This window comes from Nocardia sp. NBC_00403 (genome assembly GCF_036046055.1).
Classification (GTDB): domain Bacteria; phylum Actinomycetota; class Actinomycetes; order Mycobacteriales; family Mycobacteriaceae; genus Nocardia.
The window spans coordinates 6,311,094-7,227,279 of the sequence record NZ_CP107939.1; the positions used below are offsets into that span (position 1 = coordinate 6,311,094).

The 916,186-nt window shown below is 66.1% G+C and carries 862 protein-coding genes, 11 tRNA genes, 3 rRNA genes, 24 pseudogenes and 1 riboswitch (2 of these 901 only partly in view); of the genes and pseudogenes, 382 read left to right on the top strand and 518 right to left on the bottom strand.

What is annotated here, in order from left to right; translation table 11 throughout:
* Together OHQ90_RS28000 and OHQ90_RS28005 are read right to left on the bottom strand one after the other, a co-directional pair.
* Positions 1 to 284 carry the start of an aminotransferase class III-fold pyridoxal phosphate-dependent enzyme gene (locus tag OHQ90_RS28000; protein WP_328402466.1) on the bottom strand. The gene continues 5,659 nt to the left of window position 1, outside the view, so the window shows 284 of its 5,943 coding nt (coding positions 1–284); its start codon is at positions 282 to 284; its stop codon lies off the left edge, out of view.
* A gap of 60 nt (positions 285 to 344) precedes the next feature.
* Entirely contained in the window at positions 345 to 554 is a 210-nt protein-coding gene (locus tag OHQ90_RS28005; protein ID WP_328402468.1) for an acyl carrier protein, read from the bottom strand.
* An 887-nt stretch (positions 555 to 1,441) separates the two neighbouring features.
* On the opposite strand from OHQ90_RS28005, the gene OHQ90_RS28010 reads away from it, so the two are divergent.
* On the top strand, positions 1,442 to 2,662 hold the full coding sequence (locus OHQ90_RS28010; RefSeq protein ID WP_328402470.1) for a PucR family transcriptional regulator: 1,221 nt from the start codon (positions 1,442 to 1,444) through the stop codon (positions 2,660 to 2,662).
* On the opposite strand, the gene OHQ90_RS28015 is transcribed toward OHQ90_RS28010, so the two are convergent.
* From OHQ90_RS28015 to OHQ90_RS28030, 4 genes and pseudogenes are all read right to left on the bottom strand, one after another.
* A complete protein-coding gene (locus OHQ90_RS28015; protein WP_328402472.1) occupies positions 2,647 to 2,814 on the bottom strand; it encodes a hypothetical protein in 168 nt (55 codons plus the stop codon). The two genes, OHQ90_RS28010 and OHQ90_RS28015, sit on opposite strands and share 16 nt — an antisense overlap.
* A 162-nt stretch (positions 2,815 to 2,976) precedes the next feature.
* Positions 2,977 to 3,609 carry a class I SAM-dependent DNA methyltransferase gene (locus OHQ90_RS28020; RefSeq protein ID WP_328402474.1) on the bottom strand — a complete coding sequence of 211 codons (633 nt, stop codon included), beginning with the start codon at positions 3,607 to 3,609 and terminating at the stop codon, positions 2,977 to 2,979.
* The gene (locus tag OHQ90_RS28025; protein ID WP_328402476.1) at positions 3,606 to 4,358 is read right to left on the bottom strand and encodes a PIG-L deacetylase family protein; all 753 of its coding nucleotides are present in this window, start codon (positions 4,356 to 4,358) and stop codon (positions 3,606 to 3,608) included. Before OHQ90_RS28025 ends, OHQ90_RS28020 begins: the two co-directional genes overlap by 4 nt.
* A pseudogene (locus tag OHQ90_RS28030) lies at positions 4,340 to 4,507 on the bottom strand (acyl-CoA dehydrogenase); the annotation flags it as partial. The pseudogene OHQ90_RS28030 and the gene OHQ90_RS28025, both read right to left, overlap by 19 nt.
* Before the next feature lie 228 nt (positions 4,508 to 4,735).
* Between OHQ90_RS28030 and OHQ90_RS28035 the strand changes: the two are divergent.
* Positions 4,736 to 5,113, top strand: a complete 378-nt coding sequence (locus tag OHQ90_RS28035; RefSeq protein ID WP_328402478.1) for a flavin reductase — start codon at positions 4,736 to 4,738, stop codon at positions 5,111 to 5,113.
* Positions 5,114 to 5,229: 116 nt separating this feature from the next.
* A complete protein-coding gene (locus tag OHQ90_RS28040; protein WP_328413142.1) occupies positions 5,230 to 5,712 on the top strand; it encodes an adenosine-specific kinase in 483 nt (160 codons plus the stop codon).
* A 77-nt stretch (positions 5,713 to 5,789) separates the two neighbouring features.
* Here OHQ90_RS28040 and OHQ90_RS28045 read toward each other — a convergent pair whose 3' ends face one another.
* From OHQ90_RS28045 to OHQ90_RS28065, 5 genes are all read right to left on the bottom strand, one after another.
* Positions 5,790 to 6,407 carry a TetR/AcrR family transcriptional regulator gene (locus OHQ90_RS28045; RefSeq protein WP_328402480.1) on the bottom strand — a complete coding sequence of 206 codons (618 nt, stop codon included), beginning with the start codon at positions 6,405 to 6,407 and terminating at the stop codon, positions 5,790 to 5,792.
* 71 nt (positions 6,408 to 6,478) lie between these two features.
* Complete coding sequence (locus tag OHQ90_RS28050) at positions 6,479 to 7,993, bottom strand: flavin-containing monooxygenase (protein ID WP_328402482.1); 1,515 nt, start codon at positions 7,991 to 7,993, stop codon at positions 6,479 to 6,481.
* Positions 7,990 to 8,847, bottom strand: a complete 858-nt coding sequence (locus tag OHQ90_RS28055; protein ID WP_328402484.1) for an SDR family NAD(P)-dependent oxidoreductase — start codon at positions 8,845 to 8,847, stop codon at positions 7,990 to 7,992. Before OHQ90_RS28055 ends, OHQ90_RS28050 begins: the two co-directional genes overlap by 4 nt.
* Positions 8,831 to 9,736 carry an alpha/beta fold hydrolase gene (locus tag OHQ90_RS28060; protein WP_328402486.1) on the bottom strand — a complete coding sequence of 302 codons (906 nt, stop codon included), beginning with the start codon at positions 9,734 to 9,736 and terminating at the stop codon, positions 8,831 to 8,833. The genes OHQ90_RS28055 and OHQ90_RS28060 overlap by 17 nt, the downstream gene beginning before the upstream one ends.
* On the bottom strand, positions 9,733 to 11,079 hold the full coding sequence (locus OHQ90_RS28065; protein WP_328402488.1) for a cytochrome P450: 1,347 nt from the start codon (positions 11,077 to 11,079) through the stop codon (positions 9,733 to 9,735). Before OHQ90_RS28065 ends, OHQ90_RS28060 begins: the two co-directional genes overlap by 4 nt.
* Positions 11,080 to 11,314: 235 nt before the next feature.
* Here OHQ90_RS28065 and OHQ90_RS28070 point away from each other — a divergent pair, with 235 nt between their 5' ends.
* Complete coding sequence (locus OHQ90_RS28070) at positions 11,315 to 12,466, top strand: cytochrome P450 (RefSeq protein ID WP_328402490.1); 1,152 nt, start codon at positions 11,315 to 11,317, stop codon at positions 12,464 to 12,466.
* Positions 12,467 to 12,632: 166 nt separating this feature from the next.
* Here OHQ90_RS28070 and OHQ90_RS28075 read toward each other — a convergent pair whose 3' ends face one another.
* Positions 12,633 to 13,676 (bottom strand): fused (3R)-hydroxyacyl-ACP dehydratase subunits HadA/HadB, encoded by a 1,044-nt coding sequence (locus OHQ90_RS28075; RefSeq protein ID WP_328402492.1) that lies wholly within the window; start codon positions 13,674 to 13,676, stop codon positions 12,633 to 12,635.
* A 246-nt stretch (positions 13,677 to 13,922) separates the two neighbouring features.
* Here OHQ90_RS28075 and OHQ90_RS28080 point away from each other — a divergent pair, with 246 nt between their 5' ends.
* From OHQ90_RS28080 to OHQ90_RS28095, 4 genes are all read left to right on the top strand, one after another.
* Positions 13,923 to 14,906 (top strand): GlxA family transcriptional regulator, encoded by a 984-nt coding sequence (locus OHQ90_RS28080; RefSeq protein ID WP_328402494.1) that lies wholly within the window; start codon positions 13,923 to 13,925, stop codon positions 14,904 to 14,906.
* A gap of 75 nt (positions 14,907 to 14,981) precedes the next feature.
* Complete coding sequence (locus OHQ90_RS28085; protein ID WP_328413143.1) at positions 14,982 to 15,611, top strand: cysteine hydrolase family protein; 630 nt, start codon at positions 14,982 to 14,984, stop codon at positions 15,609 to 15,611.
* Between the two features lie 252 nt (positions 15,612 to 15,863).
* A complete protein-coding gene (locus OHQ90_RS28090) occupies positions 15,864 to 16,304 on the top strand; it encodes an FAS1-like dehydratase domain-containing protein (RefSeq protein ID WP_328402496.1) in 441 nt (146 codons plus the stop codon).
* 60 nt (positions 16,305 to 16,364) lie between these two features.
* Positions 16,365 to 16,694: a hypothetical protein gene (locus OHQ90_RS28095; protein WP_328402498.1), complete on the top strand. Its 330-nt coding sequence runs from the start codon at positions 16,365 to 16,367 to the stop codon at positions 16,692 to 16,694.
* A gap of 163 nt (positions 16,695 to 16,857) precedes the next feature.
* Here OHQ90_RS28095 and OHQ90_RS28100 read toward each other — a convergent pair whose 3' ends face one another.
* The 5 genes from OHQ90_RS28100 to OHQ90_RS28120 form a co-directional block, all read right to left on the bottom strand.
* Entirely contained in the window at positions 16,858 to 17,901 is a 1,044-nt protein-coding gene (locus tag OHQ90_RS28100; protein WP_328402500.1) for an LLM class flavin-dependent oxidoreductase, read from the bottom strand.
* A gap of 55 nt (positions 17,902 to 17,956) precedes the next feature.
* Positions 17,957 to 18,340 (bottom strand): antibiotic biosynthesis monooxygenase, encoded by a 384-nt coding sequence (locus OHQ90_RS28105; RefSeq protein WP_328402502.1) that lies wholly within the window; start codon positions 18,338 to 18,340, stop codon positions 17,957 to 17,959.
* 138 nt (positions 18,341 to 18,478) lie between these two features.
* Positions 18,479 to 19,495, bottom strand: a complete 1,017-nt coding sequence (locus tag OHQ90_RS28110) for an alpha/beta hydrolase (protein ID WP_328402504.1) — start codon at positions 19,493 to 19,495, stop codon at positions 18,479 to 18,481.
* An 8-nt stretch (positions 19,496 to 19,503) separates the two neighbouring features.
* Complete coding sequence (locus tag OHQ90_RS28115; protein ID WP_328402506.1) at positions 19,504 to 20,454, bottom strand: acyl-ACP desaturase; 951 nt, start codon at positions 20,452 to 20,454, stop codon at positions 19,504 to 19,506.
* Between the two features lie 58 nt (positions 20,455 to 20,512).
* Positions 20,513 to 21,481: a transcriptional regulator gene (locus OHQ90_RS28120; RefSeq protein WP_328402508.1), complete on the bottom strand. Its 969-nt coding sequence runs from the start codon at positions 21,479 to 21,481 to the stop codon at positions 20,513 to 20,515.
* A gap of 563 nt (positions 21,482 to 22,044) precedes the next feature.
* Here OHQ90_RS28120 and OHQ90_RS28125 point away from each other — a divergent pair.
* Complete coding sequence (locus OHQ90_RS28125; protein ID WP_328402510.1) at positions 22,045 to 23,595, top strand: acyl-CoA carboxylase subunit beta; 1,551 nt, start codon at positions 22,045 to 22,047, stop codon at positions 23,593 to 23,595.
* 227 nt (positions 23,596 to 23,822) lie between these two features.
* Here the strand turns inward: OHQ90_RS28125 and OHQ90_RS28130 are convergent, their stop codons facing one another.
* Positions 23,823 to 24,359: an Rv1733c family protein gene (locus OHQ90_RS28130; protein ID WP_328402512.1), complete on the bottom strand. Its 537-nt coding sequence runs from the start codon at positions 24,357 to 24,359 to the stop codon at positions 23,823 to 23,825.
* Positions 24,360 to 24,427: 68 nt separating this feature from the next.
* Positions 24,428 to 25,075 (bottom strand): TetR/AcrR family transcriptional regulator, encoded by a 648-nt coding sequence (locus OHQ90_RS28135; protein ID WP_328402514.1) that lies wholly within the window; start codon positions 25,073 to 25,075, stop codon positions 24,428 to 24,430.
* A 248-nt stretch (positions 25,076 to 25,323) separates the two neighbouring features.
* Here OHQ90_RS28135 and OHQ90_RS28140 point away from each other — a divergent pair, with 248 nt between their 5' ends.
* Positions 25,324 to 25,656, top strand: a complete 333-nt coding sequence (locus tag OHQ90_RS28140; RefSeq protein WP_328402516.1) for a hypothetical protein — start codon at positions 25,324 to 25,326, stop codon at positions 25,654 to 25,656.
* A 15-nt stretch (positions 25,657 to 25,671) separates the two neighbouring features.
* Positions 25,672 to 26,676, top strand: coding sequence for a hypothetical protein (locus tag OHQ90_RS28145; RefSeq protein ID WP_328402518.1), 1,005 nt, complete (start codon positions 25,672 to 25,674; stop codon positions 26,674 to 26,676).
* A gap of 117 nt (positions 26,677 to 26,793) precedes the next feature.
* On the opposite strand, the gene OHQ90_RS28150 is transcribed toward OHQ90_RS28145, so the two are convergent.
* The gene (locus OHQ90_RS28150) at positions 26,794 to 28,005 is read right to left on the bottom strand and encodes an Hsp70 family protein (RefSeq protein WP_328402520.1); all 1,212 of its coding nucleotides are present in this window, start codon (positions 28,003 to 28,005) and stop codon (positions 26,794 to 26,796) included.
* Positions 28,006 to 28,132: 127 nt separating this feature from the next.
* Here OHQ90_RS28150 and OHQ90_RS28155 point away from each other — a divergent pair, with 127 nt between their 5' ends.
* From OHQ90_RS28155 to OHQ90_RS28165, 4 genes are all read left to right on the top strand, one after another.
* Positions 28,133 to 28,822, top strand: a complete 690-nt coding sequence (locus tag OHQ90_RS28155; protein ID WP_328402522.1) for a hypothetical protein — start codon at positions 28,133 to 28,135, stop codon at positions 28,820 to 28,822.
* Positions 28,823 to 28,995: 173 nt separating this feature from the next.
* Positions 28,996 to 29,406, top strand: a complete 411-nt coding sequence (locus OHQ90_RS39590) for a carboxyl transferase domain-containing protein (protein WP_442941192.1) — start codon at positions 28,996 to 28,998, stop codon at positions 29,404 to 29,406.
* Positions 29,381 to 29,731, top strand: a complete 351-nt coding sequence (locus OHQ90_RS39595; RefSeq protein WP_442941193.1) for a carboxyl transferase domain-containing protein — start codon at positions 29,381 to 29,383, stop codon at positions 29,729 to 29,731. The genes OHQ90_RS39590 and OHQ90_RS39595 overlap by 26 nt, the downstream gene beginning before the upstream one ends.
* Positions 29,732 to 31,804, top strand: a complete 2,073-nt coding sequence (locus OHQ90_RS28165) for an AMP-binding protein (protein WP_328402524.1) — start codon at positions 29,732 to 29,734, stop codon at positions 31,802 to 31,804. It abuts the gene before it with no gap.
* An 11-nt stretch (positions 31,805 to 31,815) separates the two neighbouring features.
* On the opposite strand, the gene OHQ90_RS28170 is transcribed toward OHQ90_RS28165, so the two are convergent.
* From OHQ90_RS28170 to OHQ90_RS28185, 4 genes are all read right to left on the bottom strand, one after another.
* A complete protein-coding gene (locus OHQ90_RS28170; RefSeq protein WP_328402526.1) occupies positions 31,816 to 32,766 on the bottom strand; it encodes a helix-turn-helix domain-containing protein in 951 nt (316 codons plus the stop codon).
* Between the two features lie 376 nt (positions 32,767 to 33,142).
* Positions 33,143 to 34,225, bottom strand: coding sequence for a fused (3R)-hydroxyacyl-ACP dehydratase subunits HadA/HadB (locus tag OHQ90_RS28175; RefSeq protein WP_328402528.1), 1,083 nt, complete (start codon positions 34,223 to 34,225; stop codon positions 33,143 to 33,145).
* A 192-nt stretch (positions 34,226 to 34,417) separates the two neighbouring features.
* Positions 34,418 to 35,851: a lipase family protein gene (locus tag OHQ90_RS28180; protein WP_328402530.1), complete on the bottom strand. Its 1,434-nt coding sequence runs from the start codon at positions 35,849 to 35,851 to the stop codon at positions 34,418 to 34,420.
* A 234-nt stretch (positions 35,852 to 36,085) separates the two neighbouring features.
* A complete protein-coding gene (locus tag OHQ90_RS28185; protein WP_442941194.1) occupies positions 36,086 to 37,330 on the bottom strand; it encodes a lipase family protein in 1,245 nt (414 codons plus the stop codon).
* Positions 37,331 to 37,606: 276 nt separating this feature from the next.
* On the opposite strand from OHQ90_RS28185, the gene OHQ90_RS28190 reads away from it, so the two are divergent.
* The 5 genes from OHQ90_RS28190 (at position 37,607) to OHQ90_RS28210 (ending at position 40,164) form a co-directional block, all read left to right on the top strand.
* Entirely contained in the window at positions 37,607 to 37,849 is a 243-nt protein-coding gene (locus OHQ90_RS28190) for a hypothetical protein (protein ID WP_328402534.1), read from the top strand.
* 157 nt (positions 37,850 to 38,006) lie between these two features.
* Positions 38,007 to 38,552 carry a DUF2599 domain-containing protein gene (locus OHQ90_RS28195; protein ID WP_328402536.1) on the top strand — a complete coding sequence of 182 codons (546 nt, stop codon included), beginning with the start codon at positions 38,007 to 38,009 and terminating at the stop codon, positions 38,550 to 38,552.
* A 45-nt stretch (positions 38,553 to 38,597) separates the two neighbouring features.
* Entirely contained in the window at positions 38,598 to 39,293 is a 696-nt protein-coding gene (locus tag OHQ90_RS28200; protein WP_328402538.1) for an SDR family oxidoreductase, read from the top strand.
* Between the two features lie 32 nt (positions 39,294 to 39,325).
* Entirely contained in the window at positions 39,326 to 39,628 is a 303-nt protein-coding gene (locus OHQ90_RS28205) for a putative quinol monooxygenase (RefSeq protein ID WP_328402540.1), read from the top strand.
* Between the two features lie 230 nt (positions 39,629 to 39,858).
* Entirely contained in the window at positions 39,859 to 40,164 is a 306-nt protein-coding gene (locus tag OHQ90_RS28210) for a hypothetical protein (RefSeq protein ID WP_328402542.1), read from the top strand.
* 335 nt (positions 40,165 to 40,499) lie between these two features.
* Here the strand turns inward: OHQ90_RS28210 and OHQ90_RS28215 are convergent, their stop codons facing one another.
* Positions 40,500 to 41,387: a helix-turn-helix domain-containing protein gene (locus OHQ90_RS28215; protein WP_328402544.1), complete on the bottom strand. Its 888-nt coding sequence runs from the start codon at positions 41,385 to 41,387 to the stop codon at positions 40,500 to 40,502.
* A gap of 88 nt (positions 41,388 to 41,475) precedes the next feature.
* On the bottom strand, positions 41,476 to 41,697 hold the full coding sequence (locus OHQ90_RS28220; protein WP_328402546.1) for a DUF397 domain-containing protein: 222 nt from the start codon (positions 41,695 to 41,697) through the stop codon (positions 41,476 to 41,478).
* 325 nt (positions 41,698 to 42,022) lie between these two features.
* Between OHQ90_RS28220 and OHQ90_RS28225 the strand changes: the two genes are divergently transcribed.
* From OHQ90_RS28225 to OHQ90_RS28275, 11 genes are all read left to right on the top strand, one after another.
* Positions 42,023 to 42,820, top strand: a complete 798-nt coding sequence (locus OHQ90_RS28225) for an SAM-dependent methyltransferase (protein WP_328402548.1) — start codon at positions 42,023 to 42,025, stop codon at positions 42,818 to 42,820.
* 201 nt (positions 42,821 to 43,021) lie between these two features.
* On the top strand, positions 43,022 to 43,258 hold the full coding sequence (locus OHQ90_RS28230; protein ID WP_328402549.1) for a hypothetical protein: 237 nt from the start codon (positions 43,022 to 43,024) through the stop codon (positions 43,256 to 43,258).
* A 271-nt stretch (positions 43,259 to 43,529) separates the two neighbouring features.
* Positions 43,530 to 44,789: a PucR family transcriptional regulator gene (locus OHQ90_RS28235; protein ID WP_328402551.1), complete on the top strand. Its 1,260-nt coding sequence runs from the start codon at positions 43,530 to 43,532 to the stop codon at positions 44,787 to 44,789.
* A gap of 111 nt (positions 44,790 to 44,900) precedes the next feature.
* On the top strand, positions 44,901 to 45,335 hold the full coding sequence (locus tag OHQ90_RS28240) for a CBS domain-containing protein (RefSeq protein ID WP_328402553.1): 435 nt from the start codon (positions 44,901 to 44,903) through the stop codon (positions 45,333 to 45,335).
* Between the two features lie 115 nt (positions 45,336 to 45,450).
* Positions 45,451 to 46,761 (top strand): aminotransferase class V-fold PLP-dependent enzyme, encoded by a 1,311-nt coding sequence (locus OHQ90_RS28245; protein ID WP_328402555.1) that lies wholly within the window; start codon positions 45,451 to 45,453, stop codon positions 46,759 to 46,761.
* Entirely contained in the window at positions 46,758 to 48,044 is a 1,287-nt protein-coding gene (locus OHQ90_RS28250; RefSeq protein WP_328402557.1) for a heavy-metal-associated domain-containing protein, read from the top strand. The genes OHQ90_RS28245 and OHQ90_RS28250 overlap by 4 nt, the downstream gene beginning before the upstream one ends.
* Positions 48,041 to 49,636: a decarboxylase gene (locus tag OHQ90_RS28255; RefSeq protein WP_328402559.1), complete on the top strand. Its 1,596-nt coding sequence runs from the start codon at positions 48,041 to 48,043 to the stop codon at positions 49,634 to 49,636. The genes OHQ90_RS28250 and OHQ90_RS28255 overlap by 4 nt, the downstream gene beginning before the upstream one ends.
* Complete coding sequence (locus tag OHQ90_RS28260) at positions 49,636 to 50,958, top strand: pyridoxal-phosphate dependent enzyme (RefSeq protein WP_328402561.1); 1,323 nt, start codon at positions 49,636 to 49,638, stop codon at positions 50,956 to 50,958. The genes OHQ90_RS28255 and OHQ90_RS28260 overlap by 1 nt, the downstream gene beginning before the upstream one ends.
* 92 nt (positions 50,959 to 51,050) lie before the next feature.
* Complete coding sequence (locus OHQ90_RS28265; RefSeq protein WP_328402563.1) at positions 51,051 to 51,680, top strand: TetR/AcrR family transcriptional regulator; 630 nt, start codon at positions 51,051 to 51,053, stop codon at positions 51,678 to 51,680.
* Between the two features lie 161 nt (positions 51,681 to 51,841).
* Positions 51,842 to 52,013, top strand: a riboswitch (M-box (ykoK) riboswitch).
* 234 nt (positions 52,014 to 52,247) lie between these two features.
* Positions 52,248 to 52,967, top strand: a complete 720-nt coding sequence (locus OHQ90_RS28270) for an MgtC/SapB family protein (RefSeq protein ID WP_328402565.1) — start codon at positions 52,248 to 52,250, stop codon at positions 52,965 to 52,967.
* The gene (locus OHQ90_RS28275; protein WP_328402567.1) at positions 52,964 to 53,086 is read left to right on the top strand and encodes a hypothetical protein; all 123 of its coding nucleotides are present in this window, start codon (positions 52,964 to 52,966) and stop codon (positions 53,084 to 53,086) included. The genes OHQ90_RS28270 and OHQ90_RS28275 overlap by 4 nt, the downstream gene beginning before the upstream one ends.
* 62 nt (positions 53,087 to 53,148) lie before the next feature.
* On the opposite strand, the gene OHQ90_RS28280 is transcribed toward OHQ90_RS28275, so the two are convergent.
* Positions 53,149 to 56,058, bottom strand: coding sequence for a tetratricopeptide repeat protein (locus OHQ90_RS28280; protein ID WP_328402569.1), 2,910 nt, complete (start codon positions 56,056 to 56,058; stop codon positions 53,149 to 53,151).
* 294 nt (positions 56,059 to 56,352) lie between these two features.
* Here OHQ90_RS28280 and OHQ90_RS28285 point away from each other — a divergent pair, with 294 nt between their 5' ends.
* The 7 genes from OHQ90_RS28285 to OHQ90_RS28315 all read left to right on the top strand — a co-directional run bounded on the left by OHQ90_RS28285 (position 56,353) and on the right by OHQ90_RS28315 (position 62,573).
* Positions 56,353 to 57,288 (top strand): hypothetical protein, encoded by a 936-nt coding sequence (locus OHQ90_RS28285; RefSeq protein ID WP_328402571.1) that lies wholly within the window; start codon positions 56,353 to 56,355, stop codon positions 57,286 to 57,288.
* Between the two features lie 91 nt (positions 57,289 to 57,379).
* On the top strand, positions 57,380 to 57,613 hold the full coding sequence (locus OHQ90_RS28290) for a hypothetical protein (protein WP_328402573.1): 234 nt from the start codon (positions 57,380 to 57,382) through the stop codon (positions 57,611 to 57,613).
* Positions 57,614 to 57,630: 17 nt separating this feature from the next.
* Entirely contained in the window at positions 57,631 to 58,731 is a 1,101-nt protein-coding gene (locus OHQ90_RS28295; RefSeq protein ID WP_328402575.1) for an SPFH domain-containing protein, read from the top strand.
* 29 nt (positions 58,732 to 58,760) lie between these two features.
* Positions 58,761 to 59,168, top strand: a complete 408-nt coding sequence (locus OHQ90_RS28300; protein WP_328402577.1) for a cold-shock protein — start codon at positions 58,761 to 58,763, stop codon at positions 59,166 to 59,168.
* 232 nt (positions 59,169 to 59,400) lie between these two features.
* Positions 59,401 to 60,486 (top strand): ATP-dependent DNA ligase, encoded by a 1,086-nt coding sequence (locus OHQ90_RS28305; RefSeq protein ID WP_328413144.1) that lies wholly within the window; start codon positions 59,401 to 59,403, stop codon positions 60,484 to 60,486.
* Positions 60,486 to 61,487 (top strand): non-homologous end-joining DNA ligase, encoded by a 1,002-nt coding sequence (gene ligD, locus OHQ90_RS28310; RefSeq protein ID WP_328402579.1) that lies wholly within the window; start codon positions 60,486 to 60,488, stop codon positions 61,485 to 61,487. The genes OHQ90_RS28305 and ligD overlap by 1 nt, the downstream gene beginning before the upstream one ends.
* Before the next feature lie 456 nt (positions 61,488 to 61,943).
* The gene (locus OHQ90_RS28315; RefSeq protein WP_328402581.1) at positions 61,944 to 62,573 is read left to right on the top strand and encodes a hypothetical protein; all 630 of its coding nucleotides are present in this window, start codon (positions 61,944 to 61,946) and stop codon (positions 62,571 to 62,573) included.
* On the opposite strand, the pseudogene OHQ90_RS28320 reads toward OHQ90_RS28315, so the two are convergent.
* Positions 62,544 to 64,072: pseudogene (locus OHQ90_RS28320) on the bottom strand (ISL3 family transposase). The gene OHQ90_RS28315 and the pseudogene OHQ90_RS28320 sit on opposite strands and share 30 nt — an antisense overlap.
* Positions 64,073 to 64,155: 83 nt before the next feature.
* Positions 64,156 to 64,658 (bottom strand): annotated as a pseudogene (locus tag OHQ90_RS28325) (transposase); the annotation flags it as partial.
* A 358-nt stretch (positions 64,659 to 65,016) separates the two neighbouring features.
* Here OHQ90_RS28325 and OHQ90_RS28330 point away from each other — a divergent pair.
* From OHQ90_RS28330 to OHQ90_RS28340, 3 genes are all read left to right on the top strand, one after another.
* A complete protein-coding gene (locus OHQ90_RS28330; protein WP_328402583.1) occupies positions 65,017 to 69,081 on the top strand; it encodes an nSTAND1 domain-containing NTPase in 4,065 nt (1,354 codons plus the stop codon).
* A gap of 340 nt (positions 69,082 to 69,421) precedes the next feature.
* Positions 69,422 to 69,610 (top strand): DUF4231 domain-containing protein, encoded by a 189-nt coding sequence (locus tag OHQ90_RS28335; RefSeq protein WP_328413146.1) that lies wholly within the window; start codon positions 69,422 to 69,424, stop codon positions 69,608 to 69,610.
* Between the two features lie 321 nt (positions 69,611 to 69,931).
* A complete protein-coding gene (locus tag OHQ90_RS28340) occupies positions 69,932 to 70,783 on the top strand; it encodes an RNA-guided endonuclease InsQ/TnpB family protein (RefSeq protein WP_328413148.1) in 852 nt (283 codons plus the stop codon).
* On the opposite strand, the gene OHQ90_RS28345 is transcribed toward OHQ90_RS28340, so the two are convergent.
* The gene (locus OHQ90_RS28345) at positions 70,735 to 71,490 is read right to left on the bottom strand and encodes a DUF4190 domain-containing protein (protein WP_328402585.1); all 756 of its coding nucleotides are present in this window, start codon (positions 71,488 to 71,490) and stop codon (positions 70,735 to 70,737) included. The genes OHQ90_RS28340 and OHQ90_RS28345 overlap by 49 nt on opposite strands.
* Positions 71,491 to 71,796: 306 nt before the next feature.
* On the opposite strand from OHQ90_RS28345, the gene OHQ90_RS28350 reads away from it, so the two are divergent.
* Entirely contained in the window at positions 71,797 to 72,159 is a 363-nt protein-coding gene (locus OHQ90_RS28350) for a hypothetical protein (protein WP_328402587.1), read from the top strand.
* 25 nt (positions 72,160 to 72,184) lie between these two features.
* Here OHQ90_RS28350 and OHQ90_RS28355 read toward each other — a convergent pair whose 3' ends face one another.
* From OHQ90_RS28355 to OHQ90_RS28365, 3 genes are all read right to left on the bottom strand, one after another.
* Complete coding sequence (locus OHQ90_RS28355; protein ID WP_442941195.1) at positions 72,185 to 72,856, bottom strand: TetR/AcrR family transcriptional regulator; 672 nt, start codon at positions 72,854 to 72,856, stop codon at positions 72,185 to 72,187.
* Positions 72,840 to 73,985 carry an acyl-CoA dehydrogenase family protein gene (locus OHQ90_RS28360; protein ID WP_328402589.1) on the bottom strand — a complete coding sequence of 382 codons (1,146 nt, stop codon included), beginning with the start codon at positions 73,983 to 73,985 and terminating at the stop codon, positions 72,840 to 72,842. Before OHQ90_RS28360 ends, OHQ90_RS28355 begins: the two co-directional genes overlap by 17 nt.
* Before the next feature lie 134 nt (positions 73,986 to 74,119).
* A complete protein-coding gene (locus OHQ90_RS28365; protein WP_328402591.1) occupies positions 74,120 to 74,818 on the bottom strand; it encodes a TetR/AcrR family transcriptional regulator in 699 nt (232 codons plus the stop codon).
* Between the two features lie 206 nt (positions 74,819 to 75,024).
* On the opposite strand from OHQ90_RS28365, the gene OHQ90_RS28370 reads away from it, so the two are divergent.
* The 4 genes from OHQ90_RS28370 (at position 75,025) to OHQ90_RS28385 (ending at position 78,947) form a co-directional block, all read left to right on the top strand.
* Entirely contained in the window at positions 75,025 to 75,963 is a 939-nt protein-coding gene (locus OHQ90_RS28370; protein ID WP_328402593.1) for an alpha/beta fold hydrolase, read from the top strand.
* A gap of 200 nt (positions 75,964 to 76,163) precedes the next feature.
* On the top strand, positions 76,164 to 77,621 hold the full coding sequence (locus tag OHQ90_RS28375; protein ID WP_328402596.1) for an SDR family NAD(P)-dependent oxidoreductase: 1,458 nt from the start codon (positions 76,164 to 76,166) through the stop codon (positions 77,619 to 77,621).
* Between the two features lie 70 nt (positions 77,622 to 77,691).
* Positions 77,692 to 78,471 carry an O-methyltransferase gene (locus OHQ90_RS28380; RefSeq protein WP_328402598.1) on the top strand — a complete coding sequence of 260 codons (780 nt, stop codon included), beginning with the start codon at positions 77,692 to 77,694 and terminating at the stop codon, positions 78,469 to 78,471.
* Positions 78,472 to 78,563: 92 nt separating this feature from the next.
* On the top strand, positions 78,564 to 78,947 hold the full coding sequence (locus OHQ90_RS28385; protein WP_328402600.1) for a DUF2784 domain-containing protein: 384 nt from the start codon (positions 78,564 to 78,566) through the stop codon (positions 78,945 to 78,947).
* A 50-nt stretch (positions 78,948 to 78,997) separates the two neighbouring features.
* Here OHQ90_RS28385 and OHQ90_RS28390 read toward each other — a convergent pair whose 3' ends face one another.
* The gene (locus OHQ90_RS28390) at positions 78,998 to 79,771 is read right to left on the bottom strand and encodes a thioesterase II family protein (RefSeq protein ID WP_328402602.1); all 774 of its coding nucleotides are present in this window, start codon (positions 79,769 to 79,771) and stop codon (positions 78,998 to 79,000) included.
* 154 nt (positions 79,772 to 79,925) lie between these two features.
* Here OHQ90_RS28390 and OHQ90_RS28395 point away from each other — a divergent pair, with 154 nt between their 5' ends.
* Both OHQ90_RS28395 and OHQ90_RS28400 read left to right on the top strand, forming a co-directional pair.
* A complete protein-coding gene (locus OHQ90_RS28395; RefSeq protein WP_328402604.1) occupies positions 79,926 to 80,354 on the top strand; it encodes an ATP-binding protein in 429 nt (142 codons plus the stop codon).
* A complete protein-coding gene (locus OHQ90_RS28400; RefSeq protein WP_328402606.1) occupies positions 80,347 to 81,165 on the top strand; it encodes an RNA polymerase sigma factor SigF in 819 nt (272 codons plus the stop codon). Before OHQ90_RS28395 ends, OHQ90_RS28400 begins: the two co-directional genes overlap by 8 nt.
* 18 nt (positions 81,166 to 81,183) lie before the next feature.
* On the opposite strand, the gene OHQ90_RS28405 is transcribed toward OHQ90_RS28400, so the two are convergent.
* Complete coding sequence (locus tag OHQ90_RS28405; RefSeq protein ID WP_328413153.1) at positions 81,184 to 82,464, bottom strand: ATP-binding protein; 1,281 nt, start codon at positions 82,462 to 82,464, stop codon at positions 81,184 to 81,186.
* A gap of 390 nt (positions 82,465 to 82,854) precedes the next feature.
* On the opposite strand from OHQ90_RS28405, the gene OHQ90_RS28410 reads away from it, so the two are divergent.
* Positions 82,855 to 84,201 carry a CoA transferase gene (locus OHQ90_RS28410; protein WP_442941501.1) on the top strand — a complete coding sequence of 449 codons (1,347 nt, stop codon included), beginning with the start codon at positions 82,855 to 82,857 and terminating at the stop codon, positions 84,199 to 84,201.
* Positions 84,180 to 84,362, top strand: a complete 183-nt coding sequence (locus tag OHQ90_RS28415; RefSeq protein ID WP_328402608.1) for a hypothetical protein — start codon at positions 84,180 to 84,182, stop codon at positions 84,360 to 84,362. The genes OHQ90_RS28410 and OHQ90_RS28415 overlap by 22 nt, the downstream gene beginning before the upstream one ends.
* A 5-nt stretch (positions 84,363 to 84,367) precedes the next feature.
* On the opposite strand, the gene OHQ90_RS28420 is transcribed toward OHQ90_RS28415, so the two are convergent.
* Positions 84,368 to 84,946: a TetR/AcrR family transcriptional regulator gene (locus OHQ90_RS28420; RefSeq protein WP_328402610.1), complete on the bottom strand. Its 579-nt coding sequence runs from the start codon at positions 84,944 to 84,946 to the stop codon at positions 84,368 to 84,370.
* Positions 84,947 to 85,048: 102 nt separating this feature from the next.
* Here OHQ90_RS28420 and OHQ90_RS28425 point away from each other — a divergent pair, with 102 nt between their 5' ends.
* The 3 genes from OHQ90_RS28425 (at position 85,049) to OHQ90_RS28435 (ending at position 88,243) form a co-directional block, all read left to right on the top strand.
* Positions 85,049 to 86,257 carry an FAD-dependent monooxygenase gene (locus OHQ90_RS28425; protein WP_328402612.1) on the top strand — a complete coding sequence of 403 codons (1,209 nt, stop codon included), beginning with the start codon at positions 85,049 to 85,051 and terminating at the stop codon, positions 86,255 to 86,257.
* A gap of 61 nt (positions 86,258 to 86,318) precedes the next feature.
* On the top strand, positions 86,319 to 87,353 hold the full coding sequence (locus OHQ90_RS28430; RefSeq protein ID WP_442941502.1) for a nucleoside hydrolase: 1,035 nt from the start codon (positions 86,319 to 86,321) through the stop codon (positions 87,351 to 87,353).
* On the top strand, positions 87,353 to 88,243 hold the full coding sequence (locus OHQ90_RS28435) for an amidohydrolase family protein (protein WP_328402616.1): 891 nt from the start codon (positions 87,353 to 87,355) through the stop codon (positions 88,241 to 88,243). The genes OHQ90_RS28430 and OHQ90_RS28435 overlap by 1 nt, the downstream gene beginning before the upstream one ends.
* 12 nt (positions 88,244 to 88,255) lie before the next feature.
* Here the strand turns inward: OHQ90_RS28435 and OHQ90_RS28440 are convergent, their stop codons facing one another.
* Entirely contained in the window at positions 88,256 to 88,897 is a 642-nt protein-coding gene (locus tag OHQ90_RS28440; protein WP_328402618.1) for an NAD(P)-dependent oxidoreductase, read from the bottom strand.
* A 121-nt stretch (positions 88,898 to 89,018) separates the two neighbouring features.
* On the opposite strand from OHQ90_RS28440, the gene OHQ90_RS28445 reads away from it, so the two are divergent.
* The gene (locus tag OHQ90_RS28445) at positions 89,019 to 89,513 is read left to right on the top strand and encodes a MarR family winged helix-turn-helix transcriptional regulator (protein WP_328402620.1); all 495 of its coding nucleotides are present in this window, start codon (positions 89,019 to 89,021) and stop codon (positions 89,511 to 89,513) included.
* A gap of 41 nt (positions 89,514 to 89,554) precedes the next feature.
* Here the strand turns inward: OHQ90_RS28445 and OHQ90_RS28450 are convergent, their stop codons facing one another.
* Entirely contained in the window at positions 89,555 to 89,956 is a 402-nt protein-coding gene (locus OHQ90_RS28450) for a nitroreductase/quinone reductase family protein (RefSeq protein WP_328402622.1), read from the bottom strand.
* 49 nt (positions 89,957 to 90,005) lie between these two features.
* On the opposite strand from OHQ90_RS28450, the gene OHQ90_RS28455 reads away from it, so the two are divergent.
* From OHQ90_RS28455 to OHQ90_RS28465, 3 genes are all read left to right on the top strand, one after another.
* Positions 90,006 to 90,626 (top strand): TetR/AcrR family transcriptional regulator, encoded by a 621-nt coding sequence (locus OHQ90_RS28455; RefSeq protein WP_328402624.1) that lies wholly within the window; start codon positions 90,006 to 90,008, stop codon positions 90,624 to 90,626.
* Entirely contained in the window at positions 90,623 to 91,225 is a 603-nt protein-coding gene (locus tag OHQ90_RS28460) for a phosphoribosylanthranilate isomerase (protein ID WP_328402626.1), read from the top strand. The genes OHQ90_RS28455 and OHQ90_RS28460 overlap by 4 nt, the downstream gene beginning before the upstream one ends.
* 322 nt (positions 91,226 to 91,547) lie before the next feature.
* On the top strand, positions 91,548 to 92,207 hold the full coding sequence (locus tag OHQ90_RS28465; protein WP_328402628.1) for a respiratory nitrate reductase subunit gamma: 660 nt from the start codon (positions 91,548 to 91,550) through the stop codon (positions 92,205 to 92,207).
* Positions 92,208 to 92,257: 50 nt separating this feature from the next.
* Here OHQ90_RS28465 and OHQ90_RS28470 read toward each other — a convergent pair.
* Positions 92,258 to 93,285 (bottom strand): annotated as a pseudogene (locus OHQ90_RS28470) (NAD(P)/FAD-dependent oxidoreductase).
* A gap of 180 nt (positions 93,286 to 93,465) precedes the next feature.
* Here OHQ90_RS28470 and OHQ90_RS28475 point away from each other — a divergent pair.
* On the top strand, positions 93,466 to 93,699 hold the full coding sequence (locus OHQ90_RS28475; RefSeq protein WP_328402630.1) for a hypothetical protein: 234 nt from the start codon (positions 93,466 to 93,468) through the stop codon (positions 93,697 to 93,699).
* Here the strand turns inward: OHQ90_RS28475 and galE (OHQ90_RS28480) are convergent.
* The 5 genes from galE (OHQ90_RS28480) to OHQ90_RS28500 all read right to left on the bottom strand — a co-directional run bounded on the left by galE (OHQ90_RS28480) (position 93,687) and on the right by OHQ90_RS28500 (position 97,682).
* Positions 93,687 to 94,658: a UDP-glucose 4-epimerase GalE gene (gene galE / locus OHQ90_RS28480; protein ID WP_328402632.1), complete on the bottom strand. Its 972-nt coding sequence runs from the start codon at positions 94,656 to 94,658 to the stop codon at positions 93,687 to 93,689. The genes OHQ90_RS28475 and galE (OHQ90_RS28480) overlap by 13 nt on opposite strands.
* Positions 94,659 to 95,690 carry a hypothetical protein gene (locus OHQ90_RS28485; protein WP_328402634.1) on the bottom strand — a complete coding sequence of 344 codons (1,032 nt, stop codon included), beginning with the start codon at positions 95,688 to 95,690 and terminating at the stop codon, positions 94,659 to 94,661.
* A 1-nt stretch (position 95,691) separates the two neighbouring features.
* Positions 95,692 to 97,032: a phosphomethylpyrimidine synthase ThiC gene (locus tag OHQ90_RS28490; protein WP_328402636.1), complete on the bottom strand. Its 1,341-nt coding sequence runs from the start codon at positions 97,030 to 97,032 to the stop codon at positions 95,692 to 95,694.
* A gap of 22 nt (positions 97,033 to 97,054) precedes the next feature.
* Positions 97,055 to 97,381 carry a hypothetical protein gene (locus OHQ90_RS28495; RefSeq protein ID WP_328402638.1) on the bottom strand — a complete coding sequence of 109 codons (327 nt, stop codon included), beginning with the start codon at positions 97,379 to 97,381 and terminating at the stop codon, positions 97,055 to 97,057.
* Positions 97,382 to 97,532: 151 nt separating this feature from the next.
* Complete coding sequence (locus tag OHQ90_RS28500) at positions 97,533 to 97,682, bottom strand: hypothetical protein (RefSeq protein ID WP_328402640.1); 150 nt, start codon at positions 97,680 to 97,682, stop codon at positions 97,533 to 97,535.
* Between the two features lie 441 nt (positions 97,683 to 98,123).
* Here OHQ90_RS28500 and OHQ90_RS28505 point away from each other — a divergent pair, with 441 nt between their 5' ends.
* From OHQ90_RS28505 to OHQ90_RS28515, 3 genes are read left to right on the top strand one after another with little or no spacing between them, the layout of a single operon-like run.
* Positions 98,124 to 99,389: a hypothetical protein gene (locus OHQ90_RS28505; RefSeq protein ID WP_328402642.1), complete on the top strand. Its 1,266-nt coding sequence runs from the start codon at positions 98,124 to 98,126 to the stop codon at positions 99,387 to 99,389.
* Entirely contained in the window at positions 99,389 to 100,312 is a 924-nt protein-coding gene (locus OHQ90_RS28510) for an aminoglycoside phosphotransferase family protein (protein ID WP_328402644.1), read from the top strand. Before OHQ90_RS28505 ends, OHQ90_RS28510 begins: the two co-directional genes overlap by 1 nt.
* 26 nt (positions 100,313 to 100,338) lie before the next feature.
* Positions 100,339 to 101,283, top strand: a complete 945-nt coding sequence (locus OHQ90_RS28515) for an FAD-dependent oxidoreductase (RefSeq protein ID WP_328402646.1) — start codon at positions 100,339 to 100,341, stop codon at positions 101,281 to 101,283.
* 149 nt (positions 101,284 to 101,432) lie between these two features.
* On the opposite strand, the gene meaB is transcribed toward OHQ90_RS28515, so the two are convergent.
* The 3 genes from meaB to OHQ90_RS28530 are packed head-to-tail and all read right to left on the bottom strand — an operon-like array spanning position 101,433 to position 106,566.
* Positions 101,433 to 102,434, bottom strand: a complete 1,002-nt coding sequence (meaB, locus tag OHQ90_RS28520) for a methylmalonyl Co-A mutase-associated GTPase MeaB (RefSeq protein ID WP_328402648.1) — start codon at positions 102,432 to 102,434, stop codon at positions 101,433 to 101,435.
* Positions 102,431 to 104,710, bottom strand: coding sequence for a methylmalonyl-CoA mutase (gene scpA, locus OHQ90_RS28525; protein WP_328402650.1), 2,280 nt, complete (start codon positions 104,708 to 104,710; stop codon positions 102,431 to 102,433). Before scpA ends, meaB begins: the two co-directional genes overlap by 4 nt.
* Positions 104,710 to 106,566 carry a methylmalonyl-CoA mutase family protein gene (locus OHQ90_RS28530; protein WP_328402652.1) on the bottom strand — a complete coding sequence of 619 codons (1,857 nt, stop codon included), beginning with the start codon at positions 106,564 to 106,566 and terminating at the stop codon, positions 104,710 to 104,712. Before OHQ90_RS28530 ends, scpA begins: the two co-directional genes overlap by 1 nt.
* Before the next feature lie 182 nt (positions 106,567 to 106,748).
* Between OHQ90_RS28530 and OHQ90_RS28535 the strand changes: the two genes are divergently transcribed.
* Entirely contained in the window at positions 106,749 to 107,441 is a 693-nt protein-coding gene (locus OHQ90_RS28535; protein ID WP_328402654.1) for a TVP38/TMEM64 family protein, read from the top strand.
* 23 nt (positions 107,442 to 107,464) lie between these two features.
* On the opposite strand, the gene OHQ90_RS28540 is transcribed toward OHQ90_RS28535, so the two are convergent.
* From OHQ90_RS28540 to OHQ90_RS28555, 4 genes are all read right to left on the bottom strand, one after another.
* Positions 107,465 to 108,367 (bottom strand): S1C family serine protease, encoded by a 903-nt coding sequence (locus tag OHQ90_RS28540; protein ID WP_328413157.1) that lies wholly within the window; start codon positions 108,365 to 108,367, stop codon positions 107,465 to 107,467.
* Between the two features lie 335 nt (positions 108,368 to 108,702).
* Complete coding sequence (locus OHQ90_RS28545) at positions 108,703 to 109,071, bottom strand: nuclear transport factor 2 family protein (RefSeq protein WP_328402656.1); 369 nt, start codon at positions 109,069 to 109,071, stop codon at positions 108,703 to 108,705.
* Between the two features lie 207 nt (positions 109,072 to 109,278).
* Entirely contained in the window at positions 109,279 to 110,889 is a 1,611-nt protein-coding gene (locus tag OHQ90_RS28550) for an MDR family MFS transporter (RefSeq protein WP_328402658.1), read from the bottom strand.
* Positions 110,870 to 111,526, bottom strand: coding sequence for a TetR/AcrR family transcriptional regulator (locus OHQ90_RS28555; protein ID WP_328402660.1), 657 nt, complete (start codon positions 111,524 to 111,526; stop codon positions 110,870 to 110,872). Before OHQ90_RS28555 ends, OHQ90_RS28550 begins: the two co-directional genes overlap by 20 nt.
* A gap of 144 nt (positions 111,527 to 111,670) precedes the next feature.
* Between OHQ90_RS28555 and OHQ90_RS28560 the strand changes: the two genes are divergently transcribed.
* Positions 111,671 to 112,630: an NAD-dependent epimerase/dehydratase family protein gene (locus OHQ90_RS28560; RefSeq protein ID WP_328402662.1), complete on the top strand. Its 960-nt coding sequence runs from the start codon at positions 111,671 to 111,673 to the stop codon at positions 112,628 to 112,630.
* 9 nt (positions 112,631 to 112,639) lie between these two features.
* Here OHQ90_RS28560 and OHQ90_RS28565 read toward each other — a convergent pair whose 3' ends face one another.
* A complete protein-coding gene (locus tag OHQ90_RS28565) occupies positions 112,640 to 113,956 on the bottom strand; it encodes a YhgE/Pip domain-containing protein (RefSeq protein WP_328402664.1) in 1,317 nt (438 codons plus the stop codon).
* An 892-nt stretch (positions 113,957 to 114,848) separates the two neighbouring features.
* Here OHQ90_RS28565 and OHQ90_RS28570 point away from each other — a divergent pair.
* Positions 114,849 to 114,980: a hypothetical protein gene (locus OHQ90_RS28570; protein WP_328402666.1), complete on the top strand. Its 132-nt coding sequence runs from the start codon at positions 114,849 to 114,851 to the stop codon at positions 114,978 to 114,980.
* A 4-nt stretch (positions 114,981 to 114,984) separates the two neighbouring features.
* Here the strand turns inward: OHQ90_RS28570 and OHQ90_RS28575 are convergent, their stop codons facing one another.
* The 7 genes and pseudogenes from OHQ90_RS28575 to OHQ90_RS28605 form a co-directional block, all read right to left on the bottom strand.
* Positions 114,985 to 115,923: a magnesium transporter CorA family protein gene (locus tag OHQ90_RS28575; protein ID WP_328402668.1), complete on the bottom strand. Its 939-nt coding sequence runs from the start codon at positions 115,921 to 115,923 to the stop codon at positions 114,985 to 114,987.
* 3 nt (positions 115,924 to 115,926) lie between these two features.
* Positions 115,927 to 116,115 carry a hypothetical protein gene (locus tag OHQ90_RS28580; RefSeq protein ID WP_328402670.1) on the bottom strand — a complete coding sequence of 63 codons (189 nt, stop codon included), beginning with the start codon at positions 116,113 to 116,115 and terminating at the stop codon, positions 115,927 to 115,929.
* A 484-nt stretch (positions 116,116 to 116,599) separates the two neighbouring features.
* Positions 116,600 to 117,121, bottom strand: a complete 522-nt coding sequence (locus OHQ90_RS28585; protein WP_328402672.1) for a flavin reductase family protein — start codon at positions 117,119 to 117,121, stop codon at positions 116,600 to 116,602.
* Positions 117,114 to 117,623, bottom strand: coding sequence for an NADPH-dependent FMN reductase (locus OHQ90_RS28590; protein WP_328402674.1), 510 nt, complete (start codon positions 117,621 to 117,623; stop codon positions 117,114 to 117,116). Before OHQ90_RS28590 ends, OHQ90_RS28585 begins: the two co-directional genes overlap by 8 nt.
* Before the next feature lie 45 nt (positions 117,624 to 117,668).
* Positions 117,669 to 118,036 (bottom strand): annotated as a pseudogene (locus tag OHQ90_RS28595) (SfnB family sulfur acquisition oxidoreductase); the annotation flags it as partial.
* Positions 118,037 to 118,108: 72 nt separating this feature from the next.
* Positions 118,109 to 118,264, bottom strand: a pseudogene (locus OHQ90_RS28600) (dimethylsulfone monooxygenase SfnG); the annotation flags it as partial.
* A gap of 290 nt (positions 118,265 to 118,554) precedes the next feature.
* Positions 118,555 to 119,151 carry a hypothetical protein gene (locus tag OHQ90_RS28605; RefSeq protein ID WP_328402676.1) on the bottom strand — a complete coding sequence of 199 codons (597 nt, stop codon included), beginning with the start codon at positions 119,149 to 119,151 and terminating at the stop codon, positions 118,555 to 118,557.
* Positions 119,152 to 120,245: 1,094 nt separating this feature from the next.
* Between OHQ90_RS28605 and OHQ90_RS28610 the strand changes: the two genes are divergently transcribed.
* Both OHQ90_RS28610 and OHQ90_RS28615 read left to right on the top strand, forming a co-directional pair.
* A complete protein-coding gene (locus tag OHQ90_RS28610) occupies positions 120,246 to 120,728 on the top strand; it encodes a GAF domain-containing protein (protein ID WP_328402678.1) in 483 nt (160 codons plus the stop codon).
* Between the two features lie 106 nt (positions 120,729 to 120,834).
* On the top strand, positions 120,835 to 121,176 hold the full coding sequence (locus tag OHQ90_RS28615) for an ArsR/SmtB family transcription factor (protein ID WP_328402680.1): 342 nt from the start codon (positions 120,835 to 120,837) through the stop codon (positions 121,174 to 121,176).
* Positions 121,177 to 121,200: 24 nt separating this feature from the next.
* Here OHQ90_RS28615 and OHQ90_RS28620 read toward each other — a convergent pair whose 3' ends face one another.
* From OHQ90_RS28620 to OHQ90_RS28655, 8 genes are all read right to left on the bottom strand, one after another.
* Complete coding sequence (locus tag OHQ90_RS28620) at positions 121,201 to 123,315, bottom strand: glycosyltransferase family 39 protein (protein ID WP_442941198.1); 2,115 nt, start codon at positions 123,313 to 123,315, stop codon at positions 121,201 to 121,203.
* A gap of 168 nt (positions 123,316 to 123,483) precedes the next feature.
* The gene (locus OHQ90_RS28625; protein WP_328402682.1) at positions 123,484 to 124,173 is read right to left on the bottom strand and encodes a class I SAM-dependent methyltransferase; all 690 of its coding nucleotides are present in this window, start codon (positions 124,171 to 124,173) and stop codon (positions 123,484 to 123,486) included.
* A 9-nt stretch (positions 124,174 to 124,182) separates the two neighbouring features.
* Positions 124,183 to 124,959, bottom strand: coding sequence for an ATP/GTP-binding protein (locus OHQ90_RS28630; protein WP_328402684.1), 777 nt, complete (start codon positions 124,957 to 124,959; stop codon positions 124,183 to 124,185).
* Between the two features lie 33 nt (positions 124,960 to 124,992).
* Positions 124,993 to 125,955 carry an AvrD family protein gene (locus OHQ90_RS28635; RefSeq protein WP_328402686.1) on the bottom strand — a complete coding sequence of 321 codons (963 nt, stop codon included), beginning with the start codon at positions 125,953 to 125,955 and terminating at the stop codon, positions 124,993 to 124,995.
* A gap of 11 nt (positions 125,956 to 125,966) precedes the next feature.
* Positions 125,967 to 132,251: a type I polyketide synthase gene (locus OHQ90_RS28640; RefSeq protein ID WP_328402688.1), complete on the bottom strand. Its 6,285-nt coding sequence runs from the start codon at positions 132,249 to 132,251 to the stop codon at positions 125,967 to 125,969.
* A gap of 124 nt (positions 132,252 to 132,375) precedes the next feature.
* Positions 132,376 to 133,521 (bottom strand): LLM class flavin-dependent oxidoreductase, encoded by a 1,146-nt coding sequence (locus OHQ90_RS28645; RefSeq protein ID WP_328402690.1) that lies wholly within the window; start codon positions 133,519 to 133,521, stop codon positions 132,376 to 132,378.
* 16 nt (positions 133,522 to 133,537) lie between these two features.
* Positions 133,538 to 135,625 carry an MMPL family transporter gene (locus OHQ90_RS28650; protein ID WP_328402692.1) on the bottom strand — a complete coding sequence of 696 codons (2,088 nt, stop codon included), beginning with the start codon at positions 135,623 to 135,625 and terminating at the stop codon, positions 133,538 to 133,540.
* Positions 135,626 to 135,806: 181 nt separating this feature from the next.
* Positions 135,807 to 136,739: a ParB/RepB/Spo0J family partition protein gene (locus OHQ90_RS28655; RefSeq protein WP_328402694.1), complete on the bottom strand. Its 933-nt coding sequence runs from the start codon at positions 136,737 to 136,739 to the stop codon at positions 135,807 to 135,809.
* 153 nt (positions 136,740 to 136,892) lie between these two features.
* Between OHQ90_RS28655 and OHQ90_RS28660 the strand changes: the two genes are divergently transcribed.
* On the top strand, positions 136,893 to 137,450 hold the full coding sequence (locus OHQ90_RS28660) for a TetR/AcrR family transcriptional regulator (RefSeq protein WP_328402696.1): 558 nt from the start codon (positions 136,893 to 136,895) through the stop codon (positions 137,448 to 137,450).
* A 33-nt stretch (positions 137,451 to 137,483) separates the two neighbouring features.
* Here the strand turns inward: OHQ90_RS28660 and OHQ90_RS28665 are convergent, their stop codons facing one another.
* The gene (locus OHQ90_RS28665; RefSeq protein WP_328402698.1) at positions 137,484 to 137,945 is read right to left on the bottom strand and encodes a cupin domain-containing protein; all 462 of its coding nucleotides are present in this window, start codon (positions 137,943 to 137,945) and stop codon (positions 137,484 to 137,486) included.
* A gap of 76 nt (positions 137,946 to 138,021) precedes the next feature.
* On the opposite strand from OHQ90_RS28665, the gene OHQ90_RS28670 reads away from it, so the two are divergent.
* A complete protein-coding gene (locus OHQ90_RS28670; protein WP_328402700.1) occupies positions 138,022 to 138,588 on the top strand; it encodes a TetR/AcrR family transcriptional regulator in 567 nt (188 codons plus the stop codon).
* 68 nt (positions 138,589 to 138,656) lie between these two features.
* Here OHQ90_RS28670 and OHQ90_RS28675 read toward each other — a convergent pair whose 3' ends face one another.
* On the bottom strand, positions 138,657 to 139,925 hold the full coding sequence (locus OHQ90_RS28675; protein ID WP_328402702.1) for an SPFH domain-containing protein: 1,269 nt from the start codon (positions 139,923 to 139,925) through the stop codon (positions 138,657 to 138,659).
* The gene (locus tag OHQ90_RS28680; RefSeq protein ID WP_328402704.1) at positions 139,925 to 140,356 is read right to left on the bottom strand and encodes an NfeD family protein; all 432 of its coding nucleotides are present in this window, start codon (positions 140,354 to 140,356) and stop codon (positions 139,925 to 139,927) included. The genes OHQ90_RS28675 and OHQ90_RS28680 overlap by 1 nt, the downstream gene beginning before the upstream one ends.
* Positions 140,357 to 140,468: 112 nt before the next feature.
* Here OHQ90_RS28680 and OHQ90_RS28685 point away from each other — a divergent pair, with 112 nt between their 5' ends.
* The 4 genes from OHQ90_RS28685 to OHQ90_RS28700 all read left to right on the top strand — a co-directional run bounded on the left by OHQ90_RS28685 (position 140,469) and on the right by OHQ90_RS28700 (position 143,836).
* Entirely contained in the window at positions 140,469 to 141,284 is an 816-nt protein-coding gene (locus OHQ90_RS28685) for a DUF3097 domain-containing protein (RefSeq protein ID WP_442941503.1), read from the top strand.
* Between the two features lie 105 nt (positions 141,285 to 141,389).
* A complete protein-coding gene (locus OHQ90_RS28690) occupies positions 141,390 to 142,055 on the top strand; it encodes a class I SAM-dependent methyltransferase (protein WP_328402708.1) in 666 nt (221 codons plus the stop codon).
* A gap of 116 nt (positions 142,056 to 142,171) precedes the next feature.
* Positions 142,172 to 142,987 (top strand): hypothetical protein, encoded by an 816-nt coding sequence (locus tag OHQ90_RS28695; RefSeq protein ID WP_328402710.1) that lies wholly within the window; start codon positions 142,172 to 142,174, stop codon positions 142,985 to 142,987.
* A 99-nt stretch (positions 142,988 to 143,086) separates the two neighbouring features.
* Positions 143,087 to 143,836, top strand: coding sequence for a serine protease (locus OHQ90_RS28700; RefSeq protein WP_328402712.1), 750 nt, complete (start codon positions 143,087 to 143,089; stop codon positions 143,834 to 143,836).
* Positions 143,837 to 143,872: 36 nt separating this feature from the next.
* Here OHQ90_RS28700 and OHQ90_RS28705 read toward each other — a convergent pair whose 3' ends face one another.
* The 9 genes from OHQ90_RS28705 to OHQ90_RS28745 form a co-directional block, all read right to left on the bottom strand.
* Complete coding sequence (locus OHQ90_RS28705; protein ID WP_328402714.1) at positions 143,873 to 144,403, bottom strand: hypothetical protein; 531 nt, start codon at positions 144,401 to 144,403, stop codon at positions 143,873 to 143,875.
* Between the two features lie 140 nt (positions 144,404 to 144,543).
* A complete protein-coding gene (locus OHQ90_RS28710) occupies positions 144,544 to 145,602 on the bottom strand; it encodes a ferrochelatase (protein WP_328402716.1) in 1,059 nt (352 codons plus the stop codon).
* A 147-nt stretch (positions 145,603 to 145,749) separates the two neighbouring features.
* Positions 145,750 to 146,613 (bottom strand): NADH-dependent enoyl-ACP reductase InhA, encoded by an 864-nt coding sequence (gene inhA / locus OHQ90_RS28715; protein ID WP_328402718.1) that lies wholly within the window; start codon positions 146,611 to 146,613, stop codon positions 145,750 to 145,752.
* Between the two features lie 81 nt (positions 146,614 to 146,694).
* The gene (gene fabG1 / locus OHQ90_RS28720; RefSeq protein ID WP_328402720.1) at positions 146,695 to 147,411 is read right to left on the bottom strand and encodes a 3-oxoacyl-ACP reductase FabG1; all 717 of its coding nucleotides are present in this window, start codon (positions 147,409 to 147,411) and stop codon (positions 146,695 to 146,697) included.
* A gap of 96 nt (positions 147,412 to 147,507) precedes the next feature.
* Positions 147,508 to 148,512, bottom strand: coding sequence for a VWA domain-containing protein (locus OHQ90_RS28725; protein WP_328402722.1), 1,005 nt, complete (start codon positions 148,510 to 148,512; stop codon positions 147,508 to 147,510).
* Entirely contained in the window at positions 148,509 to 149,465 is a 957-nt protein-coding gene (locus OHQ90_RS28730) for a DUF58 domain-containing protein (RefSeq protein WP_328402724.1), read from the bottom strand. Before OHQ90_RS28730 ends, OHQ90_RS28725 begins: the two co-directional genes overlap by 4 nt.
* A 26-nt stretch (positions 149,466 to 149,491) precedes the next feature.
* Positions 149,492 to 150,709 carry an AAA family ATPase gene (locus tag OHQ90_RS28735; protein ID WP_328402726.1) on the bottom strand — a complete coding sequence of 406 codons (1,218 nt, stop codon included), beginning with the start codon at positions 150,707 to 150,709 and terminating at the stop codon, positions 149,492 to 149,494.
* A gap of 133 nt (positions 150,710 to 150,842) precedes the next feature.
* Complete coding sequence (locus OHQ90_RS28740) at positions 150,843 to 152,261, bottom strand: NlpC/P60 family protein (protein WP_328402728.1); 1,419 nt, start codon at positions 152,259 to 152,261, stop codon at positions 150,843 to 150,845.
* Positions 152,262 to 152,527: 266 nt separating this feature from the next.
* Positions 152,528 to 153,103, bottom strand: coding sequence for an Rv1476 family membrane protein (locus OHQ90_RS28745; protein ID WP_328402730.1), 576 nt, complete (start codon positions 153,101 to 153,103; stop codon positions 152,528 to 152,530).
* A 339-nt stretch (positions 153,104 to 153,442) separates the two neighbouring features.
* On the opposite strand from OHQ90_RS28745, the gene OHQ90_RS28750 reads away from it, so the two are divergent.
* From OHQ90_RS28750 to OHQ90_RS28765, 4 genes are all read left to right on the top strand, one after another.
* Entirely contained in the window at positions 153,443 to 156,262 is a 2,820-nt protein-coding gene (locus OHQ90_RS28750; RefSeq protein WP_328402732.1) for an aconitate hydratase, read from the top strand.
* A gap of 164 nt (positions 156,263 to 156,426) precedes the next feature.
* Positions 156,427 to 156,993, top strand: coding sequence for a TetR/AcrR family transcriptional regulator (locus OHQ90_RS28755; RefSeq protein WP_328402734.1), 567 nt, complete (start codon positions 156,427 to 156,429; stop codon positions 156,991 to 156,993).
* A 242-nt stretch (positions 156,994 to 157,235) separates the two neighbouring features.
* Entirely contained in the window at positions 157,236 to 160,658 is a 3,423-nt protein-coding gene (locus OHQ90_RS28760) for a protein kinase domain-containing protein (RefSeq protein ID WP_328402736.1), read from the top strand.
* A gap of 60 nt (positions 160,659 to 160,718) precedes the next feature.
* On the top strand, positions 160,719 to 161,108 hold the full coding sequence (locus OHQ90_RS28765; RefSeq protein ID WP_328402738.1) for an alpha/beta fold hydrolase: 390 nt from the start codon (positions 160,719 to 160,721) through the stop codon (positions 161,106 to 161,108).
* A gap of 71 nt (positions 161,109 to 161,179) precedes the next feature.
* On the opposite strand, the gene OHQ90_RS28770 is transcribed toward OHQ90_RS28765, so the two are convergent.
* Together OHQ90_RS28770 and OHQ90_RS28775 are read right to left on the bottom strand one after the other, a co-directional pair.
* A complete protein-coding gene (locus OHQ90_RS28770) occupies positions 161,180 to 161,974 on the bottom strand; it encodes a hypothetical protein (protein ID WP_328402740.1) in 795 nt (264 codons plus the stop codon).
* Positions 161,975 to 162,070: 96 nt separating this feature from the next.
* The gene (locus tag OHQ90_RS28775; protein WP_328402742.1) at positions 162,071 to 162,577 is read right to left on the bottom strand and encodes a MarR family winged helix-turn-helix transcriptional regulator; all 507 of its coding nucleotides are present in this window, start codon (positions 162,575 to 162,577) and stop codon (positions 162,071 to 162,073) included.
* 149 nt (positions 162,578 to 162,726) lie between these two features.
* Here OHQ90_RS28775 and OHQ90_RS28780 point away from each other — a divergent pair, with 149 nt between their 5' ends.
* From OHQ90_RS28780 to OHQ90_RS28795, 4 genes are all read left to right on the top strand, one after another.
* On the top strand, positions 162,727 to 163,149 hold the full coding sequence (locus OHQ90_RS28780) for a cupin domain-containing protein (protein ID WP_328413160.1): 423 nt from the start codon (positions 162,727 to 162,729) through the stop codon (positions 163,147 to 163,149).
* 118 nt (positions 163,150 to 163,267) lie between these two features.
* Positions 163,268 to 163,684 carry an acyl-CoA thioesterase gene (locus OHQ90_RS28785; RefSeq protein WP_328402744.1) on the top strand — a complete coding sequence of 139 codons (417 nt, stop codon included), beginning with the start codon at positions 163,268 to 163,270 and terminating at the stop codon, positions 163,682 to 163,684.
* A gap of 300 nt (positions 163,685 to 163,984) precedes the next feature.
* Complete coding sequence (locus OHQ90_RS28790; protein WP_328402746.1) at positions 163,985 to 164,437, top strand: hypothetical protein; 453 nt, start codon at positions 163,985 to 163,987, stop codon at positions 164,435 to 164,437.
* Positions 164,438 to 164,449: 12 nt separating this feature from the next.
* A complete protein-coding gene (locus tag OHQ90_RS28795) occupies positions 164,450 to 165,412 on the top strand; it encodes a hypothetical protein (RefSeq protein ID WP_328402748.1) in 963 nt (320 codons plus the stop codon).
* Between the two features lie 21 nt (positions 165,413 to 165,433).
* Here OHQ90_RS28795 and OHQ90_RS28800 read toward each other — a convergent pair whose 3' ends face one another.
* Complete coding sequence (locus OHQ90_RS28800) at positions 165,434 to 165,667, bottom strand: helix-turn-helix domain-containing protein (protein ID WP_328402750.1); 234 nt, start codon at positions 165,665 to 165,667, stop codon at positions 165,434 to 165,436.
* An 81-nt stretch (positions 165,668 to 165,748) separates the two neighbouring features.
* Entirely contained in the window at positions 165,749 to 167,380 is a 1,632-nt protein-coding gene (locus tag OHQ90_RS28805; protein WP_328402752.1) for an ABC-F family ATP-binding cassette domain-containing protein, read from the bottom strand.
* 290 nt (positions 167,381 to 167,670) lie between these two features.
* Here OHQ90_RS28805 and OHQ90_RS28810 point away from each other — a divergent pair, with 290 nt between their 5' ends.
* Positions 167,671 to 167,820: a M23 family metallopeptidase gene (locus OHQ90_RS28810; protein ID WP_328402754.1), complete on the top strand. Its 150-nt coding sequence runs from the start codon at positions 167,671 to 167,673 to the stop codon at positions 167,818 to 167,820.
* A gap of 332 nt (positions 167,821 to 168,152) precedes the next feature.
* On the opposite strand, the gene OHQ90_RS28815 is transcribed toward OHQ90_RS28810, so the two are convergent.
* From OHQ90_RS28815 to OHQ90_RS28855, 9 genes are all read right to left on the bottom strand, one after another.
* Positions 168,153 to 168,785: a glyoxalase gene (locus OHQ90_RS28815; RefSeq protein WP_328402756.1), complete on the bottom strand. Its 633-nt coding sequence runs from the start codon at positions 168,783 to 168,785 to the stop codon at positions 168,153 to 168,155.
* A 172-nt stretch (positions 168,786 to 168,957) separates the two neighbouring features.
* Positions 168,958 to 169,725: a class I SAM-dependent methyltransferase gene (locus OHQ90_RS28820; protein ID WP_328402758.1), complete on the bottom strand. Its 768-nt coding sequence runs from the start codon at positions 169,723 to 169,725 to the stop codon at positions 168,958 to 168,960.
* A gap of 305 nt (positions 169,726 to 170,030) precedes the next feature.
* The gene (locus OHQ90_RS28825) at positions 170,031 to 170,570 is read right to left on the bottom strand and encodes a Fur family transcriptional regulator (protein WP_328402760.1); all 540 of its coding nucleotides are present in this window, start codon (positions 170,568 to 170,570) and stop codon (positions 170,031 to 170,033) included.
* Positions 170,571 to 170,763: 193 nt separating this feature from the next.
* Entirely contained in the window at positions 170,764 to 171,108 is a 345-nt protein-coding gene (locus OHQ90_RS39600; protein WP_442941199.1) for a hypothetical protein, read from the bottom strand.
* Positions 171,109 to 171,138: 30 nt separating this feature from the next.
* Positions 171,139 to 171,963, bottom strand: a complete 825-nt coding sequence (locus OHQ90_RS28835) for an energy-coupling factor ABC transporter ATP-binding protein (RefSeq protein WP_328402764.1) — start codon at positions 171,961 to 171,963, stop codon at positions 171,139 to 171,141.
* Entirely contained in the window at positions 171,947 to 172,894 is a 948-nt protein-coding gene (gene cbiQ / locus OHQ90_RS28840; RefSeq protein WP_328402766.1) for a cobalt ECF transporter T component CbiQ, read from the bottom strand. Before cbiQ ends, OHQ90_RS28835 begins: the two co-directional genes overlap by 17 nt.
* Entirely contained in the window at positions 172,891 to 173,988 is a 1,098-nt protein-coding gene (gene cbiM, locus OHQ90_RS28845; protein ID WP_328402768.1) for a cobalt transporter CbiM, read from the bottom strand. Before cbiM ends, cbiQ begins: the two co-directional genes overlap by 4 nt.
* Positions 173,989 to 174,388: 400 nt before the next feature.
* A complete protein-coding gene (locus OHQ90_RS28850) occupies positions 174,389 to 176,119 on the bottom strand; it encodes an enoyl-CoA hydratase-related protein (protein ID WP_328402770.1) in 1,731 nt (576 codons plus the stop codon).
* Between the two features lie 412 nt (positions 176,120 to 176,531).
* Positions 176,532 to 176,801, bottom strand: a complete 270-nt coding sequence (locus tag OHQ90_RS28855) for a hypothetical protein (RefSeq protein ID WP_328402772.1) — start codon at positions 176,799 to 176,801, stop codon at positions 176,532 to 176,534.
* 108 nt (positions 176,802 to 176,909) lie between these two features.
* Between OHQ90_RS28855 and OHQ90_RS28860 the strand changes: the two genes are divergently transcribed.
* Positions 176,910 to 177,083 carry a CsbD family protein gene (locus tag OHQ90_RS28860; RefSeq protein ID WP_328402774.1) on the top strand — a complete coding sequence of 58 codons (174 nt, stop codon included), beginning with the start codon at positions 176,910 to 176,912 and terminating at the stop codon, positions 177,081 to 177,083.
* A 134-nt stretch (positions 177,084 to 177,217) separates the two neighbouring features.
* Here OHQ90_RS28860 and OHQ90_RS28865 read toward each other — a convergent pair whose 3' ends face one another.
* Positions 177,218 to 177,898 (bottom strand): PAS and ANTAR domain-containing protein, encoded by a 681-nt coding sequence (locus OHQ90_RS28865; protein ID WP_328402776.1) that lies wholly within the window; start codon positions 177,896 to 177,898, stop codon positions 177,218 to 177,220.
* A 301-nt stretch (positions 177,899 to 178,199) separates the two neighbouring features.
* Here OHQ90_RS28865 and OHQ90_RS28870 point away from each other — a divergent pair, with 301 nt between their 5' ends.
* The 5 genes from OHQ90_RS28870 (at position 178,200) to OHQ90_RS28890 (ending at position 181,982) form a co-directional block, all read left to right on the top strand.
* Positions 178,200 to 178,472 carry a hypothetical protein gene (locus tag OHQ90_RS28870; protein ID WP_328402778.1) on the top strand — a complete coding sequence of 91 codons (273 nt, stop codon included), beginning with the start codon at positions 178,200 to 178,202 and terminating at the stop codon, positions 178,470 to 178,472.
* 372 nt (positions 178,473 to 178,844) lie between these two features.
* A complete protein-coding gene (locus tag OHQ90_RS28875) occupies positions 178,845 to 179,267 on the top strand; it encodes a hypothetical protein (protein ID WP_328402780.1) in 423 nt (140 codons plus the stop codon).
* Positions 179,264 to 179,452, top strand: a complete 189-nt coding sequence (locus OHQ90_RS28880; RefSeq protein ID WP_328402782.1) for a hypothetical protein — start codon at positions 179,264 to 179,266, stop codon at positions 179,450 to 179,452. Before OHQ90_RS28875 ends, OHQ90_RS28880 begins: the two co-directional genes overlap by 4 nt.
* A gap of 12 nt (positions 179,453 to 179,464) precedes the next feature.
* Entirely contained in the window at positions 179,465 to 180,397 is a 933-nt protein-coding gene (locus OHQ90_RS28885; RefSeq protein WP_328402784.1) for a tyrosine-type recombinase/integrase, read from the top strand.
* Between the two features lie 1,387 nt (positions 180,398 to 181,784).
* Positions 181,785 to 181,982 carry a hypothetical protein gene (locus tag OHQ90_RS28890; RefSeq protein ID WP_328402786.1) on the top strand — a complete coding sequence of 66 codons (198 nt, stop codon included), beginning with the start codon at positions 181,785 to 181,787 and terminating at the stop codon, positions 181,980 to 181,982.
* Between the two features lie 302 nt (positions 181,983 to 182,284).
* Here the strand turns inward: OHQ90_RS28890 and OHQ90_RS28895 are convergent, their stop codons facing one another.
* The 3 genes from OHQ90_RS28895 to OHQ90_RS28905 form a co-directional block, all read right to left on the bottom strand.
* Positions 182,285 to 182,626 carry a TetR/AcrR family transcriptional regulator gene (locus OHQ90_RS28895; RefSeq protein WP_328402788.1) on the bottom strand — a complete coding sequence of 114 codons (342 nt, stop codon included), beginning with the start codon at positions 182,624 to 182,626 and terminating at the stop codon, positions 182,285 to 182,287.
* 15 nt (positions 182,627 to 182,641) lie between these two features.
* Positions 182,642 to 182,800 (bottom strand): TetR family transcriptional regulator, encoded by a 159-nt coding sequence (locus OHQ90_RS28900; protein WP_328402790.1) that lies wholly within the window; start codon positions 182,798 to 182,800, stop codon positions 182,642 to 182,644.
* Between the two features lie 175 nt (positions 182,801 to 182,975).
* Entirely contained in the window at positions 182,976 to 184,553 is a 1,578-nt protein-coding gene (locus tag OHQ90_RS28905; RefSeq protein ID WP_328402792.1) for a 5-guanidino-2-oxopentanoate decarboxylase, read from the bottom strand.
* A 140-nt stretch (positions 184,554 to 184,693) separates the two neighbouring features.
* Here OHQ90_RS28905 and OHQ90_RS28910 point away from each other — a divergent pair, with 140 nt between their 5' ends.
* The 4 genes from OHQ90_RS28910 to OHQ90_RS28925 are packed head-to-tail and all read left to right on the top strand — an operon-like array spanning position 184,694 to position 190,119.
* Positions 184,694 to 186,745 (top strand): acetate--CoA ligase family protein, encoded by a 2,052-nt coding sequence (locus OHQ90_RS28910; RefSeq protein WP_328402794.1) that lies wholly within the window; start codon positions 184,694 to 184,696, stop codon positions 186,743 to 186,745.
* Positions 186,738 to 187,520, top strand: coding sequence for an SDR family oxidoreductase (locus OHQ90_RS28915; RefSeq protein WP_328402796.1), 783 nt, complete (start codon positions 186,738 to 186,740; stop codon positions 187,518 to 187,520). The genes OHQ90_RS28910 and OHQ90_RS28915 overlap by 8 nt, the downstream gene beginning before the upstream one ends.
* Positions 187,517 to 188,938 carry an aldehyde dehydrogenase family protein gene (locus OHQ90_RS28920; RefSeq protein WP_328402797.1) on the top strand — a complete coding sequence of 474 codons (1,422 nt, stop codon included), beginning with the start codon at positions 187,517 to 187,519 and terminating at the stop codon, positions 188,936 to 188,938. Before OHQ90_RS28915 ends, OHQ90_RS28920 begins: the two co-directional genes overlap by 4 nt.
* Before the next feature lie 23 nt (positions 188,939 to 188,961).
* Positions 188,962 to 190,119 carry an acyl-CoA dehydrogenase family protein gene (locus OHQ90_RS28925; protein ID WP_328402799.1) on the top strand — a complete coding sequence of 386 codons (1,158 nt, stop codon included), beginning with the start codon at positions 188,962 to 188,964 and terminating at the stop codon, positions 190,117 to 190,119.
* Between the two features lie 174 nt (positions 190,120 to 190,293).
* Here OHQ90_RS28925 and OHQ90_RS28930 read toward each other — a convergent pair whose 3' ends face one another.
* Positions 190,294 to 191,865 carry an APC family permease gene (locus OHQ90_RS28930; protein ID WP_328402801.1) on the bottom strand — a complete coding sequence of 524 codons (1,572 nt, stop codon included), beginning with the start codon at positions 191,863 to 191,865 and terminating at the stop codon, positions 190,294 to 190,296.
* A 148-nt stretch (positions 191,866 to 192,013) separates the two neighbouring features.
* Here OHQ90_RS28930 and OHQ90_RS28935 point away from each other — a divergent pair, with 148 nt between their 5' ends.
* Positions 192,014 to 192,613 (top strand): TetR/AcrR family transcriptional regulator, encoded by a 600-nt coding sequence (locus tag OHQ90_RS28935; protein ID WP_328402803.1) that lies wholly within the window; start codon positions 192,014 to 192,016, stop codon positions 192,611 to 192,613.
* A gap of 60 nt (positions 192,614 to 192,673) precedes the next feature.
* The gene (locus OHQ90_RS28940; RefSeq protein ID WP_328402805.1) at positions 192,674 to 193,906 is read left to right on the top strand and encodes a Glu/Leu/Phe/Val dehydrogenase dimerization domain-containing protein; all 1,233 of its coding nucleotides are present in this window, start codon (positions 192,674 to 192,676) and stop codon (positions 193,904 to 193,906) included.
* Between the two features lie 775 nt (positions 193,907 to 194,681).
* Here the strand turns inward: OHQ90_RS28940 and OHQ90_RS28945 are convergent.
* The 3 genes from OHQ90_RS28945 to OHQ90_RS28955 form a co-directional block, all read right to left on the bottom strand.
* Complete coding sequence (locus OHQ90_RS28945) at positions 194,682 to 195,308, bottom strand: MspA family porin (protein WP_328402807.1); 627 nt, start codon at positions 195,306 to 195,308, stop codon at positions 194,682 to 194,684.
* Positions 195,305 to 195,433 (bottom strand): hypothetical protein, encoded by a 129-nt coding sequence (locus OHQ90_RS28950; RefSeq protein WP_328402809.1) that lies wholly within the window; start codon positions 195,431 to 195,433, stop codon positions 195,305 to 195,307. Before OHQ90_RS28950 ends, OHQ90_RS28945 begins: the two co-directional genes overlap by 4 nt.
* 255 nt (positions 195,434 to 195,688) lie before the next feature.
* Positions 195,689 to 196,834 (bottom strand): serine hydrolase domain-containing protein, encoded by a 1,146-nt coding sequence (locus OHQ90_RS28955; protein ID WP_328402811.1) that lies wholly within the window; start codon positions 196,832 to 196,834, stop codon positions 195,689 to 195,691.
* A 136-nt stretch (positions 196,835 to 196,970) separates the two neighbouring features.
* Here OHQ90_RS28955 and OHQ90_RS28960 point away from each other — a divergent pair, with 136 nt between their 5' ends.
* From OHQ90_RS28960 to OHQ90_RS28970, 3 genes and pseudogenes are all read left to right on the top strand, one after another.
* A complete protein-coding gene (locus OHQ90_RS28960; protein ID WP_328402813.1) occupies positions 196,971 to 200,111 on the top strand; it encodes a BTAD domain-containing putative transcriptional regulator in 3,141 nt (1,046 codons plus the stop codon).
* Positions 200,112 to 200,164: 53 nt separating this feature from the next.
* A pseudogene (locus OHQ90_RS28965) lies at positions 200,165 to 200,889 on the top strand (IS256 family transposase); the annotation flags it as partial.
* A 608-nt stretch (positions 200,890 to 201,497) separates the two neighbouring features.
* Positions 201,498 to 202,262: an SDR family oxidoreductase gene (locus OHQ90_RS28970; protein ID WP_328402815.1), complete on the top strand. Its 765-nt coding sequence runs from the start codon at positions 201,498 to 201,500 to the stop codon at positions 202,260 to 202,262.
* 63 nt (positions 202,263 to 202,325) lie between these two features.
* Here OHQ90_RS28970 and OHQ90_RS28975 read toward each other — a convergent pair whose 3' ends face one another.
* The gene (locus OHQ90_RS28975) at positions 202,326 to 204,530 is read right to left on the bottom strand and encodes an MMPL family transporter (protein WP_328402817.1); all 2,205 of its coding nucleotides are present in this window, start codon (positions 204,528 to 204,530) and stop codon (positions 202,326 to 202,328) included.
* A 503-nt stretch (positions 204,531 to 205,033) separates the two neighbouring features.
* On the opposite strand from OHQ90_RS28975, the gene OHQ90_RS28980 reads away from it, so the two are divergent.
* The gene (locus OHQ90_RS28980; RefSeq protein ID WP_328402819.1) at positions 205,034 to 206,137 is read left to right on the top strand and encodes a lycopene cyclase family protein; all 1,104 of its coding nucleotides are present in this window, start codon (positions 205,034 to 205,036) and stop codon (positions 206,135 to 206,137) included.
* Positions 206,134 to 207,054: a non-homologous end joining protein Ku gene (gene ku, locus OHQ90_RS28985; RefSeq protein WP_328402821.1), complete on the top strand. Its 921-nt coding sequence runs from the start codon at positions 206,134 to 206,136 to the stop codon at positions 207,052 to 207,054. Before OHQ90_RS28980 ends, ku begins: the two co-directional genes overlap by 4 nt.
* A 184-nt stretch (positions 207,055 to 207,238) precedes the next feature.
* Here the strand turns inward: ku and OHQ90_RS28990 are convergent, their stop codons facing one another.
* Positions 207,239 to 207,619, bottom strand: coding sequence for a nuclear transport factor 2 family protein (locus OHQ90_RS28990; RefSeq protein WP_328402823.1), 381 nt, complete (start codon positions 207,617 to 207,619; stop codon positions 207,239 to 207,241).
* 88 nt (positions 207,620 to 207,707) lie between these two features.
* Here OHQ90_RS28990 and OHQ90_RS28995 point away from each other — a divergent pair, with 88 nt between their 5' ends.
* A complete protein-coding gene (locus tag OHQ90_RS28995) occupies positions 207,708 to 208,538 on the top strand; it encodes a helix-turn-helix domain-containing protein (protein ID WP_328402825.1) in 831 nt (276 codons plus the stop codon).
* Here the strand turns inward: OHQ90_RS28995 and OHQ90_RS29000 are convergent, their stop codons facing one another.
* The 3 genes from OHQ90_RS29000 to OHQ90_RS29010 form a co-directional block, all read right to left on the bottom strand.
* Positions 208,539 to 209,162, bottom strand: coding sequence for a hypothetical protein (locus OHQ90_RS29000; protein ID WP_328402827.1), 624 nt, complete (start codon positions 209,160 to 209,162; stop codon positions 208,539 to 208,541).
* Positions 209,163 to 209,242: 80 nt separating this feature from the next.
* Positions 209,243 to 210,004 (bottom strand): ABC transporter permease, encoded by a 762-nt coding sequence (locus tag OHQ90_RS29005; protein ID WP_328402829.1) that lies wholly within the window; start codon positions 210,002 to 210,004, stop codon positions 209,243 to 209,245.
* Positions 210,001 to 211,278, bottom strand: coding sequence for a glycosyltransferase (locus tag OHQ90_RS29010; protein ID WP_328402831.1), 1,278 nt, complete (start codon positions 211,276 to 211,278; stop codon positions 210,001 to 210,003). The genes OHQ90_RS29005 and OHQ90_RS29010 overlap by 4 nt, the downstream gene beginning before the upstream one ends.
* Before the next feature lie 118 nt (positions 211,279 to 211,396).
* On the opposite strand from OHQ90_RS29010, the gene OHQ90_RS29015 reads away from it, so the two are divergent.
* Complete coding sequence (locus OHQ90_RS29015) at positions 211,397 to 213,967, top strand: cytochrome P450 (RefSeq protein WP_328402833.1); 2,571 nt, start codon at positions 211,397 to 211,399, stop codon at positions 213,965 to 213,967.
* A gap of 277 nt (positions 213,968 to 214,244) precedes the next feature.
* A complete protein-coding gene (locus OHQ90_RS29020) occupies positions 214,245 to 214,919 on the top strand; it encodes a hypothetical protein (protein WP_328402835.1) in 675 nt (224 codons plus the stop codon).
* A gap of 8 nt (positions 214,920 to 214,927) precedes the next feature.
* Here the strand turns inward: OHQ90_RS29020 and OHQ90_RS29025 are convergent, their stop codons facing one another.
* Complete coding sequence (locus tag OHQ90_RS29025) at positions 214,928 to 215,059, bottom strand: hypothetical protein (protein WP_328402837.1); 132 nt, start codon at positions 215,057 to 215,059, stop codon at positions 214,928 to 214,930.
* 453 nt (positions 215,060 to 215,512) lie between these two features.
* On the opposite strand from OHQ90_RS29025, the gene OHQ90_RS29030 reads away from it, so the two are divergent.
* A complete protein-coding gene (locus tag OHQ90_RS29030; RefSeq protein ID WP_328402839.1) occupies positions 215,513 to 216,268 on the top strand; it encodes an enoyl-CoA hydratase/isomerase family protein in 756 nt (251 codons plus the stop codon).
* Positions 216,269 to 216,349: 81 nt separating this feature from the next.
* Here OHQ90_RS29030 and OHQ90_RS29035 read toward each other — a convergent pair whose 3' ends face one another.
* Positions 216,350 to 217,228, bottom strand: a complete 879-nt coding sequence (locus OHQ90_RS29035; protein WP_328402841.1) for an LLM class F420-dependent oxidoreductase — start codon at positions 217,226 to 217,228, stop codon at positions 216,350 to 216,352.
* Positions 217,229 to 217,515: 287 nt separating this feature from the next.
* Between OHQ90_RS29035 and OHQ90_RS29040 the strand changes: the two genes are divergently transcribed.
* On the top strand, positions 217,516 to 218,556 hold the full coding sequence (locus OHQ90_RS29040) for an isopenicillin N synthase family dioxygenase (protein WP_328413162.1): 1,041 nt from the start codon (positions 217,516 to 217,518) through the stop codon (positions 218,554 to 218,556).
* A gap of 4 nt (positions 218,557 to 218,560) precedes the next feature.
* Here the strand turns inward: OHQ90_RS29040 and OHQ90_RS29045 are convergent, their stop codons facing one another.
* On the bottom strand, positions 218,561 to 219,427 hold the full coding sequence (locus OHQ90_RS29045; protein WP_328402843.1) for a MetQ/NlpA family ABC transporter substrate-binding protein: 867 nt from the start codon (positions 219,425 to 219,427) through the stop codon (positions 218,561 to 218,563).
* A gap of 167 nt (positions 219,428 to 219,594) precedes the next feature.
* Here OHQ90_RS29045 and OHQ90_RS29050 point away from each other — a divergent pair, with 167 nt between their 5' ends.
* Genes OHQ90_RS29050 through OHQ90_RS29060 form a run of 3 tightly spaced genes read left to right on the top strand, consistent with a single transcriptional unit; the run spans position 219,595 to position 222,157 of the window.
* Positions 219,595 to 220,470, top strand: a complete 876-nt coding sequence (locus OHQ90_RS29050; RefSeq protein WP_328402845.1) for a MetQ/NlpA family ABC transporter substrate-binding protein — start codon at positions 219,595 to 219,597, stop codon at positions 220,468 to 220,470.
* The gene (locus tag OHQ90_RS29055) at positions 220,467 to 221,483 is read left to right on the top strand and encodes a methionine ABC transporter ATP-binding protein (RefSeq protein WP_328402847.1); all 1,017 of its coding nucleotides are present in this window, start codon (positions 220,467 to 220,469) and stop codon (positions 221,481 to 221,483) included. Before OHQ90_RS29050 ends, OHQ90_RS29055 begins: the two co-directional genes overlap by 4 nt.
* Positions 221,484 to 221,494: 11 nt before the next feature.
* Positions 221,495 to 222,157 carry a methionine ABC transporter permease gene (locus OHQ90_RS29060; protein ID WP_328402849.1) on the top strand — a complete coding sequence of 221 codons (663 nt, stop codon included), beginning with the start codon at positions 221,495 to 221,497 and terminating at the stop codon, positions 222,155 to 222,157.
* Between the two features lie 45 nt (positions 222,158 to 222,202).
* On the opposite strand, the gene OHQ90_RS29065 is transcribed toward OHQ90_RS29060, so the two are convergent.
* The 11 genes from OHQ90_RS29065 to OHQ90_RS29115 form a co-directional block, all read right to left on the bottom strand.
* Positions 222,203 to 222,637, bottom strand: coding sequence for a DUF4189 domain-containing protein (locus OHQ90_RS29065; RefSeq protein WP_328402851.1), 435 nt, complete (start codon positions 222,635 to 222,637; stop codon positions 222,203 to 222,205).
* 74 nt (positions 222,638 to 222,711) lie between these two features.
* Positions 222,712 to 223,134: a DoxX family protein gene (locus OHQ90_RS29070; RefSeq protein WP_328402853.1), complete on the bottom strand. Its 423-nt coding sequence runs from the start codon at positions 223,132 to 223,134 to the stop codon at positions 222,712 to 222,714.
* Between the two features lie 108 nt (positions 223,135 to 223,242).
* A complete protein-coding gene (locus OHQ90_RS29075; protein ID WP_328402855.1) occupies positions 223,243 to 223,563 on the bottom strand; it encodes a hypothetical protein in 321 nt (106 codons plus the stop codon).
* A gap of 178 nt (positions 223,564 to 223,741) precedes the next feature.
* A complete protein-coding gene (locus OHQ90_RS29080) occupies positions 223,742 to 224,119 on the bottom strand; it encodes a metal-sulfur cluster assembly factor (RefSeq protein ID WP_328402857.1) in 378 nt (125 codons plus the stop codon).
* Entirely contained in the window at positions 224,116 to 224,610 is a 495-nt protein-coding gene (gene sufU / locus OHQ90_RS29085; protein ID WP_328402859.1) for a Fe-S cluster assembly sulfur transfer protein SufU, read from the bottom strand. Before sufU ends, OHQ90_RS29080 begins: the two co-directional genes overlap by 4 nt.
* 3 nt (positions 224,611 to 224,613) lie before the next feature.
* The gene (locus tag OHQ90_RS29090; RefSeq protein ID WP_328402861.1) at positions 224,614 to 225,867 is read right to left on the bottom strand and encodes a cysteine desulfurase; all 1,254 of its coding nucleotides are present in this window, start codon (positions 225,865 to 225,867) and stop codon (positions 224,614 to 224,616) included.
* A 1-nt stretch (position 225,868) separates the two neighbouring features.
* Positions 225,869 to 226,645, bottom strand: a complete 777-nt coding sequence (sufC, locus tag OHQ90_RS29095) for a Fe-S cluster assembly ATPase SufC (protein WP_328402862.1) — start codon at positions 226,643 to 226,645, stop codon at positions 225,869 to 225,871.
* A 38-nt stretch (positions 226,646 to 226,683) separates the two neighbouring features.
* Positions 226,684 to 227,895, bottom strand: coding sequence for a Fe-S cluster assembly protein SufD (gene sufD / locus OHQ90_RS29100; protein WP_328402864.1), 1,212 nt, complete (start codon positions 227,893 to 227,895; stop codon positions 226,684 to 226,686).
* Positions 227,895 to 229,331: a Fe-S cluster assembly protein SufB gene (gene sufB / locus OHQ90_RS29105; protein WP_328402866.1), complete on the bottom strand. Its 1,437-nt coding sequence runs from the start codon at positions 229,329 to 229,331 to the stop codon at positions 227,895 to 227,897. Before sufB ends, sufD begins: the two co-directional genes overlap by 1 nt.
* Complete coding sequence (locus OHQ90_RS29110; RefSeq protein ID WP_328402868.1) at positions 229,328 to 230,149, bottom strand: helix-turn-helix transcriptional regulator; 822 nt, start codon at positions 230,147 to 230,149, stop codon at positions 229,328 to 229,330. The genes sufB and OHQ90_RS29110 overlap by 4 nt, the downstream gene beginning before the upstream one ends.
* A 514-nt stretch (positions 230,150 to 230,663) precedes the next feature.
* Entirely contained in the window at positions 230,664 to 230,969 is a 306-nt protein-coding gene (locus OHQ90_RS29115) for a hypothetical protein (RefSeq protein WP_328402870.1), read from the bottom strand.
* Positions 230,970 to 230,993: 24 nt separating this feature from the next.
* On the opposite strand from OHQ90_RS29115, the gene mptB reads away from it, so the two are divergent.
* From mptB to OHQ90_RS29160, 9 genes are all read left to right on the top strand, one after another.
* Positions 230,994 to 232,673: a polyprenol phosphomannose-dependent alpha 1,6 mannosyltransferase MptB gene (gene mptB, locus OHQ90_RS29120; RefSeq protein WP_328402872.1), complete on the top strand. Its 1,680-nt coding sequence runs from the start codon at positions 230,994 to 230,996 to the stop codon at positions 232,671 to 232,673.
* Complete coding sequence (locus tag OHQ90_RS29125; RefSeq protein ID WP_328402874.1) at positions 232,670 to 233,602, top strand: ABC transporter ATP-binding protein; 933 nt, start codon at positions 232,670 to 232,672, stop codon at positions 233,600 to 233,602. Before mptB ends, OHQ90_RS29125 begins: the two co-directional genes overlap by 4 nt.
* Complete coding sequence (locus tag OHQ90_RS29130) at positions 233,599 to 234,390, top strand: ABC transporter permease (protein WP_328402876.1); 792 nt, start codon at positions 233,599 to 233,601, stop codon at positions 234,388 to 234,390. Before OHQ90_RS29125 ends, OHQ90_RS29130 begins: the two co-directional genes overlap by 4 nt.
* 68 nt (positions 234,391 to 234,458) lie before the next feature.
* Positions 234,459 to 235,433 (top strand): COX15/CtaA family protein, encoded by a 975-nt coding sequence (locus OHQ90_RS29135; RefSeq protein WP_328402878.1) that lies wholly within the window; start codon positions 234,459 to 234,461, stop codon positions 235,431 to 235,433.
* A gap of 151 nt (positions 235,434 to 235,584) precedes the next feature.
* The gene (locus OHQ90_RS29140; protein WP_328402879.1) at positions 235,585 to 235,812 is read left to right on the top strand and encodes a hypothetical protein; all 228 of its coding nucleotides are present in this window, start codon (positions 235,585 to 235,587) and stop codon (positions 235,810 to 235,812) included.
* A gap of 346 nt (positions 235,813 to 236,158) precedes the next feature.
* Positions 236,159 to 236,851, top strand: a complete 693-nt coding sequence (locus OHQ90_RS29145) for a type 1 glutamine amidotransferase domain-containing protein (RefSeq protein ID WP_328413164.1) — start codon at positions 236,159 to 236,161, stop codon at positions 236,849 to 236,851.
* 5 nt (positions 236,852 to 236,856) lie between these two features.
* The gene (locus OHQ90_RS29150; protein ID WP_328402881.1) at positions 236,857 to 237,441 is read left to right on the top strand and encodes a TetR/AcrR family transcriptional regulator; all 585 of its coding nucleotides are present in this window, start codon (positions 236,857 to 236,859) and stop codon (positions 237,439 to 237,441) included.
* 232 nt (positions 237,442 to 237,673) lie between these two features.
* On the top strand, positions 237,674 to 238,546 hold the full coding sequence (locus OHQ90_RS29155; RefSeq protein WP_328402883.1) for an aldo/keto reductase: 873 nt from the start codon (positions 237,674 to 237,676) through the stop codon (positions 238,544 to 238,546).
* 122 nt (positions 238,547 to 238,668) lie between these two features.
* Positions 238,669 to 239,541, top strand: a complete 873-nt coding sequence (locus OHQ90_RS29160) for an LLM class F420-dependent oxidoreductase (RefSeq protein WP_328402885.1) — start codon at positions 238,669 to 238,671, stop codon at positions 239,539 to 239,541.
* Here OHQ90_RS29160 and OHQ90_RS29165 read toward each other — a convergent pair.
* Positions 239,520 to 239,888 (bottom strand): hypothetical protein, encoded by a 369-nt coding sequence (locus tag OHQ90_RS29165; protein ID WP_328402887.1) that lies wholly within the window; start codon positions 239,886 to 239,888, stop codon positions 239,520 to 239,522. The two genes, OHQ90_RS29160 and OHQ90_RS29165, sit on opposite strands and share 22 nt — an antisense overlap.
* A 17-nt stretch (positions 239,889 to 239,905) precedes the next feature.
* On the opposite strand from OHQ90_RS29165, the gene OHQ90_RS29170 reads away from it, so the two are divergent.
* The 4 genes from OHQ90_RS29170 (at position 239,906) to OHQ90_RS29185 (ending at position 242,883) form a co-directional block, all read left to right on the top strand.
* Positions 239,906 to 240,523, top strand: a complete 618-nt coding sequence (locus OHQ90_RS29170; RefSeq protein ID WP_328402889.1) for an NAD(P)-dependent oxidoreductase — start codon at positions 239,906 to 239,908, stop codon at positions 240,521 to 240,523.
* A gap of 191 nt (positions 240,524 to 240,714) precedes the next feature.
* Complete coding sequence (locus OHQ90_RS29175; RefSeq protein ID WP_328402891.1) at positions 240,715 to 240,924, top strand: hypothetical protein; 210 nt, start codon at positions 240,715 to 240,717, stop codon at positions 240,922 to 240,924.
* Between the two features lie 9 nt (positions 240,925 to 240,933).
* Positions 240,934 to 242,394: an SPFH domain-containing protein gene (locus tag OHQ90_RS29180; protein ID WP_328402893.1), complete on the top strand. Its 1,461-nt coding sequence runs from the start codon at positions 240,934 to 240,936 to the stop codon at positions 242,392 to 242,394.
* Positions 242,395 to 242,676: 282 nt separating this feature from the next.
* Positions 242,677 to 242,883, top strand: a complete 207-nt coding sequence (locus OHQ90_RS29185) for a hypothetical protein (protein ID WP_328402895.1) — start codon at positions 242,677 to 242,679, stop codon at positions 242,881 to 242,883.
* 70 nt (positions 242,884 to 242,953) lie between these two features.
* Here OHQ90_RS29185 and OHQ90_RS29190 read toward each other — a convergent pair whose 3' ends face one another.
* The gene (locus OHQ90_RS29190; RefSeq protein ID WP_328402897.1) at positions 242,954 to 243,484 is read right to left on the bottom strand and encodes a CGNR zinc finger domain-containing protein; all 531 of its coding nucleotides are present in this window, start codon (positions 243,482 to 243,484) and stop codon (positions 242,954 to 242,956) included.
* Positions 243,485 to 243,522: 38 nt separating this feature from the next.
* On the opposite strand from OHQ90_RS29190, the gene OHQ90_RS29195 reads away from it, so the two are divergent.
* The 3 genes from OHQ90_RS29195 (at position 243,523) to OHQ90_RS29205 (ending at position 247,959) form a co-directional block, all read left to right on the top strand.
* Positions 243,523 to 244,470, top strand: coding sequence for an EamA family transporter (locus tag OHQ90_RS29195; RefSeq protein ID WP_328402899.1), 948 nt, complete (start codon positions 243,523 to 243,525; stop codon positions 244,468 to 244,470).
* Between the two features lie 420 nt (positions 244,471 to 244,890).
* Entirely contained in the window at positions 244,891 to 245,280 is a 390-nt protein-coding gene (locus OHQ90_RS29200; protein ID WP_328402901.1) for a hypothetical protein, read from the top strand.
* Positions 245,281 to 247,959 (top strand): DUF4132 domain-containing protein, encoded by a 2,679-nt coding sequence (locus tag OHQ90_RS29205; RefSeq protein ID WP_328402903.1) that lies wholly within the window; start codon positions 245,281 to 245,283, stop codon positions 247,957 to 247,959.
* Positions 247,960 to 248,253: 294 nt separating this feature from the next.
* Here the strand turns inward: OHQ90_RS29205 and OHQ90_RS29210 are convergent, their stop codons facing one another.
* Positions 248,254 to 248,400, bottom strand: coding sequence for a DUF1059 domain-containing protein (locus tag OHQ90_RS29210; RefSeq protein ID WP_328402905.1), 147 nt, complete (start codon positions 248,398 to 248,400; stop codon positions 248,254 to 248,256).
* Between the two features lie 550 nt (positions 248,401 to 248,950).
* Between OHQ90_RS29210 and OHQ90_RS29215 the strand changes: the two genes are divergently transcribed.
* Positions 248,951 to 249,106 carry a hypothetical protein gene (locus tag OHQ90_RS29215; protein WP_328402907.1) on the top strand — a complete coding sequence of 52 codons (156 nt, stop codon included), beginning with the start codon at positions 248,951 to 248,953 and terminating at the stop codon, positions 249,104 to 249,106.
* 164 nt (positions 249,107 to 249,270) lie between these two features.
* Here OHQ90_RS29215 and OHQ90_RS29220 read toward each other — a convergent pair whose 3' ends face one another.
* The gene (locus OHQ90_RS29220) at positions 249,271 to 250,011 is read right to left on the bottom strand and encodes an SDR family oxidoreductase (RefSeq protein WP_328402909.1); all 741 of its coding nucleotides are present in this window, start codon (positions 250,009 to 250,011) and stop codon (positions 249,271 to 249,273) included.
* 133 nt (positions 250,012 to 250,144) lie between these two features.
* Here OHQ90_RS29220 and OHQ90_RS39605 point away from each other — a divergent pair, with 133 nt between their 5' ends.
* Entirely contained in the window at positions 250,145 to 250,537 is a 393-nt protein-coding gene (locus OHQ90_RS39605; protein ID WP_442941202.1) for a hypothetical protein, read from the top strand.
* Here OHQ90_RS39605 and OHQ90_RS29230 read toward each other — a convergent pair.
* The 3 genes and pseudogenes from OHQ90_RS29230 to OHQ90_RS29240 all read right to left on the bottom strand — a co-directional run bounded on the left by OHQ90_RS29230 (position 250,489) and on the right by OHQ90_RS29240 (position 255,046).
* Positions 250,489 to 252,203: pseudogene (locus tag OHQ90_RS29230) on the bottom strand (ABC transporter ATP-binding protein). The gene OHQ90_RS39605 and the pseudogene OHQ90_RS29230 overlap by 49 nt on opposite strands.
* A complete protein-coding gene (locus OHQ90_RS29235) occupies positions 252,200 to 254,032 on the bottom strand; it encodes an ABC transporter ATP-binding protein (RefSeq protein ID WP_328402915.1) in 1,833 nt (610 codons plus the stop codon). The pseudogene OHQ90_RS29230 and the gene OHQ90_RS29235 overlap by 4 nt, the downstream one beginning before the upstream one ends.
* A gap of 33 nt (positions 254,033 to 254,065) precedes the next feature.
* A complete protein-coding gene (locus tag OHQ90_RS29240) occupies positions 254,066 to 255,046 on the bottom strand; it encodes an alpha/beta hydrolase (RefSeq protein ID WP_328402917.1) in 981 nt (326 codons plus the stop codon).
* Positions 255,047 to 255,118: 72 nt separating this feature from the next.
* On the opposite strand from OHQ90_RS29240, the gene OHQ90_RS29245 reads away from it, so the two are divergent.
* Both OHQ90_RS29245 and OHQ90_RS29250 read left to right on the top strand, forming a co-directional pair.
* Positions 255,119 to 255,901: a helix-turn-helix domain-containing protein gene (locus OHQ90_RS29245; RefSeq protein WP_328402919.1), complete on the top strand. Its 783-nt coding sequence runs from the start codon at positions 255,119 to 255,121 to the stop codon at positions 255,899 to 255,901.
* Between the two features lie 137 nt (positions 255,902 to 256,038).
* On the top strand, positions 256,039 to 256,416 hold the full coding sequence (locus OHQ90_RS29250; protein WP_328402921.1) for a dihydrofolate reductase family protein: 378 nt from the start codon (positions 256,039 to 256,041) through the stop codon (positions 256,414 to 256,416).
* Positions 256,417 to 256,625: 209 nt separating this feature from the next.
* Here the strand turns inward: OHQ90_RS29250 and OHQ90_RS29255 are convergent, their stop codons facing one another.
* Positions 256,626 to 257,465 carry a helix-turn-helix transcriptional regulator gene (locus tag OHQ90_RS29255; protein WP_328402923.1) on the bottom strand — a complete coding sequence of 280 codons (840 nt, stop codon included), beginning with the start codon at positions 257,463 to 257,465 and terminating at the stop codon, positions 256,626 to 256,628.
* A gap of 103 nt (positions 257,466 to 257,568) precedes the next feature.
* On the opposite strand from OHQ90_RS29255, the gene OHQ90_RS29260 reads away from it, so the two are divergent.
* The 4 genes from OHQ90_RS29260 (at position 257,569) to OHQ90_RS29275 (ending at position 260,871) form a co-directional block, all read left to right on the top strand.
* Positions 257,569 to 258,285, top strand: coding sequence for an SDR family NAD(P)-dependent oxidoreductase (locus OHQ90_RS29260; protein WP_328402925.1), 717 nt, complete (start codon positions 257,569 to 257,571; stop codon positions 258,283 to 258,285).
* A gap of 107 nt (positions 258,286 to 258,392) precedes the next feature.
* Entirely contained in the window at positions 258,393 to 260,132 is a 1,740-nt protein-coding gene (locus tag OHQ90_RS29265; RefSeq protein WP_328402927.1) for a DUF3556 domain-containing protein, read from the top strand.
* Between the two features lie 51 nt (positions 260,133 to 260,183).
* Positions 260,184 to 260,363, top strand: a complete 180-nt coding sequence (locus tag OHQ90_RS29270; protein ID WP_328402929.1) for a hypothetical protein — start codon at positions 260,184 to 260,186, stop codon at positions 260,361 to 260,363.
* Between the two features lie 34 nt (positions 260,364 to 260,397).
* Positions 260,398 to 260,871: an NUDIX hydrolase gene (locus tag OHQ90_RS29275; RefSeq protein ID WP_328402931.1), complete on the top strand. Its 474-nt coding sequence runs from the start codon at positions 260,398 to 260,400 to the stop codon at positions 260,869 to 260,871.
* A 14-nt stretch (positions 260,872 to 260,885) separates the two neighbouring features.
* Here OHQ90_RS29275 and OHQ90_RS29280 read toward each other — a convergent pair whose 3' ends face one another.
* The gene (locus OHQ90_RS29280; protein WP_328402933.1) at positions 260,886 to 261,464 is read right to left on the bottom strand and encodes a TetR/AcrR family transcriptional regulator; all 579 of its coding nucleotides are present in this window, start codon (positions 261,462 to 261,464) and stop codon (positions 260,886 to 260,888) included.
* A gap of 101 nt (positions 261,465 to 261,565) precedes the next feature.
* On the opposite strand from OHQ90_RS29280, the gene OHQ90_RS29285 reads away from it, so the two are divergent.
* Both OHQ90_RS29285 and OHQ90_RS29290 read left to right on the top strand, forming a co-directional pair.
* Entirely contained in the window at positions 261,566 to 262,282 is a 717-nt protein-coding gene (locus OHQ90_RS29285) for an alpha/beta fold hydrolase (protein WP_328402935.1), read from the top strand.
* Positions 262,283 to 262,423: 141 nt separating this feature from the next.
* Entirely contained in the window at positions 262,424 to 263,011 is a 588-nt protein-coding gene (locus OHQ90_RS29290; protein ID WP_328402937.1) for a CAP family protein, read from the top strand.
* A gap of 13 nt (positions 263,012 to 263,024) precedes the next feature.
* Here the strand turns inward: OHQ90_RS29290 and OHQ90_RS29295 are convergent, their stop codons facing one another.
* The 6 genes and pseudogenes from OHQ90_RS29295 to OHQ90_RS29320 all read right to left on the bottom strand — a co-directional run bounded on the left by OHQ90_RS29295 (position 263,025) and on the right by OHQ90_RS29320 (position 266,836).
* Positions 263,025 to 263,312: a hypothetical protein gene (locus OHQ90_RS29295; RefSeq protein ID WP_328402939.1), complete on the bottom strand. Its 288-nt coding sequence runs from the start codon at positions 263,310 to 263,312 to the stop codon at positions 263,025 to 263,027.
* 179 nt (positions 263,313 to 263,491) lie between these two features.
* On the bottom strand, positions 263,492 to 263,950 hold the full coding sequence (locus OHQ90_RS29300; protein ID WP_328402941.1) for a VOC family protein: 459 nt from the start codon (positions 263,948 to 263,950) through the stop codon (positions 263,492 to 263,494).
* A 60-nt stretch (positions 263,951 to 264,010) separates the two neighbouring features.
* Positions 264,011 to 264,361, bottom strand: a pseudogene (locus OHQ90_RS29305) (cytochrome P450); the annotation flags it as partial.
* Complete coding sequence (locus tag OHQ90_RS29310) at positions 264,276 to 265,193, bottom strand: cytochrome P450 (RefSeq protein WP_328402945.1); 918 nt, start codon at positions 265,191 to 265,193, stop codon at positions 264,276 to 264,278. The gene OHQ90_RS29310 and the pseudogene OHQ90_RS29305, both read right to left, overlap by 86 nt.
* A 1,091-nt stretch (positions 265,194 to 266,284) precedes the next feature.
* The gene (locus tag OHQ90_RS29315; RefSeq protein WP_328402947.1) at positions 266,285 to 266,449 is read right to left on the bottom strand and encodes a hypothetical protein; all 165 of its coding nucleotides are present in this window, start codon (positions 266,447 to 266,449) and stop codon (positions 266,285 to 266,287) included.
* Between the two features lie 36 nt (positions 266,450 to 266,485).
* Positions 266,486 to 266,836, bottom strand: a complete 351-nt coding sequence (locus tag OHQ90_RS29320) for a hypothetical protein (RefSeq protein WP_328402949.1) — start codon at positions 266,834 to 266,836, stop codon at positions 266,486 to 266,488.
* 61 nt (positions 266,837 to 266,897) lie between these two features.
* Between OHQ90_RS29320 and OHQ90_RS29325 the strand changes: the two genes are divergently transcribed.
* A complete protein-coding gene (locus OHQ90_RS29325; protein ID WP_328402951.1) occupies positions 266,898 to 267,863 on the top strand; it encodes a quinone oxidoreductase family protein in 966 nt (321 codons plus the stop codon).
* Between the two features lie 65 nt (positions 267,864 to 267,928).
* Here OHQ90_RS29325 and OHQ90_RS29330 read toward each other — a convergent pair whose 3' ends face one another.
* From OHQ90_RS29330 to OHQ90_RS29340, 3 genes are all read right to left on the bottom strand, one after another.
* Positions 267,929 to 269,089 carry a serine hydrolase domain-containing protein gene (locus tag OHQ90_RS29330; protein WP_328402953.1) on the bottom strand — a complete coding sequence of 387 codons (1,161 nt, stop codon included), beginning with the start codon at positions 269,087 to 269,089 and terminating at the stop codon, positions 267,929 to 267,931.
* Positions 269,090 to 269,208: 119 nt separating this feature from the next.
* Positions 269,209 to 269,364 carry a hypothetical protein gene (locus OHQ90_RS29335; protein ID WP_328402955.1) on the bottom strand — a complete coding sequence of 52 codons (156 nt, stop codon included), beginning with the start codon at positions 269,362 to 269,364 and terminating at the stop codon, positions 269,209 to 269,211.
* 51 nt (positions 269,365 to 269,415) lie between these two features.
* Complete coding sequence (locus OHQ90_RS29340) at positions 269,416 to 270,018, bottom strand: TetR/AcrR family transcriptional regulator (RefSeq protein ID WP_328402957.1); 603 nt, start codon at positions 270,016 to 270,018, stop codon at positions 269,416 to 269,418.
* 85 nt (positions 270,019 to 270,103) lie between these two features.
* Between OHQ90_RS29340 and OHQ90_RS29345 the strand changes: the two genes are divergently transcribed.
* Entirely contained in the window at positions 270,104 to 271,576 is a 1,473-nt protein-coding gene (locus tag OHQ90_RS29345) for an FAD-dependent monooxygenase (protein ID WP_328402959.1), read from the top strand.
* Between the two features lie 40 nt (positions 271,577 to 271,616).
* Here the strand turns inward: OHQ90_RS29345 and OHQ90_RS29350 are convergent, their stop codons facing one another.
* Positions 271,617 to 272,606 (bottom strand): heme o synthase, encoded by a 990-nt coding sequence (locus OHQ90_RS29350; protein ID WP_328402961.1) that lies wholly within the window; start codon positions 272,604 to 272,606, stop codon positions 271,617 to 271,619.
* A gap of 383 nt (positions 272,607 to 272,989) precedes the next feature.
* On the opposite strand from OHQ90_RS29350, the gene tkt reads away from it, so the two are divergent.
* The 8 genes from tkt to OHQ90_RS29390 all read left to right on the top strand — a co-directional run bounded on the left by tkt (position 272,990) and on the right by OHQ90_RS29390 (position 282,956).
* Positions 272,990 to 275,131 (top strand): transketolase, encoded by a 2,142-nt coding sequence (gene tkt, locus OHQ90_RS29355; protein WP_328402963.1) that lies wholly within the window; start codon positions 272,990 to 272,992, stop codon positions 275,129 to 275,131.
* A 6-nt stretch (positions 275,132 to 275,137) separates the two neighbouring features.
* Complete coding sequence (tal, locus tag OHQ90_RS29360; RefSeq protein ID WP_328402965.1) at positions 275,138 to 276,292, top strand: transaldolase; 1,155 nt, start codon at positions 275,138 to 275,140, stop codon at positions 276,290 to 276,292.
* Between the two features lie 5 nt (positions 276,293 to 276,297).
* Entirely contained in the window at positions 276,298 to 277,872 is a 1,575-nt protein-coding gene (gene zwf / locus OHQ90_RS29365; RefSeq protein WP_328402967.1) for a glucose-6-phosphate dehydrogenase, read from the top strand.
* On the top strand, positions 277,869 to 278,777 hold the full coding sequence (opcA, locus tag OHQ90_RS29370) for a glucose-6-phosphate dehydrogenase assembly protein OpcA (RefSeq protein ID WP_328402969.1): 909 nt from the start codon (positions 277,869 to 277,871) through the stop codon (positions 278,775 to 278,777). Before zwf ends, opcA begins: the two co-directional genes overlap by 4 nt.
* A complete protein-coding gene (gene pgl / locus OHQ90_RS29375; protein WP_328402971.1) occupies positions 278,770 to 279,525 on the top strand; it encodes a 6-phosphogluconolactonase in 756 nt (251 codons plus the stop codon). The genes opcA and pgl overlap by 8 nt, the downstream gene beginning before the upstream one ends.
* Before the next feature lie 122 nt (positions 279,526 to 279,647).
* Positions 279,648 to 281,885 (top strand): thiamine pyrophosphate-dependent enzyme, encoded by a 2,238-nt coding sequence (locus tag OHQ90_RS29380; protein WP_328402973.1) that lies wholly within the window; start codon positions 279,648 to 279,650, stop codon positions 281,883 to 281,885.
* A gap of 24 nt (positions 281,886 to 281,909) precedes the next feature.
* Complete coding sequence (locus tag OHQ90_RS29385) at positions 281,910 to 282,263, top strand: hypothetical protein (RefSeq protein WP_328402975.1); 354 nt, start codon at positions 281,910 to 281,912, stop codon at positions 282,261 to 282,263.
* A gap of 213 nt (positions 282,264 to 282,476) precedes the next feature.
* Positions 282,477 to 282,956: a hypothetical protein gene (locus tag OHQ90_RS29390; protein ID WP_328402976.1), complete on the top strand. Its 480-nt coding sequence runs from the start codon at positions 282,477 to 282,479 to the stop codon at positions 282,954 to 282,956.
* 200 nt (positions 282,957 to 283,156) lie between these two features.
* Here the strand turns inward: OHQ90_RS29390 and OHQ90_RS29395 are convergent, their stop codons facing one another.
* Positions 283,157 to 284,140, bottom strand: a complete 984-nt coding sequence (locus OHQ90_RS29395; RefSeq protein ID WP_328402978.1) for an alpha/beta fold hydrolase — start codon at positions 284,138 to 284,140, stop codon at positions 283,157 to 283,159.
* Between the two features lie 54 nt (positions 284,141 to 284,194).
* On the opposite strand from OHQ90_RS29395, the gene OHQ90_RS29400 reads away from it, so the two are divergent.
* Positions 284,195 to 285,043, top strand: a complete 849-nt coding sequence (locus tag OHQ90_RS29400) for an SDR family NAD(P)-dependent oxidoreductase (protein ID WP_328402980.1) — start codon at positions 284,195 to 284,197, stop codon at positions 285,041 to 285,043.
* 18 nt (positions 285,044 to 285,061) lie between these two features.
* Here the strand turns inward: OHQ90_RS29400 and OHQ90_RS29405 are convergent, their stop codons facing one another.
* Both OHQ90_RS29405 and OHQ90_RS29410 read right to left on the bottom strand, forming a co-directional pair.
* Positions 285,062 to 285,364 carry an SbtR family transcriptional regulator gene (locus OHQ90_RS29405; protein ID WP_328413166.1) on the bottom strand — a complete coding sequence of 101 codons (303 nt, stop codon included), beginning with the start codon at positions 285,362 to 285,364 and terminating at the stop codon, positions 285,062 to 285,064.
* 92 nt (positions 285,365 to 285,456) lie between these two features.
* On the bottom strand, positions 285,457 to 286,314 hold the full coding sequence (locus tag OHQ90_RS29410) for a LysR family transcriptional regulator (protein WP_328402982.1): 858 nt from the start codon (positions 286,312 to 286,314) through the stop codon (positions 285,457 to 285,459).
* 70 nt (positions 286,315 to 286,384) lie between these two features.
* Here OHQ90_RS29410 and OHQ90_RS29415 point away from each other — a divergent pair, with 70 nt between their 5' ends.
* Positions 286,385 to 287,539 carry a YbfB/YjiJ family MFS transporter gene (locus OHQ90_RS29415; RefSeq protein WP_328402984.1) on the top strand — a complete coding sequence of 385 codons (1,155 nt, stop codon included), beginning with the start codon at positions 286,385 to 286,387 and terminating at the stop codon, positions 287,537 to 287,539.
* Positions 287,540 to 287,627: 88 nt separating this feature from the next.
* Here the strand turns inward: OHQ90_RS29415 and secG are convergent, their stop codons facing one another.
* From secG to OHQ90_RS29435, 4 genes are all read right to left on the bottom strand, one after another.
* Positions 287,628 to 287,861, bottom strand: a complete 234-nt coding sequence (gene secG / locus OHQ90_RS29420; RefSeq protein ID WP_328402986.1) for a preprotein translocase subunit SecG — start codon at positions 287,859 to 287,861, stop codon at positions 287,628 to 287,630.
* 33 nt (positions 287,862 to 287,894) lie between these two features.
* Positions 287,895 to 289,493 carry an MFS transporter gene (locus tag OHQ90_RS29425; RefSeq protein WP_442941203.1) on the bottom strand — a complete coding sequence of 533 codons (1,599 nt, stop codon included), beginning with the start codon at positions 289,491 to 289,493 and terminating at the stop codon, positions 287,895 to 287,897.
* 151 nt (positions 289,494 to 289,644) lie between these two features.
* Complete coding sequence (locus tag OHQ90_RS29430; RefSeq protein WP_328402989.1) at positions 289,645 to 290,226, bottom strand: hypothetical protein; 582 nt, start codon at positions 290,224 to 290,226, stop codon at positions 289,645 to 289,647.
* 210 nt (positions 290,227 to 290,436) lie between these two features.
* Complete coding sequence (locus tag OHQ90_RS29435; protein WP_328402991.1) at positions 290,437 to 290,595, bottom strand: TetR family transcriptional regulator; 159 nt, start codon at positions 290,593 to 290,595, stop codon at positions 290,437 to 290,439.
* A gap of 306 nt (positions 290,596 to 290,901) precedes the next feature.
* Between OHQ90_RS29435 and OHQ90_RS29440 the strand changes: the two genes are divergently transcribed.
* On the top strand, positions 290,902 to 291,681 hold the full coding sequence (locus OHQ90_RS29440) for an META domain-containing protein (RefSeq protein ID WP_328402993.1): 780 nt from the start codon (positions 290,902 to 290,904) through the stop codon (positions 291,679 to 291,681).
* A 62-nt stretch (positions 291,682 to 291,743) separates the two neighbouring features.
* Here the strand turns inward: OHQ90_RS29440 and tpiA are convergent, their stop codons facing one another.
* The 10 genes from tpiA to OHQ90_RS29490 form a co-directional block, all read right to left on the bottom strand.
* Positions 291,744 to 292,529, bottom strand: a complete 786-nt coding sequence (tpiA, locus tag OHQ90_RS29445) for a triose-phosphate isomerase (protein WP_328402994.1) — start codon at positions 292,527 to 292,529, stop codon at positions 291,744 to 291,746.
* A gap of 2 nt (positions 292,530 to 292,531) precedes the next feature.
* A complete protein-coding gene (locus OHQ90_RS29450; protein ID WP_328402996.1) occupies positions 292,532 to 293,746 on the bottom strand; it encodes a phosphoglycerate kinase in 1,215 nt (404 codons plus the stop codon).
* 4 nt (positions 293,747 to 293,750) lie between these two features.
* Positions 293,751 to 294,770, bottom strand: coding sequence for a type I glyceraldehyde-3-phosphate dehydrogenase (gene gap, locus OHQ90_RS29455; RefSeq protein WP_328402998.1), 1,020 nt, complete (start codon positions 294,768 to 294,770; stop codon positions 293,751 to 293,753).
* A 321-nt stretch (positions 294,771 to 295,091) separates the two neighbouring features.
* Positions 295,092 to 296,075, bottom strand: a complete 984-nt coding sequence (whiA, locus tag OHQ90_RS29460) for a DNA-binding protein WhiA (protein ID WP_328403000.1) — start codon at positions 296,073 to 296,075, stop codon at positions 295,092 to 295,094.
* Positions 296,066 to 297,112, bottom strand: coding sequence for a gluconeogenesis factor YvcK family protein (locus OHQ90_RS29465; RefSeq protein ID WP_328403002.1), 1,047 nt, complete (start codon positions 297,110 to 297,112; stop codon positions 296,066 to 296,068). The genes whiA and OHQ90_RS29465 overlap by 10 nt, the downstream gene beginning before the upstream one ends.
* The gene (gene rapZ / locus OHQ90_RS29470; RefSeq protein WP_328403004.1) at positions 297,109 to 298,092 is read right to left on the bottom strand and encodes an RNase adapter RapZ; all 984 of its coding nucleotides are present in this window, start codon (positions 298,090 to 298,092) and stop codon (positions 297,109 to 297,111) included. The genes OHQ90_RS29465 and rapZ overlap by 4 nt, the downstream gene beginning before the upstream one ends.
* Positions 298,093 to 298,211: 119 nt before the next feature.
* Positions 298,212 to 300,305, bottom strand: a complete 2,094-nt coding sequence (uvrC, locus tag OHQ90_RS29475) for an excinuclease ABC subunit UvrC (protein ID WP_328403006.1) — start codon at positions 300,303 to 300,305, stop codon at positions 298,212 to 298,214.
* An 88-nt stretch (positions 300,306 to 300,393) separates the two neighbouring features.
* On the bottom strand, positions 300,394 to 300,819 hold the full coding sequence (locus OHQ90_RS29480) for a hypothetical protein (RefSeq protein ID WP_328403008.1): 426 nt from the start codon (positions 300,817 to 300,819) through the stop codon (positions 300,394 to 300,396).
* A 283-nt stretch (positions 300,820 to 301,102) separates the two neighbouring features.
* Positions 301,103 to 301,663 (bottom strand): hypothetical protein, encoded by a 561-nt coding sequence (locus OHQ90_RS29485; protein WP_328403010.1) that lies wholly within the window; start codon positions 301,661 to 301,663, stop codon positions 301,103 to 301,105.
* 56 nt (positions 301,664 to 301,719) lie between these two features.
* The gene (locus OHQ90_RS29490; protein WP_328403012.1) at positions 301,720 to 302,406 is read right to left on the bottom strand and encodes an HAD family hydrolase; all 687 of its coding nucleotides are present in this window, start codon (positions 302,404 to 302,406) and stop codon (positions 301,720 to 301,722) included.
* Between the two features lie 97 nt (positions 302,407 to 302,503).
* Here OHQ90_RS29490 and OHQ90_RS29495 point away from each other — a divergent pair, with 97 nt between their 5' ends.
* On the top strand, positions 302,504 to 304,450 hold the full coding sequence (locus OHQ90_RS29495; RefSeq protein WP_328403014.1) for a gamma-glutamyltransferase family protein: 1,947 nt from the start codon (positions 302,504 to 302,506) through the stop codon (positions 304,448 to 304,450).
* 212 nt (positions 304,451 to 304,662) lie between these two features.
* On the opposite strand, the gene OHQ90_RS29500 is transcribed toward OHQ90_RS29495, so the two are convergent.
* The 4 genes from OHQ90_RS29500 to OHQ90_RS29515 form a co-directional block, all read right to left on the bottom strand.
* Entirely contained in the window at positions 304,663 to 305,190 is a 528-nt protein-coding gene (locus OHQ90_RS29500; RefSeq protein ID WP_328403016.1) for a PH domain-containing protein, read from the bottom strand.
* Between the two features lie 4 nt (positions 305,191 to 305,194).
* Entirely contained in the window at positions 305,195 to 305,674 is a 480-nt protein-coding gene (ribH, locus tag OHQ90_RS29505; protein WP_328403018.1) for a 6,7-dimethyl-8-ribityllumazine synthase, read from the bottom strand.
* Positions 305,675 to 305,711: 37 nt separating this feature from the next.
* On the bottom strand, positions 305,712 to 306,956 hold the full coding sequence (locus OHQ90_RS29510) for a bifunctional 3,4-dihydroxy-2-butanone-4-phosphate synthase/GTP cyclohydrolase II (protein WP_328403020.1): 1,245 nt from the start codon (positions 306,954 to 306,956) through the stop codon (positions 305,712 to 305,714).
* A gap of 84 nt (positions 306,957 to 307,040) precedes the next feature.
* Positions 307,041 to 307,664, bottom strand: a complete 624-nt coding sequence (locus OHQ90_RS29515; protein ID WP_328403022.1) for a riboflavin synthase — start codon at positions 307,662 to 307,664, stop codon at positions 307,041 to 307,043.
* Between the two features lie 600 nt (positions 307,665 to 308,264).
* Here OHQ90_RS29515 and OHQ90_RS29520 point away from each other — a divergent pair.
* Positions 308,265 to 308,735 (top strand): hypothetical protein, encoded by a 471-nt coding sequence (locus tag OHQ90_RS29520; protein ID WP_328403025.1) that lies wholly within the window; start codon positions 308,265 to 308,267, stop codon positions 308,733 to 308,735.
* Positions 308,736 to 308,769: 34 nt separating this feature from the next.
* Here OHQ90_RS29520 and rpe read toward each other — a convergent pair whose 3' ends face one another.
* Positions 308,770 to 309,426, bottom strand: coding sequence for a ribulose-phosphate 3-epimerase (rpe, locus tag OHQ90_RS29525; protein ID WP_328413168.1), 657 nt, complete (start codon positions 309,424 to 309,426; stop codon positions 308,770 to 308,772).
* A gap of 96 nt (positions 309,427 to 309,522) precedes the next feature.
* Here rpe and OHQ90_RS29530 point away from each other — a divergent pair, with 96 nt between their 5' ends.
* Both OHQ90_RS29530 and OHQ90_RS29535 read left to right on the top strand, forming a co-directional pair.
* Positions 309,523 to 309,945, top strand: a complete 423-nt coding sequence (locus tag OHQ90_RS29530; protein ID WP_328403027.1) for an ATP-binding protein — start codon at positions 309,523 to 309,525, stop codon at positions 309,943 to 309,945.
* Entirely contained in the window at positions 309,945 to 310,886 is a 942-nt protein-coding gene (locus OHQ90_RS29535) for an RNA polymerase sigma factor SigF (RefSeq protein WP_328403029.1), read from the top strand. The genes OHQ90_RS29530 and OHQ90_RS29535 overlap by 1 nt, the downstream gene beginning before the upstream one ends.
* Before the next feature lie 422 nt (positions 310,887 to 311,308).
* On the opposite strand, the gene OHQ90_RS29540 is transcribed toward OHQ90_RS29535, so the two are convergent.
* The 4 genes from OHQ90_RS29540 to OHQ90_RS29555 form a co-directional block, all read right to left on the bottom strand.
* A complete protein-coding gene (locus tag OHQ90_RS29540) occupies positions 311,309 to 312,820 on the bottom strand; it encodes an RsmB/NOP family class I SAM-dependent RNA methyltransferase (RefSeq protein WP_442941205.1) in 1,512 nt (503 codons plus the stop codon).
* Positions 312,821 to 313,422: 602 nt separating this feature from the next.
* Positions 313,423 to 314,346 carry a methionyl-tRNA formyltransferase gene (fmt, locus tag OHQ90_RS29545; protein ID WP_328403033.1) on the bottom strand — a complete coding sequence of 308 codons (924 nt, stop codon included), beginning with the start codon at positions 314,344 to 314,346 and terminating at the stop codon, positions 313,423 to 313,425.
* Positions 314,346 to 314,909 carry a peptide deformylase gene (gene def / locus OHQ90_RS29550; RefSeq protein ID WP_328403035.1) on the bottom strand — a complete coding sequence of 188 codons (564 nt, stop codon included), beginning with the start codon at positions 314,907 to 314,909 and terminating at the stop codon, positions 314,346 to 314,348. The genes fmt and def overlap by 1 nt, the downstream gene beginning before the upstream one ends.
* A gap of 366 nt (positions 314,910 to 315,275) precedes the next feature.
* On the bottom strand, positions 315,276 to 317,102 hold the full coding sequence (locus OHQ90_RS29555) for a sugar-binding protein (protein WP_328403037.1): 1,827 nt from the start codon (positions 317,100 to 317,102) through the stop codon (positions 315,276 to 315,278).
* A 313-nt stretch (positions 317,103 to 317,415) separates the two neighbouring features.
* Here OHQ90_RS29555 and OHQ90_RS29560 point away from each other — a divergent pair, with 313 nt between their 5' ends.
* Positions 317,416 to 317,982, top strand: coding sequence for a nicotinamidase (locus tag OHQ90_RS29560; RefSeq protein ID WP_328403039.1), 567 nt, complete (start codon positions 317,416 to 317,418; stop codon positions 317,980 to 317,982).
* Between the two features lie 430 nt (positions 317,983 to 318,412).
* Here the strand turns inward: OHQ90_RS29560 and OHQ90_RS29565 are convergent, their stop codons facing one another.
* The 4 genes from OHQ90_RS29565 to OHQ90_RS29580 form a co-directional block, all read right to left on the bottom strand.
* Positions 318,413 to 319,324 carry a haloalkane dehalogenase gene (locus OHQ90_RS29565; RefSeq protein WP_328403041.1) on the bottom strand — a complete coding sequence of 304 codons (912 nt, stop codon included), beginning with the start codon at positions 319,322 to 319,324 and terminating at the stop codon, positions 318,413 to 318,415.
* A gap of 26 nt (positions 319,325 to 319,350) precedes the next feature.
* Positions 319,351 to 319,794: a TIGR03618 family F420-dependent PPOX class oxidoreductase gene (locus tag OHQ90_RS29570; RefSeq protein WP_328403043.1), complete on the bottom strand. Its 444-nt coding sequence runs from the start codon at positions 319,792 to 319,794 to the stop codon at positions 319,351 to 319,353.
* Entirely contained in the window at positions 319,794 to 320,024 is a 231-nt protein-coding gene (locus OHQ90_RS29575; RefSeq protein ID WP_328403045.1) for a hypothetical protein, read from the bottom strand. Before OHQ90_RS29575 ends, OHQ90_RS29570 begins: the two co-directional genes overlap by 1 nt.
* A gap of 66 nt (positions 320,025 to 320,090) precedes the next feature.
* Positions 320,091 to 322,007 (bottom strand): vWA domain-containing protein, encoded by a 1,917-nt coding sequence (locus OHQ90_RS29580; protein ID WP_328403046.1) that lies wholly within the window; start codon positions 322,005 to 322,007, stop codon positions 320,091 to 320,093.
* Between the two features lie 199 nt (positions 322,008 to 322,206).
* On the opposite strand from OHQ90_RS29580, the pseudogene OHQ90_RS29585 reads away from it, so the two are divergent.
* Together OHQ90_RS29585 and OHQ90_RS29590 are read left to right on the top strand one after the other, a co-directional pair.
* Positions 322,207 to 323,381, top strand: a pseudogene (locus OHQ90_RS29585) (IS256 family transposase); the annotation flags it as partial.
* Between the two features lie 373 nt (positions 323,382 to 323,754).
* Positions 323,755 to 325,572, top strand: coding sequence for an ABC transporter ATP-binding protein/permease (locus tag OHQ90_RS29590; protein ID WP_328403047.1), 1,818 nt, complete (start codon positions 323,755 to 323,757; stop codon positions 325,570 to 325,572).
* 360 nt (positions 325,573 to 325,932) lie between these two features.
* Here OHQ90_RS29590 and OHQ90_RS29595 read toward each other — a convergent pair whose 3' ends face one another.
* A complete protein-coding gene (locus tag OHQ90_RS29595; RefSeq protein WP_328403048.1) occupies positions 325,933 to 327,525 on the bottom strand; it encodes an HD domain-containing phosphohydrolase in 1,593 nt (530 codons plus the stop codon).
* Between the two features lie 977 nt (positions 327,526 to 328,502).
* Between OHQ90_RS29595 and OHQ90_RS29600 the strand changes: the two genes are divergently transcribed.
* Positions 328,503 to 329,270, top strand: a complete 768-nt coding sequence (locus OHQ90_RS29600) for a hypothetical protein (protein WP_328403049.1) — start codon at positions 328,503 to 328,505, stop codon at positions 329,268 to 329,270.
* Between the two features lie 314 nt (positions 329,271 to 329,584).
* Positions 329,585 to 330,355, top strand: a complete 771-nt coding sequence (locus OHQ90_RS29605; protein WP_328403051.1) for an MHYT domain-containing protein — start codon at positions 329,585 to 329,587, stop codon at positions 330,353 to 330,355.
* A 98-nt stretch (positions 330,356 to 330,453) separates the two neighbouring features.
* Here the strand turns inward: OHQ90_RS29605 and OHQ90_RS29610 are convergent, their stop codons facing one another.
* On the bottom strand, positions 330,454 to 331,476 hold the full coding sequence (locus tag OHQ90_RS29610) for an esterase/lipase family protein (RefSeq protein WP_328403053.1): 1,023 nt from the start codon (positions 331,474 to 331,476) through the stop codon (positions 330,454 to 330,456).
* Between the two features lie 77 nt (positions 331,477 to 331,553).
* A complete protein-coding gene (locus tag OHQ90_RS29615; protein WP_328403055.1) occupies positions 331,554 to 332,201 on the bottom strand; it encodes a PadR family transcriptional regulator in 648 nt (215 codons plus the stop codon).
* 267 nt (positions 332,202 to 332,468) lie between these two features.
* On the opposite strand from OHQ90_RS29615, the gene OHQ90_RS29620 reads away from it, so the two are divergent.
* Positions 332,469 to 333,158: a TetR/AcrR family transcriptional regulator gene (locus OHQ90_RS29620; protein WP_328403057.1), complete on the top strand. Its 690-nt coding sequence runs from the start codon at positions 332,469 to 332,471 to the stop codon at positions 333,156 to 333,158.
* Between the two features lie 48 nt (positions 333,159 to 333,206).
* Here the strand turns inward: OHQ90_RS29620 and OHQ90_RS29625 are convergent, their stop codons facing one another.
* Positions 333,207 to 333,761: a TetR/AcrR family transcriptional regulator gene (locus tag OHQ90_RS29625; RefSeq protein ID WP_328403059.1), complete on the bottom strand. Its 555-nt coding sequence runs from the start codon at positions 333,759 to 333,761 to the stop codon at positions 333,207 to 333,209.
* Positions 333,762 to 333,861: 100 nt separating this feature from the next.
* Here OHQ90_RS29625 and OHQ90_RS29630 point away from each other — a divergent pair, with 100 nt between their 5' ends.
* Positions 333,862 to 334,707, top strand: coding sequence for an NAD(P)H-binding protein (locus OHQ90_RS29630; RefSeq protein WP_328403061.1), 846 nt, complete (start codon positions 333,862 to 333,864; stop codon positions 334,705 to 334,707).
* 225 nt (positions 334,708 to 334,932) lie between these two features.
* On the opposite strand, the gene OHQ90_RS29635 is transcribed toward OHQ90_RS29630, so the two are convergent.
* The 6 genes from OHQ90_RS29635 to mihF form a co-directional block, all read right to left on the bottom strand.
* Positions 334,933 to 337,710, bottom strand: a complete 2,778-nt coding sequence (locus tag OHQ90_RS29635; RefSeq protein WP_328413170.1) for a primosomal protein N' — start codon at positions 337,708 to 337,710, stop codon at positions 334,933 to 334,935.
* 102 nt (positions 337,711 to 337,812) lie between these two features.
* The gene (gene metK, locus OHQ90_RS29640) at positions 337,813 to 339,024 is read right to left on the bottom strand and encodes a methionine adenosyltransferase (RefSeq protein WP_328403063.1); all 1,212 of its coding nucleotides are present in this window, start codon (positions 339,022 to 339,024) and stop codon (positions 337,813 to 337,815) included.
* 311 nt (positions 339,025 to 339,335) lie between these two features.
* On the bottom strand, positions 339,336 to 340,559 hold the full coding sequence (gene coaBC / locus OHQ90_RS29645) for a bifunctional phosphopantothenoylcysteine decarboxylase/phosphopantothenate--cysteine ligase CoaBC (RefSeq protein ID WP_328403065.1): 1,224 nt from the start codon (positions 340,557 to 340,559) through the stop codon (positions 339,336 to 339,338).
* Positions 340,560 to 340,599: 40 nt separating this feature from the next.
* Entirely contained in the window at positions 340,600 to 340,881 is a 282-nt protein-coding gene (gene rpoZ, locus OHQ90_RS29650; protein ID WP_328403067.1) for a DNA-directed RNA polymerase subunit omega, read from the bottom strand.
* Positions 340,882 to 340,907: 26 nt separating this feature from the next.
* Entirely contained in the window at positions 340,908 to 341,492 is a 585-nt protein-coding gene (gene gmk / locus OHQ90_RS29655; RefSeq protein ID WP_328403069.1) for a guanylate kinase, read from the bottom strand.
* 8 nt (positions 341,493 to 341,500) lie between these two features.
* A complete protein-coding gene (mihF, locus tag OHQ90_RS29660) occupies positions 341,501 to 341,818 on the bottom strand; it encodes an integration host factor, actinobacterial type (protein WP_040692163.1) in 318 nt (105 codons plus the stop codon).
* A 1,277-nt stretch (positions 341,819 to 343,095) separates the two neighbouring features.
* On the opposite strand from mihF, the gene OHQ90_RS39610 reads away from it, so the two are divergent.
* Positions 343,096 to 343,164, top strand: a complete 69-nt coding sequence (locus OHQ90_RS39610; RefSeq protein WP_442941504.1) for a hypothetical protein — start codon at positions 343,096 to 343,098, stop codon at positions 343,162 to 343,164.
* A 273-nt stretch (positions 343,165 to 343,437) separates the two neighbouring features.
* On the opposite strand, the gene pyrF is transcribed toward OHQ90_RS39610, so the two are convergent.
* From pyrF to pyrR, 7 genes are all read right to left on the bottom strand, one after another.
* Positions 343,438 to 344,262 carry an orotidine-5'-phosphate decarboxylase gene (pyrF, locus tag OHQ90_RS29665; RefSeq protein WP_328403071.1) on the bottom strand — a complete coding sequence of 275 codons (825 nt, stop codon included), beginning with the start codon at positions 344,260 to 344,262 and terminating at the stop codon, positions 343,438 to 343,440.
* Between the two features lie 31 nt (positions 344,263 to 344,293).
* Positions 344,294 to 347,647 (bottom strand): carbamoyl-phosphate synthase large subunit, encoded by a 3,354-nt coding sequence (carB, locus tag OHQ90_RS29670; RefSeq protein ID WP_328403073.1) that lies wholly within the window; start codon positions 347,645 to 347,647, stop codon positions 344,294 to 344,296.
* On the bottom strand, positions 347,647 to 348,816 hold the full coding sequence (gene carA / locus OHQ90_RS29675) for a glutamine-hydrolyzing carbamoyl-phosphate synthase small subunit (RefSeq protein WP_328403075.1): 1,170 nt from the start codon (positions 348,814 to 348,816) through the stop codon (positions 347,647 to 347,649). Before carA ends, carB begins: the two co-directional genes overlap by 1 nt.
* Complete coding sequence (locus OHQ90_RS29680; protein ID WP_328403077.1) at positions 348,813 to 349,319, bottom strand: PH-like domain-containing protein; 507 nt, start codon at positions 349,317 to 349,319, stop codon at positions 348,813 to 348,815. The genes carA and OHQ90_RS29680 overlap by 4 nt, the downstream gene beginning before the upstream one ends.
* Before the next feature lie 75 nt (positions 349,320 to 349,394).
* The gene (locus tag OHQ90_RS29685; RefSeq protein WP_328403079.1) at positions 349,395 to 350,705 is read right to left on the bottom strand and encodes a dihydroorotase; all 1,311 of its coding nucleotides are present in this window, start codon (positions 350,703 to 350,705) and stop codon (positions 349,395 to 349,397) included.
* The gene (locus OHQ90_RS29690) at positions 350,702 to 351,661 is read right to left on the bottom strand and encodes an aspartate carbamoyltransferase catalytic subunit (protein ID WP_328403081.1); all 960 of its coding nucleotides are present in this window, start codon (positions 351,659 to 351,661) and stop codon (positions 350,702 to 350,704) included. Before OHQ90_RS29690 ends, OHQ90_RS29685 begins: the two co-directional genes overlap by 4 nt.
* Before the next feature lie 43 nt (positions 351,662 to 351,704).
* On the bottom strand, positions 351,705 to 352,340 hold the full coding sequence (gene pyrR / locus OHQ90_RS29695; RefSeq protein ID WP_328403083.1) for a bifunctional pyr operon transcriptional regulator/uracil phosphoribosyltransferase PyrR: 636 nt from the start codon (positions 352,338 to 352,340) through the stop codon (positions 351,705 to 351,707).
* A gap of 226 nt (positions 352,341 to 352,566) precedes the next feature.
* Here pyrR and OHQ90_RS29700 point away from each other — a divergent pair, with 226 nt between their 5' ends.
* From OHQ90_RS29700 to OHQ90_RS29710, 3 genes and pseudogenes are all read left to right on the top strand, one after another.
* Positions 352,567 to 353,193, top strand: coding sequence for an alpha-ketoglutarate-dependent dioxygenase AlkB (locus OHQ90_RS29700; protein ID WP_442941207.1), 627 nt, complete (start codon positions 352,567 to 352,569; stop codon positions 353,191 to 353,193).
* A 263-nt stretch (positions 353,194 to 353,456) separates the two neighbouring features.
* Positions 353,457 to 353,906, top strand: coding sequence for an SgcJ/EcaC family oxidoreductase (locus OHQ90_RS29705; protein WP_328403085.1), 450 nt, complete (start codon positions 353,457 to 353,459; stop codon positions 353,904 to 353,906).
* Positions 353,907 to 354,007: 101 nt separating this feature from the next.
* Positions 354,008 to 354,154, top strand: a pseudogene (locus OHQ90_RS29710) (aldo/keto reductase); the annotation flags it as partial.
* A 262-nt stretch (positions 354,155 to 354,416) separates the two neighbouring features.
* Here OHQ90_RS29710 and OHQ90_RS29715 read toward each other — a convergent pair.
* Positions 354,417 to 355,304, bottom strand: a complete 888-nt coding sequence (locus OHQ90_RS29715) for an SDR family oxidoreductase (RefSeq protein WP_328403087.1) — start codon at positions 355,302 to 355,304, stop codon at positions 354,417 to 354,419.
* Between the two features lie 68 nt (positions 355,305 to 355,372).
* Here OHQ90_RS29715 and OHQ90_RS29720 point away from each other — a divergent pair, with 68 nt between their 5' ends.
* On the top strand, positions 355,373 to 355,957 hold the full coding sequence (locus tag OHQ90_RS29720) for a TetR/AcrR family transcriptional regulator (RefSeq protein WP_328403089.1): 585 nt from the start codon (positions 355,373 to 355,375) through the stop codon (positions 355,955 to 355,957).
* Positions 355,958 to 356,324: 367 nt separating this feature from the next.
* Here OHQ90_RS29720 and OHQ90_RS29725 read toward each other — a convergent pair whose 3' ends face one another.
* Positions 356,325 to 357,164, bottom strand: a complete 840-nt coding sequence (locus OHQ90_RS29725) for a hypothetical protein (RefSeq protein WP_442941505.1) — start codon at positions 357,162 to 357,164, stop codon at positions 356,325 to 356,327.
* A 151-nt stretch (positions 357,165 to 357,315) separates the two neighbouring features.
* Between OHQ90_RS29725 and OHQ90_RS29730 the strand changes: the two genes are divergently transcribed.
* Positions 357,316 to 358,077: an HD domain-containing protein gene (locus tag OHQ90_RS29730; protein WP_328403093.1), complete on the top strand. Its 762-nt coding sequence runs from the start codon at positions 357,316 to 357,318 to the stop codon at positions 358,075 to 358,077.
* A gap of 37 nt (positions 358,078 to 358,114) precedes the next feature.
* Here OHQ90_RS29730 and OHQ90_RS29735 read toward each other — a convergent pair whose 3' ends face one another.
* Positions 358,115 to 358,690: a TetR/AcrR family transcriptional regulator gene (locus OHQ90_RS29735; RefSeq protein WP_328403095.1), complete on the bottom strand. Its 576-nt coding sequence runs from the start codon at positions 358,688 to 358,690 to the stop codon at positions 358,115 to 358,117.
* A gap of 84 nt (positions 358,691 to 358,774) precedes the next feature.
* On the opposite strand from OHQ90_RS29735, the gene OHQ90_RS29740 reads away from it, so the two are divergent.
* Together OHQ90_RS29740 and OHQ90_RS29745 are read left to right on the top strand one after the other, a co-directional pair.
* Positions 358,775 to 359,758 carry a quinone oxidoreductase family protein gene (locus OHQ90_RS29740; protein ID WP_328403097.1) on the top strand — a complete coding sequence of 328 codons (984 nt, stop codon included), beginning with the start codon at positions 358,775 to 358,777 and terminating at the stop codon, positions 359,756 to 359,758.
* A 96-nt stretch (positions 359,759 to 359,854) separates the two neighbouring features.
* On the top strand, positions 359,855 to 361,012 hold the full coding sequence (locus OHQ90_RS29745; RefSeq protein ID WP_328403099.1) for a serpin family protein: 1,158 nt from the start codon (positions 359,855 to 359,857) through the stop codon (positions 361,010 to 361,012).
* 232 nt (positions 361,013 to 361,244) lie between these two features.
* On the opposite strand, the gene OHQ90_RS29750 is transcribed toward OHQ90_RS29745, so the two are convergent.
* The 3 genes from OHQ90_RS29750 to OHQ90_RS29760 are packed head-to-tail and all read right to left on the bottom strand — an operon-like array spanning position 361,245 to position 362,904.
* Positions 361,245 to 361,811 carry a DUF4334 domain-containing protein gene (locus tag OHQ90_RS29750; RefSeq protein WP_328403101.1) on the bottom strand — a complete coding sequence of 189 codons (567 nt, stop codon included), beginning with the start codon at positions 361,809 to 361,811 and terminating at the stop codon, positions 361,245 to 361,247.
* 59 nt (positions 361,812 to 361,870) lie between these two features.
* Positions 361,871 to 362,383: a DMT family transporter gene (locus OHQ90_RS29755; RefSeq protein WP_328403103.1), complete on the bottom strand. Its 513-nt coding sequence runs from the start codon at positions 362,381 to 362,383 to the stop codon at positions 361,871 to 361,873.
* Positions 362,380 to 362,904, bottom strand: a complete 525-nt coding sequence (locus OHQ90_RS29760; RefSeq protein WP_328403105.1) for a DMT family transporter — start codon at positions 362,902 to 362,904, stop codon at positions 362,380 to 362,382. The genes OHQ90_RS29755 and OHQ90_RS29760 overlap by 4 nt, the downstream gene beginning before the upstream one ends.
* 332 nt (positions 362,905 to 363,236) lie before the next feature.
* On the opposite strand from OHQ90_RS29760, the gene OHQ90_RS29765 reads away from it, so the two are divergent.
* A complete protein-coding gene (locus OHQ90_RS29765; RefSeq protein WP_328403107.1) occupies positions 363,237 to 364,496 on the top strand; it encodes an SLC13 family permease in 1,260 nt (419 codons plus the stop codon).
* A 128-nt stretch (positions 364,497 to 364,624) separates the two neighbouring features.
* On the opposite strand, the gene OHQ90_RS29770 is transcribed toward OHQ90_RS29765, so the two are convergent.
* The 5 genes from OHQ90_RS29770 to OHQ90_RS29790 form a co-directional block, all read right to left on the bottom strand.
* The gene (locus tag OHQ90_RS29770; RefSeq protein ID WP_328403109.1) at positions 364,625 to 365,077 is read right to left on the bottom strand and encodes a TetR family transcriptional regulator C-terminal domain-containing protein; all 453 of its coding nucleotides are present in this window, start codon (positions 365,075 to 365,077) and stop codon (positions 364,625 to 364,627) included.
* Positions 365,078 to 365,369: 292 nt separating this feature from the next.
* Complete coding sequence (locus OHQ90_RS29775; RefSeq protein ID WP_328403111.1) at positions 365,370 to 365,636, bottom strand: YciI family protein; 267 nt, start codon at positions 365,634 to 365,636, stop codon at positions 365,370 to 365,372.
* Position 365,637: 1 nt separating this feature from the next.
* Positions 365,638 to 366,135, bottom strand: coding sequence for a transcription antitermination factor NusB (gene nusB, locus OHQ90_RS29780; protein ID WP_328403113.1), 498 nt, complete (start codon positions 366,133 to 366,135; stop codon positions 365,638 to 365,640).
* 115 nt (positions 366,136 to 366,250) lie between these two features.
* The gene (gene efp, locus OHQ90_RS29785; protein ID WP_328403115.1) at positions 366,251 to 366,814 is read right to left on the bottom strand and encodes an elongation factor P; all 564 of its coding nucleotides are present in this window, start codon (positions 366,812 to 366,814) and stop codon (positions 366,251 to 366,253) included.
* A gap of 49 nt (positions 366,815 to 366,863) precedes the next feature.
* Entirely contained in the window at positions 366,864 to 367,991 is a 1,128-nt protein-coding gene (locus tag OHQ90_RS29790; RefSeq protein WP_328403117.1) for a M24 family metallopeptidase, read from the bottom strand.
* Positions 367,992 to 368,281: 290 nt separating this feature from the next.
* Here OHQ90_RS29790 and OHQ90_RS29795 point away from each other — a divergent pair, with 290 nt between their 5' ends.
* The 4 genes and pseudogenes from OHQ90_RS29795 (at position 368,282) to aroB (ending at position 372,116) form a co-directional block, all read left to right on the top strand.
* Positions 368,282 to 368,740, top strand: coding sequence for an A24 family peptidase (locus OHQ90_RS29795; RefSeq protein ID WP_328403119.1), 459 nt, complete (start codon positions 368,282 to 368,284; stop codon positions 368,738 to 368,740).
* A gap of 180 nt (positions 368,741 to 368,920) precedes the next feature.
* Positions 368,921 to 370,114, top strand: a complete 1,194-nt coding sequence (gene aroC / locus OHQ90_RS29800; protein WP_328413174.1) for a chorismate synthase — start codon at positions 368,921 to 368,923, stop codon at positions 370,112 to 370,114.
* A pseudogene (locus tag OHQ90_RS29805) lies at positions 370,111 to 370,629 on the top strand (shikimate kinase); the annotation flags it as partial. The gene aroC and the pseudogene OHQ90_RS29805, both read left to right, overlap by 4 nt.
* Before the next feature lie 365 nt (positions 370,630 to 370,994).
* Positions 370,995 to 372,116, top strand: coding sequence for a 3-dehydroquinate synthase (gene aroB / locus OHQ90_RS29810; RefSeq protein ID WP_328403121.1), 1,122 nt, complete (start codon positions 370,995 to 370,997; stop codon positions 372,114 to 372,116).
* Between the two features lie 76 nt (positions 372,117 to 372,192).
* On the opposite strand, the gene OHQ90_RS29815 is transcribed toward aroB, so the two are convergent.
* The 8 genes from OHQ90_RS29815 to OHQ90_RS29850 all read right to left on the bottom strand — a co-directional run bounded on the left by OHQ90_RS29815 (position 372,193) and on the right by OHQ90_RS29850 (position 381,260).
* A complete protein-coding gene (locus OHQ90_RS29815) occupies positions 372,193 to 372,660 on the bottom strand; it encodes a B-4DMT family transporter (RefSeq protein WP_328403123.1) in 468 nt (155 codons plus the stop codon).
* Positions 372,661 to 373,164: 504 nt separating this feature from the next.
* Positions 373,165 to 373,617, bottom strand: coding sequence for a B-4DMT family transporter (locus tag OHQ90_RS29820; RefSeq protein WP_328403125.1), 453 nt, complete (start codon positions 373,615 to 373,617; stop codon positions 373,165 to 373,167).
* Positions 373,618 to 373,660: 43 nt separating this feature from the next.
* Positions 373,661 to 374,488 (bottom strand): shikimate dehydrogenase, encoded by an 828-nt coding sequence (locus tag OHQ90_RS29825; RefSeq protein ID WP_328403127.1) that lies wholly within the window; start codon positions 374,486 to 374,488, stop codon positions 373,661 to 373,663.
* Complete coding sequence (locus OHQ90_RS29830; RefSeq protein WP_328403129.1) at positions 374,475 to 375,977, bottom strand: endolytic transglycosylase MltG; 1,503 nt, start codon at positions 375,975 to 375,977, stop codon at positions 374,475 to 374,477. The genes OHQ90_RS29825 and OHQ90_RS29830 overlap by 14 nt, the downstream gene beginning before the upstream one ends.
* Entirely contained in the window at positions 375,974 to 376,555 is a 582-nt protein-coding gene (ruvX, locus tag OHQ90_RS29835; RefSeq protein WP_328403131.1) for a Holliday junction resolvase RuvX, read from the bottom strand. Before ruvX ends, OHQ90_RS29830 begins: the two co-directional genes overlap by 4 nt.
* A complete protein-coding gene (gene alaS / locus OHQ90_RS29840; RefSeq protein ID WP_328403133.1) occupies positions 376,555 to 379,218 on the bottom strand; it encodes an alanine--tRNA ligase in 2,664 nt (887 codons plus the stop codon). Before alaS ends, ruvX begins: the two co-directional genes overlap by 1 nt.
* A gap of 191 nt (positions 379,219 to 379,409) precedes the next feature.
* The gene (locus tag OHQ90_RS29845; RefSeq protein ID WP_328403135.1) at positions 379,410 to 379,760 is read right to left on the bottom strand and encodes a helix-turn-helix transcriptional regulator; all 351 of its coding nucleotides are present in this window, start codon (positions 379,758 to 379,760) and stop codon (positions 379,410 to 379,412) included.
* 135 nt (positions 379,761 to 379,895) lie between these two features.
* Entirely contained in the window at positions 379,896 to 381,260 is a 1,365-nt protein-coding gene (locus tag OHQ90_RS29850; protein ID WP_442941208.1) for a replication-associated recombination protein A, read from the bottom strand.
* A 120-nt stretch (positions 381,261 to 381,380) separates the two neighbouring features.
* Here OHQ90_RS29850 and OHQ90_RS29855 point away from each other — a divergent pair, with 120 nt between their 5' ends.
* The 3 genes from OHQ90_RS29855 (at position 381,381) to OHQ90_RS29865 (ending at position 384,856) form a co-directional block, all read left to right on the top strand.
* Positions 381,381 to 383,054, top strand: a complete 1,674-nt coding sequence (locus OHQ90_RS29855) for an alkaline phosphatase D family protein (protein ID WP_328403137.1) — start codon at positions 381,381 to 381,383, stop codon at positions 383,052 to 383,054.
* A 156-nt stretch (positions 383,055 to 383,210) separates the two neighbouring features.
* Entirely contained in the window at positions 383,211 to 383,558 is a 348-nt protein-coding gene (locus OHQ90_RS29860; protein WP_328403139.1) for a YciI family protein, read from the top strand.
* A 29-nt stretch (positions 383,559 to 383,587) separates the two neighbouring features.
* On the top strand, positions 383,588 to 384,856 hold the full coding sequence (locus OHQ90_RS29865) for an RNA polymerase sigma factor (RefSeq protein ID WP_328403141.1): 1,269 nt from the start codon (positions 383,588 to 383,590) through the stop codon (positions 384,854 to 384,856).
* A gap of 89 nt (positions 384,857 to 384,945) precedes the next feature.
* On the opposite strand, the gene OHQ90_RS29870 is transcribed toward OHQ90_RS29865, so the two are convergent.
* The gene (locus OHQ90_RS29870) at positions 384,946 to 386,115 is read right to left on the bottom strand and encodes a phosphotransferase family protein (protein ID WP_328403143.1); all 1,170 of its coding nucleotides are present in this window, start codon (positions 386,113 to 386,115) and stop codon (positions 384,946 to 384,948) included.
* Positions 386,116 to 386,307: 192 nt separating this feature from the next.
* Here OHQ90_RS29870 and OHQ90_RS29875 point away from each other — a divergent pair, with 192 nt between their 5' ends.
* Positions 386,308 to 387,390, top strand: a complete 1,083-nt coding sequence (locus tag OHQ90_RS29875; protein ID WP_328403145.1) for a hypothetical protein — start codon at positions 386,308 to 386,310, stop codon at positions 387,388 to 387,390.
* A 19-nt stretch (positions 387,391 to 387,409) separates the two neighbouring features.
* Here OHQ90_RS29875 and OHQ90_RS29880 read toward each other — a convergent pair whose 3' ends face one another.
* Both OHQ90_RS29880 and aspS read right to left on the bottom strand, forming a co-directional pair.
* Positions 387,410 to 388,375, bottom strand: a complete 966-nt coding sequence (locus OHQ90_RS29880) for a DUF389 domain-containing protein (RefSeq protein ID WP_328403147.1) — start codon at positions 388,373 to 388,375, stop codon at positions 387,410 to 387,412.
* 245 nt (positions 388,376 to 388,620) lie between these two features.
* Positions 388,621 to 390,438: an aspartate--tRNA ligase gene (gene aspS, locus OHQ90_RS29885; protein WP_328413178.1), complete on the bottom strand. Its 1,818-nt coding sequence runs from the start codon at positions 390,436 to 390,438 to the stop codon at positions 388,621 to 388,623.
* 1,106 nt (positions 390,439 to 391,544) lie between these two features.
* On the opposite strand from aspS, the gene ypfJ reads away from it, so the two are divergent.
* Entirely contained in the window at positions 391,545 to 392,468 is a 924-nt protein-coding gene (gene ypfJ / locus OHQ90_RS29890) for a KPN_02809 family neutral zinc metallopeptidase (protein ID WP_328403149.1), read from the top strand.
* Positions 392,469 to 392,608: 140 nt separating this feature from the next.
* Positions 392,609 to 393,124 carry a hypothetical protein gene (locus OHQ90_RS29895; protein WP_328403151.1) on the top strand — a complete coding sequence of 172 codons (516 nt, stop codon included), beginning with the start codon at positions 392,609 to 392,611 and terminating at the stop codon, positions 393,122 to 393,124.
* A 206-nt stretch (positions 393,125 to 393,330) separates the two neighbouring features.
* Here the strand turns inward: OHQ90_RS29895 and OHQ90_RS29900 are convergent, their stop codons facing one another.
* Together OHQ90_RS29900 and OHQ90_RS29905 are read right to left on the bottom strand one after the other, a co-directional pair.
* Positions 393,331 to 394,992: a hypothetical protein gene (locus tag OHQ90_RS29900; RefSeq protein WP_328403153.1), complete on the bottom strand. Its 1,662-nt coding sequence runs from the start codon at positions 394,990 to 394,992 to the stop codon at positions 393,331 to 393,333.
* Positions 394,989 to 395,318 (bottom strand): type VII secretion target, encoded by a 330-nt coding sequence (locus OHQ90_RS29905; protein WP_328403155.1) that lies wholly within the window; start codon positions 395,316 to 395,318, stop codon positions 394,989 to 394,991. The genes OHQ90_RS29900 and OHQ90_RS29905 overlap by 4 nt, the downstream gene beginning before the upstream one ends.
* Before the next feature lie 219 nt (positions 395,319 to 395,537).
* Here OHQ90_RS29905 and OHQ90_RS29910 point away from each other — a divergent pair, with 219 nt between their 5' ends.
* The 4 genes from OHQ90_RS29910 to OHQ90_RS29925 all read left to right on the top strand — a co-directional run bounded on the left by OHQ90_RS29910 (position 395,538) and on the right by OHQ90_RS29925 (position 400,763).
* A complete protein-coding gene (locus tag OHQ90_RS29910) occupies positions 395,538 to 396,542 on the top strand; it encodes an NAD-dependent epimerase/dehydratase family protein (protein WP_328403157.1) in 1,005 nt (334 codons plus the stop codon).
* Positions 396,543 to 396,587: 45 nt separating this feature from the next.
* Positions 396,588 to 397,604, top strand: a complete 1,017-nt coding sequence (locus OHQ90_RS29915; protein ID WP_328403159.1) for an Rv2578c family radical SAM protein — start codon at positions 396,588 to 396,590, stop codon at positions 397,602 to 397,604.
* A gap of 142 nt (positions 397,605 to 397,746) precedes the next feature.
* A complete protein-coding gene (locus OHQ90_RS29920; protein WP_328403161.1) occupies positions 397,747 to 399,684 on the top strand; it encodes a 2-oxoacid:acceptor oxidoreductase subunit alpha in 1,938 nt (645 codons plus the stop codon).
* Positions 399,681 to 400,763, top strand: coding sequence for a 2-oxoacid:ferredoxin oxidoreductase subunit beta (locus tag OHQ90_RS29925; protein ID WP_328403163.1), 1,083 nt, complete (start codon positions 399,681 to 399,683; stop codon positions 400,761 to 400,763). Before OHQ90_RS29920 ends, OHQ90_RS29925 begins: the two co-directional genes overlap by 4 nt.
* Before the next feature lie 19 nt (positions 400,764 to 400,782).
* Here OHQ90_RS29925 and OHQ90_RS29930 read toward each other — a convergent pair whose 3' ends face one another.
* From OHQ90_RS29930 to hisS, 3 genes are all read right to left on the bottom strand, one after another.
* Positions 400,783 to 401,781 (bottom strand): malate dehydrogenase, encoded by a 999-nt coding sequence (locus OHQ90_RS29930; RefSeq protein ID WP_328403165.1) that lies wholly within the window; start codon positions 401,779 to 401,781, stop codon positions 400,783 to 400,785.
* A gap of 189 nt (positions 401,782 to 401,970) precedes the next feature.
* On the bottom strand, positions 401,971 to 402,627 hold the full coding sequence (locus OHQ90_RS29935) for a hypothetical protein (RefSeq protein ID WP_328403167.1): 657 nt from the start codon (positions 402,625 to 402,627) through the stop codon (positions 401,971 to 401,973).
* A gap of 42 nt (positions 402,628 to 402,669) precedes the next feature.
* Complete coding sequence (gene hisS, locus OHQ90_RS29940; protein ID WP_328403169.1) at positions 402,670 to 403,947, bottom strand: histidine--tRNA ligase; 1,278 nt, start codon at positions 403,945 to 403,947, stop codon at positions 402,670 to 402,672.
* 355 nt (positions 403,948 to 404,302) lie between these two features.
* On the opposite strand from hisS, the gene OHQ90_RS29945 reads away from it, so the two are divergent.
* Both OHQ90_RS29945 and OHQ90_RS29950 read left to right on the top strand, forming a co-directional pair.
* A complete protein-coding gene (locus OHQ90_RS29945) occupies positions 404,303 to 405,190 on the top strand; it encodes a peptidylprolyl isomerase (protein WP_328403171.1) in 888 nt (295 codons plus the stop codon).
* A 353-nt stretch (positions 405,191 to 405,543) separates the two neighbouring features.
* Positions 405,544 to 406,098: a hypothetical protein gene (locus tag OHQ90_RS29950; RefSeq protein WP_328403173.1), complete on the top strand. Its 555-nt coding sequence runs from the start codon at positions 405,544 to 405,546 to the stop codon at positions 406,096 to 406,098.
* Between the two features lie 80 nt (positions 406,099 to 406,178).
* Here the strand turns inward: OHQ90_RS29950 and OHQ90_RS29955 are convergent, their stop codons facing one another.
* The 18 genes from OHQ90_RS29955 to OHQ90_RS30040 all read right to left on the bottom strand — a co-directional run bounded on the left by OHQ90_RS29955 (position 406,179) and on the right by OHQ90_RS30040 (position 426,642).
* Positions 406,179 to 406,565 (bottom strand): DUF4913 domain-containing protein, encoded by a 387-nt coding sequence (locus OHQ90_RS29955; RefSeq protein WP_328403175.1) that lies wholly within the window; start codon positions 406,563 to 406,565, stop codon positions 406,179 to 406,181.
* On the bottom strand, positions 406,562 to 408,388 hold the full coding sequence (locus OHQ90_RS29960) for a type IV secretory system conjugative DNA transfer family protein (RefSeq protein ID WP_328403177.1): 1,827 nt from the start codon (positions 408,386 to 408,388) through the stop codon (positions 406,562 to 406,564). The genes OHQ90_RS29955 and OHQ90_RS29960 overlap by 4 nt, the downstream gene beginning before the upstream one ends.
* A 42-nt stretch (positions 408,389 to 408,430) precedes the next feature.
* Positions 408,431 to 408,997, bottom strand: a complete 567-nt coding sequence (locus tag OHQ90_RS29965; protein WP_328403179.1) for a hypothetical protein — start codon at positions 408,995 to 408,997, stop codon at positions 408,431 to 408,433.
* Positions 408,998 to 409,086: 89 nt separating this feature from the next.
* Positions 409,087 to 410,772 (bottom strand): peptidoglycan DD-metalloendopeptidase family protein, encoded by a 1,686-nt coding sequence (locus OHQ90_RS29970; protein WP_328403181.1) that lies wholly within the window; start codon positions 410,770 to 410,772, stop codon positions 409,087 to 409,089.
* 91 nt (positions 410,773 to 410,863) lie between these two features.
* Entirely contained in the window at positions 410,864 to 411,211 is a 348-nt protein-coding gene (locus OHQ90_RS29975; RefSeq protein ID WP_328403183.1) for a transposase, read from the bottom strand.
* Positions 411,212 to 411,233: 22 nt separating this feature from the next.
* On the bottom strand, positions 411,234 to 413,600 hold the full coding sequence (locus OHQ90_RS29980) for a hypothetical protein (protein WP_328403185.1): 2,367 nt from the start codon (positions 413,598 to 413,600) through the stop codon (positions 411,234 to 411,236).
* A gap of 7 nt (positions 413,601 to 413,607) precedes the next feature.
* Positions 413,608 to 415,098, bottom strand: coding sequence for an SCO6880 family protein (locus OHQ90_RS29985; RefSeq protein ID WP_379065983.1), 1,491 nt, complete (start codon positions 415,096 to 415,098; stop codon positions 413,608 to 413,610).
* 2 nt (positions 415,099 to 415,100) lie between these two features.
* Positions 415,101 to 416,567 carry a hypothetical protein gene (locus OHQ90_RS29990; protein ID WP_328403189.1) on the bottom strand — a complete coding sequence of 489 codons (1,467 nt, stop codon included), beginning with the start codon at positions 416,565 to 416,567 and terminating at the stop codon, positions 415,101 to 415,103.
* Complete coding sequence (locus tag OHQ90_RS29995) at positions 416,561 to 417,430, bottom strand: hypothetical protein (protein WP_328403191.1); 870 nt, start codon at positions 417,428 to 417,430, stop codon at positions 416,561 to 416,563. The genes OHQ90_RS29990 and OHQ90_RS29995 overlap by 7 nt, the downstream gene beginning before the upstream one ends.
* Positions 417,415 to 418,227, bottom strand: coding sequence for a hypothetical protein (locus OHQ90_RS30000; RefSeq protein WP_328403193.1), 813 nt, complete (start codon positions 418,225 to 418,227; stop codon positions 417,415 to 417,417). Before OHQ90_RS30000 ends, OHQ90_RS29995 begins: the two co-directional genes overlap by 16 nt.
* Before the next feature lie 73 nt (positions 418,228 to 418,300).
* Entirely contained in the window at positions 418,301 to 418,972 is a 672-nt protein-coding gene (locus OHQ90_RS30005) for a hypothetical protein (RefSeq protein ID WP_328403195.1), read from the bottom strand.
* A 32-nt stretch (positions 418,973 to 419,004) separates the two neighbouring features.
* Positions 419,005 to 419,280 carry a hypothetical protein gene (locus OHQ90_RS30010; protein WP_328403197.1) on the bottom strand — a complete coding sequence of 92 codons (276 nt, stop codon included), beginning with the start codon at positions 419,278 to 419,280 and terminating at the stop codon, positions 419,005 to 419,007.
* Positions 419,281 to 419,288: 8 nt separating this feature from the next.
* Positions 419,289 to 419,585 carry a hypothetical protein gene (locus OHQ90_RS30015; RefSeq protein ID WP_328403199.1) on the bottom strand — a complete coding sequence of 99 codons (297 nt, stop codon included), beginning with the start codon at positions 419,583 to 419,585 and terminating at the stop codon, positions 419,289 to 419,291.
* 60 nt (positions 419,586 to 419,645) lie between these two features.
* Positions 419,646 to 420,287 carry a DUF6668 family protein gene (locus tag OHQ90_RS30020; protein ID WP_328403201.1) on the bottom strand — a complete coding sequence of 214 codons (642 nt, stop codon included), beginning with the start codon at positions 420,285 to 420,287 and terminating at the stop codon, positions 419,646 to 419,648.
* Complete coding sequence (locus OHQ90_RS30025) at positions 420,284 to 421,168, bottom strand: MinD/ParA family ATP-binding protein (protein ID WP_328403203.1); 885 nt, start codon at positions 421,166 to 421,168, stop codon at positions 420,284 to 420,286. The genes OHQ90_RS30020 and OHQ90_RS30025 overlap by 4 nt, the downstream gene beginning before the upstream one ends.
* 16 nt (positions 421,169 to 421,184) lie before the next feature.
* Positions 421,185 to 422,180, bottom strand: coding sequence for a hypothetical protein (locus OHQ90_RS30030; RefSeq protein ID WP_328403205.1), 996 nt, complete (start codon positions 422,178 to 422,180; stop codon positions 421,185 to 421,187).
* Positions 422,181 to 422,234: 54 nt separating this feature from the next.
* Complete coding sequence (locus OHQ90_RS30035) at positions 422,235 to 423,869, bottom strand: cutinase family protein (RefSeq protein ID WP_328403207.1); 1,635 nt, start codon at positions 423,867 to 423,869, stop codon at positions 422,235 to 422,237.
* A 349-nt stretch (positions 423,870 to 424,218) separates the two neighbouring features.
* Positions 424,219 to 426,642 (bottom strand): RelA/SpoT family protein, encoded by a 2,424-nt coding sequence (locus OHQ90_RS30040; RefSeq protein WP_328403209.1) that lies wholly within the window; start codon positions 426,640 to 426,642, stop codon positions 424,219 to 424,221.
* A 552-nt stretch (positions 426,643 to 427,194) separates the two neighbouring features.
* Between OHQ90_RS30040 and OHQ90_RS30045 the strand changes: the two genes are divergently transcribed.
* Positions 427,195 to 428,184, top strand: coding sequence for an IS481 family transposase (locus OHQ90_RS30045; protein ID WP_328399578.1), 990 nt, complete (start codon positions 427,195 to 427,197; stop codon positions 428,182 to 428,184).
* Here the strand turns inward: OHQ90_RS30045 and OHQ90_RS30050 are convergent.
* Entirely contained in the window at positions 428,159 to 429,370 is a 1,212-nt protein-coding gene (locus tag OHQ90_RS30050) for an alkaline phosphatase family protein (RefSeq protein ID WP_328403211.1), read from the bottom strand. The two genes, OHQ90_RS30045 and OHQ90_RS30050, sit on opposite strands and share 26 nt — an antisense overlap.
* Before the next feature lie 215 nt (positions 429,371 to 429,585).
* On the opposite strand from OHQ90_RS30050, the gene OHQ90_RS30055 reads away from it, so the two are divergent.
* Positions 429,586 to 430,326, top strand: coding sequence for a metallophosphoesterase family protein (locus OHQ90_RS30055; RefSeq protein WP_328403213.1), 741 nt, complete (start codon positions 429,586 to 429,588; stop codon positions 430,324 to 430,326).
* A 106-nt stretch (positions 430,327 to 430,432) separates the two neighbouring features.
* Positions 430,433 to 430,765, top strand: coding sequence for a YnfA family protein (locus OHQ90_RS30060; protein WP_328403215.1), 333 nt, complete (start codon positions 430,433 to 430,435; stop codon positions 430,763 to 430,765).
* A 292-nt stretch (positions 430,766 to 431,057) separates the two neighbouring features.
* Here OHQ90_RS30060 and OHQ90_RS30065 read toward each other — a convergent pair whose 3' ends face one another.
* From OHQ90_RS30065 to OHQ90_RS30075, 3 genes are all read right to left on the bottom strand, one after another.
* Positions 431,058 to 431,684: an NUDIX hydrolase gene (locus tag OHQ90_RS30065; RefSeq protein ID WP_328403217.1), complete on the bottom strand. Its 627-nt coding sequence runs from the start codon at positions 431,682 to 431,684 to the stop codon at positions 431,058 to 431,060.
* A 239-nt stretch (positions 431,685 to 431,923) separates the two neighbouring features.
* Positions 431,924 to 433,201 carry an adenylosuccinate synthetase gene (locus tag OHQ90_RS30070; RefSeq protein WP_328403219.1) on the bottom strand — a complete coding sequence of 426 codons (1,278 nt, stop codon included), beginning with the start codon at positions 433,199 to 433,201 and terminating at the stop codon, positions 431,924 to 431,926.
* Between the two features lie 135 nt (positions 433,202 to 433,336).
* Complete coding sequence (locus OHQ90_RS30075) at positions 433,337 to 434,284, bottom strand: hypothetical protein (RefSeq protein WP_328413181.1); 948 nt, start codon at positions 434,282 to 434,284, stop codon at positions 433,337 to 433,339.
* 199 nt (positions 434,285 to 434,483) lie between these two features.
* Here OHQ90_RS30075 and OHQ90_RS30080 point away from each other — a divergent pair, with 199 nt between their 5' ends.
* Positions 434,484 to 434,861, top strand: a complete 378-nt coding sequence (locus OHQ90_RS30080; protein ID WP_328403221.1) for a hypothetical protein — start codon at positions 434,484 to 434,486, stop codon at positions 434,859 to 434,861.
* A gap of 24 nt (positions 434,862 to 434,885) precedes the next feature.
* On the opposite strand, the gene OHQ90_RS30085 is transcribed toward OHQ90_RS30080, so the two are convergent.
* From OHQ90_RS30085 to OHQ90_RS30105, 5 genes are all read right to left on the bottom strand, one after another.
* Complete coding sequence (locus OHQ90_RS30085; protein WP_328403223.1) at positions 434,886 to 435,248, bottom strand: DUF427 domain-containing protein; 363 nt, start codon at positions 435,246 to 435,248, stop codon at positions 434,886 to 434,888.
* A 138-nt stretch (positions 435,249 to 435,386) separates the two neighbouring features.
* The gene (locus OHQ90_RS30090) at positions 435,387 to 435,836 is read right to left on the bottom strand and encodes a PaaI family thioesterase (RefSeq protein ID WP_328403225.1); all 450 of its coding nucleotides are present in this window, start codon (positions 435,834 to 435,836) and stop codon (positions 435,387 to 435,389) included.
* A 4-nt stretch (positions 435,837 to 435,840) separates the two neighbouring features.
* Positions 435,841 to 436,047, bottom strand: a complete 207-nt coding sequence (locus OHQ90_RS30095; protein ID WP_328403227.1) for a hypothetical protein — start codon at positions 436,045 to 436,047, stop codon at positions 435,841 to 435,843.
* A gap of 79 nt (positions 436,048 to 436,126) precedes the next feature.
* Positions 436,127 to 437,398: a hypothetical protein gene (locus OHQ90_RS30100; RefSeq protein WP_328403228.1), complete on the bottom strand. Its 1,272-nt coding sequence runs from the start codon at positions 437,396 to 437,398 to the stop codon at positions 436,127 to 436,129.
* 108 nt (positions 437,399 to 437,506) lie between these two features.
* Positions 437,507 to 438,034, bottom strand: a complete 528-nt coding sequence (locus OHQ90_RS30105) for a winged helix-turn-helix transcriptional regulator (RefSeq protein ID WP_328403230.1) — start codon at positions 438,032 to 438,034, stop codon at positions 437,507 to 437,509.
* Positions 438,035 to 438,120: 86 nt separating this feature from the next.
* On the opposite strand from OHQ90_RS30105, the gene OHQ90_RS30110 reads away from it, so the two are divergent.
* On the top strand, positions 438,121 to 438,546 hold the full coding sequence (locus OHQ90_RS30110; RefSeq protein ID WP_328403232.1) for a nuclear transport factor 2 family protein: 426 nt from the start codon (positions 438,121 to 438,123) through the stop codon (positions 438,544 to 438,546).
* 81 nt (positions 438,547 to 438,627) lie between these two features.
* Here OHQ90_RS30110 and OHQ90_RS30115 read toward each other — a convergent pair whose 3' ends face one another.
* From OHQ90_RS30115 to yajC, 6 genes are all read right to left on the bottom strand, one after another.
* Positions 438,628 to 440,217 carry an ABC-F family ATP-binding cassette domain-containing protein gene (locus OHQ90_RS30115; protein ID WP_328403234.1) on the bottom strand — a complete coding sequence of 530 codons (1,590 nt, stop codon included), beginning with the start codon at positions 440,215 to 440,217 and terminating at the stop codon, positions 438,628 to 438,630.
* Between the two features lie 419 nt (positions 440,218 to 440,636).
* The gene (locus OHQ90_RS30120) at positions 440,637 to 441,209 is read right to left on the bottom strand and encodes an adenine phosphoribosyltransferase (RefSeq protein WP_328413183.1); all 573 of its coding nucleotides are present in this window, start codon (positions 441,207 to 441,209) and stop codon (positions 440,637 to 440,639) included.
* 37 nt (positions 441,210 to 441,246) lie between these two features.
* Positions 441,247 to 442,962, bottom strand: coding sequence for an ABC transporter substrate-binding protein (locus tag OHQ90_RS30125; RefSeq protein WP_328403236.1), 1,716 nt, complete (start codon positions 442,960 to 442,962; stop codon positions 441,247 to 441,249).
* A 23-nt stretch (positions 442,963 to 442,985) separates the two neighbouring features.
* On the bottom strand, positions 442,986 to 444,206 hold the full coding sequence (gene secF, locus OHQ90_RS30130; protein ID WP_328403238.1) for a protein translocase subunit SecF: 1,221 nt from the start codon (positions 444,204 to 444,206) through the stop codon (positions 442,986 to 442,988).
* On the bottom strand, positions 444,203 to 445,870 hold the full coding sequence (secD, locus tag OHQ90_RS30135) for a protein translocase subunit SecD (RefSeq protein ID WP_328403240.1): 1,668 nt from the start codon (positions 445,868 to 445,870) through the stop codon (positions 444,203 to 444,205). The genes secF and secD overlap by 4 nt, the downstream gene beginning before the upstream one ends.
* A gap of 126 nt (positions 445,871 to 445,996) precedes the next feature.
* Positions 445,997 to 446,356 carry a preprotein translocase subunit YajC gene (gene yajC, locus OHQ90_RS30140; RefSeq protein WP_328403242.1) on the bottom strand — a complete coding sequence of 120 codons (360 nt, stop codon included), beginning with the start codon at positions 446,354 to 446,356 and terminating at the stop codon, positions 445,997 to 445,999.
* Positions 446,357 to 446,447: 91 nt separating this feature from the next.
* Here yajC and OHQ90_RS30145 point away from each other — a divergent pair, with 91 nt between their 5' ends.
* Positions 446,448 to 447,095: a hypothetical protein gene (locus OHQ90_RS30145; RefSeq protein ID WP_328403244.1), complete on the top strand. Its 648-nt coding sequence runs from the start codon at positions 446,448 to 446,450 to the stop codon at positions 447,093 to 447,095.
* Between the two features lie 162 nt (positions 447,096 to 447,257).
* On the opposite strand, the gene OHQ90_RS30150 is transcribed toward OHQ90_RS30145, so the two are convergent.
* Positions 447,258 to 448,748 (bottom strand): flavin-containing monooxygenase, encoded by a 1,491-nt coding sequence (locus OHQ90_RS30150; protein WP_328403246.1) that lies wholly within the window; start codon positions 448,746 to 448,748, stop codon positions 447,258 to 447,260.
* 58 nt (positions 448,749 to 448,806) lie between these two features.
* Here OHQ90_RS30150 and OHQ90_RS30155 point away from each other — a divergent pair, with 58 nt between their 5' ends.
* Together OHQ90_RS30155 and OHQ90_RS30160 are read left to right on the top strand one after the other, a co-directional pair.
* Positions 448,807 to 449,472, top strand: a complete 666-nt coding sequence (locus OHQ90_RS30155) for a TetR/AcrR family transcriptional regulator (protein ID WP_328403248.1) — start codon at positions 448,807 to 448,809, stop codon at positions 449,470 to 449,472.
* Positions 449,473 to 449,693: 221 nt separating this feature from the next.
* Positions 449,694 to 450,269 (top strand): DivIVA domain-containing protein, encoded by a 576-nt coding sequence (locus tag OHQ90_RS30160; RefSeq protein WP_328403250.1) that lies wholly within the window; start codon positions 449,694 to 449,696, stop codon positions 450,267 to 450,269.
* A 51-nt stretch (positions 450,270 to 450,320) separates the two neighbouring features.
* On the opposite strand, the gene ruvB is transcribed toward OHQ90_RS30160, so the two are convergent.
* The 5 genes from ruvB to OHQ90_RS30185 all read right to left on the bottom strand — a co-directional run bounded on the left by ruvB (position 450,321) and on the right by OHQ90_RS30185 (position 453,729).
* Complete coding sequence (gene ruvB / locus OHQ90_RS30165; protein ID WP_328403252.1) at positions 450,321 to 451,415, bottom strand: Holliday junction branch migration DNA helicase RuvB; 1,095 nt, start codon at positions 451,413 to 451,415, stop codon at positions 450,321 to 450,323.
* Between the two features lie 6 nt (positions 451,416 to 451,421).
* Complete coding sequence (gene ruvA, locus OHQ90_RS30170) at positions 451,422 to 452,027, bottom strand: Holliday junction branch migration protein RuvA (protein ID WP_328403254.1); 606 nt, start codon at positions 452,025 to 452,027, stop codon at positions 451,422 to 451,424.
* A complete protein-coding gene (gene ruvC, locus OHQ90_RS30175; RefSeq protein ID WP_328403256.1) occupies positions 452,024 to 452,593 on the bottom strand; it encodes a crossover junction endodeoxyribonuclease RuvC in 570 nt (189 codons plus the stop codon). The genes ruvA and ruvC overlap by 4 nt, the downstream gene beginning before the upstream one ends.
* A gap of 102 nt (positions 452,594 to 452,695) precedes the next feature.
* The gene (locus OHQ90_RS30180; protein WP_328403258.1) at positions 452,696 to 453,142 is read right to left on the bottom strand and encodes an acyl-CoA thioesterase; all 447 of its coding nucleotides are present in this window, start codon (positions 453,140 to 453,142) and stop codon (positions 452,696 to 452,698) included.
* Between the two features lie 71 nt (positions 453,143 to 453,213).
* Complete coding sequence (locus OHQ90_RS30185; protein ID WP_328403259.1) at positions 453,214 to 453,729, bottom strand: O-acetyl-ADP-ribose deacetylase; 516 nt, start codon at positions 453,727 to 453,729, stop codon at positions 453,214 to 453,216.
* A 90-nt stretch (positions 453,730 to 453,819) separates the two neighbouring features.
* On the opposite strand from OHQ90_RS30185, the gene OHQ90_RS30190 reads away from it, so the two are divergent.
* Positions 453,820 to 454,026 carry a DUF5988 family protein gene (locus OHQ90_RS30190; RefSeq protein WP_328403260.1) on the top strand — a complete coding sequence of 69 codons (207 nt, stop codon included), beginning with the start codon at positions 453,820 to 453,822 and terminating at the stop codon, positions 454,024 to 454,026.
* A gap of 73 nt (positions 454,027 to 454,099) precedes the next feature.
* Entirely contained in the window at positions 454,100 to 455,554 is a 1,455-nt protein-coding gene (locus tag OHQ90_RS30195) for an alpha/beta hydrolase (RefSeq protein WP_328403262.1), read from the top strand.
* Between the two features lie 119 nt (positions 455,555 to 455,673).
* Here the strand turns inward: OHQ90_RS30195 and OHQ90_RS30200 are convergent, their stop codons facing one another.
* Positions 455,674 to 456,675: a GlxA family transcriptional regulator gene (locus OHQ90_RS30200; RefSeq protein ID WP_328403264.1), complete on the bottom strand. Its 1,002-nt coding sequence runs from the start codon at positions 456,673 to 456,675 to the stop codon at positions 455,674 to 455,676.
* A 70-nt stretch (positions 456,676 to 456,745) separates the two neighbouring features.
* Here OHQ90_RS30200 and OHQ90_RS30205 point away from each other — a divergent pair, with 70 nt between their 5' ends.
* Positions 456,746 to 457,699 (top strand): NADP-dependent oxidoreductase, encoded by a 954-nt coding sequence (locus OHQ90_RS30205; protein WP_328403266.1) that lies wholly within the window; start codon positions 456,746 to 456,748, stop codon positions 457,697 to 457,699.
* Positions 457,700 to 457,945: 246 nt separating this feature from the next.
* Here the strand turns inward: OHQ90_RS30205 and OHQ90_RS30210 are convergent, their stop codons facing one another.
* The 3 genes from OHQ90_RS30210 to OHQ90_RS30220 all read right to left on the bottom strand — a co-directional run bounded on the left by OHQ90_RS30210 (position 457,946) and on the right by OHQ90_RS30220 (position 460,669).
* Positions 457,946 to 458,701, bottom strand: coding sequence for a YebC/PmpR family DNA-binding transcriptional regulator (locus OHQ90_RS30210; RefSeq protein ID WP_328403268.1), 756 nt, complete (start codon positions 458,699 to 458,701; stop codon positions 457,946 to 457,948).
* A 161-nt stretch (positions 458,702 to 458,862) separates the two neighbouring features.
* Positions 458,863 to 459,513: a pyridoxal 5'-phosphate synthase glutaminase subunit PdxT gene (gene pdxT, locus OHQ90_RS30215; RefSeq protein ID WP_328403270.1), complete on the bottom strand. Its 651-nt coding sequence runs from the start codon at positions 459,511 to 459,513 to the stop codon at positions 458,863 to 458,865.
* 334 nt (positions 459,514 to 459,847) lie between these two features.
* Entirely contained in the window at positions 459,848 to 460,669 is an 822-nt protein-coding gene (locus tag OHQ90_RS30220) for an acyl-CoA thioesterase (protein ID WP_328403272.1), read from the bottom strand.
* 242 nt (positions 460,670 to 460,911) lie between these two features.
* Here OHQ90_RS30220 and OHQ90_RS30225 point away from each other — a divergent pair, with 242 nt between their 5' ends.
* Positions 460,912 to 461,532: a hypothetical protein gene (locus OHQ90_RS30225; protein WP_328403274.1), complete on the top strand. Its 621-nt coding sequence runs from the start codon at positions 460,912 to 460,914 to the stop codon at positions 461,530 to 461,532.
* Between the two features lie 765 nt (positions 461,533 to 462,297).
* Here OHQ90_RS30225 and OHQ90_RS30230 read toward each other — a convergent pair.
* The 15 genes from OHQ90_RS30230 to OHQ90_RS30300 all read right to left on the bottom strand — a co-directional run bounded on the left by OHQ90_RS30230 (position 462,298) and on the right by OHQ90_RS30300 (position 480,277).
* Entirely contained in the window at positions 462,298 to 463,032 is a 735-nt protein-coding gene (locus tag OHQ90_RS30230) for an SDR family oxidoreductase (protein ID WP_328403276.1), read from the bottom strand.
* 110 nt (positions 463,033 to 463,142) lie between these two features.
* The gene (locus OHQ90_RS30235; protein ID WP_328403278.1) at positions 463,143 to 463,634 is read right to left on the bottom strand and encodes a hypothetical protein; all 492 of its coding nucleotides are present in this window, start codon (positions 463,632 to 463,634) and stop codon (positions 463,143 to 463,145) included.
* A 160-nt stretch (positions 463,635 to 463,794) separates the two neighbouring features.
* The gene (locus OHQ90_RS30240) at positions 463,795 to 464,685 is read right to left on the bottom strand and encodes a LysR family transcriptional regulator (RefSeq protein WP_328403280.1); all 891 of its coding nucleotides are present in this window, start codon (positions 464,683 to 464,685) and stop codon (positions 463,795 to 463,797) included.
* Between the two features lie 329 nt (positions 464,686 to 465,014).
* On the bottom strand, positions 465,015 to 465,935 hold the full coding sequence (gene pdxS, locus OHQ90_RS30245) for a pyridoxal 5'-phosphate synthase lyase subunit PdxS (protein ID WP_328403282.1): 921 nt from the start codon (positions 465,933 to 465,935) through the stop codon (positions 465,015 to 465,017).
* A 491-nt stretch (positions 465,936 to 466,426) separates the two neighbouring features.
* Positions 466,427 to 467,470, bottom strand: a complete 1,044-nt coding sequence (locus OHQ90_RS30250; RefSeq protein WP_328413186.1) for an NUDIX hydrolase — start codon at positions 467,468 to 467,470, stop codon at positions 466,427 to 466,429.
* The gene (locus OHQ90_RS30255) at positions 467,470 to 468,594 is read right to left on the bottom strand and encodes a glycosyltransferase family 4 protein (RefSeq protein ID WP_328403284.1); all 1,125 of its coding nucleotides are present in this window, start codon (positions 468,592 to 468,594) and stop codon (positions 467,470 to 467,472) included. Before OHQ90_RS30255 ends, OHQ90_RS30250 begins: the two co-directional genes overlap by 1 nt.
* The gene (locus OHQ90_RS30260; RefSeq protein ID WP_328403286.1) at positions 468,591 to 469,544 is read right to left on the bottom strand and encodes a phosphatidylinositol mannoside acyltransferase; all 954 of its coding nucleotides are present in this window, start codon (positions 469,542 to 469,544) and stop codon (positions 468,591 to 468,593) included. The genes OHQ90_RS30255 and OHQ90_RS30260 overlap by 4 nt, the downstream gene beginning before the upstream one ends.
* 61 nt (positions 469,545 to 469,605) lie before the next feature.
* A complete protein-coding gene (gene pgsA / locus OHQ90_RS30265; protein WP_328403288.1) occupies positions 469,606 to 470,280 on the bottom strand; it encodes a phosphatidylinositol phosphate synthase in 675 nt (224 codons plus the stop codon).
* Positions 470,281 to 470,868, bottom strand: coding sequence for an HIT family protein (locus OHQ90_RS30270; RefSeq protein WP_328403290.1), 588 nt, complete (start codon positions 470,866 to 470,868; stop codon positions 470,281 to 470,283). It abuts the gene before it with no gap.
* Complete coding sequence (thrS, locus tag OHQ90_RS30275; protein ID WP_328403292.1) at positions 470,865 to 472,925, bottom strand: threonine--tRNA ligase; 2,061 nt, start codon at positions 472,923 to 472,925, stop codon at positions 470,865 to 470,867. Before thrS ends, OHQ90_RS30270 begins: the two co-directional genes overlap by 4 nt.
* Before the next feature lie 315 nt (positions 472,926 to 473,240).
* Positions 473,241 to 473,855 (bottom strand): (2Fe-2S)-binding protein, encoded by a 615-nt coding sequence (locus tag OHQ90_RS30280; protein WP_328403294.1) that lies wholly within the window; start codon positions 473,853 to 473,855, stop codon positions 473,241 to 473,243.
* On the bottom strand, positions 473,852 to 474,283 hold the full coding sequence (locus tag OHQ90_RS30285) for a TIGR02611 family protein (RefSeq protein ID WP_328403296.1): 432 nt from the start codon (positions 474,281 to 474,283) through the stop codon (positions 473,852 to 473,854). The genes OHQ90_RS30280 and OHQ90_RS30285 overlap by 4 nt, the downstream gene beginning before the upstream one ends.
* A gap of 69 nt (positions 474,284 to 474,352) precedes the next feature.
* Complete coding sequence (locus tag OHQ90_RS30290) at positions 474,353 to 476,599, bottom strand: solute carrier family 23 protein (RefSeq protein ID WP_328403298.1); 2,247 nt, start codon at positions 476,597 to 476,599, stop codon at positions 474,353 to 474,355.
* 271 nt (positions 476,600 to 476,870) lie between these two features.
* A complete protein-coding gene (locus tag OHQ90_RS30295; protein ID WP_328403300.1) occupies positions 476,871 to 479,102 on the bottom strand; it encodes a SulP family inorganic anion transporter in 2,232 nt (743 codons plus the stop codon).
* A gap of 497 nt (positions 479,103 to 479,599) precedes the next feature.
* A complete protein-coding gene (locus tag OHQ90_RS30300) occupies positions 479,600 to 480,277 on the bottom strand; it encodes a macro domain-containing protein (RefSeq protein ID WP_328403302.1) in 678 nt (225 codons plus the stop codon).
* A gap of 111 nt (positions 480,278 to 480,388) precedes the next feature.
* Between OHQ90_RS30300 and OHQ90_RS30305 the strand changes: the two genes are divergently transcribed.
* From OHQ90_RS30305 to OHQ90_RS30350, 10 genes and pseudogenes are all read left to right on the top strand, one after another.
* A complete protein-coding gene (locus tag OHQ90_RS30305; protein ID WP_328403304.1) occupies positions 480,389 to 481,972 on the top strand; it encodes an ADP-ribosyltransferase domain-containing protein in 1,584 nt (527 codons plus the stop codon).
* A gap of 240 nt (positions 481,973 to 482,212) precedes the next feature.
* A pseudogene (locus tag OHQ90_RS30310) lies at positions 482,213 to 482,987 on the top strand (IS5 family transposase); the annotation flags it as partial.
* A gap of 1,204 nt (positions 482,988 to 484,191) precedes the next feature.
* Positions 484,192 to 485,379 carry an NAD(P)/FAD-dependent oxidoreductase gene (locus OHQ90_RS30315; RefSeq protein WP_328413187.1) on the top strand — a complete coding sequence of 396 codons (1,188 nt, stop codon included), beginning with the start codon at positions 484,192 to 484,194 and terminating at the stop codon, positions 485,377 to 485,379.
* Positions 485,380 to 485,385: 6 nt separating this feature from the next.
* Positions 485,386 to 486,144, top strand: a complete 759-nt coding sequence (locus OHQ90_RS30320) for a DUF1365 domain-containing protein (protein WP_328403306.1) — start codon at positions 485,386 to 485,388, stop codon at positions 486,142 to 486,144.
* A complete protein-coding gene (locus tag OHQ90_RS30325; RefSeq protein ID WP_328403308.1) occupies positions 486,137 to 488,689 on the top strand; it encodes an AMP-binding protein in 2,553 nt (850 codons plus the stop codon). The genes OHQ90_RS30320 and OHQ90_RS30325 overlap by 8 nt, the downstream gene beginning before the upstream one ends.
* Positions 488,686 to 489,528, top strand: coding sequence for an acyl-ACP desaturase (locus OHQ90_RS30330; RefSeq protein ID WP_328403310.1), 843 nt, complete (start codon positions 488,686 to 488,688; stop codon positions 489,526 to 489,528). The genes OHQ90_RS30325 and OHQ90_RS30330 overlap by 4 nt, the downstream gene beginning before the upstream one ends.
* Positions 489,529 to 489,550: 22 nt before the next feature.
* Positions 489,551 to 489,811 (top strand): acyl carrier protein, encoded by a 261-nt coding sequence (locus OHQ90_RS30335; protein WP_328403312.1) that lies wholly within the window; start codon positions 489,551 to 489,553, stop codon positions 489,809 to 489,811.
* Positions 489,808 to 490,680, top strand: a complete 873-nt coding sequence (locus OHQ90_RS30340; RefSeq protein WP_328403314.1) for an SAM-dependent methyltransferase — start codon at positions 489,808 to 489,810, stop codon at positions 490,678 to 490,680. The genes OHQ90_RS30335 and OHQ90_RS30340 overlap by 4 nt, the downstream gene beginning before the upstream one ends.
* A complete protein-coding gene (locus OHQ90_RS30345) occupies positions 490,674 to 491,468 on the top strand; it encodes an acyltransferase domain-containing protein (protein WP_328403316.1) in 795 nt (264 codons plus the stop codon). The genes OHQ90_RS30340 and OHQ90_RS30345 overlap by 7 nt, the downstream gene beginning before the upstream one ends.
* A gap of 442 nt (positions 491,469 to 491,910) precedes the next feature.
* Positions 491,911 to 492,231: pseudogene (locus tag OHQ90_RS30350) on the top strand (transposase); the annotation flags it as partial.
* Positions 492,232 to 492,831: 600 nt separating this feature from the next.
* On the opposite strand, the gene OHQ90_RS30355 reads toward OHQ90_RS30350, so the two are convergent.
* Complete coding sequence (locus OHQ90_RS30355) at positions 492,832 to 493,152, bottom strand: hypothetical protein (RefSeq protein ID WP_328403318.1); 321 nt, start codon at positions 493,150 to 493,152, stop codon at positions 492,832 to 492,834.
* Between the two features lie 893 nt (positions 493,153 to 494,045).
* Here OHQ90_RS30355 and OHQ90_RS30360 point away from each other — a divergent pair.
* A complete protein-coding gene (locus tag OHQ90_RS30360) occupies positions 494,046 to 494,399 on the top strand; it encodes a hypothetical protein (protein WP_328403320.1) in 354 nt (117 codons plus the stop codon).
* A 56-nt stretch (positions 494,400 to 494,455) separates the two neighbouring features.
* Here OHQ90_RS30360 and OHQ90_RS39615 read toward each other — a convergent pair.
* From OHQ90_RS39615 to OHQ90_RS30370, 3 genes and pseudogenes are all read right to left on the bottom strand, one after another.
* Positions 494,456 to 494,539 (bottom strand): annotated as a pseudogene (locus OHQ90_RS39615) (IS21-like element helper ATPase IstB); the annotation flags it as partial.
* 223 nt (positions 494,540 to 494,762) lie between these two features.
* Complete coding sequence (locus tag OHQ90_RS30365; RefSeq protein ID WP_328403322.1) at positions 494,763 to 495,908, bottom strand: glycerate kinase; 1,146 nt, start codon at positions 495,906 to 495,908, stop codon at positions 494,763 to 494,765.
* A gap of 254 nt (positions 495,909 to 496,162) precedes the next feature.
* Positions 496,163 to 496,552 (bottom strand): MerR family transcriptional regulator, encoded by a 390-nt coding sequence (locus tag OHQ90_RS30370; RefSeq protein ID WP_328403324.1) that lies wholly within the window; start codon positions 496,550 to 496,552, stop codon positions 496,163 to 496,165.
* A gap of 51 nt (positions 496,553 to 496,603) precedes the next feature.
* On the opposite strand from OHQ90_RS30370, the gene OHQ90_RS30375 reads away from it, so the two are divergent.
* Positions 496,604 to 497,557, top strand: coding sequence for an alpha/beta hydrolase (locus OHQ90_RS30375; protein ID WP_328403326.1), 954 nt, complete (start codon positions 496,604 to 496,606; stop codon positions 497,555 to 497,557).
* A 164-nt stretch (positions 497,558 to 497,721) separates the two neighbouring features.
* Here OHQ90_RS30375 and OHQ90_RS30380 read toward each other — a convergent pair.
* The 3 genes and pseudogenes from OHQ90_RS30380 to OHQ90_RS30390 form a co-directional block, all read right to left on the bottom strand.
* Positions 497,722 to 498,077, bottom strand: a pseudogene (locus OHQ90_RS30380) (ATP-binding protein); the annotation flags it as partial.
* 200 nt (positions 498,078 to 498,277) lie between these two features.
* Complete coding sequence (locus OHQ90_RS30385) at positions 498,278 to 498,730, bottom strand: MaoC family dehydratase (protein WP_328403328.1); 453 nt, start codon at positions 498,728 to 498,730, stop codon at positions 498,278 to 498,280.
* Between the two features lie 196 nt (positions 498,731 to 498,926).
* The gene (locus OHQ90_RS30390) at positions 498,927 to 499,721 is read right to left on the bottom strand and encodes a class II aldolase/adducin family protein (RefSeq protein ID WP_328403330.1); all 795 of its coding nucleotides are present in this window, start codon (positions 499,719 to 499,721) and stop codon (positions 498,927 to 498,929) included.
* Positions 499,722 to 499,900: 179 nt separating this feature from the next.
* On the opposite strand from OHQ90_RS30390, the gene OHQ90_RS30395 reads away from it, so the two are divergent.
* The gene (locus tag OHQ90_RS30395) at positions 499,901 to 500,491 is read left to right on the top strand and encodes a helix-turn-helix domain-containing protein (protein WP_328403332.1); all 591 of its coding nucleotides are present in this window, start codon (positions 499,901 to 499,903) and stop codon (positions 500,489 to 500,491) included.
* A 52-nt stretch (positions 500,492 to 500,543) separates the two neighbouring features.
* Here the strand turns inward: OHQ90_RS30395 and OHQ90_RS30400 are convergent, their stop codons facing one another.
* From OHQ90_RS30400 to OHQ90_RS30420, 5 genes are all read right to left on the bottom strand, one after another.
* Complete coding sequence (locus OHQ90_RS30400) at positions 500,544 to 501,461, bottom strand: 2-hydroxyacid dehydrogenase (protein WP_328403334.1); 918 nt, start codon at positions 501,459 to 501,461, stop codon at positions 500,544 to 500,546.
* Positions 501,462 to 501,643: 182 nt separating this feature from the next.
* A complete protein-coding gene (locus tag OHQ90_RS30405) occupies positions 501,644 to 502,453 on the bottom strand; it encodes an alpha/beta fold hydrolase (protein ID WP_328403336.1) in 810 nt (269 codons plus the stop codon).
* Positions 502,454 to 502,478: 25 nt separating this feature from the next.
* Entirely contained in the window at positions 502,479 to 503,288 is an 810-nt protein-coding gene (locus OHQ90_RS30410) for an MBL fold metallo-hydrolase (RefSeq protein WP_328403338.1), read from the bottom strand.
* 1 nt (position 503,289) lies between these two features.
* Positions 503,290 to 503,871 carry a TetR/AcrR family transcriptional regulator gene (locus OHQ90_RS30415; RefSeq protein ID WP_328403340.1) on the bottom strand — a complete coding sequence of 194 codons (582 nt, stop codon included), beginning with the start codon at positions 503,869 to 503,871 and terminating at the stop codon, positions 503,290 to 503,292.
* A 447-nt stretch (positions 503,872 to 504,318) separates the two neighbouring features.
* On the bottom strand, positions 504,319 to 504,987 hold the full coding sequence (locus OHQ90_RS30420) for a TetR/AcrR family transcriptional regulator (RefSeq protein ID WP_328403342.1): 669 nt from the start codon (positions 504,985 to 504,987) through the stop codon (positions 504,319 to 504,321).
* Positions 504,988 to 505,109: 122 nt separating this feature from the next.
* Between OHQ90_RS30420 and OHQ90_RS30425 the strand changes: the two genes are divergently transcribed.
* The 6 genes and pseudogenes from OHQ90_RS30425 to OHQ90_RS30450 form a co-directional block, all read left to right on the top strand.
* Complete coding sequence (locus OHQ90_RS30425) at positions 505,110 to 506,261, top strand: acyl-CoA dehydrogenase family protein (protein WP_328403344.1); 1,152 nt, start codon at positions 505,110 to 505,112, stop codon at positions 506,259 to 506,261.
* Between the two features lie 13 nt (positions 506,262 to 506,274).
* A complete protein-coding gene (gene fabG / locus OHQ90_RS30430; protein WP_328403346.1) occupies positions 506,275 to 507,033 on the top strand; it encodes a 3-oxoacyl-ACP reductase FabG in 759 nt (252 codons plus the stop codon).
* Between the two features lie 22 nt (positions 507,034 to 507,055).
* Entirely contained in the window at positions 507,056 to 508,213 is a 1,158-nt protein-coding gene (locus OHQ90_RS30435; protein ID WP_328403348.1) for an acyl-CoA dehydrogenase family protein, read from the top strand.
* A gap of 6 nt (positions 508,214 to 508,219) precedes the next feature.
* Positions 508,220 to 509,416 carry a 3-oxoadipyl-CoA thiolase gene (gene pcaF / locus OHQ90_RS30440; RefSeq protein WP_328403350.1) on the top strand — a complete coding sequence of 399 codons (1,197 nt, stop codon included), beginning with the start codon at positions 508,220 to 508,222 and terminating at the stop codon, positions 509,414 to 509,416.
* Between the two features lie 8 nt (positions 509,417 to 509,424).
* Positions 509,425 to 510,909: a long-chain-fatty-acid--CoA ligase gene (locus OHQ90_RS30445; protein ID WP_328403352.1), complete on the top strand. Its 1,485-nt coding sequence runs from the start codon at positions 509,425 to 509,427 to the stop codon at positions 510,907 to 510,909.
* Positions 510,910 to 511,572: 663 nt separating this feature from the next.
* Positions 511,573 to 512,049: pseudogene (locus OHQ90_RS30450) on the top strand (IS30 family transposase); the annotation flags it as partial.
* 21 nt (positions 512,050 to 512,070) lie between these two features.
* Here OHQ90_RS30450 and OHQ90_RS30455 read toward each other — a convergent pair.
* Positions 512,071 to 513,150: an IS3 family transposase gene (locus tag OHQ90_RS30455; RefSeq protein WP_328413050.1), complete on the bottom strand. Its 1,080-nt coding sequence runs from the start codon at positions 513,148 to 513,150 to the stop codon at positions 512,071 to 512,073.
* Positions 513,111 to 513,407 (bottom strand): annotated as a pseudogene (locus OHQ90_RS30460) (helix-turn-helix domain-containing protein); the annotation flags it as partial. The pseudogene OHQ90_RS30460 and the gene OHQ90_RS30455, both read right to left, overlap by 40 nt.
* A gap of 52 nt (positions 513,408 to 513,459) precedes the next feature.
* Between OHQ90_RS30460 and OHQ90_RS30465 the strand changes: the two are divergent.
* Positions 513,460 to 513,621: pseudogene (locus OHQ90_RS30465) on the top strand (IS30 family transposase); the annotation flags it as partial.
* Between the two features lie 61 nt (positions 513,622 to 513,682).
* Here the strand turns inward: OHQ90_RS30465 and OHQ90_RS30470 are convergent.
* Positions 513,683 to 513,764, bottom strand: a tRNA-OTHER gene (locus OHQ90_RS30470).
* A 631-nt stretch (positions 513,765 to 514,395) separates the two neighbouring features.
* Between OHQ90_RS30470 and OHQ90_RS30475 the strand changes: the two genes are divergently transcribed.
* Both OHQ90_RS30475 and OHQ90_RS30480 read left to right on the top strand, forming a co-directional pair.
* Complete coding sequence (locus OHQ90_RS30475; RefSeq protein ID WP_328403354.1) at positions 514,396 to 515,229, top strand: hypothetical protein; 834 nt, start codon at positions 514,396 to 514,398, stop codon at positions 515,227 to 515,229.
* Between the two features lie 343 nt (positions 515,230 to 515,572).
* Positions 515,573 to 515,881: a hypothetical protein gene (locus OHQ90_RS30480; RefSeq protein WP_328403356.1), complete on the top strand. Its 309-nt coding sequence runs from the start codon at positions 515,573 to 515,575 to the stop codon at positions 515,879 to 515,881.
* A 509-nt stretch (positions 515,882 to 516,390) separates the two neighbouring features.
* On the opposite strand, the gene OHQ90_RS30485 is transcribed toward OHQ90_RS30480, so the two are convergent.
* The 5 genes and pseudogenes from OHQ90_RS30485 to OHQ90_RS30510 form a co-directional block, all read right to left on the bottom strand.
* Complete coding sequence (locus tag OHQ90_RS30485) at positions 516,391 to 517,977, bottom strand: serine/threonine-protein kinase (RefSeq protein WP_328403358.1); 1,587 nt, start codon at positions 517,975 to 517,977, stop codon at positions 516,391 to 516,393.
* A 507-nt stretch (positions 517,978 to 518,484) separates the two neighbouring features.
* Entirely contained in the window at positions 518,485 to 518,940 is a 456-nt protein-coding gene (locus tag OHQ90_RS30490) for an NAD(P)/FAD-dependent oxidoreductase (protein WP_328403360.1), read from the bottom strand.
* Between the two features lie 82 nt (positions 518,941 to 519,022).
* Positions 519,023 to 519,720: pseudogene (locus tag OHQ90_RS39620) on the bottom strand (NAD(P)/FAD-dependent oxidoreductase); the annotation flags it as partial.
* 16 nt (positions 519,721 to 519,736) lie between these two features.
* Positions 519,737 to 521,008, bottom strand: a complete 1,272-nt coding sequence (locus tag OHQ90_RS30505) for an aldehyde dehydrogenase family protein (RefSeq protein ID WP_328403364.1) — start codon at positions 521,006 to 521,008, stop codon at positions 519,737 to 519,739.
* A 79-nt stretch (positions 521,009 to 521,087) separates the two neighbouring features.
* Positions 521,088 to 521,999, bottom strand: coding sequence for a dihydrodipicolinate synthase family protein (locus tag OHQ90_RS30510; RefSeq protein WP_328403366.1), 912 nt, complete (start codon positions 521,997 to 521,999; stop codon positions 521,088 to 521,090).
* 260 nt (positions 522,000 to 522,259) lie between these two features.
* Between OHQ90_RS30510 and abaF the strand changes: the two genes are divergently transcribed.
* The 3 genes from abaF (at position 522,260) to OHQ90_RS30525 (ending at position 524,222) form a co-directional block, all read left to right on the top strand.
* Complete coding sequence (gene abaF, locus OHQ90_RS30515; protein WP_328403368.1) at positions 522,260 to 523,612, top strand: fosfomycin efflux MFS transporter AbaF; 1,353 nt, start codon at positions 522,260 to 522,262, stop codon at positions 523,610 to 523,612.
* 80 nt (positions 523,613 to 523,692) lie between these two features.
* Complete coding sequence (locus tag OHQ90_RS30520; RefSeq protein ID WP_328403370.1) at positions 523,693 to 524,118, top strand: GntR family transcriptional regulator; 426 nt, start codon at positions 523,693 to 523,695, stop codon at positions 524,116 to 524,118.
* Complete coding sequence (locus tag OHQ90_RS30525) at positions 524,079 to 524,222, top strand: FCD domain-containing protein (RefSeq protein WP_328413188.1); 144 nt, start codon at positions 524,079 to 524,081, stop codon at positions 524,220 to 524,222. The genes OHQ90_RS30520 and OHQ90_RS30525 overlap by 40 nt, the downstream gene beginning before the upstream one ends.
* Positions 524,223 to 524,397: 175 nt before the next feature.
* Here OHQ90_RS30525 and OHQ90_RS30530 read toward each other — a convergent pair whose 3' ends face one another.
* From OHQ90_RS30530 to OHQ90_RS39625, 3 genes and pseudogenes are all read right to left on the bottom strand, one after another.
* Positions 524,398 to 524,721, bottom strand: a complete 324-nt coding sequence (locus tag OHQ90_RS30530; protein ID WP_328403372.1) for a putative quinol monooxygenase — start codon at positions 524,719 to 524,721, stop codon at positions 524,398 to 524,400.
* Positions 524,722 to 524,958: 237 nt separating this feature from the next.
* Positions 524,959 to 525,615 carry a hypothetical protein gene (locus tag OHQ90_RS30535; protein ID WP_328403374.1) on the bottom strand — a complete coding sequence of 219 codons (657 nt, stop codon included), beginning with the start codon at positions 525,613 to 525,615 and terminating at the stop codon, positions 524,959 to 524,961.
* A 195-nt stretch (positions 525,616 to 525,810) separates the two neighbouring features.
* Positions 525,811 to 526,020 (bottom strand): annotated as a pseudogene (locus OHQ90_RS39625) (winged helix-turn-helix transcriptional regulator); the annotation flags it as partial.
* 337 nt (positions 526,021 to 526,357) lie between these two features.
* On the opposite strand from OHQ90_RS39625, the gene OHQ90_RS30540 reads away from it, so the two are divergent.
* A complete protein-coding gene (locus OHQ90_RS30540) occupies positions 526,358 to 527,707 on the top strand; it encodes a family 1 glycosylhydrolase (protein WP_328403376.1) in 1,350 nt (449 codons plus the stop codon).
* A 718-nt stretch (positions 527,708 to 528,425) separates the two neighbouring features.
* Here OHQ90_RS30540 and OHQ90_RS30545 read toward each other — a convergent pair.
* Positions 528,426 to 529,130, bottom strand: a complete 705-nt coding sequence (locus tag OHQ90_RS30545; protein WP_328403378.1) for a TetR/AcrR family transcriptional regulator — start codon at positions 529,128 to 529,130, stop codon at positions 528,426 to 528,428.
* Between the two features lie 136 nt (positions 529,131 to 529,266).
* Between OHQ90_RS30545 and OHQ90_RS30550 the strand changes: the two genes are divergently transcribed.
* From OHQ90_RS30550 to OHQ90_RS30570, 5 genes are all read left to right on the top strand, one after another.
* Positions 529,267 to 530,469, top strand: a complete 1,203-nt coding sequence (locus OHQ90_RS30550) for a DUF1214 domain-containing protein (protein ID WP_328403380.1) — start codon at positions 529,267 to 529,269, stop codon at positions 530,467 to 530,469.
* A 30-nt stretch (positions 530,470 to 530,499) separates the two neighbouring features.
* The gene (locus OHQ90_RS30555) at positions 530,500 to 531,975 is read left to right on the top strand and encodes an MFS transporter (protein ID WP_328403382.1); all 1,476 of its coding nucleotides are present in this window, start codon (positions 530,500 to 530,502) and stop codon (positions 531,973 to 531,975) included.
* A gap of 111 nt (positions 531,976 to 532,086) precedes the next feature.
* A complete protein-coding gene (locus OHQ90_RS30560; protein WP_328403384.1) occupies positions 532,087 to 532,788 on the top strand; it encodes a hypothetical protein in 702 nt (233 codons plus the stop codon).
* A 225-nt stretch (positions 532,789 to 533,013) separates the two neighbouring features.
* Positions 533,014 to 533,367, top strand: coding sequence for a YidH family protein (locus tag OHQ90_RS30565; protein WP_328403386.1), 354 nt, complete (start codon positions 533,014 to 533,016; stop codon positions 533,365 to 533,367).
* Positions 533,325 to 533,666 (top strand): DUF202 domain-containing protein, encoded by a 342-nt coding sequence (locus OHQ90_RS30570; protein ID WP_328403388.1) that lies wholly within the window; start codon positions 533,325 to 533,327, stop codon positions 533,664 to 533,666. Before OHQ90_RS30565 ends, OHQ90_RS30570 begins: the two co-directional genes overlap by 43 nt.
* 182 nt (positions 533,667 to 533,848) lie before the next feature.
* Here OHQ90_RS30570 and OHQ90_RS30575 read toward each other — a convergent pair whose 3' ends face one another.
* Positions 533,849 to 534,004 carry a hypothetical protein gene (locus tag OHQ90_RS30575; RefSeq protein WP_328403390.1) on the bottom strand — a complete coding sequence of 52 codons (156 nt, stop codon included), beginning with the start codon at positions 534,002 to 534,004 and terminating at the stop codon, positions 533,849 to 533,851.
* 375 nt (positions 534,005 to 534,379) lie between these two features.
* On the opposite strand from OHQ90_RS30575, the gene OHQ90_RS30580 reads away from it, so the two are divergent.
* Positions 534,380 to 535,813 (top strand): FAD-dependent monooxygenase, encoded by a 1,434-nt coding sequence (locus OHQ90_RS30580; RefSeq protein ID WP_442941506.1) that lies wholly within the window; start codon positions 534,380 to 534,382, stop codon positions 535,811 to 535,813.
* Between the two features lie 20 nt (positions 535,814 to 535,833).
* Positions 535,834 to 536,247 carry a hypothetical protein gene (locus OHQ90_RS30585; protein ID WP_328403394.1) on the top strand — a complete coding sequence of 138 codons (414 nt, stop codon included), beginning with the start codon at positions 535,834 to 535,836 and terminating at the stop codon, positions 536,245 to 536,247.
* A gap of 79 nt (positions 536,248 to 536,326) precedes the next feature.
* Here OHQ90_RS30585 and OHQ90_RS30590 read toward each other — a convergent pair whose 3' ends face one another.
* A complete protein-coding gene (locus OHQ90_RS30590) occupies positions 536,327 to 537,073 on the bottom strand; it encodes a hypothetical protein (RefSeq protein WP_328403396.1) in 747 nt (248 codons plus the stop codon).
* 360 nt (positions 537,074 to 537,433) lie between these two features.
* On the opposite strand from OHQ90_RS30590, the gene OHQ90_RS30595 reads away from it, so the two are divergent.
* Positions 537,434 to 537,922 (top strand): hypothetical protein, encoded by a 489-nt coding sequence (locus tag OHQ90_RS30595; RefSeq protein WP_328413464.1) that lies wholly within the window; start codon positions 537,434 to 537,436, stop codon positions 537,920 to 537,922.
* Positions 537,923 to 537,981: 59 nt separating this feature from the next.
* A pseudogene (locus tag OHQ90_RS30600) lies at positions 537,982 to 538,127 on the top strand (IS1380 family transposase); the annotation flags it as partial.
* Positions 538,128 to 538,959: 832 nt separating this feature from the next.
* Here the strand turns inward: OHQ90_RS30600 and OHQ90_RS30605 are convergent.
* A complete protein-coding gene (locus tag OHQ90_RS30605) occupies positions 538,960 to 539,277 on the bottom strand; it encodes a hypothetical protein (protein WP_328403398.1) in 318 nt (105 codons plus the stop codon).
* A 434-nt stretch (positions 539,278 to 539,711) separates the two neighbouring features.
* Here OHQ90_RS30605 and OHQ90_RS30610 point away from each other — a divergent pair, with 434 nt between their 5' ends.
* Both OHQ90_RS30610 and OHQ90_RS30615 read left to right on the top strand, forming a co-directional pair.
* Positions 539,712 to 540,734 (top strand): YncE family protein, encoded by a 1,023-nt coding sequence (locus tag OHQ90_RS30610; RefSeq protein ID WP_328403400.1) that lies wholly within the window; start codon positions 539,712 to 539,714, stop codon positions 540,732 to 540,734.
* Positions 540,735 to 540,784: 50 nt separating this feature from the next.
* Entirely contained in the window at positions 540,785 to 541,762 is a 978-nt protein-coding gene (locus OHQ90_RS30615; RefSeq protein WP_328403402.1) for a DUF1259 domain-containing protein, read from the top strand.
* A 413-nt stretch (positions 541,763 to 542,175) separates the two neighbouring features.
* Here the strand turns inward: OHQ90_RS30615 and OHQ90_RS30620 are convergent.
* Positions 542,176 to 542,250: transfer RNA gene (locus OHQ90_RS30620), tRNA-Val, on the bottom strand.
* A 479-nt stretch (positions 542,251 to 542,729) separates the two neighbouring features.
* Between OHQ90_RS30620 and OHQ90_RS30625 the strand changes: the two genes are divergently transcribed.
* The 7 genes from OHQ90_RS30625 to OHQ90_RS30655 all read left to right on the top strand — a co-directional run bounded on the left by OHQ90_RS30625 (position 542,730) and on the right by OHQ90_RS30655 (position 546,328).
* A tRNA-Gly gene (locus OHQ90_RS30625) sits at positions 542,730 to 542,802 on the top strand.
* A gap of 49 nt (positions 542,803 to 542,851) precedes the next feature.
* Positions 542,852 to 542,922: transfer RNA gene (locus tag OHQ90_RS30630), tRNA-Cys, on the top strand.
* Position 542,923: 1 nt separating this feature from the next.
* Positions 542,924 to 542,998: transfer RNA gene (locus OHQ90_RS30635), tRNA-Val, on the top strand.
* A 231-nt stretch (positions 542,999 to 543,229) separates the two neighbouring features.
* Positions 543,230 to 543,988 carry a Clp protease N-terminal domain-containing protein gene (locus tag OHQ90_RS30640; RefSeq protein WP_328403404.1) on the top strand — a complete coding sequence of 253 codons (759 nt, stop codon included), beginning with the start codon at positions 543,230 to 543,232 and terminating at the stop codon, positions 543,986 to 543,988.
* 330 nt (positions 543,989 to 544,318) lie between these two features.
* A complete protein-coding gene (locus tag OHQ90_RS30645) occupies positions 544,319 to 544,462 on the top strand; it encodes a hypothetical protein (protein ID WP_328403406.1) in 144 nt (47 codons plus the stop codon).
* 151 nt (positions 544,463 to 544,613) lie between these two features.
* On the top strand, positions 544,614 to 544,928 hold the full coding sequence (locus OHQ90_RS30650; protein ID WP_328403408.1) for a dihydrofolate reductase family protein: 315 nt from the start codon (positions 544,614 to 544,616) through the stop codon (positions 544,926 to 544,928).
* A 182-nt stretch (positions 544,929 to 545,110) separates the two neighbouring features.
* Positions 545,111 to 546,328: a sigma factor-like helix-turn-helix DNA-binding protein gene (locus tag OHQ90_RS30655; RefSeq protein WP_328413190.1), complete on the top strand. Its 1,218-nt coding sequence runs from the start codon at positions 545,111 to 545,113 to the stop codon at positions 546,326 to 546,328.
* A gap of 17 nt (positions 546,329 to 546,345) precedes the next feature.
* On the opposite strand, the gene OHQ90_RS30660 is transcribed toward OHQ90_RS30655, so the two are convergent.
* Entirely contained in the window at positions 546,346 to 547,326 is a 981-nt protein-coding gene (locus tag OHQ90_RS30660) for a hypothetical protein (RefSeq protein WP_328403410.1), read from the bottom strand.
* Between the two features lie 530 nt (positions 547,327 to 547,856).
* Between OHQ90_RS30660 and OHQ90_RS30665 the strand changes: the two genes are divergently transcribed.
* The gene (locus OHQ90_RS30665; protein WP_328403412.1) at positions 547,857 to 549,047 is read left to right on the top strand and encodes a hypothetical protein; all 1,191 of its coding nucleotides are present in this window, start codon (positions 547,857 to 547,859) and stop codon (positions 549,045 to 549,047) included.
* 403 nt (positions 549,048 to 549,450) lie between these two features.
* On the opposite strand, the gene OHQ90_RS30670 is transcribed toward OHQ90_RS30665, so the two are convergent.
* The gene (locus OHQ90_RS30670) at positions 549,451 to 550,380 is read right to left on the bottom strand and encodes a LysR family transcriptional regulator (protein WP_328413192.1); all 930 of its coding nucleotides are present in this window, start codon (positions 550,378 to 550,380) and stop codon (positions 549,451 to 549,453) included.
* 144 nt (positions 550,381 to 550,524) lie between these two features.
* On the opposite strand from OHQ90_RS30670, the gene OHQ90_RS30675 reads away from it, so the two are divergent.
* Positions 550,525 to 550,980, top strand: coding sequence for a YncE family protein (locus OHQ90_RS30675; RefSeq protein WP_328403414.1), 456 nt, complete (start codon positions 550,525 to 550,527; stop codon positions 550,978 to 550,980).
* 145 nt (positions 550,981 to 551,125) lie between these two features.
* On the top strand, positions 551,126 to 551,278 hold the full coding sequence (locus OHQ90_RS30680; protein ID WP_328403416.1) for a hypothetical protein: 153 nt from the start codon (positions 551,126 to 551,128) through the stop codon (positions 551,276 to 551,278).
* On the opposite strand, the gene OHQ90_RS30685 is transcribed toward OHQ90_RS30680, so the two are convergent.
* Both OHQ90_RS30685 and OHQ90_RS30690 read right to left on the bottom strand, forming a co-directional pair.
* Positions 551,275 to 552,804, bottom strand: coding sequence for a flavin-containing monooxygenase (locus OHQ90_RS30685; protein ID WP_328403418.1), 1,530 nt, complete (start codon positions 552,802 to 552,804; stop codon positions 551,275 to 551,277). The two genes, OHQ90_RS30680 and OHQ90_RS30685, sit on opposite strands and share 4 nt — an antisense overlap.
* Positions 552,805 to 552,855: 51 nt before the next feature.
* Positions 552,856 to 554,172, bottom strand: coding sequence for a cytochrome P450 (locus OHQ90_RS30690; protein ID WP_328403420.1), 1,317 nt, complete (start codon positions 554,170 to 554,172; stop codon positions 552,856 to 552,858).
* A gap of 312 nt (positions 554,173 to 554,484) precedes the next feature.
* Between OHQ90_RS30690 and OHQ90_RS30695 the strand changes: the two genes are divergently transcribed.
* Positions 554,485 to 555,726, top strand: a complete 1,242-nt coding sequence (locus OHQ90_RS30695; RefSeq protein ID WP_328403422.1) for an MFS transporter — start codon at positions 554,485 to 554,487, stop codon at positions 555,724 to 555,726.
* Complete coding sequence (locus OHQ90_RS30700) at positions 555,723 to 556,262, top strand: GNAT family N-acetyltransferase (RefSeq protein WP_412001994.1); 540 nt, start codon at positions 555,723 to 555,725, stop codon at positions 556,260 to 556,262. Before OHQ90_RS30695 ends, OHQ90_RS30700 begins: the two co-directional genes overlap by 4 nt.
* On the opposite strand, the gene OHQ90_RS30705 is transcribed toward OHQ90_RS30700, so the two are convergent.
* The gene (locus tag OHQ90_RS30705) at positions 556,259 to 557,014 is read right to left on the bottom strand and encodes an alpha/beta fold hydrolase (protein WP_328403424.1); all 756 of its coding nucleotides are present in this window, start codon (positions 557,012 to 557,014) and stop codon (positions 556,259 to 556,261) included. The genes OHQ90_RS30700 and OHQ90_RS30705 overlap by 4 nt on opposite strands.
* A 129-nt stretch (positions 557,015 to 557,143) precedes the next feature.
* Between OHQ90_RS30705 and OHQ90_RS30710 the strand changes: the two genes are divergently transcribed.
* From OHQ90_RS30710 to OHQ90_RS30720, 3 genes are all read left to right on the top strand, one after another.
* Entirely contained in the window at positions 557,144 to 558,031 is an 888-nt protein-coding gene (locus OHQ90_RS30710) for an ABC transporter ATP-binding protein (protein WP_328403426.1), read from the top strand.
* Positions 558,032 to 558,083: 52 nt separating this feature from the next.
* Complete coding sequence (locus OHQ90_RS30715) at positions 558,084 to 558,863, top strand: ABC transporter permease subunit (protein WP_328403428.1); 780 nt, start codon at positions 558,084 to 558,086, stop codon at positions 558,861 to 558,863.
* A gap of 152 nt (positions 558,864 to 559,015) precedes the next feature.
* Entirely contained in the window at positions 559,016 to 559,510 is a 495-nt protein-coding gene (locus tag OHQ90_RS30720; protein WP_328403430.1) for a GbsR/MarR family transcriptional regulator, read from the top strand.
* Positions 559,511 to 559,565: 55 nt separating this feature from the next.
* Here the strand turns inward: OHQ90_RS30720 and OHQ90_RS30725 are convergent, their stop codons facing one another.
* Together OHQ90_RS30725 and zapE are read right to left on the bottom strand one after the other, a co-directional pair.
* The gene (locus OHQ90_RS30725; RefSeq protein WP_328403432.1) at positions 559,566 to 560,360 is read right to left on the bottom strand and encodes a tyrosine-protein phosphatase; all 795 of its coding nucleotides are present in this window, start codon (positions 560,358 to 560,360) and stop codon (positions 559,566 to 559,568) included.
* A gap of 94 nt (positions 560,361 to 560,454) precedes the next feature.
* A complete protein-coding gene (zapE, locus tag OHQ90_RS30730; protein ID WP_328403434.1) occupies positions 560,455 to 561,474 on the bottom strand; it encodes a cell division protein ZapE in 1,020 nt (339 codons plus the stop codon).
* A gap of 35 nt (positions 561,475 to 561,509) precedes the next feature.
* Between zapE and OHQ90_RS30735 the strand changes: the two genes are divergently transcribed.
* The 4 genes from OHQ90_RS30735 to msrB all read left to right on the top strand — a co-directional run bounded on the left by OHQ90_RS30735 (position 561,510) and on the right by msrB (position 565,810).
* Positions 561,510 to 562,271 carry a pyrimidine reductase family protein gene (locus OHQ90_RS30735; RefSeq protein WP_328403436.1) on the top strand — a complete coding sequence of 254 codons (762 nt, stop codon included), beginning with the start codon at positions 561,510 to 561,512 and terminating at the stop codon, positions 562,269 to 562,271.
* A gap of 79 nt (positions 562,272 to 562,350) precedes the next feature.
* Entirely contained in the window at positions 562,351 to 563,907 is a 1,557-nt protein-coding gene (locus tag OHQ90_RS30740) for an alpha/beta hydrolase (protein ID WP_328403438.1), read from the top strand.
* A 68-nt stretch (positions 563,908 to 563,975) separates the two neighbouring features.
* Positions 563,976 to 565,319, top strand: coding sequence for a glycosyltransferase family 87 protein (locus tag OHQ90_RS30745; RefSeq protein WP_328403440.1), 1,344 nt, complete (start codon positions 563,976 to 563,978; stop codon positions 565,317 to 565,319).
* A gap of 47 nt (positions 565,320 to 565,366) precedes the next feature.
* Positions 565,367 to 565,810, top strand: coding sequence for a peptide-methionine (R)-S-oxide reductase MsrB (gene msrB / locus OHQ90_RS30750; protein WP_328403442.1), 444 nt, complete (start codon positions 565,367 to 565,369; stop codon positions 565,808 to 565,810).
* Positions 565,811 to 566,368: 558 nt separating this feature from the next.
* Here the strand turns inward: msrB and hemQ are convergent.
* The 4 genes from hemQ to hemE form a co-directional block, all read right to left on the bottom strand.
* Positions 566,369 to 567,064, bottom strand: a complete 696-nt coding sequence (gene hemQ, locus OHQ90_RS30755) for a hydrogen peroxide-dependent heme synthase (protein WP_328403444.1) — start codon at positions 567,062 to 567,064, stop codon at positions 566,369 to 566,371.
* A 218-nt stretch (positions 567,065 to 567,282) separates the two neighbouring features.
* Positions 567,283 to 568,629, bottom strand: a complete 1,347-nt coding sequence (locus tag OHQ90_RS30760) for a protoporphyrinogen oxidase (RefSeq protein ID WP_328403446.1) — start codon at positions 568,627 to 568,629, stop codon at positions 567,283 to 567,285.
* Positions 568,630 to 568,651: 22 nt separating this feature from the next.
* Positions 568,652 to 569,191, bottom strand: coding sequence for a uridine kinase family protein (locus OHQ90_RS30765; RefSeq protein ID WP_328403448.1), 540 nt, complete (start codon positions 569,189 to 569,191; stop codon positions 568,652 to 568,654).
* A 114-nt stretch (positions 569,192 to 569,305) separates the two neighbouring features.
* On the bottom strand, positions 569,306 to 570,370 hold the full coding sequence (gene hemE, locus OHQ90_RS30770; protein ID WP_328403450.1) for a uroporphyrinogen decarboxylase: 1,065 nt from the start codon (positions 570,368 to 570,370) through the stop codon (positions 569,306 to 569,308).
* Positions 570,371 to 570,694: 324 nt separating this feature from the next.
* Here hemE and OHQ90_RS30775 point away from each other — a divergent pair, with 324 nt between their 5' ends.
* Both OHQ90_RS30775 and OHQ90_RS30780 read left to right on the top strand, forming a co-directional pair.
* Positions 570,695 to 571,246, top strand: coding sequence for a DUF3000 domain-containing protein (locus tag OHQ90_RS30775; RefSeq protein WP_328413196.1), 552 nt, complete (start codon positions 570,695 to 570,697; stop codon positions 571,244 to 571,246).
* 22 nt (positions 571,247 to 571,268) lie between these two features.
* Entirely contained in the window at positions 571,269 to 572,552 is a 1,284-nt protein-coding gene (locus OHQ90_RS30780; RefSeq protein ID WP_328403452.1) for a ribonuclease D, read from the top strand.
* Between the two features lie 57 nt (positions 572,553 to 572,609).
* On the opposite strand, the gene OHQ90_RS30785 is transcribed toward OHQ90_RS30780, so the two are convergent.
* Entirely contained in the window at positions 572,610 to 573,026 is a 417-nt protein-coding gene (locus OHQ90_RS30785; protein WP_328403454.1) for an SRPBCC family protein, read from the bottom strand.
* Between the two features lie 102 nt (positions 573,027 to 573,128).
* Here OHQ90_RS30785 and OHQ90_RS30790 point away from each other — a divergent pair, with 102 nt between their 5' ends.
* Positions 573,129 to 573,719, top strand: coding sequence for a CGNR zinc finger domain-containing protein (locus OHQ90_RS30790; RefSeq protein WP_328403456.1), 591 nt, complete (start codon positions 573,129 to 573,131; stop codon positions 573,717 to 573,719).
* 618 nt (positions 573,720 to 574,337) lie between these two features.
* Here OHQ90_RS30790 and dxs read toward each other — a convergent pair.
* Positions 574,338 to 576,233, bottom strand: a complete 1,896-nt coding sequence (dxs, locus tag OHQ90_RS30795) for a 1-deoxy-D-xylulose-5-phosphate synthase (RefSeq protein WP_328403457.1) — start codon at positions 576,231 to 576,233, stop codon at positions 574,338 to 574,340.
* A 279-nt stretch (positions 576,234 to 576,512) separates the two neighbouring features.
* On the opposite strand from dxs, the gene glsA reads away from it, so the two are divergent.
* The 3 genes from glsA to OHQ90_RS30810 all read left to right on the top strand — a co-directional run bounded on the left by glsA (position 576,513) and on the right by OHQ90_RS30810 (position 580,144).
* Positions 576,513 to 578,378: a glutaminase A gene (glsA, locus tag OHQ90_RS30800; RefSeq protein ID WP_442941215.1), complete on the top strand. Its 1,866-nt coding sequence runs from the start codon at positions 576,513 to 576,515 to the stop codon at positions 578,376 to 578,378.
* Positions 578,379 to 578,458: 80 nt separating this feature from the next.
* Complete coding sequence (locus OHQ90_RS30805) at positions 578,459 to 579,145, top strand: SIMPL domain-containing protein (protein WP_328403459.1); 687 nt, start codon at positions 578,459 to 578,461, stop codon at positions 579,143 to 579,145.
* A gap of 195 nt (positions 579,146 to 579,340) precedes the next feature.
* Positions 579,341 to 580,144 (top strand): enoyl-CoA hydratase, encoded by an 804-nt coding sequence (locus OHQ90_RS30810; RefSeq protein ID WP_328403461.1) that lies wholly within the window; start codon positions 579,341 to 579,343, stop codon positions 580,142 to 580,144.
* Between the two features lie 4 nt (positions 580,145 to 580,148).
* On the opposite strand, the gene OHQ90_RS30815 is transcribed toward OHQ90_RS30810, so the two are convergent.
* From OHQ90_RS30815 to OHQ90_RS30830, 4 genes are read right to left on the bottom strand one after another with little or no spacing between them, the layout of a single operon-like run.
* A complete protein-coding gene (locus OHQ90_RS30815; RefSeq protein ID WP_328403463.1) occupies positions 580,149 to 580,280 on the bottom strand; it encodes a hypothetical protein in 132 nt (43 codons plus the stop codon).
* Positions 580,281 to 580,308: 28 nt separating this feature from the next.
* Positions 580,309 to 580,440 carry a hypothetical protein gene (locus OHQ90_RS30820; RefSeq protein WP_328403465.1) on the bottom strand — a complete coding sequence of 44 codons (132 nt, stop codon included), beginning with the start codon at positions 580,438 to 580,440 and terminating at the stop codon, positions 580,309 to 580,311.
* 30 nt (positions 580,441 to 580,470) lie between these two features.
* Complete coding sequence (locus OHQ90_RS30825) at positions 580,471 to 581,859, bottom strand: class I SAM-dependent RNA methyltransferase (protein ID WP_328403467.1); 1,389 nt, start codon at positions 581,857 to 581,859, stop codon at positions 580,471 to 580,473.
* The gene (locus OHQ90_RS30830; protein WP_328403469.1) at positions 581,856 to 583,847 is read right to left on the bottom strand and encodes an APC family permease; all 1,992 of its coding nucleotides are present in this window, start codon (positions 583,845 to 583,847) and stop codon (positions 581,856 to 581,858) included. The genes OHQ90_RS30825 and OHQ90_RS30830 overlap by 4 nt, the downstream gene beginning before the upstream one ends.
* A 237-nt stretch (positions 583,848 to 584,084) precedes the next feature.
* On the opposite strand from OHQ90_RS30830, the gene OHQ90_RS30835 reads away from it, so the two are divergent.
* Together OHQ90_RS30835 and OHQ90_RS30840 are read left to right on the top strand one after the other, a co-directional pair.
* A complete protein-coding gene (locus OHQ90_RS30835; protein ID WP_328403471.1) occupies positions 584,085 to 584,750 on the top strand; it encodes a potassium channel family protein in 666 nt (221 codons plus the stop codon).
* Positions 584,751 to 584,752: 2 nt separating this feature from the next.
* On the top strand, positions 584,753 to 585,424 hold the full coding sequence (locus OHQ90_RS30840; protein ID WP_328403473.1) for a potassium channel family protein: 672 nt from the start codon (positions 584,753 to 584,755) through the stop codon (positions 585,422 to 585,424).
* Positions 585,425 to 585,464: 40 nt separating this feature from the next.
* On the opposite strand, the gene OHQ90_RS30845 is transcribed toward OHQ90_RS30840, so the two are convergent.
* The 3 genes from OHQ90_RS30845 to OHQ90_RS30855 all read right to left on the bottom strand — a co-directional run bounded on the left by OHQ90_RS30845 (position 585,465) and on the right by OHQ90_RS30855 (position 587,505).
* On the bottom strand, positions 585,465 to 586,097 hold the full coding sequence (locus OHQ90_RS30845) for a sigma-70 family RNA polymerase sigma factor (RefSeq protein ID WP_328403475.1): 633 nt from the start codon (positions 586,095 to 586,097) through the stop codon (positions 585,465 to 585,467).
* A 244-nt stretch (positions 586,098 to 586,341) separates the two neighbouring features.
* Positions 586,342 to 587,124 (bottom strand): DUF3159 domain-containing protein, encoded by a 783-nt coding sequence (locus OHQ90_RS30850; RefSeq protein WP_328403477.1) that lies wholly within the window; start codon positions 587,122 to 587,124, stop codon positions 586,342 to 586,344.
* Positions 587,125 to 587,127: 3 nt separating this feature from the next.
* Positions 587,128 to 587,505: an OB-fold nucleic acid binding domain-containing protein gene (locus tag OHQ90_RS30855; RefSeq protein ID WP_328403479.1), complete on the bottom strand. Its 378-nt coding sequence runs from the start codon at positions 587,503 to 587,505 to the stop codon at positions 587,128 to 587,130.
* A gap of 129 nt (positions 587,506 to 587,634) precedes the next feature.
* Here OHQ90_RS30855 and OHQ90_RS30860 point away from each other — a divergent pair, with 129 nt between their 5' ends.
* Positions 587,635 to 588,330, top strand: a complete 696-nt coding sequence (locus tag OHQ90_RS30860) for an alpha/beta fold hydrolase (protein ID WP_328403481.1) — start codon at positions 587,635 to 587,637, stop codon at positions 588,328 to 588,330.
* 218 nt (positions 588,331 to 588,548) lie between these two features.
* Here OHQ90_RS30860 and OHQ90_RS30865 read toward each other — a convergent pair whose 3' ends face one another.
* Both OHQ90_RS30865 and dut read right to left on the bottom strand, forming a co-directional pair.
* Positions 588,549 to 589,502: a DUF3710 domain-containing protein gene (locus tag OHQ90_RS30865; RefSeq protein WP_328413200.1), complete on the bottom strand. Its 954-nt coding sequence runs from the start codon at positions 589,500 to 589,502 to the stop codon at positions 588,549 to 588,551.
* 5 nt (positions 589,503 to 589,507) lie between these two features.
* Positions 589,508 to 590,005, bottom strand: a complete 498-nt coding sequence (gene dut, locus OHQ90_RS30870; protein ID WP_328403483.1) for a dUTP diphosphatase — start codon at positions 590,003 to 590,005, stop codon at positions 589,508 to 589,510.
* A 52-nt stretch (positions 590,006 to 590,057) separates the two neighbouring features.
* On the opposite strand from dut, the gene OHQ90_RS30875 reads away from it, so the two are divergent.
* Entirely contained in the window at positions 590,058 to 590,591 is a 534-nt protein-coding gene (locus tag OHQ90_RS30875) for a DUF3093 domain-containing protein (RefSeq protein ID WP_328403485.1), read from the top strand.
* A gap of 19 nt (positions 590,592 to 590,610) precedes the next feature.
* Here OHQ90_RS30875 and OHQ90_RS30880 read toward each other — a convergent pair whose 3' ends face one another.
* Entirely contained in the window at positions 590,611 to 590,913 is a 303-nt protein-coding gene (locus OHQ90_RS30880; RefSeq protein WP_062988999.1) for a DUF4193 domain-containing protein, read from the bottom strand.
* Positions 590,914 to 591,039: 126 nt separating this feature from the next.
* Positions 591,040 to 591,306: a hypothetical protein gene (locus tag OHQ90_RS30885; RefSeq protein ID WP_328403489.1), complete on the bottom strand. Its 267-nt coding sequence runs from the start codon at positions 591,304 to 591,306 to the stop codon at positions 591,040 to 591,042.
* Between OHQ90_RS30885 and cei the strand changes: the two genes are divergently transcribed.
* Positions 591,290 to 591,970 (top strand): envelope integrity protein Cei, encoded by a 681-nt coding sequence (gene cei / locus OHQ90_RS30890; RefSeq protein WP_328403491.1) that lies wholly within the window; start codon positions 591,290 to 591,292, stop codon positions 591,968 to 591,970. The genes OHQ90_RS30885 and cei overlap by 17 nt on opposite strands.
* A 60-nt stretch (positions 591,971 to 592,030) precedes the next feature.
* On the opposite strand, the gene OHQ90_RS30895 is transcribed toward cei, so the two are convergent.
* Entirely contained in the window at positions 592,031 to 592,948 is a 918-nt protein-coding gene (locus OHQ90_RS30895) for an inositol monophosphatase family protein (RefSeq protein ID WP_328403493.1), read from the bottom strand.
* Between the two features lie 170 nt (positions 592,949 to 593,118).
* On the opposite strand from OHQ90_RS30895, the gene ppgK reads away from it, so the two are divergent.
* The 3 genes from ppgK to OHQ90_RS30910 all read left to right on the top strand — a co-directional run bounded on the left by ppgK (position 593,119) and on the right by OHQ90_RS30910 (position 596,530).
* A complete protein-coding gene (gene ppgK, locus OHQ90_RS30900; protein WP_328403495.1) occupies positions 593,119 to 593,877 on the top strand; it encodes a polyphosphate--glucose phosphotransferase in 759 nt (252 codons plus the stop codon).
* A 217-nt stretch (positions 593,878 to 594,094) separates the two neighbouring features.
* Entirely contained in the window at positions 594,095 to 595,444 is a 1,350-nt protein-coding gene (locus OHQ90_RS30905; protein ID WP_328403497.1) for an RNA polymerase sigma factor, read from the top strand.
* Positions 595,445 to 595,663: 219 nt separating this feature from the next.
* On the top strand, positions 595,664 to 596,530 hold the full coding sequence (locus OHQ90_RS30910; RefSeq protein ID WP_328403499.1) for an MHYT domain-containing protein: 867 nt from the start codon (positions 595,664 to 595,666) through the stop codon (positions 596,528 to 596,530).
* Here OHQ90_RS30910 and eutC read toward each other — a convergent pair.
* From eutC to eat, 3 genes are all read right to left on the bottom strand, one after another.
* Positions 596,505 to 597,308, bottom strand: coding sequence for an ethanolamine ammonia-lyase subunit EutC (gene eutC / locus OHQ90_RS30915; RefSeq protein WP_328413202.1), 804 nt, complete (start codon positions 597,306 to 597,308; stop codon positions 596,505 to 596,507). The genes OHQ90_RS30910 and eutC overlap by 26 nt on opposite strands.
* Before the next feature lie 158 nt (positions 597,309 to 597,466).
* Positions 597,467 to 598,879, bottom strand: a complete 1,413-nt coding sequence (locus OHQ90_RS30920; protein WP_328403501.1) for an ethanolamine ammonia-lyase subunit EutB — start codon at positions 598,877 to 598,879, stop codon at positions 597,467 to 597,469.
* Entirely contained in the window at positions 598,876 to 600,297 is a 1,422-nt protein-coding gene (gene eat / locus OHQ90_RS30925; protein WP_328403503.1) for an ethanolamine permease, read from the bottom strand. The genes OHQ90_RS30920 and eat overlap by 4 nt, the downstream gene beginning before the upstream one ends.
* 175 nt (positions 600,298 to 600,472) lie before the next feature.
* On the opposite strand from eat, the gene OHQ90_RS30930 reads away from it, so the two are divergent.
* Entirely contained in the window at positions 600,473 to 601,234 is a 762-nt protein-coding gene (locus OHQ90_RS30930) for a rhomboid-like protein (protein WP_328403505.1), read from the top strand.
* Here OHQ90_RS30930 and OHQ90_RS30935 read toward each other — a convergent pair whose 3' ends face one another.
* Genes OHQ90_RS30935 through OHQ90_RS30945 form a run of 3 tightly spaced genes read right to left on the bottom strand, consistent with a single transcriptional unit; the run spans position 601,235 to position 603,643 of the window.
* The gene (locus OHQ90_RS30935) at positions 601,235 to 602,416 is read right to left on the bottom strand and encodes a cation:proton antiporter (RefSeq protein WP_328403507.1); all 1,182 of its coding nucleotides are present in this window, start codon (positions 602,414 to 602,416) and stop codon (positions 601,235 to 601,237) included.
* Positions 602,417 to 602,420: 4 nt separating this feature from the next.
* A complete protein-coding gene (locus tag OHQ90_RS30940; protein WP_328403509.1) occupies positions 602,421 to 602,903 on the bottom strand; it encodes a cation:proton antiporter regulatory subunit in 483 nt (160 codons plus the stop codon).
* Between the two features lie 44 nt (positions 602,904 to 602,947).
* Complete coding sequence (locus OHQ90_RS30945) at positions 602,948 to 603,643, bottom strand: GAP family protein (protein ID WP_328403512.1); 696 nt, start codon at positions 603,641 to 603,643, stop codon at positions 602,948 to 602,950.
* A gap of 109 nt (positions 603,644 to 603,752) precedes the next feature.
* Here OHQ90_RS30945 and OHQ90_RS30950 point away from each other — a divergent pair, with 109 nt between their 5' ends.
* Entirely contained in the window at positions 603,753 to 604,958 is a 1,206-nt protein-coding gene (locus tag OHQ90_RS30950; protein WP_328403514.1) for a sensor histidine kinase, read from the top strand.
* The gene (locus OHQ90_RS30955) at positions 604,955 to 605,602 is read left to right on the top strand and encodes a response regulator transcription factor (RefSeq protein ID WP_328403516.1); all 648 of its coding nucleotides are present in this window, start codon (positions 604,955 to 604,957) and stop codon (positions 605,600 to 605,602) included. Before OHQ90_RS30950 ends, OHQ90_RS30955 begins: the two co-directional genes overlap by 4 nt.
* Here the strand turns inward: OHQ90_RS30955 and OHQ90_RS30960 are convergent, their stop codons facing one another.
* Complete coding sequence (locus OHQ90_RS30960; RefSeq protein WP_328403518.1) at positions 605,603 to 605,962, bottom strand: DUF952 domain-containing protein; 360 nt, start codon at positions 605,960 to 605,962, stop codon at positions 605,603 to 605,605.
* 273 nt (positions 605,963 to 606,235) lie between these two features.
* On the opposite strand from OHQ90_RS30960, the gene OHQ90_RS30965 reads away from it, so the two are divergent.
* Positions 606,236 to 606,430: a DUF7455 domain-containing protein gene (locus OHQ90_RS30965; RefSeq protein ID WP_029903635.1), complete on the top strand. Its 195-nt coding sequence runs from the start codon at positions 606,236 to 606,238 to the stop codon at positions 606,428 to 606,430.
* Positions 606,431 to 606,501: 71 nt separating this feature from the next.
* Here the strand turns inward: OHQ90_RS30965 and OHQ90_RS30970 are convergent, their stop codons facing one another.
* Positions 606,502 to 607,212, bottom strand: coding sequence for a TetR/AcrR family transcriptional regulator C-terminal domain-containing protein (locus tag OHQ90_RS30970; RefSeq protein WP_442941507.1), 711 nt, complete (start codon positions 607,210 to 607,212; stop codon positions 606,502 to 606,504).
* 181 nt (positions 607,213 to 607,393) lie between these two features.
* On the opposite strand from OHQ90_RS30970, the gene OHQ90_RS30975 reads away from it, so the two are divergent.
* Positions 607,394 to 609,217, top strand: a complete 1,824-nt coding sequence (locus tag OHQ90_RS30975) for a DEAD/DEAH box helicase (protein ID WP_328403520.1) — start codon at positions 607,394 to 607,396, stop codon at positions 609,215 to 609,217.
* Complete coding sequence (locus OHQ90_RS30980) at positions 609,217 to 609,771, top strand: SWIM zinc finger family protein (protein WP_328403522.1); 555 nt, start codon at positions 609,217 to 609,219, stop codon at positions 609,769 to 609,771. Before OHQ90_RS30975 ends, OHQ90_RS30980 begins: the two co-directional genes overlap by 1 nt.
* A gap of 81 nt (positions 609,772 to 609,852) precedes the next feature.
* Here OHQ90_RS30980 and OHQ90_RS30985 read toward each other — a convergent pair whose 3' ends face one another.
* A complete protein-coding gene (locus tag OHQ90_RS30985) occupies positions 609,853 to 610,428 on the bottom strand; it encodes a class I SAM-dependent methyltransferase (protein ID WP_328403524.1) in 576 nt (191 codons plus the stop codon).
* Positions 610,429 to 610,482: 54 nt separating this feature from the next.
* Between OHQ90_RS30985 and OHQ90_RS30990 the strand changes: the two genes are divergently transcribed.
* The gene (locus tag OHQ90_RS30990; protein WP_328403526.1) at positions 610,483 to 611,268 is read left to right on the top strand and encodes an AraC family transcriptional regulator; all 786 of its coding nucleotides are present in this window, start codon (positions 610,483 to 610,485) and stop codon (positions 611,266 to 611,268) included.
* Here the strand turns inward: OHQ90_RS30990 and OHQ90_RS30995 are convergent, their stop codons facing one another.
* Positions 611,269 to 612,009, bottom strand: a complete 741-nt coding sequence (locus tag OHQ90_RS30995; protein ID WP_328403528.1) for an SDR family NAD(P)-dependent oxidoreductase — start codon at positions 612,007 to 612,009, stop codon at positions 611,269 to 611,271.
* Positions 612,010 to 612,115: 106 nt separating this feature from the next.
* On the opposite strand from OHQ90_RS30995, the gene OHQ90_RS31000 reads away from it, so the two are divergent.
* Positions 612,116 to 612,733, top strand: coding sequence for a TetR/AcrR family transcriptional regulator (locus OHQ90_RS31000; RefSeq protein WP_328403530.1), 618 nt, complete (start codon positions 612,116 to 612,118; stop codon positions 612,731 to 612,733).
* Positions 612,734 to 612,746: 13 nt separating this feature from the next.
* On the opposite strand, the gene OHQ90_RS31005 is transcribed toward OHQ90_RS31000, so the two are convergent.
* Together OHQ90_RS31005 and OHQ90_RS31010 are read right to left on the bottom strand one after the other, a co-directional pair.
* Positions 612,747 to 612,992 carry a hypothetical protein gene (locus OHQ90_RS31005; RefSeq protein ID WP_328403533.1) on the bottom strand — a complete coding sequence of 82 codons (246 nt, stop codon included), beginning with the start codon at positions 612,990 to 612,992 and terminating at the stop codon, positions 612,747 to 612,749.
* 6 nt (positions 612,993 to 612,998) lie between these two features.
* Positions 612,999 to 614,750: a DEAD/DEAH box helicase gene (locus OHQ90_RS31010; RefSeq protein WP_442941508.1), complete on the bottom strand. Its 1,752-nt coding sequence runs from the start codon at positions 614,748 to 614,750 to the stop codon at positions 612,999 to 613,001.
* Between the two features lie 189 nt (positions 614,751 to 614,939).
* On the opposite strand from OHQ90_RS31010, the gene OHQ90_RS31015 reads away from it, so the two are divergent.
* The gene (locus OHQ90_RS31015) at positions 614,940 to 616,208 is read left to right on the top strand and encodes a YihY/virulence factor BrkB family protein (RefSeq protein ID WP_328403535.1); all 1,269 of its coding nucleotides are present in this window, start codon (positions 614,940 to 614,942) and stop codon (positions 616,206 to 616,208) included.
* Here OHQ90_RS31015 and OHQ90_RS31020 read toward each other — a convergent pair.
* The gene (locus OHQ90_RS31020; RefSeq protein ID WP_328403537.1) at positions 616,181 to 616,417 is read right to left on the bottom strand and encodes a DUF3039 domain-containing protein; all 237 of its coding nucleotides are present in this window, start codon (positions 616,415 to 616,417) and stop codon (positions 616,181 to 616,183) included. The genes OHQ90_RS31015 and OHQ90_RS31020 overlap by 28 nt on opposite strands.
* Positions 616,418 to 616,524: 107 nt before the next feature.
* Between OHQ90_RS31020 and OHQ90_RS31025 the strand changes: the two genes are divergently transcribed.
* Complete coding sequence (locus OHQ90_RS31025) at positions 616,525 to 616,941, top strand: DUF3099 domain-containing protein (protein ID WP_328403539.1); 417 nt, start codon at positions 616,525 to 616,527, stop codon at positions 616,939 to 616,941.
* A gap of 18 nt (positions 616,942 to 616,959) precedes the next feature.
* Here the strand turns inward: OHQ90_RS31025 and OHQ90_RS31030 are convergent, their stop codons facing one another.
* A complete protein-coding gene (locus tag OHQ90_RS31030; RefSeq protein ID WP_328413205.1) occupies positions 616,960 to 618,216 on the bottom strand; it encodes an MFS transporter in 1,257 nt (418 codons plus the stop codon).
* 294 nt (positions 618,217 to 618,510) lie between these two features.
* Here OHQ90_RS31030 and OHQ90_RS31035 point away from each other — a divergent pair, with 294 nt between their 5' ends.
* From OHQ90_RS31035 to OHQ90_RS31045, 3 genes are all read left to right on the top strand, one after another.
* Entirely contained in the window at positions 618,511 to 619,251 is a 741-nt protein-coding gene (locus OHQ90_RS31035) for a VOC family protein (RefSeq protein WP_328403541.1), read from the top strand.
* Positions 619,252 to 619,352: 101 nt separating this feature from the next.
* Positions 619,353 to 620,870, top strand: coding sequence for a DUF7782 domain-containing protein (locus tag OHQ90_RS31040; protein ID WP_328403543.1), 1,518 nt, complete (start codon positions 619,353 to 619,355; stop codon positions 620,868 to 620,870).
* Between the two features lie 191 nt (positions 620,871 to 621,061).
* Positions 621,062 to 622,030, top strand: a complete 969-nt coding sequence (locus OHQ90_RS31045; protein WP_328403545.1) for a sigma-70 family RNA polymerase sigma factor — start codon at positions 621,062 to 621,064, stop codon at positions 622,028 to 622,030.
* A gap of 200 nt (positions 622,031 to 622,230) precedes the next feature.
* Here OHQ90_RS31045 and OHQ90_RS31050 read toward each other — a convergent pair whose 3' ends face one another.
* Together OHQ90_RS31050 and OHQ90_RS31055 are read right to left on the bottom strand one after the other, a co-directional pair.
* Entirely contained in the window at positions 622,231 to 624,984 is a 2,754-nt protein-coding gene (locus OHQ90_RS31050) for a bifunctional acetate--CoA ligase family protein/GNAT family N-acetyltransferase (RefSeq protein ID WP_328403547.1), read from the bottom strand.
* Positions 624,977 to 626,203 (bottom strand): acetoin utilization protein AcuC, encoded by a 1,227-nt coding sequence (locus OHQ90_RS31055; protein WP_328403549.1) that lies wholly within the window; start codon positions 626,201 to 626,203, stop codon positions 624,977 to 624,979. The genes OHQ90_RS31050 and OHQ90_RS31055 overlap by 8 nt, the downstream gene beginning before the upstream one ends.
* Before the next feature lie 285 nt (positions 626,204 to 626,488).
* Between OHQ90_RS31055 and OHQ90_RS31060 the strand changes: the two genes are divergently transcribed.
* A complete protein-coding gene (locus OHQ90_RS31060; RefSeq protein ID WP_328413207.1) occupies positions 626,489 to 627,175 on the top strand; it encodes a metal-dependent transcriptional regulator in 687 nt (228 codons plus the stop codon).
* Positions 627,176 to 627,178: 3 nt separating this feature from the next.
* Complete coding sequence (gene galE / locus OHQ90_RS31065) at positions 627,179 to 628,159, top strand: UDP-glucose 4-epimerase GalE (RefSeq protein WP_328403551.1); 981 nt, start codon at positions 627,179 to 627,181, stop codon at positions 628,157 to 628,159.
* A gap of 181 nt (positions 628,160 to 628,340) precedes the next feature.
* Here galE (OHQ90_RS31065) and OHQ90_RS31070 read toward each other — a convergent pair whose 3' ends face one another.
* Positions 628,341 to 629,543 (bottom strand): DUF4192 domain-containing protein, encoded by a 1,203-nt coding sequence (locus tag OHQ90_RS31070; RefSeq protein WP_328403553.1) that lies wholly within the window; start codon positions 629,541 to 629,543, stop codon positions 628,341 to 628,343.
* Positions 629,544 to 629,712: 169 nt separating this feature from the next.
* Positions 629,713 to 630,435: a DUF5642 family protein gene (locus tag OHQ90_RS31075; protein WP_442941217.1), complete on the bottom strand. Its 723-nt coding sequence runs from the start codon at positions 630,433 to 630,435 to the stop codon at positions 629,713 to 629,715.
* A 253-nt stretch (positions 630,436 to 630,688) separates the two neighbouring features.
* On the opposite strand from OHQ90_RS31075, the gene OHQ90_RS31080 reads away from it, so the two are divergent.
* From OHQ90_RS31080 to speD, 4 genes are all read left to right on the top strand, one after another.
* Entirely contained in the window at positions 630,689 to 631,642 is a 954-nt protein-coding gene (locus OHQ90_RS31080; protein ID WP_328403555.1) for a PAC2 family protein, read from the top strand.
* Positions 631,643 to 631,703: 61 nt separating this feature from the next.
* The gene (locus OHQ90_RS31085; protein ID WP_328403557.1) at positions 631,704 to 634,202 is read left to right on the top strand and encodes a DEAD/DEAH box helicase; all 2,499 of its coding nucleotides are present in this window, start codon (positions 631,704 to 631,706) and stop codon (positions 634,200 to 634,202) included.
* Positions 634,203 to 634,328: 126 nt separating this feature from the next.
* Entirely contained in the window at positions 634,329 to 635,429 is a 1,101-nt protein-coding gene (locus tag OHQ90_RS31090; protein ID WP_328403559.1) for a type III PLP-dependent enzyme, read from the top strand.
* Positions 635,430 to 635,437: 8 nt separating this feature from the next.
* On the top strand, positions 635,438 to 636,646 hold the full coding sequence (gene speD / locus OHQ90_RS31095; RefSeq protein ID WP_328403561.1) for an adenosylmethionine decarboxylase: 1,209 nt from the start codon (positions 635,438 to 635,440) through the stop codon (positions 636,644 to 636,646).
* Between the two features lie 75 nt (positions 636,647 to 636,721).
* On the opposite strand, the gene OHQ90_RS31100 is transcribed toward speD, so the two are convergent.
* Both OHQ90_RS31100 and OHQ90_RS31105 read right to left on the bottom strand, forming a co-directional pair.
* Positions 636,722 to 638,143, bottom strand: a complete 1,422-nt coding sequence (locus OHQ90_RS31100; protein ID WP_328403563.1) for a cation:proton antiporter — start codon at positions 638,141 to 638,143, stop codon at positions 636,722 to 636,724.
* 193 nt (positions 638,144 to 638,336) lie between these two features.
* The gene (locus OHQ90_RS31105) at positions 638,337 to 639,740 is read right to left on the bottom strand and encodes an amidase (RefSeq protein WP_328403565.1); all 1,404 of its coding nucleotides are present in this window, start codon (positions 639,738 to 639,740) and stop codon (positions 638,337 to 638,339) included.
* Between the two features lie 42 nt (positions 639,741 to 639,782).
* Here OHQ90_RS31105 and OHQ90_RS31110 point away from each other — a divergent pair, with 42 nt between their 5' ends.
* Positions 639,783 to 640,436 carry a TetR/AcrR family transcriptional regulator gene (locus OHQ90_RS31110; RefSeq protein WP_328403567.1) on the top strand — a complete coding sequence of 218 codons (654 nt, stop codon included), beginning with the start codon at positions 639,783 to 639,785 and terminating at the stop codon, positions 640,434 to 640,436.
* Positions 640,437 to 640,439: 3 nt separating this feature from the next.
* On the opposite strand, the gene OHQ90_RS31115 is transcribed toward OHQ90_RS31110, so the two are convergent.
* The 4 genes from OHQ90_RS31115 to OHQ90_RS31130 all read right to left on the bottom strand — a co-directional run bounded on the left by OHQ90_RS31115 (position 640,440) and on the right by OHQ90_RS31130 (position 643,294).
* Positions 640,440 to 640,637: a tautomerase family protein gene (locus OHQ90_RS31115; RefSeq protein ID WP_328403569.1), complete on the bottom strand. Its 198-nt coding sequence runs from the start codon at positions 640,635 to 640,637 to the stop codon at positions 640,440 to 640,442.
* Positions 640,637 to 641,377 carry an SDR family NAD(P)-dependent oxidoreductase gene (locus tag OHQ90_RS31120; protein WP_328403571.1) on the bottom strand — a complete coding sequence of 247 codons (741 nt, stop codon included), beginning with the start codon at positions 641,375 to 641,377 and terminating at the stop codon, positions 640,637 to 640,639. Before OHQ90_RS31120 ends, OHQ90_RS31115 begins: the two co-directional genes overlap by 1 nt.
* 84 nt (positions 641,378 to 641,461) lie before the next feature.
* Positions 641,462 to 642,052, bottom strand: coding sequence for a TetR family transcriptional regulator C-terminal domain-containing protein (locus tag OHQ90_RS31125; protein ID WP_328403573.1), 591 nt, complete (start codon positions 642,050 to 642,052; stop codon positions 641,462 to 641,464).
* A gap of 303 nt (positions 642,053 to 642,355) precedes the next feature.
* Positions 642,356 to 643,294: a hydrogen peroxide-inducible genes activator gene (locus OHQ90_RS31130; protein ID WP_328403575.1), complete on the bottom strand. Its 939-nt coding sequence runs from the start codon at positions 643,292 to 643,294 to the stop codon at positions 642,356 to 642,358.
* A 111-nt stretch (positions 643,295 to 643,405) separates the two neighbouring features.
* Between OHQ90_RS31130 and OHQ90_RS31135 the strand changes: the two genes are divergently transcribed.
* From OHQ90_RS31135 to OHQ90_RS31150, 4 genes are all read left to right on the top strand, one after another.
* Positions 643,406 to 643,993 (top strand): peroxiredoxin, encoded by a 588-nt coding sequence (locus OHQ90_RS31135; protein ID WP_328403577.1) that lies wholly within the window; start codon positions 643,406 to 643,408, stop codon positions 643,991 to 643,993.
* 52 nt (positions 643,994 to 644,045) lie between these two features.
* The gene (locus tag OHQ90_RS31140) at positions 644,046 to 644,585 is read left to right on the top strand and encodes a carboxymuconolactone decarboxylase family protein (RefSeq protein WP_328403579.1); all 540 of its coding nucleotides are present in this window, start codon (positions 644,046 to 644,048) and stop codon (positions 644,583 to 644,585) included.
* 125 nt (positions 644,586 to 644,710) lie between these two features.
* On the top strand, positions 644,711 to 645,010 hold the full coding sequence (locus tag OHQ90_RS31145) for a hypothetical protein (RefSeq protein WP_328403581.1): 300 nt from the start codon (positions 644,711 to 644,713) through the stop codon (positions 645,008 to 645,010).
* 632 nt (positions 645,011 to 645,642) lie between these two features.
* On the top strand, positions 645,643 to 646,317 hold the full coding sequence (locus OHQ90_RS31150; RefSeq protein ID WP_328413212.1) for a PhzF family phenazine biosynthesis protein: 675 nt from the start codon (positions 645,643 to 645,645) through the stop codon (positions 646,315 to 646,317).
* Between the two features lies 1 nt (position 646,318).
* On the opposite strand, the gene OHQ90_RS31155 is transcribed toward OHQ90_RS31150, so the two are convergent.
* The gene (locus OHQ90_RS31155) at positions 646,319 to 646,999 is read right to left on the bottom strand and encodes a DUF5134 domain-containing protein (RefSeq protein WP_328403583.1); all 681 of its coding nucleotides are present in this window, start codon (positions 646,997 to 646,999) and stop codon (positions 646,319 to 646,321) included.
* Between the two features lie 108 nt (positions 647,000 to 647,107).
* Between OHQ90_RS31155 and OHQ90_RS31160 the strand changes: the two genes are divergently transcribed.
* On the top strand, positions 647,108 to 647,869 hold the full coding sequence (locus OHQ90_RS31160; RefSeq protein WP_328403585.1) for a hypothetical protein: 762 nt from the start codon (positions 647,108 to 647,110) through the stop codon (positions 647,867 to 647,869).
* Here the strand turns inward: OHQ90_RS31160 and OHQ90_RS31165 are convergent.
* Positions 647,786 to 648,847: an AraC family transcriptional regulator gene (locus tag OHQ90_RS31165; RefSeq protein WP_328403587.1), complete on the bottom strand. Its 1,062-nt coding sequence runs from the start codon at positions 648,845 to 648,847 to the stop codon at positions 647,786 to 647,788. The genes OHQ90_RS31160 and OHQ90_RS31165 overlap by 84 nt on opposite strands.
* A gap of 207 nt (positions 648,848 to 649,054) precedes the next feature.
* Here OHQ90_RS31165 and OHQ90_RS31170 point away from each other — a divergent pair, with 207 nt between their 5' ends.
* The gene (locus OHQ90_RS31170) at positions 649,055 to 649,783 is read left to right on the top strand and encodes an SDR family NAD(P)-dependent oxidoreductase (RefSeq protein WP_328403589.1); all 729 of its coding nucleotides are present in this window, start codon (positions 649,055 to 649,057) and stop codon (positions 649,781 to 649,783) included.
* 16 nt (positions 649,784 to 649,799) lie between these two features.
* Here the strand turns inward: OHQ90_RS31170 and OHQ90_RS31175 are convergent, their stop codons facing one another.
* Positions 649,800 to 651,440: an acyl-CoA synthetase gene (locus OHQ90_RS31175; RefSeq protein WP_328403591.1), complete on the bottom strand. Its 1,641-nt coding sequence runs from the start codon at positions 651,438 to 651,440 to the stop codon at positions 649,800 to 649,802.
* A gap of 225 nt (positions 651,441 to 651,665) precedes the next feature.
* Here OHQ90_RS31175 and OHQ90_RS31180 point away from each other — a divergent pair, with 225 nt between their 5' ends.
* Positions 651,666 to 652,190 (top strand): GNAT family N-acetyltransferase, encoded by a 525-nt coding sequence (locus tag OHQ90_RS31180; RefSeq protein WP_328403593.1) that lies wholly within the window; start codon positions 651,666 to 651,668, stop codon positions 652,188 to 652,190.
* Positions 652,191 to 652,208: 18 nt separating this feature from the next.
* On the top strand, positions 652,209 to 653,159 hold the full coding sequence (locus OHQ90_RS31185) for a DUF1152 domain-containing protein (RefSeq protein ID WP_328403595.1): 951 nt from the start codon (positions 652,209 to 652,211) through the stop codon (positions 653,157 to 653,159).
* 20 nt (positions 653,160 to 653,179) lie between these two features.
* Here OHQ90_RS31185 and OHQ90_RS31190 read toward each other — a convergent pair whose 3' ends face one another.
* The 3 genes from OHQ90_RS31190 to OHQ90_RS31200 form a co-directional block, all read right to left on the bottom strand.
* The gene (locus tag OHQ90_RS31190; protein ID WP_328403597.1) at positions 653,180 to 654,403 is read right to left on the bottom strand and encodes an aminotransferase family protein; all 1,224 of its coding nucleotides are present in this window, start codon (positions 654,401 to 654,403) and stop codon (positions 653,180 to 653,182) included.
* Between the two features lie 28 nt (positions 654,404 to 654,431).
* Positions 654,432 to 655,061 (bottom strand): Pr6Pr family membrane protein, encoded by a 630-nt coding sequence (locus OHQ90_RS31195; RefSeq protein ID WP_328403599.1) that lies wholly within the window; start codon positions 655,059 to 655,061, stop codon positions 654,432 to 654,434.
* A gap of 159 nt (positions 655,062 to 655,220) precedes the next feature.
* Complete coding sequence (locus OHQ90_RS31200; protein WP_328403601.1) at positions 655,221 to 655,853, bottom strand: Pr6Pr family membrane protein; 633 nt, start codon at positions 655,851 to 655,853, stop codon at positions 655,221 to 655,223.
* 160 nt (positions 655,854 to 656,013) lie between these two features.
* Between OHQ90_RS31200 and hrpA the strand changes: the two genes are divergently transcribed.
* Positions 656,014 to 660,285 (top strand): ATP-dependent RNA helicase HrpA, encoded by a 4,272-nt coding sequence (gene hrpA / locus OHQ90_RS31205; RefSeq protein ID WP_328403603.1) that lies wholly within the window; start codon positions 656,014 to 656,016, stop codon positions 660,283 to 660,285.
* Positions 660,286 to 660,311: 26 nt separating this feature from the next.
* Here the strand turns inward: hrpA and nrdR are convergent, their stop codons facing one another.
* From nrdR to OHQ90_RS31220, 3 genes are all read right to left on the bottom strand, one after another.
* Positions 660,312 to 660,788, bottom strand: coding sequence for a transcriptional regulator NrdR (nrdR, locus tag OHQ90_RS31210; protein ID WP_328403605.1), 477 nt, complete (start codon positions 660,786 to 660,788; stop codon positions 660,312 to 660,314).
* 150 nt (positions 660,789 to 660,938) lie between these two features.
* Positions 660,939 to 662,285, bottom strand: coding sequence for a hypothetical protein (locus OHQ90_RS31215; protein ID WP_328403607.1), 1,347 nt, complete (start codon positions 662,283 to 662,285; stop codon positions 660,939 to 660,941).
* A 125-nt stretch (positions 662,286 to 662,410) separates the two neighbouring features.
* On the bottom strand, positions 662,411 to 662,890 hold the full coding sequence (locus OHQ90_RS31220; protein ID WP_328403609.1) for a hypothetical protein: 480 nt from the start codon (positions 662,888 to 662,890) through the stop codon (positions 662,411 to 662,413).
* Between the two features lie 210 nt (positions 662,891 to 663,100).
* On the opposite strand from OHQ90_RS31220, the gene lexA reads away from it, so the two are divergent.
* Positions 663,101 to 663,811 carry a transcriptional repressor LexA gene (lexA, locus tag OHQ90_RS31225; protein ID WP_328403611.1) on the top strand — a complete coding sequence of 237 codons (711 nt, stop codon included), beginning with the start codon at positions 663,101 to 663,103 and terminating at the stop codon, positions 663,809 to 663,811.
* Positions 663,812 to 663,862: 51 nt separating this feature from the next.
* On the opposite strand, the gene OHQ90_RS31230 is transcribed toward lexA, so the two are convergent.
* From OHQ90_RS31230 to OHQ90_RS31250, 5 genes are all read right to left on the bottom strand, one after another.
* Positions 663,863 to 665,440 (bottom strand): carboxylesterase/lipase family protein, encoded by a 1,578-nt coding sequence (locus OHQ90_RS31230; protein WP_328413214.1) that lies wholly within the window; start codon positions 665,438 to 665,440, stop codon positions 663,863 to 663,865.
* A 186-nt stretch (positions 665,441 to 665,626) separates the two neighbouring features.
* Entirely contained in the window at positions 665,627 to 666,292 is a 666-nt protein-coding gene (locus OHQ90_RS31235) for a class I SAM-dependent methyltransferase (RefSeq protein WP_328403613.1), read from the bottom strand.
* 115 nt (positions 666,293 to 666,407) lie between these two features.
* Positions 666,408 to 666,524, bottom strand: a 5S ribosomal RNA gene (gene rrf / locus OHQ90_RS31240).
* A gap of 120 nt (positions 666,525 to 666,644) precedes the next feature.
* A 23S ribosomal RNA gene (locus OHQ90_RS31245) occupies positions 666,645 to 669,777 on the bottom strand.
* A 340-nt stretch (positions 669,778 to 670,117) separates the two neighbouring features.
* Positions 670,118 to 671,634: ribosomal RNA gene (locus OHQ90_RS31250) — 16S ribosomal RNA — on the bottom strand.
* Together the 16S, 23S and 5S rRNA genes form the textbook arrangement of a ribosomal RNA operon.
* Before the next feature lie 648 nt (positions 671,635 to 672,282).
* Here OHQ90_RS31250 and OHQ90_RS31255 point away from each other — a divergent pair.
* Positions 672,283 to 672,894 (top strand): hypothetical protein, encoded by a 612-nt coding sequence (locus tag OHQ90_RS31255; RefSeq protein ID WP_328403615.1) that lies wholly within the window; start codon positions 672,283 to 672,285, stop codon positions 672,892 to 672,894.
* Positions 672,895 to 672,965: 71 nt separating this feature from the next.
* Here the strand turns inward: OHQ90_RS31255 and OHQ90_RS31260 are convergent, their stop codons facing one another.
* Complete coding sequence (locus tag OHQ90_RS31260; protein WP_328403617.1) at positions 672,966 to 673,616, bottom strand: TetR/AcrR family transcriptional regulator; 651 nt, start codon at positions 673,614 to 673,616, stop codon at positions 672,966 to 672,968.
* Positions 673,617 to 673,620: 4 nt separating this feature from the next.
* A complete protein-coding gene (locus OHQ90_RS31265) occupies positions 673,621 to 674,229 on the bottom strand; it encodes a TetR/AcrR family transcriptional regulator (RefSeq protein ID WP_328403619.1) in 609 nt (202 codons plus the stop codon).
* A gap of 479 nt (positions 674,230 to 674,708) precedes the next feature.
* On the opposite strand from OHQ90_RS31265, the gene OHQ90_RS31270 reads away from it, so the two are divergent.
* From OHQ90_RS31270 to OHQ90_RS31330, 13 genes are all read left to right on the top strand, one after another.
* Entirely contained in the window at positions 674,709 to 675,536 is an 828-nt protein-coding gene (locus tag OHQ90_RS31270) for an MlaE family ABC transporter permease (RefSeq protein ID WP_442941509.1), read from the top strand.
* A complete protein-coding gene (locus OHQ90_RS31275) occupies positions 675,536 to 676,402 on the top strand; it encodes an ABC transporter permease (RefSeq protein WP_328403623.1) in 867 nt (288 codons plus the stop codon). Before OHQ90_RS31270 ends, OHQ90_RS31275 begins: the two co-directional genes overlap by 1 nt.
* 5 nt (positions 676,403 to 676,407) lie before the next feature.
* Entirely contained in the window at positions 676,408 to 677,460 is a 1,053-nt protein-coding gene (locus OHQ90_RS31280) for an MlaD family protein (protein ID WP_328403625.1), read from the top strand.
* A complete protein-coding gene (locus OHQ90_RS31285) occupies positions 677,457 to 678,476 on the top strand; it encodes an MlaD family protein (RefSeq protein WP_328403627.1) in 1,020 nt (339 codons plus the stop codon). Before OHQ90_RS31280 ends, OHQ90_RS31285 begins: the two co-directional genes overlap by 4 nt.
* Entirely contained in the window at positions 678,464 to 679,492 is a 1,029-nt protein-coding gene (locus OHQ90_RS31290; protein WP_328403629.1) for an MlaD family protein, read from the top strand. The genes OHQ90_RS31285 and OHQ90_RS31290 overlap by 13 nt, the downstream gene beginning before the upstream one ends.
* Positions 679,493 to 679,494: 2 nt before the next feature.
* The gene (locus OHQ90_RS31295) at positions 679,495 to 680,592 is read left to right on the top strand and encodes an MlaD family protein (RefSeq protein ID WP_328403631.1); all 1,098 of its coding nucleotides are present in this window, start codon (positions 679,495 to 679,497) and stop codon (positions 680,590 to 680,592) included.
* The gene (locus tag OHQ90_RS31300) at positions 680,589 to 681,662 is read left to right on the top strand and encodes an MlaD family protein (protein WP_328403633.1); all 1,074 of its coding nucleotides are present in this window, start codon (positions 680,589 to 680,591) and stop codon (positions 681,660 to 681,662) included. Before OHQ90_RS31295 ends, OHQ90_RS31300 begins: the two co-directional genes overlap by 4 nt.
* Positions 681,659 to 682,645, top strand: coding sequence for an MlaD family protein (locus OHQ90_RS31305; RefSeq protein ID WP_328403635.1), 987 nt, complete (start codon positions 681,659 to 681,661; stop codon positions 682,643 to 682,645). The genes OHQ90_RS31300 and OHQ90_RS31305 overlap by 4 nt, the downstream gene beginning before the upstream one ends.
* A gap of 38 nt (positions 682,646 to 682,683) precedes the next feature.
* The gene (locus OHQ90_RS31310; RefSeq protein ID WP_328403637.1) at positions 682,684 to 683,280 is read left to right on the top strand and encodes a hypothetical protein; all 597 of its coding nucleotides are present in this window, start codon (positions 682,684 to 682,686) and stop codon (positions 683,278 to 683,280) included.
* 184 nt (positions 683,281 to 683,464) lie between these two features.
* Complete coding sequence (locus tag OHQ90_RS31315) at positions 683,465 to 683,749, top strand: ArsR/SmtB family transcription factor (RefSeq protein ID WP_328413215.1); 285 nt, start codon at positions 683,465 to 683,467, stop codon at positions 683,747 to 683,749.
* Between the two features lie 2 nt (positions 683,750 to 683,751).
* Positions 683,752 to 684,141, top strand: a complete 390-nt coding sequence (locus OHQ90_RS31320; protein WP_328413216.1) for a VOC family protein — start codon at positions 683,752 to 683,754, stop codon at positions 684,139 to 684,141.
* 122 nt (positions 684,142 to 684,263) lie between these two features.
* Positions 684,264 to 684,914: a class I SAM-dependent methyltransferase gene (locus OHQ90_RS31325; RefSeq protein ID WP_328403639.1), complete on the top strand. Its 651-nt coding sequence runs from the start codon at positions 684,264 to 684,266 to the stop codon at positions 684,912 to 684,914.
* A gap of 375 nt (positions 684,915 to 685,289) precedes the next feature.
* Positions 685,290 to 685,952, top strand: a complete 663-nt coding sequence (locus tag OHQ90_RS31330) for a histone deacetylase (protein ID WP_328403641.1) — start codon at positions 685,290 to 685,292, stop codon at positions 685,950 to 685,952.
* 73 nt (positions 685,953 to 686,025) lie between these two features.
* On the opposite strand, the gene OHQ90_RS31335 is transcribed toward OHQ90_RS31330, so the two are convergent.
* The 9 genes from OHQ90_RS31335 to OHQ90_RS31375 form a co-directional block, all read right to left on the bottom strand.
* Positions 686,026 to 686,976, bottom strand: coding sequence for an alpha/beta hydrolase (locus OHQ90_RS31335; RefSeq protein WP_328403643.1), 951 nt, complete (start codon positions 686,974 to 686,976; stop codon positions 686,026 to 686,028).
* Positions 686,977 to 687,411: 435 nt separating this feature from the next.
* Complete coding sequence (locus OHQ90_RS31340; protein WP_328403645.1) at positions 687,412 to 688,557, bottom strand: acyl-CoA dehydrogenase family protein; 1,146 nt, start codon at positions 688,555 to 688,557, stop codon at positions 687,412 to 687,414.
* Positions 688,558 to 688,966: 409 nt separating this feature from the next.
* Positions 688,967 to 690,034: an alpha/beta hydrolase gene (locus OHQ90_RS31345; RefSeq protein WP_328403647.1), complete on the bottom strand. Its 1,068-nt coding sequence runs from the start codon at positions 690,032 to 690,034 to the stop codon at positions 688,967 to 688,969.
* A gap of 60 nt (positions 690,035 to 690,094) precedes the next feature.
* Positions 690,095 to 690,997, bottom strand: a complete 903-nt coding sequence (locus tag OHQ90_RS31350) for a lysophospholipid acyltransferase family protein (RefSeq protein ID WP_328403649.1) — start codon at positions 690,995 to 690,997, stop codon at positions 690,095 to 690,097.
* Positions 690,998 to 691,168: 171 nt separating this feature from the next.
* Positions 691,169 to 692,680: a GTPase HflX gene (gene hflX, locus OHQ90_RS31355; protein ID WP_328413218.1), complete on the bottom strand. Its 1,512-nt coding sequence runs from the start codon at positions 692,678 to 692,680 to the stop codon at positions 691,169 to 691,171.
* Between the two features lie 201 nt (positions 692,681 to 692,881).
* Positions 692,882 to 693,763, bottom strand: a complete 882-nt coding sequence (dapF, locus tag OHQ90_RS31360; RefSeq protein ID WP_328413220.1) for a diaminopimelate epimerase — start codon at positions 693,761 to 693,763, stop codon at positions 692,882 to 692,884.
* 56 nt (positions 693,764 to 693,819) lie between these two features.
* Positions 693,820 to 694,659, bottom strand: a complete 840-nt coding sequence (locus OHQ90_RS31365) for a TrmH family RNA methyltransferase (RefSeq protein WP_328403651.1) — start codon at positions 694,657 to 694,659, stop codon at positions 693,820 to 693,822.
* Positions 694,656 to 695,594 (bottom strand): tRNA (adenosine(37)-N6)-dimethylallyltransferase MiaA, encoded by a 939-nt coding sequence (miaA, locus tag OHQ90_RS31370; protein ID WP_328403653.1) that lies wholly within the window; start codon positions 695,592 to 695,594, stop codon positions 694,656 to 694,658. Before miaA ends, OHQ90_RS31365 begins: the two co-directional genes overlap by 4 nt.
* Complete coding sequence (locus tag OHQ90_RS31375) at positions 695,591 to 696,376, bottom strand: hypothetical protein (protein ID WP_328403655.1); 786 nt, start codon at positions 696,374 to 696,376, stop codon at positions 695,591 to 695,593. The genes miaA and OHQ90_RS31375 overlap by 4 nt, the downstream gene beginning before the upstream one ends.
* A 276-nt stretch (positions 696,377 to 696,652) precedes the next feature.
* Between OHQ90_RS31375 and OHQ90_RS31380 the strand changes: the two genes are divergently transcribed.
* A complete protein-coding gene (locus OHQ90_RS31380) occupies positions 696,653 to 698,035 on the top strand; it encodes a DUF349 domain-containing protein (RefSeq protein ID WP_328403657.1) in 1,383 nt (460 codons plus the stop codon).
* 60 nt (positions 698,036 to 698,095) lie between these two features.
* Here OHQ90_RS31380 and OHQ90_RS31385 read toward each other — a convergent pair whose 3' ends face one another.
* The 3 genes from OHQ90_RS31385 to OHQ90_RS31395 form a co-directional block, all read right to left on the bottom strand.
* Positions 698,096 to 698,689 carry an Rv2732c family membrane protein gene (locus tag OHQ90_RS31385; protein ID WP_328403659.1) on the bottom strand — a complete coding sequence of 198 codons (594 nt, stop codon included), beginning with the start codon at positions 698,687 to 698,689 and terminating at the stop codon, positions 698,096 to 698,098.
* Positions 698,690 to 699,068: 379 nt separating this feature from the next.
* Complete coding sequence (gene miaB / locus OHQ90_RS31390; RefSeq protein ID WP_328403661.1) at positions 699,069 to 700,604, bottom strand: tRNA (N6-isopentenyl adenosine(37)-C2)-methylthiotransferase MiaB; 1,536 nt, start codon at positions 700,602 to 700,604, stop codon at positions 699,069 to 699,071.
* A gap of 328 nt (positions 700,605 to 700,932) precedes the next feature.
* Positions 700,933 to 701,919, bottom strand: a complete 987-nt coding sequence (locus OHQ90_RS31395; protein ID WP_328403663.1) for a GlxA family transcriptional regulator — start codon at positions 701,917 to 701,919, stop codon at positions 700,933 to 700,935.
* Positions 701,920 to 702,665: 746 nt separating this feature from the next.
* Here OHQ90_RS31395 and OHQ90_RS31400 point away from each other — a divergent pair.
* From OHQ90_RS31400 to OHQ90_RS31425, 6 genes are all read left to right on the top strand, one after another.
* Complete coding sequence (locus OHQ90_RS31400; RefSeq protein ID WP_328403665.1) at positions 702,666 to 703,301, top strand: HD domain-containing protein; 636 nt, start codon at positions 702,666 to 702,668, stop codon at positions 703,299 to 703,301.
* Between the two features lie 179 nt (positions 703,302 to 703,480).
* A complete protein-coding gene (locus tag OHQ90_RS31405; RefSeq protein ID WP_328413222.1) occupies positions 703,481 to 704,209 on the top strand; it encodes an amino acid ABC transporter ATP-binding protein in 729 nt (242 codons plus the stop codon).
* Between the two features lie 48 nt (positions 704,210 to 704,257).
* Positions 704,258 to 705,094: a glutamate ABC transporter substrate-binding protein gene (locus tag OHQ90_RS31410; RefSeq protein WP_328403667.1), complete on the top strand. Its 837-nt coding sequence runs from the start codon at positions 704,258 to 704,260 to the stop codon at positions 705,092 to 705,094.
* A gap of 149 nt (positions 705,095 to 705,243) precedes the next feature.
* On the top strand, positions 705,244 to 705,918 hold the full coding sequence (locus OHQ90_RS31415; RefSeq protein ID WP_328403669.1) for an amino acid ABC transporter permease: 675 nt from the start codon (positions 705,244 to 705,246) through the stop codon (positions 705,916 to 705,918).
* Entirely contained in the window at positions 705,915 to 706,814 is a 900-nt protein-coding gene (locus OHQ90_RS31420) for an amino acid ABC transporter permease (RefSeq protein WP_328403671.1), read from the top strand. Before OHQ90_RS31415 ends, OHQ90_RS31420 begins: the two co-directional genes overlap by 4 nt.
* A 273-nt stretch (positions 706,815 to 707,087) precedes the next feature.
* Positions 707,088 to 707,510, top strand: coding sequence for an NUDIX domain-containing protein (locus tag OHQ90_RS31425; RefSeq protein WP_328403673.1), 423 nt, complete (start codon positions 707,088 to 707,090; stop codon positions 707,508 to 707,510).
* A 174-nt stretch (positions 707,511 to 707,684) separates the two neighbouring features.
* Here OHQ90_RS31425 and recX read toward each other — a convergent pair whose 3' ends face one another.
* From recX to OHQ90_RS31440, 3 genes are all read right to left on the bottom strand, one after another.
* On the bottom strand, positions 707,685 to 708,275 hold the full coding sequence (recX, locus tag OHQ90_RS31430) for a recombination regulator RecX (protein WP_328403675.1): 591 nt from the start codon (positions 708,273 to 708,275) through the stop codon (positions 707,685 to 707,687).
* A 346-nt stretch (positions 708,276 to 708,621) separates the two neighbouring features.
* Positions 708,622 to 709,668 carry a recombinase RecA gene (gene recA, locus OHQ90_RS31435; RefSeq protein WP_328403677.1) on the bottom strand — a complete coding sequence of 349 codons (1,047 nt, stop codon included), beginning with the start codon at positions 709,666 to 709,668 and terminating at the stop codon, positions 708,622 to 708,624.
* Positions 709,669 to 709,884: 216 nt separating this feature from the next.
* Positions 709,885 to 710,907 carry an Lrp/AsnC family transcriptional regulator gene (locus OHQ90_RS31440; RefSeq protein WP_328403679.1) on the bottom strand — a complete coding sequence of 341 codons (1,023 nt, stop codon included), beginning with the start codon at positions 710,905 to 710,907 and terminating at the stop codon, positions 709,885 to 709,887.
* Between the two features lie 96 nt (positions 710,908 to 711,003).
* Here OHQ90_RS31440 and OHQ90_RS31445 point away from each other — a divergent pair, with 96 nt between their 5' ends.
* Positions 711,004 to 712,416 carry an MFS transporter gene (locus OHQ90_RS31445; RefSeq protein WP_328403681.1) on the top strand — a complete coding sequence of 471 codons (1,413 nt, stop codon included), beginning with the start codon at positions 711,004 to 711,006 and terminating at the stop codon, positions 712,414 to 712,416.
* Positions 712,417 to 712,628: 212 nt separating this feature from the next.
* On the opposite strand, the gene OHQ90_RS31450 is transcribed toward OHQ90_RS31445, so the two are convergent.
* Positions 712,629 to 713,078, bottom strand: a complete 450-nt coding sequence (locus tag OHQ90_RS31450; RefSeq protein WP_328403683.1) for a nuclear transport factor 2 family protein — start codon at positions 713,076 to 713,078, stop codon at positions 712,629 to 712,631.
* Positions 713,079 to 713,270: 192 nt separating this feature from the next.
* Between OHQ90_RS31450 and OHQ90_RS31455 the strand changes: the two genes are divergently transcribed.
* Positions 713,271 to 713,786: a CGNR zinc finger domain-containing protein gene (locus OHQ90_RS31455; protein ID WP_328403685.1), complete on the top strand. Its 516-nt coding sequence runs from the start codon at positions 713,271 to 713,273 to the stop codon at positions 713,784 to 713,786.
* Between the two features lie 2 nt (positions 713,787 to 713,788).
* On the opposite strand, the gene OHQ90_RS31460 is transcribed toward OHQ90_RS31455, so the two are convergent.
* From OHQ90_RS31460 to OHQ90_RS31470, 3 genes are all read right to left on the bottom strand, one after another.
* The gene (locus OHQ90_RS31460) at positions 713,789 to 715,204 is read right to left on the bottom strand and encodes a phosphotransferase (protein WP_328403687.1); all 1,416 of its coding nucleotides are present in this window, start codon (positions 715,202 to 715,204) and stop codon (positions 713,789 to 713,791) included.
* Positions 715,198 to 715,392 carry a DUF3046 domain-containing protein gene (locus OHQ90_RS31465; protein ID WP_328403689.1) on the bottom strand — a complete coding sequence of 65 codons (195 nt, stop codon included), beginning with the start codon at positions 715,390 to 715,392 and terminating at the stop codon, positions 715,198 to 715,200. The genes OHQ90_RS31460 and OHQ90_RS31465 overlap by 7 nt, the downstream gene beginning before the upstream one ends.
* A gap of 64 nt (positions 715,393 to 715,456) precedes the next feature.
* A complete protein-coding gene (locus OHQ90_RS31470; protein ID WP_328403691.1) occupies positions 715,457 to 716,620 on the bottom strand; it encodes a glycosyltransferase in 1,164 nt (387 codons plus the stop codon).
* A 144-nt stretch (positions 716,621 to 716,764) separates the two neighbouring features.
* Here OHQ90_RS31470 and OHQ90_RS31475 point away from each other — a divergent pair, with 144 nt between their 5' ends.
* Complete coding sequence (locus OHQ90_RS31475; protein WP_442941220.1) at positions 716,765 to 717,310, top strand: HD domain-containing protein; 546 nt, start codon at positions 716,765 to 716,767, stop codon at positions 717,308 to 717,310.
* A gap of 99 nt (positions 717,311 to 717,409) precedes the next feature.
* Here OHQ90_RS31475 and OHQ90_RS31480 read toward each other — a convergent pair whose 3' ends face one another.
* The 7 genes from OHQ90_RS31480 to pgsA (OHQ90_RS31510) all read right to left on the bottom strand — a co-directional run bounded on the left by OHQ90_RS31480 (position 717,410) and on the right by pgsA (OHQ90_RS31510) (position 722,500).
* A complete protein-coding gene (locus OHQ90_RS31480; RefSeq protein WP_328413225.1) occupies positions 717,410 to 718,120 on the bottom strand; it encodes a PIG-L deacetylase family protein in 711 nt (236 codons plus the stop codon).
* 131 nt (positions 718,121 to 718,251) lie between these two features.
* Positions 718,252 to 718,422, bottom strand: coding sequence for a hypothetical protein (locus OHQ90_RS31485; protein WP_328403695.1), 171 nt, complete (start codon positions 718,420 to 718,422; stop codon positions 718,252 to 718,254).
* Positions 718,423 to 718,636: 214 nt separating this feature from the next.
* A complete protein-coding gene (pspM, locus tag OHQ90_RS31490) occupies positions 718,637 to 719,542 on the bottom strand; it encodes a phage shock envelope stress response protein PspM (protein WP_328403697.1) in 906 nt (301 codons plus the stop codon).
* Positions 719,543 to 719,706: 164 nt separating this feature from the next.
* Positions 719,707 to 720,537, bottom strand: a complete 831-nt coding sequence (locus OHQ90_RS31495) for a PspA/IM30 family protein (protein WP_328403699.1) — start codon at positions 720,535 to 720,537, stop codon at positions 719,707 to 719,709.
* 200 nt (positions 720,538 to 720,737) lie between these two features.
* On the bottom strand, positions 720,738 to 721,199 hold the full coding sequence (locus OHQ90_RS31500) for a helix-turn-helix domain-containing protein (RefSeq protein ID WP_328403701.1): 462 nt from the start codon (positions 721,197 to 721,199) through the stop codon (positions 720,738 to 720,740).
* A gap of 135 nt (positions 721,200 to 721,334) precedes the next feature.
* Positions 721,335 to 721,844 (bottom strand): CinA family protein, encoded by a 510-nt coding sequence (locus tag OHQ90_RS31505; protein WP_328403703.1) that lies wholly within the window; start codon positions 721,842 to 721,844, stop codon positions 721,335 to 721,337.
* Positions 721,841 to 722,500 carry a CDP-diacylglycerol--glycerol-3-phosphate 3-phosphatidyltransferase gene (pgsA, locus tag OHQ90_RS31510; RefSeq protein WP_328403705.1) on the bottom strand — a complete coding sequence of 220 codons (660 nt, stop codon included), beginning with the start codon at positions 722,498 to 722,500 and terminating at the stop codon, positions 721,841 to 721,843. The genes OHQ90_RS31505 and pgsA (OHQ90_RS31510) overlap by 4 nt, the downstream gene beginning before the upstream one ends.
* A 136-nt stretch (positions 722,501 to 722,636) precedes the next feature.
* On the opposite strand from pgsA (OHQ90_RS31510), the gene OHQ90_RS31515 reads away from it, so the two are divergent.
* Both OHQ90_RS31515 and OHQ90_RS31520 read left to right on the top strand, forming a co-directional pair.
* Positions 722,637 to 723,203, top strand: a complete 567-nt coding sequence (locus tag OHQ90_RS31515; protein ID WP_328403707.1) for an amino-acid N-acetyltransferase — start codon at positions 722,637 to 722,639, stop codon at positions 723,201 to 723,203.
* 15 nt (positions 723,204 to 723,218) lie between these two features.
* A complete protein-coding gene (locus OHQ90_RS31520) occupies positions 723,219 to 723,503 on the top strand; it encodes a YciI family protein (protein WP_328403709.1) in 285 nt (94 codons plus the stop codon).
* Positions 723,504 to 723,581: 78 nt separating this feature from the next.
* Here OHQ90_RS31520 and OHQ90_RS31525 read toward each other — a convergent pair whose 3' ends face one another.
* Positions 723,582 to 724,586 carry a TerC family protein gene (locus OHQ90_RS31525; RefSeq protein ID WP_328403711.1) on the bottom strand — a complete coding sequence of 335 codons (1,005 nt, stop codon included), beginning with the start codon at positions 724,584 to 724,586 and terminating at the stop codon, positions 723,582 to 723,584.
* 449 nt (positions 724,587 to 725,035) lie between these two features.
* Between OHQ90_RS31525 and OHQ90_RS31530 the strand changes: the two genes are divergently transcribed.
* Positions 725,036 to 725,575, top strand: coding sequence for a hypothetical protein (locus OHQ90_RS31530; protein ID WP_328403713.1), 540 nt, complete (start codon positions 725,036 to 725,038; stop codon positions 725,573 to 725,575).
* 13 nt (positions 725,576 to 725,588) lie between these two features.
* Here OHQ90_RS31530 and OHQ90_RS31535 read toward each other — a convergent pair whose 3' ends face one another.
* Positions 725,589 to 726,428 (bottom strand): serine protease, encoded by an 840-nt coding sequence (locus tag OHQ90_RS31535; protein WP_328403715.1) that lies wholly within the window; start codon positions 726,426 to 726,428, stop codon positions 725,589 to 725,591.
* Between the two features lie 463 nt (positions 726,429 to 726,891).
* On the opposite strand from OHQ90_RS31535, the gene OHQ90_RS31540 reads away from it, so the two are divergent.
* From OHQ90_RS31540 to OHQ90_RS31560, 5 genes are all read left to right on the top strand, one after another.
* Positions 726,892 to 726,975 (top strand) — tRNA-Tyr (locus OHQ90_RS31540).
* A 12-nt stretch (positions 726,976 to 726,987) separates the two neighbouring features.
* Positions 726,988 to 727,060: transfer RNA gene (locus OHQ90_RS31545), tRNA-Arg, on the top strand.
* Positions 727,061 to 727,383: 323 nt separating this feature from the next.
* Positions 727,384 to 727,457: transfer RNA gene (locus OHQ90_RS31550), tRNA-Leu, on the top strand.
* A gap of 26 nt (positions 727,458 to 727,483) precedes the next feature.
* Positions 727,484 to 727,557 (top strand) — tRNA-Arg (locus OHQ90_RS31555).
* A 4-nt stretch (positions 727,558 to 727,561) separates the two neighbouring features.
* Positions 727,562 to 727,632: transfer RNA gene (locus OHQ90_RS31560), tRNA-Gln, on the top strand.
* A gap of 94 nt (positions 727,633 to 727,726) precedes the next feature.
* Here the strand turns inward: OHQ90_RS31560 and OHQ90_RS31565 are convergent.
* Both OHQ90_RS31565 and OHQ90_RS31570 read right to left on the bottom strand, forming a co-directional pair.
* Entirely contained in the window at positions 727,727 to 730,312 is a 2,586-nt protein-coding gene (locus tag OHQ90_RS31565; RefSeq protein WP_328403717.1) for an FtsK/SpoIIIE family DNA translocase, read from the bottom strand.
* Between the two features lie 157 nt (positions 730,313 to 730,469).
* Positions 730,470 to 731,093, bottom strand: a complete 624-nt coding sequence (locus tag OHQ90_RS31570; protein ID WP_328403719.1) for a TIGR03085 family metal-binding protein — start codon at positions 731,091 to 731,093, stop codon at positions 730,470 to 730,472.
* Between the two features lie 259 nt (positions 731,094 to 731,352).
* Here OHQ90_RS31570 and OHQ90_RS31575 point away from each other — a divergent pair, with 259 nt between their 5' ends.
* Positions 731,353 to 731,721, top strand: a complete 369-nt coding sequence (locus OHQ90_RS31575) for a DUF4189 domain-containing protein (RefSeq protein ID WP_328403721.1) — start codon at positions 731,353 to 731,355, stop codon at positions 731,719 to 731,721.
* 63 nt (positions 731,722 to 731,784) lie between these two features.
* On the top strand, positions 731,785 to 732,336 hold the full coding sequence (locus OHQ90_RS31580; RefSeq protein ID WP_328403723.1) for a hypothetical protein: 552 nt from the start codon (positions 731,785 to 731,787) through the stop codon (positions 732,334 to 732,336).
* Positions 732,337 to 732,397: 61 nt separating this feature from the next.
* Here the strand turns inward: OHQ90_RS31580 and OHQ90_RS31585 are convergent, their stop codons facing one another.
* Both OHQ90_RS31585 and dapA read right to left on the bottom strand, forming a co-directional pair.
* Positions 732,398 to 734,473: a ribonuclease J gene (locus tag OHQ90_RS31585; RefSeq protein ID WP_328403725.1), complete on the bottom strand. Its 2,076-nt coding sequence runs from the start codon at positions 734,471 to 734,473 to the stop codon at positions 732,398 to 732,400.
* Positions 734,470 to 735,378 (bottom strand): 4-hydroxy-tetrahydrodipicolinate synthase, encoded by a 909-nt coding sequence (gene dapA / locus OHQ90_RS31590; protein ID WP_328403727.1) that lies wholly within the window; start codon positions 735,376 to 735,378, stop codon positions 734,470 to 734,472. Before dapA ends, OHQ90_RS31585 begins: the two co-directional genes overlap by 4 nt.
* A gap of 147 nt (positions 735,379 to 735,525) precedes the next feature.
* Between dapA and OHQ90_RS31595 the strand changes: the two genes are divergently transcribed.
* The gene (locus tag OHQ90_RS31595) at positions 735,526 to 735,978 is read left to right on the top strand and encodes a hypothetical protein (RefSeq protein WP_328403729.1); all 453 of its coding nucleotides are present in this window, start codon (positions 735,526 to 735,528) and stop codon (positions 735,976 to 735,978) included.
* Here the strand turns inward: OHQ90_RS31595 and OHQ90_RS31600 are convergent, their stop codons facing one another.
* From OHQ90_RS31600 to dapB, 8 genes are all read right to left on the bottom strand, one after another.
* A complete protein-coding gene (locus tag OHQ90_RS31600) occupies positions 735,979 to 737,178 on the bottom strand; it encodes a winged helix-turn-helix domain-containing protein (protein ID WP_328403731.1) in 1,200 nt (399 codons plus the stop codon).
* Between the two features lie 51 nt (positions 737,179 to 737,229).
* On the bottom strand, positions 737,230 to 738,249 hold the full coding sequence (locus OHQ90_RS31605) for a hypothetical protein (RefSeq protein ID WP_328403733.1): 1,020 nt from the start codon (positions 738,247 to 738,249) through the stop codon (positions 737,230 to 737,232).
* The gene (locus OHQ90_RS31610; protein WP_328403735.1) at positions 738,242 to 739,564 is read right to left on the bottom strand and encodes a sensor histidine kinase; all 1,323 of its coding nucleotides are present in this window, start codon (positions 739,562 to 739,564) and stop codon (positions 738,242 to 738,244) included. The genes OHQ90_RS31605 and OHQ90_RS31610 overlap by 8 nt, the downstream gene beginning before the upstream one ends.
* The gene (locus OHQ90_RS31615; protein WP_328403737.1) at positions 739,528 to 740,253 is read right to left on the bottom strand and encodes a DNA-binding response regulator; all 726 of its coding nucleotides are present in this window, start codon (positions 740,251 to 740,253) and stop codon (positions 739,528 to 739,530) included. The genes OHQ90_RS31610 and OHQ90_RS31615 overlap by 37 nt, the downstream gene beginning before the upstream one ends.
* 193 nt (positions 740,254 to 740,446) lie before the next feature.
* Positions 740,447 to 740,899 (bottom strand): flavodoxin family protein, encoded by a 453-nt coding sequence (locus OHQ90_RS31620; protein ID WP_328403739.1) that lies wholly within the window; start codon positions 740,897 to 740,899, stop codon positions 740,447 to 740,449.
* Between the two features lie 54 nt (positions 740,900 to 740,953).
* A complete protein-coding gene (locus OHQ90_RS31625; RefSeq protein ID WP_328403741.1) occupies positions 740,954 to 741,232 on the bottom strand; it encodes a hypothetical protein in 279 nt (92 codons plus the stop codon).
* Between the two features lie 166 nt (positions 741,233 to 741,398).
* Positions 741,399 to 741,914 carry a hypothetical protein gene (locus tag OHQ90_RS31630; RefSeq protein ID WP_328403743.1) on the bottom strand — a complete coding sequence of 172 codons (516 nt, stop codon included), beginning with the start codon at positions 741,912 to 741,914 and terminating at the stop codon, positions 741,399 to 741,401.
* Positions 741,911 to 742,657, bottom strand: a complete 747-nt coding sequence (dapB, locus tag OHQ90_RS31635) for a 4-hydroxy-tetrahydrodipicolinate reductase (RefSeq protein WP_328403745.1) — start codon at positions 742,655 to 742,657, stop codon at positions 741,911 to 741,913. The genes OHQ90_RS31630 and dapB overlap by 4 nt, the downstream gene beginning before the upstream one ends.
* A 130-nt stretch (positions 742,658 to 742,787) precedes the next feature.
* Here dapB and OHQ90_RS31640 point away from each other — a divergent pair, with 130 nt between their 5' ends.
* Positions 742,788 to 743,072 (top strand): alpha/beta fold hydrolase, encoded by a 285-nt coding sequence (locus OHQ90_RS31640; RefSeq protein ID WP_328403747.1) that lies wholly within the window; start codon positions 742,788 to 742,790, stop codon positions 743,070 to 743,072.
* 9 nt (positions 743,073 to 743,081) lie between these two features.
* On the opposite strand, the gene OHQ90_RS31645 is transcribed toward OHQ90_RS31640, so the two are convergent.
* Positions 743,082 to 743,498: a MarR family winged helix-turn-helix transcriptional regulator gene (locus tag OHQ90_RS31645; RefSeq protein ID WP_328403749.1), complete on the bottom strand. Its 417-nt coding sequence runs from the start codon at positions 743,496 to 743,498 to the stop codon at positions 743,082 to 743,084.
* 51 nt (positions 743,499 to 743,549) lie between these two features.
* Between OHQ90_RS31645 and OHQ90_RS31650 the strand changes: the two genes are divergently transcribed.
* Positions 743,550 to 744,008: a MarR family winged helix-turn-helix transcriptional regulator gene (locus OHQ90_RS31650; protein ID WP_328403751.1), complete on the top strand. Its 459-nt coding sequence runs from the start codon at positions 743,550 to 743,552 to the stop codon at positions 744,006 to 744,008.
* A gap of 13 nt (positions 744,009 to 744,021) precedes the next feature.
* On the opposite strand, the gene OHQ90_RS31655 is transcribed toward OHQ90_RS31650, so the two are convergent.
* Positions 744,022 to 744,912, bottom strand: a complete 891-nt coding sequence (locus OHQ90_RS31655) for an NAD(P)-dependent oxidoreductase (protein ID WP_328403753.1) — start codon at positions 744,910 to 744,912, stop codon at positions 744,022 to 744,024.
* 211 nt (positions 744,913 to 745,123) lie between these two features.
* Positions 745,124 to 746,230, bottom strand: coding sequence for an alcohol dehydrogenase catalytic domain-containing protein (locus tag OHQ90_RS31660; protein WP_328403755.1), 1,107 nt, complete (start codon positions 746,228 to 746,230; stop codon positions 745,124 to 745,126).
* A gap of 274 nt (positions 746,231 to 746,504) precedes the next feature.
* On the opposite strand from OHQ90_RS31660, the gene OHQ90_RS31665 reads away from it, so the two are divergent.
* Positions 746,505 to 746,900: a VOC family protein gene (locus OHQ90_RS31665; RefSeq protein WP_412003115.1), complete on the top strand. Its 396-nt coding sequence runs from the start codon at positions 746,505 to 746,507 to the stop codon at positions 746,898 to 746,900.
* 56 nt (positions 746,901 to 746,956) lie between these two features.
* On the opposite strand, the gene OHQ90_RS31670 is transcribed toward OHQ90_RS31665, so the two are convergent.
* Entirely contained in the window at positions 746,957 to 748,375 is a 1,419-nt protein-coding gene (locus OHQ90_RS31670) for a pentapeptide repeat-containing protein (RefSeq protein WP_328403759.1), read from the bottom strand.
* A gap of 157 nt (positions 748,376 to 748,532) precedes the next feature.
* Between OHQ90_RS31670 and OHQ90_RS31675 the strand changes: the two genes are divergently transcribed.
* Positions 748,533 to 748,931 (top strand): hypothetical protein, encoded by a 399-nt coding sequence (locus OHQ90_RS31675; RefSeq protein ID WP_328403761.1) that lies wholly within the window; start codon positions 748,533 to 748,535, stop codon positions 748,929 to 748,931.
* Here OHQ90_RS31675 and OHQ90_RS31680 read toward each other — a convergent pair.
* Complete coding sequence (locus tag OHQ90_RS31680) at positions 748,924 to 749,406, bottom strand: DUF1772 domain-containing protein (protein ID WP_328403763.1); 483 nt, start codon at positions 749,404 to 749,406, stop codon at positions 748,924 to 748,926. The genes OHQ90_RS31675 and OHQ90_RS31680 overlap by 8 nt on opposite strands.
* 89 nt (positions 749,407 to 749,495) lie before the next feature.
* On the opposite strand from OHQ90_RS31680, the gene OHQ90_RS31685 reads away from it, so the two are divergent.
* Positions 749,496 to 750,092: a TetR/AcrR family transcriptional regulator gene (locus OHQ90_RS31685; RefSeq protein WP_328403765.1), complete on the top strand. Its 597-nt coding sequence runs from the start codon at positions 749,496 to 749,498 to the stop codon at positions 750,090 to 750,092.
* A gap of 654 nt (positions 750,093 to 750,746) precedes the next feature.
* A complete protein-coding gene (locus OHQ90_RS31690) occupies positions 750,747 to 751,043 on the top strand; it encodes a hypothetical protein (RefSeq protein ID WP_328403767.1) in 297 nt (98 codons plus the stop codon).
* A 416-nt stretch (positions 751,044 to 751,459) separates the two neighbouring features.
* Here OHQ90_RS31690 and OHQ90_RS31695 read toward each other — a convergent pair whose 3' ends face one another.
* The 3 genes from OHQ90_RS31695 to OHQ90_RS31705 all read right to left on the bottom strand — a co-directional run bounded on the left by OHQ90_RS31695 (position 751,460) and on the right by OHQ90_RS31705 (position 753,011).
* Complete coding sequence (locus tag OHQ90_RS31695) at positions 751,460 to 751,930, bottom strand: hypothetical protein (RefSeq protein WP_328403769.1); 471 nt, start codon at positions 751,928 to 751,930, stop codon at positions 751,460 to 751,462.
* Between the two features lie 376 nt (positions 751,931 to 752,306).
* Positions 752,307 to 752,378: transfer RNA gene (locus tag OHQ90_RS31700), tRNA-Gly, on the bottom strand.
* 357 nt (positions 752,379 to 752,735) lie between these two features.
* Positions 752,736 to 753,011: a hypothetical protein gene (locus OHQ90_RS31705; RefSeq protein WP_328403771.1), complete on the bottom strand. Its 276-nt coding sequence runs from the start codon at positions 753,009 to 753,011 to the stop codon at positions 752,736 to 752,738.
* Between the two features lie 125 nt (positions 753,012 to 753,136).
* Here OHQ90_RS31705 and OHQ90_RS31710 point away from each other — a divergent pair, with 125 nt between their 5' ends.
* Positions 753,137 to 753,274, top strand: coding sequence for a hypothetical protein (locus OHQ90_RS31710; protein ID WP_328403772.1), 138 nt, complete (start codon positions 753,137 to 753,139; stop codon positions 753,272 to 753,274).
* A 248-nt stretch (positions 753,275 to 753,522) separates the two neighbouring features.
* Here the strand turns inward: OHQ90_RS31710 and OHQ90_RS31715 are convergent, their stop codons facing one another.
* Positions 753,523 to 754,725, bottom strand: coding sequence for an MFS transporter (locus OHQ90_RS31715; protein WP_442941510.1), 1,203 nt, complete (start codon positions 754,723 to 754,725; stop codon positions 753,523 to 753,525).
* Between the two features lie 103 nt (positions 754,726 to 754,828).
* Here OHQ90_RS31715 and OHQ90_RS31720 point away from each other — a divergent pair, with 103 nt between their 5' ends.
* Positions 754,829 to 755,164: an ArsR/SmtB family transcription factor gene (locus OHQ90_RS31720; protein WP_328403776.1), complete on the top strand. Its 336-nt coding sequence runs from the start codon at positions 754,829 to 754,831 to the stop codon at positions 755,162 to 755,164.
* Between the two features lie 41 nt (positions 755,165 to 755,205).
* Here OHQ90_RS31720 and OHQ90_RS31725 read toward each other — a convergent pair whose 3' ends face one another.
* The 4 genes from OHQ90_RS31725 to OHQ90_RS31740 form a co-directional block, all read right to left on the bottom strand.
* On the bottom strand, positions 755,206 to 756,501 hold the full coding sequence (locus OHQ90_RS31725; RefSeq protein WP_328403778.1) for a M16 family metallopeptidase: 1,296 nt from the start codon (positions 756,499 to 756,501) through the stop codon (positions 755,206 to 755,208).
* Between the two features lie 95 nt (positions 756,502 to 756,596).
* The gene (locus OHQ90_RS31730; RefSeq protein WP_328403780.1) at positions 756,597 to 758,876 is read right to left on the bottom strand and encodes a polyribonucleotide nucleotidyltransferase; all 2,280 of its coding nucleotides are present in this window, start codon (positions 758,874 to 758,876) and stop codon (positions 756,597 to 756,599) included.
* A gap of 399 nt (positions 758,877 to 759,275) precedes the next feature.
* Positions 759,276 to 759,545 (bottom strand): 30S ribosomal protein S15, encoded by a 270-nt coding sequence (gene rpsO, locus OHQ90_RS31735; protein WP_328403782.1) that lies wholly within the window; start codon positions 759,543 to 759,545, stop codon positions 759,276 to 759,278.
* 129 nt (positions 759,546 to 759,674) lie between these two features.
* On the bottom strand, positions 759,675 to 760,661 hold the full coding sequence (locus OHQ90_RS31740; protein WP_328403784.1) for a bifunctional riboflavin kinase/FAD synthetase: 987 nt from the start codon (positions 760,659 to 760,661) through the stop codon (positions 759,675 to 759,677).
* Positions 760,662 to 761,259: 598 nt separating this feature from the next.
* On the opposite strand from OHQ90_RS31740, the gene OHQ90_RS31745 reads away from it, so the two are divergent.
* Entirely contained in the window at positions 761,260 to 761,928 is a 669-nt protein-coding gene (locus OHQ90_RS31745; RefSeq protein ID WP_328413227.1) for a metal-dependent transcriptional regulator, read from the top strand.
* 310 nt (positions 761,929 to 762,238) lie between these two features.
* Here the strand turns inward: OHQ90_RS31745 and OHQ90_RS31750 are convergent, their stop codons facing one another.
* The 3 genes from OHQ90_RS31750 to OHQ90_RS31760 all read right to left on the bottom strand — a co-directional run bounded on the left by OHQ90_RS31750 (position 762,239) and on the right by OHQ90_RS31760 (position 764,495).
* A complete protein-coding gene (locus tag OHQ90_RS31750) occupies positions 762,239 to 762,928 on the bottom strand; it encodes a hypothetical protein (protein ID WP_328403786.1) in 690 nt (229 codons plus the stop codon).
* Between the two features lie 339 nt (positions 762,929 to 763,267).
* Entirely contained in the window at positions 763,268 to 763,690 is a 423-nt protein-coding gene (locus OHQ90_RS31755) for an EF-hand domain-containing protein (RefSeq protein WP_328403788.1), read from the bottom strand.
* A 391-nt stretch (positions 763,691 to 764,081) separates the two neighbouring features.
* Complete coding sequence (locus tag OHQ90_RS31760) at positions 764,082 to 764,495, bottom strand: DUF4345 domain-containing protein (RefSeq protein ID WP_328403790.1); 414 nt, start codon at positions 764,493 to 764,495, stop codon at positions 764,082 to 764,084.
* A gap of 136 nt (positions 764,496 to 764,631) precedes the next feature.
* Here OHQ90_RS31760 and OHQ90_RS31765 point away from each other — a divergent pair, with 136 nt between their 5' ends.
* Positions 764,632 to 765,222 (top strand): TetR/AcrR family transcriptional regulator, encoded by a 591-nt coding sequence (locus OHQ90_RS31765; protein WP_328403792.1) that lies wholly within the window; start codon positions 764,632 to 764,634, stop codon positions 765,220 to 765,222.
* A gap of 349 nt (positions 765,223 to 765,571) precedes the next feature.
* Here the strand turns inward: OHQ90_RS31765 and truB are convergent, their stop codons facing one another.
* The 5 genes from truB to OHQ90_RS31790 form a co-directional block, all read right to left on the bottom strand.
* The gene (gene truB / locus OHQ90_RS31770; protein WP_328403794.1) at positions 765,572 to 766,504 is read right to left on the bottom strand and encodes a tRNA pseudouridine(55) synthase TruB; all 933 of its coding nucleotides are present in this window, start codon (positions 766,502 to 766,504) and stop codon (positions 765,572 to 765,574) included.
* Positions 766,504 to 767,178, bottom strand: a complete 675-nt coding sequence (gene npt / locus OHQ90_RS31775; RefSeq protein WP_328403796.1) for a 4'-phosphopantetheinyl transferase Npt — start codon at positions 767,176 to 767,178, stop codon at positions 766,504 to 766,506. Before npt ends, truB begins: the two co-directional genes overlap by 1 nt.
* 44 nt (positions 767,179 to 767,222) lie before the next feature.
* Positions 767,223 to 768,179 carry a metallophosphoesterase family protein gene (locus tag OHQ90_RS31780; protein ID WP_328403798.1) on the bottom strand — a complete coding sequence of 319 codons (957 nt, stop codon included), beginning with the start codon at positions 768,177 to 768,179 and terminating at the stop codon, positions 767,223 to 767,225.
* Between the two features lie 322 nt (positions 768,180 to 768,501).
* A complete protein-coding gene (locus OHQ90_RS31785; RefSeq protein ID WP_328403800.1) occupies positions 768,502 to 771,096 on the bottom strand; it encodes an Ig-like domain repeat protein in 2,595 nt (864 codons plus the stop codon).
* Between the two features lie 8 nt (positions 771,097 to 771,104).
* Positions 771,105 to 772,787 (bottom strand): Hsp70 family protein, encoded by a 1,683-nt coding sequence (locus tag OHQ90_RS31790; protein ID WP_328403802.1) that lies wholly within the window; start codon positions 772,785 to 772,787, stop codon positions 771,105 to 771,107.
* A gap of 104 nt (positions 772,788 to 772,891) precedes the next feature.
* Between OHQ90_RS31790 and grpE the strand changes: the two genes are divergently transcribed.
* Positions 772,892 to 773,383, top strand: coding sequence for a nucleotide exchange factor GrpE (grpE, locus tag OHQ90_RS31795; RefSeq protein WP_328403804.1), 492 nt, complete (start codon positions 772,892 to 772,894; stop codon positions 773,381 to 773,383).
* Between the two features lie 204 nt (positions 773,384 to 773,587).
* On the opposite strand, the gene OHQ90_RS31800 is transcribed toward grpE, so the two are convergent.
* The 8 genes from OHQ90_RS31800 to rimP all read right to left on the bottom strand — a co-directional run bounded on the left by OHQ90_RS31800 (position 773,588) and on the right by rimP (position 782,224).
* The gene (locus tag OHQ90_RS31800) at positions 773,588 to 774,955 is read right to left on the bottom strand and encodes an MATE family efflux transporter (RefSeq protein WP_442941511.1); all 1,368 of its coding nucleotides are present in this window, start codon (positions 774,953 to 774,955) and stop codon (positions 773,588 to 773,590) included.
* 49 nt (positions 774,956 to 775,004) lie between these two features.
* Entirely contained in the window at positions 775,005 to 776,021 is a 1,017-nt protein-coding gene (locus OHQ90_RS31805; protein WP_328403806.1) for a DHH family phosphoesterase, read from the bottom strand.
* A 13-nt stretch (positions 776,022 to 776,034) separates the two neighbouring features.
* Positions 776,035 to 776,478 carry a 30S ribosome-binding factor RbfA gene (rbfA, locus tag OHQ90_RS31810; protein WP_328403808.1) on the bottom strand — a complete coding sequence of 148 codons (444 nt, stop codon included), beginning with the start codon at positions 776,476 to 776,478 and terminating at the stop codon, positions 776,035 to 776,037.
* A gap of 26 nt (positions 776,479 to 776,504) precedes the next feature.
* Complete coding sequence (locus OHQ90_RS31815; RefSeq protein WP_328413231.1) at positions 776,505 to 776,795, bottom strand: DUF503 domain-containing protein; 291 nt, start codon at positions 776,793 to 776,795, stop codon at positions 776,505 to 776,507.
* Between the two features lie 118 nt (positions 776,796 to 776,913).
* Entirely contained in the window at positions 776,914 to 779,958 is a 3,045-nt protein-coding gene (infB, locus tag OHQ90_RS31820) for a translation initiation factor IF-2 (RefSeq protein WP_328403810.1), read from the bottom strand.
* A gap of 108 nt (positions 779,959 to 780,066) precedes the next feature.
* Positions 780,067 to 780,402: a YlxR family protein gene (locus OHQ90_RS31825; protein WP_328413233.1), complete on the bottom strand. Its 336-nt coding sequence runs from the start codon at positions 780,400 to 780,402 to the stop codon at positions 780,067 to 780,069.
* A gap of 146 nt (positions 780,403 to 780,548) precedes the next feature.
* The gene (nusA, locus tag OHQ90_RS31830) at positions 780,549 to 781,577 is read right to left on the bottom strand and encodes a transcription termination factor NusA (protein WP_328403812.1); all 1,029 of its coding nucleotides are present in this window, start codon (positions 781,575 to 781,577) and stop codon (positions 780,549 to 780,551) included.
* Positions 781,574 to 782,224 carry a ribosome maturation factor RimP gene (gene rimP / locus OHQ90_RS31835; RefSeq protein WP_328403814.1) on the bottom strand — a complete coding sequence of 217 codons (651 nt, stop codon included), beginning with the start codon at positions 782,222 to 782,224 and terminating at the stop codon, positions 781,574 to 781,576. The genes nusA and rimP overlap by 4 nt, the downstream gene beginning before the upstream one ends.
* A gap of 294 nt (positions 782,225 to 782,518) precedes the next feature.
* On the opposite strand from rimP, the gene OHQ90_RS31840 reads away from it, so the two are divergent.
* Both OHQ90_RS31840 and OHQ90_RS31845 read left to right on the top strand, forming a co-directional pair.
* Entirely contained in the window at positions 782,519 to 783,043 is a 525-nt protein-coding gene (locus tag OHQ90_RS31840; RefSeq protein ID WP_442941512.1) for a hypothetical protein, read from the top strand.
* Positions 783,040 to 783,474, top strand: coding sequence for a ferritin-like domain-containing protein (locus tag OHQ90_RS31845; protein WP_328403818.1), 435 nt, complete (start codon positions 783,040 to 783,042; stop codon positions 783,472 to 783,474). Before OHQ90_RS31840 ends, OHQ90_RS31845 begins: the two co-directional genes overlap by 4 nt.
* Before the next feature lie 235 nt (positions 783,475 to 783,709).
* On the opposite strand, the gene OHQ90_RS31850 is transcribed toward OHQ90_RS31845, so the two are convergent.
* Positions 783,710 to 785,461, bottom strand: a complete 1,752-nt coding sequence (locus tag OHQ90_RS31850) for an acyl-CoA dehydrogenase family protein (RefSeq protein ID WP_328403820.1) — start codon at positions 785,459 to 785,461, stop codon at positions 783,710 to 783,712.
* A 426-nt stretch (positions 785,462 to 785,887) separates the two neighbouring features.
* Positions 785,888 to 787,645, bottom strand: coding sequence for a proline--tRNA ligase (locus tag OHQ90_RS31855; RefSeq protein WP_328403822.1), 1,758 nt, complete (start codon positions 787,643 to 787,645; stop codon positions 785,888 to 785,890).
* Positions 787,646 to 787,780: 135 nt separating this feature from the next.
* On the opposite strand from OHQ90_RS31855, the gene yaaA reads away from it, so the two are divergent.
* Together yaaA and OHQ90_RS31865 are read left to right on the top strand one after the other, a co-directional pair.
* The gene (gene yaaA / locus OHQ90_RS31860) at positions 787,781 to 788,524 is read left to right on the top strand and encodes a peroxide stress protein YaaA (RefSeq protein ID WP_328403824.1); all 744 of its coding nucleotides are present in this window, start codon (positions 787,781 to 787,783) and stop codon (positions 788,522 to 788,524) included.
* Positions 788,525 to 788,631: 107 nt separating this feature from the next.
* Positions 788,632 to 789,363 (top strand): hypothetical protein, encoded by a 732-nt coding sequence (locus OHQ90_RS31865; protein ID WP_328403826.1) that lies wholly within the window; start codon positions 788,632 to 788,634, stop codon positions 789,361 to 789,363.
* Between the two features lie 213 nt (positions 789,364 to 789,576).
* Here OHQ90_RS31865 and OHQ90_RS31870 read toward each other — a convergent pair whose 3' ends face one another.
* Both OHQ90_RS31870 and OHQ90_RS31875 read right to left on the bottom strand, forming a co-directional pair.
* Complete coding sequence (locus OHQ90_RS31870) at positions 789,577 to 789,756, bottom strand: hypothetical protein (protein WP_328403828.1); 180 nt, start codon at positions 789,754 to 789,756, stop codon at positions 789,577 to 789,579.
* A gap of 285 nt (positions 789,757 to 790,041) precedes the next feature.
* Positions 790,042 to 791,643: a PucR family transcriptional regulator gene (locus OHQ90_RS31875; RefSeq protein WP_328403830.1), complete on the bottom strand. Its 1,602-nt coding sequence runs from the start codon at positions 791,641 to 791,643 to the stop codon at positions 790,042 to 790,044.
* 260 nt (positions 791,644 to 791,903) lie between these two features.
* Here OHQ90_RS31875 and OHQ90_RS31880 point away from each other — a divergent pair, with 260 nt between their 5' ends.
* The 3 genes from OHQ90_RS31880 (at position 791,904) to OHQ90_RS31890 (ending at position 795,315) form a co-directional block, all read left to right on the top strand.
* Positions 791,904 to 793,394 carry a CoA-acylating methylmalonate-semialdehyde dehydrogenase gene (locus OHQ90_RS31880; protein WP_328403832.1) on the top strand — a complete coding sequence of 497 codons (1,491 nt, stop codon included), beginning with the start codon at positions 791,904 to 791,906 and terminating at the stop codon, positions 793,392 to 793,394.
* Between the two features lie 50 nt (positions 793,395 to 793,444).
* Positions 793,445 to 794,812, top strand: a complete 1,368-nt coding sequence (locus OHQ90_RS31885; protein ID WP_328403834.1) for an aspartate aminotransferase family protein — start codon at positions 793,445 to 793,447, stop codon at positions 794,810 to 794,812.
* A 104-nt stretch (positions 794,813 to 794,916) separates the two neighbouring features.
* Positions 794,917 to 795,315: a PPOX class F420-dependent oxidoreductase gene (locus OHQ90_RS31890; protein WP_328403836.1), complete on the top strand. Its 399-nt coding sequence runs from the start codon at positions 794,917 to 794,919 to the stop codon at positions 795,313 to 795,315.
* 21 nt (positions 795,316 to 795,336) lie between these two features.
* Here OHQ90_RS31890 and OHQ90_RS31895 read toward each other — a convergent pair whose 3' ends face one another.
* The 4 genes from OHQ90_RS31895 to OHQ90_RS31910 form a co-directional block, all read right to left on the bottom strand.
* The gene (locus OHQ90_RS31895; protein ID WP_328403838.1) at positions 795,337 to 796,821 is read right to left on the bottom strand and encodes an MFS transporter; all 1,485 of its coding nucleotides are present in this window, start codon (positions 796,819 to 796,821) and stop codon (positions 795,337 to 795,339) included.
* A gap of 4 nt (positions 796,822 to 796,825) precedes the next feature.
* Positions 796,826 to 798,352 (bottom strand): MFS transporter, encoded by a 1,527-nt coding sequence (locus OHQ90_RS31900; RefSeq protein ID WP_328413235.1) that lies wholly within the window; start codon positions 798,350 to 798,352, stop codon positions 796,826 to 796,828.
* A 161-nt stretch (positions 798,353 to 798,513) separates the two neighbouring features.
* Positions 798,514 to 799,734: a uroporphyrinogen-III C-methyltransferase gene (gene cobA / locus OHQ90_RS31905; RefSeq protein ID WP_328413237.1), complete on the bottom strand. Its 1,221-nt coding sequence runs from the start codon at positions 799,732 to 799,734 to the stop codon at positions 798,514 to 798,516.
* Positions 799,735 to 799,919: 185 nt separating this feature from the next.
* Positions 799,920 to 800,486, bottom strand: coding sequence for a carbonic anhydrase (locus OHQ90_RS31910; RefSeq protein WP_328403840.1), 567 nt, complete (start codon positions 800,484 to 800,486; stop codon positions 799,920 to 799,922).
* A 407-nt stretch (positions 800,487 to 800,893) separates the two neighbouring features.
* Here OHQ90_RS31910 and OHQ90_RS31915 point away from each other — a divergent pair, with 407 nt between their 5' ends.
* Together OHQ90_RS31915 and OHQ90_RS31920 are read left to right on the top strand one after the other, a co-directional pair.
* Positions 800,894 to 801,877: a poly(ethylene terephthalate) hydrolase family protein gene (locus tag OHQ90_RS31915; protein WP_328403842.1), complete on the top strand. Its 984-nt coding sequence runs from the start codon at positions 800,894 to 800,896 to the stop codon at positions 801,875 to 801,877.
* A gap of 239 nt (positions 801,878 to 802,116) precedes the next feature.
* On the top strand, positions 802,117 to 802,587 hold the full coding sequence (locus OHQ90_RS31920) for a nucleoside deaminase (RefSeq protein ID WP_328403844.1): 471 nt from the start codon (positions 802,117 to 802,119) through the stop codon (positions 802,585 to 802,587).
* A 309-nt stretch (positions 802,588 to 802,896) separates the two neighbouring features.
* Here OHQ90_RS31920 and OHQ90_RS31925 read toward each other — a convergent pair whose 3' ends face one another.
* Positions 802,897 to 802,998 carry a LysR family transcriptional regulator gene (locus tag OHQ90_RS31925; RefSeq protein WP_442941222.1) on the bottom strand — a complete coding sequence of 34 codons (102 nt, stop codon included), beginning with the start codon at positions 802,996 to 802,998 and terminating at the stop codon, positions 802,897 to 802,899.
* A gap of 300 nt (positions 802,999 to 803,298) precedes the next feature.
* Here OHQ90_RS31925 and OHQ90_RS31930 point away from each other — a divergent pair, with 300 nt between their 5' ends.
* The 4 genes and pseudogenes from OHQ90_RS31930 to OHQ90_RS31945 form a co-directional block, all read left to right on the top strand.
* The gene (locus tag OHQ90_RS31930) at positions 803,299 to 804,030 is read left to right on the top strand and encodes an alpha/beta fold hydrolase (RefSeq protein WP_328403846.1); all 732 of its coding nucleotides are present in this window, start codon (positions 803,299 to 803,301) and stop codon (positions 804,028 to 804,030) included.
* Between the two features lie 2 nt (positions 804,031 to 804,032).
* Positions 804,033 to 804,299, top strand: a complete 267-nt coding sequence (locus OHQ90_RS31935; protein WP_328403848.1) for an alpha/beta fold hydrolase — start codon at positions 804,033 to 804,035, stop codon at positions 804,297 to 804,299.
* Between the two features lie 511 nt (positions 804,300 to 804,810).
* Positions 804,811 to 805,587 carry an ADP-ribosyltransferase gene (locus tag OHQ90_RS31940; RefSeq protein WP_328403850.1) on the top strand — a complete coding sequence of 259 codons (777 nt, stop codon included), beginning with the start codon at positions 804,811 to 804,813 and terminating at the stop codon, positions 805,585 to 805,587.
* A gap of 357 nt (positions 805,588 to 805,944) precedes the next feature.
* Positions 805,945 to 806,112 (top strand): annotated as a pseudogene (locus OHQ90_RS31945) (isopenicillin N synthase family dioxygenase); the annotation flags it as partial.
* Between the two features lie 26 nt (positions 806,113 to 806,138).
* On the opposite strand, the gene OHQ90_RS31950 reads toward OHQ90_RS31945, so the two are convergent.
* On the bottom strand, positions 806,139 to 807,506 hold the full coding sequence (locus OHQ90_RS31950) for a DoxX family protein (RefSeq protein WP_328403852.1): 1,368 nt from the start codon (positions 807,504 to 807,506) through the stop codon (positions 806,139 to 806,141).
* Positions 807,507 to 807,637: 131 nt separating this feature from the next.
* A complete protein-coding gene (locus OHQ90_RS31955) occupies positions 807,638 to 809,002 on the bottom strand; it encodes a DoxX family protein (protein ID WP_328403854.1) in 1,365 nt (454 codons plus the stop codon).
* A 260-nt stretch (positions 809,003 to 809,262) separates the two neighbouring features.
* Here OHQ90_RS31955 and OHQ90_RS31960 point away from each other — a divergent pair, with 260 nt between their 5' ends.
* Together OHQ90_RS31960 and OHQ90_RS31965 are read left to right on the top strand one after the other, a co-directional pair.
* The gene (locus OHQ90_RS31960; RefSeq protein WP_328403856.1) at positions 809,263 to 810,393 is read left to right on the top strand and encodes a phosphotransferase family protein; all 1,131 of its coding nucleotides are present in this window, start codon (positions 809,263 to 809,265) and stop codon (positions 810,391 to 810,393) included.
* A gap of 8 nt (positions 810,394 to 810,401) precedes the next feature.
* The gene (locus OHQ90_RS31965) at positions 810,402 to 811,499 is read left to right on the top strand and encodes a hypothetical protein (protein WP_328403857.1); all 1,098 of its coding nucleotides are present in this window, start codon (positions 810,402 to 810,404) and stop codon (positions 811,497 to 811,499) included.
* Positions 811,500 to 811,598: 99 nt separating this feature from the next.
* Here OHQ90_RS31965 and OHQ90_RS31970 read toward each other — a convergent pair whose 3' ends face one another.
* The 7 genes from OHQ90_RS31970 to mqo form a co-directional block, all read right to left on the bottom strand.
* The gene (locus tag OHQ90_RS31970) at positions 811,599 to 812,030 is read right to left on the bottom strand and encodes a VOC family protein (protein WP_328403859.1); all 432 of its coding nucleotides are present in this window, start codon (positions 812,028 to 812,030) and stop codon (positions 811,599 to 811,601) included.
* Positions 812,031 to 812,271: 241 nt separating this feature from the next.
* Complete coding sequence (locus OHQ90_RS31975; RefSeq protein WP_328403861.1) at positions 812,272 to 812,682, bottom strand: cobalamin biosynthesis protein; 411 nt, start codon at positions 812,680 to 812,682, stop codon at positions 812,272 to 812,274.
* Positions 812,669 to 814,087: a cobyrinate a,c-diamide synthase gene (locus tag OHQ90_RS31980; RefSeq protein ID WP_328403863.1), complete on the bottom strand. Its 1,419-nt coding sequence runs from the start codon at positions 814,085 to 814,087 to the stop codon at positions 812,669 to 812,671. Before OHQ90_RS31980 ends, OHQ90_RS31975 begins: the two co-directional genes overlap by 14 nt.
* 127 nt (positions 814,088 to 814,214) lie before the next feature.
* The gene (gene cobO / locus OHQ90_RS31985) at positions 814,215 to 814,829 is read right to left on the bottom strand and encodes a cob(I)yrinic acid a,c-diamide adenosyltransferase (RefSeq protein WP_328403865.1); all 615 of its coding nucleotides are present in this window, start codon (positions 814,827 to 814,829) and stop codon (positions 814,215 to 814,217) included.
* 336 nt (positions 814,830 to 815,165) lie between these two features.
* On the bottom strand, positions 815,166 to 817,196 hold the full coding sequence (locus tag OHQ90_RS31990; RefSeq protein ID WP_328413239.1) for a magnesium chelatase subunit D family protein: 2,031 nt from the start codon (positions 817,194 to 817,196) through the stop codon (positions 815,166 to 815,168).
* Positions 817,197 to 818,084: 888 nt separating this feature from the next.
* Entirely contained in the window at positions 818,085 to 818,534 is a 450-nt protein-coding gene (locus OHQ90_RS31995) for a GNAT family N-acetyltransferase (RefSeq protein WP_328403867.1), read from the bottom strand.
* Between the two features lie 18 nt (positions 818,535 to 818,552).
* The gene (gene mqo / locus OHQ90_RS32000) at positions 818,553 to 820,067 is read right to left on the bottom strand and encodes a malate dehydrogenase (quinone) (protein WP_328403869.1); all 1,515 of its coding nucleotides are present in this window, start codon (positions 820,065 to 820,067) and stop codon (positions 818,553 to 818,555) included.
* 312 nt (positions 820,068 to 820,379) lie between these two features.
* Between mqo and OHQ90_RS32005 the strand changes: the two genes are divergently transcribed.
* Positions 820,380 to 821,399: an alpha/beta hydrolase gene (locus OHQ90_RS32005; RefSeq protein ID WP_328413241.1), complete on the top strand. Its 1,020-nt coding sequence runs from the start codon at positions 820,380 to 820,382 to the stop codon at positions 821,397 to 821,399.
* On the opposite strand, the gene OHQ90_RS32010 is transcribed toward OHQ90_RS32005, so the two are convergent.
* From OHQ90_RS32010 to map, 3 genes are all read right to left on the bottom strand, one after another.
* Positions 821,379 to 821,942: an alpha/beta hydrolase gene (locus OHQ90_RS32010; RefSeq protein ID WP_328403871.1), complete on the bottom strand. Its 564-nt coding sequence runs from the start codon at positions 821,940 to 821,942 to the stop codon at positions 821,379 to 821,381. The two genes, OHQ90_RS32005 and OHQ90_RS32010, sit on opposite strands and share 21 nt — an antisense overlap.
* Before the next feature lie 115 nt (positions 821,943 to 822,057).
* A complete protein-coding gene (locus OHQ90_RS32015; protein WP_328403873.1) occupies positions 822,058 to 823,602 on the bottom strand; it encodes a cobyric acid synthase in 1,545 nt (514 codons plus the stop codon).
* A 58-nt stretch (positions 823,603 to 823,660) separates the two neighbouring features.
* Positions 823,661 to 824,524 carry a type I methionyl aminopeptidase gene (gene map / locus OHQ90_RS32020; RefSeq protein WP_328403875.1) on the bottom strand — a complete coding sequence of 288 codons (864 nt, stop codon included), beginning with the start codon at positions 824,522 to 824,524 and terminating at the stop codon, positions 823,661 to 823,663.
* Between the two features lie 155 nt (positions 824,525 to 824,679).
* Here map and OHQ90_RS32025 point away from each other — a divergent pair, with 155 nt between their 5' ends.
* On the top strand, positions 824,680 to 825,690 hold the full coding sequence (locus OHQ90_RS32025) for an LLM class flavin-dependent oxidoreductase (RefSeq protein ID WP_328403877.1): 1,011 nt from the start codon (positions 824,680 to 824,682) through the stop codon (positions 825,688 to 825,690).
* A 74-nt stretch (positions 825,691 to 825,764) separates the two neighbouring features.
* Here the strand turns inward: OHQ90_RS32025 and OHQ90_RS32030 are convergent, their stop codons facing one another.
* Positions 825,765 to 826,403, bottom strand: coding sequence for a GntR family transcriptional regulator (locus OHQ90_RS32030; protein ID WP_328413242.1), 639 nt, complete (start codon positions 826,401 to 826,403; stop codon positions 825,765 to 825,767).
* A gap of 249 nt (positions 826,404 to 826,652) precedes the next feature.
* Between OHQ90_RS32030 and OHQ90_RS32035 the strand changes: the two genes are divergently transcribed.
* The 7 genes from OHQ90_RS32035 to OHQ90_RS32065 all read left to right on the top strand — a co-directional run bounded on the left by OHQ90_RS32035 (position 826,653) and on the right by OHQ90_RS32065 (position 833,581).
* On the top strand, positions 826,653 to 827,780 hold the full coding sequence (locus OHQ90_RS32035) for a TIGR03364 family FAD-dependent oxidoreductase (protein WP_328403879.1): 1,128 nt from the start codon (positions 826,653 to 826,655) through the stop codon (positions 827,778 to 827,780).
* 8 nt (positions 827,781 to 827,788) lie between these two features.
* Positions 827,789 to 828,478 (top strand): phosphonatase-like hydrolase, encoded by a 690-nt coding sequence (locus OHQ90_RS32040; RefSeq protein WP_328413244.1) that lies wholly within the window; start codon positions 827,789 to 827,791, stop codon positions 828,476 to 828,478.
* Between the two features lie 81 nt (positions 828,479 to 828,559).
* Positions 828,560 to 829,630: a 2-aminoethylphosphonate ABC transporter substrate-binding protein gene (locus OHQ90_RS32045; protein ID WP_328403881.1), complete on the top strand. Its 1,071-nt coding sequence runs from the start codon at positions 828,560 to 828,562 to the stop codon at positions 829,628 to 829,630.
* Positions 829,631 to 829,655: 25 nt separating this feature from the next.
* Entirely contained in the window at positions 829,656 to 830,900 is a 1,245-nt protein-coding gene (locus tag OHQ90_RS32050) for an ABC transporter ATP-binding protein (RefSeq protein ID WP_328403883.1), read from the top strand.
* A gap of 169 nt (positions 830,901 to 831,069) precedes the next feature.
* Positions 831,070 to 831,972, top strand: coding sequence for a 2-aminoethylphosphonate ABC transporter permease subunit (locus OHQ90_RS32055; RefSeq protein WP_328403885.1), 903 nt, complete (start codon positions 831,070 to 831,072; stop codon positions 831,970 to 831,972).
* A gap of 3 nt (positions 831,973 to 831,975) precedes the next feature.
* Entirely contained in the window at positions 831,976 to 832,773 is a 798-nt protein-coding gene (locus OHQ90_RS32060; protein ID WP_328403887.1) for an ABC transporter permease subunit, read from the top strand.
* A 211-nt stretch (positions 832,774 to 832,984) separates the two neighbouring features.
* Entirely contained in the window at positions 832,985 to 833,581 is a 597-nt protein-coding gene (locus OHQ90_RS32065; protein ID WP_328403889.1) for a DUF4126 domain-containing protein, read from the top strand.
* Between the two features lie 255 nt (positions 833,582 to 833,836).
* Here the strand turns inward: OHQ90_RS32065 and OHQ90_RS32070 are convergent, their stop codons facing one another.
* Positions 833,837 to 834,196, bottom strand: a complete 360-nt coding sequence (locus tag OHQ90_RS32070) for a DUF4254 domain-containing protein (protein WP_328413245.1) — start codon at positions 834,194 to 834,196, stop codon at positions 833,837 to 833,839.
* A 1,271-nt stretch (positions 834,197 to 835,467) separates the two neighbouring features.
* Between OHQ90_RS32070 and OHQ90_RS32075 the strand changes: the two genes are divergently transcribed.
* Complete coding sequence (locus OHQ90_RS32075; protein WP_328403891.1) at positions 835,468 to 835,854, top strand: VOC family protein; 387 nt, start codon at positions 835,468 to 835,470, stop codon at positions 835,852 to 835,854.
* Positions 835,855 to 836,181: 327 nt separating this feature from the next.
* On the opposite strand, the gene OHQ90_RS32080 is transcribed toward OHQ90_RS32075, so the two are convergent.
* The 3 genes from OHQ90_RS32080 to OHQ90_RS32090 form a co-directional block, all read right to left on the bottom strand.
* Positions 836,182 to 836,766 (bottom strand): hypothetical protein, encoded by a 585-nt coding sequence (locus OHQ90_RS32080; protein ID WP_328403893.1) that lies wholly within the window; start codon positions 836,764 to 836,766, stop codon positions 836,182 to 836,184.
* A 385-nt stretch (positions 836,767 to 837,151) separates the two neighbouring features.
* Positions 837,152 to 837,310, bottom strand: coding sequence for a WHG domain-containing protein (locus OHQ90_RS32085; protein ID WP_328413247.1), 159 nt, complete (start codon positions 837,308 to 837,310; stop codon positions 837,152 to 837,154).
* 166 nt (positions 837,311 to 837,476) lie between these two features.
* Positions 837,477 to 837,932, bottom strand: a complete 456-nt coding sequence (locus OHQ90_RS32090) for a hypothetical protein (RefSeq protein ID WP_328403894.1) — start codon at positions 837,930 to 837,932, stop codon at positions 837,477 to 837,479.
* Positions 837,933 to 838,600: 668 nt separating this feature from the next.
* Here OHQ90_RS32090 and OHQ90_RS32095 point away from each other — a divergent pair.
* Entirely contained in the window at positions 838,601 to 839,986 is a 1,386-nt protein-coding gene (locus OHQ90_RS32095; protein WP_328413249.1) for a flavin monoamine oxidase family protein, read from the top strand.
* Positions 839,987 to 840,136: 150 nt separating this feature from the next.
* Here OHQ90_RS32095 and OHQ90_RS32100 read toward each other — a convergent pair whose 3' ends face one another.
* Positions 840,137 to 840,571, bottom strand: coding sequence for a hypothetical protein (locus OHQ90_RS32100; RefSeq protein WP_328403896.1), 435 nt, complete (start codon positions 840,569 to 840,571; stop codon positions 840,137 to 840,139).
* Positions 840,572 to 840,699: 128 nt separating this feature from the next.
* Between OHQ90_RS32100 and OHQ90_RS32105 the strand changes: the two genes are divergently transcribed.
* The gene (locus OHQ90_RS32105) at positions 840,700 to 841,329 is read left to right on the top strand and encodes a TetR family transcriptional regulator (RefSeq protein ID WP_328403898.1); all 630 of its coding nucleotides are present in this window, start codon (positions 840,700 to 840,702) and stop codon (positions 841,327 to 841,329) included.
* Positions 841,330 to 841,463: 134 nt separating this feature from the next.
* Positions 841,464 to 842,324, top strand: coding sequence for a helix-turn-helix domain-containing protein (locus OHQ90_RS32110; RefSeq protein ID WP_328403900.1), 861 nt, complete (start codon positions 841,464 to 841,466; stop codon positions 842,322 to 842,324).
* A 429-nt stretch (positions 842,325 to 842,753) separates the two neighbouring features.
* On the opposite strand, the gene OHQ90_RS32115 is transcribed toward OHQ90_RS32110, so the two are convergent.
* Entirely contained in the window at positions 842,754 to 843,734 is a 981-nt protein-coding gene (locus OHQ90_RS32115; RefSeq protein WP_328403902.1) for a hypothetical protein, read from the bottom strand.
* A 467-nt stretch (positions 843,735 to 844,201) separates the two neighbouring features.
* On the opposite strand from OHQ90_RS32115, the gene OHQ90_RS32120 reads away from it, so the two are divergent.
* Entirely contained in the window at positions 844,202 to 845,074 is an 873-nt protein-coding gene (locus tag OHQ90_RS32120) for an SAM-dependent methyltransferase (protein ID WP_328403904.1), read from the top strand.
* Positions 845,075 to 845,117: 43 nt separating this feature from the next.
* Here OHQ90_RS32120 and OHQ90_RS32125 read toward each other — a convergent pair whose 3' ends face one another.
* The 3 genes from OHQ90_RS32125 to OHQ90_RS32135 form a co-directional block, all read right to left on the bottom strand.
* Positions 845,118 to 845,741, bottom strand: a complete 624-nt coding sequence (locus OHQ90_RS32125) for a TetR/AcrR family transcriptional regulator (protein ID WP_328403906.1) — start codon at positions 845,739 to 845,741, stop codon at positions 845,118 to 845,120.
* An 87-nt stretch (positions 845,742 to 845,828) separates the two neighbouring features.
* A complete protein-coding gene (locus OHQ90_RS32130) occupies positions 845,829 to 846,653 on the bottom strand; it encodes an ABC transporter permease (protein ID WP_328403908.1) in 825 nt (274 codons plus the stop codon).
* The gene (locus OHQ90_RS32135; protein ID WP_328403910.1) at positions 846,650 to 847,471 is read right to left on the bottom strand and encodes an ABC transporter permease; all 822 of its coding nucleotides are present in this window, start codon (positions 847,469 to 847,471) and stop codon (positions 846,650 to 846,652) included. Before OHQ90_RS32135 ends, OHQ90_RS32130 begins: the two co-directional genes overlap by 4 nt.
* A gap of 98 nt (positions 847,472 to 847,569) precedes the next feature.
* Between OHQ90_RS32135 and OHQ90_RS32140 the strand changes: the two genes are divergently transcribed.
* Both OHQ90_RS32140 and OHQ90_RS32145 read left to right on the top strand, forming a co-directional pair.
* Positions 847,570 to 848,976, top strand: a complete 1,407-nt coding sequence (locus tag OHQ90_RS32140) for an APC family permease (protein ID WP_328403912.1) — start codon at positions 847,570 to 847,572, stop codon at positions 848,974 to 848,976.
* Positions 848,977 to 849,053: 77 nt separating this feature from the next.
* The gene (locus OHQ90_RS32145) at positions 849,054 to 849,554 is read left to right on the top strand and encodes a hypothetical protein (RefSeq protein ID WP_328403914.1); all 501 of its coding nucleotides are present in this window, start codon (positions 849,054 to 849,056) and stop codon (positions 849,552 to 849,554) included.
* A 477-nt stretch (positions 849,555 to 850,031) separates the two neighbouring features.
* On the opposite strand, the gene OHQ90_RS32150 is transcribed toward OHQ90_RS32145, so the two are convergent.
* Positions 850,032 to 851,333, bottom strand: a complete 1,302-nt coding sequence (locus OHQ90_RS32150; protein ID WP_442941513.1) for a TIGR03118 family protein — start codon at positions 851,331 to 851,333, stop codon at positions 850,032 to 850,034.
* 181 nt (positions 851,334 to 851,514) lie between these two features.
* On the opposite strand from OHQ90_RS32150, the gene OHQ90_RS32155 reads away from it, so the two are divergent.
* A complete protein-coding gene (locus OHQ90_RS32155; RefSeq protein ID WP_328403916.1) occupies positions 851,515 to 852,012 on the top strand; it encodes a peroxynitrite isomerase in 498 nt (165 codons plus the stop codon).
* A gap of 224 nt (positions 852,013 to 852,236) precedes the next feature.
* Positions 852,237 to 853,355, top strand: coding sequence for a BTAD domain-containing putative transcriptional regulator (locus OHQ90_RS32160; RefSeq protein ID WP_328403918.1), 1,119 nt, complete (start codon positions 852,237 to 852,239; stop codon positions 853,353 to 853,355).
* A 72-nt stretch (positions 853,356 to 853,427) separates the two neighbouring features.
* Here OHQ90_RS32160 and OHQ90_RS32165 read toward each other — a convergent pair whose 3' ends face one another.
* The 5 genes from OHQ90_RS32165 to dxr all read right to left on the bottom strand — a co-directional run bounded on the left by OHQ90_RS32165 (position 853,428) and on the right by dxr (position 860,167).
* On the bottom strand, positions 853,428 to 855,215 hold the full coding sequence (locus OHQ90_RS32165; protein ID WP_328403920.1) for a penicillin-binding transpeptidase domain-containing protein: 1,788 nt from the start codon (positions 855,213 to 855,215) through the stop codon (positions 853,428 to 853,430).
* 64 nt (positions 855,216 to 855,279) lie between these two features.
* A complete protein-coding gene (locus OHQ90_RS32170; RefSeq protein WP_328403922.1) occupies positions 855,280 to 856,143 on the bottom strand; it encodes a GNAT family N-acetyltransferase in 864 nt (287 codons plus the stop codon).
* A gap of 58 nt (positions 856,144 to 856,201) precedes the next feature.
* Positions 856,202 to 857,359: a flavodoxin-dependent (E)-4-hydroxy-3-methylbut-2-enyl-diphosphate synthase gene (ispG, locus tag OHQ90_RS32175; protein ID WP_328403924.1), complete on the bottom strand. Its 1,158-nt coding sequence runs from the start codon at positions 857,357 to 857,359 to the stop codon at positions 856,202 to 856,204.
* A gap of 166 nt (positions 857,360 to 857,525) precedes the next feature.
* On the bottom strand, positions 857,526 to 858,728 hold the full coding sequence (locus OHQ90_RS32180; protein ID WP_328403926.1) for a M50 family metallopeptidase: 1,203 nt from the start codon (positions 858,726 to 858,728) through the stop codon (positions 857,526 to 857,528).
* A gap of 299 nt (positions 858,729 to 859,027) precedes the next feature.
* Positions 859,028 to 860,167, bottom strand: coding sequence for a 1-deoxy-D-xylulose-5-phosphate reductoisomerase (gene dxr / locus OHQ90_RS32185; RefSeq protein ID WP_328403928.1), 1,140 nt, complete (start codon positions 860,165 to 860,167; stop codon positions 859,028 to 859,030).
* Positions 860,168 to 860,253: 86 nt separating this feature from the next.
* Here dxr and OHQ90_RS32190 point away from each other — a divergent pair, with 86 nt between their 5' ends.
* Positions 860,254 to 860,523 (top strand): DUF2631 domain-containing protein, encoded by a 270-nt coding sequence (locus OHQ90_RS32190; RefSeq protein ID WP_328403930.1) that lies wholly within the window; start codon positions 860,254 to 860,256, stop codon positions 860,521 to 860,523.
* A 179-nt stretch (positions 860,524 to 860,702) separates the two neighbouring features.
* Here the strand turns inward: OHQ90_RS32190 and OHQ90_RS32195 are convergent, their stop codons facing one another.
* The 3 genes from OHQ90_RS32195 to OHQ90_RS32205 all read right to left on the bottom strand — a co-directional run bounded on the left by OHQ90_RS32195 (position 860,703) and on the right by OHQ90_RS32205 (position 862,824).
* Entirely contained in the window at positions 860,703 to 860,996 is a 294-nt protein-coding gene (locus tag OHQ90_RS32195) for a hypothetical protein (protein ID WP_328403932.1), read from the bottom strand.
* A gap of 8 nt (positions 860,997 to 861,004) precedes the next feature.
* Complete coding sequence (locus OHQ90_RS32200; protein ID WP_328403934.1) at positions 861,005 to 861,538, bottom strand: RNA polymerase sigma factor; 534 nt, start codon at positions 861,536 to 861,538, stop codon at positions 861,005 to 861,007.
* A gap of 356 nt (positions 861,539 to 861,894) precedes the next feature.
* Positions 861,895 to 862,824 (bottom strand): LysR family transcriptional regulator, encoded by a 930-nt coding sequence (locus tag OHQ90_RS32205; RefSeq protein WP_328403936.1) that lies wholly within the window; start codon positions 862,822 to 862,824, stop codon positions 861,895 to 861,897.
* A gap of 253 nt (positions 862,825 to 863,077) precedes the next feature.
* Between OHQ90_RS32205 and OHQ90_RS32210 the strand changes: the two genes are divergently transcribed.
* Positions 863,078 to 863,491, top strand: coding sequence for a DUF5997 family protein (locus tag OHQ90_RS32210; protein ID WP_328403938.1), 414 nt, complete (start codon positions 863,078 to 863,080; stop codon positions 863,489 to 863,491).
* Positions 863,492 to 863,814: 323 nt separating this feature from the next.
* Here OHQ90_RS32210 and OHQ90_RS32215 read toward each other — a convergent pair whose 3' ends face one another.
* The 3 genes and pseudogenes from OHQ90_RS32215 to OHQ90_RS39635 all read right to left on the bottom strand — a co-directional run.
* Positions 863,815 to 865,398 (bottom strand): serine hydrolase, encoded by a 1,584-nt coding sequence (locus tag OHQ90_RS32215; protein ID WP_328403940.1) that lies wholly within the window; start codon positions 865,396 to 865,398, stop codon positions 863,815 to 863,817.
* Between the two features lie 179 nt (positions 865,399 to 865,577).
* Complete coding sequence (locus OHQ90_RS39630; RefSeq protein ID WP_442941514.1) at positions 865,578 to 865,649, bottom strand: DUF397 domain-containing protein; 72 nt, start codon at positions 865,647 to 865,649, stop codon at positions 865,578 to 865,580.
* Positions 865,650 to 865,705: 56 nt separating this feature from the next.
* A pseudogene (locus tag OHQ90_RS39635) lies at positions 865,706 to 865,783 on the bottom strand (DUF397 domain-containing protein); the annotation flags it as partial.
* Positions 865,784 to 866,197: 414 nt separating this feature from the next.
* Here OHQ90_RS39635 and OHQ90_RS32225 point away from each other — a divergent pair.
* On the top strand, positions 866,198 to 866,446 hold the full coding sequence (locus OHQ90_RS32225) for a CopG family transcriptional regulator (RefSeq protein WP_328403942.1): 249 nt from the start codon (positions 866,198 to 866,200) through the stop codon (positions 866,444 to 866,446).
* On the top strand, positions 866,443 to 866,904 hold the full coding sequence (locus tag OHQ90_RS32230) for a type II toxin-antitoxin system VapC family toxin (RefSeq protein ID WP_328403944.1): 462 nt from the start codon (positions 866,443 to 866,445) through the stop codon (positions 866,902 to 866,904). Before OHQ90_RS32225 ends, OHQ90_RS32230 begins: the two co-directional genes overlap by 4 nt.
* A 52-nt stretch (positions 866,905 to 866,956) precedes the next feature.
* Here the strand turns inward: OHQ90_RS32230 and OHQ90_RS32235 are convergent, their stop codons facing one another.
* Both OHQ90_RS32235 and rlmN read right to left on the bottom strand, forming a co-directional pair.
* A complete protein-coding gene (locus OHQ90_RS32235) occupies positions 866,957 to 867,901 on the bottom strand; it encodes a flavodoxin family protein (protein ID WP_328403946.1) in 945 nt (314 codons plus the stop codon).
* A gap of 375 nt (positions 867,902 to 868,276) precedes the next feature.
* Positions 868,277 to 869,386 (bottom strand): 23S rRNA (adenine(2503)-C(2))-methyltransferase RlmN, encoded by a 1,110-nt coding sequence (gene rlmN / locus OHQ90_RS32240; protein ID WP_328403948.1) that lies wholly within the window; start codon positions 869,384 to 869,386, stop codon positions 868,277 to 868,279.
* A gap of 194 nt (positions 869,387 to 869,580) precedes the next feature.
* Between rlmN and OHQ90_RS32245 the strand changes: the two genes are divergently transcribed.
* Positions 869,581 to 869,919 (top strand): LapA family protein, encoded by a 339-nt coding sequence (locus OHQ90_RS32245; RefSeq protein ID WP_328403950.1) that lies wholly within the window; start codon positions 869,581 to 869,583, stop codon positions 869,917 to 869,919.
* A 4-nt stretch (positions 869,920 to 869,923) separates the two neighbouring features.
* Here the strand turns inward: OHQ90_RS32245 and OHQ90_RS32250 are convergent, their stop codons facing one another.
* The 6 genes from OHQ90_RS32250 to rpsB form a co-directional block, all read right to left on the bottom strand.
* Entirely contained in the window at positions 869,924 to 870,865 is a 942-nt protein-coding gene (locus OHQ90_RS32250; protein ID WP_328403952.1) for a hypothetical protein, read from the bottom strand.
* A 70-nt stretch (positions 870,866 to 870,935) separates the two neighbouring features.
* On the bottom strand, positions 870,936 to 871,814 hold the full coding sequence (locus OHQ90_RS32255; protein ID WP_328413253.1) for a phosphatidate cytidylyltransferase: 879 nt from the start codon (positions 871,812 to 871,814) through the stop codon (positions 870,936 to 870,938).
* Positions 871,815 to 872,110: 296 nt separating this feature from the next.
* On the bottom strand, positions 872,111 to 872,668 hold the full coding sequence (gene frr, locus OHQ90_RS32260) for a ribosome recycling factor (protein ID WP_328403954.1): 558 nt from the start codon (positions 872,666 to 872,668) through the stop codon (positions 872,111 to 872,113).
* A 50-nt stretch (positions 872,669 to 872,718) separates the two neighbouring features.
* Positions 872,719 to 873,447 carry a UMP kinase gene (pyrH, locus tag OHQ90_RS32265; protein WP_328403956.1) on the bottom strand — a complete coding sequence of 243 codons (729 nt, stop codon included), beginning with the start codon at positions 873,445 to 873,447 and terminating at the stop codon, positions 872,719 to 872,721.
* Between the two features lie 226 nt (positions 873,448 to 873,673).
* A complete protein-coding gene (gene tsf / locus OHQ90_RS32270; protein WP_328403958.1) occupies positions 873,674 to 874,498 on the bottom strand; it encodes a translation elongation factor Ts in 825 nt (274 codons plus the stop codon).
* 104 nt (positions 874,499 to 874,602) lie between these two features.
* Positions 874,603 to 875,475, bottom strand: a complete 873-nt coding sequence (gene rpsB, locus OHQ90_RS32275; protein ID WP_328403960.1) for a 30S ribosomal protein S2 — start codon at positions 875,473 to 875,475, stop codon at positions 874,603 to 874,605.
* A gap of 390 nt (positions 875,476 to 875,865) precedes the next feature.
* Between rpsB and OHQ90_RS32280 the strand changes: the two genes are divergently transcribed.
* The 3 genes from OHQ90_RS32280 to OHQ90_RS32290 are packed head-to-tail and all read left to right on the top strand — an operon-like array spanning position 875,866 to position 877,429.
* Positions 875,866 to 876,258, top strand: a complete 393-nt coding sequence (locus OHQ90_RS32280; RefSeq protein ID WP_328403962.1) for a hypothetical protein — start codon at positions 875,866 to 875,868, stop codon at positions 876,256 to 876,258.
* 7 nt (positions 876,259 to 876,265) lie between these two features.
* Positions 876,266 to 876,850 (top strand): M23 family metallopeptidase, encoded by a 585-nt coding sequence (locus tag OHQ90_RS32285; protein WP_442941225.1) that lies wholly within the window; start codon positions 876,266 to 876,268, stop codon positions 876,848 to 876,850.
* Positions 876,851 to 876,904: 54 nt separating this feature from the next.
* Complete coding sequence (locus OHQ90_RS32290; protein WP_328403964.1) at positions 876,905 to 877,429, top strand: DUF1990 domain-containing protein; 525 nt, start codon at positions 876,905 to 876,907, stop codon at positions 877,427 to 877,429.
* Positions 877,430 to 877,541: 112 nt separating this feature from the next.
* On the opposite strand, the gene OHQ90_RS32295 is transcribed toward OHQ90_RS32290, so the two are convergent.
* The 18 genes from OHQ90_RS32295 to OHQ90_RS32380 all read right to left on the bottom strand — a co-directional run bounded on the left by OHQ90_RS32295 (position 877,542) and on the right by OHQ90_RS32380 (position 893,253).
* The gene (locus OHQ90_RS32295) at positions 877,542 to 877,838 is read right to left on the bottom strand and encodes a hypothetical protein (RefSeq protein ID WP_328403966.1); all 297 of its coding nucleotides are present in this window, start codon (positions 877,836 to 877,838) and stop codon (positions 877,542 to 877,544) included.
* Between the two features lie 420 nt (positions 877,839 to 878,258).
* Entirely contained in the window at positions 878,259 to 880,160 is a 1,902-nt protein-coding gene (locus OHQ90_RS32300) for an alkyl/aryl-sulfatase (RefSeq protein ID WP_328403968.1), read from the bottom strand.
* Between the two features lie 45 nt (positions 880,161 to 880,205).
* On the bottom strand, positions 880,206 to 880,514 hold the full coding sequence (locus OHQ90_RS32305) for a DUF202 domain-containing protein (protein ID WP_328403970.1): 309 nt from the start codon (positions 880,512 to 880,514) through the stop codon (positions 880,206 to 880,208).
* Entirely contained in the window at positions 880,511 to 880,876 is a 366-nt protein-coding gene (locus tag OHQ90_RS32310) for a YidH family protein (protein WP_328403972.1), read from the bottom strand. The genes OHQ90_RS32305 and OHQ90_RS32310 overlap by 4 nt, the downstream gene beginning before the upstream one ends.
* Positions 880,873 to 881,553, bottom strand: coding sequence for a DUF3159 domain-containing protein (locus OHQ90_RS32315; RefSeq protein ID WP_328403974.1), 681 nt, complete (start codon positions 881,551 to 881,553; stop codon positions 880,873 to 880,875). The genes OHQ90_RS32310 and OHQ90_RS32315 overlap by 4 nt, the downstream gene beginning before the upstream one ends.
* Before the next feature lie 130 nt (positions 881,554 to 881,683).
* Complete coding sequence (locus tag OHQ90_RS32320; RefSeq protein ID WP_328403976.1) at positions 881,684 to 882,415, bottom strand: acetoacetate decarboxylase family protein; 732 nt, start codon at positions 882,413 to 882,415, stop codon at positions 881,684 to 881,686.
* 197 nt (positions 882,416 to 882,612) lie between these two features.
* Positions 882,613 to 883,533 (bottom strand): tyrosine recombinase XerC, encoded by a 921-nt coding sequence (locus OHQ90_RS32325; protein WP_328403978.1) that lies wholly within the window; start codon positions 883,531 to 883,533, stop codon positions 882,613 to 882,615.
* Positions 883,534 to 884,048: 515 nt separating this feature from the next.
* Positions 884,049 to 885,167 carry a DNA-processing protein DprA gene (dprA, locus tag OHQ90_RS32330; RefSeq protein WP_328413257.1) on the bottom strand — a complete coding sequence of 373 codons (1,119 nt, stop codon included), beginning with the start codon at positions 885,165 to 885,167 and terminating at the stop codon, positions 884,049 to 884,051.
* A 371-nt stretch (positions 885,168 to 885,538) separates the two neighbouring features.
* Positions 885,539 to 887,047, bottom strand: a complete 1,509-nt coding sequence (locus tag OHQ90_RS32335) for a YifB family Mg chelatase-like AAA ATPase (RefSeq protein WP_328403979.1) — start codon at positions 887,045 to 887,047, stop codon at positions 885,539 to 885,541.
* Positions 887,047 to 887,403 (bottom strand): YraN family protein, encoded by a 357-nt coding sequence (locus OHQ90_RS32340; RefSeq protein WP_328403981.1) that lies wholly within the window; start codon positions 887,401 to 887,403, stop codon positions 887,047 to 887,049. The genes OHQ90_RS32335 and OHQ90_RS32340 overlap by 1 nt, the downstream gene beginning before the upstream one ends.
* Before the next feature lie 136 nt (positions 887,404 to 887,539).
* Positions 887,540 to 887,845 (bottom strand): DUF2469 domain-containing protein, encoded by a 306-nt coding sequence (locus OHQ90_RS32345; protein ID WP_011210678.1) that lies wholly within the window; start codon positions 887,843 to 887,845, stop codon positions 887,540 to 887,542.
* Positions 887,846 to 887,888: 43 nt separating this feature from the next.
* Positions 887,889 to 888,677, bottom strand: a complete 789-nt coding sequence (locus OHQ90_RS32350) for a ribonuclease HII (protein WP_328403983.1) — start codon at positions 888,675 to 888,677, stop codon at positions 887,889 to 887,891.
* Between the two features lie 63 nt (positions 888,678 to 888,740).
* Positions 888,741 to 889,529 carry a signal peptidase I gene (gene lepB / locus OHQ90_RS32355; protein ID WP_442941515.1) on the bottom strand — a complete coding sequence of 263 codons (789 nt, stop codon included), beginning with the start codon at positions 889,527 to 889,529 and terminating at the stop codon, positions 888,741 to 888,743.
* 811 nt (positions 889,530 to 890,340) lie between these two features.
* Positions 890,341 to 891,081 carry a signal peptidase I gene (lepB, locus tag OHQ90_RS32360; RefSeq protein WP_328413261.1) on the bottom strand — a complete coding sequence of 247 codons (741 nt, stop codon included), beginning with the start codon at positions 891,079 to 891,081 and terminating at the stop codon, positions 890,341 to 890,343.
* Positions 891,082 to 891,223: 142 nt separating this feature from the next.
* On the bottom strand, positions 891,224 to 891,565 hold the full coding sequence (gene rplS / locus OHQ90_RS32365) for a 50S ribosomal protein L19 (RefSeq protein WP_029893064.1): 342 nt from the start codon (positions 891,563 to 891,565) through the stop codon (positions 891,224 to 891,226).
* Positions 891,566 to 891,793: 228 nt separating this feature from the next.
* The gene (locus OHQ90_RS32370) at positions 891,794 to 892,024 is read right to left on the bottom strand and encodes a hypothetical protein (RefSeq protein ID WP_328403987.1); all 231 of its coding nucleotides are present in this window, start codon (positions 892,022 to 892,024) and stop codon (positions 891,794 to 891,796) included.
* A complete protein-coding gene (locus tag OHQ90_RS32375; protein WP_328403989.1) occupies positions 891,973 to 892,812 on the bottom strand; it encodes a serine hydrolase domain-containing protein in 840 nt (279 codons plus the stop codon). The genes OHQ90_RS32370 and OHQ90_RS32375 overlap by 52 nt, the downstream gene beginning before the upstream one ends.
* 27 nt (positions 892,813 to 892,839) lie before the next feature.
* Positions 892,840 to 893,253 carry a DoxX family protein gene (locus tag OHQ90_RS32380; protein ID WP_328403991.1) on the bottom strand — a complete coding sequence of 138 codons (414 nt, stop codon included), beginning with the start codon at positions 893,251 to 893,253 and terminating at the stop codon, positions 892,840 to 892,842.
* Between the two features lie 174 nt (positions 893,254 to 893,427).
* Here OHQ90_RS32380 and OHQ90_RS32385 point away from each other — a divergent pair, with 174 nt between their 5' ends.
* Positions 893,428 to 894,321 carry a sigma-70 family RNA polymerase sigma factor gene (locus tag OHQ90_RS32385; protein WP_328403993.1) on the top strand — a complete coding sequence of 298 codons (894 nt, stop codon included), beginning with the start codon at positions 893,428 to 893,430 and terminating at the stop codon, positions 894,319 to 894,321.
* A gap of 69 nt (positions 894,322 to 894,390) precedes the next feature.
* On the opposite strand, the gene OHQ90_RS32390 is transcribed toward OHQ90_RS32385, so the two are convergent.
* The 4 genes from OHQ90_RS32390 to OHQ90_RS32405 all read right to left on the bottom strand — a co-directional run bounded on the left by OHQ90_RS32390 (position 894,391) and on the right by OHQ90_RS32405 (position 901,087).
* Positions 894,391 to 895,269, bottom strand: a complete 879-nt coding sequence (locus tag OHQ90_RS32390; RefSeq protein ID WP_328403995.1) for a hypothetical protein — start codon at positions 895,267 to 895,269, stop codon at positions 894,391 to 894,393.
* 28 nt (positions 895,270 to 895,297) lie between these two features.
* Positions 895,298 to 897,727: a Tex family protein gene (locus tag OHQ90_RS32395; RefSeq protein ID WP_328403997.1), complete on the bottom strand. Its 2,430-nt coding sequence runs from the start codon at positions 897,725 to 897,727 to the stop codon at positions 895,298 to 895,300.
* A gap of 97 nt (positions 897,728 to 897,824) precedes the next feature.
* Positions 897,825 to 899,456 (bottom strand): AMP-binding protein, encoded by a 1,632-nt coding sequence (locus OHQ90_RS32400; protein ID WP_328403999.1) that lies wholly within the window; start codon positions 899,454 to 899,456, stop codon positions 897,825 to 897,827.
* Positions 899,456 to 901,087 carry an AMP-binding protein gene (locus OHQ90_RS32405; RefSeq protein ID WP_328404001.1) on the bottom strand — a complete coding sequence of 544 codons (1,632 nt, stop codon included), beginning with the start codon at positions 901,085 to 901,087 and terminating at the stop codon, positions 899,456 to 899,458. The genes OHQ90_RS32400 and OHQ90_RS32405 overlap by 1 nt, the downstream gene beginning before the upstream one ends.
* 86 nt (positions 901,088 to 901,173) lie before the next feature.
* Between OHQ90_RS32405 and OHQ90_RS32410 the strand changes: the two genes are divergently transcribed.
* Complete coding sequence (locus tag OHQ90_RS32410) at positions 901,174 to 902,037, top strand: response regulator transcription factor (RefSeq protein WP_442941227.1); 864 nt, start codon at positions 901,174 to 901,176, stop codon at positions 902,035 to 902,037.
* A 112-nt stretch (positions 902,038 to 902,149) separates the two neighbouring features.
* On the opposite strand, the gene trmD is transcribed toward OHQ90_RS32410, so the two are convergent.
* The 13 genes from trmD to ftsY all read right to left on the bottom strand — a co-directional run.
* Positions 902,150 to 902,833 carry a tRNA (guanosine(37)-N1)-methyltransferase TrmD gene (trmD, locus tag OHQ90_RS32415; RefSeq protein ID WP_328404005.1) on the bottom strand — a complete coding sequence of 228 codons (684 nt, stop codon included), beginning with the start codon at positions 902,831 to 902,833 and terminating at the stop codon, positions 902,150 to 902,152.
* 72 nt (positions 902,834 to 902,905) lie between these two features.
* Complete coding sequence (gene rimM, locus OHQ90_RS32420; RefSeq protein WP_328404007.1) at positions 902,906 to 903,430, bottom strand: ribosome maturation factor RimM; 525 nt, start codon at positions 903,428 to 903,430, stop codon at positions 902,906 to 902,908.
* Positions 903,431 to 903,673 (bottom strand): RNA-binding protein, encoded by a 243-nt coding sequence (locus tag OHQ90_RS32425; protein WP_163822793.1) that lies wholly within the window; start codon positions 903,671 to 903,673, stop codon positions 903,431 to 903,433. It abuts the gene before it with no gap.
* On the bottom strand, positions 903,673 to 904,107 hold the full coding sequence (rpsP, locus tag OHQ90_RS32430; protein WP_328404011.1) for a 30S ribosomal protein S16: 435 nt from the start codon (positions 904,105 to 904,107) through the stop codon (positions 903,673 to 903,675). Before rpsP ends, OHQ90_RS32425 begins: the two co-directional genes overlap by 1 nt.
* Positions 904,108 to 904,528: 421 nt before the next feature.
* Positions 904,529 to 905,209, bottom strand: coding sequence for a class I SAM-dependent methyltransferase (locus tag OHQ90_RS32435; protein ID WP_442941516.1), 681 nt, complete (start codon positions 905,207 to 905,209; stop codon positions 904,529 to 904,531).
* 229 nt (positions 905,210 to 905,438) lie between these two features.
* Positions 905,439 to 906,422 (bottom strand): LLM class F420-dependent oxidoreductase, encoded by a 984-nt coding sequence (locus OHQ90_RS32440; protein WP_328404015.1) that lies wholly within the window; start codon positions 906,420 to 906,422, stop codon positions 905,439 to 905,441.
* 247 nt (positions 906,423 to 906,669) lie between these two features.
* Positions 906,670 to 907,764: an amidohydrolase family protein gene (locus OHQ90_RS32445; protein ID WP_328404017.1), complete on the bottom strand. Its 1,095-nt coding sequence runs from the start codon at positions 907,762 to 907,764 to the stop codon at positions 906,670 to 906,672.
* Between the two features lie 226 nt (positions 907,765 to 907,990).
* The gene (gene ffh / locus OHQ90_RS32450) at positions 907,991 to 909,565 is read right to left on the bottom strand and encodes a signal recognition particle protein (protein ID WP_328404020.1); all 1,575 of its coding nucleotides are present in this window, start codon (positions 909,563 to 909,565) and stop codon (positions 907,991 to 907,993) included.
* 120 nt (positions 909,566 to 909,685) lie between these two features.
* The gene (locus tag OHQ90_RS32455; RefSeq protein ID WP_328404022.1) at positions 909,686 to 910,000 is read right to left on the bottom strand and encodes a hypothetical protein; all 315 of its coding nucleotides are present in this window, start codon (positions 909,998 to 910,000) and stop codon (positions 909,686 to 909,688) included.
* A 118-nt stretch (positions 910,001 to 910,118) separates the two neighbouring features.
* The gene (locus OHQ90_RS32460) at positions 910,119 to 912,581 is read right to left on the bottom strand and encodes a [protein-PII] uridylyltransferase (protein WP_328404024.1); all 2,463 of its coding nucleotides are present in this window, start codon (positions 912,579 to 912,581) and stop codon (positions 910,119 to 910,121) included.
* A 73-nt stretch (positions 912,582 to 912,654) separates the two neighbouring features.
* Positions 912,655 to 912,993, bottom strand: a complete 339-nt coding sequence (locus OHQ90_RS32465; protein WP_040780799.1) for a P-II family nitrogen regulator — start codon at positions 912,991 to 912,993, stop codon at positions 912,655 to 912,657.
* Positions 912,994 to 912,998: 5 nt separating this feature from the next.
* Entirely contained in the window at positions 912,999 to 914,378 is a 1,380-nt protein-coding gene (locus OHQ90_RS32470) for an ammonium transporter (RefSeq protein WP_328404026.1), read from the bottom strand.
* Between the two features lie 257 nt (positions 914,379 to 914,635).
* Positions 914,636 to 916,186 carry the 3' portion of a signal recognition particle-docking protein FtsY gene (gene ftsY / locus OHQ90_RS32475; protein ID WP_328404028.1) on the bottom strand. The gene runs 9 nt beyond the window's last position, so the window shows 1,551 of its 1,560 coding nt (coding positions 10–1,560); its start codon lies off the right edge, out of view — the gene reads right to left on this strand; it ends in the stop codon at positions 914,636 to 914,638.

Below are 916,186 nucleotides of genomic sequence, written 5' to 3' on the forward strand. Positions count from 1 at the left end.
GACTCGGACAGTCGGCGGGCCAGCCGGGCCGCGCCGGGGCGGACGCTGCCCTGAGACACGAACGGCGACTGCTGATTCAGCCGCGCTGTCGCCACCCGCACCAGTGCCGGATGGTTGTGCCCGAACAGCGCTGCGCCGAACCCGCCGACCAGATCCAATATCCGGGAACCGTCAGCGCGAATCAACCAATCCCCCTCGGCGCCCGGGTAAATCATGTCGAGGTGACAGGCGCGCAGTAGCCGGGCCAGGCCGGGGCGGTTGTATCGCGCGAAATCATCGAACACTTCGGATACCAAGGGACTGCTCGACGCTGCATCCGACAAGTGCGTATTCGAAGTCACGGCCTAGGCTCCGACTTTCGCGCGGCGGACTGCTGCTTGCCCGGTCTTCGCTGACACACAGTCGATCACCGCGCGTGCGGTGTGCAGCGTCGAAGCCTCCTCGTCGGAGATCTCGATGCTGAAGGCTCGCTCGAGATCGATCACGAGTTCGGCCGAGCGGACCGAGTCCAAGCCATAATCCAGCAACGGTGTGTCTATCTCGATCTCGGCCACTTGAAGACCGTGTCGAAATAGTTCACACACGCGCTCGCCTACCATCTGTGTCGCCATCATTTCGCACCTCCCGTTGCGCTGGAATCTTCCGCTTCCCCCGTGAGCAGAATGCGGACCGATGGGTTTGCCATCGACTCGCGGTAAAAGTGTTTCCCCTGGGTAGCGCAGGATTCGGCGCCCGCCGAGACTGCGATCACTTGCCCTCCGATATCGGCAATCAAGACTGTTATGTCTCATATCTCGTCAACTTGCACAACCGTTATCGACAACATCGGCGCATGCACCCATCTGTACACCGTCGATTTGCGGCCTGCAATTCGAAAACGGCTGCAGCACAGCCCGTCTGACGGATGAGCAACTATTCAGCTAATCAGATCCTGCGCAGTGCGCGAAACGTGGTGTCACGCCCCGGAAACAAGAGCTGGACACGCCGCGTCTGAGACAACAAATTCTGAGATTCGTTGTCACAGATAAGATTTCAATTCCGCCACGATAGAGTGGAACATGTCCTATTTTTGTAAAGTTCGCTGTTCACGCGAGGTTCACAGGTCGGTCAGCGACACTTCCATACCAACCCATCGGTATTTTTCAATTGAATTGGGCTCTATCATAATTCGAGAAGAATGCGAAGTTGCTTAACAGTCTTTTTACCTCGCCGTCGAGGCCCCGCCGCCACGGCAGAACGTCCCGCAAACTTCCGGTCCGACAACCGGGTGTGACGGCTTTCATTACTCGCCAGTAGCCCCCATGACGCCTGTGGCCCTTCACATGGGCGCACCGACCGGTCCCCCTCGCTGTCACAGAAGATCGCGAATCGATCCACGCCCCGCTTCGGACAGTTACTGTGAATGCCCTGCACAGCTATCCCGGGGGCAAAGGAGTCGCCAATGTCCGTCGACAGTTCGACCTGGCCGAGTCTGACCTTGGCAGGTCAGCCGATGTCGTCCCCGCTGAAAGATGTCCGGACGCTATCGCGCCAGATGGTCGGTCACTTCGTGGAAAATGTCATCCCCTGCGGCACACTGCCGGTGGATGCCATCTCCGGTGACGTCACCACCATCACCAGGACCTGCCTCGAGCTCGCGGTCAGCATGCTCGACGGACAAGGCATCCCGCAGAAGCTGCAGCGGCTCCAGGACGCCGCCGCCGGATGGGCACGCGAGGGCGTGCCCATCGATACGATCCACCACTCCATCCACGAGGGCTTCCAGATGGGCCTCAACCTGGTGGTCTCCAACGCGTCCATCAAGGATTACGACAATTTGGTCGACGGCGCCCACATGGTGGTGCAAATGCTGGACATGATAACCTCGGCGGTCTCGGTCGCCTATGTCAGGGAACTGCGCGCGGTGGTCAGCGAACACCACACTGCCGTCCACACGCTCACCTCGGCACTGTTGGGCGGGCACAGCACCTCGACCATGGCGCGTGAATGCGGGATCGCCATCGCCGAGTCTTATGTCGTTGTCGCGGCGGCGATTCCGGCGCATCGCGACGAAGGCAACCCGGCCCTCGACCGTCAGGTCGTGGCCCGACGCAAACTCCGCCGAGTTCAGGCCGAGCTGGCGACCCGCTGCGGCAACAGCGCGCTGTCGCTGCTCAGCGTCGACGGCGGCACCATTCTCATTCCCTCGGCGACCTTCGACAACGAGGGCCTCGACACCCTGGTCAACCTGCTCTCACACGCCGCGCAGGTCGGCATCACCGCGACACTGGTGCAGGCCACCCCCGAACAGATCCCGAACGCCGCCGACCAAGCCCACGAATTGCTCGACATGGTGCAGCGCTTACAAGCGGTGCCCGGAATGTACCGATTCGACGAGCTGGCACTCGAATACCAGCTCACCCGCCCCGGTCCGGGACGCGAATACCTCGGCTCACTGCTCGATCCACTCGACGAGCACCCCGAACTACTGGAAACCCTGCAACGCCACATCGGCAACAACCTCAACCGCCAGCGCACCGCCCGAGTCCTGCACGTGCACACCAACACCGTGGACTATCGCCTCAAACGCATCGGCCAACTCACCGGCTTCGACCCCTCTCAACCCTCCGGCCTCTGGTACCTGCGTTCGGCCCTGGTCGCCCGCACCTACCGAACCACCTGACGCCACATCAGCGCGATCACCGGGATCGTCCTCCCGGCGCTCGACAGTGGACGGCTGGTCGGCATCATCGCCCAAGCCGACGTGGCCACCGCGCTGAGCCACCACGCGGCAGGCAGCACGGTCGAGGCGATATCCACCGACTTCGAGAGCATCCGAACATCGCGATGTGGACCAAGTTGCCTCCTCGAACGGATTCCGCGCGGCGGGCACCGCCGACTGCCGGGCAGTCGGTTCAGTCCGGCGGAATGCGGTCGTGGACGGTGCGCAGTATGTGGTCGAATGCGGTCTGCTCCTAGGGCTGAACGGGCGGTGTGTCACCCGATCCCTTCGGCCTGCGCGACGGATGTCGGCTCGTGATCGACCGCCGTGAAGACATCGATGGACATGTCCTCGTCCCGGTAGTGCGCCAGCGTCGACAAGCCGCGAGTAGTGCACGCGATCGCGTGGACCTGATCACCGGACATCGGGTACTCCGGCACTTTTCGTCGCCAGTGCACGCACAGCACAGTGCCGCCGGGTTCGAGGTGTTCGACGGCGCGGTCGAACACTGCACGGAGGCTCGCGGCGTCGAGGTAATAGCAGACCTCACTGAAGACGATCAGGTCGAATCGCTCGTCGACCCATTCCTCGCCGAGTGCCCAGCGGCGGAATTCGACGGTGCCTCGCGTGGAGTAGGGCAGGCGCTCGACCCGGGCCTTGGCCGAATCGAGCGCCTGCGCCACAACATCGGTGCACACCAGTCGATCGCAACGGGTGGTGAGTTCGGCGGAGAGGGTGCCTATCGAGCAGCCGGGTTCGAATGCATTGCGGTAGTGCGGCTTCGGTAGTGCCGCCATGGTCAGTGCCCGCTTGCGCTGTTCATACCAGCGCGTGGTGAACCCCCACGGATCGGATTCGCGGGCGTACATGTCGTCGAAATAGCCTGCTGTCAGGCGTGTCTCGCTCATACGAAGAACGTTTCTGTCGCGCCGGTGAAGCGGTCGAGCAGGTGCGGCGGCAGGATCGGTTGGTCGGCGGGATCGTCCGACAGGGCGCTGGTCTGGCTGCGGAAGTGCGCGATCGCGCGCGACTTGGCGTTGATGACGACCTCCGGCAGCGTCAACGTCCGCACGCGGGTCACGAGGACCAGGGGGTGTTCGGGTGTCGCCCAGTGCCACATCCACACCGGAAATTCGAGCAATCGGGTCGCGGTGCCGGCGCACGCCGCGGCTGCGGCCCGGCCGACGGCTTCGTGGTCGGGGTGACCATCACGCCGCCAGGTCGTCGCACACCAGGCGCCGGTGCGCCCACATGCGGTGAGGATCTCCGCGAGGGCATCGGTCACCGCCGCTTGCTGTGCCGCTACGGCGCCGTCTCCGATTCGCAGCCGAATGGGTGGTCCGAAACCCAGTTCGGCTGCCGCACGCCGAGATTCCTGGACACGTAGATCGGCGAGTTCGGTCGGCGAACAGGTGGGCGAACCGGGATGTGAAGCTTCTCCGTCGGTCACGGTGACCACCGTGACCGGCACATCGGTCGAGCGCGCCAATGTGATCAAACCACCGGCGCCGAGTATCTCGTCGTCGGGATGCGGAGCAACGACAACCAAGTGTCGCCACCCGACGAGGGACAGTTCACGGCGACGATGCCGCCACGGCGCCCAGACATCGTCCGGAGTACCGCGAACAGCAAGATCGATCATCGGCTCGGCAACCATGAGAACTCCTTTTCCGCGTAATCGCGGCCGAGATCGGCCAGGTCTCGCTCCGCATGACTCTGGCGGAGGTAGACGGTGAGGTCGGCGACACGCTGCGCGTGCTCGGCATCCGTACACAGTGGACCAGCGCCGAGTGCGCGCCCGACACGGTCGCTGGGTCCGAACCGGAACATCCACCCGCTCGGCAGCGCGTGCCGGCGTCGTCAGGCAGGCGGACAACAGCCGCTGTTCATCCCGAACCGGACCGACGACCAGAACTCGAGCGATCACACCGACATCCCCGTATCGGTCGGTATCCACGGAACGGGCATCGTCGCATCCCGAGTTGCTCATGGTTCCGGGCTACCCCGTGAACCGACGAGCAAACAGCCAGCGTCATGCATCGTGAGGCCACCGCGCGCCATGAGCGCGACACCACGGGCGAAGTAGCCCACGATCACCCGAAGCCGACGGCGATGCTCGGTCGCGACCAGCTCTCACTGGCGGCACTTTTCGGCACCGAAACCGGCAACGACATCGGCACGTTCGCCTACTGCGACTGGCATCCCGGCCCGGCCGGTCTGCCGATCCTGGATGCCGCAGCGGGCTGGTTCTGCGGACGGATCCTCGAACGCCACGACTTCGGCGACCACGTCGGGCTGCTGGTTGCCCCCCGAAGCCGGGTCCGCCTCGCCCCCGCTACAGCGAGGTATCCCAGCTACGACCTGGACACGAAGCGTAGACACCGACGTGCTGGCCGCCGGCGGGCTGGATGACCGGCTGCCGCGCGGCAGGGTATCTGCAGGACGCGAGTTTCTCGATAGTGCCTGCTCGCGAGCAGATCGGCGCCGAAGTGCTGTGCATCCACATCGGTGAGGCGCAGTATGTTCCTGTGGAGTTGACAACTGTGCGTATCGACAAACCGGACGATCTCAACGTCATCATCGGACAGGCCCACTTCATCAAGACCGTCGAGGACCTGCATGAGGCACTGGTCGGTATCGGCCCCCACCTGCGATTCGGCCTGGCATTCTGCGAGGCATCCGGGCCGCGTCTGGTCCGCCATTCCGGCAACGAGGACGACCTGGTCGAGCTCGCGACGAAGAACGCACTCGCCGTCGGAGCCGGACACTCGTTCATCGTCTTCCTCCGCGAGGGATACCCGGTCAATGTGCTCAATGCGGTCAAGCACGTCCCGGAAGTCTGCGGAATCTTCTGTGCGACAGCCAACCCCGTGGAAGTGCTGGTTGCCGAGACCGAGCTGGGGAGAGGAATCGTCGGCGTAGTCGACGGGCCCCCGCCGTTGGGCATAGAAAATGCCGACGACCAGGCAGACCGTAGACAGCTACTGCGCCAGATCGGCTACAAGATGTAGAAGCCAGGGTCGACGGCCTCTCGACGGATCCCGGGCTTCGGCGAGCAGGCGGAAGTCGGCTGATGTGCGGTCTCGTCTCATAAGCGGTGACCGATCAGCGCGATCGCGGATTCGACGGCGACGTCGATGATGTCGGCGATCTGGCCGCCGTCCTCGACGGTCGTCGCCATGAGTTCGCGGAAGCCGCCGAGCAGGATCGTTGCCACTTGGCGGGTGGGTGGATGCAGGCCGGCGACAGTGAATTCTGTTGTGCTGGTGAGCTTCTGGATCAGATCGACGAACGCGTCGCCGGTTTCTCGCTGCAGTTGCCTGGCATCCTCGCCGAGAGCGGGGACGACGCGGATCCAGCTGAGCGTGATCGTGGGATCCTCCTGCGAGAAGTGGATCCACGCCTCGATGGCCTGACGCACCTGGGTGCGCCACGCCGCATGCGGGTCCACAGCGGCATCGATCTGCTGGATCGTTTCGGTGTTCCGCTCGCTCAGCAGGGCAATGAAGCAGTCCTGTTTGCTGGCGAAATGTTCGTAGAAGGTGCGGCGAGAGGTACGGGCGTTGCGTACCACGTCGGCGACAGTCGAGTCCCGATAACCGCGTTCGCGCACTGCGACAGCCATGCCGTCGAGGAGGCGACGCCGATGCCCCGGCTCGGCCGGGGCATCCGTCGAAGTGCGCGGTACGGGCTCGGTACGTGTCACGGGAGTCAGCGTAGTGACTCCCCTCGTCGATCCGCGTGTCGACCGATCCGGGCACGCGGCCACCGCGCTTCTCATGCGGTGACCTGCTCGGGGCCTCGGCCGGGTTCGACGACCTCCGTGAGTGCGCTATCCGTCGGCGTGCGCCGACGGGCGAAGCGGATGGTTCCGTCGTCGATACGGCCGTGCCGCAGGGTGATCACGTCGTGGCCGTAGCTCATGCCCAGCCGCCACGGAGCCCGAGAACCTGCCTTGGGGAATCGGTCGATGGCGCGCAGGACGTAGCCGGCCTGGAAGTCGAGCAGCGGGGTCTCGGTGACGGTCGGGTCGGGCCATGGCGTGCTCTCGGCGTAGCCGTTGGTGTCCATGTGCCGCAGCAACCGGCAGACGAATTCGCTGACGAGATCGGCCTTCAGCGTCCAGGACGCGTTGGTGTAGCCGATGGTGAACGCGAAGTTGGGTACTCCGCTCAGCATCATCCCCTTGTACGCCATGGTTTTCGGCAACGGGATTTCTCGTCCGTCGACGGTGAGCCGGAGCCCGCCGAGGGCGAGCAACTGCAGGCCGGTTGCGCTCACCACCACATCGGCTTCGAGTTCGCGGCCGGACTCGAGACGCAACCCCGTCTCGGTGAATCTGTCGATCCGATCGGTGACGACCGAGGCGCGACGCTCGCGGATCGTTCGGAACAGGTCCCCGTCCGGAACCAGGCACAACCGCTGATCCCACGGCCCGTAGGTCGGCTTGAAATGCGTATCGACGTCGTAGCCGTCGGGCAGCCGGTCGATGGTCAGTTTGCGGATGAACTTCCGCATCTGCTGCGGCCGCCGTTGGCTGAACTGGTAGATGAACGTCCCCAGCAGCACATTCTTCCAGCGCACGACCGTGTAGGCGCGTTTTGGTCCGATCAGTCTGCGCAGCCGGTTGGCAACGGTGTCCTCCGAAGGCACCGGAAAGATGTAGCTCGGCGACCGCTGCAGCATCGTCACGTGTCCGGCTGCCTCGGCCATGGCAGGCACCAGCGTCACCGCGGTGGCGCCGCTGCCGATGACGACGACTCGCTTCCCGGTGTAGTCCAGGTCGGCGGGCCAGGACTGCGGATGCACGATCTGCCCTCCGAAGTCCTCGACCCCGGCGAAGTCGGGCGTGTAGCCCTCGTCGTAGCGGTAGTAGCCGCTGCAGACGTAGAAGAAGTCACAGGTGAATACAGCGGTCGTGCCCGCGTGCTCGGCTCGCACCGTCCAGCGGGATTCGGCGGAGGACCACGACGCGCCGACCACTCGATGCCCGAACCGGATACGCCGGTCGATACCGGCGTCGGTGGCCGTGGCGCGGATGTACTCGAGGATCGCCGGACCGTCGGCGATGGCTTTGGCCTGCGTCCACGGGCGGAAACGGTAACCGAGCGTGTGCATATCGGAGTCCGAGCGGACGCCGGGGTAGCGGAACAGATCCCAGGTGCCACCGATGGCATCGCGGGCTTCGAGGATCGCGTAGGTGCGGCTCGGAAACACCGCCTGCAAGTGATGTGCGGCGCCGATTCCCGACAGCCCGGCACCGACGATCAGGACATCCACATGTTCGGTCATGCCCGCGCTCCCGCCTGGCCACGAGCACGCAGCCGACGCTCCACCAGTGCGATCACGTCGTAATAGCGCGTCGGTGCCACCCGCGCCAGTGCATCGAACAGATAGGCGTCCGGGCCGACCAGAATCCGTGACTTCCCCGCCTCGACTCCGCGGCAGATGATTTCGGCCGCCTTCACCGGGCTGGTCAGGGCCACAGCCTCGAATTCGGCCGCCATCTGCTCCGGCGTTCGCCCGCGGCCCTCGGGGTCTTTGCGGACCCGGGCATTGCGCGCGATGTTGGTCGTGATGCCGCCGGGATGGACATTCACCGCGGCCACGCCGGTTCCCCGCAGCTCCTGGCGCAGCGCGTCCGTGAACCCGCGGACAGCGAATTTCGCCGCACAGTAAGCGCTTTGATTGGGCATCCCGAGCAGACCGAACACACTGGAGGTATTCACGACGACGCCCTCGTCCTGCTCGACAAGGATGGGCAGGAAGGCGCGCGTACCGTTGACCACTCCGTCGAAATTGATCTGCCGCAGCCACTCGTCGTCCTCGGGAACCGCGTCGAGCACCGACGAGGAGACCGCCACACCGGCATTGTTGAACACTGCCGCCAGCGGTGCGGTCAGCCAGTCGCGCACCTCGCCGGCGAACGCGAGCTGGTCGGCGGCGTCCCGCACGTCCAGGACGCGGGCCAGCACCGGGCCGGTCAACGACGTTGCCGTTTCCTTCAGTCCGATCTGGTCTATATCGGCGATCGCCACAGGCGAGCCCTTGCGTGACAACAGCTGGGCGACACTGCGGCCGATTCCGGAGGCAGCCCCGGTGATCATGACCGGGCGGCCGAACAGCGGCCTATGAGTGCGGGGCATCGGTGCTCCTGGCTTCGGACGTGCGGATATGGTCGTCGAGCAGGTCGACGAGGGTCGGCCATACTCCCGCGGGCAGGTCGTGGCCCATGCCGGGAAGGGTCCGGAGGCGAGCTCCGGCAATGGAATTCGCGGTCGCGGTCCCTCCCGTCGGGGCGACCATCAGGTCGCGGTCACCGTGCAGGACCAGCGTCGGCGCTGTCACAGCGCTCAGCTCTCGTGTCCGGTCGCCGGACTTCAGGATGCCGGCGAGCTGACGGCCGACACCGGGGGCCGGAGCGGGGTCGCGATCCCAGGTCGTGGCGGCTGCCGCACGCACAGCGGACTCGTCGAACGGATATCCGGTCGACGAGATGTGCCGGTATATGCGCACCGCCTGATCGATGTGCTCGGCACGATTGCGCGCCGGTCGGCTGAACATCAATCGCCAGGTCGACCACGCCGGGCGTCCCAGTCGGGCAGCACCGGTGGTGGACATGATCGATGTCAGCGAGTCGACCCGGGCCGGATAGCGGGCGGCGACAGTCTGCGCGATCATGCCGCCCAGCGACATTCCGATCAGATGCGCGGACGGCAGCTCGAGTGCGTCGAGCAGACCGACCGTATCCGCGGCCATATCGGCGAGATCGTACTGGTCGCGATGCCAATGGCGGCGTAGGAAATCCACCGGGCCCGGCGGTGGGAAACCGAGATGCGTCGAGTGGCCGACATCGCGGTTGTCGAAACGAATGACCTGATATCCGCGTGCAACCAGCAGCGCGCATAATCCGTCCGGCCAGTCGTGCAACTGTTGGCCCAAACCTGCGACGAGCACGACCGGAACACCGCCCGCACCAAGTCGCTCATAGGCCAAGCCAACGCCGCGGCCGACCTCGACGCGCTGTCCGCTCACGCCGTCACCTCGGTGGCGTGGCCCCGGTCCGCAATCGCCTGCTGCGGAGTGCGGCGGCGCACCACGGCGCGGCCCTTCCCGGCAGGCACGAGTGCCACCCCGCGGAAGTGCGTCCGCTCGTCCGGCGCGTCGGTCGGTTCGAGCGTGAAATCCCTTAGCAGCGTACGCAATACGATGTTCATCTCCATGGTTGCGAACGCCGCACCGATGCAGCGCCGTGCACCGCCGCCGAACGGGATCCAGCTGAACGTGCCCGGGCGCACGCCGACGAATCGATCGGGGTCGAAAGCGCGGGCGTTCGGAAAGAGCTCCTCGTTGTCGTGCATCAACCGGATGCTCACCACCACGGTCTGCCCCTTCGGCAGCGTCCACCGCCCCAACTGCATCGACTCTGCACGTACCGTGCGCGCTGTGGCATCGATGACCGGCCGGACCCGTTGCACCTCGAGCAGCGTGGCCTCCCGCAGTTCCGAGCCGCCTGAATCGGCTTCGGCAACGAGGCGGTTCAGCATATCGGGGTGGCGGCGCAGTCGCTCGATCGTCCACGCGAGCGTCGTCGCGGTGGTCTCGTGACCGGCGGTGAGCAGGGTCAGCAGCTCGTCCGCGATCTCGCTGCGACTCATGCTGGAGCCGTCGTCGTATCGAGCTTGCAACATCATCGCCAGCACGTCGTCGCGGTCTTGGATCTGTTCGTCGGCCGAAGCGCGGTCGATCAGCCGTCCGACGATGTCGTCGTACCGGTTGCGGTAGGCCGTGAACCGGGCCCACGGGCCGAAGCGGCCCAGCATTCTCTGTGGAATCGGTACCGCAGCAAGGGCCGACCCGACGAGAACCAATTTGGGAAGTAGCTCGCGCAGCTCGTCGAACTCCTTGCCTTCGGCACCGAAGACAGCACGCAGGATCGCATTCAAGGTGATCCGCATCATCGAATCCATCGTCGCGAACTCGTGTTCCGACGGCCATGACGCCATCTCGCGGACCGCTTCCTCCTCGATCAGCGACTCGTACACGGCCAGGCGGCGACCATGGAACGGAGGTGTGAGCAACTTGCGTTGCTTACGGTGTTCCTCGCCTTGCAGCGAGAACAACGAGCCCGGCCCCAGAAACTGCCCGAGGTTGACGGCGACATTGTCGGCGACATCGGTACTCGCGGTGAACAACGCTTTGACTTCGGCCGGATCGGAGACCACCACCACCCGGCCGAACCTGGGCATGTGGATGGTGAATGCCGAGCCGAAGCGGTCATGCATGCGGCGCCAGGCACGAGAGCGTCCGAAGAGTATCTCCAGGCTCTGCACGATCCGCGGCGTAGAAGGGCCATCCGGAAGTTTCACAGCGGGCACACACCCACCTCCTCGCGTGGTACACCTATGTACCAGAATGACGGTACGCCGACGTACCGTCATCGGCAAGAGGATGACGGCGGCGCTTTTCGCAAACAAGCCGCCGGAACCCGCATAACCGAAGAACTCGCGACCCGCACCAACCGAGGGATCGACCTGTCGAGCCGCCCGCCCCGCCGAGTGGTCGGCGCGCCCACCCAATACCCTATGAGGACACCGACAGTGAGGTGGCGCGATGGTGGAGACGACGGTGATCGGCACGTCGGCGAGAACTCGATGGGACGAGCACGCCGCCTGGCGCGGGCCGGTGCGACGCGCGGAACTTCCTGGCGGCCAACAGGTTTGGGTGGTCGCAGGATACGACGAGGTAGCCACACTACTGGCCGATCCCCGACTGAGCCTGGACAAGAAGCACGCGAGCGACGGCTATACCGGTTTCGCGCTACCACCGGCGCTCGATCGAAATCTGTTGAACATGGACGGCGACGAACACCACCGGATCAGAAAGCTCGCCGGACCCGCATTCTCCCGACGTTCCTCGGGAAGTCTGCGCGCCGCCGTCGCCCGAACCGCCGCGGCGGCGTTCGCCGCACTGCCCGAAAGCGGCAGCGAGACAATTGATCTGCTCACTGCCGTGTGTGTCCCGGTTCCGGCACTGGTGATCGGCGAACTGCTCGGGATACCCGCCCACCTCCATACGCGCCTGCGCGAGGCCGCCACCACCATGGTGACTGTCGATGCCGCATCGAAGGCGTCCGGGCAACGGCTCGTGGCGGCGATCGGCTGGCTGACCGCGACATTCGCAACACTGGCCGAGTCGAAGCGCACAGATCCCGGCGACGACCTACTGAGCGGGTGGATCCATGCCGGCGACATCGAGGAAACGCTGACCGAGGACGAACTGGTGTCCCTCGCCTTCCTGATGATGCTGGCGGGTTTGGAGAACGCCGTGCACATGTGCGGCAACATAATTGCCGCACTGCTCACCTCGGACGATGCCACCGCAACCCTCGCCGCGTGGCCGACATCCCGCGGCTCGCTGATGGAACGTGCCAATCCACTGCCGTTTGCCATCCGACGATTCGCGGTCACCGACCTCATTCTCGGCGAGCACACCGTCTCCGCTGGAGACACCGTGCTGCTGACGCTGTTGGGCGCCGATTCCGACCCGGCCCGCAATGGCAGGCCGAGCCTGATGTTCGGCCGCGGCCCCCACTACTGCCTCGGCGCGCACGCCACCGACCTTGTCGTCGACGCTGTGGTCCCGCAGCTGTTCGTGCGGTACCCCCGAATACAGCTCGCTGTTGCGGAATCGGCGCTCGAATACCGAACCTCGTGGCGCTCACACGGCCTGGTTACGCTGCCGGTGCTGCTCACGCCGCGCTAGCCGCCATCAGCGAGGGGCGTTCAGGGCGCGGGCCGTCTCGTAGCGCCGGGTCGAGCCACCGCGATGGCCGCCGATGTGCAGCCGACGACGATCCGTGCATGGGCTCACCCATGGCGAGCCGAGACCATGCACGGAAGCCCGGTCAGGGCACCACGACCACAGTCGGTCAACGGAGGGCGACCGTAGCGGTCGCACGACCGAAGACATTTCGTCCTCGATGCTTGGCGCCGATGGCCACGATCGCGCTGGACCGGTCGGGGTCGACCGCTTTGATCCGACCGGTGAACTCGATCTCCGCGCCGGTCTCTGTGACGTATACCGGACTGGTCAACCGCACATTGAGGGCACGAATCGCGCCCGGATCACCCAGCCAAGAGCTGACGTAGTCCGCGCCGAGCCCGATGGTGAGCATGCCTTGTGCCACCACGGTTTCCAGACGCATCAAATGTGCGAGCTTCTCACTCCAATGGATGGGATTGGGGTCACCGGAGACTCCGGCATAGTTCACCAAATCGCCTTTGCTGAGCCGGACCGTCCGCGGCGCAAGCCGATCGCCGACGACCAGCGAATCGAACGCCACCACGTGCTCCCCCGCGCCATGCCAGTAGTTTTCCGGGCCGGGGATGGTTGGGACATCGACGCGACGCGGTGGGTTCTTCTGGTGGGGGCCGCGCTCACGATCACCGAAAGCAGGCATCAGCGATTCAACTGCGGTATGCGCGAGAGCGGGGTCGTCGCTACTGCGGCCCACGATGGCCGTGCGCGAGGTCAGAACCGGCTCGGCGCGATGGTTGAAGACCACCTGACGCAGTCCTATGAGATCTCCGCCGAATGCCCGGCGAAAGGACTCCAGGCACATCTCGAAGGTCAGGCAGTCACCCTCGTGGATTGTTGTGTGGTATTCGATCATCTGATCGGTCTGGATCATCTGACTCAGATCGTAGCCGCGCAGAATCGTCGGAAAGATTTCGGAGTAGGCCAGGTGCCCGGAGACGGACGCGAACGTAGGCGGCGCGAGGAGACCCGGGTAGCCATAGGCAGCGGCAATGTCGTCGCGCCAGTGCACGAGGTGACGGTTTTGTACCGCTCGGGCGAACTCACGAATCTTCTCCCGGCCGACCTCATAGTAATCACTGGCACGGTAAGTCCGCCCGACCATCGAATACGCGTGGGCTACGGGATCGAAACCTTCGGTACGGTTACTGAACACTGGCGCGAATTTACCTAACTACCAGTACATATCCGTTGAACTCGGTTGGTTCGTCGTTTCGCGGCGACGCCGATGTACGCCCGGACCGCGCATTCAGTCGATGTCGACCCCACTCCGGATCGGTCCAGCACGCCGTTTTCTGGTACCGAACAGCCTCGTCGTCCGCGATTCGAGCGGGGCAGCAATGGCCGGATCTGACAGAAATACGTCGTTGCGGCCATCGGCGCAGGCATCGACGATATAGTCATGACCTTGATCCACCGCGTCGTCATCGCGGCCTTCCCCGATGTCGACTTGCTCGATGTCGCCGGGCCGGCCGAAGTATTCGCGCTGGCGAACCGCGAGGGTGGCGGGCGAGCGCGGTACGACGTGCGGCTGGCAAGCCCCGCACGAGGCGAAGTGCGCACGTCCGCCGGAGTGCGTGTCGTCACCGATCTCGGCTTCGACGAGGTCGAACACACGATCGACACGTTGATCGTCCCGGGTGCGGTGGATTCCCTGCCCCATGGTCCGGTGGCGCGGGTCGAGCCGGAGATCGTGATGTGGATCCGGACCGTCGCGCCGCGCACGAGGCGGATAGCCTCGGTGTGCGTGGGTGCGCATCTGCTCGCGGCCGCAGGCTTGCTGGACGGGAAGACTGCCACCACCCATTGGTCGACAGCCGACCAACTCGCCACCGAGCACCCGAGCGTCGTCGTGGACCCCGACCCCATCTTCATCCGCGCCGGCCGGATCTGGACCGGCGCCGGGATCAGCGCATGCCTGGACCTCGCCCTGGCACTGGTGGCCGAGGATCACGGCGAGGAACTGGCCTTGCAGGTCGCGCGGCAACTGGTGGTCTACCTCAAACGTCAAGGCGGCCAAAGCCAATTCAGCGTGCCACTGAGCCGGCCCGCGGCCACCCGCCGTGACATCGATGAATTGCGGCTCTTCGTCACCGAACATCTGGACGGCGATCTGTCCACCTCGGCGCTGGCGGCCAGGATGTGCCTCAGTGAGCGTCATTTCACGCGTGTCTTCCGGCAGGAAACCGGCACCAGCGCCGTGGTCTATGTGGAGGCATGCCGGGTCGAAGCCGCGCGTCGGCTGCTCGAAACCACCGACCAGCCGCTCGAACGAGTCGCCGCGACGGTGGGACTCGGGTCGGTCGAGACCCTCCACCGCGCCTTCCGCAGGCAACTCGCAACCACCCCGGGCGACTACCGAAACCGGTTCCGCATCACGACCTGAACGTCGAGTGCAGCCACCGCGCCGCATCCGACGCCCGAATTTCCATCCCCGCACAGAAAGTCGAAACCAATGTCGATGAATGCTGCCTCGAGCACCCTCCGAAGCGTGATCGGTCTGGACAATCAGCTACCGCGGCTGGCCGATGCCGCAGTGATCATGATCGATTTCCAGAACACCTACCGCCGCGGCGTCATGGCCGTGGACGGCGCCGAACAGGCGCTGGCCGCCGGCGCCCGATTGCTGACGGCCGCCCGAGAATCGCACCGGCCGGTAGTGCATATCATCAACGACGGCGGCCCGGGCACACCCTATGACATTCGCGCCGACATCGGCGCGATCAGCGGCCCAGTCGCACCGCGGTCCGGAGAGCCGGTCGTGGTCAAGCAGTTCCCTAATGCCTTCCACAACACCGATCTGGAGCAGACCCTGCAACGACTCGGTGTAGGCCAGGAACTGGTGCTGGCCGGATTCATGACCCACATGTGCGTGAGCTACACCGCCCAGGGTGCGTTCAACCTCGGATACCGCCCGACCGTCGTCGCCGAGGCCACCGCCACCCGATCCCTGCCCAGCCCACAGGGCCCCACTGTCCCCTCCGCCGTACTGCACACCGCAGCCCTGACCACGATCGCCGACCTGTTCGGCGTCGTCGCCGCAACTGTTGACGACCTCGTTCCGCAGCCTGTGACCCCTACAGATTCCTGACTCGGCCGATCCACACGCAACGAGTCCAACCAGACAACCGATGAATCACACAGAAACCGAGATTTCCGGACGAATCATTGATCTCACGTTTGTCGCCGTCGAACGCATCTCGGTGGCTGATCAATGGAGATTCCATGCTCGACACGGTGTTATCGATCGCCGGAACCGGCCTCGGCACACTATGTTCGGCGGTTCGGGCACTACTGGATGCGGTCACTGCGGCAACAACCCGCACGCACAACGGGAGCAGATATGGGTGACATCATCGTCGATCGCGTGAAGGCCACGGCTCCTGCGCAGGCACTGGCGCAACACCGGTATCGATCGGCAGCGCGCTACATCGTCGGAGGTGAAAAGATCCGGGAATTCGCACGCGCCGTGCAGGACTATCATCCTGCGCATTGGAGCGAGGATGCGGCCGCCGCGCTCGGCTTCGACGGTCTGATCGCGCCGGCGACATTCGCCGCGATAATCCTGCAGCGGGTTCATCGCGAAATACTCGACACCCTCATCACCGGATGCGCCCCGACCCGTATTTTGCACGCCGACCAGGTCTTCGACTTCGGCAGACCGTTGGTGGCAGGCGACCGGCTCAGCTGCGACATCTACTTCGAATCGTTCCGGAATTTCGCGGACTACGACGTGCTCGCGATCAAGAGCGTGCTCATCGACCAGTACGGCGCGGTCGCGTAGACCGGCAACACCGCGCTGCTGGCGCGCACGGGCGGCGCGGATCCCGGCCTCGTCGAGACGGTGCGCAAACTCGCCGTCCATGGATACCACCCCGCCGAACCCGAACGGCTGCCCAACGTCGACACAGCGGCGAACTCCGACCGGACCGCTCCCGCATCTGGCAGCCGAACACCGTGCACCACAGTCGATTTCGATGCGTTGACCGTGGGCGCCGAACTGCCGATCCTGGCGTTCGACCACACACTCGGGCTCGCCGCGAGCTTCCTGAGCGCATGGCTGGGTGACCCGGCTGACAGTCGGCAGATCCGCAGCGGTGGCGACCTGCTCGTTGAACAACACCGGATTGCCGTCGCCGGTGACCTCGGTGTAATTCACCAGGTCGCGAAGTGACATGCGGTCACCCGGTTTCGCGCACTACACGCACTACGTGGGCATCCCTGCGCTGGATACCCAGATCGATCGAGTTCCGCGGACGGGTGACCTCGCTGGACCCCCACAAGCGCAAGGCGACCATCGCCATCGACGCACGATCGAGCGGCCGCAAGCTGTTCGGCTACGCCGCCGCGGAAGTGCTATTCCCCGAACGGGATTGAACCGAGGAGCCCAATCCGGTCAGCCGGGCGAGGCGGCGGTGCGAATCCAGTCGCGCCGCCCGATCGTAAGTGCTCGTGTGCACCAGGATCTCATCGGCGCCGGTCCGGGTCACCAAGTGCTCCAACGCCTCCGCGACCTCGTCTTCGGTGCCGTGGATATGGTCGCGCAGCGCCTCGTCGAACATCCTGCGCTCCCGCTCGGTCATCGCCATGGTCTCGATGTCCTCGGGCGGGATGAGCACAGGGAACTCACCACGGGTGCGCGAGTAGACATTCGACCACGCCTCCGGCAGCAACAGCCGGTGCGCCTGTTCGGTGGTGTCGGCGATGACGACCGCGCCCGAGACGACGACATACGGCTGCGCACCCCACGGCATCGGGTGGAACTCGTTGCGGTAATGCTCGATCGCCTCGACCATCCGGTCCTCGCCCGCCACCGCCGCGATCACCAGCGGCAGCCCGAACCGTGCCGCCCGCGCCGCACCCGAGCCGGTCGCCAGCAGGAACGCAGGCACCCGCAGGCCATCCGCGGGCCAGGCGTGCACTCCGTGGCGGCCGTTGCCGACGTACTCCAGCACTTCGGTGAGCTGCGCGTCGAAATCGTCGGCGTCGCCCTTCCCGTGCCCGAGCGCGCGGCGCACACCATCGGTGAACCCGACCGACCGGCCGAGACCCATATCGATGCGGCCCGGATACAACGACTCCAGTACCCCGAACTGCTCGGCAACCACGAGCGGCTGATGGTTGGGCAGCATCACACCGCCGGTGCCGATCCGAATCCGCAATGTCGCCGCGGCAGCCGCCGCGGCGAGCACCGTCGGCGCCGACCCCGCCACGCCCGGCACGCTGTGGTGCTCGGATACCCAGAAGCGGTGGTAACCCCACTCCTCGGCCAGCTGTGCGAACTCGACGGTCTCACGCAGCGCCTCGGGGTGGGTCTGACCGCGCCGAACGCGGGACCGGTCCAAGATCGAGAACTGGACCGACTGGAGTGCCGAAGTCATACCAACGTCAACGCCGACGGCGTCGTCTGATTCCGCAGCACCGCTGACCAGGGCCTCAGGTGAGGCGGATGCGGGCTTCCTTCCAGGAGAGTGGGATGTCCACACGGGTCGCGGTGGAGTCGACGAAGCTGGGGTTGCCTACGCGACCTGCCATGTCGGCGAGCATCTGCGCGTGGGCGCCGCTACGCACGAAGTTGTTCATCGCCTCCTGGTCCGACCACGCGGACAAGGTCCAGAACGTCTTGCTGAAAAGGCGTGCGTCGAGCGTGTAGCCGACACAGCCGGGGGCATCGCGCAGCTGGGAGCGAATCTTCAGCGTCCAGCGCAGGAACCGAACGATATCGGAGTAGCGGTTCAGCGGCAGCCGCGAGGTCAGCACCTGCAACTGCTCCCCGTCGACGGGCTTATGAACTCCGGAGGTCCAGGGCAGGGTCGGCATCAGTGGGGTCCCGTCATGAGATGGATCGGATGCGGCACCGCCTCGGGCGAGCGCGGAGCGCCCATCAAGATGACATTCGGTAAATCCAACCGCAACTCGAGGCCGAATCGAGTCCTGCTGTGCACCTTGCCGCAGAGCCTATTTCGTCTCGGGCAGCCCGAGCGCGGGAGCAAGCACGCGCCAGGCGCGCGGCAGCTGTGCCTCGAAATCGGCCCAGGTGTGCATGCCCGTCTGCTGGTATTCCACGGTGACGGGGATCTTCAGCTCACCGAGCCTGGCGGCGAACCGCTCGGTACACGCGCGGGCTCCGGCCTCCAGCGCTGCGCCCCCACCTGCCAGTTTCAGCGCATCGAGGACGGTCGGCGAGTTGGCCACGGCGATGAGATCCGCGCCGGTTGGCAGGCCGGGCGCGGCCGAGAGATAGATCGTTGTCCCGCGCAGGCCTTCGGCGCCGAGCACGCTGTCGTGCACGACCCACTCCGGCGAACTCGGCGGGCCCCAGAGGTTCTCGACATTGCCGCCGCGCGAGGCGACGGTAATCGTGGTGACGGCGTGCCCCAATGGGTCCGCGGTCGAATAGCATCCGCTCATACCGGCGACGGCGCGAAAACGGCCGGGGTGGCGTTGGGCGAGCATCATCGCCGCCTGTGCACCCATCGACACACCGGCGATCGCACGCCGCCCATCGGACTTCAGCAGCGATTCCGCGATCGGCGGAAGCTCCTCGGTCAGGAAGGTCTCCCACCGGTTCAGCCCGAGCGCGGCGTCGTGGCGGTCCCAGTCGCTGTACATGCTTCCGGTGCCGCCGCTGGTCAATACGACGTCGACCGGTTTGTCCGCGAAGAACTCCGCCGCCTTGCCTTTGCTGAGCCAGCCCGAGGTTGCTTCGCCGTCCACGCCGTCGAGCAGATACAACGTGGGGCGCGGTCCGGTGCCCGTGCCGTGCAATACGTCGACGGTGATGACCCGCCGCATGGCCGCGGAGGCGATGTTCAGACGTTCGCGGTGTGGGCCGAGCCGCTCCTGGCTGAGCAGCCCGGTTCTGGTCATCGCAGGATCGATCGGTGGCGGCGGCGCCACTGTCACATCGTCGGCAAGCACGGGCGCAGCACTCACCGCGGCGATGGTGACCATCGCCGCGGCAGTGATCGGCACGCGGAGGTTCATCCTGCTGCGGCGACTCGCTCTGCCAGCCGGGCCGCGGCCCGGTCCCGCTGCTCCTCGAAACGCCTTGCCTTGACTTCCAATTCGTCCAGGTAGCCGGCCAGCACCTCGCGCGCGCGTTCCCCTTCGCCGGACAAGTCGGTGCGGTCGAAGACATTCCACGCCCGCAATATCGGACGGACCACGACATCGAGATGCTGCCGCAGGTCATAAATGCCGTTCTTGGCCAGCACGACCGCTTTACGGCGGAAGTTGGGCTGGGTGAGGCCGGGCATCTGGAACCGGGTCACGATATCCGTGATAGCACACAGCATCGCGTTGGGCGTCAGCTCCAGTGCGGCGGCACTCAGGTTGCGATAGAAGATCATATGTAGGTTCTCGTCGGCGGCGATCCGCTGCAGCATACGCTCGGCGACGGGTTCTCCGCACACGGTTCCGGTGTTGCGATGACTGATCCGAGTCGCCAACTCCTGCAACGTGACATAGGCGACCGAGCGCAGAAACTGCGAACCCTTCACCGGTTTCGCGACGCCGGTGGTCATGTGCGCCATCCTGGCCGCTTCCAAGGCCACGGGGTCGACCGCGCGGGTGACCACCAGGTAGTCGCGCAGCACAATCCCGTGCCGGTTCTCCTCGGCGGTCCAGCGCCCGACCCAGGTGCCCCACACGCCGTCGAGGGAGAACGAATCAGCGATCTCCCTGTGATAGGAGGGCAGATTGTCCTCGGTGAGCAGATTGGTCACCATCGCGATCTGCGCGACCTCGGAGAGCACCGATTGTCCCGGCTCCCAATCAATTCCGCCCATGGCCGCGAAATTACGGCCGTCGTCCCACGGCACATAGTCGTGCGGATTCCATGGCCTGGCTTTGCGGAGATGCTCATTGAGATTACGTTCGGCGACAGGTTCCAGTTCGCGCAGAATGTCGATATCGGTCAACGCGGTTGTCACTCGTAACTCCTTCGGTGGCCCCCTGAATCGAGGCGAATTCGACAATAGGGTCGGATATTCAGGCTGTACGACCGATTCGTTGATCGTTGGGTGAGGTGACTACCGAACTGCGCGCCTGCTGGGGTTTGTCATAACCTGCCGCGTCACGTCCGATCGCCTCGGGCAGGTCGGCCATCGGATAGAGGCCGGGCGGGCGGCCCGCCACCAGCAGCCGCTCGAGCAGCTCGTGCCCGCGCGCTGCCAGTTCGGGAATCCGCGCGGTGTCGCCGGCGCCGACGGTCGCAGTGACCGGCACCTCGGCAGCCGCACTGAGCAGCTCCAGCACCTCCGCGGTCATGGCGAGCGGGGTACCGGCCGAGGCGCCGTCGATCGGGACCAGCACCGTGCCACCATCGGTGGACAGCAGCGACAGGGCACGGGACCCCAGCGGTGTCGCCAACGCGGCCTGGACGCGACGCAGCTTGCGCCGCGCCGCGGACGGCCTGGCAATGCCGGGTCTTCGCTCGTCCTCGTGCGGTGGAATCGACAGCGCGACCACCTGGTAGGACGACGCGACGGTGATACCGGTCTGCCTGGCCAGCCGAGTCACGCCGTAGCCGCTGAGCAGGGCAGATACCAGGGCCTGCGCTGCGGTTTGATGCTCTCTGGCGACCTGACGGTGCTCGTCGACATAGGCCGCCGAAGCCGCCACCGTGACGGTTTCCAGCACCCGCACCAGCAGTCGCGAACCGGCCACGACCTCGTCGGCGTCGAGGCCCGCGGCCGCGTCGGCGAGGAACTCCAGACCGGTCCGGACGCCCTCGTGATATGCGCCGAGGACCGTTTCGAGAGCGACACCTTCGCGGGCCCAGCGGGCCGCGGATCCGGTGACCTCGGCCGGTGGCGATCCGCCTGCGGCCGCGGCGACGAGGTTTCTCGTCGTGGTCGCGACGTCGCCCTCGAGTGCGCCGCGCGCCTGACATCTCAGATGCTCGAGGAGTTTCGATTCCAAGCTCGTGACGCCCGAGCCCGCGTGTGTGCCCACCATGATCGAGGAAGGCTAATGACCCGCCGCGTCGAAATGGCCCGGCGAATCGAGAATCGGGGATGTCATGAGCCGATACTCCGACCGTTGGGCGAAATCACAAGTGATCTGCGGACTTTCGAGAAGATAGCGATTGCGGCGCCGACCTTCGAACTATCGGAATCGTTGCGACGCCCGCGATCTCCCGCACCACCGCGGCGGAACTCCAGACGCAGCGCCGACCGCGCAAACCGGCGCTGCGTGAACGTCACCCTACGGTCGGCCGCGCGCCGTGACGTCGACTTCTCGACTCTTCACCAGTGGACCGGCTGCCACCAGGGACAAACCACAACACACCGACGCCCCGGCAGTGGAGCGCTGTGGAGCGCGGCCCGCGCCGCCTCCGTGACAACGGGTGGGGCTACCGCCGGCCAGAGCCCGCCCGGTGACCTGTGAGCTGCCCCAAGAGGACCGTCTAGGATGTGTGCTTTGGGTCATATCCTCGATAACATCGAGCGCCGCGCCGCGTATGACGAGGTCGGCGGAGCAACGGCGACGGCGAGCGACTTCGAAGGGCATCACCACACATGAGCGGTACGCGGGACAAACTGGAGCAGCTGCAGGGCATCCTGGAGCTCGCCCAGGAGCCGGCCGGCGAAGCCGGCATCGCGAAACGCAAGGCCAAGGAGATACCCAGCGCCCGCGAGCGGGTCCGGATGCTGCTCGACGCCGGCAGCTTCATCGAGCTGGGCGCCCTGGTGCGCCAGCCGGGCACGCCGGGCGCGATGTACGGCGACGGCGTGGTGACCGGCCACGGCCGCATCGACGGCAGGCCGGTGGTGGTGATCGCGCACGATCAGACCGTCTTCGGCGGCTCGGTCGGCGAGATGTTCGGCCGCAAAGTGGCCAACGCACTCGACTTCGCGTTGAACAATGCCTGCCCGGTCGTGGCGATCAACGACTCGGGCGGCGCCAGAATCCAGGACGCGGTGGCCTCGCTGGCCTGGTATGCCCTGATGAGCAGGCGCCAGGGACCACTGTCGGGCTTCGTTCCACAGGTCTCGATCATGCTCGGCAAGTGCGCGGCGGGATCGGTCTACGCGCCGGTCAACACCGACATCCTGATCGCGACCGAGAACTCCTACATGTTCGTCACCGGGCCCGAGGTCATCAAGGACGTCACCGGCGAGGCCGTGACCATGGAGGAGCTGGGTGGCGCGCAGGTGCAGGCAGGCAACGGCACCGTCCATCATGTCGCCGAGACCGAGCAGGCCGCCTTCGACTGGGCCAGGAACTACCTCAGTTACCTCCCGTCCAGCGTCATGGAGGGGGGCCCGATCGTGAACCCGGGGCTGGAGCCGGAAATCACCGCCTCCGACCTCGAGCTGGACTCCATCATCCCGGATTCCGATCGCGCGGGCTACGACATGCACGACATCCTGCTGCGGCTGTTCGACGACGGCGATTTCCTCGAGATCGGCGCGGCCACCGCACAGAACCTGATCACCGGTTTCACCCGGGTGGACGGGCGCAGCGTCGGCGTCATCGCGAACCAGCCGATGGTGCTCGGCGGCGCCATCGACGCCAAATGCTCGGACAAGGCGACCCATTTCATTCGCCTGTGCAATGCCTTCCGGCTTCCGCTGGTGTTCGTCGTGGACACCCCCGGTGTGCTGCCGGGTGTCGAGGAGGAGCGCAACGGCGTCATCAAGCGCGGCGGGCGCTTTTTCCGTGCCGTCCTCGAGTCGACCGTGCCGATCGTGACCGTCGTGGTGCGCAAGGCCTACGGCGGCGGCTACGCGGTGATGGGCTGCAAGCAGCTCGGCGCGGACATCAGCCTGGCCTGGCCCACCGCACGGATCGCAGTGATGGGCGCGGAGAGCATGGTCACCATCGTCGGCAAACGCCAGCTGGCCCAGGTGCCCGCCGATCAGCAAGCGGCCGTGCGGGACTACATGATCAACCAGTACAACGAGACCGTCGCGACTCCGTGGATCGCCGCGGAACGCGGTTACATCGACGCTGTCATCGAACCGTCGCGCACCCGCCTGGAAATCCGCCAGGCGCTGCGGCTGCTGCGCGACAAGGAAGCCGCGATCGAACCCGAGCAACGCAAGCACAGCCTCTTCCCGGTCTAGACCGCCGCGAGAAACCGCCAGTTGTGCTGTGTCACAACGCATACCGGTGGCATTCGTAGCATGTGCCGATGTTTACTTTCCGCCGCGCGGCGATCTGTTCGAGTGCCTAACGTTATCGATATGCCAGGCCCGCGTTCGCCGCGCAGCGGCCCGGCACGCGGTGTGCCCGCCGACCTTGTCCCTACCCTTGGTCGGCGGGCACACCGCACTCCATATGAATTTCCGCGCTAGCTCTGGTCCGGTCGGGTGCCGTGGTTGCCCCAGGTGAGTCCCGCTGTGGCCCACTCGGTCTCCCACAGTCGCGAGCGCCTGCGGTCGAGTGCCCGCCGCAGCAGAGCAAAGCAGCCACCGCAGCAGGCGAGCACCGCCAACACCGCGCCGGTGGTGATGAGCACGGCCTTGCTCAGCGCCCGGGTTTCCGAGGGCGGATGGGTGACCTTTCCGGTGCTGTCGAGCCAAATCTTGACGGTGCCACCGGTTTTCACTATCCCGGTCACCTGATAGTCGCTGGTGTGGGTGGTGCCGTCGGGATCGCTCCAGGTCACCTTCGCCGGCGTCATCGGCGCATACAGCGGCGTCTTGCCGACCTCGACGACCGTCGCGTCGACCTGGTGCAGCTGCGCCGCTTCCGCTTGCGCCACACGGGTTTCGGTCTCGTAGACGCGGCCGCCGATAGTCATGACCGCCACCGGAACGACGATGATGAACAACAGCAGCAATAGCGCGCCCGCAACCGATTGGAGGCGATCCTCCCGTCTACGCATCGGATTACGATCCAACCCGACGCGCCGACAGGTCCGACGGACTGCATTCGCTTGCACCGGCCGTGCGGTCATGACGGTGCCTCCTCGTGATGGATATCGCTGGTCAGCCCGGCGAGAGTGGCGAAGAACCCTTCGATGAGCTCGGGCAGGCTGCTGGGATCCGCGCCGACGGCCCAAGCCTGCAGCGCCGCGATGAGCATCCCGGAGCCCACCGCAACGGCCGCAGCCGGGCGCAGATCCGCTACTGGATCTGTACCCATGCGCGCGGCGATGATGCGCACCGATTCCTGTTGCCCCGCGAGACGGATGCGCTGGTAGCCCGCGAACAGCGCGGGCTCGTCGTCGAATCGCTGGAACAGCTCCCAGCGGCGGACAAGCAGTTCCGTACGCGGGCCACTGTATTCGGCATCCAGCCAGTCATGAATGGCATTGCGATAAGCAGCCAGTGGCGGCTCATCGAGCGGCCTGGCGCACAACGCGTCGTTGAACAGGTGCACGTCTTGATCGAGATCGGCAAGCACAGCCTCCTCGATCGAGGAGAAGTGCCGACTGAAGGTCCGCCTGGTCACCCCGGCGCGCACAGCGATGTCCTCCACCGCCACCAAGCCGAGTCCCCGCTCGGTAAGCAGATCGAACGCAGCAGCCGACATGGCCGCCCGACTGCGCCTCGTGCGCAGCCGACGGCCGTCCAGGTCGACCCCATCGTCGCCACCCATACCGTCAGCATACCAGCTAATTGTCCCATAGGGACAATAGTTGACACTTCGTCGCGACCCCAGTCCCCAACTCCAGCCGACCGTCAATTCGCCGCCGAGCGGCACACCAGCGAGACCTCTTCTCACACTTCGCCAAAGCCATGCATCACTCGTCGCCAGCCAGATGCACAGTTCCCACCGATGGGAAGTGCGACGATGCTCGCGGTTTGCCAAACTGATCGGACGCAACGACCGGGATGGAAAGCTGGATGATCGACGACTCCCCGAACCTGGTAGCGATTTACGAACTGGTGTCGGACGGCTACGTGCGCGTAGCCGAGTTCCAGCTGACACAGGACGGGACGGTCACGCTCACTCTGAGTGATTCGGACGGATGTCCGCTGGCGCAAGGGTGGTATGCCGAAGGGGTCGAAAAGCTCAACGAAGTAGGCCATGTCACCGTAGACGACGGCGCGGCCTTCATGCGAGCCCTGCTACAGCCGTTCCGGATGAGTTACTGCCGTGTCGTCGACGAGAGCACCAACACTCCGCGAACACCGACCCCCCTGAGCACGCCTACCCCGTGGTCCGCTGCTGAGTAGCGATGGCCCCTGCCGATGAGCGATCATTTCGGAGGCCCGCGGCGGATCATCGACGACGTCACACTCCGCCTCACCGACCATCTCCAGGACGCCGCGCGCGCCCGCGCGGAGTTGATTCGAGGACATAGCCGCACGCTCGATCTCGGCACCAGACAACTGGTGGACAGGGACCAGCTCAACGCGAACCGATTGAATTGGTACGAAAGCATTTTCACGCCGCAGCATCCGCCGGGGCCCAATGGCAGGCGCTTCGCGCCATATACCCCCAGCGCGGCGGAACTGGAAATGCGATCACGTGTTCTGACAGACATGGACAGGCTGACAGATTCCCTACCCGAAAGCGCTAACGGCGTCTACATTATGCGGAGCGGCCATGACCTCCAGATCTACAAGCCAGCGGCCGAGGAGACTTTCGGTCTACGTAACTGGCTCCCGCACAAACATGGTTCGCTGGCAATACGAGAAGTAGCCGGATATCGAGTGTTCGAAATGATGGGATTCCCTCGCGTTCCGCCCACCGCGTTGGGTGGCGGTCCGAGAGGCCTGGGCTCGAAACAGCAGCACATGCCGCTCGGGCGGAGCAAACCCGCGTCCAAGTTCCGACGAGAGCATCAGCAACAGGCGGCAGCCGGACATTTCGTGATCGGCGCCAGCGACGCTAAACGAAGAAACTTTCAGCCACTAGAACATTCGGACTCCCGGCCATCGGAGGAGGATGACCTGGTTCTTTATGATCTCGGACACTCAATACCCGAACGATCGCACAGTTCTTCTGGTTACAGTCATTCCTTCGAAATACACTCTGATTTCGTGAATAAATGGGCTGGGGAGACACTCGATGACAATGTGATGGCCGGCGTCGATCGCGTCACTCCGGACATGCTGGGCAGCGCACTCGAAGATCTCAGATTGATCTACGAGGATGGCACTGAAATCAGATTCAGCGACGACGCTATCAATGGCGTGCTCGGAAGACATCACGATCTGAAGACCACCGGGGGCATACCCTCACGCATATAAGGACGTCGATGCGGCTCTGCCACACACAGAGCCGCATCGACTAGGGCGTTCGGCGAACGGAACTATCCCGGGGCTCCTGGCGGCCGGATGCCGCGCTGGAACCAGCGTCGCCGCAGCTTACCTGGCAGGTCGACAACACCCCAGCGGTGCGGGCGGCCAACGTGTCCAGATCGGTAGTCGGTGAACCGGAATCCGCACTCGGTGCGGATTGGGCGGCCGGCTCGCCGGGCGACGTCGGCCCAGTCGCGGTTGTCGCACCTTCGACCGCAGGCGAGTTCGGATCGCTCGACTCGGCTGGTGCCGTTGCCGCCGGATCGGTCGGATCACCCGGATGCGTTGCCACCGGATCAGTCGGCGTCGTCGGTACCGAACCGATGTCGGGCTCATCGACAGGAGAAGTCCAGTTTTCCGGCGTGGCAACGGCACTGCCACCGGACTCTTGTCCTGGTTACCCTTGCACGCCGCGAGCACCGCAGCGCCGAGTGCGATCGTCTGGGCGGGCTCGGGGCCACGCACGACCGGGCGGCCGAGTTCGTCGGCCAGGACTCTGGCAACCCGCGTGGGTTGTGCCGCACCGCCGATCAGCAGCACGCGGTCGATATCGCTCATCGCGAGGTTTGCGGCGCGAACGCAATCGAGGACAGAGGTCACCGATTCCTGGACGTGCCGGGCGTACAGGTCGGCGAGTTCCGTGCCGGGCACAACGCCTGCACGCGGGGGCGTGGCAGCCGGCGCGAGATCGTGGAGGTGGCGAGCGAGCGATGCATCGAACGGACGGCCACCGAAGTCGTAAGAGCGCAGCGGGCGTCCGAGGAGCCGGGCAGTGCCGGATTCGATGCGCACCACGGCCAGGTCGAGGCTGCTCGCGCCGAGGTCGTAAACCAGCACCAGCTCGGATTCAGCGGTGGTGTCCAGCCAGGCGACGGCCGCCAGTGGTTCCGGAACCAGCCGCATCGCGGACAGACCCACCCGATCCAGTGCCTGACGCAGCGCGGCCACCTGGTCGGCGAGATAGATTGCCGGATAGGCCAATACCGCATCCGCCGCCGCACCGTCGGCTTCCAGGGCCAGCCGATTCGCCACCACCGCAACCAAATCGGCGCCGGTAATGACGCGGCCATCGACAATCGCCACCGGGTCGGGCGAAGTGATGAGGTCGGCGAAATCCGCGATCACATCGGGAGAGCGCGGAATGCAGCCGACATCGGGCTCAGCGCCCGTACTTAGGTTCATCGTGGTGCGCAGCCCGGCCACCGCCGGTGTTCCGGATTCGTCGGCTGTCACGGCGGCCACCGAGTTCACCGAGCCGATGCTCAGTCCCAATCCCACGATCAATTCCCTCAATCCTCACGCTCGATCCACGCCTGCCCGCGCGAACGACCAACAATCTTTACCCAACCACAAAGATAGATTAGCCTCTCCTAACAATTGATTAACAGCGTTCTTGGAGGCACCGATGTCCGATGGCCGTACCACTGAATTACCTGGTCGGGCGACCATCAACTCGATTGTGGTACTCCCGAGAACGCGAACAGACACCGTCGTATGGGGCGCCACGCAACCCACGGCACCGCGCGCATGCACCGGCCGACGCTGGCCGGCGAACGAACCGGAACGCCCACTGGCACTGCACGACTCGTGGCTGGCCGTGACTGCTGCGGGATTGCTGGCCACCCTCACACTGGCCGCGGCACTGTGGATCGCAGCCCATCTCGACGTCGATCGGCAACTGCATACCGTCGGGCTCTTCGTCCACCTCGCCGCACTGGTGCTGGGTTTCGGCGGCGTCCTGGTCGCGGACTACCTGATGCTGCTGTGGCTGGCCGGACGCAGCACACTCGCCGAGGCGCTCACTGGCATGAGCCGCCTGCACATTCCCATCTGGGCGGGCCTGGCCGGGCTGATCGCCAGCGGGTGCGTGCTCGAACCGAACCTGGACTCACCACTGACCAGGATCAAGATGGCGCTGATTCTCGCGCTTACCCTCAACGGCCTGCAGGCAGTCATCCTGAGCAGGCGTCTTGCACAACACGTTGTGGCACCGCTGTCCGCTCGCCTGCTGCTGTGGGGTGCGACCTCAGGTGCGATTTCCCAGATCTGCTGGTGGGGCGCAATCGGGATAGGCTTCTGGAACGCCGAGCACTGAACGGAACCCGCAAGCGACGACTTCCGCGTCGGTGATATTGCTTGTCGTGACATCGTCCAACTCCCCCATGCCAACGCTGTGAGCTGCCCAAGAGGCCGCGGAATCGCTCGATCGTAGATTGCGCCATAGATATCGTCGCCCTGGAACGACGAGGCCGAAAGGCGGCATCTGGCATGGCGATCTTCCATGAGATCGGTTCGGGTACCGCGCGCAACCTCATCACCGGCGTCCCCCGGGTGGATGTGCGCAACGTCGGCGTCATCGTGAACCAGCCGACGGTGCTCGGCGGCACCCTTCACGCCCAATGCTCCGACAAGGCAACCCATTTCATTCGGCTGTGCAATGCCTTCGGGCTACCACTGATCTTCGTGGTGGATACGCCCGGTGCGCTGCCCGGTGTCGAAGAGGAGCGCAATGGCGTCATCAAACGCGGCGGCCGTTTCTTTCGCGCGGTGATCGAGGCGACCGTGCCGATCGGCACCGTGGTGGTCCGGAAGGCCTATGGCGGCGACTATGCGGTGATGGGCTGCAACGGCTCGGTGCGGACATCAACCTGGCGTGGTCCACCGCGCGGATCGTGGTGAGGGCGCGGCGAGCGCGGTCGGCATCGTCGGCAAGCGCGAATTGGCCGAAGTCCCCGCCGACCAGCGGTCCGCCGTGCGAGACTTCATGATCAATAGCTACAACGCAATCGTCGCCACACCGTGGATCGCCGCCGAGCGCGGCCATATGGACGCCGTCATCGAACCCGCCCGCACCCGACTGGAAATTCGGCACGCGCTGCGGCTGCTCAGGGAGAAGGAAGCCGGAGCCGAACCAAACCCCTCGCAAACACAACCTGTACCCGATGTGAGACCGCGGCGCCCGGACCCGCAAGTGTCCGGCACCGCCTGCCAGAATTGCACGTAGTTGATTACCGATGTCATCGATGTAGTCGCCGAATTCGCGATCGCCCGCAAAGCGGTGTGGGATCTGCTGCTGGATCCGCAAACCTATCCACGAATATTCGAAGGCGTCGGCGCCTGCGAACCGTTGGAGACCGTCGCAGGCCATCCGGTGCTGCTGGTGCGGGTCGGGTCGGCCGAGGCCGGCATCCGTTCCCACACCATGCAATTGATCGTGGGTCAGGAGCTGGAGAGCTTCGAACTCCGCTTCCCTATGCTCGGCAGCTTCGCCTCGGTGCGGTTGCGCGACGAGCACGGGCAGTCCAGGATCTGTGTCACCTATTTCGCGCCGGGCCGAGTGCATCCGCATCTGGCCGAGCTGACCAATGCCGCGATCGTCGATTGGACGAACGCCGGTCTGCGATTGCTTGCCGATCTCGTCCGCGCCGCGCCGACCTCAGTGATCGTCAACGGCGAGAACTCGCCCCTGCGGCTCAGAGCCGGTGTCGCGAAACAGATCATGGCCTCCGGGGTAGGGCGCACCTATCGACCGGACTCGGCGTTCCGGCAGCTGCGCCGTCTGGCCGAATGGGGATTCAACATGGCCGGTGGCTACGCCGCCGCGGCCGTGCAGTCCCCGCACCGTGCGGCCGTTATCGACTGCCGGGGGCAGCGCACCTTCACCGAGATGCACGACCGCACCCAGGCCTTGGCCGCCGCGATGGCGGCACTCGGGCTGAACGCGGGAGACGCGGTCGGACTGCTGGCGCGCAATCATGCAGGCATGGTCGAAACCATGGTCGCCGCAGGCAAGCTCGGTATCGATGCCGTGTTGCTGAACACCGGGCTGCCTGCCCGGCGGATCGAGGAGATCGTGCAGCGCGACAAGCTGTCTGCGCTGTTCGTGGACGCCGAATTCGATCCGCTCGTCCAGTATCTGCACGCCGACATCCCCCGCTACACCACCGACGACACCCCGCCGACGCCGGGCGGAACCACGATCGATGATCTGATAGCACAAGGGCACAAGGACTTTCGTAAGCCAACGCAACCGGGCAAACTGGTCGTACTCACCTCGGGCACCTCCGGCACGCCGAAGGGCGCGCGCCGCCCGCACCCGAAGGGTTTCGGCACCATCGCCGCCCTGCTGTCCCGGATTCCGTTCCGCATGAACGACACCATGCTCATCCCGGCCCCGCTGTTCCACACCTGGGGCCTGGCGGCACTGCAGATGAGCACGCCACTACGCGCAACGGTGGTGCTGCCGGAACATTTCGACGCTGAGGACTGCCTGCGCCTGATCGCCGAGCATCGCGTGACGACGCTGATCGCCGTGCCGGTCATGGTGCACCGCATCCTCGAGTTGCCCACACCCGTGCGCGCTCGCTACGACACCTCCAGCCTGCGGGTCGTCGCCAGTTGCGGAGCGCCGCTCGCGGCCGCGACGGTGCTGAATTTCATGGATACCTTCGGCGACATCCTCTACAACGTGTACGGCTCGACAGAGGTCTCCTGGGCGACCATCGCCGACCCCGACGATCTGCGGACTGCGCCGACCACCGCGGGCCGTCCGCCACTCGGCACCAAGATCGGCGTCCTCGGGCCCGACCTGAAACCGCTGCCGGTCGGCGCGACCGGGCACATCTTCGTCGGCAATCACATGCTGTTCGACGGCTACGTCAATGCCGCACCTCCCAGCGAGGCCGACGGCATGCTCGACACCGGCGATCTCGGCTACCTCGATGCCGCAGGGCGGCTGTTCATCGCGGGCCGCGACGACGAAATGATCATTTCCGGCGGCGAGAACGTCTTCCCACGGCCGGTCGAAGAGGCGCTTTCTCATCTCCCCCAGGTCAGTGAGGTGGCGGTGGTCGGCGTGCCGGACCACGAATACGGCCAGCGGCTGGCCGCCTTCGTAGTGAAAAGGGAAGGCGCGGGCCTGGATTCGGACATGGTGCGCAGCTATATCCGGCACCGGCTCAGCCGCTTCTCAGTGCCGCGCGACGTCACCTTTCTCAACGACCTACCGCGCGGTGAGACCGGGAAGATCCTCAAACGGCTACTACTCGGCGCACCGGACGCGAACGAGGCGACGTAGGCGCGCTGCGGCTACTGCTGATCGCCGGTGTCCGACGGCCGATCAACGGTGCGTGGCATCCGCTCCCGCAGCGCTTCGAGCAGTCCGATGGTGTATTCCGGCGGCGCGGCATGCACCGATAGCACGTTCACCACCCGGAGATAGGCATCGAGATCGGCTCGCTTGTCCAGGTACAGGGCGCTGGTCAACTGCTGGAGGTAGACGATATCGGGCAGGTCGGGCTCCGCGAACCGCAGCATGGTGAATGCACCGTCCGCGATCGCGGGTCCGCCGACATGATCGGCGAGCACTTGGACGCTGATATGCGGTTGCGCGGCGAGCCGAACCAAGTGGTCCAACTGCCCACGCCACACGGTCGAACCACCGATCGGACGCCGCAATGCCGCCTCGTCGACTGTCACCCAGAACTGCGGCGGGTCACGACGCACCAAAATCTCTTGTCGGCGCATGCGCAGCGCCACCCGGCGTTCGATCGCCTCGTCCGGCTCGTCGGGATGTGCGAGCGTCAGCAGGGCGCGGGCGTAGTCGGCGGTCTGCAACAGTTCGGGCACCGCCCGCGGCTCGTAGCAGCGAATCAGCCGCGCCGCCTGTTCCAGGCCGAGATAGGTGTCGAACCATTTGGGCAGCCAGTCGGTGTCGCGGTGCCACCAGCCCGATGCGCTGGCCTGCTGCGCCAGCTCGATGAACTCCGCCAATTCCTCAGGATCGGTGACCCCGTAGAAGGCGAGCAGATCGACGAGATCGCGTTGCCGGAAACCGACCCGGCCCAGCTCTAGTCGGCTGATCTTCGAATGTGATCCGCGAATGGCCTCGCCCGCGTCCTCCCGGCTGATCCCGCACGCTTCTCGCAGCCGTCGCATGCGGCCGCCGAGAATCATGCGCAGCACCGTGGGTCCGCCGTCGGCGGCCACACTTCCGGCAAACGGGGGGCCATCCCCTTCTCGTAGCTCCGATGCAGGCATGCTCCGAGTCTGCCATGTCACGACCGTGACTTTCTACGGCCAAAGTGCCTCAACCGCACAGATATTCGTGCACATGCACAGGCATCCGAGGCACCGCGGATGCACCGGCGACGCGCCGGTCACCACGCGATTCCATGGTGACAATCCCACGCGAATCGCCGGTAGTACCGGGCATTACACATTCCACGACGACCGCCTCTCGATCGGCGTGTCGGACGAATACGCTCATCTCACGGCTTCGACACGGCCTTCCTGCAGCGGCCTCCCCATGGACGGGGGGACTCGAAGCTGAGAGGCCGCCCAGGGTCTGTACCCACGCGCCCACGTCGCGAAGCACCCGCCGGGGGCTCCAGATGTCGTCGCCTACCGTCGCGGATCAGCGCAGTAGAACTTCTGCCGTCGCGCGCCCGAACAGCTTCCTGCCGTCGGAAGTCGCGGTGAGGGCGACGATCGCCGCACGGCGATCGGGATCGAGCGACTTGATCCGACCACGGAACTCGATCCGGCTGTGCTCGGTCTGCGCGACCGGCGCGAACCCGGCGAACCGTACGCCGTATGTAGTGACGGCGGCCGGATCACCCAGCCATTCGGTGAGATACCCCGCGCCGAGGCCCATGGTCAGCAGTCCGTGCGACACCACATCGGGCAGACCCGCGGCACAGGCGACCTGGTCGCTGAAATGGATCGGATTCGAATCACCCGACACCCCAGCGTAATTCACCAGGTCGCCGCGGGTGAGCGACACGATGCCGGCAGGCAGTTCCGCACCGACCCGCAGCTGATCGAAGGTAGGGACGCTGCATCGCTCCCGCACCTGCGCCTCGTCGACCGGTCCCGCGGGCAGGTCGTCGGAGCATTCGACGAGTCCCGGGTCCGCTGTCGGGGATGTGCGCCGCTGCGCCGCGCCGAGGCGATCGGCAAGCGCCTGGCCGGTCATGATGACGCCGTCGACCGCCGCCGCGAGGTCGGGAGCGACCTCGGTGCCGGTACGCGCCACCACCGTGGTGCACGCGGTCTGCAACAGCTCCTTGTGCTGGTTGGTGAGGACGTTCTTGGTCACCATGAAGTCGTTGTCGCCGAACTGCCGAAACGACTCGATAAACGAGTCGCAGCGCAACTGGTCACCCGCGACGATCGGCCGATGCATGTGGATGGTCTGCTCGGTCTGCAGGACTTGGCTGATGTCGTAACCGGTGATCACCGATTCGAACATCTTGCGCTGCATCAGCAGCCAGACGATCGACGGAAAGGTCAGCGGTGCGATCAGCCCGTCGTAGCCCAGCTCCCACGCTGCCGATTCCTGCCGGTGCGCCGGGTGATCGTCCTGCACAGCCCGGGCGAATTCGCGGATCTTCTCCCGCCCGACCTCGTAGTGATCGGTCATTCGATAATGGCGGCCGACCAGGGCCCGGGCCTGGTGCGACGCCTGCTCCGGCCCAACGGCCCCGGTGTTGTTCATCGGTCGCATCCGCCGATCCGGTCTGTCACCGCGTCCGGACCGGCCCACCGTACCGGCACAGCGGTCAACGCTCGCGGCGCTCGACGGAAAGTCTGGGCACCACGACAATGGACAACGCGTATCACTATCACGTGACATTAATCGCCGATTCCACGGCAAGCGCAACGAGGAGGTCCGGCAGACGAGCAAATCTCAGCATTCGTCGGGCGCAGGCACGCCGTGTAGCCGCTGATCCAGCCAGACCATCGCCTCCGGATAGCCGAGGCCCGCGGCAATGACATGCTCACCGAGCACACTGCGATAGACCGAGGGGACACCGAGACCGCACTGCTCGTGATAGAGGTTGCGAGCTCCCTCGGCCGGAATCCAGAATTCCTGCTCGCCGTTGTAGATGTAGAGCGGCGTTGCCGACTTCATGCCTTCCATCCTGGTCACCCGGTAGATCTGCGCAGCGAGCTCGGAGTGCAGCGGGTCGGCGAAGTTCGCAGCCACATCGATAGGCAGCATGAGCACACCGGCGATCCCGAAGCCGTTGCCGCACAGGTCTTTCACCGGCGAGGTCGCCACCCACTGCGCCAGGTTGTTCATCCGCGCGAGTATCTCCGGACGTTCCCTGCCGATGGCGAAGGTCGCGGCCATGAACACCCCCGAGGCGAGATTGCCGTTCATGCTCCGAGCGAGGATCTCGAAATCGGCGGGCACCCCACCCAGCGCGGCTCCGACAATCACCTCGGCCAACTCCGGCGCATAGCTGTCGATCAGTTTGACTGCGCCGTGGGTGGCGATCGCACCACCGGAATATCCGGCCATCGCGAACTTGCTGTCCCCGAATTCCTCCGGGCGCAGCTCGCGCACCGCGCGAATCGCATCGAGCACGGCATGCCCCGCCACATACGGCTCCGCGTAGGCCATCCAGGGTCCCTCGTGGTCGGGAATCAGCACGGCATACCCGCGCAGCACCGCCAATTGTGTTGTCGGTGGGATGAAATCGGTGAAGCTGGTCTTCGTCGAGAATCCGTGCGCGAAGCTGTAGCCGGGCGTGCAGTCGCGGCCGAGGGCGTCGATCGGCAGATTGTTGACCACTACGGGCCTGCTGCCAGGGCCCGCCCACGCGGTGGTCGGCACAATCAGCGTCGCCGTCGCATACGACGGCAGCCCGTGCGCGTCGGTGGTGCGGAACTTCAGCAACAGCGCCTGTCTGATGGGGACGACGATCAGCGGCCCGGCGGTGGGGGTGATGTCCCGGACCTCGAGCAACTGACCCTCGGCGAAATCCTCCAGATTCGCAGGCCACGCATCGAAGATCGGATCACCGACCGGTGCGGGCAGCACCGCCCGCCGCAGCGCGGCGAGCGCGGGCGTCGGACCAGTCGACAGCGGGTCAGGGTCCGGCGCCGGCGCGAACGGGATGGGCGGCGGGGGCAGCACCCGATCGATCCATTCCTGCAGGCTGGGTAGGAGTGCGCCGTTCTCCGGAGTCAACAGCCTGGGCAGTCCCGAAAGATCGGATAGCGCAGGCGATCCAGGCGGTGCGGTCGGGTCGGGCAGCGGCTCCGCGACCGCCTGCCCGAGCACCGGCGGGCACACCAGCAACAGAGCGAAGAACAAGGCACGCAAACATCTCATGACACACCCTCTGCGTGCGACGTCGGTTGCCTGGTGCTGGAGATGACGGGACTCCTCGACCCCGAAATGCCCCCTGTCGCACCGGGGCTCGAAACGTCAGGCTAACCCGCCGTGCATGGTCCGAGATTCCGCTGTGCCCGAGTTGTATGTGTCATGTCGCCATATCGCAACAACCGGGCCGAAGGCGATTCGGTGGAATCGCCTTCGGCCCGTTGGTATCTATGCGGTGGGTCCTCAGCAGTTGCTGGGTGCGGGCTCCCCCTGAAAACGGGCGTTCAGCCAGCTGAGCGCCGCCGGGATGCCGAGCACCGCCGCGGTCAGATGATCGGGCACCGGCGTCACTTGTGCCTCCACCCGCGCCCCTGCCGCACACCAGCGACGGTCGGTGTTGGTGATCGCGTCGACCGGGATGAGCCCATCGATCGGCGAGTGCCATTCGAAGACCGGCGCTTTCGGCACGCCGTCGTAGAGTTCGAGGCTATTCTCCTCCACCACCGCGCGGGCGTCGCCGTCGTTGATCATCGACGTCGTCTTCGCGAAGTCCATCGCGCCGTGTCCGGCACCCGCGGCCAGGATGTCATTGGTGCAGCTGTTGGCCATGGCCGCGCGGGCGGCGAGCCCGCGGTCGTTCAGCTGGTCACTGAGCGGGAACCGGTCGGGGTACTCGCGTTCCAGACCGAGCCCGGCGGCCAGCGCAAGCCCGAACGCCGGATGCGAACCGAGACCGAGCCCCTCGAGCATCTTCACCAAATTCATGGGCACCCCGCCCATGGCCGCGCCGACGATGTCGAGTTCCGGCGCATACTGTGGCGCCAGCGCCGCCGCCCATGCAGTGGCCATGCCACCGCCGGAGTAGCCGACCATGCCCACCTGGCTCTTCTCCACCTGCAGCTCGGATACCTGCTTGACGGCGCGGACACCGTCCAGGGTGATCTGACCACCCAATTTCGCCGCGCCATAGGCGAACTGGGGCCCGAGGTGATCGGGCAGCGCGACCGTCCAACCCTGCTGCAGCAAAACATTCCACGCAGGAGCCTCACGCACGATCAGATTCGGATCGTCGGTGTACAGCACCCGCGAGACCGAGCATTCTGCGCCGAGGCCGTTGATGATGTGCTGATAGGACAGCAGCGGGCCGTCCTTCTTGTGTCCGCGCGGCGTCAGCACCGTGGTGGTCGCCGCGATCGGCTTGCTCTGGGAGTTGATCGACCGGAACCGCACCACCGTCACGGTGGTGTCCGGGAAGATCGGCAGTGGCGGCATCGTGCGGGTGGCGATGACGTCGCCGGGCTTCATGTCCGCCAGATTCGCCGGGATCGAATAGAACGGGTCCGGATCCGCCGCCGGGTATATCGGTGCGCTGTGACCGGTCCCCGCGACCGCGACCACCATCAGTAGACCGGCGGCCATCGCACCGACTGTGCGCACCACCCCCCTACCGGATCTCCACTTGCGCCTAGAACGTAGGGCCTGCCTCATCGACGATGCCTCCAGAATGGGTCCAACGTTGTGACCATCGTTTACAACAACGGACCACAGTTACATATTTGGAGCGAAACATTTTGACAAGTCACAAGTTTCGCGTGACTGGTCGTGACGATAGTGCATCGGCCCTGGTGAGAACCCCCTATAGCCCGGCATCGGCCCTGTGAGATGCCCAACAGCCGAGGTTCACCATATTCCCCACAATGGTGGGGACCTACCGTCACAAGTACCGGCGTCGTTGCCGCGCCGGTGGCGGAAGGAGACAGTGGCATGGACGGCACTGCGCGAAAACTGACCGACCGGGAGTACGCCAGGGAGTCACCCACCCGTCGGATCACCGTCTACTTCGATGGACCGACACCCGACGAGGCTCTGATCCTCGAATACGCCGCCACCCGCGCCGAGGCGTGGGAGTTCACCTCCGCCGCGGTGCAAGCCGGGCTGGTGGTCACCGTGGACAACAAGGTGCGACCCGAGCTCCGACCGCTGCCGTGCCGTTCGCTGTGGCACTGAGGACCGGCGGAACCCCGACCTCGCTGTCACCGCGACTCGTCTGACTCTCCGCCGCAGTCGCACACCACGATCAGAGGTCCGCTGGTCATATGCCGCACCGGCGAACCTTGGCTACGCTCGGTTGCGATGACCATGCGGGAGGAACGACAGTGACCCAGTGAACCCGATTCCGCCCTATCCGGGCAGGCACCTACCTCGCCCGTCGATGCTGTCCGGCGCGGCACTTCTGCTCTGCGCCACCCTGCTGCTCGCGATCAGCGGTTGCGAAACCGATCAGCCGGCGTCGGTGGCAGCCTCGACGCTCGACCCGCCCGCCGTCACGACCTCCATTGCCACCACCGAGACGTCGATCTCGACGTCATCTGCCGCGACTCCCACCGTCGATCCTTATGCTGATCAAGCACTCATCGACCACATCGAGTGGACAGTAGCCATCGATGGCCCGCGGCTGCTCGTCTTCCCGACACCGGCCGGGCGGCATACTACTTTCCCCGGCTCCGAGGACCGCGCCTGGCAAGAAGTGCTCGCGCAGTCCGCAACGGCCGATACACCCGGCATGCGCGACCAGTTCGTGTGTCACTGGCATTGGGCCCGCATGGTGGCGCCGAACAAACCGAGTTGGAATCTCGAACCCTGGCGTCCAGCGCTCGACTATCAGGCCATCGTCCAAGCCGGTTGCAACCCGGGCGGACCCGAACGCTGATCACCGCACCGAATATCACGCGGCACCGACCGGAGAGGACCACCCATGCGCGTCGTCATCGCAGGCGGACACGGAAAGATCGCACTGCTGCTCGCCGAATTGCTGACCGAACGCGGTGACAAGGTCGACAGCATGATCCGCAAACCGGAGCAAGCAGCCGACATCGCCGCCACCGGCGCTCGCGCCGTGGTGCTCGACCTCGAACATGCTGCGCTCGGCGACGTCGCCGCGGCCATCCAGGGCTATGACGCCGTCGTTTTCGCCGCTGGCGCGGGCCCGGGCAGCAGCGCGGAGCGCAAGTACACGGTCGACAAGGGCGGTTCGGTGCTGCTCGCCACCGCCGCCGAGCAGGCCGGCGTGCGCCGTTTCGTGCAGATCTCCACGATGGGTGCGGGAGCGCCGCCCGCGGCCGGCAGCGATGAGGTCTGGGCGGCCTACATCGATGCCAAAACCCAAGCCGAAGACGACTTGCGTGCCCGCGATCTGGACTGGACGATCCTGCGCCCCGGCCGCCTCCTCGACACTCCCGCCACCGGCCTCGTGACGCTCGGTCCGCCGCCGCTGCCGCACGGCGCCATCCCGCGCACCGATGTCGCCATGGTCCTGGCGGGAATTCTGCACGCCCCGCAGACCGCGGGAGCGGCACTCGAACTGATCTCAGGTGCCATTCCGGTGACTTCCGCGATCGAAAATTTAGATAACCAGTCGGTCGCCCAAGGCGGTGCCGCCCCGACCGATTGACTTGTGCACGTCCCCGATTGGAGTCCGTCACTGTGTTCAGCCGTATCGTGTCCCTGAAGATCCGGCCCGGCTCTCGCTCCGAATTTCTGGCCGCCGTCGGCCGCAGCGCCGCCGCGTCGGTGCGTGAGGAGCCGGGTTGCCTCCGGTTCGATGTCTGTGCCGACCGCGTGGATCCGCACCGGTTCTTCCTGTACCAGGTATATGTCGACGACGAGGCAGCGGAAGCGCATCGATTCACCGACCATTTCATTGCGTGGCGCAGCGCGGCAGACCGATATGTCGAGCCGGGCACCCAGGTTCACTACAGCACCGATGTCCTCGTCAACGCCAACTGAGTTGCCCGGCGGAACGCGCTTTCGCCACGCGTTCGCGGGCGGTTAGCAGACACGAAATCGCCTCTGCGCACACGCAATCGATCGTGCAGATGTACTTGCATCTGAAAGGCGCACCGACCTAAACTCAGTCCCGCAACGCTATATAGGGGACAACCAGGGGAGGCCGCGTGGGCGAGCCAAGGGCCAATGTCGCCATGGGTTTGCTGCCGCCAGACGTCAGGGGCGTTCGAATGGACCAACCACTTCACGGCGGCCGGCTCGGAATAGCCGATGCCGCACTGGCCGACCAGCCAGCGAACGGTACGAATATGAGCACACCGTCGTCACGATCGGGCCAGCGGCCTGCCGCACTCACGCGGGAGACTGCCGTCGCGTTCGTGATCCACGCCGTCGAATCCACCGGCGCGGCCACCCGCCACGATTTCGACATCGACCGGATCGTCACCACCGCGCATGCGATGGCCGACGACTGGGATCTCGAGGTCCTGCAGCCGGATGCGTTCTGGCGCATCGCCTCCACTTTTATCAAGCAGTGAGGTAGTGCGCGCTCGCGCAGGCACCGAATACTGTTGTGCCGCTGCGTGATACAGAGCATCCCGCGGCACCTGCGGTGTCCTGCGCCCATCGGCGCCCGCCGCACCTCGCGCTGTGTGATAACCCGAACGCACGGGTTCATCCCATACTGAGCGACTCTGCGCCCCACTGATTCCGCAGGCATCTGCGGTCCACGTGCGCGCCGACGCCACATCTATTGCTATGTGAAGCCCGATCGCTCAACCAGCAACAGTCCGCCCGGGCACGAGCCGGCATGACGGCACACAAAACGGGCGCGATCGAATGAAAACCGGGGCCGACGGCGAACCGCCGGACCTCACTCCCCCTGGGCGTACTCCCGGAGAATCTCCACGGACTTCTCCGGACGCTCGGACTGCACACTCAGCCGGTCCATAACCGACAGGTACAGCGCCAGATCTTGCCGACGATCCAGGTACAGCGCACTGGTGAGGTGCTCGAGATAAACGATATCGGGCAGCTCGGGCTCGGCGAAGCGCAGAATGCTGAACGAGCTGCCTGCCGCCGCATGCTCCCCCGCCGCGTACGGCAACACCTGGATGGTGACGTTGGGTAATTCGGAGAGCTTGATGAGATGTTCCATCTGCTCACGCTGGACGCGCGCGCCGCCGACCGGCCGGTGCAGCGCGGCCTCATCGATCACCGCCCACACCACGGGCGGATCCTGCCGGAACAAGATCTCTTTCCTGCGCTGACGCACCGCGACCCGCCGATCCATGTCGGCGTCCTCGTAACCGAGGGAGACGACCGCCCTGGCGTATTCGGGAGTCTGCAACAGTCCAGGAATCAGATTCGCCTCGTAGGTGCGAATCTTGTTGGCCGCCTGCTCCAAACCCAGGTAGGTGCCGAACCAGGACGGCAGCAGATCGTTGTAGCGATGCCACCAGCCCGGTTCGTTCGCCTGTCTGGCCAGGTCCAGGAATCGTTCCCGCTCCACAGGGTCGTCGACGCCATAGAGGGTCAGCAGATCTCGAATGTCGCGTTCTTTGAAGCCGGTGCGGCCCAGCTCGAGCCGACTGATCTTGGCATGCGAACCACGGATGGCGTCGCCCGCGGCCTCCCGGGTGATATTCGCCTTCTCCCGGAGCTTGCGCAATTGGCCGCCCAGTGCGATCCGCAGCACGGTCGGACCACGTTCCGCGACAACCGATTGCACACGACCGTCGTCATCGGGTTTTGCGATCATGAAGTCATCTCCGATACTCGGGTTTGACCACAGTGTGTCACAAACACCCCAGTTCGAAACACACCGCACCGACCGCCAATGTTACCGCTCAGCTAGTCAGATCGTCGAACTCGCCGGCCTTCGCGCCGCGCACGAACGCATCGATCTCCGGACGGGTGTAGAAGAGCACTCCACCCTCCGGGTCCCGCGAGTTCCGAACGGCTATCAGGTTATTGGTCGCCGCTGCCACTTCGACGCAGTTCCCGCTCGGGTTACTGAACGAGCTCTTGCGCCAGCTGCCATCGATCTTGTTGCTAGATGTATCCGACATTTCCCCACTCCTCGGTTGCGCCAGTGGATCAACTCGAGTCAGTTCTTGCAGATGCACTCTCAAACGTTCTTGCATCTGCACTGACAATTGGGACGATAGCACGAAGTTCACCCTCACGCGCCTACTATTTCGGACCCCACGGTCCGCTCTGAACGGGCGACCGTTCCGACCCGCGAAATACCGTGCTCAGCTCACCGATCCCGACCGTCCCTGCGGCGCGAATCTTGTACTGTCACAGTGCACATCGGATGTACCAGTCATTAGCGACACCCGCCGCGCCAGCTCGCCCCGCGTGCCGCACCTGCTTGCTGAGGAGCCCCCACTCATGCCCGACGACCACAGCCCATTGATCCGCACCGACATTCCCCATTCGGCGCGAATCTGGAACTACTGGATGGGCGGTAAGGACTACTACGAAATCGATCAGATCGCCGGTGACGCCGGCGTCGAGGTCGACCCCGACATCACCACCATGGCCGTGCAGTCCAGGCAGTTTCTGATCCGTGCCGTGCGCTACCTCGCGGGCGAGCAGGGGATCCGCCAGTTCTTGGACATCGGCACCGGCCTGCCGACCATGCAGAACACCCATGAGGTCGCCCAGAGCGTCATCCCCGAAGCGAAAATCGTTTACGTCGATAATGATCCGCTGGTGCTGACGCACGCCAGGGCGCTGCTGACCAGTACCTCGGACGAGGGTGTGACCACCTACGTCGACTGCGACTTCCACAACCCGGAGCAGATTGTCTCCGACGCGAAGAATGTGCTGAACTTCAACGAGCCGATCGGCGTCATGTTCATGGGCGTGCTCGGCCACGCCAAGACCTATGACGAACTGCTGCGGATCGTGCACACGGTGCTCGACGCCGTGCCGTCGGGCAGTTACCTCGTCATGTGGGACGGCACCGACGACAGCCAGGCCTACGTCACGCTGTGTGAGAACTACACCGGCACCGGCGGCGATCCCTACACGCCGCGGCCGCAGGCCCAAATCCGGTCCGTCTTCGACGGTCTCGAGTTGGTCGATCCCGGTTTCGTCTCCATCACGGAGTGGAGGGCAGGCGACACCGAGGTGGGCGATATTCGGCCCATCTCCGCGTACGGCGCCGTCGCGCGCAAGCCGTAGTCGGCCTCACAACGACACTTCGACACCGGCGGTCCTGGGCTATGCGCCAAGGGCCGCTGGTGTTTTCGTTCGGGCCGTTCGTGCAAATGTACTTGCATCTGTAAGCGACAACAGCCTAAACTCGAGCGATAATCCGGGAGGTACGCAGGGAGTTCGCGCCGGCGCGATCAGCCTCCCCATCTCATATGCGAGGGGCGGTCGATGAGTCAGCCATTCCGAACTCCCCACCGAGTTGCGTTTGCCGGCGCCACCGGGATCGAAATGGTGCGGCCACGTGCGGTTCCAGACTTCACACCACCGGATTGCGGCACCGAGCCGCGGGCTCTCACCTACCGGCTGGCCCGCGAAATTCTGCACATTCACGACGTCCATGGACCACAGTGCAGGCAGTGGCTCGCCGCGGCCGCCTACCTCTCCGCCGGACTCGACGACGAATAGTCACCGCATCCGGTTGGCGCGCGATAAAAAAACAGACCGGCCGCTCCGATTTTGGTCGACGCTAATTCCGCGTGACCGATCAGTCGGACACCCCTCACGGCGCCCGAAACTTTATGACACCACAGCGCGACGGGATATCTACTCGGACAATCGCAGGGCCTGACAACAGATCTCACCGATCGCTACCCACATTCATCACAATTTCGTATAGTGATGCACACGATTCGGGCTCAGTTCTATTACGCCCGACGTGGTTACTGGAGCGACGTGTATGACCTTCTCGACGCTGGATCTGTCCATCAACACGCCTGACACGGCGTTGGAAATCGGCGGGCAACCGGCGTCGGTTCTGTTGCAGAACACCGATCGGGTGGCCTCGCGCATGGTGGGCTACTTCGCCACCTGCATGGCCCCCTGCCGCACGCTGCCGGGCGAGCAACTGCGCGGTGACGTCACCAAACTGACCCGCAGCTGTCTTGCGCTCGCCGCCGAAATGTTCGACAAGCGCGCGGTACCCGACGACGAACAGCTCGACGAGGTCCGCGAAGCCGCGGCGCAATGGGCACGGGAAGCCGTGCCGCTCGGCACCATCTTGCGCGCCTACCACGAAGGACTCCGGATCGCGTTCGGTCTCGTGACCGCGCGGGCCAAGGCCGATGATGTCGACGAGCTGCTCGTCGCCACCGATCTGATGCTCGAACTGCTCGAAGCGATCACCGCTGCTGTATCGGACGCCTACGTCGACGAACAGCACCTCGTCGCGCGCGAACACCACACTGCGGCACAGACATTGGCCTCGACACTGTTGAGCGGACGCAGCAGCTCCGCATTGGCGCGGCAGACTGGTATCCCCATCGCCGAGTCGTACCAGGTGGTGGCCCTGTCGATTCCGGAACATCCGGACGAGCGAGAGTCTCGGGTCGACGAGCAGGTCGCAGCGCGCCGCAAGTTGCGCCGGCTGCAGTCGGCGTTGGCCACCGTTTTCGACTCCCGCGTCCTGGCCCTGCTCAGCACCAAGGGCGGTACCCTGCTGATCCCGGTCGACGCGGGCGCGGTGATGCTCACCGGCGAGGTACTCGCGCTGCTCACCGAGGCCGCCGCGGTGCCGCTCACCGCGACGCCGGTCCTGGGTAACACCGAGCAGATCCCGGAGGCTGCCGAGCAGGCGCACGAGCTACTCAACCTGGTCCGGGTGGCCGGACGCGCACCCGGCCTGTACCAGATGGCCGACCTGGCTGTGGAGTACCAGCTCACGCGCGGCGGCCCCGCGACCCGGCGGATCGCCACCATTCTCGATCCATTGGACGCGCACCCCGAATTGTTCGACACGATGCGCGCCTATCTCGGCAACGACATGAACCGCCAGCTGACCGCGAAACAGCTGTATGTCCACCCGAACACCGTCGACTATCGTCTGCGCCGTATCTCCCAGCTCACTACCATCGACCTGGCCACCTCGGCGGGCATCTCCCAGGCGGCGATCGCGCTGTTGGCCCGCGATCTCGACCGCAGCATCGCGCGCCGTCTGTAGGTCCACAGCCCCAGCTCGCGACCTCGTCGCGACCTGATGCGGATTTGTGCTGGTCACACGGTCGCGAACGAGAGATCCTTAGAACTGCCGCGACATATGGATGGTGGAAATATGCGAATTGCGGAGATCTTGCGCAGAAAAGGCACCGAGGTGGCCACCGTGCCGCCCGACACGACGGTGCGCAACCTGCTGGCCGCGCTGGCCGAATACAACATCGGAGCGGTGGTGGTATCGCCGGACGGCAGCCGGATCGCCGGCATCGTCTCCGAACGCGATGTGGTCCGGAGCCTGCACGCGCGCGGCGCGGACCTGCTGGACACCCGAGTATCGGAGATCATGACCGTCGACGTGCGCACCTGCGCACCGGACGACCTGGTCGACGGACTGCGCAGCACCATGACCGAGCACCGGATCAGGCATCTGCCCGTGGTGCACGACGGGCAGTTGATCGGCATCGTCAGCATCGGTGACGTAGTCAAGAGCGCGATCTCCGAACTCGCCAACGAACGCGAACATCTCGTCGAGTACCTGCAGGGCAGATACTGAACGATCGCCACGCCCGTGACGCGTGAAAGACGTTGTGTGCGAGAAACCTTCGAACGCCCTTCGCAAAGTGCGTATCGTTGGTGGCGTCCAGCGGTTCTCGGAAGGGAGCGACACGTTGCGTTCACCTGCGTCCGGGTCGCACCTCACCCCGCCTGCGGCCACCCGGTCGCACGTACCGTCGGTGCCGGAACCGCCGATCTCCCCATCCGTCGCCGCGCGCCGACTTTTTCCCGCCCTCGCCGAATCCACCGCGGTCTACCTCGACAGCGCCGCAACCACACAGAAGCCGCTGCCGGTCATCGAGGCCATCCACCGGTATCACAGCTCACGCACCGCCAACGCCGGTCGCGGCACCTACCCGTGGGCAACCAGCCTGACCGGGCAGATCAGCGGGATACGGGCGCGTACCGCGGCATTCATCGCCGCCGAACACCCTGACGAGGTCGTTTTCACCGGTGGCGCGACCGCCGCGCTCAACGCCGTCGCACTGTCCTGGGGCCTCGGGGCGCTGGAGGACGGCGACGAAATTCTGTACAGCCCACGCGATCACGCCTCCAATGTCCACCCATGGCACCATCTGCGCCGAGTGCTGGCCCGCTTTGGTCGCCACGTCGAATTGGTCCCCTATCGGGTGACCGAACTCGGCGAGGCGGACACCGCCGACATCCTGGCCAAGCTCACCCCGCGCACCCGGTTGATCACCACCAGTCACCTGCATCACGTCTTCGGCGGACTGACCACCCTGGAGGAACTGCGCGGCAGGCTGGACCCCTCGGTGTTGCTGTGTTTCGACTGCAGCCAGAGCGGTGGGCACCTGCCGGTGGACGTGACCGAACTCGGCGCCGACTTCGCAGTGTTCGCCGCGCACAAGATGTTCGGCGCGCCGGGGACCGGAATCCTCTACTGTCACCGTCGAATTCACGATCAACTGCTGCCCTTCCTCCCCGGTGGCAATTCCGGAGTCGAGCTCACCGACGCCGGGCTCATCCCGACCGGTATGCCGGATCTCCTGGAGGGCGGCACCCAGAACATCCCGGGCATCCTCGCGCTCGGCAGCGCATTGGAAGTCCTGGAGTCCTTCGATATCGGGGCGATAGCCGAGCACAATCGCGAGCTCACGCTGCACCTGATCGCCAATCTGCGCCAGGTGCCCGGCCTGGAATTCCTGCCAGGGCCCGCGCACGCGCCGTGCGCGATCGGCTACGGGATCCTGTCGTTCACTCTCGCCGGAATCTCCGCCACCGACCTCGGATTCGTCCTCAGCGAGCTAGGTTTCCTCGTGCGCACCGGCGCCCACTGCACGCCGGCCGCGGCGGCCGACGATGCCGACGATTCGGTTCGGGTCAGCACGCACATCTACAACACGCTCGAGGAGATAGACCGCTTCACGGAATGTGTCATGACCATCGCCATGGAGGTTCGATGAGTATCGACGGCTCCCCGCGCTACGACCGGCGGGCCGCTTCCCGAGTGCTGGCCGGACTTGCCCAGCCCGGATTGTTCGCTACGCCCATCCCTGTCCCCGCGGCTCGCAGGATCGAATACACCTGCGCCGCACTGCGTCCCGAATCGAACAGCCATCTCACCTTTTCGCAGCGGCTGTACCTGGAGCGGTTCATGCGCCCCTGCCGTCCCTACCAGGTCACCAGCGCCACACATCGGATCGCCTGGACCGACAGCGACGGAATCCCCAACACCGGCCACTTCCGATCCGACGGGCTGGGGCCGCTCGTGCCGATCGCCATGCGCGAGACGGTGCTGACGCTCTGGCACGCGTTGGCCGCGAATTCCGCTCTCGCCGAACGCATCAGTACACTCGGCCTGCGCGAGCACGCAGTGCTGGCGGCTACCACCACCGATCACGAACCCATGGACATCCTGCGCGTCGGCGTCGAAGCGACCGGGCGGGCATTGGCCCAGCACGCGCTGCTCGCCCGGCAGACGCCGTATCGCAGCGCGGCCGAATTCGCCGAAGGAATGCGCGATTCCGGGCTCTTCTCTTCGGTCGCGACCCGCTGGTACTGGGAGCTGCAAGCCTCGACCTATCGGCGCGGAATGATTCCGGTGACCCTGGCCACCCAGCCCGACGGGACCGTCCGCTACACCGCGGACAGCGTGGCGACGCTGCGCGCGATGAAGGACTCGACCATCGAGGATGCGCACAACGTCATGCGGCGCGCCACGAGGGTGGAGGGGTTGAGCGTCGAAGACGCGATCGCCAAATACCACGACGATCTCGACCTCATCTCCCGCCAGTACGCGCTGCTGCCGTCCAACACCCGGCCCGCCTGCCTTGCCACGATGCCACACCACCTCGGCGGCGGGCACTACACCCTGTTGCCGCTGGTGGTGGACCAGTTCGTCACCGTCTTCGGCTGGCTCGCCGGGCGCTGCGAGATCACCGAGGTAAGCGCCGAACTCGATGAACTGACCGCCGATGGCCAGGCGACCGCCGAGGACCAGGTGTTCTACGTGCCGGACATGAACTGCAAACACTGTGTCCGCACGATCACCGGGGTGCTGGAGTCCATGGGGATCAAGGTCGTCGACATCGATCTGATCAGCAAACGGGTCGTCGCGGAATTCCGCAGCCCGCGTAATCGGGCCCGCGCATTCGAGGCCATACGCGACGGCGGCTACAACCCGGCCGCGGACAAGCCCGTGGCGATCGATACGTCGACAACCGCCCCGTCGGAAACCGCGGTATGACGGCGCCGCTACCGGCGCTACCAGCAAAGATCCATCCGCTGGTGCGCGCCTTCCTCGACTCACGCGACGCCGTCGAAGACACGGTGGTCCGCTTCGGCTCCCCGGTACATCTGGTGTTCCCACAGGTCTATGCCGAGAACCTCACACGATTCCGCGCCGTCCTCGACCTGCAAGTTTCGCACTACCGAATCTGCTACGCGCACAAGGTGAACCAGTCACGCGCGTTCGTCCGGACAGCCGAGCGTGCGGGCGTCGCCATCGATGTCGCCTCACCACAGGAGCTGGGCAGCGCGATCGCAGCGGGTTTCGATGCCACGCGCATCGAGGTGACCGGGCCGAAAGGCGAAGCATTCCTGCGGGAGCTGATCGACCGCGGCGTCACCATCAATGTCGACAACCTGTGGGAGCTACGCCGAATTGCCGAACTGGCGGCCGACCGCACGAAAGTGCCGGTACTGCTGCGTGTTTCCGGCTTCGACGCGGCATCGGCGAGCCGGTTCGGCGTACCGCTCGCGCACCTCGACCGCGCCTTCGATCTCCTGACGGCCAGTCGCAGCCGAATCGCCTTCCTCGGCTTCGCCTTTCATATCGACTCGGGTGAACCTGCCGAACGCATCAGAGCCATCGATGCCTGCCTGGCCTTGGTCGAACAGGCCTACGACCATGGTCTGACACCGTCGGTGCTGAATATCGGTGGCGGCTTTCGTCAGGTCTTCACCGCCGACGCGGACCGCTTCGACGGCTACGTGCTCGCGCTGCGCGAGGCACTGCTCGGCCGTGGCGCGCAGATGAGCTGGGGGAACAATACTTTCGGCTATCACGTCGACGGCGGTGCGGTGCACGGTATTCCGGTGTTCCACAAGTACGCCAATACCGTGCCCGCGACCACGATGCTCGCCGACCTGCTCGCCGCGCCACTGGAGCGCCACGGTGGGCGCACCGTGGCGCAAGTCGCCGGGGACAATATGCTCGAATTGTGGCTGGAGCCCGGCAAGGCACTTGTCGATCATGCCGGCGTGACGGTGGCGAAGGTCGAGTTCGTCAAGGAGCTGGCCGATGGCACCGTGGTTGTCAATCTCGACATCAGCCGTGATCTGGTGACGCCGGCGGATCAGGAGGTCATGGTCGACCCCATCGTGCTGTCCGGCAACGCCCACCGCCCGGACGCACACGTCGGCCACGCTACGGTGACACCACTGCGCCCTGTGGGCGACATCGCGACGACACCACATCCGATGCCCGAATCCGGTCCGGTGGCAGTGTATTTCGCCGGTCGGCTGTGCCTTGAACGCGATCTCATCACCAATCACAAGGTATGGCTGCCGCAGCGGCCCCAGCCGGGCGACCTCGTGGTCTTCCCCAATACCGGCGCATATCACACGGATCTGTCGGCGGCGACGGCCTCGATGCATCCGGTGCCGACCAAGCTTGCCGTCACCCACCGCGCGGGCAGTTTCCAGGCGTGCCGCGACGGCGATTATGAACCGCCTGTGCCGGTCGGACTGCCGCCGCACCCGTCTGCCGCACGCGGTCCGCACCGATCGCCAGTGCTGCGCCAAGTCTCCCACGCCGACAACGATGGAGCGCCGTAATGCGCTATGACCACATCACCGAACTCATCGGGAACACTCCACTGCTACGCCTCGATCCTGCCGTACACGGACTGGAGAACGTCGAGCTGTACGCGAAGCTGGAGTCGCACAATCCTTTCGGCTCGGTCAAGGACCGGGTGGCGTGGGGCATGATTCGCGACGATCTCGACGAGATCCGGGCGAACGGGCAGACCCTCATCGAGGCGTCCAGCGGCAATACCGCCAAGGCGCTGCGGATACTCGGCGCGGTGTACGGCGTCGGGCTGCGTGCGGTCACCAACCGGATCAAAGTCGCCGAGGTGCGGGATCTGTTGCAGCTGTTCGGCACCGACATCGTGGAGTTGCCCGGACTGTCCGAGTGCCCGGACCCGACTACACCGAACGACGTGTATTCGGTCATCGAGGCGACGATGGCCAAGGATCCCGACGCGTACTACCACGCCTCGCAGTACACCAACGAGAAGAACATCGAGGCCCATCACCACGGGACCGGCCGCGAAATCCACGAGGATCTCGCCGCTGACGGCATCACTCGTGTCGACTACGTCATCGGCGGTCTCGGCACCACAGGTTCCACCCGTGGCACCGCCACCTACCTGCGCAAACACAATCCCGAATTACGCACCATCGCCGTGGTTTCCGACCGCACCGACTTCATCCCCGGCATCCGCTCGGAGAGCGAAATGTGGGACGTCGGTCTGTTCCAACCCGACTTCTACGACCGCATCGTCACCGTCGACGCCCCGAGCGCCGTCGACGCGACGCTGCGCCTTGCCACCGGCTACGGCATTCTCGCGGGCCCGACCAGTGGCGCCAGCTATGCCGCGGCACTCGAAACCTTGCGCACCACAGCGATTTCCATCACCGATGGCCCCGTCGTCGCCGTTTTCATCGTCTGCGATCGCCTGGAACCGTACCTGTCCTATATCAAGAAGCGCAGGCCGGATCTCTTCGACCGCACCGACCGCAGACCGCAGCCCACCGCGACCGAATTGGCCGCGACACCGGTGCTGTCCCCCGACGAACTCGCAGATCTCGATCGCACCGGCCGACCGACCGTCGTCGACACCAGAGGGGCCATGGCCTACCGCATCGGCCACGTCCCCGGCGCCATCAACATTCGCGACGACCAACTCGACGACATGTTCACCCACGGTATCCCTTTCCCCCGCTCCCGCCCTGTCGTCTTCGTGTGCCCCGTCGGCGAGCTCTCGCTGCGCTTCGCGACCACCGCCCGCGCCGCCGGCTTCGACGCCTACAGTCTGGCCGGCGGCATCGTCGCCTGGCGCGACGCCGGTCTGCCCCTGGAGCGCGGCGCTTGAGTCCGTGGGCACCGGCGCATCACTCCGGCACTTTCCGGACACCGGGCAGCCGCGAAAGACGCGGTGGCCTCGACGCCTACTAATGTGAGACGGTGCAGACAGGGCAGGAATCAGACGACGACGCCGGTCCCCGGATCTGGGGCGGCACGACGCTCACCGAGCGCAGGCAGGCGCGGCGGGCCGCGCTGCTCGAAGCTGCGCTGGACCTGATCGGTGAATCCGGCGCTGCCGGGGTCACCATGCGCGCGGTGTGTCGGCGGGCCAATCTCACCGACCGGTACTTCTATGAGAGTTTCGCCAGCCGCGACGAACTGCTCGACCAGCTCTATCGCCAAGTGGCCGACGAGTTCCTCGAGCCGATGACCGCATTCGCCGCCACCGACAATCCGGCGCGCGACCATGCGCTTTGCGAAGTACTCGTCGACAAGGTGCTCGCGGATCCGCGCAAGTCGCGATTGTTTCTGGTCGAGCCGTATTCGAGCACCGGACTCGGCCAGACCACCATCGCGGTCATGCCGGTGTTCACCCGCCTGATGCAGGACCACTTGTTCGCCCACATCGAAGACCCGGTCCGCCGCCGCCTGGCCGCGGTCACCATGGCCAGCGGTAATGCGGGCATGTTCTCCGCGTGGCTCAATGGTTCGCTGCGCGCCACCAGGGAAGAGGTCATCGACCACTGCGCCGAAACGATCGCGGCCTACCGCTGCCTCTATCGGTCTTGACGCTGTGTTCAGGAACACATAGGGCCCACCACGGACAGCGATAGACCCACCTGGACGCAGGCAGCCAGCTGTAGGCGATGAATCCTGGAAAGCGCCGGACGGACGCATGCCCGGACGTCGCATTGCCAATACTTCCGTTTGGGTGTTTACTGGCCAGCGAAGGTGCCGATCGTTCGCTGAGGCTCCTTCACGGATACAGGCCAGCGACCCCGAACGTCGAGAGACGCCCCGGGTCAGGACAGGTCTCCCCGGATTAAGGGGTGATCCCGATTGGCTCCCGACACCTGTCGGGTTTACGCCGTGAAGTGCCAAAGGTCTTACGAGGAGGGCTTCCACCGGCAGGTTTGCCGGGATCCCCACGCATACTCCGCAGCGATTGCCGATACCGCGCCCGGCTTTGCCGTGCGCACAACAGCCGAAGGAGGTGAGCCGGATGCCCGGCGGAGATAATTCGAGAACCCTGTTAGCCAACTATTCACCCGGCGACACCTCCACGGCCGATTTCGGAACGGGACGAGCCCCGTAGCCTGCTGTTCGATGGTGCGCCGACCAGTCAGGGAGTGCGTGATGTCAACGGTAGAAATGATCATTCGGCTGCTCGCGGGCGTCGGCCTCGGCACGGTGATCGGCTTCGAGCGGCAGTACCGGGCCAGGGGTGCGGGCCTGCGCACCAATGCCCTCGTCTCCGCGGGCGCGACGCTGTTCGTCCTGCTGTCGGCCAATGGGTTCGAGGGCGCCACCGCCGACCCGACCCGCGTCGCGGCTCAGATCGTGTCCGGAATCGGCTTTCTGGGCGCGGGCGTCATCATCCGCGACGGATTGAACGTGCGTGGGTTGAATACCGCTGCGACACTCTGGTGTTCGGCGGCTGTCGGCGCACTGGCCGGCGCGGGGATGCTCGGCACCGCGCTGGCGGGCACCGTGGCGGTCGTCGTGGTCAATATCGCCCTGCGGGCGGCCGGGCGGGCCGTGGATCGCCGGCCCGACGCATCCGATGAGCAGCCCGCTTCCTACGCCTTCGTAGCCGTGACCAACGACGAGCACGAGGCACACGTCCGCGCGCTGCTGGTGCAGGCGTTGACGCGCACCGATTTCCGGCTGGTTTCGGTGGCCAGCGCGAACACCGACGTTCCAGGCCGGGTGGAGGTACGCGCAGAGCTGACCGGTGACCAGCGCGATGACCGGCAGATGGAGTCGGCGGTGAGCAGGCTGAGCCTGGAGCCGTCGGTGACCAGCGTCGGCTGGCACATCTCGGTGCCCGAGACGGCGGGCGGTGCGCGGGCATGACCCTGTTGCGTTCCGACCCCTCGCGCGACACTCTCGATCGGTTATACGACTACGACACCGATTCCGACCGCATCACTGCCGATCCCGTCGCTCACATCTTCGAGCCGAAACCCGCCTGACCGGGTGGGAGACATCGTCGCGCGCAGCCACAACCAGGTGCCACTCGCCCTCGGGCACAGGGCTATCGGCCTGATTGGGCGCGCCAGTAGTCGAGGTTGCTTCGGGTCAGTTGGGTGTGGGCGTTATCGGGGCCGAGGACGCGTTCCTGATCGGCGAGCAGTTGTTCGTATTCGGCGATCGCGCGGGTGATGTCACCTGCTTCGCCGTGGCAGGCGGCCAGACAGTTGCGGGTGTAGAGGGTATCGGGGTGGTCAGGGCCGAAGATACGGATCTGGTCGGTGAGCAACGACTCGTATTCTGCTATTGCCCTTGATATTTCGCCGCCCTCCCGCAACCATCGAGCGATGCTGTTGCGGGTGCGCACGGTTTGGGCGTGGTCGCGGCCGAGCAGGCGATTCAGGTCGGTGAGCAGCTGTTCGAACTCCGCTAGGGCGCGGTCGATTTCACCTGCCATCGCGCGGCTGCGGGCGAGATCATGTCGGGTACGCAGGGTTTCGGGGTCGGCGGTGCCGAGAATTTTCGACTGGTCCTCGATGATCTGCTCGAATTCGGTGATGGCGCGGCGCAGGCTACCGCGTTCGCTGCGCCAATACGCCAGACTGTTGCGCACGCGCAGGGTCCACGGATGGTCGGCGCCGCACACGCGGATGTAATCGATCACGAGCCGTTCGAGTTCGGCGACGGCGCGCTCCAAACGGCCGGTATGCCCCCGCCAGTCGGCGGTGTGGAGGCGAGTGGTGAGGGTGTCGATGTGCTGATCGCCGAGAACTCGCGCCTGATCACGGCCGAGGTTCTCGAGTTCTTCGATGGCGGTATTGATGTCGCCGCTGCGGCCGCGGCTGTTCGCAAGGCGGTTGCGCACGCGCAGGGTGTCGTGATGATCCGCGCCCATAACCGCGGTGAAGCTCGGCAGCCACGCCGACCACAGGTCGCGATTGTCGGCGGCGCGCGGCGTCTGCAGTTGCTCGAGGAAGTCGAAGGCGGCCGCGGAATTGCCGAAGGCCAGGTAGTGGCGCACCGCCGCGCCGCGGGCGTAAGTGGTGGCACTCTTCGCGCCGTTGTCCTCGATCGCCGCGATGATTGCCCGGTGGCCGGCGTCGAGTTCCACTCCGAGCCTGCGGCATTCGGCCCGCAGTCCGGCCAGCAACGCGGCATGGGTCACGCCGACCGCCTCGCGGGCGGTGCCCGGTCGGCTACGAGTGACCAACGAGCCGAGACCGACCGTGAGGTCACGCAGGCGGGCAATCTTGGTCTGGTGGCCCATCCACGCCATCGCCGCGTCGAGCAGTTCGATCGGCAGCGCAGGCCCGACGCCCGCGGCGGCTAGGACACCGAGCAGCGCGCCGATCGTCCCGGCCGTTGCCGCCCCCGCGACCTGCAGGGCGGACCCGATGCGCAAGGCCACCACATCGTCGAGGTCGACGTCGCGCACCATCGCCTGATCGGCCACCGCACCGGGGATCTCGGTCAGCAGCCGAGCCATCAGCCAGCCAGCTGTCACCGAGTCGGAATCATTACGGGTCGAAGGTGTTTCGGCCAAGAGCACATCCGTCCATGCTGTCCACTCGCGCTCGTCGAGCACCATACGACTGTCCCGCGCCGACTCCACCGTGGCGGCGATGTCCTCGGCGACCGGCTCGGAGACCACGATGCGGTGCATGTGGGCGAGCGCCGGAGCATCCTCGATCCCCATGCCCTGCCGAATACCGAGGATGACCCGCACCTGACGAAGATCATCGCTGCGCGTCAGATCGGCAAAGACATCGATCAGCAATTGTCGGGTGCCGACTTCCGGATGGTTGAGCCCGTCGACGATCACGGTGACCCGTCTACCGTCTTTTGCCAACCGCGCCAACGGATGTCGAACCTCGATGTCGAACACGTCATGAGCGGTGCCGTTGTGTTCATCGAGCTCGCGTGCGGTCCGCGCGGCCGCGGCGAACCCGGGCACCCTGGCAGTCAACTGCGCCGACAGCTCGGCGGCCACCGCGTCGACCGAACTGTTCACCGTCAAAAAGATAGCGGCAGTGATGTATTCGGGCGAGATGGGCAGAGTGTCGACGAGACTGGGCCGGATGAGCATGGCCAGCAGGGTCGACTTGCCGACACCCGGCGGGCCGATGACGCCGCGCAATCGGTTGCTGCCGGCTTCGATGATGTCGTCGAGGGTCTCCCTCACCGCGGCGGTGAGCAACAACCTACTGGTCAGCTGGTCGACGAAACCTGCGGCCGGCCGGCCGGTGACCGCATCCCGGCGGCGTGCGATGTTCGGCACCAGCCACAGGCCGGGGTCACCGCCCTCGCTGACGGTGACAGTGCCCGAGGTGAAGGACAGATGTTCGGGCTGCTGCCTGGTGCACACCGTCGCAATCGGGTCGACCAGATCCGACGGCAGCAGATTCTCGCCACGCAATGGCAGCCCGGAAGCGAAGGTGGACAACATCGTTCGAGTGAAGCAGCCCGCATACGCGGGGCCGTCACCCGCGGCGACCAACAGCTCCATCCGACCCGCCGCCCTGGCCAGCAATTCCGGCCATCGACGGGCCGCGCCGAAGAGGCCCTGCTCGGTCTCGCACGCATCCACCAGCACCACCAGCCCATCGAGCGCCGACCTGTTCAGTCGCTCCCGAATCTCCTGGGTGAGATGAAATGCCGTGTGGGAGTCCGGCATCGACGGCGAATCCTGACCGAGCAGAAAGAAGTCCTCGGCACTGGTCGCCGTCCCGTGCCCGATGAACCCGATCAAAAGTGTGGCCTGCTGCTGCGCTGCGGCTGCGAATGCCACTCCGACCGCCGAACTGAGCTGCGCTGCAGTCGGATTGAGCAGTGGCCCGTCGGCATCGGTCGCGGCTTGCCAACCGCCGGCCGCTTTCAAACTCTCGTACAGACCGGTCGCGAGTTCGCCGGTGAACCCCAGTTCCCCCAGCGCCCCGCATTCGGATCCGACGACCAGCGCGAGCCTTCCTCCCATTCGGGCAACCTACCTTCCGTCGCGAAACGGGAACCCCGCATTGGCTGTCTTCCAACGTCGCCGTATGGTCGCTGCCGTGCCCGCGGCGCTGGTGAACCCCAGCTCCCCCAGCGCAACACACTCGGATCCGACGACCAGCGCGAGCCTTCCTCCCATTCAGGAAACCTACCGCCCTCGGGAACCCGGCTACCGGACCTCATATTTTTGGGCGGACGACCACCGCGGTTTGCCCGCCGTGATAGGAACGTACTAGAACGTCACACCGTGGCGAGTGACAACCGGGGGCCGTGAAATATGGCAGCGATAGTGCTCGTGCATGGCATCGCGCAGGAACAATATGCGGCGGATGTGCTGGAGGCCCAGTGGATCCCCGCACTGGCGGGCGGAGTTCGCGCGGCCGGGCATCCCGAACTGGCCGATCGGTTGTGGCGCGGGCCGCTGCCGGGGGCCCCCGAGGTTCGGATGGCCTTCTACGGCAACGCTTTTCTGGATCCCGGCGCTCAGGGTGGCGCCGCTCCGATCAGCGATGACGATCAGGAACTCAGCGAACAGCTCGCCGCGGCTTGGCTCGCGACGGCGGCGGCGCAGGCCGGCAACTCGCGAGATCAGATGGAAGCACAGCGCTACCTCGACAACGCAGCGCTCGGCGACGTGGGCCAACAGGGAATCGGGGCGAAGGCCAGGTTCGCCACCAATGCGCTCACCAGGCTGAAGTGGTTCGCGCCCTTCGGATTCGGGCTCGCGGAAAAGTTCGTCAACCGGTCGCTGGCGCAGGTCACCCGGTACCTCTGCGACGAAGCGGTACGCAAGCATGCCCAGCAGCAGGTGCTCGACCTGATCGGACCAGAGACCAGACTGGTCATCGGACATTCGCTCGGTTCGGTGGTCGCCTACGAGGCCCTGTACCACGTCCCAGGGCCGGTCACGCTGATCACCCTCGGTTCGCCGCTCGCCTTGCAGTCGATCATCTACCCGCGCCTGCGGCCGCAGCCGCCGACCGTTCCACCCGCGCTCGCCCGCTGGGAGAATATCGCCGACCGTGACGATATCGTCGCCGCACACCTGGACCTGGCCCCTTTCTTCCCACCCGGCCCCGGCGGCACGGTCGTGCCGACAACACATCCCGCCATCGACAATGGCGCACAACCGCACGACGCCACGCACTATCTCACCAAGCGCTCGGTCGGCCATATCGTCGCCGAGGCGCTGAGCGAACAGCGACACCCGTAATCGACGGCCCGACGCCATTTACTCCAGGGCCGAATTCCGCTCCGACGCGTAGGCTGACAGCCCTGGTGTCTAGTCCGAGGAGTTCACCGCGATGACCGACCCCGTGCGGGGTTTGACGGGTACGCTGACGGCGGCGATTCGGGGTGCCGGAATGTTGGGGGAGGTTTTGGTGGCGATTCGCGGGGGGACGGAGCTCTATATCGCACGGGCGGAGGAGCCGATTCCGGCGGGAACCACCGTGTTGATCATCACCGTCAATCCGGGGCGCATCGTCGATGTGGTTCCGTGGATTCCGTTGCAGACGGATCTACCCGAGAAAATGTAAACAAGTAGGGAGTCGACGTGCTGGGGTATCACGTACCTGATCCGGACGAGGCGATGCTCGTCAGTGGCGCCAAGAGCAAGGACGATGTGCCGTTCGGGGTGGTGATCGGACGCGGCAAATGGGTGATGCCCTTCTTCCGCAAGGTGAGCTATCTGTCGCTGGCGATGTTCGAGGCGGAAATCAAGGAGCGCTGCGTCACCAAGCAGGCCATCCAACTCGAGGTGCGCGCGGTGATAGCGTTCAAGGTCGCCAATGACGAGAAGTCGATCGTCAATGCGGCACAACGCTTCCTGTCGGAACAGGAGCGGGAGATGTCGGTGCTCACCGGGCGCATCTTCTCCGGTCATCTGCGCTCGATCGTCGGTTCGATGACGGTCGAGGAAATCATTCGCGAACGGCAGCGCCTCGCCGACGAAGTACTTGTGGCGTCCAAAGTCGAGATGAGCAATATCGGGTTGTGGGTGGACTCCTTCCAGATCCAGTCCATCGATGACGGCAACCTCGGCTACATCACCGCACTCGCGGCCCCGCACAACGCCGCGGTGCAGCGTGACGCGCAGATCGCGCAATCACAAGCCGCGCAACTCGCCGCGGAGGCCGAGCAGGAGTCGCTGCGCCGACGGGCCGAGTACCAGCGCGAGACCGCGATCCTGAAGGCCCAGTATCAGCGCGATATCGACAAAGCCAATGCCGAGGCGGCGCAGGCAGGGCCGCTGGCCGAGGCCAAGGCCATGCAGGAGGTGCTGACCGCGCAGGCCGAACAGGCCCGTAAGGAAGCCGAACTACGCGAACAACAATTGCAGGCCGAGGTGGTGAAACCCGCACTCGCGGAGGCGGAACGGGTGCGCATCCTGGCCGAGGCCGAGGCCGACCGGACCAGGATCCAGGCCGATGCGGCCGCATCGAACAATCGAATCGCGTTGGACCAGTTGCTGATCGAGCAGTTGCCGGAGATCGTCAAGCAGGCGTCCAACGGACTGGCGAACGCGAACCTGACGGTCCTGAACGGGCCGGACGGCGTCGGGGAATTGGTCAACGGAATGGTCGGTCAAGGGCTCACCGTCTTCAATTCGTTACAAAAGGCGCTTTCATCCAACGACGGGGAAAATGCGAGCTAAAGTGGCCGAATAGCAACGGCGAGGAGCGGGTGTTGGTGTCCATCGGGAAATTGGTGTCGTTCGACAGCTCTCGGGGGTTCGGGTTCATTCGTCCCGATGACGGTGGACCGGATGTGTTCGTCCACGTGAACGACATCGGTCTCGACGAGGACGAGCTGCGCCAGGGTCGGGTGTTCGAATTCGAGGTGACCGAGGGCGACCGTGGACCCAAAGCGGTCAATCTGACCGTGGTCGGCGGCCAGCAGGCAGCATCGGCTCCTCCCCCTCGACACAAAAAGGACCGATCACCCTCCCCCGGCCAGCTGACGGCCGCCGAGCACAAGCGCCAGATCACCGAGCTGCTCCTGGACGCGAGCCCGGCATTGACTGCGGGCGAAATCCTGACGATCCGCGATCGCCTCACCGCCTATGCCGACCAGCACGGCTGGCTCGAATGAGCTCGGCCCGAACACGAAGGTAGCCGCGATGGAACTGCGGCCGATCACCGCAGCTCCAGACCTGCGCGCACCGGTTGCCCGGCCCGACATCACCGCGGCCCGGTTGCCCGAAGTTCACGATGTTGTCGGACCTGGGACCTACGATCGAGCCGGAGCCTCAGCCCGCGATAACCGATGAATCTTCGTCGGCTACGGCGTCGACATGGGTGAGGAACAAACCGAGGAGGAGCGCGTGGACCTACCGGTGATGCCACCAGTCCGGCCGATGCTGGCGAAAACAGCCCCGTCGGTACCGCGTGAGCCGGGCCTGAGCTATGAACCGAAATGGGACGGCTTTCGCTGCGTCGTTTTCCGCGACGGCGACGAGATCGAACTCGGGTCACGCAACGACCGCCCGCTGACCAGGTATTTCCCCGAGGTCGCCGAATTGCTGAAGCAGGCGCTGCCGGAGAAATGCGTGGTGGACGGCGAAATCGTCGTGGTCACCGATCAGGGCCTCGATTTCGATACGCTACAGAATCGTCTGCACCCGGCGGCCTCGCGTGTGAACAAGCTGGCCAAGGAAACACCGGCCAGTTTCGTCGCCTTCGATCTGCTTGCGCTCGGTGACAAGGATCTGACCGGCGAACCATTCGCCGAACGCAGGCGACTACTGGCGACCATTCTCGACACCGAATTCGCCACGGTGCACCTCACCCCGATCACCGAGGACCCAGAGATCGCCGAGGACTGGTTCACCCGGTTCGAGGGCGCGGGCTTCGACGGCGTCATGGTCAAGTCGAACGATCTGGCCTACCTGCAGGACAAAAGGGTGATGCTCAAGATCAAGCACGAGCGCACCGCTGACTGTGTGGTCGCCGGCTTCCGCTGGCACAAGGACGGCGAGGGTGTCGGCTCGTTGCTGCTCGGTCTTTTCGATGACGAAGGGCACCTGCATCATGTCGGGGTGGCGAGCAGTTTCACTGCGGCCAAGCGCAAGTCGCTGGTCGAGGAGCTGAAACCGTTGCGCGAGCACGCACTGGAGAACCATCCGTGGCGGGAGTGGGCTGATGCGGCCGCGCAGGCGAAGGCCGACGGCAAGATGCCGGGCGGGGTGAGCCGATGGACCGGCGGCAAGGACCTGTCCTGGGAGGCGCTGCGCCCGGAGCTGGTCGCCGAGGTCCGCTACGAACATGTGCAGTCGGGCCGCCTGCGCCACGGCGGCCGGCTGGTTCGCTTCCGCGCCGACCGGACCCCGGAATCATGCACCTACGCCCAACTCGACGAGGTCGCTCCCGCCGAATTGAGCACCCTCTTCACCGAAATCCAGGGAAAGTGATGAGCGCGTCCGTCGATATCGAGGTGGACGGCAGAACCGTCGCCATCAGCAATCCCGACAAGATCTATTTCACCAAGCGCGGCGAAACGAAACTTGATCTGGTGCACTACTACCGGGCGGTCGCCGAACCGTTCCTGAAGGTGGTCGGCAATCGACCGCTGCTGCTCGAGCGCTATCCCGACGGCGCGTCGGGGAAATCGTGGTTCCAGAAGCGGGTTCCGAAATCCGCGCCGGATTGGCTGCACACCGTCGAGGTCTCCACACCCAACGGGACCACCAGCGACGCCCTTGTCGCGCATGATCTCGCGCATATCCTGTGGGCGGTGAACCAGGGCTGCTTGGGCTTTCACGTCTGGCCCAATCAGGTGGACGATCTGAAGATCGCCGACGAACTGCGCATCGACCTGGACCCCTCCCCCGGTATCACCTTCGACGATCTCAAGCATGCCGCCGTGCTGACCCGCGAACTGTTCACCGAACTCGGCATCGAATCCTCGATCAAGACCTCCGGTTCTCGCGGTCTGCACATTTATGTTGCGCTGGAACCGAATTGGGATGGTTACCAGGTTCGCGCCGCCGCTGTGGCCTTGGCTCGCGAGCTCGAGCGCCGCCATCCCGACGAGATCACCGCGCAATGGTGGAAAGAGGAACGCGGCAGTCGCGTGTTCATCGACTTCAACCAGAACGCCCCACACAAAACGGTTTTCGGCGCCTGGTGCGTGCGTCCGAAGGTCGGTGCCCAGGTGTCGACGCCGATCGCCTGGTCCGAACTCGACACCATCGTCCCCGACGAACTCACCATCGCCACCGTGCCCGCGCGGTTGGCCACGCTCGGCGATCCGTGGGCCGACCGCGCCCCGCAATCGATCGAATCGCTGCTGACGATGTCCGAACGCGATATGGCCGCAGGCCTGATGGACGCGCCGTGGCCGCCGCAGTATCCGAAGATGCCCAACGAGCCGCCCCGCGTGCAGCCGAGCCGGGCCAAGAAGGCCGACTAACCGCTACCGCGGCGCTACCGGGTGTGCGTCAGTGCACCGCTCTTCAGGGCGGTGGTGAAGGCCCGCGCGGGAGGCCTGCCGGGGCCCGGCGTGCCCTGAACGAAACGGTCTCACCTGGCTTCGGGACCTCGGGTGTCGGGTTTGTGTCGTACCTCGCTGACGCTCTCACCCGAACCGAGAGCCCGTTCAAGCAGATCCAATGGATCAAGGACAGCCCGAACGCGAGTCTGCTGGCCCAGCTCGTGACCGACGACAGGTCGTTGAGCCACGACCTTCTCGACGAGCTCCCGCCAAGTCGCAACGTCCACTACATCCGGCAGATGCTGACACAGACCGGCATCCTGTCCGAACGCCACGAGGACCTGGATCGGCTGCCGGCATGGCTCGACCACCCCCCTCCCTCAGGCCGACCTCGACCGCTGGCTCGACGAGCCCGGAACCCCGCGGCGCAACCTCGTGCGCTACTTCCTCAACTGGACATCCAAACGGAAGATCACGGAAAAGCTTATCGTTCCGTCGATTCCGCGCCAACAGGCCGCCGAACCGCTCGACGACGAGGAACGCTGGCGGTTGCTGCGGCAGTGCCTCAACGATGACGAACTTCCGGTCGACGTCCGGGCAGCCGGTGCACTGACTCTGCTGTTCGGACTCCCTACCGAACGGCTCCGACACCTCACCGCCGACAAGCTCACGCACAACGACGGCCAGGACTTCCTGACCGCAGGTCACCGACCCATCCTTCTCCCGCCCAAGCTGGCGAAACTCTTGTGGAAGCTGGGCAGCGACCCGCAACGCCGACTGGCCATCCCCGAGGACAAGCAAGGCCCCCGCAAGCTGTTCCCGGGCCTCGTTCCCGGCCAGCCGATCGCCAATCACGCCCTCACCACCCGGCTCGCCCGCCACGGCATCAACGTCCACACTGCACGCAACAGCGCCCTCGCCGCCCTGGCTACCGACCTACCCGCCGCCGTCCTCGCCGACCTGCTCGGCATGCACATTCAACAGGGACTGTCCAGGGAAAACGGCTCTGGCTCACTTTCGGTGGTCACCGTGAGGCTATGCCAGCAGAATGCGGTGTCGAAGTAGCCGAAAACTGGCCCGACCATACATTTGTCGCTTGATCAGCTTGGTTTTCGTGTTGACCCCCCTCGATCGGCCCGTTGCTGTAGGGCAGCGTCAGACCGGCGACGGCGTCGTCGTGGTCCTGATCGAGTCCGCGCAGGAACGGGTCGAGTTCGGGCAGCCCGGCCTCGCGGACTTGCTTCATCCAGGTGTCGAGATCGTCACCGCGGCGTTCGACCATAATCGACGCGAATTCACCGACGAGCCGGGCCAGGTCGGTCATCTCGGGGCAGACGGCGACGAGCTCGTCCAGGTGGGCGCGGCGCCCGGCAGCCAGGTCTGCGGGCCGGCTCATAATCCACGAGGTGAGGCGTCTCGGCGACGGGCTGATTCGGTCGCTTTCGGCGCGGCCCTGGTTGAGGTATCTGTGCAGCAAGTTCAGGCTGCCGGTGTAGCCGAGGGTTTTGATCTTGTTGAACAGGTGCAGCACCGGAACGCCGGGTTGCTCGGTGCGGCGCCGACGTAGGTGGTCGCGGTAGGGGTCGACCAAACACGCACGGTTTTGCGGTGGGCGGCGCAGTTGGTCCGGCTCGGGGGCGCGGGCATAGCGTTTCACCGTGTTGAGCGACAGTCCGAGCCGACGGGTGCAGTCGAGCAGTCCGACACCCTGATCGAGCAGGTTATGCACCGCGTGCCAGCGTTCCAACGTGCTGGTTTCGCGGGTGAGCGTCTGTCTCCTCGGACCGGCGGCCGCCCAGCATCGGCCATGCGCGGCAACGACCTTTTCGACCGATCGGGCAAGCCCGTGCCACAGGTGCCAGCGGTCAGTGGCCTGCAGCGCGGCGGGCAGTGCCCGGGCGGATGGCTTCGGCGTAGGTAGCCGATCCGTCGCGGACGACGAGCTCGACACCGGGGTTGTCGCGCAGCCATGCTTCGAGGGTCTCGGACTTGCGGTCGGGCAGGACATCGATTCGTTCATGGCTGACCGCGTCGATCACCGCTGTGCCGTAGCGGTTTCGGCGCCGCAACGCGAAATCGTCCACGCTTACCACCCGAGGCACCGGCCGGTGCGGCAGCGGGATTCTCAGCAATACCCGTACTGCGATGTGGCGGGACAGCCGAACCGGCAGCGCAGCAAGCAGGCGAACTGCGGCCCGACCGGCCAGTTCTCTCACGACCGCCCGCACCTGGCCGGTCAGCCGGGTGGTGCGCCGCTGGTAACGTTCGAGCACGCCAGGAACCTGCTCGCGAAAGGTCCTGCAGCACTGCGGCGTCGAACAGATCAACCGTCGAATCCGTACCCGCACGACCACAGGCCCGCCGTCGACCGGCAGATCGGCAACGGTCCGATGGTGATAGCTGTGGACCTTCACCGACTCCGCGCCGCAGCGCGAGCATGCCGCCGGGCCCGGCGCTGTCCTGGCACGCACCACGATCTGCGGGCCATCATCAACGACAGCCTCGACCAGCAGAGCCGACAACCCTGAAAATGCAAGCCCGACAGTAATCTTCACCTCGCCCACCGGGGCATCGTGCCGTCAGACCATCACGCTGAGCCACCGAAAGTGAGCCAGAGCCCAGAAAAAACGGTGTAACTGGATTTGATTCAGTTGCTCCGTGCCGCTGAGAGTCGGCCTTCGAAAGTGATGTCGAAGGCATTCAAAGCGGCCTTCCATCGGGTGATCCAGCGTTGTCGCCCGGTGCCGGTGGGGTCCAGCGCCATGACCGCCAGATAGACGCATTCAGGGCGGCTTGCTCGTTGGGGAAGTGCCCGCGGGCGCGCACGGCGCGGCGGATGCGGGCGTTGACCGACTCGATGGCGTTGGTCGAGCACACGACCCGGCGGATCTCGGTGTCGAAGGCCAGGAACGGCACGAACTCCGCCCACGCGTTCTCCCACAGCTTGACGATCGCCGGATACTTGGCGCCCCAAACCTCGGCGAACTCGTAGAACCGTTCCAGCGCAGCCGATTCCGTCGGCGCGGTATACACCGGTTTCAACGCTTTGGCGATGGCGTCCCAGCGCTGGCGAGCCGGATAGCGGAACGAGGCACGCAGCAGATGCACGATGCAGGTCTGCACGACCGCTTGCGGCCAGACCTGCCCGATCCTTCCCGCCGGTAACGGTTGGTTGTCGAGTGACAGTGGATTTGCGGCCATGGGTTTGCTGGGATGCTGTCGAACTCCCTGAGCACCAACGGAATATGTGAGACCACGGCATCGCTCGCTCCGTAACTGGTTGGGTGGCAATGTCGTTGATGTGGCGCGTCCTTATGCTCCTGGCAGCGAGGCAACCAGGTCGACAACGATGCCTCGGACATGCCTGCGATAGCCGAAAGAGGTGGCGGTTCGCCGGGTGGTCGACCGAGCCAGGTCTCGGAATCGGCTCACCCCGAGTTCGGATTGACCGGTATGATCCCAGCGTCTGGGGTGCTGTCGGGCGAGGGGGCTGATCGTCGTGTCGCGGGTGTTCATCAGTCATTCCGGCCGTGATAACGCCTGGGCGATCGCGGTGAAGCAGTGGCTGGTCGAACAACAACCGGACCTGGCCCAGGAGATCTTCCTCGATATCGATCCCGAGACCGGGATCCACTCCGGGCAACGCTGGAAAGACGCTCTGCGCGCGGCCAAGGAACGCTGCGAAGCCGTGGTGTGTCTGGTGTCCCGGCACTGGCTGGGCTCGAAAGAATGCGAAGCCGAGTACCGGGCCGCCGAATACTTCGGTAAACGGATCTACTGCGCCCGGATCGAACCGCTGGAGGGCATCAACGACATCACCCGCGAGTGGCAGCGTTGCGATCTGTATGGCCAGGGCCCGCGCACCGAGGTCCATGTCGGAGCCGGTCATGAGCCGGTGGTGGTGCGTACCGCCGGGCTGCAACAGTTGCTTACCGGGTTACGCGCCGCCGGAATCGGCGCCGACCATTTCCCGTGGCCCCCGTCTGGTGAGCCCGACCGTGCGCCGTATCGCGGGTGGGATCCATTCGAACCGCAGGATGCGGCGGTCTTCTTCGGTCGCGATGGCCAGATCGTGCGGGCCGTGGACGCGATGCGGGCGATGCGGACAGACGGAAGCCGACCTTTGTTCGTCGTGGTCGGTGCCTCGGGCACCGGCAAATCGTCGTTCCTGCGGGCCGGGTTGATTCCCCGGTTGTGCCGCGACGACCGGCATTTCGTCGTGCTGGACACCATGCGCCCCGAACGCGACGCCCTTACCGGCCCCCACGGCTTGGCCGCGACCATCCACGCCACTCGCCGACGTCTGGGCCTGACCGCTCCGGGTCTCGGTGACATCAAAACAGCACTCACCGACCAGAACATCGCGGTAATGCGGCAGTGGCTGACCGACATCCAGCATGCGGCGCGCCACCGGCTCGTCGATGCCACAGCCGAGGCTGCGACGGTGGTGCTGCCCATCGATCAGGCTGAGGAACTGCTGTCGGCCGACGCCGGCCCCGAGGCCGCCGGGATGCTGGCATTGCTTGCCGGTTTCCTGTCAGTGCCGGTGGGTGAGCGGTTGTCGCTGATCGTCGCGTTGACCATCCGCACCGACCGCTACGAACACCTGCAATCGAACCCTGATCTGGTCGATATCGACACGGTCGTGTTCGATGATCTCAAACCGATGCCGCGTGACCGGTTCCGCGACATCATCACCGGCCCCGCGCGGCGCAGCCCCCGCCACCTCGAGATCGCGCCGGACCTGGTCGACCGGCTGCTGGCGGACTGCGGTGACGGCGCGGACACTCTGCCGTTGCTGTCGCTGACGTTGGCCACCCTCTACCGCGACTACGGTGGCGATAGCGAACTCACCCTGTCGCATTACACCAAACTCGGCGGGATCGACAACGTCGTGGCGACCGAGATCAGCAAACTTTTGTCCCGCGATCCCGATACTCGCCGCGATGAACTCGTCGCGCTGCGTTTGGCGTTCATCCCGTTCCTGGCCACCATCGCGCCCGAGGGCGAGCGGCCATTGCGTCGTATCGCCCATTGGAGGGATCTACCCGCTGAGGCCCGCCCGCTGATCGACCGGTTCATCGAGGCCCGCTTGCTCGTCAAAGACCACTGGAAGAACGGTGACCGTGAGGAGACCGTTGTCGAGGTTGCGTTGGAAAGCCTACTGCGGCAATGGGACGACCTCGCCGGATGGCTGCGCGAGGAGGCCGACGACCTGCGCACCGCCGAGAACCTCGAACGCGCCGCCGAGGACTGGAACCGCAACGTCCGCGCCACTGCCTGGCTGTTGACCGGCGCACGCCTGATCGCCGCCGAAACTCTCGCCCTGAGACCCGGCTACCGCGAACGCCTCGCTATCGCGCGTGACTACCTGGCCGCGTCCCGGGGACACGAAGACGCCCGTCACGCAGACGAACTCCTCGAAGCCACCGCCCACGCCGCCGCGTTACGCAAACGCGCCCGAATCCTGATCGCACTCACCACTGTCGCCGTCATGGTCGCCGTAACCGCGGGCTTCTACTACTTCCGGGCCGACACCGCCGAACACAACGCCACCAGCCTCGCCAACGCCGCCATCGCAGCGCGCCTTCTCCAAGACGCCCAACAACAATTCACCACCGGCCACGACACGCGCCGCGGCGTACTGGAAGCCATTGCGGCACAGAATTTCTCACCAGAAACAGCCATGACCGGAATGCTCGATGTGCAGTACCAGACCCAGAACATCACCAAGATCGCCGACGTCGGCCCTACCCCCAATGGCATGGCGATCAGTCCCGACGGACGGTGGATGGTCACAGGCGACCACGTGGGCGGGGTGCGCGTGTGGGACACGAACTCCACAGACGGGCCACGCACCCTGCCCGGCAGCGGCACCGAGGGAGTTCCCGCTGTGGCGGTCAGTTCGGATGGACGCTGGGTCGTCGCCGGCGATCTCGTGAGTGTGGTGCGCGTGTGGGACATGACCTCCACCGCCGGACCGCGTGCCTTTTCCCTCACCGGCTCCAGCACCGGCACAGGCGCCGGGGGAGTTTACGCCGTGGCGGTCAGTTCGGATGGACGCTGGGTTGTTGCCGGTGATCGCGCAGAAGTGGTGCGGATCTGGGACACGAACGCCTCCGCGCCCGTGCAGCGCGTCCTGCCTGGCACACGCGCCGAGCTGATCAGCTTGGTGGTCAGCCCGGATGGGCGTCGGGTCGTCGCCGGCGATCGCACAGGAGTGGTGCGGATGTGGGACACGGGCTCCACCGCCGAGCCGCGCACTCTTCCCAGCGACGGCTACAGCCCAGTGGTTGCAGTGGCGGTCAGCCCGGACGGGCGCTGGGTCGTCGCCGGCGATCTCGTGAGTGTGGTGCGAGTGTGGGACGTGACCTCCACCGCCGGACCGCGCGCTCTCCCTGGCAACGGTAATGACTCGGTGACAACGGTGGCGGTCACTTCGGATGGGCGCTGGGTCGTCGCTGGCGACGGCAAAGGTGGGGTGCGGGTGTGGGACATGACCTCCACCGCCGGACCGCGCGCTCTCCCCCGCACCGGTACCGCCCTGGTGGTTGCCGTGGGGGTCAGTCCGGACGGGCGACGGGTCGTCGGCGGTGATCGCGCGGGTGTAGTGCGGACGTGGGATTTGAACTCGTCCGGGAACGAGCCTCGTGCTGTCCCCGGCAGCGGTACCGGCTCCCTACTGATAGACAAGGCGCTCAGTCCGGACGGGCGCTGGGTTGCCACCAATGACACAGCGGGTGTGGTGCGGGTAGGGGACATGAACTCCACCGACGGACCGCGTACCCTCCCCAACGCCAGCACCGACACCGACTTGGTGTATGCCCTGGCGATCAGTCCGGACGGGCGCTGGCTCGTCACCAGCAATACCGAGAGTGCGGTGCGAGTGTGGGACATGACCTCCACCGCTGGGCCACGCGCGCTGCCCAGCACCGGCACAGGTACCGGCATCGGCGCCGGCGCCAAGGCGGTTTTGGCCGTGGCGATCAGTCCCGATGGGCACTGGGTCGTCGTCGGCGATCGTTCGGGTGAGGTGCGGGTGTCGGACATGAGCACCTCGGTGCCCGGGCTGCGCGCCCTCCCTGGCATCAGTATCGGGGGAGTTACCGCCGTGGCGGTCAGCCCGGATAGGCGTTGGGTCGTCGCCGGTGCCCCGAATGGCGGGGTTCTAGTGTGGGACACGAACTACACCGACGGACCGCGCGCCCTGCCCAGCGTGGGCATCGAACGGGTGGTTGCTGTGGCGGTGAGCGCCGACGGACACTGGGTCGTTACCGGCGATCGCGCAGGAGTGGTGCGGGTATGGAGTACCGACCCGAACCAGACCGGGGTCGCTCTGGCCGCCCGCGACGTGGGCATTATCGGTGCCTTGGCGTTGGATCCCGGAAGTCGGTCGATCAATGCCGTATCAACCCATGGCTCATCCCAAGACGAGTTGATCGCTCTCCCGTTCCTGGTTCCGGACCCGAAGCAATTGTGTTCCAAGCTGGCCACGACGATGAGCAGGACCGAATGGGACGAATGGGTGACACCGAACCTGCCGCCCACCCAGCTGTGCGACGGCCTCAAATAACCGACCGGCAGCAGAAGCTGAAACCTGTACGTGACGGTGAAAGCTCAGTGACCAGCTCCCTCGTCCCAACTATCAGAAAGGCGCAGCGTGGCACAGCCAACCGAAGCCACGGTAACCAACCTGGTGTGGGAGCGGCTGACTGATCAGATCGCCTGGTAGAGCACCCAGAGCCGGTCGGCGCAGAAGGCCTACAAGTTCGTCAAATTCGCGCAGCTCGTCATCGGCGCCACCGTCCCAGTCATCGCCGCCCTGCGGCACCGGCCGCTGTGACCGCATCGGTGGCCGCGGTCGTAGTGGTAGCGGAGGGAGCTCAACAGCGTTCCAGTGGCATGCGAACTGGCTGAACTACCGCGCCACCGCAGAAGCGTTGAAGCACGAAAAGTTCATGTACCTGGCCGAATCGGGTCCCTACGCGAGACCGAGCCGACGGAAGATCCTTGCGCAACGGATAGAAAGCATTACGGCACAAGAGAACACCCGCTGGAAATCGACGCACGCCGAAACCGACGAGAACCCCGACGCCTCGTAGCGACCGAGAATGGTCGAGCCAGCCGCCCGCCCGCGATCGGGCCTCCAACTACAGGCACCTGCTACACAGACGTCGGATCCCGCTAAAGCCGCCCACGACCGAAACGGTATGCACATAGCCCGAATCACCCAGCACTACAAAACGATTCGTTCGCCAGCGAATACCGCACGGTTCGAATATCTACACTCCACCAGTAAGAATCGGGCCGGCGAGGTTCCTGTCGCGCCGTGACAATCGTCAGTCGATCCGGTTCACCCGCAACGCCCGATTTACTGTCACCGAGGGGGCGAGCTGCGGTTGCCGAAGATCGGGGATGTGAGGGTGGCGTGGTCGCGGGAGTTGCCGTGCGAGCCGTCGAGCGTGTCGGTGATCTCCGACAGTGCGGGCAGGTACTTTGCGTCGTTCGTGGTCGAGGTCACCGGCGAGGCGCTGCCCGAAGGTGTTTGCGAGGTCGGCATCGACCTTGGGTTGAGGAGGTTCGCGGTGCTCAGCGACGGACAGGCCGTCGCCTCGCCGAGGTTCTTGCGTCGGGCTGAACGGAGGTTGCGGAAATCGCAACAAGCGTTGTCGCGCAAGGAGAAAGGCTCCAGTAATCGGGTGAGGGCCCGGCTCAGGGTTGCCAGGGCTCACGCCACGGTGGCCGATACGCGTCGCGATTTCGCGCACAAACTGTCTACGGCGATCATCCGCGAAAACCAAGCGGTTTATGTCGAGGATCTGTGTGTGAAAGGGCTTGCGCGGACTCGTCTGGCGAAATCTGTGCACGACGCCGGGTGGGGGATGTTCACCTCCATGTTGGAGGAGAAAGCTGCCCGGTACGGGCGGTATTTCGCGAAGGTCGACCGGTTCTTCCCGTCGTCGCAATTGTGTTCGGAGTGCGGGGTGATCGATGGGAAGAAACCGTTGTCGGTGCGGTCGTGGAGGTGCCGGTGTGGCGTGGTGCACGATCGGGATGTGAACGCGGCACGAAACATTCTCGCCGCCGGGCAGGCGGAGAGACGAAACGCTTGTGGAGCGCGGGTAAGACCGGTATCTGTTCCGGCTCTGCGTGTTGAGGCAGGAACCCGCCGAGAGCGCCGTTCGGCGCTGGTAGGGATCCCCAGCCTTTTAGGCCAGGGAGGATGTCAATCGGTCCACAGCACCCACACCTTGCTCTCGCACGCCAGCGCATGACCGTCCGCGGTGCGTGCGCTCTTGGTTGTGCCGGAAACTTCGCATTTCGTCCCGGCCTGCTGCACGGCCGTCGCGATGGTGTATGGCCCTGCCCACTGGTAGCCGCCACTCGCCGGAGTGGCCAGGCATAGCAGGGTGTTCCCGTCCGCGCCCGTACCGATGAGCGCGGGGTCCGAACATGCCGTGCCCTTCTTCGGAGTGACCAGGTTGGTCGCCGCAGAGGTCGTGGTCACCGGCGGCGGCGCGACCGTGGTCGGCGCCACCGTCGTCACGACGACGGGCGGCGCGGCAACGGTCGATACCTCGGTGACCTTGTTCGCGCGCGACACGGAATCGGTCCATGCCGCTCCGGACAACGCCACGAATCCCGCGAGCGCCGTCGCCTCGGCCACCCCGATCAGCAGCGCGGACACCGCCATCGCCTTGCCACGTGGATGACTGAAGGCGATGAAACCGAACACAATCGCCACCGGAAACAACCCCAGCAACGCGGCAACCAGCGCGACGATCGCATACGGGTTCACGATGGGCGGAATCTCCACCCGCAACCGACCCGTCCGGCGACGACCGGGCTGCGGCGCCTCCGACCAGCGTCCCTCGGCGTCCGCCTCGGGCCAACGCTCCTCGGATTCCGATTCCTGCTGCCAGTTCTCCTCGTGCTGCGCCTCTGGCCAGCGCTCGATCTCACGGCGTTCCATCCGTGCCATGCCAGGTCCGTCCCTCTCCACACCACAACCGCGCAGGAGCCTCGGACTGCCCGGACCCGCCCCGATATCGACACAGAATAGGGGCGAACAGCCGCAGGATCATCCGAAACGTCCAATCGGCCGTCATCAAAGCGTAATAACGAAGCCGGAGCAACATTTCGCAGCAGTGGGAACAGTGCGATTTCCGCTGCGCCCGCCCCGGAATAACGAACCAGCAAATACCCCTCGCGGATCGCGCGGCCGAGGTCCATGCTGATCACAGGGTGAAATCGCTGATCATGTGCTGACTCGAAACCAGGAGGAGACATGTTCGGTAGTACCGATTCGACCCAAGGGCGGCCGTGGCACGCTCATGCGGGCGATCTGCTCGGCGACGACTACAACGTGCCCGGCCTGATCCTGTGCGCCCTCGGCATCGTGGCGATGGCGTGCACCCTCACCGCAGCCGGATCCGGGTTCACCGGCTGGACGCAGATCGGCGCGATCGCGACCGCCATGCTGTGGATAGCGGGCATCGGCGCGCTGGTCGTCGAGCATCGGCGCGAGGAAGTGATCGAGCTGAAGTACGGCAGACAGGGGCACGCGCCAGGACATGTCCGGCACGTTCGCTACGGCGCCGCGCCGCGCGGCACCACGACATCGAGCGAGCCGGCCCGCGAGCTGACCTAGCAGCTCGAACGGGCCGCCTCCGCGCTCACCGGCGCGGGTCCACTTTCGGCATCGTTTCGGTCATCAACGTCATCAGCATGTCCGCGAGCAACACGTGCACCTGTTCGCGGGTGAGTGTGCCTCGGGTGATCCACTCCCGCCCGGCCACCTTCACCAGACCACCGAAGGCGCGGACCATCGCGCGCAATTCCGCACTGTGTGTCGAATCGGCGCGTCCGACCATCAGCAGCATGCGCTCGGCGGCCGCGTCGTCGGCTTGGTCGAGGATGTGCTGCACCTCGGGGTCGTTGCCGACGCCCTCGTGACTTGTCACCTTCACCCAGGTGCTGCCGTGTTCGGAGATCACGTCCAGCAGCCAATGCACGCTGGCGTCGACTCGCTCGCGATCGGTGCCGCTCGGCGTCACCATGTCGTCGAGCCGCGGCAAGGTGACCATCCGGCGCACCACGGCGAGGTAGAGGTCGCGCTTGTTGCCGAAGTAGTGATTGATCAGGCCGCGCGCCACACCTGCGCGCTGAGCCAGCTCGGCGGTCGAGACGGCCGCGTAGGGACGCTCACCGAACATGTCGATCGCGCAGGCGAGGATCTGCGCGCGCCGCTCATCGGGTTCCAGCCTGCGCCTGCGCGGCTGCGCCTCGTCGGAGGACGCGGCCGCCGACGAAGCCACCTCACCCCTGACTTCAGAGAGACCGGGCAATGAGATCCTTCATCACCTCGTTGCTGCCCGCGAGGATGCGCAGGACGCGGGCGCCGGTATAGAGCTGGGAAATCGGATACTCCGTCATGTAGCCGTAGCCGCCGAACAGTTGCAGGCAGCGGTCAACCACGATACCCAGCTGATCGGTGAGCCAGTACTTGGACATCGCAGCAGTGGGAATGTCCAACTCGCCGCGCAGGTGCTTGACGATGCAATCGTCGAGGAAGGTGCGACTCACCGTGGCGATGGTCGCGCACTCTGCCAGCTCGAACTTGGTGTTCTGCATCGCGAACAGCGGCTTGCCGAATGCCTCACGGCCTTTGGTGTAGTCGACGGTCAGCGCGACGGCCTTCTCCATCATGGCCACCGCGATGATCGCGGTCACCAGTCGCTCCTGGGCGAGCAGCTGCATCATTTGATAGAAGCCTTGGCCCTCGGACTCCCCGAGCAGGTTCGAGGCGGGCACCCGCAAGCCGTCGAAGAACAGCTCGGCGGTGTCCTGGGCCTTGCCGCCGATCTTGTTCAGGATGCGACCCCGCTTGAATCCCGGGGTGTCGTCGCCGACCTCGGCGAAAATCAGCGAAACGCCTGCGGCGCCCTTGGTCGGGTCGGTTTTCACGGCGATGATGATGCCGTCGCACAACCAGCCGTTGGTGATGAAGATCTTCGAGCCGGTGATGACGTACTCGTCGCCTTCACGGACCGCCCTGGTCTTGATGTTCTGCAGGTCCGAGCCGGTGCCGGGTTCGGTCATACCGATCGACAGCACCATCTCGCCACTCGCGGCCTTGGGCAGCACTCGCCGCTTGAGTTCCTCGGAGCCGAATTCGTTCAGGTAGGGCGCGATAATCGAGCTGTGCACAGGCATGCCGAGCGAGCCGTCACCGGCGAATGCCTGCTCCTCGATTATGGCCGCGTCGTGCGCGAAAGTGCCTCCACCGCCACCGTATTCGCTCGACAGCGCGGTGCACAGCAGACCGAGCTCGCCGGCGCGATTGTAGAGCGCGCGGTCGGGATGCCCCTGGGCGACGAACTTCTCCTCGTGCGGGACGACTTCCTTTTCGAAGAAGGTCTTGGCCAGGTCCCGTACCGCTTCGACCTCGTCATCACTCCACGCGGCGCGTGCCATCGCTCGATCCTTTGCTCGCCTCGGGCCGGCCTCGACGCCGACTCCTCGCCATCAGATTCCACCACTATTGGCATGATGTCAACAAGGCGAGCACGCGTCGGTATCGCCCGCCGCTTTCACACGGGCAGCGCAGGTCAGGTTGCGGACTGTTGCGACTGGTTGGCTGCCGCCAAAGACGTGAAGATCGGGGTGTCCGGGTCCGCCGAGATGCCTTGACGACGCAAGAAGCCATCGATCAGGCCCCAGACGAACTCGACGGCTTGATCGACGAACTCGACGGTCGTAGCAGGCCGCGACACCTCCGCATCCCCCAGCCACAGATCGGTGATCGCCACGACCACTCCGACGACCGCACAGGCCAGATAGTCGATGCCCGTTGCAGCGATCGGGATGGATTCGGCGATTTCCCGCGCCTGCTCGGCGAATCGGCCCGCCACCGCCCGCCCGAGGTCGAATTGCAGTACCGATCCATCGGCTTTCTGCGTGACGTGCGCCTGACCGAGGAAGCGAAAAACGTTGGGGTGCTCCAGAATACTGTCGGCGTAGCCGGTCAGGACGCGGCGCAGCGCGGTGCGTGGCGGCTGCAGCATAAGGGTGAGATCGTTGCCTGCCGCAGCCCCGGCCGCCTTGGCCATCCGATTGCCGATCTCGGTGTACAGATCCGCTTTGTCGGCGAACTGGCGATATAGCCGCGGCTTGGTGATGTGGGCCTCGCGCGCGATGTCGTCCATGCTCGGGCGCGGACCATCCCGGTCGATCACCCGAATCGCTGCGTCGACGATCTCCTCGCGGGTAATCGTCCTCGCGGCGGATCTGGCATCGGATCTGGGCACAATCGGAGCATAGCGTACCGACAGTACCACTACTGATTGCCTCGCAACCGGATCGGAATGGCTTGTGCAACTGCTCATCACGTGACAGACCTCATAATTCTCCTCCGCTGGCGCCCATTGATTTCCGATCCTTCGTACTGCCAGTATCGGATCACGTACCAGCGGTACACCAGGATCTGCGACAGCACATCGATCGAGGCGCGAACATGAACGAACAGCCCGACAGCACCGACCCGACCGACCTCCGACGACCGGACCGGCAGTCGACCGTGGCCGTCGAGGGCGCCGAGCTGGCGGTGTTCGAATGGGGCGATCCGGCCGCGGAACCCCTTGTCCTCGTGCACGGCGTCACCGATACCCATCGCGTCTGGACCAGGGTGGCGGCACTGCTGAGCGACGGCTTCCGCGTGGTCACCTATGACGTGCGCGGCCACGGCCGGTCCGCGAAACCCGCTGCGCTGCCGGACTATCGACTCGAGCGGCTCGCCGCGGACTTCTACGCCGTGATCGACACAGTCAGCCCGCGCAGCCCGGTGCATGTGTGCGGCCACGGCTGGGGCGCGGTGCAGGTGTGGGAGGCAGTGTGCGATCCGCAGGCGAACACCAGGATCGCCTCGTTTACCGCCATCTCCGGCCCCAACCTCGACCATGTGGGAATACTGTTGCGCGACATCTCATCTCCGTCACGACACCTCCGCAGACTGGCCACCGACCCGGCCTGGATGCTATGCGGCGCCGAGTCAGCGCCCGCCGCCGTGCAACGTATCGCCTACCCACCACGAGTGCGTTCCTGGCTGATCGAGCGGCTCGGCGGAGTCCCACGCGTATACGCGCCGATCGCGGCCACCTGGCACACCGATCTGCTCGCCGGAACCCGCATCGTGCGGGCCAATCTGCTGCGCCATCTGCTGCGCCCACGGGATCGGCACACGGCGGTGCCGGTCCAGCTGGTGGTCGACACCACCGACGTGTTCGTGCCGCCGTTCCTCTATGACAGCAGTGCCCCTTGGGTGGATCGCCTGTGGCGCTGCGCGATTCCCGCCGACCACTGGCTCCCGGTGACCGAGCCGCTGCTCGTCGCCGAGGCCATCGCCAACTTCGTCGAAGACCTGCACGCGGCCGACGCGACCATCCCGCGCCGCTAGCCGGTGCTCGCCACCGACGCAGCCCGACAACGGACGGAGACGATGTCCGATGCCGCCCACACGCTGACACGGGCCGCGGTGCTGCGCGGGTGACGAGCACCCTCGACGGTGCAGCCGGGGTGCGACCAGCGCGCCGAGCCCTCGATGCGACAATGAATGCGTCAACCGCCCCAGTTCACGAAGGATAAACCCGCATTCCGATGGCCGAGAACACCGCGTCGACCTCGCCCGATACCCAGGCCATCGACCCGGCCGAACTGGCCATTTGCCTGCGTGTGCTGGAACAGGCCGGGCAGCTGGACAAGGACGATCCCCATTCGATCGCCGTGCAGCGCGCCGTCGGGCACATGTTCAAGAAGCTCAAGCTCCGCCGTCGCAGCGAGGCAAGGGACGCGGTTGCGGCCGCGGATCGCTCGGTGGTCGCGGCGACGGCGACCGGGTCGCCCAATCGGATCGATGACGAGACCGCGGGCATCCCGCTGACCTCGAACGCCGCGGGCGCGAGCGCGGGCACCCTGCTCCGGCCGCGCCCCTGCTACATGTGCAAGCAGCGCTACACCCGCGTCGACGCCTTCTACCACCAGCTCTGCCCGGAGTGCGCGGCCAGCAGCCATGCCAAGCGAGACGCGAGGACCGATCTGACCGGCCGTCGCGCGCTGCTGACCGGCGGTCGCGCCAAGATCGGCATGTACATCGCACTGCGACTGCTGCGCGACGGCGCACACACCACCATCACCACACGTTTCCCCAACGATGCCATCCGCCGCTTCGCCGCCATGGACGACAGCGCGGACTGGCTGCATCGACTGCGGATCGTCGGCATCGACCTGCGTGACCCCGCTCAAGTAGTCGCTCTCGCCGACGATGTCGCCGCACAGGGCCCGCTCGATATTCTCATCAACAATGCCGCGCAGACCGTGCGCCGCTCCCCCGGCGCCTACAGCGCACTCGTCGATGCCGAATCCGGTCCGCTGCCCGCGGGCGCGCTGCCGGACATGGTGAGCTTCGGCAAAACGATGCAGGCGCATCCGACCGCGCTGACTGCCTCGCTCACGCCGAGTCTGACCGCCACGGACGTCGCCGAACTGGCGTTGGTCGCGGGATCGGCGACACCGGAACGCATTTCGCGCGGCGTTGCGATCGACGCGGGCGGTCTGGTGCCGGATCTGGCGCATACCAACAGCTGGGTGCAGACCGTCGCCGAGGTCGATCCGACCGAACTGCTCGAGGTGCAGCTGTGCAACTCGGTCGCGCCGTTCATTCTGGTGTCCCGGCTACGTCCCGCCATGGCCGCGTCGCCGGCGCGACGCAAGTACGTCGTCAACGTTTCCGCCATGGAAGGCCAGTTCTCCCGCGCCTACAAGGGCCCCGGCCATCCGCACACCAATATGGCCAAGGCCGCGCTGAATATGCTCACCCGCACCAGCGCCAAGGAAATGCTCGAGGAAGATTCGATCCTGATGACCGCCGTCGACACCGGCTGGATCACCGACGAGCGCCCGCACTACACGAAGGTCCGCCTGGCCGAGGAAGGCTTCCATGCCCCGCTCGACCTGGTCGACGGGGCAGCTCGGGTCTACGATCCGATCGTCCAGGGTGAAAGCGGCACAGACCTGTACGGCTGCTTCCTCAAGGACTACCAACCGTCGCCCTGGTGAATCGCCGCCGCGTGACCTCCGACGCGGGCAGAATCGCATCGAGACCGATCCGACAACCCCAAGGGGCACCATGGCCAATCACGGCGGGCTCGGCGCGCTGGTGCGCGACCTGTTGCCACTGCTGCGCTGGTCGAACATCCGCTTCGTGCTGGGCGGGTTGAGTCTGCTGCGCACGGGGCAGGTCGGCGACGGCCGTGAGGCCGCACTGCGCGACCACGTGCTCACCAACGCCACGGCGGGTGATCCGGAGAGCGTGCTCGCCACCATCGACGATTTCGCCCGCAATCGCAGCATGCTGATGAATATCGGAGACGAAAAAGGGCTGATTTTGGATGCGGCGGTCCGGCGGGCCACCCCGACACTGCTGCTCGAACTGGGCACCTACTGCGGCTACAGCGCGGTGCGCGTGGGGCGGCTGATACCCGCGGACGCACGGCTGGTGTCGGTGGAGGCCAGCCCCGCCAATGCCGAGATCGCCCGCGCTGTCATCGAACACGCCGGATTGACGGATCGGGTCAGCGTGGTGGTCGGCAAGATCGGCGACGGCGGCACGACGGTGCAGCGGCTGCTCGACGAGTACGGATTCGCCGTCAGCGCACTGGATTTCGTGTTCATCGATCATTGGAAGACCGCATATCTGCCGGACCTGAAAACGATCATCGCAGCGAATTGGCTGCATCCGGGGACGATCGTGGTGGCCGATAACGTCAAAGTGCCCGGCGCACCGCGTTATCGGCGCTACCTGCGCGAGCACGAGGGCACCTCCTGGCGCACCATCGAACACAAGACTCACGTCGAATACCAGTCGCTGCTAACCGACCTGGTGCTCGAGTCCGAATATCTGGACTGAACGCCGTCACCTGCATATGCCGTGCCGGCAGGCGAGCTGTGCGCTGCCGCTGCGCGACTGCACCACACCGCCGAAACGACTACGCTGAAAACGTGCTGTACCGGCTGCTGGCCGACGTTACCGCCGCCGTGCACTTCGCCTTCGTGGCCTACGTGGTGGTCGGCGGATTTCTCGCGTGGCGCTGGCCGCGCACCATCTGGCTGCACTTGATCGCATTCGGATGGGGCTTCGGCACCGTCCTGTTCGGAGTCGATTGTCCGCTGACCTATCTGGAGAATTGGGCGCGCCACCGGGCCGGTGTGGCCGGGCTCCCGTCGAGTGGGTTCATCGACCACTACCTGACCGGAGTGATCTACCCGGAGAGCGCGCTGGGGTTGGTGCGGGTGCTGGTTGCGGTGTGTGTCGCGGTGTCGTGGTCCGGATTCGCGTGGTTGTCGCGGCAGCGGGCGGGCAGCCGCGTACGAACTTCCGGATAGCCATGATCGCATCGGCCCGACACCCGGAATGGACTCGCCCCGAAGGGGTTTCACGCCACCGGGTGGTGGCGTGCCAAGCTCGCTGTGATCAGGTCGGCCACCTCGGCGACCTTCTCGTCCACATAGAAATGCCCACCCGCGAACACCGCACGCTCGAACCTTCCCGCGGTGTGATCGCGCCACTCGTCGGCCTGCGCCGGGACCACCGTGGGATCCTCGGTGCTCACCAGCGCGGCGATATCCCCGGCGAGTGGCCCATCCGCGCAGTAGACGTAGGTCTCCACCGCCTGATAGTCGCTGCGGACAGCAGGCAACACCAGCTCGGCGAGACCGGGGTCGTCGCGCAATATCCGCACCGATGCCGGGTCGGTCGCCAACCGCTCCAGATCACCGATCAGCTCGTCGTCCGACGCGAGGTGCAGACGCCCCGGTTCCAGGTAGGTCGGCGCGGGACGGCCGGAGACGAACAGCGTGGTCACCGGCTGGCCTGCGCGCTCGAGCAGGCGGGCCGTTTCGAATGCCACCGTCGCTCCCATACTGTGGCCGAACAGCGCCAATCGCTCGACCGGCCCTTGGCGCAAGATCTCCTCGGCGATCCGACTCGTCAGCGTCTCCATATCCGAGATCAGGGGTTCGCCGAGCCGATCCTGCCGACCCGGATACTGCACGGCGGCAACGGCAATACCGGGGCCGAGCTTCGCGGCCAACGTCCGGTACGCGGTAACGGACCCGCCGCCCGGCGGCATGCAGACCAGTTGGTGTCGCGCCGCGGCGTCGGCCCGCAGCACTCGCAACCAGTCCGTGGCCGCGATGGTTCGGCGCACGTCGATCTCCTTCTCGGTCGGAACAGCTCGTGAGCGGACATTCCTTTGTAGCAAGTTCGCGCCGCGGTGTGGGCCGATGTGGCCGCCCCTGGTCGGGTGTGGCGGGTTATTCTTGCCGCTCCGGTGAGCTGTTCGTATCGACGAGGCGGTAGGCATGACGGAGTGGACGACAGAGCAGGACAGCGGATCGACCACCATCGAGATTCGGGTGCCTGCACTGCTCGAGCAACTGGTGATGCTGCGGGCCCTCGCCGAAACCGTCGCTCTTATCGCGGATTTCGGGCTCGACGAGGTCACCGACATTCGGCTGGCACTCGACGAGATCGCCACGGAGCTGATTCTCGACGCCGTTGCGGACACGACCATCGATTGCCGGTTCACCTATCGCGAGTCCGCGATGCTCGTGCGGGTCTCCTCCGTCGCCGCGTCGAATACTGTACCGGGCCAGGGTAGTTTCGGATGGCATATCGTGCGTACACTCACCGACACCGTGCACGCCGTACAGGCCCCGCTCGACGCCGCCACCGGCGGCTATCCGACCATCGTCGATTTCCACTGGGTGCGGGGCGGCTCCGATGGTTGATGAGCAGGTCTCGTCACCGGCGCCGCGACCGCGGCGAGCTCGCCCAGGCACAGATCCCTATGACAACATCGAACCACTGCTGACCGAACTCGCCGCTGTTCGCACAGACGATCCACACCGAGAGGTGTTGCGCCAGCGGGTAATCGAGCGTTGCCTGCCGCTCGCCGAGAACATCGCGCGCAAATTCAGCGGCCGTGGCGAGAATTTCGACGACTTGCTGCAGATCGCCAGAGTCGGCCTGGTGCAAACCGTCGACAGGTTCGACCCCGCCTTCGGTGCGTCGTTCCTGTCCTTCGCCGTGCCGACCATCATGGGCGAAGTACGACGACACTTTCGCGATCACACCTGGGCCTTACGAGTTCCACGGCGGCTCAAGGAAATTCAACAGGCGATTGGCCCGGCCACCGAAGAGCTGGCGCAGCGACTCGGCCGCATACCGAGGGCAAGGGAGATCGCCGAGGAAATCGGCGCCGACCTGACCGAGGTCACCCAGGCGCTCATCGCACGCAACGCCTACCAAACCGCACCCCTCGACCCCTCGCCCAGCGGCGGCGATGACAGCCCTACGACCTCGGTACTGGACACCTACGGCGCCGACGAATCGAGCTATCGCACCGTCGAGGACTATTTGGCGGTCGAACCGCTCATTGCCGCGCTGCCCGAGCAGCAGCGTCAGGTGTTGATCATGCGTTTCTTCAAGTCCATGTCCCAGGCCCAGATCGCCGAACAGCTGGGCTGCTCCCAGATGAACGTCTCCCGCATCCTGTCCAAAACCCTCAACACGTTGCGCGAGCAGGCATTACGTGACTGACCGAGCACCGCGCTGCCCTCAGAGCCGGGTATAGTTCTCGTTGTCCTGCTCGAACGCGGTGAGGATGTCCGGCGTCAGTGTCGGACGAGTGTCGGCGATGGCCGCAAGGTAGTCCGCAGTGCTCGCGGGTTCACCACTACCACTGAGCATCTCACGTTCGAATGCAGTCTGGGCGCTCTTGCGTGCCGCGAACTCGATATCAGCGGGAGTGAAAAGTGCACTCGCGCTGACTAATCGGTCGAGATCGATGCGATCGCTGGCAGGCCCGAGATACCGAAGCCAAATTGCATTGCGGGCAGGCACATCCGGCGGACCGATCGGGATCACGTAGTCGAAACGACCCGGCCGCAGGAGGGCCGAGTCCAACGAACGCACGGAGTTCGTCGCGCACACCAGCAGGCGACTGTCCTTCTCCCGGAAGGCCGGAATCAACTTGAGCAGCTCATTGGTGACACCGTGCGCGGCGCTGGTTGCCGCACCCGAGCGGGCAACGGCGATCTCCTCGACTTCGTCGATGAAGAGCAAAAGTTCGTCGAGTTCCGCGATATCGTCGAACGTTTCTCGCAGTGAGGCCGCCAAGCCGCCCGACGCGGCCGCGGCCAACCTCGAGGGGAACAGCTCGACGAACGGCCAGCCCAGGCGCGAGGCCACTGCTTTCGCGAAACTCGTCTTGCCGGTGCCGGGTGGCCCGAACAAAATCACGCTCTTGGGCGTCTGCACACCATGACGTTCGGCGATGTCCCTATTCGCAAGCGGCAGCACGATCCGGCGTTCAATGACATCTTTCTCCCGGTCCATGCCTGCCATCGACTGCCACAGCCCCGGGGGCAGCAGTCGCCCACCCAACTCGGTGAGCAGGCTGCTCTGCTCAGGGCCGAGGCGCTCGCGCATCTCGTAGTAGACCAAACCGTCGCGGCGCAGGTAGCCGGAGTTTTCGAAGGCGACAGCGCCCGTCGCCCCCGCGGGTAGCAGGGCGCAGATCCGCCGGACACCGGCGGTCCGCAGTCGCCGCTCGAGTTCGGCGAGCAAAGCGCTGCCGATACCGCGTTCCCTCCAGCGCGACCCCAGCGCAACCAACAGCACCCAGGCGCGCTCGCCCTGTACCTCGGCAACCGCCATCCCGACCATCTCGGCACCGACCTCGGCAACCACCGCCGACAGCCCCTTCCGCGCCGCCGCCATCACCTCGGCAACGGCGAAGACGGGTTCGGCAGACCCAGGATTTCGACTCTGATCCCAGATCTGGATCGCCTGATCCAGGTCGTCATCGCGAAAGTCGCGCAATCGCCACACCGGCATGCACACCTCGACTCGGGTCCGGGTGCCCCACTTGTTTCCAGTGAACACCCATCGACGACACCCCGACAAGGACCCCCTCCGCCGCTGCGTTGCGGCCGGACGCCAGTGGCAGTTGGATGCCACCCCCAACAACAGGTGTCCTCGTTGCGGTGTAGAGGGCGGGCGTGTGGCACGCCATCGCCGATCCCGCCACAAGCTGCTGCGTTTTGCGCGCAGATTCCGGACAGTCGAGTACCGTATTCTGGATCCGCGAGGTGGTCACGGCAGCGCCCCTGAGATCATCATCCAGGCACGCGAAGTCGTTGGGGGCCAACGAGACCACTACCGTGTGCTGTGACAGTATGGGCACTCGTGAGTCGCAAAGCCGCTGCAGCTAGAGTGTTCGATCCGGTGAACGCGCACGAACGGCTGCTGCACGACTACGAATCCGGCATCGGTGTCCCCGGCTCCAGCATTGCGCCGCCCTTTGTTCCCGGCAGGTATCTCGCCGCCACCCTGCCGGTCTGGGCGCTGGCCGCCGGATCGGTCGCGGCGCTGAACACCGCGGCGAACCGCATCAGGGTCGCGCACGGCCTGCACCCGGTGGCGTATCGGCTGGACCCGGACCGCATCACCGCTGCATTCTCCAGCGAACGCTTGTTGCGCATCGATGGACAGCCGCCGACGATGTTCGCGGAGCTGTCCGGCTTCTTCCCCACTTTCGACGGCTGGGTCCGCACCCACGCCAACTACTCGCACCACCACGTCGGGCTGCTCGCCGCACTCGGTCTGCCCGCCGACGTCCCGATCGATCTGGCCGTCGCGCAGATGGCGATGAGCCGCGCCTCCGATATCGAGGAGCGGGCCGCCGAGGTGGGCGCGATCGCCGTGCGGGTCCGCACAGAACAGGAATGGGCCGGGAGCCCGCAAGGACAGGCCGCCGCGGCCGGACCATTGGTCGCGATCGACTTGCGCGACGACCGTGGCGAGTCCGGATTGCCCATCGGCGCAACGCCTTTGCAGCCACTGCGCGGCGTCCGTGTGCTCGATCTGACCCGCGTGATCGCCGGACCCGTGGCGACCCGCACACTGGCGCTGCTCGGCGCCGAGGTGCTGCGTGTCGATCCGCCGCAGCTGCCCGAGATCCCGTGGCAGTTCGCCGACACCTGCCAGGGCAAACACTCCACCCTGCTCGACGTGCGCGGCAAGCTCGCTGCGCTCGATGACCTGCTGGCCTCTGCCGACGTGCTGATCACCGGATACCGGCCCGGCGCACTCGAACAGGCGGGGCTCCGTGCGGCCGCGCGCCCCGGACTGGTGCACGGCCGGGTCAGTGCGTGGGGCGAATCCGGCCCTTGGGGCAACCGGCGCGGTTTCGACAGCATTGTGCAAGCCGCAGTGGGTATTTCGATCATCGAGGGCGCTGCGGCAGTCCCCGGCGCACTGCCTGCGCAGGCCCTCGACCACGCATCCGGCTACCTGCTCGCCGCCGGCGTCATCGACGCGCTCGTCGCACGAGCCTCCGACGGTATCGGCCGCGATGTCCGAGTAGCCCTCGCGCGCACCGGTTCCTGGCTGCTCGACGCACCGGACCGCATGCCGAGCCATCCACCAGCCGCCGCGCCCAACCCCGCCGCGACCGTGATGCACCGAAATGTGGTCACCGCCGCGCCCGCGCTGCCCGAGTATCCCGATTACGCCTGGCCTGCTCCCGCCTACGGTGCGGGGGCGGCCGCGTGGCCCGTGCGCACGCGCTGACCGAGCCCGGCGGCGCTTCGGTCCTGCTGGCGGCGCGCGAAGCGTTCCTGCACGGCGTACATGTCACAGCGGCCATCGCCGCTATTGCCGCACTGACGATTTCGGTGGTCGCGATGGTTCGGCTGCGTCACATTCCACCCGGTACACTCGAACAGGACTGACCCGGTCAGGTGCGCAGATCCTGGGCTAGCACCGCAATGGCTTCGGTGAGCCGAGCGCCGTCGGGCAGATTCTTGCCACGGGTGATCATCCACAGCACACCTAACCCCTGGGTGAGAACGAAATACAGCTCCGCGATCGCCCGGGCGACGTCCTGATCCAGTTCGGGATGTGCCTCCTGGAGCGCATGCGTGATGTCGGCGTAAGCACCGGTGAGGCTGTCGGTCATGAATTCCTGCGACTCTGGTGAGCGCGTGACGCGCAACAGGTTCTCCAGACTGGCCAGCATCCCCTCACGATTGTTCTCGAACACCTCCGCCATGCCGTCCCACATCTGAGCGAACGCCTCTAGCAGCGGTTTGCCGCTCGTGGCGCCGATCAGCGCCTCCATGCTGTCGCCGATGTCACTGCCGAGCGCCTCCGTCAGCGCCTCGGTGATCAGTCGCTCCTTGGAGCCGAAGTGGTAGCCGATCGCGGCCAGACTCACCCCCGCCGCCGAAGCGATATCCCGCGCGGTGGTCTTCGCAACACCGCGTTCCAAGATGGCCTTACGTGCTCCCGCCAGTAGATCTTCTCGATTTCCCATGCCTCTCACCATACAACGTCTAAGACACACGTACTAGACAGTCGTGCCAAAGATGTGTTAGACATTCGTCTGACACAAATGTCCTCAGAAGGGATCGGGATTATGAGCACCACCCGCACACTCCACGTCCTTGTCAGCGGTGGCGGAATCGCAGGCAACGCGGTGGCACTGCAATTGCTGCGCGCGGGCATCCGCACCACCATTGTGGAGCGGGCCCCCGAGCCGCGACCCGGCGGCCAGGCCGTCGACCTTCGCGGACCCAGCCGCGAGGTGGCCGAGCGAATGGGATTGATGCCGGGCATCCGCAAATACCAGCTCGATGAGCGCGGCATGGCCTATGTCGACAGGAACGGCCAGGAATACGCCAGGATGCCCGCCGAAATGTTCGACGGCAAAGGCCCGGTCGCCGAAATCGAGATCACTCGCGGCGATCTGAACCAGGTGCTGCTCACCGAACTCGCCACTGCGGGAGGCGAACTCGACTACCGCTACGCGGAGTGGATCGAGGGCCTGGAGCAGAACGACACGGGCGTCGAGGTCACCTTCGGGTCGGGCGCCACCGAAGGCTTCGATCTAGTCATCGGCGCGGACGGTGTGCACTCGGCAACACGTGGGCTGGCATTCGGTCCGGAAGAACAGTTCGCGACATACCTCGGCGGCTACATGTCCTTCTTCACCATGCCGACGCCCGCCGGTTCCGAGCCCGGCTGGTTCAAGATGCACACGATCCCCCGCGCCGCGGTCGCGATCCGTCCCGACGCCGAGCCCACCACCTCGAAGGCGATCATCACCCTGCGCACCGACGCCGATCCGGCACTGCGTCGCGATGTCGGCGCGCAGCAGCAGCTCATCCGGGGCATGCTCGCCGAGGCAGGCTGGGAGGCCCCGGCGGTGCTCGCCGCGATGGCAACAACGCCGGACTTCTATTTCGACGAGCTGGCTCGCGTCGATATGCCGACCCTGGCGGCAGGACGGGTCACGCTACTCGGTGACGCCGGCTTCTGCGGCTCCCCGATGACCGGCATGGGCACCGCGATGGCCATCGTCGGCGCCTACGTGCTCGCCGGCGAAATCGCCGCCACCCCAGACGATCTCACCGGCGCGCTGGCCCGCTACGAGAACATCGTCACGCCGTTTCTCGCCAAGGCCAAGGACCTGCCCGGCGGCGGCATCAAGATCATGCTGCCCAACTCGCGCCTTGGCACCCGGATGGTCCGCGCCAGCATGAAGCTGATGACCTCACGACTGTTCCGACCGGTGATGATGAAGATGATGACCGACACCGACGACTTCGAGCTGCCCACATACTGAGCCTCGACCCGGACGGTGCGACGCCGCTCGCTACGCTCGCAGTGTGCGGCAGCAGATCATCATGGACGTCGATACCGGGATCGATGATTCCCTCGCGCTGCTCTATTTGCTGGCTTCCCCGGACGCCGACATCGTCGGCATCGCCGCTACCGCAGGCAATGTGCCCGCACCGCGGGTGGCGGCGAACAATCTCGCGTGGCTGGATGTGTGCCGGGCGCCCGACATCGAAGTCGCGCTCGGCGCTGCCGAGCCCCTGGCCATCCCACTGCGCACCACCGAGGACACGCACGGGCCGCATGGGGTCGGCTACGCGGAACTGCCGGAATCCGCACGTTCGCTTTCGCGCCGGTCGGCCGCCCAGATGTGGGTCGAGCTGGTACGCGAGCGCCCCGGGCAGATCGTCGGCCTGTGCACCGGACCGCTGACCAATCTCGCGCTCGCCCTTCGCGTCGAGCCCGAGTTGCCCCGGCTGCTGCAACGACTGGTCATCATGGGCGGCGCATTCAACCATCCCGGCAATACGACGCCGACCAACGAATGGAACGTGCACGTCGACCCGGAGGCTGCCAAGGAGGTCTTCGATGCCTTCTCGGCCGCGCCGCCCGACCGCCGACCGATCGTGTGCGCGCTCGATGTCACCGAGACCATCGAGATGTATCCCGTCCACCTTGAGCTGCTGGCCGAACGCGCGGGCAGCCTGCCGGTCGAGCAAGTGTCGGACACCGATTCGCCCGAGGCTCGCTCCGGCACGAGCAACCCCATCGTCCGCCACCTGACCGACGCGGTGCGGTTCTACTTCGACTTCCACCGCACCTATGACCAGGGGTACCTGGCACATATGCACGACCCGTTCGCGGCGGCGATCGCCCTCGACCCCGCGCTCGCCGCCACCCGTCCGGCAACGGTCGATGTCGAACTGATCGGAACGCTCACCCGGGCAACCACGGTGGCCGATTGGGCCGGGATGTGGGGCCGGGAACCCAACGCCGACATCGTGATCGGCACCGATCCCGCGGCATTCTTCGAACGAATGATCACCAGGATCGGCGACTTCGCCCGAGCCGTTTACCCGCCAGCGACACCTGAGGATGCGTGATGATCGGCGACAGCAACGACGACAATTCCTATCTCGCCGATTTCCGCACCCGGCTGGACCTGCCCGGAATCATCGACGTGCACACACATTTCATGCCGGAGCAGGTGATGCGCAAGGTGTGGGCATACTTCGATTCCGCGGGTCCGTTGACCGGCAAACCATGGCCGATCGCCTACCGCGACGACGAGCAGGTCCGACTCAAAACGTTGCGCGGCTTCGGTGTTCGCGCCTTTACCTCGCTGGTGTACCCACACAAACCGGATATGGCGGCGTGGCTCAATGAATGGACCGCCGACTTCGCCGAACGGACCCCGGACTGCTTGCACACCGCGACCTTCTACCCCGAACACCACGCCGCGAGCTACGTCGAGGCGGCCATCGAGCGCGGCGTCCGGGTATTCAAGGTGCACATCCAGGTCGGCGACTTTCATCCCGCCGATCCCTTGCTCAATCCGGTTTGGGGGCTGATCGAGGACGCACAGATCCCGGTCCTGATCCATTGCGGTTCCGGGCCCGCGCCCGGGGGATACACCGGACCCGAACCCATAGCCACACTGCTGCAACGTTTCCCGCGGCTGCAGCTGATCATCGCCCACATGGGCACAACAGAGTATTCCGAATTCCTTGATCTGGCACAGGATTACGCCGGCATCCGCCTCGACACCACCATGGTGTGGACCGATTTCAGCGAGGCCGATTCACCCTTTCCCACCACCGAACGCGGCAGGCTGCACGACTTCGGTGACCGCATCCTCTTCGGCAGTGACTTCCCGAATATCCCCTACCCTTACGGTCATTCGATCTATGCGCTGGAGCGGCTCGAACTCGGCGACACCTGGCTGCAGCAGGTCTGCTATCGAAACGCCGGCCTGCTCTTCCGGATCGAATGACCGTCGAAGTCGTCAGACAGATGCGACGGTGAACCTGGTCCTGGAGTGCGCCGGACGCTCGGCCTCATCGAGTAGCGCGACCGCGAAATCCTCCATGGAGATCGTCGAGATCCCCTCCGCGCCTGCGAGCAGTTCGTCGGCGCCGAGCCGGTAGGCGCCGGTTCGCTGCCCCGGCACCAGTTCGGCGGGCGGGCTCACGTAGGTCCAGTCCGCGTCGGCGTCGGCGCGGCAGATCGCCAGCTGATCGGCGCACGCCAGCGCGATCGGCTGCAGCTCGGCCGGGAAATCGGGGATCTCGTGCAGCATCGCACCATCGGCGCCCGGCACGGTCAGGGTGGATGCGCCCCCGACGACCAGCAATCGAACGCCGGTCCGCGCCGAACCGGCCAACAGCACCGTGGTGAGCGCGGGCAGTTCGTGTTCACGACCCGACGCCGGTCGCGTCGCGGTGATAATCACATCCGCTGCGGCACCGAGCATCTCGACGTCGGCCGGATTCGAGGCATCGCCGGTGCGGAGCTCCGCTCCGGAAGGCACCGCTGCCGCGCGCGCAGGGTCACGAACCACCGCGACAACCTCATGACCTCGCGCGAGCGCCTCGGCCACCACCCGGCTACCCACGTCACCCGCCGCGCCGAACACTGTGATGCGCATGATGTCTGCCTCCTCCGGGCCATTGCCCGCCGGGATTACTTAGCCCTAAGAAACATAGCTTAGCGATAAGCAAAATCTCTATGAGATAATTCACCACTGAGATATTCGCTAGGCTGCAGAGGTGGCCGATCATGTCGAACAGGTGCTCATGCAGTGGCAAGCACAACGCCCTGACCTGGACGTCTCCCCGATGGCAGTCTTCGGACGGCTCAGCAGGCTTTCCCAATTGGCCGGCGCCGAACTGCGCAAAACCTTTGCCACACACGGACTCGACGCCGCATCGTTCGATGTGCTCGCCACGCTGCGCCGCAACGATCCCCCACACTGCCTGACCCCCACCGAGCTCATGCGCTCCGCCATGGTGACCTCCGGCGCCATCACCCAACGCCTGGACCGCCTGGAGGAGCGCGGCCTGGTGAGCCGCGCCCGCAATGAGCACGACGGCCGCGGCATCCTGGTGACACTCACCGAGGCCGGGCGCGAACTCATCGACGCCGCGCTCCCCGACCACCTGGCGACCGAAAAACGACTACTGACGCCGCTGTCCGACGCCCAACGCGATGCGCTCGCCGAAACGCTGCGCACACTGCTCGAAACCTTCGGCGATACCGCCTGATTCGGCACGCGCCACCGGGTTCACGGTGGTGGCCGGATTGCTCAGTCGGCCAAGTCGACCCGAATCGTCAGCAGATTGGTGCCGAAGGCGCGGACCATCGTGCTGTTCATGCGCGGCAGCGTGGCGAGTCGAGCAACGGCGTCATCCTCGGGCATCAGGTGTGCGATGCCGTCGTGCCAATGGTTCTTGATGCGCACGCGCACAGCGGGTTTCGCCTTGATGTTACGGACATAGTCGGATTGGTCGCCATGATTGGAGACCATCCAGAAGGTCGCGCCCACCTTCTTCCCGCCCACCGGCGTACGGCGTGGCGCACCAGACTTGCGTCCGGTTGTCTCCAGCAGGATCTGGTCCCGCATCCGGGTGGTGATCGGGTTGGCGAGGCGACGATGGAAGGCGTGATCGAGCCGAAGACGCCACGAATTCGAAGTCTGGGAAGTCATGATTCGAGCATTGTCGAGACTGACAGTCTCGTCAAGCTAGAATATCTGCATGCCCGAAACGACGAGCACCCGCACGCACACCGGATCACGCCGCAATGAAGCGGCACGCGAGGCAATCCTCACCGCGGCCGCCGAACTGTTGTCCGAGCACGGGAGTTCGGGCGTCACCATCAACCGCATCGCCGCGCACGCCGAGGTCGGCAGGCAGACCATCTATCGCTGGTGGCCCTCCAAGGACGCGGTGTTGCTCGACGCGCTGGTCCATTCGGCCCAGCAGGCGGTGCCGATCCCGGATACCGGCGCCCTCGGCAGCGATCTCGATCTCTTCCTGCGCGAGACCTTCGCCGCGGCCGGGATCGAGCGCAACCGCCAGGCGTTGATCGCGGCAGTCATTGCCGCCCAGGATGATTCAGATCTCGAACAGTCGCTGCACGAGTTCCTGGCCCGCCGCCGCGCCGTCCTCGCCGAGGTGATCGAACGCAGCAAGTCCCGCGGTGACATCCCCCCGCACGCCGCTGTCGAGCCGGTCGTAGAACAAGCTTTCGGTGTGCTCTGGTACCGAATCCTGTTCCAGCCGACCGCGCTACACGCCGCGGCGGCGAGCGAACTCGCCACCGCGCTGACCACCCAGCTGCGTGCAGAGCGGGGTTTGGTTCACTCAGAGGCATGAGCGATCTTTTCGTCAAGATCTGCGGCCTGCGCACCGAACAGGATGTGGACACCGCGGTGGCGGCCGGGGCCGACGCGATCGGCTTCGTTTTCGCGGCGAGTCCACGACAGGTCGACGCAGCGACCGCCCGCCGACTCGCGCAGCGCGTGCCCGCGCAGGTGCTGACCGTCGGGGTCTTCCGCGGCCAGTCCGTCGACGAGGTCGTGCAGGCGACCCGAGACAGCGGAATCCGCGCCGTCCAATTTCACGGCGACGAGGGCCCGGAGTACTACGTGGCGCTGCGCGCGCCCGGCCGCACCCTCATCCGCGCCACCGCCGCCACCCAGGTGCCCGTCCGATGCGGCGAGCTCGGCGAAGACCTCCTGCTCCTCGACGCGCCGGATCCGGGCTCGGGTCGGCCGTGGAACTGGGCCTCACCGGAGTTCACAGTGCCGACCGGCCGGTGGCTCCTGGCAGGCGGCCTGCACCCCGGCAACGTCCGTCATGCCGCCGAAGCGACCGGAGCGTGGGGCGTCGACGTGTCGAGCGGGGTGGAAAGTGAGCGGGGCGTGAAGTCCCCGGACCTGATCCGCGCCTTCCTCACAGCGGCGCGCGGATAGCCGGGCTCAGGCCTGCCCAGCAGTGGGCTGCACTGCCGGCGAGGGTGCACGTCTACTTCACCGATCTGCGTGGTCATGTCTTATCGGGCCATCGGCAGAGTCACCGCTCTGCACGGCGCGGACGCTTACGACTTCGATATCACGCACCCAACAGCCAACCGCCACATGGTATTCGGCTACGGTTAGGTGCGCGACTCGCCGATGCGGCTGCCGAAAGGGTCTCTGGCCTCTTGTTCGCCGTCCACCGGTCTGCGAAAGTGATTGCCCGTCAGCACGAAAGCGGAAGTGGGCGAACTCGACGGTGATGTCGCTGCTGTGGATCATGTTGCCTTACAGTGCCTTTCTCTCTTTCGCCGTAGGCCACCTATGGCGATACCGACGCGACCGATTCCGCTCCTACCTCGCGCACCAGGACATGGACCGCGCACAACGCCTCGGATCGATCGTGTTTCCCCTCGGTTTCGGCATCGTGGTTGCGGCACGCACTACCGACATGATCTCCGCCGGAGCACACAGCCGCCCCGAAGGCACCATCTATGTCGCCATCCTCGTCGTCGAAATGATTGCGGGCGTGCTGGCGGCGACGGGCGCGGTGTTGCTGTTCGTTCCCGATCTGATCGCCAGCCCGGCTCGGCCCGCGATCACCTGGGTGGACCGCATGACAGTGCCGGTCTTGGTCGCGGGCCTATTGTCCGGCGTGATGATCAGATTCGACCCGAACTCCTCCGACAACGGATACCGGACCGCCGAATCGCTGTTCGCCTGGTTCCGCTCGCTGTTCACGCTCCATCCGAACCCCGAGGCGATGCAGCACGCCCCGCTGATCTATCAGGCTCGCGGCCTTATCCTGTTGCTGCTCATCGCGATATGGCCTTACACCCGCCTCGCCGGGATCTTCGCGGGCCCGGTCATTCGGTTGTCCCTGCGCAGCAGGCACCAGTTCCAGCAACCTTTCGGGACACGAACAGCACCGGACCATTGAGCACCCGCATCGGCCGGCGCGGATGCCATTGCACCGCAGCAGAACCATGCTCAGCCGTGACGTCTGTCGCCCATCACCAGTTCACCGAGTTGTGCTTCGGATTCGGGCGAGAACGGGTCCTGCCGGGCCCGATATGCGGCAACGGCTTGCCTGGTGTCCTCGGCGACCAGGTCGGCGTTGATCTGGGCCGCGGTGGCCGCGCCTGCCGCCGCCGCGGCACCCACCTGGGCGGTCAAGGCGGTGACGTTGCCTGCTACCCACACTCCGGGCGTTTCGGTGCGGCCGGTGGGGTCGGCGGGCAGAAATTCACCCATTCCCGACGGATGCTGCGACGGATGCAGTCCGAGCGAGGCGAGCATGGCCACCCGCGCAACCATCCGAGATTGGACTGCCAGCGCGGTTCGACGGACCACGGTACCGTCGCTCAGTCGCACTCCCGCGAGACGGTCCTCGACCACTTCCAGGGCGGCGACCTCGCCCTGCACCACCCTGAGCCGCGGGCCGCAAGTTGCTCGGCCTCCGAGCCGGTCGGCGGCAGCATGGTGTGCGAGAAGAATGTGACGTCGGCGCTCCATTGACGAAACAGCAAGGCCTGATGCACCGCCATCGGACCGCAGGCAAGCACACCGATGGCCTGGTCGCGGACCTCCCAGCCGTGACAGTACGGGCAGTGCACCACATCCCGGCCCCACCGCTCACGCAGGCCGGGTAGGTCGGGAAGCTCGTCGACCAGCCCGGTGGTCACCAGCAGCCGCCGCGCCCGCACAGACCTGCCGTCGGTCAGCGCCACCAGGAACCCCTCGGCCGCACGGCCGACCGCGCCGGCTTCTCCGGCGACGACATGTCCGCCATAACCGCGGACCTCGGCCCGACCGCGCTCCAACAATTCGCCCGGCGCAATCCCCTCCCGCGCCAACAGCCCGTGCACGCCCGCGGCCGGTGCGTTGCGCGGGGTGCCCGCATCGACCACCACCACCGTCCGCCGTGCTCGGGCGAGCATGAGTGCTGCGCTCAACCCCGCAGCGCCACCGCCGACAATCACCACGTCATAGCCATCACTCAGCCGATCGGTCACCATGACCACCTCCTCGGTTCCACCATGGGAGGCAACACACGATTTCGGCAAGATTGTTTGCCAATATGGCAAAACGGGAGGAAATGGACGACCTCGATCACGCACTCGGCGTGGTCGGCTCGTGGTAACGCGCAATACGCCGGCAGCAGCATGGCATGGGATGCCGTTGATTGTGCTGCGGCGATGCGTCGCGCCGCACTGTTCAGCGGCCTGGCCGAAGTCATGCTCGGTCCGTGGATTCCGCGCGGTCCGGGCGGTGGAATCCACGGCCGCACGTTGACGGTCACCGTGCTGGTCGAAACCTGCGGATGCGATGGCACGATGCCGCCGGTGGATTCGATCGTTCCCCGCCTGCCCGGCGACCCCCAGGCACAAGACCTCGCACGTCGACGGGCCTACGTCGCCTATGGGATCTGATGGAACCGCCACGCATCGCGAACGATGTCGACGATGTCCAGTTTCTCCGGCGTCCAGCCGAGTTCCTGTTTCGCGAGCTCGGATGAGGCGTAGAGCGTTGCCGGGTCGCCCGGCCGCCGCGGTGCTGTCTCGAGATCAAACGGCACGCCGGTAACCTCTCGAATCGCTTCGATCACTTGCAGATTCGAGAACCCGATCCCGTTGCCCAGGTTGTAGATCTTGTGCTCGCCGGGGTGGATGGCATCGAGGGCGAGCAGGTGCGCGCGGGCGAGGTCGGTGATATGGATATAGTCACGCACGCATGTCCCGTCGGCGGTTGGATAGTCGTCACCGAACAGGCTGAATTTGTCGGCCCTGCCGATCGCGGCGTCGAGTGCCAGCGGGATCAGGTGGGTTTCGGGGTTGTGGCGTTCGCCGATCATAGTGCCGTCGCCGCAATCATGTGCCCCCGCAACGTTGAAGTAACGCAACGAGATTGCACCCAGCGGGAACGCACGGGTGAAGCTGGCGATCGCACGGTCGATCGCCAGCTTGGTGTCACCGTAGGTGTTCACCGGGGTGGTCGGTGAGGTCTCGACCAGTGGCAGCTCGGTCGGTTCGCCGTAGACGGCTGCAGTGGAGGAGAACACCAGCTTGCCGACTTCGGCTGCGCGCATCGCGTCCAGCAATGCGAGTGAAGCGCGGGTGTTGTTGTCCCAATGCCATTCGGGATGGTGCATGGACTCGCCTGCCGCGATGAGGCCGGCGAAGTGTAAGACAGCGTCGAACTGGCTACCGGGGGTGAGAACTTCCGCCACGTCATGAACGCGCAGTTGCATGAACTTCGCGCCGTCGGGAATCTGCCGGTCGTCGTTGCGGGAGAGGTCGTCGACCACGACAACCTGATGCCCGGCGTCGAGCAGCATCCTCGTCACTGTGGCGCCGACGAACCCCGCACCCCCGGTTACCAGCAGCTTCACTTATCTGACCTGCACTTTCATGGCGAGTAGGTGGTCGTGAATTTCTTGCTTATGTGCCCGGAAGTAGTCCTCGGGGCTCGGTTGTGGTGCAGTGCCGGTCCAGCCCGTTGTCCGTTGCCAGGCGCGACGCTTCACGGTAGCCAACGCCGCTGGGTCTGGCGTACCGATCCATGTATCCGCCATCGCACACGCCACCGCGTGCACGGCTTGGTGGTGGCGAGCCACAATTCGACCGCTGCTCGTTGTCGCGTAACAGCTGTAGTTGACCGCGTCCGGACGTGGTAGCCCGAATTCGGTGTCGAACCGTTGGAATGCGTCGTGCAGGTAGGTCCAGAACCGGCCTGGGTCCATCGGCGGTTGTGTCGGGTCGCGTCGCCAATTGAGTTCGGCGCGCATCTGTTCGGCGAGATGTGGTGCCATCCAGTCGAAATCGTGGTGTGCGTATGCGCCGTCGAGCATCGCGGTCGCGCGCAGGACCTTCATGCACAACCGGTTCACCATGAGGTGGAAGAGCGCCGAGTCTATTCCGGCGCACCACTGGTCATGGATGCCGAGCCAAAAGTACGCCTGCGTGTAGTACAGCAAGATCTCGTAGGCGTCCCGGGCGTCGAGCTTCACCGGTTCGTGCTCAGGTAGGCCGTGCTCGGTGACGCCCAGACCGAGATCTTTGAAGTCGAACCCGAGGGAGGTCTGGATGGCGCGGTAGTCACCGAGCGGCAGCGTCATCAGATCGATTGTGGGAAACGCTTTTCCGGCGAGCGCCCGCAGCTCGCGCACGGGCATCGACGGTTCGTCGCCGTAGTGGACATACAGGAAGTCGACGTCACTGATCAGCAGGCGCTCGCCCACCGAACGGCTGATGAAGGTTGGCTCGCCGCGGGCCAGTGATCCGCCGACGATGAGCCAGTCGTCGTCCGGGACACAGCGGCCGAGCAACAGCAGGTCATCGGCGATGCTTACGGCCGTCTGCTCGAGCTCGGCCGCGTTGGACAGTCGTGAAGTGATGCGCTCAGCTAACGCGATGGCGTCCATGTCACGCCTCAGTCTCAGCCGTCACGGCGAGCACTGGTGCTGGCATGGGAAGCAGCACCGGCCCCGAGTGCACCGCTGCTACAGGCATCTCCTCATGCTCCTTCTTCGCCGTGATGTGAGGACACAGTGCCCCGCAGATCGTGCACGGCGCACCCTTACGAAGCCCGTGCTCGATGAACACATTGCCCGCCAGACCCGGGTACAGAGCGTGGCCTTGCTGGATGTCCCAGTCGTTCGCGCGGCGTGCCACGCTGATCGCGCGCTGCTTGGCGACCTCGGGTTCCCAGCCGCGCACCAGCTCCAACGCGGAGATTGCGACGCGGACCATGCGGACCGAGGTAGCGGTGTCGGGTGCGGTTGGCATGGCGTAGTGCTCGTTGTGGGTGATCGAGGCGAACATGTCGCCGCCGCATTGACCAGCGGTCGCGACGCCGAGGACATTGACTGTGTCGTCGAGTGTCACACCGTTGTCGATCACCATGGGTCCGGCCAGCCACAACGGCGCACCGCCGAGTGCTTCCTTGTAGGCGGGAATGAGTTCCGGGATCCGGTGCAGCGGTATATGTCCGCCGCTTTCGCACAGGACCTGAACACCTCCGCAGAGCGCATCCTTGCGCAGCTCGGCGAGCAGCTGGATTTCGCGCCACTTCAGTTCGTCGCCTGCGTCTGCGGTGGCGCCGGGGCGGAAGATATCGCCGAGGTCCAGCACCACCTCCAGCCGGTTGCAGATGTCGATGATGCCGTCGAAGTACTCGATCAGCGGGTTGTCGCAGTCGTGCGTGCGCATGTAGCGCGCGATCAGGCCGCCGCCGCGTGAGGTGGTGGGCATGATCCGCGCGGACTTCTCGCTCATCTCGGCGAGCGCGGGGTTGATGCCTGCGTGGATGAGGACGAAGTCGACGCCGGGTGCCAGGCCGAGCTCGAACCTCTCCAGGAATTCATTGCGGCCCAGCTTCTTTCGGGGGTTAGCGAACAGGTCGTAGGTCAAGCACGCACCCAGAGGTACACCGACGACTTCCTTCAGGTCCGCTCGCAGTGCGACCCCTTCGGGGTTGGTGGTGAGGTCCATGACTGCGTCCGGGGTCGCCGCGAGGATCACGGCCATCCTGTCGACGATGGCCTGCCGGTCGGTGTCACGCGGGCCCAGTCCGATGAGAGCGGTGATCTTGCGGCGGGTGTCTTCGCCGACGAGCAGTGGCCGGAACTCCGTCATGTGTCGGCTTGCCTGCGACCGCAGGAACACCAAGGTTCCGCTCTGAACACGACGGGCAGCTACGGCGGAATCCAACCCTTCGGTCTGACATGTGGCAATGAATTGGGAATCCGTTGCGAGGTCGAACATTTCGGTGTTCCTCTCAGTTGGGTTAATTCGGCGGAATGTGTTCGATTGGCCACGGGATCGGTGGCTGGCCGTCGACGACGTCGGCAACCAAGTCCGCCCAGGCGACGGCGAGGGTGCTGGCCTCGCTCCAGGCGTCGTGCACGGCCGGCTCGGCAGCGTTCTTAGCGGTCTGCAGCACCAGCTCGGCGGCGACGTAGGCCGCAGCGAGATCATCGACTGCTCGACCGACGTGTTCGGTGCTGTTGGTGCTCGGCTGGATGTGGGTGCTGACCCAGTTGTTGATCAGTTCGACGAGTTCGCCTCGGCGGCGGTCGATTCGATCGGAAAGATCAGGATGCACGTGCCGCATGCGGTGAAGATGGGCAAGAGATCCTGCCCATCGAAGGATCAGGTTGTCGCCGGGTAAGACACCGCGCTCACCGCGAAAGCAGCGAGAAGCGCATGCCAGTCCGGCAACGTCACACAGGCGGTACTGCTTTCGATGAGCAGGAACCCGGGTCTCATTGCGACGCTCGTTGTTCGGCGGCGAGCCTGCGCTGGATTTCGGCGACACTCGTGCCACCGCGTTTCTCCGGCCAGAGAACAAGCACGACGGCAAAGCTCAGGCCCATCGCGGCGGCGAATACCAAGACCCACAGAAACGCGGCCATGATTCAGCCGATGACTGTGGACAGTCGGGCCTGTGCCGTGAGAAACGGCGCACAGCTTGGCCCGTGGCCGGCGTGGATGCTCAGAATGAATTGAGCCTGTTCGAAGTTGATGTCGCTGGTGGGCTGCGCGCTGCAGTTGCTGTACGTCGTAGCCCACAGGTCCCTGGTGTCCAATTGCGTCGGCATGATTTTCTCCCCTGATGGCGGTCAAAGCACCCGGCGCCGGCCACCATTTGTGGCCTTTCAATTCCGCTGACCGGTGTGCGCGTATCCCAGATGAGGGAACCGAACGCCCGCCGCCGGGTACAGTTCTCAGCCTGCGCGGGTACGGCGGAAGCCAGAAGGCATCGCCCAGGCAATCTCCCGGCATTTCCAGGTCATCACACGATGTGTCCGGCGTAACCTGACACCACGATCGGCCTACACGGTGCGGAGCAGCTGATGATCGGTCTCGATTGGACAGGGGTAGAGGTCGCATGCCTGCGCGTGGCAACGCTGCACGGCGTCGACGAGTTCGCGCACAAGATCGGGTGCGCCCCACGATCAGTTCGGCTGTGGGAATCGAAAGGTCTACGGGCACAACTCAACCCCGCTAGCAAGCGCCTACTCGAGGACGAATACCGCAAGCTCGACAGTGCCCAATGCCAACGCTTCGAGGCAGCGCTGTCGAGGGTCGGTCGCCTGCCAACCGCGGCATCGTCGCCCGAGGCGATCCAGGTCATCCCCATGCAGAATCACCGGGTAGACATGTTCTCCGCGCTCGACAGCGTTCGCGCTGTCGTCGACCAAACGCTGTCGAAATGCACTATCACCTCATCCCGCGTCGAATTACTCGATGAACGAGTCGCCGACCGAGTACTGAGCTATACGGCGATGCCGCCGGCCATGGCGTTGACATCGATCGCGCCAGATCTGCTCGAGGTGCAGGCCGTCGCGGCCGAACGCCAGCCTGCAGCCATCCAAGCGCGCCTGTCCGAGGCAACCGCGGTGCTCGGATTGCTGACCGCCGATGCTCTGATGAAGCTCGGGGAGATCGAACGCGCGAATTACTGGTTCGGCACTGCCCGAATGGCCGCCGACGACACCCCGAATCGTCGGCTGCGCGCCAGGGTCCGGGCTCAACACGCCATGCTGCCTTACTACTACGGCGACACCGAGAAGACCGTGGCCCTTGCCCAAGCGGCGCAAGCGATTCTGCCCGACACCGCATGCGACGAGACCGCCCTTGCCGCAGCAGCAGAAGCTAGAGCATTGGCCCGGCTAGGCGATGAATACGGCGCCGAACAGGCGTTGAACAAGGCGCAGCGACTCACCGACGCGCTCGAGAACAACACCAGCGACGAGGCATTCCGGTTCAACACCAAGCGTCTGCTGCTGTACACGTCTGGAACACTGACCTATATGGGGCGCACTGCTCGAGCTCGCCGTGTCCAGGATGAGGCACTGCAGCTTTATCGGCCGACATCGGTGATTATCGACCCGGCGTTGATCCATCTCGACGCCGCAGTCGGCCACGCAATGGATGGGTCGGCAGATGACGGCTGCCAACTCGCGGCCGGAGTCCTGGACGATCTACCGACCGAGCACCGCACCCGGATCGTGATTACGCGCGCATCCGACGTTCTCGACGCCCTCCCCGCTGGCTGTCGCCAGCTGCCGTCGGCTGGCACTTTGCGCGAGCTCGTATGCGCTGAGACGGCGACCTGATGACGCGCCATACGGAACCCGCCGGCCTCGCCGAATCAACCTTCAGTCCCGAACGAACACGAGCTGTGCTTGAAGCCGCCTGCCGTATCGCGGGTATCGACGCTAGCAACGCGAACTTGCTGCGTCATCACACCAACGCCGTCTATGCACTCACGCGCGAGCCGATTGTGGTGAAAATTGGCCGGCCAGACCGTAATGGCCACATCGACGTCGTCGGACTCGTGCAGTGGCTCGAGCTGGAGTCGGTGCCGACTGTCCCTCTCGTCGAAGTCGACCAGCCACTCCAGATCGCGGGATGCCCTGTGACTTTCTGGCGGTATATGGACCAGCAGAACGGTGTGGTCAGCGCAGTCGAGCTCGCCGACCCCCTCGCGTCGCTGCATTCGCGATCGACCGCACCGCCGATCCCTCTTCCGGATCAGCAAATTCGCAACACAATCACTGCGATCGCCGACGCCATCGATACCAGCGTGATCCTGTCCCCCGGGGATCGAACTCTGCTGCATGCTCGACGAAAAGACCTCGCGCAGCAGGCAACCGAGGTTCGGTACGGGCTGCAACGAGGTTTGATCCACGGCGATGCGCACCACCGAAACGCACTGTGGGACCGGCACAACGGGCGCGCGGTCCTGTGTGATTGGGAGAACGCGGCGATCGGCCCGCCCGAGTGGGACCTTGTCACCCTCGAGGTCCACTGCCGACGCTTCGGCCACCCGGCCGAAGAATACGACCAGTTTTGCCGCGCATACGGGCTCGATATCCGAGATTGGACCGGCTATCTGTGGCTGCGGAACCTGCGGGAACTGCGCATGATCACCACCAATGCCCGTAAATCTGCGCCGGAGTCGGACGCCGCCGTCGAGGTCCTGCGACGGATTGAGGCGCTATACGCCGATGCGCCGATCACCTGGAACATCCTGTAGCGCTCTCGAGCGGTAGGCTCGGCCAGATGCATGTCGTCGTCATCGGTTCGGGGATCTCGGGTCTCTCGACAGCGGCCGAGCTGCTCCGCGCCGAGCACGAGGTCACCGTCGTGAGCGCGGAACCGATCAGCGCCACGACGTCGTTTCTTGCTGCGGCCGTATGGTTTCCGACTGCGGCGAGTCCGGCCGATCGTGTCGGGGCGTGGAGCATGCAGACATTCGCTCATCTGGAAGCCCGCGCCGCCGCCGGTACGCCCGGGGTACGCATGTGCGAATCGCTGGCACTGTATCGGAGCGAACCCCCGACGCCCATCTGGTCGGGCACCGTGCGCGCCTTCCGCGCCGCCGACAACGACGAGCTCCCGCCCGGCTATGGGTTCGGGTTCGGATTCGCCGTTCCGCTCGTCGAGATGCCCGTGTTTCTGCCGCATCTTCACGACGAGGTCGGCGCGGCAGGGGCGCGGTGGATCCGGCGCTTGGTGCGCCGACTCGATGATGTCACCGACCTGGCACCCGACGTCGTGATCAACTGTGCCGGATTGCGTGCAGGAGAACTGGTCGACGATCCGACCATCTATCCGATTCGCGGGCAAATCGTTCGCGTGACCAACCCCGGGCTGACCGTATCGGTCCGCGACGAAGCGCATCCACTCGGTCGTGCGTACGTCCACCCGCGCGAAAACGACTGCATCCTCGGCGGCTCCCTCGATGCGGACGAGTGGGACCTGACTCCGAATCCCGCACTGACACAGTCGATCCTGGACAGGTGCCGCGATCTCGCCCCGCAACTGGCCGACAGTCGGGTGATCGAAACGCTTGTCGGCTTGCGGCCGGGCCGCGACGAGGTTCGACTCGAGCTGGACCGCTCTACCCCAACACCCGTGATCCACAATTACGGTCACGGCGGATCCGGCATCACCATCGGTTACGGCTGCGCACGCGAGGTCGCGGCGATCGTCGACGGCCTCTGACCACACATCCTCGGCGAGGAATACCGTGGGCACCCACGGCGACCCCACCCGGCCACGAGCGCCATCGAGAACCGCACCTCGTCGTACGGCTGTCCGATCGTCTGGCAGTATCCTAGGACGCGACCGAGCACGTGCCGCCCCGTCGCCCCTCAGCTGTCGAAGGCGTCGAGTATCTCTTCGGCGGCCAGCGCTGCGGTAAGAGTGCCGTCGCGGACCTGTTTCTCCACTTGGGCCCGAATGGCTTTCACGTTCGGGTTGGCCGCGAGGCGGCGCGACAACTGGTCATGAACCATGGTCCAGGTCCAGTCGATCTGCTGGCGGCGGCGCTTCTCGTCGAATTCCCCCGCGTCGGTGAGAACTCGGCGGTGTTCGAGGACAGCGTCCCAGAACTTGTCCAGGCCATGGCCTTCCAGACCGCTCATAGTGAGAACCGGTGGGCGCCACAGCGCGTCGTGCGGGTGGATGAGGCGCAGCGCGCCCACCAGTTCGCGGGCGGCGGCCTTGGCTTCGAGTTCGTGTTTGCCGTCGGCTTTGTTCACGGCGACCAGGTCAGCGAGTTCGAGGACACCTTTCTTGATGCCCTGCAACTGATCTCCGGTCCTGGCCAGGGTCAGGAAGCAGAAGACGTCGACCATATTGGCGACCGTCACCTCGGACTGGCCGACGCCAACGGTCTCGACCAGGATCACGTCGTATCCTGCGGCTTCGAGCAGGACGATGGTTTCGCGCGTTGCCTTGGCGACGCCGCCGAGGGTGCCCGCCGTCGGTGACGGGCGGATATAGGCATTGCGCTCCAACGACAGTCGTGCCATGCGGGTCTTGTCGCCGAGGATGGAGCCGCCGGTCCGGGTGGAGGACGGGTCGACCGCCAGTACCGCGACGCGGTGCCCCCTGCCGATCAGATCCATGCCGAGCGCGTCGATGAAGGTCGACTTGCCGACACCCGGAACACCGGTGATACCGACACGATTCGACACCGCGACGTTCTCGGAGCCGGCCTCGGGAGTCAGCCGCAGCAGCAGTTGCTGCGCCAGTGCCCGGTGATCGGCCCGTGTCGATTCGACCAACGTGATCGCCCGCGCCACGGCGGCCCGCTCGTTGTTGCGGACCGCCTCGGCGAGTGCGTCGACGTCGATGACGCGTCTGCTCATTCGGCGCTGGTGGAGTCCACGGCGCCGCTACCGATCTCGTGTCCGAGCTCGGTAGCGAGCTTCTTCAACAGACCGATCGCCGCGTCGGCGATGACGGTGCCCGGCGGGAAGATGGCCGCCGCGCCTGCCTCGTACAGCTCGTCGAAGTCGCCGGGCGGGATGACGCCGCCGACGATAACCATGATGTCGGGCCGCCCGACATCGGCCAGTGCCTGCCGCAGGGCGGGCACCAGCGTGAGGTGGCCTGCCGCGAGCGAGGACACACCGACCACATGCACGTCGTTGTCGGCCGCCTGCTGCGCCACCTCTTCCGGAGTCTGGAACAGCGGACCCACATCGACGTCGAAGCCGAGGTCGGCGAAGGCCGTCGCGATCACTTTCTGACCTCGGTCGTGCCCGTCCTGGCCCATTTTCGCGACCAGGATGCGGGGGCGACGGCCTTCCGCCTCGGCGAACTCCTCGACCATATCGATCGCCTTGCTGATGTTGGTCACCTTCCCGGCCTCGTCGCGGTACACACCGGAGAGCGTACGGATTTCGGCCTGGTGGCGGCCGTACACCTGCTCCAGTGCGTCGGAGATTTCGCCGACGGTGGCCTTGGCGCGCGCCGCATCGATGGCCAGCCCGAGCAGGTTGTTCTCCATGCCGCCCTCTGAGGAGGCCGCCGCACGGGTCAATTCGGCCAGCGCCCGCTGGACTTCCGCCGAATCGCGTTCGGCGCGCAGCCGTTGCAGCTTCTCGATCTGCTCGGCGCGCACCCGCGAGTTCTCGACCTTGAGCACCTCGACCTGCTGGTCCTCTTCGACCTGGTACTTGTTGACGCCGATCACCGGCTGCTGGCCGGTGTCGATACGCGCCTGGGTGCGGGCGGCGGCTTCCTCGATGCGCAGCTTCGGGATGCCCTCGCCGATGGCCTGCGCCATGCCGCCGTGTGCTTCCACCTCGGCGATATGGGCGCGGGCCCGGTTGGCCAGCTGATGGGTGAGCCACTCGACGTAGTACGAGCCGCCCCACGGGTCGATCGGCCGGGTCGTGTTGGACTCCTGCTGAATCAGCAGCTGGGTGTTGCGTGCGATGCGGGCGGAGAAGTCCGTCGGCAGCGCGAGCGCCTCGTCGAGGGCATTGGTGTGCAGCGACTGGGTGTGCCCCTGGGTCGCGGCCATCGCCTCGATGCAGGTACGCGCCACATTGTTGTAGGCGTCCTGCGCGGTGAGCGACCAGCCCGAGGTCTGCGAATGGGTGCGCAACGACAGCGATTTCGCGCTCTTCGGCTCGAACTTCGCGACCAGTTCGCTCCACAGCAGACGTCCGGCCCGCAGCTTGGCGACCTCCATGAAGAAGTTCATGCCGATGGCCCAGAAGAACGACAGCCGCGGCGCGAACTTGTCGACCTCCATGCCCGCCGCGATTCCGGCGCGGATGTACTCGACACCGTCGGCGAGGGTGTAGGCCAACTCCAGGTCGGCGGTCGCGCCCGCTTCCTGAATGTGGTAGCCGGAGATGGAGATCGAGTTGAACTTCGGCATCCTCGCGCTCGTATAGGCGAAGATGTCGGAGATGATCCGCATCGAGGGCTTGGGTGGATAGATGTAGGTATTGCGGACCATGAACTCCTTCAGAATGTCGTTCTGAATGGTTCCGGCCAGCTGTTCCGGTGTCACGCCCTGTTCTTCCGCCGCCACGACATACAGCGCGAGGATCGGCAGCACCGCACCGTTCATGGTCATCGAGACGCTGACCTGGTCGAGCGGAATGTGATCGAACAGCTGGCGCATGTCGAGGATGGAATCGATGGCGACGCCCGCCATTCCGACGTCACCCTGGACGCGCGGATGGTCGGAGTCGTAGCCACGGTGGGTCGCCAGGTCGAAGGCGACCGACAACCCCTTCTGCCCGGCCTGCAGGTTGCGGCGGTAGAAGGCATTCGAGTCGGCGGCGGTGGAGAAGCCAGCATACTGCCGAATGGTCCACGGCTGGTTGACGTACATCGTCGGGTACGGGCCGCGCAGGAACGGTGCGATACCGGGCACGCTGTCGAGCGGATACCCTTCCGCCGCAACGGCATCCCGATCGGCTTTGGTGAACACCGGTGGCACCTCGATGCCTTCCGGCGTCGACCACACCAGCTGCTCGGGGGCGTAGTTGTTCGCCTCGGCCGCCCCCTGAACGAAGGCATCGACCTGTGCGGCGTCCACCGCGGCGGCTTCCGCGGGATGCTCGGCCAGCGGCACATCGGCGAAACTGCCGATCGCGTGCTTGATTTCGCGAGTGGTCATCAGGCTCCTACTTTCTCCAGCAGGCCGGATAGGGCAGCGACCGCGTCGATACGGGCCGCGAGGTAACCGTCCGGGCGCTGCGCGCCGCTCAGTTCCGCGACTGCCTGCTGCGAGCCTGCCAGCAACACCGTCTCGATTCCGGCCACGCGCAATGCCTCGACCGCCGCGCCCGCATCGGTGCCGTAGCGCTTGTCCGAACCACACAGCACCGCAATCGTGGCACCGGATTCCGTTGCCGCCGAGCCGATTCCGTCTGCCGCAAGCGGACCGGGATTGATCGACTCGATGCCGCCGGAGGCCAGCAGGTTGGCGATGAAGGTGACCCGCACATTGTGCTCGGCCACCGAGCCGAGCGGCACGAGCAGCGCACGCGGTCGGGAGCCCTCGGCCGCCAGGTAAGCGTCCGAGCGATTGCGCAGCGCCTCGAACCTGGCTCCGTAGCGGGCGATCCGCGATTCCTGACGCGCGGCCTCCGACAGCGGCTGTTCGGCCAGGTTCGGGAACTCGTTCACCCCGGTGACAGCGGTCTTGCGGTGCGCGATATCGGAATACCGTGCCGCCCTTGTCGCGGCGATCCGCTCGGCGAGCAGACCGGAGTCCAGCGCGGCCCGGTAGCCGCCCGCGGCCTCGAGTTCCTGCATGAACTCCCACGCCTTCGCGGCGAGCGCGGCGGTGAGATCTTCGACGTACCAGGAACCGGCGCCCGGATCCTGCACATGACCGATGCGTGATTCCTCGAGCAACAGCAGCTGTGTGTTGCGAGCCATGCGATCGGCGAACGGCTTGGAGACGCCGAGCTCGCCCGCGGGCAGGGCCGAATCGAACGGCAGCACCGTCACGGTGTCCGCACCACCGACACCCGCGCCGAACGCGGCGAGCGTGGTGCGCAGCATATTCACCCACGGGTCGCGCTGGGTCATCATCGCCGCGGAGGTCACGGCATGCTGGGGCGCACCACCGAAGGCGGGCTCGCCGCAGACGTGCGCGACACGGGCCCAGAGCTGGCGGGCCGCGCGGAGTTTCGCAATGGTGGCGAACTGGTCGTCGGTCGCGGCGAAGCGGAACTCGAGCTGACCCAGCGCATCCGCGATGTCCTGCGTCTCGGTGAGGGCACGCAGATACTCCACACCGGCTGCCACCGCGGCGCCGAGTTCCTGAGCGTCCGAGGCGCCCGCATCGTGGAAGACGGTGCCGTCCACAGTGATTGCGCGGACGGTCTCGGCCCGAGCGATTGCCTGCCCGGCCAGGCCGAGCGCCTCGGCCAGGTCGACATCGGCGGTCGACGCGAAGCGGCTGGTGAGCGGGGCCGCCCCGAGTCCGATCTGGATGTCCGCGCGCGCGGACAGCTCGTAGCCATCGAGAACAGTGAAGATCTGCGTGGCAGCGGCGGTAGCCGCACCACCGGCGTCCAACGTCAGCGGAGCCAGCTCGAACAGCATCCCCGACAGGGCCGCGGGCAGTTCGGCCACCGGCACGCCACGCTCAGCGACGCCGAGCCACACCGCGCTGACGCCATTCGCCAGACCGAACATGATCTCGCGGTTCGCCGCCGCGGCATCGTGTGCGCCTACGTAGGCGCTCACGTACCAGCCACGGTTCACGTCACGGGTCGCATCCCGGCCACGCACGAACGGGAAGGCGCCGGGCAGCGGCTGTTCGGGCCGCTCGTCACGGCGGGTGTAGAGCGGGTTGATTGTCAGCCCGTCGTAGGTGGTTTCCGCGAGCAGCCGCTCGGGGTCGTCGGGAAGATCGGCGGGGTCGATCTTGCGGGCCTTCGCCAGCACCCCGGCCACGCCCTTGCGCCATGCGGCGTATTCGGGCACCGGATCCGCCGTCGGATCTGAAGCAATCGCCATAGCTGCTTTTCCTCTTCCACTCGATTACGGGCGCACTCATTGTGTGCGCCCGATACCGTCGTATTCGCCCAGCTCAGCGAGCACTTAGGTTAACGAGCATTCGTCCCGTTTCCTTTGATGCTAGCGGGAGGTATCCGGTCGGTTGAGCGTGGCTGCCACTACCAACCGGTAACCTCGCACGGGTGACCAGATTGATCCGTGACCCGCGTATCGTCGTGCTGCTCGCCGGCGGCGGCGTGCTATTCGTCGCGGCGATGCTGGTCCCGCTACCGAGCCCGCAGCAGATGCAGCAATGGGCGAGCACGGTCGGTCCGCTCTTTCCACTGCTGTTCTTCGTGGTGCACGCACTGGTCACCGTAGCGCCGGTGCCGCGCACGGTGTTGACGGTGAGCGCCGGGGTGCTCTTCGGTCCCGCGCTCGGCATCGTGCTCGCGGTCTCGGCCACCACCATCAGCGCCGCCCTGGCGATCCTGCTCGTGCGCGCGCTCGATCGGGACCGAGTGGCTGCGCACCTCACCCACCCGGCCGTGCGCGCCATCGACGATCGTCTGGAACGCCGCGGCTGGCTGGCCGTCGGTTCGCTGCGGCTGATCGCGTTCGCGCCGTTCTCGGTGATCAACTATTGCTGCGGGCTGTCCTCGATCCGGTTCTGGCCCTATATGGTCGCCACCGTCGCTGGCATCCTGCCCGGCACCGTGGGCACCGTCATCCTCGGCGACGCGCTCACCGGCGGCACCCATCCCGCCATGTTCATGGTGTCGGCCGTCTGTATTGCCGTCGGGATCGTCGGCCTCGTCATCGATGCGCGATGGCCGCAGACCCACGAATCCGCCCCCGCAGCGGCTGCCCCCGCGCAGGTCTCGGTGTCCGAGTAGGGCACCGACGACGGCACAGCGCGTCAGTCCACGGTCAGCTCGATCGGCACCGCGAACACGTCCACCATCGCTCCGTTGCGCAGCACCGTCACCGGTAACGAGACCCCGATCGCGTCGGCGAACAGTTGACGTTGAATGCCTTGCGCATCACGCACTTCCGAGCGCGCCACGCTGAGCACCAGATCACCGCGGCGCAATCCGGCATGGTCGGCGGGACCGCCGCGTACCACCTCCACGACGCGCACGCCCGCAGGCTGCCCGGTACGCGCGGCGACATTCGCCGGCAGCGGCGCGGGCACCCCGACCAGACCGAGGTAGGCCCGGCGCACCCGCCCCTCGCTGAGCAAGGTGCTGATGATGCGCCGGGTCGTCGTGTTGATCGGAATCGCAAGGCCGAGGCCGACGCCCGCCACCGCGGTATTCACCCCGACCACTCGACCCGACGAATCTGCCAGCGCACCACCGGAATTGCCAGGATTCAGTGCGGCGTCGGTCTGGATCACGTCCTCGATCACCCGCCCCGCCCGCCGCGACGCGACCGGCACGGCACGGCCGAGCGCACTGATCACGCCCGCGGTGACCGAGCCCGCCAACCCCAGGGGACTTCCTACCGCAACCACCAGCTGGCCGACGACCAGCTTGTCGGCGTCGCCGAGAACGACCGCGCCGGGCGCTCCGCCACGGGCCCGCAGCACCGCGAGATCCGACAGCGGATCGATGCCGACAACGTCGATCCGCGATTCCACTCCGTCGGTGAAGACCACCTCGCCATTACTGGCCGAGCCGACGACGTGCGCGTTGGTCAAGAGGAAGCCGTCGTCGGTGAACACCACCGCCGACCCGGACCCCCGCCGCGTCCGCACGCTCGCCACGTGCGGTGTCACCGATGCCGCGACCGCGATCACTGTGCGCGAATAGGCGTCCATCGCAGCATTTTCCGCCCGCTCTGCCGAGGACCGAATCGACTCGTCGTCCACGACGGCCCCCATCCTGCTGCCCGACTCATAACCTGCTCTCACCAGGATGCGCCTTTCGCAGCCAGTTGCGCACCCTGTTCGCCTCCGGCGCAATCAGCGAATGCCCGGCCGCCGGCGAGGTCAACGCGTGCAACACGCGGCGAAACCCTGCTCGGCACGCTCGAGCAGGGGTGCGGTCAGCGGCGGGCCCTGTGCGTTGCGCCCGCGCTTGCACCATATGGCGCAGCTCATCGTCGATGCCAGCGTGACTCCGCCGCGCCCTCGTGCCGCGGATCGGGATCCGATTACGCCGACGGCACACGGTCCAGGAAGCCGTATACACCGACAATGCGCCCGTCCGGTGCCAGCGTGATCACATCCGAGCCGGCGACCGGCGCGCTCCCGTCGGCCACCGAGACCAACTCCCACGAGAACCGAGCGGTGTCATGATGCCCGTCCACAGCGCCGACCACACGGAACTCGAAACCGGGGAACTGCTGCTGCACGCCCCCGATCGCCGCGGCCAGATCCCCATGCCCGCTGACGTCGGCAAGCGGATCGGTGTAAGACCCGTCCTCGGTCCATGCGGCGGCGACCGCCGCGGCGCGCGCCTCGGCGTCGGTGGCATTCCACGCCGTGAAATACCGGCCCACCGCATCCTCATACTGCGACATGCTGAATTCTCCTCTGTCGTAATGGTTTTGGTCCTCCAGTGCGATTGCTCGAACCGGATGCCTCAACCATGCCCGGTTCCGGTCGGCGAGTCGATTACGCCGGAGGTAATGATTCAGCGCGCGCTCGAGTAGGTGCGGCAGACACTGGCAGACACCGCCATCGAGCACGACATTGTCGTATCCGATGGCGGTGTCGCGCAGGTGATCTCAGCGTTCGGCTACCAGCTCCGGGTCCGGCTCACGATCGTCGGCCTCCGCCATCACCGCTTCGCCGCGGGCGACCATGCCCGCCTCATCGGAGAGTTTCAGGTGCGGGATGAACAACGCGAGCAGCAAGGCGAGCAACGCGCCGGGGATCAGGTACCAGAAGCCGGGTACGAGCGCGTCGACGTACGCACCGACGATCGCGTCGTGGAGGTTGTCCGGCAAGTGCTTGACCACCGACGGCACCAGCGCGCCCGGATCGAGTTTCGACGCCGCCGCCTCCGGCCCGTGCGCTACGAACACCTCGGTGAGGCCGGCGGTCAGCCGACTGGTGAAGATGGAGCCGAAGATCGCTACCCCGAGCGCCCCGCCCATTTCCCGGAAGTAGTTGTTGGCACTGGTCGCGGTGCCGATCTGATTGGGCGCCACGGCATTCTGTACGACGAGCACGATGATCTGCATGAGCAAGCCGAGCCCAGCGCCCATCACGAACAGCATCGCCGAAACAACCCACATCGCGGTATTCGCGTCCAAGCGGGTCAACCACAGCATGTCGAGGGCGATCAGCGCCGCACCCAGCGGCGGGTAGGCCCGGTATCGGCCGGTCCTGGTAATCGCGGCCATCGACGTCATCAGGGTGAGCATCAGCCCGACCATCATCGGTATCAACAGCAGGCCGGAGACCGACGCGGAGGCGCCGGTAGCCATCTGCAGGTAGGTCGGGATGAAGGCGAGCGCCGCGAACATCACGAGACCGACCAGGAATCCGATCACCGAGGTCAGCACGAAGGTCCGGTTGCGGAACAGCCATAGCGGCAGCATCGGCTCCTCGGCGCGCGCCTCCACCATCACGAACGCAGCGACCACGACCACGAGCGCGGCCATCATCGTCACGATGACCGTCGAACCCCAGGCGTACTGCTTGCCACCCCAATCGGTGATCAAGATCAGCAGCGTGGTCGCCGACGACATCAACACGACACCGAGATAGTCGGGCCGGCTTTCGGGCCGGTGGCTGGGGATGTTCAGATAGCGGAATGCGATGACCAGCGCCGCGATTCCGATCGGCACGTTGATCCAGAAGCACCAGCGCCAGTCGAGATGGTCGGCGAAGAAGCCGCCTAGCAGCGGGCCCGCGACCGAAGTGATACCGAACACAGCGCCCATCGGAGCCATGTACTTGCCACGATCCTTGGCAGGCACGACATCCGCGATGATGGCCTGCGCCAGGATCATCAGGCCGCCACCACCGACACCCTGCAGCCCGCGGAAAACGATGAACTCCCAGAAGCCCGTCGAGGCGGCCGCACCGATCGAGGCGGCGGTGAACACTGTGATCGCGAACAGAAAAAGCCAACGCCTGCCGAACATATCGCCGAATTTGCCGTATATCGGCATCACGATGGTGGTGGCGAGCAGATACGACGTGGCGGTCCAGGCCATGTGGGAGATGCCGCCCAGATCGCCGACGATGGTCGGCATCGCGGTGCCGACGATCATCTGATCGAGGCTGGCCAGGAACATCCCCGCGATCAGCGCGGAGAAGATCAGCCAGATCCGCTTCTGGGTCAGGACAATGGGGGTAGGCGGCGAATCAGCAGCCGTCGTGGTCATCGACATGTCTCCTTTTCGAGCCGGTCGGCTGGTCGAACAACCGAGCAGCCATTGCACAGTGATCGCGTATTGCAGTCGCCAGTGACCCGGTTGGGTCATCGGCCAAGGACATCACCGCCCTGGAGGTGATGGTCGTCACGAGTCCCGCTGTGAGCGCGGCGAATTCGGGTGTTGCCGTAGCACCCATCCGCGCCGTCAGAAGTTCGCCGATGGCGGCCTCCAGCCGGACACCGGAGGCGACGAAGGCCGCTAACACCCTCGGCTCGGTCTTGATGATCTCTGTCACCAGCGAGATGCCTTCGCGCACTTCGCTTTCCGGCTCGAATCCCCAGGCGAACAGCCAGGTGAGATCGTCGATGAGGACGCCGGTCGGACCGCCCGCGATGAACTGCTCCCGCAGTTCCGGTGTGCCGATCTCGCCGACCGGGCCGACCACCGCGTCCATCTTCGTCTCGTAGTAGTTGAAGAACGTGCGAGGCGAGACCCCGACCGCCTTCGCGATGTCATCGACGGTCGTCGCGTCGAGCCCATGCTCGACCGCCAAACGCCGTGCGGCGAGGCTGAGGTCGAGGAGGGTCCTGCGCTTCTTCTGCTCGCGCAGCCCCATCGGTGGCGCGTCGCGCTTCGCCTGTGACATGCCAGATAATTTAGCATGATCTGCAATATTTCATAAACTGCAATATTGGTCCGGCAGGCAATCGACGATGCTGCGAGCGGCCATCGACAGGTCGGAGCAGATACCGTGGCAGGAAAGGCAGTCCCGCGAGAATGTGGTGCGGTAGTGAAACTGTTGCTCACCGGAGCGTTCGGCAATATCGGCTCACATGTGCTCGCCGAGCTGCTGCGGCGCAAACATGAGGTCCGCTGCTTGGCCGCGCGCACGCCCGCGGACGAGCGACGTGCGGCGCGATTCGTGTCCGTCACCGATGTCCGCTGGGTAGACGTCCGTGACGCGGACTCGGTCGCCGACGCGGTGGCCGGTGTCGAGGTGGTGCTGCATTTCGCGGCGGTGATTCCACCGGCCAGCGACGACGATCCCGAATACGCCAGGCAGGTCAATGTCGAGGGCACCGCCAACGTGATCGCCGCCTGCCGCGCACAGTCGAAATCGCCCCGGCTGATCTTCGCGTCTACCTTCGACGTGCATGGTTGCACGCTGGACAAGCCGCCGCCGCGCCACGTCGAGGATCCACTACGGGCCACCGATGCCTACAGCCGACACAAGATCGAGGGCGAGGCGCTGGTGCGGCGCAGCGGACTGACCTGGTTCATCCCGCGTTTCGCCGACGTGCCGATCATCGGCGTGCGCAAGGCAGAGCCGATCATGTTCGAGATCGGCCTCGACAACCGGATCGAGGTGCTCCACCCCGCGGACGCCGCGTTGGCCATGGCCAACGCATTGGAGACCGAACTGGTCTGGGGCACAACGATGTTTATCGGCGGCGGCACCTCATGCCAGGTCACCTACCGACAGTTCGTCGCCGGTGTCCTCCGTGCGATGGGGCTGCGGATGCTGCCGGAGTCGGCGTTCAGCGACAAGACCTACGCCACCGACTGGCTCGACACCGAGGCGAGCCAGCGGATGCTCTGGTATCAGCGCTGCGGCTTCGACACCATCACCGCCGATATCGCCGCGACACTCGGCTGGAAGCGCCACTTGATGCCGCTGAGTCGCGCGTTCGCCGAGCGCGCGATGCTCCGACTATCGCCGTACTACGCCGAGGCCGCAGGCGGCTCGTGAGCGAGTCCGTCAACGACCGGACTGTGCGGCCACGGCAGGTTTGCGCTGCAACCCCTTTCGATCGTAGAAGCGCGTGACCACAGCGCCCCCCAACAGCCCGATGGCCAAGCCGAGCACCGCCATCCCGGTGCCTCGGTACAACCCGGCCGCACCGTTGGCGTTGAAGTACAGAATCGACCGGACGCCGAGGAAGACCTGGTGCATCGGCTCGAAAGTAGCCAGCCAGGCGAAGTATTCCGGTGTGGCTTCGATGGGGACGGTGCCACCGGAAGACGGCAGGCCCAGGACGATGAACAAGATGAGGTTGACCAGCAGGCCCGCGGTGCCGAAAGCGGCGAGCACCGACAGCGCGGTGACGCCGACGGCCATGATCGCGAGCACGCAGTAGAGGAACAGGGCCAACGGGTGGTCCAGCGGCACATCCAACAGCGTGGCGACGCCGAGGAAAAGTGCCGAGACGATGGGTGCGGTGACGGCCAGGATCGCCCACTTCAGCAGCAAGGTTCGGAACCGGGATATCGGGGCCGACGGATAGTGCACGTACCACGGCCCGTATTCGGTCGGCGCGAATCCCAATGCGGAATCGGTCATCGAGTGGATCGTCATTGCGCCGGTGAAGCCCGCGAGCAAGACCAGCAGCGTGTAGAAGAACGCGGACAGACCCTGTCCGGTGCCGTCGGGCAGCGGACGATACGGCGCGACCACCACCTGGATCGGATGGGCGAGCATCAGTTGGCTGGCGCCCGCAAGCTCGGTCCCGGGCGTGCCTGGACTCGGCTGCAACTTGGCATGCACGGTATCGATGAGCTGCTTGCCGACTGTTTCGTCGACCCGGCTCAATGCTTCGTCGGCAATGCGCTGCATGACCGCAGTGGCGAAGCTGCCGGCGCGCGGGTTCGTGTGCACGGTGATCACGGGCTGCTCGACGGCTCCCGGCACGACACCGGCGGCGCCGAGAATTGCCAGCCGTTTGGTGAAATCACTGGGTATGACGATGGCCCCGTAAGCATGCCCCTGCCGTAGCTGCCGCTGGGCTTCGGCGAATCCGACGACATGCAGGTCGATCTTGTCGGATGGCAGGTTCGCGACCAGCGCCTCGGTGATCTGGTTGCCCACGTTGGCCGGCTTGTCACCAAGGACGTCGCCGTCGTCCTGATTGACGAGCGCGACCGGGAAATCGTGCAGGTTCTTCGTGGGATTGACCACGTACGCGAGATACATCGTCGCCAACAGCGCCATGAGCAGCGTGACCACGGCGATCGGGGCGATCCAGCCCCGCAGCCGCAGGTGGCGGACAGGTCGATCGGCAGGCTCGTCAGTCGTCATGGGCGAACCGTAATCCGTGCCGGCCACCGGTGCCTGCCTACCCGGGTGAGTCCGCCTTTCCGATGGCTGTAGGACCGACAGTCTGTTGTCCTGGCGGTTACACAATCGTGAACGGAATATCAAAATTGTCTCGTCGGCGGCCGGTATCCGCGTACGCTGCGAGGATGCTGGCCGCTTCACGAGAGCGGTGGCGCAGACGCTGTCACAGCCTGGCAAACACAATCGGCTCTCTTGGGCGTACACACTGATCGGCCCTGCTGGAGTCTCGGTCGGTGCCGAGCAGGTGCCGGCAACACTGATACCGCTGCCGAGTGCGATGTACTCCCATCTCGGTGTCCTGCTACCCGGTCTGGTTTTTATCACCCGCAAGACAGGCGGTCGATTCGATGACCCCACTGCACATTTCCCTGGTCACTGTCGTGATTACGTTCGCAACCGTAGTCGCGTGGCCCACGTCCCAGCTCCATCGACCGCTCGTTTTATCGCCGTCTTCGCCGTCGCCTCGCCGAGACGAAAGTCCACGACGCGATAACAAATCGTCGATTCCCGCGGCGCGGGCGAATGCCCACACCGCCCCCGAAACCTCCCTCACAATCGACCAGGCGCACACGGTGATGCAGCAGCACATGAATTGTCGGATTCGTCGCTGTGCCCGCAAAGCGGCCGCATTCGCCCTCCTCGTCGACGCCGGCCACATCACGCCCGACCGCTCATACTTCCGATCCCGATCGTGACGTCGAGCCGACGCCCGTCACCAGGCGTGAGCGGATAACAATTCCTCGAATCTGCGACGACACCGTGCGCGAAATACGCGCCGCCGCGTGCGCGGAAAGTAGCGTGTTGTCAGCGGTCCAAGCGTCCGCATACATATCTGCCGTGGGAGTCCCTGGGAATGTCCACACCGAACGCTTCAACTTCTTCTGAAGGGGTCGCCGTGCGTCACGCCTACACCACTCACGCTGCCATCGGGATCGCGCTGATCCTCATCGCCGCCTCCGCATGGTTCGGCGTCATCACGAGCTGAACGTTCAGCGCAACCATCCCTTCCGTTTGATATAGACCAACGGAATCACCGCCGCCACCAGAGTCATCACTGTGGTGGCCAGGAGGCCGTGCTGCCATTCCAGTTCCGGCATCCAGGTGAAATTCATGCCGTAGAACGTCGCGATCAGCGTCGGCGGCAGAAAGACGGCGGTAATGATCGTGAACACCTTGACGATCTGATTCTGCTTCACATCCAGCCAGGTCATCACCAACTGTTGCAGATAGCGCACCTTGTCGTGCTCGAAACCCGCGTGTTGCTTTACGCCGTCCATATCGGCGATCAGGATGGCGATCAAGCCTTCGAGGTCGCTGACGCGCGTGTCGGCCATCAGGTGGCGGGCAGCGCGGGCGAGTTGCAGTTGGGTCTCCTGGACGCGCGAGACGATCTGCTCGGCCGCGTTCATCCGGGACATAGTGCCGCGCATGTCCGCAACGCCGATCTCGCGGCCGCGGCGGTCGTAGCCGTTGGTGGCCATTTCGATGTCGTCGTTCATCACTTCGAGTGCGTCGCTTGCGTAGTGGATCACCCGCTCCGATTCCTCGTTCAGCGCCCATAGCAGCGCGTACATCATGCCGTGCGGGGAGCCGGTAAGCGCCGGATTGCGGCGCATCTTGGCGACGGCCTTATCGAACAGGGTGAAGGGACCGTCCGGTTGCAACGTCACCAGGAAGTCGCTGCCGAGGGCGAACATGATCGTGTCGCGTTCAATGGTTTCGCCACGTTTGTGGTTGATGACGACCGGCAAGTAGATGAAATCGTCCGTCTCCCATACTCGGTTCCTCGCCGTCGCGAAATCGACACCCAGCCGCTCCCGCAGCACCGCCGCGGTGTCGGAGTCGGTGGCGGAGAGTGGAATCCAGTGCTGCTGTAGAACTTCGGTGTCGAATCGGTCGGTGAGCACGGCCGCGGCGGTCGTTGTCATCGGCTACTGACCATAGGAGGAGCGTGCGGGTGAGACCGACGACGAGCCGACCGGCTGTTGCACATGCACATAGTGCATCGTCAGCAGGGCCGCACTGATCAGCAGATAGAGGCCGATCGTGAACCAGATCGCCTGGCGCTCCAGATTCGGTGCGCGATGTGGTGATTCGACCTTGTCGAACAGGGTGGCCATGGTAGGGCTCCAATACTTGCCGTCGTCTTGATGTGGCTGCGCGCAGCATCGAGCCGCGCCCGGGTATCGGCCGACCACAGCGAGATTTGCCAGGCCGTACCGAACGCAACAGACCGGGCGCTCGGAAGGTCCGAGGCACCGGCCTGTCGGGTCGAGAGGTTTGCTGGATGTGTGTCGCTGCCGACGACTCGTCGGCCACGGACGACGCGCACAGGTCAACAACGAGCGGGCACAACCCGTTTCGCGAGAGCAGCCCGGCTGTAGACGTCGATACTGTCATCCGGCATCTGCCGCTCACCCCGCTTCGTGTGGTTGATCCCGGCGCACGAATTGCGCCACCATTCATTAGAAACCCGAACATGCGTGTCCGTCAATCAGTTGCGCAAGTGTTCACCAACGCGACAGAATCCCCGGCCGCACAATGCGAGTGTCGTACCTCTGGGTCTGCTTTCGGCGTTCTCGGAGTATCAGTGGATCCTGTCTGTCAGCCGGCTATCTCGCTGACTTCGTTGTGCGGATGCAGCGTGCGGAACTTGCTGCCGTGGAAGACAAGTGGGTCGACCTCGCCGGGGGCGGCGAGGCGGTTGATGCGGAGCAGAACTACGGCGTGGTCGCCCGCGGGCACCTGGACCTCGACGACGCCTTCGATCCAGGCGGAGGCGCCGTCGACGAAAATCGCGTCGGTAGCGCCACGGTAGAGGTCGACATTGTGGAAGCGATTGCCATTGCGGGTGCTCAGTGCTCGGGCCGCGTCTTCCTGATGGGTGCCGAGCAGGCTCAGGCCGAGGTGGGTCGCGCGGCTCAGCTTCGGCCAGGTCGCCGAACTGTTCTGCACGCAGAACGAAACCAGGGGCGGTTCGAGCGAGACGGGGACGAAGGTGCTCACTGCCAGGCCGTGCCGGACGCCATCTATCTCGGCGCATACCGCGACCACGCCGCTGGGGAAGCTGGCGAAGGCGCGGCGCAGGCCCGGGCCATCGGCGGGAAACTCGAAGAGGTCATGCATGATTCGCGGCCCTTGTGCCTAGTGCCTGCGCGACGGCACGCCACCGATCGGCGTAGCGCTCGATCACACCGTCTTCCTGGAATGTGCGGTCCGAGAGGTAGAGGCCCGGCAGGGCCGCTGTCGCGCCGAGTTCGACGAGTACCGGCTTCAGCAGCAGATCCGGCGCCAGCGCATGGACGGGACCTGCGCCGAGCATGACCGGGACAGCGACGACATCGGCTAGTCCGGTGCCGCCGTCGAATTGTTCGAGGAACAGCTTCAGCAGGCCGGTGTAGGTAGCCTTGAAGGTAGGGCTGGCGAACACGACCAGCTTCGAGGCCGCGACGGCGTGTACCGCCGCGGCGACCGCGGGGTCGCCCCACGACAGCAGGCCCGCACCGAAGGAGACGAGGTCGATCACCACGGGCTCGGTGTCCGGGCGCAGCGTCTTCGCGACGAGGGTGGCCGCGGTCAGGGTTCGAGAGGCGGGTTTGGGGTTTCCGACGACGACCGTCACTGTCACTTTCGTATCCTTCTCTCGCTCTGGCACTTTCGGCTGATGGTTGGGTCAGATCACCCCGTGCAGCGGTGGTGGCGTGTCGTGCAGCAATGCTCGGCCGATGTGCTGGTACTTCCACCGAATCGGGTCGTGCAGCGCGTGGGTGCGCGCATTGCGCCAGAAGTGGTGCAGATTCAGATCCGTTGCGACGCTGCGTGTTCCACCCACCTCGAACACCGCAGCCGAGGCGGCACGGTCGGACAGCACATCGGCCGGGGCGACCGCGAGCGACGCGTGCGCCACCACTTCGGGTGCATGGCCGCCCGACACGCCGTCGGTCGCGGCATCGACAGCGGTACCCGCCGCGACCGCTACCGACAACTCGCCGAATCGCTGGATCAGCAGTGGTCGTCCACCGCTCTGATGACACCCGCTTCGTGCCGCGAGTTGGGTGGCGACCGACCGTGCTTGCACCGCGGACTGGATGCGGTCGGCGCTGACCGCGGTCATCAGCTACCCACCGCGGCGAGCTTGCGCACCACGAGCTCGCGCACCAGCGGCAGCACCTTCGCGCCGAAGTACTCGATCTCATCCTGGAAGTGCAGGAAACCGCCGATGATCAGGTCGACGCCGAGTTCCTTGTAGGCGAGGATGCGTTCGGCCACTGTGCGGATCTGGTCGGCGATGTTCTCCGTGGTCATAGCTGCTGCTCCAATGTTGTCGGGGGAACCCGTCGATCGGAGGCCGGGCACGGCCGAGCACCCGGCGCTCCGTCTACTCCAGCACCGTTATCCGGTCGGCACGAGGGTTTGAATCTGCGCGATCGGATCGGTGTCCCGGCGGATCGGTCCGGCGGCGGCGAGGGTGTTCGAGAAGGTCGGCCTGCACAGACTTCGCAATATTGCGATCACCAAGAAGCAATGGGTGAACCGGAATTCCGAGTTCGATGCGATGGTTACGGTTCATCGGGGTCGACGGAGATGGCCTTTGCCATTTGCACCAACGCTCCATGCAGCGCTGTCGCCACCCCTCCTGCCCTTTCTCCGCGCAACACGACCTCGGTGAACCCTTCGACCAATGCCGTGCCAGGGTCGAGCAAGCCGTGACCGAAACTTCCTCCACCACGCAAACTCTCGGTGATCAGTGTTCGCTGCGCTTCTTGGTGCGCACGGAAATTGCCGGCGGTATCGAGTGCTCGACCGAATTCGCGAACGATCGTCACGTACACCGGCCGCTCGTCGTAGTCGTGCCGATCGGCGCGTGTCCAGGTTGCCGAGGCCACCGCCCCGGCCGCACGGATCGGGTTCGCGACCGCGGCCCTGTCGAGAACCATCCAGTTCGCTGGGGGCCCCGGTTGCTCCCCCTCAGAAACCTGCTCCCGCACCAGGCGTGACGGCGTGCCGTCATGCGTTTCGGTGATCTCGATGCCACGCAGTGGAATCGGATATTTCGCGAGCATGTCGTCGACAGCAACCGCGATTTCGCGAATGGTGGGTTCAGAGATGCCGGCCGTGTCGAACCCGATGATCTCCAGATCGTGTTTAACCGCCATCTCGCGGGCGATTCGCATTGCGTCATCGGTCCCGGCACTGGTCGGTCGTCGCGATATCACGGAATCGTGGTGACGAGATCTGGCCCGCCAACGACGCCGTGGCGCAGGCACGACAGTCGCGCCGGTGCTCGGCTTAGGGGGCGCAGACACGTCAGTGGCACCAGTATTCGGTAGGTCGAGCGCATGCCGGACTCCGACATCAGGGCTCGGCAGGCGCGGCGCAGACACGTCGGACCCACCACCAGTCGACACACCAAACGCAGACACAGCTCCAGCATCGACACTTGGTACGACAGGCCCAGCACCAGCACTCACCACACCCGACACAGGCACATCGGACCCACCACCAGTCGACACACCAAACGCAGACACAGCTCCAGCATCGACACTCGGTACGACAGGCCCAGCACCAGCACTCACCACACCCGACACAGGCACATCGGACCCACCACCAGTCGACACACCAAACGCAGACACAGCGACGCCCCTGGCGCTCGGCGTGCGTGGCGCGGACGGTCGAGAGGATGCAACGGACGCGGGTCGGCAGGATGAGCTCGCAGGTGCAACCGGTGGCCTGCGTGACCAGGGCGTGGGGCCCGGCTTGCGGACGACGGGGTTGCCCGCCGACGGCCCATTGACTTTCGAGACCACCGCACTCGTGTCGGTGACGGGCGGCAGTGCCACGTCATGGGCACCCGAGATCGGCGAGTCCGGGAAGTGATCGCGCCGGCCACTGTCCATGAGCGCTTCGGCGCTCGCAATGGCAGCCTTCAGTTCACCGACGGTTCGAGACGCCGCCGAGATGAGGTGCTCCAGCGTCGACACCATCGCGCGAAGTTCGCCCGAGTCGATCGGCAATGGCTGACTCACCGATATCTCCTGCTGGTCGTTCCGGCGGTCAGGTCGTGCCGAGTAGTCGGGGTGCACCAGCCTTCCGATCTCACGTTGGCGCGTCAGCCGATTGTCGCGCAACCGAAGCCCGGTGAACTCCGTCCGGTACCTCCGATGTTGGGAAGGCTCGACAATGTGAGGTCAGTGGCGAAACGGGTACAATCGAAGCACACCGCCTCGTGGGAACGCCCTAGGATTCACCCATGTCATTCACCGTTCCCGACCTCTCCGGCGACCGGTCCGAGCAGTACCGCCAGCTCGTCGAGCAGGCCGAAGCGCTGGTCACCGGTGAGCCCGACCGCATCGCCAACGCGGCCAACCTGTCGTCGCTGGTATTCCACGCGCTACCCGATCTGAATTGGGTCGGCTTCTATTTCTATGACGGGCGAGAACTCGTCGTCGGGCCGTTCCAAGGCAAACCGGCGTGCGTCCGAATTGCACTCGCCAAAGGCGTGTGCGGAACCGCCGCCGATACGCGAGAAACCCAACTCGTGCCCGACGTGCATGCCTTTCCCGGGCATATCGCGTGCGACGGTGACACCCGATCGGAAATCGTCGTGCCGCTCGTTCGGGATGACGAACTCATCGGAGTCTTCGATCTCGACAGCCCGGTTCCGGCCCGTTTCGATGCGATCGATCAATACGGACTGGAAGCCGTCGCGCACGTCTTTCTGGCCGCCATCTAGACCGAACGCACCGGCCTTGTACCGGGGCCATACGCGTCGGGAACGCGGTCGATCAGTTGTGCAAGTATTCGCATCGTGCGACGCTACCGACACGGTGGAGGCGGAAGTGACCGAGCACGGCGAATCGCCGGGTCCCATCCCGGCAGATCGATTACACGACGCGGCAGCAGTTTTCGGCATGCTCGCCGCTACCGCCCGCCTTCAGATCCTGTGGCTGCTCAGTCAGGACGAGCGCGACGTCGGAACCCTGGCCGCCGAAATCGGGCAAACCGTCCCAGCGGTGAGTCAACACCTGGCGAAGCTCAAGCTGGCAGGTCTGGTTCACGCTCGAAAGTCCGGCCGCCACAATGTGTACGCCATCGCCCACCCGGACATCGCCGACATCGTCCGTCTCGCCTTCCGCCATCACCTCCGCGGCACTGCGATGCCGGGGACGATCGATCCCTGAGCTGCGGCGGCGGTGGCAACCGGGCTACTTGGGCTGCAACAGGTTGTAGACGGTGGCGTTGCCTACCGAGGTCGGCGTGAAAGTAGCCCCGACCCATTCCGCGATGTCAGCGTGCCCGCTGCTCTGTGATCCGCCCCGGCCCGATCCCGGCTGCCGGCCCGAGGTCTGCCCCTCGCCCAACACTGCCTCTTGGTTCGATGCGGGGCCCTGGTCCGTCGTTTGCCCTGCACCGAGTGCAGACCCTTGGCCCTGCGCCGGATCTCGGCCGGCTGCCGGCCGCTGATCCGGTGCCGGTTGCTGCCCTGGCTCGGTTCGGAAGTTCCGAGGCGGCATCACGATGTAGTAGGTGACCTCGCCCTTCTTCACATAGTCCTGGAACTCGCCGAGCGTCGGTGTGGGGTCGTTCTTGAAGCCACCGATGGCCATTACCGCAGTGTCGCTGGATAATTCGAGCGCGGCCGCGGGCGAGGAGTGATCGATGGCCGCGGACCATCGCGTCGTGGTGGCTCGCAGCATCGCGTCCAATTGTGGGCTCGCCGCGTCTGCACCCGGGTAGCCGCCGGAACCCCTTCGTCCCGGCTCGGCAGGGCCGACGACGGGGCTGCCACCGGTGTGCGCCTGCCCCAACGTTGCCGCCGCGTATGCCGACGTGCCGCCGAGCCCTGCGAGGACACCAAAGGCGATCAGCACGGTCGAGAAGCGGCGCAGCCCAGACCACGAGGTGGCGACAACGCCGACGGCGGCAACAATCGTAGCGGCGAGAACCGCCCATCGCAGTAACGGCAACCAATCCGAATTGCGCTGTAGCAGTATGAAACCCCAGCCACCACTCGCGAGAATCAGTGCCGCGGAGCCGTACCGACCGAGGGTGCGATCGCGCAGCCGCCACATTTCGAGCACACCGAGCCCGAACAGTCCGGCGATCGCGGGCGCTATCGCGAGGGTGTAGTAGGCGTGCATGCCACCGTTCATGTAGCTGAAGACGACGCCGTCCACGACCAACCAAACGCCGAAGACGACCGCACCCGCTCGGACGAGATCGGTGCGCGGACGACGACCACGGGCCATCAACACCAATACGCAGGCGAGCAGCGCCGCGGGAATGAGCCAGCTGATCTCGAATCCGATTTCACCGGTGAACAGTCGGGCGCCGCCCGCGTGCGAGCCGACACCACCGAATCCGGAGCCCCCGCGCCCGGGATAGGCTTCCTGCGGCTCGACACCAGCAGGCATACCAGCTCGCCCGGCTCCGCCGTCGCGGCCCTGGATACGTTGCAACCCGTTGTAGCCGAACACCAGGTCCATGAAGGTGTCATCCGTGGAACCAGCCATGTAGGGGCGAGAATCCTTGGGCCACAACATCGTCAACGCGACATACCACCCGGACGACGCAACGAGCGTGGCGGCAGCACCGAGCAGGTGCAGTATTCGCTTGCCGAGAGTGGTCGGCGCGGCGAGCAGATAGGCAATCCCCAATGCGGGCAACACCATCAGGCCCTCGAGCATCTTCGCGAGAAAGGCGAAGCCGAGCGCAACCCCGGCAAGGGCAAGCCACCCGGCGCCTGCCCGCGACAGGGCCCGAATCGTGCAGTAGGCGCCCGCAGTCATCAGCAGCACCATGACGGCGTCCGGATTGTTGAACCGAAACATCATGGCGGCCACCGGCATCAACGCGAGCGACGCTCCCGCAAGCAGTCCGGCTCCGCGCCCGCTCACCCGAGCGACCGCGCCGTACAGCAGCGCCACCGCGGCCACCGCCATCAATGCCTGCGGCACCAACATGCTCGCGCTGGAGAATCCGAACAGCTGCCCGGACAACCCCATCACCCACTGCGACACCGGTGGTTTGTCAACGGTGATGAAGTTGCCACGGTCCAACGACCCGAACAGCAGCGCCTTCCAATTCTCGGCCCCGGCCTGCGCCGACGCCGCATAGAACCCATTCCCCATGCCGTTGACGGTGATGTTCCATAGGTACACGACGCCGGTCCCCACCAGCAGCGTCGCCAACCCGAGGCATTCCCATGCCCGATCGGACAACCCGGAGTACCTGCGGTCCCCCGGCGACGATCTCTGCTCCGCTGTCTCCACCAAACTCGCACCATCGGCATTGATCGACGTCTCAGCGGCATTGGTCACAGCGGAATTCTCGGTACCCCAGGATCACGTCCGCTGTGTACCGGCTGTCAGTTTCCTGTGAGTGTCACCGCCGCCACCTCGGTGACGCCTGCCGAATCAGCAACAGGCAACGCCCGGAGTTCCGTTCGGAACTCCGGGTCGTCTCCTGCGCTGTCTGTCGCTACGCGGCTAGACCGGCTGCACTACCTCGACTTTTCGTGCGGTGATCTGGATCCCCGGCTCGCCCGCGATGCGTTCGACCGTCGCACCTGCGACCGGCAGATCCTCGACGAGCTGCCGTCCGTCCTCCAGATCGAGACCGTAACCAGCGATGTAGGTACGGAAGAACGGCAGGCAGGCACGCGCCATCGGACGCGGCAGCCGCCACCGATCGACGAACCCTTGGGCATCCTCGAAGGTGCAGCCACGGTCGGCCTCGATGATCAGCAGCAGACCGCCCGGACGCAGCACCCGGATCATTTCCGACAGGCCCTTGCGCTGATCCGGCCAATGCTTGATCGACCCGGAACTGAGGACGGCGTCGAAGCTGTTGTCCGCGAAGGGCAGATCCATCGCCGAACCCTGCCGGAACTGGATGCGACCGCCGAGCGGCGCCCCGCGCTTCTGGGCGCGCCGGACCTGCTGCGGCGACAAATCGATGCCGCTGAGCTGCAAGTGCTTGCCGGCAGTAGCCAGGCCGACCGCGAGTTGTCCACCGCCGCAACCGACATCGAGGACCTGTGCCTTGTCCTTCAATTCGGCGGCGACGTCGTCGAACAGTGTCGGGGTCATATCACGGACCGCGTCGGAGATGAAGTTGTCGTAGAACCAGGAGTCGATCGGGTTGTAGCGCTTGGTCTTATCCAACAGAACGGTCATGGTTTTCTCCTAAACGCGGGTAGCGAACTTGATCTTCTTGGCAAGGGTGGGGAGTTCCTGCTGCGCGATGATCGCTTCCTGGACCCGCTCCCGGCTGGAGCGCACGATTTCCATCGCCTCCTTCACCGCGACATCGATATCCATCACAGTGGGAATGTCCAGTACCTTCATGATCGATTCCAGCCGCTGCTCCGGGGTGCCGCGCACGGTCACCACGGGCTGGCCGAGTTCACTGATCGCATGCAGCAGCTTCTGATCGGAAAGGGCGCGGTAGCGCTCGTCGACCGGGCGATGGCCGTCCGGATCCATCGGCACCTCCACCGGGAGGTGGAAGAAGATGTCGTAGTTCTGCCTGGCGCGCTGTCTTGCCATGTCCCCGTAGGCATTCAGATAGCGGCGATAAAACGGCCGACCGGGCAGGGTGATGGTGTTCTTCAGCACCTTGTGCCATCGCGCCGAACCGGGATTGGGGCCGGTGATCAGCCGGGTGGTGCCATAGATCCACTCGTTGAGCACGGAGCCGTCGGCGATGAATCCGCCCTCGGCATCCAGGATGGCCTCGGCCTGGATCCGCAGTTCCAGGCGCCGGAAGCCGAGCGCCATGAGTTCGGTGGTGCTCAGATCCTGGAACCGCATACCCGGATACAGTTCGGTGACCACCTCGCGTGCCGACGAGGCGTCGACCCGGGGAATGCCGGTCAGCAAGGATAGCGCGGTCGAAGTGGTGGTCTTCCCGGTGGAATAGGTTCCGGAGATCACGATGCGTCGATAATTGATTCCCGACATGGGATGCCTTTCTCGGAGAACAGGTTCCGCGAACTACGCGGGAAGTCGGTGGGCCAGGTCGTATCGGATCTCGCAACCCGCGAAATCCGCTTCCCAGGTGGATATTCGCCAATCGCCGCCGCCGAAGGTGAGAATCATCGACCGCACCATCTGTGTCGATGCCGAGCCGGGCTCGTAGGGCGGCGGCGCAGCCGCGGCCCGGGCAGTCATCCGTCGCATCCACAGCGTTTCGCTGTCCTTGCGGGCGATATTGTCCAGTTCGTAGAGCAGGACTTGGGACAGCTGCGCCAGGATCACCGTCGCGTCGACCAGCGTGACCGACGGCTGATAGGCATCGGCGACGCCGCGCCCGCCTCCTGGCGAATCCTGCTCCACCAGTTCGAATTCGGCGCCGGCCCGGCTTTCCGCATTGGCTATCACGACATTGCGCAGGTATTGACCGCGCTGATAGACCGCGCCGTGAAAATATCCGTGCCCTTCTTCGAGCACGGTGCGTGGCTCCATGGTTCGTAATCGCGGTGTGACCGGTAGCGTGACAGTCGCTTCCAACGCCATGGCGGCACCTAACTCGCTGGTGACGGTGATCGAGGAATCCCCGACCGCGGTGACGGTTGCGACGATCCGGAACTGGTCGAGCGATTCGGTCGCCGCAGTGCCGCTGCTGAATTGGATGTAGGACAGCCACGACGACCGGATTTCGCCCACGGTCAGTCCGCAGAACTCCCGCAGAATGACCTCGAGCAGGCGGTAGCCGAAGATCGAGCAATCGATGCTGCTCAGATGCGGGTCCAGCACCCGGGAGCTCTTCTGCGACCAGTCGAGCGGATAGGTCACGCCGGCCGAGGCCGTGAGTCGTGGCCGGCCTGCCGGGTCGTGATCCAACGCGATATCGAAGATGTGGTGGGCAATTCGCTTGTAGCCCTCGCCGAAGAAGCGGCCCTCCCGGTGGCCCAATACGGCGTCGATGGTGTCGAATGCGATCAGTTCGGTGGACATGCCGCGTCCTTTCAGGCCGCGACCGGCTCGTCGCCGGGCGTCTCGAATTGGCTGACAATTTTGGTCCCGAGACCGCGCAGCGACAGGCCCCTGCTGATCTCGAGCGCGGAAATCTTGAGGTCGAGCGCCTTTTCGGTGCGGGCGCCGAATTCCATCGCCATCAACGAGTCCATACCGAGGTCGGTGACCGGCTCGTCGATATTGATGGTGTCGGTCTCCACGCCGAGCACCACCGCGAGTTGGTCAGCGAGCCGCTGCGCGATGAAATCGACCCGCTGCTCGGTCGGCAAGGTGAGGATCTCGGTACGCAGCGTGCCGCCCGATGCGCCACCGACGCCGATCTCGGCGAGCAGTTGGCGGAACCGGTGGGTGTCGGTGGAAGGCCGAGCGCCGCGTGACCACACCTCCCAATCGATATCGGCCACCGCGGCCTGCGCGGTGTCGAGTGACAGACATTCACGCAGCAGCGTGGTTGCCCTGTCCATGTCGATGGGGAGGAAGCCGAGCATCTTGACGTACTCGACCAGGGCCTCGGTGGTGTCGGCCATCCCGCCGCCACTCATGAAGCCCCAGTTCACCGACAGCGCGGCCGCGCCTCGGCCGCGCCGGTTGGCCGCAAGCGCGTCGAGCGCGGCATTGGCTGCGGCGTAACCGATCTGCGGAGTGATGCAGCCGAGTGCGCTGATCGAGGAGTACAGCACGAATATGTCGAGCTCGACTCCGACCGCATCGGTGGCCCGGTCGAGATTCTCGGCGCCGCGCACCTTGGCGAACAGGTCATCGACGGACTCGCGCGTGATCTGCGGAATGGGCAGATTGTTGACCACCCCGGCGGCGTGGAAGATGCCGCGCAACGGCCCGGCCGCGCCGTCGATCCTGGCAATGAGACCGACTGTGGCGTCATAGTCGGAAATGTCGAGGCGCTCCTCGATCACTTCGACCCCTGCTTCGGTGAATTCGGCGATCTGGGCGCGGGCCTGTGGGCTGGCCGCACCACCGCGCCCCGCGAGCACCAGCCTGCGTGCCCCCTCCCGAACCAGCCAGCGGGCCGTGGCAAGACCGAAGCCGCCGAATCCTCCCGTCACGAGATAGCTTGCGGCAGGGTCGATCCGCGGATATTCCAGCTTCGGCCGCACCGCCGGTTGATCCTCGCGGAAGTCCACTACCACCCTGCCGACCTGATCCGCCCTCGCTACCGACTCGAACGCGGCGACGAGTTCCGCCAGCGGATAGGCGGTGTAGGGCAGGTATTGGTAAGTGCCGTCGCGCAGGGCCTGCTGGGTGATCCGCATCGGCCTGCGCAGAATCTCCGGATCGTGCGCGAGCGCCCGATCCATGTCGACAGCGGTAAAGGTGAGGTTGCGGTCGAACGGCCCGAGATCGATGACGCCGCCGGTGTATATATCAGCTTTGCCGATGTCGATGATCCGGCCGAATTCCGCTGCGACACGGAAGTTCTGCTGCAGGATCTCCCCCGGCGCCGAGCTGTAGACCACGTCCACGCCACGCCCGCCGGTCAGTTGCGCGATGTCGTCGACGAAATCGGCCGACCGCGAGTTCAGCACCTCGTGCGCACCCACCGACCGCACGTGCTCGCGTCGTTCCGGCGTGCCCGCCGTCGCGATCACCCGCGCGCCGATATTCAATGCGACCTGTACCGCGGCCATGCCCATGCCGCCCGCAGCGCCATGAATCAGCACGGTCTCACCCGGTTGCAGCTTGGCCAGCGTGCGCAGACCGAATTCGGCTGTCAGGAAAGGCAATCCAGAACCGCAGGTCAACGGGTCGTAGTATTCGCCGGGCGCAAGCGGATGCGGCAGCGTCGCGCCCGCGTCGGCGGGCATCGTGACGTACTTGCGCAGGATGTCGCCCGCACACACCATCATCCGGTCGCCGACGGCGATATCGGCGACGTCCGGCCCGATCCGTTCGACCAGACCGGAGCCCTCCATACCCACTGTCATTCCGAAATAGGTTTCGCCGAGCTCCTTTTCGGTGAGAACGCCGATGATCTTCATGGCGTCCTTGTAGTTCAGTCCGACGGCATCCATCCGGATCTCGATCTCGCCGGGTCCGGGCGCGACCCGGTCGGTTTCACGCAGCGCCAGATCCGACATCAGCCGGGACCTGGGGATCTCCACCTCGAAGGATTGCTCGGGCTTCGACAGCGGTCCGGTCTGCTCGCGCTGCTCGAGGTAGGACGCGAGGTTCTGCTCGAGCCGCACGGCCCAGTGCGCGTCACCGCGCACCGCGATCTCATCGACGATGTCCTCCGCCAGAATCAGATCCGCGGCAGGCTGCCCTGCGGTTCCGTCCAGATCGATCAGCCGCCACCGCGCTACTGGCTGCTCGTTGAGCAGTGCCCGGCGCGCGCCGATCAACGCGCCGTGGCGGATTCGGGCCGAGGAATCTGCGGGCGTGCACAGTGCCTGTTCGGTGACCAGGACACCGCGAATTTGTACCGCCTCGTCGTCGACGCGCAGATCCTCGACGGCGTTCGCGATTCGGGCCAGCCAGTAAACGTTCTGAGCGGCGGCAAATTCGGTGTCGAAGACAACGACCACCCGGATCCGTGGTCCGGCGATTGCCCCGTCGGTGCGCAGCGCAAGTCGCAGCTGTTCGTCGGTGCCGTCGCCGGCGGGGTCGGTGATCACAACGGTCCGATCGGACCGATCCCCCAGCAGCGCGACCGCGCGATCGGCGGCGTCGGGGCCGACACAGACGGTGACGACGACCTCATCGGATTCGGGCTGTTCGACGGGTAGCTCCGGCTCGATTATCTCCCAGATCGGTTGGTAGAAAACCTGTTCCAATTGATGTGAAATATCGACCGCCGCGCTGACCGGACGGAACTCGACTCCGGTCAGCCGCATCGCGACCTCGCCGTGCTCGCCGACGATCACGATATCGGCGCGCAGCGGATCGCTGCCATGCCTGGTCGCCACCACCCTGGCGCGCTCGGGCAGCTCGCCGAGCCACCGCACGCCCGCGATCGAGGCAGGCACGATGGCGACATCGGAATCCGCCGCCGGACCGGCGGCCAGTGCGGCAACGCACTGCAATGCCGCATCGACGATGGCCGGGTGGGCAAGATGCCGGTGGGCGACCTCGATGGGCGCCAGTGACGCGACGACAGCGTCTCTACCGACGACGGCTGACACGATGCGCTGGAAGGCGGGCCCGTAGTCGAGCCCGCGAGAAGCCAGAGCGCGGTAGAGATCCGGACCCGCGATGACCGTAGCGTCCGCCGGTGCGCCGATGTTCTCGAGCGCCGGCTCGAAATCGGCCTCGATCAGTCGGCCGTGGGCGTTCAATGTCCAGTTCACGGTATCAGCCGAACGCGAGCGGATCATGAAGCGGCGCGTCGATTCCTCGACGGTCACCCGCAGCACCGGCACATCGTGCTCGTCGATCACCAGCGGCGCGACGAATTCCACCGACTCCAGTCCTGCACTCGTGCGGCCGGTGCGCTCGATCGCGGCGCTGAGCGCGGCATCCAGATAGGCGGCACCCGGCAGCACCACGTAACCATCCACGACATGGTCGGCCAGCCAGGGCAGACGCGAAACCGAAAGCTGCACTTCCCATTCCGACGACACTGCCGAGGTTGGGTCACCGAGTAACGCACGACTGTCCGGTGTGCCGAGCCGATCGAGCAACGTGACCGGCTCGTCGTGCCAGATGCGCTTGCGCTGCCACGGGTAGGCGGGCAGATCGACGTGCCCGACCACCGAGGCGGGCCGGCCCGGGATCGACGAACCGTCCAGCGAGCCCGCGACATACAGATCGGCCACCGCGCGCAGCACATGCTGGCGGTCGCGCCGGTCACGCGCCAGCGTGGTCACCGCCGCGCCGACCACGCCGCGCTGGATCAGCATCTCCCGGATGTTGCCGCTGAGCACCGGGTGCGGCCCGACCTCGAGAAACACCCGATGCCCAGCGTCGACCAACGCACCGATGGCGTCGGCGAACCGGACGGGCTCACGAACATTGCGGCACCAGTAATCGCCTGTCCAGGTGTCGCCCGTGATCTCGTCCGCCGTCACGGTGGAATAGGTGGTAACCTTCGCATCCCGCGGTGCGAGCGAGGCCAATTCGGCACGCAGCTCGTCGAGGATCGGGTCCATGAGGTGGCTGTGATAGGGCACCTCGACCCGCAGGGTCCGCGCGAAGACGCCGGTGGAGGCCAGCATGTCGCGCAGCATCTCCAGGTCCTGGCTGTCGCCTGCGAGGGTGATCGAGCCGGGACTGTTGACCGCGGCGATCGAGATGCCCTCGGTGCGCGCGAGCAGCTCGCGCGCGTCGGCCTCGGACATGCCGACGGCGAGCATGCCGCCGGTGCCCGCCGTCACGGCCTGCAAACGGGATCGGTGATAGCTGACGGTCACCGCGTCGCGCAGCGACAGCGCACCGGAGACGTACGCGGCGGCGACCTCACCGACGCTGTGACCGACTACCACCGACGGATAGATGCCGTAGTCGGCGAGTTCGGCGGCCAGCGCCGCCTGCAACAGAAAGTTGGCGGGCTGGGCGTACGCGGTCTGCATAATGCGCGAATCGGCCTCGGCGGCGAGTATCTCGTCGAGGATCGACCAGCCCGCCACCGCGACGAACTCACGATCGATCTCGCGCGCCACCCTCGCGAAAGTGCATTCGGTGGTGAGCAATTCACGGCCCATCCCCCACCACTGCGGACCCATGCCGCTGAACACGAAGACCGGCTCGACCTCCCCGTCGCCGATGATCCGGCTCGGTGCGCGACCCTCGCCCGCGGCAAAAGCGGCCAGCTGGGCGCGCAGATCCTCGGCATTCTCGTAGGCGAATCCGACGCGCAGCGGGTGATGGGCGCGGCGGGTCCATGCCGCCGCCGTGACCGTCTCGATGGGCTGCTCCGCCAGCGCCGACGCCACCTCGCCCGCGAGCGTCCGCACGGCGGCCTCGCCACGTCCGGAGACCGGCAGCACGCGCAGTACCGGACGCTCGTCCTCGGGTGCGGCTACCGGCTGCGGCGCCTCACCGAGCACGACGTGTGCATTGGTGCCGCCATACCCGAATCCGTTGACCGCGACGATGCCCTTCCCGGGTGCCGCGGGCAACGGCTCGGCAGCCAGCGGCACGCGCAGCTGTAGCTCGCCGAAGGGGATATCCGGGTTCGGCGTATCGAGCGAGCATTGCGGCGCCACGGTGCGGTGGTGCAGCGTCAGCGCCGCCTTGATGAGGCTCGCAACGCCGGCTGCCGCCTCGGTGTGCCCGAAGTTGTTCTTCACCGAGCCGACCGGCACCGGTTCGCTGCGGCCGTCCACCGCGCCGTATACCGCCCCCAGCGCCGTCAATTCGATCGGGTCGCCCACTGCGGTGCCGGTGCCGTGCGCTTCCAGATAGCTCACCTCGTGCCCCGCGATGCCGGCGTCCTCGCGGACCTGCCGCGCAAGTTGTTCCTGGGCAATGGGATTCGGCACCGGGATGGCGATCGTGCGACCGTCCTGGTTGACCCCTGTCGCGCGGATGACCGCGTAGATGCGGTCGTTATCGCGTTGAGCCGCATCCAACGACTTCAGCAGCACCGCGCCCGCGCCCTCCGCACGGCCGTATCCGTCGGCGGCCGCGTCGAAGGTCTTGCAACGGCCGTCGACGGCGAGGAAGCGACCTTTGCACATGGAGATGAACGTCTCCGGTTGCAGCATGGTGTTGGCGCCGCCGGCCAGTGCCATCTCGCATTCACCGTTCGTGATCGCCTGGACCGCCAAGTGCGTGGCGACCAGTGACGATGAGCACGCCGTGTCTACCGTCAGGCTGGGTCCGTGCAGGTCGAGCAGATATGAGATGCGGTTCGACAGCAGGGTGTGTGAGGCGCTCATCGCGGTGTGATTCGTGATGGCCTCCCGCACCAGCGGACCACTGCGGCCGAGCACGTTGTCGAGAATGAATCCGCCGATGTAGACGCCGACGGAATGGCCGGACACCCGCCCGGCCATCCCCGCGTCGTCGAGCGCCTCCCAGGTCACCTCCAGCAGCAGCCGCTGCTGCGGGTCCAGGATGGCGGCCTCCCGATGGGCGATGCCGAAGAAATCGGCATCGAAATCCCATAGTGGTTGGGTGAGGAAACCGCCGCGCCTGGTGTACATCCGGCCTGGCGCGTCCGGGTCCGGGTCATAGTACTTCTCGATACTCCAGCGATCCACCGGAATATCGACGATGCCGTCACCCTTTGCAAGGAGAAAATTCCAGTAGCTCTCCGGGTCGAATACGCCGCCGGGAAATCGGCAGCCGATACCCACAATTGCAATGTCGACCATTATCACTCCTGGTCTACGGAAATTAGATATGCCGAACCCACCCGCAGCATAAATATCGATCGAGCCTCTTCGCTCGCGATACCCATCGTATTCACGGGGTGGATCAGCCGTCAATCTTGTCGCATTAGAAGCGTTTCAGCCTGCGCAAGATCGATACGAGCGGCGCATTCGACAACATCCCGCTTCGCATTTTCGGATGAATTGCACTCAGGTTCATGAGCACGGCATAACGCAGGCCGTTGTCGCGCCATTCGGCAAGCTGATCGATCACTTCGTCCGGTGTCCCGGTCAGGCAGAATTCATGCACCAGCGACCGCGGGACTTTTTCTATGTATTCGAGCACGGCCGGTTCGTCCAAGGTCTGCGGAATGAGGTCCTGCAGCCCGGCGAAATCCGCGCCCATCGGATGGGTGGCGCCGTGCCTTGTCCACATCTCGCCAGGGGCACACAAGGTGAGCGCCCGCGCCCCGACACTGTCGGTCAGCTCGTCGACATCGGACTGTCGCGCACCGGTGAGCACGCTGAACACCGCGGCGGCGTCGACCGCCATCGGATCGCGGCCTGCATCGGATGCCGCGCTGCGAACCTGCTCGAGCCGCTGCCGGTAATCCTGTGGCTGTTGCGCGAAGCCAGGGAACCACACGTCGGCGTATCGTCCTGCGGCGCGCAACATTCGGGGGCCGCCCGCCGCGACCCAGATCTCGGGCCGGGTGCCGCGATACGGTGGAATATCGAAGACGGCGTCCCGCAACGGGAAGTGCGCCGACTCCCGAGTGACCAAGCTGCCGTGCGAATCCCACAGCGCCCGGATGGTCGCCAGCGCTTCCTCGAAGCGCGCCACCGGCGCTTTCCAGTCCACACCGTAGGGCTCGTTGTTGTCGCGGATGCCGGTGCCGATGCCGAGAATCGCCCGGCCCCTACTCAATTGGTGCAGCGTCGCCGCGGCTTGTGCGGTCACCGCCGGATTGCGTCTGCCCGCATCGGTGACGCCGACCCCGAGTCGCATCCGCGCCAGCCGGTTCTGCGCGGCGAGATAGCCGAGCGCGGTCCATGGTTCATAGATCCCGTCGGCGTGCGGTGCAAGCCTGGTGATGCCGACGTGCCTCGGGTTCCAGATCGATGCGGGCAGGATGGAGGGCAGATGGTCGGTCACCCACAGCGAGTCCGCGCCGCCTGCCATCGCCAAGGAGCGGCTGCCGCGGAATTGCAGGTCGGGCGAAAACCGGGTGTAGACACCCGAATCCATGACGCCGGTGCGAAATTTCGCCATGTCGTGTCCTGTTCGATCATTTGGCTACTGGCTCGAGATCGACGCTGGTCTCGGAGATTTCGATGCGTTCGTGCAGAGTCGCGAGGTGTCGCGGCGCCCACCAGTTGGCGGCGCCCATCAGCCGCATCAGCGCGGGCGCGAGCACGCCACGGATCAAGGTGGCGTCCGACAGCACCGCCAGCGTCAATCCGAGGCCGAACAATTGGATGAACGACACGTGCGAGGTCACCATCCCGGCGAAGGCGATGGCCATCAGGCAGGCGGCGGCCGTGAAGATGCGCGCGGTCCGCGCCACGCCCATGGCCACGGCATGCGTGTTGTCGCCGAACGACAGCCAGTCCTCACGGATGCGCGAGAGCAGGAACACCTCGTAGTCCATCGACACACCGAAAGCGATGCAGAACATCAGAATCGGCATGGTCGGCACGAGATAGCCGGTCGGAGCGAAACCGAAGAGTCCGGCCAGATGCCCTTCCTGAAAGATCCATACCATCGCGCCGAAAGTCGCCGACAACGACAGTGTGTTGAGCACCAGCGCTTTGACCGGCAGCACGACGCTGCCGGTGAAGAGGAACAGCACCACGAACGTGGACAGTGCGATCAGCGCAATCGCCAGGGGAACCTTCGCACCGAGAGCATGCAGCGAATCGACGTTCTCCGCCGCGGCGCCGCCGAAGCGGGCCGGCCCCGGGGCGCCCACCACTCGAATCCGGTCCAACTGGTCGATGCCCGCAGGCGAATAGGGATCGAGCCGAGTGCCGATCCGGAGATAGGTGCCCGCGCCATCGGCCATATCGGGCAACGCGGAGGCCAGGCGCGCGCCGCCGATGTAGGTACCAGCGGCCGAGACCACCGAGGTGACACCGTCGACACGCGACAGCTGTGCGGCGTAGACACCGATCGATTCGGTGGGCCCGTGGTAGCCGGGCAGCGCAACGAGCACGCCTGCCATGGCATTTTCACGGAAGTCGGTGCGCAGCGCATCCCCGACCTCGTGGCTGGATGCCCCGGCAATCACCCGGTCGTCGGCAGATCCGAATCGGATCGACACGAACGGCGCGCCGAGCACCAGCAGCACGGCGATCACGGCCGCTGCGGCAACCACGGGATAACGCATCACCACGGTCACCGCGCGGTACCAACGACTCGCGGCCGGATCGACGGCGACCGGCGGCGGGCGACGCAACAGGCGACGCAACGGGATTCGCAGATCGAACAGGTTCACCCGCGGTCCGAGTACCGCCAGCGCTGCGGGCACGAGCAGCAACGTGGTGAACACAGCCGCCGCGAGCACAGCCAACCCGGCGTAGGCCAGCGAACGCAGGAAATACAGCGGGAACACCAGCAACGTGGACAGCGACAGCGCCACGACGAGGCCGGAAAACAATACGGTGCGGCCCGCCGTCTGTACGGTACGCAGCACGGCTGCCGTCGTGTCGCGGCCACCGGCGAGTTCCTCACGGAATCTGCTGACCATGAACAGGCTCGAATCGATCGCGACCGCGAAACCCAGTGCGCTCATCATGTTCAACGCGAAGATCGACACATCACCGATCTCGGAGAGCAGCCGCAGAATCGGCAGCGTCGCGAAGATGTTGAAGACACCGACAGCGAGCGGAATCATCGACGCGATCACGCTGCCGAATACCAGCATCAGCGCCAACCCGGTCAGCGGCACGGCAATTGCCTCGGTGACCAGGAGATCCTTGATGATCTGGTGGCTCATTTGGTCGAGTGCGACCGCCTGGCCGCCTGCTCGGACCGTGACGCCGTCGGTTTCGCCGGCGAGCTGTTCGGCGATCCTGCCCGCCCGCTTCGGCGCGTCGGTGTCGTTGCCGTTGACGTGGGCAAGTATCAGGCCGCTGCGGTCATCGGTGCTGCGCAACGCCTGCCTCAGGTCGACGGGTAGTTCCCAGTACGACTGCACGGCGTCGATGTCGCCGCGCCCGTGCAGGTCCTTCGATAGTCGTTCGCCGACCGACCGTGCCGCGGGGCCATCGATGCCCTCCGGTGCGCTGACCAAGAGCACGATATTCGGCGCTGCGCCCGGAAAACTGCGATTCAGTAGTGCCGCGACTTGCGTCGACTCGGTGTTCGGCGGCACGAAGCCACCCGATTTCAAGTGCGCAGGCGCATTCCAGCCGAGTGCAACACAGACAATTCCGATCAACAAGGCCCCATAGAGAATTGAACGCGGCCGACGTGACGCAAAGTGTGCGACACCAACAAGCATGACGATTACCTCGTTAGATCTCGGGGCGTTCCGGCGAATTGCGCTCGGGTGTTTATTCGGCGGTAGCAGATGCGGAATCGATGTAGCTGGCCAGTGCACGCCATTCTTTGGCGTTCTTGCTGGCCAGCTCGGTGATGACCGGCACGGTGTGTGGTGGCACGGCGGCGATCAGGGTGGTCCAGACGTCGCGCTGGATCGAGTGGGTGTGCAGCCAGCGCAGCAGATCCCGGCCCTGTTGGTTCAGCCGCATGGCGGGATCGCGGGTGAGCTGTTGCAACAGCAGTGAGGCGTCATCAGGTTGTTCGGAACTGCCGACGCCGACCGGACAATCCATCTCACGCAATCGCTTTCGGATGGCGTGGGCGGTGCTGATCGACACCTCCGCGGCCGCGGCCAAGGCGCGCAACGGCATATCGGGCGAGCCGGCGAGCAACTCGGCCACCCGCCGCCTGCGTTGCGTCCGATCAAGTGGTCTGCGGCGTCCGTCTGCGCCGACACGAACGTTCGACTGCGGAATTTCCGCACTCGAACGCTTTCGAATGGCGGCGACCGTCTTCCCCGACAAACCAGTGCTGGCCGCGATCGCCCGGTCCGACAGCTCCGGCATCGAATCAATGATGCGCTCGGCCGCCGCCTTTCGATCCGAGAGCGTCAGCGGCAGCCCATGCGTCGTGTTCAGCTCGACGCCGCGAAGAAAGGCCTCGGCCTGACTGCCGTCGAAGAATTCGACCTCGATCCTGTCCTGCTGGCGCAATCGCGCAGCCCGCAACCGGTGCATCCCGTCGATGACACGCATTGTGTTGCGGTGCACCAGGATTGGCGGCAGTTCGGCCTCGCTCTCAGCGAGCCTGGCGATATGCTTACGGTCCTCGCCATTGGAACGGGGCGAGTCCGCGGGCAACAACTGATCGATCGAAACCAGATAGCGCGCGCTGGTCGAGATTGGAACTACATCACCGGCGGTAAAACTTCGCTCAGCGGACATTCGAAACCCCCAGGGGTGTCACCCAGAAACGGCACGGTCATCGATGACCAGACGGTCTCGAAACCGTCTAGGCTCCGACCGATCGGTCACAGCGTATGTGCGCGGGGTGTTCGATACTAGGCTTTCCAAGAAGAGTGGGGAGAGTGCGAAACTATGACAGTCATTGCCGACCCCGGTCGTACGGCACTGCTGATCGCAGGCACTGTGGTGGCGGAACGCGAGGGGCTACAACGCCTTTCGATCAATGCGGTGGTCGCGGAGGCCGGGATGGCGAAAGGCACTTTCTACCGCCACTTCGTCAATCGCCGCAGTTATGTCATCGCACTACACCGCCGATTCTTCGACTCCCTCTCGCAGAAGGTGATGGCCGCCCTGGTCGGCATCCCGCCGGGGCTGGAGCGGGTCGGTCTGAGTCTCGACGCCTTTCTCGATGCCTGCCTCGATGCGCGTGGCACCGAGGCGTTCATGGTGCAGGCGCGCACCGATCCGGATCTGCGCGAGGAGATCCGCAGACGCCACGAAATCTTCGTCGCGGTGGGGCAACCGGATATGGTCGCGGTGGGCTGGCCGGACCCGAACGCCGCGTCTCAGCTCAAAGTGGCCATGGTCGCCGAGATCTGCATCGCCGAACTCGATGTCCGCCGTCCCCGCCGCGACCTGCGCCGCGCCGCGGTCCAGATGCTCACCGCGAACATGCAGTCCGTCGGATAGTTCTGTCCCGCAGGCGCGGCGGGGGGAATGCCCTCAGCGTTCTTCGTACCGAATGTCGTAGGCGGCGGCAATCGGATTGATCTTCGCCGGGTCGAGTTGGCCATCGGTCAGCACCGCGGGCCCGGCCTCGAAAAGGTCCTCGAGGTAGTGTTCCCAGCCGCCCGGCGAGGAGATCTGCAGAACGCGCGGCGGCGGCGTCGAGACGCAGCGCAGTGCATGCGGAATGCCGCGCGGCAACAGCGTGAAGGTGCCTTTGCCCGCGATGTAGGTGCGGTCGTCGTAGTCGATACCGAGTTCGCCTTCGAGGACGTAGATGCCCTCGTCGGCCGCGTGATGGATGTGGCGCGGAATGTCCCTGGCGACAATCACTTCGAGCAGGGAGAAACGGCCCTCGGTGTCGGCGGTCATCGCCTTCACGGCGAACGCCGGCGGCATCGGCACGCGCCCCGGTCGCACCTGGGTGGGTTCGAGAAAGATGAAACGGTCTTCTGACATGGAAAGCTGTCCTCCACTGTGAGATACTGGAACCGGAATCCGATTCCGTTTCAATTAACACTGAGGAGTGCAGACGTTGTCAACCCCATCGACGTCCGGCCGAAAAGATGCGCAGCGCAACCGGTTACGCCTACTCGAGACCGCCAGGGCGTTGTTCGCCGAGCGCGGCGACGACGTGCAGATGCCAGAGTTGGCGCGGGCAGCGGGGGTCGGGGTCGGCACCGTTTACCGGCACTTCCCCACTCGGCAGGCCCTCGTCGAAGCCGCCGCCGAGCACCGGTTCGGCGAGCTGGCCGAATACGCGCGCACCGAATGCCGCAGGCAGCCCGAGCTCGGCCGCGGGCTCGAGCTGTATCTGACCAGGGTCGGGGAGGTGCTTGCAGGCGACCGCGGACTCTCGGCCGCCATCGAAGCCGCCCGCGGAACATCGGGGACCGAACCGCGCGGCACCGCCCTGACCGAACTCGAGGCGGCCATACAGGTATTGATCGCCGACGGTCGGGCCGCGGGCACGCTGCGCGCCGACGCCACGGTCGCCGATGTCTACATGCTCGTCGGCGCGTTGTCCGCGACCATCCGCACCGGCAGTGGCGATTGGCCCCGATTCATCGAGCTCGCCATGAACGGCTTGCGTGCGTCGTGAATCATCCACGGTGACAACAAAAACCGCCCCGGAGTCCGGACGGACGCCAGGGCGGTCGACAGGCGGAGCTACTGCTGCGGGTTGTTATCCGGCTGCTGCCACGGACGACTATGGGGATCGTCGGGCCGGTATTGCTGCGAGGGTTGCGGTGGCTGTGGCTGATCCGGCGGGAACGCTTCGTGCACGGGAATCACCGGTTGATGCGGAGACGGTTCGTAGGAGCGCCGCGGTGCGGGCGTAGCGCCTTCGACCGGCGTGCGGGCATCTGCCTCCGCAGCGCGGACCGCGCGTTCGATAGCCGGATCGCGGGCCGTGTCGAACCACCCCGCGACGTCGGAATCGTCCTCCGGCTTGCTCGCCACATCATCGACCGGCGCGGGCTCGTAGCGAAAGACGCCGTCCTCGCCCTTCGTGGCGAAGTTCTGCGCGAATCCTTCGAGCGCCTTTCCGAAATCGCTCGGCACCAGCCACACCTTGTTCGCATCACCGCGCGCGACCAGCGGCAGCGTCTGCATGTATTGGTAGGCAAGCAGTTCCGGTGTCGGCTTACCGGATTTGATAGCGGCGAAGACCTTTTCGATGGCCTTCGCCTGACCCTGCGCCTGCAGGTAGGAGGCCGCGCGTTCACCCTGGGCACGCAGAATACGGCTCTGCCGTTCACCCTCGGCCGCGAGGATCGCCGACTGCTTGGCGCCCTCGGCGGAGAGAATCGCGGCCTGCTTGGTGCCCTCGGCCGTCTTGATCTGCGACTCCCGCGTGCCCTCTGCGGTGAGGATCATCGCGCGCTTCTCCCGGTCGGCCTTCATCTGCTTTTCCATCGACTCCTGGATCGACGGCGGCGGATCGATGCTCTTGAGCTCCACCCGCGCGACGCGCAGACCCCAGCGCCCGGTCGCCTCGTCCAGTACGCCGCGCAACTGCCCGTTGATCTGGTCACGCGAGGTCAACGTCTGTTCCAGCGTCATGCCACCGACCACATTGCGCAGCGTCGTCACGGTCAGCTGCTCGACCGCCGCGATGTAGTTGCTGATCTCGTATACCGCCGCCTGCGGGCTGGTCACCTGGAAGTACACGACGGTGTCGATATGCAGTGTCAGGTTGTCTTCGGTGATCACCGGCTGCGGCGGGAACGACACGACCCGCTCGCGCAGGTCCACCTTCGCCCTGATCCGATCGGCGAAAGGCACCAGGAACGTCAGCTGGCCGGACACCGTCCGCGAGTACCGTCCGAGCCGCTCGATGACGGCCGCCTCGGCCTGCGGCACCAGCGCGATCGACTTGAAGACGACCACCACGACCAGCAGCACAAGAACGGCGGCAACGATCAGTACAGCCATTACGGCCCCTTCCAGACGACGGCGGTCGCGCCGTCGATCTTCATGACGAACACCTTGGTCCCCTCCGGATATTCTTCGGTCGGATCCAGCGGCCGGGCGGTCCACACCTCACCACCCAGTTTCACCTGCCCGCTGTGCTCGGTCACCGCGTCGAGCACCAGTGCCGACTTGCCGGGCAGCGCGTCCACATTGGTCGGCGTCAGCGGCGGCTTTCCGTAGTGCCGCAACAGAACCGGCCGCACCCCCAGCATCAGGACGATCGAAACCACCGCGAAGACGATCGCGTCCACGAGCACCGATGTGTCTGCGGCAAAGCTGATTCCGGCGGTGAGGAGCGCGCCGCTACCCAACATCAGCAGAGTGAGGTCTCCGGTGAGCATCTCCGCCGCCGCGAGCAGAATCCCCGCGACCAGCCAAACAATTGCGGCCACAAAACCACTGTAGTGGTCCGGACCTCATCTGGGGGCGCGACAGACACAAGATCAGCCCTCCGTCACCGGGCGGGCCGGGCACGGTAGCTTCGGGCGGGTGAGTTCGCGTGACATGTATGGCAACGACATCTTCGGCGGGCACTCGCGCAAGCAGAAGCGGGCAGTGCCGCAGGTGACGGCGCAGCGAGACCTCGTCGTCGAAGACGCTGCCACCGGCTTCTGCGGCGCCGTGGTCGGATTCGATCGCAGCTACGACGGTGAATTCGTGAAGCTGGAAGACGGGCGCGGAGCGGTGCGGCTGTTCGCGCTGCGCGAGGCCGCGTTCCTCATCGACGGCCAACCGGTCACGCTGGTCCGGCCGGCCGCCGCCGCCGCGAAAAAGGACACTCGCTCGGCATCCGGCTCCACGCGGGTCGAAGGATTACGCGCCCGAGTCGCCCGGACCAGCCGGATCTGGGTGGAGGGCGTGCACGACGCGGCCCTCGTCGAACGAGTCTGGGGCCACGACCTGCGCGTCGAGGGCGTGGTCGTGGAACATCTGGAGGGCCTGGACAACCTGGCCGAGCGGCTCGTCGAATTCGACCCGGCCCCCGGCCGCAAAGTCGGCGTGCTGGTCGACCACCTGGTCACCGGCTCGAAGGAAACCCAACTGACCACCGGCCTCGGCCCGCATGTCCTCGTCACCGGCCACCCCTTCATCGATGTGTGGCAGGCGGTTCGCCCCGCCACCGTCGGAATCGAGGCGTGGCCGGAGGTGCCACGCGGCGAAGACTGGAAAACCGGCATCTGCCGCCGCCTCGGCTGGGGCACTCCGCAGGAGGGCTGGCGGCGCGTCTATAACGCCGTCGAATCCTTCCGTGACCTCGAAGCCCCGATCATCGGCGCGGTGGAGCGGCTCATCGATTTCGTCACCGAGCCCGAGCAGTAGCCTGCACGTCCGAATTATCCGGTTTCGCGGAACCTCTCGTGTTGGCAGCCGACACGGCCGGGACGCCGGACGAATCCCGCCGCCGCATTCTGCAAGACTCGACGAGTGACCGACCATCGTGATGTGGACGCAACCCGGCTCGCTACCGACTCGCTCGCGCAAGGCGATCCGACCGGATGGTTCGAGCAACTGTACGCCGCCGCGGAGGTGGGGTCGGCGATTGTGCCGTGGGATGCCGATGAACCGAATCCACTGCTGGTCGACTGGGCCGAGCGGCACGAGCCCGCCGGTGTCGGCGGGCGGGCGCTGGTGGTTGGCAGCGGGCTGGGCAGGGATGCGGAACATGTTGTGCGACTGGGCTTCCGCACCACCGCGTTCGATATTTCGGAAACCGCGATTCGGACGACCCGCGAGCGCTTCCCGAACTCGCCGGTGGATTATGTGGTCGCCGATCTGCTCGATCCGCCCGCCGAGTGGAGCGGCGCGTTCGACCTCGTGGTGGAGTCCATCACCGTGCAGTCGATGCCACTGTCGGTCCGGACCCAGGCGATCGCCCGAGTCGCGGAAATGGTGGCGCCGGGTGGTGAACTGCTGGTGATCTCCGGCATCCGGGTGGAGGGCGAGCATGTGGATGGTCCGCCATGGCCGCTGACCCGCGCGGAAATCGAATCGTTCGCGGTCGGCGGGCTGGAACCCATGCGTGTCGAGCAGGTATCCCTGCCGACCAGACCCGAGGCGTACCGGTGGCGCGCGGTGTTCCGGAGGGCCTGACACCGATGAGTTAACCATGCGCATTTCGAATCAGTCGGGCCATCGATGCACGCAGCTCACCGGGGTACCAGGGATGGATGCCCTCGGGTAGCGATCACCCTTTATGCTCGATGATTATGTGCTCTCCTAGTGCCACGCTGACGGTGTGGGCCGGCTCATGGCTGGCCGGATGCAGCGCGCCCGACGACATCCTGGAGGCCTTGTACGCCTGGGCTCCGCAGCACACCATTGCCGCAGGCGACCCGGCGACCGGCGGCCGCAACGACCTGCCGTGGACCTCGCGGGGCAACCTGCCCGGCACCGGAGTCATGGCCTTGCTCAAGGTGATTCGCGAGACCATGGCGCAGCCGGGCGCACAGCTACGGCTGGTGCTTCCGGTACCGGGCGACGTGCGCGGGCTGCCCGCGGGCACCGTGTTCGCCGCCGACGCGGTCGACACCGGTGAGGGATTGCTCATCGGCGTCCCAGGAACCGATGGCACCGGCTTGATCCCGCAGTGGGCCGACGACGACACCCTGCAGTGGACCGTCTACAGCACCCCCATCCCGCCCGCACCCGGCCCTGACATGTCGCTCGGCGAGGCCGAATACGCGATGCGCGAAGCCGTCCGCGACGCCGCCGACGCGCTGATGCAGCTGCACACCACCTCCGTCAACGCCGCCGAATCCGACCCACGCGAACTCATCGAGGCCGAGCTCGCCGACTACTCCAAACACGACTACCCCGAGTCGATTCCATTGCGTGCCAGGCGAATCCTGAACAGCGCCGACCACGTAGCCGCCATCCTCACCGTGGCACAACGGGAACCGGCATCCTCCCCCACGTCGGCAACGGCCATCGGCGCGCAAGAAGACCTGCTGCGCCCACTCTGGGACGCGATCCGCGCCGCCCGCCTCGTCGCCGTGCACGCAGCGGCACGTGGCACGTCCTGAGTCACGCGAAACCATCGATCCGATCGCTCACCAGGTGGTGGCCCCATCTGGTTGAATGGGGGCCGATCAACCCGGCTCTCCGACGCAGGGCGGTGCGCAATGCTCCTCACACAGCGCAGTTCCGCGGTCCTGGCCGCCGCGCTGATCTGCCTCGCTCTCCCGGCGGCGGTTCCCGCCTCGGCGATCGTGGGTGGCAGCGCCGCGGCGGCGACGGCGTACCCGTGGCTCGCCGCGATCGGCAGCCCACTCTTCCTCACCCGCGCGTCGGGACAGTTCTGCGCCGGCGCGCTCGTCGCACCGGATCGGGTGGTCACCGCGGCACATTGCGTTCAGCTCGCGCAGCTGCTCCCTCAGGCGCTCACCGTCACTTTCGGCCGCACCGACCTGCGCTCGAGTGACGGAGACACCGTGCGAGTCAGAGATATTCGCATCCACCCCGGCTTCCACGACACCGACTTCGACGGCGAAACCGTCCACCACAACAACGTCGCAATCCTCACCCTGGACCGGCCACGACCGGGACCGTTCGTAGAAATCGCTTCCCAGCGAGCCGATTTCGGCACGATCCTCGGGTGGGGCGCAACCGCCGAGGGCGACTACTCCAACACCATCCTGCGCGCCGCCGTCGTCCCGCTGGTCTCCGACAGCGCCTGCGCCGCCGCATACGGCTCGGCCTTCGATCCACGCGACATGCTCTGCGCAGGCTCTACCGAAGCGGACACCGGCTTACTCGATAGTGGCGGACCATTGCTCGTCGACGGCAGGCTTGCGGGGCTGACCTCATGGGGCAAAGGCAGCGCACGTCCCGGCTTCCCGGGTGTCTATGCACTCCCGCACCTGAATTGGTGATTGTCGGCAAATCCGATATGCCCCTGACCCCCGAGGTCAGTAGGTGGGCGGCTGCTGCGGCGGGTATTGCTGGGGCTGTTGAGGATACGGCTGCTGCCCGTACGGTTGCGGATAGCCCGGTGCGGGCGCTTGCTGCGGGTACGGCTGCCCCGGCGTCTGCGGCGAGTAGGGCTGGCCCGCCTGCTGTTGGGGATACGACTGGCCCGGCGTCTGCGGCGAGTACGGCTGCTGCGGATAGGGCTGGCCGGGGGCCTGCTGCGGGTAGGGCTGCGGCGCGTACTGCTGTTGCGGGTATTGCTGCGGCGGGTACGGCGGCGGATTCTGCGGCAGCTGGTTCTGGTTCCTGCTGTTCGACGACGAGCGGACGACAATGACGATCGCGACGACGATGATGATCAAGCAGATGATGCCGACGATATAGGCGGAAGCACTCACGCCGCCGCTACTACTGCTGCCACCACGACGCCGAGCGTCGTAGGAGTCCAACGCCGACGCCCACGTGGCGCTATCGGACCACACGTGCGTATCGAGCAGGCCTGCGCTGGTCAGCAGGTCGACATAGACCATCGGGTTCCCCCTTCGAGCGGCTTCGGTCCGCTACCGAAGCCGAAAGGGATGCTATCGCAACCGCGTTGATCCTCCCGAGGCTGGGCAGCCGAGGTACACCACTCGGCAGCCGACCCCGATCCGCTGTCCGAGAGCCCGATTCACCGACCGGCAGGGGCGCTGCTCCGAGCCGGCGCACAGCAGCCGACGGCACACGGATCCCCATTCCGGGTGCACCCGTAGCCCGGCACCGCACCGAGTCGCCGCGCCGCCGCATCCGTCAAATGTTCGCCTATCAATTCGACGACCAGCCGGGCGAATCGTGGATCGGTGCCCGGTGTCGCCGCCCTGGCGAATGCCATATCCAGCTCGGCAGCCTTCGCCTTCGCCTCGTTGTCCAGGTCCCAGATCACCTCGAGGTGGTCGGAGACGAAGCCGACCGGACAGACCACCACGGCGTCGACGGCCTTGCCGGACAGATCTTCGAGGTAATCGACGATGTCGGGATCGAGCCATGGGACCTGCGGCGGGCCCGAACGCGACTGCCACACCAGGTCGAAATCGGTGAATCCGGTCGCGGCCGCGCACAAACGTGCCGCTTCAGCGACCTGGCGACTGTAGAGCCTGCCACCGTCGGCGGGCGGACCCGCGGTGGCGTCGGCGGAGATCGGGATCGAGTGCGCGGTGAACACCAGGCGCGCCCGATCCCGACGGTTGAGTGGAAGTTGGGCCACCGCAGCACGAATCGCGTCCGCGAAGGACTCGATCAGCAGCGGATGGTCGAAATACTGGCGCAGCTTCACCAGTTCCGGCGCACCTGCGCCGAAAGCCGCACGCGCCCTGGTGATGTCCTCGTGGTACTGCAGGCAACCGGAGTAGCCGCCCCACGCCGAGGTCGGGAATACCAGCGCGGATCGCACGCCGTCGGCGGCCATCCGTGCGACGGTGTCCTCGACCATGGGGTGCCAGTTCCGGTTGCCGAAGTACACCGGCAGATCGATTCCGGCTGCAGCCAATTCGGCTTCGACCGCGGCGATGATGTCGAGATTGAGCGCGTTGATCGGCGAGATGCCGCCGAAATGCAGATAGTGCTTCGCGACCTCCTCGAGGCGGTCGCGTGGCACTCCCCTGCCCCGCGTGACGTTCTCCAGGAACGGCATCACATCGTCCGGCCGTTCGGGGCCACCGAAGGAAAGCAGCAGCAGCGCATCAAAACCCATGCTCAACCTATCCTCATGCTGCGGTTGCCAGTGCCTGCGCCCATGCGACAGTTCCGACGCCGGGCCGACCGAAACACCGGTATCCGGGCGACGGGGCCACCCCGCGCCCGGATACCGGGAGGTTCATCCGCCCGGTCACCGGGAGTTTCACACGTTCGCGGGCTCGGATTCGGCCACCGGCGCGTCTTCACCGAGCATGCTGGCCGGGATGGACCAGTTGTGGCTGGCGCCGCCATCGACGTAGACGATGGAGGCGGTGGTGCCGGGCAGCCAGTCCGAGAGCAGCGCGCACACCGACTTGGCGACGGGGGTCGGGTCGTTGACGTCCCAGCCGAGCGGGGCGTTCTCGTCCCACACGGTGTTGAGCGCCTCGAGCTTCTTGGCCTCACCCGTCGCGGCGCCCGCGATGGCCTTGGCAGCCAGGGTCTTGACCGGGCCCGCCGCAACCAGGTTGGAGCGGATGCCCCGGTGGCCGACCTCGCGGGCGACATAGCGGTTCACCGACTCCAGGGTCGCCTTGGCGACGCCCATCCAGTTGTAGAACGGCACCGCCTGGCGCGGGTCGAAGTCCATGCCGACGATGGAGGCGCCGTCGTTGAGCACAGGCAGCAGCGCCTTGGCGAGTCCCGCGTACGAGTAGGCCGAAACCTCCAGCGCCACGGCGACATCCGACCACGGCGCGTCCAGGAACTCGCCGCCGATGCCGAGGCAGGAGCGCGGCGCGAACCCGATGGAGTGCACGACGCCGTCGATACCCTCCGGCGCGACCTCACGCACCCGGTCCGCCAGCGTGGCCAGGTGCTCGACGTTCTGCACGTCCAGCTCGATGGCCGGCGGCACCGGCTGCGGCAGCCGCTGCGCGACCCGGTCGATCAGCCGCAGCCGGTCGAACCCGGTGATGAGCACCTTTGCGCCCGCCTCCTGCGCCACCTTGGCGACATGCCAGGCGATGGAAGCGTCGGTGATGATGCCGGTGACCAGGATGGTCTTGCCTTCGAGCAGTCCGCCCATGAGTTCTCGGTTCTCCTGAAAGTCGTGTGTAGGTTGCTTGCGGCCACCGACGGCGCCGGCGCCACCGGGATTTCCGTCAGCTCAGTGGCCCATGCCCATGCCGCCGTCGACCGGGATGACAGCGCCGGACACATAGCGCGAATCTTCGGAGGCCAGGAAGCTGATCACGGCCGCGACGTCTTCGGGCTGCCCGAGCCGCTGCAGCGGAATGAACTTCTTCGCGGTGTCGCGCAGATCGTCGGGCAGTTCCGCCGTCATGTCCGTCTCGATGAACCCGGGCGCGACGACGTTGGCGGTGATCGAGCGCGAACCGAGCTCACGGGTGATCGAGCGCGCGAGGCCGATGACGCCCGCCTTCGAGGATGCGTAGTTGATCTGGCCGGGGCCGCCGCCGAGGCCGACGACGGAACCGAGGAAGATCATCCGGCCCCAGCGCGCCCGCAGCATGGCCCGGTTGGCCCGCTTGGCACAACGGAACGCACCGGTCAGGTTGGCATCGATGACCCGAGTGAACTGTTCCTCGGTCATCCGCATCAGCAGCGTGTCGTCGGTGATGCCGGCGTTGGCCACCAGCACCTCGACCGGTCCCTGATGCTGCTCCACCTCGGTGAAGGCGGCGTCGACAGATTCGCTGTCCGTCACATCGCATTTCACACCGAACAGTCCGTCCGGCACCCCCGACCCACGATGCGTGACGGCGACCTTGTGGCCGTCGGCGACCAGACGCTGCGCGACCGCGAGCCCGATGCCACGGTTGCCGCCGGTCACCAGTACCGACCGGGATGTGATGTTCGACATAAAGACCAACCTATCTGTTCGAGTTCGTGCGCCGCGTCCGGGCACCACACATTGGTGCGATGCCACAGTCGCAGCGCCCGCAGGCGAGGGCAGTGCCTATGGCAGGCGTTGACGATAGAGCAATCCGGTCACAACACCCGCGCAGACAAGCAGCATGCCGAGCAAAAGCCACGGCCTACTCGCATCGCCACGGGTCATCTCGTAGCCGATCTGCTCCTCGAGGGTGTCGTAGACGGCGGTGAGCTCGGTCAGGCTCGACGCCGTATAGAAATCGCCGCCGGAGAGTTTGGCGATTTCGCGCAGCGAGTCGTCGTCGACGGGTACCTTGACCCGCTGCGCCCCCTTGCCGTCCGGATCCGGGATCTCCACCGCGCCCCATTGGGTGCCGAACGAAATCGTCGACACTGGAACGCCTTTGTTCTTCGCGAGGCGAGCCGCGGTGAAACCGTGCCGCGGATTGTCGACGTCCTTGTCGTCGGGCACGGTCTGCTTGCCGTCCGACATCAGCACGATCCGGGCGGGCGGCGGCGTGCTGGCGCCGCCGAGCACCTGCGCGAGGGTCTCGATCGACTGCAGCGCGGTGAGAATGCCCTCACCGGTGGCGGTGCGCTCGGCCAGCTTGATGTTGTCGATAGAGGCCTTGACAGCTTCCCGGTTCGTGGTCGGCGGCTGCATCACGGAGGCGGTGCCCGCGAAGGTGACGAAACCGAGGTTGATACCGGGGGTGAGCCCGTCGACGAATTCCTTGCCTGCCTTCTGCGCCACCTGCAGACGGCTCGGCTCGACGTCGGTGGCCTCCATGGACAGCGAAACGTCCATCACCAGCACGACTGTCGCGCGGTTGCGCGGCACCTTCTTCACCGCCGTCGGTCCCGCGGCGGCGATGGTGAGGAACACCAGCCCGACCAGCATCAGCGCGATGGGCACGTGCCGCATCGGACTCGGCCGCGTCGGTGCGACCTTTTCCAGCAGCTCCATGTTGCTGAAGCGCAGCATGTGCTTGTGCCTGCTGCGCTGAACAAGGATGTAGCCGAGCGCGATCAGTCCGATGACGGCGAGGAAGCTCAGCCAGATGAGCGCGGTGAAATGCGAAATGCTCACTGGCGCGCCACCTTTCCGGTCGGCGCGCCGAAGGCATGGCGCCGGGTGGACACGAACCGGACCACGTCGGCAATCCAGTCCCGATCGGTCTGCAGCGTCATGACCGGCGCGCCACAGCTGCGCAGCGCCTGCTCGACCTGTTCGCGGTGTCGCTGGGCGGCGCTCGCGAAATCGGCGCGCAGCGTCGGCGTCACGCTGAATTCGCGAGTACGCCCGGTCTCCGGGTCGTGCAGCACCACATCGCCTATGTCGGGCAGCGACAGATCGCGCGGATCGAGCACCTCCACCGCGAGCAAGTCGTGGCGCGCGGAGATCGCGCGCAGCGAACGCTGCCAGTCGATGTCGCCGAGGAAATCGCTGATGACGACCGCGAGGCCGCGTTTGCGTTGCGGACGGCGCAGGGATTCGATGCCCGCGCGCAGGTCACCGCGCACGCCGTCGGGGGCGTGCGGGGTGGTCGCGATGCTGCGCAGCAGCGACTGGGCGTGCACGCGACCGCTGCGCGCCGGAATACGGACCAACTGCTCACCGGTGGCGACAACAGCGCCGATCCGGTTGCCGCCACCACTGGTGAGGTGGGTGATCGCGGCGGCGGCGGCGATCGCGAGATCACGCTTCTGGCAGTACGCGGTGCCGAAATCCAGACTGGCCGACAGGTCGACGACCATCCAGGTTTCCAGTTCGCGATCGGCGATCATCTGCCGAACATGCGGATGGGTGGTGCGGGCGGTGACCGACCAATCCATTTGCCGCACATCGTCACCCGGCTGGTATGTGCGAGCCTCGCCCGGCTCCGAACCGGGGCCGGGGATCAGACCCTGGTAATCGCCGTGCAGCACGCCGTCGAGCCGTCGACGCACGGTCAGCTCGAGCGATTTCAGCGCCGCCGACAACTTCGGATCGGTGAGCTCTCCTGCTCGGAACGAAGGCGGTGCGTGTGATGACATCGTCATTCGTGGAACCGGGTCAGATGCTCGGGTCACTTGGGCTGGTTATTGCCGGCGACCTGCGGAATCTGCCCGACCGGCGGCTGGGGAGCCGCCTGCGGCTGCGGCACCGGGGGTTGCGGAATCGGCGGTCGCTGCGGCGCAGTGTGCGGACCCATGGTGGGCGGTGCGGCCGGAGCAGGCGCGTGCTGTGTGCTCGGTCCCATCGCCTGCGGCGCGACCTGCGGCAAGCCGATCGTCTGCAGCACACGCTTGATCACGTCGTCCGGGCTGATCTCGTCGGCGAGCGCGTCGTAGGACAGCACCAGGCGGTGGCGCAGCACATCCGGGATGACCTCGACCACGTCCTGCGGCACCACGTAGTCGCGGCCGCGGATCAGGGCGACGGCGCGGGCCGCGGCAATGATGCCGAGGCTGGCACGCGGCGAGGCGCCGTAAGAGATCCAGCTCGCCACATCCTGCATGCCGAAGTCGGCGGGCGTGCGGGTCGCCGCGATCACCCGGACCACATAATCGACCAACGCGTGGTGCACGAAGGTGTTGGCGGCCAGCTTCTGCAGCCGGATCACATCGTCCGGTTCGAGAATCTGCTTGGCCTCCGGCGGCGTGACACCCATCCGGTAGATGATCTCGCGCTCTTCCTCGACCGACGGGTAGTCGACGACAACCTTGAACAGGAAGCGGTCGCGCTGCGCCTCCGGCAGCGGGTACACGCCCTCGCTCTCGATCGGGTTCTGTGTCGCCATGACGAGGAACGGATCGGGCATCGGGTAGGTCTTGCCACCGATCGACACGTGCCGCTCGGCCATCACCTCGAGCAGTGCCGACTGCACCTTGGCAGGTGCACGGTTGATTTCGTCGGCGAGCAGGAAGTTCGCGACAACCGGGCCGAGCTCGGTGTCGAACTGCTCGCGGCCCTGCCGGTAGATCCGGGTGCCGATGAGGTCGGTGGGCACCAGGTCCGGAGTGAACTGCACCCGGGAGAACGAGCCGCCGACGACCTTGGCAAAGGTCTCCACCGCAAGGGTCTTCGCGATACCGGGCACACCCTCGAGCAGGACGTGGCCCCGCGCGAGCACACCGACCAGCAACCGCTCGACCAGTCGATCCTGGCCCACGATAACCCGCTTGACCTCGTAGATCGCTTTTTCCAGGGTCTGGACGTCACGCTCCAGGGTGCTAGGTACGGGAGCAGGCGCCTCTTTCGCCAAGCTTGCCCCGCTCACACCGTCCGTCGAAGTCACCAACATCCCCGCTTTCGCTTTGGTCCTGTGCGTGCTGCCACAACTATTCCAGGTAATGGCCGCAAGCGCCGCAACCGGCTCCGACAGTACGGGAATCCGTGGGATTCGCCAGCCTGGTTACGCCGCAACGCCACAACCCTCAGGAGACGATACGCACCGCGTACGGCATGATGCCGCCCTCGCGTACCGCGGACACCCGGACGACCTCACCGGATTGCGGCGCTTCCACCATTTTTCCGTTGCCCAGATACAGCGCGACGTGCTGGCTACCGTTGGGGCCCCAGAACAACATGTCGCCGCGGGCCCGCTCGCCGACCGGAACGCGGGTGCCGGCGTTGTATTGATAGCCGCTGTAGTGCGGCAGCGAAACACCGATTCCGGCGAAGGCGTAGATCATCAGTCCCGAGCAGTCGAATCCGACCTTGTTGTAGTCGCCGTGACTGTCCGCGACGCCGCCGTCGCGAATGCCGAGGGTCGGCCCGTCCTCGTCGCCGCCACCCCAGGCATAGATGACGCCCAGCTGGGACATGGCCCGGTCGACGACGGTTTCGACGGCATCGGAACCGCCGACAGCCGGCCTGCTCGGGCGCGGGGTGCTCGACCGCGGCGGCGGCGAGTCCTCCAGCTGATTGTGTGGGCGCTTACCCTGCCCCGCCTGAGCCGCACGCTCCCTGGCGGCAGCGTCCTGGGCGGCGCGGGCCGCAGCGGCGGCCGCGGCGGCGCGGATCGCCGCCTCCTCGGCCCTGCGCTGCTCGTCCCAGGCCAGGAATGCTTCACGTTGTCCTTGCAGCCCAGCCACATTCGTGCGCGCGGCGTCCAGCCGTCCCTGGGCCGCGGTGCGCTCGCGGACGATGTTGTCGCGCAGCACGGTCTGCTGATCCAGTTCGGACTTCGCGGCGGCGACGGCGTTCGCCGCGTCGACCTTCTTCTGTTCGGCAACCGCGGCGGCGGCATCCGCCTCGGACTTCGCCCGGCGCGCACTGGAATTCTTGTTGGCCTGATCGATCTGGGCACGTCGAAGGCCGTCGAGGACCTGCTGCTGGTTCTTGGACAGCAGGCTCAGCACCTGGGCGCGATCGAGGGCGAGGTCGGGGGTGGCGGAGGTGAGATAGGTGACCATCGAACCGGTGCCGGGGCGGGTGTAGGCCTGGGTGGCGAACTGGTCGAAGTTGCGCCGCGCCACGCCGACTTTGGTTCCGGCGTCGGCGAGTTCGCGCTGAGTCTCGACGACCACCGCGGCAGCGGCGTCGGCAGCCGCGCGCGCGTTCTGCAGGTCGACGAGGGCTTTATTGACCTCTTCGCGTTTGCGCGCAACGGCGTCGTCGAGCTGCTGTAGCTGCTGGTCTGCCGCGGCGACCTGGTTGATCAGTCCGCCGACTTCGGTCAGTCTGGCGTCGACTTGGGCGCCGGCGTCGGCGATCTGGCCGTCGCTCGGGTTCGGCGGGGCGGGCGGCACCGCAGTGACGGGTCCCGCCGTCACCACCACGACAACCGAGACCAGCAACCCCAGAGCGACCCACAGCGGACGCCGAGAGCCGGCTTCGCCGTTGTTGCGCATCGCACCTCCCAAAGGACCCGACGTCGGCTTCGCCTCACGAGCATCAGCCGCACCATCGGGCTCAGTAGTCGGCGAATAGCTCTCTCAACACATCTTCCCCATCAGTGGTCATTCGAACCGTACGACACATCCTTCACCAAGAAAACTCCAGCAACAGAATCACAGTCGCGTAATTTGCCCTTTGCCCGAAATTAGCCGGATGCACGCAAGGCTCCGCCCGGTTAAAACAAACCGACCGTTAGGAAAAGTGACTGAACGGGTACTCGCTAGTGCGCAGAGTCCCGATCGCCGCCTCGACCGGAAACCCCCACCGGCACCGCGTCCTCCGACGCGCGCCGAGACTTGATCCAGTACAGCCCGCCGACGACGATCGCGGTGCCCGCTAGTAACACACTGGTGATCGCGGTCCAGGAGATCATTTCCGGGCGCTCCAGCTGATCCACGAAAAGCTGGGCCGCCTGTGCCGAATGCGCTTGCTGACTCTTCGAGAAATCCTCGGCCCGCTCCAACTTGACCCGGCTGATGGATTCGCTGTACGTGCCGACCCAGTCGTCACTGAGCACCACGACAGTTCCGTGCTCGGTCTTGCCGACCACGGTGGCCAGGTCACGTAGATTGGAGTCGTGGCCTGGATTGCCGGGGATCACCACGATGCTGAGCTCGATTCCATGGGACCGAGCGTCGGCGACGACCGCCTCCAATGCCTTCTGATCCTTGCCCTTGGGCGTGGCCACATGGTTGTCGGCCACATCTTTCATGATGGCGTCCATGGCTTTGTCATCGATCCCGGGCGGCAGTTCGGCGGCCATGGGTGTGAAAACCGAGGTGTGCGAGACGGTCATCTTCCATCCGGTCTGTCGAGCCGCACGCGAGGCGACGGGCATCCAACACTGCGGGGTGGGCACTGCCCTGAGCCGGTACATGCCCACCGGCCACCCCTGCAACTCGAAAGCACAGTACGCGACGGAGTGTCGGGCCTCCCGCACATGGCAGGCCCAACGGCCCCCGCGCGTTTCACAGGACAAGCGTACTGTTAGGCTCGAAGGCGCGAGGAGCCAGTACCTTCCAGCGCTGGAGCCCTCCGAAGACGTACCGCCGGCGACTGTTTACAGGTCGCTCGAAACAACCAGCCACTGGCACAGCCCCGCCGGTGGCCACCCTCACAGACGAGTGGAGCTGACGTGACGACAAGTATCGATACTTTCGGCGCCAAGGGCACCCTCGAGGTCGGAAGCAACTCCTACGAGATCTTCCGCCTCTCCGCCGTGCCCGGCACCGAGAAACTCCCCTACGCACTCAAGGTCCTCGCGGAGAACCTGCTCCGCACCGAGGACGGCGCCAACATCACCGCCGATCACATTCGCGCCATCGCGAACTGGGATCCGTCGGCCGATCCGAGCATCGAGATCCAGTTCACCCCGGCCCGCGTGATCATGCAGGACTTCACCGGCGTGCCCTGCATCGTCGACCTCGCCACCATGCGCGAGGCCGTCGCCACCCTCGGCGGCGACCCGAACAAGGTCAACCCGCTCGCCCCCGCCGAGATGGTCATCGACCACTCCGTCATCATCGACGTCTTCGGCCGCGCCGACGCGCTCGAGCGCAACGTGGACATCGAGTACTCCCGCAACCGTGAGCGCTACCAGTTCCTGCGCTGGGGCCAGGGCGCGTTCGACGACTTCAAGGTCGTCCCCCCCGGCACCGGCATCGTGCACCAGGTCAACATCGAGCACCTGGCTCGCACCGTCATGGTCCGCAACGGCCAGGCCTACCCCGACACCTGTGTCGGCACCGACTCGCACACCACCATGGTCAACGGCCTGGGCGTGCTGGGCTGGGGCGTCGGCGGTATCGAAGCCGAGGCGGCCATGCTGGGCCAGCCCGTGTCCATGCTGATCCCGCGTGTGGTGGGCTTCAAGCTGACCGGTGAGATCAAGCCGGGCGTCACCGCCACCGATGTGGTGCTGACCGTCACCGACATGCTGCGCAAGCACGGCGTCGTCGGCAAGTTCGTCGAGTTCTACGGCAAGGGTGTCGCCGAGGTTCCGCTGGCCAACCGCGCCACCCTCGGCAACATGAGCCCCGAATTCGGTTCCACCGCAGCGATCTTTCCGATCGACAGCGTGACCATCGACTACCTGCGCCTGACCGGCCGCAACGATGAGCAGCTCGCGCTCGTCGAGGCGTACGCCAAGGAACAGGGCATGTGGCATGACGCCGAGCACGAGCCCGCGTACTCGGAGTACCTGGAGCTCGACCTGGGCGATGTGGTGCCCTCGATCGCGGGCCCGAAGCGTCCCCAGGACCGAATCCTGCTGTCGGAGTCCAAGACTGCGTTCCGCAAGGACATCCACAACTACACCAGCGACGCCGAGAGCGGCCCGGCTGCCGTCACCCCGCACACGCATCTGGACGAGGCCATCGAGGAGTCCTTCCCGGCCAGCGATCCGGCGGTGCTGTCCTTCGCCGATGACGACTCGGAGTTCGTGCCCTCGGCCGCCAATGGCGCCACCGGCCGCCCGAGCCGGCCGGTCAAGGTCTCCTCGGAGGAGTACGGCGACTTCGTGCTCGATCACGGTGCCGTGGTGGTCGCCTCGATCACCTCTTGCACCAACACCTCCAACCCGTCGGTCATGCTCGGCGCCGCGCTGCTCGCGCGCAACGCCGTCGAGAAGGGCCTCACCTCCAAGCCGTGGGTGAAGACCTCCATGGCCCCGGGTTCGCAGGTCGTCAACGACTACTACAACAAGGCCGGACTGTGGCCCTACCTGGAGAAGCTCGGCTTCTTCCTGGTCGGCTACGGCTGCGCCACCTGCATCGGCAACACCGGCCCGCTGCCGGACGCGGTGTCGAAGGCGATCAACGACAACGACCTGTCGGTCACCGCGGTGCTCTCCGGCAACCGCAACTTCGAAGGCCGCATCTCCCCCGACGTCAAGATGAACTACCTGGCCTCGCCGCCGCTGGTCATCGCGTACGCGCTCGCGGGCACCATGGACTTCGACTTCGAGACCGACGCCCTCGGCCAGGACACCGACGGCAACGACGTCTTCCTGAAGGACATCTGGCCCTCCTCCAAGGAGATCGAGGAGACCATCGGCACCGCGATCAGCCAGGACATGTTCATCAAGTCCTACGCCGACGTGTTCAAGGGCGACGAGCGCTGGCGCGGCCTGCCCACCCCGGAGGGCAAGACCTTCGAGTGGGATGCCGAGTCCACCTACGTGCGCAGGCCTCCGTACTTCGAGGGCATGCCGCACACCCCGAACCCGGTCACCGACATCAAGGGCGCGCGGGTGCTCGCCTACCTGGGTGATTCGGTCACCACCGACCACATCTCCCCCGCAGGCAACATCAAGCCGGGCACTCCGGCCGCGCAGTACCTGGAGGCCAACGGCGTCGAGCGCAAGGACTACAACTCCTACGGCTCGCGTCGCGGTAACCACGAGGTGATGATCCGCGGCACCTTCGCCAACATCCGGCTGCGCAACCAGCTCCTCGACGACGTCTCGGGCGGCTACACCCGCGACTTCACTCAGGACGGCGGCCCGCAGGCCTTCATCTACGACGCCTCGCAGAACTACCAGGCCGCGGGCATCCCGCTGGTCGTGCTCGGCGGCAAGGAGTACGGCTCGGGTTCCTCGCGTGACTGGGCCGCCAAGGGCACCAGCCTGCTGGGCGTGAAGGCCGTCATCACCGAGTCCTTCGAGCGCATCCACCGCTCCAACCTCATCGGCATGGGCGTCATCCCGCTGCAGTTCCCGGCAGGCGAGTCGGCCGCGTCGCTGAAGCTGAACGGCACCGAGACCTTCGACATCGAGGGCATCACCCAGCTGAACGAGGGTGCTACTCCGAAGACCCTGAAGGTCACGGCCGCCAAAGAAAACGGCGAAAAGGTGACCTTTGATGCCGTGGTCCGGATCGACACCCCTGGCGAAGCCGACTACTACCGCAACGGCGGCATCCTGCAGTACGTGCTGCGCAACATGATCAAGGGATAGCACCCGAACGATCACGGTGACTGTGCGTGAAAGCTCCTGCCCCGCTTGTGAAAGGCTAGGCTCGCGCTTTCACGCACAGTTCGTTGGCGGCATCGACGCTGAGCTTGCCGAGCGTCCGGAAGACTCCAGCGCCCGCAAGACTCTAGCCACGAAACGGAGACTGTGTGCCCAAGGTCAGTGACGATCACCTCGCCGCCCGACGCAACCAGATCCTCGACGGCGCACGCAGCTGCTTCGCCGAATACGGTTACGACGGTGCCACGGTGCGCCGCCTCGAAGAGGCCACCGGGCTCTCACGTGGCGCGATCTTCCATCACTTCCGTGACAAGGACGCCCTTTTCCTCGCGCTCGCGCAGGAAGACGCCGTGCGGATGGCCGATGTGGCCGCCCACCAGGGTCTGGTGCAGGTGATGCGGGATATGCTTGCCGACCCGAAGCAATTCAATTGGCTCGGAACACGTTTGGAGATCGCGCGCCGGTTGCGCACCGACGCCGAATTCCGAGCGAACTGGGAGCAGCGCTCGGAGGAGCTGACCGCCGCCACCCTGGCCCGCCTGGAGCGCCGCAAGGCGGAGGGCAGGCTGCGCGACGACGTCCCCACAGATGTCCTGCTCGGCTACCTGGACTTGGTCCTCGACGGCCTGATCGCCCGCATAGCCTCCGGCCACACCAATGAAAACCTTTCGGCGGTATTGGATCTCGTCGAAGCCTCGGTTCGCCGCAGGGAGTGACTTCCCGAACGGGCGTTCCCAGGCCATCGATCGGCTCGGACGGTGGCGGGTGGCCAGCTGCAATGGCAGCTTCGGGTGCCACCGGCCGGGATTATGATCGGTAGGTCGGGGCTGCATTTCGCCGTTAGAGGTGGTGGACGCCATGAGCGCTTGCGATACGACGCGGGGCCTCGCCGACTGCGAACATTCGGCGAACATCGGCGCATGCCGTGGACCTGCCCCCGCCGACGAGAGAGTGCGCGGTGTCCGATGACGGTATCGGGGGGACGCAACGCGACCTGAGGTTCGGCATCGTCGCAGAATTGGCCGAGGCCGGCTTCGACGCTGCCCGCGAAGTCGGCCGCGGCGGCTTCGGGGTCGTGTATCAGTGCATCGAGCAGGCTCTCGACCGCACGGTGGCGGTCAAGGTGCTATCGACGGAGGTCGACGACGACGGACGAGCTCGCTTCCTTCGCGAACAACGGGCTCTCGGCCGGTTCTCCGGACATCCGAACATCGTGCAGGTGCTGCGCGCCGACATCACCGCGACCGGCCGCCCGTTCATCGTGATGCCATTTCATCGCCGTGGATCCCTGGATACCCGTATTCGAGCCGACGGGCCGATCCCCTGGCAGGAGGTGCTGTCGATCGGTGTGAAGCTGGCGGGAGCGCTGGCCTCGGCCCATGCCTGTGGTGTGGTGCATCGTGACGTGAATCCGGCCAATGTCCTGGTAACCGACTACGGGGAGCCGCAGCTCGCGGACTTCGGAATCGCCCGCATCGGCGGTCTGTTCGAGACCGCGACCGGGCTGGTAGCCGGCACACCGGCCTACACCGCTCCCGAAGTACTGAAGGGCGCAGCACCATCGGTGGCCTCGGACGTCTACGGTCTCGGTGCGACACTGTTCTGCCTGCTCACCGGGCACGCTGCCTTCGCGAGACGAACCGGCGAGTCGATGGTTGCGCAGTTCGTGCGGATCACCTCCGATCCGGTACCGGACCTGCGGGCACAGGGCGTGCCGCCGCTGCTGCACGCCGCCATCGACAGCGCGATGGCACCCGAGCCGACCGACCGGCCTGCCTCCGCACAGGACTTCGGCGAGCAGCTGCGCAACATACAGTTCGCCTGCGGTCTTCCGGTCGACACGCCGGCCGTCCCGATCGACGTCGAAACCATGCCCAGCGTGACGGCGCAAGCGGTTGCGCGCACGCCGCCGGCGACGCCGACCGCCGTGGCGACGCCGATGACTCGGTATCGGCCACGTACGTCGCGACATCGACTTGTCGAACGCCCGGCGCTGCTGGAGCTGCTGCGGGCGGGCCAGTCGCGGCGGCTGGTGCTGATCCACGCGCCCGCCGGTTTCGGCAAGAGCACGCTGGCGACGCAATGGGCCGACGTCCTCGAGGCGGACGGATCCAGCGTCGCCTGGCTCACGGTGGACACCGACGACGACAATGTCGTGTGGTTCCTGTCCCACCTCGTGGAGGCTGTGCGGCGCGTGCGTCCCGCGCTGGCCGCCGAGCTGGCCCAAATTCTCGAAGAACGCGCCAGCAATGCGACCAGGCATGTGATGACGATGCTCATCAACCAGATCCACGCCGGCGGTGAAACGGTCGCCGTGGTGATCGAGGATTGGCATCTGGTAACCAGTCCCGCGTCGATCGCGGCGATGGAGTTTCTGCTGGACAACGGCTGCCATCACCTGCGCATGATCGTCACCAGCCGAAACAGGACCGGACTCCCGCTCGGGCGGATGCGAGTGCAGGACGAACTTGTCGAGATCGACGAAAGTCAGCTCCGATTCGATGCCGCCGACACCGCGCGGCTACTCGCCGGTGTCGAGGGCGTCGAACTGGACGCCGACGAGGTCGACAACCTGTGTCGATCGACCGAAGGATGGGCTGCCGCACTGCAGTTGGCCGCGTTGTCACTGCGCGGAAAAGACCGTCCTGGTAGTCATCTGGACGGAATTTCAGGTCAGCACTACGCCATCGGCGAATACCTGATGGAGAATGTGGTGGCGGATCTCGACCCCCCGGTCCTCGATTTCCTGATGCGGACCGCCGTCACCGCGACCATTTGCGGAGACCTCGCCGAGGCGCTCGCCGAGGTGTCTTCGGGGCAGCAAATGCTCGAAGATCTGTACAAACAGGATCTATTCCTGCGCAGCGTCGACGATGAGCTGCGCTGGTTCCGATATCACGGACTTTTCGCAGACTACTTGCGCCGCAGGCTGATTCGGCAACATCCCGGTCTGCTCGAACAATTGCACGCGACCGCGGCGATATGGTTCGCCGAGCACGACATGCTCACCGAAGCAGTCGATCACGCGCTCGCGGCGGACGCGCCGGAGCGCGCGATGAGCCTGATCGAGGAACATGCCGACGAGTTGATCGAGAACGCCATGATGGCCACGTTCCTCGGTCTCGTCGCGAAGTTGCCCACCGCACTCTGCCTCGGCAACCCCCGGCTGCAACTGTCGGTAGCCTGGGCGACGATCGCATTGCAACGCGCCGCCGCGACCCGCACCGCACTGGAACAGGTCGACGCCGCGATCGCGGCGCTGCCCGCCGACGATGCGCTGGGCGGCGATCTTCGCGCCGAGGCCGCCGTGGCGCGCGCGGCCGAGTTGATGGTGATCGACAGATGCACCGATCTGCCGGACTACGTGACCGCGAGTGTGCAGGCACCGGTCCGGCCATTCTTCGCCAACGCCCTGGCTACTACCGCGGCGGCAATTGCTCTGTGTCACTTCGACTTCGACGGCGCCGCCCGATGGCACGAGTGGGCCGAGCCCTCTCGGACCCGCTCCACCGGCCCGTTCAACGCCGTGTACGGCCACTGCATCGCCGGCCTGGCCGCCTTCGATCATCTCGACATCGCGGACGCCGAGACGAGCTTCCGTACGGCGGTGCGACTTGCGCTCGAGACCGGCACCCAATCCCACGCCACCCGCCAGTCCACCGCACTGCTGGGAGATCTGCTGTATGAGACCGGGCAGTTCGTGGAGGCTCAGGAACTTCTCACACCCTGGCCCGGGATGGAAGGCGGCACCGTCGAGGTGCTGCTGGCCATCTACGGCACCGGAGCGCGCCTGGCGGCATTGCGCGGCGATCTCGACACCGCTCGAGCCCGACTCGACGAAGGGCAGCACATCGCCGAGCTCCGGAGCCTGCCCCGGGTGGCAGCCCGGATCCTCAACGAGCGGGTGCGCCACGGGCTGCCGATTCCACAGACCGATCGTGAGAAGCTCGAGCACCTCCCGACCTATCGTCGACAACCGGACGCGATCCTGGCCCTGACAGCGGAGCTCGAGCAGGACGCGGCCGTCCACCTACTGCTCGCCGAGAATTCCACCGACTCGATTCGGGCCGCCACCGCACGAGCCGAGCGACTGGTGCAGGTAATCCAGCGCCAGACACGGCCACGGGCACTGCTGCACGCTCAACTCCGCTACGTCTGTTGTCTATCGGCGGCCGGACAGTCCGACCAGGCGGCGACACTGCTGGCTCCGCTGCTGCGCCGCTGCGCCGAACTCGGCTTGGTCCGTACCGTTGTCGACAGCGGACCCGCCATAGCACCGGTGCTGGAAACACTGGCCGAGGCCACCGATGAAAAGATGCGGCCGCCGCACTTGTTCCTGCGACAGGTATCGGCCGCCATCGATCAATCGCACCGGGTGTGAGCGCAGGCTCGCATTTCGGCACCATCGGCGCGCATCGGGCGCGCCACCATCAGGACGAGCATGAAAGTTGCTGCGTTGCTGAAGCATCCGGTGAACACCGCGGAGGAAGCCGGACAACAACTCGTCGATACGTACAAGATCATCGGCACACCGGCCGATAACTATCCACTCGACGACAAGTGGCTCGAAGAGATCAGCGCGTTGAGCTTCCAGCGAGCTCACGACCCCGCGGGCAAGCTCCGGCAGCAGGCAGCCGTGCTTGCGGCCCCAGATCGAAGAAAGGCGCTGGCCGCACTCCGTCTGCCGACACTGGTCATGCATGGCACTGTCGATCCGATGATTCGACCGGCCGGCGCACAAGCGACCGCCAAGGCCGTCCCCGGGGCGAAACTCGTCATAATGCCAGGCGTTGGGCACGGTGCGCTTCCCCGAGAGGTCGGCCGGTCATGATCGACAATATCTGCGCGATCGCCGAGTAGCCAGTCGCGACAGTGTGCGCCGCCGGGTCGGCGACCCCAGGTTCAGTAGGTGTCGTTGAGGTAGTCGGCCGCGTGGGTTGTCCAGAGGACGTCGGTGCCGGGCATGTTATGGCCCGAGTACAGGACGTGCTGGCCGTCCGGCCACGGGGTCAAATATCCGATGACCCCGTTCACGGCCGTGGCATACCGGCCGAGGTTGGCGATCGGGTCGTTCATCAGGAAGCTCAGCAGTTCGGCGAAGATCAGCGGCGCCACGTTGCCGATGCGGGCTCCTTCGACGAAGGAGAACGGCGATATCCCGACATCGATCACCCGCAGCGGCGAGTCCTGGGGCGACGAGGTGATGATGTCGCCGGGATTAGCATATTCACGCACGTCGAGGGCCGGCCAGGCGCCGCGCTGGCCGTGCAGTCCGTAGGTCGTTGCGGGGCAAAGATTTCCGACCGACTGACCGTGCTTACGCAGTGGGTTCGCGATATTCACCGCGAAGGCGATCTCGAGGGGTGAGCCGTCGGCGTTGGTGTACTTGCCCGAACGCACTCCTTCCAGAATCTTGCTCGCGCAGATGCCGCCGAGCGAATAACTCAGCAGCCCACAGACATTCGGCGAGTCCTGGATGGCCCGCACACCCGCCGCGACGCCGCGACGGATCGAGGTCTTCAGTGACGGGCCCCAGAGCTCCGGCGTCGGTCCGATCGATGCGGGCCAGTCCGGTTCGAAGCAGGTGAAGCGGTCGGCGTCGAGCAGCTTGGTGACATCGTGGAGCATCCCCGTCGGCGTCCCGTTGGCGTTCCGCGGCTCGCCCGTGCCGCGGAGGGTGACGATATCAATCATCATGCTCTCCTTGTGCACCGCACTTCGGTGCGATAACACCAATATTGACTCATCAACCTCCCGCGCACCCGAGTAGTGAACTACCTCATTTCCCGCAGGTCACGCACCGGGTTCGAGGCTGCCGAGCAGGGTGCGCGCGATGCGGTCGAGTTCACGGCGGTCCGTGGCCGACAGCACCGACAGGATTCGGGTTTCGTTCTCCGTGTGTGCGGTGACCACCGTGTCGATGAGCTCGCGGCCCGAATCGGTGAGTGCGACGCGGACGGCGCGCCGATCCTCGGCGTCGGCGATGCGCCGGACCAACCCGGCGGACTCGAGGCGATCGAGCCGTCCGGTCATACCGGCGCGCGACAGCATCAGCGTGTCGGCGAGCACCGACGGGTTCAGTTCGAAGGGCTCCCCCGAACGACGTAGTGCGGCAAGCACATCGAACTCACCCCGCCGCAGTCCATGCGCGGTGAAGACCGCTTCGATCGCTCGTTGCGCAACCACGAGCAGCCGCCCGAGGCGACCGATCACGGCCATCGCGTCGAGCTCGAGGTCTGGTCGTTCCCGGCGCCACTGCTCGACGATCGTGTCGACGGGATCTTGCTTCATATCGGCCATGGACAAGATTCTATTCGTTGCGATATAGTTCGATAGCGAATTATCAATGACCGAATCAGTTGGAGGGCATCATGAACGACACCACCACCCGCAGCTTCGCCATCCGCCAGCCGCAGGACGCCGAGGTTCTGCGGACGGATTCGGTCACGATGCGACTGCTCATCGACTCGAGCGAAGCGGGTGGCGCGGTAAGCCACCTGGAGGTCAGCATGAATCGGGGCGCCGACGGGGCGGCCCCGCACTACCACACCAAGTCCGACGAACTCTTCTATGTCGCCGACGGCGAGCTGCAAGTACTGGCGGGCGACGAGATCGTCACCGTCGGCGCCGGCGGATCGATCGTCGTGCCCAAGCTCATGCCGCACGCCTTCGGTGCCACCCCGGACAGTTCGGCACGAATTCTGATCGCCCTGATGCCCGCCGTCGAACGCTTCGGATACTTCCGACTGCTCGACCGGCTCGTCAAAGGCGAGGCGACCTTCGAGGAGCTCGCGGCGTCCCAGGAAGAATTCGACAACCATTTCATCGATGCACCGACCTGGTGGGCCGAGCGCAACGCGAACCGTCGTTGATTCCGGAACTCGCCGAGCGTGGACACCGACCAACAGGGCGATACCCGGATCACGCGATTGTGGCGAAGACATCAGCCCATACGGCAATTAGTTCGCACCAGGCATGTAGCTTCCCCGCATGACGTTTTCCACACCAGTCGTTGTGCGCAGCTATGAGCTCGACACACGAGGCCATCTGAATCAGGCCGTGTACGTGCAATACGCCGAGCATGCCCGGTGGGAACTGATGCGCGCCGCCGGAGTGGGCCACGACAAGCTTCTGGCTTCCGGCGTCGGGCCGGTCGTGCTGGAGACCACCATCAAGTACCGACACGAGCTGCGCAGCGGCGACGAGGTGAGGATCACCTGCGAATTCGATTGGCAGCAGGGCAAAACCTTCCGCATCCGCCAGGAGATCCGCAAGCTCGACGGAACTGTCGCCGCCGAGGTTTCGGCGATCGGCGGCGTCATCGACCTCGCCACGCGCAAGCTCGTCGAGGCTCCGAGTGAACGATTCCGCACTCTCGCCGAACGTCCGGGTCTGCTCGGCCTCTGAACGAGCTTGCCGACGGGCAGGCCCGATCGGCTCGGCCGGATAGTTGCACGTTCAGCTGTACAGCCGCCAACACTCGGCAATACCACTAGGCATACCTAGGTATTCCGATAGCCTGCCGATTGCTGAACAATGTTCTCCGGCGCACCGAAAATCTTTCGGCTCAAGCGCATCCCACGCCGTATCCGGTTTGCCAGCCGCTGTGAAATCTTTCGATCCGAACCGATCGACGGCCTCTGCACGTTATGCTTCAGATCACGCTCGGGGGCCCTGGCAAATCGCGAGCAGATCGGAGAACCCACTATGACCGACGCCATCCACCTTCCCGGTCCCGCGCCGACGGGAGATCGCGTTCCCGCGTTGCAGGGCCTACTGGTGGCCGAGTCGGAACGCGCTATCACCGTCCGGGTCAACGAGGGCACCTGGACGTTCCGCAGGGACGACGTACTGCGGGTGCTCCCCGATCAGCACGCCACGAGTTCCGACGGTCGCCCGGTACTGGTCGACATTCGTCCCGGCGCCACCGCCGACTTCACCCGCCGCCTGCGCGTCGACCTCGTCGAACGCCCGATGACCATCGCGGCCGAGCCGTCACTCGCACTGGGAGATGAACTGCTGCAACAACTCACGGCGTCGTGGGCCGACTCGCTCGAGCTCGTCGACTGCCCGGGCGCCGGCAGCGCGACCTTCACCTATTGCCAGACGAAATCGTTCGAAAGTAGCGACGACGGCATCAACTGCGACAGTCTCGACTGAACGGGACCCCGCATGGCGGCAAGCCGTACAGGTTCGGTCCTGATCGTCACCGAATCCGATGATCTGCACAGCACCGCCATGGCGGCGACGTTGCGAGAACACCACGGGCTCAGCCCGATTCAACTCGACCTCCGCGACTTTCCGCGCGAATCCGGAAGTTTCCGGCTCGACCGGTTCGGCACTGCGCGATCACTGTCGCATCTGATCGGGATCGACGACGTGCGTTCGGTGTGGTGGCGACGACCACACCCGACGCGGGTTCCGGTCGGCGTGCGCGCATCCGACGATGCCTACCGCCAAGCCGAGTGCGACGGGTTCATCCAAGGGCTGCTGTGGTCGATCCCGGCGAACTGGGTCAACGACCCCGGTGCCGACCGCACTGCCACCCGCAAGATCGTGCAGCTGCAGACCGCACAGCGAGCGGGATTCACCATCCCGGAGACCCTTATCACCAACGATCCGGACGAGGCGCGCAGTTTTGTCGAATCCCGTTCCGGCGCTGTCGTTTACAAACGCACCGGAACCGGGCGCGCAGAATTCGCCGAGACCAGGATCATCACACGGGGCGACTTCGGCAAGCTCGCAGGCATCCGCTCCGCGCCCACTACATTCCAGGATTACGTCCAAGCCGAGTGCGATCTGCGTGTCGTGTGGGTCGACGGTGTCGAATGGACGGTCCGGATCGACTCACAGGCCGGTGTCGGCCGAGTGGACTCGCGGTTGGACACCACCGTGGACTTCACCCGCGCCAATCTGCCCGCATCCGTCAGTAAGTCATTGGCCACCCTGATGGGCGCGCTCGGCCTGAGCTTCGGCGTCCTGGACCTGCGCCTCGGCGTCGACGGCGAGTACTACTTCCTCGAGGTCAACCCGCAGGGCCAGTTCGCCTACCTGGAGATCAAGACGGGGCTGCCGATCTTCCGTAGCCTCGGCAATCTCCTGGTGCATGGTGACGGCGCAGTGCCGGGGTACTGAGCACAGAGCGGTTCGAGACCGCTACGAGCTCTTCCGGCGGTTCGCGCCACCGCGGCTGCGGAGTTGCACATGCGACTCCACTAGCACGTTGTGGATGAAACCGTACGAACGTCCGGTAGACCGGGCCAGCGAACGAATGCTTGCGCCCGCCTCGTATTGCTTCTTCAACTGGGTTTGTAGCCGATCGCGTGACCTACCGGTGACGCGTGTGCCCCTACCCAATGGGGTCTTGACTTGCGTGGGCCTGTCGCTCATGGCTTCCTCCGAGTCGCCGAGCCGCGTGTATCCAGGCTAAGCACTCAGCGGGCCGTGATCAACAGATCCTTGTGATGAAAATCACGCGAGCTGAATCAGTTCCAGATAATCCTGGGACCAGTGGTCCTCGGTGCCGTCCGGAAGCAAGATCACACGCTCCGGATTCAGCGCCTCGGCCGCGCCGGGGTCGTGCGTGACGAGCACAACGGCACCAGCGTAGCTACGCAATGCGTCCAGCACCTGCTCACGCGAGACAGGATCGAGGTTGTTGGTCGGCTCGTCGAGCAGCAGTACATTCGCCGCGGAAGACACCAGCCCGGCCAGCGCGAGGCGGGTCTTCTCACCACCGGACAGCGTTCCCGCGGGCTGATCCAGCTGCGGGCCGGTGAACATGAATGCGCCCAACAGGCTGCGCAGCTCCTGCTCCCCCGCGTCCGGCGACGCGTGCCGGATGTTCTCCCACACCGATGCGTTGTCGTCGAGCGTGTCGTGTTCCTGGGCGAAGTAGCCGATCTTCAGACCACGGCCTTCTTCGAGTCCCCCCGAATCCGGGGTCTCCACGCCCGCGAGCAGCCGCAGCAGCGTGGTCTTGCCCGCACCGTTGAGTCCGAGCACCACGACCCGACTGCCCTTGTCGATCGCGAACTCCACACCGGTAAAGATCTCCAGCGAGCCGTACACCTTGGTCAGGTTCTTCACCATCAGCGGCGTCTTGCCACAGGGCGCCGGCTCGGGGAACTTGATCCGCGCCACCTTGTCGGCGACCCGGATGTCATCGAGCTCCGCCATCAGCCGATCGGCACGCTTGGCCATATTCTGCGCCGCAGTGGCCTTGGTGGCCTTTGCGCCGAGTTTGGCGGCCTGCACGCGCAGTGCGCTCGCCTTCTTCTCGGCATTCGCACGTTCTCTGCGTCTGCGCTGTTCGTCGGTGGCGCGGGCGTCGAGATACTTCTTCCAGCTCATGTTGTAGATGTCGGCCTCGCCGCGCACCGCGTCCAGGAACCACACCTTGTTGACCACGTCGCCGAGCAATTCGACATCGTGGCTGATCACGATCAGTCCGCCGTCGTGGTTCTGCAGGAAGCCACGCAACCAGGTGATGGAGTCGGCGTCGAGGTGGTTGGTCGGCTCGTCGAGCAGCAGGATCGTGTCGGAGCGACCGCCGCTGCCGTCGGAGGCGGCAAACAGGATGCGCGCCAACTCGATTCGGCGGCGCTGGCCACCCGACAGGGTGCGCAGCGGCTGGCCGAGCACGCGGTCGGGCAGGCCGAGGCTGTTGCAGATCCGCGCGGCCTCGCTCTCGGCGACATAACCGCCGAGCGACGAGAAACGCTCCTCCAGCCGTCCGTATTTGCGCACAGCTTTGTCGCGTTCGGCATCGTCGACCACCTCCGCCATCAGCGCCTGCTGTTTTTCCATGTCGCGCAGCAATGCGTCGAGTCCGCGCGCGGAAAGGACGCGATCGCGGGCGAGCACGTCCAGGTTGCCCTCGCGTGGGTCCTGCGGCAGGTAGCCGATATCGGTGGATCGCAGGATTTTCCCGGCGTAGGGTTCGCCCTCACCTGCCAGAATACGCAGTGTGGTGGTCTTGCCCGCGCCATTGCGCCCGACCAGTCCGATCCGGTCGCCGGCCTGCACCCGCAGTGCCGGCCCCGGGGCCGACAACAGGGTGCGGACTCCGGCCCGGACCTCCAGGTCCGTCGCGGTGATCACAGGCTTCTCCTCACGGATACGTGGTGCTGGTCGTTAGCTGCTCGATTGTGCGACGAGATCAGCGCAAGAACCACCGATTTTACCTGCCCCGGGAGACCACTCTTACACCCAGCGAGCCCGGTGTGACCGCAGTAACGTTCCGGGACCTTTTCCAACGCCGGCCTACCCCGTCGGCCCACCTCCTACTTCCATCCGGGGCGGATGTCGAAATATTCGACGGGCCGGGGGGATGTCGTGGAAGCGTGTAGGCCGTTTCGATGTGTGTCTGCGGACGGCACCGAGGGGTGCGAGTGGGCGATCAGATCCCCGCAGGAACAGTGATCGGCGCAGTCGGATCGACCGGCAATTCCACCGGAAACCACCTGCACTACGAGGTTCGCCAGAACGGCCAGGCGGTGGATCCTCGCGGTTACCTGGCCGCCAACGGGCTACAAGTATGAGTGCGGTGCTGCACCGACCCCGGAACGCAGCGACGGTGGCACCGAGCATCCACGATCGTCGTGCGCTGAGAACAGCGATTCTCGACCAGGCTCGGCGGCAGGACGGTCACGTTCGTCCGTGACGCCATGAGACGACTGTACGAATTTCACAATCAGCGACGAGTCAGCCCGCGGGTTGAACCGCATCGGAGATTCGGCCGCCTTCCCCCGGTGCACAATACCGACGTTGGGGAGTCGCCTCTGCGGATCGTGAGTTCAGGTTTTCGAGTCTCGGCATCGAGACACGACCCGCACTCATTTCGAGGGTCTGCTCGCGGCCGACCGCGACCGGCTCAGGCCGGGGCGGCCTCCCACGCGAACCCGTCCGGATCGGTGAAGGGCCCGGTATTGCCGCCGATGACGATCCGGTGCGACCCGGTGCCCTCCGGGGGGACGCCGGCATCCTTGGCGGCGGCACGGCGCCCGTAGAGCGCCAGCTTGACCGAAGCCTGCGGGGTGTCGAACTCGACGTACTTGCTGCCGAAGCTCTTTGCCACGGCCAAGCCGCGGTCGACGTAGAACTGCTTTGTCGCCTTGACGTCGTCGACCCCGAGGAGCACCACGAAATCGTCGACCTCCCGGGTAGCCGGGCCGGTGTTCTTCTTCGATGACGTCGCGACCTTCCAGATCGCCCCGTCCGGGGCCTGGACGACGCCGCCATAGCCCCAGAAGCCCTTCTTGGCCGGCTTCAGCGTCCTCGCGCCTGCGTCGAGCGCGGTGCCGATGAGGCTGTCGACGGTGCTCGGCTGAGACACCACGAGCGACAGGATGAAGCCACGAAAGCCGGTCGTCGGCGTCTCCGAGGCGCGGACGCGTACTTTGTCGCCGAGACCGAACGCGGCGGCGTAGAAGGCCGCGGCGGCCGCGGGGTCGGGCACCTCCAAGGTGACGGACTCGATAGAGGTCTGGTGAGCAGTGATGTCCATGGCAGTCACGCTAATTGCTGCTCGGTAGCCTGTGCTTCTCGATTCCTGATCGGTTTCGCCATGCACGGCAACATCCCCTCCGCCGGCCGCGTGGAGCCGGATAAGCGCCAGCCGGTACATCGACCGGTTCGCATAGCCGAAAACGCGGTCGTTCCCCGGGTGCCCTGGCCGGTTATCGGATCCCGACCACCACGCGGTCGTCACCGTACTGCCACACGATCCCGGCTTCGGCGAAGCCCGCCTCGTACGCGAAGGCGAGGTAGTCGTGGACGGTGGGCCGGTCGTGAACCATGTGGGCGAATCCCCCGTCGCGCAGGCGGACCAGGTCGGCGAGTTCGGGAGCGCGGTCGACCGCTGCCCACCACGCCTCCCAGTCCTCCAGACCCGCGGTTCCCGCTCGTTGGGCCCGGCGTGCGGTCATGGCTTTACCCAGTGCGTCCAGTCGCGGGCCGGTCGCCCCCTCGTAGAGATGGTCCCCGTCGATGAACAGACCACCGGGTGCGAGCGTCCCCGCGCAAGCCCGGATCAGCGCGCGGAGCGGTTCGCGGTTCATCCAATGCAGAGTGGTGGTGCTCACGAAAGCATCGGGCGCTCGATGCAATTGGAGTCTGTCGAGCCAATCGCACTCGCGCAGATCAGCGTTCACTGTACGGAATCGCGGTGACCCCAGGGTCATCTCGGCCAACGTCAACAGAAGTGGATCCGCGTCCACGCCGACGATGGTGGCGGCGGGCATTCGCGTGAGCAGCCGGTCCGACAGCGTTCCCGGCCCGACGCCGAGGTCGACGATCAACGGGTCCGTCCGGTCGACGAGTTCGGCCAGAACATCACCGATAGCCTCGAAACGCTGTTCGCGATCGGGCATGTAGTGCTCCTGCTGGCGATCCCACCGGCCGATCCAGTACCACGCTCGCGAAATATCAAGCTTGCTGGTCGTCACACGAATCCTCCTCGAATGTAAGGTATTTCGCGCATCCTGCGATAACCGCCGCCCAGCCCTCCCCGGTCGACGTGGTCCGAGGCCCCAGCATAAAGTGCGCCGAGCTCAATAACCGACCATTTAGTCCGGTTCGAAGCGAAAGGCTTCCCCGACCGCTTACAGACCCGGCACATCTGTCGATCGCGCCGCGAGCACGTACATTTCGCCGAGGATCGGCACGCCGCTGTCGCGCTACAAGCCAGCCATGTGTTGCAATCCCACGACCCCGCTTGGCCCCGACTAGCGATATCGGCCCGCCGGTTCGGCTATCGCGCGGCCTGTTTGCAGGCTGGACACAGTCCGTGCAGAGTCAGTCCGGCGTTAGCGGCGAGTTCGAACCGGCTGCCGCGACTGGCGTGATCCAGCGCGGTTGCCAGTCGTTCGGCGGGGACTTCGATCACCGCGGCGCACCGTGTGCAGACGGCATGGTGGTGGGGTCGCACGGTCAGCCCGTAGCTCGCGGCCCTTTCCCCGACAGTGAGCACGTGCAGGGCGCCGATCTCGACCATCCGCGCAAGCGTGCGATACACCGTGGTCAGGTCGACGAGTTCCCGTCGTTCGGTGAGTCGTGCGACGATCTCCTGCGCATTGAGGTGCCCTCCGGAGGGATCGCTGGTCAGCACCGACATCACCGCCAAACGCGGTGCGGTGCACCGTAACCCGTGACTGCGCAGGATCGATCGTGCGTGCTCGACCGCTGGGTCGCTGGACGTATCCGCGGTGGGCATCGCCCCGGTGTCATGGTCGATGCCGGTATCGCCCACCAGTGGCGAGGTAGTTGTCGCCGAATGGTCGACCTCGTTCATGGTGCACCTCGTTCGCCACGGAACTACATTCCTCTCATAACGCTACTGTCTGCGTATGAATGCAGATGATCGGGTAATGCGGTTGCCTGATGATCAAGCCTGTTGGTCGTCGAGGTGGTGCAGGATGCTCGCCGACTCGACGCACATTCAGATCCTGTGGGCTCTGGCGATGCCGAAATATCGGTGAACGATCTCACCGACCATGTCGGTGAGCCGGCACCGCTGGTGTATCGACGTACTGGACGCGGTAAGCAACGCCCAACATGCCGGACTGGGCATTCCCGGACATCAGCGCGGCGTGCTGGTATGCATGCATTGCCGTAGAACCCACTCGAAACAGAAAAGGAACCGGGATATGACCGACGAACACTCCCACGTCGAGCCCCATGCCCACGCACACAGTCACGGCACACTGACCCATACCCACGCCCACAGCGCACACGAGCATGGCCACCTCGAACACGAGCACGCCCATACCCATGACGGAGTCGAGCATTCGCATCGTCATGTGCATCAAAGCGATATGCCCAATGATCACTCACACACCCACAACTGAGCCGGAGGGCGGTCAACCGGGCTGCTGGACGACCGGCAATCGGGTGTGCGCGTGGATGAGATTGGCTTCGAGCAGTAGTTCCCGGTCGGCGAGGGCGTCGGCCGGTGTGGTCTCAGCAAGAATCGTGTGGTCCTCGCCGAAAACGATGCATCGATCGGCGAGTCGATCCAAGCTGTCGAGGTCATGGGTGGCGAGCACGATCGTTTTGCCCGCTTCGGCGAGGTCCTCGATCAGCTCGGTCAGCCACTCGCTGGTGCGTGGATCGAGCGCGGCGGTCGGCTCGTCGAACAGCAACACTTCCGGGTTCATGACCAGGACGGTGCCGATCGCGACACGTTTCTTCTGCCCTCCCGAGAGTTGGAACGGCGCCCGGTCGGCGGTGTCGGCGATGCCGAGCAGGGCAAGGACATCCTCGACCCGGGCCGCGGCCGCACCGCGGTCCAGACCGAGCTGCAGTGGACCGAAGGCGAGCTCGTCACGCACCGTCGGCGAGAAGACCTGCGCGTCGCTGTTCTGGAAAACGAAGCCCATCCGCGACCGAAAGCCCATGTTCATCTGCTCGTCTTCCAGGGCGTCCTCGGTGACGGGTGCGCCGAAGGCGGTATAGGTCCCGCTCTCGGGAAATACCAAGCCGTCCAATATCTTCAGCAGCGTGGACTTGCCGCAGCCGTTCGCTCCGATCAGCGCGACCTTCTCCCCCGCCGCGACCTTCAGTGATACGCCGGAAAGAGCCTCGAACTTTCCGAGATAGCGATATCGCAGGTCTGTGCACTCCAGGACGGGCTCGCCGCCCGAGGACAGCTGACAGGACTGGGACTCCTCATCGGGTGATGACATGCTCACCCACCAACAGCGCCGCGCCGGACACCGCGACAGCAAGGGCGTAGAGCAGGTCGATCCGCGAGGGCCGCGGTTGGGCAAGGACTTTGGCATCTCCGCGATAGCCACGCGCGACCATCGCCTGGTGCACCTCTTCCGACATCGCCATCGACTTACCGATCATCGCGCCAGCGGTGGCGAAGACGAATCGACGCGCATATTTGTCGTGCTTCTCGGCGCCGACCGTGCGCGCTTTGCGCGCCTGATACATATCGGTGATCGTGGCGAGCAGTAGGAACAAGTAGCGATAGGCCATCCCGATGATCAGGATGAACACGCGTGGGACACCGAGAGTTCGCAGTGACGCGAGCAATCGTGTCCATGGCGTGGTCAGCGTCAGCAGCACGACCGAACTGATCGAGGACGCCACGCGAGCCACGACCAACAGGGCCGACATCAGACCTTGCCGGGTGATCCCTTCTGCTCGGCCGTGCCAATGCCAGAGAGTCACGATCACCTCGCCGTCGGTGACCACACTCAGCGTCGCGGGGATCAGGACGATCCCGGTAAAGATCGGGACGAACAGCCACACTCGCTTGACGAAGAATCCGACCGGCACCGCACTACACGCGGCCAGAACCAGCGTCGCGGCGTACAACACCATCAGCGCTGCGATGGTGTGCAGGAACGCCCCGACCAGCAGCAACCCGAACAGTGTGACGATCTTGACCCGGGCATCTATGCGTTGCAGTAAACCGTGCTGGGCGGCGGTGTCGTCGCTGAACATCACCTGCCGCAATAGATCCGCACCGCCGGTGAGCGTCTTCTCGAGGTAGGACCCCTTGCGGCGCTTGCCGATACACCCGCAGGGGCACAACGTGACATCGCGAGTGAGCAACCAGTCCGGGGCGGATGCCGGACGCGGATCGGTGGATGCGGTCGTGGTCATGAGCCGGTGTCGGCCGAGCTACGCGCGGGTTCGGTCCGATTGTCGATCGAACCCCGTAAGCCGAGAGCGCGCAGACTGAAAGCGATGAGGTAGACCGCCGCTCCGACGACGACGATCCCGACCACGGCCGACACCAGGTAACCGATATTGGGGTGGGAACCGTTCGAGAATCCGTAGTCGCCGAGCAATGTGTGGTTCCAGAACCCGGCGTACTTCGCGAGCCCCGTCGGCACCGTGTCGAGCCCGAGATCGCCGAGATCCAGGTCCTCTGGCGAATCTTCGCCGAAGGCGCCTCCCGGCGCCAGCAGACCCAGTGGCGTCAGCAGCACCAGCACCGCCATCACCGACAGTGCTACCGCGACCGGACGCAGATTCGGTTTCGGCGCCACGGTGTCTGCCGCATCGACGGGCACTCCCGGATTGTTGACTTGCAGGAGCGGGATATTGGCCTGCTGCAGATACGCGACGACGCCACCGGCCAGCGCGGCCTCGGCGAACCCCGCGATCAGCAGATGGGCAAGCAGCATCGCAGGCAACGTTTGCGAGAGATGGTAGGGCGAATACAGCGGCGTGCCCGAGGCATCGTGGAACAGATCGGGCTGTATGCCGAGTTCGATGCCGACACAGATCGCGGCGGCGTTGAGGCCGACGTAGCCGCCGATCGCGGCAGCGACGACCCGACGCCACGAGGTCAGAACACTTCCCCTGGCGAGCAACCGATAGATCCCGTAGGCGACGAACGGCAACACGACGCCCATGTTGAACACGTTGACGCCGAAGGCAAGTACGCCGCCGTCGCCGAACAACAGCGCTTGAAAGGCCAGCGCGACGGTCACGGCTATCAGCGCGGCCCACGGCCCCAATAGCACCGCGATCAACACGCCGCCGACCGCGTGCGCGGTGGTGCCGTCCGGGATCGGAATGTTGAACATCATCACCAGAAACGACACCGCAGACAGCATCGCCAGCGTGGGGACCTGCCTGGTCTTGACGACGTTCTTGACCCGCTGTGCCGCCACCGCGGCGATCGGAACGGCCACCACATAACCCACCGCGCAGGTCGCCGGCGATAGATACCCGTCAGGAATGTGCATCGAAACTCCTCGAGGAGATCTATCTGCAAGTAACTGGCATCAACGGTAAACCTCGGACACAGCACAGACCAGCACATCGCACGAATCGTCGCCGAGCGGAGATACCCGACATAACCAGACCTACCACCGACATCTACGCCCTCGACGGCGAACCTCGGCTCCTGCTCCAGGACTATCGTTGTTGGACAGCAGAATTCGAGACGCCATCCGACCGCCGAGTTCCATCGCCGGTTGAATCGACGACCTGCCGGGCATGGTGCCAATCACCCGAGACGGCCGCCGGAGCAAGAATCCGCTACGCGCAGTGTGCGAATTCTCCTGACATAGCATCTTGTTCGGCCTGCGTCATCCACCGTTGATGGCGCATCACCGGGTTCCTCACCCGTGCCGCAGTGTTGCTCTAGTGCGGCGACGCCATCGCGGGGACAGGCGGGGGGTGGCGTGGCTCGGGATAACGCGGGTACGGGGTTTTGTACAGAAACGCCCGCCGCTTGGCTTCGAACCCGAGACTGTCGGCGAACAGGTTGCGCGCCATCTCGCCGAGTTCCTCGAATTCGTAGGCATCCAACGGCTTGTCGGCCAAATCGCGGGCCAGACGCCCGCGCGTGCGCTTCATCGTCGACAACCACCGCTCGGGCTGGACATACTCACTGGCCAGCGCAGTGAGCCAGTCGTCGAACCCGATATCGGGGCCGACATGATCGACGAACCCGATATCGAGAGCCTCGAGGGCGTCGATCGGTTCGGCGGCCTCGAGTAGCCGGTGCGCGGTGTCGGCGCCGACGCGACGCGGCAGGGTGTAGGAATGCAACTCGGAGCCACCCAAACCCATTGTGCGGTAGTGCGCGTCGATGACCGAGTGGCCGGTGGCGACCACAACATCAGCAGACAGCGGCAGCATTGCCCCACCCGCCCCTGCCGACGTCATCGCCACCACCGACAGCTGGCGGCAGAACAAGATTTCGCGGCACAGCGCGTTGATCGCGCGGATGGTCCGCCACGCCTGTTGCGCCGATTCAGGCGAGATCTCGATCTCGCCCAAATGGAGTCCGTTGCTGAACACCGCGTGCCCGCGCCCGCGCACCACCAGCACCTTGGTGTCTTGACACGCTGCGGCTCGGATCGCGAAAGTCAGCCGACGGCAGAGACTTTCGGTCATTCCGCCGTTGTACGAATCGAATTCCACCGCGCCGATTTCGCCGACCGGGCCCAAGCGCCGATAGGTGATGTCGGTGAACTGCCCGGCGGCGCCTGCCGCCGCAGCAGTTGTGGTCGGGATCGTGCCGAGGACTATCCCGGCCCGTGCGAGCGCGGCGGTGGACGGGGCTTTGCACGACCAGCGATCACCGAGATCGATGCTCAGATGGCCTACCCAAATGCTGGTGCCCCCACCGCAGGCCACTTCGACCGCATGATGGCGACGACCGAGCAAGGTCCCCGGCGCCGCGTCGAGCCCATTGCGGCCGGGGTGTGCGTCGTAGAGCCGCACGGGCCGCTGTGCCAGCGTCGAAACCACGCCCGGCGCACCGTCGGCGGCGTGGATGTGGCGCAGAATCTGCTCGGGATCGGATGCCCAATCGAAGGCCCGGTCGCTCTGGCGCATCAACCGCCGCGCCCTCGCATGCGAGATCGGGCGATGGGCATTTTCCTGATCGAGTGGACGGAAATGTGGGTCGGCTGCCTTGTCGGCAACCTCCAGAATGCACTCGATGGCCGCATTCGCCACCTGCCCGTTGTACACGAGCGATTTACGGAGACGCGGCAGTCTGAAAGTCCGTGTCGCCCAGATAGGTCCACTGTCGAACGTACCAACCGCGGAGAGTGCTGTTACACCCCACAACGGCTCGCCCTCGCTGATAGCCCAGTCGAGACTGCTGCCTCCGCGATCACCCACCGGGCCTGGGTGGATAACGACGGTAGGCCATCGCGTATACACCGATTCCGGAATGCGGACAGTTAAGAATGGACAGATCACCACGTCGGAGTCGCATGTTTCGACGGCTTTTTCGATATCGCCGCTGGTGGTCACCACCGCTGTACGCACCATACGTCCGGATCGGCGCAACGCCAGCCGGGCGCGCCTGGTCAGGCCGTTGTCGGCGCTGCTCACAAGGAGAATACGCTGCTGCACTCTCGACCCTCTCGCTACGCCCGCATCCGAACCAGCGGTGCCAGAATCCGAATCGAAAACCACTTGTACTATCGAGCTCACCACCCTCAGAGGTCGACGCACTTCCCCGATTCGTGTGCACACACATATTGTGCATACAGAATGTGGAAAACCAGGCTATTGACGACCTACCAGTCAGACCGGCCACCGTAAATACCGAAACGCCTTTCTTCTGAGAAAGGAGAAATCGACGGTGTCAACCCATCTCGCCGCAGCTGATGACGAGACTCGTCGAACCGGCGAGGGGTTGAGCGCGACCTCCGGACAGCCCCATCCGCCGGCGCGCGCCATGCGACACCCACCAGCGCCCGAGAACGAGAAGTCACACACGGTAACGGATGGCGCTATGAGCCCGCGGACAGAGCGAAATCGCTCAGATCATGTGACTGAGGTAGCCGTCGAACACGATGTCGATGACGTTGGGCAGCGCTGCTCGAGCAGCGGGCCGCCCGCGCAGGACACCTGCCACCGCGGTGAGAACGCGCCACGGGGCTCCGGCAGTGGCAGTGGCAGTGGCAGTGGCAGCGCGATACCACTGGGCGTCTCGGCAGTCGCCGACGTTCTGAGCGCCTCGGTCGTCGGTGATCACTCCCCCGCTACTCCAGCCGATACCCGCTTTCCTGAGTGCAGTTCGCAGAATCATCCGGTCGTCGCCCCCTGCACCGTTGTTTGGTGGCGCAAATGCGGGCTATCCGCAAGAGGACCGGCTGGAAAACGCAGGCCGGGCACCTTCGAGAAAGGGGCTCGCACCATGAGCGCTGTAGACAAGGCACAGAACAAGGCCGAGAAAATCGCCGGTAAGGCCAAGGAAAAGTTCGGCGAGGCCACCGACGACAAGGACAAGCAGCACGAGGGCAAGGCCGATCAGGCCAAGTCCGACCTGAAGGATGCGGGCGAGAAGGTCAAGGACGCCTTCCGCAACTGACTCGACGCTCGCCGGCGTCGATCGCGAGCGGGTGACCCTCTGCGGTCATCCGCTCTACGCGCGCCGATTCCCGTTGTCCACCAGCATATTTCACCCAGGGCGGTTCGATCATGGCCGCATCGACCGCAGCCGCGTCAGTGCGGGTCGGGTTCGCCCAGATGCACGGTCAGCAGGATGTGGTCGAGCCGAGTCCGTAGTTTGACGTCGTCAACGGCCACCTTCGGTAATTCGGCCACGACCCGTTCCGCGACCGTCCGCAGCTTGACATTGGTCTCCTGTGAACGCCACCGCAGCACCCCGAACGCCTGGTCTGCGTTGACACCGTATACGAGCATCAGCGCGCCCTTGGCCTGCTCGATCACGACACGGGCGTCCAGAAGTCCTGGAAGCGTGCTGTCCAGCGCTTCACGCCTGAAGTCGGCCGCGGTGCTCGACAGATCGATGTAATACCCCTGGGTCCCGATCACCGCACCGTCCTCGTCGGCCATGGGCTCGGAAACGACCAGTACCTCACGCACCCGCCCGCACGTGTCGATGATCCGATGATGACTGGAGAAGGCAGCCCCGTCCTCGACGGAACAGATCAGGGCTTCGAGCCGGTCACGATCGTCAGGATGCTTGTGCGACAACAACATTTCTGTCGTCGGCGTGGTACCAGGAGCGCGGCCGTGCATGCGGGCGACCTCGTCCGACCACTCCCACCGCCGCGTTCCGAACCAGTACCGGAACGGGCCCACCGTCAGCGGATCGCCCACACCCACCACACGCTCAACAAGAGTGCGCTCTGATTGCGACACCTCGTCCCGCTCGGTCATGACACAAATTATCCCCCGTTACCTTCTTCGTGGCTCTAGCACAGGGCCACGGTCATCCGGTCCGGTATGCCTTTTACCCCTGTCTCTCATGATCGACCGATTCTGGTTGCATCGTTTCGTGGCGGCATCGCGGCCTACTCACATCAGGTCATGTACTCGGCGTGCCCGCGGGATCCCGGTGGCAGAGCTTTCCTCGCCGCCGCGCCGGCACATGCACAGTTGGTCGTCTACCCGACAGCAGATCGCAGCCGCTCTGTGGGACTACCGCCCCGAAGCCCGGAGACAGGACTCGAGGACAACGATGTCGTATCGTGCCGCCGCCACGATCGGTAACGACCCAGAACTGGACGCGCTGATCTTGCGGCTGCACATCGAGACCGTGTGCCGACGCGGCGCCGTCCTGTCGTTGTCACTCGAGGACCTCGATCACGCCGAGTGCCTGGTCAGACTTCATGAGAAAGGGGAAATCATCCGGTGGCAACCCGTCTCGCTGCAGCTGATGACAAGGCTCGTCGAGCATGTCGAGCGCCGCGGTGGCGCGACCTTGACCTACCCTCCAGCATCGCCGAACTAGGCGAGGCGTTGAGCGCGATCACCGGACAACCCATCCCGTCGCACGCGCCGTGCGACACCACCAGCGCCCGAGAACGAGAAGTCACACACGGTAACGGATGGCGCTATGAGCCCGCGGACAGAGCGAAATCGCTCAGATCATGTGACTGAGGTAACCGTCGAACACAATGTCGATGCGGATCCGCAGGGTTCGCGTTGCCCTATCCCCGCGCTGCCACACATCACCGATACCCGCCCACGCCTCGCCGACTTGGTTCTCCAGGTGGTCGGCGTGGCTGACGCGGACATTCTCGCGCCCGTGATCCCAAGGGCCACACCCGTGTGCCCACCGAACTCGACGATGCCGCCTGCATCGAGGTCGGCACGCAGCCGCATGGGTCTGATAGTGCCTCCGATCCATCACGCGAACACCGTGCCCGCGCCGAGGGCCTACGACGGACTCCGCGCAGTCGATAGCAGCGGACGAGTCACAGCCAAGGAGGTCCTGGACACGCTGGGCTGGCGTGCCAACGATCGCCTCGAGTGGTGGTTCGTTCACGGCCTGGTCGTCGTCGGCGGCGCCGACAGCACCCTTCGGGACCGAGGCATCACACGTGGCGGCAGGCTCGGCATCGACACGCAGGGCAACGTACGGCTGTCCATGCGCCTGCGTCGCGTCGCCGCCATCTCTTCCGGCAGCCGCATACTGCTCGTCGCCCGACCCCGCGAGAAAACGCTGGTGATCTTCCCTTCGCCTGTGCTCGACGACGTCGCCATTCGATGCATGGCTGAGCGCGGTATCGGGGCGGAATCATGACCGCCGCGACAACGACCGACAAGATCGCCACTGCGGAAGCAGTGCTGCAGAGCCTCGGTGTGTCAGCGCGGGACCTGCTGCACGCTGCTCCACACCGACCACAGGTTCCGACCTTCAGAGAGTATGTGCCGGTTGTCTACAACGCTATGCCGGACACCGTGACCCGTGACAGCTATCTGGCCTAGTGGAGGAAGGTCTTGGCCGTATGGGGCGACCGCCGAATCGACGCGCCAACGGTCTCGGAATTCAAGCACCTCGCGGCGACTTTGGTCAGCACTAGGGTGGTGCGACGCAGCGACCGCGGCGGGCATAGCACCAAGGAACACTTCTTCCACGCAATCCGATGCCTGTATCGGTTCGCGGTCGACGACGGACACATCGCTGCCACAGAAGATCCGTCCGCCAAGCTGGACAAACCCCGACCTCGTCCGTCGAACCGGAGAGCACTTCCCGCCGATCTACTCGAAGAGATATGTCGGGTCGCCGTCGTCACCAGCGACGACCCTGAACTCGACAGCCTCATCCTCCGCCTGCACATCGAGACCGCCTGCCGTCTGGAGGGAGCCCTCAATCTGCGCCTGCAAGATCTCGACCCGACACAGTGCTTGATCCGGCTACGTGAAAAAGGAGACAAGGAGCGGTGGCAACCAGTCTCACCAACACTGATGGCAGGGTTGCTGCGCCACTACCACGAACGCATCAGCCTGCCAGGTGCCACGCGACCGAAATCCCGAAACGGTCGTCGCGTCAGCGCTGCGGCACATCAACGACTGCTGCGATACAGCTACGGACCCCCGATCAGCAAACGCCGCTACGACACCCTCTGGGCCCGGATCGGTACCGAGCTGGAGGTTGTTGCCATACAAGGGATCACCACACACTGGCTGCGTCACACCACGCTACGTTGGGTAGAACGCAACTTCGGCTATAGCGTCGCCAAAGCATTTGCCGGACACGCACATACACACGGCCTGGGCGCTACCACCGTCTATACCCGCGCAGGAATCGAAGAGATCGCCGAAGCCCTCGCCGGACTCACCGGCGAGCCCCACCCCCTTGCCGCTGGGCCAGGTCTGCAATGGCACCCCGCTGACCGAACCCCACCCCTCGCGAGCACAACGCTGACATAACAAACGGCGGCAAACCGCACGGTCATCGCGCACCACCCGGGCGAGCGCAGCAAAACACGACCGAGGTCCACGACCTGAGCCATGCGCACCTAATGCCTTGCCATGCCGAACAACTCGTCCAGGAACGACGCGTAAGCCGATTTTCGTTGCGCCCGTGTTGGTTCCAAGTCACAGAGACGAACTCCCGATGTCGCCCCCGGTGCGACCGCGGAGCCTGGTATCAAGCCGGCAAGATTTGAACCTGCGACCACTTGACCCCTTCCGTAGCGGCTCACCGGTCGTACCGAGCGGCCGCCAGTTTTGCCACGGAACCCGACCCGACCACCACGAAGCCATCGTCTACATCGCCATGATCGCCGTCATGTCACGCCGACTCGCCCGCACCTGACACAGTTCTCAGACGCTCACTTAAACAGGAAAGTTATCTTCTAATGTTCTCGTTCCGACTGAATCGTCTGGTAGCCAGCGGTAAGCTGTTGTTGACGCCTTCCGCGGTACCAAATGACGTCTTGTTCGGTCCGGTCGATGCTGCAGCTGTCGGCCAGCGTGAATGCGCGTTCCTATCGGGACGCATCATGTTCACCAAGTTAGCGAATCGCGTGTCGCAAAGTCGATTCGGCACCTAACGCACTCGCAGCCCCAGTCCGGTAGCACGGCAGCGCGGCCTACTACGCGGACGTCATAAAGCTCGCTGTAAGGAAGCAAAATGTCTAGCAAGATCGTCAAAACCCTAGCCGCGACTGTTATTGCCGCGCCCCTGCTCGTCCTCGCGGCGCCCGCAGCCACTGCCGATTCGACTCCCGCGGCGCCTCCGTCGTCCTCGACCGCTCCGGTCGACGGATCATTCGGATCAGCTACGTGGTGTTTCCCCCTCGGCAGTTTCGTCTGGTGCATCTGAGTGAGCGTCTGAGAACTCCGGTGTTGGGTGTGTGTGACGCTCGAGATTTGAGTGAACTCCTGGTAGAGCAGTGATTGCTGAGATCAATTGCTGTACCAGGGAGTTCATTTGTCATCATCGCGTATTCCCGCGTGTTCGTCGTGCCCGGCTGGTGGATCGCGTGGGCGATGCTGCCCTCGGAGTTCCCTCCGGTCAAGACCGTCTACGACATCTCCCGGCGCCCTCGCCTTGTCTGATATATCGCGCGTCGCGAAATCCCGCACAGCTGCAGTGTGTCCGACAAAGCCCTTCGCGGGGCGCTCTACGCCGCACGCGACGCCGATCCGCCCATGGTCGGGCTGCTCTACCTGTGCCGGGGACAGGACGTGTTCCGCGTCGTCGACGCCGCCCACCAACGACTCCCGCGCGAGCTGGCACCGGCCCCGATCCGCGATACGGGCATGGTGACACCATCCCCAGGAATTCGGCGAGGATGTCCAGCTGGAGCCCGTGCATCTCGATAACCAGCGCAGCGGCCGTGTTTACCCGCGATACCTGCATCCGGATGTGGTGACGTTGGCGGAAAGCGGCAGCTGGCTGTCCCGGTTCCTGACGACGCCGAACGGTGGGCCACAGATCCCCGAGCTTCTGGCGCTCTGGGGACCCGATGGCCTCGAATTGGCCCCAAATCTGCGGGTCGTCGAATAGACGAAATCCCCTTCCGACCCAGGTGTGCCTCAGAAGAACTCATCACACCGGGTCACAGACGATCTCTGCACTCCAGTACCCGCCCATCATGTCCCATCAGATCTGGGCAAATCCCATCAAAAGTGTGACATTTTGGTGGGACGGATCGAATGACGAGATTGGCCATCACCGATGACTCCGACCCTATGCGTGCAAGTCTCCAGTCTTTGTCTTAAGTGTTCCGCCTGCGCTCCAACCACATCGGCGTGTCAGAATCCAACACGACGAACAACTGGGTTCCGCTGGCGGCATGCTGGCTGTCGCTATTTCTCGCTGTCCGGGTCGAGGAGTGTTTGTATCAATGGTGTGATGAGTCGAAGAATGTCGTCAACGTCGGCGTCTTTCAAGTCGGACATCCGCAAGATGTAGCGCTGGCTGGCGATACCCATCAGCATCGCGCCGGCTAGTGCGGCGCGAAGTCTCGCGTCGGGGGCATGGATGCTCGCGGCGATCGAGTCGACCGACTGCGCGGTGATGTGGGTGCGTAGCAGTTCGGCGGCGGCCTCGCTGGTCATGCTCGTACGGACCAGGACGGCCATCGGGCTGTTCGGGTCGGCCGCCCACGCGGCGAGCATCGCCCGGACGCGATTCTCCGTGGTCTCCATCGCGTCGTCGAAGGTCTACTCGGCAATGGGGATGTCCCAGTGCACCGCTTCCCGGAACAGCGCCTGTTTGGACCCGAAGTATTGGATGACCGAGGACTTGTCCACGCCTGCGGCAGATCTGATTACGTTGGCGGAGTAGATGATTCGCTGGATGTCGTAGTCGAGGAACGTCATCGAACCCCGAGTGTGCCAACGCGTGGCTGTCGTAGCGGTCGAGCTTGGGCCGTACCATGGGTGCGCAAATGGAACGGATCCAGCAGGAAGCCATGGCCCCTTTCCAGCCCAAAACCGTTGGGACATAAGCGAATCTGAACGATGCAGGCCCGATCCCGCTGGACCGGGCCGTCATTCACCGCAGCTGAAGCGGAAGGTGCAGGACCGTCGGTCGGTCGGCTGCCCACGCCTGTTCGACAGCACCGGCGAGGGTATCGGCGGTGACTGGTACGCCGTAGCAGCCCATGGCACGGGCGGCGGCGGGGAAATCGACCCGATCCAGCGCCACGGCGACGGGTTCCTCACCGCGCTGGACCATTTCGTCGCGGATCTCGCCGTAGCCGCCATTGTCGACGACCAGCACCGGCAGCGCCAGGCCGAGCTGTGCGGCACCGGCCAATTCGGCAATGGTGAACATGACCCCGCCATCGCCCAGCACCGCGAGCACGTGAGCGTCGGGGTCCGCGAGTTTGGCACCGATGGCGGCGGGCAGGCCATAGCCGAGCGTGCCCATTCCGGTCGGGTAGAGGAATCCACCGGCCCGGCGCACCCGCAGACCGGACAGAATCCCGTAGTAGCAGGCCATGGTGCTATCGCCGACGACAATGGTCTTCTCGTCCACGACGGTGCGTAGCGCGGCAAGCATGTCCAGGTAGGGCTCACCTTCGGCGGCAGCGTCGGCAATCAGGCCGTCACGCGCCCGCGCGGCCCGTGTGGTGACGCGCGGGTCCACAGGCAGCAGGGCGAGCAGGGTGTCGATCGTCCGAGCCGCGTCGCCGATCAGACGAACGCGCGGGTCGATATTCGTAATGACGGCTGCGGGATCGATATCGACGCGAATTGTCGTCCCCGACAGGCGGAAGGGGCCGTTCCACAGATCCGACGGGGCGAGTTCGGTGCCGACCGCCAGGACCACGTCGGCATTCTCGACCAAGGCGCGCACGCTCGGGTGATGCAACCCGGCTCCTATCGCGAGCGGATGCTGTTCGTCGAGAACGCCTTTGCCGTTCGCACTGGTGATCACCGGAGCGCCCAGCTGTTCGGCGAGCCGGCGGACCGATTCACTTGCCCAGCGGGCACCACCACCCACGATGATCACCGGGCGCTGCGCCGCGGCGAGCAGCTCGGCGGCGGTAGCCAGTTCCCCGGCATCAGGCATCGGGGGCGCGGACTTGGTGGGCGCGACCGCGCGGGCGTCGGCGCGGGCGTCGATCAGGTCCAGGGGTATTTCGAGGTGCACCGGCCGGGGACGTCCAGCGGTCATGGCCGCGAAAGCCGCCGCCACCGCATGGGGGATCTCGCCAACCGACCGGACGCGGTGGCTGTAGGCGACGATCGCGTCCATCGCCGCGCGCTGATCCTTGACCTCATGCAGCAACCCGTTGCCGCGGGCCGGGTGCCCGGTCGGCATACCGGGTGAAATGAACAGCACCGGGACGGAGTCCGACCATGCCTGCGCGGCCGCGGCAGCGGCATTGAGGATGGCCGGACCGGTGGTTGTGAGGCAGACGCCCGGTCGGCCGCTGGTGCGGGCGTAGCCGTCGGCGGCGTAGCCGGCTCCCTGCTCGTGGCGCGTCAATATCGGGCGCACGCCGTTTTCGACGAGCGCGGAGAACACACCGAGGTTGTGGGTTCCCGGGATGCCGAAGACGGTGTCGACGCCGTGGTCGGCCAATGCGGCGGCAAGCGCCTCGCCGCCGGTGGGCTGCTGCACCGGACCTCCTGAGTTTGATGACTGATTGGTGAATCAGTTATATCAGTATTCGGGTCAATCGATGTCAGACACTTGACAACGATGTTCTATCACACCTTAACTGACTGACGAATCAGCTAAGTTAAGCAATCGAGGTAGCTATGAGCATTCCCGTCGACGAGCGTCTGCGGGTATTCCGTGACCCGCGGTCGGTGGCTGTCGTCGGCGCGTCCGCGGACGAGTCGAAGTGGGGGTATTGGCTCGCATCCGGCGCGCTGCGGGGTCGTCACCGCCGCCGGGTAGAGCTGGTGAACCGGCGCTTCGACACCCTGCTCGGCAGCGCGTGCGCGCCGAGCCTGTCCGCGCTGGACGCCGCGCCCGAGCTCGCCGTGCTGTCGGTGCCCGCGGCCCAGGTGGCCGGAGTCGTGACAGAAGCCCTGGAGATGGGGGTGCGCGGCTTTCTCGGCGTCACCGCCGGAATCGAGAAAGAGGCCGAACTGGCCGAGGCGATCCGGGCTGCGGGTGCGCGACTGGTGGGCGCCAACAGTCTCGGAATCTACGACGCCGCCGGCGACCTCGAGCTGTGCTGGGGACGATTCCAGCCGGGCGCACTGGCCATCGTGTCGCAGAGCGGCCAATTGGGTTCGGAGATCGCGACGCTCGGAGCGCGACGCGGCCTCGGAGTATCCCGCTTCGTGTCAGTCGGCAATCAGAGTGACGTCACGGCAGCCGAATTGCTGGCTGACCTCGCCGACCACGACCAGACCAAGGTCATCGCGCTGTACCTGGAGAGCTTCACAGGCGGCGAGCAATTGTTCGACACGCTCTCGGCACTGCGCGAGACGGGCAAACCGGCGCTGTTGCTGACCGTCGGCGCCGGAGCCGCCAGCAGCAGGATGGCGCAATCGCATACCGGATCACTGACCTCGCGGATGGATGTGGTCGATGCCGCCTGCCGCCGGGCCGGAGTGCATCGCGCCGGTAGCCCGACGGAACTGGTACAGATTGCCCAGGCGTGCCTGGCGACGACATCACCGGCCGGAAGACGAGTCGCTGTCGTCGGAGACAGCGGCGGACAGTGCGGTGTCGCCGCTGACCGGGCCGTTGCCGCAGGTTTGACCGTCCCCGCGGTGAAAGAAGAAGTCGCGACGCAACTTTCGGAACTATTGCCACCGGGCGCGGCGGTCAGCAACCCGGTCGATCTGGCCGGCGCCGGCGAACGCGAACTGGGGACGTACGCCGATGTCCTGGCCTCCGTTCTGTCCGATCCCGACGTCGACGCCGCGGTACTGACCGGGTATTTCGGCCGCTACCACGAGGATGTTCCGGCCCTGGCGGTACGCGAGCGCGAAGTAGCGGAGAATATCGCCGCGGTGTCGGCGTCGTACAGCAAACCAGTCTTCGTGCACACCATGGCCGACTCCTCCAGCACCGCCGACGCCTTGTGGGCAGGCGGGGTACCGGTCTTCGAGGACATCGATGCGACCGTCCGGACAGTGGCCGGGATGGTGGCGCTGCGCCCCATGACCGCACCCGCACCCGCCGAACTCGGTGCACCGGCCGGCGTTTCGCTGTCGGGGTATTGGGCGGCACGCAACGCGCTGGCCGACTGCGGTGTGCCGTTTCCCTCCGGCATGGTCGTCCGCCATCGGCTGGAGGCTGTCGCCGCCGCGGAGACACTGCGGGCGCCCTACGTCCTGAAGGCCGGCTGGCTGGCGCACAAGAGCGAGCACGGCGGCGTGGTGCTCGGCCTTGCCGACGCATACGAACTGGTCGAAGCCTTCGATCGGATGCGTGCCGCCCTGGGCGACGGCGAATACGTCGTCGAAGAACAGGACCGCTCCGAGCATGTCGTCGAGGTCTTGATCGGCGGACACCGAGATCCCGGGCTGGGCCCCGTGCTCACCCTCGGCGCAGGTGGCACCGAGGCGGAAGCCCTCCGCGACACCGCCGTCGAGCTGGCACCCATCACCGAGGAGACAGCGCGGTCGATGATCGCCCGATTGCGCTGCGCCCCACTGCTGGACGGCTGGCGTGGTCGGCCGGCGACCGATATCGCCGCACTGGCGGCACTCGCGGCCGCCGTCTCCAGATTCCTCGCGGCCAACCCCGGGGTGAGCGAGGTGGAGCTGAATCCCGTACGGGTCGGACCGGCCGGAGCGCTGGCCGTCGACGCACTAATCATCGAAGAAACGGAGAACCCGAATGACTGAGGACTTCACCGACAAGGTCGCACTTGTCACCGGCGGCGGCTCTGGCATCGGTCGCGCGACCGCGCTGCGGCTGGCTCGCGGTGGCGCGACCGTCACCGTGCTCGGTCGCCGCGCGGTCGGACTGGAGGAGACCGCCGCGCTGGGCGACGGCCGAATCCACACCGCTACAGCGGATGTCCGCGATTTCGCCGCCGTCCAGCAGGTCATCGATGGAGTCGTCGAGCGGTACGGCCGGCTCGATCTGCTCGTCAACAATGCCGCGGGCAATTTCGTCACCCCGGCCGAGGAGCTGTCGCCGAATGGGTGGAAGGCCGTCGTCGACATCGTCTTGAACGGCACGTTCCACTGCACCTCAGCGGCGGCCCGGCACATGCTCGATCACGGCGGCTCGATCCTCAATGTCATTGCCAGCTATGCCTGGCACGGCCATCCCGGCACCGTGCACAGCGCCGCGGCCAAGGCCGGAGTGCTGGCCATGACCCGCACCCTCGCTGTGGAGTGGGCCGCGCGCGGGGTTCGCATCAATTGCATCGCGCCCGGACCCACCGAAACCGAAGGCGCTTCGGCCGCACTGTGGCCAACCGATGTCGATCGGGCACGGGTGCTTTCCAGTGTTCCGGCCAACCGGTTCACTACGCCGGAAGAAGTCGCCGAGTCCGCCGCCTTCCTGCTCGGCGACCGCGCCGGGTACATCACCGGCGAGGTTTTGACCGTCGACGGCGGACAGTGGCTGGGCAAGGCGGTCTACACCGACTCCAGGGCGGGTGCTCGATGAGCACCATATGGGACCGCGACGCAGTGCTCATCGACGGCAACTGGCGGCGCGCGGCGGAAATCGTGGAAGTACAGAATCCCGCGACCGAAGAAGCGGTCGGAACCGCCGCCAGCGCACAGGTTTCCGATGTCGACGACGCCGTAGCCGCGGCAGTTCGAGCGCGGCGCGGCTGGGCGCAGATACCTCCCGCGGCGCGGATTTCGGCGCTGCGAACGGTCCTGGCGGAACTTCTGCAGCGCCGCGACGACCTGGTGGCCGCGACGGTCGCCGAGGTCGGCGCACCGGTGACCATCGCCGAACAAGCCCACATCGATTGCGGGCTGGACGTTTTCGCGGGGTTCCTGAACGCCGCGCCGGAAGCGCTCCAGCCGCAGCACATCGGAAACTCGGTCTTGCTGCGCAAACCAGCGGGCGTGGTCGCGGCGATCACGCCGTGGAACTACCCGTTCTATCAGCTGGTCGCCAAACTCGGCGCCGCGCTCGCAGCCGGGTGCCCCATTGTCATCAAACCCGCTGAGCTGACCCCACTCTCGGCCTATCTGGTCGCCGATGCGGTACAGGCGGCCGGTATTCCGGACGGAGTGGTGAACCTGGTACCGGGCACCGGCACCACCGTGGGCGCCGCACTGGTCGCGCATCCACAGGTCGACGTCGTGTCGTTCACCGGATCCACCGCGGTCGGGCGATCTGTCGCGCTGTCGGCGGCCGATCGCTTCGCCCGCGCCTGTCTCGAACTAGGCGGCAAATCGGCCAGCGTCGTCCTCGATGACGCCGATCTCGCTGCCGCGGTGCAGGGCACGGTCGCCTCCGCCATGCTCAACAGTGGGCAGACCTGCAGTGCATTGACCCGACTGCTGGTGCCGCGGGCGCTGTTGCCCGAGGCACTAGAACTGGCCGCCGTCGCGGCGGGCGCACTGGTGGTGGGCGACCCGACCGCGCGCGATACCGACATGGGCCCGCTCATTTCCGCGCGTCAGCGTGCTGCTGTCGCGCAGCACGTGAGTGGCGCGCTGGATCGCGGAGCCAGACTGGTCGCCGGCGGGCCCGGCCGACCGGCCGGGCTGGACCGCGGGCACTACCTGGCACCGACCGTGCTGGCCCACCTCGAGGCGGACGACCCTGCCGTCATCGAAGAAATCTTCGGCCCCGTGCTCGTCGTCTCCGCTCATGACGGCGACGACCACGCGATCGAACTCGCAAACAGCGGGCCCTACGGACTGTCGGGCGCCGTGTGGTCGGCCGACGCCGAACGGGCACTCGCGACCTCCGACCGGATGGACACCGGACAGGTCGATATCAATGGGGCGCCGTTCAATCCGCTCGCCCCGTTCGGCGGCTGGAAAGCGTCCGGATCGGGCCGTGAACTCGGCCGATCCGGCATCGAAGAATACACCGAATTAACCTCGGTCCAGCGATGAGCTGGGCAGCCAAGGAGTCTCATATGAACACCAGCATTTCCGCATGGCCGCTGACCGGCGAGCAGCGCCAAATCATCGAACTCTGCCACGATTTCGCCGTGCGGGAGATCCGCCCGCGTGCGCGCGAGGTGGATGAAGCCGACATCGTCACGCCGGTTGACATCTTCCAGAAGGCCTCCGAGGTCGGCATCACCGACTTCATGATCCCGTCCGAGTACGGCGGCGGCGGCTTCACCGATGTGTTCACCCAGTGCCTGGTGCAGGAGGAACTGTGCTGGGGTGACCCGGGCATCGGAAACCTGATGTGCTCCAACGGATTCTTCTCCGACCCGATTCTCGCTCTCGGCAACGAGGAGCAGAAGAAGCAGTGGCTTGGGCCGCTGACCGGACCGAACCCGCCGATGACCGCGCTGGCCACCACCGAACCGGAATCCGGCTCCGACGCGGCATCCATCGTCACCTACGCCGAGCGGGTTTCCGGCGGCTATGCGATCAGCGGACAGAAGGCGTGGATCTCCAACGCCGGCACCGCCGAATTCTATGTGGTGTTCGCCAAAACCGATCGGACGCAGCGTTCTTCGGGCGTCACCGCGTTCCTGCTCGACCGCAATGCCGAAGGGATCACCTTCGGTCAGCCGATGCGCAAGATGGGCCAGCGGGCCATCGTGTGCCGGGAGATTTTCTTCGACAAGGTGTTCGTGCCCGAGGCCAACCGGCTGGGCGACGAAGGCCAGGGCTTCCACGGACTGATGGCCACCTTCGATATTTCGCGAGTCGTGCTCGGCGCCGCCGCTGTCGGAGCCGCCCGCGCGGCGTACGAGTACGCGCTCGACTACGCGCGCACCCGCAAGCAGTTCGGCAAGCCGATCATCGAGCACCAGGCGGTCGCATTCCGTCTCGCCGATATGGCCACCCGCATCGAATCCTCGCGGCTGCTGGTTCATCACGCGGCGCGAGTACTCGACTCCGGTGCTCCCGCAGCAGGACTGGCGGCGATGGCCAAGCTGACCGCCTCCGAGACGGCCATGTTCGTCACCTGGGCCGCGGTGCAGACGCTCGGCGGCTGGGGCTACTCCCGTGAGCATCCGGTCGAGCAGTGGATGCGCGATGTCAAGCTCGAGGAGATCGAGGAGGGCACCTCCGACATCATGCGGCTGGTGATCTCCCGCAACCTGCGCTGAGGCCCACCACACCCGAAATACCCAGTCCAGCTATGGCCGGACTGGGTATTTCTCGTTCCGAATCCCTATCCGGGCGGCGATACCGACGGCCCGGCAGGGTGGTCCGGCACGGATGAGAAACGGCTGCGGCCGGTCGTCGATTGACGACCGGCCGCAGCCGTTTACATGATCGGTCTAAGGCACGCTGACCTCGGGATGCGGCGCCGAGGTAACGGTGTCCACAGCAGCGGCCCTGCCGCGCTGGTGGCGTCCGATCAATACGAAGCCAAGTCCGACGACGGCGAACACGACCAGGGGAACCAGCTGAGTCAGTGTGTATTCCAGACGTTCACCGGCGAAACTGGTCGGCAGCGAGTCGTCGGGGTGGCTCGTACTGCCGAACCAGCCCAATCCCGCTCCCGGCCACAGCAACTGGACCAGGGTGAACAAGACGATCGCAGTCGTGACAACGGAGGCAGCGACAGCGCCGAGCCGTCCGCCCGGCACGCTGAACGGCCTCCGCGCATCCGGATACTTACGGCGCAGCACCAGCAGGGCGGGGAACAGCCCGAGGTAGGCGAACATCGTCATGGAGATGGCGAGGTTCAGGCCGGCACTGAAGTACTTGCCCGTATCGCCCTCGGTGATATTCAGCGCCGCGACCATGATGACTGTCGCCAGCACCCCGGAGAGGATATTGACTCGGACCGGCGTACCGGCCTTCTCCGACAGCACACCGAAGAACCTGGGCCCGGCGCCGTCCGCGCACGCCGTGGCCTGCGCGCGGCTTTCACCGAGACCCCAGGCCACCCCGCTGGTGAACAGGGCGACGATGAGACCGATCGCCGCGATCCAACCGGCGAGGGCACCGAAGCCGGTCAATTCGATTGTCCCGTCAGGTAGTTCGTGGCTGCCGTAAACGCTCAGCACCGCCTTGCACGCGTCGATGAACCCACCCAGGCTGGTGACCTGATGATTGGGCAGTACCAACAGGATTCCCGCGACCGGCAGGGCGACCATGACGAACGACAGGATCCCGGAGCGCAATACCGCGAGCGGGATCGCGCGTCGCGGATTCTCCATTTCCTCTGCCGCGGAACTGGAGAGTTCGAAACCCACGAAGGTGAACACGATGACCGGAACCAGCACGATCAACCCGGCATAGGTGGGTGTGAAGCTGCCCGTATCCAGCGGTTGCACACCACGTTTGATGCCGTAGACCACGGTGGAGACGAAGAACGCGCCAAGCAGCACGATGCGTGCCCACGCGCCCGCCGCCGGTACCCAGCGGCCAACACGGAGCGACACCGAGGTCGACACCACCCCGGCCCAGATGAAGACGAGCCCGGCGATGTAGGTCCATAGCCCGGACAGCGGGTAGACGAACTTCGAGAACGTCTCCATGGCGACGACACACAGAGTGCCGCCAACCCAGACCGGGTTGGAGAGCCAATACACAAGCTGCGTGATGCCTGCGACGAATCGGCCGTAGGCCATTCGCGTCCAGATGTACTGACCGCCCTCCAGCGGGAAGGAAGCGCTGAGCTCGGCCACGATCAACCCGTAGGGCACGAAGAACAGCAGCGCGAGGATGAGTAACCAGCTGAATGCCTGATGACCCGACGAGGCGAGTGACCCGATCGTGTCGAGCCCGACGAGCGAGCAGAGCAGCAGGAAGAACACGTCGAACCGTCGAAGGCCGCGTTTGAGCTTTGCCTTGTTCGCGTGCAGAAAATCTGTGTCGCCGGTGGGGCTGGGTTCGGACACTAGGTCCTCCTTGCAAGGAAAGGATAGCTAAATATTCCCTGTCCAGCAGTCTTAACTGACTGATCAAACAGTATGAGGGTCAAGAGTGCGACGCCGGTCACATCTTGTCAACCCCTGAACGAGAAGAACCTGCGAGTAATTTGTGGTCATGCCCAGAGTGAAGAAGGAAGCCGACGCTCGTCGTGAGGAAATTTTGGCCGCGACTCTCGAACTGATCACTGAGCGCGGGATCAGTGGCGTGCGCGCGAGTGACGTCGCATCCCGCCTTCATGTAAGCCCCGGCCTGGTCTTCTACCACTTCGACACGCTCGAGAAGCTCATCGTCAGCGCCTTCCGCAGCGCCACCGAACGGGACCTGGCCCAGCTGGAAGCCCTGCTGACGACGAGCGACGGCACGATGACCGAACGGCTGCGCACGGCACTGCACCAGTACGGCCCGACCGGCGCTGCCCCGAGCTGGCGGCTGTGGATCGAGGGTTGGTCGGCATCACTGCGCAATCCGGAACTGCGCGCGGTGATCAGGATTCTGGACAGCAGATGGCGTGCGGTCATTACCGATCTGGTCGCACTGGGAGTCGCCTCGGGCGAGTTCAAAACGTCCGATCCACGGGGGGTCGCGTGGCGCCTGACCGCGATGCTCGACGGCCTCGCGGTGCAGCGTGTGGCCTTCGACGAGGCCATCTCCGGAACAGATGTGGCCAACTGGACCCGCGCGGCAATCGCAAGCGAACTCAGCGTCACCCCTTGACCTTCGCGGCCGCCTCCGGTACTAACTAATTGACCAATCAGTTAGCAACAGGAGGTCGTCATGTCTCTGACCCTGCCGAATGCCGTCACCGAGTCGGCTACGGCAACCGACTCGCCGTTTCTCGAAGTCACCTGGCATGACACCGAGTCCAGCGCCACCGGATACCTGGTGATCGATCGGCTCGTTCGCGGACTCTGCAGCGGCGGCCTGCGAATGCGGGCCGGTTGCTCGGCATCGGAAGTACGCGGCCTGGCTCGCGGGATGACGCTCAAGGAGGCGATCCACTTCGAGCCGGGTGCGCACTACGTCCCATTGGGCGGCGCTAAGGGTGGAATCGACTTCGACCCCTACGACCCGGCCGCAGGCGGTGTGCTGGAGCGCTACCTCGCCGCCATGGCGCCGCTGATCGAACAGCGCTGGACCATGGGTGAGGACTTCGGTGTGCGGCAGGACGCCGTTGACCGCGCGATCGAGCGCATCGGCCTGACCAGCTCCGTACAGGCCGCGCACCGGGCGGTCCCGGATATGGCGGCCGCCGACGCACGCATGGCGAAGGCCTTCAGCACCGATGTCGACGGCATCTCCCTCGACGAGTTGGTCGGCGGATTCGGAGTCGCCGAGGCAGCGCTGGCCGCACTGCGCCACCGCGGCATGAACCCGGCCGAGTCGACAGCGTTCATCCAGGGCTTCGGCTCGATGGGCGGCGCTGCGGCCCGCTATCTAGCGCGGGCCGGCGTGCGAGTGGTGGGCATTGCCGACGTGCACGGCGTCGTCTCCAATGAGGGGGGACTCGACGTCGAACGCCTGCTGCTGACCCGCGACCGCAGTGGTGCGATCGACCGCACCCAGTTGCGCGACGCCGACCGGATCGAGCCCGGCGACCGCTGGCTCCAGATCTCCGCCGACCTCCTGGTCCCCGCGGCAACCTCGTACTGCATCCATGCCGGAAACCACGCCGAGGTGCAGGCCACCGTCATTGCCGAAGCGGCCAATATGCCCATCACCCCCGAAGCCGAGCAGGCCCTCGACCTGCGCCAGGTCACGGTGTCCCCCGATTTCGTCGCCAACTCTGCGACCAATGCATGGTGGTGGTGGGTTCTCTTCGGCGACATCGACGGCAGTGCCGAGCAATCCTTCGAGAAGATCTCCACCCGCATCGGCGCCCTCAGCGACGAAATGTTCGCCCGCGCAACCGAAGACAGGACCAGCACCCGCACCGCCGCCTTCGCCATCGCCATCGAACGCCTCGCCGACATCAACACCCGCTTCGACGCCTTCGCGCTCACCCGCTGACGCCCGAGGCCGACACCAGGCATACACGACACCCACAGCGTAATCGAGACTGCCGGCCCGAGATCGCGGTGTCGGCCGACCGCCGCTGGTAGCGACCGCCGAACCAGGCGGGGTATGACCGTCGAGGGCGCGCAATCCCCGTGCACCCTCAACCCACCTCGCCCACTACCACAGGGCAGGCCGAGAAATCGGGTGGCTGGTTGAGCTCGCCGACTCTGGTCGCATCGTGCCAGTGCTCGGGAAAGACGACGATGCAGAGGATTCGGAGCCCTGTGATGGCCAGGCGATTTCGTAGTCAACTGCATCGTTCACGATCCGCGCTGGGACCACGCAGTCGAGGGAGCAATGATCAATTCCTGTGGATGACCTGGGAGGGCGTGCCTTCCCGGAAGATGATCTACGAAGGTCGCCTGAGAAGACCTCATCCACAGGATTTGACAATCGTCGGGCTTCGACGGCTACCTCACCCATGTCGGCTACTGAATGATGGGGTGGGGTGCGGGTGGGCCGGGCGAGGGCGGGGTCAGTGCGGAGGCTAGGCCCGCCGGCTTTGGGGAATTGGGATTTCGGGGCGGCGGATTCAGCATCAGCGGAGGTAGCGCAGATGAGTGAGTGTCGCCTCCGGTTGGCTTGGGCGGGCACTGCGGCGAGCGGGGTTGTGCACTGCTGCAGGTGTAAGTGGGCACTGTCGAGTCGGCTTGGGCAACCGATACCGAGCCTGCGGAGACGGCCAGCGTGATCGCGATCGCGTAGAAGTAGGTCGCACGCATCGGTATCACAGCCAGATCGGGTCGCCGTACACGGCGACGGAGTTGTCGGCGTCGGCGGTCGAGGTGGACGCGATCGCGTACGAGCGCAGGCTCACCGGCCCCATGCACGAGTCGACTTTGATCTGCACCTGATCAGCGGTGATCGAGGCATGCGCGCCGCTGAGCTCCTTCGTCCCGAACGTCACGGTGGTGATCGTGCCCGGCTTGGGTGAGAAGGAGACGCTCGGGATCGCTAGTGCGCTCGCGCCGGCGTTCGCACCGCCCACCGAGATGCCTATGTTCGGTCCGATCGCCGTGGACAGCCCGATGGTCATGCCGTTGGACACATCGACCTGGCAACCGATCTGGTAACCCAACGTCACGCTGCCCGAGTTAACCGGTACCCGACCGTGTCCAGTGATGTCGGCGACGGCCTTCAGCCTGACGAATCCTTCACGGGTGAACGGTGAGGCAGCCAGGTTGGGAACACGATCCAGATTCTCCGCGACCTTGGTGATTCGCACCTGCCATCCGTCGTCGGTGGTGACCTCGCGCGAGGTCTCCGCTACCGGATCCGCGGACGCGGTCGCGTACGTGCCAGCAATGAGTGTCGCTGCCACCAGGCACGGCAACGCGACGATAGAGCGTTTCATTCGAACATGTCCTTATCGCTAGACGTGTTTCTCGCACTCAGGCGGCCGCTGGTCTGGTTGAGCAGCCGCCTGATGGTGATCGTGCTGCCGTCGTGGCCGTTGCCGCGGACGACGCCGGCAGCCACTTCTCCACGGTGTCGTCCAGGCTCAACCGGCCGTCGGCCGCGAGTCGCGGACGTCAGCCAGGATGCCGGGCAGGCCGCCGTTGGTCACGGCCCGCTCCGGCACCCGCTGGACCCGGCGTGGTCGTCGGCTACCGCTGCCGACGTGCTGACGGTCACCGCCAGTGCGGCGGCGAGCAGGCAGGTGGCGCGCGGAGGATTTTTGCCTTGATGGGTGATCGCCTTTCAATTCTTTCAATGGGTGAGGTGGCTGCGTGCTTACGCACCGATGGCGACGCCGAACTCCGCTTCGATGACCCTGAACATGGGGTCCCAGGACTTCCACTCGGTGTTGGTGTGCACGGCGATCGTGTGCTGGCCGTCCGGGGTGCCGACCGCGAAGAAATAGGTGCCCCAGAAGCTGCCGCCGACGCCGCGCAGCGTCCGGCCGCCGGTCGCCTGCTTGTCGAACTCGAACAGGCCCAGGCCGTAGCGGGTGTGCGGCATCCAGTAGCTGCCCTCGGTGGAGACAGTGGTCCACATCTGCCGGTGCTGGGCGGGCGGCAGCAGGCTGCCGGTGGTGATCGCGGTGAGGAAGCGGATCATGTCGCCGGTGGTGGAGACGACGTTGCCGGCCGCGTAGCCCAGCGAGGAGTTGAGCTCGGTGACGTCCAGCGGCGGCAGGCCGGGCTCCTCCATCAGGGATTGCCAGTTCTCCGGGGTGACCGCGGCGGGGTCGGCACCGTCCTTGAGGAACTGGTGGGAGTAGCCGCGCGGGTGCGGAGTGGGGTAGCCGGTGTCGGTGGTGGGGCGCACGCGGGTGTGGGTCAGCCCGAGCGGCCGGGTGACTCTGCGCTCGACCTCGTCGGCGTAGCTGTTGCCAGTGACCTTCTCGATGATCGCGCCGGCGATGTAGAAGCCGCCGTTGGCGTACTCGAAGCGCTCGCCGGGCGCACCGACCGGCGGCTGGGACACCGCCACCCGCAGCAGCTCTTCGGTGCTGAAGGTGTCGAAGCGATGCCGGACGAGCCCGGAGCGGGTGGCGTAGCGGTAACTGACCTCCGGGGCCAGGCCGGTGGGGAACAGTCCGCTGGTGTTGCTGAGCAGGTGCCTGATGGTGATCGTGTCGCCGTCGTAGCCGTTGACGTCCAGCATGCCGGGCAGGTGAACGTTGACCGTGTCTTCCAGGCTGAGGCGGCCCTCGGCCTCCAGAGCCAGCAGCACGGCGGCGGTGAAACTCTTGCCGCAGCTGCCGGTATGGATGTTCTCCCCCGGCTGGCGCGGGGAGCCGGTCTCGAGGTCGGCCACACCGGCGGTGCCGAACCAGGTCCGGTCCCCATCCTTGACCTCGGCCACGATGCCGGGGATGCCGACCTCGGCCACGGCCCAGTCGAGCACCTGCTGCACGTTCTCGTTTGTTGCCATCGCACTTCCTTTCGGGATGTTTCTTCGTGACGTCCTCCACGATGTCCAGCAGCTCTGACAGGCCTCTTATATCCCTCTTCCATCCGGCACCGGCTCGCTGTAAGGCGCTTTCAGCCCACCGAATAGCCTGTCGTGCATGCGGATTGAGGTGCTGGGGCCGGTTCTTGCGTATGCCGACGACGGCGCACCGATCGACCTGGGCGGCACCAGGGTTCGCGCGCTGCTGGCCAGGCTGGCACTGGCCGGGAACGAAATGGTGTCGGTCGATTCGCTGCTCGACGGCCTGTGGGGGGAACACTCCTCCGGAGGCACCGTCAACGCGTTGCACGCGTTGGTGCATCGGCTGCGCAAGGCCTTGGCCGGGGCCGGGGTCGTGGAGACGGTGGCCGGCGGGTATCGCCTGCGCAGCAAGCAGGTCGACGCGGTCCGCTTCGAGGAGCTGGCCAAGCGAGGCAGCCGCGAATTGGCCGCGGGCGCTGTGCAGCGGGCGGCCTCGCTGCTGGACGAGGCGCTGGCGCTGTGGCGGGGAGACTCGCTGGCCGACGTGCGCGACATTCCTTTCGCCGGTACGGCTGGCGCGCGCCTGGACGAACTGCGCGTCGGCGCCACCGAAGACCGCTTCGAGGCGGAGCTGCGGCTCGGGCGCCATGGCGAGATCCTGGCCGACGTGGAGGCGGCGGCCGCTGAGCATCCGCTGCGGGAACGGCTGGCCGGGCTGCGGATGCGAGCCTTGCATGCGGCGGGCCGCCAGTCCGATGCGCTGGCCGTGTTCGAGGAGGTCCGTGGCACGCTCGCCGAGGAGCTGGGCGTCAACCCTTCCGAGGAGTTGTGCAAGACGCATCTCGCCGTGCTGCGGGGTGAGCTGGAGATCCCCGAGGCGGAACAGGTCCGGCCGGAGGCGGTGCGAGGCCGTCTGCCGGCCCAGCTGACCAGCTTCGTCGGCCGGGAGGACGAGTTGAGGTTGCTGGCCGGGTTGCTGGAGACCTCCCGGCTGGTCACCATCGTGGGGCCCGGAGGAGTGGGCAAGACCCGGCTGGCCGTGGATGCGGTGAGCCGGCGTCGGGCCCATCAGCGCGGCCGGGTCTGGCTCGTCTCCCTGGCCGCGGTGGACACGGCCGACGGGCTGCTGGAGGCGGTGCTGGGCTCGCTCAGCGTCGCCGAAGCCCAGCCGTCCGGCACGCCGCTGGAGCGGGTGGTCAACCTGCTCGCCGGTGGTGAGGGCGTGCTGGTGCTGGACAACTGCGAACAGATCTCCGAACCCGCCGCTCAGCTCGCCGGACAGCTGCTGGAGCGCCAGCCGTACCTGACCATCCTGGCCACGAGCCGAGAGCCGCTCGAGGTCATGGGGGAGACGCTGTGCCGCCTCGGCCCGCTCGACCTCCCCCCGGCGCACGCGGACCCCGATCGTGCCTCCGCATCGGCCGCGGTGCGGCTGTTCCTGGACCGGGCGGCAGCCGTACAGCCCAGCTTTGTCCTGGACGCGACCACCGCGGCCCCGATCGTGGACATCGTGCGCCGGCTGGACGGGTTGCCGCTGGCTCTGGAGCTGGCCGCGGCGCGACTGCGGACCGTAAGCGCCGAGCAGATCGCCCGGCGGCTGGATGACCGCTTCCGGCTGCTCAGCACCGGCAACCGGACCGCCCAACCCCGCCAGCAGACCCTCCATGCGGTCATCGAATGGAGCTGGGACCTCCTCACCTCACAAGAGCGCACACTGACCCGCCGGATGTCGATATTTCCGGCGCGTACCGGTATCGCCGTGATCGAGGCGGTCTGTGCGGATTCGGATGGGGCGCTTCCCGCGGACGAGGTCGCCTACCTCCTGGACTCCCTGGTCGACAAGTCCATCGTGGAGCGGGCCGGCGACGGCTACCGGATGCTGGAAACCATCCGGGCCCATGCGGCGGGAAAGCTCCGGCTCGCGGGGGAGACCGAAGCCGTCCTGCGCGGGCTCACGCGGCACTTCGCCGACCTGGCCGAGGAACACGAGCCGCTGCTGCGCTCGGACAAGCAGGCGGAGTCGCTGCGGCTGTTCCAGGCCGAGTACGACAACCTGATGTACGCCCTGCAAACGGCCATCGACAGCGGCGACGTCTCGGGCGCCGCCCGGATTCTCGGGCCGCTGTACTGGTACTGGGTCATGCACCGCTACGACGCCCGCGCCGAGGCCTACGTCGCCAAGGTCGCCGAGTTCGGCGACGCGCTGCCCGCGGACGCCCGGTCCGCGTTCACGGCAATTCACCTGGTGAGCATCGAGGGCGGGCCGCTCACCGACCCCGAACGGCTGCGCGCGCTCATCGACGACTGCGTGCGCACGGGCGCGCTGCGGCGTTACCCGATGCTGCTGACAATCGTGCTGGTGATGGCGCCGCTGCTCGGGCTGGATGAGCTGGCCGACCATGAGATCGCCCGGGTGCGCGGCGGCTCGGACCGCTGGGCGATCGCCTGCACCTTCATGATCGAAGCCATGCGGCATCGCGAACGGGGCGACCTGGAGAGCTCCGCGACCGCGATGACCACGGCGTTGCACGCGTTCGAGGAGGTGGGCGATCGCTGGTGGGCGGCGAAGGCGCTGTACGGCCTGGCTCAAATCCACGCCATCGCCGGTGACCACGACCAGGCGATCACCGCCTACGAGGACAGCATCGCGATCGCCACCGAGCTCGGCTCGCAGGACGAGGTCTCAACCCGGCTCGGGCTCGCCACCGAACGCATGCGCGCCGGCGACCTGACCGGCGCCCGACACGACATCGAAACCGCCGAACGAGCGGCCTGGCAGCGTGGCCAGCCGGTGGTGGAGATCGAGGTTCTCGGCGTCCTGGCCGAGCTGTACCGCCGCTCCGGAGAGGTCGAACGCGCCGATCAAGAACTCGACCGGATGGACACGCTCACCCGCAAGCTGCCCCTGGCGGCCGAGAGCGCCGACAATCGGCTGCTCCCCGCTCGGGTGGCCAACCTCCTCACCGCCGGGAACGCCGTACGCGCCCGCGAACTGCTGCCCCGCGCCGTCCACGCCGCGCAAGCGAACATGGACGCCCCCTCGGCCGCTCACCTCCTGGCCCGGCTGCTGTTCCTGGAGGGCGATCCGGCCGGCGCGGCCACCGCGCTCGGCCTGAGCCAGGCCATCCGCGGCACCTTCGACCACGGCGACACCGAACTGCGTTCCCTTGCTGAGGTGCTCGCGGAACGGCTCGGCCGCACCGACTACGACACCGCCTACCAACGGGGCGCCGACCTGACACCCCATGAGGCCACCGACCGGCTGACAGCACTGTGAACCGCCCTGGGTTTGATGGAGGCTGGGTCCTCGAGTGAAGGATGGAAAGATGGCTGGTGAGGATCGGGGTCTGTGCCGACGGCCGCAAAGAGTTGGTCGCGATCACCGACGGCTATCGGGAATCGACCGAGTCGTGGGCTGACCTGCTGCGCGATTGCCGCCGCCGCGGAATGACCGCCCCAGTGCTGACGGTCGGGGACGGAGCGCTCGGGTTCTGGAAGGCGCTACGAGAGGTGTTCCCTGCCACGAGGGAGCGGCGGTGCTGGTTCCATAATAAACAGGCCAATGTTCTTGCCGCGCTACCGAAATCGGCGCACCCGGGCGCATTAGCGGCGATGAAGGACACTACATGGCTGAGGATATCGACAAGGCGCAGCTGGCGGTGAAAGCGTTCGAAATCGACTACGGCGCGAAGTATCCGAAAGCGGTCGGGAAAATCACCGACGACCTCGACGTGTTACTCGAGTTCTTCAAATACCCGGCCGAGCACTGGGTGCATCTGCGCACCACCAACCCGATCGAATCAACTTTCGCCACCGTCCGGTTGCGCACCAAGGTTACCAAGGGGCCTGGTTCGCGCGCGGCGGGAATCGCCATGGCCTACAAGCTGATCGAGGCCGCCCAGGCCCACCGGCGCGTGGTGAACGCCCCACACCTGGTCGCGCTCGTCCGCGCCGGCACCCTGTTCCACAAGGGCAGACTCCTCGAACGCCCCGCCGAGATCACACCCGCCTCGTCAACCGACCCGACCGAAACCACCCGAACGGAGGTCGCCTGAAACTTGCTGATCCACAGGTCTTGACAATATCTCTCCGGGCGACGTCCGCCCGGACGGGCACGCTTCTCGCCTGCGTCGATGCCGACCGCAGCCCAGCCGCTCAGGCGAGCGGATTCGAGGCTACGCAGCCGGGTCGGCTCACGACTTCCGCGCATTATTGCCCCACCGTCGGTCTACGCCCTCTCATGCCTGGACCCGGCGCAGTGGGTGACCTGCTTCGAAACCAGTTGGCGCGGGGTTGCCGACGATCGCCTCATCGCCTTGGAACGGTCGACGCGGACTGTCTTCTCGTCTGTCACTGGCCAGTTGAAATTGGCTGCTGTCACTCGCCGTCTGAGGTGGCGTGATCCGAGTCGATCCGATTCCTCACTGCCCGACCTGCGGCCCACTCGCACCAGCGGCGCGACCTTGACCTACACCACCCCCAGCATCGTCGAACTGGCCGAGGCGTTGAGTGCGATCACCGGACAGCCCCATCCCCTCGCGCGCGCCGTGCGACACCCACTAGCGCCGAGAACGGGGAGTCACACGCGGTAACGTATGACGCTATGAACCCGCAGACAGAGCGCAATCGCTCAGATCATGTGACTGAGGTAACCTGACGTCACATGAGTACCGATCTGTTGGGCAAGAGCGCACTGGTCACCGGGGCCAGCCGGGGTATCGGCAAGGCGGTGGCGGCCGAACTGCTGAGTCGCGGCGCAAACGTGCTGATCACCGCGCGCAAACCGGAGCCATTGGACGAGGCGGCCGTCGACCTGCGAGCGCTCGGCCATCAGGGTGAGGTGGTTGCGCTCGCGGGCAACTCCGGCGATCCGGAGAGCCGGGCAGCGGCGGTCGGACGGGCGGTCTCCGAGTTCGGCTCGCTGGACATCCTGATCAACAACACCGGCATCAACCCGGTCTACGGCTCGCTGATGGAGGCCGACCTCGACGCCGTCCGCAAGATCTTCGACGTCAATGTCGTCGCCGCACTCGGCTACATCCAGGAGGCGTACAAGGCCTGGATGCGCGACAACGGCGGCGCGGTCGTCAACGTCGCCAGTGTCGCGGGCATCCGCTCCTCGGGCGTGATCGCCGCCTATGGCGCGTCCAAGGCCGCCCTGATTCGCCTCACCGACGAACTGGCCTGGCAGCTCGGCCCGAAGATCCGGGTGAACGCGGTCGCCCCCGGCGTTATCAAGACGAAGTTCGCCGACGCTCTCTACTCGGCGGACGAGGAAGCGGCCGCATCGGTGTATCCGCTCAAGCGTCTCGGCGCGCCGGAGGACGTGGCGAAGCTGATCGGTTTCCTGGTCTCCGACGAGGCCGCCTGGATCACCGGTGAGACAGTCCGTGTCGACGGCGGCTTGCTCTCCACCGGCGGCATCTGACTCGTCCCACTGAATTCGATGGCCGTTCGGTGCATACCGAGCGGCCATCGGCCATTCGGGTCGTCACACTCGTGCGGGCCTGCGGTGCTCGTCCTGGCTGCGCACAGGCGGCGCGGAACCGCCTTCGTCGAAACCGAAGCGGGCGTGCAGCTTCTCCAGCGGACCCGGCGCCCACCAGTTCCAGTCGCCGAGCACCTTCATCACCGCGGGCAACAGGAATCCGCGCACCAAGGTCGCATCGACGAGCACGGCCAATGGCAGACCGATACCGAAGGCCTTCATGAAGGTGATGTCGGAAGCGAGAAAGCCCAGGAATACCAGCGAGATCAGCACGGCCGCCGCCGTGACGATGCGGCCGATACGTTCCAGCCCGAACGCCACCGCCGACTCATTCTTGCCGGTGCGCTCGTACTCCTCGAGAATTCGGGACAGCAGGAACACTTGGTAGTCCATCGCCAGCCCGAAGGCGACGCCGAACAGCATCACCGGCACCGTCGGCGGTAGATCGCCGGTCACGGTGAAGCCGAGCAGCCCGGACAGGTGCCCGTCCTGGAAGATCCAGACCAGTGCGCCGAAGGTCGCGGTGAGGCTGAGCACGCTCAGCACGATGGCAACCAGTGGCAGTACCACGCTGCCGGTCAGCAGGAACAACACGATCAGCATCACGATCACCACGAAGCCGAGCGCGGTCGGCAGCGTCGAAATCACCGAATCGATGGCGTCGGCATTGGCCGCGGCGATGCCGCCGATCAGCACCCGCGATGGCGCCGGTACCGCGCGCACGTCGCCGGCCACCCGGTCCAGTGTGTCCGGATCGGTCGTATCAGGAAGCACCGCGAGGTATGCGGCGTCGGTGGCGCCGAAGCGCTTGTGCTGCTCGGTCGGCTGTGCGAGGAAGCCGCCGTGCGAGTAGCTACCGGTGGCGGTGTCCACGCGCGCCACGTTTTCGACTTCCGAGAGCTTCCTCGCGTACGCGTCGAGTCCTGCTGCGCTGTCGGGCAATACAGCGACCAAGCTGTTGGCGTCGGTCGCGGTGAAATCGCGCTGGATGATCTCGGTGACCTGTCGATTGTTCATCGACTCCGGCAGTGCCCGCTCATCCGGGAAACCGAGTTTCACCCCGAGGAACGGCGTGCCGAGCAGTAACAGTAGCGCGGCGACCACCAGGCCGATGGGCACCGGACGACGCATCACGAAAGTCGCGAGGCGATGCCAGAAACCCTCGCCGGGCGCGGGCCGGGGCGCCCGCAGGAACCAGCCGAGCCGGCCGCTATCGATGCGGGTGCCGATCAACAACAGGATCATCGGCAGCACGGTCAGCGACACCGTTGCCGCGATCACCGCGACCGCAAGGCCTGCGTACCCCATCGAACGCACCGCGAGCAGCGGGAAGAACAGCAGCCCGGACAGTGCGACACCGACCGTGACGGCGGAGAAGGCAACTGTCCGACCTGCCGAACGCATGGTCGCGCGCACCGCCGCGGCCGGCTGCGCACCGATGGCGAGTTCGTCACGGAAGCGGTTGATGATCAGCAGGCTGTAGTCGATCGCCAAGCCGAGTCCGAGCAACGTCGCGACATTGGTCGCGGTCGCGGCCAGATCCGTGCACAGGGTGATCAACCACAGCGCGCCCATGGTGATCATGACGGTGACCAGAGCGACGACCAGCGGCAGACTGGCCGCAACCAGGCCGCCGAACACGAACAACAGCGCGAGCAGGGTGACCGGGAAGGCGATGGATTCGCCGAGCACCGCGTCCTGCTCGCTCTGTTGCACGGTCTCGTGCAACAGCATTGCGTAGCCACCGACCCGAACATCGAGCACGCCATGCCTACCGCCGTACTTGTCGGCGAGACCGCCGACTTTTCTATCGACGTCCGCTTCGTCGCCGAGAATGCTGGCGACGATCAGCCCTTTGGCGCCATCGGTGCTGGCGAGCGTGGACGGCTTGCCGTCGGTCCAATAGGACGCGACACCCGAGACATCGGACTCGTTCTTCAGCCGCTGCGCCAACTCGGCCGCGGTGGTGGCCGATTCCGGGTCGTCGACCGACTTCCGGGTCTGCACCAGCAGCACGAAGTTCGGCGCTGCCTGGCCGAATTCTTCGCGCAAAATCTCGGCGGCGCGCGCGGATTCGGCGTCGGGGTCGGAGTATCCGCCGCCGTGCACCCGATCGAACAGCGTCGAGCTGAGCATGCCCATCGCCAGCGCAAACACCGCGAATACGGCCAGGACCTGCCGGCTGCGCCGCCTGGTCAGTTCGAACACTGCCTTACCCCTAACTCCTTATGCCGCAGCGCGTCCTGTGACGCGGCAACAGCTCGCCCGGCTTTCGCCACCAATCTGGCGTTCCCGCATCGGGCAACAGCCCAGGGTGAACCAGCGCGCCGATCACCGTTGACCACCGCGACACCGGGTATCGGGCGCTGGCGTCGGCGCTCGGAGATCGTACAACCGGACCGGCAAATCCGGTGAGCGAGAACACAATTCCCGCAACTGCCGAGCAATGCGTGCGAGCATCACTTCGATACTCGCGGAAAGTAGCTACCACCTGGGGATTTCACTCGACGGAGTGCGGATGGAGACCGACGTGCCCACCGCCGTCCGGGACCCGGATATGAAATGGATCACCGTCCGGTCGGCGAATGGTCACCAGAGATCTTCGGTGTCACACGCCCCACTAAGCTCGGCCCGACGAAAGGACGTGCGCGACCGATGCCCGGATTCGAATCCACCTCACACTGGCAACTACATCGCACGACAGGCGTGGCATGACCGCAGACATCATCGTGTGCGGCCTCGGCCCCGCAGGTCGCGCGTTGGCGCATCGCAGTCTCGCCCATGGCCTTTCGGTCACCGCCATCGATCCGTTCCCGGACCGGCTCTGGTCGGCGACCTACGCCGCCTGGGAAGACGAGCTGCCCGCGTGGCTGGACCCAGCAGCTGTCGGCGCGACGGTCGATGAGCCGACAGCGTGGGGCACGCTGGGCCACCGCATGGCGCGACGCTATGCCGTTCTCGACACACCTCGACTACAGGACTCCCTCGAGTTGGCCGGCGCGGATGTGATCGCCGACCGAGTCGTCGGCCTCGAGCGTCACTCGGTGTCGCTGGCGTCGGGGACGGTGCTGAACGGCGCCCGGGTCATCGACGCCCGCGGCATCGCCCGCTCCGCCGCCTTGGCCGAACAGACCGCATACGGGGTGGTCGTCGCGGACGGCCGCGTCGACCCGCTGTTCATGGATTGGCGCCCGGACAACGGCGCACATCCGGAGGCGCAGCCGTCCTTCCTGTACGCGGTGCCCCTCGGCGGCGGCGCGATGCTGCTCGAGGAGACCTGCCTCGCCGGACGGCCTGCACTCGACGGCGCGGTATTGCGCGATCGCCTCGAGCACCGATTACGTTCCCGCGGCATCGAACTCACCGGAAACGAACCGGTGGAGCGGGTGCGTTTCCCGATTGAGGGCGGTCGGCCGGGGGCGCGAAGGTTCGGCGCCGCAGGCGGTTTCACCCATCCTGCCACCGGATACAGCGTCGCGGCCGCGCTCACCGCCGCCGACGCGGTGGCAGCAGGAGACTCGCCGTGGTCCGCCGCGGAACGGGCGGTCCACCTGCTGCGGGCGGCCGGTCTGCGTGCTCTGCTCGCCTTGCCGCCCGCTGAGATTCCGGTCTTCTTCGATGTCTTCTTCTCGCTGCCACCCGACTTGCAGCGGGCGTATTTGTCCGGGCGAACCGATCTCGGCGGCACGCTCGGTGCCATGCGGACGCTGTTCGCCGGATTACCCACCGGAATGCGGCGCCGAATCGCCGCGGCGACACTGCGGATTCCGGTTCGCTCGCGTATTCGAATTCGTTCCGCCATCATGGGAGCATGAGGGCGATCTGGAAGGGCTCGATCGCATTCGGGCTGGTAAACGTCCCGGTCAAGGTCTACACCGCCACCGAGGACCACGACATACGGTTTCATCAGGTGCACGCCAAGGACGGCGGGCGAATCAAATATGACCGGGTGTGCACGGTCTGCGGAAAGTCCGTGCAATACGCCGATATCGACAAAGCCTACGAATCGCCCGAGGGCGACAAGATCATTCTCACCGACGAGGACTTCGCAAAACTCCCCGCGGCCGAAAAACACGAGATCCCGGTCCTGCAATTCGTGCCGTCGGAGCAGATCGACCCGATCTTGTTCGACAAGAGCTACTACCTCGAGCCCGACTCGAATACGCCGAAGGCTTATGTACTGCTCGCGACAACGCTGGAGCGCATCGACCGTATCGCGCTCGTGCACTTCACGCTGCGGCAGAAGACCAGACTTGCGGCGTTGCGGGTGCGCGAGGGGATGCTGGTGCTGCAGACGCTGCTGTGGCCCGACGAGGTCCGAGCGGCCGAATTCGAGTCGCTCGACGGCGTCGCCGAGCCCAAACCACAAGAGATCAAGATGGCCGAGACGCTCGTCGAGACCATGTCCGACGATTTCGATCCCGGCCAATACACCGACGAGTATCAGATCGAACTCCAGCGGGTGCTCGACGATGCCATCGCCAGCGGCACCGGCAAGGTGGCCGGCCGGCCCGAGTCGGTCCCCGCCGAGATGGATGCCGAGGTGGTCGACCTGGTCGCCGCATTGCAGCGCAGCCTGGAAGCCAGCGGCCGCCGCGCCACGTCCGGCCATGGCAGCAGCGAGAGCGCCGACAAGAAGGCCGCCCCTGCGAAGAAGGCGGCAGCAAAGAAGGCCGCCGACAAACCAGCGAAGAAGCCCGCGAAGAAGGCGGCTGCCCGCAAGGGGGCGTGAGTCGCTCGCACCGAGCGGACAGCCGCAACGGGTCACCCTGTTCGTCCGGCCCAATCCCGCCGAGCCCGAACCCGAGGATGTGCTGCCCGCGGCGGCACTCGGCACCAAGCGTGCCCTGATCCCTCGCAGCCGCCTCGCAGGTGAAGGTCGGGGCGCTCGCTGAACGCACCCCGACCCGGTCTGCTCAGAACATCCCGTGCGGGATCTCGGCGGCATCGGGCACCGGCTGCACGACGTCCCAGTGCTCGACGATGCGGCCGCCGACCAGCCGCCAGACATCGACCACGGCGAGGCCGCGCTCGTCGCCGGGCGGAATCATGTGGTAGTGCACGACCGCGAAGTCGGCATCGGTAATCACGCGTTTGATCTCCAACCGCCCGGCGGCGACCGGAGAGTTCGCGATGAATTCGATGAAGGCGTCGCGGCCGGAGGGATTGCCGGGACTGTGCTCGATGAAATTCTCGTGCAGCAGGTCGCGCAGGACCTCGATGTTGCCCCTCGCGAACTCGGCAAGGCCGTGCAGCACGAGTTGTTTGTTGTCGGCGGGCAGGGTGTTCTGTGTCATGGCGGTAACCGTCGCAGCGGTGCCGTGCGCGTGTCGATTACCAGGGATGTAATGGCGGCCGTCCGGTCGCGCGGTGATACTTTGCCGCATGGATGAGGATCGCCGGGTCGGTGCGCTGCTGCGAGAGTGGCGCACCCGACGCAAGCTGAGTCAGCTCGAGCTGTCGATCCGGTCCGGGATCTCCGCCCGGCACATCAGTTTCGTCGAAACCGGACGGACGATCCCCAGCCACGCAATGATCGAGCGATTCACCGAGCATTTGAATATTCCGCTGCGCGAACGCAATAGGCTGCTGATTGCGGCCGGGCACGCGCCCACCTATCGACAGCGTCCGCTGGATGATCCGGACCTCGCGGAGGCCGAGGCCGCGGTGCGGCGCGTCATGGCCGCGCAAGAGCCCTACCCGGCACTGGCTCTCGATCGCCACTGGAATCTCCTGTTCGCCAATACGGCCGCCGAGATCTTCTTTCACACTGTGCGTGGGGCGCTACTGGAGCCACCGATCAACATGATGCGACTCGGTTTGCACCCCGACGGATTCGCACCCCGGGTGCGCAATCTCGCCCAGGTTCGAGGCTTCCTGCTGCCGCGTCTCGCGCGCCAGGCCGCACATACCGGCGATCCCGAACTCGCGGCGTTGCACGAGAAGTTGAGCCATTACGCCACCGACACCGATCCGGTGCGCATCGACCCGGCCGACGTCGCGCTGACCATCCAGCTGAGCCACCGCGGCATGGATCTCTCGCTGTTCAGCACCATCACGACCTTCGGCGCGGCCTTCGACGTCACGCTCGACGAGATCACCGTCGAGTCCTTCTTTCCCGCCGATGCCGCAACCGCGGACTATCTGCACGCGCTCGCACGCGATACCTCGGATCGTACTGCCGCGTCAGCGGATCCGTCGGGCTCGAGCCGCTGATCAGATCGTCTCCGCCGCGCGCGCCCTGCCTTCCTCGAAGAACACGAGCAGGTCCGCCTCGGCGTTCACTTCCTCGCGCGGGAGCAGCGCACCGAACGGCGCGTTCCAGAATGCGCCGCTGCGCGGCGTCCACGGCCCGACGTAGGCGTAGGGACCGGGATGGGCGTCGTCGCCGGGCGACACACCGTAGTTGACCTCGTTCAGGGTGCTGGACAGATCGAAATGCTCCGGCCACAGCACCGCGGTGGCATCGGGCGCCAAGCAGCGCAGCGCGGAATTGCCGAGGGCGAACCAGTCGGCGATCACCGCGGCCGCCGCCGCGTCGACCATGATCGGGTCATCGGGGTCGACGCCGGTGGTGTCTTTGTACACGCCCTCGGGCGCCTCCGGCTGAAAGCCCGCTTTCGCGGCGACCTCGCGATATGTGCTGTCCAGCGGGATGCGACCCGCGGTGGTGACCAACTCGGTGCCCACCACCGAGACCGGCCATCGCACACCGCCGAAACCGCCGAGCACCGACCGCAAACGAATGGTTCCGAACATCCGATATTGCGGGCCCGCGATCAACAACTCCCCCGCGGCATGCAACGCCAGCCGGGTCTCCCGGTACTTTGCCTCGTCCACCCAACGAATCATTGCCGGTCAGCAGATCGCCCGCGGGTGTTTCGGCACCGAAATCGTCCGAGCGCCGAGTACGTAACTGTTCAGCGGTGTGCCAACCGGCCGAATACAGCGCTCGAACAGGCGAACCCGATCACGGCGAGACCGACACACCAGAACACGGCGACCGTGGCATCGTGCCCGGTGTCGGTGGAATCGAGCAGCCCGCGCACCGTGTCCACGACGGGCGTGGCCGGTTGATACTCGGCGAACCCGCGCAGCCACCCGGGCATGGTGGAGGTCTGCACGAAAGCGCTGCTGATGTAGGGGATGAACATGATCGCGTAGGTGAGCCCACCGGCGGCCTCGGGGTTCTTCGCGACCAGTCCCAGCGCGACCGCGATCCACGAGATCGCCAGGACGAACAGCGTGATCAGCGCGAACGCCGACAACCAGCCGACAACGCCGGTGTGGGGTCGGTACCCGAGAACGAGCGCAACGGCGACCGCGATCGCGATGGCAGCCAGATTGCGGACGACGCCTTCGGCGACGTGTCCGGCCAGCACGGCCTGCTTGAACATCGGCAGGGTACGGAACCGATCGATGCTGCCCCTCGTCATATCGGTCGACACACTGGTGGCGGTGATCGACGAGCCGAAACCCGTGCACAGCAACATGATTCCTGGCACCACATAGTCCAGGTAGGGCCCGCCGACGTCGATCGCCCCACCGAAAACGTAGGTGAACAGCATCATGACCAGGACCGGCATGAGCAGTGAGATGATCAAGGTGTCGCGGCTGCGCAGGGTATGCCGCGCGCAGCGCCGGAACATGACGGCCGTGTCGGTGACAACGTGCGCTATCACCGGGCGGCGGCCTCGACGGTGTCGGCAGTGCGGGCGCTGGCGTCGTCGGTACTCAGCGTCTTAGCGAATTCCATTGCGCGAGTTCTACATTCTTTGTCGAGTATGGATGTGACGCCATGCTCCAGGCGAGCCGTGGTGAGCTTCGTGAACTTCAGGTGCGCGCCGACACCGAGTCGCTCGACCTGCCCGCCCCACATGGGCTGCTCGAACGACACCGAGCACACCAGCGTCGGCAGTCCGGCGCGCAAGCTCTCGAACAGCGTCCCGATACCGCCGTGATGCACGGCGGCGGCGCAATGCGGAAAGACGATGTCGTACGCGAACGGCCCGACGACCTTCACATTCGGACCGGCTTGCGCGGCAGCGACATCCAGATCGCTCCAGCCCGCGCTCACCAGCGCGCGCACACCCAGCCGAGCCGACACCTCGGTAGCCACGGCCAACACGGCTGCAGTGTCCCGGATCGGCATGCTGCCGAAGCCGAAGAACACCGGCGGGTCCCCCTCCTCGATCCAGGACAGGATGCCGGCGTGGTCACCGTCGAGGTCGCCGACCGCCGCACGGGCGGCATGGTCGAGGGTCAGGAAACCGGTGAACGGCCTACGCGCGTCCCATTGTTCGGGCAGCCCGGGAACCAGCGCTCGATCGTAGATCTGCACTTCCGGAACGTGCCTGCGGGCCAGCACCGCGGCGGTGCTCGCCATCGACTTCGGCAGGCCCAGTGTCGCCCGCAGATCGTTGAGGTAGCGCATGAACACCACGCGGCGCAGATTCTCCGCAAACGCCCAGGTCGCGCGGTTGACCGGCGCCGGAGGACGCCACTGCGGCGGTAGCGCGCCGGGAAACGGATAGGCGCCATTGGCACGGCAGGGGAAATAGTGCAGGCTGACCAGCGGCACGCCCATTGCTTCGGCAACCGAACTCGCCCGGTCCTCGGTGACGGTGCTGGCGACGATCAGGTCGGCGCCCGCGCACACGTCGATGACCTCACGATTCATCTGCTCGGCGTAGCCCACCATCTGTCGCGCGACCAGTTGCATCAGGCGCAGGGTGTTGCCCGCTGCCAACGCCCGCTGCCCGGCGTCGGAGCTGTAGAGCTGCTGCACATCCGGCCCGCACGAGCGCGCGGCGAGTCCCGTGCCGGTGACGAAATCGACCAGGTTGGGTGGCGCGCCGAGCAGCACGTCGTGTCCGCGCCGCTGCAACTCGAGTCCCAGTGCCACGACCGGCTGAACGTCACCTCGGGTTCCGGTGAGCGGAATCGCTATTCTCACGGCGCTTCTTTCGATGCTGTTGTGATCCCGTCGGCACTGTGCTCCTATCGAGGTTCGCCGGGTAGTCGACAGAATTGTGGGCTCTCGGCGAACGTCGCGCGTCGGTACAGTGCCCATTGTGCACATCGCTATGTTCATGGATTACCACCCGGCCACGCTCGGTGGTGTTCAGACTGCGGTCGGCTCGCTGTGTCGCGGGCTCGAGCGTGCGGGCCACCACGTAACCCTCTTCGTCGCGCCGCTGTCGGGCAAAACCACTGATTCCCGGCCGAACGTGGTCGAGCTCGAGGCGGTCGCCGGGCTCGAGGCGAACGGCTTCCCGGTGGTGCTGCCGACCAAGCGCAATGCCGAGTTGATCGACGCCGCTTTCGCCGCACACGGCCCGATCGACGTCGTACACACGCACACCACCTACGGTGTCGCCATTTCCGGGATGAAAGCGGCACGGCGACACCGGCTTCCGCTGGTGCACACCGCCCAGAGCCGGGACGACGCCTTCATCGAACACACCTCGCCCGCGCCCTATGCGGCAGCATTGGCGATGCGCGCGTTGCACGGCCGGTTCGTGCCGCATCGCCATCACATGCCGCACCGGTCCGAGAGCCGCGCCGCGCGCCATGCCTGGTGGACGATCGTCGGCCAAGCTCAGGCCGCCGACCGAGTGATCGCGCCGACGCGGCATTTCGCCGACCTGATGGTCGCGCACGGGCTGACCCGCCCGATTCAGGTGGTGTCCAACGGCGTCGACGATGCCCTGCTGGAAAACCACAGCAGCGCGGTTTCCGGACAGTCGGCCGACGGGCCGCTGCGGCTGGTGTGGAGTGGCCGACTTTCCACCGAGAAGCGCCTGCTCGACGCTATCGACGCGGTACGGCGCGCCGACAACTGCACCCTCGATATCTATGGCGAAGGTGATTTGCGCGACGCCGCGACCGCGGCGATCGTCGAGCACCGTCTCGACGATCGAATCCGATTGCACGGCAGAGTCACTCAGGCCGAATCCCTCGACGCCATGTCCGGTGGCGATGCGCTGCTTTTCCCCTCCTACGGCTTCGACACACAGGGCATGGTCCTGCTCGAGGCCGTGGCGGTGGGGCTTCCGATCATCTACTGCGATCCCGATCTCGACGAGTCGGTGCCGACCGGTGGCGGTGTCCGCACGGCGGATGCTTCGGCGGCGGGGATCGCCGCGACCATTGCCGAGCTGGCCGCCGATCGCGATGCGCTCACCGAAATGTGCACCGTGCTCGGCAAATACAGCGACTCGGTGCTGCAGTCACAGCACACGGGCGCGGTGCTGGACATCTATCGACAGGCCGGCGAGACGTCCACGCTCAGCTCCGAACCGGTGATGCCGCACTCTCTTTCGGAAGTGCCCACCGCGCCGGGGCACCTGCCGCTGGTAGGTCATAGTCTGCGGGCGCTGCGCGACGCCCCCGCCTTTGTGACGTCGCTGTCCAACCTCGGGCCGGTCGTGCGGATATTTTTCGGCAAGCAGACCGGATACCTCCTCACCACCCCGGATCTGGTTCGCGAGGCAGGCATCGGCGACGCGGAGCTCAATCGTGAAGACCTGCGTGCGGCAATCGAGGACATCGCAGGTGGATCGGTCAACGTCCTGCGCGGCGACGAACACAAGCTGCGGCGCAGGATGATCGCGCCCGCATTGCGCCAGAGCCGCCTCGCCGAGTACACGAGTTCGGCGGCCGATATCGCCGAAAGCTGGTCGGCGGGACTGCCATCGGGTGCACGCGTGAATCTGATGGACGAGGCCCACGGCCTGATTCTCGACACGGTCTCCTCGACGCTGTTCACCGCGGAGTTCAGCGACGACGCGCGACGCGAGATTCGGGACAATGTGCCGTGGCTGCTCGGCCAGGTCATCCTGCGGACCGCATTGCCGCCGCAGGTGCGCTGGCTGCGCGTGATCGCGAACTGGCGGTGGCGCACGAAGGCGCGCCACCTACGGGGCGCCATCGGGGAGGTGGTGTCGGAATATCGCCGCCGCGACGAGGATTTCAACGACGTGGTCTCCGCGCTCATCCGGCACACCGACAGCGAGACCGGAGCAACGCTGTCCGACGAGCACATCATCGATGAAGCGATCCTGATGCTGGCAGGTGGCGTCGGGTCGATGGCCTCACTGACCGGCTGGCTGTGGCACGAGGTCATGCGCCGACCACACATCGCCGAACAACTCTATGCCGAACTCGATGCCGTCGTCGGAACCGGCCCCGTTCGACCGGAGCATCTCGCCGCGCTCCCCTATCTGAAACAGGTTGTGGCGGAGACACTTCGCTTCTGGGGCCCGTGGATCAGCGCGGGCACCGCCGATGGCGACGTCACCATCGGCGGGCTCACCATTCCGGACGGCGCGGCAATCATGTTCAGCCCCTATATGGTTCAGCACGACAAGCGCTATTACGCCAACCCGGAGGCTTTCGACCCGGCGCGCTGGTCACCGGAGCGCGCCGACGCCATCGACAAGAAGGCCAACCTGTCCTTCGGCGTCGGCCGCCGCCGCTGCCTCGGCGACCACTTCGCCCTGCTCGAGATCACCCTGGCCTCGGCAGCGCTGCTCGCACGCTGGCGGCCGACGCCCGATCCGAACTACCTCGTGCGGGCCTCCAACCGAGACTTCGTCTTGTCACCCTCGGCGCTGCCGGTCACGCTGACCCCGAGATCGTAGTTGCATCGCTCTCGACCTCCGCCATCGAACAAATCGTGGTGCCCATACTCGCGCACCGGCATCTTCGCAGTCAGCACAGCTGCGCGGAGATGACTTGCCCGATGCGCGATCCGCCATCCCCAAATGTGGACATGGGTCGGGTGCGCCGATGGGTACAGTGGCGAAAGGCCGGTCGGAACCCGACCAGTCAACCGGACACGCATCAGATGATTCCGAACGGCGGTGAGATCGCTTGATCCCCAACCTTTCCCCGTACATGTGCTCGATAAGAGATCATTTGGATATCTTGGTCAAAACAACGAGCGAAACGGTGACACGGGTCAAACTGGGAATCGCGGACGACTTGCGAGATAGTATCGGAACCGGCATTGTCGCAACGGATTCAGCGGAAGCGCTACGCTTTGCCCGAGCGTTGAATGTGACGGAGACGGTACCATCACCATATGAGTACGTCGCTCTCGAGCGGTCGCGTTACACCGACGCTCTGATGAACAGGGGCGAGTTACTCGTGAAAAAGGGCGACAAACTCGTTCCGGCTCGACCCGCCACCGAAGGGGAGATCGTCCAATGCGTCCTCCAGAGCGGCCACAAAGAAACGAGCTATGTCGCCAAGGCTACCGATATGGTAGTGACTCAACCGCGCGGTGAAATTACCGTCCACGATCCGAAGAGCTTCGCCGCAGGGTTCGAGGCGACCGACCAAGAAGGGATGTACCGGGCAACCGGCGTGTCTCGAATTATCAAGAACGACACCGGATATTCCATAGCGACCATGACTCCTTGGGGAAGCATCCAAACAGGCGGCCCAGATTGCAACATTGTGATGCGAATGCACAACGGGGATATCAAAACCCCAACCGTCGACACATACTTGCTCGGGAATGAGGAAAAAAAGGAGTACTACAAGCCCCTAACGCCAGAACTTCGGGCACGATTGGAACAGAACGAATGACCTCTTGATCAGATCGCGCCCTGTTCGCGGGCCCGGGGCGCGTCGGAGGTGCGGGAGCGGACGCCGAGTTCGGCATAGATGTGGAACCAGGTGGGATTCGACGGTGGTTTCGCTGAGAAAGAGTTGTCGGCCGCGATCACTACGCCGGACGCTGTAGAGCGAGACTCGATGCGGTGCAATGCATCCTACATTCCGAAGAGTAGGCGTCTAATGGAATGACCTGTCCACTACCGAAATTGGGACAGGGCGGCGGGTGTACCTTCTGTGCTCAGCTGCCGGGTACGGCCTTTCGTGCCATTGCGTTGCCACGCTTGCGTGAGCTGTCAGCATCCGAGGAAGAGCAGTGAGCGACCGTTCGCGCTGACGTCTGGGTCGCGCCGCATGCACCCGCGACGGTTGAGATCACAACACATTCCGGCCTTCATCCCAAAGCCGCGGAACGCTATGGCAGCTCATGTAGAGCAGTCGACCCGGGCTGCGCCACTCCCTCGCCGTTCCTCGTTCGGTCCGAGGGGATCCCCTGCCTCACACCGCAGTTGCCGGACTCGGTTAAGGTTCGCTCAGTCACTGTCCGCAACGTTCTGGAGTCCCGAGTGAGCGACGACCTTGCGATCGAGCTGCGCGACGATCATGTGGCAGTGGTGGAATTCTCGCGGCCACCCTACAACTACTTCGACACCGCGCTGATCCGGTCCCTGGCCGATGCGTACGCGGCGCTGGACGCAGACCCCGCCTGCCGAGCAATTGTCTTGTGCTCCACCGGAAAACACTTCTGTGCGGGAGCCGACTTCGCCGGGCCGGGGATCGGCGATCCACGCGAGCTGTACGCGGAGGCCGCGCGCCTGTTCGAGGTCGGCACCCCGACCGTGGCGACCGTGCACGGCGCGGCGATCGGAGGCGGGCTCGGACTGGCGCTGTCGGCCGACTTCCGGGTCGCCACCCGTGAGACGCGATTCATCGCCAACTTCGCCAGGCTCGGCATCCACCACGGGTTCGGACTTACCGTCACGCTGCCCGCGGTCATCGGCGCACAGAAGTCTCTCGACCTGCTGACCACCGGTCGGGCCGTCGACGGGGCCGAAGCCGAAACCATCGGCCTGTGCGATCGACTGACCACCGCGAGCACACTCCGCGACGAGGCCATCGCACTGGCCGCGCAACTCGCGGCCAACGCGCCACTCGCAGTGCGCTCGATCCGCACCACATTGCGCGGTGATCTGGCTGAAAAGGTCTGTGCCGCAACCGATCACGAGGCCGAACAGCAGGCGGAACTGATGCACAGCGCCGACTTCGCGGAAGGCGTCCGCGCGGTCGTCGAACGCCGCGCGCCGAAGTTCACCGCCTCCTGAGGACTGACCTTCGTCGCCAGGCGCATTCAGCGAATTCACGCCGGAGATGGCTGCCGAGGTGTTGTCGAGTTCAGGTGGAAGTCAGCTGTGCTGGTTCTGCAATTCCGCTACCAATCCGAAACGTTCGGCGAATTCCGACATCTTGTCCAGCTGTTGACCGGGATCGCCCGGCTGGAGTCCGACGACGATTCGGGTCACGCCGCGCGCGGCCGAAGCCTCGACCTGTTCGGCGGTCATGTCGATAGTCCCCCAACGGGTGTACTCGAGCGCCGCGGGATCGCGGCCTGCCTCCACAGCCGTCGCCTTGGCCAGATCCCACTGAATGTCACGTTCGGGCTCGGGCAGCATCCCACCGGCGAAATAGCCGTCACCCCGCCGACCGGTCCGACGCGCCGCCGCTCGGCTGCTGCCACCGATATGGATCGGAAGCTCGCTCGCCCCTTGCGGTTTCGGGAAGCTGCACAGATTGTCGAAGTCGAAGAACTCACCGTGATAGCCGACTCCCTCCGGTCCGCCCGACCACAGCAGGCGCATGACGTCGATCGCTTCGTCGGCGCGTCTGCCTCGGGTGGCGAAGTCCACGCCCGTCGCTTGCGCCTCGCCCGGCAGGAAACCGAGCCCGACGGTGAGCAGCCGCATACGCCCGCCGGACAGTACATCGATCGTCGCGAGCCGCTTGGCCAGAATCACCGGATGCCGGTACGGCAGCAGCAGTACACCGGTACCCAGCAGAATCCTCCGGGTAGAAGCGGCGACGAAGCTCAGACTGTCGAGCGGGTCGAAATACGGCAGCGTCGAAGGCAGCTCATTTCCCCCGTATATCGCACCGGGATACAGCGCGATGTGATCCGGCAGATACAGGCCCTCGAAACCGCTGTCCTCGGCATGCACAGCAAACGCGGTGAGCCGGTCGGGGTCGGTGCCGTTGAACGGCGTGCTGTAGCTGATCGCGAACTTCATGGGCATTCCTCGGATGATCGATGCGGACAAAGCGCGGCCCTTCCGTGCGGCCGGCGATCGCAACGCTAAACGTTGCCGCCGAGGTCAAGGCAACCTCGGACGAGCAGGCCAGACGTTTGTCGCCGGCATCGAACGGATCCGCTTTCGCCTCCGGGTGCGAGCCCGCGCACCCGGAGCGATATGGCGCCGTTCGGCTTTACGCGATCGTGACCCCAATGACCGAACGCGGCATGCATCCGGCGACAAGCTGGATGTATACCGCTCGGCCAGGAAAGGACACGCACATGATGGAGTTCGATGTTCCCGTCATCGACATCTCGTCCTACGTCGACCTGGCAAGCGATGCCGAGCGGGCCGCGGTCGCTCGCCAGGTGGATGCGGCCGCGGGCACGGTTGGGTTCATGCAGATTCGCGGGCACGGCATCGCGCGGTCGGTCCTCGACGACTTCGCCGCCACGCTCGACGACTTCTTCGCCCTCGATCCGGCGATCAAACAGCGGTACCGGACCGCCGTCGAATTCAACCGCGGTTACACGCCGCCGAAAAGCGAGAACCTGAGCTCGAGTCTCGGGGTGGCCTCGGCGACGCGGATGAACGATTACTTCGAAGCGTTCAACGTCGGCACCACCACGGCCGACTACCCGGACCTGGACCTGCCCGCGGCGGCGGGCTATGCCGACAACGTCTGGCCCGCCGAGCTGTCCACATTCCGACAGCGAGTCCAGGCGTACTTCGCCGAGGCCGCGCGCGTCGTGCGCACTCTCACCACCATCTTCGCCGACGCCCTCGACCTGCCCGCCGGATATTTCGACCACTTCACCGATCACTCGCTGGACGTGCTGCGGATGAACAACTACGCCCTGCCTCCGGGCACCGTCGATCTCGACGGCGAACTCAAGGGCATGGGCGAGCACACCGATTACGGCATCGTCACCGTGCTGTGGGCCGACCAAGTCCCCGGCCTGCAGGTACTCGGTGCCGACAGACGCTGGCACGACGTGCAGCCCGCCGACGACGCACTGCTGGTCAACCTCGGCGACTTGATGACGCGCTGGACCAACGAACGGTGGCTGTCCACTCTGCACCGGGTGATGCCGCCGATCGTCGACGGCACTATCGAACGCCGCCGCAGCGCCGCGTTCTTCCACGACGGCAATTTCGACGCGATGATCGAGACGCTGCCTTCGTGCATCGGTGCGGGCAGCAAGTACGCGCCGATCACGGTCTCCGAGCACGTGCAGGCGAAGCTGGCCGGTTCGCGTGCGCTGCAACCGAATACGAACGCACAGCGCGAGGCCGCCCGAGTGCTGTCCGCGATGGACAGATGAGACCCTACTTGCGGAATTTCGCCTCGAGTTCCCGCAACGTGGCCTGCAGATCCGCGGGATCGTTGGTCTTGAACACACCCTGGTAGCCGGTCTCGGCGCGCACGGCCGCCTCCACCTCGGGGTCGTGGTACAGCTTCGCGAGGGCCACCAATTTCGGGTTGTCCTTGTCCGCGGCGCGAGCGGCGAAGATATTGATGTACTGCTTCAGCTCCGGCCGCTCGGGGTCATCGGTGAAGATCACTTCTTTGGTGGTCAGACCGGCGGGGCGCGCGAAGGTGTCATCGACGAATGCCGCGTCCGCACTGTCGAGCGAAGGCGCGGTCAGTGTGGGATCGATGGTGGTCAGGCGCACCTTGGAGGCGGCGGTGTCGACGTCCTCGATCTTGGAGTCCCAGCTCGCGCCGCCATGGAGCACGATCAGGCCCGCCGCGGACAGCGCCAGCAGCGGCCGCACCTGGTTGGCCGGATTGTTGCTGAGGGTGATCTGACCGCCCTCCGGAATGTCGTTGACCGACTTGTGCTTCCGCGAGTAGAGGGTGAGCGGGAAGATCTCGGTGGCGCCGATCGGCACCAGGGTGTCGTTGTTGCGGACGTTGTAATTGGCCAGATAACGCACGTGCTGGAACTTGTTGAGGTCCACCCGCTGCTGCGACAGCGCGGGGTTCGGCTGATTGTAGTCGGTGAAGTTGACGTACTCGACCGTGATGCCCTGTTCGGCGGCCTTCTTCTTGTAGACCTCCCAGTGCGGCAGCGCGATGTCGTTCACACCTACACGGACCACGTCCGGATTGCGCTCGTCACCACATGCGACCGCACCGGCGGCAAGAGCGAACAGCATCGGGATCACCGCAACACGGCGCAGAACTCGCATTTCTCGCAAACTAGACGCCCGTCCAAGAGTTCGCGAGAGTTTTGCTCAGCACAATTCAAACCGTTGCGGCACCCCGCGAGACACCGCTTGGATTACCGGGTTCAGAAAGCGCTCGATCGGGCATGGGTCCGTCGGGCGGATGTTGCGACAAGCATTCGGGAGCACGAGTGAAATTCCATCGGGTACTGGCGATCCCGGTCCTGGTTGCCACCACGGCCCTCACCCTTACGGCGTGCGGCTCCGACGACAAGGCCGCCTCCGACACGGTAGTGCGCATCGGCACCACCGACAAGGACAAGGCCTGGGACGTCTTCGAGCAGAAGGCAAAGGAGCAGGGCATCACCTTGAAGATCACCAACTTCTCGGACTACAAGCAGCCGAACCTCGCGCTGTCGCAAAAGCAGATCGATGTGAATCTGTTCCAGCACCTGCAGTTCCTCGGCGCCTACAACGTCGCGAACAATGCGGATCTGACCCCGATCGGCTCCACCTATATCGTGCCGCTCGGCCTGTACTCCAAGAAGCACAAGACCATCGCCGATCTGCCGCAGGGCGCCGAGATCGCGATCCCGAACGACCCGACCAATCAGGCGCGAGCGCTGTTCGTGCTGCAGACCGCGGGTCTGCTGAAGTTGTCGTCGGACACCAAGGCGCCCTCGCCCGCCGATATCGACAAGGGCGCCTCCAAGGTCAAGGTGACCCCGGTCGACGCGGCGCAGACGGCGCTGTCGCTGGCCTCGGTCGACGGATCGATCATCAATAACACCTTCTTGGACCGCTCCGGTATCGACCCCAATTCGGCTCTGTACAAGGACGATCCGAAGAATCCGTCCGCGGAGCCGTACATCAATGCGCTGGTGACAAGGGCCGAGGACAAGAACAACCCGAGGTACCAGAAGCTCGTCGAGCTCTGGCACTCACCCGAGGTGCAGCAGGCCCATTCCGAGGTGACCAAGGGCACAGCGGTCGAGGTGCGGCGCAACGGTCCCGAGCTGGAGCAGATCCTGCAGCGCGTGCAGCAGACCATCCGCGACGGCAAGTGAGCGAGTATCAGGTCCCCGCGGTCGAATTCCGTTCGGTCACCAAGGCTTTCGGTAAAGGCACAGATCGGCATATCGCGCTCGACAGCATCGATCTGCGGATCGAAAAGGGTGAGATCTTCGGCGTGATCGGCTATTCCGGGGCGGGCAAGAGCACGCTGGTACGGCTGATCAACGCACTGGAGAAGCCGACGAGTGGCACCGTCGAGGTCTCCGGCGCTCCTATCACGGGGGTGCGGGAGGCCGAGGTGCGGCGGATCCGCCGGGACATCGGCATGGTGTTCCAGCAGTTCAACCTGTTCCGATCGCGCACGGCCGCAGGGAATATCGAGTACCCGCTGAAGGTGGCACGCCGGCCGCGGGCCGAGCGCAAGGCGCGCGTCGCCGAACTGCTCGAGTTCGTCGGCCTGTCCGAGAAGGCGCGCAGTTATCCCGATCAGCTCTCCGGTGGCCAGAAGCAGCGCGTCGGCATCGCGCGCGCTCTCGCCACCTCGCCGTCCTTGCTGCTCGCGGACGAATCGACCTCGGCGCTGGATCCGGAGACCACCCAGGAGGTGCTGCGGCTGCTGAAGCAGATCAATCGCGAGCTCGGCGTCACCATCGTGGTCATCACCCACGAGATGGACGTCATCCGCGCGGTGGCCGACCGTGTCGCGGTACTTGCCGAGGGTCGAATCGTGGAGCTGGCCCGCACTTTCGACGTCTTCGCCGACCCACAGGCGACGCCGACCCGGTCGTTCGTCGACACCGTGCTGCACAACCGGCCCAGCGACGAGGAGTTCCGCAGACTCAGCGAGCTGCACGGCGGCAGGCTGGTCACCGTCGACATCGACGACAAGCGCGGGATCGGCGCGGTGCTGGCCGCGGCGACCAACGCACAAGTCCGGTTCGAGGTGGTCTACGGCGGGGTGAGCACGTTGCAGGACAAGACGTTCGGCAGCGTCACGCTGGCTTTGCACGGGCCCGACGATGCGGTCGACAAGGTGGTCGACGAACTCGATCGCCGACGGGCCTGAAAGGAGCAAGCATGCATACCGATTGGGACAAACTGCGGCCGGTGCTGCAGGAAGCGATCGGCACCACCGTCTATCTGGTACTGCTCACCTTCGTGATCGGCGGACTGATCGGGCTGTTCCTCGGGACCGCCCTGTACACCACCCGCAAGGGCGGCCTGCTCGCGAACGCCCCGATCTACTTCCTGCTCAACGTGCTTGTGAATGTGGTACGGCCGATTCCGTTCATCATCCTGCTCGCGGCCCTCGGGCCGGTAACCCTGGAGGTAGTCGGCACCACCATCGGCACCGAGGCTGCCGCCTTCGTCATGATCGTGGCCGCATCGTTCGGCATCGCGCGCATCGTGGAGCAGAATCTGGTCACCGTCGATCCCGGGGTCATCGAGGCGGCACGGGCCGTCGGCGCCGGACCGCTGCGGATCATTCTGACGCTGCTCATCCCGGAGGCACTCGGCCCGCTGGTGCTCGGCTACACCTTCGTGATCGTTGCGATCGTCGATATGTCGGCCATGGCGGGCACCGTCGGCGGCGGTGGTCTCGGCGACTTCGCGCTGGTCTACGGCTATCAGCGGTTCGACTGGCAGGTCACGCTGGTTGCGACGCTGATCATTATCGCGGGTGTTCAGGGCATCCAGTTCTTCGGCAATTTCCTGGCCAGGAAAGTATTGCGCCGCTGAAACATTGATACGCGCGATGGTCGACCGCGCGTATCAATGGTCTCGTCAGCGCGCGTTCGCTGTGCACTCCGAGGTGACGATCGCAGCGCGGCTCGGCGCCGCGCTGCCGAGGGCGGCCAGTAGCGGTGACGGGTCGGGACCGAGCTGCCCGATCGCGGCCTGCTCCGCCTCCACCCGCGAATACCCGAATGCCCAGGTGTAGTGGCCGTCGCGGACCGCGACGGCGCCGCAGCCATTGGCGAAGTGCACGATGACTCTGCACTTCGCGGCGCCGCATTCCGACAGCGCCCGCCGATCCGCGTCCTCGTAACTCCCATAGTTGACACCGGATCCGACGACCGCGCCGCGCGATGTGTTCGATATCGCCAGCGACCCGTACAGGTCGCCGGCCGCGCCTGCGGTTGCGGCCCCGAGCCCGACGAACGCGGTCGCGGATGACACGACCAGGCCGAGAGCCGCCTTGCCCGACACTGACATCATGTTTTCTCCCGTTTATCGAAACAATGTGCAGCGCGATCGTTGTCCACCGCTCACGAATTATGCAAACCTGCTCCTCATCGCGACGTCATTCGATTCCCCAGCGGGACAACATCTCTCCAGTCGGCCGGCCAGTTCACCAGGGCGACGACCAGCATGATCACCAAGTGCAGCGGCGCGGAGACCTCCTCGTAGATCGCGCCGTCGTCGATGAGGTGCGTAGTCACGGCGCCGGTCAGCACCAGAACCAGCATCGCGGCGCCGAGGAATCGAGTCTCCTTGCGCGGCACCACCAACAGCACGGCGGCGATCAGTTCCAACCCACCGACGGCGAATCGCATGTTCGGGTCGAAACCCCACTCGGCGAACTTTTCCGAGTACGCCGGGCCGAAGAAGGTCGGCCCGAGCCAGAACTTCGTGGCGAACCCGATGACGAATTCGAACGCGAGAAACCAGTAGACGGCCTGGCCGAGCCGAGCCGATCGTGAACGTTGCGGCATGTTGTTCCTCCGGAGGAGTTGTCGCCACGCGGCGCGACGACGACGGGTAGATCCCGTCATCGCAATGACCGTGGGAAGCCCGAAGATGTGACAGCCGCAGATTCCGACTCAGAACCAGCGCGCCAGCAGCGTGCTCGGCGCGAGGAGGTCGGACGCATTCGATCGTACGTGCGCCGCGCCTGCGGAACACTCGAATAGCCAGCGAGCGGCGCTACCCGCCATTCGGCGCGGTGGGGTCCGGATACAGAACGGCTGGCACGGACCCGAAGTGGACGGCACGGTCGTCGTCGGCCCATCCTCGAAATCATCGGTGCTCACCAACACCAGCACCAGCACGGCGAAAGACAGCACGGCGGCAAGAATGATCACGACCCACCCCCAGCGCGGTTGACGGTCCCTCGAGAACTCGTGGATTTCCAACCAGAACATCGCCTGCTTCTTCCGACTCCCGCCCCATCATCGCAGGCCCACGGTGCGGCTTCATCACGAGTGGCACAGGTTTCGGCAAATACGAGAAGTACTCCCCTGTGTGGCCTCGCCGGACGATCGACTCCGGAATGCACAACGCCCCGACCACGGGGTCGGGGCGTTGCGAGCGGGTATCCGGTCAGACGGTGAATCCCAGGGCACGGAGCTGTTCGCGGCCGTCTTCGGTGATCTTGTCGGGGCCCCACGGGGGCATCCACACCCAGTTGATCTTGAGGTCCTCGACGAGGCCGCTGCGCACGAGTGCGTTGCGCGACTGGTCCTCGATGACGTCGGTCAGCGGGCAGGCCGCCGAGGTGAGGGTCATGTCCAGGATGGCGACTTCGTCCTGGACGGCCAGGCCATAGACCAGCCCGAGGTCGACCACGTTGATGCCGAGCTCAGGGTCGACGACGTCGCGCATCGCCTCCTCGAGATCCTCGAGGCGCTTGATGTCTTCCGCAGACAGCTCGACCTGTTCAGCCTGTTCGGCGGATTCGGTTACCGGTGTCTCGCTCATGCCGTTTCCCCATTCGTTGGCAATCCATTGCCCATCGGACGCTTGGCTTCCTCGGCGGAGGCTATCCGGACCACCGCGTCCTTGAACGCCATCCAACCGAGCAAAGCGCACTTCACCCGGGCCGGATACTTGGCGACGCCCGCGAAGGCGATACCGTCGCCGATCATGTCCTCGTCGCCCTCGACCGTGCCGCGGCTCGCGACCATCTCGTTGAACGAGTCGACCACCTTCAGCGCCTGCTGCAACGGCAGGCCGATGACCTGATCGGTCAGCACCGAGGTCGACGCCTGAGAGATCGAACAGCCCTGACCGTCGTAGGAGACGTCGGCGACGTCACCGTTGTCGTCGAGCTGCACGCGCAGGGTCACCTCGTCACCGCAGGTCGGGTTCACGTGGTGCACCTCGGCGCCGAACGGTTCCCGCAGCCCGCGGTGATGCGGGTGTTTGTAGTGGTCCAGGATCACTTCCTGGTACATCTGCTCCATGCGCATGTCTTATCCAACCCCGAAGAAGCTCTGAGCCTTCCGCACTGCGGCTACCAGCTTGTCTACCTCGTCGAGGGTGTTGTAAACCGCAAAGGAGGCGCGCGCTGTCGCAGGCACGCCGAGGCGGCGCATCAGCGGCCACGCGCAGTGGTGACCCACTCGGATGGCGACGCCTTCGTCGTCCAGGATCTGGCCCACATCGTGCGCGTGGATGCCGTCGACCACGAACGACACCGCGCCGCCACGGTCGACATTCTCGGTCGGTCCGACGATCCGCACGCCGTCGATGGCGCCGAGTCCGGCCAGCGCCGCGTCGACGAGTGTGTGCTCGTGTGCGGCAACAGCTTCCATACCGATCGCCTCGAGATACCGCACCGCGGCACCGAGTCCGACCACCTGTGAGGTCATCGGCACGCCCGCCTCGAACCGCTGCGGCGGCGGGGCGTAGGTGCTCGCCTCCATGGTGACGGTCTCGATCATCGAGCCACCGGTGATGAACGGCGGGGTCTCCTCCAGCAGCGCACGGCGGCCGAAGAGCACACCGACACCGGAAGGTCCGAGCATCTTGTGACCGGAGAACGCGGCGAAATCGATGCCGAGCTCGCGGAAGTTCACCGGCATGTGCGGCACCGACTGGCAGGCGTCCAGCACCGTGAGAGCGCCGACTTCTTTTGCCCGGCGCACCAATTCGGCCACCGGCGCGATCGAGCCGGTGACATTCGACTGATGCGTGAACGCGACAACCTTGGTGGCGGGCGACAATTCGAGCGAATCGAGATCGATCCGGCCGTCGTCTGTGATGCCGTACCACTTCAGCGTCGCACCCGTACGGCGCGCGAGCTCCTGCCACGGAACAAGATTCGCGTGGTGCTCGAGCTCGGTGATGACGATCTCGTCGCCGGGACCGACATGGTACGGGAACCGGCTGTCGGCGAAGGAGTACGTCACCAGGTTCAGTGATTCGGTCGCGTTCTTGGTGAAAACGATCTCACCGGCGTGCACGCCGACGAACCTGGCGATATCTGCCCTGGCATCCTCGTAGGCGTCGGTCGCCTCCTCGGCCAGCTGGTGCGCGCCGCGGTGCACCGCCGAATTGTGCTGGACCAGGAATTCGCGTTCCGCGTCCAGGACCGCGACGGGCCGCTGCGAGGTCGCGCCGGAGTCCAGGTACACCAACGGTTTCCCATCCCGAACCGTACGGCTCAGGATCGGGAAATCGGCCCGGATGCGGGCCACGTCGAGTGCGGGGACCGTCGCGGTCATATCAGGCTCCTGCGGTAGCAGACTGGGTGAAGCGGACGTAGCCGTTCGCGTCGAGCTCGTCGGCAAGTTCCGAACCACCCTCGGCGACGATGCGGCCACCGACGAAGACGTGCACGAACTCCGGCTTGATGTAGCGCAGGATGCGGGTGTAGTGCGTGATCAGCAGCACGCCGCCGTTCTCGCGCTCCTTGTAGCGGTTGACGCCCTCGGACACGATGCGGAGCGCGTCGACGTCCAGTCCGGAATCGGTCTCGTCGAGGATGGCGATCTTCGGCTTGAGCAGGCCGAGCTGCAGGATCTCGTGACGCTTCTTCTCGCCACCGGAGAAGCCCTCGTTCACATTGCGCTCCGCGAAGGCGGCGTCGATCTCGAGCTCGCTCATCGACTCCTTGACTTCCTTCACCCAATGCCGCAGCTTGGGGGCCTCACCGCGGACGGCAGTGACGGCGGTGCGCAGGAAGTTCGACGTGGACACACCTGGCACCTCGACCGGGTACTGCATGGCAAGGAACAGGCCCGCACGCGCACGCTCGTCGACGGACATCGCGAGGACGTCTTCGCCATCGAGAGTGATCGATCCGGAGGTCACCGTGTACTTGGGGTGGCCGGCGATCGCGTACGACAGCGTCGACTTGCCGGAACCGTTGGGGCCCATGATGGCGTGCGTCTCACCGGAATTGATGGTGAGGTTCACGCCCTTCAGGATCTTGATGGGCTCGCCGGACTCGTCCGGGTTGGCAACCTCGACGTGCAGGTCCTTGATTTCCAGGGTGGTCATCGAATTCGAGTTCCTTTGTGGGGGTAAGTGGTTCGGGATCACACGCCGACAGCGGCGAGCTCGGCCTCGATGGCCGACTCCAGCCGCTCCCGGATCTGGGGGACCGCGATCTTCTGGATGATTTCTTGGAAAAAGCCGCGCACCACCAGGCGTCGCGCCACATCCTCCGGAATACCGCGGGAGCGCAGGTAGAACAGCTGCTCGTCGTCGAAACGGCCGGTAGCACTTGCGTGACCCGCGCCGACGATCTCGCCGGTCTCGATCTCCAGGTTCGGCACCGAGTCTGCGCGCGCGCCGTCGGTGAGCACCAGGTTGCGGTTCACCTCGAAGGTGTCGGTGCCCTCGGCGGCCGCACGGATCAGCACATCGCCGATCCACACGGTGCGGGCGTCACCCTTGGGCGAATGCGGATCTCCCTGCAGCGCACCCTTGTACAGCACGTTCGACTTGCACTTCGGCTGCGAGTGGTCGACGAGCAAGCGCTGCTCGAAGTGTTGGCCTGCGTCGGCGAAGTAGAGGCCGAGCAGTTCGGCGTCGCCGCCGGGGCCTGCGTAGCGGACGGTTCCGCTGAGGCGAACCAGGTCACCGCCAAGCGTGACCGCGATGTGGCGCAGCGTGGCGTCGCGGCCGAGCAGCGCGTGGTGCGCGGTCGCATTCACGGCGTCGTCGGCCCAGTCCTGGACCGCGACGACGGTCAGCTTCGCGCTGTCACCGAGCACGAATTCCACGTTCTCGGCGTAGGTTCCGCTGCCGCGCTGGTCGATGACCACAGTGGCCGTGGCGAAGTTGGCCAGCCGGATCTGTAAGTGACCGTAGGCGGTCATACCCTCGCCGGGACCGGTGACCGTGACGATCACCGGTTCCGCGACCTCGGTCTCCGCACCGACCGACACGATGGTCGCCGACTCGAAGCCCGAGTACGCCTGGGCGGCAACGCGATCCGACGGCACGCCGGCCTCGCCGAGGCGAGAGTCGGTGCGCGCCACGGTCTCCACGTTCACATCGGCGACCGAGCTGACCTCGACTGTGGCCTGTCCGTCGCGCACCGCGGTGCCGTCGTGCAGGCCGCGCAGTCGACGCAACGGCGTGAACCGCCACGCCTCATCCTTGGACGAGGGCACCTCGAAGGCGTTCACGTCGTAGGAGGTGAACACCTCACCCTTGTTGGTCGCGGAGCCGGCGCCCGGGTTCTGAATCGGCTTGGCCGTAGGGTTCTCGCCCTCGACCGCTCCAACAACGCCAGTCGCCATCAGCCGACGGCCCCTTCCATCTGCAGCTCGATGAGCCGGTTCAATTCCAGTGCGTATTCCATTGGCAGTTCCTTGGCGATGGGCTCGACGAACCCGCGCACCACCATCGCCATGGCCTCGTCCTCGGTCATGCCGCGGCTCATCAGGTAGAACAGCTGGTCCTCGGACACCTTCGACACGGTGGCCTCGTGGCCCATCGTCACGTCGTCCTCACGGATGTCGACGTAGGGGTAGGTATCCGAGCGGCTGATCGTATCGACAAGCAGCGCATCACATTTCACGGTCGACTTGGAGCCGTGCGCGCCCTTGTTGACCTGAACGAGACCGCGGTAGGAGGCCCGGCCACCGCCGCGCGCCACCGACTTGCTGATGATCGTCGAGGAGGTGTGCGGCGCCAGGTGCAGCATCTTCGCGCCGGTGTCCTGGTGCTGACCCGGACCGGCGAACGCCACCGAGAGCACCTCGCCGCGGGCGTACTCGCCGGTCATCCACACGGCCGGGTACTTCATGGTGACCTTGGAGCCGATGTTCCCGTCGACCCACTCCATGGTCGCGCCCGCTTCGGCCTTGGCCCGCTTGGTGACCAGGTTGTAGACGTTGTTCGACCAGTTCTGGATCGTGGTGTAGCGGCAGCGGCCGCCCTTCTTCACGATGATCTCCACGACCGCGGAGTGCAGCGAGTCCGACTTGTAGATCGGCGCGGTGCAGCCCTCGACGTAGTGCACGTAGGCGTCTTCGTCGACGATGATCAGGGTGCGCTCGAACTGGCCCATGTTCTCGGTGTTGATCCGGAAGTAGGCCTGCAGCGGGATGTCTACGTGCACGCCCGGCGGCACGTAGATGAACGAGCCACCCGACCACACGGCGGAGTTCAGCGCGGAGAACTTGTTGTCGCCGGCCGGGATCACGGTGCCGAAGTACTTCTGGAACAGCTCCGGCTGCTCCTTCAGTGCGGTGTCGGTGTCGAGGAAGATGACGCCCTGCTTCTCCAGGTCCTCACGGATGGAGTGGTAGACGACCTCGGACTCGTACTGTGCCGCGACACCGGAGACCAGGCGCTGCTTCTCCGCCTCGGGGATGCCGAGCTTGTCGTAGGTGTTCTTGATGTCCTCGGGCAGGTCTTCCCAGGTCTCGGCCTGCTTCTCGCTGGAACGCACGAAGTACTTGATGTTGTCGAAGTCGATGCCATCGAGGTTGGAACCCCAGTTCGGCATGGGCTTGCGACCGAAGATGCGCAGTGACTTGAGGCGGTAGTCCAGCATCCAGTCCGGCTCGCTCTTCTTCGCCGAGATGTCGCGGACAACCTCCTCGGAGAGGCCTCGCTGCGCGCTGGCACCGGCCACATCCGAATCGGCCCAGCCGTAACCGTATTTGCCCAGTGAAGCGATGGTCTCTTCCTGAGTGAGCGGTTGCACCTGGTCGGTGGTTGTCGTCATTCGGCACTCCTTCCGGAGTCGTTCGTACGTCCCGCTGCGGGCTGTGCAGCGGTTGATGGAGAAGCTGACTTCATATCGGCAATAGGGGGAACGAACAGCGGCACGTGGGTGGTGCACGCACAATCGCCGTTGGCGATCGTCGCAAGTCGTTGCACGTGGGTTCCGAGCAGGTCCCGGAAAGCCTCCAGTTCGGCCTCGCACAGCTGCGGGAATTCCTCCGCAACATGGGAGACCGGGCAGTGGTGCTGGCAGATCTGCACGCCCGCGCCCACTTTGCGAGTGGTCGCGGCGAAACCGGCGTCGGTGAACGCCTCGGCGATCTCGTCTGCCTTCGCAGTGGTCGTCTCCGGCGTGTGCTCACCGACAGGCTCGATGCCTGCCACGATGGTGCGCGCCCGCTTGCGTGCGAACTCGGTGATGGCCTCATCGCCGCCGATCTCACCGAGCTGCCGAATAGCCGCGCCGGCCAGGTCGTCGTAGGCGTGCCCCAACCGGCCGCGGCCCACGGAGGTGAGCTGGTACTGCTTGGCGGGCCGACCGCGACCCTTCTGCTGCCAGGGCGCCGACCGGCTGGCCCTGGCCTGACCGGAGTCGATGAGCGCATCGAGATGGCGACGGACCCCGGCCGGGGTCAAGCCCAGCTTGGTTCCGATGGCGGTCGCGGTGATCGGTCCGTCTTCCAGCAGCAGCTGGACGATGGCTGCCCGCGTATGCCCCTCACCGCTCGGGACGAGGGTCGCAGGCGCGGCCGACGACGCAGCACCGGTACGGCGACCGGCCCTGGAGTCCTCGTCATGCGGCAAACCCACGGTTTTCACAACACCAGTGTGGCGGAATTCCTTCCCGGAATCTAATAAGGGTGCCCTGACCCAGAGGGCTCGTGACCTGCCGATGAATCCCGTCGAGCCCGACGATCACGCGATTCTTCGACAGCCAGATGTTCGCTACGAGATTTGGAGCTCGCAACTGTGATCGATCGCACTGCGTCTCGCTGCCGAACATCCGCGCAATCAACTGTGAAAACAGGGATTCGACCGAGTGGGAATCACCGGTATCCGAATATTCGCCGACGCCTGTGCGATCACTCGAATGACGATCGCCATGACACTGGCCACAGCATCCAGCGCGGGCTTCCCATCGGTGGCTGGTGCGACCGTGCCCTACGCGGCACCGACCGACCATTACGTCACCGGCGACATCGTCGAGTGCTGCGTGAACTTCGCGGCGGGTTGGGTGGAGCACAACGACGCACACTCGACCACGTCACCGCCTACGTGCACCACTCGCAGTGCCACCCGATCACCCCGACGATCCAGCGCCGGCTGCCGAGATCTAGCGCACCGCAACGAGTTCGAGCGGCGTTTGCAACAGCGCGTCGATGGCCTCGTCCCAGGTGTACGTCGCGGTGATGACCAGCGACGGGTCGAAACGGCCGGTGGCGACGAGATCGAGGACGGCAGCCCCGCCGCTTCGCTCAACGCCTTCAATCCGAACCCGTCTACCCGCACCGGGCGAGCAACTCCGCCGCCGCGGAATCGATCCACCGCCTCGATTCCGAAACCATGCCGCCAATTCTGCTCCACCGACGCCGGCCAACAGCTCGAGATAGTCGGCTGCCGTCCGCCACGGTGAGGGCACCCGTATTCCTCTAGGCTTCGTCTGGTGGCGGTACTCGACAGCGCGCGGCGCAGCACAAAGGCACTCGGACGCCGGGTACTCGGGCTCGACGCGCCTGCCGCCGATCACACTGTCGCGGTTCTGCATCGCGACGAATCAGAGGTCCCGGAGCTCGACCGCCGGGAGATGGCGCAGCTCGATCGGATCCGCCTGCTGGGCGCGACCGGGACGGTGCTGATGGTGATCAGCGCGCTCGGCGTCGGAGCCCAGCCGGTGCTGCAGAATCCCACCTCGGGCATCCGCATCATCGCAATCTTCGGGCGCGCGCACACCGGGTCGCTGGCGGTGTGCATGGTCGGCACCACGATGGTGGTGCTCGCGTGGCTGCTGCTCGGCCGTTTCGCGGTCGGCGGTCTGGGTGGCTCGCCCCTGCACCGGCTGACCCGCTCGCAGCTCGACCGCACGCTGCTGCTGTGGATCCTGCCGCTGTGTATCGCGCCGCCGCTGTTCAGCAACGACGTGTATTCCTATCTGGCACAGAGCGAGATCGCCGCGCGCGGCATCGACCCCTATGAGATGGGGCCGGCCCAGGCACTCGGAAACGACAATGTGCTGACCAGAAATGTCCCGAACATCTGGCGCGAGACGCCGGCACCGTACGGCCCGCTGTTCCTGTGGATGGGACGCGGCATCGCCGCGCTGACCGGCGACAACATCATCATGGGCGTCTGGATGCACCGAATCCTCGCGCTGGCCGGCGTCGCGCTGATCGTCTGGGCGCTGCCGCGGCTGTCGGCGCGCTGCGGGGTGGCGCCGGTGAGCGCGCTGTGGCTCGGCGCGGCCAACCCGCTGGTGCTGTTCCATCTCGTCGGCGGCGTGCACAACGATGCGCTGATGCTCGGGCTGATGCTCGCAGGCCTGGAGCTCTGCCTGCGCGCGATCGACATCGAACCGTTCGACGGACGGGCCTACGCGCTGTTGATCGGCGGGGCGGTGGTCATCACCTTGTCCTCGTCGATCAAGATCACCTCGATTGTCACCATGGGATTCGTCTGGGTCGCACTGGCCCGTAAATGGGGCGGCGGTATGCGCTCGCTCGTCATCTCCGCCGCGCTACTCGGCGCAATCGCGCTCAGCACCACAGCTTTGATCAGTTCACTGAGCGGCCTCGGGTTCGGCTGGATCTATACGCTCAATACCGCGAACGCGGTGCGCAGCTGGATGTCGCTGCCCACCGCGGTCGGCATCGTCACCGGATTCGGCGGCGTGCTGCTCGGCCTCGGCGACCACACCACAGCGATGCTGAGCATCACCCGGCCGATCGCGGCAGCGGTCGCGGCGTTTGTGACGGTGCGCATGCTGGTCGCCACCGGAACCGGGCGACTGCATCCGGTCGGAGCGCTCGGCGTCTCGCTCGGCGCCATCGTGCTGCTGTTCCCGGTGGTGCAGCCCTGGTATCTGCTGTGGGCGATCGTGCCGTTGGCAGCATGGGCGACCCGGCCGATATTCCGCGTGCCCGCCATCCTGTTCTCGGCGATCGTCAGCGTGCTGCAGATGCCACGCGGCGGGGAGTTCGAGGTCTTCCAGATCGTCGGCTCGGCGATCGTCACCGTGATCGTGTGCCTGCTGTTCATCGTGATCACCCGCAATGCGCTACCGTGGCGTGGCCAGTCGGGGGTGTCGGCTCCGTCACAGCAGCCGACGTCCTACGGTGTCTCATCGTGACCGCAGCCTCCGGACCCGCCGTGCGCATCGACGGCGTCGTCAAGCGTTACGGCGAGACCACCGCGGTCGACGGGATCAGCTTCGATGTCGAGCAGGCACAAGTGCTCGCGCTGCTCGGACCGAACGGCGCAGGCAAGACCACCACCGTCGAAATGTGCGAAGGCTTCGTGACGCCCGACGCCGGGTCGGTGCGAGTGCTCGGCCTGGATCCGATCGCCGACTCCGATCGTCTTCGGCCGCGCATCGGCGTGATGCTGCAGGGCGGCGGCGCCTACCCTGGCGCGCGGGCGGGCGAAATGCTCGACCTGGTCGCGGCCTATTCCGCCGACCCGATCGACCCCGATTGGCTACTGAAAACCCTCGGCCTGCAAGACAACCGGCGCACCCCGTACCGCCGTCTTTCCGGCGGGCAGCAACAACGGCTCGCGCTGGCGTGTGCGCTGGTCGGCAAGCCGGAGATCGTGTTCCTCGACGAACCGACCGCAGGCCTGGACGCCCAGGCCAGGCTGATCGTGTGGGAGCTGATCGACGCGCTGCGCCGCGACGGGGTCACCGTCCTGCTCACCACGCACCTGATGGACGAGGCCGAACAGCTCGCCGACCAACTGGTGATCATCGACCACGGCAGCATCGTCGCCGCCGGTACGCCCGCCGAGGTGACCGCGCACGGCGCCGCCGGACAGCTACGCTTCTCCGCCCCACCGAAACTCGATCTCGAACTGTTGAAAACGGCACTGCCGGAAGGTTTCTCGCCGCGCGAGACGACGCCGGGCTGCTACTTGGTCGAGGGCGAGATCAATCCACAGGTGCTGGCGACGGTGACCGCGTGGTGTGCCAGGGTCAACGTGCTCGCCACCGACATCCGGATCGACCAGCGCCGCCTCGAAGACGTCTTCCTGGAACTCACCGGACGGGACCTACGCGGATGAACCAGCCCGATCTCGTCGGAAACCGGTTCGCACCCGGCACCTTCACCCCCGACTCGCGCCCCAACGGCTGGGCCTCCATGATGCGTGCGCAGACCAGACTCGAGCTGATCCTGTTGTTGCGCAATGGCGAACAACTGCTGCTGACCATGTTCATCCCGATCACGCTGCTGGTCGGGCTGTCTCTGCTGCCCTTCGGCGATCTGGGCGAGGACCGGGTGAACAAGCTCGTGCCCGCGGTCATGATGGTGGCTGTGATGTCCACCGCGTTCACCGGGCAGGCCATCGCGGTCGGCTTCGATCGTCGCTATGGCGCGCTCAAACGTCTCGGCGCGACCGCGCTGCCCCGCTGGGGCATTGTCGGCGGCAAGTGCGCGGCGGTGCTGATCGTGGTGGTATTGCAGGCCATCCTGCTCGGCGTCATCGGCTTCGCGCTCGGTTGGCGGCCCGATCTCGCCGGACTCGCGCTCGGCGCGCTGGTGATCGCACTGGGCACCGCGACTTTCGCGGCGATGGGGCTGCTGCTCGGCGGCACCCTCAAGGCGGAAATCGTGCTCGCGCTCGCCAATATCCTGTGGTTCGTGATGCTCGGTGTCGCCAGCATCGTCTTCGCCTCCGACGACCTGCCGACCGCGGTGAACGTGCTGGCCAGGCTTGTCCCCTCGGGTGCGCTCGCGGTCACTCTCGAAGACGCTATGCGCAGCACTGTCGACTGGTTCGGCATCGCGGTCCTCGCCGCGTGGGGCGCGGTGTCCGCGCTCCTGGCAACCCGTTTCTTCCGCTTCGACTGAGTTGCACAACGACACCACGTAGTAGACCGGGTGAGTCGTCCCAACCGGCAGCCGCTACCATCGTTCGCGTGCTGTATCGCGCATTTTTGCGTCTCGTCGACAAGCTTCCGCTCCCCTCACTGAAGGTGCAGCGTTGGATCGCGGCCGCCGTCATCCTGTCGCAAGCAGGCATTGCGGTCACCGGCGCGATCGTGCGTGTCACCGCTTCCGGTCTCGGCTGCCCGACCTGGCCGCAATGCTTTCCCGGCAGCTTCACCCCGATCGGCGTCTCCGAGGTCCCGGTCCTGCATCAGACCGTCGAGTTCAGCAACCGCCTGCTGTCGTTCGCGGTGACCCTGTGCGCCGCACTCATCGTGCTGGCCGTCACGCGCGCCCGCCGCCGCCGCGAGGTGCTGGTCTACGCGTGGTTGATGCCGGGCGGCACCGTCCTGCAGGCGATCATCGGCGGCATGACCGTCCGCACCGGCCTGCTGTGGTGGACCGTCTCTGTGCACCTGCTCGCGTCGATGCTCATGGTCTGGGTTTCGGTGGTGATGTTCGCGAAGGTCAGTGCACCCGACGACGGCATCGAAGTGATCCAGGCCCCCACCCCACTGCGCTGGCTCACCGCACTCAGCGGCGTCGCCCTCTCCGCCGTGCTCATCGCGGGAACTCTGGTAACCGGCGCCGGTCCGCACGCGGGCGACAAGAGCATCGAGCGCCAGGTCGAGCGCCTGCAGGTCGAGATCGTCACCCTGGTGCACCTGCATTCGCAACTGCTTGTCGGTTACCTGGCTCTGCTGATCGGCTTGGCCTTCGGGCTGTTCGCTGTCGGCATCACTCCCGCCGTCCGCTCGCGGCTGTTCGTACTGCTCGGCCTGGTCGGCGCGCAGTCGCTGATCGGCATCGTCCAGTACTTCACCGACGTGCCCGCAGCCCTCGTCGCGATCCACGTCGGTGGCGCCGCCGCCTGCACCGCCGCCACCGCCGCCCTCTGGGCGTCGCTGCGCACCCGCGAACGCGTCTCGGCGTCGCTACCCGACGCTGCCGTTCGGTCTGCGTAAGCCGGGTGCCGCTGGTGGACACCTCGGTGTCGATTTTGAAACCGGTTGCCTGTCACCGCTTTTCGAGGGTCAGAAATGAGCTTCGCGACGCGCGGGTGGTCGCGGCGCGCATATCGACCGTGCAGCCGGACACGGAGCGCAGACCGACTACATGGACGCTGTCGACACCGCGCAACGCGCGGCAGCCCAGATATTGAACGTCGATTTCTTCGATACAGGCGCGGTGACCAGGGGGAACGGCACGTGCTCGGCGGATCCGTTGGTCAACGAATTCCTCAGCCCGCACGGGGAGTGTTTCGGATTGACTTGGCATCCAACCGAATACGGAGACACGGTCGTCTCGACCGCGCTGCAGCAGTGGATAGTCAACCAGCCGTAGGAAGTCCAGTGGTGCGGTGATGCACCCGCCCCGGCACCAGCCCAATCGATCGTGACGTCCACCGAATCCGTTGCGCTGGTGCCCCGGCGCAGCCTACGCGGCTCCACCAGCCGGCCCGCGCGACCTCGACTGATCCGGGCTTCATCATCTACCGGTCGTACCGACTCGGGCGCTTACTCCACGAGGTGTGGGCGTCGACCGCTGAGCCATCAGCATTTCGATGTCTCGTATCAATGATCCTATTGGTGCTCCGATGAATCGCTACCTACCGTTGTGCTGGCGACGAGCTGACGATCCGGACACGAAATGTCAGCACGTCGACAAATCCACGATCAGGAGGCAAATGATGTCGAAGATCCTTTTCGTCATGACCGGCGTCGACTACTGGACTCTTGCCGACGGCACCAGACATCCGACCGGCTATTGGGCCGAAGAGGTGGTCGCACCATACACAGCGTTCAAGGCCGCGGGTCACGAGATTGTGGTCGCCACCCCGGGCGGTGTGGCACCGACGGTCGACAAGGGCAGCCTGGCGCCCGAGGTGAACGGTGGTCAGGAGGGTGCAGCCGCGATTGCGGCAGTGCTCGACGCGGCGACCGAGCTGCGGCAGCCGATCCGGCTGGCGGACGTGGACCTCGCCGACTACGACGCCGTCTATTACCCCGGCGGACACGGCCCGATGGAAGACCTGGCCGTGAACGCCGAATCGGGCGCGCTGCTCAACGCGACGCTGGCCTCGGGCAAGCCGCTCGGCGTTGTCTGCCACGCTCCAGCCGCCCTGCTCGCCACCGCCGCCGACGGCAACACGCCGTTCGCGGGCTATCGGGTCACCGGTTTCACCAATGCCGAAGAGACCCAGGCCGGCTTCGCCGACAAGGCCAAGTGGCTGCTGCAGGATCAGCTCGTCGACCTGGGTGTCGACTTCCGCGAGGGCGAGCCGTGGGCTGCGCACATCGAGGTCGATCGCACCCTCTACACCGGCCAGAACCCCGCATCGTCGGCGCCGCTGGCGGCGGAGCTGGTCAAAGCACTGGGCTGAATACGATGGCCGCCGACCGGACCGACGAGGTGCTCGACGCCACGGCGCGCTGCCTTGCGCGCTACGGCGTGCGACGCACCACGATGGACGACATTGCCGGTGAGATGGGTGTGTCGCGGTCGGCGGTCTATCAATACGTGCACAACAAAGAGGACGCGGTCCGCCGCCTGAGTGCGCGCCTGCATGACCGAGCACTGCGGCGGGCACGGCAGGCCGCGGCCGGGCACGCTCCCGTCGCCGATAGGGTGCACGAAATCCTTACGGCCAAGCTCGATCTCGCCACCGGACCATTTGCCGACTCGCCACACGCCGCCGAATTGCTCGATGAGCACACACGATTGAGCGGCGACATCTGCCGTGGCTTCACCACCGAGCTGCTCACATTGCTCACAGCAGTGTTCGCAGAGTCGGCCGCGCCGAGACCCGACGACGCGGCGCAGATCTGCCTGGCCGTGCTCGTCGGACTGATCGCCGCGGACCGCACCGAACTGTTGCGCCCCGCCGTCGACGCCGCGGTTTCGGGGCTCGGTGTACCGGCCGGTGGCGAGCTCGCCGCGACCACTCCGGTCCGATCGCGGGTACGTGGCTAGCGAGCCGGTGCGCCTGTGTGCTGGAGCCGATTCACTATCCAGCCCTTTATTTTCCGTGGCGATGCCTTCCCCACAGTCGCGGACGAGGCGTGGCTGCCGCAGGCACCGCTCGGGCATATCCGGGGCGGTCGAAGTGTTGCTCGCAATGGTGAAATGCGCCATCCGCGCCTCCCCACCTCACCACGTGCGCGCGACATTCGATGAATCAACGACTTGATCAGGGAGTTACCCTATGACCGCACAGACAAAGTCTCGCCCGGCCGACGCCTCGGGCACCTTCGCGCTCGGCGGCGACCTGCCGATCAATCGCCTCGGATACGGCGCCATGCAGATCACCGGTCCCGGCGTCTGGGGCGACCCCGACGACCCGGCCGAAGCCGTTCGCGTCCTGCGCCGCGCGGTCGAGCTCGGTGTCAACTTCATCGACACCGCGGACTCCTATGGACCGTTCGTCAGCGAGAGCCTCATCCGGCTCGCCCTGCATCCCTACGCCGATGACCTGGTGATCGCCACCAAGGGCGGTCTGACGCGGTCGGGCCCTGGCGACTGGCGGCCGGTCGGCAGGCCCGAATACCTGCGCCAGCAACTGCATTTGAGCCTGCGCCACCTCGGGCTCGAACAGATCGATCTCTACCAGCTGCACCGTATCGATCCGGCCGTCCCGCTCGCCGATCAGCTCGGGGCGCTCGTCGAACTGCAGCAAGAAGGCAAGATCCGCCACATCGGGGTCTCGGAAGTGACCGTCGAACAGCTGAAGCAAGCTCGGGAGATCGCCGACATCGTCTCGGTGCAGAACCTCTACAACCTCGCCAATCGCAAGGCCGAAGACGTGCTGGACTACGCGACGGCCGAAAACATCGCCTTCATTCCCTGGTTCCCCATCGCAACCGGCGAGCTCGCCCGGCCCGGCGGTCCGCTCGACACCTTCGCCGACGACCACGGCGCGAGCCCGTCCCAGCTGGCGCTGGCCTGGTTGCTGCGCCGCTCCCCTGTCGTGCTGCCGATCCCCGGCACCTCCAGTGTCGGGCACGTCGAGGAGAACACCTCGGCCGCGACGATCACGCTCTCCGACGAAGAGTTCGTGGCTCTCACCGACGCAGTCTGACCGACGTTCGCCGGGGCGGCGGCGACCTGACGCCGCCCCGGCGAATGGCCGCCCGCCTACTGCGCGCAGTGCGACCTGCGGTCTACTACCTGGGATCAAATCCGCAGCCACCGGGAGCACGCATGGAAATCGGGTTCAGCACGTTCCTGACCGACGAGGGCATCAGCCCGGCCGAGTTCGGCACGAGCGTCGAAGGACGTGGTTTCGCGGCACTGTTCCTGGCCGAGCACACCCACATTCCGGTCGCGCGGCACACGCCCTACGGCTCCGGCGAACTGCCGCGCGCATACTTCCGTTCGCTGGACCCCTTCGTTGCACTGTCTGCCATCGCGGCAGTCACCGAACGAGTGCGAATCGGGACTGCGATTGCTCTTGTTGCCCAACGTGATCCGATCATCCTGGCCAAAGAGGCGGCCACCCTCGACCGGATCAGCGGCGGCCGATTCGAGCTCGGAGTCGGCGCCGGGTGGAATCTCGAGGAGATCCGCAACCACGGCACCCGTCCGGGTTCACGGACCCGGCTGCTGCGCGAGCGGGTCCTGGCCATCAAGGAACTCTGGACGCGGGAGCAGGCGGAATTCCATGGAGAATTCGTCGATTTCGATCCGGTGTTCCAGTGGCCCAAACCATTACAGCGCCCGCATCCGCCCGTCCTCATCGGCGGCATGGGCCCCACCGTGCTCCAGCGCGTGGTCGACTACGCCGACGGCTGGATGCCGTTCGTGTCCTCGATCGGTGCCATCGATAGGCTCGCGCACCGCATCGCCGAGCTCGATAACCTCACCGCGCACCTGGGTCGCGCACCGAGAATGGTTTCCGTGGTCGTGACCACCGATGTGTCCGCGGACGACGCCGCGCTCGTCGTGGACCGACTGGCCGAACTCGGTGTGCACCGCGTGATCTTCAACCTCGACGCGCTGCCCACCGCGCAAACCCACGCGCTGCTTGACACCTACGCTGCTTCCTGCGCGGATCATCTGCGTCCTGCCGAGTAGCCCTCCGCGAGGTGAGCGCGACTCACGCATCTGCCGGTCGCGCACCACAATCCGCAGTTAGTGTGGACAGCATGCCGGTCACTGTCCTCGTGCCAGATGAGTATGGAGTCGGGATGCTCTCGGAGGTAACCGGCATCCGCCCACTGCGCTTCGAGCCGGGCAGGCCGCTCCCCGCAGGCGCCGAGCTGGCCGAAGTCCTGGTCCCGGCATTCCTCACCCGGCCGGATTCGATCGATCTCGCCGGTCTGCCGAAACTGCGGCTGGTGCAGATGCTTACCGCAGGCGCCGACGGCTGGATCGGGCAACTGCCCGACGGTGTGCTGCTGTCGAATGCGCGCGGCGCGCATGGGGCCAGCGTTGCGGAATGGGTGCTCGGGGCGTTGCTGACGATCATCGCGAATTCGGCGGATTCGCCGACACCAAGCGTGCGTGCCGATGGAATCACCATCAGACGGATACGTTGGCAGGCAAACGAGTTCTCGGTATCGGGGCGGGTGATCTCGGCATCGAACTGCGACGCAAACTGGAAGCGTTCGACGCGACGCTCACTCTGGTCGGGGTCAAGGCCCGCGAAGGTGTGCACGGTGTCGATGAATTGCCGGAATTGCTGGGAGGTTCCGACGTCGTCGTGCTGATGGTTCCGGTGACCGGCAAGACCATCGGACTGATCGACGCGAAGTTTCTCACTCGAATGGCCGATGACGCGATTCTCGTCAATGTGGCGCGCGGACCGGTCGTAGACACCGAAGCACTACTGTCCGAGCTCATCTCGGGCCGGCTCCGAGCTGCCCTCGATGTCACCGATCCCGAACCACTGCCGTCCGACCATCCACTGTGGACCGCACTCGGCATCCTGCTGACACCCCACGTCGCAGGCAACAGCCGCGGCAGCACCGAACGCGCCTATGCCGTCGCCACCTGGGAGATCGCACGATTCGCGGCCGGGCAGCAGCCGAAAAATCTTGTCCACGGCGAGTATTGACCGAATAACCCGAAGTTTCGCCGGCATCGACGGCCAACCGCCGATGACGGCAAATCAGTCGGCGAAATCATCGGCGCAGACGACGCTCACTCGGCCGTATGGGAAACGTAAAGACCTGCTGTGGGAAGCGTTTTCGGTGTCAGCGAGGTCTAACGTGAAGAAGTCGAACCGCGGTGGGGTCGGAGGTGTTGGTGGCGACGGACGTGATCGGCAAGATCGCACGCGTGACAGCGGCGATCAGGCCGGACCATCTCGGCGAGGTAGTGATCGAGGTGCGGGCGGGGACCGAGCGATTCCTGGCGCGCTCTGCTGACGGGGAGACAACCATTCCGAAGCACACGCAGGTTCTTGTTGTCGGGAGCCTGGGCGGGCGAACGGTAGAAGTCACTCCCTGGAAATGAAGGTGCAGAATGGACATCCTCGTTGTGGTCGTCATCGGGATCGCTGTTGTGGTGCTGTTGTTGTCGGCCGGATTGTTCCGGCTCGCCTGGCGAGTCGCCGAACCCGATGAGGCGCTGATCATTTCCGGATTCCGGGCCGGTGAGGGGCAGGCCTTCGGCGAAAGCATGGGATTTCGAATCGTCACCGGACGCGGTTCGCTCGTCGCACCAGGATTGACCAAGGTACGCCGAATCTCGTTGGAGGCACATGAAAGCCAGATCACGGTGCCGTGCGTCAGTCAGCAGAAGATCAGCCTGGAGCTCGCCGGCGTGGTGGTGTACAAGGTCGGTGACGACTATCGATCCATCGCGAACGCGGCACGCCGGTTCCTGGATCGCCCTGCGGAGGAACTCGAGACCAAGGTGCAGAACGTCTTCGTCGGCCACCTGCGCGCGATCGCGGGCTCGATGACCGTCGAAGACATGATCAGTGATCAAGACAAGTTCTCCGAACAAGTACGCGACCGCTGCTCTCAGGAGATGGAATCCTTCGGTCTCGTCATCGACAGCTTCCAGATCCAGTCCATTGCCAGCGGCTCGAATTACATCGCCAATCTCGCGGTTCCGCATCAGGCGGCGGTAGAGCAACACGCGCGCATTGCCAGGGCCAACGCCGAACGCGAGGCGATCGAGCAGGAGCAGGCCGCCCAAGCGAAAATCGCGCTCGCGGTGCGCGACACCCAGATCAAGAAAGCCGGGTATCAGGCGGAAGTCGACAGCGCCAGCCAAGAGGCCGCCCAGCAGGGACCGCTCGCCCAGGCCACCGCACGGCAGGCCGTCGTGGAGGTCGCGACACGAGTCGCACAGCTCGAAGCGCAGCAGAAGGAACAGCAGCTCCAGGTCGAAATCCGAAAGCCCGCCGACGCCGAAGCCTATAAGCAGACAACGCTCTCCCAGGCCACCCGCGACGCGCGAATTCTGCAAGCGGAAGCCGATGCCCAGGAGACTCGGCTGCGCGCGGAAGCCGCTGCGGCGCAGACGAAGATGCAAGCTATGGCCGAAGCGGAATCGATCAAGGTGCGTGCGGCAGCACAAGCCGAGGCGACCCGGCTCACGGGCCAAGCCGAAGCCGACGCTATCAAAGCCCGTGGCCTGGCCGAGGCGGACGCGGTGCGCGCCCACATGGCCGCGGAAGCGGCAGGCATCCAGCAGCGGGCCGAGGCGATGAGTCAGAATCAGGAAGCCGTCATCGCCCAGCAGATCGCCGAAAAACTCCCCCAGATCGTCGCCGCCGCAGCGGCGCCCTTCGAGCACGTCGACAACTTCACGGTATTGAACGGTGCGCAAGGGGTGACCTCGGCATTAGCGGAGATCATCCAGCAAGCCGGAGCTCTCACGTCCATCGCACGCGAATCATTGCTTCCCGCAATGAATCTCAACGGGGTATCCGTCAAGGAAAACGGACAGGTGGATATAGACCTGCCGAAGTAAGCATCCATGAATCGGCCCCTGTGCGTCGCCAGGACGCGTGGGACATCGGTCCGCTATCGCGTGTCCCTGATTCCCTGGACTATTTGGCTTGATTCGCTGAATTGCTTCGCCGGTCTTGGACACGGCACTGAACAGCGCGTACATGGCGTCGACACTCATCAAGCAGCGCGTCGGGGGGTGCCCCCAGATTCAGTGACGCACCTTCCCTGGTCTGTCGGTGACGTCGTCCCCGCCGATAGCCTCGCTGGCGCGGCTACCCTCGCCGCGCGAAAGGAAGCATAGATGCGTAACCACGTTCGTGCCGGAATGCTCGCCGGCGCAATCCTGCTGGCCCCCTTGGCTGCCGCCGTACCTGCGTCGGCCATCCCGCTGCAGCCGGCCGAACCGGTCGAGCAGTCGGGTCCGATCGCCAGCCCTGGCTGCCCCGGCGGCGCCCCGCAATGGGACTGCCTGCTCGAATCGCTGTCAGCGAGCGGTTCCGGAAAGTAGGTTTCGAGGTCCGTCCTCCCGGACATGGAATCCGGGAGGGACGGATACGCCGGACGCACCGACCGTAGGGTTATTTCTTCCTGGCGCGGTAGGCCGCGACGGCGTTTCGGTTTCCGCACGCGGTGCTGCAGTAGCGGCGAGATCTGTTGCGGGACAGGTCGAGAACGAGGCCCGCGCACGCACTGTCGGCACAGAGGGACAGTCGGCTCAGCTCGTCGGAGCGAATCAGATCGATCATCGCCATCGCGGTCTCGACGGAGATCCGGACGGGCATCGGAGCTTCCGCGGGCACCGCGTGAATGTGGTAGTCGATGTCACCGTGCCGGACGAGTTGCGGTACCGCTCGATGCTTCGCCAAAGTCTCGTTCACCAGCTGGACTGCCGTATCGCGGTCGCTGGTGAGCATCCGGCGTAGCGGCGCTCGCAGTGCGCGCACCGCTCCCAGCTCCGCAGCGTCGCCGGTGTGCACGCCGGTATAGACATGTTTGACGAAAAACTCATCGAGCTGGGCGATCTCAGTCAATGTGTCCGGCTCCTCCGCCGAGTTCACCAACTCCACCGCGGCAAGCAGCGCCGCTTCGGTGTCATGAGCAAATGTCATGTTGACATATTACCAATGCGATTCTAGCGTCATTACTCATGGCTACGATGACTCATGACAGTGCCGTGCAGCGGCGACTGCGCTCCGGACTGATCTACGCGGTGCTGTCGGCATCGTCGTTCGGGCTTTCCGGGCCACTGGCACGCGGCTTGATGAACGCGGGCTGGAGTTCGGCGTCCGTGGTGGCCGTCCGGGTGCTCGTGGCCGCTGCCGTGCTCGTGCCGATCGCCGCGGTGCAGCTGCGCGGCGACTGGCAGCTGTTGCGCCGCAACGCCGCCCTGATCACCGCCTATGGAATGCTCGCCGTTGCCGGCACCCAACTGGCGTATTTCAACGCGGTCGCCCATATGGAAGTCGGGGTGGCACTGCTCATCGAATACACCGCTCCGATCGCCGTGGTGAGCTGGCTGTGGTTGCGCCATCGCCAACGCCCCGGCGCGGCGACGGTCGCGGGCGCCGCGCTCGGGACCGCCGGTCTCGTCCTGGTCATCGACCTGCGCTCCGGCCTCACCACCGACTGGGTCGGCATCGCGTGGGCCCTCGCCGCCATGATCGGGGCCGCGGCCTACTTCATTCTCTCCGCCCACGGCGACGGCACGCTTCCAGGCACCGTCCTCGCCGCGGGTGGACTCCTCATCGGCGGAGTCGGCCTGCTGGCTGCGGGCGCGATCGGCATCGTCCCCCTGCACGCAACCACGAATCCCGTTGTCTTCCAAGACTTCACCATCCCGTGGTGGCCCCCGGTCCTGGCCCTGGGCGTGGTGACCGCCGCCCTCGCCTACGTCTCCGGCATCGCCGCCACCCGCCTCCTCGGCTCCCGACTGGCGTCCTTCGTCGCTCTCTTCGAAGTCCTCGCCGCCCTCACCTTCGCCTGGGCCCTCCTCGGCGAGGCCCCCCGCCCGATCCAACTCCTCGGCGGCGCACTCATCCTCACCGGCGTCGTGGTCGTCCGCCGGGGCGAGCCCACCGGCCCCTCCGACTCCTGACAGCCGGCGGGCCTCGACGCCCGCCGCAGGTCAGCGTGGCGCGGCGACCTGGACCTGCCGGCGACGGCATCGCCGGAATCCTCGAGGACCAAAGATTAAGGCGGATAATGCGCTGTCATCGGTGGGCGTCGGGGCCGAGCAGGCTGGCGAGATTGCGCATGGCCTGGAGTGAGGGCTGTAGTAGCGACGCAGGTTCTCGGGTTCGAGGTGGCGGGACTCTGCCATTCGGTCAGGCTCGCGCCGGTCTCGCCGAGGTGTGTGAGGCCCGAGTGCCGGAGTTCGTGTAGATCCCATCCGGTGCCGGGACGGCGCGTTCGACCTCGACCAAGCCAGCACCGCGGCAGCGACGAATTCTTGGAGCAGGCCACTGGTGGGAAACTGTTCTCGAGTTCTGTCAGGGGTCGTGCCTACCCTGTCGTCATGGTGAGTGTGAAGGTCGTCGACGAAACGTCATCCGGGGGTCGCGACGACGGCTGGATGTTCGAGGTGACCGAGGAGCGGCTGCCACTGCGGGAGATCATCCGGCGGCGGATATTCCAGGAGGTCGCCGAGCACAACGCCGCCGCGGCAGGCGCTGTCTTTCGTGGTCTGGTACGGCCGGCAGATGCCGAGGTGGTGCGCGGCGGGTTCCGCACGACTGGTCGTGTCGATCCGGAACGTCAGTGCGAGGCGGCGTTGCAGGCTTTCGGGCGCAACGGTTTCGTGGTCCTGGTCGGCGATCGACAGATCGAGGAGTTGGACGAGGTGGTCGCGCTGCCACTGGGTGTGGAAATCACATTCCTGAAGCTCGTCGCATTGGTGGGTGGCTGAATGTCGAGGTCCGAGTACGAGACCGCGGCGCGGGCCGCCATCGCCGCGGACGATATGGACGCCTTCTTCGACGCATATCTGCAGGCGTATCAAACGGAGACCGACAAGTACGTGTGGGGTGCGGTATCGGATATGGCACGCGTCTTGCCGGACGAGACCTCCGAGCGGTTGGCTCGCGTCTGCGCCGCCGCGGCCCCGGCCGCTTCCGAGCACATCCGACACGGGATCAAGTATCTGCAGGGGAGCATCGTCCCTTCCAAATACAAGACAGCGGTCCTCGATGCCATCGCAGCGGACGACATGGACGGGTTGTGCACCGCGCTGGTGCGAGCACACCAGATCGTCGAGTCCTCCCATTTGGCGGCCGACAATGTCGTCTTATGGCATGCCCTGTTCGCCAAGGTGCGTGAACTGCCGACCGAGACGGTCGAACGGCTTGCTCGCGCTTGCGCGGTTGCGTTCCCTACCGCTTCGGAGCGCGAGCAGCACTCTCTGCTGCTCTTGGCGTCGACCATCGCCCCCACCTTGCCGATCCTGGTCGAAGAACGGCGAGCAGTGCTGGAAACCCTGTCGAACCACCACGGCAGGTTAAGCCTTTTCGCGATCGACTCGTCTCTGGCCCTGGCGGAACTGGCGTCAGGACGTATCTTGAGCCCTGAGGTCGTCGCGGTGTACCGCCGCGGAGCCTGCGAGAGGTACCTGGACTCTCGTGTTGCAGAGGTCGCCCGGCAATGTCCCGAACCAGTGGTCAATGTGGGTGAGCAATGGGCGGACCGGGCACTGGAGTTGGCGTGCTCGTCTCCGGGTTGGCACGACCTCCTGGCCTTCGCCATAACCGCCACGATGGGAAGACCGAACGCCAAGTGGGAAAAGACCGGTCGAGCGCTGCTGGCGAAGGTGGATTCCTTCGACGAGAAGGTGCTGTCGTTGTTGGAACTGGTGGGCCGACCCAGGACGTTACCGCTGCGGCATCGTCTCGCCGAAGATCCCGGCCTCAACGACGAGTACGACCCGTTCAACGCGAACGCGGTGCGCGGTCTGCTGTGGCTGCTGACGTATCGGCCCCCGCAGCCGACGACTGCCCGCATCCTGGGCGGCCTGGTGGAAACGTCGCTGCGCAAAATCAAGGGTCTGGGACCACGTAACCCGAAGATGGCCAACGCCGGTGTTTACGCTCTGAGCCAGGTGAGCGGCGAGGCGGCGCTGGGTGAGCTGGCCCGCCTGGCCGCCACGGTGACTTACAAGGGCACGTTGAAGCTGATCAACGCCGCGCTGGAGACCAAGGCACACGCGCTCGGGCTGACCCGCACTCAGATCGAGGAGATGGCCGTGCCCACCTACGGCCTGACGTCGGTAGGCACGGCCGAATTCGCCTTCGACGCCGCGTCGGCGACGGTGACCGTGGAGGGCACCAAGGCGGTGCTGTGCTGGTTCACGAGCAAACCGGTGAAAAGCGTCCCGGCCTCGGTGAAACGCGACCATGCCGAGGAATTGAAAGAACTCGAGGCGACGGCCAAGGACATCGGCAAGATGCTGACCGCCCAAGTCGAACGGCTGGATCGCCAGTTCCTGGAGCGCCGCACCTGGGATTACCCCTCGTGGCGGGAGTTTTATATCGACCACCCCTTGGTGGGCACGATCGCCCGCCGTTTGTTGTGGACAGTCGACGGGGTCACCTGCGGCTACGCAGCCGGCGCGCTGCGCGACGTGGCGGACAACCCGGTGGGTGGTGACGTCGTGGAGCTGTGGCACCCGCTCGGTCGCTCGACGGAGGAGATCCTCGCATGGCGAGAGTGGTTGGAATGCAAGAATATCCGGCAGCCGTTCAAACAAGCCCATCGCGAGGTCTACCTACTCACCGACGCAGAACGCGACAGCGGCACCTACTCGAACCGCTTCGCGGCGCACATTCTGCGCCAACACCAGTTCCACGCGTTGGCCGCTGTCCGGGGATGGCGCAACAAGCTCTTGCTGGATGCCGACACCTCCGTGCCGCCACCGACCCGTGAACTGCCGCAGTGGGGTGTGCGCGCGGAATACTGGGTGGAGGGCGACCGCGGCGACGTCGACACCACGGAGTCCGGCAGCTACCTGCGCCTGCGCACCGACCAGGTGCGGTTCTACCCGATCGACGCATCACAGAACTTTGCCAACAGCGCTTTCCATGGCGGCTTCCATGGGTCGGCCGAGCCACTGCCACTGTCGGACGTGCCCGGACTGGTCCTGAGCGAAGTACTGCGCGACGTGGACCTGTTCGTCGGTGTGGCCAGCATCGGCAACGATCCGACATGGTACGACGGTGGTCCGAACGGCAGGTTCGCCAACTACTGGACCAACTACAGTTTCGGCGACCTGAACCAGACTGCACAAACCAGACGTGACCTGCTGACCAGGCTGCTGCCCCGACTGGCCATCGGCCACCAATGCACCGTGGAAGACAGATTCCTGCACGTGCGAGGTACTAAGCATGCGTATCGGATCCACCTGGGCTCAGGAAACGTCCTGATCGACCCCCACAACCGCTACCTGTGCATCGTCCCCTCGGCACGAACAACCGAACCGGACTCGTTCCTGCCGTTCGACGGTGACCGGATGCTGTCGGTGATCCTCAGCAAAGCCCTGCTTCTGGCCAACGACACAAAAATCACCGACCCGACCATCCTGAGCCAACTCCCATGACAATGTTTCAGGCGTGACAGCTGGTAGAAGGCGATCTCGGTTCGTACGACGCCGACCTGACGCGCCAAGTACTCCACCAGTCCGGGACCTCGCTGCGACCACGAGGAAACCGGCCACGCTCGGTATAGAACCGAAGCATCAAGCAGCAGGCGGGACCGGAGCCGTACCGTGGTCGCCGCCGATTGCGCGCGGACGTCACTGAGCCGCCGAGGCCGCCCTCTTCCCGGATGGCGAGTACTGGGCTAGCTCCATACGGCCACTACTTTCCGACGCGGGCCGCAACACAGTCATCGATCAGTAAGCGATGAACAGGATCTCGTCGCGCGAGTACTCGTGGCCTGGATGGTTCGCGGCCAGGTGAGCCTTCGTCTTCTCGACGAGATCGTCCTCGTCGGTTCCGACGATGGCTTCTCCGCAGGGGCAGTTCAGGTTTCGCTTCATCAGCTGTCCTTCCTTCTCGATCGAGAGTCTAGGCGTGCGGTCCCACCGCGGCGTTGCGCCACCCCACCGACCCTGGCCCACCGACTCCACCGCCGACAAGCATTGGGCTTGCAGCCTGCCCGTAAGCGGTCGATCGAGGGTGGCCACTACATATGCGGCGGCCTCGGCGATGCGGGCCTGGTTGTATCGGCTCGGTAGGCAATGGTTGCACCGGTGCTGGTAGCGAGTGCGTACACCCCCAGGTGAGCGTCGAACTTCCGCTCCAATTCGACACGGTGATCGTGCTGGTCGTCGGTAGGAGCAACGGAGGTGGCAGCAGCAGGCGCCTGCTCCGTCACACAGCCGACCCAAGGGCAGGAATGCGGCCGCCCCGGGGAGCGTGCGACGGTTGATGGTCGGTTGCGACAAGGTCATAGCCTTCCCTCCACTAGCCGGCTGCGACGTGATCGCGGTCGAACACAGCGATCATCCAGCGATCCCACGAATACCGGAAACGCCCGTCGACCGCACCGCCGATCGAAGAGGAATACTTTCGGTCACACTGGGATCTGTGAAGCGCGTCCTCGCAGTCGCCGTCCTAGCGCTGACTGTTGGGCTGGCCATCGATTACGGGCGCACCGATGCTCACTCCGGAGTCGCGGTAGCGCTCGCGGTAGCCATGGTGGTACTGCTGCTCGATCATCTCGCCCGCATGGGCAGCCGCTGAAGGAACGCATTCGACACGGCCGGTGCGTGCGTACCGGCGAAGGCGAGTGCCGCCTGAATTCCGACACGGTTGATCGGCGAACGCTGGCGTCGGATGTACCCGTTCGAATGTCGATGGGAGGCGCACGCCTCGGCCTTGCCTGAAGCGGGACCGGGATCCCCTGATCAGTGGGCGTTCTGGATCCAGTCCCGGTAATGCGTGGGTGCCAGGCGTGCGTCCGGTCCGGCGGTGAGCACATCGCCGGTGATGGCTGCGAACATGCCGGCCGTGTCGTCGGTGATGACGGTCCGGTTGTCGTGCTGCGCCGCCAGGGTGATCCTGCCGAGTTCGTCGAGGGGGAATACGTCCGGGCCTGCGAAATTCCGGATCCCTCGCAGCGGGGTGCCAGTGGAGACCTCGACGACCGCGTCGACGACGTCAGCGGCGGCCATCGGCTGGAGGCGGGTGGCGGGCAGGCGGACGGCGTCGCTGTCGGAGGTCCAGGACAAGACCGCGTCCATGAACTCGAAGAACTGGGTGGCGCGGACGATGGAGTACGGCGTGGGCCCCTGCCGGAGCAGGTCCTCCTGCAGTGCCTTGGCCCGGTAGTAGTCCAGCTGGGGCACCTGATCCACTCCGACGATCGAGAGGACGACCTGGTGCCGGACACCGGCGCTCTCTCCTGCCGCGAGCAGGTTGTGCATGGAGGTGCGGAAGAAGTCCAGGGACGCCTCGTCGAAGGTCGGCGAGTTCGCCAAGTTGATCACGACGTCGGCGCCCTCCAATGCCTGGTCCAGACCATTTCCCGAGATCAGGTCGACACCGGTGGACGGTGCCGCGGGGACGGCCTCGTGTCTGGCTGCGGTCAGCTTCTGCACCACCTGGGAGCCGATCCGTCCGGTACCACCGATGACTATGAGCTTCATGGTTCTCACCTTTCACGGCATGCCACCCGGGCAAGCCGGGGGTTCATAGAGGTCGATCGCACTGATGTCCGAAGACGTGGTCACTGCGGCGGCCCGAAGTCGATCCGGCCCTTTCCCGCGAACGTGGGTACGAGTGGTCGACTACCTTGCCGCGGTTACAGCATCCCACCAGCAAACAGGTGGCGGACTGTGTCTGTCAGAAGTCGATGAATACTGGCAGGAAATACGCTCCGGGCTGGAGAAAGCCGACATCCCGCTGCATCACGTCGTTCTGGGTGGATCGGGTTCGAAGGGGCGGGCATGGGCTTTGATCCGTTCCTTCGGACGGCCGCCTCGCGCCGTGGTGACAGCCATGGTGTCGCGAGGTATCCAACTCGATGAGGTGCCATTGCTCTGTGATGAGCTTTCCTCGGGTGCGTTGTGCCTGGTGTGCCGGCCCGACGCTCCCGCGACCAATAGACTGATCAACATTCCGACTCATTCACTCGCGACGGATGCCATGGACATGTTCCAGAAATCGGCGTAGCGGCCGCCTCGGCGCAGTAGCTCCTCGTGGTTGCCTTCCTCCACGATCCGGCCGCCATCCAGGAAGGCGACGCGATCGGCGCGTTGGATGGTGCGCAGTCGGTGCGCGACCATGACCACTGTCCGGCCTGCCATCAGGCGCTCGATACCCGCGTGGACGGCCGCCTCGTTGACCGGGTCCAACGCGGAGGTCACTTCGTCCAGCAGCACGATCGGCGCATTCTTCAGCAGAGCTCGCGCGATCGAAACACGTTGGCGCTCACCGCCGGACAGCAGTGCGCCGCCCTCGCCGACATTCGTCGCCCAACCGCCGGGCAGTCGCTCGATCACTTCGTCCAGCCGGGCCGCGGTCGCTGCCGCCCGCACCTCGGCTTCGTTTGCGTCCAGGCGGCCGAGACGCACGTTCTCCTCGATCGTGCCGTCGAAGAGATAGACATTCTGGAAGACAATGGAGAACTGCGACATCAACACCTCGGTGCTGATCGCGCGCACGTCCACCCCCCCACGCGCACCGCGCCCGTGTCCACGTCGTAGAACCGCGCGAGCAGCTGCAGCAACGTGCTCTTACCCGCACCCGACGGTCCGACAACGGCAAGCCGCTGTCCCGCTGACACCGACAACGACAGGTCATCGATCACCATGCGGGCGTCGTGCCGGAAGGTAACGGACTCGAACTCGAGGCCATGGTGCATCGGCTGGATCAGTTCGCGGGCTACCGGGAGCGGCGCGGTGCGCAACACGGTGTCGAGCCTGGCCAGCTCAGAACGGGCGGCGCGCAGTTTGCCACCCATATCCGCCAGCGATAGCAGCGGGTCGGCGCAGCGCGCGGCCAGCACCAGAATCGCCAAAACCTCTGCCGTGCCGATGCCCCCGCCGAGCGCAAGGTAGGCACCCATGCCCAGCAGCGCGGTGAACAGTGCCTGCACCGTGAGCGTCAGACCCACCACACCGGGCAGCGCGGACAGGGTCGAACGGCGGGACGCACGGTGGAGTCCGGACAGCGCGTCGTCGAGCGACCGGAAGCGTTCGGCAGTCCGGCCGCCCGCGCGCAGCACCGGCTGCGACTGGATGTATTCGATGACTCGCCCGGCGGCCTGATCACCACGTTCGATGCGCTCGGTATCGGTAGCGGCCATCGCCCGGCCGGTCCAGATCTGGATCGCCGCGACCACCGGTGCAGCGACCAAGGCGGCCGATCCCATCTTCCCATCGAAGGCGAACATCACGACAACGATCGTCAGCGGCGTCACCGCGGCGGAAATGAACGGTGCCAGCAGATGCGCGATCACGCTCATCGCCTGCAGGATTCCCCGGCTCGCCAGTACCGACACCTCGCCGACACGACCAGTGGTAAACCAACCGATCGGCAATCGGGCCACGTGATCACCGAAACGGTGATACACACCCCGCAACATCGCCCCCGCGGCGCGGAAACCGGCCAGATCACTGCTGTAGCGCAACAGCGCGTAGACCGCGACCGCGACGCCGAATGCGATCAGCCAGGGCCAGGCATCCGCGGGTGTACTCCCGAACAGTGCCCGCAGCACCGGAACCAGCAAGGCGTAGGACAAACCCTCTGCCACGGCGGTAATCGTCATCAACGCCATGGTGCGACGGATCGGCTGGGCGTACTCGTGTCCCAGCACGTGCAGCAGCATTCGAATCATCGGAGCTCATCTCCTTGCAGTACAGGGGCTTCGATCTCATCGGTGATCGCGGATCGGTGCGATCGCCAGAACTCGGCGAACTGTCCGTTGCGCGCCAGCAGTTCGGCGGGCCTGCCATGCTCGACGATCGCCCCGTTCTCCAGCACCACGACGGTGTCGGCGTCCGCGACCGTCGCCAGGCGATGGGCAATGACGAGAATCGTCCGATCGCCCGCCAGCGTCGAAAGCGCCTGGCGCACAGCTCGTTCGGTATGCGGCTCGGCGAAGGCGGTCGCCTCGTCGAGCACCAGCACGGGCGCGTCGGCCAGCAGTGCGCGGGCGAGCGAGATCCGTTGTGCCTCACCACCCGACAGTTCGACGTCGGCACCGATCACCGACTCGTATCCGCGCGGCAGCTCGAGAATTCGATCATGGATGTGCGCCAGGCGGGCGGCGCGAACCACGTCATCGAGGTCGGCTTGGGGCACCGCCAGCGCGATATTGTCCGCAACCGATGCGCGCAGCAGGCGAACATCCTGGAAAACGAAGGAAACCGTCCGGTAGAGCTCACGGCTGCCGAGCTCGCGTAGATCGACTCCGCCCAGCGCGACCGAACCGCTGGACGGATCGAAGAACCGTGGCAACAGCTGAACCAGCGTGGATTTACCGCTTCCCGACGGACCGACGATCGCAGTGACCGTGCCCGGCTCGAGCACCAGGTCGATCCCGCGCAGCACCTCGCGATCGGCAACGTAGCCGAATCGAACGTCACGCAGTTCCACCCGGTGCCCCTGTGGTGCGACCGGGCGCGCAGGCTCCGGCAGCGACGCCACAGCAAGCACGTCCCGGATCCGGCCGACCGCACGCCGAGCGGCCTGCAGATCGTCGAAACCGTGGCCCAGAGCCGCAATCGGAGCCGTCAGTCCCAGCCCCAGCAGCAGGAACGGCAGCAGGTCCGCCGGGGCCAGCGAACCGTTCGTGATCACAACCGTGCCACCGATCAACACGACCAGCAACACGAACGGCGGCGACAGCACCAGCGCGAGTCCCGCCGCGATCCCGGCGAGACCTAGCACCCAGCGAAGAAAGGAGTCGGTGAAATCGTTTGTGGCCGTGCGAAATTCTCGGTGCGCGCGCTCACCGCCGCCGAATGCTTTGACCACCGCGATCCCCTGTACGAACTCGATGGCCGCATTCGAAATCTGCCCCATGGCCGCATCGAGATCCACCTGCTCGCGCTGACGCTTCGGGGTCATCATCAACGGGATCAGCGCCACCGACAGCGCTATCGGGATCATCGTGATCAGCGTGAGCCGCCAGTCGATGGTGAACAGGTAGATCAGCGATACCAACGGCACCACGAAGGCGGAGACGAACTCGCCGGGGACGTGGGCGATGAGCGGGTGCACGGCACTCACGTCCTCCCCCACTACCTTCGCCAACTCGCCGGTTCGGCGCCCGGCGAGCCAGCCGATGGGGACGCGACCCAGCCGGGCGGCGAGTTTCCGGCGAAACGACAGTTCCACCCGTCCGTCGAGAAGATGCCCGACTCCCGACGATCCGGCCGTGAACAGCAGTCGAACGAACAGGCCGACCGCACCCGCGATTACGACGATCCAGACGTGACCGTGATCGATCGGGTTGGGCGACAACAGAGTTCGACCCAATTCGACGACGGCCAGCAGCGGGGCCAAACCCGCGACAGCACCGATGACCTGGAGGATCACCACGGCGGCGAAACTCCCCAGGTAAGGGCGCAGCAACCCCGCAACGCTCTGTCCCGTCGCGGAATCGGCCCCCGATATTGGTGTGGACCGCTCTCTCGCCTCGGCGAGGTCAGTGGTGGTCATCGCTCTCCCTCTGCGTGAATGTCGGCGCGGTTTCTACTGCGTCGGTATGCCCGAGCGCTTCAGCAGATGGCTGCGCAAGTGGGCGAGGATTTCGGCGCGTGCGGGCCGGGCCGCGGGGACCACTCCCGGCATGCTCAGGAAAGCGTGCACTGCTTCCGGATAGCGGGTCAGCGTTACGTCGACTCCCGCCTGTCGCAGGCGGTCGGCATAGGCCGAAGACTGATCTTCCAGGGTGTCCAGACCCGCGGCTTGGATGAGGGCTGGGACGAGTCCCGCGAGGTTGTCACTCTCCAACGGCGAAATCGTTCGGGAGTCGAACGATTCGGGAAGCGCGATGCGCTGCACCGCGCGGCAATTGGCCGGCGTCGCGGTCGGGCTGTCCGCGTTCTCGGTGAACGAGGGGTACTCGAAGGCGCGCTCGGTCCAGTCGAGCTGCGGATTGATCAGTACCTGGGTCCGCACCGGCAGCCCGAGTTCATCCGCCCTTATCGCGGTGAGAGCAGCGAGCGTAGCTCCCGCGCTGGCACCCAGCAGGGCGATCCGAGTGGGATCGGCTTCCCACATCGGGGCCAGCTCGACGAGGCGGAGTGCAGCATCGTAGGCGTCCTCGACCTGTGCGGGCACGCGGTGCTCGGGCGCCAGCCGATAGTCGACCGAGGCGACCACGGCCGGAGTGTTGGCCGCCAGGTGACTGAGGAGCCAGTCGTCCTGGTCCGGTGCGCCGCCGATGAATCCGCCGCCGTGGAACGCGACGATCAGCGGCAGTGCCGAACCCCCCCGCTCGGGCTGGTACACGCGGACATTCAGCCGACGACCAGGGAGATCGAGGGCGTGTGTAGTGATTTGTGCGCCACGATCGGGCTTGCCGGTGACGAGCCCGACGACTGCGGACCGGCGCTTGCGGTACTGCGCTTCGCGCAATTCGATGACCTGATCCGGGATGATCGAATCCCAGTCCGGTTCGGTCATGAGTGCGGCCAGAATCCGAACTCGCAGTGGAACTTTGCCTCGCATGATGTGCCCTCCGGCTCTTCGTGGTGCTCGTCGGCCGCTGTCTTCGTGCGGTGTAGCGCTACCCTGGCAGCTGTGACCGTGGGTGCGCTTTCGGAAATATGCGGTCCGGCAAAATCGCCCGTGGTGTGGATGCGTACGGGGCATACCGGTTACATCGGGCCGGAGCTCGGTGTCGACCCGCATTCCCCCTCCGTCGCGGTGCTCAGCATCGGCCTGGACGGGCCGTTCGTTCTGGAGACCGCCGCACACGGGGACATACGCACCGGCAGCTCGTTCGCCCCTGCCCGGGCGGTACACCGCGTCGTCGCCCCCGAGGCGTGGATTCTGCTGCTGTTCGTCGACACCGCGGGTGCGCCCGCCACCGGCATCGCAGAGGAGATGACGGCGACCGTCGGGCCGTACGGACTCGGCCACCGACGGGAACGGGAGCTCATCGAGCTCTGCCGTGCAGATGCCGTGGATCCGGACCGAATCTTCGCTCAGGCCATAGCCGGTCACGCACCGGCGGCCGACCCGCGGATCGAACGGGTCGCCGCCGCGATCCGCCAGGACCCGAATCGCACCTTCCGGGCCGAGACGATCGCCGCGAATCTGGGCCTGTCCACCACTCATTTCCTCCGCTTGTTCACTCAGCAGTCCGGTACCACGTTCCGCGGGTATCAGCGGTGGACCCGCCTCATGCACGCGCTCCGGGACGTCGCGACCGGCCGCGATCTCACCTGCTCGGCCACCGACGCAGGTTTCGCCACCCCATCTCACTTCAGCGAAACCTTCCACCACATGTTCGGAATGTCCGCCAGCGGAGTGCTCCGCTCCGGTATCCGCTTCGATCTCGGAACCTCGCCTGCGCCTTGATATTTCGATCGTCGCTAATTCCGCGCGCCGCATTGGGCCGGGGCGTGGCGCAGGGCCGCGGCGAGTTCGGGGTTCTGCCGCTGGGACACCTCGGCGGACAGGATCGCCCGCGCTCCGCGGAATGTGCCGGGCCACTGGTGCGATTCGACCGACACGCCCGCTCCCAACAGGCGGTGCGCTGGCTCGTCGACACGGAAAAGGTGGTCCTCCCGACCACCTTGACCGAAGCGCCGCGGGAACGCACCCGCGTGGTGAACGCCCCCGCTGCCGACGTCATCGCCGAATTGAAGGCCACCGGAGCGGGCGACATCCTCGTCAACACCAGCCCGACGATCACCAAGGCACTCCTCGCCGCGGACCTGCTCGACCGGCTGTACCTCTTGGTCTGCCCCGAGATCGCCGGAGATGGGCAGCGACTGTTCGACGACGGCCTGCCGAGTTCGAAGTGGGCACTCACACACCAGGAGACCGGCGAGCTGGGCGAGATCGCCATGGTCTACGACCGCGCACGCTAACGGCCGCGGTGTGCGGCCGTCCAGCACAGCGACTACGTCCTCACAGCCGTCAGCGGCTCGGGTTGCGGACGCAGTAGACCGCTGGTACCGCGACGGTTGCGGGCACGCCGGCATGGGCGCGCATTGCGAACGCGGACGCGCTCGCCTGGCCGGATGTCCTGCCGCACAACCGATCAGCGGCTGAGGCGGATGTATCGAGCGGCCGGCCGCTATCCGACGAGTGTCCGGCTGCCGAGCACCGTAAGTATTGCGAGGCGTTCGGCGTCCTCGGTGCCGGGCTCGGCTGTGTAGATCATGATGCGCAGGTCGCTGCCCGCCACGGTGAGCACGTCGCAGTCCAACGTCAAGGAACCTACCTGCGGATGATCGATCGTCTTGCGGGCGGCCTCGCGGCGGCTGACAGCGCCGGAATCCCAGAGTGCGGCGAACCGGGCGCTCTCGGCGCGCAGGTCCGCGATGAGCTTTCGCAAGCGCTGGTCGGCGGGATATTGGGCGGCGGCGGTGCGCAAGTCGGTGACGAGGGCGGTTTCGTATGCGTGCATAGCCTCCGGGGTGCGACGGGCGGGGGTGCCCGAGCCGAGAAAATGTCGCCACACACCGTTGCGTTCATTGGTGTGGCGGGCCGGCGGATCGCCCATCAACGCTACGTGCGGTGGGTTGGTCAGCAGCAGCGTCCAGGATGCGTCGTAGACAGCGACGGGTGTCCCGGTCAGGCGGTCCAATACGCGCTGGACGCTCGAGGTGATGTAGGTGGGCACGGTTTCGGGGTCCGGCAGCGCCAGCCCGGCCAGCAGGAACAGGTGCGCACGCTCGGCCGCGGACAACCGCAGGGCCCTGGCCAGCGACTCGACGACCTGTGTCGAAGGGTTGGCCGCGCGGCCTTGTTCGAGGCGGGTGACGTAGTCGACGGAGATGCCGGCCAGTAGCGCGAGCTCCTCCCTGCGCAGTCCGGGAGCGCGGCGCTGCCCACCCACGGTCAACCCGGCGGTCTCGGGTGAGACCTGATCGCGCCAGCGGCGCACCGCCTTCCCGAATTCCGCTGTCGCCATGTCCTTCAGTGTGCCCGGCCGAGCGCCGAACTGCCTGGTATCAGCAGTCCCAGGAAGACCGGACGACTGGTCGACCCCGGCTGCCCGGCGCGACTATGAAGCCATGACAACGACACTGATCACCGGAGCGAACAAGGGCTTGGGCTTCGAGACCGCCCGTCGGCTCGTCGCGGCAGGCCACACCGTTTACCTCGGCAGCCGGGACGCCGAACGCGGGCGCCACGCCGCCGAACAGCTCGGTGCACGATTGGTGGTCATCGATGTCACCGATGACGCGTCCGTCGCGGCCGCGGCGAAAACGATCGAAGCCGATGGCGGTGTGGATGTGCTCGTCAACAACGCGGGCATCGCAGGCTTCGAAGGACAGACGCAGGACAAGGGCGTGGTCGGCGCCGCCGCGTTGACCGCCGACATGATGCGGCCAGTGCTGGAGACGAACGTCCTCGGTGTGGTACGCGTGACCCACGCCTTCCTGCCGTTGCTACAGCGATCCGCCGCGCCGGTCGTGGTCAACGTCAGCAGCGGCCTGGCCTCGCTGACCCGGGTCACCACCCCGGACACACCCGCACACGCATACCCGGGAGTCGCCTATCCGGTATCGAAGGCCGCAGTCAACATGATCACCGTGCAGTACGCCAAAGCGTTTCCGAACATGCGGATCAACGCGGTGGAGCCGGGCTACACCGCGACAGATCTGAACGGGCGCCTGGGCACGCAGACCGTTCAGCAGGGTGCCGAGATCATCGTCCGCATGGCCCAGGTGCCCCCCGATGGACCCACCGGCGGCTACTTCGACACCACCGGCGCCTTGCCGTGGTAACCACCGGGATCGGCGATTGACAGCAAATGCCGTACCTGCCAACGTATCGAAGGACATCGAGGTCCTGATTCGGCTGACCTCGGTATCGTCGAATCGGAGAGTGCTCGATGGGGTTTCTCGAACCCGACCTACCCGTGGTCGATATGACGGAGTGGAGCAAAGGCACTCGGAGTGCACGAATCCGTCCCATGGCCAGGCATTGGGCCGAGGTGGGTTTCGGGACGCCGGTCGCGCTGCATTTGTTCTATGTCGGCAAGGTCGGTCTCTATATTCTCGGTGGCTGGCTGATCATGCTGTCCACCAAGGGCATCGACGGATTCACCGATGTCGGCGACTGGTGGTCGGAGCCGATCGTCTTCCAGAAGGCTGTGCTTTACACGCTGCTGTTCGAGGTGGTCGGACTCGGTTGCGGGTTCGGTCCGCTGAACAACAGATTCTTTCCGCCGCTCGGCTCGATACTGTATTGGTTGCGGCCGAGGACAATTCGGTTGCCGCCGTGGCCCGGTCGTGTTCCGTTGACCAGTGGCACCACCCGCACCCCAGTGGATATCGCACTGTATGCGGCGTTGCTGATGACGACGTCGGTCGCATTGGTGTCCGCCGGCACCGGTCCGGTACCGGCGCTGGACACGACAGTGGGGTTGATCCCGGTGTGGCAAATCGCAGTGATCCTCGGCCTGCTTGCGGCAATCGGGTTGCGCGACAAAGTGATCTTCCTCGCGGCGCGCGGCGAGGTCTATGCCACCCTGGCAGTCACTTTTCTATTCGCCTCCACCGACACGATCGTCGCCGCGAAGGTCGTTTTCGTGGTGATCTGGATGGGCGCGGCGACCTCGAAGCTGAACAAGCACTTCCCGTTCGTGGTGTCCACGATGATGTCCAACAGCCCGGTGTTCCGGCGAAAGTCGCTCAAGCGCATGTTCTTCGAGAACTTCCCCGACGACCTGAGGCCGGGTCGGTTGTCGCGCATTTTCGCGCACGGCGGCACGGCCGTCGAGATGGGTATTCCGTTGGTGTTGTTCTTCTCGCACGGCGGCCCGCTGACGGCGGCGGCCGCGGTCGTGATGGTGGGATTCCACCTGGTGATTCTGACGGCCGTCCCCATGGGGGTGCCGTTGGAATGGAACGTCTTCATGATCTTCGGTGTGCTGGTGTTGTTTGTCGCGCACGCCGATCTCGGTCTCGGCAGCCTGAACAACCCCGCGCCGGTGGCGCTGCTGTTCATCGTGATCGCGGGCATTGTGATCGCCGGGAACCTGTTCCCGCGCACAATCTCGTTCCTGCCCGGCATGCGGTACTACGCAGGCAACTGGGATACGACGATGTGGTGCATCAAACCCTCGGCCGCGGAAAAGATCAGCCGCGGCATCGTGGCGATCGCCAGTATGCCGCAAGCCCAGTTGGAGCGGTTCTACGGGAAGGACCGGGCCCAGATTCCGATGTTCATGGGATATGCCTTCCGCGCCATGAACACCCACGGCCGCGCGCTGTTCACCCTGGTTCATCGAGCCATGCCCGCCGGCCGTGAGGGCGAGTACACACTCACCGACGGTGAGCGCATCTGCAGCACCGCGGTCGGCTGGAACTTCGGCGACGGACACATGCACAACGAGCAACTCATCGCCGCGATGCAGCAGCGTTGCCACTTCGACCCCGGCGAAGTACGCGTCGTTCTGCTCGACGCCCAGCCGATCCACAAGCAGACTCAGGAATACCGTCTTGTCGACGCCGCGACCGGCGAATTCGAGCGCGGCGTGGTGCATGTCGCGGACATGGTGACCCGCCAGCCGTGGGCCGACGATGTGCCCGTGCACGTACACCGTGGCAACCAGAACGACTTCGCCTGATGGCGGCCACGATGACAACAGCGTGATACTTCGGGACATGGAGTCCGTTTCATGATCGACGTGGATCTGGCACGAAATCCGCGCACCGCGCCGCGGGATGTGCTGGCCATGGCCACGCCCGGTTTCTGGCGGATGGAGGTCCACACCGCTCCAGCAGCGGGTAACCGCCCGACGGTCAACGACGGGATGCCGTCCGGCGCAATCAATCAGCCCGGTCCTGATCGCCGATAGCGGGCACCATCGAGCGCGGTTTACTGTCGAAACCATGGCGACCCCCGACTTCATTCACACCATCCGGGCCGACGCGGGCAAGCAGCTGTTGTGGTTGCCCGGTGTCAGCGCTGTTGTCTTCGATGACGAGGACAGGGTGCTGTTGGGGCAGCGGGCCGACACCGGCACGTGGGCGGTCCTTGCAGGGATGCCGGACCCGGGCGAGCAGCCAGCGGCGTGCGCGGTTCGAGAAGTGTACGAGGAGACCGCCATTCGTTGCGTCGCCGAGCGTATCGTGATCGTCCGCGCCATGCCGCCGCACACCTACCCGAATGGCGACATCTGTCAGTTCATGGACATCACGATCCGGTGCCGCGCCGTCGGCGGCACGGCGCGGGTCAACGACGACGAGTCGCTCGCGGTCGCCTGGTTCGACGTGTCCGCATTGCCGGAACTGCCCGAGCACGATCTGCTGCGCATCGAGCGGGCACTGTCCGATGGGCCGGTGTGGTTCGAACCGGCACCCTGAACGCGGGTCGTCGATCAGTGTGCGGCGGCAGCCCCGTGCAGTACGAGATCGACTGCGCCGCTGAGGTAATCCGACGACATGGGCTGATCACGGAGCAGAATTCGGAACCAGATCGCGCCGGCCAGCAGGTCCATGATCATCGCCGGATCCGCCGTCGCCGGCAGTTCGGCACGGGCGATCGCGCGCTGGAACATCGGCTGCTCGCGGGTGAGGCGTTCGGCAAAGAACGTGTGCGCCACCGCAGCCAGCTCCGGCCTGCGGGGTGCCGCGGCGAGAACGGTGGCGACGATCGGTGCGGTCCGTTCTCCGGTCAGCAGTTGGGTGATCTCCCGGGCCAGCGCGAGGAGGTCGCCGCGCAGGCTGCCGGTGTCCGGCATCGCGAAGGCGAGCAGGTCGGAGTGGACCAGCGCGGCGGCCAGCACCGCATCCTTGGACGGCCACCACCGGTAGATGGTGGTCTTGTTGACGCCGGAGCGGCTTGCGATGGATTCGATGGTCAGACCGTCATAGCCCTGTTCGGCCAGTAGCTCGAGGGTCGCGGCAAAAATCGCCGACGCTTGCCGTGGCCCTCCCCGGGCGCGTTCTTCGCTCACCCCGCCAGGATACAACGCAACGTTGCGTTGCATCTAGCATCGGTATATCTTCAAACGCAACGCAACGCAACGCAACGTTGCGTTGTCGATAGGAGCGTGGAATGAGCTTTCCCTTGGTATTCGTGCACGGCATTCGGCTGAGCGGTACCTCATGGTCGGTAGTACGCGAGCAGCTCGGCGCGCACCCCTCGGCGGCAGTCGACCTGCCTGGGCACGGTGCGCGGCGCGGCGAACGGTTCACGCTGGCCGCCGCCATCGACGCAGTCGCCGAAGCGGTGGACAACGTCGGCGGCCACGCCGTGGTGGTCGGGCATTCGCTGGGCGGATACGTGAGCATCGCCGCAGCGGCCCGGCATCCAGAGCGAGTGGCCGGGCTGGTGGTCGCCGGGGCAACCTGCGTGCCGAACCGCGGCTTCACGGCTCCGTTCACGCTGATGCATCGCGTGCTCTCGCGGCAATCCGACGGCGGCGAACGGGCCAGCGGCCGCCTCTTCGACTCGGTGCTCCCACCGCGGGTGGCCGAAGCGATCAAACACGGTGGGATTGCCACCGAAGTCATCCCTGACGTGGTCCGAGAAAGCCGGCATTTCGACCCGCTCACCAACCTCGCCGAGTACCCCGGCCCGCTCTGGCTGATCAACGGCAGTCGCGATCACTTCCGCACCCACGAACGGCGATTCCTTGCCGCGAGCACCGACGGCCGACTACTCATCACGCCGCGGGCAGGTCACTACTTCCCCCTGGCCCAGCCGACCGAGTTCGCGCAGTGCGTCCTCGACATCTCCTACGCGGTGGCCGGACACCACAGCAGTCGGTGAAGCCCGGCGGAAACTCCGAGGTGCGCGCCGATGCAAGGGAAGGGGTCCGCCGCTTCGTACGCTGGTTCCGGTTGATCACGTACCGCTTCGATGGAGAAGGGGCTACACATGATTCACGACACCACGGACCAAGGTTTCCGCGTGGACAGATCTCGGCGATCACCGGCCCGTCTCGCGGTCCCCGTACTCTGCGCCTCGCTGCTCGGCGCGCTCGGCGGAGTTCCTGCCTCCGCCGAGGCACGAGAGGTGAAGGAGTGCACCGACACCGGGTTCGTCCAAGAGATGCTGGACGGACTCAATAAAGTACGATCTCACCACGGAGTCCCCGCGCTGAAGATCAGCCAAGAGCTGGCGGACTACGCGAAGACGCGCGCGGTGTTCCACGCGGAGAACGGCTCCGTGTCCCACAGAGAACTGGATACGAGGTACGGCGAAAACGTATTCCTGGCCAGCAGCGATGATTCCAGGCCGACGCCCGCCGGTGATGCCGTCATGCATTGGAAGAATGAGCAAGAGCGCTACGAGTACGAAGCCGACCGCCCGGCGCCGGGGACCGAGAATTTCACGCAGATGGTGTGGAAGGCCAGTACCACAGTTGGTGTCGGCCGAGCCTGCGTGCTTGCACCGGAATCCGAGGATCCGGGCTGGACCTACATCGTGGCGATCTATCGGTCACGCGGCAATATCCCCGGTGAATATCGCGACAACGTATTGCGGGGAACCGACTAGCGAGGCCGAGTCGTCATGAACGAATCGCGCAAGTCAGGTCGACCGGATCGACTACCACAGCGAACCGATCGCCGACCTCCCAGGCCGGGTCCCGAGTACTGCGCTCGCAGTCGGCGTCGAAGGTGTCGAAGCCCGGCCCGCTGAACCGCACGGTCAGTTCTGCGACTTCGTCCGCTTCACCGCTGATGTGCATCCCGTCGACAGAGATGACCTCGGCCGTCCCGGCGACCCCAGCCGCATCGAATCGTTCCGCCAACCGCCGCTCGAACAGGACCTGGAGATCCGGTTCCTGTCCATGCAAAGCCCTTACCCCCGCCTTATCTCCGCATAGGCAATCACGAACCGTCATCTCGGGGCCGGACGGTTCGCCACATCGAGTGGGTCACGATTGCGACGGAAAGGTCGGGGCAACATCCGACCGGTATTGACAGCCGAGAGTGCGGGTCACACGTTCGGGTCCAGCGATCGGTGCCTGTCGATCTATCCGCCGTAGAACTTCTTGGCGCGCTCCTGGATTTCTTCTATCGACAGGTCCTCTTTGTGGGTGCATACAATCCAGACGTGGCCGAACGGGTCCACCAGCGTCCCGCTGCGGTCGCCGTAGAACAGATCGCTCACTGCGCTGAATTCTCGGGCACCCAGCTCCAGCGCCTGAGCGAAGTGCTTGTCGACGTCCTCCACATACAGCCGGAGACCAACCGAGGCCTGGGACTGCGCTGGGCTCGTCAGCGGATGCCCCTCAGAAGGCTCGGTGAGAACCAGCGAAGAATCGCCGATCCTCAGCTCCGCATGATCAATGCGACCGCTCGGTGATTCCCCCCGGTAAAGCTCGACGGCATCAAAAGCCCTCTTGTAGAACTCGATTGCCGACCGCGCATCCGCGACTGCCAAGTACACGGTCATGCTGTGCTGCCCGTGGGGAATCGGACTAACCGCCATGGGGACTCCTTACTTCGGTTCCGGTCGTTCGGGTGGGTACGTCTCGAAGGAGCTATACCTTCAGACGTACAACGGAGGAGAAGGTGGGAACACAACCGGCAACGCTGTCAATGCTCGGTGAAATGGGCCAGGGCGCCACACGAGCTCCTCTTCGGCAACCGCTAGTTTCAGTTCCGGGAGGATGTCCAGGAGTTGATCGATGACGTCCTGCGCGAGCAGCAGCCCGTACGGCCGGGCGTGAGCAGGACAGGCATGTGGGCCGGTGCTGAACGCCAGATTCCATCCGTTGTCCAGGAATTCGCCTGTGTTCATCTCCGGATCCGTATTACAGGCGGCCATACTGATGATTACCGGCTGATTCGCCGGCAGCCACACGCCCTCGATCAGAATTGGCTGGCGAGGATAGGTAACCATTCACCGCCGCAGGATCGGTGTTGCACGCTGCGAGGCTGATCACGACCGGTTCGTGCATCGATAACAGCAGATCGCCGAGTATTTGTGGCTGCCGCGGATAACTGAAGCAGGAGTTCGCCAATGGTGGATCGGTGAACAACACCTCATCGATCGCGTCCCGGGTGGACAGGGCTCCCGCGAGCAGCTCACTGCCGAATCTGTCATCGGTTGCCATCAACAGCAACGTGTTGACGATGAGGTTCGATGTGGGTTCGGTGCCCGTGGCATACAACATCGCCATCTGTTGCACCATCTCTGCTTCGTCCAAGGCGGAGGGATGCTCCAGCAGCCAGGACGTCACATCCGTGGCCGGGGCTTCCCGCTTGGCCGAAATCACCTCCAGCATCGCCGAGGTGAACATCCGATTACCCGCCTCGGCCGATGCAGCGTCGTCCGCATTGCGCAGCGTCACCAGCGCCGCGAACACTTCCTCCCCCGCCTCCGGCGAGAACCCCAGCAAATCGTTGAGCACCTGGGCGGTGAGCGGCACCGCATACTGGCTGAGCAGGTCGGCCGAACCGGACTCGCAGAAACTGTCGATCAGCGCCGCCGCGGTGCGTTCGACCGTACCGCGCAGCGCATAGAGATCGATTTTGTCGAGACTATCGGTGTCGGCACGCCGGTACCTTGCATGTTCTTCGCCTGTGGTCCGCGATGCGTTGGGCTGCCACTCCATCATCGACAACACCGGGCAATCCGCCGGAACCGTGGACTGCCAGACTCGCGGATCGGCTGGAAAATGTAGGGGGTCGCCCAGTATGTGTAGTGCCTCGCGATAGCCGATCACCAATGTCGCAGGCACACCGGGCGCTACCTCCACCGGCACGAGCGAGCCATGGTTGCGGCGCATGTCCCGGTAGGCGCCATGCGGATCAGCCGCGAACTCGCCCGAATAGAGCGTCACCTGCGTGGGCCGACGAGGTCAGCCGGCGCTGACAGGTGAACGATCCGACAGATCTGCTGTGTCGTTGAATGCGCCAGGGACGATGACATAGTCAAAAGACCGCTCCTCACAACGATTAGAAAACTGACGACGAGATCCGCTTATCGGCATGGTCTTTCACACGCGGATGCGGCCGCGTCGGACGCGGTCGCGGATTGCTGCCGGAACGCTGCCGGGTTGCCATGAATCCCAACGGTTTCCGTGTGGTTGTACGGTCTTGGTACCCCTTGAACTCCCGTGCTCATGCGGCTCGTTTCGGCGGGCGCGGTTATCGAACTCATGTCCGAAACCGGCCGGTGACTCAAAACTGTTCGACCGCAGCGTGTTTCGATATCAACGGCTTGATGATACCCATCTATCCTCGAAACCGCAGCCGAAGACCGGCTGAACGGTCGGTATCCGTTGCAATGCACGGCCTTTGCCGAGCTCGGCGGTCCCACGGGGTGGCAGCTGGAACGAAGCTCCCCGATACCCGAGGACACCTAGTAGTACCGGTTGCACCGGCCACAGGCATGGTTCGCGCATCTGCGATGTTCAGGTGCTACTACGGATTCCGCGTCCACCACGCGACGCCCCTCGGGCCACACGACATCGATGGGAACGCCCCACCCGCGATCTTGTGCACAGCCGGTCTGTGACCAGATGATCTTCTGCCGATGACAATGATGTGTCGGCACGTCCGGTTCACGCCGGCGGCGTTACCGCTTCCATGAAGCACACTGCTGTTCGGCGCGATGATGCGAGTCAGTACCTGGAGCGATACAGCTGACGCCGACGAGGTCTGCCGTGCTGTGCTCGGCGAGGATCTGCCGGATTGCTTCATACACCGACTGGACCGTGATCTCAGCAGGTTGGTCCTCGCGATTGCTGCGATGAGGGGCCGCGCACTTACGTTCGGACTGGCTTCGGTACGGATCCTCGCCGAATGGGTCCGCGCTTCAGTCCCACTTCCGGGCAGGGAAGGCGTCGTCGGCTCGATGGTCGCCGAGGTACCGGATCACCTCGCGCACTCCTGGCGTGAACTTCAGGACTCGGTCGAAGAAGGCTCGAGCGGGCTCGAGTACACCCACTGGCCTGCTCAGACCACCGAACTCACGTGGCACCCATTCGCCGAGCCCGAGTATCCGATGGGACGAACCTCAGGATTCGTTGCGCGCCTTGGGGAAACGGGTCTGGCGAGCCACCCAGCCTGCCATCTTCGCCCAGTGACCCTTGCGGGGCGTCGCGATGGAGGTGAGTTCGCGGTTCCATTCGTCGGCTTCGGTGAGGCCGTCGACGGTGGCGATCAGGTTCTTGGCGGTGTCGAGGTCGGGGACGACCTGGTCGCCGAGGATGCCGTCGGAGCCGACGAGGGTGACTCGGACGCCGAGGCGGCCGATCGGCTGGAGAACGGCCGTTGCAGAGCCGCCGTGCTCGGCGACGAATCCCTTGACGGAGTCCACTAGGGAGCCCGACAGCTGTACTGGGGCCGGGGCGGCAGGAGCACTCATGGACGTTAGTTTACTGACCGGTACGTTCGGGTCCAGAGGCTATGGGTGTAGAACGGATCTCATGCGCGCGATTCAGGTTTCCGAGCACGGCGGCCCCGAGGTCCTGGAGTTCGTCGAAGTTCCGGATCCGCAGATCGGTCCGGATCAGCTGCTGGTCGATACCGAGGCCATCGGGATCAACTTCATCGACACCTATGTCCGGACCGGGCGATACCCGCAGACGGTGCCTTACATCCCGGGGGCCGAAGGCACCGGGATCGTGGCCGAGGTCGGCGCTGATGTGACCGAATTCGCAGTCGGCGACCGGGTCGCCTGGGCGGCGGCGCCGGGTAGCTACGCCCAGCGGGTCGCGGTGAACGCCGCGGTCGCGGTCGCGGTACCCGACGGGGTGGCCCCGCCGGTCGCCGCGTCGGCCCTGCTGCAAGGGATGACCGCGCACTACCTGATCGAATCGATCTACAAGCCCGAACCTGGTGAGACGGTGCTGGTACACGCGGGTGCGGGTGGTGTCGGCCTGATGCTCACCCAGCTCGCCGCCAACCGTGGAGTGCGAGTCATCACCACGGTGTCGTCGGATGCGAAGGAAAAGCTGTCCAGGGAGGCCGGCGCGGTGGAGGTGCTGCGCTACAGCGACGATCTCGCCGAACAGGTACGGGCGCTCACCGGCGGTGCCGGTGTCGCCGCCGCGTACGACGGGGTGGGCGCTGCGACCTTCGAAGCCAGTCTGGCCTCGTTGCGCATTCGCGGCACGCTCGCGCTGTTCGGCGCTGCCAGCGGGCCGGTGCCGCCATTCGATCTGCAACGTCTCAATCCCGCGGGCTCATTGTTCGTCACCCGCCCGACCCTGCTCCACTACACCCGTGATCGCGCAGAACTGCTGTGGCGCGCAGACGATATCCTCTCCGCGATCGCCGACGGCTCGCTGCATGTCAGAATCGGTGCGACCTACCCGCTTGCCGACGCTGCGCAGGCGCATCGCGATCTCGAAGGCCGCAAGACCACCGGCTCTATCGTGCTGCTGCCATAGGCGAGTGCGCGTGAATTGGGCCGTCGCCTCAGCATCCTGCGGTCACGAGTCCCAACATACTGCGGTTATGCGGGTCGGAGCGGCGGGCTGGCGAGACCACACAGTGCCAGGCTCGCGAGCCGAATAATGGCTATCTGGAACGCTTCGCTTTTCGGCGCGAACCCGCCTTCGGTCACGGATATCACCACGCTGGCGCGACCTTCCGGGCTGCTGAGCATCTCGGACGAATAGCCTGGCATGCGGCCGTCGTGCCCGAGACCGACACAGTCCGAAGGGAAGTCCCACTGGAACAGTCCGAGTCCATACCCCAGGGCCGAACTCAGCCGGTGGATATCGCGCATCTCCTCCATCAGGGCACGCGACAACAGCCGTCCGCTCGCCAGGGCCGACACAAACGTCGTGAGATCCTCTGTCGTGGAGATGATCTCGCCGGATGCACCCGCCCAGGAGGGATTGAGTCGGGTGATGTCGAAGAGCTTGCTTTCACCGTCTTCGGTATAAGGCAGGTAGCCATGCGCGTGCGGCCCGAGAATCTCCATCGCCTGCCCCGGCAGCTCGGTGCGCCACAGTCCGAGGGGCAACACGATGCGGAGATTGACCTGCCAGGCGTAGGGCGTCCCGGTGAGCTTCTCGATCAGCAGACCCGCGAGCACGTAGTTCGTGTTGGAATACGACCAACCTGTCCCAGGATCGAATTTCAGCGGTTCGGCCGCAACGAATCGCACGATCTCGTCAGGGAGGTAAGTGCGGAATACGTCGTCGACCAGGACCGGGTCGGCGGCATCCGCCGGGTCCGAGGTGCGGGTGTGACTACCCAGACCGCTGGTGTGCTGCAAGATCATTCGCACAGTGATGCGGCGATCCAAGCCGAATTGCGGCAGGTACCGTGCGACCGGGTCGTCGAGGCCGAGCTTTCCCTCATCGACGAGCTGCAACAGCACCGTCGCGATGAACGTCTTGGTAATGCTGCCCACCCGGAATCGCCCATCCACCGGAACACCTTCCGGGCGGCCGATTTCCGCAACACCAGCGCTACCGGCCCACTCACCGGACCGATCGCGTACTCGGAGTTGGACCCCGGTTGCTCCGGCCGCGACGAAGTCGTTCATCGCCTGCTGCAGAGCGGCTCGATCTGCTCCGCCGGATTCGGCAACGGCATTCGTGCCCGCCGATCCGGTCAAGGCCACGATCGCCGCCACCGCGACGATCCCCGCGCGAATCCTCATGCACCCCCTCAACGACATCGGTAGCGCTGACCCTGCCATCCCGCTGCTGTTGCGGCAAGCGGCTTTTCGGCTGTGCGCGAGCGCCATCCCGCCGTCACCACCCGGCCGCGCCGCTGCTATCAGCTGAAGTCATAGAACAGACGCTGCACGAGAATCGTTCCAGCAATTATGCCGCGCGCAACCCAGGTTTCGAGTCGATCCAGAAATAGAACGCCGATCGCAGCGGCGACGAGAGCGGCGCTCAGGTGGAACGCAGCGTTGGCTACGAACAGCATTCACCGCACCGGCCGTCCAGCGGCCGATTGTGCTACGCACGCCAACCACAATCAGTAGTCGCGCCCGGTGAGGCCGCGGTAGATGAACTTGGTCAACCCCTCGATGGCCTGCTCGTCGGTCAGCGTGACGGTGCCGTCCTCGACCGCCTGCAGCAGTGCCTGCGTCACCAGGAACATCATCGCCAGACTGGCATCGGTCGTGCTCGGCAGCCGTAAACCCTTGTCGGCGAACCCATCCACGTGGTCGGCGACGTCCGCACGCTGCTCGATGCCGAACCGGCCGATCATCCGTGCGAAGTCCTCGCTGACGATTGCCGCCTGACTCATCGCGCGCAGCACGGGCTCATGCTCGCGAGCGAATTTCCAGTACCCGGCGACGTGGTAGCGCACGCCGTCCGGATCGCTGAAGTCCGGATTGTGGTCCGGTCCCTCTGCCCGCACGTCCCCGGCGTCGGCCATGTCCTTCAGCAGTGACTGGAGGAGTTCTTCCTTGCTCGCGAAGTGGTTGTAGAACGACCCGGCCGCGCGACCCGCCGCCGTGGTGATGTCGGAGATCTTCGTGTTCAGATAGCCGCGCTCAGCGAAAACCCGCAGCGCAGCGGCCTTCAGCGCCTGCTCGGTTTCCGCGGACTTCTCTCGGCGACTTGTCGACACCGACATCACCTCCTTGACAGCGAAAGGTACCAACTCCGATACTGAATCGACATTCAGTGAATCATAATTCAGTTCAGGAGACATCGTGCAGACCCAGGTACTCATCGCAGGCGCCGGACCGACCGGCCTGACGCTCGCCCTCGAACTGGCCCGCCGCAACGTCCCGGTGCGCATCGTGGAGCAGGCGCGCGAGTTCTTCGCCGGCTCCCGCGGGGACGGAATCCAGCCGCGCACCCTGGAGGTGTTCGACGATCTCGGCGTGCTGGACGCGGTGCTGGCCGCAGGCACCCCGACGCCGGTCATGCGCGCCTACTTCGGCGGCGAGTTCGTCGGCGAGCGGCGGATGAGTGAACCGACCGAGCCGACTCCCGCGATCCCCTACCCGAACCTCTGGGTGCTCGGACAATCCAGGACCGAGGGCATCCTGCGGGATCGGTTGGCGGAGTTCGGTGTTCACGTCGAGCTGAGCACCGCGCTGGTGTCGTTCGATCAGGACGACTCGGGAGTCACCGTCACGCTCGCACACGACGGCGCCGACGAAACCGTTCGCGCCGCCTATCTTGTCGGGGCCGATGGCGGCCGGAGCACCGTACGCAAGACGCTGAACATCCCCTTCGAAGGCACGACCGATGACTCGATTCGAATGCTGCTCGGCGACGTCCGCGCCGATGTGCTCGACCACGAGTACGGCTACTGGTTCGCCGACGCGGAGCGGCCGATGGAGGGAATCGCGATGTCCCCCTTGCCCGGCGGACCGCATTTCCAGTGCGCCGCACCACTCGGCGCCGATGTCGAACCGACCCTCGAGGTCCTGCAGGGGTTCGTCGACCGATACTCCGGACGCACCGACATCGTCCTGAGCGACCTCACCTGGGCCACCGTGTGGCGGCCGAATATCCGCCTGGCGCAGCGCTTCCGCGCGGGCCGGGTCTTGCTGGCCGGCGACGCCGCACACGTGCATCCGCCGACCGGCGGACAGGGCTTGAACACCGGCATCCAGGATGCTTACAACCTCGGATGGAAGCTCGCCGCGGCGGTGCACGGCGACGAATCACTACTGGACAGCTACGAATCCGAGCGCAGGACGGTGGCCGCACGGGTACTCGGCATCAGCAGCGAACTGCTCGACAAGCTGGTCGACGGCGACGAAGACGCCATGCACCGTGGCGAGGAAACGCGGCAGCTGGATATCAGCTACCGTGATCCGGCCGACCACGGTCCGCTCGTCGCGGGTGATCGCGCGCCCGACGCGCCCCTGAAGGACGCGACCGGGCTGCCGATCCGACTGTTCGACCTTTTCCGCGGACCGCACTCGACACTGCTGTGTTTCGGAAAGACCGCAGAGCATTCGAATGAGCCCGGTGTGCACACGTACACGGTGGTACGTCCGGGAGACGGGGTCCCGGGAGCGGCTGCCCTGGATACAGATCATGCTTCCGGTGCGACGTCACTGCGCTACGTCATGGACGTCGAAGGTCAGGCGTTCGAGGCATACCACGCCGGCGAGGGCACCGCGGTGCTGGTCCGACCGGATGGATATCTCGGTCGACGTAGCTGAACCCGTGGACTCGGTGTACAGGTGTCGCGGCGGATCGGCGCTAGCCGAAGAAGCTGCCCATGGTGTCCCAGCCGAGCACCGAGTCCACCGCAAGACCGCAGAACACCACGGCCAAATAGTTGTTCGACTGCAGGAACAGCCGCAGCGGCTTCACCGACTCGCCCCGGCGAACACCGGAGTACAGCTGGTGGGCCATGAGCAGGAACCACGCCCCGGCCACCAGCGCGACGGCGGTGTAGATCACGCCGGTCGCGGGTGCGAGGGCAAGGGTCGTGAGCACGGTGAGCCAGGTATAGATGACGATCTGCTTGGTCACCACCCGCTCGGTCGCGACCACCGGCAGCATCGGCACACCGGCCGCGCGGTAGTCCTCCTTGTAGCGCATGGCCAGCGCCCAGGTGTGCGGCGGTGTCCAGAAGAAGATGACGCCGAACAGGGCGATCGCGGGCCAGCCGATGCTGCCGGTGACCGCGGACCAGCCGACCAGGGCGGGCATGCAGCCCGCCGCACCGCCCCACACCACATTCTGCGAGGTCCGGCGCTTGAGGCCGAGAGTATAGACGAAAACGTAGAACAGGATGGTCACGACGACCAGTACGCCGCTGAGCAGATTCGCCTGCCACCACAACCAGGCGAACGATCCGAGGCCGAGCACCACACCGAACACGAAGGCGTGCGAGGTGGGCACCGCCTCCCTGGCAAGCGGTCGCTTGGCGGTCCGCTTCATTACCTTGTCGATGTCGGCGTCGGCCACACAGTTCAACGTGTTCGCGCTCGCCGCGCCCATCCAGCCGCCGAACAGCGTCGCGAGGATGAGGCGGATATCGATGACGCCCCGATCGGCGAGCAGCATCGTCGGAATGGTCGCGACGAGCAGCAATTCGATGACGCGCGGCTTGGTGAGCGCAATGTAGGCCAGCGGTTTCCGCACCGTTCGCGACAACAGACCATCACCCGTGAACCGGTCGGCCAGCGCCGTCGCGGAGGAGCCGTGCGCACCATTGCCACCCGGCTGTTGCCCAATCCGCACTGTCTCTCCTCGCACGCTGTGCATCGCATCCGGCAATGGAACTAGCAGCGCACGACCTGCACGGCGCGGCTACTACTACAGAGGATGGTAGACCCACGTCGGTGGTGTTCTCCCCATCGCCCCCTCGCGCGGCCGCGCACAAAGACGGGCGCGACCGGTCGGTACCCGGCCGCGAAACGACGCGTTCGACGGTGCCGAACGGCGGCCGCCGCGACCGGAACGCCCGACTCTGGACCCGGTAAGCCGGGTTCCCGCCCAGCCGGTCACCGGGCACATCTAGGGTGGTTGGGGTACACCGGTGCGTGCGCATTCGCCGCTGCCGCGCGTCAACGCCGCCAGTAACCACCACAGTCGACGAAACCAATGTCAGGAGAACCTCGGTCGTGTCAGTCACAGACGACATCCGCGCCCTCACTCAGCCGAACTACCCGGACGACTGGACGGATCTGGACACCAAGGCCGTCGACACAGTACGGGTGCTCGCCGCGGACGCGGTGCAAAACGCCGGAAACGGTCACCCGGGCACCGCGATGAGCCTGGCGCCGTTGGCGTACACCCTCTACCAGCGCACGATGCGCCTCGACCCGAGCGATCCGAGCTGGGTCGGCCGGGACCGTTTCGTGCTGTCCTGCGGGCACTCCAGCGTCACCCAGTACATCCAGCTCTACCTGGCCGGCTTCGGTCTGGAACTGGACGATCTGAAGCACCTGCGCAAGTGGGGCTCGCTCACCCCGGGCCACCCCGAATTCCGCCACACCGACGGTGTCGAGATCACCACCGGTCCGCTGGGCCAGGGTCTGGCCTCCGCTGTCGGCATGGCGATGGCCGCGCGCCGCGAGCGCGGCCTGTTCGATCCGGATGCCGCGCCGGGCGCGAGCCCGTTCGACCACTTCATCTACGTGATCGCCTCCGACGGCGACTTCGAGGAAGGCGTCACCTCCGAAGCGTCGTCACTCGCGGGTACCCAGCAGCTCGGCAACCTCGTGGTGATCTACGACGACAACAAGATCTCCATCGAGGACGACACCACGATCGCATTCACCGAGGACGTCGCCCTGCGCTACGAGGCGTACGGCTGGCACGTCCAGACCGTCGAGGGCGGCGAGGACGTCGTCGCGGTCGAGGCCGCGCTCGCGGCAGCCAAGGCGGAGACCGGCAAGCCGTCGATCATCGTGTTGCGCACCATCATCGGCTACCCGGCCCCCACCAAGATGAACACCGGCGCCGCGCACGGTGCCGCACTCGGCGCCGACGAGGTGGCCGCCACCAAGAAGATTCTCGGCTTCGACCCGGAGCAGAGCTTCGAGGTCGCCGCCGAGGTCATCGCGCACACCCGTGCGGTCGCCGCGCGCGGCAAGGAGGCCCACCAGGCCTGGCAGCAGCAGTTCGACGCGTGGGCGCAGGCCAACCCCGAGAACAAGGCGCTGTTCGACCGGCTCGCCGAGCGCAGGCTGCCGGCGGGCTGGACCGCGAATCTGCCGACCTACGAGGCCGATCCGAAGGGCATGGCCACCCGCAAGGCGTCCGGCAAGGTGCTCGCCGCGCTGGCCCCGGTGCTGCCCGAACTGTGGGGTGGCTCGGCCGACCTCGCCGAGTCCAACAACACCACCATGCCCGACACCCCGAGCTTCGGCCCCGAGTCGATCTCGACCGGGATGTGGAAGGCCAACCCGTACGGTCGCACGCTGCACTTCGGTGTTCGTGAGCACGCGATGGGCTCGATCCTCAACGGCATCGCGCTGCACGGCCCGACTCGTCCGTACGGCGGCACCTTCCTGGTGTTCAGCGACTACATGCGCCCCGCAGTACGGCTGGCCGCGCTGATGCGGATACCCGTCACCTACGTGTGGACCCACGACTCCATCGGTCTCGGTGAGGACGGCCCGACGCACCAGCCGATCGAGCACCTCGCCGCACTGCGCGCCATCCCCGGCCTGAACGTGGTCCGCCCCGGCGACGCCAACGAGACCACTTACGCCTGGCGCACCATCCTCGAGCGCGACAGCAGCGAGCACACCTCGCACTTCTCGGTGTCCGAGCTGCCGCACCAGGACGGCCCGTCCGCTCTGGCGTTGACCCGCCAGGACCTGCCGATCCAAGAGGGCACCAGCTACGAGGGCGTCCGCAAGGGCGGTTACATTCTCGCCGAGGCGTCCACCGGAACCCCGCAGGTGATCCTGATCGCCACCGGTTCGGAGCTGCAGCTCGCCGTGGAGGCCCGCACTACGCTGGAGGCGCAGGGCATCGGAACCCGCGTGGTCTCCATGCCGTGTGTGGAGTGGTTCGACGCGCAGGACAAGGCCTACCGGGATGAGGTGCTCCCGCCCGCGGTCACCGCTCGGGTTGCCGTCGAGGCCGGTATCGCGATGCCGTGGTACCGGTTCACCGGTGACGCGGGTGAGATCGTGTCGATCGAGCACTTCGGCGCCTCGGCCGATCACAAGACCCTGTTCCGCGAGTTCGGCTTCACCACCGACAATGTCGTTGCCGCCGCGCAGCGCACGCTCGAGAACGTGAAGGGATAAGCGCTCATGGCACAGAACGAAAACACTGCAGCTCTTTCTGCGGCCGGTGTCTCGGTGTGGCTCGACGATCTGTCCAGGGACCGGATCCAGTCCGGCAACCTTGCCGAACTGATCGCCACCCGCAATGTCGTCGGCGTCACCACCAACCCGACGATCTTCCAGGGTGCGCTCAGCCAGGGCCACTCCTACGACGGCCAGCTCAAAGAGCTTGCCGCCCAAGGCGCGGACGCCGACGCCGCGATCCGCACCATCACCACCGACGATGTTCGCGCCGCCTGCGACGTGTTCGCGGAGGTGTTTGCGGCATCCGGCGGTGTCGACGGACGGGTCTCCATCGAGGTCGATCCCCGGCTGGCGTTCGACGCGGAGAAAACGACGGCCCAGGCCGTCGAGCTGTGGAAGATCGTCGACCGGCCGAACCTGTTCATCAAGATCCCGGCTACCGAAGCGGGCCTGCCCGCCATCTCCGCGGTGATCGCCGAAGGCATCAGCGTGAACGTGACGCTGATCTTCTCCGTCCAGCGCTACCGCGCGGTGATGGGCGCCTATCTCGACGGCCTGGGCAAGGCCAAGTTCGCGGGCCACGACCCGGCCAAGATCCATTCGGTCGCGTCGTTCTTCGTGTCCCGGGTGGACACCGAGATCGACAAGCGCCTCGAAGCGATCGGCACTCCGGAGGCACTGGAGCTGCGCGGCAAAGCAGGCATCGCCAACGCCCGCCTCGCCTATGCCGAATACCAGGACGTGTTCGACGGCGGCGCGCACACCTCGACCTACACGCACCTGGCCGCGTCGGCAGGCGCGAATCGGCAACGGCCGCTGTGGGCCTCGACCGGTGTGAAGAACCCGGAGTACTCCGACACCATGTATGTCACCGAACTGGTGGGACCGAACACGGTGAACACGCTGCCGGAGAAGACCCTCGAAGCGGTCGCCGACCACGGCGAGATCCGCGGCATTACCCTCAGCGGGACCGCCGCGGCCGCCAAGGAGGTCTTCGACAAGCTCGTCGCGGTCGGCATCGACCTCGACGACGTGTTCGCGGTGTTGGAGCGCGAAGGCGTCGACAAGTTCGAGAAGTCTTGGGCGGAGCTGCTTTCCGCCACCACCGAGGAGTTGAACGCCGCTGTGCCCGATACGGCCGGCACCGGAAGCAACTGATCGGGATGGCCGGCACAGCGGCAGGAAAAACGGCAGCGGCCGTCTGGAAGAACCCGCTTCGCGACGAACGGGACAAGCGCGTCCCCCGCATCGCGGGACCGTGCAGCATGGTCATCTTCGGTGTCACCGGTGACCTGTCCCGTAAGAAACTGATGCCGGCCATCTACGACCTCGCGAACCGGGGGCTGCTGCCCCCGGGTTTCGCGCTGGTCGGCTTTGCGCGGCGGGACTATGCGGACGAGGATTTCGCCCAGGTCGTCCTCGACGCGGTGAAAGCACACGCGCGCACGCCCTTCCGCCAGGAGGTCTGGGACCACCTGGCCGAGGGAATCCGGTTCGTACGGGGCACCTTCGACGACGACACGGCCTTCGCGACGCTCGCCGATACCCTCGCGAAGCTGGACAAGGATCGTGGCACCGGCGGCAATCACGCCTTCTACCTCTCGATTCCGCCGAACATGTTCCCGGTCGTGCTGGATCAGCTCTCCGAACACGGGCTTGCCAAGCCGTCCACCACCGACGCCAACGGCCGCAAGCCATGGCGTCGCGTGGTGATCGAGAAGCCCTTCGGGCACGATCTGGAGAGCGCTCAGGAGCTCAACGCACTGGTGAACGGAGTCTTCCCGGAAGAGACGGTGTTCCGGATCGACCACTACCTAGGCAAGGAGACAGTGCAGAACATCCTGGCACTGCGCTTCGCCAACCAGCTCTACGATCCGATCTGGAATGCCAACTACGTCGACCATGTCCAGATCACCATGGCCGAGGACATCGGATTGGGTGGCCGCGCAGGCTATTACGACGGCATCGGCGCCGCGCGCGACGTGATCCAGAACCATCTGCTCCAACTGCTCGCGCTGACCGCGATGGAGGAGCCGATCAGCTTCCAGCCCGACCAGTTGCAGACCGAGAAGATCAAGGTGCTCTCGGCTACGAAGCTGGTCGAGCCGCTCGACGAGACCACGGCACGCGGGCAGTACGCCGCGGGCTGGCAGGGCGGCGAGCAGGTCGTCGGTCTGCTCGACGAGGAGGGATTCGACCCGCAATCGCGCACCGAGACCTACGCCGCGATCACCCTGGAGGTCGACACCCGGCGCTGGGCGGGCGTGCCGTTCTATCTGCGCACCGGAAAACGCTTGGGCCGCAGGGTCACCGAGATCGCGGTGGTATTCAAGCGGGCGCCGCACCTGCCGTTCGACCAGACGATGACCGAGGAGCTCGGCCAGAACGCCCTGGTCATCCGGGTACAGCCGGATGAGGGCATCACCACCCGATTCGGTTCGAAGGTGCCGGGGTCGGGGATGGAAGTGCGCGACGTCAATATGGATTTCAGCTACGGCGAGGCGTTCACCGAGTCCTCCCCCGAAGCCTACGAACGTCTGATCCTCGACGTGCTGCTCGGGGTGCCGTCCTTGTTCCCGGTGAACGCGGAGGTCGAATTGTCCTGGCGCATTCTGGATCCGGTGCTCGAGCACTGGGCCACCGACGGTAAACCGGAACCGTACGAGGCAGGCACCTGGGGTCCGTCGTCGGCCGACGAGATACTCGCCCGCACCGGGCGCGAATGGCGGCGGCCATGATCGTCGACATGCCGGAGACCACGACATCCGAAGTCACCAAACGCCTGGTGAGCCTGCGGGAAAGCAACGGCGTGATCACCATGGGCCGAGTACTGACCCTGGTCGTGTGCACGCTGGACAGCTCGGAAGCCGAAGACGCCATCGACGCCGCCAACGACGCCAGCCGCGAACACCCGTGCCGGGTGGTCGTTTTGGCCCGTGGCGATCGCGAAGCCGAGACCCGCCTCGACGCCCAGATCCGCGTGGGCGGTGACGCGGGCGCGGCCGAGGTGATCGTGCTGCGGCTGCAAGGCGAGCTGATCAATCATGAGAGCAGCGTCGTCATCCCGTTCCTGCTCCCGGATACCCCTGTGGTCGCCTGGTGGCCGCGCGGCGCACCGGAGTTCCCCTCCAAGGATTCGGTGGGGCGCTTGGCGACCCGTCGCATCACCGATGCGACCTTCGCGCCCGACCCGCAGGAGACGATCAAGAAGCGGCGCGATTCCTACGCCACCGGCGATACCGATCTGGCGTGGAGCCGGATCACCTACTGGCGGGCGCTGCTCGCGGCCACCATGGACGAACCGCCCTACGAACCGGTCGAATCGGTGACAGTGTCCGGGCTGCGCGAAGAGCCCGCGCTGGACATGCTCGCCGGCTGGCTGGCCGCACGTTTGGGCTGCCCGGTGCGTCGCCGCACGGGTGAGCTGCGGGTGGAGGTGCATCGGCCGTCGGAGTCGATCGCCATCGCACGGCCGCAGACCGGCCGCACCGCGACGCTCATCCGCACCGGCGACCCGGTGCAGCGAATCGCTTTGGCCCGCAGGGAAACTCGCGACTGTCTCGCGGAGGAACTGCGTCGGCTCGATGCCGACGAGATCTATGCCGAGGCGCTCGCCGGAATCGAGAAGGTGACCTATGAGTGAGCGTATCTCGGCCGAATCTCCTGCCGACACCGTCGAAGTCCATCCCGACACCGAGACGTTGGTGACCGCGGCGGCGACCACGTTCGTCGACGTCGTGACGGCCGCCCAGGCCGCGCGTGGTTCGGCGTCGGTGGTGCTGACCGGCGGCGGTACCGGCATCGCGCTGCTGGAACTGGTGCGCAAGTCGCCCGGTGCCATCGACTGGTCGAAACTCGATGTGTTCTGGGGCGACGAACGCTTCGTCCCCGCAGGCGACCAGGAACGCAACGACCTGCAGGCCCGCCGGGCCCTGCTCGACCACGTGCCGGTCGATCCGGCCCGGGTCCATCCGGTTGCGACCTCCGACGGCGAATACCCCGACCCCGTCGAGGCCGCCGCCGAGTACTCCGCCGCGGTGCACGCCCATCTGGCCGAACACGGCGCGTTCGATCTGCACCTGCTCGGTATGGGCGGCGAGGGCCACATCAACTCCCTCTTCCCCGACACCGACGCGGTCCGTGAACAGCACGAACTCGTTGTCGCCGTGACGAATTCGCCGAAATCGCCGTCGGTCCGGGTCACCCTCACGCTGCCCGCGGTCCGCCACACTCGGCACGTGGTGCTGGTCGTCGGCGGCGCGCCCAAGGCAGAAGCGGTCGCAGCCGCGTTAGCGGGCGCCGATCCGGTGGATATTCCCTCCGCCGGCGCCAAGGGCCTCGAATCGACCACCTGGCTGCTCGACGCGGATGCGGCAGCGGGGTTGCAATAGTCCGCATGCCCGAACCGCCGCATAAGAGTTGCCCACGAACTTCTCCATAGTTTTCGGTTCGTTCCCGGAAAAATACCGGCGAATGGTCGACTGAGCGGCTCCGAGTCCGGGATGATCGTTCGATGACCGAGCAGGGAGTCGACCTCGACGAGCGGTTTCGCACCGAGATCGAGGCGCTGACAGCTAGTCCGAGCCGCCCGGCCGGGGAGCTGATCGACCCGGGCGGCCGGGTTTCCGGTGCGCGGTGCCTGGAGCTGTTCGAATCGCAGGCGACGAGTAGGCAGCTCGATCTCGCGGCGCGAAGGCTCGGCGGCGTGCGACGCGGCTACTACAGCATCGGATCGTCCGGTCACGAGGGCAACGCGGCCGTCGCGGCAGCGCTGCGCGCGACCGATCCCGCGTTGTTGCACTATCGTTCCGGCGCGTTCTTCGTGCACCGCGCACGGCAGGTGGCGGGGCTCGACCCGATCCGTGACGTGCTGCTCGGCGTCGTTGCGGCGGCCGCCGATCCGATATCGGGTGGCAGGCACAAGGTGTTCGGCAGCAAGGCGGCGGGCGTGATTCCGCAGACCTCGACGATCGCGTCCCAGCTGCCGCGCGCGGTCGGACTCGGGTTCGCGATCGGTCGTGCGGCCCAGCTCGGGGTCACCAGCGAATGGCCGTCGGATGCTGTCGTGCTGTGCAGTTTCGGTGACGCGTCGGCCAACCACTCCACTGCGACGGGCGCGATCAATACCGCGATTCACACTGCTCACCAAGGGATTCCAATGCCCGTCCTGTTCGTCTGCGAGGACAATGGGATCGGCATCAGCGTGCCGACCCCGCCGGACTGGATCGAACACGCCTACGGCCTGCGTCCCGGCCTCGAGTACTTCTGCGCGGACGGCTGGGATGCGCTCGACGCGCTGACAACCGCGCAGTCCGCCGCCGACTGGGTACGTGAAAACCGCAAACCTGCCTTCCTGCGCCTGCGCACGGTGCGGCTGCTGGGCCACGCTGGATCCGATGTCGAATCCGCCTACCGCCGCCCCGCCGACATCGCCGCCGACCTGCTGCGCGATCCTGTCATCGAGACCGCCCGACTGCTCGTGACGGTCGGTGTGGCGACACCCGATGAAGTCATCGACCGCTACGACGACGTCCGTACCCGCGTCGAGGCGATGGCCGAATTGGTGGGGCACGAACCCAAACTGAGCTCGGCAGCCGCGGTCATGGCGCCGCTGGCACCATCGCACCCGGATGTGGTACGAACCGATGCGCTTCGCCAGGAAGCAATCGACACTGCAAACCGGGCTGCCCGGCCGGCCCAGGTGCCCGGCCAGGAATCGAATCGAGTTGCGGTGGTCAACGATGCGATGACGCTCGCGCAGGCCGTCAACCACACCCTCGGTGCGCTGCTGGCGCGAGATCACGATGTGCTGGTCTTCGGTGAGGATGTGGGCAGGAAGGGTGGCGTGTACGGCGTCACCAAGGGATTGCAGAAGGCCTTCGGCGCGCGGCGGGTTTTCGACACTCTGCTCGACGAACAGAGTGTGCTCGGTACCGCACTCGGCACCGCGCTGGCCGGCTTCCTCCCGATACCGGAGATCCAGTATCTGGCATACCTGCACAACGCGGCCGATCAGCTGCGCGGCGAGGCTGCCACGTTGCAATTCTTCTCCCATGGGCAGTACCGGAACCCGATGGTGATCCGGATAGCCGGCTACGCCTACCAGAAGGGTTTCGGCGGGCACTTCCACAATGACAACTCGATCGCCGCGCTGCGTGACATCCCCGGCCTCATCCTGGCGTCCCCGTCCCGCGCCGACGACGCCGCGGCGATGCTGCGTACCTGCGTCTCCGCCGGGCGGGTCGACGGCCGGGTATCGGTCTTCCTGGAACCCATCGCGCTGTACCACACCCGTGACCTGCACGAGCCCGGCGACGGTGCCTGGCTCGCGCCGCCCTCGGCCGATCATGTCGCGATCGGCCGTGCTCGCGTCTATGGCGACGGCACCGACCTCACCATCGTCAGCTTCGCCAACGGCGTGCCGATGAGTCTGCGCGTTGCTCGGCGACTCGCCGAAAGCGGTATATTCGCCCGGGTTCTCGACCTGCGGTGGCTGGCGCCGCTCCCGCTCGAAGACCTCCTCCACCATGCCCGCGCCACCGGCCGTGTTCTCGTCGCCGATGAAACCCGCCACTCGGGCGGCGTCTCCGAGGCGCTCTGCGCCGCGCTCGTCGATGCCGGTTTCGACGGTCGCATCGCGCGCGTCACCAGCGAGGACAGCTTCATCCCCCTCGGCCCTGCCGCCGAGACGGTGCTGCTGGACGAGGACCGCATCGAAGCCGCCGCCGGAAAACTCCTTGCCGAGCCATAACACCGTCTCGCTAGGCTGAATCGCGTGCCACTAGTCGAGGTCACCTACGCCCCGCACGTCCCCGAGTCCATTCTGCGCGACCTCGGAAAGCATCTGCCTCACATCGTGTCCGTGGCCGTGGAATGCCCGGAAGAGCCCTACGACCGCGACCTGCGGCCCGGCGATATCGAAATCCGCTTCCGCCAACTCGGCCCCTTCGACCAGAGCGGCCTCGACGCCGTCATCGAAGTCCGCTCCAAATGGTTCCAGAGCCGAGCCGACAACCGCCAGGACCGCTGCGACCTGCTGCACGATCTGGTCTCGCAAGCCACCGCTCTCGAAGACTTCGGCGTCTACCTCACCCTCCCCGTCGCCGCCTGGACCCAAACCGACGACTGACCGGGCCCGTCCGCACCGCTTGTCGGGACCTGTCCCTTTGGCCCGACCGGCGGTGCGGATCCCGACGGAGGTGCGCTCCCCGACGCAACCCGCGAAGCCCGGGAAAGCCGCGGTCTGCTCGCAACACGATTGCGATTGGGCGATTCGGATTCGCTTGGTGCGGACTGGAAATACAGTGGGCAGAACGGTAACCGGCAGTGGAAGGGCACGGCGATGACCACGATGTCCATGCTCGGCGAGGTACGGCCCGAGCACGATCGCGAGACCGACGGCGATTTGGTGTTGCTGCACTACCTGCGGTCTTTTCGTAGGCCGGTCTTGGAGGTGTGGTCGGCGTGCACGGAGTGGCGGCAGTTGGGGCGCTGGTTCGGGACGGTGTCGGGAGCGGGCGGGGAGCTGACGATCGAGCCGATCGACGGGCCCGGGATCGGGCCGATCACGGTGCGGGTGGACGAATGCCGGGCGCCGCACGAATTGGTCGCGCAGATCGACGGCTGCGTGCTGGAGCTGCGCATGACCCAGGTCGGCGTTGTCACGAATGTCGAACTCATCCGCAGGCATGTGTGCCCCGCCGACGCGAGCACGATCGGTCCACGCTGGCAGTACCTGCTGGACCGCCTGACCGCCTACCTGGACCGCCAGCCGCTCCCCCAGTGGCCCGAATATCCGGAACTGGCCTGCGAATACAAGTAGGCGAAAATCTCGCGACAGCCGAGTGCGTGGCTCGGTCGCGAGCCGCACGCACGCGCGCGTCCACCGGGCGATCAGAGCACCTCTGATGTCGACTACGCCTGGGCAGCTCCGCGGCAAATGACCTGTCCAGTCGGATTCATTCGCCAGGGCTGGTCACCGCGGTGCGCGCGGACTCGGACCGCCGATCGCTTTCCGGATCGTCAGTCGGGAACCGGTACCGGAGCAAGCTCGCGCAGATGAGCGGTAATCCAGTCGTTGACCTCCGTCGTCCGCTCCAACTGAACCAGGTGGCCCGCGCCGCCGATCTTGGTGACCCCGCGCAGGTTCGGGACGTTTTCCCGTAGCGTGGCCAAGGGGTCGCGGCCGCTGAAGCCCTCCATGTCGGGGTCGCGGTCGCCGTAGAGGAAGTAGGTCGGCGGGGTCACCGTGGCCTCCGCGTAGTCGGCGGTGAGTTCCCAGTTGCGGTCGAGTGCGCGGTACCAGTTCAGGCCGCCGGTGAAGCCGGTGCGCTCGAAATCCTGTGCCAAGACATCTAATTCGTCATCCGAAAGCCAGCGCCATGGCAGCGGCGGGGCCTCGGGCAGCACATCGAGGTAGCCGGTGCCTTCCGCCGGGAAACGCCAAGTGTCCAGGTAGTGGTAGTCGGCGCTGAGGGAGTAGTAGACGCGGGCCAGGAAATCCCGCGGGTCGGCACCGAGTTCGGCATCGGCGACGCCGGGCTTCTGGAAGTAGTCCAGATGCAGGAAGTGTCGCTGCGCGGCTTTGGCCCACAGTTGCGACGGCGGACGCGACGGACGCGGTGCGAACGGGTTGTTCAGCACGATGATGCCGCGCACCCGTTCCGGCGCGCGCAATGCCAGCTCCCAGACCAGTGCGGCACCGAAATCCAAGCCGACGAACACAGCTTGTTCGGCGTCGATATCGTCGAGCAGGCCGAGGAGATCGCCGATCACCTCACGATTCGTGTGCGCCGCCACATCGGCGGGCGCCTCGGTACGTCCGTAGCCACGCAGATCGGGTGCGATAGCCCGGTAACCTGCTGCAGCGACCGCCGCTAGCTGGCGATTCCAGATGAACCACGTGTGTGGGAAGCCGTGGCAGAAGATCACCGGATGCCCCTCGCCTTGTTCGGCGACGTGCATTCGAATGCCATTGGTCGCCACGAACCGATGGGTCAACTCCACTGCGGCCTCCAAAACATAGAACGCGTTCTTGTTTCAAGGTAATGTCCCGAGATCGTGAACGGAATACCTCACCTACTCGGCGGCCACGTAGCCGTCGTCACCGGCGCCAGCCGCGGAATCGGCAAAGGCGTCGCGCTGGAATTGGGCGCAGCAGGTGCGACGGTGTACGTCACCGGGCGCTCGGCCGCGGCCGGCAGGCTGCCGGGGACGGTGCACGAGACGGCCGCGGAGATCGATGCCCTCGGCGGCCACGGGATACCGTTCGTGTGCGACCACCGCGACGACGATGCGATCCAGCGCCTGTTCACCCGCGTGCGCGATGAGCGAGGCCGGCTGGATGTGCTGGTGAACAATGTCTACAACTCCCCCGCCGCTGCCCGCTGGCTCGGCAAGCCGTTCTGGGAGGTGCCCCCGGCCGCATGGGACGAGACGTTCGATGTCGGCGTCCGATCTCACTACACGGCAAGCGCATTCGCCGCGCCACTGCTGATCGAGTCGGCGGGTTTGATCGCCAATATCTCCTCGCCGGGTGCACAGCGCTACATGCACAATGCCGTGTACGGCGTGGCGAAGACCGCGCTGGACCGGCTCACCGCCGATATGGCCCACGACCTCACCGACACCGGCGTCACCGTAGTCTCCCTGTGGCCCGGAATCGTGAATACCGAACTCCTGCAACTAGTCCCGGCAAACGAGCAGGGCAGGCGCCTGGTCACCCTCCCGGGCGAGGGCACCTTCGACCTCGACGCCGCCGAATCCCCCCGCTTCCCCGGCCGGGCGGTCGTCGCCCTCGCCACCGACCCCGACCGCCGCGCCAGGACCGGCCGAGCCTGGCGGGTTGCCGATTTGGCCGAGCAATACGGCTTCACCGACGTCGACGGCCGCATCCCGCGCGCCGACTGACTCCGTGACGAACACACCTCACCTGGGCATCAATCCCTCGGAGCTCGCCGCAAGAGCGCGGTCACGCCGTGCACTGTCCCAGCCGTAATGCTCTGCGGCCGTACACCATCCGTACAGCAAAGCGAGCAGATCGGCTAGCTCGAGGTCCGCGCGCACTACGCCATCGGCACGAGCGGCGACCAACAGCTCCGACAGTGCTCGACGCATCTCCGCGGCGACTTCGGCGTGCCCATCCGCTGATTTGACGTCCACTCCGGCCGCGAGTAGCGCGTTCCCCAAGTCCTTCTTCGCGGCGGCATCGGCAACGACGCTGTCGATGATCTCGAACGTGCAGACGCCTGATCCACGGCCGAGTAGCCCAACCTGTTGCCCCGACTACCCGCGCGACTCGCATCCGCCCGACAGTGCGACAACTAGTCATCGATTGGTGTTGCGTCTCGGGCGATTCCGAGAAAGCGCTGCACCGAGCGCAATGGGGCGGGCTTGGCACGCCAGGTGAGGTAGACGTGCGAAGGCGGGGCGTCCGGGATGTCGCGGTAGACCACGCCGGGATGCGGTGCACGGGTCCGCGCCAGGATCGGGACGCCGCCGATGCCGCGATCCGCCGCAACGAGTTCGATCCATTCGTCGAAATTCGTGCAGGTGATGATGGCGCGATCCGGGTACGGCGGATCCCATGATCCGGCATGGATGGTGCCTGAGACCACGTTGACGACCAATGGGTAGCTCGCGAGGTCGGCCCATCGAAGGTCCTCGACATGGGCGAGTGGAGAGTTCACCGAGACTGCGAGCATCCGATCCTCGGTTCCGATCACCCGGGACGCGAGGTGACGTGGGAGCCGAATCTCGTTGCGGTGGATCGCGATATCGATCGACCGGTCCGCCAGCGCGGCCATCGGGTCTTCGACGCGGTGCAGCGAGATGCGGCCGCCGAGCGCCTCGTAGCGGGTGCGGGTCTGCGCGAACCAGGTATCGGGGAGCAGCCAGGAGAAACCGACGTCGAGGGTGGCGCGCGAGCGGAGTTCGTCACGGACGGTATCGATGTCGGCGATGATCCGCCTGCTGTGCGCCAGCAGTTCCGCGCCTTCTTCGGTCAGTTCGAAGCGGCGGGACGAGCGCTCGATCAAGCGGCATTCGACTCGGCGTTCCAACTGCTGGATGGTCCGGGTGAGCGCGGGCTGACTGAGGTGCAGGCGTGCTGCGGCACGGGTGTAGTTCGCCTCCTCGCACAGCGCGAGGTACGCCCGGAGGTGCCGCAACTCGATATCCATGCATCGAGCGTATACATCGTGCGTAGAAAGCATTTCACGGCCGGGTCGGCGGTCCGTACGGTCAGCAGGTGTGACCGATACCGCCGTAGCTCCCACCACGCGCAGCAGCATTGCACCGGCACTCGCCGCAGGCGCCGGCCTGGCCGCGGCGGTGGGAGTGGGCCGCTTCGCCTATACCCCGGTGATGCCCGCCATGGTCGATGCGCACCGGATCAGCGCACACGACGGAGCGTTGATCGCCGCCGCCAATTACGCGGGCTATCTCGTGGGTGCTGTGCTGTTGGCTCGACGGCCGGACCTGAACAGCCCCCTGTCTTTTCGCCTCGCCGCCGCGACGCTGGTGATGAGCGAAGTGCTGCTGGCGATACCGGGACCGGCGGTGCTCCCCGCTGTGTTGCGACTGATCGCCGGGGTGGCGAGCGCGGTGATCTTCGTCGGCTGCGCCGGGGCGATCGCCCGACTCGGCGGGCATGGACACGCGGCGGGCATCGCGTTCGGCGGCGTCGGCCTCGGCATTGCGCTGACCGGCCTGCTGGCCCTTGCCGCACGACCGGTACTGCCCTGGCAAGCACTCTGGTCCGGCGCGGCGGTATTGACAGCGCTGCTGTTGCTGCCGGCGCTCCGGCTCGACATCCATCCGGGCTATCGGTCCACCGCAGTAGCAGGCAGACGCCGCTCGACTCCGGCTTGGCGTGCGTTGCTCGTCGCCTACTCCCTCGAAGGTGTCGGCTACATCGTGATCGGCACTTTCCTGGTCGCCGCCGTCAGCGCGCACAGCGGCCCGACCGTCGGCTCGGTGATGTGGGTGATCGTCGGTGCGGCCGCGGCGCCCGCCGTGCTGTGGGGCATGGCCGCCCGACACTGGAGACCCGCGACAGTGTTGGTCGCAGCGCTATCGGCGCAATGCGTGTCGGCAGGGCTGCCCGCCCTGTCCACCGCGCTCTGGTCGGCCATCATCTCCGCGGTGCTGTTCGGCGGCACCTTCATGGGCATCACCATGCTCGCGATCCGAGTGGGCACCGAGCTGTCGGACCACCGAGCAGCGGCAACGCTCACCGCGGGCTACGGATCCGGACAGATGATCGGCCCGCTCGTCGTGGCGCCGGTAATCGGCGACGGCTACACCGCGGCATTCGTGATCGCCACGGCGGTGCTGATCGCGGCGACGGCGGCAGCCGTTATCGTTGCGCGGATACCCGAACCCTCACCACCACCGAACCCGTGACGATCGATCCACCTCGAGATCTTCGGCGCAGCACAAATCGCCGCAGCTCACTCGAATCGTGAGCTGCGGCGTTGGGCCCGAAGGACCGTCAGGCGAACTTGATCTCCAGGCCGATGCCGAGGATGGCGATGAGCCAGACCAGGCCGGTGAAGATAGTGACGCGGTCGAGGTTCTTCTCGACGACAGTGGATCCCGACAGGCTGGACTGGACGCCACCGCCGAACAGGCTGGACAGACCTCCACCCTTGGCGCGGTGCAGCAGCACCAGCAACACCAGCAGCACGCTGGTGACGATCAGGAGGATATCCAGGAACATCCGCATGTCGGACAGTCTATGGGGTAGCCCCTGCCGGACCTAATGCGGCTCCACCGCGACGAGGTGGGTGATGTTGTCGTCGCCGTTGGTGAACGCCGCTACCGCGCGTTCCCGCAGTTGATCTTGGGCGGTGAGCCGCACCTGATGCTGATGCATGTGTTCGGCCCAGGAGCGCACCACGAACGCCTCCACATAGCGGTCGAGCACACCGACGTCGCGATACAACCGCCACTCCATCGCGCCGGTGCGCTGCCGCGAGCGCCCGACGAAGGCCATCGCGGCCATGAACTCGTCTACGTTCTCGGCGGGCACGTCATAGGTCCGCAGTACCAGCACCGGGCCGTCGGCCGGATCCGGCTCGACCACGAGCTGCGGCTCGGGCCAAAAGGCCGACGGCGTCAGGTCCAGTTCTTCGGCGTTGTGCCGGATCGGCAGCCAGAGCGTGCTCACCGCGCAACAGGCGAGCAGCGCGGCGGAAACGAGCATGGTCGACATCGAGCCGACAGCACCGGCGACCAGGCCCCAGACCAGCGACCCGCTCGCCTGACCGCCCATGAACACCAGCATGTACACCGACAGCCCGCGCGCCCGCACCCACGCGGGCAACAGCAACTGCATGGTCGAGTTCAATGTGGCCATCGCCAGCAGCCAGGCCAGCCCCGCGCCGACCAGCAGGACAAGCACCACCGGCACCGAGTGCAGCAACACCGTGGCCACCGTCGCGGCACCGAACAACACCGCGGCCACGGCCAGCCGGTGCGTCGGGGTCAGCATCGACCGCAATCGCGACAACGCAAGCGCGCCGAGCACCGCGCCGATGCCGAGGGCGCCGAGCATCAGCCCGTAACCGGACGCGGACAGACCGAAATGGTCGCGCGCGATGACCGGAAGCAACGCCCACAACGCACTCGCCGGCGCGATGAAAAGGATCGCGCGCAACAGCACGCGGCGAATCGCGGGAGCCGCTCGAATAAAGCGGGTGCCCGCCTGCAACGCCGCCAGCGGGCGCTCGGTCGGCAGGCTCTGATCGGTCCGCGGGCGGCGCCACAGTGCGAGCGCCGCGACGATCCCGCCGAACGACACCGCGTTGAGCGTAAACACCACGGTCGGCCCGGACACCGTCACCAGCACACCGGCCACCGCGGGACCGACCGCCCGGCCGATGTTGATATTCATGCTGCTGAGTGCGGCGGCGGACGTAATCTGTTCGCGCGGAACCAGTTCCGGCTGGATCGCCTGCCACGCGGGCGCGGTGAGCGCCTGCCCGCAGCCGAGCAGGAACAGTAGCGTCAGCAGCACCGCAGGCGTGGTGTGTCCGGTCGCGGTCGACACCGCGAGCAACGCGGCGAGCAACGCCATCGCCGACTGCGCACCGAGCAGCAGTCGGCGCCGATCGACCAGATCGGCGAGCACCCCCGACGGGATGGACAGCAACATCACCGGCAGCGTGATCGCGGTCTGCACCAACGAAACCAGCGTCGCCGCATTCGGCTCGTCGACCAGAATCCACTGCGCACCCACGGTCTGCATCCAGGTGCCCAGGTTCGATACCAGCTGGGCGATCCACAGCGCCCGATAGACCGGCGATCGCAGTGGCGCCCAGGTGGATAGCGGGATCGTTGCGTCGGCGGTGGTCACGGTGCTGAGTTTAGCGGCGCTCGCCGAGCGCACCGGGGCAGAAACATTGCACCACTGATCCATCCTCAGCGTGCACCTCCACGGCGCTCCAGCTGCTGATCCGGGCGGCCGAGTGTTACTTTCAACTCCGCACGGACAGGATTGCGCCTATTCATCGGTCAGGCCGGACGCATGGCGGCTGGGCACGAAGCAGTGGATCGGCCGCGATTCGGGCTGCGGTCTCGGGGTCCGGCAGGTAGGGGCAGGCGGTCAATAGCCACTCGCAGCGCAGCTCGGGGATGACGACCTGGGGTCGGTCCCATTCGTTTTCCAGTTCAGGACCCCAATTCATGGGTGCGGCACCGGGTGCGAGGGCAGGACCGTCGAACAGACCCCTGGCACGCAGGAGGTCTATGGTGACGCCGAGGTAGTCGTTCCATCGGGAGTATGAGGTAGCCAGGGTCCGAGGATCGGGGACGTCGAGCTTCAGCAGCCAGATGCCGTGCGCCCACTGGTCATCGCCGAGCAGCGAATTCGCAGTCTGCCGGATTCGGTTGCGCCGCAGCGCCCGACCTGGCCAACACCAGATGGGCGGCGCGCTATCGCAGACGATGTCCCGACCCTGCATCTCCGCGACCATCGCCCGGAACGCGGGCCGCCAGTTGACGATCACTCGATCCCATTCGGCCAGGTAGCGCCCGTCGGATCGCACTGCGGCGACGACTTCCGGCGCTTGCAACGTCCACAACCGCATCAATGCCCTCCAGCAATGACCGCCCACTCCGGGCGGGCACGATGCCCGCTCCAGCGGATTCCACCGACATCCCGCTTGCCTGAGGCGCTGTTTGCCCAACCCAGCGATCCAACGACGGTAGCCCCTCCGCAATGTGTGGGCATGCCATTTTCGGCGTGCCCACAGGCAGCGCAGCGCGACATCGAGTGAATCATTCTGTGCACCAACGTGTTACATTACCGCCAGGCAGGCCGTCAGCTGCCGAGTGAAGACCTCCTCCGAGGTCCGCGCGATCAGATGCAGCCTGCTGTCGAACTGCCGGAACATCGCACCGGCCGAAAGCCCTGCACGCCCGCAGATCTCTTGCACCGTGGCGCGCTGATAACCCACTTCGCCGATCGCGACGATGGTAGCGCTTGGCTACCGTCGCGGCGCGGCGTTACTGCTGGGTGCGACGCGGACGCGGATTCGGCGCTACCAGTCACCGCTGCCCATCCTGCCGGTGGGTCCGGTCGGGGCGAACGCGGCATCGCCGCCGTGTCCGGCGCTCGACCGCAAAGTGGTTGAACGACAGGCCCAATGGCGCGCCTGCCGCTTCAGGACGCAGTGACCGCGAGCGGACGTCGGACCGCATCGGCGGGCCGGTCAGGGTCGAGAATGCCGGTCTCGGTACGGCAACGTCGGTAGGATCGCAACATGTCGGCAAACTTCGTGCGTTTCGGTCCGATTCTCTTGCTCACATTGTGGGCGGCTGCCTGCACAAGCGACTCGGAGAAATCTCCAGAGCATGCGCCGACCCCGATCGGCCACACCTACGTCTCCACCGAAGTCGAAGGTGTGCCCATCCCGGGCGACGGCCCGCTGACGCTCACCTTCGTAGCCGATCGGATCTCGGCCGCCGCGGGTTGCAACACCTACAGCGGCGCGGTCGTCCTCGACAACCACAAGCTGCAGGTATCCACGCTGGCCGGCACCCTCATGGCCTGCTCGGGTGACCGCGATGGTGCCGACGAATGGCTCACGAACCTCCTGAACTCGTCGCCTGGCTGGCAGTTGGACAACACCGAACTCACCCTGCACGGCACCAACTCGACCGTGCACCTGCTCGACAAGAAGGTCGCCCAACCCGACAAGCCGCTGACCGGCACCACCTGGATCGTTACCGAGATCATCACCCCCGACGCCAGGACCCGATCGCAGACCATCGACGAGGTGAAACCGACCCTCACCATCGCCCCCGACGGTGCCGTCTCCGGAAGCGGCGGCTGCAACCGGCTGACCGGCAACGCCACCATCACAGGCGCTGACGTCACCTTCCGGGTCGCCAGCACCAGGATGATGTGTTCACCCGAGGTGATGGAGGTCGAGACCGCCGTCCTCGAGGCCCTCGACGGCAAGACCACCGCCACCATCGACGCGGACACCCTCAGCCTGCGAAACGACAAGGGCGACGGCCTGACCTTGCGCGCCGTATAGGGCCATCGAATAACGACGAGCCGGGCATCATGTCGATGCCCGGCTCGTCGTCACGAAAACGCTTACGGCAGTGGGCCACCCGCGGCGATCGCCGACAGGGTTGCGAACTCGTCACCCTTGAGCGAAGCGCCGCCGACCAGTGCGCCGTCGATATCCGTCTGTGAGACGAGCTCACCGACGTTCTTGGCGTTCACCGAACCGCCGTAGAGCACCCGCACGCCCGCGGCGACCTCCGGGTTGGCCAGCTCGGCCAGCTCGGCACGGATCGCGCCGCACACTTCCTGCGCGTCGGCAGGCGTGGCGACCTTGCCGGTCCCGATGGCCCAGACCGGCTCGTAGGCGATGACGACCTTCGAAATCTGTTCGGCCGATAGACCTTTCAGCGATCCACGCAACTGCTCGAGGTTGTACTCGACGTGTGTGCCCGCCTCGCGGATGTTCAGGCCCTCACCGATGCAGACGATCGGCGTGATCCCGTACTTCAGCGCCTGCTTCGCCTTGGCGAGCACGGTGGCGTCGTCCTCCAGGTGGTACTGCCGACGCTCCGAGTGCCCGACGACCACATAGGTGCACCCCAGCTTGGCCAGCATGGATCCGCTGATTTCGCCGGTGTACGCGCCTTCGTCGCGCGTGGACACGTCCTGCGCACCGTAGGTGAGCAGCAGCTTGTCGCCCTCCACCAGGGTCTGCACGCTGCGCAGATCGGTGAACGGCGGGACCACGGTGACGTCGACCTTGGCGAAGTACTTCTCCGGCAACGCGAATGCGATCTTCTGCACCAGAGCGATGGCCTCGAGGTGATTGAGGTTCATCTTCCAGTTGCCCGCGATGAGCGGCTTGCGTGCCATGGTCAGTCCTCCAGAACCGCGATGCCCGGAAGTTCCTTACCCTCCAGGTATTCCAGCGACGCGCCGCCGCCGGTGGAGATATGCGAGAAACCGTCCTCGGGCAGCCCGAGCGCCCGCACAGCCGCGGCCGAATCACCGCCGCCGACAACAGTGAACGCACCCTTGCCGGTTGCGGTCACGATCGACTCGGCGACACCACGGGTGCCTGCCTCGAACTTCTCGAATTCGAACACGCCCATCGGGCCGTTCCAGAAGACGGTGCGCGCCTCGGTCAGCAGCGCCGCGAACCGGCTCACCGACTCGGGGCCGATGTCCAGACCCAGCCAACTCTCCGGAATCTCGTGGGCCGCAACGACCTTCGAGTCCGCGTCGGCAGCGAACTTGTTCGCGACGACGATGTCACGCGGCAGGTGGATCACATCGGCGTAGCGCTCGAGCAGACCCCTGCAGGTATCGATCATCTCCTCCTGCAGCAGCGAGGCCCCCACCGGGAGTCCTTGTGCGGCAAGGAAGGTGAAGCACATACCGCCACCGATGACCAGCGTGTCGACCTTCGGCGCGAGCGCCTCGATGACAGCGAGCTTGTCGGAGACCTTCGAGCCACCGAGCACAACCGCGTATGGACGCTCGGCGTTCTCGGTCAGCTTCGCGAGCACCTCGACCTCGGCGGCGACCAGCGTGCCCGCGTAGTGCGGAAGCAGCTTCGCGACGTCGTAGACCGAGGCCTGCTTGCGATGCACAACACCGAAACCGTCGGAGACGAACGCACCGTCGTCGCCGACCAGCTCGACCAGCGCCGCGGCGAGCTTGGCCCGCTCGGCGTCATCTTTGCTGGTCTCACGCGGATCGAAGCGCACGTTCTCGAGCAGCAGCACATCACCGTCGGTGAGGCCCTCCGAGCGCGACAGCGCGTCGTAGCCGACGACGTCACCGGCGAGCTGGACATTGCGGCCGAGCAGCTCCGCCAGCTGCACCGCGACCGGAGCCAGCGAGAACTTCGGATCCGGCTCGCCCTTGGGGCGGCCGAGGTGCGCCGTGACGACCACCTTGGCGCCGGCCTCGACCAGCGCTTTGATGGTGGGCACCGAGGCGATGATGCGGCCCGGATCGGTGATCTGGCCGTTGTCGTCGAGGGGAACGTTCAGGTCGGAGCGCACGAGCACGCCCCGACCCTCGACACCCTCGCTCAGGAGATCCTGGAGTGTCTTGACTGCCATCGCGTCAGAGCGACTTGCCGACGAGACCGATGAGGTCGGCGAGGCGGTTGGAGTAGCCCCACTCGTTGTCGTACCAGCCGACGACCTTCACCTGATCGTCGATGACCTTGGTCAGCGGCGCATCGTAGATGCAGGAGTGCGGGTCGGTGACGATGTCGCTGGACACGATCGGGTCCACGTTGTACTTCAGGAAGCCCTTCAGCGCACCTTCGGCGGCCGCCTGGTACGCGGCGTTGATCTCGTCGACGGAGGCCGACTTGGTCAGCTTCACGGTGAGGTCGGTGACCGAGCCCGTCGGGACCGGAACACGCAGCGCGTAACCGTCGAGCTTGCCGTTGAGCTCGGGGAGCACCAGGCCGATGGCCTTGGCCGCGCCGGTGCCGGTGGGCACGATGTTCAGCGCGGCGGCGCGGGCGCGACGCAGGTCGCTGTGCGGGCCGTCCTGCAGGTTCTGGTCCTGCGTGTAGGCGTGAATGGTGGTCATCAGACCGCGCTCGATGCCGAAGCTGTCGTTCAGCACCTTTGCCAGCGGGCCGAGGCAGTTGGTGGTGCACGAGGCGTTGGAGATGATGTTCTGGCTGCCGTCGTACTTGTCGTCGTTGACGCCCATGACGACGGTCAGGTCCTCACCCTTGGCAGGCGCGGAGATGATGACCTTCTTGGCGCCGGCGGCGATGTGGCCCTTGGCCTTGGTCGCGTCGGTGAAGATGCCGGTGGACTCGACGACGACGTCGACGCCCAGATCACCCCACGGCAAGGCGGCCGGGCCCTCCTTGATGGCCAGTGCCTTGATCCGCTGCTCGCCGACCACGATGGTGTCGTCGCCGTCCAGCGAGACGTCCTGCGGCAGACGGCCGAGGATCGAGTCGTACTTGAGCAGGGTCGCGAGGGTCGCGTTGTCGGTGAGGTCGTTGACCGCGACGATCTCGATGTCGGTGGTGCCGAGCGCCTTCTGCGCCTCCACCGCCCGGAAGAAGTTACGTCCGATACGACCGAAGCCGTTGATGCCTACCCGGACAGTCACGTTATCGCTCCTCAGCTTTCAAGCGGATTCATTCCGATGCCATAACCACACTAATGCCCGGGCTGTGTGGGATTTGCAGCGCCTACGGCACTGCGTGTTCGCGGCCCCCTTGGTCTCGCGTCCGAGCGGGCGAGACTCGCGCCTTCGGCGCATGCACTTCGGCCACTCGGACGCGAGACGGGCCGCGAACGGTCACTCGTAATACTCGCTCCGTGGCGGTCGGGTCGGGTCGGCACGAACCGGCAGTGATCGGATACTGCGAACCCGCCGCAGACCGGAGTCTGCGGCGGGTTCGCAGCCATATCGTCCAACCGAAACGGCTCAGGCGTCGTCCAGTAGCTCGGCGGTGACGGCCGATTCGGTGTCGGGCACACCCAAGTCCTTGGCGCGCCGATCGGCCATCGACAGCAGACGCCGAATCCGGCCCGCCACAGCATCTTTCGTCATCGGCGGGTCGGCCAGCTGGCCGAGCTCCTCCAGCGACGCCTGGCGATGCTGAACGCGCAGCTTGCCCGCGGCCGCGAGATGGTCGGGCACTTCGTCGCCGAGGATGTCCAACGCGCGCTCCACTCTGGCCGCGGCGGCGACCGCGGCGCGAGCCGAGCGGCGCAGGTTCGCGTCGTCGAAGTTGGCCAGCCGGTTCGCGGTGGCACGCACCTCGCGGCGCATCCTGCGCTCCTCCCAGGTGAGCCTGGTGTCATGCGCACCCATCCTGACCAGCAGCGCGCCGATCGCCTCGCCGTCGCGCACGACGACCCGATCGGTGCCGCGCACCTCGCGTGCCTTCGCCGTGATGCCGAGCCGCCGTGCGGCGCCGACCAATGCCAGTGCCGCCTCCGGACCGGGGCAGCTGACCTCCAGCGCCGACGAACGACCCGGCTCGGTGAGCGAGCCGTGCGCGAGAAACGCTCCGCGCCAAGCCGCTTCGGCATCGCCGATGCTGCCGCCGACCACCTGGGCCGGCAGGCCGCGCACCGGACGCCCGCGCACGTCGAGCAGCCCGGTCTGCCTGGCCAGCGCCTCGCCCTCCTTGGACACGCGCACCACATAGCGCGAGGTCTTGCGTAGACCACCCGCACCGAGCACGTGCACATCGGAGCCGTAGCCGTATAGCTCGAAGATCTCCCTGCGCAACCTGCGCGCAATGGAACCCATGTCCACCTCGGCCTCGACGATCACCCGCCCGCCGACGATGTGCAGGCCGCCCGCAAACCGCAGCAGCGCCGACAGTTCCGCCTTGCGAGAACTCACCTGTGAGACCGTGAGCCTGCTCAGCTCGTCCTTCACTTCGGCTGTCATCGCCACGAGACGCGCTCCTTTCCACCCAACCCGGAACGCACATCCTGACCCATGTGACGTCCCTCGACTCGAAGCCCTGCCATGTGTGGCCGAGGTTGCCGGATCAGCTGATCCAGTGCGGCGGCAAGCTTTCCGGGGTGATGCCGGTCCGTTCCCGCTTCGGCGACATCGGAGAAGGTTACTCGCGCCCGCAATTGTTCGGCAGCCCTGGCCACATGTTCTCTTTCGCGACCTTCCGGCACGGACCCGGAATCGACCAGTACCTCGTCGACCACGAATTCCGGTGCGTGCTGGGACAATACATGCAGATGCCGTTCGGCGGAGAACCCCGCCGTCTCGCCCGGCTCGGCGGCGAGATTGAGCACAAGCACCTTTCTGGCTCTGGTGTACACCAGCGCGTCGCGCAGTTCGGGCACGAGCACGTGCGGAATCACACTCGTGAACCACGATCCGGGGCCGAGCACAACGACATCCGCGTGCTCGATGGCCGAGGTCGCCTCCTGGCTCGCGGGCGGATCCGACGGTATCAGCCGCACCCGCCGCACCTTACCCGGTGTCGTCGCGATGGCAACCTGTCCGCGAATACAGCGGCTCACTCGCGGATCTGCTTCCAGCCCAGAGACATCCGCTTCGATATCGAGCGCGATGGGCGACATCGGCAGCACTCTGCCGGTGACCCGCAACATCTTCGCGACCTCGTCGAGCGCGGCCACCGGATCACCGAGCACCTCGGTGAGACCGGCCAATATCAGGTTTCCGACCGAATGTCCGGCCAGTGCGCCGGTGCCGCCGAACCGATGCTGGATGGTCCGCGTCAGGACGTCGTCGCTGTCGGCGGCAAGCGCGGCAAGCGCCATCCGCAGGTCACCCGGCGGCGGTACGCCTAGTTCCGCGCGCAGTCGGCCCGAGGAGCCACCGTCGTCGGCGACGGTCACCACCGCGCAGATCTTCGTGGTCAGCCGACGCACGGCCGTCAGCGTCGCATACAGGCCGTGCCCGCCACCCAGAGCAACGATGGCGGGATTCGATTCCCACCCGGTCATTCGCGCCCCAGATCCCGATGCACGATCCGCACGACATCGGCGGATTCGCCGGTCTCCGCGCTCATCAATTCGCCCAGCGCTTCCGCAATTGCCACGCTGCGGTGCTTACCCCCGGTGCAGCCCACTGCCACCGTCATGTATCGCTTCCCCTCTTGGCGGTAACCATTCGTCGTCAGGTCGACCAGGTGGTGGCAGGTGCGCAGATAATCGTCCGCGCCGGGGCGCGACAGCACGTACTCGCTGACCACGGTCTCCTGTCCCGAATGTTCCCGAAGTTCCGGTATCCAATGTGGATTAGGTAGAAAACGCACATCCAACACCATGTCCGCGTCCAGTGGAACCCCGTACTTGAACCCGAAGGATTGCACGGTCACCTGCAGCGCGGTGGGCGCGCCACCACCGTAGGCCTCCTCCAGCTTGCGATGCAGTTGGTGGACCGACAGCTCGGTGGTGTCGATGACGAGGTCGGCGGCGGTTTTCACAGTGGAGAGGCGGACCCGTTCCGCGGCGATGCCCGCCGAAAGGGTGCCATCGGTGCTTTCGCTCTGCAGCGGGTGACGTCTGCGGGCAAAACCGAAGCGCCGGATCAACACGTCGTCGGAGGCCTCGAGGAACAACACTCGCGTCCGCACGCCGCGGGCCCGCAACTGCTCGGTGACGACGGAGAGATCACCGGTGAAAAATCGGCTTCGCACGTCCATGACCAGGGCCAGCCTGCGGATCGGCGGATCGGCGGAGGCGCCGAGCTCGACCATGCGCCCGATCAGCTCGGGTGGCAGGTTGTCCGCGACGTACCAGCCGAGATCCTCGAGCACCCGGGCCGCGGTGCCACGTCCGGCACCGGACAGGCCCGTCACGATGACGGCCTCGACCTCCCGCAAACCCCCCTCGACCGGCGTGACGTCAGCATCCACCGGGCCGGCCCGCCCAGCGGTCGGCCGCGGACTGCCCGCACTGTTGTTCGATTCGACGCGTGTCATGTCCTACCGGATCTGTTTCAGGTGCCTGTCGATCATCCCGCACCGTTTCGGGTATCGGGCGCAGACACACAACGTAGGCGGCACGGAACTTCCGGCGGTTCCGAGGACGCTGTTCCTTACTACTCCTCTCGAAGCGCTGCGAGCACCGCTTTGGCAGTCGCCACGCCGATGCCGGGCACTTCCGTGATCTGCTCGACCGTCGCCTCCTTCAACTTGGCCACCGAACCGAAGTGGGTGACCAACGCGGTCCGCCGCGCCGCGCCGAGGCCACGCACCGAGTCGAGAGCGGAGGCGGTCATCCGCCGCGAACGCTTGCTGCGGTGGAAGGTGATCGCGAATCGGTGCGCCTCGTCGCGCACCCGCTGCAGCAGATACAGCGACTCACTGTTGCGCGGCATGATCACCGGGTCACTCTCCCCCGGCACCCACACCTCCTCGAGCCGCTTGGCAAGGCCGATCACCGCGACATCGGTGATCCCGAGCTCGTCGAGCACCTCGGCCGCGGCGGCGACCTGGGGTGCACCGCCGTCGACGACGTAGAGGTTCGGCGGGTAGGCGAACTTCTTCGGGCGTCCGGTGCGTGGATCGATGCCGGGTCGCGAGGTGAGTTCGGCGTCGTCGGATTCGAAGTCGATGACCGTCGTTTCCACATCGACGACCGCGTCCGACCCGGTGACCTCCAGTTCGGTGTGTTCCGCGACGGCGACGACGCCCGGCGGGCCGTCCAGTTCGCTGCGCTCGGCGGCGTCGCGGTCGCGGCGTAGCTTGAGGAACCTGCGACGGGTCACCTCGGCGATGCTGCCGACGTCGTCCGAGCGGCCTTCGCCTGCGGCCTCCTTGATCGCATAGTGGCGGTACTCGGACTTGCGTGGCAGACCGTCTTCGAAGACCACCAGCGAGGCCACCACATCGGTGCCCTGTACGTGGCTGATATCTACACATTCGATGCGCAGCGGCGCACTGTCGAGATCGAGGGCGTCCTGAATGTCTTGCAGAGCTTGCGATCTCGATGTCAGATCGCCTGCGCGCTTGAGCTTGTGCTGAGCCAGCGCCTCCATCGCGTTGCGCTGTACCGTCTCGGCGAGCGCCTTCTTGTCCCCCCGCTGCGGCACCCGCAGCTGCACCGCCGATCCGCGCAGCCTGCTCAGCCATTCCTGGATCTGCTCGGCGTCGGCGGGCAATTGCGGGACGAGCACCTCACGCGGCACCACGTTCGCGGGCTGCTCGTCTTCGCCCTGTTCGACCTGCGCAGCCTGCTCGCCGTAGAACTGGGTGAGGAACTGCTCCACCAGGGCCGCCATTTCGCCGCCGGCCTCCGGTACGTCGATGGCGTCGCCGGATTTGTCGACCACCCAGCCGCGCTGGCCGCGAACCCGGCCGTCGCGGACGTGGAAGATCTGCACCGCCGCCTCCAATTCGTCGGTGGCGAAGGCGATCACGTCGGCGTCGGTGCCGGTGCCGAGCACGACGGCCTGCTTCTCCAGTGCCCTCCGCAGTGCCTGGACATCGTCACGCAGCCGGGCGGCGGTCTCGAAATCGAGCTCTTCGGCGGCGTCGAGCATGCGGCGTTCCAGTTGGCGCACCATGCGGTCGGTGCGCCCGGCCAGGAAGTCGCAGAAGTCGTCGACGATGTCGCGGTGCTCCTCGGCGCTCACCCTGCCGATGCACGGCGCCGCGCATTTGTCGATGTAGCCGAGCAGGCAAGGGCGGCCGATCTGGTTGTGTCGCTTGAAGACTCCGTTGGAGCAGGTGCGTGCCGGGAACACGCGCAGCAGCAGGTCGAGGGTCTCGCGGATCGCCCAGGCGTGCGCGTATGGGCCGAAGTACCGCACGCCCTTGCGGCGCGCGCCGCGGTAGACGAACAGCCGTGGGTACTCCTCGTCGAGCGTGACCGCCAGCACCGGATACGACTTGTCGTCGCGGTAGCGGACGTTGAAGCGCGGATCGAATTCCTTGATCCAGTTGTATTCCAGCTGCAGCGCTTCGACCTCGGTGGAGACGACCGTCCACTCCACGCTCGCGGCGGTGGTGACCATCTGCCGCGTCCGTGGGTGCAGCGAAGCGACATCGGCGAAGTACGAGTTCAGCCTGCTGCGCAGGCTCTTGGCCTTGCCGACATAGATGACCCGCCCGTAGGAGTCCCGGAACTTGTACACACCGGGTTCGACGGGAATCGTGCCGGGCGCGGGCCGGTACGTCGCTGGATCTGCCACCCATCAAGCCTATCGAGCGGGTCCGACAGGCCGATCGGGGCCGACGCTCACCAGCAGCGCGATAACCTGCGGGACAGACACGGGCCGATCAGGCCGTCTTGCGGAAGAACCATCCTGTTGATGCGGAGTGGAACAGCAGCGCGACGATCACCGCAGCGCCTGCGATGACCGCGAGGACCGGCAGGACGCCCACCTGAGACGGCAGCCCGGAGATGATCGTGAAAAGTCCGATGAAGATCTGCACACTCGCCAGAATCACGGCGGTCACCCAGACCCAGAGTTCCCGGAGCCCGAAGATCAAGACGTTGGCGGCGAGCACCCAGCTGGCAAAGAACTCGGCCGAGCTAGCACTTGCAGATTCGACATTATCGAGCAGGCCCAGCACAAAATGCCCAAGGGTAAAAGCCACCAGGAACCCGGCCCCGAGGCGCACCCTGCGCACCGCATCGGGCATGTTCGATGTAACGACGGCGAATCGGAAGAAATGACGGACCGTGGTGCTGGCATCGACCATTCGGCGGACCTTGGACAAATCCCCGACTGCCGGAACGATTTTCGGCTCGTCCACGACAGCAACATTCGAAACCACGATCACTCCTCATCGAGCTTTGCGCCACGTCCTCACAGACGCGCAAATCGGACGCTATCGGAATGATCGGCCTGCTTACAATCGAGTAAGTATGCTTATGACGAGGGCCACAACCATATTCAGTCGGCAGATCGATGTGACCCACGCGACATATTCCCACGCCAGAGCCGGCGCCCTTCCGCGTCGAATAATCGCGAGAATTCTTCGCTCAGCGCGCAGGAAGCGAGACGCCCACGACGAACCAGGCTTGTGCCACGGGCCGCCGAAGCAACCAGGCAACAGCGGCGCAAACACCCGCAGAGTAGAGAACCGCCACAATCCAGAGCACGGGTGGAATGACATCGCTGCGCGCCCACACGCAGACCGCACACTGCAAAAATGCCAACACGATCGCGGTGACCCCCGTCCACTGCCACCGACCGGCGAATCCGCAGGCGACAAGCCCCAATATCCAACCGAAGACGAATTGAATCGAGGCCGCCCGCGCCGCATCGACACCGATGGTCGATCCCATGATTGCCGGATAGGCGATCCCGAATACCGCCATGCCCCATGCGGCTTCACGCGCCTCGCGGACCTGCGTGGGCATGCCGCCCAGCATTCGGGCGGCCACCGCGATGGCATGATTCTCCGCAGCAGGGTCCGCATACACGGCGCTCCCCCATTCCAACGAGGAAACCAGCGAACCCCCGACGGGCCCGCAGATCGCACGGTAATTCGGCACGGTGGCCCAGACGACGCGATCGCTCACCACTGTGACACGGGACACAATCGAACGGTACTGCTATTACGCGCTGCCTCGGCGCTCGCGATTCGATGGCGCAATCAGCCGAGTTCGTACCGCTCCAGGACTCGCAGCAGCGCGTCCGGACGTTCCACCGTCGGCAAGGGGTCGACCAGGGCGAAGCGACACCCGAGGGCAGTCGCACCGCCATCGGCCTCCGCGCTGTCACCGACCATCAACGCCGACTCAGCGGGCACCCCGAGTTCCTCGAACGCGGCCCGGAAGATACGTGGATCCGGTTTGACCGAACCGACCTCGAAGGACAGTACGAAGCTGTCGACCAACCGGTCCCAGCCCCTTGCCGCGAAGGTAGGACGCACATCGAACGCGATGTTGCTGACCAGGCCGACCGGAATACGCTGCGCCGCAAGCGTTTTCAGAACATCCTCGGTATCGGGATACGGCGTCCACGACATCGGGTCGACGAGCCTGCCGTACAACCGCTCCGCTTGCCGCACCGTCGGCACCCCGAAGTGCCGCAGCACCTCGAGGTAGGCCTTTCGGTGCTGCCGTGGATCCAGATCCCTTTGCTCCCAGGCGATCTGACCTTCGGCGTCGAACTGCACCGACTGACCGACAGGGGCTGTCATGCGCCGGATGATCTCGGCCGTTTCGTGCACATCGAACGGCTGCCCGTCCTCGCCGACCAGATCATCGGCCCAGGATTCGTCATCCTCCAGCCGAAACAGCGTCCCGGAAAAGTCGAAGAGCACCGCCGTTACCGTCACCGAGCCAGCTTACCGGCCCGTGATCGGCCTCTCATGACCTTCCCAGTGGCGGGGGAAAACTGCGCTGCGGGCGGCGGCAGAGCGATACAGTCCGTGAATGCGCGTGCGACACATCTGGACCGGGGCCGGCGCGGCCTTGGTCCTCACGGTGGGACTGGTGACAGGTTGTTCGTCCGACAGCGACAAGGCCGCGGCATGTGCCAGTGTGCCGAACGGGACGCCGGTGACGGCCGCCCCCGCCACGGCGGGTGCCACCACCTCACAGAACATCAGCACCAACCCTGAGAGCGCGTCCGGTTATCGCAGCAATATGACTGCGGTCCGGACCAGCTCGTATGCCGTGGCGACGGCGAATCCGCTCGCCACCGAGGCGGCCTGCGAAGTGCTGAACAATGGGGGCACTGCGGCCGACGCACTGATCACCGCACAAACGGTGCTCGGCTTGGTCGAGCCGCAGTCGTCCGGAATCGGCGGCGGCTCGTTCATGCTCTACTACGACGCGGCGGCGAAAACTGTCGACGCCTACGACGGGCGCGAGGTCGCCCCCGCCGCCGCCACCGAGAACTACCTGCGCTGGATCAGCGATACCGACCGGACCGAACCCAAACCGAACACCCGCGCAAGCGGCCGCTCCATCGGCGTCCCCGGTGTGCTGCGCATGCTGGAGCTCGCGCATCACGAACACGGTAAGAGCGGTTGGCGCGAGCTGTTCGATTCCGCGGTGTCGTTGGCCGATCAGGGCTTCCCTATCAGCCCGCGGCTCGCGGGTCAGATCGCTGATTCGGCCAAGGATCTCGCCAACGACGAGGCCTCGAAGGCGTACTTCCTCAACCCCGACGGCACCGCCAAACCCGCTGGCACCAACCTGGCCAACCCGGCGATGGCGAAGGCGTTGGGCGCCATCGCTTCCGAGGGTGCGCAAGCGTTCTACACCGGCGCCATTGCCCGCGACATCGTCGACGCGGCCGCTTCGACGACGGGCGGCCGCACTCCTGGCCTCATCACCGCGAGCGACCTGGCCGGGTACCAGCCCAAGAAGCGGACCGCATTGTGCACCGGCTACCGCAACCATGAGATCTGTGGAATGCCCGCCCCGTCCTCCGGTGGCATCGCCGTCGCCGCCACCCTCGGCATCCTGGAGAACTTCGACCTGGCTGCGCTGCGACCGGACAATATCGATCACAACGGTGGCAAACCGAAGGCCGAGGCGGTGCACCTCGTCTCCGAGGCGGAGCGGCTCGCCTACGCCGACCGCAACAAGTACGTGGCCGACACGGATTTCATTCCGCTGCCCGGCAATTCACCGCAGACACTGCTGAACAAGGACTATCTGAAGCAGCGTTCCTCGTTGATCAACCCCGGCCACAGCATGGGCACCGCGCAGCCGGGCGATTTCGGCCCTGTCCCGGTCGGCGTCGGCCCGCAGCCGCCCGAGCACGGCACCAGCCACATCTCGGTGGTCGACAAGTACGGCAATGCCGCCTCGATGACGACGACGGTGGAGTCCGCGTTCGGCTCCTTCCATCTGGTCGACGGATTCGTTCTCAATAACCAGCTCACCGATTTCTCCGCCGATCCGCTCGGCACCGACGGAGCGCCGGTGGCCAACCGTGTGCAGCCGAACAAGCGCCCACGCAGTTCGATGAGCCCCACCCTGGTCTTCGATCGCGGTGCCGACGGCACCCGCGGCGAGCTCACCCAGGTGGTCGGCTCCCCCGGTGGTTCGGTGATCATCCAGTTCGTGCTGAAGTCCCTCATCGGGGTGCTGGATTGGGGCCTCGACCCACAGCAGGCGGTCTCGGGCGTCGACTTCGGCACGGCCAACACCCCGTCGACCAATGTCGGCGGCGAACACCCTGCCATCAACGCCACCGACAACGGCGATCACGACCCGCTGGTGCTCCGGCTCCGTGAACTCGGCCACCAGGTCTCGATCGCTCCGCAGATCAGTGGCCTGAGCGCCCTGCAGCGCGACGGGACGAACGGCTGGATCGGCGGCGCGGACCCCCGCCGCGAAGGCGCTGTTCTCGGCGACACGCACTGACCGCCTGGTGTCCGAGCCGGGATGCCATCCCCGCTCGGACACCAGCCTTCGGTGGCATCACAGTCCACCCACGAATCGGCCACCCATCTTCCCCTGATTCCTGCCGACGAGTAGCACACCCTGGAGGAGCGCTCACTCGGTTTGCCGCAACGGTGTGTCACTCACCCAACACGGCCGAGCGGCACGATGGCGAGTTGAGGTGGTGGGCAGTGCTATTCGGCGGTGGTGGTGTACTTCACGCCGAGCTCGCGGAGCCGATCCAGGGCACGGGCCGCGTGTTCTTTGTCATTGGAGCGGATGGCGAGCAGCGGGACATAGTCGTCGTCGATCAGTTCGAGTCGGGCCCAGGACTTTCGGTCCTGGAAGGAGACACCACGGATGTGCTCCCAGGGGAACATCGTGTCGCCGAGGATGTTTCGGACCGCGACGCCGCGCGCACCGGCGCGCAGCCGGGGCCTGGTCAGCAACAGCACCGCGGCGGCCGCGAGCAGGCCGATGCCCATCATCGCCAACTGGTCGGCCGGGCGGAAGTTGACGCCGGTCGAGCCGGTGCGTAACCAGATGCCGCCCGCGATGAAGAACGCGGCGAGCAGCACCGCGACGATCCAGGCGGTGCGAACCGCCCGACGCGGGCGCACTTCGAGCTCCCACTCCGGGGTGTCACCCTGTCCCGCAGCCGAATCGGCGGGCGCGCCCGCCCCGGTGCCGGGCTTCCTTCGCCAGATCCGGACGACTGGCATCGGTCTACGCGGACCGGCGCAGGGTGCGCAGGGTCAGCGCGGCGTCGAGCGCTGCCGCGGCGGCCTGTTCACCCTTGTTCTCGGCAGATCCGGGAAGCCCGGCCCTGTCCAGGGCCTGTTCCTCGTTGTTGGTGGTCAGCACACCGTTGGCGACGGGCTTGCCCGCATCCAGCGAAACCCGGGTCAGACCGGCGGTCACCGCATCACAGACGTACTCGAAATGCGGTGTGCCACCACGGATCACCACACCGAGCGCGACGACCGCGTCATGCGTGCGGGCCAGCTCCTGTGCGACCACCGGCAGCTCCATCGCACCCGCGCACCGGACCACCGTCACCTGCGAGACGCCGGCTTCTTTCGCCACCCGTTCCGCGTTCGCGACCAGCGTGTCGCAGATCCGCGTGTGCCAACGCGACGCGACGATGCCGAGCTTGAGCTCCTTGGCATCCTCCAGCGCGAATGTCGGTACGCCGGTACCGCTCATCGAAGTCCGCCCTTCCGGATCTCGTCGACTGTGTGCATTACTGTGCTGTCTCACCGAGGTCGAGCTCGTCGAGGCCGATCAGGTCGTGGCCCATCCGGTCCCGCTTGGTCCGCAGATACCGCAGGTTTTCCGCGTTGGCGCGCAACGGCATCGGGACCCGGTCGGTGATCTTCAGCCCGTAGCCGTCCAAGCCGACGCGCTTGGCCGGATTGTTGGTGAGCAGCCGCATCGAGCGGATGCCGAGGTCGACCAGGATCTGCGCGCCGGTGCCGTAATCGCGCGCATCCGCGGGCAATCCGAGCTCCAGGTTCGCATCGACGGTGTCGTGACCTGAGTCCTGCAGCTGGTAGGCCTGCAGCTTGTGCATCAGACCGATGCCGCGGCCCTCGTGCCCGCGCATGTACAGCACCACCCCGCGGCCCTCCTGGGCCACCATCTCCAGCGCGGCATCGAGCTGCGGACCGCAGTCGCAGCGCAGCGAGCCGAACACGTCACCGGTGAGGCATTCCGAATGCACCCGCACCAGCACGTCCTCGCCATCGGAGATGTCGCCGCGCACCAGCGCGACATGCTCCACCTCGTCGTAGATGCTCTGGTAGCCGACAGCCTTGAATTCGCCGTGCGCCGTAGGGATCCGCGCCTCGGCGACCCGCACCACATGCTTCTCGTGCTTGCGCCGCCAGGCGATCATGTCGGCGATCGAGATCAGCGCCAGGTTGTGCTCATCGGCGAAGACGCGCAACTCCTCGGTGCGGGCCATGTGGCCCTCGTCCTTCTGGCTGACGATCTCGCAGATCACACCGGCGGGACGCAGGCCCGCCATCCGGGACAGGTCCACCGCGGCCTCGGTGTGGCCGGGCCGACGCAGCACGCCGCCGTCCTTGGCACGCAGCGGCACCACGTGGCCGGGCCTGGTGAAGTCGTCGGCCTTGGTTTCCGCGGCGGCGAGCAGGCGCATGGTGGTCGCGCGGTCCGCGCCGGAGATGCCGGTGGTGATGCCCTCGCGGGCGTCGACCGACACGGTGTAGGCGGTGCCGTGCTTGTCCTGGTTCAGCGCGTACATCGGCGGCAGGCCGAGCCGATCGCAGTCGTCACCGGTCAGTGGCACGCAGATGTAACCAGAGGTGTAGCGAATCATGAAGGCCACCAACTCGGGGGTCGCCTTCTCCGCCGCGAAGATGAGGTCGCCCTCGTTCTCGCGGTCCTCGTCGTCCACGACGACGACCGCCTTACCGGCGGCGATATCGGCGACTGCGCGCTCGATGGTGTCGAACCTGGTCACGTCTGCTGTGCTCCATCTCGAAAAGGGTGCGTCCCTAACACTACGGCGTCCGCCGTATGTTCCCGGCGGCGCATATGCGACCGGTCAGCCGCGTTGCTGGAGCCGCTCGACGTACTTGGCGATCACGTCCACTTCCAGATTGACCGTGGTGCCCACCGTCGCGGCGCCGAGATTGGTCATCGTGAGGGTGGTCGGGATGAGCGAAACCTCGAACCAGTCGCGATTGCCGTCGACCGCTGGTTCCTCCGAAAGGCCGAGGCCGGAGACCGTCAGCGAGATGCCGTCGACGGTGATCGAACCCTTTTCCACGACATAGCGGGCGATCGCGTCGGGCAGCGAGATCCGCACGACCTCCCAGTTCTCCGAGGGCGTGCGGGAGAGCACGGTGCCGGTGCCGTCGACGTGACCCTGCACGAGGTGTCCGCCGAGCCTGCTGTCGAGCGCGGCCGCGCGTTCCAGGTTGACCCGGGAGCCAGCGCCGAGGCCGCCGATGCTGGAGCGGTTCAATGTCTCCTGCATCACGTCGACGGTGAACGAGTCGCCATCGATCACGTCGACCACGGTCAGGCACACTCCGTTCACGGCGATCGAATCTCCGTGTCCGGCATCGGAGGTCACCAGCTTGCCCTTGATCGTCAGTCGAGCGGCGTCGGCCAACCGCTCGGTGGCGACGATCTCGCCGAGCTCCTCGACGATGCCTGTGAACATGCCTTGACTCCCTGTCGCGTCGTTTCTACCGGTTGCGGAACAGCTCGGGCCAGGCCGCTATTCCCGTCGGTCGGTGCCAGACCAGCCTAACGACGGGTGTCGGCGAGCAACCAGCACGGTTCCATCCAGTGGCCGGGCGAACCCTGACTCCGCAGCCGGCGCCGGAATCAGACCGCCGGGCTGGTCGAATCGCGCCGAACATAACGCCAATTATTGTTCACAGTCGAATCGTGACCGAGCATAAGGAAACATCGCCGTATACCTGTCGGCGATCAATATCAATTCATATTTCCGATACCGTGCGGAAGAATTTCACTCGCGGCTCGTATTATGGGATTTTGCTGGGTACCCCGCCGAAACACGAGTTACACCGAATGCTTGCGCGGGAACAAAATTGGATGCAATATTGTTATGTAGCTGATTCCTGATGTTCAACTTCGACCCGAGCAGTTCAGTGCGGAGCGGTTCGACCCGAGGTGCGTTGCAGACCCGGGGAGTTCGATCCAGGGAAGTCCACCACTCGAGGAAGACAGACAGCGCCGTGGGTCAAATAGACAGCACGATGGGTCAAATCAGGTTCGACACACTTGGGGGTGTTGCGTGACCACTCTTCTCGATTCGACGCTGGAAGTTCGCTGCGTGCAGTATCGGCGCGAATTTCACATGCCGGCATCAATCGATCCGACGTCGCGCCGCATATTACTGCACATAGGCACGCACTACGGTGCCATCACCATGCCCGCGGAGCTCGGCGAACGGGTCCAGCACCAGCTCACCCAGGCCCAGATCGCCGCGCCGGTCGTCCATCATCCGCGCGCGCGGCGGTGGACCTTCATTACCGGACCCGCCCGGCCCGACACCCTCACCACCGCCGTGTCCGCCGAACTGTTCCGGCTGTATGCCACCGTCGCCTGCACCGGAAGCCAGGTCGTGCTGCCGTCGCCGGACGACGAACGCACCGGCTACCGGACCTGGATACAGCCGCCGGAGAACGCAACAACACTGCCGCCGCTGAGCGCGGTCGCCGAAGCGACCCGCACCCTCGGTGCTATGAAAGTTCGCGCGTTGTAAAGATATTCGGGCCCCGTGGGACCCGAATCCCGAGCTACTGGACGCGCAGCGCGGCGGCACGCTGCCGCAGCGCGGCCACCGTGGCGCCGGGATCGGCCGTGTTGTAGACGGCGGATCCGGCGACGAAGCAGTCGATTCCGGCCTCCGCCGCCGCCTCGATCGTGTCGTTGTTGATTCCGCCGTCGATCTCCACGATCAGCCGCAGCTCACCCGCGTCGACAAGCCTGCGCACGATCCGTGCCTTCTCCAGCACGTGCGCGATGAAGGACTGTCCGCCGAAACCGGGTTCCACGCTCATCACCAGCAGAGTGTCGAACTCGCGCAGGATCTCCAGGTACGGCTCGATCGGCGTGTTCGGCTTCACCGAGAGTCCGGCCTTCGCACCCGCCGCCCGAATGTCGCGGGCCACCGCAATCGGATCGTCGGTCGCCTCGGCGTGGAAAGTGACATTGTGCGCACCCGCCTCGGCATACGGCGGCGCCCACCGGCCCGGGTCATCGATCATCAGATGGCAGTCCAGCGGAATATCGGTCACCTTCAACAGGCTCTGCACCACGGGCAGCCCGAGTGTCAGGTTCGGCACGAAGTGCGCGTCCATCACATCGACATGCAACCAGTCGGCGCCCTCCACAGCTTTGACCTCGTCGGCGAGGTGCGCGAAGTCCGCGGAGAGGATGGATGGGGCGATCATCGGCGCGGCCGGGCGCGAAAACGTCGAAGAGGACACAACGCGGCAGTCTAACGGTAGTGAGGGTTGCCTCGGCCGGGAGTGGGTAGCCTGCATAGGGTGATCAACATTTCGGCGGAACAGGGGCTTTACAGCACCCCGGTGGAGATTCGGGTAGCTGCGTCGGTGACACAGCTACCCATTGTGCGTGGGCTCGCCGAAACCCTCGTCTTGCTCAGCGATTTCACCCTGGACGAGGTGGCCGACATCAGGCTCGCGGTGGACGAGGTGTGCTCGACGCTCATCGCGGTCGCGGCGCCGGACACCAGCCTGCATTGCCGGTTCACCGTGGGTGAGACCGAGTTGCTGGTGCGGGTCAGCGGTGTGGCGGGCAGCGAGGGGCTACCCGATCAGCGCAGCTTCGGGTGGCATGTACTGCGCACGCTCACCGATGTGGTGGAGGCAACACAGGATTCGTACGATGCGGCCGTCTCCGGATATCCGACGACGGTGGAGTTCCGTCGGGTCCGGGGGAAGGCGTAGTGGCGGACGAAAACGCCGTGTCGGACAAACGCGCCGAGTCGGACGAGAGCGCTGTGTCGGACGAAAACATGGTGTCGGACGAAACCGTGGTGTCGGGGGCCGACGAAAGAGAGGAGGACGAGGTCGAACCGGCTCGGGCGGAGGATTCCGCCGAGGTGGCCGAGACGCTCGAAGAGGCCGGGTCGAGCGGAGGGTACGACGACGTCGCCGCACTCTTCGAACAACTCTCCGCAAGCACACCGGGCACCGCGAGACACACCGCGCTGCGCGCCGAATTGATCGGCCGCTGCATCCCGCTCGCCGACCACATCGCCCGAAAATTCAGCGGACGCGGTGAGCCGTTCGACGATCTCACCCAGGTCGCCAGGGTTGGTTTGGTACACGCGGTCGACCGTTTCGATATCTCGCGCGGCTCGAACTTCCTGTCTTTTGCCGTGCCGACCATCATGGGCGAGGTCCGGCGCTATTTTCGTGACAACACCTGGGCGATGCGTGTGCCGCGCCGTGTCAAGGAAACACACCTGCGCATCGGCGCGGCCATCGATTCGCTGTCCCAATCGTTGGGCCGCTCCCCCACCGCGAAAGAGATCGCGGCCGAACTCGACGTGGATCCCGACGAGGTGACCCAAGCCGTCATCGCCGGCAACGCCTACCAGCCGAGCTCCATCGACGCCGCCTCACTCGGTCGCGACACCGAGGCCTCGCTGCTGGACACCCTAGGCGAGGAGGAATCCCAGTTCGACCGGGTGGAGGAATACGTCGCTATCCGCCCGCTGCTCGCCGGTCTGCCGGAACGCGAACGCCGCATCCTCACCATGCGGTTCTTCGAGTCGATGACCCAGACGCAGATCGCCCAGCGCATGGGCATTTCGCAGATGCACGTCTCCCGAATTCTGGCGAAAACCCTTGCCCGGCTCCGTGAGCAGTCCGCACGGGACTGAACGCGCCGAGTCGGGTGTACGGCTCAGGTGGCCAAGAGTCGATCCGCATGAGGGAGGTCTGTCACAACCCGTCGGTGTGCGCGACATCTTCGACGACACGGCCAACAGAGGAACTCGTGGCCAGGCCGCCGCGGGGCGCGACCCGATCCCAACTGCGCGCTTCCCGCCCGACCGACGAACTCGACGCCCGGACCACCGCTACCCGCCGATGGCGAACCGCCGACCAGCCGGCAGACAAATCCGCCGACACCAGGTACCAACTCGCTGTCTGCGGACCGACGACCAGCTGGCGAGCGGCCGTACCGATACCCAGACTGATACCGACCAGATCACGAGCTCGCCGTGCCTCAACCCGATCCGACGAACTCGCTGCCGCCCCGGCCGTCGGGCAGCGACACGGCTGCTCGTGACTCGGTAGGCAACTACTCCACCGGTTTGCGCAGTGCCGCGAGGAACATCGCATCGGTGCCATGGCGGTGCGGCCACAGTTGCGCGCCGGGGCCATCGCCGATGCCGGTGACGCCGGGGAGGAGGTCGCGGGCGTCCAGTTGGGTTGCTCCGGTGCGGCGGACGGCGTCGGCGACAATGGCGACGGTCTCCTGCAGGTGCGGGGAGCAGGTGGAGTAGACCACGACGCCGCCGGGACGTACGAGTTCCCATGCGGCAGCTAGCAATTCGCGTTGCAGGACGACCAGGTCGGCCACATCGGACGGAGTACGACGCCAGCGGGCTTCCGGCCTGCGTCGGAGCGCGCCGAGGCCGGTGCACGGTGCGTCGACCAGGATGCGGTCGTAACCGGGGGCCAGGCCGCTGCTGCGACCGTCGGCGACGTGCACGTCGACGGGCAGGTTGTGCACGGCCTTGCGGACGAGTTCGGCGCGGTGCTCCGCAGGCTCGATCGCGTCTATGCGGTGGCCGTCGATGCCGGCAAGCGCACCGAGCAGCGCAGCCTTACCGCCTGGGCCTGCGCAGAGGTCGAGCCAGCGGCCGTTGTCGGGGCCGTCCAGCGGTGCGCGGGTGAGTGCGAGCGCTACCAGTTGGCTACCCTCGTCCTGCACAGCCGCCATGCCCTCGCGCACCGGCTCCAGTTTTCCGGGATCGCCGCCTTCGAGGTACACCGCATAAGGCGACCACCGGCCCTCCTCACCACCGGTCACCAATGCCAATTCCTCCGCGGTGATCTCACCGGGGCGCGCGACCAGATGCACGATCGGGCGAGCGTCGTCGGCGGCCAAGACCTCTCGCAGCTCGCCCGCCTGCGCGCCGAGGGCATCGGCGAACGCCTGCGCAATCCACGTCGGATGCGCGAACTCGAAGGCCAACCGGCCGATCGGATCCCGCGGCGCGAGCGCGTCGACCCACTCGTCGACGGACTTCTCGCCTGCTCTGCGCAGCACCGCGTTGACGAATCCCGCCTTGCCCGCACCGAATTCGGCACGCGCCAGCGCCACCGAGGTGTCCACCGCCGCATGGGCCCCGATCCTGGTGCGCAGCAGCTGATACACACCGAGCCGCAACACATCCAGCAGCGGACCGTCGATCTCGTCGATCGGCCGTCCCGCACCATCGGCGATCACCGCATCCAGCAGCCCCCGCGACCGGCAGGTGCCGTAGGCGAGCTCGGTGGCCAGCGCAGCATCCCGACCGGAGATCTTGCGCTCCCGAAGCAGAGCGGGCAGCACGAGGTTTGCATAGGCGTCGCGTTCCCGAACCGCGCGCAGCACATCGAGCGCCACGAGCCGTACCGCGTCGACCGAACCGGCCCACGCGCGTTCGTCCCTACCGGCCCGCGAAGCATTCGAGTCCTTCTGCCGTGCCGCACTTTTCGACGCTGGGCGCCCGGACCGATCGGCACCGCCTCGCGCCCGATCGCTTGCCGCCCCGCCAGCCTTGACCGCACCCCGGTCACCACTCGTCGACCCGGCACCCCGCACCGTGCCCCGATCATCACCCGACTGCGCCGCCCCTGTCTTCCGAGGCCGCTCGTCCGATCGCCGAACGGGGTCACCCTGCCCACGCGGCGACGCATCCTTGCGCTGCCCAGCAGCGCTCCACGATCCGCGGCCCGTACCACCTGCATCTCGCCCCTGCGCCGAGCCGCTACGCCCGCCTCGAGTTCCCTGTGCAGCCCCGCGGCGGTCCCCGGCATCCCGGGACCCCCGATCAGACTGACCGGTCGCCGCGCCTTGGCCCTGACCGCGCTGCACTCGACGTGCATCGCCGGGGCGGCTCTGATCGCCGCGTGCGGCCTCGCCGCGTTTGCCGGTTGCGTTCCCGGCACCGGACTTGCTGCCTTGACCGCGCTGCCCTCGTGGCGTGGCACCGGTGTCGCGGGCTCCCGAGGAACCGCTGCGGCCCGCGCCTTTCGACGGCGGCGGCGCCTGCCGGTCGCCGCCACGATTCTGTCGTGTCGAGTCTCCGCCGCGTGCCGAGTCGTCGCGCAAGGCCGAATCCTTTCGTTGTGCATCGTTTTTCACCGGTGCCGATCCGGCCCGACGCGGGTCGGCCTGTCCTTTCAATTGGTCATCATGGGTGCTCATTCGACCACCGCGCCCGGCTGCGGGCGCGCACCGCGGGCCCAGTCGAGCGCCGCCATCATTCGTTTGCCTTGCGGCTGGACCTGATTCAAGCGGACCGCGGTGGTGGCGGTGCCCACGAAAACGCCGGACTTGCGAACCTCGATCGTTCGCGGCGGCAGCACTTCCTCGACCATTTCGACCGGTCCGAGTTTCACGCGGGCGCCACCGATCTCGGTGAACGCGCCGGGGGCCGGGGTAACCGCGCGGATCCGCCTGCTGATGGCGAGCGCGGGCATGTCCCAGCGGATGCGCCCGGCCTCGACGGCCACCTTGGGGGCATAGGAGACACCGTCGTTCGGCTGCGAAACAGCCTGCAGCGTGCCGTCTTCCACACCGTCGAGGGTGGTCTCCAGCAGGTGCGCGCCGCTAGCCGCGAGCCGCTCGAGCAGCGCTCCCGCCGTGTCGGTCACCGCAATCTTCTCGGTAACGACGCCGAAGATCGGTCCGGTGTCCAAGCCCGCCTCGATCTGGAAGGTGGATGCGCCGGTGATCTCGTCACCGGCGTCGATCGCCGCCTGCACCGGCGCCGCACCGCGCCAGGCAGGCAGCAGCGAGAAGTGCAGGTTGATCCAGCCGAACCGCGGAATATCGAGCACCTGCTGCGGCAGCAGCGCACCATAGGCGACCACCGGACAACAGTCGGGCGCGAGCGCGGTGAGCTGCTCGATGAATTCCGGCTCGGCCGGGCGGCGCGGGGTCAGCACCGGGATGCCGTGCTCGTCGGCCAACCGGCCGACCGGCGACCTGGTCACCTTGCGCCCACGTCCGGCGACCGCGTCGGGGCGGGTCAGCACCGCAACCACCTCATGGCGCGGCGAATCGATGAATCGCTGCAGCGACGGCACCGCCGGTTCGGGTGTGCCCGCGAAGACGATGCGCATCAGCGACCACGTCCGAACGGACCGGCCTGGCCGGCCCCGAGCGCGCGCGAACTGCGCACGGTGATACCCGCTGTGAACCAATCGGATTCGCGGATGGTGCGCATTGCCTCCTTGCGCGCGGCCGGATCCAGTCGGTCCAGGAACAGCACACCGTCCAAGTGATCGGTCTCGTGCTGCACGCACCGCGCAAGCAGTCCCTCGGCCGCGAACTCGATCGGCACGCCGTCCATGTCGAACCCGGACGCGCGCACCCGCAGCGCCCGCCGCGTGTCATAGCGCACACCGGGAATCGACAGGCACCCTTCCGGCCCGACCTGTTCTTCCTCGCCGTCCACCACATATGTCGGGTTCACCAGATGGCCTGCGGCGTCGCCGGTGTCGTAGACGAACACCCGCAGGCCGACGCCGATCTGCGGCGCGGCCATCCCGACTCCGCCGTCGTCGTGCATGGTGTCGGTGAGGTCGGCGACGAGCTGGCGCAGCTCACGATCGAACTCGGTGACCTCCGCCGCACGTGCGCGCAAGATGGGGTCGCCGAAGAGGCGAACGGGCTGAATGGTCACGGCGGGCTCCCGGAAACGAATGAACACGGTCGTCTCATTCTAGTGAGACGACCCGATTCTCCTGACCTCCCCGACACATCGGCAGAAAGCTGGTAGAACTCCAGTGCGGTCCGGGCGGGGTGTCAACCCCTCCGCCCGGCCGCCTGAAAAGGCCTGGTCGGCGACCGAGAGTCGCCCTATCTCTGCAGCTCACCTGCCGATTCACGACACGTCGTTGCATTTCACGACACAAAGTAGCGCTGTACTGGTGACGGCGTCAGCGATGCGGGTCAAGGGCATCGTGGCGGTATGCACCAAATCCCATTCCGGCGGACCGATCGACGTACGCTCCAGATCCAGCAGGACCAGGTGGCGCGCAACCACGAGCTAGCGTGCGAGTCTGGGCCGCGGGCCGCCCGCGATCGGCACTCCGGTACGTCTGGTCTGGGCCAGCGACGCAGACGAGTCGGCGCTACGCGCGGCGGTCTGCGGAATGGCGGGCGGCACCTCGGTCGTCAGGGGGTCCGCTGGCTGTCGGTAGCCGACGAGTGTTGCGGTGCCCCACACGTAGGGGTCTGCCTGCGCGCTGCCAAATGGCGACCAGGCCAGGCGGATCTGGCCGGTCTTGTCGTCGGTGTCGGAGTCGTAGACGAGGATGTTCATCGCGAACTTGGTGGGATCGACCGCTGTGGGAAGCCCGGTGAGCGGGATCTTCACCTCGATCGAGTACCCCCGGTACGGCTCGGTGACCATCGCGGCCACCTGCATCCCCGGCACCGCCTCGCCCGCCACACCCTGATGATTGTCGGCGTCGCGCTCGGCAGCTGGGCCACCTCGGCCTGCCGTGTACGGCAGGATGCCGGTCTTGAGGGTGGTCGAGGTGTCGTCGGAGTCGCCGCGTGGGTCGAGGGCGATCTCGATCGAGTCGGTGCGCCAATGCCGCTTGATGTCGTCGGCCGCCAGTTCGGCGCCCTTTCGGTCGTCGGTGACGTTGACCAGCACGTACAGGTCGTCGTCGTGCCTGACCAGCTTCGCTGTCGCCGCGCATCCGCCACCACCCTCCCAGACGGCGAGCGGCAGTTCCGGCCCCGGATACTCCCCGGGTCCCTCGACGCCGTTGAGGACAGGCGCAGCCGCAACGGCCGGGATCGTGGTGCTCGGATTCGGTGGATAGTTCGGCTGGACCCGGTTGGCCAACCACGGCAACCCGGCGCGGTCCGCCCAGTCACGGAACTCGGCGTACAGCGGCTTCAGTCCGGTTTGCCGGTGCACGGCCGCCTGGACGAACCGACCGTCCGCGGCCAGCACGGTGAACCAATCGGAACCGAGCTGCCCTGGGTCCGACGACACTTGCGCAGGCTTCGCGGCGAAACCCTGTGTCAGATAAAGCCGAGTCGCGTCGCGCTCGACCTGCGCCCAAGTCGTGTTGTGTTCGCGCGAGCGAGTGCCGGACCACACGCCGATGACCGGCAAACCGGTGTCGGGATCGGTGCGTCGCTGTTGGGGTGCGTCTGGCCCGAGCAACGAGTCGAACCCGTAGTTCTGGGCAAGAAGCCTGCTGGGATGCCACGGCGTCAGCCCTTCATCGGTGATCTGCTCGGGATACACCAGTGGATCCCCTGCCAGTCGGAACGCCTCGATGCCGAGACGTGCCGAGAGTTGGTGGCCGCCATGCTGGTTGAACGGCCGGGGGTCCATCACCACGATCGTGTGCGGCGTGGTCAGCCGCACCAGCCGCACCAGTCTGGCCATGGTGTCCTGCTCGCCCCAAACGCGCGCGGTCAGCGGCGCGGAGAGGGTGTACCAGAAGTCCGGCTTGTCGAGGTAGTAGATGTTCTCGACCCCGGCGAAGGCGGTCGCCTGGCGTTCCTCCATCTCCCGGATCAGACCCAACTCCGGCCCTTCCTCCAGTCCGACGGCATTGCCGCCACCCTCGCCACGCGTGACGGTGACGACGCCGATGCTCCAGCCCAAGTCTTCGTGCCACTGTCCGAAGGTGGACAGATTGCTCGATTCATCGTCCGGATGTGCACCGACGAACAACACGTCGGTATGAGCCGGATCCCGCGCCGCGTCCACCGTGTTCCGCTGAACGTCCCGCCCAACGCTGCTCGAGGAAGTGTCCCCTACCAGCCAGGTTGCTGCCAGGGCCGAGGCAAGGACAGCACGCCGACTCGGCCTGCCCCCGAAGCCGCCCGCTCCCCCCTGCGCCATCCAACCCTCCAGTCGTCCCACATACCTTGTCGCACATCGGTTGCCGTCGAATCACAGAACAAGTGATCAAGGGCCGCAATCCACCATCGTGCCCCAAGACTGATCATGCAGCAGACCGGGCGATGCGCGGCTCCGGTACAGCGGATTCAGGTTATCCCCCTTGCACGGCGCGAGGCGTCGGCCCACCCCGCTCGGGGGCTCACGATCGGTGGTCGTGGGCCGGACGCCAGCGTGTTCGGCGATGCGCACTGGTGATTACCCTTACACTCGGTGCGGGCCGAAAATCGTTGCGGGACCGATTTCAGGAGGCACCATGAGCAGAGCTCTCATCATCGTCGACGTACAGAACGACTTCTGCGAGGGCGGTTCGGTGGCCGTCGCAGGCGGGGCCGTGTTGGCCGAACGGATCAGCGAGTATCTGCGCGTCAGCGACTACGCCGCGATCACCGCCACCCGCGACTACCACATCGACCCCGGTGCGCACTTCTCCGACAACCCGAACTTCGTCGACACGTGGCCGCCACACTGCCGAGCCGCCACCCCCGGTGCCGACTTCCACCCGAACCTGAACACCGCGCCGATCGACGAGGTCTTCTTCAAAGGCGCCTACGCCGCCGCCTATTCCGGGTTCGAGGGCGCCACCAAAGACGGCACGGGCCTCGCGGACTGGTTACGCAACAAGGGAATCGACACCGTGGATGTCTGCGGCATCGCCACCGACCACTGCGTTCGCGCCACCGCCTTGGATGCCCGCGTCGCCGGGTTCGACACCCGGGTGCTCCTGGGTCTGTCCGCCGGCGTCTCCCCTGCCAGCATCGATCGGGCCCTGGACGAACTTCGTGAGGCGGGCGTAAAGATCGCCGTAGACATCGAGAGTTGATTGGGACACCCCGGGTGACCGGGCGCGCCACCGGGACGCGGTACGGGCACGTTGGGACGTAACGCCACGCGTACAGGCACCCGGAATTCGAGCACGCGAGCCTGGCCATCACGCCTCCCACTTCATCCGCCGACGGCGGTGGGGTGGGCGTAGCGGCTCCGGCGAAACCGGCAGGCCGCAATCTGACCAGCACAAGAACGCTGCCGCACCCTCGCCGATCTCATTGCGCGCTTTCGCGGACATGCGTTCACGACCAGGGAAGACCGCTGCGAGGAATCGATGGATCAGCCGACGATCTTGCGGGAGAGCAGCGTCGAGCACGTCCTAGAAGGGTCGCGCAGAGGTCCCTGGAAACAGCGATTTTCGACGGTTTGATCTACACCAGTTCGGTACTGAGCTACTGGAGCTCACGGCAACGGAGCCACCGAACCTATCGCGCAGTCGCGCGGACAAAGTCGACAACAACTGCGGCGAGTTCTTCGCTCTTGTCCTCTTGGAGGAAGTGCGCTGCGGAGGTGATGGTGACCGGTGGATGTCCGGCGGCACCAGGGATTTTCGAGCACAACACCTTATCTCCGCCGCGGGTGATCGGATCAGAGTCCGAGAAAGCACACAGGAACGGACGCTCGAAGGTCTCCAAGGCAGCCCACGCGGCCCGGTTGGCGGGCGCAGCAGGATCCTCCGGACTGACCGGAACCAGTAGCGGGAACTGGCGGGCGCCCTGCTTGTAAGTGTCGTCAGGGAACGGAGCATCGTATGCGGCGATGACCTCGGGGGTGAGGTCGGTCAGGCAGGCACCGTTGACGATCTTCCCGGCTTGAAAGTTGGGCGTCTCCTGGCTGAAGCGCTGCCAAGCCAGGAACGCATCGCCGGGATGGCGGTCACCTGTCGGCAGAAACGTGTTCGCGGCGACGACCCTTGCGAAACGTTCGGAATGTTCACCGACCAGGCGCAGACCGATCAATCCACCCCAGTCCTGGCACACCAGGGTGATCCCGTCGAGGCCGATCGCCTCGACCGCAGCCCAGGTCCACTCGACGTGAGCCTGGTAGGTGTAGGCGTCACGGTCGGCCGGCTTGTCGCTGCGGCCGAAACCGACCAGGTCGATCGCGATCGCGCGCAGGCCGGCCGCCACCAGGGCCGGGATCATCCGCCGGTACAGGTACGACCAGGACGGTTCGCCGTGCAGCAGCAGCACGACCTCCCCATCGGGCGGGCCTTCGTCCAGGTAGTGCACCCGCAGCATGGTCCCGTCACCGGCCGCCACCTCGACGTAGTGCGGTTCGAACGGGAAGCCGGGTAGCCCTGCGAACCGCTCGTCGGGCGTCCTCAATATCCGCATGGCCCAATCCTTTTCGCCGAGAAGTGCTAGCTGCCGTTGCTGTAGACGCGACTCGGTTCGACGAGAACTACGGCGCGACGTTCCGCTGCCATCACCCGGTCGTACTCGTCCCAGTCGTCGTGCTCACCACCGGCGGCCGTGAACACATCGCGCAGAAGCAGGCGCACCCCCTCGGCGTCGATCCATGGCTGAGGATCGTCGGGACCGACGATCTGGGCGCTGCCCTCGACCGTTGCCCATGCCCAGCCTCGCCGAAAGGTAGTGGTTACCTGCGGTCGAACACGGAGATTGGCGAGTTTCACCTTGCCGTAGGTAACGAAGCCCAGGACCGGCTCGCCCGACACCGGATGAACCAGCAGCCCGACATTGACCACCGTGGACTGGATGGTGTCGTCGGATCGGAGGGTCGAGACGACGGCGAGCCCGTTCTCATCACGCGCGAGCTCCGCCGCCTGTGCCAGTGTGGTCATCACATCTCCCATGGTTGTGTGCCCACCAGATCGTCGCATGCTTCGTTGCGCGCTCGCCAGAACAACGCTCCGGCCGTATCCCAGCCCGGCTGCCGCTCCCGCCGCGAGCCGGCCCCCTCATCACCAGGCGATGGCGTGGGCAAAGCCGGAACGAGGGCGAAACGACCGGGGCATCCCGGCGGCATCATCGCGGCCGCGAACTGCTCGACGGAGTCTTCGATGTCGCGCACCACCGAAGACTCCGCCCCTTTCCTCTTCGCTGCCCCGCCCCAGCCGCGTGATCGATAACCGTCCGGCTATCGTCCCGGTGGGGTGGTCCGGCGCCGCCAGAGCATCAGGCCGCTGAAGACCAGGCCCAGCACGGCGACCCCGCCCACGATGATCATCGCCGAGCCGGTGATGGAGATCCCACTGCTGTTCTCGGCGGCAGAGGTAGCTGATGGCTCGTTATCGTTGGCGGAGGGCTTCTCGTTCGTCGACTGCGTGGCGTTCTCGCCGAGGACCCCGCCTGCCGTGGCCGCCCGGTAGCGCGGGCCAGAGTCGGCGGTGCCTGCCACCGTGACGTCCAGGCGGATCGGCACCGGCCCACCTGCCCCTTCCGTATGGGCAGGACCGAGCTTCACGGCGATGTAGTACCAGCCTGCGATGCTCTGGTTGCGGTCCTGGGCCTGCGCGGCCGTGCGGTTGTTGTAGCGCACCGGCACCGTCGCGAGCGCGGGCTTACTGGTCGGCAACACGTGGGCCTCGCCGTTGTACGACGTGAAGTCGTTATCGATCTCTTCACGCAACGGCGAGTACAGCGTCGTCGTGATCGTCGAGAGGCCGTCGATACCATGACTGCCGGTCTCCTGGTACTGCACGCGGTAGGCCAGGCCTTGGCCCCAGTCCAGCTTGACGCGATAGAAGACGAACTCGCCGCGCTGCAGGGTGTCGGTGTAGCTACCGGAGCCGTTCAGGGCGCCTGCCACATTGAACGAGCCGCCGCCGGCCGCCGGCACGCTGCCGCCGGCGGGTTCGGTGAAGGCCGTCTTTGCGGTGGCGGCCGGGGGCCCGGCGTCAGTCACTGCGGGCTCGATCCCGACGAGGAGCTCGATCGGCATCCGCTCGGGCATGTTGTCGGCAATACCGCTCCACTCGGGCACGAAGTAGTAGCGGCCGCCGCCACGGCACTTGTCGGAGCTGGTGTTGCCGGTCTTCGCCTTGGTTGCGCCGTCCCAGGTCTTGGCCACGGTCAGCGCCGCGCCGTGACTGGAATTGACGACCGACTCGAATTCGAACCCGTTGCAGTCCTCGCCGTCGGCGCCGTAGACCCGGACATCGAGCTCACTGGTGTCACCGTTCGGTTTGTCGTGGTGCACCCGGGGAAAGGACAGGGTGCCACTGAAGTAGGCGGTCGCCCCCTGTGGCACGTCCACTGCGTAGTAACGCTTTTCCTTCTGACCGATCGTGTCCAGGTACTGACCCGGTGTGGCCACCGGCGCGTTGCGATAGGTCGCGGTGCCGGTGATGGGCGTGCCCACCGGCTTGTAGGTCCGCAACGCCGCCTGGCTCACCCGGGGCAGGACCCGCTCCAGGGCTGCGCCATCCGCAGCATCGGTGTAAGTGCCGCCGGTCGTCTGCGCGATGCAGGTCAACTGTGCGCGGGACTTCGCATCCACCCCGAACCCGATCGCGTGGATCACGACCTTGACCCCTTGTTGGTTCAACTCGCGCGCCACCTCACACGGATCCGGTGGCGCACAAGTGTCTTCACCATCGGAGACCAATACGATCGACCGCGGACCCGACTGTGGCAACGCCTCCGCGGCCTTGCGCAGTGCGGCGCCGATGGGTGTATAGCCACTCGCCTCGATCCCGTCCACCGCGGATGTCAACGCACCCCTGTCGATGGTTTCGGCACCCCGCAGGAGCCGCACGTCCCGACACCCGGTCGCCTTCTCCGCATCCGACGAACCTGTGCCCGTCCCATACACGGTCAAACCGACCATCGACTCGGCCGGCGCCACACCCACGAAGGTCCGCACCGCCGTCTTGGCCGCGTCCATCTTCGACCCACCACCGGGATCCGCCGCTTGCATCGACCCCGACGCGTCCAACACCAGCATCGTCGGGGCATACGCCGGCTCCCCCTCCTGAGCCTGCACCGGGAACGCGACCGACGACATGCCGACAACCCCGGCAGCGATCAACAGCAACTTCGCGAATCTCGACATAATCTCCAACGCCCGTGTTCGAACAAGATCAGTCGACCTTACGCACGCGAACCGGAAAGCGAGTCATTTGTAATGAAGGTTGCAGATCGACAGGGCCTAGGCCCGCGGGGAATCTCGACTCATCCCGAACTGCGGGACTGTGGATCTAATGGTGGTTCCGGCTCGATTCGCTGAACGAAGTTCAGCGGAAGGTGCCACCATGACGACACTTGATGCGGTGACGAGGAAGAAGAAGCCTGCGGAGGCTTCCGCTGAGGCGTTGGCCGCCCAAGAGCTGGTGCGGATGGCCAAGGAGCAGGGGTTGTCCCTGACCGGGCCGGACGGGCTGCTCAAACAGTTCACCAAGACCGTCCTCGAGACCGCGTTGAACGAGGAGATGACCGACCACCTCGGGTTCGACAGGAATCAGGCGCCCGAGGTCCGGGAAACGACCAACGTGCGCAACGGAATCCGGCCCAAGACGGTGCTGACCGAGGCGACCGGGCAGGTGCAGATCGACGTGCCCCGTGACCGGGAGGGCACCTTCGAGCCGCAGATCGTCAAGAAACGCCAGCGGCGGTTGACCGGTGTGGACGAGATCGTGTTGTCGCTGTATGCGAAAGGCTTGACCACTGGCGAGATTTCGGCGCATTTCGCCGAGATCAATGGCGCTTCGGTGTCGAAGGAGACGGTGTCTCGGATCACCGACAAGGTCGTCGCCGAGATGACCGATTGGGCCAAACGGCCCTTGGACACCGTGTATGCCGCGATCTTCATCGATGCCATCGTTGTGAAGGTCCGCGACGGTCAGGTTGCCAACCGCCCGATCTATGCCGCGATCGGTGTCACCGTCAACAGGGAGAAGGACGTCCTCGGGTTGTGGGCCGGGACCGGCGGTGAGGGCGCGAAATTCTGGATGAGCGTTCTCACCGACATCCGCAACCGTGGATGCAGGGACGTGTTCTTCCTGGTCTGCGACGGGTTGAAAGGGCTGCCCGACGTGGTCGGCAATGTGTGGCCGCCGGCGACGGTCCAAACGTGCATCATCCATCTGATCCGCAACACTTTCAGGCTGGCCGCCCGCCAGCACTGGGACGCGTTGCGCCGCGATGTGAAACCGATCTACACCGCCGTCAACGCCGACGCGGCACAGGTAGCGCTCGACGGGCTCACTGAGCGGTGGGGCACGAAATACAGTGCGATAGTTAGACTTTGGCGCAATGCGTGGGAGGAGTTCATTTCCGTTCCTCGACTACGATATCGAGATCCGGCGGGTGATCTGCTCCACGAATGCGATCGAGTCGTTGAACGCCCGCTACCGGCACGCGATCAAGGCCCGCGGGCACCGAGCAAGCTGCGCTGAAATGCTTGTATCTGGTGACCCGGTCCCTGGACCTGTAGTACCTGATCGGGCCGGGTGCTCGCCGCGGATCGAGCGGCTGAGAACACGCCTCGTAGATGTGGATGAGGTCACTGGCATGAACAGCAGTGCGGATAACCGCCGCCGCCGTGACGGCTTCTGTGGTCACCGCGGCGCCACCAGCGGCGGCAGGCTCCGCGGCAGCACCACCAGTTACGACGGCTAGGACCCCGACGACCGCGTGGCCGCGGAGTTGGCGTTCGATTTCGGCACGCAGATTGGTGGCCTGCCAGGTGGAGCGGTGCTCGGAAACCACCTCGATGACCCGCACCCCGAGCGCAAATAACACCCCACAGGCTGGTCAGACGATCCTGCTTCCTGGTGGGTGCGATTTGAGGCAAACGCCTCATGCGACCACGGAGGCGGCGGACCGATGATCAGGGCATGACAAAACGAGTTCAGGAATCACGAAGATCATCGGTCATGACCGATTTGACATTCGAACCACCGACTGTCGAGCGGTTCGGTACGCGCACTTCAGATCACGCACATGGAGTGCCGGGCGGCGGGCGGGTCGATGCAGTCAACGTGGGCCAGCACGTCGGGGCGCGGCAGATTCTCCAGGAGCTGTCGCTGTCGGTCGAACCAGGCGAGTTGGTCGCCATTGCCGGCGGCAGTGGAGCAGGAAAGAGCACATTGCTGGAGATCCTCGCGGGACTGCGACCACCGTCTGTCGGGGAGGTTCGGCATGACGGCGTCGTTCGCGGGGCCCGAGTCAACGCCGATTCCCGTATCGGCTACGTGCCCCAGAATGACATCATCCACCTCGAGATGCCTCTGCGCCGCACGCTGCGCTACGCGGCGCGGCTACGGCTGCCCGCAGGCACATCGGCGGCCGAGGCGGACCGGGTAGTCGAGGAGACCATGCATGACCTCGACCTGGCTGATCGGGCCGAGGTGCCGGTCCGTGCGCTCTCCGGCGGCCAGCGCAAGCGGGCCAGTATCGCCGTGGAACTACTGACCCGGCCACACCTTTTCTTCCTCGACGAACCCACCTCCGGGCTCGATCCGTCGACCGCAGCCGACGTGATGCGCCTGCTGCGCCGACTCAGCCAGCGCGGGGTCACAGTCGTCCTCACGACGCATGAGCCGGCCGGCATCGACCGGTGTGATCGGGTGGTATTCCTGGCGCGCGACGGCCACCTGGCCTTCACCGGCAGCCCGACCGAGGCTCGGCGCTACTTCGGCGTGCAGGATCTCGCCGAGGTGTACGACCGGCTGGCTCGTGAGCACACCCCTCAGATCTGGGCGGAGCGATTCGCGGACAGCGGTGGGAAGTCGAAAGCCCGTCCTGGCTTGGCTCCACTGCCCCCCATTCCGGCCACCCGTTCAGACGTCAAGCGCACGGGCATGGTCCGGCAATGGTGGCTACTTACACGACGCAATGTTGATGTTCTCCTTCGCAACCGGCTGACCCTGGCGGTCCTACTCGGCTCACCGGTACTGGTCACTGCGATGATGGCGACGCTGTTCAAGCGTGGCGCGTTCGAGCCACGTAGCGCAGCCGACCTCGGCCCGGCCCAGATCGTGTTCTGGATCGCATTCGCAGGCTTCTTCTTCGGCCTTACGTATGGCCTGCTCCAGATCGTCGGGGAGATGGCCGTCTTCCGGCGGGAGCGCCTGGCCGGGCTCAGCGTGGGCGCCTACGTGGCATCCAAGGTGACAGCGCTGCTTCCGGTGCTGGCTGGAGTGAGCGCGGTGCTCCTCGGTGTGCTGCGGGCGCTAGGTCGGCTCCCCGCCGTTGGATGGGACACGTCCGCCTTCCTGTTTGTGACGATTGTGATCGAGGCGACCTCGGCCCTGGCCCTCGGATTGCTCGCCTCGGCCGCGGTCTCCAACGCCGCGCAGGCCGCCCTCGCCCTGCCGATGCTCTGCTTCCCTCAGGTTCTGTTCGGTGGCGCCATAGTCCCCGTTGACGAGATGGCCCTCCCCGGACGCCTGATGAGCCTCGGCCTATCCAACCGTCACGCATTCGAAGCACTAGGTCGCGACCTGGATCTCGACCGGTACACCGCCACGCTGCCGGCCATGTCCGCCTACGGCGACACCTTCCACGGAGGCACCGGCGCCAGTCTCTTCGCGCTCGCCTCGTTTGCCGTTGGCCTCATGCTGGCCACGGTGTGGGTCTTGGACCGGCGGTCCCGGCCCGGCGCATCCCGGCGATGACGGCCCCGCACAGTCGGTCCCGCCAGATGTCTGAACAGATGTCGGCGGGCCGCGAGCGTGCGGCACCAACGATGTTCCGCCTTCCGAGCGCACAGCCTGACGTTAAGACCGGCCCGTCAATATGATGTCTGGGCCACGAACTGCACGCGCGCCGTCGGCTCGGCCAACCCAGTCCGGTAATCGGGTCCCGACTGTGCTCATCAGCCGGATCTCCGCCGCGCTTCGCATGCCGCCCTGCCAGTCCACCAGCCCGTCCACCCGGACGCGCATCGACCACGCACTGCGCCATGTGACGTCAATATCGCACCGGCCAGCATCATTGGTGGTTGCCGAGCTGACGTACCTGGCGCAGCGGATACTTCAACTTCCCACGGCCGCAGTGACCGGGAAGCCCGCCAGACCCCGATCGATCGCGGCGAGACTGGCCTGCGTGCGGTTATTGACGCCGAGCTTGGCGTAGATACGTTCGACATGGTTGCGTGCCGTTTTCTCGGCGATGAATAGTTCGGCGGCGATTTCTCGGTTCGACCGGCCCTGCGCGACGAGTCGCAGGATCTCGACCTCGCGGTCGGTCAGCCCGGCCGGCCAGGGCGTCCGCCGCGATACACGCTGCCCGGCCGCTGCAAGCACGGCCGCCACCGACTTGGCGTCGAGGCGTCCGGCGCGCGCCTCCTCTCGCAACTGATCGGCAGCGCCGCGAGGATCGAGCGCCGGCCGGTGTGGACGCGGCTCGAGCAGTCGCTGATAAGCCTCCGCCGTGGCAAGCAGCCGGTCCTGCGTGGTCAACTCCGCGCCGGCAATCCCCCGGGGAAAGCCGGACCCGTCGATCCGTTCCCGGTGCTTCATCGCGACGGACACCACCGACTCCAAGCCGTTAACTCGGCTCAGTATCCGGCCGGTCAGATCCGGATACATCCGTACCCGTTCCCATTCAGCCGTAGTGAGCGGCCCCTTCTTCTCCCAGATCTGGTTGGACACTCCCATTTTGCCGAGGCCGTGCACGAGGCCGGCACGGTAGAGATGCTTGATGTCCGACGGCGACATGCCCAGGTGTCGGGCTGCCGCGGCCACCAGGTTCGCGACGCCACGCGAATGCCCCAGGGTGAACGGAGATTTGAGATCGACGAAATCAGCCATGGCCTCGAGTAACTCGTCGCTCTCCTCGTCCGTCAGGGTTCGGTCGCGATCCGGTGCTTGGGCCAACGCCACGGTCCAGACGTCCATTTCGAGCAACCCGTCCACGATCGACGCCGCGTCACGATCGAACACCGCCACCACGGCCGGGCTGAACTGACTGCCGCGCCGAGAACGGAGAACATCCTTCGCGTGCTCGAGCCCACCCGTCCGCAGGTGCACCTCGACGACGTCTGCCACGTGAGCGATGTGGATCTCGACCGGGATATCCTCTCCGCGAGAACCGTTGGGCAACCCCCGGCCATCCCAGCGCTCGAAGACGTAGGCCAGCGCCTTTCCGACCTGCCCGTCTAAGCCCATCCGATCGGAGAGAACCCCGGCGGAACTGCAATGCGATTGGATCAGTGTGGCAACCTGGCTGCGAGCCGTGACCAGAAAGGCGGTGGCACGGATGCCGCGCTCCCAGCCTGGCAATCCGCGTCCAACATGACTCATAATCAGCCGCAGAAACGGCAGGCCGGTCATGTCCACCGCGTAGGTGTCGGCCCGGAAGGCGATGTCGTCGCCGAAGAGCGCCGAGAGTTCGTGGGAGTCGGCGTGACAACCGATCCACCCGACCAGATTGGCGTAGTACACAGTCGCTCGCTGCTGCAGGTCGAGGCCCATCCGCTCGGCGATCCGTGTCGCGATCAAGGACGACCGAAGCATGTGTTCCATCGGCTGACCCAGACCGAGGTCGATCGCCAGCGATATCGCGGCCAGCAGTTCGGCTCTGCTCAGACCCTTTGCCGAGCCGGGCAGCGTCCCGTGCGGGTGCATTTTCCCATTGTCCACCTGAACAACGGCCATGTCGGCGCGAAAGACGAGACCACCGGCCTCATGACTCCCACGGGCCCCAGCGCACACATCGTTGGTCGTTTACACGCCGTCGCGGCAGCGGACAGTGGCGCGGGCACGTGGTCGAGGTGGAGACCGGGCTGCCGCCGGATCCGGTGCCGGGCGCGCGGCCGCGGAACGGTTACGGCCGGCGGTGACGTCGCTGTCGCAGCTGCAGCGGAAGCAGCCTGCGTCTTCCTGACGCTGGGCGCTGCGCTCACCTGCTTCAAGAAGCTGATCAAGGCGAAACCTGCGACGTGAGACACCGCCTTAATGAAGTAGGTGTCGCCGATGAACCTGATCATCCGCTCGACCTGACCCCTGTGGTTCGGTCCGGGTGATCTGGCCCCGTGGTAGCGATCCATGGTTGTGAGAGTTGAGGCAGAGTGATCGCCAGGAGGACTGGCAAGGAGACGCTATTCCGGCTTCGAGTAGCCGAATCCCACTTCACTCGGTGCCCTACTGCTCTCGGCCACCACCGGCCCCGAACCGACACGTAATCCGCTGGTGAACCGACGCAGCGGCACCGGCCACTGCTTTACTGCCGAGCGCAGGTCAGCGCTGAGAAACGCATGCTTGTTCGCGATGGTCTTTGGCGCGTTGCCCGTGCCTTGTCCAGGTAGACAATCCAGACTGCGTCCGTGACGGCGTCACCACCCGTTCCGGTGACGGTAGCGGTGACCGAGATGACGTTGGCCGCCACCCGCCACGAGCGGCTGCGAAACGAGTTGGGTCACAGCGTGGAACCGGTTGCGCGACACCATCGAACGTGCCACCGCCAAACCCATCTACAGGCTGCCGATAGTCAGGTTGTGAATCTCCTAACTCACGTAAACTTTCGATTCGCTGATCTGTCCCCGCGAACCCCCGCGCAGCAACTGATAGCGACGAAACCTCGGCCGCTTTGTTACCGTTCCGCCGTGCCAGGCAGCCGTGACCACCGTCCGTTCCGAGAAATACTCGCTGAACTGGATGCGGCGTTTGCGCAGGCGAAGCGACCGACACGCATCGACGCCTGTCCCTGCTGCACCACGGCCGAAGAAGTCGCCGTCCTGCTGAGCAAACCACGAAGGATGCTGGGCGCTGACGATCTCCAGCACTACGCGACCAGTTCGATGACGACGATGGGGTCGGCCGCGGACCTGCGGTACTTCACGCCGCGCATTCTGGAGCTGTGCCACACCGGCGCACTGAACTGGCCCGATATCGAGATCGTGTACGACCACCTGCGTCGCGGCGACTGGAAATCATGGCCGGAGGCAGGCGTCATAGCCGAACTGATGGACGCACTGTGGGACGACGTTCTCACCGAATACCCGGCATTCGAGGATCCCGCAGCGTTGTTGTGCGCGTTGGGAAGAGCAGCCGACAGCGTCGCCCCATATCTGACGAGCTGGTCGCGGCTGGAGACTTCCGCAGCCATTCATCACCTGCGTGACTTCCTCATCGACGACGTCGCTCTTCGGCACGGCGCACTGGTACCGACCAATGCCTTCTGGGACCCCACCGGCAACCCGCACAGCGAGGTTGTCCGGTGGCTCAACAGCAAGGGAACCCGCCAAGCTATAGACCGAGCGTTCACCCGTACAACAGACCCTGAGCTGCTGGAGTTGCTCGCCGAATCCCACGATGTGCTGACAGTGGTGGACGCAGATTCACGGCCCAAGCCGGGTCGACCGTCCGGCTGAGCCGACCCCGAAGCTGGTGATGCCAGCAGGCAACCAACCACGCCGATGACAGGCCGACCAATCACCACCTCCGCCAAGGCCGATCTTCGTCGAGCCACAGGTGGCAGCGCCGCCTTGAACATGGAAGCGCACGGTTTGCCCACGCCATGGGCGTGATCAGCTACCGAGTCGCTGGCCGCGCCTCGCCCTGACCAGGCCGGGCGCTGAACTTTACTTTCTTTTCGGAGGAACTACTTCCTTTTTATTTGCTCCCGGCGGTAGCCTCCCAGTTGCAGCTGCCGCTATCGAAGCACTCTTGTGGCATTGGAGTTCGTGTGCTGGAAATTCATCACTTCAGCTATGGATTGGTCACGCCCGTCCTCGCCTACGTCATGTCGGTCGTCGGTTCACTGCTGGGCCTACGATGCGTGGCCCGGTCCCGGATCGGCGCCGGACACCCTGGCTGGCTTGTCGCCGCGGCGGTCGCACTCGGCGGCACCGGGATCTGGGTCATGCATTTCATCGCGATGCTCGGCTTCTCGATCAACGGAGCGTCGATCCGATACAACGTGCCGATCACATTGCTCAGCGCGATCATCGCGATGGTGGTGGTGTGGATCGGGCTGTCGATCGTGAACCGGCGGCCCAAAAGGGCGTCCGCACTGTTGGGCGGCGGCACGGTTACTGGCCTAGGTGTGGGGACTATGCACTACTCGGGCATGTACGCGATGAATTCCGACGCAATCATCGACTACGACATGCGAATAGTGGCGCTATCGATCGTCATCGCGGTGGTCGCGGCGACCGCGGCGCTGTGGTTCACCCTGCACGTGCGTGGCTGGTTCGCCACCGGCGGCGCGGCCCTGATCATGGGGGTGGCGGTGTGCGGTATGCACTACACCGGCATGGCTGCCATGCGCGCACACCATGCGATGCACCTGTCCCCGCCCTCCGGCGCCGGAGCAGTGCAGCTGCTGACCCCACTTATCACCATCGTCAGCATCGTGGCAATGGGACTTCTCCTCCACCTCGGCGTCACCAATGTGGGCGAATTCGGCGAGACAGCGGACGACACGGCGCCCCATGGCTACTGGCCGACCCGCTGAGCGTGTGCCCAGCCGCTCCACCCGGCCCAATATCCGTCTGCCGACCCCGCGGACCCTCGCCCCGCCCGGCCCGACGGGGCGCCATTCGTGCGCTGCGATCAGGAGTTTCCGGCGATGATCACTTCGGGGATGCCGGTGCCGAGGGCTACGGCTACGCAGGTCGGCGCAGCTGCGTGTGCCGGATCCAGCACGGTGAGCAGCAGTTGCTGCACGAACGGGTCGTAGACCATATGGAAATGACCGGTCAGGTCCGCGGAACACAGATCCTGTAGGGCGATATTGCGCGCGCCTGGACCGTGCAGCGCAATGTTCTCGAAGGGCTGGATCATCTCGTCGACCCGACTGCCGATGGTGGTGTACTGCACCCCGGGGACCGTGTCACCGCCGGCATTGAGTTCGATCATGAGCGGCGAACCCTGCGCCTGCTGCACCGCCGCCAGCGAAGTCACCAGCTGAAATGCCTGCAGCGCGCCGGGAATCGCCTGCGCGACCGGCACCAGTCCGTACATCACCCCGCCGTAGCTCGGGGACGCGATGCCGACCCACTGGACGACCTTGGGTGCGCCGCCGAGCTTGTTGATGTAGAGGCGAGTCACGTTGGCGCCCTGGGAGAACCCGACGAGATCGACCTGCGTCGCTCCGGTGGCGGCGAGCACGTCGTCGACGAACGCACCGATCTGGTGCGCGCCCAACCACAGATCCTCGGTTCCGTAGCTTTCCGCCCCCGGCTTGCCGCCGTAGTTGAGCGCGAAAACGCAGAAGCCTGCCGCGGTGAGCTGCGGCGCGATGGCCGACCAGTCCGAGTACGCGGTGGAATCGGTGCCGTGCGCGAGCACCACCGGCCGTGGGTGGGCGGCGGTCGGAGCGCAGCCGAAATCGTTGGTCCCTGCGGGAACCGCGTTCGGGTGCGTCTTCAGATACGTCGCGGCGGCCAGGTGATCCGGTTGCGGCGGAGCGGGTTCGGTGGGCACGTCCGCAGGCCGATAGCCCGCAGGTTCAGCCCCTGCTGTGGTAGGCGCCGCGCCGGAGCCGACGATGACGGCTCCGGCCAGCGCGCTGACTAGCGCGACACGACACAATTGTGAACAACCCCAACCCCACAATCCACCTGACTGTTCCATCTCACAATGATCCACCCGAAAGGGTGTGAAATGCGCGCTGGGAAGAGGTGTTTCACACTTCTGTTAGCTAGCGACGGCTATGACTTCTCAGGGCTTTCATCCTCGGCGAGGATGCGGTATAGCGCCTTGCGCGCCTCGGTGAGCACCTCGGCCGCCTTGGTCGCCTGCGCGGGAGTGCCCGCCGCCGCGACCTGCCCGACAGCACCCATCAACTGGCCGACCAGCCCGCGCAGATCGATGGCCTGTGCGCCGACGCCTTCCTTGATGTCTGCCCACGGGTCGCCGAGCTCGTCCCGATTCGCCGTGACGTACTCGGTGCCGGTTTCGGTGAGCTTCGCGGTCTTGCGACCCGCCACCTTCTCGATGAGCACCAGACCCTCGTCCTCGAGCTGCGCAAGCGCGGGGTAGATGGACCCCGGGCTCGGCCGCCAGACGTCGTCGCTGCGCTCCCTGATCTGCTGGATGAGTTCGTATCCGTGCATCGGCCGCTCGGTGAGCAGCAGCAGCACGGCCGCACGCACGTCACCGCGCCGACCTCGGCCACCGCGGCCGCGTCCACGGCCGAAGTGCGGTCCGAAACCGGGGCCGAAGCCCGGACCGAACTCGGGACCGAAGCCGTGCCGCCCACCGCGACGATGCTGATGTCGCTCGGGTCCGCACTCTTCTACCCCTGGCCGGTTCCATCGGCCACGCCGTCCGAAATCTCGTTGTTCCCTGCTTTCCATGATTGCCTCCTCAGGCTTTCGCGTTCGGTTCATGTTATCGACGATATATCGACAATGCATCGCCGACAAGAGTGAGGGTCGACACAAACCAACCGGACGGATAAACAAGAGGCCGCACACCGATTCGATGCGCAGCCCTGAGACAAGCGACGTACCGCTCTCCGCCCAGCAGCCAGCCCCCTTGGAAGCCCGTCGGAACACGACGTGATAGCCGGATATGACCCCTTGGCCTGATAACAATGTTATCCGCAGTAGATTAACGCAGCTATGGACGGCAGTCGGCGTACAGCAGATCCGGACCCACGTCAAAAAATCATCGAAGCGAGCCTGCAGCTGCTGGAAGAAGGCGGCAGCGAGGCGCTACAGGCCCGCCGTATCGGTGCCGAAATCGGCGCCTCGACCATGGCCGTGTACACCCATTTCGGCGGTATGCACCGGCTATTGGAAGCCATCGTCGCAGAAGCACTCGCCCGCTTCAGCGCGGCACTCGAGGCCGCGCCCGCCAGCGACGACCCGGTGGCCGACCTCTTCCGCATGAGCCACGCCTATCGGCAATACGCGCTGGCAAGTCCGCAGCGCTATCGACTGATGTTCCGGCTGGCCACGCCACCGAAACCGGGCCCGAAGCCGACAGTCTCGGCCGGCCGGGCCACACTGCCGGTCGGCGACACCGGTTTCGACGGACTGATTCGAACGGTCGAGCGAATCATCGCCGCCGAGCGGATTCGCGACGGTCCCGCGACCGACGTAGCCGGCCGGGTCTGGGGGTTGACCCATGGCATGGTGATGCTCGAACTCGCCGGGTACCTCGGGCCAGATGGACCGAGCATCGCCCACGCTCTCGACGCAACAATGCTCGACCTGCTCGTCGGCATGGGCGACGACCGCGATCGCGCGACACGGTCGCGGGCGCGCGCCATCGCGGATATCGAGCACGCGCGCGGAGCCGACGAATGACCCCACCGCATCTGAATCATCCAGGCGCAGCTGTGGGCCGGACCGAGATCACGACTGCAGTCCATCGATCCAGCGCTCCAGGCGTAGCCCCTCCGTGCGCATGAGCTCGGGGTCGCGGAAGGTGTTGGTGAGCAACGATATTCCCTGATACGACGCGACCAGGGCAACCGCCAGCTCGCCTGCATCGCTGCGCCCCATCGCTGCGAATTGCCGCTCGACCCAGTCGATCAACGCACGCATATTCGCCGCCGACTCCCGATCGAGGCCGTCGGCGCGCTTGCCGAGCTCGGTGGCCAATGTTCCCGTGGGACAGCCGAACTGAGCGGCCACCTCGCGCTGCTCGACCCAGCCCCGCACCAGCGCCTGTAACCGCTCCCGCGGCTGCTCGTGTTCTTCCAGCACGACGATCAGATCCTGGAGTGACCGCGCGTGCGCGCCGAGCGCCGCCTGGACCAGCTGATCCTTCGTTTTGAAGTAGTAGTACACATTGCCGACCGGCACCTCCGCGGCGGTGGCGATGTCGGCGATCGTCGTCTTCTCGACGCCCTGCCGATGGAACACCTCGGCCGCCGCAGCGGCCAGCCGCTCCCGCTTGCCTGTCATGCGCCCGCCTTCCTCCGAGTTAGTTATTCAACTGACTATAGACAGACTTCGGAACTTCGGCTACGTTCTCATTAGTCAGTCAACTAACTCAGGAGCTAAAGTGATCGTTGTAACCGGAGCAACCGGCAATGTCGGACGCACCCTCGTACAGACCCTCGCCGCGGCGGGCGAACAGGTGACCGCAGTGTCCCGCGGAACCACGCCGCCGGCACTGCCCGACGGCGTGCGCCACCAGCGCGCCGATGTGACCGAGCCCGAAACCCTCGCCCCCGCGTTCGCAGGCGCGAAGGCGCTCTTTCTGCACGACACCGGGACCAGCGCCCATCTGATGAACCCGCGGGCCATTCTCGAACTCGCGAAATCCGCCGGGATCCAGCGGGTTGTGCAGCTGTCCTCGCAAGGCGTCGCCACCCGACCGGAGTCGCCTTCGCACGGGCAGTTGGGACGATCGATCGAGGAAGCTGTGCTGGAGTCAGGGCTGGAGTGGACGATCCTGCGGCCCGGCGCCTTCGCCTCCAATGCGTACGCCTGGGTCGAGTCGGCCCGCACCCAGCGCACGGTCGCGGCGCCTTTCGGCGATGTCGGCCTGCCGGTCATCGATCCGGCCGACATCGCCGAAGTTGCCGCGGCAGCTTTGTGCGAGGACGGCCACGCCGGGCAGATCTATACGTTGACCGGTCCCGCCCCCAGCACACCGCGCCAGCGGGCCGATGAGCTCGGTGCTGCACTCGGCGAGCCGATCCGTTTCGTCGAGCAGACCCGCGAGGAGGCGCGCGCGCAGATGGTGCAGTTCATACCGGAACCGGTCGTCGAGACCACGCTGGCCATCATCGGCGCACCCACTCCGGCGGAGCAGCAGGTGTCCCCGGACGTCGCAAAGGTGCTCGGGCGCGCACCACACAGCTTCGCGGACTGGGCTCGGCGAAACGTGGTCGCGTTCAAGTAGTTCGGCTTGTTGACAGCGTTCGAGGGCGAATGCTGTCGGCTACACCACTACGGCGAGGAACAGTAAGACGCGGCGACAGCGGCGACCGGCAGACCGGGCGGCACAGCGCACGACTGCCGGCGGGCCAGCGCAGATGCCGACGGCAGGCGGCAGGCGGCGGTCAGAAGACTCCGGCGGTGCCGGAATGCAGTTCGCAACAGCCGACTCGCGCCTGGTCGGCCACGGTCAGCCGATGTCGACCGGATCTATTTGGACGCGAAGAGGTGCGTCGGATCGATGGGTGCTGCGGACTGCCTGGGCGGCGGTAAGAGCTCGGGACAGCGCAGCACCGGCAGTGCGATCGACGCGCAGGAGCATGCGTTCGACTTCGGCGGGGCTGTCACCGGCAAAGGGTTTGCGGGCGCCGGGTGGGAGGGGGACGGGGCCGAGGACATCGACACCTTCGGGAAGGTTTGCGGCAGCGAGCAATTCGGCGACCGCATCAGCGGCGCCGTCGACGGCGGCCATGCGGACCGCAGGCGGGAAGCCGACCTCGAGGCGACCGGCCAACTCGGCGTGCGCATGGCCGACCGGATCCCAGCGCAACAGCGCTTGCACGGTGGGAATCGACGGATCGGCCATCACGATGACCTGACCGTGCGCGCGAACCAAGGTGGCGGCCGACATCCATCGCCGCAGCGTGTCCTCGGCGGCGCGCAAGTCCGCCCGGCTCAGCAGCGCCCAGGCGTCCAGCAGCAGCGCGACGCCGTAACCGCCGGGCAGCACCGGTTCGGCGCCGACCGTCGCGACCACGACCTGCGGGCCCGGTTCGACGGTGTCCAGCATCGCGCCTCCGCTGGAACCGCGAATAGGCACACCGGGAAAGGCACGACCGAGCTCTTCCGCGGTGCGTAAGGCCCCGATGACGACCGCACGTAAGGCCCGCGACCCACAGCTCGCACAGCGGAAGGCCGCCTCGGCGATGCCGCACCAGCGGCAACTCGGACTGTGCGCGACGTCGTCGTGGTGCGAGCGAACCTCCGGCAGCGCAAGTGGCCCATTGCAGTGCCGACAGCGCGCGGGCGTCCGGCATTTCGCGCAGGCCAGCGACGGCACATAGCCACGCCGTGGCACCTGCACCAATACCGCCGCACCTTCTTTCAACGCCGACCGCGCGGCCGCGAACCCCACTCTGGGGATGCGCACAGCGCGCGCAATCGGGTCGCGCTCCAACGCCATGTCGGTGTCCCCCGGTGCGCTGATCCGCGGCGAGAACTTCCGCACCACCCCGCGGTCGGCGACCAGATCGTGCGCCCACCCCGAATCGACAACGGCCTGTATCTCCGCTGTCCGCGCGAACCCCGCTGCGATGAAGGCCGCACCTGTCTCGTGCGCGCGCAGCATCGCTACTTCGCGCGCGTGGGGATACGGCGCTCGCTGCTCGGCATAGGTGTCGTCGCCGTCGTCCCAGATCGCGATCAGGCCCAGCTCCGTCGCCGGCGCGAACACCGCACTACGTGTTCCGACCACCACCCGCGCTGTCCCGCGCAACGCCGCAAGCCATCGCCGATACCGGGCTGCGGGCCCCAGCCCAGCCGCCAATCCGACCGCCGAATCCCCCACCAGCCGAACACATTCCGCCAGCACCCGATCGAGATCTCGCTGATCGGGCACCATCAGAATCGCACTGCGCCCCCGCCCGACAACCACCGCAGCCAACTCCGCCAACCGCCGCGCCCAATCCTCCCCCGGCAACGCCTGCCACGCCGCCCGCGGCCCCCTCCCCTGCCCCAGTGCGTCCAGGAACGCGGTCCCATGGATGTACCGGTCCCACGGCGTCGGATCGACAGTGAGCTCGGCGCTGAAGTCCACGGCCACAGTGGGCGACAATTTCCCGACGCGATCGCCGTGACGAGCAGATCCCGGCGCACGATCGACACCCGAATCCACCTCGGCCACAGCCGGATCGATGGACAGCACCCGCGCAGACGCCGCAGCAACACCAGAGATAGACGATTTCCCGACAGCATCACCGCCACCACCGGACGCCGACGCGCCGTCGACACCCGAATCCACCTCGACCGGGCCGATGGAAACGGGGTCAGGTGTGTCACGATGCGGCGACCGCAGGCTGGGTGTCTGCTCCATCGCACCGTCGGCTCCGGCAGTCTCATCGCTCGGGCCGGCAGGAGCACCTGGTGGACGCGAATCTGACACGGAGGCAACAGAATCGATGTTGAGGTCATGGCGAGATCCGGAGGCCGAGCTCGGCGTTGCAGCGTCCGCGGGGGAATTGGTTCGTACGGCAACCGAATCCGCGCCGGGCGGCGTGCTGTCCCCCACGACCGGCGCTACGGTCGGCGCGGACGCGACGGCCATCGCGGATCCGCCGATCGAATTCGGGCCATCGCCTGAACCAGATTCGGCTGCATCAGGTTTCGTGGAGGCCGTTGCGTGAGGCGACGCCGAGCGCATGAAGCCTGCGGCCGTCGTGGAGCCGCCGCGATCATCGCCCGAAACCAAGTGGGCACCAGCGGCCGCAGCCGGGTCAGCCTTCGGAGCGGGCGCGGCGGAAGCGGTGCCACCACGTCGACCGGCGGCATCAGCACCCGGCGCATGCTCCGGTTGTACATCGCCGGAGGCGACCGAATCTTCTTGCGCCACTGCCGACTCGGCCGGCTTCTTCGAGCCGCCGGATTCGGTGCGAGCGTGACGGGGCGGGATGGCCAGGCGCAGTACGTCGGCTCGGGTGCCTGCGTAGCGGGCAGCGACGGCGGTGGCGAGCTTCAGGATTTCGGGAGTGAGAACTCGCTCCGGGGAGACGACACGTTCGAGTTTGACGAGCTTGCCGGAATGGTCGCTGCGGGCGAGGCGGGCCAGGAGGTAGCCGTCGACCAGCCGGCCCGCGAAACGGACGCGGACTCGGACGCCGGGTTGGGCGATGGCGTCCAACTCCGGGGGGACGAGGTAGTCGAAGTCACGGTCCAGGTGGGCGGGCGACAGCAGCGGGAGCACCCGTGCGATGGGTGCTCCCGCTGCTGTCGAATCATGTGCCGCCCGTGCCCCCGTGGACGCGGGAGTGGCGGGGTGGTCCGCCGTGGGCTGGTTCACGCGGGCCGGGTCGGCTTACAGGCCGATTGCCGCGCGCAGCTTGTCGGCGCGATCGGTGTGCTCCCATGGCAGGTCGATGTCGGTGCGGCCGAAGTGGCCGTACGCGGCGGTCGGTGCGTAGATCGGGCGCAGCAGGTCGAGGTCGCGAATGATCGCGCCGGGGCGCAGGTCGAAGACCTCGGTGATCGCACTCGAAATGCGAGTCGGGTCGACCTTCTCGGTGCCGAAGGTCTCCACGAACAGACCGACCGGAGCGGCCTTGCCGATGGCGTAGGCGACCTGAACCTCGACGCGGTCGGCCAGTCCGGCCGCGACGACGTTCTTGGCGACCCAGCGCATGGCGTACGCGGCCGAGCGGTCGACCTTCGACGGGTCCTTGCCGGAGAACGCGCCCCCGCCGTGGCGGGCCATGCCGCCATAGGTGTCGACGATGATCTTGCGGCCGGTCAGGCCCGCGTCGCCCATCGGGCCGCCGAGCACGAACTTGCCGGTGGGGTTGACCAGCAGCCGGATGTTCGAGGTGTCCAGGCTCGGCAGGTCCAGATCGGCGACCACCGCATCGACGACCTTCTCGCGGATATCGGGCGCGAGCAGGTTGTCCAGATCGATATCCGCGGCGTGCTGGGTGGAGATGACGACCGTGTCCAGGCGAACCGGCCGGTCGCCTTCGTATTCGATGGTGACCTGGGTCTTGCCGTCCGGGCGCAGGTAGGGCAGCACGCCGGACTTGCGGACCTCGGTGAGCCTGCGCGAGAGGCGATGGGCCAGCGCGATCGGCAGCGGCATGAGCTCGGGGGTGTCGGTGTTCGCGTAGCCGAACATCAGCCCCTGGTCACCCGCGCCCTGGCGCTCGATCTCGTCGTCGGAACCCGCGGTGCGCGCCTCGTGCGAGGTGTCGACACCCTGCGCGATGTCCGGCGACTGCGCGCCGATGGCGATATTGACGCCACAGGAATTTCCGTCGAAACCCTTTGCGGACGAGTCGTATCCGATTTCCAGGACCTTCTCGCGGACAATGCGCGGAATATCCGCGTAGGCCGACGTGGTGACCTCACCCGCGACGTGGACCTGACCGGTCGTGACGAGAGTTTCCACCGCGACCCGGCTGCGCGGGTCTTCCGCGAGCAACGCGTCGAGAATGGAATCGCTGATGGCATCACAGATCTTGTCCGGATGACCCTCGGTCACGGACTCACTGGTGAATAGCCGGCTGCCGGACGTGCGCACAGTTCTTCCCTCTCCCTCAACGGGTTACTCGTGTCGGTTTGCGACAGTAACGTGCTGCCGCCACCGCGCAACCCTTCATCTCAGACTATTCCAAACCACCGACGCAATGGCCCGCGGTCAAACGCTGTCTCAGACTATTCGGCGACCGACGCACATTGCCGGATCTTCATCCCGACATTGCGTCGCTCGCCTGAATATCTGCACCGCGACCGACCGGTTGATGGTGGTGATTACCTCCACACCGCAATACTCACGGCGCCGCTACAAGACTTGAACGAATAGTTCGCACCGGCGCATCGGCGCACGACGGCTCAGCGCAACAACGGGCCGAGTGCGTCGAGCACCCGGCTCGCCAGCAGCGCCTTCGACCCGTGGTCGAGCGCCTGTTCGGTGCCGTCCGCACCGAGCAGCCAGCCGTCATTGGTGTCGACCTCGAATGCCTTGCCCTCGCCGACCGCGTTCACGACCAGCAGATCGCAACCCTTGCGGGCCAGCTTTGCCCGCGCGTGGGTGAGCACGTCGCCCTGCTCGTCACCGGTCTCGGCGGCGAAGCCGACGATCGCGGTGCCAGGCAACTGGCCGTCGCGGCGCGACTGCACCAGACCGGCGAGAATGTCGTCGGTCTTGGTCAGCGCGATCACATCCGGCTCGCCCGCGCCCTTCTTGATCTTGGCCGCGGCCACGTTGGTCGGCCGGAAATCGGCCACCGCCGCTGCCATGATCACCGCGTCGGCGCCGACCGCGTGCTTGTCCACCGCGGTCTTGAGCTGTTCGGCCGTCGTCACATGTACCAGGTCGACGGCAGCCGGGGCGGCCATCTCGATCGTGTTGCCCGCGATCAGCGTGACGTGAGCGCCGCGCTGAGCAGCGACCCGTGCCAGCGCATAGCCTTGCTTGCCGGAGCTGCGGTTGCCGAGGAAACGCACCGGGTCCAGCGGTTCTCTGGTGCCACCGGCGGTGATAACCACGCGGCGGCCTTCCAGATCACGCGGGATCGCGTCGGCACGCTCGAGCAGCAACGTAGCGAGTCCGAAGATCTCCTCGGGCTCGGGCAACCGTCCTGGTCCGGTGTCGGTGCCGGTGAGGCGGCCCGACGCGGGTTCCATGACGATCGCACCGTGCGCACGCAGCGTCGCGACATTGGCGATGGTGGCCGGATGCTCCCACATCTCGGTGTGCATCGCGGGCGCGAAAACCACCGGACATCGGGCCGTCAGCAGCGTGGCGGTCAACAGGTCGTCGGCGCGGCCGCTCGCGGCACGCGCCATCAGATCGGCGGTCGCCGGGGCGATGACAACGAGGTCCGCCTCCTGACCGAGCCGTACGTGGGGTACCTCGGGCACGTCCGCGAACACGCCGGTGTGCACCGGGTTCCCGGACAGTGCCTCGAAGGTGGCCTTGCCGACGAATTGCAACGCCGACTCGGTGGGGATCACCCGAACCTGGTGCCCGGTCTCGGTGAACCGGCGCACAATCGAGCAGGCTTTGTAGGCGGCGATCCCTCCGCCGACGCCGACGACGATCCGTGTGGTCACTACGCCTCCGGCCTAGATGTGGTCACTGCGTCCGCTCGAACTACTCGCCTTCGGCGTGCTCGAGCAGATCGGAGTGGATTTCGCGCATCGCGACCGACAGCGGCTTCTCCTGCAGACCCGGCTCGACCAGTGGACCGACGTACTCGAGGATGCCGTCGCCGAGCTGGTTGTAGTAGTCGTTGATCTGACGAGCCCGCTTGGCTGCGTAGATGACCAGGGCGTACTTGGACGAGGTGCGCTCCAGCAACTCGTCGATCGGCGGGTTGGTCAGGCCGATCGGAGTGTCGTATGCCGGGGCGGGCTTGATGTCCGTACTGCTCACTAGGGGCGCTCCTGCGGGGGTGGGGGTCACGAACTCGAATTTGTGCTAACAAACAACGATACCAACTGCTCACACGCGCTGGTCACCTCGTCGTTCACGATGACGATGTCGAACTCGTCACAGGCCGCCAATTCGGTCCTGGCGGTTTCCAGCCTGCGCTCGATGACTTCGGGCGATTCGGTGCCGCGCGACCGCAGCCTGGTGACCAATTCGTCCCAGCTGGGCGGGGCGAGGAACACCAGCAGCGCCTCGGGCATGGTCTTGCGTACCGACCGCGCGCCCTCGAGATCGACCTCGACGAGCACGGGAAGTCCGGCGGCCATTGCCTCGCGTACCGGACCCGCCGGGGTACCGGAACGTTGTAATCCTCCGTGGATGTCCGCCCACTCGAGCAGTTCGCCCGCCTCGATCATGGCGTCGAACTCGTCCCGGGTGACGAACCGATAGTCCCGGCCGTCGACCTCCCCGGGCCTTGGGGCCCGGGTCGTTGCCGACACACTGAAGACCAAGTGGGGCAGCCGCTCACGGACGCAGCGCACCACAGTGGACTTACCCACGGCCGAGGGGCCGACCAGTACAACCAGTCGACCCTTCCGCGTGTGTCCGATCACCTTCGTTGTCAGGCGAAGTCGAATCGGGCGAGCAGCGCCTTGCGCTGCCGGTCACCCAGTCCGCGCAAACGCCGGGTGGGGGCGATCTCCAGCTCGCTCATGATCTCTGCCGCCTTGACCTTGCCCACCTTGGGCAGGGCTTCCAGCAGCGCCGACACCTTCATCTTGCCGAGAATCTCATCGGACTCGGCGTCGGTGAGGACCTGCTTCAGGTCGGTGCCACCACGCTTCAGGCGCTCCTTGAGCTCCGCCCGAGCGCGGCGAGCGGCCGCCGCCTTCTCCAAAGCAGCGGCGCGCTGCTCGTCAGTCAGCTGGGGAAGGGCCACGGTTCCTCCGTCTCATCGTTCATTGCATCAACTCCTGCCGGTAACCCGGCAGTCTCAGCGACCGTACCCACGACGTCCGCCGATTGCGAACCCACCCCCCAGGTCAGCGCATGATTCGCCGGTGTCGTAGGGGCAGACCCGACCGGATCGACGCGCCCCTTTGTCTGCTGCGCCGATCGTACCGCCGAAACCCCGAAATGCCCCGTATGCAGGGCTTTTTCAGCAGCAAACAGGGTTAGCGGGGGGATTGCGGTGACACGGCACACCACCCCAGCAACTGGGCAACCGCCCGACCAGGAACTTTCTCGGATTTTTCCGCGTGTCGCGTTGTCTTTCGCGTGTCGGGCACGCGGAACGCGAAGAACGACGGCCACGGACCCCGCCCGTCAACGGCCGAATCGATGCCAGAGCCGCCCGCTCCACCCGGCCACACCCCTGGTGCCGTTTCCACCCCGAAACCGCCGCAGACGGGCGGCCAGCCGGCCACACGGCCCCGCCCCGGCGTCCCTGTCATCAGGTCGCCGCGGCGTCGGCGGCGAGATATTCGGGGATGGCGCGCACACGCCAGTGGTGCGCCGCGTCCGGCGGCAGCTGGAGCTCGGCGAAAATGGCATTGATGTGCTTTCCGCCGCGCTCCGGGTGATGAACAGCTCGTTGCAGATCGGCGGGTTGCGGTGCCCTGCCGCCATCTGGGTGAGCACATCGCGTGCGCGTTCGGTGCGCCGGTTCAGCCGCGATTCGGCTCGAGCGTGCTTACGATTCGAGGATTTCACCTCCCTCGGAGGTGCGCAGCCTGCGATGCCTGCGAGTTCGCTGCGTTTCGATTCCATGGTCGTTTCCATGTCTTCGACGCCATGAGCACTGCGCCGCCGGGACAGTAGAACCAACCACCCGGTCCGGCCGTCCCGACCACAGCGGCGGAGTGTGTTTTCGCAGGACATCGAGGGAAAACCGCATGGTCGTCGCGCGCGGCCGGGCCCAGCGTCGAACATCATGCAGAAGAAGCCGATTCGAATCGCGGCGGTATCGGGTGCGGTAATCGTGGCGACGATGTCGCCATCTGCGCAGGTCATGACGGTTCCGCAGGATGATGGCGTGGCCGCTGCCGTAACACGGGTCGCCGCCGCATCGGCGACGGATGCCGGATTACGGGTGTCGGATGCCGGCGGCGCACAGGTGTGTCGGCAAACACAACCGGCCGCACCCGCCGTGGGTAACTCGGGGCGGATAGTCACTTCCGAATCGGCAGCGTCACAAAGACATTCGCCGCTATCGTGGTGCTGCACCCGGCGGACGACGGTCGAGCGCAGCGCGACGGATCGATCGCCGAAAAGTTGCCCGCGTAGTTTCCGGAGGCGAACCGGCACCGCTACCTCATCGAACCGAAGCCCGCAATTCGCAGATGACGAGCAGGCGGCAGCCGCGACGATGTCATCGACTCGTGCCGCTCGGCGTGGGAACCCATCGATGGATGCGCCATCGAGCCGCCGCGGTCCCGTATAGCTCGGCCCGCGGCGGGCGACCGGTCCGTTAGGCTGCCCGGTCCGTTGTGTTACGCGTGGCCGCCCTCAGCGTTACGGCGAGGCCGCGAGTATCCGATCAGGCCTGCGAGTATCCGATCAGGCATGTAGGAAGGCGAACTCTTCCTGTAGCTTCGCGAGCTTCGCGCACAGCGCCGAGACGGACGGGCCTGCCGCGAGCACTTCGCGCGAGGCGGTCGGCACGACAGCGCCGAAACCGGCGTCGGACACCAGGGCACGAATGGAATCCGCGCCCCCGCCCTGCGCCCCGACCCCCGGCATGAGGATCGGCCCGTTGAGCTTGCTCAGGTCCGGGGCCTCGGTGAGGGTGGCACCGACAACGACTCCGACAGAACCGAATTCGGCGCCCGCGTTGCGTTCGGCCGCCGCATCGACCATGGTCTGGGCGATGGTGCGGCCGTCCGCTGCGGTGATGCGCTGCAGTTGCGCGCCCTCGGGATTCGAGGTGGCGGCGAGCACGAAGACACCGCGGTGGTTCTGCTCGGCCAGGCGAAAGGCCGGATCGAGCGAACCGAATCCGAGATAGGGCGACACTGTCACCGCGTCCGAGCCGAGCGGGCCGTTGCCGAGCCAGGCACGGGCATACGCATCCATGGTGGAGCCGATATCACCACGCTTGGCGTCGGCGAGCACCAATGTTCCGGAAGCGCGCAGCACGCTGATCGTGCGCTCCAGCACAGCGATGCCCCCCGACCCGTAGGCCTCGAAGAACGCCACCTGCGGTTTGACCAGCGCGACGCGACCGTCGAAGGCCTCCACGCAGGTCTCGGCGAAGGCTTCGAGGCCGTCGATGTCGTCGGTCAGGCCCCACGCCTCGAGCAGTTGCGGATGCGGGTCGATGCCGACACACAGCGGCCCGAAGTGCCGCATCGCGTGCCGCAGCCGGGCGCCGAACGTCTTCACCGCACCGCCTCCTTCCTCGATCGCGCGTTCCTCAGCCACGAAGCGCCGAATGCAGTTCCTGCAGGGAGCGCACCCCGATGCCACCGTTGATGGTCGCCTCGATGCCCTGCACGGCCGCGGCCGCACCCTGCACCGTGGTGATGCACGGAATGTTCACACCGACCGCGGCGGTGCGGATTTCGTAACCGTCCACGCGCGGACCCGAGTTGCCGTAGGGGGTGTTGAACACCATGTCGACCTCGCCATCGCGGATCTGCTCCACGATCGACGCGATCGGCACCTCGCCACCGGATTCCGGGTCCGAGTGCTTGCGCACCTGTTCGCACGGAATTCCGTTACGGCGCAGCATTTCCGCCGTGCCCTCGGTGGCCAGGATCCGGAAGCCGAGGTCGTGCAGACGTTTCACCGGGAACACCATGGCCCGTTTGTCGCGGTTGGCGATCGAGACGAACACGGTGCCCTCGGTGGGCAGCGAACCGTAAGCGGCGGCCTGACTCTTGGCGAACGCGGTGCCGAAGTCGGCGTCGATGCCCATGACCTCGCCGGTGGACTTCATCTCCGGGGAGAGCAGCGAATCCACGCCGGTGCCATCGGCCTTGCGGAACCGATGGAACGGCAGCACCGCTTCCTTCACTGCGACCGGCGCGTCCAGCGGGACGTGCCCGCCGTCGCCCTCGGCGGGCAGCATGCCTTCCTTGCGGAGTTCGGCGATGGTGGCGCCCATGGTGATCCGGGCCGCAGCCTTGGCCAGCGGCACCGCCGTGGCCTTGGACACGAACGGAACCGTACGGCTGGCACGGGGATTGGCCTCCAGCACGTAGAGCACGTCGTCCTTGAGCGCGTACTGCACGTTGAGCAGGCCCTTGACGCCGATACCCTTGGCCAGCGCGATGGTGGACCGGCGCACAGCCTCGATATCGCTGCGGCCCAAGGTGATCGGCGGCAGCGCACAGGCGGAGTCACCGGAGTGGATGCCCGCCTCTTCGATGTGCTCCATCACGCCGCCGAGGTAGACCTCTTGGCCGTCGCACAGTGCGTCGACGTCGATCTCGATCGCGTCTTCCAGGAAGCGGTCGACCAGCACCGGATGCTCGGGACTGAGCTCGGTGGCGCGGGAGATGTAGCCCTCGAGGGACTGCTCGTCGTAGACGATCTCCATGCCGCGCCCGCCGAGCACGTAGGACGGTCGGACCAGCACCGGGTAGCCGATGCTCGCGGCGATCTTCTTGGCCTGCGCGAAGGTCGTCGCGGTGCCGTACTTCGGCGCGGGCAGGCCCGCCGCAACCAGCACGTCACCGAACTCGCCGCGGTCCTCGGCCAGGTCGATGGCCGCGGCGCTGGTGCCGACCACCGGGACGCCCGCGTCGGTGAGCCGCTGCGCGAGCCCGAGCGGGGTCTGCCCGCCCAGCTGCACGATAACGCCGGCGACGGTGCCGGATTCGGACTCCGCGTGGAAGACCTCGAGCACATCCTCGAAGGTCAGGGGCTCGAAGTAGAGCCGGTCGGCGGTGTCGTAGTCGGTGGAGACGGTCTCCGGGTTGCAGTTGACCATCACCGTCTCGTACCCGGCCTGCGACAGCGTCTGCGCCGCATGGACACACGAGTAGTCGAACTCGATGCCCTGGCCGATCCGGTTCGGCCCCGAGCCGAGGATGATCACCTTGTCGCGTTCGCGCTGCGGCGCGACCTCGGACTCGGCTGCGGGGTCCAGCTCGTAGGTCGAGTAGTGGTACGGGGTCTTGGCCTCGAATTCGGCGGCGCAGGTGTCGACGGTCTTGAAGACCGGCCGGACACCGAGCCGGTGCCGCAGGGTACGCACGCCGGTCTCGCCCGCGAGTTCGGCACGCAGCGCGGAGATCTGGCGGTCGGAAAGGCCGTGGTGCTTGGCGCGACGCAGCAGCGTCTCGTCGAGCACCGGTGCGTCGATGATCTCCTGACGCAATTCGACGAGTCCGGCGACCTCGGCGACGAACCACGGGTCGATGCCGGAGGCCTTCGCGACCTCCTCGATGCTCGCGCCCAGGCGCAGCGCGCGCTCCACCTGGTAGATGCGACCCTCGGTCGGAGTCCGCAGATCTTCGAGGATGGACTCGGTGGCCGCGGCGACCGCTTGCGGGTCGCCGCCATCGGAGGGGGCCCACTTGCCATCTTCTTGGGTCCAGAACCCTGCGGCCTTGGTCTCCAGCGAGCGGAGCACCTTGCCGAGTGCCTCGGAGAAGTTGCGGCCCAACGACATCGCCTCGCCCACCGACTTCATGGTGGTGGTCAGTGTCGCGTCGGCGCCGGGGAACTTCTCGAACGCGAACCGTGGCGCCTTGACGACCACGTAGTCCAGCGTCGGCTCGAAGCAGGCCGGAGTTTCCTTGGTGATGTCGTTGACAATCTCGTCCAAGGTGTAGCCGATGGCCAGCTTGGCGGCGATCTTGGCGATCGGGAAGCCCGTGGCCTTGGAGGCGAGCGCCGAAGAACGCGAGACACGCGGGTTCATCTCGATGACGATGAGGCGGCCGTCGGCTGGGTTCACGGCGAACTGGATATTGCAGCCGCCGGTATCGACGCCGACTTCGCGCAGGATGTCGATGCCGAGGTCGCGCAGCTTCTGGTACTCGCGGTCGGTGAGGGTCATGGCCGGTGCGACGGTGACCGAGTCACCGGTGTGCACGCCCATCGGGTCCACGTTCTCGATCGAGCAGACCACCACGACGTTGTCGCGGCTGTCGCGCATGAGCTCGAGCTCGAATTCCTTCCAGCCGAGAATGGATTCCTCGATGAGCACGTTCGCGGTGGGTGAGGCGGCCAGGCCGCCGCCCGCGATGCGGTCGAGATCGTCGTCGTTGTAGGCCATGCCGGAGCCGAGGCCGCCCATCGTGAAGGAGGGGCGAACGACCACCGGGAAACCGAGCTCGGCGACAGTGGCGCGCACCTCGTCCATGGTGTGGCACACCGCGGAGCGAGCGCTCTCGCCGCCGACCTTGGCGACGATGTCCTTGAACTTCTGCCGGTCCTCACCGCGCTGGATGGCGTCGAAGTCGGCGCCGATCAGCTCGACGTTGTACTTCTGCAGCACACCGCGTTCGTGCAGGGCGACCGCGGTGTTCAGCGCGGTCTGCCCGCCGAGGGTGGCGAGAATGGCGTCGGGACGCTCCTTTTCGATGACCTTCTCGACGAACTCCGGCGTGATCGGCTCCACGTAGGTGGAATCGGCGAACTCCGGGTCGGTCATGATGGTCGCCGGGTTGGAGTTCACCAGCGATACCCGCAGGCCCTCGGCCCGCAGCACCCGGCACGCCTGGGTGCCGGAATAGTCGAATTCACATGCCTGGCCGATAACGATCGGGCCAGAGCCGATCACCAGGATGTGCTCGAGATCCTTGCGGCGAGGCATCAGGCTCCTTCCATGAGACCGGCGAAACGGTCGAAGAGATAAGCGGCGTCGTGGGGTCCGGCGGCGGCCTCGGGGTGGTACTGCACAGAGAACGCGCGGCCGTCGACCAGGCGAACACCTTCGACAGTGCCGTCATTCGCGCAGACGTGACTGACCTCGGCGCGGCCGAAGGGCGTATCGAACTGTTCCCCCGCCTCACCCTCCAGTGCGAAACCGTGGTTCTGCGCGGTGATGGAGATACGACCGGTTTCCCGCTCGACGACCGGGACGTTGATGCCGCGGTGGCCGAACTTCATCTTGTAGGTCTTGCGTCCGAACGCGCGGCCGAGAATCTGATTGCCGAAGCAGATGCCGAACAGCGGCAGACCTTTTTCCAGCACGCCCTGGGTGATCGCGACCGCACCGTCCTGAGTGGCCGGGTCACCAGGACCGTTGGACAGGAACACGCCGTTCGGGTTCAGCGCCAGAATCTGGTCCAGCGAGGTGGTCGAGGGCACCACGTGCACCCGCATCCCGCGCTCGGCGAACATCCGCGGGGTGTTGGTCTTGATGCCGAGATCGACCGCGACGACCGTGAAGCGGGGATCACCGACCGGCTCGATGGTGTAGAGCGCATCGGTGCTGACCTCTCGAGCCAGATTCGCGCCCAGCATCGAAGGCTGGCCGTTCACCCTGCCGAGCAACTCGTCGGTGCCTGCCAGTGCGGCGCCCGAGAAGATGCCCGCCTTCATCGAACCGCGGGTACGCAGGTGTCGCACCAGCGCGCGGGTGTCGATTCCCGCGATGCCGACCACATCCTGGCGACCCAACTGGTCCTGCAGTGTCCCGGTGGAGCGCCAGTTCGACGCGACGCGTGAGGCGTCGCGGATCGCGTAGCCGGCGACCCAGATCCTCGAGGACTCGTCGTCCTCGTCGTTCCAGCCGGTGTTGCCGATCTGCGGGGCCGTGGCCACCACGATCTGCCGGTGATAGCTGGGGTCGGTGAGGGTCTCCTGGTACCCGGTCATCGCGGTGCAGAACACCGCCTCGCCGAGCGTCTCGCCCACGGCGCCGTAGGCCGTGCCACGGAACACCCGCCCGTCTTCCAATACCAGAGCTGCTGCTTGCGCCGGCCCTCCGGTCGCCCGACCACCGCCCCCCGTCGAATCGCTGCGCGATCCTGCATTCATTCGTCTTCTCCCGTCGTCGCTCTGGTCGGATCCGCTCGCCAAGCCGGATACACCGTCTTGTCGTCGCCCCGGAAACCGGTGTCTACCTCGGTTCCGGTGGGCAGCTTCCAGCGAATTACCAGCACACCATCTTCCGTCATGACCTTGCCCGCGTGCCCGCGCTCGGTGCGCACCGCCGTGATGGATTCCTGCGGAATCCAGATCACCGTCGCCCCCTCGCGCTCGAGCAGAATTCCGCGTTCGAACCTCGTGAGTTCCGCTGTGGCCCGGAAGCCCAAGTCGCCCACCGCAATCCGGTCCTGCCAGCTGGGTGCGATGGTGCTGCCGAGATACATTCCGGTGGTCGGCTCCAGCAGTTGCGCGCCGCAGTCGGCGGGCACCCCAGGTAGCTCACCGATGCTCGCCGCTTGGCGCGCTGCCCGGTTCTGCCAGCCTCGGTACATCAGCCAGACGCACAGCGCGAACAGCGCCAGCAGTCCGACCACCCACAGCGTTCTTTCCACTTACGGACCTCCTGTGTCCTGCGGGACACCCGCACCCGGTCGGCTTCGACGTGCGGCTGCGCAATGTTCGCTCATCTACGCCTCCGCACGGTTCCCCACCGCCTTGCCCTCGCGGGCGGTTACCACGCCACGGAGCAACGTCGTCGTCACTCGGGCCGGGAACGTCATCGCCTCGAACGGTGTGTTGTTCGAGATACTGGCGAGCTCGGTGGCTCGCACCGTCCAGGTCGCGTCCGGGTCGACCAGCGTGAGGTTCGCCGGTTCGCCGACCTCGATGGGCCTGCCGTGGTCGTCGAGTCCGACGATTTCGGCGGGACGCTCACTCATCACGCGCGCGACGCCGCGCCAGTCGAGCAGGCCCGGTTCGACCATGGTCTGCACGATGATCGACAGCGCGGTCTCCAGGCCGAGCATGCCGGGACGCGCGGCGGCGAACTCGCAGCACTTGTCCTGTTCGGCGTGCGGGGCGTGGTCGGTGGCGACGCAGTCGAGGATGCCCTCGGCCAGTGCGCGGCGCAGCGCCGCTGCGTCGGAGGCCTCGCGCAGCGGCGGGTTCACCTTGTTGACCGCATCGTAGGTTTCCAGCCGCGAATCGTCGAGCAGCAGATGGTGTGGCGTGACCTCGGCGGTGATCGAAATACCTTGCGCCTTGGCCCACTTGACCAGTTCCACGGTGCCCGCGGTGGAGGCGTGACAGATGTGCACGCGCGCACCGGCATCACGGGCGAGCAGCGCATCCCGGGCGACGATCGACTCCTCGGCGGCGCGCGGCCAGCCGGCAAGGCCGAGCCTGGCCGCGGTCGGCCCCTCGTGCGCGACCGCCCCCTGGGTGAGGCGTGGCTCCTCGGCATGCTGCGCGATCAGGACCCCGAGGGAGTTCGAGTATTCGAGCGCACGGCGCATCAGCAGCGGGTCGTACACGCAGTGACCGTCGTCGGAGAACATACGCACCGCGCCGACGCCTGCGGCCATGGTGCCCATTTCCGCGAGCTGCTTGCCCGCCAACCCGACCGTGACCGCACCCACCGGGAACACATCGACCAGCCCGACCTCCTGGCCGCGCCGCCACACGTGGTCGGTGACGACCACCGAGTCGGCGACCGGATTGGTGTTGGCCATCGCGAACACCGCGGTGTAACCGCCGAGCGCCGCGGCGGCGGAACCGGACTCGATGGTCTCGGTGTCCTCGCGCCCCGGTTCACGAAGGTGGGTGTGCAGGTCGACGAAGCCGGGCAGCAGGACCTGGCCCGTCGCCGAGATCACCTCGGTGTCGGCAGCGGTGTCGAGGTCGGCACCGATCGCGGCGATCACACCGTCGCGGACGAGCACGTCGACCGGCTCCCCCTCGCCGTACGGTCGAACACCTTGCAGCAGCAACTCGCTCACGCCACCGCCTCCTGAGTGCCGACCAGCAGCCGGAACAGCACCGCCATCCGCATATGCACTCCGTTCGTCACCTGTTGCAAGATCGCGGACTTCGGTGAGTCCGCAACGGGCGAGGCGATTTCCATGCCGCGCAGCATCGGGCCCGGATGCAGGACCACCGCGTGCTCCTCCAGCAGCGCCATCCGGCGCTCCGAAAGCCCGTAGTTGACCGAGTACTCGCGGGCCGAGGGGAAGAAGCCGCCGTTCATGCGCTCCGCCTGCACCCGCAGCATCAATACCGCGTCGGCGCCGGGCAATTCGGCGTCCAGGCTGGGCGAGATCCGCGCGGGCCAGCTTTCCGCACCGACGGGCAGCAGCGTGCGCGGAGCGACGAGCACGACTTCGGCGCCGAGAGTGGCCAGCAGGAAGACATTCGAGCGGGCGACCCTGCTGTGCAGGATATCGCCGACGATCACCACGCGCTTGCCCTCGATATCACCGAGACGCTGCCGCAGCGTCAACGCGTCGAGCAGTGCCTGAGTCGGGTGCTGGTGGGTGCCGTCACCCGCGTTGATGATCGCCGGACCCGAGCCGCGACCCGACTGCACCGCCCAGGCATCCATCCACCGTGCGATCTGGTGCGCGGCACCGGAAGCGGGATGGCGAACGATGAGGGCGTCGGCGCCCGCCGCGTGTAGCGTCAGCGCGGTGTCGCGCAACGACTCGCCCTTGGAGACCGAGGAGCTGCTCGCGCTGACGTTGATCACATCGGCGCTCATCCACTTGCCCGCCACCTCGAACGACACCCGGGTCCGGGTGGAGTTCTCGTAGAACACCGTCATCACGGTCCGGCCGCGCAGCGTCGGTAGCTTGTGCACCTCACGCCCGAGCAGCGCCTGCTCGAAACGTTCGGCCTCGTCCAGCAGCTCCGTCGCGGTGACGCGATCCAAATCCGTCACCGTCAGCAGATGTCTCACGACGCCACCTCGCTGACGCTCGGCTCCGCCGTGGCTCGCTCGCTCACGCTTCCGCCTCCTGATGCAGATACACGCCGTCGCGGCCGTCGTGTTCGGTGAAAAGTACGGAGATGTCCTCGCTGCGCGAGGTGGGCACGTTCTTGCCGACGAAGTCGGCGCGGATCGGCAGTTCGCGGTGGCCGCGGTCGATGAGCACCGCCAGCTGCACGCTGCGCGGCCTGCCGAGGTCGCGCAGTCCGTCGAGCGCGGAGCGCACGGTGCGGCCGGAGAAAAGCACGTCGTCGACGAGGACCACCAGAGCGTCCTCGATGCCGCCTTCGGGCACGGAGGTGCGTTCCAATGGCCGGTGCGGGCGACTGCGCAGATCGTCGCGATAGAGGGTGATGTCGAGCGAGCCGAGCGCCGGGCGCACACCGGAGAATTCCTCGATCTTCTCGGTGAGCCGGGCGGCGAGCGTGGTGCCGCGGGTGGGGATTCCGATCAACACGACGCGCGGTGCGTCGGGATCGCCCGAATCCAGTGCGGTCTTCTCGATGATCTGATGCGCGATACGCGCAACGGTCCGGCCGACATCCGACGGCGACAACAGTTCGCGTCCCGCCTCCACCCATTCGGGTGTGTGTCGCTGCGATGCCTCGCCAGCGCCGGACTTGGCGGCCCGATCTTCGGGCACGGCCATGCCGACCTCCTTCCCCGCCTCACCGGACGGTCCGTTAAAGGATGTCTTACGGCAAGCAGCCTAGCAGCGCCCCGAGCACCGCTTTCACCAGGCATATCGGGCTGTGAGCCGGGCCACGACGCCGCTGTGAGCCCGGCCACGAAGCAGCCGGAGGCGAACGTCCGGCGTCTCGACATTTTCGGGAACCTGCTAGCACATACGTTCGATTCAACGTAGATTCGAATCCATGTCGACACCATTCCAGGGTTCGCTGCTCGACGGGTTCGATGACGTGCGCCTCGAGGCGCTGCAGCGAATGCGACGGACACCGCTGAGCAGCGGCGCGTGGGTGGATGTGCTGCCCGGCTGGCTGCGCGGTGCGGACACATTGTTCGAGCGCCTTGTCGGCGAAGTGCCGTGGCAGGCCGAGCGGCGGCTGATGTACGACCAGGTCGTGGATGTGCCACGACTGCTCTACTTCTACGAGGAAGACCAACCGCTACCGGATCCCATACTCGACGACGCGCGCGCTGCGTTGAGCACGCACTACCAGCGCGAACTCGGCGAGCCTTTCCGGACCGCAGGACTCTGCTACTACCGCGACGGCCGCGACAGTGTCGCCTGGCACGGCGACACCTCCGGCCGCGGCGCCACCCACGACACGATGGTCGCGATCGTCTCGGTCGGCGCACCGCGCGCATTACTCCTGCGGCAGCGCGGTGGCGGCGCCAGTCTGCGCTACACGGTGGGCCACGGCGACCTGCTCGTCATGGGCGGCTCCTGTCAACGCACCTGGGAGCATGCGATACCGAAGACCCGCAAGCCGGCCGGACCGCGGATCAGCATTCAGTTCCGCCCCCGCAACGTACGCTGACCCGACACCGGACGATAGTGGCGGCCGAGCAATTTCGATGACCATGCCGCAATGAGCGGGCAATGGAGTCGAGGGGCGATCCGCCGACCGCCACGGGCGCAACACAGCATCCATCCTGTCGTTCACCCACCATGGAATGCACGAGCCTCCGCACCGCAAACAACCTGGGCGCATTGCCATTCCGCATGCCACCAGAGCTGCGATCCAGGCGACTGTCCCGGGCAGTTGACCTCAACCAGGGTTCAGGTACGAAGCTGATTCCCATGGATACAGCAACGTTTCAGCCGCCGGTCGTCGAGGACGCCACCGTCGACCACACCGCGGACATCGCGGCGATCGAGCAGATCATCGCCGACACCCAGACTGCGTACAACACGAATGATGCCGAGTTGATGACTTCGCATTTCACCGCCAACGCGGTCGCGGGGAACGCCGTCGGCATGCTGATCGCAGGCACCGAGGCGCTGCTGGACGCGAATCGCCAAGGGCTGGCCGGGTTCCTGAAGGACGAGCATGTCCGCTACGACGTCACCGACATCGTATTCCTGCGTGCGGATGTCGCGATCGCACACAAGGTCGCGCGCGCGACGACCGCGCAGGGTGAGCTCATGGACACCGACCCCGCGATGGTCGCGCTGTACGTGCTGGTGAAGCAGGAAGGCCGGTGGTGGACCGCGGCCAGGCAGAACACCCCGGTTCCGCAGGCGGGATAGCGCAGGGCGGTCCCACCAGCGGAATACCGTCGCGGAACGCGAGGTTCGATCATCTCGGCTGTCGAATATCGAGGAAGTGGTGCCACTCCCGCGCAGCCACGTTGGCGTGGTTGCTGCGCAGATCACCTGTGGTGCTGCCCATTCCTGGCACCACTTCGCTGGACCATCTGGCAGTGAACCTCACCGCCGCCGAGGTGCAGTTGTCCGAAGAGCAGTTCGAACGACTGTCCGCGGTTTCGCCCGCCTGACGGCCGAGCACTCGCGTTCAGTGCGGTTGCGTCGACGCAGGCTCGCGTTCTCCCAGCACCCATGTTCGGCACCGCACTTTCGTCCGGCGCAGCGCCCGTGTTCGGCTCTGCTCCTGCGTAGGGCACGAGACAGCGCCTGCGCTCGACACTCGCGCGCAGACAACGCTCTCGCATGGAACAGCTGACGGCACCGTCGCGGTCGTCGGTGGTACGCGCCGATCTCATGGAGTTCAGTGAGGATCGGGCCCTCGACGCACCGGACTCACCCGTAGTGCCGTGGTGGCCACTGCCGCAAAAGATCCCGCTCGCGGGACAGGAACTCGGCAAATGTCGTGGCCGGTCGGTGGGTGAGATCGTGGACGGCCGAGGTGGTCTCGGCGAGAGATCCGTCCGCGACGTCGGCATACAGCGTTGCCACGTCGGCGGCGAACTGAGCGGGCAGTCCCTGGGCTACGAGGTTGTCCGCGAAATCCGATAGGGGCTGGTCGATGTAGGACACCGTCCGGCCGAGCGCCTCGGACAGCCGGGCGGCGATCTCGGCGTGGGTGAGGGCTTCTGGACCGGTCAGGACGAACCGCCGTCCATTGCCCAGGTCGCTGCTCAGCAGGACGGCGGCGCAGGCGGCGATGTCGGCGCAGTCGATGTAGGACACGCGGCCCTGTCCGTAGGCACCGAGGAGATCGCCGCCGCTGGTGAATGCGCCTGTGCCGGTGAGGAAGTTCTGCATGAACCCGCTCGGCTGCAGGATCGACCAGTCCAGACCCGACGCATCGAGCCGCGCCTCGATCTCGGCGTGCGCACCCTCGGCCAGCAGACCACCGGGCCGGGCACCCCAGACCGAGACCTTCACAATGCGCCGTACCCCCGCACGTACCGCCGCATCGATCACAGTGGTCTGCTGGGCGACCATCGGCTGCGACCCCGGGGTCGGTTGCGCCCCTGGTGAACAGAGAAACACCCGATCGACGCCGGACAGCGCGGCCGCGATCGAGTCCGGATCGCCGAAATCGCCCACCACCAGGTCGCAGTCCAGTTCTCGCGCGCGGTCCGGGTCGCGCACGAACGCCCGGAACGGTTTGTCCTGCTGTCGCAACAGGCGCACCAGATGGCGGCCGATCGAGCCGGTAGCACCCGTGACCAGGATCATCATCTACTCCTTCTAAAATCGAGGCACCTTCGAAATATATCTCGAGGGTCCCTCGACTTAAAAGGGTTGTGATGGAGGAAACAGCATCCCGGGTCCGCCGTCCGCGCGCGGATGCCCGCCGCAATCGAGAGCGGCTGCTCGCCGCCGCCGACGAGGTCTTCGGCGCGGGCGGTGCCGACGCGCCGCTGGAGCATGTGGCGCGGCGGGCCGGTGTGGGTGTCGGCACGCTGTACGGACACTTCCCGACTCGCCGGGCGCTGATCGCCGCGCTACTGGCCGAGCGCAACGAGGACCTATTCGAGCGCGGTGATCGGTTGCTCGACGGACCGGTCACGGCGGACATCGTGGCCGAGTGGGTACGCGCGGTGGTCCAACACGCCGCCACGTATCAGGGCCTGGCCGCGGTGCTAGCGGAGAGCCTGAACGACGACGGTAGCGAACTGCACGCATCCTGCCTGCGGATGAACGGCATCGGAGAGGAACTCGTCGATCGCGCCGGCCGGTCTGCGGCTCTCGGGCCCGATGCCACCGCCGCCGATGTGTTCACACTCATCAACGCGGCGGCCTGGACACGTGAGTATGCCGGCCCCGATCAGGCAGAACGCTTGATCGCCCTGGTACTCAACGGGTTACGCGCATCGAACCACTCAACATAGGCGTGTGTTCACGGTCTGCCGGTGCGGCAAACAGCATGTCGAGGTGAGTGCCGGACCACGCACGTATCCGCACCAACGGTGCCCCGGCCGGTGTCAGCGAGTAGTCCACCTGCCACACCGCCTCCGGCGGTCCCGACCCGGACGAAGCGGGCGAAACCACCGGACTCGGCCACCCTGTGCACGCGCGCACCGCGATCGACCGGCTCATCGCCCGCCGTGACATCGACCTGCGAGAGAAGACACCGTGGCGGATGCTGTACGAAACCTGCGCGCCCACGGCGTAGCACACGTGTGCGAGCCAACGGTCATACAGCACAGCGCCGCAACGGATTTCATCGTTGCGGCGCCGTCTGCGGATGCGCCCGGGTCAGTCGACCACCGAGGGCTCGTCGATCGCAGGGAAGCGGCGGCGGCGAACTGTTGCGGCACGCGCCCAGATGGCGCGGTCCAGATCGCCCGCTTCCCCGCCCCCTCGCGCGAGTACCTCGGCGCGCGCCTGGCTTGCGATGTTCACCTTCCGCCGATACTGACGGAAGATCTGGACCTCACCGTTGTAATCAGCTTCGTCCAGGTAGGTGTAATCCATCCCGTCCTGGGCGTAGGTGCCCAGCGTCGCGAGATCGGTTGCCCAGCTGCGCAATTGACCGGGTTCGCCGAACAGGGTGATGAGGCCGCCGATACGATCGACCCAGGCCGATCCGGTCCGCCGGTCATGGTGGCGCCAGATCCGCTCGCCGGGGCCTTGTGATCTCCATTCCCGCAGTTCATCCACCGCCTGCTGCAAGCCGAAGGTCTGCCAGCGCACGGTGCCCTCGGAGCGCTGCCGGAACGGCAGCTGCCGGCGCAGTGCGACGGCGGCGGCGCGCGTGAATACGGTCAGGTCCGAGGGCACCACAACGATCGGATCCGCGGGTGCGGCGTCGAACGGGTTCGGGTCCAGGTGTTCGGGATCGATCACCACCACGGTGCCCGGCCGCCGCTGATAGGCGAGACCCCACAGCAGTCGGGCAAGCACCCGCGAACCGCGCCAGTCCGACAGCACATGCCACGTGTCGTGAAAACGATTGGTGGAGAAGCGGAAATCGCTGCCGGGACGCAGACTGATCACCGTATAGACCCGACTGTCGAGCACCATGGTGCGCCGGTGCAATTTCATCATTTCATCGGTGGCCGAACCTCGTCGCGGCCGTTTGTCGTGCGCGGCCACGGTCACCTCCAGTTCCTGCCTCGCGTGCCTACCAGGACACCACGAGCCGCGGGCACCGGCAACGGATTTTCCGGCGGGGCATGCTCCGGCAACGCAGGCAGAGTGGCACAGAGCACAGCGCCGACGAGGGCCGCGCCGATAGATTGACCCTATGAGCAATCCCGGGGCGGGGGTTTTGGCCGTAATGCCGCTGCATACGATCAGCGACGTCTACGGCGAATCCGGACTGCGCGAGCGACTACTACTGGAGATCGCAGGACTACCCGAGGCCGAGCGGCTCACCGCCGCCCTCGACCTGGCCGACGATCTGCACCGCGACGATCGCTACGGCCGGGAACCGTATCTCAATCATTTACTGCGCGTGGCGATTCGGATCATCAGCCACTACGAGGTCCGCGACGCCGATCTGGTGGCCGCGGGCCTGCTGCACGACGCGGTCGAGGATCACGCGACCGAGCTTGCCGGCGACCGCCCCGGCCCGGCGACCAGCGCCGCGCTCACCGAACTGTCCGAACGGTTCGGCGCCCGGGTGGCCGATATCGTTGCCGCCGTGACGAATCCGGAGCCCGATCCGTCGATCGATCGGCACGTCCAGTACCGCGCGCACGTCGCAGCCGAGCTCGATCGCGCGCCGTGGGCCCGGGTCGTGAAGCTGTCCGACTTCACCGATAACGGCGTGGGCATCCTGTACGCCGACGGCCCTCATATGCAGAAGCTCGCCACCAAATACCGCCCGCTGACCGATGTCTACCGCGACCTGGTCACCCGCGCGGACACCCCGCTCGCCGCGCACGTCAAGCGCCATATTCTCGACCAGCTCGACCGCGCCGACGAACGCTTCGACGCGATCCTCGCGCACGACCGACCCGAGATCCGACCCGGCGAGCAGGCGCGGTTCGGACCCGAAACGTAACCGCTGAAGTCGTCCTCGACGCCGGTCGCGCCGACGTTCACGGCGTCCGAAGCACCGCCTCTACCAGTTCCCGAACCGCACCCAGCAGCCGATCCGTCTCACCCGCGCGGGCCATCTGCGGCACCAGCGCCCCACCCAGCGACCCGAACAGCAGCCTGCCGACCACCTCGGCGTCCAGGTCCGGGCGTGCCTCGCGCAGCAGTGCGGTGATGTGCGCATCCCAGAAGTTGTGGATTTCGGCGGCTTGCGGATGTGGCGGGCCCTGGATGTAGGCGACCGTCACCTCGATGTTGTCGGTCATCAATCGCACGAACGCATCGAAGAAGGCCACCAACCTGCCCCCGGCGGGAGCACCGGGCCCGAGCGGTGGCGGACCGGTGCGGACGGCATCCATCAGCGCGAAGGTGCTCTCGGCGATCATCTCGTGCAGCAGGCCGGCGCGGTTGCCGAAGCGATGGAAAATCGTGCCTTTGCCCACGCCCGCGGCCGCCGCGACCCGATCCATGGTCAGGGCATCAGCGCCGTGTTCGGCGAGCAGCGCGGCGGTCGCTTCGAGGATCGCCCGCCGGTTACGCGCCGCATCCGCTCGCTCCTTGGGACGTTCGTCGGCCATTCCACCTCCTTCATTGACAAGTTGACCGGCGGTCCATATTGTTTGGGCAACATCTGGACCGGCAGTCAAGTTATGGAGTTATCGATGAAGGCAATCGTAATGACGGGCATCGGCGGACCCGAAGTACTGGTCGCCCGAGAGGTTCCCGCGCCGCAGCCGGGGACGGGCGAACTGGTGATCCGTGCCGAGGCGATTCCCGTCCTGTTCCCCGAGACCATGCTGCGCTCGGGGCAGTTCCCGATGCCCGTCGAAACACCGCTGGTGTTCGGCTTCCAGGCGGCAGGCGTGGTGGTCGAGGTCGGGCCCGGCGTCGATGTCGAGCTGATCGGACAGCGAGTCGCCGTAGAGACCATGGGCTTCGGGGCATACGCCGAACTGGTGTGCGCGCCGGCGGGTTCCGCGGTCCGGATTCCGGACGGCGTTTCGGCGGTCGAGGCGGCATCGGTGCTGATGAGTGGATCGGTGGCGCTCCCACTGCTGGAGACCGCGGCCCTCACCGGCACCGAGACGGTGCTGATCGAGGCGGCGGCAACCGGCATCGGGAGTGCGCTCACGCAACTCGCCAAGGAATACGGCGCGGCGCGCATCATCGCGACCGCGGGTGGTCCCGAAAAGGCCGCAAGGGCGCGGAAACTCGGCGCGGACGAGGTGCTCGATCACAACAACCCGCAGTGGCCGACCCAACTGCGCGAAGTACTCGGCGACGCCACCGTCGACGTCGTCTTCGATTCGATCGGTGGCGCGACCGCCGTCGAGGTGCTGGCTGCCATGACACCCCTGCGCGGACGAATGCTCAGCTACGGCTGGCTGTCCGGCGCACCGGCACAGGTCGGCGTCGCCAACCTGCTCACCAGCGGCCTGACCCTCATCGGCTGCGCGGGCCCGGCGTGGCTGGCCCGGGTCGCCGAGGCCCGCACCGCGACGCTGGAGCGTGCGGCCGCCGGGAATCTCGATGCATTGGTGGACGCCATCCTTCCGCTGAGCGAAGCGAGCCGGGCCCACCGGCTCGTCGACGATCGCTCCCCGATCGGCAAAATCATCCTGCGCCCCGAGTCGATCGAGGCGTGAGCCCGTGGTTGGCCGTCGCCCGGCGGCGGCCGACCACGAAACACCGCGGACAGCACCGACCGGCGCTCGGACCGATCGGCGAATATCGTGGGAGCGGTGCAGACATCTGTGGCGCCGCATGTCGTCGCGACCAACGAGCTGACCGCACGATGGTGCGCCGCGGCAGGCGCAGCCGACTTCGTCGTGTCCGGCGCCGGTGTGTGGCCGCTGTTGGCACTGCTCGCCGCCGCCGCGGAGGGGGCCGCGCGATCCGAACTGGAAACGGCAATCAGGGTGTCTGCCGAGGTGGCGACCACCGCGGCATTGGATCTATTGCACACACTGGCCGACGCCGAGGACGTGTCCGCCGCGCTCGGCCTCTGGGTTCGTGATGACCTACCGCTGCACGAGAATTGGACGCGCCGACTGCCTGCGGGCACCATCGACCGACTCGGCGAACAACAAGTCCTCGACGAATGGGCTCGGCGGCACACCGGCGGACTCATCGAGAAGTTCCCGCTACGTATCGAGCGCGACACCGTGCTCGTCCTCGCCACGGCCCTCGCGGCGAAGACCACCTGGGAAGCGCCGTTCACCGCAACCGAGCTGGCGCCCGAAACCGGCCCGTGGCAAGGGCGGCGCGGACCCGGCCTCCACCGGGTCACCAACCGCCTCACCGATGCCGCGATCCTCGAAGGATCACAACCGGTCACCCGGGTAATCGTGACCGGGACCGCCGATGTGGATGTGCACCTGCTGCTCGGCGCGGCGACCCCCGGCGACGTTATTGCGACCGGTCTGGGCGCGGTGACCGGTGCGGTGCCGATCCGCACCGACCTCCCTGCCGGGACCACCGGACCCGGTCTTGCGGTACGCACCCACACCGGTCGGTCGCGGCGCGATTTGCTCGAAGTTCGCCTGCCGCCCTTCGAGATCCGATCGACGCACAACCTTCGCGCACAGCCGGAGTTGTTCGGCCTGACAGCGGCGACCGACAGCACACACGGCCACTTCCCCGATATCTCCCCCGACCCGCTGTATGTAGCCCAGGGCGCACAGGAAGTACTCGCGCGTTTCACCCGAACCGGGTTCGAGGCCGCGGCCATCACGGCCATCACCATGGCGCGGGCCGCGGCTCTGCTGCCGGAACGCCTCGTCACCACCATCTCCGTCGCCTTCGACCATCCCTTCGGCTTCATCGCGGTGCATCGCCCGACGGGGCTCGCCGTCGTCGCAGGCTGGGTTGCCGATCCGCCGACCGAGCCGATCGGCTGACCGATCCTCCCCACAACCTGCCGAAGTGCCTCGGCAGGCGATCGAACTGGGCGACAGTGGGAATCCCGGGTGGTCCGGCGGCTGCCACGCCGATGATGATCAGCTCGCGGCCGACTCGAAAGCCGGCTAACGCGTGGGTGTTTCGGGATGGATCGACCGCTGCCCAGGGTCGGTCAGCGACCTGTTGGGCGGTGCGCCGCACCCGAGCGCACAGGGCGCACGGATGGTCGGGTCAGACCGTCTCTCGACGCAGCACGAAGAAATATGATTCGGTCATGCCGCGCAGATCCATCACGCCGAGCAGGGTGCGTTCGTCGACCCGCCGGAAGTGATCGATGATCGGCAGGTGGTCATAGATCATGCCCGCGCTCAGCACACCGCGATACTCGATATCGCGCAAACGTGCTGCGGGCGTACGGGTTCGAAGCACCGAACCGATCACCCGCAACGACTTACGCGCCATCCGCACGCCTGCGAGCGGCACCCGGCCTGCGAGGCCGAGCGGGACCCGGCGGGGATCGACGGGGAACACGGTTCCGGTCTCATCCGCGAACAGCAGCGGGTGGACAGCGTCGGCGGTGTCGAACTGCTTGCCATACCAGCCCGAGGCGACGAGCACGCCGGCGAACGGATGCTGGGTGTCCAGCTCCTCGCCGCGCCAACGTCCGGTCGTGATCTCCGTGGTCGGCACACCGGGGAGGCGGTCGAAGAGCTCCCACGCCTGCTGTGGCGTGCACCCGCCGTCCTGCAGCGCCGCCAACTCGGCGGTCCCCGGCGCTGCGCTCCTCGTCTCGGCCATTTCGGTCTCCTCGCCTGCGGCAACATTGCAAGAAGGAGACTATCAATCTCTCAGGTCGCTCAGTATTTCGCCATCAGGTAGGAGCCCGCGATAATCATGGCGCACGCAGCGATTCGTTGGACATTGATGCGACGGCGCGGGAACCCCATCACGCCGAAGTGGTCCATCGCGGTCGCGAGAAACATCTGACCGCCGATGATCAAGGCGTTGAAGGTGCCGATTCCGACGCTGGAGGCAACGGTGATCATCGCGAAGATCGCCGCACCGCCGGTCAGACCGCCGAACGGCGCCCATTTGGGCATGGCCGCGAGATCGGCTCGGGTCGGCAACTGCCGATTCGACGAAACCAGCAGCGCGACAACAAGAATGATCCCGACGCCGGTGAGGGCCACCGCATAGGAAACTACCCCGCACAGCCACACATTCTTCAGCGCCAACTTCAGCGTGTTCTGACAGCCTGCCTCGATGGACCGCAATGCGCCGCCGATCAGCAGGAATACGAAGACCAGGGCAAATGCCGAGCGCGGCAGCGCGGTGCGAGTCTCGACCTCGGGTTCGGTGGCAGTAGTCATCGGACAATCCCTTCAGCAGCCGCGGTGGCGAGCGGGGTGGTTTCTTGTTTCGCCGAGTCGCTGGCCATCAGATAGACCGCCACCGTGATCAATACGGCGCCGACCACACGGGGTGCGGTCAACTCCCTGGTGGCGAACCCCATGAGCCCAAGGTCGTCCATCACCAGCGCGACCAGCATTTCGCTCACGATGACGACCGCGTTGAACGTTGCCACGCCGACATATTTGGCGACGGTGATCATGCCGACCACCGCGACACCGCCGATCAGGCCGCCGAACGGCGCCCACCACGGCATGTTTCGCACGTCGTCGAGGGACGGCCACGCCGAAGGCGCGACCACCCTCGACACCGCCAGGAAGATCAAGAATCCGGCCAGCGCAACGGCATACGAGAACACCGCGCACAACCAGACGTTCTGCACATAGATCTTCTGCGTGTTCTGACACCCGACCTCGATGGACCGCAGCCCACCGGATACCAGGATGAAAAGAAATACGAGCCCAAGGCTAATGGCGACCATGACGAGACACGTCCTTTGGTTCGGGAGGAGCAAACGCCATCACGAACCCAGCGATGATCGGCGCGACCGGCCTCCACAGGAGGACCGCATGTCCGTTTGCTATCGACACCACCAATCGTGACCCACATAACGTACCGTTGGTTAGTGGCACCGTCAATAGCGGGCCGTGGTTTTTGGAGTTCTTGCATGTGCCCCGTGCCGTTCCGAAAGACCTTGTAGGAGAACAGTGCTCGAGATATTCGAGGACAGCGAGCGACGCCGCACCCGACACAGCCCGGCGCGCGACCCAGTCGTCCCAGCACTGAACAGCTGCCACCATGTCCCCTGCTGAGATGATGGCGAACGTGCCCGAGCAGATGCTTTCCTCCGCGCGGACCTCTCCTTCGACCACACCACCGCCGCGATGGCGGCCGAGCACGCTGGACTGGGTCCGGCTCGGACTGTTGCTCGCCGGACTGCTGTGCGTGCTGACCGGACTACTGCCACAGGACCAGGCCGTCGACAATATGCGCCGGATCGGTCCGCTGCTGCTGTTCCTCGGCAGTGTGATCGTGCTTGCCGAACTCACCAGGCAGGCCAAGGTTTTCGATGTCATCGCGCATCGCATGGCAATTCTGGGTCGCGGCTACTATCCGGCGCTGTTCGGGCTGTGCGTGCTGTTCGCATCCGCCACCACGATCCTGCTCAACCTGGACACCACCGCGGTGCTGCTCACACCGGTCATGCTCGCGCTGGCGAGTCCCGCCCGGATCCCGCCACTGCCGCTGGCGATGACCACGCTGTGGCTGGCCAATACCGCGAGCCTGTTGCTGCCGGTCTCCAATCTCACCAATCTGCTGGCCGCGGACCGGATTGCGTTGCACGCCACCGACTTCGCCGCGCGCATGTGGGCGCCACAGCTGGTGTCGATCGTCGCGACGATGATCTGCCTGTGGGTCTGGTACTGGCGGCGCGGCCGACGCGATGCCGACCGTTACCTGCCGCCGGAACCGGTCCGCCCGGAGAATACGAGGCAGCGCGCGCTGCTGTACACGACGGCGACCGCGTGTCTGCTGTTCGTCCTGGCCATCCCGTTCGTCGGCGATCGCATCGGCATCGCCGCCACGCTGGCCGCGGCCATCGCGGTGGCGGCCTTCGCGATCTTCGACCGTTCCGCGCTGCGGCTGTCACTGATCCCCTGGCAGCTGCTGGTTTTCGTGGTCGGGTTGTTCCTCGTGGTGCCCACGCTGAGCAGATTCGGACTGTCCGAGGTGATGCACTGGCTGATCGGCACCGACCCCGACGCCCTCGGCGCATACCGCGCCGCAGGAGCGGGCGCTGCGCTGTCCAACGTGGCGAACAACCTGCCCGCCTATACCGCAGGCGAGACCGTCGTACCGGACGCGAACCGAAACCAACTGCTGGCCTTGCTCATCGGCACGAATATCGCCCCACTGGTCACCCCATGGGCATCCCTCGCCACGCTGCTGTGCCTCGAATTCTGCCGCACCCATGAAGTCCGCGTCCCCATGCTGCGATTCGTCCTCACCGGACTCACCCTGGCGCTCACGGCAACAACAGCCGCGGTAGCAGTCCTCCTGCTCACCGATTGACCCCCGATCACCGGCGTCAGTGGCACATAGCCGCGGCGAATCGCGGGAAGCCTTTCCAGCATGTGCCACTCGCCCCGCACGACGGAGGAGGGCCGGGCTGCATGCGATGTCGTGTGCGGTACCGGGCGTCAGGGTGGCCCAGGGGCTCGGGGTGGTCCAGGGGGATCGGGGTGCCGAGGGAATCGCAGGGGCGGTGGGGTGGCAACGACGGACAGCCGGGCGGAGATGATGCGGCGGGCGCGCGCGTAGGGCGCGGCATCGGAGAACAAGAGTGCGTCCTGGCCCGCCACCCGGGCGATCGAGTCGAGCTCGAAGGCCAGATCTGCGGGGTCGATGTCGGCGGCGATTTCGCCGAGCGCAACAGCCTCGGCGGCGGCAGCCTCGTACAGGCGCAACCAGTCTCGGCGTCCGGCGGCGACAGCGTCGTGCACGCGTCCCGGCCTTGCGTCGAACTCCGCGACCGCGGACAGGAAAAAGCAGCCGCCCCGGAAGATCGGTTTCGCGGCGTAATCCAGCCAGGAATCGGCCAGCGCCCACACCCGACGCAGACCGGCGGGCGCACGGCGAGCCGGTTTCACCACACGTCTGATTCGGGTGGCCCGCACCACATGACTTGACCTCGAGTGCAGTTGAGGAATAAAGATCGACTCCGTGCGCGAGCGCCGGCGTCGACCAGTCACAGGTGAATTCCGTCGACCGCACACCCGAGTCCGCGAACCCGTCACAGCCGACAGTTCGCGGTTCGCTCCCGCTGGGCCCGTACACCCACCAGCGGGAGCGCAGGGTGCGCGCCGACAAAATTCCGGTGAGCGGGAACGCCGAACGACAACAGCCGCACACCTTGCAGGTGCGCGGCTGTGGCGGACGTTCAGGTCAGGCGGAGACCGCGATCTCCCACTCGTAGACCGTCAGTTCCGATGACCCGGTGGTGTGGACCGGGTCGGTGAAGGCGATCTCGCGGGCGGCGTCGAGGTTGTCGGCGTGGATGACGTAGGCACCGCCGGTGCCGTCGGTAAAGCGGCCGCTCTCGACCAGGTGGCCGCGTTCGAGCAGATCGGCGAGAAACTCGCGGTGCGGCTCGACGACGGCGGGGTCGAAATTCGGCCTGCGCATCGCCATGACCAGGTACTTGTTCACCATCTCAGGCCTCGGGCTCCGGGCGCGGGGCCAGCGTCGCCGCGGCGGCGGCGCGGACCTGCGGTGCGACGAGCACGACCTGGCCGAGGACGCCGTTCACGAATGACGGGGAGTCGTCGGTGGACAGCTCCTTGGCCAGCTCCACCGCCTCGTCGACCGCGACCACCGGCGGAACATCGTTGGCGTGGAACAACTCCCACACCGCGATCCGCAGGATAGCCCGGTCCACGGCGGGCAGCCGGGACAGCTCCCAGTCCTTGAGGTAGGACTCGATGGTGCCGTCCACCCGGTCGAGATCGTCGGCGACGCCTTCGACAAGGGTCTTGGTGTAGGCGTGCACCGGCGCGACAGCCTGATCCTGGGTGGACAGTTCGACGCGCTCGGAGACCAGGTCGGCCGCGTCGACGTCGCGAGCCTCCGCCTCGAACAGCAGATCGACCGCGCGGCGGCGGGCCTTGTGCCTGGCACCGAGCTTCTTGTACGTGGGCTTCTGTTCGGCCACTGTCACATCATCCCCGTCTTTACCCGATCGCGGCAGCTGCGGGGCCCTGCGTGGTCACGCTTCGCGAGCGTGACCAGGCCCGCCGCTACTGCCGCGGCCCGATGGCGGTAGGTGATCAGGAGTTCACCCGACCGAGGTAGCTGCCGTCGCGCGAGTCGATGCGCAGCTTGTCACCGGTGTTGATGAACAGCGGGACCTGCACCTCGGCGCCGGTCTCCAGGGTCGCGGGCTTGGTGCCGCCGGTGGAGCGGTCGCCCTGCAGGCCGATGTCGGTGTGCTGCACCTCGAGCTCGACCGTGACCGGAAGCTCTACGTAGAGCGGGGCGCCCTCGTGCGTGGCGACCTGCGCGGTCATATTCTCCAGCAGGAAGCGCGCGCCGGGACCGATGGTCGACTCGGAGATCGAGATCTGGTCGAAGGTGTCGCCGTCCATGAAGACGTAGTCCGAACCATCGTGGTACAGGTAGGTCATATCGCGACGGTCGACGGTGGCGGTCTCCACCTTGACGCCCGCGTTGAAGGTCTTGTCGACAACCTTGCCGGACAGCACGTTCTTCAGCTTGGTCCGCACGAATGCGGGACCCTTGCCCGGCTTGACGTGCTGGAATTCGATGATCTGCTGGAGCTGACCGTCGATCTTCAGCACAAGGCCGTTCTTGAAGTCGCTGGTGTCCGCCACTGTCCTCGGATCTCCTCGTTCGTAATATCCACGTCTCGGGCAACCGGCGTCAGTCGACGACGGTCAGGTCTTTGCTGGTGTTGGTGAGCAGTTCCGGGCCCCCCTCGCGCACCACGAGCGTGTCCTCGATGCGGACGCCGCCGCGGCCGGGGAAGTACACACCTGGTTCGACGGTCACCGCCACGCCAGAGAGAAGTGTACCGGTTCCGGTTTTGGCGATTCCCGGCGCTTCATGGATCTGCAGTCCCACCCCGTGCCCGAGACCGTGCACGAACAGCTTCCCGTGCCCGGCCGCCTCGATCACCGCGCGCGCCGCCGCGTCAACGTCGGCCACCGGCGCACCCGGTTGCAATGCTTCGCGACCGGCCCGCTGCGATTCCTGGACCAGGGCATATACCTCGCGGTGCCAGTCCGTGGGCGAGCCGAGCACGAAGGTCCGGGTCATATCCGAGTGGTAGCCGCCGACCACCGCGCCGAAATCGAGCTTGACGAAGTCGCCGACAGCGAGCACAGCGTCGGTCGGCCGATGATGCGGGACAGCCGAATTCGCGCCCGCCGCCACGATCGTCTCGAACGCCACTGCCGCCGCGCCGTGCTCGAACATGGCCCACTCGAGGTCCCTTGCCACTTGCCGTTCGGTGCGGCCGGGCCGCAGCCCACCGCGCTCCAGCAGCGTGGCGAGCCCGGCATCGCCCGCGGCGCACGCAGCGCGCAGCTGCTCGACCTCGTACGCGTCTTTCACCATGCGCAGCTGTTCGACGAGGCCGGGTGTGGCGACGAACTCCAGTCCGGTGTGCTGCTCGACGAAACCACGGTGCTGATCGACGGTGACGACGTGACTCTCGTAGCCGACCCGGCCCAGTTGCCACTCCCCCGCGAGCTCCACGATCCTGCGGGCGGTGGCCCGTGCGATCTCGGCGCGCAGGTCCGGCACCTGCTCGGCGACCTGGGTGAGGTATCGGCCATCGGTGCCGATCACCGTGCGCTCCTCGGCATTGCGCATATCCCAGGAGTGCACGAGCAGCGCGGCGTTGGACCCGGTGAATCCCGTCAAGTACCTGATGTTCACCAGATCGGTGACCAACAGCGCATCGACCTCGTTCTCCACCAGCAGACTCCGCAGCGCACCGCGACGCGCCGCGTAGTCGGGCTCGAGGCCCGCGTGATCAGCAGACATATGTCAAAGCTACCGCCGACACGCATCGCGGCGACACGCAACACGTACACCGGCGACGGGCGGATCCGCCGCGGGCGATGCCGTGGTCGGGCGGGTACCGCCGCGAACGGACAAACGTCGCAATACGGCTGAACCGAAATCCGCTCTGCCCCCGCACAATTACTGCGGAGCAGCCGGCGGTCGGCGACCGCGACACCGAGCGGACCAGTGGTTGTTCACATATCGATCGGCTATCAACATTGCGGGCCAGAGGCTTGATCGGCGACCGCGCCCGACAAAGGCTGGTAGCCATGGACTTTGCCGCATTCTCCCTGCTCGTGGCCTGGTGTGCGATGCTCACCGTCATCGATATCCGGCACCGCAGACTTCCCGACACGCTCACCGGATCAGGTGCGCTGATCGTGTTCGGATACGCGCTGTTCACAACACAATTCACAACCGCGTTGCTCGGTGCTGCGCTGCTGACGATCCCCTACTTGCTGGTGCACATGGTGTCGCCCGGGGCGTTCGGCGCCGGCGACGTGAAACTCGCGATCGGACTGGGTGCGGTGGCCGCGCTCGGCGGCGCGCGGACCTGGGTGTCGGCAGCGCTCGTCGCACCGGCACTCACCGCCGCGGTCGGCATCGTGGCGCTGACGGTCCGGCGAATGCGAGCCGATGCCGACAGCACCGCAGCAATCACGGTGCCGCACGGGCCTGCGATGTGCTTGGCGACGATGCTGGCGCTGGTGGTGACGCATGACAACTGACGCCACCCCGACACGCCGGATCGATCCGCCCGGACTCGAGCTCTGCGGCGCTCTCACAGCGACAACCTGGCCGGTGACGGCAGGTGGTGCGACGACCATGTCACAGCCGGGGCGAGCGTGCCCGTGATCACGCCGGGCCGCGTGCCGGAGCACCCGCGCCGACATGGGAAGATGGACGACGTGTTGCGCTGGATAACTGCCGGAGAATCCCATGGTCCCGCCCTCGTCACCATCCTCGAGGGCATGGTGGCCGGTCTCGAGGTGACATCCGAAGAGATCTCCGCGCAGCTCGCGCGGCGCCGGCTCGGGTACGGGCGCGGCGCGCGAATGAAGTTCGAGGCCGACAAGGTCACCATCGTGGGCGGTGTGCGCCACGGCCGCACCATGGGTGGACCGATCGCGGTCGAGATCGCCAACTCCGAGTGGCCGAAGTGGACGATTGTCATGTCCGCCGACCCCGTCGACGAGACCGAGCTGTCGGATCTGGCACGCAATGCGCCGCTCACCCGGCCACGGCCTGGACATGCCGACTACTCGGGCATGCTCAAGTACAACTTCGACGACGCCCGCAACGTGCTGGAGCGGGCCAGCGCCCGCGAGACCGCCGCGCGCGTCGCGGCGGGCACGCTCGCCCGCAACTTCCTGCGGCAAGCCTTCGGTGTCGAGGTCGTCTCGCACGTCATCTCCATCGGAGCCGCCGCGAACACCACCGGTCTGGTGCCCACCGCGAAAGATCTTGCCGCCATCGACGAGAGCCCGGTGCGCGCGTTCGACAAGGACGCCGAGGCCGCGATGATCGCGGAGATCGAGGCCGCCAAGAAGGACGGCGACACTCTCGGTGGCGTCGTCGAGGTCGTCGTGGAGGGTCTACCGGTCGGGTTGGGCTCCTTCATCAGCGGCGAGAACCGGCTCGACTCGCGACTGGCCGCCGCACTGATGGGCATTCAGGCGATCAAGGGCGTCGAGGTCGGCGATGGTTTCGAGACCGCACGCCGACGCGGCAGCCAGGCACACGACGAGATGAAGCCGGGGCCCGACGGCGTGCTGCGCTCCACCAACCGGGCGGGCGGCCTGGAAGGCGGCATGACCAACGGCGAGGCGCTACGGGTCCGCGCCGCGATGAAGCCGATCTCGACGGTGCCGCGCGCGCTGGCCACGGTCGACATGACCACCGGCGAGGAAGCCGTCGCCATCCACCAGCGCTCCGACGTGTGTGCGGTGCCCGCCGCGGGTGTGGTCGCCGAGTCGATGGTGGCGCTGGTCGTCGCACAGGCCGCGCTGGAGAAGTTCGGCGGCGATTCGCTGACCGAGACCCTCGACAACATCACCAGCTACATCAAGCGCATCAGCGCCCGCCCACACGTGCCGCAATGATCGTCCAGACCGATCCGCGCGCACCGCGCGTGGTGCTGGTCGGACCGCCAGGAGCGGGGAAATCCACGATCGGCCGCAAGCTCGCGAGGGAACTCGGTGTCGAGCTGTACGACACCGACATCGGCATCGAGCGCGAGACCGGGCGCACCATCCCCGAGATCTTCGCCACCGACGGCGAACCCGAATTCCGCAAGATCGAGGAACGGGTAGTGCGCCGCGCCATCCTGGCCGAGCGCGGGGTGGTTTCGCTCGGCGGCGGTGCCGTGCTGTCCAAGGACACCAGGGCGCTGCTGCGCAACCGCACCGTGGTCTACCTGGAAATCAGTGTGGCCGAAGGACTTCGCCGCACCGGCGCGAGCACGGGACGACCGCTGCTCAACGGCGCCGATCCCGGCGCGAAGTATCGGGAGCTGATGCGCAAGCGGCGGCCGTTGTACCGGGAGGTTGCCTCGGTCCGGGTGCGGACCGACGGTCGTAGCCCTGGACGCGTGGTGCGCATGATCATGGCGAAGCTGGGCATGGAGTCGGTCCTACCGCAAGATGCGGAGCCCGACGCGACGGCAACCACCGGGACAGAAAGCACGACCACTCGGGGCACCGCGCAGCAGACGGCCCCGGGCGGCGAGAAAACACCGGGCACCGGAAATCCGCAGGGCAACAGCAGGTCACGCGCCCGTCGGGCGGCACGGGCGCGCGCCGCGGCGCGCCGCAGGGCCGCCCAGGGCGAACCGCAGCAGCAGGACAACACCGAGCCGGCACCCGCGCTGACGGAAACGTCCGGCGACACACCGACACCGGGCAGCCGGTCGCGGCGCGCTCGCGCACGACGCGCTCGCGCAAGAGCGATCAAACAAACGGCACGAACAGAATCGGAGCACACATGACCGAGCCGACTCGTCTCCAGGTCCGCACCGCCGACCCCTATCCCGTGATCATCGGCCGCGGGTTGCTCGGTGAACTGGTCGAAGCGGTCACCGGCGCGACCACCGGCGTGCGGACGGTCGCGATCTTCCATCAGCCGCCGCTGGCCGAAACCGCCGAAGCCGTGCGAAAGGCACTCGCCGACACCGGCATCGACGCGCATCGCATCGAGATCCCGGACGCCGAGTCGGGCAAGGACCTGGCCGTCGCGGGCTTCTGCTGGGAGGTGCTCGGACGCATCGGCCTGACCCGCAACGACGTCGTGGTGAGCCTCGGCGGCGGTGCGGCGACCGACCTCGCCGGGTTCGTCGCGGCCACCTGGATGCGCGGGGTGAATATCGTGCATGTGCCGACCACCCTGCTGGCGATGGTCGATGCGGCCGTCGGCGGCAAGACCGGCATCAACACCGAGGCGGGCAAGAATCTGGTGGGCTCCTTCCACGAGCCCGCCGCGGTACTGGTCGACCTGGTGACGCTGGAAACAGTGCCGCGCAACGAGATCGTCGCGGGCATGGCCGAGATCATCAAGGCCGGTTTCATTGCCGACCCGGTGATCCTGGAGCTGGTCGAGGCCGACCCGGGGGCCGCGCTCGACCCCAAGGGCGAGGTGCTCCCCGAGCTGATTCGCCGCGCGATCCAGGTGAAGGCGGACGTGGTCGCCGCCGACCTCAAGGAAGCCAGCCTGCGCGAAATCCTCAACTACGGCCATACCCTCGGTCACGCGATCGAGCGCCGCGAGCGCTACCGCTGGCGGCACGGCGCCGCCGTCTCGGTGGGCCTGGTCTTCGCCGCCGAACTCGGTCGCCTCGCCGGACGTCTCGACGACGCCACCGCCGATCGCCATCGCGCCATCCTGCAGAGCGTCGGCCTGCCGACCAGCTACGACGCCGACGCGCTTCCGCAGCTCCTCGACGCGATGCAGACCGACAAGAAGACCCGTTCCGGCGTCCTGCGTTTCGTCGTCCTCGACGGCCTTGCCAAGCCGGGCCGCCTCGAAGGCCCGGATCCGACATTGCTCGCCGCCGCGTACTCGGCGATCGCCAAGGAAGGCAGCCCGAGTAGCGGCGCGATCCTGCTGTAATCAGAAAACGTCTGGCGACAACGACAACGGCGCACCTCCACAGGAGGTGCGCCGTTGTCGTCGCTCGATACCCGGGTCAGGCCGGGGTCGGCTGCGCCGTGGGTGGCGTGGATTGATTGTCGTTGCGGCGGCCCGCCACCGCGCGGCCGATCGCGACGCCGAGCAGCGCGGGCACGAAGATCAGCAGGACGATGAACGAGGCCGAGGCGGTCAGCTCGAAGAGCAAGCCGTTGTCACCCAGGTCGAAGCGGGGCAGCCAGTCCAGGATCCAGGCGACGAGGCCGCTGCCGACGCCACCGGCCACCGCGGCCTTCAGCCACAAGATGGTCAGATCGGAGCCGCGCTCGGGGTCGGGGTGGGCGGCGCGGTCCTTGCGACCATCCAGCACGCCCCAGAACGCGATGACGCCGAGCAGGACGACCAGCGCCAGCATCCGCATCCACCCGCCTTGGGTCGGCCAGTACACCATCGCAAATCCCAGCACGGTACGCAGCACGACAACCAGCGCACCGAGGAGTGTGGCTCGCAACACCCAAGCATTCATGGTCAACACCATAGCCTCGAGTCTGCAAAGGGTCGACCAGTTCACTGACTGCCCGGCTGACCCTTTCGAACTGACAGGTGGTTATCGGGTTCGCACGGACATCTCAGTTGGAAGGAACCCAGAGATCGTACCGATCACTACCGTCATTACGCGGAACGCACTGCGCCCGATCATTCCAGAGCGGCGCGCCCTTCAGACAGTTTGCCAGCGAGACGCCCGACGCCGAACCCACGCATTGGAACCCCCAGCGCGGCTGCGTTGATGCGCAGCCATCGCCCTGGGCCGCAGCCTGTCCGGCAAACACGAACGCAGACGCGGCGATCGTCATCGCGGCGGCGACCCCGACTCGAATGAACACCACACTGCCCCCTCCCGTTGAAATGTGTTGGACAGCAAGATAATACCGGAGGGTCTCGGTAGCGACAGGAGCATCACCGGATTACCCACGAACATGCTCCAGCTGCACAGGAGGGACGGTGTTGGCGTGCAGGCGTCGAGCTCGGGTCAAGCGGGAGCGGGCGTGAACTGGTCGGTGGCGGCGCGGGCGGAAAGGGCTCGGCCAGCGCCGACGCCGATGAGGGCGGGGATAAAGATCAGCAGGACGATGAACGATGCGGCTGCGGTGAGTTCGAAGAGCAGGCCGTTGTCGCCGAGATCGAACTTGGGGAGCCGGTCCAGCATCCAGGCGCCGAGGCCGCTGCCGAGCCCGGCCGCCGCCGCTGCCTCGAGCCAGACCAGAGCCGGGTCGGTGCCGCGTTCCGGATCGGGCTGGGCCGACCGGCCCATTCGCCCGTCCAGCACACCCCAGTACAGAACGGTGGCCACCGGAACGATCAGGCAGAACAGCCGCATCAACACCCCCCAGGTCGGCCAATTCACCATCGCGAACCCGAGCACCGTACGCAGGAAAACAACCAGCGCACCGAGCGCGATGGCGCGCACCACCCAAGCATTCATGCCGACCACCATAACCCCGACCAGGGTAAAACTAGAACCCGTATCAGTTTTCGTAGCCGGCGTTCGCCAATGCCGCCGCCATGTCCGCACGCGGTGCCGGGCGGCCGGTGAACAGCTCGACCTGTCCGTATGCCTGGTTGAGCAGCATCTGCAAACCGCTGACCACCGTGTGTCCTGCGCGCGCCACCGCCTCGGCCAAGGGGGTCGGCCAGGGGTTATAGATCGCGTCGAGGACCACCGGGGCCAGCGCAACCGCGTCTGCGATCTCCACGGCCGCCGCAGCCGGGATCGTGCTGATCACAGCACCGGCTCGCTCGCACAGCCCGGCGAGTGCGGCGGAGTCGAAACTGGTCACCGCCGCGTTGATGCCGAGCCGCTCGGCGAGATCGATCATGCCGCTTGCCCGCCCGGCGTCCCTGGCGATGACGGTCACCGTCTTCGCGCCGAGTTCGGCGAGCGCGAGCAGCGCGGGCCGCGCGGTGCCACCCGCACCGAGCACTACCGCCTCGGCCACATCGGTGACACCACCGCCGCGGAGCGCGCCGAGCACGCCTTCCACGTCGGTGCAGTCAGCCAGCCAGCCTGCGTCGGTGCGGACAAGGGTGTTGGCCGAGCCGACCAGTACCGCCCGCTCGGTGCGCCCGGCGGCGTAAGCGAGCGCGGCCTCCTTACCCGGCATGGTCACCGAGAGCCCGACCCATTCCGGCCCGAGCCCGTCGACGAAACCGGGCAGCTGCTCGGCCGTACATTCGATGCGCTCGTAGCTCCAGTTCAGCCCGAGCGCACGATACGCGGCCAGGTGCAGCTGTGGCGATCGCGAGTGTGCGATCGGCTTGCCGAGCACCGCCGCCTTGCGACTATCGGCCACCATTGTCCTTGGAACTGTCGAGAATGCCGCTGCGCTGCGCCCGTGCGATCAGGCGCAGATGCTCCTGATAGTCGTCGGTGAACACGGTCGTACCCTGCTTGTCGACGGTGACGAAGTACAGCCACGGCCCCGCGTCCGGATTCTCCATGGCACGCAACGCGTTCAACGACGGCGCGGCGATCGGGGTCTTGGGCAGGCCCCGCATCGCGTAGGTGTTCCAGGCGGTCTTCTGGGCGCGGTCGGCATCGGTGGTCGCCACCTCGGTGCGGTCCAGCAGGTAATTCACCGTCGAGTCGAACTGCAGCATCTGATCGATCTGCAGCCGGTTCACGATCACCCGTGCCACCTTGCCCATATCCTGGGGTTTCGCCTCGCGTTCCACCAACGATGCGGCGACCAGCGCCTGATAGGGCGTCAGTTTTGTGTCGGCGCCGGACTGCAGCAGTCCGGTGGATTCATAGCTCTTCGCGCTCGCAGTCACCAATTGCCGAAGGATCTGCTCCGGTGTGGCGCTGGGATCGAAATCCCATGTGCCCGCAGCGATCAGACCTTCCAGCTGCCTCGTCCGGTCCGGGCAGTCCCTGACCCCCTGTGCCGCCCACGCGGGCACCCCGAGCGCGGACAGGTCAAGGCTCGCGCCCGCGGCATCGAGCTGTTCGTAGGTCACACACTTCTGGTTGGCACCGATGCCGATGCAGCTGGCCTCCGCGATCTTGCGGTAGATGCCGTCATACCGCCCGCTGGTACTCATATCGTTTTGGTCGTGCAGCAGCCGTCCCTCGGAGACGACCAGGTTGCCGACGCGCGACTCCTTGCCGACCAGTGCTGTCACCGCCTGCATGGCGGGAACGTGGCTCGGTATCGCGTAGTAGCCGGGCTGCACCGCGTTCATGTTCGAATTCCGCACGGCCGCTTCGATGAACGCGGCACTGCTCGCGACGACGCCCTTGGCCACCATCGCGTTCGCGATCTGGTTGGAGGTGTCGCCCGGTTGCACCTGCACCACCACCAGCGGCCCAGCCGGTCCCGCGTAGTCCTCGGCGGGGCCGAAGGCGGATTTCACCCACTTGTAGCCTGCGAAGCCCGCGGCGACGACGAACAGCAGCACGAACACGCTTGCGATGGCCCACAGATTCCGCCGACGACGCTTGCGCTCGGCCGCTTTGCGTGACGCGACACGGGTGCCCCGCCGCCGCGATCCACCGCGCGAGTTCGCCGACCGCGACTCGGCGCGGGGTTCCGAACGACGGCCACGTGGCCGCCGTGGCTCCGGCAAGTCCTCATCGTCACGCTCCGGCGCGGCGCGGCGCGGCCGCTGGCCACCGCCACGGGTCGACGCAGGCGGCTCCAGCGGCTCCTCGTCGGTGTAGCGCGGGATGACCGTCGTGTCGTCCTCGTAGGCAGCCCAGGCGGCGTCGTCTCGCTTATAGCGGCGAGACTCGACCTCACGCTGCCGAAAGCGTTCCTCGGCCTGCGTCCATCGATCCGTCATGCATCGTCCCCGGACGACGCGGGACGCACCGCTCCATGCCGCTGCTGCGGCACATCAGACGCGTTTTCGACCGACCTCAACACCGCACTCCGTTCGTCCAACCATCCTTGCAGGATCGATACGGCCGCCGCCTGATCGATCACCTGCCGCTGGCCACGCGCGCGAACTCCACTGTCCCGCAATGCACGTGCAGCTGACACCGTAGTCAAACGTTCGTCGGAAAGTCGGATAGGCACGGGAGCAATCGTGGTCCGCAAATGATCCGCGAACGCCATCGCCAGGGTGGCCGCGGAGCCCTTTTCGCCGCGCAATGTACGCGGCAGACCCACGATGACCTCGACGGCTTCGTATTCCCGCACAATTTCGGCAATTCTGGCTATGTCAGGTGCCAGACCGCCGCCGCGGGGATTCGGCTTGGCTCGAGGGACAGTTTCCACGGGCGTGGCGAGGATGCCGTCCGGGTCGCTGGCGGCGACGCCGATCCGGACACTACCGACATCGACGGCAATACGCCTACCGCGACCGGGATCGGTCGCCGCGTCGGGCCGCTCGGCGCCGGGACTCTCCGAGTCGGTCATCACCCGGCGAGTTCGACCACCCGAGCACGGACCGAAGCTAGGCCGACTTCGATACCTGAGGGATCCGAGCCCGCGCCCTGAGCCATCTCGGGCTTGCCGCCACCGCGGCCGGCGATGCTCGGCCCGAAGCTGCCGACCAGATCGCCCGCCTTGAAGCCGAGATCCTGGGCGGCCTTGTTGACGGTCACCACGAACGGCACCTTGCCATCAGCGTTGCCGAGCAGCACCACGATGGCCGGGCTGCTGCCGAATCGGCCACGGATATCGGTGGCGAGCGTGCGCAGATCGCCCGCGGTGACGCCCTCGGGTGCCGCGGCGGCGACCAGCAGCACGCTGCCGATCCGCTCGGCTTCTTCGACGAACTTGCCCGCAGCGGACAGCACCGCGGCGACCTTGGTGCGCTCGAGTTCCTTCTCGGCCGTCTTCAACCGCTCCACCAGCTGCTCGACGCGACCCGGCACCTCTTCCGACGGCACCTTCAGCGACGACGCCACACCGGCGAGCAACGCCCGCTCCTTGGCCAGGTACTTGTAGGAGTCGAGGCCGACGAACGCCTCGACTCGACGCACACCGGAACCGACCGACGACTCACCGAGCAGCGTGATCGGGCCGATCTGCGAGGAATGCTGCACGTGGGTGCCACCGCACAGCTCCATCGAGAACGGGCCCCCGATCTCCACGACGCGCACTTCGTCACCATAGTTCTCGCCGAACAGCGCCATCGCGCCCATCTGCTTGGCCTTGGTCAGGTCGGTGACGAAGGTGTTCACCGGGAAGTCCGCGCCGACCGCGTCGTTGGACACGGCCTCGATGTCGTTCTTCTGCTGCTCGGAAAGCTGCCCTTGCCAATTGAAGTCGAAGCGCAGGTAGCCGGGCTTGTTCAGCGAGCCCGCCTGCACCGCGTTCGGGCCGAGGATCTGGCGTAGCGCGGCGTGCACCATGTGCGTGCCGGAGTGGCCCTGGGTGGCGCCACGCCGCCAAGCCGGATCGGCCTGCGCGAGCACGACATCGCCCTCGGTGAGCTGGCCCTGCTCGACGGTGGTCTTGTGCACCCACAGCTTCTTGGCGATCTTCTGCACATCGTTCACGCGCAGCTTCACCCCGGCGGCGGTGATCGAGCCGCGGTCGGCGATCTGGCCACCGGACTCCGCGTACAGCGGGCTGCGATCGAGAATCACCTCGACGTCCTGCCCGACCGTGGCGACGGGAACCCGGACGCCGTCGGCGATCAACGCCAGCACGTGCGCCTCGGAGGTCAGCTCGTCGAAGCCGGTGAACTCGGTGGCGCCACGGTCGACGAGCTCCTTGTAGACCGACAGATCGGCGTGCGCGTGCTTGCGGGCCTGCGCATCGTCCTTGGCGCGCTTGCGCTGCTCGGCCATCAGCGAGCGGAATCCGTCCTCGTCCACCGCGAGGCCGGCCTCGGCGGCCATCTCCAGGGTGAGGTCGATCGGGAAACCGTAGGTGTCGTGCAGGGTGAAGGCATCCGAGCCCGCAATGGTGTTGCTGCCCTTGGCCTTCACGGCCGCGGCCGTGTTGTCGAACAGGGTCGAGCCGGTGTTCAGCGTCTTGAGGAACGCTGTCTCCTCGCCGACCGCGACGGTCTCGATGCGGCGGAAATCGGTGGCGAGCTCCGGGTAGGACGGGGACATCAGGTCGCTGACGACCTTCATGAAATCGCCCATGACCGGCTTCTCCGCGCCGAGCAGCCGAGCCGAGCGCACGATCCGGCGCAGCAGCCTGCGCAGCACGTAGCCGCGGCCGTCGTTGCCGGGGTTGACGCCGTCGGCGATCAACATGGCGCCGGTGCGGGCGTGGTCGGCGATCACGCGGAAGCGCACGTCGTCCTCATGCGTGACGCCATAGGACCGGCCGGTCAGTTCCTCGGCCTTGTCGATGATCGGGCGCAGCAGATCGGTCTCGTACACGTTGTCCACGCCCTGCAGCAGGAACGCGACGCGCTCGACACCCATACCGGTATCGATGTTCTTCTTGGGCAGCGGGCCGAGGATCTCGAAGTTGTCCTTGCCGGTGCCCGCGCCGCGCTCGTTCTGCATGAACACGAGGTTCCAGATTTCGAGATAGCGGTCCTCGTCGGCCTCGGGACCGCCCTCGATGCCGTATTCGGGGCCGCGGTCGAAGTAGATCTCCGAGCACGGGCCGCACGGGCCGGGGATGCCCATCGACCAGTAGTTGTCGGCCATGCCTCGGCGCTGGATGCGCTCGACGGGCACGCCGACCTCGAGCCAGATCTGCTCCGCCTCGTCGTCGTCGAGATAGACAGTGGCCCACAGTCGTTGCGGATCGAAGCCGTAGCCGCCGTCCTCGACGCTGCCGGTCAGCAGCGACCAGGCGAAGGTGATCGCCTCGCGCTTGAAGTAGTCGCCGAAGCTGAAGTTGCCCGCCATCTGGAAGAAGGTGTTGTGCCGGGTGGTGACGCCGACGTTTTCGATGTCACCGGTGCGCACGCACTTCTGGACGCTGGTCGCGGTCGCGTAGGGCGGGGTCTGCTGACCGAGGAAGAACGGAACGAACTGCACCATGCCTGCGTTGACGAACAGCAGGTTCGGGTCGGCCAGGATCAGCGAGGCACTCGGCACCTCGGTATGGCCGGCACGGACGAAATGGTCCAGGAAGCGCCGTCGAATCTCGTGGGTCTGCACAGGTATCCAGCCTACCGGTGTGCCGCATCCGAATTTTCAGGGACCGGGGTGGTCCGCACCACCATCCGCCGATCCCGGCGAACCGGCCACCCCGTCGGCGTTCGACCAGGTCCAGCGCGGCCTACCACTTCATCACCTCGCGCGCCTCGTCGGACGCTGATACCGCTGCATCGAACGCGCTGTCATCGCCTCTAGGCGGTAGACCTGCATGATCGCCATGGCGAATCGGCGCAGTGGTGCGGTTCGAGAGTTTGCGCGCGGAGTACCGGCGCGGAGTACGTGAAGTCGAGACGGGCCCTGTCCAGCGAGGGCTCACGGTCGGCGATGTCGCAATGCCCTTCACCCACCAGCCCGCGGCTGGGTCGGTGACCGGCTCGCGGGGCGTCATGCTCCAGGAATACCTGGCCGACGAGTTCGCCACGGATGCGGGCCGCGGTCTTGTCGAAGATCGACTCGAGGTGAGCCTGGACGGTATAGGCGGATGCGCCGAGCGCCCTGGCGATGTCTGTGGTGGCGCGGCCCTGGATGCAGAGCAGGGTCACCTGGCATCAGCGCTGCGACTATCGTCGCCACCGCGACGTGAGCGGCCGGGTCCGCGAGATCGACACCGCCCTGGATCAGGCAGGGGCGCGCGGGGGGGTCGTGGCACGACGACGAGGCCGACGCCCACCGTGTGCCTAGCCTCGTTTGCCTGTGCGCATACCCCGCACGATCCGCCGGAGCCGGCCCACCCGAGCCTGGATGTCACGCTCCGCGCCGTGATCGGTCGGGTGGTAGTAGTCGACGCCCACCAGTTCGTCCGGCGGATACTGTTGCGCGAGAACACCATCCGGATTGTCGTGCGGGTACCTGTAGCCCTGGGCGTTGCCCAGCTTCGCGGCACCCGCGTAGTGGCCGTCACGCAGGTGTGGTGGCACCGCGCCTGCCTTGCCCGCGGCGACATCGGCCATGGCCGCGCCGATCGCGGCGATGACGGCGCCCGATTTCGGGGCGGTGGCGAGGTGGATCGTGGCCTGCGCTAAAGCGAGTCGCCCCTCGGGCAGACCAACCAGCTGGACGACCTGGGCCGCGGCGGCCGCGGTCTGCAATGCGGTGGGGTCGGCCATGCCGATGTCTTCGCTGGCGTGGATCATCAAACGGCGGGCGATGAAGCGGGGATCCTCCCCCGCGCTGAGCATGCGCGCCAGGTAGTGCAGGGCGGCATCCACATCGGAGCCGCGAATGGACTTGATGAAGGCGCTGATCACGTCATAGTGCTGGTCGCCGGCACGGTCGTAGCGCACCGCGGCCTTATCGACGCTGGCCTCGACGAGATCCACGTCCACAGCGCCGTCCAGAGACGACTCGGCCGACGCCTCCAGCGCGGTCAAGGCACGGCGGGCGTCGCCGCCCGCGATGCGAACGATGTGATCGAGCGCGGCATCGGTCACCTTGTACTCGCCGTTGAGGCCGCGTTCATCGCCGATCGCGCGTTCCAGCACCAGACGGATATCGGCCTCGGTGAGAGACTGCAGCTGCAGTACCAGCGAGCGCGACAGCAATGGCGATACCACCGAGAAGGACGGATTCTCCGTCGTCGCGCCGACCAGCAGCACGATCCGGTTCTCCACCGCAGCCAGCAGTGCATCCTGCTGTGTCTTGGAGAAGCGGTGCACCTCGTCGATGAACAGCACGGTCTGCTCGCCCGCAGTGAGCCTGCGGCGCGCCACATCGATGACCGCGCGAACCTCTTTCACCCCCGCCGACAAGGCCGACAGGGCCTCGAAGCGCCGGCCGGTGGACTGCGAAATCAGCGAGGCGAGGGTGGTCTTCCCGGTGCCCGGCGGCCCGTACAGCAGCACCGACGCCGCGCCCGAACCCTCGATCAACCGCCGCAGTGGTGACCCCGGGCCGAGCAGATGCTGCTGGCCGACCACTTCGTCCAGCGCGGCGGGCCGCATCCGCACGGCAAGCGGGGCGCCCGCATCGCGGCGCACCACACTATCGATGGTGTGCTCCGTCGGCGCGGCATCGCCGGGCACGTCGAACAGGCCTTCGCTCACGCTGAGCAGGTTACCGAGACGCACCGACAACGCCACAGCGCAGCCGTTTCCTCGATGTTCACTGTGACGTCGGGCGGTCCGATTTGCGTGTCGACCGGACATCGGATGTGATCACTACCCGTGGCTGAAAACACGGTCGTTTCACACCCCGGCTCCCCCGGATCCCTCGCCCGGCGCACCCTGCTGAAGGGTGGCGCTGCAGCAGCGGCCGCCGCCACCACGCTGGTGGTCGCCGCACCGGCGCGCGGCGCTGCCGAACCGGTGTTCCGGCATGGCGTTGCCTCCGGCGATCCGCTGCCCGACGGGGTGATCCTGTGGACCCGCGTCACCGTATCCGATGCCGCGACACCGGGTTCTGGTGTCGGCGAAGCAGCGGCAGTGCGCTGGGAGGTCGCCGCCGACGAGCGGTTCACCTCGCTCGTCGCAGCCGGAACCGCCACGGCCACAGCGGATTCCGATCACACCGTCAAGATCGACGTGAGCGGGCTCGCACCCGGCACCCGCTATTACTACCGCTTCACCGCGTTCGGGGTGACCTCACCGGTCGGGCGCACCTGCACCGCACCCGCCGCCTCGGCCACCCCCGACCGCCTGCGGTTCGGCGTGGTCTCCTGCGCGAACTGGGAGGCCGGATACTTCGGCGCCTACCGGCACCTGGCGGCGCGTACCGATCTCGACGCGATCGTGCACCTCGGCGACTACATTTACGAGTACGGGTACGGCGAGTACGGCGGCCGCAACGGCTCGGTCCGCCCGCACGACCCCGCGAACGAGATCGTCACACTGGCCGACTATCGGATCCGACACGCGCAGTACAAGACCGATCCGGACCTGATGGGCCTGCATGCGCTCGTGCCGTTCATCTGCACCTGGGACGATCACGAGGCCGCCGACAACTCCTGGTCCGGCGGCTCCAGCCACCACAACCCCGCCCTCCAGGGCGACTGGCAGGACCGGCGCGCGGCGTCGGCCCGCGCCTACCTGGAGTGGATGCCGGTCCGCACCAGCGGCTCCGGCGCCGACGTGCAGATCTACCGGCGGCTGCGTTTCGGCACCCTCGCCGAACTGTCGATGCTCGACCTGCGCAGCTACCGCGATCAGGAGTCGAAGCCCGGCGCGGGCTGGCGCGAGATGGACAACCCGGCGCGCACCATCACCGGCAAGGCGCAAATGGAGTGGCTCACCGCCGGTTTGGCGTCCGCACCGGTGCGCTGGAAACTGGTCGGCAACTCGGTGATGATCGCACCGTTGGTGTTCCCGCCCCTGGAGCCGTCCACCACCGCGGCCGTCACGACCATGATGGGCGTGCCGCAGGCGGGCATTCCGGCCAACAGCGACCAGTGGGACGGCTACACCGCCGACCGGCAGCGGCTGTTCCGCGCGATCACCGACCAGCAGGTCGGTGATGTGGTCTTCCTGACCGGCGACATCCACTCCTCCTGGGCCGCAGATCTGCCCGTCGACGCCGCGAACTACCCGGGCGGACCGACCGTCGGCGCGGAATTCGTCGTCCCCTCCGTCACCTCCTCGAGTCTCGGCGAAATCATGAAGGCGCCACCACGCACGGTCGCGGTGCCGGTGGAAGAGTCGATCAAGGGCATCAACCACCACCTGCGCTACGTCGAACTGGATTCGCACGGCTACGGCGTGCTCGAGGTCAACCCCGACCAGACCCAGATGGACTGGTTCTATCTCACCGATGTCGCGGACCCGAATTCCGGCGTCCGCCACGGCGCCTCCTACGCCGTCCGCTCCGGCGGCCGCATCGAACCACGTCCGGCACTGCTGCCCTGACAACCGTCACGCCGAGATTCACCCGGCAAGTCGCGATACGCGAACCACGAATCGGGGCAGAATTCTTTTCCGACGGTTGTCGATTTCCGTCGAACTCGCTCGTCGGGATGAGTACGGGACCCGAACGGCGGGTTCCGCCATCGAAGGAGCGCTGTCATGAGCCAGTATCTGGTGCTGATCTATGAAGACGAGAATGCCTACGCGACCGCCTCACAGGAAGTCATGGGCGCGGTCTACCAGGACCACGTGACGTTCCAGGAGATCGCGGGCGATGCGCTACAAGGCGGAAACGCCCTGCAGCCGACCCCCACCGCCACCTCGATACGCAAGAACGACAACGGCGATTTCACCGTGACCGACGCGCCGTTCGGCGAGGCCAAGGAGGCGCTCGGCGGCTACTACCTGCTCGAGGCTCCTGATCTGGATGCCGCGATCGCACTGGCCAAGCAGGTGCCCGCCCGATTCGGCGGTGTCGAGGTGCGCCCGATCATGGTGTTCGAATAGACCGAGCGCAGGCAGGGAACGGGCGGTCGATGTCGATCCACACCCCCGCGGCCGAGCGGGCAGCCGCGGCCGTCGAGCAGGCGCACCGTCGCGAATGGGCCTTCGTGCTCGCCGCGACGGTGCGGCTGGTCCGCGATTTCGATCTGGCCGAGGAGTGCGTGCAGGACGCCTACGCCAAGGCGCTCACGGAGTGGGCGGCCGACGGCGTGCCTGCGAAACCCGGTGCCTGGCTCACCACCGTCGCCCGGCGTCGCGGCCTCGATCTGCTACGCCGCAATTCGACCATGCAGCGCAGCCTGCCGCTGCTGGTCACCGACCACGTCGAAGGCGACACAGCCGATCTCGCACTCGCCGCTGTCGACGCCGCCACCGATATCCCCGACGACCGACTCCGGCTGATCAGCACCTGCTGCCACCCGGCGCTGGCCCGCGAGGCTCAGGTGGCGCTCACCCTGCGCCTGGTCTGCGGCATCACCACCCCTGAGGTCGCACGCGCCTTCCTGCTCAGCGAGTCGACCATGGCGGCGCGAATCACGCGCGCCAAGAAGAAGATTGCGCTGGCAGGCATCCCCTATCGGGTGCCGTCGGTGCGGGAACTGCCGCAACGCCTCGACGCCATCTGCGCTGTCATCCATCTGTTGTTCACCACCGGCCACACCGCGCCGTCCGGCGATGCGCTCGTCCGTGCCGATCTCGTCGAGCGCGCACTGCAATTGGCGCGGATGATGCATGCGCTGGTGCCCGACGATCCGTCGATGACCGGTCTGCTGGCACTGATCCTGCTCACCGACGCCCGCAGGGCGGCACGCGTGACCGCGGACGGCGAACTGTGCACCCTCGAACATCAGGACCGTGCCCGGTGGGACCGTGCGGCCATCGCCGAGGGCGTCGCATTGGTGAAACACGCGCTGCCACATACTGACCGGTACACGCTGCAGGCCGCGATCGCAGCGGTGCACGATGAGGCGCCGAGCTGGGAACAGACCGACTGGCGGGAAATCACCGGTCTGTATGTTCTGCTGCTTCGGGAGTGGCCGTCCCCGGTGGCCCGCCTGAATTATGCGGTGGCGGTCGGGCTTTCCGGCAATCCGAGCCGCGCGCTCGCCCTGCTGAACGACCTTGCCGCCGAGCCCGCCCTGGCCACCTACGGCTACCTGGAGGCCGCTCGAGCGGCGTTCCTCGCCCGGCTCGGCCGCACCGCAGATGCCGCGACGGCCTATGAACGGGCGCTGCTGCTGACCGAGAACACCGTCGAACGCGCCTATCTGGAAAAACGTGCGGCCGAACTCGACCCGTGACCACGGCACCGTCTTCGAATGCCCCACATATCGAATCCGGCATGCACCGGACGAATCCTGTTCGGTCCAGACCTGTTCGGACCGGTCGGTTACTCGGACCAGCGCTCTTCGAGCATGGCCGAGACATCCTCGGCGAAGTCGCCGACAGCATCGTCACCCGTGCAGCGGGCGTCCTCGGCCAGCGCCGCCCAACGGTTGATCAATGCCTCCGAGCGCGGCACCGAGAGCCCGTGCTCGCGAGCCGCGGCGATGCGGGCATGGTCCGCGGGCAGGAACCAATAGGTCGACAGCCACACCCAGATCAGGCGGGCCTCCAGGATGCGCTCGGCGAGCACGTCGTCGTCGGCCAGTGCCTGCCAGACGCCGACGACCTCCGAACGCCACGCCTCTACCATCTGCTGTGCGCGTTCGCGGGACAGTTCGAAGTCGCACAGGCATCCAGGGAAAGACACCAGCGCGTAGGCGATGTCGAGGGTGGCATCACGGAAACCGCCCCATTCGTAGTCGAGGAACCGCGCGCCCTCCTCGTTCAGGATGACATTGTCCGGGCACAGATCCGAGGGACTGAAGGCGCGGAAACGCCCCGCGGAGAACAGGCGGTTACCACGCACGATCCGCTCAGCGATCTCACCGGGCACCTCGATGCCGAGCTCGCGCTGCAGCATGCCGGGCACCTCGGAGATTGCGGCCTCGGCCTGCTGCGCGATGCCGTCGACCCGGTGCACCACATCGACGCGGCGCAGCAGCGCGACGAAATCCGCCTCGCGCCCAACAGTTGCCGCATGCATTCTGCCGAGCGCCTGCGCGAAGGCCATCAACCCGTTACGGGTCGCAGGCTCCGAGCCGGACTGCAGGACTGCGGTGATGCTGGCGTTGTCACCGAGGTCGCTGAGGATGAGCAACCGGTCGGGCAGGCTGTGCGCTATCAGGTACGCGCCGGGTCGTTGCTCGCGACTGAGCGCAGTCGTGAACTGGTAGGACACCGCTTCGCGTAGGAATGCGGAGTCGATGCTGGCCACACCGGGCGCTAGCCCTCCGGTGCGGCGATCCTCTGCGGAGCCACGGACCTGCTTGACAATCAGCGTTCGTGGCAACGAAAAGGCGTTCTCTGAAACACGTACGCGTAGGACTGTTGTCCTGCCACTGCCGCTGAGCTCGATCGGATCGCTCAGCTTCACCGGAGCACCCATTCGCTTGGTAAGCAACTGTTGCGCTGCGGACACGACTTCGGCGGCGCGTTCGGCCAATAGTGCGGTCATCGCCATTCAAGCTACTCGCACCGGGTCACTTCTAGCGAGCAGTTACACAACCTTTCCGCGTCGTTCGGCGTGTCTCGGTCGAGGTTGCGGAACGAGCGCTCCTTGCTTGACACCATTGCGCGCGTCCGGTTTTCTCATCGTCAACTGCCGTGCGCCACACCGCAAACCAGTTGCGTCGAAAGGTCTACGACAATGGCCGACACACCGTCATCCACACCGAACGATCCAGCTGGCGAGTCTCCCGAGCACAGCGGTGGCGAGAAGTTCGCCGCGCAGGGTCAGCACGAAAGCTCCGACCCGCAGTCGCCGAGCGCCGGCACCGGCACCGAGCACGGCCGCCACGAGATGGCGGGTCCCGCCGGGTACCCGCAGTTCGAGGGCCCGGGCGCGGCGCAGTACGGCAGCGAACCGGTGGAGCCACCGCCCGCGGCGGCTCCGATGCCGCAGGCCCCACCCCCTCAACAACCGCCTGCGCCGCACCAGCCGACCTACGGTCCGCCGGGGACCGGTCCGGCGGGTCCCCAGCCCGGCAAGATGCCGCCGCCCGGGATGCAGCCCTACCCCGGCGCAACACCGCCACCGCCCAGCATCATGCCGCCACCGCCCGGCGGCCCGCTGCCGACCTACGGCTATCAAGCCGCTGACAACGTTCCTCGCAGTCTCGATGTCGGCAACGCGTTGAGCTACGGCTGGGAGAGGTTCCGGGCGAATCCGCTGCCGTGGCTCGGCACCACCGCGGTCGGCGTACTCATCTATCTCGCGTTCGTCCTCGTCGTCCGGATCACGAATCCGACGTCGATGCTGCCCGTGCTGCTGATCTTCCTGGCCGTGATGGTCGGGATCTGGCTGCTCCAGGCCGCGCTCGTCCGTGGCGCGCTGTACGAAACCGACGGCTACAAACCGGTTTTCGGGTCGTACTTCCACTTCGTGAACGCGGGCAATGTGCTGCTGACCGCACTGCTGGCGTTCGTGCTCACGGGGATCGGTTTCGCGCTGTGTGTCCTGCCGGGGGTCATCGCCGGGTTCCTGTGCATGTTCGCGCTGCACTATGTCGTGGATCAGGATCTGGGCCCGTTTGCCGCGATCAAGGCCAGCGCCACCCTTGTTGTCACCAATGCCGGGCCGGTGCTGTTGCTCGCTCTCGCGGTCATGGTGCTGACCGTCGTCGGCACGATTCTGTGCGGTCTCGGTTTGTTCGTTGCCGCGCCGGTGGCAACTATCGCGGTGACCTTCGCCTACCGCACCCTGACCGCCGGCATGGTCGCGCCGCTCTGAAAACTGGAGCGTGCGGTCGCTAGCCGACCAGCGACCGCATTCCGACCCACTGCTTGAAGCGCGATATGGGTCCGCCCTCGCTGCCTGCGCGAGGGCGCATCTCCAGCACGATCACCCCGGCCACCACGATGCCCGCCAGATTCACCGCCAGCTGGCCGGCCGACATGAACGCGATACGCCATTCCCCCATGGTGGCCGCGACCACGGCGAATCCGGCCGCGGGCACCGTCGTCACCGAAATGAACACCCCGATAAGGGCGGCCGATTTCGCGGTGACCAACGAAAGCATCCCCGCCCCACCGGCGAGCAGCGCGACGACGAGCGAAAACGGACCGACCTCGTAGATGAAGTCGACGTTCTTGATGTCCTCGATGCCTGCGAGGTCGATCCAGCCGAACTGCTCCCAGGCCAGCGTCGCCGCCAGGGTGAACAGCATGGCCACCGGGAACCCGATCGCCAGCGCGAGCGCCGAACGGCGCGCGAGCCGAAAATCACGACGCACCAACCCCACTGCGAACGCCGCCAGCGGTCCGAACTCCGGGCCGACGACCATCGCACCGACGATCGTCACCGGCGAGTCCGTCGCCACACCAACGGCTGCGAGCAGACAGGCGATGGTGAGGAAGGCGACGAAGGTGGAGTTGAGCGACGACTCCTCATGCACCTGGTTGAGCAGCTCCTCCCACACCACCGCATCGGTCGGATCGCCCGGCGCCTCCGTGATCGCGCGCTCCCCGGCATCGGAGAGCACGGTCTCCACTGGTCCGAGAGTGATGCCGCCGGAATGGGTGATGCCGAGCGAGGTGAGGTCGGCCAGCACATCGTTGGCCGCCTCTCGCGCGACATCGGCCTGCACCAGATCCCCCGCAGGCTCGACGGCGATACCCCGCGCCAGCGTCACATGCGTAACGCCCGGATCCGCGGCCAGCACCGACATCACCTTGTCGGTCACATCGGGTGGGCTGATCATACGCAAGTGCAGCAATGGATCCCCTGGTGGTCAGCGTCGATCGAACGACATCGAAAACTGACCAGAAGGTACCGCCTGTGCCGTCGAGCCCGCCATTCCCCGATACGGTCCGCAACCCCCACGTCGGCGATGCCGTTCAGGGGCTGGTTTCGGTCCGGCCACTGCGGGCACTTCCCGGCAGATCCGGCAATCCCGCCTTCTCGACGCGAGAAGTACCCGCTGAGTCCGTGACGGGCACCAACTGAAGGGCAGTAGGCGGACTACTCCACGGTGCGCTCGCCCGTGGCATCGTCGCCCTTCGCCTCGGGGGCCTTCTTCTTCTCCGGTTTGAAGTCGAGCCCGGCTTCCTTGCGCTGCTGCGGGGTGATCGGCGCGGGCGCGTCGGTCAGCGGGTCGACGCCGCCGCCGGTCTTCGGGAAGGCGATCACCTCGCGGATCGAGTCGAGCCCGGCGAGCAGCGCAGTGATGCGGTCCCAGCCGAAGGCGATACCGCCGTGCGGGGGCGCGCCGAAAGCGAAGGCATCCAACAGGAATCCGAACTTCTCCTGCGCCTCCTCATGGCTGATGCCCATCACCTTGAAGACCCGCTCCTGGACATCCCTGCGGTGAATACGGATGCTGCCGCCGCCGATTTCGTTGCCGTTACAGACGATGTCGTAGGCGTAGGCGAGCGCGGAGCCGGGATCGGTGTCGAAGGTGTCGATGGACTCCGGCTTCGGCGAGGTGAACGCGTGATGCACCGCCGTCCAGGCCGAATAACCCAGCGCCACATCGCCGCTCGCGGTCGCATCGGCCGTCGGCTCGAACATCGGCGCGTCCACGATCCAGACGAAGGCCCACGCGTTCTCGTCGATCAGGCCGACCTTGCGGGCGATCTCCCCGCGAGCCGCACCGAGCAGCGCGCGCTGCGCCTTGGCCGGACCGGCCGCGAAGAACACACAGTCACCGGGCTCTGCGCCGACGTGCTTGGCGAGGCCATCGCGCTCGGACTCGCTGAGGTTCTTGGCGACCGGACCGCCGAGCGTGCCGTCCTCCTGCACCAGCACATACGCCAGGCCCTTCGCGCCGCGTTGCTTGGCCCATTCCTGCCATGCGTCGAGCTGACGCCGCGGCTGGCTCGCACCGCCCGGCATCACGACCGCGCCGACGTACTCGGCCTGGAAGACCCGGAAAGGCGTGTCCTTGAAGTACTCCGCGCACTCGGTGATCTCGACACCGAACCGCAGATCCGGCTTGTCGCTACCGAAGCGACGCATCGCCTCCGCGTAGGTCATGTGTGGAATCGGGAAGGGGATCTCGTAGCCGACCAGCTGCCACAGCGCCGCCAGGATCTCCTCGGCGACCAGGATCACGTCCTCCTGGCGCACGAAGCTCATCTCGAGGTCGAGCTGGGTGAACTCGGGCTGACGATCGGCGCGGAAATCCTCGTCGCGGTAGCAGCGGGCGATCTGGTAGTACCGCTCGATCCCACCGACCATGAGCAGCTGCTTGAACAGCTGCGGGCTCTGCGGCAGTGCGTAGAAGCTGCCGGGCTGCAAACGCGCGGGCACCACGAAGTCGCGAGCGCCTTCGGGCGTCGAGCGGGTCAGCGTCGGGGTCTCCACCTCGATGAACTCGTGGGAAGCCAGCACCGCGCGGGCGGCGGCGTTGACCTTCGACCGCAGGCGAATGGCCTTACCCGGCGTCTCACGACGCAGGTCGAGGTAGCGGTACTTGAGGCGGGCCTCGTCACCAGGCTGCTCATCGAGCTGGAACGGCAGCGGGGCGCTCTCGTTGAGCACCTCGAGCTCGGTGACGTTCACCTCGATGCCGCCGGTCGGCAGCTCCGGGTTCTCGTTACCGTCCGGCCGCAGCTCGACCACGCCGGTGACCCGGACGCAATACTCGGCGCGTAGCCGGTGTGCCTGCGCGGCGGGCTCGCCCTCGCGGAACACCGCCTGCGCCACACCCGACGCATCGCGCAGATCGATGAAGATCACGCCACCATGGTCACGTCGCCGGGCCACCCAACCGGTGAGGGTGACGGTCTGACCGGCGTGCTCGCTTCGCAGCGAACCAGCCAAGTGGGTGCGCAGCACTGGATTCCTTTCGACGACTTTCGGCACCGGCAGGCAATGGCCAGGTGCGGTAGCCATCGTAGCCAGCCGGGTTGCCGAGCCGGAAACCGATATCGCCGCTGCTACCCGCCGGTGTCTGCGCGGCAGACACGCCACGCAGTCGAACCGTTCGTCGCCCCGCCCATCGTAGTGAGAATGTTCGTCGGGCGGAAACCGACATCCGCCTTCCCGTTTCGGGCCAGGAAACAAAGACCCTGGAGTTGCCCAACCCGATTGCGCCGGAACCGACCGTAACGAGAGGAGACAGCGGCGACACGACCAGATGATCAATCAAATCTGCGGCTGCAGCCGCAGATAACTGCATCAGCCTCGACAATCACACAGAACGATTATGGTGCCGCTGCTCGACCACGGCGTCTCCAGATCAAACCGGCTTGTGTAGATTGTTCACTTTGGACCCGCCGATAGAGCGCCATAATTTCCAGACCGAACGACGGACAAAGAATACCGCCAAGATCCCTACCAGGGCAAACATGGATATATTATCAGGTTGAATGGATGTCGGCGCAGCAGCATACGCAATTGGCTGCGGAATGCTGCAGCACGGTCTGCCAAAGCATTAACCCGTATCGTGACGACACTATGTCTCCCCCATTTTATCACCGTCAATTGGCGTAGGAGTGCAGGACCAACCGGTAACCTCGATGATACATGGGTAGGTTTCAACACCGTTATTGAAAGTCATCTGGACTCGACTATCCAAGAACAGAATCTACTCGCAGAGCCCACATCTGACCCCCTGGCAGATAATTCATCCCGCAGTCGAAAGAATTTAGCAATCGGACCGACCGGGCACAAGAGTTCGCGCTGGCTCAAACGCGCCGGTGGTGGCAATCCGCCGCTCCTGAAGCCGCTGTCCGACAACGCCATCCGCGAACTCCGCCGCACCCGCCGTCGACGACGACGACCGGATCCAGCGCGCCGCACAGGGTCGAATCAACCTGCAGGCGTGGAATCACGAGATCGTGATGAGACACGTTAGTCGAGGGGAAACCGATATCGCCCTGTCCATGCCAAGCTCTAGACAACGCCGCGCCTGCGGGCCGATAACACAGAGAGCGACGACGATGACCTTCAACGAGGGCAGGCAGATCGACCCGGATCGGGTTTCATGGGGCGGCGGCCCGGGCAGAGGCGGCAAGATCGCGCTGGGCGGCGGCGCCGGTGGTCTTGTCCTGCTGGTACTGACGCTGCTGTTGGGCGGCGATCCCGGCTCGGTGCTCGGCAATTTCACCGGCGCCGAGAACGCCCAGGTACAACCGGGCGCCGGCCGCATCCCGGAGCGCTGCACGGATAGCGCGAGCGCAAACAAGTACGTCGACTGCCGGGTCGCACTCACCGTGGAGAGCCTGGACGCGGTGTGGCAAACCGAACTGCCGAAGCAGACCGGCCAGCGCTATGTCGACCCGAAGGTGGTGCCGTTCTCGGGCGCGGTCTCGACCGGCTGCGGCAATGCGACCAGCGCGGTCGGCCCGTTCTATTGCCCGGCCGATATGACCGCCTACTTCGACATCAGCTTCTTCCGGGAACTCGTCGACCGATTCGGCGCCAGCAGCGGCCCGCTCGCTCAGGAATACGTGGTAGCGCACGAATTCGGCCACCACATCCAGAACCTGCTCGGCGATATCGGTCGCGCCCAACGTGATCCGCGCGGGCCCGAGTCCGGAGCGGTGCGTACCGAACTGCAGGCCGACTGCTACGCGGGCATCTGGGCACATTTCGCCGACAAGTTGCCCGCACCTGGCGGTGATCGGCCGTTCCTGAAGCCGCTGTCCGACAACGACATTCGCGATGGGCTCTCTGCCGCGTCCGCGGTCGGCGATGACCGCATCCAGCGTGCGGCGCAGGGCCGGGTGAACCCGGAAGCCTGGACTCACGGATCCTCCGATCAGCGCCAGAAGTGGTTCCTCACCGGCTACCGCACCGGTGAGGTCAACGCCTGCAACACGTATTCCGCGCCGGACCTGAACAATCCGCCTGGGCTGCGCTGAACGAACCACTCCGACAACAACTCTGCCCGGCACCGGATGCTCGACACGGCAGCCGGGTAGGGCCGCCGCAATTCGGCACGCTGTAATGATCGATGTCGAATTGCCCGGGGCACACCGAAGATGGGGATTTCATGCGAAAAATGACATCGGCACTGCTGATTCTCGTAGTGGCACTTGCGGGCAGCTGGGGCGTCGCCTCGGCCGAGCCGGCACCGGATGCACCAACGCCCGCGGTGCCCGCCGTCGCCCTGCTCACGCTGACGACCATGCCCAGCGGCTGGCAGAGCCGCATCGACCTGCGCCCGGCGCTGGAGGTGTACCCCGACGGCCGCGCGATCAAGACGCCGGACGCCACGGCCGCCGATCGGGTCCCCACTACGCCGCCGCAACGACTGAACGGGACGGTCTCGCCGGTTGTGCTGAACGCGGCGCTTGCCGAGATCAGGGCATTGGCGACGCTGGATCTCGGCATGCCGAGCGCCACCGATCAGGGCACCCAGATCATCGATGTCATGCCGCAGCAGCCGGACCAGGACGTGCACGTGATCATGTATGCCCCGGATCTCACCGACGGCCTGACCAGCGAGCAGAAGGCCGCACGTCAACGTTTCGGCGACCTGTACCGCAAACTCGTGGACTCCTTCGTGCAGGGTTGATCGCAGTCCACGAGGCTACCGGCCTCCCCAATTCTCGCGACGGCGGCCGGTAGCGTTCCGATGGCAAACGGTGTTCCCACCCATGCCCGAGGAAACCTGGCGGGTTCCGTCCAGCTTTTGGCCGACCACCCAGCTCGTCGATAACTGTGCCTACCTCCCGCGGCCGGGAGGTAGGCACTATCGCGAGATGCCGTGCCGGCGCCGGCTCAGAACTGGTCCTGCTCGTAGTCGGAGCTGACCATCTCGTCCGAATGCGTCGCACCGATGACGTCCGGCGTGGACTCACCGAGCGGCCCCGTGAGGTCGTCGTTGCCGGTGCGGCTCTGGTACGGGTCCACGTTGCGCGAGTGTTCGTCGTTGTCACTGCCGCGCTGCCCTGCCGCGGCGGGAGCGCCACCGCCCATGAAGTTGGAGTTGCCTGCTCCGGCCGGGGTGGTGCTCGAGCCGGAACCGAGCGACGAACCCGGCATACCCGCGACCGGCCGCAGCGCGGGCGGCACCGTGGCGCCGGGCAATCCACCCGCCTTCGGCGTCGAAGGTGAGCTCGGGCTGCTCGGCGAGCCGGAACGGCTCGGGCTGCCGGAGCGGCTCGGCGAACCGATCGCGCCGCTCGGCGAGCCCGCTGCGCCCGGCGAACTCGGACTCGCCGAGGCCGGATTCGTCGAGGCGCCGAGACCTGAGCCGCCCGTGTCGAGCGCGCTGGCCGCTTTGGTCCCGGTGTCCTGCGCGACTTCCTGGGCCTGAGCCATGATCGGCTCACCGATGTTCTGCATCACCGCTTGCGCCACTTCTTGCGGCTGCGGCAAACCGCCCGGTGCGATCAGCTGGTTCACCAGGCCGGTCAGCTCGGCCGTCTTGCCGGCCAGGTCGCCGCGGGTCGCATTGGCAACGCCTACCGCTTGCCCGAGATGCTCGGTGGCAGTGGCGATCAGCGAAGCCTGCGCGGGCGGGGTCAGGATCAGCGGCGCGAGCGCAGCGGCCTGGGTGGCGAACGAGGTCGCGATCCCGGTCAGCTGCACGTTGCCCTGCTGCACCACTGCGGCGGCCTTCGTGGTCAGATCGGAGATGTCGAAGCCGCGCTGGCTGGTGTCCTGCCCCTCGGTGTTCGCCTTCTGTCCCGCGACCTGCGCATTGCGCGCTGCCTGCCCTTGCCACAGCTGGTCGACGGTCGCCATGCTGCCCTTGCCTACCTGCATCGCCGATTCGATGACCTTGGAGGACTCGGCCAGAATCTTGGTCGGGTCGATGGCGCCGAGGATGCCGGTGCCGAAGCTGCCGAGCAGATCCAGGATCGGTTTGAACAGCATGTCGACGCCGGGCAGTGCGGGCAAGGACAATCCGCTCATCAACGCCGCGACCGGATCGGCGGGCAGTGCGGGCAGTGCGGATATATCCGGCACTGCCGCGGCAGCCGGAGTTGCGGCAGCCGCCGCACCAGCGCCACCACCGAGCGCGCCATGGGCCTGACCGAGCACGCCCTGCGCCGCGCCGAGGACGGGAGCCGCTGCGTGACCGATCGCCGCGTTGGCGCTGTCGAGCATGCTCGACACGTCCGACGGAATGCCGGCGAGGATGTCGTTCGGGTCGGATGCCGGATTGCCGGACAGGCCCGGCATCCCGGCCGGGGCGGCGCCGAGGGTCTGCGAGTCTTCGCTGATCTTGCGCGCCAGATAGAACTCGGGCGCCTCGATCGGCGGCATGTCGGCGGGCAATTGCCCCAACGGCACGTCGATCAGACCCTGCGACGGTGCGCTCTGCGCGGCGTTGATCACCGACTGCTGTGCTGCGCCCGCGGCGTGATCGACCGCGCTCGCGGTCTGGTCGGCGGGTGCGATGACACCCGAATTCGCCGTGTCCAGTGGCTTCATACCGCGCCTCCGATCTGGTTGCCGAGCGACGCCATCGAGCCCGCGTTGCCGAGATCGGTGCTGTTGATGGTGGCAACCGTGCTGAAGGTGGCCTCCGACAACTTGGCGTACTTCCCCGAGAGATCATTGATATCCCTGGCCTGCAACACCTGCGCGGCGGCGAACGCCACCAGATAGTCGGCGCCGATCAATCCGAAGACCGGCGTCATCGCGACGACATTGCCGACCGCGTCTAAATTGCCCGCCCCCGCGATCTCACCGGCGATCCCGGCATTCGTCGCGGCGAATGCCGCAACCCCTTCGGTATCCATCGAGAAATCACTCATCGAGCTGCCCCCCAATCATCGTGAACATCAGTTTCGTGCACTTGGCTCGGTCGTACGTCAACTCCCTGCCCGAGCGACAACGCCGCCACGGATGGGCCCAATATAGCGGACCCTACCGGCAAGTTTCGAGCCCAACAGGCCCCCGGAAACGAACCGATCGCCGCCGAGAAGGAACTGGAACGTGTTGCAAATTAGAACAAGTTCTATATTCTCGGTGCCATGAAGGTCGCAGTGACCGGCGCAGCCGGCTACCTTGGCACGAACCTGCTCAGCCTGCTCGTCGGGCGCGGGCACGAAGTCGTCGCCATCGACCGCGTGGTCCCCGAGGGCCCCGCGGATCCCCGCGTCACCTGGATGTCGGGCAACGTGCTGGATCCGGAGTCGATGCACACCGTGCTCGCAGGCGCGGAGATCGTGTACCACCTGGTCGCCGTGATCACCCTGGCCGAGAAGAACGACCTGGCATGGAAGGTGAACACCGAGGGTGTCCGCGTGGTCGCCGAGGCCGCGCTCGACCTCGGCGTGCGCCGGATGGTGCATGCCAGCTCCATCCACGCCTTCAACCAGTACAGCTGCGGCGGCCGCATCGACGAGGGCTCACCGCGCTCCACCGCGGACAGCCTGCCCGTCTACGACCGCTCCAAATGGGCGGGCGAGGTCGAACTGCGCAAGGTGATCGACAAGGGCCTCGACGCGGTGATCTGCAATCCCACCGGCGTGTTCGGCCCGGTAGACCACAGCACCCCGCTCTCGCGCATCAATCGCACCCTCAAGGACGCCGCGCGCGGCCGGGTGCCCGCGATGATCGGCGGCAGCTTCGACCTCGTCGACGTACGCGACGTGGCACAGGGCCTGATCCTTGCCTCGGAGCGCGGGCGCACCGGCGAGAACTACCTGCTCGGCGGATCGATGATCTCGATGCTCGACCTGTGTCGCCTCGCGGCAGGCCACGGCGGCAAAAAGGGCCCGAAATTCACCATCTCGCCCCGCCTCGTCGGCGGCCTCATTCCGGTGCTGGAGCCGATCGGCAAGATGCTCGGCACCGACATCATGTCGCGCGCCGCACTCGGCGCACTGCTCTCGGCGCCCATCGTCGACCACGACAAAGCGACGCGGGAAATCGACTACCAACCGCGCCCCATCGACGAAACCGTGCGCGATCTGGTGACCTTCTTCGCCGCTCCGGCCCAGCTGACGCCGCCCAACACCAGGCAGATCGCTTGACCCTCGTCGCTTGACATGCATTAGAACGCATGTTCGACTGAAGGGGTGCGGTGGCAAAGCCAAACCCTGGACGCCGACGACGGCGCCTTGCCCGGTCTGGACCGGGCCGACTTCGTGCGCACCGTGCAAACACCGGAATTCGACGGCATCACCTTTCACGAGGTGCTGTGCAAAAGCGCACTGAACAAGATGCCAGAGGGTGCGAACCTACCGTTCCATTGGACGATCAATCCGATGCGCGGCTGCTCGCACGCCTGCCGCTATTGCTTCGCACGCGGCACGCACGAGTATCTGGAGCTGGACGCGGGCCGCGATTTCGATTCGCAGATCGTGGTGAAGACCAATATCGCCGCGGTGCTGCGCAAGGAACTCGGTAGACGGTCCTGGCATCAGGAACCGGTCGCGCTCGGCACCAATACCGATCCTTATCAACGCGCCGAGGGCCGATATCGATTGATGCCGGGAATCATTCGCGCACTCACCGATTCCGGCACGCCGTTCTCCATTCTGACCAAAGGCACCCTGCTGCGCCGCGATCTGCCGCTGCTGACACTGGCGGCGCGCCAGGTTCGGGTGAGTGTGGCGGTGTCCGTCGCGATCCTCGACCTCGATCTGCACCACAGTCTCGAGACGGGCACGCCGTCACCGACGGCGCGCCTGGACCTGGTGCGTGCACTGGCCGACGCCGGATTCGACGTGAATGTCATGGTGGCGCCGGTGATTCCCTACCTCACCGACAGCAAAGCCCACCTCGACGAGCTGTTCGGCGAGATCGCCGCAGCGGGAGCCGCTTCGGCCATCGCGTTCCCGATGCACCTGCGCGGCAGCACCCGCGGCTGGTTCCTCGGCTGGCTGGCCGAAGCCCACCCAGCGCTGCTGCGCCGCTACCGGCAGCTGTACGGCCGCGGCGCCTATGTCACGCCCGAGTACTCGACCTGGCTGCGCGAACGCACCCGGCCGCTGCTGCAACAGCACGGCCTGACCCGCGAGCAACCTCCGCAACCGCAGGCGCCGCCACAGCGCCCGCCCACGACCGACGAACAACTGTCCCTGTTCGCCTGAGCGCCATTTCCCTCGAGCACCTGCTCACCATGGTCGCACCGAACAATTCCTATCGGACCGCGCGCTTCACGTTCAATCGCCTGCGCGGCGGAGTAGGTTGGCCATTGGCACCCTCTCACCGACGAGGAAGTGAAGCAGGCATATGGTTTCGCACCAAAATGATGTCGGCACAGCGAAATTGGAAAAGGTCGTAATTCGGTTCGCCGGGGACTCCGGGGACGGAATGCAGCTCACGGGTGACCGTTTCACGCACGAAGCGGCCGCATTCGGCAACGACCTCGCCACCCAGCCCAACTTTCCCGCGGAAATTCGCGCGCCACAGGGCACGCTACCGGGCGTTTCGTCCTTCCAGATCCAGATCGCCGACTACGACATCCTCACCGCGGGCGACCAGCCCGACGTGCTGGTGGCGATGAACCCGGCGGCCCTGAAGGCCAATGTAGAGGACCTGCCGCGCGGCGCCACCGTCATTGTGAACACCGACGAGTTCACCAAACGCACCCTGGCCAAGGTCGGCTACGCCACCGACCCCCTCGATGACGACTCCCTGTCGGATTTCGTGGTGCACCGGGTTCCGATGACCTCGCTGACCCTGGGCGCCACCGAGCCCACCGGCGTCGGCAAGAAAGACGGCCAGCGCGCGAAGAACATGTTCGCGCTCGGGCTGATCTCATGGATGTACGGCCGCCCGATCGACGGCACCGAGCAGTTCGTCCAGGAGAAGTTCGCCGCCACACCCGATATCGCCGAGGCGAACCTGCTCGCACTGCGCGCCGGCTGGAACTACGGCGAGACCACCGAGGCCTTCGCCACCACCTACGAGGTCGCCCCCGCGGCGCTGCCGCCGGGCACCTATCGGCAGATCACCGGCAACACCGCACTCGCGTACGGACTGGTGACCGCCGGACAGCTGGCCGGCCTGCCCGTCTTCCTCGGCACCTACCCGATCACGCCCGCCTCGGACATCCTGCACGAGCTGAGCAAACACAAGAACTTCGACGTCACCACCTTCCAGGCCGAGGACGAGATCGCCGGTATCGGTGCCGCGCTCGGTGCCGCGCTCGGCGGCGCGCTCGGGGTCACCAGCACCTCTGGCCCTGGATTGGCGCTCAAGAGCGAAACCATCGGACTCGCGGTGATGACGGAACTGCCGCTGGTGGTCATCGATGTGCAACGCGGCGGCCCGTCCACCGGGCTGCCGACCAAGACCGAACAGGCCGACCTCCTGCAGGCGCTCTACGGCCGCAATGGTGAATCCCCCGTCGCGGTGCTCGCGCCCCGCTCCCCCGCCGACTGTTTCGCGACCGCCGTAGAAGCCGCACGGATCGCGCTCACCTACCGCACCCCGGTGCTGCTGCTCTCCGACGGCGCCATCGCCAATGGCTCCGAACCGTGGTCGATTCCGAACGTGTCCGAGCTGCCGCCGATCGATCCGGCGTTCGAGCCGGATGCGGACGAGGAGGGCGGCTTCCAGCCTTACGCCCGCGACCCCGACACCCTCGCTCGCCCGCTTGCCGTACCGGGCACCAAGGGTCGCGCTCACCGAATCGGCGGACTCGAAAAGGCCGACGGCAGCGGCAATATCTCCTACGAGCCGGCCAACCACGAGCTGATGGTGCGCCTGCGCCAGGCCAAGATCGATGCGATCGCCGTTCCTGATGTCGAGGTCGACGATCCCGACGAGCGCGCCGAACTGCTGCTGCTCGGCTGGGGCAGTTCGTTCGGGCCGATCGGTGAGGCGTGTCGCCGGGCCCGCCGTCGCGGCGTCCCGGTCGCACAGGCGCACCTGCGCCATCTGAATCCGTTGCCCGCCAACCTCGGTGCCGTGCTGCGCCGCTATCGCACCGTCGTCACGCCGGAGATGAACGGCGGCCAGCTGGCGATGCTGCTGCGCGCGAAATATCTGGTGGACGTGCAGCCCTGGACCAAGATCGCGGGCACCGCGTTCGCCGCCCAGGAGCTCGTCGGGGTGATCGATGCCGCGCTGGACGGCTCGATCGAGGAGATGGAAAACGACAAGGCCTTCGCCGCGCGAGCGGGGGCCACCTACCGCGCCACTAGCATCGGGGGCAACGAATGACCATCCTGGAAACCTCGCTTGTCGGAACAGATCTGGGCCTGACCGGGCGGTCCGGCGTGCCGGCCGCCGACGGTCCGCAGAAGGTGAAGGAATTCACCTCCGATCAGGAGGTCCGCTGGTGCCCCGGCTGCGGCGACTACGTGATCCTGGCGACCGTGCGCAGTTTCCTGGCCGAACTCGGGTTACGCAGGGAGAACCTGATGTTCGTTTCCGGGATCGGCTGCTCCAGTCGCTTCCCGTACTACCTGGAGGCCTACGGCATCCACTCCATCCACGGCCGCGCACCCGCCATCGCCACCGGTCTCGCGGTGACACGCCCTGATCTCTCGGTGTGGGTGGTCACCGGTGACGGCGACGCGCTGTCCATCGGCGGCAACCACCTCATCCACGCGCTGCGACGCAACGTGAACATGACGATCCTGCTGTTCAACAATCGGATATACGGCCTCACCAAGGGCCAGTACTCGCCGACCTCGGAACCGGGCAAGATCACCAAATCCACCCCCATGGGGTCGGTGGACCACCCGTTCAACACACTGTCGGTCGCGCTCGGTGCCGAGGCCGGATTCGCCGCGCGCGCATTGGATTCCGACCGCCCCGGCCTCACCGAGGTATTGCGTGCCGCCGCCGATCATCGTGGCACCTCGTTCGTCGAAATCCTGCAGGACTGCCCCATTTTCAACGATGGTTCCTTCGATGTGCTGCGCCGCGGCGACGCCGAATCCCGGCTGATCCCGCTCCGGCACGGCGAGCCGATCCGCTTCGGCGCCGATGGCGAATTCGCGGTGGTGCGCAACGGTTTCGCCCTCGAAGTGGCCCGCACCGACGCCGTCGCGGCGTCCGACATCGTCGTGCACGATGCCTACACCGACAACCCCGAATACGCCTACGCCCTCTCCCGCCTCTCCGACCAGGACCTCGGCCACGTGGTCACCGGCATCTTCCGCGCCGTCACCCGTCCCACCTACGACGACGGCGTCCGCGCCCAGGCCGCGATGGCCCGCGAACGTAAACCGTTAGATCAGGATTCGCTGCAATCGCTACTCAACGGCTCCGAAACTTGGACCATCGGCGAGTAGCGGACCAGCTCGGCAGGCGTCAGGCGCGCTTGGCGAAGCCGAGGTCGATGACCGCGTCGCGTTCCTGCTCGAGCTCGGCGACACTGGCGTCGATACGGGCGCGGGAGAAATCGTCGAGTTCCAGGCGCGGCACGATGGTGTACTCGCCGTCGGCACAGGTGACCGGGAACGAGCTGATGATGCCCTCGGGCACACCGTAGGAGCCATCGGACGGGACGGCCATGGACGTCCATTCGCCGTCCGGGGTACCCAGCACCCAGTCGTGGATGTGGTCGATGGCGGCGCTGGCCGCACTGGCTGCCGACGAAGCGCCGCGGGCCTGGATGATCGCCGTGCCGCGCTGCTGCACGGTGGGGATGAACTCCGCACGCAACCAGGCCGCATCGTCGATGAGGTCAAGGGCGCGCCGACCGCCGACCGTAGCGTGGGTGATGTCGGGGTACTGAGTGGCCGAGTGATTGCCCCAGATCGCGACGCGGGCGATGTCGGATCCTGACGCGCCGGTCTTCTTGGCCAACTGCGCGATCGCCCGATTGTGGTCGAGGCGAGTCATCGCCGTGAAGCGCTCGGCGGGCACGTCGGGGGCGTTGCTCATCGCGATGAACGCGTTGGTGTTGGCGGGATTGCCGACCACGAGCACCTTCACATCGTCGGCGGCGCTGGCATTGATCGCCGCACCCTGATCGGTGAAGATCGGCCCGTTGGCGTTCAGCAGATCAGAGCGCTCCATCCCCGCTGTCCGTGGCCGCGCACCGACCAGCAACGCCACATTCGCGCCCTCGAAACCCACCCATGGGTCGTCGCTGATGTCGATCGATTCCAGCAGCGGAAACGCGCCGTCCTCCAGTTCCATCGCCACGCCTTCCAGCGAAGCGACGGCGGCCGGAATCTCCAGCAATCGCAACCGCACCGGCGTATCCGCCCCGACCATCGCCCCGGACGCGATCCGGAACAGCAGACCATAGGCGATCTGCCCCGCAGCTCCGGTAACAGCGACAGTGACGGGCGCGGTGCTCACGACGAACTCCTTGCGGTAGGCGGACACTCGAACCCCACCCTATCGAGTCTCACCGCTCCCGAGCCCCGGTGGTGAGCTACCAGACAGTTGCCCTACCGAAGCTCTGGGCATCCACGCGTGGTTCACCCTCGGCAATTCTCACCGTGTTCGGGCGAGCGACGCCCCGGACTTCGCGGGAGCCGGCACAGGTCAGCACAACGCCGCGACCTCGCCGTCGGTCAGCACAATCGGCGACACATAGTCCTTCTCCCGCGCCATCTGCACGGCCCGATACAGCGGCCGCTCCTCGAGCCCCGCGTCGCGCGCCTCGGCGCGGAGCTGGTGGACCAGCATCGACGAAACCGCAACGGCCGCAGCCAATGGGCACGAGGCAAGAGCGTCGGCCAGTTTGCGGAGGCCGATCAGGTGTAGTTCGCGGCCACTGCCCGTGTCGGTGTACATCGCCAGCGGAATGATCTGGGTGTCGGCTCCCGCAGTCACCCGCAGCACGATGCGACTGAGCCGGGCCGGAAAGACGAGAATCTCGACACCGGTCGCGGCCGCGATGTCGACGCGCCGCGCACCGAACAATCGCCGCGCGTGAATCGTGGTCCCGGCCAGCCACATTCGCCGCCGCCGCAACGCCATCGCATACCCGACGGTGGGCGCGCCGACGACAAAGCCGATCAGCACCGCGATCGGCCAGCTCACCAGCAATGCCGCCAACAGTGCGGCGCCGACTCCGACCCCCACTGCGGCGAGTGCGAGTCGCCGCAGCATGGGGGCATACGTCTCCGGCGCGACCAGGTCGAGTCCGACCGGTGAAACAGGCTGAGAATCCCCGGGATTCGACGGTTCTACAGTCACGGCAACACATTCGTACGGGTGGCGGTGTACCCGGGCACCGTACTACTCGGAGCGGGTGAGCACGGCCACGACGGCGGTAACCGTCTCGTCCAATGGGATCTGACGTTGATCACCGGTCGCCATGTCCTTCATGCCGATCGTCCCTTCGGCCAGGTCACGGTCGCCGAGAACCAGGGTGAGCTTCGCACCGGACTTGTCGGCCGCCTTCATCGCGCCCTTCACACCACGCCCGCCGTAGGCCAGATCCACCCGGACGCCCGCGGCGCGCAACTGCGCGGACAGCACCACGAGGCGCTGTTTGGCGGCGTCACCCAGCGGCACCCCGAAGACCTCACAGCGCGCCGGATCACCCACCGACTTGCCCTCCGCGGCCAGCGCGAGCACGGTGCGGTCGACTCCGAGACCGAAGCCGATGCCGGACAGCGGTTGACCACCGAGTTCGGCCATCAGGCCGTCGTAGCGACCACCGCCGCCGATGCCGGACTGCGCGCCGAGACCGTCGTGCACGAATTCGAAGGTCGTCTTCGTGTAGTAGTCCAGGCCGCGGACCATGCGCGGATTCACCACGTACGGCACACCGAGCGCGTCGAGGTAGCCGAGCACCTGCTCGAAGTGCGTCTTCGCCGATTCCGACAGGTGATCGATCATCAGCGGCGCGTTCGCGGTGAGCTCCCGCACCTCGGGGCGCTTGTCGTCTAGCACGCGCAGCGGGTTGATCTGCGCCCGCCGTTTGGTCTCCTCGTCGAGCGGGAGCTTCAACAAGAACTCCTGGAGCAGTTCCCGGTACTGCGGGCGGCAGGTCTCGTCGCCGAGCGAGGTGATCTCGAGCCGGAAGCCTGTCAAGCCGAGCGCGCGGAATCCGGCATCGGCGATCGCGATCACCTCGGCGTCCAGCGCCGGATCGTCGACACCGATCGCCTCGACGCCGACCTGCTGTAGCTGCCGGTAGCGGCCCGCCTGCGGCCTCTCGTACCGGAAGAACGGTCCCGCGTAGACCAGCTTCACCGGCAATTGGCCACGATCGAGGCTGTGCTCGATCACCGCGCGCATCACGCCGGCGGTGCCTTCGGGACGCAGCGTCACGCTGCGATCGCTGCGATCGGAGAAGGTGAACATTTCCTTGCTCACCACATCGGTCGACTCGCCGACACCGCGCGCGAACAGTTCGGTGTCTTCGAAGACCGGCAGCTCTACATGCCCGTACCCGGCGAGGCGGGCGGCGCGAATGAGGCCATCGCGCACCGCGACGAACTCGGCCGAGCTGGGTGGCACGTAATCCGGTACCCCCTTCGGGGCGGAGAAGCTGCTGGTCTTGGTCACGATTGTCCAGTTTCCACCACCACCGCCCGTCAAGTCCAACCGGTTAGCCTTGCGCGCCCGCGGCATGATCAACTCCGGTCGCTTGCACCGGGCCTTATATTCTCGGCGGGCTTCGTCCGGCGTAGCAGAGCTATACACGCTGGGATGGCTCCGCCTTCGGCGAGACCGACGGAACGCTGGACAGCTGCGGCGCACTCTCGCGCATGACACTCCCATCGCACGCGGTCGCGCCAAAGCGCTTCGTGGCCGCCGGAATGCTGACGGTATGGTGGCCGCATGAACACACGCATGCTGCGAAATCGCCGCATTTCGGGTGTTCTATTCCGGAAGTAACGGATACGGGAGGAACGTGGTAGTGCCGAGCAACGAACAGCGGCGAGCAGCGGCCAAACGCAAGCTGGAACGCCAGCTCGCCAACCGGGCCGATCGGGCGCGCAAGCGCAAGCAACTCGCGATCGCCGGGTCTGTGCTCGGCGTCGTCGTCGCGGTCGCGGCGGTCACCGGCGTCTATTTCCTGACCCGTGGCGACGACAGCGAGAACAACGCCGCGTCCGAGACCAAGGACGCCTCGCTCTCGGCTGCGGCGCCGCCTGCCGCGCAGGCCAAGCCCGCCTCGGTGAACTGCACCTACCGCGACGGCCAGCGGCCCGCGGACAAGCCGGTGAACAAGCCGCGCACCGAGGGCATCCTGACCGACGGCCCCAATGCCAAGTTGAGTGTCAGCATGGAAACCAGCCAGGGCCCCATCGGCCTCACGTTGAACAACGCCGAGTCACCCTGCACCGTGAACAGTTTCGCGAGCCTGGCGAGCCAGGGCTACTTCGACGGGTCCAGCTGCCACCGCATGACCGCGGGCGAGGGCCTGAAGGTGCTGCAGTGCGGTGACCCGACCGGCACCGGAATGGGTGGTCCCGGTTACGAATTCGCCAACGAATACCCGACCGATCAGTACGCGCCCGGCGATCCGGCCGCGGAATCGCAGCCGGTCGCCTACAAGCGCGGCGTGCTCGCGATGGCCAATGCGGGCCCCGGCCCCGATGGCGGCGGCACCAACGGCAGCCAGTTCTTCATCGTCTATGGCGATTCCGAATTGCCGCCGCAATACACCATTTTCGGCACTGTCGACCAGGACGGCCTCGCGACGCTGGACAAGATCGCCAAGGGTGGTCAGGACAACGCGAACGGCCCCGGCGACGGCAAGCCGAAGCTTCCCGTGACCATCTCCTCGATGCGCCTCGACTGAGTCATCCGAACCGGCCAGGGTAGGCGACCCTAATCATCCGGTAAGGGTGAGCTAAAACAGAAGATCCTCCGGCGCTTTGCGCTACGTGCCGGAATTGTGCGATATATGCTGTTAAGCGGCACGCCCGTACGGTTGTGTCGAGCTTTCTCGGGTAATCTCGAAACAAGGAGTTCCCGTAGCGCAGTCACACCCTGAAACAGGATGATCCCCCTGGGGGAATGCCACGCCACGAGCACTCTTGGTGTCCGCGTTTGCAGGCGGGGCAGCGTCCGACGGACTACAGTTCGCGTGGCGGTGTCCGTGACGAAGCACCACAACATCCATAGTGATCACTGCAGCATCGGGGAGCAGCCATGTCCGAGGAACTGGACGACATCGGCCGGGAAACCGCGGCCATGGTAAAGACTATGTTGCAGCTTGCGACCCTGGTCGCGCTGCGGGCCCGTGAACGTGGTCAGAAAGAAGCCGAAGCGCGCGTCAAGGTCACCGAGGCCCGCAACAAGGAAGCCAGAGAGCTTCAGATCCGTGAGGCTCGCGACGCCAAGGCCAAAGATCCGCGCAACCTGGAACTGGCCAGAATGGTCGAGAAAACGGTGCCCGCCAAGGGAATCTCCTTGGAGAAGGACCGATTCGCGGCACAGGCCGAAGCCAGCCGCATGGCCGCCACCGCCTCCGCCGCAGCCAAGCCGCTCGTCCGTTACGACTCCGCCGAACGGCGCACGGCCATCGCGGCCCACCTCGCCAGGATCGGCATCTCACCGGAGTTGGCGGCAGTACGGATGCTCATCGAGGTCGGGCAGGCGCTGCCACCGGAAGAAGCGGTCCGCGTCCGTAATGAAGAGGCTCGAGCGACCGCGGCCAGGGGCCGGGAGCAGGAATCCCGCGGCCTGGAGCGCGTCCGACAGTAAGCCACGAGAAACGCCCGCTGATCCAGCGGGCGTTTCGTCATTCCGCGGACCGGTATGTCCGCTGCGCCTTCAGGATTCGCTCACATTCGGAAGTCGCCGACGGTCGGATCACCGAACAGCCCCTGGGCCGGGGACTTCAGCGGCAGCGGGCTCAGCATGTCCTTGTGCCCGTTGCGCACGCTGCAGTACTTGAACGGCCCACGGGGATCGAACAGTTTCGTCATATGCGGGTCGGCATGGTCGAGGAACCACACGCTCAGCCCGGTGCTCGGCTGCAGCCGGTAGTGCTCCCACGCCCGCCACAGCGCATCCAGCCGCGCCACCGCCTCGGCATGCTTCCACCATTCGGGGCACCACACCGTTTCACTGATGTCGGTCACCTGGCGGCGGTAGACGAGACTCAGATAGTTCTCGACGAATTCCACCACGCTGGTGTGAATCATCGGCTGTTGCTGCTGTTCGGTCACAGCGGCCGGACCTCCTCGGATTGGCCGTATTCAGGTGGTGGAGTGACCTTGGTCAGCGAAGGTGAGCCGATCAGGTCGATGATTTCGGTCTTGCGCCCCGGGAGATGGTGCTCGATCGACTTCTTCACGTCGGCAGAGTACTCGCCCTCCCACCAGGGCACGGTGCGGACCAGCACCGCAGGCTGGCCGGAGGTGAAGACGATCGCACGGCCCTGCGGCAGGGTTGCCAACCCGTGCGCGGTGAACGTCTTCGACGAGCCGAGCGAGCGCGAATAGCTCTTGCCGCCTTTGGATTCGGAGACCGAAGAGGACACGGCATCGTATTCGCCGATCGCCTCGGAGCGGTCCCGCAGGAAATTCATATCGTCCACACCGGGGCCGAGCACCTTGACGTTGGCCGCCGACCACAGCGCGAGCATGCCGGCGTCTCCCCAGCAGCGCGCACCCTGGGCCCAGGACTGCAGCACCGTCATCACCACGATGCCGCGCGATCCGAAGTGGCTGTACTGCTTGGGCAGATCCTTCCAGCGCACCACGTTGGCCGCCTCGTCGAGCACGGCGAGCATCGGAATGGGCAGGCGACCGCCCGGCGAGCGCGACGCCTTACGCATGGCCACGTCGATGACGGCCTCGGTCAGCGCACTCACCAGGGGCGCCGCGGAGCCGCGACCCTCCAGCGAGAGGCTGTAGAGGGTGCCGTTGGCCTCGAGGAAGGCGAGTTCGTCGAACTGCTCTCTGTTGTCGCCGGGCAAGATCCAAGAGTGCACGTTCGACAGCTGCAGACACCGGATCATCTTCTTCGCGGTACCGAAAATGCCACTCTTGGTTCGCGGATCGGCGTTGTACTGCATGGCAAGACCCGAGGCCGTGTAGTGCTTGCTGGCATTGCGCAGCAGCTCGATGGGCTCGGAGTCACCGGGGTTGGTCACCCAGTCCCACACCTGCACGATCGGCAGGCCGCCGAGCGCCGCGGCCAGGAACAGACCGGCCAGCAGATCTTCGGCCTCCGGGTCGAAGAACACATCCGACTTCGTGGAGTCCGAACCGTTGTCGGCGTCGGCGAAGTGCCCGGCCAGTCGCGCGGCCCGCATTTCGGCGCCGTCGTGGTGAGCATCCACCCAGGCCAACGGATCCCAGTACCAGGTGGGTTCCTCGCCCGCCACGCCCTGTGGGTCGAAGACGAATGTCGGACTTCCCTTGGCCTTGCGCACATCCCGGGTCGCGTCCACCACGTCCCGTTTGTTGGAGGTGGCAAGGACCGGACCGATCGCGGTCAGGATCGCCGGGATCACCCGTGAGGTCGACTTGCCCTGCCGCGGACCCCAGATATCCAGGTGCAGGTCCTCGTAGGAACCGTAGAGCATCACCCCGTCGGCGACACCGATGCCGATCGGCACACCGGGTGCGTCGTTGTAACCGAGACGCACACCGAGCGTTTCGGCCTTGGCCCGCACGCCTGCCTCGGTGAGCGAGGCGATGGCGCTGCCGTTGCCCATCACATCGGCCTTGTCGTCGATGGCCAGGCGTCCTTTGCCCTGGCGCTTCTGCAACTGCTTGCGCACGTAGAGGTAGACCAGTAAGAGCCCGATCACCAGCAGCACGAGGACCGTGGATGCCCGCGGCCAGTGCAGTTTGCCGCGGGCGAGGTCGGCGACGATGGCGATCGGATTGATCGGGACGTCCTGGCGGGTGACCGCCATCGCGTTGCCGAGATGCAGTGCGATCCACAGAGTCCCGAGGATCGCGAAACCGGCGTAGATCATGTACAGGGTGACGTCGGGCCCGGCTATGGCCGGATCCTGCACCTTCTTCTTCTTCGCCATGTCTGCCTCCTGTCGGGACCGTGCGGTGTGGTCTGCGCTGGATCAGCGGTACGCGTCGAGCCGCCAGCCGTCCGATGTGCGGACGACGGTGGCGATGACCGTGGCGGGCGGCAGCTTTTCCTTGCGCCCGTTCGGGTAGACGACCGTCTGCTCGATGCCGATCTTGAATTGTTGGATGTTCGGGTCCGCGCCTACCGGCGGCTTGTCCCCGGACGCGAAGGTGAACGCCTCCACGCGCGCCTTCGCTGTGGCCCACTGCGCCCACTGCAGTGTCGCCTTCGGCGTCTCCAGCCCGGTCGGGACGCTGTCCAACATCCGAATCATGCTGGGGCCCAGCCATTTCCTGGCCCGAGTCAACGAGGCGCCCTGATCCTCGGTGGCAGGATGCCAGGTATAGATCTCCTTCAGCGCGGCAACCGCGACACCATCCGGCGTCACCGGGTCGGGTGCGGGCACCTCCTCCAGCAATCGAGTCGTGGACGTGGGTGGGTGTGACACACCGGAATTCACGTCGCCACCCTCTCCACGACCGCAGGCGGCACCAAGCATCGCGACGCTCACCACCAGCATCACCACCAGTATCGCGCGGGCTTTCACTTTGTCATTCAAGACTAATCGGTCATTCAAGGCTAACCGCCGTGACCGACACGTGGGCGCTCCGACAGCCTCCGGAGCCTGGGTGTGTTCACTCCCGCTGCTCACAGTACCCTCCTGGCTCGCGCGTCTCCGGGCACCGCGACCTGGGTCACGCCGCCGCGCGAGCGCGCCTCCGCACCTGGCACCGACTGGATCATTCGTCCATTGCCGGAATAGATTCCGACCTGCGCGGGACCCCGCGGGCCGAAGGCACTGAACACCAGATCACCCGGCGCCAGTTTGCCCATCGGCACCTCGACACCCGCCTCCCACTGCTGTTCGGCGGTCCGCGGCAATGTCACGGTCCCGGAGGAGGCCGCGAACACCGCCGCCGAGGTCAAGCCGGGACCGTCCAGACCGCCACCGCTGGGTCCCTGCGGACCACCGCCGCCCCAGACATACGGCTGACCGAGCCATTCGTGCGCGGCCTCCACGATGTTCTCCCCACTGGACCCACCCTTCGGAGTGAAGCGACCGAGCGAGCCCGGCGCCCGGTACTGCGGCTCCATCGCGAGGATGTTCGCGACATAGGGCTGGGTCTCGGAGTAGTGCGCCGCCACCTGATTCGGCATGCCGCCGGAGGCGAGCACCGCGCCCTCACCTGCGTTGTAGGCGGCCAGGGTCAACGCGGTGATGTCGCCGTGCACGCGCCCCTCGGCCTGCCAGGCCATGATCTTGTGCGCGATGGCGCACATATAACGGCCCTGGCCGACGATCGCATCGCCGTCGTCCCACACGCTGGCAACGCCGTTGCCATCGGCGTCGACGACATACGGGCGGCCGTCGTCGGGGTTCGTGCTCGCCGCGGTGCCCGGCAGGAACTGCGCGAGGCCCTGCGCACCGGCCGGTGAGTTCGCGCCGCGCTGGAATCCGGACTCCTGCCTACCCTGGGCAGCCAACAGCGACGGGGTGATCTGCGGGCACAGCGAGCCCGCACGGCGATACCAGATTTCGAGCTCCGGGGGCACCTTGCCCGCGGCCAGCGCGCCGCCTGCGGTGCCGAAGCCACGGCTGCACCGCGGATCGTTCGAAAACGCCCGCGCACCACCGACATCCGGCGTCGGCGCACCGTCGAGCCACGGCAGTGGGTCGATTTGACGCCCCCCGGTGAAGCGGCCGCCCGGCACGATCTCGAAATGCAGATGCGGACCACTGGATTCACCCGCCGAGCCCACCTGAGCGATCGGCTGGCCCGCGGTCACCGTGTCGCCGACGCGCACGTGCACACCGCTGTCCCACATGTGGCCGTACACCGCCGAATACGAGCGGCCGTTGGTGTCGACCGAGTCGACGACGATCCAGTTGCCGAAACCCGATGCGGGACCGGCCGCCACAACGCGGCCTTCGGACACCGAGTAGATCGTGGTGCCGTCGGTGGCGGCCAGGTCGACGCCGAGATGAGCGCCGCCGCGCGCACCGAACACATCGGACACGGTGAAGGTGCCCACCGCCAGTGGCAAGGTGCGACGGATCGGCCCGCTACCGGCCGCGAGCGACGGCGTCCCGGTAGCGGTCGGGTTCGTCTGCGTCACAGAAGGATTCGTTGCCGTAGAGGTGGCGATCGAGGCTGCGGCGCGGGGATCACCCGGCGCGAAACCACCCAGCGACGGCAGGGCGGTCTGCGACGGCCCGAGCACCGAGTAACCCTCACAGTCCTCATCCACCGCGGGCATCACGATCACTACGACAAGGGTCATCAGCGCCAGCACCGCGCCGAGGGCAAACCAGAGGATGGAGCGGCCGGTCACCGCGACACCCGCACAGCCGGATTCGACACCCGTCGAGGTGGATTCGGCACTACCCGCGTAGGCCGCAGCAGGCCCCGCACGCCGGGGCAGGTCACCGTTGGCGCCGGGATTCGTTGAGGGTGTCGGCGAGGGTGCGATTCATTTCGGCGGCCGCAGCCAATTGCTGTTGCAGCAGTGCCACTTTACGGCGCAGCGCGGTCGCGTCCAGCCGTTCCAAGCTCGGTCCTTCGGCGGCGCGCACCCAATTGCGCACCGAATTCGTATGCACACCGATCTGTTCGGCGACCACCCTGCATGCCTCCGATTCGCTGCGCAGCTTGCCGGTCAACGCCATGACCTGCGCCACCGCGGCATTGCGCACCTCCGGCGACACTCTCCGATAGGACCGATGCGGCATCACGCGGCCCACCTCCAGCTCGCACGCACAGGTCTGCACCATCTCGCGACCGTCGCACCAACTCTCATGCGGCACTCCCGCCCGGCGAATTCGAGCCACGCGTGGTGGATTCGGTGAACTCACTGAACCGCTGATTGGTGTCGTGGATTCCACTTTCCTTCTCCGAGAGGGTGAACTCCATATGGAATGGGATGCCGGGCCGACGATCCTCACCGATTTTCAGGAGGAACTTGCCGGTGCCCGGTGGTGACGGCCGTTGCTGGCCGGGCTTGAGCGCCTCGCCCGTCAGCGCTTGCGGTGCGGACCATCCGGTCACCATCTCCTCCTCGGCGGATGTGAACGGAATGGTGCTGTCGAGGCGTTTGATCTCTTCGCCTGGCAGCGCGCCGAAGATCTTGGCGCGCGCCCGCTCCAGGAAACCCAGTGCCTTGGCAATCGCCGCTTCGGATCCGAGTGCTTGCAGGTCCTTGATGGTGTGGCTGATCATGATCAGTGCGGTGCCGATGCCACGCTGCAGGCGGGTGAGCTCGTCGACCCGGTCGATCATGAAGTCGCCGAGGCCGAGCACCTGCCACAGCTCGTCCATCACCACCTGGAAGTAGCGCTGCGCGCCGAGTTCGGCGTCGGCGAGCACGTGTGCGGCCTCCACCGAGGCGAATCCGTCCGCCCAACAGGCCAACATCACGGCGGCCTTGAGCTTCTTGTCGCCGGTGGGGATGTGCGAGACGTCGATGCAGACCGCGACCGCGCCGGTGTCGATCGGCACCGTGGTCTGGCCGTTGAAGATCGCGCCGAACGGGCCCTGAGTGAGCGCACGCAGGGACCGGCGGAGCCCTTTGATCGAGACCTGGTACTCGTCGGGGTTGTCAGCGCCCGCGTCGAGCATCAATTCCTCACCGCCACCGACGATCACCTCGAGCAGGTTCTCCATGATGGGCGGCTGGTCGGGGGTGTAGCCGCTGCCCGGCCGGTAGAGCACGCGCAGCGCGGTGGAGATCAGTGTCTCCTCGTAGTCGCGCACCCGCGCGCCGCGCACCAACTCGACCAGACCCGCGACCAACGTCACCTGCCTGGCCCGCAGATCCTGCAGCACCTGGGTCTGCAACGCAGGCAGCGCGTCCAGGCGCGGCACCACCGAACCGAGCACACCCGCGGCGAGCGGATTGAGTTTGCCGTGCCCGTAGCCGAGGTCGATCACCTGGCCGCCGACCAGTTCCACCATCTTGCGGTAATCCGGTTTCACATCGGCGAGGATGAGCGGGGTGATGCCCTGCGCGATGCCGCCGAGCACGATCCGGCGCACCAGCGAGGACTTACCGAAACCATTGAGCCCCAGGACGAAAAGGCTCGGTGCGGTGATGAAGCTGCCGCGCATGAACCAGTTCATCGGGTCGAAGCACACCGGCGCGCCGGTGTGCAGGTGCGATCCGAGCGGGGTGCCGATCAGCGGCGCGCCCGCGCCCACCGACCACGGCCACAGGCCCGCGACCTGGGCGGTGGTCGCCCGGTATTCGACCGGGCGACCGACCACGTTCATGCGGCCGCCGCCCGCACCTGCGTAGCCGCGATCGGTGAGTTGCGCAGTGCTGCGGTCGAATCCGTCCTCGAAGGTCTGTTCGGCGCGGGCGGCGTAATTGCGGCGTCGGATCTCGTCGGTGCGCAACCGGAAGGTCGCCCACGCCGCGCGCAGCCCCGTCTGCTCGCGGCTGATCCCCTCCAGCCTGGTCCTCGTGACATCGTCGAGCAGCTGCGGACCGGACTGTTTGCGCCTGTCCGCCTTCAGCCTCGCCCGCTCCATCTGGGGCGTGCCCATTGCACGGTCGGCGACCCGGTCGGCCTTGACCGGTCGCGCCACACCACGACCGATCCGCTCGCCCCTGGCGCCGACGCGATCCGCCGTTGCGCCGGTCCGCTGAGGCGGTACCGGCCGATTGCTGCGCACCGGACGTTCGCCCTCGCGCGGGCGCGGCGGCCTGCCCTCGGCACGATCCGCGGAAGTGCGCTCGCCACGACCGTTCTCGGCATGGGGCCGATCGGCGCGCGCACGGTCGGTGTGCGCCCGCTCGGGACGTACGCCGTCGGCGCGACCGGCTCCGGCCCGGGCGCGACGCTCCGCCGCATCCCGCGCCGAACGCCGTTCCCGATCGGCCATTTCCTCCAGGCCCGACCGATCGTCGCCGGTCACCCGCGCCGCGTCCCGTGCGGGGCGACGCGGACGGTCGGGTATTTCCTCCAGGCCGTTGCGTTCGCCGCCACGCGGCCTCGTGCCATCCGCACCGCGGCCCCGCGCGGTTTCCCCGGCAGGACGCTGCTGGGGCGCATCGACCGCGGGCCGGTGTGCCCAGTCGTGCTCCCCTTCCGGCTGCCGTGTGCCGCGGCGAACCGGCGTCCCGTCCCGTTCCCGTACGGGTGGCTCGTAGTCACGTGCCATGAATCGCTCACCCCGCAAGTGCTTTCGGAATTGTCGCGTGTTCCGGCAGGATCACACCACAGCCGAGCGAGGCCGCGAAAGCCGCCGACTGATAGCGGTAACACCGTCGGATCTTCAGCCGCGCCTGCGTGGACAGGTCGCGCGTGATGGCTTCGATACGCGGCAGATCTCCGCGCAGTGGCTCGGTGATGGTCACCAACGCCCCGAAGCGGGTCACACCGTGACCCCTGGCCTGCTCCTCGCGGGCCTGCTGGGTGGCCCCGACGCGCAGGGTGGCGGCCGCCGAGACGACCCCGCGTTCGCTCTGCTGAGCGACGAGTGCGTTCTTGAAATCGTCGTCCACGATCTCGGCGGCGTCGGCGGCCGAGTGCGGGCGATAGACGATGGCGATGCGCTTACGCGGCACTTCGGGATTCGGCGCGAGCAGCCGCTGCAACACGCGCTCGTCCACCGCGCCCTCGGGTGCGGCGTCCATCTCCCAGGTGACCGAGCGGCCACCGTCGTGCACCAGGTGATCCCACTTCTCGTCGTGCGACACCGGCCCGGCGTCGGCCCAATCCAGGCCGTGCCCTTCGGGTTCACCCGCCGCGACCTCGAGGTCGGCCTGCGAGGCCGGGTCGTAGCTGCGCCGGATGAACGAGATGACCTCATCGGCCGACATCGGCTGTGCCCGCACACCGGCCTCGGCCAGCGCGGCGCAGATGCCGGGCAGCCTGCGGCCGATCTCGACCGCCTCTTCGGCGGGGTTCTTGCGGCGCTCGGCAGTGGTGGCCTTGAAGGTGATCGCCACCCGTGGCAACAGCTGCACCCGCTCCTGCGGCAGCTCGGTGGCCAGCTCGTACATCACCTGCTGAGCGAGCTCCGGCGCATCGGGCCTGGTGATCGTGGAAACCTCGGTGAGCAAACGGTTTCCGGTCTCCGGCACGGTGTCGATCACCGGGACGACTGCGACGATGTCACTGGTCTGACCCACCGAGGCCAGGAAGGTGCCCCACGCCGACACCCAGCGGTCGATGACCGGCTGGTCGACCGCCTCGTGGCCCTGCGGCCACGCGCGTAGCACCACCGTGTACTGCGCGAACTGCGGTAGGTGGATCATGCCGAAGCTGTAGCCACCCGCGTCGATGCCCTCATACAACTTCGAGGGCGCGAGCAACCCGGGCAATCGGGTGACGCCACCGGGAATCCGGGAGAAACGGCCGCCGCGGTACACGTGCTCGCCACGCTTACGCGAGCGCATCCAGTTGAACATCATTATTCCGTTCTCGTAGCCGGAGCGGCCCCCCGTCCGCCACACCAGTGGAACCATCACGACAACGCCGGTGCCGCCCACGATCAGACCCCATGTGAACCCGCCGACCATGGCGCAGATCAGGGCCGTGATCACGACGACGAAGCCGAGCACGGTTTCCTCCCAGCGCAGGCCGAAAAGGCCTGCGCTGCGAGGTTTCTGCCACAGTCCGTACGCGCGGCGCTCGTAGGTATCGCTCGTCGTCATCGTCATCGCGGAATGGTGCTCCTCCCGAGGTCGGGTGAACGATTGGCCCAGCGGTCGCCGGCCACGTCACCCATTGCTTGATCGGCCCCGGTCAGCGGAGCGGTCATGGCGCGCGCCGCGCCGACCCGGCCCGCCGCTCTGGCCGCACCGGACGGTACTCCCGCCGCGCCCGCGGGCCCGGAGGCGCGCGGTGCGCCGCCCGGGGCGCCACCGCCACCGCCACCACCGCCACGTGGTGGGGCCGGACGCGGACCGGCGCCACCGCCGCGGGTGGGCGGCGGACTTCCCGCACCGCCGACGTAGCCCGCCGAGCCAGGAGCAGCCGCGCTCTTGACCGCAACGGCCTTGGTACCCATGGCCCCGAGACCCGCGACGGCGAGCAACGTACCGCCGGTCGCGGTGAGACCGGAACCGCCGCTACCGACGACCGCGATCGCGGGCGTGACAAGGCGCATCAGTGCGGGCAGCACGAACGCGACACTGCAGAGCAACACGATGGCGACCAGCATGCGTTGTGCCTGTTCGCCTTCGGGCAGTCCGGAAGTGTCGGTCAGCGAGTCCACATGACCAGCGGTGGTGAACGCGATCATGTAGACGATGGCCGCGACCGGTTTCCACAGCATGAACGCGATGATCCAGCCGACCAGCTTCTGATACGACGTCTTACCGACGTTCATCCCGGAAGCCGCTGCCGCCAAAGGCAATACGCCCGCAGCGATGATCAGCAGACCCTGCCTGACGATGGCGAGGATGATCTGCGCGAGCGCGCCGAGCAGTCCGACGATCGCGATGATCAGCACCAAACCCGGCGAAAACGCCTGCAGTTTACTGGTTTTCACCATCAGCTCAGCCAGGTCCTTGGCGTTGCCATCGGTCGAGTCGTTGATGATCCACTCGGAGAACTTGTCCGAAGCCTGGGTGCCCGCGACGATCACGGCGCCGAGCATCCACGAACTGAACACCACTCGGGCGAACATCCGGAACGATTCGGCCGCTTCGTTCATCGCGGCGCCGCGTCTGGCCTCGGCCAATCTGGCGCCGGAGAGGATCACCGAGGCTATCAAGAGCAATATCTGTACCTGATAGGTGTAATCGTTGATCTTGGTGAACAACGACCCCCCATCGCTGGCCACCTCGTTGGGCACCTTCATCCAGAACGTCAACGCCAGAATGATGGCCTCGCCGAGGCCCTTCATCAGCGAATCGACGACCTTACCGAAGGTCGAATCCCAGGCCTTGTCCTTGATCGCGTCGGCCGCGCTGCGGGGATGCGAGGCGGCATTGCCAGCCTTGCACGCGGCCGAAGCGGCGTCACCGAGCGAGATCCCGGGCAGACCGACGTTGTCGAGAGTGTCGTGCAGTTCGTTGCACGTCTCGTCGAAACCGTAGGTCTGACCGTAGGCCACGGTCGGCGTCGCGATCATCACCGTGAATATGACCGCGAGAATTGTGAAGACACGCCTCACCATTGTGTCCACCCCTCGATGCTTCGCAGGGAATCAATCTGGACTTGCTGTTCGCCGCTCACCGCGGTGAGCTTCCAATCTCCGTCGCGCCACACGACTGCCAGGCGCATGCCCACCCATGTTGGTTGGCCATCAACTGTTTCTCGGGCCTTTCTCGCAAACTGAATGAGCGCGGTTTCTTCTGTGTAGCTTTCGATTCGGAAGGCGTCCGAAGCGAACAGCAGTGGTCTCAGCTTCTCCGGCAGTCGATCCGACACCTTCCCCTCGGCGACCAAGCGGTCGTATTCCGCCAAATACTGTGGCGTGACCTGGACCAGGCGCACCAGCATCTCCCGGTCCCGCGGATTCGCGTTGGTGCGCCAGTAGATCTGCTCAGCCGCCAGTGCGGCCCCCTGCGGTGTATGGGCGAATCCGACCGCGGCCTTACCTTCGATGCGTGCCGGACCATCGGACGTCGAGAACCGCACCACGGGGCCACCGAATACTCGCTGCCACACGCCTTCTCCGCTCGCAGGCCGCGGCGCGGCCGTCAACCAACCAGGTGCGTCGGACTGCAGCTGCGCGGCCGGATTCTGTTCCAGCGCAACACCTGCCGGGCTGTCCGGGATATCCACCCCGCGGCCGAACACATCGACATCCGACTTGCCGAATCCTGCCGACCCGTTCGGATTTCGGACGGGAGCACGCTCCGAGCTGGTGCCCGTCTTCGACACCTGGTCACCCTCTGCGGCATTGTTGCGGACCGCACCCACGGTCACCACGACCGCGATGAGCACCGCCAGCACCGCGCCGAGACCGACCAGCACCAAGGGCGAACGCTTACGCTCCGGTCCGGATCCGGGCCCTACCGTTACCATTTCGTCCACCCCGCCAGCGATTCGATGTATTCGGTCTGTGCGCTGTTGGAGGTGGCGGGCTTGAGCCGCCAGTCCCCTGCGTCCCATACCATCACCAGTCGCAGCGCGGCCCACAGCTGCTTGCCATCGACAACGGGCCCGCGCGAGGCGAGCCGAATGATGGCGAGGTCGTCGGCGTAGTTCTCCACCTTGAACGCATCGGAGGCCACGAAGTACTTGGTCACCTTCTCCGGCTGCTGTTGCGGCAGCCGGTCCTGCGACAAGGCCTTGTCGTAGGCGGCGATCTGCTGGGCCGAGACCCGCACCTGACGGACGTACAGATCGCGGTCGGCGGGCCTGGCATTGAGCCGATAGGTGATCTGCGCCGCGGCGAGCACCGAACCCTGCGGGGTATGCGAATAGCCAACGGCGAGACCGTCTTCGATGCGCGTGGGTCCGTCGGAGGTGGAGAACGGCACCGAGGCGCCGTACACCCGCTGCCAACCATGTGGTGTGGCCGTGCCGATCGGCGCCGCGGTCAGCCAATCCGGGTCCGAGGACTTGCGCTGATCGCTCGGTTCCTGCGGAAGTGGTTGTCCGGCAGGGTTGTTCGGCACATCGAGACGCCTGCCGAAGATGTCGATCTCGGGTTCGGCGAATCCCTCAGCACCCGAACCCCCGGACGCGGCCGCCCCACCGCTCGAACTCGAATCATCGCGGCCCAGATACACGACGAGACCGACGATCACGATGAGTGCGAGCACCGCGGCCGACGCGACGGCACCGAAGGAGACGCGATCGCGTGCGTACGACTCCTTCTCGGTCACGACTCCACCTCGCCGGCACACGGCTCCGTCATGCCCGAGGGTCGCGGCGACATGATTCGCTCGCTGCGCTCCCTCATGTAGGTGCCTCCAATTTCACAATGTCGGTGGGCAATTCGTCGACCGCCTCGATGGGACGTGCGGCCGATTCCGGGTCGGGCAGTCGTAACCTCCAGTCGTTGCCGAACCACTCCACGATGGTGTGATTCACCGCTCTCGAGTTGTCCGAATATTCGGTGTAGACGTCGACGCCGGACTTCTGATCGGTGTAGTCGGTGATCTTGTAGCCGAGCAGCCGCGGCGCGTATTCGGCCGAAGCGGGCCCGGTGATCGACAACTGCACACGGTTGACCGACCACTCGTCTCTGGCCCGGCCCGGCACGACTTCCATGGCAACCACTTTCGACCACTGGTTGTCCGCGGCTACCGACAATCGCACGGTGTGGACGATCGCGGCGAGCGCTGCGCCGGGCGGTGAATGCTCGAAACCCATTGCGGCACCGTCGGCTTCCTTCTTCGGACCTTGGTCCGCGTGTGGCAGTGCCACGCCTTGGAACGGCTGCCAGCGCAGTTGCGTCGGCGCCGCGGCCAGGTCGGGGCCCGACTCGCCGTCACCACCGCAACCGACCGCGGCCATCAGCAACGCGACACCGACCGCACCCGCGGCAGGCCGGCGGGCGCCCCACCGCGACGCGCGGGCGGGCTGTCGGGTCGCGATATGCTGCGGACGCGTCGCTGTGGATTTCATCGCAGGGCCGTTCCTATCCCCATACCGGTCGTTCACGTCGGTAGGAAGGCCAGCGCGATCCCGGACGCGGTGCTCGCCACCGATGCGCCGAGCAGGCTCATCAGCACGCCGTGCGAGGCGTCGTTCATCGCGAGATCGCTGCGGAATGCGATCCACAACCGGCCCGCGGACACGATCATCCAGGCGAGGCATACCAGCAGCACGAACCAGAGCAGCCAATTCAGCAGGTGCATCAGAGGTTGCAGCACCTCGGCAGGCATCTGCTTGTAGGCGAGCACCTCGCCTGCCGACATTCGCACGGTAGACATCGCCCGCATCAGGTGCCGATGACGGCGTTCATGATGGTGCCGGCGCTGGTGGCGACCACGCCGCCGATCATGGCTCCCGCCACCATCTTCGGCGACTCGAGCCCACCACCGGTCCACTTCTCCCACGCGAACTTGCCGCCCGCGTAGGTGATGCCGCAGACCCCCGACAGCAGGACGAACCAGGTGAGGTACCTGACCAGCTGCAGGATCTTCTCCGAGCCGGGAGGCGCCTCCGGTGTCGGGTTACCGACTTGAGCGAGGACAGTGCCGTACGTGTCCTGCACGGCGAGGAGGATCGTGCTCATCGGGTGCCTTTCTCGAAAAAGTGTGCTGTCAACGGTCCGGTACGGCGCTGAATATCAACATTATTCTGGCCCTTCGTCGAATGATGAAGCGGCATCCAGGTTTTCGCGCACCGCTGCAACGATGTCGGTGCCGAGTTCCCGGACTTCGAGTGGGACCTCCTCGAGTGGGTCGATCTTTCGCTTCTTCTGCGGGAGTGCGTCACCCGGCGCCCACACCGGCAATTGCTCCGGCTCGACGAGCGTCCACTCCTCGTACCACGGCACTTCCCACACCTGGCCTGCCAGCGATCCGACCACCTCGCGGTAGCGCCGGATCTCGGCAGGCAACCGGCCGGGCCGGGCCGCGACCGTGATGAGTCCGAGTACCTCGGCGGCGCCGGCGAACCCCGAATGATGTTGGCGCAGTAAGTCATGGGCGCGAGTCAGTCCGGCGATGGTCTCTCTGGCGACCAGGACGACGAAGGGCGATTCGCGGTCGAAGACGCCGGGCCAGCGGCGGCCCGAATCCGCCGCGGGCGCAAGCACATGCGCGAGGGTACTGGCTCCGGCACCACCGTGCACACCCAGCAACCACACCAGTGGCGCCCTGCCGATGCCCGGCACCGGACGTTCCCAGATCAGGGCGCGACGCGACTCCGGCGGCGCGACAACGCCGGCTTGCGCAGGCTCGGGTTGACGACGAAGTTTCATAGCGGCGGTCATGATGCCACCCCGGCCAGCAGGCGCGCATACGCCCGGCGCGTCTCCGCGGCCAGCGACGTGTGCCGGACGAGTTCACCGCGGGCCAGGTGCGGGTCGTACGGAATCTCCCTGATGTCACGGACCCAACCGGAAAGATGCGAACGCAAATGATCGGCAACCCGCGACTCGCCGCCCGGCTGCTGGTGTGAGACAACGATCGTCGTGTCACCGACGATGCCGCTGCCCTGTCCATCCGCGGAGTCGCCGAACTGGTCGTCGAGCCATTCCAAGGTCACCCGCAGCCGGTTGGCAGCGTCGGCGCGCGCCGGAATGGCAAGCACCAGAGCAACATCCGAGTCGTCGAGCAGCGGGCGCAGCTGACGCCCGGCAATCGGGCTGCCACCGTCGTAGACGCCGGTGAAGCCTGCGTCGTAGATCGCCCGCGCCACGGTCAGATAGGTGGCCCTGCGACGCAGCGGCGCGGCATCGCGCCACAGCAGCCCGACCCCCGAGCTCGCCTGGGACATGCACTCCTTCAACGGCGCCGGCTCGTCGTTGCCACGGCCGTACAACCACGATTGCAGGCTGATCGGGTACAGGTGCTCGTCGGCGCCGCGCAGCGCGAGATCACTGCCCGCGGCTGTCGAGTCCACCGCGACCGTAGGATTACCCCCCAGCGCGAGCTCGCCCGCGATCCCGAGCACCGTCGTTGTCGTCCCCGCGCCGCCGCAGCCGCCGACCACCAGAATCGGCCGCTGCGCGGGTTCCACGGCCTCCACACCGCTCTCCGCGCGCTTACCGCGCCGTAACCGCACTACCGGAGCCCTCGTGCGCGTAGGTCGGCTCGCCGATTCGCCCTCTGCGGGCGCCTCGTCGAGCCAGCGACTCCAGTCCTCTCCCATCGCCTCAGCTCTCCTTTTATCCGGCCGCGATACCCGTGATGAGGGTGCGGCCGTCGACCACCGCTGTGGTGACCGTCTGCTTGTTGTACGTGGCGGGCACACCGCCGGGCCGGTACTCGGTGATCTCCACCGAGTACCGAGTGTCGGTGAGCGTCACGATGCGCACACAGTGCGTGGTGCCCACCGGGATGGAGTCGATACCGCGCTGGATCACCGACGCGGGCGAGACGGTGGCCTCGGGCGCGACCGCTGCCCTGGCCCGCTCACCGGAGCGTTCCACGTAGTAGCCGTACTGGAACGACAGCACCGCATCCGGCCCCGACGCAGTGCCGCCGGATTCGGCGCTACGCACCACGCGATCAGCACGTTCGGTGGGGCAGGCGCCGGCCGCGCTCGCACCGGTGCCGGGTTGCGGTCGAGTCGCGTAGACCGGCTTTGCGCCGATGTCGTCGGCTTGGACGGTGCCCGCGGCGAACTGCAGGGGCGAGGACGTCGGACCGGCCGCGCCGCGATCGTCGGAGGAGTCCAGCAGGAACAGCACAACCGCCACGGCCGCACCGAGCAGCACCACCGCGACGATCAGCACCGCGATCACCCTGGCGCGGCGTGCGGCCGGATGATCGCGAGCCTCCTGACGCAGTGCGCGCGAGGCCGCCGCGGCGGCCCAATCCGCGCGGTCGTTGTCGAATTCGTCCTCTGGCCACGGGAAGCGCACGACGCCACCATCCAGCGGCGGTGGGTAGTCGTCGTCGGGGCCGGGTGCGCGGCCGGACACCCAGTCCGACCAGCCACCGATGAATTCGCTACGGCCCGACGGGAGATCGGTCGGCACATCCGCGCGGGCTCGGATCTCGTCGGGATCGTCGTCGAGAATGTAGTGCGGATATCGCGCGGGCCCATCGTCGTCGAGGACGGAAGCACCCACTTCGTCTGCGTGGGCCGGGGCGGCCGAGCCCGTCTCCGGCTCCAGCGGGCCGTACCAACGCGACAGCTGTTTGTACGACTTCAACATTCCCCCCGTCCCGCGGAGCGAGGCACATGGCGCATCGTCAGACCCTCTCGGCGATCAGTTCGTGGAGAACGGGTAGGTGTTGGCGGTGCCGGGCCGATCGGCGGGGGGCACCGAGGTCTCGCCTCCGGATGAGGCGCCATCGGCTCCCGTCCCAAACGGAAATTGTCCCGTACCGGACGAATTCGGCACAGTCGACGCGCCGGAGCTTTCGCCGAAGAATCCGGTCGGCGGCCTGTCGCTGCCGCCCTGCGGCGTGGCGCCACTGCCGAACGTGCCTGCCACATCGCGTGCGACCGCAGCGAACCAGTCGGCGACGAACTGAGTCGGTGCTTCCCCGTTGGCGGACATCGCCGCGGTGCTGTACCCGGTGTGGCGCTGGACGGTGTCCCAGTACCGCGTCCAGGTGGTGATGTTGAGTAATTCGCTGTTGTCGGTGATGTTCTGTAGAACCGCGTCGAAGGCCTGCGTGACAAGACGAACGCCGGTGGTCGGCGGAATCAATTGTGGAACGGCGCCGATCAGCTTCGTTCCCAGCAACAGCAGGCCGGACACCGGATCCGACAACCCCGCGCCGGCGAGCTGACCGATGCTCGCCGGATCGAGGACCGCTCTGACCACGGCGACGACCGAGTTCAGACCGATCATGCCGACCTTCAGCAGGCCCTGGATCGCACTGGGAATCTCCAGCGGGGTGCGCGGGTCGGCGGCGTCGGCCAGCCGCTGGGAGATCGACTTCCGCGGCGAGAGCGACAGATTCGCGATCGAATTGCCTTGGATGTCCTCGCCGGCAACCTTGGTCGCCGTCTTGATCGAGGTGAACGCCAGCGCCTGCGCGATCGACACCAACGAGGCGATCGGGTCGCCGCCACTGAGCTTGGCCTGCCCGACGACATTGGCGACGGCCTTCAGAATCGGCGCCCCCTGCGGTGCGTCGCACGCGAGGTCGCCCGCCGCACAGAAACTCGCGACGCGACCGGTCAGCGCGCCGAAATTCGCCGCTCTGTCCCGGTCCGGACCGATACCGCCGCCCGCCGCGGGCGTTTGGGCCAGCGCGGCGATCGAGGCCAGCTGATCACCGGTGGTGCCGGGCGCCGCATCGGGCGCCGCCTTGCCCGGCGAGCCGGGGAACAGCGGGGCGCCGGGGTTGCGCGTCGGATCGCCGAACAGCGCTACCGCAGCGACCTTCTCGGCAGGCAGCACACCGCGACCCTGGCCGATCTCCTGCGCGAACATCGAAGCGACATGGGCGCCTTGGGAATACCCCACCACCGCGAACCGGGTGTTCCCGCACCGCTCGGCGACCGTCGCGGCCATGCTCCGCAACCTGGTCAGACCGCCGGCGACGGACTCCGAATACGGCACCGCGCCACCGGCGGTCGCGCCACCGAATCCGGCTTCGTAGGGCACATAGGCACGATCGACCAGCCCGGGATCGGGAGCCTTCGCCAGCATCGGCCGAAAGACCGTCGACAGCATCCCGGTGTCGGTGGTCGGTGCCGCGTCGGGCGAGGATTCCCCCGTGCCCTGAATTCCCAACGCGTACAGCGCAGGGCAGCTATTGATCGGCACATTCGTCGAGGGTCCCGCGGGATTCGACGGCGCCGCGGCCGCCGCGCCGGTCGTAGCGGTCGCCACAGCAACGGTGAACGCGACCAGCATTCCCGAGGTTCGTACCGAGTACTTTGCCATAGCGATCCGCAATCATCCGTGTTGCCGCAGCCATCCTCAACGCCATGAAACGCACTAAACCGTAACAGAATCCGGCAAACATCGCTGAGCCCGCGAAAACTTTCCGGGAACCGCCGGACGATCCCGGACACAGCTTGGCGTGGCGTGCCGGACCTGCCGACAACTTTCCGATCATGAGCAGTCGAAGGCAATCCACGGCGACCCCCGGGGACTCGAATCATCAACCCGGACTTCGCATTCCGGCGAAGGCCCGACCGGCGCGAACGCTTTGCCCGAAAAATAGCCAGGTCACCGGGTCAAACCCGGTGACCTGCGGCGATGTTCAGCTATCTTGACGAATACCGGTCACTCAGGTGGCCGAGGTAACGCGGTAGACGTCGTACACGCCTTCCACATTGCGCACCACATTGAGCAGGTGACCCAGATGCTTCGGATCGCCCATCTCGAAGGTGAACTTGCTGATCGCGACCCGATCGCCGTGCGTGGCCACCGAGGCGGACAGAATGTTCACCTTTTCATCGGCGAGTACCTTCGTCACGTCCGACAGCAGGCGGGTGCGATCGAGCGCCTCGATCTGGATGGCCACCAAGAACACCGACGACGGCGACGGCGCCCATTCCACGTCGATGATCCGCTCGGCCTGCTCGCGCAGCGAACCAGCATTGGTGCAGTCGGTGCGGTGCACACTGACCGCGCCGCCGCGGGTCACGAAGCCCATGATCTCGTCGCCCGGCACCGGGGTGCAGCACTTGGCCAGCTTGGCCACCGTGCCCGGTGCACCGGGAATCAGCACACCGGCATCGCCGGTGACGCGCTGCCTGCTGGGCGTGGTCGACGGTGTGGAACGCTCCGCGAGCTCGTTCTCCACGTCGCCGATCCCGCCGAGCTGCGCCATCAGCCGCTGCACGACGTGATGCGCGGACACCTGGTGCTCGCCGACAGCGGTGTAGAGCATCGAGATGTCGGTGTAGTGCAGCTCGTGCGCGACCGCGGTCATCGCGTCCACGCTCATCAAGCGCTGCAACGGCAGCCCGACTCTGCGGACTTCCTTGCCGATCTGCTCCTTGCCGCTCTCCAGCGCCTCCTCGCGGCGTTCCTTCGCGAACCACTGCCGAATCTTGGCCTTGGCACGCGGGGACACCACGAAGTTCTGCCAGTCGCGGCTCGGTCCCGCGTTCTGCGCCTTCGAGGTGAACACCTCGACGACCTCGCCATTCTCCAGCTGGCGTTCCAGCGCGACGAGCCTGCCGTTCACCCGCGCGCCGATGCACTTGTGCCCGACCTCGGTGTGCACCGCGTACGCGAAATCGACCGGCGTCGACTTCTGCGGCAGCGTGATCACATCGCCCTTCGGGGTGAACACGAAGATCTCCGGCGACTTCAGGTCGAAGCGCAGCGACTCCAGGAACTCGGCCGGGTCTGCGGCCTCCCGCTGCCAGTCGAGCAGCTGGCGCATCCACGCCATGTCGTCGACCTCGGTGGAGTCGTTGGAGTGCTTACCGCGCGTCTCCTTGTAGCGCCAGTGCGCGGCAATGCCGAACTCGGCGGTGCGGTGCATGTCCTGAGTGCGGATCTGCACTTCCAGCGGCTTGCCGTCCGGTCCGACCACCGTAGTGTGCAGCGACTGGTAGACGCCGTAGCGCGGCTGGGCGATGTAGTCCTTGAACCGGCCCGCCATCGGCTGCCACAGCGAGTGCACGACGCCGACCGCGGCATAGCAGTCGCGGACCTCGTCGCACAGGATGCGGATGCCGACCAGGTCGTGGATGTCGTCGAAATCCTTACCCTTGACGATCATCTTCTGGTAGATCGACCAGTAGTGCTTGGGCCTGCCCTCGACGATCGCATTGATCCGGGAGGCGGCCAGGGTGTTGACGATTTCCGCGCGCACCCGCGCCAGGTAGGTGTCACGCGAGGGTGCCCGGTCGGCGACCAGTCGCACGATCTCGTCGTACTTCTTCGGGTGCAGGATGGCGAATGCGAGGTCCTCCAGCTCCCACTTGACCGTGGCCATGCCGAGGCGATGCGCCAGCGGCGCGATCACCTCCAGAGTTTCCTTCGCCTTCTTCGCCTGCTTCTCCGGTGGCAGGAAACGCATGGTGCGCATGTTGTGCAGCCGATCGGCCACCTTGATCACCAGCACGCGCGGATCCCGCGCCATCGCGATGATCATCTTGCGGATCGTCTCGGCCTCCGCCGCAGCGCCGAGATTGACCTTGTCCAGCTTGGTGACACCGTCCACCAGATGCGCGACCTCGGCACCGAAATCCGTCGTCAGCTGCTCGAGGGAATACCCGGTGTCCTCGACGGTGTCGTGCAACAGCGCCGCGACCAGCGTGGTCGTGTCCATGCCGAGCTCGGCCAGAATATTGGCGACCGCGAGCGGATGGGTGATGTACGGATCGCCGGACTTGCGGAACTGATGCGCGTGCCGCTCGTCGGCGACATCGAACGCGCGCTGCAGCAGCGTGAGGTTCGCCTTCGGATACAGCTCCCGATGCACGCTGGCCAATGGCTCGAGCACCGGCTTGACCGCCGCGATACCGCGCTGGCCGGTCATCCGCCGCGCCAACCGCGCGCGAACCCGCCGGGACGCCGATGTGGGCACCGCCGCCGACGTTCCCGGCTGCCGCGCGGGAGCCGAATTACCGGCCGCAGGCTGTGCCGCGGGAGTGGTCGATGTTGCCTTTCCCCCTGGGGCGGCCGAGGCACCATTCGCGGGCGAGGCCACCGCCGATTGCTCGACATTCGCCTCGCCTAGATGCTGAGTCATGCCACCACCTCTCCACGCCGCGGTCGGACCACCCTATCCGACCGCTGCAACCGCCCTCATCAACTCTAGTCCCGCCTCGACTCGTCCGTCCGATTCACGATTAGCGGAGACAGTTTTCGTGTCACCTGCGGGGGACCCGGGCTCGATTCCACCGGGTAGCCGTGTTCGCAAAGTCAGCTGTGTGGGTGGCGCGGAATACCGACCGGAACCTCGCAGCCTCCGCGGTGACGATCCGACCGGTACAACGGCTGAACCACCCGCGGATAATCCCAGCGTAGGTGACGCAAGCACAGCGGCAAGAGCCCGTTGCGCGCCTCGATCGCACCGCACGCCGGCGTCGATACCGTCCACACCGAGGTCCGACTGCTGGTGGCATCGAGGGACACCGACATCGCGGTGAGTGGCGGCGGCTGGGTAATCAGGACGTGAGCCGCCTCGTGGGCTAGCTGTACTGACCATGGACGTTGGTGACGGCGTGGCGAGCTGACATGGCGAAGACCTCCGAGTGAAGTGCGAGCTGTCTAGGAACGCATTCACCTGTCGGAGGTCTTCGTGTCTCACCGTAATGCCCCGCTCACGGAGTTGGGCCGGTTGCGTCTTGCTCGTTGTGTCGTCGATGAAGGTTGGCCGCTCCGCCGGGCGGCCGAACGGTTCCAGGTCTCGGCCACCACCGCGTCGAGGTGGGCGGGTCGCTATCGCCTGCAGGGCCCGGCGGGCATGGTCGATCGGTCCTCGCGACCACATCACAGCCCGCGCCGGACACCGACTCGCACCGAACGCCGCATCATCAAAGTTCGTGTGCTGCGCCGATGGGGACCGGCCCGCATCGCCTACCTACTGGGCTTGCATCCCTCGACGGTGCACCGGGTCCTGACCCGCTACCGGCTGGCACGGCTGCGCTGGCTCGACCGCGCCACCAGCCAACCGGTACGCCGCTATGAACACGATGCCCCGGGCGATCTGATCCACATCGACGTCAAGAAACTCGGCAAGATCCCCGACGGCGGTGGCTGGCGCAAGCTCGGCCGTTCCGCTGGCAACCGAAATTCCCAGGCGCACAAGCTAACCAGGGTCAACAATGTTCACGGCAACCCGATGCACGGCTACCACTACCTGCACACTGCCCTCGATGATCATTCCCGGCTGGCCTATACCGAACTCCTCGGTGACGAGCGCAAGGAAACCGCCGCCGCGTTCTGGGCACGCGCCAACGCCTGGTTCACCGCCAACGGCATCATCACCCGAAAGGTGTTGACCGACAACGGGTCCTGCTACCGATCCCGCACCTTCGCCGAGGCCCTAGGGCCGGTGGTCCACAAACGCACCCGTCCCTACCGGCCCCAAACCAACGGCAAGGTCGAACGCTTCCACCGCACCCTGGCCGACGAGTGGGCCTATGCGCGGCTCTACCGCAGCGATGTTGAACGATGCGCAGCCTTCACCACCTGGCTCCACACCTACAATCACCACCGCGGCCACACCGCACTCGCAGGCCACCCGCCCGCTAGCCGCGTTACTAACCTCTCAGGTCAGTACAGCTAGCGCACTCCTTGCGGCGCGACGACCTCGACGATCCGACATCACCGCGCGGGTGGGCGAGCATGGAGTGCCCGTCGGAGCCAGGGTCGGGTGGCGCGCCGAGCAGGTCGAGCACAGTGGGGGTGATGTCGACCAGCGAGTAGCGGGCGTTGGCGGCACCCGCGGGGAAATCGGGACCGCGGGCAATCACGAAATTCGTTGTCTCGTCGGCTGATTGGCCGCCGTGACCACCCTCCGGTAGGTGCCCGTGATCGGCGGTGACCAAGATCGTCCACGACTCGGCCGGATTCGCCCGCATCCGCGCGTCGACGGCGGCGGCGATTCGGCCGACCAGCACATCGATGCGAGTCACGGCGTTGAGGTATTCCTGTGACGCACCCCCGTGGCGATGGCCCGCCCGATCGACCTGATCGAGGTGAGTGAAGAGGAAATCGGGTCCGAAGCGGGTAACGGCGGTGACAACTGCATCGGTGGTAGCGACGTCGACGGTGGATTCGTCAGCGTCGTTCGGCACGGGTTGGGTGGAAATGACCACGTCGGCGCGCGGGTTGCCGCTCGCGGCCATGGTGGCAATCTGATCCCAGGTGGCAATCGAATGGGTTTTCAATGCGGGGTCGGCGCGCCCGAGTTGCGTGAACACGGTCGGATACTTCGCGAACGGCGTGGCATCGAATTGGTTGTCCCTGATGCCGTGCTTGCGGTCCCACACACCGGTCAACACGGTGGCCCACGAGGGGCCGGAGATGGTGATGTGCGGCGCTATGGACGTTCGGCTCAGCGACCCTTCTGCGCTGAGCTGCAACAGATTCGGCGCCTGCACCTGCTGAATCTTCTTGTACATCAACCCGTCGAGCCCGATCAGCACGACTTTGCGCACGCGGCCATCGGCCCGCGCGGTTCCGGCCGGCGCGGCGACGGGCAGCGCCGCGACCGCCGCGGCGGCAACCGCACCCGACAGCAACCGCCTACGGCTCACGGCGCCGCCCCACGGACGCCGACCTGCACCGTGCTCGGGGGGCAGCGGTCCCCCGATGTCGCGTCGGGCACCCGCACGCTGCGGACATTCGGCTCCACAATGCCCCGGAAGCGCCGCGGCCACGACCGGCTCGACGACCGCGCCCCACCGATGCCCGTGACCGTCGGCTGCCGACGACACTGGGTCCATGGCCCGCTCGCTGGGTTCCCTCACAGTTCGAACCATGCGGGCCCGCGCGGCCTTTCGGAAGGCCGCCGCGCCACTGTTCATAGACGTTTCATCGGTCACGCCACCGCGCGTTGCCTCGCTGAACGACCGCTGAACATTCCAGAGCCGACAGCTATTCAACCTGTTCACAGTGGTTAACCCGCACGAGGTGTGCGGGATACCGATTGACACCCGGCTGGTCATGTGGCTGGCTGACGGACATGCAGTACAGCGGAAATCGCAGCATCCGAGTCGCGGCTGTCGCAGACCTGCACATGCGCGACTCGGTGGTCGGGGTGTTCCGTCCCGACTTCACCCGCCTGGCCGAGCACGCGGACGTGCTGTTGCTCGCCGGCGACCTCACCGAGGGCGGCACAGTGCGCGAAGCCGATCTGCTCTGCGCCGAAATCGCGGCTCTCCCCGTACCTGTCGTCGCGGTGCTCGGCAACCACGACCACGACCACAAGCTGGGCTACCGAATCGCCGCGATGCTCACCGCCGCCGGCATTCACCTGCTCGACGGCGACGCCGTCACTCTCGATCTGGCGGGCTCCCGACTCGGCATCGCCGGAGTGATGGGCGGCAGCGGCGGATTCCCCCGCTACCCCGGCACACCCGACGAAGGCACCCTCGAACACCAGGCCCGCATGCGCCGCGGCCCCCTCGACGCGCTCCGCCTACACCAGGCACTCGACACCCTCACCTGCGAAACCCGAATCGCTCTCATGCATTTCGCCCCCGTCACCGACACACTGGTCGGCGAGCCACGAAAGATCTACCCAGGCCTCGGCTGCCACGATCTGGCCGAAGCCGTCGACGCGGGACGCGCCACCCTGGCAATCCACGGCCATGCGCACGGCGGCACCGAATTCGGCCGCACCGCGGGCGGTGTCCCGGTCCGCAACGTCTCTTATCCCGTTATCGGCCGCAGCTACGTCGTCTACGACGTAGGGCTGACGTAGCGGCCGATTCCCGCAACCGACCTGACGGGCAACAGCGCGCCGGTCGAGTATCCCAGCGAGGCGAGTCCAACGGCTACCAGCGTGGCCCGGCCGGTAGGTTCTCGCCATGACCGTCGCCAAGTCGCTGCTGTTGTTCGCTCTCGCCGCGCTTGCCGAAATCGGCGGCGCCTGGCTCGTCTGGCAGGGTTGGCGGGAACACCGCGGCGTCCTTTGGATTGCGGCAGGCGTCCTCGCCCTCGGCGCATACGGTTTCGTGGCAACCTTCCAGCCGGACCCTAATTTCGGCCGCATCCTCGCCGCATACGGCGGCGTCTTCGTCGCAGGCTCTCTCGTCTGGGGCATGGTCGTCGACAAATTCCACCCCGACCGTTGGGATTACGTGGGCGCAACCAGCTGCCTGATCGGCGTGGCGATCATCATGTACGCACCGCGCGGCTAGCCAGCCGAAACCCTCCGAGCCGCAACCCCTTCCGCGTCCTTGCCGTCCGTAGGGCGCCACTTGCAGAAAAGCCCTGAAATTGCCCTGGTGACTCACATGAATAGATGCGCATATCCAAGTATCACAATGCGATTCCAGCATCGCTCTACACGGCTACACCAATACCCGATCCCGCAGCCACCGAATACCACCCCCGAACGGTCCGCGTAACGAGCGGCACGTGGCTGCGGCAGAACGTGGGTGGGCCACTCCACCATGTGCCGGTCAGGCGGGCGTCTCCAGGCGGGCTGGGTTACTCGGTCGGCGTGAACGCCCAGACGGCGGCGGGGCGGCCGGTGGCTTTGACGCGGCGGCGTTCGGTGGTGCGGTAGAGGCCGGGGAGGGCGGCGAGGGTGCGGTTCAGGTTTGCCGGGTCCGGCTTGGCGCCCTGCAGGGTGGTACTGAGTTCAACGGCGCGGGTGGCGGGGAACTCATCACCCGTCAGGGCGCGGGTGAAGGGAATGTCCTTCCAGAGCAGGCGGGCGAGCAAGCCCTGTGCGGCGTCGACGATCCGATTGTGGTCGAAGGCGAGCTGGGGCACGGCGTCGAATGACACCCACTGCGCCGGACCCTCGTGTGGGCCGACAACTGCCCACATCGCGATCGACAAGGTCGGGCCGCGTGGGTCGCGATTCGGCTCGTCGAAGGTGACCAACTGCCCCACCGCACCGATCGCGGCCTCGGGCACACCCAACTTGGCATGCACCGCCCGCCGCGCTGCCCCAACCAACCGCTCCCCCCGCCCCAGCAACACCCCAGGCAATGCCAACTCCCCGGTGAACGGCTCGAGCTCGCGCGGCGCAACCCCGATCGTGACCCCCGCGTCCGCACCCCAGAATCGCAACGCCACCACATCCACCGAAACCACAGATTGCTCCACGTCGACCTATCCTGCCCCAGCCTGCGCACTCGACCACGATGCAGGGCCCGCCCGACGAACGGGACACCCGAGCGCACGCTTCACGACCATTGCCAGCACCGTGGACCCCGCGCCGCACGGTCGCAATGCGTCGGCATTCATGCGACCGGCGACATTGCGAGCGGTGGCGTCGAGTGGAGTGCGCCGTAATGGATCCGGCGTGCCGCTGCCGACGGAGCTGCGCATTGTCTCGGCCACGATCACCGCGTCGAACCAGCAGAGGTCTCCCGTGCCCGCATCGCACGCAGCGGCATCCGATCGGTGCGATCGGGGCCGTCGGCAGTGAGCACGACGGGGGTGCCGAGTTGGTGTTCGAGCCAGGGCACCGGATCGCTCGGCATGGCGGTCAGTTCCGGGATCGCGGTGGTCAGGAGGTCGGTTAGGTGCCGCTGATGGTCGAGATCCTGCCAGGTACCCGGCGCGAGGTGGTCGACGATGCCGGTGGAGGTTGTGTATCCGGTTGCGGCATAGCGCGTTCCCGGCGCATCCAGGTGGGTGACGGCCAGCCCATCGATACCACCGGATGCCGCGATGGCGTAGCGGAGCAGGATCGGGTCGAAATGGCCGAGCCGGAAGGGGCCCTGGTAGGGGCCGGTCGTGTTGTGTGGCTCGGGGATCGCGAGGGTGGTGTCCGCCGTCGGCAGCGGGCCCGCACCGTGTCGGGTCAGATAGGTGCGCGTCACGCCGAGCACGTAGCCCTCGGCGCCGATGCCTGCGAGCATGGCGCGGGCATTGCGTGGTTCGACGGTCGACCACGTGGTGTGGGGGTGGAAGCCGCGCCACTCGTCGAGCAGGATGCCTTGGGCACCTTCGAAGACCAAGCGCCCCTGCCGCGCAAAGTGTGCGAGGTGGGCGCCGTCGACGATCCGCACCGCGGCGGCGAACTCCCGATACATGTCGAGAAGGTCGGCTATCGGCTCGAACCGGTGTTCGCTCGGCGCGATCAGCGGCCCGTAGTGCGCGGCCAGCGCCTGCAGCTTGTCGCGAAGTAGACTGGGGCGCAAGCAATCCGACACCGTCGGCGCGTTGTGTCCGAGCGCATACGAGGCCGTCTCCCCGATGCCACGTCCACACGAACCGTGCCGCGAGAGCCCCCGCGCGTCCTCACGAGCACGGTTGGCGGCGATGTGGATGGGCGTCGTGAGCAGTGCCCGCCCGTCCACGAACAGCATCGAGAGCGGGTCCGGCACACCGAGCGCCGCCAACCGCCGTGCCTCCCCCGCCAGCGCGATCGGCTCGACGAGCATGTGCCGCGACAGCAGGGTCGGCACACCCGCGAACGTCCCGGACCCGAACTGCGCGAAGGTGTGATGCCGTCCTTCGGCCACCACGTTGTGCGCCGCCTGCGCCCCACCGTTGAATCGCACCACCGCCGCCACACCCAACTCTGCCTCCGGCGAACACAACCAGTCGACCGTCGCCCCCTTGCCCGCATCGCCGAACCCGAGGTCGACCACAATGATGTGCCCATGAGACATGTTGCACCCCTTCATGATTCGTCCGGTCGATCACCGAGCGGCGGCAACCTGTGCGCACGCGACGGCCCTGCCGGCGATGCCGGGCCCTGCGGCGCAGCAGGCCGCGGCGGCGATGATCCGCTCGAATCGGCTGCCTCAGCCACGTCCGCCGGGCAGGGCTCGGATACCAGGACTATTGGTGCCGAGCACTTTTCCCACGGAAGCCGCTTCGCCAGTCGAGCCCACGTCTCGCAGGTCCGCCAGACCGGTGGGCAGGTCGACGCGATCTTCTTCCAGGCCGATGGTGAGTGCGATAAGTTCGCAGACGGCACGGGGGTCGTCGAGTTTCAGGAAGTTCTGGCCGAGTAGGTCGCGCCAGTGGTCGGCGATTTCCGGGTCGTCGAAGTAGCTGGATTGGTTCGGCAGGATGTAGTAGACGTGCCAGCGTTCGGCGAGATCACGGTAGATGGATTCCACCGAAATATCTCGGCGCACATGGTCGCCGATCACTTCGCGAGTATGCCTGCTCGCCAGCTTCGGTTTGTTGAGCTCGTCGCCGATCAGAAAAAGGTAGCCGCGTTTTCGCCGCTTCTCCCAGGCATCGGTAACGACGTGGGTTGCCATGAAATATGCTGCCAGTTCGTAGCTTTCGGATTTCTGCCCACCGCCGCCGCCTTCCAGGAACACCGCGCGCAGCTGCTCGTCCATCCGATTGTCCGATTCGAACTGGCCGATCTGCAGCGGAACCCGATCACTGTCGGCGTCACCGATGGCGCCGAACAGTAGTTGCGGATCCTCCGCATAGCCTTTGCGCTGCAATAGCCCGTGCAGTTTGCCGAGCTTGTCCTGCATGATGATCGGGACCTGCCCCATCGACCCGGTGACGTCGAATAATATCGCGATAGGCAGCGAGTTTCCGTGCTCGGTCGAATCCCGGCATTCCCGCACGTCGACCCCGAGTGGATCGAGGTCGGGGTGCGCGCTCCACCTCGTGGACGGTTCGGCGCGCATGGCCGCGGTATATCCGAAATCGTCGAGCCCCCGGCCGGCGCGGTAGGTCTTCGCCGCACGGTAGGCGGTGTCGTCCCAATGTCCGTATCCCATGTCGTTCACGTCCTCTCACGAGCTTGTTTTAGTGTATTCGACCAAAACAATTGTCGTCAAGAGTTGTTCTTTCCGAGATGCCCGAAAACCGTTAATGCCCAACAGCTCTAAGGTGATTCAGGCTTAGGCGGTGGGTAGCCTGTTGCACCCCACCTCGACTACGGACGTTCACCCGCCGGATGGAACATCGCGGAACGGGATGGCGAGTGCGGCGCTGTACTCCCCCTCGACTTGCGCCCGGGCGGCCATGGTGGGGATCGCCGACTCCCGTGACCCGATGGTCGTGCGCGGACGGGTCGGCACCGGCAAGACAACCTTTGCGCTACGTTTCGCCCATCAGCTGACCGCCGAATTTCCCGACTGCCAGCTCTTCGCCGATATGTCCGCCCGCCACGCCGACGATACGGCGCCACGAGAAGTCATTACCGGCTTCCTGCACGCGCTGGGCGTACCGCGCGACCAGGTCCCCGACGACGATATGCACATCGTCGCTCAGGACCGGCCCCTGCAATCGGCGGACGCCCACCTGATGGGCGGAGCCCCTGGCTTCAAGCTCTGCCTCGGTCTCGTGCGGTAGCCCGTCGCCGCAACCGCTCGAGTGTTAGGGAGCGTCGACGCGATCGGGGTAGAACGCGATGTGGTCCTTGATCTCGGCGACGGCCGGGTACGGCGACTCATAGGCCCATCCCGCGTCGATGCTCTGTGCACCGTCGACCGAAACGGTGAAGTAGCTCGCGTCGCCCTTGTAGGGGCAATACGTGGCGGTGTCGGTGCGCTCCAGCACCGATTCCTCGGCGTCGGCCAACGGCAGGTAATAGACCGGCGGGTAGGACGCTTCCTGCAGAACCAGTGCGTTCTGCGTGTCGATGACCACCTGACCGTGCACTCGAACGACAATGCGCTCCGGGTGTGGCGTGACGGTGATCGGATGATCCGGGCCCGGCTGCAGAACAGGTCTCGTCATGGTTACTCCAACCGACCGCGCCGATCGTTCTATTCCGGCTCCGCGGCGGCGGGTTCAAATGGCTCGAGGCTCACGCTTCATGGCCTCGCGGGCGAGCGCGCCGTCGCGCTGTTCCTCGAATTCGAGGACGTGCGGCGGTTAGAGGATCAGCTGGGTACAGCGGAACAGCGCCATGGTCTTACCTGCGCCGTCGCTGACCACGGCATCCCAGACCTGGGTGCGACGGCCGCCGTGCACGAGCGTTGCCTCGGTGCGGATCAGACCCGCGCGCGCGGTGGCCAGAAAGTTGGATTTCAGCTCGATGGTGGTGAATCTGTCGGCGCGGTCGGGCAGGCTGAGGCGGGCGCCGAGGCCGCAGGCGGTGTCGGCGAGCGCCACGACGGTGGCCGCGTGCAGGTAGCCGTTGGGGGCCATGAGCTCCTCCTTGACCTCCATTTCTGCGGTCACTCGGGCAGCGTCGGCGGTGAGCACGCGTACGCCGAGCAGTCCCGGCAGTCGGCCCTGCAGTAATGCGGTGAGCTGGGCGGCGGCGTCGCCGTCGGTGATGTTCGGGGTTGCGCGGTGTAGTCCGACCGGGGCATCGGCCATGGGGTCAACCTTCGGTGTCGAGGAGCTCGGCGCGCAGGTCGCGACGCATCGGCTTACCGACCGAGTTGCGCGGCAGTTCGGTGGCGAGCACGAGGCGTTCGGGAAATGTGACCGAGGCCACCGCCACAGCGCGGAGATGCTCGGCCAGTTCCTGCCGTGTCACCGCCGATCCTGACGCGGGAACCACCACAGCGCAACACTTTTCGCCCATCACCTCATCCGGGTACCCGATCGCGACATCGGCGACCCGACGGATGGACGCTGAGCGGCTTCGTCGTGGCAGCGGATCCTCAACGGGGCGAATAGCGCAGGGAACGCCACGTTTCGATCGCCCAGTTCATCTCCGCGTCGGGAACGCTGATGGTGACCAGGAGCAGTTCGCCGTTGCGGTGGCTGGCGATGCCTTGGACACCGGCTTCGTCGGTGTCACTGGAGGGCAACCACCAGCCGTCGCCGGGCCCGCCGAGCACCGGCTCGCCGCGGTGCCCTTCGGTCGCATTCGCGCCGTATTGCAGCATGGCCGCGGGCGGTGGACCGGTCTTTTCGTCGTCCACCCGGAGCACCGTGATGTCGATCTGGCGCTCGCCGTCCCACGCCCACCAGCGGTCACCATCCCACCCGTAGGTGAAATCGCCGGGGATGCGCAAACTCCAACCAGGCAGCAGCGAGGTGAACACCGGCCGGCGCCGATACCCGGGACGTGCGCCGAAATCGTGGCTGGCGCGTTCAGCCAGGTCCGCGGGCGCGTCGTCGACAACCGGTTCCAGCGTGCCGAGCAGTCCGCGCAGCTCGTGCCAGGCCGCCCAGGGCAATTCGAGTGCGTAGTCGAGCCGACTCGCCTCGGCGAGCAGTGTGTCGGCCTGACGCAATGCCGGTGCGTCGTCTTCGTCGGTGGGAACCCGCCAGCGCACGTCGTTCCACATGATGCCGAGTGCGGTGTCACGGAAGGTTCGCGCCGTCCAGCCGTCCTCCCACCAAGGGAAGAATCGAACGGCGGCGGCTTCGTCGCCATCGGCGACAGCGCGGAACCAGTCGACGTCACGGGGTCCGAGCCAGGTCGCGGCCAGGCCCTCGTAGTCGAATTGGTCACTGCCGAGAGACAATCCGAGCGACACCACATTGCCTTCGGTCGGCACCTGGCTGAGCACGGTGTGCGCGAGCGTTCGAATCCACGTCAAATAGTCCCGTTCGACCTCCGCGCGGTTATCCGCAAGCCCGAGCGGATCATCGGTCCCCTCGTCCCAGACGATGTCGAACTCCCTGCCCATTTCGTGCAGGACCGCGGCGACGTGCCGGTGATAGCCGGGCCCGGCCGGCGCACATCCCGCGGTCACCACCACCTGACCGTGGGCCGCCCGCAGATCGACCGGCTCGGCCGCGGGATGTAGCACGGCAAGCAACTGGTCGCCGGATACCTCGACCGGATTGCGGAACGGTGCCGACGTCGAGGTCCAATCGATCCGCGCCCCCGCGGGCCCGGTCCGCAACCACCGCTCGACCCGTTGCAGAAAATCTTCAGTGGGCCCGCGGCACACCCCCGCGACATTCAGCTCGATTCCCATGGATACATCCTTGTGTCCGCGGTCCAACGCCGAAAGTCGGGGCAGCACACCCGGGTTCCGCCACCACCGATCAGCCAGGGCGTGAGCGGGACATGGCGGCCGCAGAGGTCAGGTCGGAACACCGTCATGTCCGGCTCGACGTGGCGGCGGCTGGAGATAGTCGCCGATGAGCATGGTGCCTGGGGCGCGGTGGGCGCCGGGGCCTTTGAGCCAGTGGACGTTGTCGGCGGTCAGGGGGGTATGACAGTTGGTGCAGGTGACGACGCCGGAGGTGGTTCGGCCGCAGTCGTCGTGCACGACCAGGGCAGGAGGACCTTCAGACGCGAGCCATTTGTCGCCCCAGGTGATGAGCATCGTCAGGACCGGATAGAGGTCGCGCCCCTGATCGGTGAGCACGTACTCGTAGCGGACCGGATTCGATTGGTATGCGCGGGTTTCGACGATACCGTGCTGCTGGAGGGTTTCCAGGCGGGCGGTAAGGACGTTGGTGGCGATGCCGAGGTCGCGGCGGATGTCTTCGAATCGGTTCAGGCCGACGAACAGGTCGCGCAGGATCAGCGGCGTCCACCGCTCGCCGACCACGTCGAGGGTGCGCGCGATCGAGCAGACGATGTCGGACATAGCAGCCTTGGGCACCCGACCATTCTAGTCCATTGCTTTTTGCAAGCGACTGGGGAAGGATTCGCCTCGACCGACACCACGCACGAGAGGCGATCGAGGCCATGACAAACGCAGTGCCCCAGTTCCGCAAAGCGACCGAGTCCGCCGACATCGACGCGCTGATGGAAACCCTCGCACCCGACGCCGAGCTGGCCTCCCCGATCTCCGGGCGACTGGTGTTCCGCGGGCAGGACGATCTTCGGATCCTGCTGACCGCGGTGTACCGCGGCATCTCCGCGATGCAGTGGACCGATCAGATCGGCGACGGGGCGCACCGAGTCCTGTTGGGAGAGGCATCCATCGGACCGTTCCGAATGACCGAGGCGATGGTCATCGAGCTCGACAAGGACGGCCGCATCCGCAAGCTGAACCCGCACATCCGCCCGTGGCCCGCCCTCACCTTCCTCGCGGTCAGGCTGGGCCCCCGGCTCATCCGACACCCCGGCGTCATGCGGCGAGCCGCCGGAGCGCGGCCGCACACCCCTTGATGCGCGACACCCGCAGGGCACTGCGGGTGCACGACACCGAGGAATGTGCGGCGCTGCGCGACCGCGCCCCACGCCGCCGCATCAGCCGACCGGAGTCTCGACCAGGCCGTCGGTGGTGAGTTCCACCCGACGGGTCACTCCGATGTCGTCGAGGAACCGCGGGTCGTGGCTCACCACGATCAGCGCGCCCTCGAAACTCGCGAGCGCCTGGGCCAGATGCTCCAGGCTCGGCAGGTCGAGATTGTTGGTCGGCTCGTCGAGCAGCAACAGCTTCGGCGCCGGGTCGGCCAGCAGCAGCATTGCCAGCGCGGCACGCAAGCGTTCACCACCGGACAGTGCCGAGGCGGCGACATCGGCGTCGGTACCCCGGAACAGGAACCGCGCCAACTGTGCCCGGATCTGCTCCGCCGACGCGTGCGGTGCCGCCGCCACCACGTTCTCGAACACCGAACACGGCTCGTCGAAGACGTCGAGACGTTGCGGCAGCATCCGCCACGCGACCTTCGGCGATTCCTCGACGATCCGGTGCAGCAACGTGGTTTTGCCGACGCCGTTACGGCCGGTGAGCGCGATACGCTCAGGGCCGGTCACCCGCAACGTCACCTTCGGTCCACACGCCAGCCGGACCCCGTCGAGCTCGATCACGTCCTGGCCCGGATACAACCGGGTGTCGGGCAGATCGACACGGATCTCCCGGTCGTCGCGCAACAACTCCTGCGCCTGCTGGAGCTGTTCCTTTGCGGTATCGACCTTTTCGATGTGGTTGTTGCGCAGTTTGCCCGCCGACACCTGCGCCTGCCGCTTCCGCTCGTTCATCACGATTTTCGGTTCGCGCTTGGTGTCCCACATTTTCTGCCCGTAGCGCAGTCGTCGATCCAGTTTGATGCGCGCCTCCACAAGTTCGCGTGCCTGCTTGCGCACATCGCTGCGCGCATCGCGGATCACCGCCCGCGCGGCCTGCTGCTCGGCCTCGATGATCCGCTCGTACTCGCTGAAATTTCCTCCGAACAACCGCAATTCGCCCTGCCGCAGCTCGACGATCGAGGTCATCCGGTCCAGCAGCTCACGATCGTGGCTCACGGTGAGCACTGTGCCGGAGAACTGGGCGACCACGGCATAAAGCCGCTGCCTGGCAACATGATCCAGGTTGTTCGTCGGTTCGTCCAACAACAGCACATCGGGCTCGCGCAGCAGCTGCGCCACCAATCCCAGCAGTACCGTCTCGCCGCCGGACAGGGTTTCCAGTCGGCGATCGAGCTGCTCTGTCGAGTCGGCCAGATAGTGCAGACCGAGCCGGCCGAGCAGCGCGACGGCGCTCTCCTCGACGTCCCACTGGCCGCCGACGATGTCGAAGTCGGCGTCAGCTGCCGTGCCGGATTCGATGCGGTGCAAGGCTTTTCGCGTATCCGCGATGCCGAGCACTTCGTCCACCCGCAGCCCGTCGCCGAGTCCGAGATCCTGCCGCAGATAGCCCAGGCGACCCGAAACCGTAATCGAGCCACGCGCCGGCGGCAGTGCACCGGCGATCAGCCGCAACAGTGTCGATTTGCCGACGCCGTTGCTGCCGACCAGACCGAGGTGGCCGGGACCGAGCACAGCGTCGAGCCCATCGAAGACCGGAGTCCCGTCGGGCCACGAGAAAGTGAGATCGGAAATAGAAAGATTGGTCATGTGCCTACCCCAGAGGTTGCAACGGAATGCGACGCGCGAGACGCGGGCCGCCCGAGTGGCTACCTCATGAGAGCAACGGCATGACTCCGATCAACGGGAACAAGACCCGTCCAGAGTAAGCAAACCGCACCGATCGCGCCAGTGATATTTCGATCACATCATCTCCGCAGGTCTGCGGGCTGCGCGACCTTCCACGAGCCCCGCGCACGCCGTCAGCCGAGTGCCGGATCGTTTCCGGGCGCACCTGTTCACCCCGCCCGCGCCTGTTCGACGGTCGGCTCCTCGGAGCGGTATTGCGCGGCAGCATGGCTGCGGCCGGGCGCCCAAGGAAACCGCGCACCATCAGCTGGAAGGCTGATGATGCGCGGCATTCCCCGGGCTGCGCCGGAGCAACGTCCTGACGGATTCTTTCGAAGTGACTAGATGCGAACCACCGAGGTCAACGGGTAGTCGCCCTGCCGCTCGCGCCCGCCGAGGAAGCCGAGCTCGAGGACTACCGCGGCGGCAACGACTTCGGCGCCCGCCTCGGCGAAGAGGGCCGCGGCGGCTGCGAGGGTGCCGCCGGTGGCCAGGACATCGTCGAGGAGCAGCACGCGGCGGCCCTTCAGATCGATGCCGTCGGCGGGGATCTCCAGGGCCGCGGTGCCATATTCGAGACTGTATTCGCGGGTGATCACGGGCGGGGGCAGCTTGCCCGCCTTGCGGACCGCGAGGACGCCGGTGCCGAGAGTGGCCGCGACGCCCGCGCCGATAATGAAGCCGCGAGCATCGACGCCGGCGACCAGGTCGGCCTGCGGTGCACAATCCGCGAGGCAGTCGATGACGGCGCGGAAGCCCTCAGGATCGGCAAAAACGGGGCTGAGATCAGCAAAACGAACACCAGGAGTAGGGAAATCGTCGCGCCACCGGGTAAGACGCTCTACCAGCTCGGCGGCCTTTGTTGTCCGCTCGGTTGCCAGGTCGTCTGATTCGACCGCCGCGTGCTTGCTCATCGACACCTCTCCATGGTCCATCACCCACAACACCTTGTCACCGCTTCAACACCCAGCGGTCCATGTTCCAGCCGGTCCCGCCCTGCGTGGGGCCGGCGATGCCGTTCTGCAGACCGTTGCCGAAGGCGATGATGCGGGGATTGGCGAACAAGGGGACGCTCGGCATCTCCGACCACAGCAGGTTTTCGGCCTCGGTCAGCAGATTCAGCGTTGTGGTCGAGTTATCGTCGGCCGCAAGCTGATCGGTGATCGCATCGTATCGCCCGTTACCGAAGCGACCGAAATTGAGCCCGCTACCTGTGCGCAACGCGCTGGTCGCGGCGATCCCGGCCAGTGATCCGGCCGGACCCGACGCCGACGCGGTGCTCGCGAGGACGGCGTCGACCTTGCCCTCGGTGAGCTGAGCGGGGGTGAAATCGGCCGCGCCCGCGTCGAGGACGGTGAGGCCGGCGGGTTTGCACGCCTCGGCGATCATCGCGACGGTCTGTGCACGACGCTCATCGGGCTGCAGGTAACCGATGCGAACGGTGGGCTTGCCTGCGCCGGAGGAGGCCAGCGCCGCGGTGGCGGCGGGGACGTCGGTGCCGCGATACTTCTCGGCCGCACCGGTGACCGCTGGGTAGTACAGCGAGTCCTGCTGCACGATGCGGGAATTCAGCGGTGCGGTGCCGAGACCGCTCTTCGGCGCGTCCTTCGCCTTGCCGAGTTTGTCGAACAGTGCCTGCCTCGGCACACACAGGGCGAACGCACGGCGCGCATCCACCGAACCGAACACTCCCCCGGTCCCGAGCACCAACTGCTCGACACTGCGGCCCGGCACGGTGCGTACCGAAAAACCGTCCAGGTTAAGATCTTTCACCGATCCAGCGCCGACATCGACAACGCCGACAGCATTGTCGGCAACCTTGGCCCGCACATCGACGGTCTTGGGCCACACCACGATCCGCCCGGTCTCGGGCTTGTTGCCCCACCAGCGCTCGTTCGCGATGAGCACCAAACCGTCTTTGGCGGAATAGGATTCGATCCGGTAGGGCCCCGACGACGGGAAGCGGGACAGATCGAGACTGCCCGAACTCATGGCCCAGCCGTTGTTCCAGAAGTCGGCCAGCCGTTGGATCGCGCCGGGATCACCGGTTTGCAAGGCCGACACCACATTCGGCACATTGGCCACCCGCGCCGCGACGTGTGCGGGCATCAGCTCGCCTGCGGTGAACAGGGTGCGCCACGGCAGGAAATGCCGGTCGGGCCGGAACACCACGGTGGCGTCCTTGGAGCCGGGCTGACAGTCCACCCGCTCGATGTCGGCGTACCCGGCGCTGTTGGCTGCGTCGAACAGTGGCGCGGGGCCGCGGTCACCGGGTTTGGTGAACCGACCGCTGCGCGCGGCCCAGGCCAGCACCAGGTCGTCACACGAGGTGGGCACGCCATCGGAGTACACACCATCCGGGTTGAGCCGGTACTGCACGGTCTGGGCCTCGCCGGGAACCTCTTTCGCGGTGCCCGCGTCGGTGTCGGCGACCTGCTGACCGTCCGGTCCGGTGTAGAAGAACCCCGTCAGCACCCGCCCGAACACGGCCGCCGAGCCGCTGCTCGCACCGAGCGTGCTGCCACCGTTGTAGCTGGCGATCACGGCATCGACGGCGTAGCCGATGGACGGCACCTGGTTCTGACCGGAGCACCCGGCGACCATCCCGGCCGCCAGGGTGCCCGCAGCCACCGATCCGATCAGACGCGCCAGTGACTGCTTGCGCATGGAAGGAAACCCCTGCCTGTAGGTCAGTGCCTCTTCTTGTACCGTTTTCCGCTCGGCCGTGCGCCGGGCCGCGGAGCATCGCCCGGTTCCCGCGCCCGTCGCGGCGCTTCGGAGTAGTCCCGGCCGGTCGCGGCCACCGCGCGCCGCTCGGCCTCGGCGCCCGCACGGGCCGCGGCCACGCCGGACCGCCGGTTCTGCACCTTCTTGGTGTGCGCCGCGACCGGACCCCAGCGTTCCTTGATCGACACCAGCAGCGGGGTGGCGAAGAAGATCGAGGAGTAGGTGCCGACCAGCAGACCGACCAGCTGCACGAGCGCCAGGTCCTTGAGCGTGCCGACGCCGAGCATCCACACCGCGATCACCATCAGGCCGACGATCGGCAGAATACCGATCAGCGCGGTGTTGATCGAACGCATCAGCGTCTGGTTCACCGCGAGGTTGGCCTGCTCGCCGTAGGTCCGACGGTTCAAATGCAGGATGCCCCTGGTGTTCTCCTCGACCTTGTCGAAGACGACGACCGAGTCGTACAGCGAGAAGCCGAGAATGGTGAGAATGCCGATCACGGTGGCCGGCGTAACCTCCAGGCCGACGATCGAGTAGACGCCCGCCGTCACCGAGACATCGAAGCCCAATGCGGCAAGGGCGGCGATCGCCATGTCCCGCTCGAACCGGATGGTGATGTAGATGGCGACCAGCACGAGGAACACCGCGAGTGCGATGAGGGCCTTGCGGGTGATCTGGCTGCCCCAGGTTTCGCTGACGTCGGAGGTGCTGATCGCGGCGCGGCTCGGATTCCCGTCCCGGTCCTTGGGCTGGAACTTACTGAACAGCGCGTTGTTCAGCGCTTCCACTTGATTCTTGTCGAGCGCCTCGGAGCGGATCAACATGGTGGACGACGCGCCCGTGCCCACCGTCTGTACCGACACCGGGTCGGTACCGATGGCGCCGCGGTAGACGTCCTCCACCTGGCTGGTGGTCGCGTTACCCGCCGGGAACTGGATCCGCGAGCCGCCCTCGAAATCGATGCCGAGGGTGAAACCGCGAAAAACGATGCTGCCCAACGAGATCAGCACGATGGCCGCAGTGATGAGGTACCACATCCGGCGCTTGCCGATGACGTCGATGGCGCCGGTGCCGGTGTAGAGCCGGTTGAGGAAGCTGTGCTTGGGCTGTGCGGCGTACCGCACGTCATCGGTTTCGGGATCGTCCTCATGCAGCGAGGGCGTGATCTGGCTGTTGGTCATCGCGTCCTCACGCTTTCCCCGAGTGCGGCATCGGCCGCCTTGCGCTCACGAGCGACCTGCTGGATCGCACCGAGACCATTCACCGACGGGCTCGACCAGAAGGCCGTCCTGGAGGCCAGCAACACCAGCGGCGCCGTCACCAGGAACACCACCACCACGTCGAGCACGGTGGTGAGACCGAGGGTGAACGCGAAGCCGCGCACCTGGCCGACGGCCAGCGCGTAGAGCACCGCCGCCGCGATGAAGCTCACCGCGTTGCCGGACAGGACCGTCCGGCGGGCGCGCTGCCAGCCGCGTGGCACGGCCGAGCGGAAACTGCGGCCCTCACGCATCTCGTCCTTGATGCGTTCGAAGAACACCACGAACGAGTCGGCGGTCATGCCGATACCGATGATCAGGCCGGCGATGCCGGCAAGGTCGAGGGTGAAGCCGATCCACCGCCCGAGCAGGACCATGATGCCGTATACGGCGAGACCGGAGGCGACCAGCGACAAGCCGGTCAGGAAACCGAGCATCCGATAGTAGGCCAGGCAGTAGAGCAGGACCACGACAAGACCGACCGCGCCCGCGAGCAGACCCGCCTTCAACGAGGAAAGGCCCAGCGTCGCCGAGACGGTTTCGGCTTCCGAGATCTGGAACGACAGCGGCAGCGAACCGTACTTCAGCGTGTTCGCGAGTTCCTTCGCACTGGTGGCGTTGAAATTGCCGCTGATGGTGGTGCGGCCGCCCTGCTGCGGTCCCGCCTGCACGACGGGCGCGCTGACGACCTTCGAGTCGAGGACGAATGCGACTCGCTTGTAGAGGTATTCGCCGGTAAGCGTGGCCCAAGCGTCACTGCCGCCGGACTTGAACTCGAGGTTGACCTCGTGCCGCGCCTGCTGCTGGTTGAGCCCCGAGCTCGCGTTCTTGATCTCCTGGCCGTCGATGCGGCTCTTGTCGAGCAGCAACACCTCGGTGCCGTCGGTGGAGCAGGCGACCAGCGGCAGGTTCGGATCGTCATTGCCTGCCAGCGGGTCGGGCTTGCTGCAATCCAGCGCGGCCATCGCGGCCTTCTGGACGGTCGGGTCGGTGCTCTGCCGCACAGCCTTGGCCGTGGCGATTTCTTTCTGTGCCTGTTCCTGCGGGGAACCGGGCGGCGCAGGCGGCTCGGTCGGCGCCTGCGCGGGGAACACCCGCTGCTGCGGCGCGGGCTCCGGCGACACCTCTACCGGTGTTTCCGGTGCGGGGCTCAACGGCGTCGCGTCGGGCAACGGCACAGGCTGTTGCGGCACACCCCGACTCGCCACCGATTCGGCTGACAGCACCGGCCGGATGTAGAGCTTGGCGGTGGTCGCCAGCGCGCGCGCCTGCTGACCGTCGTCACCCGGCACCGTGATGACGATGTTGTCACCGTCGATCACGACCTCGGAGCCACCGACGCCGAGTCCGTTGACCCGGTTCTCGATGATCTCCTGCGCCTTCCGCAGGCTGTCCTGGCTCGGCTTACTGCCGTCGGGGGTGCGCGCGGTCAGCGTGACCCGGGTGCCACCCTGTAGGTCGATGCCGAGCTTGGGGGTCGGGTCTTTGTCACCGGTGAAGAACACCAACGCATAGATCACGGCCAGCAGCGCGGCGTAGACGCCGAGCAGCCGGAGCGGATGCGCCGATCCTTGGGAAGGTGGCACAGTACGTCATCTCCTAGGCGGTAAGTCGAGGTGGAACGGACGGGCACGCACCAGCGGCGCCGGGTACCCGGGAGTGGGGCCCGGCAGCATCCGGCGCGCGGGCTCACCGATAACCGGTCGGGCCGGTCAGTCCTTGGTCAGCCGGGTCTCGGTCTGTTCCGCGGATTCTTCGACGGCACCGTCGACGGCCTCGTCGGTCACGGTCTCGTCCGTGGCCTCATCCGTGGTCTCGTCCTCGGTGCGCACCTCACGGATGGCCAGGCGCAGCCACGTGGTGACAACCTCTTCGGCAATCTCGAGGTCGACGGTGGAGTCGTCGAGATCGACCACTGTGCCGTACAGCCCCGACGTGGTGGTGACCTGATCGCCGACTTTCAGGCTGCCCTGCATATCGGTGACCTTCTGTGCCTCGCGCTTCTGGCGGCGAGACATCAGGTACATCGACACGAACAGGCCTACCAGCACTAGCGGAAACAGAAGTTCCATCGTCGAAGTCAGTCCCTAGTCTGTGGGTGGGTGTGGACAGGTATCTCAACAGTCTGCCAGCTCGCGTCACCACTGCCACACCGGCACACCCTTGACGTCCCGATTCGCGCTCCGGCGGGCAATTCGGCGCGCCGCTGCGCGGTTGCCGGGCGGCGGCGACGAACCAGTCGGCATCAAACTTCTCAGTGAAGGCGTCACCGGCGGCGTGAGCATGGGCGGACGGGTCACCCGCTACGCCCTTACGGCGATGGGACGCGACGGGGACGAGCATCAGACCGAGACTTATCTGTCCTGGGACGCACCGCACAACGGTGCGTGGATTCCGCTGATCCTGCAGCAACAGCAGCCGGTCCGGCTCGGCGGCGCCAACGGTCGAGACGACGGCGGTCTGCTCGGCCTGACACCGGGCGAGGTCGTCTTCGACAAGAAGTTCCTCGGCGGCCTGGTCGGCGGCGCGACGGCGCGTTTCCAGCCGGACCACGACACCGAACAGCCGGTCGGCGGGATGCACCTGGGATTGACCACGCGCACATCGACGACCACCGCGGTCGCGCCGTTCGACGGCGCCCCCGGCGGCACCCTCGACTCCTTCGGCCAGATCGCCACCGCGCTCGGCATCGAGTTGGAAGAGTTCAAGCGCTGGAGCTGCTTCGTACCGTCGGGCAGCGCGGTCGCACTGAAATTCGATCCGACCACCTGGCCCGTCGAGCTCGACAAGGACCGGCGTGAGGTGACATAGGAACAGACCGCTCTCACCGAGTTCTGTTGCAACGACACCAATTCGGAGCACTCCGCGGTAACGCCGGTACTCACGGAATGGATTCTGCGCAAGATCGCCAAGTAGCGATTCGGACGGGCCCGCGGCCGACATCTCGACCGCGGGCACGCCCAAGGGTCGTTCTTAGGCGGACTTGCCGTAGGTGTAGTCGTCGAGCGGAAAGCTGACTGCCTCACGGTGGGCGTTGATGGTGCTGGTCGGGCGCAGTAGCGCGGCCTCGCCGTGCTGGTTGAAGTAGTAGCTGCGCGCGGTCGAGCAATCGCCGCCGTAGAACACCGAGGAGCCGAGCTTGTCTGTCACTCGATTCAGGAAGTGTGCGTTGGCCTGCTCGGTCACCTCGAAGGTTGTCTCACCACGACGGAAGGTCTCCTTCAGCAGCCTGCCCATGTGCTTCATCTGAGCCTCGATGGTGGTGAAGTACGACAGGCCGCTGTAGGAGTACGGGCTGTTGAGGCTGATGAAGTTCGGGAACTTGGGCACGGTGATGCCCTCGTAGGCCTGGAAACGGTTGTCACGCCAGAACTTTCCGAGGTCGACGCCATCGCGGCCGATGATCTCGATGGCCGGGAAGTTCACATCCCACAGATTGAAGCCGGTGGCAAGGATCAGGGTGTCGATCTCGGTCTTGCGCCCGTCGGCGGTCACGATGCCGTCGGCCTCGACGTGGTCGATCGAGTTGGTCTCGAGGCGCACGTTCGGCCGGTTGAACGTTTTGAAGTACAGGTTGGAGAAAGTCGGGCGCTTGCAGCCGAAGTCGTAGTGCGGTGTCAGCTTCTTGCGCGTTTCCTTGTCGCGCACCTGCGCACGCAGGTGCGCCTTAGCGAGCAGGCCCGCGGCCTTGTTCAGTGGCTTGGCCTGCTTGAAATGCAGCACACCGACTACCATCAGCGCCTCGAGCATGCCGGTGTTCACCAGCCGGGCCGCCTTCTGAGTGGCGGGTACTCGGGCGAACAGCTTCTGCACCGGGCCGGGGATCGCGGTGTCGACCTTCGGCACCACCCAGATCGGGGTGCGCTGGAAAACGGTGAGCTCCGCGACCTTCTCGGCCGCCTCCGGCACCAGCTGCACGGCGGTCGCGCCGGTGCCGATGATCGCGGCCTTGCGACCGGCGAGGTCGAAGTCGTCCTCCCACGCGGTGGTGTGGATGATCTTGCCCGCGAAGGAGTCGATGCCGGGGAACGGCGGGGTGTAGGGCTGGGATAGGAACCCGGTGGCAGTGAGAAGGTAACGGCCGGTGATGGTTTCACCACCCGCGACGGACACCACCCAGTACTGGTGCTCCTCGTCCCAGCGTGCGCCGTCGACGACGGTGCCGAAACGCATCCGGCGGCGCAGGCCGTACTTGTCGGCGACGAACTCGGCGTACTTCTTGAGCTCCTGGCCGGGCGCGAACAGGCGCGTCCAGTAGGGATTGGGCTCGAACGAGTACGAGTAGGTCACCGAGGCGATGTCGACCGCGAGACCCGGATAGTGATTGACGTGCCAGGTGCCGCCGAGGTCGTCTTCGCGTTCCAGGATGACGAAATTGCTCAGACCGAGCCGGTCGAGCTCGATGCTCGCACCCATTCCGCCGAAACCTGCACCGACAACGACCGCATCGAACTGAGGCGCCACGTCGAACCTCCTGCTGAGTGAACCATTCCCGCAGGGAATGTGAATCAATCCTCACGGAATGACACATCATTCCGTTTGTGAACACAGTATCATCGTGAGGGTGACGAAGCCATCCACGCGTGCTGAGCGACGCAAAGCCGAACTGCGCCAGGACATCATCGACACTGCCTTCGTCTGTTTCGCGGAGAAGGGCTATCACGGCACCGGAATCGCGGACATCGCCGGCGTCCTCGGCATCGGGCACGGCACCTTCTACCGCTACTTCAGCAATAAGCGCGACATCATCGATCACGTCATCGACGACCTCGCCGGGCGCATCGTGGCGGCCCTCGGCACCGAGAACGCCCCGGACGCCGCGACCTCGCTCGACGACTACCGCGCTCAACTCGATCGCATCGGCGTAGCACTCCACCACATCCTCGTCGAGGACCGCAGGGTGGCCCAGCTGCTGCTCTTCCACGCGACCGGCATCGACGACGAACTCACCGCCCGGCTCTACGGCCTGCTCGACATGGCCGACGCATTGACCGCCGGCTACCTCTCGCACGGCGTCGAACTCGGGTACCTGCGGGCCGATCTGGACACCACCAACACCGCAAAGGCCGTCACCGGCATGCTCATCGCAGGCATCGTGCACGGATTGCGCAGCCCCGACCCCGCTGCCGTCGACGGGCTCAACGAGGCGATCCGCAGACTACTCATCGATGGTGTCCGCAAAGACTGATCGCGGTCGCCACACTGTAGATGCGGTGTGGCGCAAAGACACTCGGCCGCCATCGGTCATCCGCAGGCAGCTGGCCGAATTTCACTGGATACGAGCACGATTTCGGAGGCTAGGGTGAACACTGATCGACGGTGTCCATATGGGGGTCGCACGTGTTCGCAAGAGACCGCGGAGTACGAAGAAGTGGTATTCGACCAGAGCAGGGCAATGACCCTGACAGAATGTCGCGCGTGACCCCCGAGGACGTGAGCCGGACCCATTTCCCCATGCCACCGGTCGGACACCGCGGCTATCACGCCGATGAGGTCGACGCCTTCCTGGAGCTCGTCGCCGCTACGCTCGACGGACGCGGCACCCTCACCGCCGACGACATCCGGCACGTGGCCTTCGACGCACCCCGGTTCGGCGGGCGCGGCTACCAAGCCGACGAGGTCGACGAATTCCTCGATCAGATTCGGATAGAGCTGGAATTCCGGCAGCTCGGCACCCGGCCGGTACCCGCGTCCGGCAACGGCTCCGGGCCACTGCTGACACCCGACGACATCCACCGGGTGCGATTCACCCAGGCGCCCATCGGTCGCCGCGGCTACGACACCGACGAGGTCGACGCGTTCCTCGACCTCGTCGCCGCGACCCTCGCCCACGGCGGACCCAGCGGCCTCACCGTCACCGATGTGCGTGCGGTGCGGTTCACCGAGGCCAGGCTCAGCACCCGCGGGTACGAGCACGGCGAGGTGGACGCATTCCTCGACCTCGTCGTCACCGCACTCGAGCACGCGGCACACCACCACCGCTGAACATTTACCCGCCGCGCCGGGTCGTGGGGCGTATGACGCTGCGCCACAAGGTCAGTCGACGGCATCCGAGGTAGGTTGTGGTTCGCGGCCGCGGACTTCGATCGAGCCGAAGACCAGGTCCGGTGGCGGGACCAGACCCAAGTGCTCCCATGCCGCGGCAGTGGCGACACGGCCTCGCGGCGTGCGGGCGACCATGCCCGCGCGGACGAGAAACGGCTCGCAGACCTCCTCGACGGTGGCCGCTTCCTCCCCTACCGCGACGGCCAGCGTCGACACACCGACCGGACCACCGCCGAAGCTGCGGACCAACGCGGCGAGCACCGCGCGGTCCAGGCGATCGAGGCCGAGCACGTCGACGTCGTAGACCTCGAGTGCCGCCTGCGCGATCGGCAGGGTGATCAGACCGTCGGCGCGCACCTCGGCGTAGTCGCGGACGCGGCGCAACAGCCGATTCGCGATGCGGGGCGTACCGCGCGAACGGCCAGCGATTTCGGCGGCCGCTTCGGGTTCGATGGTGACGCCGAGGATGTGCGCCGAGCGCAGCAGAATGCGCAGCAGCTCGCCGGGCTCGTAGAAGTCCATGTGGCCGGTGAAGCCGAAGCGGTCACGCAGCGGGCCGGTGAGTGCACCCGACCGGGTGGTGGCGCCGACCAAGGTGAAGGGGGCGATATCGAGTGGGATCGAGGTCGCGCCGGGGCCCTTGCCGACCACCACGTCGACACGGAAATCCTCCATGGCCAGGTACAGCATTTCCTCGGCGGGCCGCGCGATGCGGTGGATCTCGTCGATGAACAGCACATCGCCTTCGACCAGGTTGCTGAGCATGGCGGCGAGGTCGCCCGCCCGTTCCAGCGCGGGGCCGGAAGTGATGCGCAGTGCGGTACCCAGTTCGCCCGCGATGATCATCGCCATGCTGGTCTTGCCGAGGCCGGGCGGACCGGACAGCAGCACGTGATCGGGGGTGCCGCCGCGCTGTTTGGCGCCGCGCAGCACCAGCGCGAGCTGTTCACGCACGCGCGGCTGGCCGATGAAATCGTCGAGCGACTTCGGGCGCAGGCTGGCCTCGATCTCACCGTCGGACCTGAGATAGCTTGCGGTGACCTGGGATTCGTCATCCATATGGGATTCGACGTCGTCGTAGTCCATGCCCCGCTACCGGTTCTTGCCGAGCGAGGCGAGGGCCGCGCGCAGCGCGAGGGCGGTGTCGGCGGCGGGCTGTTCGGCCAGCACCGCGTCGACCGCCTGCTCGGCCTGCTTGAGTGGGAAGCCGAGCCCGGTCAGCGCCTCGACAACCTGCTCACGTACCGGTGTGAGCACCGGCGTCGGGGTAGCCCCGGGCGGACCCGCCTGCACCGGAACGAGATTCACCTTGTCGCGCAATTCGACGACCATGCGTTCGGCGCCGCGTTTGCCGATGCCGGGAACGCGGGTCAGTGCGGCGACATTGCTCTCCGCGAGCGCCTTGCGCAGCGCCTCCGGTTCGAGTACGGCCAGCACCGCCATGGCAAGCCGGGGGCCGACTCCGGACACCGTCTGCAAGAGCCCGAACAGGTCACGGGATTCGGTATCGGCGAAACCGAACAGCGTCATCGAGTCCTCGCGCACGATCATCGCGGTGTACAGCCGGGATTCCTCGCCACGAGCCAGCGTGGACAACGTCGCCGGGGTGACGTTGAGCCGGTAGCCGACGCCCGCCGCCTCGATCACCACATGGTCGAGGGCAATCTCCAGCACCTCACCGCGTACCGACGCGATCACCTGCGTACCGCCTTCCGTTGTTCAGCAAGCTTTTCCGCGTACCGCCGCTGCACCTGTGCCGCCTGCGCCTCGGCCTTGGCCATCCGATCCAGCAGCGGCGCGCGCCAGCAGTGGCAGATCGCCAAGGCCAGCGCATCGGCCGCGTCCGCGGGTTTCGGCGCAACCTGGAGGCCGAGAATACGCGTCACCATCGCCGTCACCTGAGCCTTGTCCGCCGTGCCGTTGCCGGTGACGGCGGCCTTCACCTCACTGGGCGTATGGAAGGCCACGGGTATCCCCCTGCGGGCCGCCGCAAGCGCGATCACACCGCCCGCCTGTGCGGTGCCCATTGCAGTACGCACATTGTGCTGCGCGAACACCCGCTCGATCGCCACCGCCTCGGGTTTGTGGGTGTCCATCCAGAGTTCGGCCGCATCCGCGACGCCGAGCAGGCGGTGTGCCAAATCCAGGTCCGGCGGCGTCCGCACCACATCGACGGCCAGTGCGGTCACCTTCCGACCGAGCCCGCCCTCCACGATGCTGAGGCCGCACCGGGTGAGCCCCGGATCGACACCCATCACCCGCACGAAACACCCCTTCGACAGACACGAACAGTTGTTCGAAGTCTAGAGGACATCGCACGCTGCCTGCGACAGCGACACGGGTGCAGGGAAATCGGGAGAAGCGAGTCAGGGCGCCACCGGCGCGAGGCCGAGCAGCGCCGGTTCGGTGGCACGCGAGGCCCATTCGTGCGCGGGGTTCGCCACCAGGCGACGCGCCTGGAGGTCGAGCAGTCCGCTGACGAAGGTGATGGTCGCCGACAATGCACCGTCGGATCGGGTGAAAGTGTGCTCGACGCGGTAGGTCTTGCCAGCGCCCCAAACCCACGAGCACGACACGTCCACCGAATCGCCCGCACGCAGTTCGCGGTGGTACTTGATCACCGTCTCGAGGTTGACCGGGCCGAGGCCCGAGCTCAGCAGGTCTTCGACGGATATCCCGGCCGCCTGCACGCAGGCGAACCGCGCGTGGTCGGCGAACTGCTGGTAGGCGGAGCCGGTGACATGCTGCTGGAGGTCCAGATCGGACACGCGGACGTCGATCCGAACCCGAAACGGTTCGTGGGTAATCGTCACGGCACCACCATGGCAGAGGCCACCGACACGTTTCGGCCGCCAGACCGCACTCGGCCGGTCCGATGGCCGAGCTACCGCGCCGCGACCTGTGCGGCGAACGCCGCGTACGCACGCTCGTCGAACAGGACGAACCACACCTCGCGCACAGCGGTGACCGCCGCGGACACGGTCTCGACGGCGATCCGGGCGCCGTCGGACAGCGGCCAACCGAAGATACCGGTGGAGATGGCCGGGAACGCGACCGTGCCCGCACCCAATTCATCGGCCACCCGCAACGATTCGCGATAGCAGGAGGCCAGCAGATCCGAGCGGTCCTCGGTCGCCGACCACACCGGACCGACCGTGTGGATCACCCAGCGCGCCGGCAGTCGACCTGCCGTCGTCGCCACCGCCTGCCCAGTGCGCAGGCCCTTGCCGTAGTGCGACGCGCGCAGCTTGCGACACGCATCGAGAATCTCGGACCCGCCCTTGCGGTGGATCGCGCCGTCGACTCCGCCACCGCCGAGCAACGACGAATTCGCGGCGTTGACCACGGCGTCCACCGTTTGCTCGGTGATGTCTCCCCGCACGAGTTGCAACGTGACCATGACCGAATTCTGCCATCGCAGCGGCACGCCGACGGTCGGCGTTTCCTGGAATCGTCTGATTCGGTCTGGCTATGCCCCTACGATCCGAAGATGAGCAACTCTGTTAAGGCAGTCCTCGAGGGCGGGCCGGAGGACTTGCCGGCCCGCATCGTTCCCATCACACCACCGGGGATCGAGCTCAAGGTCGCGTTCAAGGGCGGCTACGAGCATTTCAAGGTCACCGCCAGGCATAAAGACACATCCGAGGGCAGCCTGCCCGTCTACGAGTGGACGGTGCGCACCGAGATCGCGCAGTGAGCCCCGCGCGGTCACAGTGTCACCGGAGCGGATTCACAGCTTGTCTCGAGCAATGACCTCGACAATGCTGTAGGTGCCCGTCCTTCGAGCTCCCCTCGCCGCGCCGGCCAACCCTGTGCCGCCACCGCCGCAACTTCCATCTGCGGATCTGAACCCCGACTACCAGAACACCTTTCATCACGGACTATCGGTGTTGCACGGTTGGCTGCCATCGACCATCGAGTTGGTGGCAGTCGCCGTGCTCATCGCGGCCGTCGGATGGCGTACGCGCCGTTGGCGTCTCGTCGGCGTACCCGTGTGCGTGGCGTCGGGTATCGCAGGCGCGGTCGCCGCAAGAGCCTATGTCAACGACCAGGGGCTGGCGTCGGATCCGGCCCCGCTGCTGCTGTGGGTGTGTGTCGGCGCGACCGGCGCGGCGATCGCCGTGGCGGTGCTCGGCTGGCGTAGCGCACGATGGTGGCGACGTGGGATGTCGATTCTCGCGATTCCGCTGGCACTGCTGAGCACGGGCATCGTGCTCGATCAATGGGTCGGCTACTACCCGACCGTGCAATCCGCGTGGAGCGCGCTCACCGCCGGCCCGCTGCCACAGCAGACCGATCTCGACGCGCTGCCCGCGCTGCGCGGCACCAACCTCAGCAGCGGCAAGATCGTGCCGGTCCGGATCCCCGACGCGGGCAGTGGTTTTCCGCATCGCACCGAATACGTGTATCTGCCGCCCGCCTGGTTCGCCGGGCCGACTCCACCCGCGCTGCCCGTGGTGATGATGATCGGCGGCGAATTCAACACCCCCGCCGACTGGGTTCGCAGCGGCCAGATCATGCCCGCCGTCGACAAGTTCACCGCGGCCAACAGTGGCCGCGCGCCGATCCTCGTCTTCGTCGATTCCAGCGGCAGTTTCAACAACGACACCGAGTGCGTGAACGGCCCGCGCGGCGATGCGGCCGATCACCTCACCCATGCTGTGCCCGGCTATGTCGAGTCCAGATTCGGCGCATCGGCGGATCCAGCGCAATGGGCGGTGGTCGGCTGGTCAATGGGCGGCACCTGCGCGGTCGATCTGGCTGTGATGCATCCGGAGCTCATGCGCACCTTCGTCGATATCGCGGGCGACATCGGTCCGGCCTCGGGCACCAGGGAGCAGACCATCGCCCGCCTCTTCGGCGGCGATGCCGACCAATGGGCGGCCTTCGACCCGCTGACCGTGATGGCCGAACACGGCCCGTATACCGGCACCGCCGGACTCTTCGACGATCTGACCCCGCCGCCGCACGCCAGGACGGGTGGACATCCCCGGCCACCCGCCGACGACTCTTCGGCCGGCCTGGGCGGCCACGACGGTGTGCCCGACACCGGCGAGGTCGGCGCGGCCGAGCAGCTGTGCAAGCAGGGCCGCGAGGTCGGCATCGACTGCACGATCCACACCACTCAGGGCGGGCACACCTGGCAATTCGCCTCGGCGGCCTTCACCGCATCGTTCCCGTGGATCGTCGCCCGCGTCGGTCTTCCGGTACCCGATGCCCTGTGAACTATCGGATCACCCCATAAGCGCGCACCACCCCTACCCCTGAGTGCTCGAGGTCGGTCGCGGCGCATGGTCGGGGCACCTGAGCGGCATCCGAGGGAGATGCGGTTGCGGGTCGATTGCTACGGGGTCGGGGCGACGTCTCGAGTGGGGTCGGGGCGGAAAGTGCGGCGGTAGGTTCGGGGGGAGACGCCTATTGCTTCGTGGAGGTGTTGGCGTAGGGAGCCGCCGGTGGCGAAGCCGACTTCGCCTGCGATCCGATCGATCGGGAGGTCGGTGGATTCCAGGAGGTCCCGGGCTCGGAAGACGCGCTGCTGGATGAGCCAGCGGCCGGGGCTCATGCCGACCTCGTCGCGGAAGCGGCGAGCGAAGGTGCGCTTGCTCATACGGGCGTGGGCGGCGAGATCGTCCATGGTCAAGGGCAATCCGAGGTTTTCCAGCGCCCAATGGCGGGCGGCCGCGGTGCCGGTGGAGGCCGACGGCGGCACCGGCTGTTCGATGTATTGGGCTTGGCCGCCGTCGCGCCAGGGCGGGATGACACAGCGGCGGGCTACCCGGTTGGCGACTTCGCTGCCGTGGTCGCGGCGCACCAGGTGCAGGCAGATGTCGATGCCCGCTGCCGCGCCCGCCGAGGTGAGGACGTCGCCGTCGTCGACGTACAACACGTCCGGGTCGAGATGCACCTTCGGAAAGGTGCGGCGGAACAGGTCGGCTTGATTCCAATGCGTCGTGGCGGGCCTGCCGTCCAATAACCCGGCGGCCGCGGCGACGAACGCACCGGTGCAGATGGACACGATTCTGGCGCCCGGTCGAATCCGCGCGAGCGCGTCCGACACGGTGGGCGGCAGCTCGCCATCGAGGGTCATCGCAATGTCGCACGCCGGGATGACCACGGTGTCCGCGGTGGCCAACGCACTGCTGTCGAGTTCGACGGCAATCGCGAAATCGGAGCGGGTCGCCACCGGCCTCCCGTCGATCGAGCAGGTCATGACCTCGTACCGGTCCGGGGCGGTACCGAACACCCGGCTCGGAATTCCCAGCTCGAAGGGATACACGCCGTCGAGCGCCAATACGACCACGCGGTGCCGGACCGAATCATCACGCACCGAAGCATCCGCCACCATGGCACGATCATATCGAATTATGGCAATCGTGCCATTTTCTCGATTGGTTGCGGCAGGCAATGTCGAGTGCATGAGTGAAGACAAGACAATGCGTGCGATCAGCCAGGACGTTCTCGGCGGGCCCGAGGTTCTCATAGAGGCGCAACTGCCACGTCCGGTGCCCGGGCCCGGCGAGATTCTGGTTCGCGTGCGTGCGGCGGGACTCAACCCGACCGACTGGCGACACCGCGCAGTGCCCGGTCTGTTCCTCGCGGAGCCGCCGTTCGTACTCGGCTGGGACGTATCCGGCGACGTGGTCGCAACCGGCATCGGGGTGACGCTCTTCGCGCCTGGCGACGAGGTCTTCGGCATGCTCCCCTACCCGTACGGTCACGGCGCGCTCGCCGAGTACACGACCGGACCGGCACGCGCCTTCGCACGGAAACCGACTGGGCTGGACCATATTCGAGCCGCCGCGATCCCGCTCGCCGCCCTCACCGCCTGGCAGGCACTTGTCGATACCGCGGACCTCACCGCCGGACAGCGCGTCCTGATCCATGCCGCCGCGGGCGGCGTCGGACACTTCGCCGTCCAAATCGCCAAGGCCCGTGGCGCATACGTGATCGGCACCGCGAGCGCGGCCAATCACGAATTCCTGAGCGCTCTCGGCGTCGACGAGGCGATCGATTACCGGACAACAGATTTCGCCGAGGCAGCCCGCGATGTGGACGTGGTGCTCGACTCGATCGACGACGAGAACAGCCTCCGCTCCCTGCACACCCTGCGCCCCGGCGGCCTGCTGATCTCCCTGCGTGCCTTCGGCCCTGCCGATTTGGCGGCCGAGGCCGACATGTTGGGCGTACGCGCAGTCCGCATGCTGGTGGAAGACGACCACGCCGGCATGACCGCGCTCGCACAACTCGCCGAAACCGGCGCGCTGCGACCGACAATCGCCGGGACCTTCCCACTGGCAGACGCCGCAAAGGCGCACGCACTCGGCGACACCGGCCGCACCGTAGGCAAGTTGGTGCTGACGGTGCCGTAGCGTAACCGGACCGCAGGCACAGTCATGGCCGAATGCGTAACCGATAGGACTCGAGTGCTTGCCCTACCGCCGGGCGAGAACCCGGTCGGACGATCGGCCGGCACAAATGCGACCGACATGTCGGGGGCGACTACATTCCCGGCCCGGCGATAGAAGGCCAGCACATGCTTCGGGGCGGCCCGCACATTTGCGGACCGCCCCGAGTACGGCGGCTACTGCCGGCCGTGCAGCACTGCGAAAATCGGACTACTCGTCGTCGAGTTCCGCGAGGACCTCGTCGGACAGGTCGACGTTGGTGTAGACGTTCTGCACGTCATCGCTATCTTCGAGCGCGTCGACCAGCTTGAACACCTTGCGCGCACCATCCGCGTCGACCGCGACCGACACCGACGGCTGGAAGCCCGATTCGGCAGAGTCGTAATCGATTCCGGCAGACTGCAGCGCGGAGCGCACGGCGATCAGGTCGGACGGGTCGCTGATGATCTCGAAGGTGTCACCGAGGTCGTTGACCTCCTCCGCACCCGCGTCGAGCACAGCCATGAGAACGTCGTCCTCGGACAGGCCGTTCTTCTCCAGCGTGACGACACCCTTGCGGTGGAACAGGTACGAGACCGAACCCGGGTCGGCCATATTGCCGCCGTTGCGGGTCATCGCGACACGCACCTCGCCCGCGGCGCGGTTGCGGTTGTCGGTGAGGCACTCGATCAGCACCGCGACACCGTTGGGTCCGTAGCCCTCGTACGTGATCGTCTGCCAGTCGGCGCCACCGGCTTCTTCGCCGCCGCCGCGCTTACGGGCACGCTCGATGTTGTCGTTGGGCACTGACGACTTCTTCGCCTTTTGAATGGCGTCGAAAAGCGTCGGATTACCGGCCGGGTCACTGCCACCTGTGCGGGCCGCCACCTCGATGTTCTTGATCAGCTTGGCGAAGAGCTTGCCACGCTTCGCATCGATCCCAGCCTTCTTGTGCTTGGTGGTGGCCCATTTGGAGTGGCCGCTCATTCCCTACTTCCTCCAGGTCGACTGCACGTCTGATTGTGCGCACGGTACCCGTTCCGGCCGGGTAGACAACTCCCCCAGCCTACTCGGCCTGTCGCCACGCCTGCTCCAGGCTCACATCGGGGCGGGATTCGCACCACGCATGAGCCCGGCTCGAGCTACGGCTACGCCTCGCGCACCAGGTCCACGAACATCCGGTGCACCCGCAGGTCGCCGGTGACCTCGGGGTGGAACGACGTCGCGAGGACCTTCCCCTGCCGCACCGCGACGATACGTCCGGCGAACGGACCGCTCGGCACCGTGGCAAGCACCTCGACGCCCTCGCCTGCACGCTCTACCCACGGCGCCCGGATGAACACCGCGCGGATCGGGCCCTCGTCGAGGCCCGCGAAATCCAGATCGGTCTCGAACGAGTCGACCTGACGACCGAAAGCATTGCGACGCACCGTCATATCAATACCCGACAGGTGCTTGGCATCGGGTCGGGTGTCGAGCACCTCGGAGCCGAGCAGGATCATCCCGGCGCAGGAACCGAAGGCGGGCATGCCCGCACGCAGCCGGGCGCGCAGCGGTTCCAACAGCTCGAACACCTCGAGCAGCTTGCTGATAGTGGTCGACTCACCGCCCGGCAGCACCAGTGCGTCGACGGCGGCGAGCTCGGATTCGCGGCGCACCAGAACAGGTTCCGCACCGCACAGTGCGAGCGCCGCGACATGTTCGCGCACGTCACCCTGCAGCGCGAGCACGCCGATGGTCGGCCGGGAAGGGACCTGCTGCGCGCCTGCGGCCGGCGAGGCTACCGAGGATGCGTTCACGATCGAGAGCTTACGAGCCACCGCGGTGTGGCCCTGCTCACGGTCGCCTTCAAGGTTCCGTCAACGCGGGTCCGCATGACCAGCAACAGGCCGACACTCGCACTGTGATTGCTGTCTTGCCGCGCCGGACGCCAGAGCCGCGCGGAGATGCGGGTGCCACCCCGAACCGGCGCGGGTTGACCGTTTCGACCGGATTGGCGGGCCTGTCCCTCGACGCCATGGCGTCGGTGTCCTACGGTCCGGAAGCGATCGTGCTGGTACTTGCGACCGCCGGTGGTGCCGGACTGAGCTCAGGCCCGGTGGTGGTGCCGGTCGGCCACGTCGAGCAGTTCGGTCAGTGTTCCCGCAGGGTGCGGATCAAACCTTCCTGCACGACCGCGGCGACCAGTTGGCCTTCGCGGTTGAAGATCTTGCCGCCGGTCAGCGCACGGCCGAAGCCCGCCGACGGCGAAGACTGGTCATAGAGCAGCCAATCGTCGGCGCGGAACGGGCGCAGGAACCACATGGCGTGATCGAGCGACGCGTTCTGGGTCTCTTCGTCGGGGTGGATGACCTTGGAGGAGCCCAGCAGCGTCATATCGCTCATGTAGGCGAGCGTGCAGACGTGGAACAGCGGGTCGTCGGGCAGCGGATGCCGGTAGCGGAACCACACCTGCTGTTGGGACACCACGCCGTCGCGGCGGGCCACGCTGTCCTGCGGCACCGTGCGGATATCCCAGTGCTCCCACTCCCGCATCGCCCACAGCCGCTCCGGGCTCATGGTGGTGCTGGCATCGGGCAGGTCGTCGGGCGGCTGCACGGCAAGCATCTCGTCCTGATGCTCCGGCCCCTCGTCGCCGACGTGGAACGATGCCGACATCGTGAATATTGCCGCGCCATCCTGGACGCCGGTGACCCGGCGGGTGCAGAAGGACCGGCCGTCACGAATCCGCTCGACCAGGTACACCGTCGGCTGATCCGGATTGCCAGGCCGCAGGAAGTACCCGTGCAGCGAATGCACCTGATACCGCGGCTCCACCGTGCGTACCGCCGACACCAAAGCCTGGCCGGCAACCTGTCCGCCGAATGTGCGCGGAAGCTGGGTCTTCGTGGAAGCACCACGGAAGATGTCCCGCTCGAGCCGCTCGATTTCCAGCGCCTCTTCGATTGTCGCCATGCGCTGACATTAACCCGCCGCCGCCCACCGCTCCCGCCCGGCTGGGCGGTCGCTCCTGCCGGGCCGACCGCTCGCTGCTGCGCAACCCGGGCGCGCCGACCGACCTGACCGGCCGGTTCTGCCGGACACATAATCAGCCGCTCGGCACTGAACGAGAAACCAGGCGGCGACCACATGCGGCACCGCTGCACCATCGGTCGGTCGGCCGCGACCGCCGGATCCTGGTTTGTTGTGATTGACGGGTGCCACAGTTCGCAGCGATCACCCGAGACAGCCTCGTCGAGCTGGTGACCCACCGTATCCTCGAACTGCCCGGCCGCCAGGTAATCGCGGTCGACGGAGCCGATGCCGCCGAACCGGTCCCGCTCGCAGACCTCATCGCCGCCGCCCTGCGCGCCACCGGCCGCGCCGCCTACGTAGTCTCCCTCCACGACTACGTCCGCCCGGCGTCGCTGCGCATGGAGTACGGCCGTGACGACGAACTGTCCTATCGCACAGCATGGTTCGACTACGAAGCCCTCCGCCGCGAGGTCGTCGATGCCCTCCACGACACCGCCCGCTGGCTGCCCGCCCTCTGGAACGAAAACACCGACCGCTCGGCCCGCGCAGCCATCCGCCCCGCAGCCCCCGACACCGTCGTCCTCATCGCGGGCCCCATGCTCCTGGGCCGCACCCTCCCTTTCGACCTGACCCTCCGCCTCGATATGTCCGAACCAGCCCTGCGCCGCAACACCCCATCCGACCACCAATGGACCATCCCAGCCTTACTCCATCACCATCACGAAAACCCCGACCCCCCAACCTTCTTCATCCGCTGGGACCACCCCCACCGCCCGGCACTCCGTACCGAACCACCCCGATAGGCATCCACACCACAGCGGTCACCGCACGAACGGGACATGGTGGCAAACTTTCTCGCGATATGCCGCAGCCATATCCCGTTCGACAGCGGACAGCACCGTGGCAGAGCTGCGCAGACCGCAACCCCGCCGATAGCTTCGCGCTAGGCGCGTCGAGTGGCACATGGCCAAGGCGGCTGTGGTGTGTCGCCGCAACCGTGTGCCACTCGCCGTCGCCGAGGTAGCGCCCGACCTCGCTCAGTCGAGCCCGCGGAGCCTGGTGGAACTTTGTAGCCTGTGCCACAACCAGTTTCCCTGCTGGAAGCCGGCCGCGAATGGTGCGGCCCGCTCGCCAGACTTGATAGCTCCGCGTTATGCGCGGGAGTCGGATATTGCGAATATCGCTGTGCCACGTCGCGCAACCCACTCGCCACTCACCGTCGCCGGGGCAACGCCAGACCTCGCGTCATCGAGCCAGCGAGTCCGTGATGAAAGCCCTTATCGCCTGCGCCACAGCCACATTCCCTGTTGCAGGCCCGGCCGGGAGGCCGGCGCTCGATCGAGCCGACCCGATAGCTGCACACTATGCGCAGGAGTTATCGCTTTCGCTGTGTGTCATCGTGACCATACCGCTGGCCGTCGCCGAGACATAGCGCCACTTCGCGTAGTTGAGGCGGCCCGGTGTGCAGGGCCTTATCCCTTGTGCCACAGCGTAATCAACCTCTGGCGATGGCGCATGGTGGAGAGCGTTCGCGGTCTTCACCACGACGATGTGCCACTCGTTGTGGACTAGGTGAGGCGGTGGCCGCCGTCTATGTGGAGGACGGTGCCGGTGATGAAAGGGTTGTGCATAAGGGTGAGCATTGCTTGGGCGATGTCGTCGGGGTGGCCGATTCGGCCGACGGGGAGGCGGGCGGCCATTTGCTGGTGGCGTTCGGTTTTGGCGGGGCCTGCGATGGTGTCCCAGATGGGGGTGTCCACCCAGCCGGGCGAGACGACATTGACGCGGATGGGGCCCATTTCGACAGCGAGTGCGTAGGCGAGGGAGGCGAGAGCGCCGTTGACGGCCGCGACGATGGAGGCGCCGGGGGCCGGGCGGTAGGCGGCGACGCCGGAGGTGAAGGTAAGGGAGCCGCCGGCCGCGATGCGGGCGTGTTTGGCGACGAGGGTGGGGCCGATCACCTTGGCTTCTACGAAGTTTCGGCCGATCTCGGCATCGAAAGAACCAATGGGCTGGTATGCGCCGTTGGCGTCGGCTGCGGTGGTCACCACGTGGTCGACCGGACCGGCCTCGGTGAACAATCGCTCGAGGTCGCTCTCGCGGGTGATGTCGGTGACGACCGAACGCACTGTGCCTGGGCCTTCGGGCAGAGCGCGTTCGGCGGCGGCGAGCCGGGCCGCCGATCTGCCCGCGATGGTGACTTCGGCACCCCGGCCGATCAGCGCGGCCGCCAGCGCGAGTCCCATGCCGGAGCTGCCGCCGACGATGACGACGCGTTCGGGGATTGTCGTGGTTTGTGTCATGACTCCACCCGACCATCGGCAGCACCGAGTGTCCATGTCGCGCTCTCGAATTCGCGTTAGATCAGGACTAATACCGCAGATCCCGGCCGCGGCCGGTGGTTCGAGAGCTGCTAGCCGCAGGCCACCGACTGCTGGCCGAAGCTGGTCAGCATGGTGCAGGCCCACGTCTTCTGCACTTTCCACTTGCCGTCCTCCGCGACGAACGGAACGTCGACAATGTTCTCCTGGCCGTTGACGATGAACTTCGCCTTGGCGTTGACGCTGTCACCGAAAGCGGTCACGTCGGTGACCACGATCTGCGCGTTCGCGGCCCTGGCGGCCTCGGCCAAGCGACCGGGCAGTTCGGGGTCGGCCTGTGCGCCCTGCACCAGTTCGAGCTTGTCGGCATTCGGTAAGGCGGGATCCAGTGCCCGTGTCAACGCCGTGTTCAGGTCGGCGGCGCTGGGGATCAGCGGAAGATTCGAGCTAGCTGCCACGGAGGTCGACGTGCGGGTCGTCTTCGGCGGATCCTTCGGATCATCGCTGCCACATGCGGTCAGGCTCAGCATTGCCGCGATCGCCACGGCGCCGATCGTGATGTGTCCGGTCTTACGAAGCTTCAACTGCTCGTCCTTTGCGTTCGATGGGTCGCGTGTCACCCGACACTGATGCGGCACGAACGCCCGCGTGGGGGCAGACGGGCATCGAATCCCTAAGCTATCCAACAACTCTGTGGTGGTGGTAAGACAATGATGTGGTCCACCGAAGGCTCCGGAATGCGCCTCAGCCCGAGCCGGTGAGCGGCCGCCGAGACAGCGCGTCGACCAGCACCCGCACCGCCGGGTTCCTGCTGGCCGAACGCCATGCGGCGGCATACGTGACCATCAGCGGTGCGCCGCGCATCCGACGCCACACGAGGCCGGGAAGGTCGGCAGGGCGTGCCGAGCTCAAGCCGATTGCATCTGGACGCAACGGGAGAACGGCCAGCATCTGAGCGTGTCCCATAGCGCTGTCACTGAGGCGAACCTCGGCACCGCGCTCACGGAGCTCGCGCAACAGCGCATCGTGGAGGCCGGTGGCGGAATCGCGTGCGAAAAGAATCAGCTCCTGGCCGGTGAGGTCCGACGGCTCGATCTCCTCGGCGACGGCGAGCGGGTGGGCCGACGACATCAGGACACCGAGTTCCTCGCGCGCGACCGGTTCCTGGTCGAAGCGGTCCGGCAAAGTCACCGGTGCGCGGACGAGCGCGAGGTCGACCTCGTCTGCGTCGAGCAGCCGGACCTGGTCGGCGGTGGTGCCACCGGTGAGCACCATCCGGGTGCCGGGCAGTCGGGCGCCGAGCAACTCCTCGATGCGCGCCGGAATCCACGGCGGCACTCCGTTCAACAGCCCGAACCGCAGGATCGTCGCACCAGCGTTCGCCACGCGCCTGGTTTCCCGGATCGCCTCGTCCACCGAGCCCAACACGTCCTTGCCGGTCCGGAACAACACCGCACCGGCAGGGGTCAGCGCGACCAGCGGCTCCCTGGTGAGCAACGGCCCACCCATCTCCCGCTCCAACACCCGGATCTGCTGACTCAAGGTAGGCGTCGATATGAACAATCGCTCCGCGGCCCGCCGAAAATGCAGTTCCTCCGCCAACACCACGAAGTACCGCAGTTGCCGCAACTCCACACCCAGACGTTACTCGGCCATCGCCCGGCTCGACGAGCCGAAAAGCCGGTCACCGCGAGCACCAACTGCTGCTATGAGCACACTGAGGCCGACCGGAACGCGCGATCAACTCGGCACCATCGGCGACGAGCTACGAATAACCATCGGCCACACGAGAACCCGACCCTCGGCCACAACCTCCCTGGTGCGAGATGAGCGGCACGGGGGAAGGACCGCCCGGAAACGGAAAGACCGCGCTACATCACAAGGTGCCGGCTATACACACGAGCGGGGACTCCGCTGAGTCCCCGCTCGTGGTGGAAGAATCGTGAGACCGCGCTGAGCGGAAGTCACCAACCGCGCTCGGCGAGCCGGTGGTCGACCGGCAGCTCCTCGACATTGATGCCGACCATGGCCTCACCGAGGCCGCGCGAGACTTTCGCCAGCACGTCGGGGTCGTCGTAGAAGGTGGTGGCCTTCACGATGGCGGCCGCGCGCTCGGCCGGGTTGCCGGACTTGAAGATGCCGGAGCCGACGAAGACGCCCTCGGCACCGAGCTGCATCATCATGGCGGCGTCGGCAGGGGTGGCGATGCCGCCCGCGGTGAACAGCACGACCGGCAGCTTGCCGGTCTGGGCGACCTCCCGGACCAGCTCGTAGGGGGCCTGCAACTCCTTGGCTGCGACGAACAGCTCGTCCTCGGGAAGCGAAGACAGCCTGCGGAGTTCACCGCGAATCTTGCGCATATGGGTGGTGGCGTTCGAGACGTCACCGGTGCCCGCCTCACCCTTCGAGCGAATCATGGCCGCGCCCTCGGTAATTCGGCGCAGCGCCTCACCCAGGTTGGTGGCGCCACAGACGAACGGAACGGTGAAGTTCCACTTGTCGATGTGGTTGGCGTAGTCGGCGGGGGTCAGCACCTCGGACTCGTCGATGTAGTCGACGCCGAGGCTCTGCAGGATCTGTGCCTCCACGAAGTGCCCGATACGGGCCTTGGCCATCACCGGGATGGAGACGGCGGAGATGATGCCGTCGATCATGTCCGGATCGCTCATGCGGGATACGCCGCCCTGGGCGCGGATGTCGGCCGGAACTCGCTCGAGCGCCATCACCGCGACCGCACCGGCGTCCTCGGCGATCTTGGCCTGCTCGGGGGTGACGACGTCCATGATCACCCCGCCCTTGAGCATCTCGGCCATCCCGCGCTTCACGCGGGCGGTGCCGATGGTGTTGGTGGTCTCGGGCGTGGTCACGGCAAACTCCTGGGTCATGTGCGCCAATCGGGTCGCATGGATGGAACGCCACTGATTCTAGGCGGGCCCATCAGGCCACTTGATAGCCAGTTGAGCACCACTGGCCTTGCCCACGACCAGGAGGTCTCACCTCGAACCGGCTGGACTGGACCGATACCTCAGGGGCGTGAACACGGATTCGCCGGGCCGACGAGAAGTTTCGTCGACCCGGCGAATTCCGAGCTCATGATCAGATCGGGTTGACGACCAGCAACTGCGCCCAATACTCCGCGGCGGTGGGGCCGATCAACGGCAAGAGGAAATCGAACAACAGGTAGGACATCTACTACTTACCTCCACGCACCAATGTTTCATCCCACCTCGGTGGGATCGCGACACCGGGTTTCCGAGTGCCTTCCGATAAGCACTACCCCGGCCGCGCCAATCCAGTCGCGACGCTATCACGATCGTGAAATACATCACAGGGCAATGTGATCGGCAGCGCACCGCTGCCGCGGCGTAGCCGGACGCTAGCGAATCGAACGGACCTCGGGATCGGTGCCGGTCGAAACGACTTTCGCGGCCTCGGTCAGCAGTTGGTCCAGGTGGTACGGGTACACCGTTTCGCCGGACTGGTCCAGCGCGATGATGTCCGCGGCCGTGCACCACTTGTTGGCGGTGATGCAGCGGCGCTCCACCGCAGTCATGTTCCCCGGCTGCGGTTCGTAGGCGCCGACGCGGAGTGCGAAGAACAGCTCTTCGGCACGGATCAGGTCGCCGTCGAACGGGAACACCGCGACGCGTCGCCAGATCGGCCCGCGCAGGCTGTCCGGATCGGCCCGGTGACCGGTCTCCTCCCACAGTTCGCGGATCGCCGCGGCACGCAGGGTCTCCCCCGGATCGACACCGCCGCCGACGGTGAACCAGAACGAAATATCCGGCGTCTTGGGGTCGTGACCGCGCATCAACAGCACGCGATCGTCGTCATCGAGCAGCACCACCCGCGCCGAAGTGCGAATGGTGTCCACGTCGAGTCCGGTCGACGCGGCGGGAGTGGCGCGCTCGGTGATCTCGAAGTAGGTCGGCAGCGGGGCGGTGCCGCCGAGGTGCAGGATGCGGACCGGTCGCCGGGTGCGCAGGGCAAGGGTGTCACGGACCGCGTCGTTGTGGAACCTGCGAGCGATCAGCACCCGAGCTTCGGCATCGGCGAGTTCGGCCACCTGCTGCGGGCGCAGCTGGGTGATGTCGATCGCGGAAAGTGCGGCCGAGAGCTGGTTTTCGACGGTTTCACGGTCGGCTCGGCTTGCTCGTTCCGCGCGATCGGCCAGCATAGCCAGGAGTTTGGCCCGATCGGCCGATGCCGGGTCCGACGTCGGACCCGCGATCGCAATCGCGACCGACCTCGCGACCACCGCCCGCCGGGCCAGCGCCGAATCCAGCGCATGCCAGGACTGGTCGGAACGCACGTGCAACCGGTCGAGCCGGTTGGCCGTCGAGTAGGCCCAGATGCCGATCGCGAAAAACACCGCCGCGATCAGCGCGAGTACGAGGACCGTTGTCGCGGAGAAAGTGATCATCCCGCGGCCCGCACTCGGACGTCGCCGACGGTCACGGTCTCGTAGACCCGCAGGATCTGTTCGGCGACCACCGGCCAGTCGTACTCGCCGACGATCTGAGTCGCGCTCTGCACCAGCGCATTCCGGCGGGCATCGTCGGTGAGCAGTCCATCGATCGTGGTGGCGAGCCGAGCCGAATCACCCACCGGCACGAGCACGCCCGCGGATCCGTCGCGCAGCACCCGGCGGAAGGCGTCCAATTCGCTTGCCACCACGGCAGTTCCAGCGGCCATCGCCTCGATCAGGATGATGCCGAAGCTCTCGCCGCCGAGATTGGGCGCGCAGTACACATCCGCGCTGCGCATCGCCGAGGCCTTGTCTTCGTCGGAGACCTGACCGAGAAAACGCAAATGGTCGGCCAGCGGACCTGCCTCGCGGCGCAGCCGCTCCTCGTCACCGCGCCCGACAATGAGAATCTGCAGGTCAGGATGCTTGCTCACCAACGACGGCAACGCGCCGAGCAGTACCTCCATCCCCTTGCGTGGCTCGTCGTAGCGGCCCAGAAACAGCACCGTTCCGCCCGTCCGCGGATAGCCGGGCAGCATCGGCGCCCGTGCGAAAGCAGGCACGTCGACGCCGTTCGGGATTTCCACCGCGTCGGACCCGAGCGCCTCGACCTGCCAGCGGCGCGCCAGTTCGGAGACCGCGATCCGACCACTGATCTTCTCGTGATACGGCCGAAGCACGCCCTGGAAGGTGCTGAGCACCAATGATTTCGTCGTCGAGGTGTGGAAGGTGGCGACGATCGGGCCCTCGGCGATCTTCAGCGCGAGCATCGACAGGCTCGGCGCATTGGGCTCGTGGATGTGCAATACGTCGAAGTCGTTGCCGTCGATCCAACGGCGAATCCTGGTGTAGGCCATGGGGCCGAAGGACAGTCGCGCCACCGACCCGTTGTAAGGGATCGCGACCGCGCGACCGGCCGAGACCACGAAGTCGGGCAGAGGTGTATCTTCCGAGGCAGGAGCGAGCACGCTGACTTTGTGACCGCGTTCGATGAACACCCGCGCCAGTTCCACGACATGCGCCTGCACCCCGCCGGGAACGTCGAAGGAATAGGGGCAGACCATGCCGATTTTCATGGTGTGTCACCTCCCCTGCCGTGGTTCTGGAACGCGGCCTGCGCAGCGGCAATCCTGGCGCGTCGCTCCGGCGAAAGGTCGTTCTCCCATTGTGGCTGCAACATGTGCCAGTCGGCGGGATGCTCGGCGATGTTCGCTGCGAACCGATCGGCCAATGCCTGTGTCGCCGCCGCAATACCGCCCGAAACATCCAGTGGAGCTTCGGTTTTCATGCCCCAACCCTCGCGACCGTCGGCATCGACGGTGAACCACAGGTGCACCGGGATCAACGCCGCACCGGTCTCGATAGCCAGTTTCGCCGCACCGGCAGGCATCCAGGTGGTCTCCCCGAAGAAGGTCACCGGGACACCACGGCCGGTGAGGTCGCGCTCCCCCATCAGACAGACCGCTTTGTTCTCGTGCAGCCGCGCCGCCAGTTCGACAAACGGCGGCTGCTGGCCACCGGTCAGCGGAAACACCTCGAAGCCGAGGCTTTCCCGATAGGCGACGAAGCGTTCGAACAACGATTCCGGCTTCAGCCGTTCCGCGACAGTCGCCAGACCACCGTGGTTCTGCACCAGCCAGACCCCCGCCATGTCCCAGTTCCCCGAATGTGGCAGCACCAGGACCGCGCCGCGCCCCTGCGCCAGCGCCGCTTCCAGATTCTGCACCCCGTCCACGGTCAGCTGCGCACCGAGCGCCGCATGGTCCATCGACGGCAGCCGGAAGGCCTCGCGCCAGTACCTGGCGTAGGAGCGCATGCTCGCCCTGAGCAGCTCGTCGGGCACCTGCTCGGGCGCGACGCCAGTGACCCGGGCGAGGTTGCGCCGCAACTGGTCCGGACCGCCCTTGCGCGTCGCCCGGTCGGCGCCCCAATCGAACAACCTGCGCGCGGTCGAATCCGGCAGTGCGCGCACCAGCCGCCACCCTGCCGCATACCCCGCGGCGCCGATCCGTTCCCCGATACTCACAACCACCCCTGTATTGCTCCGAGACCTGCGATTGTGCGACCGAACGTCATGCCGCGGTTGATCATGCCGGTTCCTGGGATTCCGCGGCGGGACGGGCAGGCGGGATCACGTCCCGTGCGCCCGGCGAGTTGCGCACCGCCAAGATCCGCTGGAACACGGTCACGATGCTGAGCACCGCGAGAATCCACATCGCCACGTGCACAGCCCAGGTCAGCCATTCGATGCCCCAGTAACCGCCGATACCGGTGAGTCCGGCACCGACCAGCACGATGATCAGCCGATCCGGCCGCTCGATGAGCCCGCCGTCCGCGGAAAGCCCGCTCGCCTCGGCGCGCGCCTTCGCATACGAGATCACTTGCGAGGTCACCAGCACCACCAGCGTCACCACGAACAGCGGCTTGCTGTCCTCGTGGTACACCGCCCACCAGGCCAGCCCGGCGAAGATCGCGCCGTCGGCGACCCGATCGCAGGTGGCGTCCAGTACCGCACCGTATTTCGTGCCGCCACCGCGCGCACGGGCCATGGCGCCGTCGAGCATGTCGAACATGACGAACAGCCAGATCACCATGGTTCCCCAGAACAGATGTCCGGTCGGGAACAGGGTGACCGCGGCCGCGATCGAGGCGACCGTGCCGATCACGGTCACCGCGTCGGGCGTGAGCCCGGTCTTCACAAGCGCCTTACCCAGCGGCGCGGTCGCTTTGGAGAACGTCTCGCGGCCGAAGAAGCTCAGCACTTACTCGACCTCTTTCCACGCTTCGGTGAGCAGGGCCCATGTGTCCCGCAGCAACTGGGGCATCACCTTCACCCCGCCGACGATGGTGATGAAATTCGCGTCCCCGCCCCAGCGCGGCACGATGTGCAGGTGCAGATGGTCGGCAAGCGAACCACCCGCCACTCCACCGAGATTCAGGCCGACATTGAAACCGTGCGGCCGCGAGACCTGCTTCATTACCCGGATCGCCTGCTGGGTGAATGCCATGAGCTCGGCGCTCTCCGCGGGCGTGAGGTCCTCGAGGTCGGCCACCTTGCGGTAGGGCACCACCATCATGTGCCCGGGGTTGTACGGATACAGGTTGAGCACCGCGTAGACCACTTCGCCGCGTGCGATGACAAGACCGTCCTCATCCGACATCTTCGGGATATCGGTAAACGGGTGTCCGGTAGCGTCTTTGGGGGTCGTCGCGGCGGCCTCCGCGATGTAGGACATCCGATACGGCGTCCAGATCCGCTGCAACCGGTCCGGTTCGCCGGCCCCGGTGTCCACGATGCTCCCCTGCTCGGTCGGTTCGGCGAGCCCATCCGGCACCGTACGCTCGCTCATGCCGGGTCCTTCTCCGTCAGTACCTCGAAGCCCTCGGCAGTCGGTGAAGCGTTCTCCCGGTTGGCGATCCACGCCTCGATGGTGGCCACCGCGTCGGCGACCGGCACCCCGTTGACCTGGGTGCCGTCGCGGAACCGGAAGCTCACCGCGCCCGCGGTCACATCGCGCTCGCCCGCCAGCAGCATGAACGGAATCTTCTGCGCGGTGTTGTTGAAGATCTTCTTCTGCATCCGGTCGTCGCTGCGGTCGACCTGTGCCCGGATACCGGCGTCCTGCAGCTGCTCGATCACTTGATCCAGGTGCGGCGCAAAGGCTTCCGCCACCGGGATGCCGACAACCTGCACCGGCGACAACCAGGCGGGGAAGGCGCCCGCGTAATGCTCGGTGAGGACACCGAAGAAGCGCTCGATCGAACCGAACAGCGCGCGATGGATCATCACCGGCCGCTGCTTGGTCCCGTCGGAGGCGGTGTATTCGAGGTTGAACCGCTCCGGCAGGTTGAAGTCGAGCTGGATGGTCGACATCTGCCAGGTGCGCCCGAGCGCGTCCTTGGCCTGCACGGAAATCTTGGGCCCGTAGAAGGCCGCGCCGCCGGGATCGGGCACCAGATCCAGCCCGGAGGCCGAGGCCACCTTGGACAGGGTTTCGGTCGCCTCTTCCCAGATCTCTTCGGAGCCGACGAACTTCTTCGGATCCTTGGTCGAGAGCTCCAGGTAGAAGTCGTCGAGGCCGTAATCCTTCAGCAGATCGAGCACGAATTGCAGGGTATTGGTCAGCTCGGCGTGCATCTGCTCTTTGGTGCAGTAGATGTGCGCGTCGTCCTGGGTCATGCCGCGGACCCTGGTGAGGCCGTGTACGACACCGGACTTCTCGTAGCGGTACACCGAACCGAATTCGAACAGCCGCAGCGGCAGTTCGCGGTACGAGCGGCCGCGGGCCCGGAAGATCAGGTTGTGCATCGGGCAGTTCATCGGCTTGACGTAGTAGTCCTGGCCGGGCTTGCGAACGGTGCCGTCTTCGTTGTATTCGGCGTCCAGATGCATGGCGGGGAACATGCCGTCGCGGTACCAGTCGAGGTGCCCGGAGACCTCGAACAGATGCCCCTTGGTGATGTGCGGGGTGTTGACGAATTCGTAGCCCGCGGCCACGTGGCGACGGCGCGAATACTCCTCGAGCTCCTTGCGGATGATGCCGCCTTTGGGGTGGAACACCGGCAGTCCGGAGCCGAGCTCGTCGGGGAAGCTGAACAGGTCCAGCTCCAGACCGAGCTTGCGGTGGTCACGGCGCTCCGCCTCCGCGACCAGGTGCATGTGCTCGTCGAGGGCTTCCTGCGACTCCCATGCGGTGCCGTAGATGCGTTGCAGGTCCTCGCGGCTCTGATCGCCGCGCCAGTAGGCGGCGGAACTGCGGGTCAGCTTGAACGCGGGGATGAACTTGGTGGTCGGGATGTGCGGGCCACGGCACAGGTCGCCCCACACCTTCTCACCGGTGCGCGGATCGAGGTTGTCGTAGATGGTCAGCTCTTTGCCGCCGACCTCCATGACCTCCGGATCGTCGATGCCCGACTTATCGCTGATCAGCTCGAGCTTGAACGGCTCCTTGGCGAGCTCGACGCGCGCCTCGTCGATCTCGACCACCCGACGTGAAAAGCGCTGCGCGCCTTTCACGATCTTCTTCATCCTGGATTCCAGCTTGGCCAGATCCTCGGGGGTGAACGGCTTGTCGACCTGAAAGTCGTAGTAGAAGCCGTCCTTGATGAAGGGGCCGATACCGAGCTTGGCGCCGGGGAACTCCTGCTGCACCGCCTGGGCGAGCACGTGCGCGGCGGAATGCCGGATGACGCTGCGGCCGTCTTCGGTATTGGCGGCGACCGGCTCCACCTCGACGTCGGTATCCGGAATCCAGGACAGATCCTTGAGGCCCTCGGCGTCGCGGACGACGACGATGGTGTCGGGACCCTTGGTCGGCAGGCCCGCTTCGCGCACCGCGGCGCCCGCCGTCGTCCCGGCCGGCACCCGGACGAGGGCGACAGGGCTGATAGGGGCTGAGGTGGTCACGGCAGCGGACTCCTTGGCTTTTGGTGGCGGGCTTGTTCCCGCGTTTCATCAGCCGGACACAAATTTGCTCCGGCGCGACCATGCTAGCTAGCCCGGCTCCCGGCGTCTTCCGCCGGTCGTTGGGCGCGTCAATACTCGCATTGCGGGCCGACGGTCGCGCAGTTGCCGAATCGTGGGCTCCCCCGTCTTCCGTAACTCTTGCCGGACGTCAGTGCCACGACAGCGGACCGGCGATCGCGTGTCCCATCGGCGTCTGGACGTGCCCGGTGAGTTACGCAGGTACCCACTGGTCGCCTTTGCGAAGGCGACAACGCGTCAGCTCTCCGCGGCCAGCTTCTCCAGGAGGGCTTTGCGCTCGGCAGCGGGGCGTTTGGGGCAGCTGGTACACATTTCGCACCCGGGCACCTCGAAGACCAGGCAGCAGGAGATGCGGCGCACGAAGGTGCGCCCACCGATCTCGACGAAGCGGGGCGTCGGCAGCTTGTCACCGATCTCGGCGGCCAGACGCGTGCCTGCCGCGGGCGCACCGGCGTCCAGTGCCCGGTTGCCGATCGCGTCGGCCACGATCGCCCAGAGCGACGGCACGCCCGCGCCCGACACCTCGGCGACCGGGGCGATCACGTCGGCAAGGGTCTCCCGCAGAGCCGCGCCGCATCCGACAGTATCTGTGCCGGGGCCGGCGACCTCGATGTGCTCGACCCCACCATCGGGTCGGACCTCGCAGGCGATCCGGTCCAGTACCGGCGCAGCCGCGGTTTCCTCGTGCGCGTAGGCGCGCGCGATCTTTTCGACCAGGGCGGAGGCCACCATGCACCACCACAGGGTGCCCGCGATGCGCAGCGAGGTGGTACCCCAGGACTGGCCCATCTCCGTGATTCGCGCGGTGAGCCAGTCCGGTTGGGTGAGTGTCCGCCCTGGAACGGTGTTCACCGAGTGAGGGGACTGTGCAACCACTGCCATTCGACTCCGATCCAGCCGCCGACCAACCCGAATGTTCCCAATATCCATAGTGTCGCGACGACCAGCGCAAAGGTAGCCGCCGCCGCGAACACCTGCAGAGCCATACCTCGGCTGGAGTACCAGGCCATACCCTGCCGGTACTTCCCGTGCAGCCAACCCAGCGCCCGGTGCGCCCACGCGAATTCGGTCGCCAGGATGCCGAGGCCGGCGAAAACGATCGCCCAGCCGGGACCGGGATAGGGAATCGCCAGGATGCCGAGCACCAGCACCGCGACGCCGATCACCGCGACCCCGATCCGGTAGGCGAGGTTCAGAGTAGGTCGCCCGGCCAGTCCGTTACGGAAGGCGCGCCAGCGGGTCGGTTCGGTCGCTGAATACGGTTCGAGCTCGATGGTCACCCCGCCAGCCTACGAGCCATCCGGCGGTACCCGATTCGGCTCCAGCACTGGTTCGAGATGTTCGACATCTCAGACCAGCTCGGGTGTGCTGCGCTGCCCGGCATCATCGATCTCGACGAGCCCGTGAATGGTGATCCCGACGACGCGCGCGCTGGCGATGTCGAAGAACAGGCCCGACACCGTCACACCGCGCTGGGCGATGGCCGCCTGCACCGCCGGATGCCGGTGCAGAGTCTCCAACTGGACCGCCACGTTCACCATGCCGAGCTGGTCGACAGCACCGAACCCGGCCGCCTCGGCCGCCGCCGCGACCGGGTGCCCGAAGCGGAAGCGTTCGAGGCTCGGGTCGGCGTGCGCCAGCCAGGGCCCGATCCCCGGGCCGGTATCGGTTCCGGAATACAACGCCTTCATCGCGCCGCACGAGGAGTGGCCGCAGACCACGACAGAGCGCACATCGAGCTCCTGCAGCGCGAAGATCAACGCGGCCTCTACCGACGCGTCACCGGATACCGGAACCAGGTTGCCCACATTGCGGACGGTGAACATGTCGCCGGGACCGCTGCTGGTGATGATGTTGGGCACGATCCGCGAGTCCGAGCAGGTGAGGAAGAACGAATGCGGATCCTGTGAGTCGTGCAGGTCATCCAGGTGCGGGCGCACCACATGCGCATGGCTACGGTGGTATGCCGCGACGCCCGAGGTGACCGAATCGATGTTCTTGTCGTCGCTACGCCATGGACCGAGAATCTCGTCCATGGCCGCCCGACCGAAGCCGCGCGCGGGCGGGCCCGCCGTTACCGCGGCCATGCGCGCACTACCGATCTCCACGAATTCGACAGTGCCGCCGCTGCTTTCCTGCTGGCGCACCCATTCCTCGATGGCTTCGAAGGCGGCGTGATCGAGGAAGTCCACGGTCATCTCGACGGTGACGTCGGCACCGGCGGGCACCTTCGCCAACTCCGTGGACAGCTTCGGCAAGGCCAGAAAGGTGCAGGAACCGTCGATGGTGACCAGCCACCGCTGCGAACCCGGGACCTGCATAGCGGCGACGGCCACTCGTACCACGCGCCACAGCAGCAGGCCGAAGGCCAGCGCCAGACCGATGATCACGCCTTCCAGCAGGTTCAGGAACACGACGGCGACCACGGTGACCGTGTAGACCAGCAGATCACCGGTGCGCCGGGCGAGCTTGATGTGGGCCAGCTTCACCAGTTGGACGCCGATCACGATCAGCAGACCCGCCAGCGCGGCCTTCGGAATCTGCTGCACGAGTCCGGCCAGCGCGACCGAGAACAGCAGAATCCAGAATCCGTGCAGCACCGCAGAGGCCCGGCTGCGCGCGCCCGCCTGCGCATTGGTGGCACTGCGGACGATCACACCGGTGATCGGTAGACCACCGAGCAGACCGGAGACCACGTTCGCGGAGCCCTGGCCGATGAGTTCCCGGTCGAAATTGGTGCGCTGACCGGTGTGCATCTTGTCGACGGCCACCGCCGAAAGCAGGCTCTCGACGCTGGCGATGAGTGCGATGGTCAGCACCATGATCGCCACCGCGGACCAATCACCGCTCGGCAGGCTCGGCAGCTCGATCGCGTCGAACAGTGAGCCGCTCAACACAATTCGCTCGGCACCTGTGGGCAATACCAAGGAAAGGACGGTGCCGACGAACACCGCGACCAGCGGTCCGGGAATGGCACGCACCCGAGCGGGAACATGACGCCATCCGAGCATGATCGCGATGACCACCATGCCGATGAAGGCACCGCCGCCGTGCAGGTTCATCAACTGACCGGGCAGCTCCACGATGTTCTTCCACGCCGAGCTGTGGGAGGAACCACCGAGCAGCACATGGATCTGCTGCAGTGCGATGGTGATGCCGATGCCGGCAAGCATTGCGTGCACCACAACGGGCGCGACCGCGAGCGCCGCACGCGCGATGCGACTGAGCCCGAAGAGGATCTGCAACAGACCGGCCGCCACCACGATGAAACAGGTGACGCGCCAACCGAATTCACTGATCGACTCGGCGACGACCACGGTGAGACCGGCGGCAGGGCCGCTCACCTGGAGCACGGAACCGCCGACTGTGCCGGCGACGACACCGCCGATAACGGCAGCGATGAGCCCGGCGGCCACCGGCGCGCCGGAGGCGAGGGCGATGCCTAGCGACAGCGGTAGAGCGACCAGAAATACAACGATCGACGCAGGCACGTCGTGGCGTAGGACAGACGCCAAGCGGCCGGATCGCGATCCAGAATCATCCCCCGATTCAGTGGGCGGTGACAGCGGTGTGGCTACATCGTTCTCGACGGCCATTGACTCTCCTTCGCCGAACTCGGCAAGTGCCGAGGTCGGTTGACGATCAACATGTCCAGCAGGGCATAAGACCGCGAACCGGCATCTCGCGGTGAAGCAGTTCCCGACCCGGCAACGGGTCGAGATGTAAATCCCAACAAGGGTATTGGTAAAGACTTAGCAAAGCCTGAGAAGTAGTCCCGCGATGCCCCGACTCCATGCTCGAACCACACCGTGACGTTCCGCACAACTGCCCCGGCCGACCGGAAAAGGTCGGCCGACACCGCCACCGCTACACAGGTTCCGCGGCGACACGGCTACCCGCATCGTCGAACTCGGCGATCCCGTCGACAGTGACCTCGATGAGGCGCGCTGTGGCTATGTCGAAAAACAGCCCCGACACCGCGACACCGCGTTCCTCGATCCCATAACGCACCGCAGGGTGCGCGTACAGTCGCTCCAATTGCAGCGCGACATTCACCATGCCGAGCTGATCCACCTGGCCGAAACCGACGAGGGCCGCGGCGGCGGCCACCGGATGCCCGAGACGAAACCGGTCCAGGCTCGGTCGCGCATGCGCGAGCCAATCGCCCAGCCCTGGCCCTGTCTGCACCTCGTGGTGCAGGGCCTCCATCGCGCCGCAGCCGGAATGCCCGCACACCACCACAGCACGCACGTCCAGCTTCTCCAGCGCGTAGATCAGCGCTGCCTCCACCGAGACATCGCTGCTGCCCGCCGGGACCAGATTGCCGACGTTCCGGACGGTGAACAGATCACCGGGACCGCTGTTGGTGATGACGTTGGGCACGATACGAGCATCGGCGCAGGTCAGAAAGAAGGAATCGGCGTCGGGACGGTTACGTAATCCATCCAGATGCGGGCGCATGAGATGGGCGTGGCCACGGTGGTAGGCCGTGATGCCCGCGGCGATCGGATCCTCCCGGTTGCCGGTGCGCCGCCACGGCCCGATCACCTCGTCGATGACCTGCCTGGAACGGCCGCGTTCCGGCGGACCTGCCTCCGCCCTTGCCATCCGCGCGCTCCCGATTTCGACGAATTCGACTATCCCGCCGTCGGATTCACGCTTAGCCGCCCAGTCGGTGATCAGTTGACATGAGGCATGGTCGAGGAAGTCGACGGTCATCTCGATGGTGACCTCGGCACCTGCGGGCACCTTGGCCAGTTCGGCGGTGAGTTTCGGTAGCGCAAGGAAGGTGCAGGTGCCGTCGATGGTCACCACCCAGCGCCGGGCACCGGTCACGGGTTCGGCGATGATCGTCACCCGGACCACCCGCCACAACAACAGCGCGAACGACAGCAGCAGGCCGATCACCATGCCCTGCAACAGATTCAGGAACACCACGCCTAGCACTGTCGCCACATAGACATACAGCTCGCCGGTGCGGCGGGCCAGCCGGATGTGTGCCAATTTCACCAGTTGCACGCCGATCAGGATGAGCAGCCCGGCCAGCGCCGCCTTGGGGATCTGCTGGACAAGCCCCGCCAGCGCGACCGCGAACAACAGGATCCAGACACCGTGCAGCACGGTCGCGGCCCTGGTCTGCGCCCCCGCATGGGCATTGGTGATGCTGCGGACGATCACCGCGGCGACGGGTAACCCACCGAGCAGGCCGGACACCATGTTCGCCGAACCCTGTCCGATGAGTTCACGATCGAAGTTCGTCGGCTTGTCCGGACGCGACTTGTCCACCGCGACGGCCGACAACAGGCTCTCCACGCTGGCGATCAGCGCGATCGTCACCATCGTCACCGCGATGGCCGACCAGCTGCCGGACGGAATCGCAGGCAAGCCGATCGAATCGAGCAGGGACCCGTTCAACACGATGCGCTCGACATGCGTCGGCAGCACCAGCGACAGAACCGTCGCGACGACGACCGCGACCAGTGGGCCCGGCACCACACGCACCGGGCGCGGCACGGCCTTCCATGCGATGAGAATCGCGATGACAACCACACCGATGGCCAGGTCACCGCGATGCACCGACATCAGCTGTTGCGGCAGGGCCGCGAGGCTGGCAAACGACGAACTCAGCGAGTTGCCGCCGAGTAGCACATGCACCTGCTGCAGCGCGATGATCACGCCGATGCCCGCCAGCATCGCGTGCACCACCACCGGCGCGATCGCCAGTGCACCGCGCGCGACCCGGCTCACACCGAACAGAATCTGCAGCACACCCGCGCCCACAGTGATGAAACATGTTGCTGCCCAGCCGAATTGATGCACACTCTCGGCGACGATAACGGTGAGACTCGCGGTCGGCCCGCTCACCTGCACCGCCGAGCCGCCGAGTAGCCCGGCGACAACGCCGCCGACGACGGCCGCGATGAGGCCCGCGGCGACGGGCGCGCCGGAGGCCACTGCGATACCCAGCGAAAGTGGCAGTGCGACAAGGAAAACCACGACCGAAGCGGGCAAGTCATGGCGGCCGATGGCGGCGAGACGTTCGGGAATACCTGCGCGCGGCGGCGACGTCCGTGGTGCGGGATCGGTGTCGGTGGACATAATTCTCCTTCGCCGAATCGGCAGCAGCCGATCCGGTTCATCGGTCGAACATGTACTGGCATCGAAAGCGAGCGGCGGGCGAAGCTGTTGCTTCGTGGAGCAGCGACCCGATGATGCGAAGGTCGGGGAAATAGTAAAGACTTCGCAAAGCGTATGGAAAGCTTTTGAAGGCAACCCGCACAAATTGCTATCAAACTGTGACCTTGATCACAGTCGAGCAATCTAGGGTTCGCTGGCCGGAACGCCGGCGGTACGTCAGCCGAGTCGATGGATGATGCCGACCGAGTCGAGGTCGTCACGGCCGGTGAAGGCGGGCGGGATTGCAACGGGGTCTGCAGAACGGCGATGGCTTCGTCGAACAGCATCAGCTCGTGTGCCCGGCGTCGTAACCGAGGTCGACGTCGCTCGAGGTGAGGTCGGCACCGGTGGTGCTGGCGTTGCCGGGCCACCGGTCGCCGAGGAGTCCCTGACCCCGGTCGACCGCACGGTCCGGTCGATCAGCGATTGGTCGCGGGGCGTTCGGGCCGCGCGATGCGTACCCGCTGGTCGTTGGGCGCATTCTCGATGTCGTCGAGTTGCGCAATGATTGTGCTGCGCAGGTCGTCGTAGTCTTCGAACCAGTAGTCGGTGAACAACGTGTAGCCCGTCCACATCAGGTTGGCGCACACGCGGGCAGGCACACTGCCGGTTTGGGCGCCCATGCCGACCAGCGCCACCGATTCGATGCTGCCCGGCGCTTCGTTGTTCTGCCGGTGGATCGCCTGGAACCCGGCGGCACACGCCAAGGCCACATTCAGGGTCTCACTGACGTTCTGTACGGACGTTTCCATTGTCGGCGTCGAGATCAAGAACTTCGGGTCGGTCGCCCCGGACGGAACGCACACCGCGCTTCCCACCGGAAGCCTTCCCGCGAACTGATCACGGATCGCCCGCTGCACTCGCAGTTGAATCCCCGCCCCGAGGTGCCGCTTGATGACCGCATCGACCCCTCCGTCCATCCGGCCCCGGGAGTTGGTCGGGGTGACCCAGGCATCGACATGCTCGTCAAGGATTGAGCCCCTGCGGATCTCGATTTCGGGGTTGTCGGCAAAGGCCGCCCGCCACGCCTCCACAACGTGCGGGTTGATGTCGGTCAGCACCACCCGCAGCGGCGCCTGCACACGGTTCATGGTCATGGTCAACTCCAATCTGGATGCGGTTCTCCCACCCGTTCACGACGCTACCGCGACCCACCGACATGTCCTCTGTCAGAGGAGATTTCATGAAATATAGTGCCGATGGTGAGCATGAATGATCCACTGGCCCTTGCTGAATTGTTCAAAGGCGGCGGTGAGCCGTGGCTGCCACTGCTGAAGCCGGTCATCGAGGCACGGCCGGACGCGGCAACATTTATGGGCCCGGGCCGCAGCCCGCGCATCGTCCCCGTCCGGGAACTGACCTTCCAGGCGCTCAAGCCCAATCCACCACACAAGTGGAAGGTCGTCGTCTTCGGCCAGAACCCATACCCGCGGCCGGAGAGCGCCACTGGCATCGCCATGTTCGACAACACCTTCCACGACTGGAAAAACAGCCAGTTCGGACGGGTCGTCAGCATCCGCTGCATCATCAAAGCAGCGGCGATGTGGAAGTACGGCATCCCGAAGAAGACTCCGATTGCCGACATTCGCGCACTCTTGCACGAGCAGGACGCCGTGCAGCCTCCGGAGTGGTTCCAGGCGATGCTCACCCAGGGTGTACTGCTGCTCAACGCAGCGCTCACCGCCAGTAGCGACGGAGCGCTGGGAACCGATCAGCACACAGCGTTCTGGCGTCCCGTTGCCGAGCGGATCGTCGAAGAGATCCTCAGGGCCAAGCAGAACGCCGACGAGGCCGACCGTGGTGTTGTCTTCGCCTGGTGGGGGACCCACGCGCGCAGTCTGAAAAAGGTCGTCCTGCAACTCCAGAAGAAGTACCCCCAGGTCGAAGTCCGGCACGTAGACCACGCCAACCCTGCCGCGCAGGGTGACATCTTTTGCAACGGTGACCATTTCGCAACGGTGAACGCGGCCCTCGCAGCGCTGGGCGCCGACGAGATCGACTGGTTGCCGAGCACAGGGTGGAACAAGCTTGCAACGGAAGCCGACGGGACCGACCACGACATCGCCGAGCGTATGGGCGCGTTCATCGCGTCGACCATGGAGCTGCACCAGCTTTACCTCGAACGGCTCGCGAGCGTCAAGGACGAGGGACTCGTCCTTGACGCGATCACCGGCGTATTCGACACCCCGCTCATGGACTTCCACGACGCCATCGCCCCGATCGCCAAGCTGCTGTCCGGTCTCGATCGGCACGCCGCGCTGTCGCACGAGTTCGGCAAGAGGCGGGCGGACCAGACGGCCGGGAGACTCTCCGCCAACGCGATTGCCGCCCTCCACATTTACACCTGCGAGTCCGCGTTCTATCGGGAGATCAACGCCGTCCTGCGCGCCCCGGACCGCACGAAACTCGCCCCGTACCTCCCGTACCTGCGACTGCTGTTCTCGGCGGTGTCACGGCTTCCCACACGTAGCGAGCCGTTGTGGCGCGGGGTATCACTGGACCTGCGTGCGCAGTACCCACTAGGTCGGACCGTGACGTGGTGGGGAGTGTCCTCCTGCACGTCCGAGCCCAACGTGGCACAGGCATTCCTCGGTAGTCGTGGCAAGCGAACGCTCTTCGAGGTACACCCCACTCGGGCCGTGAGCATCCGGAGTTTCTCCGCGTTCACCGACGAAGAGGAATTCATCCTCTTGCCGGGCACGCAGCTCGACGTCACGGAGGTCAAGGCCGAGCGCGGCGGGTTGTGCATCGTGAAGTTGACCGAATCAGAGGAGCAACCCCTCGTGTCCTGAGCATTGAGCTGCATCGAATGGCCGGATGATCCTCAAAAGAAGCCGAAGGGGCCTATTCTCACCAGCGAGCGGACGCTGGTGAGAATGAGCCTTTTTCGGTGGTCCCAGTTGGTTTCGAACCAGCGACTTTCCGCGTGTGAGGCGGACGACTAAGAGCGTGTCTCATGTCGTTTTCAGCGTGCCGGAATCGGTTGTGCAGCATGACTTCTGGCCGTGGTCGACGAGTCGTCGAAGCGTCTGGTGCCGGACGAGTTGTGGGAGCTGGTGGCGCCGTTGCTGCCCGAGTTCGAGGCGCGTCGCCAGGGCGGGGGCACTGCCCCGACCGATGAGCGGGCGGTGTTCACCGCCGTGGTGTACGTGCTGACCAGCGGTTGTGTGTGGCGTTTGTTGCCGCCGTGGTTCAGGGTCACCGTGCCGACCGCGCATCGTCGGTTCACCGTGTGGACCAAGGCTGGGCTGTGGCGGCGCCTACACCGCGCGGTCCTCGACGAACTCGGCAGCCACGGCTTGATCGACTGGTCCCGCGCGGTATGCGACGGGGCGTCGGTGCGAGCCCAAAAAAGGGGGATCGATGACCCGCCCGAACCCGGTCGACCGCGGCAAGACCGGCTCCAAGATCCATGTGCTGTCCGACCGTCGCGGGCTGCCGCTGTCGGTCGCGGTGTCGGCGGCCAACACCAACGACGCCAACGCACTCAAACCGCTCGTGCGGGCCATCCCCGCAGTCCGTTCGCGTCGCGGGCCACGGCGACGCAAACCCGGAAAACTCCATGCCGACAAGGCATATGACCACGTCGAACTGCGCCGATGGGTGCGCGAGCGGGGCATCGGGGTCCGCATCACCCGCAAGGGCATCGAATCCAGCCACAAGCTGGGCCAACATCGATGGGTGATCGAACGAACCATCGCCTGGCTGTTCAGCTACCACCGACTCTCGATCCGATACGACCGCTACGCCAACCATTTCTGCGCCTTCCTCACCCTGGCCGCAGCATTGACCTGCTACAAGAAGCTGGCGAAAGCTCAAGCGACGACATGGGACACGTTCTTAGAGGGTGCCTCGCGGCACAATTTGCAGTCCGTTGACGAAGGTGTCGAAATCGGGTTGGTACGTGTCCCGATCGGCGGCCGGGGTCTGGGCGGACATCGTGACCGGGTACCTCATTTCGCCTACATCGTAAGCGAATCCAAGGAAGTCGTTGTAAAGATCGCCATCGGAGGTGGGGGAAATCCCGGTGGTCCTGTGGGCGTCCAGACCGCACACTGAGATGATCTCAGATCCCAACTTTCGCCATCCGTCGCCCATGCTGACCCCCATCAAGGATGAGGTCCCGCGGGCGGGGAGTACGCCGAGGGTGACGGTCGCATTGCCCTTACGTAAGCCGATACGTAACACCGAACCGCCGCCTTCTTCTACTGACGTCTCCTGCCAGCCCGGCAGTTGCGGAACCTGGATAGTGAACGGCACATCAGGGCGCTGTTCGGTGGCGAAGACGGTCCCGGGTTGGGGCGCTGGCGTTGCAGGCTGGGCGAGTGGGTGAATCCGACTCCGGCCCGCCGCATGCGGTCACACTCGTTGCCACGATGGCTAGAACCAGATGCCGAATCTTGATCAGGGTTCGCCAGCCTATCCAGCCGAACCCTCGGGGCCACACTCACCTGCTACAAGAAGCTCGCGAAAAGCAACCACATGAGACATGCTCTAAGGTTTGCATTTCACCGGAAAATTTCCATCGAACGATAGGCCATTCGGGGAGTTGCCGACTTCAAACATCGGCATGCCTCATACAAGGGCGGGTATCAGACCGAATAGCCCGCCGAACCCCATGGCAGTTTCGATCATAAAAAGTAATTGCAATCATCAACAATCAACCCCAGCAGTCGAAAGCAACCAAGGTGCTCGTCGAGTTGATCTGACCAGCACCGGAGCCTCCGAGCACGTCGAGTCCAACAACCTATTCCCAGCCGTGGCGGCCCCGCAGACCGGACGGTACGCTCTCGATCCGAAGAAGCACCGCAACGCCTTCTGACCTGGTCGATGTGCACATCATCGAATTTTTGGACGGTAGAGGACTAGCGGGTGGGACTCCCGAATCCAGCGGGCTGTGCACGCCGGATAGCTTCGGCGGAGCGAATAATTTGGGAGAGTGTCAATGGCCTCGGAACCGACGACGGCCGTTATCGGCTCGGGCATATCCGGACTGGCGGCTGCTTACCTGATGCGGCGAGTTTCGCGAGTCACGTTATATGAGGCTGATTCTCGGCTGGGCGGACATGCTCATACCCATTCGATTGTTTCGACCGATGGTTCGGTACGGCATCTGGACACTGGGTTCATCGTATACAACGTGGCGCACTACCCGCTCTTCACGCGACTCCTGCACGAGCTAGGGGTCCGCAGTGTCGCATCGGAGATGTCGATGAGCGTGCTCTGTGACGGTTGCGGACTGAAATACTCTGCGGGGAGCGGACTTCGCACGTTGCCGCAGGAACTCCAGTCCGCGAACGCGGATTTGCTCGTAGAGATGCTGGAATTCAACCGTGTCTGTGAAAAGATCCTCGCCACACCCGAAGATCACGGGGTCACCTTGCACAAGATGCTGGCCGACCATGGGTTCTCCGACTATTTCGCACATCATGTTGTGCTGCCGCTGGTATCCATTGTGTGGTCCTGCGATCCGCGGACCGCGGGGCTGTATCCGGTGGCTGCGTTGCTGGCCTTCCTGAACAACCACGGCATGTTGCGCGGCAGTGCGGCGACGCGCTGGCGCACACTGAGCTCACGGTCCGCGGACTACGTGTCTCGGATAGCCACGGCCCTCGATGAGGTCCTTACCGAGACGCCGGTCCGGTCGGTGCGCCGCGATGTCGATGGGATCGCCGTCACCGATGCTGCCGGCGGAACACGCCGTTTCGATCGCGTCATCCTCGCCGTTCACCCGGGGGAAGCGCTTGCGCTGCTTGCCGATCCGACACCTGTCGAGCTCAGCGTCCTCGGCGCGCTGCCATATGTGCGGAATCGGGCGCTGCTGCACACCGATGCGTCAGTGCTGCCGCAGGCCGCCGAGCATCGCTCGTCATGGAACTATCGGCAGAATACCTGTCATCCCAACCCGGACGGGATGCTCATGAGCTACTACCTGAACCGGCTCGAGAACATCGACTCGAATACCGACTATGTGGTAACGCTCGGACCGGAGGATGCCGTCGATCCGCGGAAAGTACTGGCCCGGATGGACTATGAGCATCCGGTGTACACACCGGAGAGCGATGCGGCCCGGCGCCGGCTGCCTGATCTCGCGTCACCGACTCTCGCGTACGCCGGGGCCTATCACGGCTGGGGTTTCCATGAGGACGGATGCCGCTCGGGCGTCGAGGCAGCACGCGGCTTCGGGGTCGGATGGTGACCGTCGATGACCATACAATCGCCCACACTGTTTCGTTGCCGCCTCATCCATATACGGCATCACCCATTCACCTATCGATTCACCCACACCCTCTACATGTGGCTCGTCGATGTCGACACACTGGCCGCGCCGGTGCGTCCGCTGGTGCGGTTCCATGCCGCCGACCATCTCGGCGACCCGACTCGCAGTATCCGGGAGAACGTCGAAACCTTCCTGTCCTGCAACGGGATCGACCTGGCGGGTGGCCGGATACTGATGCTCGCCCAACCGCGCAGCGCCGGATACGCGTTCGATCCGGTCAGTTTCTTCTTCTGCTATCGCGCGGACGATTCCCTGGCGATCGTGATCGCCGAGGTCCGCAACACGTTCGGGGAACGCCACTGCTACCTGCTCACCCCCGATGCCGCCGGGAAGGCGGATTTCCGCAAAGAGTTCTACGTCTCTCCATACTTTCCCGTCGATGGCCGGTATCGCACGCGGTTCGTACTGAACCCGGACAGCGTACGAATCGTGTTCGCATTGCATCGCGCCCTACGTAACCGTTCAGCTCCCGTCACTGCGCTGACCGCCACGCTGGTCGGGAAAAAGGTACGCATACCCGCGGTCATCGTGTCACCGCGGCTACTGCTGACGTCTTATCGCACTATCGCGCTGATCCATTGGCACGCGCGGCGGCTTCGTCGGCGGGGTCTCACATCCGCGCGCAGACTCCCGCATCAACCCCAACTTGGCGTCACCCCGATTCGGAGTTCTCATCGTGAATGACCACCACCTCTTGCTGAGCGGATCCACGCTCGATGAGGCGCTGCGCAATATCGTTACGGCGGCACCGCTTACCCGCCTCGTCTACCCGCAGCGCAACGGCGAGACCGCAGTCAAGGATCTGCTGGCCGATGCCGAGACCATCGCGCGATCGCTGATCACGGCCGGGGTGTGCCGGGGTGAGGTTGTCGGGTTGATCGGTTCGTCCGGTCCGGAACTGCTGGCCGGGCTCTTCGGGATCGTCATGGCGGGCGCCGCCGCCACCGTACTGCCGGAACCGCAGGGTCTGGGCGCCGATCACCGTCGATTGGATCGAATGTCGGCCATCGTCCAGGCTGCGCATATGCGGCATATGCTCGTCGACTCGCACACCGCGGAACTCTCCGACCATCTCGCTGACGCTTGCACCGGCCTGCGGCTCGTGCGCGCCGAGTCGCGGGCGGTGGCCGAGTTGCCCACTGTCGCACCGGAGGACATCGCGGTGGTGCAGTTCACGTCGGGCAGTACGGCGCAGCCGCGGGGAGTCACCCTCAGCCATCGGGCGGTCTTGGCGGGTCTGCGCGCAATCGCCATAAGTGGTGGTTTCGGTCAGAGTGACGTCTTCGTGCAGTGGGTTCCATACCACCATGACCTGGGACTGTTCGGACATCTGGCGCAGGTGCTCAATGGGATCGAGTCGCATGTGTTCGAGCCAACGGCCTTCCTGCGGCGTCCCGATGAGATGCTGCGTTACTTCTCCGCATGCCGGGGCACAGTGCTGACCGGACCGAATTTCTCTTATGACCTAATGCTGTGGGCAGCCACGCCGGAGCTGTTGCGCGACCTCGACCTGTCGTCATGGCGACTGGCATTCAACGGCGCTGAACCCGTGTCCGCCGCCACGGTCCGAGCCTTCACAGACGTCTTCGCCCGTGCTGGAGCGGCTCCCACAGTGATGTATCCGGTGTACGGCATGGCCGAAGCCACTCTGGCCGTCGCTTTCCCGCAGCCGGGCACCTTGCCGCGCATGGTCTGCGTCGACCGCGACGAGCTGAGTGCCACAGGGCAGGTCCGCGAGGTGCCCGAAAGCGACTCGCGCGCAAAGGTTGTGGTCTCGGTCGGCGCTCCGGTGCTCGGCGTCGAGGTGCGGCTGGTCGACGAGCACGGTGGCGTGCTCGGTCCCGGACGGCTCGGCGAACTCCAGATCTGTGGGGATGCTGTCACCGCCGGCTATCTCGACGACGCACCGGCCACGGCCGCCGTATTCGACGGTTCCTGGTTGCGCACCGGCGATCTGGCGTTCCGGCTCGGCGGCGACTATTTCATCGCGGGGCGGCGCAAAGAGATGATCATCGTCCACGGGCAGAACTACTTCCCTGACGACGCCGAAATCGTGGCAAGGACAGTGCCGGGCGTGCACCGCGGCCACTGCGTGGCCGTCGCCGAAAACGATGGGAGCGATGGCGAATTCCTTGGAGTGATCGCCGAAACCACGCTCGAAGGAGCGCCTCGGGCCGCGCTAGAGGACGAGATACGGCGACGGATTGTCACCGCCATCGGTATGCCACATGTTCGGGTACATACGGTGCCACCGCGCTGGCTGACCCGGACCACCAGCGGTAAGTGGCAGCGGTTGCATGCCGCCGCCCGGCTCGCCGATCAGGAGATAAAAGCACGAACAGGGGAAGAAGGCATGGAAACTACAGCCGTCGATCACGCGCTGACCGCGACCAACCGGCACTACGACCTGCCGCCGGAGGTGTTCGAGAGATTTCTCGGTCGGCGGATGAAATACACCTGCGGCATCTACGACAACGTCACCGAGAGTCTCGATGCGGCTCAGGACGCCAAGCTCCGTTTCATCGCCGAACGCCTCGCCCTACATGGCGGCGAGTCGGTGCTCGATATCGGAACGGGCTGGGGAGCCCTCGCCTTCTACCTCGTCGAGGAAGTCGACTGCACGGTCACCGCTGTGACGCCGTCGGCTGTGCAGGCCAGGTGGGTTCGCGAACGCGCCGCCGAACGCGGCCTGACCAACCGGCTGACGGTCCTCGAACAGTCCGTGTACGACCTCGATATTCCGTCCGGAACGTTCGACGCCACCGCACTCGTCGGAGTCATCGAACACCTGCCGGACCACAGGCGCGCCATCGACATCATGTCCAAGGCCATCCGGCGAGGTGGTCGAATGTACGTGTCGGCCAGTTGTTTTCGCAACGACGAACTGTTCGGTGAATACTCCGACCGACCGGGGAGCCGGCATGTCGCCGAGCAGATCTTCGGCTACGCCGTGCTGCGTCCACCGTCCGAACTGCTGGCCGCGATGGAGGATGCCGGGCTGAGCCTGGTCGGAGTCCGAGACCTGACCTGGCACTACCACAAGACAATTGACGACTGGCTGACCGGAATCCGCGGTGCCGCCGAAGCTATCGATGACGTACATCCCTGCCTGAGTAACGAACTCGTGCGCTACCTCGAGACCACGAACGCAGGGTGGGGCTACACCACCAAGCACTACGGGATCACCGCGATCCGGTCACGGCACGGGTCGACGGAGCTCCCACGATGACCGAGACCTGGCTGCCCAGCCTGACTCTCACCGAGGTCCGCAACGCTGTCGAACCCGTCGTGCAACGCGGTGCGGACAAACTGTGGAGCCTGCGGGACCTGGACTGGGACGAGGTACGTCCGGACCGGCTCACCGACGCCGACCGGTCGGTAGTCCGATTCATCACCTACATCGAGGACCACCTGCCTGGATATATGAACTGGCTGCTTCGGACCTTCCCGGTCGACGGCGCGGATCTATCGATCCCGATTGTTGCCGTGCACCGCGAATACTTCCGGTTCTTCGTCGCCTGGTCCTACGACGAGGAACGCCACGCCGCCGCGCTGACCCGATATCAGGAGGCCGCGGGTATCAACACCTCCGAGGCCCTGCGGCTGGAACTGGCCGAGGAAGGACGCAAACATTTCGACCTTCCCTATCCGGAGCCGCTCGAGGCATTCGCGTACACAATGCTTCAGGAAAAGGCGACCCAGCTGTTCTATCTGCGGTTCCGCGATGTCGTCACCGAACCGGTCCTGCGGGACCTGCTGCTGCGAATGGCCCGTGACGAAGCACGGCATTTCGCGCTCTACGCGCATCTGGTGGAGACCTATCTGCGACGCGATCCGGCTGCCGCCGCACCGCATCTCAAGCATGTGCTCCGCACATTCCGTATGCCACTGTCCGACACCCTCTCCAACTATCGCCGGTGGTCGTACTCCGTGGCCGAGACCGCCGGCTACGACCACACCGAGGCATACACCGCACTCGAACGGATGATCCGCCAGTTCGTGGACAGCCCCGGCGATGAGCTCGGCGAACTGCTCGATCTGACCAGAAGCCTGCGCACCCTCCCCTGAGAAGATAAGGAAAGCAACAGAAATGAACGAAGATACTCGGGCGGCCGTTCTCACCACCGTCCAAGACGTACTCCGTGAGAGCCTCCGGATGGGCGAAGAACCGATCGAGCCCGATGACCAGCTCGACCTGTTGCCAGGAGCCGATTCCGTGCGACTCATGCGCGTGGTCAGCCAGCTCGAACGCCACTTCGACATCGAACTGGACGACAAGGAGATCCGCGACGCCCGAACGGTCGCGGACCTCGCCGCTCTCGTGCGCACAGCCATGGATGGTTCCGCATGACCACGACGCCGGAGGTCGAGGCGGCGGCCATGGCAACCAATCTGCACTATGAACGGTCCGCTGAGGCGTTCGCCGCCTTTCTCGGCGCCGATGTCAAATACACCTGTGGTCTGTTCGCTACGGGTAACGAATCCTTGGATGAGGCGCAGCAGGCGAGCCTGGCGCTGATCGCCGCGTCGCTCCGGCTGCGCGGCGGTGAGCAGGTCCTGGATATCGGATGCGGGTGGGGCAGCCTCACCCTGTACCTGGCCCGTGAATTCGGTTGTCGTGTTGTGGGAGTCACCCCCTCGGCGGTGCAGGCGGAGTTCATTCGTACTCGTGCGCGCGCTGCCGGAGTGGCCGATCTGGTGGAAGTCGTCGTCGGGCCGTTCCAGTTGGCCGATCTGAACGATCGCCGGTTCGACGCCGTGGCGATGGTCGAGGTGGTCGAGCATTTGCCGGAGCACCGTGAACCCTTGCGCAAGGCCTACCGGCTGCTCAAACGTGACGGGCGGCTGTTCATTTCGGCGTTCTGCTATCGCAGCACCACGCATTTGGACGAGTTCGCTACCCGTCCTGCCAGTATGCATGCGCTAGGCCTGTTCGGATTCACCGCGATGGTGCCATTGTCGCAGCTCGTGGCCGAGATCTCGGATGCTGGGTTCAGCATCGCATCGGTTATCGACACCACCTCGCACTATGACCGGACAATGGACCACTGGCAGCAGCGAATCACGGCCAACCAGACGGCTATAGAGGCAGTCGAACCGGGTTTCGCCGCCGAACTGGACCGCTACTTCGACACGGCGCGAGCCAGCTGGGGCCACACATCCAAGCTCTACGCGGTGGGCGCTGTCCGGTCCCGTATGGGCACTCCCGAGTCATGGTGACATCGAAGGAGGTCTTTCTCTTTCCTGGCTATGGGCGCGCGCACGGCAAAACCGGTGAGCAGCTCATGGAGGACGCGATCGTCCGCTACCGCTGCGCGGTAGCGGATAGCCGTCCGTTCGCGCTACTGGGGCACAGTCTCGGTTTCCTCGCCGCGCTGGTCTGCGCTGGAGCGTTCACGGTCGACGACGGGCGCCGCATCATTCGTGCCCAGGAACAAGCCGTCAGCCGGTACGGGCAACCGGAAGGCGGCATGGTGACCCTGGAGCTGAACGAGACCGCTGCCGCGACGGTGGCGGCCGACGTGGGTGATCCCGGTCTGGCGGTGGCATGTATCAACGCACCCGATCGGACCGTGCTCTCGGGGCCGGTGGCAGCGTTGCGACAAGTTGCCGAGCACGCGAAGCAGCAGGATGTGGTTTGCGTTCGGCTCCCCATCGACGTTGCCTACCACAGCCCGATGCTGAACGACGTGGTTGCTCCCCTGCGCGCCGAACTGGATCGCATACCGCAGCATCGGTTGCACGCACCAGTTTATTCAGCCACCACGCACCAGTTCTGCTCCGACGATGACGATTTGCTGACCGCAATGGTCGAAGCGCTGGTCCTGCCGGTGCGATTCGAGGACGCCGTCCTGCGTATGGACAGCCTCGGAGCGGCCAGGTTCGTCGAATGCGGACCCGACCCCCTTCTCGTCAAGCTGGTGCGACTGTCCCTGCCGGGAGCGGAGCGCCTTCCGGTCCACCGAACAAATTCGGTCACGCCATGTTGGTATGTCCACCCGAGATAACGGTCACGACCCCGCAGTCTCGCGGGAATCTGCAGCGACGCGCAACCCGACGACCTGCGCGCGGCAGGCGCTGCCCTGTTCGGATGATTTGTTGAAATGCCCGCTCCCCGGCCGTTGGCAAGTTCTTGGCTCCCGTCGTCAGAAAACTGCTCGACAGCCTGGGCTCGAAGCCTTTCCCGCTCACAGCATTCGATCAAGCGTCCGGTACGGATCGAGTCACCCAGTACAGCGAGCCCGGCAATGTCGGCGGCTCGGCCGATCGTCGATACCATCCGCGCCGAGTGGGAGCACGGCCCCGCCGCCGCGCGACAGGCGTGGGCTCAACTGGAAGGCCCACCCGACGGCCGCGGGAGGTGCGCAATGAATCACGGCATCGACACCAGCCGCGAACCCCGCGATGAGCAGCTGCAGGACGGACCGTAGGTGAGGTCGCCAACTGGCCGGGATGCAGCGGCTGCTGAACACGGCGGCCTGGGACGCCGACGACGTCCGAGCCTATGCCGTCGAGCATTTGGGCGAGCCGGCCGGCGTGCTGGTCGTGGGGGAGACCGCATCCCTAAAGAGTGGGCACGAAATCCGCTGGGGTGCAACGTCAATACTCCGGAACCGCTGACCGGATCGAGATTGCCGGCTTGGCGTGTACTGCCTACACCCCCGGCCAGGGCGCACTCTCATCGATCGCGAACTGCATCTGCCGAAGTCGTGGACCGAAGACCGAGACCACTGCAGGCATCCGATGCCCGATGAGGTCGAATTCACTACCACGGAAGCTTGGGGTCTCGTGGTAGCCAGGTGATGCAGGCGCACGATCCGGTCGATCACCATGCCGGGAGTTTCGGTATGTAGGTCCGGACCGTTGTGGTGCTGCGGCACATGCGATTCGGTCCACCCATCGATCGCGTGGATAAGTTTTCCGCGGGCAAGGCCCGGATTTACCAGCTCGGCGTGGCGATCGTGCGTGGGCACGCAGATGTAGGAACGCCATCACCTCCGCCCACTCGGCGATCGGATGCCGCCGCGGCTGTCGTTGCTCGGTGGTGTCATGACCGTGGATGGCATCCAGTCCGGGGACGGTAGTGGATACATCGCTGCGTCCTTGTGTTCGAGGGCACCCGGCGCGGAGGGGTGCCTACTTTCGCCTCGACACGACACTGTCGCCCGATGTCGTCGAGACTGCATGCCACCCACCGGAGAGCATCAGATCCGGCTCACCGCACTCGAAGGGCGATGCGCCGCTCGGCTCGGCCGACAGCACTGATCACGCTCCAGCCGATAGCTTTCGGGCCTTGCCAGTGAACGATCGATCCCGGCCGATGCGAGGACGAACGCCGTGAGGTACTGCGTCAGGCCTCGGCTAGCACCTTCACATCGGTAGCTCACATACGTGCGCGTTGCCACGAGCGGCCAGCACATCGAGCAGAGACAGACGCGGCATCCACATCCCGGCCAGGTGCCCGCACAATGTGATGACGGTGTTTGCCTCTGCTCGGCGGCACTCATGGACCAGATCTATGAATGCCTGCGGCAATTTCGCAGCCTGCGGTGCCTGCTCTCGGAACACGGCCGCGAGCTCGTATCCGTGTTCGCGGGCGAACGTCAATAACCGTTGCTCGCAGGAGGTCGAGTCGCGACCGACCAGATCCAGGCGGATGTAACCATACGCCAACGGCAGAATCTCGTTCATTGCCCGCCACCTCTGCACTGATGGGGCATCATGCGCCGGACAGTCCGAATGCTGGCGGCCCGAACGCTGCCACGGTCCACGTGGTGACCATGTCGGCCGCGCAGGTCGCGAGCTATAACGAGATGGCTGGACGCCACCGATTCCGGAGGGCGGTGTGCCGACACAGACGGCTCGTTGTCCGCCCTGGACAGACACACACCATGCCGCCCCAACAACATCAGCTCGCCGAGTAGCACGCAGCACACCATGTCGTTTCAACCTTTCAACATCCGTATAGGTCGCCATCTGTCGGTTCGCGACACCGTTCCGACTCTGCGACTCGGTCGTTCGTTCGTTCGTTCGTTCGTTCGTTCGTTCGTTCGAGATCAGCATGATCGGCTCCGTAACTGTCCTCGCATCAGTAGCCGATACGTAGCCACCTACATCCGAGCATCGAGTTGGGATCCCTTCGCCACGCAGCCCACACCATCCGTATCGCACGCAATGTGCTCGGAACTCAGGCATTCGTGCTGAATTGAGCAGCTCCTGTCAGAGGCACGCCCGACTCCCTTGCACATGTCCGGGAGACACTCCCCGGCGATGACACCGCGAACGACTTTTACTGCGGCCTTCTTGCTCTGGGCGACCGTCGACGCGCGGAGGTAAAGGCGCGGTTCTCATCGGGGTCGTGGATGGCGATCACGCGCATCGCACGGTCCCGATCGTGCGCCTACAGTGCGACGACGAGGTCAACATGTACTCGATGGTGTTCGGCGATGCTCGCCGATTGCAGGCCGCCCCTGATCTATCCAGCCGACTCCATCGACCCCACCCGACTACCGAACCCGTAGCGATTCGACCCCACAGCCACATACACGTTCGGACCGGCTCAGGACATCCACGAAGATGGAACTGTGTCCTTCCTCGTCTGCGCCCGATGCGGCAAACGTCTGACCACACCCATCAACCTTGCAGCCCCCTCAGCCGATCGCGACACCCCGGGACAACCCTTCATGGCTCGAGGCGCCTACGCGGTGAGCTGGAACAAGGGCTTCATCCTGCATCCCGACGACGTCACCGGCGCAGCCCGCGATCCAGACCCCAACCGCTGGGTTGGCTGCTGCGGCCCCGACGGGACCCACGGCCCAAATCTCGTCTGCTCCGGCTGCCAAACCGAGATCGCCACCCGGGAATCAGACTGCTGGAAGCCCCACTTCGTCGCGACGATCCCGGACGAGACCACGCTGATCACCAGCGACAGCCATTGAACCTGTGCCGTTTAGGCGGCACCCGCATGAGTTCGCGGCAACATGTGTGCTTTCCCGAACGACGCGTTGGATGCTATAGCGACGCCGTTCTTCTCCTCCCGCTCGGTCAGAACCTGGAACAGGAGCATCCGCGAATTGCGAACGTCCGTTCTGCGTGGTCAGAAATATCGTCCATTTCGCATTTCAATAGACCATGTAGGTGACGGCGTATGGACATGTGCATCTGCAGTCCGGTGGATGGCCGGTTGTCAAGAAGTCGGCGACCACGCTGTGCGGGCTGGTCCGGCTAACGCGTGAGCGTCACCGACTGGTTTACGATTCTGAACTAGCCTTGATCCGTAGTCGACGATGACGTGCGCGACTTTACTTTCGTAGATTCCCGGCCGCGATCCGTTCACCGACACGAGCCAACAACGGCGCAGCATGCGCGATCGAACGCGTCACGTCGGGCTCCAGATCAGCAAGGCTATAGCAATCAGCGAACCCGGCCGCTTTTATCTGATGCGCGCTGAGAACTGACTGGCCGGCAACGGCAATCACCGGGGTACCGGTCTTGCGAGCCACAGCGCAAACCCCGATCGGGGCCTTGCCGTGAAGACTCTGGGCATCCAACGAACCCTCACCGGTGATTACGAGATCCGCGCCATCAAGGAGGGCCTCGAAGTCGATCAGTTCGAGCACAACCTCGATGCCGGAGCGTACCTGGGCGCGAAGGAGCGCCATGGCACCGAAGCCAGTCCCGCCCGCGGCGCCGGCGCCCGGCTCGAGTGCGAAGTCCGGTCCGAGCAGCCGAGCCCAGTTCGCCAGAGCGGATTCCAAGATTGCGCATTCCGATGGATTGGCGCCCTTCTGTGGTGCGTAAACGGCCGTGGCGCCGTTCGGCCCAAGCAGTGGATTGTCCACGTCGCTGGCAAGAGTGACCGATGCCTCGGCCAGTCGGGGATGAAGCCCGCTGGCATCAACTTGCACTACCTGCGCGAGAGCCGCTCCGCCATTGGGTAATTCCGCCCCTTCTGCATCGAGCAGCCGGACACCGAGGGCTCGCAGCATACCGGCACCACCATCGGTCGAGGCACTTCCACCCAACCCCAGCACCAACTCCCGCGCACCCCGATCCAGCGCATGCCGAATAACCATGCCCAGCCCGAATGTGCTCGCGCCGAGCGGGTCCAGCTGTTCGACAGGGAGTTTCGCCAGCCCGACTACTGCGGCCAGCTCGATCACCGCAGTCTCACCGCGGACGGCGTACACCGTGTCAATGGTTGCACCGGTCGCCCCGAGGGCCTGCGCCGGAACACCTTCCCAGCCCGCCGAAAGAAATGTTTCGACGGTTCCGTCTCCACCATCCGCCACCGGCACCTGCCGAATCTCGGCCTCCGGGATCATCCGTGCAATCCCGGTCGCCAGCGCCGCTGCCACCTCGGGCGCGGTCAGCGAACCCTTGAACTTGTCCGGGGCAATCACCACTCGGCGCGGGCCATCGTGCATCACCAACATATCGTCCAGCATGGCAGCAGTAACACCTCCGACGGTCTTCTGGGAGGGGACAGAACTCGATTGCTCTGCCTCCAGCCCTGCCAGCATTTGAAATCCGGAGAACACGAGCTTCTTTGGAGTGAACGGCGCGCATTCCTTGACGGCCGGCAGGGCTGATTGGGCGATCGCTGCAGCCGACCGACAGCGCGGATGCAAGCATCCGCGAACCTCGGCTCACCCACTACCGGATGATTCGGCCCACTGGCCAGCAGGTCGCAACACCAGACCTACCCGCGACCGGAGTCAGCGAACGAACGTTTGAAATCGGGGCATTCGACCAGCGGGTGATATGAGCAAGTCGCGGCGTGGCGGAGTCCGTTTCGCATGCGACTGAGAACGGCGATGTCCTCATCGAGTTGACGAGCCTTCTCGGCCATCTGTGTGCGCAGTTCGGCATCGCTGGGTGTAGCCACCAAGAATCGCGCGATCTGCGCGATCGTGAACCCCGCAGCACGTGCGCACGTTACCAGCGATAGGCGTTCGAGCACATCAGGACTGAAGGTGCGGCGCAAGCCATTACGCCCATGCGAGGCAATTAGGCCCCGCTTCTCGTAGAAGCGGAGCGCGGAGGGCGCCAACCCCGCTCGTTCCGCCACTTCGCCAATATCGAGCAACATTGTTCATGGACTCCTTGACTTGAACCGGACTTCAAGTCGGATCATAGGCGCATGACCGCTACAGAAGAAGACCCGATCTCCTTGCATCCCCAGGTCCAGGCCTACCTGGATCGGCTTGCCGGCTTCAATTTCGGCGAGCTGCACACCTTCACACCCGAGCAGGCTCGCGAAGGTCTGCGCAGGCAGATCCCCCTTTTGGGTGAGCCGGAGCCGGTTGCCCAGATCAATAACCGCACCATTCCTGGACCAATCGGCCCAATCCCGATCCGGATCTACACCCCGAGCGGTGACGCCCCTTTCCCCGTCTTGGTGTTCTTCCACGGTGGCGGCTTCATGCTGGGCAATCTCGACACCCACGACGGCCTGTCCCGCAGCCTGGCAAACGGAGCCGAATGCATCGTGGTGTCCGTCGACTACCCCTTGTCCCCGGAGCACAAGTTTCCGGCAGCGCCCGAGGCCTGCTTCGCCGCGACCAAGTGGGTTGCAGACAATGCCGCAAGCTTCGGCGGAGATGCTGACCGAATCGCGGTCGGCGGCGACAGCGCAGGTGGCAACCTGGCAACAGTCGTCGCGCAGATGGCACGCGACAACGGCGGGCCAGCTTTGACCTTCCAGCTCCTGATCTACCCCGACGTCGATTTCCGTAGAACGAATTTCACCATCCGCGAGTACGCCGGGAAGTACGGCAACGTCAGCCGGGACACTCAGCACTGGTTCATGGACAACTACCTCAACAACGAAGAAGAGAAGCTCGACCCGCGGGTCTCTCCCCTGCTTGCTCCCGACCTGTCCGGGCTGCCGGCAGCACTCATCGTTACCGCTCAAGCCGACGCGCTGCGGGACGAGGGCGAGCAGTACGGCCACAGGCTCGAAGCGGCCGGCGTGCCAGCGACCGTCAGCCGATACACCGGCATGATCCACGAGTTCGTCCGGCACCCCTTCGACGACAGCAAACAAGCCCGAATCGATGCTGCGGCAGCGCTCGAGAAGGCATTCACACAATGAAAGCCACCAGCTGACATCCGACGAACACCCGATACGGCTCCGGTCGCGCCAGACGGCCGGAGCCGTATCAACGCTAGACAGCTCGGGCTCTCTCCGCGGTGAACAACCCTGGCTTGACCGGTGGTGGCCACTCACATACTGCGGCCGAGCAATCCGCACGAACTGTCGCAGTGGTGGACCAGACGGTCGATCATGGCCGCGATCAGGCTCGCGCGTTCGCAGCGGGAGGAGAGCTTGATCAGCTCTGCCTGCAGTTTTCCGGCGGAGAGGGCCTCAGCCAGGTCGGCAACCCATTCGGCGGCGGTGCCGAACGCGACGCGGTGGCCGGCGTGGATGGACAGTCCGATCGACAGGTGGTCTTGTCGGTCCCGGGCGGACCGAGGAACACGACGTTCTCGCGGGCGGTGATGAAATCCAGGGTGCCCAGATGGATGATGGTGTCGCGCTCCAGGGAACGCTGGTGATCGAAGTCGAACTCCTCCAATGACTTCCGTGACGGGAACCGGGCGGCGCGGATGCGTCCCTTCACAGCCGTGAGCTTCGCGGGACGGATCGGCGATTTCGTCCAGCGATTACCTTCGGCGTCGACACGAAGCGCCATGCGACCAGCCCGCCGATGACCCTGGTGTGTGCCCCCAGGTCAGTGGGAGCCGATCCAGCTGGACTACACAACATTCATGTTCTTCTCGCCCAGGTGCCGTCGACACCGAGGCCGCGCGTTCAGGCCAAGTAGCGCACCAGACTCTCCACTACGCATGCGGGCCGCTGCCCACCTTCGAGGGAGATGACAACGGTGCGTTCGGCCTGAACACCACCGGCAATATCGGTTACCGAGGTGAGGATGACAGACCCGCGAAGCCGACCACCTACCGGTACCGGAGTGATGAATCGGACCTTACCGAGTCCGTAGTTGACAGCCATCCGGGCACAGCTCACTCGCATGACCTGCTGGGTCATCGGGGCGAGCAGAGCAAGAGTCAGGAACCCATGTGCAATGGCGCCACCGTACGGGCCATGCGTTGCGCGAGCCGGGTCCACATGAATCCACTGATGGTCCCCAGTCGCAGCGGCGAATCGGTCGATGCGCTCTTGGTCTACCGTGATCCAGTCGCTGACACCGATCTCTGTACCGACTGCGGAGCGTAAGTCATCGAATGTGGCGAATACCCTCATACGGACTGCGCCCGCCCGATCCTATGATGGGGGCTGATCTCCCGGTTGCCGGAGTCCGCTACCAGGTCTAGCGATACCAGATTCACATTCCATCCAAACTATCACCGCAAGTTGTTCAAGCAAATAATGAGTTGAATCTGTTCAATAGATCTAAGCATTCGATGACATGCTCGGCTCTCGTACGTGACGACCAAAATCAATCCAACACGTCAGGCTCCTGCTCGACGACGAGATCGCTGAGTACCTTGAAGCTGTGCTTCGCCATATTGGCGCTTCCGAATTGCCGGTGCGCAAGGCTGGCTTCTTCCGCCGTCATCACGCGCGGGCTTCCAGCAGCATCGGCCAACAACTGCATTTGGCAGGCGCGGTCCATCGCGATGAACCACCATGCCGCTTCTTCCACTGTGCGCCCTACCGTAAGCAGGCCGTGGTGTCGCAGTATCGCGGCACGGCGATCACTCAGCTTCTCCGCGATCCGCTGTGCCTCCTCCTTCTCCAGCACCAAGCCCTTGTACTCATCGAAAAGAACGTGGTCGCCATAGAAGGCACATGATTCCTGGACGATCGGATCCAGCAGCTTGTCCATCGCTGCGAACGCACGCCCGTGAATCGTGTGAGCGTGGACGACCGCCACAACATCAGCGCGAGCCCGGTGGATCGATGAGTGGATCCAGAAAGCCGCTTTATTGGTTCGCCGTCCACCTTCGACCACATGACCTTTTTCGTCGAGGAGCAGAAGATCACTGGCTCGCATACGTGAGAAGTGCAACCCGTATGGATTTACCCAGAAGCGGTCGGGGAACTCGGGATCCCTTACCGTTGCGTGCCCTGCTATCCCCTCGTCGAATCCGTAGCGAGCGAAGATACGAAAGGCAACGGCGAGTTGCTGCTTGCGATGCAGACGCAAGGCGGCGACAGACTCGCTCGATTCATTCAATGCGGGAAGGTCCAGCAGTTGGACATCGTCCCCTTCGACGTCGGCGACAGTCATCTCACTCATCCTCCTGATCGGGCTGATACCCCCAGCCTATCACCTTCCTGGCAAAATAAATTGCCTTTCAGGCAAGTTAGCCGGTAAGTTACAGACTCCCCCTGCTACACCGCCCACGATCTCACCTCACCACCTGAGAGACACGACAGTTTGCCTATCAGGTCGGTAGTGTGTGGGGCATGGAAGATAGCGCCGACATCGACAGCTGGGTTAGCCGCCGTCTGGCTAAATTTCGGAGCGACCGCCATATCACGCTCGCTCAGCTCGCTGATCAAACCGGCATTTCCGCGGCACACCTGTCCCGTTTGGAGGGCGGAACGCGGCAGCCCTCCATCGCCAGTTTGCTTCAAATTGCCCAGGCGTACGGGGTTTCTCTGAGCCACCTTGTCGAAGGGCCTGACGACAAGGAGTATCACCTGGTCCGGGCCGGGGCTGCGATGGAACATCAAGGGGAGGAAGGACTCTACGCGGTACTCAGCGGTCCCGATGCCGCCATCGCGGTCGTCCAGTTCGAGCTTCCAGGCGGCAATCGGACGACGCCCGCGACACATAGCGGCGAGGAATGGCTCCACATCGTGGCGGGCGAGATTCAACTCGACCTGGCCGACAAGGCTATCGCTTTGCAGGTCGGCGACTCCATACATTTCGACTCGGCTCGTACCCATAAACTGATCAATACCGGCCGCAGAAGCGCCACCGTGCTGATCGCGTCGACAGCGGCAGCGGTGCCTGTACACCACCCTGTCCCTGCGCACCGTCCGAGCAGTTAGCAACGCCGAAGAGACCCGGCAAGAAGACCCGCCGCCCTTGCTCGCTCGTCGATCAATACTGGCCGAGCACAAGGTTCTTGGGCCTCTCCCCTGCCACGTATCGAGTGATCTCCTCGGCCGCGATCGCATAGGCGCGATCGAAGTTGCCTCGGCTGCTGCCTCCGATGTGCGGTGTCAGTAACAGACCTGGCGCCGTCCAGAGCGGGTGATCCGATGGCAATGGCTCCGGGTCGGTCACGTCCAGCGCGGCGCACAACCGGCCAGAGCTCAGCTCGGCCAGCAACGCTTCGGTATCGACCACAGGCCCTCGTGCAGCGTTCACCAGAACCGCGCCGTCGGTCATCCGGGCGAGAAACTTCGCATCCACCATGCCCACGGTTTCTGCGGTTACGGGCACCATCAAAACCACGACGTCGCATTCGCCGAGTAACTCAGGCAACTCGGCTACACCACGCACGTGGCCCCGGGCGACTGTGCCGACAAGTGTGACTGTGGTGTCGAACACCTCCAGCCGTTGCTGCAGAGTCCTCCCCAAGTCACCTGCACCTATGACGAGAATCCGCTTTCCTTGCAAACCGTCCGTCCGATGATGCGCCCAGCGGCGATCGCGTTGCGCATCGACAAAATCCGTCAAGTCCCAATAGATCGTCAGCAGTACGCCCAAGACCCACTCAGCAACGCTGCCGCCGTGTGCTCCTCTGCCGTTGGACAACATCACGCCATCCGGCAGCCGACCGATCCAATCCTCGGCACCGGCAGTAAGTAGTTGCACCAGTCGCAGATTCGGTAAGTCATGCATCAAATCGATCATCTCGGCAGTGCGAGCCAGGAACCGCGGCACGAGCACCTCAGCGTCGCCAGCGCCGTCCGGCAGCGGTTCCCCGGGGTCGAAACGCAGCGCCCGCACTCCGGCGAGCTGCGAGAGTACGCGCCGCCCGTTCTCATCTGGAACCAGAACAGTCACCGACATGATCTACAGCGCCTTTCCTTACCGCGCAGACCTTCTACGCCTGGCAGTATCGTTCAATTTGCGCCAACAGCGTTGACGCCGAATATCACTGCTGGACTTCGCTGATGGCGCCCAGGGCTACCCGGGCTATTTCCAGCCGCCGCGGCCGCCTGCCAATCCAGGTCGTCCAGACCGGTCACGCCCTACTTTGCCGCGCGAACGACCTGGCGAATGATCTCTGCGACAGCCAACGGGTGGGTGACCTGTGGGACGTGAGCACCAGGGAGGGTCACGAGATCCTTTTCGAGTACTTCTGCAAGTCGCCGGGCGCCAACCACAAGGAATTCCGACGATTCGGTTCCGTGTGCAATGGTCAGGGGGACGGTCGGCTCGACGATATCCACGTTCAGCGTCGCCAAGCCCCGAAGGTCGATTCCCAAGAGAGTTTCAGCATTACCCAGCATGCGTTCGACCTGTGCGTCAGAGAGCTTGCTGTAGCCCTCCTCCCCATTCAGCAGCCGCAGCACTGCGTGCGCAGCACCGCGTAAGTCTCCATCAGCGACGTAGGGTCCCGCCGCCTCGCGCAATGGGGCGTTTGCCTGGGTCGGGTCCGGGAGCAGCGACGCCAGGAACGGTTCGTGAAGGATCGCGAGCCGGACCAGCTCGGGACGGCGCAGCACCAAAGTCAATCCGATGGCACCCCCCAGGCTGTTGGCGTACACCACCACCGGCCCGAGCCCCAACGACTCGATCAAGCCCGCGGCATCTGCCGCCTGCTCATCCATAGAAGTCGTCGTCCATCCTTCCGGGCGAGGACTCCGCGAATGGCCGCGGCGGTCATAGCTGATGACCGTGTGACTATCGGCGAGCATGGTGGCGACGGTCTCCCATGCACCCCCATCTCCGAATCCACCGGAGATGCAGAGAACGGGCGGTCCCTCACCGCGCAGCTCGTAGTAGATCTCGGCGCCGTTGACGGACGCCATGCCAGTCGAGGTAGCTACGTTGTTCATGACGACTTCTCTCTATCTAGTCTTTTCAGAGCCCTGCGGTCTGAAGACGCTGAAGTTCCCAGGGATCATGAGCGGAAATGAGAGTGACGTCGTCACTGTGGTCGCGAACCAGCTCGCGCAGCCGCGCTTGCGTGCCCAGCCGAAGGTCGTGATGGACCTCGGCGGTGGTCTGTATATGGTTGAGCACCGGGTGCGGATGGGGGTCCGCTTGCAATTCGCGGTGGTAGTAGTACGCGTCACCGCAGTGCAGGATCCAGTTTTCACCTGTGCGAACGGCAATACCGGCGTGACCGGCGGTATGGCCTCCGAGCGGAACCATCAGAATTTCGCTGGAGAGCCCCTGCGCCTGCTGAGCAGTGAAGCCGAACCACTCGTCATTCGATTCTGGAGCATAGGAAACCCAATTCGGTCCGTGCGTCCAATGTCCAGGCCGATACCGAAAGCTCGGTGCTTCCGCGAAGGCTGCCTCTATCTCGGCTTTCAGGACATGAACCTGTGCGTCGGGAAAGTCGGGCAGACCGCCGCAGTGGTCGATATCGAGGTGAGTGAGAAAGATATGTCGCACGTCCTTGGCAGAGAAACCCAGCTTTTCGACTTGCCTGATGGCAGTCTCTTCTTCGGACAACACCGGCTCGGCCACCGTCACCCACGCCGTTCCCAGCACTGTGTGTGGGTTGCGGATGTCCTCGAGTCCAAGTCCGGTCTCGACTAGCACCAGACCATCCGAGTCCGTCTCGACGAGAAGGCAGTGGTTCACCGCATGAGCGGTCTCCAGGCCTTCGTACGTGGGCTCAATCATGCGCACAGAGCCACAATTGAGGTGATGAATCTTCATCTCACTCCTTTCCGTCGACGGCTCGAGCCGCGACTTCCGCAATCTCAGTACTGACTGTCAGCACCCAGGAGACGTCGTGCTTGACCCGCGCAATGAGCAGCGCGCCCTGTAACGACGAGAGAATCAGGGCCGCAAGCCGATCGGCCGCTGAGCTCGAAACCGACTGTGAGCGCAAATAGCCGGCGAGGCCGTCCAACCAACGGGTATAGACGCTGTCGCAGGCGGTCCGGATTTGCGCACTGTCAGAGGCAGCCTCCAACGCCACAGTCGCAACCGGACAGCCTTCGCGAAACCCGGAGTCCTCGAGATTGCGGGCAAGCAAATCACACATCTGGATGATCGCCGTCCGCACGTCAGGAGCGCTCGCCAGCACGGCGCGCAGGTCCTCACCCAACCGGTCGCCGGCCAACGACACCGCTTCGGATGCCAGTTGCTCCTTACCTCCGGGGAAGTGGAAGTAGAGCGAGCCCTTGGGGGCACCACTCTGCGCAAGCACCTGGTTCAGCCCGGTCGCGTTGTAACCCTGCCGCTGGAACAAGCCGGCGGCCATGTCCAGGACCCGCTGCCTAGTGTCTTTCGCCATGCGCCGATCCTAACTAGACCAGTTTACATAATCAATAGACCGGTCTCTCTATTGTGCTCGCAACGCTCATATTCATCCCGCTGTCACCAGGTCCAACGACGTCAGGAATGCGCCGATCGATGCAAGAGACAGAGCCCACCCCTCCCATCCGGAGTTGTTACCACCGGTGCGGCCGTCATGCCGCCCGTCCGAGCTCAGTGCGCAACCGCGCCAAAACAAGACAGCCCCGAGGTCACCCGCGAACCACCGTGCCGGTTGGTCGGTATCACGACGTACAGGTGACCCCGGTCTCACACGCACCGAATTACGTACCTTCTGATCCGTGTCGGCGCTCGAATCAACAGCGAGCCGTCGCAGGCGTTGGCCGCGGGTCGCTCAGGCCGACAAACGGGCATCACTGGGCTAACCAGCGCGATCACAAAATGCGAGTCGTCCTGCAACGGTCGACTATTTGCCTTCGGCAACCTTCGCTCGACGCCGCGCTCGTTGCTTCCGGATCGCCGTGAACCGGTTCTCGAGCCCGTCGACAAAGGCGGTCAGCACCAAGTCGAAACTCTCCGCGTCGATTTCATCGGCTTTGGCTCGCAGCAGGTGCGCTTGCTCCAGGTGTGGGTAGCGGTCCCGATACACCTGCACATCATCGACGAAACCGCGAGAGAACGAGCCGATCGTCGAGCCCATCACTACATACCTGGTGGCAGCTCCGATCATGGTCGCCTGCCGCGGCGGCCATCCAGCTCGCACCAGGCCGCCGTGCACTGCGTCGGCAGCACGCAGGTTCTCCTCGCGCCGACCCGGACCGGAGGCCAGGTAAGGGACGAAGTTCGGATGCGCGACCAACGCCGCCCGGTACGAACGCGCCCATGACTCCAGCGCCGCCCGCCAGTCGTCGCCCTCGAACGCCGAGGTATCGACGCGGCTCATGATGCCACGAGCGACATCATCGAGCAGATCGTCTTTGGTCGGATAGTGGCCGTAGAGCGAAGCCGCTTGCACTCCCAACTCGGCCGCCAGCTTGCGCATCGACAGTTCGGGCAAACCGTCGCGGTCGATCATCTCCAGCGCCGTCGCTCGGATCCGTTCCCTACTCAGCAGCGGCACTCGGGGCCTGGCCATCGCACACCTCCACCCTCGACCGCCGACATCCAACAGAACCTATCACCCAATCTTGAAAACCAAACGCCGTTAGGATAACTTGACGACATAAACCTAACACTGTTTGGTTCAGGAGTGGAGCGATGGATCTCGAACTGGGCGATACGCACAGCGAGCTGCGCAAGCTAGCCAGGTCGTGGGTAGACAAGGAAGTCGTCCCCCACGCCACGGAATGGGACCGAGCCGAGGCGGTCGACCCCGCCATCGTCGGCAGGCTCGGCGCCATGGGATTCCTCGGCATCGGAGTCTCCGAGGAGTTCGGCGGATCCGACGGTGACGCGCTGGCGTACTGCGTGCTGCTGGAAGAGCTGGGACGCGGCGACTCCGCCGTACGCGGCATCGTGTCGGTGTCGCTCGGCCTGGTCGCCAAGTCCATCGCGACGTACGGCACCAGGGAGCAAAAGCAGCGCTTCCTGCCGCGGCTCTGCGCCGGCGAAGCATTGGGTTGCTTCGCCCTGACCGAGCCTGGTACGGGCTCCGATGCCGCGAACCTGACCACCAAAGCCGTGCGCGACGGCAACGACTGGGTGCTGTCTGGCTCGAAGATGTTCATCACCAACGGAACTCGCGCCGACGTAGCACTGGTCTTCGGACGCACCGGCGGACCAGGGCCCAAGGACGTCACAGCCTTCCTGGTGCCCACCGACTCCCCCGGGTTCACCGGCACTGAAATCAAGGGCAAACTCGGACTGCGCGGACAAGCAACCGCCGAGCTGACCTTCGACCAAGTCCGGGTGCCGGATTCGCTGAGACTCGGAGACGAAGGCACCGGATTCAAGATCGCGATGGCGGCGCTGGACAAAGGCCGGATGGGCGTCGCGGCCGGATGCGTCGGCCTCGCCCAGGCCTGCCTCGAAGCTGCGGTCCGTTACGCCAGCGAGCGCGAGCAGTTCGGCAAGCCGATCGCCTCGTATCAGCTCGTACAAGAACTGCTCGCGGATATCGCCGTCGAAGTCGACGCCGCGCGGCTGCTGACCTGGCGGGTCGCCGATCTCGTCGACCGCGGCAAACCCTTCGGCACCGAGGCCTCAATGGCCAAACTGTTCGCCAGCGAGGTCGCGGTCAAGGCGGCCAACAACGCCATCCAAGTCTTCGGCGGCTACGGCTACATCGACGAATACCCCGTGTCGAAGTACCTGCGGGATGCCCGCGTCCTCACGCTTTATGAAGGCACCAGCCAAATCCAGAAACTGCTCATCGGCCGCGCACTGACTGGCGTGAATGCCATTGTCTGACAAGGAGAATTGAATGAGTGCCCAGCTCAGGACCGCATTGGTCACCGGCTCGGCGCGCGGTATCGGCGCCGCCACCGCTGCACGATTGGCCGCCGACGGCGCCGCCGTTGCCGTCGTCGACCTCGACGAAACCGCCTGCCGAGCAACAGCTGACGCGATCACTGCCGCAGGCGGGAGGGCGGTCGGAATCGCATGCGACGTCACCGATGAGGAACAGGTCGAGGCCGCAGTCGAACGGGCGGTGACCGAATTCGGCTCGCTGGACATCCTCGTGAACAACGCCGGCGTACTGCGCGACAATCTGCTGTTCAAAATGTCGGTCGACGAGTGGGACACGGTCATGTCGGTCCATCTGCGCGGCGCCTTCCTGTGTAGCCGCGCTGCACAGAAGCTGATGGTCGCCCAGCGCTACGGCAAGATCGTCAACACATCGAGTGTGTCCGCCCTTGGCAACCGCGGACAAGCCAACTACGCCGCCGCCAAAGCTGGCATCCAAGGGTTGACCCGCACTCTCGCCATGGAACTCGGGCCGTACGGCATCAATGTCAACGCCGTCGCTCCCGGATTCATCGCCACCGACATGACGGGGCACACCGCCGCCCGCATCGGAGTCACCGCCGAGGAACTGCAGGCCAAGACCGCGGAAATCACGCCGTTGCGCCGGGTCGGGCAGCCGTCGGACATAGCGAGTGTCGTCGCGTTCCTTGCCTCCGATAATGCCGCATTCGTCACCGGCCAGACCATCTACGTCGACGGCGGCCGCCGTCTCTAATCTGCACGACCAGGAGATATCAATGCGCAGAACAGTTTTCGATGTCGATCACGAGGCGTTCCGGGAGACCATCCGGGCATTCGTCGAATCCGAGGTCGTACCGGTGTACGACAAGTGGTACGAGGACGGGATCGTGCCTCGTGACTTCTACCACAAGCTCGGCGAACTCGGCGTCTTCGGTATCGAGGTACCGAGCGAGTACGGCGGTGCGGACATCGAGTCGTTCAAATTCCAGGCCGTCATCACCGAGGAGCTCGCACGCGCAGCCGTGTCCTTCGGCGGCAGCGGAGTGCACGTTGCGCTGTGCCTTCCGTATCTGAAGACGCTGGCGACCGAGGAACAGAAACAACGCTGGTTGCCCGGATTCGTAGCCGGGGAAACCATGTTCGCCATTGCGATGACCGAACCCGGCACTGGTTCCGATCTCGCTGGAATGCGAACGACAGCGAAACTCGCCGACGACGGCACGCACTACGTGCTGAACGGCGCCAAGACCTTCATCACCGGCGGTGTGCACGCCGACCGCGTGATCGTGTGCGCTCGCACCGCTCCCCCACGCGACGATGACCGCCGCTCGGGCATCTCGCTTCTCGTGGTGGACACCACGTCACCCGGCTACAGCGTCGGGCGCAAGCTGGACAAGCTCGGTCTCAAGGTCTCCGACACCGCCGAGCTGACCTTTACCGATGTGAAGGTGCCCGTCGAGGATCTGCTGGGGGAAGAAAACAAGGGATTCTCCTACCTCGGCCAGAATCTTCCGCAGGAGCGGCTCAGCATCGCGGTAGGCGCCTACGCCCAGGCGAAGGCCGCGGTCGGCTTCGCCCAGCAATACACACAAGACCGCGCGGTCTTCGGCAAGACGGTCGCCAGTTTCCAAAACACGAAGTTCGAACTTGCGGCCTGCCAGGCCGAGGTCGACGCCGCCGAGGCAGTAGTCGATCGGGCATTGGAAGCCCATGACCTGGGCGAGCTTTCAGCTGCCGATGCTGCCTCGGCAAAACTGTTCTGCACCGAGGTCGCATCCCGCGTGATCGACCGATGCCTGCAGCTGCACGGTGGCTACGGCTATATCAACGAGTACCCGGTGGCCCGGCTCTATGCCGACAACCGCGTCAACCGTATCTATGGCGGCACCTCCGAGGTGATGAAGATGATCATCGCCAAGAACATGGGGCTGTAGATAACGATGAACACCGCCTATCTCGTTGCGGGAGTGCGCACCCCATTCGGCCGATACGGTGGCGCGCTGGCCTCGGTCCGGCCCGACGACCTGGCCGCTCATGTCATCGGCGAACTGACGCAACGTCTTCCGACGGTGGACTGGGCCGCAACCGATGATGTGATTCTCGGCTGCGCGAACCAGGCCGGCGAAGATAATCGCAATATCGCCCGCATGGCGGCACTGCTCGCGGGCCTGCCAGTCGAGATCCCGGGCAGCACCGTTAATCGGCTGTGTGGGTCCGGTCTCGACGCCGTCGCAGGTGCTGCCCGAGCCGTCCGGGCAGGCGATGCGGACCTGATCATTGCCGGCGGGGTGGAGAGCATGACCCGCGCGCCCTTCGTCATGCCGAAACCCGAGACTTCGTGGTCGCGTTCGAACGAAGTCTTCGACACTACACTCGGCTGGCGGCTCATAAACCCGCGGCTGCAGGAGCGCTACGGCACAGACTCCATGCCACAGACCGCGCAGAACGTGGCAGCAGAGTACGACATCAATCGTGGCGACCAGGACGCGTTCGCTCTTCGCTCCCAGGAGCGGGCAGCCGCGGCACAGCGCGGCGGCCGGTTGGCCCGCGAAATCGCGCCGATCACCGTCGCGCAACGTAGAGGTGACCCGATTGTCGCCGATACCGACGAACATCCACGGTCGACTTCCCTTGCCGCCCTGGCGAAGCTGCCGTCGGTGGTCACCGGCGGCAACATCACCGCAGGCAACTCCTCCGGTCTCAACGACGGCGCGGCCGCGGTGCTGATCGCCTCCGAGCGGGCGGTCGAACGGTACGGGCTCTCGCCGCTGGCCCGCGTCGATGCCGCGGTATCGATCGGTGTGCCCCCACGTGTCATGGGGATCGGCCCCTTCCCGGCAACCGAAAAGCTGCTCATGCGAACAAAACTCGGCATCGGCGACATCGATGTCCTCGAGGTCAACGAAGCCTTCGCGGCACAGTCGTTAGCGACGCTCCGGCAACTTGGTTTGCCTGACGACGCCGAGCACGTCAACCCCAACGGTGGCGCGATCGCCCTCGGCCACCCCCTCGGAGCCAGCGGCGCCCGGCTCGCCTTGACCGCGGCGCTCGAACTAGCCGACCGCGACGGCCGGCGCGCGATCGCGACCATGTGCATCGGCGTCGGCCAAGGCATCGCGGTATTGATAGAACGATAGGAATTCTCATGAATGCGACCCTGTCACTGGCGAGCATCCTTGCCGAGCAGGCTCGGCGGCGCCCTCACCACGTAGCGCTCATCGAGGGCGCGCGCCGTATCACTTTTGTGGAGTTGTGGGAGCAGGCACGTGCACAAGCCAACGCACTGATTGCGCTGGGAGTGCGGCCGGGCGACCGGGTCGGACTGATGGGACCGAACACTGCAGACTTTCCGCGCGCCTACTATGCAATCCTGGCCGCTGGAGCCGTTGTCGTCGCGGTGCACCCGCTGCTCACCGCAGAGGAAGCCGAATACGTGTTGCGCGACAGCGGAACACAGCTTTTGCTGTGTCATGAGCAGTTCGCGTCGGTGGGCCTGGAGGCGGCGCAACGGGCAGGAATCGACTGCCTCGACCCGAAGTCTCTTGCCGCCCAGCCGATTGCGGCGTTCATCTCACGCCGTCCGATGGACACTGCCGTGGTGTTCTACACCAGCGGGACCACAGGCCGACCGAAGGGCGCTGAGCTCAGCCACCTGAATATGGTGATGTGTGCAACCGTCAACGCATTCGACGCCAATGAAGTACGCCGCGACGACGTAGCGCTGGGCGCGCTGCCACTCTTCCACGTCTTCGGGCAGACAGTCTCGATGAATTCGACCTGGCGGGCGGGCGCCACGCTCGTGCTGCAACCCAGATTCACGGCCGCTGAAGCGATTTCACTGATGATCGCCGAGGGTGTCAACACATTCCACGGCGTACCCACCATGTACGTCGGACTGATCGAGGCAGCTCGGGAAGCACCGGCCCTTCCCAAGCTGCGGCTGTGTATCTCGGGCGGAGCGTCACTGCCACAGACCGTCCTGGACGCATTCGAGAACACCTTCGACGCCAGCGTGCTGGAAGGCTACGGGTTGTCGGAAACCTCCCCGACAGCCACGGTGAATCAGCCGCAACTCACACCGAAGGCCGGAACCGTCGGACATCCGGTCTGGGGCGTCGACGTGGAGATCGCCGACCCCGACGTACGCGACCGGATCGAGTTGCTACCCACCGGCACGATAGGCGAGGTAGTCATTCGCGGACACAACCTGTTCAACGGCTACATAGGAAGACCGGACGCCACTGCGGAAGTCATGGTGGACGGTTGGTTCCGCAGCGGCGATCTCGGCCGCAAGGACACCGACGGCTACCTCACGATCGTCGACCGCATCAAGGAGATGATCATCCGGGGCGGATTCAACGTGTACCCGACCGAGATCGAGGACGTGCTGCTTCGTCATCCCTACGTTGCGGCAGCTGCGGTCATCGGTGTTCCGGACGCCACCTACGGCGAAGAGATCTGTGCCGTCATCATCAGATCCGGACCCGTCACTGATGAGGAGATCATCGCCTATGGTCGCGAGCATCTGGCCAAGTACAAGTACCCGCGCCGAGTCGAATTCGTACCCGAACTTCCCATCGGGCCCACCCACAAGGTCCTCAAACGAGAACTGAGGAAACAGTTCTCATAGGACAGAGCGCTTCAACGCCGGCCCTGGCGCTGCAGTATCTTTGCGGTCGGCGGCGGCACACCCACGCCACCGCAGGCCTGGTCGGCTGATCACTCGGGTCGGCGAGCACACTCTGTGGTCGACCGGCTCAAAGCTGCGTGTGCTGTCCGAGCGCGTGGGAGCACCACTGGCCGTGGGCATTTCGGCCGCCAACACCAACGATGTCGAGGCACTGGGCCCACTCGGAAGAGTCGGTCGACTGTTCCAGCTGCGAGGCCGAAATATCCATTGCCGCGACAGAGACCGGCCTGTTGTACAGGGACACGCTGACCACTCCGAACAACAGCTCCCCGACTGCCATCGGAGCGAATCGCTACATTTCGCGCGGAAGGCGAGCACGCCGATGCCTGTGGTGCATCGAGCACGAACTGACGCAGCTCGGACAACCGCAGCATGGTCGTAACATACGCACATTCTGCTGGTTGCCCGATCTACAGACGTCGACGTTGGGATATTCGTCGTTCACGGTGGGGTTGGGCCGTCTCGACGCTTCTGCCCTGACTCTGTCGATCTGGTGTTTCGGTACGAGTTTGATGATGTCCCTGCGCGAGGTGATCATAAGCTTCTCGAAAACTGCGGCGATCTGCGCGTCGATCGTCCTGGAGGAGTTTCCCCGACGAGATGAAACTGCGCCGCGAACTGGCCTCGGCGCTGCGCACCGGCCGCGCTCGGCGCAAACCACGACGCCAGATCGCCTGCCGCCAACCCCGGTTCACTCATCCGATGATCATGATCAGTGACCGGCCCGCTGAGGTCGAAGACCGGGCCGTGCCCGGGCACGGGGAGGGCGATCTGATCATCGGCAAGGACGGTGGTTCGGCCATCGGCACACTCGTCGAGCGCAGCACTCGTTACGTCATGCTCGTCCATCTGCCTGCTGGCCGCACTGCCGAGCAGGTGAACCAGGCCCTGCAACGAACGGTCGGGCAGCTACCGCCGCATCTGATGCGATCGCTGACTTGGGATCAAGGCAGCGAACTCGCCGAGCACCACCAATTCAGCGTCGCCACCGACATCCCGGTCTACTTCTGCAATCCCGCCAGCCCTTGGCAACGCGGCTCTAACGAGAACACGAACGGCCTACTGGAGTGGTCCCCGAAAGTTGGACCTTGGAATTAAACCTTATGCGGCGGCGGAGGTTTGGGCGAGGTACTCGTCGGGGCTGAGGTAGCCGAGCCGTTGTTGGATGCGGGTCGTGTTCCACCACTGCAGGTAGTCGGTCAGTCCGGCGTGGAACTCGTCAGTGGTCGCGGGCTGCTGGATTCGGAACCATTCCTCTTTGAGATGGCTGAAGAATCCTTCCATGACGGCGTTGTCGAGGCACGTGCCTTTTCTGGACATGGATTGCGTGAGGCCGGCCTCGCGGAGCACGTCCTGCCAGAGGGGGTGGCGGTACTGAAATCCTTGATCGGAGTGAACCAGCGGTTTCTCACCTGACTGCAGGCTGTCGATTGCGGTGCGCAGGCCATCGGTAACCATCTTCACGCTCGGTGATGGCCCGGCCGCGGCAGAGATGACTCGGTTGTTATAGAGGTCGAGGACTGGCGAGACATATACCTTGGAGGCCCCGATCGCGAACTCGGTCACGTCCGTGACCCACTTGGTGTGCTTGACTGCTGCGGTGAACTGGCGGTTCAACACGTTGTCGGCCGCCTGGCCAACCTCGCCCCGGAAGGAGTTGTATCTCCGCCGACGGCGCACAGGGCACTGCAGGCCGAGCGTGCGCATCAGTTTCAGAACGGTCTTTTTCGACACCCGCCACCCGCGACGCAGCAGGATCGCCAGGATGCGCCGGTGCCCGTATGCGCGTCTTGCCTCTTCAAAGGCTTGACGGATGGCTTCTTTCAGCTCAGCATGCCGATCCGCGCGGGCGATTCTGTTCCGGTGGTCGTAGAACGTTGACCGGGGAAGGTGCGCGATCTGCAGCAAGAGCGACAGTGGGTACTGCGCCTTGAGGTCTTCGACGGCTTGAACCTTCAGCGGCGTTCCTGTGACTTCAAGGCCCGCAATTTTCCCAGGTACGCGACCTCTGCGCGCAACCGCTCGTTCTCCTTGCGCAGCGTCTCGATCTCGTTCTGCGGTGGAGGGTTTCCGCGATCGGTCGGGGGCCGGCCGCGTCTCTTGGGTCGCAGCCCGTCTTCGCCCTCGCGTCGATAGATACTCGTCCAGTTGGCGACGGTGCTGGGCGAGGGGAGCCCGTATTCCTCGGCGAGAGCCCGTCCAGACTCGCCCGCAACATGACGGAGCACGATCTCGAGCTTGGTCCCGAAGTCGTACTGCCTGCGTTCCCTCGTCACCAGCGCATCCCGTCCTCTCAGCTGCCATCGCTGGTACAACATTTGAACGGGGTTCGGGGCGAGGTCAAGGGACAGGGACGCGGACTTCGCGGTGAAGCCATGTTCAAACAGTTCGACGGCCAAGCCGGCGTCGGCCTGACTCAACGTGCTTCCCGAGTACATCGGCCTGCCCTCCTGAAGATGGACGCTTACTTACGGTGTCCAACTTCTGGGGACCACTCCACTACTACGGCAATACTTTCCGAAGGGAACCGACCTCTCCGTCCACAGCCGCGAACACCTCGACATTGTCGCCATCGAGCTCAACGGCCGACCACGCAAAACGCTCGGCTGGGAAACCCCAGCCGAGCGTCTGGCTAAAGTACTCACGGCCTAATAGCAACCAGGTGTTGCGACAACTCCTCGAATCCGCGGACCTGAGCAAGGGGCTTTTTTGGTGGTGGTCCCAGCTGGTTTCGAACCAGCGAACTTCCGCTGTGAGGCGGACACTCCGAGCGCTACCCCCGGCGCCGCTGTTCTACTTGTGCCTGATGCGCTCGTCTCGCCGCCAAGACGAATGCCGCAGGATCCGCGTTGACCGCGTCGACACCTGGCCCTAACGTTTGCATCGTCAGCAGCGCCGAAACAGTCTGAACTGCAACGAAACCGGCTGGTCGCAGAGTTCTCCTGCGGAAACGGATGGGTTCAAATCCCTATCCTCCGCCACAAACGGCAGGTCAGGGCACGTTTTCGTTGCACTGACCTGCTGCTGTTTGTTGACCGACAACGTCGACAACTCACGACGCAGCGCAGACCTTGCCGGTCGGCCCGGTTTCGATATCCGTCCCGTACGGGATCCACTCCCCTGAACCGCAGGCCGGTCCACCCCTCCCCGGGATCCAGCTCCGACTGCTCGGCAAGTCCGACCGAATCATGTTCATTGTTGCGGCATGCCTGGTCTTGGTGGACATGTTCACCCACGATCCAGCTGCTTAGCACCCCGGATAGTACTGGTGATGGCCCTGGTTCGAACCTGTCACAGCATGCTCGACCATCCAAGACGCCCCGTGATCCGAATGCGAATCGACAAGGTCTCTGCACTGTGAAAGGAAATAGATTGGGCACAGGCAAGCACAGAAAAGTCAGTTCGCGTCAACAGAAGGTGGGGTCGATGGTGGTGGCGGGAGCGGTTCCCGTCGTTCTCACTCTGGTGGGTAGCAGCGGTACCGCGAACGCCGAGCTCGATCGGTACGTTCCGGTGAGTCAGACCGAGCACGACGACCACGTTGCCTTCGTGGCCGACGACACGGATTCAGGCGCGGGGACCCCCGCCGTGCAGGCAGAGCAGACGGAGCAGTCCCCGGACTGGCCCGCCGCCCAAGTGCCGAATGTGCGCCCGTACCGGGGAACGCGAATCCCGGACGACACGCGCAGTTCGCTGCAGTGGGCGCGGCCGGTACCGAAAAGCGAGTATCTGTCGCCGGTCGAGTTCCTGCACGGCCCGCTCCCGGTCGCGCCGGTGCCGCCGATCGCGCCGCCGCCGGGCATGTTGCGTTTCGGCAACGTGCAGGTCGAGGCGCCGGATTGGCTGCCGCGGGAGCCCGCCATCCAACTCAACGACGCCGCGGCGGTGACCGAGGCCGATCTCGCAACGTTCTTCGACTCGGTCGGTATGGAACGCACTCGCTCCGATCGTGTTGCGAGTCAGACTGTCGGCTCCGCGGCGCTCGGTGCTGCCGCAGGCGCAGCGGTGGCGAGCCCATTCGCACTGATCGGCGCAGGTGTCGGCGGTGCACTCGGTCTGGCGATCGGCATGCCGTTCGCACCGATCGGTCTCGCCGCGGTGCCCATCGGCGCCACATACGGCGCGGCCCTCATGGCGGCACCGCTCGCCGCCATCGGCGCGGGAATCGGCGCGGGTCTCGGCGCGACGCAGGCCCTCACCGCACCCCCACGTGCCCTCGGCCCAGCTGAGGCCGCCACAGACGAACCGGCGACCGATTGACAGACGTTCCACTTTGTCGAACAGGTCGCGATACTGCCTGAATTGGACCGGCAGATATATCGGCTGCGGCACGCGGCCCCTTTGGCCTGTCGATTCGTGACAAGTCAAAGGGGCCGAGGTATCGGAGATACCGATACCTGGCATGGATCACATTCGAGGAGAAATCGCAGGTCGCGGGACTGATCTCAACGCATTTCACCAGGTCAGGTCAATTACCGCCACGGATCGACGGATGCTGGCGGCGACCTGCGCTACGCGCCTAGGATCAGATGCGTCGGGGAATGCATAGCTCGACGCATCGGCGAGTCGGATCCGTGCGACGAACTCGCCGGAAGAAGGCACCATGATTACCAAGAAGACCACCGCCGACTCCGGTCGGCTGCTCGCGAAGGTCGCGCTTGTTGGGGTCGCGATGACGATTCCGATGGTGTCGGTTCCTGCCATGGCGGCACCGGCCCCCGCACCCGGGGTCGTGCACACTGATAACCCTCACTGTGACAGCTACGGCCTTTGGGGCATCGATCGCTGGCAGAGTGATCGTTGGGGCAAGGACAAATGCGACGGCTGGAACCAAGGCTGGGGCTCGAGCAATTTCTTTCCCCCCGGCTGGGGATCGAACAATTTCTTTCCCAAAGGCTGGGGCAGTAGCTGACCCAGCGTATCCGCGCGTCGCGCAGTAGGAATCGAGCTTACTCGGCGATGTCGACCGGGCGGCCACATCGCTGGATGGCGCATGCCCGAACACCTGCTGCCGAGGGGCCTCGACTTTTGGCGTGGCAGAAAGACCACTTCCGCATCCCGCCTGACCTGACACCGTTCTTCGCCCGCCGTCGGCGGGTCTCCCGTTCCCCGGTCCGCCGCGGTGTTCACTCCCACGGCGCGCCGGGCACACCCCAGCCCGCACGCGCTACCCATATTCCGCCCCTCCACCATCTTCCCTGCCTTCACTCCACGCTCTCCACCACCGCACTGCCTCTTTGCCACCTCGATCACTCTCACACTGTCCGTTACGGTTTCAACCTTGTGGACAGCGTCGCGCCTGACCTGCGGCCCTCCACGCATGCCAAACGGTTCGGCAGCCGGGCCGTTCGGACCTACCTTGCGAATTCGACGGAATCCGCGACGGCGGTGCCGGCGTGTCAACGTCTGTGGCCAGTACAGCTAGCCGACCAGCACGGTTACGCCGGGGGACGACGGGGCGCCATGCAGGACCAGCCGACCCGGGGTGTCGTTCTTCTTGTCGTCCTTTTTCTTGTCGTTCTTGTCCTTGCTGGGCAGGTCGAAGGCCAGCAGGATCGTGCCGGTACTGCCGGGAGCGATCTGGTCGACGCCGTTGCGGGATGGGTTGAGTTCGGTGGTCGCGGTCGCGTCGGGGACGAGGGAGCGGCCGGCGACGGTGATCAGGCGCTGATCGGCGATGCGGAAGACTTGCTCGCGTTGGGAGAGGTTGGTGACCGTCAGCGTCACGACGGTGTAGGAACCACCTGGGCTCACTGAACCGGTGCGGCTCACATTGGACACCATCTCGGTCACGGTGAAAGCAAAGTTCCCGTCGCGCACCGCACCAGCCGGATCCGGGGGTTGTCCGCCGGTCGAGGGCGGCAGGGAATCGTTGGGAGCGGCAGCGGACGCCGCGCGCGTCGTCGTGTTCGGAGCGGAATCAGACTCGAGGACTCCACTCAGCAACCACAGTGCCGCCGCGGCGACGAGTGCAAGCCCGGCGGCAACCGGTAGCCATCGGCGCACCAGAAGCTTTTGCCGATCCGGATGCGCGGCCGGAGCAGGTGAGAATCTCTCGGGCTCGGGAGTTTGCGGCGGCCGGGTCTCGGCCAGGGTCGGGGGTGGGCCGACGGCGGTCATGACGCGGGTAAGCGGGTGGCTGCCCGATGTCGCAGGGTCCGCGACCGGCGGGGTCGGTTGCGCCGATTGGGGCCAGCCCAAGGCCGCACATGCCGCGGCGGCGAATTCACCCGCGCTGGCGTAGCGTTCCCCCGGTCCCTTGGCCATACCGCGGGCGATAACAGCGTCCAGCGCTGGCGGGACACCTTGGGCAGCCTGCGAGGCACGCGGCGGTTCGGACATTAAATGCGCGTGCATCTGCTGTGCCGGGTCTCCGTCACCGTACGGCAGGTTCCCGGTGAGAGTTTCATACAGCACGCAGGCCAGCGAATAGACATCCGAGCGGGCCTCGGCCGTGCCGGTGAACCGCTCCGGCGCCATATAGCCCAACGTGCCCACTACCAGGCCGGTGGCTGTGAGGGCAGTGCCGTCGGCGGCGCGAGCAATACCAAAGTCGATCAGATACACGAAACCGCTGGTGTCCTCGACGATATTGCCCGGCTTCACATCCCGATGAACAAGCCCCGCCGCATGAGCGGCATCCAGCGCCTCCGCGGCCTGGGCGATGACCTCGACCGCCCGAGCCGGCACCAGCGCACCCGACCGCAGCCGCGTCGCCAAATCGACGCCCTCGATGTAGGCCATCTCCAAAAACAGGTGACCATCGACCTCGCCAAAGGCACGGATCGGCACGATGTGGGGGTTGCGCACCCGGGCGCCCAGCCGGGCCTCCCGCTCGAAACGGCGCCGATAGCCCGGATCGGCGGAATACGCCGTAGACAACACCTTCAATGCAACGGTGCTGCCGGTGCGGTCGCGCGCCAACCACACCTCACCCATACCGCCACGACCCACCAAGCGTTCGAGGTGGTAGTTCCCGAACGAGCCGCCAGCGCTCTGCACCGACACACCCCGACCGTACGCCCGGGATCGCAGCCACCGCGACGGGGAGACCCTCACCACGGCCACACCCGTCGCCGCCAGCCGTTGACGGATAAGCCAGCGACGCTTCGTGGCCAGCGCGTGGCGCCCCAGATCGCCGCGTCGCGCCGGGGACCAGAACTCGCTCGACCGACACCCGATCCTGTCGAGCTGAACGATCGACCACCCGCAGGTCGATGACCTGCGGGTGGTCGGGAGGAATCGACTCAGCTCGCCAGCTCATTCAGTTCTCGCCTCCGTCCTATTGGCCGACGACCGCTCGCACTGGCGGTCTGGCCGTATACGCCCTGCACTTCGGCACCGTCCACGACGACCGCCAATGGTCGATCCGCACGGCCGATCGAGTCGGCATTCGGGGGAATCATGCTGGGGCTCATGGGATTATGTGCTCCATCTTCAGGGCGGTACGGGACACGGCGGCCGCGCGCAGTCAGCGGCCGATCAGGTCGACCCGCGGTCGAATCGGGTTGGGGCTCAACAGGACACCTTCTCCGTGGTCGGTTCGCCTGGATGGGAGACGATGACGGCTGGGCGGTCGACAGCGAAGGGTGCGATGTCGACCCGGTCCGGGCGGCCGATGAGGGCGGAGGTGAGCAATTGCGCGGTGCCGACCGATAGACCGATGCCGGCTCCCTCGTAACCGGTCGCGTGCCAGAGGCCGGGTAGGCGGGAGTCGGGGCCGATCACCGGGAGGTGGTCATCGACGTAGGGGCGGAAACCGCCGTAGGCGCGCATGATTGCGACGTCGGCGAATACCGGGAACAGGTGTAACGCCCTGCGGGCGATCGCGGCCAGGCTGTCCGGCCGCAGTCGGTCGTCGAAGCCACATTGACGGCGTGACGAGCCGAGTAGGAGTGGGCCGCCGCGGGTGGACTCGACCACGGCGGAGGGCTTGCAGTCCGGTATCCGAGCTACCGACTGCGCCGACATAATCCGCGGCGTAGACCTTGTGGAAAACGGTGGGCGGCATGGGTGCGGTGATCAGGACATCACCCCGCCGTGGTTTGACCGCGATCAGTGCGCCGAGGCGGTCGGACACCCGGCCCGACCACGGACCAGCCGCGTTGATCACGACATCGGCGTACCGTGCCCCCTTGGTGGTTTGCACGCCGATCGGCCGACCGTCGCGGACGATGGGCTCGGTAACAGCACAACGGGTCTCGACCTGCGCACCGGCCGCGACGGCGGACCCGATCAGGGCCCCCGCCGCGCCGACAGGTTGGACCTGGGCGTCGTCAGGGTAATAGACGCCCGCGGTCACATCCCGGGTCAATGCTGGTTCGGCCTCGGCCAGCCGGTCCGCGTCGAGATCTTCGCAATGCACCCGGCCGCGCGTTGGCCACGGGCGAACTCGTCCAGTGCGGCGGCACCGGCGTCCGTGGTGGCAACTACGATGCCGCCCTCGGGTTCCCATTCGACGGCGACCACTTCCTCGGGCAATCGCTCGGCGATGCGCTCGGGGATGCCGGGCCACAGCCCGCGCGAGAGCTGCGCGAGTTCCAATTCGGGCCCCGGACCCTTATCCGAAACGAGGACGTTACCCTCGCCGTGCGCAGTGGTTCCGGAAGCCACACCGCCTGCCTCGCAGACCCGCACCGACGCACCAGTGAGCACGAGCCGGTCCGCAAGCGCACATCCGATCATGCCACCGCCGACAATCAGCACGTCGGTCCCAGCCAGAGCCGCCGCATGGGACGAGTCGAGAGTCATTGCGCGAGTGCCCCGTTCACCGAGCGAGGTACACCGAGTGGATTCTCGGTGCGCAATGGCGGCGGCAGCAGCTGATCGGGTACCGACTGGAACACCACTGGACAGGAGTTCCAGAGCACTCGCCCGGCCGCACCCGCCGCGGCGGTGAGAAGCGCGCGGGTGGTGTCGTCGGCGTGCTCGCCGAAATCGACACGGTCAACTCGCCATGGACCGACCGGGCCAGCTCCAGCAGCTCCGCGGTATCTCGATAGCTCACCAACAGCGTTGCCGGACCGAACATCTCGTGCATCAGCCGGTCACGATCGGCCAGTACCGTCCGCGCAGTCGTGGCGAGCAGCAATGCTTCCCGGGGTCCGCCACCGGTCAGCACCCGCACATCTGGATGTGCACGCACCTGTTCGACAGCCCTGGTGAAGCCGTCCTCGATCTGATCGTTGAGCATCTCGCCCGTCGGCACCGGCGCGGTACGGATCAGCTCGGCCAGCACCAGCGACCCCTCAGGCACCGCTACCAGCCCAGGCTTCGTGCAGAGTTGCCCAGCACTCGAACTCACTGCCATCAGCAGCCCCTCGGCGATCTCCGCCGCCCGCGCCCGCGCCGCCTCGGCCGTCACGAACACCGGATTGATCGATCCCAATTCCCCGTAGAACGGAATCGGCACCGACCGCCCACCAGCCAAGTCGTACAGTGCACGTCCGCCCGCAGTGGAGCCGGTGAAGGCCGCGGCGGCGACTGCGGGATGCAGGAGCGCACGCACCCCGGCGTCGCGGCCGAAGATCAGACCGAATGTCCCATGGGGAGCACCACATTCGGCGATCACCTCGTCGAGGAGCCGGCCGACCGCACGGGACAGAGCCGGGTGCCCAGGATTGGCCTTGACGATGATCGGGCATCCGGCAGCCAACGCGGATGCGGTGTCACCACCGGCAACGGAGAACGCGAACGGGAAGTTGCTGGCCGAGAAGTTGAGGACCGGGCCGAGCGGAATATTCATCCGGCGCAGATCCGGTCGCGGGGCACCCATCGGCCACTCCGCATCCGCACCATCGATGCGCACATCGAGGAATCCGCCGTCGAGTACCGACTGCGCGAACAGACGCAGTTGGAAGCTTGTGCGCTTCAGCTCACCCGCGAGTCGCGGTTGCGCCAGATGTGTCTCGAGCATGGCCAGTGGGATCAGCTCGGCGGCATGTGCGTGGAGCCGGTCCGCGATACCATCGAGCACCCTGGCCCGGTCGGGCAGTGCCATCCCTGCCCGCTGCCGCCGCCGCGCCTTCGACGATCGCATCGACCTCGTCCGCGGTCATGTCGGCGACGGATTCGACCATGTAGGTGATCGCGTTCTCACCTCCCGTAGTCACGTGGGATTACCGGTAGCCCTTGGCGAGCACATCGCGGGTGTCGGCGGTGATCTTCGCGACCAGCTCGGGCGCCAGCGGAACCCGTGGCGGGCGGCACGCACCGCCACGACGTCCGGCCAGATCCATCGACAGCTTGATCGCGTGAACGAATTCGGTCTTCGAATCCCAGCGCAGCAACTTGTGCAGCTCGCGATACAGCGGCAGTGCCTTATCCAAGTCTCGGTTCACCGACGCGATGTACAGCTCCATCGTCGCCTGCGGAATCGCATTCGGATATCCGGCCACCCAGCCGACCGCGCCGGCGATCCCGAGCTCGAGCACCACATCGTCGGAGCCGATGAGCACGTCCAGTTCGGGGGCGAGTTCCTTGATTTCGTAGAAGCGGCGCACATCGCCGGTGAACTCCTTGACACCGACGATGAGGCCCTCGGCATGCAGGTCGGCCAGGATGTCCGGGGTCAGGTCGATGCGCGTATCGATCGGGTTGTTGTACGCCACGATCGGCAGGCCCACCTGCGCCACGGTGCGATAGTGATCGAGGATCGAATCCCGACCGCCGCGATAGATGTTGGGCGGCAACAGCATTACCGCATGCGCCCCGGCCTCGGCGGCCTGCTCCGCCCACCTGCGCGCCTGTAGCGCCCCATAGGCCGCGATACCCGGCATCACCGTAAATCCTGCGGGGGCCGCGGCAATGGCCGTGGTCACCACCTTGGCGCGCTCCTCGTCGCCGAGGGTCTGATATTCGCCGAGCGATCCGTTCGGGCTCACGCCGTGGCAACCGTTGGCCGCCAACCACGCCACATGTTCGCCATAGGTGTCGTAATCGACCGAGAGGTCCTCGGTGAACGGCAAGGTCGTCGCGACCAACACCCCATGCCAGGGCTTATTCGCTGCCGACGCGGTCGTTTCGGACATGAGAGCCTCCATCGAATCGAGAGTCCGGGTAGAGCGCCCGGCCGCCAGTGCCACTTCAGTGCCGTGTGACATTGCACTGACGCTAGCGGTGTGGCACCGCTCACGCAACCACTTGCGTGAGCGGCATCACTTCTTTATAGTGCAATGTCACACATCACAGTGCATACTTTTCGCGCCTAGTATCAACAACTCGGCAGCGCTGACTCCGGCGTGCTCGGTTCACCCGACCCGCCATTCGATCTCCGACGAAGGTGAACACCATGACCGCTGTCGACGACACCGCGACTACTCGGCTACGGGCCGATGCCCCCATCGGACTACGCCGTATCGTGGCCGCGGCCATGGCAGGCGCCGTCGCCGAGTGGTACGAGTTCTTTCTGTACGGCACGGCCTCGGCACTAGTCTTCGGCCAGGTGTTCTTCCGTTCCAGTGGCAATGCCGTCGACGGCATCATCGCCGCGTTCGCGCTGTACGCGGTCGGCTTCCTTGCCCGGCCCTTCGGCGGATTGCTGTTCGGCCACTTCGGCGACCGCGTCGGACGCAAGGCATTGCTCCAGCTCAGCCTGGTCGTCGTCGGTATCACCACTTTCCTGATGGGTTGCCTGCCCACCTTCCACACCATCGGATACTGGGCGCCGATCCTGCTGGTGACGCTGCGTTTGATCCAAGGTTTCGCGTTCGGCGGGGAATGGGGTGGTGCGGTACTACTCGTCAGCGAGCACAGCCCGGATCACCGGCGCGGATTCTGGGCCAGTTGGCCACAGGCGGGGGTACCGCTGGGCAACGTGCTCGCAACCGTCGTGATGCTGGTCCTGTCGGCGAATCTGACCGACGAGCAGTTCCTGTCCTGGGGCTGGCGCATCGGCTTCTGGCTGTCCGCCATTGTCGTGATCGTCGGCTATTGGGTGCGCTCCAGCGTCGACGACGCACCGATCTTCGTCGAGGCGCAGGCCATGATCGAGGTGGATCAGCGCCGCTCGCTCGGCATCGTAGAGGTGCTCCGCTGCCATTGGCGTGAGGTGCTGATCGGCATCGGCGCCCGATTCGCCGAGAACATCCTCTACTACATCGTGGTGACCTTCTCGATCACGTATCTCAAGCTCGTGGTGAAGGTGGATACCGCCCCGATCCTGGCACTGATGCTCGCGGCACACTTACTGCACTTCTTCATGATCCCGGCCGCGGGTCTGCTCTCGGATCTGATCGGCCGCAGGCCGGTGTATCTCACCGGCGCGGTACTCACCGCCGGATGGGGATTCGTGGCCTTCCCCATGATGGATACCGGCAACTACGCGGCCATCATCACCGCCATCACGCTGGGGCTGGCCATCGAATCGCTCACCTACGCACCATATTCCGCGTTGATGACCGAAATGTTCCCGACCCACATCCGCTATACGGCGCTGTCGTTCTGCTATCAGATCGCGCCGATTCTGGCGGGCTCGCTGGCCCCGCTGATCGCCATCAGCCTGCTCAACGGATTCCACAGTTCGGTCCCGATCTCGCTGTATCTGGTTGCGGCGGCGACGATCTCGGTGATCGCGGTCGGCCTCGCGAAAGAGACCTCCGGCAAGTCGCTGCGAGCTGTCGATGCAGAGGCCGCCGAGCGGTGAGGGTGTTCTATGCAACGTGACCTGGCATAGAACACCTTGGGCCGATCGAATCAGCTGGCCATGGGCAGGGGAACGATGACGTGAGTATCGACCAGTTCACCCAGATGGAGAAGGTCAGCCTGCGCGATAAGGTCTCGCGGGCACTCCACGCGGCCATCATCGCCGGCGAGATGGAGCCGGGCGTGGTGTATTCGGCGCCGACCCTCGGAGCACGATTAGGGGTATCCGCCACCCCGGTCCTCGAAGCAATGCTCGATCTGGCGCGCGAAAACCTCATCTCGATCGTGCCCAACAAGGGATTCCGCGTCACCGAAGTCGCCGAGAAGGATCTCGACGACATCACCCAGATCCGGCTGCTACTCGAACCTCCCATCGTTCGCGACGTCACGCCGCTGATTCCAGCCGAGGACCTCCCCCAGTTGCGCGAGCTCGCCGCCAAGATCGTCGAAGGCGCCGAAAAGGGGATCTGGTCGAATACACCGCAGCCGACCAGATCTTCCACCTGACGTTGCTCGACTACGCAGACAATCCGCGCGTGACCACCCTCGTCTCGGACCTGCGCGACCACATCAGGCAGGCCCGTGGCCGCTGGGCCAAGCCCGAGGACTAGCGGGTACTGACCTGAGAGATCAGGTTTGCGGCTGGCTGGTGGTTGTCCTCCGAGTGCTGTGCGGCCGCGGTGGTGGCTGACGGTGGGGTCGTCGCCCGCCGCAAGGTCGCAAACCTGTGCAAGCGGCTCAGAAAGCGCGCCGGACTACGTCGCATCCCGCTGTTAGCGCATGGAGCTAACCGACTGCCATCTCGCCCATATCCGACCAGTCGGTGACATCGATGGTCTGGCTAATGATCTTTGGGGTCGACGCGAGTGCCTGTGGTAGTTCGTTCATCGCGGTCTTGAAGTGGGGACTGGCGACGTGGGCACCGCCCGCGGCTTGGTCTCGGAAGGCTTCCACGAGAACGAATTCGGTCGGGTCGTGGACGCTGCGTGACCAGTCGAACCAGAGGTTGCCGTCCTCGGCACGAGTGGCGGCGGTGAACGGCCCTACGAGGTCGAGCCAGCGGTCGGTCCATTCGGGCTTGGTCTTGAATTTGACCACGATGAAGATCATGTCGGTCCTTCCTCCTGCCGTGGGTGGGCTGCCGCGACACCGCCCGACTCCCGTGGGTGCCGGGCGGTGCTAGTTGCGAACATCCCATTGTCGGTCGATCAGTAAACGTTGGAAGGCCGAATCAGCCATTGCCGGGTCGCCGAATCCGCGGCGATGATCGAGCCGGGGTTGACCATAGTCTCTTCGACAATCAGGGTCTCGGTGGTGAGCAGTAGAGCGGCGATCGACGTGGCGCTGCTACGCCGAGAACTCGTCGGCGAGGGTGTTCCAGAACATGAGCTCGTAATTCTGGAAGAGCCTGGCGTATAAGTGCGCCTCGCCCGGCTTCAGCCGCCCGGTGTCGAGTCCGGCTTGGATGGCGGCGAGGGCCCGCTGCTCGATCTCGGAGACCTCGGCGGCGAAGAAGTCGAAGAACGCGCACGCGGGGTCGTCGAAGTCGTAGTGGGTGCGCATCGCCTCGGCTACGGCCTTGCAGTAGCGGCTCCATGCGGTGAAATTGGAGTAGATACCCGCTGCGGCGGCGGAGGGTTCGGCGTGCATCGCCAACCAGGCGACATAGGCCGGATACGCCTGGCAGCCCGCCCTCGGCAGCTCCATGCCCTGGTCGGGTCCCACCGCCGCCACCAGCGCGTCCAGCATGCCGTTCGCCTGCTGCTCGCCCGGTGGGAGCCCACCGAAGAAGACACTGGCGTGCGGTTCGTCCGCCCGCGCCGCCATGGCGTGGAAGCTGCGCCAGTCGCTGCTGGTGATGCGCTGCTGCTCCGCCGCGATCGCCGCGAAGACCGCCAGTGGCGCCTTACCCGCCGCGATCAGCGGGATCAAGCGGTTGTCGTCGTCGTGCGGGCCCAGCTCCGCCTGGATACCGTCGAGCAGTGCACGGGCGGAAACAGTCATCGGAACCTCCCTATCGGACGGGTATCTCTCTCTATTCAACCGCCCCGCGACAGCTATCGCGGTCATTCGGTTCCGTCGACGCCGTGTTCGACATCCCTGCATTGCCGGGCCGAGGCGATGACATCCTTGCGATCTCGCGACCAGATTGTGTCCGGTCTCGGTGAGCCGATACTCCACCTGCGGCGGGATCGTCGGATACGCGACCCGCTCCACCATGCCGTCCCGGCACAGTCGTTTGGTCGTCGGTGTCAGCATCCGCTGCGAGATCCCCGGAATCGCCCGCTCCAATTCACGGAACCGCCGCACACCCTTGCTCAACTCCACGATCACCAACGCCGTCCACCGATCGCCGAGCCGGTCGAGCACATCGCGGATGCCGCAGTCGTCACCGCCACAGGGGCCCATCGGTTACGAGCCGCTCGAGCAGTGATCTGCCACGCAACAACGTGAGGGAGACATTCGCACCGAAGAATGCCATCGAACTGAGACAACACCACTGGCCACAACCTGAGACAACCCAGAAGCGGCCAGGTCAATCACCCGGCGGCTGCCCCTCCGCTGACCGGTTGGTGAAATCTCCGCCAGTTGCGACGCCGGACCCTTGTCCTTCTCGTCTGTGCTGAGGACGAAACCGCCTGCGTCCCTGACAAATTTGGTCACTGTGGGCAGGAACTCGCGGAAACGGAAGCCAGTTATCGCACAATCCGCGTGTCGACGGTGCACATCCACTTACCCTGACGTGATGCGACTCCGGTTTCGTCGGTATGCCCTGGCCGTACTCGCCGCTGCCGCGTCGACCATGCTGCTATGTACGGACGCTCCGGCGGCCCCGCCGATCCGGCCGGTCGCTGCCACACCGCCGCTGCACTCGGGTTTTCTCTGGGGTGTCGCGGCCTCCGGATTCCAGTCCGAAGGCCATGCGCCCGACAGCAATTGGATGCGCTACATTCCCTCGCACCACGATTACGACGCATTGCAGGATTCGGTCGACTTCTATGACCGCTTTGCGTCGGACATCGACTTGGCGGCCGCGCTCGGCGTGCGGGTGTTCCGGATCGGGATCGAATGGGCCCGACTGCAGCCGGCACCGGGGATTCGGGACGAGGCCGCGTTCCGTTTCTACGATGCCGTCATCGCGAATATCGTGCGGGCGGGGATGCGACCGATGATCACCCTTGACCACTGGGTGTACCCGGGCTGGGCGGTCGACCGCGGGGGCTGGCGCAGTCCGGGCATGATCGACGACTGGCTGGCCAACATGCGTACGGTGGTCGATCGCTACGCCTCCCACAATCCGCTGTGGGTCACGGTGAACGAGCCGGCCGCCTATATCTCGCACGAGGTCCGCAGGGGCGCCGCCGATCCCGGCGAGATGCAGGAGCGGATCGCGCAGGCGCACAACGCCATCTACGATTACATCCACCAAATCCAGCCCGGTGCACAAGTGACCAGCAACGTCGGCTATGTCGCCGGCTCGGAGGCCGAAGTCAACGGGGCATTCCTCGATCGCGTCGCGTACCGGCTCGATTACGTCGGCATCGACTACTACTTCGGCTACGATCCAGCGCAGTCGCTGCTCGGGTCCATCACCAAAGCCACCGGATCTACTCTTCCAAACCCGCCAGGCACGAACATCTGGGATCTTCCCTTGCGTACCGAGGGCATCTACTATGCGCTGCAACACTATTCGCGCCGCTTCCCGGACAAACCGCTCTACATCGTCGAGAACGGCATGCCCACCGAGAACGGCCGCCCCCGGGCCGACGGCTACTCCCGCAGCGATCATCTGCGCGACACCGTCTACTGGATCCAGCGCGCCGAGGCCGACGGCATGAACGTCATCGGCTACAACTACTGGAGCATCACCGACAATTACGAATGGGGCAGCTACACACCACGATTCGGCCTCTACACCGTCGACGTGCGCACCGACCCGGCCCTCACTCGCCGCCCCACCGATGCAGTCGACACCTACACGCAGCTCGTCGCCGCAAACGGCGTCCCCGCCGATTACCGTCCCAGCCGCAGCCCGGCCTTCTGCTTCCTGGTCGATCCACCGGCCAGCTGCCTGACCCTGGTCGCGGTCCCGTAGCCACGTCCCCAATTCTCTTGGCGGCCAGAGTCGCACTGGTACGACCGGTCGTCGTGCGGAGCCGTGGATCACGACCCGGCCGAGGAAATGCCATCGCCTGCATCCGATGCCCAATGCTCAACATCAACCCAAGATGCTCTCGCGCTTGTCCGAGATCGAAGCTGACCTGGTTGGCCGACGGGCACAGAGAACGAAGCCTGGCTCGGTGAGGTCGAAGGCACATCGACCTGACATTGTCCTCCCTGCGGTAGAAGCGTTCGGAGACAGAGCGATGCGGTCCGGTCATGATCACGCTCGAACATCCGCCGATCAAGTCAGGTTGATCGTGCCCGCCAGCATGCTGAACCGCCTCGTGTCCGGGCTCGGTTGATCTGATACCGGCTCAATCAGTCTGATGCGGATGACACGAAATCCGATGGTGCTCAGTGAATCTGATGTAGGCGGCCAGGCCAGGTCAGGATTCCTTCCTGTGTCAGGACGGTGGTCCGAGCCAGCCGGAGGTCGCATCGGAATCTGACGACGCCCCGTTGCATGGCATCGATGCCGTGGCCGGTTCGGCCAGCGCGGTATGCGGCAGTTCAGTGCGATGCCGATGCCGATGCCGAGATGATCTTGGCCCGTAGATCTTCGGGAGTGCCGCGTGGCCGGTCCGAACAGCGCGCCACGCGGCGTCGACGATCAGCTGCCGTCAGCGGGTGGACCGGCTCAATCCCTAGGATCAAAAAGAAGTGGCGATGAGTTCCGCTACTCGGGCAAGAGCCGTCACCTCGTTGGCATCGACCAATCGTTGTTGTGCTTCAGCTCGGCAAGCAACGCCGAAAAACGAGTCGTAGATGATCTCGGCAGCGTTGGGAGCAGATTTCGAGCCATCCTGGCCTCGAAGATCAGCGATTGCTCGAACAAGAGGCCGCAGGAGCTGCTCACGCATTGCCGCTAGTTCGTTGGGAAACATCATTTCCCACCGGTACGTATGGAGCAGGATCGCTCGATGTCCCGGCGACGCATCCCGGGTGTGGGGGGCGATGGCGGCTTCGACCCATGCGCGCACACGCTCCAGCGGCGTACTTGCCATCGCCATCTGTTCTTCGATATAGCTGATTTTCCAGCTGGTGCCGTCCTGCAGAACGGCGATGATCAGCTCTTCCTTCGAATTGAATAGCCGGTAGAACGCCCGGGTTCCGAGACCTGCTCGTTCGAGGATCGCATTGACGGGTGGATCAACCTGCCCAGTTTCAGCGATCAGACCGCTGCAAGCCTGGATCAGACGTTGGGCTTCCGCAAAGTACTCGCCGCGGTGCTTGTCGAACAGCCGCTCGATCGCGGCAGTGGCAATCGGGTTCGCGCGCGACCGTTCCATCGACGTCACCTTGCCGGCCTCCAATGCAGCGAAAATACTATTTTCGAAACTGAGTATAGCACCCACCCACGAACCGTTTCCGGCGTTCCGAGCCCGAACAGTCGGTCCACAGAGTGGACACATGGGGTTGACAATGCCATTTTCAATGTCGACTATGTCATTCACGTCACACACAACACGGCGGCGACATGGAGGAAGAAACATGACCGAACGCGTGGAGTCGGTGCGCTCAGGCGCCCTATTCGAGCAGCTAGGCCAGGCATGGCATCGGTTCGGCCGCACCGTGGTCTTCGATGACCCGGATACCGATACTCCACTCCTGCGGGCGGAGGGCCTACGCTTCGCCACCCGGTACCTGGCGGCCGGCGCCCTGCTGAGCATGGAATTGGCAGATCCGAACTATCCGGAGTTCGGCAGATGGGCCGACACCACCTGCAGCTGGGGGATCGACAACCCGGATTTGATCTACACACTCGCCGCGGTCAGCGGTGACCGCGTCTACCGGATCCACGGCGATCGGGGCACCGCGCACTACTTCGATATTCAGGTGCACTCACCGCACTTCTGCGAAGCACCCGATTACCGAATCAACTCCAACATCGACAGTCGCACACTCGTGGCCGGACCTGACGGGGAGTTCGAGTTGCTCCTGGGCCCCGAGCGGCCGGCCGGGTACACCGGAAATTGGTTGACGATCGACGCCCACGCGGGCTCGCTGTGTGTGCGTCAGGTCTTCAGTGATTGGGCGACCGAGCGCCCGGCCAATCTCGTGATCGAGTGCGTCGATGCCGTTTATCCCCCGCCCGCCGCACTGTCGGAGGCCGACGTCGCTGCCCGCGCCGAGCGGCTGGTGCGCTGGCTGGACAAGGCCGGCGCCTACTGGGACAAAATGTGCAAACTCTCACTGAATGCCCCCGCGAACTCCCTGGCATTTACTCCGCTGAGCGAAAGCGCGTGGGGTGGATTCCAGAACCAGGCATACGGCATGGGCAGTTTTCGGTGCGCCCCTGACGAAGCAGTCATCCTGGAGTTCACCCCGCCGTCCTGTCACTACTGGAGTTTCGGCCTGGGGAACTGGTATTGGGAGACCGTCAACTGGTTTTCTCGCCAATCCTCGCTCAATCATGCCCAAGCCCGACTCGATGACGACGGCGTCTTCCGCGCGGTCATCGCCCACCGGGACCCGGGCGTGCCGAATTGGCTTGATACCGGCGGGCATACGCACGGCACCGTCAACGGCCGCCTGCTACTGACCGACGGTGTACCGAGTCCGGTCATGCGGTTGGTGCCCTTCGCGGACGTGCGCAAGTTCCTACCCGAGGCAACTCCGACCCTCACCGTCACCGAGCGCACGGAGCAGATTCAGGCCCGCCGCCGTTCCGCACATTTGCGAAACAGCCACTAGCGCAACCCGCCTCACCGGATCGAGAGCAATATGACCGAGACCACGACCAACACTCCCGAACCGCAGTCGGGTGACGATCCGCCGGGTCGACGGCCGGGCTGGCGGTACGGTGCGGCGCTTGCGCTCATCGTGCTTATGTCCGAGCTCGCGCCGATGGAAATCATGCTGGTGTATCCGGCAATTCCACACATGTCGTCGAATTTCCACACACTGCACCTGGGCTGGGTCCTGACGATGGTGAGTTTGGCGGCGGTTGTCAGCTTGCCGCTGGTCGGCAAACTCGCCGACGCCTTCGGCAAGAAGCGGGTGATGCTTTCCCTGGCAGTACTTTTCGCTGTCGGATCCCTGATCTGCGCAACCGCCGATTCGTTCGCGGTACTTCTGGCTGGCCGGGCGCTGCAGGGCACCGCCGGAGGGATGGTCGCGGTGGCCTATGCGCTGGTCCGTGACATCTTCCCGCGTCGCTGGGTCCCGGTAGCACTCGGGACGGTGGCCGCCGGAATCGGCGTCAGCGCGCTCGCGTCACCGTTCGTCGCCGGATGGTTCATCGACAACCACGGCTGGCAATCGCTGTTCTGGTTCATGTTCGGCTACGCCGTGTTGCTGATACCGGTGGTGGCTATCCTCGTGCCCGAGTCTTCGCTGCGACTGCGGCATCGCCTGGATCTATTCGGCGTCGCACTCCTGGGCTCCGGGGTCGGGCTGATACTGGTCGGCATCAGCCAGGGCGCCAAATGGGGGTGGGTCAGCAGCGGAACACTCTTGACCCTGATCGGCGGGGCCGGGATCCTCATCGCATTCGTGGTGTGGGAGCTGCGCGTCCCCGCACCAGCGATCGACCTGCGATTGCTGGCCGGAAATGCGCTGCGATCGACACTATTGGCGTACTTGTTCATCGGGTTCATGATTGCCGGATACGGGCTGCTCATGCCGCAGTTGCTGCAGACCCCGGCCCAACCCGGTATCACGTACGGCGTGGGGTTGACGGCGACCGCGTTTGCCCTGTGGACCTTTCCCACCGGCGTGCTGACCATGGGCTGCGGACCTCTCGGCGGTCTCGTCGCCCGCCGTCGAGGCGCGCGGCTCACCCTCATCGGTGCGGTGTGCGCAATGATCACCGGTCTGGCAGCTGCCGCCGCATTGCCCGACCATCGATGGCAGATCATGCTGCTCTCCGCTGTTTTCGGAATCGGGATGGGGCTGTACTACGCGTCCGGACCGAACCTCGTGATGGACGCCGTACCGGCCGAACAGAGCGCGGTAGGCGCGGCCATGCTCGGGGTCGTTGCCCAGCTCGGCAATGCAATCGCGGTGACCGTTCTCGGTGTCGTCATGGCACAGAACATCGCGCGCCAGAACCCCACTACGGGACGAATCACCTACTCGGACACCGCATTCCAGCATTCCTTCCTGGTTGCGGCGGTGGTCGGCCTCGCCGGACTCGCTGTCGCGACAGTAATGCGACACGGCCGGACTCCCGCAACAGGCGGCGCAGAACCCCGCTGAGCCGTCTGCTCCGCATCTCCTGATCCACACCGAATACCGCACCCGCCGAATCGAATTGCCTATTCGGTGGCGATGCGTGCTGTCCCCCGCAACACAATATAAGGAAACCAGATGAGGAATATCGCGACCACCTCCGCGCTGCTGATCGGCGCACTCGCCGTCTCGGCCGCCACCGCCACCGCGGCCCCCGCACCGGCGAACCCGAATGTCGGCTACACGGCCACGCTCGGTGACACCGCAGCGGTGCTCACCACCGACACCGGCTCGCTCTCCGCCGACAATGGCGTGCTCACCATCGCCAATGCGACGGGAAAGGCGCTCGCCAGCGCCGTATTGTCCTTCCGGGTAGACGATTTCGTCTTCCCGATCACCGCCGACATCAGCGGCCGCACCGCGACGCTGACCCCGCGCTTCGACCTAGAACATGCCACCTACAGCCCGGTCGCGCTGCCCTTCGAGAACCAGGCTCCGTGGCGGTCGGAGTACGACCGCGAGCAGGCGGCCTGGGGCCGAATGGTGAGCACCATTACCGCGGGAGCCGCCATCGGCAGCACCGTCGGAGTACTCAGTGGCGCCGCAGTCGGGTGCGTCCTCGGCGGCATCGCGGGCGCGACCGTCGCGGCCGCCGCGATCATCGGCCTGTTCGGCGGATTCCTGCCCGCTGCCGCCCTCGGATGCGTCGGCGGCATCCTCGCTGTGGGCGCACTGGGCGCCATCGCCGGGCAGCTTCTCATTACCGCCCCCTTCATCCTGATGGCGGCAGCCCAGTACTTCACCACCATCACCCAGCCCGCCCCCACTCCTGCGAAATAGTCTGCCGCACAGAGTATTCGTCGTAGTCCAACAGATCGCTGAACACAGCGCGGGCCGCACACAGGATTCCTGTGCGCGGCCACGCGAGTTCAGCAACCTCCACGATTTCGCACAGGCTCTGCGCCCGCGCTTACTCGACGAGGATGTTCGAATCGTCACCGTTGACACCTCGAACAAATGTGGACATCCAGTCCACGATTGGTCAGCTTGTCGTACGGAGGGTGAATGGTTCGGGATAATTGTGCGGTCGAGGCGAGCGTGGACCACGAGCCGGACTATCGATGCACCCTGGCGAACGAACGCACTTTCCTGGCATGGGTGCGCACAGCACTGGGCTTGCTGGCGGGCGGTATCGCGGTCAGCCAGTTCTATGCGTCAACCCCGTTGTGGCACAAAACAATCGGTGCGGTCTGTGTCGTACTTGCCGGCGCGATCGCGGTGGGCGCGTTCTGGCAGTGGCGGCGCGTACAGGTCGCCATGCGCCGCGATCAACCCCTGCCGCGACCGCCGATGGTTCCGGTCACCGTGGTGGGAGTATGCGTAGCAGCGTTACTGGCGATAGCGCTCGTGGCGCTGTGAACGCGCCGGGGCTGCAGCCCGAACGAACCATCCTCGCGTGGCAACGCACCCTGCTCGCCGCAACAGTGGCCTGTGCCGGGTGCGCGCGAGCCGCGACGGGCCGCCCTTCCGCCTCACTGACGGCCGCAACACTCGTACTGAGCGCCGTCCTCGTCGTGATCACGATCGGTACGAGGTTGCGCCGCCGCCGATATCGCCGCCGAGCCGACGATCCACGTCCAATACCCCAGACGGTAGGGGCGCTCCTCTGCGCAGGAATCGGCGCCGCAGCAGGTTGCGTGCTGCTGAGCCTCTTGTGAGAACCGCACGCCCTGCCGTCCGCCCACCATCCAGAAGGCTCGTCGATCGGATCAGTGCTCGGCTCGGGTGTACGACGCCGAGGTGGCGAGCGGAGTCACTACCGCACCGCCCCCACACGTACCAGCCGACCAGTTGCCCTGGCCATGTCCTATGGGCGGCCTGGCCTGATTCGACCTCTGATTCAGGCGCCGGACCCTGGGTCCAATGACTCGGTCTCGAGGAACCTCGCCGAATCCCGGCTGGCCTGCTCGTACAGCGCTGCGGCTTCATCGGCGAACCGGTTGTGCGCGTACACCCAGCCTCCGGTACCCAAACGTTCACGCGCGGTCTGACCCATATCGCTGAGATCCACGCACGGGGACAGACTCCAGGTCAGCCAAACCCCTTGACCTGCGGAAACGGCGCATTGGAGACGTTGACGCGGGCGGCGCCGTGGGTGAAGTTGCGTTCCTCGACAACGACGGCGAAATACGACGGCTGTGCCACGTCCACAACCAATCACTGTCGGTGATGGTCACTAGCACGAATCGTTGGATTCGATCACGTCGTTGGGCGAAGGTGAAAGGGCAAGCAAAGTACGACCGAACACCTGCCATCGAAAAGGGAGGAAGCCCTGATGGTGCTCGACAACGACCTCGCGAGCGAATCGCCGACCGCGGTTGCCTTCGACGACCGCGCCGATGTGATCGTGGTCGGCGGCGGCCCCACAGGGATGACCGCGGCCGGGGATCTAGCACGGGCCGGCCGGTCGGTCGTCGTGCTCGAGCGGTGGCCGCAGATCAACCCGGCCAGCCGTGCCTTCGCGACCATGGCCCGCACCCTGGAAGTCCTCGACGCGCGCGGACTGGCCGACGATCTGCTCGCCCTCGGGTCCACCACGCCCGCGGTGCACCTGTTCGCCGGTGCCACAGTCGATTTGACCCGATTGCGGTCGCGGTACCGGTACGGGTTGATCACTCCGCAAACCAATGTCGATCAGGCCCTGACCCGCTACGCCGAGCACCAGGGCGCCGCGATCCACCGCGGCGTCGAGGTCGTCGCGCTCGACCAGGACACCGACGGCGTCGCCGTCAGTACCCGCTCCAAAGACGCTTCCTCGGGTGACAGCGAAACACACTGGTGGGCACAGTATTTGGTGGCCGCTGACGGCGCGCACAGCAGCGTCCGCGGCTTGCTGGGCATCGAGTTCCCTGGCAAATCGGTGCTGTCGTCGGTGGTGCTGGCCGACGTGCGCCTCACCGCCGGACCGACCGGCGGCGGGCTAACTCTCGGCAGCACCAGAGACTGCTTCGGATTCCTCGTCCCCTACGGCACGGGGCCCGCCGCCGGCTGGTACCGGTCGATGACCTGGGACCGCCACCACCAACTCCCCGACACTGCACCCGTCGAACCCGCCGAGATACAGTATGTCCTCAACCGCGCGATGGGCCGCGACGTCGGAGTCGCCGAAATCAGCTGGCACTCCCGGTTCCACTGCGACGAACGCCAAATCCGCCAATACCGGTGCGGGCGAGTATTTTTCGCCGGAGACGCCGCACACGTGCACTCCCCGATGGGCGGGCAGGGCATGAACACCGGCATCCAGGACGCCGCCAACCTGGCCTGGAAACTCGACGCCGTCCTCGGCGGCGCCGACGACCGAGTACTCGACACCTACCACACCGAACGCCACCCCATCGGCGAACGAGTGCTGTTGCAGAGCGGGGCGATGATGCGCGGGGTCACCCTGCGCCCACGCCCAGCCCGCTGGCTACGCGACCACATCGCCCCCACCGCCCTCGGATTCGGGCCCATCGCGAACACGATCGCCGGCAGCTTCGCCGGGACCACACTGCGTTACCGCCGCCGCCGCGGCGAGCACCGGCTGGTCGGCACCCTCGCCACCGAAACACCCCTGACCGGCGATCGCCTCACCGTGCTGCAACGCACACGAGGATTCGTCCTCATCCGCGAGCACGGTGCCCCACCCGTCGACATCGACCTGCCGCAGGCCGAGCGCACCGACTCCGGTCCGGCGCTGCTGGTCCGCCCCGACGGCTACATCGCCTGGGCCGGACCCTCCACCCACAGCCAGGCCTTGCGGCAGGTGTGGCAATGGTGGATCGGCTCGCACACCCCGACACCGCATGACCCTCCATCAACGTGACCACCATGGAAGGAAGCACGATGACCGTCACCGCCATCCAGATCGGGCTGCACCCCGACGTCATCGACTACACATCGCCCGACTTCACCCAATTCCCCGGGCTCACCAAGGAGGTCCTGCGCCGCGCCAACGACGATAACGTCGCTGCCCTGCGCGCCGCCGGATACGAAGTCGACAACTGCCTGATCGAGTTCGGAACCTCCGGTGCCGACACCGCCCGCCGCGCGCTGGCGGCCAAATCCTACGACGCCGTCCTCATCGGCGCCGGAGTCCGGCTCGTCGCGTCCAACACCCTGCTGTTCGAGACCATCGTCAACGCTGCCCACACCCTGCAACCAGACTGCCGGTTCATATTCAATTACTCCGCCACCGCCACCTCTGACGACATCCGCCGCTACTACCCCACACCCCACGACAACACACCCGCCCACTGACTGAACTGATGATGCGGCTGGCTATTACGTATCGCCGAACGCCGGACGCCCCGACGACATCTCGGTCCGGGTGGCGCGTTCAGTCGCCATCGTGCCCACCCGAGAAGTAACTGGGGACGCACGCGCGATCCAGCCGGGCGGGATAGGGGTCGCCCAATCGGGCCGGTAGGTGACCCCTTCGGTATGCACGGTCCACGTGCATCTGCGATAGCGGTTCAGACCCGAGTGCCCGGAACTCCCACCTTGTTCCCGTGGAATCCGGTTGCCAACCGTCCGAGTCGAGCCCGTATACCCGCGCGACGAATCGGTCGACGACAACGATGGCGTAATGGGCGTTGCGTCTCGCGGCACTGCTCACCCGCCACCATCGCCGATCTCGCTCGTAGAGCGCTTCGGGGGACCGGAGGGTAGACGGCCCGCCATCCGGCCACGGCTGCGAGATGATGAGCGCAATACGTTCACCGACCGCGGTGAGGGCGCCCCAGCGCTGATAGGCATGCGCCCGGTCCAGGCCCGTGACGGAGGCGATGTCGCCCAGCCCGGCCGTATGGTCGAGGGCCGCGGCGGCAGCTTCCAACATCCCGGCGTCGATCTCGTTCGCGAGCACACTGTGCACTCGCAGCAGGGCTAGTTGGAACTCACGCGCCTCCGCGAATTCCAGCTCACCGTCTTCATAGCGGGTCCATGCCTGTGGTCCGAGCCCGCTCAGTTGGCCGGCGAGTCCGACCAGGATGGTCCGCACGGACCGTGACAGCCATAACCTCTCGGTTGCCCACATATCGCGCGCAAAGGAGTACCCGCAGCCGTTTACGTGTCCATCGGTCATAGCCGAGGACTCTAGCGAGGAGATACACACAGTTCACAGATTTACCGGATCGATCTCAATTAAATCTCAATTAGATAGCTAAATGTTTGCGACATGGCAATCGGTCGGTTCGTAGCTACTATTCGCTCGATTTCGCGAACATCTACCGAAACGGTCTTTCGGTCCACGACATCCCGCTCGAACAAACCTGGACCCCTGATAACAGGACCTCGGACAAGGCGATGCCCGAGGTCCTCCCCCAAATCGATCGGCCAACGTAACGATATGTCGGCCCACCACCGAAGTCTGGGCATCTGTGCGTTCCGCGAACACTGTCGATGCTCGAAAAGGGAGGACACACTGATTACACCGACCAATCCGATGACATCCACGGCCTCCGCCGCCGAACCCGCCACCACTGCCAACCGGTTCGATTGGTCGATCAGCCACGCCGAGGACACGATCGTGGTGACGTTCGGAGTGGAACGCGCCGGAATCGAGTTACCCGCCCCGCTGCGAATCGGGGTGGAGTTGTTTTTCCAGGACAACGGCCTGTCGGGACCCACCATCGCTATCGGTGGTCCGGTCGGGCGCCATATCCGGCTCGTCACCGGCATCAGCAAAGCCGATCGGGCCATTGAGTACCTCGAACACTGCGGGGCGGTGCTCCACGTCGGCCGCGCCGTATGGCATCTGTCACCCGTTTCGGGCCCCGGCCTCGAGTGGTCGGCCGGCGGCGGACACGGCCATCGCATACCCCCGCTCGTAGCGGTCGCCGCCGCGGTTCGAGCGGTGCGCCTGTACACACCCGACGGACTCGAGCAACTTCCGCAGGCGTCACGCGGCGAATCGTCGCTGACCGCTCGGTAGGTGCCGATTCGACTGCGGCCGAGCAGCGTTCGACCTACGGCTACCGCGTCCGACGGCGGCTGTCCGGCCACACCACCGACCTGCCCGCGGACGGCAGCGGGGTCGTGTCGCATGCGGGGATGTTGCGGGAGGTCGCGGACCTGACTGGTCTGTCCTCACAGGTCACAGCGTGTCGGCGGAGACGTATCGGGGTCCGTGGCCCTTTGGTTGACAGTCCCCACAGCATCGACTCAGCCAACCCCGACACTCCGCCTCGGCAAGACCTCAATGCGATGAAGGCCGCTGTGCGGCGTAAGACATCTGGGAACGCGACGCGCGCAGCTGATGGTGGATATGGTGAGCCAGGTTCAGCAGATCCGGGCGTTGCTCGAGTGCGTGTGGCCGGCCGCCGCGATGGAGAGCGCTCGCCAGCCGTTCCGCTCCCGCGCGTGGGTCGCTACGGCGAATTAGATCTCGACGAGATGGCGCTGCCCGAACAGCCCGGCCCTGACCTGGCAGACCACAGGCGATGGTGCCGCCGACTCTCGAGGTGTCCGAGTCGCCGCACAGGGCATCACGACACGGGGTTGCACCACACGACCCTTACCTGAGTCGAACGCACCTTCAGCTACGGTATTGCCCGCGCAGACGCCGGTGTTTGGCCGACGCGGGTCCGAGGGGTAGGAAGTCGGCGTGCGGTGAAGGGCTTTCCGTTGCGGTATGGACGGGTCCGATCACCATCTGCCGACCGCGGTAACCGCTCCCGGCACCGACCAGTTTCGTGACGTACTCCCGACCGCGGCGGCGTTGGCGCGGATGGCATTCGGCGTTGAATGCTTGTGGGCTGGCCGGTGACTCGGCGAGCGAACCGTTCACCCGCCCGGGGCAGGCACATCGAATGCGCCAGCGCCCCGAGGCGTCCGACACCGGGAATGACCGGTGCGGTTCTGGCAAATTCACTGCAATAGCGTGCGCTCGCTGATGCGTAGCGTCGCGGCACAAAAGAGATCCGGCCCCGGGGGGCGCCATGGAGGAAGCGGTGATCTACCGAGACCGAATCAGGCGGCGGGCTTGGGCTGGCTCAGGTCCCTGACGCCGGTGATGGCATCGATGATGTTGACGATGGCGGAGGTGCCGCCGTCGAGGGCCGAGCTGCCGGAGTCGAGCATGGCGGAACCGGAGGACGAGCCGGCCGAACCGGTGGAGGAGCCGGCCGAACCGGAGGCCGAACCCGAGGCCGAACCCGAGGCCGCACCCGCGGAGCCGGTGGCGGCGGAGTCAGCGGAGGTGGCGGCGGAGGCCACCGCGACCGGGCCGAAGAACAGGGCGGCGGCGGAGACGGTGCCGGCGGCGGCGAGGATCTTGCGAGAGAACATGTACGGGGCTTCCTTCCACAGATGGATAACGACGCCATAACGGGCGGCACCAGCAACGTTATGAAAAAGAGATCTGTAAATCCACTTATATTATTGTGAGATGAATCACCGTTAATAATGGGCTAACACTCTATTGTGTCGAGGTAACGCAATTTGATCTTCACTCCGGGTGCGGATTCGAAGATCAAATTAGTTTGATTTATTCGACGGTGCCCGTATCGGTGTGCGGCGGAGTCGATCTCGCATTTGATCTTCACCCCGGATGCGGATTCGAAGATCAAATTCGGTGATCGAATTCGGTTGGTTTATCCGATGCGCCGCGTGTCGACGGGCGGCGGAGCCGGCGGACCTTTGGGAGCGGGCTGCGCCGGGTGAGAGCGTAGACCAGTGGGCTGATCGGCGACTACCGTTTACTTCGGCCCGGGAGGTGCAGGATGCGGCTCGCGCGCAGGCTTGCTGCGCTGTTGGGGATCGTTGCCGTGGTGGCGAGTGGGTGCACCCAATCGTCGCAGTCGCCGCCGCCGAACACCGGTGAACTGCCCTGGCGCAGGGTCGGTGAGGTGGTGTTGACCGGTGGTCCGGCGCGGTTCGACTACACCAGTCTCGACCAGGGGCGTGGGCTGCTGTTCATCGCGCACATGGGCGTGGGCGAACTCGTCGAAGTCGATGTGCACAGACACCAGGTGGCCCGCACGATCCCGGATCTGCCTGATGTTCATGGCGTGATCGTGGTCCCCGACAAGCATCGTGTCTATGCCACGGCTACCGGCCGCAATCAACTGGTCGCCCTCGACGAGGACAGCGGTGCAGTGCTGTTCACCGCACCGACTGGTAACTATCCCGACGGCCTGGTCTACGACCCGGTCCGCAACGCGGTCTGGACGACCAATGAGCATGCTGGCACCGAGACTGTCGTCGACGCTGACACCGGAGAAGTCCGCGCCACCGTGGCTTTGGGCGGTGAGGTCGGCAACGTCGTCTATGAACCGGCGGCGGACCGTATGGTGGTAGCCGTGCAGGGCCGCGGGGAACTCGCGCTGATCGATCCGGCGGGACACACAGTCACCGAGCGGATTCCAACCCCCGGCTGCGCCAGTCCTCACGGCCAAGCCCTGGACGCCGCCGGACAGGTGATATTCGTCGGCTGCGAGGCCAATGCCGCCATGGTCACCGTCGATCTGGCCCACCGCGCCGTCACCGGCCACTACAAGGTCGGCGACACCCCCGACGTGCTGGCCTACGACGCCGGAGCGCACCGGCTGTACGTTGCGGCCGAAAGCGGCTGGGTCAGCTTGTTCGACAGGCGTGACGCGACAACCGTCGCGGTCGGATCAACACATCTGGCCGACGGTGCGCACTCCCTGGCGCTCGACCCAGGCACCCACCGCAGCTACGTCCCCGTCCCGAAGGGTCCAGGCGGCGTGCCTGTGCTGTGGGAATTCGAACCCACCGGCTGAATCCGAAGCGTCGCACCAACCGGTGGCGACAACAAGCGAAGGAGAAAGCCATGACTGTTCCGGCACATCGACTTCCGAGTTGTGCGGCCGTGCTGACCGCCCTGCTAGCGCTCACGGTGGCGATAGGCTGCTCGAATAACGGCGACTCGAGCACGCCGAGCCCGACCACCACCGCCGAAAGCCAGCACCGACCGGCCACGACCACCGAGACGGACTGGAAGCCGATCACCGAGACTCTCGGCCGCACCGGCAAATTCGGCGACGACAACACTGTCTACCGCATCCCGCTGGTCCGCACCGACCTGCAGGTGACCACTGCAGGCGTGCCGATCAAACCGGGTCTGTCCCTCGGCGGCTACGCCGTGTTCGGCAAGTATGACGACGGAACCCTGCTGATGGGCGATCTGGTGGTCACCGAACAGGAGCTGCCCAAGGTCACCGACGCCTTGCACGCCAACGGGATCGAGCAGACCGCCCTACACAAGCACCTGCTCGAACAGTCCCCGCCGATCTGGTGGACCCACATCCATGCCATGGGCGACCCTGCACAGCTGGCCAAGGGTCTCGAGGCAGCCCTCGATGCCACCGCCATCGGCCCGGCCGCCGTCCCGCCCGCCCAACAGCCGCCGGTTGACATCGACACCGCCGCCGTCGACGCCGCCCTCGGCCGCAAAGGCACTGCCGATGGAGGACTGTACAAATACACCCTCGCCCGCGCGGAGACCATCACCGATACCGGACACGTCTTACCCCCGACCTATGGCGTCACCACCGTCATCAACTTCCAGCCCACCGGAGACGGCAAGGCCGCGATCAATGGCGACTTCGCGCTCACCGGCCCCGAGGTGAACAAGGTCATCGAAGCGCTGCGCCGTGGCGGTATCTCGGTGGTGGAAGTACACAACCACGCCCTCACCGATAGCCCGCGCCTGTTCTACCTGCACTACTGGGCCAATGAGGACGCCGTCGCCCTGGCGAAGGCGCTGCGGCCCGCCCTCGACGCCACAAACTTGGCACCGGCCAAATAGCCTGCACCACCCAACCCTTCGCCTCCAGATAACCAGCACTGGACGAGCGAACGAGCAGCGGGACGTCATTCGGAGAACGCAGCTCGCCATGTCGTCGGTGGCAAGCCCTGGAGGGGCGTCCGGCCAAGGTCCGATGAGCCGCTACGGCATCTAATTGCCGGGCCCTCCGTCGAGACAGAGCCGGAAATGTAGATGCCCCCTTAACGTCCTGTATTGCCTGCATATCGCACGTTCGGTCTGGTTACAGACGCCACCTATATGTGACAGATAGGAACTGCCGTCACTGCTCCGGTGATCACTGGCGGAGTGGCAGCAGACTGATCCCCATTGATCCAGGCGTTTCGGTAGGGGCTTCGGCAGGCACGAAAAAAGCCCCTCGCTCAGGTTTCTGACCTGATCAAAGGGCTTTTCGGTGGTGGTCCCAGCTGGTTTCGAACCAGCGACCTTCCGCGTGTGAGGCGGACGCTCTCCCGCTGAGCTATGGGACCGAACTCTGCCGCCCGGTTGGCGCTGAAGCGTCATCCGAACGAGGAGGAACATTAGCACGCACCACCGGGCGTCTACCAAATCGCCACCTCGATGACGCCGGGATGCCAAGCCGCACTTGCGATCGGGCAACGTGGGTCGCGGGTCCGACGAGCTACTCCGGCAACGCAACCCTGCCACGTCAGCGGCGCGACCATCCCCGAGGGCTACCTACCTTCTGGACACCCGATCTCGACACACCCCACCCACTTAGGCCGCGTGTCCCGTACGCCTGCCACGGTCGCCACCGAGCACCCTGCACCGCACCTCGACCCGAATCGCGCGCAATCCGCAGCCCAACACCCGGACAGCCAACCGAACAACACTTGTGTGATTCGAATTCGACCCCTTCTACCAGCGGATTTGTACCTTTCCGCAAACGTCGTCTAATGTTTCATCTCGCACCACGGAGGACAGCGAGACCACCTCCGAGATGCAAAATGCGGATGTAGCGCAGCTGGTAGCGCATCACCTTGCCAAGGTGAGGGTCGCGGGTTCGAATCCCGTCATCCGCTCGAGAGGTAGGCCAGGCTTAAATATTCTTTATGCCGTCCTCCTTTGCGCGGTGGAGTGGCCGAGTGGTGAGGCAACGGCCTGCAAAGCCGTGCACACGGGTTCGATTCCCGTCTCCACCTCGCGCGATTAGCTCAGCGGGAGAGCGCTTCCCTGACACGGAAGAGGTCACTGGTTCAATCCCAGTATCGCGCACCACCGTAGTACCAGGTCAGCCCCGGTTTTCACCGGGGCTGTTCTTGTTTCATGAACTGATTTGCTTCAGCTTGGTCGGAACTTGTCGTTGCAAACCTCGCACCGGATCCCGCCGGCACTGTAGGTGCTCGGTGCGACTCGGAGAATGTGTGTTCCGCTGGTTACCCGAGGATAAACAATGCGGGTGCGACAGAGACGACTGACAGTCGAGAAACGCTGCGGCACACTGAGACAATGACCGATGTCGGCAGCCCCCGCCTGTACACCGGTGCCGCCCGCGCGGCGATGGAGCGGGCCGCAAGGCATGCGGCCGACTGGGGGCACACCCACACCACGCCATTGGACCTGCTGCTCGCGTTGGTAGACGATCACGCATCCGGAATGGTGACTGTGATCCTGGGCGATCTACGCATCACGCCGATAGACATTCGCCGTGCGATCGCGGGAAGGGCAGGCACCGCCGCGGCGAGCGCTGCGCCGATAGCTCCTGTACTGGAATGCGCACTGCAGCAAAACCCGACACTGCCGGTCGGATCCGACCACCTGTTGATCGGTTTGCTCGCAGCCGACGGCGGCGCCACAGACGTGCTCGCCGCACAGGGGGTCACGGTGGACGCGGTCCGGGCCGCGCGGACTGCAGCCAGCAGTGCCGTGTGCTACGGGTGCGCCGAAGGAGACAGCCGGCCAACGCCTTACACGATCGCTGCGGCGAATCTGCCCGATGATCTCACCAAGGTTCTCGACGACATCGAGCACTGGCGCAACGCGAAGGAACAAGCAGTGGACGCCGGGGATTTCGAGCGAGCGGCGCGCATGCGTGACAAGGAGAAGAAGGCACGCGCAGCGGTTGCCGAGTGGGACGAGTCCACCGTCTGCAACCGACTGGGCATCGCTCTCGACGAAATCCTAAGGTTGCGAATGGCTACCGACCGGCTCACCGAGCTACTCCATCACAGACACGCAGCTGTCGAGGCCAATCGTAGGGCGCCCTGACCCCGCAGATCCGAACTCTCTGCTCGACAGCACGACACCAGCAGCAGAGCCATTCACCGGCACCGATCGTCAGATCCCGGAATCGGCATGAGGGTGCGCTCAATGACCGACGCCGGAAGTCGCAACGTTGCCACACTGGCCAACTTTCATTGCGACCGCCAACTACAGCTGCGAGTCACATACCGTGATCAGGTCGGTAGCAAACTGCCAGCCCGGACATCACTCTCGGTGACAGATACGTTGGCCAGTCACAAACACCTTGAAGGCCTCCGTTTTCCGATCCAGCGTGCGACTATCGGTTGCAGTTCGCAAGCAGATCGGAGGCGATGGATGGGCGACACCGAGCCGCAGATCGCGGACGGAAAAGTGCTGTGGCACTTCACGATGTCACTGGACGGATTCGTGGCGGGGCCGAACCACGAGATGGACTGGATGGCCGGTGTTTCGTTCGATCGGGACCTGGTCGAGGAGTAAGCCGAAACCACCGGCGCCGTGCTGGGGGGAACGGCTGGGACCGATTCCCGGACGCCGGCGGTGTGTACGGCGGTGCCTGGCGCGGACTGATCTTCGTGTTCACCCACCACCCCGAGGACGCGACACCTGCCGCTGGAGTCACGTTCTTGAATTGCGGCGCGGCCGAGGCGGTGCGGCCGAGGCGGTACGGATCGGACTGGCGGTGGCAGGCGGGAAGAACCTCGAAGTGTTCTCGCCGACCATCGGCCGTCAGCTGCTCGAACTGGGACTGATCGATGAGGTCGACCTGCACATCGCACCGATCCTGCTCGGCGAGGGCATCCGGCTGCACGACAACCCGGGCAGTGCGCCGATCCGTCTCCACTGGATCAGCGAAGGCGACCCTACGTCGGCCGTCAACGTACGGTACCGACCGGTCTCACCGGCGAAAGATCCCGACCGAGACAGTGTCGTCACCGAGCGATGACGGTTGGCGCCAGGCCGCGGCGGGCGTCGACAGTCGGCGACGGAGTTGACGAACGGTCGACGTCAGCGCACGACAACAGCGCGTTCGACTGCGTGCGCTGGATCGACCGGGATGTCGGTGGGCGGCGTTAGGCTTTGCCGCGTTGCGTTGTGAAGTCGAGGTAGGGGGTTGCCGCGTTGACGATGGATCGAGGCCTGGCGCCGAGTGCGGGCGATGGCGGCCACGATGATGCGGAATTCGAGCTTGTCGACGACATCGAAGGGGATGTGTCGCTCGGGCTCGAGGAGATCAACGAGTTGTTGGGTGAACTGGTCGAGATGCATGGGGATCGGCGGCGGCGGGATGCGGAGATCGTCGGGTTCCGATTGGGGGTGAGCGGGGAGGCGCCGGAGACGTTGGCGCGGATCGGGGCCCGATATGACCTGTCGCGGGACCGAATTCGGCAGTTGCATACGCGGGCGGTGGGGCAGATCATTCGGGAAGCGCAGCTGAGCGGGCATCGAGCGGCGGGGGTGTTCGGGGCGCGATATCCGGTGGGGACGCGGGATTCGCAGTTGGTGCGGGCGTTGCTGGTGGAGACGTACGCGACGGACAGCGATATCGCGGCCAACGAGTTGTCGTATCTGAAGCTGCGGCTTGCGGGGCATGCCGGGGAGGACGCGCGGCGGATCGCGGGGTTTGTGATGCAGCGGATCATGGCATGGCAGAAGAAGACGAATCGGCGGCTGGCGAAGTTGCACCATGCGGAACCGTCGGCGAGCGATGAGGTGAATTCGTGGCTGGGGCAAGTTGATCGGCCCGGGTCGGTGGTTGCTGCTGCGCTGCCCCGCGGGTCGGCGCGGGTCGTCGACGGCGATGACGACGGTAGGGGCAGGTTCTATCTGGGCAAGGTGGGGCGCGACGTGCCGTTCGATTCCGGGCTGGAGGCTCGACTGTTGCGGATCCTCAACGCGAGCGATCTGATCGCCACGTTCCAGGAGCAGCCGAGCGCCGTCGAATATCAGGTGGACGGCACCGATCGGGTCTTCTACCCGAGCATCGTCGCCGAGCTGGCCGACAAACGGGCCGTGCTGATCGATGTCCAACCGCTGGGACACGTCGGCTTTCACATCAATAGGGCCAAGTCGGCTGCGGGGCGTGCCTACGCGCACGCCAACGGGTGGGGCTGGCTGGTCTGGACAGGTAGCCGACTCGGTGTGCCGGAACTGCGTGGGCGGCAGGTCGATTCACAGTCCGAGAGTCGGTTGCGTGAGCTGGTCGACAGCGGGCCGGTGCACTGGCCTGCAATACAACGCTTGCGGACGGAGACCGGACTCGAATTGCTCGACCTCACCACACTGGTCCTGCGCAACGAATGGCGCTGGGATCGCGCGCCGTTCCGATTGACCGCGGGCCGCTGACGCGGCCGTCGTCCATCTCAGCGCACCACCATCGCACCGGCCAGGAAGGTGACGATCAGCATCATGGCGCAGCAGGTGATCAGTTGCCAGTGGCTGATGGTCTGCTGGAGATTGGTGATGGTGGCGCGCAGGCTGGTGTCGACTCGATTGTGGTCGGCGAGCCTGCGCTGCGCTGCGGCAAGTGAGTCGGCGTGCTCCTGGGTGGATTCCTCGGCGCGCTCCAACCGGGCGGTGAGCTTCATGATCTGTTTCTGCTTGTCCCGCACCGATTTCCGGGACAGGGCCAGCGTGGTGCGCTGATTGACCAGTTCCCGGCGTTGGCGGGCGATGACGCTGGCCTGCGTTCTGGTGTGGTGTTCCCAGTCGGTCACGGTTGCCCATCCTCCTGTCGTCACGTCGCGGTAGCCCCACACGATGTCACCGGTGACCCAGCCCCGCAGAAAGTCGCGCAGTTCATACGGTTCGCGTTGCGGAACGACCACGGCACTGTGCGCGGCGTCGAGCATTCCGAGGTCGATGAGGTAGTCGCAGGCGGGTGGCGCAAGATCGGCGACCCCGATCGCGGGCAAGTAGGCCACCCAATAGCCCGGCGCGCACAGCCAGAGCACACCGGCACACCCGGACGCACGCAGCCGCTCGGTATGTTGCTGTGCCGAATCCCGATCCAGCGGCCCGCTGCGCACCTCGATGGCGAACTGCCGGTCGCCGACCCGCCAGTAGATGTCCACCGGCACGTCGCCGACGCGGCGATCAACCTCGGCCTCGTCGGCGCCGTAGGCGAGCATCCTGGCGGCCAGCCAATACTTCAGCCGCCGAATATTCCATTGCGCGTCGACACATTCCGGGCACCGACAGGCATATCCGGACTCGTCCCGCACCGGTCCGCGCACACGCCCATCGGACACCGCGTCATCGGACACGCGACTATCCGATATGCCCAATTCGGCGAGCATCGCCCGACGCCCGCAAGCGGTGTCCACTCGCTGCTTCGTCCTCACGCGACCACTCCCCTGCCCAAACCACCGCAGTTCCGACGACCTCGATCGCCGGCCATAGATCAAGAGTGCGTCAGACTTCCATCGCCCGCCAGTCCCCTTTACCCCGCGCTCGGGTGCGCCACAATTGGAGAACTACCGCCTACCAGCCAATGTGCAGTGCGTCACAAGGGATTTCGCAGCGACATACGAGAGCATCACCACAGAAGTTCCGGCGGATTGCCACTTGCCGCCATTCCATGACACGGCCGGACCACGACGCACGTGCATTCGAGACGTTCGGCCGTCTGTGCCGAGGCGTCCATGCCACCCGTACAGCCCCCTCGACACAGTCGCTCGCTTCCATGCCGATCTACTATCGGTCGATCACCGCTGCAGCGATAGCGCACGACAGCGAGTAGTTTCCCAAGCGAACGAAAAGTGCCGCGGCCCACTGGGTGTTGGTTGCCTCGAGCCGCGTATCTACCGATCGACGGATAGAATCGGCCGGCCACGGGCGGAGTTCGGGCACATACGGGGAAGAAGGTAAACGAATGGACCACGGCGAGCCGGGTGGCGAGTCGATCGGCGCGCTCTTGTCGAGCCTCGCGACGACCTTGCGCGAGGTGAGCGACAAGCTGGACGCTGTGGCCGGCCGCGTGGACGATCGCGAAGACAACGACGTGGTCGAGCGCCTTGCGAAGCTGGAGGCGTGGGCTTTTCGTGCCGGGGACGATGTGGCGAAGCTGGACGTGCGATTGGAACGCGTCGAATCCGGCAGCGCCACGAGCAAGGACACCGTCGAGGCCGCTTCCAGCAGGCTCGACGCGAGTCGTCCGGATTCGCCGAAGCTGCCCTCGCGCGCGCAACGCCGCGAAGCGACCGCGATACCGCCGCTCGCAGACCAGTCCGAACGGACACCGACAGCGCCCTTCGACGTTACTCCGGCGACGCCACGCCGAGACCCCGCCTCAGCCGTGACTCCGGATAGCCGGACCGAGCCCGCGGCTCCCGCCTTCCGCAACGAACGGCCCGAATCCCTGGCGACTCCAATGCAGCACGAGCAGGTCGAGCCGGCGACGATCACCCCACGCACACCACGCGCCGAGTCGACCGCAGCCCCGTTCCACAACGAACCCTTCGGTCCCGCGACACACAGCGAGCCACGTAACTCCCGGCTCGAGCAGACGGCACCGACCTTCGGCAACGAGCGCCTGGAGCCCCTAGCGCCGCCCCCTGGCGAATGGGCGCAGGCAGCCCCCACTACGCACTCCGAGCGACCCGAACCTGCCGAGACCCGGAGCAACGAACGCCTCACTCCCCCTCCCCCGGCATCCCGAAACGACTGGGCCGACTTCAGCACACCCGCCGCGGGCAACGGCCGCGGCGCATCCACGCCGACCACGAACCACGACCGGGTCGACTACAACAACGCAGGATCGAGCAACGGCCGGACCGACTACAACACGCCTGGTTCGAGTAACGGCCGCCTAGAACCGCCCCCGTCCCGACCCGATTCCAGCATGACCGCGCCCCGCAACGACCGCGAAGAAGTCGTCCCCATGTCGCCGGGAGCCCATCGCGCCGCCGCCACAAACACCGAAGACAATTCTCACGTGGACAAGCTGCAGGCGATGCTCGACGAACTCAAGCGCAACGGCCCCTTCGGCGCTCGCCCCGAGGCGCCTTCTCAAAGCGAATTGCCCGGTATCGACCCGCATTTCGCGGTGCGAACCGAGGGGTAGACAGCGGCCCTCCGGTGCCTGACACGGGCTGTTCGTCCCCCTGAACACGCCACCGCGGCCGACCCCAAGCCGTACCGATCGCAGAAACTGAACCCCGCATAGAACTCTCGGGCGACGATGCCGAGGGCCCTCGTTCGAGACCGCAGGACCGGGTGACCAAGGCCTGCCTGCGACTTCGATGCAGTCCTGAAACAGCCGTCACCACGCCCGCAAGCGCATACCACCTCGACCTGGTGTCCGGGCGGCTCGGCGGGCTCAGCACAAGGCAGCGGCACGATCGAGGCGGGCGAGCCGATGTCGACGGCGGACTGTCCCGACTACCGGTTGTTTGCCCACGAACCCCGGCCGGCGTCTGATGAACCCCGGCCCGCGTCTGATATCGACAGGGCACGGCCGAGGCGGCCTACTGTCGGTCGCCGTGGCGAGGGCTCGGGTCGGCGCCCTCGACAGCGTTGGTGAGGACGGCGCGGATCAGCTCACGAAACCAGCGGTGGCCACTGTCGGCAGTGTTGCGGGGGTGCCAGGCCATACCGATGGTCACCTCCGGCAGGGGTAGCGGAATCTTGAAGGCACACAACCCGAGTGCGGTCAGTGTGGTGGCGCTGAGGGCCGCGGGGGCCGGGCAGATCAGGTGACCCGCGCGGACGGCGAGCAATGCGGTGGTGAGGTTCGGGACGGTCGCCACGACGCGGCGGGTGCGCCCGTGCAAGGCCAGTCGGTCGTCGATGGGTCCCCGGGCGCGCCCGAGTCGGGAAATGGCGAGGTGGGCGGCCGAGGCGAAGGCCGCCACCGTGACGCGGTCGGTGACGAGCGGGTGGTCGGGCGCGGCGACGCCGATCACGCGGTCGCCGAGCACCCGTTGCACCGTCGTTTCCGGATCGGTGTGGTCTATGACGCCCACCTCGATGTCGACTCGACCGTCACGTAACGCTGCGGTCCCTTCGAGAGTGTCGGGCAGAAAATGCACTGTGACGCCAGGGGCTCGGGTCCGGACGGCGGCCAGCAGCGGGGCGGCAAGTTCGGTCAGCACCGTGTCGCCCGCCTGCACGGCGAAGCTGCGCTTGAGCCCCGCGGGGTCGAGGGCGCCGTGCGGGGTGAGCAGCGCACGGCCCTGCTCGACCAACACGCTCACTTCGTAGCGCAACTCCAGCGCGCGCGGCGTCGGCACCAGATTGCGGCCTGCGCGCACCAGCAGTGGATCGCCGAGCACGCGACGCAACCGAGCCAGCGTTCGGCTCATCGCGGGGGCCGAGGTGTGCAACCGCTCGGCAGCCCGCGTGACGCTGTGGGTGTCCAGTAGCGCATCCAGAGCAACCAACAGGTTCATGTCCAAGGCTTCCACCTATGGATTATCACCATCGGAAAGACAACTTACCAATATTGCACTGGTGATAATCCGTGTCGGCTCCTAGCGCTGTCGACAGACGGTGCCGTCCTGCCGATCTCGAAATCCACTGCCGGAAGGACGCATCCACTCATGTCCCCGCATCCCCAGCTCGCTGTGCTGAGCCAGAGCGGCTGCAGACGGAGCTTCTTCGACCTCTCCACCCGAACCCGTACAGCACGAATCGATGTCCTCCCCGAAGGACACGAACTGCGTTTCGATCCCAGCTCACGGCTGTTATACGCCAGCCACACCTATCGCTCGGGCCATTGGCCGGCTCATGCGGCCGAGAGCCACGAGATCACCGTGGTCGATGTCGACACCCATGACGTCGCCGATGTCATCAACCTGTCTCCGGAGCACGCACCGCACGAACTGTTGCTCGACTCCGATGCTGGGCTGCTGTACGCGAGTGTCGAGGAGGGACCCGCAGGACCGGGCGGGCTTGTGGCGATCGATCTGGAATCCCGACATATGGTGCGCCGCATCTCGGCGGACGCCGCGATCCCGCACTGGGCCACACTCACCGCGGACGGCAAGAAGGTCTAAACCAGCAACAATCGGGCACCATTCGTTTCGGTGCTCGATCTCGCCGGTCATGGGGCGGCACGACGGCTACCGGTGCCGGGGTAGCGAGGGCTTGGCCCTGTCACCAGACGGCATTGTCTCGACTCCCAATGGAGCACTGGGATTCGTGAGCAACCTGCAATCCGGGACCGTCAGCGTCGTCGACAACGCAGCGGTCACCGCGACTCTGGGCGTGGATCGCGGCGATGATCTGCCGCTGGACAGATCGATCCCCAATCAGGGTGCGCACGGCGTGGCCTACATTCCGGCCATCGCCTAGCTGCCCGGCACCGCCTGGGTTCCGGCGGGCACCTGCACCCCCGGCGTGGTTTCGTTCGCCGGTGGTCGACGCTCGCCGAGACCGCGGTAGGACGACGGTTTGATCGTCCGGAACCATTGGGCGGCGCGAGTTCTCAGCGGCAACCGATAGTGCAGGTCGGCGAGCATCTCATCGATGTTGTGGATGGAGAACGGGGTGATCGCAGTGCCGTGGGCGTGGTGGCCGTTGGTCCGCTCGGCCATCCACTGCAGGCGTTCGTCGACCTGCGCGCCCATGGTCTCGGCGGTGGGCAGTGCGAGCCTGCCGTTGAGCAATGCAGCGGTCCAGTGCGCGGCGACCTCGGCGTTGAGCGCACTGATCACCGAGGAGTTGTAGCCGACGAAGGTCAGGTTCGGGACGCCGACAGGCAGGATCTGGCGGTACAGGCGGAAATTGCCGTCGTCGTCGGTGAGCTGACGCTGGATGTACGGGGTGAGGAACGGGACACGCTGATGGAATCCGGTGGCGCAGATGACGACGTCGGCCTGGATCGTCTCGCCGGTGGACAGCTGCACGCCGGGTCCGCTGTCGCCGAGCATCTCCGCGATGGTGGCGTCGCGATGGACCGCGATGCGGCCCGCCGCCACCTGCTCGTAGAAGTTTTCGGTGGTGAGGCCGACGGTGCTTTCCGCGATCTCCTCGAACCGACCCTCAGGCACCAGACCCAATTCCCGCAGGTTCATGTGCTTGGTGGCGAGCTCCTGGATCACATCCAAATTGGTGTCGCGGAACGAGTCGCCACGACCGTGCAGGAAGCGTTCGAACCGGCCGAGCTCCTGATAGCGGAAATGTGCCTCCCCCAGGCGGGTCAGCATCAGTCGCTCGTAATCCAGGACGCGGGCCAGCTTGCGCGGCATCTTCCACAGCAGCCGTCGCGCGACCACACTGGTCGAGGCGGCGACGTGGCTGACCGCTTCGGCGATATCGCAGGCGGACTTGCCGTAGCCGACCACCACGACCGACTTGCCGCGCACGGCTTCGACGTCATGGAATTTCGAGGCGACACCCAGCTGCCCGCCCGCGCGGCGGAAACGGTCGGCACCCGGGAAGTCGGGTAGCACGGGATCGCTGAACACGCCGTTGGCGATTACCAGGTGGTCGCAGGAGGTGCGGTGGATACCGCCCCTGTCACGAATCTCCAGTAGCCAACCGCTGTCGACGGGATCGGCGGCGACCACCTCGGTATTGAGCCGCAGGTGCTCGCCCAGGCCGTTGTGACGGACGTATCCGTCCAGGTACGCCTGCATCTGTTGCCCGTCGGGCACGCGAGGGTAGTCCGCGGGCATCGGATAGTCCGAGAAGTGATAGGTGTGCTTGCTGTTCTGCGCGCGCAGCCCCGGATACCGGCGCGTCGCGCTCCACACACCCCCGACGTCGGGAGTCCGGTCGAATACCTCGACCGGAAATCCCTCCTGTCGCAACACCTTCGCGCAGGCGAGGCCTGCGATGCCCGCACCTACGATCGCGATGCGGTTCCCGCTCGTCATGGGACGGAGATTACGTCGCCTGCGCCCGTGCGGCAAAGCCCGCCTAAGATTTCACCCGTCTGAACGCGGAGTGACGACCATCTTGGCCTTGCCGCGCGGCACGGTAGTGATGTTGCGTACACGACCGCGTTCCGGCTTCGCGCCTGCAGGCGCCGACAGGCGGTATCTGCTCAGGATTTCGCGTAGCACGGTGGTGCCCTCCATGAGCGAGAAACCCGCACCGATGCAGCGGCGCACCCCGCCGCCGAAGGGGAGCCAGGTGTTCGGCTCCACCTCCCCGTCGAGGAAACGCGACGGCCGGAATGCGACGGCGTCGCGATAGTTCTCCGTGCTGCGGTGCGCCAGCAGGATGGAGCAGCTGACCACGGTGCCCGCGGGCAGCTGCCAGCCGCCGATGGTCATGTCGTCGGTGAGTTTGCGGACGGCGCCGGGAATCACGGTGCGCAGCCGCATGGCTTCCTTCATGACGGCTTCGAGTGCTTTGTCGTCGTCGGTGCGCACCGCCTCGAAGGCCTGCTGTTGCAGTTCGGGGTGGACCGCGAGTTCGTGCAGGGCCCAGGACAGCGCGGCGGCGGTGGTTTCGTGCCCGGCCAGCAGCAGGGTGATCAGCTGGTCGCGCAATTCGGCATCGGTGAGCGGCGGATCAGCGTCGGTCGTACCGCCTGCTTGCAGCAGCCTCGACAGCACATCGGTGCGCTCGGCGAGGTCGGGCGCGGTGCGGCGGGCCGCGATCTCCGCGTAGAGCAGATCGTCGATGGCGACCAGGTTGTCGTGGAAGTCCTTCCACGGCGCGAACCGCTGCAGCGCGGGTTTCAGGAGGCCGATGTACTGGATAGCGCCGATGGTGACGATGCGATGCAGCCGCGGTGCGAGTGCCGCGCGGGTGCGTGCGTCGGTGACGCCGAACACCACCCGCATGATGACCTCGAGGGTGAGCGCGTTCATCCGATCGAGGGTGATCACTGTTGAACCGGGCTGCCAGCGGTGCACTTCCGCGCCGGCGATCTCGGCGACCACGTCCCGGTAGCCGCGCAGTGCCGCACCGTTGAAGGCAGGCATCAGCAATCGGCGCGCCCTGGCGTGCTCGGCTTCGTCGGTCATCAAGACCGAATGCGCGCCCATGATCGGCCCGAGAATCTGGTTGCCTTCACCGGCATGCAGGTCGCGCGGGTCGCCCGCGAAGATCTGCTTGATGTGTTCGGGCCGGGTGAACACGACGAGCTTGTCCGCGAAGGGCGGCACGCGCAGAGCGAACACATCGCCGTAGTGGCGACGCAGCGGCGGCAAGATCAGTGACCGACGGCGGATGTACAAGAAGCCCTGCACGAATGCCGGTAGCGGCGGGCCAGGCGGATACGTTGCTGTCATCGCTTCCTCCGAATCCGAGGCCGGAGACATCCTTGTGTCCGGCCACGAACAAATGTCGCACATTCCGCCGACAGCACGAAAGGGCCGAGGGCCCGCCTACCGTAGTGCGCACGGCAGGCATACGGTGCACGAAAGAGATCCGCCTGCGGCTGTCCCATCTCGATGATCCCTCCCCGGACGGGTTGCCTTGCACCCCTTCGATACTGGCACGCGACGCCATGATCGGCCAACGTGCGGCACGGGGGCGCGGCACAGCTCCCGGCGTGCACGATTCGGCGGACGTGCCGCTGTCGGTGTCGTTACCCTTCGGGAATGAGTTCGATTGCGCCTGCTCTGCGCGGCGCCCGGATCGCGAACTCCTTCGCGTTCGGGTTGCAGGGTTTGTTCTTGGCCGTGGTACTGACCCACTTGCCGCAGCAGAAGGAACGATTCGGCCTGTCCGACGGCCTGATCGTCGGGTCGGTGGTGTTGGTGTCGCTGCTCGCCGGTGGCGGCAGCGTGGCGGCCGAGCAACTGGCGATCCGCTGGTCGAGCCGCACCACGCTGCGCATCGGTCTGCTGGGCATCGCGATCACCGGCTGCGCGATCGCGATGGCGCCGAACACGATCGTGCTGTTGGTGACGCTCGGCTGCTACGGATTCGCGGTCGGCATCGTCGATGCAAGCACCAATATGCAGGCGGTGTTCATCCAGCACGGGTACGGCACCTTCATCCTGTCGTCGTTCTACGCAGCCTGGAGCGCGGGATCGATCACCGGCGCGCTGTTCGTGTCCGGCTGCGAAGCACTCGAGGTCACGCTGCGCGAATCGGTCCTGACGGCGGCGGGGGTGGTACTCGTGCTCGGGCTGGTACTCGGACCGCGGCTGCTCGGCGCCGACGAGGCGGAAACAGGTCAGGCGGAAGCGGCTGCGGCCGAGAGCGAATCCGGAGCAACGGAACCATCGGGGGCCGTCGCATTCTCGGCCTATCTGGTGTTCGGCATCGCCATGGCGCTGGTGTTCGCGATCGACATCGCGGTCAGCAACTGGTCTGCGCTCTATCTGACCGACGACCTGCTCGCCAGTTCGGCGACCGCGGCCTTGGCATTGGCCGCCTATCAGGGCACCTCGCTGATCGCCCGGCTCAGCGGCGACCTCTGGGTCCGGCGCTTCGGGCCGCACCGGGTCGTGCAGATCGCCGCCACGATCGGAGTGGTCGGCCTTACCGTGGTGGTGGCGGCTCCTGGGCCGGTGGTCGCCATTGTCGGCTTCTTGGTCGCGGGCCTCGGGATGCCGGTGATCGCACCGCTATGTTTCAGTGAGGCGGGTCAGCTGACCACCGGACGCGCATTGGACGCGCTGATGGCGCGCCTGAACCTGTTCAACTATGCGGGCACGCTCGTGGGTGGCGGTGTGGTAGGCGCGATCGCCGCCGGGTTCGGACACCGTGTCGGATTCGTCCTTCCACTCGTCTTCGCGGCAGTCCTCATCGGGCTCGCACGCGTATTCCATTCACGTTCCGAAGCGGGCAAGTTTCTCGCAGCGGGCGACGATCATGCTGTACTGGACAGATGAGCAACATCCCAGTCACCGTCGACCGGGCCGGATTGTGGGACGCCGAGGCCCTCAGTGACGTTGCGGCCGCGACCTTTCCACTAGCCTGCCCGCCCGGCGCCACCGCCGACGACATCGAGATCTTCATCAGCGATGTGCTGTCCGGAGAGCGCTTCGGCGAATACCTGACCGACCCGACGCGCACGGTGCTGAAGGCGGTCGCGAACGGTGACATCGTCGGCTACGCGATGCTGCACGCAGGCGATCCGGCCGATCCCCAGGTCGCCGCGGCGGTGAATCTGCGGCCGGTCGTCGAGATCAGCAAGATGTATGTGCTGCCGGGCCATCACGGCAGTGGGGTGTCGAAGGCGCTGATGCGCGCCGCACTCCAGCGCGCTCGCGAAGAGGGGGCCGCGGGAGTCTGGCTCGGGGTCAATCAGGAAAACACCCGTGCCCAACGTTTCTACGCCAAGCACGGGTTCACCAGGGTGGGCACCAAGACCTTCCACGTCGGCAACCAGCTGCATCACGACTTCGTGATGCGAATGGCGCTCTAGCTCTTCACGAAATTCACCAGCGCCGCGTGAAATGCCGGTTCGATCACGGCCATCAAGTGGTCGCCGGGCACCACGGCCAGGGTGCCGTCGGGTAAGGCGGCGGCGAGGCGTTCGGGTTCAGCGGCGAAGGGGTCGGCGGCGCCTGCCAGAACCAGCGTGGGCACGGTAACACCGGCCAGTGTGGTGATCGGTTCGTCGTCGAGACCGGTCGCGACCGCCTCGATGGCCACCCGGTCGGCACTGATCGCATCGGCGAGAATCCGGAACATCATGGCGACCTGGGATGCGCCCGCGCCGTCGCCGTGCATGGCGGTGCGCAGGTCGTCGATGTCGATGACGCGGCGGTCGACGCCACCGCAGTCGAGCACACCCGAGCCGATGCCGCCGACGGCCAGCTTCGTCACCCGATCGTCGGCGGCCGCGACCAGCAGCGAGATGACCCCGCCCATCGAATAGCCGACCTGCACAACGCGATCGAAGCCGAGCTCGTCGTACAGCGCGCTGACGTCCTTCGCCATCGCCGCCCACGAGTACCGCGCGGCATCGTGCGGTTTGTCCGAGCGGCCGTGTCCGCGGGCGTCGAGCGAGACGACGGTGTGCCCGGCAGCCCGCAAGGCCTGCACCACACCAGTGCCCATCCAGTTGGCGTTGGTGTCGGCGACGACCCCGTGCTGTAGCACGACCGGGACCCCGTCGCCCTCCCACACACGGTAGTTGAGCTCCAACCCGTCCCAGGTCTCGAACTTCGTCATGCCCGCATCGTAATAGGGTCCGACTCGGGGTTGACAAGTTCTGGATGTTCAGTCTTTACTGAACACATCAGTTCTTACGGAAACCACAAGACATACAGAACCTGATCGAGAACCTTTCGAAGGAGCATCATGACCACCGCCGCGATTCGCACCGAGGGCCTGACCAAGCACTACGGCAAGCATGTCGCCCTCACCGAGCTGAATCTCGAGGTCGGCCAGGGCGAGGTATTCGGATTTCTCGGGCCCAATGGCGCGGGCAAGTCCACCACCATCCGCATCCTGCTGGATCTGATCCGACCGACCTCGGGCCACGTCGAAGTTCTCGGCGTCGATCCGCGCGCAGGCGGCGCAGAACTGCGCAAGCGCATCGGCTATCTGCCGGGCGAGCTCGAGATCGAGGGCCGCAACACCGCACGCGACCTGCTCGGGTTCCTGGCCGATCTGCGCGGCACGGTCCCGGCGAATCGGATCACCGACCTCGCCGATCTGCTCGATCTGGATCTGTCCAAGAAGGTCGGCGCGATGTCCAAGGGCAACAAGCAGAAGGTCGGCATCATCGCCGCCTTCATGCACAACCCGGACCTGCTCATCCTCGACGAACCGACCTCCGGCCTGGATCCGCTACTGCAGCAGCGCTTCCTGGACCTGGTCACCGCGGCGAAGCACAACGGGCAGACGGTGTTCATGTCCTCCCACATTCTCAGCGAAGTGCAGCAGACCGCCGATCGGGCCGTCATCATGCGCGCGGGCAAGCTGCTCGGCACCGAGAACGTCGAGGATTTGCGGCGGCGTTCGCCGCGCTCGGTCGAGCTGGTGTTCGGCGAGGATATTTTCGCCGATGACTTCGCAAAGCTGCCCGATGTGCGCGACCTGACCATCGAGGGAAAAACGTTGCGCTGCACCACCGAAGGTGAAGTCGACGACCTGTTCAAGATGGCGGCGAAGTACCGCCTGGTCAGCGTGCTCTCCACCGAGCCGGATCTCGAGCAGATCTTCTTCAGCCTCTACGGCCGCTGACCCACACCGGCAAGCACACCACCGAAATACTTATCGCACAGGAGAACTCGTCATGACCCGCTCGGTTTTCACCCAGACACTGAAGGAACAGCGCCGCGGCCTGATCGGCTGGTCGATCGGCTTGGCCATCGTCCCGATGATGTACCTGCCCAACTTCCAGTCGCTGCAGCAGCAGGGCTCGCTCGATATCAAGCAGAACAAGATGTACGAAGCCATGGGGATGGGCGATTTCGCCAGCGCCACCGGCTATATGCAATCCATGGTGTACGCGATGATGGGTACGCTGTTGTTGCTCATCTTCGCGGTCACCTTCGCAGCACGTTCGGCCGCCCAGGAGGACAGCGGAACGCTGGATCTGCTACTGGCCCAACCGATCAGCCGCCGGGTTCTGCTCGCTCAGCGGTTCGCGGCGCTGGCGGTGCAAACCGGAATCGTCACCACTGTCTTCACCCTGAGCATCATCGCCGGCGCCAACGCGGGACAGATGAACATCCCAGCGGGCAATATCGTTGCCGCAAGCGCGGGACTCGGTCTGCTCGCCCTCGTCGTCGGCACGATCACGTTGTTGATCGGCGCACTCACCGGAAAGCGTACGCTGACACTGGGATTCGCCGCGCTGGTCGCGCTGGCGGCCTACCTGGCCAACAACCTCGGCGGGATGTTCGACGGTACCGAATGGCTGCGCAAGCTGTCGCCGTTCTACTACGCGATCGGTGACTCGCCACTGGTCAACGGCTGGAACGGCATCAACCTCGCGGTGCTGGTCGCCGTGGTTGTCCTCGCCGTGGCGGCCGCGCTGATCGCCTTCGATCGCCGCGACCTGGCGGTCTGATTTTTCCGAACGGGGCGGGCCGACACGGCTCGCCCCGTTTACCCATATCGACACCACCGAAGGGATACTCGACCGATGAGCGAGCGCAGCGAACGAAACACATGCACAGCGCCACTGGGGATCACCGAACAGCGCGCCAGCGAGGCCCGATCATGAGCAGCACGGACAACGAACCGACCAGCGACCCCACCCCGGAACAGTTGACGTTCGTCGAGGATCTGGCGCTCGTATTCGAAAAAATGGGCCTGGTCCGGATGGTCGGCCGGGCGGCGGCCTGGCTGCTGATCTGCGACCCGCCCCAGCAGACGTTCGGCCAGATCGCCAACGCGCTGCAGGCATCGAAGGGATCCATCTCGAGCGCACTGAAGACCCTGGTCGCCATGCGTTGGGTGGACAAGACGTCCAAGCCGGGTGACCGCAGGGACTACTACTCGATCCGACCTGGAATCCTCCCCGACCTGCAGCGCCAGCAGCTCGCTCAATACACCGATCTCACGGACACGACCACACGCGGCCTCGCGTTGTTCGACGACCCGAACGGCGAACAAGCCGCCCGTGTCCGCGACATGCACGAGTTCTTCCTGTTCGTCTCCACGGAGATCCCCATGCTGCTCGATCGCTGGGACGCCGCGCACCCGCGCTCCTGATCCGGGCATCCGAGGATCCCGGCATCAGCCGGGATCCCTTGCACGACAGCCGAAATCAGGCCAGCATCTTGGCCTTCAACGCGGCGACGTCGGCGGTCGAGAGCCGCAGGCCGTCGCGGACGTAGTTGTCGAAACTGCCGTAGGTCTCGGCGGCCTGATCGAAGGCGGCGTCGAGCCAGGGCTGCTGGACGCCGTTGATGGTGTCGTTCGGGCCGGTGTTGCGGTACTGGTTGGACAGCAGATAGTCCTGGTTCACGGTGCCGCGATCGACGCCGAGAATGGTCAGCAGGACCGCGGAGGTCCAGCCGGTACGGTCCTTGCCCGCGGTGCAGTGGAACAGCACGGCGCCGTCTCCGGTGTCGATGATGTCGCGCAGCACCGCGGCGAAGGCCTCATTGGCGCCGGGGGCGGTGATGAAGGCGCGATAGAGGTCGTCGCCACCGGTCAGGGTGGTGATCAGGGTCTGTGGCGGCGCCTGGCCGATGACATCGGCCCAGTGCGCGGTGGCGCCGGCAGGCACCTTGTCGGGGCCGATGGCGCGTTCGTAGACGGTGCGCAGGTCGTCGACGTAGCGGACCTGACGGTGGGTCAGGTCGGCGAGATCGGCCGGTGTCGCATTGTTGAGCTGGCCGGTGCGGTACACCAGGCCGGTGCGTACCAGTCGGCCGTCGACGGTGCGGTAGCCGCCCGCGTCACGCGCGTTCTGCACGCCCTGCAGGTTCAGCGAGCGGTCGAACACGGTCGCCGAGACGGTCGGCGGGTCGGCGAGGGCAACGCCTGTCACGGGCCCGAAGGCGACGGTGAGGCCGGCGGCGAGTGCCACCGGGACACGGATCGAACGACTGACCATGACAAGTCTCCCATCGGTTGAACGAACAGCCTCCCGGCTTCGAGACCCACCCAACCAATTGAAATACCAGTAGGTCAACTTTGTGCCGTGACCCCTATGCGGCAGCCGCTTCGAAACGCGACAGCGCCAGCAGTCGCGAGATCGCGCGCAGGTATTTCTTGCGGTAGCCGCCGTCGAGCATCTCCTGCGAGAAGATCTCGTCGAGCTTGGCGCCGGACACGGTCACCGGAATGCTCGCGTCGTAGAGCCGGTCCGCAAGCACCACGATGCGCAGTGCGACGGCCTGGTCGTTGACCTGGTGCACGTTCGAGATGTACACCGACGACACTCCAGAGATCAGTGCACCGTACTTCGACGGATGCAGCGTGCTCAGGTGTTGCAGCAGCGCGTCGAACTCGTCGAGCGTGGATCCCGATGTGGCAGTGGCCCGCTCGGTCAACAGCTCCGGCGAGGTCGGCTCGGGAGCAGGCGGCAGATCGCGGTGGCGGTAGTCGGGGCCGTCGACACGCACGGCCTCGAAAATCGAGCCGAGCTTCTTGATTTCCCGCAGGAAGTCCTGCGCGGCGAAACGGCCCTCGCCCAGCTGACCGGGCAACGTGTTGGAGGTCGCGGCGATCGACACCCCGCGCGCGGACAGCTCGGTCAGCAGTCGCGAGACCAGCATGGTGTCGCCGGGATCGTCGAGTTCGAATTCGTCGATGCACAGCACACTGTTGGCCGCCAGCCGCTCGACAGCATTGTTGAAGCCGAGCGCACCGACGAGATTGGTGAGTTCACCGAAGGTGCCGAACGACTTCGGCGCGGGCGCGCTGTGGAAGATCGAGGCAAGCAAGTGGGTCTTGCCGACACCGAATCCGCCGTCGAGATACAGGCCCGCGCCACTGACCGGCTTCTTCTTGCCGAACAGGCTCTTTTTGTTGGCCGCATGGTTGATCTTGGCGACCTGGCCGGCGAAGTCCTCGGCCTTGCGCACCGCGGCGGCCTGGCTCGGCTCCTTCGGATCCGGAATGTAGGAGGCGAAACTGACCTCGTCGAACATGGGCGGGGGCACCATCTGCGCGACCAACTGGTCTGCCGGAACCTCCGGATGGCGATCGACAAGGTGTTCTTGCATAGACGGAGCCTAATGACGTGGTGTGATGTTGCTTCATGCAGCGTATCCACAATGCGATCCAACTCACACGGCTGAGCGACGATGACCTGGCCGAGCTGTACGCCTACCCCGCCCGGCTCCACCGGCCCTGGGTCCGAGCCAATTTCGTGTCCAGCATCGATGGCGCCGCCACCAGCGGCGGACTGTCCGAGGGTCTCGGCACGCCCGCCGACAAGTCGGTGTTCACGATGCTGCGCGAGCTGGCCGATGTGATCCTCGTCGGCGCAGGCACCGTGCGAGCCGAGAACTACGGCGGCGTCCGCGCCGACCCACAGCGGCGCCGCGCGCTCTACGACCGCGGACTCGGCGGCCACCGCGACGGCGCACCGCCGCCGATCGCCGTGCTCACTGCGAGCGCCGCGATCGACCCCGGCTCGCGGCTGTGCACCGATACCTCCGTCGCACCCATCATCATTACGACCGCGGCAGCGCCGCAGGACCGCAAGCAGCAGTTGTGCGACGCGGGCGCGCGGGTCGTCGAGGCGGGCGATATCGCGGTCACACCGAAAGGGCTGCTGCGCGCGTTGGAGAAGCTCGAATTGCGCCGCGTGCTGTGCGAGGGCGGGCCCCACCTGTTCGGCGAGCTGCTCGACGCCGACGCGATCGACGAACTGTGCCTGACCACCGCACCCGTGCTGGTCGGCGGGACGGCGCGACGAATTTCGCTGTCCGCGCACGAGTTCCGCACCCCCATGGCACGCACGCACATCCTGCTCGACGACGACGGCACGATACTCACCCGTTGGGCCCGTCGCTGACGTGCGCGACACCCACGCCCCGGCGCTCATCTACGGCTCCTTTGTGAAACAACCGGGCGAACCTGGCAGGCTGTAGCGCATGCGCTGGACTCGGGCCGCCGTGCTGGCCTCGACACTCTCGATCATGATCGCCGGATGCGGTGCGGGCCCCTCCGATCGCCCCGGTGTCGCCGTCGAGCGCGCGCCCGCCGTCGGGGGGCCCGCCGCCACGTCGACGCCGCCACCGCCGCCCAAGGCCGAGCTGCCCAAGACCGACCTGAGCTGGCGGGAGTGCACGGCACCGACGCTCGACCTGCTCGGGCTCGGCCCAGCGCCCGCAGGCCTGGTCCTGGATTGCGCGGAGTTCTCGACACCGATCGACGGGACGGGCTCGGTGCTCGGCAGCTTCCGTGCGGGCGCCATGCGGGCCCGCCTGCCGCAGACCCCGGCCGACGCCGCCCCGCTGGTGCTCACCTCCGGAGCGGATCGGTCCTCCTCGGCCACCCTGGCCGGGCTGGCCGTCGGACCGGCGAGCAGTCTGCTGACCACGCGTCCGATTGTCGCGGTGGACCGCCGGGGCCTCGGCACCTCGCAACCGATCGACTGCCTGCCGATCGACGTGCGCCGCGGCCTCGCCGACAACGCTCAATTCGCGCCGGGCGCAACCGATCCCGCCGAGGCGGTGACCGGGTTCAGCCAGGACGCCACCATCGCGTGCCGCGACTTCCTGCACCCCTACGAGGGCACGTTCGACGCCCCCCACGCCGCCGACGACATCGAACAGCTGCGCAAGCAGTGGCAGGTCGAGCACATCGACCTGCTCGGCAGCGGCAACGGCGCCAAGGTGGCGCTCAGCTTCGCCCGCAGGTACGGCGACCACCTGTCGCGCCTGGTCCTCGACTCCCCCGAAGCCGTCGGCGCCGACGCGACCACCAGGACCGAACAGCAGGTCCAAGGCGCGGAGGCGGCGCTGACCGCCTTCTCGCAGCGCTGCACCGGAATCAACTGTTCGCTCGGCGCGGACCCGCGCGCGGCGGTCACCGATCTGCTGAAACGCGCGAGCACCGGCGGTCTCGGCGATATCTCCGCGAATGCGCTGCTGACCGCGGTGACCGGTTTCCTCGGCGGACCGCGCGCCGACCAGGCCAACCGCATTGCCGAACTCGCCGACGCACTCTCGGCGGCCGGACGCGGCGACCGCGGTGCGCTCGGCAACCTCATCCTGCGGGAATCCGCCGCCACCGCGAGCGACGGGCAATTCGTGAACCGCTGCACCGACAATCAGACGCCGCCGACCCCCAGCCGGGCCACGGAACTCAGTGCCGAGTGGGGACAGAAGTATCCGGTCTTCGGCAAGGCCGCCGCGATCGCCATGATGGCGTGCGCCGCCTGGCCGGTCTCGGGTGCGCCACCGCTGCCCGCAAAGCTCGACCTGCCGGTTCTCGTTCTGGGCGGGATCGCGGATCCGGTCGTCGGCACCAGTGGCCAGGCGTCGGTGACCGGCGCGCTCGGCGCAGCGGGCGCCCGCCACGCCTCGGTGGCATGGCAGGGCTGGGGCCATCCGGTCTTCACCCACTCCGGCTGTGCGCAACAGGCGCTGCTCGACTATCTGAAGGACGCGAAGTTGCCCAAGGATGGCACCGCGTGCCCCGCATGACCCCCTGATATGGCGCGCCGGGCAGGTCCCCGCAACCGTCATGAGCTGATCCGGTGTACCGTGCCCCAGTGTTACTTCGACAGCTCGAGCCGCGCACCGCTCGTACCACCGCCGAAGCGATCAAGTTCGCACTCTGGCCCTTAGCGGTCATGACTGTGCTCAATCGGGTCTTCATCAAGGCTGTCAACGGGTTCATCACCGACGACTTCAAACCGGTCTACAACGCGTCGTTGGCCTTCCTCAACGGCAACCCGGTGTACACCGCCAATTTCGACTCGGTGGACCCGCACTACCTATACCCGCCGAGCGGCACCCTGTTGATCGCGCCGCTGGCCCTGGTCGATCCGGAAAAGTCGCGCTGGTGCTTCATCCTGCTGAACGCCGCCGCCATCATCCTGGCCTGTTACCTGCTGCTGAAGCTGTTCAAGTTCACGCTGTCCTCGGCGGCGGCTCCGGTGCTGCTGTTCGCCATGTTCATCTCCGAAACAGTCACCAACACACTAGTTTTCACCAACGTCAACGGTTGCATTCTGCTGGCCGAGGTGATCTTCCTGCATCTGCTGCTGCAGCGCCGAGACCTATGGGCAGGCGCGATACTCGGCTTGAGCATCGCCGTGAAACCGACACTGGCACCGCTGATCCTGATCGCGGCCGCCCGCGGGCAGTGGAAGGTCTTCTACACCGCGATCGGCGTACCTGTCGCGCTGACCGCGATCGCCTGGCCATTGTCGAAGGACGCGGACAAGTTCTTCACCCGCACCGCGCGCTACATCGTCGAGTCGCGGGATTACTTCAACAGCGCCATCGTCGGCAATGCGGCCTACTACGGTCTGCCGCTGTGGCTGACCTGGGGTATGCGCATCTTCATGGGCATTCTGGTCGCCATCACGCTGTGGCTGCTGTACCGCTACTACCGCCAGGACGAACTGTTCTTCGTAACGACCGCGTCCGGTGTGCTGATGACCGCGTCGTTCCTGCTGCCCTCACTCGGGCAGATGTACTACTCGATGATGCTGTTCCCGTTGCTGATGTCGGTGGTGCTGCACAATTCGGTGCTGCGCAACTGGCCTGCCTGGCTGGCGGTGTTCGGGTTCATGTCCTACGACAAGTGGCTCTCGGACCGCTGGCAGGGCTTCGGGCGCAACCTGGAGTACCTGCGCATCACCTTCGGCTGGGGTCTGCTGCTCATCGTGATCTTCTGCGTGCTCGGTGACCGTTATCTGGCGGCCAAGCGTGACGGTCGACTGCAATTCGGCATCGACCCGACCTGGGCGTCGGCGCCTGATTCCCGCGGCGACACGGTTTCCGCCGCCGTGGCGCAGAGTGCGAGCAAGACGGACTCCGAGGACAGCGACACCGAGGACAGCGAACGGTCCGGACTTCGGGAACCGGAGCCGAGCGCAGTCAAGTAGCGACCTGGCTTGCGGCGCGGCAGCCGAAAACCTATTAGCGTGGAGCAATGAGTTCCGACGCTGACACGACCCTGCCCGCGCCTCGCATCCAGCTGACGCCGCAGGAGTGGAAGGCCAAGCTGAATCCCGAGGAGTACGCGGTGCTGCGGCAGGCCGCGACCGAACGCCCCTTCACCGGCGAGTACACCGACACCAAGACCGAAGGCGTCTACGTGTGCCGTGCGTGCGGGGCCGAGTTGTTCCGCAGCACCGAGAAGTTCGACTCGCACTGCGGGTGGCCTTCGTTCTTCGATCCGGCCGAGTCGGAGGCGGTCATCCTGCGCTCCGACGACACCCTCGGCATGCGAAGGGTCGAAGTGGTGTGCGCGAATTGCCACAGCCACCTCGGCCACGTGTTCGAGGGCGAGGGGTATAACACGCCCACCGACAAGCGCTACTGCATCAACTCCATCGCACTGCAGCTGCACCCCTCGGGCACCGCAGCGCAGTAGTCTTCGGCGCTCAGCGGAAAGATACGGATCGCGGTCACGGTGCGCATGCCCCGAAATTTCGGGGCATGCGGTCTGCTGCGTCGCGATTGCTCAGAAATTGCAGTGCCTGCCGCCGAAGGCAGGTCGACGAAAACACGGCACAGCAGGTAGACGACACCACTTGCGCGCTGTCCGGCCGCTGCCGAAGAATGCCTCTCCGCTCGCGTCTGCCGAGCCGGACGGGACGTCCGCCGAACCTGACGTGGCCGATCCTGGATTCAGCTCGGCAGCGTGGAATTCTGCTGCCGGGAATTCCGCGGTGGCCCCTGGTGCGGCCGCCAGCAGTGTCGTCGCCACCACGAGGCCGGCCGCATGTCGTCTCCCATCGGACACTCGCCGACCTCCGGATTGTCCGCCCCAGCACGCACCGAAGTGGTGCCCGCGGCGGGGCCTGGTCCGAATCGCCCGAGGTCAAGACGCACGTCGACCCGCTCGGCAGCCGCAATACCGCGCTATGGCCCGCATCCGTGGTGACCGCAGGCGGGGAGGCTCCGATGTCGCCGCCGAAGACTGTCCGGCTCAGGGCAGCGCGGCGATGAGCTTGTCTACCTCGACGCGCGGACCGGTGTAGAACGGAACCTCTTCACGCACATGCAGGCGAGCCTCGGTGGCGCGCAGATCACGCATCAGGTCCACGATGCGGTGCAGCTCCGGCGCCTCGAAGGCGAGAATCCACTCGTAGTCGCCGAGGGCGAACGAGCTGACGGTGTTGGCGCGCACATCCGGGTAGCCACGGGCGGCTTTGCCGTGATCGGCGAGCATCTTGCGGCGCTCGTCGTCGGGCAGTAGGTACCACTCGTAGGACCGCACGAACGGATAGACGCAGATGTAATTGCCGGGGTCTTCACCGGCAAGAAACGCCGGGACGTGACTCTTGTTGAACTCGGCAGGCCGATGCAGCGCCACATTGCTCCACACCGGAGTACTCGCCCTACCCAGCTCTGTGGTGCGACGGAAGTCGGCGTACGCGGCCTGCAGATCCTCGACACGTTCGGCGTGCGTCCAGATCATGAAGTCGGCGTCGGCTCGCATGCCCGCGACGTCGTAGATGCCGCGCACCACCACGTCACGATCGGCAAGCCCCTCGAAAAACGCCTGCGCATCGGCAATGGCCTTCGCCCGATCTTCCCCGAGCACACCCGGTTTCACCTGGAATACCGAGAACATCAGGTACCGGATGGTGGAGTTGAGGGCCTGGTAGTCGAGTCGCGCCATGCCTCCATCGTGCCACTCGACCGAACGCGGTCGCCCACGGGCCGAGCGAAGTCACCATGCCGAACGATCGCGCGGCCTCGCCACCTATCGCCGACGAAACTCGTCATCGAAGCCCGCGCCGACTGCTGGCATCACACGCCGAGAACCTTCGAACGATACGAATCGCAGACCGCGTCAGCTCCTCGCACGGCCCGGAGGCCGAGCAGCAGGGGCTGTGTTCACGCTTGTCCACCTGCGATCCGGTGGGCAGCCGCCGTGCCCGAGGCTACGCAGGCCGGGACACCGACGCCGTGGAGATAGGCGCCCGCGACGGCGAGGCCATCGAGATTTGCTGTCGCCGACTCGATTTCGGCGACACGGTTGGTGTGGCCGGGGGCGTATTGGGCGAGGCCGCCCGGCCACCGTTGAACGAGTGCGCCGATCGGTTCTATGGTGGCGCCGGTGACGGTGGCGAGGTCTTCGGTGGCGGCGGCGATCAGGTCGGCGTCGGACCAGGACAGGGTGGAATCGTCGCCGAATTTACCGAAGGAGACACGCACAGCTGCGGTTTCGCGCTGCGCCAGATGTGCCCATTTGCGGCTGGACAGGGTGAATGCCTTGGCCCGCAAAGATTCTCCAGTGGCGACAAGGATGCCGGAGTTCTGCGGAAGCGCCGTGTCCCGCGGAAGTGCCAGTGCGACAAGCGCAGACGAGGACAGCTCGATTCCTGCCGCTGCGGCGGACGCGGCGGGCGCGAGGGTGCGCAGCAGGCGGGCGGTCACCGGCGCCGGGGTGGCGAGCACGACCGCGTCCACGGCACCGACCGGGTCGACGACCCAGCCGCGCCCGCCGCGGGCCAGTCGAGTAGCCGGTGTCGCGGTGACGAACTTCGCATCGGATCTGGCCGAGAGTGCTTCCAGCAGTACCCGATAGCCGTCGCGGATGCCGCCGAAGACGGGCGCGTCGGACGGCGGCGGCATGGCAGCGGCGACCGCGTGGGTCAGGCTCGGTGCGCCGTCGTCGAGTGCCGCGGCCAGCGTCGGCAGCGCCGCACGTACACCGATCGAACGGGAGCTGCCGGCGTACACCCCGCCGAGCAGTGGGTCGACGCTGCGCTCGGCGACCTGTGCACCGAACCGGTCGGCGATCAGGCTGTAGACGTCGATATCGGCGTCGGGGTACCATGCCATCGGCCTATCGGCCTCCGCGTCGATCCGCGCGAGTGTGTCGGCGTCGACCAGCCCGCGCATCGACTCGGCATCCACGGGGATGCCCATCAGAGTGCGCTCCGGCATCGGATGCGCACAGCCCTCCGACCACAGCAGTGGACGCAGCCCCGCCGGAACGACCAGTTGCGGCTCCAATCCGAGTTCACGCACCAGCCCCGGCACCTCCGGCCGCCGGCCGACGAAGGCCTCAGCTCCGAGATCCAAAGGCTCCCCGGCCAATTCACCGGTGTACAGAATGCCGCCCACTCGATCGGCCCGATCGATGACCACGATGTCGGCTCGCGGCCCGAGCAGTGTCCGCAATCGATACGCGGCAACCAATCCCGTGATTCCGCCGCCGACAACCGCGATTCTCATACCTTCGACCGTAACCTGCCCGCTATCGGCCGCTGGTGTCGCCACCGACAATCAGGTCTGCCTGCTCCCGGGTGCGATCGGCCGCGAAGTGCGCGTCCTCGGTCGCCATCCACTGCTGCCACAGCGGCAGCGTATGGGCACCGTCCCGCTCGAGCCCACGGGCCAACCGCACGTCGGGTGGTGTCTCGACCCACACCGCCAACGACAGCCGATCACGCACAGCGGCACGCGCGGAGGACACGCCTTCCAACACGATCACGCCACCTGGCGTGACCTCGCGCCACTCGGCCAAGACCCGATCAACCCAGTCGTAGCGCTGATACCGCCCCGGCCTGCCGCACGCGATCGGTTCGAGCACCTGCTCTTCCAACCGCGGCCACCAGGCGAGCTGGTTGTTCTCGGCCGCGAAATCATCGGTGTGCACCACCTGCGCGCCACACTCCGCGGCCAAAGACGCTGCGAGCGTGGATTTCCCGGCGCCACCGCCCCCGTCCACCGCCACCAGACGCGTCGACCCGAGCCGCGGCTGATGCGCGAATATCCGCGCGACAATCTCCTGCACCGACACATCCACGACGGATTGAACCCTCCGCTGATCAGCCCTGTTCCCGATATCTGCGGACGAGACCACCGGCCGGTGCGAATCGGCCGAGCAGCGATCACGCAAAGGGCAAGCTCAGAGCTCGTGGACCAGCTCGACCAAGGCCGTCAGCACGCCGGGATCGGTGTCGGGCAGTACGCCATGGCCGAGGTTGAAGATGTGTCCTGCCGCGCCCATGGTGATCGCCTCGTCGGCTTCGCGGGCGATCCGGCGCGTCTCGGCCTCGACGGCTGCCGGACCGGCGAACAGGACCGCGGGATCCAGGTTGCCCTGCAACGCTTTTCCCGGTCCGACGCGACGCACCGCTTCGGTCAGCGGTACCCGCCAGTCGACACCGACGACGTCCGCGCCCGCCTCTCCCATCGCGCCGAGTAGCTCACCGGTCCCGACACCGAAATGGATGCGCGGCACGCCTGCGGCAGCAACCTCCGCGAACACCCGCTCGGAGTGTGGCAGCACGAAGGTGCGGTAGTCGGCGAGTGAGAGCGCGCCCGCCCACGAGTCGAACAACTGCACCGCGTCGACGCCCGCGGCCAGCTGCGCCTGCAGGAACGCGATGGTGATGTCGGTCAGTACGCCGAGCAGCTCGTGCCAGGTCTGCGGGTCGGCGTGCATCATCGCCTTGGTTCGCTCGTGGTTCTTGCTCGGTCCACCCTCCACCAGGTACGAAGCGAGCGTGAACGGGGCGCCCGCGAACCCGATCAGCGGCGTGTCGCCGAGTGCGTCGGTCAACAGCCGCACGCCGTCGGTGACCGCGCCCACTTCCTCGGGACGCAGTCGCGGCAGTGCCCGCACATCGGCGGTGGTGCGTACCGGCGACGCGATCACCGGACCGACACCTGGCACGATGTCGAGGTCGATGCCCGCGGCCTTCAACGGAACCACGATGTCGGAGAACAAGATCGCCGCATCCACGCCGTGCCTGCGGATCGGCTGCATGGTGATCTCGCACACCAGCTCCGGATCGAAGCAGGATTCGAGCATCCCGATGCCCTTGCGCAGTTCGCGGTACTCGGGCAGCGACCGCCCGGCCTGACGCATGAACCAGACCGGCCGACGGCTCGGTGCGGCGCCAGTGGCGGCGGCCAGGAACGGAGCATCGGTCAACCGGCGGCGGGTGTGAGTGTTCATCGCCTTCATCGTAAGCGGGCCACCGCCCGGTCTTCGCTCGGCCGGGCGAAGAGCCACTCCTGAGACGACGTCCGACACGCGACCGCGGCCGGCCGGGCAGTGCCCGCGGCAAGCCACACCCACAGCCGGCCTGACTCGTCTTCATTCGCCCCGCACGGCGCCGCAGAAACACCGCATCCGACGGTGCAGAAAGCGGCTCGGCGGCGCGCCTCCGACCGCGTCGGGGGGACTAGGTCTACCGTCGCTTTCGTGACACCGCTCGACTTCCGCGACGGAGCCGCACCGACCGAGGGACCCGATGAGCCAGCTCAATTTCGTGCCGCGGTCGAGGCGATGGCCACCGCTACCGTGCACCCTCGGATCGAGCTGGCACCGATCCGCCCGCCGCAACGCCTGGCCCCCTATTCGTACGCGCTCGGCGCCGAAGTCAAACACCCCGAAACCGCTGTCGTGCCAGTCGATTCCGAGGGCGATGCGTTCGGCAGGCTGATCCTCCTACACGATCCGGACGGCGACGACGCATGGCACGGCACCTTCCGTCTGGTCGCCTATATCCAGGCCGACATCGACGGCGCGCTGGCCACCGACCCGCTGTTGCCGGAGGTCGCCTGGAGTTGGCTGGTGGACGCTCTCGAAACGCGCAACGAGCCGTTCACGGCCCTGGGCGGCACCGTCACCTCGACGAGTTCGGTGCGCTACGGCGACATCGCCGGGCCGCCACGGGCGCACCAATTGGAGCTGCGCGCATCGTGGACTGCGGTCACCACCGACATGCGGCCACACGTGGAAGCGTTCTGCGAAGTGCTCGCCTACGCGGCCGGGCTGCCGCCCGCCGGGATCACCCATCTGCGGCCAGAGTCCTATACCAGCAACGACCACATCTAACCGCCACGTAAAGTTCAAGTTTATGCCGGTAGCAGACGAGTCCGACCAGGGCAGCACAGCGGAAGACAACGCAGCGGAGCCGCTGCTGGTCCCCGCGGCGGGTGTTCCACCCGTACTGGCTACCGCACGCGAGATCGCCGATGCCGCTGCCCGCCTTGCCGGGGGCACCGGTCCGCTGGCTGTCGACGCCGAACGTGCGTCCGGTTTCCGATATTCGGCCCGGGCTTACCTGATCCAACTGCGCCGCGCCGGAGCGGGCAGCTTCCTCGTCGACCCGATTCCGGTGACCGATGAGCTCGCCCCGCTGGCCGAGGCGATCAACGATCTCGAATGGGTACTGCATTCGGCGGACCAGGACCTGCCGGGTCTCGCCGAACTCGGTCTGCATCCCGCGCGGCTGTTCGACACCGAATTGGGTGGCAGGCTGGCCGGTTTCGAACGCGTCGGGCTCGCGGCGATGGTCGAGAAGCTGCTCGGCAGGGCGCTGCGCAAGGGCCATGGCGCGGCCGACTGGTCCACGAGGCCGCTGCCCGACGAGTGGCTGAACTACGCCGCGCTCGATGTCGAGCTGCTACTGGAACTGCGCGACGAAGTCGCGAAAGCACTCGACGAACAGGGCAAGACAGATTGGGCCGCACAGGAATTCGAGCACGTTCGCAGCACCGAGCCCGGCGCGCCGAAGGCCGATCGGTGGCGGCGTACCTCCGGTATCCACCAACTGCGCCGCACCAGGCAGCTGGCGATCGTGCGCGAACTGTGGAACACCAGGGACGGGTTGGCGCGATCCCGCGACGTCGCGCCCGCGCGCATCCTCCCGGACTCCGCGATCGTTTCCGCCGCGACCACCGAGCCGCGCACCATCGCCCAGCTGCGGGCGCTGCCGGTCTTCGGCGGGCCACGGCAGCGGCGGTACTCCCGAGAGTGGCTCGGCGCCGTCGACCGCGGTCGGACGCTGCCCGACAGTGAGCTGCCGCCACTGACCCAGCCCTTCGACGGGCCGCCTCCGGTGAACCGGTGGGAACGCCGGGATGCCGCTGCGGCCGCCCGGCTGACCAGGGCGCGTGCCGAGATGGGTGAGCTGTCCACCGAACATGCCATTCCGGTGGAGAATCTGCTCTCCCCCGACCTGGTGCGGCGCCTGTGCTGGGACGGGCTGCCGGATTACGACCGTATCCCGGATTCACCCGCCGACCTGGCGGCGGCCATCGACGGATTCCTCAAGTCGGGCGGGGCGCGGCCGTGGCAGCGGGAGCTGGCGGTACCTCGGCTGACGGCAGCGCTGACTCCGGAAACGCGCGACGCTTAACGCCCGTTCCTGGATCTGCGCCACACCATTGGCCTGCCGGGCGAGACGCGGAACAAGTCAGGATTTGGCGGTGACCGCGCCTTCGACGGTTTCCTTGAAGACCCGCAAACCTTCGTCCATGCCCACACCGAACGCGACCGCGAGTTCGTCGGGCAGCACGTCGTGGATCCAGACGAACCGGCTGCCGTTGTCGTGCGGGAAGACCTGCATCGACGCATTGTTGTGCACCGGCGCGACACTGTCGCCGACGATGGAGTACACGAATCGGTGCTCCGCCTCGTCCAACGCGATCAGACGCTCACGCAGCACCGTTCCGTTCACGAACGTGGCCACCCGAACGCCGGGATCATCGAGCCGGCACTCGGTGACGTAACCGGGCGCCATGCGAATCGGGCCCTGGCCGAAATCGCGGATGATCGCCCATACGTCGTCGACGGGGGCCTCGACAACGATCTCCTTCTTGATCGATCCCATGGCGAACTCTCCTGTGTGTGGTGGCCTGAAGCCCAGTAACTGGTGTTAAAGGAACGGTAGTTAGCTAACCTCCTATCGTCAATGGTTAGTTATCATGTAGCCATGCCCGCCAGAGCCGAGACCACGGCCGCCGATGACCGCACGCCCGCCGTGATGCGTCGACTAGTGGAATTCGTCAACACCCGCCGCGCCGACGGCGACGCCATCGGCACCCCGGACCAGCTGGCCACCTGGCTGCACGATCACGCACTACTGCCCCGCGACACCGCCGTCACCGCCCACGAACGCGACCGCGCGGCCCGAGTCCGAGAAGGACTGCGCGCCATGCTCGCCCAGAACAATGCCGACCCTGTGAGCAGCCCACGACCCGACGGACTCGACCCCACAGCACATGCCGAGCTGTCGGCCATGACCGCAGAACTCCCCCTGACACTCGACGTCACCAGCACGCCCCCGACCCTGGTGCCCGCCACCCACGGATCGGTCGACACCGCCCTGGCCACCCTTCTCGCCGACATCGCCACTGCCGTCGCCGCGGGCACCTGGTCCCGCCTCAAAACCTGCCGCGAACCAAGCTGCCGCTGGGCCTTCTACGACCACTCCCGCAACCGCGGCCGCACCTGGTGCTCGATGAACGTCTGCGGCAATCGCGTGAAAGTCCGCGCCTCCCATCGCCGCAACTCCGCGCGATAGCATCCGACCCCACTCCCGCCGAGCGGGCATGGCCGCCGCAAACATCGAGATCGGCCCTGCCATGTTCCACTCGCCGCAATCAGCGGCCGACCGCTAGCGGATCGGCTCGAGGCCGAAGTCGAACGCCGCGTCCAGCCAGCCGGATGTCAGGACTCGCTGGACTACTGTGTCGGCGGTGATCCGGATCCGATGGGTCCACTTACCGGGAGGTCTCGTCGACGCTGCTGACGAGCGGATCTCACACCAGCTGCCGCAGAGTGAGCATGAGGGCGTCTTGCGGCTTGCTCTTCTATCGGGGCGGCGGCCACAACCACGCGAATTTCCGGTCGGCACCGAAAGACACCTGAGACTTCGTGATCACGGTGGTCACCCCGCCCAGTCCCTCGATGCGCGGCGCCAGTATCCGACGCGATCGCCAACGTCATTCCCCACCAGGACCTTCGAGTTCTGTTCACTCATACCTACGCACCGGACGGCTGTTCGGTTCCCATCGGGACCTGCCAAGTTCTCTCGGCGTTCGGTGAGTGGCACACAGCCGCGGCACATCGCGAGTGGTACTCACGATGACGTGCCACTCACCTCATGTTGGGACAGCGCCCAGGCAGGTTACCGCCGCGGTCAGCGGGCGTCGAGCCAACCCGTGATGCGGCGGGCGATGTCGGGGGCCGTCAGGCCCAATTCCTCATGGATCTGGTTGCGCGAGGCATGGTCCAGGAAGTGTTGGGGGACACCGAGATCGCGGGTCGGCACGTCCAGGCCCGCGCCGCGGAGGCGGGCGGAGATGGTGGAGCCGATGCCGCCGTGCAGGCCGCCGTCTTCGAGAGTGACCAGAAGGCGATAGTTTTCGGCGAGTTTGACAATGGTGTCGGACACCGGGAGAACCCAGCGCGGATCGATGACGGTGATCGAAATACCTTCTGGTTGTAGCAGATCCGCTACTTGCAGTGCCAGTTCGGCGAAGGGGCCCACGGCGACGAGGAGGACGTCACCACGCTGGGTCTGAGCGGAGCCGCCGTCCTGCTCGGGCAGGCGAAGCACGTCGACGCCCTCGAGGCGTTCGACGGCCGAAATATCTTCGACGACGCTGCCCTTCGGGAAGCGGATGGCGGTCGGGCCGTCACTGATGGCCAGCGCCTCGGCGAGTTCTTCGCGCAGGGTGCCCGCATCGCGCGGGGCGGCCACGCGGATACCGGGGATGATGCCCAGCACCGAGAGGTCCCACATGCCGTTGTGGCTGGCGCCGTCGTTTCCGGTGATGCCCGCGCGGTCGAGCACCACGGTGACCGGCTGCTTCAGCAGGGCGACATCCATCAGCAGCTGATCGAAGGCGCGGTTGAGGAAGGTGGAGTAGATGGCGACCACCGGGTGCATGCCGCCGAGCGCGAGACCCGCGGCGGAGGCCATGGCGTGCTGCTCGGCGATACCGACGTCGAACATCCGGTCCGGGAAACGCTCACCGAATGCCGAAAGGCCGGTCGGCCCGGGCATGGCGGCGGTGATGGCGACGATGTCGTCGCGGCGTTCCGCGTGCGCGATCAACTCCTCGGAGAACACCGCGGTCCAGCCGGGCGCCTTGGCGCCGAGCGGCCGGCCCGTCAGCGGGTCGATCGGATCGCACGCATGCATCTGATCGGCTTCGTGGTTCTCGGCGTGTGAGTACCCGCGGCCCTTTTGCGTCACCACATGGACGACGACCGGACCGCCGAAATCCTTCGCCCTGCGCAGGGCTGCTTCCAGCGCGACACCGTCGTGGCCGTCGACCGGGCCGACGTACTTGAGTCCGATATCACTGAACAGCTCCTGCGGGCTGACGGCGTCTTTGATCCCGGCCTTCACCGCGTGCACCATCGAGTACGCGGATTCGCCGACGCGCGGGATGCTCTTGAGGATCCGCTTACCCGCATCCAGCGCGTGCTCGTAGGCAGGCTGGGTGCGCAGCGCGGTCAGCCGGTCGGCGAGGCCGCCGATGGTGGGCGCGTAGGAGCGGCCGTTGTCGTTGACCACCACGACCACCGGACGATCGGGAGCTCCGGCAATGTTGTTGAGCGCCTCCCAGCACATGCCGCCGGTGAGCGCGCCGTCACCGACGACCGCGACCACATGCCGATCCTGGCCGGTCAGCGCGAACGCTTTCGCGAGGCCATCGGCGTACGACAGCGACGCCGAGGCGTGCGAAGACTCCACCCAGTCGTGCACGCTCTCGGCCCGACTCGGGTAGCCGGACAGCCCGCCCCGCGTCCGCAGCGAATCGAACTGGTCCTTGCGGCCGGTCAGGATCTTGTGCACATAGGCCTGATGCCCGGTGTCGAAGATCAACGGATCGGCCGGCGAGTCGAAGACCCGATGCAGGGCGATGGTCAGTTCCACCACACCGAGATTGGGTCCGAGGTGACCGCCGGTCGCCGCGACCTTCTCGACCAGGAACTCGCGAATCTCCGCCGCAAGCTCCCGCAGCTCGGCCACGTTCAGCCGGCGCAGGTCTTCGGGTGCATCGACCCGGGAAAGCACTCCCACCTGAACTCGCTCCCTCCGGATAGTGCATCTGATCCGAACAGTCTACGGAGCCGCGGTGGCGTCCCCGCACGACGACGGCACGTCACCTGCCGACATGGCGCTGAAATGTGAGTCTCCACACGAATCACCGGACGAAAAGCACCTGTCCGGAGAAACGAGAGCGGGCGAACATCCGACCGCGGCGCGGCGCGGCGACCGGAGAAAATCCCTCCGAAGACACGCGCTCAGCGGACGAAGGATCGACCACGGCACATACGCTACCGCGCCTACAGTGATCGTGTGGCCGAGCCCGAACAGAAGGTTCCGCAGGCGGTCGAACCCGGCGTCGTGGCACGCCTGGTCGCCGATGTGTACCAGCTCTACCGCGCCGACGAATCCGGCGCACTGGCCGACTACATTCCGGAACTCGCTGCGGTCCAACCCGATTCGTTCGCAGTGTGCCTGGCCACCGCGGACGGCCGGTTCTACGGCGCAGGCGATGTCGCTACCATGTTCACCATCCAATCCATCTCCAAACCGTTCACCTATGCGCTCGCCCTGGCCGACCAGGGCCCCGCCGCGGTCGCCGAGCGCATCGACGTGGAACCCTCCGGCGAGGCGTTCAACGAGATCAGCCTGGACCCGGTGACCGAGCGACCGCGTAATCCGATGATCAATGCGGGCGCCATCACCGCCGCGTCCCTGGTCACCGGTGACGATCCCATCGACAAGTTCGAACGCATCCGGCGCTGCTACTCCCGATTCGCCGGACGCGAGCTGACGATGAACGAGGCGGTCTACGCCTCCGAGGCGCGCACCGGCTTCCGCAATCGCGCCATCGGCTACATGCTGCGTTCCTTCGGCATCATCGACTCCGATCCGGACGAGGCAGTCGATCGGTATTTCCGGCAGTGCTCGATCGATGTCACCTGCCGCGACCTCGCGCTGATGGCTGCGACGTTGGCCAATAACGGTCTCAACCCGGTGACGCGCGAGCGCGCATTGTCGGTCGCGCTGACCGAGCAGGTGCTCAGCGTGATGACCACCTGCGGCATGTACAACGCCGCAGGTGACTGGGTGACCACCGTAGGGCTGCCGGCGAAGAGCGGTGTCGGCGGCGGGATACTCGCGGTGCTGCCCGGTCAGATCGGGATCGCCGTCTACTCCCCTCGGCTGGACGAGCACGGCAACAGCGTGCGCGGCGTCGCCGCCTGCCGTGCGCTGTCGAAACGACTGGAACTGCACTTCCTGCACGTGACGCGATCCGGGCGCACCGCGATCCGGGCTGCGTATTCGGTGGCCGAGGCGCCCTCGCGGCTGCGGCGCACCACCGAGGAGATAGCGGTGCTCGCCGAGCACGGTGACCGCGCTCGCGTGTACGAACTGCACGGCGACCTACTGTTCGCGGGCGCGGAACGTGCCGTGCGGGCCATCGAGGAGCAGTCGGGCGAGTTGGCGGCGCTGGTTCTCGACCTGCGCCGGGTGGGCGAGGTGAGCGAGATCGCGGTGCACATGCTCGACGAACTGCAGAACGAACTCGCCGCGGCGGGCTGCCGCGTCGCCATCGTCGATCCCGACGGCAAGATGGGTCACCTGGTCTCGAGCCTGGTTCCGAACGACCCGCGCGGACGCGTCTTCATCGACCGCGACACCGCCACCGAATGGTGCGAGGACATCGTGCTCGACCGCCACCGGCCCGCTGACGAACCGGCGTGCACCTCCATTCCGATCGAGGACCATCCCGCGCTCGCCGCACCGAGCCCTGATGACCGGGCGCGGCTGGCAAAGGATTTCGAGGTGCGCACCATCGCCCGCGGTGAAGTGATCGCGCGCCGCGGCAGCGCCCGCTCGGGCCTGTACCTGATCCTGGAGGGACGGGTGCGGATCACCTTCGAGGGCGCCGACGGGCACACGCACCGGTTGGTGTCGCTGTCGGCCGGGATGTCGTTCGGCGAGATCCCGATGCTGGTCGGCACACCGTTCGTCAACGAAGCCCGCGCGGAGAGCGGGGTGCGGGTCGCGGTGCTGAGCCCGGAACGGTTCGATGTGCTCACCGAGAAGGCGCCCGAGCTGAAACTTGCCCTGCTCGAGCGCCTGGCCGCAGGCGCGTACGCGCAAATGGACGCCGCTGTACGCGCGATCGCGGTCCGCGGTGGCGACTATTGAGTCAGGCGGGCGGGGACATTTGCGTGTTATCGGCCGTTGAGCCCTGCGAGACCACGATCCCACCGAGTCAGGAGAGCGCCGTGAGCAAAAAGAAATCCGACGAAGCCGCCGCGGGCACGGTGACCACCTTCGGGACCGGCAGCGCCCGCGCCACTCCCGACCTCATGCGCGTGACCATCTCGATCGAAACGCGGGCGAGCAAGGTCGCGCTCGCGTACGGGCAGGCCGGTGAGCGGGTCGCCGCCGTCACCGATTCGCTACGCTCGGACGGGGTTTCGGGAGCCGACATCGCTACGAGCGGCCTGTCGGTGCGCACCGAGACCGTCTGGACCGAAGGTGGCGGTTCGAAGATCACCGGCTATCTCGCAACGACCGACCTGACCGTGGCGCTGCGCGATATCGGCGAGAACGCCGATCCCGGACCGGCCACCATCATCGCCAACGCCGTCGATGCGGGCGGCGACGATGTCCGGTTGGGCGGCCTCACCCTGACCTTCGCCAACCAGGAAAGCCTGCTCACCCAGGCGCGCGATGCAGCATGGGACAACGCGCTCGCCAAGGCCGAACAATATGCCGCCCGCGCGGGCCGCACGCTCGGGCCGGTGCTCGAAATCACCGAGAACACCACCTCGGCACCGCCGGCATACCCCCGCATCCAAGCGATGTCCGCGCCCATGGACGCCGCTTACAGCGCCGCTCCGGTACCGGTCGAGCTCGGCGAATCCGAAATCAGTGCTGCCATCCGTGCCACCTGGCAGCTCGACTAGACCGTGACCGAACCGATCGGCGGCCACGAGAAGCTCGACGCCCACCGGTTGGACGCGGTGCGGCGGCGAGATATCCGAGGCGGCAACGTATTCCGGGAACCCGGTCGGTCGGTCGGATTTGCCACGGCACGGCGAGGTTCTCGCCTATATTGAAGAATCGGTGGCCACCGTCAGGGCTGCCGGTGAGGATTTCGCATGTCGTTCGTGCTCATCGATAAACCGCGCCCACACGTCGCCCTGGTGACGCTGAACCGGCCGGACCGGATGAATGCGATGGCCTTCGATGTGATGATTCCGCTGCGTGAGGCGCTGGAGGAGGTCAGTGCCGACAACGACGTGCGGGTCGTGGTGCTCACAGGAGCAGGGGACGGTTTCTGTTCCGGCGCAGATCTACAGAGTGCGGGGAAGGTGCCCAATACCGAGGGGCTGACCGTCACCAGCGTCGCGCGGCGCTCGATGGATCTGCTGAACGACGTGATGATCACCCTGCGGCGCATGAACCAACCGGTCATCGGTGCGATCAACGGCGCGGCGATCGGTGGTGGCTTCTGCCTGAGTGTCGCCACCGACATCCGGATCGCGGGCGCGGACGCCTACTTCCGGGCGGCGGGGATCAATAATGGGCTCACGTCCGCGGAACTGGGCATCAGCTACCTGCTGCCCCGTGCCATCGGCTCCTCCCGCGCGTTCGAGATCATGCTGTCCGGACGCGACGTCGATGCCGCCGAGGCCGAGCGCATCGGCCTGGTCTCCCGCACCGTGCCCACCGCGAAACTCCTGGAAACCTGCTACGACCTGGCCGAGCGGATCATCAGCTTCAGTCGGGTCGGCACCGAGCTCACCAAACGGATGCTGTGGAGCGGCATGGAAGCGGGCAGTTTCGAATCCCAGATGCAGCACGAGGGCATGGCGCAGCTCTACGTCCGCCTCACCACCGGCAATTTCGACGAAGCCATCCGCGCGCGCCGCGACCGCCGCCCGCCCAGCTACGAAGACTGACCGCCTACGACCGGTGCCCGAGACCTTTCACCAGCAAGGTCACCGTATCCGCGCCGACCTGCCGGTCTTCGGAGATCTTCAGGTACTCCGGTGACTGCGCCCACTCCTCCGAACGCCGGCTCGTCGGGGAAGGCACCACCTTCTCCAGATCCGATTGCCCTCGATCACCTGCGGGTTCTCGTCGGCAGAAGCAGCGTGCCCGAGTATCGAACGAAAATCTCCGTTAAGTGCGCCTGATAGCGGTCATAGGCGGCACGATCGGAGAACTTCAGCTGTGCGACGACGTCCACGGTCATGGGCGCGACTCTATGCCGCCGACCGTACGATCAACGCTCCAACAGCGCAAGACATTCGACATGGTGGGTGGCCGGGAACGCGTCGAAGGCCCGCAGTCGGGTGAGCTGGTAGCCCGCCGACTGGTACAGCCCGAGGTCGCGGGCGAAAGCGGCCGGGTCGCAGCCGATGTGGATGATGCGGGCAGGATCGTGCTCGGTCAGTGCCGAGACAATTTCCTTGCCCGCGCCGGTGCGCGGCGGGTCGAGCACCACCACTTCCGGTGCGGCACTGCCCTGTTCGGTCAGCCAGCGCTCGACCCGGTCCGCGCGCAGATCCACCCATGGCAGGTCCAGCAGGGCCGCGTTGCCGTCGGCTACAGCGGTGCGGGCGGATTCCGCGGCGAGCACCGATCCGTCCGGACCGACCTGTTCGGCGAGCCGGGCGGCGAAAACCCCGGCGCCGCTGTACAGATCCCAGGCGAGATCGCCGGAACCGAGTCCGGACCACTCGGCCACAATGTCCGAATAGCATTGCGCGGCACCATGATGCGCCTGCCAGAAGCCGGTCGCCGATAGTTCCCAGCGACGGCCGGCCACGTACTCGACCGTGCGCCCGCTGCCGTCCAGCACCGACTCCTCGCGTGGCGCATGTGTCGCCGCGCGACGCGCCGATGCGCTGCGCCGTTCGCTCGCCTGCGCCTCGCCATTGCGCAGCGCCCGCCGGTCGGGTCGCCCGCTGTCGCGCCTGCCACGGCGCTCACCGCCACGGTCGTTGCTCCGTGGCCGCTCGCTGCCGCGCCGGTCATCTCCGCGACCACCCGCCGAAACCGGTACCGGCACCTCGAGTTCGACGATATGCCGCACCCCGTCGCCGTCTACCGCGATCACCAGATCCGCGCCGGGCGTCCAGGATTGCTCCGCCACCCCCTCCAACGCGCCGGGAACCGGTTGCGGGCAGCGCAGATCGGCGATCACGTCGGTGCTGCGCAGCCGATGCACTCCGGCCCGGCCCTGCGCATCCACCACCAATCGAACCCTGGTGCGCCAACCACCGATCTCGTCGGCGGATCCGGTGATCGGCTCCACCGTGATCTCCCGCTCGACGCCGGCGATCCGACGCAACTGCTCGGCGACGACCATCGCCTTCAATTCCCGCTGCGCTGCCGGTGTGGCAAAGGAGAAGTCGCAGCACCCCGCACCGCCCGGTCCCGACACCGGGCAGGTCGCAGTAACCCGATCCGGTGACGCTTCGAGAATATCGATTGCGTCGGCCCGGCAGAACGAACCGCCGCGGTCCTCGGTAACCCGGACCCGTACCAGCTCACCGGGCAGTCCGTGCCGGACGAAAACCACTCGCCCGTCGTGGCGGGCCACACAGAAGCCGCCGTGTCCCGGCGGGCCGAGCCGCACCTCGAAGGTGGTGTTGCGCCAGTCGGTCATCCGGTCCTGTCCTCGTACCCACGTCGCACCGCACCCGGCGCGTTGATCACGCCTGCTTGCCGGGCCCGGGTGGAGGAACTCAGCTGCCACGGCACGCTCGTTACCATCACCCCCGGCTCGAAAAGCAGCCTGCCCTTGAGCCGCAACGCGCTCTGGTTGTGCAACACCTGTTCCCACCAGTGCCCGACCACGTACTCCGGAATGAACACCGTCACCACATCACGCGGCGAATCCTTGCGCACCCGCTTCACGTAATCGAGCACCGGTTTGGTGATTTCGCGGTACGGCGATTCGATCACCTTGAGCGGCACATTGATATCGCTCTGCTCCCATTCGCGGACCAACCCCCTGGTGTCGGCTTCGTCGACGTTCACCGTCACCGCCTCCAGGGTGTCCGGGCGGGTGGCACGGGCATAGGCCAGCGCCCTACGGGTCGGCAGGTGCAGTCTGGACACCAGCACGATCGAATGCGAGCGGCTGGGCAGCACACCGTCCCACTCGTGTTCGTCGAGCTCGCGCGAGACCGAGTCGTAGTGGCGGCGAATCATTTTCATCACCACGAAGATCGCGACCATGGTGAAGATCGCGATGTAGGCCCCCGCGAAGAACTTCGTGATGAGCACGATGACCAACACCGCGCCGGTCGCAGTGAGCCCGATCGCGTTGATCACCCGTGAGCGCTTCATCCTGGCGCGCTGCGTCGGATCGGTTTCGGTGCGCAGCAAGCGCGTCCAGTGCCGCAGCATGCCCGTCTGGCTGAGCACGAACGACACGAAAACGCCCACGATGTAGAGCTGGATCAACTTGGTCACCTCGGCGCCGAACAGCACGACGAAGGCGATGGCGGCACCGGAGAGGAACAGAATGCCGTTGCTGAAGGCGAGCCGGTCGCCACGGGTGTGCAGCTGCCGGGGCAGGTAGCGGTCTTGCGCCAGAATCGAGCCGAGCACCGGGAATCCGTTGAACGCCGTATTGGCGGCGAGCACGAGGATCAGCGCCGTCACACTGGTGATGAAGAAGAAGCCGAGCGGGAACCCGTGGAACACCGTCTCGGCGAGCTGCGCGATGAGCGTCTTCTGATGGTAGTCGGCAGGCGCACCGGACAGATCGGACGCGTTGTGCGCGTATACGATCCCGATCTTCTGGGCCAGGATGATAATGCCCATCAACAGCACGATCGCGATGCTGCCGAGCATCAGCAGGGTGGTTGCGGCATTGCGCGACTTCGGTTTCCGGAAGGCGGGCACCCCGTTGCTGATCGCCTCGACACCGGTGAGCGCGGCACAACCGGAGGAGAACGAGCGCGCGATCAGGAAGGCGAAGGCCAGACCGTAGAGGTGCTCCTCCTCGGCGTTGAGCTGGAAGCCCGCCGATTCCGCCTGTAGGTCGTCACCGAGGACGAAGATTCGGAACAGCCCCCACGCGAGCATCGCGAACATGCCGATGATGAACGCATAGGTCGGAATCGCGAACGCGGTGCCCGACTCGCGCACGCCGCGCAGGTTGATCGCGGTCAGCACGGCAATGGCGACCACGGCGAACAGCACCTTGTGTGTATCCACGAACGGGATCGCCGACCCGATATTGGAGGCCGCGGAAGAAATCGACACCGCGACAGTGAGCACATAGTCGACCAGCAGTGCGCTGCCGACGGTGAGCCCGGCATTGGGGCCGAGATTGGTGGTGGCAACCTCGTAGTCACCGCCGCCGGACGGATAGGCGTGCACGTTCTGCCGGTAGCTGGCCACCACCACGGCCATGACGAAGGCGACCGCGAGTCCGACCCACGGGGCGTACACGTAGGCCGAAATTCCGGCCACCGACAGGGTCAGAAAGATTTCCTCTGGCGCGTACGCGACCGACGACATGGCATCGGAGGCGAACACAGGGAGCGCGATTCGCTTCGGCAGCAGGGTGTGGCCCAGCGAATCGCTACGGAAAGGCCTACCCAGCAGCACCCGTTTCGCTGCCGTCGTCAACTTGGACACTGGAGCGAGCATAGATCCCCGAACGGTTGATCGCGCCTGGGGGCGGCCCGCGTCGCAGGTTTGACTTCCGGTCAGAGGGGGAAAGTGGGCCATGGACGCACTCGGCGGGTACGGTTTTGCCGAAGACAAGCAGACCGAACGGCACGAACGGCTGCATCGCCTTCGCTCGGCTCGACGCCACAGGCGTCGACGGACCTTGTCCGGCTGTTGGATCGTTTCCAGGAACGAGGTTGCACGGTGTACGTAGTGATCATGGGGTGCGGGCGCGTGGGTTCGTCGCTGGCACGCGCCCTGGTCCGGGTAGGTCACGAGGTCACGGTGATCGACCGGGACCCGAGCGCCTTCCTGCGCCTCGGCGAGGACTTCCCGGGGGAACAGGTCGTCGGCGTCGGTTTCGACAGGGACGTGCTGATTCGCTCCGGAATAGAGCGTGCGGACGCGTTCGCCGCAGTGTCCTCCGGCGACAACTCCAACATCATCTCGGCGCGCGTTGCTCGCGAAACCTTCGGCGTCGAGCGCGTCGTCGCCCGCATCTACGATGCGAAACGCGCCGCGGTCTACGAACGTCTCGGTATTCCGACGATCGCCACGGTGCCCTGGACGACCGACCGGTTCCTGACTGCGCTCATCGGCGACAGCGGCACCACCACATGGCGCGACCCCACCGGCACCGTCGCCGTCGCCCAGCTGACGCTGCACGAAGAGTGGTACGGCCGCACGGTGCGCGACCTGGAACGCGCGGTCGGCGCGCGGGTGGCGTTCATCATCCGATTCGGTCAAGGACTGTTGCCCGAAAGCAAGACCATGGTTCAGGCCGACGACATCGTCTACGTCGCCGCCACCTCCGGCAGTGTCGGCGAGGCCGTCGCATTGGCCGGTAAGCCCCCAGCAAGCGAGGACTGAACATGAAAGTGGCGATCGCCGGAGCCGGCGCCGTGGGCCGATCGATAGCCAGGGAGCTCCTGCGCGGCGGCCACCGCGTGATGCTGCTCGAACGTCAGCTCGACCACATCGATCCGACCGCCATCCCGGACGCTGTGTGGGTGCATGCCGATGCCTGTGAGCTCGCGCTGCTCGAGGACGCGGGGCTGGAGACCTACGAGGTCGTCATCGCCGCCACCGGCGACGACAAGGCAAATCTGGTGCATGCCCTGCTCGCCAAGACCGAGTTCGGAGTGCGCCGCGTGGTGGCCAGGGTCAACGACCCGCGCAACGAGTGGCTCTTCGATCCCTCCTGGGGCGTCGATGTCGCCGTGTCGACGCCACGGCTGCTCGCCTCGCTGGTCGAGGAGGCGGTGTCGGTCGGCGACCTGGTCCGGCTGATGACGCTGCGGCAGGGTCAGGCCAATCTCGTCGAGATCACCCTGCCCGCCGACACCGCGCTGGCAGGCAAGCCGGTGCGCACACTCACCCTGCCGCGCGACGCCGCCCTGGTGACGATCCTGCGGGGCGGCCGAGTGATCGTGCCGCAGCCCGACGACCCGTTCGAGGGCGACGACGAGCTGCTGTTCGTGACCTCCGTGGAGGCCGAAGAAGATCTGCGGGTGGCGCTGGCCCACCACGGCATCAAGCCATAACACCCCGATACGGCCGGATGCCGACGCGGATCCGGCCGTGTCAGGCGGCGGCGAGCTCGGCGCGCAGCTTGTTGAGCGCGCGGTGCTGCATCACCCGAACCACGCCGGGGCTGGTGCCGATCGCCTCCGCGGTCTGCGCGGCGCTCCAGCCGAGCACAATCCGCATCACCAGCACCTCGCGGTGCGCGGGCGCCAGGATCTTCATCAATTCCCTTGTCACGTCGCGACGTTCGGATGCCAACGCCCATTCCTCCGGGCCCGCCGCGGTCGAGACGGTGTCCGGCACGTCGGCCATCGGGTAGCTCGGGTGCATCTGCGAACGCCGGAACGCGTCGGCGACCTTGTTCGCCGCGATCCCGTACACGAAGGCCAGGAACGACTTTCCCTGATCCCGGTAGCGCGGGATGGCGTTGACGGTAGCCATCAGGATTTCCTGCACTACATCGTCGGCGGTGACGTGCAGGTGTGAGGTATTGCCGAGGCGCGCACCGCAATATCGGCGAACCAGCGGATGGACCAGGCGCACGATCTCGGTGACGGCCTGTCGGTCGCCTGCCGCGGCGGGTCCGATGAAAGTGTCGAGCTCCGCGGAAATTCGGCGGCTCTCCGAGAGTGCCGGGTTGTTGTGGCTGCGGGTCTTCGACAGTGCCGCAATGTTGTGCTCGGTAGCCATCTTCCGAGTCCTTTCGCCGATGTTGCGCTTTTTTGTCTCGCAACGATCGTCTGATGAACTCGGCGTTACAACCAGTAACCCCAGGGTGGGTACTGCCCACCTCCGCGGTGCGTGTTAGCGCACCCCGGCGTGAATCCTCCGGACTCCGGGGCGATATCCCCGGTCTCCACGGGACCGCGACAGTCGCGAAACCCCCAGGTCCGTGCGGCCGCGTGAATTTCTCGGGCCGCTCCGCGGCAGGTCCTCAGGCAGCTTCGGCAGTAGTCGCACGACGGACCGGCATGTGCCCGGCCCGGCGCACCGCCCACACGGTGACGGCCAGTGCGACCGCCGTCAGCGGCCACCCCATCGCAATGCGGGCCGCGGCAAGCCAGCCGGTGTGGTCGGAGTCGTAGAGCTGCGACTGCACGAGGTAGCGGGCCGCGAACACCAGCACCCAGGTAGTGGTCGCGACGTCGTAGAGGCGCACCACACGCCGATCGGTCCGCCAGTCGGAGCCATGCCCGTTCAACACACCCCAGATGACGCCCACCAACGGCCAGCGCACCAGCATCGACACCAGGAAGACGCCTGCATAGACGAGGCTGGTGTAGATGCCGAACAGGAAGAAGCCTTTTGCTTCACCCATACGGTAGGCAATGAACGCGCAGATGCCGACACCGAGGAAACCGGAGATGGCAGGTTGAATCGGGCTGCGTCGTATCAGCCGCCAGATGAGAATCGCGGCGGCCACGCCAAGGGCCGCCCAGATCGCCGCGGCGAGGCCGGCGAAGGTGTTCACGGGGACGAACACGAGGACCGGCAGCGTCGAATAGATCAGGCCGCTGAAACCGCCCAACTGCTCGAGCAGGGTCTGCTCGACCGTGTCCGCTGTCTCGTCGAGCGCTTGCGCGGGATCTGCCTGCCGGTGCCGACCGGAATCGACCGCGGTGCGCCGTGCGTCCTCCACCACCGCTCCGGGTTCGGCGGGCTCACGCATCCCGGTATCGATCGACTTGTCGGCGGCGTTCTCGTTGCTCGATGGCATACGTCAGCTGTTCCCGCGCAATTCGTAGTAGGGGTTGTAGATCACCTTGCGGCCGTCGCGGTCGCCGACCCGGCCACGGACCAGGATGCGCCGGCCCGGCTCGATCCCGGGAATGCGCCTGCGCCCGATCCACACCAAGGTGATGGCGTCGGTGCCGTCGAAGAATTCTGCCTGAACACTGGCGCCCGCGGACTTCGGACACGCCTCGACACTCCGTAGTCGGCCGAGCATGGTGGCTTCGTCACCACGCTGACACTCCGATGCCCGACACGCTCCCGAGGCATCTGCTGTCTCGGCAAGTTCTTCGGCGTCCAACCGATCGAGGTCCTCGGTCAGTCTGCGGCCCAAACGGCGAAAATAACCTGAGGCAGCGGATGGCATTGCACGCTCTCCTGCATGGAGCAAGACGGCGTGGGTTGCACGCCATCGTGGTTTTCCGGTAACGACCGGCTATTGGCCGTATACCCGCCACTGTAGATGGGCAACCCTGCCCCCGCTACGCTCGGTCCGATGTTCGAGACCCCCTCTCCCGCGGTTGTCGTCGCGCTGCCGGGCACCGGATCCGACGCCGACTTCGCGCGCCGCGCATTCGAACCTGCCTGCGTAGCCCGTAAAACCCCGTTCCTGGCTGTCGAACCGGACCCGGGCGCCGTGGTCGCATCGTGCCGGGCTGCATTGGACGCCGCGGCCCGCTCCGGACCGGTGCTGGTGACGGGAATCTCCCTCGGCGCCGCGATTGCCGTGGAATGGGCGGCCGAGCACCCCGATGCCGTTGTCGGCGTGGTGGCGGCGCTGCCCGCGTGGACCGGATCCGACACTGCCGCATGCCCCGCCGCGCTGAGCGCCGCCGCGACGGCCGCACAGTTGCGGGCCGACGGTCTGGACGCGGTGATCGAGCGGATGCGGGCCAGCAGCCCACGCTGGCTGGCCGATGCGCTCACCCGGTCCTGGCGCGCCCAGTGGCCGCGGCTGCCCGACGCACTCGAGGAAGCCGCCGACTACAAGTGGCCGGGCACCGAGCGTCTCGCCACTCTCGACGCCCCGGTCGCCCTGGTCACCGCGATCGACGATCCGGTGCACCCGCTCGCGGTCGCCGAGGAATGGGCCGCACTGATCCCTCGCTCCACGCTGATCCGGATCACCCTCGCCGAGCTGGGCGCAGATCCGGCGATCCTCGGGAAGACCGGGCTGGCCGCATTCAGCTGAGACGCTGAAGCCGCGGTTTACCACGAGGGAGCGAACCCTACGCGCGACGTTCGCTTCGCCCCACCGGGAGGGAGCGAGTCTTACGAGCGACGTTCGCGGCCGGCTCGCGTCCGAGCGGCCGAAGCGCATGCGACGAAGTCGCGAGTCTCGGCCGCTCGGACGCGAGCCTTCGGGGCCGCGAACACGCAGCGCCGCAGGCGCTGCAAATCCAACACAGATCAGTTCAAGCCGAGCTGCTGCATCGCGGACCCGTCGGCGCCACGACGCGGTTCCTGCGGCATCCGCGGCGGGATCACTGTGGCGGGCGTGGCCTGGGCCGCGGCTTGGGCTGCCGCTGCTTGCTGCTGCGCCTCCACCTGCTGCTGATGTGCGGCCGCGAGCTGCTCGGCCAGTTCCTGCGGCAGCACCACGGCGAGGGGTTCACGCACCGGCATCGGGTCGTCGCCGCGGCGAATCACGGTCTCGCTGAGGATGGCTCGCGCGGCCGTGACCAGCGGTCCGCCCGCGTCGGCGGCGCCTGCCGGGCCCGCGGCGACGAGACGGACCATCCAGCGAGGCCCGTCGACTCCGATGAACCGGAGGTCGGCACCCTCGGTGATGGCGAGCAGCTCGCGGCCCCACGGTCCGGTCTCGACTGCGACCCTGGCGCCGTCCTTGCGTAATGATTCGGCGAGATCGGCTGCCACCGTGCGCCATTGGCCTGCCGACTTCGGCGCAGCGTAGGCCGCGACGGTGATTCGGCCGTGTTCGGTGGCCAGGTGCACCGCCTGCGGGGTGCCGTCGGGGGTCATCTCGACCTGCAGCTGGCCGCCCGGCGGCACCGGCAGGATCACCGATCCGAGGTCGAGGCGCTGGTCGGCCACATCCTCGAGCAGCTCGGCGACGTCGTTGTAGTCGTAGGGGCCGGACTTCGGCGCGTCGGTGTCATCGTCGTAATCGGCGTCGTCATAGTCGTCGTAGTCGGCCGCAGCGTACGCGGCCGGGACGTAATCGGCTGGGATGATGGGGTTTTCGTCGGTGATGGGCTCATCAACTGGAATGATGGGATTTTCGTCGGTGATGGGCTCATCGTCGTAACCCGGCTGCGCGTACTCGGCGTCGAAGTATTCGGGCGCCTCGTCGTACAGCTCATCGGCATACCGGTCGTCGGACTTCTTCTTCCTTCCGAACATTGCTGTCATGCCTCCTTACCGGCCGAGCCCGCCCCATCGGCCTGCGCGGTCAGACTCGCGTGACCGCCGCTCGAGCCGTATCCGCCCGCGCCGCGCGCGGTGTCGTCGAGCGTGTCGACCTCGACGAAATCGACCAGCTCCACTCGTTGCACGAGCAGCTGCGCGATCCGGTCGCCGCGCCGCAGCTCGATCGGGGTGCGCAGGTCGTGATTGACCAGGCACACCTTGATTTCACCGCGATACCCCGCGTCGACCGTGCCGGGGGTATTGACCACCGACAGCCCGGTTTTGGCCGCGAGGCCCGACCGGGGATGGATGAGGCCGACGGTGCCGACCGGTAGCGCAACAGCGACGCCGGTGCCGACCAGCACCCGCTCGCCCGGCTCCAGGATGACGTCTTCCGTGGTGCACAGATCCACGCCCGCGTCACCGTCATGGGCGCGCACGGGCATGGGGATGCCGGGATCAAGCCGCAGCAAGGGTATGGGTGAAAGTGCGTTCACGTTGATCGAGCCTACGCGTAAGCCGCTGACCACCGTGACTTAGTGTTGAGTCGTGTCGGACCAGCCCAATCCCGCGACGACGGACCACGAAAACGACAGCCAGCACCCCTACCGCGAACGCCTGTGGGTGCCGCTGTGGTGGTGGCCGGTGGCCTTCGCCATCACCGGGCTGCTTGCCGCCGAAATTCATATGGGCGCGCCCGGAGTCCGGGCGTGGCTGCCGTATGTGGCGCTGTTCCCGGTGCCGGTGTGGGTGCTGTTGTGGCTGAGCCGCCATCGGGTAGAGGTCGCGCCGGATTCAACCGGCACGCCGGAGCTGCGCGTCGATCGCGCACATCTGCCCGCGACCTTCGTGGCACGCGCGGCAGCTGTTGCGCCGACAGCGAAAAGCGCGGCGCTGGGTCGCCAGCTCGACCCGGCCGCCTATGTACAACATCGGCCGTGGATCGGACCGATGGTTGTCCTCGTGCTCGACGACCCGGACGATCCGACGCCGTACTGGCTGGTCAGTACGCGACGGCCCGAACGGGTCCTTGCCGCGCTTGGCATACCTGGCACAGAGCCTGGCGTGCCGAGCGCGGGCTGACCTCGATCTCGCTGCGAGATCAGGCGGCGCAGTCCATGCAAATCAACTGACCGCCGCTTTCACTGGCCAGCCTGCTCCGGTGATGAACCAGGAAACAGCTGGAACAGGTGAACTCATCGGCCTGCTTCGGGATCACTCGAACCGTCAGCACTTCCTCGGACAGGTCCGCGCCGGGAAGCTCGAACGACTCCGCGGTATCGGATTCGTCGATATCCACGACGGCGGACTGTGCCTCGTTGCGACGAGCCTTCAGCTCCTCCAGCGAATCTTCCGACACTTCGTCGGTTTCGGTGCGCCTCGGTGCGTCATAGTCGGTTGCCATGTCGTCTTCCCCTCGTCCTTACTCCGTATATCCCGGACCGGCCGCATCAGTCACGATTCCTCTCGGAATCGCGCTGACCCGCACCGCCCCGCCGGTGGTGCACATCACACGTGCACCGGTCGCCTATCAGGTCGGACCCATTCGATCCATCACTGATAGCGTTTGGTGAACGCAGGACATGCCCTGCTTGTTCCCGCGACCGACCACCATTTTCGCCGCCAGTGATTCGATCTGGGCCGCCAGACAATAGCGGACCGCGCGGCAAAAGTCGCAATCAAAACACAGACGAGTCGAAACCGACGACGAATCGACACCATTTGTCGAACTCGCCGAGACCTTGCGCACCGTCACCGAGACAATTTCGTACAGTGTGCTCGTGGTTTCACTGATCACCGAAGGCAGCGCAACGGATCAACGGGGTCAACCCTTCCTCCGACGGCGTAATCAGCCATGGCTCATCCTGGTCGGCGTGTTGGTGCTGATCTGCACAGTTGTGTGGGTCAGGGCTCTGACGACCGAGGACGACAGCGGCACGGCCATGTCGTGCAACTCTCCGAGCCCGGCAACCGACGCGAAAGCGCCGCCACCTGCGCCCTTAGGGCAGCGGCAAGGATCGTCGCGGCTGCAGGACGTCGATCCGGCGCCGCTGGCCTCGTCGAAGGTCCGGGTGCTCAATGCCAACAACAAGAGCGGGCAGGCCTCGCACATCGCCACGGCGCTCGGCGATCTCGGCTTTGCGAGCGCGCCCGGGCAGCAATTCGGTAACGATCAGATATACGTCAACGGTGACCTCGAATGCACCGGCCAGATCCGCTTCGGTGTGAACGGTCGCCCGGCCGCCGCCTCCGTGCAGCTGGTCGCGCCGTGTGCCGAGCTGATCGAGGATCAGCGTGGTGACGAGACCGTGGATCTGGTGCTCGGATCGGTGTTCGGTGAGTCACTGCGGCCGAGCACCGATGCCGAGGAGGTGCTGCGTTCGCTGAAGAACCCGGCGCCGGGTGGGTCGCCGTCGATCGACGGCACGCTGCTCGCCGCCGCACGACAGAGCCGCTGCTGAACCACGCGTCCCGGGCTCGGTGCTGAACCGTTCAGCACCGAGCCTGCCGCACCGGGTCCGCTAGGCGTCCGGGATCGGGTCGGTTGCGCCGACCCGATCGAGCAGCTCGATCAACTCATCGGCGATTCCCGGTGCCGCGGCGGCCACCAGATCGCCTGCCGCGCCGGGGTTGATAGCCGGTGGCAGGACGAGCCGCGCGCCCGCCTCCGCGGCGATCAGGGCCCCGGCCGCCCAGTCCCACGCATTGAGCCCGTGCTCGTAGTAGGCATCGACACGGCCGGACGCAACCAGGCACAAATCCAGGGCCGCCGCACCGAACCGCCGGATATCCCGAATGTTCGGCAGCACCTCGGCGACCAATGCGGCCTGCCTGGCACGCCGGTGGGTGCCATAGGCGAATCCGGTGGCCACCAATGCCAGCGACATCGACTCGACCGGCGTGCAGCGCAAGTGTTCGACGGTGCCGTCGGCATCCTCCCGCGCCGCGCCGAGACCGAGTCCGGCGCTGTAGGTCGATGCCCGCGCGACATCGACAACCGCGCCCGCGACGGGCCGTCCGCCGCGAACCGCGGCGACCGACACGGCATAGCCCGGAATGCCGTACAGAAAGTTGACGGTGCCGTCGATCGGGTCGACCACCCAGTAGATCGTGTCCTCGGCGCCACCTGCCAGGCTGCCGCCGCCTTCCTCACCGAGGATCGGGTCACCGGGACGCAGGTCGGCGAGCAGCTCGCGGATCAGTTCCTCGGTCTCGGTGTCCACGACGGTCACCGGGTCGGTGGGATGTCCTTTCGTCTGCACGTCACCTGCGACGCGCGCACCGTCCGGACCGAAGACTTCGGGACGGCGCGCCCGGACATGTGCGGCAGCGGTCTGCGCGAGATAGACGGCGATCCGGCGCAGCTCGGCCTCGTCGCCCGAGGGCGTCGAAGGGGCTTCAACAGTGACTGGCGACGTGGTTTTCAGCACGACCTCCATCGCATCACAGATCCTCGCCGAACGCGCAGCAGCGCACGCCATTACTCTTGTCGTGCACGACACAGCGCCGTCGTCGGGCACAAGCTCATTCGCGTGCCTTGCGGCCGTGGCGGGGACTGTGCGGCGGCGTCATCATCACACCGGCCAGCACAGGGAACGAGGGAATCGTCATGTCCGCTCGGGGGCACGCATTCGGTATCGATATCGGTGGCAGCGGCGTCAAGGGCGCCGCGGTGGATCTGGCCACCGGTGGGCTCGTCCATGAGCGGATCAAGATCGCGACACCGCATCCGTCGACACCGCAGGCGGTCGCCGACACGGTGGCCAAGGTCGTCGCTCAGGCGGACTGGGACGGTCCGGTCGGCGTCACGCTGCCGTGTGTGGTGCTCGAGGGCGTCGCACGCACCGCGGCCAATGTCGACAAGGCCTGGATCGGCACCGACGCGCGGGCGCTGTTCTCCGACGCCCTCGGCGGCCGGGAGGTCACCGTGCTCAACGACGCGGACGCGGCCGGCCTGGCCGAAGACCGTTATGGCGCGGCAAGGGATTTCGCCGGTCTGGTGCTGCTGCTGACCTTCGGCACCGGCATCGGCTCGGCGTTGATCTTCCACGGCACGCTGGTGCCCAATAGCGAATTGGGCCATCTCGAGATCGGCGGCATGGAGGCCGAGCATCGGGCCGCCGCCTCGATCAAGGACCGTGACGGCCTGTCCTACGAGCAGTGGGCGGCGGAGGTCAGCATGGTGCTGAGCGGTCTGGAGAATCTTTTCTGGCCGAAGGTGATCGTCGCAGGTGGCGGCATCAGCCGCGATGCGGACCAGTGGATTCCTTTGCTGACCAACCGAACTCCGGTGATTCCCGCGGATCTGCGCAATACCGCGGGTATCGTCGGCGCGGCGATGGCCATCGACGCGGGCATCGCGCCGTGATGCGGCGCGGCGTTTTGTGCGCCGAGCCGAGGTTCCGAGGACCCGCCAATGCGACAGGTGGCCATGGGTACCCTGGTTCGATCGTTACAATGGAAAGTACTCCGGCCGCGAGCCGGAAACCCCCAGCCCGGCACTCCGCCGGTGAAACCCGACAGACCGCTCCGCCGGAACACCACTCTGGCGTGACGCCGCACGAGACCGTCACGAAAGGGCGTACGTGGTAGCCACGACCCGTCAGACCGCCGACTCGGCCGAGGCCGACTCCGCAGATGTAACCGAAGCACGGCCGGTCCGCAAGGCTGCTGCGAAGAAGGCCCCGGCGAAGAAGGCCGCAGCCAAGAAGGCTCCGGCCAAGAAGGCCGCTGCCAAGGCGCCCGCAAAGAAGGCCGCGAGCAAGAAGGCCGATGGCGAGCCCGGCGAGGAAAACCTCGACGAGGAGTCGCTCGATCTCGAGGACCTCGGCGATCTGGAGGTGTCCGAGGACGACCTCGTCGAGGAGGAGGTTGTCGACGACCCTGCCGAGGAGGTCGCCGACGACGAAGCCGAGGCCGAGCCGACGGCAGCCGACAAGGCTTCCGGCGACTTCGTCTGGGACGAGGAAGAATCCGAGGCACTGCGGCAGGCCCGCAAGGATGCCGAGCTCACCGCCTCGGCCGACTCGGTGCGTGCCTACCTCAAGCAGATCGGCAAGGTCGCGCTGCTCAACGCCGAGGAGGAGGTCGAACTCGCCAAGCGGATCGAGGCCGGCCTCTACGCGGCGGAGAAGGTGCGCGAGTTCGCCGAGCAGGGTGAGAAGCTGCCGGTCGCCATGCGCCGCGACTACACCTGGATCGTGCGCGACGGCAACCGCGCCAAGAACCACCTGCTGGAAGCCAACCTGCGCCTGGTTGTCTCGCTGGCCAAGCGCTACACCGGTCGCGGCATGGCGTTCCTGGATCTGATCCAGGAGGGCAACCTCGGCCTGATCCGCGCGGTGGAGAAGTTCGACTACACCAAGGGCTACAAGTTCTCCACGTACGCCACCTGGTGGATCCGGCAGGCCATCACCCGCGCCATGGCCGACCAGGCCCGCACCATCCGTATCCCGGTGCACATGGTCGAGGTCATCAACAAGCTCGGTCGCATCCAGCGCGAGCTGCTCCAGGATCTGGGCCGTGAGCCCACTCCGGAGGAGCTGGCCAAGGAAATGGACATCACGCCGGAGAAGGTGCTGGAGATCCAGCAGTACGCGCGTGAGCCCATCTCGCTGGACCAGACCATCGGTGACGAGGGTGACAGCCAGCTCGGTGACTTCATCGAGGACTCCGAAGCCGTTGTCGCGGTCGACGCGGTGAGCTTCACGCTGCTGCAGGATCAGCTGCAGTCGGTGCTGGAGACGCTGTCGGAGCGCGAGGCGGGCGTGGTCCGGTTGCGCTTCGGTCTCACCGACGGCCAGCCGCGCACACTCGACGAGATCGGTCAGGTCTACGGAGTTACCCGTGAGCGCATCCGGCAGATCGAGTCGAAGACCATGAGCAAGCTGCGCCACCCCAGCCGCTCTCAGGTGCTGCGGGACTACCTCGACTAGATCGAAACGGTTCCGACAGGCCCGTATCCGCTCGGCGGATGCGGGCCTGTTTCGTTATCCGACCGCTAACCAATTTCGGTTTCAACCAAACCATGAAGTGACCGAAACCACTTCTGCGGATTGAATTTTCGAGACTCGAGCCGCGCAGTCCTGCCGTATCGTCTGACCCGCTGTCGTTTCAATAGCCGGATGTTCTTACTCCGGCATAGGGGGCGTTACGTGCTAGATATTCATCATTTCAGTTACGGGTTGCTCACCCCACTTCTGGCCTACACCATGTCCGTCACCGGATGCCTGCTCGGATTGCAGTGCGCCGCAAGGGCACGCACCGGAGACAGCCGCGGAGGCTGGATCGTCGCCGCCGCGATCTCCATCGGCGGCACCGGCATCTGGGTCATGCATTTCATTGCGATGCTTGGCTTTTCGATCCGCGGCACCGAGATTCGCTACGACGTCCCGCTCACCCTGTTGAGCGCGGTCACCGCGATGACGGTGGTCGGCATCGGGCTGGTCATCGTGATCAGGCCGCAGCCGACAGTGCTCGGTCTGCTGGCAGGCGGGAGCTTCACCGGCATCGGGGTCGGCGCGATGCACTACACGGGGATGTATGCGATGAAGTCGGACGCGAACATCGCCTACGACTCGACGCTGGTTGCGCTGTCGATGGTGATCGCCGTCGTCGCTGCGACCGTCGCGCTCTGGTTCACGTTGCGCGTCACGGGTCTTCTCGCCACCGTCGCCGCGGCGCTGATCATGGGCGTCGCGGTGTGCGGCATGCACTACACCGGGATGGCGTCGATGCACGCACACCGCAACGACCATGCGATGCCGCCGTCGGGCACCGGCGCGATGGAGCTGATCGCCCCGGTGATCGTGGTGATAAGCGTGGTCAGCATGCTGCTGCTCATCAGCGTCAGCCTCACCGACATCGATCGCAGTATCGACCTGCCGCCACTGAAGCTGAGCAATGTGCGCACGGAAAGTGCTGCCGCACGAAGGGTTTCGATCGCGCAGCCCGAGCCGCTGGAGCCCGCGACGGCCTACTGGCCGACCATCGAGATCAGCGACCGGCCCCGATCGAGATGATCTCCCCCGCGCCCACCGCAGCGGTGCGCGAGGTGTCCTTCAGGTCGACGCCCGACCTGCCGAGCAGTCGAGCGCCGGAAACCAAGCCCGCCACCACCTTTGCCGCCTGCGCATAACCCAGCCCGTCCGGCGGGTGGATGTTGGAAATGCAGTTTCGGTCGGCATCGGTCCGGCCCGGCCTCGGCAGGTGGGTCAGGTAGATGCCTAGGCTGTCGGCCACCGACAGTCCCGGCCGCTCGCCGATCAGCACGACAACCGTTGCCACACCCATGAATTCGGCTATGTGGTCGCCGAGAGCGACCCGAGCCTGCGTGGCGATCACCGGGGCCGCGATCGAATACCGCGGCGCGAGTTCCTCGATGAGGGCGGCGAGCATGGCGGGGCCGTGATCTGTCAGTGCGCGCGGCGAAAGCCCGTCTGCCAGTACGAATCCGATCTCCGCACCGCTGTGCGGCACATGCGATATAGCATGCTCGCCTGCCGATGAAGTGGCGGGCACCCGCCCCAGATCGGGCCTGCGCAGGTACTCGGCGCGGTCGCGGGCCCGGCTGCGCACGTGCGCGACGTCCCCCAATCCCAGCCCCGTGATCTGCTCGGCCAATTCGGCCACACCCAGCGGCATGTGCACCGCATCGCGGGCCGCCGCGTGCGCGGCACGAAACTCCAGCACTCGTCCCGTCGGGAGAGCGTCACCGGTGCGGCCGAGTCCGATCCTGGCCTGGGTGGTGCGCCGCAGTTCTTGCCAGAACCGTTGCTCCGCAGCGTAATCCGATCCGATCACGGGCGACGCCACGCTGCCCGCTTCCTGTCGATCGGCACCCGGCACGGCGTCTGCGGGCCGCCCTTCGACGACCGCGCTCTGCCGACGGCCCGCCGCTGCGGTGCGGGCATCGAACTCGGACAGCGCAACGAAGTCCGCGGACGAGCTGTCGCCGCTCATCGCGTCACCGCTAATGCGCGCAGCGGCGAGGCGAGCGGCTCGACGGGCAGCACGCGACCGGTGGCATCGATCATGCCGAGGCCGTCCAGCCACGCCTCGAACTCCGGCGCAGGCCGCAGCCCGAGCACGCGCCGGGCATACAGCGCGTCGTGGAAGCTCAGGCTCTGATAGCCGAGCATCACGTCGTCGGCGCCGGGCACGGCGATGACGAAGGCGCAGCCCGCCGCACCCAGCAGGGTGAGCAGGGTGTCCATGTCGTCCTGGTCGGCTTCGGCGTGGTTGGTGTAGCAGACGTCGACGCCCATGGGCAGGCCGAGGAGCTTGCCGCAGAAATGGTCTTCGAGGCCCGCCCTGATGATCTGTTTGCCGTCGTAGAGGTATTCCGGGCCGATGAAGCCGACAACCGTGTTGACCAGGAGCGGGTCCAGGTCACGTGCCACCGCATAGGCCCTGGTCTCCAAGGTCTGCTGATCGACGGGCTTGCCACCGGCGCCCAAGTGCGCACCCGCCGACAGCGCCGATCCCTGACCGGTTTCCAGGTACATCACGTTGTCGCCGACCGTGCCGCGGCCGAGCGAGCGGCCGGCCTCGTTCGCTTCGCGCAGCAGCGAGATGTTCACCCCGAAGCCCGCATTCGCACCCTCGGTGCCCGCGATCGACTGGAACACCAGATCCACCGGCGCACCGGCCTCGATCAGCCCCAGCGTGGTGGTCACATGCGACAGCACACAGGATTGGGTCGGAATATCGAAGCGTGTGCGCACCTCGTCGAGCAGATGCAGCAGATCGGCGGTCGCCTGCGGCGAATCGGTGGCGGGATTGATGCCGATCACCGCATCACCACAGCCGAGCAGCAGCCCGTCGAGCACGGCGGCGGCGATGCCGCGGGGATCATCGGTGGGATGGTTCGGCTGCAACCGCGTGCCCAACCGCCCCGGCAGGCCGATGGTGGTGCGGAACCCCTTGGTCACCTCGACGGCGCGCGCTACCGCGATCAGATCCTGGTTGCGCATGATCTTGCTCACCGCCGCGACCATTTCCGGCGTCAGGCCCGCCGCGACGGCCGCCAGGGTCACCGCCGCGCCGACGCGCGCCGAGACCTCGAGCAGCCAGTCCCGCAGCCCACCGACGGTGAGATGCGAAATCGGCTGGAAGGCGGTGCGGTCGTGGGTGTCGATAATGAGCCGGGTGACCTCGTCGGACTCGTACGGCACAACGGGATCGTTCAGGAACTCCTGCAGCGGCACCTCGGCGAGCGCCCACTGGGCGGCGGCCCGCTCGGCATCGGACCCGGCCGCACAGCCCGCGAGTTCATCGCCACTGCGCAACGGGGTGGCCTTCGCGAGCAGTTCGACCAGTCCGTCGAAGACATAGGTGATGACGCCGAGTTGCTGGGTGTAGCGCGTCATTCGAGTTCCGCTTCCGCGCGGGCCAGCATGGCGAACTCCTCGTCCGGCGAGTTCGCCACCAGCCGGTGGCGGCTGTAGAGAGCGAAATAGAGCAGGAAAGCGACGAACGCGGCCAGCGTCCACGATGCGGCCACCGGATCGACGAGGAAGGTGGCAATCACGGCGGCGCAGGCGATCACGAGCGCGAACGCGGTGGTGACGATGCCACCCGGGGTGCGGTATGGCCGTGGCATGTTCGGCTCGCGGACCCGCAATACGATGTGGCTGACCATCATCAGCACGTAACTCACCGCCGCGCCGAAGACAGCCATGTTCAGCAGCATCGCACCCTCGCCGGTCAACGACAGCGCGAAACCGATGGCGCCGGGCACGATCAGCGCAAGCACCGGGGCCTTGCGGTTGTTGGTGACCGACAGGCCGGTCGGCAGGTAGCCCGCCCGCGAGAGCGCGAAGGTCTGGCGCGAGTAGGCGTACACGATGGAGAAGAAGCTGGCCACCAGGCCCGCGAGCCCGATGTAGTTCACCAGCTTGGCGGTCGATCCGTCGCCGAGCGCCTCGACAAGCGGGTTACCGGAGGTCGAAATCGCTTGGGCGCCAAGAGCTCCGGTGGCAAGGATAAGCACGGCCGCGCCGGTGACGATCAGCACCAGCATGCTGATGATGATGCCCTTCGGCACGTTCTTTTCCGGTTCGCGCGCCTCCTCGGCGGCCAGCGGCACACCCTCGACAGCCAGAAAGAACCAGATCGCGAACGGAATGGCGGCCCAGATGCCGAACACACCGAACGGCAGGAACGACGAGCTGCCCGCGGCATTCGGATCAGCCGGAATATCGGTCAGGTTGCCCGCGTCGAAAAGTCCCCATGCCGACACCGCGAACACCGCGAGACCGACCAGCGCGATGGCGGTGATGACGAACATCGCCTTGAGCGCCTCGCCCGCACCCGTCAGATGCACGCCGATGAAGAGCGCATACACGGCCAGATACACCCACCAGCCGTCGGTGATACCGAACAGATTCAGCGATTCGATGTATGCGCCGATGAAGGTGGCAATGGCGGCGGGCGCGATCGCGTATTCCAGCAGGACCGCAGTGCCGGTGGCGAAGCCGCCCCACGGACCGAGCGCACGCCGGGCGAAGGTGTAGCCCCCGCCCGCGGTCGGCAGGGCCGCCGACAGCTCGGCCATGCCGAGCACCACCGCCAGATACATGCCCGCGATCACGACAGTGGCGATGAGCAAGCCGCCGAAGCCCCCCTGTGCGATCCCGAAGTTCCAGCCGGAGTAGTCGCCGGAGATCACATAGCTCACCCCGAGCCCCGCGAGCAGCACCCACCCCGCCGTGCCGGAGCGCAACGTCCGCTTGGCCAGATAGTCGTCGCCGATCAGGCTGCCGACCTTCCCCTCATCGATCGTCATGTTTGCTGCACACTCCTCATCCACCGGCCCACGCGGTCGGTGGCCCAATTCTGGGATGGGCATGTTGCGCGGAGGTGACCGGACGTTACGAGCGAACCGCCAGGTCAGGTGACCCCGGGCACACCGAGGGCGGATCGGGCGACACGACCGGGTGGCGCACGGCACACTGCATAACGTGGTTGCTCCCACTTCGCGCCGGCCTCGGGCACCCTGGACACACACCGTCGATCTCGGCACGGAGGTGCGCGCCGCATGGGCTTGGGTACGCCGCCCCGGCCTGCTGCGCCGGATTCCTCCGGCGGTGCGTCATCACCTCTCCGCCGCACCCGCGAGCACCGCTTATGCGTTCACCCTCTTCGTGACCTGGTGGACCCTGCGCGGCGTCGGCGGGTCGGTCGAGCGCAGGCTGATCTTCTCGGCCTCGACCAACCTCTACAACATGCAGCACAACCCGATTCAGGTGTTGGTCGCCTCCGCATTCTGGACCGAGGGCGAGTTCCCGTGGGTGACCATTGCCGAGTTCCTGCTGCTGATGGCCGCCGCGGAACGCTGGCTCGGCACCGGACGCTGGATCCTGCTGTTCGCGACCGGGCACATCGGGGCGACCTTGCTGACCGTGACCGCGATCGACCGTCTCATCACCCGCGGCATCATTCCGACAAGGGTCGCAGTGGCCGCGGATGTCGGCACCAGCTACGGATTCACCGCAGTGCTGGCCGCGATGGCGTTCCTCTTCCGCGGCAAGGTCCGGGTGGCGTGGATCGGCCTCATCCTCGTCTCGCTCGCCGCCGCCCTGGTCGTCGGCCCGACATTCACCGACTACGGCCACCTCTGCGCGGCACTGATCGGACTGCTTGTCGGCATGGTCGCGAGCACGTTCTGGCGACGTCTGGAACGAGTGCGCAACCGGTCGGACGAGGTGGATCAGGAGGTGTGATCAGGCCGTGGCCGGTGGCGCGACGCGACGCTGCACCAGTCCGATAACGGGTTCGACCACGCGCGCCGCGATCGGGCCGAGCACCGCCATCAGCAGCACATACGCCGAGGCGAGCGCGGCGAGGTCGCCGTCGACCCCGCCCATGGTGACCGCCAGTCCCGCGATGACGATGGAGAATTCACCGCGTGCGACCAGTGCCGCGCCCGTCCGTGCACGGCCCATCCTTCGGATGCCCTGCCTGCTGGCGGCCCACCACCCGGTGGCGATCTTGGTCAGCATGGTGATGACGGCGAGCGCGATGGCCCAGCCGAGGACAGGCGGGATGGCCTGCGGATCGGTGCCGAGCCCGAAAGCCACGAAGAAGATGGCCGCGAAGAGGTCCCGGATCGGTTCCAGCAGTTTCGTCGCCTCGTGCGCGGTCGAACCGGAGATCGCGATACCGAGCAGGAACGCGCCGACCGCCGCAGAGACGTTCAATGCGGAGGCCGCCCCTGCCACCAGCAATGCGGCGCCCAGCAGCTTCAGCAGGAACACCTCGCGGTCGGAGCTGTCGACGACCGCCGACACGATGCGGCCGTAACGCAGCGCGACAACGAGCACCACCGTCACTGTCACCAGCGCGATGGCCAGTGCCTTCAACCCGCTGAAGAAGCTGAGACCCGCCAGAATCGTGGTGAGCAACGGCAGATACATCGCCATCGCGAGATCTTCGAACACCAGAATCGACAGGATCACCGGAGTTTCCCGGTTGCCGAGCCGTCCGAGATCGTTGAGCACCTTGGCGACGATCCCCGAGGACGAGATGTAGGTGACCCCCGCCATGGTGATCGCACCGTTCACGCCCCAGCCGAGCACTACCGCCACCACAGCGCCGGGGGTCGCGTTCAAGACGATGTCGAGCAGACCCGCGGCCCAGGAGCGCCGCAAACCGGTCACCAGCTCCGGCGCGGTGTACTCGAGACCGAGGAGCAGCAACAGCAGAACAACGCCGATTTCGCTGGCGAGACGGCCGAATTCGTTGGCCGCACCGAGTTCTATCAAGCCACCTTGGCCGAACGCCAGCCCGCCTAAGAGGTACAGCGGGATCGGCGACATGCCGAAACGGCCTGCGACTCTGCCCAGCATGCCAAGGACGAAAAGCACAGCCCCGAGCTCGAGTAGTGCGAGCGCGGTTTCCGTCACGGGCTCACCCGTGCGTAAGAATTTTGGCGGCCGCGTCCAGACCGTCGGGCGTCCCGACGACTACGAGCAGGTCATCGACGGCGAAGGTGAAATCGGGACCGGGTGAGGGGTGCAGCTGGCCCGCACGCATCACCGCGACGATCGATGTCTTGGTCCGCGTGCGCATTCCGGTCTCGCCGAGGGTGCGGCCCTCGTACGGCGAATCCTCGCCGATGGGCAGCTGTCTGGTGGTGATGCCCGGCAGATCCCGATGATCCTCGCGCAGCTTCGCGACCAACTGGGGTGCGCCGAGCAGGTTCGCCAGGACGGCGGCCTCATCGGCGGTCAGCGGAATCTGGGCGGCACAAGCATCGGGATCGTCCAGTTTGGACACGATGAGATCGATGCCGCCGTCACGGTGGTCGACCACGCCGATTCGGCGACCCGAGCGCGCCGAGAAATCCTTGCGGACCCCGATCCCGGGAAGAGCGGTGACATCGACATTCACACTATCCACCCTAGCGCTCGAGTACGACACACATTCAGGTGAGGCTAACTGCCGACGAGTCCACCGATCGCACCGCGCGCGAGCACGATTCCGGCGATGGCCAGCGTCCAGCCGGTCGCGCTGTCGGCGTACCTGCTCAGGAAGTTGTCGATCCGGACGAGCAGCGGCTCGATCCTGCTGTGCCACATCGTCCGTGCGGCGATCAGCACCAGCGCCGGCCCGGCCATCACCACGCAGTAACCGGCCAGCAATGTCACCGAAGAGACGATCGACAGGTGACTGGTCGCCAACAGACCGATGGCGGCCAGGTAGGGCACCATCGAGAACACCTCCAGCGTCCCCGCGCTCAGCGCGAGCACCGCGAGCCCGGCCGCGGAAGACTGCGATGCCAGTACCCGGGTGCGCCACGCGGCGGTCCGATCCAGCTCTCCACGCGCTCGGCGCTTGGTGGAGTCGAATCGCCACGAGACCGCGAACAGCGCGACGCCGAGCGCCAGTTGTGGTACCAGCAGCCACGGGCTGCGCGCGGCGTCGCGGAAACGCTCCAGACCCGAATCCAGGACGAACAGGCCGAGCACACCGACGAGGAAATAGAAGGCCGTGATCGCAGCCAGATAGACCAGCATTCGGCGGGCAGGTGGGCGCTGCGTCGCAAGCAGCAACCACACGGGGACGATCAGCGTGCCGATGCTGGTGCTGTCCACCAGGGCAAGTCCGATCAGGGCGAGTATCAGTGTCACCGACCGAGACTCCCTCGTGTTGGGCGGCGTCGGCGTCGGCCGTCGGACCGACGACCGCTCATCACTTCGGTGGACCTGCGCGCGCGGCTCGGTGTGCTGTGATGGGGACGTGAGGAGGCAGTGGTCGGCGTTGTCGGCGATGGTGCAGGACGCGCTGATCGCCGGCTTCGTGTTCGCCTTCGGCGCGACGCTGTATGTCGCAGGGCTGTATCCGATGACCTCCGACAGTATCGATCCGTCGCTGACGGTGCGTTTCGGCGTGCTCGCGCTGATGTGCGCGGTGTCGCTGCTGCGCCGCAGGACCCCGTTGTGGGCTCTGGCCCTCGGACTCGTGCCGCTCGGCATCGACCTGTGGCTCGGTGCGACGGTGCCGATCTGGATCATGTATTCGGATCTGATCTATGCCGCCGTCCTGTACGCACCGCCCGCGCGGTCCCGGTTCGTGGTGGCGGCGGGCGCGGTGCTGTCGGCGGTGGCGGCGGTGCTCGCCTTGGTGCTCACCGGCGACTGGCGCGTGATGGCGTTGGCGATCACCGCGGCGGTCGCCTTCATCGGCACCTCGATCTGGTGGGCGCTGTCGGTGCGGCACCACCGGGAGATCGCCGGTGCCGAACGCGCACGCGCGCAAGCACTTTCTCTGGTCGCCGAGCTGGACCGGCGGGCGGCGATCGCCGACGAGCGCAAGACGATGGCGCGCGACCTCCACGATGTGATCGCGGGCCACCTCTCGGCGATCGCCATCCAATCCGAAGCGGCGCTCGGTGTGTTGTCCCGCCAGGAATCGGCCGACCCGGCGGTGACCGGCATCGTCGGCTCGATCCGGTCCAACAGCGTCAGCGCATTGCAGGAGATGCGGACCATGATCGGGCTGCTGCGCCGCGACGACGGCGCCGAGGACGATCCGGCCGCGCCGCGGCGGCTCGCGCAGCTGCCGATCCTGGTCGACGCGGCCCACGCGGCCGGGATCACCGTGCGGGTGGCCTCGGACATCGACGGTGTCGAACTGCCGAGCGCAGTCGACCAGGCCGCCTACCGTATCGTCCAGGAAGCGCTCACCAACGCGATGAAACACGCACCGGGACAAGCGGTCGACATCGAGGTGTCCGTCGAGGCGACGACAGTGGCTGTGCTGGTGCGCAATCAGGTCAGATCGACGCCGCGGCAGCAGTCCGAGGACCCGGAGGCGGGGCGCGGCCTGGTGAATATGCGTGAGCGCGCCGCCGCACTCGGCGGCAGCTTCACCGCAGGACCGGCTACCTCGGGTTGGGAAGTGCTTGCCCGACTACCGATTTCGATCACCAAGGAGACATCGTGACGATTCGGGTGCTGATCGCCGACGACCACGGCGCGATCCGGGCCGGCCTGCGGATGATCCTCGACGCCACCGCGGACATCGAGGTGGTCGGCGAGGCCGCAGACGGGGATATCGCTGTGGCACAGGCGAAAGCGCTGCGCCCGGATGTGGTGCTGATGGATGTGCGAATGCCCGGAGTCGACGGCATCACCGCCACCGGCCGGATCACCGCCGACGCACTGGCCAAGGTGCTCATCCTGACCACCTTCGATCTCGACGAGTACGTCTTCCGAACGTTGCGAGCTGGCGCCTCGGGGTTCGTGCTCAAATCCGCGTCGGGACAATCGCTGGTGGACTCCGTGCGCGCGGTGGCCGCGGGCGATGGCGTGCTCGCGCCGGAGGTGACCGCGGCGGTGATCAACGCCTTCGCCACGACGATCCCGGAGGACACCGAGCCCGCGCCCCAGGGGTTCGCCGATCTCACCGAACGCGAACGCGAGGTGCTCGACTGTCTCGGCGAGGGGCTGACCAACGCGCAGATCGCCACCCGACTGTTCATCGGCGAGACGACCGTGAAGACGCATGTCTCGCGGGTACTCACCAAACTCGGTGTGCGGTCCAGGGTTCAGGCTGCGATCCTGGCCAGGGAAGCCAAGGATCGGTAGTCAGCGATCCAGTGGGGCGAAGGTGCCGTCGGGGCCGGGCAGGTACTCGACGACGGCGGTGACCGCGCCTGCGGGCAGCGGACCGTAGAGATGCGGGAACAGCATGGACTCCGGGTCACTCGGCACACCCGGCTCCCACTTCACCGGCGCGCCGACCCGCGCCGGGTCGATGCGTAGTAGCACCAGATCCTGGCGACCCGCGAACAGCCGATTGGCGGGCAGGTGTGCCTGCTGCGGCGCGGACAGGTGGATGAACCCGACCTCGTCGAGCGAAGCCGGCCGGTGCTCGCCGGTCTGGCGCGTGGTCAGCCACTCCGACAGAGTGCAAATGTGAACGAGAGTGTGAGTGTCGTGGATCACGGGTAATCTCCCGGTAGACAACTGGATAGGCCTGTTCGTGATCGTGATCGCGTGGGGTTCGGTACGTGACCAGTGATGTTCGCCTTTAGCGAAATCCCAGGTCGTGTTACAGAAAACACACAGAATCACTTCCGGGAACAAAGCCCCCGTCCCGAACGTCTGACAGAGTAGTCATACCCCTGCTGGGAAGTAGCGGTAGCGAGCCCGCGGAGTGACCACGGGCCCCACACCAGGTGAACGGACTGTAGTGCCGGGAGCCAGGACGGAGGAGTCATGCCAGGAACCCTGACAAGCACCCCACTGACCGCGGTCGATCGTTGCGACCGCTGCGGGGCGGCTGCACGAGTGCGTGCCGTACTGCCCGCAGGTGGCGAGTTGCTCTTCTGCCAGCACCACGCGAACGAACACATGGATCGACTGCGTGAGCTCGAAGCCGTGATCGATACGGAATCGGCTCCCGCCCTGTAACCCGTCCAGTTTCGCGTCCCGACACAACAGCATCGAACAACAGAACATCGCGAATACCAGCAGCGGGCGACCTACACGTCGCCCGCTGTTGGCGTTGCACCGCACTCGCCGAGGATGCCGTCCAGCAGTGCAGCAAGGCCGAACGCGAACGCGCCGTCCGGATCCGCCGGCGCCTGATAGTGCTCGCCCGCGGCGGCCCCGACGCGCGAGGACAGCGGGAACAGCGCCACCGGCATCGCCTGTGTCAGTAGCGGACCGTGCTGCTCCCACCACTGCGCGTCCGAGAGTTCGGCGGTACTGCGGGTCGCGGCGATGGCCATGCGCGCGTTTCCGGTCGCGAATTCCGACAGCACGGCGATGACCCGGTCCATCGCCACATCCGATAGACCGATTCCGTCTATCGCGCCCAATTGGCGTTCGTAGCGCCGCATTCGGCCGGGGCCGAGCACCAGTCGCCACGGCGGCACCTCGAGCAGCCACGGATGGTTGATCAGCTCGGTGCGCACTTGGGTGGCGATGGCGGCCATCCGATCGCGCACGGGCATGTCGCCCGGGATGGGCGCGTCCTCGTCGGCCACCGCGTCGACCATCAGCACCGCCAGCGCGTCCTTGCTCGGGACATAGGTGTAGAGGCTCATGGGTTTGAGACCGAGTTCGGCGGCGACCGTCCGGATGGATACCTTCTCGTAGCCGTCGCGGTCGGCGAGGGCGACCGCGGCGGTAACCACGGCGTCGACGCTGACTGTCTGTTTGGGTCCGCGACCGCCGAGACGCTGCGGCATGGTGTGCCGCCAGAGCAGGCTGATCAGCTGTTTCGCCTGGTCGGAAGTGGTGCCGTTGGTCACGTGCCTCCTCGAAACAAATCCAGTACGGTGTACGTTGTTACAATACTCCGTACGCCATACGACGAACTAGGGGTGCGCTCTGCCAAGCACACAGGCCACATATCTTCCCGACCGTCACATGTTCGCGCTGTGGACCTGGACCGGGCATGCCGTCGGACGCGCACCGGAGGGCGACCACGAGACCATGCGGCTCGCGGTACCGACCGGCGCGCGCGACGCCATCGAGGTCGCGGACGTCGACTGCGCGCTCGTCGACCCCGAGGATCTGCTCGGTCTGACCATCGAGGGCGCGGGGGCATCCGTCGACGCCTGGCAGGCCGCCCTCCGCCCCACCGGCGAGCTGTCGGACCCCGCGGCCACTGCGGGCAACACCACCCACGAGACGTCGGGCCCGCCGGACGCCGCTGCGCCTGCCGCCGCGACACCGCCGATCGGACCGGCGCTTCCGATTGCGGCACACGCCGTCCCCGACGCGGTCGGCACGTCGATCTACGCTGCCGAACGCGCGCTGCGCGTGCTGCACGAAACCCGTTCCATCGTCGCGGAATTGCGTTCCACACTGAAGGCCGAGCTGCGACCGTATCAGGCACGTGGAGTCGGCTGGCTGCACGAGACAGTCGCCGCGCACGGTGGCGCGGTGCTGGCCGACGAGATGGGGCTCGGCAAGACGGTGCAGACCATCGGCTTCCTACTCGGCCGGGCCTCGGCAGGACCGCAGCTGGTGGTCTGTCCCACCTCGCTGGTCGGCAACTGGGCGCACGAAATAACCCGGTTCGCGCCGGAGCTACGCCCGGTCGTGTGGCGCGGTGGCGACCTCGCTGCCGAAGCGGGCGAGGTCATCATCACCGGGTACCCGACGCTGCGCCTGCACGGCGGCGCACTGAACGACCGAACTTGGGCGACAGCAGTTTTCGACGAGGCGCAGGCGCTGAAGAATCCGCGCACCCAGATCGCCAAGGCGGCACGCGCACTCACCGTCGACGCGCGGGTCGCGCTCACCGGAACCCCGGTCGAGAATCATCTGGAGGAACTGTTCGCACTACTGAACCTGGTCGCGCCCCGACTGTTCGGGCACCGCACCCAGTTCCGACGCCGGTTCGTGCGGCCGATCCACGAGGGCTCTGCCGCCGCGGCTGCGCGGCTGCGCAATGCGATCGAACCGGTGGTGCTGGCGCGCAAAAAAACTCAGGTCGCCGCCTCCCTGCCGGCGAAGATCCACAGCGATCTGCTGTGTGATCTCACCTCGGAACAGGAGACGCTCTACGACCAGTTGCTCGATCGGGCGATCGACGACGGATTCGGCCACGGCGCCCAGCGCCAGAGCCGGGTGCTCGCGGCACTGACCGCACTCAAACAGGTCTGCAACCACCCCGGACTGATCACCGGCGAGCTCGGCGAGCTGGCAGGTCGCTCCGGCAAGCTCGACCTGTGCACCGACATCGTGGCCAACAATCTCGAAACCGGTGATCCGACACTGATATTCACCCAGTACCGGCAGACCGGTGAACTGCTGGTGCGACACCTCGCAGAACAGTTCGGGGTGAGCGCGCCGTTCTTCCACGGCGGATTGAAACAGTCGGAACGGGCCGCGATCGTCTCCGGGTTCCAGGCCGAGGACGGACCGCCGGTGCTGGTGCTGAGCCTGCGTGCGGCGGGCACTGGCCTCACGCTGACGCGCGCCGCCGATGTCATCCACTTCGACCGGTGGTGGAACCCTGCGGTGGAGGCCCAGGCCTCCGACCGGGTGCACCGGATCGGTCAGACCAGGACCGTCACCATCACCTCCCTCACCTCGGGCACCACCGTCGAGGAGCACATCGCGGGGATGCACGACCGCAAGTCCGCGCTCTCGGACCTCGGCGATTCGGCAGGTATCGCCGCACTGGCAAAGCTCGACGACGACCAGCTGGTCGAGATCCTGCGCCGCAAGAGGGGGAACTGATGGCGGACAACGAATTCGGCTACACCGCCTGGGGCATGGACTGGGTTCGCCTTGCCGAGCCGATACGCCAGACCCGTCCCGAACCACTGCTCCCCCGAGCCCGCAGCATCGCCCGCAACAACGGCGTCCAGGCCACGATCGAGGGCCGCATCGTCCGCGGCGCCATCCACCGCGGCGGCCAGGCCTCGGTCACCCACGTCGAGGTGACGCCGCTGCCCCGGGCCGCCGTCACCGCGATCGCGGAGATCATCACCGACCCGACGGTCCTCACCGACGACATGCACCGGGCACTCGTTACAGCGAGCGTCGCCACGGCACCCGTGCTCGCAGGCACCGACTGCTCGTGCTCGGCCCGTTCGGCCCGCTGTGTGCACGTCTTGGCGGTGTTCTACGAGGTCGCCCGCCGCGTCGACGAGAACCCGCGCCTCGCCCTCGAACTCCAGGGCTATTTCCGGCCGGCCCAGGATGCGGCAGCGACCACAGTGGAAGCACCGCGATGGGTGCCGATCAACACCCTCGACCCCGCCGGCTACTTCGGATCGCACCCGAGCTGACGGGATGAGGTCGCGACCTTGGGGATTGCACTCACTGTCGACGCATGAACCCGAAGACTCGCGGGGTGCCGTCGCCGATCTTCACGGGGTTCCTGGCCGATGGGCACGGAATCGGAAACTGCCTGCGCCGGTGTCGATCTCGATATCGGTGAAGCCGACCCTGGCGAGACGCTCCGCGGCATCTTGCGGGGGCACCGGCAGGCAGGTGTCGCCCAGGTGCATCAGGCGGAAGACTCGGGTGTCGAGTCCATCGCTGCCCGCGAACACACCTCCCGGCTGCAGCACCCGGAACGCCTCGGCGAACAGTGCGTCCTGCTGCCGGACCGTCGGGACGTGGTGCAGCATGGTGAAGCACACCACGGTGTCGAATTCGCGGTCCGGCAGCGGCATTTCAGCGCCGTCGCCCTCGACCACGGTCATCGCGCCGCCGTGCCGGTCACGCAGGCGGTCGGCCAGTGCGGTGTCGATCTCGAGTCCGGTGAGGGTGCTGGCTCGCTCCAGCAGGGCGCGCACGTTCGCACCGTAGCCGGGGCCGATCTCCAGTGCGGAGGAACCGAGTTCGAGACCCGACAGCGCCCACGGAACGATCTTCGTCGCACTGGCCCGCTCCCACATCGCCGACCGGCAGAGGATTCGGTGGAAGTAATTCATCGCCATCAGCTCACGCTAGGGGCGCGCGGGCGCGGCCACGACAGGCTACGGTGACACACTGTGTCGCAGAACGGCCAACCTTCGGTCCTCGGCCGATCCCTGGTGCTCCCGGCCACCGCCGGCGACACCGCGATGGTCTTCGGCGCCCGCGTGCTGCCCGCAGGCCACTGGTTCGACACCCACGAGCATCCGCAGCATCAAATCGCCTGGGCCGCACGGGGTGTCCTCGTGGTCGAGATCGGCGACGGCCACTGGGTGCTGCCACCCACCCGGGCGCTGTGGATTCCCGGCAACACCGGGCACCGGACCGGGACCTCCGAGGGGGCCACAATGCACGGCATCTTCGTGGAACCGGACCGGTGTCCGGTCGCCTTCGGCGCGCCGACCATGCTGCGGGTCACCCGGCTCCTGCACGAATTGTTCGACCATCTCACCGCACCCGACACTGCCCCCGCGCCACGTCGCCGCGCGGAGGCAGTGGTTTTCGATCTGCTCGAACCGGTCGAGGTGATCCCGATCGGCGCGCATCCGCCGTCGGATCCACGAGCCAGGCAGGTGGCCGATGCGCTCACCCGTGATCCGGCCGATGCTCGCACCCTCGGCCAGTTCGCCGTCCACGTGTCCGCCGCGCCGCGCACGCTGGCCAGACTGTTCGTCGCGGAGACCGGAATGAGCTTCGGCCAGTGGCGAACTCAGATCCGGCTTGCCGCCTCGCTGCCGCCGCTGGCCGCCGGCATGCCGATCGCGCGGATCGCCGGGCGGGTCGGATACTCCACACCGAGTGCGTATGTTGCGGCGTTCCGGCGCGCCGTCGGCGTATCGCCCGGGCGCTACTTCGCGCGCTGATCAGGAGTTCGTACCGCCGTCGACGGTGAAGAACGCGCCGGTGATGCTGCGGCCGGTTTCCCCCGCGAGGAAGGTCACCATTGCGGCAATGTCGTCGGCGGTGCCGAACCGACCGAGCGCGGACAGTTCCCGCTGGTGGGCGGCATGGTCGCCGTCGGCCGGATTCATGTCCGTGTCGGTCGAGCCCGGCTGCACCAGGTTGACCGTGATGTTGCGCGGACCGAGTTCGCGCGCAAGCGCTTTGGTGAATCCGTTCAGCGCGGACTTGCTGAGGTTGTACAGCGAAAGCCCACCGAACGGCGCATGCTCGGACAAATTGGTGCCGATGCTGATGATGCGGCCGCCGTCGGCCATATGCGCCACCGCGGCCTGTGCGCCGACGAAAGCGGCGCGGGCGTGGATGTTGAGCGCGCGGTCGACCTCCGCCACCGTGAACTCCTCGAACGGTTTGGCCGGGAAGATGCCCGCATTGTTGACCAGCACATCGAGTCCGCCCAGTGCGGCGGCGGTCCGGTCGACGGCGCCCTTGACATCGGCGGCGTCGGCGCTGTCGGCCTGAATCGCGATGGCCCGGCGACCGAGCGCCTCGATCTCGGCGACCACGGACTTCGCCAGCACATCGGCGCTCTGGTAGGTCAGTGCCACATCCGCACCGGCGGCGGCCAGCTGCCGCGCGATCGCGGCGCCGATCCCCCTGCTGCCACCGGTCACCAGCGCCACCTTGCCTGTCAGGTTCGACATTGTCGCTCCTCCAATTTCTGTGTCGATCAGTACATAAATAGCTAAGCGCATACCCCGGTCCGCGTCAAGGGGTATATTTAACGATCGACACAGAAAGGAGACCGCCATGGCGACTCGTGGACGCCCACGTGCTTTCGACCGCACCGAAGCATTACGACGCGCCATGGAGGTGTTCTGGGAGCACGGCTACGAAGGTTCGTCGATGAGCGACCTCACCTCCGCGATGGGCATCAACTCACCGAGCCTGTACGCCGCATTCGGCGGTAAGGAAGCACTGTTCCGCGAGGCCATCTCGCTCTACGGGCAAACCGAAGGCGGCTACACCGACCACGCCCTGCGCGAGGAATCAACCGCCCGCGCCGGCATCGAGGCGATGCTGCGCGACAACGCGGTCGCCTACACCGTCGAGGACAAGCCGCACGGCTGCATGGTCGTGCTCGCGGGCTCCACCTACACCACCCGCAACGAGAGTGTGCGCGACTTCCTCATCGAAAAGCGGCGCGAGACAACCGAAAACATCCGCAGACGGCTCGATCGCGGTGTCGCCGAAGGCGATCTGGCCCCGACTGCCGACACCGCCGCACTGGCCAGCTTCTATACGACGGTCCTCTACGGGCTATCCATCCAGGCCCGCGACCGTGCCGATCTGGCCGAGCTGACACGGTCGATCGACTGTGCCATGGCGGCCTGGCCCGCCGACATCTCGGTGCCGAGCGCGCCATGAAGGACGCTCCGAACTACAGGCGCGGATCGTGCATCAGCCGAAAGCTGTGCAGCGCAGTCGAATCGCCGATCGCGGTGAACTCCCGGCCGACCACCTCGACCGCCGAGATATCGCAGTCGTCGGCGATGTCCTCGACCGACAGCCGCATCGGCCGATCGGCACGATGCCACGGCGTCACCGCGTACGCGGCATCCTCGACCGCCAGCATCACCCAGAGCGGAATGCGGCCGTCGGGCAGAACTCGGTAGTTGCGTGACACCCGGCGCTACTTCCTCCGCAGCGCCGCGATGCGCTCGACCAGCTGATCCGTTGTAGCCAAAGCTGTTGGCGGGCCACCACATTCGCGGCGCAGCTCGCCATGGATGACGCCGTGCGGTTTGTTGGTGCGGTGATGGTGCATAGCGACGAGACTGTTGAGCTCGCGGCGCAGCTCGCCGAGCCGGTCGGCCGTCGCGACTCGCTGCGCCGCGCTGGCGACCTGCGGGCCAGGGTCGGGGGTGCTCGACTCGCCGCGCTCGGCGATCTGTCTGGACTGGCGATCGCGCAACAACGCCCGCATCTGATCGGCGTCGAGCAGACCAGGGATGCCGAGATAGTCCGCCTCCTCGGCACTACCCGCGATGGTGGCGGTGCCGAACGAAGAACCCTCGTAGATCACCTGATCGAGCTCGGCGTCGGCGGCCAGGGCGACAAACGGCTTCTCGTCCTCGCCCGGCTCGTCCTTCTGCTTGTTGGCATCGATCAGCAGCTCGTCGTCGAGGCCGTCTTTCTCCCGATGCGGCTTGCCGATGACGTGGTCGCGCTGCAACTCCAGCTGCGCGGCCAGATCCAGCAGCACCGGCACCGAGGGCAAGAACACGCTCGCGGTCTCACCCGGCTTGCGTGCGCGCACGAAGCGGCCGACAGCCTGGGCAAAGTACAACGGGGTCGAGGCGCTCGTGGCGTACACGCCGACCGCGAGGCGCGGCACGTCGACGCCCTCGGACACCATCCGCACCGCGACCATCCACGGCTGGGTGTTATTGCTGAACTCGGCGATCCGCTTCGAGGAGTCGGGATCATCCGACAACACCACCGCGGGCCGCTCCCCCGAGATGTGCTCCAGCAGTTCGGCATAGTCGCGGGCGCGCTCCTGATCGGTGGCGATCACCAACCCGCCCGCGTCGGGCATGCCGGAGGTGCGCTTCTGCCGCAGGCGGGTGTCGGCGGCGCGCAGCACCGCGGAAATCCAGTCGCCGGCCGGGTCCAGCGCGGTACGCCAGGCGCGTGCGGTGTGCTCGGCGCTCAGCGGCTCGCCGAGGCGCGCGGTGTATTCCTCGCCCGCACTGTCGCGCCAGTGTGCCTCGCCGGAGTACGCGAGGAACACCACCGGCCGCACCACGCCGTCGGCGAGCGCCTCGGCGTAACCGTAGGCGTGGTCGGCGCGCGAACGCGGGAACCCACCCTCGTCGGGTTCATAGGTGACGAACGGGATCTGACTGTCGTCGCTGCGGAATGGGGTACCGGTCAGCGCGAGTCTTCGGGTGGCATCGCCATAAGCCTCGGCGGCCGCGTCACCCCAGGTCTTGGCGTCGCCCGCATGGTGGATCTCATCGAGAATCACCAGGGTCTTGCGGTTCTCGGTGCGCACCCGATGTCGGGAAGGATGCGAGGCAACCTGCGCGTAGGTGACCACGACACCGTGGTAGTCACCGGAGGTGCCGCCCGTCGCGTTGGAGAATCGCGAATCCAGCGCGATGCCGACCCGGTTCGCGGCCTGCGCCCACTGGTGCTTCAGGTGCTCGGTCGGCGCGACGACGGTGATCTGGTCGACGGTGCGGTCGGCGAGCAACTCTGCGGCGACCCGCAGTGCGAAGGTGGTCTTACCCGCACCGGGGGTAGCCACCGCGAGAAAGTCCCGAGGCTTGGTCGTCAGATATTTCGTCAGTGCGCGACGCTGCCACGCACGGAGCGAACCACCTGAAACCGTGGCGCTCGATGCTTCCGAATCGCCCGGCGTTTCCGCTTCTCCCGCCACAGCGGCGCCCGACCCAGTCACGCAGAAGACCCTACTGGCCCGGTAGGGCGTGTCGCCAAACCGACGCGGCCGAGGCGACCGGCATCACATATCGACCCTGGAGTTCCCGCCGCGTTCACCTGCCGCACGCCGACACATTGCACCGTCGAAGCGGTGCCGAACCGACTTGTGCGCGATGCTGTAGAGACCATGACCGACGACAGTGCCCTATCGAGCGCCACCACCGCTATCCACAGCGGCGGCGGCGCTGAACCCGTCGGGGCGGCCCGCTATGTCCGCGGCACGGCCGCCTGGCTGGCGCGCGCGGGCCGGCAGAGCGGCAGGCTCGTCGCCCGCGTCGCGGTGAAGGCATGGAACGATTCCATATTCGCGAAGTCCGCGGCCGCGGCGTTCTGGCAGACGATGTCGCTGGCGCCGCTGCTGCTCGGTGTGCTCGGCAGCCTCGGCTACGTCGGCGAGTGGTTCGGGCCCGACACGGTGGAGATCGTCGAGCAGAAGATCATCGCGTTCAGCCGGGATCTGTTCAGCACGACCGTGGTGTCGGACCTGATCGAGCCGACGGTCACCGATGTGCTCGGGCGCGGGCGGGCCGCCTTCGTGTCGGTGGGTTTCGTGTTGTCGCTGTGGGCGGGATCCTCGGCGATGGCGACCTTCGTCGACTCCATCGTCGAGGCGCACGGACAGCAGGATGCCCGGCATCCGGTGTGGCAGCGGATCTTCGCGTTGCTGCTGTATGTGCTGTTCCTGATCGCGGCGGTGTTCATCCTGCCGCTGATCGCACTCGGACCGGCGCTGATCGGGCGGGCATTACCGGACTCGTGGCGCGAGCCGGGACTGCGCTTGATCGACTCGTTCTACTACCCGGGTGTCGGCTTGCTGCTGATCATCGGCCTCACCACGCTCTACAAGCTGGCATTGCACCGATCGCTGCCGTGGCACCGGCTCTTCGGCGGGGCCCTGGTCGCGGGTGTGTTCTTCATGGCCGCCAGCGAGGGATTGCGCCGATATCTGTCATGGGTAACCAAGACCGGTGTCAGTTACGGCGCACTCGCCACCCCGATCGCGTTCCTACTGTTCACGTTCTTCCTCGGGTTCGCGGTGATCCTCGGCGCGGAATTCAATGCCACGGTCCAGGAGTTCTGGCCTGCCGGCAGCACCCGCATCGATCAGATGAAGGAGTGGCTGTCCAACCAGATTCTCGGTGATGTGGCGGATGACGAAGAGCGGGCAGCCGACGTTCCCGCCTCGGACACCGCGAGCGCCGATACCGAATCCGCGTCGAATCGCGCGGCGGAGACAGAATCCGTGCGCCTATCGAAGACGCCGCGCCCCGAGACAGCACAAAGCCCCGAGCCGAACTCGGGGCCGCAGGCACCATCGAATACCCGGACGGCATCGATCACGACGCCGCCGGGTGGGGCCGACTCGACTCAGTCGCCCTTGCGTAGCCCGTCGTAGACCTTCTTGCACTCGGGGCACACCGGCGAACCGGGCTTCGCGGAGCGGGTTACCGGGAAGACCTCGCCGCACAGCGCAACCACGTGGGTGCCCATGACGGCGCTCTCGGCGATCTTGTTCTTCTTCACATAGTGGAAGAACTTCGGGGTGTCGTCGCCCGTCGTCTCGTCGGTAGTCGTATCCGGGCGAACCAGAGTCTCGGTACTCACGGATTCCATGATGCCGCATCCGCGCGCGAGTGGCCGAACACGGTGGCGGCAGAACTCGCTGACCAGGTCATGTGCGGTTGACCGCCGACAGTGGAAGACTCGAGAGTATGCAGCAGTACGGCGATTCCCCCAACGCCGACGACATCGGCCGCGGTGATCGCCCGGACGTGACGGTGCCCACTCCCGAAAGCTCCTCCGGCTACTTTCCCGGCAGCGACGACAAACACCCGGTGCTGATCACCGAGGCCGCACCGTCGCTGGAAGATCAGCATCGCGCCCGCGTCCGCAGGTACACGATCATCATGGCCTTCCGCATCCCCTGCCTGGTGCTGGCCGCGTTCGCCTACAGCGCCTTCAGCAATGCCCTGATCTCGATTCTCATCATCGCCGCATCCATCCCGCTGCCCTGGATCGCGGTGCTGATCGCCAACGATCGCCCGCCGCGCCGCAAGGACGAGCCGAGCCGCTGGGACGAACGCCGCAAGGCCATCGAATCGCGTCCGCACAACGCCATCGACAGCTGAGTTCCCGCCCGAACGAGACTATGCGCGAACCGGGGCGGTCGTGCGCCGAATTCCCGCCGAGAGCAGTGCCGCGATACCGCAGAGCCCGCCCGCGATATACCAGGCCGTGGTGTAGCTGCCCTGGAGATCGCGGATGACGCCCGCCCCGGTCGCGGCGATCGCCGAACCGATTTGGTGCGCGGCGAACACCCAGCCGAAAGCGACCGGACCATCCACGCCGAACAGTTCGCGGCACAGCATCACCGTCGGCGGGACGGTGGCGATCCAGTCGAGGCCGTAGAAGATGATGAACACCCACATGCTGGGCTGGGTGTGCGGCGAGAACAGCGACGGCAGGATGAGCAGCGACAGTCCGCGCAGGGTGTAGTAGCCGACCAGCAGGTAGCGGGGGTCGACCCGGTCGGTGAGCCAGCCCGAGGCGATAGTGCCCGCGACGTCGAAAATACCGACCAGCGCGAGCAGGCCGGCCGCGGTGGTGGACGGCATGCCGTGGTCGTGTGCGGCGCTGACGAAGTGGGTACCGACCAAGCCGTTGGTCGATGCGCCGCAAATCGCGAATCCGGCTGCCAACAGCCAGAATCCGGGTCGGCGCGCAATGGTGGCGAGCACGGTCAGCGCGCGCATCGCACCGCCGGTCGCGGGCGTGCGCAGGCCCACCGAGCTGCCCGCTTCCGCGCCGTAGGCGGAAACACCTGCGTCGCTGGGGAAATCGCGGATGAACAGCCACACCAGCGGCACCACGGCCAACGCGGCGCCGGCGACGATCAGCGACGGCACCCGCCAGCCGTGATCGTGTGCCGCCGCCGACACCAGTGGCAGGAAGATCAGCTGCCCGGTCGCGCCCGCGGCGGTGAGCACTCCGGTGATCAGTCCACGCTGGCGCACGAACCAGCGGCCGGTGATGGTCGCCACGAACGGCATCGACATCGAGCCGACGCCGACACCGACCAGCAGACCCCAGGTCAGCACCAGATGCCAGGGCTGTGTCATGAACACGGTCAGCCCGCTGCCCGCCGCGACGAGCAGCAGTGCGCACGCCACCACTTTGCGGATGCCGAAGCGATCCATCAGCGCGGCCGCGAACGGCGAAATCAGGCCGTACAACAACATATTCAGCGAAACTGCCGCGCCGATCGTGCCGTGCGACCACCCGAATTCCTCGTGCAGCGGATCCATCAGCACGCTCGGCACGGACCGGAAAGCCGCGGCGCCGAGCAGTGCGACGAACCCCACACCCGCCACGATCCATGCTGGATGCAGCCGCGGCCGGTTCATGGAATCGATAGGTCCCTGCGCCGGGGGTGTCTGCAGTTCGGTCACCTGCTGAGCGTGCCGGAATCTCCCTCGGGGAACGAGTGGCCGGGATGCCATTAACCGCCAAGATCGTGCCACTCCGGCGCGACCGGCACCGCCTCGACAGCGCACCGGCCGCCCCCTACTGTGTGGCGGGGGAATTCGACAGAACGTCGTTGTGGCGTGGCACACCGTCACGCGGCAGGCAAGAGGCGCAGTGCCGCACCAGCGTTCACGCGGCCGTCGGGGCATACCCCGCAGGACAGAGGAGACAGCATGATTCGGTGGGCCTGGGCCTTCCTCGATCGGCCCACGCAGCGTTTCGACGACTGCGCGACGTTCTGGTCCACCATCACCGGCACCCAGCTCTCGCCCCGCCGCGGCGCGAACGACGAATTCCTCACGCTCCTACCGGATCCCGCGCTGTTCGCCGCCGCAGGGGCCAAAATGCAGTCGGTCACCGGCCTCGGCGGCGTGCACATCGACTTCGATGTCGACGACATCGCCGCCGCCGTCCGCATCGCGCTCGACCTCGGCGCCGACCTGGTCGCCAACCACCCGGACTACGCCGTCCTGCGCTCGCCGTCGGGCCAGATGTTCTGCTTCACCCCCAGCGGCCGCGCCAAGGGCCAGCCCGCGCCGGCCGTCAGCGCGCCGGACGGCACGCTGACCCGTTTGGATCAGGTGTGCCTGGACATCGGCGCCGCCGATCACGAGGCCGAGTCACACTTCTGGACCATCCTGACCGGCTGGGATCACCAGCAGGGCAGGCTGCCGGAATTCTCCCGGCTGCGCGCAAAGAATCAGCTGCCCCTCCAACTGCTGCTGCAGCGCCTCGGTGTGGACCGCCCGACCAGTGCGCATATCGACCTGTCGTCGTCGGATATCCACGCCACCGCCGCCTGGCACGAATCCCTCGGCGCGACCCGAATCCAGAATCACGAACACTGGATCGTCATGTCCGACCCCGCCGACGCCACCTACTGCATCACCTCCCGCGACCCCAGCGGAGTCTGACGGCCGCCGAGCGGCACCCGGCCGAGCGTCGACGGCACGCGGATCTGTGACACGGCGAACACCTGGCGAGTGCTGCGCGGTTGCGGTGGCAGAGTACCGATGTGCCTACGAACCAGACGACGACCGGATCGCTGCTCACCGCGTTGTGCCCGGATCTGCGGACCGCGCTGACCCGAGTCCGCTACGACGCGGACACGCTGCTCGAGGTGCTCGGAGTCGATGTACACGCGGCGCTCGGTCGGTCGGAGCCGGTGCCGGTGCGCCGCGCCGCACGGGACGCGGGCGAACTCGGCACCCTGATCCGATTGCTGTTGCTCGGCGACGCACTGCCCCAGCGAGACGTCGCCGCCGCGCTCGCACCCGTGGATATCGAGCGCGCCGTCGAGGCAGGATTGCTGGACCGGGACGGTGATCTGGTGCGCGCGGCATTGGACCTGCGCCCTTTGGACGTCGGCGTCGGCACCCGGTGGATCCTGTCCGATCTCGACGACTCGATGCGAAGGCGCACGCTGACCGAAGAGCATGTACTCGGTGTCGGCCACGCTTCGCTGTCGCTGCTGCGCGCGACGCCGACCCGCAAGGTCGGTTCGGTACTCGATCTCGGCACCGGCTGTGGCGTGCAGGCCGTGCACGCGGCCTCCTATGCCGACCGGGTGACCGCCACCGACGTGAACCCGCGCGCGCTGTGGCTTGCCGAAGCGACCGCCGCACTCAACGGCCTCGACATCGAACTGCTGGACGGTTCCTGGTTCGAGCCGGTGGCCGGACGTCGCTTCGACCAGGTGGTGGCCAATCCACCCTTCGTCGTCGGCCCCGCCCGCATCGAGCACACATACCGCGATTCCGGCCTCGCCCTCGACGGCGCAAGCGAACTGGTGATCTCCCAGGCCTCGGAGTTACTCGCCCCCGGCGGCACCGCGGCGATGCTCGCGGCGTGGGTGCATGTGGACGGCGAGGACTGGCGGCACCGGGTGTCGTCCTGGCTGCCCGCGCACGGCGTCGACGCCTGGGTGGTGCAGCGCGATGTCGCCGACCCCGCGTTGTATGTGGGCACCTGGCTGCGCGACGCCGGGCTCGATCCGCGCGACCCGGCCGCGCAGGCCCGTGCCGATCAGTGGCTCGACGCCTTCACCGCGGCCGATGTCGAGGGCATCGGCTTCGGCTTCGTCTATCTGCGCGCCATCAACGGCCCGACCGAGTTGCTCGCCGAGGACCTCACGCACGGCTTCGACGACCCGCTCGGCGACGAGGCGACCAGGTATTTCGAGCGCTCGGCCTGGCTGCGCGCCGCCGCAGGCGACGAAAACCTGGCCTGGTCTTCCCGTTTCGCGGTGGATCCGGCGACCGCGCTGGAACGTGTCTATCTGCCGGGCGAGGACGGCTGGGCTCAGCAGGTCGCTCGGCTGCACCGCGGTGACGGACCACGCTGGCAGCACGAGGTTGACGAATCCACCATCGCCCTCGTCGCGGGAATGCGGGCGGACGGGATGCCGTTGTACGAGTTGATCGAACTGCTGGCGGTTGCCACCGGATCCGACGAGGTAACCACCGAGTTCATGGCCGACGCACTGTCGGTGGTGGCCGGACTGGTCCGCCACGGATTGGTGCGACCCGTCTGACCGACGGCCGCACCGGTGGGCGGCGGACGCGCTCGACAACGAGTGTTCCGATTCCGGATGCTTCTCAGGAACTTCTCAGACGGAAGTGACGGAAACCGCAGTTCAGAGCGGTTTATCTGGGCGCTAGCGGGGAACTTTCTCATTGTCGGGTCCGTTGTTCGGAGTGAGACACCACCGACAGGAGGCAAGTCATGACCAGCCCCGCCACCACTCGTGTGCGCACCAGCGATATGGACCTCGACGCCCAGAGCCCCGCCGCCGACCTGGTACGCGTGTACCTGAATGGGATCGGTCGCACTGCACTGCTCACGGCCGCCGACGAGGTCGAGCTGGCCAAGCGCATCGAGGCGGGCCTCTATGCCCAGCATCTGCTGGAGACCGGCAAGCGTCTATCGGCCATGCGCAAGCGCGATCTGGCCATCGTCGTCCGCGAGGGCCAGTCCGCCCGGTCTCATCTGCTCGAGGCCAACCTCCGCCTCGTGGTCTCGCTTGCCAAGCGCTACACCGGCCGCGGCATGCCGCTGCTGGACCTGATCCAAGAGGGCAACCTCGGCCTGATCAGGGCGATGGAGAAGTTCGATTACGCCAAGGGCTTCAAGTTCTCCACCTACGCCACCTGGTGGATTCGGCAGGCCATTACCCGCGGCATGGCCGATCAGAGCCGCACCATCCGGCTACCGGTCCATCTGGTCGAGCAGGTCAACAAGCTGGCCAGGATCAAGCGCGAGCTGCATCAGCAGCTCGGCCGCGAGGCCACCGACGCCGAGCTCGCCAACGAGTCGGGCATTCCGGTCGAGAAGATCTCCGATCTGCTCGATCACAGCCGCGACCCGGTAAGCCTCGATATGCCGGTCGGCAACGACGAAGAGGCCCCGCTCGGCGATTTCATCGAGGACTCCGAGGCCACCTCGGCCGAGTCCGCGGTCATCGCGGGTCTGCTGCACCACGATGTGCGCAGCGTGCTCGCCACCCTGGACGAGCGCGAACAGCAGGTCATCCGGCTGCGCTTCGGCCTGGACGACGGCCAGCCGCGCACCCTCGACCAGATCGGTAAGCTCTTCGGACTCTCCCGCGAGCGGGTGCGTCAGATAGAGCGCGAGGTCATGTCGAAGCTGCGCAAGGGTGAGCGGGCCGATCGGCTGCGCGCCTACGCCAGCTGATCACAAGGTAATTCGCGCCCGCGACCCCGGCCCCCATGGCGCCGAGCCACTTCGAGGCCGGTTCGGCGCCCCGGCTCGGTGACCGTATCGGTCACCTGGAAACGCCGACCGGTGTCCGCGCATCCCGTCCCCTCCGGGTTCGCGCGAGCCGGTCGGCGATGCTTATTTCCGACGGCCGGCAGTGCTCATTTGTGTCCCGCTCAGCCCAAGCGCCGCGGGCCCGCGTCGAAACGGCTGGGTTCCGGGCCTATTCGGGCTCGGGCGTAGAGGATCGAGGCCGAGGCCGCCGAGGCGAGAACCGGATCGAAGGACAGTTCACGGAGTTCGGGGATGTCGTCGAAGAGGGCCGAAATGCGTTGGGCCAGTTCGGCGAGGGCAGCCTTGTCGACACGCGGGCTGGCCGGGGTGCCGGACAGCAGTGGCGCGGCGCGCGGCGCGTCGATCAAGGCGGTGGCCTCATCCTCGGTCAGCGGCAGAGCGCGGTAGGCACGGTCGCCGAGAAGTTCGATGATCAGACCGGACAGACCGAATTCGATCACGGAACCGAACGACGGATCGTCCTGCACGCGTAGCACACAACCGACTCCCGGGGTCGCCATCTTCTGGATATGCAAGACGGGGTCACCACTGAGTTCCGCCAGATGGGCGTAGGCCTGGCGCACCGCCTCGGGCCGCCACAGATCAAGCCGGACACCACTGAGGTCGGGCCTGCGCCGCCACAGTTCCCCGGTCGCCTTGGCCGCCACCGGATAACCGAGTTCTGCTGCCGCTGCGACGGCCTCGTCGGCGTTGTGCACTTCGCGATATTCCACAACGTGGATGCCGTAACAGTCCAGCAGGTCGACGGTTTCCTGGTCGGTCAGCCTGCGTCCGGCAGGGTCCGCCATCCATTGCGCCACCAATCCCCTGGCCCGCTCGGTGTCGATATCGTTCGGGCGGCGGACCACCGAGACCGGCTTGGTGCGCCACTGTGCGTAGCGCCGCACCCTGGCCAGCGCACGCGCGGCACGTTCGGGGTCCGGGTAGGACGGTATCGAGCCGCGCACGGCCACCCCGCCTTGCCCGCGCATCGCCAGCAGGTTCGGAATCCCCTGTTCGGCAACGAAAGTGGTCAGGATCGGCTTGCCGGAGTCGGGCACGGCCGTGGCCGCCTCGCGGATGGCGTCGGCGAATCCGGCTATCGGCAGCGGCACCGGAGGGGCGAAAACCACGATCACCGCGTCGATCTCATCCGACCGCAGCGCCGCGACCACGGCGTCCAGGTAGGCGCCAGGCGTCGCCTCCGGGCCGAGGTCCACCGGCTCGCCCACCGACTGCTCATCGACGCCGCGCTCGGTCGGACGGGGGCGTCGAGCGCGGGTCGCGCCACTCGTCGGTCGTCGCACCTCCAGCCCCTCCCCTCGGGCCGCATCGACGGCCAGCCAATTCAACGCGGCGCTATTGCCGATCACCGCGACCCGGGGACCGGCGGGCAGCGGCTGGTAGCCCAGCAGAGCCGCGCAGTCGAACAGCTCCGAGATCGAGTCGACCTGAACGATGCCCGCCTGCGCGAACAGATCCCGCACGATCGAGCGGTCCATATCGCCCGTCGGCTGGGCCCGCGCCGCGAGCCTGCCGCTGCTCACTGCGACGATCGGCTTGGTCCTGGCGACCCGGCGCGCAATGCGAGAAAACTTCCGCGGATTACCGAAACTCTCCAGATACAGCAGGACTACCTCCGTGGCGGCATCGGTGTCCCAGTACTGCAGCAGGTCATTGCCGGACACGTCGGCGCGATTGCCCGCCGACACGAAGGTCGACAATCCCAGATTGCGTGCGGCAGCCTCACCGAGAATCGCGGCGCCCAACGGTCCGGACTGACAGAAGAATCCGATGCGCCCACGTCCCGGCAGCAGCGAGGCAAGGGTCGCGTTGAGCGCGACCGCCGGATCGGTATTGGCGATGCCGAGCGCGCTGGGACCGACCACACGCATCCCGTGCCCGCGCGCGGCGGCGACCAACTCGCGTTCGGCGGTGACGCCGTCCGCGCCGGTCTCCCCGAAACCCGCGGTCAGCACCACCAAACCCTTGACGCCTTTGGCCATACAGTCGTCGAGGACCGAACCGATGGCCGCGGCAGGCACGGCGACCACCGCCAGATCCACCTCGTCCGGAATGTCGCGCACCGTCGGATAAGCCCGCACTCCGCGCACCGACTTCCGATTCGGATTGACCGGAAACACCGGCCCCTGGAACGCACCGGAGAGCAGATTCGCCAGCACAACCCCACCCACCCGCCCGGTGCCAGGGGTCGCGCCGATGACGGCCACCGAACCCGGCGCGAGTAGATTGCCCACACTGCGCGCCTCAGAGGCCCGCTCACGCGAATCACGCACCGAGAGCAGGGCTTCGGTCGGGTCGATGGCAAATTCCAGGTGCAGCACCGAGCCGTCCCTGCTGCGCTCGACTTGATAGCCCGCGTCGCGGAAGACCGTCACCATGACGGTGTTCTCGGCGAGGACCTCGGCGACGAACGTCTCGATCTTGTTCTCCGCGGCGGCGCCTGCCAGATGTTCGAGCAGAATCGAGCCCAGGCCGCGGCCCTGATGCTCGTCGGCCACTACGAACGCGACCTCCGCGGCGCGCGGTCCGGTGCGAGCGAGTAGCTCGTAGCGGCCGACCGCGATGATCGCCTCACCGAGTTCGAGCACCAACCCGACTCGGTCGTGGTGATCCACGTGGGTGGAGCGGTAGAGGTCCTTGGGCGAAATACGTGGGTACGGACCGAAATAGCGCAGATACCTGGTGCGGTCGGACAGCGCGGCGTGGAACTGCTGCAGTCGATCGGCGTCGTCGGGAGTGATAGGGCGAAGCCGCACCACGCCACCGTCGGAGGCGAGCACGTCGGCGAACCAGTGCTGGGGCGGCGCCGCGGGGGTGTCCGGGGAATCCGGGACAGGTGTCGGCTCAGTCACGGGGGTCCTCCGGATCCAGGCCGAGCAACCCGAAGGTGGCCCGACGCGTGGCCAATACGGCCGTGTCGATGGCACGTTGAGCGCGGTCGATCCGCACGTCCCCAGTCTCCCCGGTGCCACCGGGCCCGTCCCACCGGCGGTAGGCGATGTCGCCACCGTCACCCATTGTCCACGGCAGGTCAACGGCAGGCGCTTCGACGCGAACGCGGTCGATCCAGTCCTGCGGCACTGCGGTTTCCGGTGCGACGGTGCGGTCGAGCGCGGTCGCCAGCAGGTGCGTCCAGGCCCGCGGCACCACCCGGACCAGGCCGTATCCGCCGCCGCCGACGGCCAGCCAACGGCCTTCCGCATGCCGGTCGGCCAACTCTCGCATAGCGAGGAAGGCGGCGCGCTGGCCGTCGACGGTGAGCTCGAGATCGGCCAGCGGATCCTCGCGATGGGTGTCGACGCCGCATTGGCTGACGATGATCTGTGGCCGGAATGCCGCCACCGCACCGGGCACCACCGCGTGGAAACCGCGCAGCCACTGGGCGTCTCGGGTGCCCGGCAACACCGCAAGATTGATCGCGGTGCCCTCGGCGGGACCGCTGCCGGTCTCCTCCGGCCATCCGGTGTTGGGCCACAGAGTGGCCGGATGCTGGTGGATCGATATCGTCAGCACCCGGGGATCGGAGTAGAAGGCCCGCTGCACGCCGTCGCCGTGGTGTACATCCACGTCGATGTAGGCGATGCGGTCGAAGCCGTGATCGAGCAGCCATGAGATGGCCACCGCCGCGTCGTTGTAGATGCAGAACCCGGCGGCCGAATCGGCCATCGCGTGATGCATGCCGCCGCCGATGCTGACCGCCCGCCGCGTGCGACCCTCCGCGATTTCGCGGGCCGCGGCCAGGGTCCCGCCCACGATCACCGATGCGGCCTGATGCATCCGGGGAAATATCGGGTTGTCCGGCGAACCGAGTCCGTAGTCCGGCGCCAGCGGCAAGCCGACCGGCGCGGTGGCGTGCGCCACGGCCTCGATGTACGCCGGGGTGTGGATGCGCAGCAGATCTGCGACGTCGGCTGCGGCGGGCTCCAACCGCTCGACACCGTCGAGCAATCCGAGACTTTCCGCCAACGCCATGGTGAACTTCAGCCGCGCCGGTTTCATCGGATGCTGCGGCGTCCAGGCGTAGTCGAGGAACCGGTCGGTCCAGACAACGATTCCGGTAGCGGTGGCCATGGTTGCCACGCTAGAGCGTTGCGAGCCGCTTGTCGGTTCCTGCCGGTATAGCAGCGCAGATGTCGATCGAGTTGTCGACACGCTCCCCCGGGAAGCTAACAACCCCACAGGTTGTTCGTATGCAGTAGAACTACAGGCAAGTGCGAACACGGCGACACCGCCGTGCGCCGACAGGATTCCCGCAGCACAGTGCATTGGATCGTGACACCGGAGCGCGAAACGGTCCGGCACACGATGGTGCCGCTGTGCGTGGGTAGAATTCGTGCCGACGAAGGGGTAATACAGGTGAAGGATCTGGTCGACACCACGGAGATGTACCTCCGTACCATCTACGACCTCGAGGAGGAGGGCGTGGTGCCCCTCCGCGCCCGGATCGCCGAGCGCCTCGAGCAGAGTGGTCCGACGGTGAGCCAGACCGTCGCTCGCATGGAGCGCGACGGTCTCCTGTTGGTCGCCGGTGACCGTCATCTCGAGCTGACCGACAAGGGACGAAGCATGGCTGTCGCGGTGATGCGCAAACATCGCCTCGCCGAACGCCTGCTGGTCGACATCATCGGCCTGGACTGGCAGAACGTGCACGCCGAGGCGTGCCGCTGGGAACACGTCATGAGCGAGGATGTCGAGCGGCGGCTGGTCGAGGTGCTCAACCATCCGACCACCTCCCCCTACGGCAACCCCATCCCTGGCCTCGACGAACTGGGCATCATTCCGCCCACAGGCTCCGAGGAGACCCTGGTGCGACTGTCGGATCTGCCGCACGGGCAGGTGCACGCAGTCGTCGTGCGTAGGCTCGCCGAGCACATCCAGACCGACCCCGAGGTCATCGGCCAGCTGCGTGAGGCGGGCGTGGTACCCGACGCGCGCGTGACGGTCGAGACCAAGCCGGGTTCGGTGGTCATCACCGTGCCGGGCCATGAGGGTTTCGAGCTCTCGGACGAAATGGCCCACGCCGTCCAGGTGAAGCTGGTCTGACACGTGAAACTTCTGGTCACCGGCGGCGCAGGCTATGTCGGCGGGGTGTGTGCACAGGTCCTGCTCGAAGAGGGGCATGAGGTCGTGGTGGTCGACGATCTGTCGACCGGCAACGCCGACGGCGTCCCGGCCGGCGCCCGCTTCGTCGAGGGTGACGTTGCCGTTGCCGCGCCCGCGCTGCTTGCCGCCGAAACCTTCGACGGCGTCCTGCATTTCGCCGCGCAATCGCTGGTCGGCGAGTCCGTGCAGCAGCCGGAGAAGTACTGGCAGGGCAACGTGGTGAAGACACTGGAGCTGCTGGAGGCGATGCGCAGCACGGGCACGCCACGGCTGGTTTTCTCCTCGACCGCGGCCGTCTACGGCGAGCCCGAGCAGGTGCCGATCACCGAGGATGCGCCGACCCGCCCGACCAACCCGTACGGCGCGTCGAAGCTTGCCATCGATCACGCCATCACCTCCTACTCGAACGCGCACGGGCTGGCAGCGACCAGCCTGCGCTACTTCAACGTTGCGGGCGCTTACGGCGGGCTCGGCGAAAACCGGGTGGTGGAAACTCATCTCATCCCCCTCGTGTTGCAGGTCGCCCTCGGGCACCGCAAGGCAATCTCGGTCTTCGGCACCGACTGGCCCACCCCCGACGGCACCGCCGTCCGCGACTACATCCACATCCGCGACCTCGCCCAGGCCCACCTACTGGCGCTGGACACCGCCGAATCGGGCACACACCGGGTCTTCAACCTCGGCAGCGGCACCGGATTCTCGGTCCGCGAGGTGATTTCGGCCTGCGAACGCGTCACCGGCCTGCCGATCGCCGCACAGGACTCCCCGCGCCGCGCGGGCGATCCCGCGACTCTGATCGCCTCCAGTGATCGCGCGGTCGCCGAACTCGGCTGGCTCCCGAAGCACAACGACCTCGACGAGATCGTCGCCGACGCCTGGGAGTTCCTGCGCGCCTTGGGTTCTCGCGCCCACTCGGCACCCTAGACGAGCGCCGGGAAGCGGAAGCCCACCAACTCGGCCGATCCGGGGCCGCGTGCGCAACCATCGACCTGCTGTCTCGGCGAGCGTTCGGGGACCGGGCGCACCATCAACAGCCCGAGCGCAGCGGGGCCCTGCCGTCGTCGACGCAATGAGCCGGCGGCCGTGGTGGCCCCGCTGCCATCGTTCAGCACAACTCGATGCCGAGATCGGCTGCTGTCTCCAGACCGGAGCGGGCCAGTCTGCGCAACTGATCCGGCCGCATACCCGCGTGCAGCGCAGTTTCCAATAGGATCGCCATCTGATGTGACGGGTCGGCCTCCAGCGCCGCGTGGAAGGCGATGCCCGCCAGCGGGCCGTCACCGCGGACGTAGGCGCTGTAGCCGAGCAGCGCGGCGGCATCGGCGCGATCGGAATCCGACAGCACTCGGACCAGCTCCGCCCACAGTCGCTCTGCCGAAGCGGCGTGGTCCCCGACCGCCAGCGCGAACAGCGCATCACGCACCACTCGATCACGCAGTGCAGCAGCCAGTTCCGCCAGTTCTCGCGCCGTGAGCCTGGTGCCGAATTCGGTATTGGCGATCTGCCACAGGACGTGCTCGAGCATGCGGCGGTGGTAGCCGTCCGGATCGCCGCGCTGGACCGCCCCCGCATACCGTTCGCGGGCGGCGGTGACCGCGTCCCCGAGGTGGGCCGCGACCTGTGAGCGCAGTGCGCCGTCCGCGGCCACCATGGCGGTCAGCTCCGAGCGGGCGCGGTGGATGGGCCTGCCGTCGAGCACATGTGCCACCGTCACCATCGAGGTAGCCGGATCCGGCAGCGTCCCAAGCCGTTCCGCGTCTGGCAGGCTCCACCAGCGCTCATCCTTGTCGATCGCGCGGACAGCCCAGGTGCCACCGAGGATGACACCGTGATCGTCAACGAGCCGCCGAGCGAAGGTAGCGATCAGTGCGCCGTGCGACCCGGTGCGGGGGACGCGGCGAGCGTCGGAACGCCGTCGCGCCGGTGCACGAAGGCGGTCGTCGACGATCACCGCCAGCACCTCGCTCGCGTTCTCGCCGTGGCAGATCCGTCCGACCTGCTCCGCGAACACCGCCGCCAACCCGCATCTGCCGCGGTCACCCTGTTCCAGATCGAACCGGACCACCGCGTCGATGATCGGGATGTCGACGTGCTCGGGAGCGGCGCGCAACACCGTGACGACGAGCGAGCGCTCCGGCACGAACCCGACCATTGCGGGCAGCGCCGCGATCAATTCGCCTGGATCGTCGATGTGTAGCTGCATCGGTGCGGCAGACTCGAACCGCGGGGCTTGCTCCGCGCAAGTGACGGTGCGGCGCATGCGATCGCCGGAATCCTCGACTGGGGCGGGGTTGACGGGAGTGGTCATGCGTCGAGAGTGCGCTCGCCTGTCACTATGTCCGGGTGGCCGACCAGGCCTTTCCGCTGCCCTGGGGAAAACCCTTGTCCTGTGGGCGAATAGGACCCTGGCACCGGAGCAGTTGCCCGGCCTTGTCGGTGCCGCCTGCTACTGTCCGCCGCCGGTCCCGCTACCCGGCCTATGCCTGCTTGACCCGCTGCACCGCCGTCGTGAACAACTCGTCCAGCGCGACCGTATCCGGCTTCACGGCGCTGAAGGACATGTAGGTCACCGCAATCCGCACGTCACCGACCTGACCGGTCAACGTCTGCATGGATTGGGTCAGCCCGGCTCCGCCGACCTCCGGCGCCACGGTGCGCCGCAACGCCAGCGTGTCGTCGGCGTCGATCGGCGGCGGTGGCTGCAGTTGGGTGGTGACAGTCGTGGTGGCGCCGGCCCGGGCGACCTGCAGTGTTTCGCACCGCTTCAGCTGGTTGCGCAGCGCAGACAACGGCTGGTCGGTCCTGGTCAGCTCGACGGTCACGGAGGCGCGGATGTCGTTGTCGGTGCCGACCGCGATGGCCGTCTGATCAGGCCCGAACCGCTGCTCGGGCGGCAGGCAGCCCTCGGGCCGCACGGTCGAACCCCGCCCGATGCCGGCGAGATCGCCGGCGGCCTGTGCGGCTGCCTCCGGTGGCAGCACGACCGCAGGATACCGAGCCGGGAACTGCGCGGGATCCGGTAACAGCGCCGCGAGTTGGGCGCCGATGTGGCGCTGCACAGCGGTCGGTGCGGACACGACCGGGTGACCGGTCACCGTCGATGCACAGCCGGCAAGCAGCAGCGCACCCGCAACAACAGGCAGCCGGCCCGACATCGCGGATTTGAGTTGCCCCCTGCGCATCGAATCGGGCACAGTCACTCGACCACTGTGCCAAATTCCTGGTGCCCGACCGCGATGCCACGCCGGGCGCGGCCGACGCGGGAATGCGGCGAGCAGCACGGCGGTTGGCTGTTGATATGGGTCGGTGTCCGGCCGTGAGCGCGACCGTCTGCGCCATGGGGGACAATGGACAGTGGTTCGCCCGCTGCGAGACGGCAACACGCCGAAGACCTGGAAGTTCTTCGGATAGCTTGCGGCTCGCATCGGTGGACCGCGCAGGAAGGAGTACGCGATGGACCACGAGTCGCGAATGTACGAGTTGGAGTTCCCCGCTCCGCAGCTGTCATCCGACGATGGCTCGGGTCCGGTACTGGTGCACGGACTGGAAGGCTTCACCGATGCAGGGCATGCGGTGCGGCTGGCGACTACGCACCTGCGTGAGAGCCTCGAAAGCGAACTGGTCGCCTCGTTCGATGTGGACGAGCTGTTGGACTACCGCTCGCGGCGCCCGCTCATGACGTTCAAAACCGATCACTTCTCGGATTACGCCGAGCCCGAGCTCAACCTATGGGCGCTACGCGACACCGCGGGCACGCCGTTCCTGCTGCTTTCGGGCCTGGAACCGGACCTGCGCTGGGAGAAGTTCACCACCGCGGTTCGGCTGCTCGCCGAACAGCTCGGCGTGCGGCGCTGCATCGGGCTGAGCGCGATTCCGATGGCGATCCCACACACCCGTCCGCTCGGCATCACCGCGCATTCCTCCGACAGCGACCTCATCGCCGAGCATCAGCGCTGGCCGGGCGAGCTGCAGGTGCCCGGAAGTGCGTCCTCGCTGCTGGAGTACCGGATGGCGCAGCACGGGCACGAATCCGTCGGCTTCTCGGTGCATGTGCCGCACTACCTCGCACAGACCGCCTATCCGGAGGCCGCGCAGACGCTATTGGAGAATGTCGCGGGCAATGCGGGTCTGGAGATTCCGCTGGCCGCGCTCGGTGAGGCTGCCGCGCGGGTGCGTGAACAGGTCAACGAGCACATCGCGGGCAACTCCGAGGTGGAGACGGTCGTGCACGCGCTGGAGCGCCAGTACGACAGCTTTGTGACCGCGCAGGAACACCAGTCGAGCCTGCTCGTCGGCGACGGCGAACTGCCCAGCGGCGACGAGCTCGGCGCGGAGTTCGAGCGCTTCCTGGCCGAACAGGGCGGCTACGACGGCAACGCCGACGCCGAGGGCGACGAGACCAAGTAAGGGATTCAGCGCCGATCACCGGGCGGTCGGCCACCGGAAGGTAGCCCGTAGGGTGGTCGGAGTGGATCTGACCGAACTGCTCGAGATACCGGGAACCGACGCCGACGCACTGTACGAGTCGTTCGGGGCGTGGGCGGCCGAGCAGGGCACGCCGTTGTATCCCGCACAGGACGAAGCGCTGCTGGAGCTGGCGTCCGGATCGAATGTCATCTTGGCTACCCCGACCGGCTCCGGCAAATCACTGGTCGCCGTCGGCGCGCACATGTTCGCACTGACCCGAGGCCAGCGCACCTACTACACCGCCCCGATCAAGGCGCTGGTCAGCGAGAAATTCTTCGCGCTGTGCGAGGTGTTCGGCGCCGACAAGGTCGGCATGGTGACCGGCGACGCCGCGGTGAACCCGGAGGCGCCGATCATCTGCGCGACCGCCGAGATCCTGGCCAACATGGCGTTGCGCGAGGGCGCAGCCGCCGATGTCGGCCAGGTGGTGATGGACGAGTTCCATTTCTACGCCGACCCCGATCGCGGCTGGGCCTGGCAGGTGCCGCTGCTGGAGCTGCCGCGCGCCCAATTCCTGCTCATGTCGGCCACCCTCGGTGAAGTCGACTTCTTCGCCGCCGACCTGGAGCGCCGCACCGGCAACCCGACCGCCGTGGTCGCGGGCACCGAACGCCCGGTGCCGCTGAGCTATTCGTATGCGCGCACGCCCATCACCGAGACGCTCGAAGACCTCGTCACCACCAACCAGTCCCCCGTCTATGTCGTGCACTTCACCCAGGCCGCCGCGCTCGAACGCGCCCAGGCACTGACGAGCGTGAACTTCGCCAGCCGCCCCGAAAAAGACGCCATCGCCACCGCTTTGGGGGATTTCCGCTTCTCCTCGGGATTCGGCAAGACCCTGTCACGACTGATCCGCCACGGCATCGGCGTGCACCACGCGGGCATGCTGCCCAAGTACCGCCGCCTGGTGGAACGCCTGGCCCAGGACGGACTGCTGAAGGTGGTGTGCGGCACCGACACCCTCGGCGTCGGCATCAATGTGCCGATCCGCACCGTGCTGCTCACCGGCTTGACCAAATACGACGGCGTGCGCACCCGCAGGCTCAAAGCCCGTGAATTCCATCAGATCGCCGGTCGCGCGGGCCGTGCCGGATTCGACACCCTTGGCACGGTCGTGGTGCAAGCGCCCGACCACGAGGTAGAGAACACCAGACTGATTGCCAAGGCGGGCGACGATCCGAAGAAGCAACGCAAGGTGGTGCGGCGTAAACCGCCGGAGGGCTTCGTGTCCTGGAGCGAGGAGACCTTCGATCGCCTGGTCGCCGCGGCCCCGGAACCGATGGTGTCGCGCTTCGCGGTCACGAACTCCATGCTGCTCAACGTGATTGCCCGACCGGGCAACTGCTTCGAGGCGATGCGTCACCTACTCGAAGACAATCACGAGCCGCGCCCCGCCCAGCGCCGCCACATCCTGCGCGCCATCCGCCTCTACCGGGCGCTGCGCGATGCCGGTGTGGTGCAACAGCTTCCGGAGCCCGACGCACAAGGCCGCAGAGCCAGGCTCACCGTGGACCTGCAACGTGACTTCGCCCTCGACCAACCGCTCTCGCCGTTCGCACTCGCGGCATTGGAGCTGCTGGACAAGGAATCTCCCGCCTACACCCTCGAGGTCGTCTCGCTCATCGAGTCGACGCTGGAGGATCCGCGCCAGCTGCTGATGGCCCAGCAGCACAAGGCCCGTGGCGAGGCGATCGCCGAGATGAAGGCCGACGGCATCGAATACGACGAGCGCATGGAACTGCTCGAAGAGGTCACCTGGCCCAAACCTCTTGCCGAGCTGATCGATCCGGCCTTCGAAACCTACCGCGGCGGGCATCCGTGGATGTCGGAGTTCGCGCCGTCGCCGAAGTCGGTGGTGCGCGACATGATCGAGCGTTCGATGACCTTCGCCGAGCTGATCTCGCACTACGAGCTGGCCCGCTCCGAGGGCGTCGTGCTGCGCTACCTGGCCGACGCCTACCGCGCATTGCGCCGCACCGTACCGGAGTCGGCCCGCACCGAGGACCTCGACGACATCACCGAATGGCTCGGTGAACTCGTGCGCCAGGTGGACTCGAGCCTGCTCGATGAATGGGAGCAGCTCACCAACCCGGGCGCGGAGACCGACGCCGACCAGCTCGCCTTCGGCGCCGAGACGATCCGCCCGATCTCCGCCAATGAACGCGCCTTCCGGGTGATGATCCGCAACGCCATGTTCCGCCGCGTCGAGCTGGCCGCCCTACGCCGCTGGGACCTGCTCGCCGGGATGGGCACCGGCCCGGACTGGGAAGCCGACCTGGCCCCTTATTTTGCCGAGTACGAACGCATCGGCACCGGTCCCGACGCGCGCGGTCCGCAACTGTTCCAGGTGGAACAACGCCCCGAGTTCTGGCACGTGCGCCAGGTGCTCGACGACCCCGCCGGCGACCACGGCTGGGCCCTGGAAGCAGTCGTCGATCTGGCCGAGTCCGATGCCGCAGGTGAGGTCGTATTCGACGAGGTCACGGTGTCCGCGGGGTGATCATGGTCAAGGTGTCGTCAACGAGTTCGTAATCGGGGCCATTGCGCTGATACTCTCTCGCGCGGTGCCTGAACGTAGGCAACAGACCAAACCATGGAGAGTTCCCTTAGATTGATCAGTTCAAACATGCCCGAATCACCCTTCTTGGTCATCGACCCTGAGCGGGTGCGCGATAACTTCCGCGCACTCCGCACCGCGCTACCCACGGCGCGAATTCGGTTCGCGGTCAAGGCAAGTCCGGTTCCGGAGCTCATCCGGCTGCTGGCGGAGGAGGGTGCGGAGTTCGACGTCGCCAGCGTCGGCGAGATCGAACTGTGCCTGCGTGCGGGTGTCGCCCCGGCACGGATGTGCTACGGGAACCCGATCAAGAAGGCCGCCCACATCGCGGCCGCCGATGCCGCGGGCGTGCGCCGCTACGCCTTCGACACCGAGGACGACCTACTGCGCATCGCTGCACACGCACCGGGCTCCGAGGTCGAATGCCGCTTCCTGTCCGCGGCCCCCGAATCCAAGACCCCGTTCGGCACCAAGTTCGGCTGCAGCCCCGCCGAGGCGTTGCGCCTGCTGGTGCGCGCCCGCGATCTCGGGCTGATAGTGGCGGGACCGTACTTTCACGTCGGTTCGCAACAGCTGGACCCCGAGGCCTGGCGGATCGGTATCGAACAGGCCGGAGATATCGCTGCGGCGTTGGCGGACAAAGACATTCGGGTCGAGTCGGTGAACATCGGTGGCGGCCTGCCCATCTCCTACGTCGAGGCGGCGCCCGCGCTCGACGACATCGCGGCCGTTGTTGCGGCCGCGACCGCTGAATTCCTGCCCGAGACTGCCGGACTCGTCATCGAGCCGGGCCGTGCGCTCGTGGGGTCGGCGGGCACTATTCACGCCGAGGTGGTCGGCGTGCGCATCGCGCCGGATGGACGGCGCTGGGTGTATCTCGACATCGGCCGCTACAACGGGATGGCCGAGACAGAGAACGAGTACATCGCTTACCGCTTCGTCACCGAACGTGACGGTGATCCCGTAGACGAGGCGGTGGTGGCCGGTCCGACCTGCGACGGCGACGATGTACTGTATCAACGCACGCGAGTCCTCCTTCCGACCACGTTGCGAGCCGGTGATCGCATTCAGATCCTCGACACCGGCGCCTATACCGCGAGTTATTCGTCGGTGTCCTTCAATGGTTTTCCGCCCTTGACCGTTCATGTCTCGGGCGCTGAGCGAGAGTGAGTTGCCCCATGACGGCGGAATTCACCGGCTGGCACGTGCTGGCCGAGTTCGGTGGTGTCGACGCGGCCCTCTGCGATGACCTCGAACGACTCGAAGCGGCGATGCGAAAATCGTTGATCGCCGCGGGAGTCACGATCTGCGATGTCGTGCACAAGAAATTCGAGCCGCAGGGCGTCACCGTGCTTGCGCTGCTGTCGGAATCGCATGCCTCCATCCACACCTACCCGGAGTCGGGTGACATCTTCGTCGACGTCTTCACCTGCGGGAGCATCGGCGAGGGCGCCTCGAAGGCCGTGGAGCTGCTTCGGGATGAGTTGTCGCCCAAGGAAGTTCGCATGTCGACCATCCGACGCGGCCGGGCCGGGCATCGGGTCGAGGAGCCGGTCGGCGAAGGGCTGACCCGTATCTGGGATGTCTCCGACGTCATCGTCGACACCCACACGCCCTTCCAGCACATGCTGATCGCGAAGACCGAGCAGGGCATCAGCCTGTTCTCCGACAACGATCGGCAGTCCACCGAGTTCTCACAGCTCACCTACCACGAGGCGATGATGGTTCCCGCCTTCGTGCTGGCCGAGAAGCTGGAAAAGGTGCTGATCATCGGTTCCGGTGAGGGCGTGGCAAGCCAGATGTCGGTGGCGGCGGGCGCGACCCATGTCGACCATGTCGACATCGATCAACTCGAGGTCGAGCTGTGCGCCGAGCACCTGCCCTACGGCTACACGACCGCGGAGCTGACCGCAGCGGTCGAGGGCGAGGGCCCGATCACGGTGCACTACGCCGACGGCTGGGACTTCCTCGCCGAGGCAGCCGATGCGGGCACCCGCTACGACGTCATCGTGATCGACCTGCCCGACGAGCGAGTCGAGGACGCGCAGCACAATCGCCTGTACGAGGCGGAATTCCTGCAGCGATGTCGGGCCCTGCTCGCACCCGGCGGTGTGCTGTGTGCGCAGGCCGGTTGCGCGACCATGTGGCGCAACGAAACCCTCAAGCGGTCCTGGCAGCGCTTCCACGAGCAGTTCGGCACGGTCGTGCACTACGGCAGTGACGAGCACGAGTGGTCGTTCCTGTTCGGACTCGTCGAGCCGATCGCCGACCCGGTGCAGGCCATGACCAACCGGCTGGTCACGCTGCCCTACCGTCCGGAGACGATCGATGATCGCGCCCTGGTACGCGGAGCCATCGAGCCGCACGCACTGCGCGCGCAGCAGTAATTGTCGATAGACCGAGACGTACCGGCTCCCTGCGGAATTCACCGCGGGCGCCGGTGCGTTCGGGTATGTCGGCCACTATTGGACGACCGGGTGCCCTGACGGGTTCGCCCTGGATACCGTCGCCACCGGCACGGTATGTTTCGACTCCCCTGCCGACGACGGCTCCGCGAGCGGTTTCGGCTCCTCGCCAGTGGGTCCGAAGACCCGGCCCTTTTTCCAAGCGCTGCGCTCGAACATGCGCTGCACCGGCGTCGCGATGAAGGTCGTGACCGTGGTCATCACCACGAGGATGGTGTAGAGCTCCAGCGTGATCAGCCCGGCGGTCAGGCCGATGTTCAGCAGCACCAGCTCCATCAATCCGCGGGCGTTGGCCAATGCGCCCATCGCACCCGCCTCCCGCCAGCCCATGCCCTGGGTCCGGGCGACCAGGCCCACCGCACCGAACTTGCCGGCGAACGACACCACCAACACCACGGCAGTCATCACCAGCACCGCGGGTTCGACGATCACACCGAGTTTCGTGTTGAGTCCGGTGTAGATGAAAAAGGCAGGCAGCAGCAGATATCCGACCAGCGGCTCGAAGCGCTGCCGGATCTGCTCCACGAGTTCGCCGCGCGGCATCACCAGACCCGCGACAAACGTACCGAGCACCGAGTGGATGCCGACGAAATCGGTGAAGCAGGCGGCCAGCAGGACTACCAGCAAGACGACGGTCAGCGGGGCGACCGGCAACCCGCCCGCGCGCTCGGCGTCGCCGCGGCGCGGCACCCAGGTGTCGAGCCTGGCCAGCCAACGTCGCGCGATCACCGTCATGAACAGCAGATAGGCCATGCCACCGCCGATCGCGAGAAACACACCACCCATGCTGTCCTGGGCGGTGGCGACGACCACGGCAAGCAGCACCCACGCGCACGCGTCGTCGACGGCCGCGCAGGCCAGCGACATCGTGCCGAGCCGGGTGTTGAGCAGTCCGGAGTCGTAGACGATCCAGGCCAGGATCGGAAAGGCGGTGACCGCGACGGCGGCCGCAAGGAACAGTGCCCCTTGCCAATTCGCTACCTCGTCGGTGAAATACCTGCCCTGGCCGACCATCCACCAGCCGACGAGACCGCCGAGCACCGTGGGCACCGCGACGCCGGTCGCCGAGGTAGTGCCCGCCTGCCGCAGGTGTTTGCTCAGGATGTCGAGCTCGAACGAGGAGCCGACCAGGAACATGTAGAGCACCAAGCCGAGCTGGCCGACCACGTAGATAGCAGTCAGGTTCGGATGCATGACGGCCGTGCCACCGATCTCGATGTTCGTCGGAAACAGCCACCGCTGGGCCTGCGGCCACGCCCAGCCGAGCACCGACGGCCCCAACAGGAACCCGGCGACCATGATGGCCACCACCTGTACCTGCCCGCGCCTGTGGAACACCGGCCAGAGCAGTCGATAGGTCAGCAGAATGACCGCGACCTGTAAGAAGAAGTGTGTTGTGATTTCCAGAAGCGATGGCATCGCAGCTCCCCTCCGTCGAGCTGTAGCGAGCACGGACAGTCGAAGATCGGCGGAACGGCCCCGAGCGCAACTCCGTCTTCCCCGTATCCGGAGGGTAACTCGTGCGACTTACCGTTTTCTTGCCGCGCGCCTGGCATACACCGCGAGCGGCTGAATGCCTTGCGGTGCAGGCTAACTCGATTCGGCAGGCCGGCTAAGGCCGGGGGTCGACGGGCGTCACAACCCCCACCGCATTCTCGATGACACCGGCCGCGGCCAGACACAGGTCCTCTCGGTACATTCCGCCGATGATCTGCACGCCCTGGGGCAGGCCATCGGTCACACCGACGGGAACTGCCACCGCGGGGACTCCCACCAGGGAGCTCGCCGTGCACAACCGCACCGGCCCCATCATTCGCTCATGCTCCTGCGCATCGGTCGGGACCAGTGGAGCCGGTGGCAGCTCGGTCGACACCGGCCCCAAGAGCAACGGATAGCGCGCGAAGAAGCTCGCCCACTGTCGCTGCACCCCCAGCCGGGCAGCGGTCAGCTGGACGTATCCAGCCAGGTCCAACGGCGGTCGCCGCTGCATGATCAGCTCCAGGTGCCGTCGGCCGCTCACACTCAACAACGGTCGGATATTCGACCACACCAAGGAGAACTCGGTGCTGATCAGGCCCGCATAGACCTCCAACGCCTCGGCCAACGCGGGCGTTTCCACCTCCTCGACCAGGTATCCGACCTCCCGCAAGACCGCCGCCGCGGTCTGCACCGCAGCTCGGACATGGGGGTGCACGCCGTGGCTACCCGGGTCGACAACCAGTCCGATCCGAACCGGTCCAGCGAGCGCCGCGCCGTCCACGGGCGCGGGCACCGCCCGCGGGTCCTGCGGGTCGGCTCCCGCCAATACCTCATACACCAGCCGCAGATCTGCCACCGACCGCGCCATCGGCCCATCGACGGGCAGCACCTGTGAGGCCAACGTCGGCTCCTGCCCACCGAGGCGGTGATCCGCCGCGAACCGGCCGTAGCTCGGTTTGAGCGCGGCCACGCCGTTGAACGTCGCCGGAATGCGCAGTGAGCCACCGGAATCGTTGCCGAGCCCCAGCGGCGTCATCCCGGTGGCCACCGCAACACCATCGCCACCGCTGCTGCCGCCCGGGCTACGGCCTGCCGGGTCCCATGGGTTGCGGGTGTCGCCGTAGAGCGTGCTGGTCGTGTGCATGCCCGCGATCGTCAAGTCCGGCAGGTTGGTTCGGCCGATGGGTATCGCCCCCGCAGCCCGCAGTCGCCGGACCGGTGGCGCATCCTCCGAAGCCACCCGGTGACGTAACCGCGGCACCCCCATTGTCGTCGCCGACCCCGCGACGTGGATGTTCTCCTTCACGGTGAAAGGAACCCCGGCCAGCGGCCCCACCGGCGCACCGGCAGCCAGCCGCCGGTCGACCTGCTCGGCCGCCTTCAGGGCGCTGTCGGCCAGCACATTCGTCACCGCGTTCACCACCGGGTCGACCGCCTCGATGCGCGTCAGGTGCGCGGTCATCACCTCGACCGCACTGACCGCTCCGGCCGACACCGCCGCCGCGAGCTGTTTCGCGGTTGCTCCACAAATCTCCACGTTCAGGAAGATACATACCTGTATCCAGATACACTACTGAATATGAAGGAGCGACTCACCCGTGAGCAGAGCCGACAGCAGACCCGCGATCGACTGCTCGCCGCTGCCGCCGAACTGTTCGTCGAGCGGGGAGTCAACGGCACCTCGGTGGAACAGATCGCCGAACGCGCCGGCTACACCAGAGGCGCCGTCTACGGCAACTTCACCGACAAGCACGAATTGATCGTCGAACTGCTCGTCCGGCGAACGCAGCGCGAAATCGACGAGGTCGGCCGGCTCGACCACACCAGCCGCGAGCCGCTGCGACAGTTCAACCGCGATCGCGCCGAGCATCTCACCGACTGGCTCGCACTGCGCCTCGAGCTCATACTGCACATCCTGCGCAACCCCGACCTGCGACCACGCCTCGCCGAGCGCGAACTGCTCGCCCGTGCCGCCATCACCGCGGGCGTCGCCGAGGAGCTACCACGGCCGCCGGCCGATCCCGCCTTCCTTGCGCTGATCATTCACGCACTGGAGGACGGTCTGCTCATCCAGAAATTGCTGACACCCGAAGGAATTCCGGACGACGTCGTCGTGGTGGCAAGCGAACTGCTCGTCAACTCTTGGGCCGCACTGTCGGACACTCCCGAGGTAAGAGGTAGCTCCGCCGAGACACATTCGGGCGCCCGGCGTGGGCGCCCGAACGTCGACTAGAGCCTATTGCGCGCGATACTGCTCGACGTTCATGCCGCCGATACCCCAATCGGTCAGCTCGACCTCATCGATCACCACAAACGTCGTCGCGGGATCCTTGCCGAGCACATCCCGCAGCAGATCGGTGACCCCCTTGATCAACTGCGACTTCTGTTCCCGCGTCACGCCCTCATTGGTGACTTTGATGTTGACGTACGGCATTACGCCTCCCTTCCCGAGATGAACCCGCCGTCGACGGGGAAGATGTGACCGGTTGTGAACGTGGCATCCGCGAGATACAGCACGGCGGCGCTGGTTTCACTCACCTCACCGATCCGATTCAGCAAAGCCAGCTTGCCCGAAGAGCTTTCGTCGCCGCCGTTGAACAACGGGGTGCGAATAATCCCTGGCGCAACAGCATTCACCCGGATGCCGTCGGCCGCGAGCTCGGCGGCGAGGCTGGTGGTCAGCGCATGAACGCCACCCTTGCTGACCAGTGCCGCGGAGGCGGGCAGCCCGGCCAGCGCATGATTGATCAGCACGGTGCCGATATTGACGATGCTGCCGCCGCTGCGCTGCGCTCGCAGCTGCCGGACCACTGCCTGGGTGGTGAAGTAGGTGCCCTTCAGGTTCCCGTTCAGGTAGCTGTCGAGATCTGCCTCGGTGACGTCGACGAACGGCTTGGCTCCGAAGATCCCCGCGTTGTTCACCAGCACGTCGACCCGGCCGAACCGCTCGACGGCAACCCGAACCAGCTCGGTTCCCGTTGCAGGAGAGCCGATATCGCCTGCGAACACCGCCACCTGATCCGCCGCGGACAGCTCGGCGGCCACCGCCGCGAGCTTGTCCGCGTCACGCCCGTTGAGCACGACGTTGTCGCCACGCTCCACGAAGGCCCGTGCGACATCGCGCCCGATCCCGCTGGAGGATCCGGTCACGATGACCGTTTTCGATGTGGACATACCTTCTCGCTTTCTCGTGAACTTCTTGATACGACCGGTCGTCTTGGAATGTGCAGCAATAATCCGTACGCAATGCGGAGGGAGCTATGGCCGGAAGTAGTCGTCCAGCAGTCGGCGCAGACACTTCTGCAGCGGTTCGAGCGAGCGGTCGATCTTCATCCGGATCACCGCGCCCTCCCAGGACTCCAATAGCAGGTCCGCGAGATCCATCGCGTCGATATCGGCGCGAATAGCACCCGATTGCTGCGCTTGACGCAGCGCCTCTGCCACCCCGTCGCGCCACGAATGCCATGCGCCGGCAAGCGATTCGCGCAGCACATCGCTACCCTCCAGCTCGCCGCCGAGGTTCGCAATCAGGCACCCGCCCGTGTACTCGGCCTCGACGAACTCCTCCATCAGCCGCCCGAAGAACGCCCGCAGCCCCGCCACCGGATCCGGCGCGGCGCCCAGCGCCTCGGCCAGGTTCCGCTGCACACACAGCGAATGATGGTCGATGATCGCCTGCCCGAAGGTTTCCTTGCTGTCGAAGTAGTTGTAGAACGAACCCTTGGGCACACCGACCGCATCGAGCACCTGCTTGATTCCGGTGCCGTGATATCCGTTGGCCAAGAACCCGGCAGCACCCTCCTCGACCAGAAGCTGCCGAGTGTCGTCACTCCGTCGCGGTCGCGCCATGAGACCACTATACGACCGGTCGTCTTGGAATGGCAAATGCGAATCCGGCCGAAGCGAGTGCTCGTCGTTGGCCGCCGCGGCCCAACCCGCGTGATCGCCCCGCAATGCCCCGATAGGCCCGACACCTCGACCGGCTCCAGACTCGGACATTGACCGAGCAGTTCGATCAATACCGCAGGAAACTGCAATGTCCCGTATACGAAGAGCACATCGTCCGCGCCGCGGACAAACCCGAGCCGCCGCGGATCTGCCGTGCCGATCGGCGCCACCGCGCGCGCATCCGCGTCAGGCGTCTCGAACCGCTCAACTGCTACCTCCTGTTGTCGCGCCTTCGGCCGCTGGATCTATATCGCGAATGATCTCGGCCAGCTGCGTGTAGTCATCGGTCCGCGCCGTAGAAGCCCGGAAGGCGAGCCCCAGGGTGCGGCCCGGCGCGGGCGCCGCGAAGCGCGCGGTTTCCAGTGTTCCGCGGGCAGTTTCGGCGGCGACCGCCATCTCTGGAATCAGCGTGACACCCAAACCTCCTGCCACGCACTGCACTACAGTTGCCAGCGACGCCGCACGTGTGTCGCCGACGCCAGCAGGATGCACGTCGGAGGTGCGACACAACTCCAGCGTCTGGTCGCGCAAACAGTGCCCCTCGTCCAGCAGCAGCAGCGGCAGCGCATCGAGGGCCGCCGGCGCGATGTCGGTGCGCCCGGCCAGTTCATGACCGCGCGGGGTGACCAGCACGAATTCCTCTGTATACAGCGATATCTCGACCACTCCGGACATTTCCGTCGGCAGTGCGAGCAGCGCGACATCCAGCACTCCGGTACGCAGACCGTCGAGCAGTCGCGCGGTCCGGTCCTCGATCACCTGGGGCACCAACGCGGGTACCCGCGTACGCAATTCGGGCAGTAGCGCAGGCAGCACATACGGGGCGACTGTCGGAATGATGCCGAGACGCAGTGTGCCGCCGAGCCCGTCACCAGCCGCTGAAGCGACGAATCGGTCGGCCGCTTCGAGGGTCGCGATCGCCTGCGGCAGCAGCCGCATCCCGGCGGCGGTGACAAGCACGCGCCGCGTGCTGCGTTCGATCAGTTGCAGCCCGAGGCCGTGTTCCAGCGCCGCGAGCGCCTGCGATAGCGTGGGCTGGCTCACACTGAGCCTGGCTGCCGCAGTGCCGAAATGGCGATATTCCGCGATCGCGACGAACGCACGCAGCTGCGACAGGGTCGGCTGATAAGTCTGATCAGTCACGCCTATCAGTGTAGTGCGACTGATCACGTTTACCTTTCACCGGGCTTTGGGCAAGATCACAAGTGAGCTTTTCGCACAGCGCTAGCAAACCAACATGACGAGGAGAAAAGCATGGCCTTGCTGACCATCGGCGACCAATTCCCGGCATACAACCTCACCGCGGTCATCGGCGGTGACCTGTCGAAGGTCGACGCTCAGCAGCCTGACGATTACTTCACCCAGATCACCTCCGACGACCACGCGGGCAAGTGGCGGATCGTCTTCTTCTGGCCGAAGGACTTCACCTTCGTGTGCCCCACCGAGATTGCCGCCTTCGGCAAGCTCAACGAGGAGTTCGCAGACCGCGACGCGCAGGTGCTCGGCGCCTCGGTCGACAACGAGTTCGTGCACTTCCAGTGGCGCGCCCAGCACGAGGACCTCAAGACCCTCCCGTTCCCGATGCTCTCGGACCTCAAGCGTGAACTCGCTTCCGCCACCGGCGTTCTCAATGCCGACGGCGTCGCCGACCGCGCCACCTTCATCATCGACCCGAACAATGAGATCCAGTTCGTCTCGGTGACAGCTGGTTCGGTCGGCCGCAACGTCGACGAAGTACTGCGGGTGCTCGACGCGTTGCAGTCCGACGAGCTGTGCGCCTGCAACTGGAAGAAGGGCGACCCGACCATCGACGCGGGCGAGCTGCTCGCCGCCAGCGTCTGAGATCCATCGCCCGAATACACCGCAAACCCAGCATGAGTAGAGGATTCGCCGAATGAGCATCGAGACCCTGAAGAACTCCCTCCCCGAGTACGCCAAGGACCTCAAGCTCAACCTGTCGTCCATCGCACGCACCACCGTGCTGAACGAGCAGCAACTGTGGGGCACACTCCTCGCGTCGGCGGCCGCAACCCGGTCGGCGACCACGCTGCGCGAGATCGCCGAGGAAGCCGCCGACACCCTGTCGTCGGAGGCGTACAACGCCGCACTCGGCGCGGCCTCGATCATGGGCATGAACAATGTGTTCTACCGAGGCAAGGCGTTCCTCGGCGGCCGCTACGACGACCTGCGGGCCGGCCTGCGCATGCAGATCATCGGCACGCCGGGCGTCGACAAGGCCGATTTCGAACTGTGGTCGTTCGCCGTGTCCTCGATCAACGGCTGTGCACACTGCCTGGAGGCGCACGAGAACGTGCTGCGCGAGGCGGGTGTCTCACGCGAGGTGATCTTCGAATCGCTGCGCGTGGCCGCCATCGTCGCCGGTGTCGGCCAGGCGGTCCAGTCCACGGAGGCATTGGCCGCCGCCACGGTCTGACGTCTCATACCCCGGCGGCCCCGTCCACCAGGACGGGGCCGTCGTTCGTCTCACGGCCGGGAGTTGTCGGACGCCGTCGCTAGCCTGTCGGCGAAACACCCAGCGCCACAGAGGAAGACGGGCCGATGGCCGTCCGCACACCACCGACGAGCGAAGACGACTGGGCCGTACCGAGGGCCTGGTGGTCGAAGTCCGATCCGTTCCGCGGGCTCGGTCCCACACGAAAAACTACGATGAACGCGGCAGCCGCTGTGGCCGATACGCTGGCGCGGTCGGCCGACAAGGTTCGCTCGGTGCTATGGCATCCACGCTCGCACAACCTATTCCGGCAGCGTGGCCTGGCCTACCTGTCCGCACCCGACGCCGATCCGATCGGCGCCGCCGTCTACGGCAGTCGGGATCGACGCCTACATCCTGAATCCTGACGGCATCGGCAGGCACTTCGACGACAACACGGATCTAGCCGACTATCTGGTCCACACCCACGGCTTCGAACTCGCCACATCGATCACGGCCACGCTCGCGGGCATCCACTGTGAGTTCGACTCACTCATACCGAATGAGTGGTATCCGAATTCGAATCCCGCGAACTACCGGGTTGCGACCGGTCTCACCGATCCGCCTGTCACCGTCATCCGACGCCTGCGCCCTGCTCGCCACGGCCAACGACGCCGAGTATGCCAACGCTCTCGCGGCGGCGGCCCGATAGCTGCCCGCGAAGGCCCAACAACTGCTGATCGAGGCCATACCGGACCGGACCGCGTGTTCGACACCAGATGACGCGAGCACACCGGGGATCTCCGACGATGCCCCGATGACCTTTCGCTCCACGCCTCCCCCGATTAGGTGACCAATCCCCCATCGCCGCGCGACAATTCGGACTTATAGGACAAATTTCCGTGCGTCCTGCGGCTCACGCCCACGCGAGCACAGACAGATAGCCGATCGGTTGCAAGGATCGCCGGCCCAGTCGGATCTCGACCATATCCACACCTGGGAGCACGCCTGAAGTCCCGGTAGGCTCACGACCATGGGCACACAGGATGAGCTGGAGGTCATGAGCACGCGGGTCGAGGTTGTGCGGGTGTTCACCGACGCGGCCGGACGGTTCGGAAACGAGCTGGGAATCGCCCGTGCGGACGAGGTTGCCGACGCAGACCGGCAGGCGCTCGCGGCGCGTGTCGGTTTCAGTGAAACCGTCGTCGTCGACGACCCCGTGGAGGGATCCGCCCGGGTGCGGATCTTCACGCCCGCCGTGGAACTGCCCTTCGCTGGTCACCCATCGGTAGGCACCGGGTGGTGGTTCGCCGAGCAGGGCCTCGAGGTGCAGGTGCTCGATCTGCTCGCGGGACCGGTGGCCGTCGAACTGACCGACGGGCTCACCTGGATCACGGCCCGGGGCGAATGGGCGCCCGAATTCACCTTCCATCAGCTCGCCGACATCGAGGAGCTGGCGGCGCTGAACCCGGACGACTTCTCCACCGGACATCACTACCTGTGGGCGTGGACCGATGAGCACCGCGGCGCGCTGCGCTCCAGGATGTTCGCACCTTCCATGGGCATCGCCGAAGACGAGGCCACCGGCGCCGGCGCCGTCGCGCTGACCGCACTACTGCGCCGCGGCCTGGTGATCACCCAGGGCAAGGGCTCCCAGCTTTTCACCGAATGGGACTCCGACGGCTGGGTGCGCCTCGGCGGACGCGTCGTCGCGGACTCGGTCATCGACATCTGAGTCACCCGTAGACCACGGCGATCAGCATGTAGGCGGTCCCCACGTCCATCACGACGTGGGGCACGATCGCCGAGGAGAGCACTCGCGCGGCCGGCGCACCGGCCTGATGACCGAGCCAGTGATACCGCCACCCCGCGCTCACCGCGACTATCGCCACGACGGCGTCCACGGCGAAAAGCATCGCCAAAACCAGGGCGGGGCCGGGTTCGGGTCCACCGCCGTGCCCACCATCCCGATGCCCCGACATCGCGTACAGCATCGCCCCCGCGGCCACGACGTGATATCCGAGCGCGACCATCCGATCGGCGGGCATCGCTCGACTCTCGCTGTGCCACTCTGCGATCCGGCCGAGCAGCAACACCGCGAATACCACCGTTATCGCGGTCAGCACCCCGCGTAACGCAAGCGGATTCGCCCCCGCAGGAAAGACCAGCATGGTCAACATGACCAGGCACATGATCAGATGCGCGGCATCGGACTCGTGACAGGTATTCGGCCCGTCGCTGTCGATCGAATTGTCGCACCGCCGCGCATATTCAGCCTGCACATCCCCAGCCGGACGCGGCATCGCACCGGCTGCGGATGGCGTCGCCAACCGGACAACTACGATCGTCGACGCACACAGAAACGCCACCACCACCGACCACCGCAACGCGGCGTACTCCTGAACGAACTCCGCCACACTCCACCACCTCTCGTCGCGGGCAGCATCTCCATGCTCGCACCCACGCACCCTTAGGGCACCCTTTTCCGACGGAGGCGATTCGGCCGCGCGGCTACGATCCGATCCGTGCATCCGTTTCGCCGCACCTTCACGCAGCTGCTCCAGGCGCGGTTCCCACTGCTGTACCTCGAATCGTTCGAAGAACAACGCGCGCTCGACGAGATCGTCGCCACCACGGCCGCGCTGAAGACGCCGCGGCCGGTCTGGCGATGGTCTGCCACCGACGGCCTGTGCCGGGCGGGCCAGGCGCCCGAGCGCGGCACCGACGACCCGGTCGCCGCGGTCCGGGCGGCGCAGCGGGTTACCGAACGGGCGGTATTCGTACTCCACGATCTGCACGGCTTCCTCGGCGAGGCAACCCGACCGGCAGATCCGCAGGTCGTGCGCACGCTGCGAGATCTGGTGCGCGCCTTCCGCACGGGTGATCTCACTTGCACGGCGATCCTCGTTTCACCGATCCTGCGGATTCCACCGGAGCTCGAAAAGGACGTCACTGTAGTCGATTTCGTACTACCCGGCGAGGACGAGATCCGCGCCCTGCTCGATGTCATGATCACTGCGAACGCCGACACCGTGCCCGTACGCCTCGACGACCGGGGCCACGATCGGCTGACCAGGGCCGCGCTCGGACTCACCCTGACCGAGGCCGAAAATGCGTTCGTGCTGGCTATGGTCGACGGCGGCAGCCTGACCGAGTCGGGCGTCGAGGTGGTGCTCGCAGAGAAGGCTCAGACGATCCGGAAATCAGGCTTGCTCGAGGTGATCCGCACAGCGGGGCACGGCGGGACGGTTGCGATCGGTAGCGGCGCGGGCGAATCGGCCCGGTGAGATACCGCGCCACTGCTTGAACGCGGTCGAAAAGCTCGGCGCGCCCGAGTAACCCATCCGGAAGGCGACATCCTCCACGGTGAGCCCGGTGGCCAGCAACTCCTCGGCCAGATTGCCATAGGTCTCGACGCACAGCTGACGGTAGGACGTGCCCTCCTCCGCCAGCCGACGACGCATGGTACGCAGACTCATATGCAGGCTCGCCGCCACATCCTCCTGCGCGAGGCGACCGTTGAGCCGGTGCATCAGCAGCTCGCGCACCGAACCGGATAGCCCGTGTCGAAGACCGCGCCGTTGCAGCAGATCGGCGCATTGCTCTTCGAAAAACAGGGCCGTGAGGGGGCTGGCCTGTGGCATCGGGGCGTCCATGCCGGTGGCGTCGAATATCGCGAGGTGCGGGCCTGCGGCATCGGTGCTCGGTATTTCGAACTGCTCCAGCAGCGGCAGCAACCGTTCACGGTAACCGCCCCCGATTTCGCCGCGCAGTACCGGCGGCGCGACGCCGAACACCAGCGCCCAGTTCGTCAGCAGCGCGGCGACGTCACGCTCGCCGAGGAAGCCGCGCACATCGGCGGGCACATCCTGATCGTCGACGTAGAGCCACAATTCTTCGTCGTTGTAGACATGCCAGGCCCGCGAGAACGACGTCATCAGGCTGAAGTAGCGCATGGCGACCTCGGTGGCCGAACGCATCGTCGGACTGCTCATGACGGCAAGTCCGAACACACCGAGGGTGGTGATGTGCGTACGTACACCCGCCTCGATGCCGAGACCCCATGGATCGCCGAGCGCGGTGACGATGTTGCGGACAAGTTCCAATTCCTGTGCCGCGGTGACCTCGGCGCTGGGCGTAATCAGCAGCTGCGGCGCGATGTCCGTGCCACGCAAACACTCCGAGAGACCGAGTCCATGGCTTTCGGCGACTTCGACGAGGATCGCCGAATTCGCCACCGACCGCCGCCACTCCCACGAGGCCACTGGCTCATCGTCGTCCAGGTTGTCCGAAGCCCGCAGGAAAATGGCCAGAGTTCGGATGGCCGAATTCTCGTGCGGTCGAACGGCCTTCGCACCGCAACCCGCAAATTTCCAGCTGGCCGGTATCCGCAAGGCCATGACCCGATATCGCATGGAGTGCCGCCGGTCGACGCCATAGTGTCGAAGCAAGACGAAAGCGGGCGAAAACAAATGTCGAAGAAGACACTTGCCGGCAAGCGCGTCGTGATCACCGGCGGCACCGACGGCATCGGCAAAGAAGCGGCATTGGCCTTCCTGGCCGCGGGAGCCGAGATCGCGATCGGCGATTCCGATGCTGGAAGAGTTCGCGCAGTCACGAATCAGTTCAACCGTATCCACAGCGGCACCGCGCTCGGCTTACCGCTCGATGTCACCGACAGTGTCCGATTCGCCGAGTTTCTGTCCACCGCGGAACAGAAACTGGGTGGGTTGGACGTGGTGGTGAACGCCGCAGAAATCCTGCCTACCAGTTCGTTTCTTTCCGAGTTCGATACGGACACCGACCTCCAGATCGAAGTCAATCTGCGCGCGGTCATCACCGGGTCCCGACTGGCGGGCGCACGCTTCATCGAGCAGGGCCACGGCCAGATCGTGAACATCGGCTCGGCAGTCGGGGTCACCGCCGCACTCGGAGCCGCCGTCTACAGCGCGACCAAGCACGCGGTCGTCGGACTCGGCACGGCCCTGCACCGCGGACTCGCCGAACAGGGCGTCATCGTCAGCACCGTCGCGCCCGGTTTCGAGCCCGACGCGGAGGCGGTGGCCGACGCCATCGTCGACTGTGTCGAGCACCAACGCGGCGGGCTGCTGGTGGTGCCGCCCTCGGGCTGGTTTCGTACCGCCATGCCCGATCCCGTGCATCTGCGCCACACGATGCGCCGCATGCTCGGCATCATGTAGCGGCTCGGGTCACCGATCAGGCCGACAGCTCACGCAGCACGCGCTCGAGCACCTTTCCGGTCGGATTGCGCGGCAGTTCATCGATGAACAGCACGTCGCGAGGGACCTTGAAGCGGGCAAGATGGGTCTTGACGTGCTCGCGGACCTCGTCTTCGGTGAGGGTGTGCCCGTCACGGACGACGACCACCGCGCGCAGGCGCTGGCCGTACTTCTCGTCAGCGACGCCGAACGCACTCACCTCCGCGACGGCCGGGTGCGCGGCGAGCAGTTCCTCCACCTCGCCGGGGAAGACGTTCTCGCCGCCGGAGACGATCATGTCGTCGTCGCGTCCGTCGACGAAAAGTCTTCCCGCCCTATCGAAGTGGCCGACATCGCCGGTCGACATCAGGCCGCCGATGCGGGCCGTGTCGCCGCCGCCGGTGTAGCCCTCGAACTGGTAGTTGTTGCCGACGAAGATGCGGCCGGTCACGCCGAGCGGCACCTCGGTGTCCTTGCTGTCGAAGATCTTCACGACGGTGCCGGGCACAGGGGTGCCGACACACCCCGGCTCGACGGCAAGATCGGCGGGCGTGGCAATGGTCGCGTAGGCCACCTCGGTGGACCCGTAGACGTTGTAGACCACCGGGCCGAAGGCCGCTGTCACCCGCACGCACAGCTCCGCACCCAGCTGCGAACCGGCGACCAAGATAATGCGCAAGCGTGGGAAGCGGTACCCGGCGAAGCCTTTCGGACCGGCATCCACGAGACGCTGCAACATGACCGGCACGGCGATCAGCGCGGTGGCGCGATGCCGGGCCAAGCTGTCGAGCACGGCCTGCGGATCGAAGCGACGCCGGATCACCAGGGTGGAGCCGAAGCCGACGGCCAGGATGGCGTGCGCGAAGCCGAGCGTATGGAACAGCGGCGCAGGACATTCGGTGATCTCGCGGGCCCGGAACGGCACTTTGCCGAGGATGGCGCCCAGCGGCGCGAGCGAGGTCGGCTCGTTGCGCGGCGCACCCTTCGGGGTGCCGGTCGTCCCGCTGGTCAACAGGATGATCTTGGCGGTGGTGGTGACCCGACGTGGCGCCATGTGCGCACCGCCCGCGATCAGATTGTCGAGGGTGTCGACGCCGGGCTTGTCGGCCCAGGCGCGATAGCGGCCACGCCGCGGCGTGAGATCACCGAGCATGCCGGAGTATTCGTCGTCGAAGACCAGCAGATCGGCGCCCTCACGGGCAACGACCTCACGCAGCTGCGGACCGGCGAAATCGGTGTTCAGCAACACGATTCGGGCTCCGCACTTGGCCGCGGCGAACACCGCGTAGTGGAAGCCGCGGTGGTTGCGCGCCAGGATCGCGACACCCTCACCGTCGCGCAGACCTCGGGCGCGCCACGCATTGGCGAGCGCGGCGCTGCGCTCGTCGAGTTCGCGGAACGTAACGGTCCCGATTTCGTCGATGATGGCGACGCGATCCCGATAGCGCAGGGCGGCCACCGTCGGGAGCCCACCGAGCATGCCCGAGCGCAGCACCGCCACACCCATCCTGGCGAGCCGGTCCGGGCGCTCCGGCGCCGCCAGTCCGGCGCGGACCGTGAGCGCGGCGTAATAGGTTTCATCGGCGGCCCGACGTACCGCGGTAGCGGCCAGCGCCCCGACTTTGTCGGTCAACTTCATGATTCAGCTCCCCTGCTGGGCAGTGCCCGACCGAACGCCGTCGACCGGGGTGTGCTCGTGGCCGAGGTCTTGCTGATCCACACCCATCGAGGCGGGTGTTGCGTGGTCGGCCGTACCCGAGGTGAGGGCGAGCGCCCTCACAGTAAGGCGTGCCGAACGTGTTCGTCGAGTGAACGGCACCCCACCCCGCACGCGCGGCCCGAGGATCCGGTCCATGATGGACGAATGCCGAGCGACACCGATGAGCACCTACTGCGACCGCACCCACCACGGGCGTCGACAACCACGCCCCCGGTCCAGATCATCGTCGACGACCTCTCCGGCCCCCGGATCGCCGCTCTGCTCGGCGAGCATCTGGCCGACATGCAGGCCAACTCCCCCGCCTGCAGCATGCACGCTCTCGACCTCGACGCGCTGCGCGTGCCCGGCATCACCCTCTGGAGCGTGTGGGACGACACCGACCTCCTCGGCTGCGGCGCCCTCAAACAACTCGATCCCACCCACGGCGAGATCAAGTCCATGCGCACCGCCGCCGCCCACACCGGCCGCGGCATCGCCACACTGCTGCTCGACCACATCATCACGACGACCCGCTCCCACGGCTACCACCGCCTCAGCCTGGAAACCGGCGCCTCGGACTTCTACACCCCCGCCCAACGTCTCTACACCCGCCACGGCTTCGAACGCTGCGCGCCGTTCGCCGACTACACCGCCGACCCGCACAGCGTCTACATGACCCGCGCCCTCTGATCGAACCGGACCGATCGGATGCGAACACCAGAAATATTCACTCGCCTCGACGGCCGCACATCAGTGCTGATCGCGGGGGCGGGTGGTGGATTCGACGTATACGCCGGTCTCCCACTGGCATTCGCGCTCCGCGCGGCAGGAGTTTCGGTCCACCTGGCCAATCTCTCGTTCACACGACTGGAGACTCTCGACCCTTCGGTGTGGTTGAACGGCAGGGTCGCGGCGATCACCCCCGATGTCGCGGGCCCGGAGAACTATTTTCCCGAACGCACCCTGGCGAGGTGGCTCGCGCTGCACGACGAGCCATCGACGGTCTACGCTTTTCCGCGCACCGGTGTCCGGGAGCTCCGGGCCGCGTATCGGACACTGCTCGAGCTGCTCGATATAGACGCCGTCGTATTGATCGACGGCGGGACCGACATCCTGCTTCGCGGCGATGAGTATCTGCTCGGCACACCGGAGGAGGACGTGGCCAGTCTTGCCGCAGTCGCCGGAATCGATGAGACGCCGGTGCGACTGGTCGCCGCACTCGGCTTCGGCATCGATGCGTTTCACGGGGTCAACCATGTCCAGGTGCTCGAGAATATCGCCGAGCTCGACACGGCAGGCGCCTACCTGGGCGCGTTCTCGATACCCGGCGATTGCCCGGAAGCTCGGCGCTACCGCGCGGCCGTCGAGCATGCCGCCGCGCTGACGCCCAAGCGCCCGAGTTTGGTCAACGGGCAGATCGCGGCAGCACTATCCGGGCGGCACGGCGACGTGCCGATCGGTGGTAGAAGCCGGGCCACCGACCTCTTCGTCAACCCGCTGATGGCGATGTACTTCACTTTCGACCTGCCGGGGCTGGCAGCACGCAACGCGTATCTGCCGACTCTAGAAGACACCGTGGATATCGCCGATATATCGCTCCGGATCGGGGAGTACCGAGCGCAGATCACCGTGCGGCCGCCTCGTACGTTCCCGCACTGACCGCCACGCGCCTGCGAGGGTCAGCCGAGGGCGGCGGTGAACCCCGCGACCAGCTCGACGACCTGATCATCGGTCATCACGAACGACGGCGAGATCTGCATCGCCCCCTGACCTGCCGCGCGACCCGAAACACCATGTGCACGAAGGGTTTTCACCAGCGGAAGCCCTTCCGAGGGGTCAGCGAGCTGGATCGCGGCGACCGCACCGAGACCGCTGCGCACTTCGGCGACGCGCGGATGCTCGGCCAACGGTGCCAACTTGTTGTGCAGGGTCGATTCCAGGCGCTTCGCCTCGTTCAACAAGCCCTCGCGCTCGACGATCTCCAAATTCGCCAGCGCGGCCGCGGCGGCGCCGGCATGACCGCCATAGGTGTAGCCATGACGCCACCACACGCCCCCGCTGAAGAACGGTTCAGCAATGCGCGGGGCGATGAAGACCGCACCCATCGGAACATAGCCGGAAGTCAGGCCCTTCGCGGTGGTCATGAGGTCGGGCTCGAGATCGAATCGGGATGAGGCGAACCAGGATCCGCCGATACGGCCGAACCCCGTGACGACCTCGTCGACCACGAACAGGATGTCGTTGTCGCGGCAGATACGGCGGACCTCGGCCAGATAACCGTCCGGCGGCAAATAGATACCGCCCGCGCCGATGATGGGTTCGCAGAAGAACGCCGCGATGCGTTCGGCGCCGATTTCCTCGATCAAGGCAAGCAGCGATTTCGCGTCATCCCACTCGACGGTGCGCGCATCGGCCATCAGTTCGCCGTAGCCTTCCCGATTGACCGGGATGCCCGCCAACGCCGTTCCCGCGACATGCATTCCGTGATACGCGCGCTGACGGCCGACCACGATCGTCTTGTCCGGCCGCCCCATCTCGTGCCAGTACCGCCGTGCCAGCTTCGCCGCGGTGTCGACCGAATCCGAACCACCGGAGGTGAAGAAGATCTTGCTGTCGGGCACCGGCGCAATCGTCGCCAGCTTCTCCGCGAGCAGCTGGGTGGTGGGTTCGGCGAAGTCGCCGAAGTTCGAGTAGTGCGCGATGGTGCGTAGTTGCGCGGCGACAGCATCGGCGATCTCGGCGCGCCCGTGCCCGACATTGGTGAACCACAGGCCCGCGGTCGCATCCAGATACCTGGTACCAGCCTCGTCCCAGATGTAGGCGCCCTCCCCGCGCGCGACAACGAATGCCCCGTCCCGTTCGACGGCACCCATATCGGCGAACCCATGCCATAGCGCACTCATACCAACCACCTTTACCTCGAGAACCGAATCAACCGTCCGCACCCCGCCAGCGGCTGCTCAGATCGCCGAGGGCGGCGACGGCACCCGCGAGCAGCGCGAACGCCACAACCAGAACCACCAAGCCGATGGTCATCGACACATACCGCTGACGCCACAAGGCGATGAACGGGTACGGATACCACTCCACGAAAACGCCCTGGAACAGGGTGTAAGCGCTATATGCCACCGGGTAGGCCAGCCAGCCCGCGATCAGCGGACCGTTGACCCTGATCGCCACCGGCACCAGCGCCCAATCCGCGATCATCGCGATCGGCATAATCCGATGGAGCACGTCATCGGACCAGCGCTGTTCGGTCCCGGCGTGGATGTGCGCGAGCAGTACCGCGTACACGATGCCGGTAATGACCAGATACAGCGTGCCGGCGCCGCGGACCAGCTGCCACCGCTGATCGATCGGATCGAGCAGCGCGCCGGCCAGCAGCACGATCACTCCGAGAATGTTCGATTGGATCGTGAAATAGCTGAAATGGTTGTCCAGTGAGTAGCCGAACGATCCATGGTCGTGGATAGGACCACAGATCAGCGCCACCAGCCCCAGCGCAGCGAACCCGATACGCAGGACACGAACCCACCATGGAGCCATCCCGACGGCGTTCACGGTGCGATTGTTGCATAGCGTGGGAACTGCCAGACCATTGCTCAGGGGGTGCCGGAGCCGAGCGGTGCACCTTCGTGTTGGCCATTGTCGGTGCGGACCAGTCCAATGTCGGACGCGCCCAGCCGAATTCGAACGCACCCGAGGGGTGAGTGAACGCGCTCAGTCCGTCGTGGCAGGTTCGCGCCGGCGGGCAGTGAGTACACCGAGAGAGACAACGGCTATGGCAAGCAGGGCGAAGACGCCCGAGAGGATGACCAGACCGATGATCAGCGAGATGTAGCCCTGCTCGCGGGGATCAAGGAAGGGATAGGGGTACCAGTCGACTATCGCGCCGCGGATGAGGGTGTAGGCGCCGTAGCCGGCCGGGTAGATCAGCCAGGCGCCGACCAGTGTGCTGGTGATGCCGAGGGTCGCGGGGACCAGGATCCAGTCCAGCACCACGACGATGGGCAGGATGCGGTGCAGGACGTCGTTGATCCACTTGTCGGTAAGCATCACGTCGACCTTGGCAAGCAGGACGGCATAGACGACGCCGGTGATGAGCAGGTACAGCGTGGTCGCGCCACGGATGGCCTGCCAACGGCGATCACGGGGGTCACGCACGGCGCCGACCAGCAGGACGATGACAGCGAGAACATTGGATTGGATGGTGAAGTAGCTGACGTAGTTGGCGACGGAGAAGCCGGCGTCGTCTAGGTTGCGGATAGGTATCCACACCAGCGCGAAGATGCCGAGTGCGGCAAACGCGAAGCGCGGGATACGAATCCACAGCGAAGCAGCACCGGCGGTCATCTCTGGATCGTCGCACATCAGGATGGCTTTCACGGGTGAACCCAGCTCGTCGGAATCGCAGTGCCACCGCCGTCACGCACGGTGTGCTCGCTGGATGCCCGGGCCCGACCGGGGTTCAACGAGCGGTCCGCAGGAGCGTTTCGCTACGCTGGTAGACGCAATGACCAGGACAGCCGACCCGATTCTCCGCGAGCTTCGTGACCGCCTGGCCGCCGTAACCCTCCGCGACGAACACCGGTTGCGCCGACGCCTGGACCGGGCCCGTCGCGACGATCTCAGCGCCGTCGCGGTCGATATCGCGGCGGCCGAGGGACGCATCGAGGCCCGCCGCGCAGCGGTACCCGAAATCCGCTACCCCGAACAGCTGCCGGTCTCCGCACGCCGCGGAGACATCGCGAAGGCGATCGCCGAGAACCAAGTGGTGATCGTGGCAGGCGAGACCGGCTCCGGTAAGACCACCCAGATCCCCAAGATCTGCCTGGAGCTCGGCCGCGGCATTCGCGGGACGATCGGGCACACCCAGCCGCGCAGGCTAGCCGCACGCACCGTCGCCGAACGCATCGCGGAGGAGCTCGGCACCGAACTCGGTGACGTTGTCGGCTACACCGTGCGGTTCACCGATCAGGCGTCCGATCGCACGCTGGTCAAGCTGATGACCGACGGCATCCTGCTCGCGGAAATCCAGCGTGACCGGCTGCTGCGCCGCTACGACACGATCATCATCGACGAGGCGCACGAACGCAGCCTCAATATCGATTTCCTGCTCGGGTACCTCAAACAGTTACTGCCGCGCAGGCCCGATCTCAAGGTGATCATCACCTCCGCGACCATCGACCCGGAACTGTTCGCACGCCACTTCAGTGACGAATCCGGCACTCCCGCACCGATTGTCGAGGTCTCCGGCCGGTCCTATCCGGTGGAGATCCGCTACCGGCCACTCACGCTCGAACTACCCGGTTCCTCCGACGAAGAAGACGACGAAGACACCAGGGTCGTCGACCGCGACCCGGTCGACGCCATCGGCGACGCGGTCGGTGAACTCTTCACCGAGGGCGACGGCGATGTCCTGGTGTTCCTGTCCGGCGAGCGCGAAATCCGCGACGCCGCAGACGCGCTGCGCGACCTGAAGCTCCCGCGCACCGAGATCCTCCCGCTGTATGCGCGCCTGTCGACCGCCGAGCAGCATCGGGTGTTCGCCCCACATCCCGGGCGTCGTGTGGTGCTCGCCACCAATGTCGCGGAGACCTCGCTCACCGTGCCTGGCATCCGCTACGTCATCGACCCCGGCACCGCGCGCATCTCCCGGTATTCGATGCGCACCAAGGTGCAGCGCCTGCCCATCGAAGAGGTCTCGCAAGCCTCGGCCCGGCAGCGCGCCGGGCGCTGTGGTCGCGTGGCCGACGGCATCTGCATTCGCCTCTACTCCGAGGACGACTTCGAATCCAGGCCCGCCTTCACCGAACCGGAGATCCTGCGCACCAATCTGGCCGCTGTGATCCTGCAGATGACCGCGCTCGGCCTCGGTGACATCGAGAACTTTCCGTTCGTGGAGGCGCCGGACCGTCGCGCCATCCGCGACGGCATCGCATTGCTGGAGGAACTCGGGGCACTCGCTCCGCGCGCTACGGCCGAACCCACGCGGCGGCGACCCACGTCGACCGAAATCGACTACCGGGCACAGCGCGGTTCCGACGGGGGCGCAGGCGAGCAACAGCAGCGTGACGACAGCGCCGCACACACACCGGTTCTCGACAGCGAGCCGACGGGCGACGCCACGCTGACGCTGACGCCGATCGGGCGCGAAATGGCGCAACTACCGGTCGATCCGCGCATGGCGCGCATGCTTGTCGAGGCGAACCGAAACGGCTGCCTGGCCGACGTCCTGGTCATCGTGGCCGCGCTATCGATCCAAGATGTGCGTGAACGCCCCGCCGACCACCAGCAGGCCGCCGACACCAAGCACGCACGGTTCGTCGTGGAGGGCTCGGATTTCCTCGCCTACCTACGGCTATGGGAGTACCTTACCGAGCAGCGGAAATCGCTGTCCGCCAACCAGTTCCGCCGGATGTGTCGCGACGAGTTCCTGCACTACCTGCGCATTCGGGAATGGCAGGACCTACATGGGCAACTGCGGACCATCACGCGGGGACTCGGCTGGTCGACACAGCCCGACGGCGGCGCCCCCGGCGGCCGGATATCCGATTCCCCAGCAGATGGCGATCCCGGCCCGCGCCGCGGACGCCGCGACAGACGTGCATCGAACCCCAAGGCCGACAACGCTTCCACTGCTGCCGCATCCGGACAGCAGACCGGATCGCGGCGTGGTAGACAGCCCGAGTCCACAGTGCAGGCAGCACCCCTCGACGATGACGGCACCCCCTGGGATTCCACCTCGATCCACCAGGCACTGCTGGCAGGCATGCTGTCGCATATCGGTGTCCGAGAAGCGGAATCACGCGAGTTCGTCGGCGCACGCAACGCCAAGTTCATGATTTTCCCCGGCTCCTCCCTCGCGAAGAAGCCGCCGCGCTGGGTGATGGCCGCGGAACTGGTCGAGACATCGCGGCTGTGGGGCCGGATGGCCGCCAGGGTGGAACCGGAATGGGCCGAGCGCCTAGCCGGAGATCTGGTGAAACGCACCTACTCCGAACCGCATTGGTCTGCCAAGCGCGGCGCCGCCCGCGCCTACGAGCGCGTCACTCTTTACGGCGTCCCGCTGGTGACCAGCCGCCCCGTCGATTACGGGCGAATCGATCCTGAGCTGTCGCGCGAACTGTTCGTTCGACACGCACTTGTGCAGGGTGAATGGCAAACCCACCACGAGTTCTTCCACCGCAACCGCGCCCTGCTCGACGATGTGGCCGATCTGGAGCATCGTGCCCGTCGGCGCGACATTCTCGTCGATGACGAGGTGCTCTTCGAGTTCTACGATCGGCGCATCCCGGCCGACATCGTGTCGGTGCGGCATTTCGACACCTGGTGGCGCACCGCGAAGCGTAAAGATCCCGCCCAGCTGGACTTCTCGACCGACACCGTCGTCAACGAGGGCACGGCGACCCTCGATCCGACCGATTTCCCCGATGCGTGGCGTCAGGGCGAGCTGAGCTTCCCGCTCACCTACCAATTCGAGCCGGGCAACGACGACGACGGCGTCACGGTCCGCATCCCGGTAGCACAGCTGGCCCACGTTCGGCCGGTCGGGTTCGACTGGTTGGTGCCGGGCATGCGCGACGAACTCGCCGCCGCCATGATCAAGACACTGCCGAAGACGTTGCGCCGCACAGTTGTTCCGGCGCCCGACTTCGCCGCGGCGGCACTCGCCGCGCTCACCCCGCGCGCCGAACCGCTGCGCACCGGTCTGGCACGGGAGCTGTCGCGCCTCGGCTCTGTCACGATCACGCCGAAGGATCTCGACCCTGCCGCTCTGCCCGACCATCTGCGCATGACCTTCGCGGCCACCGACGCCTCCGGGCGCACCCTGGCCAGCGGCAAGAGTCTCTCTCAGCTGAAAACCCAGCTGGCCGCACAGGTTTCCGCCTCCGTCGCCCGCGCCACCGCAGGCGCGGAGCGGGCCCCTGCCACGGTGTGGACCTCGGAGTCCCTCGGCACGGTCGAATCCACCGTTCGCCGCGAAGTGGCCGGTCAGACGGTCACCGGCTATCCGGCGCTGGTGCCGGAGGGCGACGGTGTCGCCGTGCGGGTGCTCAGCTCGCCGGTCGAACAGGTCGCCGCGATGCGGGCGGGCACGCGCGCGCTGGTGCTGCGTGCGATTCCCACCTCGCCGCGTACCGTGACAGCCGGGCTGCCCGCCGCGGACCGGCTTGCGCTGAGCCAGAACCCGTATGGTTCGTTGGAGGCCCTCGTCGAGGACTGCCGGGCCGCGGCCGCCGACGAACTCATCGCCGCCGCGGGCGGTCCCGTTCGCAGTCCCGACCGTTTCGACGCCCTCGTCGCCGCTATCCGGCCGAAGCTCGCCGACGCCGTCACCCGCTACGTGCGCCTCGTGGTCCCGGTCCTTGCTGGCGCACACCAGCTTTCGGTGGCACTCGCGGCAGCCACCGACCGCGACATCGCCGACGATGTCCGCCATCAGCTCGGCGAGCTGGTGTTCCCCGGCTTCATCTCCGAATGGGGCGGCACCCGGCTTCGCGAACTGCCCCGGTATCTGCGGGCAGCGACCGTCCGCCTGGAGTCACTGCCCGGCTCGGCAGTCCGCGACCGTCAGGCCACGATCGAGCTCGACCGGGCGCTGGCCGCCTACGACCGGCTCATCGCTGTCCTTCCGGAACACCGCAAGCACGCCACCGCCGTCACCGAAATCTGGTGGATGATCGAGGAATTCCGGGTCAGCCTGTTCGCCCAGAAGCTCGGCACACCGTACCCGGTCTCGGCCAAGCGCATCGAGAAGGCGATCGACACGGTACGTCGCTAGGTACGGCCGTTTGGTTCAGCGTGGCGTCAGTCGACGGTCGCCGCGACAGTCGCCTCGTCCCGATGTCGGCGCAGGTCCGCGATCTCGCGCTCGAAATCGTCGGCGGAGGTGAAGGACCGATAGACCGAGGCGAAGCGCAGGTAGGCGACCTCGTCGAGATCACGCAGCGGGCCGAGGATAGCCAGTCCGACTTCGTGGCTCGGCACCTCCGGCGAACCCTTGGCCCGCACGGCGTCCTCGACCTGCTGGGCCAGCAGGTTCAGCGCATCCTCGGCGACCTCGCGTCCCTGGCAGGCACGACGCACGCCGCGGATGACCTTCTCGCGGCTGAACGGCTCGGTGACGCCACTGCGTTTGACCACAGACAGAATCGCGGTCTCGACCGTGGTGAAGCGTCTGCCACACTGCGGGCAGGAACGACGGCGGCGGATGGCGGCACCTTCCTCGGCCTCACGCGAGTCGACGACCCGTGAGTCAGGGTGTCGGCAGTACGGGCAATGCATCCGGGAGATCCTTCGTCGATGCGCGCACTCGCGTCCGGGCCGGGCTCCGATTGGGGTGACCATTCCGGCGAGCACGTGTACAGGGGTCTAGACCTATACGTCCATAGCACTTCGAGGATACCCGGGCCGGGTCGGTGGCTTTCCCTCGCGTCACTCGCCGATCCGCCACTGCGTTGTCATGTCCGCGATAAGTTCGGGGATTCGCTGGATCATCCTGCCGCGGGCGAGCTTGTTCCAGAACGACTCACCGAGCCAGGCGGCAGCGAACGGCGGATTGCGCTCCATGTCCACATGGCGCGGCACCAGGTCGCCGGTGATGTAGGCCCAGCGGGTGTCCCGGTCGGCCCAGTTGAAGTCCGGCAGCGGGGTGCGCAGCGCCACGGTGCGTCCGCCAACGTCGGCGCGGACGGTCGCCGGGGCGAACACTCCCGGCGCCAGGACGCCCGGCACGGCAGGCTTGCCCACCACGGTGCTCATGTAGGTGAGGACCCGACCGATCGTGCCGCGGCCTGCGGAGGTCGCGTCCCACTGATCGGCAATGACGCGATTCTGTTCACGATCGGTCATCCGGACCAGCGCGTCTTCGTACCCGCCCGGTGTGTGCGAGTCGATCGACTGCCAGGCGGCACGGATATCCGCGTCGATCACCCCCGCGGCATACATCTCATCGATCCCCGCCATCCCCAGCGCGACATAGGCTTCATGCATGGGCACCAGGTCGGTGAAGATGTGCTTCTGCATGATCATCAACCGGGTCTGATACCAGGCGAGGTCCTCGGCGCTCAGGCGTGCGCCCTCGGTGGCGAGCAACCTGATGTCCGCAGGCACCTTGCGCACCAATTCCTCTGGGGTAGCGCGCAACAGGTCGGCCACCGCATTGCCGAACTGATGGATGCCGGGCACGTCGAGCACACCACCGATATCATCGAGATCGAAGAATCCCGAGGCGAAGGAGCCACCCGCGATGCCGGCGAGGCCCGCCCACCAGAACTCCGGATGCTGGTTGGCGAGCCGGAAGTAGTTGACATACACCAGATTGAAAGTGTTCTGGTTGGCGCGCACACCGCGCGCCGGATTCCAGGTCGCCAGGTCTATCGCGGCGTTGCGGGTGGAGACCACCAGCCAGTACTGATGTAGGAGCGTGGCATACCGTTGCGGGGCGACCTCGTCGGCTCTGGCTTCGTCGAGCGCCGCGCGCAAGGCCGGTTCGTCCAGCGGGACAACCGGGTTCAGGCCGCCGCCTGCACCGCCGTCGCCGTTGATCGTGGGCAGATCCAAATATGCCTCATACGCGGGAGCCGCATGCGCGGCGGGAATAGTCGTGAACCCGACAACGAGACAGGCGAACAGCCCAACGACCCGGGCAAACGGCCGAGCGCGGTGTCCGGCCGAGCTGAGCCGATTCATCAGGCCGGGCCGATCGGAACCGCCTGATCGTCCGCCGGCGCTCGGTCGGTCGGTAGTGCCGATGGTTCGAGCGGTACTGAGGTGCGTCATCGCATGGAATCCTGTTGCCTGAGTCACGTTTTCAGGACAGTAGCAACATGTTCTACTTTGCGATCAACAAATTCGGCCACCATCGGTAGCGGATCGGTCGATGCCCTCCGCCACAGCGGCCCGCGCTAGCGCGGCACCCCGACCCCAGCAACGTCGGGGACGAGTTGCCCGTCGACACCCTGCTCGAACACTGCGGGCACCGTCGTCGGCTCGCCTTTGTCGAAAGCGCCCTCCCGCAGGTGCGCGAGTCCGACCAAAGCCGTGACAACCAACGCACTCAGCAACGCAGCCACCGCGAGCACCGCGAAACCGACCTGAGCCTGCTCGACCATCTCCGCCGGGTGCGGGCCCCGCGCCTGCTGCACCGACGGCGTCGTCCGCACCCGACGCTCGTACAACGCCACCGTGCCACGCGGCCGGTTTCCACGCGGGCGTCGGTCCGCGACAGACCACTGCGCCGAGTCGAACACCCGCACCGCACCGCGATGCGGACGCTGCACCCGCGGAACAGAATCGAAACCGAGATCGACATCGGCCCGGCCTTGGGCCGATTCGACGGCGCCGGCCGCGCCGATGGTGCTGATGTCGCTGATCGCTGTGCTCATCGGACAAACCTCCGTGGTGGGCTGCTGACTGGAGACTCGATGGGGTAGCTATTCGATCAAGTGTTCGAAGAACTTGTGTTCGATTTCTACCACGAGACATCGACAAAGTCAGTAGAAACGCCCGACATGCCTCGAACAGATGTTTGAAACATCGGCTCGACCGGACTAGATTCGTAAGACGAAATCAACGACGGGTGAAGGGCGGTTGCGGTGAGCCACACAGACGACACGGGCGACGAGAGCGTAGGAGGCACCGACCCATCCGGGGCCGGGGCGGATCTCACCGTGCGTCAGCGCAAGGTACTGGAGGTCATCCGCACCTCGGTGAGCGAGCGCGGCTACCCGCCGAGCATCCGGGAGATCGGCGATGCCGTCGGGCTGACCTCCACGTCGTCGGTGGCCCACCAACTCAGGACGCTGGAACGCAAAGGCTTTCTTCGCCGCGACCCGAATCGTCCACGCGCCGTGGATGTTCGCGGTCTCGACGAGGCAGTCCGCGCGGTCACCAGCCTGTCCTCGGTCGAGGAATCCGACCCGAACAGGCCGACACCGACCTTCGTCCCGGTCCTCGGCCGAATCGCCGCCGGTGGCCCGATCCTGGCCGAACAAGCGATCGAGGATGTCTTCCCGCTGCCCCGTGAATTGGTCGGCGACGGATCACTGTTCCTGCTCAAGGTCGTCGGTGAGTCGATGATCGACGCGGCGATCTGTGACGGCGACTGGGTGGTCGTGCGTCAACAGAACGTCGCCGATAACGGTGACATCGTGGCCGCGATGATCGAGGGCGAAGCGACGGTCAAGACCTTCAAACGCACCGGGAAGGATGTCTGGCTGATGCCGCACAACCCGCTGTTCGAGCCGATCGCGGGCAACGACGCGCGGATCCTCGGGAAGGTCGTCACCGTCATCCGCAAGATCTGACGCGAGAGTCATTGCGGTGCGCGAGGTCCCGAGGCCCGCGCACCGCGTCGACTACCACCGCGTCGGCATAGTCGACCAGAAGTCCGCCTGATGCTCGGCGGCATAGTTGTCGACGAGCCTGCTTCCGCCGGGTCGGAACGACATGACTTGCGGCGCGGCCGAATCGTAGGCCGGGATGGGTTGGAGTCCGGCCGGATCGGGACTGCCTGCGATCGTGAAACGACCCCAGTACCTTCGCATTTCGCTGGCCAGGCGCTGCTGATCCAGGCTGGTCACCGCGCTGTAGACCCAGCTCAGGTCCCGCATGCTGAACAGCCCGAGCAACTCGCTCGCGTGATAAGCGCCCATCGGGAAAGTGGAAGGTGGCCCGAGCGGCGCGGGATCGTCGAACGAGTACACATAGGTCGGGTTGGTGCGGCTCAATTCCACAAGTTCGACGATCAGCCCCGACAGCACCCGATCGGTCCACGCCCTCGTCAGGGCGAGCGCGGGCTGCGCGTAGTCCGACACCGGGTATCGGTGTTCGACGCTGGTGATCTGCTCCGGCGTCAGATCCGGCATGGCAGCGACCAACGCGTCGTGATACCCCTCGGCGGTCAATGGCATGCCCAGCCCGTACCTCGTGTACACCCGCAGTGCCATCTCATCGTGGTTGGCACCAACCAGAATCGGCAGCTGCGGTATGGCGCCGCCGCGCATGGCCGCCCGCGGACCACTGGGCAGGAACGCGCCACCTGACACAGTATCGGTGACCGGATCCGCCACCAACACATCATCGGGCAGCCCACGCAGACAGGCCGCGACATCCGATCCAGAGCAGCCGTGCCGCGCCGCATAGGCGTCGCCATCGCTCATCGCTCGAGCCATCGGCACCGCACCCGCGCACGGCCCGCTCTGCATGATCACGGCCTGGAACAGTCCCCGCGAGCTCGGCGCGGCAAGCTGTGAACACACCGAACTGGCGCCCGCGGACTCGCCGACCAGGGTGACCCGATCCGGATCGCCGCCGAACGCGGCGATATTGTGCTGCACCCACCGCAATGCGGCCTGCTGATCGAGCAGACCGTAATTGCCGGAACCGGAGCCGTCATCCAGCGCCGTCGCGGCGAGAAATCCGAGCGCACCGAGCCGATAGTTGATTGTCACGACAATGACGTCGCCGTCGCCGCCGGTGATGAGCGGGCCCGCGCCGTACGTATCGCCGGACCCACTGGTGAAGCTCCCGCCGTGAATCCAGACCAGCACCGGCAACTGCTGCCCATCCACCGGCAGCGCACGCGGCGTCGAAACATTCAGGTACAGACAGTCCTCCGACTTCGCGATGCCAGAACCCAGTACTTCGAACGCACCGTTTCCCTGCGGACAACTCGGCCTCGCGCTGGTGGCATCCCGTACGCCGGACCACGACCCTGGTAGCGCGGGCGGTCGCCAGCGCAACTCCCCTACCGGTGGTGCCGCATAGGGAATCCCCTCGAACAACCGCAGACCGGCAGACTGCCTGCCGCGCAGTTGTCCGGTGTCGATGGTGACCACATCAGACGGAGCTACCACCGGTGCTGCCGAGGCCCGTAGAGCGAACCCGACCAGCACGATGGGCAGACCAACGATGGCCGACCAAGCATGTTTCATCACAAAAACACGCTAATCAGCAATCCCGCGCCTGCGCTGCCGCCGCACCGCACAGCTTCCACCGGACCGGGCCGTCCGGCAACTGTTCCGGGTCGGGACGCCCAGTCACCGCGACCCCGAGGACACCCCGTCGCCGGGGTCAGCGCATGACCGCGACACCGCTGCGCCGCTCCGTATCGCCCCCCACTATCGCTTCATTGCGACGAACTGGGCGACGGATCCGTTGCAGTAGAAGTCACCTCGGCTCAGACCTGCCGCATCGAGCCAACCGAGAAGTTCGTCGGCGGTACATGGCGGACCGAACACACCGACCTCACCAAGAGCCTGAATCTGCCGGTCATAGCGAGCGGCGACACCCGAAACCACGCAGCTGCCCACCATGCTGCCACCGGGGCGAAGGACACGGGCGAGCGACACAATCGCTGCACCCGGTTCTGGCATGCAGTGCAGGCCCGCGAAGGTCACCACGAGGTCGAACTCGGCATCAGCGAAGGGCAGCTCGACAACGTCCGCACGCACGTACTCGATCTCGGACAGACCATTGCGCTCGGCAACGCGCCGCGCCGCGCCCAGCTGGTGGTCGGAGATGTCCGCGGCGACATAGCGAACCTTCTGGTATGGATCGAGACGGCGCAATGTGACGCCGCCGCCGACTGGCAGATCCAAAATGCTTGCGCCTTCCGATATCCGGTTCACGACATCCATTGCCGCATACATCCGGTCGGTGTCGCACCCCCACAGCGCCCGGCCCACCGGCCTCGCGATCGAAGGGCGGTCGAGGACCGCATCGTAGATCCGGGCGCCGACAGCGCCGAACATCGGATTCTGCCAAACCTGCCTGACGTCAACCATTTTCACTCCCTCGGCGCGGTCCGGTCAGCATAATCACCGGGAAGTGTCTGTGTGTGTCCGGTGTAGAAACGACGAAAGCCCCCCGACCGAAGTCGGGGGGCTCTCGCGAATGATGTTCCGGCGGTGTCCTACTCTCCCACACCCTGTCGAGTGCAGTACCATCGGCGCTGGCAGGCTTAGCTTCCGGGTTCGGAATGGGACCGGGCGTTTCCCTGCCGCTATGGCCGCCGTAACTCTATGAAACTATCCACAGAGAGCACACCAAACAATCACCAGTTACCCGGATCATGCAAGGATGCTTCTGTATCTGTGTGTTGTTTCAGATACCGCACAGTGGACGCGTAGCCTCTTCGTTGGTAAGTCCTCGGCCGATTAGTACCAGTCACCTACACCCGTTACCGAGCTTCCAGTTCTGGCCTATCAACCCCATGGTCTGTGGGGGGCCTTAACCACTCAAAGGTGGTGAGAAACCTCATCTTGGAACAGGCTTCCCGCTTAGATGCTTTCAGCGGTTATCCCTTCCGAACGTAGCTAACCAGCAGTGCTCCTGGCGGAACAACTGGCACACCAGAGGTTCGTCCGTCCCGGTCCTCTCGTACTAGGGACAGCCTTCCTCAAGTTTCTGACGCGCGCGGCGGATAGAGACCGAACTGTCTCACGACGTTCTAAACCCAGCTCGCGTGCCGCTTTAATGGGCGAACAGCCCAACCCTTGGGACCTACTCCAGCCCCAGGATGCGACGAGCCGACATCGAGGTGCCAAACCATCCCGTCGATATGGACTCTTGGGGAAGATCAGCCTGTTATCCCCGGGGTACCTTTTATCCGTTGAGCGACACCGCTTCCACTTGCCGGTGCCGGATCACTAGTCCCGACTTTCGTCCCTGCTCGAGCTGTCGCTCTCACAGTCAAGCTCCCTTGTGCACTTGCACTCGACACCTGATTGCCAACCAGGCTGAGGGAACCTTTGGGCGCCTCCGTTACATTTTAGGAGGCAACCGCCCCAGTTAAACTACCCACCAGGCACTGTCCCTGAACCAGATCATGGTCCGAGGTTAGAGGTCCAATACGATCAGAGTGGTATTTCAACGATGACTCCACGAACACTGGCGTGCCCGCTTCACAGTCTCCCACCTATCCTACACAAACCGTACCGAACACCAATACCAAGCTATAGTGAAGGTCCCGGGGTCTTTTCGTCCTGCCGCGCGTAACGAGCATCTTTACTCGTAATGCAATTTCGCCGAGTCTGTGGTTGAGACAGCAGAGAAGTCGTTACGCCATTCGTGCAGGTCGGAACTTACCCGACAAGGAATTTCGCTACCTTAGGATGGTTATAGTTACCACCGCCGTTTACCGGGGCTTAAATTCTCAGCTTCGCGCCGAAGCGCTAACCGGTCCTCTTAACCTTCCGGCACCGGGCAGGCGTCAGTCCGTATACATCGTCTTACGACTTCGCACGGACCTGTGTTTTTAGTAAACAGTCGCTTCTCTCTGGTCTCTGCGACCCAACCCAGCTCCGAGAGTAAATCTCATCACCAGACCGGGTCCCCCTTCTCCCGAAGTTACGGGGGCATTTTGCCGAGTTCCTTAACCACAGTTCTCTCGATCGCCTTAGTATTCTCTACCTGACCACCTGTGTCGGTTTGGGGTACGGGCCGTGTACCAACTCACTAGAGGCTTTTCTCGGCAGCATAGGATCACTGAATTCGCCTCAATCGGCTACGCATCACCTCTCAGGCACATGCTGTGCGGATTTGCCTACACAACGCCCTACAGGCTTACACCAGTACAACCACTGACTGGCCCAGCTACCTTCCTGCGTCACCCCATCGCTTGACTACTACCAGCCAGGGTCATGTGCATCCCTCCACTCGAGACCCGAAGGTCTTCTCGGAAGTTCAGGACACTTAGCACAACTGATTCATCATGGGCGCGGATACACGGGTACGGGAATATCAACCCGTTGTCCATCGACTACGCCTGTCGGCCTCGCCTTAGGTCCCGACTCACCCTGGGCGGATTAACCTGGCCCAGGAACCCTTGGTCATTCGGCGGACGAGTTTCTCACTCGTCTTTCGCTACTCATGCCTGCATTCTCACTCCCGTAGCCTCCACGGCTGGATCACTCCGCCGCTTCCCTGGCTACAGGACGCTCCCCTACCCATCCACACCACTGCACCACCCCCCGCAGGGAATGGCGGATGTATTGTGTGAATGCCGCGGCTTCGGCGGTGTACTTGAGCCCCGCTACATTGTCGGCGCAGGATCACTTGACCAGTGAGCTATTACGCACTCTTTCAAGGGTGGCTGCTTCTAAGCCAACCTCCTGGTTGTCTTCGCGACCCCACATCCTTTTCCACTTAGTACACGCTTAGGGGCCTTAGCCGGCGATCTGGGCTGTTTCCCTCTCGACTACGAAGCTTATCCCCCGCAGTCTCACTGCCGCGCTCTCACACACCGGCATTCGGAGTTTGGCTGATTTCGGTAAGCTTGTAGGCCCCCTAGACCATCCAGTAGCTCTACCTCCGGTGTGAAACACGCGACGCTGCACCTAAATGCATTTCGGGGAGAACCAGCTATCACGGAGTTTGATTGGCCTTTCACCCCTACCCACAGCTCATCCCCTCAGTTTTCAACCTAAGTGGGTTCGGGCCTCCACGACGTCTTACCGTCGCTTCACCCTGGCCATGGGTAGATCACTCCGCTTCGGGTCTAGAACATGCGACTGGAAACGCCCTATTCGGACTCGCTTTCGCTACGGCTACCCCACACGGGTTAACCTCGCCACATGCCACTAACTCGCAGGCTCATTCTTCAAAAGGCACGCCATCACCCACCCAACCGAAGTTGGCGCAGGCCCTGACGGATTGTAAGCGCACGGTTTCAGGTACTATTTCACTCCCCTCCCGGGGTACTTTTCACCTTTCCCTCACGGTACTAGTCCGCTATCGGTCACCAGGGAGTATTCAGGCTTACCGGGTGGTCCCGGCAGATTCACAGCAGATTTCACGGGCCCGCTGCTACTCGGGCACTCACTACGAGAGCCGCCAGGTTTTCGTCTACGGGATTCTCACCCTCTACGACAGGCCGTTCCAGACCACTTCGACTAACCCAACGGTTTCTTACTCTCGCTCATCACGGCAGTGATAAGAAAATGAGCCCCACTACCCCACATGGACAACGCCTGCCGGCTATCACATCCACATGGTTTAGCCTCATCCGCTTTCGCTCGCCACTACTCACGGAATCACTGTTGTTTTCTCTTCCTGTGGGTACTGAGATGTTTCACTTCCCCACGTTCCCTCCACACACCCTATATATTCAGATGCGGGTAACACGACATCACTCGTGCTGGGTTTCCCCATTCGGAAATCCTCGGATCTCAGCTCGGTTGACAGCTCCCCGAGGCTTATCGCAGCCTCCTACGTCCTTCATCGGCTCCTGGTGCCAAGGCATCCACCGTACGCTCTTAAACACTTACTAACAAAGATGCTCGCGTCCACTGTGCAGTTCTCAAACAACACACAAGGCCAAACCCTGACTCAGCACCAGCCGAGAATCCGAAAACCCTCGCGGTATGACTGAAGATCCAGCCTTGTCGTTATCTTGCCTAAGAGGAAACACTCGCGTGTTCTCTCAGGACCCAACAGTGTGTCGATATATTCACCGCGACCAACCACTTGAGGATTGACCGAATGCGATAAAACTTGCCAGCGTTCCACCCATGAGCGTCCGCCGGAAAACGTATGTTTCCGAAACGGTCTCTGGCATCAACGTTTACCATCCCCGACTCTTCGGGGTGCGATGCAGAAGTGCTCCTTAGAAAGGAGGTGATCCAGCCGCACCTTCCGGTACGGCTACCTTGTTACGACTTCGTCCCAATCGCCAATCCCACCTTCGACGGCTCCCTCCACAAGGGTTAGGCCACCGGCTTCGGGTGTTACCGACTTTCATGACGTGACGGGCGGTGTGTACAAGGCCCGGGAACGTATTCACCGCAGCGTTGCTGATCTGCGATTACTAGCGACTCCAACTTCACGGGGTCGAGTTGCAGACCCCGATCCGAACTGAGACCGGCTTTAAGGGATTCGCTCCACCTCACGGTATCGCAGCCCTCTGTACCGGCCATTGTAGCATGTGTGAAGCCCTGGACATAAGGGGCATGATGACTTGACGTCGTCCCCACCTTCCTCCGAGTTGACCCCGGCAGTCTCTCACGAGTCCCCGCCATTACGCGCTGGCAACATAAGATAAGGGTTGCGCTCGTTGCGGGACTTAACCCAACATCTCACGACACGAGCTGACGACAGCCATGCACCACCTGTACACCGACCACAAGGGGGCCTACATCTCTGCAGGTTTCCGGTGTATGTCAAACCCAGGTAAGGTTCTTCGCGTTGCATCGAATTAATCCACATGCTCCGCCGCTTGTGCGGGCCCCCGTCAATTCCTTTGAGTTTTAGCCTTGCGGCCGTACTCCCCAGGCGGGGTACTTAATGCGTTAGCTACGGCACGGATCCCGTGGAAGGAAACCCACACCTAGTACCCACCGTTTACGGCGTGGACTACCAGGGTATCTAATCCTGTTCGCTACCCACGCTTTCGCTTCTCAGCGTCAGTTACTTCCCAGAGACCCGCCTTCGCCACCGGTGTTCCTCCTGATATCTGCGCATTTCACCGCTACACCAGGAATTCCAGTCTCCCCTGAAGTACTCAAGTCTGCCCGTATCGCCTGCAAGCTCACAGTTGAGCTGTGAGTTTTCACAGACGACGCGACAAACCGCCTACAAGCTCTTTACGCCCAGTAATTCCGGACAACGCTCGCACCCTACGTATTACCGCGGCTGCTGGCACGTAGTTGGCCGGTGCTTCTTCTACAGGTACCGTCACTTGCGCTTCGTCCCTGTCGAAAGAGGTTTACAACCCGAAGGCCGTCATCCCTCACGCGGCGTCGCTGCATCAGGCTTTCGCCCATTGTGCAATATTCCCCACTGCTGCCTCCCGTAGGAGTCTGGGCCGTGTCTCAGTCCCAGTGTGGCCGGTCACCCTCTCAGGTCGGCTACCCGTCGTCGCCTTGGTAGGCCGTTACCCCACCAACAAGCTGATAGGCCGCGGGCCCATCTCGCACCGATAAATCTTTCCACCAAAAACCATGCAGCTCTTGGTCATATCCGGTATTAGACCCAGTTTCCCAGGCTTATCCCGAAGTGCGAGGCAGATCACCCACGTGTTACTCACCCGTTCGCCGCTCGTGTACCCCGAAGGGCCTTACCGCTCGACTTGCATGTGTTAAGCACGCCGCCAGCGTTCGTCCTGAGCCAGGATCAAACTCTCCGTTGAAGACTCTCAACCACACCCCCAAAGGGATGCAATCAGAAGAATAACTAGAGTCCGAAAACCTAGCAAAACAAAACGCCAGCAAAAAGATTTGCTGACTAAATGTCCAACCCTACAACCGGGGGGTATGTAAGGCCGGAACCAATTAAATAATTGGCACTGACATTCATCGACACACTATTGAGTTCTCAAAGAACACACGCACACACCATCGCCCAGATTTACTCTGATTGATCGGTGAGGCACTTGTTCAAGCTTAGCTCAGCGTTGAACCCGAAACAAATCGGGATCTCGGTCGAGCCGGGTGGTCAGGCGCTCCTCGTCCTACCTCGTTTCCCAGGCCCTCCGCTCAGCGTTTCCGCTGGGCTTCTCGGCTCCGGGTCGGTGTCCGTGTCGCTCTGACTTGGAGAACATTACGTGACGCTTTGGCGAATATGCAAATCGCCTGATTACCGGGGGTTTTGCGGCATGAATGGCCGATGCGGGCCGAGTTCCCCCGGCCGCGGACGCATCGCCATCACCGCTTCACCTCCATGGCAACGATCGTGGGACTCGGATTGATGCCGAAATCGGAGGGAACGGCGCCTGCATCGATTCGAATAGCGGCCGACCGCGAACAGCGCGCTCGGCAGGCTGGCCGCCCTCGGGTTCGTGGAGGCCCGCCGCGGACTCGGCAATATCGTCCGCGATATCTACCTCTACGGCGGAATCGATACCGCGCACTACTTTTTCCGGCACTCCAGGCAGCTGCCAGAGCGCGCCGCCAAGATCTTCGCCGACATCATCGATGTCGATCACCTATTGCTCATGCAGACCATCCGCACCGTGGCCGCAGACCCGCGCCGCTACGACCTGACCGCACTGGCGCGCGCGGTGGACCGGTTCGAGCTGCTCGTCAGCGCCGGGCGGGCAGGAGTCAGCGAGATCATGGAGGCCGAGCTGCACATGTTGCGCGTCGGCTTCGCCGCGGTCGGACAGAGCGCGTTTCTCAACCTGTTCAATTCCGTCGGCGACATCCTCATCGCCACACCCGAAGCGGGTGCGGCCTTCTACGAACCGCTGAAACCCGAGGGTCATGTGCGGGTTGCCCGGCAACTGCTCGCACTGTGGCAGTCGGATGCCACGGTCGAGGACGCGGCGATCGACATGGTCGACACCCTGATCCGGGCGTATCACGATCAGGTCATCGAACATTTTCGGCAACTCGTCGCGGCTGCTGCCGCCGCGCAGCCACGAGCCGAGGTGTCCGCAGTGACGCCGTGACCTCACGGCTGGGTGCATCGCAAGCTCCCGAGGTTCCTGGGCAGCAGCCGGTGAGAACGACTGATCCGGCGTCAGGACTCCTGAAAGAGCACCAAATCGAACTGCGCGAGAATCCGGTCGACGTCGAACCGGTCGGGTTCGTCGAGAACAAGCCGCGCAGCGGTCTGGATCAATCCTTGGATCAGCTGCACCAGCACATCGAGGTCGACCTCGTCGGCGTCCGGCCGGCCGGTCAGCCAGGCGCCGAGCACTCGATGCAGCGGGCCCCGCGGTTGGTCGTGCGCCTGCACGACGCGTTCCCGCAGGGTCGAGGGCACGCCGCTGAGAGGGAAGTAGACCAGCCGCCAGGTCTCCGGCATGGCCCGCACCTCGGCCAGGAATCGAACGAGCGCTGCCGCCAGCACATCCCGGGGGTCGGCGCCCGACCTGATCGAACCGTCGACCTCCGACATCGCCCGCACGACAGCCTCCCGCATCCGGGTGGTCTCCCGCTCGACGAGATCGGCGAGTAGTTCGTCGCGGCTACCGAACGAGTCGTACACCACCGGCCGGGTCACCCCACCTCGCTCCGCCACTGCCGCGACACTGACATCGGCGAATCCGTTCTCGGCAACGATATTCAGCGCGACGTCGAGCAGCTGTTCACGTCGATCCGCGGGTTGCAGGCGCTTGGCGTAGCGCCGGCGGGCCGGCGGGCCGACCGCCCGCTTCACTTGTGCCACCGCACTATCCCTTCTCGATTCCGGTGCCAGCGACCATCCGGCGTGCCATCCAGCGCATGGTCTTGGACAACGCCGCACGCTTGTCGCGTCCGTCCTCGGACACGATGATCCGAGCCGCCGTCTCACTCACACTGATGGAGGCATGACTCATCATCTCGGTGTCGAGTTCCCGATCGGCCAGTGCCGCGATCACGGCGAACAGCAACTCGCTGCGAGCCCGAATCGCATTGCGCGCCTGCGTGACCCGCTCGTGCATCGCGGGCGGCAGACCGTCGCCCGGCATCAGGACGAACTGCCAGGTTTCCGGTGCGGCGAGCACCTGATCGAGAAAGATATCGACGGCGTCCGTTCCGAGGACTGCCACGTCGATAGTCGACAGATCGGCGTCTTCGGCAAGTTCGGGTGTCGCGGCGGCCGCCATGGCCAGCACCCGTTCCTCCTCACGAGCCAACAGCGCCGCGAACAACTCGTCGCGGTCACCGAACTCGGCATAGAGGGCGGGCCGGGTGACGCCTGCCGCACGCGCGACGGCATGCATGCTCGCGCTCGCGTACCCCGCCCGCACGATGAGTCCCCGTGCCGCGTCGAGGATGCCCTCGCGTCGGGTTGTCATCAGCTCACCCCGTGTCGTCGGTTGCCGTTGCCTCACGATCGTGGCCAGTGGACCGTCGCGCCAGTGTACGCGGCATGTTTGCCCGGTATTCCTGCATCGAGAAGTCGGCGCGATCGGTGTAGCACCACAACGACATCCGAGATCTTGCGACGACGCGGACGGTTATCGAACTTACCTGGTTGCGCTTCGGCCCAGGGGCGAAATTGATACCGTTGTATTCACTACTCCGCAGTGTTAGCGTCGTCGCGAGCAGTGCATGGCATCGATCACATTCGGGGGTACGTCGTGAGCACGCTCATAGTCGTCGGTGATCGCTCTGATACGAGCTGTCGGAAACCGTCAACACTGTGACGCGTGACGTCATGGGCACCGTCGCCCGCGAAACCTAGCGTTGGGGAAGGCCTCCAGATCGCCGCGGCTGCGGTCCACGGCGGGGGGTCGATGGAGGACTATCGATGGAATCCGAAGCGCCGATTGCAATGAAGGGCGGGCCGACGGCGGCACGGATCGCGCGTAAGAACGTCACCGACACGACACTGTCGAGTCTGCGGACGTTCGGGCGGGTGGTCGACCTGGGACTGGAGTCGACGCGGGGCGCGGCCTCCGACATCATCGCGCGGCGATTCCAGTGGCCCGAAATGCTGCGTCAGGCTTGGTATCTGGTCACCGTGACCGCGATCCCCGCCGTGCTGATGGCGGTGCCGTTCGGTGTCGTGGTTTCCGTGCAGGTAGGCAATCTGATCCATCAGTTGGGCGCCGACTCGCTGATCGGCGCGGCGGGTGGCCTCGGGGTGATCCAGCAGGGTGCCCCGATCGCAACGGGCCTGTTGCTCGGCGGCGCGGGTGCTTCGGCGATTGCCGCCGATCTCGGCGCGCGTACGGTCCGCGAGGAGATCGATGCGTTGCGGACAATGGGCATCAATCCCGTACACCGACTGGTGATTCCGCGTGTCTCGGCGATGCTGCTCGTCGCGCCGCTGCTGAACATCCTGATCATCTTCGTCGGCATCGTCGCCGGTTACGCGGTCGCGATCGGCGCGCAGAACGTCACCCCTGGCAGCTACTGGGCGACCTTCGGCTCCTTCACGGTGCTCACCGACGTGTGGATTTCGCTGCTGAAGTCGATGCTGTTCGGGTTCATCGTCGTCATCGTCGCCTGCCAACGCGGTCTCGAGGCCAGCGGCGGACCGCGCGGCGTCGCCGACGGCGTCAATGCGGCCGTCGTGCTGTCGGTGGCATCGATCATCGTGGTGAACTTGGTGATCACCCAGGTCGTCGGGATGTTCCTGCCGCTGCGGGTGGCATAATGACTGCTACTCCCTACGTACCCAGGGGCTTTCGCTCGGTCAGCCGCCTCGTGCGCAACCACGGCCGGGTGTTGACGCCGTTGGAAAGTGCCGGGTTCGCGCTCGGCTTCGTATTGCAGGCGCTGGCTGCGATTCCGCTGACGCTACGCCGCTATCGCGCCGAGACCATGCGCACCATCACCGATATGACGTGGGGCCGCGGCTCGGTCGTCGTCGGTGGCGGCACGGTGCCCATGCTGGTGGTGCTCGGTATCGCGATGGGCGCCGGGGTCGGCATCCAGTCGTTCACCACGCTCGATCTGATCGGCCTCGGCCCGGCCACCGGTGTGGTGTCCGCGTTCGCGAATACCCGTGAGCTGGCGCCGATTGCGGCCGCGGTCGGGTTCGCGGCCCAAGCCGGCTGCCGGATGACAGCCGAGATCGGGTCTATGCGGATCGCCGAGGAGATCGATGCGATCGAATCCCTTGGACTGCGCTCGATTCCGTTTGTGGTGACCACCCGGGTCATCGCAGGCGCGATGGCGATCGTGCCGACGTTCCTCATCGCCCTGATTCTGAGCTACCTGGCCTGCGACACTGTGGTGGTATTGCTGCACGGCCAGGCGGGCGGGGTCTACGACCACTATTTCTTCCAGTTCACCAGCGGCTACGACGTGCTCGCCGCGGTGATCAAGATCCTGGTGTTCGGCATCGCGGTCATCCTGATCCATTGCTACTACGGGTTTTTTGCCTCCGGCGGCCCGGAAGGCGTCGGTATCGCCTCAGGCCGGGCAGTGCGCGCGAGCTTCGTCGCGATCATCGCGCTGGATATGTTGCTGACCCTGCTGCTGTGGGGCGTCAACTCCTCGATCGAATTCCCGGGGTGAGCCGAATGCCGAATTACGGATTGCCCGGGGTCACCATGGGGCGGCGCAGTTCTCAGGTGCTCGGTGCGGCCGCGCTGGCTGCGACCGTCGCGATGGCAGCGGCTTGGACCGAGTACCACAACGCCCCCGACGACACGCGCATGCAGATCCAGCTACGCACCGAGCACATCGGCGAAGGCGTCATCGAGGGCACCTCGGTGCGCCTCGACGGCGTGGACGTCGGCAAGATCACCGACATCGCGAGCATCGGCACTGGCCGCCAGCTGATCACCCTGGACCTGGACCGATCCCAAACGGCCTGTCTCACCGAAGATCTCGCGATCGACTACGCACCGCAGAATCTCTTCGGCATCAGCACCGTCGCGCTGAAACGGGCCGAGGGCGGCGCGCCGCTACGGCCAGGAGCGGTCATCGATCTTGCGGGCGCCAACGCGCACCGCGTGGCCGACGCGACCATGGGCCGACTGCTGCGGGCACTCACCGAGACCTCCACCGAGGTCTTCACTCCCGAATTCGCCGAGGTGCTCCGGACATTCAGCGGTGACCTGCAGGCCTTCACTCCGATGTTGGAAGCCGTCGTCATGCTGAGCCGGGCGGTCGCCGACACTCAGCGGTACCCTTCCTCGTTCCTGATCGACCAATTCGCGAGGTTCTACGACGGATTGGGGTCGTTCACCTCGGCCACTTTCAAACTCCTGAAAGCCGTGCTGGACATCGAGGTGTTCCAGAACGACCGGCAAAAATTCGATGCGACCATCGGCATGCTCGTCGACGACGCGTTCCCGGACATCGGCGCCATCGGAAATGTTGCCAGACAACATTTCTCGAGCTACACCGACATGCTCGCGCCCCTCATCGCAGCCATCGCCGCGACGGTGCCGCACCCGGCGCGCTCGCATGCCGAACTCACCGAACTGATCGAACGACTCGACCGCATATTCGCCGACACCCCGAACGGTCCGACCCTCAACGCATCGGTCACCCTGCGCAGTGTCCCCGGACTCTCGGTGCCGCTGCTCGGTCAGGCCGGATTCGCCGCACCGGGAGGAACGCGATGACACCGACGTCGACCTTCTCGATCGCATGGAAGCTCGGTCTGTTCGCCACGGCGATGATCACCCTGCTCGCCATGATCGCGGCGGCCATTATTCGGCCCATCAGCGGCGATACCGACAGCTACCGAGCCGATTTCACCGATGCCAGCGGCTTGAAGACCGGTGATGATGTCCGCATGTTCGGGGTCGCAGTCGGCAAGGTTGCGGAAATCTCGCTGGTGCAGGGCCGCGCGCGGGTCGAATTCACGGTGCACAGCGACCGGCCCCTCTACGACGCGAGTTCCCTTGCCATCCGGTACCAGTCACTGACCGGACAGCGCTACATCGACATCCGCCAGCCCGAGCATCCGACCCCGAAGCAGGCGTCGGCCGGCATCATCGGGACCGATCGCACCATCGGATCCTTCGACATCACCCAGCTTTTCAACGGACTGCAACCGGTCCTGCAGGAGTTCTCTCCCGGTGCGCTCAACCAGTTCACGGAGAGCGTGCTCGCGGTGATCGAGGGCAATGGTTCGGGGATCGGGCCCGCCCTCGACGCGATCGAAAAGCTCAGCGCCTACGTGACCGATCGGCAGACGGTGATCTCCACCATCGTGGCGAACCTCGAGTCGATCTCCACCAGGATCGGCGGCAAGTCACCGCATCTGATCACCCTGCTGCACGGGTTGACCAACGTGTTCACCGCCTTTCAGGAGAAGCTCGACGGCCTGATCGACTTCGCGAGCGTCGCACCGTCCGCGCTGGGCCCGCTCAACAGCCTGCTTGCCACCCTGGGTTTCACCGAGACGACCAACCCACATCTCGAACGCGACCTGCGCCTGCTGTTTCCGGACCCGGACACCGCGTTGGACCAGCTCGGCAAGTTACCCGGCCTGCTGCAGTCGCTGTCGACGCTGGTGCCCGCCAGCGGGTCCGCGGTCCATGTCGACCTCACCTGCTCGAAAGGCAATGCCGAGGTGCCGTCCATGGTCGCGGTGTTGATCGCCGGGCAAAGGATTGCGATATGCAAGAACTGACCATCGGGCTGCCCAGGCGTCGAGGCCACGACCGGCACGAGGCCACCAAGAATCGCCGCGAACTGCGCCTCGGGGTGATCGGCGCGAGCCTGATCGTTATCGCGCTCGCCGCGACCGCTGTCCTCTATGTGTTGCCGCTGGGGAAGAACACCTACACCGCGTACCTGTCGGAGGCACAGTCGATCCGGGTGGGCAATCAGATACGGGTCGCGGGGATTTCGGTCGGCACGGTTTCCTCGCTGGAGCTGCAGCCGGACCGGGTGCGGATGACGTTCACCGTAAATCGGGATGTCTTCGTCGGGGACGCAACTACTTTGGAGATCAGGATGCTCACGGTTGTCGGCGGCCACTACGTCGCCATGATTCCCGCCGGGACGAGGCCGCTGGGCAGCAAGCCGATCCCACCCGAACGGGTTACATTGCCCTACAGCCTGGTTCGGACGCTTCAGGATGCCGCGAAACCGGTGGCCGAGGTGAACGGCAGCACGCTGCGCGAGAACCTGACCGCGGTGCAGACCTCCCTCGACCGGAGTCCCGACGGGTTGCGCCGGATAGGCGCCACCATGCAGTCGTTCGTGACGATCCTCGACAAGCAGAACGCCGAGGTGTCACAGGCGCTGATCGTCACCGACGAGTTCCTGACCGCGATCAACGGCAACCGGTCGCTCGTGGGACAGTTCGTCCGCAAGATCGGCCTGCTCGAGGTGCAAGGCCTCGACAAAAAAGCGGAGATCACCGAAGCGTTGCGGATCGCCGCTGAACTGTTGTCCAGAATCGCGGCATTGGAACCGTCTTGGCGCGAACAACTTCAGCCGATGGTCGACAAGCTCACGGCGACGCTGCCCGCGTTGCGTGAGCTCGTCGGGAAACTCGACGGCGCACTCGGCACCCTGCGCACCGCCCGCGACCGGCTGCAGACCGCGGTGACCCCACAGGACGGCATCGGCGTCGACCAGTCCGCGGACACGATATTCGCACCTGCCGTCTGCGTCCCGGTGCCGGGAAAGGGGTGCTGATCGTGCAACGCCTGCTCGCCTCGCCGGGTTTCGTCACCGTGATCGGCGGCGTCCTCGTCGCAATCCTCTCCGTTGTCGGCTATTTTGTCGCTTTCCGTCCGCTGGACAAGACCATCGGCTACTGCGCGATCCTGCCCGATGCCGTCGGCCTCTACCCCAGCAACCACGTGACCATGCTCGGCATGCCGGTCGGTACCGTGACGGCGCTCTCGCCCGACGGTGCCGGCGTCCGTGTCGAATTCGAGGTAGACGCCGATCACCCGCTCACCGGGCAGGTCATCGCGACAACGGTCGCCGACACTCTCCTCGCCGATCGCAATCTCGCGGTGCTCGGCGAACCCGGTGCACCCGATTGGAACCGAAACACCTGCGTGACAAGGACATTCACACCGAAGAGCATGACAGAAACCCTGGCGGCCTTCTCGGCGTTGGCCGACCAGCTCGGCGGCAACGGCGACCCCGCGGAGCGCAGCCGGATCCGTGACACTGTCGCCGCCTTCCAGCGTGCCACCTCCGGGACAGGGCCGAAGATGAATGCCCTGATCCAGGATCTCGGCACCGCACTGCGCGCACCGGATGCCGCCATCGGCCATATCGGTGCGCTGCTCGACGCGCTCGGCGAACTCTCGACCAGCATCTCGGTCAATTGGCAGGACATCAAGACGACGCTGCTGAATGCCGGACCCGGCATCGCCTTCGTCAACGAGGTCTGGCAACAGGTCATCCAGATCGTCGACTCACTCCTGGTCGACTTTCCGATGTTCAACGACATCGCCCGCAAGTACGGCCGCGAAATACTCGGCGGCATCGATGATCTGGCCCCATACCTGCGGCTGCTCGGCGCGGGCGTCGGATCACTGAAGCAGGTCATCGATATGATCCCGGCCCTGGTCGGGGCATTCCAGCGCGCGATCGACCCGGAGACCGGCGAGGTCCGGCTCACCTACGCCGCGCCGAAAGTCGCGCTGCCACAAGCGGATGCCGATCAGATCTGCGCTGCGGTCAACACGGTGACACCCGGCCGATGCAAGACATCGGACAACGGCCTTGCCGGTGTCGACCTGGCCGCAATCGTGCTCGGATCGGTGGGTGCCCGATGAAAAGGCGGACAGTGGTGCGGCGCACCGGTTCCTGGCTTGCCGGCACGCTCACAGCGGGGATGCTGGTCAGCGGCTGCGGTTTCGATCCCTCGTCGGTGCCGGTGCCGGGCGCATCCGTGTCCGGCCCGACCTATCAGGTCCGGATCGAGTTCGCGAACGCACTGAACCTGCCCAAGCAGGCCAAGGTGGTGGCCAATGGCGCGCAGATCGGCACACTGAGCACCGTGACCGTTGTCGATCCTTCGACACAGCATCCCGGACGCATCGACGCGATCGTCGAGATCTCCGAGTCGGTGCGGCTGCCGACCACCACCACCGCGCAGCTGCGGCAGAACACCATCCTCGGTGACATCTACATCGGACTCACCACTCCCCCGACAGATTTCGCCGAGACCCTGCCGCCGGGCGGCACGATTCCGCTACCGCAGACCCGCCCCGCACTGCAGATCGAGGACCTGATGGCAGGCATGTCGACCTTCATCGGCGGCGGTGCGCTGCACAGCGTGCAGGAGATCATCAACCGGAGCAATGCCGTGCTGCCGGAGCGACCAGCAGACACGGCCCGGATATTCGAGACGCTCGGCCGCGACACCCAGGACGTGGCCGATAGTCTGGACAGTGTCGGCCGATTCCTCGACGCCATCCAGCAGGATGTGACGGCGGTGCAGGACAATAGGGAAGAGCTCGACGTCCTGCTGTCCGAACGCGGCGCGCGTGACATCCCGGTCTTCGCGAATTCCCTGGTGCTGACCCTCGGCGTTGTCGGCGCCCTCGGCATCGTCGGGCACGCGGTGGTCTGGCTCGGCCCCCTCCTGCAGGAGGGTGACGCCGCGGCCGAGGCCTTCGTGCCGATGCTGCTGGCCGCCAACCCACTCGACCTGTCCGCGCCCGCCAATCTGAATCGGCTGGTGGCCTTGCTGCGCGACAAAGTCATCCCGTTCGCCGAACGCGGGCCGACGGTGAACCTGACCCGCATCGCGGCGGAGACCGGTGCGGCAAGCCCCATGTCCACCGACGACCAGGTCGACCGGATCGTCGCCACGCTGCGGATGATCGGAGTGGTCCGGTGAAGCTCTCCTCGGTCAAACCCGGCTCGATGGCATCCCTGGGCGCTATCGCCGCGATCCTCCTTGTCGGCAGCACCTACCTTTCCCTCGGGGTGGTGCGGGTCGGTTGGCTGAACGAGTACACCGAGGCGACCATGGTGCTGACCGATTCCGGCGGTCTGCTGCCGCGCTCCAAGGTGCTGCTGTCGGGCATCGAGGTCGGCACGGTGACCTCGGTGTCGCACACCGGGACCACGGTTTCGGTGCGGTTCCGCGTCGACGACAGATACCGAATTCCGAGCTCGAGCATGGCCCGCATCGAAACACTGTCCGGACTCGGCGAACCGTATCTCGACTTCCGCCCCGCCAGCGGTGACGGACCATACCTGCGCGACGGACAGATCGTGGATGCCGCCGAGGTCACGGTGCCGATCTCGATCCCGGAGGTAGCACAGACCGCCACCCGGCTGCTCAACCAGCTGGATCCGCAGGCGATGGCCGCCATCATCCCGACCTTCACCGAGGGGCTGGCGGGCACCGAAACCGTCATCCCGCAACTGTCCCGCGCGACCGACCTGCTGGCCGCGACACTGCTGGTTCGCTCTGATGTCATCCGCCAGATGCTCATAGCGTTCCAAGCCAACGCGAACGATATGGCGTGGTCGGGGCCCGCGCTGACCGATGCCTCTGGACCATGGGCCGCCTTCGGTCCTCGGGTCAGCGAGGTGGCGGCCGCGATCGCGCGGGTCATCCGAAAGGGCAACGTCCCAGCCGATTACGTCATCGACACCCCGGAGACCGTCGGACTCGTCCCGTTCCTACGTCAGCTGGCCGAACGGATCAATGCCATCGGACCGGACCTGGCGACGATGATCCCGATGCTGCAACCGCTGATCCCGCTCGCGACGAATGCGGTGCGGCCACTCGACATCGGCAGCCTCATCACCCAGGCGCTCGATACCACCAGCCCCGACGGGACGCTGAATCTTCAACTCACCGTCAAATAGCGCCAACGCAGTCCGACAACCGATCATTCGGAGCCGAAATGAACGTCGACACCACCAAGACCGCCGACGCCGAGACAACCGAGGTGGTCGCGTCGAAAACCGATACCGCACCGCGGTCTATTTCACTGCCGATCACCACGGTGGTATGGGCGGCGGCCACCACTGCCTTGACGATCCTCGCCGTCACGCTCGCCGGCTTCCTCTTCGCGGCACGCGGCGACCTCGCCGACCGTGACCGGGTGGCCGCCGACAACCGCCACGCCGAGCAGATCGCCACCGACTACGCCGTCGGCGCCGCCACCGTCAATTACGCCGAGTTCGCCTCCTGGGTCGGCCGGCTCAAGCAGAACACCGCACCCGCCCTTGCCAACAAGTTCGATGCGACCGCACCGAAGTTGCAAGAGCTGCTCACCCCGTTGAAGTGGGCATCGACCGGCAGCCCGATCACGGCCAAGATCCTGTCCGAGCGCGACGGCGTCTACCGGGTGACAGTCTTCGTCACCGTCAGCTCCACGAACGCACAGAACCCGGCCGGGGCGCAGACCACGGTCACCTACAACGTCACCGTCGACCGCGGCTCCGACTGGAAGATCACCGATGTCGGTGGCCTGGACGGCGCGCTCTCGGTCAAGTAGTACGACCCTCTCGTCGTCCCCACGGACGCTGTCTGGCACAGTGCCGAAAAGAGCATCGTCGCAGGCGATTCGACGGGTGGCAGCCTGGCTGTGCGGCTCGCATTCGCGGCGCGCCCATCCCCGGCGGCCTTGCCGAGACCTTTGACAGGCAAGTAAATACTTGCCTATGCTGACGAGCGTGAGCATTGTTGCCGAGCCCGGCGACGTCTTCAAGGCGCTGGCCGACCCGACCCGCCGAGCGATCCTCGACGAACTGGCCGACCGCGACGGCCAGACGCTGTTCGAGATCTGCAGCAGGCTCACCATGAAGCACCGACTCGCTTCATCCCGGCAGGCCGTCTCACAGCACCTCGACGTGCTGGAAGCCGCCGGCCTGATCAGCACCCGCCGGGACGGCCGATACAAGTTCCACCACCTGAATCGTGAGCCCCTGCGGCACCTCACAGACCACTGGCTCCAGGAGGAATGATGATCCGAATCAACGTGACCAGCGTCTTGGTCGACGATCAGGCCAAGGCTCTGCGCTTCTACACCGACGTGCTCGGCTTCACGAAGAAGACCGACATCCCACTCGGCGAGGCCCGCTGGCTGACCGTGGTGTCGCCACAGGATCCGGAGGGCGTCGAGCTGCTGCTCGAGCCCGACGGCCACCCCGCGGCGGGCCCGTTCAAGAAGGCTCTCGTCGAGGACGGCATCCCGTTCACCTCGTTTGCCGTCGACGACGTGCGCGCCGAATACGATCGGCTGCGCGCTCTCGGCGTCCGGTTCACACAGGAGCCGTTGGACCACGGGCCCGTAATCGTCGCGGTTCTCGATGACACCTGCGGCAATCTCATCCAGATCGCACAGCGGACGAACTGAGCTCCACCCCGAATTCCGAGAGATAGCGCGGCGATGCCGAAGTCGAGCAGCGGCGACAATCAGATTCCCAACGTGTCTCAGACAATCTAGTCTGGAGTTGACACTTACTGAAGGGGAGGTTGATGTCTGCCATGCAACAAGCGACTGCGCGCGCGTTCAACGGGTTGGTGACCCAGGGCTGGAACAGGGCCGCGCGCCTGTACAACACGCCGATCCTGCAGCGGCTCGCCTACCGACCGCCGCAGGACGAGATCATTGCCCAGCTGGCGCTCAGCCGGGCCCAGCGAATCGCCGATGTCGGTTGCGGCACCGGCATTTTGGCTGCGCGGATCGCGGCGGATCTGGCGCCGGAAGCGGTCTATGGCTGCGATGCCTCGGCAGGGATGTCGAAGCAGGCCAGATCTCGCTCGGACCGCGTCGAGTGGCGCCATCGCCAGGCCGAAGACCTCGGGTTCCCCGATGCCGCCCTCGATGCAGTGGTGTCCACACACGCCTTCCACTTCTTCGCTCACCAGGCCGCCCTAGCCGAATTCCATCGAATTCTGATACCCGGCGGCCTACTTGCGATCGTGCTGAACAACCCCACCACCCGATTTGCCCGAGCATTGCAGCCCGCACCGATGCAGGACCTCGCCTACTTTCCAGCGCCCAGCGAGATGCGCGCGCTGATCGAAGCGGCCGGGTTCACCGTCACCGAGCAGCGGGCGGTGCAACGTTATCCAATTCCGCCCGCGCTTGTGCCGGACGTTTTGACGGTTGCGCGCCGCGGCTGAGCTACCTGGGCGCGCTCGTGTTGGATCCGTCAGTCCTACGCCACCACTGAGCCACCCGACCGCTCTCACCGATGCCCGTCAACCGCACACCACCGCCCAACCACCCGACCGCCCATGCCGGTATCCACCGGTTGCTCATCTTGGCCGTCGACCGGTCACGCACCACCGCTTGCTCACGTCATCCGCCAACTGCACACCACAGCTGAGCCACTCAACCGCTCAAACCGACATCCACCGACCGCACACACCGGTTGCGGAGCAGCCAACCCTGCGAGATACCGTCGACCTTCCGCCACCCCGCGCTCGGCGGCTGATCTGTCCCCGATATCGCGTTGCTCCGCCGTGGACCTGGCCGCAGTGCCTATCGTCGAGGTGATGCCTGGCAACGATTCTTTCCACACGGCAGGCCGATCCGACGACGGGACTAGCCTGGTCTGGTACGCGGCCTACGGATCGAACATGCATCTGCCGCGGTTACGGTGCTACCTCGCGGGTGGCACCCCCGAAGGTGGCGCCCTGGTCCTCCCCGGCTGCCGCAACCCTGCCGACCCGGCACGTTCCGTTCCGGTCATACTGCGCGGCCAACTGTATTTCGCCACCGAATCACTGGTCTGGACCGGCGGCCGAGCATTCTACGACCCCGACAGACCCGGCGCGATGGCCGTCCGTGCCCACCTGATCACCGCCGCCCAGTTCTCCGATATCGCCGCGCAGGAGATGTACCGCGAACCAGGCGCCGACCTCGACCTGACCCAAGCAATCACCACCGGTCGCAGCACACTCGGCCCCGGCCGCTACGAAACATTGGTCTGTGTAGGCACTCATGACGGCTACCCCCTCCTCACGCTCACCGCCCCTTGGCATTTCGCCGACCTCCCCGGCAATCCGCCTGCGGCCGCCTATCTCCTTCATCTAGCCGCCGGTCTGGCCGATTCGCACGCATGGACCACCGAACAGATCGCCGCCTACCTGGTGACATGCCCAGGCGTAGACATCGGCTGGACGGCTGACTCCATCGCCGCCTTACTAACCTCATGAAACCTTCGAAACCGCACTCGGTTGACGTGGTGAGCTCATCTCGATTGCGGACTTACCCGCCCTGGCAGACATCTCACGAACCGAGTGCACGAGCCAAATGCGGCCACGAATCATGCAGGTCTGTTTCAAACTGTCCCCAGGTGTGCGAGCCCTCCGGGCGATTGACATGCACCGCAGGCAGACCGAGCTCGGCGAGCCTGCCGGCAAAGGCCGCCGTGCACGAGCTCGCAATCGCCTCGATCGGCGGGAAGGGCAGCCCGCCTTCATCGATCGCGCCGGGAGTACCGGTAGCTGCCGAAAGGTAGATGGTCTTTCCGGCGAGAGCGCCCGCGTTGGCGAACGCGTCGTGCGCACGCCAGACCGTTTGACCGAGGGCGCCCCACATGTTGACCGGATTGCCGCCACCACGCCCTACCTGCGCGGTGATCATCGCCACCCCGAGCGGATCCGCAGCCCAAGGACACCCGCTGTAGGCGGCCACGGCGCTGTACACCGTGGGCGCTTGGATCGCGAGATCGACCGCGGAGGCCGCACTCATCGACACTCCCGCTATGGCGTTCCGTCCGGTGCTGCCGAGTTTCCTGTCGAGACCCGAGGGCAGTTCCTGCGTGAGGTACGTCTGCCACCGGTTGCGGCCGACCGCCGGGTCGTCGGTGAGCCAGTCGGTGTACATGCTGTAGGCGCCCCCGACCGGCATCACCACATTGACATGCTTGCCGGCAAAGAACTCTCGGACATCCGTGTCGTCCCACCACGAGATCCCATCCACACCGCCCCCGAGCCCCGTGAGCAAATACAGGGTGGGGGCCGAGCCGCCCACAGCCCGAATCACCCTGTTGCTCACCACACGATCCATCGATGGCGAGTAGACGTCCATCCTGGATACGGAGCCGTCCAGAGGAATATCGTCGACCACATGTGCTCCGCCCGGGGCCGCCGCGGCAGAGGAAGCGGACAGGCCGAAAACGGAGACAGCGGTGACCAGCGCGCTGACGAGTAGCACCAAATGCCTTGAAGCCCTCATGTTTCCGTTGTACCCGAGATTTGCAGTACATAACCCCGGTGCGCCCTGAGCAGCCAGTGGCCAAGCCTCAGCGGCGACCACGACGTCGGTGTTCGGGGTCCAGAGCAGCGAGCACCCATCCGCGCAGCGGCTGCACTACCTGCCCCACACGTGTGTCGCGTTCATGCGCAGTGCTTTCGAGAGCCGACGGGCGATCGCGGCAGAGCGGGGTACCCACATCTGCAAGTTGCCAGGGAGTCGGAGGTAGGCCTGCTACGAGCACGGACGTCACGCCTGAACCAGAGGTCGACCGCACCGACCCAGGTACCCTCGAACGTCCGCCGGCAAACCCCTGTATATACCCGGTTCGCCGACGCAGCTCAGCCTGATCCAAACATATGGACTCCCGTCGACGGCTGACATGTGGCGCCGACGGGAGTCCGAAACCGCTTGTCGTCAGGACAGTTTCAGCGACCGTCCGATGATTTCTTTCATGATCTCGGTTGTCCCACCGTAGATCGTCTGAACGCGAGCGTCCATGTACGCCTTGGCAATCGGGTATTCCTTCATGTAGCCGTAGCCACCGTGCAGTTGGAGGCAGCGGTCGATCAGGTCGACCTGCTCCTCGGTGCTCCACCACTTCGCCATGGCGGCGTCCTCGACGGAGAGCTTGCCCACGTTGAGGTCCTCGATGAAACGGTCGACGAGGACGCGGACGGCGGTGGTTTTGGTGGCCAGTTCGGCCAGCACGAAGCGGGTGTTCTGGAGGGCGCCGATGGGTTTGCCGAAAGCTTTGCGGTCGCGGACATACTGAATGGTCATGTCCAGGCAGGCTTCCATTGCGGCGGCTGCCATGACGGCGATGGAGAGGCGCTCCTGGGGCAGGTTTTGCATGAGGTGGATGAAGCCCATGCCTTCGGTGCCGAGGAGGTTTTTGCCGGGGACGCGGACGTCGGTGAAGCTCAGTTCGGCGGTGTCTTGGGCTTTGAGACCCAGCTTGTCGAGGTTGGCACCGCGTTCGAAGCCGGGCATACCGCGTTCGACAACGAGAAGACTGAAGCCCATGGCGCCCTTGTCGGGGTCGGTTTGGGCTACGACGATGACGATGTCGGAGTTGATGCCGTTGGTGATGAAGGTCTTGGCGCCGTTGAGGATCCAGTCGTCGCCGTCACGGACCGCGCGGGTTTTGATGCCCTGGAGGTCGGAGCCCGTGCCGGGTTCGGTCATGGCGATGGCGGTGATGATTTCGCCGGAACAGAAGCCGGGGAGCCAGCGCTGTTTCTGCTCGTCGTTGGCGAGCTCCGAGAGGTAGGGAGCGATGACGTCGTTGTGGAGGGCGAAGCCGAGGCCGGAGTATTGGCCGCGGACGGATTCCTCGGCAACGATCGCGTTGTAGCGGAAGTCCTTGACGCCGCCGCCACCGTACTCCTCGGGCATGGCCATGCCGAGGAATCCCTGCTTACCTGCCTCGAGCCAGACGCCGCGATCGACGATGCCCTGCTCTTCCCACTTCGCATGATTCGGCGCGACGTGCTGATCGAGAAACTTGCGGAACGACTCCCGGAACAGTTCATGTTCGGGTTCGAACAATGTGCGCTCCACACCAACCTCCTAGTGACCACAGCGGCCGGTCCACACCGACCCGTTGTTGCTACATACGGTACCCGGAAAGAGAATGCCAGTTCACTTCGCATCCGAAATTTATTGCCTTACCTGGTCCAGTGGCGATGATTTCCGCAGCAGATCGAGATTCCCGGCAAACGCCGCGTCCCGAGCGGCAAGGCTCGACCACGGCGAGAACCGACAAACCGTCGAATGGCGCGACCTCATCGATATCCCGGCAACCACGAGCCCGAGCCGGGCGGCCGCAGCCCTCGGCCAGCCTGCCCGCGGCGCGGTGAGCACACCCCTCGAGATTCCGACAACGCCCGGTCTCCAGATGAAAGGCTTCGGGCAGCTCGGGCCAGGAGACGGCGAGCATGGGTCGCCGGAGATCCTGGCAACCACCGGCTCAAGCAGGCAGGCCCAGACCCTTGGCAAGGACCGGCCAGGAGGCGACCAGCGCCTGCTGCCAATAGCCCCAGGAGTGCGTGCCGGTCGACTGGAAGTCAAAGGTGGCGGGGATGCCGAGCTGATTGAGGCGATTCTGCATGTTGTGGGAGCAGTAGTTGGCGGCGGCTTCGAGGCCGGCGCCGAGGGTCACCTGGTTCGCGAGGCCGCCGACGCCGGGTAGGGCGTAGGGGCCGTTCAGGGTGTCCCACTGGCCGGGGATGCCGGAGCCGTTGGAAATGAACAGGTTTGTGCCGCGTAGTCGGTCGGCGTGGACGTAGGGGTCGTTGGCCGCCCACATCGGATCACCTTGCGGCCCATACATGTTCACGGATTCGCCGCCCCCTGCCGCGACGACGGTGTTGACGAAGTTCCAGCCGATCGGGTCGCTGATCTGAGCGCAACCGCTGTAGGCCGCGGCCGACTGGTAGAGACCAGGCTTGGCGATGGGGAGTTGCAGCACCGGCGTACCCGACATCGAAATGCCCGCGATCGCGTTGGTACCGTTCGCGCCGAGCGCCGAGTCGATCAGCGGCGGCAATTCTTCGGTGAAGAAGGTCTGCCATCTGTTCACGCCGAGCACCGGGTCAGAGGTGCGCCAGTCGGCGTAGTAGCTCCACGCGCCGCCGACCGGTTGGATGACGTTCACATCCTTGTCGGCGAAGAACTGTGATGCGGACGATTTCAAGTCCCACGTGGCCTCATCCTCGCCGCCGCCCGCTCCCGAAAGCAGGTACAGCGTGGGACGCGCGACCGAGGCGTCGGCGGGGCGCTGCACCTTGACCTCGATGTTCTTGTCCATAGCGGCAGAGAACACCTGGAGGACGAGGTTGCGGGCGTTTGTGATGGTGAAGCTGTCGATGCGGGAACCGTCCGACGAACGGGGCGAGGCGAGCAGTGAACCGGAGGCGATGATCGGATCCGACGGTGCGGACACCGCGGTAGCGAGGCCACCTGACGCTGCGGGCACCCCCAGGAACATCACTACCGCACCCGCCGCTACCGCCATTCGTCTTCGTGTCCAACGCATGGGACCACCGTAGCTGCCACTAACTGAGAATTTGCTGACAGCGCAGGTGGGACCCGGACGTCAACGATTCAGCAGGCCACGCAGCCGACCGATGAGGGTTCGACCGGAGTCGCGCTCCCGCTCGGCGAAGAGGAACTTCAGCTCCTCCTCCAGCTCTTTGCGCACGACATCGCGCAATTCCACTGCGGCAGCATGCTTGTCGACCGCATCGCGCCACGGCGCAGGATCGATCGGAGCACCCGCCGAGAAGTAGAAGCGCTCCGGTCGGGGCAGCACGGTCGGACCGATGCCACGGATAAGCGGCGGGGTCAGATCTTTGCTGAGACCCAGAGCCTCGACCGCCCAGCGCAGCGGGCGCAGCACGGGATGATCGCCGTCGAAGACGATGTCGTAGGCGTCATCGACGCCGATCATCGCCACCGGCACGATCGGCGCCCCCGCTTCGATCGCCATGTGCGCGAATCCGGACCGGCCCTGCCATTTCAGGACGTACTTCTCGTTCTTGCGGCGCACCGCCTCGCGACCACCACCCGGGAAGACGATGACGGCCTCACCGCGGGCCAGCAGCGCAAGGCAGTTGCGCCGATTGCCGCGAACGGCACCGAAGTGGTGCAGCAGTTCGCGCACACCGGGGACCGAGATGAGGACGTTCTCGGCGAGGCCGCGAATTAGCCTGCCGCGGCGGCGCAGAATTTCCGGCAGCAGCAGCGGTGCGTCGATGCCGCCCATCAGGTTGTGGTTGCCGACCAACAGCACCGGACCGTCGGCGGGGATGTTCTCGAGGCCGTAGTAGCGGGGGCTCGTCCAGGCGCGCAGGGGCGCGAGCAGGGTGTCGAGCACCCGAAGATCGGTGTCGGTCAGTGAAACCGAAAGCGGCGCACCGTCACTGAGCACGCTGGTGTGCGACGAGTCACCGGATGGCCGATCACGGGAAACGGCCGAGCCGGAGTTGTCGTGCGACATGGAACCCTCCTGATGTCGATTCGACGACGATATCGTAACGAAATCGACTGCGTCGCATCAGTTGTGTACCCGGAATGCACAAAGCCCGCCGACCGATGGTCGGCGGGCTGTGCACGCTCGCACAACAGCACGGTGAGCGTTACGTCACACTCCGATTCCGCATTGCGACGATCAGTCCTGCAATGGGGCGCTCGTCTCCGGATGTCCAGTGGTCTCGGCGTATCCGTTGGTGTCGGGAGCGCCGTAAACCTCCGAGGCGGACCCGGCGTGGGCGTACTCCGACAACGCCGCGGCCAGTGCGTGCGGTACTCGTGCCCGCACCCGGGTGCCACCTTCTTCGTGGGTTGATGCGGTGATCCGGCCGTCCGCGTGAATGCGGGCGAGCAGATCGCCACGGGTGTAGGGCAGCAGCACGCTGACCTCGACATCGAGTCCGCCGAGGACCTCGGCCAGCCGCTCGCGCAGTGCCGCGATGCCCGCGCCGGTATGGGCCGACACATAGGCCGCGTCGGGCAGCACCCCGCGCAACCGGGTCAGCTCCACCGGATCGGCCGAGTCGATCTTGTTGACCACCAACAGCTCCGGCGGCGCGGCCGAGCCGGACTCCTTGATCACGTCGGTGATCACCTCGCGGACCGCCTTGATCTGTTCGGCGGGCAGCGAGTCGGAGCCGTCGACGACGTGCAGCAGCAGGTCGGCACCGGTGACCTCTTCGAGGGTGGAGCGGAATGCCTCGACCAACTGGGTCGGCAGGTGGCGCACGAAACCGACGGTGTCGGTGAAGACGACCTCGCGGCCGTCGTCGAGGTCGGCGCGCCGGGTAGTCGGATCGAGGGTAGCGAACAGCGCGTCCTGGACCAGCAGGCCCGCACCGGTCAGCGCGTTCATGAGGCTGGATTTGCCCGCGTTGGTGTAGCCGACGATCGCGACCGACGGGATGCCACTGGAATTGCGGCGGGCCCGCTTGGTGTCACGCGCGGTCTTCATCTCACGAATCTCGCGGCGCAGCTTGGCCATTCGCTCGCGAATGCGGCGACGATCGGTTTCGATCTTGGTCTCACCGGGACCACGCAGACCCACACCGCCGTTGCTGCCTGCCCGGCCACCGGCCTGCCTGGACATGGACTCACCCCAGCCGCGCAGGCGCGGCAGCATGTATTCCATCTGGGCCAGGGCGACCTGCGCCTTGCCCTCACTGGAGGTGGCGTGCTGGGCGAAGATGTCCAGGATGAGCGCGGTCCGGTCGATCACCTTCACCTTGACGACCTTCTCCAGCGCGGTCAGCTGCGCGGGAGTGAGCTCACCATCACAAATCACCGTGTCCGCGCCGGTCTCCAGGACCACGGTGCGCAGTTCGTCGGCCTTGCCGGAACCGATGTAGGTGGCCGGGTCCGGCTTGTCCCTGCGCTGGATCAGACCTTCGAGTACCTCGGAACCCGCGGTCTCGGCGAGCGCGGCGAGTTCGGCCATGCTCGCCTCGGCCTGCACGGTGCTGCCCGAAGTCCAGACGCCGACCAGCACGACCCGCTCCAGGCGCAGCTGCCGGTACTCGACCTCGGTGATGTCGGTGAGCTCGGTGGACAGACCCGCGACACGACGCAGTGAGCTGCGGTCCTGCAGCTGCATCTCGCCGACTGTCGGGTCCGCGGACTTGGATTCTCTGGTCCAGCCCGAACGCGCCATGCGCGCCTTGTGCTCGGCTACTACGTCACCGGTGTCGGCGACTTCGTCCAAGTTCGCCTCATCGGCGGCCGTGGTGAAGTCGTCATCGTCGGCTGCCGGCGTGAATTCATACGTCTCTTGTTTCGTCATACAAGATCCATGGTCCCACGATCCACCGACTTAGCGCATCCGAGTATTGCAACGCCGCGCCGGGCCGGAATTTCAGAGCGCCTGCCACCAGCCTGCGGCGATGCGGCCGGAGGCGACGAGCACCGACGGGCCGCGCAGCTGGGCGGAACCGCCACGAAGGGTGACGATGACCTCGCCACCGGGGATCCGGACCCGGACCTCGCCGCTGTCGGTAGCGATCGTGAATCCGGAGTCCGCCAGTGCCGCGGCGGCAGCGGCGACGGTTCCTGTTCCGCAGGAACGGGTTTCGCCGACACCACGCTCGTAGACACGCATGTCGACGGAGTTGTCGGCATCCAGCGCGGTGACGATCTCGACGTTGACGCCGTGCGGGAACAGGTCGGGGTCGTAGCCGGGTGAGGCGGTCAGATCGAGCTTGGCCAGCGCATCGACCGACAGGCCGGGGTCGACACAGGCCAGGTGCGGGTTGCCGACGTCGATCCCGATTCCGGAGAACGCCCAGCCCGTGACGGTGGCCGTCGAGAGACCCAGCTCGCGGACCACACCCATATCGACGGTGACATCGCCGTTGACCGGGTCGGCGGCGTGCACGGTGACCGGGCGCGCCCCGGCTCGGCTGCCGACCACGAACTGCGTACGCGATTCGAGGCCGCTGGTGGCCAGGTAGTGCGCGAAAACCCGGACGCCGTTGCCGCACATTTCCGCGATCGAGCCGTCGGCATTGCGGTAGTCCATGAACCAGTCGGTGGCGTCGATGCCGTCGGGGATCCGGTCGAGCACACCGCGCTCGCGCAGTGCGCCTGCGCGCGCCACGCGCAGCACCCCGTCGGCGCCGAGGCCACGCCGGCGGTCGCATAGCGCGGCGATCCGCTCCGGGGTCAGCTCCAGCCGAACCTCCGGGTCGGGCAGCACCACGAAATCGTTCTGGGTGCCGTGCCCTTTCGAAAATTCGATGTCTGCCACGTTCCCATTCTCTCTGTTCGGTGTGCTCCCGGCTGATCGCGGGTGAGTCATCTGACAAACGTCCTGCGCTGGCGGGAAATTTCGTACAGCGTGGCCGCCGCGGCCGACGGCGCACCGAGCGAGCTGGCGGTGCCGCCCATCGGGATGTAGACCATGTGGTCGCAGGCATCCTGCCAGGCCGCACTCATGCCGCTGGTCTCGTTGCCGATCACCAGAATGGTCGCCTCGGTGAAGTCGTGGTCGAAGACCGCGCTCGCACCGTCTTCGTCGGTGCCGACGATGCGGGTGGGGATGCCACGTTGCACCTGCCGGTCCCGGAATTCGAGCACTTGCCCGGCGCCGGCGGCCCGGTAGACCGGCATGGCGAACAGCGAGCCGGTGGAGGCTCGAACGGCCTGCGGGTCGTATTGGTCGGCACCGTGGCCGGTGACGATCACACCGCTCGCGCCGAAGGCGTCCGCCGAGCGGATCAGGGTGCCGAGGTTGCCCGGCGAGTTGGGGCGGTCGAAGACCACGACCACCGGCGGTGCGGTCGCACCGGGCTCACCGGGTTCGAATGTGTCCAGCTCGGGCTGCCGCGATACCGCGACGGCCACCAATTCCGGTATGCCGGTTGCCTTTTCGCCGAGTTCGGCCATCAGCTCCGGCACCAGGCCGACCTGCGGCACGCCGCTGGTGTCGAGGAGTTCACGTGCCCAGCTCGACAGCTCGGGCGCGCCGAGCCGGTAGAGCATCGTCTCGAGTGGCCAGTCGTTGGCGATCGCCTGGGTGATCGGGCGCACGCCCTGAACGAGAAAACGGCTGTCACGGTGGCGTTTGGTGCGATTGTTCAGGTATGCCTGCCAGACCTGGACCGAGGCATTGCGGGTACTCACACGTCTTGTCACTGCGGAGTCCGTTCTGTGTTGTCGAGACGTTGCGCGGGCAGCAGAGACAGCGCGGTGGCGACCAGCTCGGGGTCGGCGCCGTCCACCCAGTGCACCCGGGGATCCCGCCGAAACCACGAGCGCTGGCGCCGGACGTAACGCCGGGTGCCGATCAGGGTGCGTTCCTGCGCGTGGTTCAGGTCGTATTCGTTGTCCAGATAGGACAGGACTTGTGCGTAGCCGATCGCCCGGCGCGCTGTGACGCCGTCGCGCAGGCCGACATCTATGAGACCGCGTACCTCCTCGACCAGTCCGGATTCGAACATCAGCGCGGTGCGCCGCTCGATGCGCGAATCCAGTTCGGCGGTATCCCGATCGACGCCGATGATCACAGTGCCCCAGCGCGGTTCGCCGATGGCGGGCGCCGAGGCCGCGAACGGGCGGCCGGTGAGTTCGACGACCTCGAGTGCGCGCACCATCCGCCTGCCGTCGGTGGGCAGGATGGTCGCCGCGGCGGCGGGATCGGCCGCCCGCAACGCCTCGTGCACCGCGACGAGGCCCTGTTCGGCGAGCAGGATCTCCCAGCGCGCCCTGACCTGGGGATCGGTGGCGGGAAACTCCCAATCATCCAGCAGCGCTTGGACATACATCATCGAACCGCCGACGATGACCGGGGTGTGCCCGCGCGCGATGATCGCGGTGACGTCCGCGATCGCGGCGGCCTGGTAGGCGGCCACGGTGGCGGTCTCGGTCACGTCGAGTACGTCGAGCTGGTGGTGCGGGATGCCGCGACGCTCGCCGGGGGCAAGTTTGGCGGTGCCCACGTCCATGCCGCGGTAGAGCTGCATCGCATCGATGTTGACGATTTCGCCGCAGAGTCGCTCGGCGAGGTCGAGGCCGAGATCCGATTTGCCGGTAGCAGTGGGGCCGACGACGGCGATCGGGGTGATCGTCACGGCGCATCACCCTGCTCGCGCACCGGGCGCCACACACTCACCTGGTAGCCGACGCCGAAAGGCGCGTCCCGATAGAGCGTCTCGACCTCCGGATCGCTCGGATCGGCGGCGAACAGCCCGGCCAGCACCTGGTAGGCGGCCCGCCCTGCCATCGCCAGCTCGGCGCACAATGCCGGATCCAAGGCGAGCAGTCCGGCCCGATCGCCCGCCGCCAACGCGCGATCGAGATCGTCCTGGACGGCGGTGGCGCGGGTATCCAGATAGCCGGGTGCGGCCGTGGACAGTGTTGCCGCACCGTCGGCGATCACCAGCACGCCCAGTGGTTCGGGTGCATCGTCGAGCACTGTTCGTAGCTCTGCTCCGATTTCGGCACAGCGGGCCGTCGAGGTATCTGCGGCGACGATACGGGCCGCGGCCTCCGCGGCCGGCGCGACCTGTCCCCGCAACCATCCGGCGATCAACGCCGGCAGCGGAAGCTGTGCGTCCGGCACATCGTCAGCAGACCTTGTCGAGAGGGCTGGATTCGATAGCGCGACCCGAGTGTCGACCCCGAATCCACGGAATGTGCCGAGTGTGTCGGGCGCGAGCTGCGCGTCGGCGGCGCCTGCCCCGATCACCAGCCAGTGCTGTGCGACCGCCAAAGCGCCCGCGGCCTCCAGTGCCGCCGCACGCAGCAGGCCGGGCACACCGACGGGATCCGCCCCGGTCACATGCGCGACACCGCCACATAGCTCGGGCACGAGGATCGGCGGCGACGGGACCAGGGCCGCAATGGAGAACACGACGTAACCGTAGTCGTTCGCAATACCGGTGCCACGCACCGCGGGTACCGGTCCCCGGGCGACCCCGCGGCCGGTCGGGTTCGAGTGTCTCTGCCGCAAACTTGGCCGAGATTGATAGTGTTCGAGGTGCTACAACCCAGGTCATCACGGGTTGCATTCCCTTGGAATCATCCGCGTGAGGACGTCGATCGATAGTTTGCAGGGCTCGAACCGGGTTCAATGGGATGAGCTAGGGCGTAACCAGGCAGCCGTGACGCGCGGCAGGGACGAGGAGCAATGACGGACAGCAACGGAACCGCGAAGGCCACCCCCGGCACGACACCGCGCCCCTCGGACGTCCCGAAGCCCGGCGCCCCCAAACCGGGCGCCGCGCAGGCTCATCCCAAGCCGCACGCCATCAAGCCGGCTCCCGGCGAACATCCCCATCCTGTAGTTGTCCCGACCACCAGTGATCCCAGTGTCTGGGGCCGCGTCGACGAGGACGGCACCGCCTGGGTGAAGACCGCCGACGGCGAACGCATCGTCGGCTCCTGGCAGGCCGGTGACGCCGCCGAAGGCCTTGCACATTTCGGTCGCCGATTCGACGACCTGGCCACCGAGGTGGCATTGCTGGAGGCCCGGCTGGCCGCGGGCGCGGATGCTCGCAAGACCAAGGCGGCGGCGATCACCATCGCCGAGTCGATGTCCACCGCAGCGGTGATCGGCGATATCGATAGCCTGTCTCGCCGGCTCGCCGCGATCGCCGAGCACTCCGAAGAGGCGGCGGCACACGCCAAGGAGGAGAAGGAAAAGGCCAGGCACGAGCACACCGAACGCAAGGAAGTGCTGTGCGCCGAGGCCGAGAAGATCGCTACCGAGTCCACCCAGTGGAAGGCCGCGGGCGATCGGCTGCGCGAGATCCTCGACGAGTGGAAGTCCATTCGCGGCGTGGACCGCAAGGTCGACGACGCGTTGTGGAAGCGCTACTCCAAGGCCCGTGAGGCGTTCAACCGCCGCCGCGGCGCGCACTTCGCGGAGCTCGATCGGGAACGTTCGGCCGCGAAGACGCGTAAGGAAGAACTGTGCGTGCGCGCCGAGGAACTCTCGGGCTCTACCGACTGGGTCGGCACCGCGGGTGTGTTCCGTGACCTGCTCGCCGATTGGAAGGCCGCGGGCCGCGCGCCGCGCGAGGCCGACGAGGCGCTGTGGCGGCGATTCAAGAGCGCCCAGGATGTGTTTTTCGCCGCGCGCAATGCCGCCGTCAACGAACGTGACGCCGAGTTCGAACACAATGCCATCGCCAAGGAAGAGCTGCTGCACGCCTACGAGCACATCGATCCGGCCAACGGCCTCGATACCGCACGGAACGCGCTGCGCGAGCTCCAGGACAAGTGGGATGCACTCGGCAAGGTGCCGCGGGAGCGGATCCAGGAATTGGAAGGCAAGCTGCGCGCCATCGAGAAGCGGGTCCGTGACGCGGTCGACGCACAGTGGCGCCGCACCGATCCGGAGGCAATGGCCAGGGCCGCACAATTCCGTGAGCGGGTAGCGCAATTCGAGGAGCAGGCGGCGAAGGCGACCGCGGCGGGCAACAAGCGTGACGCCGAGAAGGCCTCGGAACAGGCCAAGCAGTGGCGTGAATGGGCCGATGCGGCAGAGGGCGCTGTCAGCAACCTCTGACACCGGGGAGGCGGCCGGTCGGACCGATTTCAGGAACGGTCATCCGGCAGGTCGGGTGGGTTACTCGCCCATCAAGCGGCGGCGGTCGCGCTCTTCCGCCGCGGCCGCGGCGATGCGGCGCTGTTCTTCCGCGGCCAATTGCAGTGCGGTGCGGCTCCATACAACGCGCACCCAGTGGAAGGTCAGCACGATGGCGGCGAGTGCGCCGAGGATCAGGCCGATGCCGGGGCCTGCGCCGTAGTAGTTGGCGCCACCGGGGCCACCGACGCCTGGGGTTTGGCGGTGCCAGATGGCGAAAACACCGAAGGCACCTGCGATGGCGGATCCGGCGACCGCGATCCAGGCCAGTGCCCAGCGGCGGGTCATCAGGGCGAGCAATGAGAAACCGATGCTGAAGATGACGACGAACCAGACGAAGATCCGGGACGGCAGGCCGATGTGCTCGAAGCTCGCGGCACTGGTGTCGAGCAAGACGTCGAAGCCGCGTGCGGTGCCCGCGTGCGGCAGCACCAGCGACACCAGCAGCACGAACACCGCGCCTGCGACCACCATGGCGCGGACGCCGGGATCGATCTCACCGGCGACACGGCGCTCGACGGCGTCGAGGTCGTCACGGAACTGCTCGAAGTCTTTGCTGCTCTCGACCGAATTCACTGAGCCCTCGTTTCGTTCGGCGTCATCATGGTCGGCACTGCCGGGGTCAACTGTGCCATCGGTGCGTCCGACACCGGAAGTCGACCCACTACGCGAGGTAGTATTTGCCGCCGAATCCGAGGCGCCAGGGTTCGATTCGCCTTCGGCCGGAAGCGGATTCGCACCGTCCGCGCTGCGGCCGGACGCGAGCTCCGCTCCCCCGGGTCCCCGCGTCGCGTCGCTGTCCTTATCCGGCGCGCCGCTCATGCCGCTACCTCGTCGATGCTCAGTTTCGGCACACCTCGTCCACCCTCCGAACACGATTTCCGCCCGCCTACCACCACGCCGAACCGCGGCGCACTCGCGATGGGCGCTGGAGCGACTGCCTTGCTGTGCACGCTCATGCGCCACAGCCGGTCGAGCAGCCCGCGGCGGCCGGTTCCGAGGCCGGGGCGCCGATGCGAGGCAGGCCGAGACCGACTCCGATCGGTTCGGTCTTGGGCGTGACGCCGCGCTCGTGCGCGTCGCCCGCGCGGGTGCGGCGATGGGTGCGCACGGGTCCGTCGGCAATCAGGTAGTGGGGAGCCGCGCCGGTGATGTCGACGGTGACGATGTCGCCGGGCCGAACCGTGCCTGCGCTGCCCGATTCCGTGACGGGCGGGCGGAAGTGCACCAGCCTGCCGTCGCGGGCTCGGCCGCTCATGCGTGCGGTGGCCGCGTTCTTCTTGCCCGCGCCCTCGGCGACCAGCAGCTCCACTTCGGTGCCGATCAGCTCGCGGTTCGCGTCCAGGCAGACTTCCTCCTGCAGCGCGATGAGCCGTTCGTAGCGCTCCTGGACCACCTCTTTGGGCAGTTGATCGGGCATATCGGCGGCGGGCGTACCGGGACGCTTGGAGTACTGGAAGGTGTAGGCGCTGGTGAAGCGGGCCTGGCGCACCACGTCCAGGGTCTCCTGGAAATCTTCCTCGGTTTCGCCCGGGAAGCCGACGATGATGTCGGTGGTGATCGCCGCGTGCGGCATTGCCGCACGGACCTTTTCGATGATGCCCAGGTAGCGCGCCTTGCGGTAGGAGCGGCGCATCGCCTTGAGCACCCGGTCCGAGCCGGATTGCAGCGGCATGTGCAGCTGTGGGCAAATATTGGGCGTCTCCGCCATCGCCTCGATCACGTCGTCGGTGAACTCGGCCGGGTGCGGGGAGGTGAAACGCACGCGCTCGAGTCCTTCGATCCGTCCGGCCGCGCGCAGCAGCTTGGCGAATGCGCCGCGATCACGTTGTTCCTCGGGATCGGCGAAGGAAGCTCCGTAGGCGTTCACGTTCTGCCCGAGCAGCGTCACCTCGAGCACGCCCTGGTCGACCAGTGCCTGCACCTCGGCCAGTACGTCACCTGGGCGACGGTCGACCTCTTTGCCGCGCAGCGACGGCACGATACAGAAGGTGCAGGTGTTGTTGCAGCCCACCGAGATCGACACCCAGCCCGCATACGCGGACTCCCGTTTGGCGGGCAGCGTCGAGGGGAACGCCTCGAGCGATTCCAGGATTTCCACCTGCGCCTCGTGGTTGTGCCTGGCCCGCTCCAGCAGCACCGGCAGCGAGCCGATGTTGTGGGTGCCGAACACGACGTCGACCCAGGGCGCCTTGCGCACCACGGTGTCGCGATCCTTCTGCGCGAGGCAGCCGCCTACCGCGATCTGCATACCGGGCCGTTCGGCTTTGATCGGAGCGAGGTGGCCGAGGGTGCCGTAGAGCTTGTTGTCGGCGTTCTCGCGAACCGCACAGGTATTGAAAACCACCAGGTCGGCCGTCGCCCCCGGCGCGGCCTGCACGTATCCCGCGTCCTCCAGCAGGCCGGACAAACGCTCGGAATCGTGCACGTTCATCTGGCAGCCGAAGGTGCGCACCTCGTAACTGCGAACTGCTCCCTCTACCTGGCCCATCGAATTCACCTCTCCAGGGTAAGGCCGCCGGCATCCGCGCCGTTCAGCGCCTCGGTATGCGGTGGCCTCGCCTTCGCTCGGGCCAAGCGCGACTAACGGCGGACTCCGTCCAACTACGCCGGATCAAGCGGTGGCCTCGCCTTCGCTCGAGCCAAGCGCGACTAACGGCGGACTCCGTCCAACTACGCCGGATCAAGCGGTGGCCTCGCCTTCGCTCGAGCCAAGCGCGACTAACGGCGGACTCCGTCCAACTACGCCCGATCAAGCGGTGCGCGGCAGTCTCGCCTTCGCCCGCGCCGAGCGGGGGTTCTCGGTGTGCCCGTTCGGGCTACGCGTGATGGGTGTCGGTCTCGGCGGTGCCGTTGGCTGTGGTGCGGAAGCGCGCGCGGTATGCCGAGGGGGTGATGCCGAGGCGACGACCGAATGCGCGCCGCAGCGATTCGTCGCTGCCGAAGCCGGTGCGCAGAGCCGTATCGGTAACGGTTGCCCCCTCGGCGAGCAGGGCTTGTGCCGCCTCGACGCGTACGGACTCGACGTATGCGGCGGGGGTTGTGCCGAGTTGGTCATGGAACAGGCGGGTCAGGTGGCGGATGCTCAGGCCCGCGCGAGCGGCAAGGGCTGGTGCGGAATGGTCGGCCGCGGCGTCGACGGCGATGGCGTCGACGACCGCGCGCAGCGGATCGTGGCGGACCGCCGGAGTGCGCAGCACGGCAGAGAATTGCGACTGTCCGCCGGGGCGCTGCATGAAGACCACCAGGTCACGAGCGACCTCGCGGGCCAGGGCGGCGCCGGTGTCCTCCTCCACCATCGCCAGGGCGAGGTCGATGCCCGCGGTCACGCCTGCGGAGGTGAGCACATGTCCGTCACGGACGTGGATGGCATCCGGCTCGACGCGGACGGCGCGATAGCGATGCGCCAGCGTGGCGGCGTGTCGCCAATGGGTGGTCGCGCGGCGGCCGTCCAGCATGCCCGCTTCGGCCAGGGCGAACGCGCCGGTGCACACCGAGGCCACCCGGCGCACTCGTGGAGCGAGCGCGGCGAGATCGGTCAGCAGAGTCACGGGGATTCGGTTGCGTGGAAGATCCGCGGAACCGGGGACCACCACGGTGTCGATCGGGGCGTGCTCGACCCGGCCGTCGACAGCGAGTCGACCCGTCGCGGTGGTCACGTCCGCGCCATCGGCAGAGCACACCGACCATCGATACCGCGCCCCCAGGTCGCGGGCGGTCGCGAACACTTCCAGTGGTCCGGTGACGTCGAGTTGCCGCACGCCGTTGTAGGCCAGGAACACGATGTGACGAACCTTGCGCGACATGCCGCAAGCCTATTCGTGTGGCCATAGCCGAATTCGAGGGATATCTATCCATACGGACATGACTCGGGTCTTCAGCCGCAACCGCAGATTATTTCGACAACGCCGACCAGGGCCCCGAATACCCGCTTCCGCCACAGATGCCGATGGACACTGTGGACACGCCCCAGCGGCGGGCGAACATCTGGAACAAACCGTAACCGAGCAATAGGCCCGTTCCGAAGTCGTGTCAGGGGTCACCGTGGACCTGAACGATCTTCTGTATCCAAGCGCTCTCCTCGAAACCGGAGAATGCGCAGCGAATCAGCTACCCGGCCATATCGACAAACAAGGGCGTGTGGTGCTCATCCGACGCCTCGTCCGCGAGGGGCTGCTCACCGAATGCCGCTCGGCCGATCCCGCGCGAGACACGGTTACGCCGATACTCGAGGACTTGGACCGCTGACCACGAGCAGTCCCACCATCGCAGGACATCGCGCTTCTCGATGCGGCTGACGTGGACAGGTCCACCGCGATCCGGGTCAGAACGGCGGTAGAGCGAGCGATGACACCCCGAGCGGTCCGGTGATGTCGAGCTGTCGCACGCCGTCGTAGGCAGGAAACAACGATGTGGCGAACCTCGCGAGATATACCGCGAGCCTATCGCGGAAAAATGGCCGAATCCGAGGGATACCTGTCCATACAGACATGGCTGCGACCTTCGGCCGCAACAAGACTCGATGACGAGAACACCGACACCAGGAGTCTTCATGAGCCACATCGCCGACATCGTCATCCCCGACAGCCGCCTGGCCGCCGCCGCAACCGAACTGGTTCGCGACGCCACCGACGATCTGCTGTTCGACCATTCCCGCCGCGTCTACCTGTTCGGTGCCTGGCAGGGCGCCCGTCGCGGCCTCGAGTTCGATCCGGAGCTGCTCTACATCGGAGCGATGTTCCACGACCTCGGCCTGACCGACGAATACCGCACCTCCGACCGCAGATTCGAGATCGACGGCGCCGAGCAGGCCGCCGCGTTCCTGCGCGCACACGGCATTCCGGAGGAGTCGGTGCGGCTGGTGTGGGATGCCATCGCGCTGCACACCACACCGGAGATCCCGCACTGGATGCGACCGGAGATCGCGTTGGTCACCGCGGGTGTCGAACTCGATGTCCTCGGGATCGGCTACCGCGATCTGCCCGCCGACATTCGTGACGCCATAGTCGCCGCGCACCCGCGCCCGGACTTCAAGAAGCGAATTCTCGCCGCGTTCACGCACGGCATCGAGGATCGGCCGCAGACCACCTTCGGCAATGTCAAAGCCGACGTGCTCGCCCGATTCGTGCCCGGCTTCGAGCGAACCGATTTCGTCGAGGTGATCGAGGGCTCCAGCTGGCCCGAGTAGGGCCGACCGGAAGGTTACAGGCACGTGTCGATTCGGCGCGGCGGGGCGGTGTGTCGCGGAAACTCGGGCAAATTCGTATTTTCCGCTTAAGGTCTTGATGCATGACCGACGCCGCTGCCGCGCCCGACACGACCGGGGCCGCCACGACCGGGGATGAGAGCGCCACCACCAGTGCGCCGATGATCTCGATGCGCAATGTGGATAAACACTTCGGTGAGCTCCATGTGCTGCGGGATGTCAACCTCGAAGTTCCCAAGGGACAGGTCGTCATTGTTCTCGGCCCCTCGGGGTCCGGGAAATCGACGCTCTGCCGCACCATCAACCGGCTGGAGCCGATCGACTCCGGCGATATCGCCATCGACGGTGTGCCGCTGCCTGCCGAGGGCCGCGCGCTCGCCGCATTGCGCGCCGATGTCGGGATGGTGTTCCAATCCTTCAACCTGTTCGCGCACAAGACCATCGTCGAGAACGTGATGCTCGCGCCGCTCAAGGTGCGCAAGATCGCCAAGAACGACGCCCGCGCCCGGGCGATGGAACTGCTCGAACGTGTGGGCATCGCCAACCAGGCCGACAAATATCCGGCGCAGCTGTCGGGTGGCCAGCAGCAGCGTGTAGCCATCGCGCGCGCCCTGGCGATGAGCCCTAAGGTGATGCTGTTCGACGAGCCGACCTCCGCACTGGACCCGGAAATGGTCCAGGAGGTGCTCGATGTGATGGTGTCGCTGGCCAAAGAAGGGATGACCATGCTGGTGGTCACCCACGAAATGGGTTTTGCTCGTCGCGCCGGGAACAGGGTGCTGTTCATGGCCGACGGACAGGTGGTCGAGGATGCCGAGCCGGAGGCATTCTTCACCGCGCCGAAATCTGAGCGTGCGAAGGATTTCCTCGGGAAAATATTGAGCCACTGACCATCTGACAATCACGGCCATCGAAAACCATATGAGGGAAGGAACTCGATGAGGATCAACCGTGCGCTTCGAATCGGTGTCGGGGCGATCGCCCTGGCGCTGACCGCCGCAACCGCAGCCGCTTGTGGCGGAGGCGACAGCAAGACCGCCCTGGACAACGCCAAGGACGGCAAACTCACTGTCGGGATCAAGTTCGACCAGCCCGGCCTGGGCCTGCGCAACAAGGACGGCTCCTACAGCGGGTTCGATATCGAGGTCGCCAAATACGTCGCCGGCAAGCTCGGCGTGAAGCCGGAAAGCATCACCTTCAAGGAAGCCCCGTCCGGCCAGCGCGAGACGCTGATCGAGAACGGACAGGTCGACTACATTGTCGCCACCTACTCGATCAACGACAAGCGCAAGGAGAAGGTCGACTTCGCCGGGCCCTACTACGTTGCGGGCCAGTCCCTGCTGGTGAAGGCCGACAACAGCAACATCAACGGCCCCGATGATCTGAAGGGGAAGAAGGTCTGCTCGGTGAAGGGCTCGACCCCCGCCCAGAACATCGAGAAGAACTACCCCGACACCCAGCTGCAGACCAACGACACCTACTCGCTGTGTCTCGAGGGCCTCTCGGCAGGTTCGTATGACGCGGTGACCACCGACGACATCATTCTGGCCGGTTATGCCGCGCAAAGTGCGGGCTCGTACAAGGTCGTCGGCAAGCCGTTCACCACGGAGAACTACGGCATCGGCGTGAAGAAGGGCGACAAGGAACTCCGCGACAAGGTCAACGACGCAATCGAGGCGATGATTGCGGACGGCTCTTGGAAGAAGGCGTTCGACACGACGGTCGGTGTCTCGGGCTACCAGGCCCCGACTCCGCCGACGGTGAACCGGTACTGAGATTGCTGACTGGGTGGTCCGGAAGGGCCACCCAATCGCTCTCGACGTGCTGAGGGATGGTTTCACCGTCGCTACAAGCCCTGCACATCGCGCGGCCAGGATGATCCCCGGCCTCGCGCACCGACCCCGATCGGAGGGACGGATCCGCCGTGTTCGACCTGATCTCGAGGTATGACGTCCTCGGAGCCTTCTGGGTGACCATCAAGCTGACCGCGTCGTCCGCGGTCCTTGCCCTGATCCTTGGCACATTTGTCGCCGCAATGCGCGTATCCCCCGTGCCGGTCGCCCGTTTCCTCGGCAGCGCCTACGTCACCATCTTCCGCAACACCCCGCTCACGCTGATCATCGTGTTCTGCTCGCTGGGCCTCTATTCGACCATGGGCTGGAAGCTGGCACCAGAAGGCCCGAACTCGCTGGCGCAGAACAACTTCCGGTATGCGGTACTAGGACTCAGCATCTACACCGCGGCATTCGTCTGCGAATCGTTGCGCTCTGGCATCAACACCGTGCCGATGGGCCAGTCGGAGGCAGGCCGCTCACTGGGCTTCAGCTTCACACAGAATCTGCGCATCGTGGTGTTGCCGCAAGCATTCCGCTCGGTCATCGCGCCGCTCGGCAGCGTACTGATCGCACTGACCAAGAACTCCACGATCGCCTCGGCGATCGGCGTCGCCGAGGCCGCGACTCTGATGGCCAAGATGAACGAGAACGAGGCCGCGCTGATCACTATCGGCGCCATCTTCGCGCTCGGCTTCGTGATCCTGACCCTGCCGACCGGCCTGCTGTTCGGCTGGCTCGCCAAGCGATTCGAGGTGGCCCGATGAGTACCGGTGCTTCGGTTCTTTTCGACGCGCCGGGTCCCCGGGCGCGCATCCGCAACCAGATCTATTCCGTCATCGCCGTCATCGCCGTGTTGGCGATCGGCTGGGTGTTCTACCGCGGCTTCGCCGATAAGGGACAGTTCACCACGGAGAAGTGGAAGCCGTTCACAGAGGCCGACGTCTGGACGACCTACCTGCTGCCCGGCCTGCGGGGCACCCTCGTCGCGGCGCTGCTCTCGATTGTGTTCGCGCTCGTGATCGGCATGATCTTCGGCATCCTCCGGCTGTCGGAGCACCGTCTGGTGCGGTGGGTGGCAGGGGCGATCGTCGAGGTGGCCCGGTCTATCCCCGTGCTGATCTTGATGATCTTCCTTTTCTACATCTTCTCCGACTACAAGTTGTTCAAGGTCGATCAGCTCGCCCTCGCGGCCGTCGTGATCGCGCTGACCGTCTACAACGGCTCAGTTATCGCCGAGATCGTGCGCGCGGGCATCAAGTCGCTACCGAAGGGGCAGACCGAGGCCGCAGTGGCACTGGGGCTGCGCAAGGGGCAGCTGATGCGGTTGATCCTGCTGCCGCAAGCGATCACCGCGATGCTTCCCGCATTGATCTCGCAAATGGTTGTCGCACTGAAGGATTCGGCGCTCGGCTACCAGATCACCTACCTCGAGATCGTGCGTCAGGGCTCGCAACTCGGCGCGTCCGAACGGAATACGGTGCCCGCACTGATCGTCGTCGCGATCGTCATGATTCTGCTGAACAGCACGCTGACATTCGTGGCGAACAAGCTGGAGCAACGGTTGCGCTCGCGCAAACGGGCCAAGGGCGCAACGGTCCTCGCGGCCGACTCAGTCCTCACCGACGCCGCACCGGGCATGGATATCACGAAGAAGCCGTGAGCCTCGACGCGACGGCATTAGACGAATAACTGGCCCGGACCCGAGGGCCGGGCCTGCGGGCGCTCGATGCGGTAATCCGCTCGAGCGCACCGCCATTCGAAGCGACGGGCGGCGAACCGAGCCGGGCACCCGCCACAAGCCCCCTCCCCTCCCGATTGCACTGAAGGCCGCACCTTTTCTCGGCATCCGCCCACTCCAAGCGCTACATCCTCGACGGTAGGCACCGAAATCACCTACCTCCATACGGGCGGCATCCGACATAGAAGGGTCCAGATGAGCGCCGCAACAACCGAAATCATCGCCCGCGCAGTCATCCGCGACGGCGATCGGCTGCTCGTGGCACGCGCACGCGGCAAGAAATGGGCGTTCCTACCCGGTGGCCATGTCAAGCCCGGAGAGCCTGTCGAGTCAGCCCTGGTCCGTGAACTGTTGGAAGAACTCGGAACGGCGAGCAGGATCCTCGGCCTCGTCGGTGTCGTCGAGCACGGATACGTCGACGACGAATCGACCACACGTCATGAGGTGAATCTGGTGTTCGCCGCTGAGGTGGACAGTTTCCCCGCCAGCCAGGAAGGTCACCTCGAATTCTTCTGGTTGCCGATAAACCAGCTGTCGACGACCGATCTGCGACCGAGCGCGTTGAAGGGCGTCATCGCCAGCGGTGCACAGTCGTTCTGGCACGGTTGGAACGGCTGAGTATGGGATGTTCCGATCCGAAGGGAGACGGACCGGGATATGCAAACGAGTGCCAGGCCCGAGGGGCACCAGGCAACCGGTGAACCACCGAATCCAGTGGCGAGATTGTGGCCGGGACGACTTCGCCGAGGTCGCTGCGCGAGCTGCTGAGGGGGTACGGAGCAGCTGCCGGAGCTAGTCGATCGAGTCAGGAAGGTCTTCGATGTCGGAGGCTGTGCCGTGGCTTGCCAGTTCGGCTTTCACCACCTGGTAGGCGGTGGACTGGTTGTAGCCGCGGCGGGCGAGCATGCCGACGAGGCGGCGAATTGCTTTGTCGCGGTCCAGGTTTGCCGGCATCGAGCGGAGTTTGCGGCGAACCAGTTCGACGGCGCGGGATTCCTCGTCGTCCGAGGTGATGGCGTCCAAAGCGGGGGCGGCGTCGGACGGCGCGACGCCCTTGCGGCGGAGTTCTCGAGCAAGGGCCTGTTTGCCTTTACCGGAGAAGGTGTGGCGGGCGTGCACCCACTCTTCGGCGAAGGCGGCGTCATTGATGAGGTCGATCTCGGCGAGACGGTCCAGGGCGGCCTCGGTCACTTCGGGTGTGAATCCCTTGGCGGCCAAGCGTTGTGCGAGTTCTGCGCGGCTGCGGGCGCGGACGGCGAGCAGGCGCAGACTTGCGTCCTTTGCCTGCTCGACCGTCCCGCCCGGCGGGGTCGGTTCCGACGAGGACCGGTGCGCCCCGGCCTGTTTCGGCTCCGATCGACCCCGCTCGGATCCGGCCGCCACCGGATCCGCCTCCCATCGGCTTCCCGAACGATCAGAATCGCCCGATGAGGTGGCTTTCGCCCGCCTACGCTTGGATGTGGACCCAGTCGAGCGCGCCCGCTGCGGTTCGAGCGCGCTCGACCAGCTTCCTCCTATGTCCGGATCGGCCGAACCACCTTCAGCCGACCGGAATCGCCCGAATCCGGACTCGTGCGGTCGCGATCCAGTGTTGACCGGATCAGCGGAACGGCCAGAAGCGGACAGGAGTTCGTGCAGCCGACGCCGCGTTTCGTTCACCGGGTCGGGCCGCGCCTCATCGGGCGCGGCCGGACCGGAACGTTGCGGTGTGCGTCGGCCGTTCATCGGATCAGAAATCGGCGGGCACCTCGGCGACCGCATCGGCTGCGGTCACATCGGCGCCGATGCCGAGCTTTTCCTTGATCTTCTTCTCGATCTCGTCGCGGATATCGGTGTTCTCCAGCAGGAACTTGCGGGCATTCTCCTTGCCCTGACCCAGCTGGTCACCGTCGTAGGTGTACCAGGATCCGGACTTACGAACGAAGCCGTGCTCGACACCCATGTCGATGAGCGAGCCTTCCTTGCTGATGCCGAAGCCGTACAGGATGTCGAACTCGGCCTGCTTGAACGGCGGCGACACCTTGTTCTTGACCACCTTGACGCGGGTGCGGTTGCCCACCGCGTCGCTGCCGTCCTTGAGTGTCTCGATGCGGCGCACATCCAGGCGCACCGAGGCGTAGAACTTCAGCGCCTTACCACCCGTGGTGGTTTCGGGGGAACCGAACATCACGCCGATCTTCTCGCGCAGCTGGTTGATGAAGATGGCGGTGGTACCCGTGTTGCTCATCGCACCGGTCATCTTGCGCAGCGCCTGGCTCATCAGACGGGCCTGCAGACCGACGTGGCTGTCACCCATCTCGCCCTCGATCTCGGCGCGCGGCACCAGCGCGGCCACCGAGTCGATGACGATGATGTCCAGCGCGCCGGAGCGGACCAGCATGTCGGCGATTTCCAGGGCCTGCTCACCGGTGTCCGGCTGCGAGACGAGCAGGGCGTCGGTATCGACGCCGAGCTTGCGGGCGTACTCGGGATCGAGGGCGTGCTCGGCGTCGATGAAGGCCGCGACACCGCCCGCCGCCTGCGCGTTGGCCACCGCGTGCAACGCGACGGTCGTCTTGCCCGAAGATTCCGGGCCGTAGATCTCCACGACACGACCGCGCGGCAACCCACCGATACCGAGGGCCACATCCAGCGCGATGGAACCGGTCGGGATCACCGAGATGGGCTGGCGGGCCTCCTCGCCGAGACGCATGACCGCGCCCTTGCCGAAGCTCTTCTCCACCTGAGCCAACGCCATCTCGAGCGCCTTGTCGCGGTCATACGCCTGTGGTGCCATGTCCTGATCCCCTTTTCGCCGGGTAAGTCTTCGTTCTTGGTTGGCGCCCACATTAGAGGGCGGCACCGACAAGTTCTGACGCCAACATTAGACGAACAGATGTTCGAGTCAAGCGACGCGCCCGGTAACACGCGAACCGGCTTTCCCGCCCCTGGCAACCGGCCCGTTAAGCGAGGTCGAGCCGTGACGGAGCCGCCGAACATCGACGTGATCCGATCACCGCACCAAGGAAATCCGATCACTGTCCAGCAGCGTCTGCGCCTGCTTGAAGACCCGCAGCGCGGGCGTGACCTCGACGTCGGTGATTCCGTCGAGGGGGCCGAGCCGCTGCGTGACATAGCGGTAGAGGTGTGCAGTATCGCTACACACGATCGAAACCATCAGATTGGTAGGCCCGGTGGTCGCGGCGACGAACACGGTTTCCGGGTGCGCCGCGATCGCGGCACCCGTCGCCTCGAGGTCGGCGGGCCGGGTGCGCAACCACAGCGCTGCCCGCACGGCATATCCCATCCGCTCGATCGCGAAGTCGAGGTCGAAATACAGCACCCTGGATTCGACGAGTTCGGCCATCCGGCGGGCCACTCGCGTTGCAGTCCAGCCGATTTCGGCGGCAATCTGTGCGTACGGCGCGCGGCCGTCGCGGCCGAGAATCATCAGCATCGCCTCGTCCTGCGCCGAGAAGTCGACCGGAGCCTCCGGCCCGACGTGGTCGGCCGTCGATCCTCGCGGACCGAGTTGGCGCAACTGGGCCCGGGTCAGCAGGTGACTGTAATGCGGCCAATCCTCCGCGAGCGGGAACCGGTGGATCACCTCGTGCGCGATCAGCCCGGTCACCTGACTGGCCTGGGGCAGTGTGTGCAGCAACAGTCTGTCGCGACGCTCGGCGGAGCGTGGCCGGCTCACACAGGTCACCTCGGACCCGGTGGACAGCAAGGTGACCCAGCTCAGATCGGGGAACCTGGCCAGCGATTCGGCCAGCCGCACCGCCTTGTCCGGTGTCGACCGGAGCCGGATCACCCAGCGGGCGTGCCCGAGCGGCACCGCGTTCACCTGGCCCGACACATGCAGGATGCCGCGTTGACGCAGTGACCGATAGCGGCGCGCGACGGTCTGTTCCGACACTCCGAGGATGACGCCCAGCTTGGCGAACGCGATTCTGGCGTCGGTCACCAGTGCGTACACGATCTGCTTGTCGAGCACATCCAGCAGGGAGGATTCCTGCGCCTCTTCGAGCTGCACCGGAGGAATCTATCGCAGAGAGCGGTATAGCTATGAGGATATCGCCGGTTGTCGCACGCTGGGCGTCGAAATCGTTCGCACCCTTGGAGGCTTCCTGTGAAGAAATGGCTCCCCTTGTTCGCCGCGTGCCTCGGCACGCTGATGCTGCTCATCGACGTCACCATCGTCAATGTCGCACTCCCCGACATCGCCGCCGATCTCGGCACCGGCCTGTCCGGCTTGCAGTGGGTGGTCGACGGCTACGCGCTGGCACTGGCGGCACTGCTGCTGATACTCGGCTCGCTGGCCGACCGAGTCGGCGCGAAACGGACGTATCTGGCCGGGCTCGCAGTGTTCGCCGTCGCGTCCCTCGTGTGCGGGATCGCGCAGTCCGCATCGAGTTTGATTGCGGCACGGGCACTTCAGGGCCTCGGCGGCGCGGCCATGTTCGCCACCACGCTGTCGCTGTTGCACGCGACCTACACCGGCCGCGATCGTGGTGTTGCCTTCGGCATTTGGGGCGCGGTCTCCGGTGCGGCGGCAGGCCTCGGCGTCGTACTCGGCGGCGCGCTGACCGACGCGTTCTCGTGGCGCTGGATCTTCTTCGTCAATCTGCCGATCGCGGTGGTGGCAATCGCCTTGACCGCCCTCGTGTTTCCACAGTCGATGCGGCGGGCCGATCGCGCGGTGGATCTGCTCGGCATGCTGACCTTCGCGACCGCCGCAACCGGAGCGACCTATGGTGTCATCCGCGGCGGTGAGCACGGTTGGACCGACGGTCCCGCGCTGTCGGCGCTGGTGCTCGGCGGCGCGGCGCTGCTGGCCTTCTGGCTCGTCGAATCCCGTAGCGCGGCACCGATGTTCCCGCTGGCGCTGCTGCGAAACCGCGATTTCGGCGGCACCCTCATCGGGGCGAGCGGACAGACCTTCGCGGCTTTCGCGGCAACACCGCTGATCTCGCTGTGGCTGCAGCAGCAGTTGCAGATGACCCCGCTGCACGCGGGCCTGGCAATGTTGCCGATGGCCGCGACCGCGTTCGTGGTCGCGGGAGTGTTCGGGCGACTGCTGCACGACACGGCGCCGAAGTGGACGATCGGGGTCGGGCTCGTCGTCGTCGGCATCGGCGCCGGACTGCTCACCCTGATCGACACCGGATCATCCTGGAGCGCACTGTTGCCCGGGTTCATAGTGATCGGTGCCGGGATCGGCGTCAACGCACCGGCATTGGTCGCCGTCGGCATGGCCGCGGTGCCGCCGCAGCAGGGCGGCACGGCCGCGGGCGCGGTCAATACGGCGCGGCAGCTTGGGCTCGCGCTCGGAGTCGCGGTGCTGGGCACCGTGTTCCGCGAGGTCGCCGACGCCGATCAGCGGATGACACCGGCGCAGTTCGTCGATGGGCTCGACGCGGCCCTCCAGGTGGCGGCCGTCGTCGGCATCGCATTCGGACTGATCGCGTTCGCCCTGTTCCACCGGCAGCGCACGGTTGCCGGGGCAGAGCGGGGCGATCGCACGGCAGTCGCCGCACGGTAGCCTGCTGGTGCAGGAGGCGTGATCGAGCCCGCAGCTCCCGATCACGCCTTTCCCGGTAGTCATTCGATCGAGCGAGCATGGCAGCCAGGGGCCAGTGCCGCGATCCGCTCGACGGTCGTCCTCGGCACTATCGCCGCGTTCCGACCTGATCTCGTCAGCGTCGACAAACGCTGCCGCGCATCAGATTTCGATGCACCACGGTCTCGTGACTGCTACTGCTGCGGCTGGACCGAGTCGTCGCCTTCTTTCCGTGGGCCGAAAATGCGGCGATCGGATTCGCCGATGCGGACATCGTTGATACTCGCCTCGCGGCGCGACATCAGGCCTTCGGGGGTGAACTCCCACTGCTCGTTACCGTAGCTGCGCCACCACTGGCCCGACTCGTCGTGCCATTCGTACTGGAAGCGGACCGCGATGCGGTTGTCTTCGAAGGCCCACAGGTCCTTGCGCAGCGCATAGCCGTTCTCGACGGACCACTTCCTGGTGAGGAACTCCACGATCGCCGCGCGGCCGGTGAAGAACTCGTCGCGATTGCGCCACACCGAGTCCTCGGTGTACGCGGCGGCGACGCGCTCCGGATCGCGTGTGTTCCAGGCATTTTCGGCGGCACGGACCTTGACCTCGACGGATTCGCGATCGAAGGGTGGTAGTGGGGGTCGCATGACGACTCCTTCCTCGAGTGTTGACTGCCGTGGGTATCGCGATCTCCCCGGAAATGTTCAACCGCTATTCCTTGTTTGATCGGTTAGAACTTAGCCGCAACAAGTGGCCCGAGTCAACCTGTAAAATTACTTTATCCGGTTAGAACGGCGGTGGTTGCCTTGGTAGAACATAAAGGCTCGTTACCCTCAGTCATGCTCGATCCACGCCCCCACCTCGGTGAACCGCTGGCACTCGACCTGTTGAACACGAGGTGGATCGAGAACGGGCCACAGGACCTGCTGACCGATGTCGCCGGACTCGGTGTCTGGCTCGACTCGGCGGGCCTTGCGCACCGTGCGTCCGCGGACGAACGGACGCTGGAAGCGGTGCTCGCCGCGCGCACTGCCATCTACGACGTCGTGAAGCACAGCACCGCCTCCGGGCTCAACGACGTGCTCGAACACGGCCGCGTCCGGCGCACCCTCACCAGCACCGGCCCCACTGACGTCGACGACGTGGCCGACCCGGCCTGGCTCCCCGCCTGGCTGGCCGCCGACAACCTGCTGCGCCTGCTCACCGAAGCCCCCGACCGCATCCGTCAGTGCGCCCACCCCGACTGCGTGCTGTTCTTCTACGACACCTCGAAAAACGGCACCCGGCGCTGGCATTCGATGGCAACCTGTGGCAACCGCGCCAAAGCCGCGCGCCACTACGCGAAGAAGGGGTGAGGTCAGAAGAGTTCGTCGAGCAGCCGGTAATAGCCGAGACGGCGCCGATCGGGCTCGGCCAGGCCGTAGGCGGTGAAGAACGCGCGCACCTCGTCGGCGCCGAAGTCCTCCCGCAGATCGCGTTCGGCCAGCGCAAGATCGCGATACCGATCCGCGACACCGAGGCCGCCGACATCGATCAGAATGCCGCCTTCGAGCACGTTGGACGGCGTGAAGTCGCCGTGAGCGACCACGAGATCCTGCTCGTCGGGGCGCTGCGCGTGGAGTCGGTCCAGTATCTGTTCGGGGACCAGATGCTCATGGTCTTCATCGAAGTCCTCGGGATCGATCAAACCCTCGAGCACTCGGCGAGCGGCCCGGGTCAACATCGAATCGAGTCGGCCGTCGAACGGGCACCCGGCAATCGGGATGGTGTGCAGGCTCCGCAGCAGCGCACCCATGAGCGCCCCTACCGTCCCGCCCGCGTCCGAACCGTCGGCTGCGGGATATTCGCCGGGAACCTCACCGCTCCCGGACGACGCATCGCCCTCGGCGGCATGGGCCCTGCCTTCGGGGATACCGCTATCTCCCACCGCACCGATTTCGGCAGCAGCACGCCCGTCGCTCTCGGCGCGCGAGGCGAGACTCGGCACGCCCGCGTCGGCGAGCACCAGCACATCACCGTCGAACACGGCCACATCCGGTAGTCGAATCCCATAGTCGCGCAACCAGTTCAGGCGCGCATGCTCGGCCACCGCCAGCGGACCGCGCTTGACCCAGTACATGCCGTTGACGAACGAGACCCCGCCGCTCAGCCCCTCGTGATCGTCCGACCAGACCGGTGTGGCACCGAGCAGTGCGGCGATTGCGGGAGGTAGGGCAATGGGCAGCTCCTCCAGGGCGTCCAAGATCGCGCAAGTCGACTCGACCAGCTCGGAATCGGCCTCGGCGCTGCGCAGCGCCAACGCCTCGGCCAACAGTGTGCGCGCTTCGTCGAGCCTGTGCTGCTCGGCGAGCGCTGTACCGAGGTGTTGGAGCGCGAACGACAGCACCTCCGGCACATCGGTTCGGGCCAGGTCCAGCGCCTGCCGGTAGAGGATTTCGGCGGTCACCGCATCGCCTTGATACCGATAGACGTCACCGAGGTTGATCAGCACCGCGACCCGCCGTCGCTCGGTGTCGGCACATTCCAATGCCCGGTCGAGATGGTCGAGTGCGTCCTCGTAGCGCCCGAGCAGCAGCAGGTCGATCCCGGTCTGCTGCCATTCGACATAGCCGGTAGGCCGGACCGCTGCCACCCGCGCGGCCAGGTGCTCACGATCGGTGTCAGCCATGTGCAACCGCCCGTCGAAGGGGTAGCCGGAGGCCGCGCCTGCGTCCGGGCCGAGCGCGGGACCGCGGACGGACTGCGTCCGCCGGCTCGGGTGATCGGTCACCATCGGCCGCGTGGCACGTCGAAGTCTGCACATAGCGCCCGCCACACATCCCGGGGATCGACCCCCGCGTCGATGGCGGTGGCCCCGGTCCGACCGCCCAGCGACGGGATCACATGATCGGTGAGCAGGGCATCACCACGGGCCACACCGAACTCGGTGTGCAACAGCTCCTGAAACTCAGTCAACCGCACCGGGTTCAAGATACTCGTGCCCTCCGACCCGATGCGCTCCGCCTGCGGGTCCCCAACCCGTGCGCTACTGGGCTCGCACCTCGTCCAACACCGCATGGCAGCGCGCGATCGGGTCGGCGACGGTGGCCGCATCCGCGGCTGCGGATCGGGCCGCCGCGGTGTAAGCAGGGGTGTGCAGCAGGTCGAGGACTGCCGAGCGAACGGCGTCGGCGGTCAGTGGGCGGACCAGGATCGAACTACCTTGGCGGGCGGCGCGATTGGCCAGTTCCCATTGATCGCCGCCACCGGGGATCGTCACGATCGGGACGCCCGCGAGCAGGGATTTGGCCAGCAGGCCATGGCCGCCGCCGCCCACGACGGCGGCCGCGTGGGTGAGTAGTTCGTCTTGGCGACCCAGACCCGCGGTCGCCCACGACGGCAGATCGGCGGGTGGGGTGCCCAGCAGGGAGATCGCCACCCGCACGCCCGCGCCGTCGAGCGCCGCCAGCACGGTCTCGACCATGCCTGCGACACCGGTGTGCGCGGTCGAGGGCGCAACCATGACCAGTGGTTCGTCGCCGGGCGGCGGTTCGAGGATCGCGCTGGTCGGCTCCCACAGCAGCGGTCCGATCACGTCGGCGTGTTCCGGCCAGTCCGGGCGCGGCACCTCGAGTGCGGGCAGGGTGGCGATGAGCCTGGCGGCCGGACCCGGATCGGTAGCGGGTAGCCCAACACCCTCGCGGGCCTGCTCACGTTGGCGCTGACCGTTGCGAATGGCCCGCGCGGTCAGGGTGCGCAACACTCCGTCGCGCAACCTGCCACGCACGCCCTCCCCTGGTGCGAGTCCACTCCCGATGGGCGGCAACGCTTTCGACGGCAGATACAGCGGATGCGGGGACAGCTCGACCCATGGCACCCCTAGGCGTTCGGCAGCCATGCCCCCACCCGCGGTGAGCACATCCGACACCACCAACTCGGGCAGCATGGCGCTCAGATCCGGCAGGATCTCCGTCGAAATGTGCGCGGCCCGTTCATGAATCCGCTGCCCGGCGTCGGCGTCGTCGTCGGCGGCCCGCGGCGCAAGGCCCTTGAGGCGACGCACCGGAATGCCCGCTTCCCGCGCGACGTCGAACCACCGTGGCCCGGTAAACAACACGGGCTCGTCACCGGCCGCGAGGAATCGCTCGCACAGCGCCAACGCCGGAAACGCATGACCTGGATCCGGCCCCGCTACTACGGCAACACGCATTCGCCCAGCCTGCCACACGCTCTCTCGCGCCGAGCCGGCCCGTCGGGCCCGATGTTCACGCAGTGGTCGATCGCTGGACGCCGCACCTGGCGCCAGCGCCTGCGATGATGGTCTAGACCATTGAGGCCGTATTGGAGGATGCAGGTGCCCATCTCCACCGTCGACGAATTGATGAGCTTGCTGACCGGCTGTCACGACGTCTGGGACTCGCCGGACCGCAACGGCGACCCGGTCGACATTCTCGATCACGACCTGCAATGCGCGGAACTACTGCGCAGCGCCTATCCGGCCGATGAGCAACTACAACTAGCGGGCCTGCTGCACGACATCGGCCACCTACTCGTTCCCGGCGACGATGCAGGACACGGCAGGCACGGCGCACAGGCAGTGCGCCCGCTGCTCGGCAACCGGGTCGCCCGGCTGGTGGAACTCCACGTTGTCGCCAAGCGATATCTGGCCGCGACCGACGCCGCGCACGCAGACGGGTTGTCACCGTCCAGCCAGCGCACACTGGTCGCCCAGGGCGGGCCCATGGACGAGAGGGAAATCGCGGAGTTCCAGGCGGACCCGGATTTCACTGCCGCGATCGCCCTGCGCCGCGCCGATGACGCAGGCAAGGTCGTCGGGTTCGCGGTGGCGCGCTTGGAGTCGTGGCGCGCCGTCATCGAACGAGTCGCCGCCGCAAGCTGACGACCGAATCGCAGGCTGCGGCCGACTCGGACAGCCACGGCGGGGCGGCCGGCTCGGCACTGTCGCACCTAGAATCACCGGCGCAAGCCGGATCGAATGTCAGCCGCGGAAGTAATAGAGCTCGAAGCCGACAGCGTGAGCGGCCGGGAAGCCTTCCTTCGGACCGGTCGCCATCTCGATGACGGCGCGAACCTGGTCGGCGACCGGTTGGGGGCTGAGGATCTCCAGGTAGCGGCGATGCTCGGCGAGCGAGGCCGCGGCCTGGTCGAGGGTGTCGGTGACGTCGACGGCATGGGTAGCGGTCGGCCCGACTACCGCCGCCCACCGTGGTGACCACGGCGCGAGGTCGGAAAGTTCAGGAAAGATCCACTCGTTGCCCGCGTCGGAAATTGCGTCCAGGCCCGCGCGGCCGACCGCTCGGTGGTCGGCGCTGTTGGCATAGCCGGGAGCCCAGGCGTCCCCGAAGTTGAACAACACCACCAACTCCGGCCGATGACGCCGGATCGCGGCCGCCAGGTCCCTGCGCAAGGCCAGATTTTCCTCCACCCGACCATCGGGGTGACCGAGGAACTCGACCTCGTGAACTCCGACAACCTTGGCCGAGGCAATCTCTTCGGCCTCGCGCAGTGGACCGGCCTCGGCAGGCGGGATACCTGCCATCCCGGCTTCACCCGAGGTCACCAGAACGTACCTGATGTCCTTCCCCTGCCCGGTCCAGCGCGCCACAGCCGCAGCCGCTCCGTATTCGATGTCATCGGGGTGGGCGACGATCACCAGCCCGCGCTGCCAGTCCTCCGGAACCTGTTCCACAGCACACATTCAAGCACTCTAATTACCGAACCGGCCGCACCGCTCCGAGTTCCCGGCGCACCGGCCTGCGCCGCGCTACATCCACTCGCGACCACTCCTGCGCCGACCCCACGACGGCACAGCGGCCCGAACTACAGCTTGGTGACGGACTTATCCGAGCCCGATACCGCCTTGTACAGCAGATACAGGCCGAACACCACGGCGCTGATCACCAGGATCGGAAACAGTCCCTTGATGAGTGCGCCGATAATCGCCAGCGCGATCCAGACGACCGCGACGACACCGATGATCTTCCACAACATTGCCAGCCTCCAACAAGTCTCATGCGCATCGCCGTTCTGACGACCCGACTCCTCAATCCTGGCAGCCCGACGCCAATAAATCACCAGGTCAGCACCGACATCCGGGTGAAGATCAGGGTTCACCCTGACCCGCGACTCACCGTCTGCGCCTTCGGATCGAGGGGTCTATCACCACGAAGACCGAGGCCGAAACCGCGCAGGCAGTCGAGCGGCGCTACAGTCCCTGCGGCGGCAGTTGAGCGCCGACCTGGTGGTCGGCGACCTCGGTGAGCGCCTGCGCCCAGCCGTCGAGACGGTCGGCGGCATGACGCAGATCGGAGACGATCACGTCGAAATCGTGCCGGAGCACCACAGTTTCCGGCACCGCGAGAATGCGCCCGGCGGCAGCGACCACCTGCTCGTATTCCACGACGCCCGCATCGAGGCGACTGAGCGCGAACTGCACGTTTCCCGAAAGTGCATCTGCCGCATCGGAATTCGTTCCGCCCATCGTGCTGATGGCGCGCTCCATCGCGGTCACATCGGCGGCGAGCGCATGCAAGGCGGCAGCACCCGATCCCGCGGTCTCCAGCATGTCGACCAGTTCATCGTCGGGCAGCCGCTTCGAGCGCGCGATCTGCCCGACCAATCCGTGCATGGCTCGCTCCGCACGAATCAACCTGGTGATCGGTGCCCGCGTGGCCGACCACAACGGCGGCTGCTTGGGCGCGACGAATGTCGCCTGTGGCAGCGGCGCATTGCGCAGTCGCAGATAGCGACGCGCACTCAGCGCGGTCCCGGTCACCAGGGCGACGGCTCCCCCGCCGACGACAACGACCGCCCAGGCCGGCGCAGCGATGATGACGAGCCCGACCGTGCCCGCGGTGGTGAGGCCGGACACCGTACCGAGCTGGAAGCTGCGACGGCGGGCCCTGCGCCGCTTACGCAGCTCCCGTTCCCTCGGATCCGCCCAGCGGCGGACCGCGACCAACGCGTGCTGGCCGACCTCGCGCAGATTGTCGGGAAGACTTCCCGGCTGCGGCACGATCGCGGATTGTGCGCGCACCACAGCGCGACGTCCCGACCGCACGACACCCGCTTCCGCCCGGACCGACTGTTCCCGGATTCGCTTGCGGCTCACGGTTTCCCTCCCACCGGTGGTTCGGGCCGGTCGATACAAGGCCCGAGCGGCACCCGAGTGTTGCGCTCCGCCGAGAGCGCGTGCACCGAACAAGCCTTCACCGAACCAGTCCTCGCCGAACCTCCGGCAGCGTAGTTCCAGCGACCGGCAGCAGTCGCCGGTAGCTACTGCTGCGCGGTCTGGCCCTTGTTCATCTGCGGCTGCGCCGGATTGGCCTGGGTCTGTGCCGGGGTGATGGCGGGCGTGCCTGCGCCACCCGTGGGCAGTGCATCGCCACGCATGGATGCGCGGATCTGCTCGAGCTTGCTGTGTCCTGCCATCTGAATGCTGGCCTGCTGCACCTCGAGCATCCGGCCCTGCACCGAGTTCTGCGCGAGCTCCGCGGAACCGAGCGCGTTGGCGTAGCGGCGCTCGATCTTGTCGCGCACCGCGTCCAGGCTGGGGGTGGAGCCCGGCGCGGACAGCGTGGAGTCCATCTGCTGCAGCGAGGCGGAGACCTGCTCCTGCATCTTGGCCTGCTCGAGCTGGCTGAGCAGCTTGGTGCGCTCGGCGACCTTCTGCTGCAACATCATCGCGTTCTGCTCGACGGCCTTCTTGGCCTGCGCGGCCGCCTGCAGGGACTGGTCGTGCAGCACCTTGAGGTCCTCGACGGACTGCTCTGCGGTGACCAGCTGCGCGGCGAAGGCCTCGGCCGCGTTGGTGTACTGGATCGCCTTCTCGGTGTCGTTGGCGGCCGCGGCCTGGTCGGCGAGCAGGACAGCCTGGCGCGCATTGGCGTTGAGCTTCTCGACCTCGTCGAGCTGGCGGTTGAGCTTCATCTCCAGCTGACGCTGATTGCCGATGACCGACGCGGCCTGCTGCGACAGGGCCTGATGCTGGCGCTGGGCTTCCTCGATGGCCTGCTGAATCTGGACCTTCGGATCCGCATGCTCCTCGATCTTCGAATCGAAGAGGGCCATCAGGTATTTCCAGCCCTTCACGAACGGATTAGCCATCGATTGATCCCGCCTCCATCTGATGCGCCGCGCTTTACCGCGACTCTAGTGCGCGACCGTCACGCACCCGATATGTGCCTATCCTCCACCATGTGGGCACCTGACCGGGAGAACCCGGCCTTTCCGACGCCTACGGAGAATCTATCCGTTCCCGGCACCGGTCCGCAGCGTTGCCTGGGGCTGCCACCACTCGTTCTGCGTCAATTGCTCTTCACCAGGATCAGCATGTCGGATTTCGGCGCCGGAATGACGATCCGGGTGTCCTCCGCGATGTGCGGCGGGCGGACCTTCGTTGCGGCACCGGCCACCGACATCGTGGCCGTGGCGGGCTCCAACGCGGGCTCGGCGCCGGTCTCGGCGGGCTCGGCGGCGGCCGTCTGCTCCGCTTCGGCCGCGGGGGTGGCGGCGGACTCGCGGGCGGGAAGTCCGTCGGACCCTGCCATGATCGTGCTCACATCCCATAGCACCCGCGACAGTGGCACATCCAGGGCGGCGCAGATGGCGGCAAGCAGTTCGCTGGATGCCTCCTTGCGGCCGCGCTCGACCTCGGACAGGTAGCCCAGGCTCACCCGCGCCGAGGTGGACACCTCACGCAAGGTCCGACTCTGGGCGAGACGAGCACGCCGCAGACTGTCGCCGATCGCCTCTCGCAGCAGCGTCATCTCGTTCTCCTTCGCTCACTGACAGCGGGCCACGCGCGGCACCTACAAGCACTGCGCATGCCGTTCTTTCTGGCACAACGTCGGACACGGTCCGGTTGGTTCCCGCGGAGCGAACTTCGATTCGCCTCGCGCTCACTACGCCGAAACCGAGGTTTCTCCGGCCGTCACGTATCGCAGTAACTCCCGGATGGCCATGTGCGTTGCGCCAATCCTGATAGTCCACCGGTCACCGAGGAGTTTCAACCGGACGACCTCGGTATGCCCTGGACCAGCCAGTCCGAGGAAGACAGTGCCGACGGGATGCCCGTCCTGAGCATCCGGTCCTGCGACACCGGTCAGCCCGACGCCCCAGTCCGCGCCACATCGGATCCGAGCGCCGACAGCCATCTGCTCAGCGGTGCTCGCGGCCACCGGACCCTCCGTTGCCAGTACTTCGTCGCTGACGCCCGCGAGACTGTGTTTGAGATCAGTGGCGTACACCACCAATCCCCCGCGCAGCACCATGCTTGCGCCGGGCACGCCGGCGATAGTCGCCGCGAGCAGGCCCGCTGTCAGGGATTCCGCCGTAGCCACGGTCTGTTCGGCCGCGCCGAGTGCGTGCACCAGGTCGGCGACGGGCACGTCGGCGATCAGCGGATCCGTCATGCCCCGCGAGTCCGTCCCGGTGTGCCCGCGAACCACACCCTGGCGGCCTGCCCGACGTAATCGAGGCCGGTGAGGACCGTCAGCGCGACCGCCACGTACATCAAAGCCATCCCCGCGGTGGCGAATCCGCCTGCCAACGGCAACAGCAGCACCGCGATCGCGACGGATTGCATGAGGGTTTTGAGTTTGCCGCCGCGACCTGCCGGGATCACGCCGCGGCGCACCACAGCCAACCGCAACAGGGTGACCCCGATCTCACGGCCGCAGATCACGAGGGTGATCCACCACGCCAGATCGCCGAGAACGGAAAGGCCGATCACTGCGGACCCGATGAGCGCCTTGTCCGCGATCGGGTCGGCGAGCTTGCCGAAATCGGTGACCAACCCATATTTGCGGGCCAATTGCCCGTCGAAGCGATCGGTGATCGCGGCAAGGCCGAACAGCGCCGCCGCCGCGATCCGCCAACCGGTCTGATGCCCGCCGGCCGCGAACAGCGCGAGCACGAAAAGTGGCACCAGTGCGATCCGCATCATGGTCAGCACATTCGCGATATTCATCAGCGGAACGGCAGGCTCGGCCTGCGTCGGCACGAACCCGGAATGGATCGGAGCGGGCTCGGTCCACTGGCGGTCGATCTCGTCGGGCTGCACGCTCATGCCTCCGCCTCGGTGGGCGGCCTCATGGCCGCCTCTCCATCCGGTCGCGCTGCTCGGCGCGATGCGGTGAGCGGAGCGATCGGATGTGCGGCACACCTTCAGACTATCGGTAACCGGGCCGACTACTGTGCACCCCATGACCTCTCGGGGACCAGTAGGTGGTTCGACCAGCGACGCGCATTCCGGCGTGGCACCCGCCGCGCGCGACTCTGCCCTGCTCGTGCGCCGCGCCCGAACGTCCGATGTACCCGAGATCAAGGGCCTCGTCGATGTCTATGCCGGTCGGATCCTGCTGGAAAAGAACCTGGTCACCCTGTACGAGGCGGTCCAGGAATTCTGGGTTGCCGAGCTCGACGGCCGGGTGGTCGGCTGCGGCGCGTTGCACGTGCTGTGGGCAGACCTCGGCGAGGTGCGCACCGTCGCTGTGCACCCCGATGTCAAGGGGCACGGGGTCGGCAAGCTCATAGTGCAGCGCCTCGTCGCGGTGGCCAGGGAGTTGGAGCTCGGGCGCCTGTTCGTGCTCACCTTCGAGGTGGACTTCTTCGCAGGCCACGGCTTCGTCGAAATCGAGGGCACCCCGGTGACCGCCGAGGTGTATGCCGAGATGTGCCGCTCTTACGACACCGGTGTGGCCGAGTTCCTCGATCTCAGCTATGTGAAACCCAACACTCTGGGCAATACCCGAATGCTGCTGAACCTCTGACAGGAAGCGATCCTCGTGCCGATCTTCGCCGTTCACTACACCTATTCCGAGGCCACCGTCCCTGGCCGCGACACCTATCGCCCCGAGCATCGGGCCTGGTTGTCCGGTCTGGTCGAGGCGGGCACCCTGCTCAGCAGCGGGCCGTACCCGGACGGCTCGGGCGCCTTGCTGCTGTTCCGCGCCGACGACGAGACCGCGCTCACGGATCTGCTGGCCGATGATCCGTTCGCGCGGGAGAAACTGATCGACGCGGTCCGCGCCGTCGAATGGGTGCCGGTGATGGGCGCATTCGCCGTCTGATCGGATCCCGCGGCAAGCCCGGCTCCGCCGGCCGCGACCGTTGGCGTCAGCTGTCGCGATGACGCCAACGGGTGTGGCTCATTCGTCCGAGATATCGACCGGTCGCGATGCCGCCGCACCGCGGGTCTTGATCAGGCTGGCGACCGTCGCCACGATCAGGATGCCGAGGATGACCCCCAGCGACGCCGGCGTCGATATTTCCGGGACACTCACGTGCCGGCCACCGTTGATGAACGGCAGCGTGTTCTCGTGTAGCGCATGCAGCACCAGCTTGACGCCGATGAACGCCAGGATCGCCGAGAGCCCGTAGGACAGGTAGACCAAGCGATCGAGCAATCCGCCGATCAAGAAGTACAGCTGACGTAAACCCATGAGTGCGAACGCGTTCGCGGTGAACACGATGTAGGGCTCCGCGGTGAGGCCGTAGATCGCCGGAATCGAATCCAGCGCGAACAGCAGGTCTGCGAAGCCGATCGCGAGCAGTGCCAGTAGCAGTGGCGTGACCACGCGGCGGCCATCGATCCGGGTGACCAGCTTGTCGCCGTCGTAACTGTCGGTGGTCGGCAGCACCCGCTTGGCCAACGCGACGATCCTGCTGTCGCGTTTCTCCTCGTGCTCGACCTCGTGGCCGCTCTCGCGCAGCAGCTTGACGGCGGTGTACACGAGAAATAGCCCGAACAGGTAGAACACCCAGCTGAACGCGCTGATCGCCGCCGCGCCGACGGCAATGAAAATGCCCCGCATGACCAGCGCGAGCACGATGCCGATCAACAGCACCTTCTGCTGGTAGATCCTCGGCACCGCGAATGTCGCCATGATGATGACGAAAATGAACAGATTGTCCACCGAGAGCGCTTTCTCGGTGACGAAACCGGCGTAGTACTCCCCCGCGAAGGTAGAACCCCACTGCCAGGCGACGAAGCCACCGAACGCCAGCGCCAGTCCGATGTACACCGCCGACCAGGTCCCGGATTCCTTGAACGTCGGATCGTGCGGCGTACGGACATGTGCGAAGAAGTCGAAGACGAACAGCCCGAGGATCACGAGGATCGTGATCACCCACTCGAGAGCGGTTACGTGCATGCGGCGTCCTGGTGATTGATCATGACATCAAGCATGCCCGATTTGTCCGTTCTTGCCGGCTTGCGGGGTGGTTGCTGTCAATAATTTCACATGCGTGCACGCACCCCTCCATGCCACAGTGACGACGTGGTCGACGACTATCGAGTCCTCAACAAGGCGAACTGGGACGAACGGGCACCGCTGCACGCCGCCGCGCGCGACTACGCCGTGGACCGTTTCCCGTCGGAACCGGACTTCCTCAGCGAGGTGGTGCGATTCGATCTGCCGCTGCTCGGCGACATCCGCGGGCTGCGCGGGGTCCACCTGCAATGCCACATCGGCACCGACACGATTTCGCTGTCGCGACTCGGCGCCACAATGACCGGACTCGACTTCTCGCCCGCGTCCCTGACACAAGCCCGGTCGCTTGCCGAAAAGCCGGAGCCACAGTCGATTTCGTCGAGTCGGACGTGTACGACGCGGTGTCCGTGCTGGGCGGTGCGCGCTTCGACCTGGTGTTCACCGGGATCGGCGCACTGTGCTGGTTGCCGAGCGTGGATCGGTGGGCCCAGACCGTCGCGGGCCTACTCCGGCCCGGTGGGCGGCTGTTCCTGCGCGAAGGCCACCCGATGCTGTGGGCGACGGACGAAAATCACACCGACCGACTGGTCATCGGCTATCCGTACTTCGAAACACCTGAGCCGATGGTGTTCTCCGATGGCGGCACCTACGTGGCGACCGACGGCGTGCTGACCCAGACCACCACGCACGAATGGAACCACGGATTCGGGCAGATCATCACCGCGCTGCTGGATGCGGGCATGACGATCACCGGGCTCGTCGAGCACGACACGGTGCCGTGGGAGGCGCTACCCGGCCTGATGACCTGCGAGCCGAACGGCGAATGGCGGCTCACCGAGCATCGGGAGCGACTGCCGCTCAGCTACACACTGCAAGCACGCAAGACCTCCGGGACCGAGACTGTTCTCGGCGCGACGCACGAACGGTGACCAGGACGTCGGATCACGGTACGACGGGTTGCCCGCAGGGCTCGTCCGTGGTCGAGCCGTCACCGGCGCCGAGCATGTTGTCGGCGAGGAAGTTGTCCACATAGCCACCGACACGGGTGAAGACGGCGGAGTAGCCGGGGCGCGCGTTACCTCCGGCCCAGGAGTACAGGCCGACGAGCGTCGCCTTGTCGTTGCTGCGGGCGACCAGGGGACTGCCCTCGTCGCCCGCACCGGGCGATTTACCACCCGCGTCGAGGCCGGCGGCGATCATGTTGGCGGTGACCGCTGTGACCCCGTACTGGCCCTGAGCTTGTTGACGGCTGACGGTCGGCAGATCAACGCCCATCAGTTGCGAAGGCGTCTCACCACCTTCGCGCAACGCCCCCCACCCCGACGCCTGCGCGATCACACCGCCTCCGGGGTCACTCCCCGGTTCTGGCAGACACACCGTTGCGGCGTTCGTCCCGAACGACAGGTTCTCGGAGGTGTGCAGCACGGCGATGTCGTTTTCGCGGTTGACCACGTCGTAGCGGGGATGCACCACGATCTTCTCGATGTCGACCACGCTGCCGCCGGAATCGTGCCGCAGCGAGCCGTACCGCAGCTTCAACTGCTCCGGCCGGACGCCACGAACGCACATCGCCGAGGTGATCACGGTACGACTGTTGAGCGCAGCACCGCCGCAGGCGTGCGCGCCACCTTTCTGCACGCTGACCGTCCACGGAAATTGATCATCGGCCGCCACATAACCGCCGACGATCGCCGATGCAGGCGTAGACATCCCCACCACTAGCGCACTCGCGCCGAAAACCACCGTCGCGAACGCCCGCCACCGAACAAAGGCCTTGCTCATCGCTTCCCTTCCCACCGACCACGCTGACGAGGTGAAGTACCGCAACCGCCGGATGTCAACGGTAGCGGTGTGGATGCGGAGAACCCCCGAATCGCGAGGCGTGTCGTAACATCCGTACCGCGCGCCGGGTGGTAGCGCGATCGCCCACCGGTACCGATCGCCCTCGCATTCAGGTCCGGCGCCGACGCCCGAACAATAAAAATCAGTTCCCCACCGGGAGCCTCGGTGCTACCGTCGGAGACAACGAACCCACGAACCACAGAAAGGCACAGGCGGATGATCGGGCAAACCCAGCAGCGACGGCAGCGATTGCTAGACAATGCCTGGCTTGCCTATGCCCTACGTTCGGCCATGCGATTCGGCGATCGCGCGATGCGTGTGAGCGGCCCCTGAGGTCTCGATCTCGAGAAGACCTGCAACAGGGTCATTCCGCGGCACCCGCCGAGGAATGACCTTTTTTCATGGCAGCATGCCCGAGCGGCCGAAGGGACCTGACTGTAAATCAGGTGCGATCACGCCACCGGAGGTTCGAATCCTTCTGCTGCCACGTAGTTTTCACGCCCGCGTGGCTCAGTGGACAGAGCGGCGCCTGCCGAAGGCGCAGGTCGGTGGTTCGATTCCACCCGCGGGCTCGGGTTGCCGGACCGCGGAGCCGTTCTACGTAGCCGGTTAGCAGACATCGCGGAAGTCTCTCCACTAGTTGACAATTCGAGGAGGCAACTGATGATTCGAGATCACAGAACAGTTACTGGCCAGCTGAATGCTTTCCGCAGGCACAACTCACGCATTCACGCGTCTGCGGGCGCACTGCTCACCTCTGACACTTCTCGCACTGAAACGCACCGCCGCACCGGAATATCGACATCAGATGAACGCGAGAAACATCTGCGTGGCTCGCCGGGACACTGTGCAGAGCTGGATGAATTTGTCGGACCAGAGTATTGAGAACAACCGATCCCTCGTAGCCCAACGGGTAGAGGCACCGGCCCTAGAAGCCGGACAGTGCGAGTTCGAATCTCGCCGAGGGAACAATCCGCGTGCCTAGGCGGGTGAGCGCGCTCGTAGCTCAAATGGATGGAGCACCGGCATACGAAGCCGGCGGCTGGAGGTTCGAGTCCTCCCGAGCGCACTGATGGAGTGCGGTGTAACGGCTGCACAGCGGTCTCTGAAACCGTCGGTTCAGGTTCGAATCCTGGCACTCCAGCTGTTGATTCACTCCACACGGCTCATGCAGGATGCCGTCGGGCTCTCATAAGGCCCGATCGCGTGGTTCGACTCCACGATGAGCTACTACCGTCTCACTCCGCGTCGGTGCTGTCGGGCACCTCGCCGCCACCACGGATCGACCACAGCAGACCATCCAACTCGTCGGGCTTGATGAGGACGTCGCGGGCCTTCGAGCCTTCGCTCGGGCCGACCACGCCACGGGTTTCCATCAGGTCCATCAGCCGGCCTGCCTTCGCGAAGCCGACGCGCAATTTGCGCTGCAGCATCGAGGTGGAGCCGAATTGGGATGTCACCACGAGTTCTACGGCCTGGATGAAGACGTCGAGGTCGTCGCCGATGTCGGGGTCGACATCCTTCTTCTCGCCTGCCTTCGCGGCGGTGACACCCTCCTGGTATTCGGGTTCTGCCTGGTTCTTGGCGAAATCGACGACGGCATGGATTTCCTCGTCGCTGATGAAAGCGCCCTGCAACCGGGTCGGCTTGCCCGCGCCCATCGGCAGGAAAAGGCCATCGCCCATGCCGATCAGCTTTTCCGCGCCGGGCTGGTCGAGGATGACTCGGGAGTCGGTGAGCGAAGACGTGGCAAAGGCGAGACGGGAGGGCACATTCGTCTTGATCAGGCCGGTCACCACGTCCACCGACGGCCGCTGCGTGGCAAGCACCAGGTGAATGCCTGCGGCGCGGGCCTTCTGGGTGATCCGCACGATCGCGTCCTCGACGTCGCGCGGCGCGGTCATCATCAAGTCCGCGAGCTCATCGACGATGGCGAGAATGTACGGATAAGGACGGTAGACCCGTTCGCTGCCCAGCGGCGCGGTGATCGCACCTGACTTCACCTTCTTGTTGAAGTCGTCGATGTGGCGAACCTTGTTGGCCTGCATGTCCTGATACCGCTGCTCCATCTCTTCCACCAACCAGGCCAGCGCGGCAGCGGCCTTCTTGGGTTGGGTGATGATGGGCGTAATCAGGTGCGGAATACCCTCATAGGGGGTGAGTTCCACCATTTTCGGGTCGATGAGGATCATTCGGACCTCGTCGGGAGTGGCCCGCCCGAGCAGCGAGACCAGCATCGAGTTCACAAAGCTCGATTTACCGGAACCGGTGGAGCCTGCCACCAGCAGGTGCGGCATCTTCGCGAGGTTGGCCGAGACGAAATCGCCTTCGATGTTCTTGCCGAGCCCGATCACCAAGGGGTGGTGGTCATTTCGGGTCGAGGGTGCTTTGAGCACATCGGCCAGGCGAACCAGTTCGCGGTCGGCATTGGGGACCTCGATGCCGACGGCGGATTTGCCGGGGATGGGGGCGAGCAGTCGAACGTTCTCCGTCGCAACGGCGTAGGCGATATTGCGGGTCAGCGCGGTGATCTTTTCGACCTTGACGCCGGGCCCGAGTTCGACCTCGTAGCGGGTGACCGTCGGACCACGCACGAATCCGGTGACCGCCGCGTCGATCTTGAATTGCACCAGCACCTCGGTGATCGCCTCGATCATCGATTCGTTGGCGGCGCTGCGCTTCTTGGGCGGATCACCGTCGGTCAGCAGGGTGAGCGGCGGCAACACATAGTCGCCCTCGATCTCGCGATCAGCGATCAGTTCCATCTGCTTCGGCGGAGGTGGTGTCTGATCGGCCACCTTGGCCGGCCGCTTCTTCGGTTTGGGCAGCTCCTCGGGCGGCTCGACCGCAATCGGTTTGGCGTCGCGCAGCGGCGGCTCGCCGAGCACTTCGGTGACCGCGTCGGCATTACCGAATTCATCGGGCGGATAGTTCTCGACCGGGGTCCGTCCGCGTCGCGTCGACGCGCCGGCACGATGCAGTGGAAAGCCGTCCGCGTCGTATTCGGCCGGGTCGTAGTCGCCGTCGTACTCACCGTATTCGTCGCCACCGGTGCCGATGCCGAAGTAATCCCGCAGCCGGTCGGGCACCTCGCGCACGGTGGTGCCGGTCAGCAGGAGCACGCCGAAGACGCTGGCCAGCAATAGAATCGGCACCGAGAGCCACGCGGTGAGCCCGTTGGTGAGCGGGCCGCCCATCACGAAACCGACGAAACCCGCAGCGCGGGAGCGGCCGTGCGCATCGGCAGGCGATCCGGCGGCGATATGCCAGAGGCCGAGGATGGGCAACCCGGCCAGCATTCCGCCGAGCACCAGACGCGGCCGAATCTCCGGCTTCGCCTCGGTGCGCATCAGCACGATGGCGATAGCGGTGGCCACGAAAGGCAGTCCGGCCGAAGCGGATCCGGAGACCGCGCGGATGGCTTCCTCGACCCAGTGCCCGACCGGGCCGCCCGCCGACAGCCAGACTGCCGCCGCGATCACCGCGCTCAGCGCGATGAGGGCGAGGGCAATGCCGTCGCGGCGATGGCCGTGTTCGATCTCGCCCGCCCGGCTGATCGTGCGAGTGGTGGCGCCGAGACCCCGCGCCAGCATGGTCCAGCCGCTAGTGATGCCACGGCTGATCACCGCGAGCGGCGCAGTGTCGGACTTGCGAGGGGCCGGGCGGCGGGTGGCCGTGCCGCGGCGACGTGGAGTGGGGGCGGTGCCGCGCGGGGTGGCGGCTCCGCGCGGTGTTGCCGAGCGGGACCGTGCCGTGGTGGTCCTCCCCCGGGCCGATCCCGCCCGCGCACGAGAGGTCGTGGAGCTGCGGGACTTACCTGCCATGACCTCAGGCTAGCCGCAAACGCCCCATCCGGACCATCCGCAACACTGGTATCGGCCGTCTCAACCCTGCCGAATCATACGGAAGCCCAGGTCGCACCCGCCGCCGTCGAGCTCGCTTCGCACCCGAATCGCCGCGCGTGTGTCGAGCGTGCTGCGGCTACACCGAGCGATCGAGGGCCAGCACGGCGCGCACATCGCCCGGTGCGCCGGCGGTCTCGAGGCGAACTTCGTCGCGACCGAAGGCATGCAGCAGCAATTCCGAAGGCTTGCCGGTCAATGTCACTTCGGCCTCGGATTGCGTGTGCACAACCGCCCGGTCGCCGTCCGGCGTCGCGAGCACGACGGTGACCGTCGCTTTCCGATATGCCATTCGTGCCATCTTGCGCAGCAGCGACCACAGCCGCGCCTCGTCGGCATCCGACAGCGTGCGCGGTTCCCACCCCGGCGCACTACGGCGCACATCTTCATGGTGGACGAACATCTCGGACAGGTTGGCGACGGCATCGACCGGGCGCAGGGGTGACCACCACGGCGGTCCGGTGCGAACCTCCTCCAGCAGCTCCTGGAACGGCTTGCGCGCAGTCTTTGCCTGCACATTGTCGAGATACCCGGCAAACGGTTTCAGCATGATCCCCGGTGCCGCGTCGGGGCGGCGCTCACGAACCACCAAGTGCGCAGCCAGCTCTCGCACGGTCCACTTCCCACAAAGGGTGGGTGCGTCCGGTCCCACGGCGGACATCGTCTCGACCAGCGCCCGACGCTCCCGTTGTGCCATGCTCACGTGCTCGAACATAGTCGATCGGCTGAGGCATCGACATTGCCGCACAATAAGTTATCGAAGTTGCGCCCTGGCTTTCGCTCGGCAACACTGTCCACCGCACGCCCGGTGCGGGGAGCCGTAATTCCCCCGGCATCGCCCGGCGCCGAGTGGATCCGACGGCCGCGCCCCGAATTCTCGGGTAGCGCTCGAGGCCTCGGCTCTGTAGCTTGTCACTCGGTCCATCGGGTCGTGGACCTGTGAGCAAGAAGGGGATTCACCTGTGAAGAAATTCGTCACCGGTGCCGCCATCATGGCGGCAACGGTTGGATCTGTGCTGGCCACCGCGGCTCCCGCGCAAGCCGCGTACGGGTACTACGGCGCCATTGCCGTCTCCAACGACGGGGACTACGCGATCTCGAACAACTACGGCAGCTACTCGGCCGCGGAGAATTCCGCCGTGTCGGCCTGTGGCTACGGTTGCTCGGTGCTGATCTCGTGGACCAACGGCTGCGGTGTCCTCGCCAGCTCGTCGTCGCAGTGGAGCGCATCCGCTCGCGCCAGCTACTCCGCCGCCAAATCGGCCGCGTTGAGCCGGGTGCCCGGCGGCTATGTCGTGGACTGGCGCTGCACCAGCGGCTACTCGCTGTAACTCCGACACCCACCTCCGTCGGGTCCGTACAGGTCCGCGACAACTCATTCCAGGGGAAATTTAGTGAAGCACAGAACAATTCGAGCGGCGGTCGCGGTCGTACTCGCGACGGCGGCACTCGGCCTCACCGCGTGCACCTCCGACAAGGACTCATCGTCGGGCTCCAGCACGCCGACCTCGGCGCCGGGCAAGTTCGAGAGCGGTAAGAGCGGCGAGGGCACCGCGGAGGGATCCGCGAAGACCACGACGCCGCCGAACCTGGCGAAGCCGGCCGTCGGTCTGCTCAACGAGCGCATCACCAAGGCGTTCGACCCGAGCGTCAGCAGCGAGGAAAAGATCAGCTGGGTGCAGGACGCCGAGCGCGATCCCCAGCTGGTCGACAAGCTCGTCGAGGCCGCAAAGGCACAGAACGTCAAGGTGGAGATCACCGGCGTGCAGGAGCCAAAGGACGGCAAGCTGAAGGCCGACGCAAAGGTCACCATCAACGGTGAACCGGTGCAGAACGCCTTCGTCGAGTTCGTCGCCGAGGGTGACCAGTGGAAGGTCTCCCACCAGTTCACCTGCAACGTCGTGAAGTCGGCGAAGCTGGATTCGGCTGCCTGCCAAGCCAAGTAAGCTTCCACAACATACAAAAACCGCCGGATGATGTCACCATCATCCGGCGGTTTTCTGTGTGCTAGACCCCGATGACGGTGGGCACGATCATCGGGCGGCGGCGGTAGACGTCGGCCACCCAACGCCCGACCACGCGGCGCACGCTCTGCGCGATGCGATGCGTGTCGGTGACGCCCTCGCCTGCCAGCCGCAACAGTTCGGCCTCGACCAGTTCCGCGGCGTCGGTGAGGGCGGTCGGGTCGTCGGAGAACCCGCGGCCACTCACCTCAGGAGTGCTGACCGCCTTGCCGGTCGACGAGTCGACTGCGACGGTGATCGAGATGAACCCGCCCTCGCCGAGCACCAGCCGGTCCGACAGGGTCGATTCGCCGACATCGCCGACCGAAAGACCATCGACGTAGACGTGCCCGACCGGAACCCGTCCGACGATCGAGGCGATCCCGTCGACCAGGTCGACCACGACGCCGTCCTCGGCGAGCACGACTCGGTCCTCCGGCACGCCGGTAGCAATGGCCAGTGCGGCGTTGGCACGCAAATGCCGCCATTCCCCGTGCACCGGCATGGCGTTGGTCGGCCGGACCGCGTTGTACAGGTACAGCAGTTCGCCCGCGGAGGCGTGTCCGGAGACGTGGACCTTCGCGTTCTGCTGGGTGATCACCGTGGCGCCGAGCCTGGCCAGGCCGTTGACCACGGCGAAGACCGAGTTCTCGTTGCCCGGGATGAGCGAGGAGGCCAGCACAACCAAGTCGTCCTGACGGATGTTGATCTGTCGGTGTTCGCCGCGCGCCATCCGCGACAGCGCTGAGAGCGGCTCACCCTGCGAGCCGGTCGAGATCAGCACCAGCCGGTCCCCTGGCAGGGTCGCAGCGACATCGAGATCGACCACGACGGAGTCCGGGACCGTCAGGTACCCGAGATCCTGGGCGATCTCCATATTGCGGACCATCGAGCGCCCGACGAAGCACACTCGCCGCCCATATTTCTGCGCGACATCGACGACCTGCTGGATGCGGTGCACATGGCTGGCGAACGACGCGACGATCACGCGGTTGCGTGCCTTGCCGATCACCGTGTCCAGAACGCCGCCGATCTCGCGTTCCGGCGTGACGAAACCGGGCACCTCGGCATTGGTGGAGTCGACGAGGAACAGGTCGACGCCCTCGTCGCCGAGGCGAGAGAACCCGGCCAGGTCGGTGAGGCGACCGTCGAGGGGCAGCTGGTCGAGCTTGATATCGCCCGTGTGCAGCACGACGCCGGCGGGGGTGCGAATGGCCACCGCGATGGCATCCGGGATCGAGTGGTTGACCGCGAAGTACTCACACTCGAACGGACCGTGTGTGGTGCGCTCACCCTCGGCGACCTCGGTGAGCTTCGGACGCTGACGGTGCTCCTTGCACTTGGCGGCGACCAGCGCGAGGGTGAACTTCGAGCCGATGACCGGGATGTCGGGCCGCAGCCGTAGCAGGAAGGGCACCGCGCCGATGTGGTCCTCGTGGCCGTGGGTGAGCACCACGGCCACGACATCGTCGATCCGGTCCTCGATGGGCCGGAAGTCGGGCAGGATCAGGTCGACGCCGGGCTGCTGGTCCTCGGGGAACAGCACACCGCAGTCGACGATCAGCAGCTTGCCGCCGTACTCGAATACGGTCATGTTGCGGCCGATTTCACCGATGCCGCCAAGGGCGAAGACACGCAGACCGTTCTTGGGCAACTTCGGCGGTGCACCCAGGCGATCGGCGATGGGGCGATCGACCGGGCGGGCGGGAGCCTGTTCGGCGCGACCCCGGCCGGACTGCTGGCGGGCACGTCCCGGCTTCTTCGCAGGCGCTTGCTGCTCGCCGGCAGCGGACTTCTTGGCCGCGGTTCTCTTGGCGGGCGTCTTGTCCGGTGCGGCCTGCTTGGCACGCCGGGCGCCGGATTGCGTTGTGCCCGCGGTCTGCACGGTGCTCGCGGCCTGTCCGGCCGTCTCGAACTGCGCCGCAGCGGCGGCCTCGACCATGCTGTCGAGCTCCACCGGGCTGTCCTGTGGAGCCGGCTGCGCAGCGCGCTTGGCCGGGGCGGGGGCGGGGGCGGGGGCGGGGGCGCCCGCGGCACGGGAAGCGGTCCGGCGGGGACGGCGTGCTAGTGGTTCGCTCATCCGAGCACCCCGGCAATCTGCAGGTCAGCGGACAGCTCGTCGAGCTGTTCGGCGGTGGGCATCAGCTGTGGCAACCGTGGCTCCCCTACGTTTACGCCGAGCAATCGCAGCCCGGCTTTGCTCATGGCGACACCACCGAGCCGGGACATCGCCGCGTTCAACGGCAACAGACTGACGTTGATCTCCCTGGCACGCACCACGTCGCCCGCGGCCCATGCGTCGCTCAGCGCGCGCAGCCGTTCAGGCACGAGATGCCCGATGACGCTGATGAATCCGACGGCGCCGACCGACAGCCAGGGCAGGTTCAGCGAGTCGTCGCCGGAGTAGAAGGCCAGATCAGTCGTGGCGATCAGGTCCGCGCCCGCGTTCAGGTCACCCTTGGCGTCCTTCACCGCGACGATGCGCGGGTGCTCGGCGAGCTTGCGGATGGTGTCGGTGGCGATGGGGATCACCGAGCGCGGCGGAATGTCGTACAGCGTGACCGGCAGGTCGGTGGCGTCGGCGACGGCGGTGAAGTGAGCAAGCAGGCCGGCCTGGGTGGGACGCGAGTAGTACGGGGTCACCACCAGGAGACCATGGGCGCCTGCCCGCTGCGCGTTGCGCGCGAGTTCGATGGAATGCGCGGTGTCGTAGGTGCCCGCACCTGCGATCACGGTGGCACGGTCGCCGACGGCATCGACAACGGCACGCAGCAGATCGGCCTTCTCGGATTCGGTGGTGGTGGGCGATTCACCGGTGGTGCCGGAGATCGCGAGCAGATCGACGCCGCGCTCGACCAGACGGGCCGCCAGCGCAACGCCGGCATCGACATCGAGCTTGCCCTCGGCACTGAAGGGGGTCACCATCGCGACACCTACTGTGCCGGACGCGCGCAGCTCCGTTGGCGTCGATTCACCGTTCGTCATGGTCAGAAAGGCTACCCGCTCCAGGGAACGCCCTCGACACCCTGACCGCCGATCGGACTGCCCGTGCGAGTGATTCACCTCTTACCGCACAGCGATGGCGTCAGCCTGCGCCTTGTATGACATCACCAATGGCGTCACACTGATGTCATGGACCTCAACAAGTACACCACCCGGCTGCGTGACGACCTGATCGCCGCCGCCGCGCTAGGCGACGAAAAAACCCAGGCCACCGCCGCCGCACTGGCCGCGGCCGCGGAAAGCGCGACCCGGCTGGCGCTGCTCGCGGCGCTGTCGGACCTGGCCGCCGAGGTCAGCACTGCGCTCGGCGACCGCACCGTGCACGTCTCCGTGGACGGCACCGACGCCAGCGTGGATGTGCGCAAGAACTCCGCGACCACCGCCGACCACGACCATCCGAGCTTCGAAGAAATGACCGGCGACATCAGCCGCGTCACGCTACGACTGGTCGAGCAACTGAAATCGCGCGCCGAAGAGGCGGCCGCACAGAGCAATATGTCGCTCAACTCGTGGCTGTCGGGCGTCGTATCGGGCGCGCTGCGTGATCAGATGCGCGGTTACGGGCCCAAGCGCGACGTCTGATCACAACAGTGGGGCGAGGTCCCCGCGGTCACCGATCACCACTTTGTCCAGCTCCAGCCAGTCCGCCATCTCACGCAGTGCCTCGGTGAGCGCGGCCACCGTCTCCGGTGTGCGGTAACCGGGCTCGGCGAACGCGCCGGGAACGAGCAGCCGCCCGGTCGCGCGCTCGGCGCGCAGGTCGACCCGGCCGACGAGTTCACCGTTGAGCAGGAACGGGAAGACGTAGTAGCCGTGCACCCGTTTGGGTTCCGGTGTGTAGATCTCGATCCGATAGTGGAAGTCGAAGAGCCGTTCGGTGCGCGCCCGGAAGAAGATCAGCGGATCGAACGGGCACAGCAGGGCCGCGCCCTCGATCCGGCGCGGTGTCGCGGCGCCGACGCGCAGGTAGGCGGGTTTGTCCCAGCCCGCGACCTCGACCTGTTCCAGTTCCCCCGCGTCCACCAACTCGGCGATGGCCGGTTCGGTCTGGGTGCGATGGGTCCGGTAGTAGTCGCGCAGATCGGCCTCGGTCGCGACACCGAGCGCGGTTGCCGCGCGCCGCGTCAGCTCGCGGATCGCCTCTTCCTCGGATACGTTGCGCGCCAAGACTTCCGGCGGAATCACCCGCTCCACCAGATCGTAATGCCGGGCGAAGCCGACCCGTTTGTCCACCGACAGCGAGCCCTTGGCGAAGAGCTGCTCGCAGATCATTTTCGTATCGCTGAGATTCCACCAGGAACCCTTGGGGCGTGGCTTGTCCAGTTCCAGGTGGCGCTCCACCTCCCCGGCAGTCGCCGCACCGACCTCGGTGATGACATCCAGGATGTCCCTGCCGAGGGTGGGATTGCGTTCCACCGCCCGCCTCATGCCCTCCCAGCGACCGTGGTCGTATTTCGCCATCCGCCACCGCATCAACGGCCAGTCCTCGACCGGGATCAAAGCCGCCTCGTGCGCCCAGTACTCGACGAGTTTGCGCGGCCGTCGCACCCCGTTGCTCCAGGCGGCCTCGTCCAGCAGTGCGCGGTCGTAGTCGCCGATCCGGCTGAACACCGGCGCATAGTGTGCGCGCACCACCGCGGACACCGAATCCAGTTGCAGCAGTTGTGTTCTGCCCAGCACATCGAGCACCGTCCGGCGGGTCGGCGCGACCGGTTTGCGCCTGCCGAACCCCTGCGCGGCCAACGCTGTTCGTCGCGCCGCCGCCGCACTCATCTTCCGCATGACCGGCACTTTGCCACGACGGTCCGACAAGCGCCGCCGGGCCCGCCGCGGTCACGTCGACACCGACACCTCTCCCGCGGTGTCGATCTCGGTGCGCCGATCGCGCTCCGGCGCATTCGCGAGCACCGTGGCCAGGATCCGACGGCCCATCGGCAGCACGCGCACGGTCACCGAGCCCGCATTGGCCGCGTCCAATTCCTTGGTCGCCGACTCGATGACCTGCTGGCGCACCCAGCGCGGCACACCGGCGAAGCCACCGTCGTCGAGCAACACCACCTCGACGCCGCGAGAGCGGGCGCCGCGGGCGGCGCTGCTCAGCTCGTCGGTCACCAACTGTGGCGCGCGCAGCCCGTCGCGCAATTCGGCCTCCAGCAGCCTGCATTGTTCGCGCTCGGCCGCGCTGAGCTCGGCCCCGCCCGCGATGCGTTCGAGGATCGGACGCGCGACCTTGTCGAGCTTGGCCAGCTGTCGATCCCGCTCGCCGTTCTCCGCGGCCATGGTCGCCTCCGCCGCCGCGCGCATGGTCGCTTCTTCCCGCAGCAAACGCAGCGATCGCTGCATCGGGCGCATGATCGCCGCGCCGATCGAGATCCCGGCCACCGTCGCCACCGGCACCACCGATCCGACCACCACACCGACGCGCGCACCGGTCATCACACCCACGACGGCGATCACCGCCGCGATCCCGCCGACGCCGAGCCAGGCCGCACCCAACCGGCCGCGCAGCACCAGCACCGCGAGGACGTAGGACGACGCGAACGGTGTCCACACCGGTTTGGTCAGCCCGTGGTCGACGTCGATGATGGTCAGCACGGTCGCCACCGGTCCGGCGGTTGCTACGAACACGGTGGCCGGCCACGGCAGCGGGTCGACCGGAATCACCAGCACCAGCACACCGGCCACGAGCATGATCAGCAGTGCGGAGAGCCCGGATATCGGCGCGGAGTCGGACAGATTCCGCAGCATGTACAGCACTATGGTGACTTCGAAAATGAGCAGGAAAAGCCACGCCCAGCGGTCCCGCAGGCCGAGCAGATCGCGCAGCCCGAATTCGGTGTGGGTGTCAGCCATCGCCACCCCACACCAGCGTCACCGTAGTTCCTTCTCCCGGTTGGGATTCCACGAATCCGGCCCCACCGGCCAGCTGCCGCATCCGACCGAGGATGCTGACCGCAATGCCGAGCCGATCGACGGGCACCCGGTCCAGATCGAAACCGGCGCCGTCGTCACGGAACACCACACGGATGCCACCCGCGCTCACCGTGACGGTGACCGCCCGCTGCACCGACCGGCCCTGCGCCGTCGCGTGGCGCAGGCTGTTGCGCACGGCCTCGGTGAGCGCGGCGGCGATGGTGCCCGCAGCGTCTACCGGCAACCGCAAATCGTCGAGTCCGGCCCAACGCCGCGCGGTGAATCGGACGCCCGGATTCACCTCGTGCACCGCAGAGCGCAGGAAGCCGATCACCGATTGCGCGTCGAGGTGATCGGGTTCGCTGTCGCCGCAACGGCATTCGTCGAGCTGGTCGAGGGTGCGCTCCGCCTGCTGGCGCAGCACTGGTGACTCGGTGCCGCCGCGGGACGCATCGAGCAAGGTCGACAGCACCGCATCGTGGATCAGGGCGGCGAATCGTGCCTGCTCACGATCCCGGGCCGCGGCGCCCGCCACGGCTGCGGCACGCTTGCTCGCGAGCATTGATTCCCGGTCGACGCGGGCCGCCGATGCGAGCGCAAAGGTGGAGCCCCATAGGAACATCGCACACAGTCCTACGGCCCGTGCGAAGTCACCGATCAGCGACAAGGTGGTCCCGCCCGCCACGACGGCACGATTCGCCAGCGCTGCATCCGCTGCTGCGACAATCAGATAGACGACCGACAGCGGCGGCCGCCACGCCAAGGCGGCCGCAAGCACACCGAGCGCAAGCACCCGATACACCCACACCGTGGACGGGTCCGAGGTGGGCTCGGCGTAGGCGAGCGGGATAGCCGCCATGGCCGCAAGGAAACTCACCGCCGCGAGACCGGCGACCGTGCGAATCACCCGCCTGCCCCGCCCGAGCGATACCGCGGCGAGCACCGGAAACCAGCCGAGCGCAAGGACCACGGTCAACACGGTCCAGCCACCTGAGACGAATCGGCTCTGGTCGGCGATGTCGGGCAGCTCTACCACCGCGACGATCAACCCGCCCAGGCCGATGGCCAGGCCGAGTCTGCGCAGAATGCAGTCGGCCGTCGGCTCGGCATGGTTTTCTTCGGACACTGCCGCAACGCGACGGCGCCAACGACTCGACCGGAAACGGTCGAGTGTCACGGAGTCCGCGGCAGCAGGGGTGTCCAGCATGCTGGACGCGGTCATGCGCGCGATTGCCGCTCGGGAACCGGTAGCCATCCATCCTCCACCGCCCGCTTGTACAGATCGGTTTTGGTGGGGGCCGGACGCCCGGCATCGGCATACTTCTGCCGGATCCGACCGAGATAGTCGTTCACCGTCTGCTCCGAGAGACCGGTCAGCCGCGCCACCCGGGAGGCTTTCTCGCCGGAGGCATACAGGGTGAGCACCTCCTCTTGACGCGGGCTCAAGCCCACGTCGGACAGTTGCGGGTCGCCGTCGATGGCCGCAGCCCAGTCAGTGGTTACCACTTGCTCGCCGGAGGCCGCCCTGCGCACTGCCGCGACCACAGTCGGCACGTCCTCGGACTTGCGCACGACGCCGAGCACGCCGGCCTTCGCGGCCGCGCGCACCAGAAAGGCGTTGTCCGCACCGGTGAACACCAGGACCTCGATCCCGCGGTCACGCAGTGCATGCACATTGTCCTCGGGCGAGGACCCGTCGGCCAGCCGCAGGTCGAGCACCACCAAGTCCAGCGCGGACTCTGTGGTGGGCACCGGCGGTGTCGCGCTATCGGACGCCGCGCTCACCGCGGCGGCCAGCAGTTCCGACACGGTTCCCGCGGTCAGCACCAGATCGAGATCCGGTTCCGGTGCCAGCATTGCGGCGAGCCCGATCGCGACCGACTCGTGGTCTTCGACGAGACCAATCCGTCGCGGCGCACGCTCGCCACCTTCGACACAGGTCACCTCGAACTCCCATCCCGAGCAACTCGTCCACAGACCCACCGGTACAACGTCACCATGAGTATGCCCGGCAGATACTCCTGGAGGTCAGCCACCAAAACCGGGGGCCGACCGGATGCCATCGGTGGCAGATTCTGCTCGGTTGCGGCCGAGTTCGCGAAATCGGGCCGGATGTCGACGTGGCGGGCGACGAACGTCAGGACATGAGCTGCGCGGCGACGGTCGCGCCGAGCTCCCAGCAGCGCTGGATGTCGTTTTTCGTCGGCGGCCCCGAAACAACTACCGGGGCGGCGGCCTTGACCCAGCCCATACCTGTGGTGATGCTCTCGACGGCCCGCTCTGCACCCTCGGTCCCCTGGTTACCGTGCAGATACAGCCCATACGGGCGGCCGCCGGTCGAGTCGAGACACGGGTAGTAGCACACATCGAAGGCATGCTTGAGTGCGCCGGACATATAGCCGAGATTGGCCGGTGTCCCGAGCAGATAGCCGTCGGCTGCCAACATATCGACCGGTGTCACCGCCAGTGCCGCGCGACGTATCACCTCGACACCCTCGATCTCCGGGTCCGTCGCACCGGACACCACCGCCTCGAACATCTCCTGCATGTGCGGCGAGGGTGTGTGATGAACGATCAACAACCGGGGCACGTCGCTGAGCGTAGCGCGGCCCGCGCCCGGTGGCGGCGAGGCTGCGGCCGGCCGTCAGCCGACCTGCACCGATTGGCCGGTGTAGGTGCCGGAGACGCCCGGCGCAAGAATGGCAGTGGCAGCGCCCGTGCAGCCTGCCGTCCGGTAGACGGTGACGGTGCTGTTGGTGTCGTTGACGAACTCGGTTGTCTCCTCGATACCGAGGTTGATACACCCTGAGGGGTCGCTGTAGACGACGCCGCCCACGGTCAGATCGCCCGTGGCGGCCGTCGCCGCCGGCGCGGCCGCAATCACGGCCAACACACCCAGTAGCGCAAGAACGCCTCTTCGCATGTTGTGCTCCCTGTCAGTCGAACGGCCGGTCCACGCCGAATGTCGAAGCCGGACGATTGCCGGATTGTTGCTATCAACTGTAGTCCGTCGACACCCGACACAACATCGACTGCAAATAATGCTGACAGGTTCATGGGATCACCCCCACTGTGGCGGACGCAGGACCTCAGCCCTCACTGTCGTCGTGTTCCAGCCTCTCCAGTGCCACCGCACGCCGCATGGTTTCGCGGGCGCGGGTGCGGTCACCCGCGTAGTCGTAGGCGCGGGCCAGCCGGTAGGAGACGCGCCAGTTATCCGGATCCGCCTCCCATTCCTGCTTGACCCGGTCGAACAGTGCGTCCGCTGCCTCGCGTTCGATGCGGCCGGAGGGGCGGCGCGGCAGCGCGGAGGTGTCGAGTTCCAGACCCTCGTCATGGATGCGGCGAGCCAGGTGCTGATGCGACAGTGCCGCGCGCACGGTGGCCACCACCATCCACACACCGAGCAGCGGCAGGATCAGCACGCCGATGCCGATAACGATCGCGGCGACATCACCGGAACCGATGAGGCTCACCGCGATTCGGCCGAGCAGCAGGAAGTAGAAACCGAGCACGACGACCAGCGCCGCAAGCAGGGCGACGACCTTGCGAACCTCGGCGCCGCGGCCGGGATCGGACGACTCGACCGGTTCCGGTGTGCTCACAGATCCAGCAACGGGTCGAGTCCGACGGTCAGGCCGGGGCGGTTAGCGATCTCCCTGACCCCGAGCAGCACGCCGGGCGCGAAGGAGTTCCTGTCGATGGAATCGTGCCGGATAGTGAGGGTTTCGCCCTGGGTACCGAACAGCACCTCTTGATGCGCGACCAGCCCGGCCAGGCGTACCGAATGCACCCGCACCCCGTCGACATCGGCACCGCGCGCACCCTCGAGTTCAGTGCTGGTGGCGTCCGGACCGGGACCGACGCCCGCACGTTCGCGCGCGGCCGCGATCAGCCCGGCAGTGCGGTAGGCGGTGCCCGAGGGCGCATCGGCCTTGTTCGGGTGATGCAGCTCGATCACCTCGACCGATTCGAAGAACCGGGCGGCCTGTTCGGCAAAACGCATGGACAGCACCGCGCCGATCGCGAAGTTGGGCGCGATCAGCACGCCGGTCGCCGGGCGCTCGGCCAGCCAGCCGCGCACCTCGTCGAGCCGAGCAGCATCGAAACCGGTGGTGCCGACCACCGCGTGGATCCCACGCTCCACCAGGAACTTCAGGTTCCCCATTACCACGTCCGGGTGCGTGAAATCGACAACGACCTGCGTGTTCGACTGGGTGAACGCCTCGAGCGAATCGTCCTTGTCGACGGCAGCAACCAGCTCCAGATCGGTCGCCGCCTCCACCGCCGCACAGATCGCCTGTCCGACTTTCCCGCGTGCACCGAGCACTCCGACCCGAATGGTCACCGCACCTCCTCGTTCCGCTCCAGTTCCGCAAGCCTATAAGGGGGCACCCGCACACGGTCCGACCGCCGTCTTACGTTGGGTTGAGCGGAGGGAGACTTCTGTTTTTCGTGCGCAACCACAGATCGAGGCGGTGACCGATCCGGCGGGCAGCGTCGGCTCTGTCCGGTCGTATCGGCGAATGCTCGAACTCGCCGAGCGCGTCGACGAAATCATGGCGGGTCCGGCATGGCAAGGACCCACGCTGATCTTCCGCGCCGACGACGACCCGGTCATCACCACTACGCAGACCGACCGCTTGCTCGAGCTGCATCCGAACTGTGAATATCGCACCATCCGGACCGGCGGCCACTCGCTGCTGATCAGCCGCCCTGCTGACTATATAGCCTTGGTGACCGAGTTCCTCAGCGCGACATAGTCATTCACGCTAGGCACCAGCAGCCATATTTCCGGCCATCTTTTCGAGCATGCGCACCGTCTCGAGGTACTGCTCGTCGGTGATGCCCTCGACCATCGCACGTCGTCGGCGGCCGATTCGGATGAACGCTTCGTCATGCGTTGCGCGGCCCGCAGCGGTCAGCGACAGCGTGCCCGAATCCGCGACGACGAAGCCGCGCTCCACCAACTGCGCGACCTCCTGCTCCCATTCCCCCGCATGCGTCCAGAACGGCGCGAGGGCATCACGGATCTCGCCTGCCGGACGCGCCCCCTCGGCCAGCGAGTGCAGCATCTGCCAGTGCCTGCGACTGAGTTCACCCGCGGCGAGATCCTCGTCGAATCGCTCATTGATCAGTCGATCGAGTTCCTTGAGCCAGTACCCGATCGGGCGCTTCTCAGCCATCATTCCTCCACAGCATGTATTGTTACAACTACATGTAGTCTTACATGAAAGCGAATGGCAATGGAAGAGCACGACGTGGTTATTGCAGCGGTCGAAGCGGCGATGGTCCGAATCCGGCGCAGGCAAACCCGCGGCGCGCTGGCGCAGAAGTCCCCCGTACCCGTCGCCGTGTTCCGCGTCCTCGACGCCGTGGCCGAATCCGAATCCGCCACTGTCGGAACGTTGGCGCCCGCATTGGGTGTCGACCAGCCACGCGCGAGCCGCCTTGTCGCGCAGTCAGTTTCGTCCGGACTACTGGAGCGGGTAGCCGACCAGCACGATGGCCGCCGGGGTGTGCTGCGCCTCACCCCCGGCGGCGCAAGTCTGGTGGCCGCCGCGCGCGACGGCCGCCGCGCCGCCATGGCCACCGCGATGGCGGACTGGACCGCCGATGAACGCACCGAATTCGCCCGCCTACTCGGCCGTTTCGTCGACGCGCTCGACAACCCCGCCGCAGGGCGTCGAGGCCCCTGACGATTCGACGGAGCTACGCCGCGGCAACAGGCTTCTTCAATACTTCGATCAGCGCGGTAATGCTCTGTTCGCCATACCCTTCCGCGACGGCACGCCGCAACAGCTCATGCATCGGTGCGTGCCAGGACATATCAACGCCTGCCTCTACACCGAGCTCCTCGTCATAGCCGATTGCCGCGTAGAACAGATCGACGGACGATCCCAGCCTGGTGTAATCCCGGGCATCGATCTCCGCGGCGAGCATCGGCAGCAGCGTCTCGATCATCTGCAGCCACTTGGTCGAATAGCCCACCATCGAGCCAGCGGTGTAGCCCCGCGCCGACAGCACGGCCGCCTCTTCGAGAAACCCGAGCAATGCCGGCAACAGTGTCGTACCGACCGCCGACTCGTACAGCGCGGCCAGATCGGGTTCGGCGCCGAGATGGACGACGTCACCGCCCAGCACGCGCAATGTGTCGACCTGCCGATCGAATATCGCGCGGTCACTGCCGAAGTACAACAACGTGTCCGGATTCCCTACCGCCGCAGGCACATTCTTGATGGCGCCGCCCAGGAAATCGGCACCAAGCCCCGCCGCCCAGCTCGCGAATTCGCGCGCAGCATTCGGAGTCCCACTGTTCCGCGTGACAATGGTCCGTCCGGTCAGCGCGCCATCGGCGGGCCGCAGGACGTCCAGGGTGGCCGCGAAGGTGGTCAGGCAGGAGACGATCAACGGACTGGCAGCGACAGCCTCCCCGATCCGGTCGTGCAGCATCGCACCCCGCGCCACCAGCGACGCCGCCTTCTCCGGGCTGCGGTTCCACACGGTGGTCGGATGACCCGCCCTGACAAAAGCTTCGGCCAGCGCGCTGCCCGTCGAACCCAGCCCGATGACGGTCACCGGTGTGCGCTCACCAGCGGTCATGGCGGCTCCATTCCTAACGATCCGAACCGGGGCATCGAACCCCGGAGGTACGGAGACAAGTCTTCGAGGCCGCTCGGGCTGCCCGCAAGCACTCACTTTTCGGTCGAATACCTACGTCGAGGTAAGCGAACAGGTCACGCGCAAAGACCACGCCGGGTCAATGAGGACGATCACGTCCGCATCGAAGCTCGCTGTCGAAGGCGGCCGGCTGTCACTCGAAGACGATCACCTGGCGCAGCGCATGACCGGCGGCGAGTTCGTCCATCGCATGGTTGATTTCGTCGAGTCCGATGTGCGCGGACACCAGCCGCTCAACCGGCAGTCGTCCCTCGCGCCACATCCGGACGTACTCCGGAATATCGCGCGCAGGCACGGCCGAGCCGAGGTAACTGCCGACGATCGAACGGCCCTGCGCGACAAGGGCAAGCGGCGAAATGCTGGCCTTGGCATCGGGCGCGGGCAGGCCGACGGTGACCGTCGTGCCGCCGGGCGCCGTTGCGCCGACCGCGGTTTCGAAGGCACGGATATTGCCCGCCGCCTCGACAACGACCTCGGCCTGCACACCCAGCTCGACGACCTCGACCGGTGTGTATGCCGCGGTGGCGCCGAGTTCCTTGGCCAGAGCGAGCTTTTCCGGAACGGTATCGACCGCGATGACCTCCGCGCCGCCCAGCGACACGGCCACAAGTAAGGCCGCCATCCCGACACCGCCGAGTCCGACAACCATCACCCGGTCAGTGGGTCCCGGCCGCGCGGAATTGAGCAGCGCGCCGCCGCCGGTCAATACCGCGCAGCCGAGCACCGCGGCGACCTCGGGTGGCACATCGTCGTCGACCGCAACCACCGACCTGCGATCCACGACGGCGTAGGTGGCGAACGCGGAAACGCCCAGATGATGGTGCACTGCTGCGCCGTCACGGTGCAGCCGTCGCCCGCCGTTGAGCAGCTCGCCGGCATTGTTGGCCACACTGCCCGGCCCGCACGGTGTCCGGCCCTCGCTCGCACAGCCCGTGCAGGCACCGCAGCGCGGCAGGAAGGTCATCACCACGCGCTGCCCGACCTCGATATCGGTGCCGCCTGCGCCGAGCGCCTCGACCCGACCTGCCGCTTCGTGCCCGAGCAGCATCGGCACCGGTCGCACGCGGTTTCCATCGACCACCGACAGGTCCGAGTGGCACAACCCGGCCGCCTCGATCCGCACCAGCAGCTCACCGGGCCCCGGTTCATCCAGGTCCAGCTCGCACACGGTGATCGGCGCCGATTCGGCGAACGGCACGGGCGCTGCGATCTGCTCCAGGACCGCACCACGAATCTTCATGCCGCCGACGCTACCGCTCGCGATTCGCGTCGCCCAGCGAACGCACCGAAAGCGCTCCAGCGTCGGCCATCGACACCCGCTCGAGCCGAGCCGAGCCCCTGTCCCTCGGGTGCCGAGCACAGCGTGCGAGTGCGCGCCCGCGCATGATCAAGATCACGAAAGGCTGGCAGGGTCGGCACATTCGGTGCTAACGTTTTCGGCCGTGATGGTGCTCCTGTAGGCCGCCTTGTACCGAGCCCAGGGTCGGGACCGTCACTACTCGAGGAGAAATCCCCTGTCAGTACAGTTCAATCACACAATTGTCGGTTGTCACGACAATCGGGTGTCCGCCGAATTCTGGGCAGACATCCTCGGCTTGGAACTCGGAGCGGAATGGGGCCCGTTCATCCCGCTTCCCACGGGTAACGGAGTCACCTTCGACTTCGCGAACGTTCCCCCTCCCCACACCGAAATCCAGCCTCAGCACTACGCATTCCTGATCTCCGAGGCCGAGTTCGACGCGGCCTATGCCAAAATCCAGCGCTACAAACTGGACCACTGGGCCGACCCCCGCCAACAGGGCGTCAACGAGATCAACCACAACGACGGCGGCCGCGGCGTCTATTTCAAGGACCCCAACGGCCATTTCATGGAACTGATCACCGTCCCCTACGGCGGCTGGCCGACGTAACCACGACGGCGGGGCGGCGGTCACCAGGACGCCGCCCCGCCATCACCCAAACCTCGTCACCGGGTCGGCGCAGCGGGCTGAACCGGTGCCGGCGGCCAGGGGTTGGGCTTGACGCAGGTCGGCTTGCGGATGGGGTTGTCGTCCCAGTCGAAGTGTGCGCCGACCCAGGCTCTGGGGTAGTCGAATCGGACTTCGTTCGCGGCGAATCGGGTGGTGCGGAAGGAGATATCGCCGAAGAAGTCGCCGTCGGAGAAGTCGACGGTGCGGCCGCCGAGAGTGGCGCGGGCGAAGGTGACGCCACCGTGGAATTCGGCCTGCGTGAAGTCTGTTTCGCGAGTTCCCCTGGCGCGCAACCGGGATGACACGCCCAGTTGGGCGTCGTCGAAGTCGATGGTTGCAGCGTAGAACTGGGTGCCGGTGAAAGCGATTCGCGCGCTCGCGAACTCGGCGCCCGCGAAGGTGATCCGCTCGCCGTCCAGTGCCGCACGCTCGAACGAAGTGCGCTCGGCACGGAACTTTGCCTCCTGGAAGGATGTTCGGGCACCGAGGAAACGGGCACCGAGGAACGTGGTGCGCGGGCCGCGGAAGGTGACGCTCTCGAAGGACGCCGGGCAGTCGAAGGTGGTGCCATCGAACGTGGTTCCGAAGCCGGCGACCTCGTTCTTCTCGACACGAGTCGACCCGAACTCGGCGTGGTCGAACAGTGCGGAACCATTCCGGAACGTCGCTTCGCGAAAGGTGACATGCGAACCCGCGAAGGTCGTGCGCTCGAATGTCGTGGTGCCGGTAAAAATCGCACGCGCGAACGAGGTGTGTCGACCCGCGAATACCGCGTATCGGAAATCCGCCTGCTCGAGAACCGCTCGGTTGAAGGTGAAATCGCGATCCGACCAGGAGACGTCTGCCGAGCGCCGCAGGTGGTCGGCGATCACCTTGACGATGGTTCGCCGCACCTCGCTGTCGTTCTGCCGGAATTGATAGACCCGTTCGACCTTGACGCCGGCTGCCTCGGTCGACTCTGCCCGCGACACAAGGTGATCGGCTGCCTCATCGAGATCGAACGGCAGCCGCAGATAACCACACAGCACGTCGATGCACTGCTGCCTTCGGCTCGGAGTCGGGAACTCGTCGGCGACCCCCGCCATCGCATAGACACCCGCGATACGGACCGCGACATCGGCATCGCCCAGCTGTTTGGCCGCCGCCCCGAACAACTCCGCGAACCGCCCCCGCTCGAGATCCCGTTGCCGCCGGTAGGCCACCACCAGGGCGACCGCGCCACCCACTCCCGCCGCCACCGACAGCGCGATCTTGGTGAGGTCCAACTGATTCGGCGTCTCTGCCTTCGCACCCAGTGCCCACCACAAAAACCACCAGGTCAGACCAGCGATCGCCAAGCCACACACCACGACCGTCACCACCGCCAGCAACAATGCCGCGCGGTGGAGTCGGTCGCCCAACCTCCCCCATCGCATCTCCGCATGGTAGCGGGATTGTCGCTCCCCGACTACCGGACCGGATCGGTGACCGCTGCGCCCCAAACCTTTTCGAACGTCCGTCCATCCGTAGCACCGACACGCGCACAGCTCGCCGATAAGCGAGCCAGGCACGCGGCGGCCCTATGATTCGCGGATGTTTGCTGACGTCTCTTGTGATCCGGTGGCAGCGGTAGAGACGCTGCACGCCGACCTCGCCGCGTGGCTCGGTTCCGACGCGGCCGTGGAGGTCTTCGATCGATTCGCCGCGGCCCAGCACGAGGAGTTCTCGATGGTGACCACCGCAGGTGAGGTGCTCGGCCGGGCCGAGCTGCTCACGGGGTTGCGTGGCGCCCGAAATATCCAGCCGGGGTTGAAGATCGATATTTCCGACGTGCAAGAGCTGGCACGGGAAGGCAACACCGTTGTGGTCCGTTTTCTGGAGATGCATCGCCTCGCGGGCACGGGAAGTTGCCGACAGGTAACTGCCGTGCTGGTCGCCGAGGGCCCGGAATTCCGCTGGCGCACCGTGCACGAGACCGAAGTCTCTACCTGAGGACCGCTCGCCCGTCAGCGGTCGATGATCCGACTACCACGGCGATCACCAAGACGAAGGCGGCCAGCGCACATCCGGTCCTGGTGAAGTGGAACAGCTCCCAGCGCCGCAGGATCGCGGCATAGTCGCTGGGTGGGCCGCTGACCATCCACACCTTGATCTGCTGGTTGATCGGCACATTGCCCAGGCGCGTGACCAGGAACGAGGTGCCCGCGAGCGCCGCGGCGCAGGCAGCCGCCCATCGCGATCGGGACGTCGACCGCGTGGCGAGGGCGAGCGTGCTCAGTACGGTCAGCCCCATGAGGATCTGCATGACCGGGCCGTTGACCCGCATAAGTGTGGTGTGGAAGGTGAACCGAACGTCCAGCGGCACCGCACGGAACGCGTACAGCACATTGACCGCGCCGTATCCGAAGGCCCCGGCCAGCAGGCCGGGAAACAACAGCGCCGCTGACCGAACGAGTTTCGACAGCATGAGTAACTCCCGTCTCAATCATTGCAACTCCAAGTTGCGATAGCATCGAGCTTGCCTTGCTTCACCCAATATCGCAACAAGGAGTTGCAATGAGTTCCACCGCACCGCTCGGACGTGGCCCGAAGGTGCGCGCCGCCGTGCTGGCCGCGACAGTCGACGAACTCGGCGAACATGGCTACGCGGCCCTCACAGTGGAGAACGTGGCCCGCCGCGCCGGCGTGCACAAGACCACCGTCTACCGACGTTGGCCCGATCGCGATGCACTGATCGCCGATGCACTCGGCGACAGCGTCACCACCGACATCCCCATCCCCGATACGGGTTCCATCGACGAGGACCTGCGCGGACTGGCACGAGGCTTGGTCGCCTGGGTGAAAAGCTCAGGCGGACAGGCGGTTTTGTCGGTACTGCTCTCGGAGACGACGGGTGCCGCCCGGCCGCCCGATGCCGTCAGGCACGTCTTCCGCGATCGCATCCGCACGTCGCTCCCCGTGGTCGGCCGTGCCATCGAACGCGGCGAACTTCCCACAGGCACCGACGCGGCCGAACTCGTCAAGACGCTGGTCGCCCCGATCTACTTCCGCGCGCTCATCACTCGGGAGCCGGTGACCGACGCGACCGCCGACGCCGCTGCCCGACTGGCACTCACCGGTGCACGAGCGGGACTGTTCGAAAAGAGCGGATGACGGGATCCGAACCCGCCTGGCTCGCTGCACAAAAGCCTGGTCAACGACCCGAGTCGAGCCAGATTCTGGGTCCGACAGGCATCGCAGCGGGGGAATGCCACATACGTCAACTACCTATCGACTGCACCATCTAAACCTGCCGAGGACAGCAATGTCCGTTCCGCACGAACCTGGCGAGCGCCCGCGCCGTCGAGCTGCGGTTCGCCAGGTACGTCCGGACGCGTGGGTTCCGACTGTCCCGGTAGGCAGACGAGCTCGCGGCCGACTCCAGCGGGTCCGGCACGATCCGCGTGAGTGGTGGCTGCGACAAACCTGCGCAGCACGCGATTCATCGTTGTGACCGTCACGACTGTAATGATCTGGGCCGGGTTCGACGATCCTGCTGTGTGCACTTGTCGGCTATCGAGATGTGAGGGATCGTAAGTGAGAGTTGCTATTTCAGCAGCCGTTCTGGCCGCGGCAGTCCTGGGTGCCAGTGCCTGCCAGGACGATGCGACCGTGACCGGGTCCGTCTCGACGAGCAGTTCGACAGCCGCGTCCACCACGACGCCCGCTTCGGGCCCGGCGACGAGGACCGGCGCTCCGCCCACCTCAGAGGAAACGACGACCAGCGCTCCGGCCACGTCAGAGGAAACGACGACGCGATCAGCGCCGGTGACAAACCCAGCCGGCACGGCATGCGAGCGCGCAACCCCGCAGCAACTGCAGCAGGTGCTGGAGGCGAGCCGTGCCTCATCGGTTCCGATCGTGCTCGGGCAACCACAATGCAAGGAACACTGGGCTATGGCGTGGTCGGAACACACCGATGCCGCGCCGCAGCCCACCGGATACCTGTTCGCGGCGTCGGTGCAGGGCTTCTGGCACTACATCACGCAGGGCAGCGCGATCGACTGCACCGCGAACGGAGTGCCTGCCGACATCGCCGTGATGTTGCGCGGCTGCCGGAAGTAACGCCGAAGGCGCGCCGCGCCGGCACTGAACACGAGCCCCCAGAGACGACCCTCTGCGACACCGTTGACAGCAAGTGGATGTTTGTCAGGGACATCAACCCTGCAGGCGAAGTAATGCCCTTATCGGCGACAAGCCCTGAACATGCAGGTCAGAGGCTTGATAGCCCCGACCATCCAGGTGACGACAGGGCTTGACCATCACCATCGTCGGCGGTCGATCACGGCGTTCGGTGCGTGTTGCAGGTGGCGGTTGTCCCCATACCAGGTTGCTGTTGTCACCGACGTGGGCGGAGGTCCGCTGACTGGTCATACGTGAAGCGAACATCCCGCCATGTCGAACTCAGGTTGTGGCCAAGACTGGTGTCGGCCCGGCTCTATACCGTGGAGCCGGGCCAACATCCGCGCTGCTCGATACCGTCAGTTGTAGCCGGAAGTGAACCCGAAGCTGAAGCTGTGACCTTTCGAACTACACGACACCTCGGCACGGAAGCCGCTGCCGACGCATGTCACGCCGGCGTAGGTGATGCTGGCATCCGGCCCATAGGCCGTACCCGGAGCGGGCCGGCCGCCACTGAGCTGCAGGCTGCCCGGCCGACCGTGCTGGCCCAGCGGGCCGAAGGCCGGGTGGGCGGGCAAAAACGGCAGATCGATCGAAATATTGCCGACCTGGAAGCCATTCCAGTTCATCGTGCCGGAGGTGATGTCACAGCCGACATCGCCGTTCGGGCGGATGGCGCAATTCGCCATGTTGCCGTAGCTGAAATACACCGTGTCACCGACCAGGTAGCTCGCCGGGTCCCCTACTACCGTGTCGGCATTCGCGACCGCGGTACTGGATATCGAAACCGCTGCAGCGGCCAGAACGGTCCCGGCGATAGCGGTCCCCACGTGCGCAAGTAACCTCATGCTTCCCCCGTCCCCAGCATCGCCACCAGCAACCCGCAGCGGATCGTTCCTGCTTGCTTTCTCATCTCGCTCGTCATCTCCTTCACATGCGATGGCATACGACGACCGAGACTATATGGCCCTGCTGGCATTTCGCTGGCATTGACGGCCAGTAGTCGAATCGCGGCGCGGGCAACACAGGTTCGGTGACCGCAACGCCGCCAACGCGAACGAACTTCGCAGGCAAGAGAACTGGTGATAATCGTGCCGGCCGCTCTTGGTAGCTGCTGATATCAGGACTCAATGCACGGTGGCCACCTATCCCGCGTCCGGCCTGATGATAGATGCGGCCTGCATGTGACTGCTAGAACCTCATGAGAGCGGATGACGGGATTTGAACCCGCGACCCTCACCTTGGCAAGGTGATGCGCTACCACTGCGCTACATCCGCATGCACGCCCTGATGGCTTGGTCCTGCCGTCGTGGCGCGAAAAAGAACGATACCGGACACAACTCAGGAGTCGGGAATCGCGGTACTGCGTGGAATACATCGGTCCAGGTCGATGTCCGAAGTCGTCTGCACGGATGTTCGAAAGTCGTCTGCACCGGTTGCGTGGCGCTAACCGCTCACCGCTACGCCCGGTGCGACGGGTCGGCTTTCGCGTGAGCAGCATCGGCCTGGCACTGAGTGGGTGAGTTCTCGTCGTGCGCACGGTGGCCCCGATCCAAAGTGGCCCGACGCAAGGACCCGTGCTCGAGATCCCGCTGACACCACCGAGTCTCAGCCCCGGCGACCTCGGGTGTCGGGTTAGTGGTGCGGGTGCGGCGGGGTCGGGAAGGCGGGCGGGGTCGGGTATTCGGGCGTCGGCGGGGAGGGCGGCGTCGGGATGGGCGGCGTCGGGAAGTCGGGCCCCTTCGGGTGGTCGGCCGCGGGAAGAAGCTCGGTGGCCTCGGCGCCGCGGACGTAGGGTGCGGCGGCTACCCCGGACTCAGGTTCAGCACCTTGGGCGGCCATCGCGGCAGCGCCCGCCAGGATCGCGGCAGCGGACAGAATCGGAGCAAGAAAAGCAACAGGCGACATCACGAGCGCCTCTTTCGCGAAGTGCACCGATCCAGTGCCGGCGCAAGTGGGACAGACGACGGATCTCCGGCCATTCTACGCGTCAGCTACCCAACGGCTACTGATCAAATGAACCGACCGCGCATACCGTGCCGGCCCCTCTCGACACCGCAAATCTGCTCGAGCACGAAGGATTCGTCAGCGACGACATCGACCATGTATTCGGCGAGTACAACGGCGAGCAGGGCGAAAAGCTGATCATCCGCACCGACGGCCCGAGGACATAGGCGTGCTCATCTTTGCATCTGACGGCATGACCGAGCTGCGCCGACGCCCGTGAGCGAAGTGGTGACGATAAGCCGATCCAGAGGCAAGCCGGTCGCGGGCTCACTTTGCGTTGCACATCGCTGCCGCCGTTTGGTGCAGCAAGGCCGACACAGATCCGACGGTGACGCCCAATTCGTCGCAGACGACTTCGGATATTGACAGTCGAAGTGGGTCCCCGCAGCCCGGCTGCCACGGCGACCCGCTTCGCTCACGCCGCTGTTTGCCGCGCTTCCCGGTTTCGTCGTAGGCCCAAGCCCGCGGCCACCAGGCAGGCGAGGGCAACCACGCCGACGAACCACGGGAACACCGTGGTCAGGCCCCAGGTGGTCGCTGCCCATCCGGCCAGGATGGTCGGCAGCGCCATGGCGGAGTAGGCGAGCAGGTAGTACGCCGACATCGTTTCGCCGCGCTTGTGCTGCGGCACAACCTCGGACAGGTGGCGCAGCGAGCCGCCGAACCCGAGGCCGAAGGTCGCGCCGAGCAGCACGCCGGCACCGAGGACAACCACCCAGTTGTGACTACCGAGGGCGGGCACGGTGAGCACCAACGCGATCGCCATGCCGGTGTCGCCGAGGATCGCGGCCCTGCGCGCCGGAACTCCGGTCGCGAACAGCTGCGTGGCCGCACCGGACAGCGCGGTCGAAGCGACCACCGCACCACCGAACACCAAGTTGTGGATGCCGGTTTTCTGCGCGGCCAGCGAAGGGTACAGCGACAGCAGCACACCGAGCACCGACCATGCCGCCATCACACCGATCGCCGAAAACCAGAAGTCGCCACTAATCTCTTGTGGGACAGCCGGTTTGGCGATCCTGATCCGACCGGCGACCCGGGCGTTGTGCGGCTCGTTCAGCGCAAGCACGCCGACACCAATGATCAAGCAGACCACGGTGACGACGACATAGGGCGTGCGCAGTGGATTCGGCGCGTATTGAGCCAGCAGCGCCGAACCCAGAATCGCCACGGCCATACCGAGATTGAACACAGCACCACTGAGCTGTCCGGACCGCGCGCCCCGCGTGGGCCGTAAATCCAGCAGCGCCGCCGCGCCCGCCACCACCGTCGAGCCGACCGCTATGCCGTGCAGCGCGCGAGCCAACAACAGCATCGGCACCGAATCGGCCAGCACGAAGACCACGAGTCCGACGATCATGGTGGCAATCGCGCCGAGCAGCACCGGCTTGCGCCCGACGACATCGGAGATCCGGCCCGACACCAGCACCGCGCCGAGCGCGGCGACCGCGTACACGGCGAAAACAATGGTCGTGGTGAGCGGCGAGAGGTGCCACTCCTTCTCGTAGATGCCATAGAGGGGCGCGGGGACCCCCGAGACGCCGAGCGCTACGCCGCTGGCTGCCAGGACCAGCGCATAGGCCCAGCGTTGTGAAGTCTGTTCGTCGGCGGCCACCATTGTCGCTGCCATCGCAGCTCCCATCAGGTAAGTTTGATCCTCATCGAACTTGATCAGCCTACATCCGGTATGATGATCGTCAAACCCACCAGTGAGGCAGATCATGACCGGAGCTAAGGAACCGGCCTCGGAGACCGGAGCACCGCCGGTGGCGGCCCTGGCCACGGTGCTCGGCGCGCTGCAGGACCCGGTACGGCTCGAGATGGTGCGCCGCCTGAGCAACGCAGGCAACGCCATGCGGTGCGCCGCGCTCTACGAGGTGATCAACAAGTCGACTGCAACGCACCACTTCAAGATTCTGCGCGAAGCGGGCGTCATCGAACGACTGATTATCGACGGTCAAACCTGCCAGCGGCTGCGCACCGAAGACCTGGAAACCGCGCTTCCCGGCGTACTCCCCTCGATCGTCGACGCCGCCAATCGCGCCCGCGGAGCCTGACGACAGCCCGCCGGCGCTCGGCCTGCCCGGCTATCAATCCGTCAGCCGTCGACCAAACGGCGTACGGAAGCGGGCAATTCGCGGGTACGACGGTAAGGCCCGGCGACCGAAGCGCCGAAGGGCCTGGCCAACAGCGTGGCCGCGATCGCCGACACCTCCTTGGTGGTCACCGCGTCGATCCGCGCCAACGTTTCCGACACACTCCGATGGTTGCCGTAACTGAGTTCGCTGCGACCGATCCGGTTCATCCTGGATGCGGAATCCTCCAGACCGAGCACCAGACCGCCGCGCAGCGATCCCTTTGCCCGCGCACACTCGGCATCGGTGATCCCGTCGGCGGCAACAGCTTCCAGCACACCGCGGGCCAGCGACGCCACCTTGCCTAGATTCTCTGGCTGACAACCGATATACACCGAGAACGCTCCGGTATCGGCAAAGGTGTCGACACTCGAGTACACCGAGTACGCCAGCCCACGTTCCTCCCGAATCCGTTGGAACAGACGGGAACTCAACCCGCCACCGACCACGGTGTTGAGGACCGACAGCGGCCAACGCTGCTCACCCTCGTGCCGTCCGAAGGCGCGCACGCCGAACGTCAGGTGCGCCTGTTCGCTGTCGCGGTGACTCCGTTGCAGTCCCGGCACGCTCTGCGGCCGGAACCGCCCCTCTCGCCGCGGCGCGGGTACGGCAGCCGGATCGAGCCGATCGGTGAACGCACGGTGCACCAGCTCCACCGTGTGCTCGTGCTCGACATTGCCGGCCACCGCGACGACCATCCGATCCGGCCGGTAGCGACGCAAGTGGAACCCGCGCAACTGCGCGGCCTGCATCGATTCGATGGACTCGATGGAACCGATCACCGGCCGTCCGAGCGGATGATCGCCGAACAGCGCGGTGAGGAACGCGTCGCCGACCAGATCCTCCGGATCGTCGTCGCGCATAGCGATTTCCTCGAGCACCACCTGTCGTTCCACGTCCACGTCGGATGCTCGGCACAGGCCGTTGAGCACCACGTCGGAGACCATGTCGACGGCCAGTGGCAGGTCCTCGTCGATCACATGCGCGTAGTAGCAGGTCTGCTCCTTCGCGGTGAACGCGTTGAGCTCCCCACCGACGGCATCCATCGCCTGGGCGATGTCCAGCGCCGATCGCGTCGGAGTCGCCTTGAACAGCAGGTGTTCCAGAAAGTGCGCGGCACCGGCGACGGTGTGTCCCTCATCGCGCGAACCGACGCCGACCCACACGCCGATCGAGGCCGAACGCACACCGGGCACGTGCTCAGTGACCACGCGCAGTCCGCCGGGCAATACAGTGCGCCGCACACCCGAGTCGGTCATCCGCGCATTGTCCGCTCGCAGCTCTAGTGACGAACCCCCCTGCTCGCCGCGGAGCAGAGGGGTTGCCGTCTTCTTCTTCGTCACAAAGACAAGTACTACTCGGTCTCCGCCGCGCCCGCATCAACGGTGTCGTCAGCGGCAGGCTCGTCAGCATTCTCGTCGACCGGCACCAGCGAGATCTTGCCGCGGTTGTCGATGTCGGCGATCTCCACGCGCAGCTTGTCGCCGACGTTGACCACGTCCTCGACCTTGGCGACGCGCTTGCCGTTGCCCAGCTTGGAGATGTGGACCAGGCCGTCACGGCCCGGCAGCAGCGAGACGAACGCGCCGAAGGCAGTGGTCTTGACGACCGTGCCGAGGAAGCGCTCGCCGACCTTCGGCAGCTGCGGGTTCGCGATGGCGTTGATCATGTCGATCGCCGCCTGCGCCGCAGGGCCGTTGGTCGCACCGACGTAGACGGTGCCGTCATCTTCGATCGAGATGTTGGCGCCGGTCTCCTCGGTGATCTGGTTGATCACCTTGCCCTTGGGGCCGATGACCTCACCGATCTTGTCGACCGGGATCTTGATCGCGGTGACGCGCGGCGCGTACTGGCTCATCTCGTCCGGGGTGGCGATGGCCTCGGCCATGACCTCCAGGATGGTGGTGCGTGCGTCGTGCGCCTGGGCCAGCGCACCGGCGAGCACCTGCGAGGGGATGCCGTCGAGCTTGGTGTCCAGCTGCAGCGCGGTGACGAACTCACTGGTGCCCGCGACCTTGAAGTCCATGTCGCCGAAGGCATCCTCGGCGCCGAGGATGTCGGTCAGCGCGACGTAACGGACCTCGTCTTCGCCCTTGTCGTTCTTGACGGTGTCGGACACCAGGCCCATGGCGATACCGGCGACCGGTGCCTTCAGCGGCACACCGGCGTTGAGCAGCGACAAGGTCGAGGCGCAGACCGAGCCCATCGAGGTGGAACCGTTGGAGGACAACGCCTCCGACACCTGACGGATGGCGTAGGGGAACTCTTCCTGGCTCGGCAGCACCGGCATCAGGGCCCGCTCCGCGAGCGCGCCGTGGCCAATTTCGCGGCGCTTCGGCGAACCGACGCGACCGGTCTCACCGGTCGAGAACGGCGGGAAGTTGTAGTGGTGCATGTAGCGCTTGCTGGTCTCCGGGCCGAGCGAGTCGACCTGCTGCGCCATCTTCACCATGTCCAGGGTGGTGACACCCAGGATCTGGGTCTCGCCACGCTCGAACAGAGCCGAACCGTGCGCCCGCGGCACCACGGCGACCTCGGCGGAGAGTGCACGGATGTCGGCGAGACCGCGACCGTCGATGCGGAAGCCGTCCGACAGAATCCTTTGACGGACAAGCTTCTTGGTAACCGAACGGAATGCGGCGCCCAGCTCCTTCTCACGACCGACGAAGTCGTCGCCGAGGCGAGCGAGCACGTCGACCTTGATCTCGTCGATCTTGTCCTCGCGCTGCTGCTTGTCGGCGATCGACAGCGCCTCGCCCAGCTCACGCTTGGCGGTGCCCTCGACGGCCTCGTAGACATCGGCCTCATACGGCGGGAACAGCGGGAACTCGCCGGTCGGCTTGGCCGCCCGCGACGCGAGGTCCTGCTGCGCCTTGCACAGGCGAGCGATGAACGGCTTCGCAGCCTCGAGACCCTCGGCCACAACGGCCTCGGTCGGCGCGGTCGCGCCACCCTCGATCAGCGCGATGACCTTGTCGGTGGCCTCGGCCTCGACCATCATGATCGCGACATCGCCGGACTCGACGACGCGGCCCGCGACAACCATGTCGAACACGGCGCCCTCGAGCTGCTCGACAGTCGGGAACGCGACCCACTGGCCCTCGATCAGCGCGACACGCACGCCGCCGACCGGACCGGAGAACGGCAGACCCGCGATCTGGGTGGACGCGGACGCGGCGTTGATGGCCACCACGTCGTAGAGATCATTGGGATCCAGGCTCATCACGGTGACGACGACCTGGATCTCGTTGCGCAGGCCGTCGACGAACGACGGACGCAGCGGCCGGTCGATCAGGCGGCAGGTCAGGATCGCGTCGGTAGACGGCCGGCCCTCGCGACGGAAGAACGAGCCGGGGATGCGACCAGCGGCGTACATCCGCTCCTCGACGTCCACCGTCAGCGGGAAGAAGTCGAACTGGTCTTTGGGGTGCTTGCCCGCGGTGGTCGCCGACAACAGCATGGTTTCGTCGTCCAGGTACGCGACGACCGAGCCTGCGGCCTGACGGGCCAGACGGCCGGTCTCGAAGCGGATGGTGCGGGTGCCGTAGCTGCCGTTGTCGATCAGCGCGACAGACTCGAACACACCGGGTTCGACCTCTACGGCCGAGGACGTGCGTTCAGTTGTTTCGGTCATTTTCTTCTCTCAACCTCTCGTCTTCGCCGAGTCGAGCGCGTCATGGGCGCGACTCGGCTATTCGTCAGCCGTACCGGATACGGGCGCGCGGCAACCCTCCTGGCTGCAACGCGCGCACCCGGCCAGATCCCCTTGGATTCGGCGACGCGGAGGCGGTCATCGATCGAAGCCCGCCGGCGGAGTTTCACCTGCCGGGAGGCCACTACCGAAGACCGACGCCACGCGGCGGGTGCATACGGCTGTGCAATGTTGTCGTGTAGATGGGTGATGCTGTCTTTAGCAACCTACAAGCAGTCGCGACAACTTTTACCCCTCATACACAAATAGCCAACGGGGAGATTGTATGCCTCCCCGTTGGCGGGTTCGCCGACTACCTCCGGTAGCCGGTGTGTCGAGCGATCAGCGACGCAGGCCGAGACGCTCGATGAGGGAACGGTAACGCGCGATGTCGCTCTTCTGCAGGTACTTCGAGAGGCGACGACGACGGCCGATCAGCGCGAGCAGGCCGTGGCGCGTGTGGTGATCGTGCTTGTGCACCTTCAGGTGCTCGGTGAGGTCGGAGATCCGCTTGGACAGCAGCGCGATCTGGGCCTCCGGCGAACCGGTGTCCTTCTCGTGCAGGCCGTACTCGGCGAGAATTGCCGACTTCTGTTCGGTGGTCAGTGCCATGGGGCATCCACTCCTATTTCTCAGTCCCGCGCTCGGAATCCGGTTGCCCGGCTGGGCGCCACCGCGGACCGCAGCAAACCCGAGGATCCACCTTACCGGATGAATTCCGGTGAACCGAATCGCGGTCGCTCAGGCCTCGGGCGCTGTCGCCGTGTCGGTGGCGCCGAGCACCTTTCGGGCGTTGTCCACGTCGCGACCCATCGCTTCGAGCAGCTCTTCGATCGAATCGAACTTGCGCATCCCACGCAGGTGCTCCACGAAGTCCACCGCGACATGCTGACCATAGAGATCGGCCTCGCCGTCGAGCACGTACGCCTCGACCGTCCTGGCGCGGCCGGAGAAAGTGGGGTTGGTGCCGACCGAGATCGCGGCCATCGCACGCTCGCCCGGTGTCACCGTGCCGATGGTCGGACCGGGGCCCAGCACGGTGAACCAGCCCGCGTACACGCCGTCGGCGGGGATCGCCGCGTGCATCGGCGGCGCGACATTCGCGGTGGGAAAACCGAGTTGCTTGCCGCGTCCGTCGCCGTGCACCACAACGCCCTCGACACGGTGTGGCCTGCCGAGCGCTTCGGCGGCCGCGCCCATATCGCCCGCGTCGACGCAGGCACGAATGTAGGTGGAGGAGAAGGTGACCGCGTGCTCGCCGATCAGCTTCACACCGTCGACCTCGAAACCGAACCGATCACCGAGCTCGCGCATGGTGTCGATGGTGCCTGCGGCCTTCTTGCCGAAGGTGAAATTGTCCCCCACCACCACCTCGACCACGTGCAGCCGCTCGACCAGCAGATCGTGCACATAGCGGGCCGGTGTCAGCTTCATGAATTCCTGGGTGAACGGTATGACACAGAACACATCGACACCGAGTTCCTCGGCCAACTCCGCCCGCCGGGTCAACGTGGTCAGCTGCGCAGGATGCGAGCCGGGGCGCACCACCTCCATGGGGTGCGGGTCGAAGGTCATCAGCACCGCGGGAACACCGCGCGCGGCAGCGGCCTTCACGGCCCGGCTGATCAGCTGCGCGTGACCGCGGTGCACACCGTCGAACACACCGATCGTGAGTACACACCGCCCCCAGTCCGCGGGCACCTCGTCGAGACTTCGCCATCTCTGCACAGTCCGCAGCCTATCTTGCACAGCCGAACACAGTCCGACCGAAGTCCGTGCAGAGCCGGAGCAAAGCCCGAGACAGCCACCGATCTCACACAACCCGACGCAGTCCCATCGAAATCCAGCCCGAGCCGGAGCAACGCCGGGGGCAGCCGCCGATCTCAACCAGCCCGACGGAGTCCGGCTCGGCCCGGCGCACAGTGCGGGAGCGGAGCTGAAGGTAGCCACTGTTCGCACCCAACCCGACGGAGTCCAAGCCGAGCCGTAACAAGCCGGAGGTAGCCGCATCCGGCGCAGCCCAGCCGAAGCAGGCATCGAGCCGCAGCAAATCCGAAAGGTAGCCGCCCATCCTGCGTAGTCGGGGCAGCGTGAGGCCCCGATGTCACACAACGCTTCCGGTGTCGTATACGGAGGGTGAATACGGCGTTCGCCCGTGCGGCGCGATGTGTGATTCGGCAGGCATATGCCTAAGCTCGGGTATGTGCCCGGTAAACGAGATATCGCCACCCGACGCGAGCTGGCCGACACCTCGGCGCAGCTCAGAGATGCCGCGCAGCAGGCAGGCGGCCCGACGCACGGTGAACCGCACGGCAGCACCGTGACGATGGCGCCGGTGCTCTCGTCGGTGGCTCAGGACTACCTCAAGGTGATCTGGACCGCGCAGGAGTGGTCGCAGGAGAAGGTGTCGACGAAGCTGCTGGCCGAGCGGATCGGCGTTTCGGCCTCCACCGTCTCCGAGGCGGTCCGCAAACTCGCCGATCAAGGTCTGGTAGAACACGCTCGCTACGGCTCCATCACGCTCACCGAGGACGGCCGCCTCGCGGCCATCGCCATGGTGCGCAGGCACCGGCTGATCGAAACGTTCCTGGTCAGTGAGCTGGGCTACGGCTGGGACGAGGTGCACGACGAGGCCGAGGTGCTCGAGCACGCCGTCTCCGAACTCCTGATGGCCCGTATCGACGCCAAACTCGGCTTCCCGGACCGCGACCCGCACGGTGACCCCATCCCCTCGGTCGACGGCGCCGTCCCCACCCCACCGGCCCGCCAGCTCAGTGACTTCGCGGCCGCCGAATCCGGCCGCGTCGCCCGCATCTCCGATGCCGATCCCGACATGCTGCGCTACTTCGACTCCGTCGGCATCGCCCTCGACACACCGATCGCCGTCGTGGAACGTCGCGACTTCGCAGGCACCATCGCCATCCGCATCGAGGACCGCACCATCGACCTCGGCAGCCCCGCCGCCCAGGCCATCTGGCTCACCACCACCGACTGACCGCGCACCCACCGGGCCCCCTCAGCGCTGCTTCGACGAAAGCACCTCTGGGACAACGCAAGAGCCGATACGGTGCCCTCGTGGCAGCGCCAATGCGTGACCCGTCTCCGCAGCTGGGGCTTCTCGATCTTTCTGTTGATCTGTCCGTGCCGGAGGTCTACTCGGGGACCGCAGCCTTCTCTCACATCACACGGATGAAGATGCCCGGCGCCCCGCAATGAAAATGCTCTTGCAGGAAGACATCTCGCGACCTGCACGCAGGCGTTGGGCGAGGAGATGCTCGGGTTCCGCTGCGGGCAGCCAGCGGCCCTCAGCACGGTGGGAAGTAGCGCTGCAGACGAGCGGGGACGCCGTCGGCGAGGGCTTCGGTCCAGCAGGTGTCGTGTGGGAAGCCGACGTAGGTGGTCCAGCCGTCCGGGTTGTGGACGACGATGCGCTGGGAGTCGCCGGGGACATTCCAGACGATGACCGCCCAGCCGCCCTCGCAATCGGAAACCGCGGCCGGGGCGGCGGCGAGGTATGGCGGAGCGTCGAGGTCGTCGACGATCGCTTCCGCGGTGCACGGTGGCGGCACCGGATCTTCGAATCGCAGTACGCCGGACACGATCTGGCCGGGTGCGGTCACGAAGGCGCTGTGCATGCCCTCGGGCACCGGCGACGATCCTGGCGGCGGTTGCATGGTGAACAGGTAGCAGCCGACCGGGACGGCGAAGGTGGTGGTGCCGTTCCCGTCCGTGGTCCCGGTCCATTGCCGCGTCTCGGCCGTCTCGCCGACCGGAATGTCACGCCGCGCAGGGTCACACGGCTGTATTAGTCGAACCGCCACCGGCACGTTCGGAACTGCGCCGCCGGATACGGTCAGCGTCTTGATGACCAACGCCGAGTTGTCCGGAGGTGGGAAGATCGGCGGCGCCTCGGGTGCGGCCAGGGAGGGAATAGTGGTTCCCTGCGGCGCGCCCGGATGGGTCGTCGACCCCGGCGCTGTGCCCGTACTCGTCACCGCTACCGAACCCCCGCGCGATGACACTGACGATTCATTGCCAGCACCGCAAGCAACGGCGGCCACGACCACCGCGGCGCAGACCATTGCCCGCTGAACGACACGCATCCCCATTGCCATCGGCCTTCCGATCGATCGTGCCTCCTGACATCTGAACTATCGCCCGGACGGCAGCCGGAGTTAACCCAGGTCAACCCTCATACGCAAGGTCGCAGTCCGGTCCGTTCCGGGACCTACACCCGACCTGATGGGCTACCTACACTGCGGCTGGCACGACCGCCTGGGTCAGCACAGCACCACGACTAGCGCGACCGACGTAACAGAACAGGACCGCCGCTGTCAGCGGGAGAGGAAGTCGAGGAGGGCTCGAAATTCTGGGAGCGAAAGGTAGCCGTCGCCGTTGGTGTCGGCGGCGGCCAGGAGGGATACGGCTGGTTCGTCGATGCGGCCCGCACCGACATGGCGGATCAGGGATTCGAGTTCGTCGACAGAGATTTGACCGTCGCCGTTGGTGTCGAAGACGCGGAAGGCGGCGTCGGCGTCGGTGACCTCTATGCGGCCTGCGACGAGAGCGGCGTCGAATTCGGCCTTGGAGACCAGGAAGTCGCCGTTGGTGTCGGCGGCCGCGACCAGGCGTTCGATCGCCTCGGCATCGACGTCCAGTCCGAGGGCGCGGATGCCCTCGGTGATGTCGTCCACCGAAACCAGCCCGTCGCCATCACGATCCCACAGTTCGAAAGTGTCGACCGGTCGTTCACTCATTGCCCATGCCTTCCCACCGCCGCCGATCCCGAGTGCCCGCGTCCGGTCACTGGCCACTCTACGGATTCCGTTGTGCCGGAGCCTGTCCGGGCGAGCGGCGCAGGAGGCACAAGCCTGCCACTCGCTACGCCCGCAGCCGCTACATCGCGGTGCGCATCGGAGCCGACGGCATCGCGGGCGATTTGTGCTCGGCTGAGGCAGGTGAACTCCGGCCACATCACCGGAGAATTCTGGATCGCCCGCGAGCTGCCGCGCAGGTCCCCGACTGCGGCGACGTGACCACGTCCAGCAGTCTGGTGGTCGTCAGCCGATGTCCGCTGCGAGCTGCGGGGACTACCTGAATTCGAGCAGCGGATCCCGAGACCCCGCAGTCCATGTCGCCCCCTCCGGCTCAGGCCGGAGCCGTGACGCCGCGAGTGTCGCGCTCGAAGCGCGTTTCCTCGCCCCTGGACAGCACAAAGAACACGGGCGGGAGCACAAGCTCGATCGCGGTGAGCACGATCTGGAACCAGTGCGGCCAGCCGTAGACGGCCAGCGATATCCCGCGTCCGACAGCGCCGAGCAGGAAGATTCCGGCGAGCCAGCGGATCGCCACCGCCGAGATCGGCGACTGCCGTGCGGCCCAGATCCACACGACGCCGTAACCGACGAAGATCGCGCCGAAGAATCGAGTCTGGCTGTCGGCGGTCACGCCGGAGGAACCCATGTCCGGGATGCCATCGATGCCGAATCCCAGGTGAAAGAACCCGATCGCCACACACGCGACACCCATTGCCATCGTGAGCCATTTGAGTACGGCGGTCATGAAATTCCTCCCGGATGTGCGGGGCGTTTAGCGCTGGCACACTACGACCTTCGGGCGATGAGCCAACTAGTAGACGTTTGTCTACTAAGCCCGACCCTACGACGCTTAGTAGACAAACGTCAACTAAGCTCACACGGTGCCCACCCGCCGCCGCCTCTCCCCCGACGAACGCCGCCGCCTACTGCTGGACGCCGGTGCGAAGCTGTTCGCCGAACGCGCGTACGACACCGTGCTGATGGAAGACGTCGCGACCGCAGCAGGGGTGTCGCGGGCCCTGCTCTACCGGCATTTCCCCACCAAGAGAGATCTCTTCGCGGGGGTCTATCAGCTAGCCGCGGACCGGCTGCTCGTGGCAACGAAACTCGATACCGAAACCCCACTGCGAGAACAACTCTCAGCGGGCCTGGACGCCCACTTCGACTACTTCGAGGCCAACGGCACAACAGTGATCACCGCCAACAAGGTGCTCGCGGGCGACCCCACCATCCAGGCCATCATCACCGGCGAACTCGGCGAGCTACGCCACCGACTGCTCGAGGTGATCGGCGTCGAAGGCGCCACCCGGGATACCACCTCCGCCATCCTGATGAGCTGGCTCACCTTCGTCCGCGTGCTATCGATCGAGTGGCTGGAAAACCGCGCCTTCTCCCGCGCCGAACTCCGTGAGGTCTGCATCGGCGCACTGCTCGGCGCACTCGAACCCGTTCTCGGCGCCCGGGACGAGTGATCGGCAGCAGTCGGGCTCGGACATCGCATATCCGCAGCGGCCCGAATCGAACTCGGCTCAGGGCTTCTCGACAGCCGACGATACGGTTCGGACGCGGCGGGGAGCTCGCCATACATGCGGACAGGCTCATGACGCCACCAGCATTCGCGATATGACGGCGGCCGGGTCCATTCATGGATTCCCACCATGCCCAGCAGTGCCGACGGACTGTCGGCGAAAACATCCCTGCAATCCTTCTCGGCACCGAACCTCTCGCTGGCCGGGTCGAACTACAGCTGATATCCCTGTCTCACAGAATATTCAGCGCCGTGTCGTAGACATTGGTGTAGTCCGACAGCACGGGCACGATTCAGTCGACCAACCCGCGCGGACGCACGACCATCACCGAGGCAGCGCGTTTACCGCTCTCCTCCAGCAGCGCAATGGCTGTTCCGTCCTCGGTGAGCGCGGCATGTACACCCTTGATGCCGATCGGCTCGAGCCAACGCCCGTCGCGCAGCGACTCGGCCTCCTGCGCGCTGATCGTGCGGTGTGGAAAGGCGGTCCGGACGGCGTCGTCCACGCCCAAGCTCAGCAGCGGGGTGTCGGCTTCCGCGGCGAGCGCCAATTCGTCCAGGGTGCGTGCATGTTCGAGAGTGAAGGGACCGACTCGGGTGCGGCGCAACACGGTCAGGTGTCCACCGACGCCGAGAGCGGCACCGAGGTCGCGGGCCAGCGCGCGCACGTAGGTGCCCGACGAGCATTCGACTTCGACGTCGAGGTCTACGAAATCGCCGTCCGAAATATCGTGGCGGGCCAGCACATCGAAGCGGGACACCGTCACGGGGCGGGCGGCGAGCTGCACGTCCTCACCGGCGCGATGGCGCGCGTAGGCGCGTTCGCCGTTCACCTTGATCGCGCTGACGGTGGCAGGCACCTGTTCGATATTGCCGGTCAGTTCCGCTGTGGCCGTGGCAATTTCGCCATCGGACAGGTGGTTCGCCGGTGTCGTCGCGAGCACCTCGCCCTCGGCGTCGTCGGTGGTGGTGGCCTGGCCGAGGCGAATGGTCGCAGTGTAGGCCTTGGTGGTGAGGGTGAGCAGCCCGAGCAGCTTGGTGGTGCGCTCCACGCCGAGCACGAGCACCCCGGTGGCCATCGGGTCCAATGTGCCCGCGTGACCGACCTTCTTGGTGCGCAACAGCTTCCGACACTTCGCTACCACATCGTGGCTGGTCCAGCCGCCGTCTTTGTCCACGATCAGCAGACCACCGAGCACATCGGGACGCACCGTCGAGCCGGCCATCAGCCGTGCACAATCGCGGTGAGGATGAGCCCGTCGCCGATCATCCAGCGACCGTCGAAGGAGGTCAACGGCACGCCACCGTCATTGGTCTGCCCTGGCACCAGCAGCTCGCTGTGGAAGGTACCGGTACCGGCACCGTCGGAGCTCTCGTCGACGGTGAAGGTGATGTGCGCGTCCTCGAAGCCGAGCCAACGCGCCGTCAGCGGCCACCATGCCTTGTAGGTGGCTTCCTTGGCACAGAACAGCAGTCGGTCGAGATGCACGGCAACGAGGGGGCTCGCGCTGGTGAGCCACTCTCGCTCCGGCGGCAGGCTCACCGAATCCAGCACGCCCTCGGGCAGCGGACCATGCGGTTCCGCATCGATCCCGACAGACCGGAACCGCAGCTTGTGCGCCAGCGCCGCCGCCCGATACCCCTCGGTGTGCGTCAGGCTCCCGACGATGCCGCGCGGCCACACCGGCGCACCCCGCTCCCCTTTACCGATGGCCACCGGCGGCTCGCCGAGCTCCGCCAACGCGAGTCGCGCGCAATGCCGGGCTCCGATGAAGTCCCGACGCCGCTTCTCCACCGACTTCGCGATGAGATGCTCCTCCGCAGGATGCGCCGTCAGCTCCTCCGGGTACTCCAACAGCTCGGCCGAGGCCACACCAGCAGGCAGAATTTTCTCGATCATCGCCAACGAGCGTAGTCCAGCCCGGATGGCGCGAGCATGCGGAGTCAGACTCCGCGGCGACGTTCTGCTTTGCTCCGCATTTCGGCGGCGGCCGCTTCCATTTCCGGCGTGACCTTGAAATGGCCGCCCCACTTGTTCAGCGAGCCCGGCGGGTACTCCGGGGCAGGCAGGATCTGGCGCAGCAGGCGGTCGGGCAGGCCGCGGCGCTGCCATTCGCGGGGGTAACCGAGGGAGACCTCTTCGAATCGGACGCCGTCGTAGTAGGAGGTGCGCGGGATGTGCAGGTGGCCGTAAACCGAGCACACCACGTTGTATCGGGTGTGCCAGTCGGCGGTCAGGTCGGTGCCACACCAGAGGGCGAACTCCGGGTAGAACAACACGTCGGTGGGTTGGCGAACCAGCGGGAAGTGGTTGATCATCACCAACGGCGTGCCGGGCGCGAGTGCGTCCAGCTTGCGCTGGGTGACCTGGACTCGGGCATGGCACCAGGCGTCGCGGGTCGAGAACGGGTCCGGCGACAGCAAGAACTCGTCGGTCGCCACTACGTTGCGGTCGCGGGCGACGGCCAGTCCCTCGGCCTTCGTGGTGGTCCCTGCGGGCAGCCACGAGTAGTCGTAGAGCAGGAACATCGGGGCCAAGGTCACCCGTCCGCCGTGCTCCTCGGCGCCTGCGCCCTCCCATACCGGGAACGGATCCTCCGGTGTGAGCACGTCGAGATCGCGGCAGATCGACACCAGATAGTCGTATCGCGCCGCACCGTGCATCTGGACCGGGTCCTTTGCCGTGGTCCACAATTCGTGGTTACCCGGCACCCAGATCACCTTCGCGAACCGGCGGCGCAACAGCTCGAGCGTCCACCGGATGTCGTCGCTCTTCTCCGCCACGTCCCCGGCGACGATCAACCAGTCCTCCGGCGAATCCGCCCTGATCTCCTCGACCACCGGACGATTCCCCTGGTGGCCGACATGAACGTCGCTCACCGCCATCAACTTGGGTATCACCCCACCTACATTGGCACAGCCACACCACTCTCCGCCCGCCGACCCGCTCCCTCGCCTACCACTCACCACCCGCGAGCACGCGTCAGCACAGACCGCCGCACCCTCGCCACATGCGGCGCGCTGATGTCCGGCGCCTGGGAGTATGAGCCAGGCGCAGGGTTGCGACCTGGATGGCTCACTTCGAGTGGCAAGAGCTCGGCGGCGGGATTGTCACTGAAGGTGAGCCGAGTCGGCAGGTTTGCGGCTCGACGGGAGCTGCGGACTTCGGCGATGCAATGTGATCGTGAGCAACGACGTCCGATCGCCAGTTACGAGAAACCAGCTAGCAATCCCAGTGGATTCGGGCCGTGTCTGCGAAACCTGTTGCAACAGTGAGCTTTCCCGTTGCTTCGCGACGGCATGACGCTATCGCGATGTGGCATGGGCGGTCGATGTGCTCGGGGATGCGGACGCCGCCGTCGATCTCGTAGCGCATATTGGTGACCTTCCACGCACGGGCGCACGGGTCGTCCGGGGTGCTCGGCGGCTCGTCGGCACGGATCACGACCATTACTTCGGTGACGCCACTCGGCCAGGTGAACACCAGTAGGCCGTTTTGCTCGGCCAAGCCTGTGACAGTGGGGATCCCGCTGGGAGCGGGATCATCGTGCTGGTACGCGGGATCATCTTGTGCCGGTACACGATCGCCGTCGGAGCGCCCCCGATCGGCCAGCGGATACTCGCGTTCGGGCGGTGAGGACACATGCTCGCCGGACGAGCCACCGCCATCGCCCTGCGAACGCTCCGGCGGGACCGGCGAGGTCGCACCATGACTCTGCACATTTCCACGACTCTCCGGCGAGAACTCACCATCACCCCTCGAATAGCCGTAATCACGAGGCGAATGCCGGTCATCGCCCGTGGCGGGCCCAGCATCGTCGGACGATGACACAGCGGCACCCGGCGCATCGCCAGGATCGCCCTGCGCGGGCATGGGACGGACCTCGGGATTGATCGACGCCGGTATCGAATCGTTCAGCGCAGGTTCGGGCAGTGAGAGTTGTTGCTCACCAAGTGGTTTCGGTGACTCAGCTCCGGGATGCAGGGTGCGTGCGGTGTCGGATCGGGTGATCTCCGAGTACTTCCCGGCAACTGCGGCGGCTACCGCGTAGACGGGCAGCCGGCCTGCGGGTGCGCCACCGTCTTCGAGTTCGGTGGCTCGGGTGCGGCCGACTACGCGCCAGGAGCCGTCCGGTTGCAGGCGGGTCACTCGGTAGTCGACTGTGGCAGTCGATGATGGTGACCAGACCACCAGGACCGATCCGGTCGCGGTGCTGGTGGCCTCGACACGGGCCGGCGCCTCGACAGGCGCCTGCGCGAGCGCGGCTGCTGCGCCTTCATGGTCGGCGCAGATAGCTTTGGCGTCGACCAGACCGCGCAGCAGGGTCTCGGCGGGCCCCGCCTGTGCTACGGCAACGAGCCGGTCGGCTTCGGCGATCGCCGCCCGTGCTCCGGCAAGTAGTTCGTCGAGGGTACGACCCTGCTGTGGGGGCGGCACGTCGGAGGCGGTGCGCTGCAAGGACTCCAGGTGCGGCACGGCCTCGACGTATCGCTTCGCCGCGCAAGCCGCGCTCGCGCTGCGCCACTGCGCTGCGGCCGCCGCGAGCACTCGATCCACTTCGTCGGCGACCGACCTGATGGGTGTCAGGCCGTCATCATCGGCGCCGAGGAGCCGACGTGCCTCGGCGACCTGACGCGCCGCTTCGCTCGGACGGCCGGCTCGCAACGCCGCGCGTGCCGCCTTCAACGGCGCCTCCCATTGCCGAGGCACCGGCGTTCCCGATCGGGTCGGCGACGTACTCGACGTCGATGCTGTTCGCGGTCGGGGTGCGGTCGTGCCATGCGGCGCGGTCCTCGGCAGCGATGTATCGGACGACGTAGGTGTTCGGGGTGGCACGCCGTGCGACGAATCCTCCACGGAAGCACCGAGTTCCGCGGCGAGTCCGGTAAGCAGCCGAGTAGCGCCGGCGCGGTCGAGCCCCAACGCGACAGCCTCGTCGAGGAGATATTGGAAGTCCGCACCGACGAGCTCGTCTTCGACGAGCACCGCGGCCCTGACCTTCGGGCGAAGCTCGGCGGCAACATCCTCGGCCACCGCGCGCAGGTATTCCGCCATGGCAGTGTCACCGGACTCGAGCACGTCGTGAACATGAATCAGCAGTTCATCCAACACCACTCGAACCCGCCCCGGCGGCAGTTCCCGAGACCGGGCGCGCAATGCCTCGGCACGCAGCCGAATCTCGCGAGTCCGGCCCGCGTTTGTAGATTCCACTCGGAGCAGGGCGAACAAGGTCGGTGTCGGTGGTCCCTCCAGCAGCCGCTCCCATTCAGCGAGCAGTTGGCGGATCTGCCGTCTGCGCTGGTCGGTGAGCACGCTGGGAGCGGCGGGTTCGGCGTCGGCGATGACTCGGTGCCTGCGCATCCGAGTCGCAACCTCGGCGGCACTGAGCCCACCCATCGCGCCGATCTCGGTCAGCCCCTCGACTTTTCCGGCCGGTACGCCGCCGTAGCGCTGCACCAAGCGGGATATCGCGGTATCGAGCATGTCGTATCGATCCGCGTCGCGCTGGGTACGACGCTCACGCACCCGCGCCGCCTCGGCCCGCCGCGTTCCCGCCTCGAGCACCAGCCCCGACAAAATGGAGTGCGCCTCGACAAGCAGCCCCACCAGCACCCGGTACTTCGGATGATCGCGCTGACGCTGCCAGAAACCCCACACCTCGGCGACCCGTGCGGCCACCTCGGCGTCGCTCAGCATGTCTGCTTCCGCCAGCGGAATGTCGTAGAGCTCGAACGGATCCGAGTGCTCGATGCCGCCTCTGCGCTCGACGCCAGCGAGCACACGCTTGCGATAGTCGTTCGGGTCGAATGCCTCCATGAGGTGACTCAGCTACTGCGCCGGCGCGAGCGCTGGACCTGATCCAGCTCGAGCTCCACGTCGGCTTGTGACAATGTCGCCCCGGTCTGGGTAGATAGGACCAACGGAATGTCGGCGTCGATGTGATGGGCCGTCACGTGCAGCACGCCGTCGAAACCCATTTCGAAGGTCACCCGCACCTCGCTGCCTTCGGGATACCCGGGCGGAATCCCCCGAATGCGTCCCTCTATCAGTACTTTCGTGTCCTCCGGCCGCATCGACGCGGCTTGCCCCTGCTGCTCGACCACGGTCAGGGCGATCTCGTCCTGGTCGGGGCGGACCGTGCCGAAGGACCGCCGCACTCGAACCGGCAACGTCTGATTCCGGTTGACCAGCCAGGTCGCCGCCAACCCATACCGGTGGTCCAGCGCGAGCAGACCGAATCCGCGCGAGACGACCGTGTCGACCTGAATTTCCAGCATCCGGCGCACCAGGCTCACCGGCTGTCCGAACGACGCGGCGACCCGCCCGATCGCATTGTCCAGATCCTGTTGCGGCGCATCATGGATGCCCGCTCCGTCGCGGAGCCGGCCCCTTGTCACCAGGTCGGCGATGGTCAGCCGCTCCATCTCGAGCTTCTCCCCGTACAACGCGGCGCCGCGTGCCACCGAAAGATCGGGATCGCGCAGTTCACCGGCCAGCCCCAGCTCCCGTTGAAGGTCACTCTCCACCATGGGCATTCGGGACGAACCGCCGACCAGCAGCAAGCGGTCGACGGACGAGACGCCGCGCTTACTCGCCGCGGCCAAGCAGTCGCGGGTGAGATCTATCGTGCGCTGCATCAGTGAAGCGGTCATGGTCTCGACGTCGTCGCGGGTCAGCGAGATGACGGCCCTTGCACCGTCGTGGGCGACCACCACATCGGTGTGGTCGGCGTCGGTCAACTCACGTTTGGCCCGTTCGGCGGCCAGCACCAGCATCTGCGATCCCGCCGAATCGTCCAGCGGGTCTTCGGCATCCGGATTGGCCGCGCAGAATTGCTGCGACAGATACAGGGCGATCCGCTCGTCCCAATCGGCACCGCCGAGCTGATGATCGCCCTCGACCGCGAGCACCGAGATACGGCGATCAGCGAGCTCGATGACAGTGGCGTCGAACGTGCCACCGCCGAGGTCGTAGACGAGCACGGTCTCGCGCGCCGGGTGCTTATCGACATCCAGACTGCCGTCGAGGCGGCCGAACCCATAGGACAGCGCCGCAGCGATCGGCTCCGACAGCACACCGGCAACATCGAAACCGGCATAGGTGCCCGCCTGGATCGTCGCGCGACGCTCCTCGTCACCGAAATAGGCGGGGACAGTGATGACGGCACGTTTGACCGGCTCGCCACCACCGAATTCAGCATCGGAGGCAAGGCTTTTCAAGATCAGCGCCGATACCGCGGGCGCCGACCAGGTCTTCCCGTGCGCCGCGAACCGCCACTCGCTGTCGCCCATGCGGCGTTTGACCAACGCGCACACATGTTCCGGATCCAGCCGGGCCTGCCGCCGGGCGCCTTCACCGACGAGATGATCGTTCGCGGAGGCGAACAGCACCACCGAGGGAACCGTCGAGTCACCGGTCATCCCGACCATGATTTCGGGGCGGCCGTCGGCGTCGATACGCGCGATTGCCGAGTTCGTGGTGCCCAGGTCGATGCCGTAAACCCCCATGAGACGCGATGGTAGCAGCCGGATCCGACCGGTTCCCAGCCGCGAACACCGCCGAATGCGACCGGCGCCCAACCCGATCGATCACGTCCGGTTATGGTGCGAATATGACGGAACCAGCCGCCCGGTCGATCGAAGATCCGAGGACCACGATCGATCAACTCGCCGAGCGCATCGAGGACCTGTCCCGCGTGATCGCCCGCCAGGCCGCGACGATCGAGCGCATGGTCGATACAGCGAAGGCACGTGCCGATCGGGACCGCGCGGGAGCCGATCTTCCCTTGGTCGTCGAACTGTTCGCCCTGTACGCCGACACTGCCGCCTGCGCCGCCACCGCGCAGTCCCCCCACGAACGTGATGCCTTCGACGCCATGGCCACTCGCGTCGAGCGCCTCATCGTCGGCCGCGGCGGATCCCTCGTCACACCCCGACCCGACTCACCCTTCGACGCGCTCACCATGGAGGCGTCCGACGTCACGCCAACCGACGACCCGGCGGCGGATCGCACCGTCGATGGTCTGATCCAACCCGGCCTCACCGTCTCCGGCCGCTCCATTCGCCCCGCAACGGTGGTCGTCCGACGCTACGTCGAGCGCTGACCGACCCAGCCGGTCGGGCAGCTCGCCTTGTCTGCCATCCGAGGGATTACTCCGACAGCGCATCCACTGCCAGTGGACCACGGTGGAAGCCGGCCGTCCGGTACCCGAGTCGCGGAAGGCTGAGCCGGGTTCCCCGCCGGGCGCGTTGAGCTCTGCTCAGCACACTGCGGAGAGCTGAGCTCGACACCGGCGATTCTTCCAGGCTCAGGCCGCTGCACGGCCCCGTCCGGGAATTTCCATGCCGACCTGCGCCCATCGGCCCGACTCGGCCCGCCAGACCACGGCGATCAACCGCAGCAGCATGAATCCGACAAGGCCGGACCAGATCCCGGCTAGACCCCAGTCGAAGGCAAGCGATAGCCAAATCGCGGGAAGGAAGCCGAGCAGTGCTGCGCCGAGGGTGGTGGTCCGAAGGTAGGCCGCGTCGCCCGCGCCGAGCAGGACGCCGTCGAGCGCGAAGACGATGCCTGCGACCGGGATGATGGCGACGAAGAACCACCACGCGACATGTGTGCGGTCCAACACGGCGGGGTCGTCGGTGAAAAGCTTCGGTATCACGACGACGCCCGCGGCGAAGAACGCCGCCAAGATCAATGCGAAGAGCTCCGACCAGCGAGTGATGCGACGTGCCAGGCTGCGTGCGCCCCGTGCGTCGCCTGCACCGAGCGCGGCTCCGACCAGGGTTTGCGCGGCGATCGCGAGCGAATCCAGCGTCAAGGCAAGGAAATTCCAGAGTTGCAGAACCAATTGGTGGGCGGCGACGGAGGCAGCGCCGAATCGGGCGGCGACGGCGGCCGCCGAGACGAAACAGGCTTGGAAGGCGAGACTGCGGACGATCAGGTCGCGACCGAGCACCAACTGCGCACGCATAACCGACCAGTGCGGAGCGAGCGAAATCCGTTCACGCACCAGAGCACTGAGGAACAACACGGCCGTCACGGCCTGCCCGGCAACATTGGCCACAGCGGATCCTGGCAGCTCGAGGCGTGGTGCACCGAGCAGCCCGTGCACCAGTACCGGGCACAACACACCTGAAACCGACAGCCCGGCAACCACGAACAACAACGGTCGACGGGTCTGCTGTACCCCACGCAGCCACCCGTTGCCCGCCATCGAAATCAGGATCAGCGGGACACCGAACAACGCGATCCGCACCCAGAGCAGAGCCTCAGCCGCGATATCCCCACCGCCTGCGATCACATTCGTCAGCGGAATCGCGAACAGCTGCACCGCAATGACGATCAGCGCCCCCAATACGACGGCGATCCACGTCGCCTGCACGCCCTCGGCCACCGCACCGCGCTCATCCCCCGCACCATGCCTGCGGGCAGCGCGCGCGGTGGTGCCGTAGGACAAAAAGGTCAGCTGCGAACTCGCCTGAGCCAGAATCAATCCCCCGACTGCAAGCCCGGCCAGCGCCAACGCCCCGAGCCGCCCGACCACCGCCAGGTCGAACAGCAGATAGATCGGTTCGGCGACGAGCACTCCCAACGTCGGCACCGCAAGTCCGAGAATCCGCCTCGGCCCGGCATTCGCCGCCGGATCAGCACGCTCCGGCGGCGCGGCAACCACGATGGACTCGTGCCCAGCGCCCCCGCCGAGGTCCTCAGTACTCACCCGCTCACCCGAGAGCGGCCAGCAGTGCCGCGACAATGGATTCGGGCGTGCCGTTGGTGGTGTAACCGGCAGCGAAGCGATGTCCGCCGCCACCCAAGGCAGTTGCTATCGCGGCCACGTCGACGCCGTCGGCGCCGCCGGGTGTGGTGTCGCGGGAACGCAGCGACACGGTCCAGCGCTCCTGGATGGTGCGTGACTCCTTGAAGACCGCGGCAACGCCCGCTTCGGCGGTGGTGCGGACGATGTCGACGACACTCTCCGCCTCTTCCGAGCTGACCTCGGCCACATCGGCGCGACGCACGAACGCGTACACCAGGCCCGTGCCGCCATTCGCCGAGGGCACCAACTGCGCGGAGCCCAGGACGCGCGACAGCATCGGCAACCAGTTGAACGGGTGGGTGTCCATCAGCGTGCGGGAAATCTCCGCACCGTCGATACCGGTGGCCAGCAGTCGCTCGGCCAAACGGTGGGTGCCGGGCCGAACCCAGCGGAACGAGCCGGTGTCGGTGACAAGCCCTGCGTAAAGGCAGTGCGCCACTTCGGGATCGATCGGCACCTGCCACGCGTCGAGCAACCGGACGAGCACGCTGGTCGTCGACTCCGCGTTCGGATCGACCACATTGACCGTCCCGAACCTGGTGTTGGATCGGTGATGATCGAGCACCAGTGTTGTTGCGGCACCGGACAATCGGTCGGCCAAAGCGCCGAGCCTGCCCGCGCTGCCGCAATCCACGGCCACCAGCAGGTCCACCTCACGCGGTACCTGCTCCGGCGCGACCAAATGATGCGCGCCTGGCAACGACCGCATCGAAACGGGCAAATCGGCCGGTTCGGCGAACGACACCCACACCGGAATACCGCGACGATGCAGTATCAACGCCAATGCCAGCCCGCTGCCGATGGTGTCGGCATCAGGCTGCACGTGGCACAGGATGGTGACCGAGCGTGCGGCCGCCAATGCCGCGACGGCCGCATCGAGATCCGCCGCGCCGAGACCGAGTGCTTCGGGCATCGTCGTCATCGCCTACCGCATGTCACTCGTCGGTGTCGCGTTCGACCTTGTACGGATCGGACTCGCCTGCGTGGGTAGCGGTGGCCGCCACCTTCGCCACCGCTTCGTCGGCAGCTCTGGCCTTGGCCAGCAATGCCTCCATGTCCGCAGCCACCTCGGGCACCTTGTCGAGCACAAAGGCCAGCGTCGGGGTGAACTTCACGCCGGTGCCTGCGCCCACCTTCGAACGCAGCACGCCCTTCGCCTTCTCCAGGCCCATGGCCGCACCCTCGTAATCGGGTTCGACGTCCAAGCTTTCGCCCAGCACCGTGTAGTACACCTTGGCGTCCCGCAGATCCGGGGAGACCTTGGCATCGGTGATGGTCACGAAATTCAGGCGCGGATCCTTCACCTCGTACTCGATCGCGGTCGCCACGATCGCGGAAATCCGCTTGGCGAGTCGGCGTGCCCTGGCTTGATCCACCATGGCTGAACCCTCCTCACAATAAAACGTCAGTCTTCGGGTCCGAAGATCCTGCGGCGCACTGCCAGCAACTCTAACTCCGGACGGGCGGCAACGTGCCGCTCACATTTGTCGAGCACCTCGGTCAGATGATCCATTCCGGAACTGACCATGGCGACTCCCAGCAACGACCGGCGATGCCGATCGTGTTCCCCGCCTTCGGCGGCACTCACCCCGAAGCGTTGCAACTCGGCCAGGACCGGCCGGATCACCGAACGCTTCTCCTTCAGTGAATGCACGTCACCGAGCAGGATGTCGAACTCCAGTGCACCGAGGTACACGCACACCTCTTCAGTGTCGAGATTCTTCAGTATCGAGACGATAGCGCCGTCAGGTCGCGCCCACCCGAGCCCCGGCTTTTCGCCGGGGTGACGGGCGGGCGCGACGCTGTTGCGGCTATCAGTCGCGCGGCTTCTCGCGCAGCTCGTAGGCCTCGATGATGTCGCCTTCCTTGATGTCGGAGTAGGTGACGGTCATACCGCATTCGAAGCCCTCGCGGACCTCGGCGGCGTCATCCTTCTCACGCTTCAGGGAGGAGATCGTCATCGTCTCGGCGACCACCACGTTGTCACGCAGCAGCCTTGCCTTCGCATTGCGCTTGACCGACCCGGAGGTGACCATGCAGCCGGCGATGTTACCGATCTTGGAGGACCGGAAGATCGCGCGGATCTCGGCGCGACCCAGCTCGACCTCTTCGTAGATCGGCTTGAGCATGCCCTTGAGGGCCTTCTCGATCTCATCGATGGCCTGGTAGATCACCGAGTAGTACCGGATGTCCACGCCTTCGCGGTTGGCCAACTCGGTCGCCTTGCCCTCGGCACGGACGTTGAACCCGATGATGATCGCGTTCGACGCCGACGCCAGGTTGACGTTGGTCTCGGTGACACCACCGACACCACGGTCGATGACCCGCAGACGCACCTCGTCGTCCACCTGGATACCGAGCAGCGCCTCTTCGAGGGCCTCGACGGTACCGGAGTTGTCGCCCTTGAGGATCAGGTTCAGCTCCGAAGTCTCCTTCAGCGCGGCATCCAGATCTTCCAGGCTGATCCGCTTGCGGCTGCGAGCGGCCAGTGCGTTGCGCTTACGCGCATTGCGGCGATCGGCGATCTGACGTGCGATGCGGTCCTCGTCGACAACCAGGAGGTTGTCACCGGCGCCCGGCACCGACGTGAAGCCGATGACCTGGACCGGTCGCGACGGCAGCGCCGCAACAACATCCTCGCCGTGCTCGTCGACCATGCGACGGACGCGACCGTAGGCGTCGCCCGCCACGATCGAGTCGCCGACACGCAGCGTGCCGCGCTGGATGAGCACGGTTGCCACCGGACCACGGCCGCGGTCGAGGTGCGCCTCGATGGCGACACCCTGGGCGTCCATGTCCGGGTTGGCCCGCAGGTCCAGCGATGCGTCCGCGGTCAGCACGACCGCTTCCAGCAGCGCCTCGATGTTGGTGCCCTGCTTGGCGGAGATGTCGACGAACATGGTGTCGCCGCCGTACTCCTCGGTCACCAGACCGTATTCGGTCAGCTGCTGCCGGATCTTGTCCGGGTTCGCGCCTTCCTTGTCGATCTTGTTGACCGCCACCACGATCGGCACGTCGGCCGCTTGCGCGTGGTTGATCGCTTCCACCGTCTGCGGCATGACGCCGTCGTCGGCCGCGACCACCAGGATCGCGATGTCGGTGGCCTTCGCACCACGGGCACGCATGGCGGTGAACGCCTCGTGACCCGGGGTGTCGATGAAGGTGATCAGTCGGTCTTCGTCGTTGACGTGCGTCAGCACCTGGTAGGCGCCGATGTGCTGGGTGATGCCACCGGCCTCGCCCTCACGGACGTTGGCCTTACGGATCGTGTCGAGCAGTCGGGTCTTACCGTGGTCGACGTGACCCATGACGGTCACCACCGGCGGCCTGATCTGCAGGTCTTCCTCGCCCCCCTCGTCCTCGCCGTAGGTGAGGTCGAAGCTTTCGAGCAGCTCGCGATCCTCGTCCTCCGGGCTGACGACGTGCACGACGTAGTTCATCTCGCTGCCGAGCAGCTCGAGGGTCTCGTCGTTCACCGACTGGGTAGCGGTGACCATTTCGCCGAGGTTGAACAGCGCCTGGACCAGCGAGGCCGGGTTGGCGTCGATCTTCTCCGCGAAGTCCGACAGCGATGCGCCGCGGGCAAGACGGATGATCTCGCCGTTGCCGCGCGGCAGCCGGACGCCGCCGACGGCGGGCGCCTGCATGTTCTCGTACTCGGCGCGCTTCGCCCGCTTCGACTTGCGGCCACGACGGACCGCGCCGCCGGGACGACCGAAGGCACCGGCTGCGCCACCACGGCCACCGGGTCCACCGGGACGACCACCGCCGCCACCGGGACGACCACGGAAACCGCCCGCCGCGGGAGCACCCGCACCGGCACCGGGCGCACCCGTGCCGCCACCGCCACCGGGACCGCCGCGGTAGCCACCGCCACCGCCACCGCCACCGCCACCGGGACGACCGCCGGGTCCACCCGGACGACCGCCGGGACCGCCCGGACGACCGGCACCCGCGCCGCCGCCCGGACCCGGACGGGCCGAACGAGCAGGCATGGCACCGGGATTCGGGCGCGGCGGCATCGAGCCGGGGCTCGGCCGCGGTCCACCGGGACGGGGACCACCCTGACCAGCGGCCGGACGGGGACCGCCCTGACCGGGAGCCGGACGGGCGCCGCCCTGCGCGGGTGCGCCGGGACGCGGTCCGTGCCCGGGACCCGGGCGCGGACCGCCTTGGCCGGGGGCAGGACGCGGCGCGGGGCGCTCACGCTCGGGAGCCGAGGAATACGGATTGTTGCCGACCCGAGGGGTCTTGGGGCCTGGCTTCGGACCGCTCGCGGGACCTCCGGGGCGCGGGCCGGAGCCCTGCGCGGGGGTACCGGGGCGCTGTTGCTGCGGCTGACCGGGCCGCGGACCACCTGGGGTCGGGCGCGGACCGGCCGGAGCCGGAGCGGCCTTCGCCGCGGGAGCCGACTGTGCGGCGTCCTGAACCGGCGCCGATTCGCGCGCGACCGGGGCCGCGGGAGCCGGCTTCACGGCCGGACCGGGGCGCACCGCGTCGGCGACGCGCTCGGCGGGCCGGGCGACGGGCTCAGCGGTTTCCCGCGCGGCCGGAGCCGCGGGGGTGGCTGCCGGAGCCGGAGCCGGAGTACGTGGACCCGGACGCGGGCCACCCGGGGTGGGCTTGGCGGCCGGACGGGCGGTCGACGCCGATCCGGGCCGCGCCTCGGACTTGGCTGCTCCATTGGCCGGTGTGGACTTCGCCGCCACCGACTCGCGCAGCCGACGTGCGACGGGTGCTTCCACCGTCGAGGACGCCGACTTCACGAACTCGCCCTGCTCCTTGAGCTTTGCGAGTAGTTCTTTGCTTGTGACACCGAGTTCTTTGGCCAACTCGTGCACGCGGGCTTTGCCTGCCACTGCTCTCCTCACTGAGAGGTCGAGCAGTGCCTCCGCCTAGGGAAGGCGGGCCCGCACGACCTCGGGTTATCTCCGATGGACGTTCATCGTTGGTGCTTCACGGTGTGCTCATGAGTGCTCGTGCCTGTTCTCGAGGTACTTCTCCAGGGCTGAGATATCCAGATGTCCGGACACTCGTAGTGCTCTGCCGAATGCTCGGCGTCGCTCTGCTGCGGTCAAACAAACCGAAACGGGGTGCAACCAGGCACCCCGTCCGGGAAGTCTGCGCTGTGGATCGGGAACGATCGCAAAAGCATGAGAACCATTTGTGCCGGTCTCACATTCCCGCGCCACGATCCGCAACAGGTCGACGGCCAACTCGCGCTTCCGGCATCCGATGCAAGTCCGCACCGGAGCTGCCGGACGCTGGGGCGTTGTTGGCTGCTGGCTGGTGCGGTCGGGCAAGGAAACCAAAGGCTCGCGTTGAACCTGAGACCACTCTACCGCTGCCCCGGTCAGATCACCGAACCCCGCCCCCGCGGAAGTTACCAACATGTCATCCGAAGCATCCGGTATCGGGCCCATACGCGGCTCACCGCGAGCGGTGTCGGTCAACTTCGATGCGCTTCCGTTCGTACACTGCCGCCCATGTCAGGGGCCGCGTCGCTGCGGATATCGATGCGCCAGCCGGTCAAGCGGGCCGCCAGGCGGGCATTCTGCCCCTCCTTGCCGATCGCGAGCGAGAGCTGGAAGTCCGGCACCACGACCCGCGCAGCGCGCGCCTCCGCATCGACGATGGTGACCGATACCACTTTGGACGGCGAGAGCGCATTGCCGACGAAAGTCGCCGGGTCCTCCGCGTAATCGATGATGTCGATCTTCTCGCCTGCCAGCTCGCTCATCACGTTGCGCACCCGCTGCCCCATCGGGCCGATACAGGCGCCCTTGGCGTTGACTCCCGGCACGGTGGTGCGCACCGCGATCTTGGAGCGGTGCCCGGCCTCACGAGCGACCGCGACGATCTCCACCGAGCCGTCGGCGATCTCGGGAACCTCGAGCGCGAACAGCCGGCGCACCAGATTCGGGTGCGTCCGCGACAGCGTGATCTGGGGGCCGCGCGGGCCGCGCGAGACGCCGACGACGTAGCACTTGATCCGGTCGCCGTGCTCGTAGGTTTCGCCGGGCACCTGCTCGGCGGGCGGGATCAAGCCCTCGGTCCCGTGCATCTCGCTACCGATGCGTACCACGATGGTGCCGCGAGCGTTGGCGCGCGCGTCGCGCTGCACGACGCCGCCGACGATGTCGCCCTCATGGGTGGCGAACTCGCCGAAGGACTTCTCGTTCTCCGCATCGCGCAGTCGCTGCAACACCACCTGGCGTGCGGTGGTCGCGGCGATCCGGCCGAATCCCTCTGGGGTGTCGTCCCATTCGGAAATCATGTTGCCGTCGGCGTCGACCTCCATGGCCATCACCCGCACGACGCCGGTCTTCTGGTTGATGTCGATGCGCGCGTTGGGCTGGTGACCCTCGGTGTGCCGGTAGGCGGTGAGCAATGCCGACTCGATCGCGGAGATCACGGTCTCGATCGAGATCCCCTTGTCGGCGACAATCGCGCGCAGGGCTTCGATTTCGATGTTCATTCCACGATCCCTTCGGTCGGCGAATCGGACGCTGTTATTGATTCGGACAATGCATCGGTCGTTCCTAGAACTTCTTCTTCCTGTCCCGGCCGCGGACGGCCGGGCGCGACTCCACCCGCAAGCTCGAGCTCACCCGCACCGGGCGGCGAGAACTCGACCTGGACGACGGCTTCGGCGATGTCGGCGAGCGCGACGCTGACCCGATGCGGGTTGCGTTTGCCGCCGAGCACCAGCGCCACCGTGCCGTCGGTGAGCGCACCGACCCTGGCTTCGAACTTGTCCGATCCACCCGAATCAGGGGCGGGCACCCCGGGTCGTAGCGAGATCCGCACTTTACGCCCACGGGCGCGACGCCAGTGCCGGTCGGCGGTGAGCGGGCGATCGATGCCGGGTGTGGTGACTTCCAGCAGATACTCCGTCTCGCCGAAATCGCCTGCCTCGTCGAGATGCTCGGAGAGCTCCCTGCTGAGTTCCGCGATGGTGTCCAGATCCGCGGCGTCGTCGCTGTCCACGATCACCTTCACCCGAGCCTGCGCTTCCGCGTGCTTGCCGGCCGTCGAAATCTCGACGCCCTCGAGGTCGAATCCTCGGCGTTCGACGAGTCCAGCAACCAGCTGGCTCAGCCTTTCCTCGGTCGGCATCGGCATGTGGGGCGACTCCTGGTTCAGTTGTGACGTGGCGGGAAAATTCTCTACCGAAGGTCTAGCGTAACGCGCCACGAGAGTGTAAAGGACCAGCGGCCTGAGGCAAGTTTCCTGTGTATGCGGCGGCCGGTCTCCGGCGAACAGGCCGGTCGACGGGTGGTCGGGGAGACCGCGCGAATCTGGCACGATGGTGCCGTGCCCATCCGCCATCATGCCCCGCCGCGCGCCGGGTGTACCTCCGGCATCGCCATCGACCGGTATGGTTGCGCGGACCGCTTATCGGTCGGTCACCGCGTGATGGTGGACCGGCGCACCGCATTGCGCATCGCCGGTGGCGGCACGGTCGGCGCGCTGACGCTCGGCGCGGCGGTCGGTTGCGCCGACGACACGATCTACGAGCCGGATCCGCTTGCCGCACAAGAGGTTCTGGCCCGCGCCGACGCCGTAGCAGCGACCGCGGCGATCGCGCTGACGCCGCAGCGGCACGCCGCGCTGACCACGATCGCGAGCGAACGCACCGCACATGCCGATGCCTTGCGGGCCGAGATCAACCGGGTGATCGGGGTCTTCGGCGACGGCACCACCCCGACGCATCGCACCCGTTCGATGGACACCCCGGCCGACACTGGATCGGCACCGGCGGCGTCGGGTGCGGCCGTACCACCCATCACACCTCCGACGATCGATCAGTTACGTGATCGTCTCGCCGCGTCCCAACAGTCCGCCGGCGATCTCGCGCGCACCCTATCGGGTTATCGGGCAGGGCTGTTGGCCTCCATCAGCGCGGCCTGCGCAACCGAGGCGGGAGTGCTGCTGACATGACCGACGCCGAGCGCCTTGCCCTGATCGACGCGTTGAACGCCGAATACGCGGCGGTATACGCCTACGGCGTGATCGACGCCTACGCCTCCACCGAACGCGACCGGCTCGTCACCCAATACACCGCCGCGCACCGTGCCCGCCGCGACAGCACCGTCGAGGCCCTGACCGCGGTGGGCACCACCGCACCACCACCGGATGCCGCCTACACGACCCCGTTCCCGGTCGACGACCCGATCCCAGCGGCCAACCTCGCTGTCACCGTGGAAACCGACTGCGCGGTCGCCTGGCGCTCCGTGGTCGAACGCGCCGACACCGAACTCGTCCGCCGGATGGGCATCGAAGCGCTCACCGAAACGGCTCTGCGCCAAGCCACTTGGCAAGCGATCCTCGGCGCCGCCCCGCCGACGGTCGCCTTTCCGGGCATGGCTTGACGTCCGTCGGTCGGTCCCGCCCACAGCGCACTCCGACGCGTGCGACCGGCGCCGACCGCTGACGCTCGGTGGGCAGAACAGACAGCCATGTGCTTTTGGGATCCGACTTGTTTACGGGTACCCGCAAGTGGTCCAGTGTCGCGATAACGGCCGCGGCCACGGTACGCCCGCGCAGGGGTAGAACGGGATCGGCCGACCCCCTCCGAGGTCGGCCGATCCCGTCGAATTGCGGTGACTACGGGCGCATCGTGTACGCGCCGTCGTAGGAGGCGACCCGGTTCCAGACGCGGTCGAAACGCTCGCGGTCCGCGAGCGGGGTGCGCAGTGCGCCGACGGCCCACGCCTGCTGCGCGGCAGTAGCGGTGGGCTTGCCGTAGAGGGTGGTGGCGTAGGTGTTGAAGTCGCGGATCTGGAAGTCGAAGATCTGGTCGAGCACATCGCGGTCGAGGCCGGTGATCGCGGCCTGCTCCAGGATCAGCTGGCCGTAAACCACCAGGGAGAACAGGTGGCCGATGGTCAGCATGAAGTCCAGGTCCTTCTGCTGGTCGGCGTCGGGGGCGGCCGTGGTCAGCAGGGTGCGCAGGGCCTGGGCCTGCTCGTAGAAGCGGGCCACGTTCGCGACATCGGTGTGCTTGTCGTAGACGGGGGTCCAGTCGGCGAACTGCACCTTGCCCGCACCGCGCGCCGGGCCCTGCCGGAAGAAGAACTCGTCGTCGGCCGCGTCGAGGCGGGTGCCGACCTCCGGGTACTCCTTCGGGTTGAACAGGTAGTTCGGCATGAACTTCAGGATCTGGCCGACATTGACATGCACGGTGCCCTCGAGCCGGGGCAGGGTGCCGATGTAGCGGGCGACCTGGGCGAAGTAGGTGTTCTTCTCGAAACCCTTGGCGGCGAGCACATCCAGCAGCAGCGTCATGACGGTCTCGCCCTCGGAGGTCACCTTGGACTTCGTCATCGGGTTGAACAGCAGGTAGCGGCGGTCTTCGAGGCTGGCGGTGCGGAAGTAGTCGACGGCCCGGTCGCTGAACAGCTTCATCGCGGTGATGCGGGCGTAGGCATCGACGAAGTTCGTCCGAACATGCGGGAAGTCGGTGACCGGGTTGCCGTAGAGGATGCGGTTGTTCGAGTGGGTGATCGCCTCGTAGAACGAATGCTCGACCATGCCGATGCTGCCGTGGCAGAGATTGAACTTGCCGACGTTGACGGTGTTCAGCGCCGCGGAGAAGGCTTCGGGACCGGTGGAGAGGATGTCCTCGGCAGTCACCGGGTAGTTGTGCAGCGCGAAGGTGCTGACGTAGAGCTGGCCGTGGATGACGTTGTCGATCAGCTCGTAGTCGTCGTGGCGGCTGTCGGCGGCGAACCACACGTAGCCCTCGGCGCCCTCGATGTCGGAGCGGCGTGAGAACACCGACACCATGCTGGCGACGTTGCCGTTGCCGATGTAGTACTTGGTGCCGTTGGCGCGGAACAGGATTCCCGCTTCGGCGTCGGCGCTGCCGGGTTCGGTCGGCGTCAGCACCAGGTCGGTGTTGTAGATGTCGGCGCCGTGGTCACGCTCGGACAGACCGAACGCCATCACTTGGCCGTCGGCGAGGTCGGCGGCGGCCCGCTTCTTGGCGGCCTCGTTGTCGCTCTGCCAGATCGGGCCGAGGCCGAGGATGGTGACCTGCTCGGCGTACCAGTACGCGAGACCGTAGAACCCGAAGATCTCCGAGAGCGCCGCATTGCGGGCCGCGTCCCAGCGCCGGTTCGCGTCGCCGTCGGCATAGGCGGCGGGCGTCAGGAAGGTCGCGAACAGCTTTTCCTTCTTGGCGAACTCGAGAAACTCCGACACCCACACCGCGTCCGCGTCATCGGTGAGCAGCTGTCGCTTGCCCCGCGATTCGAACCACTCGATGGTGGCCTTCAACAGTCGCCGCGTCTCGGCGTCGAACTGCTGTGGGTCGTAGGTGGCGGGGTTGAACAACAACGCGTCGGTGCTCGTCATGTCGGTTAACTTACCAGCGAGTAACAGCAGCCCGGAGGGGGTCCACCATAGTCGGCCCGGCGAATCTTCCCTACGGAACCGTAGGTCGGACGGGCTATCCGCACTACGGTCCAATACATCCGGCGCGGCGGGACCGACAGTCACAGAAAGACACCTCGATGGTCGGCAAAGTCGGCGGCGCCTCCGTGCGAGGGGCCGTGGCTTTGTTCCCATCCCGCGCCCCGAGGGGAGGTGTGGGTCTTGTGCGCAAGCACCAGGAAGCCCCGGTCGACTGGGCCGCTGTATGCATCAGCGTTTGCCGCAGCCGCCGGGGCTTTCTACTTCCTGGTCCAGATGTCGAGGGCTAGGTAAACCCGCCGAATGGGGCGTCGTTCGCAGCGCCGCCCCCTCAGCAACCGTCACTCGAGGTGACGGACTGAGCCACCGTCAGCCGCGGACCTGCGCGAGCACCGAATCCACCACCGATTCCGCTGGTACCTCGATGGATTCGCCGGTGAACCGGTCGCGGATCTCGACCTTGCCCTCGGCCCAGCCGCGGCCGACCACCACGATCAGCGGCACACCGATCAACTCGGAATCCTTGAATTTCACACCGGGCGAGGCCTTGCGATCGTCGAGGACGACCTCGAGGCCCGCCGCATCCAGTTGTGCGGCAACCTGTTCGCCGCCGTCGCGAGCGGACTCGTCCTTGTTGGCGATCACCACGTGCACGTCGAACGGAGCGACCTCGCGCGGCCAGCGCAGACCCTTGTCGTCGTGCTGCTGCTCCGCGATGACAGCCACCATCCTGGACACCCCGACACCGTACGAGCCCATGGTGAGCCGGACCGGCTTGCCGTTCTCGCCGAGCACATCGACGTCGAACGCGTCGGTGTACTTGGTGCCGAGCTGGAAGATGTGTCCGATCTCGATGCCGCGCGCCGAAACCAGCGGGCCCGCGCCGTCGGGTGAGGGGTCGCCGTCGCGCACCTCAGCGGCCTCGATGGTGCCGTCCGGGGTGAAGTCGCGGCCGGCGACCAAGCCGACCACATGCTTGCCAGGCGCGTCGGCGCCGGTGATCCATGCGGTGCCGGTCACCACTCGCGGGTCGACCAGGTAGCGAACACCGTTGTCCAGCAACGCCTTCGGTCCGATGTACCCCTTGACCAGGAAATCATTGGCGGCGAAATCGGCCTCGGTGAGCAATTCCACCTCGGCGGGTTCGACACACGCGCCGAGGCGCTTGTCGTCCACCTCACGATCACCGGGGATGCCGATCCCGACGATTTCGGTCTTGCCGTCCGGATGGCGCAGCTTCACCATGATGTTCTTCAGGGTGTCGGCCGCGGTGACCGGACGACCGTAGCTCTCCGCGATGCCTGCGCCATTGGCCCAATCGACCAGCGTCGCAATGGTCGGGGTGTCAGGGGTGTCGTGCACAACAGCCGCGCGCAGCCCTTCCAGCGGGATCGCCGCGGGCGCGGGCGTGACCACGGCCTCCACGTTGGCCGCGTACCCGGACTCGACGCAGCGCACATAGGTGTCCTCACCGACCGGGCTCTCGGCCAAGAACTCCTCCGACGCGCTGCCGCCCATCGCACCCGAGGTCGCGGCCACGATTACGTAGTCGACGCGGAGCCGCTCGAAGATACGGCGATAGGCATCACGGTGTGCCTGGTAGCTGCGCTTCAGTCCGTCCTCGTCCAGGTCGAAGGAGTAGGAGTCCTTCATGACGAACTCGCGCCCACGCAGGATGCCCGCGCGGGGACGTTCCTCGTCACGGTACTTGGTCTGGATCTGATACAACGTGACCGGAAGATCCTTGTACGAGTTGTATTCGCCCTTCACAGTGAGCGCGAACAGCTCCTCGTGGGTGGGGCCGAGCAGATAGTCGGCGCCCTTGCGGTCCTGCAGCCGGAACAGGCCGGGACCGTATTCGGTCCACCGGTTGGTGGTCTCGTACGGCTCGCGCGGCAGCAGTGCGGGCAGCGAGATCTCCTGGGCGCCGATGGCGTCCATCTCTTCCCGGACGACATTCTCGACCCGGCGCAGCACCCGCAGGCCCAGCGGCAGCCACGAGTACACACCCGGGGCGACGCGGCGCACGTATCCGGCGCGGACGAGGAGTTTGTGGCTGGGCACCTCGGCGTCGGCGGGATCGTCGCGCAGGGTACGCAGGAACAGGCGGGAGAGGCGGGTGATCACGGAACGACAGGGTAGTCGCTGGCCGGGCGATGTCTGCAAGGCATTGGTCTAATTCGGCCTGATCGGGGGCTCTGCGTAGTTGCCCCGGCTACCGCCTCCGAGCCCCGACCGAGCACGCCGGTACCGTATCCGCTCGTGCTGGTGCTGCTGCCTCCCTCCGAAACCAAGTCCGACGGTGGTTGTGACGCGCCCCTCGACCTGACGTCGTTGGCGATGCCGCAGCTCACCCCGGTACGCGACCGCCTGATCAACGAGGTGGTCAAGTTGGCGGCCGACCCCGACGACGCCCGCGTTGTCCTCGGTCTCGGCAAGGGAGCCGACGTCGAGATCGCTCGCAATGCGAGCCTGCGTACCTCCCCGACCCGGCCTGCGCTGGAGCGCTACACCGGCGTCCTCTACGACGCTCTCGACGCCCGCGCCTTCACCAAGACGCAGCGGGCCAAGGCCGACGCCAGGCTCGCCATCGGCTCCGCATTGTTCGGCGCCATCCGCGCCACCGATGCGATCCCCGCCTACCGCCTTTCCGGTGGCTCCAAACTCCCCGGCCTGCCCACCCTTTCGGCGATATGGCGCGACACGCTTCCCGACGCGCTGCACGCCGAAGCCACAGGTGAGCTGGTCATCGATCTCCGCTCGGGCAGCTACCAGCAGTTGGGGCGGGTCCCCGGCGCGATCACCGCCAACGTCCTCACCGAACACCCCGACGGCACCCGGACCGTGGTGAGCCATTTCAACAAGCACCACAAGGGTCTGCTCGCCAGGGCTCTGGTCCTCACCCGTGCCGACCCCACCGACATCCGCGCAGTCGCGCGTATCGCGACAAAGTCGGGGCTGAAGACCGAAATCTCCTCCCCTACAGAGCTTTTGATCATCACCTGAGGCGGGCCACGCGGACTCGCCGACACAATGGCAGTGTTGTGCAGGCCTTCCATCTCCTGGGCATTCCTCCGGATCCACTCGCAGTGCACTGAACCTAGGCTGCCGCGATGGGTTTCTACGACTGCCGGTGCATGGTCACCGGTATCGGCCTGGACGGCATCGGTGCGACAGCGGTGTTGATTCGCCGCAATGGCGATGTGTACCAACCGATTTCACTGGGGATTGCGGGCAACTACGATCGGTCGGGAGCGGTCGACGGAGTTATCGAAGACCTCGGCACCGACGTGCTGCTGCGGTACTTCCTCGACCGCCTGAACGACGGCAGGCTGGTCCTCGACGCCGACGCGACCGAATTCGACCGCGAATCTCCGCCTACCGAAATCGACGAACTGCTCTGGTGCTTCGAACGCAACTGCCTCGACATCGATGACGAACCGGTCGCAGCCGCGATATTCGACGGGTCACCGATCCTGCTGGCACTGGTCGCCCAACCGATCTGGGATGCCGTGACCGCCGCAGCCACTGCCGACCGATTCGAGAACGCATTCCCGGATTCGCCCACCGCGTTGGAGATCTATCGGGACCATCCGTCGGAATTATCCGTACCGGCCGGGAAGCTGCGCGCCATCAACGATCTCCTTGCCGCCCGTGCCCTGGTCTGGGCCTCGCCCGCACACACCGCACAGCGGTACCCGACGGACTACGGTGGCCAGCACGACAGCGAGGACCTGCGCAGATTCCTCGATGAGGCCAGACGCGACTACCACGAACTGCCGATCGTGTTGTCGGCGATCGACTCCTACGAGAAGAAGATCCGCGACCTGCTGATCGACGACTGACTGCTGAGAGCCCGACCTTGCCCTCCAGGCTCTCCCCGCGCGCCCGGCGACCGCTGTGCGACCGCCGGCGCGGGTAGTTCGCGCCCTACCTCGGCCTCCTGCATGGCCCCATTGTTGCGAACCGCACCGATGCCGACAATGGACGTGAGCCTGTGTCCGCGAGCGAAGCAACGACCCGCTCGACCAACCGCGACTCGGTCCGCTCGGCAGGCGTCAGATACAGATGCTGAAACTGAAGACGCCCAGCGGGATGTTGAAGCAGAAGGCCACCGAACCCAGCGCAGGAGTCGGTGCCGGTGTTACCGGTTCGGCAGAGGCAGCGGGAGCTGCAGCTGTGCCGACAAGCAAGGTGATGGCAATCGCGGCGAGCGTCGAAGCAATCTTCGTGGTCATTTCAACGTTTCCTTAGCTAGGTGACGATGATGAGACTCCCGACCCGGTGATGGCTACTTCTACGATGGTCCGCCGATGCCAGGACTTCCACAAGACCGCTCCAGCGAGGGCGAAGCTCTTCCACACCGCAAGACATAGCGATACCACATGAGTCAGAACGGCCCGTTGATCCATAGAACGCGCGGTGGGATCAAAGAAAATGTCCCGAGGCTCACGAAATAACCAGTCGAGCAATATGACTTTCATCACAACTATTGCGATGTGGGCGGCGCCAGTGGCGTCGGCTTACAGTTTGTCGGCGTTCGCGGTCAGATCTCGAATGAGCAGAGCGGTGTGCAGCGAGGTGCGGGACTCACCGTCCTCGAGATCGACGTCGAGGATGCGCTCGATGCGCGCCAGCCGGTCGTAGAGCGTCGGCCTGCTGATGTTGAGTCTGCGTGCGAGTTCGGTTTTGTTGCCCGCCACATCGAGGAATTGCCGCAACGTGCGGGTCAGGTCGGCCGCATGCCGAATGTCGTAGCGCAGCAGCGCACTCAGCTCGGTTTCGGCGAAGTTCTGCACGCCGGGCTCGTTGCGGATGAGAGAGAGCAGGCCGCGCAACCGAACGTCCCCGCCGCGATAGAAGGGCCGCGGCGCGGACGTTTCCAGCGATAGCGCAACCTCGGCGACATGCATGGCGTGGGCCAGTTCGCGCGCGGTGTCCAGCAGCGATTCCGATTCCGCGCCAACGCCGACGACCACTTGCTGCACACCCTCGACGCGGCGCACTTCGGCCGTGATCGCCAGACAGATCCCGTGCAGCACCTCGTCGAGGTCGGCGGTACGCGGGACCGCGAGGATCATGCTGACGCGATCGCCGTGATCCGCCGCGGTCAGCGCGGCGGCTTTCGTCAACCCGAGGCCGTGCGTCACCGCGTCGAGCACGCCCACGCTGCGGCGCTGCCTGGCGACCTGATCGGTTTCGTCCAGCGCGGCAACATCCATCGCGAGCGGCACGTAATTCGCCCGGCGCGCAAGCAGACCCAGCGCCGCTGCCCTGGCCTGCGCGTCACGCTCGTCGAGCACTCTGCCGTTGACCAGGTCGTCGATAAGGCCGGTCTGCGCCTGCCGGTGCAGTCCGAAGCGATCCTTGTCGATCATCCGATGCAGGGTCAGGGTTTGGGCGGCGCGCTCGAGCACCATGCGCGCCCGTGGGGTCGGCACCCGGCTGGAGCGCAGGATCAGCCTGCCCCACCGCTGGGTGTGCGGACCGACCGCCACCACATCCCAGCCTTCGGGCAGCATGCGCGAGGTGGTCTCCCAGTTCTCCAGGATCGCCGAGGTGGTGGTGTGCCGCGCGGTCAGTGCGAGCACCCGATGGGAAAGGTCTTCGAGCACCACCGAGCAGTCGAGCATGCCCGCGGCGGTCTTGACGATCTCCGCCAGCGAGGCGCGCCGAACACTGAGTTCGGTGAAGGTCTCGTGCACCGTCCTCGCGAACTCCAGTTCGGCGTATTGATCGGCCACGATCACCCGGTGCACCGCCTCGGTGATCTCGACGAACCTGGTGATCCGGTGCAGTGCGATCACCGGCAGTCCGAGCGCGTCGGCGGTGGTCGCGACCACCGGAGCCAAGGCGGGCACGGCGTCGCCCAGCTCGACGACCAGACCGGACACGCCCGCTCCCGCCAACGCCGACAGATAGTCGACCGTCGCCGCGTCACTGCCGCTCAAGGCCGGTCCGGTGGTCAGAATCAGCTCGCCGCCGACCAGCAGCTCGGCGACCTCCGGCAGATCGCTGACATGGACCCACCGCACTGGACGATCCAGCGATCCCCCACCGACGACCTGTGGATCCCCCGCACGCACCACCGGCATGGCCAAGACATCCGCAACAGACAGCAGCACCGACGAATCGTAATACGAAAACGCAAATCACGTACAGATTGTCGGATCACGGATGCCGATTCATGCGGCAGAGTGAGACTCGGCAACTTCGATCCGGCGCACGCCGGGATCCAGCAAAGCATGAGCAGGAACGACAACCCGCGCGCATTCTGGATCCCGGCGCGCGCCGGGATGACAGCCGAATCCATGCCGATGACTCCGAGGGCACCGACGCCCGGAGGCAGCTACACACCGACGCTCACGAATCGAATCGAGGAGATATGCAGACAATCGCGCATTGGGTCGACGGCAAGGGGTTCGCAGGAACGAGTGCCGCGACCGCGCCGGTGACCAATCCTGCGACCGGTGTGGTGACCGGGCAGGTAGCGCTGGCGCGCGTCGAGGACGTGCAGGCGGCGATCGATTCTGCGACCGCGGCGTTCCCCGCGTGGCGCGACGCCTCGCTGGCCCGCCGGACCCAGGTGCTGTTCCGGTTCCGTGAGTTGCTCAACGAACGCAAAGAGGAATTGGCCAAGCTGATCACCGCCGAGCACGGCAAGGTGCTCTCCGATGCGCTCGGCGAGGTGACCCGCGGTCTGGAGATCGTCGAATTCGCCTGTGGCATCCCGCATCTGATCAAGGGCGGATACACCGAGAACGCATCGACGAAGGTGGACATCTTCTCGATCCGCCAGCCGTTGGGCCCGGTGGCCGTTATTTCGCCGTTCAATTTCCCGGCGATGGTACCGATGTGGTTTTTCCCGGTCGCGATCGCTGCGGGCAACACCGTAGTGCTCAAGCCGAGCGAGAAGGATCCGTCCGCGTCGCTGTGGATGGCCGAGCTGTGGCACGAAGCGGGCCTGCCCGCAGGCGTTTTCAATGTGGTGCAGGGCGACAAGGTCGCCGTCGACGAGCTGCTCGACAACCCGGGCATCAGGGCCGTCTCGTTCGTCGGCTCGACCCCGATCGCGAAATACGTCTACCAGCGCGGCACCGCGAACGGCAAGCGGGTGCAAGCCCTCGGCGGCGCGAAGAACCACATGCTCGTGCTGCCGGACGCGGATCTGGACCTGGCCGCCGATGCGGCGGTCAACGCCGGTTTCGGCTCCGCGGGCGAGCGCTGCATGGCGATCAGCGTGGTGCTCGCGGTCGGCTCCGTGGGCGACGAGCTGGTCGCCAAGATCGCCGAACGGGCCGGGACGATCAAGACCGGCGACGGCACCCGCGATACCGATATGGGTCCGCTGGTGACCCGGGAGCACCGCGACCGCGTCGCCGCGTACATCGACGCGGGCGAATCCGCCGGAGCCACCATAGTTCTCGACGGCCGCGGTATCGAAGCCGACGGCGCGGCGAACGGGTTCTGGCTCGGGCCGACGATTCTCGATCACGTCGGCACCGATATGAGCGTCTACACCGATGAGATCTTCGGTCCCGTCCTGTCGGTGGTCCGGGTCGACACCTACGACGACGCGCTGGCGCTGATCAACACGAACCCTTACGGCAACGGCACCGCGATCTTCACCAACGACGGCGGCGCGGCCCGGCGCTTCCACAACGAGGTCGAAGTCGGCATGGTCGGCATCAACGTGCCGATCCCGGTTCCCATGGCGTACTACAGCTTCGGCGGTTGGAAGAATTCGCTGTTCGGCGATTCGCATGCACACGGCACCGATGGCGTCCACTTCTTCACCCGAGGCAAGGCCGTCACCAGCCGCTGGCTCGATCCGAGCCACGGCGGGCTCGAATTGGGCTTCCCCCAGAACAAGTAACGCCCGCGAAAGCACCGCCCACAGACCAAGTGACGCAGGAGAACTCGCCGATGACGCTGCCCAACGGATTGACGCCCGACCAGGCGCGGCAGACCGCCGCCCGCGCCTATGAACTCGACCGCCGCCACGTTTTCCATTCGTGGTCCGCGCAGGCGCAGATCAACCCGATGACCATCACCGCCTCGCAGGGCTGCCACGTCTGGGATGGCGAGGGCAACAGGCTGCTCGATTTCTCCTCTCAGCTCGTCAACACCAATATCGGGCATCAGCATCCGAAAGTCGTTGCCGCGGTGCAGGAGCAGGCGGCCAAGCTCTGCACCGTGGCACCGCAGTACGTCAACGACGCACGCTCGGAGGCCGCGCGGTTGATCGCCGAACGCACGCCGGGTGCGTTGAACAAGATCTTCTTCACCAACGGCGGCGCCGACGCCGTCGAGCATGCGGTCCGGATGGCGCGGCTGCACACCGGCCGCTACAAGGTGCTGGCGCGCTACCGTTCGTATCACGGCGGCACCGAGACCGCGATCAACCTCACCGGCGATCCGCGACGCTGGCCCAACGACCACGGCAATAGCGGCGTCGTGCATTTCTTCGGACCTTTTCGCTATCGCTCGCAGTTCCATTCGAGCGACGACACCGAGGAAACCGAGCGCGCGCTGGCGCATCTCGAGCAGACCATCGTCTTCGAGGGGCCGAGCACCATTGCTGCGATCATCCTCGAATCCGTCCCCGGCACAGCGGGAATCATGGTTCCGCCGCCCGGCTACCTGGCCGGGGTGCGGGCGTTGTGCGACAAGTACGGCATCATTTTCATCGCCGATGAGGTGATGTCGGGGTTCGGCCGCACCGGAAAGTGGTTCGCGATAGAGCATTTCGAGGGTGTCGTACCGGATCTACTCACCTTCGCCAAGGGCGTGAACTCCGGATATGTGCCGCTCGGTGGCGTCGCGATCAGCCCGGCCATCGCAGCGACGTTCGACGATCGACCGTATCCAGGTGGGCTGACCTACTCCGGTCACCCCTTGGCGACGGCCGCGGCGGTGGCGACCATCAACACGATGACCGACGACCGCATCGTCGAGAATGCCGCCGACATCGGTGCGCGCGTGCTCGGCCCCGGCCTCCGGGATCTTGCCGAGCGCCACCCCAGCATCGGCGAGGTCCGCGGGATCGGCGTCTTCTGGGCCCTGGAACTCGTCCGCGACCGAGCGACCCGCGAACCGCTCGCCCCCTACGGCGGTACCAGTCCGGCGATGACCGAGGTCGTCGCGGCCTGCCGCGCGGCGGGGCTGCTGGTATTCGTCAACTTCAACCGGTTGCACGTCGTGCCACCCTGCATCGTCAGCGAAGGCGAGGCAAAGGAAGGTCTGACCATCCTCGACGACGCCCTGCTGACGGCCGACCAACACGTCGCCTGAGATGGCACGGGCGCCGTTTTGCCATCTCGTCGATCGATGATGGAGTTGGAGACGGAATTCCAACCACCTGTGGGCTGTTCCAGTTATACGTGACCCCTACCACTGTGCTTTCCGTTGACCTGAAGAAGTACCTGGATGAGTCGAAGGTGTTCGCGACCGCGGCGACCATCGGACCCAATGGGCAACCGCACCTGACCGTCATCTGGGTGCAGCGTGACGGCGAGGACCTGCTGTTCTCCACCACCGTGGACCGCCAGCAGGGCAAGAACCTCGCCCGCGATCCGCGCATCACCGTGATGATCAATCCGCCGGAGAATCCGTACGTATACGCAGAGATTCGTGGCACGGCGACCATGACGCCCGATCCCGACAAGACACTGCCGAACGAGCTGTCGCACAAGTACACCGGGCTGCCCTATCTGGAATTCAATCCGGCGTCGGTCGACGACGGACCCCGCGTCATTGTGCGCGTCACTCCACGCAAGGTCGCAGGCCGCATGTAATCCGCTCGGGGCCCGGCAGTTTCAGCTCTGCTGGGCCTCTTCCTGTGCGTGCTGCGCCTGCGCGACGTCGGCGGCGGTGTAGCGCAACGTCATTGCGACGAGCCCGACCAGCAGCGCGCCGACCGCGGCGACGAACAGCACCAGGGTGTATCCGCTGCCCAACGCATCGAGTTCGGCGACCGTCATGCCGGTGGGACTGCCGGTTCGACCGCCGAGTGCCAGTGTTCGCGAGGCAGCCACCGGGGCGAGCAGGCCGATCGCGATGGGGGTGCCGAGGTTCAGGAACATCTGGCCGACCGCCGAGAGCGGGCCGATATCCGCGGGCGCAACGCCGACGAGTACGCACAGCGGGATCAGCACGATCGCCATACCGATGCCGAGACCGATCATGACGAACAGGCCCAGCAGCGTCGGCACATACTGCACGCCGCGATCGAGGGTCGAGCCGAACAGCAATCCGCCGACCAGAATCCCCGCCCCCGCGCTCAGCAGCCAACGTGGTGCGATCCACATCGCCAGTCTCGACGACAGCGCGGTCCCGAGACCGGCGCCGATGGTGAACGGTATGAAGGCGATTCCGGCGACCAGCGGGCTGTAACCGACCACATTCTGAATGAACAGGCCCGCGAAATAGGTTGTCGCACCGAGCACACCACTTGCCAGCAGGATCGCGAGGAAGGTGGCGACCCGATCGCGGTGATCGAACAGCGACCACGGCAGCAGGGGATTGTCCACTCGGCGTTCGGCGAAAACGAAGACGAAGAGCAATACCGCGCCGCCGACCAGTGCACCGACGATGACCGGGCTGCTCCAGCCGAATTCTGGTCCTTCCGTTGCCCCGAACACCAGGGCGGCACAGGCCAGGGTGCCGAGCACCGCGCCGCGCACATCCAAGGTCAGCCGCTGATGGGTGGTGTCACGTAGCCGATACACCGCGCCGAGGATGATCAATACGCCGATCGGCACATTGATCAGAAAGATCCACCGCCAGCTCACCTCGGTCAGCGCACCGCCGATCACCAACCCGCCGACCGAGCCGACGGCCATCATCGAACCGAAGATCGCGAAGGCTTGATTGCGCACGGTTCCCGGCGCGAATGTGCTTGCTACCAAAGCGAATGCAGTGGGGGCCGCGAGCGCGGCTCCGGTGCCCTGGATCGCGCGGGCGGCGATGATCATTGCCTCGTTCTGGGCGAGCCCGCACAGCAGCGAGGCCAGCGTGAACAGCGCGACACCGACGATGAACATGCGTTTGCGGCCGAAGGAGTCACCGATCCGGCCGCCGAGCAGCATCAAGCCGGCCAGCGGGAGCCCGTAGGCGGTGACCATCCAGGCGCTGCCGGAACTGGTCAGCCCGAGCTCGTCCTGTAGTCGCGGCAACGCGAGGATCACCACGGTTCCATCGAGCACCACCATCAGCTGCAGCCCACTCAGCACGAGGATGGCGAGCCCGAATGCCCGCTGCGTCACCGGATACTGCACCGATGCAGCGGAGTCACCCGGCATCCGGTCAGCCCCGGTACTCGGACCGGCGAACGACCGGTATCGGACCGGTCTGGCGAACAACCGGCATCGGACCGGTCTGCTGCGCTTCCTCTTGCGCGTGCTGTGCCTGAGCCAGTTGCTCGGGCGTGAAGCGCAGCACCAGCGCGATGAAGCCGGCCACCACCGCGACGAGCGAGCAGACCGCGAGCACCAGCGTGTACCCGCTGCCCAGCGCGAAGATCTCGGCCTCGTTCATATCCGCCGCCTTACCGGTGCGGCCGCCCATCGACAGTGTGCGCGATGCCGCGATGGGGGTGAGCAGACCGATGAACACCGGCGTCGCCAGGTTCATGAACATCTGCCCCACCGCGGAAAGCGGGCCGATATCCGACAGCGGCACACCGACGAGCACGCACAGCGGCGCGAGCACCATCGCCACGCCGACACCGAAGCCGATCACGATCAACAGCGGCAGCAAGGTGGTCAGGTAGTTCACGCCGCCATCGAGCTGCGAACCGAACAGCAATCCGGCGGAAAGGACGAAGGCCGCACCACACAGCAACCAGCGAGGTGCGATCAGCAACGCTGCCTTGGAGGCCAGCGCACCACCGATGCCGATGCCGATGGTGAACGGAATCGACGCCACGCCCGCGACCAGCGGACCGTAGCCCAGCACGTTCTGCAGAAATTGCGCGACGAAGAAGGTCATCGCACCGAGCACGCCACCGGCGAGGAAGATCAAGAGGAAGGTCGCGACGCGATCGCGACTGTCGAACAGCGACCACGGCAGCAGCGGATCCTCGATCTGCCGTTCCATCACCACGAAGATGATCAGCAGCACGACACCACCGACCAGGGAGCCGATGATGGCCGGGCTGGTCCAGCCCATTTCCGGTCCCTCGGTCGCACCGAACACGATGGCGGCGCAGGCCAGCGTGCCGAGCACCGCGCCGCGCACATCCAGCGAGGAACGGTGGTGTTCGGTGTCCGCGAGCTGGTACATCGCCCCCAGGATGATCAGCGCACCGATCGGCACATTGATCAGGAAGATCCAGCGCCAGCTCATCTCGGTCAGCGCACCACCGACCACCAGACCACCTACCGAGCCGATGCCGACCATGGAGCCGACGATCGCGATTGCCTGATTCCGCACTTTCCCTGGTGCGAAAGTGGTTGCCACCAGGGCGAAGGATGTCGGCGCCGCGATCGAGGCACCGGCGCCCTGCACCGCGCGCGCCGCGATCAGCATGGCCTCGCCCTGCGCGAGCCCGCACAGCAGCGAGGCGAAGGTGAACAGTCCGACGCCGAGTATCAGCATGCGTTTGCGACCGAAGGCGTCACCGAGCCTGCCACCGAGCAACATCAGGCCCGCGAAGGTGAGACCGTAGGAGGTCACTGTCCACGCACCACCCGCGCTGGACATTCCCATTTCCTGTTGCAGCCGTGGCAGGGCGAAGATCACCACGGTTCCGTCGAGCACAACCATCAGCTGCAGCCCGCTCAGCACTAGGATCGCGAGCCCGAAGGCCCGCTGCGTCACGGGATACTGCATCGTCGCAGGGGGATTCTCGAGCACGGTGAGCCACTGTAGTTGACTCGGCGGTGTCGATTCGGCCCGACATGAGTCCGCGCGGGCGAGTCACAACAGATCAGGCGAGGACTTGTGACACTCGACCGAGTCGCCGCCACCGGCGCGGGTCAGTGAAAAATGCCCTATCCGCCCGTGGATTCGGCAAGCGGGCGCACGGAATCGGTGGAGAATCCGGCCGTCGGGCCGATCACCACGATGGCCGGCGGGCGGATGCCTTCGTCGCGCACCCGGGTGGCGACGGTACCGAGGTCCGCGCGCAGCACGCGCTGGGTGCGCAGGGTGCCCTCCTGGATCACGGTCGCCGGCGTGTCGGCGGACCGCCCGCCATCGATGAGCACGGTCGCGAACTGTTCGATCCGCTCGACAGCCATCATCAGCACGAGGGTGCCGCGCAACTTGGCCAATGCCGACCAGTCGACGAGCGAATCCGGGTGGTCCGGTGCGACGTGCCCGCTCACCACCACGAATTCATGGGTGACACCACGGTGGGTCACCGGGATGCCCGCGGCCCCCGGGACGGAGATGGGACTGGTGATGCCGGGCACCACGGTGACCGGGATCCCGGCCGCAACGCATGCTTCCACTTCCTCGTAGCCGCGACCGAACACATACGGGTCACCGCCCTTGAGCCGCACCACGAATTTGCCCGACTTGGCGCCCTCGACCAGCGCCGTATTGATCGCCTCCTGCGCCATCGCGCGGCCGTACGGGATCTTTGCCGCGTCGATCACCTCGACATCCGGTCCGAGTTCGGCGAGCAGTTCCGGCGGCGCCAGCCGATCGGCAACCACCAGGTTCGCTCTGGCCAGCAGCCTGCGGCCACGCACGGTGATCAGATCCGGATCGCCTGGTCCGCCACCGACCAGCGCGACGCCCGGGGTGACCGGTGTCGAATCATCGGTCACCACACCGGATTGCAGTGCCTCGAGCAGCGCGGTGCGCACGGCGGCCGAGCGGCGATGCTGACCGCCCGCCAGCACGCCGAGGGTGAGTCCCTCGTAGCGGGCCGTTGCGGGTGTGACGGCGGTACCGAGCCGCGCAACATCGGCGCGCACACAGAAGATGCGGCGGCGAGTGGCCTCGTCGACCACGGCGGCATTGGTCTCGGGTTCGTCGGTGCAGGCGATCGCGTACCAGGCGCCGTCGAGATCGCCGTCCGCGTACGCGCGCAGGGTCACGGTGAGCTGCCCCGAGGTGGCCATACCTTCTACTGCCGGAGTGACTTCACGGCTGATCACGTGGACATCCGCACCGGAGGCGATCAACAGTCCGAGCCTGCGCTGCGCCACGGTCCCGCCACCGACTACGACGACACGCCGCCCCGCGAGATCGAGCCCGACCAGGTAGTTCGGGTCGCCCTCGTGGCGGGTGACGGGATCGAGCTCCGTCTGGTCATCGGTGGGTGTTGGCGTGTTCGGCACAGTATTCGAGCCTACGTCCTGAATATTCGGGCTTTGTGTCAGACCCTGCACCGCAAGCCGCGGACGGTGGGGAACTCGCCATCACCTGCGGCATGCGGCCGTCGATATCAGGCCGGAGCTCCGTCGAGTACTTCGACCTGCCCGGTGTCTAGCGAGTAGTAGGCGCCGACAACCGAAAGGGCGTTGGTATCAACCAGTGGTGCGAGGTCGTCGTTGCGCCGTAGCTCTCCGGCGGTCAACTCGACCTGGATGCGGGTCATCGTCTCGACCGGGTCTGCGCCCGGCGAATCCATGCGCTCGTATGCCGGGCGCAGCGCCTCCACGATCGCCTGCAGATTGCCCGGCAGTGGCGGGCCTTCGCGCAGCGCTTTATAGGCGGCGGCCACCGCACCGCAGCGCTGGTGTCCGAGGACAATGATCAACGGGGTCCCGCCGGTCATCGGGCCGTATTCAACGGAACCGGTCACGACGGGGCCCACTGCGAGTCCACCGGTTCGCATGACGAATAGATCGCCGAGCCCGGTGTCGAACAGCAACTCCGGCGGGACCCGCGAATCGATGCACGACAGTATGACGCCATAGGGCTGCTGATTCTGGGCGAGTAACCGACGACGATCCGGATCTCGGTCCGGGTGGTTCAGGTTGCCGTCGACCCACCGCCGGTTGCCCGCCATCAGGCGATCGAAGGCAGCCTTCGCAGTCTGCGGAGCGGTCGGCGTCGTATCGGTGTGCTCGGATGGTTCATCGCGACTACATCCCGCTATCAGGGCGGTTGTCGCTGTCAGAGCACCTGCTAGGACAGTTCGACGGTCGAGCACACTCATGTCGTCACCTCCGCAGTTGATGGATCTCCATCGGTTACGAAACGGCGAAACCAAGCGCTGACTGTGCCGCTCAGTATGCCGGATATACCTTCGGAACACGGCATACGCCAGACGAGCTCGTCCCGGCTGCACACTGTGGAGCTCGCGATCCGACTGTCCGACACTGGCCCACCGATGCCGAAACGGTCTCCGCAGCCGGCCGATTTGCGTGCGCCGCCAACCGAGTACGACACGACGTCGTTCCTATACTCGAGCTCGTGACTCAGTGGGCGCGAGCGATGTGTGCGGTGGCGGTAGCGGCGACGCTGACCGGGGTCGGTACGACAGTGGGTGTCGCACAGGCAGATTCGCAGCCCTACCTACCTGCTCCCGGCATCGAGTCGAAGTACTTCCAGCAGGGCCCGTGGGCGGTGACCGAAGAAATCGGGTTCGGATGCTGCGATTCCACCGGGGCGAAATATGACGTCTGGTACCCGACCGATCTCGGCGCGGGCAGCGCAAAGCACCCGATTGTGGTGTGGGGCGACGGAACCAACGCCGTACCGAGCCAGTACGCCTATCTGCTTCGGCACCTGGCATCGTGGGGTTTCGTGGTGATCGGCACCGAGAACCAGCAGACCGGCTCCGGCCGCGACATTCTCGGCTCGCTGTCGTACCTGAAGGGGCTCGCCGCGGATCCGGCGAGCATGTTCTTCGGAAAGCTCGACACAGCGGCGGCCGGCGCGATGGGCCATTCGCAAGGCGCCAGCGGTGTGCTCAACGCGATGGTGGCGTCGGAGGGCGCGATCAAGACCGTGGTGCCGATCGAAATACCGGCGCAGCTGTGGTGCTCTTCGGGGACTACGTGCGCCGACAGTCGCAAGCTCACCTCGGGTTCGGTGTTCTTCGTCAACGGCTCGGCCGACCGGTTCATCTCCCCTTCGACGCAGGCGCTGCCATGGCAGGCGGTCGGTCTGCAGTCGAATCAGGCGTACTACGAGGCGACCGCGACGAGCGTGCCGAAGGTATGGGCGACGCTCGACGGCCCCGATCACAATGATGTGCAAGGTCAACCGGACTGTGCGCAGGCGTCGACTCCGTGCACCAGCGGCGTCTACGGCTATCTGGGATATCCGACGGCATGGATGCTGGCGCAGCTGCGCGACGACGCCGAGGCTCGCGGCGCATTCCGCACCGGCACCGGCGAATTCCTCGCTCCCGCGTCGAATTGGCGAAATCAGTCGAGCACCGTCAGCCGCTGATCCGCAACGATCGGTGGTCGGCTCGGCGAGGCATTGCGCTACCAGAGCGGTCGGCGGAGTTGATCGGTGAGTTGGTCTGCGGCCAGGTCGGTCGGTACAAGCGGTCGGTATCTCGACGACCCACGGGTAAGCCCGACAGACGGCGAGTCGACGGCACCAGGTCATTGTCATCCGAACCACGAATGGCACGAACAATCTGCGTGTTGCGGCACGGCCTCGGTTGCTTGCAGGGTGGAGCCATGACACAGGTACCGGCAGAACAGTTGCTCGAGGTGGCCTACGACGAGGCGCTACGCGGCCTGGCCGAGGGCGGTATTCCGATCGGCGCGGCCTTATTCGCCGCGGACGGTACGCTGCTCGGCCGCGGCCACAACCGCAGAGTGCAGTCCGATGACCCCAGCATCCACGCCGAAACCGATGCGTTCCGCGCGGCGGGCCGCCGCCGCGACTACGGACCGACGATCATGGTGACCACACTGTCACCGTGCTGGTATTGCAGCGGACTGGTGCGCCAGTTCGGCATCGGCGCGGTGATCGTCGGTGAAGCGCAGACGTTCTACGGCGGCCACGACTGGCTCGCCGAGCACGGGGTCGACGTCACGGTCCTGGACGACCAGCGCCTCATCGACATGATGACCACGTTCATCGCCGCACGGCCGGCACTATGGCACGAGGACATCGGCGTCGCCGACGACATCGAGGCGCGGTGAGCGGTCTGCCCCCGGTGGTCTCCGCCGAATTCCTGCGCACCCGTTTGGATGCCATCACGGTCGGTTGCCACCGCGACGTTCCGGTCCGCGACGGTCAGCGGAAGTGCGCGTAGTCCTGGATCGAGTGGAATCCGCGGCTACGCAGTGGGAAGTTGCCGAGATCCAGCTCGGTCAAGGACACGGTCACCGGGCGGTCGTTCACCTGCCCGCGCAGGACGAGCCGCTCGGGACCCGGCCGTTCGAAGGTGGTCCGGTCGGCGTGCGAGCTAACAGTGTCACGCCGAGTTCCCGCTCCAGGGCGCGGATCTGCTAGGACATCGACGGTTGAGCGACGTGCAGCAGCTCGGCCGCCGCCGTCACCGAGCCCGCCTGGGCAACGGCCAGGGCGTACTCGAACTGACGAAGGCTCATCGGCTCCCGCCCCTTCCTGCAGTGCACCGCGGTCCATTCCGTTGCGCTCGTTGACATGGCAGGTGAGTGAGCATTTCATCCTCGAGAGATCAGGCTCCCGATGGCGCGCGAGCCGTTCGCGGTCGTGCCGAAACCGGGCGAATCCTTTTGAGCCGTCGGCGTCTCTTACGTGTGGCATCCGGATCAGGACGGTATGGCCGAGGTCGCTGATCGCCGAGCCGGTTGGCGTGCCAACGATCGGGCTGTACCCAGCGGGACACTGCCTCGATTCTGATCCGTCCGCAACTAGAAGGAGCCCACATGTCCGCTTTCCATCCGCCGCAACCGACCTCGGTCGCACCCGATGGCGGGCCGTTGCCCCGCCATCTCCGGCCCGTCTCAGGACGCGGGAGACCCGTCGCGACCATGCTGGTGGCACTGGCCACCAGCATGCTGTTGGTCGGGCCCGGCGTCGCTAACGCCGACCCCGCTCCCAATGAGCCCGCCTCCACGACGGATATCGCATGGACAACGGCTGACGATTTCCGCAGTTCACCGTCGTTGACAGCGCCCACCCACGTCGTCGATGTCGCTGGAGTACCGATCGCTTACCGCAGCTTCGGACACGGACCGCCCCTGGTGTTGACTCCGTGCCTCGGACTCAGCATGGACGACTGGGATCCGGCGCTGCTCGATCGCCTGGCCGCGACCAACCATGTGGTCATCTTCGACTCCGACGGTGTGGGACGGACCCCGGCGAGCTCTTCGGCCATCTTGACCGTCCGGCAACTGTCCGATCAGGCCGCCGGTCTGATCCAGGCTCTTCATCTGGGCCGCCCCACCGTCGTGGGTTACTCCCTGGGAGGATTCGTCGCGCAACGTTTGGTCGTGGATCACCCCGGTGTTGTTGGCGCCCTGATTCTGATGGGTACGGGCCCCGGCGGATCGCAGCAGGTGCTGCCCGATTTTCCCGATCTGATCGCAGGCGCGCCAGCGTTCGATCCGTTGGCGCCCGCCGACCCGGTCAAGTTCACCCCGACCGGGTCGGGGTGAACTTGACCGGCCTCAACCGGCAACGCGCGGCAATGACCGACTGGCTCATCGACCCCACCGCCAATGTCATCGCCAGCCTGCCGAACCTGCGGCTGCCCACCCTGATCCTGGGCGCCGACAACGATAAACAAGAACCCGCCGCCAACTCAGCCCTGCTGCAGCGCTACATCAACGGTTCGGAACTGCTGATCGACCCCCAGCTCGGTCACGCGTTCCCCTTCGAAGCACCGGCGCGCGTTGCTGAGGATCTCGCCCGGCTCACTCGGTAGCAGCCCGACCCACCGTCAGCGCCACGTTTCTCAACGGCACGCCGCCGCACCCGGGGTTCTACGGCCGGTGGCCGAGTCGCGGGATCCGAACAGGACCCCGCGACACTGCCACCAACTGCGCTGCGCCGACCCCGCATCCGTCAGGCGGCGCCGAGTGCCTTGATGATCTTGCGGGCCATCGCAGCCACCGTTCGACTCGGAGCAATCCGGCCTCGATCATCTGGGCTTTTCCGTCGATTCCAAGGACAACCCCGTTCAGCACTGACACCCGACTGAAAAAGGCAACGACGGGCGCCGCTGAATTAATTCTCGAGAGCAATGGCGTAAAGCAACAGATGCACACATCAACAGACGCCACGGAACAGGCGTCATCGAAAGTAATCATGTCCGGCTCGAGGTCACCTGGGCGCGCCCGGTGATCAATGCTACAGAAGGCTTGGTCAACGCTGCAAAGCGCTTATCCGCGTCATTCCAGTCAATCGGACGGTGGTATCACGACCGGATAACGGGCGTGTCCGACCCAGTCGTTGACGGTGTGGACCACATAGTCGACCACGACCAGGACCACGACCTCCCTGATATCGAGTTCGCGGAGTCCGGGAAGCCGGGACAGATGGCGTATGCCGATGACGGCAGTGGCCATGCCAGTAAACCCTCGGACGATTTCGACGACTGGAATATGGATGATGACGATCCGAATTTTATACTCACCGAAAAAGAAAGGGCCGCGATCTTCGATTACACCTACGAGTCCTACAAATTCATCAATCCCGCGATGAGGTCGAGCAATATCCGTGATGGAATACGAATACAGATCGAGGTCCTGAAGTCTGCGCTCACAAAACTACGCGAGCATGACGGAATAGTATTTCGCGGAGTACGGCTACCCCCGGAGATCGTGGAGCGTTATCAACCCGGTTGCGTGGTCACCGAAGCAGCTTTTACGAGCACAACTACCGACCGGGACGTTACGTTCCGCGGAAATGTCGAGTTTCGGATCATGTCGAAGACGGGCAAGCGCCTCCATTGGCAGACAGAGTACCGGGAGGAGGAGGAGGAGGTCTTGTTCTTGCCCGGGACCCGATTCGAGGTATTCAGGCCGCCTCGGGTCGCTCCCGATGGTGGCGGGTGGGTAGTCATCGAACTCGTAGAGCGCGAGGGGAGAGCGGACGAAGGGGTCGCGGGTGGAGAGTTCTCCACGCCAGCGGACCTGGGTCTCGAGCCGCTGAGTGACGTCGCCGATCTCGAATCCGGGTTCGACCATATCGTCGATTACGTCGGCTTTTGAACGGTCGCCCCGGATACGTGCCCCTGCATGACTCGTGACGTCGATCATCCACCGCCCGCCGAAAATCAGGTGCCGGTACCGTACCTGCGTCATCGACGGGCGTCCTCGAACACTGACCCGCCGAATATGTCCGACGCCGCGCGTCTCGAACGAGTCACCGACACTGGGCCTTTCGCACCTACAGTTCGAAGCACTACTAACCGCAGCCCGCGACTCAGACAACCGGTTCGACTTCGCGCTCGTGGTGATGCTGGGGTTGCTCGGCTTGCGGATCTTCGAAACCTGCAACTGCGACATCGATGATCTCGGCGAACGAGGCGAACTGCTTCTGCTGTCGCGAGGCTTCCTGTGCGGGTGGCGCATGCCCCCGAAGAAGACCTGGTCTCGCTGATCTACTTCTACGAACTCGACCACGACGCCGTGGTCACCCCACTGGGACCGCCGATCGGCGAGGTGAGCGGTCTGCCCCCGGTGGTCTCCGCCGCATTCCTGCGCACCCGTTTGGATGCCATCACGATCGGTTGACACCGCGACCTTCCGGTCCGCGAGGGTCACCGGAAGTACGCGTAGTCCTGAACCCAGTGGAATCCGCGGCTACGCAGTGGGAAGCTGTCGAGATCCAGCTCGGTCAAGGACACGGTCACCGGACGGTCGTTCACCTGCCCCCGCAGGACGAGCCGGTCGGGACCCGGCTGTTCGAAGGTGAACGAGGCGAACTGCTTCGGCTGCCGCGAGGCTTCCCGCGTGGGTTCGGAAAGGGCGATCGTCCTCGCCTCCGGATCGACAACGGCCTCGGTGGGCACCCTGCTGCCGTCCATCCGCTGATATAACGCGCCGCTGGTATCGATAATGAGTCGTTGCCAACGATTTTCGTCGGAAGTCAGTGGTGGCAGTGCAACTCCGTCCAATTCGAATTCTGTGACATCCCAGATCCCGTACAGGGCCGGTTTCGCTGCCCCGTCGCCATATTCGCGCCACGCGTCCCAGCCACTGCGCACACATCCGATCAGCACCCAGACGCCGAGGAAGATCTGTACGACAACGAGGATGCGTTCGGTTCGCAGGGTGCGAAAGAGTCGCGGTTGGGTGGCGGGCTCGGACGGCCGTTCCAGCACAAGGACATTCGCCAGTCTGCGCGCCTGCGGAGCCAGCACCACCAGGCACAGCAGCACCAAATGGAACGAGAGGATCTTGACCGGAACGTCGAAGGTCATGTTCAGCACGAAAACCTGGGCCAGACTGACCAGGCTCAGCATCGCACCGAGCGTCGCGGTGCGCGGAACGAACAGCAGCAGCCCGCCGAGGACTTCCGCGCTGCCGAGCAGAATCTCGTACGGATGTGAACTGCCGACCTGCATCCACAGCACCGACATCGGGCTGAACTCGCCGTAGGGCTGGACCAAGGCGGCCAGCGGCGGACTCGTCATCTGTGTCGGAATGACTTTGGCCATCCCGTAGAAGATCATCTGACCGCCGAGGCACAGCCGGATGACGACCACGAACCAGGCATTGAGCCCGGAGTAGTCGCAGCGGCGGCGGTCGAGCGCGGTCCAGACGGCGGTGATCACGGCGGCGAGCACCAGCAGACAGAAAACCAGCAGCCAGATGATCGCTTGATCACCGCTGCCCGAGTCGTGCAGCACGGCGTCGACGCCGAATACCTGCCTGCCGACCCAGGCGACGATCGGTTCGACAGCGGTCATCTGCCAGAGGATCGCTTCGTCCGGAAGCCATTGCCCGGCAATCCCGGTGAATACGTAGGTGATCTGCGCGAAGACCAGGCAGAAGAGCCCGAAGTAGGCCACGCACATGCGAAAGGCGACCCGTGTGAGCGGGTGCCAGCGCGGGTTGCTGGACTCGGCGGCCGAATGCTGTTGTGCCCGAGCACGAGTCCGCTCCGGACCTACTATCGCACCCACGCGGACTCCCTGTCTGACGACGAAATGGTGACGGCTCGAAACTATCGAGGCCAACCACTCGTCGTCCTCAGAGCGAACCCCCGTCTCCGTCGGGGGGTTAACCGAACCAGAGTCGGGGTGCCTGCACCCGGTCAGCGGAAGTAGGGGTAATCCTGCACCCAGTTGAACCCACGGCTACGCAAAGGGAATTGCTCGAGATCGACCTGTTCCAGCGCGATGGTCACCGGCCGACCGGCCAACTGCCCCGCCAGCTTCAGCCGATCCGGGGACGGCTGATCGAAGGTGAAGGTGGCGATCGGGACCGACTGCCCGCCCGGCTGCGGCGGCGGATCGGACAGGACGATCGTGTGCGCAGAGGTGTCCACGACGACGGCAGCAGGCACGAGCGTGCCGTTCATGCGCTGATAGGTTGCGCCGATGACGTCGAAAACCAGTCGCTGCCAGCGGTTCTCGTCCGTCGTCAACGGCGGGAGCGGCTGCCCGTCCTGGGTGAACTCCGAAACCTGCCAGATTCCGTACAACGGCGGCTTCGACGCACCCCCGCCATCTTTTTCCCAGAACTTCATCCCGACCTGCACCGCACCGGACAACGCCCATACCCCGAGCGCAAGTTGCACCGTGACCGCGATGATTTTCGTCCGACGACGAGCAAACGGCTCCGGCTGGGTAGCCGGTTCAGCAGGCCGCGCCAACAAGAGCATGTCGGCCAGCCGCCGAGCCTGCGGCGCGAGCAGCACCACGCTCAGCAACAACAGGTGCAGCGCCAGAATCTTGACCGGAACATCGAAGGTCATGTTCAGTACGAATACCTGCGCCAAACTCACCAGGCTGAGCATCGCACCGAGGGTTGCTGTCCGCGGCAGGAACAGCAGCAGGCCACCGAGCACTTCGGCGCAGCCGAGCAGGATTTCGTACACCGGCGACGAACCGACCTGATTCCAGAGCACCGACGCCGGGCTGAACTCGCCGTAGGGCTGGAGCAATGCCGCGAGGGAAGGCTCCGGCATCTGGGTCGGGATCATCTTGGCCACCCCGTACCAGAGCAGCTGCCCGCCCAAGCACAGTCTGACCGCGAGCAGGAACCATGCATTCAGGATCCGATAATTCGGTCGATGCCGATCGAGCACGGTCCAGATCGCCGTCGCCACGACCGCCACAGCCAGCAGGCTGAACACGAACGCCCAGATGAACCGCTGATCGCCGCTGCCCGAATATTTGTGCAGCACAACGTCGGTACCGAAGATCAGCCGTCCGGTCCACTCGAAGATCGGACCGAGCGGACCCCACAGCCCCATCGCCGTGTCCTCGGAGAGATCCTTGGCGAAGAGGCCGGTGAAAACGAACGGGATCTGCGGGAACAGAGCACAGAACAAGCCGAAGTAGACGAAGCTGAGACGGAATGCGATCCGCGTCGCCGCGGTCCAGCGGGGCCTGTCTTCGGCGATCGGCGTGCCGCCGTCCGCTCGCTCCAGAACGTCCACACCGCTTGCGCTCACACCGAACCCCTCACTGCCTGTCGATGACTCCACAAGAGGGCAACGTATCGAGGCGGAGAGGCTGTCCGCTTCCAGGAAGTCCCCGATTTCCTCCCCTACCTCCGGGGTATGAGATCTAGCCCGAAGTATGAGTACCCCGGTACTGTCAACCCCCGATGCCACCCAGTGAGCGGGTTACATTTTCTTGCTGTTTTCCTGGCTATACGCAACTAGAACGCGTTACATTTTGGCCGAAGGTTCATGGTGCAGGAGGATGAAATATGGCCGAAGATCCCGATCCCACCGCGCAACGACAGCTGACTGTCAGCGACCGCGATCTCGATGCCCTCGCCGAGGATTTGTCCCGGTGGCTGGATTCGAAGGTCTCCGCTGACCACCCGCCGAAGATCTCGGCGCTGTCGCGTCCGCAGGGCGCCGGGATGTCGAGCCCGACGGTGCTGTTCGACGCCGAATGGAGCGTGGACGGCAGGCACGAGGCCGGATCGTTCGTGGCGCGGATGACGCCGGAAGCCGAATCGTTCCCCGTGTTCGAAAACTATGATCTGGAAACGCAATACAAGATCATGGCGGGCGTCGCCGCAGCCTCCGACGTGCCGGTGCCCGAACTGTGCTGGCTGGAAACCGACGAAAAGGTGCTCGGCACCAAGTTTTTCGTGATGAAGCGAATCGACGGACGGGTACCCGCGGACAATCCGCCGTATGTGTTCATCGGCTGGCTGTTCGATGCGAGCCCCGAAGAGCGCGCCCAGCTGACCGCCGGCACGGTGGACGTCATCGCCAGAATCCACGCGATCCCGGATCCGGCCACCCGGTTTCCGATGCTCGACGGCCCCGGCCAGGCGCTGCGCAGGCATGTCGAGTGGCATCGCAAGTGGTATCGGTGGGCGCTGGCCGACGACGGGTACCCGATCCCGATCATCGAGCGCGCCTTCGACTGGCTCGACGCGCACTGGCCCGCCGATCCGGGGCCCGATGTCCTCGCCTGGGGTGACTCGCGACCGGGCAACATCCTCTACAACGGCTTCGAACCGGTCGGTGTGCTGGACTGGGAGATGGCCGGCCTGGGTCCCCGCGAGCTGGATATCGCCTGGCTCATCTTCATCCACCGCTTCTTCCAGGACATCGCCACCCGCTTCGATCAGCCGGGCCTCGCCGACTTCCTGCGCCGCGACGACATCGTCGCCGAATATGAAGAGATCACCGGATATACGGTCCGCGATCTCGACTTCTACATCGTCTACGCCGCGCTGCGCCACGCCATCGTGATGGCCAGGGTCAAGCGCCGGATGATCCATTTCGGCGAGGACACCGACACCCCCGACCGCGACGACTACGTGATGCATCGAGCGAGCCTGGAGGCGCTGCTCGCCGGAACCTACGAGTGGGATTGAGACCAGCAATGCCTGTGCCCTTGGACGAGTACCCGATCCATCAGACACACCTGTCCCTGGCCCGAGTGGCCAGCAGCGACCGGAACTTCTACGACAGAAGCTATTTCAACGGCCATGACCGCGACGGGGGCACGTTCTTCGTCACCGGCTTCGGCGTATACCCGAATCTCGGCGTGACCGACGCCTACGCGGCCGTCCGGCGTGGCGACACCCAGCGTTCGGTCCGCTTCTCCGACGCGCTCGGCGATCGCAGCCTGGACCAGCAGGTGGGCGGCTATCGCATCGAGGTGCTGGAGCCGTTGCAGCGGATCCGAGTGATCTGCGAACACGACGACCTCGGCTTCGACCTCACGTGGGAAGGCTCGTTTCCGACAGTCCAGGAGCAGCCGCACCTGATCCTCAACGGCAACCGGCCGATCATCCAGGCGACCCGTTTCGCACAGGTCGGCTCCTGGGCAGGCACGCTGCACGTCGACGGCACGGATTTCACCGTCGACCCGGACATCTGGATGGGCACCAGGGATCGTTCCTGGGGTATCCGACCGGTCGGCGAGCCCGAACCGCCCGGCCGCGCCGCCGCGGAGCCCTCGGGTGGCTTCTGGTGGATGTATGTGCCGATTCGCTTCGACGACTTCGCCATCGTGGTCATCGTGCAGGAGGAGCCGGACGGGACCCGCACCCTCAACGACGCGGTCCGCGTCTTCCCCGACGGCCGCACCGAACAGCTGGGCTGGCCGCGGATCCACATCGACTACCGTTCCGGCACAAGGCATCCCGTCGGCGCGCGGCTGGAACTCACCACACCCGACGGCAAACCGCTCGAAGTCGAAATCAAGACCGTCACCAATGTCGCCCTGCATGTCGGCTGCGGCTACGGCGGCGACCCCGACTGGTTGCACGGCCGTTGGATGGGCCGCGACTGGTCCTCCAGCAGCAGCTACGACCTCACCGATCCCGCCATCGCGAGCCGAGTCCCCTTCGGCGTCATCGACCATGTCGCGCACGCCCGGTGCGGCGACGCCGAAGGTTGGGGCCTGTTCGAACACGCCAGCCTCGGCCGCCACGACCCGACCGGCTTCGCCGACTGGAGCTCGGTAGCGCCGTGATACCGCACCGGGTGCGGGCACTCCGAACGGTGCCCGCACCCGGCTGCGCTATGTTCCAGTGCGGAAGCAACGCACCACATGCCTCGCCCCGTGCGGATTTCAGCTCTCAGGTCGAGCCAGCTCCGGACGTTTGACGTAGTCGGTCAACCCGATCACATTCCCCCAGGGATCGGCGACCTCGACACTCCATCCCGTGCCGACTTCGTACGGCGCACCGAGCACTGGCACCCCGTACCCTTCGAGCTCCGCGGCCGCGGCCAGCGCATCGGGCACCTCCAACCACAACCGCATCCCCGACAACCCCTGCGCACCCGCGCTCGGATCCACCCGGACCATCACCCCGGCCACCTCCCCGCCGACATCGAACACCGCGATACCGTCCTGCGGCAGCGTGAACTTCACCGCCATCCCCAACGCACCCTCGTAGAACTCCACCGCAGCACCCAGGTCGCCGACCGGAACCAGCACGTTGTCGATACCTCGGATCTCCATCCCGCCATCGAACCACGCCGACGCCACCGATACGGGCACTGCCGGAGAATGGCGACCTGCGCCCGAGCGCAGAACCTACTGTGGGCGTGGCAGATTGCGGCAAGAATAGAGCGAGCCGCCCCGACACCGACGACAGCCGGACCAGACTGCGGCTCGGCCTTCCCAACTCTCGGACCGGTCGGCGGAGCACCACAGCAGAGGGGTGGCGGGATTCGCGGCCCGATGATTCTGCGTCATTGCCGATGCGCGATCTGCCCGCGTGGACCAACGACCTGCCTGCTCATTCGCCATCCTGGGCTGTTCGGGAGCAGGCTGATTCGCTACGGGCAGGCCGGTGGAGTGCGGCGGCGAGGACGATGTGGTCGATGGTTCGCTTGGGGATAGTGAGCGGGCCGTTGGCCGCCAGGATCGCGGCAGCTTCGGCAACGCTGGGGATACCGAGGAGGGTGTTGGTCCGGGTTGATGGATTGGGGACACGAACTACGGCCAGTTCTGCGTTGGTGTAGGCGCGGACCGGAATCGCGAGGTGGGCTGCCGCGGCGCGGATGCCGGGCTCGGCAGCGCGGCGATCGAGGGTTGCCAGGCAGCAGATAGGTTTGTCGCCCAGTGCTTCTCGGATAGCGGAGAGGATTCGCTCGGCCGAGGTACCCGGTCGGAAGCCGAGACCGACGGCGAACTCACGTGGCGGCACGGGTGGGTGCGTAGTCGGCTGCGGCGGCCACGAAACATGCCACAGCTTGCGGATTTCCGGCCGGGTGGGTGTGCAGGTAGGAGGCATGCACGCGGTGGACGATTGCGCCTTCGCGGATTCGGTCGCCGCCGGCGTGCCAACCCCATGCGGGGGTGTCGGGGCCGGTGGTGACGAGTCGGGTCCGGTGGAATTCGTGGCCGCGCACCCGCTCGCCCGCTCGCCAGAGCGGAGAATCGGTGAGCGCCACCGCATCTCGATAGCCGAGAGTAAGGCGCGGTCCGAATTCCGCAGTCGCGTCGACAACGCCTGCCATCGTGTGGCCGTCGAGCGATCGGGTGAGATACAGCAGGCCGGCGCATTCGGCGTGCACCGGCATCCCGTGCCCGGCCTGCTCGGCCACCTGCGCGAGCAGACGAGCATTGGCCGCCAGGTCGGCGGCGTGTTCCTCCGGGAACCCGCCCGGCAAGACCAGACCTGCTGTGCCGGTGGGGAGTTCGTCGTGCATCGGGTCGAAAACCACCACTTGGGCCCCCGCCGCGATCAACAGCTCACGGTGCTCGGCGTACCCGAAGGTGAACGCAGGCCCGCCGGCGATAGCGATCACCGGCGCGAATCTTGCCTTTGCCGAATGCGCGCGCAACTCCACTCCAGGATCCCAGATCGGACCTGTGGCCGTCGTGTGGGCAAGACTCGCGATGGCGCGCAGATCGACGTGGTCGGCAACGAGATCTGTCATTGCCTCGACCGCGGCAGTGGCGGCAGTGCCGTGTTCGACGGCGGGAATGAGGCCGAGGTGGCGGGAAGGGACTTCCAGCTCGGACATTCGTGGCAGTGAGCCGAGGACGGGCAGACCGACGCGGTCGCAGGCCGCGCGCAGTACTTGATCGTGGCGTTCGCTGCCGACGCGATTGAGGATTACGCCGCCGAGCCTGATCGTGCTGTCGAAAGTGGCGAACCCGTGCAGCAGCGCGGCGAGGCTCTGGCTGTGGCCGCGGGCATCGACCACCAAAACCACTGGTGCGCCGAGTAATCCGGCGACCTGTGCGGTGGATCCCTCGGCGATGGGCCCGGACTGGTTCTCGTCGATGCGGCCGTCGAACAGCCCCATCACACCCTCGACCACCGCGAGGTCACACCCCTGCGCACCGTGCCGATACAGCGGCACAACACGTTCCATGCCGACCAGCACCGGATCGAGGTTGCGCCCCGGCCGCCCCGCGGCAAGTCCGTGATACCCGGGATCGATATAGTCGGGCCCGACCTTGAACGGCGCAACCCGATGCCCCGCCCGCCGCAATGCCCCGATCAACCCTGTCGCCACCGTGGTCTTCCCACTTCCCGACGCCGGCGCGGCAATCACCACCGCAGGAACGCTCACCGAATCCGCACCCCTCGGGACCCGCATCCCCTCCGCCATTCAGCAACATCGACCGCCGACACCGGGCCCACGCACTGCCCGTCGGCGAGCGGTACATGGTGCGGCGGGCCGCTCGGCGTTCGGCGCAGCCATGTCCCACTCGTCGAAGCGAGGGTCACCATTCGATGCCTCGTTGGCCTTTTCGGCCTGCGTCCATGGGGTGTTTGACTTTGGTCATTTCGGTGACGAGGTCGGCGGCCTCGACGAGGGCCACAGGGGCGTCACGGCCGGTGATCACGACGTGTTGGTTGCCCGGTCGGTTTCGCAGTGTCTCGACGACCTCGTCGGTGTCGACCCAGCCCCACTTCAGCGGGTAGGTGAATTCGTCGAGAACGTAGAAGCGGTGCTGCTCGGCTTCGAGTCTGCGGGCGATCTCCCGCCAGCCTGCCAGCGCGGCGGCGGCGTGGTCCTCGTCGCTGCCCGGCTTGCGGGTCCACGACCAGCCTTCGCCCATCTTGTGCCATTCGACCGCGCCACCAGCGCCGGTTTCCTCGTGCAGCCGGCCGAGCGTACGAAAAGCGGCTTCCTCGCCGACCTTCCACTTGGCGCTCTTCACGAACTGGAACACCGCTACGTCGAATCCCTGGTTCCAGGCACGCAACGCCATCCCGAACGCCGCGGTCGACTTCCCTTTGCCCGGCCCGGTGTGCACCGCCAGCACCGGCTGATTGCGCCGCTGCCGCGTGGTCAGCCCATCATCCGGAACGGTTTCCGGCACACCCTTAGGCATCGAAACTCCTTGGTAGTCCATTGATCAGTACGCCCGCACTCATGTGGACGCCATCGCCTGTCGATCTACGCCGTGCCGAACAGTGCCGACGGTCGCCCGGCTGCGCGATACCTCGAGCCGTCGAAGGTTCGAGAGCAGACAGCTGTGCCACCACGAACAGGTAGTTCGTAGCGCTGTGCACGCACCGAGGTGACTGGATCAGGTCCAGACGACATCGACTGTCGAGGCCAGGGCGTAGCGGCGGTGCGCTGAGGCAACTCGCGGCGCGGTACGCCCGCCTCGACGGCCGGCGCAGGCGGCGTCGGCTATCGACGACAGGCAGTTGTGCCGCCACGATCAAGCGGCTCGCATTGCCGGGTGCGCGCCGAAACGACCCGAGCCTGCGCGGACTATGTCAGCTACCGATTCACCGGTCAGCTCGCCGAGTCGCAGGTAGCCGGCGCGCAGGCTGCGGGCCAGGTCGGCGGCGAGGCCGAGGCGGATCATGCCGCGTTCGCAGTCGACAACGATCGAGGTCACCGTTTCGTGGGCCAGCATCGCGGCCGCGGCACGAGCACGGGGCACCGGATCGGCACCGCCGGTGGCGCGACCGTCGGTGAGGAGCACGAGCATGGGGCGACGGCGAGGGTCACGGACTCGTTCGCGGTGCACCACCTCGCGGGCCTTCAACAGGCCCGCGGCGAGCGGGGTTTTGCCGCCGGTACGCATGCCGGACAGGCGGCGGACCGCGATATCGACCGAGGAGGTCGGCGGCAGCACGAGTTCGGCTTCCTGTCCGCGCACGGTGATCACGGCGACCTTGTCGCGGCGCTGGTAGGCATCGCGCAGTAGGGCGACGACAGCGCCGGTGACCGCGGAAAGCCGGTCCCTTGCCGCCATCGATCCCGAGGCGTCGACCACGAAGATGACCAGATTGCCTTCGCGCCCTTCGCGATACGCACCGCGCAGATCCTCGGCCGACAGCATCAGCGGACCGTCGCAGCGGCCGCGGGCGTGCTGGTGCGGGGCGGCCGCGAAGACGGTGCCGAGCAGATGTAGTCCGGCGGAAGTGTCCGTACTGGAGCGGACGGTGCGGCCCTGCCTGGTCTGCGCACGGGAGCGGCGGCCCGCCGCACCCTCGCCGACGCCGGGGACTTCCCAGCGCGGCGGAGCCACGACCGACGCAGCGGGAGCACCGGTTCGGCCTTCGCGAGCCGCGGGCGACTGCCCGCCGCCGGGTCCGCGGTCCGGGGAATCCGGGCCGCCGTCGGGTCCGTCGTCCGGGGAATCCGGTCCCTCGCTGTCCGGACCGAAATCGTCCGCGCGACTCGGATCCGGCGAAGGCTGATCCTGTGCCCGGTCGGTCCCGAATTCTTCTTGCTCCGTAGCGCTTTCGCTACCCGGCTGCTCGGCGCGCGCCGCTTCCTCGCCCGCGTCGCGCATCGCGTCGTCGAGCTGTTCTTCGCTGATGCCCGGCTCGTCGAACGGATCGCGCCGTCGCCGGTGCGGCAGTGCCAGCTCGGCGGCAACACGCACGTCTTCTTCGCCCACGGTGTCGGCGCCGCGCCAAGCCGCGTGCGCCGTGGCGGTCCTGGCCACCACCAAGTCCGCGCGCATCCCATCCACATCGAAAGACGCACACAGTGCGGCGATTCGGCGCAACTCCACATTGTCGAGCGCTACGCCTGCGACGCGATCGCGGGCAGTGAGAATCCGTTCGGCGATATCCCGGTCGGCGGCCGCGTAACTCGCCGCGAACCCGGCCGGGTCCGCCTCGTAATCCAGCCTGCGGCGTACCACGGCCATCCGCACATCCACCTCCCGTGATGCGGCGACATCGACGGTCAGCCCGAACCGGTCCAGCAGCTGCGGACGCAGCTCACCTTCCTCCGGATTCATCGTTCCCACGAGTACGAACCGCGCCGGGTGCGAATGCGAAACACCGTCGCGCTCGATATGCACCCGCCCCATCGCCGCCGCATCGAGCAGCACATCCACCAGATGGTCGTGCAGCAGGTTCACCTCGTCGACGTAGAGCACGCCGTGATGGGCAGCCGCCAGCAGGCCCGGCCGGAACGCCTGTTCCCCGTCCCGCAGCACCCGCTCCAGATCCAGCGAACCGACCACTCGGTCCTCGGTAGCGCCGACCGGCAGTTCCACGAGCCGAGCCGGCCGCGCCCCCGTCTCATCGACCACCGGCGGTAGCAGCTGCGCAAGCGCACGCACCACTGTCGATTTCGCGGTGCCCTTCTCCCCGCGCACCAGCACCCCACCGATCCCGGGATGCACCGCACACAGAATCAACGCCAGCTGCAACCGCTCCTGCCCCACCACCGCCGAGAACGGGAACCCCGCCTCACCATCCGCGCCAGGACGCGAACCACTCAGCGAATGGGCATGCGGTGCAGTTTCCGTATGGGACAAGGACACGCCCCAACTCTATTCGCGCCACACCAGCCGATCCCCAGCACCCTCCACCAGCCGCGACCTACCGCCACCCACCGCGGCAAGCCCCAGCACCCGCGCGCAGCAAGACCCAGCACTAGAGCTCGCGGCCCGTCCCACCTCCGCAACAGCCGAAGCGCATCACCGAAGTCGCAAGCTCAACTACCAACGCCCCCACTCGGCGCGATGACACCTTCCGAGCACAGCGAGACCGAGCACTAAAGTTCGCGGCCCGTCCCACCTCCGCAACAGCCGAAGCGCATCACCGAAGTCGCAAGCTCGACTACCAACGCCCCCACTCGGCACGATGACACCTTCCGAGCACAGCGAGACCGAGCACTAAAGTTCGCGGCCCGTCCCACCTCCGCAACAGCCGAAGCGCATCACCGAAGTCGCAAGCTCAACTACCAACGCCCCCACTCGGCACGATGACACCTTCCGAGCACAGCGAGACCGAGCACTAGAGCTCGCGGCCCGTCCCACCTCCGCAACAGCCGAAGCGCATCACCGAAGTCGCAAGCTCAACTACCAACGCCCCCACTCGGCACGATGACACCTTCCGAGCACAGCGAGACCGAGCACTAGAGCTCGCGGCCCGTCCCACCTCCGCAACAGCCGAAGCGCATCACCGAAGTCGCAAGCTCGACTACCAACGCCCCCACTCGGCGCGATGACACCTTCCGAGCACAGCGAGACCGAGCACTAGAGTTCGCGGCCCGTCTCGCTTCCGAGCCGTCGAAGCGCATGCGACGAAGTCGCGAGTCTCGACGGCTCGGAAGCGAGACCAAGGGGGCCGCGAACACGCAGCGCCGCAGGCGCTGCCAAAAAAACTCAGCCCCTGCGCATGGGGGTGTGCATAATGCCGTCGTCGTCGAACTCTTCGCCGTCGGGCTTGAAACCGAACTTGGTGTACATGTCGACCAGGTAGGTCTGGGCGCTCAGGCGTACGGTGGCGGAGCCGGCTTCGGCCAGGGCGGCTTGGACCAGCCTGGTGGTGTAGCCATGGCCGCGGGCGGGGACCGCGGTGCACAGGCGGCCGATGCGGAAGGACTTCACGCCGTTTTCGTGCTCTTCGAGCAATCGCAGCGTCGAGATGACCTCACCCTCGTCGTCGAGCCAGAAGTGTCGGGTCTCCGGCAACAGATCCAGGCCGTCCAGTTCCGGATAGGCGCACTTCTGCTCGACCACAAAGACTTCCACGCGAAGTTTCAACAGCTGATAAAGGGTGGCGGTGTCGAGATCCTGCGCCCATGACCGTTTGAGTGCAACCGTTGACATCATCGCGTTTTGGTACCACACCTACGCCGTCGGCGCGACCCTCTCGTACTTCGGCGTGTTGTCCGACACGCCCGTGAGGTTCAACGTCTTGGCGGTCCAGTCCCACACTTCGCGGTACAGAGCCTGGTTCTCCGAGAGCTTCACGCCCAGCGAGGGGACCATTTCCTTCAGCTTCGGCATCCAGTCCGCGTACTCGCGCGGGAAGCAGCGCTCCAGCACATCGACCATGGCGCTCACACAGGTCGACGCGCCGGGCGATGCGCCGAGCAGACCGGCGATGGAGCCGTCCTCCGCCGCGATCACGGCGGTGCCGAGCTCGAGCACGCCGCCCGCACCCTTGCGACGGATGATCTGCACGCGCTGACCCGCGGTGATCAGTTCCCAGTCGTGGCCGTCGGCCCGCGGGACGAACTCCTGCAGCGTGTACACCTTGCCCGCCTCGGACTTCAGCAGCTCACTGACCAGGTACTTGACCAAGCCCAATTCGGTGACGCCGACGCCGAGCATCGAGAACAGGTTGCCCGGACGCACCGACTTGAACAGGTCGGTCAGCTTGCCGTCCTTGAGGAACTTCGGCGTCCAGCCCGCGTACGGTCCGAACAACAGGCCCGGCTGTCCGCCGATGACGCGAGTATCCAAGTGCGGCACCGACATCGGCGGCGCGCCGACGGCGGCCTTGCCGTACACCTTGGCTTCGTGCTGGCCGATCAGCTCAGGGTTGGTGCAGCGGAAGAACTGGCCGCTCACCGGGAATCCACCGAAGCCCGCGATCTCCTTGATGCCCGCCTTCTGCAGCAGCGGCAGCGCGCCACCGCCTGCCCCAACGAAAACGAATTTGCTGATGAGCGTGCGGGTTTCGCGGGTACGCAGATTGCGCACCCGCACCAGCCAGGTGCCGTCGGACTGCTTGGTCAGGTTGCGCACCTCGTGGCCGAAGGCCAGGTCCGCGCCGGACTTGCCGAGGTAGGCGAGCAATTCCTTGGTGAGCGAACCGAAGTCGATATCGGTGCCGGCATCGCTCCAGTTCAGCGCGACCGGGTCGGAGAAATCGCGGCCCTTGGCCATCAGCGGCAGTCGTCGGCTGAATTCCTCGGGGCTGTCGATGTACTCCATGCCCTCGAACAGCGGGTGGCGCGACAGCGCCTCGTAGCGCTTGCGCAGGTACTGGACGTCGTCGGCGCCGTGCACGAAGCTGACATGCGGGATGGGGTTGATGAAGCCCGACGGATCGCTGAGCAGGCCGTTTTCCACACCGTAGGCCCAGAACTGCCGTGAGACCTGGAAGCGCTCGTTGATGTCGATCGCCTTGGAGACATCGACAGAGCCGTCCGGCTTCTGCGGGCTGTAGTTCAACTCACACAGCGCCGAGTGGCCGGTGCCCGCGTTGTTCCACGGGTCGCTGCTCTCCGCCGCAACGGCGTCGAGCCGTTCGAACAGGGAGATCGACCAATCCGGCTGCAGCTGACGAAGCAGCGCGCCGAGGGTGGCACTCATGATGCCGGCACCGATGAGTACCACATCGGTCTTTTCAGTCATGGCAGCGTTCGGCACGGGTAGATCGACTTCCTTGTCACTTCTGCGGCTGCCACCCTCTTGGTGGTTAGCCTTGGCACGGGCGCTATATGGAGTTTTACGAGCCTGGCGTGACTCGGCGGTGAGTAGGTTACCCGCCGTTCACCTATTGCCAATTGTGCACCTCACCGGTTCGATCACCGGCAACGAACCTGCCGAATGTGACATAGATTCCTCCCCTGCCCTCGGCGACGCTGGAACTTCAATCCGACGCACACGTCGCCTAGATTGGTTGTCGTGACGAACGAAACCTCGCTAGGCGTGTCGGACATCACGATGGGCGCGAAGTGGCAACCGGACGTTCTCGGCGCGGGCTACGAGCAGCGGACCCTGGCGTTCGGCCCCGATCCCGACGGCGAGGGTGACGCGGTGGCCACATTGGTCAAATACACCCCGGATTCCGGCGCCGCGGCCACCGAGCTCGCGGTGCTGTATGTGCACGGCTTCACCGACTACTTCTTCCAGCAGCATCTCGCCGAGCACTTCGCCGGGCGCGGGCACCAGTTCTATGCCCTGGACCTGCGCAAGTGCGGACGCTCGCTCCGCGATGGGCAGACACCGCACTACGTCACCGATCTTGCGCTCTACGACGCCGAGCTCAACGAGTCGCTGCGCATCGTGCGCGAGGAGACCGGTGGCGAGGTGCTGCTCGTCGCGCACTCCACCGGTGGGCTGATCGTGCCGCTGTGGCTGGACCGGCTGAATCGGGCCAAGGGCACCGTCGCATCCGGTATCACCGGTTTGGTGCTCAACAGCCCGTGGTTCGACCTGCAGGGCCCCTCGTACTACCGGACCATCGGCACACCCGTGATCAAGGCGCTCGGCAAGTTCCGGTCGATGATCGAGCTACCCGGCGGGAAGATCAGCTCCTACGGCGACAGCCTGCACCACAGTGTCGCGGGCGAATGGGACTACAACCTCGATTGGAAGCCGCTGAGCGGCTTCCCGGTCCGCTTCGGCTGGTTGCGGGCTATCCGCAATGGTCATGCCCAGCTGCAGGCCGGTCTCGCAATCGGGGTGCCCGCGTTGATCCTGCGTTCCCGGATCACCAAGTTCGCACGCAAGTACGGGCCCGCGGTCGACGTGGCGGACGCGGTGCTCGATGTCAGGCAGATCCAGCGCTGGTCCGGCTGCCTCGGTGATCGCACCAACATCGTCCCGATCGATGGCGCACGGCATGACGTCTTCCTGTCCTCTGCCGAGCCGCTGGCGAAGGCGTTCACCGAGCTCGACAACTGGCTGGACTGGCTGGCGATCTACCTGCGCAAGTCCGCGTCACCAGAGGCTGGTGCGTAACACGATCTCGGTGGCCAGCTCGTGGTCGGCTTCGGTCGCCACATTGTCGACGTCGATCTCCACCACCCGGAATTCGCCGTAGACGTAGCGTCCGGACGTATCCGCGACCACACGCGGCATGTTCTTGGTCACCAGCACGGTGACAGCGAGCTCGACCGGCCGGCACGCTGCGTCCAGCACGGTCCCATCCGCGGCGGGTACCGCGGGGTGGCCGCGATCGGCGACCACCAGGCTGATAAACCGGCCGAAACCGCCCGCACACAGCTGCCAGGCCAGTTCCGCGCCCGACCCACGCCCGGCGACATTCACCCACGGCACGCCGAGCTCGTCGAGAATGCCGTGTACACCGGCGGTGTCCAGGTCCGCTATCGATTCCACCGCGATGGTGCGCAGGTCCGAATTGTGCAGTCGAGCACAGACCTGGTCGTACACGTCGACCGGATCACCCGCGTCGGGCAGCAGCAACACGCTGTGCCGAGATTCGGGCCCGTCGACCCGCACGGTCCAAGCCCGGTCACCGACCGTGATCCGCCGAGATTTCATGCCGGAGTACGGTACACGGCCCGGTTGAACAGAGCCGCGTGTCGAACCTCACCTGCGAGTCAGACGTGGGGTTCACCACTATTTCTCCGGCCATGTATTCAGGGGTTCACCCAGCTCAGCGACCTGCGGAGCTCGGCGTCATCGCGGAGGTGAGGACAGGAAGACCGCCGGGCGCACCGTCGACGATCAGGCGTTCCAGCTGTGGGAAGTCGAGGTGCTCTTCGACCAGATCGGCGAGCAGATCGAGTTGGGCGCAGCGAATCGCAGCAACCGAAACATCCTCGGCGACAAGGAAATCCGGTCGTTCGGCCGCGGCGGCGATCTGCCGCAGCCACATTCGACGGAACCCGTCCGATTCCAGCAGACCGTGCAGGTGGGTGCCCCACACCGCGCCGCGGACGCTGCCCTCGGGTACGCCGGCCAGCTCGAGCCAGGCGGGATCGGTGCTGCGACGCACCCGTCCGTGATGAATTTCATAGCCCTGCAAGGGAATTCGCTCCGACAGCAGGCTGCGTCCGGAGGCCCGGCGTAGTACCTTCGGGTCGGCGAATTCGATATCGAGATCGAGCAGTCCGAGGCCCTCGACGACGCCCGCACCGGATTCGACGGTGTCGGCGATCCGGCGGCCGAGCATCTGATAGCCGCCGCAGATGCCGAGGATCGGTTTGCCCGCAGCCGCGCGAGCCGTCAACGCGTCGGCGAGCCCGGTGCGGCGCAACCAGGCCAGGTCATCGACCGTCGCCTTGCTGCCGGGCAGCACCACGAGGTCGACCTCCGACAGCCTGGACGGCTCGCTCACCCAGCGCACCGCGACTCCCGGCTCACAAGCGAGGGCCTCGACATCGGTGGAGTTGGAGATGCGCGGCAGCCTGATGGCGGCAACGGTCAGCCACTCGGCGCCGACGGGCGGGCGGGGACGGCCGACCGGTGCATCGGCGACGGTGCCGAGTGAGTCCTCGGCGTCGATCCAGAGATCGTCGGCGAAGGGGATCACGCCCAGTGTGGGACGGCCGGTGAGTTCGGAGAGCCGTTCGAGTCCGGGCCGCAGCAATTCGACATCGCCGCGGAATTTATTGATCACGAAGCCCGAAATCAGTTGCTGATCTTCGGGATCGAGCACTGCGACGGTTCCGAAGAGGTGGGCGAGCACCCCGCCGCGATCGATGTCGCCGACCACGAGCACCGGCAGCCGAGCTGCCTGAGCCAGTCCCATGTTCGCCAGATCGGTGGCCCGCAGGTTGATCTCCGCGGGCGAACCCGCCCCCTCGCAGATCACCACGTCGAATTCCGCACGCAGAGAGGCGAGTTCGGCCGCAACGACCTCCCGCAAATCCTGTCGGTGCCGGAAGTAATCGCGCGCTCCCACCGTGCCGACCGCTTGTCCGCGCACCACCAGCTGAGAACGGCGGTCGCTGCCCGGCTTGAGCAGCACCGGATTGAATCGCACGCTCGGTTCCAGCCCGCACGCCTGCGCCTGTAGCGCCTGTGCCCGCCCGATCTCCCCGCCGTCGAGTGTGACGACGGAGTTGTTGGACATGTTCTGCGCCTTGAACGGCGCGACGCGCACGCCGCGGCGCGCCAGCATTCGGCAAAGCCCCGCCACCACAACGCTTTTGCCCGCATCCGAGGTGGTGCCCGCGACGAGCAGTGCGCCTTTCACGCCGCTACCGCGCCGCCCGGGTGTACCCACACCCGCGTCGGCCCAACGCAGCCATCTGTCACGGCAGGGTCAGGATTTCAGCGCCCGTGTCCGTGACCACCAGGGTGTGCTCGAACTGCGCGGTCCACTTACGGTCCTTGGTGACCACGGTCCATTTGTCGTCCCAGATCTCGTAGTCGATGCCGCCGAGGTTGATCATCGGCTCGATGGTGAAGGTCATGCCCGGCTCGATGATGGAGTCGACGGCAGGCTGGTCGTAGTGCAGGATGACCAGGCCGCTGTGGAAGGTGGGGCCGACGCCGTGACCGGTGAAGTCCCGGACCACGCCGTAGCCGAAGCGGTTGGCGTAGGACTCGATCACCCTGCCGATCACATTCAGGGCACGACCGGGCCGAACAGCCTTGATGGCCCGCGCGGTCGCTTCCTCGGTCCGCTCGACCAACAGCCGAACCTCCTCGTCCACATCGCCCGCGAGGAAGGTCTTGTTGGTATCGCCGTGCACCCCATCGATGTAGGCGGTGACGTCGATATTCACGATGTCACCATCCTCGATCACGGTCGAGTCCGGAATCCCGTGGCAGATCACCTCATTGAGCGAGGTGCAGCACGACTTCGGAAATCCCTTGTAACCGAGGGTCGATGGATAGGCCCCGTGATCACACATGTACTCGTGTGCGATCCGGTCCAGTTCGTCGGTCGTGACGCCGGGCGCGACCGCCTTGCCCGCCTCTTCCAGCGCCTGGGCCGCGATCTTCCCCGCGATCCGCATTTTTTCGATGGTTTCGGCCGTCTGCACCCAGGGCTCGTGGCCCTCGTTGACGGTCTTCTTCCACGCGTACTCCGGACGCTCGATCGAGCGCGGAACTTCCCGAGTCGGCGAGAGGGTCCCGGGAACAAGCGGCTGACGGGTGCGCACTGACATGGACCAAGACTATCTGCACCACCGTTGCCCCACCCCCTGACGTCCACCGGCCGAGCACCTCGACCGTTCCGTCGACCCAGACGGAATATCGCCGGACCGTAGTCCGTTTACCGCATTGGTTGACATCGACACTACTCGAGGACGGGACTCCAGCCGTGGAATTGGGACTTACGACGTTTGCCGAGTTGTACGCGGTCGGCGATCGCCCCGCGCCGAGCGCCGGGGAACGGCTGCGCGAGGTGGTCGAGGAGGCAATGGCGACCGAGGCAGCAGGACTGGACGTCTATGGCGTCGGCGAGCATCACCGCAAGGACTTCGCGGCGTCGTCGCCTGCCGTGGTACTGGCGGCGATTGCGGCGCGGACCGAGCGGATTCAACTGACCAGCGCGGTCACTGTGCTGAGTTCAGCAGATCCGGTACGCGTGTACCAGGATTTCGCAACGCTGGACGGGCTATCCAAGGGCCGCGCCGAGCTGATGGCCGGCCGCGGCTCGTTCACGGAGTCGTTCCCGCTGTTCGGTTACGACCTCGCCGACTACAACGAGCTCTTCGAGGAGAAGTTGGCACTGCTGCTGAATCTTCGCGAGGACCAGCCGGTGAACTGGGCGGGCAAGTTCCGGGCTCCACTGCGGGGCGCGGTCGCGTATCCGCGCACCGAAAACCGGCCGTTGCCGGTGTGGATTGCCGTGGGCGGCAGTCCTGAGTCGGTCATCCGAGCCGGGCTGCTCGGACTGCCGTTGGCGATCGCGATCATCGGCGGCGAGCCCGCACGGTTCAAGCCGCTGGTCGATCTCTACCACCGCGCTCTCGAAGAAGGCGGACACGATAAGCAACCGGTGGCGGTGCACGCGCACGGCTACATCGCCGACACCGATGAGCAAGCCGTCGCGGATTTCTACGAGCCGTATGCACTCGCGATGAGCACCATCGGTCGCGAACGCGGCTGGGGTCCGATGACAAGGGCCCAGTTCGACGGTCTGCGCTCACAAAGCGGTTCACTGTTCGTCGGCACGCCGGACTACGTGGCGGCCAAGGTCGCCGATATTCGCGACACCCTTGGACTGGATCGGTTCATGCTGCACACCAGCGTCGGCACACTGCCGCACGAGAAGGTGCTGCACAACATCCAACTCCTCGGCGAGAAGGTGGCACCGCAGGTCCGCTGATAGGCGGGAAGCCGCACACCACGCCAGGCGACCAGCATCGCAGGGCGCGGCGTTCGGTCTCCCGCGGCCGCTGCCTACTTGGAGAGCTGGGCTTCGAAAGCGATCCGGTCGCCGCGATACAGCGACCGGACTCGCTCGATCGGCTCTCCCTTCCCGTCGACACTGCGGCGGTTCAGCAGCAAAAGCGGTAGGGCCGTGGTGCATTCGAGCAGAGCGGCTTCGCGCGGGGAGGCGAGAACCGTCTCGATACGTTCGGTCGCCCTGCCCAACTCGACACCCGACGCACGCACGGCCGCGTACAGCGACGTGGTGGGGTCATAGGTGTCGTACAAAGCACGGAAGCGGGCGAGCGGCAGGAAAGTGCTCTCCAATCCGATGCGCTCACCATCGGCGAGCAGCACTCGCTCGAGGTGCATCACCGGAGTGCCGAGCGCGAGCCCGAGCACGTCGGCGGTGTCGGCGTCGGCGGGCACATCCTCCCAATTGACCAGCAGTCGACCGGGCACCCGACCGAAGCTGATCGCGCCTTCGGTATAGGAACGCAACGACAACGGCTGCACCATCTTCGGCCGCGACACCACGGTGCCCCGGCCCTGGCGCCGAATCCTGCCTTCCACCAATAGATCTCGCAGCGCTTGCCGGACGGTTTCGCGGGCGACCTCGAACCGGACGGCCAGGTCACGTTCGGAAGGGACCGGGTCGCCCTCGGACATGCCACTCAGAATTTCTTCGAGTTCCGTGCGCACCAGATACGACTTGGGCAATCGACTCGGCTGCGCAGAATCAATGCGCCCGCCGTACCTTTCATCGCTGCCGGCCGTCACCGCCGCTGGGGCGTCGACCCCCGCCACGTCCACTCCGTCCATACCGACAGCGTACCCATGATTGGTCTATACCAATTATTAACCTAGCGTTTGCGCAAGAAACACCCATCGGTCTAGACCAATGCTCACTATGTGTCCATGCGATTGGTCATCATCGGAGGCGGAATCCTCGGCACCGCACACGCCCTGGCCGCGATCGGCCGTGGGCACGAGGTCGTGCAGGTGGAGCGGGAGCCCGAAGCCCGCGGCGCCACGGTACGAAACTTCGGTCTGGTGTGGGTCTCCGGGCGCTCGGCCACGGAGCTCGATCTCACCCTGCGGTCCCGGCAGCTGTGGGAGGAGATCGGCGGCCGGGTCCCCGGCGTCGGGTTCCGCCCCGCGGGATCGATCACGCTGGTGCGCACACCCGCGGAACTCGCCGTCGCCGAGGCCGCCGCCGCAGACCCGAGCGCGCAGGTCCGCGGCTTCGAATTGCTCGAGCCGGAGCAGGTGCGCGCGATCAACCCCGCCCTGCGCGGCAAATTCCTTGCGGGACTGCATTGTTCGACCGACGCCGCAGTGGAGTCGCGCCAGACGCTGCCCGCGCTGCGCGCGCATATGGCGGCCTCGGGCCGCTACACCTTCTACCCGGGCACCGAGGCCAGGTCGGTCACCGACACCGGTTCCGGCGCCACCGTAATCGACGACCAAGGCCGCAACCACGACGCCGATCTGGTGCTCGACTGCCCCGGCGCGGCACACTCCGGCCTGACCCGCGAACTGGTCGGGACCATCCCGGTCCGCCGCGTCCGGCTGCAGATGATGCAGACCGCGCCGCTGGGCGAGCCGCTCACCACCGCCATCGCCGACGGCGACAGCTTCAGGTACTACCCGGGATTCGCGGGCGCCGAGACCGACGCACTGAACCGGGAGCAGTCCCAGACCGCCACCGCCGCCGAGCACAAGATGCAACTGCTGTGCGTGCAGCGTCTGCACGGCGGCCTCACCATCGGCGACACCCATGAATACGAGGAGCCTTTCGCCTTCGACGTGGACGAGGCGCCCTACGAACACCTCACCGCCATCGCCGAGGAAATGCTCGGACGCAAACTGCCGCAGGTGGTTCGGCGCTGGGCCGGTGTCTACAGCCAGAGCATCGACCCCACCGCCATCGTCACCCGAGCCGAGGCCGACGAGCACATCTGGGTGATCACCGGCCCCGGCGGCCGCGGCATGACCCTCGGCCCCGTCCTCGGCGAGGAAACCGCCGACCTACTCAATTTGTGAGGAACGCTGTGCCGGACAAGAACATCCGACTGGCCGTGCTCGACATGGCAGGCACCACTGTCGCCGACGGCGGCCTGGTGCTGCGCGCCTTCGACATCGCCGCCACCGCCGCGGGCATCGAAACCGAAGGCCCCGAACGAGACACAGCGCGCAAGTACGTACTCGACACCATGGGTCAGTCGAAGATCGCGGTGTTTCGCGCCCTGCTCGGCGACGAAGACCGCGCCGAGCAGGGCAACCGCGCCTTCGAGGCCGCCTACGAGGCACTGATCGACGAGGCCGACATCACGCCGATTCCCGGTGCGGCCGAGGCGATCCGCGCGCTGCGCGCTGGGGGTGTGAAGGTCGCGCTCACTACGGGCTTCAGCCGCAGCACCCAGGACCGGCTACTGAATGCCCTCGGCTGGAACGACATTGCCGATCTGAGCCTGGCGCCGTCCGATGCCGGGCGCGGACGCCCCTACCCCGACATGGTCCTCACCGCACTGCTGCGCCTCGGCGTCGACGCCGTCGATCAGGTTGCGGTGCTCGGCGATACGACCAGCGATATCGGCACCGGCCTCGCCGCCGGCGCCCGGATCGTGGCGGGCACCCTGACCGGCGCGCACGACGAAGACCAGCTACGCGCCGCAGGCGCCACCCACGTGGTGGCGTCGGTCACCGAGTTCGCCGAGCTGGTGCTCGCCGACCGAACCTGATCCGTCACCCCCGACGGAGCCGAGGAAACCACCCGCCCCCTTCGACACCTCACTCGACACGAACCGAAAGTTGCAGCAATCGTGCGTACTTCGAACACACAGGACCGCCTGACACGCACCATCTCCCGCACCGCGCTGATCATCGCGTCCGTCTCTGCTGTCGCACTCACCGCAGGATGCGGTGGCACCGGCACCGACAGCGGCGACGGCAAGACCGTCACCGTGTACTCCGCCGACGGCGTCGGCAGCTGGTACACCACCCAGTTCGCCGAATTCGAGAAGCAGACCGGCATCTCGGTCGACCTGGTCGAGGCGGGCTCCGGCGAAGTCGTCAACCGGGTGGACAAGGAACAGTCCAACCCGCAGGCCGACGTGCTCGTCACGCTGCCGCCATTCATTCAGAAGGCGAAAAGCGCCGGGCTGCTGCAGGACAGCGGTGTCGACACCACCGCGGTCGCGGCCGCCGACAAAGACCCCGAAGGCAAGTACGTCACCCTCGCGGGCAACTACTCGAGCTTCATCGCCAACCCCTCCGTGGACACCACCCACATCACCTGGGACGACCTGCTGAAGCCGGAGTACAAGGGCAAGCTGCAGTACTCGACCCCCGGTCAGGCCGGCGACGGCACCGCGGTGCTGATCCTGCTGCAGAACCTGCTCGGCAAGCAGGGTGCGCTGGACTACCTCGGCAAGCTGCAAGCCAACAATGTCGGCCCCTCGTCCTCCACGGGCAAGCTGCAGGCCAAGGTCGACAAGGGTGAGCTGGTCGTCGCCAATGGCGATGTCCAGATGAACCTGGCCAACATCAAGGACAAGGGTTCCAAGTTCACCCTCTTCTTCCCCGCCGCTGCCGACGGCAAGCGCTCCACCGTTGCCGTGCCGTACGTGATGGGCATGGCCAAGGGCGCCCCGCACAAGCCGGCGGCCGAGAAGCTGATGGAGTTCCTGCTGTCGGCCGATGCGCAGAAGACGCTGCCCGATGCCTTCGCGGTGCCTGCTCGCACCGAGCTGCGCGACGCGCCCGCAACCGGCACCGGACCCTCGGCAGCCGCGACGCTCAAAGGTGTCGAGATCGTAAACGTCGATTGGAACAAGGTGCTTCGAGAACTGGACGGCGACGTTGCCGCGTACCAGCAGGCCACCGGTAGCTAGTTCGCCAGAAGTGAGGAGCCGCAACATGTCCGACGGTGACGCGCCCCCGAAATCGTCCCCCGTGACCACCACCGCGATCGCAACCGCGCCGGCCACCGCGCCCACCGGCGTCGAACCCGCCATCGTGTTCGACCGGGTCGGGGTCAGCTACGGCCGCGGTCGCAAGACCACCGTCGCACTGACCGATTTCACACTGCGCGTCGCCGCCGGGGAGACGGTCGCGCTCCTCGGCCCCAGCGGCTCGGGCAAGTCGACCGCGCTCGAGGCACTGGCCGGATTCGTCCGGCCCACCTCGGGTGCGGTACGGCTGTCCGGCCGCGACGTCACCGACCTTTCCCCCGCCAAGCGCGGGATCGGCGTCGTGGTGCAGTCCTACGCACTGTTTCCGCATATGAGCGTGCACAGCAATGTCGCTTTCGGCTTGAAGTCACATCGCGTGCCGCGCAAAGACATTGATGGGCGGGTAGCCGAGGCACTTGCCATGGTCGGCATGACCGCCTACGCCGAGCGCCTGCCCCGTGAGCTGTCCGGTGGTCAGCAGCAGCGCGTCGCGATCGCCCGGGCACTTGCGATCCGACCGAAGGTACTTCTGCTGGACGAACCACTGGCCGCGCTCGACGCCCAGCTGCGGCAGTCGATGCTCGGCGAGCTCCAGGAGTTGCGAAAGGCGTTGCCGGACACGGCGATGCTGTATGTCACCCATGATCAGTCCGAAGCATTGGCGCTGGCGGATCGGATCGCGGTGATGCGCGATGCGCGGCTTGTCGATATCGACACCGCCGAAAACCTATGGCAGCGCCCACCCACCGGGTTCACCGCCGGCTTCCTCGGCGGCGCAAACCTGTTGCCGTGCACCGTCAATCGAGTGTCCGGCACCTCGGCTCTAGTCACGGTCGGCACGCACACGCTACGCGCCGATGCGCCGCACCCGGGTGTCGGACGCCCAGGTTGGGCAGTGGATTCGGCTGCACTGCTGTGCATTCGGCCGCACACCGTGCAGATCGGCGCGACTTCGGAGCGCAATGCCGTGCGCGGCACTGTGGTTTCCAGCGTCTGGCGCGGCGCGGTCACGCACGTGCATCTGACGATCGACGGACTCACCGACGAGATCAGCGTCGACGTACCCGGCCACTTCGATACCGAGGCTGGAGCGGTGCTCGGCGTCCGGTTCCCGGACCCGGCCGGCGTGCTGATCCCACCGACACTCGGATCCGAATTCGACAGTTCCGCAACCGATTCCGTTGCGGATGTGCTGGGAGCGCAAGTATGAGGGGCTGCGCGCTCCCGGACCGGCCGGTCGGCGCGCTCGCGTCCGACCCGGCCGGTGCCCCGACTCTGGCCGGACCGAGCTCGGACTCGCGACGGTGCGGTGGACCGGATCTCGGACTCGCGACGACTGCCGCCATGAACTGGGTCACCGCGGGCGTCGGGTGGCGACCATGAGCGCCTCCGCGATACTCGAATCCCCTGCCGAGACCGTCGCCGCACCGTCGCCTACACAGGGGCGCACCTGGCGGCCGGTGCTCTGGAGCCTGCCGCCGCTGCTGGTGGTCGTGGTCATCGCGGTGTACCCGATCGTGCGGGTGCTCGCCGAATCCACGGTGACCCCGGAAGGCCGCGGCACGGCCGTCTGGTCGCGGGTGCTCGGCTCGGAGTCGTTCCGTGATGCGTTGTGGCGCACCATTTCCATTGCGGTCTTCTCGACGGCCGGGTGCCTGACCCTCGGCACTGTTCTGGCGATCGTGCTGGCGTTCGTCCCTTTCCCCGGTTCCACGCTGGCCGGCCGTCTGATCGACACGATCTTGACCATGCCGTCATTCCTCATCACGCTCGCCTTCACCTTCCTGTACGGCACGGCGGGCGCGGTGAACGCACTTGCCACCGAGATCACCGGCCGCACCACACCGCTGCTGGACTTCCTGAGCACCCCGCTCGGGGTGATCCTCGCCGAAATCACCTTCTTCACACCGTTCGTGGTGCGACCGCTGCTGGCCGGTTTCGCCCAGCTGCCGCGCGAGCAACTGGACGTCGCTGCCAGCCTCGGTGCATCGCCATGGCGAGTGTTGCGTCAGGTGGTCATGCCCGAAGCGTGGCCGGCGCTGGCCGCGGGCGGCAGTCTCGTACTTCTGCTGACGCTCAACGAGTTCGGCATCGTGCTGTTCACCGGCGCGAAGGGCGTGACAACGCTGCCCGCCTTGATCTACACCCGCGGCATCGTGACCTTCGATCTGCCGGGCGCGGCGGTGCTCGCCACCGTGCAGGTGCTGCTGTCGCTGAGTCTGTACATCGGCTATCGGTTGATCTTCGCCCGAGTCACCGGACCCACGAGAAAGGAGCGCTGACCCATGCTGGTGTGGACACGACGCGGACGGGCCATGGTGCTCACAGTCTTCGCACTCATCGTGCTCGTGGTGTTCCTCGCCCCGATTGCCACCGTGGCCGCCGCGGCGCTGGCCGGTAGCTGGACCGGTCCGCTGCCCTCGGATCCGGGTCTGTCGAACTTCCGGCAGGCCTTGTCCGGCCAGGAGGCGGCCAGCTTGTCGGTGAGCCTGCAGACCGCTCTGTTGGCGGGCGGACTCGCCCTGGTGCTGGGCACCTGGGCGGCGCTCGCCGCGCGCGAGGCGCCCGACTGGTGGCGAAAGTTCACCGATGCGGTGTTCCATCTACCGGTCGCGGTGCCCTCCGTCGCCATCGGTCTCGGGGTGCTGATCGCGTTCAACGAGCGGCCGCTGCTGCTGGGTGGCACCAAATGGATTGTCATCGTGGCCCATTCGGTGCTGGTGCTCGCCTACGCCTTCAGTGCCGTCACCGCGGCGCTCGATCGCCTAGATCCCGCCTACCGACAGGCCGCGGAGTCGCTCGGCGCGGGACCGTTGCGGGTGCTATTGCTGGTGACGCTGCCCTTGTTGCTCCCTGCCCTCGGCGCGGCAACCGGTCTGGCAGTCGCCCTGTCCATGGGCGAGCTGGGCGCGACGATCATGGTCTACCCCGCAACCTGGAAGACATTGCCGGTCACCATCTTCGGGCTCACCGACCGCGGCGAGGTATTCGACGCAGCCGCCAGCACCTGCCTGCTGCTGCTGGTGACGCTGGTCGCCTTGGTCGCCCTCGGTCGCTTGAAGAGCCGTGCCGCATTGCGTTGAGCATGAGCCGCACAGCGTTCTTCCCGATCCGTACGGCGTCGAGCCCAGATCGGCACGGTGTCGAGCAGAACTGCGCGCCATCGAGCTCGGCCTCCGGGTCGGCGGTGAACTTGTCCGGCATCGAACCCCGAACGCGCAGTGTTGACCCCGAGCTACGCGGCATCGGCCCAGGCTGTGCGGCATCGAGCCCGAATCGCCCTACGATGACCAAGTGGAAGCACTTCCTCTGATCTTTACCGCAGGCTGGGCGAGCGGGGTCAATGCCTATGCCGTGATCTTCCTGTTGGGCATATTCGGCGCTACCGGCCTCTCCGACGACGTGCCGGAGGCGCTGCAGCGGACCGATGTGCTGATCGCCGCCGCTGTCCTGTTTCTCATCGAGGCCGTGGCCGACAAGATCCCGTACCTGGATTCCTTCTGGGACGCGCTGCACACCATCGTCCGGCCCGCATCGGGCGCCGTCGTTGCCGCGCTGCTGGCCGGCCAGGACGGCTCGCTCCCCCAGCTAGCCGCGGGCGCGGTGGGTGGAACCATCGCGCTGGTAAGCCATTTGGTCAAGGCGGGCACGCGAATGGCGATCAATACCTCGCCGGAGCCTGCGAGCAATATCGTGATGAGCGTGGTCGAGGACACCACCGTCGCCGGCATCGTCACCCTCGCCATTTTCTACCCGATCGCGGCCGCGGTCTGCGCGGGCATCCTGCTGCTGATCGGCGTGATTCTGGTGGTCTTGCTCGCCAGTAGAATCCGTCGCTACCTCGTTCGCCGCAGGCAGCGCCGAGCCGCGAGGCACGCCGCGACGGCTTGAGCACAGGCAGCACCGCAACGAGAGTGGCGGCAGCGAACACAGATCCACAGCGGGCGTGCCGCGCCAGTCGACCACGCGGCACGCCGGGCGGGGCGCCCCGTTGCGCCCGCCGTCACTGCCGGCGACATAAACATCCGAATGGACGCACTGGTCGGATGAATCGACATCCGGGACATCGCCTTTATGTCAGTGACGCTGTTGGGGCAGTGTCACCAATTCGCTGTGTCGCAAGAACGCGACCGTTGGTCGCGCGGCTCACTGCTCGGGTAAACGGCGGCGGCCCCCGGCCACGTCGGTCACGAGATCAGTGTACCCGTCAACTAGTTCGGCTAGGTGGTACCAATGTTTATGGGTACTGTCGCTGCGCGCACCGTCGACATCGATCGCCTGGTTCGCATCCACCCAGCTGCGAGCCATCCTGTCGACCACCGCACCCAGACTCTCGGTATGCAGTGCTGCGCCGTTGCGATGCTGCGGGATCTCCTGCGCGATCCATTCATTGATGTCGTCGACGAGTTCGCTTCGACGACAATCGATTTCTGATATCAGATGCGCATCGCGCACTTGCCCGCGTCGCGCGTGCAACTCCGCGAGCGCATGCGCAGAGCGCAGCAATTCACGATCTTGGAAACGTCGGCCTTGGAAGGCACACAATATTTGCGGAGCAGTCGGCAGCACCCCTACCGTCGGCGCGCTCATCCCCGTACCCCGAATTCACCCGACACCAACGCGCTTTGTACCAACATAATTGGCTCTCGATTCGGTTATCCCGGTCATCGGATCGGTTGTTCACAACTAGGCTAGCTGGATCATGCTCTTACAGATGCAAGAACGCAAGAGTGCGTCTGCATTGCTGCGCCTAGCGTGTGCCTACACCTTTCGGATGCCCGTATCCACAGCAGCGCAACAACTTCAACACACCCCGAACGGGGTAGCGTCCATGGGCGCAAGCGACGTGAACCCGCTGGTCCCGCGGCAAATAACACCCCAGCGCACCCGCGCACGGAACCGTTCAACCCTGCCGATCCCGACGCTGGAACCACCTCCGGCGAAGGCTGATCCGAGGTTCGTCTACGGCGCGCACACCCTCGACACGCCGGGACGAATCGTCTGTCGGGCGATCCTCGATGTCCTCGGATGAGCCTCTGGGGACCGGTTGGGCCAGCACGCCGGTAACGCTCGGATCACGCTGCACCGAGCCGAGAACGGCGCGGGGCGCGTCGGGGCGGCCCGGCGGATCCGGCTTCCGCTACAAGCACGCACCCTCGCGGACTGACTGTTGGCGACCAAGTGCTCCTACACCGCCCACACCGTGTTGGACATCCTCGGGCCCACCACCCTCGACGAGATAGCCATTCAATTGCCATCTCTGCGCGCATGCGAAGACGAGGTGGTGTCGTGAACGTGTCCGTGACATCGACGCCCGCAGCGTCGGAAGCTGATATCGCGGCAGTGAAGGCGGTCCTGGATCGGTTCAACGTGACCGTCACCGACCTGGTCGCGACTCCGCAATCACGCTCACCGGCACCGACTTTCACCGAGTACACGATGAAGGTGTTCGAGGCGATGAAACCCACCGGTACCCGCGACACCTACAGCTCGTACTGGCGCAAGCTCGTCAAGCATTGGCCCGATGAACGCATCGATGAACCCGCCGTCACCGACTTGGAGTGGTTGGTCAACACCCCCGACGCCGAACGCGAAATCCGCCGCGGCGACCGCGGCGACCGCGGCGGCCACGGCGTGGCCTACGCGGTTGTCAGCTCCCTGCGCTGCCTCTACAAGCACGCGGTCCGTGACGACATCATTGACCGCTTCGCCGCGCTGACAAGGAGAATCGTTGTTCGGAACAATCCCGAACAACCCGCACGCGTAATGTCGCATGGATGGCCTGCAGGATCACCGAACTCGTCATCAACTGTGCCGACCCACAACGGCTGGCGGACTTCTGGTGCGAAGTCCTCGGCTACGTCGAACTCGGCTGGGAGGACGGCGCCCTGGAGATCGGCCCGCCCGGAACCGGCTTCGGCGGCCCGCAGCCCACACTGGTGTTCAGCCGCGGCACCGAGCCGAAGCGCGGGAAGCTGCCGCTGCACATCGACGTGAACCCCACCGACCGCGATCAGGACGCGGAATTGGAGCGGCTGCTCGCCGCGGGTGCGCGGAAGGTCGACATCGGCCAGACCGGTGCCGAAACGTGGCACGTGCTGGCCGACCCGGAGGGGAACGAATTCTGCCTGCTCCGACGCCGAGTCGAGGCGGCGGAGAGCTGAAGGGCGGTCAGCTCACGTCGTCCCGCTGATGGTCTTGGTGAACACCGCTCTTACCGAGAGACACTCGCACGCTACGGCCGGTCTCGATGTTTGGTGATGGTGAAGTTACCGTTCGGAAAGTCAGCCATCAGTCTATTGTGTTGCCGCACAGTCGATCTTGGACCGAGTGGCGGGTTTTGCCGCGATAAAGACTTGAACCGCTGATCCGGAAGCACGACGATATTGCGGTGGCCGACAACTAGGCTGACAGTTGGATGTTCGCGGGTTGTCGCCAGGGATCGGTGGGCAGGGCGGGTGAGCAGCCCCGACTGGGCCTGGCCGGATTGTTCAGACGCGTTGAAATCGAGTCGGACCGAGGCGCAGATTTTCGCCTACCCATTGTTCGAGCTCGCTGAGCAGGTGTCGATGCGGCTCGTTGTCGTGGTAAACCATGGCAATGAGATCGGCCCCGGCAGCCATGTGATGGGCAAGGTCACGGACCCCGGAGTCATGGGCAGGGTCGTTTCCGACGGCGGTCAGCAACCCGTAGATCCGCAGCGCGGTAGCGTGAGCGGCTCGTCGCAGCTCGGTGGCGGCGTGATCGTCGAGGTCGGTCGGGGTCAGGAATTCATACAGCGTCTCACCACGGTCGGTGATGACATTGACGGTCCGTTCACCGGCGGCGTCGGTCAGCCACATTTCGGCGTCAGCGGTAATTTCGTAGACCAGGTCGTGCTCACGAACGCAATCAGGTCCGCGCGTTGTGGTGAGCAAGGCCAGGCTGGCTCGCCCGACCGCAAGAAAACCACTCAGTGCGTGTGCGAGCAACTGCTCGGCAGGACCGGATGAGCGGCACGGAAGTCGTTGCCCCACCATCGAAACCCAGCAGGTCAGATGCTCGGCGCCAGTGTCTGTCGCCCGGAATGGCGTCATATTTGGCATGCTACCCCGGACCTACACCGCAATCTGGCAGCAAAACGCGCCGGTGTTCCAGGATCAGTGCTCCCCGAACTCGGCGAAGAAGCCCATCACCCTCAGCAGCAGGTTCGCCATCGGCAAATCATTGCGGTGAAAGCCAGTGCTTCCTCGACGAATTCGACCCGCACCCCGGGCGCCCACGGCCATCCGGACCCGGCTCGGGCCATCGCCGATACGGGTTAGCCCACGTGCCCAGCCGACACCGCCGACGCGCCGATGGCGACCGGACAGCGAGGCATTTCGTCGACGCCATGAGATTGCGACGTGGCAACTCGCGTACGCGACCGAATTCGTGGCGATCACGCAGATACAGCCGCTACGGGCCGCTGCTTGGTCGTGGTCAGCGCGCCAGAAGGGTGTTCAGTTCGTCAGCGAACAGGAGGGCCGGGTCGAACTCCATTCCGGAGAAGTGGCCGGCGAGTTCGAGCGAGAGTACGCCGTGCAGTCGGGTCGTCCTTGCCCGCGCGGCGCTGAACCCGGGTGCGGGCCCGCGCGTGATCGACTGCGCGACATCGTGGCCCCATCAGCGGCACGCCTCCCGCACCGTCAGGATGCGGGATCGAATCGTAGGTGCGGTTCTACGTACCGAGCTCATCGCGCGCCACCGGCACGAACGCGCACACTGGATCAGCACGCCGGCCAAATAGACCGGCGTGCGGGCATTTTCAGGATACGAAAGTCGCGGAGGTGACAGCGACATCGGCGGAGCTGAAATACCACCCGATCCAGTTGTCGACATCCACCTGGATCCCATGACCACTTGCCGGACCGTTCGTGATCAACCACAGCCCGTTTCCGTACCCGGTCGCCGTGCTTACGCTGCCATCCGACCATGCGAACTCGGCCGCGCTGGTCGCACCGGGCGCATTCCACGGAATGGTCACACTGAATTGTCCGGCGCCGATACCCGGGAGCAGCGAACTGACGCACTCTCGCAGGGTGGCCTCCCGCCAGATGTTCCGCCCCGCGCTACCAGTGCCAGGGATCAATCGGCCACTCATCAGGCTGCCCTGCTGACAGCCCCCACTGCCGCCGCCCGGCTGAGCCTGCACCTGCGGCGTACCCAGCACCGATACCGCACACAGAACCGCCGCCATCAGCACGGCTCGACGAACAGACACGGCAACACCTCCCTGCGACAGGGACAGCAACCCGACACGGGCAGGCAGGGCGTCGCCGATGAACTCGCGACGCGCAGCACTGCTTAGTTGATCAGCAGTTTAGCGGTCTCGACGCGTACTCGTGGTTATCGTCGGATGGCCCGCCTTGGCGAAGGCCTGAGCACATCGCCCCGATCGCGAGACACTCGGCATCGGCGCTCCTATGCGATACCGATGCCGGCGTGTAGCGCAGGAGCGGACGCGGATGCTCGCGGGAACTTCCAATGCTGAACTGAGATCGTCTGGACCGTTCGGCGTGGACTCGGTAGACGTTTTCTGCGACGGCAGCGCGTAATTGATGCATGTCAAGAACTGATGAGTTGCTGCTCGCTCGGTGGCTCGCGATGGATGGCCACCCATATTTCCGTCCGGCGACCAACGGGACTCGAGCCGGGCGCGGATACCGGATGTCTCCGCATCATGAGGAAGCGGATGTGCGCCTTGCGATGCACCCCGGTGATGCGCTCTTCGGTTAACGGTTTGTGGCACTGCGGCTTTGCTATAGAATTGCCAGATTCGAGAGTAGGCCGAATCGAAGGCGATTTCGCGCCCGTTGTGTCGAGGGTGCGGCCAGTCGTGCGCCCGGCACAGCGGCCGGGCGCAGAACTCCAACACGAGGACGGCTCTCCATGACAGACGTCGACTATTGCGTGGTTGGTGGGGGATTCGCGGGATTGACGGCCGCCCTGCGGCTGAAACAGGCGGGTCGATCGGTGGCGGTGCTGGAAGCTAGGGACCGACTCGGCGGGCGCACGTTCACCGAAGTGCGCGAGGACGGGTCCTGGATCGATCGCGGTGGCGCCTGGATAGGGCCGGGGCAGGACCGGATCTATGCATTGATGAATGAGTTCGGCGTACCGAGCTACAAGCAGTACACCGACGGTGAGGCCATGATGGTGGTCGATGGCAAGCAGTACCGCTATACGGGCACGATCCCGTGGACGATGAGCCCTTGGGCAGCGCTGAACCTCGGTGCGGTTTTTCTCGAGCTGGGACGTATGTGCAAGTCGATTCCCCTCGAAGCTCCATGGACAGCGAAGAATGCCGACAAGTGGGATCAGATCACGCTGGCGCATTGGCTGGATAGCAATATTCTGTCCAAGCCCGCCCATGAGCTGCTCGAGACCGCCATCGCCGGCTGCTACACCTCGGCCGCCTCGGAGGTGTCGTTGCTCTTCGTGCTGTACCAGATGGCGTCGGGGGGTGGGCCGAGCTTCGTCCTCGGAGTCAAGGACGCGGCCGAGGATGCTCGACCCGTCGGCGGCATGGGTGCCATCTACCGGCCGATGGCTGCCGAGATCGGTGACTCGATCCACCTGTCGCAGCCGGTCCGGGACATCCATCAGGATGCCGACGGGGTGACGGTGCGCTCCGAGAAGTTGACCGTGCGCGCACGCCGGGTGATCGTGGCAGTTCCCTTGGCGATCGCAAGCCAGATCCGGTACGAACCGATACTGCCGGTCGATCGATCGTTCCTGCATCAGCGGATGCCGAGCGGTGCGATCTACAAGATTGCCGCCGTCTACGACGAGCCGTTCTGGCGTCGCGACGGGTTGTCGGGGCAGTCGGCCGCACCAGGATCGCCCGCAACCCTCACCATCGATGCCTGCACGGACACCGGGCGACCCGGGGTCATGTGCGTCATCACCGAGGGGCCTATCGCGCGGCAGATCGGACAACTCGACGAGGCCGAGCGGAGGGCGGCGATCCTCGATGCCCTCGCCGAGCGGTTCGGCGACTCGGCCCGCTCCCCCGTCGACTACATCGAGCAGAACTGGAGTGCCGAGCGCTATTCCGGTGGCGGGATGCTCAGTCACGCACCAACAGGTGTACTCACACAGTTCGGTCATGCCCTGCGCGAACCTTGCGGCCGCGTCCACTGGGCCGGAACCGAGAGCTCTGCCGTCATGTGCGGTTGGGTCGACGGAGCTATTCGCTCGGGTGAACGGGTAGCGAGCGAAGTGCTGGAACACGAAACCGTGACCGCACTCGGAGGCAGGCCAACTCATCTTTGAAAGCTGTCGGGCAGGTTTGCTCGTAGGCAGCGAGGCGTTGCTCAGCGCCGCGACGTTCACAGCGGCGCTGGTGGACCGAATACAGGCGGGTCGATGTCGCCATGAACGGCCCGGTGGATCCCGCGGACCCACCGAGCCGTAAGGATTCCTTCAGGCGGGAGCCAATTCTTCCGAGAGCCGACTGGTGATGGTGGTCAGCACACGGGCCGCGGTGGCCAGATCCTCGGCCGAAACGACACCATAGGCACGGGAGACGATCGCACCGGATTCGGCGCGCACCTTGGCGACCAGTGCGCGCCCCGCCTCGGTGACCTCGACCCGCGCATCGGGCAATTCGGCGACAAGTCCCGTCTCGACCAGTGCGTTCAATGCCGCCGCGACCGCGGCAGGCATCCACTGCGTCATACCGGCGATGCGGACAATGTGCGCGGCCCGCTCGACGGGAGCACCCGCGGCCGCCGCCTGATTCAGAGTGATCCACCGCTCCTCGTCGAGCGTGGTGCCTGCCAGCACACGGTTCAGGATCGCTGTGTGGTGCTTCTCGACCTGGCCGATGATCGACGGGGTCAGTGTGGTTGTGGTCATGTCGAGCTCCTTGATCGGGTGGTTCCTCCTTGCGACGCCATTCTGACACTGAGTTCCATTCGTGCGCAAGCCCTATATGGAACTCAGTTTGTTTCGTGCAGGAGAACCAACTGCGGTAGCATTCGAGCATGACCACGACTGGCGACCGCGCACTGCCTCTTCGCGAGCGCAAGCGACTACGCACCCGCCGCGCGCTCGCCGACGCAGCGCTGCGGTTGTTCACCGACAAAGGTTTCGACGCAACCACATTGGAGGAATTGGTCGACGAGGCCGAAGTGTCGCGCAGCACGTTCTTCCGCGCTTTTCCTGCCAAAGAAGCGGTGGCGATCGAGGCGGAAACCGAGATCTGGTCGAATTACCTTGCGACACTGGCGGATCGCGAGTTGTCAGGCCTCCTCATCAGCGATCTGCGTGATGCGCTGACCGAGGCGGCCACCACGCTCGAGCCGGAATGGGACCGTCGCTATATCGCCACTCGGCGGCTGGTCCGGACCGCGCCCGGCCTGCTCGCCTATGTGGAGTACTACCGCACCGGCGTCCAGCAGGAGGTAATCGACTGCCTGGCAAGCAAACTCGAACTGGACTCCGATGACCTGCGACTCCACATCCTCGCCGAGCTGACCACCTCCGCATGGAGCGTCGCGGGCAGGGACTGGGTCCGCAACGACGGGGAAGGCGGGCGTAAGACCCTCATCGAGCGTCTGCACGGCGCGTTCGCGGCAATACCTGCCAGCCTGGAACTGTCGGCACACGACTAGCAGGATCGGTGGCGGTAAGCTCAGCCGAAATGACCACACTCTCGGTGTGGATCTGCTGGACTGGGTGGACTCTTACCAATGTGCGAACGCAGTAGTGCGTTCCGAGTAGGACGCCCGGCGAAAGGGTAGATGTCATGGCAGGCAAGCGGACGGTCCTGACCGCGGGACTGCGCCGACTCTCGGTGCTGCTGTTCGATATGCGCGAACAGTCCGGTCTCAGCAAAGAGGAAGTCAGCAGCAAGACCGGGATCAACATCACCACGCTGTACCGCATCGAGACCGCTCAAGCTCGCCCGCAGCGACGCACGCTGATGGCGATGCTCGACCTGTACGGCGTCACCGAACTCCAGCGCGAGGACGCGCTGGAGTTGCTGTCGGACGCGCTCAAGCCCGGCATGTCGCGGCCGTACGAGGCCAGCCTGACCGACGTGTACGCCGCCTACATCAACTTCGAATCCGAGGCGCTCTCGGCCAGGCACTACCAAACCTCGTTCATCCCAGGGCTTTTGCAGACCGAGCAATACGCCATCGCGGTCATCGATACCTCCATGCCGAAGCTGGAGGCATCGGCATTGGAACGCCGCGCCAGGGCCAGGCTGGACCGGGCCGCGGTACTGACCAAGACCGATCCGCTCGAACTATGGGTAGTCCTCGACGAAGCCGCGATCCGCCGGATGGTCGGTGGACCCGAGGTCATGAACGGCCAGCTCATGCGACTGCTCGAGGAGATCAAGAAGAAGAACGTGATCTTGCAGATTCTGCCGTTCGGAGCGGGCGCGCACCCCGGCATGGCCGGATCCTTCACGCTGCTGGACTTCCCCAACCCGGCCGACCCGGAGCTGGTGTACGTGGAAGGCATCGCGGGCGACGAGCTGATCGAGGGTCACACCGAAATCCGCCGCTTCGGCGTGATCTTCGACCAGTTGCGCGCCATGGCCCTGAGCCCGCGCGACTCTATCGCCCTCATCAACGAGGCCGCGGCGCGCATGCGCTGATACTGCAACGGCACCTGTGTGAGTCGGTGCTGGTAGAGCTGTTGTGTGGTGCTGGATCGTGTTGTGGCGAAGTCGGATTCGCCCCGGCCTGGCTCAAAACCTCGAAAACCGTTGCTACAAAAGGGGAACCAGCACACTCGATGACGGCACTATCGCGCTCACACTGCCGGAGATCCTCCGACTGCCGATCGGGTTCGTCCTGACCCGACACCACCTCGCCGACCACATCTGGTCCTGGCGAGGTGGCGACGCCGCGACGACACCCAGCCCGGCTATCGCACTACCGACGCCGCGGCCACTCACTCACCCGAGTGCCGTTGCAGTACTGGCGAGATCGAGTCGCTCTCGAGAGCAGCGCACATCCGCCTTCACATCCTTCGCCGGGTAATCCCGAGCCGAGTTGAGGTGCGGCGAGACAGACAGCACAGCTCAGGCGACCGAGACCGGTTCGGTTGCGGGCGTCGACGCGAACCGACGGGTGCGAAAAGTGCCGAGGGCGAGGACCGTTGACGCTGTGACTGCCCAGGCCAGCAGGATCGCTATCGGCCCTGCCGCACCGGCGCTGCCGAAGAACGCCGCCGAGCGCAACAAGGACGCACCGGCGCCCGGTGGAAGCAACTGGCCCAGCGCGCCCCACGGCCGCGGAAGCATCTCCGGGCCCGTCGACGCCGCCGAGAGAGGGTTGCCCAGCAACAGAAAGGTCAGGCCGGCGATGCCCAGGCCGACCCGCCCGGCCACGGCGCCGAACGCGACGATAGTGGCGGACACGGCGAACGAGATCAGCCCGATCACTGCTGCGAGAACGAAGTACGGGCCGGGCAGTAGCGACAGCCAACCTGCGACGATCGCCGTACTCGACAATCCCGCCGCTACCGCATAGGTCGCCAGCCCCACCAGGCGCGCTCGCATCCACGGAACGACAAGCGCGAGCAGATATCCGACCGCCAGGCTGGAAACAACCAGCGGCAGGGTCATGGCCGCGAAGCCGCCACCGTTCGGATCATCGGGATCGGTGCCCACCACGTCCTCGACCGATGCGGCCGATGCCCCCGATAGCTGCTGGGCGATACGAGTCAGTTGCTGTGCGACCGACGGACTCGCTGCCGACGCGATCAGCACATGCGGCCCACCGTCACCGCTCGGCGCGCCGGTGACGATCGCGCCGTACACTCCGCGGTCGGCAATCGCCTGGCGAGCCTCTGCCGCATCGGCGACGGTAACGATCTCGAACGCATCGGGATGGCGCCGGCTCAGGTGGGCGGCGACAGCGGCGGCCTGCGGGCCGGCGACGGCGACAGGTACGTCCCGTGGCTCGAGGTTGGAAGCGGGCCAGGCGAAGGCGATCAGCATCACTCCCTGAAGCACGGTGGCGGCCAGACCCACCGCGACCGCGCGCCGCATGACAGTCATTGGAACCCTCTCCATAAACCGAATCACTGTTCTTTTTGCTAAGTCAACAGTGGCAGCGTGATGACTCTCTGTCAAGAACGACGGTTCGTTTTATGTTGCCTACGTACCCCACGGTGTCGATGAGCGCCTGCCGTGCCGCCGGTTGGATCCCCGACGGGATCCAGGGGATGCCGGCACCCAAAGGCCGTCTCCCACATCACCAACACGGTGAACGCGGAGAGGCCATGGCCGCTGCCGATGCCGTAGCGAGTAGCGGTGCGTGCGGGGATTGTGCTCGTACGCACCGAACCTGGGCGCATGAGCGGTTGGCTGCCGATCTCGGCGTGACCGCGATGACGGTAGGCGTATGGCGCAAGCGGATCATCCGCCGCCATCAATCAGAATGATGATTCTGTTTGACAGCAGACACATCGAAGACAACGATGTAAACAGAATCACCAATCGTTTTGCTAGAAGGAGTGGTGGATATGACGCACGGGCGACGGGGAGCGGCGGCATTGCGAGGCATCGGGGCGACATCACTGGCAGTGGCCGCACTGCGGGCAATGGAGCACGAGCGCTCGGATCGGTTGTTCCAGGATCCGTACGCGCAGTGTTTTCTCGACGCGGCCGGTCACGGCTGGACCACGAGTCCGGCGGCGCCGGCCGGCGGGATGAGTCTTGTTGAGCTGATGGCGGGGCAGGTGGCGGTACGGACTCGTTTTTTCGACGAGGTACTGCTCGACGCTGCCGGCGATGTGTGTGTGCAGGTGGTGTTGCTCGCCTCAGGTATGGACACCCGCCCGTATCGGCTGGACTGGCCCAGTGATACGCGGTTGTTCGAGATCGACTTCGGCGCGGTGTTTGCCTTCAAACGCGACGCGCTTGTCGGCAGTGGTGCGGTGTCGCGATGCCCGCACATGGAGGTGGCGGCCGACCTTCGAGAGGACTGGCCGAAGGTATTGCGAGAGGCCGGTTTTCAGGTGGACGTGCCGACGATATGGCTGGCCGAAGGCATCCTGTACGCTCTGCCGGCCGATGCTGCCGACCTACTGCTGGCACGCATCACCGAACTGTCGGCTCCCGGCAGCGAACTGGCGGCCGACCACGCCGAGGACTCACCGCTGCTGCGCGAGGCGCGGGCAGCCATCTCGGACGAGCTGGTTCGACTGTGGCGCGGTGGACCCGCCGGCGATCTCGGCACCTGGTTCGGCGAACACGGTTGGGAACCTTTCATACGCGACATCCGGACGCTCTCCCGGTCCTACAAGCGGCCGGTGCCTCCCGCGTTCGAACCCGAACGTGATGGTACGGGTAGGGGCTGGCTGATCACGGCCCGACTTCGTGACGAATCGGCGTAAGCGGTCTCGGGGTCCTCGCCGCCCGGCCGAACACACCGACTGCCTACTCGTCTCCGCGCCGTGATCCCACGGTTTGCGGGGCGAGTAGCAGCGGGTGCACTCCCCTGCTGAATGCCTTCGCGCCGACGCCGTCCAGCAGTGCCTGCTGAAACAGGAAGGCGGGACCGAATGTGGTGAGCACGCGCGCGACGTCGCCAGGTTTCGCCGCCGGATCGAGCTGCCCCTCCTGCTGAAACCGCTTGACCAGTCGAACGAACTTCTCACGCATCGTGCGATAGCTTCCGGCGAGCGTCGCGCCGAGTATCGGATTGCGCACTGCCTCTGCCCACACCTGCACCACCAAGGCCGCGAACTCTCGCCGGGTGTCCTGTTTGTCCAACGCCGTGAACAGTCGTTCCAGAACCTCTGGAAGCGGCGGGAGGGCCTCGTTGTTCAGTATGTCGTCGAATCCGGCGGTGATCTCGGCGACGACCTCCTCGATGATCGCGGCAACCAAGGCTTCCTTGCTGGTGAAGTAGCCGTATACCGCGCCAGCGGACAACCCGGATTCAGTGAAGATGTCCTGCATCGACGTGGCCTGGAATCCCGAACGCGTGAAACAGCGTCTGGCAGCATCGATGATCTGACGCCGACGCGCATCGCGATAGCCTGGTGTGAGACGTGGCATGCGACCAGTATAGAGAACATATGTTCCGTTTGTTCGAATCGCACTACCGGCGCCGCGGCCCCCACTCACCCGAGTGTCGTTGCGGTGCTAAGCGCGGCTGGCGCGCCGGTACCCGAGCGCGGCCGGGATCGCGAACACCACGATCGCGCCGACCGACCAGGCAATGGTCGCCAGTAACGGCGTGCGCACGGGGCCGCCGAGCGACAGTCCGCGCATCGCATCGATGGCGTAGGTCATCGGTTGGTGCTCGACGATCGGTTGCGCCCACGCCGGATAGGCGGTCAGCGGCACGAACCCGGTGCAGAAGAACATCATGAGCGATGATCCCAGCGAAACCGCCTCCACCAGGGCGGCTTTCGCACTGAACACCGCTACGGCGGTAACCACCGTCGCGAACGCGAGCCCGAACAGCATCGGTACACCGAACAGCGCGAAACCGGCCGCCACCCCGCGCTCGAACCGGAACCCCAGCGCCACACCGACCGCGAACAACACCAGCGTGCACGACAGGATGCGCACGCCCTCGGCCACGATCCGTGCCGCAAGCCCCGAGGCGCGGTGCACCGGCAGCACCCAGAACCGGGCCAGCAGTCCTTGGTCTCGTTCCCTGCCGAGGGTGATGGCGCCGGCCACCGACCCCGACATCACACCGACCAGCGCGACCATCGGCACCGATCCGTACAGCGCACTGGAGCCGGCGAACGACGAAATCTGACGACCGAGAACAGTGTTGAGCATGATCAGCAACAGCGCGGGGAAGACAAGTGACTGGACGACGGTCAGCGGATCTCGCCGCCATCGCATCAGCAGCCGTTTGGTCTGAATCATCGTCTGCGGCAGAAACAGTCGCCAGGTCTCGGTGGCGCCTGCCACCTCCGTCAAGGCCACCACCTGCGTCGGCGCGGTGGTCATACCGACCTCCGCATCGCCACGATCGTGGCCGCACCACCGAACACCACGGCAAGACCGAGCGCCCACGCCAGCGGCGGCCCGAGCGTCGACCAGTCCACCGCGCCCGCATTGGGTGTCGAGTCACTCGCCAGCGCGCGCAACCCGTTGACGAACTGCGACACCGGCTGGTTACGCGCGAAACCCTGTATCCAGGCCGGGAATTGGTAGGCGGGCGCAAAGCCCGTCGACACCATGCCGAGGATCAGCTGCGGGAGGATCAGCGCCTGGGCGGTCGCCTCCGGGCTCCTGACGAGGCTGCCGAGCAGGTCGGCGCCGAGACACAGCGCCAAGGAGATCAACAACGCGTAGCCGAGGAAACCCAGTGTGTGCCACCAGCCTCCATAGAATCTGAACCCGATGACATGTCCGGAGACCAACGCCGCCGACAAAGCGATCAACGCCCGATACAGCGCCGCGGTGACCCGCGCCGCCAGCGGCGTCACCACGGGCATCGGCATCGACCCGAACCGCTCATCGAGGCCGTCCTCGGCGTCGGTGGCCGAGCGGAAGGCGGCCGAGATCGCACAGAAGGCGGCCGCCTGCATCACGATCATCGGCATCAGGAACTGTGCATAACTGCTCAGCCCGTGGCCGTAGACGGACATCACCAGATTCAGCGGCGTGTAGAAGCCGAGGGTGAACAGCGTCGGCGCCAGCACCGCGGTGAACAGTTCACCGTTGCGCCACAAGGGCCTGATCACCCGCCGAGTCAGCACCCACCACTGCGCTACCGGTGCGGTATGCGGTCGCGGCGCGCCGACCAGCCGATCGCTGCTCATCTGCACACTTCCATCGTGCGTGACACTCGCGCCTCGCGACGGCCAACACGACGCATAACCGCCGACTAATTTGCCGGCCCAACGGGTACATATCAGACATGGCCAGCACCGACGCCCAATCCGGTACGACACAGGAACCCAGTCTGAAGCGGGTGATGGGACCGGGATTGCTGCTGTTGTTCGTCGTCGGAGACATCCTCGGCACCGGGATCTACGCGCTCACCGGCAAAGTCGCGAACGAGGTCGGCGGCGTGGTGTGGGTGCCATTCCTCGTCGCCTTCCTGATCGCGCTCCTGACCGGCATGAGCTACTTGGAGCTGGTCACCAAGTATCCGCACGCCGCGGGCGCCGCGCTCTATACCCACAAGGCCTTCGGCATCCAGTTTCTCACCTTCATGGTCGCGTTCACCGTGATGAGTTCCGGAATCACCTCGGCCGCCACCGCCTCGCGCGCCTTCGCCGCAAACTTCGCCGAAGCCTTCGAACTCGACCTCGGCACCGGTATCGGCATCACCCTGATCGCGCTGGCTTTCATGGCCGTGGTCGCGGCCATCAATCTGCGTGGCGTGAGCGAGAGCGTGAAACTGAACGTCCTGCTCACCTGCGTCGAACTGACCGGACTGCTGATCGTCATCGGCATCGGACTGTGGGCCCTCGGGTTCGGCAACGGCGACTTCGGGCGCATCACCGAGTTCGAGACGGGCAACCGCACCGCACTGGGCGGCGTCATCGTGGCCACTACGCTGGCCTTCTACGCGATGGTCGGCTTCGAGGACTCGGTCAATATGGCCGAGGAGTGCAAGGAACCGAGCCGCATCTTTCCAAAGGTCCTGCTCAGCGGTCTGATCATCACCGGGACGATCTACGTGCTGGTCTCGATCACGGCGGTCGCGCTGGTCCCCACCGACCAACTCGGCGCGGGCGATACTCCGCTGCTGAAGGTCGTCGAGATGGGCGCGCCCGGCTTCCCCACCGATATCTTCGCGTTCATCACAATGTTCGCGGTTGCCAATTCGGCGCTGATCAATATGTTGATGGCCAGCCGACTGCTCTACGGGATGGCCCGCCAAGGTGTGCTACCGCCTCCGCTCGGCCGCGTGCACCAACGGCGGCGAACGCCCTACATCGCCATTGCTTTCACCACCGTGCTCGCCCTCGGGCTGATCGCGTTCGTCGGCGAGGTGCCCGAACTCGGGGGCACCACAGCGCTGTTGCTGCTCGCCGTCTTCACGGTTGTCAATGTGGCGGTGCTGGTGTTGCGCCGAGACACTGTGTCGCACAAGCATTTCCACACGCCCACCGTGCTGCCGGTCATCGGCGCGGTGGCCTGCGGATTCCTGGTCACCCCGTGGACCGACCGCAACCCGCAGCAGTACACGATCGCTGGCGTACTGCTCGCCATCGGCGTCGGACTGTGGGCGCTCAACCACTTTGCGATCCGGCGCCTGCACACCGAGCTCCCGGCCGAGGGCGCGCCGAGGCCCGACGACGATCGAATTGTGTGACGTTCGAGTCGATCACGACGGGTCTGTCCGAAATCGTAAGATGACGACCGACCAGGGTATCGGTAATGTGAGCCGCGATGACCAGCATGGAAGCCCGATTCCGTGACGCTGCCCGGACCGTGCCCCTCCCCAGCCCGTGGAACCTGTCCGCCTATCTGGCGAGTGTCGCCGCACACCGCGGCCGTTCGATCTCGCTACACCCCGTACCGGCCGGGATACTCGCGGAGACCGGCTGCCGTGGCAGCGGACTGTGGGTCGCACGCAAGCACGACGACATCATCGTTTACGACGCCGACACCTCGCAGCGCGATACCGATCACATCATCCTGCACGAGGTGGGGCACATGCTGTTCGGGCACGGCAAGGACGACTCCGATCCCACAACCCCGCTGCCACCGACCCTGGCCACGCTACTGCCCTCGCTGTCGCCGGTATCGATCCGGCATATCCTCGGCCACAGCGACTTCGGCACCGAACGCGAACGTGACGCAGAGGTGTTCGCGGATATGACAATGGTGTACGCCACGCTGCCACAGCGAAAGAATCGGTCTTTCCGGCTGTTCGGCCGCAACCGCTGAGCGGCGGCCTCGCCAACGTCACCCACAGATCGATCGACCGCACCAACTTCGGCCGCCGCCGCTCGAGCTTGTCCATCTCGGACACCGGCGTCCGCTCACGAATCTCGTGTAGCTGAACCAACTCTCCGGCCGCGTCCCAACATCGGATGGTCGTCATGCGGCAGCCCACGGCACGCTGCGATCAGCCGATCCCGACCGGGGAGCATCCGATCATTGTCCAGAAATCCCATCACGGCCTCCTGTCGTCACCGAACCACGCCAACGCCGGGAAACTCGGCCGCAACGCCTAACCCGCACCTCCCGACCACACGCCCCCCGATCATCCTCCCATCACCGGTACCCGTACCGAACTGAACACCCAGTGGCAAACATTGAGTAACTCCCGTCGCCGCGTCCAGTTCGCCGAAGCGTGGAGCGGGTGGCCCAGGTACGACAAAGGCGGCTCCCGTCGATGGTCGGGAGCCGCCTTGTAGTGGGCTACTTCAGGCGGAGTTTGCCGAAGAGGCCGTCTTTTTCGTCGTCGGGGCCTGCCGTGAAGTACAGGGAGTTGGCATCACCGAGGCTTTCGCCGTTGCCGAACATCAGGGCCCACAGACCCTCGATTTCGACGGGCTTGCCGGTGGCGTCGCGCAGGTAGTCGACGAACTTGCCGGTGGTGTCGTCGTAGGCGAGGACGTGGCCCGCGCCGCCGAAATTGCCGACGAGGAGCTTACCGCTGAGCGGGCCGAAGTCCGCGGGGGCCACGGTGACAGCCCACGGGGCGTTGAGGCGGCTGCCGTCGTCGAGGATGCGGACCAGCTTGCCGGTCTCGTCGAACTCGGCGACCTTACCCTTGCCCGGCTTGCCCTTGGCGGCCTTCTCCTGATCCTTGTCGAGCGAATCCTCTTCGCCCGCATCGAACTTGGTCGCGTCCTGCTCGTCGGGCTTGGTGGCGGCGTAGGAGACGAACACCCGCTTGCCGACGGTGGTTACATTGAACGGGGCCGGGTCGCCCGGCTTGGCCTTCTTGCCCTGGTCGGGGGCGGCCGAGTTGATCTGGTCGCCGGTGGCGAACGGGTTGGCGAAACCTGCGGTCGGGATCAGCTGCCAGTTCTGGTCGAACGTGCGCACCTGCGGGTCGGCGCCGAAGTCGGCGGCGAGCAGCTTGTCACCGGAGGGTGTGAGCGCGATGCCGAAGAACTGCATGCCCTGCGGCTGGCCGTCGAACATCAGGTTGGCCGGGCCATCGGCTCGGATGATCTGGCCCTCCGCGCCGAGTTCGGTCCAGGCCGCGATCTTGCCGGAGTCGGTGGCGAAGATGAACCGCGACGAACCGGTCAGCAACTGCGGTGCGCCGTCCACCTCGACCGGCTGGTCACGCACGACGAACAGGTCGGAGGTGATCGGTGCGCCGTTGAAGACGACACCGGTGGTCTTGCCGATGCTGTTGTCGGAAGTGTCGGAATCGGCGCCGGGAATGGTGACGATCTTCAGCGGATCCTGGAACAGCTTCTGCACTTTGGGGTCCGAGGATGCGGTCACATCGCCGACGAACTGGAACGATTTACCGCCGCCACCGACCCAGAAGTGACCGCCCGCGCCCTTCGGGCGGTCGGCAAGCCCCCACGCGTTCACCATGTCGGAGAAGGTGAACTCGGCCTTGTACTCGGCGTTGTTGGCGGCGAGGTTCGTCTGCGTGTAGTCATTGCCATCGAGGGCAGGCACTTCGTCGTTCGACTTCGAATCCGAGCATGCGGCCGCGACGACCAGCGCGGCGCCGAGTACGGATACGCGCAACAGACCTTCACGGGTCCGCGATCGCCACGCACCGTTTCGGCGCAATTCACTCCAGCGTCTGTTCAACTTGTTGTCCTTTCAGCCGCACGCCACCCTCTTGGCGATTAGGCGATGCTAACCTTAGCCTGACGGAATTTGGGGAGTATCGGAACACCCCGCCATTCGCAGGTTTAGGCTGTCCGCCGTGGTCGAACCCCAAACCCCCGTCGCCCCTCATCCCGATATCGCACCATTGGCCCCGCTGCTCGGCACATGGCGCGGACCGGGGCACGGTGAATATCCGACCATCGAGCCGTTCGACTATGTGGAGGAAATCAAATTCGGCCATCTCGGCCGGCCATTCCTCACCTATCGCCAACGCACCCGCTCCGCCGACGGCAGCAGGCCGATGCACGCCGAAACCGGTTATCTGCGCTGTCCGCAACCGGACCGGGTGGAGTTGATCCTCGCCCACCCGACCGGCATCACCGAAATCTGCGAGGGCGCGCTGTCGGTCACCGACGGCGAGGTACACATAGAACTGGACTCGACGAGCATCGGCCGTAGCAGCACCGCGAAACTCGTGACCGCGCTCGGCCGCTCGATCCGGCTGTCCGGTGACACCATCGACTACACGCTGCGGATGGCCGCCGTCGGCCAAGACTTCCAGCACCACCTGGCCGCAACGCTGCACCGGGCCTGAGGCGCGGTCCGGTTCCGGGTGGCATGCGGCCGCGGGTCGATCACGGAATGCTGCCCGCTTCAATACTTAACATGATTGGCACACAACAGATTTCGGATGCACAAGGACCGTTTCCGGGTCAATGCGTATGCTGGGACCGATCGCACGGCGCTCGATGCGTGCGAACAGCTCCGCGCACTGAGTGATTCGGAGGCGAGAACGTGGCGGCTGCGGGTATCGGACGAGTGACACTCGATCTACGGGTGCTCGGACCGGTGCGCCTGCTCGTCGACGGTCGCGCGATTGCGCTACGCGGCGCCAAACTCCGCGCCCTGCTCGCAATGCTGGTCATCAATCGGCGCAAGGCCGTGGCGAAAACAACTCTGGCCAAGGGAATTTGGGACGAAGGTCCACCGAGCCGGTCGGTCGATGGCCTCTATGCCTACGTGTCGAATCTGCGCACCATACTGCGCGGAGCCGGGGTGGACGACCGCACCGTCTTGCGCACGGTCGGCGACGGATACCTACTCGACATCAGCGAAGACCAGTGTGATGTCGGCCGATTCGAACGCGCGCGCAACCAAGGGACACTGGCCCTCAGCACCGGCGACCTGGAGACCGCGGCGCAGTGTTTCGCACGCGCGCTGTCGGAATGGAGCGGCGAAGCCGTCGCCGGACTGCGTGTGCTGCGCTTCGCCGACAATTTCGCCACCGATATGGACGAGCGCAGACTGAATGCGATGGCCGACCGCCTCGACGCCGACATCGGTTGCGGGCGTGAGGGCGCGATCCTGGGCGAGCTGGCCGCCCTGACCGCCGAACACGCCGTGAACGAACGACTATGGCGGCTATTGATCACCGCGCTGTACCGCAGCGGGCGCCAGGCCGACGCGCTGGCCGCTTGTCTGCGCATTCGCCGCAATCTCGCCGACCAGCAGGGTATCGACCCCGACCCGAAAACGGTCGCACTGGAGGATGCGGTCCGCAGCCAGCAGACGCCGCCGACGCTCCCCTCGTCGCCTGGCGCGACGACCCGGGACCTGCCCGATCTCCGCCGCCAGGCGTGGCTGCGGGTCGGGGACGACGAGCCGATCGCCGTCCCGGCAGCGGGGCTGCGCATCGGCCGCGATCCGGACAACGACATCGTGCTCGACGACTCGTGGGTCAGCCGCAAGCACGCACGCATCCTGGCCAGGCCGGACGGCATGTTCATCAGGGACCGGGATTCGGCCAACGGGGTTTACCTGAACGGTTCCCCGATCGGCGCCGACACCGCCCTCTCCGACGGCGATGTGATCAGGATCGGATCCACCATGATCCAGTACGAGATGCCCGACCGCAGGACCCCGAAACCACCTCGATAAATGTGAGCTCCGGCACATATCAAGCCCCTGATGTGGGGCCGGGCCACAGCTATCGGTGTCGGCCAACGAGTGTCAGTACCCCGCGGGCAGCACCGTGAACATATCGCGGGTGACCGCTACCGCATGGTCGGAGCTGCCGCCCCTGACCAGTAACGTGGCGAAGGCTATATCGCCTCGGTAGCCGACGAACCACGAGTGCGACCCACCGTCGACCTCGGCCTCTCCCGTCTTGCCGAACACCTCGCCCTGGTCGGCGATCCGTTCGGCGGTGCCGCCGGTGACCACCTTGCGCATCATCGTCCGCAACCCGTCGATCACCTCGGGTGCGATGGCCGGGCGTTCGCCCTCGATCGTGGTGGTGCGACCGGCGATCAAGTACGGCACCGGCGCCGACCCGTGCGCGATCGTCGCTGCCATCACCGCCATCCCGAACGGGCTCACCACCACCTTGCCCTGGCCGATTCCGTCCTCGCTGCGCTGGATCAGGTCGTCCGACAGCGGCACCGAACCCGAGGTGGTCGGCAGCCCGGCGATCGTATAGCCGGGTCCGACGCCCAGTTTCGCGGCCGTCGTGTGCAGTGCGTCACCCGGCAGCTCGCTGGCCACCTTCGCGAACGAGGTGTTGCAGGAACGCTCGTACGCGGTCGCCATCGGCACCTCACCGAGAGTGAACAGGTTGTAGTTGGGAATCGTGCGCTCCCCGACCACAATTCGGCTCGGACAGGGCAGCAGTGTGTCCGGCGTGGCCTTTCCACTCGACATTGCGGCGGCCGCGGTGACCGTCTTGAAAACCGAGCCGGGCGGATACTGCCCCATGGTCGCGACCGGGCCGTCCTGGTCAGCGGCCTTGTTCTGCGCGACCGCGAGAATCGCGCCGGTGGAGGGGCGCAGCACCACCATCATGGTCTGCTCGGTGCGCGCATCCACCGCGCGCTGCGCGGCATTCTGCACGAACCGGTCCACGCTCAGCGAGAACGACGGCGCCGGCTGCGAGGCCACCTCGGTGAGCACATCGGTGTCGGCACCGTTGGCGTTCATCGTGACGACGCTCCACCCCGCCTTGCCGTCCACCTCGGCGATCACCGTCTTGCGCACCTGCGCGAGCAGATCCGGCGCGAAATTCCGGTCGATGGCGACCATGTCCCATTGCTGGGTCACCGTCACACCGGGCAATCCGATGAGGTCCGCGCTCACCTCGTCGAATTCGTTCTCGCTCAACAGCGCAACGGTATAGGCGCCGTTGGTGGATCTCGCCGCACCCAGGATGGCCGCCGGGGTGAGCCGCTCGTCGAACCGATGCAGCGCCGTGGCCAGTGACGTCGCCACGAAGTCCTGGTCAGAGCTGGCAGTCGCGGTGAACAGGACACGGGAGACTTTGCCGGGCACCAGCACGTCGCTGCCGGACTGCTCGTTGACCCTGGCGCGGGGCGCGGGGTTGGCACGCAGGGCCATGGTCTGGGTGTTGCCGAGCTTCGGATGGATATCCGAGGAAGTCCAGCGCACCATCCAGCGCCCGTCGCTGCGCCCCATCTGCAGCTGGCCGGTGTAGCGCCAGGTCCGGTTCTTGGGCAGCAGCCACTCGTAGGTGTAGTCGACAGTCGCGGTGTCGCCGGTAACCCTGGCCGCGCCGGTGTGCGCGATCAACTGCGCGGCTTGGAGCTGATCCCATGCGGAACTCAGTGCGGCGGTTGCCTTCTCGGGTTGGCTGGTGAGCTGTGCCGCCGTGTCGAGGTCGCGGCTCGAGAAAGCCGAGACGAAAGCATCGGCCGCGGGGACCGGCCCCTGCGGGCGCGCCGAACAGCCGGTTCCCGCAGCGGCGAGCACCGCGACGGCCAGCGGGATGAGCATGCGAGTCGACATCGGCACCGATGGTAATAGCCAATTGCGAGCAAACGCCTGTGGCGCACCGACGTTCGGCCGAAGTTCAATCGAGCAGCACTGTGGCGAAGGTAGCGATCTGGCGGAAGCCGACCCGGCTGTAGGCCCGGCGGGCAATGTTGTTGTAGTCGTTCACGTACAGGCTTGCGGTCCGTCCGGAGGCGACCACCGCATTGGCGACCGTTGCCGTGCCGCCGGTGCCGAGCCCCGCGCCGCGGCGTTCTGGATGCACCCATACGCCCTGGATCTGGCCGGTGCGCCGAGACAGCGAGCCGACCTCGGCCTTGAAGACGACCTCGCCGTCCTCGAACCGCGCCCACGCCCGACCGGAGCTGATCAGACTCGCGATCCGGCGACGGTAGCCACGACCGCCATCGCCCGCACGCGGGTCGACGCCGACCTCCTCGATGAACATGGCGATGGCCGCGTTGAGATAGCGGTCCAATTCGTCGGGCCGGACCCGGCGGACCTCGAGGTCAGCGGTCGCGATCGCGGGCTGGCCGAGTGCGAGCAGCGGCTGCTCACCACGCACCTCCCGCTCCGGTCCCCAATGCGAGGCGAGCATCTCCCACAGCGGCAGCGCCAGCTCTCGACGCCCGACCACCGAGGAGCACACGCGTGGCCAGCGCACTGCCCGATCGGCGAAGGCGCGCAACGCGTCCTGATCGCCACGCAGCGGCACCATGTTCGCACCGGAGAAGCACAGCGACTCCGACGGGCCGCCACGACTCCATAGCTCGCCCAGCCCGCTACCGGTTTCCAGACCGAACTCCTGCAACCGCGCGGCGACCATGCACGAGGCGACCGGATCGGTATCGAGCACTCTCAGGACCTGTGCCAGATCCCGGTTCGCGAGCTGACGCGCGGGGGCAAATTTCGCCCGTCGCGTCGGCTCCAGCAGACTCCGCACGAATGACAGCCTGCCACGAATCGGGCAGATGTGGTATGCCGATGCCGAATAGCAACACCTAGCCGACCGTGACGACCGGTTCCCCCGCACCCGCGTCCTCGCCCATCTGCTCGGCCAAGCGCATGGCCTCCTCGATCAGCGTCTCCACGATCAATGCCTCCGGCACCGTCTTGATGACCTCACCCTTGACGAAGATCTGGCCCTTGCCGTTGCCGGATGCGACGCCGAGGTCGGCTTCACGGGCCTCACCGGGACCGTTCACCACACAGCCCATCACTGCGACGCGCAGCGGCACTTCCATGCCCTCCAGCCCGGCGGTCACCTCGTTGGCCAGGGTGTACACATCCACTTGGGCGCGGCCGCAGGACGGGCACGACACGATCTCCAGCTTGCGCGGGCGCAGGTTCAGCGACTGCAGGATCTGCCCGCCGACCTTGACCTCTTCCGCGGGCGGTGCGGACAGCGACACCCGGATCGTGTCACCGATGCCGTCGGCCAGCAGTGCACCGAACGCCACCGCCGACTTGATCGTGCCCTGGAATGCCGGGCCTGCTTCGGTCACACCGAGGTGCAACGGGTAGTCGGACTGCGCGGCGAGCTGCCGGTATGCCTCGACCATGATCACCGGGTCGTTGTGCTTGACCGAGATCTTGATATCGCCGAAGCCGTGCTCCTCGAACAGGCTCGCTTCCCACAGCGCCGACTCGACGAGCGCCTCCGGGGTCGCCTTGCCGTACTTCTCCAGCATCCGCTTGTCCAGCGAACCGGCGTTCACCCCGATGCGAATCGGAATGCCCGCGGCGCCTGCGGCTTTCGCGACCTCGCCGACGCGACCGTCGAACTCTTTGATGTTGCCGGGGTTGACACGCACCGCCGCACAGCCCGCGTCTATCGCAGCGAAGATGTAGCGCGGCTGGAAGTGGATGTCGGCGATGACCGGGATCTGGCTCTTGCGCGCGATGGTGGCGAGCGCGTCGGCATCCTCCTGGCGGGGACAAGCCACACGCACGATGTCGCACCCCGAGGCGGTCAGTTCCGCGATCTGCTGCAGGGTCGCGTTGATGTCGTGGGTCTTGGTGGTGGTCATCGACTGCACCGAGATCGGATGATCGCTGCCGACTCCGACGCCGCCAACCACCAACTGGCGGGTCTTGCGACGTGGCGCGAGGACGGCCGCAGGTGCGGTCGGCATCCCCAATCCGATTGTGCTGGTCACTTCCGGCTGCCTACTTTCGTGCGTTCTGGTGAGCCGTTCGCCTACCGAGCTTAGTCGCGCGGCAGCCGCTGACCCTGTGACGACCATGACATGTTGCTGTCCCCCGGTCCCCGCGACAGGGTACCGCGTCAGGGCGAACAGCTGAAGTGGGTCGGCGGTGTCGACGTCAGGGGAACAACTTGATGGGGTTGATGATGTCGGCGACCAGGGTGAGCACCATGTACGCACCGCCGATCACCACTGCGACGTAGGTCACCGGTAGCAGCTTCATGTAGTCGACAGGGGCACCGGGCGCGAGGCCCTTCAGGCCGCGGATGGAATTGCGAAGCTTCTCATACAGCACGACGGCGATATGCCCGCCGTCCAGCGGCAGCAGCGGCACGATGTTGAATGCGCCGAGGAAGAAATTCAGACTGGCCAAGACCAGAATGAACAGGTTCCAGAGCCCACGCTCGGCGGTCTCGCCGCCGATCTTGCTCGCACCGTAGACGCTGACCGGGGTTTCCGGGTCACGCTCGCCGCCGGTCACCGCGGTCCACAGCGCCGTCACCTTCTGCGGCATCTGAGCCAGCGACTGGAGCGTGCGCACGAACATGTCGCCGGTGAATGCACCTGCGGCCGGAATCGCAGCCAGCACATTGTATTTCACGGGTTCGTAGTACTCGGAGCCGACGCCGACCGCGCTCACCTCACGTCCGGGCCCGCCATCGGCCGGATAGCGCGTCACCCGCTCCGGGTTGACCGGAATGGTGAGAGTCTGCCCGTCACGTTCGACGGTGTAGGCGAACGGTCCGTTCTGCTTCTGGGTTTCGGCCTGGAACTCCGGCCAGGTCTTTACCTTCACCCCGTTGACCGCGGTCACCACATCTCCGGTCTGCAGGCCGGCCTGCTGTGCCGGGCCGGCGCCGCTGCACGCCTGCAGCGTGCCGTCCACATTCTGCTGCGCGACGCAGCTCATCTTGCCGATGGTGGTGGCGGGCGGCTGATCGAAGCGCGGCAGACCCCAGCCGATAGCGAGGATGACCACCAGGATGAAGCCGAGCAGGAAGTTCATCGCAATGCCGCCGGACATCACCACCAGGCGCTTCCAGGTGGCCTGCCGGTACATCGCCCGGTCGAGATCCTCCGGCGCCAGCTCATCCAGCGCGGTCATGCCCGCGATATCGCAGAAACCACCCAGCGGCAGCGCCTTGAGGCCGTACTCGGTCTCACCGCGCCGGAAGGAGAAGATCTTCGGGCCGAAGCCGACAAAGTAGCGACGCACCTTCATGCCGGTCGCTTGCGCGGCCCACATGTGCCCGCATTCGTGCAACGCGACCGATATCGTGATGCAGAGGGCGAACAGCACGAACCCCAACGCGAACACCATGTGGTTTACAGCCCTCCTGCATTGCGCAGCTCGCCTCGATGAAATGCGACCGCAGCCGCGAGTACCGCACGCACGCGTCCGGTGGTGGTCGCGAGCACTCCGACAACAGTAACCGGACCTCGACCGACCCTCACGGCTCAGTCTGCCAGGCCGCCGTAACGCGGCGCGCCCGATCCCGTCGAACCTGCGCCCATTGCGGATGCACCGACCTGCCTGCGCATCCCGAGTTGTCGGGCGTCGGCCCGCCTGCCGGACCGCTCGGCGCGGAGCGCGTCGGCGATTGCCTGGAAGTGTGTCGGTCAGGCGTGGACGAGCGCCCTGGCATAGTCCCGCGCCCAGGTGTCGGCAGCCAGCACCTCGTGCAGCGTTTCGGGTTCGGCGCGCCACTGTTGCGCCGCGTCGACCGCGCGCGCAACGGTGCGCACGATGTCGGGGAAGCGAATGGCGCCGTCCAGGAAGGCTTGCACCGCAACCTCATTGGCCGCGTTGTAGACCGCCGTGACGCTGCCGCCCGCCATGCCCGCCTGCCTGGCCAGTTCCACAGCAGGGAACACCGCGTTGTCGACCGGCTCGAATTCCCACGTCGATGCGGTGCTGAAATCGCAGGCCGCGGCGGCGCCGGGCACCCGATCCGGCCAGCCGAGCGCCAGTGCGATGGGCAGCTTCATGTCCGGCGGGCTGGCCTGCGCCAGGGTGGAGCCGTCGGTGAAGGTGACCATGGAGTGCACGATCGACTGCGGATGCACAGTGACGTCGATGCGGTCGTAGGCAATGCCGAACAGCAGATGGGTTTCGATCAGTTCCAGACCCTTGTTCACCAGCGACGCCGAATTCAACGTGTTCATCAAACCCATCGACCAGGTCGGATGCGCCTTCGCCTCGGCGGGGTTCACCGATTCGAGCATTTCGGCGGTCCAGCCGCGGAACGGACCGCCCGACGCGGTCAAGATCAGGCGGTCGACCTCGTCGGCCCGACCTCCGCGCAGGCACTGCGCGAGCGCCGAATGCTCCGAATCGACCGGAACGATCTGGCCGGGGGCCGCCGCACGCGTCACCAGCGAGCCACCAGCAACCAGCGACTCCTTGTTCGCCAACGCGAGCCTGGTGCCCGACTGCAACGTGGCGAGGGTCGGCTCCAGGCCGAGCGAGCCGACCAATGCGTTGAGCACCACATCGGCCTCGGTGCGACGCACCAGCTCGGTCACCGCACCCGGACCACCGAGGGCGAGGTCGAGCTGCTGTGCCGCGGTCGGGTCGGCGACAGCGACATTGCGAGTGCCGGTCGCAGCCATCTGCGCGGCAAGCAACTCGGTGTTGCCACCGCGGGCGGCCAAGCCGACCACCTCGAACTTATCGGGATTGGCCGCGATCACCTCGAGCGCTTGGGTCCCGATGGAACCGGTGCTGCCGAGCAGTAGGACTCTCACAATGTCGGACACGGCCCCATTGTGGCAGGGCCTGCTGGCTACGACGACCGGTCGTATGCCACGATATCGACAAGTACTCGACCCACCAAGGAGCGATCGTGGCCGCCACGGAACTCGAAACCACCCACAGTGACAGCGGCGTCCTCACCCGTGTGGATACCGCCGAGGTTCCGTCCGCCGCCTGGGGTTGGAGCGGCGAGTCCCGCCGGACCTTCCGTGCCGCAGGCTGGATCGTCGCGTTGATCCTGCTGGCCATGACCATCGGCAACCACAAAGGCCGGGTCGAAGACGTCTTCCTCGTCGGCTTCGCTGTTGCCATCGCGGGCATTCTGATCCGCGACTCGATTCTGCGTCGCAAGCCGCGCTAGTTCCGCGCCGAGGCTGTTGCCGTCGTCGCCAACTGCGACGACGCGCCATAGTGACATTGCATCGAGGTGCGGGCGGCCACGGTGCCCCCCATCGAAATGCTCTGCCCCGCAGAGCAATAGGAGCCGGAACCGGCAGCCGCTACCCCGACACGGACAACCCGCGTCGGGGTCCGGCTGGATCATTGCGATACAGGACCCTCGCCGCCCGCGCGGGAACCCGCGACCGTCAGTTCACAGCGGCCGTCGACGCAGGACCGTTCCAAACGGCCCATCGAGATGGTTTGAGCCAACCCGATCGCCCAGCAGGTCGGGCAACCACGCAACGCAACCAAGCCGACCGGTGCCAGTAGCAAGCTGATCGGTCCCGTCAGCGGTAGCAACGCCACCGAGCCGATCAGGGCGCCGAATCCCATAGCCCCGCGGGCCAAGTGACGGGGCACCGACCTGCTGGAATAGCTCGGCTCGGCGGTCATTCTCGGCCTCACATCGGATCCTGCAATGTGTGATGCACGGCGGACCTGGCGCGGTGCAGCCGCGATTTCATCGCCGCGGTGCTGAGGCCGAGTAGATCGGCGACCATGCGGCCGCTGTAGCCCTGTATGTCACGCATGATCAGCACGCGTCGTTGTTCGCCCGGCAGCGCCGCAATGGCCGCCGCGACCCGCTCGGCTTCCAGGCGATGCATCGCCACGTCCTCCGCAGACACCGTGCCTTCGTCGAAGACCGGTTCGGAGCGGCGCGACATCAGCCGCAACTGGCGCAGACATTCGTTGCGAACGATCCGAAACATCCACGACGCCAGGGCCCCCGACGCGCGCAACGTCCCGATCTTGCGATACAGGATGATCAGCGCCTCCTGCGCAGCATCCTCGGCGTCCTCCGGCGTAGCACACAGCGAGTAGGCGAACCGCCGGACATGCGGATGCGCCCCCGACACCAGGGCGGTGATCGATTCGGTATCCCCCGACTGCGCCGCAGCAACCAGATGCTCATCCGGCCAGCGCACGTCAGCCACGGGACCGCCCCCGCCTCCGCAGCACGGCAACACTGCACGCACAGACCGCAAGCACACCAACGACAATGGCGGCAATAATCACGACAACCTCCCGATCTCGTGCCGACGGTGTTGCCGACACAAGTATGAGAGACATAAGCGGTCGGAAAGGATTCTCATCCGATCACCGGCTCGGTGCTGATCAGTACCCGGGTATCGTTGGAACAACGCATGGGGGCGGCCATGACCGCGGCTGTTCGAGCACTCGGTCGATGGCTCAACGGGCGAGTTCGACTCTGTCGCAGGCCAACTGCTCGACCACCATAGGAAGCCCCGCCGGGCGACCTCGTACTCGGCAACCGACTGCACCGAGCGCGTCAGCGCCCCCGGCGCTTGGCGGGCTTCTTCTTGGAGGGGGTAGGGCGCCCACCGGTGGCTCGTTTCGGTGGTGTCTTCTTGGACTGCTGCGCCGGCTTGCTGCGCGCGGCAGGCGATCGCGAGCTTCGTTCCGAGCGGCCGCGGACGATCCCCACGAACTCTTCGACCAGTTCGGTGGTCCGATCGGTAGGCCAGGCCAGCACGATCTCGGTAACGGGGACGTCGGTGACTGTTCGGTATACGAGGTCGCGGCGGGTATGCAGGCGGGCAATCGAATGCGGGACGATAGCGAAGCCGCCCACTGCCGCAACGAGCTCGATGGTGCTTCCTGCCGCATCGATATCGGTGGCGTCGTGCTGCTGTTCGTCGGCCAGGTCCGGCGTGCTCACCTGCTCGAACACCGAGAGCGGATGGTCTTTGGACACCACGGCAACGGGTAGCTCGCGGTAGAGCGAAATCGCGCTCATGCCGTCCCGGTCGAAGGGCAGGCGAACGAAGCAGAGATCGACGCGCCCGTCATGCAGCGCCGCCGACTGCTCGGCCGCCGCGATCGCGACCACTTCGAGCGGAGTATCCGGGAATCGTTCACCCCAGATCCGGGTCCATTTGGACACCGTGACGCCGGGCACGAAACCGACACGCAGGCCAGGCGCATCCGTGGCGACCGGCGCTGCGGCGCGCTCATCGGCGCGAGCGATCAGCTCCCGCGCCTCCCGCAGCAGTTCATGTCCGTCGTCGGTCAGCTGCGTCGGCTGTGCCCCCGGCACGAACAGCTTGGTCCCGAGTTCGTGCTCCAGATCGATGACCGTCTGGCTCAACTTCTGGCGCGCGATGTTCAGCGACTTCGCCGCCCGCGCGAAGTGCAGTTCTTCGGCAACCGCAACAAACCAGCGCAGCCGCGCTACGTCGATGGACTCGAACCGGCTCATTCGGTCAAGGGTATTGCCCGACCTGGTCACGACCTGCGAGCGGGGGCAGACACACAGCTGTCCGGCGTACCCTCCCGCGCGCAACGGACTCCGGACGAACTGCTCCCAGTGGCGCGCATCGGGCGATTGCCGAGGACCGGCGCAGGTTCCAGACGAACCGCACCGCCTGCCGACCTTCGGACAGCCACCTCACCTTCGCTCCGGAGCAGACTCCGAACGAACTACCTCCGACGACGCCCATTAGGCTGTATCGGTGAGCCCGGACAAGAAACCGCAGACCATGAAGCCGCTGACCGCGGCGAACAAGCTCGGCATCTATCTTCCGGCGGCGCCCGAAGAATTCCGGAACTCGCCGATCTCACGTGCCGACCTCGAAGAGCTCCGCACCAATCCCCCGGAATGGCTGACCGAACTCCGCCGCACCGGCCCCTTCCCCCGCGACGTGGTCGCCCGCAAACTCGGCGTCTCCAACACCGGCCTCGCCCGCGCCGACGTCTCCGATGCCCTCACCACCGATGCAATCGCCGCCCTGCTCGCTGACCCGCCGGAGTGGCTGATCCGCGAGCGCGAAAGCTACGCCGCGGTGCTGAAGGAAAACGAGCGCATCAAGGCGCAGCAGGCCGAGCGGCGTGCGGCGACGAACCGGCCTGCGAAGAATTACCGCTAGAGAGTCGGTCGGACTCAGCGGACTCCTCTGCCTGCGGGCTGCGTCGGCAGGCGACTTGCAGCTCCCTTGGTGACCAGACTTGCGCCATCCAACGTTGCGCACGTGCCGGTCACAGGAAAGATGGGAAAATTCAAGCTGCGCAAACTCCACCCAGGCCGCGCTTATTTGAGATTGAATCAAGAAACTCAACTACGTTCGCCAGTAGTTGAGCTTCCCGCCGCAAAAGCAGGGGCTGGGCACCGACCCGGTGCCTAACCGAAGAACGCGTCCGTGACCTCTCGACCAGAGGTTCTCGCGCCTCGCGTACCCAGAACAGACGAACGTCATCGCTTGAACGTCCCGAGTCCGTCCTCGTCGAAATACTCGAGTGTGAGCGCGTCGGCCGTGAACGTCGCCTTGGAGACGGTCCCTGGCGGGGCGTTCTCGTCACTCAGCGTGAAGACGAACGTGTCTCCGTCCCAGTGTTTCAACGGATAAGTCCGTCCGGCAGGACCCAGTGCAAGCACCAGCGTCCCGCCGGCATCCGACACCACGGCGGGTCCCCAATAGTCGTTCGCATAGGTCCCGGCATAAGACACAAGTGGTTGCGGCGCAGCCGGATTCGCAGGCGACTGTTTGCCGACCAACTCCCCCTCCGGCTCAGCCATGCCCGCGAACACATGCTGGTAGAGCGCACGCCAGTCTTCGCGCACCTTGCCATATTGCACGAGATCGGCGAACTCGGCGGTCAGGGTTTCCGGAACTCCGATCGGCGCGGTGTTGGTCAGCGCGACAATGGCCACGTCGGCCGACGGTATCACCAGAAAGTTGGTAGCCGCCCCCAACGAGAAAGCGCCCGAGTGACTATAAGTGACGCGACCAGCCGAGGTACTGGACACGTTGAACCCATACCCGTAGAAACCCGCGCGCGCATCGGGCGCGGTCGGCGGACCCGAGATCACTTGCGGTGTGATCGCAGGCAATAGCGCCGACTCGGGCGCAATCACCTTCCCGCCGATCGCACCAGTGCCGAGCATCATGGCAAGCCACTGCGCCATATCGCGCACCGAAGAGCTGGCTCCGCCCGCAGGTGCCTGCGCATCCGGATTTCGCACCGCCTGCGCGACCCAATCCCCATCGACCGACATATGCCCGACCGCCCGATTAGATCTCGCCTTGTAATCATCGAATCGGGAACTGGTGGAGCTCATCCCGAGTGGGGTGTAGAGGACGTCGGCCGACAGCTGGGCCCACTCGGCGCCTGCGGCCGCTGCGACGGCTTCGGCTGCGGCAGTCAAGCCGAAGTTGGTGTAGTGGTATGTAATTCGAAACGGATCGAGCGGGTCCACTCGCAGTTTGTCGAGCACTTGCCTACGGTCGTAACCCAGGTCCTCCAAGCGATCACCCGCATGGTCGGGCAGCCCGCTGCGATGCGCGAAAAGGTCACCGATCGTGACATTCGCGGTGACATACGGTTCACGCAACGCAAACCAAGGCAGCTTCGACACGACCGGCGTATCCCACCCGACCGATCCCGCCCCCACCTGATGCGCCACCACGGTCGCCGCAAGCGACTTGGACACCGATGCAAGCTGAAACACCGTGTCGGAATCCACTTTATCGTCGTGCCCGACTTCACGGACGCCGAAACCCTTGCTGTACACCGTCTTCCCGCCATGTACGACAGCAACTGCCATACCCGGAATCTTGGTGTCCGCCATCAACGACTCGACCAGGCCGTCAAGTTTCTCCACAGCAACTTCTACGGCACGGTCTGGCAGCGCGAGGCCAACAACCTGGTCAGGCGCGAGATTCGCCGTCGTCAACGTGGCACTGCCTGCCCCGTCGATGGCCGGCGAGCTGCAGCTCACAAGGAGCGCGACCGCGGGAAGAGCGATCGCTCCGAACCACCGGCTACGACGCGTCATGGATCATGACGGTAGTCCGCGAAAGCCTCTCAAGTGAGTCGTTCGTGGCACACCACAGCACAGCTCCAGCAAACACACGATGTAGCCCAACCCCAGAGACCCCCGCGCACGTGGTCTAAGCGATGGCGGCTGGGTCTTCTCGAGGTAGATCGGCAGGGCCTCTTCGCCCACATGGAGATCTACGAACGCTCGAACTCGCCATGCTGAGCCCCACCAATGAAGGCGTCCCATTCGGCAGGCGTGAAGACCAGCGCAGGGCCGCTCGGGTTTTGGAGTTACGAACGCCAACCATGCCGCCCTCCAGATGCGCGACCTCCACGCAATCTTGGCCCCCGCCGCTGTGGCTGCTCTTGAACCACTCTGCCCCGGATAGGTCAACGCACACGCTCGAACTCCTTCGCTACTTCCCGCACCAGGTCTCGACTGAGTCGTACATCCAACGCGGCTTGCATCAACGTCGGTCAGCGAGACCGTGGCATATTCGCCCGGCAGTCGCATAGCGCCGAACAGATCCGCGATTGCGCCTTGCTGCTCGGCGTCCAGCGGTCCCACCCGCATGCGCTGCACCGACCGCCCCGCCGAGAATCTTTCATGGAGCGCCAGCCACAAAGGTGCCAACGCAGGTGAGAGCTGCCGAACCGGACTCCGGACAGTTACCCGCCGCCTGCCCATTTCCGTTGCCGGATGACGCAGCTCCTCGGCGCTCATCCGCCGATCCTAGTTCCTGGACGGCGACGATTTCCGTGCCGCTGAGTCCCTGGAGCAGGGACCGCCTACACATATATGCCACAATACTCATATGGCTCTAAAACGTACGATGGTCTACGCCGATGCCAACGACCTGGCCATCATCAAAGAGGCTGCCGCACAGAGCAACGTCAGTGAGGCGGAGATCATCCGCAATGCGATACACCTTGCCGCGCTGCGGATGCAACGGCGATCGGAACCGCTCCGCCTGAGGCGTTTCGCCAGCGGCGATCCCACCCTCGCCGAGCGTGTCGACGAGTACCTCGCCGATGATTTCGGCGACCACCCGGAACGCCTGTGACAGTCGATATCGAGGGGCCCGGAATCGTCATAGCCGACACATCCGGGCTGATTGCCGCATTCGACACCTCGTCACCGGACAGCGATGGGGCCTTTCATACCCTCGAACAGGCCGGTCTGGTCGTGCTGTCGCCACTCGCACTCGCCGAGGTCGACCATGTCGCCCGCCGGGTACTGGGACGACGGATCGCAACGGAGATGATCGAGGATCTCAGCGCTCAGGCTCGCACGGGGCGTTTCGAGATCGCCACAGTGACACCTGATGTGTTGGATCAGGCCAATGCCGTCCGCAGGCTCTACCCCGACTTGCGTCTTGACCTCGCGGACGCAGTCATTGTCGCCTTAGCCGCTGACTACGAAACCGATGCGGTACTCACCCTCGACCGACGAGACTTCCGAGCCCTGACGCCACTCACCGAACACAAGGCATTCCGCGTGCTGCCCGACGACCTTCGCTGATTGCAGACGAGCGCTCGGATCGGTATCAGGGGAAACCTGGCAGAGTTCACTGCTACCGCTCAGGGCGGACGGTGAATGCAGACGGCTCATAAACCTTTGCGCGCCGCGCTATCTCGTCCGCCTGCGCACCCTGGCCTGCCGCGGTCTGCTGGATCTCGAAGAAGTGGTCGCGCAGCTCCTCCATCGACGTCACGGAGCCACGAGCCTCGCCGCCAGGGAAGCGCACAGTGACCGCGCCGTCGACCACGACAAGTTCGCCGCTCGCCCCACAGGTCGCGCACTCGGCTTCCTGGCCGCGTAGTACGAAAACATCCAGGTGGCACGAGGGGCACAGGCCGGGCTTGTCACCAAGGTACTTCGCGTCCTCGAAACGCACGCCGACCTGCCCCGTCACATTGCGGCCGAGCTGGGTTGCGCGCGCTATTGCGCTGTCGTCGAGCACGATGGATCGCGGCATGCCTGCGCCCGCGAACTGCACCTGATCGACCACTGCGATCCGCATGGAGAAGGTCAGCGTGTGCAGGAGCGGCAGTGCCAACGTGGTCCAGCGCGGCGTCAAAGACCCTCCGACAGCGATGAATCCGGCTACTCGTGGCCTGAGGACACGTTCGTCCACTCGGAAGGACACTGCGGGAGTTACACCGGAGGCCTGCAGACGCAGCAGCTCGGTGGTGATGGCGGCGTCGGCGTTGGGGCCGAGGATGCGGTCGGCGAGCAGTTTGAGGCGGCCGGGGATGGTCCTGGTCAGCACCGGGACGGCGACGATCAGAGCATCACACTCGATGAGCTGCTCCCAGAACCACGCGGTGTCGTCGGCTGTTCCGGTGTCCGGACCGGGTGCGATCTCCAGGTCGTCGAGCCTGACGAGCCGCGCGTCCATCCCGCCTTCCCTGGCGGCGGACAGCGCGGCTGTCAGCAGGAGCTCCGCGCTGCCGCCGGGCTGTCCGCAAGACAGCCCGAGCACGATTCCACCATCCGACCGGGTCGAGAGCGTCATGCTGCGGAGCGTAACCGGAAATCGGAAACATCGCCTGTCCACAGCGGTGCAGGAAACCGGGTTGCCTGCCCGATCAACCAGCTCCCCGTACAGAACTGCTGTCGCACCGATCCCACAGGTCTGGCAGTAATCCGGCTCTGGCATGCCGGCTACACGCTTGCTGACCGCGGTTCCCACGCCGCGTTGGTTCCTGCGACGATTCTGCGACCGGGCGTCGTTCATGGAGAACTACCTCGTAGAGCGCCGCGGCGTCGTCTTGGCGCCCACCGGCGCACGTTCACTGACGCACGTCGCGGTTCACCGGCCCGGCCCAGGGCCCTGCGACCCCGCACTGCGAAACAACCGACTCCGGCTCGATCCGAAGCGCCGCGCAGACTATCCTTCGGCAGCCAATTGCCCACAGGCAGCGGCGATTTCCTGGCCACGGGTATCGCGCACGGTACACGGAACGCCCTGGGCGTTGACGCGCCGGACGAACTCGGCTTCGACGGGCTTGGGGCTCGCGTCCCACTTGCTACCCGGGGTCGGGTTCAGCGGGATGACATTGACGTGCACGCGCGAACCGAGTGCCTTGTGCAGCTTCTGACCCAACATGTCCGCACGCCACGGCTGATCATTGATATCGCGGATCAACGCGTACTCGATCGAGACGCGGCGGCCGCTCTTGTCGGCGTAGTACCGCGCGGCATCGAGGACCTCGGCCACCGGCCAGCGGTTGTTGACCGGAACCAGGGTGTCGCGCAGCTCGTCGTCGGGAGTGTGCAGCGAGACCGCCAGGGTCACCGAGAGGTCCTCGTCGGCGAGCTTGCGGATGGCGGGAGCCAGGCCGACGGTGGAGACGACGACGTTGCGCTGGGAGATGCCGAAGCCGTCCGGGGCCGGTGAGGTGATCCGGCGGACGGCGGCGACCACGCGCTTGTAGTTGGCCAAGGGTTCACCCATGCCCATGAACACGATGTTGGAGAGTCGACCGGGTCCGCCCGCAACCTCGCCGTCGCGCATGGCCGCGGCAGCTGCGCGGACCTGATCGACGATCTCGGCGGTGGACAGGTTGCGGTTCAGGCCGCCCTGGCCGGTGGCGCAGAACGGGCAGGCCATGCCGCAACCAGCTTGGCTGGAGATGCAGAGGGTGGCGCGGTCCGGGTAGCGCATGAGGACGCTCTCGAGGAGGGTGCCGTCGCCTGCTCGCCACAAGGTCTTTCGCGTCTGGCCCGCGTCACATGCCACGTGCTTCACGACCGACATGAGCGGCGGGAAGAGTGCCTCGCCGATTTTCTCGCGCACCGGTGCGGGCAGATCCGTCATCTGCTCGGGGTCGGCTTGCAGGCGGCCGTAGTACTGCCTGGCGATCTGGTCCGCTCGGAACTTCGGCAGTCCCAGTTCCTCGACCGCCGCACGACGGCCGTCGGGATCGAGGTCGGCGAGGTGCCGAGGGGGCATACCACGGCGCGGAGCATCGAAGACAAGCGGAAGGGAGACGGTCATAATTTCTCCAGTGTCCCATCCCTTGGGCTCGCTGCCGACCGGAGGTGACGATCGCGACGCCCGACGCGACGAAGGTCACTGCTCGAGGCTCCGATCACAGTGCCGAAAGGCAGGCAGGTTCCGATCCAGCGACATACGGATCCCCGCGCGCGCAAATACCTGCGCGGGTCATAGCGATCGACAATGATCGGACCATGACGAGCCACGCTGAGGAGTCGTCCGAACCGGAGCCCGGACGGCCGCCCGAACCCGTTGTCCCTCCCACGCCGCCGAAGCCCGTCGCCAAGACTTTGGAGAAGTCCAGGACCGGAGACACCTGGATCGCATTCATCGTCGCGGCATTGATCGGCATCCTGGTGCTGATCTTCATCATGCAGAACCTCGAGCAGCAACGGGTGGACCTGCTGTTCTGGGATTTCTCGCTGCCGGTCGGAATCCTGGTGCTCTTGTCGGTGATCGCGGGCGCCTTGGTGATGGCGCTCGTCGGCGGCGTCCGCATCGTGCAGCTCAGGCGGGTCGCCAAGCGCCCGTGAGTGGCTAGTGGCCGACCATGCGCTCCAGCACCTCGTGAAACTCTTCGTCGACGACGATGGCCAGACCTTCGCCGTCGATCCGGGTGAGCTGAGTCCACCGTCCCCGACACCACCAGAACACATAGGGGCTGATCGCGCCGGGCTGGTCCGCGTATTCGGCGGCCGCGAATCCAGCCATAGCGTTCAGTGACGGGATCAGCTGAGGACCCTCGATGACGTGGAAGGCGACCAGGTGACGGAAGGGTACCGCCACCAGCGCACCGTCGTCGCCGAGCGGCGCACCGACGAGCTTCGCTACCAGTTCGTCCAGTAGTAGCGCCCAGGACGCGGTCAGGTACGAGTCGCCTGCGGCCACATCGAATCGCGTGCCGTCCTCGTCTTCGATGACATCGTGCTGCTCGATGGGTAGCTCGCGCAGGTTGTCCATCGCCCGCGCCCGCAGCTGATCCAGATCGCCGAGGTCGGTCAGCGACTGCCACGGCAACGTCTGGACGCTGTCGGGCAGATCGAGTGCGAGCGCCGCGTGCAGACCGGGAGCCAGTTCGGCGGCATAGCCGTAGTCCCCGCCGGTGGCCAGTTGATGCTCGCCCGCCACTTTGGGATAGAGCAGCGACCACACCTCGGCGGTCGGCATCGCAGACGTATCGGTCGCCCCATCGATGCTGTGCAGTACGAGATCGACGTGGCGTTCGATCAGCGCGGACCAGATGTCGGGACCTTCGGCAGCGTTGTGGCATGCGGCCGCGATATTGTACAAACCGAACTCGTTCCCCGAGTCATCGGTGACGTGCGTGCCGAAAACCGTTACCTCGAAACCACGTTCGGCGAAGGCGCGGTACACCGTCTCGCGTAGCCTGCTGCCCTCGCCCTCCGACAGGAACTCGAACTCGGCGTCACGCGGCAAAACTGCCGAATCACGCTGGGGCACATGACGAAACAATCCCACTGCAGCCACTCCGTCCGAAGATCAACGCGCCGAGCGTATCCGGACGCTCCCGGCACGCACGCGTCGGGCGTCAGAGGAACGTGGAAAGCACCAGCCAGGACACGAAAGCCGAGGGCAGCATCGAATCGAGGCGGTCCATGATGCCGCCGTGACCGGGCAGCAGAGTGCCCATGTCCTTGATGCCGAGTTCCCGTTTGATCTGCGACTCGATGAGGTCGCCGACCGTCGCGACCAGGACGAGGCCGATGCCGAGCACCACACCGATCATCGAGTTTGCATCCAGCAGCAGGGTGACCGTCAGCAGACCGCCGATGACGCTGAAAACCAGTGAGCCGCCGAAGCCTTCCCACGACTTCTTCGGGCTGATCGACGGCACCATCGGATGGCGGCCGAACAGCACGCCCGCCACGTAGCCGCCGACGTCGGAGCACACCACCAGGATCATGAAGGTCAGCACCCGCAGGTTGCCGTCCGGTTCCAGCAGCAGCAGGGTGGCGAAGGAGGCGAGCAGCGGGATCCATGCCAGCGTGAAGATCGCGATCGCGGTGTCACGCAGGAAGTTTCGTGGCGCGGTCTGTAGTCCGTGATCGAACAGGCGCCACACCATGCAGACCAATGTGGTGGCGGCGAAAGCGCCCGCGACGCCGCTGGAGCCCCACGGCCAGCCGAGCCAGAACACCGCCTGGCCGCCGACGATCAGCGGGATCCTCGGCACCAGCACGTCGGCCTCGCGCAGCCGCTTGGCGACCTCCCAGGTGGCGACGCCGACGCCGGCGGCCGCAACGCCGATGAACACCTTCGGCACGAAGAGCAGGATCGCGATGAGCGATAACCCGAGGCCGAAGCCGACGGCCAGCGCGGCGGGCAAGTTCCGGCCCGCCCGTGACTTCGCCGCCGCCGGAACGGCCTCAGAAGTCGTCGCGTCGGCCGCGCCGGCACCCTGGTCGATGGTCGCACCACCGGAGGCATTGTCGGCGGTCGCGGCGTCACGCACGTCCCCGTGCCTTGCATCAGGTGTGCCGTTCGCCGGCGGCGGCGTTGCGGCCGCACCGGTCGCGGCGGCGTTCTCGGCCACGATTGTCCCGTCGCTCACTCGTCGTTCCGTTCGTTCCCCGCCCGGAGGCGGGCGCTCGGCTGTCTTCCATTGGCGGCATTCCCGGTGCCCTACGTGGTTACGCAAGCTGCCGCCTCCGGGCCCGTCGCTCATGCCGCCACGTCCGATGACATCGGCATACGCCGAGGGCGTCAGACCTCGAGCAGTTCAGATTCCTTGTGCTTGACCAGCTCGTCGATCTGGCCGACGTACTTCGCGGTGGTCTTGTCGAGCTCCTTTTCGGCGCGCCCGACCTCATCCTCACCTGCCTCGCCATCTTTCTGGATGCGCGACAGTTCGTCCATGGCCTTGCGGCGGACATTTCGGATCGACACCTTGGCGTCTTCACCCTTGCTCTTGGCCTGCTTGGCCAGTTCCCTGCGGCGCTCCTCGGTGAGCTGCGGGATCGAGATGCGGATGATGTCACCGTTGTTGGTCGGGTTCACCCCGAGGTCGGAATTGCGTATCGCGGTCTCGATCGGACCCATCTGCGCCTGCTCATAGGGCTTGATCACCACCATCCGCGGCTCCGGCACCGTGATGCTCGACATCTGGGTGATCGGGGTCAGCGACCCGTAGTAGTCGACGACAATCCGGGAGAACATGCCCGGGTTCGCGCGACCGGTCCGGATGGCACCTAGATCGTCCTTCGCAACCGAGACAGCCTTCTCCATTTTCTCCTCGGCATCGAAGAGCGCTTCATCAATCACGACCGTTTCCTCCACAGCGTCGTCAGCGTCATAATCCGCAGGTCGCGGGGTCAGGACCGAACCAATGTGCCGATCTTCTCACCGGCGACCGCCCGGGCAATATTGCCCTTCGTCAATAAATTGAACACCAGGATTGGCATCTGGTTATCCATACACAAGCTGAAAGCCGTCGCGTCGGCGACCTTCAGATCGCGCTCGATGACTTCCTTATGGGTGATCTCGGTATACATGGTGGCGCTCGTGTCCACCCGAGGGTCAGCGGTGAACACCCCGTCGACCGCCTTCGCCATCAGCACCACATCGGCGCCGATCTCCAAGGCGCGCTGGGCGGCGGTGGTGTCGGTGGAGAAATACGGCATGCCCATCCCCGCGCCGAAGATGACCACGCGCCCCTTCTCCAGATGCCGCTTGGCCCGCAACGGCAGGTACGGCTCGGCGACCTGGCCCATGGTGATCGCGGTCTGCACCCGGGTGTCAACCCCCTGCTGCTGCAGAAAGTCTTGCAGCGCAAGGCTGTTCATCACGGTGCCGAGCATGCCCATGTAGTCCGAACGGGCCCGCTCCATACCGCGTTCCTCGAGCTCGGCGCCACGGAAGAAGTTGCCGCCGCCGATCACCACGGCCACCTGGACACCGGAGGCGACGACCTCGGCGATCTGCTCGGCGACCGCCTGCACGACGTCGGGATCGAGCCCGACCGTTCCGCCGCCGAACATCTCCCCACCTAGTTTGAGCAGCACCCGGCGATATCCTGGGCGGTCGATCCCCGGGTCCGTCATGGGTGTACTTCTCCTTCGGCGATGGATTCGGTCTCACGGCAAGCAGGTCGGCCGGACAGCAACGTAGAGCGAACCTATCCTGCCTTATCCGGATTCCCCGGCGGCAAAAGGCCCCCTCCGAACCGCCGGGCTCGCCCTGTCAGACCAAGGAATCGGGGGCAAATGAGTCCGGACAGCCGAAACCCCTCGCACACCGATGCGGAGCGCGAGGGGTCTCGAAGGGAGATCAGGCCTGTCCGACCTCGAAGCGGGCGAAGCGGGTCACGGTGACACCGGCCTCTTCCAGCAGGGCCTTGACGGTCTTCTTGGAGTCGGTGACCGACGACTGCTCGAGCAGCACGACATCCTTGAAGAAGCCGTTGACGCGGCCCTCGGTGATCTTCGGCAGCGCGGCCTCGGGCTTGCCCTCCTCGCGGGCGGTCTCCTCGGCGATGCGACGCTCGTTGTCCACGACCTCGGCCGGAACCTCGTCGCGGGTCAGGTACTTGGCCTTGAGCGCGGCGACCTGCATGCCGACGGCACGCGCGGCCTCGGCGGCAGCGTCGCCCTCACCCTGGTACTCGACCAGCACGCCGACGGCCGGCGGCAGGTCGGTGGCCCGCTTGTGCAGGTAGGTGGCGACCGGGCCGTCGAAGGAAGCGACACGACGCAGCTCGAGCTTCTCGCCGATCTTGGCGGCCAGCGCCTGCAGGGCGTCGTCGGCGGTCTGGCCACCGAGGTCGAGGGCCTTGAGCGTGTCCAGGTCGGCCGGCTTCGCGGCCGCGGCAGCGGTCACGATCTTGTCGGCCAGACCCTGGAACTCATCGTTCTTGGCGACGAAGTCGGTCTCGGAGTTGATCTCGACCAGCACGCCGCCCTTGGCGGCGATCAGGCCTTCGGCGGTGGCGCGCTCGGCACGCTTGCCGACGTCCTTGGCGCCCTTGATACGCAGCACCTCGACGGCCTTGTCGAAATCACCCTCGGTCTCGACCAGCGCGTTCTTGCAGTCCATCATCCCGGAGCCGGTGAGCTCCCGCAGCCGCTTCACGTCAGCGGCGGTGTAGTTCGCCATCGGTGGCGATCCTCCTGTGTGTTGTCAATGGGTGGTAACACCACCTTGCCGACCTCTCCCGTACTGGAAGAGGCCGGCAAGGTGAACAAAAGCCGTCGAGAGGCTCAGAAGTCGGCCGGAGTGGTGGTCGGCGGGACCTCGGCGACCGCGGCGTCAGCGGCGGTCTCGACCTCGGCGGGGGCCTCGGCCTCGGCAGCGGCGGGGGCAGCCTGCGCGAGCAGCTCCTGCTCCCACTCGGCGAGCGGCTCGCCCGCGCCGGCTTCCGGCTTCTCGTCACCGGAGGAGATGCCGGCCCGCGCCTGCACGCCCTCGGCCACCGCGGAGGCGACGACCTTGGTGAGCAGAGCGGCGGAACGGATCGCGTCGTCGTTACCCGGGATCGGGTAGTCGACCAGGTCGGGATCGCAGTTGGTGTCCAGGATCGCGATGACCGGGATGTTCAGCTTGCGGGCCTCGCCGACGGCGATGTGCTCCTTGTTGGTGTCGACGACCCAGATGGCCGAAGGCACCTTGGCCATGTCGCGGATACCACCGAGGGTGCGCTCGAGCTTGTTCATCTCACGCGTGAGCATGAGGATTTCCTTCTTGGTGCGACCCTCGAAGCCACCGGTCTGCTCCATGGCCTCGAGCTCCTTGAGGCGCTGCAGGCGCTTGTGCACGGTGGAGAAGTTGGTGAGCATGCCACCCAGCCAGCGCTGGTTGACGTAGGGCATCCCGACGCGAGTCGCCTCGGCCGCGATCGACTCCTGGGCCTGCTTCTTGGTGCCGACGAAGAGAACGGTGCCACCATGGGCGACGGTCTCCTTGACGAACTCGTAGGCCTTGTCGATGTAGGTCAGCGTCTGCTGCAGGTCGATGATGTAGATGCCGTTGCGGTCGGTGAAGATGAACCGCTTCATCTTCGGGTTCCAGCGTCGAGTCTGGTGTCCGAAGTGCGCGCCGCTGTCGAGCAGCTGCTTCATTGTTACGACAGCCATAGCTCCCGTATCTCTCTTTCATTGCCGGTTGACGCAGCAGATCGGCGATCTACTGCCCTGGCGCCTCCGAATCGTCGGACCCGACCACGAAGATCAGGACCAGCCGACGATTCCCTGCTCCGCAAATACACTGCCGCGAACGAATTGAGCTCCGGTTCGAACAGCGCCGTTGCGAACAAGCACAGGGTGGCGCGCGAAGTCGGCCCATGCACGCACAGACCGCTCGATCAGTCTACGTCTTGGGCGGCCCACGGCTAAATCGGCCTTCGAAGAAGGTTCCCCGAACGGTTCCTGCGCAGGAGAAATGCGGGATGTCCACAGTTGCGGATGTTGTCCACAATCGGCGGATCGGGGGTACTGCCGGGGGTGTGGGCGGGTGAGGGTTGAGGAATGAATCGCATCAGCATTTTCCTGACAATGTTCATTCCCCTGTTGTTCGCAGGCTCACTGGTCATGGCTCCGAACGCTGCGGCTACGCCGCCGGAAATGTTCGGGCCGTTTGCACCTGTCCCCGCCGATATCCACGCGTCCTTGCCGCCACGCCCTGCGCCGAGCAGTTGGGAGGCCGTGCTCGCCGCGGGCACGGGCTCGGTGGGCGCCTTGGCTCAGCCGGTCCCGGGCCTGGGAACTTTGCCGGGCTTGCTGCGTCCTGATCCGTTGCGGTCGGGAGCTCCGCTCGGGGTGGGGACCGGTTCGGTGGGCGACTTGCCACGCATTGTCGGTGATCTGCTCCGGCTGTTGGATCTTGTCCGGCAGGTACCCCTTCCGCTGCCTCCGCACTGAATCTCGAATGTATCGCTTCAGCAGGGCGGGCACGGGTGGCACGGGACAGTGCGCGCCGGCCGGTCGACGCAGCGGACGGCGGGCGGTGTTGGTCGTCATCGGTGTAGCCGCTCTGCTGGGTGCGGCGGAGCGGCCGGTTGCGGCGGCTCCGGCCGGGCAGTTCGGGTGGCCGTTGCAGCCGCGGCCATCGATCGAGCGGCGGTTCGACAAGCTCGAGCACGATTGGTTACCCGGGCACCGCGGAGTCGATCTAGCAGGTATGGCCGGTCAGGTGGTGTTGGCGGCCGGGGACGGGATCGTCGTGTTCGCCGGGAAGGTCGCGGATAAGCCGGTGGTGTCGATCGACCATCCCGGTGGGTTGCGAACCACCTACGAGCCGGTCGAGGCAGCGGTCTCGGCGGGAAGCCGGGTCGGGCGTGGGACGCCGATCGGGAAGTTGGAGGCTGGTCATGAGGGCTGCGCCGCGGCGGCGTGCCTGCATTGGGGTGCCCGGCGGGAGGCGGGCGGACGTAACCGGCGTGAGTATGTGGATCCGCTCGGGTTGTTGCATGCGGTTCCGCTTCGACTCAAGCCTGTGCTCAACTATGGCTGAGGCGTTTATCGACGATCACTTCCGAACCTCGGTTCCGACGGCGAAGATCGACGTATGGACAACGCGCTCGGCGACCCTTCGTTCACCTACTCCGAGGTCGGCGCCACCAAGGGGCCGCTGCCCGACGGCTACCACCGGTTCCAGCTGCGGCGACGAATCGGGCACGGACGAGCACTGTTCGTGCACGCGGGCGCGGAGATCCTGGCGTATCGAATGCAGAAGGGCACCGGCATCTTTCGAGAGGCGAGCACACCGACCGCCGAGCCCGGAACTCGGCTGACAGTGCGACTGGGCTTCGGCCCCTTGGCAATATCGGCGCCCTGCCGCGTGGTGTACGTGCTCGACGAGTCCGATCGGTGCGGCTTCGCCTATGGCACGCTGCCCGGCCACCCGGAAATCGGCGAGGAACTCTTCGCTGTGGAGTACGACCCCGCCGATGACACCGTGTACGGGTTGGTTACCGCGTTCTCCCGCAATGCAGCCTGGTACGCGCGCATCGGCGGGCCGGTCGTCCGGCTTGTCCAGCGCTTCATCGCTGGCAAGTACATCGACGCGCTACCGACTGAGGCGCAGACCTAGCGGCAGTTGTACTGCTCGTTTGCAACAGGGCGTCCAGCGCGACGGCCGGGTACGCGCCTCGGGGGCCCATCCATAGAGCGCCCGGTCGTGGTTGCGTCTCGAATCGCTGTGGTCACAGCAGCGCGTCCAAGGTCGCGGCCTCGGCGCGCAGAGGATCGCCACGGTCCGGACGACCCAGGCTGTCGTATTCGTCTGGGGCGGTGCGTCGGTCGGCGATTTCCAGCCGGACGATCTGTTCGATATCGGCTTCGGTGAGGTCGCGGCGACGGGCCTCGGCCGCACCGAGGCCGACGGCGCTGTTCTCGATAGCGCCTGCGCGAACGTCGACGGTGTCGATGGCCTCGGCATTGTCGATCGCGCCGAGGGCGGACCGCAGCGCGGCAATAGCGTTGCGGTCACGGACTTTCATCGCGACGGGCAGGGCAGCACACAGGCGCTCACGCAGCGGCACAGACTTGTCGGCCGTTCCGATGGATATGGTCGCCGACCGTATGCGTCGCGACCGCGCCCGTCGAGGCAATTACTGGCGCGACACACGAGACCTGAGCGTTGGGTGATGGTTGCTGCCGCACAGTCACCAACAAACGACGCGCACGGTCACCGCACAACAGCTGCGCGCACCACGAACGAACCGCTGCACACCACCAAGCAGCTCGCACAGACCGGCACCGAGAGGCCCTCACGCACCACCGCTGAGCCAGCCCTTACACACCACACCAACCACGATCACCCACCGCCACCGCACAATCGCTGCGCACCACCATTGCGCGACGGCTGCGCACCGCCCACGAACGACGATTGCGCGGTTGAGGTGTGGCGTCGCTCGCAATCACGGGGTGACGATGGCGAAGTTCGGGTCGGGGTTGTCGAAGACGCCGACGATCTCGGTGAGCTTGGTCGGGTCGCCGCTCAGGCTGATGTCGCCTGCGGCGGCGGCGGCGCCGAAATCCCCGCCCGCCACCAGCACCCGGATGAGGGTTGCGCGGGACAGGGTGAACGCGGCCGATGGGTCGGGCATGGTTACGCCGATGGGCAGGTCGTAGTGGGTGAGCAAGCCGTTGCGCAACTCCAGGCGGTGGATCCGGTTCTCGTCGCTGATGTGCCAGTCGACGACCGCGCGCCGGTCCCATGCCTTCGGCCCGTCCACGCGTAAAGCCCATACGTCGAAGATCTGCTCGACAGTCAATGCGGCGAGCACGCTGGGTGAGTCGGGTTTGCTCGGGGTGCCGAAAGTTCCGTTGCGCAGTTCGTAGGCACCGCTGAGGTAGAAGTTTCGCCAAGTGGCATTTTCCGAGCCATAGCCGAGTTGCTCGAAGGTATTGGCCTGCAATGCTTTAGCCGCCGTGTTGGTGGGATCGGCGAAGATGACGTAGTTGACCACCTGCGCAACCCAGCGGTAGTCGCCCGCATCATAGGAGACCCGCGCCTTGCGCAGCACTTCGTCGGCACCGCCCATGAATTCCACATGGCGCTGAGCGGATTCGACCGGCGGGTGTTCCCAGAGATGGGCCGGATTGCCATCGAACCAGCCCATGTACCGCTGATAGATGGCCTTGACATTGTGGCTGACCGAACCGTAGTACCCGTGTGTGTGCCAGGCATTCTCGATGGCCGGTGGCAGCGCAATCATCTCGGCGATCTCGTTGCCGACATAACCCTGGTTCAGCAGTCGCAGCGTCTGATCGTGCAGGTATCCGTACAGATCCCGTTGCAGCGCAATGAATTCCACGAGGCGATCGGTGCCCCAGGTCGGCCAGTGGTGCGAGGCGAACACCACATCGGAATCGCGGGCGAACAGGTTGATCGCCTCGGTGAGGTATTTCGCCCAGACGTGCGGATCACGCACCAGCGCACCGCGCAGGGTGAGCAGATTGTGCATTGTGTGCGTGGCATTTTCGGCCATACACAGCGCCCGATGATCGGGAAAGTGGAAGTTCATTTCGGCGGGCGCCTCGGTGCCCGGAGTCATCTGGAAGACGATCCGAACTCCGTCGAGGATCTCCTCCTGACCGGTGGCGATGATGTCGACGGTTGGCGGGATCAGGGTCACGGTGCCCAGGGAGGTGGTCTGGCCGAGTCCGGCGCCGACCTGTCCGAGCGGACCACGCGGCAGCGCAGCACCGTACATGTAGGCAGCCCGGCGCGCCATGGCGGTGCCGGCGTAGACATTCTCGGCCACCGCGTGCTCCAGGAATCCGGTGGGAGCCATCACCGGGCAGCGCCCTGCCGCAACATCTTCAGTGGTCGTCACGCCGAGCGAGCCGCCGAAATGGTCGGCGTGGGAGTGGGTGTAGATGAGCCCGGTCACCGACCGGTCGCCACGATGCGCGCGATACAGCGCCAGCCCGGCGGCGGCGGTTTCCGCGGAGATCAGCGGATCAATGACGATCACACCGGTATCGCCTTCGACCAGTGTCATATTCGACAGATCGAGGCCGCGGATCTGGTAGATCCCCTCGGTGACTTCGTACAGACCCTGCCGACCGGCCAACCCGGACTGCCGCCACAGGCTCGGATGGACCGAGGCAGGGCAGGGCTCACGCAGGAAGCCATAGGAGTCGTTGTCCCACACCACAGTTCCATCCGAGGCGGTGACCACACCCGGCTCCAGCGCGGCGATGAACCCGCGATCGACATCCGCGAGATCGGCGGAGTCCGCGAACGGCAGCGCCGCGGCGGCGCGCTGCTGTCCGGCGATGACGAAGTCGCTCGGCTCGGTCGCTGTGCTCATGTCCATCCTCCTGGTTGGTAGCCGAATTGCCTGGGCCGGAACGCATTAGAGTCCTGGATATGTGAACCCGACTACGGCGGCTACGCATGCGACGGCGACAACGGCCACCACTGTCGCGGCGATGACGCGGGCTCCGTAACCGAATCGGCCCTCGTGCAGACTGCGATTGCGCGAATAGCAGATTCCCGCCAAAGCGGTCAGCGTGACCGCCGCACCGATCGGTCCGATCGCCGACGCCCGCCAGCCACTGGTCGCCGCGTGGTTGAGGAACAACACGGCAATGACCATCGCGGCGATCGCGGTGCGTCGCCACGCCAATGCGGTGCGCTCTGCGGCAAGACTTGCCGGGCTCATCGCAGCAACACCGCCACGCACGCCAGCACCGACACCAGCGCGATGCCTACCGACAGGATCGGCACCATGACGGTGACGGGCAGCGGGTCGCCGCGGCGCATCGCGGTGCCGACGCGTCGCCAGTGCGTATAGGCGCCGATCGCGATGATCACCGCGAGCACGATGCAGCTCAGCGCGAGCGCCCGTCGCAACCCGGACATCCGGAACGGCTGGACCAGGGTGTGCACGGCGACACCGCCTGCGAGCAAACCGAGCGAGGTGCGTATCCAGGCCAGAAAGGTGCGCTCGTTCGCGAGAGTGAAGCGGTAGTCGATTTCCTCTTCATCATCGCCGGACTCTTCGGCCGGGCTCGGGAGTGTCACATCGCCTCGGCTCGGCTCGTCGGCTGACCCGATTTGTTGCGGACCCACAGCCAGGTCACGGCAAGCATGATGACCAGCGCTGGTTTGCCGAGAACGAGAGCAATGGTGCCGGGAATGGCGGCTTTGTCGGCCAGGTAGAGCGGCAACACCACCAGCACAGGCGCCGCCCAGAATACGAACCAGGCCAACGTGATTCGCTGATGTAGTCGCAGCCGCGTGGCCGGATCGGCGGGCTCGGCCGGTTCGAGCCGGATCCGGCGGCGGACGGTGTAACTCAGCGGCTTGCCGGTGAGCAGGGTCGCACCGAACAGCGCAATCATCACCACGCACAGCGCGACTTCGGGGAGGTAGAAGTCGCGTCCCTGGTCCGTGATGTCGACGAACAGCGAGAACACCAGGACGACCAGCACCGACACTGCGACGACACGCACCGAATCGCCTTGGACGAGCCGGACGGCAGCCAAGGCGACGGCGATCAGAATAGCAACGAAAACGCCGGCCTCGGCACCGGCGACGGAATAACCGAGAAGAAACCCGATGGCGGGCGCCGCACCGTCGAGGATGTGCCGGTGGCCACGCATCGCGCGGAAACTATCCCATATATCGGCGTCGACGCCGCGATGTTTCTCCAGATCACGAGATTCTTCTGCGGTGCGATGCCGATCGTCGGTGTTCACGGGCGCCACTCCATCTCTGGTCGGGTTTCGTGCCGTAAGCAAACAATCCGCAACGTCAGCGTAACCGCCACCAGGATGACCGTCCACGAACCTCGCTGCGCGCCAGCGAACCCGGGACGGCTCGATTGCCTCAGACGGGCACGGCGTCCTGGAAGGTCATGGCGAGGTGATCGACGACAGAGGTCATGAGCGCACGCTTGGGCAATCCCAACGAGCTCAGCTCGGCCGCCCAGGCATGGTCGCCGAGGGCGAGGTCGGCCCCGCCGGCGCGGGCGCGCATGCCGGAAGGCTCCATATGCCACGGCGTGCAGCGCGTGACGCCGTCGATGTGCGAGTAGGCGTCGAACGACGATGCGGTGTTGCGCCACGAAGGCAGCGCGATGCCAGGACGGACCGCAAGGTCGACGATGAGCTTGCCGCCCTGGTGCAACACACCGCGGCGCGAACCGCCGTCGCGATGCACGGTGAAGTCGGCGAGTTCCTTGGGGAATCCCCAGATGCCGCGACCCGCCGCGAGGGCGAATTCGCCGTCGACGGGGAGCCGGTGGATGAAGACACCGGCGCCACCGGTCAGCATGGCACGCAGGTCACCGAAGCGCGCGGCGGTGGTGGGGCGGTGGTGGCGGACCATGAAAGAGACGCCGAATTCGTTGTAGGGGCCGAGATCACCGTCGAGATAGTCGACGAAGACGAGCGTGCAGACGGCACGGCCACCGGGCAGGCGCAGGATGTCCATACCCGAGTAGTCGATGAGCCGCTGCGCGGCGTCGGCGGGCACCGTATAGGTGGCCATGAAGGTGCGCGCGAGCCGGATCCGCACCGGCATGTGGATGTCCTTGCCAAGAATGGTGTGGGTGGTCATCGCCGCGCCCGCCTGCGCGCGACGATACGGCCTCCCTGACATGGGGCGACCGGCTGCTGATCACCCGATGGTGCGGCGTCCACGAACCCTCCACGACTAGAACTCGTGTCAGAATAGCGGCATTGAAACGCGACAACATGGCTTCCGCATATAAGAACACGTTTCAGAAATGATCACCGCTCATGGGGTGCGGCCGCCTATGCCCGCGGATGAGCTTGGTCGTGCACCTTCTTCAGCCGCTCGATGGAAACGTGCGTGTACAGCTGGGTCGTGGCCATGCTGGCGTGGCCGAGCAGTTCCTGCACCACCCGCAGGTCGGCGCCGCCCTCCAGCAGATGCGTGGCAGCCGAATGACGCAACCCGTGCGGACCCATGTCGGGCGCGCCGGGTATCGCCGAAACCACCTCGTGCACAACAGTTCTGGCCTGGCGCTGATCGAGGCGCTTGCCGCGACGGCCCAGCAGCAGCGCACGCCCCGAGTCCGTGGTGACCAATGCAGGCCGGCCATACCGCAGCCAATTCCCGATGGCGTCGTCGGCAGGCACACCGAATGGCACCGACCGTTCCTTGTTTCCCTTGCCCAGCACTCGAACCAGATGTCGCTCCCGATCGACGTCGTCGATGTCGAGCCCGCACAGCTCGCTCACTCGAATCCCGGTCGAGTACAACAGCTCCACGATCAGCCGATCGCGCAGCGCCATGGGATCACGTTGCACCGCACCGGATTCCGCCGCATCCATCGCCGCGACGGCCTGCTGGGCGCCGAGCACCGCAGGCAGCACCCGATGCGCCTTCGGCGACCCCAGCCGCAACCCCGGATCGGTTTCCAACCGGCCGGTGCCGGTCAGCCAGGCGGTGAAGGTCCGAGCCGACGATGCACGCCGCGCCATCGTCGTGCGCGCGACGCCCGCACTCGCCTGTTGCGCGAGCCAGGATCGCAGCAACGCCAGATCCAGTTCGCGAACCGCGGAATCGGCCGACCGTTCGTACAGATGCGCCAACAGCGACCGCGCATCACCCAGATAAGCACGCTCGGTATGCGCCGACCGGTTCCGCCCGAGCCGCAGGTGCCGCCCGAACTCCCCCAGCAACGCCTCGAGATCCTCCGGCAACTCCATCCACCCACCGTCGCCCGCATCAGCCCACTTGGCAAGCCAGCGCGCCGACCCGCACCCGATCGCCATCTCCTCGAGTGACCGAACCCACGCCCGTCCAACTACATCCACCCACCGAGCGGGTCCCCACGGACCCCGCACAGCTCACTGCTCGACGAGTCGCACGTGGTGGCGACGCCTACTCGGCATTTGCCTGAGCCATATGCCGCGCGCCAACTTTTGGCTCAGCGTTGGCTACTTGCCGACAAGTGAGTGCACCGCCGGGCCGGTTGTGGGGCAAGACTTGGAGGGAGCTGCCGGCTGTGCGGGCGCAGACACGGGCCGCCGAGCGATTCTGCTCCCAAGCCAGTCAGCGGTACGCGACATGGCAGGCACGAACACGAGCCGCTGAGCCATTCCTTCGATTCCCTCCCACACCGGTCAGCGGGTGTGCGACATCGCTCGCGCCGACGCCATGTCCGGTCGATCGAACCGCTGATCGAGCACCTCGACCAGCGGCTCACGAAGTGAGCGAGCTCTCAAGATTTCGGTGTCCTTTCTATTCGGTACCAACCGTTTTCATCCATGCCGACCAGCCCCGACAGCTCGAGTGCTGGTAGGACGGCGCGGACGATGGCCAGTGTCAGACCGGATCGGTCGGCAAGATCTCGGGGTAGTCGGGAACCGATCTTCGGTAGGGCGGCGAAGACCGCGGATTCGTCGCCGGACAGGCGATCTCCCGGATCGGGTCTCTGATCGGTCGACAGCGATAGTCGCAGCGGGCCTGCCTCATCGATCACCTCCTCCGAGCAGGTGACGAGCACCGCCTCTCCTTCTCGGATCATCCGGTGGCAGCCGATCGAGGACGCGGAGGTGATCGGGCCGGGGACCGCCAACGCCGGGCGGCCGAGGCGGCGCGCCCATTTCGCGGTATTGCGAGAGCCGCTGCGCAGACCCGCTTCCACCACGAGAACGCCGTCGGCCAATGCCGCGATCAGACGATTGCGAGCCAGGAACTGGTGCTTGTGCGCGACCGTGCCGGGTGGATATTCGCTGACGACCAGTCCGCACTCGGCGATCTCCGCGAGCAGTCGGGCGTGCTGAGCCGGGTACGGCCGGTCGACGCCACAGGCGAGAACCGCGATAGTCGGACCGCCGACGGCCAGCGCTGCCCGGTGCGCCATACCGTCGATCCCGAACGCCGCACCCGACACGATCGTCCACCCCTGTGCCGCAAGATCGCCGACGATCTCCCCGGTGACACGATCACCGTAGCCACTGCTGCATCGAGCACCGACCAGTGCCAGCGCCCGCTCACTCGACTCCAACAGCGAGCGCGGCCCCCGCACCCACAACGCCAGCGGCACCGCACCATCCCGGTCGCGCCCCGGGTCGAGCTGACTCAGCCCCAACATCCGCCAGGCGGGCCACTCCGGATCATCAGGTGTCACCAACCGCCCACCGATCCGACACATCAGATCCAAATCCTTTGCGGCACTGTCAATTCCACGCCGCTGCTCGGTCGGCGCCCGTAACGACTCCGGTAGCGCGCACCCCCGCACAGCATGCGCCGCCTCGACCACCCCTACGGACTCGATCAACGCCGACAGTGCCGCACAAGGCCCCTGGACAACCCGAGACAAATAGGCCCACGCCAACCTTCGCTCCTCGACCTCATCTGCCCCGCCGCCGGCGCCCCCGACTACAGCCACCGACGCGCTCCCACCCACACCCATGTCCGCAGGCCCCGAATACTGCCGCCCAGGCCCGGTTTCCATGTCCTGCATCGACGTACGCCCACCCACCCTCAGCTTTGCAGCGAACGCATCACCTCGTCCACCAACCAGTACAGACGGCACCGCCGCCGCGCTCTGCTCCCCCACCACACCACCGCTTGAATCCACAGGCACAGAGGCGGACCCCGCACCCTCCACTACCGTCTCATCGCCACCCACAGCCAACGGGCCGGATGTAGGAGTCTCGCCTCTGCCACCGCGCACACCTGGCGGCTCGCCGGCCATCACCGCGCTCATTGTGCGCCGCGCTGGCGAAAGTTCAATGCGGCCATGACGTCTCGAGCGGTGGGCTGGTCGGCGCCGCGTAGGTCGCTGATGGTCCACGCGACTCGGATGGCGCGATCCGCACCGCGGGCGGACAGTCGGCCGAGACGGAGGGCGGCTTCTACCGGGGCCACCGCCTCGCGTGGGAGGCGGAATTGTTGGCGCAGTACATGTCCGGGGACTTCGGCATTGGTGCCCCAGCCGTATTCGCGCCATCGTTGCACAGCCACTCCGCGGGCTGCGGCCACGCGGTCACGGACGGTTGCACTGCTTTCGGCGGCCTCGGTGCTGAAGCCTGCCCCGACGTGGCCGTGCATCTGCACCCAGATGTCGATGCGGTCCATCAGCGGACCGGAGAGTTTGCCGAGGTATCTGCGGCGTGCGAGGGGAGCACAGATGCAGTCGATATCGCGGGCCGGCGCGCATGGGCACGGGTTCGCCGCCAGGATGAGCTGGAAGCGGGCCGGATAACGGGCGACGCCGTCGCGGCGGGCGATGCGCACTTCGCCTTCCTCCAGCGGAGTTCGCATCGCTTCGAGCACTTTCGTGCCGATCTCGGCGCATTCGTCGAGGAACAACACGCCGCGATGGGCGCGACTCACCGCTCCGGGCCGGGCCGAGCCCGAGCCGCCACCGATCATCGCGGCCGCCGAGGTGGAGTGGTGTGGTGCGACGAAGGGTGGCATCGTGATCAGCGGCTGGTCGCAGGACAGCGCGCCCGCCACCGAGTGGATGGCCGTCACCTCGAGTGCCTCGGATTCCGACAGCGGCGGCAGCAGGCTCGGAAGGCGTTGCGCCAGCATTGTTTTACCGATGCCAGGTGGACCGGTCAGCAGGAGGTGGTGGCCACCGGCCGCGGCCACCTCCAATGCCCACCTGGCTTCCTCCTGGCCGACGACCTCGCTCAGGTCGCCACCGGAACGAACGACGTCGGGCAGCGCACCATCGGGCTCGGCCAGCACCCCTTCACCGCGCAGCCACGCGACCAGGATGCGCAGGCTGGCTGCTCCGTACACCGTGATCCCATCCACCAAACCTGCCTCGGCCATGGCAGATTCGGGCACGATTACCGTCTGCCGGCCCGCGTTGCGTGCGGCGATCACCGCAGGCAGGATGCCGCGCACCCGTCGAACCCGACCGTCGAGCGCGAGTTCGCCGAGCAGTACGGTCTTCGCGAGCCGGCCCGACGGGATCACACCTGCCGCATCCAAAACGGCTGTGGCCAAAGCCATGTCGTACACACTGCCGACCTTCGGCAGGGTCGCGGGTGACAACGCCAGGATGACTCGGCCGTCGGGCCACTTCTCCCCCGAGTTGGCCACCGCGGAGCGCACCCGGTCGCGGGATTCCTGCAGTGCGGTGTCCGGCAGCCCGACCAGATGCACCGAGGGCAGCCCCTGCCCGATATCCGCCTCGATCTCGACCAGCAGGCCGTCCACTCCGGTAACGGCAACAGAATGCGCTCTCCCCAGGGCCATCAGAAGGCCGCCTTCAGATGGTCGATGACGGGGCCGTGCTCGCGAGTGACCAGGACCGACACGACATCGAACCGAATGTGCCGCCACGGGCCGTCTTGTTCGGCGAGCCACATCAGGGCCAGCCGCCGGATCCGCTGTCGTTTGGTGAAGGTGACCGCTTCCGCGGGTGCGCCGAACTGCAGTCCGGATCGGGTCTTCACTTCGATGAAGGCGGTGATGCGAGCGTCCTGGGCGATCAGATCGAGTTCGCCGTACCTGCATCGCCAGTTCCTGCCGACGATATCCATTCCGGCGGCTTGCAGGAACCGTGCCGCCAGTTCTTCCCCGTGCGCGCCGAGCGCCTGTTTGTCAGTCACCGAGCCAGCGTGCACCGAGCCGTCCCCGGCTCCGCTGCGCCGACCTGCGCGCACTGCGTCCCTGTTGATAGCCGCTCGGCTGTGGACAACCCTGCGCGATATCGGCTGGTCCGCCCCGGACGGTCAGTGCACCGTGCTACTCGGGCAGGCGCAGGTCCGGCTTCTCCAACTCTTCGATATTGACGTCCTTGAAGGTGATCACTCGAACGTGCTTCACGAAGCGGGCGGGGCGGTACATGTCCCAGACCCACGCGTCGCTCATACGCACCTCGAAATACACCTCGCCGTCGGCGTTCTGCGGCCGCAGCTCGACGGAATTGGCCAGGTAGAAGCGGCGCTCGGTCTCCACCACGTACGAGAACTGACCGACGATGTCCTTGTACTCGCGATATAGCGAGAGCTCCATCTCGGTTTCGTACTTCTCGAGGTCCTCGGCACTCATCGGGTGGGACGTCCTCCTTCTCGCCGCACTGCGTGTGCTGACATCATCGCGCATGGGCAGCGTCGGTAGCCACTCGGCTATCCCCACCCAAGACCTGAAGACCTTCGGAAGCCATGTCGTCGCTGCCCGCAGCGAGCACCGCATCGGCGTAGGTAGACGCGCTGACGGCGGGGCGAAGGCCGGCGGCCTCGCGCACATTGCGCCACGACCGCCGGTGCTCGTTGCTCGGTCCGAGCCGCTCGAGCGCGGCCGTGTGCTCGGGCGTGTTGTAACCCTTGTGCGCAGCAAAACCGTACCCGGGCAGCCGCGCGTCCAGTTCGATCATCATTCGGTCCCTGGTGACTTTGGCCAGGATGCTGGCCGCCGCGATGCAGGCCGCGGCGGCATCGCCGCCGATCACCGGAAGTGACGGCACCGGAATGCCCGGCACCCGGAATCCATCGGTGAGCACGTATCCGGGCGCCTGCCCGAGCCCCGCGACGGCCCGGCGCATGCCCTCGATATTGGCGACGTGGATGCCGATCGAATCGATCTCCCAGGCCGGGATCACGACGACCTTCCACGCCAGCGCCAGCCGGGTGATCACCGGATAGAGCTCCTCGCGCACCGACTCGGTGAGCTTCTTGGAATCGTCGAGCCCGGCCAGCTTGTCGTACGCCTTGGGCGCGAGCAGGCACGCGGCGACCACCAGCGGTCCCGCGCACGGCCCACGGCCCGCCTCGTCGACGCCGGCGACCGGACCTAGTCCGCTGCGGATCAGCGCCGCCTCGAGCGTGCGCAATCCGCCTGACCTACGCATCACCACACGCGGTGGCCACCCACTGCTCTGCATCGTCACCTGGCTGCCAGTCACTCGACCTTGCCCCACCGTCCGATTATCCCGCAGCCGCGCCGATCACTTCGTTCGAGGATCCTCGGCCCGCACCGGCCCGATCCGGCCAGGCGGCCAGATCTTGAACACCGCTTTGCCGCGGACGTTGTCCACCGGGACGGTGCCGTGGAGCTCGTCAGCGAGGTGGTACCGCGAATCCGCAGAGTGGTCACGATTGTCCCCCATCACCCAAAAATTGCCGTCGGGCACCTGCACCGGATTGAACTCTCGCGCCCCTTTGCCGGTACCGAACCGCAGACCAGGAACATACGGAAAGTCATACTTGGCGTAAGGCTCATCGAGCGGCTTGCCGTCCACCAGGATGCGCCCCTGCGCATCACAGCACTGCACGGTCTGACCGCCGACCGCAATCACCCGCTTCACCAGATCGTTCTCATCCGGCGGCACCAACCCGAAGAACGAGAAGAAGTTCTGCACGCCACGCACGACGGCATTGCCCGAGCGTATCGACTGGTACCGGTCGTTCCACGACGGCGGACCGACGAACACCACGACTTCGCCTGGCGTCGGATCGCCCCAGTAGTAACTCAGCTTCTCCACGTAGATGCGGTCGCCGGTGCAACCGCTACAACCGTGCAGCGTGGGCTCCATCGACTCCGACGGGATCACATACGGGCGTCCGACGAAACTGACCGTCAGAGCAGCGATCACCGCGGCGATCGTGATGAGGATCGGCAGTTCCTGCCAGAACGGCCGCTGTTTGCGTTTTTCACCCCTCGATTTCCTACGCCCTCGCGAGGTCTCGTCATCGCCAGGCTCGGACTCCGCCACCGACCCACCTTCGTCTGCCACGCCGAACAGATTAACCCCAAGGCTGGAAGTGTCGCTCGGGAGTGCATCTCGACACCTGCCATCTTTGTATTCGTTATCGCCATGTGAGCCGCATGAGGACCCGAAAGAACTCCGTGTGAAGCGTGCGCTCACACTTCACACGGAGGTCCACTGTCTCTGGGCGACGTCCGCTACCTCATGCAATTAACGGCTGAAGCGCACGATCAGTGCCACATCGCAATGAAATAGTATTTACCGGAAATGGTTCCATTCGTTCCATCTCCGACAGAGCAGGGATATACAACTCCATTGATCTCTGAATCAGCCTGCTGCCTGACCGAGTCACATGCCACGAAATCTTCGTACGGCCAATCGGGTTTATTCCCGCCGGAATAGGCGGATGCCAATCCCGGCAACCCCAGGCATTAGCACCAAAGCTCCCGCAATCGCTGCGCAGCCGATGAATTTCGACAGCATAGTCACCCCCTTCTCGATTCAGGTTCGGCAAATGATGCAGCCGATTCCCAACCCGCTACTTGAACTGTCAATTTATGGGAGACAGCCGAATTGCGCGTACGACGCACTGGAATCGCAACCTAGACGTCGTGAATTCTTGCGACATGATCCCGCCCCCATGACTGGCTCAGTCCGACTGTGCCAGAAGACATTTCATCATAGGTCATGACAACTGGTCAACCGATCCGATGAGCAGCGGAGTCGAAGCCCGGCGGCTGAACTAACCCGAGAAGACAACCGACTCGTCCTGGCATGCCGAACTCCGGACCTGCCAGGACGATTCATCACATCAGCGTGCAGTTTGCGGATCCCGAGATCACACGGGTCCGATCCGGCTCGGCGGCCAGATCTTGAAAACCGCTTGGCCACGGATGTTGTCGACCGGAACCGTGCCCTGCAGTTCGTCACCGACATGCGCCCGAGAGTCCCGGGAGTGGTTGCGGTTGTCGCCCATCACCCATACGTTGCCGTCCGGCACCTTGATCGGGCCGAATACCCGGCCGGAAGGGTAGGTCGCGTTCTGCTGGCCGGGCACCCAGGCGAAGTCGCTCTTGACGTACGGCTCGTCCAACGGCTTGCCGTCCACCAGGATGCGCCCCTGCGCATCACAGCACTGCACGGTCTGACCGCCGACCGCAATCACCCGCTTCACCAGATCGTTCTCATCCGGCGGCACCAACCCGAAGAACGAGAAGAAGTTCTGCACGCCACGCACGACGGCATTGCCCGAGCGTATCGACTGGTACCGGTCGTTCCACGACGGCGGACCGACGAACACCACGACTTCGCCTGGCGTCGGATCGCCCCAGTAGTAACTCAGCTTCTCCACGTAGATGCGGTCGCCGGTGCAACCGCTACAACCGTGCAGCGTGGGCTCCATCGACTCCGACGGGATCACATACGGGCGTCCGACGAAACTGACCGTCAGGGCCGCGATGACCGCCGCGATCACGATCAGGATCGGCAGCTCCTGCCAGAAGGGACGCTGCTTTTTCTTGGCGCGCCGCTTACCGCGGCGGCTACCCGATCCTTCTTCGCCCGACTCGGAAACCGTCATCGCCCCACTTTCGTCTGTCACGCGGAACAGATTAGCCCGGCACCGCAACGAACCGCGTAGTGCCGGGCTAACCGAGTATTCAATTCGATTCGCGGCTATCTGCGACCGCGAACCCGCCGTGCCGAAGGCTCGGCGGAAAGATTCAGCGCTTTTCCTTGATCTTGGCAGCCTTGCCACGCAGATCGCGCAGGTAGTACAGCTTGGCGCGGCGAACGTCACCGCGGGTCACGACCTCGATGTGGTCGATGTTCGGGGTGTGCACCGGGAAGGTGCGCTCCACGCCGACACCGAACGACACCTTGCGGACGGTGAAGGTCTCGCGGATGCCGCCGCCCTGGCGCCGAATGACGACGCCCTTGAAGACCTGGATGCGCTCCTTCGAGCCTTCGATGACCTTCACGTGCACATTGAGGGTGTCACCCGGCCGGAAGTCGGGGACGTCGCTGCGCAGCGACTTTTCGTCGACGAAGTCAAGGGTGTTCATGTCCATCCTTCTGATGTTTGCGCGAACAGAGGACCCTGGCGGCACTGGACGTGCTCGACCGGTTCATGCTCCGAATAAGGGGGTGCGCTGGGTCGACAACCACCCAGGGCAACCTGAGCATTGTGCCAGATCAGCGGGTCGCGACGAAAATCGGCCCCTGTTGGCGGCTGATCCGCGCCCTGTCCACAACGGAATCGGTCCGCGGTATCCGGGGCACCGCCGTCGAGTTTACCCGCGGGCGCAGCGGAGCAATATCGCCGTCAACCTCTCGTTCTCGGGCGCGGTGAAGCCGAACGCGGCGCGGCGCCTCGTGTAGCCGTAGGCCAGGCCACTGTGTGGATCGGCGAACCCGTCGGCGCCCGCCGCGCCCGCATGACCGAAGGCGCTCGCGCCGAGGAGTGGATGGATCAGTCCCTTGGCCTCGAACCCGACCAGATACGGCGCGCGGTCACCGCGCACCAGGTCGTGACCGGTCGTCTGCAGGGTGGTGAACGCGGCGAGGGTATCGGGCTCGAGCAAGGGGGCCCGTCCACCGATCTCCGGTTGTAGGCGATGCCGGGAATGCTGTGCGAACCGGGCGAATTCGCCTCGAACGCCGCCTGTATCTGCGGTGTCGCGAGCCAGGGCAGGAGCGGCAGGTACCGATCCTCCAGCGCGGCAGGCAGTCCCAGATACAAGTCCAATCCGTACGGCGCTCTGATGCGTTCCTCGAACAACTCCTGGATCGAACTGCCCATGACGCTGCGCACCACCTCACCCAGGATCGCGAAGGTGACGAAGCCGCCGTAGCCTGGTGCCGCGCCCGGCCGGAAAAACGGCCGCTGCCCGGCGACGCGCTGTGCGATCAGCTGGTCGTCGGCGAGTTCGGCAACAGTGAATCCGCCGTCCACCCCGATGACACCGGATTGGTTGGTCAGCACCTGACGCAGGGTGATCGCGACCTTGTCCGCCTCGGCGAATTCGGGCCAGTACCCGGCGACGGTGCGGTCGAGATCGAGCATCCCGTCCTGGACGAGCAGGGCGACGACCAGCGTCGCCGCACCCTTGGTCACCGAGAGCAGACCGGTCAGCGTGTCGGCGGCGACCCGCGGCCCGGACCACAGGTCGACCACCTGCCTGCCGTGCATGTAAGCGGCGAGCTGAGCACCGGATTCGCCGTGCTCCTCGACCACCACCGCCGTGAATTCCTCTCGCACCCTGTCGAATCCCGCTGCGACCGTGCCGTGTACGTCGACATTGCTTTTCATGCTGATTTCCTTCGAATCGGGACGACGTCACGCGAAAGCCGGACGGCGAAGCAATGCACGCCGCTGCGCTGCCGCCGGCCGCAGCGCCCAGGAAACGAGGCTCAGGCCGGCGAAACCGAGCGGTCCCAGCCACGCCTTCGGCTCATCGCCCACCGCGATGTGCGAGGCAGCAGCGCCGCCATAGACGAAGGTCAGGCCCGCGTAGGCCCATTCCTCGGCGCGCGCGAAGCCAGGCGTCACGATCGCCGCGACCGCGGCGGCCTTGGCGACGCCCAGGATGGTCGCGAAATACATCGGGTATTCCAGACGATCGAAAACCTCACGAACATAAGAGATTCGGGCGAGATCCCAGTACGCGCCGACGACTGATTCGGTCAGCAGAATCCCGCTTGCGCCCAGATACGCAATACGCGCCATACGACTCTTGTTCAGGGTGTTCATGATTCACTCCTTCACTCCGCCAGTGGCCCAGCGCCACCGCCGTACTGCCTGTCTTACGGACGGCAGCGGGGGAAGGTAACGACCACGCGGTGATTCCCGTCACATCGACGGTCCGACTGTCACAACGGTGGTGTTCGATCCGTCATCTCTACAGGCGATGTCGAGGAGATCCCGGTGGACGAACACGTACTTCTGGCCAACCGCTTCGAGGCGCACCGCGCACATCTGACGGCGGTGGCCTACCGGATGCTCGGTTCGCTGACCGAGGCCGACGATGCGGTGCAGGAAGCCTGGCTGCGACTGGACCGTGTCGATCCCGATGCGATCGACAATCTCGGCGGCTGGCTGACCACAGCGGTCAGCCGGGTGTGCCTGGACATGTTGCGCGCCCGCAAGTCCCGCCGCGAGGACGCCTTCGAGACCCACCTGCCCGACCCCATCATCGCTCTGGACGACCGGACCCAGCCCGAACAGCAAGCGGTGCTTGCGGATTCGGTGGGTATGGCGCTGCTGATCGTGCTGGACTCGCTGAATCCAGCCGAGCGCGTGACATTCGTGCTGCACGACATGTTCACCGTGCCGTTCGACCAGATCGCGCCGGTCGTCGGCAAATCCGCGGCCGCTGCGAAGATGATCGCCAGCCGCGCGCGGCGACGCGTCCAGGGCCGGACGCCACAACCCGATCGCGACCTACCCCGCCAGCGCCGACTGGTCGACGCGTTCCTGACCGCAGCGCGCAGCGGCGAATTCGAGTCACTGCTGGCCATCCTCGACCCCGAGGTGGTTCTGCGTGCCGACGCCGGGGCTCTGCTGCCCGGTGGGATCCGGGTGCTCCGCGGTGCGGCCGCAGTGGCCGGTCAGCTGGAGGTCTTCCGGCGTGCCGCCAATGCGTTCGCCTCCCACCCGGTTCTGATCAACGGATTCGCGGGCCTGCTCAACACCGACGGGGACAACACGATCTCCCTGATCGCCTTCACCACACGCGACGGCAAGATCACCGCAATCGACTTGCTGTCGGACCCGGCCCGCCTCCCCCGCCTCGACACCATCGCCCACGGCAACCAGTAGATCCGAACCCGGCCCCGGGAGGCGGCACCCGAGTGCGACAGAGCGCCGCCGGTCGCCGTGGGATGCCGCTCAGTGCGGGGTCTCGTGCTCCGATGACCACGGGAGGTGGTGGCGGTGGGGATGGTGCGGTGCCGGTGGGGCGGGGACAACCGTCCTGGTCAACTCCGCCTCGGCGGCAGTACGGACGTGCTCTACGTCGGGTTTACCCGCTATCAGGTCTTGCACGAAGATCTTGGCTCGGATCATCGGGCGTCGATAACGCCGTTCTCGCACTATCGATCGGTACATCATCCGGCGTCGGTCGCCGTAGCGCCAGCGTGCCCACGGCGCACCCGGCCTGCTCAGCCGGAACGCACCGACGAAGAGCAACGGCAGGAAGAACATGCCGAACAGGCCGGTCCAGATCTTGCCCTTGGCGATGACGATGGCCGCGAGCGCCAGGTTCACCACCGAGAACGCGACGACGAAGATGCGCATCTCGATGCTGGGATCGCGGCGAAAGTCGTTGATGTCCAACAACCACAGCGGGTGGAACCCGAGCAGGAGCAGCCCGGTCACGGCCAGCGCGACGAACACCGCGTCCACCGAGGTGCGGCCCTGCTCCTCCCAGTACACGTCGCGCAGGTAGAAGATCAGCGCGAATTCGTCGAGGGTCAAGGCCGCACCGACACCGAAAGCGGCTGCGAGCAGGCTCGCGGTCAGGGTGTCTACGTTCTGGTACATGGTGACCATCCCGATGCCCGACAGCAGCACCAGGATGACCCCGAACACCATGTGGTGGATGTGCACCCCACCGGAGCGCAGGTTGCCCGGCCACCAGCGCACCTGCTTGCGGATCAGCCGGACACTGAGCCTGATCAACAGGAACCCGACGATGAACCCGAGCAAAAAGCACAGCAGCGGAAGCCTGCCCTGCGCGATCACATCGTCTTCGAGCCACCGTCGCATGGCCGCCTACATACCTCCGTCTGTGGTCCTACTGTCCGAAACCGGCCCGGCGCAGGGCGTCGGCCATCGAGCCGGTCGGCGCGGGCGCATTTCGGCGCTGATTGCCACCCTGCCCCTGGCTGCGGCCCTGTCCCTGCGACCGACCCTGACCATTCTGCCGCTGTCCGCCACCGGCGGACCCGCCACGGCCGGGATTACCAGGACCACGATCGCCCTGACCGCGGCTGCGACCGTCACCGCGCTCGCCCTTGGCCGGGGTGCCCGGCTCGTCGTCCAGGCGCAATGACAGCCCGATGCGCTGGCGTGCGACATCGACTTCGAGCACCTTCACCTTGACCACGTCACCGGACTTGACCACCTCGCGCGGGTCCTTGACGAAGTTGTGCGACATCGCCGACACGTGCACGAGACCGTCCTGGTGCACGCCGACATCGACGAATGCGCCGAAGGCGGCCACATTGGTGACCACGCCCTCCAGCACCATGCCCGGCTTCAGATCCGCGACCTTCTCCACACCCGCCGCGAATTCGGCCGTCTTGAACTCGGGGCGCGGGTCACGGCCGGGCTTCTCGAGCTCGGTGATGATGTCGGTGACGGTGGGCACGCCGAACTTCTCGTCGGTGAACTCGGCGGGCCGCAGCGCGCGCAGCGTCCCGGTGTTGCCGATCAGTTCGGTCATGCCCTTACCGGTCGATTCCAGGATGCGCCGCACCACCGGGTACGCCTCGGGGTGCACCGCGGAGGTGTCGAGCGGGTCGTCGCCGCCGCGGATGCGCAGGAAGCCCGCGCACTGTTCGAACGCCTTCGGCCCCAGCCGCGGCACGTCGAGCAGCGCGGTGCGGCTGCGGAACGGGCCGTTCTGATCCCGATGCGCCACAATGCTTTCCGCGACCGAACCGGCAATGCCGGAAACCCGCGACAACAGCGGCACCGAAGCGGTGTTGACGTCGACGCCGACCGCGTTCACCGCGTCTTCGACCACCGCGCCCAGCGAGCGGGCCAGCAGCGTCTCGGACACGTCATGCTGGTACTGACCGACGCCGATGGATTTCGGGTCGATTTTCACCAGTTCCGCGAGCGGGTCCTGCAGGCGACGCGCGATCGACACCGCGCCGCGCAGCGACACATCCATATCGGGTAGTTCCTGCGTGGCGTATGCCGACGCGGAGTACACCGAGGCACCCGCCTCGGACACCACGATCTTGGTCGGCTTGTTCTCCGGAATACGCGAAATCAGTTCGACGGCAAGCGCATCCGTCTCGCGGGAGGCGGTGCCGTTACCGATGGCGATCAGCTCGACGCCGAACCGGGCGACCAGCGCACCCAGCACAGCGAGCGATTTCTCGGTCTGGCCGTGCGGCTTGTGCGGGTAGATGACCTCGGTGGCGACAGCCTTTCCGGTGGCGTCGACGACGGCGACCTTCACCCCGGTGCGGTAGCCCGGATCGAGGCCCATGGTGGTCCTGGTGCCCGCAGGCGCGGCGAGTAGCAGGTCGCGCAGGTTGGCGGCGAACACGTCGACGGCATCCTTCTCGGCGGCCTGCCGCAACCGCATCCTGGTGTCGATGCCAAGGCTCACTTGAAGTTTGGTGCGCCATGCCCAGCGCACGGTGTCCAGCAGCCAGCTGTCGGCCGCGCGACCGCGATCGGCGATATCGAACTGCACGGCGATCCGGCCCTCGAAGATGCTGCGCTCACCCGGCGCGAGTTCCTCGGTGTCCGGCTCCAGCTGCAGTGAAAGCACATCTTCCTTCTCGCCGCGCAGCAACGCGAGAATCCGGTGCGAGGGCAGCTTGGTGAACGGCTCGCTGAACTCGAAATAGTCGGCGAACTTGGCGCCCGCCTCCTCCTTGCCCGGGCGCACCGCCGAGGTGATCCGACCGCGGTTCCACATCAGCTCACGCAGCTCACCGACCAGGTCGGCGTCCTCGGCGAATCGTTCGACCAGGATGGCGCGGGCGCCGTCGAGCTGCTCGGCGGTGTACTGCGCGGGGTCGGTGCCTGGATCGGTGATCAACGCGTCGGCGACCGGTTCGTGGCCTGCCTCGCGCGCGATTTGCGCCTTGGTGCGGCGCTTCGGCTTGAACGGCAGGTAGATGTCCTCGAGCCTGGCCTTGGTCTCGGCAAGCATGATCTGCTGGTGCAATGCGGGCTCGAGCTTGCCCTGACTCCGGATCGACTCGACGATCGCGGCCCGGCGCTCGTCGAGTTCGCGCAGGTAGTGCAGGCGTTCGTCGAGCTGGCGCAGCTGCGCGTCGTCGAGACCGCCGGTCACCTCCTTGCGGTAACGCGCGATGAAGGGCACGGTCGAGCCTGCGTCGATCAGCTCGACGGCCGCGCGGACCTGGCTCTCGCGCACCTCCAGCTCGTCGGCGATGCGACGGTTGACGCTGGCATGGTTCGCACTGTCGGAACTGGGGCTGGACTCTGCACTGGCGGTCTCGGGCGCTGTCGTCACGTCCGCAGACACTACCGTCGTCTGCTGACAACGAGGCCGCACCCAGGTGAACCGACGTGTATGTGGCGTCGACCCGGTCGGTTCGGCATGGCTGTGATCACCCCAGCAAGTCCTTCGCCAGCTCCCGCATCTCGGCCTTGCGCACCTTCCCGGTGACGGTCATCGGGAACTCGTCGACGATGTGTACATACCGCGGAATCTTGAAGTGCGCCAACCTGCCTGTGCAGAACGCGCGTACCGCCTCGGCGTCCAGCGGCGCCGCGCCCGCACGCATCCTGATCCAGACCATCAGCTCCTCACCGTATTTCGGGTCGGGGACACCGATCACCTGGGCGTCCAGAATGTCGGGATGGGCGTAGAGAAACTCCTCGATTTCCCTGGGATAGATGTTCTCGCCACCGCGGATCACCATGTCCTTGATCCGGCCGGTGATCGCCAGATAGCCGTCGGAGTCCATTACGCCGATATCGCCGGTGTGCATCCAGCGGGCGGCATCGATCACCTCGGCGGTCTTCTCGGCCTGCTCCCAATAGCCGAGCATCACCGAGTAGCCGCGGGTGCACAGTTCGCCGGGTTCGCCGCGCGGCACCGTCGAACCCGTTGCCGGATCGACGATCTTGACCTCCAGATGCGGCCCGACCCGGCCGACGGTCGCGGTCCGACGCTCGATGCTGTCGTCGCGGCGGGTCTGGGTGGACACCGGCGATGTTTCCGTCATGCCGTAACAGATGCAGACCTCACGCATGCCCATGCGGTCGATCACCCGCTTCATCACCTCGACCGGGCACGGCGAGCCGGCCATGATGCCGGTGCGCAGGCTCGAGAGGTCCGGCACGGCGTCAGCGGGCGCACTGTCCAGTGCGGTGAGCAGGTCGATGAACATGGTCGGCACCCCGTACAGGGAGGTGCACCGCTCCTCGGCCACCGCCTGCAGGGTCGCGATCGGGTCGAACGACGGCGCCGGAATCACCACCGCCGCACCGTGGCTCGTGCTCGCGAGATTGCCCATGACCATGCCGAAGCAGTGGTAGAACGGGACCGGAACGCAGATCCGGTCCTGCTCGGTGTAGCCGCAGAGCTCGCCGACGGAGTAGCCGTTGTTCAGGATGTTGTGATGACTGAGCGTCGCGCCCTTCGGGAATCCTGTTGTGCCAGAGGTGTATTGAATGTTGATCGGGTCATCGGTGGACAGTGTCGCCGCAATCCGGGCAAGACCATCGACGTCGATATCCCCCTGCACCAACGCATCCCATTCCGGCATGCCGAACACGAGTACCTGCTCCAGCCCTTCGCATTTCGGCCGGACCTGCTCGATCATCGCGACGTAGTCCGACGATTTGAAGGCGCGTGCGGCAATCAGCATTCGCACCCCGGCTTGGTGCAGCACATACTCCAATTCGCTGGTGCGGTAGGCCGGATTGATATTCACCAGGATCGCGCCGAGCTTCGCCGTCGCGTACTGCACCATGAACCACTCCGGGCAGTTGGGCGCCCAGATACCGACTCGGTCACCCTTGCCGATGCCGCGCGCCGCCAGGCCGGTGGCCAGCGTGTCGATCGCGTCGGCGAGCAGACGATAGGTCCAGCGGCGACCGGACAAGTAGTCCACCAACGCCTCCCGGTCGGGATGAGCGGCCACCGTCCGATCGAAATCGGCGCCGATGGTGTCACCGAGCAGGGGCGTGTCCGAGATGCCCGACGCATAGCTGGGCAGCGGTATCGACAACATCACTTGCTCCCCTGCTGCCGCAGCACGAACCGCTGCACCTTGCCGCTCGGCGTCTTGGGCAACTCTGCCACGAAATGCACTCGGCGCGGATACGCGTGCGCGGCGAACTTCTCCTTGACCAACCGCTGCAGTTCCTCGGCGAGGTCCTCATCGCCCGCGGAGCCGTTGCGCAGCACCACGAATGCCTCGAGCACCTCACCGCGCAGCTCGTCCGGCATGCCGACCACCGCTGCCTCCGCGACCTGCTCGTGCAGCACGAGCACGCTCTCCACCTCGAACGGGCCGATTCGGTAGCCCGCCATGATGATCACGTCATCGTCGCGGGAGGAGAAGCGGAAAAAGCCGTCGGCATCCCGCGAGCCCGCATCGCCGGTGAGATACCAGCGCCCGTCCGCGGTGTAGCGCTGTGCGGTGCGCTCGGGGGCGTCGAGGTAGCCGAGGAACCACAGCAGCGGGCTGCGTTCGGTGTCGATGGCGACACGGCCGAGCTGTCCCGGCGCCGCTTCGAGGTCGGCGTCGTCCACGAGCACCGCGCAGGTCCAGCCGGGCAGCTGCCTGCCCATCGAGCCGATCGGCACCGTGGTGTCCAGTTCGTCGTGCCAGGCGTTGCAGATGACCATGCCGTGCTCGGTCTGCCCGTAGTGGTCGCGCACGGCCACCCCGAGATGCTGCGCGGACCATGCGACGACCTCGGGGGTGAGGGGCTCACCAGCCGAGGAGGCCCGACGGAGCGACACTCCCGCGGGCACCACGGTGTCGGCGGCCCGCAGTGCTCGATACACCGTCGGTGCGGCGGCGAAGTTGGTGACGCCGAAGCGCGCGAGCACCTGCCAGGTGAGCGCGGGCGAGAAGCCCGCGTGCAGCAGCAAACTGCGCGTGCCCGCGGCCAGCGGGCCGAGGATCGCGTAATAGAGCCCGTAGGCCCAGCCCGGATCAGCGGCATTCCAGAACACGTCCTCTGGACGAACATCCAGCGCGAACTCTTGATACGCGTGGAAGGAGGCCAGCGCGCGGACCGGGATCGGGACGCCCTTCGGCGTACCGGTGGTGCCGCTGGTGAACAGCTGCACGAGCAGACCCTCGCCGCCGACGGCGACCGCCATGGCCCGTGGATCATCGGCGGAGTGCGTGGCGAGCAGATCGGCGAACCGCAGCTGCGCGGTCACCTCGTCGCCGGCGACCACGACCGTCCACGGCGCATCGGCCGGAATGTCCGCACCCGGGGCCAGCTTTCCCGCTTGATCGGCATCGACGATGACGAGCACCGCGCCGCTGGCAGCCAATCGGAATGCAATGGCGGGCGGCGCGAACGCGGTGAACAGCGGTACGTGCACCGCACCGCGCCGCCAGATACCGAGCAGGGCAACCACCAGATCCACCGACTTGGCCATCAGCGTCGCGACCCGATCCCCCGGCCCGACACCCTGCTCGGCCAGCGCCGCGGCGAACCGTGCCGAGCGCTCGCGGAGCTCACCGTAGGTGAGGTCGATCGAGCCGAGGTCGGCATCGACAACGGTGAACGCGACCTTGGCCTCCGAATGCCGGTCGCACAACAGCTCCGCCGCACACGCGTCGGGCCCGTCGTAACGCTCCAGCAGCTCGCGCACCCGCGCATTCAGGTCCGTGCTCATGTCGCCTCTCCTCATCCGTGATCCACCTCACCCCTCGTCTAATAGGATGTGGGTCACATCATGTTCGCCACTACCCCCGAAAAGGGGTGAGTCGTTTGACCCACACCACCCCCCTGCTGCGCCCACGCGACGGCGACGCATTGCGCGCCGAAATCCGCTGGGTGGCGAACAAGGCCGGGGTCCCGGTGGTGTTCGGCGGCGAGGTGCACAACGACGCGCTGTTGTTGACGGAGTTCGTCGGCACCATGACCAACGCGCTGCGCGGACTGTCGGTGCTACGTACCTCCGGCCTCGGCGGTCGGGTCATGGACATGCGACGACCAGCGTCGGTCGCCGATTACCGCAACGCGTCCTCGATCACCCATCACTACGACGCGCCGGTCTCCGGCGAGCACATCCGCTCCGTTGTCGCGGTCCCAGTGGTCGTGGACGATCACTCCCGCGCAGTCATCTACGCCGCCAATCGCGGTGGCTCACCGCTCGGTGACCGCACCGCCGATCTCGTGGTCGAGGCCGGTCGGCGGCTCGCCGCCGAGATCGCCATCCGCGACGAGGTGGATCGGCGCATCCGACTGCTCGAGCTGGCCGCGCCGACCCCGGACACCGCACCCGCGGTCACCGAGGAATTGCGCGATATCCATGCCGAACTGCGCGGCATGGCGCGCACGGCCGAGGACGAGAAGCTGCGCACGCGTCTGCACGATGTGTGCGAACGGCTGACCCGCGTCATGACCGGGGCACCGACGTCGGATGCGCCGCGACTATCGCGCCGTGAACTGGACGTGCTGTCTCAGATCGCGCTCGGTTGCACCAATCAGGAAGCCGCACAACGCCTTTCCCTCGGCCCCGAAACGGTGAAGAGCTACCTGCGCAATGCGATGAGCAAGCTCGATACCCATTCACGGCACGAGGCCGTCGTAATCGCCCGCCGCCATGGTCTGCTGCCGTAGATCGACCGGGCGCACCGATCGCCGGTGACCGACCCGGATCACCTGCACCGGCGCGGTAGTCGACCTGTTGCCGGGTCGACGCACCGACATCGCGGCAGCAAGGGGCGCGAAATCAGTCCGGCGGCAACAGATCCGGGCGCCGCGCGCGAGTACGTTCGAGTGACTGCTCATGGCGCCACGCCGCAACCTTGGCGTGGTCGCCGGACAGCAGGATCGGCGGAACTTCCAGTCCGCGCCAGCTCACCGGGCGGGTGTAGCTCGGGCCTTCCAGGAGGCCGTCGGAGAACGAATCCTCTTGGTGTGATTGCTGATTGCCCAGAACGCCGGGCAGCAGACGCACGACCGCCTCGGTCATGACGAGGACGGCGGCCTCGCCGCCGATCAGGACGTAGTCGCCGATGCTGACCTCCTCGACGCGCACCCGGCGGGCCGCGTCATCTAAGACGCGTTGGTCGATGCCTTCATAACGGCCACAGGCGAAGACGAGGTGCTGCTCGGTGGCCCAGCGCTGCGCGGTCGCCTGAGTGAACGGGACACCGGCGGGAGTAGGCACGACCAGCAGCGCGTCGTCGGGGCAGACCTCGTCCAGGGCGTCGCCCCAGATGGTCGGCTTCATGACCATGCCGGGCCCACCGCCGTAGGGGGAATCGTCGACGGACTTGTGCACGTCGTGCGTCCAGCGGCGCAGATCGTGCACACCGAGGGAGATCAGGCCCTTGTCGATCGCCTTGCCGAGCAACGCGGTGCGCAACGGCTCCAGATACTCCGGAAAGATCGTGACGACATCGAGTTTCATGCTGACCCCACGGCACGGGAGTTCCCACACCGCGGCGGCACGAGCACTGGGTGACTGTGTCTCATCCCGCCTTCATTCCGGATCGAGGAGACCTTCGGGTGGATCGATGACGACGAGACCGTCGGCCAGCGACACCGTGGGCACGATGGCATTGACGAACGGGATCAGGATCTCCCTGTCGTCTTCGGCGGCGCGCACCGAAAGCAGTTCACCCGCAGCGGAATGCAGCACCTCGGTGACCTTGCCGACGACGGTGCCGTCGGTGAGCTGGACGGTCAGCCCCTCCAGCTCGTGGTCGTAGTACTCGTCCGAATCCTCCGACGGCGGCAGGTCGGCGCTGTCGACGAAGAACAGCGTGCCGCGCAGCGCGTCGGCGGCGGTGCGGTCGGCGACGCCGGCGACATGCACGAGAAGCCGGCCCGAATGCTCTCGGGCCGACTCCACGGTGAAGTCACGGACTTCTTTGGATCGCGCCAGACGGCCACGCAGTGTGGTGCCCGGAGCGAAACGTGCCTCGGGTTCGTCGGTGCGGACCTCGACGACGAGTTCGCCACGCACACCGTGCGACTTGGCGACCCGCCCTACGACGAGTTCCATCTAGGCGTCGGTGTCGACCACGTCGACCCGGATACCCCGGCCGCCGATACCGGCGACAAGGGTGCGCAGCGCGGTTGCGGTGCGACCGCCGCGCCCGATCACCTTGCCGAGATCCTCGGGATGGACATGGACCTCGACGGTGCGTCCGCGACGGCCGGTGATCAGCTCGACACGGACGTCATCGGGATTGGCGACAATGCCGCGAACCAGATGTTCGACGGCATCGGCGACGACTGCACTCATTACTCGGCGGCCTCGGTGGCGGGCACCTCAGCGGCCTCGTCCTTCTTGGCGGCCTTCTTCTTGGGGGTGACGGCGTCGGCGACCGGCTCGTTGTCGGCAGCGGCCAGCGCGGCGTTGAACAGGTCCAGCTTGGAGGTCTTCGGAGCCTTGACCTTCAGCGTGCCCTCGGCGCCGGGCAGGCCCTTGAACTTCTGCCAGTCACCGGTGATCTCCAGCAGACGCTGCACGGCCTCGGTCGGCTGCGCGCCGACACCGAGCCAGTACTGCACGCGCTCGGAGTCGATCTCGATCAGCGACGGCTCTTCCTTCGGGTGGTACTTGCCGACGTTCTCGATGGCGCGACCGTCACGACGGGTGCGGGCGTCCGCGATGACCACGCGGTACTGCGGGTTGCGGATCTTGCCGAGGCGGGTGAGCTTGATGCGGACAGCCATGTGCTGATTGCCTTTCATAGTGTGGTCACGGCGCAATTCAGCGACCCGCATGGTCTGCGAGCCCGGTTTTGCGCATGGAGTGTGTGACCGCCGCGCGGCACGTAACCGGAGACGGGCTGACACTGTCCAGGAAGGACGGTGGTCCATTGTGCCAGACACCCCCGCCTCCCCCGAAATCGCCTCCCGAGCCTCGACACCGCGGTACGCGGCACGTGGTGGGCAGCCGGTCGCGGCGTTTGCCGCGGTCAGGTGCCGCTCACGGGCGGTTCAGTGGGTTCGGTGGCGGAGGAGGACGACGCCGGAGCGGAAGGGACGGGCTGCTACGAGGCGGAGGTCGGCTATCCCCGCATCTTCCGACTTCCCAATTCGGCACTAGGTCTGTGGACGTAGACACAGCCGGCCGCCGGAATTCATCGCTGGGTCACCTGGGGGCGCTGGCGGTGACAGCGCCTGTGGACATCCACGGCCCGCCCCACCACATCCGCCAGCCGAGCGGCACGACACCGACCCCCACCGCGCCGAGGTCGGTGAGTACCGCCGCGTATTCGCGGGCCTTGGCGATGTCGGCGATGACGAGGCGGCCACCGGGGCGCAGGACTCGGAACGCCTCGCGAACCGCGGCGGCACGGCCTGCGGCGGTTTTGATGTTGTGGATGGCCAGGCTGGAGACCACCACGTCGAAGTCGCCGTCCGCGAACGGCAACTCGGTCATGTCGCCGGTGTGCAGCTGGACGCGATCGGCAACACCTTCGGCTGCCGCGTTCCATTCGGTGGTGGCCGCGCTGTTCCCGGACTGATCGACCGATCGCCACAGGTCGACGCCGACGGCGTGACCGTCGGGCAGTCGGCGGGCCCCCGCGAGCAGCACCGCGCCGCGGCCGCAGCCCATATCGAGCAGCAACTCGTCACCACGTAGGTCGAGCTCGTCGAGCAGCCGATCCCAGACCTGGAATTTGCCGCGCCGAGTCGCGTGCAGATACAGCGCGAATTGCGCGGCCATCGCGGCGGTGATCAGCAGCCAGACCCAGATCCAGCCCACATGCTGGGCGTATCCGACAACGACCGTCGTGACGGCGTACACACCCGCGATCGCGGCGAGCATGAACAACACAAACGGCGCATCGACACCGTAGGACGCCCGCTTCACCGCCACCGACCAATCCTTTCGAGGCACAGCACCAGTGCTGACCCGAGGGTTTCGCGGCGGCGATCCGCGGGATGGCGAGCACCGGCAACACACCACATCGTCACGCGCCGAGGGTATTCCCGCGACGCGCTCGTCGGCCGTCGTTCGCACCGATCGGCGCGTCGGCTACCCGGTGGCGAAGTGGTCAGTCGACCAGTGGCGCCAAGGTGCGCCCGGCGAGAGCGACCGCACCGGGCTCGTGGCCGTTGGTGACCATATTGACGATGAGTCCCTGGACACCGTGATCGAGCACCCTCGATTGCAGTTGTTCGGCGACTTCGGCTGGTGTGCCTACGAATTGGCGGTCGGCGGGAGTTTGCCTGCGCTCCTGCTCGGAGAGGGTCGATAGGTCGACACCCATCCCGCGCATCATGTCCTGCTGCTGTTTGCGCACCCGATCGCCGTCCTCATCGATCATCAGGAAGCACAGGTAGCTGACTTCCAATGTCTTCGGGTCACGTCCGATTTCGGTGCAGCGTTCGTGCAATGCCGCAATCTTGCGGGGCAACTCGGAGGCATTGCAGATGATGTTGAGGTGATCGGCGTAGCGAGCGGCGAGACCGAAGGTCTTCTTCTCACCGCCGCCACCGAGCAGGATCGGCAGATCGTCGCGAATCCTCGGCTCGTTCATGGCCTTCTCGGTGTGGTACCACTTGCCCCGGAAGGTCGGGTGTTCGCCGCGCAGCATCGGGTGGATGATCTGCAGCGCTTCATCGAGCCGCTCGAAACGTTCGGTGAAGGTACCGAATTCGAAACCGTAGGACTGGTGCTCGAGCTCGAACCAACCCGCGCCGATCCCGAGCACCGCCCGGCCACCGCTCACGACGTCGAGCGTCGTGACGGTCTTCGCGAGCAGCGCAGGATTGCGATAGGTGTTGCCGGTGACCAACGCCGACAACTGAATTCGCTCGGTCGCCGTGGCCAGCGCACCCAGCGCGGTGTAGGACTCGAGCATCGGCGCATCCGGCGCGCCGAGACCGGGCAGCTGATAGAAGTGGTCCATCACGAAGACGGTGTCGAAGCCCGCGGCTTCGGCCTCCCTGGCCTGCGCGATAACGGTCGGGAACAACTCCCGCACCGACCGGCCATAACTGAAGTTGGGCATCTGATAACCGAGGCGAATGGTCACATCGATCGACCCTACGCCCTCGACCTCTCGTTTTCCGGTTGATCGCCCGACCGCGGCCACACCGAAGCCCGACCTCGCCACCATCGTCCGGGCCGCCACGAGAGACTCCATTGGAACACAAACCCAGCAAAGCGCCGACCTGGCCGGGACGCGCCGACCTGGCGGGACGTACTAATCCGTCGGACCGCACCAACTCGGTGAGAACGCGGATCGGGCGCTGGGTTGCGGGCCTACCTCGGGTCGACGTTCAACGATGTCCGGTCACTGGATTCCGGGTCTTCACGACCCGTCCACGCAGGACCACTGCGTAGGGCTCGGTGAGGACAGCCGGGGTGACGCGAGGGTCGTCCGGATAGACAACAAAGTCCGCGGGCGCACCGTGCTCGATGCCGGGGCGGCGCAGCCAAGCACGCGCATTCCACGAGGCGGCGCCGAGGGCATCGTGGGTGGAGAGCCCGGCCCCGGACAGGGCCGTGATTTCGTCGGCGATGCGGCCGTGCCGGATGGAACCGCCCGCGTCGGTGCCCGCGAAGATCGGAACGCCCGCGTCGTGCGCATTGGCGACGGTGGTGCGGACGCGGCGGTGGAGATCGCGCATGTGGGCGGCGTAGGTGGGGAATTTGGCCGCGTTGTCGGCAATCTCCGGGAAGGTATCGATGTTGACGAGGGTGGGGACGAGGGCGGTGCCGTGCTCGACCATCAGCGCGATGGTGTCGTCGGTGAGGCCGGTGCCGTGTTCGAGGCAGTCGATGCCCGCATTGATCAGGCCGGGCAGAGCGTCCTCGCCGAAGACATGTGCGGTGACGCGGGCGCCGTTGGCGTGCGCGGCATCGATGGCTTCCTTCAGGATGGCGTCGCTCCACAGTGGCCGCAGGTCGCCGACGGAGCGATCGATCCAGTCGCCGACGATCTTCACCCAACCGTCACCGAATCGGGCCTGCTCGGCGATGATCTCGGGCAGGTCGCGCTCGTCGTCGAGTTCGATGCCGAGTTCGCGGACGTAGCGGCGCGGGCGGGCGATGTGGCGACCCGCTCGGATGATCCGCGGCAAGTCCTCGTGGTCGTCGATGAAATGGGTGTCGATCGGCGACCCGGCATCGCGCAGCAGCAGCGCACCGACATCGCGTTCGGTCTCGGCCTGCGCGATCGCGCCGTCCCGGTCCTCCGCTCCCCCGCCGTACCGGATACCGACGTGGCAGTGCGCGTCGACCAGCCCCGGCACGATCCATCCTGAGCCGCACAGTGTTTCGGCACCGGGCACCGGTTCGAACGACACCAGCCCGTCGCGCACCCACAGATCGCGCACCACGTCATCGGGGAGAACCACACCTCGCAGATGCACAGCTACCTCCCGGACGTCGACGGCTGCCTCCAACCTACTGTCCAGGCCCCAGGACAGTCACCCTCGAGCGAGGGGACTCTTTATGCGTGCAGTCCGGTCGGGCGTACGTCGAGCCCACCCTCGCGCGGCAGCCACCGCAGTGCAGCAGTGCGGTCGAGCACCCCGAAACAGCAGTGCGCCGCACGCGAAATCGCATGCGGCGCACCAAGACCTGCAGCCTGGTTGCCTACTTCTTGGGGAACTTGAGCTGCGAAAGGTCGATGCCCTCCAGGCCCGGAGGCAGCTGGTCGAGTCCGGCGGGCATGCCCGACAGATCCGGCATCCCGGGTGGCATGCCGGGCATTCCCGGCATGCCGGCGGGCAGGCCGGGGAAACCACCGCGCATCTTCGGCGGCGTCGGTCCGCGGCCGCCCTTCTTGCCCTTTTTGCCCTTCTTGGCATTGGCGCGCCGCGCTCCGGGCATGCCCATCTGACGGCCCATCGCGGCCATCATCTTCCTGGCCTCGAAGAAACGGTCGACGAGCTGGTTGACCTCGGAGACCTGGACACCCGAGCCGTTGGCGATGCGCAGCCTACGGGAGGCGTTGATGATCTTCGGGTTGTCCCGCTCGGCGGGGGTCATGCCACGGATGATCGCCTGGACCCGGTCGAGCTGCTTGTCGTCGATCTGGGCCAGCGCGTCCTTCATCTGGCCCGCTCCCGGCAGCATGCCGAGCAGGTTGCCGATGGGACCCATCTTGCGGATGGCCAGCATCTGGTCGAGGAAGTCCTCGAGGGTCAGCTCACCGCTGCCGATCTTGCGGGCGGCGTCTTCGGCCTGCTGCGCGTCGTAGACCTGCTCGGCCTGCTCGATCAGGGTGAGCACATCGCCCATACCGAGGATGCGGCTGGCCATCCGGTCGGGATGAAAAACGTCGAAGTCTTCGAGCTTCTCACCGGTGGAGGCGAACATGATCGGCGCGCCGGTCACATTGCGCACCGACAGTGCCGCACCACCGCGGGCGTCGCCGTCGAGCTTGGTGAGCACGACGCCGGTGAAGCCGACGCCGTCGCGGAAGGCCTCCGCCGTATTGACCGCGTCCTGGCCGATCATGGCGTCGAGCACGAACAGCGTCTCGTCCGGCTGCACCGCGTCCCGGATACCTGCCGCCTGCGCCATCAGCTCGGCATCTATACCGAGACGGCCCGCGGTGTCGACGATGACAACGTCGTACTGCTTGCTGCGCGCCTCCGCGATACCGGACTCGGCCACCGCCACAGGATCGGCGGCCGAGACACCGAGTGCGTTCTCGCCGCCCCCGATCGAGGTGCCGGGGTGTGGCGCGAACACGGGCACGCCCGCACGCTCGCCGACCACCTGCAACTGGGTGACTGCGCCGGGGCGCTGTAGGTCGCAGGCCACCAGCAACGGCTGATGCCCTTGGCCTTTCAGCCATTTCGCGAGCTTGCCCGCAAGGGTCGTCTTACCGGCACCCTGCAGACCGGCGAGCATGATCACCGTCGGCGGATTCTTGGCGAGGGTCAGCCGGCGGGTCTCACCGCCGAGGATGCCGACGAGCTCCTCGTTGACGATCTTGACGACCTGCTGCGCGGGATTGAGCGCCGCGGACACCTCAGCGCCTTTGGCCCGTTCCTTGATCTTCGCGATGAAACCGCGAACGACGGGCAGCGCGACGTCCGCCTCGAGCAGAGCAAGACGGATCTCGCGAGCGGTGGCGTCGATGTCGGCCGGTGACAGACGCCCCTTACCGCGAAGATCCTTGAGGGCACCGGTAAGCCGGTCGGACAGGGATTCGAACACCGATCGCGCTCCTGATCTCGAGGGACGTCACTTTGGTATCCCAGGGTAATGGGGCCGCCCACGTGTTCGCGCAGGCGGTGTGTCCTTCGAGGTAGAAGAGCTCTGCTATTCGAGGAACGGTTATTCGAGAGTACGGTGGCGCGGTTTGGCCGTCTTGCGATAGTCGTGATTCTCGATGGCCACCATGTAGACCGCCTCGCGGGCCGTCAGACCCAGGTCGAGGGCCAGATCGTCGAGCATGGCCCATGCGGCGTCGGTCGGCTCGTCGTGCGCCTCTACCGTGGTGGCAATCGTCATCGCCGTCACCGCCTGCTGGCCGGTGAGCGTCCGGCCGGGCAGCCAGGAGACGACCCACCGGTCGCCGCCGACACACCGTGCCATGTGCGTGGTCTCGTCACTCGTCATCATCGACGCTGAAACGACTTCAATTGCCACCGACCTGCTCCCCTCATGCTCGCGACAGCCAGACGCTCTGATATTAGGGCTCACCAACCGCCCCGCATATAACTTCCAGCAAATCGCGCGCAACAGTTTAGTTATTCGGTCGATCGTGTCAGGAGCCGCTCCCGGAACCAGGCGGACCAACGCCCTCGGGCGGCTTCGGCGCAGGCCGGGGAACGACGCCCATAATGGCCTTTTCGATGGCTTCGCGACGGCCGGGACCATCGTCGGGGCCGAGATCGAGGCAGAAGGCATCAACCACCGCGGAACCCATCGTGACCACCTTTGCCCAGCGTACCTCGGCCCCGCAACCGGACAGCGCGGCGGCCAGCCGGCTCAGCAGGCCGATCCGGTCCTCGGCACGCAACTCGAGGATTACCTGGCCAGGCGCCGAAGTCTCCGACCAGATCAGCCGCGGTTGGGCCTGCGCGTACCGGCTCGGGCCCACTCCAGTGGCTTCGCGTTCCCGTTTGGCAAGCAGCGCAGGCAAGTCGAGATCGCCCGCAATGGCGCGGATCAGCTCCTGCCGCAACAGCCCCGCATCCGGCGGGTCACCGAACTTGGGCGACACCACGAAAGTGTTGACGGCCGAAGCACCTTCACCGCCGAGGGCCGCCGAGAGCACCCGCAGCGAGTGCAACGCCAGCACACCGGCGGCATCCGAAAGCAGGCCGGAAGCGTCGGGCGCGATGACAGTAACGGTGTAGGTGTATTTGCCCTCGCCTGGCCGCAGATCGACGTGCACCCCGCCCGCCGCGGCCTTGGCGAGCAGCTCCGACGCGATCGGTTCGGGTGTCGGCAGCTGTTCACCCGCCATGACGAGGCGGCAGCGGCGGACGAGTTCGCCGATCAGCGAGGCCTTCCAGTCACCCCAGACACCGGGTCCGGTGGCCAGCGAGTCGGCCTCGGCAAGGGTGTGCAGCAGCTCGAGCAGCTGCACATCGCCACCGAGCGCGTCGACAACGAACCGCACCGTGTCGGGATCGGCGAGATCGCGGCGGGTCGCGGTGTCGGGCAACAGCAGGTGGTTACGCACGATGGCGCTGAGTGTCCGCACGTCGGAGGGCCACAGGCCCAGCCTGCGGCCGATGTGGGTGGCCAGTTCGGCGCCGACGACACTGTGATCGCCGGCCCGGCCCTTGCCGATGTCGTGCAGCAGCGCACCGAGCAAAAGCAGGTCGGGGCGAGCAACCCTGGTGCTGAGCGCGCTCGAGTAGGCGACCGTCTCCATCAGGTGTCGATCGACGGTCCAGGTGTGCATGGCGTCGCGCGGCGGCAGGTCGCGCACGGCACCCCATTCGGGAAGTAGCCTGCCCCACAAGCCCGTTCGGTCCAGCGCCTCGATCGCGTCGATAACACCGCGCCCGGTGCCCAGCAGGACGAGCAGGTCGTTGAGCGCGTCCTTGGGCCAAGGCTCGCGCAGTTCCGGCGCGTCTTCGGAGAGCCGGTTCAGCGTGGTGGCCGACATCGGCAGCATCGTCTGCGCCGAGGCCGCGGCCACCCGCAGAATGAGCCCGGGATCGCGCTGCGGCCGCGCGTCCCGGGCCAGCACGACCTCGCCCGCGTGCTCGACCACCCCCTCATCGAGTGGTCGCCGCACCGGCATCCGCCGCAATCGGGCGAGGCCGCGCCGTGGCAGCGCATTGGCGGCGGTCCGCAGCCCGACATCGACGGAGTAACTCACCGTCCGCGCGGAATCGCTCAGTGTGCGAGCAAGATCGAAGCGATCACCGATCCGCAGCGCGCCGCCGATCTCGTCGGCGTCCTGCGCACGCAGCTGGTCGCGAGCCCGACCCGCCACCCGATGCAGCTCCGTGCGAACATCCAGCAAACGACGATGCGCCTGTTTGAATCCACCACCTGGTACCTCGGGACCGAGCCCCGGCATGGCGTCGGTCAGTTGGGCGATCGACAACGCGTCGAGCAGTTGGATGTCGCGGAGGCCACCGCGGCCGTTCTTCAGGTCGGGCTCGGCACGATGCGCGATTTCGCCGCTGCGCTGCCATCTGGCTTCGGCCTGCGCGATCAATTCGTCGAACCGGGAACGGATCCCGGTCCGCCATTCGCGGCGCACCCCGCCGATGAGTAGGTTGCTCAATTCCGCGTCGCCGACAATGTGCCTGGCCTCGAGCATGCCGAGCGCGGCGATCAGATCATCGGAGGCGACCCGCAGTGCCTGCGGGACGGTCCGCACGCTGTGGTCGAGCTTGATGTGGGCGTCCCACAACGGATACCAGAGTTTATCGGCGACCTCGGCGACCCGGGCCGGGTCGACATCATCGTGCAAGAGCACCAGATCCAGGTCGGAATACGGCAGCATTTCCTTACGGCCGAGGCCGCCGACCGCCACAACGGCCAGTCCACTATCCGCGGTGATACCGAGTTCGGCGCCTTTACTCGAAAGCCAGAGTTCGAACAAGTCGACCAACGCCAGCCGCAGTGATTCGGCATCGAGTCGGGGATTGCGGGGCAGCCCGCCGTCGAGCAATTGGGTCCGAGCGCGGACCAGATCTGCCGCACCGTTGGAAACTTTTCCGTCTTTGGCGTCCTGACTAGCCACAAACCCACCGCCCATTCAATACGTGCGGCCCCGCCCCGACCGGGCAATCCGGTGGGAGCGGGGCCGCCGCTCGATTCGATTTTCCGTTTTACAGAGCGTCGGTACCGCGTTCGCCGGTCCTGACCCGGATGATCGATTCCACCGGCGTGACCCAGACCTTGCCGTCGCCGATCTTTCCGGTGCGAGAGGCCTCGACGATCACCTCGACTACCTTGTCGACCGAGGCGTCGTCCACAACGACCTCGACCCGAACCTTCGGAACGAAATCCACGGAGTACTCGGCACCGCGGTAGACCTCGGTGTGGCCCTTCTGGCGGCCGTAGCCCTGCACCTCGCTGACGGTCATCCCGAGTACACCCGCCTGCTCGAGTCCGGTCTTGACGTCCTCGAGAGTGAACGGTTTGACAATTGCGGTGATCAGTTTCATTGTCGTCATGCCTCCTTGACGGCCGTACGTGCCGTGCCACCCACAGCAGCGAAATCGTATGCCGTTTCAGCGTGCTCGGACTCGTCCATGCCCACCGCCTCGGCTTCCTCGCTGGCGCGCAGCCCAATGGTGAACTTCACGATATAGGCAATGACCAGCGTCGCGATGAAGGAGAAGGCCAAGACAACGCCCGCGCCCACCGCCTGCCGCCAGAGCTGATCGAGACCGCCGCCGTAGAACAGGCCGGTCTTGGCCGCGCCGGTTTCCGGAGCGGCGACCAGGCCGATCATCAGGGTGCCGACAATGCCGCCGACCAGGTGGACACCGACCACGTCGAGCGAGTCGTCGAAGCCGAACTTGAACTTCAGGCCGACCGCCAGTGCACACAGTGCACCCGCGACCGCACCGATGATCAGCGCGCCGAGCACGTTGACCGAGGAGCAGGACGGGGTAATGGCGACCAGACCGGCCACGATGCCCGAGGCCGCGCCCAGCGAGGTGGGCTTGCCGTCACGGAACTTCTCCACGAGCAGCCAGGCCAGCATCGCAGCACAGGTGGCGAAGGTGGTGGTGATGAAGGTGGAACCGGCGAGACCACCCGAGGTGACCGCGGAGCCCGCGTTGAAGCCGAACCAGCCGAACCACAGCAGACCGGCGCCGAGCATGACGAACGGCAGGTTGTGCGGACGGAACGGCGTGGTCGGCCAGCCCTTGCGCTTACCGAGCACGAGGACCAGCGCCAGGCCGGCCGCACCGGCATTGATGTGGACCGCGGTGCCACCGGCAAAGTCGACCGCGAGGAGTTTATTGGCAATCCAGCCGCCTTCGTGCACAACAGTGCCGTCGGCGTCCTTCACATCGAAATCGAATACCCAGTGCGCGACCGGGAAGTACACGACCGTCACCCAGATACCCGCGAACAAAAGCCAGGCACCGAACTTCAGCCGGTCAGCAACTGCACCCGAGATGAGGGCAACCGTGATGATCGCGAACATCAACTGGAACGCAACGAACACGCTCATCGGAATCGTGCCCGCGAGCGGAATGTTCACGGCCGCGGTGGTGACCGCGCCGCCGGCGTCCTTGACCTCGGCAACGGCGTTGCCGCCGATCAGGCCCTTCAGTCCGAAGAACTGTGCGGGATCACCGATCACGCCGAATTTGTTGTCGCCGAAGGCCGTCGAGTATCCGTACAGCGACCACAACACGCCGACGAGGCCCATTGCGCTGATGCTCATCATGATCATGTTCAGCACGTTCTTGGAACGCACCATGCCGCCGTAGAAAAATGCCAGACCCGGCGTCATCAACAGCACGAGTGCTGAACTTGCCAGCATCCATGCGGTGTCACCGGTGTCCGGTGCACCGGTAAGGGGAAATGCCACCTTAATGTCCTCCTCATCTCGGGCCCAGCCGACTCCGGCAAATGGACCTGAACGAAAGGGTCCTCATTCGGTGTTTCATTCGCGGCGCTGTCGTGTTTCACCCAGGTGAACGCATGACGCAGTTGTGTTGCTAACACGTTTCGCGATGCAAACCGGACGTTTTGCCCTGTTGTGAGATGCGTGTCGGAGGATCAGGACATTCGGTTACCGATGGGTAGGTCTGGCAAATCTTCCGCTCGGCCGACTTGATTCGCCGCTCAGCCGAGCAGTGCGTCGACGAAAGCGCCCGGTTCGAAGGGAGCCAAGTCGTCGGCGCCCTCGCCGAGTCCGACCAGCTTCACCGGCACACCGAGTTCGTGCTGCACCTGGAAGACGATGCCGCCCTTGGCCGTTCCGTCCAGCTTGGTGAGCACGACACCGCTGATATCGACCACCTCGGCGAAGACCCTTGCCTGCATCAGCCCGTTCTGCCCGACGGTGGAGTCGAGCACCAGCAACACCTCGTCGACTGCCGCCTTCTTCTCCACCACACGCTTGACCTTGCCCAGCTCGTCCATCAGGCCGGTCTTGGTGTGCAGCCGTCCCGCGGTGTCGATCATCACCACGTCGACGCCGCGGTCGATGCCCGCGCTGACCGCATCGAACGCGACCGCCGCCGGATCGGCGCCCTCGCGCCCGCGCACGGTGTCGGCGCCGACCCGCTCGCCCCAGGTCTGCAACTGGTCGGCGGCCGCGGCACGGAAGGTGTCGGCGGCGCCGAGCAGTACGCGTCGGCCGTCGGCGACGAGCACTCGCGCGAGTTTGCCGGTGGTGGTGGTCTTTCCGGTGCCGTTGACCCCGACGACGAGCAGGATCGACGGATGATCGTCGTGCGGCAGCACGCGGATCGAACGGTCCAGTTCCGGGCGCAGCGCCTCGATCAGCACCTCACGCAGTACAGCACGGGCTTCGTCGGTGGTGCGGACGCTGCGCGCGGCCATCTCTTCGCGCAACCGCGTGACGATCGCCGCGGTGCTCGCGGTGCCGAGATCGGCGAGCACGAGGGTGTCCTCGACCTCTTCCCACGAGTCGTCGTCGAGGTCGCCGCCGCCGAGCAGGCCGAGCAGGCTCTTGCCGACGGCGTTCTGCGATCGCGACAGCCGTCCGCGCAGCCGGACGAGGCGGCCTTCGGTGGGCTCGATCTCGTCGAGGGTGGGAGCCGGGGCCGCCGGGGCGGCAGCGTCGGGCTGGGCCGTGGTTACGGCAGGCGCTGCGGTGTCGGTGGGTGCGACGGTCTCGGTGGATGCGGTCTCGGTGGATGCGATCTCGGTCGGTGCGGTCTCGGTCGGTGCGGTCTCGGTCGGTGCGGTCTCGGTCGGCGCCTCTACCTCCGGCGCTGCGATGGCGGTATCCGATTCGACCGATGTCGTCGCGACCACCGCAGGAGCCGAGTCGTCCTCGACGGCGGTCTGCTCGGCCGCCGCGGCCGATTCGGGCTCTAGTAGGTCGACATCACCCTCGGGCAGCGGAACATTGGTGATGCCGCGCTTGGGCGCGTCGCGCGGAATCGCCGCATCGTCACCGACATGCGGCTGCCCGTCGGTGTCGGTGCGCTCGATCGGCACAGGTTCGGGGCGTGTCGCGGTGGCCGTGCCGCCCTGGCTGAAGTTGAAGCCGCCCGACGCCGAATAGCCCCCGGACCGATCGGTCAGTTCTTTCTCGGGGGTGGGCGGCGTCAGTGTGATGCGACGGCGTTTGTACAGGACGAATCCGGCGACAAACACCACCAGCAGCAGGGCGGCAACCGCGGCGATCAGGATCCAGGCTTC

What these genes read in the sequence shown, in the direction of transcription:
- OHQ90_RS30040 (WP_328403209.1), bottom strand. Translation starts at nt 426,642, where the DNA reads ATGACTCAGCATCTAGGCGAGGCGAATGTCGAGCAATCGGCGGTGGCC.
- OHQ90_RS32135 (WP_328403910.1), bottom strand. Translation starts at nt 847,471, where the DNA reads ATGAGCAGCGATCGGCTGGTCGGCGCGCCGCGACCGCATACCGCACCG.
- OHQ90_RS28575 (WP_328402668.1), bottom strand. Translation starts at nt 115,923, where the DNA reads ATGACAACGACCGCCGCGGCCGTGCTCACCGACCGATTCGACACCGAA.
- pdxS (WP_328403282.1), bottom strand. Translation starts at nt 465,935, where the DNA reads ATGACCCAGGAGTTTGCCGTGACCACGCCCGAGACCACCAACACCATC.
- OHQ90_RS28380 (WP_328402598.1), top strand. Translation starts at nt 77,692, where the DNA reads ATGGCCAATCACGGCGGGCTCGGCGCGCTGGTGCGCGACCTGTTGCCA.
- OHQ90_RS30725 (WP_328403432.1), bottom strand. Translation starts at nt 560,360, where the DNA reads ATGGTCAGTCGTTCGATCCGTGTCCCGGTGGCACTCGCCGCCGGCCTC.
- ypfJ (WP_328403149.1), top strand. Translation starts at nt 391,545, where the DNA reads ATGACCTTCAACGAGGGCAGGCAGATCGACCCGGATCGGGTTTCATGG.
- OHQ90_RS31115 (WP_328403569.1), bottom strand. Translation starts at nt 640,637, where the DNA reads ATGCCGTACGTCAACATCAAAGTCACCAATGAGGGCGTGACGCGGGAA.
- OHQ90_RS32350 (WP_328403983.1), bottom strand. Translation starts at nt 888,677, where the DNA reads ATGCAGAGCAGTGGGTGGCCACCGCGTGTGGTGATGCGTAGGTCAGGC.
- OHQ90_RS29560 (WP_328403039.1), top strand. Translation starts at nt 317,416, where the DNA reads ATGAGCAGAGCTCTCATCATCGTCGACGTACAGAACGACTTCTGCGAG.
- OHQ90_RS28705 (WP_328402714.1), bottom strand. Translation starts at nt 144,403, where the DNA reads ATGGTCTATGTCGACCTGCTGACCAGCGCAGGCCTGCTCGATACGCAC.
- OHQ90_RS28785 (WP_328402744.1), top strand. Translation starts at nt 163,268, where the DNA reads ATGACGTTTTCCACACCAGTCGTTGTGCGCAGCTATGAGCTCGACACA.
- OHQ90_RS32050 (WP_328403883.1), top strand. Translation starts at nt 829,656, where the DNA reads ATGTCCGACGGTGACGCGCCCCCGAAATCGTCCCCCGTGACCACCACC.
- OHQ90_RS29610 (WP_328403053.1), bottom strand. Translation starts at nt 331,476, where the DNA reads ATGGAACAGTCAGGTGGATTGTGGGGTTGGGGTTGTTCACAATTGTGT.
- OHQ90_RS31325 (WP_328403639.1), top strand. Translation starts at nt 684,264, where the DNA reads ATGTCTGCCATGCAACAAGCGACTGCGCGCGCGTTCAACGGGTTGGTG.
- OHQ90_RS32215 (WP_328403940.1), bottom strand. Translation starts at nt 865,398, where the DNA reads ATGACGCGTCGTAGCCGGTGGTTCGGAGCGATCGCTCTTCCCGCGGTC.
- OHQ90_RS29755 (WP_328403103.1), bottom strand. Translation starts at nt 362,383, where the DNA reads ATGACTACTGCCACCGAACCCGAGGTCGAGACTCGCACCGCGCTGCCG.
- OHQ90_RS29570 (WP_328403043.1), bottom strand. Translation starts at nt 319,794, where the DNA reads ATGACCACACTGGCACAGGCGGCGGAGCTCGCGCGTGATGAGAACGGG.
- OHQ90_RS29260 (WP_328402925.1), top strand. Translation starts at nt 257,569, where the DNA reads ATGACAACGACACTGATCACCGGAGCGAACAAGGGCTTGGGCTTCGAG.
- OHQ90_RS28610 (WP_328402678.1), top strand. Translation starts at nt 120,246, where the DNA reads ATGTCATTCACCGTTCCCGACCTCTCCGGCGACCGGTCCGAGCAGTAC.
- sufB (WP_328402866.1), bottom strand. Translation starts at nt 229,331, where the DNA reads ATGACGACAACCACCGACCAGGTGCAACCGCTCACTCAGGAAGAGACC.
- OHQ90_RS31145 (WP_328403581.1), top strand. Translation starts at nt 644,711, where the DNA reads ATGGCCGTCCGCACACCACCGACGAGCGAAGACGACTGGGCCGTACCG.
- speD (WP_328403561.1), top strand. Translation starts at nt 635,438, where the DNA reads ATGACGGCGGAATTCACCGGCTGGCACGTGCTGGCCGAGTTCGGTGGT.
- OHQ90_RS30510 (WP_328403366.1), bottom strand. Translation starts at nt 521,999, where the DNA reads ATGTCCGAAACGACCGCGTCGGCAGCGAATAAGCCCTGGCATGGGGTG.
- truB (WP_328403794.1), bottom strand. Translation starts at nt 766,504, where the DNA reads ATGGCCGGCTCGACGGTGCGTCCCGATGTGCTCGGTGGTCTGCTGATC.
- OHQ90_RS30115 (WP_328403234.1), bottom strand. Translation starts at nt 440,217, where the DNA reads ATGACCAATCTTTCTATTTCCGATCTCACTTTCTCGTGGCCCGACGGG.
- OHQ90_RS29740 (WP_328403097.1), top strand. Translation starts at nt 358,775, where the DNA reads ATGAAGGCAATCGTAATGACGGGCATCGGCGGACCCGAAGTACTGGTC.
- OHQ90_RS30435 (WP_328403348.1), top strand. Translation starts at nt 507,056, where the DNA reads ATGCGCAGAACAGTTTTCGATGTCGATCACGAGGCGTTCCGGGAGACC.
- OHQ90_RS28770 (WP_328402740.1), bottom strand. Translation starts at nt 161,974, where the DNA reads ATGATGATTGATATCGTCACCCTCCGCGGCACGGGCGAGCCGCGGAAC.
- rpsP (WP_328404011.1), bottom strand. Translation starts at nt 904,107, where the DNA reads ATGGCTGTCCGCATCAAGCTCACCCGCCTCGGCAAGATCCGCAACCCG.
- OHQ90_RS31310 (WP_328403637.1), top strand. Translation starts at nt 682,684, where the DNA reads ATGAACGTCGACACCACCAAGACCGCCGACGCCGAGACAACCGAGGTG.
- OHQ90_RS30300 (WP_328403302.1), bottom strand. Translation starts at nt 480,277, where the DNA reads ATGACCATGAACCGTGTGCAGGCGCCGCTGCGGGTGGTGCTGACCGAC.
- OHQ90_RS30295 (WP_328403300.1), bottom strand. Translation starts at nt 479,102, where the DNA reads ATGTCCACCGACACCGATCCCGCACCACGGACGTCGCCGCCGCGCGCA.
- OHQ90_RS28210 (WP_328402542.1), top strand. Translation starts at nt 39,859, where the DNA reads ATGGACCAACCACTTCACGGCGGCCGGCTCGGAATAGCCGATGCCGCA.
- fmt (WP_328403033.1), bottom strand. Translation starts at nt 314,346, where the DNA reads ATGCGCATCGTCTTCGCGGGCACACCCGAACCGGCGGTGCCGTCGCTG.
- OHQ90_RS28070 (WP_328402490.1), top strand. Translation starts at nt 11,315, where the DNA reads ATGGTGGAGACGACGGTGATCGGCACGTCGGCGAGAACTCGATGGGAC.
- OHQ90_RS31600 (WP_328403731.1), bottom strand. Translation starts at nt 737,178, where the DNA reads ATGCGGAAGATGAGTGCGGCGGCGGCGCGACGAACAGCGTTGGCCGCG.
- OHQ90_RS28630 (WP_328402684.1), bottom strand. Translation starts at nt 124,959, where the DNA reads ATGTCGGGAATCAATTATCGACGCATCGTGATCTCCGGAACCTATTCC.
- OHQ90_RS28870 (WP_328402778.1), top strand. Translation starts at nt 178,200, where the DNA reads ATGTCGTATCGTGCCGCCGCCACGATCGGTAACGACCCAGAACTGGAC.
- OHQ90_RS29480 (WP_328403008.1), bottom strand. Translation starts at nt 300,819, where the DNA reads ATGGTCGATGCCAGCACCACGGTCCGTCATTTCTTCCGATTCGCCGTC.
- OHQ90_RS28400 (WP_328402606.1), top strand. Translation starts at nt 80,347, where the DNA reads ATGGTTGATGAGCAGGTCTCGTCACCGGCGCCGCGACCGCGGCGAGCT.
- OHQ90_RS28550 (WP_328402658.1), bottom strand. Translation starts at nt 110,889, where the DNA reads ATGACCACGACGGCTGCTGATTCGCCGCCTACCCCCATTGTCCTGACC.
- OHQ90_RS28700 (WP_328402712.1), top strand. Translation starts at nt 143,087, where the DNA reads ATGCTCCTCACACAGCGCAGTTCCGCGGTCCTGGCCGCCGCGCTGATC.
- OHQ90_RS28225 (WP_328402548.1), top strand. Translation starts at nt 42,023, where the DNA reads ATGCCCGACGACCACAGCCCATTGATCCGCACCGACATTCCCCATTCG.
- OHQ90_RS28425 (WP_328402612.1), top strand. Translation starts at nt 85,049, where the DNA reads ATGAGCACCACCCGCACACTCCACGTCCTTGTCAGCGGTGGCGGAATC.
- OHQ90_RS28450 (WP_328402622.1), bottom strand. Translation starts at nt 89,956, where the DNA reads ATGACTTCCCAGACTTCGAATTCGTGGCGTCTTCGGCTCGATCACGCC.
- OHQ90_RS29270 (WP_328402929.1), top strand. Translation starts at nt 260,184, where the DNA reads ATGATCGACGTGGATCTGGCACGAAATCCGCGCACCGCGCCGCGGGAT.
- OHQ90_RS30010 (WP_328403197.1), bottom strand. Translation starts at nt 419,280, where the DNA reads ATGTCTACCGTGCGAATGTCGGCAGGCGAGGTGCTCGCCTACAAGCAG.
- OHQ90_RS31900 (WP_328413235.1), bottom strand. Translation starts at nt 798,352, where the DNA reads ATGCAGTATCCCGTGACGCAGCGGGCCTTCGGGCTCGCGATCCTAGTG.
- OHQ90_RS28655 (WP_328402694.1), bottom strand. Translation starts at nt 136,739, where the DNA reads ATGTCCGCTGAGCGAAGTTTTACCGCCGGTGATGTAGTTCCAATCTCG.
- OHQ90_RS29210 (WP_328402905.1), bottom strand. Translation starts at nt 248,400, where the DNA reads ATGAAGCGAAACCTGAACTGCCCCTGCGGAGAAGCCATCGTCGGAACC.
- rpe (WP_328413168.1), bottom strand. Translation starts at nt 309,426, where the DNA reads ATGATCGCCCCATCCATCCTCTCCGCGGACTTCGCGCACCTCGCCGAC.
- OHQ90_RS28405 (WP_328413153.1), bottom strand. Translation starts at nt 82,464, where the DNA reads ATGCCGGTGTGGCGATTGCGCGACTTTCGCGATGACGACCTGGATCAG.
- OHQ90_RS28220 (WP_328402546.1), bottom strand. Translation starts at nt 41,697, where the DNA reads ATGTCGGATACATCTAGCAACAAGATCGATGGCAGCTGGCGCAAGAGC.
- OHQ90_RS28420 (WP_328402610.1), bottom strand. Translation starts at nt 84,946, where the DNA reads ATGGGAAATCGAGAAGATCTACTGGCGGGAGCACGTAAGGCCATCTTG.
- OHQ90_RS28275 (WP_328402567.1), top strand. Translation starts at nt 52,964, where the DNA reads ATGACCCTGTTGCGTTCCGACCCCTCGCGCGACACTCTCGATCGGTTA.
- OHQ90_RS31610 (WP_328403735.1), bottom strand. Translation starts at nt 739,564, where the DNA reads ATGGCTACCGGTTCCCGAGCGGCAATCGCGCGCATGACCGCGTCCAGC.
- OHQ90_RS30390 (WP_328403330.1), bottom strand. Translation starts at nt 499,721, where the DNA reads ATGACTGTCGCCGACGTCGAAGGGGACGATGTCCAACTGCTGGACCTT.
- OHQ90_RS31330 (WP_328403641.1), top strand. Translation starts at nt 685,290, where the DNA reads ATGCCTGGCAACGATTCTTTCCACACGGCAGGCCGATCCGACGACGGG.
- OHQ90_RS29580 (WP_328403046.1), bottom strand. Translation starts at nt 322,007, where the DNA reads ATGTCGAGATTCGCGAAGTTGCTGTTGATCGCTGCCGGGGTTGTCGGC.
- rbfA (WP_328403808.1), bottom strand. Translation starts at nt 776,478, where the DNA reads ATGGTGGATCAAGCCAGGGCACGCCGACTCGCCAAGCGGATTTCCGCG.
- OHQ90_RS30695 (WP_328403422.1), top strand. Translation starts at nt 554,485, where the DNA reads ATGAGTTCGATTGCGCCTGCTCTGCGCGGCGCCCGGATCGCGAACTCC.
- OHQ90_RS29990 (WP_328403189.1), bottom strand. Translation starts at nt 416,567, where the DNA reads ATGGTGAGGCGTGTCTTCACAATTCTCGCGGTCATATTCACGGTGATG.
- OHQ90_RS31400 (WP_328403665.1), top strand. Translation starts at nt 702,666, where the DNA reads ATGAGCCACATCGCCGACATCGTCATCCCCGACAGCCGCCTGGCCGCC.
- OHQ90_RS29090 (WP_328402861.1), bottom strand. Translation starts at nt 225,867, where the DNA reads ATGACCGCGACGGTCCCCGCACTCGACGTGGCCCGCATCCGGGCCGAT.
- OHQ90_RS31920 (WP_328403844.1), top strand. Translation starts at nt 802,117, where the DNA reads ATGACACAGGTACCGGCAGAACAGTTGCTCGAGGTGGCCTACGACGAG.
- OHQ90_RS28020 (WP_328402474.1), bottom strand. Translation starts at nt 3,609, where the DNA reads ATGAGCGAGACACGCCTGACAGCAGGCTATTTCGACGACATGTACGCC.
- OHQ90_RS28280 (WP_328402569.1), bottom strand. Translation starts at nt 56,058, where the DNA reads ATGGGAGGAAGGCTCGCGCTGGTCGTCGGATCCGAATGCGGGGCGCTG.
- OHQ90_RS28495 (WP_328402638.1), bottom strand. Translation starts at nt 97,381, where the DNA reads ATGCGGCACGTGCATCCTGATCTTTCCGATCGAATCGACCGCCGCCGA.
- OHQ90_RS31175 (WP_328403591.1), bottom strand. Translation starts at nt 651,440, where the DNA reads ATGAAGTTGACCGACAAAGTCGGGGCGCTGGCCGCTACCGCGGTACGT.
- OHQ90_RS31410 (WP_328403667.1), top strand. Translation starts at nt 704,258, where the DNA reads ATGAGGATCAACCGTGCGCTTCGAATCGGTGTCGGGGCGATCGCCCTG.
- OHQ90_RS28035 (WP_328402478.1), top strand. Translation starts at nt 4,736, where the DNA reads ATGCATCGTGAGGCCACCGCGCGCCATGAGCGCGACACCACGGGCGAA.
- OHQ90_RS30685 (WP_328403418.1), bottom strand. Translation starts at nt 552,804, where the DNA reads ATGACGAGCGGGAACCGCATCGCGATCGTAGGTGCGGGCATCGCAGGC.
- OHQ90_RS29220 (WP_328402909.1), bottom strand. Translation starts at nt 250,011, where the DNA reads ATGAAGCTCATAGTCATCGGTGGTACCGGACGGATCGGCTCCCAGGTG.
- OHQ90_RS28395 (WP_328402604.1), top strand. Translation starts at nt 79,926, where the DNA reads ATGACGGAGTGGACGACAGAGCAGGACAGCGGATCGACCACCATCGAG.
- OHQ90_RS30690 (WP_328403420.1), bottom strand. Translation starts at nt 554,172, where the DNA reads ATGACAGCAACGTATCCGCCTGGCCCGCCGCTACCGGCATTCGTGCAG.
- OHQ90_RS31895 (WP_328403838.1), bottom strand. Translation starts at nt 796,821, where the DNA reads ATGCCGGGTGACTCCGCTGCATCGGTGCAGTATCCGGTGACGCAGCGG.
- OHQ90_RS31845 (WP_328403818.1), top strand. Translation starts at nt 783,040, where the DNA reads ATGACCGACGCCGAGCGCCTTGCCCTGATCGACGCGTTGAACGCCGAA.
- OHQ90_RS31110 (WP_328403567.1), top strand. Translation starts at nt 639,783, where the DNA reads ATGAAGGAGCGACTCACCCGTGAGCAGAGCCGACAGCAGACCCGCGAT.
- OHQ90_RS30205 (WP_328403266.1), top strand. Translation starts at nt 456,746, where the DNA reads ATGAGTGAAGACAAGACAATGCGTGCGATCAGCCAGGACGTTCTCGGC.
- OHQ90_RS29075 (WP_328402855.1), bottom strand. Translation starts at nt 223,563, where the DNA reads ATGTTCTGGTTGGAAATCCACGAGTTCTCGAGGGACCGTCAACCGCGC.
- OHQ90_RS31070 (WP_328403553.1), bottom strand. Translation starts at nt 629,543, where the DNA reads ATGACCACTCCCGTCAACCCCGCCCCAGTCGAGGATTCCGGCGATCGC.
- OHQ90_RS31180 (WP_328403593.1), top strand. Translation starts at nt 651,666, where the DNA reads ATGCCGAGCGACACCGATGAGCACCTACTGCGACCGCACCCACCACGG.
- zapE (WP_328403434.1), bottom strand. Translation starts at nt 561,474, where the DNA reads ATGCAAGAACACCTTGTCGATCGCCATCCGGAGGTTCCGGCAGACCAG.
- OHQ90_RS30005 (WP_328403195.1), bottom strand. Translation starts at nt 418,972, where the DNA reads ATGAAATCCACAGCGACGCGTCCGCAGCATATCGCGACCCGACAGCCC.
- OHQ90_RS32105 (WP_328403898.1), top strand. Translation starts at nt 840,700, where the DNA reads ATGACCACGACTGGCGACCGCGCACTGCCTCTTCGCGAGCGCAAGCGA.
- OHQ90_RS29320 (WP_328402949.1), bottom strand. Translation starts at nt 266,836, where the DNA reads ATGAGTGCTCCTGCCGCCCCGGCCCCAGTACAGCTGTCGGGCTCCCTA.
- OHQ90_RS28915 (WP_328402796.1), top strand. Translation starts at nt 186,738, where the DNA reads ATGACTGAGGACTTCACCGACAAGGTCGCACTTGTCACCGGCGGCGGC.
- OHQ90_RS31380 (WP_328403657.1), top strand. Translation starts at nt 696,653, where the DNA reads ATGACGGACAGCAACGGAACCGCGAAGGCCACCCCCGGCACGACACCG.
- OHQ90_RS31805 (WP_328403806.1), bottom strand. Translation starts at nt 776,021, where the DNA reads ATGACGACGATGCCCGAAGCACTCGGTCTCGGCGCGGCGGATCTCGAT.
- OHQ90_RS30565 (WP_328403386.1), top strand. Translation starts at nt 533,014, where the DNA reads ATGGTTCGGGATAATTGTGCGGTCGAGGCGAGCGTGGACCACGAGCCG.
- pyrR (WP_328403083.1), bottom strand. Translation starts at nt 352,340, where the DNA reads ATGGCCGTGCCCGAAGATCGGGCCGCCAAGTCCGGCGCTGGCGAGGCA.
- OHQ90_RS29045 (WP_328402843.1), bottom strand. Translation starts at nt 219,427, where the DNA reads ATGCGAGTTCTGCGCCGTGTTGCGGTGATCCCGATGCTGTTCGCTCTT.
- OHQ90_RS30590 (WP_328403396.1), bottom strand. Translation starts at nt 537,073, where the DNA reads ATGACCGATGGACACGTAAACGGCTGCGGGTACTCCTTTGCGCGCGAT.
- OHQ90_RS28640 (WP_328402688.1), bottom strand. Translation starts at nt 132,251, where the DNA reads ATGGTCGACATTGCAATTGTGGGTATCGGCTGCCGATTTCCCGGCGGC.
- OHQ90_RS28605 (WP_328402676.1), bottom strand. Translation starts at nt 119,151, where the DNA reads ATGGCGGTTAAACACGATCTGGAGATCATCGGGTTCGACACGGCCGGC.
- OHQ90_RS29730 (WP_328403093.1), top strand. Translation starts at nt 357,316, where the DNA reads ATGAGCAATCCCGGGGCGGGGGTTTTGGCCGTAATGCCGCTGCATACG.
- OHQ90_RS30080 (WP_328403221.1), top strand. Translation starts at nt 434,484, where the DNA reads ATGGCGAGTGCGGCGCTGTACTCCCCCTCGACTTGCGCCCGGGCGGCC.
- OHQ90_RS29330 (WP_328402953.1), bottom strand. Translation starts at nt 269,089, where the DNA reads ATGAGGATTCGCGCGGGGATCGTCGCGGTGGCGGCGATCGTGGCCTTG.
- OHQ90_RS31995 (WP_328403867.1), bottom strand. Translation starts at nt 818,534, where the DNA reads ATGATGTCAACGGTTGCACTCAAACGGTCATGGGCGCAGGATCTCGAC.
- OHQ90_RS29960 (WP_328403177.1), bottom strand. Translation starts at nt 408,388, where the DNA reads ATGGCGAAGAAGAAGAAGGTGCAGGATCCGGCCATAGCCGGGCCCGAC.
- OHQ90_RS30535 (WP_328403374.1), bottom strand. Translation starts at nt 525,615, where the DNA reads ATGACTGTTTCCGCCCGTGCACTGCTCGACGGTATCCAGGCGGAGCTG.
- OHQ90_RS28010 (WP_328402470.1), top strand. Translation starts at nt 1,442, where the DNA reads ATGTCCGTCGACAGTTCGACCTGGCCGAGTCTGACCTTGGCAGGTCAG.
- OHQ90_RS28860 (WP_328402774.1), top strand. Translation starts at nt 176,910, where the DNA reads ATGAGCGCTGTAGACAAGGCACAGAACAAGGCCGAGAAAATCGCCGGT.
- OHQ90_RS30370 (WP_328403324.1), bottom strand. Translation starts at nt 496,552, where the DNA reads ATGTTGCTCGATATTGGCGAAGTGGCGGAACGAGCGGGGTTGGCGCCC.
- OHQ90_RS31455 (WP_328403685.1), top strand. Translation starts at nt 713,271, where the DNA reads ATGCTCGATCCACGCCCCCACCTCGGTGAACCGCTGGCACTCGACCTG.
- ku (WP_328402821.1), top strand. Translation starts at nt 206,134, where the DNA reads ATGAGGGCGATCTGGAAGGGCTCGATCGCATTCGGGCTGGTAAACGTC.
- OHQ90_RS28945 (WP_328402807.1), bottom strand. Translation starts at nt 195,308, where the DNA reads ATGAAACGCTCTATCGTCGCGTTGCCGTGCCTGGTGGCAGCGACACTC.
- OHQ90_RS30580 (WP_442941506.1), top strand. Translation starts at nt 534,380, where the DNA reads ATGACCGCGGCCGGGGATCTAGCACGGGCCGGCCGGTCGGTCGTCGTG.
- OHQ90_RS32205 (WP_328403936.1), bottom strand. Translation starts at nt 862,824, where the DNA reads ATGAGCCGGTTCGAGTCCATCGACGTAGCGCGGCTGCGCTGGTTTGTT.
- OHQ90_RS32245 (WP_328403950.1), top strand. Translation starts at nt 869,581, where the DNA reads ATGACGAGCCACGCTGAGGAGTCGTCCGAACCGGAGCCCGGACGGCCG.
- OHQ90_RS31680 (WP_328403763.1), bottom strand. Translation starts at nt 749,406, where the DNA reads ATGCTGTCGAAACTCGTTCGGTCAGCGGCGCTGTTGTTTCCCGGCCTG.
- OHQ90_RS30615 (WP_328403402.1), top strand. Translation starts at nt 540,785, where the DNA reads ATGACTGTTCCGGCACATCGACTTCCGAGTTGTGCGGCCGTGCTGACC.
- OHQ90_RS32115 (WP_328403902.1), bottom strand. Translation starts at nt 843,734, where the DNA reads ATGACTGTCATGCGGCGCGCGGTCGCGGTGGGTCTGGCCGCCACCGTG.
- OHQ90_RS29170 (WP_328402889.1), top strand. Translation starts at nt 239,906, where the DNA reads ATGGGTGCTCGGGGCGTTGCTGACGATCATCGCGAATTCGGCGGATTC.
- OHQ90_RS29325 (WP_328402951.1), top strand. Translation starts at nt 266,898, where the DNA reads ATGCGCGCGATTCAGGTTTCCGAGCACGGCGGCCCCGAGGTCCTGGAG.
- inhA (WP_328402718.1), bottom strand. Translation starts at nt 146,613, where the DNA reads ATGGGCGGACTGCTCGAAGGCAAGACCATCCTGGTCACCGGCATCATC.
- OHQ90_RS28190 (WP_328402534.1), top strand. Translation starts at nt 37,607, where the DNA reads ATGGACGGCACTGCGCGAAAACTGACCGACCGGGAGTACGCCAGGGAG.
- OHQ90_RS29235 (WP_328402915.1), bottom strand. Translation starts at nt 254,032, where the DNA reads ATGACCACCACTGACCTCGCCGAGGCGAGAGAGCGGTCCACACCAATA.
- OHQ90_RS30355 (WP_328403318.1), bottom strand. Translation starts at nt 493,152, where the DNA reads ATGAACGAGATTCTGCCGTTGGCGTATGGTTACATCCGCCTGGATCTG.
- OHQ90_RS30675 (WP_328403414.1), top strand. Translation starts at nt 550,525, where the DNA reads ATGTCCCCGCATCCCCAGCTCGCTGTGCTGAGCCAGAGCGGCTGCAGA.
- OHQ90_RS28790 (WP_328402746.1), top strand. Translation starts at nt 163,985, where the DNA reads ATGACCGACGCCATCCACCTTCCCGGTCCCGCGCCGACGGGAGATCGC.
- OHQ90_RS29950 (WP_328403173.1), top strand. Translation starts at nt 405,544, where the DNA reads ATGTCCGAGGAACTGGACGACATCGGCCGGGAAACCGCGGCCATGGTA.
- OHQ90_RS30415 (WP_328403340.1), bottom strand. Translation starts at nt 503,871, where the DNA reads ATGGCGAAAGACACTAGGCAGCGGGTCCTGGACATGGCCGCCGGCTTG.
- OHQ90_RS28980 (WP_328402819.1), top strand. Translation starts at nt 205,034, where the DNA reads ATGACCGCAGACATCATCGTGTGCGGCCTCGGCCCCGCAGGTCGCGCG.
- OHQ90_RS31300 (WP_328403633.1), top strand. Translation starts at nt 680,589, where the DNA reads ATGAAAAGGCGGACAGTGGTGCGGCGCACCGGTTCCTGGCTTGCCGGC.
- OHQ90_RS31925 (WP_442941222.1), bottom strand. Translation starts at nt 802,998, where the DNA reads ATGAGCCTTCGTCAGTTCGAGTACGCCCTGGCCGTTGCCCAGGCGGGC.
- OHQ90_RS29335 (WP_328402955.1), bottom strand. Translation starts at nt 269,364, where the DNA reads ATGCTGTTCGTAGCCAACGCTGCGTTCCACCTGAGCGCCGCTCTCGTC.
- OHQ90_RS31280 (WP_328403625.1), top strand. Translation starts at nt 676,408, where the DNA reads ATGCCGAATTACGGATTGCCCGGGGTCACCATGGGGCGGCGCAGTTCT.
- OHQ90_RS29195 (WP_328402899.1), top strand. Translation starts at nt 243,523, where the DNA reads ATGGCTACGATGACTCATGACAGTGCCGTGCAGCGGCGACTGCGCTCC.
- ruvX (WP_328403131.1), bottom strand. Translation starts at nt 376,555, where the DNA reads ATGACCGACTCGGAGAGTCCCGGCGCCGAGCGGCCCGACGCGGCGACC.
- OHQ90_RS32035 (WP_328403879.1), top strand. Translation starts at nt 826,653, where the DNA reads ATGCGATTGGTCATCATCGGAGGCGGAATCCTCGGCACCGCACACGCC.
- OHQ90_RS29285 (WP_328402935.1), top strand. Translation starts at nt 261,566, where the DNA reads ATGAGCTTTCCCTTGGTATTCGTGCACGGCATTCGGCTGAGCGGTACC.
- OHQ90_RS28185 (WP_442941194.1), bottom strand. Translation starts at nt 37,330, where the DNA reads ATGAGGCAGGCCCTACGTTCTAGGCGCAAGTGGAGATCCGGTAGGGGG.
- pcaF (WP_328403350.1), top strand. Translation starts at nt 508,220, where the DNA reads ATGAACACCGCCTATCTCGTTGCGGGAGTGCGCACCCCATTCGGCCGA.
- OHQ90_RS39590 (WP_442941192.1), top strand. Translation starts at nt 28,996, where the DNA reads ATGGCGATCTTCCATGAGATCGGTTCGGGTACCGCGCGCAACCTCATC.
- OHQ90_RS30110 (WP_328403232.1), top strand. Translation starts at nt 438,121, where the DNA reads ATGACAAACGCAGTGCCCCAGTTCCGCAAAGCGACCGAGTCCGCCGAC.
- OHQ90_RS30775 (WP_328413196.1), top strand. Translation starts at nt 570,695, where the DNA reads ATGGCCACCGCTACCGTGCACCCTCGGATCGAGCTGGCACCGATCCGC.
- hemE (WP_328403450.1), bottom strand. Translation starts at nt 570,370, where the DNA reads ATGAAGGCGATGAACACTCACACCCGCCGCCGGTTGACCGATGCTCCG.
- OHQ90_RS30665 (WP_328403412.1), top strand. Translation starts at nt 547,857, where the DNA reads ATGGACCACGGCGAGCCGGGTGGCGAGTCGATCGGCGCGCTCTTGTCG.
- OHQ90_RS29900 (WP_328403153.1), bottom strand. Translation starts at nt 394,992, where the DNA reads ATGAAGCCACTGGACACGGCGAATTCGGGTGTCATCGCACCCGCCGAC.
- OHQ90_RS30540 (WP_328403376.1), top strand. Translation starts at nt 526,358, where the DNA reads ATGCGACTCCGGTTTCGTCGGTATGCCCTGGCCGTACTCGCCGCTGCC.
- OHQ90_RS30015 (WP_328403199.1), bottom strand. Translation starts at nt 419,585, where the DNA reads ATGAGCACGATCCTCCTCGCCGTGCAGGACACGTACGGCACTGTCCTC.
- OHQ90_RS31470 (WP_328403691.1), bottom strand. Translation starts at nt 716,620, where the DNA reads ATGCGTGTTGCCGTAGTAGCGGGGCCGGATCCAGGTCATGCGTTTCCG.
- OHQ90_RS31185 (WP_328403595.1), top strand. Translation starts at nt 652,209, where the DNA reads ATGCGAACACCAGAAATATTCACTCGCCTCGACGGCCGCACATCAGTG.
- OHQ90_RS32305 (WP_328403970.1), bottom strand. Translation starts at nt 880,514, where the DNA reads ATGAGCCCGGCAAGTCTTGCCGCAGAGCGCACCGCATTGGCGTGGCGA.
- OHQ90_RS31980 (WP_328403863.1), bottom strand. Translation starts at nt 814,087, where the DNA reads ATGCGGGTCCCGAGGGGTGCGGATTCGGTGAGCGTTCCTGCGGTGGTG.
- pyrH (WP_328403956.1), bottom strand. Translation starts at nt 873,447, where the DNA reads ATGACGGACCCGGGGATCGACCGCCCAGGATATCGCCGGGTGCTGCTC.
- OHQ90_RS31285 (WP_328403627.1), top strand. Translation starts at nt 677,457, where the DNA reads ATGACACCGACGTCGACCTTCTCGATCGCATGGAAGCTCGGTCTGTTC.
- OHQ90_RS28230 (WP_328402549.1), top strand. Translation starts at nt 43,022, where the DNA reads ATGAGTCAGCCATTCCGAACTCCCCACCGAGTTGCGTTTGCCGGCGCC.
- OHQ90_RS31910 (WP_328403840.1), bottom strand. Translation starts at nt 800,486, where the DNA reads ATGGCGGGCAACCGGCGGTGGGTCGACGGCAACCTGAACCACCCGGAC.
- OHQ90_RS30505 (WP_328403364.1), bottom strand. Translation starts at nt 521,008, where the DNA reads ATGCGATCGTCGAAGGCGCGGCGGCGGCAGCGGGCAGGGATGGCACTG.
- OHQ90_RS31140 (WP_328403579.1), top strand. Translation starts at nt 644,046, where the DNA reads ATGAGCATCGAGACCCTGAAGAACTCCCTCCCCGAGTACGCCAAGGAC.
- OHQ90_RS28855 (WP_328402772.1), bottom strand. Translation starts at nt 176,801, where the DNA reads ATGATTCTGCGAACTGCACTCAGGAAAGCGGGTATCGGCTGGAGTAGC.
- OHQ90_RS31755 (WP_328403788.1), bottom strand. Translation starts at nt 763,690, where the DNA reads ATGAGTGAACGACCGGTCGACACTTTCGAACTGTGGGATCGTGATGGC.
- OHQ90_RS31730 (WP_328403780.1), bottom strand. Translation starts at nt 758,876, where the DNA reads ATGACCGAAACAACTGAACGCACGTCCTCGGCCGTAGAGGTCGAACCC.
- OHQ90_RS31420 (WP_328403671.1), top strand. Translation starts at nt 705,915, where the DNA reads ATGAGTACCGGTGCTTCGGTTCTTTTCGACGCGCCGGGTCCCCGGGCG.
- OHQ90_RS31785 (WP_328403800.1), bottom strand. Translation starts at nt 771,096, where the DNA reads ATGGAGGCATTCGACCCGAACGACTATCGCAAGCGTGTGCTCGCTGGC.
- OHQ90_RS32425 (WP_163822793.1), bottom strand. Translation starts at nt 903,673, where the DNA reads ATGAGTGCAGTCGTCGCCGATGCCGTCGAACATCTGGTTCGCGGCATT.
- OHQ90_RS28430 (WP_442941502.1), top strand. Translation starts at nt 86,319, where the DNA reads ATGGACGTCGATACCGGGATCGATGATTCCCTCGCGCTGCTCTATTTG.
- rapZ (WP_328403004.1), bottom strand. Translation starts at nt 298,092, where the DNA reads ATGACACGCGTCGAATCGAACAACAGTGCGGGCAGTCCGCGGCCGACC.
- OHQ90_RS28780 (WP_328413160.1), top strand. Translation starts at nt 162,727, where the DNA reads ATGCGACTGCTCATCGACTCGAGCGAAGCGGGTGGCGCGGTAAGCCAC.
- OHQ90_RS28015 (WP_328402472.1), bottom strand. Translation starts at nt 2,814, where the DNA reads ATGCTCTCGAAGTCGGTGGATATCGCCTCGACCGTGCTGCCTGCCGCG.
- OHQ90_RS29595 (WP_328403048.1), bottom strand. Translation starts at nt 327,525, where the DNA reads ATGCACCCGCACGGGACGCTGCCCGGCTCGGCAAAGGGTCTGAGCAGA.
- OHQ90_RS31100 (WP_328403563.1), bottom strand. Translation starts at nt 638,143, where the DNA reads ATGCCATCGCTTCTGGAAATCACAACACACTTCTTCTTACAGGTCGCG.
- OHQ90_RS28825 (WP_328402760.1), bottom strand. Translation starts at nt 170,570, where the DNA reads ATGAACGAGGTCGACCATTCGGCGACAACTACCTCGCCACTGGTGGGC.
- dapA (WP_328403727.1), bottom strand. Translation starts at nt 735,378, where the DNA reads ATGACGAACGGTGAATCGACGCCAACGGAGCTGCGCGCGTCCGGCACA.
- OHQ90_RS29750 (WP_328403101.1), bottom strand. Translation starts at nt 361,811, where the DNA reads ATGGCCGAGACGAGGAGCGCAGCGCCGGGGACCGCCGAGTTGGCGGCG.
- aroB (WP_328403121.1), top strand. Translation starts at nt 370,995, where the DNA reads ATGACCGAGCCGACTCGTCTCCAGGTCCGCACCGCCGACCCCTATCCC.
- OHQ90_RS28475 (WP_328402630.1), top strand. Translation starts at nt 93,466, where the DNA reads ATGCGTCGCGCCGCACTGTTCAGCGGCCTGGCCGAAGTCATGCTCGGT.
- OHQ90_RS30075 (WP_328413181.1), bottom strand. Translation starts at nt 434,284, where the DNA reads ATGGGATACGGACATTGGGACGACACCGCCTACCGTGCGGCGAAGACC.
- OHQ90_RS31850 (WP_328403820.1), bottom strand. Translation starts at nt 785,461, where the DNA reads ATGACGAGCACCGACGCGTTGTTGTTCAACCCCGCCACCTACGACCCA.
- OHQ90_RS31170 (WP_328403589.1), top strand. Translation starts at nt 649,055, where the DNA reads ATGTCGAAGAAGACACTTGCCGGCAAGCGCGTCGTGATCACCGGCGGC.
- OHQ90_RS30345 (WP_328403316.1), top strand. Translation starts at nt 490,674, where the DNA reads ATGGTGACATCGAAGGAGGTCTTTCTCTTTCCTGGCTATGGGCGCGCG.
- OHQ90_RS29450 (WP_328402996.1), bottom strand. Translation starts at nt 293,746, where the DNA reads ATGGCAGTCAAGACACTCCAGGATCTCCTGAGCGAGGGTGTCGAGGGT.
- OHQ90_RS31625 (WP_328403741.1), bottom strand. Translation starts at nt 741,232, where the DNA reads ATGCGAAGAGGCGTTCTTGCGCTACTGGGTGTGTTGGCCGTGATTGCG.
- OHQ90_RS29300 (WP_328402941.1), bottom strand. Translation starts at nt 263,950, where the DNA reads ATGGCGGTTAGTCCGATTCCCCACGGGCAGCACAGCATGACCGTGTAC.
- OHQ90_RS30710 (WP_328403426.1), top strand. Translation starts at nt 557,144, where the DNA reads ATGACCACCGCCGCGATTCGCACCGAGGGCCTGACCAAGCACTACGGC.
- OHQ90_RS32100 (WP_328403896.1), bottom strand. Translation starts at nt 840,571, where the DNA reads ATGACCACAACCACACTGACCCCGTCGATCATCGGCCAGGTCGAGAAG.
- OHQ90_RS28625 (WP_328402682.1), bottom strand. Translation starts at nt 124,173, where the DNA reads ATGACCGTTCTGTTGGATAAGACCAAGCGCTACAACCCGATCGACTCC.
- OHQ90_RS32320 (WP_328403976.1), bottom strand. Translation starts at nt 882,415, where the DNA reads ATGACCACCCACACCATTCTTGGCAAGGACATCCACATGCCGGTGCGG.
- OHQ90_RS31585 (WP_328403725.1), bottom strand. Translation starts at nt 734,473, where the DNA reads ATGAGCGAACCACTAGCACGCCGTCCCCGCCGGACCGCTTCCCGTGCC.
- OHQ90_RS29205 (WP_328402903.1), top strand. Translation starts at nt 245,281, where the DNA reads ATGTCGAGGTCCGAGTACGAGACCGCGGCGCGGGCCGCCATCGCCGCG.
- OHQ90_RS31120 (WP_328403571.1), bottom strand. Translation starts at nt 641,377, where the DNA reads ATGTCCACATCGAAAACGGTCATCGTGACCGGATCCTCCAGCGGGATC.
- OHQ90_RS31230 (WP_328413214.1), bottom strand. Translation starts at nt 665,440, where the DNA reads ATGAAACATGCTTGGTCGGCCATCGTTGGTCTGCCCATCGTGCTGGTC.
- OHQ90_RS30970 (WP_442941507.1), bottom strand. Translation starts at nt 607,212, where the DNA reads ATGCCGCAGCGTCTCGGCGGTCGCGGACCCAAACAGACAGTCAGCGTC.
- OHQ90_RS28815 (WP_328402756.1), bottom strand. Translation starts at nt 168,785, where the DNA reads ATGGACATCACTGCTCACCAGACCTCTATCGAGTCCGTCACCTTGGAG.
- OHQ90_RS29035 (WP_328402841.1), bottom strand. Translation starts at nt 217,228, where the DNA reads ATGAAGTTCGCGATCAGCTACAGCACGCCGTTCAACGGCACCGACCCC.
- OHQ90_RS31595 (WP_328403729.1), top strand. Translation starts at nt 735,526, where the DNA reads ATGGACCTCAACAAGTACACCACCCGGCTGCGTGACGACCTGATCGCC.
- OHQ90_RS28175 (WP_328402528.1), bottom strand. Translation starts at nt 34,225, where the DNA reads ATGAACAACACCGGGGCCGTTGGGCCGGAGCAGGCGTCGCACCAGGCC.
- OHQ90_RS31760 (WP_328403790.1), bottom strand. Translation starts at nt 764,495, where the DNA reads ATGACCGCCGTACTCAAATGGCTCACGATGGCAATGGGTGTCGCGTGT.
- OHQ90_RS30305 (WP_328403304.1), top strand. Translation starts at nt 480,389, where the DNA reads ATGAATGATCCACTGGCCCTTGCTGAATTGTTCAAAGGCGGCGGTGAG.
- OHQ90_RS29985 (WP_379065983.1), bottom strand. Translation starts at nt 415,098, where the DNA reads ATGACGACGAGCGATACCTACGAGCGCCGCGCGTACGGACTGTGGCAG.
- OHQ90_RS30125 (WP_328403236.1), bottom strand. Translation starts at nt 442,962, where the DNA reads ATGCGCAAGCAGTCACTGGCGCGTCTGATCGGATCGGTGGCTGCGGGC.
- OHQ90_RS32460 (WP_328404024.1), bottom strand. Translation starts at nt 912,581, where the DNA reads ATGGGCGGTGGGTTTGTGGCTAGTCAGGACGCCAAAGACGGAAAAGTT.
- secG (WP_328402986.1), bottom strand. Translation starts at nt 287,861, where the DNA reads ATGCGGATGTTCCTGGATATCCTCCTGATCGTCACCAGCGTGCTGCTG.
- OHQ90_RS31930 (WP_328403846.1), top strand. Translation starts at nt 803,299, where the DNA reads ATGTCCGCTTTCCATCCGCCGCAACCGACCTCGGTCGCACCCGATGGC.
- OHQ90_RS28735 (WP_328402726.1), bottom strand. Translation starts at nt 150,709, where the DNA reads ATGTTGGTGACTTCGACGGACGGTGTGAGCGGGGCAAGCTTGGCGAAA.
- OHQ90_RS30655 (WP_328413190.1), top strand. Translation starts at nt 545,111, where the DNA reads ATGGATCGAGGCCTGGCGCCGAGTGCGGGCGATGGCGGCCACGATGAT.
- OHQ90_RS29515 (WP_328403022.1), bottom strand. Translation starts at nt 307,664, where the DNA reads ATGTTCACAGGCATCGTCGAGGAGCTCGGCGAGATCGTCGCCACCGAG.
- OHQ90_RS28895 (WP_328402788.1), bottom strand. Translation starts at nt 182,626, where the DNA reads ATGGAGACCACGGAGAATCGCGTCCGGGCGATGCTCGCCGCGTGGGCG.
- rpsB (WP_328403960.1), bottom strand. Translation starts at nt 875,475, where the DNA reads ATGGCTGTCGTAACAATGAAGCAGCTGCTCGACAGCGGCGCGCACTTC.
- OHQ90_RS31265 (WP_328403619.1), bottom strand. Translation starts at nt 674,229, where the DNA reads ATGACAACCCGACGCGAGGGCATCCTCGACGCGGCACGGGGACTCATC.
- OHQ90_RS28085 (WP_328413143.1), top strand. Translation starts at nt 14,982, where the DNA reads ATGAATGCTGCCTCGAGCACCCTCCGAAGCGTGATCGGTCTGGACAAT.
- OHQ90_RS29080 (WP_328402857.1), bottom strand. Translation starts at nt 224,119, where the DNA reads ATGAGCGAGACACCGGTAACCGAATCCGCCGAACAGGCTGAACAGGTC.
- OHQ90_RS29620 (WP_328403057.1), top strand. Translation starts at nt 332,469, where the DNA reads ATGGACGGCAGTCGGCGTACAGCAGATCCGGACCCACGTCAAAAAATC.
- OHQ90_RS32335 (WP_328403979.1), bottom strand. Translation starts at nt 887,047, where the DNA reads ATGGCCCTGGGGAGAGCGCATTCTGTTGCCGTTACCGGAGTGGACGGC.
- OHQ90_RS28970 (WP_328402815.1), top strand. Translation starts at nt 201,498, where the DNA reads ATGAGTACCGATCTGTTGGGCAAGAGCGCACTGGTCACCGGGGCCAGC.
- OHQ90_RS32235 (WP_328403946.1), bottom strand. Translation starts at nt 867,901, where the DNA reads ATGACGCTCTCGACCCGGTCGGATGGTGGAATCGTGCTCGGGCTGTCT.
- OHQ90_RS29155 (WP_328402883.1), top strand. Translation starts at nt 237,674, where the DNA reads ATGACCGCACAGACAAAGTCTCGCCCGGCCGACGCCTCGGGCACCTTC.
- OHQ90_RS28515 (WP_328402646.1), top strand. Translation starts at nt 100,339, where the DNA reads ATGCATGTCGTCGTCATCGGTTCGGGGATCTCGGGTCTCTCGACAGCG.
- OHQ90_RS31880 (WP_328403832.1), top strand. Translation starts at nt 791,904, where the DNA reads ATGCAGACAATCGCGCATTGGGTCGACGGCAAGGGGTTCGCAGGAACG.
- OHQ90_RS31090 (WP_328403559.1), top strand. Translation starts at nt 634,329, where the DNA reads ATGCCCGAATCACCCTTCTTGGTCATCGACCCTGAGCGGGTGCGCGAT.
- OHQ90_RS31030 (WP_328413205.1), bottom strand. Translation starts at nt 618,216, where the DNA reads ATGAACCGGCCGCGGCTGCATCCAGCATGGATCGTGGCGGGTGTGGGG.
- OHQ90_RS31505 (WP_328403703.1), bottom strand. Translation starts at nt 721,844, where the DNA reads ATGACGGATCCGCTGATCGCCGACGTGCCCGTCGCCGACCTGGTGCAC.
- OHQ90_RS30595 (WP_328413464.1), top strand. Translation starts at nt 537,434, where the DNA reads ATGACATCCACGGCCTCCGCCGCCGAACCCGCCACCACTGCCAACCGG.
- OHQ90_RS28455 (WP_328402624.1), top strand. Translation starts at nt 90,006, where the DNA reads ATGCCCGAAACGACGAGCACCCGCACGCACACCGGATCACGCCGCAAT.
- OHQ90_RS30790 (WP_328403456.1), top strand. Translation starts at nt 573,129, where the DNA reads ATGCCCGCCAGAGCCGAGACCACGGCCGCCGATGACCGCACGCCCGCC.
- OHQ90_RS31885 (WP_328403834.1), top strand. Translation starts at nt 793,445, where the DNA reads ATGACGCTGCCCAACGGATTGACGCCCGACCAGGCGCGGCAGACCGCC.
- OHQ90_RS28570 (WP_328402666.1), top strand. Translation starts at nt 114,849, where the DNA reads ATGTCCACACCGAACGCTTCAACTTCTTCTGAAGGGGTCGCCGTGCGT.
- cbiM (WP_328402768.1), bottom strand. Translation starts at nt 173,988, where the DNA reads ATGCACATTCCTGACGGGTATCTATCGCCGGCGACCTGCGCGGTGGGT.
- OHQ90_RS29625 (WP_328403059.1), bottom strand. Translation starts at nt 333,761, where the DNA reads ATGACAGGCAAGCGGGAGCGGCTGGCCGCTGCGGCGGCCGAGGTGTTC.
- OHQ90_RS29240 (WP_328402917.1), bottom strand. Translation starts at nt 255,046, where the DNA reads ATGCGAGGCAAAGTTCCACTGCGAGTTCGGATTCTGGCCGCACTCATG.
- OHQ90_RS31270 (WP_442941509.1), top strand. Translation starts at nt 674,709, where the DNA reads ATGAAGGGCGGGCCGACGGCGGCACGGATCGCGCGTAAGAACGTCACC.
- OHQ90_RS31645 (WP_328403749.1), bottom strand. Translation starts at nt 743,498, where the DNA reads ATGATGGCTGAGAAGCGCCCGATCGGGTACTGGCTCAAGGAACTCGAT.
- OHQ90_RS32010 (WP_328403871.1), bottom strand. Translation starts at nt 821,942, where the DNA reads ATGAAATCTCGGCGGATCACGGTCGGTGACCGGGCTTGGACCGTGCGG.
- OHQ90_RS29715 (WP_328403087.1), bottom strand. Translation starts at nt 355,304, where the DNA reads ATGATGATCCTGGTCACGGGTGCTACCGGCTCGATCGGCCGCCATCTG.
- OHQ90_RS29500 (WP_328403016.1), bottom strand. Translation starts at nt 305,190, where the DNA reads ATGCCAGTCGTCCGGATCTGGCGAAGGAAGCCCGGCACCGGGGCGGGC.
- OHQ90_RS29980 (WP_328403185.1), bottom strand. Translation starts at nt 413,600, where the DNA reads ATGGCACGTGACTACGAGCCACCCGTACGGGAACGGGACGGGACGCCG.
- OHQ90_RS28090 (WP_328402496.1), top strand. Translation starts at nt 15,864, where the DNA reads ATGGGTGACATCATCGTCGATCGCGTGAAGGCCACGGCTCCTGCGCAG.
- OHQ90_RS32055 (WP_328403885.1), top strand. Translation starts at nt 831,070, where the DNA reads ATGAGCGCCTCCGCGATACTCGAATCCCCTGCCGAGACCGTCGCCGCA.
- OHQ90_RS28555 (WP_328402660.1), bottom strand. Translation starts at nt 111,526, where the DNA reads ATGTCACAGGCGAAGCGCGACGCGCCACCGATGGGGCTGCGCGAGCAG.
- OHQ90_RS29720 (WP_328403089.1), top strand. Translation starts at nt 355,373, where the DNA reads ATGGAGGAAACAGCATCCCGGGTCCGCCGTCCGCGCGCGGATGCCCGC.
- OHQ90_RS28490 (WP_328402636.1), bottom strand. Translation starts at nt 97,032, where the DNA reads ATGTTCGACCTCGCAACGGATTCCCAATTCATTGCCACATGTCAGACC.
- OHQ90_RS29255 (WP_328402923.1), bottom strand. Translation starts at nt 257,465, where the DNA reads ATGGCGACAGCGGAATTCGGGAAGGCGGTGCGCCGCTGGCGCGATCAG.
- OHQ90_RS29705 (WP_328403085.1), top strand. Translation starts at nt 353,457, where the DNA reads ATGGATACAGCAACGTTTCAGCCGCCGGTCGTCGAGGACGCCACCGTC.
- OHQ90_RS30395 (WP_328403332.1), top strand. Translation starts at nt 499,901, where the DNA reads ATGGAAGATAGCGCCGACATCGACAGCTGGGTTAGCCGCCGTCTGGCT.
- OHQ90_RS31200 (WP_328403601.1), bottom strand. Translation starts at nt 655,853, where the DNA reads ATGACCGCCGGTGCTGCTTCGCTGTGGATTCGTATCCCGCGCTTCGCG.
- rimM (WP_328404007.1), bottom strand. Translation starts at nt 903,430, where the DNA reads ATGGAACTCGTCGTAGGGCGGGTCGCCAAGTCGCACGGTGTGCGTGGC.
- OHQ90_RS29440 (WP_328402993.1), top strand. Translation starts at nt 290,902, where the DNA reads ATGTCGGCAAACTTCGTGCGTTTCGGTCCGATTCTCTTGCTCACATTG.
- OHQ90_RS30965 (WP_029903635.1), top strand. Translation starts at nt 606,236, where the DNA reads ATGCCAGGAACCCTGACAAGCACCCCACTGACCGCGGTCGATCGTTGC.
- OHQ90_RS29160 (WP_328402885.1), top strand. Translation starts at nt 238,669, where the DNA reads ATGGAAATCGGGTTCAGCACGTTCCTGACCGACGAGGGCATCAGCCCG.
- pgl (WP_328402971.1), top strand. Translation starts at nt 278,770, where the DNA reads ATGAGTGAGCGTATCTCGGCCGAATCTCCTGCCGACACCGTCGAAGTC.
- OHQ90_RS31235 (WP_328403613.1), bottom strand. Translation starts at nt 666,292, where the DNA reads ATGGTTGACGTCAGGCAGGTTTGGCAGAATCCGATGTTCGGCGCTGTC.
- secF (WP_328403238.1), bottom strand. Translation starts at nt 444,206, where the DNA reads ATGACCAACAGCCAGATCACGCCCTCGCTGCATGAGGACGATCCCGAA.
- OHQ90_RS28580 (WP_328402670.1), bottom strand. Translation starts at nt 116,115, where the DNA reads ATGGCCACCCTGTTCGACAAGGTCGAATCACCACATCGCGCACCGAAT.
- OHQ90_RS31840 (WP_442941512.1), top strand. Translation starts at nt 782,519, where the DNA reads ATGGTGGACCGGCGCACCGCATTGCGCATCGCCGGTGGCGGCACGGTC.
- OHQ90_RS29760 (WP_328403105.1), bottom strand. Translation starts at nt 362,904, where the DNA reads ATGGTCGCCATTAGCCTTGGGCTCGTATTTCTTTTCATCCTGGTATCC.
- OHQ90_RS32465 (WP_040780799.1), bottom strand. Translation starts at nt 912,993, where the DNA reads ATGAAACTGATCACCGCAATTGTCAAACCGTTCACTCTCGAGGACGTC.
- lepB (WP_328413261.1), bottom strand. Translation starts at nt 891,081, where the DNA reads ATGACGGTTTCCGAGTCGGGCGAAGAAGGATCGGGTAGCCGCCGCGGT.
- OHQ90_RS29615 (WP_328403055.1), bottom strand. Translation starts at nt 332,201, where the DNA reads ATGGAAAGCAGGGAACAACGAGATTTCGGACGGCGTGGCCGATGGAAC.
- OHQ90_RS29140 (WP_328402879.1), top strand. Translation starts at nt 235,585, where the DNA reads ATGGACGCTGTCGACACCGCGCAACGCGCGGCAGCCCAGATATTGAAC.
- hemQ (WP_328403444.1), bottom strand. Translation starts at nt 567,064, where the DNA reads ATGGCGCGACTCGACTACCAGGCCCTCAACTCCACCATCCGGTACCTG.
- OHQ90_RS31290 (WP_328403629.1), top strand. Translation starts at nt 678,464, where the DNA reads ATGCAAGAACTGACCATCGGGCTGCCCAGGCGTCGAGGCCACGACCGG.
- OHQ90_RS30315 (WP_328413187.1), top strand. Translation starts at nt 484,192, where the DNA reads ATGCGGCGAGTTTCGCGAGTCACGTTATATGAGGCTGATTCTCGGCTG.
- OHQ90_RS29865 (WP_328403141.1), top strand. Translation starts at nt 383,588, where the DNA reads ATGTCGATCCACACCCCCGCGGCCGAGCGGGCAGCCGCGGCCGTCGAG.
- OHQ90_RS30975 (WP_328403520.1), top strand. Translation starts at nt 607,394, where the DNA reads ATGTTCGCGCTGTGGACCTGGACCGGGCATGCCGTCGGACGCGCACCG.
- OHQ90_RS29925 (WP_328403163.1), top strand. Translation starts at nt 399,681, where the DNA reads ATGACCATCCTGGAAACCTCGCTTGTCGGAACAGATCTGGGCCTGACC.
- OHQ90_RS30410 (WP_328403338.1), bottom strand. Translation starts at nt 503,288, where the DNA reads ATGAAGATTCATCACCTCAATTGTGGCTCTGTGCGCATGATTGAGCCC.
- hflX (WP_328413218.1), bottom strand. Translation starts at nt 692,680, where the DNA reads ATGGCGCGTTCGGGCTGGACCAGAGAATCCAAGTCCGCGGACCCGACA.
- OHQ90_RS30480 (WP_328403356.1), top strand. Translation starts at nt 515,573, where the DNA reads ATGATTACCAAGAAGACCACCGCCGACTCCGGTCGGCTGCTCGCGAAG.
- OHQ90_RS31650 (WP_328403751.1), top strand. Translation starts at nt 743,550, where the DNA reads ATGGCAATGGAAGAGCACGACGTGGTTATTGCAGCGGTCGAAGCGGCG.
- OHQ90_RS30025 (WP_328403203.1), bottom strand. Translation starts at nt 421,168, where the DNA reads ATGGGAGAGGACTGGAGTCGCTGGCTCGACGAGGCGCCCGCAGAGGGC.
- OHQ90_RS28765 (WP_328402738.1), top strand. Translation starts at nt 160,719, where the DNA reads ATGAAAGTTGCTGCGTTGCTGAAGCATCCGGTGAACACCGCGGAGGAA.
- OHQ90_RS30490 (WP_328403360.1), bottom strand. Translation starts at nt 518,940, where the DNA reads ATGTCGGCGCAGTCGGTAGCTCGGATACCGGACTGCAAGCCCTCCGCC.
- rimP (WP_328403814.1), bottom strand. Translation starts at nt 782,224, where the DNA reads ATGCCGATGCCGACCGAGGAAAGGCTGAGCCAGCTGGTTGCTGGACTC.
- OHQ90_RS30400 (WP_328403334.1), bottom strand. Translation starts at nt 501,461, where the DNA reads ATGTCGGTGACTGTTCTGGTTCCAGATGAGAACGGGCGGCGCGTACTC.
- OHQ90_RS31745 (WP_328413227.1), top strand. Translation starts at nt 761,260, where the DNA reads ATGGCGCCGGTGCTCTCGTCGGTGGCTCAGGACTACCTCAAGGTGATC.
- OHQ90_RS29820 (WP_328403125.1), bottom strand. Translation starts at nt 373,617, where the DNA reads ATGAATGCTTGGGTGGTGCGCGCCATCGCGCTCGGTGCGCTGGTTGTT.
- OHQ90_RS31395 (WP_328403663.1), bottom strand. Translation starts at nt 701,919, where the DNA reads ATGTCGCGCAAGGTTCGTCACATCGTGTTCCTGGCCTACAACGGCGTG.
- sufU (WP_328402859.1), bottom strand. Translation starts at nt 224,610, where the DNA reads ATGCGCATGGAGCAGATGTACCAGGAAGTGATCCTGGACCACTACAAA.
- OHQ90_RS28775 (WP_328402742.1), bottom strand. Translation starts at nt 162,577, where the DNA reads ATGGCCGATATGAAGCAAGATCCCGTCGACACGATCGTCGAGCAGTGG.
- OHQ90_RS29920 (WP_328403161.1), top strand. Translation starts at nt 397,747, where the DNA reads ATGGTTTCGCACCAAAATGATGTCGGCACAGCGAAATTGGAAAAGGTC.
- OHQ90_RS31350 (WP_328403649.1), bottom strand. Translation starts at nt 690,997, where the DNA reads ATGTCGCACGACAACTCCGGCTCGGCCGTTTCCCGTGATCGGCCATCC.
- cbiQ (WP_328402766.1), bottom strand. Translation starts at nt 172,894, where the DNA reads ATGACCACGACCGCATCCACCGATCCGCGTCCGGCATCCGCCCCGGAC.
- OHQ90_RS28505 (WP_328402642.1), top strand. Translation starts at nt 98,124, where the DNA reads ATGATCGGTCTCGATTGGACAGGGGTAGAGGTCGCATGCCTGCGCGTG.
- OHQ90_RS29165 (WP_328402887.1), bottom strand. Translation starts at nt 239,888, where the DNA reads ATGCGCGCCGCGCGCATTCGACAGCAGCACACCGTCGGGCAGTTGCCC.
- OHQ90_RS30055 (WP_328403213.1), top strand. Translation starts at nt 429,586, where the DNA reads ATGCAGTACAGCGGAAATCGCAGCATCCGAGTCGCGGCTGTCGCAGAC.
- OHQ90_RS30550 (WP_328403380.1), top strand. Translation starts at nt 529,267, where the DNA reads ATGACCGAACGCGTGGAGTCGGTGCGCTCAGGCGCCCTATTCGAGCAG.
- OHQ90_RS29070 (WP_328402853.1), bottom strand. Translation starts at nt 223,134, where the DNA reads ATGCCGCAACGTTCACGATCGGCTCGGCTCGGCCAGGCCGTCTACTGG.
- OHQ90_RS28285 (WP_328402571.1), top strand. Translation starts at nt 56,353, where the DNA reads ATGGCAGCGATAGTGCTCGTGCATGGCATCGCGCAGGAACAATATGCG.
- map (WP_328403875.1), bottom strand. Translation starts at nt 824,524, where the DNA reads ATGTCAGTGCGCACCCGTCAGCCGCTTGTTCCCGGGACCCTCTCGCCG.
- OHQ90_RS28050 (WP_328402482.1), bottom strand. Translation starts at nt 7,993, where the DNA reads ATGACCGAACATGTGGATGTCCTGATCGTCGGTGCCGGGCTGTCGGGA.
- OHQ90_RS28665 (WP_328402698.1), bottom strand. Translation starts at nt 137,945, where the DNA reads ATGTCAGAAGACCGTTTCATCTTTCTCGAACCCACCCAGGTGCGACCG.
- OHQ90_RS28800 (WP_328402750.1), bottom strand. Translation starts at nt 165,667, where the DNA reads ATGAGCGACAGGCCCACGCAAGTCAAGACCCCATTGGGTAGGGGCACA.
- OHQ90_RS30980 (WP_328403522.1), top strand. Translation starts at nt 609,217, where the DNA reads ATGGCGGACAACGAATTCGGCTACACCGCCTGGGGCATGGACTGGGTT.
- OHQ90_RS29975 (WP_328403183.1), bottom strand. Translation starts at nt 411,211, where the DNA reads ATGGTGCAGACCTGTGCGTGCGAGCTGGAGGTGGGCCGCGTGATGCCG.
- OHQ90_RS30070 (WP_328403219.1), bottom strand. Translation starts at nt 433,201, where the DNA reads ATGTCTCATGGGCACATCATTGTGGTCGACCTCGGGTTCGGCGATGCG.
- OHQ90_RS31685 (WP_328403765.1), top strand. Translation starts at nt 749,496, where the DNA reads ATGAGTTCCACCGCACCGCTCGGACGTGGCCCGAAGGTGCGCGCCGCC.
- npt (WP_328403796.1), bottom strand. Translation starts at nt 767,178, where the DNA reads ATGATCGAGAAAATTCTGCCTGCTGGTGTGGCCTCGGCCGAGCTGTTG.
- OHQ90_RS30155 (WP_328403248.1), top strand. Translation starts at nt 448,807, where the DNA reads ATGACACATCATTCCGTTTGTGAACACAGTATCATCGTGAGGGTGACG.
- OHQ90_RS28120 (WP_328402508.1), bottom strand. Translation starts at nt 21,481, where the DNA reads ATGGTGGGCACACACGCGGGCTCGGGCGTCACGAGCTTGGAATCGAAA.
- OHQ90_RS31080 (WP_328403555.1), top strand. Translation starts at nt 630,689, where the DNA reads ATGGACCACGAGTCGCGAATGTACGAGTTGGAGTTCCCCGCTCCGCAG.
- OHQ90_RS28920 (WP_328402797.1), top strand. Translation starts at nt 187,517, where the DNA reads ATGAGCACCATATGGGACCGCGACGCAGTGCTCATCGACGGCAACTGG.
- OHQ90_RS32345 (WP_011210678.1), bottom strand. Translation starts at nt 887,845, where the DNA reads ATGAGTGCCGAGGACCTCGAGAAGTACGAAACCGAGATGGAGCTCTCG.
- OHQ90_RS30780 (WP_328403452.1), top strand. Translation starts at nt 571,269, where the DNA reads ATGCCGGTAGCAGACGAGTCCGACCAGGGCAGCACAGCGGAAGACAAC.
- OHQ90_RS29905 (WP_328403155.1), bottom strand. Translation starts at nt 395,318, where the DNA reads ATGAGTGATTTCTCGATGGATACCGAAGGGGTTGCGGCATTCGCCGCG.
- OHQ90_RS30575 (WP_328403390.1), bottom strand. Translation starts at nt 534,004, where the DNA reads ATGGGTCAGACCGCGCGTGAACGTTTGGGTACCGGAGGCTGGGTGTAC.
- OHQ90_RS28940 (WP_328402805.1), top strand. Translation starts at nt 192,674, where the DNA reads ATGTCTCTGACCCTGCCGAATGCCGTCACCGAGTCGGCTACGGCAACC.
- OHQ90_RS30570 (WP_328403388.1), top strand. Translation starts at nt 533,325, where the DNA reads ATGCGTAGCAGCGTTACTGGCGATAGCGCTCGTGGCGCTGTGAACGCG.
- recA (WP_328403677.1), bottom strand. Translation starts at nt 709,668, where the DNA reads ATGGCACCACAGGCGTATGACCGCGACAAGGCGCTCGAGATGGCGTTG.
- OHQ90_RS30270 (WP_328403290.1), bottom strand. Translation starts at nt 470,868, where the DNA reads ATGAGCGAGCGTACGGTGCCGGATGGGCTCGCCGAACCGACCGAGCAG.
- OHQ90_RS30760 (WP_328403446.1), bottom strand. Translation starts at nt 568,629, where the DNA reads ATGAGAATCGCGGTTGTCGGCGGCGGAATCACGGGATTGGTTGCCGCG.
- OHQ90_RS28465 (WP_328402628.1), top strand. Translation starts at nt 91,548, where the DNA reads ATGTTGCCTTACAGTGCCTTTCTCTCTTTCGCCGTAGGCCACCTATGG.
- OHQ90_RS28645 (WP_328402690.1), bottom strand. Translation starts at nt 133,521, where the DNA reads ATGGCGAAATTTCGCACCGGCGTCATGGATTCGGGTGTCTACACCCGG.
- OHQ90_RS28440 (WP_328402618.1), bottom strand. Translation starts at nt 88,897, where the DNA reads ATGCGCATCACAGTGTTCGGCGCGGCGGGTGACGTGGGTAGCCGGGTG.
- OHQ90_RS29060 (WP_328402849.1), top strand. Translation starts at nt 221,495, where the DNA reads ATGCATACCGATTGGGACAAACTGCGGCCGGTGCTGCAGGAAGCGATC.
- OHQ90_RS28100 (WP_328402500.1), bottom strand. Translation starts at nt 17,901, where the DNA reads ATGACTTCGGCACTCCAGTCGGTCCAGTTCTCGATCTTGGACCGGTCC.
- OHQ90_RS30530 (WP_328403372.1), bottom strand. Translation starts at nt 524,721, where the DNA reads ATGATCTTCATCGTGGTCAAATTCAAGACCAAGCCCGAATGGACCGAC.
- OHQ90_RS32120 (WP_328403904.1), top strand. Translation starts at nt 844,202, where the DNA reads ATGACGCACGGGCGACGGGGAGCGGCGGCATTGCGAGGCATCGGGGCG.
- OHQ90_RS28530 (WP_328402652.1), bottom strand. Translation starts at nt 106,566, where the DNA reads ATGGCGATTGCTTCAGATCCGACGGCGGATCCGGTGCCCGAATACGCC.
- OHQ90_RS29430 (WP_328402989.1), bottom strand. Translation starts at nt 290,226, where the DNA reads ATGCGGTTGTGGACGTTGCAAGCGCCGGAAGTCGTCGCCGCAGTGCGA.
- OHQ90_RS28170 (WP_328402526.1), bottom strand. Translation starts at nt 32,766, where the DNA reads ATGCCTGCATCGGAGCTACGAGAAGGGGATGGCCCCCCGTTTGCCGGA.
- OHQ90_RS28460 (WP_328402626.1), top strand. Translation starts at nt 90,623, where the DNA reads ATGAGCGATCTTTTCGTCAAGATCTGCGGCCTGCGCACCGAACAGGAT.
- OHQ90_RS30060 (WP_328403215.1), top strand. Translation starts at nt 430,433, where the DNA reads ATGACCGTCGCCAAGTCGCTGCTGTTGTTCGCTCTCGCCGCGCTTGCC.
- OHQ90_RS29040 (WP_328413162.1), top strand. Translation starts at nt 217,516, where the DNA reads ATGGAGTTCGATGTTCCCGTCATCGACATCTCGTCCTACGTCGACCTG.
- scpA (WP_328402650.1), bottom strand. Translation starts at nt 104,710, where the DNA reads ATGACCACTCGCGAAATCAAGCACGCGATCGGCAGTTTCGCCGATGTG.
- OHQ90_RS30405 (WP_328403336.1), bottom strand. Translation starts at nt 502,453, where the DNA reads ATGAACAACGTAGCTACCTCGACTGGCATGGCGTCCGTCAACGGCGCC.
- OHQ90_RS28200 (WP_328402538.1), top strand. Translation starts at nt 38,598, where the DNA reads ATGCGCGTCGTCATCGCAGGCGGACACGGAAAGATCGCACTGCTGCTC.
- OHQ90_RS29555 (WP_328403037.1), bottom strand. Translation starts at nt 317,102, where the DNA reads ATGGCGCAGGGGGGAGCGGGCGGCTTCGGGGGCAGGCCGAGTCGGCGT.
- OHQ90_RS28510 (WP_328402644.1), top strand. Translation starts at nt 99,389, where the DNA reads ATGACGCGCCATACGGAACCCGCCGGCCTCGCCGAATCAACCTTCAGT.
- OHQ90_RS31495 (WP_328403699.1), bottom strand. Translation starts at nt 720,537, where the DNA reads ATGGCTAATCCGTTCGTGAAGGGCTGGAAATACCTGATGGCCCTCTTC.
- ribH (WP_328403018.1), bottom strand. Translation starts at nt 305,674, where the DNA reads ATGAGCGGTACCGGCGTACCGACATTCGCGCTGGAGGATGCCAAGGAG.
- OHQ90_RS30095 (WP_328403227.1), bottom strand. Translation starts at nt 436,047, where the DNA reads ATGGGCGAAAAGTGTTGCGCTGTGGTGGTTCCCGCGTCAGGATCGGCG.
- OHQ90_RS30840 (WP_328403473.1), top strand. Translation starts at nt 584,753, where the DNA reads ATGAAAGTGGCGATCGCCGGAGCCGGCGCCGTGGGCCGATCGATAGCC.
- OHQ90_RS30560 (WP_328403384.1), top strand. Translation starts at nt 532,087, where the DNA reads ATGAGGAATATCGCGACCACCTCCGCGCTGCTGATCGGCGCACTCGCC.
- OHQ90_RS28960 (WP_328402813.1), top strand. Translation starts at nt 196,971, where the DNA reads ATGCGGATTGAGGTGCTGGGGCCGGTTCTTGCGTATGCCGACGACGGC.
- OHQ90_RS28140 (WP_328402516.1), top strand. Translation starts at nt 25,324, where the DNA reads ATGATCGACGACTCCCCGAACCTGGTAGCGATTTACGAACTGGTGTCG.
- OHQ90_RS31605 (WP_328403733.1), bottom strand. Translation starts at nt 738,249, where the DNA reads ATGGCTGACACCCACACCGAATTCGGGCTGCGCGATCTGCTCGGCCTG.
- OHQ90_RS30810 (WP_328403461.1), top strand. Translation starts at nt 579,341, where the DNA reads ATGTCGTTCGTGCTCATCGATAAACCGCGCCCACACGTCGCCCTGGTG.
- OHQ90_RS31035 (WP_328403541.1), top strand. Translation starts at nt 618,511, where the DNA reads ATGATTCGGTGGGCCTGGGCCTTCCTCGATCGGCCCACGCAGCGTTTC.
- OHQ90_RS30855 (WP_328403479.1), bottom strand. Translation starts at nt 587,505, where the DNA reads ATGCCATCCGCTGCCTCAGGTTATTTTCGCCGTTTGGGCCGCAGACTG.
- OHQ90_RS30735 (WP_328403436.1), top strand. Translation starts at nt 561,510, where the DNA reads ATGCAGCGTATCCACAATGCGATCCAACTCACACGGCTGAGCGACGAT.
- OHQ90_RS30290 (WP_328403298.1), bottom strand. Translation starts at nt 476,599, where the DNA reads ATGGCCGTCGAGAACGATGTAGCCACACCGCTGTCACCGCCCACTGAA.
- ruvB (WP_328403252.1), bottom strand. Translation starts at nt 451,415, where the DNA reads ATGGACTACGACGACGTCGAATCCCATATGGATGACGAATCCCAGGTC.
- OHQ90_RS29190 (WP_328402897.1), bottom strand. Translation starts at nt 243,484, where the DNA reads ATGACATTTGCTCATGACACCGAAGCGGCGCTGCTTGCCGCGGTGGAG.
- OHQ90_RS28370 (WP_328402593.1), top strand. Translation starts at nt 75,025, where the DNA reads ATGAACGAACAGCCCGACAGCACCGACCCGACCGACCTCCGACGACCG.
- OHQ90_RS31660 (WP_328403755.1), bottom strand. Translation starts at nt 746,230, where the DNA reads ATGAAGATTCGTGGTGCGGTCCTGGAGCAGATCGCAGCGCCCGTGCCG.
- OHQ90_RS28835 (WP_328402764.1), bottom strand. Translation starts at nt 171,963, where the DNA reads ATGTCATCACCCGATGAGGAGTCCCAGTCCTGTCAGCTGTCCTCGGGC.
- OHQ90_RS30865 (WP_328413200.1), bottom strand. Translation starts at nt 589,502, where the DNA reads ATGTTCGGAAGGAAGAAGAAGTCCGACGACCGGTATGCCGATGAGCTG.
- OHQ90_RS32400 (WP_328403999.1), bottom strand. Translation starts at nt 899,456, where the DNA reads ATGTTGTCGATACCGCTGCCCAGCTATGCGTCGGGCATCTCGGACACG.
- OHQ90_RS28500 (WP_328402640.1), bottom strand. Translation starts at nt 97,682, where the DNA reads ATGGCCGCGTTTCTGTGGGTCTTGGTATTCGCCGCCGCGATGGGCCTG.
- OHQ90_RS29860 (WP_328403139.1), top strand. Translation starts at nt 383,211, where the DNA reads ATGAGCCAGTATCTGGTGCTGATCTATGAAGACGAGAATGCCTACGCG.
- miaB (WP_328403661.1), bottom strand. Translation starts at nt 700,604, where the DNA reads ATGGGCCAGGTAGAGGGAGCAGTTCGCAGTTACGAGGTGCGCACCTTC.
- OHQ90_RS30585 (WP_328403394.1), top strand. Translation starts at nt 535,834, where the DNA reads ATGACCGTCACCGCCATCCAGATCGGGCTGCACCCCGACGTCATCGAC.
- OHQ90_RS32405 (WP_328404001.1), bottom strand. Translation starts at nt 901,087, where the DNA reads ATGAGCACGGACCTGAATGCGCGGGTGCGCGAGCTGCTGGAGCGTTAC.
- OHQ90_RS28290 (WP_328402573.1), top strand. Translation starts at nt 57,380, where the DNA reads ATGACCGACCCCGTGCGGGGTTTGACGGGTACGCTGACGGCGGCGATT.
- OHQ90_RS31405 (WP_328413222.1), top strand. Translation starts at nt 703,481, where the DNA reads ATGATCTCGATGCGCAATGTGGATAAACACTTCGGTGAGCTCCATGTG.
- nusA (WP_328403812.1), bottom strand. Translation starts at nt 781,577, where the DNA reads ATGAACATCGAAATCGAAGCCCTGCGCGCGATTGTCGCCGACAAGGGG.
- OHQ90_RS32125 (WP_328403906.1), bottom strand. Translation starts at nt 845,741, where the DNA reads ATGCCACGTCTCACACCAGGCTATCGCGATGCGCGTCGGCGTCAGATC.
- OHQ90_RS32110 (WP_328403900.1), top strand. Translation starts at nt 841,464, where the DNA reads ATGGCAGGCAAGCGGACGGTCCTGACCGCGGGACTGCGCCGACTCTCG.
- sufD (WP_328402864.1), bottom strand. Translation starts at nt 227,895, where the DNA reads ATGGCGACTGGCGTTGTTGGAGCGGTCGAGGGCGAGAACCCTACGGCC.
- OHQ90_RS31790 (WP_328403802.1), bottom strand. Translation starts at nt 772,787, where the DNA reads ATGGGGGTTTACGGCATCGACCTGGGCACCACGAACTCGGCAATCGCG.
- OHQ90_RS28135 (WP_328402514.1), bottom strand. Translation starts at nt 25,075, where the DNA reads ATGGGTGGCGACGATGGGGTCGACCTGGACGGCCGTCGGCTGCGCACG.
- OHQ90_RS31055 (WP_328403549.1), bottom strand. Translation starts at nt 626,203, where the DNA reads ATGGCCACCGCTACCGGAATCGTTGTCTGGACCGACCGGTTCCTCGAC.
- OHQ90_RS31965 (WP_328403857.1), top strand. Translation starts at nt 810,402, where the DNA reads ATGCCTGTGCCCTTGGACGAGTACCCGATCCATCAGACACACCTGTCC.
- zwf (WP_328402967.1), top strand. Translation starts at nt 276,298, where the DNA reads ATGGCCGGCACAGCGGCAGGAAAAACGGCAGCGGCCGTCTGGAAGAAC.
- OHQ90_RS28350 (WP_328402587.1), top strand. Translation starts at nt 71,797, where the DNA reads ATGTTCGGTAGTACCGATTCGACCCAAGGGCGGCCGTGGCACGCTCAT.
- OHQ90_RS32060 (WP_328403887.1), top strand. Translation starts at nt 831,976, where the DNA reads ATGCTGGTGTGGACACGACGCGGACGGGCCATGGTGCTCACAGTCTTC.
- tsf (WP_328403958.1), bottom strand. Translation starts at nt 874,498, where the DNA reads ATGGCGAACTACACCGCCGCTGACGTGAAGCGGCTGCGGGAGCTCACC.
- OHQ90_RS29735 (WP_328403095.1), bottom strand. Translation starts at nt 358,690, where the DNA reads ATGGCCGACGAACGTCCCAAGGAGCGAGCGGATGCGGCGCGTAACCGG.
- OHQ90_RS31275 (WP_328403623.1), top strand. Translation starts at nt 675,536, where the DNA reads ATGACTGCTACTCCCTACGTACCCAGGGGCTTTCGCTCGGTCAGCCGC.
- OHQ90_RS30880 (WP_062988999.1), bottom strand. Translation starts at nt 590,913, where the DNA reads ATGGCAACCGACTATGACGCACCGAGGCGCACCGAAACCGACGAAGTG.
- OHQ90_RS30995 (WP_328403528.1), bottom strand. Translation starts at nt 612,009, where the DNA reads ATGTCGAACCTGACAGGCAAGGTGGCGCTGGTGACCGGTGGCAGCAGG.
- nrdR (WP_328403605.1), bottom strand. Translation starts at nt 660,788, where the DNA reads ATGCATTGCCCGTACTGCCGACACCCTGACTCACGGGTCGTCGACTCG.
- OHQ90_RS29775 (WP_328403111.1), bottom strand. Translation starts at nt 365,636, where the DNA reads ATGGTGAACAAGTACCTGGTCATGGCGATGCGCAGGCCGAATTTCGAC.
- OHQ90_RS30700 (WP_412001994.1), top strand. Translation starts at nt 555,723, where the DNA reads ATGAGCAACATCCCAGTCACCGTCGACCGGGCCGGATTGTGGGACGCC.
- OHQ90_RS28990 (WP_328402823.1), bottom strand. Translation starts at nt 207,619, where the DNA reads ATGACACAGAACACCCTGCCCGCCGACAACAAACAACTCGTGCTGCAC.
- OHQ90_RS30255 (WP_328403284.1), bottom strand. Translation starts at nt 468,594, where the DNA reads ATGAAAATCGGCATGGTCTGCCCCTATTCCTTCGACGTTCCCGGCGGG.
- OHQ90_RS32375 (WP_328403989.1), bottom strand. Translation starts at nt 892,812, where the DNA reads ATGAAAAGCAATGTCGACGTACACGGCACGGTCGCAGCGGGATTCGAC.
- OHQ90_RS29410 (WP_328402982.1), bottom strand. Translation starts at nt 286,314, where the DNA reads ATGGATATCGAGTTGCGGCACCTCCGGGCGTACCTCGCGCTGTGCGAG.
- OHQ90_RS32390 (WP_328403995.1), bottom strand. Translation starts at nt 895,269, where the DNA reads ATGCGACGGTGGCTCGAAGACGATGTGATCGCGCAGGGCAGGCTTCCG.
- OHQ90_RS31485 (WP_328403695.1), bottom strand. Translation starts at nt 718,422, where the DNA reads ATGTTGTGGAAGATCATCGGTGTCGTCGCGGTCGTCTGGATCGCGCTG.
- OHQ90_RS28345 (WP_328402585.1), bottom strand. Translation starts at nt 71,490, where the DNA reads ATGGCACGGATGGAACGCCGTGAGATCGAGCGCTGGCCAGAGGCGCAG.
- OHQ90_RS30220 (WP_328403272.1), bottom strand. Translation starts at nt 460,669, where the DNA reads ATGGCGACAATCGAAGAGGCGCTGGAAATCGAGCGGCTCGAGCGGGAC.
- OHQ90_RS31220 (WP_328403609.1), bottom strand. Translation starts at nt 662,890, where the DNA reads ATGAGCACAGCGATCAGCGACATCAGCACCATCGGCGCGGCCGGCGCC.
- OHQ90_RS28250 (WP_328402557.1), top strand. Translation starts at nt 46,758, where the DNA reads ATGAGTATCGACGGCTCCCCGCGCTACGACCGGCGGGCCGCTTCCCGA.
- OHQ90_RS28540 (WP_328413157.1), bottom strand. Translation starts at nt 108,367, where the DNA reads ATGGACGCCTATTCGCGCACAGTGATCGCGGTCGCGGCATCGGTGACA.
- OHQ90_RS28955 (WP_328402811.1), bottom strand. Translation starts at nt 196,834, where the DNA reads ATGGCAACAAACGAGAACGTGCAGCAGGTGCTCGACTGGGCCGTGGCC.
- yajC (WP_328403242.1), bottom strand. Translation starts at nt 446,356, where the DNA reads ATGGAACTTCTGTTTCCGCTAGTGCTGGTAGGCCTGTTCGTGTCGATG.
- OHQ90_RS29815 (WP_328403123.1), bottom strand. Translation starts at nt 372,660, where the DNA reads ATGAATGCTTGGGTGTTGCGAGCCACACTCCTCGGTGCGCTGGTTGTC.
- OHQ90_RS29765 (WP_328403107.1), top strand. Translation starts at nt 363,237, where the DNA reads ATGATGGCGAACGTGCCCGAGCAGATGCTTTCCTCCGCGCGGACCTCT.
- OHQ90_RS32165 (WP_328403920.1), bottom strand. Translation starts at nt 855,215, where the DNA reads ATGTCGACTCGCATGCTCATCCCGCTGGCCGTCGCGGTGCTCGCCGCT.
- OHQ90_RS28375 (WP_328402596.1), top strand. Translation starts at nt 76,164, where the DNA reads ATGGCCGAGAACACCGCGTCGACCTCGCCCGATACCCAGGCCATCGAC.
- OHQ90_RS29875 (WP_328403145.1), top strand. Translation starts at nt 386,308, where the DNA reads ATGGCCGACACACCGTCATCCACACCGAACGATCCAGCTGGCGAGTCT.
- OHQ90_RS29895 (WP_328403151.1), top strand. Translation starts at nt 392,609, where the DNA reads ATGACATCGGCACTGCTGATTCTCGTAGTGGCACTTGCGGGCAGCTGG.
- OHQ90_RS29150 (WP_328402881.1), top strand. Translation starts at nt 236,857, where the DNA reads ATGGCCGCCGACCGGACCGACGAGGTGCTCGACGCCACGGCGCGCTGC.
- OHQ90_RS29590 (WP_328403047.1), top strand. Translation starts at nt 323,755, where the DNA reads ATGCGACCACGGAGGCGGCGGACCGATGATCAGGGCATGACAAAACGA.
- OHQ90_RS30335 (WP_328403312.1), top strand. Translation starts at nt 489,551, where the DNA reads ATGAACGAAGATACTCGGGCGGCCGTTCTCACCACCGTCCAAGACGTA.
- OHQ90_RS31215 (WP_328403607.1), bottom strand. Translation starts at nt 662,285, where the DNA reads ATGACGCACCTCAGTACCGCTCGAACCATCGGCACTACCGACCGACCG.
- OHQ90_RS28485 (WP_328402634.1), bottom strand. Translation starts at nt 95,690, where the DNA reads ATGGACGCCATCGCGTTAGCTGAGCGCATCACTTCACGACTGTCCAAC.
- OHQ90_RS28995 (WP_328402825.1), top strand. Translation starts at nt 207,708, where the DNA reads ATGGATGAGGATCGCCGGGTCGGTGCGCTGCTGCGAGAGTGGCGCACC.
- OHQ90_RS31500 (WP_328403701.1), bottom strand. Translation starts at nt 721,199, where the DNA reads ATGACGCTGCTGCGAGAGGCGATCGGCGACAGTCTGCGGCGTGCTCGT.
- OHQ90_RS30740 (WP_328403438.1), top strand. Translation starts at nt 562,351, where the DNA reads ATGCGCTGGACTCGGGCCGCCGTGCTGGCCTCGACACTCTCGATCATG.
- OHQ90_RS29380 (WP_328402973.1), top strand. Translation starts at nt 279,648, where the DNA reads ATGACCGAGCAGGGAGTCGACCTCGACGAGCGGTTTCGCACCGAGATC.
- OHQ90_RS28545 (WP_328402656.1), bottom strand. Translation starts at nt 109,071, where the DNA reads ATGTCGCAGTATGAGGATGCGGTGGGCCGGTATTTCACGGCGTGGAAT.
- OHQ90_RS30895 (WP_328403493.1), bottom strand. Translation starts at nt 592,948, where the DNA reads ATGGAGGTCGTGCTGAAAACCACGTCGCCAGTCACTGTTGAAGCCCCT.
- OHQ90_RS31715 (WP_442941510.1), bottom strand. Translation starts at nt 754,725, where the DNA reads ATGGTGGCCGCCGACGAACAGACTTCACAACGCTGGGCCTATGCGCTG.
- sufC (WP_328402862.1), bottom strand. Translation starts at nt 226,645, where the DNA reads ATGACCACCCTGGAAATCAAGGACCTGCACGTCGAGGTTGCCAACCCG.
- OHQ90_RS29275 (WP_328402931.1), top strand. Translation starts at nt 260,398, where the DNA reads ATGGCGACCCCCGACTTCATTCACACCATCCGGGCCGACGCGGGCAAG.
- OHQ90_RS30610 (WP_328403400.1), top strand. Translation starts at nt 539,712, where the DNA reads ATGCGGCTCGCGCGCAGGCTTGCTGCGCTGTTGGGGATCGTTGCCGTG.
- fabG1 (WP_328402720.1), bottom strand. Translation starts at nt 147,411, where the DNA reads ATGTCGAACATCACATCCCGGTCGGTACTGGTGACCGGCGGCAACCGT.
- OHQ90_RS28130 (WP_328402512.1), bottom strand. Translation starts at nt 24,359, where the DNA reads ATGCGTAGACGGGAGGATCGCCTCCAATCGGTTGCGGGCGCGCTATTG.
- rplS (WP_029893064.1), bottom strand. Translation starts at nt 891,565, where the DNA reads ATGAACACCCTTGACTTCGTCGACGAAAAGTCGCTGCGCAGCGACGTC.
- OHQ90_RS31335 (WP_328403643.1), bottom strand. Translation starts at nt 686,976, where the DNA reads ATGAGGGCTTCAAGGCATTTGGTGCTACTCGTCAGCGCGCTGGTCACC.
- OHQ90_RS30705 (WP_328403424.1), bottom strand. Translation starts at nt 557,014, where the DNA reads ATGACGAAGTTCGAGACCTGGGACGGGTTGGAGCTCAACTACCGTGTG.
- OHQ90_RS30860 (WP_328403481.1), top strand. Translation starts at nt 587,635, where the DNA reads ATGTTCGAGACCCCCTCTCCCGCGGTTGTCGTCGCGCTGCCGGGCACC.
- msrB (WP_328403442.1), top strand. Translation starts at nt 565,367, where the DNA reads ATGAGTTCCGACGCTGACACGACCCTGCCCGCGCCTCGCATCCAGCTG.
- OHQ90_RS28935 (WP_328402803.1), top strand. Translation starts at nt 192,014, where the DNA reads ATGCCCAGAGTGAAGAAGGAAGCCGACGCTCGTCGTGAGGAAATTTTG.
- OHQ90_RS32290 (WP_328403964.1), top strand. Translation starts at nt 876,905, where the DNA reads ATGGACAACGCGCTCGGCGACCCTTCGTTCACCTACTCCGAGGTCGGC.
- OHQ90_RS32095 (WP_328413249.1), top strand. Translation starts at nt 838,601, where the DNA reads ATGACAGACGTCGACTATTGCGTGGTTGGTGGGGGATTCGCGGGATTG.
- OHQ90_RS28260 (WP_328402561.1), top strand. Translation starts at nt 49,636, where the DNA reads ATGCGCTATGACCACATCACCGAACTCATCGGGAACACTCCACTGCTA.
- mqo (WP_328403869.1), bottom strand. Translation starts at nt 820,067, where the DNA reads ATGACTGAAAAGACCGATGTGGTACTCATCGGTGCCGGCATCATGAGT.
- OHQ90_RS30555 (WP_328403382.1), top strand. Translation starts at nt 530,500, where the DNA reads ATGACCGAGACCACGACCAACACTCCCGAACCGCAGTCGGGTGACGAT.
- OHQ90_RS28145 (WP_328402518.1), top strand. Translation starts at nt 25,672, where the DNA reads ATGAGCGATCATTTCGGAGGCCCGCGGCGGATCATCGACGACGTCACA.
- OHQ90_RS30100 (WP_328403228.1), bottom strand. Translation starts at nt 437,398, where the DNA reads ATGGGAATCGAGCTGAATGTCGCGGGGGTGTGCCGCGGGCCCACTGAA.
- OHQ90_RS31565 (WP_328403717.1), bottom strand. Translation starts at nt 730,312, where the DNA reads ATGGCAGGTAAGTCCCGCAGCTCCACGACCTCTCGTGCGCGGGCGGGA.
- OHQ90_RS30645 (WP_328403406.1), top strand. Translation starts at nt 544,319, where the DNA reads ATGGGCGACACCGAGCCGCAGATCGCGGACGGAAAAGTGCTGTGGCAC.
- OHQ90_RS30185 (WP_328403259.1), bottom strand. Translation starts at nt 453,729, where the DNA reads ATGGTCACGTTGCAACTCGTGCGGGGAGACATCACCGAGCAAACGGTG.
- OHQ90_RS30715 (WP_328403428.1), top strand. Translation starts at nt 558,084, where the DNA reads ATGACCCGCTCGGTTTTCACCCAGACACTGAAGGAACAGCGCCGCGGC.
- OHQ90_RS28585 (WP_328402672.1), bottom strand. Translation starts at nt 117,121, where the DNA reads ATGCATGACCTCTTCGAGTTTCCCGCCGATGGCCCGGGCCTGCGCCGC.
- OHQ90_RS31190 (WP_328403597.1), bottom strand. Translation starts at nt 654,403, where the DNA reads ATGAGTGCGCTATGGCATGGGTTCGCCGATATGGGTGCCGTCGAACGG.
- rpsO (WP_328403782.1), bottom strand. Translation starts at nt 759,545, where the DNA reads ATGGCACTGACCACCGAACAGAAGTCGGCAATTCTCGCCGAGTACGGC.
- OHQ90_RS32295 (WP_328403966.1), bottom strand. Translation starts at nt 877,838, where the DNA reads ATGAAAGTCCGTGACCGCAACGCTATTGCCGCGCTGCGGTCCGCCCTC.
- OHQ90_RS28105 (WP_328402502.1), bottom strand. Translation starts at nt 18,340, where the DNA reads ATGCCGACCCTGCCCTGGACCTCCGGAGTTCATAAGCCCGTCGACGGG.
- OHQ90_RS32285 (WP_442941225.1), top strand. Translation starts at nt 876,266, where the DNA reads ATGTATCGCTTCAGCAGGGCGGGCACGGGTGGCACGGGACAGTGCGCG.
- OHQ90_RS30475 (WP_328403354.1), top strand. Translation starts at nt 514,396, where the DNA reads ATGGTGGTGGCGGGAGCGGTTCCCGTCGTTCTCACTCTGGTGGGTAGC.
- OHQ90_RS30035 (WP_328403207.1), bottom strand. Translation starts at nt 423,869, where the DNA reads ATGGCAAAGTACTCGGTACGAACCTCGGGAATGCTGGTCGCGTTCACC.
- OHQ90_RS28910 (WP_328402794.1), top strand. Translation starts at nt 184,694, where the DNA reads ATGAGCATTCCCGTCGACGAGCGTCTGCGGGTATTCCGTGACCCGCGG.
- OHQ90_RS28125 (WP_328402510.1), top strand. Translation starts at nt 22,045, where the DNA reads ATGAGCGGTACGCGGGACAAACTGGAGCAGCTGCAGGGCATCCTGGAG.
- OHQ90_RS31045 (WP_328403545.1), top strand. Translation starts at nt 621,062, where the DNA reads ATGACCAGCCCCGCCACCACTCGTGTGCGCACCAGCGATATGGACCTC.
- OHQ90_RS31425 (WP_328403673.1), top strand. Translation starts at nt 707,088, where the DNA reads ATGAGCGCCGCAACAACCGAAATCATCGCCCGCGCAGTCATCCGCGAC.
- OHQ90_RS29910 (WP_328403157.1), top strand. Translation starts at nt 395,538, where the DNA reads ATGAAGGTCGCAGTGACCGGCGCAGCCGGCTACCTTGGCACGAACCTG.
- OHQ90_RS30985 (WP_328403524.1), bottom strand. Translation starts at nt 610,428, where the DNA reads ATGGCGATGAATTACTTCCACCGAATCCTCTGCCGGTCGGCGATGTGG.
- OHQ90_RS31135 (WP_328403577.1), top strand. Translation starts at nt 643,406, where the DNA reads ATGGCCTTGCTGACCATCGGCGACCAATTCCCGGCATACAACCTCACC.
- carA (WP_328403075.1), bottom strand. Translation starts at nt 348,816, where the DNA reads ATGAATGCAGGATCGCGCAGCGATTCGACGGGGGGCGGTGGTCGGGCG.
- OHQ90_RS30385 (WP_328403328.1), bottom strand. Translation starts at nt 498,730, where the DNA reads ATGAGGGTATTCGCCACATTCGATGACTTACGCTCCGCAGTCGGTACA.
- OHQ90_RS28865 (WP_328402776.1), bottom strand. Translation starts at nt 177,898, where the DNA reads ATGACCGAGCGGGACGAGGTGTCGCAATCAGAGCGCACTCTTGTTGAG.
- OHQ90_RS28900 (WP_328402790.1), bottom strand. Translation starts at nt 182,800, where the DNA reads ATGACGTTCCTCGACTACGACATCCAGCGAATCATCTACTCCGCCAAC.
- OHQ90_RS30850 (WP_328403477.1), bottom strand. Translation starts at nt 587,124, where the DNA reads ATGCCATCGAGCAACGAGAACGCCGCCGACAAGTCGATCGATACCGGG.
- OHQ90_RS30085 (WP_328403223.1), bottom strand. Translation starts at nt 435,248, where the DNA reads ATGACGAGACCTGTTCTGCAGCCGGGCCCGGATCATCCGATCACCGTC.
- OHQ90_RS30340 (WP_328403314.1), top strand. Translation starts at nt 489,808, where the DNA reads ATGACCACGACGCCGGAGGTCGAGGCGGCGGCCATGGCAACCAATCTG.
- OHQ90_RS29495 (WP_328403014.1), top strand. Translation starts at nt 302,504, where the DNA reads ATGCGCGTGCGACACATCTGGACCGGGGCCGGCGCGGCCTTGGTCCTC.
- OHQ90_RS28675 (WP_328402702.1), bottom strand. Translation starts at nt 139,925, where the DNA reads ATGGCTGTACTGATCGTTGCCGCCGTTCTTGTGCTGCTGGTCGTGGTG.
- fabG (WP_328403346.1), top strand. Translation starts at nt 506,275, where the DNA reads ATGAGTGCCCAGCTCAGGACCGCATTGGTCACCGGCTCGGCGCGCGGT.
- OHQ90_RS29265 (WP_328402927.1), top strand. Translation starts at nt 258,393, where the DNA reads ATGGGGTTTCTCGAACCCGACCTACCCGTGGTCGATATGACGGAGTGG.
- OHQ90_RS32280 (WP_328403962.1), top strand. Translation starts at nt 875,866, where the DNA reads ATGAATCGCATCAGCATTTTCCTGACAATGTTCATTCCCCTGTTGTTC.
- OHQ90_RS31725 (WP_328403778.1), bottom strand. Translation starts at nt 756,501, where the DNA reads ATGACCGACTCGGGTGTGCGGCGCACTGTATTGCCCGGCGGACTGCGC.
- OHQ90_RS31865 (WP_328403826.1), top strand. Translation starts at nt 788,632, where the DNA reads ATGGGTTTCTACGACTGCCGGTGCATGGTCACCGGTATCGGCCTGGAC.
- OHQ90_RS29795 (WP_328403119.1), top strand. Translation starts at nt 368,282, where the DNA reads ATGGACTTTGCCGCATTCTCCCTGCTCGTGGCCTGGTGTGCGATGCTC.
- OHQ90_RS30640 (WP_328403404.1), top strand. Translation starts at nt 543,230, where the DNA reads ATGACCGATGTCGGCAGCCCCCGCCTGTACACCGGTGCCGCCCGCGCG.
- OHQ90_RS31000 (WP_328403530.1), top strand. Translation starts at nt 612,116, where the DNA reads ATGGCGACTCGTGGACGCCCACGTGCTTTCGACCGCACCGAAGCATTA.
- OHQ90_RS30845 (WP_328403475.1), bottom strand. Translation starts at nt 586,097, where the DNA reads ATGGCTACCGAGCACAACATTGCGGCACTGTCGAAGACCCGCAGCCAC.
- OHQ90_RS30190 (WP_328403260.1), top strand. Translation starts at nt 453,820, where the DNA reads ATGAGCAACTCTGTTAAGGCAGTCCTCGAGGGCGGGCCGGAGGACTTG.
- OHQ90_RS30445 (WP_328403352.1), top strand. Translation starts at nt 509,425, where the DNA reads ATGAATGCGACCCTGTCACTGGCGAGCATCCTTGCCGAGCAGGCTCGG.
- OHQ90_RS32130 (WP_328403908.1), bottom strand. Translation starts at nt 846,653, where the DNA reads ATGACCACCGCGCCGACGCAGGTGGTGGCCTTGACGGAGGTGGCAGGC.
- OHQ90_RS28880 (WP_328402782.1), top strand. Translation starts at nt 179,264, where the DNA reads ATGACCGCCGCGACAACGACCGACAAGATCGCCACTGCGGAAGCAGTG.
- carB (WP_328403073.1), bottom strand. Translation starts at nt 347,647, where the DNA reads ATGCCTCGCCGCAAGGATCTCGAGCACATCCTGGTGATCGGCTCTGGC.
- OHQ90_RS28270 (WP_328402565.1), top strand. Translation starts at nt 52,248, where the DNA reads ATGTCAACGGTAGAAATGATCATTCGGCTGCTCGCGGGCGTCGGCCTC.
- OHQ90_RS28745 (WP_328402730.1), bottom strand. Translation starts at nt 153,103, where the DNA reads ATGACCGTCTCGCACACCTCGGTTTTCACACCCATGGCCGCCGAACTG.
- tal (WP_328402965.1), top strand. Translation starts at nt 275,138, where the DNA reads ATGGCACAGAACGAAAACACTGCAGCTCTTTCTGCGGCCGGTGTCTCG.
- OHQ90_RS29700 (WP_442941207.1), top strand. Translation starts at nt 352,567, where the DNA reads ATGTCGACACCATTCCAGGGTTCGCTGCTCGACGGGTTCGATGACGTG.
- OHQ90_RS32380 (WP_328403991.1), bottom strand. Translation starts at nt 893,253, where the DNA reads ATGAACACCCTGAACAAGAGTCGTATGGCGCGTATTGCGTATCTGGGC.
- OHQ90_RS28215 (WP_328402544.1), bottom strand. Translation starts at nt 41,387, where the DNA reads ATGATCGCAAAACCCGATGACGACGGTCGTGTGCAATCGGTTGTCGCG.
- OHQ90_RS31655 (WP_328403753.1), bottom strand. Translation starts at nt 744,912, where the DNA reads ATGACCGCTGGTGAGCGCACACCGGTGACCGTCATCGGGCTGGGTTCG.
- ppgK (WP_328403495.1), top strand. Translation starts at nt 593,119, where the DNA reads ATGTCCGCTCGGGGGCACGCATTCGGTATCGATATCGGTGGCAGCGGC.
- ligD (WP_328402579.1), top strand. Translation starts at nt 60,486, where the DNA reads ATGAGCGCGTCCGTCGATATCGAGGTGGACGGCAGAACCGTCGCCATC.
- OHQ90_RS32300 (WP_328403968.1), bottom strand. Translation starts at nt 880,160, where the DNA reads ATGAGCACAGCGACCGAGCCGAGCGACTTCGTCATCGCCGGACAGCAG.
- OHQ90_RS31675 (WP_328403761.1), top strand. Translation starts at nt 748,533, where the DNA reads ATGTTTGCTGACGTCTCTTGTGATCCGGTGGCAGCGGTAGAGACGCTG.
- OHQ90_RS28080 (WP_328402494.1), top strand. Translation starts at nt 13,923, where the DNA reads ATGACCTTGATCCACCGCGTCGTCATCGCGGCCTTCCCCGATGTCGAC.
- pgsA (WP_328403705.1), bottom strand. Translation starts at nt 722,500, where the DNA reads ATGAGCGTGCAGCCCGACGAGATCGACCGCCAGTGGACCGAGCCCGCT.
- OHQ90_RS32005 (WP_328413241.1), top strand. Translation starts at nt 820,380, where the DNA reads ATGGGCGCGAAGTGGCAACCGGACGTTCTCGGCGCGGGCTACGAGCAG.
- OHQ90_RS32180 (WP_328403926.1), bottom strand. Translation starts at nt 858,728, where the DNA reads ATGGTGTTCGCGTTGGGGTTCGTGCTGTTCGCCCTCTGCATCACGATA.
- OHQ90_RS29130 (WP_328402876.1), top strand. Translation starts at nt 233,599, where the DNA reads ATGAACCAGCCCGATCTCGTCGGAAACCGGTTCGCACCCGGCACCTTC.
- OHQ90_RS29825 (WP_328403127.1), bottom strand. Translation starts at nt 374,488, where the DNA reads ATGGTGGCCGATAGTCGCAAGGCGGCGGTGCTCGGCAAGCCGATCGCA.
- OHQ90_RS30020 (WP_328403201.1), bottom strand. Translation starts at nt 420,287, where the DNA reads ATGACCGCCGCTATGAAACTTCGTCGTCAACCCGAGCCTGCGCAAGCC.
- OHQ90_RS28695 (WP_328402710.1), top strand. Translation starts at nt 142,172, where the DNA reads ATGTGCTCTCCTAGTGCCACGCTGACGGTGTGGGCCGGCTCATGGCTG.
- OHQ90_RS29185 (WP_328402895.1), top strand. Translation starts at nt 242,677, where the DNA reads ATGCGTAACCACGTTCGTGCCGGAATGCTCGCCGGCGCAATCCTGCTG.
- OHQ90_RS30785 (WP_328403454.1), bottom strand. Translation starts at nt 573,026, where the DNA reads ATGGGATCGATCAAGAAGGAGATCGTTGTCGAGGCCCCCGTCGACGAC.
- OHQ90_RS31670 (WP_328403759.1), bottom strand. Translation starts at nt 748,375, where the DNA reads ATGCGATGGGGGAGGTTGGGCGACCGACTCCACCGCGCGGCATTGTTG.
- OHQ90_RS28875 (WP_328402780.1), top strand. Translation starts at nt 178,845, where the DNA reads ATGGGTCTGATAGTGCCTCCGATCCATCACGCGAACACCGTGCCCGCG.
- OHQ90_RS30720 (WP_328403430.1), top strand. Translation starts at nt 559,016, where the DNA reads ATGAGCAGCACGGACAACGAACCGACCAGCGACCCCACCCCGGAACAG.
- OHQ90_RS29790 (WP_328403117.1), bottom strand. Translation starts at nt 367,991, where the DNA reads ATGTCTGCTGATCACGCGGGCCTCGAGCCCGACTACGCGGCGCGTCGC.
- OHQ90_RS28685 (WP_442941503.1), top strand. Translation starts at nt 140,469, where the DNA reads ATGTATGGCAACGACATCTTCGGCGGGCACTCGCGCAAGCAGAAGCGG.
- OHQ90_RS30120 (WP_328413183.1), bottom strand. Translation starts at nt 441,209, where the DNA reads ATGAGCAAGCACGCGGCGGTCGAATCAGACGACCTGGCAACCGAGCGG.
- OHQ90_RS30160 (WP_328403250.1), top strand. Translation starts at nt 449,694, where the DNA reads ATGTCGCGCGTGACCCCCGAGGACGTGAGCCGGACCCATTTCCCCATG.
- OHQ90_RS28155 (WP_328402522.1), top strand. Translation starts at nt 28,133, where the DNA reads ATGTCCGATGGCCGTACCACTGAATTACCTGGTCGGGCGACCATCAAC.
- OHQ90_RS30420 (WP_328403342.1), bottom strand. Translation starts at nt 504,987, where the DNA reads ATGGCCAGGCCCCGAGTGCCGCTGCTGAGTAGGGAACGGATCCGAGCG.
- OHQ90_RS29465 (WP_328403002.1), bottom strand. Translation starts at nt 297,112, where the DNA reads ATGACCGGGTGGGAATCGAATCCCGCCATCGTTGCTCTGGGTGGCGGG.
- rlmN (WP_328403948.1), bottom strand. Translation starts at nt 869,386, where the DNA reads ATGACCGTCTCCCTTCCGCTTGTCTTCGATGCTCCGCGCCGTGGTATG.
- grpE (WP_328403804.1), top strand. Translation starts at nt 772,892, where the DNA reads ATGACGGAACCAGCCGCCCGGTCGATCGAAGATCCGAGGACCACGATC.
- OHQ90_RS29145 (WP_328413164.1), top strand. Translation starts at nt 236,159, where the DNA reads ATGTCGAAGATCCTTTTCGTCATGACCGGCGTCGACTACTGGACTCTT.
- cobO (WP_328403865.1), bottom strand. Translation starts at nt 814,829, where the DNA reads ATGCCTAAGGGTGTGCCGGAAACCGTTCCGGATGATGGGCTGACCACG.
- tpiA (WP_328402994.1), bottom strand. Translation starts at nt 292,529, where the DNA reads ATGGCACGCAAGCCGCTCATCGCGGGCAACTGGAAGATGAACCTCAAT.
- OHQ90_RS32145 (WP_328403914.1), top strand. Translation starts at nt 849,054, where the DNA reads ATGACCAGCATGGAAGCCCGATTCCGTGACGCTGCCCGGACCGTGCCC.
- OHQ90_RS29565 (WP_328403041.1), bottom strand. Translation starts at nt 319,324, where the DNA reads ATGCGGATATTGAGGACGCCCGACGAGCGGTTCGCAGGGCTACCCGGC.
- OHQ90_RS32225 (WP_328403942.1), top strand. Translation starts at nt 866,198, where the DNA reads ATGGCTCTAAAACGTACGATGGTCTACGCCGATGCCAACGACCTGGCC.
- OHQ90_RS29390 (WP_328402976.1), top strand. Translation starts at nt 282,477, where the DNA reads ATGACCACGATGTCCATGCTCGGCGAGGTACGGCCCGAGCACGATCGC.
- OHQ90_RS31720 (WP_328403776.1), top strand. Translation starts at nt 754,829, where the DNA reads ATGACCGGAGCTAAGGAACCGGCCTCGGAGACCGGAGCACCGCCGGTG.
- OHQ90_RS32325 (WP_328403978.1), bottom strand. Translation starts at nt 883,533, where the DNA reads ATGGAGTTGCCGGAGGATCTCGAGGCGTTGCTGGGGGAGTTCGGGCGG.
- OHQ90_RS30030 (WP_328403205.1), bottom strand. Translation starts at nt 422,180, where the DNA reads ATGTTGAAGTCGTACAAACAGCTGTCGCGTTGGTACGGCCCGCTGGAG.
- OHQ90_RS31150 (WP_328413212.1), top strand. Translation starts at nt 645,643, where the DNA reads ATGAGCACGCGGGTCGAGGTTGTGCGGGTGTTCACCGACGCGGCCGGA.
- abaF (WP_328403368.1), top strand. Translation starts at nt 522,260, where the DNA reads ATGACCGCTGTCGACGACACCGCGACTACTCGGCTACGGGCCGATGCC.
- OHQ90_RS28235 (WP_328402551.1), top strand. Translation starts at nt 43,530, where the DNA reads ATGACCTTCTCGACGCTGGATCTGTCCATCAACACGCCTGACACGGCG.
- trmD (WP_328404005.1), bottom strand. Translation starts at nt 902,833, where the DNA reads ATGAAACTCGATGTCGTCACGATCTTTCCGGAGTATCTGGAGCCGTTG.
- OHQ90_RS30605 (WP_328403398.1), bottom strand. Translation starts at nt 539,277, where the DNA reads ATGTTCTCTCGCAAGATCCTCGCCGCCGCCGGCACCGTCTCCGCCGCC.
- OHQ90_RS31460 (WP_328403687.1), bottom strand. Translation starts at nt 715,204, where the DNA reads ATGGTGACCGATCACCCGAGCCGGCGGACGCAGTCCGTCCGCGGTCCC.
- OHQ90_RS28710 (WP_328402716.1), bottom strand. Translation starts at nt 145,602, where the DNA reads ATGGGTTTTGATGCGCTGCTGCTGCTTTCCTTCGGTGGCCCCGAACGG.
- OHQ90_RS32030 (WP_328413242.1), bottom strand. Translation starts at nt 826,403, where the DNA reads ATGTCCGAGGGCGACCCGGTCCCTTCCGAACGTGACCTGGCCGTCCGG.
- OHQ90_RS31870 (WP_328403828.1), bottom strand. Translation starts at nt 789,756, where the DNA reads ATGACCACGAAGATTGCTTCGACGCTCGCCGCGATTGCCATCACCTTG.
- OHQ90_RS29200 (WP_328402901.1), top strand. Translation starts at nt 244,891, where the DNA reads ATGGTGAGTGTGAAGGTCGTCGACGAAACGTCATCCGGGGGTCGCGAC.
- OHQ90_RS28565 (WP_328402664.1), bottom strand. Translation starts at nt 113,956, where the DNA reads ATGACGACTGACGAGCCTGCCGATCGACCTGTCCGCCACCTGCGGCTG.
- OHQ90_RS28660 (WP_328402696.1), top strand. Translation starts at nt 136,893, where the DNA reads ATGACAGTCATTGCCGACCCCGGTCGTACGGCACTGCTGATCGCAGGC.
- OHQ90_RS29830 (WP_328403129.1), bottom strand. Translation starts at nt 375,977, where the DNA reads ATGACGGATCGATGGACGCAGGCCGAGGAACGCTTTCGGCAGCGTGAG.
- OHQ90_RS30210 (WP_328403268.1), bottom strand. Translation starts at nt 458,701, where the DNA reads ATGAGCGGCCACTCCAAATGGGCCACCACCAAGCACAAGAAGGCTGGG.
- OHQ90_RS30365 (WP_328403322.1), bottom strand. Translation starts at nt 495,908, where the DNA reads ATGCTGGACGATATGTTGGTGATGCACGATGGCCCGCGCCGAGTGGTG.
- hrpA (WP_328403603.1), top strand. Translation starts at nt 656,014, where the DNA reads ATGACCAGGACAGCCGACCCGATTCTCCGCGAGCTTCGTGACCGCCTG.
- eat (WP_328403503.1), bottom strand. Translation starts at nt 600,297, where the DNA reads ATGACGATCGATGAGGGGAAGGTCGGCAGCCTGATCGGCGACGACTAT.
- OHQ90_RS32435 (WP_442941516.1), bottom strand. Translation starts at nt 905,209, where the DNA reads ATGCTCGCCGCGATCGCGGGTGTGTACGCCGTCACGACGGTCGTTGTC.
- OHQ90_RS32075 (WP_328403891.1), top strand. Translation starts at nt 835,468, where the DNA reads ATGGCCTGCAGGATCACCGAACTCGTCATCAACTGTGCCGACCCACAA.
- OHQ90_RS31025 (WP_328403539.1), top strand. Translation starts at nt 616,525, where the DNA reads ATGCAGCAGTACGGCGATTCCCCCAACGCCGACGACATCGGCCGCGGT.
- OHQ90_RS30090 (WP_328403225.1), bottom strand. Translation starts at nt 435,836, where the DNA reads ATGGCCGATGCCCCGGTCGGACTACACCGCGCAACCCCGAACATCACC.
- OHQ90_RS28025 (WP_328402476.1), bottom strand. Translation starts at nt 4,358, where the DNA reads ATGGTTGCCGAGCCGATGATCGATCTTGCTGTTCGCGGTACTCCGGAC.
- OHQ90_RS31450 (WP_328403683.1), bottom strand. Translation starts at nt 713,078, where the DNA reads ATGCGACCCCCACTACCACCCTTCGATCGCGAATCCGTCGAGGTCAAG.
- OHQ90_RS28180 (WP_328402530.1), bottom strand. Translation starts at nt 35,851, where the DNA reads ATGAGATGTTTGCGTGCCTTGTTCTTCGCTCTGTTGCTGGTGTGCCCG.
- OHQ90_RS30320 (WP_328403306.1), top strand. Translation starts at nt 485,386, where the DNA reads ATGACCATACAATCGCCCACACTGTTTCGTTGCCGCCTCATCCATATA.
- OHQ90_RS31125 (WP_328403573.1), bottom strand. Translation starts at nt 642,052, where the DNA reads ATGGCGCGACCGCGACGGAGTGACGACACTCGGCAGCTTCTGGTCGAG.
- OHQ90_RS30375 (WP_328403326.1), top strand. Translation starts at nt 496,604, where the DNA reads ATGACCGCTACAGAAGAAGACCCGATCTCCTTGCATCCCCAGGTCCAG.
- OHQ90_RS28240 (WP_328402553.1), top strand. Translation starts at nt 44,901, where the DNA reads ATGCGAATTGCGGAGATCTTGCGCAGAAAAGGCACCGAGGTGGCCACC.
- opcA (WP_328402969.1), top strand. Translation starts at nt 277,869, where the DNA reads ATGATCGTCGACATGCCGGAGACCACGACATCCGAAGTCACCAAACGC.
- OHQ90_RS32080 (WP_328403893.1), bottom strand. Translation starts at nt 836,766, where the DNA reads ATGACGCCATTCCGGGCGACAGACACTGGCGCCGAGCATCTGACCTGC.
- OHQ90_RS31960 (WP_328403856.1), top strand. Translation starts at nt 809,263, where the DNA reads ATGGCCGAAGATCCCGATCCCACCGCGCAACGACAGCTGACTGTCAGC.
- OHQ90_RS30820 (WP_328403465.1), bottom strand. Translation starts at nt 580,440, where the DNA reads ATGACCGTGGACGTCGTCGCACAGCTGAAGTTCTCCGATCGTGCCGCC.
- OHQ90_RS31345 (WP_328403647.1), bottom strand. Translation starts at nt 690,034, where the DNA reads ATGCGTTGGACACGAAGACGAATGGCGGTAGCGGCGGGTGCGGTAGTG.
- OHQ90_RS30425 (WP_328403344.1), top strand. Translation starts at nt 505,110, where the DNA reads ATGGATCTCGAACTGGGCGATACGCACAGCGAGCTGCGCAAGCTAGCC.
- OHQ90_RS28795 (WP_328402748.1), top strand. Translation starts at nt 164,450, where the DNA reads ATGGCGGCAAGCCGTACAGGTTCGGTCCTGATCGTCACCGAATCCGAT.
- OHQ90_RS31535 (WP_328403715.1), bottom strand. Translation starts at nt 726,428, where the DNA reads ATGAGCAAGGCCTTTGTTCGGTGGCGGGCGTTCGCGACGGTGGTTTTC.
- OHQ90_RS29065 (WP_328402851.1), bottom strand. Translation starts at nt 222,637, where the DNA reads ATGATGTCAGTGTCGGGCAAGGCGGCTCTCGGCCTGGTCGTGTCATCC.
- OHQ90_RS28360 (WP_328402589.1), bottom strand. Translation starts at nt 73,985, where the DNA reads ATGGCACGCGCCGCGTGGAGTGATGACGAGGTCGAAGCGGTACGGGAC.
- OHQ90_RS29870 (WP_328403143.1), bottom strand. Translation starts at nt 386,115, where the DNA reads ATGACCGCACTATTGGCCGAACGCGCCGCCGAAGTCGTGTCCGCAGCG.
- OHQ90_RS32195 (WP_328403932.1), bottom strand. Translation starts at nt 860,996, where the DNA reads ATGACCGCCGAGCCGAGCTATTCCAGCAGGTCGGTGCCCCGTCACTTG.
- OHQ90_RS29180 (WP_328402893.1), top strand. Translation starts at nt 240,934, where the DNA reads ATGGACATCCTCGTTGTGGTCGTCATCGGGATCGCTGTTGTGGTGCTG.
- OHQ90_RS28255 (WP_328402559.1), top strand. Translation starts at nt 48,041, where the DNA reads ATGACGGCGCCGCTACCGGCGCTACCAGCAAAGATCCATCCGCTGGTG.
- OHQ90_RS30200 (WP_328403264.1), bottom strand. Translation starts at nt 456,675, where the DNA reads ATGGTGGCGGATGCTTCGGTGCGTGATGATTCGGTCCGGCACCGCGTG.
- OHQ90_RS28635 (WP_328402686.1), bottom strand. Translation starts at nt 125,955, where the DNA reads ATGTCCACCGAACTGATCGCATTCGACACCATCGACGCCGTATTGGGC.
- OHQ90_RS28740 (WP_328402728.1), bottom strand. Translation starts at nt 152,261, where the DNA reads ATGCGCAACAACGGCGAAGCCGGCTCTCGGCGTCCGCTGTGGGTCGCT.
- OHQ90_RS30230 (WP_328403276.1), bottom strand. Translation starts at nt 463,032, where the DNA reads ATGACACAAACCACGACAATCCCCGAACGCGTCGTCATCGTCGGCGGC.
- OHQ90_RS32140 (WP_328403912.1), top strand. Translation starts at nt 847,570, where the DNA reads ATGGCCAGCACCGACGCCCAATCCGGTACGACACAGGAACCCAGTCTG.
- OHQ90_RS30920 (WP_328403501.1), bottom strand. Translation starts at nt 598,879, where the DNA reads ATGACGCGCTACACCCAGCAACTCGGCGTCATCACCTATGTCTTCGAC.
- OHQ90_RS28730 (WP_328402724.1), bottom strand. Translation starts at nt 149,465, where the DNA reads ATGACGATGTCATCACACGCACCGCCTTCGTTCCGAGCAGGAGAGCTC.
- OHQ90_RS30825 (WP_328403467.1), bottom strand. Translation starts at nt 581,859, where the DNA reads ATGACCGACTGGCGCAACACCACCTTCGAGGTGCGGCTCGGCCCGCCG.
- OHQ90_RS31015 (WP_328403535.1), top strand. Translation starts at nt 614,940, where the DNA reads ATGACCGACGACAGTGCCCTATCGAGCGCCACCACCGCTATCCACAGC.
- OHQ90_RS30330 (WP_328403310.1), top strand. Translation starts at nt 488,686, where the DNA reads ATGACCGAGACCTGGCTGCCCAGCCTGACTCTCACCGAGGTCCGCAAC.
- OHQ90_RS28055 (WP_328402484.1), bottom strand. Translation starts at nt 8,847, where the DNA reads ATGCCCCGCACTCATAGGCCGCTGTTCGGCCGCCCGGTCATGATCACC.
- OHQ90_RS31525 (WP_328403711.1), bottom strand. Translation starts at nt 724,586, where the DNA reads ATGCACGTAACCGCTCTCGAGTGGGTGATCACGATCCTCGTGATCCTC.
- OHQ90_RS28435 (WP_328402616.1), top strand. Translation starts at nt 87,353, where the DNA reads ATGATCGGCGACAGCAACGACGACAATTCCTATCTCGCCGATTTCCGC.
- OHQ90_RS31515 (WP_328403707.1), top strand. Translation starts at nt 722,637, where the DNA reads ATGACCTCTCGGGGACCAGTAGGTGGTTCGACCAGCGACGCGCATTCC.
- OHQ90_RS28925 (WP_328402799.1), top strand. Translation starts at nt 188,962, where the DNA reads ATGAACACCAGCATTTCCGCATGGCCGCTGACCGGCGAGCAGCGCCAA.
- meaB (WP_328402648.1), bottom strand. Translation starts at nt 102,434, where the DNA reads ATGAGCAGACGCGTCATCGACGTCGACGCACTCGCCGAGGCGGTCCGC.